Below are 769,839 nucleotides of genomic sequence, written 5' to 3' on the forward strand. Positions count from 1 at the left end.
TCAGCAGCGAATTGGGATCCGACTCTTCCGCTTTCACGTTGATCTCGGCCTTGTTCGGAGGGACGGGCAGCCACGGTTTGGCCTTGGAAAATCCCGCGTTGACCGAGTCATCCCATTGCATCGGCGTGCGCTCGCCATCGCGGCCCTTGTCCTTCGGCCATCCTGTCAGCCCAACCGGGTCCTTCACATCATCCTTGCGCGTAGGAGGCGTCGTCTTCATCCCCAGTTCGGCGCCGTAGTAGAAGAGCGACGTCCCACGGCTTGCGAAAAGAATCGTTGAAATCACCCGCGTAATGTCGGTGTCGTGTACGCCGTCGCCGTAGCGGGCGTCGATGCGGGGATTGTCGTGGTTGTCGAAGACCAGCAGCGGTTCGTTGCCCTCGATCTTCGTCTCCACATCATCCAGCTTGCTACGGAAGGTTGCCACGTTCAGCTTATTGATGAATCCTAGCTGCGTATCCATCGGCAGCTCAAACTCAGGTTTTTCCTTGGTTCCGTACATGTTCAGCAGATCTTTGACGGTTGGCACATACGTTTCGCCAATCATCACCCGCCGGCCCGGGAAAGTATTTGGATTCACGCTGTCTTCCACCTTGCGAACATGCTGCAACACGTCATAAACCTGGGGCAGATTATTGGTCATGGCATCATCAAGAGCCACATCGCCATAGGCATTCAGGTAGGTCTTGCCCTCCTTGTCCTTCAACTCCTTGTCGTCGCGCCATTGCGGGTCTTCAAACAGTGTCGTGATCGCGTCGAAGCGGAATCCGGCGACGCCCTTCTTCATCCAGAAATTCAAGATGTCGTCGAAGGCCTTTTCGACCGCTGGGTTATTCCAGTTGAAGTCCGGTTGTTGGATGTAGAACTTGTGATAGTAGTATTGCCGCGTCTTCTCATCCCATTCCCAGGCAGAGTGGCCAAAATCGGACTGCCAGTTGTTCGGCGGCTGGCCTTTGTCGGTGGCTGTTTCTCCTTTGCCATCCCTCCACACGTACCAGTTGCGCTTTGGATTATCCCGGGAACTGCGCGATTCGAGGAACCACTTGTGCTTGTCGGAGGAGTGATTCATCACCATGTCCATCACGACGCGGATGTTATGCTTCTTCGCTTCAGCTACCAACCGGTCGAAGTCTGCCATCGTGCCATACTGCGGGTCGATCGCCTCGTAATCGGAGATGTCATAGCCAAAGTCAACCTGCGGCGAGGGATAGCAGGGCGTGATCCAGATCGCGTCGACGCCGAGTTTTTGCAGGTAATCGAGGTGCGCGGTGATCCCGTTCAGATCTCCGATCCCATCTCCATTCGAGTCCTGAAAGCTGCGCGGGTAGATCTCGTAAATCACAGCGTTTTTCCACCAGTTTTCCAAACTGCCGGCGGAAGAATGGTGAACAGCGGAAGGCTTGGAATCAGGCGTCTGGCCCGTCCCCGGCGGCGCCGCGATTCCAAGGGACATGGCTGAGGAGAGCCCGGCCGCGAGGAACGCGTTGAGGTTCTTGCGATTCATTCGGTGTTACCTCCGGTTATCGCCCGCGGCTCGGTCTTCCGGCAGCGGTGTGACTTCGTCAAACTAATGCATTGGTGCGCAATTTGTACACGCATTTATGCGGCAATAAGATCGCACCTATCCCAAGCCAATTGAATGGGTTTCACGCATTTTCAAGATGGACTACCGTGGTATCGATTTATCTAGAGGTTTAGCGCGATCTGCCGTCTCAGTTCAAGGATATTGCCCCGGTCGTCAGGGCTGTGCAGTATCGTCCCTTTTCCCCAGACGATTGAACTCGACCCCGAACTCGGGGTCCTTGCGAGTGCCGGAGACGTGAATCGGCACGTCGGTCCCAGCGCCATTTTTCTTGAGATATCGGTCGGCAGGTTTTAGCAGAAAACCCTTCCATCCGCCGACCATCTCGGAAAGGGTTGCATCCATTCGCGCATCGCCTTCAAAGCTCAGTGTTCCACCCTGCAATCCATAGGCGCCGTGGGCGAGTATCTTTGCCCCTGGCACCTGGTATTCGAGGTCCGGCAGTTGCAGCGTGCCATCCGCGAGCTTGAAATGGCCGTGCATATCGGATAACACGCTTGTGGGATCGGTTGTTTTCACCTCGTGCGGCTTACCCTGGCCCCGAAGGCTGAGCTGTTCGATCCGCCCTTGCATTTTGTCGTTGTTGAATCGCGCCTGAGACAAGTGAAATTCGCCGTCCATCCTCAATCGATCCCAGATGGTTACATCCCCGGAAGGCGGATTGGGTGGGAGATGAAAGCTTGTTTCAAGAGTCAGACCTCCCGTCATAAATACTGTCTGAGCATCTTCGGAAATATGCAGGATATCTTCAATCCGTCCACGGTCGACCGTAACTTGCAGTCGGATGTCGTGCCCGTGGCCGCTAGAAAGTACATCACGACCTGCTCCAGTTGCCCGAACTACCTGTCCTCGCGCTACAAAGTGGGTGTGGCCCAGTGTCGCCTCTACCGGTTGCAGCCATGTGTCGCCGTTCGTGCCGTCCACGATTGCATGAAAGTGCGTGGTCAGCGGCACACCTGTCTCTTTGGCCACCCGTTCGAGTCGAAAATCAGGCGTCTCTGTCTGCCCGTCCGCCTCGATCTTTCGCAGTGTTCCGGTGTAGTGGCCGGTCGAGGAGAGAATGCCGGCAATGCCCTTGATCGTGCTCAGGTCGGCGTGGTCGAAGTGGTAGTCGCCCTCGACGGGCAATTCTCCGGGATCGCTCGGAGTCCACGGCCCGGCGTAGCCCGTGGAACGGATCGTTCCCACCGGTTTGGGATTGGTCATATCCACCGTGAACGCGATCCTGCCGCTCTGCTCATCGGGAATAAGCGTCATGTGAGCGAAATCGAACTCCAGTGGAACCTTTGGCGGCTTTCCCGGCTCCGGATTCCTCTCAATGACCAGTGTCGCGTCCTGGCATTCGATCTTTCGCACGATAACTCGCGGCATCGGAATGAGGCTCGTCCCCGAACTCGGCGGCTGCACGGCGTTCGATTGGGGTGTTCCCGCACTTCCGGTCGCCGGGGCTTCGGGGGTTGATTGAGACTGGCCCAGATGTGGCCGATCCTGCTTCGGAGGAAGCAAGACCCGCACACCCTCCACATGCACTCCGGAGATTTCAATCGGCTTACCCGGCCTCATGTGCCACGAAGCATGAAAACGCAGCTCCTTCACCACGATCCACGGTTCAGTGCGCCAGGGCGCTTGTTCCGTTTGACCTGCTGACGCATCTTCGGTTGCAACGGCTTCGGCCGGCAGCCAGATCCGCAGTTCGTGGCCCTCCACCCAGAATCCATCCAGAATCGAGACGCGCAAGTCGCCCAGATCCACCTTCGCATGAAACCGTTGCTCCAGTGTGTCAATCAGCCTGGCCCGCAGTATCGGCTCAGCGCGATGGAAAAGAAATGCGACCGTTCCCGCCACAGCTGCGCCGAGGATCAACAGCGCAGCCCCGATCCAGAGCAGCCATCTGGCTAAGCGGGATAAGCGGCGCTTGGGCTGCGACGGTGCGACTTTCTCAGATTGTTCCCTGTTTCCAGTTGCGCCGTCCTCCGTATTTGCCATTGTTCAGCCCCCGATCCCCGTCACCCATTCGTCAAGGCTCTCCGATAGGACGCAGCTTGCGCCTGAATGGCTGCCTCGGCGTTATTCAGGCGTAAGCCAGCGGTCTGGTAGTTAGACCTGAACCAGATTCGCCGTCAGATGGTTTACGAGCACCGTCTGGAACTTGGCCAGCCAGGCAGGATGGGCAGGCCACGCGGGCGCTGTCACCAGCTTCCCATCCGCCACCGCGTCACTCACCTCAATCGCAGCGTAACGACCACCGGCGAGAATCACCTCGGGCGAACAGGCCGGATAGCAGCTCACTTCTTTTCCCTTCACCACTCCCGCCGCCGCAAGAATCTGCGCAGCATGGCAGATCGCTGCGATCGGCTTATCCGCTTTGGAGAAGTAACGGACGATCTCCAGCACCTTTTCGTTGAGCCGCAGATACTCAGGCGCGCGTCCGCCTGGAATCACCAGGCCGTCGTAATCCTCGGCCTTCACATCGGCGAAAGTGGCGTTCAGCACGAAGTTGTGCCCGGGCTTCTCAGAGTAGGTCTGGTCTCCTTCGAAATCATGAATCGCAGTGCGCACCGACTGCCCCGATTTCTTGTTCGGGCACACCGCATGTACTGTATGTCCCACCATTTGCAGTGCCTGAAAAGGCACCATTACTTCGTAATCTTCAACAAAATCCCCAACAATCATCAGTAGTTTGGCAGTCGCCATCGTTTTATCTCCTCCCTAAAATGATAGTCCTTGACCCGAGGCGGCATGGTGTTCCGGAATGCGCAGTCGCTAATCTGGCCGGAATGTGAAAACGCTTTCAAGATGGGTTCGCCTGTGATAGCCTCCCTTCGGTGCCGGAAACTGCAGATTGCGGAGATGTTCAGTGAAACAACTTAACCGACGAAGATTCCTCAGCAGCTCAACAGCAGCTATCGCAGCAGCCGTCAGCCCGATGGGTCTTTCCGTGGCCAGCGCGCAGAGCGTGGGCAGGGAAGACGGTTTCCTCGATCTCCATCGCTATCCGGACAGTGCCGCAGCCTATGTTGAGAATTCGCTGGAGCGCATTCAACTCTCGGGCGAAGCTGGGGGCTGGCGCGGCTCGGGTCGTGGCCGCGATCTGGAACTCGGCACCGAACTGGCCTCAGAAACACTCAATATCAGAGTTTCAGCACCGGGCGTCCCGTTGACCCGCATTCACCTCCGATGGAGTGCGAGGGTCCCCGCCAACGTGCTGGTTCTCGGCGATGCGTGGGAGCGCAGCTACGGTGACCTGGCCTGGCGCGGCATCGTCCCCGAGCGCCCGCTTCCCTGGTATTTTGCGACCCACAACAACGGAGTCACCCACGGCTATGGCGTGAAGACCGGCGCTGGCGCCTTCTGTTTCTGGCAAGTGGACGCCGAGGGCGTTTCGCTCTGGCTCGACCTCAGCAACGGCGGTAGTGGTGTCCTGCTAGGTTCAAGGGATCTCCATGCAGTCACGATTGTTGCCAACCGGGGCCGGGCCGGCGAAGAGGCTCAGGACTCGCTTTCCGCGCTCTGCCGCAAGATGTGTCCTGAGCCCAAGCTTCCGTCAGGACCAATCTACGGCACCAACGACTGGTACTACGCTTACGGCAAGAACTCGGCTGAAGGCATCCTGCGTGATACCGAGCTAGTCGTCTCCCTCGCTCCAAAAGGCGGTTCGCGGCCGTTTTCGGTGGTTGACGGAGGATGGGCCGGCAGTGGCGGCGGTTCCGACATCATTGTCTCCAATGCGAAATTTCCGGACATGCCCGGCCTCGCAGCAAAGATTCGCCATATCGACGCTCGCCCCGGTATCTGGATACGGCCTACGCTGGCTCCCAAGAGCGCAAAGCCCGAATTGCTCCTGCCCGAAAACCGTTTTCATTCATCAAGCAATTCAGACAAGGACCCAGCCTATGATCCGACCAATCCTGAAGCGCTCGCGGAAATGATGGCCAAGGTCACGCAGGCCGTCGGATGGAAGTACGAGCTGGTCAAGCACGATTACTCGACCTTCGATCTCTTTGGCCAATGGGGATCTCAGATGGGCCCGCAACCCACTCGACCTGGCTGGGCATTCCACGACCGCAGCCGTACCAATGCGGAAATCGTTCTGAGCCTGTATCAGTCGATTCGCGCCGCAGCTGGCCCGGAGACGATCCTCCTCGGCTGCAACACTGTCGGCCATCTCGCCGCCGGTCTTTTTGAGCTCCAGCGCACGGGCGACGATACCAGCGGCCAGCACTGGGAGCGCACGCGCCGCATGGGCGTCAACACGCTTGCTTATCGGCTGCCGCAGAACGGCGCATTCTTCACTATCGATGCCGATTGCGTCGGCATCACGAAGGACATCCCCTGGGAACTCAACCGTCAGTGGCTTGACCTGATCGCGCGTAGCGGCTCCGCACTGTTCCTCTCTCCCAGCCCGGATGCCATAGGTGCGCAGCAAAAGGCGGATATCGCGGAAGCCTTCGCCATCGCCGCCGCGGGAAAAATCACTGGTTATCCGGTCGACTGGTTCAGCAACACCACGCCCGCCCACTGGCAATTCGAGACCAGCGAATCACACAAACCAGCAGAGAAGCAGTACAACTGGTGCGGGCAGGACGGTTGCAACCCTTACCCCATCTAGACCCTGTTCGGCGCAGCCAGGGTCCACAAGTGGAGTCCTCTGAACTGACTGTCGCAAAGCCGGTACGCGGTGTCTAAGTAATCAGGTGCGGTAATCAGGTGCACCGATATCAGGGTCGCCAGGTGCTCGCGCTTGTAACTGACACTCTTCCCCCGCGCGGTATAGGCTGAAAGGCAGAAGTATGCGCAAATACGCTATTCCCGCTCTGCTTTCCCTCGCCTTGATATTTCCGGGCGCTGTCGCCTTTGCCCAAATGCCCACCAGCATCGCGCGGCCACCCAGGCCCGCGGCCAAAGCTGACAGCAAAGAAGCCGCCAAGACTCCGGAAAAGGCTGTGTCAAAGTCCGTGTCCAGGCCAGACGCTCTGCTTCTGCCGGCTTCGTTTTCAGGCTGGGATTCCGTCTCCGTAACCCAGGCGATCCCGAAGCCAGTAACTGACCCTGCCCAGGCTGATAGCGCAAATGCCGCCGCGCTCAAGGAATACGGCTTTACCGACGCTCTAATGCGCAACTACACGCGCGACAGCGACACGCTCAAGATCAGAGCTCTCCGTTTCACAGACGCCAGCGGGGCTTACGGCGCGTACTCCTATTACCGCCAATCCGGATGGCCCAGAGAAGAGATCGGCACCGGAGCGGCCTCGGACCACAACCGAGTCCTCTTCTGGCTCGGCAACGTCGTCATCGACTCGCAGTTCTCACGCATCTCCGCCATGTCCGGCTCTGAGCTGCGGGATCTGGCCTCAACGATTCCTATTCCTGCGGGCAACAAGTCTCTGGCGCCGCCGATTCTGGCGAGCTTACCGCAAAAGGACATGGACGGCCAGACAACGCACTACGCACTCGGGCCGGCGGGCTATGCAGGCTCCGGCGGCGTGCTTCCACCCGAACTCGTCGGATTTAATCGTGGCGCCGAAACCGCGACAGCCACGTATGCGCTACGCTCCGGACCGGCTACCCTGACCATCATCGATTACCCGACGCCCCAGATGGCTGCTGCACAGGAGCAGGGAATTGCCGCGTATCTCAAAGCTGGGAATACGCCGCAGCACCCCTTTACCAAGCCGTTGCAGGACTCAAACCCTGCCGCGATCGAGGTTCGCCGGACCGGTCCGCTGGTCACAGTTGTGAGCGGAGACGCAATAAGCGACGAAGCCCACAAACTGCTCACCAGCGTTCACTACGAAGCGGATATGTCTGCCATCCCCGGCCAGCCGAACAACGAGATTCAGAAGACCGCACAACTGCTCGTCGCCATCATCACCCTGGTTGTTGTCATGTTCGTCGCTGCGGTCCTGCTGGCGATCTTCCTGGGAGGCGGTCGCGCGCTTTACCGTTACCTGCGCGGCAAGCCCATTTCGTCTGTTTACGACGAAGAGTTCATTCGAATCGACCTGAGTGAGTGAGATGGCTGACCGTAACTGCCCGGGATTCCTGTGGAAAACTAGTACGAAACCCGGGCAAAGCAGGCGCTAACCGGGCAGAATACAGAAAGTAAAAGGCGAATACAAGGGGAAGAAATTGCCCCGGCTCCGGTGAAATGGCTAATTGTAAGTAAATGATATACAAGTACTTATTTCAAGGCGGATTTTGCCTTGACACCGCCGTCACCCACACCTACTATGCAGCCAGAAAGTTCTGATGGCCTTGCCTCCGTTGGAACTATTCTCCCTGAGGAAAGAGCCGCCTGATTTTGGGCGGCTCTTTCCGTTTTTAACGCGGTACGGATGCGATTCAAGTCTCGTTCCCTTTACGCGCGCCTACGCGCTCTGTAAAATTGCACTGGGGAGTGCCGACGTAGCTCAGTTGGTAGAGCAACTGATTCGTAATCAGTAGGTCACCGGTTCAACTCCGGTCGTCGGCTCCAAATTTATCGAGTAAGTCTATGACTACTCATAGAAGGACTGCAGTCCACTGTTGGTGATTGGCCGATCACTGTGCATTCTCTCGGTCCAGGCTGGAGCCCGAGGCTCCAATCAAACAATTTGAAGCCTCAAGGATTGCCTGTTGCGATATTTAGATAATGTTTTGAACTACCTGCTATTACCGAAATCCTTCTCGATTATGGATAGGGCCTGATTGCAGGAAGCAAGATCCTCGGCAACAAAGTCAGCACCTGCTTCGAGCAGGATGGTCTCGGCGCGTTTCAGTTGCTCTTGCTTAGCTGCCTGCGGTAGCAGTTCCCATTGCTTCTGATCGAGACCGATCAAATTCCCGGTTCTCGTTAGTCCAATGGTCCACATGCCGGCGTTCTTGCCTTCTTCGATATCTACGACCGTGTCACCGATCTTTACGCATGCCGCTGGAGGATAGACGTCCAGAAGCTGCGCATTCTTCATCAGCATCCATGGCGCCGGGCGTCCTGCGCCAACTTCATCGGGGCATACGGAGGCGTCTGGCTGGTAGCCGTACCGGGCGGCCTGGGCCAATACCGGAGCGAGCATGTCCCGGGTGTAGCCGGTGCTGCTGCCAATGCGGATGCCTTGCTCCTGCCACTCTTTTACAACCGTGGTGACACCGGGGATTAGTTGCGAGTGCTGAGTGATGATTTTCATTTGCAACGGACCGAATTCTTCAAAAAGAGAGAGAACTTCAGTCTCGCCAGGTTCCCGGCCGGTGATTGCACTCCACTCGGCGCGGATATTGGGCAATGCAAGAATGGCCTGAATGTGATCACGCTTAAGCAGGCCCATATCGCGGCGTGCGTCTTCGGTGGACAAGGTGATTCCGTGTTGTTCGAAGAGGGTCTGAAGTGCCAGTACAGGCGCCAACGATCCGTGATCGACTGTGGTGCCTGCCCAGTCCAGCATGATGGCGCGAATTTGAAGAGGTTTTTTCATGCGCGGCCCGCTTGTGCAGAGGAGGCGCAGAGGATTCGACTGCTTGTCATTGCGTTCATGGTTGGAGTCTACGTTTGAAAATACAGGGATTCAATCATTGAACGGTTAGTTCGATCGACTGATCGGTTTGGAGATGTGTGCCGAAGACGCTGACTCCACCGGCAAAGAGAGCGAAGAAAACAAAGAGATCGAAGAGTTTTGTCCATCCAAAGTGCAACGCAAAGACCGTGACAAGGAATGGAGAAAGCGTCTGACCAATAGAACCAATGCCATTGACGAAGCCGGCGGCGCGCCCGTGCAACTCGTCGGGGACGGCGTCTAGTACGGCCATGGCGGACGTAAGGAGATCGACGCCATAGATCAGAATTCCAGTGAATGAAATGGAAATAGCTGTGCCAAACCATCCGCTGCCGGCAAGCAAAGGATGAAGAAGGCAGGTAAAGGCGAGTGCGAAGAGCATGCCGGAGGCAAGAACCATGCGCCGTTCTCCGAACCAGCGATCTATCGCATAGGCGGCGGCAAGGGGGCCGAGAAAGCCCAGAAGTTCAAAGTAGGAGGCAAATTGCTCGGCGGAATGCTGGCTATATCCCAGGCTCGATGTGAGGTAAAGGGGCAACCAGAAGAGAAGCGTGTAACGGGTCATCTTGAGAAAGAAGTACACCAGAGAGATGACTTGAATTCGGCGGTTTGTCAGGATTGCGACCCACGCACCGCGTTGCGTTCGCGGGAGATTGGAAGGAGAGAGAGCGGAGGTGAATTGGGCGCGATGCGAATGAACTGGATGCGGTAGATGGTCGGTTCCGAAATAGAAAAAAAGTGCCGCGAGCAGCAAGACGGATGAGGAGACGAGGTACGCGGGTTGAAAGCCGCTGAGCACGACAATGCGTGTGTGAACAAGCAGCCATGCGGTCAATGAAGTCGCAAGCACGCCGCCGAGAATGTAGCTGGTACTCCACCAACCCAGTACCCGGTCCCGTTCGCCGCGTCTGAACCATTCGCCGATGAGACGAATCATGGATGGCCAACCAAGTCCCTGGCCGAGACCATTGCCGAGCAACAGCAGCAATTCCACGAAGGGCAGGGAATGAAAGGCCTGAAGTGCGGTACACAGTATCGAGATGCCAGCACCCGTCAAAGCGGTTCGCCGTGTTCCCCACCCATCTGCCAGCATGCCGCCGACAAGCTGACCGATTGCGTAGGCCGCTCCGAAGCAGACTAGGCTCCCGGCGAGATGCGAGATTCCGGGACCAGTGGTCGGGTTCATGTCCTTGCGGCAGATGTAGTAGCCAGCGTAGAGAACCCAGGCCGAAAGGAAGACTTGATTCCGAGCAGCCGCCAAAGATCTAGTTACTGTTTTCACTGGATCCATTCATGGCTGTCTGGGTCATGGGCAACGCTTCATGAAAGACCAGGGACTGAGCGTGAGGGGCAATGGGGAAGACGATCTGTGTCACAGTTCCATCCTGGAAGCTCCCGGCTAGTTCTTCAGGAAAGGCGTTCGGATTACACAGTGTCATGATAAGAGCGTCGATTGCTGCGTTGTCTGTGCCATCGATATGAATTGATCGCTCGGGGCCATTCACGATAGTGAGCAACGCGGCTGGGCCATCGGTGTTGATGCGAGCATATCCGGCACTGCGGTCGACGATCTGTGAGCCGGAAGGTGATGTGTCAATGAATAGTCTGTTGTCCTCGGAATGGAAAGCGTGATCCTGGGCAGTTGGGACGGAGGAAGAGCCGCTGGACGAGGACGCACTAGACGACGTGATGGTGCCGATGAAGATCATCACATCATTTGGTCCAAGCCGGGACGTGAGAGAGCGGACAGGAGTTATCCCGGTATGGAATTGGCCGGCCAGGCTGAATAACGGTCCGATGTCCTCAAGCCTGTCAAATGGGGCAACTTCCTGCGGCTCTCCAGGCCGTGAGAGAGGCACATAAAGCAATGCGTGATGATCCTGAAATACAGAGTTCCAAAAGCTCGCGAACGGATGTTCCTGAGCAAGCTGCCAACGCATGCAGATAATACAAAGAAAAAGAGCGACGAGGGTCGGACAGGCTAACAGATGCAAAGAGATTTTTGCCGCTGGTGGCGGTTCAGGCACGGCCTCAACTAGAGCCGACTCGGCACTTGCAACAAATTCCGGTACAGGGTTGACATGCTGAAACGAACGAGGCATGTAGAAGCGCGGTACGTAAGAGCCAGCCGGTATGTCCACGGTGAATTCAAAATCGTTGCAGCTCACTGCGTAGTAGGCAGCGAGGCGCTTGCGCACATCGTTCGCGCGGACACGCACGCCAGCATCGGAGCCAGTGTCGTACGAGGCATCCCGGCCCAGTAAGGCGAACCCTATCAGGCGTTCCTTCAATTCGTCGACATTGCCCTGGAGCGTGCGATCAACAATGTGGCGCAGAAACTGGCAGCTTTTGGGGCTGGCACGAAAGGACGGGCTGTCGCAGATTGCTACGACGACAGCTTGCAATTCGGAGATGTATCGACCAAGTTCGCATGGCTGGATCTCTTCGCTCTGCACGTGTGTTCCAGGAACCCAAATTCTTGAAACTTAGTCTAGCGGCTGTGTGTTACAGGATGGTTGCATTCTGATGGCAGATTGGCCAAACCGTTCGCTTAACGGGTGTTTCTGAGTTGCTTAACCTGCTGAACGTTTCGGAACCTGCAAAGAGATTGCAATGGTTAGAAACGATATGTTTCGCACGGCAGGCGCAAACCTTGAATTCGAAATGCAGCGCGTCGATGAGGACGAGCGGTCGTCTGCTGGCGCGATTTACAACGGGCAAGGTTTGGAGCTTCGATGAGATTATCCTCCGGTCAACGCCGGATTTTCGCAATCACTTGGATCACGTATGCTGGCTTTTATCTCTGCCGGAAGAACCTGAGTGTCGTGCTGCCACTGCTGCATAACGTCTCAGGACTTAATGGAATCGACCTGGCCAATATTGTCTTTGGCTATAGCCTGTTGTATGCCGTGGGCCAGTTTGTCTGGGGACCACTCTCGGACCGCATCGGAGCGAAGCGCGTTGTCGGCGCTGGGCTGTTATTGGTCGTGGCCTGCAATCTCCTGATGAGTATGCATGCCTCCTTGATATGGTTGCTGATCCTTGCTTGTCTGAATGGCGCAGGTCAGTCGACAGGCTGGTCGGGGCTGGTGAAGACAATGGCCATTTGGTTCAACGGGGTGAATCGCGGCATCGTGATGGCGTGGTGGGGCACAAACTTTGTCCTGGGCGGCTTTCTGGCGACTACCTTCGCAACGTGGGCGATCCTGCAGCCATGGCTACTGCCAGAACTGGGATGGCGCAGGGGATTCTTGTTTCCGGCTCTCTTGCTGGCGGCGATTACGGGAGTGTTTCTGATTGGCGCCAAGGAGACACCGGAGCAGGCGGATCTGCCACCGGGTATGCAGGTTGAGCTGGCGGAAGTGAGCAAGGTGCGCTCAAGCTGGAGTATTCTCGCTACGCTGCTGTGCAAGCCATCCTTGTGGCTCATGAGTCTCTCGTACTTTTTTCTGACCCTTTGCCGTTATGCGCTGATGTTCTGGCTACCGCTTTATATGGTTAAGGGCCTGAAGTACGATCTACGGACATCTGGATACGTGTCGTCCCTGTATGAACTGATCGGCATTCTCGGCGCACTGCTGGCGGGATACATCTCGGATCGCATGATTCAATCCCGGCGAGCGCCTGTATCGGCGATCATGCTGGCGGGATTCTGCATCATCCTGCTGGCTGAGCCTGCCATGAGCCGTTATGGACTCTGGGGCACAGCGCTGGCCATCTCTTTGGCTGGCATTTTCTCGTACGGTCCTGACACGTTACTTTCCGGTGCAGGCGCTCAGGACATTGGCTCAGCCCAGGGTGCGGCAACCGCTGCCGGGCTTGTGGATGGCATCGGCCACCTGGGTGCTGTCTTTTCACCATACGTGGTGGTCTATATAAGTGAACACTACGGATGGGACCACCTCTTCTTTGTGCTTGCCGGTGCTGCATTGGTTGCCGGTGTCGCATTGATGCCGATGTGGAATCTCAAGCCCTCCAGTCATAGTGCGCTCGAGTTGGAAGACAAGGTGCTGCAGCAGGTGGTGTGAGCAGTATGTGGAGACAAGCCGTCGAAGGGCCTGGCGGCTTGCATCGATTCACCTGCGTTGCAAATAATCCTTTCCTGATTGTTTATATCCAACAGAAATGATTCAACGAAACGCTGGCTCCAAAGCACCTGGCGACTGTTTGACCCCCAAACCGCCAACGTTCATTACCGTTAAGCGTCCCGTCTTTTATTGCCCATTCATATTCTGCGGCCAACTGCTGGCTAGTATCGCATCAAGTAGAGCGGCAATCCGGGCGAACTGGAACTGCGCATCTTCAAACGCTCTGCAGAACTTGATTTCTACACACTCTTGAATGGAGCTGGCGATGCGAACTATAAATCGACTTCTAATTCTCTTCGCAACAATATTCTTAGGTCTTCCTCTCTATGCACAGAATGCGAGCGTCACGGGCAACGTGGTTGATCCTCAGCATGCAGGTATAAAAGGCTCGGCAGTGACACTGATCAACGTCAACACCCAGGTCAAAGTCGAGACCAGAAGTGACGCGAACGGTGACTTCATTCTGCCTCCTGTTGCGCCTGGCAGCTATGAGATCAAGGCTGAGGCTAATGGGTTTGGCCCCACCGTTATTACGGGAATCACGCTCGAGGTGAATCAGTCCAAGGTGGTGACGCTCACGATGAAGATGGGCGCGGTTCGGCAATCCGTTGAAGTGACCGACACTCCAGCGGAACTGAATCTGGATCGTGCGGATCGCAGCCTCATGATCGAACCCACCTTCGTCGAGAGCATTCCGCTCAACATCCGAAACCCGCTGCAAATGATTAATGATGCCGCCGGCGTCACCAAGGGCGACGATGGTCTCTCTGGTACGAACTCCACAAGCGAGAGCCGAACGAATACATATCGTATCAATGGCGCAAAGGGTGCAACGACGGATGTCCTGATCGATGGGGCCACGAACACGACGGCGTACTATAACCAGGACGCAGGCGTGCCTGGAGTCGATTCTGTGCAGGAGTATCGCGTTTACACAGACGCATATAGTCCGGAGTTTGGCCGGACCAGCGGCGGCATTGTCTCGTATGCATTGCGCTCGGGCACGAACGCTCTACATGGCTCAACCTGGGAGTATTTTCGTAATCAGGCGCTCGACGCGAACGGCTTCAACGCCAATCTGGCAGGCTTGCCCAAAGGTTCATTTGGCAGGAATCAGTTCGGCTTCAGGCTCGGTGGGCCGGTTGTTCTCCCGAAGGCGTACAACGGCCATAGCAAGACATTCTTCTTCTTTTCATGGGACGGACTTCGCGATACGAGCGCAGGTTCGTTTACCGGAACTGTACCCACGGCTCTGGAAAGGACCGGAGACTTTTCGCAGACTTTTGACGCAAAAGGCAACCTGATCGTTATTTACAATCCGGCGAGCACGACCCCAAACGCAGCCGGTTCCAATTACACGCGTACTCCGTTTGCAGGCAATAAGATTCCCAATCCGAACCCGCTGGGTCTTGCAATGCTTGCGCTGTATCCAATGCCAAACCAGCATGGACAGGGCCAAAGCAATATTGATAATTTCTACTCCAACGCTCCATCAACCGATGACAACAATAGTTACGACACCAGGATCGATCATCAATTCAACGACCGGCATAGCATCTTCGGGCACTATACCGACTTCACGAATCGAATCAACTATTCCGACTACTTTGGAAACGGCTTGTCGCCGGAGGATGCCAACGACCGAATCCCAGGAAAGAATATTGATGTAGATCACACCTGGGTTATCAAGCCAAATCTGATCTTCGAGCATCACTTGTCGTGGGCGCATAGCGAATCGAATCGAAATGAGTCCGTGCTGAAGAGCCCAGGGTCTCTTGGCATCAATGCATCCGCTGCACCGGGCATCACCGCAAATATGACTCCTCAGATCTCAATCGCCGGGGCTACAGCGACTGGCAGCGAAAGCACTCTGGGCAACTATTATCCTTACGAAAGAAACTATTCGTCTGTCTACCAGTACGCAGCCGACAGCACCTGGGAGAAGGGAAAGCACATTCTCAAATTTGGGATCGACCTCAGGCGCTATCCAACACAGCTTTGGGACCCGGAGCAGATGTCCATCAACGCAGGAACCAATTTTACGAATGGTCCCAATACCACTTCCCCATCGCCGATGGCAGACTCTGGATCAGGCATGGCTGAATTGCTGCTCGGGCTCGCTACCGTCACCTCGGGATATGAACCGGAAACCAAATCGGTCCATTACTACTACGGCGCTTATATTCAGGATACGTACAAAGTCACTCCAAAGCTCACCGCGACTTATGGCCTGAGATATAGCTACGAGGCCGGAGATGTAGAAGAAAACAACCTACTCAATTACGTCAACACAACGGCTCCATCGCCCATTGCGGCGCAAGTCCCATCGATTCCGAATCTTGTTGGCGGCGTCGGTATTCCTGGTCTGAATGGAACCAGCAGACAGTTGCAGGTGTCGGAGAAATTGCACTTCGATCCACGCCTGGGCCTTGCCTATCAACTGAATGAAAAAACCATCGTCCATTCCGGCTTTGGCGTCTTCCATCATCCGGCTGCAGCCTGGCAGCAGTACCCCAACGCGGCTGGAGCGATTCGCACCAGCACCTCTATCGATGCGGCACCCAATGGGGAGCAACCGCTATCCGGCTATAGTCTCAGCAATCCATTCCCTTCTGGCCTTCCAGAGCCCTATGGAAATGCCGCCGGTCTCGGCATCGATCTGGGCCAGAGCATCGCAGGTCCCGGTCGAAAACAGAATGTTCCTTACCAGGTCAACTACTCCTTCGACATCCAGCGCTCTCTGCCAGCTAATTTTGTGGTCACCGCTGCATACGCCGGAAGCGAAGGCGTGCATCTGATGCAGCCGCTGTATCTGGATCAGATTCCCGACGCCGATCTGGGGCTTGGCTCGAAGCTGCGGACTACTGTCGCCAACCCCTTTTACGGCGTGATCACAGATCCTACCTCTATGCTTAGCAAGTCGACGGTTACATACGAGCAATTGCTCCGTCCATTTCCGCAATTCACGGGTCTTGAGCAGATCAATTCAGGTGTAGGGCACTCCACCTACAACGCAGGGCAGTTGACGGTAGAGCATCGCAGCAAGCAAGGACTCTCGCTCGTCTTCGCATACACCTTCAGCAAGGCTCTGGACAACGTGGGCGAAATGACCAGCGTGGCCGGAACTTATACCGGCTTCCAGGACGTCTATTGCCCCAGGTGCGACAAATCTCGTTCCGACCAGAATGAGACACACGTAGTTCGTTGGAATACAAGCTACGAATTGCCCTTTGGCAAGAACAAGCCATTCCTGAATCAGGGTTTCCTGGCGCCAATTGTTGGCGGTTGGCAGGTCAGCGGCATCTATACCCTCGATACCGGCGAGCCGCTCACTGTAAGTTCTCCCAACTACTCCTATTCATACTCCGGAGGCGGCTTCCGTCCGGATGTCACTGGAGTTTCGGATAAGCTGCTCGGTGGGTCGCAAATAAAGCTCGGCGGTCAATATTTCAACGCCGCCGCCTTCACTCAAACTCCCAATTACACCTTTGGCAACGCGCCGCGCCATCTGGCGGACATCGATGCCCCGAAGTCATGGGATTTCGACGCAATGGTTGAAAAAAACACGCATATCACCGAAGGCTATGTATTGACGTTCCGTGCCGAGGCATTCAATGCATTGAACAATGTAGTCTTTGCCGGCCCGACGACAAGCGTAACATCTGCTAGTTTTGGACAGATGGCGACTCTGAGTCAGACCAACACGCCACGAAACGTACAAGCGAGCCTGCGGCTGACATTCTAACCCCAAGGCTGTGCTCCTGCGTGTCCGGAGCACAGCCTTCAATTACACATGGAGAAACAGATGCTTAAAAGACTCTGCGTATTTTTCGCTCTGATGGCGAACGTCGCGTATGCCGCGGATACGATCTATATCAATGCGAACGTAATCACGGTCGATAAGGATCGTCCAGCCGCGCAAGCCTTCGTCATCGACAATGGCCGCTTTACCGCAGTCGGATCGAACGCGGAAATGCTGAAGCTCAAGACCACCTCGACCAAAGTGGTCGACCTCAAAGGCATGACGGTAACTCCTGGATTCAATGACGTCCACGTGCATCCGCAGCAGATCTTCGACGAGAGCTCAGTGTATTACCGCGTCTGGCTGGGTCCCGACAAGGCCAAGACGATCGACGAGTTTGTGGCTGAGCTGAAGAAGAAGGCGGCCATCACGCCTGCAGGCAAGATGATCAATGGATATGGATACAACGACCAGACACTGGGCCGTCATCCTAACAAGCACGACCTTGATAAAGTCTCGACTACACAACCCGTTGTGGTGACTCACAGCTCCGGTCATATTACAGTGGTGAATAGCTTCGTATTGCAGGCTGCGGGCATCACCAAAGAGACGGCCGATCCGCCAGGCGGAGCATTCGATCGTGATCCCGATGGAACCCCGAACGGCGTGGTCCGTGAAAGCGCACGCAGGCTTCTTTCCAAGGGAACTTCTCACAGCCTGCTGAGCAGCGAAATGCCCCACGAAACAGAACTGCAGGGGTACATGAACTGCTTCAAACAATACGCTGCCAGGGGCATTACCAGCGTAGACATTGCGGGAGGCGGTCCCGCGTCATTTCGCTCCATGCAGGACCTGCGTGATCTTGGCAATCCTGTCCGCGTTGGGTTCATGTTCAGTGCGGATGACTTCGATCAGCTTCAGGCAGCGGGATTACAGCGCGGCTTTGGAGACGATCGGCTTCGTGTCACCGCGCTCAAGACCTATCAGGGTAACTCGTTGAGTGGACGCACCGCGTGGCTCAGCAAGGCATACTCTGACCGTCCTGACTACTTCGGCATCCCACCGGCACGCAGTCAGGAACAACTGGACGCGGACTATCTGAAGTGGTGGAACGCGGGATGGCAGGTTGCAACTCACTCCAACGGCGACCGCGAGATCGACATGGTCCTCACCGCGATTGAGCGAGCCGAGGCAAAGAATCCTCGCCCCAACGCCCGCTGGCGGATCGAACACGCGAGCGTCATGAATCAGGCGCTGCTCGATCGCGCGAAAAAGGACGGCGTGATTCTGGTGTTTCATTCCTACTTCTGGGAGTACGGAAATGTACTCGCCTCCTACGGGCCAGAGCGTCTTTCGATGATGCATGCCTATCGCACTGCAATCGATATGGGAATTCCGGTGGCCGGCCACTCCGATTCACCCATCTCGGCAGCGTATCCGTTACTCAGGATTCAGGATATGGTTACGCGTAAGAGTTCGCAGGGCAATGTCATGGGAGGCAACCAGAAAATCAGCGTGGATGAGGCTATCAAAGTATGGACTCTGGATGGAGCCTATACCACCTTCGAAGAGAAAGACAAAGGCTCGATCACTCCTGGGAAGCTCGCGGATTTCGTTGTGCTCGAAAAGGATCCGCGCAAGGTTAATCCCGACACCATCAAGGACATTGTTCTTGAGGCAACCTACATGGGCGGAGACAAAGTCTACACCGCGCCAGGTAAACCCGTTGCTATGATCCCCCAGCCACCCATCAATTACGGCGATGGCAACTACGGCGATGGCGATGAAGAGGAAAATGAAAGTGGCAACAATTAATCCCGGCAAGCTGCTCTTTACGCCCGGTCCCCTGACCACCAGTTCTACGGTCAAGGGGGCTATGCTTCGCGATCTAGGGTCTCTCGATCGCGATTTCCTAACGACTGTCCTCAACATTCGTACTCGTCTCCTCGACCTCGGACCGTATCCCCGCGAGGACTTCGAGTGCGTGCTCATGCAGGGCAGCGGAACCTATGTGGTCGAATCTGTCATCTCTTCCGTGATCCCGCGCGACGGCAAAGTGCTGGTGCTTGTGAACGGCGCATACGGACGGCGCATTGCGCAGACTGCGCGGGTTCACGGCATTGCGCTCGATGTTCTTGAAGTTGAAGAGAACAGAAAATTTACTCCCGAACTTGTCGCCGAACATCTGGCAGTCGCCAGTGGAATCACTCATGTTGCAGTGGTGCACTGTGAAACCACCAGCGGCATTTTGAATCAGGTAGAACAAATAGGGCATGTAGTCCATGCTGCTGGCGCGAGTTACATTGTCGATGCGATGAGCAGTTTTGGAGCAATCCCCATCGATATGGCTGGTTCGCATATCGACTTCCTGATTTCGTCGGCGAATAAATGCATTGAAGGCGTCCCTGGGTTTGGATTTGTGATCGCCAACCGTCGCGCTCTGGATGCTGCAAAAGGACATGCACGCACGTTGAGTCTCGATCTCTACGACCAATGGGCAAGTATGGAAGCCAACCACGGCCATTTTCGATTTACGCCCCCGATTCAGAGCATTCTCGCCTTTGAACAGGCTTTGAATGAACTAGACGAAGAGGGCGGTGTGGGAGCACGCGGAGAGCGCTATCGACAAAATCATATTGCGCTTTGCCGGGGAATGAAGGCCCTTGGCTTTGAGATCTATCTCGCGGAGGAAGATCAGAGTTTCATCATCACGTCCTTCCGCTATCCTTCAAGCCCCGCCTTCCGATTTGCCGATTTCTACGAAAGGCTCTGGACACGCGGCTTCGCAATCTACCCAGGCAAGCTATCGCACGAGTCCTGCTTCCGCATTGGTTCGATTGGCAGAATCACTATCACCGAAATCGAGGCACTATTGACCGCAATCCCTCAGGTGCTGTGCGAGATGGGCGTCGAGATAAAAAGCGAAGTTATCGGGTAAGTGGAGTCTAGTTTGAAGCTTTAACCGGTTAAGGTAATGTAAAGCAAATGGTGATAGGCGCTCCTGTCCGGGTTTCAGACCGGATAGGTGTGCCTCTCTTGTTTCTTCGCGGGCATGCTGCTTTGGTATTGATTTACGCATCGTGACCTGAGCCAAACGTGGAACACGTGTGCTTTTTTTATTCGATGAGTAATGAAGGAGAAGGGGAATGGCGCGAGTGGCAATCGTCGGAGTGGGCGCGATTGGCGGCGTGATAGCGGCGCTCCTGGATGGAACAGGTCGGCATGAGATTACGCTTTGTACGCGGCGGCCATTGGAAGAGTTGACAGTGAAAACGGCAAAGGGTGAGGTCCACGTAACAGCGCAGAATCTAACTGACCCAGCGCAGGCCAGACCGGTGGATTGGGTGATCGTGGCGACGAAAACGTACGACGCAGCGGGAGCAGCGCAGTGGCTGCGCGGGCTTACTGCAGAGGGAGCGCCGGTTGCGGTAGCGCAGAACGGCGTAGAGCATCGGCAACGATTCGCTCCATGGGTACAGCAGCAATCACTGGTGCCATTGGTTGTACAGATCTCAGTCGAGCGGCAGGCCGATGGATCCATGTGGCAACGAGGAGGAGCGCGACTTATCGTAGAAGAGGGAAGCCTGGGGCACGACTTTGCTGCGCTCTTCCGAGGGAGCGAATGCGAAGTTGTGATGACGGAAGACTTTAAGACAGCGATGTGGCGTAAGCTGTGCGAGAACTCCACGGGAACTCTGTCGGTTCTGACGATGAAGCCTTTTGGCGTGTATCGCGATGAGGCGATAACACATGTGGCGCTGGATATGGCGCGCGAATGCGTGGCTGTGGGTCGGGCAGAGGGGGCGCAGCTGGATGACAGTGTGGCTGAGCATGTGGTGGAAGAGTTTCAGGAAGCCATGGAAGATCGCATCAATTCAATGCTCGCTGATCGTCTGGCAGGAAGACCAATGGAAATCGACGCACGGAACGGGGTGATTGTGCGATTGGGAGAGAAGCACGGGATTGCAACGCCGTTGAACAGGATGGCGGTGGCGCTATTGGGGACAGTGAGATGAACAAATCTGAGTTGGAACTTCCCATCCTGTATTGCAAAATATGCAGATAGAATAGGAGCCGGAAGCTTTGTTAGGGCTCCTGAAACGGCGATCCACCTTAGGCCATGGCAGATTCATAAAGAAGCGGCTTTGACGTTGCATTGTCGGCAAGATCCCGCTCCCTGAGTGATGCATAGCGTTCCTTGCCGCCAACCCAGACTCGGGAGACATCCCCGAATCCTCTGTGTGGATGAAAGGCAACCAGGTCGGCTTCTTTGCCCACTTCAATGCTGCCAGTGCGGTCGCCGATTCCAAGGTGCCGCGCGGGATTCAGAGTGAACAGGTTAATTGCCGCGGAAAGCTTCATGCCTGCTTCGGCCATGCGTACGGCGGAAGCCAGCATCGACGGGAAATGATAATCGCTGCAAAGGATATCGACCAGGTTTTCCGCGAGTGCTTCGTGGCAGGAAAGATTGCCGCAGTGGGAACCGCCGCGATAATAATTTGGCGCCCCCATGCAGACCATCATGCCTAATTCCTTGGCTTTGCGCGCGGCCTCAATCGAGCACGGCATTTCGCTCAAAGTGGCTCCCGATGCGAATGCTTCGATCACGTGCTCGACAGTAGTATCGTCATGACTGCCCAGGGGGATTCTTCCTCGCACATGCGCCTTGACCTGCATTCGGTTGTTGATCTTGCCGACTCTTTCGATGCGCTCCTGCATTCTCCGGCGCGCTTCTTCGACGGACGTCTTCTGCAGGCTGGCGTGCTGTTTTAGCATAGCTTCGATATCGCGGAATTGGCGCTGGCCTGGCATATCGTCGTTAAAGACCAGATTCGCGATGCTTTTGAGTGCGAGCAGTTGGTCAAGGACAGGTTCAACCGGTTCGAAGTTCGGACTCCACCGAAGATGAATAAGATGACGAGCGCGCATGTCAGGAATCAGCTCGTCAAATCTCTTTGCCAGCGCCAATCCATCTACGTTCGCTGCGCCGGTCTCGTTTTCGCGCTCTTCCGAAATACGCGCAGCGGTGGAAACGGTGGTGAGGCCGCAACCGAGGGCGCGCATATCCATGACGTGCATTGCCAATTCGATTGGGATGTTCGCTCCAGGACGCGGACTGAGTTCGCGCTCCAGATAATCGGTATGAATATCGATCATGCCCGGAATGAGAATCGCGCGATGGAGATCTATCCCATCGGCAACGCGATGTGGCAGGATATCGGCGATGCATCCGTCTGCAAGGACTAGCGATCCATTCTCGACTTTATCGGGACGAACGATGCTGGCGTTGGTGAGAATTGTTTCAGTCACGGCTCTTCTTTAAACTCCCTGGTCATCCTTCAGTGATTTTGTATGAGTTGCAGACACTTCATAACTCCCGCTAGGCATAAGCAGCATCCTTGAGACGTCCATTTTCAAGGTGCAGTGAGCGATCGGACAGCGCGGCTAATGTATGTTCGTCGTGGGAGATGAGAATGATTGAGGTACCGGTCTCGCGCAGTTCGCGCAGCATCTCGATCACTGCCTCCTTTGTCTTTGGGTCGAGCGAAGCTGTCGGCTCATCGATAAGCAAGATGCGGGGTTGTGCGATCATCGCGCGAGCAATGTTGACGCGCTGCTGTTCGCCTCCACTGAATGTAGCTGGATAGCTGTCCCATAGCTCTTTGGGCAAACTTAGCCGTTCGAAGCAGTCGCCGGCTGCAAGGCGGGCCTCTTCGATGGATCGCCCGCGCGGCACCAGCGCGGAAGCTACGACATCAATCGCCGCGACGCGCGGAATCGCTTGAAGAAACTGCGAACAATAGGTCATCTCGGTCTTGCGAAGCCGCAGCACCGCGTGCTCCAATGCCGTTGCAAGATCAACGATCTCGCCTTGTGCCGTTCGATAGAGGATCTGTCCTCTGCTTGCCAGGTAAGTACGATACACGCACTTCATGATGGTTGACTTCCCGGAGCCAGACTTTCCTGTCAAAGCGAGAATCTCACCCTCGCCGACCTCCAGGGAAACCCGATGCAGAGCGTCGATTGTCTTTCCATTGAGGATGTGGAATTCGAACCGTTTTTCAAGATTCACTATCTGCAATAAATTTTTCATCGATTCCTCTTTGCCTCTAATGCGCCGCAGGCACGGATCTCGTTAGAGCAGAGAACTCACCAGGAGCTGCGTATATCCATGCTGTGGATCTTGCAGTATCTGGTCGGTGAGGCCATGCTCAACGATATGGCCGTTCTTCAGCACCATGGTGCGGTCGGTCAGCATCCGGATCACTCCAAGATCGTGCGAAACGACAATCATGGAGATACCAAGATCCTGCTGCAGTCCGCGGATTAGATCGAGGACTTTGGCCTGCACGGAAACATCAAGTCCGCTTGTGATTTCATCGAGTAACAGCAACGGCGGATCGTTTGCGATTGCCTTGGCAATCTGCACTCTCTGCTGCATTCCGCCGCTGAAGCGCGCTGGCGACTCATCCATGCGCTTCAGCGGCACCTCAGTTTTGCTCAAGAGGTACGCGCCGCGAACGCGAATCTTGGCGACGTTGAAGACACTCGCCATCAGCAGTTTTTCGGCGATATTGCCGCCGGAAGAAAATCGGAAGTTGAGTCCGTCGCGCGGATTCTGATAGACCATGCCCATCAGGTGATTCCGAATGTAGCGTTTCTTCTGGTTGGAGAGATCGAACAAATTGGTTGCGCCGTCTTCGACGGCCTTGAAGTTGACTTCGCCGGAGGTTGGTTCCTGGTCGAAATAGAGCATCTGCACGAGGCTGCTTTTGCCGGAGCCGCTCTCTCCAACGATGCCGAGCACCTCACCCGGAAACAAATCGAAGCTAATGTCGCTGCATGCGACAACTGCTCCCGTGCGAGGACAAATATTCGAGCCGAATCTCGGCCCGGTACGTTCCAGCACTCCAGGCGTTGCCTCGCCGTGGATCTTCGTCAGATTTCGAACACGCAGCAGCCAGTTGTCATCCATCTCGGCCATCGTTTCTATTCGGGGTTGGTGAAGAGTCTTTGCGGAGGCCGTGGACCTTGTCGCACTTTGTCCAGGAAGTTGCTGTCATTGATCACCCAGGACCGGCTGAAATCGTCGGCGTAAACCTCATCCATAAATGCCTTGTTCTTGCCCGACACTGAACAATGGACATCCACAAACTCTTCTACCTTGAAGCGGATGTCTTCGAACTCCAGTGGTTCGACGCGCGTGAAGGGAGGAATGCAGTGGATGCGTTTTTCGCGTCCCGCACCGAAGAGATACAGGCAACGAGCCATGCTGAGATTGGGAACATCCCAGCTCGGAATCGGGGATGGCGTGGCAACGTAACGTCCGTTCACCAGGATCGGATGTCCGGCCCCGCTGCGCAACGCGCCTGTCCTTACGTACGCTTCATAGAGAGTGACCCAGAGCTTCGCGTAGTCGCCCTCAGCGTGCATCGTCCGCGTTTTTGCTTCATGCCTTTCCACGCCACGGAGAGGCTCAGGCTGCGGTACCTGCAAAATGAGGATCTGCTTCTCTGTCAGAATCTCTTCCGGTATGCGATGACGGGTTTGAATAACGGTCGCGGCCGCCGTGTTGAAGGTAACGTTGCAGTTTGCCATCTCCTTGATAAAGAGGCGTAGATTGCAGGCGTTTACGCTGGCGTCACTACCTTGATCGATTACCTTGACCACGTCTTCGGGCCCGACGAGAGATAGTGTGAGATGCAGCCCGCCAGTTCCCCATCCGCGTGAAATTGGCATCTCGGGTGAGGAGTAAGGAACCTGATAACCCGGGATGCAAACTGCTTTCAGAGTCTTGCGGCGAATCTCTTTCTTAGTAAACTCGTCGATATAAGCGTAGTTGAAGCTCTCCTGAAACCGTATATTCTCAATCATCGTTATCCTCCGCACCCGCGATCGCGGCCACTTCGTCTCTTTCTTTTTCCTCGGCGATTCGGGCAACTCTGCGGAAGCCCTCCAGATCGGCCTGGAAGGTGACATAGTGCGGGAGCTTTAGATGATTTGTGAATCCATAGGCCTCAATGACCTCGGTGTGATACAGGACAAACTCCTGGTTATTGGCGGGGTTGTCCGGGTTCGGCTCACGGAGCGCGCTTTCAACAACTCCCATGCAGATCGCCTTGGTTTCGTTCTGGCCAAAGCATAGGCCGTAACCGATCGAAAGCTTAGGTGCGGCGCTCTTTGGCCCGCGGTCGTCGCTGCCCACCATCTCGGCTTCAGTGACTTTGATCCTGCCTGCATAACGGCGCCTTCCGCGCTTGTCTACGATGCGCACTGGCACGTCACCCACGCGCAGTTCGCCCACAGTTGCGTGAGAGTCGCCGAAGCCGCGCATGGTGCTGTAGGCCATGCACATCAAAGCACCCGTCTCAGCGCGTGCCAACATCTGCAGCGTACCGGAGCGCGGCACGGGAAACTTGATCGCCTCACGCGTTACATCGAAGACCCGCCGGTCTTCGTCGAAGCCAGTTTGCTTGCTCATCCAGCCTTCCTGCAGAAAGATGTCGATCACCTTCTTGTAGGTGGTGATGGCGTGCAGCTTGGATGGGTCAACCTCGTCGCGGAGATTGGCTATGAACTTCTCAATAGATCCAAGAGTCGCGTTGAGCAAGGTGGGCTTCAGGAGCCTGAACGAGAAATCACGGGTGGGACCGAGGATCTGACCGCCTGGAATCTCACGGAAGGTGGAAGAGATGCGGCGGTGTACAAACATCTCTCTTGTGTTCAGGACTTCAGCGAAGTAGCGGCGCTCAAGTGTGGCGCGATAGGCGCGCAGATGAAACGCCGCCTCAAACGAATCCCCCTCTACCTGTAATAAAGCCAGGGCCGCATGTGCAGGCGCGTAGAGCGAACCCTCGCCCATTGCCCGATCGACGGCAAGCCGCATCTGGGTGCGTGCCTGGTCTAGTTCAATCGGGGTGGTCTTTCCTCGCCAGCGGAAGTAGTCCACCAGCTTGTTCGCATTCTCGATTGCGTCCTGTCCGCCTTTGACTGCTACATATCCCATCCCGTCTCCACTACAACATCAGCCGCTGAAGCGCACCTACACCTAATCCCATTGCAAACGCGTCGAACGTGGCAACGCCAACACGCATGGACCTATGGCTATACTCTCGCAGGTTAAGAAGGCATCGACTCCCAATGGAAACTCCGCGTTGTGTTCCCGTAATGACTCAAACACTGCTTCGGGCGCACCCTGCACAAACACTATCGTTTCAACTTCGATCCCTGGTCCAGTCAGCGTCAGCCTGAGAGAGTCTGGCAACGGAGTGGAAGAAATTGCCGCGACCTGGAAGACAACCGTTGCGCCCAGATCCGGATAAGCAAGTTCGCCAAGTCTGGCTTGACGCAGGCCATCGAGCCAGCGATCTTCGGACTGCTGGAGATAGGGAAAGATAAGGAAGTCGGCGCGTGGCGCAGAGGTTGGGTTGGCTCCGGTCTCTCGCTGAATGAAATGCAAAGTGGATTCTCCGCCTTGATCCACGTAGAACGAAGTGTCGCCGCTGAAGAGCGTGAGCGCAATGAACGCTGCACCGCGGTTCAATTGCGATGGAACATCCAGCGCTGCCTCGCCGAGATGACCGATGCTGCCAGGCCGAGCAGTGCATTGTAGTAGGGTTCTGAAATGCCTCTGTCCATCGAAGACCCGGTCATACGGTTTTGGAGCAGCGAGAGTGCTCATGCCTCCTCCATCAGCTTGAAGTCCACTTGCGTCTGGAGGATCAAATCGAACTCATCCTGTTCTCTGCACCTGACGATCTCGCCCTGCTCGCGAAGAAAGGTAACCAGTTCGCATGGAGTCTCAAGGCCGGAATACAACAGCGCATCCACGACAGCGCTGCAATACGCACGGACAGGCTCGTCGCCGAGGCAAAGCCCGAAGCCGGCGCGGCCATCGACCGTAACCTCGCACTCCGTAACGAGGGCTTCGCCTAGATAGAATCTCTGTTGTTCAAGGGAGTCCTCTGCGGGAATCATCGTCAGGCAAACCGACGGGCTCTTGCAAATTTCCACTGAATAAGACTGCTCCAACTGCGAGACCAATGTCTGGATTGGTTCCAGGGCGCATTCACAGATGATATAGTCGGGACTCAATTTCGCCCCTTCCGATGCGTTCAAACTGTCATTCACGATTCCGCCCATCATTCCGGATTTATGCATTTTCCTAACTGTTACCGCGGACACGCGACAGTGGCATGGCATCCAGGGAGTGATCTGTCATCATTAAATTCCGTCGATAATTCAAATAAATCGTATTCGAATAAGTTCATAATTTCACAATGTGCGCGGCGGGAGTGTTTCAAGAACATGAAATGGCTATTGCGCATTGTGAATACACTTCGCGTTGTCTCAAGCGCGGTCGCCGGTTTTACGCGGAATATCCCACATCCTTTGCTTCGTAGACGCACTATTGTGACTGAGTACGGCAACATTTATCTAAATGAATTCTGACGGCACGCCCTCGCTTCACTTTGGAAGCCATTCACTGTGATTTGAACGCTATCTAGAGATCAATCCGGGCGCGCCTTGTCTGTGCCGCCGAATCCAGGACGTAATCATGTCTGAATCAAACCAAAGCATCTCCTTCCGCTCTCATTCCACCGGCTTCGATTCCAACAGCTTCACTGGTCCCAGCATCCCCGACGGCAACGGTTTCAGATTCTGCATGTCTTGCGGCACAAATAGCATCCCGTACCGGTCCCAAAGCAACCGGTAGTCAGGCAAAGGCTGCCCGGCCAGCGAGTTGATCGCTGTGTTGCCCACAACGATACGCAGTTCGTTCGCGCCGCCATGAGCATAGTCCGTCACATCCACCCGGTACGGAGGATGCCAAACGACGCCGGCCAGCTTTCCGTTCAAATACACCTGCGCAGCCTCGCGAATCGGTGACTGCAGATAGGCCCGCATGTTGTGCTGGCCCGGCGGCGAGGGAGGCGGTTCAGGGTTGCCCGTACCGAAGTCGAGAAAGAGACGTCCAGCGCGACGCGGCGCATTTTTCGATAGCGCAAAGCTTCTCGTATAGGTTGCCAGTCCCGAATAGAACTGCGTACGTGTGTCCTCGGTCCAGGACGTAAGACGGTCCATCTCTTTGGAGATTCCCGTCGATCCGAACGAGACGTCCCATTTCTGCGACAAATCCGCAATCAGGCTCTCCTGTTGTCTGGTCTTTGGAGTGCCGGTCATGGCGGAATCAGAAAAGAAGATCAGACGCGACTCGTACGGCGCAAGCTCCAGGTCGATCTTCTGAGGATCAGCTATCCCGAATACCTCGCCTGAGAATGCATCCCAAGTCTCCGCGTGGCGAGCTGTCTCTCGAAAATGCGCCTGAACATGCTTTGTCTCATTCGAGGTGTTGGCGACAAAATACAATTCGCCTTCCGCCAGTTTGCGGTGCAGGAAGCCTATCTCCGGCGTTCGTGGATACAGCGTCATATCCGACGCTATATCTCTTGCCAACTCTGATCCGAGCGCACTTTCGTCCTCCACGAAATGCGCGGAGGCGATGTTTCCATGAAACAGCGTCTGCGAAAGCTCCTTGAGCCGTGCCGAATCCTCCTGCGCACGGAGGAAGCCGGGAGCGGTAGCAGGCAGCCGCCGCGTGGCTATTACGATCCCGCCATGCTGGGCAAAGTCGAGGATCTTCTCGTAGGTTGCCACTGGCAGCCGGTCCACTGCGGGCAAAATCAGCACCTTGTACTGCAGCCCAGTGTTGTTGATGGTATCGGCATCGATAAAGTCGAGATTGAACCCGGCATCCAGCACCTGCGCTATCACTTTTTTGCCGAGGAACTTGTCCATCGACTCATCGACGGTCACGTTTGATCCTGACTCATCGAATCCAGCCGGGGAAGTCGGTGTAGCTCGCTTGTGAACCCCCGCAGAGAATCCGGCCCAGACATCGTCATTTGGCAGCAGCAGCGCAACGTCGTTCACAGGCTGGCCCTGCCGCAGCGTAAAGCTCACCCGTTGCAGATAGCGCGTCAGATCCGGCATCGCCGCATACCACGGATTGTGCGCATTCAGTGCCGCAGCGGCGTACATGCGCCAGCCTGGCTCGCCCGCCGAGGCCGGAGAATATGGCCAGCCATGCCCTACCAGTTGATTGATCCCTTGCAGGAAATGCAGATCGGCCTCGGCCTTCATATCGAGCGGTGTCGCCCGGAAAGCGGGCGAATGCAGCCAGGTCCACGTTTCCGACGAGACCACGGAGTGATGGAACAAGTGCCCTGCGGACGCAGCCCAGCGCGTGTCCGAGAACTCGCGCCACATCTGGAATGTCGCCTTTCCCTCGCCTTCCGGCAAGTCGGCGAGCCGGTTGCTGAACAGCGTCACTGGCGGAAAACCGTAGGTCTGCGAACGCAGCAGAGTGTGGTGCTCCTGCGCCCAGGCATGTATCGGAGCGAGAAAGTTATCGTCCGCCATCTCCGTCAATGTCCGGCCCCAGTCATGGCGAATCGCCGCAGTTTCCGGCCCGGCATCCATCAAGAGAGCCAACAGGTGCGGGCGTAAATCGTATCCACGGCGTCGCTGAAACTCGGCCAGCAGCGCCGGACTCCAATCCGAGGCGTAGTCCTCCAGGCTGTCGCTGAAGACGGCATACGGCGGCTGATCGCCGAAAGCCGAAAGCAGCCGATCGCCGACCGCGTGCAGGTGCGTTTCTGTGGCTGTGCGGTCGTAGTGATCCAATACGAAGCCTGCCGCACCCACTGACGGCCGCTTGACCATCATTCCGGTACGGCTCGACAGAAAGCAGAAGATTGTTCGCGCGCCGGAGGCAGCGGGAATCTTGTACCACCCCGACGATGGTGGCGCAAGCTGCTCTGCGCCGGCCAGATCCTCCGTCGTCGCCTTTCCAGCGACCAGAAACGCCGCGATGATTTCTTCGCCTGCGTCTACATAAGGAGCCTGAACCGATGTCGAGCCGGGAGTTACGGCGAGCTCCTCCACGCGTAGCTTGCCAGCCGCATCTGTAACCGGAATCTCAGGCCCGCCAAAGGGCCATCCGCTGCCCAGGGTCACATCCACGCGCAATCCGAGCCGTCTTGCCTCTTCAGCGGCAAAGCGAAGCGCCTCCAGATGCTCCGGGGAGAGGTAAGGCGTATTGTGAAAGCCGGTTGACGGATCATCGAGCGCCAGTGGATACAGATTGGCAATCTCCACTCCGCCGATCCCGGCTGCCTTCATCTGCTCAAGCTCACGCGTCAACTCGGGCTTTGTCGCTGCGGGCCCAAACCACCACCATCGCATCATGATCCGGCTGTCGTCTGGCGGAGTCATAAAGTGGCTGTGCAGTGCTGCGACGCCGGTTGTGGACGAAGGGGATTGCCCGGGTAGGTAGGAAGGCAGAAGGAATAAACCGAAAGCCGTCAGTGCTGGCGTTATCCAGAATGGGGACATGGATCTCGCAAGTTTTTTGTCTGGAATGCGAAGCGAAGTCGTCACAGCAGAAAACCTCCAGAGCCGCTTGCCCTAAATTCAATAGGCGTACATCTTCATATCAGAACCGCCTGCGATTCGCAAAGCTGAACGCTCGGCTTCCTCTGCTCCGAAGTGGAAAAACCTGTCCCAATTGCAGGAATTCTTCGGTATTCCGTCCCATGAACCAGATTAGGTACCAGTTATCCACGAATTTTTTGTTGCGGTGGTTGTTAGGGCGCCGATATCCACGGATAATCGCGGCATAATCGCCTCAGTCCACTACGACTGGGGGTGATTCAATCCCGGCCGAAGGGTGGACACCAGATCGTGAACCGTTCCTTTACCCGATTGATGACCCGCTATAGTCGCCAGGATGTTTTAAGGATTCTTCAAATCAGCTCCCGCCAGTTGCTCGGCTGGGAGCGAGCCGGGTTAATTCCCGCCGCGGAGCAGTACGGATTTCCAGAATTGTCTCAGCTGCGCATCTTGCGCAACCTGCAACATCTCCGAATAAGCCCGCGCTCCATCCGTAACTCCGTTCAGGCAATGCAGGCTGTCTCCGGCATCAGCAATCCTTTGCTCGAAGCGGCGGTCGTCCGCACCGGCGCACGCTTGGCTTTCCGCTACTCCGGCACGATGGTCGATCCTATTCGCCGCCAGTTGCTCTTCGACTTCGAGTCCGCGAACGAACTCGCCTCGGGAAGGCGTTCCGTCACCGTCTCCATGCTTCCGGCTGCCCGCATCTCGGGCAGCCGCGATCCCGAGCTGCAAAGACTTTTCCTCGACGCTGTCCAGCAGGAAGAACGAGGCCGCAAACAAGCGGCGCAGGAGATCTACGGCAGGATTTTGGCCATTGATCCTGTCTATACCGCCGCGCTCATCAACCTCGGCACCCTCCACTATCACCAGAAGCATTACGACCGCGCCGAAGAGCTCTATCGTCGCGCCACGGAATCTGACACATCTTACGTACTTGCGTTCTTTGATCTGGGCAATGTCCTCGACGAACTCGAACGCCCCGACGAGTCCATCCTCGCCTACCGCCGGGCCATCTTCCTTGCTCCGGGTTACGCCGATGCGCACTACAACCTGGCTCTCGCGTATGAGCGCAAAGGCGAACGCCGCCGAGCCCTCACGCATTGGCAGACCTACGTGCGGCTCGACAAGAGCGGTCCGTGGGCCGACCACGCCCGTGGACAGATTCGCAAGTTGCTCAACCGCGAAAAACTCACCATCGCGCACCGCTCAGCCAGCTTTCATCCGCAGCCGCGCCGCTCAGCATCTCTGCTCGAACTGGTTCCATCGCGGCCCTTATCCGCCTAAGAAGGGAGTGCCGCATGAGTATTCAGGAGACTATCGCCAACCAATATCACGCAGTCCTCAAGATGCTGGAACAGGCGATTGAGCTATGCCCGGAGCCGCTTTCGCTCTCCGCATCGGGCGCGTCTCCCAATCATTCCTGGCATATTGCTTACCACGCACTCTTCTACACGCATTTCTATTTGGCTCCGGGAGAGTCTGAATTTACGCCGTGGCCGCATCATCGTCCCGAATATAACTTCCTCGGCACGGTTCCGTGGCGTCCCAACGAGATCCATATCGCTGAGATACCGTACACGCAGGCCGAGTTGCGCGAGTATGTCGAGTTCTGCCATGGCGAGGTTGACAGGCAAACGGCAGTCCTCGATCTCGACGCACCCTCGGGTTTCCACTGGCTTCCCTTCAACAAGCTGGAATTGCAGTTCTACAATATCCGCATACCGCCCACCATGCCGGGCAGCTATCCGAGCGCCTTCGCTCCCAGGCAAATCTCGGGGTGTCGTGGGTCCGCTGACTTCCGCTAAGCTGTTAGCTGTTGTCAGCGGGAGAAAAAATGTCGGAATCCAGCGACCCCCAACTCAGCCACTTCGACGCAGCCGGCCGTGCGCGCATGGTGGACGTCAGCGAAAAATCGACGACCCGCCGCCAGGCAACTGCCTCCGCTTTTGTTCAGCTATCCGCTGAAGTCCTCGCCGCCCTCCCGGCGAATCCCAAGGGCAATCCGCTTGAAGTTGCCCGCTATGCGGGCATTCAGGCCGCCAAGCAGACTTCGGCGCTGATTCCGATGTGTCACCCGCTGCCACTTACATTTGCGGACGTCACCACCGAAATCACAACAACTGGCGTGGAAATCCAGGCGACAGTAGCCACAAGCGGCCCTACGGGTGTAGAAATGGAGGCGCTGACCGCAGCCTCCGTCGCCGCGCTCACCATCTACGACATGACCAAGGCACTGGATAAATCCATCGTTATCCGCAACATCCAACTGGAGTCCAAGTCGGGCGGCAAGAGCGGCGACTATCGGCGCGGCCAGCTCTGAAAGCGCTTCAACAGGAACTCGCAACTTGTAATTCGTGCAATTCTGTAAACATTTTCAAAATGAGGTCCCAATCTAAATGAGGTCCCAGTCGATGCACTCTCGTCTACGCTTCGTCTTACCGCTCTTCGCCCTTGCCGTTCTCTCTGCGACCACAGCTCTTGCCCAGTCCCCGGTAGCGCAAACCCCGCCGATGGGCTGGAATAGCTGGAACTTCTTTGCTGATAAAGTCACCGACAAAGACATCCGTGGCGCTGCCGATCAACTGGTCGCCACCGGTATGAAGGATGCCGGATACATCTACGTCAACATCGACGATACCTGGGAGGACAAGCGCGACGCCAACGGCGTTCTGCAAACGAACGCCAAATTCCCCAACATGAAGGCTCTCGCAGACTATGTCCACTCCAAGGGATTAAAGATAGGCATTTACTCTGGCCCCGGAAACAAAACCTGCGGCGGATATACAGCTTCTCTTGGCCACGAGGAGCAGGACGCCAAAATGTACGCGGAGTGGGGATTCGACTACCTCAAATACGATCTCTGCAGTTTCATCCCCGACGTCATGCAGAAGCAGGCTCCGAATGACAAAGCCGCGCAGATGAAGCTTATGATCGCTGCCTACGAAAAGATGGGAAAAGCTCTCAAGGACGCGACGGCAAAGACTGGCCGCCCCATCGTCTTTTCACTCTGCCAGTATGGCTGGGACTCTGTCTGGGAGTGGGCGCCCCAACTTGGTGGAAATCTCTGGCGTACAACCGGCGACATTGACCCGCATTGGGACCGGATCTACGCCATTGCCAGTCAGCAATCAGGGCTGGAGAAATACGCTGGACCCGGTCACTGGAATGATCCCGACATGTTGGAAGTCGGCAACGGCAAACTCACGCTGGCCGAAAACCGCACCCATTTCAGCTGGTGGGCGATGCTGGCCGCGCCGCTCCTTGCCGGTAACGATCTGCCTAACATGAAGCCCGCAATCAAAGCCATCCTGACCAACAAGGACGTAATTGCTATCGATCAGGATTCCTTGGGCAAGCAAGGAAAGCACGCCTATTCGGATGGCGAAGTCGAAGTCTGGACTCGTGAACTGCAAGGCGGCGCGCTGGCCATTGCTGTAATTAACGTGGGCAGCGACCGACTCTCCACGCATCCCTTCCACCTCGATCTTGCTCGAATTGGCCTCGGCAGCGAGCAGACCGGGAAGAACCTCTGGACAGGAAAGACGGTCACACTTACCAACAACGAACCGATCGAACTGCCTAGCCACGACATCCTGCTCGTCCGGCTCGATCATCCCCAATCGTAGTTCCAACGGAAACATGGGTACTCATCCCGGCACGTCTTTCGTGCCGGGATGAGCCTAACTATCAACTTCGTTTTGCCAGATACACCGCGAACCACCCGCCTGCATCGCTCCACCGGCGTTCTGGCTCAAATCCTGCATTTCGAAGCAACGCCTCAGCCTCACCCTCCCGGTATTTGTAGCTGTTCTCGGTGTGAATTGTCTCGCCACGGGCAAATTCGATCTCCATCCCCAGCGAACCAATTCGCACTGTCTGCTCCAGCAAGCTTTCAAGATGCATCTCGATTCGCGATTCCTCATGATTCCATCGAATTTTGTGCCGAAATGCCTCCAGATCAAACGCCGCACCCAACTCGCGGTTCAACCGATCCAGCATATTTCCATTGAATCTGGCCGTAACTCCAAGGGTGTCATCGTAGGCGGCAATCAATGCGTCTTCGCTTTTTCCAGCCGCAGACGCCGGGCTCGGAGCGAGGTCCACTCCCAATAGCAGACTATCTCCCGGCTCCAGCGCTGCGCGAAGCTCCTGCAGAAGCGTCGCCGCATCGTCCCGATCAAAATTCCCGATGCTCGAGCCGATAAATAGCACCAGCCGTTGCTCGCCTGTAACGCACGCCTCCAGCCGCAGTCCCCGAGTGTAGTCCGCTACGACGGGCTCAACGATCACTTCAGGCAACTCACGTTCCAGCCGCTCGCGCGCCGACTCAAGCGCCGTCGCCGAGACATCGACGGGGTAATACGCCACGATTCCCTGGTGTGCTGTCGCAGCAGCGAGGAGCAGTCGCGTTTTATCTGCCGATCCGGCGCCCAACTCCACCACGCGCAGCTGCTTTCCGTTTGCGGCGGCCGCGATCATCTCTGCCGCGCAACGCTCAAAGATGCCGCGCTCGATACGCGTCAGGTAATACTCGGGCAACCCGGTAATCTGTTCGAACAGCAACGACCCTGCTTCGTCATAAAACAGCCATGGAGGCAGCTGTTTAGGAGTCTGCGAAAGTCCCTCCCGCACAACCTCGCCCACTGCAGAATCGGGAGACGTTGACGGATACGAAGTGCAAGCCTGAACATCAGCCGAAGCGGCAGCCATAGAGTCCTTCGATGCAAGAGACGAGGTTTGCGTTACGAGGAAGCCAGCCGAATTCCTGAAAATTGCCAGCGGGTCTCGGGCGGGAAGAAATTTCGATAGCTGGAGCGAATATGTCCCGCTGGAGTAACGCACGACCCTCCGCGCAGCACCATTTGCCCGCTCATGAACTTGCCGTTGTACTCACCCAGCGAGCCCTCCAGAGGTGCAAACCCCGGATAACCCAGGTAGGCGCTCGCCGTCCACTCCCAACAATCACCCCAAAGCTGTTGCGGAAAGCTCTGCGGCAAGTCATCGAAACCAGCACCGGCTGCAGCCGGACCCAATCGGCCGCTTTCCAGCAGATTTCCCCTGTCGGGGATGACTGGCACATTCTCCGCCACAGACTCCCATTCCTCCTCGGTGGCCAGTCGCTTACCGCTCCAGCGTGCGTAAGCGTCTGCTTCGAAATAGCTTACGTGCGCTACAGGAGTGTTCGCGAGCCGGTGCAATCTCTGGTTGCCGCGCAATGTCCCAATGCTCCATTCGCCGTCCGATTTGCGCCAGTAAAGCGGGGCCTGCCAACTACACTCCTGTACCGCATCCCAGCCGGCGGAGAGCCAGAGCTCCGGCCGCTCATATCCCCGGTCTTCAATAAACTCCGCAAACTCGCCGCAGGTAATCAGCCGCGAAGCCAATTGAAACGGCTCCAGCCATACCCGATGCCGCGGCCGCTCGTTGTCGAAGCCAAAGCCACTGTTCTCACGCTGCCCAACTTCGACCAGACCGCCGTCATAACTGAGGAATTCCAGCGGAACCGTCGTCCCATTCCGGTCTTCTTCTTCCAGATCCTCATCCAGATAGGCCGGCTGCAGGGGATTGGTATAAAGGGCGTGCTTGATGTCGGTGAGCAACAGCTCCTGGTGCTGCTCCTCGTGGTTCAGGCCCAGTTCAATGCGCCGCAAAGCCTCCTCCGGAGGATCGCCACCGAGAAGCCGCCCCATTGCGTCGTCCACATACTCCCGGTAGCTCAGGATCGTTCCCAGCCCAGGCCGAGAGAACGAAGCCCGCAGGCGTTTCTCCGGGAACTCCGCAAAGCTCTGGTAGTAGCTATTGAAGAGCCAGGGGAAGTCCGGATCAAACACCCGGCAGCTCGGCAGGAACTCTTTCAGGACAAACGACTCAAAAAACCAGGCCGTGTGCGCCAAATGCCATTTCGCCGGAGAAGCCTCCGGGCAGGACTGCACCATCATGTCCTCCGGCGTCAGAGGCTCGCAAAGCTGCACGCTCCGCCGCCGCACCAGCCGGTATCGCTCGCGCAATCGCGGCGCACTCGAAATCAACGCTGCTTCCATGTCCACATCCTCTCAAAAGATGCTCTTGCTGCCTGGGCTCGCCGAACGGTCAATTCGGGATTCCTTTCAACGGCATTGTAGCTTTCGATGCAGATAAATCGTCTACCTTGGATACAGAGTGTTGGAGGGTGCAGATGCGCGTCAATTTATTTGGAACCTTAGTCGCGAGTACGGCCCTGGCGCTTACGACCACAGTCGCGGCGACAGCCCAGCAGACCGGTGCCGGACAGGGCAGCAACGGACAAGGACAGGGCTGGCGCGGGCGTGGCATGGGGTTTCCCGGCGGCGGACGCGGCGTTCTCGGCTCCGTGACTGAGGTCGCAGCCGACCACTACACCATCAAGACCGACAATGGCGAAACCTACACTGTTCACTTCAGCGTCAATACTCGCATCATGAAGGAGCCGGCAGGCCGTCGCCAGGGAGGCGGTGGTGACGCGGAAGGCGGTCAGAGGTCCACGCCTCAAGTCCTCAAGTCCACAGACATCAAGGTTGGTGACTTTATTACCGCCGGCGGGGAAGTAGATGCAGCCGCGAAGTCGATCGGCGCGGTCTTCATAGCGCAAATCGACCCGGAGCGGGCTAAGCAAATACGTGAGATGGAGGCCAACTTCGGCAAAACGTGGCTGGCTGGCCGCATCACCGCGATTGACGGAACGACCATAACGATTGAGGGCGCCATGGATCACACCCCCCACTCGATTATGGTTGACGAGAACACTTCTTTCCATCAGCGCCGCGACTCCATCACCCTCGCCGACATAAAACCCGGTGAGCAATTGCGCGCTGAGGGAGCGGTCAAAGGCGGAGCATTCCTGGCGACCACCGTCAACGCCATGGAGCCACAGAATCGCGGCGAAGGCAGTCCGCAGGCTCCCGCATCTCAACCCAAGCCCCAGTAGCAACCGGCTTTACGCGGCCGAGTTAGTCTCAGCCGCCCATGAACATGCCGCCGTTGACGTCCAATACGTGCCCGGTAATGTAGCCCGCTCCTTCAGAAGCCAGAAACACCACGGCTGGCGCCACATCCGCTTCTGTCCCCGCCCGTCCCAGCGGAATCTGCGCCATCATTGCCGAGGTCTGCTTCTCATCCAGCACTGCCGTCATCGGAGTCACAATATATCCCGGTGTAACAGCATTGACCGTGATCCCGCGCGAGGCAACCTCTCGCGCCAGCGCCCGGGTCATCCCGATCAGCCCCGCTTTGCTAGCCGCATAATTCACCTGCCCCGCCTGTCCGGTTCGCCCTACAATGCTCGAAATATTGATGATCCGGCCCCAGCGATTCTTGAGCATCGGGCGCAGCAGCGCCTGGGTGAGTAGAAAAGCCCCGGTCAGATTGGTCGACAGCACATCGTCCCAATCCTCACGCTTCATCTGCATGGCCAGCTTGTCCCGCGTGATTCCGGCATTGTTGACCAGGATCTCCACCTTGCCAAACCGTTCCAGCACAGTCTTTGCCCCGGCCTGGATCGACTCTTCACTGGCCACATCAAGCGCAAAGGCTTCGGCTTGACCGCCCGCAGCCTCAATCTCGGCTTTCACCTCCGCCAGCTTGGCCTCATTCCGCGCGGCCAGCGCCACCGTGACGCCCGTTTTTGCCAGCGCCAGCGCGCACGCCCGCCCAATACCCTGGGACGCGCCGGTAACCAGCGCAATCCGTCCTCCCAATCCGTTCATAATTCCTCGTGAAGTCTCGATATGCCTTGAATTTCAGCGCACTCTTGCAAATTATAGGGGGCAGAATCGGCGCAAACAGGAATGGAAGCTGAGACTGGATGCTTCTACTGCGCTGCCGCCACGGCTGCGGTCGCCGCAACCACCTTGGCCTGCACCAGCTCCGCAGGCCATACGTACACTGCAAGGTGGCGTGAATAGTGCAAGAGCGGAGCGGTATTCGGCAACTGAAGTCCGATTTGCGCGGCCAGATCGTTCTGACTGATCTCCGCCTCAGCTTCTTCGAGCGGCCAAGGCACATGGTGGATATCCGCCCGCATCAGCCGTCCCAGCGCGTTCCGCGTAAACAGGCAATATCTCTCCGTCAGGAAATATTCAATTGTCCCCGGCCGGGTTTGCGCCAGCTTGTGCGTCGGGCCCAATCCCCGGTAGCGCGCCGCAAAGATGACCGGTCTGCCGCTGAGCAATCTTCGACTGTAATATGAGAACTCCCGCTCCCCGCGTGGCTTGATGCTCATTTGCGCCCAGTAGTACGGCAGGTGAAAGAAACTCCGCGCAGCGATGACCGCCATCAGATTCCCCGCATCAAGGGAAAAGAAGTAAACCCCGGGCGTACCCGTTCGCCGGTCCCGCACATACGTTCGCAGATTCAGTTCAGGAAACTTTCTTGCCCCTGGGATCGGCGGCACGCCACGGACTTGAATCTTGTCCATCCAGAATGGCACCACGCCAATCCACGCGGATCCTTGAAAGACATCTGCCTCCAATCCATCGGGCAGCAGCGCCTCAACTTCCGCAATCCTCATCGGCCAGTGAGCGAAGAGCAGATCGTTCCAACGCTGCGTCATGGCCCAGCGTCCCGGCGGCAAAGGCCACGGACGATGTGACGTTTTCTCGAGAACTGCACGCATAGGTTTAAACTCTGCCCTTAATCTATTCCGCCCGATTGCGTCCATTTTGGCCTCGACCTGGAATTAGACGCCCCTGCGTTCTCTTGAATCCTAGTCGAATCCAACGCAAATTGGATGCAAAATCCTTTGCACACGCACTTCCTGCCGTCTGCACGGCCCCATGCCGTATTCTGGTCGCCGGAGAGCCCTTTGTCCACCATGTCGAGTTCCATGCCCAGTTCATCCTCCAGCGCTTCGATTTCCAGTTCCGACCTCACGGCTCACGCCCAGAACCAAACCGAGGTCTTCGCTGTCCACGGAGCCGATCCAGAAGTGCTGGCCTACGCCATGGCCAAATATTCCCGCTCCGCGCTCTCCATGCGCCAGTCGCTCCGCGAAATCAGCTCGCAGCGCGCCGAGCAGTTCCTGAACACCTTCTATTTCCAATACGGCCACCGCTCTATCGCCGACCTGGCCCACGTCGCCTTTGCCATCGAGCGTCTTTCTCTGCTGGCCGCCATTGTTCTCGTCGACGAACAGCGATGGGACGGTCAGGAGCGCTCCACCCGGTATCAGAACTTTATGAAATCGGGCTGGTACCTGCCAGACTTCGGCCAGGAAGCGGAAATCCGGCAACTCTATACCAAGACTGTCGAAGACCTGTTCTCTGCATATGCAAGCACATCTTCGGCGGTCTTCGAGGCCCTCAAATCCCGCGTAGCATGCCCTGCCGAAATGAAGCAGGACGCGTACGAACGCACCCTTAAGGCCCGTGCATTCGACGTAGCACGCTATTTGCTTCCGCTGGCCACTAACACGTCACTCGGCCAGATCGTCAACGCACGCACGCTGGAAACGCAAGTCTCGCGGCTGCTCTCCCACCCCGCCGCCGAGGTTCGCGACCTCGGCAACAAGCTGCGCGAAGCCGCCACCGGTCCGGCCTGGAACCTCGCAGCCGAGGCCAACGCTGATCTCCAGGCCAAAATCGCAGCCCTCGACCCTGATTTAGCCTTGGAATCCGAAATCCTTCTCACTCGCGAGGTTCGAACCGCGCCCACTCTGGTCAAATACGCTCAGCCCGACCTGTATGCCCCTCGCACCGGAGGCGATCTCAATAAGGCCAACGCCGAGCTTTTCGCCAACATCCCCGTCGCTCTGGCTCCGCTCGTGGATCTTGTCGAGCGCACCGAAAGCCTCGAAGTGGAACTGGCCGCAACCCTGCTATATTCCGTCGGCCATCATCCCTACCGGCAGATCCGCGACCTGGTCGCCAGCCTGCCGGAAGCCCGCACTGCCGAAATCATCGAAATCGGCCTCCAGCATCGCGGCCGCCATGATGAACTCCTGCGCGCCTTCCACGCTGGAGCCGCTCTGCGTTTCGACATCCTAATGGATATCGGCGGCTTTCGCGACATGCACCGGCACCGCCGCTGCACTCAGATCATCCAGGAGTTCACCCACCTCCACGGCTACGAAACACCCCACTCCGGTGACGCCGCAGGGTTGGCCGAGGCTGGAATTCTGGCGGAATATCAGGCATCCATCGAAGCGGCCTTCGCCGCAAGCCGGAAGATCGCGGCCAGCAATGCACCGGAAGCCGCTCAGTCCGCTCTGTATGTGTTGCCGCTGGCTACCAGGATTCGCGCTCTTTTCAAGATGGACTTCGCCGAAGCCGTCTATATCTCAGAGTTACGCTCAGGGCCAGCCGGCCACTTTAGTTATCGCAAAGTGGCATGGGAAATGTATCTGGCTGTCCAGCGCCAGCATCCGTCCCTGGCTAAGTACTTCCGGGTAACTGATTTCAACGAACCAATCGACATACTTAAGCGATAACTTCTGCGAAAGTAAAGGGCGCGAATTCCAGTCAGGAGTCGCGCCCGAAAAATAAATCAAATGTAACTCGCGAGAGTGGAAGTTACTGCAGCGGCACAACCGAGAGCAGCGAGCTATTAACATGGATGCGATTGAGCCCGCTGTATTCAATGAATCCCAGCTTGCGGAAGCGGTTCATGAAGAAGCTCACGCGAGACCGTGTAGTGCCCACCATGTCGGCAAGGGTAGCCTGGCTGATTCTGGGCAGCGGTGCAAGTGGCATGTCTTCTCTGCCGGTCTGCGAAAGAAGGAGCAGGGTACGCGCAAGCCGTTTTTCGCTGGAGTTGAATAACTGGTCCACGAGGTCTGACTGAATGCGAGTGTTTCGGGACAGAAGGTACTTGATGAACACGCGCGACATAGCCGGCTGCTCTGTCAAGGTACGCACCATCTCCTGCCGGCGGATGCGAAGCAATGTGCATGGAGTAAGCGCCTTCGAAGAAGAAGTACGCGTCGGCTGGTCAGAGGTGATGCACTCTTCGCCAACAAAGTGACCCGCGCCAAGAATGGCAATCGTAGCCTCTTTGCCTGCCGGAGACACTACCGTCAACTTCACCTTGCCCTTCTGAATATAGAAGACCGTGTCGCCCGGTTCTCCTTGCGAAAAAATCCCTTCGTTCTTCCTGACCTGAAGAATAGTCTTACCGAATCCTCCTCGGGACAGATACTCATGGGGATCGAAGACTTCATTTGTGACAGCCATAACCACAACCTTTCTGGGGTAATTCCAAGGATTTGTACCGAGCATAAAGGCGCTCGTGTTTGTATTGGACGGCAGTACGCATCACCGGGTTGTCTGTTGATGGATTAAGTTCGAAGATACTTTATAAGTAGCAGATTCTAGATGAGTTGAAGCCATTCGAATGAGCACGCGCAAAGTCGCCAAGATAGGACTTAATGAGTCGCAAGAAGGTCAATTCTTGCATTGATAAAAGGCTAGTACTTGCTGCAAATTTCGATGCCTTCTCCCAATGCTGGGTTGTCTCAAATGATACAAATCCAACAAATATTTGAGCGCCGCCCGGTTGGAAGCTTACTGTCCCTGTCTGCCCGCTCAATTTGCGATGCGATAATTTCAAGGAGAGACCATCATGTTCGTGATTCTGTGGCAATTCGACATCGCGGAAGAAAACGTGCCCGGCTTTGAAGCGGCCTACGGCCCCGGCGGCTCATGGGCTGCACTCTTCGGCCGTTCCGCTGAGTACCTTGGCACCGAATTTTTCAAGGATGCCTACGTCCCCGGACGCTACGTGACCCTCGATCGGTGGAGCAGTGAAGAAGCCTTCCGCGCCTTCCGCGCCCAGAACGATCCCGACTACGAAGCTCTCGATCGGGCCTGTGACCCCCTCACTCAGTCGGAAACCCGCATTGGCGCGTTCCTGGCGTAGCCAGCCGCATTTCAGCAATCACCCGTAATGTAAGCTGGTAGGCATCCGACTTCGACGCCCGCGAGGAAGACCATGCCCGCCGCCAACTCATTTCCAGCCTACGAACTCGATAAGCCCGGTCTTGAGCAGATGGACCGTGCATCCGTCCTGCATCCGGCCACCAGCATCGCCGACTTCGCCTCCGGCAAGGCGCCCTCCACCATCGTGGACACGGCCAACGGCGTTCGCGTTCGCGATACCGATGGTCACGAGTTGATCGATGCGTTTGCCGGCCTCTACTGCGTCAACATTGGTTACGGACGCACCGAAGTGGCCGACGCAATTGCCCGCCAGGCCCACAAACTCGCCTACTTTCACACCTACGCGGGCCACTCCACGGAAGAGTTGATTCGGCTCTCCGACCGTTTGGTGAAGATGGCTCCGGCTTCCAGCGGAGGCGGCAATTTCAGGCGTGTTTTCTATGGCACTTCTGGCTCCGACGCCAACGAAACTCAGGCCAAACTCGTGTGGTACTACCACAACCTCATCGGCAAACCAAAGAAGAAGCGCATCATCGCCCGCGAACGCGCTTATCACGGCAACACCGTCATGGCGGGTTCCATGACGGGACTGAGCCTCTACCACGACTTCATGGATCTGCCGGTTCCAGCAATCTTGCGCACCGCCGCGCCGCACCATTACTGGGGCGCTGAGCCCGGGGAGTCAGAAGAAGACTTCTCCGCCCGCCGCGCAGCTGAACTGGAAGCCCTGATCCTTCGCGAAGACCCCGAAACCATTGGAGGCTTCATCGGCGAGCCCGTCCTTGGCACAGGCGGCCTCGTTCCACCACCCATGGGCTACTGGCAGGCGATCCAGGCCGTCCTGCGCAAGTACGAAATTCTGCTCATTGCCGACGAAGTCATCACCGGTTTCGGCCGCACGGGCCGGATGTTCGGCTCGCAGCTCTATGAGATCCAGCCCGACCTGATCACCATCGCCAAGGGATTGACCTCCGCTTACGCCCCGCTCAGCGGAGTCCTCGTCGGTGAGCGCGTCTTCCTGGCCATGGAAGCAGGCTCCGCCGAAGCCGGCATCTTCCCGCACGGCTACACATACACAGGCCATCCCATCGGCGTAGCTGCGGCAAACGCCAACCTCGACATTCTTGAACGCGAAAACCTCACCGCCAACGCAGTCGAAGTGGGCGCCTACATGCTCGAGCGCCTCCACGATGCTTTCGACAGACTGCCTATCACCGGCGAAGTGCGTGGTGTCGGCCTCATGCTCGCGGTGGAATTTGTCGCCGATCCCGCGACAAAGAAGCGCCTCGACCCAGCTCTCAAAGTCGCCTACCGCATTTCCACGCTGGCCCGCGAAAAGGGTCTTATCACCCGCGCCATGCCCCAGAGCGATGCCATCGGCTTCGCTCCGCCGTTGATCCTGACTCGCGGCGATGCCGACAAGATCGTCGAGATCGCAGCAGCTTCAACCCGCCTGGTCATCGACGAACTGACCCGTGAGGGTGTGTTCTCGTAAGTCGGTCGCACGCCTCACGGTTCGCCGTAGTACCCGCTCCTGGTTTGAACCGTGAGCCCAGGCTTGTCCAGTGTGATCTTTAGCGAATGATATTCGTCGGCATGTGTCTCCGATGGCGCGGCGACAGCCAGAGAGTAGAAGTCCTCAGCCTTAGCGACACGGTTTGCAATCTCTTGCCACATATCTTTGTCGCTGAAGTTGATAACGTTGCCCCCGCTTTGCGTGGCCAGCACTTGAAGGGCAAGATCGGCAGCCATCGCTCGCCGCGCGTCGGGTACGCCTTTGAGGTAGCCCCTGTAGTAATTCCACCGCAGCATGTCCGCGCCTGGGGTCCGAACTGGATCGAGGCTATAAAGCACAATACGGGCTTCGCGGAGCCCGTTCGACATTGCCACAATCGCGTTGAAAAAGGTTTGCAATTCCCTGCTGCTTGGGTAGTTCTGCGTACCTACGAGCAGCGGCCAGCCTGGACTGATCCAAAAAACCAATTTTCTGCCCGGCACTCTGGCTTCAGCCTGAGCCAAATTGCCCAGCGTGCCCAATGACAATTGCAACCGCTCCACGGCTCCCCAGAAAGCCTCCGAGCGGCGAATGGGGTGCAGGTTGCTTCCTGCTTTTTCCAGCGCTGCCGCCAGCGCATTTCCGTCCCGGGATGGCTCGGCTATCCGTTCGACTCCGTTGCCGTTGAATGCCAGGAGTTCCACTGGATACGCCAGCTTTCCGCCATCCTGACGAAGAAACTTTCCTACCTGATCGCGCGCGTAGGCTACATCCGGAAGCGAGCTATTCACCGTGTCGAATAGGACCACAACTTCCGTATCTCCGGCGGTCGCGGCATCGGTCTCCCGGCTGCGGGATTCGCGAAAGGCCTGAATCGCCGTCATCTTGCCGTTGTCGAGAACGGTGAAGTCCTGCGCTGTTAGATTCGGAACCGCCTTTCCATCAGCGTCCGTAACCATTACATCCAGGTCGATCTGCCGGTTGGTTCCCTTCTGCGCCTCGCTTGTCGCCTGGGCCACTGCAGAAGGGAAAGAGCCGGCAATTGCAAGGGCCAAAACGAAGCATCTCGCCGTCAACAAATTACGTGCGATTGAGTTCATGGTAAAACCCCCGGTGTCACTTTGTTCGCGAACCTTCGGATGGGAGTTATCTTACATCGGATAGTCCGTGAGAGTCTGGTGTTAACGACCTAGGAAGTTATGGTTCGTCGTAGTAGCCGTGGCGTGTGCGGACGATAAGCCCCGGCTTGTTCACGGTAATCTTCAGTGTGTGAAACTCGTCCAGACGTTCCGCGGGAGGCGCATCGAATGTGACGAAATAGTCGGCTTCGGCTCCCGTGATAGTCTTGGCGATCACTCCGGAAAGGTAATCGTTCGTAGAGTCCACTGCCTGGCCGCCACTCTGCACTGCAAGCACCTGTAGCGAGAGGTCTCCCGTCCCGGCCTTACCCGGCTGTGTCACCCCATTGAGATGGATTTTGTACCGGTCCCAGACCGTTGACGCCAAGCCTCCCGAGTGGTCGGGTTTGATGCAGTACATTTGAATCCGTGCTTGTCGCAGCCCGGTGGAGAGGGCAACAATGCCGGCAAACATCGCTTTTCGGGTTTCAAAAAGTGGCGCCAGATCGCGATAGCGCTGTATGTCGATCATCCAGTCATCATCGATGCTTACAGTATCCCAACCGGGGCTGATCCAAATTAGCATTTTCCTGCCGGGCTTTGTCGCTTCCTCCACGGCCAGCGAGCCGAGCGCAGCAAGCGACATCTGAGCGCGCGGCAACACGCCGACGAATCCCGAGGATCTTCGAATCGGACGCTTGCCAGTCCCGGCCTTTTCCAGAGTGGCTGCCAACGCTTTTCCGTCCTGCGAGGCCGGTGCCAGTCTCTCTGCGTCCTTGCCATCGACGATGAAGAGTGAGACCGGGTGGGTGAGGCGTCCGTCGTCCATTTTGAGAAAGGTTTCAACCTCATCCCGGATATAGGCAAAACCGAGGAGTGGCTCGTTGATTGTGTCGATCACGATCATGACCTCGGTGGGAGGGTCCGTCGTATCGCCCGGTTTTGCGGCGGTACGGCGCATCTCGTGAAAGCCAAGTATCTTTCTCGGCTGTCCATTGTCTAGGAGCGTGAAATTGTCCGCACTCAACCCAGTGATGGGCCTGCCCGCCGCGTCGCTCACTGTGAGGTCTATCCCGAGTTCGCGGCCGGTGCGGCCTGACGACCCGCTCGCCGAATGCGAAGCGGCAATCAACTGCTGGGCGCGCTGCCGCAACGCCAGATTGGATTGGATACTCGTCGCCTCACCGGCAGAAGGATTCGCAACCTCAGCCAACATCTCCTGCGCTGCCTTCGAGGAGCTTTGCGTCAGCACAAAGAGCGCGTGTTCCTTGAATATCTCCGATTGCCCGCCTGACAATATCCGCCTAATCTGCGGCAGAGCCCTGGCTTCGTCCTGATGCATCAGGGCGTTCAGTGCAAGCAGCTTCAGATTCTCATCCTTCTCATTCATTGGATCGACAGGCTGCCCGCTCCTGCTGCGAATCTCAATCTCCATCGCGTCGCAGTCATCAATCCACTTGCTCTTTGGATAGCCCTTGCGCAGCTGCTCACAGGTTTTCAGCGCGACTTCGCTCTTGCCCCCTTTGCTTTGCGCATACGCCTTCCAGTAGAGCGCGCCCTCCGCATGTTCTCCGGGGCGCTGCGCAATCTTGTCGAAGATCGCCTCAGCATCCGCCCAACGGCCCTCCTGGATCGCCTGAGTGCCCCTGCCATAGAAACTCTCATCGTTGCCGTCAGCACTCGCGGATATTTCATCTAAAACAGGCTGAATAACAGGTCGCTCTACCGCTTCAGATCCGGGAGAAAGGAGCAACTGTTGTCCGAACAACAGCGGTTGATCCATCGTGAAAGCAGTCGCTATCGAAAGCCCCGCGACCATAGTTGCATTGAAAAAAGCCGTGCGAAATCGTAATGAGTCCCTCATGTTAGATCATCCCATTCTTTCGCGCATCGCTGTCATTGGTTTGTCCCGCGTCCACCTTCGACCGCAGTACGCGAATCTCGAAAAGCAGCCCAGCGGTATGCAGTTGCTTGCGCAGCCGCATGATCGCCGCACGATTCAGATCGTCCGGCTGATTGGCTAACTCCACCAGCACGGGCTCCAGATCGTTGAGAATTGCCTCGAGCGAAGAGTCTTGGGCCTGAGCGCCGTCCTTCGCTGAACTCCCACGCTCCGCGCTCTGCCGGTAAAGGCGGTTCTCTGTCAACAGTTCACGAGCCGTCGCCTGCAGGCTATGATCCGCAGCAGCCTGATCCGGATCATTCAGCTCGGCGAGCAACCGTTGCGAACGGTCCAGATGATCGCTCACTACAAACAGAATGATTCGCTGTCCTGCCTGCGTGTTGTTTGTCGCTGCAAGCTGCGGCATCTGCTTTTGCTCCCACAAACGCCCTGAATAAAAGGCCGCGAACGCGATCGCACTCAATACAACCACAGCGCCCGCAAACCCAAGCCCAGGACGAAGATTCCAATGCGTTCGCCATGGCCAGAGACGCCGTGGGCTCGGAGTCTGAAGATACGGAGTCAGCAACGGCCGTATTGCGTGCCACACCTCATCGCCATATTCGTCGCTCCGCTCCGACTCGCAATCGTTCAGGCGTATCTCGGCCATGTCGCGAGCCAGTTCTCGTCCCATGGCCACGCACTCGGCGCACTCGGCGAGATGCTCTTGTACCGCTCGCTGGTCCGCGCTCTCGCCGTAGAAATACTCAATCAACTCCGGTTCCGTAATATGTTTCATATCTTTCCTCGCAATGGCGCCAAGCGCCGCCGCAGCTTCTGTACTGAGCGAAAGACAGCCTGTTTCACCGCATTCGGAGCCATGCCCAGCGCCTCCGCAATCTCACTCGTTGAGTGATCTTCAACATGCCGCAGCAGAAATGCCGTCCGCTCAAGCGAAGTAAGCGCATGCATCGCAAACGCTTGCTGGGTTGCCATTTCCTTGCTCAGCAACAATCGTTCCGGCCCCGCATCGAGATCTGGCAACCGCTCCTGAATCCATTCCGCATCCTCAGTCGTATCTTGACTCTCGTCTGGCCCGCGGTGCCCGATCCGGTCAAATGCGCAGTTCACTGCGATGCGATAGATCCACGTCCCGAAGCCAGCCTTGAAGCGAAATGAAGGCAGCTTCTGATAGCCCCGCAAAAAGGCCTCCTGCACTACTTCATCCGCATCTGCTTCGTTGCCTGTGATACGAAGCGCTACGCGTAGCAGCGTTGGACTGTGACGAACCACCAGCCCGCGATAGGCTTCGGTGTCTCCGGAAAGGACAGCCCGGATCGCGCTGTGCTCGTTCAAGTCCATTCAGCGCATTAGACAGCATTTTAGGAGCAGCAGTTAGGAGAAGTTGAGAGAGATTCGTAATCCCGCGGCCGTGCGGCCTAACTCAGTACTTTCGTTGGCAAGAATCTGCCAACCGGCAGGCCGAGTCTGGACCGCGTAAGGCAGGCGTTCCCAACCAGCCGCCCGTATGCTAGCATGGCAGACGCGGTCCAGCGCCAGTTATAAGTAGTGTTTCTCTAACTCTGCGCGGCAGTGTCTGCGAGCCCACATGCGTCATAAGGATAAATTCATGCGAACGCCTATCGTAATTGCAACAATCGCAATGACCCTCACCGCGCTTTCTCATCCACAGTTAGTGAGCGCGCAGAAGTTCCAGGAGCCAACCAAGGAAGAACTGCAGATGACTTCCGATCCAAAGTCTCCTGGTGCTCCTGCTGTTTATCTCTATCGAGAAGAGGTAACTGATAACAACAGTCACTACGTCAGCAGTTATGCTCGCATTAAGGTGCTCACGGAGCTAGGCAAGGAATGGGCGACCGTCGAAGTTCCCTATACTCCCGGGTACAGCGCTCCACCCATCATTGAGGGCCGCACGATTCATGCTGACGGAACAGTCATTCCTCTAGTTGGCAAGGGCGCCGATCTGCTGGCGTTCAGGACAAACAGCGATCAAGAGAAGGTCGCAGTTTTCAATCTGCCAAGTGTTGAGGTCGGCAGCATCCTCGAATACAAGTGGACTGTTCCCCTCACCGGAAGTGGCAGAGTGGGTTCGGTCTTGCAGGAGGATGAAGGCAACATCTCCTCGGAACTCGCCAGCAGCGTCCCGGAATGGGAGGTCCAAACCAGACTCTTCGTGCACAAGGAACACTTCTACTACAACCCCAAGACCGGCCTTGAGAATGGTGTCGGCGGCAATCAGAGTATTTCTCACTATACGGACGGAGAACTGGCCAGCTATCTCTTGTATACCCAACGTTTGCCGCCAGGAGTGCAGGTTGCCAAGAGCCCCAAAGACGATTACTCGCTTGACATTCAGAATGTTCCGCCAAAGCAGAAGGCATCCAATGCGCCTCCTGTCGAAAGCCTGCAATACCGGGTTCGCTTTTTCTATACCCCTTATCTGAGTGCCGATCTGTACTGGGAAAATGAGGAAAAGCGCTGGTCAAAGCAGGTAGATGACTTCGCCAGCCAAAGCCAGACAATCCGCGACGCCGCAGCGCAAATTACCACAGGAGCAACAACGCCCGATGCCAAGGCACGCAAGATCTATGATGCCGTGCAGGCACTGGAGAATACCGATTTCACCCGCACTAAGTCGGATGCCGAGCGCACGAGGCTACACCTTAAACGCGAACTGAAAAAATCTGAGGATGTCTGGAAGGAAAAGAGCGGCTCAAGCAACGACATCGCCGCGCTTTATCTCGCTCTTACTCGCGCCGCGGGTCTCGATGCCCGGGGCGTTCAGGCAGCGGACCGCAACCTGCGTATATTCGATCCCAATCTTCTTTCTCTGGGGCAGCTTGACTCCCTGCTCGTCGTCTTGCGTGTTGACGGCAAAGAGGTCTTCCTCGATCCCGGCGAAAAGCTCTGTCCATATGGTTCTCTGCACTGGCATCACACGTTGGCTGGCAGTTTGTTACAGGACAACAAAACTCCTATATTTACCCCGCCCAACCTTGCCAAAGACGCTGTCACGACACATAGCGCCGACCTCACCATTGCCCCAAACGGAACCATCAGCGGAACCATCAAAGTCGTGATGAATGGCCCGGAAGCCCTGCGCTGGCGGCAGCTCAACCTCATCAGTGATCCGGCCGAGGTGCAAAAGCAGTTCGACGAAGCTCTCCGGCAACAGCTGCCGCAGGGCATCTCTGCCCAGGTCGACCACTTTCAGGGGCTCGACTCCTATAGCAGCGACCTTCTTGCCGTCGTCAATGTTTCCGGTCATCTAGGAAGCGTAACCGGCAAGAGAATTCTCTTACCCGCCTTCTTTTTCTCCGTAGCTGCCCGTAATGACTTCACTGCCGAGACAAGCCGCACCGTGCCTGTCGACCTGCATTATGCCGAACAGGTGATCGACGTCGTCGAATACCGCCTCCCTGCGGGCTTTACGGTCGAGAGTGCACCCACGCCGACGCAGTTTGCATGGCCAGGCCACGCCGCCCTCGTGACAAACAGTGCTCCCGCATCCATGACCCCAAACGCACCGGGCTCGATTGGCATTAAGCACATCTACGCTCGCGCCTTTGTCCTACTCGACGCCAAGGAGTACCCCGCGCTGCATGACTTCTACCAAAAGCTGGCGACCAACGATCAGGCGCAACTCGTATTGACGGCGATGCCCACCTCCGCAGGTAACTGAATCGTCGTCCGAGTAAACTGACTATAAGGAAGCAGGTGCGAGAATCTCAATGACCAGGCCGGACGCCGAGATCGTACGAAACGATGACCTTCTGCTCGTTATCGACGTTCAGCGCGACTTCTGCTCCCGCGGTAGACTTGCCGTTCCAGACGGCGACGCCGTCGTTCCCTTGATCAACAGGCTCGCCGCGCACTTCAAGCACATTGTCCTAACGCAGGACTGGCATCCGGCCGGCCACACCTCATTCGCCTCCAGTCATCGGGAAGCCAAACCATACGATCAGATAGAACTCGCCTACGGGCCGCAAACCCTCTGGCCTGACCACTGCATCCAGCAAACCCCCGGTGCGGAATTCCATCCAGCTCTCGACAGCATCGTCTTCCAGCGCGCTGAACTCATCCTCCGCAAAGGCTTCCACAGGAAAATCGACTCTTACTCCGCCTTCGTCGAAAACGACAAGCAGACCACCACCGGCCTCGCGGGTTACCTCCGCGAACGAGGCTTCCGCCGCATCTTCCTCGCTGGTCTCGCCTACGACTACTGTGTCCGCTTTTCAGCCGTCGATGCTGTCCGAGCCGATTTTGAGGCGGTTGTCATCCAGGACGCATGTCACTCAATCGGTCCGGAAGGCGAGACAGAGCGTGAATTTGCACAGGTTGGCGTAAAGCAGATGCAGTCAAGAGAGATTCTTGATACTCGCGAATGAAACTCTTGCTCTCAGCGCGGGTCTAAAATTGACATAAGGCCAAAATTTCGGGAGACGGCTCATCAATCCACCGGAAATCTGGCCAGCAGCAGGGAGAAAACAATGCCACTGATGAAGACATCCAACCCAGCACTTGGTGCAAGAACATTTCAAGATCTTTCCGGCAGCCGATATGGCGGCTTCATCGGCACCGAAGCCCGAATGACGCTCAACGGCACCGTGAACAAGACCGGTATTCTGCTCGTCTGCGCCATCGTCACCGCTGGCTGGACCTGGTTTCAGTTCATGGAGACGGGCAATCCCGCCTCCGTTGCCCCGTGGATGATGATCGGCCTGATCGGCGGTCTTATCTGCGCCATGATCACCATCTTCAAAAAGGAGTGGTCGCCGGTCACCGCGCCAGCCTATGCCCTCTTGGAGGGGCTGGTTCTCGGCGGCATCTCAGCGGTCTTTGAGCTGCGCTACCCCGGCATCGCGATTCAGGCCGTCGGCCTCACCTTCGGCACCCTCTTCGTCCTGCTCTTCGCCTATCGATCTGGCCTTATTCGAGTTACAGACAAGCTCCGCCTCGGGATCGTCGCCGCCACGGGTGGAATTGCAATCTTTTACCTGCTTGAGATGGTGCTGGGCTTCTTTGGCGTCCACTTCACCACCATCAATGGCTCCGGAGTCATCGGCATCGGATTCAGCCTCCTGGTAGTCGGCATCGCCGCCCTCAACCTCGTGCTCGACTTCGACTTCATCGAAAAAGGCGTGCAATACGGCGCTCCCAAGTACATGGAGTGGTACGGGGCCTTCGGCATCATGGTCACCCTGGTTTGGCTCTACCTCGAGATGCTTCGCTTGCTCTCCAAGTTAAACCGTAGGAACTAGCCGCAGAATTACAGGCTTTACGACGAAGGCCCTTGTCGTTTCCAGCAAGGGCTTTTGTCACTGACTAAAGCAAGCGAACAGCCATCTCAGGCTCCTGCCTTGAGCGGCCAGCTGACCTGTCCATTGCGATGGTAGGCCAGGTTCCCAATATGGCCAGCTCGCGCCGCAGCTACTCCCGCTTCTACCGGCGCATTGGGCTCCTTGCGTGACTTCACGCATTGGAAGAAATTCTCCATGTGCGAAATCGTCCCGTCGCGAAAGCTTTGCTCGGTAAGAATTGGATTTTCCTTTCCCTGAACGCGCTCGCGATATAGACTCATGCCGCTGCGCGTCAGCTTCAGCGTTGCCTCGGTTCCGCGAAATTCAAGTCCGCCATCATCGACAGAAGAAGCCATCATCCCCTCGTAGACCACATCGAATCCCGGATACCGGAAAGCCGCCTGAATCGTATCCGGGCAGTCCCATTGGTCGAAGAAATACTTGTCTCCCAGCATGTATGCGTTGCTCGGCTCGTCCGTCTTCATCGCCCAGTGGACGACATCAATCCAATGCGCAAACAGATCGGTCATCGCGCCGCCGCCAAAGTTCCAGAACCACCGCCAGTGGAAGAACTTTTCCTTCGTGAATGGCTGGTCCGGAGCAGAACCGAGCCACGCCTTCCAATCCAGTTTGTCAACGTCGACTGGCCTGTCCGACGAGGTCCACGAAGGTTCCTTGGAAAAATGATTCTGATAGTTCTGGAACCAGTATGTCCTCACCTGCACCACGCGCCCGAGGCTGCCGGCCTGAATCAAATCCACTGCATTCTGAAAATGACTCCAACTGCGCTGCTGCATGCCGCACTGCAGAATCTGTTTGCTCGATCGGACTGCATGCGTCAGCGTCGCACCCTCTTCGATCGTGTGCGTCACCGGCTTTTCGAGATACACATCCTTGCCCGCCGCAAGTGCTTCCACCGCGATGCGAACATGCCAGTGATCTGGCGCGGCAATCAACACCGCATCCACGTCTTTGTCCAACACCGCGCGGTAATCCACATGCGCCGCAGCCACGCCGTTGGAACGCTCCACTACGGCGTCACAATGCGGCTTATACACATCGCTTACTGCTACAAACTGGCACGGTCCAACTCTCTCCGCGCAGTCGAGCAAAGTTCGCATCCGCCCTCCTGCTCCAATTACGCCAATGCGCAGGGTATCGTTTGCACCGAACACTCTGGTTGAGGCAAGCGCAGTCACTCCGCTTGCAATAAGAAAGCTCCGCCGATTTGTCTGATAAGTCATCGCTCTCCTGTTCGTTTCTTCCCCGCGGATCATTATCCACGCCAACAAGCGAGCCTGGCACCTCGCACCGCATTATTTGAGTAACTAATGAGGAAGCGCAGTCACTCTTGCAACTGAATTCAACAAGATCATGCGAAAAGAAAGCCCGGACTCGAAAGTCCGGGCTCTGTTCGAGTTCCCTTATTGAACGCCGACGCAGCGAACACAGGCTGCTTTAGCGTTAGCGCCGCACGGTGAAAACAAGAGTTGCAGTATGCGAAACGCCGCCGCTCGTTGCCGTAATTGTTATCGTGTGAGTTCCGGTCGGGGCGTTTCCTGCTACGGTCAAAGTGAAATCCGACGTACCTGAACCCGGCGACGCAATCGTCGCAGGGCTGAAGCTCCCCGTGACGCCCGTCGGTATGCCAGTTGCAGAAAGCGCGACCGGCGCGTTAAATCCGCCCGAAACCGTTGTGGTCACCACGGCATAGCCACTCTGGCCTCGCGCCAGGTAACCGGAGGTAGGCGAGACTGAGACTGTAAATGCGCCAGCCACCGGAGCAGTCACCGTCAGCGACACGGTCGCCGTATGCGTGATTCCGCCACCGGTCCCCGTGATGGTGATGGTGTATGTGCCTGTGGCAGTGGTAGAGGCTACAGCCAGCGTCAGAGTGGACGTTCCGGAGCCTGGCGCCGCAATTGACGTCGGACTGAAAGTCGCCGTCACACCAGCAGGTTGCCCGCTCGCGGACAACGCGACGGCTGAGCTATACCCGCCGGAGACAGTGGTCGTCATGGTGGATGTACCGCTCTTGCCCTGTACCACAGATACCGCAGTGGGCGAGGCCGTAAGCGTAAAGGCCGGAGTCGCCGCTGCTGTAACGGTCAGCGAAACCGTCGCAGTGTGGGTGATGCTGTCCCCCGTGCCGGTGATCGTAATCGGGTAGGTTCCGGTCACAGTTGTGGAAGCCAGAGTAAAGGTCACCGTTGAACTTCCTGAACCGGGAGCTGCAATCGAGGCCGGGCTGAAGGTGACAGTGACGCCCGTAGGCTGGCCACTTGCCGACAACGCCACAGCAGAATCAAATCCTCCGGAGACGGTGGTTGTGATCTTGGATGTTCCGGTGCTTCCCACTGCGACGGAGACTGAAGTTGGCGAAGCCGCAAGCGTAAATGCCGGAGTCGTGCTCGAAGGGGCCAGCGCATTGATCAGGTTCGCGCCATTCGGGCTGCCCCATCCAGTTACCAGATCGTACCCGGTCACCGCCGAATAGCTGCCCGACGAGCCGCTCGTGATGTCGTGAAAGTCCGTTGTATAGCTGGACGTGACATTCTGCGCGTAGATCGTCGGGTTGATGAAGCCAAGAAGCGAGCTGCCGTTGTTGAGGGACTGCTCATTCGCCAGCGCGATATAAGCTGCCCACATGGGAGCGGCAAAGCTCGTGCCGCCATACTCGTTTGCAAGGCAGGCTGATTGGTCGGCGCAAGTGTAAAAGGTGAAGTTGGCGTTCGCCGAAACATCCGGTCCGTTGCGTAGCGTAGTCGAACCCTTGTTGCTGGAGTTGATTACGCCAGAGAGTTGCTGCCAGGAAGGAATCGCAATGCTGTCAGGCGAGATTCCCCCGCCCGAGTCGACCCACGCAGTCTCAGATGCCCAAGGCCCAGCGGCACTGGACGTAGTCAGGTCCGTTCCGCCGACGGAAATTACATGCGCATCGTCCGCCGGCCAAGCCTCATTCCGCGAAGACCACGTAGAGCTATCGCCCGATGCCGCAAAGAAGTTCTGTCCCTGTGCGGCCATCCTTTCAAAGTACACGTCGAGCGTTGAGGGATCGGCCGGCGTCCAGCCCCATGAGCAGCCAATTGTTGTTGGCAGCGGGCTGTGTGACGTCATCGAGCTGATGATTGCAGTGTCAGTCGATCCGATATAGACAACCAGACTCGACAGGCCGGGAGCCATGCCGAGCGCCTGGGTCATATCCAGGGTCTGTTCCGTATCGTCGCAGCCGCTCGAATTCAAGCAGGAGGTGCTTGTTCCATCCGTGGACAGAAGAACAGGAGTGATCGCCAAAGTCTGGTTGACATTCTTATAGTAGGTATTCAGATCCGCAAGATCGGTGCCTTCATACTCGAACAGTCCGAGGTTCTGTCCCGCGCCGGTAAGCGCCGTTCCGCCATAGTAAGCCGCGCGCATGTCGCTGCCCAGGAACGATGCCGACGGACCGGACCCCGTGGTGGCATGTTTCACAACCGCCTCGGGAGAGATGCCGTGCGCCTGCGCGTAATCGCTCTTCTTCACGTACATCGGGTGCGGAATCGAGTAGTTGTCCAATCCTGAAATATGCCAGAGCGCGAAGGGCAAACTCGTCGTCGGTTCACGATCCGGAGCATAAAACACGCGATTCTCAGTGGGATGCTGGTAGGTGTGCATGGCCACGTGAAACGCATTCTCAACCGCGGAAACAGGCCCCTTGATCTGTACTTCCATGCCGTCTCGTGTTCCGCCCACAACTTCAAACCCGTTCGCTTTCGCAAAGCGGACGACTGCCTCATAATCCGCTTCGGTTGGGCCAAATCGTTGAGTGAACTCGGAGACGGTCAGAAAGTGGCGATAAGTTGGGCTGGACGGATCGTAGACTTCCGCGAGGAACTTATCCAAACCAGCCTGATCGCGCAGCGGTAGGACCAGGTCCAACTGCAGGATCTGGCTTGCAGGAAGCCGCCCGACAGACTGCGCTTGTCCGTTGACCGTTACTTCGCGCGTATGACGCGTCAATAGTCCCTGCGCCTGGCCTGAAACGCTTGTGGCCAACAACAGAGCAGCGATTACCAGCGAGAACCCACCAATTCTTCGAACCATGTTTTCTCCTTGGACGGGAAATGCGATTTGGTTTCAAAGGGACGGTAGCCAAACGTGTTCTCGCAAAGTATCACTCCAATACGAGAGGCGCAAGGAAAACATAGCGGCAATCGCCGCCAATTGCAGATTTGGGAAGGATTAGCAGCCCAGGAGAAGATAAGAAGAAGATCGGGGTTTTCCCAGTTACTCAGCCATGGCTTCCGCCCGGTGGCCAGGTTCATAACTTTGGGTGCTCACACTGGGCTTCGCCCAAACAGGAAGGCGCAACGCCGCGATCAAGGTCGCCACATGAAGCGCGCAGAGCAGCAGAAGGTCGCAGAAAAGGCCCGCGTATTTCCCACATTGTTTAATGCGCTCGATGGTTCGGAAAAGGACGCCATCCTCGTATGGAGGAAGATCGCAAGCGCTGTCGTAGCCACTGGCCCACCTAATCGCTGGAAGATGTTGATCGCGGTCGTGGCCGCAGGAATCGCTTCCCTGGAAATCGATGAGTACGCCGCAGCAATCGACGGCAGACCGATGGAGCCCATTCCCACTCCGCGAGCAAACAGAGCCATACAAATGGCCCATGTCGGCAGCGTCTGGCCAGAGAGCAGCGCAAACGCCAGCGTTCCTAGCAATGCAATCAACGCACCGCAAGCGCTGACCCGGCGCAAGCCAAAGCGGTCCGTCATCATTCCCATCGAAGGATATGAGCAAAGCATTCCCAGCCCAGCAGGCGCGAGCAAGAGCCCAGTTTCTGCCGGCGAGATGTGCAGCGCGGAAAGCAGATACAGCGGCAGTAACATCTGTCCGCCAAACGAGACTGCGTTCAGTAGAAACAGCGTCCAGGAAGACGCTAGAAAGGACGCATTCTTGAACAGACTCACGTCGATCAACGCCGCTCGCCCACGTCTCATCGAATGGACGGCGAAGGCCGCCAGCAATCCTATCGAGGCGGCAAATTCCAGCATATATTGCGACCGGGCCGCAGGATTCGCGCTTAGACTCTCTAAACTATGCATCGCCAGCACCAGCCCCGGCGAAATCAGCAAAAAGCCGCGTACATCAAAGCTCCGCAATCCCTCCGTTGCCTCGTCTCTGGGCAATATCCAAGCGGCCAGTACAATCGCCAAAACTCCAATCGGCAGGTTGATGAAGAAGATCCAGCGCCACGAGGCATGTTGCAGAATGAAACCCGCCAGCGAAGGACCGCAGATCGGCCCCAGCAGCACCGGCACCACCATGACCCCCATTACGCGCGCGATGTGACGCGGTGCAGCCCGCGCCACCATCATCTGCGCCATCGGAGCCAGCAGCCCTCCGGCCATTCCCTGCAGGACGCGGGCTCCAATCAAATCATGAGCAGAAGGAGCGATGCCGCATAGCAGCGAGGCCAGCGTGAACATCGTGAAGCAGCCCAGGTAAACGCGCTTTGCGCCTAGCCGGTCAACCACCCAGCCGCTGAGCGGAAGCATCAGCGCCAGCGCAAGCAGATAGCCGGTGACTACCCATTGCAGAGTGGTCAGGCCTACTTGCAGTTCTCGCCCCAGCGTCGAGAGCGAGACATTCACCACGGTGGAATCGATACTCGTAAGCAATGGACCAAGCAGCACGACCCCTAAAATCTTCCATACCCGGGGATCGACCCTGTCCCGCTCCGCGGGCTTCATCGTTGTGCTCATGCTCGCGATGCTTCGAGTACCACATCGGTCGTGCGCACGCGTCCCATTCGAGGAAAGATCACCTCGGTTGCAAACTTGTGTGCCTCCGCGCTCAGCGTGGTCATCGCGTCTTCCACAAACACCAGTTCGTAGCCGCGATCAAAAGCATCCCTGGCCGTCGACTCGACGCCAAAGTTGGTAGCGACGCCGCCAATCACTATCGTTTGAATGTCCCGCCTGCGAAGCTGCTGATCGAGCTCCGTTCCGTAAAAGGCGCCCCATTGCCTCTTGGTAATCACCAGATCGCCGGGTTGGCGGTCAAGTTCCTGGACCAACTCCGACGCAATCGCCTGCGGCGGTGGTGCATTCCGATCACGCACGGGCGCATCGACAGTCATGGTCAGAATCTCAGTCATGGAGACGCGGACGTAGACAACCGTCGCACCCTTCGCCCTGAGTTCGCTCGTGAGTCGATTGGCCCGCGCAATCACATCGGCGCTGGAGTGCGGAACTAACGGATAACCGGTGATTCCGTTTTGAAGGTCGATCAGCACAACCGCTGTTTTTCCAGCAACCAGATTCAAAGACGACATCAAAAACCTCCGTAATGTGAGGATAGCCTCATATTTATAGAGCTATAATATGAGGATGGCCTCAGATTTGTCAAACAAGCGACGCGTCCCGCAGCAAGACCGCGCCGAGCGTCGCGTCGCGCAGTTGCTGGAGTCCGCCTCAGCCGTTTTCGCCGAAGCAGGCTACGATGCCGCCACCATGACCGAAATCGCTGAGCGCGCCAATGCATCCATCGGAGCGGTCTATCAATACTTTCCCAATAAGGAGGCGATTGTTCGCGCTCTCCGCGTTCAATATGGCAATGAGATGCAAAAACGTTGGACCGATCTTGAGTCGATCACTGCCGGCCTGACGGTACCGCAGATTGCCGATTACTTGGTCGATGTTATGGTGCGGTTTGTCGAGGAGCATCCCGCTTACTTTCCTGTGCTCGACGCCCCCGTCAAGTACAAGCGCGACCAGGAGGGTAGAAGGCATCTGCGCGAGCAACTGGCCAATGTCTTTCGCAACAGGAAGCCCGCACTCTCGCAGGAACGCGCCTATCGCATGGCAAACGTGAGCCTACAAATCATCAAAAGCATGAACGTGCTGTACGGAGAGGCCAACTCCAGGGAACGGTCCGAACTCGTCAAGGAGTACAAACTTGCCCTCGCCGCCTATCTCGAATCGCAACTGATTTCGCAGCGAAGCCAAAAGCCAACCGAGTCCTGAGGAAAGCCGTTCGATAGAATAAGTGAGAGGTATTAAGCATGGCAGGGCAAGAGGTTCGATTTACAGTAAGTTTCACCATCCCAGAGGAAAACCTGAAGCACTTCAAGGCGATTGCCCAGGCAATGATCGCTTCTACTCAGGCGGAGACTGGCACGCTTGGCTACGACTGGTTTTACAGCCCGGATGGCAGCCGTTGCCGCCTGATCGAAACTTACGTGGATTCGAACGCAGTCCTGACCCACATGACCGGTCACGCCGTGCGGGAACTGGTGCCCAAAATCGTCCACTATGCCCAGATTACAGGGTTTGAGGTTTACGGCGATCCCGGGATAGAGGCAGGAACGATCCTTGCGGGACTTGGAGCCGAGGTCTTCGCATTTGACGCGGGCCTCTCGCGCTGATTTTGCACATGCGGTGAGACTTGCCCGACTTTCGCTTTTTCTTCTAGTATGAGCAGTGCCAATACTGCTACAATCCCATCGATAAGACTTTGCCAAAAGCTTACCAGGCGATCCCCGTGTTGACCCGTCTCAGCCTTCCAGAAAAAGGACGAGAAGTCGGCTGGATTTATGGATGAGCGCAGGAGACAACCACATGGGCTACGCGGAAGACCGTGCCAAAGCAGTAGAAAGCGCACTCTCACAGATCGAAAAGCAATTCGGCAAAGGCTCCATCATGCGCCTTGGAGCCAAGGACGCCATCGTCCCCATCTCGGTGATCTCCACCGGCTCCATCAGCTTTGACGCAGCTCTCGGCGTGGGCGGCGTGCCCCGCGGCCGCGTCATCGAGATATTCGGACCTGAGTCGTCCGGCAAAACCACCATCACCCTCCAGATCATCGCCGAAGCGCAGCGCGCCGGCGGTCTGGCAGCCTTCGTTGACGCCGAGCATGCTCTCGATCCCGTCTACGCTCGCAAACTTGGCGTTGATACCGACAACCTGCTCATCTCCCAGCCCGATTACGGCGAGCAGGCCCTTGAAATCACCGAAGCCCTTGTGCGTTCCGGCGCCATCGACGTTCTCGTCGTCGACTCCGTCGCTGCGCTGGTTCCCAAGGCAGAACTGGACGGCGAAATGGGCGATTCCCACGTCGGCCTGCAGGCCCGCCTCATGTCGCAGGCGCTGCGAAAGCTCACTGGAACCGTCTCAAAATCCCGCACTTCGCTTATCTTCATCAACCAGATCCGCGAAAAGATCGGCGTCATGTTCGGCAATCCCGAAACCACCACCGGCGGTCGGGCGCTCAAGTTCTACTCCTCCGTCCGTGTCGATATCCGCCGCATTGCCGCCGTCAAAGAAGGCGACGTAGTCACCGGCTCCCGCACCAAGGTCAAGATCGTTAAGAACAAGGTTGCAGCACCCTTCCGCGAAGCTGAGTTCGACATCCTCTATGGCGAAGGCATCTCCCGCGAAGGCGACGTCCTCGACATCGCTGTCCTCAACAACATCGTCGAGAAATCCGGCGCGTGGTACAGCTACGATGGCGAGCGCATCGGTCAGGGACGCGAAAACGTCCGCACCTTCCTCAAGGAACACAAAGACGTCTTCGCGAAACTCGACACCCAGGTTCGCCAGAAGCTGGGCATCGGCGCAGCTTCCAAGGCCGCTGATATTCCCGAAATTCCATCCGTTCCCGCCGACGGCCCAATCGCTGCGCAGCAGGCCATTCGCGCGAAGCGATAAATTCGGATCAAACCAGAGCGGCTGCCCAACGGTAGCCGCTTTTTTCCTGCCTGCTAAAATTCAGGGATTGTCGAGTAAAAGGCGCGTATCAGAATGGGCGTAAAGGCCATCTATCCCGGAACCTTCGATCCGCCCACCAACGGGCATCTGGACCTTATCGCGCGCGGTTCGAAGCTCTTCGAGCATCTGACCGTGGCCATCCTCAATAACCCTGTCAAGAACCCGCTCTTCATCGTCGACGAACGCGTCGAAATGCTCAAGGAATCGACCCGTCAGCTCGGCAATGTGTCCGTCGCGACCTTTGAAGGTCTGATGGTGGATTTTGCGAAACAAAACGGTGCAACCGCCGTCCTCCGCGGCATCCGCGCCATCACGGACTACGAGTACGAATTCCAGATGGCCCTGATGAACCGGCGTCTCGCTCCGGAAATCGAAACGGTCTTCCTCCAGCCGGCGGGTCGCTATTCTTTCGTAAGCTCACGCCTTGTGAAAGAGGTCGTCAGCTTCGGCGGCAAGGTAGACGGCCTGGTCCCCACCAACGTAGCCAAGCGATTGGTTGGCCGGATGCGCAAGCCCTAACGCTTTTTCTTCCGTTCGATGTCTACCAGACGCGTTTCCACGAGCTTCCTGACCAGCGAATCGGGAAGTGGTTGATCGCTTGGAAAGCGAATTGCGCCGCTCGATGTCGCATAGGCCTTCAAGTCGTTCCTGAGCTGGGTGATGACCCATCCGCTCATCGGGTAGTAGCTGCAGAACCCAGAACATGCGGCATATCCCGCGATCGATCCCTTCTTCAGCTTGAACGCAGGAACGGCATAGCTGAACCCCTCGACTGCATCCGCAGGAGCAGCGGCCCGGATTGACGCGCGTACCGATTGCAACGTGCTTCGAGCAGGCTCTGGAGCGGCGGCGATGTATTCCTCGACTTTATTTACATCGGGCGACAACGAGCTCTCAGATTTCCTGGATTTCATTTGGATCATTCTCCCGCAGGTTCCTGATAAAGACCGAAAACATTGCCGTAAGGATCGCGAAATCTGGCTGTAATTTCCGGAAAGTCTGCACCGATTGCAGTATGAACCTGGCCTCCGTGGGCCACAACCGCTTCAAGGGTGGTCGTCACACTGTCCACCATGATCGAGATGCGAAGGCCGTTTTCGTCGGCAGGAGGCCGGCCCAACACCCACGTACCGCTCACTTCGCCTACTCCATCATCAAATGCGAGATGGCCGTTCCCACGATCACGAATCACCCAGCCGAAGACGCTGGCGTAGAAACTGGCTAGACTCCGGACGTCGTGGGCCGGAATCTCGATGTAACAGATCTTGCCGTTGCCGATCGTTGGTGGCATGGTTCCCCTTTCCACAAGAGATATAGCGTGAGCGCCGGGCAACGGCTACAACCCCGGTTCCGTAATCGCCGCCATCAGGGCCGCAATATCTCCGATGCTGCTTCCCAGTGCCGAAGGAAGAAGTTCACAGACCGCTGCAGCCTGGGGCAATGCTTCTTCCGCAATCACCTTCCGGGCTGGTCCAAGGATACGCTCACCCAGCACAACTCCCAACGACCCGAAGACGATTACCTGCGGATTGAGCGCATCGATCAGCAGCGCTAGCCCGCGTCCCATCCAATGCCCGGCCACGCGCGCCACCTCCATTGCCTCGTAGTCATCGGTCAGCATCGCCTCGACCAATTCTCGAATAGGCGTGTCTTGCCTCCATCGCGCCGGGAACATCTGTGCTGCCAGGTGAATCAGTCCCGCGCCCGAAGCGAACGACTCCCAGCATCCCCGCTTTCCAAAGGCCAGCGGACCATCCTCCGCCAGCCGCCAGTGCCCGATTTCGCCTGCCGTGTCTGTCGCTCCGCGGAGTATCCGGCCATTCACAATGAATCCGGCGCCGATCCCGGTCCCAAAGGTGAGAAAGATCAGATGCCGCAAGTCGCGCCGATCGCGTCCCACGCCAAAGTGAAACTCCGCCAGCGCCCCGGCATTTCCGTCATGCTCCACATGCACCGGAATCTCAGGAAACGCCTGCCTGAGCTGCGCCTTCAATGCCACGCCATGCCATCCAGGCAAGTGCGGGGGATCGATCAGCACTCCCTCGCCAATCTTGAGTGGTCCGCCAATCGACACGCTGATCGCAGCAACGCTTCGGCTCTCCAGATTTGCAGTTGATATCAACGAATTGAGATTGCCCACGATCTCCGGAAACGTCTCCGAAAAGGGCTGAATCGCCCGCGTCGGCATCTCAATCCGTTGCAGAATCCGCCCATCCAACGTTCCCTCAGCACATGCCGTCTTTGTGCCGCCAATGTCCAATCCAAGAACCGTGCGTGCGGCAATCCGACGGTCCATAGTTTCATCAATATCGTATCCAGAACTCATCTAACTCAATGCCCGCTTTCCATTCTGCAAGTCTGACCGGCAATCCACGCCAAGCAGACTATCATTTCGCTGGCGTTCCGCTTTTCCGTTGCCGCCGTCTACTCCAATGCCTACACTAATCGGCATGAATCCGAACGGTCGTCGTACCTTCCTCAAGCAGGCAGCAGCACTCGCTGGCGCGTTTTCCGTCAACAGCCTCTTCCACCAGGCGCACGCCGCCGAGTTTGCGGCAGCGTCGGGCAAAGTCAGTGCGCTCAGTCCGAGCGAGGTCGCGCAGAACGAAGACTACTGGTCGGTGATCCAACGCTCTTACTCCGTTAATTCCAACTTGATCAACCTCAACAACGGCGGAGTATCTCCCTCGCCCGTAGTCGTGCAGCAGGCCGTCGAGCGTTATAACCAGCTCTCTAACGAAGGCCCCTCGTACTACATGTGGCGCATCCTCGACCAGGGCCGTGAACCACTCCGCGAAAAGCTCGGCAGCCTCGCCGGAGTCTCACCCGAAGAGATCGCGATCAATCGCAACTCGACCGAAGCGCTCAACACCGTCATCTATGGCCTCGATCTCAAACCCGGCGATGAAGTTATCGGGACGAAACAGGACTATCCCAACATGATCCAGGCCTATCGCCAGAAGGCGCAGCGCCAGGGAATTCAATACAAACAGATCAGCTTCGACTTTCCTATCGAAGACGATGCGCAGATCGTCCACGCCTATGAGCAGGCCATCACCGACCGAACAAAGCTTATCCATGTAACTCACATGATCAACTGGGTCGGCCAGACTATGCCTGTCGCAAAGATCGCGGATATGGCGCACGCTCGCGGCATTGAAGTGATCTGCGACGGCGCTCATTCCTTTGGCCTGCTTGATTTCAAGATTCCCGATCTGCATTGTGATTACTTCGGAACGAGCCTGCATAAGTTCCTCTCGGCCCCGATCGGTTCGGGAATGTTATGGATCAAACAGGACAAGATTGAGAAGATATGGCCGCTCACCTGTAACGGCGAGCCGCGCAGCGCCAACATCCGTAAGTTCGAAACGCTGGGCACCCGCAGCTTTCCCATTGAGCAGGGCATCGGAGAGGCCATCAATTTTCATGAGGGGATCGGCAGCAGGCGCAAGGAAGAGCGAATTCACTACCTCAAAGCCTACTGGGCATCGAGAGTGCAGCAGACGCCAAAGGTCAGACTGCACACCTCGCTCAACCACGAATACTCATGCGCCATTTGCGGAGTCAGCATCGATGGCATGACTCCGGCACAGTTAGAGAATGCACTCTTCGACCGGTACAAGATCCACACAGTGGGCATCGTCTGGGAGAACATCAGCTGCGTTCGTGTAACCCCCCATGTTTATACGACCATTGCCGATCTGGACAAGCTGGTTGGCGCGATTCAAACGATCGCGACGAAGGCTTAGCGGCGACCGAAAATTAGCTTTCTAGGCGAAGATTGAGAGAACAAAACCACCACAGGGGGTAGGGGGTACCGCTTTTTCGGCGGTATCGCTCACATTCCAGATGGTTTATGGGGATTTAGAGGTGCATTTTTAGGCGGTTTTGGTGCACTTTAACGCCCTTTTAGTGCTTTGCTCTCTCCACTGCTGTGGGGTGCGGACAGATTGGGGAGGCATCAGCTTTCATTATGCTCGCACTGAAGGCAATTTTCGGCAATATCGGGCGATCACAGGTTTAGCTGGAATTCAGCGCGTAGACAGCGACATATCTTTTCTTTTCCGTGATTGGAATACCTCTCTTATCGCGGTATGAAACCGCCTATTTGTGGCATAGGAGGGACAGTCGGCAAGAGTGCTTTCGAACAACTAGAATCAGGAATTATGAGTGTTTTGATCGAAAATCCGGGCGCGCCTTTGGAGTTGACGGGTGGCAGCCGATTTGTTCGTGCCTGTCTGCGCCGTCCCGTTGATAGGCCGCCGGTCTGGTTCCTACGCCAGGCTGGCCGGTATATGGCAGAGTACCGCGAAGTGCGCAAGCACCACACGCTAGTGGAGATCTGCAAGCGGCCTGAACTGGCTGCCGAGGTGACGATTACCGCCGCTGAGAAGCTGGACGTGGATGCGGCGATCATTTTTGCCGATCTGCTGCTCCCGCTTGAGCCGATGGGGCTGGATTTTGAGTTTGTGGCCGGCGAAGGGCCGCTGGTCCATCATCCGCTGCGCACGCTGGAGCAGATTGAGAAGCTGCGCACGGACCGGACGAGCCAGTTGGAGTATGTCGCCGCGGCGATTGGGAAGGTTGCCGGACATTTTGGCGAATCGAAGGGCGTGATTGGATTTTGCGGTTCGCCGTTTACGCTGGCCAGCTACATGATTGAAGGCGGCAGTTCGCGTAACTACGTCTTCACCAAGCAGATGATGTATTCCGAGCCCTATGCGTGGCAGAAGCTGCTGGATAAGCTGGTGTCGGTGCTGGTGCCGTATTGCAAGCAGCAGGTAGATGCGGGCGCGGATGTCATACAAATTTTTGACAGCTGGGTTGGTTCGCTCTCAGTCGAGGATTATCGCGATTATGTGCTGCCGGTGACTAAGCGGCTGGTTCGTGCAGTGCAGGAGTTGGGTGTACCGGTGATCTATTTTGGCGTGGAGACGGCAAGTCTGTTGCCGTCGATGCGCGAGACTGGCGCGGATGTGATCGGGCTGGACTGGCGCACTCCGCTGGCTGAGGGATGGCAGGCGCTGGGCGATAGCTGCGCGGTGCAGGGCAACCTGGACCCGATTACGCTGTTTGCGCCGGAGCCGATTCTGGAAATGCGGGTGAGACAGGTGCTGGAGCAGGCGGATGGCAGGCCGGGACACATCTTCAACCTGGGCCATGGGATTGTGCCGGGAACGCCGGTTGAGAATGTGCAGACGGTGGTGAAGATGGTGAAGGCGCTTTCGCCTAGATTTACCCGTAAAGACCTTCAGGTCCAAACGGGTAACGGGCCGGAGGTGACGCTTGGCTAAGCGCGCGGTTTTGCTGCTCGCCCATGGAACACCGGCTACGGTCGACGAGATTCCGGAGTATCTGCGTAATGTGGTTAGCGGCAGGCCGATGCCGCAGCATGTGGTGGAGGAGATTCAGCATCGCTATTCGCTGATTGGCGAACCGAAGGGGCATAGTCCGCTGACGGAGCTGACGATGGAGCAGGCGGAGTTGCTGCGGGCTGAGCTGGCCAGGGCCGGCGTGGATGTTCCGGTGTATTTGGGGATGCGCAACTGGCGGCCTTACATTGCGGATGTTGTGAAGCAGATGCGGGCGGACGGTATTGAGGAAGCCGCGGTGGTTTGCCTGGCTCCGCAGAACTCGCGGACTTCGGTTGGGCTATACCGGCGTGCGGTGCTGGCTGAGGCCGGCGGAATGCGGTTCGATTTTCTGGAAGGCTGGGCGGGTGAGCCGCTGCTGGCGGATGCCTTTGCAGAACGGCTGCGGGTGGCTGTCCTGAGGTTTTCGAGCGAGACGAGCGAACCGGTGCATGTGCTGTTTACGGCGCATAGCGTTCCGGTGCGGACGGTTGAGGCTGCGGCGCCTGGCGGAGATGCGGAGGGCAAGCCGATTCACTGGCCAACAGCGAAGCCGGGAGCTGAGGCTGTTGCGGACCCGTATTCGGTGGAGGCGAAGCTTACGGCGCGACTGGTGGCGGAGCGGGTGCCGGAGGTTGCGGCATGGAGCTTTGCTTTTCAGAGTCAGGGTGCGAGCGGCGGGCCGTGGATTGGGCCTTCGGTGGAGGAGACGCTGGATGGGCTGGCGGCGCAGGGCGTGAAGGCGGTCATTCTGCAGCCGATTGGATTTCTGTGCGATCACGTCGAGATTCTTTACGACATCGACATTGCTTTTCGGGAGCATGCCGCCAAGCTTGGCATGCGGCTGGAGCGGCCTGAATCGCTGAATGGGTCGCCGATCCTTGCGCAGGTGCTGGCGAAGCTTTCGCTGGAGGGGGTGGCGCGGCTGGCGAGTGCTCAGGGTTAAGCACCTCGCCAGGTCTGGTATTCGTCCCTTGGCCCACTGCTAAAAAGGGCGACGTAAATCCACGGCTCCGCCTGAAGTTCTACTTGGGCGCACTCTCCAGGTGTTACGGCCCAATACGTCGAAGCCGACACGCTCATTTTTTTGCAGCGATTGCTTCCTCGAAAAGACGCATTGCCAGGAGTCCATTTCCGACTGCCCCGCCTGCACGCAGCGCCGCCGCGATAAACACGGTTTCTGCAATTTCTTCACGAGTCGCGCCTGCCTCAACTGCATTGTTGATGTGTGCCTCGATGCAATAGGCGCATTGAGTCGTCAGAGCGACGGCCACGGACATCAGTTCCCGATACTTAACCGGGATGGCTCCATCGTTTCGTTCTGCAGTTCGTTTTAGGTTAAGGAATGCCGCAGCCTCTTTCGGGGCTGCGCTAAGGAGGGTCTTGGTATATGCACGGTCCTTCGGGCTTTGGTATGCGGATGTCTCTGTATTCATAGACCGTCAACGTTATCACTTCGAGATTCAGATGGTCTATTTTCGGCGAATGGAGGACCTTTCTTGCATGCGGGAGCAGGTGACCAAGGCAGAGGCTGATACGGAACGCGCGTGTGGGTCATGCGATGGTATTGGGATCATTGCAGGCTGCACGTGAGAATGCGATAAAGTGGGATTCATCCAGATTCTATTTACTTAGGGAGCATCCACTTGCATCGCTTATGTTTATCGGTCTTTACTGCGTTCTTCGTCGTCCATGCTTTCACAGCCGGGCAAGCTTTGGCCCAGACATCCGCCTCGCCTGCGCCGCCGACTGTTTATGTGAAGGCCGGGCATCTCTTTGACGCTACTTCGGATCAGTTGCGCGAGAATGTGGTGCTGGTGGTTGAGGGCGAGAGGATCGCCAAGGTTGCTCCGGCGGGTGAGGTTGCGATTCCGGCGGGGGCGAAGGTGGTTGATCTCTCCAATTACTGGGTGCTGCCGGGGCTGATTGATTGTCATACGCATCTGGAGGTTCGCGCGGATCAGTATGACCCGATCAACGAGGTGCGTTTTACGCCGTTTCAGGGCGGGTTCAATGGTGTGGTGAATGCCAACCGGACGTTGCAGGCTGGATTTACGAGCGTGCGGGATGTAGGTTCGCAGCCGTTTTTTGCGGTGGATTTGCGGAACGCGATTGATTCGGGGTTTATTCCGGGGCCGCGGGTAGTGGCGAGTGGGCCGCCGATTTCGATTACCGGGGGTCATGGGGATATGAATGGGTTTGCTCCGGCGGTGCACAACATGATGTATCCCGACGAGAAGGACTTTCAGATTGCGGATGGGCCGGACGAGGTGCGCCGGGTTGTTCGCGAGCAGGTGAAGTACGGCGTGGATGTCATCAAGATTCTGGCTACAGGTGGAGTGCTTTCGGCGGGGGACAAGCCGGGGGCGGAGCAGTTTACCTATGACGAGTTGAAGATCGCGGCGGATGAGGCGCATAGGGCAGGGCGCAAGATTGCCGCGCATGCGCATGGGACGCAGGGAATCAAGGATGCGGTGCGGGCAGGGATCGACTCGATTGAGCACGGCAGTTTGATCGACGCCGAGGGCATTGCGTTGATGAAGGAGCACGGGACGTATCTTGTGGCCGATATCTACAACGACGATTACATCCTGAATAATGCGCCTGCGTTTGGCTTGCCCAAGGAGATGGTGGATAAGGAGAGGACCGTGGGCCGGTTGCAGCGGGAAAACTTTGCCAAGGCTGTGGCGGCGGGGGTGAAGATTGCGTTTGGGACGGATGCGGGGGTGTATCCGCATGGCGATAATGCGAAGCAGTTTCACTACATGGTGAAGTTTGGCATGACGCCGGCCGGGGCGATTCGCGCGGCGACTTCGAGTGCGGCGGATCTGATCGACCGTTCGAAGGATGTGGGTACGCTGGAGGCTGGGAAGTACGCCGATCTGATCGCGGTGACGGCCAATCCGCTGGACAAGGTGGAAGTGCTGGAGCATGTGAGCTTCGTGATGAAGGGCGGCAAGATTTACAAAGACGAGTTGGCCGCGGGAAAGTTGTGATTTTGCGGTCATGATGCGAGCGGCCCGCATCTTACTTCATAAGAGCTGAAAGCTCGAATTGCGGGAATGTCGGGTAGATTTCTGCAGACGCCGTCGATCGGCGTTATCGTGGAGATGCGGGCGCTTCTGTTCGAGCAAGGGAGCCTCGTCGGCGGGTAGAGGAGCAGCGTACGACGGTATGACACGAACTCAGGTCAATCCTGCGCGAACCGGAGGCGAGCTAAAAGCTCCTTCGCGTCGCGCCGTTGCCCTGTTTTCCATGTATCTGCGCTGGTATATGCGGCGGCATTTTCACGCGATGCGGGTGGCCAATGCGGGCCGGATTCCGCCGCAGGCTCAACCGCTGATTCTGTTTGCCAATCGCGCATCCTGGTGGGATCCGCTGGCTGCCATGCTGCTGGGGCAGACGGTTCTTCCGCACCGCGAGCATTATGCGCCCATGGACGAGACTGCGCTGGCGCATCACGGCATATTTCGCCCGATGGGATTTTTCCCGGTGGACAACGGTTCCGCGCGCGCGGCGGGACAGTTGCTGCGTGCGGGATACCAGGTGCTGGCGCGACCGGGCGCGGTGCTATGGGTGACTCCAGAGAGTGAGTGTCAGGATGTGCGCAAGCGGCCGATCATCTTCAGGCCCGGCCTGGGAGCCCTGATGAACCGCATGGGCAGGATGACGTGCGTGCCAGTCGCCATCGAGTATGTGCATTGGAATGAACGCCTGCCGGAGATTCTCGTGAATGTCGGGGAGCCTCTGGAGATTGCCGATGGCACGGTTGAGGATGCGCGCACATGGACTAACCTGCTGTCCTATGCGATGGCTGCCACGCTGGATGAACTGGCGATGCTGGCTATGGAGCGCGATCCGGAGGCTTTTGAGATTGTTCTCTCCTGAGCAAGCGGCATTGGCGGTATTTACGAGATGTGGAAGCGATTTTCCTGCGCCGTTACAGGCCGCCCTTATTACCACGACTCCGCAAGCCTGCGCGATCGATGAGGTAAACTTCCGCTTCTGCTGGCCTATCCGCAATACCACCCACGTCGATTGAAGATCGCGTCATTGGTCAGGATTTCATTGGCTTGCGGGCAAAATGGTAGAGCGAGAAGGCGAGTGCGCCGAACATCAGCACTGAAATCCAGTCGTGGTGCAGGAAGTTCGCTTCGGGGAACTGGATCGGGACGTGATTGCCGGTAAGAGATTCGTAGGCCTTGATGGCCACACCGATCAGGCCGACGATGCCTCCCGCGGCGATAAGGCCTGAGGCATATAGCGCCCCGGGGCTGATCTCGCTTTCGCTTGTTTCCTGGCCGGCTTTTTTCAGTGCGGCATCGACCAGAAGGCGCACGAGTCCGCCGACGAAGATGGCCAGAGTGGTGCCGATCGAGAGGTAAGAACCGACGGCGAAGGAAAGCGAACGGATGCCGAGAAGCTCGACGGCAATGACGACGAAGACGCCCATCAGGACCAGTCCCCAGGGCAGCTTCTGGGTCAGGATTCCGTTGATGACTGTGGCCATCAGCCGGGCCTGCGGGGCGGCGGCTTTTTCGCTGCCGATGCCCTGAATCCACTGGACTTCGATTTTGCCGGAGGTGGGTGAGTAGAGGTACTTGCCGTCGGCCAGCTCAGGAGAGCCCAGCGCGTTAAGGACTACGTATTCGCCGGGAGCGTGGGTTGTCGTTACCTTGCTGGCGTCGACGACCGGAATTCGCTCGGGAAGTTTGGCGTTCTTCTGAACTGTTACGCCGGAGTGGACCGCGTTAATGTCCCAGGATTGCGACGCGGCGCGGAACTCCTGGAACGCGGTATTCATGGCGGTGAGAGTGACGCCGATGATCAGGGTGGAGACGCAGACGCCGATCATGAGTGCGATCTGCTGGAGGCGCGGCGTAGCGCCGATGAGGAAGCCGGTTTTGAGGTCCTGGCTGGTGTCGCCGGAGTTCGAGGCTGCGATACAGACTGCACCGCCGACGGTGATAGCCAGTGCGCCGTAGGCGGGAGCCGTCCAGCCTTTGACGAGGAAGACGGCTGAGGTCGCCATGAGCGTGGCGATGGTCATTCCGGAAACGGGGCTGGCCGAGCTGCCGATGAGGCCGACAATGCGGGAGCTTACGGTCACGAAGAGGAAGCCGAAGACGACGATGAGCAGCGAGGCGGCAAGGTTGGCGAGCGGTCCGACGTAGGCGCCGGGCACGGGGCGGAATTGCAGGAAGAAGAACATGATCGCGACGAGAGCGAAGGACCCGCCGATGACGACGCTCATGGGCAGGTCGTCTTCGGTGCGGATCGCTTTGGCGGTGACTCCGCCGGATTTCCGCATCTTGCTGAAGCCGCTGGTGAGCGCTCCGACGATGGTGGGGATGGTCTTGACCAGGGTAATGAGGCCGGCGGCTGCAACTGCTCCCGCGCCCATGGGACGGATGTAGGTGGACCAGAGCTGGCTGGGGCTCATGGCGCTGATGGGCACAGTGCCGGGGTAGATGGGGTGGTCGAGGCCCGCGCCGAAGAAGTGAATGAGCGGCATCAGGACGAGCCAGGAAAAGACGCCGCCGGCGAAGATGATTCCCGAGACCTTGGGGCCGATGATGTAGCCGACGCCGAGGTATTCAGGGGTGGCGTCGCAACGGATAGCTGCGCCCTTGAGGACGTGTTGCTGGCCCAGGTCGGGCTCGTAGTTAGGCGTGCCGGGCCAGGCTGCGAAGAGGTTTTCGTTTTGAAACAGGGTGTAGATGCCGCCGAGCCCGAGGCCGAGAAAGACACGGCTGGCGAATGAACCGCCGCGGTCGCCCGCCATGAGGACGTCGGCGCAGGCGGTGCCCTCGGGATAGGCGAGCGTTCCGTGCTCCTCGACGATGAGCTGGCGGCGCAGGGGAATCATGAAGAGTACGCCGAGCCATCCTCCGACGAGCGCGAGAAGGAAGATGCGCGAGTACTCAAGATCGAAGCCGAGGAAGATCAGCGCCGGGAGGGTGAAGATGACGCCGGAGGCGATTGACTGGCCGGCGTTTCCGGTGGTCTGGACGATGTTGTTTTCGAGGATCGAGGATTTGCCGAAGACGCGCAGAATACTGATGGAAAGCACCGAGATGGGGATCGAGGCGGCGACGGTAAGTCCAGCACGGAGGCCAACATACACAGTGACGGCGCCGAAGACGATGCCGAAAAAGGAGCCGAGCAGCAAGGCGCGCGCGGTGAACTCGGGCCGGTGTTCGGCGGGTGAAACGTAAGGCTGAAAGTCTGGCACTGTGACGCCTCCGGCGGCGGGATACTGCGAATATACGGGATCAGGCCGGGAGATGAAAAAGCGCAGGCAAGGGAGGCAGCGCCGGACGGGGCGGGGAGTTGAGACCGTCGGCCCGAAATAGGGCAAGGTTTGCACCGGAAGGAGAGCGCGAGTCAGCACCCGCCCGACCTAACCTACTTTTCGATTCAGCCCGATATGGGGGCAGCGCGGGTGCACTATCTTCGAATAAGTGATCAATAACTTACAGATTGTTGCAGGCGATGTACAAAACGAAACACGGCCCCTCGTTGCACAGGCTACCCCACCGTGATTCCGGTGCATCTGAGGTAGGGAAGGACAAGAGGGTAGTAAGGACAAGAGCTACCTAACATCCCCGGAGGTTACATATTCAATGCGAACGAACACGCCAGGTATTATCGCCACCAGTGTTTTTAGTCTAGCGGCATTTGCGGCTGTTACAGTAAGTCCGGCTTTTGCGCTGAAGCCGACGTCCAACGCGGTTGCCATTCAGGAACCGCAGCCCAGCCCTTCGCAGCCTGGTCAGCCAAAACCAACCACGCCACCTTCTACTCCCAATCCCGACCCGAAGCCAGCTCCCGATCCGAACCCGACTCCGGCTCCTAACCCTGACCCGAGTCCAAGCCCGACTCCGAATCCGGCTCCAAACCCAAACCCGGCACCCACCCCGCCGCCGACCAACCCACCCACCGCGCCTCATTCCCACGCGCTGTAATTTCGGGCGTTTTGTCCGATCATGAACGGCTCTTTCCCTCGGATGCGACTTTGAACCAAGTTGCATCCGAATTTTTTTGCCTCTCTGCCTTCTAAGCCGAGTTGTCAAGAACCCCAGCCAGATAAGTTTTCATGATTTCTAAGAGGATATCTGGAAAACGACGTCAAAGTCGTGGCCCAGGATAAGTTGAAAGGTGTTGGGGTACTTATACTTACCGTGGGGTTGCGCGAGATATTCTGACCTCAGGAATATATTCTTAGGGCATGTCGTGCTGCCTGATTGCGGGGATTTCCGCTCTGCGGGCGGATTTCTTTAAATATCTGAAGGTAATTAGCTTACACCTGCTGATTAATATAATGAGCGCGGCCAATGTATATCGGAGAGGTTCAATCTGAATTTTAGACTATCCTCAAATTACTTGAATCCGCTATCCTTGAACTAATCATTCAAAGCGCTCTTAGCGTGAATTCGTATTGGAGGACACTTATGGCAGAGGCAACAAAGAAAGCGAAAGCTACCGCAAAGCCAAAGAAGACCGCGGTTAAAAAGGTTGAAGCTGCGACTGGCATTGCGATGGTGAAGCCCGTTTCGCAAGAGGAAGTTGCAAAGCTCGCTCACCGCTTCTGGGCGGAGCGTGGCTACCAGCATGGCCAGCATGTTGATGACTGGTTCCGGGCGGAGCAGGAGCTGCGCAATAAGGCCTCGTAAGTGGAGATAGTTGAACAGGAAAACTCGACGCGCTCATGGGCCGGAGAGCGCGTCGTCCGGCCTCATTCCAATTGAGAGAAGACTTCCTGAGCAATCGGTTTCCTCCATTGGAGTTTGTTGCCATTTCATGCGACTGTGACGTAGAGGTTAATTGCGAGGGTACGGTTGCCTTCTGGGATAGCTTTCTTGCCTGGGGTCTGCGTATACTGTTGGCAAGGCGGCGCGGATCGGCCTGCCAAGATTGAGGTGCGACTTCAGTAGCGACCCTCGTTCTCATTATCGTGATCTTTCGCGAAATGTCTCCGTATCTGGAGCTTTGTCTTGGTGTGCAACGGTTCTTGCGCCCATGAATCTCCTGAGCGGACTGGGTCATGCTCTGAGTTGCGCTTTTCTTCCCTCCTGCTGTGTCCTTTGCGGGTCTTTCCTTTCCAAAATCTCCGAGGCTCCGGTGTGTACAGCGTGCTGGGACGAAATTCCTCCTCAGCGTGCTAATTGCTGCGTTTGCTGCGGCGAGGATCTCCTCGAACCTGCTTCGGGGATTACCAATGCACCCGCCGCGAAGCAATGCCGGGCGTGCCGGATGTCGCCTCCCGCGTTTGCTCAAGCTGTGAGTTACGGCGTATACGAAGGCTCGATGCGCTTGGCTATCCATGCACTGAAGTACGACCGCATTGCTCCACTTTCGCGCGAACTGGGAGCGAGGTTGGCCACCGCGATTGCACAATTCGCTGAAGACGGTCCACGCGAGATGCTCGTGGTGCCGGTGCCGCTGCATCGTGGCCGGATGGCCCAACGGGGATTCAATCAGGCAAGAACCCTAGCTACCGAGGCTGTGCGTTCGTTGAGGAAAACTCACCCCGAATGGAGGCTGGAGATGTCTTCCAGTTCGTTGGTGCGACAACGATCTACGGAGAGTCAAGCGGGGTTGACTCCCCGCCAGCGCCGCCAAAATTTGCGCGGCGCTTTTTTTGTCTCCGATTCCGGAAGCGTGCGTGGACGGCACATTCTGCTGGTGGACGACATCTACACGACGGGCGCCACTGCCAGGGCGTGCAGCAAGACGCTGATCGAAGCAGGGGCGGCGTCAGTCCGCGTGGCTACCTTGGCGCGTGCGCAGCGGAGGGTTCCGCTGCCGGTGCGGGATGACAGGAAATTTATCAGGCTTTCGATGCCGGAGGGTGCTGGGAGTGATCCGGGCTCGTCCAAATCTGTGAGTATTCATTAACCAGTTCTCGTTTCAGGAGTCAGCAAGGATAGGCAAGGCAGGACAGGTAACGCAAGACAGGCAACCGGATCTACAACGCTAATGAGGGGAAGCGATGTCGCTTGGAAAAGCTATGATACATGCCCGCAAGCAAAAGTCACTCGCCAAAGCCGCAGCTCACGTCGCCCACGGTGACACGCAGACCTGGACGCAATCGAGTCAGGTCATGCAGATGCCTGTGCTGGTCCTGAACGCCTCCTACGAGCCGATCAATATTTGTGGTGCGCGCCGCGCGCTGGTGCTGGTTCTGAAGGGCGTGGCCAAGACGGAGGAAGAGCATGGTCTGATGCTGCATGCGCAACGCAGCCGCATGGCCCTGCCTTCGGTGATCCGCCTGCTCGAATACCGCCGTATTCCGCACCAGACACGCGCGCTTTCGCGGAAGAACATACTGCTGCGCGATCGAAACACGTGCCAGTATTGCAGCGTGGTTCTGCCTTCGAGCGAACTCACGCTGGACCATGTGATTCCGCGCTCGCGGGGCGGAAATTCGACGTGGGAGAATTTGGTGGCGTGCTGCCATAGCTGCAATCGCCGCAAAGGCAACCGGATGCTGCATGAACTGGATGATATGAAGCTGCTGAAGGAGCCTCGCTCCTTCAGCCTGCATACCAGCCGCCAGATCATGCGCATGTTGGGGCGTGGAGATGATCGCTGGCGGAAGTACCTGTTTTATTAGCAAGTTAGCCAACCCGCTAACTCGCTGGTGGGCTGGCTAGCAGCGTGGCTAACGTTGTTCCGATGGGCGAGCCTAAACCGGTGCATGGGTCCCATCCGGGGCCGGCGGAATACGCTCCGTTGTTGCCTTGAGTAATGTCGTTGAAGCCGTTGTTCGGTTCGGGCAGTGTATAGATTAATGGGTTGATGAAACCAAGCCGTGTGTTCAACTGCTGATTGAGAAGCGCAATTAGGCCGGCCCAGAGCGGAGCGACTGCGCTGGTTCCTCCGACAACTTCCTGCTGGCCATCTACAAGAATGTTGTAGCCTGTGTCCGGATCTGCGTCGCCGGAGACATCGGGAACGCCTCGTCCCGTTTGGCCGGGGAAGGATGTGGCCAGCGAAGATTGATACGAGGGTTGGGAGAACTGGACGCTGAATCCGCCACCGGTTGCGCCTCCGTTACCGCCATCGTTCCAGACGGTTTCGCTGGAGATCGTTGGCGGCGTTGTGTTGGAGGCTATGAGCGTTGTGCCTCCGCAAGCCAGCACGTTGGGGCTGGATGCCGGAAAGTCCACGTTGTTGGAGCCGTCGCTGACGCCATCGCTTGAGCCGTTATCGCCGGAGGCGACAGTGATGGTGACGCCGAGAGCCGCGGCTTCCTGTGCGACTTGATCCATGGATTGCATGGATTGCGTAGTCCAGGTCGATTCAGGGCCGCCCCAACTGATCGAGACTGCCGAGGGGTTGTTGGTGCTGTCGTGGATCGCCAAACTCATTGCGTCCTGAAAGCCCTGGTCGGTGTTGGGCGCGAAGTAGACTACGATATTCGCTCCGGGAGCTACGGACCCGGCAACTTCGATATCGAGCAGCACCTCGCCGTCGGCGCTATTGGGGTTGGTGGGGCTGTTGGTGCCGCCGTCAACGGAAACGCTGGTGACCGTGGGAGGAGTGATGCCCAGGGACTGGAAGTAGTTTGTAATGTCGGATTGCTGAAAGCCGCCGCCTAGCTCGATAATGCCGATGGTCTGGCCTGCGCCGGTGACTCCGGTGGGAAAGTTATAAAGCTGGGCTACTTGAGGTGGGTTGTAAGAAATGTTCGCCGGAGCCGCGTCGGAGGCGCCACCTAAGGGGCGAGACCGGTAGTGAGGCTTGGCCTGGGGGCGATTGTCCAGTCCGAAGACACCTTGCACGATGTCTGAAAGCTCGACTGGCAGATGAATGTGACCAGTTCTTCCCCTGTATTTTCCGCCTGGGTGCTCATATTCGTTAAGGGTTACTCCAAATGCTTGCTCGAGATCGGTCACCTTGCCGTATAGCTTGATCGTCCGCCTGGCGATTTCATGGCGGCTATCTACGACGGTCAGGTTGTGCGCACTCGCGAAGGCATGGATGCGGGCGATGTGCTCCGGGTCCGCGCCGTATGTCGAGGCGAACTCTTCATGACTCAACGTACGGCCTTGCAGGTGCTCCAGCTTCAGTTCGCGGCGCTGCTTGAGCACGACGGAGACTTCAACGAGCTGGTTGGGGTCGGTTGGTCCGACGAGACTGGCTCCGCTGAGGGGTGCGCGTTCACTCCCGGCAAGGGGGATTTTGTTCGATTCTGTCATCGTGTGACTCCTGTATCTGCCTTGGGATTCGTTGTTCGCGGGAAGAACGCGTTGCCGCTTTCCGTTGTATCCCCATGCAACGCGCCCGGGAAAATTGCGACGGGCCAAGCGAGATATCGGCCCAGCCGAAGCAAATATACGCTACCGGGCCGTTGTGGGCTAGCACTAAGGAGACAGCCGAAGAAGATGGGATGAATTTAACGGAGCCTACATGAAGCGATAGACAAACGCCTGGGTTCGTTTGAGTCCGAACCCAGGCGCGATGTAATTTGAAGCTTACGAATGCTTGCGTTTGTTGCTGCGGTAGCGCTTGATGAGCGCGTTAGTGGAGCTATCATGCTTGAGAGCCGGCTCCGCTTCTGCTTCAAGCTCGGGGATGATTCGAACCGCAAGGACTTTGCCTAACTCGACGCCCCACTGATCGAACGAGTCGATCTGCCAGATAGCTCCCTGAACAAAGACGCTGTGTTCGTAGAGCGCGACCAGCTTACCCAGCGTGCTCGGGGTCATCTTTTCCGTCAGGATGGTTGAGGATGGGCGGTTGCCTTCGAAGGTCTTGTGCGGAACGAGCCAGTCGGCGATGCCCTCAGCACGCAATTCTTCCGCGGTCTTGCCGAAAGCGAGCGCCTCGGCCTGGGCGAAGACATTGGACATGAGCAGGTCATGATGCCGGCCGAGTGGATTGAGCGACTTATAGAAGCCAATGAAGTCGCAGGGAATCAGCTTGGTCCCCTGATGGATGAGCTGATAGAAGGAGTGCTGGCCGTTGGTGCCTGGCTCGCCCCAGAAGATAGGACCGGTCTGATAGTCGGTAACTCGGCCGTCAAGAGTTACGTGCTTGCCGTTGCTTTCCATGGTAAGTTGCTGCAGATAGGCAGGGAAGCGCTTGAGGTACTGATCATAGGGCAGGACGGCGACTGTCTGGGCATCGAAAAAGTTGTTGTACCAGATGGCCAGAAAGCCCATCAGCGCGGGAAGATTTTTTTCGAAGGGCGCGGTGCGGAAGTGCTCGTCCATCTCGTGGAAGCCGGCAAGCAGCGAGCGGAAGTTATCGGGGCCGATGGCGACCATGGTCGAAAGACCAATTGCGGAATCCATCGAATAGCGGCCACCGACCCAGTCCCAGAAACCGAACATATTGGCTGTATCGATGCCGAACTTCGACACTTCTGCGGCGTTGGTGGAGACAGCGACAAAGTGCTTTGCGACTGCGGCGTGTTCGTGTAGCTTGGCCAGGGACCAGACGCGTGCGGTGTGCGCATTGGTCATTGTTTCAAGGGTGGTGAAGGTCTTGGAAGCGACGATGAAGAGTGTTTCTTCGGGATCGAGATCATGTGTTGCTTCGGCGAAATCGGTGCCGTCGACATTGGATACAAAGCGGAAGGTCAGGTCGCGGTCGCTGTAATGGCGGAGTGCTTCGTAGGCCATGACCGGGCCGAGGTCGGAACCTCCGATGCCGATGTTTACGATGTTGCGGATGGGCTTGCCGGTGTGGCCTGTCCAGGCGCCGCTGCGGATGCTGTCGGCGAAGGCGGCCATCTTGTCGAGCACCGCGTGCACTTCGGGAACTACATTCTCGCCATCGACGACGATCGATGCTGTTCTGGGTGCGCGCAGGGCAGTATGCAGAACTGCGCGATTTTCCGTGATGTTGATTTTGTCGCCGTGGAACATGGCGTCGATGTGCTTGCGTAGGCCAGCTTGCTCGGCTAGCTGTAAGAAGAGCTTCAGGGTTTCATCGGTGATGCGATGCTTGGAGTAGTCCAGAAAGATGCCGGCAGCTTCTGCGTTGAGACGCTCTCCGCGCGTGGGGTCGTCTGCAAAAAGCTGACGAAGATGGGTGCCGCGCAAAGATTCCGCGTGTGCTTCGAGCGCCTGCCAGGCAGGCAACTGCTTCAACGGTGTAATGCTCTGTGTCATCTTATTCTCCTGCGAATGCTCTAGCTTCTTGCTAGTTACACGTGTTAGTCATGCCGATGTTTGTGGTTCTCTTGCATTGCGAGTCTTGCGGATGAATTTTGGGATGCGACGATGCTCCATTGCTCAACGCAGGATTATACGCCGCCCTGTTGCGCGCTGAAATGAATCCCCTCTCAAACGGGAAGGCCCGCGCGAACTTTGATTCGCGCGGGCTCGATTACGTTGCACCTTAATTTTACCCGGTCACTTCTGAGTCTCAGCACCTGGAAAAATGCCTTCGATAGGCTTGCGCTTCTGCTCTTCCAACTCAGGCTGCGGAAGCGGCTTGCGTGGCAGCATCTGGTCGCGCTGGGCGGCGTTGTAGACGAAGATCGCTTCGACGACGGCGATCTGTTTCAGATCGGCAGGCTGAAGGCGTTCAACCGTGTCCTCGTTGGAATGGTGGGTGCGGCTTTCGTAGTCGAGGTCATCCTGAATGAACTGGAAGCCGGGGATGCCGACGGCATCGAAGCTCAGGTGGTCCGTGCCGCCAGTGTTGCGGTTGGTGACGGTAGTGACGCCGAGGTCTTTGAGCGGGGCGATCCACTGCGCGAAGATGGGTGCGATGGCGACGTTGCCCTGTGTGTAGATGCCGCGAACCTTGCCGGTGCCGTTGTCGATGTTGAAGTAGCCTGAGATGAGCTTCTGATCCGGCTTCACGGTGAGCGGCCCTGTCGCACGGCGCATGAACTCAGGCAGTTGAAGCTGGTCTGGCGCAGTGGATGTGGCCGCCGAGCCGAAGTGCTGGGTGACGTAGCCCTTGGAGCCGAAGAGGCCTTCTTCTTCGCCGGTCCAGAGTGCGATGCGGATGGTACGGCGGGGCTTGATGTTCAGCGCCTTGAGAATGCGGACAACTTCCATTGCGACGACGGTGCCTGCGCCGTTGTCTGTGGCGCCGGTGCCGGCGATCCAGCTATCGAGATGGCCACCGACCATCACGACCTGATCCTTGAGCGTGGGGTCGGTGCCGGGAATCTCGGCGACGGTATCGAAGCCGTGTTCGTGCTCGCCGGTGAATTTGGTTTCGACATCAATCTCGACGGAGACGGGCACATGGGCCTGCGTGAGCCGGTACAGGCGTCCGTAGCCCTCGATTGCGGCCACGGCTACGGGTATCTTCACGCGCTTTTCGGCGATGTACGGGGTGCGGCCGAGCGTAGCGCCGTTGTCGTCGAAGAATGTTCCGCCGGAGCCCCCGCCATTCTTGCCGTCGCGGCTTGGTTCGAGGACTGCCGCGACCTTTTCGTCGGCAAAGAACTGCGCGATCTTGTCGATGAGGCGAAGCCGCTCCATGCGGGCTTGCAGGCGGGCTTGCATTTCGGGAGTGAGGCCGCCCGCGCCCGCGGCAACCGGGAACTCGGCTAGATCTTCAAGCTCCTTGTCGGTATAGCGTTCGAAGAGGGCTTTATCCACTGGGGGAACTTCGCGCATAGCGCCGAAGAGGATGATTTTGCCGGCCAGCTTGCCTTTATAGTTGTCGATATCCTTTTCGGTCTGGATGTTTACGTAGACAACGTCGCCGGTGACAGGGCCAGAAGTGGAGGGAGACCATGGAGTCGCCTGCACTGCGAGGACCGCGGTATCGGGCGTCACCATGCGCGCCCATGTATTCAACTGTTGCCAGCCGAGGCCGAACTCGCCCCAGTCTTCGAGGTGGGCGTTCTCAAGGCCGACCTTGGTGAGCGTATCGCGGGTCCATTCGTTGGCTTTTTTGAGATTGGGCGAGCCGGTGAGACGAGGCCCGATGCCGTCCATGAGTGCCGAGGCGAATTCCATCACGTGCGAGTGGTTCAGGCCTTCGTCGCGAATGCGCTGGTAGGCGGTCAGGTCGAGGGTTTCCGTTGCGGGCTGGACTTCGGTATACGGATCGGAGGCAACTGCGGCGGGTTTGCTCTTGTCGGACTTGGTTGGTGCAGCCGCCGCAGCAGCGAGCGGCAAAGCTAGTGTCGTGACAAGGCAGGCCACGGAAATGGGGCGAAGAAATTTCGAGGACATTCGGATAGCTCAAGTGAGAAATTTGCGTCCAGAGGATCGAAAATGATTGTACCTTGAGTTTTCATCTGTTCGGGCGCGCCGTGTCGAGGATAGAGAAGACAGAAAGCCATGCCTCTCTCCTCGAAGGGTGGAGAAGGCATGGCCAGGTCCATGGTCACGTCATCGAGAGGCAAGTTTCAATTAAACCCCACCCTCTCTTCCGCCGTTTATTTATTGTGCATCGGAAGCAACTTCCATGGTTTCCTTTGAACGAGCTTGCAGGCGGTTCAGAATCCACTTTCGCGAAGGGGTCTCGATCCAATAGAAACTAACTACCGAGAGTCCAATCGAGGCTCCGAGATAGACGGGGTATAAAGCGGGTATCTTTTGCCATTGCAGTGCTTCAAAGAGGTGATAGGCAGGTATGTGGATCAGGTAAAGTCCGAAGCTGGCTTCCCCAAGAACAACCATCCACTTTGCGCTTAGTATTTTGGCTGGGAGGATTCGATTGGCCGAAAATGCCCAGATCAGGCAGGCAAAGATTGGCACCATCATGCCGTTGCCCAGCGTATCGATGGACAGATGCGGAAACCAATGGACGACCGCAACGATGCCGATCAGCGCGAAAAGCAGGGCCAGCGCGACTTCCCGAGATTCATTTGCAGCGGACTTTCGATGCTCTCGGTGGATTGATTGCCACCTAGCTACAAATATTCCTAGAGCAAAAGTTGGCAGATGTATCAGCGGGTTGAGCTCAATCACAGCCGTCGGCAGGTGAGGAGCGGCCAGATAGGTAAATAATTGACTCGCAACCCATATAGTCGTTGCGACGATCCATACTTTCCTTCCGCTTAGTTTCCAAATCCAGATTCCGATGAAAGGAAAGAGGAGATAGAAAATCGTTTCAACGGACAAGGACCAGTTAGGATTGTCAATTCCCCGAAGATTGGGAATCCAGGCCTGGAGCATTACGATGTTGGCGAAGAAAGTGACTGTGGTCTTTATAACTGCGGAATGCCAACCATAATGAGCGATGCGCTCCGTGAGCAGAGTTGGCGTATCGACTACAAGTGTGAGAAAGAAGAGTGGGTAAATGCGCGCAAATCTAGCTGCGTAAAAACTGCTCTTGCGCACTGGCCGTTCGCCGCGCAAGTAGACCGCTCCCAAGATATAGCCGGAAAGGAGAAAGAAGAAGCTTACCGAAAGAAAGCCGAGGGAAAGCATGCGCCCTAATATGCTGGCGTGGGTCAATGATGGAATTGCCGTCCATAGCGTGTGGTAGAACACGACGAGCAATGCGGCAAAGAAACGGAGTGACGTAAGGGCGTGAATTTTCTCAGGTCTGTTCTCCGATTTCGGACGAATTCTTTGCATCATCTTTGAAGTGAGTCCTTGGTCGAATGATATGTCGAGGCGCTGATCGGAAAGTCTATCTGGCTTCTTATCCAGTCCAGAATCGAGGGCACCGAGCACGTTGCCTGTTTGGGTCATAATCTTCTCGTCTTAGATCGTGGAACCTTGGATTGCGGACTCGTGGACCGCCATTTTAAAGCGATTGTCTCACAGGGACTTTCGTGGAGAGCGATTTTCGCCTTTTCCAGCGTCGTATTACCCTCGGGAAAGCTTCGGGTCGCTACTTGCTCAAGGCATCTTGCGCGCAGTTGGCTTAAACTCAATTTTGGATTGAGCCTGCCAGATTTTAACGGACACACAAAGTCAATTGTATGAACAGCTGTCGCATGAGGGCTACTGCAGCCTTGATGCCGGCATGGATGCTCATGGCGGATTTGAATCAACGGACGAGAAAGTGTTGGCGGTTGCGCACAGGAATGCTGCAGCTGGGCTCTCGTACGCTTGTTATGGGCGTGGTGAATGTCACTCCCGATTCGTTTTCGGACGGAGGATTGTATCTCGACACTGATCTCGCGATAAGCCACGCACTGCGGTTGCTTGACGAGGGAGCGGATTTGCTGGATCTGGGCGCTGAGAGTACCCGACCGGACTCGCACGCGGGTGAGATCGGAAGTGCGGCCGTCAGTGCCGAAGAGGAACAGGCGCGGCTGTTGCCGGTGTTGGAGGGCGTGATGAAGGCGCGGCCTGAGGCCGTTATTTCCGTCGATACTTACAAGTCTGCGACGGCTCGTGCCGCAGTGAATGCAGGTGCGCAAATCGTAAACGATGTGAGCGGATTTACGTGGGACTCGCAGATGGCGGCGACCTGCGTGGAGTTGGCCTGCGGTGTGGTGCTGATGCATACGCTGGGGATGCCGGAGGAGTGGAAGACTCAGCCCGCGTTGGAGCGGGAGTCGGTGTTGTCGCTGGTGCGCGATGGGCTTCTCGCCAGCTTGCGAGCGGCCCTGGACGCGGGGATTCCTCGGGGGGCGATCGTGCTTGACCCAGGGTATGGATTCGGCAAACGGTTCGATGAGAACTACGATTTGCTTGCAAGGCAGTCGGAACTGCTTTCGCTGGGGTGTCCGCTGCTTGCGGGAGTTTCGCGCAAGTCGTTTCTGGTGCGGACGCTTGCGGAGTCGAAGATGTATTCGGGGCAGCGGGTGACTGAGGAAGCTCGTGAGACGGCGAGCATTGCCGCGCTGGCGGCTGCGATTCTGCACGGGGCTTCAATAGTGCGCGTGCATCAGGTAAAAGCGGCCGTGGAGGCCGCGGCCATTGCTGATGCGGTGCTGGCTGCGCGCTGAAACGAGATAGATTTACACGGACGAATCCCCGGGCATGCCGTGATAGCATCAAACCCAATCCGCAAAAACTGCGTTGCGTGTCCGGGCTCGTAACTCTCTATCTTCTGATTCTATTGGAGGTCTTTCTGTGAAGTTAAGTCTCCTTACGTTCCGGTTTGTGCCCGGAATGCTGATTTGCACCGCATTTGGCGCGACTTCGCTGCATGCTCAGCAGGCTGCGTCAACGACTCCAATGGACCTTGTGCTGAAGAACGCTACGGTCATGACTGCCAGTCATGGCACGATTGAGCGCGGTTCGGTGTGGGTTCATGCCGGCAAGATCGCCGAGGTAGGAACTTCGGTCAATGCGCCTGCATCGGCGGTGGTTGTGGACGCCACCGGCAAGTGGCTGACGCCGGGCATCATCGATCCGCATTCCCACTCGGCGCTGAGCAATGACGTGAATGAGGCCACCAGTCCCGTAACTCCGAGCATGATGATGATCGACGCCTTCGACAATCGCGACAAGGCGCTGTATCAGGCTCTCGCTGGTGGTGTGACGACTGAATTGCTTTTGCACGGGTCAGCGAATATGATCGGCGGCCAGGCTGTTGTGATCAAGAACAAATTCGGCATGTCGCGCGATGCGATGCTGTTTCCGAATGCGCCTGGGTCGATCAAGTTTGCTTCCGGAGAGAATCCCAAACGTGTGTATGGAAGCCGCAATCAGTTGCCTTCAACGCGGATGGGGAACTTTGAGGTGATGCGTCAGTCGTTTGAAGAGGCCAAGTCGTATATGGCTAGTTGGGACGCCTATAACGCCAAGGTCGCGAAGAAAGATACGACGGCGGTTGCTCCCAAAAAGGACCTGAAACTGGAGGCGCTCGCGGATGTTCTACGCGGCAAGCTGTACGTGCAGATCCATTGCTATCGCGCCGACGAGTTCCTTACGGAAGAGGCTATCGCGCATGAGTACGGCTACAAGATTCGCGCCTTCCACCATGCGCTGGAGATGTACAAGGTAGCAGGGCAGATTGCGCCTGAGGGCACGGCGATTGCCACCTTTACCGACTGGTGGGGATTTAAGGACGAGGCATGGGATGCGATTCCGTGGAATGCGGTGATGAGCATGCGCAAGGGTGTGCGTGTGGCGCTGAAGAGTGATTCGAACGATCACATTCGCCGGCTGAACCAGGAAGCAGGCAAGATGGTGCATTATGGCGGAGCGACAGAAGACGAGGCGATTCGCATGGTCACTCAGAATCCGGCGTGGATTATTGGTGTGGATGACCGGGTCGGTTCGATTGACGTGGGCAAGGATGCTGATCTGGTGATCTGGAATGTCGATCCGTTGTCGACGTACGCGCGGGCAGAGAAGGTGTACATCGACGGCGATCTGTTTTTCGATAGCTCTGTGCCTGGCTTTGGCACGCCGCATTTCAGCGGCGCGATGCATGATGGCGGCGGTTTCGGGTCGGATGACTCAGATGAGGATGGCGAATAATGATGCATAGCTCAAAGAGTGCTTCTTTGTTTCTACTTCCCGCTGTCGTTCTTTCTGGCGCGCTTGCGTACGCACAAGGCAATGATTTGGCCCGGACTTCGCCGAAGCAGAGCGGTACGCTGGTGATTTCAGGCGGTAAACTGCTCACCGTCAGTCATGGCACGATCGACAACGGCGTGCTGATCGTCGTCGACGGCAAGATCACCGCAGTCGGCGCTGCCGGTAAGGTTGAGGTTCCGAAAGATGCCACGGTTGTCGATGCGCGTGGGCTCACGGTGTATCCGGGCCTCATCGATCCGGATACGACGCTGGGGCTGACCGAGGTGGCTGCGGACCAGAACAGCAACGATCTCTCGGAACCCTCCGACGAAATCATGCCGCACATGCACGTTGCGGATGCCTTCCATGCCGAGACGGAATTGATTCCCGTAGCGCGGTTGAATGGCGTAACCAATGCCGTGGTTGCGCCAGGCACGGAGGATTCCGTTGCCGGGCAGGATATTTTCATTCAACTAGCGGGGCGAAACCGCGATGCGATGATTCTTGGACGCGACGTGGCCCTGGCCATGAACTACGGCGCGGACCAGCGGCGGCGAGGCAGTCGAGGGAATGGGGGCAGAGGGGAATATCCCTCGACGCGGATGGGGCTGATTACTCAGCTTCGGCAAAGCCTGCTCGATGCGCAGCACTATGAGGTCAGTAGAGATGCTGCGGCGAAGAAGCCTGATAAGCCGGCTGTGGCTTCGGCGGACAAAGCGGCCGACAATTCAGCAGACAAGTCCGACAAGCCTTTTCAAAGGGATCTGAAACTGGAGGCATTGCTGCCCTATCTGCATGGCGAACGGCCTGTCGTCGTGGGCGTTTACGAGGCCTACGATGTCGAAAGCATTATGAAGGTGGCGCAGGAGTTTCATCTCAAGGTGATCCTGAATCACGTAACACATACTCAGGAGATTCTTGACGAGATCGCGGCGTGGAAGGTACCTGTGATCGTCGGTCCGATCTACGATTTTCCCGCAGCCAACGAACGCTATGACGCAGTCTATACACTGCCCGCAGAACTACAGAAGCGGGGAGTGAAAATAGCCATCTCATCGAGTGAGGCCGGCGGTCCAGGCGGCGCTCACACGGTTCGTAATCTGCCTTATTCTGCTGGATTTGCTGTGGCCTACGGACTGCCGTATGACGAAGCGCTCAAGGCAATTACGCTGAATGTCGCTGAAATGTTTGGCTTTGGCGATAAACTGGGGTCGCTGGATGCCGGCAAGACGGCAAACATTGTCCTCGCCAACGGAGATCCGCTGGATGTGCGCACCGACGTGAAGCAGGTGTATATCGAAGGGGTCGCTCAGCCGATGGTGAGCCGCCAAACCATTCTGCGCGACGAATACAGCAAGTGAGTGGCGAGCGAAGGTGATTGAATTTGCTGAAAAATAAGAGGCCCGCAAGCAATCTCGCGGGCCTCTTCCTCTGATTTCAAAAGCCTTGAAGGTTTAAGCTTCGGCCTCTTCCAGAAGGTCGGATTCAAGTTCCGTCTGACGGGACGAGGACCATTTCTCCAAGTAGACGATTCCGAGGAGCAATCCAACAAGAAAGACCGATACGGAGCCGTATTCCATCACGGAGAGCCTCTGGTCTTCCTTCACTGTCTGATAAATCACAATTCCGTGAACATTACGCGGTGTCATGCGCAGTTCACTCGGGGTTGGGGATTTCGGTAAGTTCTCCAGGTAGTCGGTCGATACCATCGCGCTGAAGACCAGGCCCCCCAAGCCGGGCAAGAGAAAGAGCAAGGCGAAAAATTTCAGAACCACCAAATTAGTGCGGTGCATATCGACTCCTATACTGAATGAACGATCCGTCGCTCAGTCTCAGATAGGCCCAGGCGCGATCAAGGCGAGAAAGAGAAGAATCCAAGCGGATTCGAAGTGGGATCACGGAAGACCCCTCAGGAGAGCGATCCAGATGCTAACAAGATGACGCTAATCAATGAGGAAAGTCAATCCTCATAAAAGTAACTGTACTCTCCATCAAAGGTAATGCCGCCCAATTTGGAACAGTCAGGCGCTCGATTCCGTGTTTCAATTGTGGCGCAATCGTCGTCAAAATCGGCTGCTATTTTCGGTCTGGAGTTTCCTGAATTCGGCTGGCCTCGAAGCTGACAATTTTCCATTGGCCCTGTGGATTGCGCACATAGACCCGTGTGTAACGGTACCTTCCTGTTACGTCCTGATCATTTCGACTTCCGGTCAACTCCGCCAGGGAGGTAACAACGGCGGTGGTCCCATAGATGCGTACCTTACGGTCGGAGATCGAAAGAGACCTGAGTTGGAACGCTCCTGACTTGAGGTTGTTGAGCGCCTGTTCCTTGGTCTGGATGGCGCCTTTGGCTGTGATCGCGGTGTAATCGTCGGCGAGCAAAGACTCCATGGCGGCACTGTTGCCCTTAAGCATGGCCGCGCGCCAGGCGTCCTCCAACTGATCGATTTCATGGCGATACTCGTGCCGCTGAGCCCGAGGCACAGGCGCGGGAGCCGCTTCCATCGTCTGCGCCGTCAGGCCGGAGAGCAACAGCAGGATTGGAGTCAGAGATCTGATCGCTGACCAGACCGCTGACCTGACCAGGGACCGGGCAGGAGTCCGGGTCGGGAACGCGCTTCGGAGGCAATGATGTGCGGGCATACGCGTAACGAATCGTAGCCTTGGACGCAACTCCAGGTCAAAAGGAATCCGCCGGGAGCAATGCGGCCTGTGGTAAAGGAGGGGAGGTGGCGCTGAGGAAGCTCTCTGGGGCGCTGTTTTCGAGTTGCCGTGCGAGCGGTCCTGAGGTTAACCCAGCGCTGTCAGGTTCTCTACGGACCGTTCGCGCATTCGCTGGTACAGGCCACCGACCGCGTGCTTTTGGAAGTGCTCGGAAGCCCGGTGAGCCGCCAGCGCCTTGGCGTCGCGATACTGTTCGTAAATTACGACAGTATCGGGGTCACCCTCAACCTGATGCGGGATGTAGCTGACGCAGCCGGGCTCCTTGCGGGAGGCCTCGGCCAATAGGCGCAGGGTTTCGGCAATCTCAGCACGCTCGTCGGCGGCGAATTTAAGACGGACTGTGAAACTGACCATGGACGTTCCCTCTTCCTGTATCGCTCCTGCTGCACTTCCGTTACGAGGCTCTAGTTCAAAGAATCCAGCATGTCGGCGAAGCCTGGCAGAATCATAGTCTGGTCGCGATCCGGACCGGTAGAAACCATTCCGATCTTGGCTCCGCTTTCACGCTCCTGGAAGCGAAGATATTCCTGCGCTGCGAGAGGAAGCTCCTCGAATTCGCGGATGCCTTCGGTCGACTGCTGCCACCCTTTCAGCGTAGTGTACCGGGGAATGATGGATTCGAGACCCTGAACATCCGCCGGAACTAATTCGGTAAACTTGCCGTCGATCTCGTATCCGATGCACACGGGGATCTCCGCCAATTCGTCGAGAACGTCCATCTTCGTCACTACTAGCCATTCCGTGCCATTCACCTGATTGGAATAGCGCAGCAGGGGAATATCGAGCCATCCGCAGCGCCTCGGCCGTCCGGTCACGGCGCCGTATTCGTTGCCGCGTGCGCGGAGCGTCTCGGCGGAATCGTCATGAATCTCAGTCGGGAACGGACCTTCGCCGACTCGAGTGACGTAAGCCTTGGTGACCCCAATTACGGTGCCAATCGCTGTTGGCCCTACGCCGGTCCCGGTTGCCGCGCCGCCCGCGGTCGCCGACGACGATGTTACGAATGGATAGGTTCCGTGGTCAATGTCGAGCATGGTGCCCTGCGCGCCCTCGAACATGACGCTGCCGCCGTCCGCAATGACTTTGTTGAGCAGGTTGCCGGTGTCCGTCACGAATGGGCGGACCTGCTCGGCTGCTGCGGCGTATTCATCGAACATTCTGGCCGGGTCGATTGGCTCGCTGCCGAAGAGGGCGTGGGCGATGGCGTTCTTTTCCTGGCAGGCATTTTCGATATGTGCCTGGAGGATCTTCGGGTTGAGCAAATCGACGATGCGAAGACCGCTGCGCGCCATCTTGTCTTCGTAGGCCGGACCGATACCGCGGCTGGTGGTGCCGATCTTCTGCCGTCCGGGTGCGCTCTCAGCGGCCAGTTCGATCATACGGTGATAGGGCAGGATGACTTGGGCGCGATTGGAGACGAACAGTTGGCCGTCGACATTGACTCCCAGGTCACGCAGCTTGGCCACTTCTTTCAGAAAGGCGATCGGGTCTAGCACGACGCCGTTGCCAATAACCCCTTTGCAATTGGGCCGAAGGACGCCGCAAGGGATGAGCTGGAGTACGAACTTCTGGCCCTCAATGATGACCGTGTGTCCTGCGTTATGTCCGCCGGCGTAGCGGGCCACGGCCGCAAACTGCCCGCTCAACACGTCCACAATCTTGCCCTTGCCTTCGTCGCCCCATTGGGCGCCGAGCACTACCGCTGTCTTCGCTCGCATGAATTCCATTTCCTGGGTCGCCCGCACCCAGCCCTGAACAGAGCAAAGGCCGGATCAAGCTTTTCGGGCCCCGGTCGGGTGAGATACGGATCTACAGGATTTCAGATCGCATGATGCAGCCGCAGCCCCCTGCACCACTCGTAATGATATACCGGCTTCGCTTCGAAACTGTATCCCGGAGCCCGACAATGCGTCGTCCATCCTACGAGCCGCGGGAGCGCCGGATGTGACTCAGAGCGTCATTTGGAAGTCGTCCTCTAAAATCGAGGAATGCCCGAACTGCCCGAGGTCGAGACAATTGCTCGTGGAGTAGACGAGCGGCTGCGAGGCGACCGGATCGTCGATGTGTGGTTCGGTTCCCACTCCGAGCCTTTCAAAACGCTGCCCGACCGGCAGTTGATCGGTCTACTAGATAAGGTGATTCTCCAGGTTCATCGGGTGGGGAAGCATATCGTCTGCGAACTGGGTGGGCCTGAAAGCGAAGGGCCGACAGCGCAGTGGATTGTGCATCTGGGTATGACCGGCCGATTGCTTGTCACTACGCCCGAGGGCCTGGTCGAGCCGCACACGCACGCCCGCTTGACCCTGGCCAGTGGGCGCGAGATGCGATTTGTCGATCCGCGTCGATTTGGCCGTCTGGAATTTCGGGAAATGGGGGAAGAGAAACCATTTACGGGTCCGGGCACTGAGCCGCTCACTATCTCCCCGGAAGCCTTTGCCGTTCTTTTTCGCGGGCGCCGTCTGGCGATTAAGGCAGCGCTGTTGAATCAGTCGCTGCTCCATGGGGTGGGCAACATCTACGCCGATGAGAGCCTCTTCCGGGCCGGGATCCGACCGAAACGGATGGCGGGGCGTCTCAAGCGGGCAGAATTATTCCGATTGCACGCCGCATTGCGGGAGGTGCTGCTCCATGCCATCGAGTTGGGCGGCTCGTCGGTGTCGGACTATGTGGATGCTGATGGCGTCCGTGGCTTCTTTCAGTTAGAGCATCGGGTGTATCTGAGAACAGGCGAGCCGTGTCTGGTCTGCGCCACGCCGATTCGTAGAATTCTGCTGGCTGGGCGGGGAACTCATTACTGTCCGGTCTGCCAGCGTTAGGTTGTCTCACTGAAACCAGGGAAGAAATGGCTCATTCTGAGCGAAACCCTTCCAAATCAGGAATTAGCTTGCAAAATATCTTCTGTTTTTAGGATATTTTGATTCTTTATGCGGCTTTAAGTTATAGAAAACAATCAACCGAAGGATTGGCTTCCTGATTGCTATTAGATAAGCGCCAGTGATGAGCGGCAGCTGTGGTTCAGACCAGTTCCGCGATAGTCGAGGGCTCTAACGTGAGAAGGACGCCAACTAGAGCGTTCCCCAAGTGGAGTCACTCAATCGAAACCTGAGGGTGATCGACAGAATCACCCCTCAAGGTTCCAAAATCTTGGGAGGCCAGTGCCCAAGACGGACAAGATCGCAGCTACGCGAGAGGACAGAGCGCCAACCATAGTGGTTGGCGCTTTTGCCGTTCCCGCAGGACAAAAGCGGGCTAGATCAAAATCTGCAGAAACTAAATAGGTTACGGGAAGAGCCAGGGGCCTCTGTGAAAGTTGCGATACTCGTGACTTGCAAAATGCGGGTGATTGCTGAAATACTCGTGCGCAGTTGGGGCGAGCTGTTCAAAAGGAAAGTTCAAATCTATTTCATTTGCAATGTTGCCAGCTTCCCGGCTTATCTGTAGTATCGAAGATGCCCCTATCGCGCAGCGAAGAGGAGCCTCCCAGGGTTGGGTAATTTGACCGCCGGATAGAGCTCAAAGGCTGCGACACACAAAAAGTACGCTGTTCGTCGCGAAGGTTACATCCAAAGCGAGCCTTGCAGCGGAAGCCGGTTTTTTCCGGGAGAACTCAGTAAATAGTGAGATTCGGGCGGCTACAGTGGAACCACGTGAATAGATTCCGAGGTCCGCTTGCCTGCGTAAGGAAGACAAGACAAGATTTCGAGCAAGATCTCGAAGCGTCGGGGGCAACAATCGGGCATCCGGCAAATCAGTCTTCTACTCGGTTTGAGCAATCCTGCATCGGCTGGTTATGCCGGTTGGTCCTGCTTCAAGCAATCGATGTCTATCAGTTGAGCCCTTTGGCTAACGGCCGGATGGCAGATTGCCTGGCGGGAAACTGGACGGCGACAGCCAGACGTTTATTTAAGGCTTGCAGCGCCTCAGCAGGTCAATGCTGCATTGAGCATTCGAATTAGTGGATAAGCACCAGGAAGTGCAAGCATGACGACAGAATCAACGCAGCCGCCTTCAGAGGCGGGGCAAGCTCAGGCTCCTGTGCCTGGGCAGTCGCAGGGGCATCGGCGCCGCCGACGCCGCCGCAAGACAAAGTCCAGCCTGGCCGCACAGAACCAAAATGGCTTTAGTGCTACTGGCCAACCGCAGACAGCACCACCTGCACCACCTGCACCAGTTGCGCAGCAGTCTGCGCAGCCTGCTCAGGGCCATCAGCGATCAAATGGGTCCAATGGATCAGGCGGATCGCAGCAGGGTGGACAAGGCCGCAAGAAAAAGAAGGCGAGAGACAAGCAGCCCAGTTTCCAGGCTTCCCCGGGAAATAGTGTCAATGGCTCCAATGGCTCCGGTGGCGGCAAGAAGCGGAAACAACAAAAGGGACCGCGGCAGTTTGTTGGACCGATGGACCACAGCTACCGCGTAGCCAATGGCAATATTGCCGATGGTCCGCCGAGTACGATTCCCTTTCAGGGCAACGGCCATGGCGCGTATTACAACGACACGCCGTCTCCGCGTGGAGCTGTCGCTCCTGCCATCGCTGTGGACGCCCCGACCAGGATTTTCTTCTTCATTGAAGATCTCTTCTTCCTGGCTAAGATTCAGGAAGCGAGCCGTAAGCTGGGCGTCAAAGTGGAGTTTGTGAAGGGCGACAAGGAAGTGCTTGCGCGCATCACGGATGCTCCCGAAGCCGAACGCGCCGCGCTATTGGTTTTTGACCTGAATAATGCCGCAGCCAAGCCGTTGACGATTATTCCGAAGCTCCGCGCCAAGTTGAAGAAGTCGGTGTCGATTATAGGATTTCTCTCGCATCTGCAGGGCGATCTGAAGATGAAGGCCACTGAGGCTGGATGCGACACGGTTATGCCGCGTTCTGCGTTTTCGCAGAGCCTGCCTAACCTGCTGCGCAGGTATGGCATGGAAGAGGAAGAAGACAACTATCCACAGCCTGTATAGCCGCAGCCGGTATAGGTGCAGTGTTTGAAGGACAAAGCAAAGGGCGCTTCCGATGGGGAGCGCCCTTTGCTATTGGTGTAGTAAACGACTATCCGGGAGGCCAGACCATGTGTCGTCCGCCGAGCAGATGCAAATGCAAATGATCGACGGTTTGGCCGCCGTCCGCGCCGGTATTGATTACGGTGCGATAGCCCTTCGTCAGGCCGCGTTGGCGGGCGATTTCGGCTGATTTCGCCAGCAAGTGGCCGAGCAGAGGAGTATCTTCGCCGGCCACCTCTGCGAGGGAGCCGATGTGTCTGCGGGGGACGACGAGCAAATGCGCCGGAGCCTGAGGATGAATGTCGGCGAATGCGATACACTCCTCGTCCTCGTAGATGCGATTCGACGGGATGCTGCCGTCGATGATTTTGCAGAAGAGGCAGGACATAACTCGTCCAGTGTAACCCTACTTGCTGAAGAATCGCGGCTTCTGACCGGCGACCCACGGATTGTAGTGGGCCGCAAATATGGCGCGGCTTTGCGTAGAGGGGTGGTCATAACTCCAGAACTCGACGAAGGGGTTGGGGTTGGGATCGTCGAGGTAAGCTTCCCCGAGACTGTCGAATGCGGCAACCGTGGTTTTTTGCGGGTCGGGAACGAGGCCGTGGATGGCTTCCTGCCCGAAGACATCCGCCTCGTGCTCGAAGTGCCGGCTGGTGGCGCTCTCGACCGGTTCAGTTGCGATCTGCAGCAGGGCAAAGGCGAGTAGAAGCACGGTTAGGCCCGGCAGAGCTGCGACCGTTTCGACGCGCCAGCCTTTGCCGAATCGGCGAGTCAGCCACTCTGCGAGTCGAGAAACGGCCCATAGCAGTGCGAATGTGCCGAATGCGGCAAGAGTCAGGCCTTTTGCGATGTGATGGAGAACATAATGGCCCGTCTCGTGGGCGAATGTGAAAAGGATCTGATCGGTCGGCATGCGATCGGCGGTCGTATCCCAAACCACAATGCGTCGGGAAGCGCCGAGGCCGCTTACATACGCATTGAGGCCGTTGCTCTTCTCGCTGGCCTTCATCAAGAACATGCGTTCCGGGGGAATGCTGGTCCCTGTGCGGGCGACGACTCGTTCAAGCTGCTGCGCGAGGGCAGCGTGCGACTGGGAGAGCGGCTCGAAATCGAAGAAGATTGGCTCAATCAACGGAGGCAACAGAAAGGTGAACAACAGCAGCAGCGGCACTATAGCGGCCGCGAACCAGAACCAATAGCGCCGTCGCGACCAGTTCCATTGCATCAGGTAAAAGGCCAGCATCAGCAATGGGATCTCGACCAACAACGTCAGCCCGAGCGTCTTGGATTGATCCAACAGCCACAATGGCCATGTTTCCACGCTGATTCCATAGCGCAGCGAGAAGAAATGGCCGATCGCGCCGACCGGGAGATCGACGGCGAGGAAGACAAACGCCGCGAGCAGCCCGGAAAAGAGGGCAGACTCCAGCCATCTCAAGCGTGTCTTTGCCGCAAGCCACTGGACGAGACGCGTTGCGCTTCCGGTTGCCAGCAGGAGCCACAAAGCGCCAACGTTCCAGAGTTCCGCACCGAAATGGATCAGCGGCCGGATGCGACCGAGAGCGATTGCCTGCGCCAGTTTCGCGGGGGGCAGGTGGTATGGCTGAATCTGGGAAGGATTCGGCCCCGCCGGGAGTTCTGCGGCAGAGGGCTGCTGCGCACAAGCTCCAATTGCCAATCCAAGGGCCAATGCCAGTCCGAGCGCCACGAAAGACCCCAGATTTCTGATCCTCCGCCAAAAGTGATTTCCGTTGTATGTCATGGTCTCGATCCAAACGTCTCTACTATCTGAGACAATAACCGTCAGAAACGGTTTTCGCTTTCCCATTCTCCTCCATACTCATGAGACCAACTTTGCTGGCAGTTCCTCAACGGTTCCTCCCCGGCGGCATCGGATTCCGACGAATCGCCGGTGCCTGTCTGCTGTTGCTTTTTGCATCTGTGTTAGGGCCGAGTTTGCCAGCTCAGCAGGCCTCGCTTCCGCCGCTGCTGGATACCATGAGCTCGGAACTAAATCGCGCCATGGGCTCGCTCGGCAAGCAAGGCGACAAACAGATTCCTCCGTACTTTCTCAGCTATTCCGTGTCCGACGCTACAGGCATCACGATCCGGGCGCAATACGGGGCGCTGGTTAACTCAGATGACAGCCGTCAGCGTGTGGTCGATGTGCAGGTGCGCGTTGGTGATCCCAAGTTAGACAACACGCACGGGGCGCATCGCGGCTCTGCGGTCAACACTCTCCAGTTGCCTATCTCGGAGGATCGCGAGGCTTTGTCGCGCACGTTGTGGCTGGCCACTAATAACGGCTACGGAACGGCGCTGGACAACTATCTTCGCGTCAAGACGGAAGCCGAGGTGCGCGCCAAGGAAGAGGATAACTCGGGAGATTTCTCCACCGAGGCGCCGCAGGTTTACCTCGGCAAGCCGGCTCCGGCTCCAGTGGTGGATAAGGCAGCGTGGGAGAGCCGGGTTCGGGCGCTATCGAAGATATTCCGCGAGTACCCCGATGTATATCAGAACATTGTGATGCTGACCGCGCAGAGCGAGACGGATTATTACGCTTCTTCGGAGGGTACGCGGCTTGCCAACCCTCACCAGATGGCTCGCCTGGTCGTCTTTGCGGTCAGCCGCGCCGACGATGGCATGGATCTCTTCCGCGCGCAGACCTTCGAGGCGGAGACAGTGGACGGGTTGCCCAAGCAAGCTGAACTCGAAGCAGCGATGCGTGACCTCGGCAAGAGCCTGGAAGAGTTGCGCAAGGCTCCAGTGACGGAACCTTTCAATGGTCCGGCGATTCTCTCCGGCCGTGCCGCTGCGGTCTTCTTTCATGAAGTGTTGGGCCATCGCCTGGAAGGGCAGCGGCAGCGGGGTGATGAAGAGGGCCAGACCTTTACCAAGGAAGTGAACAAGCCGGTTTTGCCGAGTTTTCTTTCGGTGGCCGACGACCCGACGCGCACGCGCTTTGGTGACACCTGGCTCAGCGGCAGTTATCTGTACGACGACGAAGGTCAGAAGGCTCAGCGCGTCGATCTGATTCAGGCCGGAGTGTTGAAGACGTTTCTGATGTCGCGGTTGCCGATTGCCAGCTTCAGCAACTCGAATGGGCATGGGCGCGCACAGACCGGGAGGGTCCCGAATGGACGTCAGGGCAACTTGATCGTTTCTTCGACGAAAGCCGTGCCGGAGACGGAGCTGCGAAAGATGCTGATCGAGGAAGCGAAGAAGCAGGGCAAGCCTTACGGGCTTTATTTCGAGGACATTTCTTCGGGATTCGCGGTGACGACACGCAATTCTCCGCAGGCTTTCCAGGTAATTCCGCTTGTTGTGTATCGAGTTTATGTAGACGGGCGGCCGGATGAACTGGTGCGCGGGGTCAGCATCGTCGGCACGCCGCTGGCAGCGATGAAGCGAATTCTTGCGACGGGCGACAAGAGTGAAGTCTTCAATGGCGAGTGCGGCGCGGAGTCGGGGTCGATTCCGGTTTCTGCCGTGGCTCCGGCGATGCTGCTGACCGAGATGGAAACACAGCGCCAGCCGCAGGGAACGGAACGGGTGCCGATTCTTCCTAATCCGAGCGCCACTCCCGGCACTGCTCAAAATCTGACCGCGAGGAGGGGGAACTGATGATCGGAAGTCGCCACGTCGTTTCTCTTGCCGGTCTGTTCCTGGCTGTGGGGGCGTTGACTTTCCCTGCGCTTGGCCTACAAACCCGCGCGGATGCGGAGAAAGATCCGGTCCTGAAGGCTATGCTTGCCGAACTGGATCGCAACAAGGATCAGCTTCAGCTACCCGGCTTTCAGAAACCGTTCTTCATTCAGTACCGGATCGAGGATATCGAGGATTACCAGACAAAGGCCGATTTTGGCGCAAGCGTCGGCGACGAGCATCGGCATCAGCGCCTGGCGCGAGTCACCGTCCGCGTCGGCGACTACAAGATCGACAGCTCTACCTCGCGCGGAGACGGTTCGGTTGAGTTGGCCGCACTGGATGACGATCCACTGGCGCTACGCGCCGGGCTTTGGCAGGCCACGGACACGGCGTATAAGGCTGCACTTTCCGCCTATGCGCATAAGCAGGCGCAGTTGAAGCAGGTGGAGACTCCGCCTCAGCAGGATGACTTCTCACAGGAGACGCCGGTGATCTCGCTGGAAGACACGGTGCATCTGCAGATCGATGCGCCGGAGTGGGGTCGGAGAGTTTCAAGGGCGAGCGGTCTTTATCGAACGGACGCTGCCCTCAAGAGTGGGGAACGCGAAGTGCAATACACGACCGCCGTCTTTCATGCCCGCTCCGTGAATACCTATCTCGTGAGCAGCGAGGGCGCGATTGTTCGCAAGGGGACGACGTCGTACGAGGAGTCCTTTGCGGTCGGCACGCAGGCTGCGGACGGTATGCATCTTGACCGCTCCTACGGCACGAATGGCCTATCGGTGGCCGATCTCGATTCACCCGAAGTCTTTGACCGGCACGCCGTCAGCCTGATCGCGTCGCTCACTGATCTGCGCAAAGCTCCGCTGGTGGAGGAGGAGTATCACGGGCCGGTATTGTTCTCCGCAGATGCCGCGTCCGACGCGATTCACGATCTCGTGGCCTCGGCTGTCACGGCCGTTCGTCCGGATCTGGGCACAGAGGCGCGCACCAAGGGTGCTTTTGCATCCAGCTTTCATACGCGCGTGTTGCCAGAGTTTCTCGATGTCGTCGATGATCCCAGCCTCAGGAGCTTCAAGGGCAAGCAATTGGTTGGAGCGTACAAGATCGACGACGAAGGTGTGCCCGCGCAGACAGTCAAGCTGATTGCCGATGGAAGGCTCGAGAACTATCTGATTGGCCGCGAACCGGTGCGGGACTTTCCAAAATCGAATGGTCATGGACGGGCTGCAGTGACTGGTCCGCCCCGGCCCGAGATCAGCGTGCTCAACGTGAGCGCGCATGAGGGCTTTTCCGAGGCCGAACTGAACCAGAAACTTCTGGCGTTGGGCAAGGATCGCGGGCTCACGAGTGTCTATTATGTCGAAACTCTCGGGCCAGATCTGACTCCGCGGCTGATTTATCGCGTGAGCGCGGACGGTAAACGGGAGCTGGTGCGCGGAGCGACGCTGGATGATCTGGATCAGCGCGCCCTCCGCTCAGGCGTGATTGCCGCCGGTAAGGAGCCTTACATCGCCAATTACGACGGCGCTGTTCCGCAGACGATTCTGGCGCCAGCGCTGCTCTTTGACGATGTGACCGTCCGCCGGGCAAACGAGAAGAATGACAAACTGCCGTTCTATCCGCCTCCGGATTAAGCCGTCGCCGTATTAAGCTTTGACCTTCTTCTTCCACGCGCCGACGATCGCGCCCATGAGCATCATGCCTAGAAGCCAGAAGCCCGCGTTGATGCCCAGCAGCTTGAGTGTGCGCACTTCGAAGACGTATTCGGTGGCCCAGGTTGTCAGCACAAAGCCAACCCAAAGCATTGCCGCGACTTTGATGCCACGCAGGGCTGTTTGTGGCCCGGTGGATTGGGTGATCCGCGAGATTACCGCTGCGATCATTGCGGCGGCGACAAGAGCCGTACCGTATTGGAACGCTGGATTGTAGCCTGCGGCGCTTTCCAGCCATTGACGGGTACGGCCGATGCCTTCGAGCCACTGTTGCATGAAGATTGTGTACCAGCCGGCTTCAAACAGGAAGCAGGCGATTGCTGCGACGATAATCGCCCAGTAATTCTGTCGGACGCTTGAGGATGAGTCGATCATTTGCTCCTCCATTCCAGGGAATCGAGAGATGGATGTGGGGGATGGCGAGAATTCTAGATCATTTCGGCGGACTCTGGGCGAGTTCGAGAATGGAACAGATGTTTTGCGCGTGGATGCCGACGGCGGTGGAACAGGTATAGGATGGGTGCGACGACGCACGCTCGGCTTGAGATTCCGTGCGTCGGAAAGAAGCGCAATGATGTCTACCGGCGTCTTCCATAGGATTCTGGTTGCGGATGATTGCTCGCCTGATGGTGAGCGTGCTGCGAGCGTGGCGGTGAGCCTGGGCGCGAAGTTCAAAGCTGAGGTGATCCTGCTTGGAGTGGTCGAACCTCCTAATATCCAGGCCGAGGGCGAGGGATTGCCGATTGAAGATCCGTCAGTTTGCCGGCGCACGATGGAAGAGCGGTTTGAGAAGTTCCTGCGGTTGGGGAAATCGCTCGGTGTCGAGATGATGGTTGAGATCGTCGAGGGAAATCCGGCGCAACAGATTCGCAGGCGCGCCGAAATGGACCAGGCGGACCTGATTGTGGTCGGGCGCCGTAACATTTCCGGTATGCGCAGATGGTTTGAGGGCTCGACCTCGGAGACGCTATTACGGGATACCAAGTGTTCGTTGCTGATCGCCCGCTGACTAGTCGCCAGGGCAAAACCCGGCATGTTGTACGATAGTTGCAATGGGAATGAGGTCTCCCGAAACCGCCGCATGGACCCCTGTTTATGCGGCTGATGACTTCTGCCAATTCAAGTCTTGAACACTGGAGAGGCAGATCATGTCCTATCTTTGGGTGACCATCGGCAGTGCGCTCGGCGGACTCTTGCGCTACGCAATCACGCGCTGGACGCTCACCATCAGCGCTGGATTTCCCTTCGGTACGATCTTCATCAACATACTTGGCTCGTTTGTGATCGGATATTTTGGAACGTTGACGCTGCAGAGCGGCAAGTATCCCGCCTCCGATAATCTACGGCTTTTTGTGATGGTGGGCATCTGCGGCGGATTTACGACCTTCTCGTCGTTCAGCCTTCAGACCTTTGACCTGATGCGCACTGGCGCCTGGGGACGGGCTTTAGCCAACGTGGTTATCTCCGTGGTTCTGTGCGTCGCCGCCGTCGCCGCTGGCCATCTTCTCGCGCAGCAATCGGTGGCAAAGTGGGCTATCGCGGAAACTGCACCGGAAGAATACACCGGCTGATCGGGGGCTCAGATTGGCTTGCCGATCTCCCAATGATGTCCGAAGGGATCGACAAGCCGTCCCAGGCGCCAATGGTAGGGCTGGTTTTCGACGGGCCAGACGGCTTTGGCTCCCGCAGTAAGGGCCCGCTCGAAAAGAGCGTCGGGATTGTCTACAACCAGGACCATGCGCACGGTAGAGCCACCGAGGGATTCCGGGCTGAAGTTTAAGTTTTCAGGAGACTCGTCGGCCAGCCAAAACTCGGCTCCGGCCACGGCAAGTTGCGCTACCACAGCGCCGTCGTCGAGGCGAAACAGCACTTCCGCGCCGAATCCGGCGACATAGAAGTCGATGGCTCCAGCGCCATTTCGCACCGAAAGCATGGCCGAGATTTTTGTACTGATCCGGGCTGGGCCCGCTGACTCTTCGCTCACAGGAGGGTTCCTCTTTCGAGATAAGCGTCCTCCACGGCTGACATTATGGATGCGGATAAAGGGTACGCCCACTTCCGGACAGACCTACGTGAACTGACAGTCTGAGAATCAGGCAAAAACATGGGGGTTACCCCGCATACCTTCGTCAACCAACACCCCTTCGAGTCTTTCCGGGCTGGCCTTAGCGACTGACGCGGCCTTTCGTGTCGCCTTATCCATTAAACGGGAGAGAGTCCCAATCATCAAAGGCCCCCTCCGTTTTCCTGTCAAAAAGCTGAACGCTGACTTCGCAAGGATTGCAACGCCAATAGAAAGCCCGAGTCCAACTAGAATGAACGAGCCGCCGACTAGGTGACGAAAATATGCAGTGAAGACTCGAGAATGAATGTTCTTCAAATCCTTCCTGACCTCGGCGGGGACGGACTCCAACGAACGCAGCCAATCCTGATAAGATCTCGGATTTGAATTTCGGAGCATCAAGCTCGTCGTGAGCAAAACTGGTAGCGTTGCCATGTGTGCAAATCTGATAGTGCCATTGATGAGAAGTCGGAGTTGCTTGTAGGCAGGATCTTCGAAGGAAACTTTGCCTGATGCTGCAAGGTCGAAGAGCTCATCACGTAACTCAAAGAGGCTTTCTCGAAGGATGTCTATCCTTTGTGGCTTCCAGAAAACTTGCCAAACGGTGAAGATCATCGCGAGTCCTGCGAGGTCTACTAGCCAATTGAAAAGAAGCTGATCGGTCATGCGAGATCCTCCGGTCTGGTTGTTCCTCGACTTGTTAGACCACTCGACGAGCGATTTGGATCGATTGCTTTTTCACGATCGTGAACATACGGAGCGAATCGTTGGATATTCTTCCTTCTCAGGCGGCGTTCCCTCCACCACCCGCATGCACACCCCAGCCCGAAAATCCCCGAAACTACATGAGAAAATGCCGTGTGAGCTTTCAAATCGGCGGCCAGAAAGACGGCAAATTTTGCAGCAGTATCTCGTCCCGCAAGCTCACTCGCGATGCGATACACAAAATACGCTACGATACATACAGCTGCATAGCGGAATATACTCTGGATCGCCTCAACGATCCTTATTCCGAAGACAACGTCATTGTCATTCATCGGCTAAATTTGCCTTTTATATAGCCCTATATTGATAGTCGATCGTCAATCCATTGTCCACAATTGCCCAAAAGTTGCAACAGTTATAAGGCACCGAAATCAAACTTAGTCCAATCGGACGAGGTACGCGTCGCCCTCGGCTGGCCTTAGCAGCCGGACAATCGACTCCGCCTGCTCCTTGTTGTCTCCCTGGGGACGGATGCGCACCCAGTAGCCTGTCGGGCCTTCGAAGTCGATTACCTGTGCCGAGTCGTACTTGCGCTCCAACTGCGCGCGCAGCTTTTCAGCGTTATGTTCATGCTCGAAAGCTCCAATCTGCACGCACCAGCGTCCGCCCTCCTCAATGGGATGCGGGGTCTGATAGACATCGATTCTCACCGTAGCGAGACCGGCCCGATAGACACCGGTGGCTTTGGCGGACGCCATCGATAGATCGAGGAGCCGTCCTTGCACAAATGGTCCCCGGTCGGTGACGCGCATCGTTGCGGACTGGCCGGTTCTCTCGTTGGTTACGACGATAAGCGAACCCATCGGCAGCGTGCGATGCGCGGCGGTCATCGCGTTCTGGTTGAAGATCTTCCCGTTGGCTCCCTGGCGATTGTGGTAGGGCGGTCCATACCAGCTCGCCACTCCCTCTTCGGTATAGATGGGCGAGTGGCTGGCAACATAGGCTGCATCGTCCGCAGTCTCGTCACCGGCCTGGGGCACTGTAACTTGCGGTGCGGGAGCCGGGGTCGGCGTGCGAGCGACGGGCCTGGAAACAGGCTGACTGGTGGAGTCGAGTGGCGGCGGCGCGGGCACTTGTGCCACAGGATAGGAGTGCTTGTGGCTGCAGCCTGCCAAGCCGAGGATCGTGATAGCGGTTGCGGCGAGGTGGAAGAATCCGCGCTTCTGGCTGCAATGCAGATTCGGCTTGAGCTGTGCGGCAGCCAGAATCACAGCCCTCGCTTCCCGTCGGAGTCATCCATATTGTCAAGAGGGTGAAGGCGGTCAGCAAATCGCACGAGATGCCCGGCGAGCACTCTGGAGGCGCCGGCAGCTTCACGGCGCACCTCGGGAACTATCACCCGGTCGATGTATGCCACGGCCTCACGCGCTTCTACCTCGATGCTGTCGAAGAGCGCTTGCAATCGTGGACCGAATCGATCGTTTTGATCATTGGGCGAGGCGTACGCATTCATAGCCAGAAAACCTCGATTTCAGTTTGACTATCGGATTTGGCTCAAGTCAACCGCAAGAAGGCCAATTCTGACCGCGGGGTGCCGTGAACATCAACTCCGACTGTTCCTTTATGTACGAATTCCCGGCGAAACACGTTCCCAAAGATCCTTTAAGTCCCACACCGGGCGACTTTTTGGTATCTTCAAGCGTCGAACCTGAGACGGCGGAAGGCGAGCCCAGCGTGTGGCTAAGACGAAATCGTGGTTTGTTCCACTTGCCCAAGGCTACGCTGATGGCGGCCTTGACCGTCTTTGTGTGCGCGGGCCAGCGTCCGATCTATGCGCAGTCCGCTCCCGCTACCCCAGCGCCGGGCGATGACTCCGCTCCCGTTCAGGCGCCGGCTACGCAGCAAACGCTCACACCGGCGCAAACTCCTGCGGCGACACCTCCGCCGCCAGGACCTACAGAGCAGTCCGGCCAGTCCGGCCTTCCGGATGCGCCAAAGCCTGCCACGCCCAAGACGGCTACGACCAAACCCGCAGCAACTGACCCGGCAAGCCAGTTCGCCGCGACTGTCTGCACAAAGCTGCCGTGTCCCACGCCGATCATCAACTGGTACATGCGCTTCGAAAATGGCCCGCAGGTGAAGCCGCTTACGCCGAAAGAGAAGGCGTGGCTGGCGACCAAAAACCTGATCGACCCATTCAATATGCTTACCGTGCTGGGGGAGGCAGGTATCTCGGTTGCCGCGGATTCGCATTCGCCATACGGGCCGGGTTTTCCGGGTTGGGGGCGCAATGTCGGAGTTAGCTTTACGCAGGATATGACCGGAGAGTTTTTCCACACATTCCTGATTCCGTCCATCGTGCACCAAGACCCGCACTACCATCGCATGCCAAAAGCCAGCTACCGTCGCCGCATCTTTCATGCCATCGACCAGATTGTGTGGACCCAGGGGGACAACGGCAAAGGCATGTTGAACTATGCCGATCTGGTGGGCTTTGGGATCGACGATGAGATCAGTAATTTGTATGTTCCGGGTCGCGAGACGAACGGGAGTGCCACCGCGGAACGCTACGCGATTGCCTTGGCTACCGCGCCCATCGACAATTTCATTACCGAGTTCCTGCCCGATGTGGCGCGCCATGTTCACGTGCAAGTCGTTATTATCCAGCGAGTCATTGATGAGGTAGCGACCAAGGACTCGGGTGGGTCCTGAGAATCCAGACGGCGAACACCCGAAAATCAAGATGCAATCCCTGCGAAACGGAACCCCGTTCGCCGACCGCTTCGACCGCTTACCCCTGAGAAATTGCCATTCACTGTCGTTTCATTGGGTTGCGGCTGCCCGGGAAGTAGCATAGACATGGCTCATCAGATTCCGTAACCCGGTTACCACCGGCATTCGGAATGCCGCCTATTCAACGAATTCCTACGTGAATTTCGATAGAACTAATACAGGGATCAGGTCATCCAACAGATTTGAGACCAAGGAGATAGCGCCGATGTCGAAAGCGGTCAAATACGCCGAGAAAGCAGTCGTCTACGCAGCCAAGGGCACATGGGCGGTATTCGAGCGCCTCAACAGCATCAATCCCAACGAGTCCATTACGCCTAAGTGGAGCGACAAGCCGCTGCTCAAGAGCTGGCAGAAGGAAAAGCCGCCTCTCGGATGGCCTCGCAGCACGGATTCTCTCTGTCCCAAGTGCGTTCCCGAGATTCGCCAGCAGATTCTTGACGGCAAGCTTCCGCATGAAGTCCTGCTGAATGAGAAGGTTGGCGAGATCAAGGCGCAGATCGTCGAGCGTGACGGCCAGATCCTGATGGTCAAGGATTGCCCTAAGCACGGCCATTTTGAAGATCTGATGTCGATGGACACGGCTTTCTTCCGGCACCTCGAAGAGACCTTTCCGGGCCGCGACATCCGCGCCCACAATGACGAGAAGCTGCACAACCACGGGACGTCAACCGTTACCCATGGCCGCGGCTCGGTTCTGACCATCGATCTGACCAACCGTTGCAATATGATGTGCGATCCCTGCTTCATGGACGCGAACCAGGTCGGCTTTGTGCATGAGCTGACGTGGGACGAGATCAAGACCATGCTGGACAACGCGATTACCATCAAGCCGCGTCGCCAGATGAGCGTGCAGTTCTCCGGTGGAGAGCCGACGTTGTCGCCTTACTTCCTTGATGCGGTAGCTTACTCGCGCAAGGTCGGTTACAACAGCGTTCAGGCTGCCTCGAATGGCATCGAGTTCGCGAAGAGCAAGGAACTCTGCCGTGCCGCTGCGGAAGCTGGCCTGCGCTACGTCTATCTCCAGTTTGACGGTATCGGCAACGCTGCCAACTCGCACCGCAAGGTCGGCAACCTGTTCGACGTCAAGTTGCAGGCGATCGCCAATCTGCATGAAGCCGGCGTGGATATCGTCCCGGTTACGACGATCATCAACGGCATCAACAACGAGCAGGTGGGCCGCATCGTCGAGTTCGCGCTCGACAATCCGAAGACCATCAGCTTCCTCAGCTTCCAGCCGGTTTCCTTCACAGGCCGCGACGAAGACATCAGCGACGACCGCCGACAGGCGCAGCGTTATACGCTGAGCCATCTGGCGCATGACGTGAAGAACCAGACCGGCTTGGGCGAGCCAACCCGCGACTGGTTCCCGATCAGCTTCATGAGCACCTTCTCGGATTGGGCGGATAACGTCCACGGACCCAACAACGAGTGGGGTCAGCTTTCCTGCGGTTGCCACCCGAACTGCGGCATCGGCATGGCGCTGATGATCGACAAGGAAACCAAAGAAGCTGTCCCGGTCACCGCGTTCCTCAATGCCGACCGGCTGGCTCGCGATGTGGCTAAGGTTAACGATGCGGCTCGCGGCAAGTTCCTGTCGATCCTCGGCATCAGCCTCGCGCTGCTGCGCAACTACGATCCCTTCAAGGCTCCGACCCACTTCAAAATCAGCGACATGATGAAGAAGATGGACAAGACCTTCGGCGCGACCGGCAAGGACTACGGCAGCGTCAAGGGCGATCGTACCGCACAGGACATCCAGAAGCGTCGTGCCGATCGGTGGAACTTCCTGTTCATCGCAGGTATGTGGTTCCAGGATCTGTTCAACTACGACTTCCGCCGCACCGAGCAGTGCATCATTCCCTACGCCACGCAGGAAGGCGAGATCAGCTTCTGCGCGTACAACACTGGCGTGGGCTGGCGCAACATCATCGAGAAGATGCACATGACCGCGACCCTCACCAAGTGGTACGAGGAGCACGGGCGTCATGAGATCTTCGCCGGCGGCAAGAAGGTGGGCATGGCGCACCAGGGCCACAAACTGCTTCTGAACCAGGAGCACGTGAACGCCGAAGCAAATCACACGCTGGACGATCTGGGCATTGCGAAGAACGCCCGCGAAGAGAAGCTTCGCGCCCGCGACGAAAAGATCAAGGCCGACGCAGAGAACGCCCGCATGGCAAAGCTCTATCGCGAGCATGTTCTCGGTGAAAAGCCAATCGAGGGCCTGATTCGCCTTGACGCAATCGCACCGGCAAAGCCGGTTGCTACGCGCACCGAAGAACCTGTCGCAGGCGACTAACCTCAGTCAGCTACCAATACAGAAGCCGCCCTTTTGGGCGGCTTCTGTGCGTTTGGATTCAACCGCTTAAGCTTTAGATTTCCGATGAAAGGCCTTGAAGTGGAATGCCCGTCGTGAGGCCGAGGCTCAGAGCGAGTGGCGTACGCCAAAGTTGAAGACTATTCCAGTCGAGACAATTGGGTAGACCTTCAACGGTTCAATATCGTTTCTCCATTTGGTAACCTGCGACTGCAGGTCGCCTTGAATCAGGACTGCAATCGGGTTGGTTGGGTCGGCAACATTGGTGCATTCGGTCTGCGCCTGGTCGTAGCATGCCCATCCCGTCAGGCTCATATTGACGGTCGGCGAGCCGGTAAATGCAGCACCGATTTCGAAGGGAATCGACCAGTGCCTGCCGGAACGGGGAATCAGGTTTCCAATTCCAGTGGTCATCGTGAACGCCGGCTTGGTAGCGTTCAGTCCTACAGTGCCGGTTCCGGTAAGAGCGGTTCGCCCCAGTGCCGCATTCGGCGTTGCCGCGTAGAAGGTCTGATCGTTGAGGGTAAAGCTGCTTCCTGGGGCCACGGGAGCATTCGCGGATGCGCCGTTCTTGTTGTAGAAAAGGATCCCTGGGCTAAGACGCAGGCCCCAGTGGAACGGATAATAGTCGACCGATGCCCCAGCCGAAGCCATGTTGAGCTTTGCGTCAACGTTGAATCCATTGGTATTGAAGGTTGTGGAGTAGTTGAAGAAATTCCCCGTGGCTCTCAGGTCCAGATGTTGGCTGAGATTCACAGCCGTTACCAAACCGATTCCCAGAGGGGAGATTCCCGCGCCGACCGCAACATGCGACAAGGGCCGGAAACCACCAGAATTGACGGCCGGAGCGACGTTCAAGCTGGATCCGCCGAAGCTTGCTCCGCCACTCGCAAAAATCGCCGGCTCTGGTGACGCAGAATACGATGCGGCGACAGCTGGCATGTCATTGGAACTGGCGAAGGACTGCGCAAAACCAGCAACCGGAGGTGCAAATGGGGCCAGCATTGCGACCAAGACTGAGAGATGCAAGGTTACATTCTTCAAGGGGGTTTCTCCAGTGTTGAGGATGTTGCCCCGGTATTCGACAAACCGCGGTATCGCCGATGTGCGCCGGGGGATGCACAGCCATGGTGCGGTTTTAGTGTGTACTTTTGATCAAATGGTTACCAAACGATTCTGAAGTAACCATACCATGCAAACTTTCTGCCTCAATTCCCCAAACTGTGTACTGCTGATGAAGATTTCCGAAAGGAATTGCCAGCTTCGCGTCCCAAAATTGCCCTCAGAATTGCTGTCACAATGGATATCGGCAGAGTGCGAAGAAATCGCAGTATGGCCGGAGGTGAATTTTGGCGGAATTGGGAGGCACCGCTCATCTGAGCGGGTATGCAATCGAAGATCTGCGATCCAGATTGCTCGCCTGGTATGATTCGAATCGCAGGGACTTGCCTTGGCGCAGGACGCAGGATCCCTACGCCATCTGGGTGTCCGAAATCATGCTCCAACAGACCAGGGTCGCTGCGGTCGTTGATCGCTACGAGGTTTTCCTGCGCAATTTTCCTTCGGTTGAAGCACTTGCGTTTGCTGCGGAAGACGATGTCCTGACGCTTTGGAGCGGCCTGGGCTACTATCGGCGCGCCCGCATGCTGCATAAGGCTGCGAAGGCAGTCGCCCGCGATCATCTTGGCGTAATGCCGCGCACCGCCGCCGGCCTACGCGAACTGCCTGGAATCGGAGCATACACTTCGGCGGCTATCGCCAGCATCGCATACGGCGAGATGACGGCTGTGGTTGACGGCAATGTGGAGCGGGTGGCGCAGCGTCTCGCGGGGTGGGGCAGCGAATCCCGCGAGGGGCAATCCAAGCTGTCGCGCGCGACCGAAACGCTCGCGAATATGCTGCTCGATCTAAAACGCCCCGGCGACTTCAACCAGAGCATGATGGAACTCGGCGCGACGGTCTGTCTGCCAACGAGCCCGAAGTGCCTGACTTGTCCAATCGAACTCCATTGCCGGACTCGCGGCGAACACCCAACGCCCAAGCGGGCAAAAATGCGCAGCCAGGACGCTGCGTATGCGCTGGTCATTCGAAGCCGGGGCGAAGATCGCGAGGTGTTGCTCGATCAGCGCCCGGAGGATCAGACCGTGATGCCGGGAATGTGGGAGCTTCCTGCGCTGCGGGAGACGGAGGTTGCCGCCTCTGATCTAAATATGGTTGTGCGCCACGCGATCATGGAAGTGAACTACAGCGTCCGCATCCGAAACGTCGCCGAGGAGGAGGCTGGAGAGTTGGTGATTCCATCCGAGCGCCGCAGATGGACTCGGATTCACGACGTGGACGCTATGCCGTTGACTGGCCTTGCGCGCAAGGTTTTGTTTCGGGCGAAGCTGCCGGAACTTTCGCCAAGTATCACGGTGCTCAAATAGGCTGATTCAGTAGTAATCCGAGCAGCTGAGGTAGTACCCGCATTGTGTGCAGACCAGCTTACAGTGGTGGCCGCTCAGCAACTGGCTGCAATTGGGACAGATCTGCTGATGATGGAGAAGTTGCGGCGGCTGCGTTTCTTCCGATGTGAGACTTCCACGTAAATTTTCTTCGGCAAAGTCAGGATCGAAAGCTGCGGGACGGTTCGGAAGCATGCGGAGAGATTAGCATGGAGTTGGGCTTGCGCCGGTAGAAACTGTGCGACGGTGAGGCCAAAGATTTTCAGCAGAAAGCAAGTGGACGGCTTACCGGAATTTTCTCTCCGGTAGCCGGACAGGGAATAGAAAATCCTCATTACCGCCCGCAATGGGCAAGGAGCATGTATGGCGAGCAAGGCAAGCGCAATTTGGACGGGTTCTCTCAAGGAAGGCAAAGGCAGCATCAGCACGGCAACCGGAGTACTGTCGAACGCAAACTATTCCTTCGCGACCCGGTTCGAGGGCGCAGACAGCGGCACGACCCCTGAAGAGCTGATTGCGGCGGCTCATGCAAGCTGCTTCTCAATGGCCCTGGGCGCGCAACTCGGCGGCGCTGGATTCACCCCGACCAAGATTGAAACCCACGCGGCCGTGACCCTGGCGAAGGTCGGCGATGGCTTCTCGATCACCAAGATCACGCTGGACACCACTGCTGACGTTCCCGGCGCAACCAAGGAAGCCTTTAACACAGCCGCTGCCAACGCCAAGGCCGGCTGCCCGATTTCGAAGCTCTTCGCCAACAACACCGAGATCGTGCTGAACGCTAAGCTCACCTAACGACACACTCCAGTTCGCTACAGTTCGGAGACATCCTGAAGGCAGCCACAGTAGATAAGTGGCTGCCTTAGGTGCTTTCACAGGTCGCTGCATGGAATTGTCGCGACCTTATCGAATCATGCGGGCGAAATCGATGTCAGGACTGGGTGCGCCCTGTCCTGATTCCAGATACTGTTGCAGGCTCACTAGATAGTAAGCCCAGCCTGTCGTCGTCAGGGCGTAGATCTCATCGGCCTGTGCGAAATCCCGATGCGCAAACAGAAGGACGGTTGTGCTTCCTTCCGGGCGCAGGTCGAAGCTGATCGAGGTTTCGCTCCATTCGGGACGGAAGCTGGAGATTGTCTTCCATTCCACGTGCGTCGGCGAGATGAGCTCCTCAATGCTCACCCGCGTTGCGTGCTGGTTCGTTCCGTAAGCGCTGAATCGGAACTCGCCTCTGCCGCCGATGCTTTCGTCCAGGTCGGCTTCGCGTGTCCACCAGTTGCGAATACCTTCGGCTGTGGTGATCGCCTGGTAGACCCGCTCAATTGGCGCATGGATCTTGATGAGATGCAGAATGTCAGGCATACTCCGTTCGCTCCTTTAAATACACAGCTCTGGTGATGCTGCGGACGCTCATCGCGGTGAGAACGGCAGTGATGACACAGAAGCCGATCACCCGCGGGTCGTACAGGTTTTGAATCAGGCGCCCAAAGGCAATTGCAGCCACGAACTGGCATGGGTTGAAAACGAGGGTGATCCAACCCAGCGCCCTGTCCTCGGAACGGCTCGCACGGACAAAATTCAATGCACCGAGCAGGAAGAGGAACAACGAGGCGCTCAACGACCAGAGAAGCAGCTCCGGCTTGGAGCCGTAGCCGACAAAGGAGCCAAGAGTGTGTCCGACTCCGCCGAGAAACAAGAGGCAACTGAAGATGCGGTCCATGATTTTCATGTGCGTTTCGTCCATTTCTTTCAACTCTTGGACACCGCACTCCTGTGGCGCCAAGAGTTTATTGTTGCGTTTCGGTGGAGAAGCTACCCCACCATCGCCTGGAATCCCAGTGCTTTGCGCAGGTAGCCCATCTGTCCCAGGTGGTAGCTGTCGTGCCAGGCCAGTTGCGAAATCTCGTCCATCAGCGTTTTCGCGTTCGGTACGCCGACTCCGGTTGCGGCTTGGGAGAGCTGTTCGTCGTCCACCTCGGCGAGAAGAACGCTGATTCGGTCGCCTATCCTGGCCATGGTTGACCGGATCAGCGCGATGTCTGGATAGCCGGACGGGTCACTGATCTTGCTGTATCTCTTGAACTGGTCTTGCCAGGGAAGCTCAAACTCTTCTCCCAGCGCCTTCGGAACCAGGGCGCGGGTGTCGACCATGTGACCGGCAATCCAGAACATCGGGTTGCCGTTTTCGGCCGGGCGGCGCCAAAGGTCGGTATCGGTCAACCCATCCAGCGCCTGCGCGAAGAAAAATTCGTTGATGCGGTACATCCTGGCTATCGGCGCAGCCGCGCGGCTGGCGTATACGGTTGTCATTCGCGTTCCTCCCGAAACGTCATCGTCTCATGCAATGTTTTGCCCGGTCGTCCGGCAGTGCCGCCGAACGACCGGTGAACGAAGGAAATATCAGGCGAAAATGATCAGGCAAAAATGATCAGTCCTCGCGCTCTGCCTCGGTGCGGAAGAGTTCCATGAGCTGGCTCCATCCGCCGGGCTGATCCACCTGATTGCGCATGTTGCCACCACCATCGCCATGGCGCTCGAAGTGGCGATGTTCCAGTTCCACCCAGGTCGTGCCGTCTTCGGAGGGTGTGAATGTCACTTCGACTTCACTGCATTTTGCCAGATCCGGCTCGAATTGCCAGGCGGGCGTAACCTGCCAGGCCATGACAAAGCGTGTTGGCGGCTCCCATACCAGAATCTGTCCCCAGTCGCATTGGGTTCCATCTTCCTGGTCGCTGTAACAGCGCCCACCGACGCGACCTTCCATGACAGCTTTGGTCATCGGTGACTTGCCGATGTGGTGAGTCTTGGGCCACCAGGTATCGAGGCCCTCTGTGAAGACGCGGAAGGCCCGCGCTGCATTCGCGCGAACACGAACATTCTTGCGCACGGGCGGCGCCGATTCAGCAGTCGCCGGCATGGTTGAGACCGGGGTTTCCTGAGTGGTACTCATCGCTTTATTGCTCCTCCACTTTTTGTTGGAATGCGGTTAGGGCAATCGACCAGAATTGGTCGAAGTAAGATCGCAACGTCTCGAAACCCTCTGGATTGAGCTGGTATACGCGGCGGGTTCCCAAGACCTGGTCCGTAACCAGGCTGGCCTGTTTCAGCACCCTTAAGTGTTGGGAAATCGCGGGCCGGCTCACCGGAAACTCCTCTGCTAGCTTGCCAACGGAGACTGGCCCGCGCAGCAGATGCTGAACAATCGCCCGCCGGGTCGCATCGCCGAGAGCATCGAGTTGCATTTGTTGGTAAGTTTTCACTTACCGTAAGTTATTTCTTACAGTAAGTTTCGTCAAGAGTTTTTTCTAGATTTTTTAGGAATTCAGTTGCCTCGGCCTAGGATTTGGCTCGCTCATCCGAAGCGCCTCTTGCGCCTCGCCTGGAGGTCCAATCCGACCTCCAGTCCCTTGACACCCAGCCCTGCTTTTGCGAAACTCGAACTTGCTGCCAATCTGGTTTAGCCGCCAGATGCAATGCCCGTGCCGAAGTGGCGGAATTGGCAGACGCGCATGGTTCAGGTCCATGTACTCGCAAGGGTGTGGAGGTTCAAGTCCTCTCTTCGGCACCAAAAAGCAGCAAGAGTTAGACGCCCCGATCCGGATTTGATCAGGAAAAATCTGATCAAAGTTTGCTACGAACGGGGCTTTGTTGCGTCTGGGCTTAGTTCAGCACGGACCCTGGTTGACTCTATACTGAAGTCAGCATGTCGACCCGCACTGACACCGTTTTAGACAAGATTCTCGCAACCACTCGCGCAACCGTAGCCGCGAACCGCGCTTTGGTCTCGGTGGAAGAACTCGAACAACGGGCCGAACAACATCACCCGCGCGGATGGGCCGGTGCGTTGCGTGCCAGAGCCGCGACCGCTCCGGCGATCATCGCCGAGCTCAAAAAAGCCTCGCCGTCGAAGGGCCTGATCCGCTCGGATTTTGACGTGGAGTGGCTCGCCAGGCGCTACGCAGTGGGTGGGGCAGTCGCGCTTTCAGTGCTTACCGATGAGCCTTATTTTCAGGGCAGTCTGCGCAACTTGGAACTGGCTTCGGCTGCGGTGCGGATTCCGTGCCTCCGCAAGGATTTCACCGTCGACGAGTACCAGATTCTTGAGGCCCGCGCTTACTCGGGCGATGCAATTCTGCTGATTGCCGCGGCGCTAACAGACGGGGAGATGCTGCGCTTTACCCGCGCCGCCCATGCTTTGGAGTTGGATGTTCTGTGCGAGGTGCATTCCGCTGAAGAGCTGGAACGCGTGCTGTCGCTTGCCGAGTCGCCCGACGCAATCGGCGTGAACAATCGCGATCTTCGGACCTTTGAAGTTCGGCTTGAAACGTCTTTGGAACTGGTCGAGCGCATCCCGGCGAGCGTGGTTCGGGTCGCGGAAAGCGGCATTTTTACTTCCGCAGACCTGAATCTTCTCCGCTCCGCCCGATTTGACGCGTTCCTGATCGGCGAGAGCCTTATGCGCCAGGTAGACCCGGCCGCTGCTCTTCATGCCCTTCTGAACGGGACGGAGATCCCTGCAGTCAATTCGACGGGATCGAGACTGGTGCAATGAGTTTGTGGGTCAAAATCTGCGCGAATACGTCCGTGGCTGACGCGCAGATGGCTGTGAACGTCGGAGCCGATGCCGTGGGATTCGTCTTTGCTTCCAGTCCCCGGCGCGTTACGCGCGAACAGGTTGCCGCGATCACACCTCACCTGCCCGCTGCGATAGAAAAGATAGGCGTTTTTGTCGATTCCGATTTCGCCACCATCGCCGAGACGGTCGCGCTTGCGGGTTTGACCGGTGTGCAACTGCATTCCAGCAACGAGGGCGATCTTGCAGCTCAACTCCGCGCGCGTTTCGGTCCAAGCCTACGCATTCTGCAAGTCGTTCATTTTGGAAAGGACGCCAGTGCAGAGTTGCAAGCGGTCAGTGCGAACGGGTTTATTGATGCTGTGCTTATCGATTCCCGCACCGTGAACGCAGTCGGCGGGACAGGCATTCCCTTCGACTGGCAGACGGCTCGCGCGACGGTATTCGACGGCGCATGCGCGTTGAAGTTAATCGCAGCAGGAGGATTGACTCCTGCCAATGTCGCTGAGGCGATCACTACGCTGCAACCTTGGGGAGTGGATGTGGCCAGCGGCGTCGAGTCGTCGCCTGGGCATAAAGACGAGCAAAAGGTGAGAAGCTTCGTGGCCAACGCCCGCGCCGCATCGGCTCAACAATAGCTAAGTACTATGCCGTAATCCCGTCACAGTTATTGGGCGGACGAAACTCGATGCGCGAGTTGTCCCAAATTTCCTCCAGGCTTGTACACTAAGGGGTATCGTTGGGAGTAATTGCCCGAGGGTGTGGGGAGGATTTCTGTGGCGACCGCAACTGTTCCAACAGAGACAGAGAGTTCAATGAAGCCTGGCCGTTTCGGAGCCTACGGCGGGCGCTACGTTCCCGAAACGCTGATGGCTGCGCTCGAAGAGCTGGAACATGCCTACGCGGAAGCCAAAGAAGATGCCGCATTCCAGGCCGAATTGGCCAGTCTGCTCAAGGACTTCGCTGGCCGTCCGACCCCCCTTTATTTTGCAAAGCGCCTCACAGAATCCCTCGGCGGGGCGAAGATTTATCTCAAGCGCGAAGACCTGCTCCACACAGGAGCGCACAAGATCAACAACGCGTTGGGCCAGGGCCTGCTCGCCAAGCGGATGGGCAAGCGCCGCATCATTGCCGAAACCGGCGCGGGCCAGCATGGCGTTGCTTCGGCCACGGTCTGCGCGTTGCTGGGCCTGGAATGCATTGTCTACATGGGCGAAGAGGATATGCGCCGGCAAGAGCTGAACGTGCTCCGCATGAGGCTGCTGGGCGCGGAAGTTCGTGGTGTCTCCTCCGGCTCAAAAACGCTGAAGGATGCAGTCAACGAGGCTCTTCGCGATTGGGTCACCAACGTTCGCGACACCTATTACATCCTTGGCAGTGCTCTCGGGCCGCATCCCTATCCGACGATGGTGCGCGACTTCAATCGTGTGATTGGAATCGAGGCGCGGGAACAGATTCTCGAAAAGGAAGGCCGTCTGCCGACCGCTATCATTGCATGCGTCGGGGGTGGATCGAATGCCATCGGAGCCTTCTATCAATTTCTGCTAGATCGGGAAGTTCGCCTCATCGGCGTGGAAGCAGGCGGTCGCGGCAAAGCTCTGGGCGACCATGCAGCGCGCTTCGAAGGCGGAGTTCCAGGTGTGTTGCAGGGAACCTATTCTTACGTTCTGCAGGATGAAAACGGCCAGGTATCGTTGACCCACTCGGTCTCTGCCGGTCTGGATTACGCTACCGTAGGTCCGGAACACGCCTGTCTCCATGATTGCGGGCGAGCCGAATACGTCTCCGCGGACGACGCCCATGTGCTCGAAGCTGTGGTGAAGCTGGCCCGGACCGAAGGCATTCTTCCCGCACTCGAAAGCGCCCACGCAATCGCCGAATGCATGAGGATTGCGCCAGGCATGGCGTCGCATGACATACTGGTAGTCAATCTCTCTGGACGTGGCGATAAGGACATGGGAATTCTCGCCCGTGAGTTGAATATCCAGGGAGCGCAGGGCATATAAGAAAGCCCAGATCAAACAGGATCCGTAGAGTTCAGACCAGTCCGATGGCCATCCAATTTCAACAACATCCCGGCCTTGTCGTGTACCTCACCGCAGGGGACGCCGGCCTCTCAAACCATCGCCCAGGCAGCGCTGGCGGCGCAGATCTCAGCCTGACCCGCGAGATTGCGCTTGCCGCCATTGACGCCGGAGCCGACGTCATCGAGCTTGGCGTCCCGTTCAGCGATCCGCTGGCCGACGGCCCAGTCATTCAGCGCGCCAGCGAACGCGCTCTCGCCCGCGGCACCCGTCTCAAAGACGTTCTCGGACTGGCAGCCGAACTCCGCGCCGCCCGTCCCAAAGCCGGCCTGGTCATCTTTTCCTATCTCAATCCCATCCTGCGTTTCGGTCTCGCGAAATTCGCCGATGCAGCGGCCCAGGCGGGCGTGGACGGCGTTCTTCTGACAGACATGATCGTGGAAGAGGCAGCGGAGTATATCGCCGAGATGGAGCGGGTGAATCTTGCCCCGATCTTTCTCGCCGCGCCCACCAGTCCCGACGAACGCCTACAGGCGATTGCCGCGCACAGCAAGGGATTTATCTACGCCATCTCACGCACCGGCATAACCGGTAAGCAGAAGACTCTGGCTGCTGACGCAGCCGCGCTCGTCGAACGCATCCGACGCTGGAGCAAGCTGCCGGTAGCCGTCGGGTTCGGCATCTCCAACGCGGATCAAGTGGCGGAAGTGGCCAAATTCGCGGATGCGGCGGTCATCGGCAGCGCAATTGTTGAGTTGATCGAGAGGACAACTCTCGATCATGGCGAAGAGCAGGCACCCGGCGCAGTGGCTCGATTTATCAAGGGTCTGCACCAGCCGCATTCGGTGCAGGCCCTTTGACAGCGGAGGCTGAATTCCCACGTCGCCGCTCGACGAACCCTTGCAGGCGGTCTCAGGTCGCGTGGTTTCGCGCCAGATCACCGTACAGTTTGGTTTAACTCATTTTTCCTGGCCTCTGGGCTTGGTGGATGGAGAGGAACGAATCCACCCACCGAACCGGAACCGCCAGAATCACTACGAGGCAGATATGACGTTGGAAGAATTGCGGACACAGATCGACGAATTGGATCGCCAACTGGTCGCGCTGCTCAGCCGCCGTGCCGAAGCGGCCCTGGAAGCTGGCCGCCTGAAGGCGGCGACTTCGTTGCCCATCTACGAGCCTGCGCGGGAAAAGGTGATCTATGAAAATGTCCGCGCGGCCAATAAAGGGCCGTTGCCGGATATCGAACTGACGCACATCTTCGAGCGCATCATCGACGTCATGCGCGCCTTGCAGAGAAACGAGTTAGCCAGCCAGAGAAACGCCCAGGCAGCAGCCGCGGGCCACGAAGCAGGCGTGCAGTCGCCCGAGACGGGGAACAGGCAATGATCGTAGCAATGCAGGAACACGCAACCGAAGAACAAATTGACGCCATTATCGAGCGCATGGTTGAGGCCGGTGTCAACGTACACCGCACTACCGGCGCAACCCAGACCATCCTTGCCGGGGTCGGTCCCACCCTTTCCGTCGACATCGAAGAGTACAAGCTGCTGCCCGGTGTCCTTAGCGTTCACCGCATCAGTTCGCCCTACAAATTGGCTGGCCGCGCATTTCGTCCCGAAGGCACAGTTGTCGAGTTCAATCACGGCGTCAAAGTCGGCGGCGATGAGATCCCAATCATGGCCGGCCCATGCTCGATTGAGAGCCGCGATCAGATTTTCCTCACCGCCAAGCAGGTCAAAGAGGCTGGCGCCAGCTTCCTTCGCGGCGGAGCCTTCAAGCCGCGCAGCTCGCCGTATGCCTTCCAGGGCATGGGAATCCCGGGTCTCAAACTGATGCGCGAAGCCGCGGACGCCTACGGCCTGCTTGCCATCAGCGAAGTCATGGAGATCTCGCAGATCGAGCCGATGCTGCCGTACGTCGATTGCTTCCAGGTCGGCGCCCGCAACATGCAGAACTTCAACCTGCTCCGCGAACTGGGCAAGATCCGCAAACCGATCATGCTCAAACGCGGCATCGCGGCCACTATCGAAGAACTGCTCCTTTCCAGCGAATACATCCTCGCGGGCGGGAACTACGATGTGATCCTTTGCGAGCGTGGCATCCGCACCTACGAGACCTACACTCGCAATACGATGGACATTTCGGCGATCCCTGTGGTCAAAAAGCTCTCGCACCTGCCCATCATCGGCGATCCTTCGCATGGCACCGGTCGGCGCGATATGGTTCCGGCGCTGGCTCGCGCCTCTGTAGCCGCTGGAGCGGACGGCATCATTGTCGAGGTCCATCCCAACCCGGACAAGGCTCTCTCGGACGGCGCGCAGACGCTCTTCCCGGACCAGTTCGCCAAGCTGATCGGAGAACTGCGGCTGATTGCCCAGGCTGTAGGCAGAAGCGTCTACTCCAGCGCACCAGCCACGACCAACGCATAGTTGACCATGACCCAGCGATGATCGAACGCATCCTCATCCTCGGCACTGGCCTGCTCGGAGCATCGACAGGCCTGGCCCTGCGCGCCGCCGGATTCACCGGCTCGATCATTGGCTGGGATAAGGACCCCGGACAGGCTCAGGAGGCGCTCGCGCGGAGGTCCATCGACTCGGTTGCGGCCAATGCGCTTACCGCTGCGGAAGCCAGTCAACTGATTCTGCTTGCAACGCCGGTTTATGCGATTCTCGATTGGATGGAGCAATTGGCGCCGATTCTTGGCCCAAGCCACCTGATCACCGATGTTGGCAGCACCAAGGCTCTGATCTCCCAGGCCGGCAACCGTCTCTTCAACGATCCTGGCCGCGCTGGATTTCTCCCAGGGCACCCGATGGCAGGCAAAGAGGTCAGTGGCGCAGCGCAGGCGGATGCCGGACTCTTTCAGGGCGCTGTCTGGATCTTCACGTCTGAATCCGAATCTGAATCTGCGAAGGAGAATCCGCCGGTAATGTCCTTCCAGTCGGCGGAATTGGCAGCCAGTTGGCGCAAGTGGGTCGAAGCCATCGGCTGCCGCACGCTTGATCTGGAAGCCAAACGCCACGATGAACTGGTAGCCTGGGTCAGCCATCTTCCGCAGTTTCTGGCAACAGCGCTGACCGCGCTTCTTCAGACCGAGTTGGGCAATGCCCCGGAACTGACCGCTGTCGGCGGGCGCGCGCTTCGCGAGATGACTCGCCTGGGCTCAAGCCCCTACTCGATGTGGCGCGACGTCGCTCTTACCAACACGGAAGCGGTTGCTGCCGCACTGCAAGCGCTGGAGCAGCGGCTGGCCCATCTTCGCGAAAATCTCCGTACGCCGGAACTCCGCGACGAATTCGATCTCGCCAACCGCTTCCGCAAGGGATAGAAATGATTTATTCCATCTCCTGAGCGCCCTTACTCGGTCCCTTCGCGCGCACCCTTCCAGAGGTCGATGCCGCCCTCACGCGCATACTGATCGATAGCGCTCAGTTCCGCATCCGTAAACGCAAGCTTGTTCACCGCATCGAGCGAGTCTTCGAGTTGCGCCACATTGCGCGCTCCGATAAGCGCCGAAGTCACCCGCTGGTCGCGCAAGACCCACGCAATCGCCATCTGGGCTAGCGACTGCCCGCGCTCCTGCGCCAACTCGTTCAGAGCCCGCACCTGCTTAAGATTCTCCTCGTTCAGGAAGGAATCCAGGAACGAACCACCGCCCTTCGCCCGCGAATTCTCCGGAACGCCCTTCAGATACTTACTAGTCAGCAGGCCCTGCGCCAGCGGAGAAAACGCGATGCAGCCGACGCCCAACTCATCCAGAGTTGCGAGCAGGTCGGTTTCGACCCACCGGTTGAGCAGCGAATACGACGGCTGATGAATCAGCAGAGGCACGCCTTCGCTCTTCAAAATCCGCGCTGATTCACGCGTCCGTTCGGGACTATAAGACGAGATTCCGACATAGAGCGCCTTGCCTTGCCGCACCGCATGAGCGAGAGCGCCCATCGTCTCTTCCAGCGGCACATCGGGGCTTGGCCGATGCGAGTAGAAGATGTCAACGTACTCCAACCCCATGCGTTGCAGGCTCTCGTCGAGAGACGCCAGCAGGTATTTGCGAGAGCCGCCGAAGCCGTAGGGGCCTGGCCACATATCCCAGCCAGCTTTTGAGGAAATGACGAGTTCGTTCCGGTAAGGACGAAAATCCTTCCGTAAAATATGCCCAAAGTTCTCTTCCGCCGATCCATAAGGAGGTCCATAGTTGTTTGCCAGGTCGAAGTGGGTTACGCCCCGGTCAAATGCCCGCCGGATCATGGCCCGGCCAGTCTCGAAGACATCGGCGCCACCAAAGTTCTGCCACAATCCAAGCGATACCGGCGGCAATACAATGCCTGATCGTCCGCATCGTCGAAATTGTGCGCCGTCATACCTCATTGCATCGGCTAAATAGCTCATATTTCTCTGATCTCCTATGTCAGCAAAGCTCGCCTTGCCGCTCTCAAAATCATACCTGTGCCTATTCCGTTCTTTAGTAGTTCTCGGGCGTTCAACCCTGAGCGCAGGCATCGTTCTTCGAGCAATCGCCAATGGCCTATAGGTCAGAATTTGCTGAACAACGAAACTTGAGGCCTCAGCCATTTACAATCAAGCCGTGCAGACTGATCAGCCCACCGCCATCATTCAGGCAGAAAACCTGACCAAGGTCTATCGCTCCGGCAGGATCGAAGTGCCAGCCGTGCGCGGCGTTTCGTTCTCTGTGCAGCGCGGTGACTTCATCGCCATTGTCGGACCTTCCGGTTCCGGAAAATCCACGCTCTTTTACTTGCTCGGCGGCCTCACTCACGCCACTTCTGGCCGCGTAGTCATTGATGGTATTGACTTTGGCTCGCTGAGCGACGCTGACCGCACCCGTCTGCGCAAGCAGCGCATCGGGTTCGTCTTCCAGCGATTCAACCTGTTGCCCACGCTCACTGCGATGGGCAACATCGAGATAGCCCATGCCATCAGCGGCGACAATCAGCCCCTGGACCACAAATATCTCGACCATCTCTGTGAGTTGCTTTCCATTCAGGGCCGCCTCGGTCATCGTCCATCCGAACTCTCCGGCGGAGAGCAGCAACGAGTCGCCATTGCGCGTGCCCTCATCACCCGGCCCGCGATTATTCTGGCCGACGAACCCACGGGCAACCTGGACACGAAAAACTCCGATGCCGTACTTTCGATGCTGCAACGTTCGAACAAAGAACTGGGACAGACAGTTCTCATGATCACCCACAACCTGGAAGCCGCGGCGATCGCCGATCGCATCTTGCAGGTGCGCGACGGTCAAATCGTTTCGGACGCGGTGAATTCCCAACCCGCCTCGGTCGTTGCGTCGGTCTAAGGCTCTCCTGCGCAAAGATCAGCGGCCTAACTTAGGCGAGCAGCGGTTTGACCGCATTTGGCTCGCCCGATATACTCATATCTGTAACAAGCGGGAGTAGCTCAGTGGTAGAGCATCGCCTTGCCAAGGCGAGGGTCGCGAGTTCAAATCTCGTCTCCCGCTCCATTCCGCCCTCCGGCGCCAGCCGGATTGGCTACGGCAGGAATGGAAAGAACTCAAAAGTACATTCAGGACGGCCCTGCCAAGGCGCGGTACCCAAGTGGTAAGGGAGAGGTCTGCAAAACCTTTATGCGTCGGTTCGATCCCGACCCGCGCCTCCATTCCTCTCAATAGTCTAGTTCCAAGGAATTATTGGTTTGTCTGAATGGCTAGGTCATTCCGCTCAGATATTCTTTTCAAGTTCTATGCTTATGCCCATCTAGGTCCTTCCACTGACAATCAGGCTGCCCGAATGGGGCATGTTTGCACATATCCCATTCGGCTTGGGTACTACCAGGTCAGCCGGGCTGAAACCTGTAGCTGGCGCGAGGTGGTCGAGGTGCTGGTGATCACGCCTGCCGAGGCGGAAGGCGCAGACGTTGCCGACGAGTAGATGACGAGGTTGGGCGTATTGAAGTTGGCGTGGTTCAGGATGTTGAAGGCGTCGCCACGCAGTTGAAAGTTCAACCGCTCGGCGAGATGGACCGTCTTGTAGAGCGAGGTATCCAGCTCCGTCACTGCGGGGCCGGTTAGGCTGTCGCGCTGGACATTGCCGTAAGTGCCTGCCTGCGGCACTACAAACGCTGTTGGAACGAAGTACTGGCTGGGATTTCCCGTGATGATATTCTCGTGGAAGTTGGGATTGAGAGACGGCCGTACAGGATTCGTGGTGTCGCCGTTGTTTGACGGGTTGAAGCTGAGCTCGGGCGTGAATGGAAGTCCGCCCTGATAGTTGAAAATTCCGGCGACATTCCAGCCGCCCAGAAACAAGCAGCGGGTTCCGCAATTGGCGGGGTTTCTTCCGTAGGGCAGGGAATAGACGGCGTTGATTGTTGCCGCGTTGCGCACATCGAAGTTAGAGCGTCCCCAGTCGAGCCGCAGATTGTGCGCATCTTCCGCCAGTCCTTCTGTGTTGGCTGCACCGCTGGCGTTTAGCGTATCGCCGTCGTCCATCGATCTGGCCCAGGTGTAGGCGCCGCGCAGGTCGAGGCCATGACTCATCCGCTTGCGGAAGTCCACCTGCAGCGCGTTGTAGAGGTTGTCTGCCTGGGAGATCCACGTCCACCCGCTACCGAGCTGCGGGTTTGCCAGCGGAGAGCCTGCCGGATAGTAAATTGTGCCCGCTGGCAAATTGGCTGGGCATGCCGGGTTGGGACAAAAGGTCGGCAGCGCCTGATTCAAATCCGCACTGGAGGTTTCGTGATAGCCATGGGACCCTACATAACCGATGGTCAGAGTGGTGGTGGGAGAGATCGCCTGTTCCACTTTCAGCGTGTAGGAAAGAACCGTCGGCGTGTACATATCCTGCTGCACGCCGTTGGGCGCTACGAGTCCGCCATTGACTGGCTGACCGGGAACGATGGGCAGGCTGGAAAGGGCGATGTTCTTCAATGTGATTGTGGTGTTGAAGGGAGCATTCTGGTCGGTGCGATAGCCCAGAGCATCCTGCAGGTCGTTGTACATGCCGAAGCCGCCGTGTACCGTCGTGCGGCCGTTGCCGAATGCGTCCCACGCAAAGCCCACGCGTGGCTGCGGCAGGAATTTGGCGCGGTTGATGGTGAAAGCCGAGGAGGAGATGCGCGGCTGCGTTTCGAGAGCTCCATTCGGGCCGAGTAGGAAGGTCGAGGCCCGTCCGTTGGCTTCATTCCAGCCGTTGGTGCCTTCGTAGCGGAAGCCAAGCGAAAGCGAAAGCCGCGAGGTCAGGCGGATCTGGTCCTGCGCGAAGGCTGCGCTTTCCAGTGAGCGCCAGTCCATATCCGTCGGAGAAGGCACAGCCGTAAACGTGCTGATCGTGCCTTCCAGAAAATCGAGCAGCGACGAGAAGCTGGCCTGCCCATACTGGCTCAGCGCCAGGTCGTCGTTGAACTGAACCCGCTCGAACCATACTCCGGCGGTGATGGAGTGGCGTCCTGTGGTGTAGGCAATCGAGTCCGCCTCGGTAAACAGATTACGGATGGAGTAGTGATTGTCGCCGGTGTTGGTCCCGGCCGAAGTGATCGAGCTGGAAGTATTGGGCGTCGCGCTGCCGCCGACCACTACAACTCCTACACCCCGTCCCGCGATAAACGGGGGCACATCCGCTGTCGTATCGCTGGTGAAGAAATAATGAGCGCGGGAGTATCCGAGCGTTGCCAGGTTCACCAGGCGAGGCGAGAAGATGTGCGTTTCGCGCCCGCTGACTACCTGCTCTCGCGTGGTTTCGAAGTCCTGAGAATAGGGATTTTGCGTGGGTGTATTGTCCCCGCTGTCGTCCACAAGGTAAGTGGCGCTCAGCGAGTCATTCCGGGTCAAGTACTGATCCAGCCGCGCTGTTCCAAAGTCCTCGTGGATCGTCTGCACCGGATGGCTGAAAGCTTCGGCGATGCCTCCGCCGAGATCCGGGCCGTTGGCCAATGGCCACAGAGCCAGATAAGGCACGGTCGCCGGCGCAACCCCGACATACTTCAAACCGCCGTCGGTTCCCGGCAGATAACCATTGCGCGCATTGTTATCCGGAACCAGCGTTACATCGCTGAGGCTCATGTTTTCGCGAAAGCCCTCATAGTTGCCGAAGAGAAAAGAGCGGTTGTGGCGTAGCGGGCCTCCTAACTCGCCGCCGAACTGACTGCGCTGAAACTCGGGAATTGTCGCCTGATCGAAGTAATTCCTTGCATCCATGGCGCTGTTACGCAAAAAGTCATAAGCTGCGCCGTGCAGTTCGTTGGTGCCAGAGTTCGCTACCATCAACACCTGCCCGCCGGGCCGTTTGCCGTATGCGGCGCCATAGGTATCCGTCAGCAGATTGAATTCGCGCAGCGCGTCGACGCCCAGCAGCAGGCCGCTCGTGCCTCCTGGCGTCTGATTCAGTCCGCTCGCCCCGGTGTATTCCACTCCATCCAGCAGAAAGAGATTCTCCTGCGGCCTGCGCCCGGAAATGGCGAACTGATTTCCCACGACGGAGTTTGATGTGCCGATGCCGCCAGTGCGCTGCGAAGTGAAGTTCACTGTGCCTGGATTCAGCAGAATCAACTGATCGAAGCTGCGGCCATTCAGCGGCAGATTGCGAATTTCCTCGCCGGTTACCAGTCCTGAACTTGAGTTCATGGCTGCGCCCTCCAGCGGCGTATCTTCCTGTACTTCGACCTGCTGGCTTACATTGCCCGGATGCAACGTCAGATCCTGGAGTGCGGACTGGCCGACGGTGAGCTGAATGTTGGAGAGAATGCTTGTCTGGAAGCCCTCTTTCCCCGCCTGCAGCTCGTAGTTTCCCGCGGGCAGCAGCGCAAAGGTGAAGAGTCCCTGGGCATCGGTGACAGTGTCGCGTGTCGCATTGGAGGACGTATTGCGCAGCGTCACCTGCGCTGCGTCGAGCGCTGCGTGTGTTGAGTCATAGAGACGGCCCGAGATCGACGCGGTCTGTTGTGCGTGGAGAAGTCCTGTAACAAGGAAAGACAAATAAATAGCGAAGCCGAAGGTTCTTATCCTCATATTTCGTAGGATTCGAGCTGCGCGAGAACGGGTTCCTCACGGGCAAAGCTGAGCCGCAGAAATGATGGGCCGGGCGAAGAGCCGGACTAAGTGGCTGATTCGTATTTTGGTAAAAGCGAACCTGAGGAAGGAGGAAGGATTTTGTCGATGAAGGAGAAGTGTTCCGTAAAGCAGATTGTAGGAGTCTTGAAGCAGGCTGAAATAGAGGTACCGTTGGCGGAGCTGACGCTCGATAAAACCATGCTGCAGGACGGGCTCCGAAAAGTCGTAAAGTCCTCTCGGAGCCGCCCGCTGGTGAATCATTTGAAAACGAGGTGCCCGTCGCCGTGGAGTCTCAGCGGTTCTGGTGCAGTTCAGGATCTGCGGCGCCTCGCATCTCTTCTCCGAGCAATTCGTACTGGTCCGATGCCACATAGTCCACGTGGGCTGCGATAGCCGCCCGCCATCTGGTCCGCGCCGCGTCAAGGGACCCGAAGTTGTAGCCATGGAACCAGCCATTGCTGCTGAGTTCGGCCTCTGTCGCGCCATCCAGCGTGTAGAAGCGAATCCAGAGGCCATTGGCGTGGGCGCGCTCGACCAGCGCGCGAAGCCGGTGCATCTTCTCGGGGGTCCACTCGCCGGCATGCTGCTGCCCACCAACTTCGACGACTTTCCATGGATTGTTCCACCAGCGGCGATAGTTGCTTGCCTTCTCGTCATCGATGACTTCAGGCGCGGCCTGCGGGTCCTTGTGCCCGGTGTGGATGGCGCCAAAGAGCAGCACTTGCTCGCCGACCGGTAACTGGTCGTAGAACACAGCCTGCTGGGCGTCGGACTCGCCGGTCAGGACCAGAATGGGCTTCACATTCAATGGCTGAGGGGTTTTGCCATCGGCTGTCTTGACTGCCGAGGTGAGCCACGCTCGGTGCTGCCTGAGCAGTTCGAGCACAGCCGCAAGATGCTGAGGCTTGTTGTCTTTGAAATCCAGATTGAGGGTGATCAGCGGCCAGTTTCCGTGGTTCCCGTCTTTCAAAGCCTGCTCAATAATGGGGTGCACGCGGTCGAAGAAGTAATGTTCCATGGTCGGCTCGTTGCCGGACATCTCGCCATGCGTCACCACAGACCAGCTCTTGCCGGTCTTCGGATCGGTGTACCAGCCAAGATCCTGTTCAATAGCCAGCGGCGTTCCGGCCGAGAGCGCGCGATCGATGCGGTCGTTCCACCACTCGAAGTAGGGATAACAGTTGTGAGCGTCCATCTGGGTGCGCGAACCGGGCGCGGGCACCTGTTGTCCGCTGGCGAGACTGGCACTTGCTAGGCCTGCAATCAGCATCCCCAGTCCCAGGGTGGTAATTGAACGAAATGTGAGATTCAAGACGGCTCCTTGGCGTGTTGCTTGAGGTGTTGTATGTTCAGCGCCTCGCGCTTTCGATATAGATTGAGTTGGAAACCTTCGTCAACTCGAACGCAAAAAGTCCGGGAGGCACATGAATGCGCCTCCCGGACCATTTGTTTGACGTTCTACCAGTTGATGCGAGCCGCGAACTGCATCACGCGCGGGTCAGCCGAGAGAGTGGTGATTTGGGCAACGCTGCTGCTGCTTGCATTGCCGCTTGGCTGACCGAAGATCGGGTGGTTGGCCGCGTTGAAGACCTCCCAGCGAAATTCCCCGTTCAAGCGTTCGTTAATCGGAATGGCCTTGATGAGCGCAAAGTCAAAGAGCTGCGTCCCAGGTCCAACCAGCGTGTTGCGGCGTCCGTCGCCGATGTTGTAGTTGCCCGGATCGGCGAACGGCGTGGTCAGGCCCGAACCGGCCGCTGCGCAGGATTTGTTGGCGGTGTCGTAGAACCAGCATTGCTGCGTCTTGAGGTAATGCACCGGGGCCACGATGTTGGGTACTGCGGTCGCGTAGCCATAGGCATCGAGCAAGGTGCTTTCGCTGCCCCAGTTTGCAGTGAACGGGTGCCCACTGTAGAAGGTGTAGACTCCCGAGGTTCTCCAGTTGCCCAGTAGCCAGGCAGCCGGGCCAGTCTGAAGCATCGGCTTGCCGTGGCCAAAGGGCAGCTCATAGACGTAGTTGGCCGAGATGCGGTGGCGAACATCGAAATCGCTGTTGCCATACCACATGCCGTAGTCACGGCCGTTGGGCGCATCACCGGAATTGGTTTCGAGTTCTTCCGGAGAATTGTCCAAATCGTGCGAGTAGGTATAAGCTGCGCGCACGCTCAGTCCGTTGTGCATGACTCGCGTAAGGCTGGCCTGCAGGCCGTTGTAGTTGCCATGTCCCGCTGGGTCCAGGTATTCGATCTGGCCGAAATCAGGGTAAGGAACTGTTCCGCCTGGAGCGCTGGCGCTGGTCACAACCTGATTGCCGGAGATTTCCACCTGGTTGTAGTTGCGAAGCACATCCAGATTCGTTGACTTTGTCCCCACATAGTCCAACTCAGCCAGCCAGACCGGCGTGAATTGACGCTGGACTCCGACGCTCCATTGCTGGACCATCGGCGAAGCTGCGTTGGGGTCGGCGGCGCGCACGTGAAAGTTCTGCAAGGCATTCAGGTTGATGGTGGAGGGATCAAGAAAGTTGGACGGGAATCCGACCGACGGCTTGATCACCGGCGCTGTGTTGCTGGCCAATGTCTTGTTGATCAGATTCGGGGGATTCAACGCAAGTTGGTCCTCGCTGCCGATTCGCTCCAGTGAGGTGTAATAGATACCGTAACCGCCGTGGAGCACGGTCTTGTCGTTGAGGCTGTACGAAACACCAATGCGCGGAGCGAAGTTGGTGGTTTGGGGGTTGACTAATGCGCGGTCCCCAAGCGAGCCGGACTTGGCGAAGACCAGTGAGCCCGAACCGGCGGGATCGAAGTTGGCCATGCGATTCTGGGCGTCGGTAGCCGGCGTGGAGAAGTCGTAGCGGAGACCAAGGTTCAGAGTGAGCCGCGGCGTCACCTTCCAATCGTCCTCGGCAAATCCGGAGGCCATCCAAAGCCGTTGATCGACGAAGAACACGTTGGTTAACTGCGTGGACTGGGTCGCTCCAATCAGGCCGTCGGCATAGGAAAGGCCCGTGAAGACACCCGTGAACCCCAGGTCGCCGCGCACACCAGGCTCATCCTGGAAGATGTTGCGCATCGGCGCGAAGACAGTGGCGCCGAACTTCAGGTTGTGATTACCCAGGCTCCACGAAAGCGTGTCGTTGTACTGATACAGCATCGGGATCTGCTGCTTGGGCAGGAAGTCTGGAGAGCCGATGAATGTGAAGTTGGTGAAGGAAGTAAGCGGCACACCGCCGCCGATTGCCGGATTATTTGGAACGCCGGGCAGAAAGTCGCCCGCAGTCTGAGACTGGCCGAAGGATTGCTGCACAGCCTTGGAGTAATCGCGTACCCAGCCAAAGCGGAAATCGTTGACCATGCGCGGGCTGATCACTCGCGTCCAGCCCAGGACGACGCTGGCACCCTGAAGGATCTGGTTGCCCCACGCCGAGGTCGAGGATCCGTCTGCCAGACCACCGAAGTAGCCTGGAATGTCGCGATTGCGGCTGAAGTAGTTGAAGCGTGTAAAGACCGTATCCGCCGACGTCGGCGTCCAGTCCACGCGCGCATCGTAGCTGCCGTTGAAGTCGGTCAGGTCTCCCGTACGCGAATAGTTGTTCAGCTCAGGATAGTTTGCCGAGCCGTTCTTGAAGTTCGGCTCAGGAAAGAGCGCCATCAGCTTGCTGACAGTGGAGTCGATCTGGCTGGAAGGAATCTGATTGCTGACATACGGGGTGCAACCGCTGCTCTTCAGGTTGTAGGGTGTTGAGCAGGTGGTCGGGTTGTAGATCGTCGGATAGGGCGCGATTCCGTCGACTGCCGCGGCAGCGGCGCTGAAGTCACCGATACGCTCGTTATCCAACGGCACAGTCGATACGCGCGATACACCTTGCTTGACCCGCGTGTCCTCATAGTTGAAGAAGAAGAACAGACGGTCGCGTTTGATCGGCCCGCCAAAGCTGCCGCCAAACTGATTCTGGTTGTCCTCTGCTTTCTTCGCCAACGTCTGCTTGGAGAAGTAGTCGAAGGAGTCGAAGAACTGGTTGCGCACATATTCGTATGCCGTGCCGTGAAATGCGTTGGAGCCGCTGCGCGTGTTTACGGAGACGACAGCGCCGGGCGCACGGCCGTACTCGGCTGAGTAGGGATTGGTGATCACGTTGAACTCGGCGATGACGTCCACCGAAGGATGCGCCGCCTCAGAACTCAGCTCCTGCACATTCTCCGAGAAGGTGTTGTTGTCGATACCGTCCAGAATGAAGTTGTTCTGCAGGGAGTGAACGCCGTTCACATTGAAATCGCCCGTCCGTCCGGCATTGGTCGCACCGCTCTGATTGGTATAGCGGTTGATCTGCACCCCGGGAACCGTACGCAGCAGGTCGTCCCAGTTACGCAGGAAGAGAGGCGTCTCCGCGATCGTTTCGTTGGTGACCACTGTGCTGATCGAAGCGTCATCCTTGGAGAGACCGCTGGCATCCGAAGTCACTTCCACGGTCTGGTCTGCGGCGCCAGGGTGAAGATGAAAATCCGCGCGGGTTCTGGATCCGACGCTGATAGTCTCGTCCTCTTTTTCGGTGGCAAAGCCGCTTGCGGACACCGTGAGGGTGTAGTCGCCAATTGGCAGGTTCGGGAAGACATAGTTGCCGTCCGCTTCCGATTGCACGGTTCGCTTGTAGCCAGTCTCTTTGCCCTCCAGAGCCAGTGTGACTCCGCGAACTACGGCTCCGGAAGAGTCGGTGATCTGGCCGCTGAGGTTGCCGGTGTTCACCTGTGCTCTCGAAATGCCGCCGTCCAAGAGGAAAAGTGCGAGTGCACATCCAAATGCGAAACACGCGCTCCGGCCAGCGGCTTGTCTCAACCGCGGGACAGGCCCGTTCGATGCCGGATCAGGTCTTTTGTAAATGTCCATTAAGTAAGGCGCTCCTTCGTAGGTCCTGCTGTTGCGTCTGGCCAGAGTTCAGCCAGCTTCATCCTACGAAAGGATCACTGGCAACGGGACCGTGTGAAGCCCGTGTGCAACAGGGTGTACACCCCGTTTAACATCCTCATAAATTATTGAAATATAAACATGTTATTCGATCTTTAATATCTGGCGAATCGTTTCGGTGACACGGCGCTGACGAGGCCGTTTACGGTGCGTTTACATGTTTTGGGTATCGTGAGACGGGGAATTGGTCCTCTCGGAGCCGAATCCGCGGGAGAATGCAATGCCAAAGCGATCCGCCAATGCTCAATTTGGACTTCAAATGCCGGTGCGAGTAGACCCCATGACGGAGCCCAAAACGGACTCCTTGAGGGATGCACTCGCCGACGATCCGCGCTGGCGGCTGGCCCGGAGCATCGCTACCGGGAACCACTTCGCGCGTTCTCCCTTGCTTTCCCAATTCCTCTTGTATGTTGTTGCGGAAACTCTGATGGGCCGGCAAGTCGCAGTCACTGAGCATCAGATCGGTGTGCATGTCTTCGGACGTCCCAGAAGCTACCGGACCGATGAAGACAATATTGTCAGGAATTATGCCCGGCAACTGCGCAAGCGGCTGGCCGAGCATTTTGCGGGGAACGGCAACCGCACCGGAATGCGCATCGAGATTCCGGTCGGTGGATATGTGCCGGTGTTCTGCAATTCCCGGGAATCGGAATCCTGCGGGCAAATCGAGAGTCAGGTCGAGAATCAATCGCCCGCGCAACCGCAGTCAGCAGCGGATGTGGGGCCAGCAGTCCCGGAGAACCCCGAGTCCAGTTCCGCACCCTCTCTGGTCTGGCGATTCCTCCGCAAGCTCGCGGTTTCCGGCAAAATGGGGATCGCGGTCTACAGCGTCGTTCTCGTCTGTTCTACATGGGTAGCCGCTTCGCGCATTCTTGTCCCAAGTCCGCCTCCGGAGCCCGCTCAGTTGCTCTGGAAAGAGATTCTCCGCGGGGCGGACAATACCTATATTGTTCCTCCGGATGCAGGTCTGAATCTTCTGGAGGATATTTCTCATCAGCCATCTCAGCTTGCAGACTACATCCGCGGCTCGTATCTTGGACAGTCGCTTCCCAACCTGGATAATCACACCACCGAGGACATCCGCACCCAGCGGTTCACTGATTTCGTGAGCCTGCAGGTTCTTGCCGATCTGACACGACAACAGGAGTACGACCCGCGGCATGTGCTCCTGCGCTTTCCGCGGGAACTGCGCCTCGATAATCTGAAGACTTCGAATGTAGTTCTGATCGGCTCGGTCAACAGCAATCCCTGGTCGACGATTGCCGACAGCGAGACCAACTTCCGAATTGTGCCCAACGTGGGCATGGAAGGAGCTTCGATTGTCAACACCAGACCGCAGCCGGGCGAATCAGTCTCCTACGCAAGCCATTGGAACGAGCCCTCGCATGAAACCTTCGCGCTGATTGATTTTGTCCCCAACTTAAGCGGCAATGGCCATCTACTGCTTCTGGAAGGGTTGGATGTGGCCGGTACCCAATCGGCAGCCGAACTCCTCTTTCATTCCACCGCGATTTCATCCATTCTCAAGCGTGCTCAGCGCCCGGACGGGAGCCTGCGTCCATTCGAGATACTGCTTCGTTCCACCAGTATCCAATCGGATTCAGCAGGCAGCCAGATTGTCGCCACGAGATTCCACTAAGCCATTCCTGGCAGAGGTCTGTTCGCCATCACATTCCGACCAAACTCCCATGTGGTAATCTTGTGCGCGGTTTCAAAACAATGAGGAGGATGGCGTGAGAAGAGGCATGATTCTGACGATTGGGCTGGTACTCCTGGTGGGGTGCGGAAGCCAAGGTAACAAGAGCTCCAGCGTTCCGGCTGAGCCAAAATGGAAGGGCGCTCCGTACCGGCTTACTTTGGACACGAAGGCGAGCAAGCCGAATCAAGCCGCCATCGCCATTCCGCCTGTCGCGTACACAGCAAATCCTGATGCGCTGGAGACAAGAGCCGTTCTCGCCATGCGATTCGCCGGTCCTGCAGCGGCGGACTCGGATCCGGTCAACCACCTCATGATCGGCCCTCCCGTGGATATCCATGGAGACCAGGGAACTCTTCCAGCAGCCTATCTGGACACGGCAAGCAAGAGCGTGTCGGACTATCTCGTAGCACATTGCATTCAGGGAAACGTGAAGATCTCGTTGGCGCTTGCCAGATCGTCGGTGAAACCTCAGGCCGAAGACGCGGAAGTGGACGATAAACGCCTGTCCGACTGGGTGCCGTTCTCGGTCGTTTTCAAGAAGCCTCATTCGAAATGCTAGGGCCTGTTAACACCAGTGGAGCAACGGCGGCGGGAGCCGTTTCTTGCGAGTTCCAGACGATGAAATCTCAAACAGCTCGTGAACCGCGATCGACGAAGCTATGGCCAGACGCAGCATCCGCACTGCAGGACATCGTGCGCGATGATATGTTGCTGGCCATTGGCGGCTTTGGCCTGTGCGGCATCCCCGAGGCTCTGATCCTCGCTTTGCGCGACACAGGCGTGCGCAACCTCACCATCGCGAGCAATAACGCGGGTGTGGACGGATGGGGACTTGGCTTGCTCCTCGAGAACCGCCAGGTCAGGAAAATGATCTCAAGTTACGTCGGCGAAAACGCGGAGTTTGAAAGGCAGTATCTAGCCGGCGAGTTAGATGTCGAATTCAGCCCGCAAGGAACGCTTGCGGAACGGATGAGAGCAGGCGGCGCAGGCATCCCCGGCTTCTACACGCGAACGGGCGTTGGCACGCTGGTCGCCGAAGGCAAGGAACACAAGGACTTCGATGGTGTGACCCACATCCTCGAACACGGCATTCGCGCCGATCTCGCTTTGGTGAAAGCGTGGAAGGCCGATTTGAACGGAAACCTGATCTATCGTCGAACGGCGCGCAATTTCAACCCTAATGCGGCAACCTGCGGCTGGATCACAGTGGCGGAAGCAGAGATCATCGTAGAACCAGGCGAAATCGATCCCGACGAGGTTCACACGCCGGGCATCTTTGTTCATCGGCTCGTACACAATCCCCATCCGGAAAAACGCATTGAGAAGCGAACGATTCGAAAGGCATAGACCGTGGCATGGACTCGCTATGAGATGGCCGCTCGCGCCGCACAAGAACTCAAAGATGGTTTCTACGTGAACCTCGGAATCGGTATCCCTACCCTGGTGGCCAATTACATTCCCCACGGCCTGACCGTCACACTGCAATCAGAAAACGGCCTTCTTGGCATGGGTCCTTTCCCGGAAGAGGGTGCGGTTGACGCCGATCTTATCAACGCAGGCAAGGAGACCGTGACGTTTCTCCCCGGTGCGTCCACTTTTTCGAGTGCCGACTCCTTCGCGATGATTCGAGGTGGCCACATCGACCTCGCGATTCTTGGCGGAATGCAGGTTTCAGAGCGCGGAGACCTGGCAAACTGGATGATCCCGGGTAAGCGCGTGAAGGGAATGGGTGGTGCGATGGATCTGGTTTCAGGAGTTCAGCGCGTCCTTGTTCTCATGGAGCACACGGCACAGGACGGCAGTGCAAAGCTGCTCCGGGAATGCACGCTTCCCCTCACCGGAACGCGTGTCGTGAATCGAGTGATCACAGATATGGGCGTTCTGGACGTGACGCCTTCCGGCTTCGAGGTCATAGAATTCGCTCCCGGCGTCACGCGTGAGCAAGTGGAGCAACGCACCGGCGCGCCGGTCCGCTTCAGCGATGAGGTTTGTTAAGAGATACAGTCGCTTAATTCGTCCACCTCGGCGGTCGCTTCTCCAGAAACGCCGCAATCCCTTCTCGAAAATCGGCAGTCTCGCGAGCCCGAGCGTTGGCCTCCATCGCTTCCGAGATTGCCGTATCGAGCCACGCCTTATTTTGCGCGGCCATCAGTCGCTTGGTTGCCGCGAGAGACTGCCCGCTATTTCCCTGCAAGGTTTGATACAGTGCCTGTATACGTCCCGCCAGTTGATCCGGCGCTAAAACCTCATTGACCAGGCCAAGCCGATGCGCTTCCTGCGCGTCAAAAAGCCGCGCACTCAGCAGCAGGTCCCGGGCCCGTTTGTCGCCAATCTGCAAGGCCAGGTACGCCGACACCAGCGCAGGTACAAAACCGATCCGCGGTTCCGTGTAGCCAAACTTCGCCGCAGGCGTCGCCAGCGTGAAATCACAAAGGGTGGCGAGGCAAGTCCCACCGGCAATCGCTGCTCCGTGCACCGATGCGATCGTGGGTTTGGGCAATTCGTACAGCGTTCGAAACAACGTTGCGATTCGCTCCGCATCGGCACGATAGTCGGCAACAGTCTTGTCCTGCATGGCTTGCAGCGCAGACAAATCCAGTCCCGAGCAAAACGCATCTCCAGCGCCTCGTAAAACGACAACCCGGCAGGAAGTGTCGGCTGCCTCTTGCATCGCGGCAATCAACTCCATCTGCATCTCAGGAGTCATCGCATTCCTGCGCTCGGGCCGATTCAAGGTAATCGTCCGGACCGTCCCTTCCTCCGTCACCATGATTGTCGAGTAACTCAAAATCAATCCTCCGGTCTGAACAAGACCGCCCTCATCACCGCGCTGATTCACAACCGGTATCAAGATGTGCTCGGCCATAGATCTCAGCGATATCCGCGCTGGCTTGTATCAGCGGCTCAAGCCGTGCCAGATCCGGCACCTGCGCCCCAATCGTTTTCAGTTCTGCCAGCAGCATCTCCGTCGGAATATTGCCCACCAGTTCATCCTGCGCAAAGGGACATCCGCCAAGTCCGCCAATCGCCGCATCGAATCGTCGGCAGCCCACCTTGTAGGCTGCGCGAACTTTCGCCGCAGATTCTTCAGGCCGCGCATGCAGATGCACCCCAATTTCGATCTCCTCTAACTCCGCAACGACTCTGGCCACACTCTCCATGATTTGCGATGGAGTGGCGAGACCCACCGTGTCTGCCAGCGAGATCTGGCGCACTCCAAGTTCGACCAGACGATCACAGGCATCCGTCAATTTATCTATGTCCCACTTATCTCCGTATGGATTGCCAAAGGCCATCGAAACATAGGCCACCAGACCCAGTCCAGCGTTGCTCGCCATCTTAGTAATCTGCTGCAAAACCTCAAGCGCCTCTTCCGGCGTTTGATTCTGATTCCTTTTCAGAAACTGCGGCGAGATGGAGTAGGGAAAACCCAAAGTCTGTACTGCTTCTGTCCGGATGGCCCGATCGGCTCCCTTCGCATTCACCACAATCCCGATCAATTCGACCCCATCCGGACGATCAAGAGACTTCAGCACCTCTTCCGAGTCAGCCATCTGCGGCACAGCAGCAGGCGAAACGAAGCTGACCGCATCAATGTGCGTAAATCCAGCTGCTATCAACCTCTGCAGATAGACGGTCTTCACGGCGGCCGGTATCAACGCAGGCAAACCCTGCCACGCATCCCGCGGGCACTCCACAATTTTGACTAACTCACCCATTCGATCACCCGCGCGATGGATACACCTTCAGAATCTCTCTGGCAATGACCATCCGCTGTATTTCGCTCGTACCCTCGCCGATGGTGCATAGCTTGACGTCTCGATAAAACTTCTCCGCTGGATAGTCCTTGATAAATCCATAGCCTCCAAACAACTGCACCGCGTCGTTACAGATTCGCACCGCCACTTCGCTTGCCATTAGCTTGGCCATAGCCGATTCACGCGTAATCTTTCGCCCCGCATCCTTCAGCACAGCAGCGCGCTGCGTGAGCAGCCGGGCCGCGTCGAGCTCCGTCGCCATATCCGCGAGCTTCCATTGAATACCTTGAAACTCCGCGATCGCCTTGCCAAACTGCCGTCGCTCCTTGACGTATTTAAGCGCGGCATCGAGAGCCCCGCGTCCGATGCCAAGCGACAGCGCTGCAATCGAAATCCTTCCGCCATCCAGAACCCGCATCGCGTCAATGAATCCTTCGCCTTCAGCGCCAAGCAGGTTTTCACCGGGTATCTCGCAGTCCTCGAAGATCAATTCGCTGGTGTCGCTCGCCCTCAACCCCAGCTTGTTCTCTTTCTTCCCCGGGCGGAACCCGGGCGTCCCCTTCTCGACGACAAACGCCGACAATCCATGCGTGCCCTTGCTCTTGTCGGTGACCGCGATGACGACTGCAACGTCCGCATAGTGCCCGTTGGTGATGAACGTCTTGTTCCCGTTCAATACGTATCGATCGCCTTTCTTGACCGCGACCGTCCGTGCGCTGCCTGCATCCGAGCCGGAGCCCGGTTCGGTCAGCCCCCATGCTGCGAGCCACTCGCCGCTTGCAAGCAGCGGCACATACTTTCTTTTCTGTTGCTCGTTTCCCGCAAGGAAGATATGATTCGTACCCAGCGAGTTATGCGCGGCAACCGTGAGGCCAAGAGATCCATCGACAGCCGATAGTTCTTCGATGGCCAGCACATAGTCGACATACCCCAAGCCCGCGCCGCCGTACTCCTGCGGGAATATGATCCCCAGCAGACCCATCGTGCCGAGTTTCTTAACCGCCGCCAGCGGGAACTCGCTGGTCTCATCCCACGCCATCACGTTCGGCGCAATCTCGCGCGCGGCGAACGCACGAATCTCCCGCCGAAGATGTTCCTGATCCTCGGTTAGCACGAAGGGATAAAGATTCACATCGGTTTCAAGATCAAGGCTCACTGTTCGCTCCTCTACGCATCGCACACCGGATATTGGACGATGCCTTCCATCTCAGTAAGATGCCGTTCTTTCTCGTCCGGTGTTTCCTCCAAAGCGTACTGACAATCAGGTCTGCAATATCCCGGGGTTAAACTTCGGCACTTCCGGATTCAGAGCGCAAGCCTCAAGTGCTGTGATCAATACATCCCTCGTCTTTGCCGGATCGATAATTGCGTCAATCCAGAGCCGCGCCGCACCATAGCGCGGGTCAGCCTGTGCATCGTAGGTCGCCTTGATCTCGTCATACAGAGCTTTCCTTTCGGGCTCCGACAAGACGTTTCCACCTCGCTCCATCTGTTTGGCGCGAACCTCCGCCAGCGTACTCGCGGCCGACGCCCCGCTCATCACCGCGTAGCGCGCCGTCGGCCACGCAAAAAGAAAGCGCGGATCATAAGCCTTCCCGCACATCGCATAGTGTCCGGCTCCAAAGCTCCCACCAACGATGACCGCGATCTTGGGCACAACGCTCGTACTCACAGCCGACACCATCTTTGCCCCGGCGCGAATGATTCCCGACCACTCCGCGTCCTTGCCGACCATGAAGCCGTTGACATCGTGCAAAAACACCAACGGGACGAGGTTCTGATTGCAGTCCATAATGAACCGCGCAGCTTTCTGAGCGCCCTCGGTATAGATCACTCCGCCAACCTCAATGCGTTTCATCCCCGCTGCCGGACCCATCGCCACCGTCTGGCTCTGGTTGGTTTTTTGATTGGCGACAATCCCAACAGCCCGCCCGCCGATCCACGCATATCCGCACAAAACCGTTCTTCCAAAATCTGCCTTGTACTCGTCGAACTCGCTTCGATCCACGATTCGCGCAATCACTTCCCGCATGTCGTAGACATTGCTGGCTCCCGGCGCGGGATCGAGCAAGCTATACAGATGCTCAGCCTCATACTTTGGCGCATCGCGATATGCATCGAACTCCACTCGCTGAAAGGTCTCGGGTGCCGCACAGCGAGGGCGCCGTTTCCCCATCTTGGCGACCAGTGAGCGCAAGCGCGCCAGGCAATGCGGATCGTCCGGCTCCTTGAAGTCCACAGTTCCCGAGATCTCGGCGTGCATCGCCGCGCCGCCCAGCTCCTCCGGGTCGGTCTTCTGCCCAATCGCAGCCTGCACCAGCGAAGGTCCGGCCAGAAACAAACCGGAGCCTTCAGTCATCAACACAGTGTCTGTCATCACGGGCAGGTATGCGCCCCCGGCCACGCACATGCCCATAATCGCCGTGATCTGCGGGATTCCCAGCGAACTCATCACTGCATTGTTGCGGAAGACTCGTCCAAAATCGTCGGTATCCGGAAAGACATCTTCCTGCAGTGGCAAAAAAACACCGGCAGAATCGACCAGATAAATCGTCGGAATCCGGTTCTCAAGAGCGATGGTCTGGGCGCGCAACACCTTTTTCGCTGTCATGGGGAAAAACGCGCCGGCCTTCACAGTAGCGTCGTTTGCGATCACCATGCACAGCCGGCCGCTCACTCGCCCCAAGCCGGTAACAACACCCGCTCCGGGAGCGCCACCGTATTCGCCATACATGCCATGCGCAGCCCACAGCCCCAACTCGAAGAGTTCCGTACTCTCATCAAGCAAAAGGCCAAGACGCTCTCGTACAGTCAGTCTCCCCTTGGCGTGCTGTGCCGCAGTGGCCTTCGCTCCACCTCCCAGGTGAATCGACTCTTCTTCCAGGCGTAACGCGGTCATGAATGCCGCCAGCGCCTCTCGATTTGCGTTCATCCTTGGAGTCCGCAAATCAAGCTTGGACGCCAGGCAGTTATCAAACTTCATGTCATCCGGCATGAAACCGTCCCAGAAGCATCAAAAGCCTTCGCGGAACACTTGTCAACCATTCCTCCTCATGCTCGCTTATGTCGTTGATGCAGAGCGCGCACTCTCAACCCGGGCGTGCAACAGCTTCTTCGCGTGTTCCAGGACTTGCTTCCGCTCCGGAGTCAGGTTCTTGCCTGCTCGATTGATGTAAAACGTAAGCATCCGCATTCCCGACGCTGGTCCTTTTTGGGAAACCTCCTTAGAGGCGAGTTCCCGTACGATGGACTCCGCATCCTAGTTGAATAAATCCTCGCGCGGATGAGTCGAGTCCGTATCCACTTTCGCGGACCATTTTTTGGCTGGCTCGCCGCCGGTTGATTTGCTGGCGGTTGACTTAGTTTTCCCATCTGTCTTTTGCGATTTCATCTCTCCTACATTCCCCCTTCTCTCGTATTCCGTTGACATATCTTTTGAATTACCCCAGAAACCGTCATCAGGACCGGATGAAGTTATGCGAGTAGAGGTCTTATAGGTCCAACGCCCGCTTGCTCAGTTTCTGGCGACTCGTAGGAAGCTGCTTCCATGGGTCGTGAGCAAGGCGCGATCTCCAGGTGGGATAGTCCGAGACATGAAAGACGGGGCGATCTTCGAGCTTCAGCTCGTTCCAACTGAGCGGCAGAGATACCGGGGCTCCGGCGCGAGCGCGTGGGCTAAATGCAGCGACCGCGGTAGCACTGCGTTCGTTGCGCAGGTAGTCCAGATAGATCTTGCCCACTCGTGCGGACTTCGTCATCTTGGTCAGATAGAGCGCCGGATTGGACGTCTCAAGCTCAAGAACGAAGCCGTGCGCGAACTGCTTGATCGCGGCCCATTCGTGATCGGGCTCGATGGGAGCAACAATGTGGAGCCCCTTCCCCCCGGTCAACTTCAGAAAAGATTCGAGACCAAGCTTTTTGAGCCGCTTCCTTACCTCGATAGCTGTGTCGGCAAGGGTACGCCAAGAGATTGCCGTGTCCGGATCGAGGTCGAATATGATGCGGTCCGGGTGTTCGAGATCGTCATTTTTAGAGCCCCACGGATGCAGTTCGAGGACGCCCATCTGGGCCAGGCCAGCCAAGGCTTCCGGCGTGGAGAGCGTGATGTAAGGCTCAGGTTTGCCGGTCTTCTTGTCAGGCACATCAATGGTCTCGACCGCCGGCGGAAGCGTCGGGCTTGTGTGCCTCTGGAAAAAGCACGGCTTCGTGGAGCCTTCCGGACACCGCACGAGGGACAGGGGACGTCCGGCGATCTGGGGCAGCATATGCGGAGCGATGGCCCAGTAGTAATCGGCCAATTGTTGCTTCGTAAGATTCGATTCGGCATCAATGGTCTTATTCGGATGGGTAAGACGGACCGGTGCGTGGTCGAGCGATACCCGGTTCTTCGATGGAGTCTCAGTTTGAACTGTTCTGGCCGCCAAAGGTGGCGGAGCGGAGTGAGACGCTCGCTTGGATCTCGAGTTTGTTCGCGAGTTTTGACGCTCGGTGCGGGACTTAAGCACAGGTTCCTCCCTGCGGACTTCGCTCGCAGGCTTATCCTCGCGCAAACCCTGGAAAGACGCCTGACGCACGAGGTTATCCGCAGTCCAAGTGGCAAACCGCACCTGCGCGACCAGAGCAGGCTTGACCCAGATCGCTCCTCTGCGGGCCTCCTCGGGTGTGTGTGCGAACGGATTGCTCGAACGTCGCAGATCTTCCAACTGCTTGCGGATGAGGGTATGGGTCTTTTGAGTGAAGCCCGTTCCAGTGCGACCCGCGTAGATCAGCTTTTTAGAAGCATCGTAGTAGCCCAGCAGCAGCGAGCCGATACCGTGAATGCCGGCATGTCCCTTCGCTGGCAAGGTAAAGCCTCCGATCACGAACTCCTGCTCATGGACGCACTTCAGTTTGATCCAGGAGGCCGTGCGCCCCGAGTTATAAGGCGCATCGGCACGTTTCGCGATGATCCCTTCCGCATGCAGTTCACATGCCTTCTCGAAGATTGCTGACGCATCGGAATTCAGATGCTCGGAGAAACGGAGATCCTGTCCTGCCTTCTTAAACAGTCCCGCAAGCAGCGCTTTGCGATCGCTGAGAGGCGCGTTGCGAAGATTGTGACCATTGAGATGCAGCAAGTCGAAGAGGAAGTATGTAAGCGGCTTCCTTACGCCCTCCTGAAAGGCAGCCTGCAGGTCTGCGAAACTCGTAGTACCGTCGTCGCTTAGCACCACCACCTCTCCATCCAGCAGAGCCGACTGTACAGGCAGTGCGGAGACCTCCGAGGCAATCGTCTTCATGCGATGCGTCCAGTCGAGTCCAGTGCGCGTGAGGAGTTTAATTTCGCCCTGATCCAGACGGGCCTGGATGCGATATCCGTCGAGCTTGAGCTCATTGAGCCAGTCCGTACCCGCAGGCGGCCGAGTTGCCTGTGTGGCAAGTTGCGGAGAGATAAAGCCGGGCAAAGACTCTTTCGGATAGTTAGAAAGAGAAGGCGAAAAGCTGCTCTTCATCTCCTTTGTATCTTTGCTGTGCAAGCCGCCTCCATTGGCCGTGGCCTTGGAGTTCCACACATGGTCTTCGTTCGCGGCGATCTGCTCAATCGAACGCTTTGTGACAACAGAGTCGGGCGCAGTTTCCGTGATGGGTTTGTCTTTCTCTGTACGCTCAAAGGAATCGTGTTCTTTGATCAGCAGCCAGTTTGGCTTTTTCGCATTCGCAGCCTTCCCGCCCATCCGGACAAACGCCCAGTTACCCTTCAATTTCGTGCCATGCAGGGTGAACTTAAGCGAGCCTGCATGCAGACCGGCGTCGACATCGGTATGCCCGGCCTGCGGCTCCCATGTGCCCTGATCCCAAAGCATAACGGTCCCACCCCCGTATTGGCCCTGAGGGATGATGCCCTCAAAGCCCCCGTAGTCCATAGGATGGTCTTCCACCTGCACAGCAAGGCGGCGATCGCCAGGATAGTAGCTGGGACCCTTGGCGCACGCCCAGCTCTTCAAGACTCCGTTCCAGCCAAGGCGAAAGTCGTAGTGGAGGTGCGACGCCGCATGTTTCTGGATCACGAACGGAAGTCCAGTTTCCGCCCCTGATCTCTTGCTCGAAGAGCTTTTCTCGCTTTTCAAATCGGTGCCGCTGGGCTCAGACGTGATACCGAAGTCCCGCATCGATCGATAGCGCGCCAGTTGCTGATTGACAGCCTCCGACGCAGTCTCGCGCTTCGTTGCAGCTCCAGCTTCTCTTGCGGGCACATGCTTGGCTGTGCGTTTTTTCGCGGATTTGCCGGGTTCTTTCTTTGTGGTGGGCATAGCGTGTCACGCAGACTTGCGACGGGACTTGGACTTGGTTTCGGGCTTCACGAGCTGCGGACCTTTCTTCGGTGCAGCGGTCTTTTTCTTAGCCGGCTTCGATTCAGGCGTATCGTCTGAGGCACTCGCTCCCGACCGGACGCTCCTGCGCAATGCGTCCATCAGGTTGATCACCTTACCCGCGCTAGCAGCGGGCTCGTTCTTCTGCAGCGGCGCGTGGTTGACCTTTGCCTCGACCATCTCTTTCAGCGCCGCCTCGTACTCGTCATGAAACTTCTCAGGGGCGAATTTCGCGGCCTTGCGTTGGATCAACTCTTTAGCCAGCGTGAGCTGGTCAGCGTCGATCTGCGTTTTCTTGATCTCCGAGAAGTACTCAGCAGGGTCACGAAGCTCCTCCGCATAGCGGAGCGTATAGGCCATCATGCCCCTGCCGCCTGCGTCCTCATCTTTCGCCTCGGGCGGTGCTGAGATCGCAACCAGATGCTCGCGGCCTCCAAAGGCGATCTTGCCCAACGCCGCTTTCTTCGTCGACTGAAGAGCCTTGCGAATGACTGTGAACGCCTCCGTCTGGTTCTCGCCCTCAGGGACGACAAAGTACGGCTTCTCAAAAAGTTCAGGGTCCAGCTCATCCAGGCTGACGAACTGCGAGACAGCTATCGTATTCCGGGACGGAATGCGGAGGTTTTCAATCTCCGAGGGCTCGATGACGACATACTCGCCCTTGCGGTACTCGTAGCCTTTGACGATGTCGTCCTTTTCCACCGGATTTCCGTCCGCACCGTCGTCGCCCGTGACCTTCTGATGGTGGATTCGCTCTCCGGTCTTGCGTGAGAGTTGATGAAAGCGAATCTCACTTTTCGCTTCCACTGCTGGAAAGAGCTTCACGCCAAACGATACGAGCGATATCTGAATGTGGCCGGACCAGAATGGGCGGGGCATAGCTGTGCATCTCCCCTTGTTTGGGTGCATATCGAGCAATAAGGGATGCCTGCCTGCGGCTCAACGGAATGCAAGCCGGCAGCATTCCAGTTTTGAGTTGATCTGCAACAGCGATGCAGTTATATAATTGGCTGGCCAGAAAACGTTTCCGCGCAGCCGCTGTCTCCCGAGGAGAAGATCGCATGACCGCCCTTCCCAGCATGAATCGCCGCACCTTTCTCAACGCCAGCATCGCAGCCGCCGCAAGCTCCTTGCTGCCGCGAATGTACGGTGAAACGAACTCATCGACGCTGGAGGAGGCAGCGAGCGGCTCGCATCTCACCCCCAACTGGAAAGACGAAGGCGTCCTCGATCTCACCAATTCACCTCATGCCAAACTGAAGACGGTTCCCATCCGTGCCGTCGTCATTGAGCAGGGCTTCTGGTCGCCGCGCCGCGCTACTAACGTGACCGCGAGCATTCCCAGCATGCGCGAAGAACTGCTAGAGCACGGCCGCATGGATAACTTCCTGCGCCTTGAAAATCGCTCCACAGCGCAGCAGCGCGGCCCCGTCTACTCCGATTCGGATATATATAAGTGGGCCGAGGCCGTCGGCTTTGCTCTGCAGTCGGAACCGCTGCCCGAACTGCGCCGGACCACCGACGAAATGATCCAAACAGTAGTCGCGGCGCAGGAAAAGTCCGGCTATCTCAACACCTACTACGTCCAGGATCGCGCCGCTCAGCGCATGCTTCCGCACACCCAGGAAATGGGCCACGAACTCTACAACATCGGCCATCTCCTGCAAGGCGCCATCGCGTATTACCGCGCCACCGGCGACCCCACTCTCCTGAACGCCGGAATGCGCTTCATCGACGGCTACCTCTTGCCCGATTACGGCCCCGGTACAAATCAGAAACCAATCGTCGCAGGCCATCCCGAAATCGAAATGTCGCTCATCGAGCTGTATCGAACCACGGGAAACCGCCGCTACCTCGAATTGGCCGGATACATCCTGCACGGCGACGACCGGCTCAATCTGCGGCCGGAGTCAATCACGTACATGTTCTGCGGCATTCCGTTCACTTCGCGGACAAAGCTCGAAGGCCATGCCGTTCGCGCCATGTACGCCTGCTGCGGCGCGACGGATTATTACCTCGAAACCGGCGATCCTGCTTACTGGCAAACGCTGAACCATCTCTGGCAGGATTTGTCGGAGCACCAGATGTACATCACCGGCGGCGTCGGCGCGCGCAGTCAAGGCGAGTCCTTCGGCCACGCCTTCGAGCTACCCAACGCACAGGCCTACGGCGAAAGCTGTGCCGCAATCGGCAACATGATGTGGAACTGGCGCATGCTGGCCGCCTCCGGCGAAGCCCGCTTTGCCGATGTCATCGAACGAGCGCTCTACAACGGCATCAACTCCGGCATGTCGCTCGATGGCAAGCTCTATTGCTACCGTAACCCGCTCGCGCACGATTCCAGCACCCGCGACAAGATCCGCAATCCCTGGTATGACACCACCTGCTGCCCGCCCAATCTCGAACGTACCCTGGCCTCTCTCCCGGGCTACTTCTACTCCACCTCCGAAGACGGAGTCTACGTGCACCTCTATGACAACAGCGAGATGAACTGGCATCTCCACAGCGGCACTTCATTGCACATTAAGCAGGAGACCCGTTACCCATGGGAAGGAGATGTGCGCCTGCACGTCCACCTGCCAGCGCCCGAGGCATTCACCCTCTATGTGCGAATCCCTGCATGGTCACGCACAACTACGGTGACATTGAACGACAAGCCCGTCGAAGGCGTAAAAGCCGGCGAATATCTCCCCATTCACAATCACTGGTCCGGCCACGATCACGTCGAGATCAGCTTCGATATGCAGCCGAAGCTCGTACACGCCAATCCGGCAGTCGCAGATGATATGGGCAGAGTAGCGATCCAGCGCGGCCCCATCGTCTATTGCATGGAACAGCTCGACCAGAAGGCAGGCAGCGCGCCCATCGAGTTCTACGGATACTCAGCGCATCTGACCGGCGAAACCACATCCAGCTTTGAGCCCAACCTACTCGGCGGAGTCGTAGCGCTAGAACATCCCGGTTCCTTCGCCGGAGCACCGGCCACTGAAGCTCTGTACTCAACAGGCGAGCCGTCCGCCGCAAAGGCCGAGCCTGCCACAAAGCTCAAACTGATCCCGTACTACGCCTGGGCCAACAGGGAAGACTCTTCCATGCAGGTCTGGATTCCCTATATCCGGACTTAAGAAGTCTTCCAATCAAGTGCCGAAGCGTCTCGTGAGGGAAATTTGAAGGGTACGTGCTTCAGCCCGTACATCCAATCCGGCAATTTCGGAGGCTTTAGCCTTTGAGGCTGGCCTTTTTTCGGTGGTGGGTCAGTCTGAAGGGTACGGGCTTTAGTCCGTACATTAAGCCCAGCAATATAAAGGGCTTTAGCCCCTGAGGGTTGGTCTTTTTTTCAAACTGACCCACTACCCAACGTCCGCAAACGCACGCAGGCATCGTCCAGATCGTCATCCTTCTTCGCAAAGCAGAAACGCAGCAGATCCTCGCCATGCCCTGCGCGAAAGAATGCCGAACCAGCCACGGCAGCCACGCCTGTCTTCGCCAGCAGCCACCGTGCCTTGATCGCCGCCGTCTCCCCCGGCAACTGGCTCGCGTCGGCCAGCACATAGTAGGCTCCGCGCGGAATATACGGCTTCATCCCGGCATCCTTGAGCGCGGCCACGATCCGGGCGCGCTTGGCTTCGTGATCTGTCGCAAGCTGCGTGTAAAACTCCGGCCCCAGTTGTTCTAGACCCTGCGCCGCGCCATGCTGAAAAGCCGAAGGCGCGCAAACATAAGTCAGATCATGAAAATAGCTGATCGCCCCCAGCCATTTCGCATCCGCCACCAGATATCCAAGCCGCCAGCCCGTCACCGAAAAGGTCTTTGAGAAGCCGGAGATGACAATCGTCCGTTCCCGCATCCCCGGCAATGTTGCCGGGGAGATATGCTCGGCGTCGCCGTAGACGAAGTGCTCATAAATCTCATCGGTGAAAACAAACAGCCCATACTCCATCGCGACTTCCGACAGAGCCTCCAACTCCGCTCGTGTAAAGATCTTCCCGCAAGGATTGGAGGGCGTATTAACGATCATCGCCCGCGTGCGAGGCGTCAGCGCGGCGCGCAAGGCGTCTAAATCCAGCGTCCAATCGGCCTCCGGCGAAACCGGCGCACAAAGCGGCACGATTACTGGCACTACTCGTTTCGATTTCAACTCGCTGGCGTGATAGCCGTAGAACGGCTCAAAGAGAATCACCTCATCGCCCGGATTTAAAAGCGCCAGCGACGCAGCCTGCAGCCCGCCGGTCGCCCCGCTCGTGACCAGAATCTCCGCATCCGGATCGACCATCATCCGCCGGTCACGCAGCATCTTCGCCGCGATCGCCTGCCTCAGCCGAGCAATCCCATCCAGCCTCGTGTAAATGTTGTGCCCGGCATGGATCGCTTCAATCGCCCCTTCGATCACCGGTCCCGGCGGCTCCGTGTCGCACACACCCTGCGCCAGGTTGACGCCGCCGATCCGGTCGCACTCCATCGTCATGGCGCGAATTTCGGATTGCATTGTGCGCGGTGCCATTTCGCTCAGTGTCAGTTCCTGGCGCTTCCAATTTTCGTTCGTGTTCTCGTTTGTGGGCTTGCCGGCTTCAACAGTCGCAGGTGTCATAGGAAAAGCATCCATTCTTTAAATACCGAAGCTCCATTATTTTTACAGCAATATCACACCGCAGGAGATACAAAGATGGTTTTCTCATGGCATTTGATCTCACTATCCAGCGAATACTCCTCAAGATTGATTTGTTACATTCGTGTTAAAATCGGCACTGCGGAGCAGACCAGACTTTAACTTCGCCTGATTGAAACCCTATGAATCTTTACCTGATGCGCCATGCAGATGCTGGCGTCCCCCGCGAAAATCCCGTTCTAGATGCCAAGCGTGGCTTGATTAAAGAGGGCAAGCAGCAGTGCATGCTGATGGCCGGTGTACTGGCTGGCCTCAAGGCCCAGATTGACGTCATTGTCTCCAGCCCGCTCAAGCGCGCGCGCCAATCCGCCCAGTTCGTCGCGACTGAAATCGGCTTCGAAGCCCCGATTCTTACGTCGCCTGCACTTGCGCCGGACGGCGACTACCCCGCCTTGCAGCAGCTCATCGCAGAGCATTCCGGCCGCGAAGGCGTCCTGTTCGTTGGCCACAATCCCAACCTCCATCAGTTCATCGCCAAACTGATCTCCGGTAACGGGAACGGCAATGGCCACAATCACTTGCCGGGTGGTGGCAGCATTCGTCTTCGCAAAGGCTCCATCGCGCGCGTCGATCTGGCCAAGCGCCCGCCGCAACTGCAATGGCTGATAGATCCGCGCCTAGCCCGGGTTGTCTACGCCAGTGTCACAAAGAGTTCGCGCCCAAAGACCTCGCGGAAGTAGTCAGCCTCTTTGCGCAGCGACCAAAGCTCCAGTTCCGCCCCAGTCCGTCCCGGCTCCAGTTCCAGCAAAACCCGCTTGGGATAGACCCGCGCCGCAACGCGCAGGACATCCGAGGCCCGATCCTGGTTCAGCGCCCGCGCCAGCCTCAGCAGCACCACGCTTTTCTGCACATTCGCGTGCTCCTGCGGCGGAATATTCCGCATCGCCCGGTCTCCGGGCTGCGGACGAGTCTTGCCCAGATAGCGTGCCATCGCCGAGATGATCGTCCGCTGCAGTATCGTGTATCCGTAAATCTCGGAACTTGAAATGATGTACTGCGTGTGCCGGTGATGTCCCTGGTGATTCAGAAACTTGCCGGTTTCGCTCAACATCGCCGCTGCTGCAAGCCAGTTTTCATACTCCGCAGGCAGGTGATGAAGCGTGGCCAGATCGCGATAGAGCTGCTCGGCATGATTTTTGACTGGCTCAACCATGCGCAGATTGACGCCATAGCGCTTCGCCGTCGCCAGCACACTTTCCCAGCGCTCCTGCTCAAATTGCAGGTGCGCCGTCGCGCGGTCATCCTTTTCCGCCAGCATCTGGGCCAGAATTCCATCGCGCAGTCCCAGGTCCGAATAGCGAAACCCTGCCAGATCAAAGGTTTCCAGCAACTCGGCGTACACCACAGTCCCGGCCACAATAATCTCCGCGCGTTTCGGTCCAATACCGGGCACAGCCGACCGTTCCTCCATATTCATCTTGCGGAGCTTGGTCGCCAGCCGCCGGACCTGTTGTTGCGTGGTGATGTCCATGGCAACCTGCGATGTTACTGGGCGGGAGGCGCCAGTTTTTCCGCTATGCGTCAATTTGGAAGCACTTCCAGCCGAGCGGGTTCCGGCGATCCTCGCGCCCGGCTTTGTTCCCGCGTCAGACTTGACCAGCGCCGTACGCGCCTCGCACAACGCCGCCGCCGTTCCCGAGGTTGCAATCACCAGCGGCACAGCCCCCGGCTGGATCCGTCTGTGCGCACGCCGCAACTCCCGCGCAATGAACTGCTTCATCCGCGCAAGACCCTCCTCCGATGGCGGATCGTCCGGGATAAACTCCCGCGTCAGCCGAACCGCGCCAAGCGGCAGACTGACCGTATCTTTGATCCGTTTGTGTTCGCTGAGAGTGATCTCGCAGCTTCCGCCGCCCACATCCACCAGCATCACCTTGCCGCCCGCACCCAGTTCGTTTGTCATGACGCCGCGATGAATCAGCCGCCCCTCTTCGAGGCCGGAAATGATCTCAATCGTCCACCCGGTCTCCGCCTTGGCCCAGGTGACAAAGGCCTGCGCATTGCGCGCGTCACGCATGGCCGCCGTGGCCACCACGCGGATCTGGTCCACTCCATGAGCCTGCACGGCGCGCTGAAATCGCTTCAGCGCCTTCAGCGTCGTCGCCATCGCGTCTGGCGAAACCAGCCCGGTGTCGAAGACGCTGGTGCCCAGCCGCGTAACTTCGCGGTCCTCATGCAGCGTTTTCAGGCGATGCGCCACGACCCTGGCGATCTTGAGGCGGCAGGAGTTGGACCCGATATCGATTGCGGCAAAGGTGGCGGCGAGCGTGGGCATTCTCAGATTCGGGCGCGCTCGATGAGTTACTTCACAAGCCGCCTACCGCAACAATACAACACGCAACGCGAATATTCGGTCAAAGGAGTGCCGACGGGAAGCAACATCGGAATTGGACGGAACCCGCGCCACACCATTCACGCCCTCGCGGCAGCACTGCCTCTGTACAAAAGAGAAGCGAGGGAATCACCTCCCTCGCTTCTTTGCATGAACCGGATTGAAGATCCTCTATGCGCTGGCTTCTTCAATGGCTTCAACATGGATCAGTCTTGCCGTCTCTTCCAGCTTTCCGGTCACCTTGACAGACTTGCCTTCAAACTTCTGGGCCTTGTCCGGTGTGTCAAGCCTGTAGACGTCGCCCGAGGAAGCCCGCAGCACGAATTCAGAGCCGTCCTTCACGATGGTTCCCATAAAGGTCGAGGACTTGGCAGTGCGCTGATCCGGCGTAGCCTGGCCGGGTGGCGGCGAAGGAGCAGGGTCCTGAGCATAGATTGCACCGGACCGTTCAGGGGTGGGCTGCAATGCCTCGGCAGCATAGCCCACCATGATTGAAATCGCAAGCACGGACAGGGCTCCCTGCAATGTGAAGATCGAATTGCGCATTCTCATTGAGATTTACCTCCGGTGGTAGATTCCCACTTGCTGCACCCTGATCTTGCAAGTCACGGGCCAAATGTCAACTCCATGGAAATCAGCGAGATGATCGATTCACCCGCGAAACGTCTCTACGTAACTGGAAGTATTTTCCTGCCCCGTGTAAGAAATCACTATGTAAGACTTCCCTCCCAGCTCCCCGCGACGCCGAATTCAGCCCACTTTGCTGCTGATATCCTGAACTGTTCTTAAGAAAACCATGACAGAATCGGCAAAATACATCTCCCGTCCTGCTCCTTCTTCTTCTGTCCGCGCGGTTTGGGCATTGCTTTTGGTTGTTTTTGGTGCAATTTATCTCTCCGCATTGCACACTCCATCCCTGCTGGACGACGCCGACGCGAGCCACGCCCAGGCAGCCGCACACATGGCCGAAAGCGGCGATCTGGTCACGCTCAAAGTCGACGGCATCCGGTATCTGGAAAAGCCCCCGCTACCTTACTGGATCGTCGCCGGCCTGTACAAAGTGCTCGGCGAGAACGCTTACGCAACCCACCTGCCCAACGCTCTCGCGGTGCTCGGCTGCGCGTGGATTGCGTGGCTCTGGTGCCGCCGCGCATGGGGAGATCGCGCCGCGCTTTACGCAGCCCTCGGAACCCTAACCGCCTGCGGACCCTTTCTGTACACGCGCTTCTTTATTCCCGAAGCGCTCCTGAGCTTTCTGCTGCTACTCGCGTTGTTCTGCTTCCTCACCGGCCTCGAAAGCAGCCGCCCGGCACGTTTTTATGTCGCCTGGGTTGCCCTCGCCCTTGCCACGCTCACCAAGGGACTGATCGCCCCCGTCTTTTTCATCGCAGCCGTGATTCCGTTGCTCCTGCTCAGTGGCCAATGGCGGCGCTGGCGCCAGCTCAAGCCCGTCACCGGAATCCTGCTTTTTCTCCTGGTCGCTGCTCCCTGGCATATCCTTGCCGGGCTTCGCAATCCTGACCAGGGTCATCCCGTCGGCAACATTCCGACCCTCGGCAACGTTCATGGCTTCTGGTACTTCTATTTCCTGAATGAGCACGTCTTCCGCTTCCTCGGCACGCGCTACCCCCACGATTACAACCGGCTTCCGTTCCTCGCGTACTGGGCGCTTCCCCTTATCTGGACCTTCCCCTGGAGCCTCTTCTTTCCGGCAGCCCTCGTAGTCGCCTGGAGAACCCGCCACACCTGGCTCCAGCATCTACGCAAAGACGCAGGTCAGACCGTCGATTTCTATCTCGATCACGCCGTCCGCGAAGACGTGGCCAGCTTCGTCTTCCGGCTCAAATTCCGCAGCCGATCCACCTGGCTTCTCGGCCTCTTCGCCGCCTTCACCCTCATCTTCTTTTCGCTCTCCACCAACCAGGAGTACTACACCTGGCCAGCCTGGATTCCACTCATCATGCTCGCCGCCGGAACGCTGGCTGGAATAGAAGAGGCAGGCGAAGACCTGAGGACTCAGAAAACAGCGGGGAAGGTTCCCGGAACGGGCTGGATACTGGCCGCGCATTGGCTCTACGCAGCGGTTGGCGTCATCATCGCCGCATTGCTCGGCTGGGGACTCTGGGAGTCGCGGAAGCTGCCATTCGTCTCCGACATCGGAACCCTCCTCGCCCATCGTGCGTTCGGGGACTACACCCTTTCAATGTCCCACTTGTTCGACCTGACTGGTCCATCCTTCGCCGCTTTGCGCCTGCCCGCCGGAATCGCGGCTGCGGCGCTCCTTCTGGGTCCACTCACTGGCCTGATCTTACGCATGAATCGGCGAAATGCCGCCGCGACCGTCAGCATCGGACTTACCTCCGCCGTTTTTCTCGTCGCCGCGCACATTGCCTTCGCACGTTTTCAGCCCATGCTAAGCTCCCGGCAGCTAGCGACCACCATTCTGCAGAAAGCGACTCCCTCAGACGATTTCGTTATCTTCGGCGACCAGTCTGACGCCTCGTCGGTCATCTTCTACACCCACCGATTCTTCGGCCATCCCGCTCTCGTCGTCATGGAACGCTGCTCGCAACACGGCAACGGGTCTTCGTTGATCTGGGGCTCCTGCTATCCGGATGCGCCAAATATCTTCCTCACCCAGGATCAGCTCGCGGCGCAGTGGGGCAAAGGCCCGCGTCACTGGCTCTTCGCTCAGGACACAAACCGTTCCAAGGTTCAACAATTGCTTGCTGGGCGGCTCATTCCAGTCCAGACCATCGCGGATAAAACTCTCTGGACAGACAGGCCGCTGAATTAGCTGGAGGGGTCCTTCTGACGTGTGGCCTTTACGCCAGACAGAATTCCGAGTCCCACCAGCACAATCGCACCCACCGCAATCCATTGCGTAGGCATGTGCGCTAAGTGAGCGCCGTAAGCCAGTCCGCCAATCAAGATCGCAAATCCGATCGCATAAATTCCAAACGACATAGGGTCTCCTCACCAAGAGAAGGCCCTAGTGTCTCCCATACAAGAAAGGGTTGCTGAGCAGAAAGGCACGGCTTGGCGCGCGTAGTGATTTCGGCTTCTTTCTTTTCGTGCTGGAGCGCCACTCCAGCGACCGAACCTATTTGGCCCGGTTTTTTACTTGGAAGGGTCAGTCACCCGGCCCAGGAACAGAATCCCGCCCGAGCGATTGTCGCGAATTAGAAATAGAAACGGGTGATCCGCGCGGAAAACAATCGGCTGCTCCGGAACCGGCATGCGAGCCATCGCATGACGCATCATCACCCCCGTCGCCGCAGCCGCCTCGGTTCCTTCTTCATTCACATCAATGAAGGCCTTGTGGATCACAGCCGAGATATACAGCCCACGCGGATCGTCGCTCATTCCGGAAAAATTCGCAGAGCCCTGTTGAAACGCCTGCACCATCCCCATCGCGCCCAGCTTGTGTCTCAGTCCAAACTGCTGCGTCATCTTGAAGCTCGGCAACGAGAGAATCACCTTGGGAACCGGTGCCAAACGGTGCAGCCAATCCTTCGCATTCGCCGAGTTCAGAGAGTCCTCCAGAGCAGGCAAGCCGCTCACGTCATTCGGCAGCAGCACAATCATAGAGAGTTCCTGGCTCTTGTAAGGAATCTCCAAAGCCTGAAACGATCCGCCGTTGAAGTAGTTAAATCGGCCTTCCCGATGCATCAGCCGGGCCTTCACCGATTGCGCCGAAGCAAGATGAAAATCCTCATCCAACGTCTTCGTCTTGTCGAATTGCGTCTCCCAGTTGCCCTTGAAATAGATGGCGTTCGTAAGCACCATCCTCGTCCTCGCATCCAGAACACCCGGCGCCAGCAGATCCTTGATCTTGTTCTCGGTCTTCTCCGCAACCCACTGGTTGATCGTCTGCCGCGCAGCATCCGCGTCGAGCTTGAAGTCCACCGGATGGAAACCCGCGCCGTAGTCGTCCTTCGTCAGTTGCAGAAACGAGTCCAGAAACTTGTAACCCTGTTGCGCCCACAGCGCATCGGCCACGCGAAGCTGGTAACCCGCGTGCTCGGCATTGAGATCGTTCAACAGCGAACCCATTGCAGGGTGCAACCGCTCCGGCGGAAGTGTGAAACGTAGAGTTTTCGCCATTTCGGCAGCGGTTTGGCCGCGCGCGCCCGCATAGGTCATAGCCAGCGCCGTCGATATGCTTTCCGGCGAAAAGAAGAGATTGCCGCTCTGGCTCCGCAACTGGCCGTACAAGGCAACGGCAAAGCCGTTGTTCCCCTCAACAGCCGCAGTCCGGTCGGTAGAGTTCTCTGTGGGGGAATTAAGCGCCAGCGCAGGCGCCAATAGGACAAAGCATTCGATCAGCAGAACAAGAAGCAGCTTCATGCGGATCTCCATGACGGAAGCGCGGCCGGAATTTCTCTTCGCGTACTACGCTAGTCCATTTCCGCCGACCCTGACTACCAATCCATGACCAGCAATCCTGACTGGCAGTCCATCTGAATTGACTCTCTGCGCGGAAATCCGTCACTTTGCCGCGCGCATTCTGCCCCCCGGCATCAAGTCATAAATCTTGTCTCGCCAGACAATTGTGCTGGAAAGATAGCTCGCCGCCCAGAAGCCGAACCCCATCAGATCACGAACAGGATAGAGTACCAACAACTCAAAGAGACTCGGGTCGTGAACGACTTTGCGCCCCGCGGCCCAGGCAATCGCCCAGCGGGTCAAAATACCCCAGGCAAAAAGCGACGCGCCCAGAGCAGGATGCCCCATCCCCAGCGCTGCGCCCAGCGCCAGCAGTCCGAATGGCATGCTAAAGGTTAGCGCCGTGCCAAAGTGTCCCTTCGGCCGCGAAAACCGGGTTGATTTCATCCAGCGCACCTGATGACTAAGTGAGTCCGCCAGGCTGTCGTTGAGGATCATGTGATCGATCACATGATGACTGAGCGCAACGCTTCGTCCTTGCTTGAAGACCTCGTTGCCCAGAACGTAATCGTCCGCGCAATAGTCGCCCAGCTTTGCCATTCCACCCATCGCTTCCACGCATTCGCGGCGCACAGCCATCGTCGGCCCGAGAACGAACTGCATTCCTTCCAGCATGTTGGCCACCAGCACGCCAGCCGTCATCTCCACCGACATTCCCACCGCCTCAAGCCGCGCCCAGAGCCCGCCCTCGACCGCAACGCCTCGATAGAGGCAAGTCATCGCGCCGACCTTCGGATCATGAAATGGAGCAGATATGTTGCGCAGGTAGTCTGGCACGACGCGAACATCGGAATCGCTGATGACAAGGATCGGATGTCTGGCTGCGGCCGTCATCACTTCCAGTGAATGCACCTTGGCATTGATATAGCGCAGTTCGCCCGTCGAGAAAAAGCGCGCCGGAATCTGCGGATAACGTGCAGCAACCCGACGCGCAATATCGAGTCCCGCGTCGCCGTCGTCACGAGCGCAGAAAAGGATCTCGTACTGAGGATAATCTTGCTCAAAGAACGTAGTCAGGTTGGCTTCGAGGTCAGGCTCGCTGCCATGCAGCGGCTTCAGAAGACTCAGCGCCGGAGTGAAACTGTTTTTGGGCGAAGGATTGCGTCGACCGCGCAGATGATGCCGCGCGCCAGCCACGACCATCCCAGCAAAGACGGTGGAAGTGAGCAGACCAAAGATTCCGATTGCGAGCAAAGACAAAAACATCCGAATTCCGTAAGTACAACATACTGGCTGAGGCCCAGCGAAGGATTCAGCCTAGGATTTCGGCGTACTTCGGCTGTTTTTGGCGGCTGAGGGTGTGGGGCGTGGAACAATGATCGGCTTGCGCAGCGGGACGATGGCGGATTTTGAAGCAGCGCCCGCCGCCTGGTGAATCTGCGTCAGCATTTCGGTGCGAACGTACTCGACAAAGCTATGCATCTGGCGGTTCATCTCCTCCATCCGCTCGCGCATTTGCAGAATAATAGCGATCCCCGCGATGTTCACTCCCAGGTCGCGCGCCAGGTTGAGGATGAACTCCAGCCGTTCCAGATCTTCGTCGGTGTAGAGCCGCGTATTTCCCTCGGTGCGCGACGGCTTCAGCAGACCCTCGCGCTCGTAAAGCCGCAGGGTCTGGGGGTGAATGTCATACATCTCAGCTACTGCCGAGATCATGTACGCGCCTTTGGATTTTCGCTTGGCAGTCATGGTTTAGGTTCGGTTTCGGTTCGATTTAGGTTCGGCTGTTGTGGTCTTTGCTCCGAGCTTAGTTTCCTCGAGTCCTGCATTCAATGTTATTTGTCTTGGCGCTCACAGCTTGTCGAAGAGCGTGACGCGCGGATCCTGGTTGTTCAGCTTGGCAAATTCGCGCATGATTTCCTTGCTGCGCTCGTCATTGAGTTGCGGCACAACCACCTCCACAGTAACAATCTCGTCACCGCGCTGACCCGCGACGGAAGCGCTCTCAACTCCCCGCTCCCGCATGCGCAGCTTCTGTCCGCTCTGCGTGCCGGGCGGAATGCGCAGTTGCGCGCGGCCGTCGATAGTCGGCACGTCGACTTTCGCTCCGAGAGCCGCTTCAGCGATGGTGATCGGGACGCTCAGGTGAATGTCGTCCGCAATGCGCGTGAAGACAGGATGGTGTCCGGTTCGGACGATCACGTAAAGGTCGCCCGGAGCGCCGCCGTTCAGCCCCGCATTTCCTTTGCCTTGCAGTCGAATGCGTTGCCCGTCCCGGGTCCCGGCTTTGATGCGAAATTCAATGGATTCGGTGCGATGCACCAGTCCTTCGCCATGGCAGGTGGGGCAGGCGTTGGTGACGCGTCCCGTGCCGCCGCAACGAGGGCAGGGAATGTTGAACTTCATGCGCCCGCCCATTTGCGTTACCTGCCCGGTGCCGCTGCACTCCGGGCACTGCATCGGCGCGCCTGAAGAGGCCTGTCCGTGGCAGGTGGGGCAGACTTCCTGGCGCTGAATCTCGATCCGCGCATTGCCGCCGCGAATGGCGGTCCAGAACTCGACGGGCGCCTGGTATTCCAGATCCGTGCCAGGCTCGGGCCCACGTTGCCTGCGTGCTTGTTCATTACCCGAGAAGATGCCTGAGAATATGTCCCGAAAGCCGCCCCAGGAGGCTGAGCCGCCTTGGCTTCCGGCTGCTGGCCCTTGCCCAGCTCCAAAGCCGGAGAAATCGAAGCCGCCGAAGTCCACAGGCGGCGCGTTGCGGGCATTGGCCTGCTGGCGCGCATAGGCCTCGGCTGTCGCCGGGTCGATCTGATCGGAGTAGAAGCCTACCTGATCGTAGATCTTGCGCTTCTTGTCGTCCGAAAGGACATCATTCGCCTCAGAGATTTCCTTGAACTTCTCCTCGGCCCTCTTGTCGTTAGGATTGACGTCAGGATGGTACTTGCGGGCGAGTTTGCGGAAGGCCTTGCGGATTTCGTCCGCAGTGGCCGTCTTCTTGACGCCGAGAGCACCGTAATAGTCTTTGTTTTGTGTGGTTGCCATGTAGGTTTGTCAGCTTGCTTAGATTGCGCTCCCAGATTAGATTCATCGGCGAAGCCAACGATCTAAGTGACTTCTCATCAACAATGCTAAGTCTTATTATGCGATAGTTTGCGATGCCTTGTTGGCTTGAGCGAAGGCGTTAGGCGGGGAAAATAAGAATACGAAGGGGAAGGGGTACTGCGTTGTTTTGGATTTGTGTGGGGATATGTGCATCAATTTACATGATTTAGATGATTTTACGAGTGCGGAAAGTGCGTTTACATGACCATTTTTGCGCTGTTTCAGGACTGTTTTCGGCGCCGATTTCTCGCCGGAATGAGAGTCGCGCCTCTGGATTTCTTTGCGTCTGATTTGGATCTTCAGTAGTGGCCCGGTTTGAAGGTTAGGGGCATCAAGGCGGACCACCAAATAATTCCCATTCGCTGTGGCAAGGCGCAAAAGCCGCAAATTCTCTGCAAATCGAAGTCGCAGAAAACAAATAACCTCCAGCAAACTCGCAAAGGCTCTTTCCCATTCAGCAAAAATTGCTCCACGTGGAACAATTTGAGAAGCCGCAAAATCAGGCAAAACCTTGGAAGAGGTAGCACAGCAAAACTAGACACCTTCGTCCGTTGCACGTCAAGAGAGTGCCAAATCATGGGTTGATGGGATAACTTCCAAGGCTTCGGCAGCAATCTTTTAAGCGATCTGCCCTTCACTCTCAACTCGATCCAAAGCGGGTAGAATCAAGGAAGATCGAGAGGAATGATTGAAGCGGACAACCAGCGCGCGCCGAACGTTCGGGGTCGAGACCATCGAAGCCCGCGCCATGGGTGGTGTCCTTATTGGACTCTCCGTTCTGCTGATTGCTGTCATGCCGTGGACTGAATATTACTGGCAATTCGACAACTTCTTCCACGGCGGTCAAGATTTCGAGTTTGGCCTTCTCTCCACAATGATGATCTTGTGCCTGGTGATGCTGCTGATGCAGCTCGGCAAGCAGGATGTGACGATTTTGCTCACCCTGCGGCGATGGTTATGGATCGTATTTCAACATCCCGACTCGAAGTCTCCCATTCTGCTATTCAGGATGGTGACGGCTTCCTATGCCGTGTCCCCGCCTGATCCCTCATCAGGTATGTGCGATCTTCCTCTTCGCATCTGATCTGTCCCGCCCTGCGCATCCTGAGAATGGCTCATTCTAGCCGTTCGTAAACTCCGCTATGCCCACGAGTTGCGGAAGTTCCTTGTCCATGCAGAACCGGATGAGGAAGATCGACTGGCGAAGCTGCGAAGAAGCTAGTTCTCTCTATTCGGAATCCGCGCACAACAGCAGTACGCATGGCATGAATTCACTTTGCCCCTATGGAGACAGCACTTGAAAAGCGTTTATCGTTCAGCTTTGGTGGGAGCCTTGTCCTTTTTTCTTCCAATAATCCTCTTCGCCCAGACCGATACTTCGGCGGTGCCAGATGCAAACCCTGCCAGGCCCACAGTCTCGACCCCGGCTACACTAACCCCAGCCGGCTACCTGCAATTTGAGAATGGCGGTCTATTCGCTGCGAAGTCCCCCGAATTCTCAAGACGCCTCGGAATCGAACAGGTGACCAAGCTGTCTGTCGATAGCAGGGCACAATTTCTGGCGCTGTTCGAGCCGTTCACGCACAGCACCGGTGCGGCCGTCTCGGGCGATAGGCCGGGTGAAGTCTTCGCCGGCATGCAGGCGGTGATTTTGTCAGGTAAAGACGAGCGGCCAACGATCTCTGCTCAATATCTACGGCGACTTTATGCGAGCCCGGCTCCGGAACTTGATCTTGGCACTTTCGTGCAAAGCGCGACAATACTTCTGAGCGATGATTTGGGAGGTTTCCATTTCGACATGAATGGCCTCGTGATGGAGCAGCAGGACGACACAACGAAAGTGCGGCAAGCACAGTTTGCACAAACGCTCTCGATCTCTCATCCGGTTGGCCGGTTTACTGTCTCAGGTGAGGTGTGGCACTTTGGGCAACCATTGACTCACGGGTATGCCGTCGGAAATCTTTGGGCTGCGTCGTATCCGGTACGAAAGAATCTGGTAGTTGACGCCGGCTTCGATCACGGCTTCACCGGCAGCTCCACTCGGTGGGAGGGCTTTGCTGGATTCACATACCTTCTGCCCCATCGGCTCTGGCGTCAAAGGAACGGTCTCTATTGAGATCGGTGTCTATGACGTCAACCTTCGAGACAGTCTCGATCAGGTGTTGACCTCGCGACTGTGTTTGGATACTGGGGTGACGTATCTCTGTCTAAATTAAGAATTAAAGAACGATTGATCTTTGTTACGACTCTGTCAATTATTCTCTAGGGGGTTACCCTCATTCCCGCGCGGAGGCTGGATGCAACTCAGGTCGTCGACCCTTCCCGGGATGCCGTATGTAAACAGTCGCGAGCGGCGCGCAGCAGCCTCCAGCAGAAATAACTGCGCCGTTTCTGCGAGTAGCCTTGGGCAAGCGAATCTAGTGTGGGTACTCACGATCACAAGATCCATCGTGCTGATGGTGATTGGTTCTTTGCTCGCACCATCTCTAGCCAGCGCGCAAAATGGCACCCCCGCGCCTCGTCCCGAGGACGAAGGGAGCCTCATGCAGCTGCTGACAGACAAGGGCCTGCACGACATTGAGAATGAAAGCTGGAATGCGTATGGACAGTTCACTTATATCTCAAGCTGGAAGCCTTCGTTCTATGCTCCCTATACCAACTTGAACGGCAGCATCAATTCGCTCCTTCCCACAGCCGAGAGGAGCTTCACCGGAACAGCGACACTTTATCTCGGCCTGCGGCTTTGGAAGGGCGGGGAAGCCTATCTGGTTCCAGAAGTCATTTCGGAGCAGCCGCTGTCGCAACTCAGGGGGTTGGGCGGAGCAATCCAGAATTTCGAATTGCAAAAGGGCGGCGCGACTGTCCCTCAGGTCTATCGGTCTCGGCTTTTTCTCAAGCAGACGATTGGACTCGGCGGCAAGAGCGAAGTGGAGGAGTCAGGCCCTCTCCAATTGGGAACCCATTACGACAGCAGAAGACTCGTCTTTGTCGCAGGCAATTTTACGATTCTGGATTTCTTCGACACGAACGCTTTTGACGTCGATCCCCGCCAGGGCTTCCTCGGTCTGGGATTTATGACCTACGCTGCCTATGACTTTGCATCCGACGCACGCGGTTACTCGTACGGAGGCGTCGGAGAATTCCATTGGGATGACTGGGCAGTGCGCTACGGACGCATCACGCCCCCGAAGCAGCCCAATCAACTTCCCGTTGACTTCCGGCTTCTCAAGTATTACGGGGACCAGGTGGAAGTGGAGCACAAGCACACAATTCACGAACAGGAAGGCATGGTTCGCCTGCTTGCCTACCGCAATCGCGAAAATATGGGACGCTTCAGTGACGCGATAGCTGCGTTTGAGGCAGACCCCCCAAAAAATGCTACTACCTGCACCGGATTCAATTACGGATCACAGAACGCCGGTGCCCCGGACCTTTGCTGGGCACGAAAACCGAACGTGAAAGAGGGCATCGGCGCGTTTGCTGAGCAGTACATTGGACACGACATCGGCGTCTTCGGCCGCGGAATGTACTCCGACGGAAAGACCGAAGTGTACGCCTACACATCGACGGACCGTTCTGCGACAGTAGGAGTGCTGGCGAAGGGGTCCGCATGGTCGCGATCCAAAGATGTCATGGGCATTGGCGGCAACTTTGGATGGATCTCAGATATTCATGCGAAATACCTCGGCATGGGAGGCATCGACGGATTTGTTGGTGACGGCGCCATCACAGCAGCCGCGGAAAAATCTTTGGATTTGTTCTATAGCGCCAACTTGGGCAAGGTTTATTGGCTGACTGGCGATTACCAGCACATCACGAATCCCGGCTTTAACGCCGCTCGCGGCCCCGTCAATGTCTTTACGGTGAGAGTCCATGGCGAGTTCTAAACCAAATCTCGGCTGTGTCTACGCTTTGCTGGCTGGACTGGCGCTCTTCAGCCTCCGGCCTTCGCTTGCGGATGCGCAGCAACAACCGTCTGGTTTCGCGGTCGAGCGCTTCTATCAGTCCGCTCCCGGCGGCGGTTGGTTCATCATGGATGACCTCGACATCAGTGGCCGGCTCGGTGGCGCAATCTCTCTTACATCCGGCTACGCAAGAAACCCGCTGGTCATCACAGGCCCGGATGGCAGGCAGAAGCTTGCGGTTGTGTCGGAGGAGGCATTCGTCGACATCGGCGGCGCCGTCACCCATGATCGCTTTCGAGCTTACGTTGACTTTCCCATGCCCCTTTTGGTCACTGGAACGAGCGGAACGCTTGGTGAGTATCAGTTCACTGCACCGTCGGTAAGCCTGGGGATCAATCCCGACACCGTGTCCGACCCTCGTATCGGCGTCGACGCTCGCTTGTTTGGAGAGCCGGGTAGCTTGCTTCGTCTCGGAGCAGGTGCACAAGTCATCATTCCTTCCGGAAGTCGCGCCGATTACGTGACCGATGCCAGATATCGCGGAATGTTTCGGTTTCTAGCTGCCGGAGATGCCGGACCTTACAGCTATGCGGGGCAGCTCGGGATTCATGTTCGTCCGCTCAATGATGCTCCCGACCCCGGGAGTCCAAACGGGAATGAGTTCCTGTACGGCATAAGCGGCGGGCGCAAGTTTGCCGGGCAGAATGGCTGGGCAGTGATTGCGGGTCCTGAGATATTCGGAGAAACAGCTTTTCACCAGTTTTTCAGCGGGGAGACGGGCACGGAGGCTCTTCTGACAGGACGCTTGGAACATACCGGGACGGAGCGGAATTTGCGGATAAAGCTGGGCGTCGGGCATGCTCTCGTGCAAAACTTCGGAGCGGCACAATGGCGAGTCGTATTCGGAGTAGAGTTATTCGGGCATAAGTAGATCGCACTGGTTTCCATTGAGTTGGAGGATAATCCCTATGATGAACGTCTCCCGGTTCCGGATGATCGCGTGTTTTGCGTTGTGCTGCTCGATGTTTGGGTCCGCACTTGTTGCGCAGATGGCCCCCGTCGATCACAGCACACGCCGGATTTACGTTGAGCCGTTTGTTACCAAGGAAGGTTCTGAGAAGTTTCGTGAGGATGTGATCGCCGAGCTCCGTAAACTGAATTCGGTCTCGCTAGCTGGAGACGAATCGAGTGCGGATGTAATCCTGGGTGGTGGCGGCGAAGTTTGGATCAAGGGATACCGCAGTCACAACCCGCAGTTGGGCAAGGTGGCGCCTAACGGGACACCAATCTATACCGGCTTCCTCTCGATTGAGCTGAGAGACAGGAACGGCCAAACGCTGTGGTCATACCTGGCAACACCTCCAGCAGCTTCGGGAGACATATTGAAAGATCTCTCGACCCTGATTGCGAAGAAACTGGCCGACGCCCTGCGGCAAGGCGACGCGCCATCCCGCACTACCCCTCTACCGCAACCCACGACTACCTTGAAAGGCGCCGGCGCTACCTTCCCTTTTCCCGTCTATCAGAAATGGTTCACTAGCTACCGGCGCGAAAATCCCGCTCTCGATATCACATACGAACCGATCGGGTCGGCGGCTGGAGTTCGCAGCCTGCTGGCAAACAGCGTTGATTTCGGCGCATCAGACAGCCCGGAGGTGATTCACGAACTCTCTCCAGGTGACGACGAAAAGTATTTGTTTTTTCCATCGGTCGTAGGTGCGGTCGTACCTGTCGTAAATCTGCCCGGACTTTCCGGCGATATCGCATTCACTCCGGAGGCGCTGGCTGGTATCTATCAGGGGAAGATCACGAAGTGGAACGACCCGATTTTGACCCGCGCCAATCGCGGCCTTCGCCTTCCGGATCTCAATATCGTTGTCGTTCATCGCGCGGACGGCAGCGGTACCAGTTATGCCTGGACGGACTATCTTTCAAAGACCAGTTCTGAATGGAAGACCCAGGTCGGTGCGAGCCTGGCTCCTAAATGGCCGATAGGCCGCGAGGCAAGCGGGAACGACGGGGTATCTAAACTGGTAAAGGAGCAGAATGGCGCAATTGGGTATGTCGAATTCATTTACGCTCTACAGAATCACCTTAGCTACGGTAGAGTTCGAAATCGAGACGGAGAGTTCGTCGCAGCCAGCCTTGAAAGTATCGCTGCAGCTGTAAGTCACTCCGTAAAACTCAGTGGTGACTTCAAAGTCTCTATCGTGGATTCACCGGGTGCGGGCGTCTACCCGATCAGCTCTTTTACCTGGATAGTTGTTCCGACGCATATTGCAGACGACGCCAAACGGAATGCGCTCACGGGTTTTCTGCACTGGATGGCGGGCCCAGCCCAGCGACAGGCCGCCGCGTTGGGATACCTTCCTATTCCAAAGGATGTGGCCGTTAAGGAAGAAGCTGCGATCGCGAAGATTCACTAGAGGCCGTTATTAACTTTGTCCCTTTGATATCCGCAGAATAGCGAAAGTTCAGCAGCGTATAGAACGATAACAAGATAGGGAATCGTAACAGGCGCAGCTATCCGAGTGATGTGAGCGATGAAGAGTGGCGTTTATAGCGTCGTATCTGGCGCTTTGTCGTGAGGATGCAGAGCAGTGGGAGTATCTACTGCGCGCGGCGTTCAACGGGGTTGCACTATATTGCCAAGACCGGCTGCCATTGGCGGATGCTGCCCGATGACTTGCCTCCGTGGACCGTTGTGTATCGCAGATGCGCCGCTGGATCTAAATTCACTCCAAACGTAGAAACGACCTCCGTGCTGCCCTGTTGCTGGAAGAACTCCTCCTTCGAGTCCCAAAGTTTGACGGTGAAGTCGATGGCTATTGAGCCTTCTGACAAAGATATGGGGATCGACATTCTCGCTCGCGTCCGTCTGGGATAACAAGACTACCTTCTCGTCTGTGAGGTCAAGCAGAGTGGTCACCCGCTCAGCCCCACTCAAAGGACATAGCCTCAGCCCGAGCGGCTTCCTTCAAGTCCCTGTACCCGTTGAGGCCATCCCTTGCGAGATGGCCTCAACGATTGCAAAGCAACTCGACTTTTAAAACGCGACCTTTACCGATTCTGTAAACGACCGGCCGCTTCCAACTCCGTTGCCAACATCCAGCGGCAAAAAGAGCCGTCTGGTTTTGGCATTGTGCTCCGGTTAGGCTCAGAAGTTTATCTTCACCGAGGCCTCGAGCACACGAGAACTACCGACGCCGTTGACATTGCCCACGCCGCTGCCCAGGGTACCGGTGATCTTGCCAAGGTTTGATCCAAGAGTTCCGTTTGGCTGGCCGAAAGCCGGAGTATTGGTCATGTTGAAGGCATCGAAGCGGGCTTCGAACGAAGACTCGTGGAAAATTGGGAAGCTCTTGAAGAGTGAAACGTTGTTTGAGAAGTATCCGGGGCCACGGAACTGGTTGCGCTGTGTGTTCCCGACTACGCATGGATTGGGATTGCTGGCCGAATATGCTACGCAGGCGGGGGGCGCCACAAATGAGGTCGGATCGAACCAGGCGGTGTTGGCCGCTCGACTCACACTATGAGTGACCTTGTAAGGCCCAGTTTGATTGACCGTCTGGGTTGTTCCCGGGGTCGCACTGGTTGTCGATATCGTAAAAGGAAGACCAGAGAGCATTCCGATGGTTGCCGAAGTCTTCCACCCGCCCAGAGTGTAGGCGGCGACGCCGGAACTGAAGAAGCGGTGACCATGTCCTGCAGGCAACTCGTAGGTAACCGTCTGCTCGAAGTTTCTCTTGCGGTCGAAGTCAAGCAGATTATAGTTACGGCGCAAGTTTCCGCTCCAATATAACAAGTTTCCATCCTGCGCCCCGGTCTGGTAACCCTGCGCCTTGCCCCAGGTAAATGCGGAGTTGAATGCCAGGCCATTGGTGAAGCGGCGAGTGAGTTGGGTTTGCAGCGACTCATAGTTGCTGGAGAAGCCGACGAAATATTCTGTGACCGATGCAGTTTTTCCAAAGGCGATTTTGAAAGGATCGTATGAGCCGCTCTGGCCATAGATCGTCGGCTGGTTGATGTTCTGCGCGATGTCGATCCGCGTACCGTGATTGGCAACATACGCGACTTGCAGCGACATGTTCTTGGGCAGAGCCTGCTCGACCGCAAAGTTCCACGAGTCCACATAGGCATTCTTGAAGTTTTTGGGAATAAGAAGATTCGACAGTCCGATGGTCCCGTTGGCCGCGCTTTCCACGAGAGCTCCGTTGGATGGAAAAGTCACTGTCGGGGTTGCAGGTATGCCAGTCACAAAATTGATCACACCACCTACAGGGTTGAGGGCTGGTCCATAGGTTGGTGTGTTCGTGTAGCCGGTGCTTGTCTTGATCGGGTAGTTATAGGCGTAGCTATTGTCCACAAACGGAACATAGCTAATGCCAAATCCGGCGCGAACAACAGTTTTCTCTGTGAAACGATAGGACAATCCCAGCCGAGGCGCAAAATTTGTATAGTCGGTCTTCATCCCGAGATTGGAAGAGTTGCCGTCTTCGCCAGCGATAACCAGTGAATTATTGGTGGGATCATAGTTGACGAAGCCGCCCGACTTACGCGGCGTGGCCGGTGGGTACAGTTCGTAGCGCAGACCGAGATCCAGAGTGAGCTTTGGACCAACCTGCCACTTATCGGAGACAAAAAAGAAGAGCCACGTTTGTCGATAGCAAGGGAAGGTGCTGTTGGTGTCCTGGCCAACTTTATAGGGAACGTCGAACAGCATACTGGCCATGTCGTTGGCCTCACCGGTGACGCTGCCATTGAATGCGGTCGCGTTCGGCGCGGAAGTCGTGTTTTCCTGAAAATAGAACTGTCCTGCAGCTGCATTATTGTTTCCCTGCAGAAGATCGTCGCGCACGCGGCGGATGTCAGCACCTGCTTTCAAAGTGTGGTTGCCGATAATCTTCGTCCAGTTATTGGCAAAGTCGATATTGGACTCGGCGCGCAGCCAGGGCAATGACGCCGAATAGCCGATTAACGGGGACGAGAAGACGTTCGCCGAGAAGGCGACTTGCCCGCTGCTCGTGGGAGTGTTGTCGGTTCCATTGGGGCCGTTGCCGGGGATACCAAGCGTCGTCGCATCATCCTTTCCATAATCTGTCTGCGTCGCCGAGTTACGCAGATGGGCCAGACCCGCGCGTGCTTCGGTAAACAGGGTTGGCGAGAAGACATGATCGTAGTTGAAGCCGGTGCTATAGGCTGCTGCAATTCCAGTCGCTTCAAATCCTCCCGCGCCTCCGGGGCCTCCGAGGAACGAACCGAAGAGCGGCGCTTGATTCGTAGTCGTATTCTGGTGACTGAAACGGCCGCTCAAATGGTCCTTGGCAGATATCGCGAAATCCGACTTGATGTCATAGCTGATGGCGTCTTTGCTGAATGGAAGGTTCGACGAAAAATTGTTCGTCGTTGCGCCAGCGATGTATGGGGCTGACGAGAGATTCGTTTTGGGATTTCTGGCGAGGGCATCCAGGTCCTGAAGAACGGTTAAGCCCACTTTGCTTATGCCGGGATTGGTAGTTGGAATCAAGTTGCCGGCAAACGGTGTACGACCGGTCCCGCAGTTGTTGTTCGCTGTGCTGCCGACGCAATCTGCCGTATCTCCAGTATTCGGATCGTAAACCTGGCCCGAATATTCGCTCAGGTTGTAAAAGCCGTTGGTCACGTTATAGAACGGAATGGTCGCGATTGTCGTCGTAGATTCGTGATCAGAGGTGCGGAGAAAATCGCCGAAGATGAACAGCTTATTCTTGAGAATTGGGCCGCCCAGCGAGCCGCCCGTGTAATTGTAGACAAGACGTCCATTAGGTCCGGCTGCGAAGAAGTTGCGAGCATTGACGCCGTTGTTTTCCATGTTCTGGAAGGCCGACCCATGAAACGAGTTTGTCCCTGACTTGAGCGTCACGTTGACTACGGTTCCCACTGCGCGCCCGAACTCCGCGTCGAAGTTGTTCGTCGTGATGTCCACATTCTGAATAGAGGCTGCGGGGGGAACGAGGATGATGTGGATGCCAGTACGCTGGTCGTCATCGATACCCTCAATCTGGTACAGATTGACGTAAGAGGACTGGCCATTCGAGTTTGTGGATAGATCGTTGTTGGCGTTGTAGAACTGCGAGTTGTTGAAGACGATCGGCGCCATGCCCGGCACTGTATTCAGTAGGGATTGAAAGCTGTTGCCGCTACTTAGGGGAAGACTGCTGATCTCGCCTTGCTCGATCGTGTTTGAGATATCGGCACGGTCGGTCTGGAGTTCAGGAGGGGCGGTCGTGACTTCTATCGTTTCCGTCATGCTGCCCGGGACCAGGGCTACATCGACGCGCGTCGTTGTGTTTGTCGCCAGGGCGATGTTCTCGCGGGTTTCTTTTTTGAAGCCTTGTGCGACAACCGTGACCGCGTAGGTCCCGGAAGGAAGATCGGGTTCGGTATAGTCCCCGCTTCCATTGGTGACCGTTGCATATTGGGCACTCTGACCAGTTAGAACAATCGTGACTTGGGCATTGGTTACTACGTTTCCCGCCGAGTCGGTGACCGTACCGAGCAGCGTGCCATTCACCGCCTGTCCCAAAAGAGCGTGGGAAAACCCAAGCACGAAGAGGGCAAGCACGGACCGGATGATGGGCCTCATCATTTTGCGTTGCGTCATTTTGGAGTCTCCTTCATTGATTCGCAATTCTGACTCAATATCTCTGTAGTCCGGCAAAGGGCAGCAGTGCTGCGGCAGAAATAGCTGGGGGATCCGCCTGCTGGGTGCTCAGGGGCACACTGAGCGCAGCAATCGTTGCGATGAAAACAGGAAAGACAGAATATGCGGGGCCAAGAACGGCAATGCTTCGTGCGCGCATAAACCCGGACCTCCAGCTTGTCTTGCATCGTGCAACTGAAGAGAAGTAGTTCTTAACCACTCAGGAAGAAGCGAAAGCAGATTAAACCGAGTTTGCGGCGCCCGGCAAATAATTTAATTACTTTCTGCCAGGCGACCTGAAAAACGAGCGAAATTCGCACCCGGACGCGCTGCGTCAATCGCCTTCACCCCAGGGCTTCGATCGTGCGAGGCCTGATATGCGGTAAGGTTGCCGCCCGGCAGAGAACCCACACGTCAGCAATGGTCGCGTAAGTATCTGTAACTCTTTCACATGCAATCAGTTATAGAGCTAGGGGCGAAATTGATCTCGATATATTAGCTAGCAGCAAGGTTTTTCGAAGGCGTGGCATCGTTCCGAATGGATTTTGGGTCCAACTGAAAGTGAATCCAAGGCTCCCGAGGCGTCGGCGAGGTCATCGCGATTACCCGGCAACCGACGATCACGCCTTCGAAGTCATCGCCTTCAACCGTTTTTGCCACGTTCAAGAGTTAGCAGACGATCGCGCGGGATAGGACCGTGATACTCCAGTCGGAATCCCGCGCCCACTCGCTCATTTTTCAGCTATCCCGCTCAAGCAGATCCGTTAGCCTTCAGCAGCAGGTAGAAACGATCCGGATGAAGGGTGAGGCTGGTCGAAAAATCTGCGGCTTTCTACCACTGAAAGAGCAATTGATCCTTCGGCGAGAACCCAAAGAGCGGTGCAACTTTTGCAGCGGAATGCGCAGAGCGCCCTCTATCCCAGTCTTCCGATAAGGCCTTTAAGAGACTTTGATCCCGGTCGGCAATGTTCTGTATGAGAACGTGTGCTGACTCCCGATCGATCGGTTTTCCTCCGGCTTGTTCGAAGATGGCGGATTCACGCCAGAACTCTCCTGCTTTGAGCCTTTCCTCTTCTTGTCCTTAGTGAAAGGTATAGATCCCATTCTTATGCCTGGTCCGCAGTTCCATGGACCAGTTGCTCGATCCACGCTTTCATCGATTCCTTCGGCTCCCCCATTGCCGCATTTGACACGTCCTCCCACGCTTCCCACGTCTCCAGCCGCTCCGCATACGCAGCGCGAGCCCTGGGCAGAATCGAAGTGCCTAACCCCAATCGCAGCGGCGGATTTTCCGCGTCCACGAGCTTGAGGATTGCTTCTGCCGTCGCCTCTGGATCGCCGCGTTCAACCTCGGCCAGGCGGGTAAGAAACTGCTTCCGGAACTCCGCGTATGGCTCCAGAACATCCGCGATCTGTGAGGACTTTCCAAAGTCGGTTGCGTAGGCTCCGGGTTCAACGAGTGTGACCTTCAACCCGAACGCCTTCACCTCCTGCGCGAGGGATTCGTGGAGGGCTTCGACCGCCCATTTGGTGGCGCAATAGAAGCCGATGAGCGGCAATGCCGTTATCCCAAGCCCGCTCGAGACACCGAGAATGTGACCGCTCCCTTGTTTCCGCAGCAAAGGCAGAGCCGCTCGGAGTACTCGGACCATGCCCAGGTAGTTTGCATCGAAGAGACCGCGGATCTGCTCGTCGCTCGCTTCCTCTGTTGCCGCGAACAAACTTGCACCGGCGTTGTTGACAAGGATGTCGAGCCTGCCGAAGTGCGCGTATGCCCGATGAACCACTTGCTGCACCTGCGCGGAGTCGGTGACGTCGAGAGCGAGAGGCAGCACCGCATCGCCGAAACGTTCCGAGAGATCGGCGACGTCTGCCAGTTTGCGGGCGGTCGCTGTGACCCGATCACCGCGTTTAAGAGCAGACTCGGCCCAGATGCGGCCGAATCCGCGCGAGGCGCCGGTGATGAACCATGTCTTTTTCATGTCGATTCCTCCGTGATTGTGGGGTTATGTTCAAGCCTCGGAATAGCGCATGTTCCCGAGATCGGTCAGAAGCGAGGGGCCGGTGGGGTTCCATCCGAGCTTTGCGCGAGTCTGTGCACTGGAGATGTGGGCGTCCCTCCCTGCGAAGAACCCGAAGAAGCCGAAATGTTCCTGGGCCTGTTCCTGCGGAATGGAAATGACGGGCACATTCAGGCCGCGGCCGATAGCGGTGGCGATGTCTTTGAGAGCAACACCCTCTTCGGCGACAGCGTGGTACCGGGCTCCTGCTGTGCCTTTCTCCAACGCGAGCCGGTAGAGCCGGGCGACATCCGACACATGCGCGGCAGGCCACCGGTTGTGACCATCGCCGATATACGCCGAGACTCCCTTTGCGCGCGCCACCGCAATCAGCGGAGTGATGAGGCCCTGCTTTACGGTATCGTGCACCTGCGGCAACCGCATTACCGAGGCATGGACTCCGCGCTCCGTCAGTGCGACGGCCGTCACCTCGGATACACGAGGAAGGGATGGGGAAGATAGCGGCGGATCGTCCTCGGTGGCGGCACGGCCCTGAGCCACTCCAACTCCAGAGCTGATGATGAACGGACGGCTGGAGCCCTGAAGCACGGCGCCGATGGTCTCGATGGCGCGCTTGTCCATCTCGCAGCTTTTCGCGAACCTCGACCAGTCGTGGACGAAGGCTGTGTGGATGACCGCATCAGACGCAGCTGCTCCGCTGCGCAGGCTTTCCAGGTCCTCCAGATCGCCTCGATGCGCCTCGACGCCCGCGGCCTCAAGCGATTTTGCGCCCGCGTCCGACCGCGCCATTCCAAGGACGTGGTGGCCCGCACCGACGAGTTCTTTCACGATTGCGGAACCGATGAATCCGGTAGCGCCAGTAACGAATACACGCATTTGTGCCTCCTTGATCTCATTCCAGCTAAGATTGACCAAAGGATGCAGTCTCAACCAAAACGGAGACAGCCTCCGAATGAGTAGATAACCGGAGATGTCCTCCGGTTGCAAGAATTTTTGGAGATGATGAAGAAACCTTCCACGACCGCCCGAAAACCGCGCATAGACGCGCTGCGCAACCGCGAGCGTATCCTTGAAGTCGCAAAGGCAGCCTTTACCCGACAAGGCGCCAATGCCAGTCTGGACGAAATCGCGAAGCAGGCGGGCGTTGGAGCAGGTACTCTGTATCGCCATTTCCCTACGCGGGATGAGCTGATCGAAGGTGTTTACCGGAATGAAGTGGAGAAACTTGCTGCTGCCGCTGCCCGCTTCGCCGAAACCATGTCTCCGCTCGAAGCGCTTCGAGCCTGGATGCTGCTGCTGGTCGACTACATCGCGGCAAAACACATCATTGCGCCCGCTCTCAATAGCGTAGTCGGAGGCCCGTCCAGGCTCTATGAAGGTTCACGCACCACGATCCAGGGCGCGATCGATGAGCTGGTCAGGCGAGCTAAGAAGAGTGGCGATCTGCGCAGAGATCTCGATGCATTCGACCTGCTTCGAGCGCTGATCGGCGCATCGCATGTGGGCTCCGGCGCCGATTGGCAACAAAGCGCCAGGAGACTGGTGGATATCCTCATCGCAGGCTCACGCCCGGTCAAATAGACCGCGTCTCGCAGTCCACTGTCTCTGACAGTGGACACCCGTGCCTTCCTCATACCACTGCATCAGCAAAAGTTAACCGGCCTCGCGCTTTCGACCGTAAACATGACGCTCCGGAGACCCAACGTGTTCGGCGGTGCGATCGCCGGTTCGATCTCGACCAGTTTTGGATTGCGAAACTTCGTCAGCTCAAGCCGTCCGTGCCCATCTGGAGTCCGCATCATAGCGATGTCGACTTGAACACCTTCGAGTCCGTTGACGCGGTCCACCCACGAGCCCTCGACGGGCATCTCGCCTTCAATCGTCATGCCGAGCACAGTGAAAAAAGCGATAGCGGCTGCAAGGTCTTCGACGACAACGCCGACGTGGTCCAATCTCTTGATCGTCATGTTCCTAGTGTAGTGGAGGGCGTCCGCGGCGATACACCCTTGAGAAGTCGTTGATGCAGAGACCTGATCCGACTAATCTACGATGGCGAGGAGGAGCCCGAGATCGCACTCTATCGGTCGAAACTGAGGTGGTGTCATGTTGTCCTAGTAGTTTGCGCTGGCCGTGAAGTATTTATAAAACTGCGAAAGCTGGTCGACCAGCGCCGCAAGTGGTGCACATGCGAGTTCAGCAATTTCATATTCCACATGAAGAACTGAGCTGCTCAGGTCTCGTCGCACGATTAGATGTAATTTTTCGAGGGATCTAAGGTTAGCTGTGAGCGCCTTCTTGGACGCTGTTTGTATGAGCCGCCTCAACTGAGCTCGTCAATCTCCTTCTAGAGAGAAGCCGCGAATTCCATACTTCAACGCCCTGACAGACATTGGTATGTCTCCGTGCGCCGTTATAAATATGATGGGTATCTGCAAACCCATCTCATCTAGAAGTCGCTGAAAATCGAGTCCGCTTATTTGGGGCAACCTCACATCAAGGACCAAGCAGCTCTGATCAACGGGTCGCTTCCTGTTTAGAAAGTCCTGGCCAGTTGCAAACGACTCTGCACACAGACCAACCGACTCCACGAGATCTTGTATGGCCTGACGCATACCATGATCATCGTCGATTATGAATACGGTAGGAACCATCGCAGGTTTCATGTGGACTCCTCGACTTTTCCGGGAAGCGTGAAGTGAAAGGTAGCGCCCGCGCCCTTGTTCCTAGTGGCCCACACGCGCCCTCCGTAAGACTCCACGATAGAACGAGTAATGGTTAGCCCCATACCCGTCCCTTGCGATTTGGTCGTATGAAAGGGGGCAAAAATCTGCTCGGTGTACTGCATCTGCAGTCCTATGCCGGTATCGCTAATGGAAACGACCAAACTACCTTCAGGATCCGAACGCGATCGGATCATCAACTCGCCTCTGCCATCTTTCATCGCCTCGATCGCGTTCAGCATGAGGTTCATAAACACCTGTTGAAGTTGTACCCGGTCTGCCATGATTTCTGGCGTATCGGGTTCAAGCTCGGCTTGTATCGTTATGGAGCGCCGATCAGCTTCGTCACGGAGCAGAATGGTCATCTCCGCGATTATTTCCTTCATGTTAACGATCTGGCGCTTTGGAGGTGTCCCCGTTCTGTAGAAGGACTGCAGACTATTGATAACATCCGCCGCACGATTGGCGTCCTGCTCAATCCTGTCTGCTGCTGCTCTTGCTCTTTCCAGGTCGGGGGGATCATGTGCCAACCACCGCAGAAGAGCATTTGCGCTTGTGATGGACGCGGCGAGAGGTTGCTTGATTTCGTGTGCCAGAGCGGCGGCCAGTTCCCCCATCATGTTGACGCGATTGATGTGAGCGAGATCAGCTTCCAACTGACGCAATCTTTCGCGCTCCTCCTCGGCGCGCTTTCGGTCCGTTATGTCCATTGTGATGCCAAAGTATTCGCCGATTTCCTGTGTGGGGTTGTGATGTCCGATACCGCGCAAATATCTGATAGAACCATCCGTCCGGCGAATCCGAAACTCGACGTCATAGTCCGCCCCTGCGCTAATTGCATTCTCAAGCTTTGCACTGACTAGTCGTTCGTCTTCCGGAAGAATCGTTCTGTAAAAGAGGTCAAAAGGTAGCGGGCCTTGGCTGGGATCGAAACCGTAGATGCGCGCGTTTTCGTCCGATGAGTGGAATATTGTCCGTGTGAGCAGATTGCAGGCCCAACTGCCGGCGTGCGTCAGGCTTTGCGCTTCAGCCAGGTACGCCTGCTCCCGGCGCAACTCCTGAGTCAATAGCTCCTGCGCTGTAACATCTATCGTAGTGCCGTGAAATCCCTGAAAAACTTCGTCTTCAACTACTGGAATACCGACACAGCGTACGTATCGTATCTCTCCGTCTGGCCGGGTTATTCGCTTTGTTACATCGCAGCCGCGGCGCTGCTCATGCATCATCTTTATTGTTTCGGCCATGGAGGCTCGGTCTTGGGGATGGATAGAAGCCAAATACTGCTGGAGGGTCGGAGGTTCACTTTTCGGATCAAGTCCGTAAATTTTGTAGACCTCGTCGGACCAATAGATATTTAAATCTTCGGACCAGCGAATACCCAAATCTCTCGATGCCCAACTCCCCATGTGAGCAAGATGTTCACCTTCGCTTTGGTAGAACTGACTTCGCCGGAGAGCTTGTTCTGCGAGTTTACGTTCGGTAATGTCCTGACCGGTGCCAAACATCTCAAAGGCTTGCCCGGACGCATCTCTCTTTACGGTGCCGAGGCCCAGGATAAAGCGCACTTCACCGTCAGGAAGAACGATCCGATGTTCTGACTTGGCGTGTGTCCGACTACGAATGGCTTCCGCCGCTTCGCGAGCAACGGATTCTCGATCTTCAGGATGAATCCTTTCATAAATCCTTGCCATGTCAAAAGCGCCTTTCGCCGGAGGTATCCCCCAGATACGACAAAGCTCTTCGGAATACATGACCTGATTCTCGATAAGATTCCACTGGTAGTGCCCTATGTGCGCCAATCTTTGAGCTTCTTCAAGCCTCGCGTTACTTTGCTGAAGTGCGTTCGATAGAGCCTCGCGTTCCTCCTCTCTATGCTTTTGGTAGGTTATATCCATAGTGATGCCAAAGTACTCGCCAAGCGAGTCAGAGGGGTTGTGATGTCCGATGCCACGCAGAAACCTGATTTCTCCGTCCGCGCGCCGAATCCTGTATTCGACGTCGAAATCCGTTCCGGCGCGGATCGCGCTCTCAAGTTGTGTTCTGAGAGCCAGTTCGTCTTCGGCAAGAATTGAACTGTAATGGAGATCGAATGGATTTGGGTATTCACTGACGTCGAATCCGTAGATGCGGTTGTTCTCTTCGGATGAATGGAATACCTGCCGCGTAACCAAATTGCTGGTCCAACTGCCAGCATGGGTGAGCCTTTGCCCTTCCGCGAGATAAGTTCGCTCCTGTCGCAGTTCCTGTGTCAATAACTCATGCTCGGTGACGTCCATTATCGTGCCGTGAAATCCCTGAAAAACTCCGCTTTCTACGACCGGAATACCAACGCAGCGAACGTATCGTATCTCTCCATCTGGCCGAACGATTCGGTTCGTGACATCGCAGCCGCAATGCCGCTCATGCATGTTCTTCATTGTTTCAGCCAATGAGGCTCGGTCCTGGGGATGGATCGTAGCCAAAACCTGCCGAAGCTTCGGAGCTCCGTTTTTCGGATCAATCCCGAAAATCTTATATACCTCATCAGACCAATAGATATTTAGATCTTCGGACCAATGAACTCCTAAATCGCCGGACGCCCAGCTTCCCATGTGAGCGAGACGCTCTGCCTCCCTCAGATACAACTGCGTTCGCTGTAGGGTTTGCTCCGCGCGTTTGCGCTCAGTGATGTCCTGGGTTGTACCGAACATCTGATATGGCTTTCCCAATGCGTCCGTCTTCAAATCGCCCAGGCTGTGCACGATTCGCACTTCTCCATCGGGACGCAGGAGTCTATGCTCACAGTCGGCGCGAGTCCCGGAACGAATAGACTCCTCAGCTGTCCGAAATACAGCCTCACGATCATCGGGATGGATCATTTCGCCCACTCTAGCCATGTCAAAGGAACTCACCTGTGGTACCAGTCCAAAGATGCGATAGGTCTCGTCAGACCAGATGACGTCACCTGTCTCAAGATCCCACTCCCAGTGGCCAACATGTGCGACTCGTTGTGCTTCCTCAAGTCTGGCGTTACTCTCTTTTAAGTCTCGAGATAGAGCCTGTCGCTCTTCTTCAGCGCGTTTACGTTCCGTTATATCGGAAACTACGCCTATGTATTCGCGGTTGCCGGAACTATCACTTCCTGCATGGGCAACCACGTGGACATACTTGATGACACCGTCGGGCATTTGAAGTCGGTGCTCGTCGTCCAGATCCATCCCATCCTTCACGGCGAGATCACTGAGACGTCGCAAGCGCTCTCGATCATCGGGGTGAATTCTGTCGAACACCAGATCGAGTGTGGGATTCGTTTCTCGTGTCAAGCCCCAAATTCTGTAAGTCTCGTCGGACCAAAGCAGTTCGCCACTATCGACTTTCCATCCGAAAGTTCCCGAATGACTGAGTCTCTGAGCCTCCGCCAGGTACTGCCATCGTCTTTGCAACTCTGCCTGCGCCGCTTTCAACTCTTCATTGGCCTTCTCAAGCGCATCCGTTCGCTCAGCACCCCGAAGATTCAAGGCGTCATGTGCTCCGCTGGGCTGCTTTCGGGCACGGTGCTGTGTCATTTGCGCCCTTTCGCTGGGGCATCCCGCTGCGGATCACGCGACTGTATCAGAGCTCGGATGTCACGATTCTCGAAAATCATGCTGGGAGCGACTCCCATCCCGCCAACCACGACATCGACCATGGCTCTGGCCAAGTCATCGGCCCTGATAACCTGATTGGGAAACATGGCCCGAAATACCGGGTAGATTTTTCGCATGAAACGATAGCTAAAATTCGGTTCTTTTCGCGGCTCCACGGGGTAGATGTAGGCGGGCCTGAAGACGTAAATCCGCGGGAACCCCGAGGCCAGTAATGCATTCTCTGCCTCCCCCTTATAACGAGCGAAAGTCATTCGACTTCGGCCGGTGGGGTCGGCTCCACTCCCGCTCAGGAATGAGAACGCCGCGTCGGAACTACTACTGCGAAGGACTCTGGCAAACTCGATTGTGTAATCGACGGTTATTGCACGGAGTTGCGCGTCTGGCACGGTGCCCGTATATGTGCCCATGCAAAAGACCGCTGCGTCCTGACCCGACAGTGCTGGGGCGAGCGCTGAGCAATTAGCGAAGTCCTGATGCACAACTTCATGCAGCTTGGGGTGAGAGATGCCGAGTTCCCTGCGCCCAATAGACGTCGCGCATTCGATGGCGGGATGTTCGAGCGCATAGCGAAGGGCGTAACCACCCACCATTCCTGTAGCGCCCACGATTACAAGCCGCCTTTGGTCGATCGCTCGAACGTTCATCTACAACTCCCTGGCACTGCAACTGCGTTCGTCGACTCCGTTTGGTAGTTCGAGGGTTATGATAATGCGCGCTCCTCCAGCCAGTCGACATAGAGCAAACGCTCCGCAAACAGCCACACGTCGTCCATCTTCACGAAGGTGTCATAGTAGCGGAGCGAGGCCAGCATCAAACGTCGCTTCTCCCCGTCAACTGTGACATGGTGTGCAAGGCAATAGGCCTCACCGGTTGCTCGATCATTCGTCAACGTGACGATTGTGCTCTGTCCGACGAAGTGTGTGGTCGCGTCATACTTGTTCAGGTCCGCGAATATAGGAGCGAGTGCTTCGCGCGAATGCAGCTCTTGTGTGGGCGTCGGATCTTTCGCGTTCATGTATACGACGAAATGCGTGTCTGTCGTGAAAAGAGACATCTGACCTCGCGCATCGCGCCGATCGGCACAATGGGCGTAGGCCTCGACGAGTTCCCGGATGGAGAGTCGATCTGCGGCTTCTTCCGGCGAGATCGTAATGTGTTTGCTCATAAGTCATCTCCTTGATGAATCTGTTTTAGACGCCGCAGAGGTTACGCGAGAATGGCGCGCGGTTCAAGAAAGGCACTGATCACGTATCTGCCATATTCACGGCCGACACCAGAATATTTGAATCCTCCCCAGGGAGCCTGCGGATCATCTGTCATGTTGTTGATGACGACGCGACCGGCTCGTATCTGTGACGCTATCTTCCTCGTCGCCCAGAGTGACTTGGCCGATTACCTGACCGTTAGTCGGCTTGATGATGTCCATGACTTCCCGGCCGTGGGATTCGACGAATGCCCCATCGATGTAGTGTGTTGTGATCGTTTTCATTGTGTTTCTCCTTTCAAGTCGAATACATGTCAGAGCGAAGTGACAATGCAGTCAATTGGTCGAGCTTCAGATCTCTCCGAAGTCCGAAATTGCTGGTAACTGTATTGGCCAGGCGAAGTTGGCTTTATTTCGTATGCCTGATGGGGCATGCGGGACGTGCGCCCTGATTCCGTCGCAATAACCGGAAGAAGACAGCGAAATGTCATTTCATAGCTCCGTTGTGCAGCGTGGTGCTCTCAGCCAGGAACCGATGAACGAGATGTACCGCCATTGCGCCCTCGCCGACCGCTGACGCAACCCGTTTAATGCTGCCAGCCCGCGTATCACCTACCGCAAATATTCCCGGTACGCTGGTCTCAAGGTGCAGCGGAGAGCGACTCAATGGCCATTGAAAGTCGCCATATTCGACAAGGTCGGGTCCGGTGACAATAAAGCCCTTTTTGTCGAGAACAAAGGAATCCTCAAGCCACTCTGTGCGGGGCGCGGCACCTGCCATCACAAACACGTGGCGAATGCGCTTGGTTACCTTAAGTCCGGACGAGCCTTCCTTCCAGTCGATGCCTTCCAAATGCGCTGCCCCGGTCATACCGACAATCTGCGTCAGATAGTGGACATCAATCTTTGTGTGCGCATCGATTCTCGCAATCAGGTATTGCGACATTGATTCCGAGAGTTGGTCCGAGCGCACCAGAAGATGCACCTTCGATGAGGTTTGGGCGAGAAAGACGGCGGCTTGCCCGGCGGAATTTCCGCCACCCACGACAGCTACCTCCTCTGAGTCACAGAGCTGTGCTTCCATATGTGTCGCGTTGTAATAGATTCCTCTGCCTGCGAAAGCATCTGCCTCCTCAACGGGCAATCGCGCGTATTGAGCACCTGTCGCGATGACTATGCTGCGCGCATTGAACTTCAGACCAGATTCCAGAACGATTTTGTATGGCTGTCGGCTGCAGTCGATATGCACGACTGCTTGGGCTACCATCAACTGGGCGCCAAATTTCTGGGCTTGAGCGATGGATCGATTTGCGAGTTCCTGTCCCGACAGGCCCGTCGGAAAGCCCAGATAGTTCTCGATCTTCGAACTCGATCCTGCCTGCCCCCCAGGTGCAGACTTCTCGATGATCAGAGTCTTGAGTCCTTCCGAAGCTGCGTACACTGCCGCAGCAAGGCCTGCCGGCCCGGCTCCGATCACCAAAATGTCGCGGACCCCTTTGTCAACATTGATGTTGAGATCAAGACAAGCGGCGAGTTCGCTGATGGACGGATTTCTCAGGACATATCGTCTGTCGCAATAGACAACCGGAATTTCGCTATTTCGAACGGCAAGCTGCTCCATGAGTTCGCTGGCGCTCTTATCGCTTTCGATATCGACATACGTGAATGGATGCCCATTTCTGGTAAGAAACTCCCGGATTGCTAGAGTTCGGGCGGACCCGTTCGTGCCGAACAGAATGACATTCCCCTCGCCAAGCTGAATCATCAGCAGACGGCGTGCGACAAAGGCTCCCATGAGGATTTCTCCCAGCTCGGTATCCTTGGCCATGAGAGACAATACTTTGTCCCGAGTGAGTTCCAGTACAACGCCCGCATTCGTCACGCGCGCAGTAAGCAGCGATCGATTCCCTGAGATTACCGACATCTCTCCTGTGAACTGACCCGGTTCACGAACGGCTAAAATCTTCTCATCCTCGCCAGCTCTAGTGATCGAGACTGTACCCTCCAGGACGACGAAGAGAGGAACGTCAGGATGAGAGGGCTCGTAGAGTATTTCGCCACTACGGACGGAACGATGTTGAGCCACCGATCTAATCCTGTCGATGTGTTCTCGACTCAGCGTGGGATTGTCCTGCATACTGTGAATACCTCTTTCCGTGTTCATTGTGTGCATCGATGTATGACTGTATGACTAGACTCGAAAATCAGAGGCGCCGTGTCTTTTTAAGTACGATCGAAGTGTCTTGCGTCTTCGCATCAAACGGGACTTCGCAGCGCCGACAGAGATGTCCAATGCCTTCGCCGATTCCTCCAGCGAACCCTCAGTTCCGTAGTGCTGCTCAATAATTGAGCGAAGGGTGGGTCGCAGCTTCTTGACTTCTTGTCTGATGACGAGAATCATTGGATGTCTTGAGTGGAGTCGTTCAGGATCAAGCGAAAGGTTCAAGAACTCCGCCGCGTCCCGGGCGCCGCCTTCGTCGTTCAAGACATTGATGTATCCTTCCCTGCATATCTTTTTCTTACCCAGTATCATCAATGCTGTGATCGTACCGATGCTTGTGAGCCAAGTAGACAACCTGCAGGTACGACGAAATGTGTCCAAGTACCTATACGCTCTCAGCAAGGTGTCCCGCAGCGCGTCTTCTGCATCTTCTTGATTTCCAACAATCGAAAAGTTTCTCTTTTTCACCATCGGTGAATGTCGGCGACACAGTTCTACGAATGCTTGTTGGTCATCGGACTGCGCTCTCATAAGCAACTGATCATCAGAAGCGATGGAGTGGTTAAGAGTACATCCTCCGTGATCTGCGGTGTTCTCTTCACCCAAGCGCGCGGAAGGTGTTTTGCTGAACCATACAGATGCCGTCATGGACGCTTCCTGAGAACCGTCTCGATGGAGCGACGGAATCGGGCCACGGACTTCGCTAACATTGCCTCTCATCTAGTCCTCCCTCTCTAAGCGAGAGGATTTGCGTCAGTACAGGGCGATGCTATCCGTCACGCGGGCACAAGTAAACTACATGTTCCTAGAGGTTTGATCGATTTGTTGTCGGAGGGCAGTCGCCTCTCAACACCGCTTGAAGACCAAGATCAAAAGAGACATTCGTGCCCTTGGCAGTAGCGACGCGGATTATCTCGCTTTGACTGACCGCTCTAAGACGGCAGGGTCTGGCCACACAAGGGGCACATCGTATTCGTCGATCGCCAAATGAATCAACAAACCGGAGCTATTCGCATCGCAGCTTCATTCCCAAATCCAGGCAATGTACTGCGACCGGGGCAGTTTGAGCGGGTAACGGCGGATACGGAAATACGCCAAAACGCCATTCTCGTGCCGCAAATGGCAGTCCAGGAGCTACAAGGAACTAAGCAGGTTTATATCGCGGGGCCCGACAACAAGGCGTACATCGTAAATGTCACCCTCGGCCCTCAAGTAGGAAACGATTGGACTATCACGAGCGGCTTACGCGCCGATCAAAGAGTAATCACCAGCAATGTGCAAAAACTGCGAGACGGAGCCCCGGTCAGTGTGCGCGAGATCTCCGAGCAGGTGGCTATTGAGACCTCCAGCCCAACGGGAGCGAGGTGGGAAATGTCCAAATTCTTCATTCGTCGCCCCATTGTTGCCATCGTCATTGCAATTCTGACCGTGATCGTTGGTATGGTTGCAATGCTGTCGCTGCCTACCTCTCAATATCCCGACATCGTCCCTCCCGAAATCATGGTTCAGGCTACCTATCCAGGTGCAGACGCCAAGACACTGGCTCAGGCGGTCGCAACGCACATCGAGCAGCAAATGAACGGCGTTGACAACATGCTCTACATGTCGTCGGTAAGTGCGAACAATGGGCAGGGGCCGACGAAGCATCTGTATCCAGCGCCGATCAAGAATCCGTCGGTGACCAAAAATGGACGCAGGTGTTCCATGAGCCGGAATTGCAGGATTTGATCCGGACAGCACTCGAAAACAACTACGATGTGCGGATTGCGGCTCAACGCGTGTTTGAGTCGCAGGCACAGTTAAGGATCATTCGTTCACAGCAATTCCCGACGGTGTCGGTCGGCGGAACAGGTATTGGCGCTGACCTAGGCAGTTCCATTGGAAATAGATTGCCAAGTGGAGCAGCCGCCTTCAGAGCCTTCAATCTCTCCGCTGCCTGGACGCCGGATTTCTGGGGTCTGTATCGCCGGCAGACTGAGGCACAAAGGGCACAATTGTACCGATATAGTCGCCTCGGGAGAGCGAAATGATGGATCACATCGCCGAAAACGGGTAGGACAGCACGTTAGGTTTGTGGGTTCAGTTCACCATTACCGTGACGACGGTCGTTGCCGTCATATTTCCACCCGAACCGGTCACAGTAACCATGTAGCTTCCAACAGTCGTGCCGGGATCGGTTGGCGTCGGGACAGGATTGGCTGCCTTCCGTGCTCCGCCGCAACCCATGACTGTTGTGGCGAACGCACCGAGCAGCAACAGACTAAGCAGGGTCTTTGTTCGGTAACGGCGTGAGGGCACTCCGAAGAACAGGAATGCGGCAAGGGTGCCGCCTCCACCAAGCGCCAACATCCCGTTGTGACGGTTGGGGAATGCAGAGCCTGCCTGACCAGTCGCGTTGGACGAACTACTCGCTGCCGTGGTGTTGACAGTGAGCGTCGCCGTTACGGCTGCTGTTCCCGTGATGGCGGGTGGCGCAGCGACGGAGCAGGTGGGCTGATCGACCGCAGTTGTTGGACCAGTTACGGTACAGGAGAGCGCCACCGAGCCCGTAAAGCCGCCGCTGGGGCTGATCGTGATCATCGAAGTCCCGCTGGCGCCTGGCGTGGCGATGCTGATGGTCGTATTGGTTAGCGCAAAGCTTGGAGCGGGAGCGGTCACCGTAACAGCGACTGTGGTGTTGGCCATGGCAACCCCGCTCGAATCGACTGCATCCACATGCTCCATGTATTGCCCAGGGGTTGTGCCTGGTTGTGTCTGAATACTGAACGTTGTTGTCGTCGGAGCATCCCCCGAGATGGTCACCGGTGGGATGGACGAGCAGGCGGGCACGTCGTTTGCGCCGCCCGGAGAGTTGCCGCCGTTGCATTTCAGGGTCACAGTTCCGGAGAAGCCGTTCGTGGGGGTAATGGTGAGGGTCGAAGTCCCGGTGGCGCCAGCTACGACTGAAACTGGAGTACCACTCAGCGTGAGGCCTGCCGGTGGCGCGGGAGCGGTCACTGTCACTGCGATTATTGCAGTATTGGTGTTGGCCACGACAGATCCGATCGAATCGACTGCATACACTAACTCTCTGTATTTCCCTGGAGGTGTGCCTGATTGTGTTTGGATACTGAAGGCCATGGTTACTGGCGCACTCCCCGAGATAGTCACCGGTGGGATGGACGAGCAGGTAGGCAGATCGTTTGCGCCGCCGCATTCCAACTCCAGGGCCACAGTTCCGGAGAAGCCGTTCGTGGGGGTAATGGTGAGAGTCGAAGTCCCGGTGGCGCCAGCCACGACGGAAACTGGAGTAGCACTCAGCGTGAGGCCGGGCGGCACCACAGTTAGGGACACATCGACGGAGGTACTGCCGCCATAGTTGACGTCGCCGGAATAGATCGCTTTGACGAGATGCGTGCCTACGCCTACGGGGGAAATATTGTTCACCGTTGCAATTGTCAGCGCTGTCTCTGCCAAGAGCGAGGTTGCAGAGCTATCCGCGGAGTTTGCGACAACAAGATCTTCCTTGCCGTCTCCATTGAAGTCTGCCACCGAGACTGAGGTTGAGCCGGTATCCGCCGCGGGGCTAGCTGCGGCAGTAAAAGTTCCATCGCCGTTGCCCAGCAAAATCGTCACATTGCTGCTGCCGACGTTGGCCACCGCGAGATCAGGAACGCTGTCTCCATTGAAATCCGCAACCGCAATGGAATTGGGAGCCGTACCCGTTGCCGTGCTAGCTGCAGCCGTAAAGGTTCCATCGCCGTTGCCCAGCAGAATCGTCACATTGTTGCTGCCGGAGTTGGCCACGGCTAAATCCAGCTTGCCATCTCCGTTGAAGTCTGCTGCAGCAATCGACGAGGGGCTGGTGCCAGTTGCCGGGATTGCTGACACCGCAGTAAGGTTGCCCCCATGATTCAGGAAGACGTTCACGCCATTCGCGCCGGAGTTTGTCACCGCTAAGTCCGGTTGGCCATCTCCATTGAAGTCGCCCACGACGATCGCAGATTGGGAGCCGAAGGTCGCGAAGGGGATGCTGGACCCCTGCATAAAGGTTCCATCTCCGTTACCGGTCAGAATCAGGAGCATGCTGCACGGAGAGTCACCGTTCATGGCGCAAACCACGGCCAAATCCGGCTTGCCATCCCCGTTGAAGTCCGCTGCAGCCATAGCATTGGAAGTAAATGAATTACCGCCGATCGTCCCCAAAATCCCACCCACCTGGGTAAACGTTCCATCCCCGTTGCCCAAAAACACCGCACTTTCGCTCTCATCAAAGGAGGGCACCACGGCCAGATCGGGAATGCCATCTCCGTTGAAATCTCCCACTGCAATAGCGCCCGGCGAGCCACCCGAAAGACTGGGCGCTGCTGTGAATGTGCCGTCCCCGTTGCCCAGGAGCACGGAGATACCGCTTCCGAGTATGACCAGGTCCGGAATTCCGTCGCCATTGAAGTCAGCGGTCAAGACAGTGTTGCCGCTGTTCTGTGAGGCGACAGGTGGTAGTGAGGAATCTACGAAGCCGACACCTGCTTCACTCGTCAACGCCGCCGTCCCGAGCACTGCGTTCCCGTTGCTTGCGTCCACAAACGACACCATGCCCGTCGGCAAAGTATTTCCGTTGCCCGGCACTGTCGCCGTCAATGAGAAGATGTTTGGGACCCCACCGGCTTCGAAGTACGTCGTTGTGGCCAGTTGGCCCGTGCCCTGCGAAGCCGTCACTGTGAGCGACGATGCGGTCGAAGCACTGGGCCCAAGGGCGGCCAGATCGGCAAGAACAGCCTTGTAGCTGTGACTCCCAACCCCAGGGCGGAATTTCAGCGTCGCCGTACCGTTGGCGGTCAACTGCTCCGTGCCCAACAGATGAATGTCGGTGCAGAACTTGGCCGTCGCATCGCAGAAGTTGACCTGGCCAGGCGTGACCGGAGTGCTGCCGGCCATAACGGTTGCCGTCAGAGTGACCACGTTTCCTGAGGTCACCGTCGTTACCGTGTTTCCACCTGAGGTCAGCGACAGAGTCGTTGTCGTGGCCGCAGTTGCGGCCCAGGCTGGTACTGTCCCTGCGCCAGCCGTGAAACACACAATCGGAAAGAGATAGGCAAACAGGTGCAAGGAGACAGGCAGCCGCCGGCCGCTGATTTGCGCTGACTGAGAACGCACGTTTGAACCCCCTGTTGGAAGGAACTTCTGGTATGGCTACAAGGTGGAAACTGACTGGGAGCAGGTTTATTCCCTGCGTTCTGAATGATTAGTATGTGGAAATCCATACGCTTTGAGATCGTATTCGCTGCCTTCGTCAGTAGTTGCTGGTCGCAGCCTCGTTCAGCAATCCTTCGTTCCGGTTTTCATATCATGCGGAAACGCCAGAACTGTTTCCCGCAGCGCGGATTCAGCACCTTGGAATAAATATCTCCCCGCTTAGTTCTCATAAGTGACGATATGAGAATGATTGTTGAAACGGATGCTTAGGATGCTTAGCGCCACTCTTGGAGAGTTAAAGCAAGACAGCCGCACTGATCGGCAACGAGAACTCAAACGTTCAGAGGAGAAGTTATGAAGAAGTATGCAAGGATTCTGGTTGCGGCCGCTTTCGTTCTGGGGCTCAGCGGAACAGCCAAGGCGGCGAATCAAGAAGCAATCGTTGTTAAGCTCCCATTCAAGTTTTTGGTCGATGGAAAGACGCTCCCCGCAGGCACATACACGGTGCGTCGAGTGACGAGTGATAACTCCGGACCACTGTTACTTACCAACAGAGACAATGGTACCAGTGTGTTTGTGGCATATCATGGGAGCGAAAGTGCTACTAGCGATCAGCCCAAGGTAAGTTTCCAGCAAGCTGGGGAGCAGAACTTTCTCAGCACGATTCAAGCGACATTTGACGTCTATCACATCCGCGTTTCCGCTACGGAAATCACGGAAGCCATCGCGAAGTTACGGAACAGCGTTTCTTCTGCAGGCGGAAGCGAGTAGATTGCTGGACTCTCTCACATAGCCCCCAGCGTAAGCCCTTGTACCAACATTCGGCCGGACGTCATCTCTTTCCTGCAATTTAAGCCGGACTTGTTGCACACCGCAGAAGCGACATCAAATGTCAATGCGTAGCCGACACTCCGCTCCTCGGGGTCCTGTTAATGAAAAGGCGATTGGCCTCGGAGCGGCTAGTCGGGGGTGCGGAAACAGGTTGACTTGAGAGTGCTGGTAGTTGAAGCGTTTGGGATTTGTGATCTGAGTGGGCATGCTCGCCCTGGGTTTAACGAGCCGAAGCCGCGTTGGAGTTCTCGTCCTTTACGGGAAGACCGATGCGGCGCGCAAGATCCTGAAAATGCGGATCTGCGCGTAGTGCGTCGAAGCAAGGGCGTTCCAGGACCCCCGGGTTAAATCGCTCTTCATAGCCCTTTTCGAGCCATTCCATTGCCTGAACCTTGTCGCCCAGAGCCACGTAGACCATCGCTATTTCTGCGAAGAGTGGAGCACTCGGAGCCGAGCGTTTTTTCAAACCGTTCAGGAGTTCCGCGGCCTCTGCCTTCCGGTTTGATCCCGCGTAGGCGCGAGCAAGATTGGCGACAAAGATTGGATTGTTTCCAGCTAGCTTGATCGCCTCTTGCAGTTCTTCAATCGCTTCGCCAAACATGCGCTTTTGTATATACGCCTGGGCCAATTGATTGTGCGCAAAGGCAAAACCGGGATTCATCTCGATAGTCCTCCGGCTTTGCTGCATCGATTCATCCGGAAGTTGCGCAATTAGAAGAAGCTCTGCCAGATCGGCGTTTACTACCGGGGAAACTGGGTCCAGATTTTCGGCCTTCTTCATTTCTGCGATCGCTTCGTTGTTCCGCCCCATCAGGCTCAAGTGCCACGCATACCAATGGTGGGCGGTTGCATAGCCGGGGTTGAGATCTATCGCTCGCTGAAATTCTTTGTCGGCAGCTGCAAAATCCCAATTGAATCCCTCCAGGCAAAAGGCAAGCGAAGCATGTGCTTCGCCAAGGCTGTCGTCCAGTTCCAAGGCTCTTCTCGCCGCGGAGAGAGCTCTGGGCATTGCCTCTTTGGGGGTCATCACCGCATATTCCCAGTCTCCCAAGAGAGCGTACGTGTCGGCCAGTCCGCTATAGGCCGCTGCGTAATTTGGATCCCTGGCAATGGCCTGGTTGAAGTATTCGACGGCCTTCTTCAATCCATCTCCTGTCCGTTTGTTCCAAAAGTAACGCCCTTTGAGATACGCTTCGTAGGCTTGAGGATCGATCGTCTTGGCGCTCTTGAGCGCGGCCTGCTCTCGCGGAGTGACTTCGATTCGGATCTCTTCAGCAATAGCACGCGCTACACGATTCTGGACGGCCAATGTGTCGCGAATGCTCCCCTGATAACTATCCGCCCAAAGGTGTTTGTCGGCCGGTACCTGGATCAGTTGCGCCGTGATCCGAACCTGGTCGCCGGAACGCAATACGGAGCCTTCCACTACAGCGTCGACATTTAGCTCACGTGCGATCTCGGGGAGCGGTTTGCGGGCACCTTTGTACATCATCACCGAGGTGCGGGAGACAACACGCAAAGCCCTGATCTGAGCCAAATCCGTGATTAACTCATCCGTCATGCCATCAGCAAAATAGTCCTGCGAAGCGTCGCCGGAAAAGTTCTCCAGCGGTAACACGGCCAGTGACCGGATGCCTGAGGGCCGATGGATCCAGTAGAGAGCGACCAATACGGCCACAATTGACAGCCCCAGGCCGAGCATTGCTGCAAATGTGATCGGACGCGCCGTCCACCATCTCCCTTTAGGAACATCCGTCCAAGCTGGAAGCTGGTGAGCGGTCAGCGTGGCCAGATTCAGATCGATGGAAGCAGATTTTTGGGCAGTGGATTCACGGGCCCGGGCTGCAAACTCGCCGGCCTGACCGTCACATTCGATAAGCGACACTTCGGCGATAAACCGGTAGCCACGTTTTGGAAGCGTCTCGATGTAGCGGGGATTGTCAGCTGAATCTCCGAGGGCGCTGCGGAGCTTGCCAATGGCGATGTTGACCGCCTGATCGAAATCGCCAAAGCTCTCGTTGGCCCATAGCCGGTTCCGCAGTTGCTCCCGGGTCACCACTTCCCCTGGATGCTCAAGCAGGATCTCCAGCAACCTCAACGGTTGCTGTTGTACTCGGATCCTTAGGCCCGCACGCCGCATTTCGCCCGAGTCGAACGAAACCTCAAAGGTTCCAAACCTCGCTCCGGACGTGCGTCGCGACAACTCCATACCGTGCCAGGACCTTGCGCGCATTTTAGCATTTCCGTGCCGTGGCACGACGCTGAGGATAGGCCACGCGCTAAGCCAATCAATCTGGGTTACTTAGCCGGATAGAACGCGGATAGCCGAAAAACAGTTGCGGTACATTGACCAGGCGAGCGGGTGCACCCCAGATTGGATGTCACGACGGGCTCAACGTGATTCGGGAGAAACAAATGAGACGAATCGGATTCGACCGCGTGAAGGTGACTCCATCGAGGACAGCGAAGTTGCGCGAGCGCCAAGCGGTGTCAGAGTTTGAGGAATTGGCGATGCCTCTCGTGAGTTCGGTTTACAACCTGGCGCGCTGGCTGGTACGAAACGAGATCGAGGCCGAGGACCTTGTTCAGGAAACCTTTCTGAAGGCCCTCCGCAATTTCGGTTCGTTTCAGTCCGGCACCGACTTTCGGGCGTGGATGTTTCGCATTCTCAGAAACACATTTCTCAGTTCACGTTCAACGCTGGAACGGCGAATGACTGTCGAGTTAAAGAACGAGGAGGAGCTCCCGTTGTCGCGCGCTCAGTGCATCAGTCCCGAATCGCTCTTTATCGAGAGATCCAATATCGCTGCCATCCGAAGCGCAATTGAGCGACTGCCGCTGAGATCTCGAGAAGTGATTTTATTGTGTGATGTAGAAGATCTTGCCTATAAAGAGATTGCGGAAATCCTCGAAATTCCAATAGGCACGGTCATGTCCCGATTAGCCAGAGCGCGCAAGGCAATTCGAGAGGCACTCCAGCCTGCGGAAATGGATCACTATCGACAATCCGCACCTCTGAATTAACAGGAAAGGAGGGAGCAACTGCCGTGATGTGCATGCTTTGCTCAACCAGCTCTCATCCTACTTCGTACGGGCGGACGATTCGTATGGCGGTGCGGGTATCCATTCTCGAAAGAACTGCATAGCCGTTTCTGTATTTTGCTCATTCATCCGTTTTACGGCAGAAGAGATCGAGAACGGGGCTTAACCAAATCGGCATTACAAAGGAGTGCATGTCCAAGCCCAAATGCGAAGAGGTTTCTCCCTTTGAGTTTTCGGCCTTTGCACGCGATGGAAAGGATTGAAATGACGCAGCAAGCTTTGCCCAAGCAACGGTTGTTCACGGCTGGATCGTTCCAGAGCGGTCACGGGAGCGATGCGTCCCGGGAGCCGCTGTCTGCCTTGACCAGGAGTCTCGCGCTCATTTCCCACGATCTCCGTCTTCCTCTGGCTGCCATACTTGCCAATGCAGAATTTCTCGCACAATCGAAGTTAACTGTAGAGGAAAAAGATGAACTCTACCAGGAGATCCGTTTGGCGGTCGACCGGATGAATGAGATGGTGTCGTCGCTGGTCGCATGCGCCCAGAACGCGGACACTCTCCGGCCTGCCAGGCGAAGTATCGTTGAGACCGTAAGACGTGCGATCCGAATGACGAGCGTGAGACAGGAGTTTCGCCGAATCAGCATCACTCATCACCATCAAGGCATCGCTATGGGGTGGTTCGACTCCAGCCGGTTCGAACGGCTGGTCGCTAACTTGGTTTTGAATGCTTGCGAGGCAGTTTCGCCTGAATCGGGGCAGATCGTCGTCAACACCGCAGGCAACAGAGCCCGTTTGCAAATCGAAGTCTGGGACAACGGACCTGGTATCCCGGCAGCGATTCGGCAGTCCGTCTTTCTACCATTCGTCAGCTATGGAAAAACGAATGGGAGCGGACTCGGTCTCGCTATTGCGAAGAAGATTGTCGACGAACATGGTGGGGAGATTTACTTCGATGGAACATGCGCGAGGGGCACACTATTCAAGATTTCGATACCGTTCGCCACCGCTCATGGACCGCACCCGCACATCTCCGCAAGTTCCATCTACGTGGCGCGGGCCAGTAAGGATGGCGCGCAGTGTTCACCGGAGCAGATTGCGTGAGATTTGCCACTTCCAATCCGGCCCTTTCCATGGTTTGTCTCATCGAGAACTTCTTGAACCTTGTCAACTATCTGAAGCCGGCGATCCGTGAGTTGATGAAGGGCGTCGAGCGGATGGCTTTCGGTCTTTCAGCGTAAAGGTAACTGCATTCGCTTCATCCGGAGGTTTCAATGCGATCCGACCTGATTTTTGGAGCGACACTCCATGTCTCCAATCGCTATCTCTTTGTAAAGCTGGCCGCGAAGGCAGTCCGAGAATTGCACAAGCCGGGAGTTCGCGTAGAGGACACAGCCAATGACGTATTCAGGCACTTTAGCCGCGCCAACGCGATTGGAGAAATCCGGACGACGCTGGAACCTTCTGGGGCCCGGCCACTCCGTACGAGGCCATTCTCAGCCATTCCGAGCTATCCCCAAGTCTTCATGCTTGTGCCGGCTAGTGAGGATTCGGATTCCCTATGGGAGGAGGAGTTGGTTCTGTTTGCTTGAGATGCAGTGCTATTGAGTAAACAATGGCGAGTGCTGTGGCTGAGCGCGCCTTTTCTCGAGGATCCCATTGAGAGGGGAGATTGAGAACTCGCCATTGGTAGAGTAAATAAATTCCGGCCTGTCGTCCCCCAGCGAAGTGAGTGAGTCGGCGAAGCGTACGTGATCTCGTCGGACCGTTGCGGTTCGAAGCAGGATTGGCCGTTCATGACAACAAATCTCCAATCGGTCTGGCCATCAAATGAGCCCCGAACGAGTTGCACCGATCCAGAACGGTACTTACTTCATGCGGTCCTGGACAATCGGAAATCTCTGCGAATTGGCAGAATGACGCGTGAGAAACCCAGGGAAAATAAACACGAAACGTGCTTGCGTGGGCGATTAGGGAATAAATCGGAATCTTATGGAATAAATCGGGAGCACGTCAGTTTACGACGTCAGAGATTTGCAAATCTTGTCAGAGATGCTCATCGACAAACACGAGTCAGGACAGGTAGATCGAGTATGGAAAATCCCATAAGCAACACCAGGCGTTCAGTCGACCGCCGCTCTTTTATGAGGGGCGGTCTTCTGGCAGGTGGCGCAGCTACAATTGGCGCCGGTTTGTTATCAAATGCCACCCTAGCGCGGGCTCAAGATAGCAGGGAAGACGGTCATCTGGATGCAGGCGACATCGCCATTCTGCGGTTTCTGGCCGCGGCAGAACTCATTGAAGCGGACCTTTGGATCCAGTATTCGGAATTGGGTGGTATCGGCGACAATCCGCCTATCGAAATCGATCCGAATGAACAGTTGAACCCATATCAGGCTGCGCTCTCAAACCTCGATTCAGACGGTCCGCAATACATCACCAGCAATACGTTGGATGAAGTAAGCCACGCTACTTTCCTCAATGCCTACCTCGAGTCCAAAGGCGCCGAGCCGGTCAACTTCGATGAGTTCCGCATACTCCAGGGAAGTCAGGCAACGGGAGCGCAGGACATCGGACGTCTCACTAACCTCATGCACCTCAATGTCGACACCAGCTGGTTTGTTCGTTATCGCAGCGCAACCAATCCAGACTTCGGCGCAACATTTCCTCAAGCGATCAAAATCAACAACCGCACCGCTATTCCCATCACGGACGCGGACTTCAACAACGCCAATCACATTCAGGTGATCGCGAACACAGCGGCGTTTCACTTCGGATACATCGAGCAAGGAGGTTCCAGTTTATACGCGGCCATGAATCAGAAGGCGAAGCATCCGGAAGTGGTGCGGATCACGCTGGGCATTGGCGGAGATGAAGTCGCGCACTTTCTGGAATGGGTCGATTTTGCTGGCAACGGAGTGCAGGCTCCGGTGGCGCCGGTTACAGACTCTGGCTTAACCTTTCCCGACTTCTTCGCCAACCCGCCACTCAAGCCGGCCAGCCTGGTTCAACCGAGCCTAATCTTCCCGGTGCCATGTGAATTCATAAGCCCTGACCTGCCCCATGTCTCAATCATTCGTCCATTGACAGATCGGTTTGGCGGGGCTGTTGCTACAATCGCCAGCTTCACGGCCGACGGACTTTTCTTCGGTCAAAGCAAGAAGTTCCTTGCGGTGCTCAACACTCTGGCTGTCGAGGCGGATGCAGCCCATCGCTAACCGATTGCCTTGAATTGCAATCAGTTCCAGAGAGTCGGGGTATTGCTGAACGGCAACGCCCCGAGCCTGACACCAGTATGAAATTCGATTTCATACTGGTGTCGTGTTTCCGCTGGCGGTACCTCTTGTTCTATCGGCCGCCATCCAACTCGTCAACGCCGAGTGTGGATGAGGACCTAGATCATCACAGTGCGAATGTTCTTGCGGAGATCGCGGCAGCAAAGAAATTGCGGTACGCCGCTACCGGCTTCGGTGAAGTCCGCACAACACTCGCGCTCGTATTGTTATAAAAAATCAAATCGTCCGAACTTTCTCCACTGACGCAGCGTTAAGGATCGGACGGCTATTAAGCGAGACGATTTGTGAAAGCCTGAATCGGCTCCGCAGCGAATACAAATCATGTCTCAACTCCAATCTGAGCCATATCTGCTTGCTCGGAATAAACTAACTCATCCCCAGTTTACTTCTATACATGACTCATAGGCAGGCGGGCACCTATGTCGCTGAGGTCTCCCCAGATGGATCACCAACAACGAGCCCCGGAGTCGACTCAAAGTCCTACGGGGTAGTCCATGCCTAGTTCCAATTTGGACAAGGGCAACGACCGGTTGTAGGCGGTACATGTACGGCGATTTATCGATTCAGGCCCAGGAATGGTGCGCAGTAATTGTGCTCGTACCCTTGCGCCGACACAGGTTACCTGACATTGCCGCTCTGAGGCCTTGAGACTCGGGCGTTCTACAAGACGCCTAAACAACAACGTTCAATCAAACGGTGAAACCGGGATGGAAACTATGAGCAGTCAAAAACAAATGGCAATGCTCCGCTTTGGCCAGTGCGGGCGAACACTCTCTCAACAACTTAAGACGTCAATTTTCTGTCTGACGATCTTAGCTTTACTTACTTCTCCAGTCTTTGCGCAGCTGACTACTGCCGATATCCTTGGAACGGTCAGCGATGCCTCAGGCGCAGCCGTTCCCAATGCCAATATAACCCTCATCAACCTTGGGACGAACGAGGCCCGCGCAGCCCAGTCTAATGGCTCCGGCGACTACAGTTTCACACTTCTGCCTGTCGGCCATTACTCAGTCACCGTCAAAGCCGACGGTTTTCAGGTATCAATCACAAAAGATCTGGCGATTGAAGCAGGGGATCGCGCGCGAGACGACGTCCGCCTCCAACTCGGCTCCGCGTCCACTGTGGTCGAAGTCACTGCAAGTACACCTCTTCTGCAGGCCGACAGTGCTACGGTGAGTTCTACGGTTACCTCAATGGCTGTCCAGGACCTTCCGCTTAACGGCCGCAACTTCGTTCAGCTTGTGCAGCTTGTTCCCGGGGCGAACGAAGGGCCCGGCAACGGGCTAAGCAGTGGTGGCCGGCCTGACGACCGGCGCACCAATGCTGCCGGCATTTCTGTCAACGGACAGGACGATACGCTCAACAACTGGGTGGTCGACGGTATCGACGACAACGAACGTATTATCGGATCGATCGGAGTCAAGCCCAACGTCGAAGGTATTCAAGAGATCACGGTTCAGACCAACAGCTACGCGCCGGAAGCTGGCCGCACGGCCGGTGGCGTGATCAATGTCGTCACGCGCTCTGGAACGAATCAGTTCCATGGCAGCGCCTACGAGTTCTTCCGCAACGATATCTTTGACGGCCGTAACGTCTTCCAGACGACCGGAGCCAAGCCCGAACTGCGTCAGAACCAGTTCGGCGGCAGCATCGGTGGTCCTGTGATCAAAGACAAGACCTTTTTCTACTTCGACTATGAGGGATTGCGGGTGGTTTCGGGCGTTACTTATGTCAAGACCGTGCCTACGCTAACGGAGTACAACGACATCAACAGCATTGGTGGAGGTAGCCCCCAGGCGCTGCTATCGGCAGCGAATGGCACAGCAGGACTCGCCATTGACCCAGTCGCATTGAACTATCTGAAGCTGTTTCCAGCGCCTAACACTGGCGGGGCTGGCCAATTGACAAATAACTTCACAATCAGCCCCAACAAGACGCAGTTCAGCAATACCTACGACGCTCGGGTCGATCATAAACTCAACGACCGGAACTTAGTCTTCGGACGCTTTGCGTACAACAACATTGCCACTTTCACACCGCCTGGACTGGGCACCGTGAATGGTCTTCAGATTAGCGGAGGCAGGTTCGACTTTGACGGTCCCGCAACCGATGTGGCCCAGCAGTATGCCTTGGGTTACACGCACATCTTTACCCCAAGCCTCCTGCTTGACTTGAGGGCGGCGTTCACTCATATCAACAACCTCTCTCTCCCGCTCAACTTTGGCGCCGGCGCGGATGCGACGGTCGGCTTTCCCGCGATCCAGACTTCCTTCAGTCCCTTCGCAAACTCTCTGACCCCAGTATCGGTAGGTCCTTTCTCAGATCTTGGCGATGGCGCGTTCGTGCCTCTTCAGGATATCGACAACACTTTCCAGTACGCCGGTACAATTAGCTGGACGAAAGGCAATCACAACATCAAGGCTGGTGGAAGCTTTCTGCGTAGACAGGCCAGAAACGTGCAAAGCGCCTCCGCAGCCGGAGCATATGGATTCGGTCTTGTAACCGACAGCAACGCAGATCTGACGACACAGCAGGACAACCAGCTAGCATCAACCCTGGTTGGCGCCTTTCAAAACGATACGCGCAACTTCAACCTGAACCCGCCCGACTATCGCAGTTACGAATCGAGCGGCTTTGTGCAAGACAGTTGGAAGGTCAACTCGAAGCTCACGATCATTGGCGGTTTTCGCTACGACGTGTTTACGCCCTTCACGGAAGCGCACAACCGTATCTCGAACTTTGACTTTCCGCAGGCGCTTTTGTCCACTTCGGCAAATGTCACGGATGCACTCAAGATCGCTGGCGTGAACGGCGTCGACGGACACGTTAACATTCCGACCGACTATTCCAACTTCGCTCCACGCCTCGGTTTCTCGCTGTCGCTGACGCCGTTAACAGTTGTGCGCGGAGGCTACGGACTCAGCTTCTTTCCCGGCAATTACACCTCCAACGCCGATCTGAAGAATGCCCCGTTTACCTCTGTGTTCAGCCCTAATTGCCAGTCCAGCTTAGCCGTACAAATTGAACAGGACCAGGGAATCAATCCTGCTTCGCAAAACCCAAGCTGCGCAACTGTGGTAGGCGCGCCAACGGCCTTTGACCAGGGGCTGCCTGTTCCCTCGGCCCCAAGTATTTCTAATCTTGCGAATATCCCCGCTCTGTCGTTCGTAGCCGAAGCTCCCAAATTCAGGTCGGCTCTCATTCAGCAGTTCAATCTGCAGGTTGAACGACAGTGGGGCGCTAACGTCGTCACGGTTGGCTACGTCGGGAACATTGGCCAGCATCTGCCGGAATCCATCAATAACATCAACCAGCCTGCACCATTCAATCCCATCACCAATCCCGCTGGGTCGGCTCGTCCGCTCAACAATCAGTTGCCCAATCTCGCTGGGGTGAGTTACATCCAAAGCGAGGGTGTCTCGAACTATAACGCTTTACAGACATCTTTCCAGCGCCGCTTTAGCGAGGGTCTGGCCTTCGATGCGAACTATACGTGGGGCAAGGGATTGAGTGACATCACCGGCTTTTCTCAGCAAGGCGGTAACCAAGGTTGGAGCAATGCCGATCCAAACCACATCCGTCAGATCGAGTACGGCATTGCGGAGAACGACATTCAAAACCGCTTCGCTCTCTCGCTTAACTATCAGCTGCAGTACGGAAAGAACTTTACTGGCGTCAAGAAGATTGCTCTCTCCGGATGGCAAGCCAATGCTATCTCTGCATGGCAGAGCGGTAAACCGTTCACCATTACCGAGACCGGCAGCGGCGCCGATAACCCTCTCGAAAGCGATGGCGAGCAGCATGGCTACAACAATCGCGCCACCCCACTTAACAGCGGAGGTCAGGATCGTCCCAACCAGATCAAGAATCCTCACGTCAACAATAAGAGTCTGGCCGAATTCTTCGATCCTACGGCCTTCGCCCCTCAACCACTCGGAACGATTGGAAACACCCAGCGCAACTCGCAGTTCGGACCTGATTTCCGTCATGTCGACCTCTCCATCTTCAAGGACTTTGCGGTCAAGGAAGGTGTAAAGTTGCAGTTCCGAGCAGAGAGCTTCAATATCTCGAACACGCCGAACTTCTACATCGGAAATGGCAGCAGCGGAGCAAGCTTCGGAAACCCGGCCTTCGGAGGCATCTCGCAGACCGATCCCAACTACACTCCACGAGAGTACCAATTTGCTCTCAAGGCGCAATTCTAAACAACGCAACGCAGCGAACTCGCAGGCGAAGAGGAATCCTCTTCGCCTGCAGTTCTTGCTTGCTATCGGCAGAGCTAATAATGAAGCGAAGAGCCGCCCCTCGATCTATTTCTAGAGCAGTTGAAGAAGGTTAGAACCCGCAGGAGTCTTGACTCGCAACCATTCTCTGCAATCCACGGGCTTTTCACTCGAATTGCCGACCCATTGCCATCAGCGCAGTTTTTACTGCAAGCCATCATCTGTCACGATGACTTACAAGATTTTTCTGCTTCGCTGTGGGAATAATTCTCGCGCAATCCAGTTGGGATGAGTACAGGACTTGTGGCTCTAGGCCCGCGGCTCTCGATCGTCAGGTCGCAGCTCTCAGCATTCGAGGTCAACGGATCGGTCAGCTTATGTCTCGCACCCGCATAGACTGCGGTATTTTTCGGAGGAAGGTTCATGCTCATATCCCCTCGGAGTAAGGTTTTCCTTTGTTCTTGCCTTCTCGCGGCATCAATCGCGTTAGGCACAGGATTCGTTAGAGTCGCAGCGAAGTCGGCAACTGAAGCGCCAGCCGGATTCAACACTCCTAGTTTCAACGGACAACACAGTATCAGCAACGGAATTGTCGAGCCAGCCGGAGACACATTCGCGCTGGATCAGCAGATCTATGAGGAGAATGAGACGGTGGCCGGCGGGCTTGGGCCTGTGTATAACGCCACCAGTTGTGTCACTTGTCATCAGAATCCGAATAGTGGGGCAGCCAGCCAGATCACGGAACTTCGGGTTGGACACAAGGATGCAAATGGCAACTTCGTAAACCCGACCGTCTTTATCAATGACGGCAAGAACACGATTACCGGCAGGTCGATTGTCAATGATCGCGCGATTGGTCCGCAGGCGCAGGAACACATCCCTGCGACAGAGAACATTCGCACCCTGCGCGCCGCCCTCAACACTCTGGGGGATGGATTTGTCGAAGCCATCGACGATCAGACTTTGATCGAGATCGCGGAGCAACAAGCGCAATTGAGCGAAGGTAGAATTCATGGTGAGGTTGTCCAGGCGCCGATCTTTGAAGCTCCTGGGCAGACCCGCGTGGGACGCTTTGGCTGGAAAGACCAGCACAGCAGTTTGCTCTCGTTTATTGCGGACGCCTATCTCAATGAGATGGGAATCACCAATCGACTACGCCCCACGGAGGTTACTCAAGTTCTCAATACCACGACGGGCATTAACGATCAGCCAGATAACCTCGGCTTGGCCGATATCGATCACTTTGCTCAGTTCATACGTGGCACCATGGTACCGCCTCGAGACACGGCCCTTGCCACGACCCCTGCAGCGCTAAGGGGCCAACAGCTATTTCATCAAATCGGTTGCAGCGTTTGCCACGTGCAATCCATCACTACAGCGCCAGCTGGGACAGCCATCGACGGGGGCATGTTTACAGTTCCAGAGGCGCTGGGTGACAAGATCATCCATCCTTTCAGCGACTTCTTGTTGCATGACATCGGGACCGGAGATGGAATTGTCCAAGTCGGCCCGCAAGACACGGCAAATAAGTTGAGAACCGCGCCACTCTGGGGTTTGCGTACAAAGGCGCGCTTCATGCACGACCTGAGATCGCTGTCGCTTACAGACGCTATCTTGCGTCATGAGGAAGAAGCACACGAGCCGGCTCGGCACTTTAGGGAAATGGAGCCCGAGGAGAGAGAGGCGTTGCTCACCTTTTTGAGATCTCTGTGACGGCCTACGCGACGATCGGCCTCGAACTGGCCCGCTGCGTCTGAGGAATTACCGATGCGAGGTGAGCACAGCAGCGGGTCTGGATCTGGGCGCAAGATGAGCGAGCGCTACGCGCGTCAACTGGCCAATCAGCCAGGTGGCACGCAGCGTCCGCGCTTGAGATAGTTTGAACTGCGGGTTCCGCATGCACATGCAAGGGCTATATCGAGTGAACCAGCTGATATGTGCTCGCACTGCCAAGTGCGGTTTGAGGTCTCGTTGGACTCCGCGATGACTGCGGATGACGAGCTGTGATTTGGGACGAAGCTGGCCCATTTTTTAAGCCAAGAGAATCGCTAGGTCCAGTCAATGATACGTTGCGCGGGAATCGACATGGTGCCACAGCTCATACTGGATCTTGAGATTGAAGGGCAGCAGAGAGGCGAGAAGAAGGAAATGCAGCGGCCAAAGTGGCTGCATCTAGTTCATATCTTGCGCGAAAAAGGAAAAAGTTTAGCCCGGTGCGGTTCCTGAAGACTTGCGCCTGCACCACGATGTCGGAATCTTCGCTCAGCCTTGCCTCCAGACACCACTCTCATAGGTGCAGACCTCACCTATTTCAACGGCCAACCGGCAGCGCTGCTTCTCTTTACTATTCACAAGCACCAGGTTTCCATCTTCCTGATCCAGCGAGCAAACGGCTCTGTCACTGCGCTGCGCAGTACCCAGGCGGGTTTCACGATTGACTCCGCCAACACACGAGACCTCTGCATTCTTGCCGTCAGCAACGTCAATCCTGCCGAGCTCGAACTCCTCGTTGCGTCTCTGGTGCGAGCCCAGTCAAACTCTTAGCTCTTAGGGATATTGCGGGCGGCGTCTCTTGTTCTAGTGTCCGACTACCTGATCGAGGCCATTCTAGCCAGTCCGTTCGTGCAATGCCGCGTCCTGAACGATGCTGCAGCGGCGATGGTCTATTCAAGCAACATTTATTTCAGTCGCGCGAAGCGGAACCATTTCTTCTCAGGTGTTCCGCCGAGTCCACTGCTTCATCTCTGGTTCCTGACCAGAAGGCCGCAGTTTCGTCCTGCCGCGCTTCCACGGTCAAACTGTTTCCGGTGGAGGGAATAAAGCCGTCGAGCGCCAGTTTAACACCATGAGCGCGACGCCGGGGATGAACCGGAAACTCAGATACTTCGAAGCAAGGCCTTCGAGCACGACGGCGTCGCGTTAGCGTTTACACAGACTCCAGACTCAAAGTGTTGTCGCATCGGAGAAGGTAATGAAGCAGATAGGCCGTACGCGGGATTTCTCATTGATGCGCGACGCGCAGAGCGGAAACCACATTGCTTTTGAACAGCTGGTGAATATCCATGATCGCGCTGTACTAAGACTTGCGTTCCGTATTACTGGGTCGAAGAACGATATCCAAGATATCTATCAAGAGGCATTTCTGAAAATTTACAGGATGCTGGGCAGCTTCCGTTTCGAGTGCTCCGTTTCAACCTGGATCTACCGTATTGTGACCAATGTTTGCTTTGATCATCTGCGGAAGAGTAGAAGGCGCAAAGAGAAGAGCGCGATAGAAATGAGCGCCGATGGGGAGGAGTACAACCTGTTGGATCAAGTCCCAGACAACAGGCTGGCTTACCAACCCGAACATCAATTGTTCCGCCGGGAAGAAGGGGTTCATGTCCTTCGCGCCTTACGAAGACTTACGGTTCGCGAACGCGCAGTATTTGAATTGAGATATTTCCGTGGGCTGAAACTGCGGACCGTGAGCGAGAGGCTAAGTATCTCGGAAGCGTCGGTCAAAACCACCTTGTCACGAGCCGCGCAAAAGCTGAAATCTCAATTGGCGGGTGACACAAGAGGTCGAAAGAGTCGATGCACGGGCCATGTGATGCCTGAACTGTAAATTGAGACGCTTCCGGCAGAAAGAGAAGGATGCATGGTAACCATCCCATTACGAGAAATGTTGAATTCCCGCATATGCGAGCGACAACCGCCCTTCATTGGCCGCGCTTCGATTATTGAGTGTGAAGGTACATTGCAGAGGGCTCGATTGCGCCAGGGCGCAGACTCCTTGCAGGGCGGCATTTTCAGGAACATTGCGAGTAGGGCGACGGCTTTGTTCCTCGCAATCTGTGGAGATCGTCAGGTGATAGGAACAGTCTCCTTCGTCTGGAAACGGGCGCTGCGGCGACTTGGCAGCAGCCTTCAGCCGAAGCGCATGCACCGTGCATCTACGCCGAGTAATAAGGCCTTCTTTGAACACCTGCCGGAAATCGTTGGGTGTCGTAAAGGCCAGTTGCCTGTGCGGCTCAGCAAGTGGCGTGTGACGGCTGCCGTAGTCGCGTTAGTTCTGCCCCTGAGTTGCATTCACGCAGCGGCGTCAGGCCAAAGTGTCAGCCAAAGGGCCCTCGCTTCTCTTCAAGTCAAGGCAGATCAAGCGGAGCCAAGAGACCGATGTTTTCTCTATGCCATGCTTGTCAACAAACTGATGAACCTAGCCGGCCAGCAGTTCGATTCCGATGATCCCGGGCAGACCTCTGAGTCACTTAAGCTCGCACAGCGCGATATAGAGAATATTCGCACTGGGCTGACTGGTGACAGCAGGAAGCTCAAGGATGCCGAATTACTTATACGGCGGAGCTCCTTTCAACTTAGAAGCATTCTCCGCGAAAGCCCCGTCGAAGATCAGCTTGTCTTGGAGTCGACACTGAAAGAACTGAATCAGGTTCAAGAACAGCTCATGATTCAGGTGTTCAAAAAATAGCCTGCAAGCGGATCGAACTTGCAGCAGCAAAGCACCACCCGGCTTGCAAACGTTCTCTGTCTCCTTCTGGCTGAGCGCTTGGCACAGACGTGGGTTCGGCACCGTTTTTTTTGAACCACTTTGGATGTTAGTCTTCGACTGGTTTGAAGCGCCTGGAACTGCAGTGCCAATTGATTGGTCAGCGATAGGCGTGTTTTCGTTGGATGGAGGGCGCTCGACGGAGTGCACAGTTATCGTGCAAACAGTTCTATCGATGTAAAACACGCCAGCACCGTGTAACCTTTTATAACTCTTAGACTCCAACTAGTGTGCAATCCGCTGACTCTGGTTGAAAGGTAAGGTTTCTTTCATCATAGCTCGGCGCTGTGCACAATATCATTTCACTTACGAGAGGTCGAAATGCTCAGAGTAACCCGTGGTCTGTTGTTGACCATAGTTGGGATCGGAGCTGTATCGCCGATTCTTTGCGCCGCACAATCATCAAATCAGTCCGGAGCTGTGTTCATCGAGACGAATGCTGCCGACCACAATAAGGTCATCGCTTTCGAGCGTGCCTCCAACGGAACCCTTTCCAATGTCGGCGAATTCGACACTGACGGCCGTGGAAGTGGCGGCGTCAACGATCCCCTCGAGTCGCAAGGGTCTCTCACACTTAGCCACGACCACTCCCTCCTCTTCGCGGTCAACGCCGGCAGCGGAAACATATCTGTCTTCGGCGTTCACCATGCATTCTTGACGTTATTGCATAAGGTCGCTTCTGGTGGAAGTCAACCGGTTGCCGTGGCTCAGCATAACAACCTGGTCTATGTTTTAAACTCAGGAGGGGCCGGAAGCGTCGTGGGCTTCCGATTGGGCTTTGACGGTCAGTTGGCACAGATCGAAGATTCCACGAAATTCGTCACCGCCAACGCCACCGGCGGCGCGTCTTTGGCTATTAGCCCGGATGGTCGTTTCCTCGCCGTTACGGAGCGTTTAGCCAATAATGTCGACGTCTTCCAGATTCAGCCGAACGGCGTGCTTGCCCCAATTGTCGTCAATCCAAGCCCTGACCCCGGAGCATTCTCAGTGACCTTCGCCCCCAATGGATCGGCCATCGTCTCTGAAACTGGGCCTGCCGGCGCTACCGATGGTTCCGCAATTTCCTCCTACTCGATTCTCTCCACTGGTAAGCTTGCTTCTATCAGTCAAGGCATCCCGACCCTTGGCGCGGCAAACTGCTGGAACGTCGTAACCCCCGACGGAACAAAGGTCTATGTATCCAACGCGGGAAGTTCTACCATCTCCGGATTTGCAATCGGCCCGAATGGCACTTTGACTCCACTCCCGGGAACGGTTGTCGGCGAGAATCCTGCAGGCGCTACAAACCTGGACATCGCAGTAAGTGCGGACGGGAAGTACCTATACACACTGAACTCTGGTGCCGGTACGATCGGGAGCTTTGCAATTCAACAAAATGGCGCTCTTACCAACATCGGTGAGGCCGGCGATCTTCCGATCTTTGCTGGTTTTAACGGCATTGCCGCATACTAAGGATGAAATTATCTTCTTGAAAATAGGTGAAATGTAACTTAGATCAGAAGGGCGCCAGCGTCCCTCTTCTTTCCAAGAGAGGCACTGGCGCTCTGGGTTTTTTTGTAAGACCAAAGGGGACCGCTCTAGCTCAACACAATGGCCGATCTCGAGCCTTGACGATTCTCATATCAAATTCTGGGCTGCTCACTCGAAATGAATACCCCACAGGGCTGCGCATGCCATTGTCAGACTGCACTCGCCAAAGTTTCAATCGGCAATTGTACGGCGATGTGCTAGGGAAGCGCGGTGTGATCGAGATAGGGATTGATCTCAGGTTTGGCGCTGCTTTCCGGTAGTCGGCTGATTCCAGGCCGTTCCACGCAACTACGCAAGGAAAACAAGTCAGCTGAGATATGGTGGCCTGGAATGCGTAAAGGCATCCTAGCAATTCTCAAGAGAGCCGGAGTGTGAGGGTACCGGGTAGTGTCGTCCCCCGAGGCCATGACGAACCAGACCGAGGAAAACATCAAAGACCCCACCTTGATCGGGACTCAGGGTCATGGCGCTTCGTAGTGCCAGTGCTGCCACTCGGAGGACTCTGCGATCTGCTTGATGACGGCATTGCGCTCGTGGACGAGGGCCAGCATGTAGCGACGTGTGATCTCTTGAAGTCTGATTATGGAGTGGAGTTCAACTCTAGATCGGTGTGCTGCGGTTTCAGGTCCAACTCGCAACTGATCACGCGTGGGCCTAAACCAGCCGCGTCCATGAACAACTGGACGAGTTGCCAAACGCACGGAAGACGTACCGCCGCCCCGCACAAGGCCCAGCCAAGATGTAGATGCTCAAGCGCTCTGCCCATCGCACGAACCCCATCGACAGTGCCGCTTCCGTCTCCGGGATCCGCTCACAATTCGAGCGGAGCGCCCTGAGTCGAGAGGTTATTGATGTAAACGAGATCAATCGAGAGACCATCGCCCTCCTGCGCGGCGAGACAGTGCGATACAACATATCGGTTCGGACGGAACTGGCAGCCGATCTTCCTCAGATCGTTGGAGATCGCGTGCAATTGCAGCAGGTCGCGATGAATCTAATCATCAACAGCATCGAAGCGATGAAAGACGTTGATGGAATACGAGAGCTTGCCATCAAATCGCAGCGGGTTGAAAAAGAGCAGGTTCTTGTTTCGGTGAGTGATACCGGCGTAGGACTTCCGCCGAAGCTCGCGGAACAGGCATTCGAACCGTTCTTTACAACCAAACCCCACGGCACCGGCATGGGGCTTCGCGTCAGCCGTTCAATCATTGAGTCGCATGGCGGGCGCTTATGGGCAGTCGGTTCCTCAGGGCGCGGTGCAACTTTTCACTTGAGCCTGCCCACCGCGCCGTGCTGAAGTGTTTGACAATTGATTTCGTCGAATTGTACTTCGTAAATGCAATTGCTTGGACCGCGCACTGATACCATTCCTTGGCTGGATTTGAACACAAGACTCCTTTTCGCATCACAATCAAACCGAGAAAATAATCTCCTTCGATTAAGGGCGCACCCGGCGATCCTCGGAAGATTCGATAAGTTTCATTTCTCTAATTGACGAGAGAAACTACGGCAAGTGGCCGAAAAACCGGCTACGCGCAAATGTGACTGACTTATCGGTATGAGGTGGCCAGCTCGAATTCAAGTTGGCGAGAAGCCGAAAATTCGCCCAAGTGGAATCGTTGCCCACTGCTGTGAAAGTTGAAACTAGGCGCTGCGCGGATCGTTTTTTCAGAGCTCAGAGATGCGTATGGTAACCGCCAATGGCGCCGCCGGGCGTCGGCTTGGCCCCGAAGCAGTGACCGAGCATGAAGCGCGATTGATATGGGAGACACCCGCCAGAACGCAACAACTTTCCCTTCCAGCGCATTTTATCGTATCCCAGACCTCTGCCTTGTAAACCTCTGTCCACCCGCCGAGAGCTCTTCGAAATAGAACTATGCCTGTGTCGAAGCCAGCGATGATATCCCGCCGAGTCCAGGTGACAGCCTCCTATACGCTATAGCCGATGAACGTTGCGTTGTAGCTATTCAACGAATGCTCGGCTGTTAGCAGCACGAGAGATATTGATGCACGAAAGCGACAGCCATGCTGCCTTCTCCTACGCTGCTGGAAACGCGTTTGATTGAGTTGTAGCGAACGTCGCCTACACAGAAGAATCCCGGAAGACTTGTTTCCAGCAGAAATGGAGTACGATCTGCCGCCCAACCTGGCTGGTCGCTCACCTCGCGACCCGTGAGGACATAGCCGTTTTGGCGTTGGAGTTGAGGTGGTAACCAATGGGTTACTGCATCGGCGCCGATCATAACAAACAGTGCATCTGCAGCCCGCCGGATGACAGGCTCCCCCGCTCTCCGGGTTTCAATTGCTTTCAAACAGTCCGTGCCGTCTGCAGAGACCACTTGAGTTTCCTTCTCCACCTGAATTCCCGGCACGAGAGCGATCTGATCGATCAAGTATTGCGACATGCTTCTTCTCAGATCTTCGCCGCGGACCAGCATAGTCACTGAACTCGCGTAATCCGCGAAGAACAGGGCAGCCTGGCCGGCCGAGTTGCCGCCGCCGATGATAAAGACGCGCTTTCCTGCCACCGTGGGGGCCTCCGTGCGTGCGGCCCCATACAAGACTCCGCGTCCGATGAAGCGATCGACGCCCTCCGCCTCAAGTCTGCGCCAATCAACTCCGGTCGCCAGGATGACGGTCTTTGTCTCAACCGTGTCGCCACCGTCGAGTCCAATCGTATAGGCGCCATCGGGTTGCGGAATGATCTCCTGGGCTTCTCGGGTGAGAATCACTTCGGCTCCAAACTTAATCGCCTGCCGGAACGCGCGCTGACTGAGGTCGTCTCCTGAGATGCCATTGGGGAAGCCGAGGTAATTTTCGATACGAGAAGATGTGCCAGCCTGACCGCCGGGAGCCCTGCGCTCGACCAACAAAACACTGAGGCCTTCCGAGGCTCCGTAGACGGCAGCCGCCAGTCCCGCTGGGCCGCCGCCAATAATCACCACGTCATAGCTTTGGCGATGGGGAGATGTTTGGAATCCGAGCGCTTCCGCTACCTTACGAACTGTAGGAGGATGGCTGACACAGAACGAACCATCCACGACGACGGATAGGCCAGCAACCTCGCAGACCTCGTCAGTCGGAGCGAGATGTGCGCTACGTTCGCGGTCGGCCCACTCATAAGGGATTCGATTCATGCTCAGGAAGGTGCGGATCTCCCGGCAGTCGTCATCAAACTTCGATCCGACTATCTGCACGCGGCTGGAGGGAAGATTCAGCATGTACTTTTGCACGACTTGTACGCGCTCATTCAGCGTCTGTAAGATCAATGCGCTGCACTCGGGCGAGCGTCGGATCAATTCCTGGAGGTGTTGCGGATCTAGCCGTGCCAAGTGGCAAGCTGTCTTCGCGCGGACGGAGGCGGGAGCTGCCGTTGCCATGAGAATGGCCAATTCGCCGAAGAAATCGCCTGGCTTGTGCTCTGAGACTTCGGTTCGACGCCCCATCACATCTTTGAGCACTTCCGTGGTTCCGTCCATCACGACAAAAAAAGGGGTGGTCTCCCCTTCGTGAATGAGATACTCACCCGGCTCCAGATGAAGATCGGCTGCCTGCTGCGAGAGCCACATAAGGTTCGCGTCGTTCAAGCAGGCGAAGACGGGGATCTTCTTCAACTCCGAGGATGTCAGCATGGCGACTGGTGACCTGCTTTCTGTGCGAGTCGCACGGGTCCGGCAACAGGGCTTTCAATATACGCCGGCATATGGTGCACTGAAGTAACAAGAGCGACGAATTCCGGAAATGATTCGAACTCGATCCTCAAATGCTCCCACTCACGCACAAATAAGGGGCTGCGGAACCTGCGTTCCGCGGAACGGAGCATTAGCTCCCACATTCGTTTTGGTATGCGACGTTCACGATACAACAGATGCGTTAGCGAAACCAGGGTGCAGAATCGCAACATCGAGATGATTAACTCGTCGGTTCGCTCAGGAAGCTCTGTGCCAACTGGCACACTCAGCCAGAATGCCGCCGAAGAGTTCTTCAACAGTTCGTCATACTTGGCAGACATTGCGAGGAAGATCTGCGTCTTCACCTGCTCGCGGTGATTCACGACAGCGACAACCAAGCCGAGACCTCCCATCAGAAGCGACAGTAATGTTGCGTATTGAATGATGTGCCCAAAGTTCATAGCAGTCACGCGTGCACCTCCGATTCTGCGGGCATCTCTGCCGGTTTCTCTGAAGCAGCCGACGCCGGGTGCTCCGCTTGTTCCCAACGGATCAATTTCAGATCCAGTACGACGAAGGAATAGAGGACGGGAACGAGCCCAAGCGTCACGAAGGTGGCGATCGTCAGTCCCCCAATCTGCGCATAGCAAAGTGGCTCCCAAAGCGGGCCGCCATGTGCAGCCAACGGAAACAGCGCAATCACTGTGGCTGCAACCGTGATCATCACAGGGCGCAAACGAAGGATACCGGCATCGATCAGGGCCAACTCCAATTCCTCGCCCTCTTCTCGTCGCTCCTCGATAAATTCAAACAGCACAATGATGTGGCTCACAATTACACCGATGAGGCTGATGATTCCAAGGAATGCCATGAATCCAAAGGGCTGGCCCATAATGGCGAGTGAAAAGATTGCACCGACAACGCCGTACGGAATTGCGGCAAAGACGATGAGGGGTTTGAACGCATGCCTGAACTGTGCGAGGAGCGCCAGGTAAATGGCGCTAATGCAAATGAGCAGCACCGTAGTGAGGTCGGCAAAGCCGCTTACCTGCTCCTTTTGCTCACCTGCGAAGCGGAATATAAATCCGTCGGGAAGCTGCTTCTGGAATGCTTCGAGCTTTGGCATGGCCGCTGCGATTACCTCCGAAGGTAAGTGTCCCTGCGTGGGCCAGCACTGCACGGTAATGGTGCGGTACTGATCGAAGCGCCGGATTTTTGGCGTTACCGGACTCAGGGCAGTTGTCGCCACCTGATCTAGAGGCACTGGAGAGGTGTCTTGCCGCGAGAAGACGTATAGGCTGCGCAGATCAGAGGGTTGGGACCGCTCTTCCATATGCATGCGTCCAACAATCGGAAGCTGCTTGTTGCCATCTCTCAAGACTCCAGCCGTAATGCCATGAAGAGCCGCACCGACGGAATCGGAGACATCTGCGTTTGTGACGTGCGCCAGGTTTGCCCGGTCCGCATCGACTTGCACCACTTCTCTTGCACTCGGCTCGCCCCAATCGTCTCGAACTCTGGCGGCGATGGGGATGTCGCGAAAGATTTGCTTCAGCTGCTCAGCTTCCGCTCTGAGACGCGGCAAGTCTTCGCCGGAAATTCTGACCTGAACCGGAATTCCAACCGGCTTGCCCGTTTCGAGAGTCCGCGTATCGATGATTGCTCCAGGAATTTGCATGTCCAATTCCGGCTGCAATAGGGCAAGCAGAGGCGTCGTATCATGATTGTCTTTGGTTCGCAGAATCACCTGGGCATAGTTGGTTTGCCTGTCCTCAGGTGTGGCGCTACTCCAGAAGCGAGGACCGCCGCCGCCCACAAACGTGGTCATCGATTGCAGAACATCCTTCGGGTGTCCGTGCTCTGGGTGGCTTCTACCATACTCTTCCGCTACTTGGCGGGTGATGGATTCCACCTGCTGAGCAACGGCGCTGGTCGCGCTTGCGGGTGTGTCTTCAGGCAGCCACACGTCGATGTAAGAGAAGTATTGAAGGTCTTTTGGAAAGAACTGCGGTTTCAGCCTGGAGAAGACAACGCCGCCCGCTATCAGCAGGACCAGCGAACCCGCCAGGCACAGCTTCCTGTGTTCAATGGCCTTCTTCGCCGTTCGGAAATACCAGCCAGTAAACCCGTGCTTCCGCCTCTCGGCGATAGGAGTTTCGCTCCTGGCTTCCAATAGGAACGAACTGATAAGCGGCACAAAGGTCATCGAGACAAGCAGGGCCGCCAGCAGCGAACAACTAATGACGATAGGCAGACTGTACAGGAATTTCCCTGTATCTCCGGGCAACAGTAGGAACGGAAGGTAGGAGACGATGTTCGTGACTGTCGCAAACGCCATCGTCTTAAGCAACTTCGTCGGTCCCAACCACGCGGCGACCGACCTCGGCTGGCCCGCGCCCAGTTCGCGCACAATCGCGTCGCCGGAGACCACTGGTACATCGACCAATAATCCCAGCGCGATGATCAGCGAAGCGATCGAAACCTGTTGCAGGTCGATTCCGAGCGTGTTGATGACCCCAAATGTGATCGCCAGCGTAATCGGCATCGACGCCGCAATCAGAATGGCTGTCCGCCAGCTCCAGAAGCCAATCAACGCCACGACAACCACCAGCACCAGCGCCTCGATCAAGCTGTGGCTGAAGAGCTCGATGCTGTCGTGTACCTGCAGTGGCTGGTCTGAGGTCCGGGCCAGCACCAGGTCGGCCGGCAATGTTTTTCTCACGCTCGCAAGATTGGCGTCCACCTGTTTTCCAAAAGATCCGATCTGTTCTCCCTTCTTCATCTGGACCGAGAGCGTAATAGCGCGTGTCGTGATCCATTTGCCGTTTTCGTCGCGGCGCGTATACCGGTTCAGGAACGAAGGCGGATTCTCGTATCCCCTGTCGATGTCCACAAGATCCCGCAGGTAAAGTGGCGTTCCGTTCGGCGACGTGCCTATCGCAACATTCCGCAGATCGTCGATGCTCTTGAACTCGCCTGTGGTGTCGACGCTGACCGTGCGTCCGCGTGCATTGAGCGTTTGGCCGCTCTCCGGTAGATTCCGGGCAGCGAGGATGCTGGAAAGATCTGCTGGTCTTAGCTTGTATTGCGCGAGGCGTTGCTGTGAGAAATTCAGGAATACGTTCTCGTCCAGTACCCCGGAACGTTCTGCCTTCGCCACGATCGACAGCGTTTTCAGGCTTCGTTGAAGGGTATCGGTAAAATCGTCCAGGTCGCGATAGGTGTACTTGTCACCAGCCACGGCCTGAAGCGCCGCAGTGGTGTTTGCAGGTTCATCGATGATCGCAGGTTTCCATGCATCGGGATGAAGTTCGTCGGTTTGCAGGCTCTGATTCGCGAACTTTCTCAAGGCCGATTGCAGATCAGGAGTGCTGAGGTTCGTCGCCAGGTCCACCCCGGTAAACCCTGCTCCCGAAAGCACGCGCACATCGGAACACAGATGTTGGGTTGCCATGTCTCGGGTCACCCAAGACAACTTGCGCTCGACTTCGTCGCTGTCGATAGATTTCGGAAAAACCACAACGATGGAACGTCGCGGCTGAGTATGCGTATCCAAACCACTCCGAACCTGGCGGATCTGTGTCTCAACGAGCTTGCTTATCCAGGCGACCTGGGCCGGGTCGGCCGGCGGACTCGCTACCGTAAGCATCAATGCGGACGTATCCCCGAAGTCCTTGATGTACAAGATCGGGCCGGCGCCCTGCGGAAGATCGTGGATAGCATCCAGCCTGATCTTCACGTCGTCCAGTTCCTTGTCCCTGTCGTATTTTCCCTTTTCCGCCAGCTCGAATTGAACCATCGCCGAGCCGGTCCTGGAGGCGCTCTTGATCTCCGTCACCCACTGATTCAGAGCAATGGCCTGCTCGATCTTCCTGGTCACCAACTGCTCGACCTGTTCGGATGAGGTTCCCTGCCAGGGCACGATAATCATCGCCTGGCGCACTGGAATATCAGGGTCCTTCCGTTGCGGCATTTTCAATAGCCCGTAGGTTCCCCACAAGAGTGCAACCGCGAGAGAGACCCACGCGATGTGTCGCTGTTCGAGGAAGAAGCGGGCGAGATTCTGTTTCTTATCCGTGGACTGCTCATTCTGTGCGTGTGTCATTGCTGCGTCTCCTAGTTGACCATCCGGATCAGGCTTCCGTTGCTTAGCTGGTTAGTACGGTTGACGACGATTCGTTCGCCGGGCGTAAGGCCTTCGTCGATGACGACCGACTTGCCGAAGGTTTCACCGATCCTCACACTCTTCAATTGCGCAAACTGTTTGCCATCGCGCTCCCTTACAGAGAAGACCGAATAGTTATTCGAACCGGATTCCGCGGTCATCAAGGCGGTCAGTGGTACTACAGTCACAATTTGCGTATTCGCTTGCTCTATACGGATGCGTGCGATCATGCCTACCTTGAGCGAGCGATCCCGGTTCGGGAGAGTAACCTCGATGTTGAAAACCCGCGACTCGCGGTTGGCGGAGGCGGAGATTCCCGTAATTTGCCCGGTGAAGGTCCGCCCCTGCAATGCATCAAGTTGCAAAGGCACTGCTGCCCCTGGTTTGAGGTGTGCCAGCATGTTGTCGGGAACTCCGAAGTTCACCTTCACGACGCGCGTATCGTCGAGCGTGAACGCCCTTGTCCCCGCAGCAACCAGGCTGCCCGGTTCCACACTCTTTTCGACAATGACTCCAGGCATGGGAGCGTTCAGGCTGGTATCGCCAAGATTGATCCGCGCGGAGAACGCCTGCGCCGACGCAGCACTCAACTGCCCGCGGCGCGCCTCGATCTGACGCACGGCGGCTTCCACACTGGCGGTCGCCGACGTGTGCTGATCCACCGCAGCATCGTAGTCCGGGCGAGTCATTGCTTTGGCGGCATAGAGCGCTTGTGCGCGCTCAAAATCAAGATCCGCCTTTGCCTGGTCGGCCGTTGCCCGGCTGAGTTCCGCTTGCGAAGCATCAAGCGTACCCTGCACTGAGTGCTGCTGGCCGACCGCAGAGTTGAGCGAGGCTTCATAATCGGAGCTGCGCAGTCGGGCCAGCGTAGCGCCAGAAGGTATTTCGTCGCCTACCTGCACATCACGCATCCGACCATCGACGCCCTTCACTCGATACAGAGCGGCGATATAACCGGGTTCCTTGAAGGCCAGTTGAACCTCAGTGTCCGGACGAATCTCGCCGGAGTAGTTCCAACTGGGCTGGACCTGCTGCGTAGCCACAATCTCGGCCACAACGGGAACTGGCTCTGGCCCCGCCTTCTGCGTCTTTGCGCAGCCTGCGAGAACTGAAAACACGGCAATACTCAAAATTCCAATTGAGATACGCATCATTCTTCTCCAATCGCCTTTTTAAGATCGGCTCTGGCCTTCCAGAACGCGGTGAGGGCTTGTTGCTGCTGGCTGTCCGCGGACGCCAGATCCGACTGTGCTTGATACAAATCTCTGCTCAATGCCGCTTCGCGCTTCACCTTCTCCTGCAACTCTTTGAGCTTCTGCCGGGACGCACGTTCGCTTGCATCGCTGAGGGTCAGTTGCCGGCGGGTGTTCTCCAATTGCCGGCACGCATTTCTCACCTCCAGGAGAACGGCGCGTTCCGTAGCGCCGACGCCAACCCTGGCCTGCTCTTCCTTGGTTCGCTTTTCGTCGTATTCATGGCGCTTGCGCCCCCAGTCCCACGGTTCCCACCGAAGCGACATACCCACTGTCCCGACGTTGCTTGGAAATACATTCTCGAAGTTCGCGGTTGTGTAGTAACTGAATGCCAGGCTCACGTCGGGGATATATTCGGCCTTCTTCGCCCGCGCGTCGTAATTGGCTTGCTGCACCTGAAGCTTCGCCTTTTTCACATCTGGCCGATTTTGAAGAGCGCGGGCTTCCATGGCTTGGGATGTGGCGAGATCTGTATCTGCATCGCCGATCGCCGCAACCCGAAACTGCGTGTGTATGTCGCGGCCCATCAGATCGTTCAATCTTTCGCTCGCCGACGCGACCCTGTCGCTCGCATCGCTGATGGCATTCTGTATCTTCAAAAGCTGCGCATCGGCGTTCAGCAAATCCGATTCGAGAATCGTCTCTTTACCGCGGTTCACGAATGCCAGACGATGCGATTCCCGGTAATAAGGGAGGGACGCCTGAAGACTATCCAAAGCGCTCTGTGCCTCGACCACCGCGTAGTAAGCACGTCGAACCTGGTCAACCACCTCCAGACGCGTTTTTACCTGCTCCTGGCGCGTACCTTCCAGCCCCAGTTCAAGAGCTTTCAATTGCAAATGGAGCTGGTACTGCGTCGAAAGCGGCTGGGCAACCGAGACATTCACTATGCCTACGGGTTTTCGCGGGATCTCAACCTTCTGATTCGTCGCCGGGATCGGCCCGGTTGCGCTGTATACCCCGAGCGAGCCCGCCGGGTAAGTAACCGATGGCTTCGTAACCAGTTGAGCGCCGAGCGCAGTGACCTGCGTATTCGCAAAGCGTCTTGTCTTATTCGCAGCCAGATCGTCGGCGGCCCGGAGTGTATCGAGGCTGGCGGCTTTCAGACTGCTGTTGTTCGCAACAGCCTGTTCAACTGCCTGTTCGAGAGTCAATTCAGGGAGGTTTGATTGTTGTCCCGCCTCCTGTTCAACCGTGGGCGGAGAGGGCAGAGGTGTGAGATTCTGGCCCCGCGCCAGCAGCGCCAGCGTCCCCAGGGTGAAGGCCAAGCAGCTTGTTGGAATGCGTCGTTTCATGAGGCAATGGTGCCTCGAACGCGGAAGCGGGGGGAGTAATGCCTCGTAAGCTCTACGTAAGCCGGTTGAAACTTACGGCACCGCTTGTGCTACCGGTTACTGCGACAAATTGAGTCTTTTCAGAAGCTTGGCAAACCTGCGATCAGCGCGCAGAGGATGAAAGAACGGCTCGATCGCCAGAAGATTCACGAAGTTGGTTTTGTGGTCTATTGCTTCGTCCAGGCGCTGAAGCGCCAGATCGAAATCCCCCATCCCGACTGCAGCGAATCCTTCTGCCAGCGGAGTGACGTATTGCCGCCCCGCGAGTTGATGAAGTCTCTCGACACATTCTTCGGCTCGCGATAAGTTGCCTTCCCGGGCATGGGCTGCGGCAAGCAGGCCGATATCCAATGGTGAGGCAGATGTCGATAGACACTGTATCACCGCGTCGTAACGCTGCTGCTGGAAGTGCAGGAGTCCTTCATACAATCTCGCTTCAGGATAGTCGCGATCCAGTTCAAAAGACTGCCGGAGATGCTCTTCGGCTGATGGATAGTCTCCCTTGACGTAATGAAGATAAGCCATCCGCGCGCAGTCGCTGGCCGAGAGCGGGTCCAGTTCAGTCGAGCGGCAAAGTCCAGACTCCGCCGCGCTGATGTCTCCCTGGCACAACAAAGCCATAGCACGAAACATATGCGCCGGGGCGTGACTGGGTTGTAGTTGTAGCGCGTGGTCATACAGTCTGTCCGCTTCATCCCAACGATGCTCAAACCAGGCACGAAGTGCTCCCAGCACCGTGCAGGTGTCACCGGACTCAGGATCGAGAGCATAACCGCGTTCCGCGTTTGCCTTTACTTCTGGATACACATCACGGCCCGAGACCATCCCGAACTGGGCAAGAAGGCCGCTCGCCGCAGCCATGCCGCTGTAAGCGAGAGCGTAATCGGGATAAGTCTCTGTGAGCCGTCGTAGCTGCTCCAGGGCGGCGTGCAGCGTTTCAGGCGACTGCTGGTGAATCAGAAATCGAGCTCGCAGGTACCTCGTATATGCGTCAAGATCAGGAGGGGAGGGCCGCACTGGCCCTGGTACTTCCGGCATGTGAAGCCTGAGTAGCTCCGCAACAGATTGTGCAATCTCTTCCTGGATCGCAAACACGTCCTGAAGCTCGCGACGGAACGTCTCCGACCAGAGATGATGACCCGATTCGGTCTGAATCGCCTGGGCAGTGATTCGCAGCTGTTGGCCGGCCTTCCTCACGCTTCCTTCGATGACAAGATTCGCGCCGAGACGCTGCCCTACTTCCCGGATATCGATGCTGGCGCCCTTGAAGTGAAAGGCCGATGTCCGCGCAATCACGTTCAAACCGGATACCCGCGTAAGCGAATTCGTGATCTCTTCACTGATCCCGTCGCAAAAATAGTCCTGCTCCGGCTCCGGACTCATGTTCACGAACGGCAACACGGCAACGCATATACGGCCAGGTGGCGGAGCGGCGCCAATCTCTTCGCGATGCTTTGCCGGCTGGACGTCAAGCCATCGGAAGACCGGGACATAACTGCCCGGCCGCAATCCAATCAGAACCGGATCAACCGTACCCTGCCCTTCCTCGTAATAGGCCTTCAACTTCGCTCTGAGACGGCGAGCCTCGACCCGAACAATCGCGTCGATATTCGGATCGTACTCCGAGGTGCGGTCGAACACCTCCATTGCAATCGAGAACTCCTTGAGGCTATCGATATCTCCATCGATTGTCCGATTCACGATGTGCGTCAGAAACCGGCATAACCGGACTGATGAAACGAAACCAGGGCTTTTCACCACGCGCGCCAATTGGTCGCGAACCGCCGTCGCCGGCACGGGGTCGGCGGCAGAGTTGGCGAGAGATCTTCCGGATGACAAGGGCGGCGTTGGCACTTGCTTCTCTCCCGCATTCATTATGCTCCTCGAAGCTTCGCAGTATTACGGCGAGCTTACGGCGGCTTACGCCCAATCGAAGGCCTGAGGGCTTAGCGTGGAATCAGGCAGCGTTAGAGAATCGATGCAAACTCACAGACGAGCAGGAACAGTGATTTTCGTGTCCAACAGGAGCCCGGAAACCACCATCGCGCAGGACATCGAAGCGCACGGACTGGTTGTGCGGTGGGCACGCAGCATCACAGCGGCGGTTGACTTGCTCAACTCGGCGCGCGAGAAGACTGTGATGGTCACGGAACTTGCCCTGGCTGATGGTAATTGGAGAGATCTCGTCGAAAGGATGAGGAGTATTGATATCTGTGTGCCGATTGTGCTGGCCACTTCGTCCGGTACCGCGGAACTCTGGTGGGACGCGCTCGAATGCGGCATCGACGACATTGTGCCCTGGCATCTCGTGATTTCTCGCTTGTGCCAACTCTTGGAAACGCAAGGCTCATCATGAAGAATATCGGCGGAATTCTGGCGGGAGCGACGGGACTCGAACCCGCAGCCTCTTGCATCACAGGCAGGCTTTCTAACCAGCTGAACTACGCCCCCGTATAAGGTATTCATAGACGTTACCTTGCGTTCCTTTCCGTGCCCATGGATTCCCAAATCTTCCCCAGAATGCCGTGACAGAGCAGAGGCGTGCAGGGAAATCCAAGTGGCCGTAAAACCGGCAAGTGTCCAAGTTGCCGACTATTGGGCCATGTGGCTCGCATTCCACTGACGCGGAGCGCATTGCGATAAAGCGTAAATCGACAAATACTCCAGGCAACATGGTCGTTTACTGAAACGAAGTCTCCTTGGAACCTAAATCGACGCTGGATGTGCCCTTGGGTGTGACCGCGCGACCCAGAATATACCCGGGAAGAATCGACTCCAAATGCTCGATGGAAAAAGCAATTTCGTTAAGTTGTCGATCGATCCATTGAGGAAGAGTCATTTTGGCAGCGTGCATCACTCGTCGCGCAGCGCGACCATGGGGTTGATGCGCACGGCTCGCCGGCCGGGGATCGAACACGCGCCTAGCGCCACCAGCACAAGGAGGATGCAAACGCCCCCAAACGTGGCCGGGTCGTAGGGACGCACGCTATAGAGAATAGTGGCCATGAGACGGGTGACCGCCATGGCCGCGCAGATGCCGATGACCGCGCCGGCAAGCGCCAGCACAAGTCCGCGCCGCACCACAAGCCGCATCAGTTCCCGCCTTTGCGCGCCAAGCGCCATGCGAATACCCAACTCACGGGTCCGCAGCGCCACTTCGTAGGAGAGCAATCCATACAAGCCGATGCACGCCAGTATCAGGGACAGGCACGCAAAAAAGCTCGATAGGCGCGACATGAGCCGCTCCTGATAGAGTGCCTGCTCAATCTGCTGGGTCTGCGTGCGCATATGGAAGAGGGGTAGGTTGTTGTCGGCCTGCGAGACGATGGTGCGCACCTGTTTCACCAATGCGGTAGGGTCACCGGAGGAACGTAACTCGAAGTCCGCGCTGTTGCCCACAAGGGGCAAGAACATGGTAGGCATGATATCTCTCCGCAACCGAGAGTATTTGGTGTCGCCGGCGATGCCGACGATGAGATAGCCCGGCTGCGGGCCTGTTGCCGGATCGTCCCTTTGCATGTTGCCCATATGGAGGCCCACTGGATTCTGGTTGGGGAAGAATTTCCAGGCAAACGCTTGATTGACGAGAACAGGCTCGGGAGCCGGCTGGGGCTCGGTTTGCGGCTTGGCGGGCGTCGCTGGGCTACCGGGTGCGGCAGCTTCCTTCGCCGCGGTCACCACCGCGTTCGTCGTCTCTGCCGAGGCAAAGTCGGCGGGCGTGAATACGCGGCCGGCAAGCACAGGAATGCGCATCGTCCGGAAGAAATCCAGTCCCACCCGGAGCGTAGCGGCGTTGACATTCGACTTGGGGGGTGCACCGTCGAGGTGCACCGAATTGGCTGACCAGCCTCCGCTTAAGAGCGCATCCTCGGAATAACTGGCAGACACCACACCTGGCAGCGCTTCGAACCGATCCTGCAACTGCCGGTAGAGCTCAACCGTTTGACGGTCTTTGTATCCGGCAACGCTGGGATGAATGCCGAAGAGCAGAACGTTTTGCGTATCAAAACCCGGATTGAGTGTTTGCAGATTATGCAGGGTACGCGCCAGCAATCCCGCGCCGACCAGCACAACTACCGAGAGCGCCACCTGCGCCACAACCAGCGCATCGCCTGGCCGGATACGGCGGCCGCCCTGCGATGCGCCGCCGGAGGTGGACGACGAATTCTCCCTGAGCGAAGGTGTAAGGTCGGCGTGCGCGCTGCGGAAGCTCGGCGCCAGACCGCACAGGATGCCCGTGGCGAACGTAACGCCGCTGGTGAAGGCCAGCACGCGCCAGTCTGGGGCAATGACAAACGGAAAGGGATGATCGAGGCTGCTGGACATCAACCTGGTGAGAGTGTGCACGCCCCAGACGGCAACCAGAATGCCGAGTGCACCGCCAGAAGTTGCCAACAACAGGCTCTCGGTCAAGAGCTGGCGCACAATCCGCGCGCGTCCGGCGCCCAGCGCCTGGCGCACGGCCAACTCCTTTTGCCGATTTGCAGAGCGCGCCAGGATCAGGCCAGCTACATTGGTGCAGGCAATGAGCAAGACAAACCCCACCGCCGTCATGATGAGTTCGAGCATGGCTGCAAGCTGGCTACTCTCGCCATTCAAGGCCTCGTGTGCCGGCAAGAGCAGCAGAGCCGACGCATCGTCCTCGCTGAAGATCGGCTTGGCGGCGTGCAGCACCTCCGCGTGGAAAAGTGTCGTTGCTTCAGCTTGTGCCTGCTCGATCGAAACTACTGGCTTGAGCCGGCCAGCCAGCACGACCCAAAAGCTTGCCGGATCGGACAACCGGTCCCCTGTCCCCCACCATTCGCCCCGAACGCGCTCAGCAAGCGACAGCGGCATGAAGAAGTCTTGGCTCTTGCCCGGAGTCAGGCTGGCGAAACTCGGTTCGACCACGCCCACGATGGCGGCATCCACGTTGTCGAGGCGGACAGTGCGGCCTACGGCGGATGGGTCGGCGCCAAAGGCGCGCTGCCAGTAGCCGTAGTCCAGCACAATCACCGGCGATGCAGTCGGCGCATCGTCTGTAAGGCCCAGCGGCCTCCCCAGGATTGTCCTTGCGCCGACGGTTGAGAAGTAATCGCCCGAGACATACAGGCCGCGCTCGATAGTCGCCGGTCCGTTACCACTGAAACCCACCTCACGTGGACCCGCGAACGCCGCCACGCCGGAAAATGTGGCCGTGTGGCTGCGCAGAGCCTCATAAAACGGCACGGAAAATGAGCAGTCTCTCGTGCGGTTATCGTCGTCGCAATCGCCATAATCGCTGTGTCCGCTCAGCTTCGGGTCGTGATGCGAGCTCCAGCTAAAGATCACCAGGCGCTGCGGGTCCTCTGCTGGCAGTGCGCGGAACATCACCGCATTGACCACGCTGAAGATTGCGGTATTAGCGCCGATGCCGAGCGCCAGCGTAAGAATTGCCACTGCAGCAAACCCCGGCAATTTCGCCAGCATCCGCAGCGCATAATGCAGGTCCTGTACTGTCTGTTCGACCCAAAGCAAGGATCGCTCGTCGCGATGCGCCTGCTTTGCCTGTTCCACGCCGCCATAGGCGCGCTTCGCAGCCAGCTGAGCTTCTTCAGGCGACATGCCGCGACGTTCGAAATCGTCGGCCAGAAGCGCAAGATGCGACGTAACCTCGCGCCCAAGCTCTTCTTCTGCACGATTGTTGCGGAAAAGATTGCGAAACCTGTACTGGATTCGTCTTGAGCGGGACATGACTATTGCTCCTCCGCCAAGAGTTTTTCAACCACACCAGACATCTGACGCCAGCGCGCGGTCTCTTCTTCAAGCCCCTTCAATCCGGCCTTCGTGATGGCATAGTACTTTGCTTCGCGGTTGTTCTCAGTCTTGCTCCAGGAGGCGTGCGTCCATCCATGCTGTTCCAGCCGGATAAGGGCCGGATAAATGGTGCCCTGGTTCAGGTTCAACTGGTCTCCTGAAACCTGTTCCAGCCGGCTCGCGATTCCGTACGCGTGCTGAGGACCCATCGTGGCCAAGGTGCGGAGAATCATCAGGTCGAGTGTGCCTTGCAGTATCGGAATGGGCTTCTTCTTCACTTGGTAACCAAGTAGACCTCCGCTTCACTTGAATGTCAAGTGGAAATTGCGGGACGAGGTTCCGGGGCCCGGCTAATAAATTCGCCAGGCGAGAGGAGATGACTCCTTGCGGCTCACTGAATGTCGCGTATCGGCGGGCTTCCACCGAATGCCAAACCGCGAAGAACTGCCCGGCCCTGCAAGTGCCGCAGGATCGTCAGTTGACGCCAACTGGTCAACGCATTCATTGACCTATTCAAATCGATCTGTGTCTTCGGCAAGTTGACGTAGAACCGGCTGCCGAGAGAAGTGATTCCAAAGCTGAGCATGCGCTGGAAACCATGTGGACGCGTAGCTGACTTTTCGTCCAAGTGGAAAGTCCCCCGCTGGAAATCAGTCAACACTTCGGTGTTTGTCGTCACTAATCTACTTGGAAGTCCCAAACTGAAGCTGGATGAGCGCTTTGGACTGTTGCCGTCGGCCGAGACTTTCATTGCATAAAAGAGCCTTGTTTCTTAGTGCCTAGAGGAATTGATTCCGTTCGAGTGATTAACGAGCTGTTCTGCGAAGATTAGGTACACGCTCGAAGTCCAGGTATATGCAGGGTCGCGTAAGGCCGCTCCCGACAGCGCGTCAAAGTTCTCCGCCATGCCTGATTGTTGCGCCATCAAGCAGAACTTCTTTCGAAGTGCATGTGCAAGTTCATGTTCCCCCATGTCATCAAGCCCTTCCGCGATGAGCATCGTCGCAGGCGCCCAAATGGGACCACGCCAATAGCCATCGGCAAGATAGAGTGGGCTCGATGGTGGCTCCGAAGGAAGTCCATACGGCGACGTTTTCAAACGGCTGCGTAGATCTTCGATTAGCTGCTGCTGAACAGCCGACGGCAATCGGTGGCCGAGAATCACAGGCAGCAATAGCAGCAAGCTCTTTGATTTGATTTGCTGGCCATCCGTCTCCCGGAACGCCACAAACTCGTGCCCTGTCCAAAAACGTTTCAATAATCTGTCGAGCAGTTCGCTCGATCTCTGCTTCCACCGCTTCGATTCTTCCGGTTTACCTAGTCGATCCGCAATTTCCGCGAGTGCCTCCATCTGAAGTACAAGATGGGCGCTCAAGTCCGGCGACTCAACGGGAATACCGGCTATCAGCGCCGTCGAATTATCCCATCCTGATTCGTCACCATGGCGATATTCTGGTAGCCCATTGCCATTAAGATCACGGTACTTGAAGTACCACTCCGTCCATCGTTCCAACGGTTCATAAATCTCCTTCAAGTGCTTGTCATCGCCAAAGTTGCCACGTCGCATCAGCCAGTCAAGCGCCCATCCGTGGACCGGCGGCTTTGAATATGTCCACACCATAGAGTCTGCATCCCACTTGTCCGGCAATGCGCCCGTCGCATTTTGGACATAGAATGGCAGCATGAATTGGTCCCAAGCCAGGGCGGGATTGCTCATTGAAGTTGCCATGGCGTTGAACGTTTGATCCCATGACCACACCGACCCCATCCAGTTTTTCGACATCAGCATTGCTGACCGCTTCAAATTGCCGCTGGGATGTACTACGCTCGACCAGTTCACATAGGCGGCCAGTTCGGCTCCCGCGCCGAGATCGGTATCGACCCTAGGCATCGTCTCGAGCCAGTCCATGTAGGCCGCCTTCTCTCTTCGTTCAACTTGTTCGAACGTGCCTGCGCTTATATGTCCATCCCACGCACTTTCGTATGCATCGATCTCCGCTTCGAAAGCCTCATTTCCCGCCGCAGATCCGAAGGTGAAAACCGCGCCATGATCTGGGCTGCTGCCGTTCCGAACCTCCTCTTCCATGCGGCCTTGCAGCGGCGACAGCATGTACTTCATCGCGTCTGTATTCAGTTCCCACCGCTTCTCGGGATATGGAACTGCCATACCTTCCTGTGCAGTCAGGCGAAACTCAACACCGCGGCCATGCACTCGCAGCCGATCCTGCCCATCAAAGCAAATCTCTACCGTTCCGCCGCCCCCAGATAGCGTCAGCAACGTTGGCGTTGCTTTGACCGAGGTTGCCACGTGTTGCGAACCGTCAACCAACTCGATCTGAAATGATTCCACGCCGCCGTCATGAAGCGACCGCAGGAAAATTCCATTGGCACGATGGTGGTCCGCCTGAAACTGACTCAAGTCGGAAATGCTCATGTACGATCCGAATCGACTAAAAGGAACACGCTCGATCTTGAATTCCAGGTCTCCGTTGTACACATAGCGCGATGATTGCCCATGAGCGACAATCGCGGCGCAACCGACGTACGCAAAAGCGAGGATAGGCATAGTCGCCGCAGCCTTAAAGTCTCTTAGAGAATCTGTAATCCAATCGACCAACTTCATTGTCTTTCCTCACCGCTCTCAGCCATGGCGTACGTACGAAACGCGAGCGCATCCCGGAATTTGATACGGGGCCATTGACAGGTCAAGTGTAGCAAGGCTGCTTCTGGAGCATGCTTCTTAGCTGATCACCGTGAGCTAGCTATCGATCACGTTTTCAGGTTCGCTGAATGCTGCCAATATTTGCGTGGGATTGGAGATGCACATAGTGACGATCCAATGCGTTGAAAAGCAGATATTGCACAAGGAGTGGAGATGAGCAAAAACAACCAAACTGAAGTTCAGGCACCCGTTCAAGATGTCGTCCCCAACATGATAAGCGTTCAAGATGCGACGTTCAATCTATTGCGCAAGCTCGGGCTGACGACCATTTTTGGAAACCCAGGATCTACCGAGCAGCCCTTCCTCAAGAACTTTCCTTCTGATTTTGAGTATGTACTTGGATTGCAGGAAGCAACTGCAGTAGCGATGGCAGACGGCTTTGCTCAAGCTACGGGAAAACCAGCGCTGTTGAATCTGCACACTTCAGCTGGAACCGGGCATGGCATGGGCAACATCATGACGGCTTTCCAGAATAAAACGCCTCTCATCATTACGGCGGGTCAACAGACACGTGAGATGATCCTCTGCGACCCACTTCTTACGAACCGCGATGAAACGACCCTGCCGCGGCCGTGGGTAAAGTGGGCGTATCAACCGGTAAGAGCACAAGACGTCCCCGGCGCAATCATGAGGGCATATACGGTTGCCTTGCAGCCGCCCGCAGGCCCAGTATATGTATCGATCCCATTGGACGACTGGGACCAGCCGGCACTTGGGGAGGCGGTCGTTCGAACTGCAAGCTCGCGGTACTCGCCAGACCCTGAGCGGCTTGCTCATTTCGCCGAAAGAATTCGGAAGAGCAAGAATCCAGTGTTGCTTTATGGACCTGAGATCGAGCGCGCAGGCGGATGGGATGCTGGCATCAAGTTTGCTGAGCGCTTGAGAGCTCCTGTATATATGACGCCGCTCTCTGAAAAAGCGTCCTTCCCCCAAACTCATCCGCAGTTCCGAGGCATGGCGCCGATGGCGATTGGGCCATTGAGCAAGAAGCTTCGCGGCCACGACCTGATCATCGTGGTTGGAGCCCAGGTTTTCCGGTATTACCCCTTCGTTCCGGGAGAATACCTTCCCGAAGGCGCTGACCTCCTGCAAATCACCAATGACCCCTACGATGCGGGCGCCGCTATCGTCGGAGACAGCCTGTTGTCAGACGCAAAGCTGGCCCTGGAGGCATTGAACGATGCAATCCCAGAAGTGACTTCGCGGCCCGCTCCTGCAGCGCCACACATCGAACGAAAGCTTCCATCGCCGCCGAATAGTCCATTAACGGCACTTGAGGCATTCGCGGCGTTGAGCGAGCTGCGACCCGCGAACGCCATTCTGGTGAATGAGACAGCTTCAAATTTCGCGGATCTCGCCCAGTGCTGGCCAATCACCGAGCCCGGTACCTACTACACCTTTGCGAGTGGCGGACTCGGATGGGGAGAACCGGCGGCGGTCGGCGTTGCGATTGCCCAAAAGAAACTGAGAACCGGGCGCCCGGTCATCGCTGCCATCGGAGATGGAGCGCTCCAGTATTCCGTACAGAGCCTTTATACAGCCGCTCGGCAAAAACTCAAGCTCATCTATATTGTCCCGTGCAACGACGAGTACTTGATTCTCAAAGAATTTGCGGTACTTGAAAAAACCCCCAATGTGCCCGCGCTTGATCTGCCCGGACTTGATATCGTCGCAACCGCCAGGGCTTTTGGTTGTGCCGGAGTGGCCGCCCACACTACGGAAGAAATCAAGGCGGCTTTCAGAACAGCCCTCAGCGGCGACGGGCCCACCGTGATCGCGATTCGCGTTGCGCATCAACTCCGGCCGCTGGTACCCGACGTGGACTAGCGTCCACTCAATCGAGGCACAAATGATGTTCAAGAAAATGTCCACAAACGGCGCCGGGAAGGCAGTACTGATCGTACTCTCTGTCCTGGCGCCAGGCCTCAGTCATCGCGCGCTGGGCCAGGCTCTCACCATGGACGGCCAGTCCGGCATCTTCCTTCAGCCCGAGGCCGACGTGGTACCGTCACCTCATCATCAATTCGGCGCTCCGACTATAAGCTTTCATGCTGTCGATGCTGGCCCAGTCGCCGGGGACTACATCAATGTGGGAGTTGAAGAAGGATTCGACAATCGACTGGAGTTCGGGTACACCAGCAGCAATCACACCGATGGAGGTGACCCCACCATCAGCCCTCTATTCAACTTTGAAGGCATGAACATCTTCAACGTGAAAGCGAAGATCGTTCCTGCGGGTGCACACAAGCACAAGTACGTCCCAGCCGTTTCAATCGGAGGCGTGCTCCGGACAAACGATCCCTTTGTTGTCCAGTTTGTTGAACATAAGAACGCGACAAACGGGGACATCTACGGTGTGACAACGGAGTTGTTCACTTTCGGAAAGAAGTTTGCGTTCGTGGGCACTGGCGGAGTTCGCGGCACCAACGCCCAGAAATACGGCTACGGCGGCAATGCCATCGATTGGGAAGCACGGGCCTTTGGAGGTCTCGCCTTTCCGGTACCGATCAAGGGAAAAATCGTGGTTGCACCAGCCGTGGAAGTTAACCAGGAGCCTCGTTACATCAAATACGTCCCGGGCGCTCATTTTCCGACAGATCTCATCTACGCAGTAAGAGTGTCCCGGTATCCGGACTCTAAGTGGACTTTCGACGTTGGCACGGGTCACTTAGGAGCCGCCCTTGCGCCGGGGCTCAATATCAAGGTGAACAATGCGATCGCAATTGCCGCCGACTTTCGATTCTAAGCAATCGCCCTGCGATATAGGCTCCAAGACCGCAGCTTAGAAGACGAGGATGGCACGTGGGGACCAGGCTCTTCAAACTGGGTCTCTTTCGAAAATTAGAAGCTATTTCGCGCCTCGATGAGGAAGACGGAACCTCACTGGCACAGAGGAGAGGTTCATCGTGAATTCAACATCGAGACAGTTTTTCTTTCGGTCCTTTCTAGCTGCTTGTTTGGTCCTGTTGGCGCTCTTGTGCTCGAATGGGACTCAAGCACAAGAGAATGCTTCGCAAACGCCGGCAAACGGGATCCAGAATCTGCATTCTACTGTCGAGGCTGGACCTGCCACCGAGAAAGGATCGGATGCGGCCGCAAAAGACGCTGCAGAGAATCCGGTTGCAGCAGCCATCAGCGTGCCCTTTCAGAACAATACGTTCTACGGGGTGGGCCCTTTTCGCCGTGCTGAGAATGAGCTTCTGATTGAGCCCGTCGTGCCTATCAGGCTTTCGGAGAACTGGATGGTGATTAGTCGAACGATTGTACCCGTCGTCGTTGTTCCCAGGCGCTCTGCAACGGCCGGGGTCGACTACGGTCTTAGCAATATACAGCCTCAGTTTTACTTGTCCCCTGTCCACGCCGGCAAGATTGTGTGGGGCGTGGGGCCGCAACTGTGGCTCCCTACAGCCACTGACCATTCGCTCGGCATAAACAAGTGGGGTGGGGGGCCTGCGACTGTTGCGTTGTTCAGAAGTGGCCATTTGTTGGCTGGGACTCTCATCGGCAATGAATTCGCAGGAGTCAACCACGTGCATGAGAATCAAATGACCATCAACCCGTTCGCTTTTTACAACCTCAAGCACGGGTGGTACGTGGTGTCGGCACCGATCATCACCGCAGATTGGACGGCAGAGAGAAATAAGCGCTGGACCGTTCCGGTCGGTGGCGGCGTAGGAAAACTCTTTAAGATCGGCAGTCAGCCGCTCAACGCTCGGGCGGAGTATTTTAACGACGTTCGAACAACAACTGGTGGCACGGACTGGCAATTGCAGACACAGTTGCAATTTCTTTTCCTTCGCCATAAGTAAACCGTACAAGCGGCTGACCTCGCTCAATCGGCTCACGAGATTTTGGGTTCTAGACTGAGGTCGGCAAAGGCACTTGCATGGCGGAGACGGTTGGTCTCAGGATTCTAATGGGCCAATACCATAGCGCCAGGAGGCAGCGTACCGTCACGCTGCCTCTCTTTTTCGACATCATGGAAAGAATAGAGAATACGAAATGCGACGGAGTTGCTTACGCTCGTCCTCCAGGACGCAGGTCGGGGCCAGTTGGCCACTACTTCCCAATCAGCGTTGCGCCTGCCGGCAGGAGCGGGGCCGCTCAATGCGGCCCCGCAGAAATTTAGCTTCGGATAAATGTCAGGAGGTCCGCATTGATCACATCGGCATTCGTGGTCATCATGCCGTGAGAGAAGCCGGGGTAGATCTTGAGCGTGCCATGCTTGAGCAGCTTCGCCTGCAGCAGCGCAGCGTCCTTATAGGGGACAATCTGATCATCGTCGCCTTGCATCACGAGGGTCGGCACTGAGATTGCGTTCAGATCGTCCGTCTGGTCTGTCTCCGAGAAAGCCTTGATACCTTCATAGAGAGCGAGCGTGCTGCCCATCATCCCCTGACGCCACCAGTTCTGGATAATTCCCTGCGAGGTCTTCGCGCCGGATCTGTTGAAGCCGTAAAACGGACCGCTAGGGACATCGAGAAAGAACTGTGCGCGGTTCGCGGCCAGCGCCTTGCGAAATCCGTCAAACACCTCGATCGGAGTGCCTCCAGGGTTCTCTTCGGTTTTGACCATGAGCGGGGGAACCGCGGCGATGAGAACGGCCTTGGCTACGCGACCTTGAGGTTCGCCGTATTTGGCGACATAGCGCGCCACCTCGCCACCGCCCGTCGAATGGCCGATATGGACCGCATTCCTCAGATCGAGACGCTCGACTACAGCCGAGGCGTCGGACGCGTAATGGTCCATGTCGTGGCCAGTGTCCACCTGGGAGGAGCGGCCGTGACCGCGCCTGTCATGCGCGACAACGCGATAACCGTTGGCAAGGAAGAACAGCATCTGCACGTCCCAATCGTCTGACGACAGGGGCCAACCGTGGTGAAATACGATGGGCTGCGCATCCTTAGGACCCCAGTCCTTGTAGAAGATCTGTGTACCGTCTTTGGTTGTAATTATAGGCATTTCGATCTCTCCTGTGCTTGGTTGTGAAGTTGTTGGGACGGTCATCCCATGCAAATCTGGAGCCGGTTCCCCGATTGCTGCTCCTGTAGCCAGGACACCGAGTGTTATCAAAACATCGCGTCGACTAGGGTAAAGCATTGTGCGAGCGCCTTACGGTTGACCGAAATCATGTGGGCCCATTAGGGTTGCCGGGCTTTGACTCGGCTCCTCCAGGAGGAGCCAATGGTCACTCTCGTTCACGCTAAGATTTGGCAAGGGACGGAGCTGGTGTCCCATTCAAGACCGCATCGATGTTGTCGAGCGCGACCATACCCATGTTGCTTCGGCTCTCAACCGTTGCCGTCCCGATGTGGGGCAGCAAGAACGTATTCTTGAGTTCCACGTAACCGGGATTGAGCTTTGGTTCTCCTTCGTAAACGTCAAGGCCTGCGGCAGCGACCCTACCGCTCTTGAGAGCCTCGATCAAGTCGTCGTCCTTGATCAAAGCACCGCGCGCTGTGTTCACAATGATCGCGCGCTCTGGAAGAAGAGCGATCGTCTTGGCGTTGAGGAAGTGGTGGGTTGTCAGTGTCTCAGGGGCATTCAGACTAAGGAACTGGCTCACTTTCACTAGTTCTAGGGGGTTAGCATAAAATATCGCGTCTCCGGCCTTCTCTGCCGGCAGCTGGTGGATGTTGGAGTAATGGATCTTCATACCAAAACCTCTTGCGCGCTTTGCTATCGCTTGGCCGATACGCCCCATCCCGAAAATCCCGAGGTTCTTGCCCGTCACCTGCCAGCCGAGAAGGGCCTGTGCGCGTGGAATCGTCCACTCGCCGCTTCTGACCAACTCCTGTGCTTCGAATGCTCGTCGGCTCGCTCCGAGAAGCAAGAGCATAGCAATATCTGCCGTCGCATCCGTCACCTCAGCCGGCGTGTATCCAATCGCAATGTTGCACTCCGCAGCCGCGCGCATGTCGATATGATCGACGCCAACAGAATTTGTTGAGATCACCTTGACGGACGGGGAAACTCGCTTGAAGAACTCGGCATCGAGCCTGTCGAATGGCGTGATGAGCATCGCGTCGGCGCCCTCAGCTGCTGCGAGAAGCTCGTCATGCGTGAATGATGTTCCATCGGTCTTTCGCCTGACTTCGTAATTGCTGTCGATTCGCACGTCGACCGGCTTGATGAAATGGGACGTGACCACCAGGACAGGCTTTTTCATTCAATCAGTTCTCCTTAGACATTCGTTGCCGGGCTCAGGGCCAATGTCAGAAGTGCTACATAGATTCTCATGCTCAACTCCCCGATCCCGTGTCTTAATGTTCAGAACGTCAGCTTGCCACGAGCACGTAGTTCGCCGGGCAGCAGTGAGTTGTAAATGATCTCGTGCACCGGAGTGGGAAAATTGCAAGCGCGTCCCAACCGGACGACCGACCCGCTCTGCGCTTCGAGTTCCGAAGGACGACCAGCGACCAGATCGCGCTGCATCGATGACGAGCCATTGGGCGGAGCCGAGTCGACTAATTTCATCGTGCCCACCACCGACTCGCTCGGCACCGGAATGCCGGTAGCGCGGGCCAGGCCCACAATTTCCCGCGCCGCGTTCTCAAGCAGCGATCTGGTCTCGGGCAGGCTTCGAATCACGCCGGCCGGCGCCCTTGTGATTGCACCCACCGCGCCAAATGAAGCAACGAATTCGAACTTCTCCCAGAGCGCAACCTGGATGTTATCGGGAACGCGTGTATCTATTTCCGCGCTGGAGAGGCATTCCACAAGTTTCTCCAGCCGTGGCGTCCGCACATTGTTCCGCTCACCGATGGTGATCAACGCTTTGGCCCCAGCATGCCGGACGACACCCGGCGCAGTGACCATGGCCAGAATGTGACACATTCCTTCCAGTACATGTTCAGAACCGAGCACAGCCGCCAGTTGGTCGTAGGCCTCTACACCGTTTTGCAAAGGGACGACAATAGTTTCTGGCCCAATCATGCTGCGAATCTGCTGCGCCGCTTCCGTCATCTGCCACGCCTTGGTAGTAACGAAGACGGCGTCCACGTGCCCCACTGCTGTGGGATCGCCGGTCGCTTGAACCTTCGGCAGCGCAAAATCGCCCAACGGACTCTCTACGCGCAAGCCGTCCTTGCGGAGCGCTTCGAGCATCGCGCCCCGAGCAATGAAGATAACGTCATTCCCAGCTTTGGCTAACCGGCCACCAAAGTACCCACCCAAAGCACCGATTCCGATAAATGCAATCCTCATGATCACCCCTAAAATTCCTTGCTTTCCCTAGCTTAGGATCGGGCGATTGGAACAATGATGAGCTTCTTGTTCACAAACTCCTCAAGCCCCAAGTTGGAGAGTTCCTTGCCGTATCCAGACCTCTTGATGCCGCCGAAGGGAAGATCAGGCCAGCTCACATCCGGATAGTTGATGAAGACCATACCCGTCTCCATACGACTGGCAACGCGTTTGGCCCTGTCAATATCAGTTGAGTAGACCGACCCCCCGAGGCCAAACGGCGAATCGTTCGCGATCACGATTGCCTCAGCTTCGTCTTTGGCGGGAAAGACGAGCGCCACAGGACCGAAGAATTCCTGCTTATATGTAGGATTTTCCGGTGAGATCCCGGTAAGAATCGTTGGTTCTAGAAACGCGCCGACTGTTCCAGCTCGGTTCCCACCAAGGAGCACTTTGGCTCCGTGACTCGTTGCGTCACCGATCTGCCGCAGAATCAGTTGCAATGCAGCTTCCGAAGACAACGGCCCCAAGGTTACGCTCTCATCGAGCGGGTCTCCCAGCTTCAGTTCCTTTGCAGCAGCTATGAACCGCGACAGGAATTTGTCGAGCATCGATTCGACAACGATGAATCGTTTTGCGCCGATGCAGGTTTGTCCATTGTTATCGAAACGCCCGCGAATAGCCATGGCAACGGTATGATCCAGGTCTGCGTCATCGAGGACAATGAAGGCGTCGCTTCCCCCCAGCTCCATTGTGGACTTCTTGAGATTCTTGCCAGCCCTCGACGCCAAGGCCTCCCCCGCGCGCTCCGAACCGGTAAGAGCGATCCCCTTCACACGAGGATCATCGATCAAGGCTCCAGCCTGATCGTTGCTCAGAAAGAGATTGGTGTAGACCCCGTCCGGAAGGCCTGCCTCCTTCAGAATCCGTTCAAAGGCGACTGCACACTGGGGCACACCCGGCGCGTGCTTCAACAGCATCACGTTGCCGGACATTAAGTGCGGACCAACGAACCGCGACAATTGGTAATAGGGATAGTTCCACGGCTGGATGCTCAGGAGAACACCCAAGGGAGAAAATTCCAGATGCGCGTCTCCCATCGTGGATTTGATGGGCTTAGGTGCGAGGAACCTCGCCGCGTTGTCTGCGAAGTACCCGAGGATGGCTGCGCTCACTTCAACTTCGCCGCGGCTTTCAGCAATGCGCTTTCCCATTTCGAGAGTGGCAAGCCTTGCCAGTTCGTTCTTCTGTTCGAGAAGAAGCTGACCGGCGCGGGCAATGATCTTCGAGCGCTCTTCGATCGGCCGTGCTGCCCAGGAAGCGAACGCAGTGTCCGCTTTGGCCAAGGCGACCATCATTTCTTGATCCGTGTGCTCTGTGAATGTCTTGAGGACTTGGCCAGTGGCTGGATTTACACTGCGATATGGCATGATGAGATCCTTTGCAGTTCGCGTTAAACTGATTAGTCGAGATTCACATTTATGAAATAGACGAAAAGGAGTGAGCTAGCGGACTGCCTTCGTCTTCCGATTGGTGGCGATGCCATCAATGTCTATTGCGTTGCTCCTTGACGTATTGTCGTAGTTAGCAAGTATGGCTTTCGCAAGCTTTTCTCCTGCATTCATAGTTCATCTCCCTGTTGAGATCGATTGTTCACACTGACATGTCGCAAGAACTGGTTGGACACAGCTGAGATCCTCCGGCACAGCCTTGAGAAGGGATCGTCACTATCTGTATCTCCAGTCACACGCAAATATTGGCAGCATTCAGCGAACCTGAGAACGTGATCAATAGCTAGCTCACTGTGATTGCTTGTCGGTCTGTTGTCACTTCTGCTAAGTCAAGACAACTCTTGGCGACAATCACTCCGGCTGCGAACCGCTGGGTCGCCGTTCCTCATAGCTCTTCGCGGCGCCTAACACCGCACCTCGCAACGTTTCGTCCGAAAAGGGGTCCACGATCACGTCATAACATCCCAACTCGAGAACGCCTGACCACAATCGGAAAGTCGCCTCGCGTGTATAGACCAGAATCGCCGGGCGTGGGTTCATTAGCGCTAACACACCCCAAAGTTCCCACCAATCGGTATCGGAGAGGCTCGCCGGAAGAAGAGCGACCTGAAAAGCGTCCTCTTCGCGAATAGCAACTCCCACTCCGCCGATGCGGTCAAGAAACAGAGGGTCGGGCTTTAGAGGTGCCAACTGACGACCGATCTCGGCGCGTCTGTCAGCCGGAACAACAGCCAACATCCGTAATTCTGTGCCTTGCGCATTCACGAGTGCCTCCCGAACCGCCATGCACACATTCGCACTTGGCTCAAAACTGAGGAATGTGAGGAACGCCTACATTGCCGTCTCGCGAGGCGTGCATGACGCGCAGATTGTCACGAACAATGCAACATTGCCGGGCCGAGGACTCGACGGGGTTGTTTCCCACGCACTTGCAATCCAGCAGCCTAAGTGTCACGAGCCATCAAGCAGCAGCCCGCTGATATCCCCGAGATCGATCAAGGGTTTCGAATGGGTACTATCTCCGATCGCTCAGACGTTAATTGGAGCACCCTTCATCGAGGAGAGCGGTAAGGCCACACTGAATCTCGCGCCGCCGTCTGAGTTATTCTCAGCCCAAAGCCGCCCGCCATGCGCCTCGACAATCGAGCGCGATACCGCCAAACCGATCCCCATACCCTTTGCCTTCGTGGTCACAAACGCGTCGAAGATCCTTTCCTGATCATTCACTCCTGGACCATTGTCGATCACTTGTATGACCATTTGGTCCTGATCTGTTACAGCTGCCCGGACCTTAATCAGCGGCGAGATTTTAGTGTTCTGTACAGCTTCGATGGCGTTTGAGATCAGGTTGATGAATACCTCTTTAATCTGTATGTGGTCTACCGGAACTTTAGGGAGATTCTCATCAAAGCTCCAATCAATGTGGACTCCACACTTATTGGGATCCGCCTGAACCAGACGAACCGCCTGTCTCACCATGTCTCGTACGCTTGCCTCGTTTTTAACGACGGGCTCCTGTTTGAAGAGCGAGCGAATATGTTGCATCGATTCGTCTGCCGCGCGTGCGTCTCGTATTATCCGCTTAATGGACAAACTGGCTTCTGTCATGTTCGGCGTGCCGGCATTCAACCATCTGTTCGCGGCCTGTGCGTTCCCAAGTATCGACATAAGCGGCTGATTCAGTTCGTGGGCGATGGAGGCCGACAGCTCTGCCACGGTCGCGATTCGCGAAGCCCTCGCGAGCTCGATCCGCGTGTCGCGAAGATAGTCTTCTGCTCGTTTCCGCTCATCGATGTCAACCACGAGACCATACCATTGAATAACCTTGCCATAGGGGTCACGCAAAGGCTCGCCTTTGGCGTGATGCCATCGATACTCCCCATCTGCGCGTCGCAATCGGTGTATTGCGCTGTATGACTCTCCGGTCTCGATTGCCTGGGAAAATGCTTTTGCCGTTTCATCGAGATCGTCTGGATGAATGATCTTCTTCCAGCCTAGATTAAGGAAACTCTCTAAGAGGATTCCGGTATATTCCAGTAATCTTTGGCTGATGTGATTGATTTCTCCGGTCGGCGACGCTGACCAAAGCATGGAAGGAATTGTTTCGATGATGTCGAGGATTCCATGCTCTCGCATCTGAAGAGCACTTTCAGTGTCCTTCAATGCGTCGATGTCGAATAGAATCCCGCAACCGTCTCGAATGGATCGAAGGACTTCGAATTCTCGAACCGTGAGAGACGTCTCCCCAGGGTGCCCTGCAATATGTGCAGTCGGTTCAAGAGGGATACTTCGCCCCCGTTCGTGGACCTGAGAGATCTGTCGTGGGACGTAACTACGAGGAAAAGCGGTTGCACATTGATGCTCATTTGAATTGATCGGCTTCCGTGAGTGAGAAACCCGTATCGACCTATACATGGAAGGACCCCCTCTCGATTGAATTGAGATTTGCGTGCGAACGCTGTAGGACTGAACGAGGATGTTCGACTCTAGGGACACAGGGCGGCCCGTCTTGTGCAAAATCTGGCGTTCCCCGAGGTGGATCGTCACTAGGTGCATCCCAAGCACACGCAAATATTCGCACCGCATAGCGAGTTCGGAAAGGTGAGCAAAGGCTAGCTCACAGTGATCATCTGGTCGTCTCAAGTGGCTCTTCGTAGTTTGTGCGGTTGTTCATGAAGTCTCACATCGGGATCGATGACGACTCGCACATCTGGAAGCAGGTTGTCGTGATCATTGATTCGCCGCTGCCGCACTGGGCGTCAGCAAAACATGGGCGGCTATTCGGGAGACCAGGCATTGCTGCTAAGCTAGCCGTTCGTTATGTCGGTTCAGGAACAACCTTAGCTCTCTGTTGCTCTCGGCTCGCAGTGGTCCCGAACGTTGACGAAGATGCGCGCATAACCTCGGCGAGCAAAAGGCCAAACCGCCGGTCCTCCCGGATCATATCGAGTCGAGGGTCATGTGCCAGCCAAATAAGCTCTGCTTCGCGCTCCTCGCAGGCGATAGACAATAGCGATATCGCTTTCTCCGAGTTCTCCAAAGCGAGCGAAAGGAGGGCCTGCCGGAATTTGCTGATCGGTGAGTTCGCAGAGAAAAGATTATAGTCACTGGCGATACGATCTGCGGCTGCAGTTTGACCGCACATCGCCAGGACCTCTGCAATTGCACTCATCAAGGCAGGATGGGCGCCCGCTTTGCACACAACGCTCCGGGCCAGCTGTTTTGCCTCATCGCGACGATCTAGCGAAATCAGCATTATGGCTAGGTAAATTTCGCTCTCGATTGGCAACGTTCCATAAGACATCTGTTTCGAAATGTGGTTCACTCCTTTGTCGTTGTCTCGACTAAGGTGAAACAATTTCGCGTTGACCACTTTCTGGCGATACGAAAACGGATCGATCTGATGGGCTTCTTGAAGGTAATTCCAAGCCTCGTCAAATCGCCCCAGCGCGGCAAGAAAGAGGGCATACTGACGATAAGTTCCGGCACTCTCTCCAAGTCCTAGCGCCTGTTGGAAAAGCTTCTCTGCATCATGCCACTTCCATGACAACGCCAGGGCGCATGCTGTGCAGGCAGGAACCAATATCATTTGAGGGTCGAGTTTGGCTGCACGCTGCGATGCTTGTTTGGCGCGAGACACAGCTAAGGCAGAATTGGGCATTCCGCGCAAAGCCATCTCGCAATAGCATAGAGCTATGCCGCAGACAGGCCTAGCATAGTCGGGCTCAATCTCACTCACTTCCTGGAATTTCGACAGCGCCAGCTGCGTGTCCGCCAACGTCCCCTCATCGAGCAATGCTTCCGCTGCAAGGACCAGTGGATAGACAGCAAGCATAGAAGTTCCTGCTGACGCCTTTTGTTTCCGGATCAACGACTGTTCGGGCCGGATACGGCTGATCAACGCCGATACGATTCTTTCGGAGATTTTGAAGACACTTTGCGGATCTGGTCCCGCTTCGAACCGCTCTGACCAGATCTGAAATCCGTCTGCCTTGACGACCCGGGACGTAATACGTAGCTGATTGGTATCCTCATGTACCGTGCCTTCAAAGATGACCTGGACGTTCAGTTTTCGGGCCAGAGAAGGAAGGTCCAGTTCTTGAGTCATCAGTGGTGCCACCGAACTCGCGGCGGTCACTTGGAGCCCGTCCGTGCGCACTAATTCGTGGATCAACTCATCGGTGATGATTCGGGCGTAGGCGCCAGACAAGTCGCTGCGGGATGCATCTACAAAAGGCAAAACCGCTATCCGGACTCCCGGACCCTCAACGAAAAGCTCGTCCCAACCATCGTCTCTCCCAGCACCGTCGCGGCCCTTGCTGCGTCGGAGCCTAAAGACGGGTACATAGCCGCCACGCCGATAATAGATAAAGATCGAATCGTCTTTACCAACGGATTCGTAGTACTCCTTTAGTTTGCGCCGCAGCCTCCGAGCCTCGCTGCGAACGATGGAGTCTTCACTGGGATTGTAAGAAGGTTTGCGTTCGTATACTGTGGTGCCAATCAGATACTCCTTCAACATCTCCGCGTCGCCTGCTAGCGTCGCTTCGACTGTGAAGCGAAGAAATCGTCCAAGTCGGTCCGATTGCACGAACATCGAACTCTCCAGAATTCGAGCGAGTTCATCACGAATCGCCTCTTCGGAAATCGCGTCTTCGTTCTTGAGTTCACCCACGACTAAATAGTTTCCCATGACAACTCCATTCGCAAAGTCGTTTGCGCCATGAATGTACCGTAGTGACTTCTGGTTGCCGCCGTCAGCGATGCTCCGTTCGAACGGCGTCCGGGCAAATAGCGAGTAGCATCAGGCAGCCCTCATATCTTCCCGACTTTATATTCCTGCTCCGACCCGTTCATATCCGCTCTCGCTCTTGTGATCCATTCACGGATATAGGCTGGGCAATTTCTGAGTTCGACTCCGTTTACTTCGCCCACTGCCAGGAGTTTTATGGCTTCCCGATCCACGATGAGGACGTCTTTGAGATCGATGGTCACTGCACCCTTTTCCTGTTCAAGCAAGGTCCGCAGCGTTTCCACACACTCCTCCGTAATTCCTCCACTGATGTACAACGTCGCGCAGTCCTCTCCAATAACTCGGCGGTCGAATCTGCAGTTCATTGTTGGTTTACCCTCCTATCGGTCTGGGTCACCCACCGCCTTGATTGCAAGTCCTCTGCCAATGCGTAAAGTGATGAAAACAAATGAGCAGCACGATCACATGCTGGTCAAACGAAATGGATTTTTCGGGAATCTGGTGAATCTGGTGAGGGTGAATCTGGTGAATGTGGCCGTTCAGGTGGTTGTTTCAGCGGAACTTGAACCTCGTTTTGTTGATCTTTAGGGCGTTGATCCTGTGGTCGAGGGTCGATGGTGGAATTCCAAGTTTGGCCGCCGCGCCTGACAGTCCGGAAACCCGCCCTCTAGACTCGGCCAGCGCCGCCTCGATGATCGCCCGCTCGCTGCTGTCTTCAGCTTCAACTTTGGGAGGTGCCGAAGTTTGGATCCGAGATGTTGCCCCAAAAGATCCTTTGGAGAGCCACGACTCATCGACGGAAAAGACTTCTCCGGAGTTCAGAATTACAGACCTCTCAATTACGTTCTGCAGTTCGCGGATGTTGCCCGGCCAGTCATAGAAGTGCAAGAGATCAAGAGTCCTTTTGTCGATGGAACGGATATTCTTGCCTGCGCGCGAAGCATATCGCTGCACAAAATACTCGACCAACATCAAAATATCGTCCTTCCGCTCGCGAAGGGGAGGTACTTCGATGGGAAATACGTTCAGCCGGTATAAGAGGTCTTGGCGGAAGGATCCATTGGATACGGCTGCTTCGAGATTTCGGTTTGTGGCGGTGACGATCCGAACGTCAACGTGGATGCGCTGATTTCCACCGAGGCGCTCAAATTCCCGTTCCTGTAGCACTCTCAGCAACGCTACTTGAGTGTCGGGCGAAAGTTCTCCCACTTCGTCCAGGAAAATTGTTCCCCTGTCTGCAAGTTCGAAACGGCCAATCCGCCGTTGTGTCGCTCCCGTGAACGCCCCTTTCTCGTGGCCGAATAGTTCCGACGCGATCAGGTCGCGCGGGATGGCTGCGCAGTTCACACTCACGAAGGCATGCGAAGAGCGTCGGGAACGCCTATGAATAGCGCGAGCAACAAGTTCCTTTCCTGTCCCGGTTTCGCCGGTGATCAGAACGCTGGAGTCGCTCGGAGCGACCTTGGATATGCGGGAAAGAACCGTTTGTAGGGGTGACGATGTACCTACGATCTCTTCGAACATCGAAACCTTGGCGATTTCTTCCCGCAATGCGACGTTCTCGTCTTGCAGCTTCGCTTCGGCCCTCTTCCTATCGTCAATGTCCGTTAGCAAGTTATACCAACGGATAATGCGGCCTTCAGCGTCCAACAGCGGTAGGCCACGTATGTGGAACCAGCGATAAGCACCATCGGCGCCGCGCAGACGTTCGTCAATATCAAACGTATTACCGGTTTCGACCGAGTGCTTCCAGGCGGCAACCGCCCTAGGGAGGTCATCTGGATGGACCGCATCGCTGGTAGCCCAACCTTTCAGTTGTTCGAGAGGTCTGCCAAAATATTCCACGGTTTGGTTGTTGACGTATTCAACCTGTCCGTCCGGGGTCATGATGGCTACCAGGCCCGCAATGCCGTCAACGATTAGCCGAATACTCCTTTCGCTTTCACGCAGCACCTCTTCCGCATGCTTGCGATCTTGAATGTCGGCAGCCGCACCGTACCATTTCACGACCTTTCCTCGCTTGTCCCGCAGCGGCACGCCACGGCTCAAAAACCACCTATACTCTCCGTCGGTCCGACGCACGCGCACTTCATCCTCGAACGGCTCGCCACTGGCAAAGCTTGCGCTCATTCGTCGTACACTTCGATTCAAATCCTCAGGATGAATAGCATCTTTCCCGACTTCTCCTACTGTTCCCAACTGCGACAGGCCGGTGTACTCAAGCCAGCGTCGATTCATAAATTGAACGGTCCCGTCAGGTCCAGCGATCCACGCCATCGCCGGAATGGTCTCTATGGCTTCGCGAAGTTTTCTTTCCTCTCCCCGCACCTGTTGCACTCGGAGTCTATATAGCCCCCAAATGAATGCCAGAAACGCAACCGCGCACAATGAACGGAACCAATTCGTCTGGTAGTAGGCTGGCAGTACAACAAAATCCAGCGATGCGCCGGTCTGATTCCATACGCCACTGCCGTTGCATGCGGTCACTCGAAATCGGTAGTGTCTGGGTTTAAGGTCGGTATAGAAGACCTGGCGCCGCGTCCCGGCATCCTGCCATTCCCGGTCCCGGCCCTCCAGCATGTAGCGGAAGCGAACCTTCTGAGGGACGGAAAAACTGGGGGCGGTGTAATCAATTTCGAGGTCGCGACTCAGGGCAGGGATTTTGACAAAGGATGTTGCGTCGAACGGTTTGCGGTCCGCCACAACACCTTCCACATAGACCGGCGGCGGAAGCGCATTCTCGTAGAGGCGGTCTGGATCAAGCACTTGTACTGAGACGCCGGTTAGGAACCACAATCGCCCATCCGGCGCCTTAGAGGACGCCGGTTGGTAAGAATCCCCGGTCCCAGCTTGTGCTCCGTCCAGAGCGTCCAGAATCATGACGGACACCGCAACGTGGGGACTCTCGATCCACTTCGCCCATTCGGATGCTGCGATCCTGACCAGGCCGCATCGCGTATAGATCCAAAGAGCGCCGTGGTTATCCCTGATCGCGCTGAAGGTGTCAGGGCAGGGCAAGCCGTTGTCGCTGCTGAAGAGGGTCAGCTGCCCATGGTTGAGCCTGTAGACACCCTGCGAACTTGGGACGAGGAGAGAGTTGTCAGAGTCCACGAAGAATGCGTGAATACCGGCCGGTCCCTGGGCAGAACTCAGCAACGTGGTCTGCAAACGCCCATCGCGGAAGTAAGAAATGGTACTTTTACCTTTTTGAGTGCCGAGCCAAACGCCGCCGTTCGGGTCTGCCGCCAGATGTTTCAGCCAGCCGAGTTCGTAATTGGGCGAGGCTTGCTGTTCAATTTTGTCCCCAACAATGCTGAATAACTGGTTCCTTTGGTCCGTAAGAACCCAGATTGTTCCGCGCGGGTCTTCGGCAATACCTGACACCCCGCCGAAGCTCGCGAAACGCTGCCCGCCGATTTCTCGAAAACGGCCATTCTGAAATCGCATGAGGCCCATATCCACTCCAAGCCAAACCGCGCCACTGCGGTCTTCCAGCATGGGCGCAACCGAATGTCCCGACAATTTCCGATCGAGAGTGGCGGTTTTGCCGTCTTGTTTTCGCAAAATGTTAAGGGCGTCGCCGGTAGCGATCCATACCGCTCCGTTGCGTAACGCCATAACCGAACGGAAACCGCGTGCCGAAACTCCCTGCCGTGTCGTGTAGCTGATCAGGGCCGTGTCGCGAAACATATCGAGTCCCCCATCGGTGGCGACCCAGATGTTTCCTTCCCGATCCTCAAAAAGACTCACCACGCCATTGCCTGACAGCCCCTCAGACACGCCGTAGTGGTCGGCGACACCGCCGCAGATGCGATAGACTCCATCATTGTCTGTGCCAACCCAGAGAGACCCTCGGCGATCGACCAGCAGGATCTGAGAGTGGACTCTTGCCCCGTCAAACCCCGGGACAGCGTAACTGCTCCACTTACCTCCGGAGTAATACCGAACACCAAGTTGCGGTCCCGTTCCATCTAAACTCGCCCATGCCGAGCCTGACGGACCAAGCGCGACATCGGTTACTCCATCGCCTTTTGCAAGTTCAGCAATTTCACCAAAATACGTTGTAGCAGGAGTGCCGGGCCGCCAGCGAACGAGCACTGAGGACCCGAACCAAATATTGCCCTCGCTATCGTGAGTCAGCCCCTGGCCGTAGGTGACGGGAATACCGTCTTTTTTTCCGAAACAGCGCAGCGTCTCTTCGGAGATACTGCACAGCGGCGCATCGTGTGCATAAAGCCCATAGCGAGTCGCCCATATTGTTCCGGAGTCGTCCTCCATGATTGCGCCGATGCCCGTGGGATGCTCCAAGTCGGTGTAGGTTCGCAGTTGACCGTCCTTCCAGCGAGCCAAACCGCGTGTGGTACCGATCCATAGGCTGCCGTCGCGAGAGCCGAGTATAGCCGAGAAATGCGTGCCGGGCAGATTCTGTCCCTGGGGAGGCTGCCACGGCATGAAGCGGACTCCATCGAAACGCATCAACCCTTGCGCAGTTGTTATCCAGAGAAACCCGTCGGAGGTTTGAGCAATATTGGTAGGGGGAGAGATGGCGCCATCCTGGATGCGCCATACAGTGTGACCATACTGGGAGATCCGCCGGTCCGGATCAAGCGCGAGCGCTCGGGGAAGCCCAACCAGCAACAAGTTCGCCAACACGGTGCCCAACACGAAAACACGTCGTGCCCGCATTCGGGCGACGACCGCGTTGCCCCACATTGTTCGTAGAACCGTCATCACACGCCTACTTTCAGGCGATTAGACTCGCTTGCCCAACAATCTTGACAGGCGGCGGGCATTGCCCTTTTTGCCGACAGTACCACGGCATTAGAAAGATTCTTTTTCAATATAGAGCGACTCGTCCGAGTCTGGCCCTGTTTATTGTATGGAGATAAAAGACAGGTGGCCATTACATGTTCCTGGTAGCACAAGGTCGGGTAAGAAACGAAGGTCACTCATGTATTGCATCCAATGAATGATGCGCACGCTGTAGGATGTCACGATCTTGTGTCAGTGCATGCGACCTGGAAGGCAGGAGCGGGCTTACCGCCGCAGCAACGACCAAGAATAGCTACCCACAGCACACCATTCTTTCCATCGAACGGCGGTGACCTTTCGTGTCGCGTCGCAGGTAGTCATACGAATGCTGCCGGCTGACCCGGGTTTCGTATGGCATGGCGGGGACGCTCCGATAGCGGCAGTCGAGGAAACGAAATGTTGCCCACTGTCTCACAATCTGTCGATCGGGACACGCACGACTGGTCTCAGATCTTGCCTCCGTCCGCAGCTGCATCCGCACTTTTTATTCAACAGCCTTCATGCCATCGGTGTTCTCATGCAGGAAGACGTCGATGCTGCGGGCCGTCTGCTGGTCAGCCTCGGCGACCTGCTGCGCATGGCCCTCGAACGCCGGGAAAACGAGATCACCCTGCAGAGCGAGCTCGAGTTCGTCGGCAAGTATCTGGAGATCGAACAGACACGCTTCCACGATCGCCTGAAGGTGCACATAGACATACCGCCTGATCTTCTCGGTGTCTATGTACCGAGCCTGGCCCTTCAGCCGCTGGTTGAGAACGCCATCAAGCATGGCTTCAGCGTCGATTCCACCGCAAGCCGGCTGGAGATCGCTGCCAAACTCCACGACGGCAGAGTTTGGCTCCGCGTCCGCGATGATGGCCCTGGGCCGGCACCGGCGTCGCTCCTGCGATTCGGCGTCGGACTCAGCAATGTCCGGTCACGCTTGAAACAACTCTACGGGGACCAGTCCTCGCTGGAACTCACCGGCGGCGACGGTCGAGGCTGCGAGACCATCATCACCCTTCCACTGCGGAGGTCGCATTGAAGGCGCGGGTCCTCATCGTCGATGACGAACCGATCGCCCGGCGCGGTATTCGTCGCTACCTTGCCGAACACGACGGCATTGAAGTTGTAGGCGAGGCGGCGAACGGAATAAGCGCGGTGGAGCAGATCAATGAACTTCATCCCGACATCGTTTTTCTCGACGTGCAGATGCCCGATCTCGACGGCTTCGGAGTCATCGAGAATGTAGATCTAGAGAATGGTCCCGCTCCCGTATATGTCTTTGTCACGGCTTACGATGTGCACGCCATTCGTGCATTCGAAGTGCATGCAGTGGACTACCTCTTGAAACCGTACGATAAGGAGCGTTTTGCCCGGGCACTGATTCAAGCGCGCCAGGTCTTCGAACAGCGTCAGGAAACGAATCGAAACCTTGAACCACTGCTTCAATCCCTTCGAAGTCTCCGCCCGTTGGAGCGCTTTGTGGTGAAGGACAAGCAGCGGATTTTCTTTGTTCCCGTTTCTAATGTGCTTTGGATCGAAGCCACGGGAAACTACGCCTGCATACACACTGCCAGCGACAGTCACCTGTTGCGGGAAACCATGGCGCACCTGGAAGAGAAGCTCGCGCCACACCACTTCATCCGCGTGCGGAAGTCGGCCATCGTGAACGGTGCCTGCATTAGCGAGATTCGTCCGATGTTCGATGGGGTTTACGACATCGTACTGACAGAAGGAACGGTGGTCACGTCGAGCCGCAGATACGCTCACAAGTTACGGGCGCTGCTGGAATCCTAGTCTCGGCAACTGGGATGTAAATTGGCGCGTCGGCCTGGAATGCCATCGGCGAAGATGACCGTAGCCCTCCTCGAAGCGCATCGTGGCTTTCAACAGGATCAGGACCTTGAAGACGCGAACAGTGCTTTTCTTCGACTCATCGACCGCGGAACGAAAGGGGTGCAGTCTGCCTTGGAAGGAATACCGAACATAGAAAACGTCGCCCGCGAAAGGACGGTCGCTTCCTGCCGCTGCTTCCTGGGTCAGGCCACATCTGCGCATTGTTTCTCATAATTTCTGGACAGCGAAGGCTCATTGCCGACTACAGGTCAACGAGCTCATTCACATTCGGTTGATGAGTGCATCGGCGATAAATCGCAACTGAATGGGTTCCGTTAGCCGAATATGTAGTTGACGAGGGAACACCGAGAACAGGCGCTTCGTAGGTACTGGAATAAGGAGTGGGCGGCCCTATGTCTCATCGCAGTTGTCTAGTTGGTTCTCTGTTGCTCGCCTTCCTCGCGGTTTCCCTTCATTCGCAGAGCTTAGCCGTCTGGAAAGACCCATCACCCCACACTACGCGATTTGTAACCGTAGACAAAGACGTTCGTTTAGAAGTGCTCGATTGGGGTGGCTCGGGTAGACCGATCGTTTTGCTGGCCGGTGGCGGCAATACGGCCCACGTTTTCGACGATTTTGCGCCGAAACTCACGGCTCACTATCGTGTCTACGGCATTACCCGGCGTGGCTTCGGTGCCTCCGGTTATTCCGCAACGGATCACCCGGCTCATCGGCTCGGCGATGATGTGGTGGCGGTGATTGACGCGCTCAATCTGAAGAGACCCATCCTCGTTGGACACTCGATCGCTGGGGTGGAGTTGAGTTCAGTTGCAAATAGTCATCCGAACCGAGTTGCCGGACTGGTCTACCTGGATGCCGCCTATTCTTACGCTTTTGACAACGGCAAAGGCGCGAGCATTATGGAAATCCAGAAACTTCAGGGACCCCAACCTCCGCCGCCCAGTCAAACGGATTTGGCCAGTTTCAGCGCCTTGCAGAAATATTATGAGCGAGTGAACGGATTCCTCTTTCCCGAAGCAGAACTCCGCGCGCAGAGAGAATCCACTCCTGACGGAGGGGTGGGAAAACAACGTGATCTTCCGGGTGCCGCCCTGTTCATGCCGCTTATGACGGGCACGAAAAAATACACCGCTATTCCAGTATCTGCGCTCGTCATCTTCGCAAACCCACACAGCCAAGGAACCTGGGTTGACGTAAATACAGATCCATCGGTGCAAACCGCAGCCAAGACGTATTCCGCCGCACTAGAAGCTTTAACTGAGAGGCAGGAGAAGTCGGTGGAAAATGGAGTGCCCACGGCGCATGTGATTACGCTGCCAGGTGCGAATCACTATGTATTTTTGTCAAACGAGGCCGAGGTACTTAAAGACATAGATGCGTTTCTCGCTAGTCTCCATTAGCTCCATAGGTCCGCGAAGCACGATGGACCAGTCCGGTTCTCAAAGAACTTCATTCCAATTCTCAATTGACGCGTACAGGGCAAATCAATCATCAAATCCGGGTACGCTGAGAAGGGTTATCGACCGTTAAGGAACATTCTTTGTGGTTCCGATGAGATCCATCAGTCCATCCGCGAAGGTGCCCCGCCAACTCAGATAATCGTGACCGCCAACGAACTGCTGATAGTGGACTTCATATCCTTTTGCGAGCAGCACATCTCGCATGTCGCGGCTCGTCTCGAGAATTCCCCCACCAGTTCCATTTGAATCGTATTCAAATACACCGGCGTCCATATAAAAGCGTAGAGGCAACGTTGGACTGGCTATGAACTGCTTGGCCATCCATCCGGTTTCGGTGGTCACTCCGTCGGGTATTGCCCCTGAATGGTCGGGCGCCCACCAAAAAGACCCCGATTGGCATAGAGCGTTCCCAAACACTTCAGGATGCCTGTAGCCAGCATACGTGGCTGCTAGCCCTCCCAGGCTGGACCCGGCAACCACGACGCTTCCGGGATCATTCGTGACGTTGTAGTGAGCGTGTATCCAAGGCACTAGCTCTTTCGCGAGAAAATCGGCAAACTTCGGATTCGGCGTCAGCTCCGCATTGCGCGACGCTTGCGAAGGATTGGCGATCAGGACAGCGACTGTTGGCGGAATCTTCGAAGCCGCGATGAGGTTATCCAAAATCACGGGCGTGGGTACTTTGGTTAGATAGGCACTCTCATCAAAGATCACGACAAGATCGTATGGAGTAGCGTTCGCCTTATATCCAGCGGGAATGTAAATCGACAAATCGTGGTCATTCTTAAGAAGCTCGCTATGGATCTTCTGCTTCTCAATTGTGCCTGCCGCGATGCTCGGGTTCTTTATGATCCAGGGTTGTGGAACAGCTCCTTTGTTTTCTGCCATGGATTGGCAGTCGTATCGGGTCGCATCGGGCGCACATCCCCATCGGTGCGGGTTCAGCGGATCGACTTGCGTCGTCGCAAAGCGCTCCGGTTGGAATCCGTTGAACACGAGAGGATCATTCTCCGACAGACCATAGGTAAACCGCGCTCCCGTGGGAAGCCGAACCGTCAGGTACCACACATCGGTGGAAGGTATCTGGTGAAAAACATAGTCCAGCGGGTAGAGGCCACCTACCTTAAAGGAGCCAATCGGAAATACGTTTCGCGTCTGCGGTGTTCCGCGCCACAGAAACGTGACCAGTTGATGTTGGGGGTCCTTTTCGATGGACTCGACGAGTGGTGTGCCTTCAGCGGTGACTTGCTTCCAGAAGGCCTCATGATCGAATTTGCCGGCGGCGGCCTGCTTTCGCAATGCCTCCATCCGGGGACTCGGATTCGGATCCTGCCACGGCTTCGGCTTCAGACGTTCATCCAGGGACAATACCTGGGTTAGAGTCAGCTCGAAACGCACCGGCTGAGCAGCTGATGTCGTAGCTTCAATCCGATAGGTTCCAGGAGTGTCTGCGATCAGGACCCAGAGGCGCTTCCCGCCCTCTACTGGGCCAGGATAGTGTCGAACGGGTGAGCCATCGGGTGCGAGAATCGTAAGGTCAGTTGTGCCGTGCTGATCGAGCAGGCCGGCCACGTAGTCGCCCGCCTTGAGTGCGATCGCATAGGACTCGACAGAGCCAGACGAGAGTTCACGGCCTACGGGTTCATTGATTTTGAGTGATTGCTGCGCCCATGCTGTCGTGGCGACGAAAATGCAAAAAAGCAGAACACTTCTCATGATCGAACTCCATTCCAGCTACTCGCAACGTAGAGCTATCAATGGATTCAAACGCATGGCCCGTCGTGCCGGAACATAGCACGCGACCAATGCAACTACCGAGAGTAGGAACGATACACTTCCAAAGGTAAGGGGATCCGTTGTCTCTATTCCATAGAGCATGCTTGAAAGAAGGCGTGTCAGTGCGAGGGCACCCATCACTCCAATCAGAATTCCGGCAAGGATAACTTTGAGGCCCTCACCGAGGACTAGCCGCAGAACATCCTGATGGTTCGCGCCAAGAGCGACGCGGATCCCGATCTCCTGAGTTCTTTGAGCGACGCGTTGCGAAAGTACTCCGTAAATCCCCACAGCTGCCAAGATCAGAGCGAGAACTGAGAACAAGCCAAATAGCTCCGCTCGCAATCGCGGCTCGGAGGTAAACCAGGAAAACGCCTCGTCGACGGTTTGAACCGTTGGAACTGGGACATTGCCGTCGACAGCTTCTACCGCGTGACCGATCTCTGGCTCGACCGCGCGTGGGTTTCCTGTTGTTCGAGCGAAGATAGATAGTGAACCGTCAGGCGCTTGCCGCAGCGGTCGATACAGGCTGGGCCGTTGCGAGTATCCCTCGAAGAGCGTCGGGCGCGACACGTTTCCTACTATGCCCACGATTGTCAGCCATGGCTCTTTGGAGTCGAGCTTGCCGAGCTTAATCCGTTGCCCCAGTTCGGCGCCCTTGGGGAGGAACTGCCTGGCAAATGTTTCATCGACGATCGCCACTGGCACCGACTTGGCACGATCATCTGCTGAGAATTCTCTACCTTGAAGTAGCGGTATCCCAGCAACACGGAAATAAGCGCAGCTTATAGATTCGGGATCTGACGCGGATGCAACGTGCGACCGAGAACCAGCCCCTTCAACGGTCACAGGTCCCATTCCTTGTTCGAAAGACAAGGCGGGCGCGAAGGCGACACCTTGAATCCCGGGAAGCGAAACAAGTTTTGATTCAAGGTTGTCCCAGAAGCTGAGTGTATCCTCGGGTTTTGCATAAGAAGTGGCCGGCAAACGAAGATCCGCAGTCAAGAGATGATCGCGCTCGTATCCGAGAGGGGCATTCTTCAAACGGAGCAGGCTCTGTATCAGTAGACCGGCCGCAACCAGCACAATCAGAGAAAGAGCCACCTCGATCACGACAAGATTGCGGCTGGTGCGATGAGTGAATGTTGAGTGTGACGTGGTTCGACCGGACTGCTTCAGCACCTCATTCAGATCAAGCCGCGACGCCTTCCATGCCGGCATAACGCCAAAGAGGGCGCCAGTCATGAGCGCCAGGAGGAATGTAAAAGCCAGAACCTCCCAGTTCACGGAAATCGGGTTGCCCGGCGGAAGCTCCATCACCCCTTTGGTTGTAATGTAACGGACCGAGAGGACTGCAAAAAGAACTCCGAGACAAGCGCCAAAGAATGAGAGCACCACGCTCTCAGTCAGCAGTTGGCGGATGAGGCGGGACCGGCCCGCTCCAAGTGCGGCGCGAACGCCAAGTTCTCTTTGACGGACGGTAGCCCGTCCGAGAAGAAGATTGGCAACGTTCACGCAGGCGATCAGCAGGACAATGCCCACAACTGCAAAAAGGATGAGCAGCCCCTGGCGAAGATTCCGTCCGGTGAGCCAGGTGAATTCCGATTGCAGGTCCTCAAGCACGGGCTCAAGGTTCATTGCCGCCCAGCTGGGATTTTCAGTGATAACGCGCCTCTGGATGCTGGCCAGCTCCTCTTGCGCAGCAGGACGACCTACTCCTGGTTTGAGAATGCCAAACGCGAGAATCGGCATGTCCCACGGCTTTTGCGTAAACTTGCTGTTCGGCGTGATCAGCGTCCAAAGTTCCGTCTGCTTGGGGTAGAAGGAAAAGTTCCTGGGCATCACACCTACAATCATGCAGGGCTGATCATCAAGTGTCAGGGACTTCCCGATCCAACTCGGCTCGCCTCCAAGGCGCTCCTCCCAAAAGGAGTGCGAGAGAACCACGGTGCATGCGCTATTGAGATCCTGAGACGCGAAGGTCCGCCCCTGGACGGCGTCAACTCCAAGCATGGAGAAAAAAGCGACGGTCGCTGGAACGGCCATGACCTCCTTCTTCTCTCCACGCCACGAGAAAACTGCACCTGCATTGCGTGCCCAGGTTGCGCCGGCAAGTTTCTCGAAACTGTGGCTGTTGCGGATCCATTCTTCGTATTCGCGGTAGGTATCGAAAGCAGGAACTGGCTCTTTTGGCGACTGCTCTGCAATCATCACCAAGCGATCGGCATTCTTGTAAGGCAACGGACTCAATAGCACTGCATTTATGACGCTGAATACGGCTACGTTGACCCCGATCCCGAGCGCAAGGGTCAGCAGCGCTGTGATCGTGAATCCCGGCGATTTGACTAGCTGGCGCATCGCGAAGCGAATGTCGGCAAGGGTGCTTTCTAGATTGGGCCACTGCCATATCTCGCGGCTGCGCTCTTCGATGCGCGTCACATTGCCAAACTCTCGCCGTGCAGCGAACTCCGCCTGCTCCCGCGTCATGCCGCGATCGATCAGGTCGGCAATCTTTTCTTCGAGGTGTTCTTGGATCATCTCGGCGAGCTCGTCATAGCGACGGCGCCGTGACAACAACTGTCGGAGCCAGATCATTGAGCCTCCTACTCTCCGGCCAACGCAAGCACGCGCGTGACTCCGGCAAACATCTTTTCGACGCTCGCAAGCTCCTGTTCCAGGTGTTTCCTGCCGGCCGCCGTCACTTTGAAGATCCGCACCGGACGGTTTCTGGCCGAAACCCCCATCTCTGTCTTAAGCCAACCGGCCTTCAACATTCGCTGCAGTGCGGGGTAGAGAGATCCTTCTTCAATCTGGAGATAATCCTCGGAAATGTCCTTGAGCCGTTGCACGAGCGCATAGCCGTGCATCGGTTTCCAGCTTAGGCTCTTGAGGATCATCAGTTCGAGCGCGCCAGGGAAGAGATCACGACATTCGGCTTTCTTCCTCATGCGCTAGACGATAGTAGTTTGAAACAAGTATGTCAAGAATAGTGTATTCGGACTAATAGATTGCGCTCTGCTCTTCGTTTCCCTCACGAACTCCCAGCGCTCGCCACTGTATTTCGCTGCAATTCATGGTTGGTAAAGCCAGGCGTGGTTCACTCCCGTGCCTCCCGGTTTTGAATAGCCCCCGGCGAGGAGAACTCGGCCATCGCCCAACAATGTGGCAGTGGAGAACAGAAATCCATCGAGCGCTGCACCTCCCACTGGAACAAATGCTCCGGAATTTGGATCGTAGACCTCAGGTCGATCGGCCCCACCCGCAATCAACCCCCGGCCATCTCTAAGCGAGACCACAGCTTTTGACAACTTAAAGCGATTCTCATTTAGCTCCGGACCGGGAAAAAATGAGCCCACTCGCGGATCATAGATCTGCGTACTTGTCACGCGTGTTCCCCATGGGCCACCGGCTTGTCCGCCAGCGATGAGTACACGACCATCCGGCAACATCGCGCCGCCGAACTTGCTGCGTGGAACCGTCATCGTGCCTGTACTGATGAAACGTCGCGAGGATGGATCATAAAGATCGGTACTTGAAGTACCTATCACGAGTGCTTTGCCATCATTCAGCAGCATAATTTGCGTTGGTCGGACAGATGAGTCTTGCCCAGCGAAATGAAGGTACCGGTCGAGGGGTGATAAAGCTCCGCAGAGAGTACTGAAGCACTGTCCGGAGCCGGTTCGCCCCCGACCAGCAGCACGTCTCCGGTCCTCAAGAGCACTGCCCGCGCTTCCGCGCGTGGGACAGTCATCTTGCCGGTAAGTACAAAGGTCCCAGTGGCCGGATCATAGAGTTCTGTCGATGCCGTAAAGCAGGGTGAATCACAGCCGGTTGAGCCTCCCGCAACGAGGACCTTCCCATTCTGAAGGAGAGTTGCTGTGACCCCCCAGCCGTGCGGTGCTATGGGTTTTCCGGTTGTGATAAAGCGACCCGTGGCTGGATCGAATAATTCGGCTCCTGGCTGCATCACACCATTGCGCTCAATCCCACCCACGATTAACACGCGCCCAGTGGGAAGGAGGACCGCGGCGTGATCGAATCGCGCTACGGTCATCTGCCCGGTCGCAACGATAATGCCAGCAGTACGGGTTGTTGCGCCTCTACCGGGCTCTGCCCAAAGCATGCTCAGCAAGAATGCTCCAGTTGCCGTCGCGAAGATCCGCAGGTTCATTCGTGCTCCTCCTCCCGTTACCTGGAATGTTGGACGCCAAGCGTACCTGATTTGTCAGTGCGTCCGTTTGACTAAGCTTCAAAGACTGAGTCTCAAGTCACGGACTTCAAATGACGATAACAGGGCAACGCGCTTATCGACGCCGGATGCCGCGCGGACATCTCAATCGTACGTTTGTGTGCTCGGAATCGGCGATGGCTGACTGTAGTCGATTTTGTGGCGGTCAAAGCACAAGCGATCCACAAATATCACCAAACCATGGATTGGAGCCATGCCACTTCACATTTCAAAGCACTTAGAAGCCGCTAATTTCAACAGACTTCAACAATCGGCTTGACCTGCTTTGGGACAGATGGAGTGCCTTTTCTAAGTTCAATCTCTAGAGCTGCTTACGAAACGCGCTACAGAGGCAAGAGTCCACTTCTAACCCGCTCACAGATTTTCCTCAGCAAGACTCGGATGATTTTCAATCTGGATTTTTTTCGAGGTTCCTCGTGGAACGATTCTGCCGAATGTCCATCGCGGGTTGTACGTGGGCACGATGACATCATCATTGATGCCTTTTCGGGAATTTCTATGAGTGAATTGACGATTTGCACAAAGTGGGAACCCTTCGCGTAACCGGCCCCTTCAATTCTCGGTGTTTGCATCGGATCGAGACGTCAGGCCCAGTGACGTCGAGCGCAACTGTAGTGAACATGCGAGTTCTCATTCAGCGGGCGAACATCAAAGCGCAGGTCGCACGGTCCATCATCCTAGATAGGCACCCGACATACCCTCACTCTTCCACAGATTTGATGGAGTCGCCTAAAATAAGGCCTATGGCGCGGGTCATCCTTCGCCAACGGCGAACGGCCGCAACTAGTTCTCTTCGCCCTTTGGGGCTAAGCTGATAAAAGTTTGCCTTGCGCTTATTCTCGCTGGCTCCCCACTCGGAAGACACAAGTCCACGGTCTCTCAAGCGGTGCAGCGCTGGGTAGAGCGAGCCTTGCTCTATCTGAAGAGTATTTTCGGAAGTCCGTTCAATAAGCCTCGCGATGGTGTGCCCGTGGGCAGGGCCTATCATCAAGGTGCGAAGAATGAGCATGTCAAGCGTACCCTGCAGGATCTCACCAGCTTCCGGTGGTCTTTTGGCTGAGGTCACTTGCTGGTCTTCTTATCTGAAAACAGACCGTAAACATCGACTTCATGTCCAGCGCCAACGTAGACATGCCCGTTTACGACAGTCGGGATATTGAAGCGAACTGCTGGCCCCGCGCGATCCCGACCCGGGTTCTGCTCGCTGGTATAGAGCAAGTGTGAAATATCGGATGCATCAAAGGCATAAAGAACTGCGTTACTGTAATCAACATTCCCACCCTGCGAACGGAGGACCCAAAGAACGCCATCGTGCATACCATTTGAAGATGCTGTTGGGGTCGCAGCTAGGCCAGGGAATTTCGAATCGCTAGCCGCTTTGAGCGTCAGTTTTCCGTTGTGCAGCGCAAATTGACGAAGAGCACTGTTAGACCCGTTGCTTAGCACGTAGAGGTTGTGATTCCAGAAGGCCATCGAGCCAAAGACGCCCCCGCCTGGGTTTAACACGGTTTGTATGATCTGACCATCATTGTTGGAACGGTGATGACCCATGTGGTCGCGGTCGATTAGGTAGATGGTCCCCTCTTTCCCGGCAATAACCACAAGATGCGGGTGGGGCCCACTCTGGGTTGGTAAGAGCAATGGACCTCCCGAACCCAGGTCGTTGTCATCAGCATTTAGTTTGTCAACGTTGAATGGCGCAAAATAGTCCGCGATCTTCAAGCTCTGGCCCTCCAACTTCAGCAGACTGTCCCCATAATCACGCCCGCCGTTGGCAGAATCAAAGCGTCCGTTTCCTGTCGCAACGAACAGATTCCCTCCGCCGTCAGCCGCTGGCCCCGTATCGCTTGCCCAGATGCCGCTGTCATCCCCGTCGGGAGACGTATTGAACACCGCTCGTCTTTCGAGGGAATGCGCATCGTAGGCCATCAACCAGCCGTGATAAGGGCCGACATCGCAAGAAGAAGCCCAGCTTAAATAGACCAACCCGTTTGCGAGCAGAAGCGAAGCTCTGGGATTTTCGCGCAACGGGTCGAAAGCCAGCTTCCCCGACTCGCTACCCGTCCCTTTTCCATTGATGGTCGCTCTGATCTCAATGGGGCCCCCGAATTGTTCGAGACCGGTCGTGACCGACAGCCCATGCAATCGCTGAGTGTATTGCGTAGACCGCGTTGTTTGCTCCTTCGTGCGTACGAGCACATACAACGTGCCGGTATCCGGATCGATTGCAGGTGTCGAGGTGATGCCGACTTCCGGCTCGATGTAGGGGCATTGAACATCGTCCGCTGGGACAGTCGTCACACCTTTCCTGAGAAAGCTCACGTGCCAGAGTGGCAATGAGGGATGGCCATAGGCATCGAAGGCATAGACACTGTCATGCTCAGTAGCGACGAACAACACATCGTGGCGCCCTTTGCCAGGAACGTCTAATCCAGCGAGGAACAGCGGCTGTGCATAGACGTCTCCATCGACTTTGAGCACGAACCTTTTTCCGAAGTGCCTTACGTTGACATTACGCGGAGTCAGGGTGCTTTCAAGTTTGTTAGCGCCGTTCCGTATATTGTCATACTGAGAGGTGGTAATATTTTGCGCGCAAACGGAAAACCCCGCGATCAAGAACGGAAAGGGCATGCATCGCATCGCCAGTCTCCAAAAAACGATCATTAGAATTGGCTCTCCCGTTCGCTGGAATTAAGGCTGCATTCGGCTATTCGAGCCTGAGGGCCGTCATTGGATCGACGCGAGTTGCTCTGCGTGCTGGAATCCAAATGGCAGAAAGTGCGACCGCACCAAGAAGTAGTGGAGTAAAGATGAAGGCGACTGGATCCCACGGCTTAACTCCAAAGAGAAAGCTGCTCAGAAAGCGTGTGAGATAAAATGCTCCGCCTAATCCGACGATCAAGCCGAGCAGAGCAAGCCGCATGCCCTGGCCAATCACCATTCTGCGCAGATCGGAGGCCTGCGCTCCCAGAGCCATGCGGACCCCCATTTCTTGAGTGCGCTGCTGAACGGAATAGGACATCACACCATACACCCCGATGGCGGCCATAAGTAATCCAGCGATGCCGAAGATCGTCAGCAAAACCATGTTGAAACGTTGACGAGCTGTGTCGCGCGCTTCGACCTCGTCCATGGTTCGCACCTCAGCAACTGGTAAGCCCCCAGTGGCTTCACCTAATGCCGATTCGATAGGTCCCCTCACGGAGTACGGGCTCACCTGACTACGTACGATCCACCACAGAGGGACGACCTGGAAGTTGAGGGCCGTCAACGCATCCGGCATCTGTGCGATAGGGATGTACATCGTAGGGAATGGGTCTCGGCTGACTCCAGCATCGCGAGTGTCCCCCACGATGCCGATGACCTGTCGCGTCCCGGACTCTAATGGCGGGCCGCCTGCTCCGATCTGAATGCGATCCCTCAGTGGGTCTCCATCGGGCCAATATTGTCGGGCCATTGCTTGGTTAATGATGATCACTCCAGGTGCTGCGCTACCATCATGCTCGGTGAATGAACGACCGCGTAGCACAGGAATTTCAAAGGTTGAAAAGTAGCCACTCGAAACGGAAAACAGACCTCCAACTCCGGTCGAGGGCGCGTTGCCTTTAGGACGTCCTGATACGTCAAAGCCCATACCGAAACAACCCTGCAGAGGGAGGCACGAACTCGCAGACGCATCGATTACACCGGGGACAGACAGAAGGCGCTGACGCCCGTCACGAACGATCCGGGCAACGGGTTCGGTTCTCTGAAAGCGGCTGGCGGTTATGGACATCGACGCACTTAGCACATTCCGGGTTGTGAAGCCGGGATTGACACTTTCCAGCTTCTGGAACGTTCGAATAAGCAATGCAGCTCCAATGACAAGAATCAGAGCTAAAGCCATTTGGCCAGTAACGAAAAGCGCACTGGCCTTTCCATGCCGAAGGCCAGTGCCAGAACGACTGGAGTTTTCATTAAGAGAAGAAGTGATATCTGGACGCGACGTAGAAATAATCGGGGCTAAACCAAAGAGAACACCGGTCAGGACTGAGATGCCAAGGGTGAAGAGCATAACCCGGTAATCGAGCAAAACTTCCGATCCATTTTCCCCGATTCGAGGTATGTCGCCCGGACTGATTCGCAGCAAAAGCCGCACACCACTGAACCCAAAGACTAAACCGAGGAGTCCACCTGTAATCGATAGCGTAAGACTCTCCATCAAAAGCATCCGAACAATCTCTCCGCGCCCAGCTCCCAGAGCCGTCCGGATCGCAAACTCACGTTTACGAACTGAAGCACGAGCCAGGAGTAGATTTGCCACATTCGCACAGGCGATGAGCAGAACGAAGCCAACGGCTCCAAGGAGAATCATTAGCGGAAAGCGGGTTGTACCAACTAAAGACTCTTGCAGGGATACCGCGCGGAATCCGCCGTGGGGTGGCAGAGCGTCGGGTCCATAGCCACGACGGAATTGCTCGGCAGCAAGCAATAGCTGCGCGTTTGCCTGGGCGATAGTTATGCCGGGTTTCAACCTCGCTGCCACGTTAAATTGGCGCGCCATCTCCCGCGAGTCCAGATTCAATTGAAAAGGTATCCACAAGTCGATCGGAGTATCGGTAACGAACTTACGACCGATGACGCCTATCACCAACCAGGATTGGTCATCTAGCTGGATACTAGAACCGACGATATTGGGGTTTGCGCCAAAGTGACTTTTCCATAAACCGTAACTCAGAACCACAACATGACCACCGTTGGGACTATCTTCTGATGCAGTGAACGTCCGTCCAGCGATTACCGGTGCGCCAAACAGTGGAAAGTAGTCGCTTGTTACATGGCCACCCCTCACCTGCTCGGGATGGCTTCCACCAGTTAGATTTATTCCTGCCCCACCCCAGTCGTATGCGGCGACCTGACGGAAGATGGCAGATTGTTGCTGCCAGATGTTGTATTCGGGAATACTTGCGATAGGAATCGGCTCGCGGTCACTCGTCGTTAGCAGTTGCACTAGAGTCTGTGGTTCGGGATAGGTCAGGGGCTGAAAGAGCACGGCGTTCACCACCGAAAAGACCGCGGTGTTCACACCGATACCCAGGGCAACAACGAGGGTCGCAATCAATGTAAAACCTGGAGTTCTGGAAAGAGAACGAATCGTCAACCGCAGGCATTGCCATTCATCTCCGAGCCAACCGAAAGGTTGCCATGAACGTATGGGCATTTATTCACCTCCCTTGGATTCAGTCAATCCCTCAAGCGGCACTCCGACGATTGCTAACGCACCTTCTCTGCAGCTATAGATTTCATGTTTGGTGGTGCCCCAACCGGATGGATTTCGGCTCTGGAGCCGTCTTTTTCAGTCAAAATGAATTGAAATCCGTCCTCCACGGTGACGTGCAAAGAGGCACCCTCTGGAGTTGCTCTGGTAATTTGCTTTGGCGTTGTGTCATCAGAAGGATCAGCTCGAAGCAGAGTGCCATCACGTTTCAGTGCAATCCGGGACTGGGTGGCAGACCCTGTATAGTTGGTTCCGCTTCGAACCAGGGTCATGGTGGCAAAACTTCTCCCTTGAAACATCCAGTGCCAGGTTCCCGCGAACTTCTCTCCCGGCGCTGAAAGGTCAGAGCTTGTTTGTAGGCTCATTGCGTGTGCAAGCACTGCTCCTACGCTCATCGCAATACTCGTTGCCAAGATTAATCCCGAAAGAGCGGCGCGGGATAACTGAACCCTGTTCTCAGTCAGCGCTCCAATCCGAGCCTCCAAATTGTCGCCATCGAACAATCCCATTGCAATGGCGTTGCCTCTCGAGGTATGCAGACTCAGAGACGCCAAACGTACGAGTGTGTTGGCATAGAATCGACGCTTTCCGAGACGTGTGGCTGCGTAGTCATCGCAAGCGAGCTCTCGCGTGTGCGAGATTTTTGACAGCAGGTAGTTTGTGCCGGGATGCCAAGAGACAGGTAGCGAGATCAATTCACACGCGACGTGAAACATAAAATCTCTGCGACGAACATGGCCATATTCATGCGCCAAGATCACCGAAAGGTCCTGATAGGCAAGGCATGGGAGCAATTTGCTTGGCAACACGATGGCAGGATGAAATGCTCCGATAGTCACGGGATCGTCGATAGCTGCTGATTTCAGGAGAGCGACGCGGTGTCTGCTCTCGAAAATCTGACTCGCCACGCCTAGATCACCTGACGAAAGCACGAGCGCTTCTCGTCTTAAGCGGCGGACCCGGCGAACGGCGCGGCAGAATCGAGTTAACCGAAAGAAGACAAGCACTGCCCAGGCGCCGATCATCAAGCTCTGGATTCCCGGTGAGGTAAGAAAACTCTGATGTTGCTCAAGGCTGTCTCGCAAAATCCACGGTTCGTAATTTCTTGCTGCGCCTCTGGACGAGATCTGCAGTGCTAAGCCTTCCGCAGCTCCTGTGGAGTGCCGATGCCAAAGTGTGTTAACTGCTGGGGCGACCAAAGAAACCAGAAGCACCAAGAGATAAAGGAGATACTGATACTTTGCCCTCGCTTTTGCAATGAGGCATGACAATGCCGCCGCTACGATCGCGAAAAGGGCTATTTGCACACACGCGTTGAACAAGAGATCGAATAGTATCGCGCGAGCTGGATTCATGTCGGTTCCTCCTCGTTGCTCTCAGCGTTCCTTAATCTCTCTTGCAGTTGCGCAAGTTTGCGGGCGTCGAGCTGCCGGCTCCGAACAAGAGTCAACAGAAGGTCATCCACGGAGCCTTTAAACACTCTATGCAAAACGTCTTTGATTGCGTGCGAGTCGGCAGCCTCTTGAGTAACGCTCGCTCTGTATTCGTATGCGCGTCCGACGAGCCTTCTCTTTACCTTCCCCTTGCGAAAGAGAACATTCAACGTGGTTTGGACTGTTGTGTAAGCAAGCTGAGGCTCACCCGACAGTCCCTGCAAGACCTTCTGAACATTTCCTGCGCCGCTGTCCCAGAGCACACGCATAAGCCGTCGCTCTAATGGGGTCAAGACTCCGGTTTTCTTCGGCATCGAGTCGATCCTCGCCTGTAACAACTATGCATATAGGAGTTCAGGAGCATTTGTCAACTATGCGCATAGGAGATGGACAGCGCATCGTAGCGCTGGCCATCGGTTGAATAGAAAATCAGTCAATTGGCGACTACAGGGCGACGCGCTCATTGAGCCTATATCGGTCGGGTGTTGGAGTACTTCCGAGGAAGGCGTTTACCGGGACTGATCGTGGTCTTCTAATCCACGTTTGAGGTATTCCCCTGGACTGGCTCCAACAATTCGCTTGAACGCCTTACTGAACGCAGCGTCGGACTCGTAACCGACCGACCGAGCAACGTCTATAAGCTTTTTGTCACGCTGTTCGAGTAACTGCATCGCCTTCTGCATCCTCCACTCGGTTACGTATTCCAACGGTGTTTGTCCGAGTAGCTCTTTAAAACGTGCTGCGAATGCGGAGCGAGACATGCCCGCCGCTTCGGCCAGGGATTCCACCGTCCAGGGTGTATTCACACTGTCGTGAACGGCACCCAAAGCAGTGCCTATTTGAGGATCGAAAATCGCACGAAGCCATCCTTTGTTGCGTTCCGGTCCCGACGCGATATGCGCCCGGAGTACCTGGATAAATAGAACCTCGGCTAGCCGAGTCGCGACGACTTCGGATCCCGGCGCCTGTTCTGCCATTTCTGACGCCAGCGCCTGCACCGTGTTGTGGAGAGCAAGCGTGCGTGCCTGATCGGCTTTCATCAGAATGAAGCTCGGCAATAACTGAGTGATCGGCTTGAGGCTGGCGCGATCGAAGCTCAAGGACCCACAGACGATGGTCGTCGGCGCGCCGCCACCTCCACAAAGAGCGACATTGCCGTTGGCCCCGGCCCCGATCTCGCGGAAGGTCCACCTCGGCCGTGTTCGCGGGCTGTCGCGCAAAACAATCGAAGTCCCCTTAGCCAGCAAAAAGCAGTCACCACCGGTGAGGGGAATGGGCTCCGCAATCCCGTCCACACTCAGCCAGCAGTTGCCGCGCGAAAGCATGGCAAAGTGCGCCAAATCGGAGGGTGGCGCTTTTTTGCCGGAAAGCGCGGGTCTTTCTTCCGCCTGATTTTCCTGTTTGATGCCCCACGGGGCTGTGGCTTCGAGCCTGTGCAGACCGAAAGCGGTTACGTGCATCGTTCTGAAGATGTCTGTTATCGGGTCCAACTGAGCCTCCATCTGCTCTTGAAATGCATAGTGTTCCGTGAGGACTGTACGAAACTGCGCAGCTTCGCTTGTCGGACAAGCGAAGCTGCAGGTAGAAGAGGCCTCACCTAGACGGACATTCTCCTTCCTTCAGCGTCAAAACTCATTTTCCTCGAGCCGCGCGTCCGAGCTCCAACAAAAAGGTGCAAGACAGCTCATTGTAGCCATCTTTCTGGACGAATAGACAAAAATCTTGGACTCCTGAGCAGTTTTCGTCCGCCGCCAAAGAATCTACCTTAGTGTACAGAATGCTTCACAATTTCCGAAGGGAGTAAACATGGGAAAGCTTCAAGGTAAGGTTGCAGTCATCACGGGTGGGGCTACCGGCATCGGCCGCGCCGCAGCAAAGCGCTTCATCGAGGAGGGCGCCTTCGTCTTCATCTTCGGCCGCCGGCAGGCAGAGCTCGACGCCGCTGTCGCTGACCTCGGGCCCAATGCCCGCGCGGTACAAGGTTCGATCTCCGATCTAGCCGACCTCGACCGACTCTACGCGGCGGTGAAGGCCGAGCGCGGAACCCTCGACATCGTTTTCGCCAATGCCGGGGCGGGAAGCCCGCTTCCGCTCGGTAAGATCACTGCCGAGCACATTGACGAAACCTTCGACACCAATGTGAAGGGTACGATCTTCACGGTCCAGAAGGCGCTGCCGCTGATGGGCAAGGGCGGTTCGATTATTCTGACCGGTTCGAGCGCCGGCACCACGGGCGCCCCGACAATGAGCGTCTACAGCGCGAGCAAGGCGGCAGTGCGGAACCTCGCACGGACTTGGGCGGAAGACCTGAAGGGCACCGGCATCCGGGTAAACGTGCTGTCGCCCGGAGCGACGACGACCGAACTCGCGAAGGCAGCGCTAGGCGAGGAGGGCCAGAAGGTCTACGCCGCGATGACTCCGCTCCAGCGCATGGCCGATCCGGCGGAGATCGGGGCTGCTGCTGCCTTTCTCGCGTCGGATGACAGCAGCTTCATGACTGCTAGCGAGCTCGCCGTCGACGGCGGCCTGGCGCAAATCTGACGCACTACGCCTTTCCGTAGATTCAACAGAAAAACAACGAAAACAAAAGGGAGAAAACATATGAGTAATAATCTTGGACAGAAATTGGCGGGCAAAATTGCGGTTATCACAGGCGGCAGCAGCGGGATTGGCTTGGCCACCGCCAAGCGCTTCGTGGAAGAGGGTGCGCACGTCGTGATCACTGGGCGACGGAAGAAAGAGCTGAAGGAGGCCGCAGCCATCATCAAGAGAAACATTACGACGGTCGTGGGCGACGTGTCGCGCTTGGAGGATCTGGACCGGCTCTATGCCGTCGTGAAAGAGAAACATGGTCACATCGATATTCTGTTCGCGAACGCGGGCGCAGGTACAATCGCACCGCTCGCGGTGGCTACCGAGGGACATTTCGACCAGACCTTCGATGTGAATGTAAAGGGAATGTTCTTTACGGTGCAGAAGGCCCTTCCCCTCTTCAAAGACGGCGGCTCGATTGTCCTGAATTCTTCTGTCTCAAACGTGCTGGGGCTTCCAGGCTTTACCGCCTACGCCGCCAGTAAGGCGGCTGTGCGCAACTTCGCGCGCGGCTGGACTATGGAGCTAAAAGACCGCAACATCCGGGTGAATTCGATGAGCCCCGGACCAATCGATACCCCGGCCTTGGCGACGACGACGGGCCTTACAGCTGAACAGGCCGAGCAAGCGGTCGCCCAGTTTACCTCGCAGATCCCAATGGGTCGCAGAGGCATGCCCGAGGAAATTGCGGCAGCAGTCGTATTCCTCTCCTCTGATGAAAGTTCTTACATCACCGGTGTGGATCTCGCCGTCGATGGAGGCATGGCGCAGGTCTGATCTCGGCGCGGTTCCGGGGCTGGCGCTCCAGCTCCGCCAGTCCTGGGATCACGCTTCTCAAACCTTTAGTTCTAACACCAGATCGGAGAACATGATGAGCTATGCAATTGTAGGATTCGGTAAGATCGGTCAGGCTCTCGCCCACGCCTTCGCTCGTAAGAACATTGAAGTCACCGTCGCTAGCCGCCGGAAGCCCGGGGAGTTAGCGCCGCAGGCTTGGGAGATTGGAGCCACGGTCGTCGCCAAGTCGCTGCAGGATGCACTCGACGCCGACACAATCATCTTGGCGGTACCGTTCGGGGAACATCGCGAGATTGCGAAAGCCCTGCCGAGTTGGAAAGGCAAGACGATCATCGATGCGATGAACTCGTTTCCAGCCCCACCTGAAGAGCTGGACGGCCTCCCTTCCTCCGCCTTCGTGGCGAAGTCGTTTACCGGCGCCAAGTTGGTGAAGGGCTTCAATCACCTAGGTGCGGCCAAGCTGGCTACCGACCCGGTTGTAGAGGGCGGGCATCGCGTCGTCTTTCTTTCGAGCGACGACGATGACGCGTTCGCTCCCGTGGTGGATCTGGCGAAACAACTCGGGTTCGCTCCCGTCAAGCTCGGAAGGTTTAACGAGGGTGGCGCGTTAGTGCACGCACGCGGTAAAACTTGGGGTCGACTCATCTTCCAGGATTTGTTCAAGAAGGAGCAGTAATCGATCGTCGACCGTGTGATTTGGCCCGAGAAGGTTGGTTCCGGACGTCCGATTCGATCGGACGCACTTGACCTAAGAGAAAAGGAGAGATTTCGATGAGCATCGAAAAGAATGTCCAGGTTGTGAGGAATTTTCTTGCGGCACTCGGCAGCCGCGATAAGCAAGGACTGCTGGCGTTGGCTGCCGAAGATATTGAGTGGATCGTTCCGGGCGAGAACTGGCCGCTGGCCGGCACGCACCGCGGGCACGCGGGATTGGAGAATTTACTTCAGAAGGCTAACGAAACGGTGGAAACTTCGTACCCAGAGCCCCCCCGAGTTCATAGCGCAGAGAGACCGGGTCCTGGTCATCGGCGTCGCTACTGGGAGAATCAAAGCCACGAATAAACCGTTTGAAGACCATTGGGTCTTCGATATCACGCTTCAAAATGGCAAATTGACGAAGGTTCAGGAATATATCGACACGCAAGCATTGGCGCGGGCATCCGAGACGGACGCGAGCCCCAGGCCCTAACCCATCGAAACTGATCGATCTCGGGCGTGCGTTTTCGCCGGAGCGCCACTGAGATGTGATCGCTATCGAGAGGTTGCTGATCGTCTCCATGCTCCTCTGACGATAAGGGCGTTTTGTATGAGCAGGTCCCAACTGTCAAATATTTTTCCTTATCAGGGCCTTTGCTTTTGCTGTTGTCGTTGCTTTTGATGTTGCTCTCCACCGGGTTTGTATTCGCACTCTGATGAGTCGGATGAGGTCTGGGCTCGGTGCCGGTTGGGGTTCGAGAGGAGAGTCGATGCTGCCATTTATCGGACGGCCTTGGAAAGCCAAAACGCCGACGCAGTCATCGGAACGCGGTGTCGATGCAACGGACAAACTTTACGCGGCTTGGTGATAGAACGGGATGTACGATTCCTGCGTAGTCCAAAGGTGATGAAGGAGCACAGCCAGCTTGCGAGCAACCGCCACGACGGACTTGTTCTTCGCCTGCTTGCCGCCTCTGGCGGCCAGGTGCAGGCCCCACTGTCGAAGCGCCGAGTCTCGGCCATGAGGTCGCAGGATATGGTTGGCACACTCGATCAGCAGACTTCGAAGATACGCGCTACCAGCCTTGGTTTTGCCGAGTTGCGGATCACGTTCGCCGGACTGACTGCGTCTTGGTCGAAGCCCAAGATAGCAGCCAACGTCTCGGCTGCATCTGAATCGTGCCTTATCTCCGAGCGTCAGCACGAAGGTTAGCGCAGTGATGTGGCCGACTCCATGAATCGTCATCATGGCCTCGGTCTCGGTATATGCGGTCTGAGTCAGACGTTGGATCTCACGGTCGTACTGCTTGATCTTCAGAGTCATGTCCGCGATCTGACCAAGGATCGGACCAAGTGCCAGCTTCAGCCCAGGCGGTAGCGCAGCCTGACCTCGTTGTGCGAAGCACTTGGTGGACGAAGCTGGCATGCGGTGACCGCAAGTCTTCGTCAATCCACGCACAGCGTTCACCGCTGCAGTGCGTAGTCGAACCAGAAGCTCTCGAGCACGAATAAGAGTCAGGGCTTCCTGCTGTTCAACCGTGCGATGCGGGATCGGCCGGAGGATCTCAGGATCGAGCCGCGCGTAACGGGCCAGCTTCTCCGCATCTACATCGTCGCTCTTACGATCGCTGTGTGAGATCGTCCGCAGTTCACGCACGTTGGCGACGATCACCTCGTGGCCCAGCTGTTCGAGCTGTTCGCTGATCCAGATCGAATGCACGCCGACCTCCATCGCCACTCGAGCATGAGCCACGTCGGTGAACCACTTATCGATGGCCTTCGGCGTGGTCCGAAAGCGGCCTCGATCGATCACTTCTCCTTGCTGGTTGAGGGTGCAGTAATGGCTCCAAACGTCGCCAAGGTCGATGCCGATCGTCAGCTCAACTTGGCCACGCTTCAGGGATACTTCCGCGATGAGGTGTTGCGCACGCTTCTTCATGGGAACAGTCTGCTCCTCCTTCGGAGGACCTGCTCATCCCATTTATCGGGAGGAATAATCATAGCTATCTAAGGCTTCTTGTCTCTGTGCCAGTGAACATAGGTAGTGATGAACTCCAACCCGGTCACTTTGCCTTCAGTATTCACATCGAAGATGACACGCGTCGGAGCGTCGCGGAGGAAGTATTGGGTGTTAGACTCTGGAAATAGCTCCTGCGCTTTTGATCCGAGTGGTATCTCCGCCATCAGATGGCTTCCGTCCTGGGTAACTTTGATGAAATCGTAGGTTCCAACGTAGCGATCGAATTTCGATGGCTCCACTGGCACCACGATATGCTCGACCGGCTTGAAATCAGGCCAGTCGTACGTTTGGGCAACGCTGCGAACAATCTGGTCCGAGAGAGGGCCGCCTTCCCCTCCGCTGGTGAGCACCACCACTCCATTCCCTGAGGGATATCCCACCATGTCGCATTGATAGACTGCAGACCCGCCATGCTCGAAGTAGATATTCGGCTGTGTGCCTCCCACGCGCACGCCCAGGCCCCAACGGATACTATCCGAGGGCCCCATGCCCGCAGTCACCATTGCCCGCGCCATCTTTTGATTAAGCACACGGTGAGATTCTCCGTCGTACTCTTTCTCCAACTCGATGATGAACTTTGCATAGTCGATCGCTGTCGTCCACAACCCGCCCGCCGCTGCATTTGGCTCCACAATTTGTGCGGGTGCGTACCCATTCGTTCCACCCTCGTCGTAAGCCGTAGCCGCGGTCGCTGCTTCCTCGGGAGAGAGCGGCGCTTTGAAGGTGCTGTTGTTCATTCCAATCGGCGTCAAAACCAACTCTTTCATCGCCTCTGCAAAGGGCTTACCCGTAAGCTCGGAGATCAAGAGTTCGAGGATCAGGTACCCGCCATTGGCGTATGCATACTTTGTGCCTGGCTCCCACTCCACGCGAACAGGAGGCGTCGTTGCCGGCGGCTTTCCATTCAAAATCTCAAGGATCGACGGCACACCCGTAGCCGGGTTGTAGATCATGCCATTGTGTGTGCCAATTCCCGACGTATGGCTTAGCAGTTCACGAACTGTGACGGGATGGTCTTTCGTGTACTCATTGGCTGAGATCTTCCAGGCCTTCAGGTAGGTGTTCACATCCACGTCCAGGTCGATCTTGCCTTCCTGAACGAGCCTTAGAATGGCCATAGCGGTCACCGGTTTGCTCATGGACGCGGCACTAAACAGGGTTGATGTAGAAACAGGCGCCCCGCCAAGGCGTACCACGTCGTAACCTTTGCTCCAGTCAATTCGCTTATCGCGAATCACGGCGATGCTCACCCCAGGCACATGTAGCCGCGACATCTGGTCCGCCAAGGACATTCCTGGATCAGGACGGCCTTTGATAACAGTCAGAAAGTGAAGATTTTCTTCCACGGCCTTTTCATTAGGCGCCGGTGACTGACCTCCTGAAATCTGCCCCGGCGCATTTCGGAGAAATAAGAAGGCTGCCAGCACAAACCAAAAGCGTGTACGCATCACCTCTCCTTGTCACCACTCTTGTATTTCAGGACGGTCGGCACTCGAGAGTCGAAGTCTTCACAACGACAGCAACATACTACATAGCTACATCTGACTGACGCTTCAGATCAGAGTGCGGTTCAAGTGAACATAAACAGTTTTCCGATCGGGCGGTAAATCGCTCACGCTCATCGAGGAGATTGGTAACGATAATGTATGGTCCGCCGCGTGACTGCAAGGATTAGTTCGAGCGAGAAGACAAGTCTGCGGCAATGTATTCGGCCTTTGATGGAGCGGCGTGCTCCTGGCCAGGATGAGTTCCGCTGCGTGTCTGTCCTTACAAGTCGGTCGGTCGTTGAGGACCATTATCGGTATCAGGTTGCAGACACGCCGTTGTGACTGTTCTTTCGTCCTTGCTGTTCCTGTGCAGACTTCGTGGAAGCTTGATTGCAGCGAAGGCGTGGTCTGCGCTCGACCGTTGCTCGCAGACGGTGCCCAAGCCCCTGGGCGCGGTCAGCATTACCCTCTGGCATCCTTACGAATGCGGTCCTTCCCCTTCGCTGTGCTGCTAGCTTAGCTCATGCCGCTGCCGTAGCGCTGATGATAGGCCGGTAATCTTCTCCACTGGAAAGCACGGCCCATGCGATGCGCGCGAGCTTGTTGGCCATCGCGACCACCAGCACGTTGCGAGGCGCTCTAGCTTCAAGTGCGTTCATCCATGTCCCGATGGTGAAGCGATCTCGTTTTATGCGCATGGCCGCGGCGCGTGCGCCGTGGATCAGCACCTTACGCAGATAGATGTTGCCGCGCTTGCTGATGCCCAGCAGCTTGGCCTTACCGCCCGTAGAGTGCTGTCGCGGAACTAGGCCGAGCCATGCTGCGAAGTCTCGGCCCTTGCGGAACGCTGCGCCGTTGCCGATGGCGGCAACGATGGCTGTCGCGACGATAGGCCCGATGCCTGGGATCTGGCGGATGCGGCAGCAACCCGCATCGCTGGCGGCGATCTGCTCAAGTCTGTCGGTCAGCTCGTCGATCTGCTGTTCGACGGTCTTCCACTCGTCCCACAGGATGCCGATCAGGTTGCGCATCATCGGCGTCAACGCGTTCTCTGCGTTCTCGAGAACATCTGCCATGGCTGCCTTCAGCTTCGCCGGCTTCTGCGCAAACACCATGCCACGTTCCAGCAGGAATGCCCGTATCTGGTTGATCACCGCCGTGCGCCGCGAGACGAGCCGGTCTCGAACCAGGTGGATCGCTTGCAGGTCCAGCTGGTCGTCCGTCTTGATCGGGACGAAGCGCATGTTCCTGCGCTCGACAGCCTCAGCGATGGCTTCTGCATCCAAGAAGTCGTTCTTGTTCGACTTCACAAACGGCTTCACGAACTGCGCTGCGATCAGCCGCACGTCATGGCCTTGCTGCCGCAACGCTCGACCGAGAAAATGCGCTCCAGAGCAGGCTTCCAATGTTGAATGCTTGTCTGTTCAATTCCATATTGTATTGCTGCTTTAAGTACGTCGACGGATCATCGGCCTCGGAATAGAACTTTTTAAGTGCCTTCAATCGGAGAGTTGGATTCTGCTCGCTTTGGTTCTCGATGAAATCGACCGCGCGTTTGGACGTGCCCTGCATTTGCTGTTCAAGTACTGAGAGAAACAGATCTTCTTTACTTTCAAAGTGCGTGTAAACAGCCCCTCTCGTCCGGCCCACTTCTGCTGCGATGTCATCAATCTGAGCTCGCTCGAATCCTTCTCGAACGAAAATCTTTCGGGCCGCTTGAAGCAAAGCTGTGCGTGTCGTCTCGCTTTGCAATTGATGCTTGTTGGGCCTGGGCGGCTTCATGGCGCAATCGTAAGACACGTACACAGTGCTTGTAAATGCGTACGCATGTGTATTGCTCTTCTCGCTTCCTTCCAGAGTCAGAGCAGACGGGTTTGCACTGGATCTCCTGGAAGCCTTCGAAACCCGACGGACAAAGGGGAGGAGAGCGGGATGAGGGTCCGGGAGAAACCGAAGCGGTTTCTCCCGGACCGCGCGGCATACTACTCCACAAGAAAGCCCCGGACGAATCCGGGGCTCAAAGGCAAGCGCATTGCTGACCAATAGGGTTAGGCTGCCTTCTGCTTCTTCACAGCACTCTTCTTCTGAGGAGCCTTTACGACCGTGGACTCTTCACCCTTGTTCGCGGTCTTCGGTTTGGGAGACTTGGGCTGCGGTGGAGCGAACGCCGCCTCGGCTTCTGAGAGTGGGTCTGGGTCTTCTCCGCGGGGAATGCCGACGTGATCTGTCAGCACGAGGCGCAACGCGAAGCCGGTTAGCTTGTCGTCTGCGGTGTTATCGAGTGCGGCGAGTACGATTTCCTCGTCGGTCTGCGGTACGTTCTCATCGCTCCCGGCGGTGAAGTGGCTCGCCACTTCTTCAAGGAAGCTGTAAGGATCGATGTGGACCAGCAAGCGCAGGAGGGCGCGAAGCTGCGCAGCGCTAAACATCGCCGGGACCTGGTCGAGAATGCGTTCGAAGGTTGCGGCACGGGCCTTGCTCAACTCCTCCCGTCGTTTCTGTTCGGCCTCGTACTCTTGTTGTTGGCGTTCCTGCTCGGCTTTGCGCTCCTCCTCAAGGCGCTGTTGTTGGGCTTCGTGCTCCAGGCGGCGCTGTTCGAACTCCGCTCGGCGCTGTTCGGCTTCCTCTTCTGTTTCCTCCTCCGATGCAGGTTCCATCACAGGGGCCGGGTTCTCGGCCTCCTGTCTGGCAAGACGGGCGGCGGTTTCAGGATCATGCACCGGGCAATGGCCGTCGGTGCAAACGGTGATGGTCTTTCCGGCATTTCGTCCGAAGACGATCAATGCGGATTTGGTATTGGGGCATGGCGGCTCGGCGTCCGGATTGTCGGGAATGTCGAGTTCCCGGTAGGAGTGCTTGGACAGAACGCCGGGGCGTTGTTCCTTAGCGGGTCGCCACGTCGTCTCAATCTGGACAAGATGAGGCCGCGCGACGAGTTCGCGGTCGATATGCGCTGAAACCTTGGTTTGATAGCAGACTCCGTCGAGGCACTGGTCCCCTTGCACGTCTGCGAAGAGTGAAGTGTTATATCCACTGCGGCGGGAGCAGGTCACGCAAGCTCCAGCGGCAGGGTTGAGAGTGATGTCTTCTACGTCGAACGGAGCGTCGGCGAGGGCAAGATAGAGGTTGGTTTCGATCCAAGCGGCAATGTGCTTGGCCGGTAGCAAGTGGGGTTCTTTGTCGTTCCAGTCCTTGCGCCAGCACTGCTCAAAGGCAGCGGCTTGATGCTCCTGCGGTAGGCGGGCGATAAGGTAGGCGTGGCTGGCGGTAATGCGTTCCTCTACAAATGCCTGTGCCACATCGGGGATGAGTTGCAAGAGGGAGAGACGTGCGTAGATGTGCGATGCGCTCTTGCCTGACTTCAACACGAGCGCGGCCACATCGTAACCGGGCATGTCGAGCAAGCGCTGGAAGCCCTGCGCCTCTTCGTATGGATGGATATCGACGCGCTGCGAATTTTCAACTTATCTTTAGTCCTTCAGAAGCAGCCTATGACGTACACGACGAGGGGTATTCGAACGTCGTGGAATCTTTATCTGTAGTGTTCTATGAAGTAGATCAGCCGGCATGGGCGCTGTGAGCGTAGCGAACTGCGCCCATGCCGGCTGATGCCCGGCTCTGGAGGCAGACCGTGGTGAAAGTACAGAGGATCAGGGTTCCGGACACGGGACATCTGAGTTGGATCGTCGTCGACGGGGAGCACCTCCCGGTCGCAGTGTTGAATGAGTATCTTCTCTACCTTCATCGGCTGGGGAGATCGCCCAACACGGTAAGGGCATATGCACATCATCTGCAATCGTTCTGGGCGTTCCTGACCGAGCAGGAGCATGACTGGCAAAGCTTGAAGCTGACTCAACTGGCGGATTTCGTGAGCTGGGTGCGATATGCGACGCGAACCGGTGGACAACATCGCTCCGATGCCACGATCAATCTGATCCTGGCGGCCATCGGGTCGTTCTATGAGTATCAGGACAGGCTTGGGGTAGAGACGGCGATCAGCCGCTCGCGCCGCTTTGGTGCAAAGAGCCCCTACAAGCCGTTCCTGCACCACATGAGCCGAACTCACTCGTTGCGGCATGCGGTCGTGCGGGTGAAATCGATCAAGCGTCTCCCACGTGTGTTCTCTCCCTCAGAGGTTCAATCCCTGCTCGATGCGTGTACACGTCTCCGGGACCGACTTCTCTTGTGCTTGTTGCATGAGAGCGGGATGCGGATCGGTCAGGCTCTGGGCCTTCGCCACGCCGACATCCGATCTTACGACGGAGCGATCGACATCGTGCCTCGCGCAAACAGCAACGGCGCTCGTGCGAAGTCGCGCTCTCCGTATGTAGTCCATGTCTCGAAACAGGCGATGGCGCTGTACGCAGACTACCTGGTCCATGAGTATGGAGAGGCTCCTCACGACTATGTCTTCGCGAACTGGTGGGGCGGCGAAGTCGGGGCTCCGATGCGGTATGCGACTGTGATCGATCTGTTCCGTCAGCTCTCGAAGAGAACCGGGCTGAAGGCGACGCCACACATGTTCCGTCACACGCATGCAACCGATCTTCTCCGAGCTGGATGGGATGCGGCCTATGTGCAGCGGCGGCTGGGCCACGCTCATATCCAGACGACCGTCAGCACCTATGCCCACTTGTCTATCGAAGATATGGGCGAGATGTTCGAGCAGTATCAGAAGGAGCGTGCGCGATGACCGCCAATGCTCACTGGACCCGCGCAACTCAGATCAAGCTCATCGCTGAGTTGGAAGGCTTCTGGGCAGCCGATCTATGGGACATGCACCACAGCCCAGTGAACGACTTGTCTCCCAATGCAAAGCAACGCCACCTGAAGTTCCGGTGCAAATCTCCGGCTCTCAATGGGGAGTTGAAGTATCTGTGCTGGAAGAAGTTCTCCAACGGCGACTGGCGAAGCACTCAAGAAATCTCCCGTGTTCATCGCATGATCCACTGGCTGAACAGCATGCCAACTTTGCCGCTGTCCCTGATGGACAGAGACTTCGAAGGATGGCGCGAAGTCTACCGGAATTATCTGATCGAGCTTGGGCAATACAAGACGGGAACGACGAGCCGCATGAACGCCCAGCAACATCCCGCTGTCACAGCACGAGACAGCGGCTTCGTTAGCACTCTGCGGCAGTCCTGCATCCTGCTCAAGCAGGCCTACGATCTTCGTCCCGCGCACCATCAAGATGTCTGGGATCTGAAACGCATGGGTGTGCCCACCAACCTCTCGCAATCGAACGGCAAGATGAGCTTTCTTGCGATCGAACAGGAATGGCTTCGTGCGGCGGTAAAGTCCTACTTGACCTACTGCCTGCCGCTTTACTCTGCTAGCACTTGCCGCACCAGAGTACAGTCCCTTGCATGCTTTTCGCAGTTCCTCGCAACGGAGAGGCCGCGTACGACGGGAAGATCCATCACACGGAGACTGCTTCTCGAATATGTCAGCTATCTGCAAGGAAGAATCAGCGTCGGGACGGCGAAGAACCACATACTCAATCTTCGCAACTTCCTTGAGATGGCGCATCGGGAGGGATGGCTTGCGGTTGGGCCGGACCGTCTGATCTACGACGAAGAAGTCCCGCGTCCATCCAAACCTCAGCCTCGTTACCTGCAAACAACGGTACTGGACCAACTGAATGAGCACCTCTCCGATCTGCAACCGTCATGGCGCTGCAAGGTGCTCATCCTCCAGGAATGCGGCATGCGCATCAGCGAACTGCTCCAGCTACCCATCGACTGCCTCACGCAGGACGCACGCGGCGTCTACTACCTGCGGTACATGCAAGGGAAGGTGAAGCGAGAAAACGCAATCCCCGTCTCAAAGGAGATCGCGCAGATTGTGCAAGAACAACAGGCTGAAGCGCGAAGCCGCAGGAAGCCTTCGATTTGGCTGTTTCCGAACGAGCGAGGAGGAGTCATCAAACAAGCCACCTTCTCAAACCGGATCAATCGGCTCGCTTACGACCACGATATCCGTGATGCCGCCGGCAAGTTGTTCCGCTTCCAGGCGCACCAGTTCCGCCACACGGTAGGAACGCGCATGATCAACCTCGGCGTTCCACATCACATCATCCAGCGCTACCTCGGGCATAAGGGGCCCGAGATGACGAGCCGTTACGCTCATATCCACGACGCCACGATGAAGGACAAGCTATCGGAGTATCTGAAAGGCACTCTGATCGATGTCTCTGGCAAAGTGGTTGCGGAGGAGGGGGTAAACGACACCGCCGATCTTCAGTGGTTCACCCGCAGTGTACTGGCGCAAGCTCTGACTAACGGCTACTGCGCGATACCCATCGTGGCAGGGCCATGCCCGCATCCAAATGCCTGCCTCAACTGCGCCCACTTCCGAACCGACGCTACTTTCCTCGAAGTTCATCGCGCTGAACTCCACGAGACGGAGCGCGTCATCGCCAAGGCCGATGCCAACGGATGGGTGCGACAGAGTGAGATGAACGCGCGGAAACGAACAAGCCTCATCAACATCGTTACAACACTGGAGACTCATCATGGTTAGGAATCTGGCAGGTCTGAAGCGCAGTACTCAATCGCGCAGCGACGGAGCGATGTCGCGCGCCACCGCAGCAATCCGAAAGATGCAGTCCGAGGAAGTTGAAATCAACTTCCGCAGCGTTGCCACACAAGCTGGCGTCTCGACGGCATGGCTTTACCGAACGAAGTCCATGCGGGACAAAATCATGAAGGCGCGAACCACCTCGCCGACTGTTGCCGGCGAAATTCCGCAGCATCGTCAGCGGCTCTCGCAGGAACGAGTCGTGGCAACCCTGCGACTCCGCATTCGAACTTTGGAGGTAATCAATCGCGAGTTGAAAGAGCAGCTCGAAGCCGTCTACGGCGAACTTGCGGTGGTACAACCGAAGCTGGAGTCCTTGCACCGAACGTCTCAATAATGAGGCAATTGTCTGCGAAGGATGTTCCGAGGCATTCCGGAGTGCGTGGTTGCCACAAACCTGACTTTCCGGGACTGGTTGGTTGCCGCGGCGCTTCATCAGGTCTGCGATTACGATTAAGGGTGGCAGTAGTCGGCCGGGGAGGGAGCTAGATGGACAGTCTTGCGTGGCTTCAAAATTGGTATACCGAACAGTGTGACGGCGATTGGGAGCACGCGAACGGAGTTCAGATTGACACCCTTGACAATCCTGGTTGGAGTGTCAACATCAACCTCCAGGACACTCGGTATAGCGAGGTATTGAATGCCGTGATCGTCGATGAAAACGTCGGAGACTCAGACTGGATTGTTTGCAGGATTGTCGATGGGAAATCCGAAGGTCGCGGTGACTCTCAAAAGCTCTTGGTAATTGTTCAAAGATTTCGCAGCTGGATCGATAACTTTTGAAGATGTTTGACCAAGTGACTTAATCTCATAGCTGGTGTTTAGCGACGTTGAACAACTGAATGTGCCTGCTTGGCCAGAACGTGTCCATCTCCCGCAAAAAGGTGTTGGGAGACTTCGGGTTGAAGTTGCCGATTGCCTGACTTCACGGGAGGTACACTCGTACGATGACCGAGCCAGATAATTTGAACGTGCCGATCATTGGGGGATCCAGCGGCACAACAGCGAGGAAGCTGGGGGTTTGGGTTCTCGAAATCCTAAGTGAGGCTATTGGCACATGCCTCATTTTCATTGCCTTCGCTTTCTTGCAGTTTCGACATGAAGAACCACCCTTGGGTAATGATCTCTCCCTATACAAGCTCTTTGGGATTTCGATAGTCGTTCTCATTGAATTCGCGATGACCGGGTATCTTGCGACCACGTTGATTTCACGGTTCGCTCTTCGAGGCAAGGTGCAGCGACTTTACCCGTATGCTTGCGCTGGCCTCTATTTGTTGCACTCTACCATCTTTTTTGTCGCGGCTGGAAATCCCCTACTTAGGCTCGAGGACTTGGAAATCCAGTTCCCCGGCGCAATTCTGACGTTAGCTTGCACATGGGGCGGAAATCAACTCGTTGCTCATTGGGACAAGGACAGCAGTGTCTGGCGCATTGTTCCCTGAAAACGGGGTTGCGGCAAGTTCTCCTGGTCCCGAGAAGCGCCAAGGCGCGGCGCGTCAATCCTCCGCCCGGCACGTCGATTACATATAAACGACGTGCCGGGCCGCATGAAGAGAAAGAAAGAACTTGCCAACTGTAGATAATTCGACCAACTGCCATTCTTGGGCGGCTACATCGTCCAGTTCAACGATGCGGGCAGGAATGGAAAACAACTCTGCCAACTGTGATGCGCGGAAGCGACGTGCGCCCGCGACAATCTCGAATCCGCTGGCGTCGGGCCTGACGGTGATGGGTTGGATGAGGCCATTCTGCCGAATGCTTTCGGCATTTTGTGGCGCTGATCGTTTTGTTGCCGATGAAGTGGGGAGCCGCATGGAAACAGGCGGCTCCCCTTCGTGATAGGCACATAACTATTACAGCGAGCTAAGCCATTTCAACAGCTCTTGATCGTCACGCCATCCTTTCGTTGGGTGAGCTGATTCCGAAGTTCCGGTTGGCGGGAGGCAAGCCTCCACAGCAGCCTGCTTCGTCCTTAAGGTGATTTCGACATAACGGTTGGTGGTCTCCAAGCTGACATGTCCCAGCCAGGCTCGGATGACATTGACGTCTACGCCTTGCTCCAGCAGGCCAACCGCCGTGGAGTGACGGAAAACGTGCGGAGATACGCTCCGGCGCCTCTTATCCGGAGTGGTGGGAGACAAGGCGGACGTGTGCCGCTTAACGATTTTGTAAATGCCGAACCGCGTCAGAGGCTTTCGCTGACGAGACATGAACAAGGGAACGCCTTGGTTCCCGTGTACGTCGGCTGTCAACTTCTTCAACAGTTCAGCAGTTTCAGGCCAGATCGGACAACTTCGCCACTTATCGCCCTTGCCGTGAAGACGTGCGCGCAGTGGCCCGTCGAGATCAACATCTTCGACTCTCAGGTCGGCCACTTCCTGCGCTCGCGCACCGGTGTTGTATAGCACCATGAAGAGAGCCCGATCGCGCAGCGCAAGGATGCCGTTGCGTGGCAAGCTCCGGAAAAGGGTTTCGATTTCGTCGTGTTCCAGGAACAGGGTGTGGGGAGGCGCGGTGCGTTTGACAGGAATCGCCTCCACTTGCTGGGCTTCAGCCAGCATCTCAGGATGCCTGAGAGCGAGGAAGCGGTAGAAGGTATGCAAGGCAGCTAGCCGCTGATTGCGTGTGCTTACACGATTGCCGCGCGTGGATTCCATGGTGCTGAGGAAGTCGCGCACGCGCTGTGCTGACAGGTCAGCAAGCGATAAGCGGGTGATCGGCCGCCGGCAACTGGCGGAGACATAGGCAAGGAAGAGCTTCATTGTGTCCCGATAGCTTCGAACCGAACCGGGCCGAAGACCCTTCTGCGTCTTGAGGTAGTCTTCGAAAAATGCGAACAGCACTCGCCCCACTCCGATCATTGTGCACCTCCTTTCGGGGCGAGCACCTGGAAGCGTTGAGCAGCCTGGTTGAGAAGCTCTTCGGTGATCGTCAGGTATACAGAGGTGGAAGTGGGATCGACGTGGCCGAGGAACGTGGCGAGGTGCATCAACCGGCAGTTGGGGTCGATGCCTTCCCGGTACCATCGAAGCAGCGTGGCGACAGCAAACGAGTGGCGCAGGTCATGGAGTCGCGGTGGCGACACGCCCGGCGGGATATGCAGTTCCAGCTTGGGCCAGAGGGCATGAAAAGTGATGCTGATTGTCCCTTCATCGACACCGCCACGCTTAGAGTTGAAGGTGAACATTGGCAGGTCGGAAGTTGGCGTGCTTCCATACCGTTCTGCCACGTAATCTTTCAGGCGCTGTGTAAGACGAGGTCCCATTGGCACATATCGGCTTTTGGCGAATTTCGTCTCCCGGATGAACAGCAGATTGCGTGTGAAATCGGCATCGCCCATCTTCAGTCGTGACACTTCGCCTACCCGCAATCCCAGACCATAAAGCAGAGCAAAAATCGTCTCGTACACAAGGCCTCGATAGGGCGCACGAGATCTCTCCGGCAGTTTTCGTGCTTCTGCCATTAGACGTCTCGCGGTATCGAGATCGAATAAGTATGGAATCCGGCTGCCGGTAATGCGGCGTGGACTAGCGGTCACAGGATTCCGCCGCGTCCACTGCTGCATAATTGCAAAGGCAAAGAACCGGCGCACTGCATACAGAATGAGGTTGTATCTCCTTGGCCCTACTGCAGGACGGGACGCCAGGAAATCATCGACTACAGCGCTATCGACGGCGTGCCAGTCGGCGATGTTGTGGTTGTAGAGATACCGGTCCAACAGGCGCAACGTATGCGCATCGTTTAAGTACTTGCGGTTCAGTGCACGCTTGTATTGCACGAACTGATGGAGGTACGGCGCCAGGAAGCTCTGGAAAAAGGGAGTGTTCATAGAGCCTCCCCATCGCCCATGGCAACCTCGCGCAGGGCTTCGATAGCGACTTTCGTATAGATGCGTGTGGACTCCGGCGAGCGATGCCCAACATAATCGCCGATAGTCTTAAGTGGAAATTCGGCGTCGATCAGGCGTTGTACGCAGGTGTGCCGGAAGGTGTGCGATCCTGCCCGTCGGACCTTGATCCCTGCCTTCTGAAGATAAAACACGGCGCTTGATGCAACCGCCGCCGGACTGATCGGAGCACGCGGCGCCACCACGCGGAAAAATAGATGGCGATCCTGCGTCTCAGGCCGCCCACGCTTGAAATAGTCGATCAACGCTTCAGCCACAACGCCGGCAAGCGGATAGGCAGTCGCATGGCCGGCCTTGCGTTCTGGTACCTGAAGGCGCTCGCGTTTCCAGTCGATATCCTCCAGCGTTAGCTTGGCAACTTCATGGGCGCGCAGGCCGTAGGTGACGAGGAGCAGCAAAATAGCATAGTCTCGCCGCCCCCGGATGGTCCTGCGGTCCACAACGTCCAACGTGCGACGGACTTCATCCCAGGTGATTGATCGGGGGACATCGGCCAGCCGGTATACCTGCGACATGCCCACTGCGCCGCTGAGATTCCTGTCCGTAATTCTCTGCCGATGGCAGAAACTCAGCAGCACCTTCAAATGACCGCAGAGCTCGCGGCGGGAAGTGGGAGCCAGCCCCGGTGCACAGTCAACGATGAACGATGACACCAGCGCCGGCGACAACTCGCCAAACGAAGTGATGCCAGCCTTGCGAAGGTATTCTCCGAAGACATGCAAATGGTGACGATATCCATGAATCGTACTTTCCATGAGCCCGCGTTCATCGCGCAGATATTCCTGAAAACCTGGAACTACTGACACAAGCGGAAATGGACGGCGATGCCGATTCGACATCACACGCCCATCTCTGGCGAGCCGCAGCATCTGCCGCAAGCCGTTGCCCACATCAATCGCATGTTTGCGCAACGCTGCGGCTGTCTTTGCTTCGGCTCCATGTTGGACTAGCCATTCGGATACGAACTCCTCGATTAGATCGAAGGCGGAAGCTACCTCTGTGCAGCCCCGCTTTTGTGCGAACGCGGCAAAGTGGTATACGTGTGTCACCCGGCGAAGAATGGTAGGCCGAGCGTAGCCGTTGGCCTCCAGCCATTCCACATAACTGTCGATTTGAGGCCCAAGCCAGGTGTCACGGATTCGGTCGATGGTTGAAGGTTTGACAAAGAAGTGCTCTAACATGAAAACCTCCATTCGGAAATTTCCGATGGACGCAATCATTCCACTACGCACTTGCCATTATGTATCCTTAAAATTGCGGATCTCGTGTTTCCACGCGGCTCCTCAGTTCCGCGGCAACAAAACGATCAGCGCCACAAAAGGCCGATTTTGTTCCCGGGAACAAAATCGGCAAGCTCTTCCAGTTTTGTTTGATCGAAGGTCACGCGCGGGTTGGTGGTAGACTCACGAATTTGGTCGATGGCAATAAATTGGAATGCGCTGCTGTTCTGCATGATGCCCTCCTTTGGGCGTGGTTGGGCTATGAGGTTGTGGAGCGGACGCGGCTTCCCATCCGCTCCAAGGCGGAACGGACTAAGCGCGTCGGCTCTGCTGGTGCTCGTAGGCGTACAAGAAGCCTTGCAAGCGCAGGTTGTTGTCCCACTCGATGGCGAATCGCTTATGCTGCTCGTGCAAGGCGGTCAACGCGACGTATCGACCGCGGACGAGATTGCGACTCCACTGCTCAACGCCGAGGTAGCCCGAAGGTCCAATTGCCCGATGAAACCGGCACGCACTTCCTGACGATCGGGCCTGCCTACCAGTCAGACGAGTAGATCGACGAGGGCCTTCAAGATCGCATAACCCGGTCCGGTGTCCGTATAGCTTCCAGGTCGATACGAGTGCCGGACCGTTTCTTCCGTACCTTATTTGCTTGATTGAGTCCCTGAGTCTTCCGCTTGCGCATTTTTTAGACGCCGTCAGACCTCATACTGATCGTGCTTGGCTGGATATGGATCCTCATACCCCCGCAACCAAAATCGAAGCCAACCGGCCTTGCCTGTGCGCCTTGGCTCGACCAAGAATCCGCGAACTACCCATCGATGAATGCTCCTACCCTTCCTTCACAATTTCCTTGAGACAGCTTCATTTTCTGCGCGATCACGAATATTAGGCCGCTTTGTCGTTCACTAGTTGCGTCGGCAAGCCCGGGATAATGTGTCCAGGGCTCTTGTCCGAGATGCCGGTTTTACGTCCACTTGGTGATTTCTACGCATATCTGCCTTGTCACGGCACTCCCGGGAATCTTCGGGAATCGAGGGGCACCGAAAGGAACACGCGGTAACGGTTGGAAATCGATAATGCGGAGCGTAGTTCAGATGGTTAGAACACCTGCCTATCGCGCAGGAGGCTGCGGGTCGTCGCTCTCGCCAGAATTGTTTGCGACACCGGCACTGCACTTGCTTCTTGAGGTCCGAGGGCTTGATCTCCGGCTACTTGAATCACCGGTGTGATGATCGATCCCCGCTCCCATTCTATGCCCATCTCCTCGATGTGCTTCGTCGGACGAAGCCGTTACGCAGTCATGTACCACCCAATCGCTTGCACTCGACCCTCCGAAGTTCCATCCTGCTGCGAGATCGTTCGTTCGACGCTTCTGCGCTGTTTCTCTCGTAATTGCAACGGAGCTTACCTGATAATCTCGTGTACCTCCGCGATGTATCCTCCTGGAAATTCGACCATGGCCGCGCGCCGGCCGTCTGAGGTATATGGTTGGACAATGATGCCGACTCCGAGCGATTTCGCCTTAGCCAGCGTATCGGTAAGGCTCACAACTTCGTAGCCGGTCAGCTCTCTTCCGTAAGGGTATGGAAGGTGCCCGTCTGTCATCAGGACCGTGAGTTTGCCGAAAAGGGACTCGACCCTAATCCGACGGAAGGTTTCGCCAGCGCGTCCAATTTCGACGCCGGCCGCGTGCGGATCATCGGATACGACTTTCCCGTGAGAAAAGGCGAGGAAGCTCTGTAGGAATTCTGCGACTCGGACGGACGACAAGTAAACGCGATTCTCGGGGACCATCTGAAATGGCTGATAAGAGGGTGTCTTGAAGTGCCAGTAGAGCTGAGTATTGACTCCACCCGGCCATTGGATGACGGCGTCACGACCAATTGGATCGGGAAACGAGTCAACGAGCACGTCGGCTCCCGTTGATTTTGCGGCAGCGATTGCAGCGTCAAAATCTGATACGAGGTATCCGGTCCTCTCGGCGCCAAAGGGATAAGGAACCGGCGTTTTGAACGCGAAGAGAGACACAGTGCCCACTGGCGTCTGCAGAAGCTGCGAAGTGGTACTGCTCGGTGTTGGTGTAACAGTAGCCACTACTTGCTTTGTACTCGTACCGCCGAATGTGCCGAGAAACGCCTTCACAAATGCGTCCACGTTCTCGGGCGCAACGTAGACATGCGTTGTGTCGTATTGAGGGGCGACAGCGATGGTTGGAGCGGATTGAGCTGAGCATATAGAAGCGCTGACGATCAGAAGAGCAACTGTGCAACGATGGACTAAGGACTCTCTCTGCATGAATCACCCCCAACTTGATCTCTGAATTCTTAGGACTTCAGCCATTACGATAGCGGCTCTGTTTCTTTCAGGCATTACCCATTACGGGCGAACCCTCTTTACCCTTTTGAGCGAGGATCTAGTGGAAGAATTCAGAGCAGGTTCTGAATGAGAGATCGACCGGCCTCTAGCTCTTGATCAAGGATTGTATGTGGCCTGCCGGGGTGGCGCATGAGTTCAACGCGGGCTCCCATTCGCTTCAGCTCAATAGCCGAGGCTTCCACGCGGGACCAGGGGACATGCGGATCGGGGTCTCCAGAACTGAGTAGAGCTGCCGTTCCAACGAGCGATCCTTCATGACGGATTCCGAGATCAGAGGGTCCTATTAAGCCCCCGGTGAATGCGATTAGAGCTCCATAATGTGTTGGATGACGGGCAACGGATTCAGCCGCGAGACACGCTCCTTGAGAGAAGCCGCAAAGCACAACGCGACTGAGCGTGACTCCAGCGGTCACGCAATTTTGAATAAGACCTGCAACTTTGGCGATTGCTGACGATAGCCATGGCTCATTCTGTTCGATAGGAGCGAGAAACGAATTCGGGTACCAGGTGTCGTTCGCGGCCTGGGGAGCGAGAAAGGATATGCGCTCATCGTAGAAGGCATCCGCAAGACGGAGGATGTCTTCTGCGGAACTGCCTCGACCATGGAGAAGGATCACCACGCAACCTGCGCCATGAAGGTCGTGTCCAGTGTAGGCGATAGGCGTGTCTGCGTGTGGATCAAGCATCGGCTTGCTCTTTCCGGAAGTGCGGCAAACCTATGGGCGGAAGCGATTGTTCAATATCTGCACGGTGTTCTTCGAGCCACGGCGGAAGTTTGAGGGCTTCGCCGAGGTGCTCGATCGGCTCATCGAAAGTGAATCCGGGCGGCTCGGTGGCAATTTCAAACAAAACGCCGCCGGGCTCACGAAAGTAAATGGAATGAAAGTAGGTGCGGTCGCGCACCGGAGTGACATTGAGAGTCACTTTCGACAGGGCCTGTCGCCACTCCAACTGAGCACGGTCAGTCGGTACTCGAAAGGCAATGTGATGTATTGTCCCGGCTCCCATGTCTCCGTAGACCAGTTCCGGCTGAACAAGAATGTCGACGTAATTCCCCGGCACGCTTGCCGACGACGTGAACCGAATGCGATTCTTCTCCCCACGTGCGTTTGAAAATCCCATTGTTTCGAGGACTGATGAGGTTAGTTCCACGCCCATTTCGCAAAGGGTAACACCATCAAATCCACGAATTGCGTGCTCAACAGGGACATCGCTGGTGCGTGGTGCTATGAAGTCCGGCGGATTCTCCCGTCCGATCAATTCAATTTGCATTCCGTCTGGGTCGCCGAGCCTGAGTACGGGGTCACCGAAGCGCTCGCCAACATGCTCGACGGGAGATCCATTGGCTAAGATGCGTCGTTCCCAAAACTCGAGCGATGATTGCGGTATAGAAAATGCGACAGAAGAAGTCTCCCCGACTCCGACTCGACCGCGTGGCGCATGCGGCCAAGCAAAAAATGTAAGGATTGAGCCTGGCGACCCTGCATCGTCTCCAAAGTAGAAGTGATATGAGCCGGGGTCGTCGAAGTTCACGGTACGTTTGACAAAACGGAGTCCAAGCACCTCACAGTAGAAATCAAGGTTGCGCTGCGGGTCCGAGGCGATTGCAGTTACGTGATGCAGTCCGACTATGGGCTCCGGCATCCAATCCTCCATCCCTGTCTTGAATCGCACAAATCATCAAGCGAGATAAGCCTACGCTTACTGTTTCGTATTTGGGTGAATCATGTCGCGTGCATATGTTAGCCCGATTCCGTATCCACCTCCGTGCTCTTCGACGATTTGTCGTGCACCTGCGTAGGTTTCGTGCCGCGTCCAATCACGCTGGAATTCGAGAAGCACCTGAATCCAACTCGTCAGCTTTGCCCCAGCACCTTCCATTCGATGCATCGCCAAATCATGGCCGACGGTCGTGAGCCCTCCACAGGCATCCCCTACTACGAATACTTCGAAGCCTTCTGATAACGCGGAGAGCACAGGAAACGATACGCATGCCTCCGTCAGCAATCCCGCGACCAGAAGGCGCTTTCTGCCTGTGGCCAGAACGGCGCTCCGTGCCGTTTCATCTTCCCATGCATTCATGTTTCGCCGCTCGATTGGCTCGACACCGGGCAGAACTGCATGGAGGACCGGAAACAGCGGCCCGCTGTATACCCGCGATGCCGAAGTCGAGACGATAACGGGTACATCGTAGACCTGCGAGGTGCGAGCCAGCGCGACCGCATTGTTAAGCAGTGTTTGCCGTGCCGTAGATTCCACACCAAACGCGAGTCCAGCCTGGAAATCCACGAACAACATTACACACTGCCCCGGACTTAAGAGTGTTTCAGCACCATTCATTGGAACCTCAGCCTGTATGTGCGTACGTGAAGTAAATTCGTCGAGTTTCCAGAATATGGGCCTGCCTTTTTCGAATCATCCCCCTTTCGGGTAACAGCGTCCGTCGCAAGCTTCACTGCTCAAAAGGGTAGAGTCGAACCGCCCACATTGAGGCAAGACGGCGATTGAATGGGCCGATAGCGTGATCATCAGTCGGTCAGTTTCCGATTTGATCTCGGCCTCAGTATCAGTACGAAGCGATTAGCTCCGAGATTACCCCTTTGAGTGAAGAAAATTCGCCTCGATTGGGAGTATCAGTCGCGGCTTAAATGCAGCAACAATCACGGCGGGGATTGGACTCAGCGGTAGCAAGAGCCAGCGAGCCACCTTCAGCAAATGAAGAACGGAGGAGACATGAAACTGCAACCGAGAAGTGAAAAGGGGCTGCTGACGCCAGATAACTGTGTCATCACCCTCATTGACCATCAACCTCAAATGCTGTTCGGCGTGGCAAGCATCGACCGGCAGTCTTTGATCAACAACGTCGTCGGCTTCGCCAAGGCGGCGCGAATCTTCAGCGTTCCTTTGATTCTGAGTACGGTCGAAACAAAGTCGTTCAGTGGAAATCTGTGGCCTCAGCTCCAAGCAATTTACCCCGATCAGACGCCGATTGAGCGCAGCAGCATGAATTCGTGGGATGACGAAAAGTTCGTTGCCGCTGTGAAAAAGACCGGCCGCAAGAAGATCGTGCTTGCCGGTTTGTGGACTGAAGTCTGCGTCGCATTCCCGACAATTCAGGCGATTCACGATGGATACGAAGTATACGTGGTGGAAGATCTGTGCGGCGATCTGGATGAGAAGACCCATCAAGCTGCCATGCGGCGAGTAGAACAGGCCGGGGCGAAGCCAGTCACCTGGATTCAGGTAATGCTCGAATGGCAGCGTGACTGGTCGCAGAGAGAAACCTATGCAGCCGTCATGGACGTTGTCAAGAATCACGCGGGCGCGTATGGCATGGGAGTTGAATACGCCTACACGATGGTTCACAATGCGCCGGCAACTGTTCATCCTGGCTGGGAAGTACCAGAAGAACTAGTGCACAGTTAGCCGAATCACGAGTGGGGCCGGCGATTGCCGGCCCTTTCATTTCCATGAATGAAAACGCGCGGAGGCATCTATGGGATCACTCAAGATCTTTCATAACGGCAAGATAGCTACGAATTCCAAGCCCTATTTTGTAGAGGCTATTGCGATTGAGGATGGGAAAATTGCTTCCGTCGGGCGCAATTCTGAAATTCTTCGGCTGAAGACTCCGGACACGAAAATAGTGGATCTCAAAGGTCACACGGTAATTCCTGGTTTGAATGATTCTCACCTCCACATCATTCGTGGAGGCCTGCACTACAACCTCGAACTGCGTTGGGATGGCGTACCGTCGCTAGCTGACGCATTGCGCATGTTGAAAGAACAGGCTGCAAGGACTCCCGCGCCGCAATGGGTGCGCGTGGTCGGAGGTTGGAACGAATTTCAGTTCGCTGAGCGGCGGATGCCAACGTTAGATGAGATCAATGCGGTGTCTCCGGATACGCCGGTCTTCGTCTTACACCTATATGATCGTGCACTCCTCAACGCGGCGGCGTTGCGCGCGGTGGGCTATACAAAAGACACTCCGAATCCGCCGGGGGGCGAGATTCAGCGTGACAAGACTGGCAATCCAACCGGAATGTTGATCGCGCGTCCGAACGCGGGAATCCTCTATTCCACTCTGGCGAAGGGGCCGGTTCTGCCCTATGAAGATCAATTGATTTCTTCACGGCACTTCATGCGAGAAATGAATCGTCTTGGTGTTACGAGCGCGATCGACGCCGGCGGCGGTTTTCAGAATTATCCGTCCGACTACAAAGTAATTTCTGAGCTCCACGAACGCGGTGAAATGACGGTGCGTATTGCATATAACCTCTTCACTCAGAGACCAAAGCATGAAATCGAAGACTTCCAGAACTGGACATCGACGACCAAACTCTTCCAAGGAGACCAGACATTACGTCTTAACGGAGCCGGTGAAATGCTCGTTTTCTCGGCAGCAGACTTCGAAGACTTCCTAGAGCCTCGACCAGATTTGGATGGAGTCCTGGAAAAGGAGCTTGAACGAGTAGTCCAACATCTCGCCGCGCAGCGCTGGCCCTTTCGACTCCACGCTACTTACAACGAATCGATCGAGCGATTCCTCAACGTATTCGAGAACGTGAATCGCGATGTCCCGTTCAACGGTCTCCACTGGTTCTTTGACCACGCAGAGACTGTCAGCGATAGAAATATCGAGCGTATCGCGGCACTGGGTGGAGGAATCGCAGTTCAGCATCGGATGGCTTTCCAAGGCGAATACTTTGTGGACCGCTATGGCGCAGCCGCCGCAAGAAGGACCCCGCCAATCCGGCGGATGCTGGAACTCGGCGTGCCTGTGGGCGCCGGCACTGACGCCACTCGTGTTGCCAGCTTCAATCCGTTTGTTTCTCTTTATTGGTTGGTTTCAGGAAGGACTGTTGGCGGTCTCGAACTATACCCGGAGGAGAATCGCATGTCTCGCGAAGAGGCTCTGAAGCTCTACACACAGGGCAGCAGTTGGTTTTCCACCGAAGACGGCAGTAAGGGAGGCTTGTATCCGGGACAACTGGCCGATTTCGCTGCGTTGAATGGAGACTATTTCGGCGTACCCGAAGAGGAGATCAAGCACCTGGAATCGGAGCTGACCGTAGTAGGTGGAGAAATAGTACATGCCAGCAACGATTTCATGACGATGGCACCACCAGCGCTGCCTTCTGCGCAAGATTGGGCTCCAACTGGGCACTACGGGGGCTACCACAGCGAGGTCAGCTCATCTACAGCGATTCACACGCATCGATGTGATATTCACGTTCGCCATGCGGCGCTGCAAAATAAGTTGGGCGAGGCAATTTGGGGCCTCGGGTGTGACTGCTTCGCGTTCTGAGCGAGTGTGCATCTCTGGAACTGCAGGTGCAAAAAATCGAGGAGAAGGAAGATGAAGGGTCTATTCATATCGTTTGCAGTCGGAGCTTTCGTTGGTTTGCTGTACGGAGTAATTAAGGTAAAAAGTCCCGCGCCTCCCATCATTGCTCTGCTGGGACTACTCGGCATGGTGCTAGGTGAACAAGTGGGTACTTGGGTCCATGCAAAAAAAGTAAATGTCGCGCACGCCGCTTCAACTTGCCTTACCGGTAAGCACTGGGATTCACCTCTCCAAGTAGCAGAACAGGCTTCCGTATTGCCGCGGGCTGAATGAGAGTGCATGTCGATCAAGTTGAGTACCCTCGCTCTTTTGTTTTTTTTGGTGCAACCGGGACTTTTCAAGTCGCTGGCCCAAACCGATGCGCTCAAGACCTCTCCTGATAGAGCGTATAAGCTCTTACGCGAGGATGAAGACTGGAGCTTCCTCGAAGACAAGAGTCTTCGCCAGGATTCTTGGGATCCGATTAAATACATTCACCTTCGGAACGGTCAAAAGGACTGGTACATCACCCTTGGGGGAGAAGCGCGCGAGGTTTGGGAGCAAATCGGCAACGAGAATTGGGGCGAATCACCCTTTTGGAACGGATATCTCAACGAGAGATACATGCTTTATACCGATCTCCACTACGGTCCTCATGTTCGAACATTCTTTGAATTGAAAAGTGGTATCAACTCCTGGCGAGCCGGCGGTCCGCGCCCCATTGATGAAAAGAGACTCGATTTTCAAGTGGGTTTTCTAGAGGTCAGGGACGCCACATCGTGGGGATCGATCCAAGTCCGCGCAGGTCGTCAAGAACTGGAGTATGGGTCGGGTCGGCTCGTAGATGTGCGAGAGGGACCGAATGTACGGCTTAGCTTCGATGGATTCTTATTACGGGCCCGAATTCATTCGTGGCAAATAGACGGTATCGCAGTACGACCCGATGAAGACAAGCCTGGTGTTTTTGACAATGCTCCAGATCACACTGCGAGTTTTTGGGGTGTGTATGGAACGCACCCGATGCCTGCTAAGTCTCTGCTCGATGTTTACTATCTGGGCCAGGATCGCAAGGATGGCGCATTTGAGAGAGGAACCGAGCATGAGGTGCGTCACTCCGTCGGAGCGCGGCTTTCAAAACCGGTGGCCAGTGAGCATCCAGGTTGGGACTTCGATGATGAGGCTCTCTGGCAGTTTGGAAGTTTTGGAACGGCCGACATCCGTGCATGGACCGTCGCGACAGAGACCGGGTACAGGCTTCCGAATATTCCTTTGCAACCGCGTTTCAGCGCGAAGGCAGATATCTCAAGCGGAGACCATCCATCTACGAACACGCTGGGTACATTCAATCCTCTTTACCCCAAGGGAAACTATTTTGGCGTGTTGGCGACAACTGGGCCCGGACCGATCAACTTCATTGATGTACATCCTCACGTAGAGGCGTGGACTCCGCACAACATCTCCGTATCTGCCGATTGGATCTTTCAGTGGAGACAGAGCCTGGACGACGGTGTCTATGCCGTGCCCGGGTTCCTCATCAGACCTGCAGACGCCAGTCGAGCCCGATTTGTTGGAAACAGACCTGGCACCGAAATCCGATGGCAGGCAGATCGTCACCTGTGGTTCCAGGGAGACTACGGAGTCTTCTACGCCGGAAAGTTTCTCAAAGAAACGCAGCCAGGGCGGAATCTTAATTATTGGGCGGTTTGGGCGGGCTACAAATTCTAAAGCGGAGCTCACATGGATTCTCTGACTAACAGTGAGCGTGTCCTGCACGGCTCTCTCTATTGCCTGACCTTCGTCACCGGACTCGTCGACGCCGGCAGCTATGTCGCGATGGGCCACGTATTCACGGCCAATATGACTGGAAATATTGTTTTCCTTGGCTTCGCTGTTGGAGGGGTCTCGGGCTTGTCGATCGGCAGGTCGTCAACCGCTCTCGGCTTCGCGCTCCTTGGTGGCTTCCTGGCCGGCAGGCTAGATGCTTGGCTCGGTAACGGACGCCGGAACTCTTGGCTTGCGGTAGCCTTGGCAATTGAAGCAATGCTTCTCTTCGGAGCAACTGCTGTTGCCAGGTACTTTGAACCACAAGGGGGACAGCATATTCCGACCGCACTCTATGGAATTATTGCTCTATCGGCACTCGGTATGGGAATGCGCAACGGCACTGTCAGACGACTCGCGGTGCCGGAGTTGACCACAACTGTACTCACGCTCACGGTTGCGGCTCTTGCCTTCGACTTTTCGCTTGTGCCGGGCAGTAATCCCCGATGGCGCAGGCGCGTTGGCTCAATCGTGATGATGTTTTCCGGGGCATATGCCGGAGTACAGCTGGTCCGCCATTCCCTGGCACTGTTACTCGGTGTGGCCGCCGTACTGACGGTTTTCTGTACAGTCGCCCAAATCTATCGAGATGAAACACAGCACGAGGCTGGGCTTCGAGCGCAGCAGCGCTGACCGGCGTTACGCGTGATTTGCGGGAGAAGTCCGGAGAAACGAGGAGCCGGGAGCTCTACAATGATGAGCGTCCCGGCGCCGTCTGATTAGCTCTTGATGAAGTTCAGGATGTCGGCATTGATCAAATCTGCATTCGTCGTCATCATGCCGTGAGAGAGCCTCGGATAGACTTTGTGCGTTCCGCTTTTAAGAAGTTTCGCTTGGAGCAATGCCGCATTTTTGAAGGGAACGACCTGATCGTCGTCGCCCTGCATCACGAAGGTTGGCACCGTAATCGCTTTCAGATCGTCTGTTTGATCTGTTTCGGAGAATGCTTTGATCCCTTCGTAATGGGCCAAGGCGCTCCCCATCATCCCTGACGCCACCAATTTTGGATTATTCCCTGGGAGGCCTTCGCGCCAGGTCTATTGAAGCCATAGAACGGGCCCGAGGGAACATCGAGAAAGAGCTGAGCCCGGTTGTCGGCTAAGGCTTTGCGAAAGCCATCGAATACTTCGATTGGAGTGCCATCTGGATTCTTCTGGGTCTTGACCATAAGCGGTGGAACCGCAGCGATGAGCACTGCCTTAGCGACTCGCCCCTGTGGCTGGCCAAACTTCGCAACGTAGCGAGCCACTTCATCTCCTCCTGTTGAGTGTCCGATGTGAATTGCATTCCTCAGATCCAGATGCTCTGCCAGAGCTGAGGTATCAGAAGCGTAATGATCCATGTCGTGCCCCGTGTCCACCTGCGTGGAGCGACCGTGACCGCGCCTGTCATGCGCGACCACCCGATAATCGTGGGCGAGAAAAACAGCATTTGAGCATCCCAGTCGTCGGACGACAAAGGCCAGCCGTGATGAAACACAATGGGCTGGGAATTTTTTGAGCCCCAGTCCTTGTAGAAAATAGTGGTGCCGTCTTTGGTGGTAATGGATGCCATGGAAGACTCTCCTTGATTTTGTGAAAGATCAAATGCTGTTAGAGGATAGTTCAGATCTGCGCCGTAAGATGTAGTGATAGATCGAAAAGCGTCGCCCCCAATTAGAGCTTCGCGTCCTGTTGGTTCGGCCATGTACTGCTTAGAGTCTCCCCACGCGTCTTCACAGAAGGGCAATCAAGTGAGGAGGTCAGTTAGGACCGGTTGTTGTTCAAAGTTTGCCCATCCGCAACATCCCGCGGGGCGCTGAAACTTCGTCCATTCGGGTAGTGCCTGCAGTCAAGGCGAGCAAAGCACGGCGATACCCGCGTGCTGTCATTGGCTCGTCACGTCTAGTCGCTGGCGACCAAACAAGATGGAGTCTATTGACCAGCAGCCAGGCCCCAGCATGGCGATCGCCACGTAGACACAAATGAGTAGTATCCCCTCCTTCGGCTTTTGGCAGCCCATTAAGACTATGAAGGCCTCGAGCAGCGCCGCGAGAATTCCAGCGACCGGTGTCCAGAGCCCAACGATCAGGAGCCCGCCAGGTATCGCTGAGATGAGCGCGAGTAGGCCTGGGCCGCGAGATCCAGAAGCTGCAATCGCGGCGATTACATCCGTAAGCAAATATCCACCAGACGCGATTCGGAGCACGAGCAAGCCTGCGCCCGGCCACCCATTTGGAAAGATCGAAAACAGGCGTTGCAAGGAGGCATCCCCCTTTTGCTCTCAACCGTACCTGCGAATCGAAGCCGCGTGAAACGCCAAGAAGAGTAAGCTGCAAATTACCCTTTCGAGTCCTATAGGTCGATAATTCCCCGTTTAAGGGCGATGGTAACCGCGTGCGTCCGGTCATTCGCACTCAACTTGGAAAGGATGCTCTTCACATGAGCTTTGACTGTGTCCTCCGTGATTCTTAGCTTGTCCGCCACCAATTTGTTGGGATTTCCGCCGGCGATTGACTGAAGGACGTCCATTTCGCGCTCCGTAAGATTGCTTTCACCTGCGTGGTCGGCAATCTGAGCGGCGATTTCCGGCGGAATTCTCTTGCGGCCTGCGTAAACCTTGCGGATCGTGTCCAGCAGTTCCTTGCGCAAGAAGCCCTTGAGCAAATAGGCCCTGGCTCCAGCTTTGAGTGCGCGAAGGATCTGGACGTCTCCGCTGTAGGTCGAAAGAACGATGAATTTCGCCTCCCGAGAATCTCGAAGGATCTCCGTCATTGCGTCAACGCCACTCAAGTCGGGCATGCGCATGTCCATCAAAGTCACATCTGGTTGGTGCAGACGAAAGAGTTCAATTGCTTCTCTCCCCGTGGCAGCTTCGGCCACAACCGTCATGTCGGATTGTTTAGAGACGAGTGATTCGACTCCCTCTCGTAAGAGAGGGTGATCATCAACGATGAGAATGCGGATGGGATCAGAGCCGTTCGACATCATGTGCCTGCTCCTTTTTGTGGGATAATCTGAACCGGACGCGCGATGGAGCCGCGTCGTAGGCAATATAAGCAGGAATCCTCAGCTCGATCTCGGTGCCGGCGCCTGGCTTGCTCCAGATGCTTAGGCATGCATGAATGTTTCTTGCCCTCTCATACATTCCCGTCAATCCCCAGTGACCTTCACGCCCGCGATTCTTCAGGATTTCTGAATCGACGCCGATTCCGTCGTCGCGAAATCGAAGACGGAGAAATTGATCCGAATAAGCAACTTCCAGCTCGATTCGTTGCGCACGAGCGTGGGAGAGTGAATTCAATAGTGCCTCCCTTGCGATCCTGCACACTTCCTCTACGGTCCACGAGTTCACTGTCCTCGGTTGACCTTCTGTCACTACTGAGGTTGTTAGGGGCGGCGTCTTGCCACAGCAAAACTCCTCAATCAAATCGTTCATCATGGTTTTGAGGGAATCGGCGAGACAGCGCCCCGCTGGAGCCACTGAACGAATTCCTTGAATTGCCTTTCTGCTCTCTGCCAGAGCTTGATCTGCTCTGCTGAGAGCCTGTTCCAACATCTCCTTCGCACACAGCGGATCGGAGAGGACTGTGTCGGTCGCTATTTGAAAACGAAGAATGAGTCCTTGGAAGCTCTGCAGCAAGGTATCGTGGAGTTCTTGTGCCATTCGGGTCCGTTCGGCAAGCCGTTCTTGAAATCGAATATTCAACTGGTGAGTAAGGAGAAACATGCGACACCGGTAGAAGAGAATCGCTGTTATGAGAGCTGACCCCAAGCAGGTTATGCGAAACCAACCGGATTGCCAGAAATCGCGTTTGATAGCGAACTCAACGGTGGCGTAGTCCGCACCCACCTGCGTGAAGTTTTTGCGAGTTGAGTCAGGTTGAACTTCGGTGAACGGAGAATCTCCGACAGGTTGTAGCCGCCGGATCGTTCTGTGTGCGGAGACGAAATTTTCTTGACCCTGCTGAGCTTCCGTCAATTTTCCACCGTTATATTCAGTCTGGTCAGGACCGCCCGCAAGTGAGCCTTGGGTGAATTTGATCGGCGGGTCTCTGGCCGAGTCACGTGATCGGCAGCCAATCCTGAATAGCAGAGGGGCCACCAGGAGTAGGCCTATCGTCGCCCATTGGACTGAGTGCGCCGCTCGCAAAAGAGCGCGATCGGCTTTTGACCGCGGGAATTCGGCGGCCCGGATCTTGCAGGGAAGACCGAGGCGTACTATCGGTGTGTCGGAAGAGCATCGCCACATGTCCGGGGTCTCGACTTCTGGACAAATACGGTTGGTCGTCGGGGAATTGTGCTGGTGATGGCCCGAGCGGATCAGACGACACTCAAAACGTGGATCGAATTTTTCATTGACTACCCTGCAGAACTGAAAGTTGTGCCTTGGCAGATTCCGTAAAGCTCCATGGACCATGCGTATCTCTGACTACCGCCGGGGTAAATGTTCTGCCGATGATTTGAGAGTGAAATCCGGGTGAAATCTGGAAACGCGTTGATTCTAAAGACAAGACCCAGGATTCGACGTTTGTCGAATGCTCGCTCTCATCGCTGTTAGGGAGGAGGCGGCCTCGACAGAGGCGGAAGCTGTTGCCATCGATCTGAACCTGCTTATGTGTCATGCTAGGGTTTAGTAGACATCGGCCCTTTTTTGTGGCTCCTATGGCAAACGTGCTTTCAGGTCGCGTCCGGTTGGGGGTCTTTGAAGTTGACCTCAAGTCTGGAGAACTGCACTCAATTGAGGCACCCGCAGCCAAGCCGACTCTTCTGAGGGAGCAGGTATTGCAAGTCCTGCGGCTATTGGTGGAGCGTAGCGGAGAGATCGTCACCCGTGAGGAGATCAAGAGCAAGTTGTGGGCCGATGACACGGTAGTGGAATTCGACCAGAGCATTAACGCGACCATCAAAAGCCTGCGGCGTGCGCTGGGGGATTCCGCGGATGAACCCCGGTATATCGAGACCTTGGCGCGGCGTGGCTATCGATTGATGGTCCCGATAGAGTACCAGGAGTCATCGCCAGAAACCACGTTGGAGCAGGACCCGGATCAGCGCGGGCGCACGGGCCGGATGGGCGAACAGGCGGCCAAAGTTCAGCGGCGGCTAAAGCCTGCCTGGTGGAAAATTGCGCTCCTGGTCGCGCCTGCCGTCATTTTGGCTGGCGTGGGCTACATTTCTTGGCGGCACTCTCGTTCCACAGCACCACCCACTGCAGAAAGAATCAGGCTCGCCGTGCTGCCGTTTGAGAATCTCACCGGCGACCCCAATAAGGAATACCTCGCGGATGGGCTTACCGAAGAAACGATTTCACAACTGGGCCGGCTTGACCCGAAACGGCTGGCCGTCATCGCTCGGACCTCCGTAATGGGATACAAACACAAGGACGAACACCTGGACCAGATCGGACGCGATCTTTCTGTGCAGTATGTTCTGGAAGACAGTCTTCGCCAAAACGGAGACCACATACGTCTTACCGCGCAACTCATTCAGGTGAAGGACCAAACTCATCTGTGGTCGGAGGATTACGACTATACGGCGAAGGACATACTTAATGTCGAAGACGACGTAGCCAGCGCGGTTGCGCAACAAATCAGGTTGCGTTTGACTTCGCAACAACAAGCAGACTTGACTCAATCGCATCCGGTTAATCCGGAAGCCTTCGATGCCTACTTGCGGGGGTACTCCTTATTCGAGCGAAACACCAGCAAGGATGCGGAAATGGCAGCGAAGTATTACGAACGAGCGACCCAACTCGATCCTTCCTACGCTTTGGCTTGGGTCGGGTTGTCTCGAGTGCACAACTGGGAAGTCAACATAGACCTCATTCCCGCTGAGGAGGGTCACCGGCTTGCGCGCGAAGAAGTGGAACGGGCGTTAGCTCTAAACCCGAACCTAGCAGAAGCGCATATTCAGATGGGACGGATTAAGCAGCAGACCGACTTCGACTGGCTTGGAGTGGACGCTTCTTTACGAAGAGCCATTGCTCTGGAGCCAGGAAATCCCGAAGCTCTAACGGGGGAGGCTAGTAACTTAGAGATCCTCGGTCGCTTCGAGGAAGCGATTAAGTTGGACCGCCAAGCCGTTGACTTGGATCCTCTGAATGCGGATAGTTGGCAGCGTCTTGCAGAGGTTGAGTATTTTATGGGGCAATTGGACAAAGCCGCGGCGGATTGCAAAAAGGGGCTTGAGCTAAGCCCCGATGCTTGGCCCGGTCCTATGCTGTTAAGCCAAATCTATTTGTTGCAGGGGCGGCATCAGGATGCATTGTCTGAAATCAGGCTGGTACGATTTGATGCCCCACGTTTCATGCTGTATGCGATTGCGTACCATACGCTTGGTCTTGAAAAAGAATCGGACGCCGCCTTGAGTGAACTAATTGCGAAATACCATGAAGAGCCGGTGCTTGTCGCCGAGGCCTATGCTTGCCGTAACCAGTCCAATAAGGCCTTCGAATGGCTTGACCGAGCTTATGCCCAACATGATTCCAGTCTGATTGCCACGAAAATAGACCCTCTACTGAAGAGCTTGCACAACGACCCGCGATTTGCCGAGTTGTTGAAGAAGCTCAACCTGCCGACTTGACGCGCGCATCCCGCGGCAATCCATTCCCTACCTGCATCCGCTACTTGTGTCTTCCGGATCCTACCAATCTGATCCGACCGTAACTCTTTTCTGTCCGTGGATGCGCTTGGCTAGATGGGTACGAGCGCGATAGAGCCTTGACTTTGCAGCGGCAACCGAGATATTCAGGGCGCCCGCGATATCTTTCAACGGGAGATCTTCGGCCAATTGAATCTCGACGGGCGCGCGCAATCGGGGTTCAAGCTTTCTGATCGCATGCAGGAGGCGGTTCCACCGCTGACGGATGTCGCACAGTTGCTCCGGGTTGATGCCTGGGTCTCTCACCTCCAACGAAGGCTGATCAGCCCCTTCCTCAGATGAGGAGATCACCACAATCTCAGGATGTGTGCGCCGTCTTCGAAGAATCATCAATGCGGAGTTCATCGCGATTCGCGTCAGCCATGAATAAAGACTCGATCTTCCTTCAAATCGGCGGAGAGACACATATGCACGGAGGAGGGTATGGTCTGCAAACGAGACGCTTTTGAACTGTTCCGTTCCAGTTCTGATCGTCCATTGCGAGCGCGATCGCGCATTTCCAGTACGGATGGCTCGGGAACTGGCCTCTCTTTGCGATCCCAAGGCAGAATTGGTGATCGTTCCGGAGCAGGCCCACAATGAAGCCTTTTACGATCCAAAGTTGTCTTATTGGCACTACGTTCTCGATCACATCGCTTCCGATGGTTCTCATAGCCCTGGAACATCAACTTGAGTCGCACTCCGCGCAGCGATTGTCGAAGCTTAGTTGCGGCAGCACCCGCGTGCTTCGGGAACAGGATTGAAACTGAAATAGGGCACATCGATCCATACGAGTCTCGACATATATTGATACCCTCGTTTCGCCTTTCCGGCGGCATAAGCGCCAACAGCGTCGCAATCACGCCGGAGAGACCCACGGGATCGAGAGGCCTGGTTCCAGAAAGCATTGACAGGAAGGCGCGTGTTGCCGCGCAGCTCAACAGCAAGCCACGGCCGAGGCTGAACAGCGCTGGGCACAGACGCAGACCATCGAACAGCATCAACTGCAAGAGCCGATCGCGTTGTGCACCGAGTGACTTGCACTTTTGCAATATTCTGCTTCGACCGTGGCTTGGGTACTCGTTGTCTCGCCCTCATCGCGAGCCACGTGGCAGGTGCCCTATGGAGTTTTCCCGAGGTGGTTCGCGAGGGGAAAGGAATACGCACCACATCCGGCGGCATTTTCAAACTCGATCCTCATAACGAGGTTCAAACCATTCTCAATGAGCGAATTGGGCTGAACGCAACAGCAGACATATTCATATGCCGCGCGGCGCATCGAAAACTGAAGGTCCCCAAAAACCAAGATCTCCGCCCATTCGCGCAAACGGCGCGCGATAAGGACGGGGTACCTGGTCTCTTGAGCTTTACTTCTTGGGCCGCGACTCCGGCGGCACAAGACCTGCGAGGCGGTAGTACACAACGAGCTGGCCGTAGTGTTCACCGCCATGTTCGATGATGCCGTTTGCTATGTCGAGAACGCGCGATTTCTGATGAGGGAAGTAAACAAACTCCGTCATCATGCCTTTTTCACCGTGCGACAGAATGGCGGCGGATCCGTCGGCAAAGGATTTCTTGACGAATGCGACGATGTCCGCCTTTGTTTTGTACTGGTCGCGCTTTGGATCTTCTCCCGCGGGAGGCTTCCGCCCCATCACCGTATCAGTGAAGAGGTAGTTTGAACCCGCCGCGTGCAGCAACTGCTCGGCGAAGCTCCGCTGCGCGGGTGTCGGCTTGAAGTCATATTTGTCCTCGGGAAAATCTTCGGCCATCGCGGTCAGCTTGCGGCCAATCTCATTCCAGGAATCGAGCACGACTTTCACTTCCGGATCGGCAGGTTTGACGGCTGCATCTTTCTTCATTGCGCCCTGGGCATGGGCGGGAAACGCGCATGCCAGCAGGACGATTGCGAGAAACGGTATTCCCTTCATTTCTTTCTCCACGATTGAGTTCGCGAATCAAAGCTTCAGCTTCTTATTTCGTCTGCACCAGTCCTGCAACAACGGCAGCAAGTTTATCGAGTTGCTCCGCCCAGCCCTCGAGTTGCCCGCTCTCGATTGCGTTCTGCATGGTTTCGTTTCCAATGAAAGTGAGTTTCGTCTGGCCGTTTCCAATATCCTCGAAAAGAATCACGTTGTGCGCGTCGTCTATTGCCTCAAGCTCTATTTCCAGCTGCTCAGGCTCAATCTTGTTTCCCTTCGAATCGGAAAAGTACATCGATGAGACGATCTTCTCGTACGGAACAATCTCATAGTATTCACCACTGTTCCAGCCCTCCCACCCATCCGGCGTTCTCATGCTAAGGAGAAATTTTCCTCCCACGCGAAAATCTATCTCGCAAAAGGGCGCAGTGAAACCCTTCGGCCCCCACCACTGCATCACATATTTCGGGTCTGTCCACGCCTTCCAAACCAATTCGCGTGGGGCATCAAAAACTCTCGTGATAACCATCGGCTCTGTTTCATTCACCGTGTTTTTTGTCATCTCTGACCTCCTCTTTCTTCATTTGCTTTACAACGGCATCCAGTTTGTCGAAACTCTCTTCCCAGAACTGGCGATAGCTGATCGCCCAGTCGCTGACAGTCTTTATCGCCTCTGGCCTGAGCCTGCAAATACTCTCTCGACCACGTTTCGTTTTAATCACAATCCGCGCCCGCACCAGATAGGCAATATGTTTTGAAATCATCTGCTGCGAGAGTGCGAAGGGCTCCGTCAAGCCATGCACGGTGGCTGGCCCTCGGGAGAGTCGTTCGATCATCGCCCTACGGGTGGGATCAGACAAAGCCGCAAATGTTGTACCCAATCTATCCACAACCATATGGTAGTGGATATTCGTCGCATGTCAATTGCTATTCTCGCGATCCCCGTTTTCTGTTCCCTGATCGGCGGGTGCGCCTCTTAGAGACACCTGAACCCTTGACTCACTCCGTTGCGGCCGGAAGTGTTCGGCCGCCGCAAATTCCTTCGTTCCATGACCTTGAGATTCAAGTTTCTGAAACGACGGTTATTGCCCAGATCGGGAGGGAGCACGGTGTGGGCACGCTAACACGCGAGAAGATCCAACTGCCTTAACGGGATTCCCGGGATAGGATGGGACAAGAGAGAGGCTTCCCGTGTCTGAGGATGATCGTCAACATTTGGACGTGCAGCCTGAGAGTATCTGGCTGGTGGACAGAATCGTTTCCCGGGCCGCCGGCACGGAATCCGCATTCCTGCGTGACGGGTCTGGCTTTCGCCTCGACGGAAAAGACCCTTATCTCCGCCTGCATTTCGTCAGCATCTACGTGAGCGACCAGGAACGGAGCCTGCATTTTTTCGTCGATCTACTTGGCTTCAGCTTGATCTCCGACTCACACTTTGCTTCCGGCCGCCGTTGGATCGAGGTTGCTCCACCCGACGGCGCGGCGATCCTGACTCTCGTGAAACCCATTCCGGGGCTAAACCAAGACCATTTTGTCGGGAACTCCGGGATGGCCACCTTCCTGACCGAAGATGTGGAAGCCAAATATCGGGAATGGTCCGGGCGCGGTGTGTCTTTCTCTATGCCGCCGCAAACACCGGCATGGGGCGGCACCTACTGCGCGTTTCATGACCCCGACGGCAACACCTTCGCGCTTGCCGGTTTCGACGCGACCACTCGTGAACTGGACGCGCGCCGCCGCGCTTATGCCGACCGCATTGAAGCAGACACGCGTGCCGCGCGAGAACTGGAAATCGCCAAGCAGGTACAGGCACGTCTCTTTCCCCAACGTTTGCCTCCGGTTCCAACGCTGGATTACGCGGGGCTTTGTATCCAGGCCCGCTCCGTCGGCGGAGACTACTACGATTTTCTGGAACTTGGGTCCGGCCGCTTGGCGCTTGTCTTGGCCGACATTGCAGGCAAAGGCATCGCGGCATCCCTGCTGATGGCGAATCTGCAGGCCAACCTGCGCAGCCAGTGCGCCGTGGCCGCAGATGACCCGCAGAGGTTTCTGAATTCGGTCAACCGCCTGCTGTTTGAAAACACGGCCGAGAACGCGTACGCCACGCTCTTCTTTGCCGACTTTGATCCTCGCAGCGGATGCCTGCGCTACGCCAACTGCGGTCATCTGCCCGGTCTCGTGCTGCGCCCCGATGGGACCATCGAGCGGCTCGACGCCACCTGTACCGTGGTCGGACTGTTCGACCATCTTCCCTGCGCGGTCTTGGAGAATCGCCTCGATCCGGGCGACATTCTGGCTATCTACTCCGACGGCGTCACCGAGTCCTTCAATGCCAATGGCGAGGAATTCGGTGAGGCGGGATTAACGAATGCTCTGATGTGTCATCGTTCGCTGCCTGCAGAGCGGCTAGTCGCTGCGATTGTGGAAGAGGTCAAGCAATTCGCCACCGGCACCCAGTTCGATGACATCACGCTCATCATCGCCAAGCGCAGTGGTGCGCTCTAGTAACTGCCAACTTGGCAAGTGAGTCGCCCACCATCCACACCATTTTTGAAGTCAGACGTTGGGATCGTGGTCGAATCACCCTCCATCCGTCAGTAACAAGTTGAGCAACAGCCATGCATGGTTTTGGCGATGGCGATTTTTCGATGCTCTGAAGCATGTGGGGCAGCGGTACGATGTCCAGTTTTTCTAGCCACAGTCCAACTCACACTTGATGCTGCCTGTCGACTTCCGCGTTCCGGAAAGCATTGACTGGAAGGTGCGTGTTGCCGCGAAGCTCAACAGCAACCCAAGGCCGAGGCCGAACAGCGCTGGGCGCAGACGCAGACCATCGAACAGCATCAACTGCAAGAGCCGATCGCGTTGTGCACCAAGTGCCATGCGATTTCTCAGCTCGGAAGTTTTTGGCGAGACACAGCGGGCTGGCAGGAGCAGAATATTCCAGGGCGCACTTATTGCGCCCTCAAAATCCCCAAGGGTCCTATTAAGTTATTGATTTGATTGGTTGCGGGGGCTGGATTTGAACCAGCGACCTTTGGGTTATGAGGGCAGTCATTAACTGATTCGAAAAGACTTAGTGCGGCGCGGATGATACGCAAGCACTTTTTGGAATCAGGAAGATACAAATCGGCCTCGGCACCTGCGCTCTCGTTTGCGCCCCCGTGTCTGGGGAATTTTAAGCTGAGCTGTGGCGATCGAACCGGCGACATTCAGCTTGGGAAGACGGCGATCAATTGAAAACAGAGAACATAGCGTTTCCCGGCATCTCGTTGTGGCAATAGAAATTACGGGAAATTTGCAACCCCGATTCTCCAAACCGCAAACGGAGCACAAATGGAGCACACGAGTTTAGCCCGCACTTCGTGTACGCCAACCCCACGCACCGGCCTTTTCGGGACAGTCAACCGAATAGAGGCTTTAAAGCACAAAAGGCTTTTGACGAATGCGACAACTATGCATACTTGCCTCCTAGATTATGGGGGAATCGATGACAGCGCCGATCGACGTGTCCGTTGCGAAACTCAGAAAGCAAATCAGGGCGAGCGCGGAAAAGATCAAGGCTTCTATCCTCGCCCATATTGAGAGGGAAACCGATCCCGTGAATCAAAATGCTGAGGTATCGATGGCTTTGCTCGATCTTGCCCTCGACCGATATGTCGAGCTGCATGGCGAGCCCGATGCCCGCCGTCTAGTTGATTCTGCGTTTAAGAGAGCCGTTGCTCGCTGGAAGTCAGGCATGAATTGACGGCGCAGAACACTGAAATAGTCTCTATCCATGTGAAGGTAAAGAGCATCGGGCCTCTCGAAGTGACGAAGGTCGATATTCGCTCGCACAACTTCCACTGATTACGTTCTTCACAAAGGGTGTGCTGTTGCGCCACCATTCATAAATGTCAGGAATTCGCCCTTACCAGAAAATCAAAAAGACTGGGCCATTCGATCTTTCGGCCATTTTGCCGGAATATACATCCTTCTCGCACCTGCTCGGTCACGCTGTCGGTGAACTGAAGGAGCTGCCGGATTTCTCCGAAGACACGAAGATCGCTATCATGTCCGACTTCAGCGGCGAACACAAAGGGGCCTCATACAACACCTATTCGTTCCTGATCATGGCCTATAACAAGGTCGGCCCATTCCAGGCCAAGGCGGAAGAGCTGCGCCGGAAATATGGTTATGGCGAATTCGCTTTTAAAGATCTGACTTATGGTCCCCGCAGCCGGGCGCTGCCGGAGTTCCTGAATTTGGTCGACAACTTCATTCACGGTGCGGTGGTCACCATCGCTATCGATAAACGAATAGGCACGGTCTTCGGGCAATCGAAGCAAGACACCCACCCCTACATCCAGAAGCAGCTTGCGGAATTGAAACTCGGAAGGTGGAAGGGAGAGATTGCCGAGAAGGTTCTGCGTGTCTGTCATTCGATTGCGCTCTTTACCGCATTGACAACACATGCGAACCAAAAGCTGCTCTGGTATTGCGACGACGATGCGATCAATCAGGACGCCCAGGAAAGGAGTTTCGAGGACACCCAAAATATCTTTGTCCGGACGCTCGGCATGTACTGCAAGCACGATTTTGAGCTTATCGGGTTTGCAAAATCATTCACCGATAAAACCCATCTTGACGATCTGCTGAGTATTCCGGATCTCGCTGCGGGTGCCGTGCAGGATATCCTCCACGCCCACACGACGGGCGATGATAACGTTCCGGGCGGTTCAGAGAAGGAAGCCCTTATCCGTTGGATTGCAAGCCAAGGCAAATTTCTATCCAAGATCACATTGCAAATCAGCCCGCTCCCCGGCGGTCAACTTGGAAGCGGAGTGGTCCACATCACTCCCAAGAGCACCACTCTTCAGTAGCTGCTCACCTTGCCTTCTTTCCTACCGTCCTCGTTCGGTTTGCATTGTTTTTGGTCGTCGTTCTCTGTTCGCGTGAGTGTTAGAGAAGTTAGAGTCTGTGTTAAGTAGTGTTACGCCCTCGACGACTCGGATTAACCCCCCGCTCCGCTTTATGGATTCCTTATCCGTGGTACCTGAAACCACGAAATTCTGCACCTGAAAACACGAATTGACGTACCTGATACCACGAAAATCCGCCCCCGATACCACGAATCCACGTCTGGTACCTGATAACACGAATCGCTTGACACGGTACCTGATACCACGAATATGGTCGGATGGCAGCTGATTCCGCGAATTCAAAAGACCACCTTCTCCCGCTGCGGCATAGCGAGGGTGATCTCTTTATTTGCGATGTATCCGACGCAATTCTGAAGGATGTTATTCCGCAGCTCGAACATCCGTTTTTCTCGCTTTCGAAGAAGCCGGAAACCAAAATCCGCCGTTATGAGCACAATGGCAAGTGGCTTGAGATCGTGCCGAGCGTCAAAGGCATGGCGACAATCTACGACAAGGACATCCTGATTTATTGCATCTCGCAGGTGATGGAGAAGCTCAAGCGCAATGAGCCGGTCGGTCCGCGTTTGAAAATCACGAGCTACGATCTGCTTGTTTTCGCCAACCGCGGTACGTCCGGGCGGGACTACATGCAACTCTGCGAAAGCCTCGACCGGCTTGAGGGCACTCGCATTAAGACGAACATCCGCAACGAAGCAGGGCGAGAAAGCTTTGGTCTCATCGATGCGTCGAGCGTCACCCGCAAGTTTGGACTGGACGGACGAATTCAGCACATTGAAATCAAGCTTTCGGATTGGGTCTTTGATGCCATCCGCGACCAAGAAGTCCTGACCTTGCACCGCGACTATTTCCGGCTCGGAAAGGCGCTTGAAAAGCGCATCTATGAGCTGGCGCGCAAGCATTGCGGCCGTCAAAGCACTTGGCACATTTCGCTCGAGACGTTGCTCAAAAAATCGGGTTCGCAAAGCTCAACAAAGCGTTTCCGGCAGCATTTGAAAGGGATCGCCCTGCACGATCATCTCCCGGACTACCGCCTCGTCTTCGATGAAGAGAAGGACATGGTGGTGTTTCTCAATCGCGAGAATGCATGGGTCGATCGCCCGCTGCCCTCGTCATCCGATGATGAGACGCTGCCGCTCCTTCCCGCGGAAACTTACGACCAAGCACGCGAAGCAGCTCCTGGCTACGACATTCACGCCCTTGAAAGCGAATGGCGCGAATTCTGGGAAAATTCCGGGAAGCCGACTCTCGCCAATCCTCCCGCAGCCTTCGTCGGGTTCTGCCGGAGCCGACACAAACGCGCGCCTCTTCCCCGACGGGGCACGAAACATGCCTAAGCCCCCTGCTCTGCCGTGAAAGCTGAAAGCGCAATAGAGGCGCAGGGATGCGATCAGAGTGTAATGGGCACCTACACCCTCCTACTTTTGAGATTTCCGGCTCCACGGCCAAATTTCGTGGCAAAGCGTCGATCTTGTCCGCCACATGGCCCGGTTAATCACCTGAATTCCTTGTCAATTTGTCTACTCATGGTTAACAAAAAGACGACGGTGGGCATTCTGTCTTCCAATGGAAGACCAAGAGTAATCCGGATGCCTTCCATCGTCCTGAGGTTTTTCAACAGTAGACAAACGATATTCGGTGTGCCGACCGAAGCCCTTTCGTCAACTGTCGGCCAACGATAGACGGATTGAATGCCTATTGTCTTCGGAGGGCAGACAGGTTACGTTCTGCGCCGCGAGTGATTCGGAGGAGGAAGGACCATGCCAACGATTGCGTTTGTGTGTCCAAAGGGTGGTGTGGGCAAGACCACCTCTGCGCTCCTGTGCGCCACGGCTCTAGCCACACTCTATGACGTCACAATCATTGACGCCGATCCAAACTATCCGATTCAAGATTGGGCAGCCGGTGGAAATGTTCCGCGCCGCTTATCCGTAGTGACGGAAGTCGACGAGGACACGATCATCGATGCGATCGAGGATGCGGCTTCGAAAACGCCGTTCGTGCTTATCGATCTGGAAGGAACGGCCGCGAAGATCGTCGTATACGCGATTTCGCTCGCGGATTTTGTCGTGATTCCGCTCAGCGGATCGGATCTAGATGCAAAAGCGGCAAGCCGGGCGGTGCGCGTCGTGCTGCAAAGTGAGAAGCTGTCGGGAAAGCGTAAGCCCTATGCGGTTCTCTTCACGCAAACCAAGCAGACAGCGCGCTCACGGATTCTCACGAATATCCAGAACAATCTCATCGACCACGGCATTCCGATGTTCGAAACCGAGCTGAACGACCGTGATGCCTTCAAGGCAATTATCTCTTTCCAGCAGACGCTCGATGGTCTCAACCCATCGGAAGTGCCGAATATCGAAAAGGCGAAACTCAACGTTTGGGAATTTATGGAGGAACTTGTACGGCGGCTTAAGGCCGAGCAGGACCGTGACAGAGTAACTGTGTCAACCAATGGAGAAGGGCCAGCATGACAACGCGCGTCAACGCTTTCGCAGAACTCGACGGTCTTCCGGACTTCGGCGTGAAGCCGAAAAAAGCGGCCCCGGTCCCCGAAGAAAAGATTGCTCAGATCGCAGAAGACAACAACTTCCCGAGCCGTCAGCCGCAGAAGCCGACACGACTGCAGAAGCGCAAACCGCGCGTCTACAGAACTGGCCGCAATCGGCAATTCAGTGCCAAGGCGACGGACGAAACCATCGACAAAATCTACAAAGCGGCGGACGAGCGCGGCGTTGTCATTGGCGAAGTCTTGCGGCTTGCGATGGATGCGCTGGAGAGAGAAGGGGACCCGCGCTGAGTTCGGCTCAGTGAGTGTTGAAGTCGTTGTACCGGGCGTTTAGCGCCAATGTGCAGTAGATCTCAAGTAGGGCCTGCGCGTTCTGATCGGTCTCTTCGACGAAGCGAAAGTCCATCCGTCGGATGCGAGCCTTAGCTTGATCGAAAGCGTTTTTGAATTCGAGATTCAACATCAGTCCTTTTCGGCTATCTTCTCCGACCCGGTAACTCGCTATCATTTTGCCGGTGGCGTTGCGCGCAAGCTTAAATGCAAAGGCAGCCATACGGTGCGTCGCACCTGGATTGCAATGGCGTCCATAACGATTGCGAATGTTGTTCGACCGGCCAACGTAAAGGTGTTCCGCGCCTTCGCTGAAAAGGTAAACGCCTTGCCGTGGGATGTCTTTCGGCAGATATCCGTGGCGACACGGCGTCATGCCGATCAACTGCTCACATTTCGGATGCAGGCCTTGAACGAGCTGTGCAAACGTCGAATGCATCGATCACAACGCCTGGTCGAAAATGTGTGTGAAATAAGAAGGAAACTTCTGAAGCGTTGCTCTCACCGCATCGGGATCGTCGCGCAGGCGCTCCCGAACTTCGCCGCGGTGCTCGTCCACCAATCCAAGCGTGGTGCAAAGTTCGGACACCACGGCGCGGTCCGCAAATCCCAATTCGTAGAGAGCGATAGCAGCAGGCGTCGGAAGGCCGTATTTCAGCATCTTCTGCAAGAGCCCCAGCATTTCGATCAGTTGCCCGTCAGGATCAGAACCGGCGAAGCCGATCAGCTCAGTGATCGCTCCGATGAGCAGGGCTCCATCATAGGAAAGACCGTTCTCGAAAATCTCGACGATATGCTCGATCGTGTAATCCCGAAATTTCGTGCCCCAGATCAGCTGGGCCTCTGCCGCTCGCAACATCTGAAAGAGGTCGGCGTAAGACCGTCCAGAAATCCAGGCCTGCGCCGCCACACGCAGCGCGTCGGGTTTGCTGCACTTCTGGAACGTTTCGTTCGGGATGTATTTTGAGAGAAGGGGCCAGATGAATTCGAGAAGCATGGTGGGGGCAGGGGCGGCCGCGAGCAGTACCTCAATGTGCGAGGTTAGCCACGCCTCAATTTCTTCTGACGTGAAAATGCCGTAGAGCGTTTTTCCGAACGAACGGCGGCGCTCCGGATCGACGATCTTACTTTCGATGTTTTCCGCGATGGTCGTGAACAGGCTTTCAATACGGGCCTTGTCGTCATCGCCGGCGAGATGATAGGCGAGCGTTCCGCGGGCCAAAGCAAGGATGGCGTCGGTGGAAAGAGGTATCTCGCCGGCATCCCAATGCGACATGAGAAAACTTTCGATGGCGCCAATTATGTTGAGTTTCCATGCAATCTGCTTGTCCATGCCTTGCCGGGTAAATTTCTTATCGGCGTGTGCGGTCGACACGGACTGGGCAAGCTCCGAAAAGGCATCCTGGCTTTGCAAATAACGTCGCAGAAAATCCATTGCATCAAGCTGCAATGTATATTTCGCGTCATCACTCTTGAACGGGTCGAAGAACGAGAGCAGGGTGCTGATGCATGGCTCGGACTTGCCGGGGTCGAGAAGCTCTTTAACCTGCCTCCAGCGCCATCTCTCATCTAGGTCGTAGCGTTTGTCGTACACATTCGGGTCTGCGAAAAGGATGCTGCCTTCCGTATGCATGCCAGCGCGCCCGGCACGCCCGATGAGATTGTGAAAGTCACGCACTTTGATGCGTTCGACTCCCTGATAGACACTCGTCACAATCAGGTAGCGGATCGGCAGGTTGACGCCTTGCGCCAGCGTCGAGGTGCAAATCACAAAGCGAATGGTGCCCTCACGCATCGCGTGCTCGACGGCGAGACGAATGCCGTGGGGTGTGTTGCCGTGATGAGAGAAAATGCCGAGTCCTGCACTCCGGGTCGAGAAGGCGTTGGGGCCAACATTGGCCGCAAGCAGATAGACGAGCCGCGCGGTCTCATCGGGATCGGACATGGACGAGGGAGGGGCGAGCTCGACGTTCCTTTCAAAAATTCCGACAGCACGACCGCAGAGATTGGCGGCCGTATCCTTGCGCCCGCAAAAGATGGCTACAGCGCCATTCTTGACCAGCTTGAGGCCGAGGAAAAGCGCGACATCTTTGCCGTCGGTGCGCTCGGGAAAAAGCCGCTCCTTTTCGCGCGGCAAGCGAAGGAGAGGCAGCTGCTCGACGACACGAGGCACATAGAATTCTTGCGTGTCGGGCTCGCCCGGGGCCACGAACTCAAGCCGTCCAAGGGTATCGAGCCAGCTGGCAAAGGCAACTGTCCGGAAAGTCGGGCTCAAGGTGATGCCGGAAACAATTTCGGAATCGGTACCGTTGAGCCATTCACCGACGGCCTCTGCGTTGCTGATCACAGCCGAGATGAGGACCTTTTGGGCGTCCACCCGTACCATCGACTTCAGCGAGGTCAGTAGCAATTCATAGGTAATGCCGCGCGTGCCGGAATCAAACTGATGCCCTTCGTCGAAGATGAGCACGCCGATGCGTTGAGCAAGCTCGGGAGCATGTCGCAAGACGTACACAAACTTTTCGGGCGTCACAACAAGGATCTGCCGGGTTTCTTCTTCGTCTTCGAAGAGGAAGTCCATTTGAGGCACGTCGGTGAGTTCATCCACTGTGACGGGCTCACCTCGAAAAGCAGCGGCAAAGCTGTTCTTGATTTCGTGGCAGAGCGCGCGAAACGGAGCGATGATAACCGCAAAAGAGGTACGGTCGGCAAGAAATGCGCTTCGGATAATCAACTCCGCGGCGCGGGTTTTCCCGGCGCTGGTCGGCATCTGGACAACGGCAGATCTGCCGCGCAACACGCCGGACCGGCCGAGCAAATGCTGAGCCGGCCAGAGTTCCCGCATGAAGGTGCGTTTCTGAAGGGCGGATGCCCAAAGATCGCGGGAGAGCGCCGTATATTCCGGCACGGCATGCCAGCTTGAATTTGCGAATTTCTTTCTGACAACAGATCGCACGATGTCCGCGAGGAGCAGTTGCCGCGGCGTCCCGGTGGCGTAAGCGGATTGCCTGAGCCCGTCGCAACGCGCGAGCAGGGCGTCGCCGCCTTGGCCTTCCGCGAAGTATTGCCGCAAAAGATCGGAGATCTCGCCGATGGTGGTTCCAAAGACCCTTTCTCCGCCCGAGATAGGTAGCGAGAAATCTCCAAGCAGGAGCCATCGCAGCAAATCTTCGAGGCCTTCGCCGCCTAAATCCGTGGTCTGTGTGCCGACCCGGCGGCCGAGCACAAGCGCGCTGCCGGGAAAGTCGCAGAGGTAAAAGGAAGCGGCGCCGAGCAGCGTGACATAGGGGTCGAGCGACTGATCGAAGCGCGCCTCCATATAGGCATCGAAGAAACGGGCGGAGAACTGGAGATCATTTCGAGTGTCTGTGCCGCTACCGTTGTCGGCAGCGGCCCCGCGCGCGGCTAGGTCGCCGAGAATGCCGATGGACAGTCGGAATAGGCGCCCTGGGTCTTGCGGGACCATGATGTGGTCGGCTAACGGCACGTCGTATTCGAACATCTTGGCCTTCGACCGCGTGATGCCAAGCAGTGTGTGCGATCTCTGTTCAGGCTTCATGCGCGGCCCTCTGATAGAGACTGTGAACCAGCGGCATCATGTCAGCGCCCCGTACCACAATCAGAGCCAACGAATCGTGATTGGGATGGGGCTTAAAGCCGTTTTCGCTCTTCGTGCAGGGTACTTTCTGGCAATCGGCGGCGCTGATTGCCGTGGATTGGAACTGGTCGGTTGAATACAGCGCCGCCGCGCCGAAGAGCTGACGACACGGAAAGTCTACCGGATTCTGAAAGCGCTCCACCTGCTTCGCCTGATCTGTCTGCCCCTTCTCGAACAGGCGCTGCTTGATGTAATTGAGGGATTCGTCGATGCGGATGTGATCTTTCGCCGAGTCATTGATCGCGTCCTGAAGGCGGTTCGCGGTAGAACCTGACGAGAATTTTGTCTTGGATTCGAAAACGGCGAGGGTGTCCTCGGGCGATGCGGCGGCAGGATTTTGCATGCGGAAGCCGATAACATCGCTTCCTTTCGACGACTCATCCCGGACCATCTTGGCGTTCCAGCGGAAACGCGGCACCCAATATCCCAGACGCCAGTGCAAATAATCGGCGATCAGGATCTCGCCGAAATCGCCGGCGCGAACACTTGGCCCCAAGGCTGAAGTCCGGGATGGAAACTTTATGTCCTCAAGATACTGCTGGCGCGTCCGTGGCGCGCGCAAGGCATCGATGTCGCTATCGAGGCAATAGTGATTGCGAAAATGTGTGGCCCACGCGGACAAGATTGTTTCGTCCGCCAAGTGACGGAGTTCCCAGACCTCGATCATTTTCCCATCGGCGGTCGTTAAACGCTCGCCGGTGTCGACCAGCCAGTCCAGATGGGGCGGTTTGGTTGCTGCAGAATGCGTGGAGCCTGCAGCGACTGCGGGCGTGGTGGACATATTGGGTCCCGGTACTTCTAATTAGGTTTGCGAAGTCAGGATGCATCATAATCGATGCATCCGCCATCTTCGCAAGATTCCGAAAGGACCCAAGCAGGCGTGCAGAGAAGCCCGCGCCGGGCTACGCCGGCGCGGGCCTCACTTTCAATACTCGGACGGTAGGAGAAGAGTGTTGTCGGTGAAATAGAACTGGATTTCAGCGAGCGGGAAGTCGGTGAACTCGATTTCCTTCGTGAAAACGAGATTGCCGTTGCCATCCTCGCAGGCCAGCGTGGCGGCGCGGTCGGCCCGAACCAAGAGTTTCCAGACCTGGAACGGTTCGGCTGCGACTTTCTTGTCGTAAGGCTGGATGAGCGCGATTTCATCGATGAGCCAATAGGCGCCGCCATTCTCGGCGACGTACTGCACGCCTTCGGTATAGAGGACCTTGCGATTGATCGGATGCCGGAACCAGGTTTCGGTGCCTGTGAATTGCCGGAGATCGTCGGCGGTGAGTGTTTTCGTGTTCGACATATGCGCCTCTTTCGGTTGAAGTGCCCCGTCGGCGGGGATGAGAGAGGCACAGGGCCGGCGCAACCGAGCGCGGCTGTCATAGCTTGTTGGGGGAACCGTGCCCGCAGGGCAGGGGGGAGCCAAGAAGCGTCATTGACGGCAAGCGGCGGCGGTCATCGTGCCGATTCCCGCCGTGCCGGGGCCTGCGAAAGGGCCTGATAATGCGAAGAGAAGCTCCAACGACGAAGGCGGTCATGGAATGTTCGGCAGCTTCCGGACAGGGACAGGCTCGATGGCTGGGGGTTATTTGAAGACGGTTGAGACCAATCGCCGGGGTGTCCTACGCTCGTGTCATCTGATGCGAAGGAGAACGTTATGACGATGCAATCGAGACCGGCGGAGCAAGAATTCGTCGAAGAAGTTACCGAAGCGCTGCAAAATAATCTGGGCGAAGATGTCCAATTTCGGATTTTCGATCCGCAGATTTGCGGGTCGTTCCAGCGGGACTGGCTGGCTGCCGCCTTGGAGGGGCAAGGCGTCGACGGCGCCGAACTCGACTGGATCCTGGATCAAGGTCTCTTGAGGCGCTCGAAGGCACCCTCGGGCGAAGAGGGTTTCATCCTCTACACCGAGCGGATGGCGGTTCTGGCCAAGAATCTCTGGGATACCGGGCGATACTCGGTGGATGAGCTCCGCCACATCTTCGATGACTGGTATGTCCGCGTGGAGATTATCTCGACGGAGCATCTAGCGTATGACAGCTTCGACGTGGACGATTATGACCATTTCCGCCGGCGCGCCGCCGAAATGATCGAGATCTCCGAGCACAGTCTCTTTGGCCTTGCTGAGAACAATCCGTCCTGGACGCCGGAAGTGCTGGCGGAACGGACGCGGGATGCGGAAACAAAAGTCTCCCGGTGGCGCTGGATTCATGGGCTGGTGTCGAATGACGCGGATGCCATCCTCGCTCCTTCTGTTCGAAAGCTCTGGCGCAAGCAGCTTTTTCAGCTGCGCTGGCTGGATGAGTGGTGCCGCATCATGCAGATCGGCGAATTCGAAACCCTGATAACGGACGGTTACAGCCCCGAGGTCACTTTTTACGGCACGCGTTGGGAGAATGGAAAAACGACGCTGACCAATCTGAACTGGTCCAGCACCCTTGACCGGTTCAGAGAAACCCTCAACGAAGGCGGAGCCTTTCCGCTCCGGACGCCGGGCTTCAACGTCACGGCGCAGGGACTGACATTCACGCGCCACCCTTCGCCGGAGGAATATCAGGCAATTTTCGAGAAGGAACGTCTCGATCAGCTCTTCGGAGAACTCGAGAGACGGGGACCGGGCTATTGGACCTGCGATCTGGAAGCCTCGGGCCGCGGACAGTGCGCCGAGTGCAAGGCGATCTTCGAACGCACCACATCATCCCGAAAGTATTGCAGTGAACGCTGCAGCAGCAGAGCCAAAAGCCGCCGCTGGCGAGAAGCCAATCCGGAACGTGCGCGCGAGTCCCAAGCGAAGTATTACCGCGAGAATTATCCGGAAGAATAAGTCAGGAAAGTGCGACAGCCCCGCGAACGAGGCTGCCGCGATACTGCACGTTATTCCGCCGCGATGGACTCCAGGGCTGGCTGAGGTTGCGGCAAACGCAACATCGCCGGAATCCAGCGGACCTTCGCGGCTTCGCGTTCGGCAAGGCTCGCCAGTTCGGTCTTCTTCATCGCAGTCCATGCCGGAGCAACGGCGCCCTTGATCTCCTCAAGGTTGCCGATGATCGTCGCTTTGCTTGCCCGGCCAAAGTAGTTCGCGCCGGTCGGCGAGAACCACAGGGCCATGTCGAGGTTGAGCAGCGCCGCGAGTGTCTCGGATTGCGCCATTCGCGGCGACGAAGAGCGCGTGTCTTTGCTCTGCACCGCATTCACCGTCTGCGCCACGCAGAAGGTAAGTAAGCCCTGAAGGGTAGCGACACTCTGCATGAAACACCAGCCAAGAAGAGCCTCGCTATCGGCCGGTAGACGCAACCGCCAAACCGCATGAGCGGACTCGATCGTGGCGTGAGCGGCCGAGCCTTCGACGCGATGGAACGACGCGGTTCGCGGTGTGATCTGCAACAGGCCATCATCGTGCGGCCCGCTGTAGAACACCGGGAGCGCAAGCCGTTCGACCAGCAGGGCAAGCGCGGCTTCCGGATGGTCAAGCAACGCAGCGCTGAGCGCGGCGGAACGCTGTGCCGTGAGGCTTTCGACCAGTGACACGGGCAGCGGGGATGCTCCGTCGCCGCTATTCTCGGTCACGTCAGGCGCACCTGCCTCGCGCCGGGATGTTTTTCGGGGCGCATCTTCGGGGCGAACGAGACCGTAATGCAGTTCGGCCTTGCCGTCTCGGCCAAGCGTGACGACCACGCCGGCGATCCCGAGAGTTTCGGGTGACCACACGGTTTCACGATCACCCAGTTCGGCGAGACGTTCCTCGACAGCATCGAGGCGCGTCACCTGGCCTTCATCCAGATCCTCGAGGGCCCAAAGCTCCTCGCGTTCGACGAGCAGCGCGTCGTATTCCGACTGCTCTTCCGGTGAGAAGGGTGTGGGCTCGGGGTGAAAGCGCTGGCATTTCGACCATGCGTCGTGATCGAAGATGGCCTCGATCTCGACCCACCTCCAGCCCTGCTTGCGGACAGCTGCTGCGACTGAATCAAGCTTCTTTGCGACCAAGCTTTCGAGCAGCACGGCGTCATCGATGAAAACGCCGTCGTCGCCCTCGCTAAAGAGATCGCGGCGTACCGTACCTCCGGCCTTCTCATAAGCCTTGACGGAGACGAACCGCACGCGGGGATCGGCGCCAGTGATCTCACCTTCGGTGAGCATGTCCCGGATCGCATCGGGATTGCCGCGCTTCCATGCGGCAACCTCACGCCAGACACGCTCCTGCGCCGCATGATCGTCTGTCACGGCGAAGGCCATGATGTGCTGCAGCGTCATCTTGCCCCTGCGGTAGGCGGCGACGAGCTTCGGGCTCACATGGGCAAGCTTCATACGCTGCTTGACGACGGTCTCCGTTACGCCGAAACGCGCGGCGACATCGGCGGGCGGCGTACCGCTTTCGATCAGCGCTTTGAACGCCTCGAATTCGTCGGCGGGATGCATGGCCTCCCGCTGGACGTTTTCGGCGAGGCTGATCTCGGTAGCGTCGGTGTCGAGACCGATGACGTTGCACGGCACCGGGTAGTCGGCTTCGAGCGTGCCGGCATCGGCAAGCGATTGGAGCGCAAGAAGCCTGCGGCCTCCGGCGACAACGGCGTATTTGTCGCGCTTGTCCTTTCGCACGACGAGCGATTGCAGAAGGCCATGTGCTGAAATCGATGCGGCCAGTTCATCGATGTTCTTGTCGGACTCCGTCTTGCGGACATTGCCGCCCCAGGCGAGGAGCTTGTTGAGGGATATGGTCGTGGTCGTTGTCATGATGTGCCTCTCTTGTTGAAGTGACCCCCACGGCGGGGGCGAGAGAGGCACGTCCTGCCGGCGCAACCGAGCGCGGCTGTCATAGCTTGTTGGGGGAACCGTGCCCCTCGCGAAAGCGGGGGCAGGGGGGAGCCAAGAAGCGTCATTGACAGCAAGCGGCGGCGGCTAGAGTGCCCTCGCCCTGCTGCTGAAGGGGTCACCGGGGAGAGGCCTATGCTGGAGACGTCGAAATATCGCCAAGTGACGGATGTGCGCCGGAGACGATTAAGAAAAAATGGGTAGTTCTTCTTAACGGGTCCTGCCAAGGCGCGATGCGTCGAATAGGGGGCCTAATCTACGCAAATTTGCGTAGATTATCCTTGCCTTTGCGTCGATTAGCGGCTAGATTCGACGCAGATGGTGCGTCGAAAAAGGGCAGGGACCTACATCCACGAGCAAGCAGGCTGGCCAGGCTTTCGCTGGGACCATGATCGGATTTCTGCGCGTCTCATCGATGTGCGGCACCGCCAGGGGCTCCTGATCGGCCAGATGAAAGGGCTTGGATTCCAGTTGAGGACGGAAGCTGTCCTCAACACGCTCACGGAAGATGTCCTGAAATCGAGCGAGATCGAGGGCGAAGTGCTCGATCGCGATCAGGTGCGCTCCTCGATCGCGCGCCGCCTCGGGCTGGACATTGGCGGGCTGGTGCCGGCCGATCGGAATGTCGAGGGCGTTGTCGAGATGATGCTCGATGCGACGCAGCGTTACGCCGATCCGCTGACAGGCCGGCGTCTCTTCGGCTGGCACGCGGCCTTGTTCCCGACCGGCCATAGCGGGATATCGAAGATCAGGGTAGGGGCCTGGCGTGACGATGCGAAAGGCCCGATGCAGGTCGTCTCGGGACCCATTGGCAAGGAACGGGTTCACTACGAAGCTCCCGCGGCTGACCGTCTGCGTGACGAGATGAAGGCGTTTGTTGATTGGTTCGAGAAAGACCGCTCGACCGATCTTGTGCTCAAGGCCGGGGTTGCACATCTCTGGTTCGTGACGATCCATCCATTCGACGACGGCAATGGGCGCATCGCGCGCGCGATTGCCGACATGGTGCTCGCCCGTTCGGAAGACACCTCGCAGCGTTTCTACAGCATGTCGGCGCAGATCCGGCAGGAACGCAAGGCCTATTACGACATCCTCGAAGCGACGCAGAAAGGCGATCTCGACATCACCCGCTGGCTCGAATGGTTCCTCGACTGCCTTGGCCGCGCCTTCGAGCGGTCCGAGACCGTCCTTGGGGCCGTCCTCGGCAAGACGCGGTTCTGGGAGCATTTTGCGAAGGTGGAATTCAACGAACGTCAACGCGCAGTGATCAACCGGCTGCTCAACGGCTTCGAGGGCAAGCTGACCTCGTCCAAATGGGCCAAACTCGCCAAGTGCTCGCACGATACAGCGCTGCGCGATATCGAAGACCTCATCCGGAAGAAAGTGCTGGTAAAAGACCCTGCGCGGGGCCGGAGTACGTCGTATTCTCTGGTACGAGTAAAGTGAGAGGTTCGCTTTAGTCTGCTTTCAAAGCAATCTTATCGCCTAGTTTGAGTAACGGGAGCGGCTGTGCCGGATGCGCGCGCCGCTGCCGTTTATGCGCATTCGAAGCACAGGTAAACTGACTCCGTAATGCGTGGAGGCGGACTGTTCATCCATGCCCTGACGAACGATATGCAGGGCGGCTTCATCGGAGATGAGGATCGCCGGCCCAAGCCAATTCGCCTCATCTTCAAGATCACGGTCATGGTTTCGGCAACCTGTGCTGTCGATCGGATATGTGAAAGGGTGGCCAAGCAGAATATGTGAGATTTCATGCGACAAATTGCTGCGCTGCCTAAGCGGATGGTGGGAATCATTATGGATAATGATGCGCTTTCCCGTATCGAACCGAATAGTCGTCGCTGAAAAGGCTTCCGAATCGATGATGGAGAGTTGCTGAACAGCTTCGGGGCTTTCTTCGGCAAAGGCCGACAGTGGCGCGATCTCAATCTCAAGACGCGCCGCAATAATCTCCAGATCGATCGGCGCGTGCGGCAGGCAATCCTGCCCGCGTCGTAATCGCAGAGATAACCGGTTAGCGCTTGCTTTGAAACCTCGCCTGAGGCTCATTTTGCTGGCTCCTTAAATCGCTTATATGCGGCTTTCAGTATTTGTTCGATCGCCTCAGCGCTTGCCCGGCTCAGACTCTTGTCGGCGCGCAGTACCGCGGTGATTTGGGCGATCGGTTCTGCTTCTTTCTTTTTGGTTCCCTCCTTGGCCGCGATAAACATCTCCGCTTTAAGTCCCGACCACCGCAAGAGCGCCGCCAGTCCGTCAACATCCGGTCTCTTGCCTTGCGCCATCCGGGTTAGGGTGGATGCGCTTACACCTGATTCTTCGGCTACATCTTTCCAGGTCATTCCCATCGCCAATCGCTGACTATCGAGTGCCGCCCGGAACGCCTCGGTGTCGAAATTCTCTGTCATGCATTACCCCCCCCACGAATTGCTAACTCGCAATCGCACACCACATGTGCAATTATGGTCTTGCGATTCGAGTTTAGCAACCGCAGTTCTTAATCGCAATTGAGGAGACGAAAATGGAACAAACTCAGTCATTCTCACACGAACCGCATGGCCATCCTCACCCGCATCATCATCCGCACCCCGAGCCGGTGAGATTCCATGTCAACGAAAAGCACGTCCACATGGAAGGCCACCATCACACCGGGCTTCGGATCAAAGAGGCCGCAAAGGCGCAAGGGGTCAAGATCGAGCTCGATTTTCTTCTGTACCTGGTACGCCACCACCAGCCCAACAAGCTGATCGGCGACGGCGAAGAAGTGCACCTTACGCACGAAAGCCGCTTTCACGCGATTGCGGATGACGACAATTCGTGAGGGCTCCAGGCCATGACGCCAGAAGTGCAGGAAGCGATTAAGGAGATATCCGAGGCGTACCCGGACTGCCACCTGGAATCCGTTGACGACGGTCAAGGTGGCGCTGTCGTTACAGTGCAGAACATTCCCCTTGAGGGAGCGCTGTACCTGCAGACGCAAACCTGGGTCGGATTTCATATCACTCACACCTATCCGTATGCGGATGTCTACCCGCATTTCGTGAGGCATGACTTGAGCCGGCGTGATGGGAAGGCGCTGGGGGAGGGCACGTCGATCGGCACCTTCCAGAAGACTCCGGCCGTGCAGATTTCCCGGCGCACGAACAAACTCGATCCAACTTCGCATACAGCGCTTCTCAAGCTGTGCAAGGTGCTACGATGGCTGACTTCTCGTCCATGAAACGCCGTTATCGTCTGATTGTCCCCGATGATCTCTATCGCCGGCTGGATCATCATCTATTCCCCGGCGATCACGATGAGCACGGGGCCGTTATTGTCGCTGGAATAGCCGAGAGCAAATCCGAAGTGCGTTTGCTCGCGCGCGAGCTCTTTCTCGCGGCGGACGGCATTGACTACGTTCCCGGCAAGCGCGGCTACAGGATGCTCAAGGCCGGCTTCATCGCCGATCGCATTGCGATGTGCGGCACGGAAAGACTTGTTTATCTGGCGATTCACAACCACGGCGGTTGCGACTCCGTCCAGTTCTCATCCGATGATCTGCGGTCGCATCAGCGGGGCTATCCGGCATTATTGGACATTGCGCGTGGTATGCCCGTGGGCGCCCTGGTGTTCGCGGAAAATGCCGTCGCTGGCAGCATCTGGCTATCGGGTGATCGGCAAATTGAGCTTTCAGAGATCGTCGTTGTCGGTCGTTCCCGCCGCAGGCTTACGGCCGCGCCGACCCGGCAGGTGAGTCTCTCTTCGCCGGTGTATGACAGGCAGGCGCGGCTCTTTGGAGATTTGGGCCAAGCCATCCTGGGCCGGGCAAAGGTCGGAATCATCGGCCTGGGCGGAGCAGGTTCATTGATTGCGGAGTACCTCGGGCGTCTTGGGGTCGGATCATTTGTTCTGGTCGATCCGGATCGCGCCGAACTTTCGAATCTGCCGCGACTGACCGGCGCCTCTCGTTGGGACGCTCTAGGCTGGCTTGCGAGCGAGAAATCTCCGAAGTGGCTTCAACAAATTGCTTTCCGCCTTGCGAAGCCAAAGGTCCTGATGGCGCGCCGGAATATCTTGCGCGCAAATCCAAGCGCAAAAGTCGAAACGATCATCGGCGATTTCCTTGAAGCGGATATTGCGGCTCGGTTCACCGATTGCGACTATCTGTTCCTGGCCGCAGACACCGCGCGCGCGAGGCTGCTGTTCAACGCAATCGTCCATCAGTATCTGATCCCCGGAGTTCAGGTCGGCGCGAAGGTCCAGGTCGATCGGAAAACGGGCGAGGTCACCGATGTCTTCAGCGTGGTCCGGCCGGTTACGCCCGAAAGCGGCTGCCTCCTATGCAACGGGCTGATCAATGCGGCGAAGCTGCAGGAGGAGAGCATCTCCGAGCAGGAGAGGAGAGGGCAACGCTATGTCGATGACCCCGACGTTATTGCGCCGAGCGTTATCACATTAAATGCGGTAGCGGTTTCTCACGCCACAGACGACTTTCTGTTCTATATGACCGGCCTGCGCGACCCCAATGCTCCAACCTCGTTCATGAGGTTTCATCCACGAGGTCGGCAGGTATGGTCGGACGAGCCTCGCAAGTCGCCATCCTGCCCGGAGTGCGGTCAGGGCCCACGAAGCCGTCTTGCGCGCGGCGATGCGCGCCGCCTTCCCGTCATTGAACGTACAAAGGTAAAGACAGCAGAGGCCACAGAATCTGGAATTCGGTTGCCGGCGTAAAGGTGTAGACGGTGGCGCCATCCAGCGCCATCTGACTGTGTTGCTAAATTGCGCGGTTTAGGAATCCGCGGCAGCCAGCGCTTCCCGCAGCTCCTTCTGAACCACCGTCGCATAACCCGGATGGAACCCGAGAACCATGTCGGCAATACGCTGAGCATCCGCGGCGGCGCGGAAGATCTCGCGCTTGTCGTCCTTGAGTGCCTTGATCCAGCTGGCGATATAGCTGGCATGGTGCGGGATGTCCGTCGGAATGCCGATTTCATTTGCAACGAACGCCGAAGCCAGCTCGGCGCGAAGCTCTTCCATCGCGTAGGCAGCAGAACCAAAACGGTCCTGGAGATCGCGGTTAAGCCGCGTTGGATGCCCGGTCCAGTGCGCCAGCTCATGCAGTGCGGTTACCGCGAATCCCAACGGCCCGCTGAAGGCCTGTTCCGGAGGCATTTGAATGTGATCGGTCGACGGCGAGTAGAACGCGCGATCGCCGCCGATCCGGATGACAGCGCCGCTGTTGCGGAGGATGATGTCGGATGCTTCGGGCTTGGCCAACGGGGCCTCCTCGATCGTCGCAGCTTCATAAGCCGGAATACCGTCGATCTGCGACGCATGGAAAACGGCAAAGTGTCGGAGGACGCTGACGGTCTTGGTTTCCTCGTCGGAAGCCTCGTTTTCGACTTCGTAGGATTTCGCGAAGAAGATGGTGGTCGAGCGCTCGCCCTTCTTCACCTGCCAGTCTTTGCCTTGCGCCTGCTGGTAGGTCATCCAGCGCGGATCGCCAGTCTGGAAGGCGCGCATGTCCATGCCGAGAATCAGGACATTGATGCCGTGATACCGCTTTCCGGTCACAGGATTGAAGGGCGCCTGCGGGCCGCCGGCTTTCTCCGGGTCCCACGGGCGGACCCACGGTTTCACGCCGCGCTCAAGCTCGGCGATGATGCGGTTTGCGAATTCCTGCATCGGATCGCGGGCAGGGCCGCTCTCCGGGCGACGCGCGTGCCTGCTTCTGTTCGAAAGCGGTTTCGTCATGGTGTGCCTCTTTCCGTTTGAATTGCCCCCATCGGCGGGGGTGGAAGAGGCACAGGAGCCGGCGCAACCAAGCGCGGCTGTCATAGCTTTTTGGGGGGACCGGCCCAAAGGGCAGGGGGAGCCAAAACAGCGTCATTGACGGCAAGCGGCGACGGCCAGAGTGCCGATACCCCGCCATGTGAGGGGCAGCAGGAAAGAGGTCATGATGCAAAACGCTTTGGTAACGGATCGCGGCTTCGCTGGTAGCGGGCGGCAGTGTAACAATACTGATGCATCCGACTGCAGAGTTAGAGCCGTCGTCGAGCGGCGACGGGGCAGCTATCCGCCGGCAACGGAAGGAGCTGAAATCGTGGCTCGCATGGCTATTCATGCGCATGTTGTGGGGCGCCGAGTTACGTTCTATCTTCCGGGATTAGCTCGCTAATTTGCCCCGGCGCGCGGTTGACCGAGCAGCAGGCTGAGTTCGGCGGAAGGCGAAGTGCAAGACAAACACGGAGTGGTGACAAAGAGTGGATCAAGCGACGCATAACAAAATTGTTTCCTTTATCTGGGGCATTGCCGACGACGTTCTCCGCGATCTCTTCAAGCGCGGGAAATACCCCGACGTGATCCTGCCGATGTGCGTCATTCGACGGATGGACGCCGTTCTTGAGCCGACAAAACAGGCAGTCCTCGATACCAAGGAGATGCTAGACAACGCAGCCATCACGGAACAACGGGCGGCTCTCTGCGAAGCATCCGGCCAGGCGTTCTACAACACATCGAAATTCACGCTGCGCGACCTGAAGTCGCGAGGGAGTCAGCAGCAGCTGTTAGCCGACTTTGAGGATTACCTGAACGGCTTTTCATCGAACGTCCAGGACATTCTGGATAACTTCAAATTCCGGAATCAGCTTCCGACGCTCTCGAAAGCCGACGCTATTGGCACATTGATCAATAAGTTTCTTGATCCCGATATCGATCTCTCGCCGACAGGAATCGACAACCACTCGATGGGGACCGTCTTTGAAGAACTGGTCCGCAAGTTCAATGAAGAAAACAATGAAGAAGCCGGTCAGCACTGGACGCCTCGCGATGCAATTTCCTTGATGGCCAACCTTGTTTTTCTTCCTGTAGAGCCGCAGTTGCGGTCAGGGACTTACTTGCTTTACGACTGTGCCTGTGGAACGGGCGGCATGCTTACCGTTGCGGAAGAGAGGCTTAAACGGATTGGCCTAAAGCACAATCGCGACGTCCGAGCCGTACTTTACGGGCAGGAAATCAACCCCGAGACCTACGCCGTTTGCAAAGCTGACATGCTGCTCAAAGGCGAAGGCGAAGTGGCAGATCACATCGTCGGCGGTGCGGAGTGGTCGACGCTTGCGCACGACGCGTTTCCTGCACAGGAATTCGATTTCATGCTCGCGAACCCGCCTTACGGAAAGAGCTGGAAGAAGGATCTTGAAGCGATGGGCGGCAAGGATGGCTTGCGCGATCCCCGTTTCAAGGTAATGCACGAAGGCGAAGAGCTTTCTCTTGTTACGCGCTCCAGCGATGGGCAGATGCTGTTCCTCGCGAATATGGCGTCGAAGATGAACCCCAAATCGGCCCTCGGCAGCCGTATTGCCGAGGTTCACAACGGCTCGTCCTTGTTCACGGGCGACGCGGGCCAGGGGGAAAGCAATATCCGACGCTGGCTGATTGAGAATGATTGGGTCGAAGCCATCGTCGCCTTGCCGCTCAATCTCTTTTACAACACGGGTATTGCGACCTATATCTGGGTCCTGTCCAATCGCAAGCCCGCGCATCGCGCCGGGCAAATTCAACTCATCGACGGCTCCGAATGGTTCAAGCCATTGCGCAAAAACCTCGGCAAGAAAAACTGCGAGCTCTCGGGCGACGATATCGAACGCATCAGCCGGGTCTTCCAGGAATTCACGGAAACGCCTCAGTCAAAGATTTTTCCGAACCAGGCCTTCGGCTATTGGAAGGTGACGGTCGAGCGGCCGTTGCGCCTGCATAGCCAGCTCACGCTGAAAGCAATCGAAAAACTGCGGTTTGCCTCGGGTGACGAGGACTTGCGTTCAACGCTTTATGACGAGTTCGGTGACGATCTTTTTGCTGACTTCTCAAAAATCGAAGCCCAGCTTGAAACGCGCCTAGCCGACTGGGGCAGTGACGATGAGGAGGCGGCGGACGACGACGAAGAGAACGGAAAAAAGAAAGGCCTGCCGGAAAAGAAAAAAAAGAAGATGCTCGATCCGAAGACGTGGGAACGCGACGGCCGGTTGGTCGAAGTGGCCACGGCACTGCGTAAGAAGCTCGGGGAAGCCGTCTTCGACGATCACAATATATTCCGTGATCGCGTCGATGAGGCGCTCAAGGAAGATGACACGAAACTCTCGGCCGCCGATCTCAAACTAATCCTCAAAACGGTGAGCTGGCGCGTTGAGACGGCGCCGCCGGTCATCGCAAAGATACACAAAACCGGCAAAGTCGGCGCTGATCCTCTCCGCGGGTTGTTCGAGGCAAGTATTGCGGGGAAGAAGGCGACGGTCGAATATGAGCCCGATTCCGATTTGCGGGACACCGAGCAGGTGCCGCTTCTCGAAGACGGCGGAATCGAAGCCTTCATCCGCCGTGAAGTGCTGCCCTACACGCCCGACGCCTGGATCAAGGAAAGCGCAACCAAGATCGGCTACGAAATCAGCTTTACGCGGCATTTCTACAAACCGCAGCCGATGCGGTCACTTCAGGAAATCAGTGCCGATATTGTGGCTATTGAGAAGGAGTCCGAGGGACTTCTCGACGGCCTGTTGATTGGGGGCAAGTAGGCCATGTCGTCGCAAAGATATTCGGTCACACCACATCCCATTGAAACCCTGCTTACCTGGGTAAAATCGGGCGAGATCGCTATTCCCGAGATCCAACGGCCATTCGTGTGGGAAGGGACCAAGGTCCGCAATCTGCTCGATTCCCTCTACCAGGGCTATCCGGTGGGCTACCTGATTGCGTGGCGCAACCCGAATGTGAAACTCAAGGACGGCACGCTGTCGGCGGGCAAACGAATTCTCATTGACGGGCAACAACGCGTCACGGCGCTTATGGCGGGGTTGCTTGGCCGCGAAGTCCTCACAAAAGACTATGACACGGTCCGCATCCGAATTGCTTTTCATCCGCTGGAGGAGAAATTCGAGGTGGCGAACCCCGCAATCAGAAAAGATGGGTCCTGGATCGAGGATGTCGCCACGGTGTTTGCGCCCGATGCCGATCTGATCGAGCTCACGGACTCTTATATCAGCAAAAATCCGCAGGCCGATCGCAAACATGTCGGGAAGGTCCTTCAAAAACTCCAGAAGATCATTAACAACCATGTCGGCCTGATCGAGCTCGCCGAGGATCTCGATATCGAAACGGTGACCGAGATCTTCATCCGCGTGAATTCGGCCGGCACAGAGCTCTCTCAAGCGGATTTCGTGATGTCGAAGATTGCCGCCAACGAAAGCTACGGTGGCAATACGCTCCGCAAGGCCATCGACTATTTCTGCCGCCTCGCGGTCGCACCCGAGTTTCTGTCGACGATTGAAAAGAGCGACAAGGTCTTCGTGGCATCAGAGTTTCTGCCGAAGATGCGTTGGCTTAAAGACGTCAACGATGATATCTATGACCCCGCTTATACCGATATGCTCCGCGTCGCCTTCACGGCCGAGTTCGGCCGCGGCAAACTGTCGGACCTGGTTGCCTTGCTATCCGGCCGCAACTTCGAGACGCGACAGTATGAAGCATCGATCGCCGAGGAGTCCTTCGGGAAGCTTAAGCAAGGGATTCTTCAATTCATAAACCAAACCCATTTCGAGCGGTTCACGATGATCCTGCGCTCGGCGGGTTTTGTAACCAGCGATCTCATTGGCGGGCAGAATGCCGTCAATTTCGCCTACATCCTTTACCTAAAGGGCAGGGCGGAGAAGATTCCGGCCCACGAACTCGAACAGCTAGTGCGGCGCTGGTACGCGATGTCGATTCTCCGCGGGCGCTTCACGGCTAGTCCGGAAACGGCCTTCGATCTGGATATTCGTCAGATTGAATCTGTCGGTCTCGTGCCGTATGTGAATACGGTCATCGAAACAGAGCTTCCCGCCTCGTTCTGGACGGGGATGCTGCTGCAGCAGATGGACACCTCCTCAGGTCAGAGCCCTTATCTGCTGGCGTACAAGGCCGCGCAGGTGAAACTCAAAGACAAGGGTTTCCTGTCGCGGGATATCTCGGTCCATGACTTGCTGATGAATCGCAGCGACGTGCACCATGTCTTTCCGCGAAACTACTTGAAGAAGCAAGGACTCGCCCGCGGCCGCTACAACCAGATTGCGAACTTTGTCTTAGCGCAAAGCGAGATCAATATCGTGATCGGTGACCGGGCTCCGGATATCTATTTCAAGGAACTGACAGAACAATGTGCCGGCAGTACCGCGAAGTATGGCGGCATCACGGAACTCGCAGAGATGAAGGCAAACTTTCAGATGAATTGCCTGCCCGAGTCGCTGCTGAATGGTCAAATCCCGTCTTACGACGATTTCCTTGAGGAGAGGCGTCAATTGATGGCCTTCAAGATCAAGCAATGGTTCGAGGTGCTGTGATGATTGCTGGCCTCAAACCATACCCCAAATATCAGGATACTGACCTGCCCTGGCTAGATTCGATGCCGTCGAACTGGTCCAAGCGAAGAATGAAGTTTCTCTTTAGGGAACGCGTCCAAAAGGGCTTCCCGCATGAGCCGCTCCTCGCCGCAACTCAGAGAAAAGGCGTTGTACGCAAGAGCGACTATGAAAGTCGTACAGTCACCGCATCGAAGGATTTTCATCTTCTCAAGCTGGTCGAAACAGGCGATTTTGTAATTAGTTTACGTTCATTCGAGGGTGGTATTGAGTTAGCCCACGCTCGCGGCATTATAAGCCCTGCATACACCATTCTCTGTCCGGGACCCGACGCGGTGCGAGCTTTCTATTCGCGCTTCTTCAAGTCGGCCGACTTTATTCGAAGTTTGACGCTCTTTGTCACGGGCATTCGCGAGGGCCAGAACATCGACTATGAGCGACTCAGCCGTGCCTACATGCCCTTACCACCGGCAGAAGACCAGATTGCAATAGGTCGGTTCTTAGACTGGAGCAGCGGACGGCTGGACAAGGCAATCCGGAGCAAACAGAGAGTGGTCATGCTCCTCAACGAGCAACGGCAAACCATAATCAACCACGCAGTTACCCGCGGAATAGATGCTAGTGCACGTCTCAAACCCTCAGGCATTCCTTGGGTTGGGGACATCCCGGAGCATTGGGATATTCGCCGCGCGAAATACATCTTCCACGAAGTTGACGAAAGGTCTCTTGATGGCGGCGAGGAACTCCTGTCCGTCTCTCACATCACGGGAGTCACGCCGCGAAGTCAGAAGAACATTACAATGTTCAAAGCCGCTTCGTACTCCGGCCATAAACTCTGTCAACCGGGCGATCTTGTAGTTAATACAATGTGGGCTTGGATGGGTGCGCTCGGAGTGTCGACCTATTCGGGAATCATTAGCCCCGCATACGCAGTTTATCGACCACACCAGAACCAAAGGTTTGTCCGAGAATATATCGACGGTTTGCTACGAAGTAGACCGTACATCTCAAACATCCTGTGTCGTTCCACGGGTGTACGATCTTCGCGGCTTCGAATGTACCCGGAGGAATTCTTCCGACTACCCATTATCCTCCCTCCGTTTTCGGAGCAACAGAGAATAGTTGAATCGATAGGAGTCAAGAGCGCCGGTGTCAACAAAAGCATCGCTCGTCTTGAGCGCGAAATCGAGCTGCTCCAAGAACTAAAGACAAGCTTAGTTAACGACGTTGTCACAGGAAAAGTCGACGTTCGTGGAGCGGGGGCTCAATTACCGAAAGACGTTATCGCCGAAGCGGCAAACTTTGATGCTGATCAAGAGATCGATGACGAGACTCTCGAAGAAGAGGTGTCGCTATGACCTCCCGCCCAGCTATTCCCATCGAAATTCGCCGCGACGTTCTGTTTGAAGCGCGCCATCACTGTGCGGTCTGTTGTGTGCCAACCCCCCTACAGCGCGCCCATGTGCGGCCGTGGAGCAAGAGCCATGAACACAGTGTCGCCAATCTGATCGCACTTTGCGCAAATTGCCACGCCCGTGCTGACCAGGAGAAATGGGGAGAAGCGGTTCTCGGCCGCTACAAGAAAAATCCCTGCATCCTCGCGGCAAACTCGCCGGTCGTCATGAGTGCCGAGCAAAAAGCGATCGTCGACCTCATTGTGGCGAAAGATCCCGATGCGATGACGGAAAAGGAACGGATGAGATTCGTGTCCATCGTCGCCGCTTATGCCGGGACGCGCATCGGGAATATCGAAGTCATTTCGGTTGCAGCGGCAAATAGTTCGCGGATACGGCTAAAGATGCCCATGACTGCAGCGGCAAAACTCGTCGGAGGTTTCGAGCGACACGACCCATTGCTGACGGAGTTCATGGAGGATTTCTCGCTGTTGAAGGTGGAACCGCCAAAACCTCTCGACGAGGCCATTTTTAACAGACGAACAACCGATACAAGTGAGAAGGGGCTCGAAACCATCATCGTCCGCCACATGACGGGCTCAGACGGTCTGGCCGTGACGCCGGGCGCAATGGAGGGAACTCCACACACCGCCGGAACCGGCTATTTTGCGGGCAGCGCGCGCGACTACGACCGCGGTCATTCCCTCGACGTCCCCCACCTATTTGCATTCTTGCGCGCGACTCAGCCGGATAGCTTTGCGAAATTGGCGATTGGCGATGATCCCAAAGATATCAACCGCCTTAAGTTTCTTACCCGGCTATCGTCCGAAATCGGAAAAAGAGGCGTAATCGATGTATTGCGGAAGGGATTGGATCATGGACCTCTACGTTTCGATCTCTTCTATGGCACGCCCTCGCCGGGTAACGTGAAAGCCGAATGGCTCAACTCGCTGAACCGATTTTCACTGACGCGCCAGCTTGCCTATAGCATGGATGAGAGCCGCCGAGCCCTTGACCTGTGTCTCTTTATCAATGGGCTACCCATTGCGACATTCGAGCTGAAGAATAGCCTGACGAAGCAAACCGTCGATGATGCGGTTGAGCAATACCGTCGTGATCGCGATCCGCGGGAGCCTCTATTCGGGTTCGGGAGGTGTGTTGTCCATTTCGCTGTCGACGACAGTGAAGTGAGTATTTGCACGGAGTTGAAGGGGAAGGCTTCGTGGTTCCTTCCTTTCAATAAAGGCTATAAGGACGGTGCTGGCAATCCGCCGAATCCAATCGGCCTGAAGACCGATTACCTCTGGAAAGAGGTGCTCACGCCTGCCGGACTGACCGATATTCTCGAGAATTTCGCTCAGATCGTTGAGGAGAAGGACCCGCGTACCAACCGTAAGAAGCGCAAACAGGTCTGGCCACGCTACCACCAGCTTGATCTCGTGCATAAGGCGCTCGCCGACGTTCGTCACACGGGGGCTGGGAAGCGCTATCTCGTGCAGCATTCCGCAGGCAGCGGTAAATCGAATTCCATCGCATGGCTTTCACACCAGCTAGTCGGTCTCAAGCGCAACGGAAAGGAGATCTTCGACTCGGTCATCGTGGTGACGGATCGTAGGATTCTCGATGATCAGATCCAAAAGACGATTAAACAATTCATGCAGGTCGGCGCCACTGTCGGCCATGCCGAGCATTCAGGAGACCTGCGCAAATTCATCGAGCAGGGCAGGAAGATCATTGTCTCGACGGTGCAAAAATTCCCATTCATCCTCGATGAGATCGCCACTGAGTCGGGACGGTCGTTTGCGATCGTTATCGATGAGGCGCATTCCAGTCAGGGTGGGAAGACATCAGCCGCGATGAGCCAGGCGCTCTCGTCGAGTGATGTTGAGGGCGACCACGACGCCGAAGACACCGTCAATGAGGCGCTAGAAAAGCGGATGGCGGCGCGCAAAATGCTGAAAAACGCCAGCTACTTCGCGTTCACGGCGACGCCCAAAAATAAGACGCTGGAAATGTTCGGAGAGGTGTTGCCGCCGGATGCCGAAGGCAAGGTCAAGCACAGACCGTTCCATTCCTACACGATGAAGCAGGCGATCGAGGAGCGGTTCATCCTCGACGTGCTGAAGGCCTTCACGCCGGTAACGAGCTATTACAAACTGATCAAAAAAACCGAAGAAGATCCCGAGTTTGACACAAAGAAGGCGAAGAAAAAGCTCCGCCGTTATGTAGAGAGCCACGATCATGCAATCCGCCTCAAAGCGGAGATCATGGTCGATCATTTCCATGACCATGTAATCGCCGCCGGCAAAATCGGCGGCGAGGCGCGCGCAATGATCGTCACGAGCGGTATCGAACGCGCGATTCAATACTTCCACGCTTTCAAGACTTACCTTGCCGAGCGCAAGAGCCCTTATCAGGCGATCGTGGCATTTTCAGGGGACCATGAATTCGGCGGTACGAAGGTAAGCGAAGCATCGCTCAATGGCTTTCCAAGCCGAGATATCGCGGACACCATACAGGAGGACCCGTATCGCTTCCTGATCTGCGCCGATAAGTTCCAGACCGGCTACGACGAGCCGCTGCTGCACTCAATGTATGTCGATAAACCGCTGTCTGGCATCAAGGCGGTTCAGACCCTGTCGCGCCTCAATCGCGCGCATCCGCAAAAATACGACTGCTTCGTTCTCGATTTCCAGAACAATTCGGAAGCCATTAACTTTGCCTTTCAGGATTACTACCGCACGACGATTCTGGCCGAGGAGACCGATCCCAACAAACTTCACGACCTGAAGGCAGCGCTCGACGGAGCGCAGGTCTATTCGCAAGAACAGGTCGAAAAGGTGGTCGAGCTGTTCCTCGGCGGCGCGGAACGCGACAAACTCGACCCGATTCTCGATCTGTGTGTCGCGGTTTATATCGACGCGCTCGATGAAGATTCTCAGGTGGAATTCAAGGGCAAGGCAAAGATCTTCTGCCGCACCTACAGCTTCCTGTCTTCGATCATTCCCTACAGTAACGCTGAATGGGAAAAGCTCTCGATCTTCCTCACTCTGTTAACCCCAAAACTGCCGGCGCCGAAAGAAGAGGACCTTTCCAAAGGAATCCTTGAAGCGATCGATATGGACAGCTACCGGGTCGAGAAGAAAGCGATAATGAACATCGCGCTGGCGGACACGGATGCCGAAATCGCTCCGGTCCCGATGGACGTTCAAGGGCATAAATCCGAGCCCGAGCTGGACCGGCTGAGCAATATCCTAAAAACCTTCAATGAGCAGTTTGGGACATTGTTCACCGATACTGACCGTGTTGCGAAACGCATTCGCGACGATATCGCTCCGAAAGTCGCGGCAGATGCGGCTTACCAGAACGCAAAAGAGAATACCCCTCACACCGCGCGCATGGCCCATGACCAGGCTCTGGCCAAAGTGATGCAGCATCTTCTGAAAGATGACACGCAGGTTTACAAGCAGTTCGTTGAAAATGAGTCGTTCAAGCGTTTTGTCGGCGATATGGTGTATGCGCTGACGAGCCAATAGTGTGTTGAAGCAAGCGCTGCATCAAGATGCTGAAGGGCAGGAGGCCGGACCCGGTTACTCTATGGATGAGGCACTCCAATCATTCGAAGCAATGCTCGCCGACGCATGCGCGGAGATCACTGGGGTATATTTCCAACTGCCGATTGCCGATGCTGACTCACTCTACCGGGAGCGGGTCTATTGCTACGAGCTCTACCATCAGCTACGACGCCGGTGGGACACATTTCCCTACAGCCTCGGCGGAGAAGTCGACAAAGCGGGCCATCCTCACTTTCGGAGGGGGCCTTATGCGCGCTCGAAACCGGATCTGTTGGTACACATACCCGGCGACATGGACAACAATCTTGTGTGCGTTGAAGTCAAGCCGTTGACGCGTCCGGTTGACGAATTCGTCGACGACATCAGGAAGCTGATCTGGTTTTGTGAAAATGCGCACTATTATCGCGGGCTATTTCTCGTCTATGGGACTGCAGACGACAACGCAATGCGCGATAATCTGCCCGGCAAGTTTCATGATTTGTTCGGGGCGCTCGAAGGCCTTGATATCTCAAGAATTCAGTTCTGGTTTCATCCGGCGCCGTGGCAGGCGAGCCGCAGGATTGAATATTGAGTATCGCGCCTCATGAACAGGGCCAGCCGGCCGTCTCTTGGCTTGATTTTCGCGGTCCCATAAAATAACTTGTCGCCCTTAGATGAGAACCAAAAGAATACGGTCCAAACGTGCTCAGGCTCGTCTTAAATCCCCATGACTATCAAAGTCGCATAACATATCTTATGACAAATTATCGTTGTATTTCAGATACTTAGGATGTCATGCGGGAAGAGATTATGTTAAATGGGCACAAGCTAAAATTCCTGTTCCCAGCGCGAGATCTAGCCCAGACGTTGCGTAGACATGCACGACTGAACATCATTTCTTTCCCTACTGCCTAACCTCATGCTCGATAATAAACGCGGTCTAGCATCGCGGCACTGGCAATGCTGGGATAAGCGACGCGCGATCGCAGAAGGAAGTCCAGAAAAGAATCCTTGTTACGGCGAGGAAACAGGCTCTCGACGGGACTCGGCAGCTTCCATTGCGTATGATTGCGCAGCCGGATCGCGACGAAGATTCGTTCGGCGGCTCTGTTCGGTGCTTGGCCCCAACCGGTGGCCAGGAAAAAAGCGTTCTGGGCCTTTGGCCGCTCACAAAGAAGCCAAGGTGGCGCGAGCTGTGAATCATCGAACAGGTCATTCTCAAAGGCACTCATGGCGTACAAGACCGGTTCCGCATCTTTGTCAAGCCGTGCGATTGTCGTCGTCCCCGTGGCCTTATCCACCGAAAAGCGGTGAAGGGCGAAGAGCAGCGCCACAAGGATATCCGATGTGACATCGAGTCCGACGCTAGGCAGGCCATAGTGCTGCGCCGTCGCAAAAGCCCAAAGCCGATACATGTAAGAACTGTGGAACTGTTGGCTCCCTTGAACGATGTCCTGACGTTGGCGGGTACCGGCGAGAGATTTCTTCAAAATCTGTTCGGCGATGTATGTATCGAGGATCGCCGACCACTGCTCAAAAACAGTTGTGAACTCGACCTTGAGACGCGCGCCAGATGATGGAAGAGAGGGCTCGCTGACCTGGGGTTCGCCATACAACCTCATGGAATCTTCTTCCGGCCGCGTGAGCAGATATTCGCGCGTCTGGCCGCGCCACATCAGCTTAAGACTGTCGTCTTTCGAATGGATCAGCGATGCGAAGGCGAGAAGGCCCTCGAGGCTGTGCGCCTCGAGAACGGGTACTCTGCGAAAGGGCACGCGCAGGAATACACCATTGGCCATGTGATCGATCGGCGACGGCTTGAAACGTGACGTGAGCCCGTAAACCGCTGCGCCCGGAGCGGGCACAAAAGACCAGGAATGGCCGCCCAGATCATCGACGAAGTAACCTTCGCCATCGGCAACGACGAGCTTCTCTGCCACAGCCGCGCTCGAAATGCGATCGCCCTGCCCGCGCAGGTTTGTGAAATGCGGCGAAAGCGGGATGGTGACCTGGCTAGGCAATTGACTCGAACATCCTTTCGGCGGACTCCTGTCCAATCTCGATAAATTTTGCATCGATCGGGGGATGCCCGACGACTTCGACCGATCGGTAGCCCCGGTTTATGGCGTTATTCGCGACCTCGCTATATCGTGGTCCCAGTTCGAGCCTATGGGCGTAAAACACAAGCGCTTCAACAAGAGCGGCCATAGAACCATCTGTATATGGCTGGTGGAAGATAACCGGGCCTTCCGACCCGTCCTTCGTTTCGTCGATGAGTTTCCTCATTTTGGACGCCGTTGGCCAAAACCGGCTAATGAGATCCAGAATGCAGCGAATTGGGTTCTGGATCACCTCAATAACATGCGGTTCATCCTCCACCACGAAAAATCGCTTGTCGCTGAACTGGCTTAAGCCTGGAGCAATCTGCGTGATCGTGCCGGCCGCTCCCATCGATATGTTTGCCCGCCACCTTAAATCGCGAAGTGTCTGGAGCGTCGATTCCTTGATCTCCGGTGCCTGGAGCGCCGAAATGCGTATTTTTGCTTCTGGGACTCGATAAGTAGGAATGAGCCAGCCAATGCATTTCGACAGGACCGCCTGGAACAGGTCGCTGTCGAGAAAGGGCACGATTAGCTTGGGAGAGAACACATCATCCCGCGTTGGCCTCTTTTCGAGGCATCGTGCAGCTGCCAGGCAATCTTGAACGGACGTCCACAACGACAGTTCTGAAAAGAGGCGCTCGCAATGATCGATTGGAAAATATTCCTCTTCACTGCGTTCTTCCTTGACGGCCATCCAAGCCTCCACAAGCCAAGATTATGCCATTTCTACCTCTCCGTGATCGCCTCGTGGCCGGCACGGCTGAGGGGCGACAGAAGATAACTGATGATATGCCGCGAGCCGGTCTTGATCTCGGCCGTCGCGGCCATGCCGGGTTCGAGATTGATCATGCGGTCATCGATCTGCATTTCGGAGCGATCGAGGGAGATGCGCGCCGAATAAACCAGCTCCTGCCCTTTGGGCTCGCTGCTGTCATCCTCAGAACCGGCCTGCTGCTTATTGTCAGTTTTATCTGCCGGTTTGTCGCGGGTGATGGCGTCCTGCGATACGGATATGACCCTGCCGTGCAACAGGCCATAGCGCGTGTAGTTGAAGGTATCGATCTTGACGGCGACCTCCTGCCCTTCATGCACGAAGCCGATATCCCTGTTCGGCACCATAGCCTCGATCTCAAGGCGGCTGTCGCCGGGCACGACGACCATGAGGGTTTGCGCAGGAGTCACAACGCCGCCCTCGGTATGCACGGCCAACTGTTGAACTGTGCCATCTACCGGTGAGGTCAGGGTCTGCAATCGGTATTTCTTCGAGGCTTCGATGAACTGTTCATGCAGGCTGGAGGCTTTCTGGGCAGCCTGTGTCAGATCGTCGAGGTTTTTATGTTTATATTCTGCTTCGGCCTGTTCGCGCTGTTCCTTGAACGATGAGACCTGCGCCGTGGCTTCATCGAGGCGCCCCCGCTGAACTTTTAATTCCTGCTGATGCTCCACGAGGTCCTGCTGGGCCGAATAGGCGTCCATCTTTGAGCCGATCTGCCGGTCGGCGAGAGACTGCCGCGCCCTGGCCTTCTTTTCGAGATAAGGCAGGGCTTCGGTGATCTTGGAGATATTCGACTGCACGGCGGCAAGGTTGCCGCCATATTGTGCGATCTGCCGGTCGAGGCCCGCCAGTTTGGCGCGTTGCTCGGCGACCTGGCTGGTGAGGAGCGATTTCTGAAGGGCTATCTGGTCCTCCGTCGCCTCTTCCGGAGCGATGAAGTCTGTCGCCGGATCATCAGCCGTACTTAACGATGCCTTGAGCCGGGCAACATCGAGCGCCGCCGTCATATATTCCTTCTGTAACCGATCGCGCTCGGCCTCACTGATCGTCGCATCGATCTCGATCAATACATCCCCGGCTTTCACTGATTGCCCATCCTGCACATGAATGGCGTGAACGACGCCGGTCTCGAACGGCTGAATGACCTTGCTGCGGCCTGTCGGCACAATCTTGCCTTGCGCCGTGGCGATAATGTCGACGGAGCCGATACAGGCCCATAAGAGAGCGATGACGAAGAAGACAATCAGCGTCCCAGCGATGATGCGCCCGGCGGGCGAAGCCGGCGTTTCGATAATTTCAAGCGCGGCCGGCAGGAATTCGGTTTCGGGATCGGGCTTGTCGAGATAAGGTTCGATGCGCCGCCAGAGCTTGTCGGACTTGCGCTGGATATACTCATTGGCTTCCTGATAGTAATCCCATGCTCTAAGCGCTCTTTGCCGAAGCGACATGCAACCCTCCCTGAAGCCGGAGGAGCGAAGCATAGCGGCCGTCGGTATTCACCAGTTCGTCATGACTGCCGTCTTCGACGATACGGCCCTTCTCGATCGTGATAATGCGGTGGCAGTGGCGCACGGCGGAAAGCCGGTGGGCGATGATGATGACCGTGCGGCCCTGCGCGATGCGGCGCATATTTTCCTGAATGATGCGCTCGCTCTCATAATCGAGGGCGCTGGTGGCTTCGTCGAAAATCAGGATGCGCGGGTCAGTGATCAGCGCGCGAGCAATCGCGATACGCTGCCTCTGCCCGCCGGAGAGGTTCGAGCCGCGCTCGCCGACATGCGTGTCATAGCCCTGCGGCAGTTCGAGGATGAATTCATGCGCGCCGGCCAGCTTGGCCGCCTGTATCACGCGCTCGGTTGGCATACCGGGATCGGCAAGCGCGATATTGTCGCGCACCGGACGATTGAACAGGATGTTTTCCTGCAGTACGACACCGATCTGCCGCCGCAGCCATGCCGTATCGACGGCGGCAAGATCGACACCATCCACCAGCACTCGCCCGCTTTCAGGCACATAAAGCCGCTGCATAAGTTTCGTCAGCGTCGACTTGCCGGAGCCTGATGGTCCGACAATGCCCATGACCTGACCGGGCGGTAGGGAAAGAGAAATGTCATGCAGGACTACCGGACCATCCGTCACATAGCGGAAAGTGACATGCTCGAAGCTGATGGCTCCTTTGATAGCAGGCAACGCTGTCCGTCCCGGCGAGAAACCCGGTTCCGGATGTGTGTTGAGAATATCGCCAAGCCGCGCAATAGATAGCCGCGCCTGATGAAAATCCTGCCAGACTTGCGCCAACCGCAAGACTGGTTGCGATACCCTACCCGCCAACATGTTGAACGCGATCAGCTCACCAACGGTCATATCGCCGTTAATAACGGCCTTCGCACCGAAGAACAGGATGGCGGCCGTCACGAGTTTACTGACAAGCTGCACACCCTGACTGGCCCAATTGCCGAGATTAAGCACCTTGAAGCTAGCCTTCACATAACCGGCTAATTGCTCTTCCCACCGCCGCTGCATCTGCGGCTCGACCGCCATAGCTTTCAGCGTCTCAATGCCGGTGATGCTTTCGACAAGGAAAGCCTGATTTTCTGCGCCGCGATTGAATTTCTCATTCAGGCGGCGCCGGAAGACCGGCGTCACCGCCATCGAGATGGCGATATAGAACGGGAACGATGCAATGACGATAATGGTCAGGAACGGCGAATACCACGCCATGACGGCAAGGAAAACAAAGGTGAAGAACAGGTCGATGACAAGCGTCAACGCCGAACTGGTCAAGAAGTTGCGGATATTTTCAAGCTCGCGCACCCGCGCAATGCTGTCGCCCGTGCGGCGCGCCTCGAAATAGGCAATCGGCAGCGCTACCAGATGCCGGAACAGCCGAGCGCCCAGTTCCACATCGATGCGGCTGGTCGTATGGGAAAAAACGTAGGTGCGAAGAGCCGTCAGCGCGCTTTCGAATATGGCGACGGTAACGAAGCCGAACACCAGAACGTCGAGCGTCGTGAGGCCGCGATGCACCAGAACCTTGTCGACCACCACCTGAAAGAACAGCGGCGAGACGAGCGCAAAAAGCTGCAGGAAGAACGACGCAACCAAGACCTCACCGAGCAACCGGCGATACTTATGCATCGCGCCGAGAAACCATGTGATGTTGAAGGTCCGGGCCACTTCCCCAAGCCCTGCCCGGCGCGTCATCAGCAGAAGATCACCACTCCACCGTTCCTCGAATTCCTTGCGCGGCAGGATTTGAGGGCGGTTGATTGAGGGGTCCTGAACCAGAACCGTATCTTCGGAGGCCTTGCCGAGAATGAGGAAAGTCCCATCCCGCATCCGGGCTATCGCCGGCAGCGGCGTATCCGTCAGACGCTCCCATCGGCTTTCGATGACACGCGCCTTGAGCTGAAACTCCTTGGCGCAGCGGAGCATTTCCATCGTGCCGAAAGCCGAGCCGCCGAATTTATGCGTCAATTGCGCCCGATCGGCCGCGATGCCGTGAAAACGAAGCAGAAGCACAAAAGATGCAAGGCCGGTATCGAGGGATTGTTCCGGTTTAGTCGCTTCTGAGGGGGCGGTCTGATCCATGTTTATTGGTGATTTGCGGTAGCCTCACCGCTGTCATCATCGTCCGAGAAGCCGATCCATTGGCTGCGCGCTGTCTGATAGTGCTTGTCGGGGTCGTAGAGTTCGACGGGTAGTTTCATGGCTTCTGCTTTGAGCAACCCGGTTGCCGAACGGATTTGCAGGATGGCAAGCGTAATATCATGCTCGGCCTGAATGACGGCGGTCTTGGCGTCGATCAGTTCCTGCTCGGCGTTGAGCACATCGAGCGTCGTGCGCGTTCCGGCCTTCGCCTCTTCCCGGACATTCTGCAAGGAGAGATCGGCAGCATCCCGCTCGGCTTCGTCAGCTATCAATGTGCTGCGGGCGGTCTCAAGGCCATGCCAGCCATCTGTGGCGTCTTCGTAAACCTGGTGCCGCGCTTCCTCAAGCTTCATGCGCTGTTCGGTGACCTTCTGCTCTGCGGCGCGCGTGCGCGAATAATCGGCGCCGGTCTTGTAAAGCGGCATCGTCACCTGCACAAGAACCTGCGAACTGTCCTGTCGGCCAGGGATATAGGTGCTCTGGTCCCACTGCTTTTGCGTCGTGCCGACAAGATCGACTTCGGGCAGAAGGCTGCCTTTGTTGAGATCGACCTCCGCATCCGCCTCGTCGTAATTTGCGGTGGCCGCCGCAATGCCGGGATTATGCTTCTTGGCGAGATTGAGCGTTTCATCGAGGCTGGCCGCGTCGGCCAGTTCCAGATGCGGCGGTTGCAAGGTGCCAGGAATATCGCCGACGAGATGGACGTAGGCAGCGCGGTGGCGTTCAAGATCGCTTTCGGCCTTGAGACGGTCTGCTTCGGCTCGCTTCAGTCGGGATTCCGCCTGATGCACGTCGGTCGTGCCGACATCTCCTTGCTTCAATCGTTCCTTCGTGGCATTCAACTCGTCACGCAGCACGCGCTCGTTATCGCGGTCGAGCGCGACCAGCGCCAGATCATGCACGACATCGATATAGGCCGTGCCGGTATCGAGGAACAGTTTCTGCTCCGTAACCTGCAGATTGGCGCGCTCGGCTTCAACCTGCTTCTCGGCGGCGCGCGTCTGCGCGACGGTGCGAAAGCCCCGGAACAGCGGCTGCGTGAACTGCAGGCCTGTACTGCGGGGTGTGAGGCCGTTGGATGACGTGGGTATAGGGGCAGATGACGGGTCGTGAACCGCCTGATTGCTGATCCCGGCATTGGCCGTCGCTTCGATATCCGGCCGCCAGTTACTAAGAGCTTGCGACACCTGCTCATCCGTCTCGCGCAGCTTGGCGCGTTCGGCAAGCAGGGTTGGATTAGTCTCGTAAACCTGCACCAGCGCCTGCTCGATAGTCTCGGCGGCTGCATATCCAGGAATGACCAGACCGGCGATCGCCACCACTCCCACACACCGCAGATACGACTTCATCGAGGGCCTTTTGGTAAACGTTACGCCGGTCAACCCATTCGTCAGCTACCACGCCGCCGCTATCGCATTTTGCAGAGTCGTATTCGTCGGCATGGTCGTGCCCGAAGTTTGCGGATTGAAGCTGGAATGAGCCGATTGATAGGTCGCCATCGCGGAAACAAGTGACGCCACACTCGAATTCAAGAGCGTCGAACCATCCGCCGTGAAGCTGCTGACCTGATCGGCGGAACTGTTGTACCACCCCGAGATATCGATTTGATCGGAGGTCCCCAGCAGATCGATCAAAAGATCGTTGCCGCTCCTCTTGAACCAGAGGTCCTCATCCGTGGTGCTGGAGGACGTAAAGTCGATCGTTCCAGCGGCGGCGCTGCCATTACCGGCATCGTAAATCGTATCCGCCGTTCCGAAGCTCGAACCGAATTCGTAGGTATTCGTGCCGCCATCACCATAGAGCGTGTCGGTTCCGGTTCCCGCTTCAAGTGTCGTATTACCCGAACCGGCGTAGACATAGTCACCCGCCCCGTTGCCCGCTTCGAGCGTATCGCTGCCCGAACCGCCGATAAGAGTCTGGCCGTCCTGGTTGCCACCAACGAAGGTAACGCTGCCGCTGGTGTATTGGGACGAAAGTTCCGATGCACCACTGCCCGACATCCCGCTGAGGTCGTAGGTGCCTGATCCCCAGACATAGAGTGTTGAGCCTGAGGCGTTGAGTGTACTGAAACCGGAAAGTTCTCCTGATGTCAGGAATAGATGGCTGGCGTCCACATTCAACGTCTGGACATCACTGATCGTCAGGCCGGTAAGATCGTCGGTATGCGCATCGAGGGTGTTATCGCTGCCGCTGCCGGTAACGGCCGTGCCGCTGGTGCCGTTGTAAATGACAAAGTCGTTCGTGCCGCTGCCCCCTTCGAGAGTATCGACGCCCGCGCCGTCAACGAGTGTGTCTGATCCCGAACCGCCGATAAGGGTATTCGTGCCAGATCCGGCATAAAGGTAATCTCCCGCGCCGCCTCCGGCTTCGAGCGTGTCCGTTCCTGAGCCGCCGATCAGCGTCTGTCCATCCTGATCATTGCCGATCAGCGTTACATTGGCGGATGTATCGGCGGCGCTGAGGTTCAAGGTGCTTACGACATCGACGCTGCTCAGATCATACGTTCCGGTGTCCGAGGCATACATCGTCACGCCGCCAGCATCGATCGTCGTAAAGCCGGCCAGTTCCTCAGCCGTAACTGTAATCGAATATCCGCCGATATAGAGCGTCTGCACACCGCTGACGGTCATACCGGAAATGTCCGTGACGGAGGAATCAACCTGCAGCGTGTTGCTTCCTGTACCGCCGGTGACGCTTGTGCCGCTGGTGCCATTCTCGATGACAAAAGTGTTTGTGCCACTGCCGCCTTCGAAAGTATCGACGCCTGCCCCGTCATAGAACGTATCGGAACCCGAACCGCCAACAAGCGTATTGTCACCCGAGCCGGCGTAGAGATAATCGCCGCTGCCGCCGCCGGCTTCGACCGTATCGGCGCCAGAGCCGCCGATCAGTGTCTCGTTATCTTCATCATTGCCGATGATTGTCACATCCGCAGTCGTGGTGGCGGCGCTGATCGTCAACGCTCCGGTGCCCCCGGCCGCGCTGATGTCATAGGTCCCGACGGGAGAGACATAGATCCCCGCAAAGCCATAACCGTTCCCGTTAATCGTGGTGAACTGGTCCAGTTCCTGCGCCGTCAGCGTCACATAACTCGAACCTTCAATATCGAGCGTCTGGATGCCGGTGATGACATCTTGCGTCAGATCGTCGCTCGTTGTCGCATCGTTCACGACGAGGATGTTGTTCGCGCCGGCGACGCCGGTGATGACAGCGCCCGGACCGTCGAGCGTGAACGTCACATCACCGCTGCCATCGGCGATACCCGGCAGCGCATGCAGTTCATCGACGATCGATGCCGTGATCGCCGCGCCGGCTGCGGAGAAATCATCCGCCAGCGCGCTGTCATATTCGCTTTGCGACAGACTGAGATCACTCGCCAACGTGTCCATGAACACGCCCATCGCACCGAGGTATTGAAGTGCCGTGGTCGTATCCGCGGGAACATTGTCACCCACCGCCGTGGCAAGCGTGGAAAGGTCCGTCGAACCCGTGAGGCTATCGGTATCGTAATCGTAGGTGACACCCGGCAGATATTGCGCCAGGGGACCTTGCGCCAAAAAGCTTTCGGTTTCATAGCTCAGGAACTGGCTGTAGGTCTTTTCCAGCGCCTGTCCTGTGCCCGCGGTGCCGGGGTTGGTCGTTCCGGAATCGGGGTCCTCCCAACTCTCTCCGTTCACCGCCTCGAGGACACCGAGATCTTGCGCATTGACGTATGATCCGCGGCTCGTTGGGTCGGTACTCGCCACACCTGCCCATTCGTACATGATCGTTTGCATCTGCTGGTTGAACGTCGCCGCGTCGGCGAGCGTGTCCGTCGCAAGGCCCTCCACTTCCCCAAGCAATGTCGGGTCGAGACTTTCGGCGATGTACAGATCAGGCATGGTGCCATAACCGCGAAGGTTAGGCAGCGCGAGTGTTTCGGGGTCAAACGTGTAGGAACCGGTATAGGTGCTGTCGAGCGTGCTGTTGTCGAAGAACGCCTCGGCGACCTGCCCAGTGCCTCCGGAATAAGTGAAGGTCGCCACCTGACCGATCTCGTTGCCGTTGACGATCTCGTTCTCGGGCGAGGTCTCGAGGCTGATCGAGGTGATGCCGAGCGAGGAGAGCCTTTGCACTTCACCGGGATCGACTGTGCCATTGCCGTTCGCGTCGACCCACACATAGAGGCTGGAGAAGCCGGGATCGCTGCTGTTGATCACGCCGTCGTCGTTGCTGTCGAGCGCTTGCAAGGCGGCGAAGCCGTTAGTCGAGGAATTGCCGAACAGATCGCTGATGCTCGTCGGATCAGTCGTGTCGACAAGGATGCCGGTTCCCGGTCCGACCCAGCCTGTGTGCACCGCATAACCCGTGCCAAAGAGATCGAAATAGGCCGAAGAATCCGCAAGCGATGTCAGCTGCACCCCCGTCGCGGTTCCGCCGCCCATGCCGCTCAGATCCAGAACGATCGGATCGATCATCGTTCCATTGAACCCGCTCGACGCGCCTAACGCTCCGGAGCCGTCTGATGTTGGACCACCGTCAGGAAGAGGACCTCCTGATATTAGCGAGGTATCGCCGGTGTCGGAATCGAGAGAGTAAGAGGTGCCCCCACCGCCGGAAGTCTGATAGTAAAGCGTCGGTCCACCTCCGCCACCGCTGCCGATATACACGGGACCAGAAGGCGAAATGGGACTGCTGCTTCCACCACCACCACCACCGCCGCCGACCGGAGTGTAGGTTGTTGTGCCATAGAGCTTATCCACGGTTAGCGTGCCGATCACGGTGCCGCTGCTGTTCGTAATGCTGACATCGAGCAGATAATCAACCCCGGGCGTCGCCCATCCATCAGTGTTATAAATTCCTGCCCACGTTCCGGGCGAAAGGACGGCACAGACGCTCCCTCCGTCGTCCATGATTACAAGTGAACCCGGGCTGATCGCATTACCTGTAAGACTGATGGGAGAACCGACAGCGTAGGCAGCATTGCTGCTCAGGCTATCGCTCCCCGAGCCGTCGATGTTCGGATCGTAGACGTAGCTCTCGTTGCCGGCCGCATCCAGATCGGACAAATCATCAAGTGTTGTCCCAGGCGTGTCTACTGCAGTTGGCACATATGCAACCGTGCCCGGAGCCATGCCCGACCAGGAGCCGCCATAAATTTTATTCAACCCCTCGCTTAGCCGTAGGAGCTCGCTTCCGTTAACGATGCTGATACTGTTGTTCGCAACAATGTTGTTCGCAGTATAAGCGTCTGTCGCACCAATATCTCCAGGCTGGGCCACGTAGTAGCCTTGGGAGATCAGATATTCTTCAAGCGACAAGTTGGCTATGTCTCCGGGGTCGGGGTCGGTGACGAAAGCCTGCTGAATAACTTGGGCCGCTGTCAACGTACCCGTGAATGAAGTTGTAGATATTTTTTGCTCAAACGTAATGAGAGATTTGAGATCAACAGAGCCGCTACTTATCGGAGATTCGGTGCTAGGTTGAAATCCAAGCATAAGCAGGGCTTCATCTATACGCCGGTTGGGCACATCGGTATTTGGGCTGAACGCCACATCATAGGCGACTGCGCCCCAGTTCTTGTCTGCTGTATCGGAAGCAAGATTTGGGATTCTCGTAAAGGCGCGAGGTGCGCCGTACAACACATCTTCAAGTCCGGCCCACACCTGCGGAGGCGTCGTTGCTGGATTTGCATAATTTTCAAGTTCCGGATCGACAACATCAGTGAAATAATTATCCGTGAGCCGTAGCGCTGTAGTGGCATTAATCGTCACTCCACTCCCCAGCGCAGTATTGAGGCTTGTATCGGAACCATCGGTTGTCGGGGGGCTAGTTGCCACAGCTGAGATGGCGACCCATTGAGCAGCTTCTATCGTAGGGTCAGATGACAAAATCCCTGCATTTTCTAATTGAGTTTCAGCGTCTATCGTGGAATCTAAATTATCTGTTATGTCGAACCCATATCCAACGTTTAATTTATAGCCGGTACTGGAATGATCGACATAAAATCCTGAAACGGTGAGGCCAGGATTCTCCTCTGAAGTTACAAATCCATCCCTGATACTGGTGTAGTCGGTCATCTCCCGCTCCTCTTTGTATAAGTTGAAAGATTATTCAGGGAATTACTCCGTCCTTCGGCATCGCTTTCCCTTCCGACTGCACGCATCCTCCGGTTAATACGATGGGAGGCGAATCTTCATAGGCGATGAAGTTTAGGTCGCTATGGCTGAATTGCAGAGTCTTAGGATTGAGCTTCCATCCCCGAATGTGTAAGATGAAGCGGCGAGTGGCCACCTCTTCCCCTTCGGGATTCATAGAGGTAGTTCGTTGGGTGAAGATAAGATCATTTTGTGCTCCCATCGGCAGCTCAATTGTGCCTTTAGCTACGCCACCTAGGTGACCTGCCGCCGCCATCCATAATTCACCGGTTTCATCATCCAAGCGCAATATGGTCTTCGCATATACCACGTTGGACTCCAACGCTCCTTCTTCCCATCTGAGCGCCTGTTTCGTCGTACATTCAAAGACGGCTGCGTAAGCCGAATTCGCAACCATCGAAATCAGAATTAAAACGATCGGCGAGATTTTCTTACCCATCTGCTCCTCGAAGCTTGAAGTTCGAATGCGCCTGCGCAACGGGAAGACAACGGCACATATAAAGGCGGGAACGGTGCTGCACGATGAAGGCTGCACTTCACATCGCAGCGTATGTAATCAGGTCATAAATTTATCGTCAACAACTTTCGGTAGTTTGATCGCGCGTTTCGTGACTTTTGCAATGCATACATTGCATGCAACATGGTCCCTGCAACTTTCTATCGCCGTCGCGCGCAGATGAGACGGCTTCGATGGCGATCCTCAATCCAGAAAGAAGTTTGTGTTTTTAGGTGGTTCCTGCGGCCATCGCCCCGGGGATCAGATCCCTTTATCGACGGAATCTCGGCTGGGATGCGATCGTCTCTGTGGTCGGTGGTAGCGGACTCAGGCTACCTCGTCCTGGCTCTTCGCACCTCCGGATGTGGCGGGACGCTGCGGTGCAGGATCAGGCGGCATGACGCCTATGGGTAAAAGCATGGTGTAGCCATTCCACCCGCCGATGCTGGTCAGGTGCTGAAAATTCTCAACCAAAATGTTGCCGCTGGGATCCTTTTCAACGCGCCCCTTGCCGACCGGCAGCCACTCGCGAAACTTCCCGGCTTCCCATCTCTGAAGCCAGAGGACATGCGTCAAGGGTTTGGTGCTCTGCATATCGGGGGTTCTAGCACAAGGAGAGTCACAGAGAAAGATGGTGATGATCGGAATACGAAAAATCCTCGGACGCTGCCGGCATGTTGGGTAGGTTGTTCCACTGCCACAACTCGGGTTCATAGAATTCCGGCGGGGGGATGGAAGGCCGACAGATGAGACGGCTCATGATTTTTCGCGTATGCATGCGGAATGCCCGTCCGGTGTCTTCGCCACGGCTGCGCCACTTCACCGGTTGAGGTTTGAGTGCCGGATTCGTCATCGCTTTCATGACTTCGTAGAATTGCAGTTTAAGCGTTTCGGCGAAGCTCGAGATCTTTCGGAGAAGAGTGGGTCTCTGGTCATCGCCGCGCTGTTCCCGAGTGGCGCGGCTTTCATCGTTCGCGTCCGCGTCTTTCGCGTTCCCTTGCCGCCGCGCGTTCTTCCTCTTCACGTTGCCGCGCAAGCATCTCGGTAAATTGGCTATAGTCGATCGACGCATCCCGTTCCGCTTCGCGCGTTGTATTTGCATGGCGCGCATCGCGTTTCTGTTCCGGCGTCATGATCGGCGAGAAGAGAGATTCAAAAGCATCACTGGCTGCATCGAAAGCCTTGCCCATAGTGCGGCTGGTTCGCATGTCGACTGAATTCGCGAGACGATCGCTGAAGGGCTCCCATTTATGCATCGGCCGGCCGAGCGACCCTGTCGGGCGTCCGTCCGGTTCCTGCTTCGTGTATCCGCGGCTCAAATCGCGGAAGGCCTGGCGTTCGATCTCAAGCTGAGCGCCGGCGATCTCCTGCGTTTCCTGAATGCCTTTCACTCGGCTCACATCAAGTGTGCGCAGGAAGTCCGTCACATCCTTGCGGCTTTCGCCAGTCGTGCGGCGATCGAGCGTGATGACGTGTCCGAGCCCGTTGACGGCAACGAATTCATCTTTGCGATATTCGGGTGCATAGCGCCCCACTTCCCGCGCAAAGGCAGCATTGCGGTGACTGAGATCCGCTTCCTCTTTCGTCGTGCGCGCGAGCCTGAAGCCCGCTTCCTCCAGATGCCGTTCGAACTCCGCCGGCGTCTCGCTGAGCGAATAGGCCAAGCGCACCGCTGCCCTCCGGTCATCGAGCTCTTTCTCCGTCCCTGCCCCCTTCTCTTTTTCCTGCTGCCCGCGCACTTTCGGCTCCGCATATCGGCCTTCGATCTTCTCTTTCGCAATCGCAGCGTCCGTGACAGCCTCTTGCCATTCCCTATCGCCCCGGTCACGGTCCCAGTGCACCGCTGTCTGTTCCTTAGCAACGCCCTTTTCCTTTTCGATCTGGCGCTCGACCTGGATCAACCGCGCCATCTCAACTGATGGCAGGTCCTCGCGGGCTATATCCCCGAGCCTTGTACGAATATCGGATGCGGATACATCGAGGATGCGCTTGCCGAGCGCATGCATGCCCCCTTCGCGGTCGATGACGATGAAGTCACGCTTCTCCCCGCGCGCGAGCACAAACCCCTCCTGCTCCAGCGCCGCCTGAAAGCTCATGCTATTGTCCGAGCGGTCCCAAGCCTGACGGATCGCGTTGCGGATTTCGTGAATGTTGAGACCGAGACGGCGCGCCTGTTCTTCCTCGGCGCGCGTCGGCGCAAATCGGATTTTGTCCGGGCGCCGGTTGGTCACTTCTTCGAGACCAAATTCCATCTCCAGTTCGCGGCTTATGGCTTTCAGCCGTCGCTTGAAATACGGCAGCGGCTTTGCCATCAGTGTCTCTTCATCAATCCGGCTGAAGGCCACATGCATGTGCTCGCGGCCCTTTTCATGATCGATGTGAAAAGCAATCGCCCGCGGCTGCCCTCCAAGGCCAAGCATTCTTTCAATACGATCCGCCGCATGTTCCCATTGCGCGCGCGTGAGCATCTCGCCCTCCCGGTTGCGCACCTGTACATGAAAGAACGGCTGCTCGCATTGGGTCCCTTGTGACATGATCTGCACATCGCGGAAGCCGTCCTTAATGTTCGTTGCCGCAAAGCCGCGCAGCTGCCAGAGCTCCGCAGTTTCGCCATCCTTGCCGGTCGTCATATAGACGGCAAGCCGCACGCCGTTATTGTGCGTCGTCCCCTTCGAGATCACTCGCGATCCTTCCGGCCGACGATCTCGCGTATGGCTGCCGCCGCCGCGCGCGCCTCGGCCAAAGCCGCAAAACATTCCTGCATCGTCATGGAGTAATTACCGGCATTAAGGCCGTGCGCGATCTGGTTGAGATTGCTGCCTACTTTATTCAGGGCGGCCGTCGCGCGTCCCAAAGCTTCGGCATTAACGGGCGGAAGCCGGCGGGCTCTCGGCCCCGGTGTGCCGAGCCCGCACGCGCGCAAGAAGCTCGCGAGGCTGAGGCCAGCATCACGGGCTCGTTCTTCGACGGCAATGCGCTCCTCGGGCAAGAGCCGCACGAGGATGGCGCCCTTGCCGCGCTTGCGCCGCTCGCTGCCGCTCCGGCTCTGGGTGAGCAGCGGCGCATTCTCATTCATGCTCATGCGCGCACCGCCTGACCATGAATGGCGGCGGGACGCCGCGAGCCTGAAGGTGCGGAAACCGGCAGAGTTTCCGTGGCGGCCCACGCCGCCCCGGTGAGGGATGCAACGGGAGAGGCCACAGCCTCTCCCTTGCCAAGTTGAGCCACAGCGCCCGGCGAAAGCCGGCGCCGTGTGGCGTGTCGCGGATTATCCGCGAACAACTTGCTGACGCTGTTATCAATAGCTGTCATCCGGCGACTGGAATCGAAGCTCTGATTCGCCGCAACGAAAAACGCGATGACTGCATACACCGTTCCGCAGCCGAATCGCAGCGCGGGCAGCAGGAAAGAAACGAGATTGCGCAAACGCGTAATAATCGAATCCGGAAGCGCAGTGAGGCGGGCAGTTGTGATGTGAACAAGAAAAAGGAGCACACAAACACCGAGCGACGAACCCTTCGGTTCTCCGTGGCAAGCCCGCGAATTCAAATCTGCCTCTTGCACAGGATTAAGTGGGACAGGACGCGCGAGCGCCCTGCCCCGGCTCTTTCTCAGAAAATCTTGAAACCACCGCATGTTTTCAGGAAGGCGATAAACTCGCGGACATCTTCCTCGGTGACGGCGGGATTGGCGAGGCCCGGAGCGCTGACCTCAGGGTTCCCCGTGGCTTTCGTCAAAGCCTTGACGAACCTTAGGGTCCTCGCTTGAAGTTCGGTGACGGGCGGTTCGCCGCTGTCCGCGATGTAAGCCGCGATGGTGCCGTCAGCTAACAACTCGTCAAGGCGATTGGCGAGACGGAGGGCATCGGCGGCATTGAGGCCGTGGCCATCGTTGACTTCCCAGCCTTTGCATCCTTTGCTTTCGCGGGGTGCAAGGCGGCGGCACATAGCGACGAATGGCGGCCAGTACCAGATGTTGCTGCGGTAATATTCTCCTTCCGGCGCGGTCGGTTTCTTGCCGTAGATGTCGTAACCCATGATGGTTTCCTTCTGACTGAATGCCCGCTCGTGGCGGGAATGGAACCAGAAGAAAATCGCCGTGACCGAGGGGCAGGCGGAGAATTTTCCTCTTCCGCCCGCAGGGTCGAAAAAGCTCGCGTCTATCGGCGAGCTTTTTTGAGGGCTTGAACGGCCGCAGCGCGAGCGGAGGGCGGTCAAGTCCCCGGAAAGGAAAATTTGTCCGCTTGAGGAACAGACGCGCACCGCGCGGGTGTTACGACCCGAGGGCGCGCCGGTTTTATTCTGGTTCTCCTTCTGGATTCGGGCTTTGTTTTTTCCGGCGCTTTGACGATGTGACCGCTGGGAGGAAAAAGAAGACAAGCGCGCTGCAGAGCACGGGACGGTGAACGACTCAGCGTGCGCGGCAGTGGTTGACGAGGTGTGATGCGTGACACAAAAAAGGGGCAAGGCGCGATGAGCGCCCTGCCCCGATTGGCGGTTAAGCTGCTTCTTCGTCGGGCTGCCGGTCAGCAGCGCGAAGTTCTCTGATCTTCGTGTCGCAAAGATCGGCGACCTTGGCCATGAGGAGCAGATCGCTCGCGTTGAATGTGGACGAGGTCTGGTACTTGCCCTTCTCGTCCTTGTAGCTGCGCTCAAAGGTGACGCTGTAGAACACGCCCTTCTGAGTGGAGTTGGCCCAGATCGCGGCTGATACCGGATAGAGGCTGATTCTTGCGGCGGGTTTCTTTGTGTCGGACATGGTTTTTCCTTTCGAGTTTGGGTTGCATGATCGCAACCGATGCAAGGACCAAAGCGCGCCCATGAGGCGGGCCTGTCCAAAGCGCGCAGCGGCATCGCAGAAATTTTCTCTGCGCGAGGAGCGCAGCGAGCACGCAAGAAAATTTCGAGAAGCCACCTTTGGACAGGACCGGCGGGTGCGCCAGGATTTGCATCGGATAAGGTTGCGATTGTGCGGCCCGTCAAACCGAAAGCTGGCCAGGCATGCCGAGACATGGATATCTCGCGCAGGACCTGAACAGTCGCAGATCGATCTCGTGCCGGCGCGGAAGAACACCTACAACTGTCAAACCGCTCGCGTATCGAGGGGCCGCTCATGGGTACATCTTGGCCGCACGAGCAGGCACTCCGAAAGATGGCTCATGGTGAGTTACAGGCGGTCGATAGTGACATCTTCAAGCGCGCTGAAGAGATCGGAGGCGCTAAGCGTCATCCTCAGGAAATGAGTTGATAAGGCTTTTCATTTTTGCGACGACGCGCGCCGAATCCTTATGGTTCAACCTGATCCAAGCCCTGTGTGCATCCAGCGACGGCAGTTGCATATAGGCGTCGGGTTTCTCTGCGAGCGGGTTCAGGCTTATGAAGTGCGTAAGCACAACCGAGATTTCGAGAAAGCGTTCGAGCGGGATCTGATGCAAATGCAGTTTTCCTGGAGTGTCGTTGAAGCAATCACGCAGATTTTGTATGCGGGATTCGCCCGCATGGCCCTGCGGACAGATATAGGTATAGTCGACATTGCGGAGGGCGTTGGATCGAACGACTTTCCGCACATAATCCGAATAGGCCGAGGTTTCGTCGCCTACGTTCGACAGATCCGACGCTGCAATCCAGATATCCGTCGTCCCTTGCGGCACTTTATCTTCGATATCCCGCATGAAGTCGGTGTTCGCGATCACGCCGTAATCGGGCGCAGTGACATCGGCGTTAGGTGCAGATTTATGGGCCGACAAGCCCGCATTCCATTTGAACCGGGGCTCATAGCCTCCACCCATTCCGCCCTGCAGGGTAATGATCAGGGCATCCTCTTTGCCCGGCCCGGCGTAATAGTCCTTTAGGGCGTCGATGAGTTCTCCAAACAGCTTTTTGCCGCTTGCCTCGGTGTCCTTGGGAGCAATGCCGCCTGTTTTCTTCACGGCGAACTCGTAAAACTCCGCGTAGATCGCCTTGGAAATCGGCCTCGGCGACTGTTCATATCTGCCGGACAATTTGAAATCGATCAGAAAGCGTAGTGCAAGACGTCTCAGGCCGCCCTGCATGAGACGGTCCTTGCCGAGTTCGCTCAGCTGCTGTTCGATTTGATCGGCGGTCGGCGCCGAAGGGGGTGCCTCTAATTCGGTAGGCATATCCCTCCCGGGGAGTAACGGTCCCTCACGGTGAGTTGTGCAAATAAGTGTAAGGGATTGAAGGCCGAAAAATCCAACAGCGGTGCTTACCGCGCAAATTGAAGGCTCCATCCGCCTCACTTCGGCTCACGACAAGGTGCCGTGAGCATTCTGGCGGCGATTTTCAAATCACGCGATGCTTGGTCATCGTGATGACGCTAGAGACTCAAGGGCCGGTTTGGCATTCCGCGGCGCTGAAGATGGCGGGTGGCGGCGCGCCTCATATTCGCAAGTTTTTCGGCGGTGTAGGGCCCTTGGTGCTGCAGCTTGTGATAGCGCAGGATGGCGCTCAGTATCCGGAGGCGGTCTTCCGGGATCAGCAAATGATCGCGCTTTCTGTTTTGGCTTTCTTCTCCGCCGATATCTACCGACTGCGAATGAACCACACCGAGGTCGAGACCGAATGGCGTCTTGCCGGCCTTCGCGTATTTCGAAAGCGTGGTTTCGCAGATGTTGTAGGTGCCGACCACGCGCGTGCCTTGGGCCACCGTGTAATAGCGATGCGCGCCAATCATAACGGCAGTCGGTGGCCATTTCTCTGTTTTGGGTGTCGCTTCCATCGCGCCATCAAGCCACATGCGCGTGGACCGTTCAAGCAGATTGTCCTCTCCGGATAGTTAAGACTCCAGAATTCTTGCCCCAATTTATTACCCATGAAGCATTAACCAAACACGACGTTTCGGAGGCTCAACATGACCATTCATTCTCTTTGCCCCTTCAACATTGATATCCGCAATGCTCGGCCAGACGACATTCACAATATCGGTGCACTTGTTCAGACCTGCGGGCCCTATCTGTCGCACCATCAGCCGTATCTCTATTTCATCTACACGCGGTACTACTTCGACACTTGCCTCGTCGCCACATATCACGGATCGATGATCGGCTGGTGCTCTGTTCTTTCCGTCGCGAGAGATCGGTATTACATGCATCAGCTCGGTATTGTTCCGGCCTTTCGGGGAAGCGGAGCCGCCTTCGATCTGTTTGCCAATCTGCTGGGCAGATTGAGGGCGAGGCACGGCGATGATTTCTCCCTTGAATTCACTAATGACACCCGCAACGGCGCGGTTCACCGCCTGAACCGCAAGATCGCCGAAACCTTCTGCATGGAACTTCAAAGGCTGCCCGACCTTGTCCCGTGCATGGAGGCCGGCGTAACCGAGGAGCTGTATCGCATGACGCCATTGCGTGAACTGAACGTGCATCTGGCGGATCGCCTGACTGTCGCGGCGTGAAGGTCGTGTCTGTCGGATTTTCGTGAGGAGGTTTCATGCGCAAGTTACGAAACACGCAAGACATCACGTTGTCGGCACAGAGCCCTAACCACAATCTGCGCGACACGCAATTATCGGATGACGCTTCAAACGAAGAACTCATGCACCTCCAGGCCGACGGGTTCTGGGGTTGCGAGAAAGGATTTCATGACGGTGAAGAGCATTGGCGGCAACAGCAGAATTGAGGCGCTGCGGAAACGCGAAGCGGCGCTACGCGAGGCGATCGCGATGGAGAAAGTGCGGCAACAAAAGAAGGACGAGAAAGACGATGCTCGCCTGCATTTGATTATCGGCGGCGCGCTTGTCCGTAACGCGGCGCAGCATTCCGACTACGAATTGATGCTCAAGAGCGTGCTTACCTCGATGACGACCTTCACTGACGGCGAGAAGAAGCTCCTGCGCGCGAAAGGCTGGCTTTGAAATGGACTTCATTTTTCTGCTGATGATGTTCCCGATCTTCTTCTATCTGTATCTCGTCGAGAGCCGGAAGAAACGTGTCCGTGCGGCTTATGATTTCAGGCCGCAAAACGCGCATGGTGGGTCTCGGTTCGCCACAAATGACGATTTGAAGAAAGCCGGCCTCTTCAGGCGGAAGGGAGTTCCTATTGGGTTCTCTCCGAACGGCCGCCGCGCCCTGCGCTATCCGGGATTCGGACACCTGCTGACTGTGGCGGCTGCGCGGACCGGCAAAGGCGCGACGTTACTGGCCAACGCGTTGCTCGCGTTGCGCCGGTCGTGCATTTGCATCGATCCCAAAGGTGAAAACGCCGCCATCACCGGCCACAAACGGCTGCGTTTTGGAAAAGTGTTCGTCCTCAATCCCTTCGGCATTCTTCTCGACGCAATGGAGGGACTGCTTCAGGCCCGCTTCAACCCGATGGACATTCTCGACCCGTTGTCGAACGCGTTTCACGCACTCTGTGACAAACTGGCTGCCGCGCTGGTCTGGGACGAAGGCAAGGAAGGCATCCACTTCACGACGGCGGCGCGAATCCTCGTTTCGGGCGTCATCGCCGCGCTCAAGCGTTATGGCCTCCGGCCGGAACAAAATTTGGCGACAGTCGCCAGAATCATCAACGGTGATGTCGCGGATTTCTGTCGCCGAACGGTGAAGGCGACAAAAGATCCGTTCATCATCCAGAAGCTCGGCCGGTTCGCCGCCGCCGATCCCGACAATCGCGAAATGAACGATGTTATTTCGACGGCGCGCACCCAGTTGGGGTTCATCGGCAATGCGGCCGTGGCGGAGAGTCTGAGCGGTTCCGATTTCCGCTTCAGCGATCTGAAGCGCACGCGATGCACTGTTTATATTGTCTTGCCGCTGAACATGCTCGATGTTTGCGACAAATACTTCCGGCTGATCCTCGAAACGGCGTTGTCGGACCTATTGAACGAGGGTCAAAAGGGAAATCGAAACCCCGTGCTCGCCATCATCGACGAGATGGCCCAGCTCGGCCCGCACATGAAGAGCCTCGAAAATGCGATGGGCATGGCGGCGGGCGCGGCCGGCCTTCAGCTGTGGTGCGTATTGCAGGACCTTTCCCAGTTGAAAGGCATGTTCCCGCAAACCTGGGAAACCTTCATCCAGAATTGCGGCGTCACGACCTGGTTCGGCGCGCGCGACCAGACGACCCGCGAGTATGTGTCGCGCCTGAGCGGAACCACGGAAGTGCTCAGTCGCTCGCGAAGCGTCTCGATCGACCGACACGGTGAGCCGCATGTGAGCGACTCCGTTAATCAGATCGGCAGGCCCCTGCTCCTCCCGCATGAGGTCGGACAATTGAAGCCCGACGAGATGATCGCGTTCGTCGAAGGCGTCCGTTGTGGGCCCGTGAAAGCAAAGCGGAAGTTCTATTGGAAAGTGTTCTGGGGCGGATATCGCAGGAACCCTTATGTCCGGAACGGCGGCGGGTTGTTTCGTTGGCTGGTTGGGTGAGTTGAACAGGTGGTAAAGGAGGCAGGAATATGGGCGTCAAAGCGACGTTTTTTTCAAAGTTCAAGAAAGTGATATCACTCGTCGGCTCCGACAATGATGGCGAACGCCATGCCGCTGCGGATCAGGCTTTCCGCATGTGCGAGGAAAATGACCTGAGCTTTCTCGAAGCGCTGGATGGGGTATTTGGCGGATCAGCGTCGGACTATGAGTTGCAGCGGGCGGAAGAAAAGATCGTGGAGTTGGAAGACGACAACCGCAAGATGGCAGAAGCAGTCGCTGCGATGAAGGATGAACTTGGCAACTTCGTCCCTGCGGACGCGGGGAAGAGGCTGGTGGCAAAGTTAATGGCTTACCCACAGGGAAGGCTCATCGCGCTCTTGCTGTATTTCGTCGCGCGCCTATGGGTCGTGATGTTTTACGTCGTCGATCACAAACCTTATGGCGATTTTATGCTTGGCCTTTTGTTCCTGCTGGATTGCTGCTCCGTGGGCTTCTTGGCATGGCTATTTCGCTTTTGGGCCCTAGCTGAATTCTCGAAACATGGCGCCGGTGTCGTGGCATTCAAAGGCACCGCAATTGTTTTGGGTTTCTATCTGTCCGTCTGGTCGTTTTATCGGACCGGATACGTTCGCTCGTGGATTTTGGCGAAACATACCTGGTTCAACAGCGCGTGGCCCTGGGCGGTCTGGATCGGTGCCGCCACGCTGCACAACGGCATACCGTGGCTGTGCAGACAGCTGGCGCATTCAAGACGGGAACCTTTCGCCACGCTGAGGTCGTGGTTGGCATGAGCGCTGCGGAGAAGATTCAGACGGGGACGGAAATCGCCATGAAATATGGCGAGAACGTTGAAATTCAGCGGCAGAATCAACCGACAAAAGTCGAGCCGACATACTACCGCGCGCAACTCGAACAAGAGGGTCGCAGCGGCTGGTCGGGCGGCTGGGCCGGAGGGAGAACACGATGAATAACGACATGATCAATGCGGCTCTGGACATTGGCGAAAAATACGGGGTGGCCCGGCGCGAGGCAACGATCACCGCCCCGCGTGTATGTGCGGTACACAATCGGCGCTATGCCGCGATCTATCTCGCGCTGCCGAACGGCCGCTACCGCTTTAAGGAATGTGTTCCCGCCGGCAAGGCCGGCGTCGGCGAAGCCAAGATGCAGACTGTCGAACTGTCGCAGATCGATAACGAATGGGTCAATCCAGAGAAATGCCTCTGGTGCGGGAACGCGGTTATTGCGCGTTGCGGAAAATGCACCGAATTCGTCTGCTGTGGCAGGGTCACAGGCAACGTCTTCAAGTGTTGTGACGCCTGCGGTTGCGAGGGGGCCTTTTCGGGCACTTATTCGTCGTTCACGGGCTCGAAGCAGGCGTTCACCGCGGCTTTGAAGGCAACTTTCGGTCACGCAGCCTTGAGGGCGCCAGGCAACACCCTCATGCTCACGCGTGGCGGCAAGAGATGACCACGAAACAAGTCGTTGCCGCGACCCTTGGTGGTGAACGAAATCTCGATTAGGATCGGCGCCGCAAAAACGGTGCGCGGGCAGTAGGAAAAAAGAGGTCGTGATGGAACAAGCGCAAGAGCTGGAAGCATTCAAGCGCGCGATCGATTTGCGGGAATACGCGGCGGCGCAAGGATACGAGCTCGACCGCAAGCAAAGCTGGCGCGGCACGGCGGTCATGCGGCATCCGGTGACCGACGATAAGGTCATCATCAAGCGCGGCCTTGATGGGCATTATGTTTATTTCTCGGTGCGCGACGACCGCGATAACGGCTCGATTATCGATTTTGTCCAATTCCGGAAGGGGCTGAGCATCGGCGCCGTGCGGAAGGAGCTGAGGCCGTGGGTGGGCCAGGCCCCCGTTCCCGTGCCGCTCTTCGCCGCGCTTCACAAGACCGAAAAAGACCGGATGAAGGTCGAATCTTCATTCGCCCGCATGAATGACGCCGTCGACGGTCATCCCTATCTGGAAAGGGAACGCGCGCTGCCCGCCTCCCTACTCGCGTCGGAACGCTTTGCGGGCCGTGTGCGCATCGACGACAGAGGCAACGCGGTCTTCCCGCACTTTGATGAGCATGGCCTCAGTGGATACGAGCTGAAGAACGCCGGCTTTACGGGCTTTGCATCGGGTGGCATGAAGGCTCTCTGGTTATCGCATGCGAGGCTCAACGACACGCGTCTCGTGATTACGGAAAGCGCAATCGATGCCCTGAGCCATGCGGTGCTGTTTCCCGATGAACATACCCGCTATGCCTCGATCGGAGGGAAGACCAACCCGCAACAGCCGGAGCTAATCCGGATGTCGGCCTCGGCAATGGCGCATGGCAGTGAGATCGTCGCGGCTATGGACAACGACGCGGAAGGCGCAAAGCTGGCCGAATTGGTGCGGAACGCCGTGGTGCTCACCGGCCGTCTCGATCTGAAATTCAGCGTGCATGAGCCGTTTGGGTTCAAAGACTGGAACGACCAGTTGCGCGCCCGGCCCCTGCCCTTCCTTCCCTACCGGACCGAGGAAGCTTCGCCGGGTTAAGACGAACCACTTTGACTCAAGCTGCACCGCTGCGAATCGCAAGCATAGTGTCAGACTCCCCAAAGTGAGATGGGCATGGCGGCTCAATTCCAATCCGAAGCGTTTGTTACACCGGAGGAAGCGGCGCTGTTTCTGCGCTATTCGCCGGTCACCGTGAAGCGACTTGCGCGCGAAGGGAAGATCCCGGCGCATTCGGTCACGAATGGTGTGCGTAAGCGCTGGAGATTTCTGATTTCAGAGCTGGCGACGGCGATGCAGGGAGAGGTATCGTTGAATCATCATCCGCGCCGCTTGCACAAGGAGGAAGCGGCACATGAGAGGTAAAGAGCGGCAAACCTTCCAGCATGGCTGGATCGTTCGGAAAGCCCGCAGCAAAGGACCGGATGTATGGGTGCTTCGCTGGCGGGAAGGAGATGCGGACAAGTCACGGACCCTGGGCACGACGCAGCAGCTCCGCACCAGGACAGAAGCGCAGCGGGAGGCTTCAAAGTTCACTGCGGAGATCAACAACTCAATTGAAATTGCAACCTTCGGTCAACTGGCGAGGCGCTATTTGCAAGAGGCAATTCCAGAACGTCACTCCACGGCTGGCCCGTTACGGTCGATGCTGACCGGGCGCATTCTTCCCGAATGGGAAAACGTGCGCGTGGTCGATATGGCGAAGGACCCGATGGCGGTGGAACAGTGGATCAAGGGATTGCAAACCAAGCCGCGAAAGAAGGGCGAGAAACCCCGCGATCTCGCGCCCAAGAGCAAGCTGCATACCCGCGCGGTCATGCACCGGCTGTTCGAGTATGCGATGCGCTGGCGCTATCTGGACTGCCAGCGCAATCCGATGGGCCTGATCGAACTGAAAGGAACGAACCGGCGGGTTCGTCCGATCTATTTGTTGACCGCGCAGCAGTATTACGCGGTCCTCTCTCACCTTGCCCCGCATGTCCGGCTCATGACCGTACTCGCCATGAACACGGGGATGCGGGTCAGCGAGATTTTGGGACTGAAGTGGACGGATATCGATTTCGAGCGGGCGACGCTCACGATTGAACGCTCGGTTGTGGGCAAGTACGAGGATGAGACCAAAACCCTGGCCTCCGCTTCCGTGCTTCCGCTGCATGAGTTGCTGATTCAGGAACTTAGAGCCTGGCAAGCGCGGGAGAAAGACGTGAACGGTTGGCTGTTCGGCAACATCGACACGGGCCGGCCGTACCATGCCGACTCACTCCGGCAGGACCATCTGGCTCCGGCGGGGAAGAAAGCGGGTATCCCGAACCTGGGATGGCACAACTTCCGGCACACCTACCGGGCGAGGCTGGGCAGTTCCGGCGTAACGCCCGAAGTGCAGCAGAAGCTCATGCGGCACAGTTCGATTGATATGACGATGAAGTATGGGCAGAACCACATGCTCGACTCGACCCGGCCCGCGAACGCGAAGCTGATCGAGGAACTGCTAGCAGCCGGGGCGCTGTCAGATGCGCCCTTATTGCGCCCTCAGATTTTGTAATTGGTTGCGGGGGCTGGATTTGAACCAGCGACCTTTGGGTTATGAGCCCAACGAGCTACCGGGCTGCTCCACCCCGCAACTTGATTGTAACAAGGCCTGGCGGGCAGGGTCAAACCGCGAGTCCGATCGCTCGATGTCACCGTAGCTCGTTGATAAAAATACATTTATCCAGAACCCCCCCCGGGCTTTTCCTCAGCCCGCGAGGTCTTTTTCATTAGAACCGCCGATTTATTCCGAGAAGATTGGAGAAAGCGCCTCCTCGGGCTCCGGCCTGACGCGAAAATCAGCGTGCGCCTCGGCAAAAAGAACCCGCCCGTCCTGGCCCAGAACATAAGTGGCAGGCATCGGCAGCCGCCAGCTAGCCTCGCCATTCAAGAACGGCAGATTCACCATAATCGATTTCAAATAGCGCTGGTGATACTCCGGCACCGTGTAAACCAAGTCAAACTGCTCCGCCAGCTTAGCGCCCGGATCATGTAGCAACGGAAACGGCAACCCATGCTGCTGGACCGCAAAATCCGACTGCCGCTGCGTCTCTGGGCTGATCGCCACCAGCAGCGCGCCCCGTTCCCGCAACTGACCATACCGGTTGCGCCAGGTCTCCAGCTCTGTCACGCAATAAGGACACCAACGCCCGCGAAAGAAATTCACCAACAGCGGCCCCACCGCCAGCAGATCCTGGCTCCGCACCAGTCGCCCTGACGAATCATGCAGCGCAAACTCGGGCGCCAACGCCCCTACCGGCAGAATCCGCTCTTCAATGCCGGTGGCAAACAACTCCTCGACAGCTCGCTCGCCCACTGCAAGCCGCTCCGCCTGCACCAGCTTGCGCGTGTTCGCAGTAATCTCGTCGAGCTGATCCTGTAGAGAGCTCATTACTTTATCGGCGTCCACTGACTTTCAGGTATTTAATTTCGCAACTCAATACAGTTCTTCATCTCCCGAACTTCTGCTTCGGTCCGCCGCCCATCATCCCAGCCATCCCGCCACGCATCATGCTCTTCGCCAGTCCGCCCTTGCCAAATTGCTTGAACATCTTGCTCATCTGCGAATACTGCCGCAGCAGCTGGTTCACATCCTGCACGCTGGTGCCCGAACCCGCCGCAATGCGCTTCCTGCGCGACCCGGAGATGATATCCGCGTTCAGCCGCTCCTTCTTCGTCATCGAATTAATGATCGCCTCCAGCCGAGTGAACTGGCTTTCATCCACATTCTTAGAAGCCTGCTGCAACCCGGCAAATGGCCCCACCGAAGGCAGCATCTTCAAAATCGACTCCATCGAGCCCAACTTCTTGATCTGCTTCAGCTGATCGCGAAAATCCTCCAACGAAAAGCCGTCGCCCATCAGCGCCTTCTTGGCAAAGTCCTCGCTCTTCTTGCGGTCGAGCGCGCCTTCCGCCTTTTCCAGCAGGCTCATCATGTCGCCATGGCCCAGAATGCGGCCCGTGATGCGGTCCGGATGGAACGGCTCAAAGGCATCCGGCTTCTCGCCCACGCCAATGAACTTGATCGGCTGCCCCGTCACATGGCGAATCGACAGCGCCGCACCACCACGAGCATCGCCGTCCATTTTAGTTAGCACCACGCCGGTCAGCCCCAGCCGCCGATGAAAATCCTGCGCGGAATTGACCGCATCCTGGCCGGTCATCGCGTCGGCCACGAACAGGATTTCCTGCGGATCAAGCAGTTTCTTGAGCCGCTCCATCTCCTGCATCAGCTCTTCGTCGATGCCCAACCGGCCTGCGGTATCCACAATCAGCGTGTCGCAACCCATGATCATGGCTTCGCGCTTGGCCTCTTTGGCCAGTCGCTCCACCAGGGCGGATCCGGGCTTCTCGCCCTTCAGATCACCTTCGTAGATGCGCGTCTCCGTCGACTTCGCGACAACTTTCAGCTGCTCCCGCGCCGCCGGACGGTACACGTCCACCGAAACCAACAGCGGCCTATGCCCGCCCTTCTTCAGCCACACCGCCAGTTTGCCGCTGGTCGTCGTCTTGCCCGAACCCTGCAAACCGGCCATCAAAATGACCGTCGGCGGCTTCGAAGCGAACTTGAACCGCGCCGTATCCTTGCCCAGCAGCGCCACCAGCTCGTCGTGGACGACCTTGATCACCTGCTCCGTCGGCGAAAGAGCCGTCAGCACTTCGGTGCCAACCGCCTTCACGCGGATCTGCTCGATCAGATCCTTCACCACATTCAGGTTCACGTCGGCTTCAAGCAGCGCCACGCGAATCTCCCGCAGCGCCTCGCCAATATTCTCTTCGGTCAACACGCCCTGGCCGCGCAGGTGCTTAAAGGCGCGCTGCAGCTTCTCTGTCAAATTCTCAAACATAGTCGTCTCAATCCAAGTGTATCGCGGGCCACGAGCCTCGCTCTTCCCCGTCAACGCTTGAGCAGCGTTCCGAACGAAACCGGCGTTGCGCCGGTCCCTGCGTCAGGATTCCGTTCTCCACCTAACCGGAAGCAGCCTGCTCTATTCCCTCCACCAGCCTGGCGATCGCCAGCCGCGACAGTATCAGGCCCCAGTAAGACAGGTCCGGCTGGTAAAAGGGCTCATTGTGCGAAACCTCCGGCACCAGGACAACCTCGGCGTTCCAGCCGCAGAACGCGTTCAGCTCCGAGGCCATCCGCACCGGAAACAGCTGATCCCGTTCCCCGTGCACAATCAACACGGGAACCTCGCAATCGCGCAGCGCCTCCTCCGCTTTCCAGACATGGGGCACCGCAAACGCAAACCTCTTCGGAATTCCAATACTGCACGCCGCTTCCCGGAAAGACGTGAAAGCCGCGCAAAGTACCAGCCGCTCCGCGGCAACCCGTCCGATAATCGCAGCCGCCACCCCGCTTCCCAGCGAATAGCCAAGCAGGGATACCGAAAAACCAGGCATCAGATCGCACAAGAGCTCAAAGGCTGCAATCGCGTCCCGTTCGCACTGGTTCACGTTGATCGACCCCGTACTGCGCCCATACCCTGAGTAATCGAATACCAGCGACGCCGCCCCATTGGCCGCAAGCAGCCGCTGCACCGGCAACCAGTGCTCGACAGTTTCGCCGATGCCGTGGCAGATCAGCACCACAGACTGCACCGGAACGGCCGCCGGCCTCACAAAAAAGGCGTCAAGGACGTTCTTCCCGCTTCGGATCGCATGACGGGAAACCAGCGCATCAGAGGTATCGGCGGTATCGCCGATGTCGCTTAATCGGCCCGAACCGATCCTGCCCATCAGCCGGTCCCGGAGGACCAGGGCACGGCTGATACACGTGATCGCAATCGTAAAGACACGGCTCATTCGAACCCCGCACCAATGCCCAGAATGCCTGCCCAGAACGTCCCTGCGATCCAGGCTTCCTCGCCTCTCATGCGTTGGAAGAGGCGGTAAAGCATTTCCGAAGAATCCTCGAACATAGCACTTTCGACTTCAGTCTACCGCGAACTCATTCCGCGCTCGGCCAGAGTTCGCAAACCTCAATTTCCCGGCTCAACCAGATACTGCTCCAGTTTCCCGTCCGGATACGTGTAAGTGGTCAGAGTCAGCCGCTTGCCCGGATAAACGATACGGAAAACGTGGAGCGTCATCCCGCCGCGCAACTCCTCAGCGGCTTGCTTGAATGTCAGCGGCTCTCCCAGCGGCCCAAGGCTGTTCTTGAAGTCCGCAATCGTCTGCTCCGAAAAGTAGTCATTCAAATTCGGAGACAGCAGACTGCGGTCAATCTTTCCCTGTTGCAAATCGCGATAGATGGCCAGCGCCTGCTTCTCGCTGTCGGACTGTTTTCCACTCCCGGCAACTGTCGAGGCAACCAGTTGCGCAATCTCCTCCGCCCCACCGGCCATATGGTTGGTGAGCACAGCAACCGCCACGCCGTCGTCTACCAGTACTTCATTGTCCGAAACAAACCCCGTCACCTCGCCGCTGTGCTCAATGGAGCGATGGCCGTCCCGCTTCTTCACACCCACGCCCAGCCCATACTCCGTGCCACTTCCATCCTTGAGCTTCACCTCGGTGAACATCTCCTTGTAACTCTCCGGCTTGAGCACACTTTGTGCAATCAGGCTCTCATCCCATAGCGCCAGATCATGCGCGGTCATCGCCAGCTCCCCTGCCGCAAACATCCACCCGGTCCCCTCCTTGGGAGCCAGCCGCATAGGACCGAGAGCATTCCGGACATAAGGAGTCGCATCCGTCGAGGTAAGCTTCGTCTCATCGGAATCCCACACCGACTTCATGCCAAGGGGATGGAAGATATGCTCGCCCAGGAAGGCAAAGAGCTTTTCTCCGCTCACCTTTTCAACAATCTCCCCAGCGATCACGTAGTTCGTATTCGAATACTGCCACTTCGTCCCCGGCTCAAAGTCCAACGGCTTCTTCGCCCAGGTATCCAGAATCTGCTGCGCCGACCCCGGCTTCATCATCGGGGTCATCAAGTAATCCTCCGGCCAGTAATCCTGATACCCCGAGGTATGGCTGAGAATCTGCCGTATCGTCACCTCATCACCCCGCGTGAGCCCCGGAACATACTTGCCCACCGCGTCATCCAGCGAAAGCTTGCCCTGCTCCTGAAGAAGCAAAATGGCCGCCGCCGTAAACTGCTTAGAAACCGACCCGATCGAGTACCGCATCTCCGGCGTCGCAGGCACATCCGGCGCAATATGTGCCAGCCCATAAGCATGTGTATAAACCACCTTGCCGCCTTGCACCACCGCAACAGACGCCGACGGAATGCCGCGCTGCTCCAGCACCTGGCTGGCAATCCGATCGATCTGCGCACGCAGAGACGGCTCAATGCCGTCCACTGTCTGCGCGTTTGCAGCCAGTGACAATCCCGCAACCGTCAGCAGGCAAGGCAATACCAAGCGAAACTTCCTCATGAGGCGACCTTCTCCCAATACTCTCTATAAAAATCTACCAGTCATGGCTCCTGAAACTCCATCCGCCGTCGCCTGCGCTGCCACTGTCACCCTCTGGGTTACGCTGAAATGAGACGGAGGCCGACAAGAGCGATGACGCAGATCAATGAGAAGGACAAGTTGGGCAAGCTCATCGAAGGTCACAAGCGCTTTCACCGCGATATCTTTCCTGGCAAACGCCAGCAGTTCCACCTGCTAGCCGAGATGCAGGCCCCCGAGTGGCTCTTCATCACCTGTTCTGACTCCCGCATCGTTCCCGACCTCATCCTCCAGACCGGCCCCGGCGACCTTTTTCTCTCCCGCAGCATCGGCAACGTAGTTCCCGTCAGCGGCAACGACGTCGACGGCGTCACCGCCACCATCGAATACGCCGTGGAAGTCCTGAAAGTAAAGCACATCATTCTCTGCGGCCACTCCGACTGCGGTGCCCTCAAAGCCGCATTAAACCGAAAAGGGCTGGAAAAGCTCCCCAAAGCCAGCCGCTGGTTGCACCATGTCGAGGGAGCCTTCACCCATCGCCAGCCGCTCAATCCAGCCGACGGCGAACACGCCGAACTAGCCTCGATCATCCGCGGCAATGTAGTAGCCCAGCTCATCAACCTCCGCGCCCAACCATCCGTCGACCGCGCTCTGGTCAACGGCCAAATCGAAGTCCACGGCTGGTACTACGACATCCTCACCGGCCAAATCGAGCAATACGACGAGCAGCAACGCAAATTCCTGCCGTTGCTGGCATAAGCCGATAAGAAAAAGACGCCCGATGTCTGGCACGGGAGGCAAAATGCACATCGAAATCACCGCCGAAGAAGCCGAAGCCAGATTCTTCGAGATTTTAGAGGAAGTGCAACAAGGTCAATGATTTACTATCACAATCGAGGGCAGGCCGGTTGCCCAGATCGGCCCCTCCGCCGAAGCAATTGCCGAAGCCGTCGAACGCCTGCGTAATCCCAAAATCTCAGGTATTTCGGGCGACACTGTCCTCGAATGGATTCGTGAAGGCCCGTAAGTAGCCTCGTTCGGCGGATAAACCGGCCCGCGCGGGCGCCGGACCACACCCACCCTTTACATCCAAACACTAAAGAATCCTTGACAGCAACTCACTCATCTATGACACTAAAAGAGCACAGAACTCGGAACCCCCAGGCAGGTATACACAACCATGGCAAAAATTATCGGCATTGATCTCGGCACCACCAACTCCTGCGTCGCCGTCCTCGAAGGCGGCGAGCCCAAAGTCATCGCCAACGAAGAGGGTGCGCGCACCACCCCCTCCATCGTGGCTTTCTCTAAGAGCGGCGAACGCCTCGTCGGCCAGGTCGCCAAGCGCCAGGCTATCACCAACCCCGAAAACACCATCTTCTCTATCAAGCGCTTCATGGGCCGTCGCTACAACGAAGTCAACGACGAAATGAAGATGGTCCCCTACAAGGTTGAGCAGCAGGGCGACCACATCGTCGTCGTCGCGCAGGGCAAGCCCTACACCGCTCCCGAAATCTCCGCAATGATCCTTCAGAAGCTCAAGAAGGCCGCCGAAGCCTACCTCGGCGAAACCGTCACGGAAGCGGTCATCACCGTCCCGGCCTACTTCAACGACGCCCAGCGCCAGGCCACCAAGGACGCAGGCAAGATCGCCGGTCTCGACGTCAAGCGCATCGTCAACGAGCCTACGGCAGCCGCGCTGGCCTACGGCCTCGACAAAAAGAAGGATGAAACCATCGCCGTCTACGACTTCGGCGGCGGTACATTCGACATTTCCATCCTCGAAGTCGGCGAAGGCGTCATCGAAGTCAAGTCCACCAACGGCGACACCCACCTGGGCGGCGACAACCTCGACCAGCGCATTGTCGAGTGGCTCATCGCAGAATTCAAAGCCGAAGAAGGCCTCGACCTCAGCTCCAAAGGCAACGAAATGGCCCTCCAGCGCCTCAAGGACGCGGCAGAAAAGGCCAAGATCGAGCTCTCGACCACCATCGAGACTGAGATCAACCTGCCCTTCATCACCGCCGACGCCACCGGACCGAAGCACCTCGTCCGCAAGCTGACCCGCGCCAAGCTCGAACAGCTCGTCGAAGACCTCCTCCAGCGCTCCCTTGAGCCCACCAAGAAGGCTCTCGCCGATGCCGGCATCACCGCCGCCAAGATCGACGAAGTCGTCCTGGTCGGCGGCCAGACAAGAATGCCGCGAATTCAAGAGCTTGTGAAGCAGCTCTTCGGCAAAGAGCCCCATCGCGGCGTCAACCCCGACGAAGTCGTCGCCGTCGGCGCTGCCGTCCAGGCTGGCGTTCTCGCAGGCGACGTAAAGGACCTGCTGCTCCTCGACGTGACCCCGCTCACCCTGGCCATCGAAACCCTCGGTGGAGTCGCCACGCCGATGATCCCACGCAACACCACCATCCCGACCAAGAAGTCGGAGACCTTCTCGACCGCGGCCGATTCGCAGACCGAAGTCGAAGTCCACGTCCTCCAGGGCGAGCGCCCCATGGCCGCGCAAAACCGCACTCTCGGCAAGTTCAAGCTCTCCGGAATCCCTCCGGCGCAGCGCGGCGTGCCGCAGATCGAGGTCACCTTCGACATCGACGCCAACGGCATCCTCAACGTCACCGCCAAGGACCAGGCCACCGGCAAGGACCAGCGCATCACCATCACCTCCAGCTCAGGCCTGAGCAAAGAGGAAGTGGACCGCATGGCCAAAGAAGCCGAAGCCCACGCCGCCGAGGACAAGGAGCAGCGTGAGCAGATCGAAGCCCGCAACGGCCTCGACTCGCTGATCTACAACATCGATAAGATGCTGAAGGAAGCCGGCGACAAGGTCCAGGGCGCTGAGCGCAGCGAAGTCGAATCCGCCCTAGCCGAAGCCCGCAAGACTCTCGAAGGCACCTCGTCCGCCGCTGAAATGAAGGCCGCCCAGGAGAAGCTGACCGCAGCCAGCCACAAGATGGCCGAGGTCCTCTACAAGGCCAACGCCGCTGCTGGACCAACCCCGGCAGACGGCCAGCCCGCAGCAGCCGAACCGCACACCGAAGCCAAGAAAGACGAAGGCGTAATAGACGCCGAGTACGTCGACGTAGAAGAGAAGAAGTAAACCAGCCGTTTAGATAACTCCGCATCGCGGCGGGAAAAACAAAAGCAGCATAGCTCAGGGGTAGGCGACAGCAATGTCGTCTACCCCATTTTCTCGCGTGGAACAATTGTGCTTCACGCGTTGTTCCACGTAGAACAATTTTTGGGCTCGAAACTCACTGCACAGTCTGTCAAGCAAGTTTGTTGCTTGTGGCGTGTTTTGTTGCAATTGGAATTGCGCGGAATTTGAATGGTTTGTGCATTCAATTCGGCTCGTGTGGAGTTGCGTGTTTTATATCTCCAATTGGCTATCGTCATAACATGACAAAACTAAGTTCTGAAGAGCGGAAGGCGCGGGATGCTGCCTTTGCCGAGCTACTTGATTCCATGAACCCGGTGTCTGCTTTACGAAAAGAGATGGTTTCGGCGCGGGTGCGAGCCGGGCTTTCCCAGCGGGAGCTGGCGCGACGGATGGGGACAACGCAATCTACGATTGCGCGATTGGAAGTTGGAGGACGTTCGCCAAGCATCAAGACTCTGCAGCGGCTAGCGAAAGTTACGAGAAGCCGGCTCGTTGTGCGCCTGAATCAGATCGAAGATTAGGATGACTCAGGGCAATGGCCAGGACTGGAATGGCGGCGTCTTTAGCCGAGGTAGCTACGAAATGGAGGAGCTTCATGCCGGATCGGGTCCGAGGGCCTGACTAGTGGTGGGTTTCGTGCCGTGCACGAATTAGGCCCAGGTCTCAGGGGCGAGACCTGGGGCACCGGACAACTCCATCTCGCGGCGGAAAAAACAAAGGCAGCATGACTAAGGGGTAGGCGACATCAATGTCGCCCCTCCAATTATTAGTCTTACAACGCATCTTCTTTTCTTCAATGGGCAATGCCACAGTTGGAGCTAATTCACCGTTAACTTGATAGTGGCTTGCTCTTGCAGAGAATTGGAAGTAGCAATAATGGTCACGGTTGCATTAATGGGCGTTGGTGTGGGATTGGAAGCAGCCTGCGAGGCGCCTCCGCCGCAACTAGATAAGAACCCAAGACCAAAAACAATCAAGATTGCCAACGGCCGCACCCGCAACTTGCGTTTCCATCTCAACGCGAAGAAGCATAAAGCCAACCCTAACGCCAGAGGTCTTGACTGCGGTAATCGATCTGTAGAATTTCGAGAAGCAAGCTGGTTGGAACTCGTGATCGTCAACTGTGTACTAGCCGCCCCACCGGACGGCGTTATGCTGGATGGACTGAAGCTGCATATCACGCCGCTTGGCAATCCTGAGCACAAGAAGCTTATGGCGGCATTGAATCCGTTTTCTGGTGTCGCCGTCAAAGTTAACGTCCCTGATCCGCCAGATGAAACCGCGAGCGATGCTGCCGAAGCAGAAAGGCCGAAGCTCGGCACCGGCAGATTGATTACGTAGTTGGCCACCGCGACGCTGCTGTTAAAGTCGCCAGGTGCCACGGCGATAGCTTGAAGGGTTTCAATAGCGGAAACCGTGATCGAACAGGAGTAGGCTGTCGACTTGGCCGTTGGAATACTTCCATCGACGGTGTAATAGATGATAGCGCCCGGTGCCGTGTCACTGATTGAAACTGTCTGCTCTGCAGTATAGGTTCCAGACGCAAGGCTGATCTCTGGCGTCGCTGCCGTAGCCGGAGGTGTGGCAAAGCTGTAAGTTGCGGTTGAGATAACACTATTGCTGAAACCGCTGGAGGCTGCAATCGCAGCAATGGTTTCAGTCGACGAAACTGTAATCATTCCGGCATATACCGATGAACTCGTCGTCGGCGTCGTCCCGTCAGTCGTGTAATAGATGGTGGCACCGTTCGTGGTGTCCGATAACGCCACCGATAGCACGGACGTGTAACTTCCCGATTGGACACCAAAGGTCGGGGCTGCAGCCAGCGGCGGGGTGGCCGCCAGCCCATATTCCCACAGGTCATTGGGTTCGCCATTGATGCCGTCGGCATCGTACCCTGAGCCGCCAAAAAGCCACGGGTTTCCATCTTTATCTGTCCAATTAAAAGCACCTGCGCGACTGCCAGGCACATTGGAGGCTGAGACAGTTCCTGGAGTTCCGTAAACTCCGGCCGCTTCAACGCCGCTGCTACCGCCCTCCCACGCCCATTCGTTGGTTGTTGGATTGAATTTCCATAAGTCGTTCAGCGCCCCGGCCGCAAGCGCGGCCCCAGAACCTGACCCTCCGAAAAGCCAAAGATTCCCGAGTCTGTCGGTCCATGTCACGCCGCTGGTGCGAGGGCCCGGTATGTTGCTGGCTGATGTCACTCCCAACGTGCCATAAGTTCCGATCACGCCAGATTCGTCATACCCGCCCATCCATGCCCATTCACTGGTTACCGGATTGAACTCCCATACATCGTTAATCAAACTTGGGTTTTGGCCGATATCGAAAGCATATCCTCCAAACAGCCAAAGGTTTCCGTTGGCGTCTGTCCAACTCTTTGGAGCCTGACGAGAGCCGGGATTATTGCTGGCGTCCGGGACGCCCAAAGTGCCATAAATACCCGCCAGCCCCCATGTTGGACTTTCACCTGAGCTATTACCGCTCTTCCATGCCCATTCATGCGTTGTAATGTCAAACTTCCATAGATCATTCAGATAGCAGTTAACGCCGGTTGCGTTGTAACCGATACCTCCAAACATCCATAGATTGCCACTGCTGTCTGTCCAACTTGCTGTTTCATAACGCGATCCCGGATAGTTTGTTGGAGCGGGCGTCCCCAACGTTCCATACACTCCCGATTCGCCATCAAATAGGGACGGCACGGTACTGCTTCCGCCCATCCAGGTCCATTCATTCGTTGACGGATCAAACTCCCACAGGTCGTTGAGGAATCCAAGCGTTCCTGCGGAGTCAAATCCCCAGCCGCCAAAGAGCCATAGATGGCCACTAGGATCGGCCCAACCTGTCGCCCACTCACGTCCTCCAGGAGTATCGCCAGCAGCTGGCGCTCCTAACGTGTCATAGACCCCAGGCTCGCCACAAAAAGCCGTTCCAGTGATCTGGATACAGGTCTTGGCGATCGAATTGCTTCCGCTCTTCCACACCCAATCATGCGCTACTGGATCATATTCCTAGAGATCATTAAGAAAGCCGCTGGTACTATCGGCATCGATGCCATTGCCACTAAAGAGCCAGAAGTGACCGTTGTGTCAGTCCAACTGACACCGAAGCTACGACCGCCGGGAACGTTCAAGGCTGCCGCGGTTCCCAGAGTGCCGTAGGTTCCCGGTCTGCCGCTGCCCGAAGTACTGTTGCCGCCCATCCAGGTCCAATCGTCTGTTTGCGCACAAGCGGCGGGGTAAGCAGAATAGAGAATTAGAGCCACGAGAACGAACGTTAAATACTGCGCAACCTTGCGCAGGACACGCGGAAAGCTTGTATCCTCGCGAAGGACGTCGGACCTAACTCCGCTCCAAACTCCCGATTGAAGCGAACAAAAAGATTGTGTCAATGTATATTCCCTCAGCAGCCCATTTCTTGAGGCAGAATTTTGCCCCTCGATCTAGTCAAGTAGATGAATTAGAGTGATGCACTAAAAGATGTCTTAAAGTTGGGATTCATCGTACATGCGCAGACCTTATCAACTCAACTTTTTTTAGACATAAGGCGGGTGGCCTATATCTGAACAAAAAACGGGAAGATGCCGCACGTCTCGCCTTTAAGACCTAGGTCTCAATCAGAACTGAACCGCCTATGCATCCACGGCTCGGGTGTCTAGCCTTCTGCACCCTTCGCAGTCATTTTTGCGCCCAGTTGAGCTACGCATTCGCGGTACGCGCATGGCGCGCCCTAATTCGATGGGGTCTTCACTGAGGCGGCGGTAGCATCGACTAGTTTACGCAGGTTATCTTCATTGGGCATTTTGAACTTCGGATCAAGTTGGGCTTTCACGAGGTCTGAGGCAACAATTGCGTCGAAGACCACACCCGAATTGGCCGAGATGACTGGACCCTTGCCGTTCCCTAAATTATCCGAGTTGATGGAAAATTCCCTGCCGCCGGGACCAACCGTTGTGATGGTGGTGCTGTTCGGGTTCACCGAGGTCTGGCCGTCGTGACCGAGAGTTATGCCTGAAAGTGCGGCGTTGCCCAAAACTCTGAGGCCGCCCTTAGCTTTTTCGCCCGCAGGAGTGCCATTCGCGACGCCGACGTACTGTAACTCGCCCACGCGTGCGCCGCTGGTTGTCTTATCGATAACATGGCTGCCGTTATTCTGAAATTCAACAACCTTGTCTCCGAATCGAACATCGATGGCATCGCCGTTCCTCGCGACAGTCCCATCAATTTTGCCGGTTGGGGCGATCGCGGTTTGCTGCGGCTGTTGATTGACGGCGGCCTGAGCACTCCCAGTCCCAGGAGGTTGTACTGAACTGCTTGCGGAGAGGCCAATTGCTTTCGCCTGTCCGACCGTCATATTGTCCATTACCTGCTCAAATTGCTTTTGTTCATCGGTATCCGAAATCAAAGGTTTGCCGTTCATAATAGTGCCGACACCCGAAAACCTTACGGTTGCAGCCTTATTCCGGATATCCTCACTATTTACCTTGATGATCTGAGCGATTCCGGGAGCGGCAATCTTGACGTAGTACGTGTTGCCACCTGTTTCACCAATCTTAATGGCGGATGCAAGCGCCGCCGCCGCCCCATTGGCGTCGATAGTTTGATACCGTGCTTCGCCAGAAGCCTCGGTGGCATAAGGACTAGTCGCTAAAGCAAGCCCAATAGTTGCAAGTGAAAATAACTTACGGGCTAGAGAGAGGCGATCCCCTGAAGTGGCCATGAGAAAACTCCTCAGAGCGTGAATTTGCAGCCGCGAAGCAGGATGGAAGCTATCGTAGGCTGGAGGCCTTTCTTTGGCAACCGAAATGACTTGACCGGATAATTTATTAAAATTAGCGAGCTTGCTGAAGACACGCAGATCCTTCGCCCGCCCGGCGTAACCACATTGTGATTGGCACACTCTACTAGCAACGCAAGCCGCCGACCCGCGGCACATAGTGGAAGCGGATTAAATAGATATTGTCGCCTTTGCCGTGCTTAGCTACTCTGAGCAGGTCCAGAACACCCAGAAAGCCCGACTCGCGCGCTAGTTCCGGAGTGATGTCCGGTAAACCGATCGGCTCTATCGAGTCCACCTCAATTTCGCCTTCGTCCATGCGGTAGCGCCCGCCTACTCGCACTTTGGGACGCATCCAGATGCGCACGCTACATGTGATCTCTCCTTGTTTAACTCTCGCTCTAAGCCGCTTGGTGAAGACCATGCGGAGAGTTTACTCTGGTCCAAGCCGGTGGGTCTTCGTGAAAGAGCAAATCCTCAACATCCGATTCGCTGTCGGGAGTCCTTGATAAGGTCGAAGGTTTGTCAAAGCACAGAATCTATGCGGAGTGCGTGAGCGTCAAGATCATCGTCAGAGAGGTTGAGGGCCAGAACTACGGGTGGATTCACGCTGCATCACCTAGACGGTTAGGCAACATAACTGCGGTTGATCCGAAGCCCCGAGATACAGCGGGCTAAAGGTCGCTCGGAAGACCGTCGGAACATCTGCAGGTTTTTGCGGTAAGGCGATTTAAAAGTCAGGCGGACTTGGCTGCCGCTTGTCCTGAGCCTTCGATGAGAGTGATGTAACAATTGGTCGGCAGATCTGTGAACCGCTCGGTCAACCCGCTGGGTTGCGGCCACTTCACCTCAACCCAGTCAATCTTCTGATGTGCGCCTGCGCCCAGGACGATGCGCGGATCATGCGCGGAAAGAAAGCTGCCGCCCCCTGTTTGGGCCCGATGGCGCGTCGTGTCTCCGGCCTTGTAAGTCACACGAGCCCCGATGGCGTCGGTATTGCACTTGCGTCCGACCAGCTTAACTCCCAGCCAATGATTCTGCGTCGAGCAATTGTTCTTCAACAACAAAGGAGCCGCGTCGTTCACGCTGATGAGCACATCGACCGCGCCATCGTTGTTGTAGTCCCCAACAGCCAGACCGCGTGAAGCAAATCTCTTCGCGAATGCCGTACCTCCGCGCTCGCTGATATTCTTGAACGAACTCCCATCGTTCTGAAACAGCAGTAGCGGCTCCTTGTAAGTTACATAGTGCGATTCCCGGTCAACAAGATCGTCCGGAAAACCATTGGAAAGTATAAGGTCCAAATTCCCATCGTTGTCGTAGTCGAAGAACTTCAAACCCCAGCCGCTCATCCAGCGTGTAGCGGCTCCGATGCCCATGGGCATCGCAACGTCATCAAAGGTTCCGTCGTGATTGTTCTTGTAGAGCGAGAAAATCTCTTCATTGATGTTCGCGACAAAGATATCGATCCATCCGTCCTCATTGAAGTCGCTGGCATCCACACCCATTCCCGATCGCGTCCATCCGTTAGGGCTGTAGGCGACGTTCGCCATAAATCCGGTCTCTTCAAACTTTCCGCCCCGATTCATAAATAAAAAATTTGCCACTGAATCATTGGAGACAAACAAGTCCATGCGGCCATCATTGTCAAAATCCGCAGCCACCGCTCCCCATGCCTTGCCCAGGTGATCGTTGATCCCTGTCTCTTTGCTAACGTCGGTAAATGTTCCGTCTCCGTTGTTATGAAACAGCCAGTTCGGAAGCGGCTTGAATGGGCGGGGAATGCAGTAGTGCCGCGTGCCATCCGGATCGACGGGGCAGCTCAGCGTCTTGTTGAATTCGCAGAACTGGCAGACGAAGAGATCGAGCCGGCCATCGTTGTCATAGTCGAACCAGACCGCACTTGTGCTCCAGCCCGAAACTCCGACGCCCGCTTTGTCTGTCACATCGGTGAAGGTCCCGTCTCCGTTGTTCCGGTAGAGGATGTTACGTCCATAGTTAGTGACATAGATATCGGGAAGGCCATCGTTGTTGTAGTCTCCCACGGCGACTCCCATGCCATACCCACCGCCGGCGACGCCTGCCTTCTCCGTGACATCGGTGAATGTCCCATCCCGATTATTGCGATAGAGAGCGTTGCGGAGCGATTTTGGAGGACTGTAAAAATCGCATTTTCCACTGTTGACCAAGTAGATGTCCATCCAGCCATCGTTGTCGTAGTCGAGAAAAGCGCAACCTGCGCCGCTGCTCTCCGGCAGATACTTCATTGGAGACTTGCCGGAGGTATGCGTCCAATGAATGCCGCTGCTGGCTGAAGATACTTCTTCAAATATTGCGCCGGAAGTTGAAGCGGAAGTTGCAGCCCAGCCAGGCGTTCGCGGAAGCAGCAATGAGCAGGTTCCCATTGCCATCTGTTGCAGGAGGAGACGCCGCGAAGCAGACTTTATATTCCTTTCGGGCTTTGTCATGATAGGCATAAACCTATTGAGTCCAATTGGGAAGATAGACCAAATACTGGACAGGAGGCTAGAGTATTGGAATGGCGGAGCCAACTAAACCAATCAACGTGCTCATCGTAGATGATCATCCCGTAGTCCGGCTTGGTTTGCGGACGATGCTGGAGAGCGAAGAGAACATTATAGTGACTGGGATGGCCGGATCTGCCAAAGAGGCACTGCTTGAAGTAGCGAGACTTCAGCCGGATGTGGTGCTGATGGATCTGCGCATGCCGGAGATGGAAGGCGCAGACGCGATTGCGGAACTGCGGCGTATCCACCCGGACATACGGATTCTCGTGCTGACGAATTACGAAGAAGATGAGTATATCTTTCGCGCGCTGCAGGCCGGCGCGATGGGATACCTTCTCAAGAGCACTCCCCAGGAGGAGATCGTTCAGGCAGTCGAAATGGTGCACCAAAACAAGCGCTGCATTCCGCCGAATATCGCGAAGCGACTCTTTGAAACAATCGGACGAGAGGAACTGAGTCAGCGAGAACTCGAAGTGCTCAAACTTGTGGCCAGCGGATTGACGAACAAAGAGATCGCGCAGCGCCTCTTTATCAGCGATAAGACCGCCCGGAATCATGTTGCGAGTTGCCTGGTCAAGCTCAACGCGAACGACAGAACAGAGGCTGCGACGACTGCGATCCGGCGCGGACTTATACGTCTTTCCGAGTGAACGATTCGTTGCAGATTGCCCACCGAGCGGGGACAACGCAACAGGGGATGGGAGAGCAGATACGTTAGTGCGCATTGAAGTCAGGTGGAGTGCTGAGTATTCTCTCCTTGAAAAATAAGAACAAACGCTTTTTGGGACTTTCCTGTTGCAGGCTGGCCCTCATGCGAATTTCGGTTCCGTGTCCAGGCGTGCTCAGTATCTGCAAGGCGCCCGCGACGTCGCTGGCTCTCTTTTGCATCCCCAAGATGCCGAATCCTGCTGCCTCCTGCTTGAATTCGAATCCGTTTCCGTCATCTTGTACTACTAGCTCAACGCTGCCTCCATCGAAAATTAGAGTAATCGCCAACTGAGTAGGATCGGAATGGCTGACAGCGTTCGCGATTGCTTCCTGGCCAATATGAAGCAGCGCGTCGGCAAGTCTTAAATTGAGCGGTGTTGAATATCCTTGCAGCTTGGTAACTGTCTTGATTTGATCTCCTGCAATTCTTCGCGCGGTACCTGCCAATGATCCGAGAAGGTTTTGTTGTATTTGTGGCGAGGAAGAGCCGAGCATTGCGATAGTTCTGCTGGCTTCCACATGGCACTTGCGCACAAGTTGGTAGGCAACGCTCAACTGGTCCGCGATGTGACGGGAGTCCTGGTGATCGCCTCGTACAACACTGCGCCGGATTCCTTGAATCTGATATCCGACTCCGGCAAAACTCTGCGCCATTGTGTCATGAATCTCATGAGCCAAGCGCTCGCGCTCCTGGATGATGGCGTAGGCTTTCCATCGCTGAAGACGGAATAGAGCGAGTTGAGCCAACAGAGCAAGCGCCAATGCGACGGCAAAAAGCATTCCCACATGCCACGGAGTCCACCATGGGGGACCAGGGAGTATCGCTGGCCGTTCGACTGAAGCTGCATGCCGTCGCAGATCCATGTAGTCATTCCATGTGGCAGGCGCTATGCCGATATGGCGCCACATGCCGCCTACATTGAGCGACCGTAATCCGATGCGCCCTGTTCGAAGGCACGAGGGCTCTTCAAACGCTATCCAGGCTGTCTGCAGGGAAGTCATATTCTGCACCGATGCTGCAATGTTGCAGCCGACCGCTGTGACCCGCAACCGATACCATACCGAAGTGTGAACACCCCCGGGGAGCGGTACTGGATTCGCTTCCATCCACACGAATGCAGATCGTCCAATAACCATCGTTCCGTCCAGAGTCCGAATGCCGACATAGTATCCGTTGTAGGTATCGGCACCCTCCTTTTTCTCGTCGCTGGTGCGGATGATGATGCCCATATCGGCGTTATCGCCGTTGAATCGAACGTCAGCCGTTACGGTGTAATCTCCCCACGCGCTAGACCCAGCGATGAGCTTCGAACCGCGATCATATGTTTTGTTGTAAATTGCGCCGTTGCTTATTCCCCAGCTTCCACCGACCGCTTTCCACTCATCCATGCGGCCGGCCTGCAACTCGTAAGTATGCGTTGGAACAACTCCTTCTTCACGCCGCCAATGGAGCCAAAGCCAAATCACAGCGGACAAGCATGCGATGGTGCACACGATCGCCAGCAGTCGTTTCGGAGTCACCCTGGGAAATCGCATCGCTGCGATCTCCGGCGATGGGAGCGAAAGCCGGGCTCGAATTGTAGATGTGCGATCCACTATACCTCGAGAGTTCGCATGATCTTACCTTGTCACCTTAGCAGTCGCAAGCCTTAGTACATCTGTACTACTGGCGATTGAGTACTCCGACATATTGTGCGTTGCGGTACGGAGCCCATACGATCCTCGCCGTAAGCAAAGCGACCCGTAGCTTGCTTTGTAAATGATTACATTGGCTTGTATGAAAGAGGCTAGTGCGAGCCGAACGCCAATTTTCAGGAGGCAACACATGCATCAAGAGACCGGGCAAGTGAAATTGTTGCAAAGCTTTCTTGAACTGAACATGCGACACGTGATTCTCGTAATGATGCTGGTCGTTATCGTCTTTTGCTCTGCTGCAGGTCGCGCGCAGAGTACGACGAGCGCTATCTCCGGCTCAGTTGCAGACAGTTCAGGCGCCGTCGTCGTTGGAGCCACCGTTTCGGTTGTCAATACCGCTACCGGCGTTGCATATCACACGACGACAAATAGCCTGGGTGCATACCACGTGACCCAGCTTCCTCCAGGCAGCTACACGATGGAAGTATCCAAGACCGGGTTTGAGACCCAGAACGTTCAGGCCTTCCAGCTCTTTGTCGATCAACAGTTTCAGCAGAACATTACCCTGGCAGTCGGCCAGGCCACCCAGACAATCACTGTCTCCGCGGATGCGCTGCTTCTCGATACGCAGACATCCAACCAGGGACAGGTCATTGAAAACCAACAGATTGACAACATGCCTTTGAACGGCCGCGATGTACTGCAACTGGCACAGCTATCGGCCGGTGTCACTCCAGTTGTTTCGGGCATGAGTTCGCCAGCCTCGCAATGGACCGGTACTGCGACTGTGGCTGTCGTCATCGGCGGCCTGAGAGAAGACGATGCAAGCTATCTCTATGACGGCATTGAAACCCGCAATGCGTGGTATGGTGCGGCGGGCTTGCTTCCTTCACCTGATTTCACGCAGGAGTTCAAGGTCGAGCAGTCCGGCTCCTCAGCCGCTTATGGAGACGGCGGCGCGTTCATCAACGTAGTGACGAGGTCCGGTACGAATGGGTTCCATGGCTCCGCATACGAGTACATCCGAAACAACGATTTCGACGCGCGTAACTATTTCGACCAGGGAGCAGCACCGCCATTTCATCAGAACCAGTTCGGAGCGAGTTTCGGCGGTCCCATCAAGAAGAATAAGATGTTCTTCTTCGGCAACTATGAAGGCTTCCGTCAGATATTTCCGCAGGACGAATTTGCAAACGTTCCAACCGCTGCTCAACTCGCGGGAAACTTCAGCTCCGACAGCCAACAACTCGTCAACCCGTTCGATATTGTGAATGGCGCCTACCAGCCATTTCCTGGAAATCAGATCCCGAGCACCTTGTTTAACGCCACGGCTCAGAAGGTGCTTGCGCTGTATCCGGCGCCGAACGGGCTATACCCGAGCGGTCAGAATTATCACTACGTCTCGAATACCACCGATAACTGGGATCAGGAGAATGTGCGGTTTGACTATACGATCTCACATAAAGACAGCGTTTTTGTGAGATTCACGAATCAGAATCAAACCACCAACGTTACGGACATAACTCCGTCAAGGGAGATTATCTATCCTTCCAATCCGAAGAACCTGGCGGTGGGATGGACGCATTCCTTCTCGCCCAATCTCGTCAATAACGTCCGATACGGCTGGTCTCATACAGCGGTGGGAGAACAACGGGCGGACGGATACAACGCTTCCGATGCCAACCCTCTGGGATTGATCAATGAAGTCGATCAGCCAGGTTCCTATGGTCCGCCTTCTATCGGCGTGACTAATTACGCTAACCCCGGGTCTACTGAAGGGACCGACATCGTCCGCGAAGGCATGAACATGTGGACGGAGTCGCTTCTATACCAGAAAGGCAGGCATCAGATAACCGGAGGTTTGGACATTCGTTACCAGCCGATTTTCATGTATGAGGATTGGGCGGCAACGAATATCAGTTTCAACGGGTCCTACACCGGAGACCCCATTGGCGATCTGCTCCTCGGCGTCCCGAATAACGGCTTTACCGCGCTTGGGGACCCTACCATGAACCTGAGAATGTGGTATCAGTCCTATTATGTCCAGGACAATATCCAGCTTAGTCATCGCCTTAGCGTGAACATAGGTGGACGCTGGGAGCACGCCCAGCAGCCGATCGAGCTAAACAATCGCGTCGGAAGCTTTGATCTGGCTACCAATCAGGATCTCACTTATCCGGATACAAATGTTCTAGGGCTTACGAGAGCTATGGTCAAGCCGATTTACACGAACTTCTCACCTCGCCTGGGCTTCAACTGGACGCCATTTGCCAATACCGATGTCAAAGGTGGATTCGGGATCTACTATCTACAGCCAAACATCAACCAATATGAGGTGGAAGTCGACACGACAAAGCTGTACCTGATTCAAAGTTACGGAAACGCACCAATCGGCAAGCCGCTTAACTACACGTTGAATCAGTTGTTCGGTTCGACTGTGCCCGGAGGCGGTCCAACAGCGTCGTTTATCCAGCCGAACGGTCACACTCCGTATACCTACGAATGGAACCTGTCGATCGATCACACTTTGAGGAACTGGCTCCTGGAGGTGTCCTATCTCGGAAGCGCGGCACACCATTATGAAGAGCGACCCAATCTCGATCCTGAAAATCCGGATGGAACTTATCCTTTGACCGGCTGGAATGGTGTTCAGGAGAATTCCATGTCAGGGAGCTCCTTCTACAGTGGACTCGTGGCCCGCGTTGAGAAGCGCTACAGTTCAGGTTTTTCTCTCATGGGCTCCTATACCTTCTCTAAATGCCTTGGCTGGCCTTGGCAGGACGTCTTCTCATGGCACCCCCTCGATATGGATCTCGATCGGGGTCACTGCCAGGAGGATATGAATCAGAACGTCGTAGCCAACACCATCTATGAGCTTCCCTTTGGTCACGGCAAGGCATTTCTCAACAGCGGTACTCTGAATGATGTGGTGTTTGGAGGCTGGAAAGTGGCTGCTATTGCCGCGCTTCATTCCGGTCCCTGGGAAACACTGGGGAGCAACCAATCCCTTGGTATCTTTGTCAATGGATTGCCCAACGTTACCGGCCCGGTGAACAATTCCTCGCTGCACGGAGGACTGGGAAAGCATGGCAAATTGGGGCCATACTTCAACACGCAGAATGTTGTGCCTGTAACTGCTGTGGGAACCCAGGGAAATTCTTCCGTGCAGGGCATATCCTCCCCCGGAAGCGCTGATTGGGATCTGTCGGGGGACAAGACATGGAAGTTTGCCGAGCAGTATGGTTTAACCTTCAGAGCAGATGTCTTCAACGCTTTCAATCGCGTCAATTTCTACGGACTGGATACGGGAGTCAATGACAGCAAATTTGGCTATGTCCAAAGCGCCAATGCCGCCCGTGAAATCCAACTCAGTTTGCGGTTCGAGTTCTGAAAGCGTGGAGCTACAGTCTGCGAGGTCGAAGAAGAATCGCGCTCTCATTGGCGCCCTTGCCGCGATAGGCTGCCTTCTCGGCAGTTCGATAGCGGCAGGGGCGGCTGCGCTGCAAAGTGCTCCGACGCCGGAGCAGCCAACTTCCGTGCACAAAACCGGATCTGATTCTGGAACAAAGGGGAGGTGTCCGTCGCAAAGGGACTTAGATGCGGCGTTGGCTAAGGCCAGCACTTCGATGCAACAGGCAAAGTATCAGGAAGCAACAGAAGCGCTGCAGCCATTGTCAGGTTCGGGCTGCGACCCGCGGGTGAGCCTGTTGCTGGCAGCGGCCTTCGAAGGAAGCGGGGATTTGAACAGAGCTGAGGAGGTGCTGCAGAAAGCTCATTCCATCTGGCCATCGAATAACAGCATTGCGGCTTCCCTGGCTCGAGAGTTCTACCGTGCAGGGCAGAAAGATAAAGCTCTTGAGGCGCTGGCGCATTTTCATCCGAATGCGACAACGCCGCTGCAGGAGATGGAACTCAGCGTTGTGGTGTTTCTGGCTGGCCACCAACTTGTTCCAGCACAAGGCGTAGCGGAGACGGCTTATAAGAATCACCCATCCGTTCATTCTCTGCTCATGCTTGCGAACGTGCTTCAATTACAGGGCAAGTTCAAGGATGTCATACATCTCCTGGGTGATGAACGAGGCAAATACCAAAGTTCTCCAGAGTTCCTGATTACACTGGCCGAGAGCGAGTTTGATGGGATACTTTATGATGCTGCGCGCGCAGATCTGGAGCATGCGATCTTGCTGGCTCCGGGGTCGTATCAGGGACATTTTCTGTTGGGAAATGTTCTTGCCAAGCTGGGTGAAATAGACAAAGCAATAGAAGAGTATCGGCTCGCGATCACGCTCTCTCCTGACCAGCCTCGGACGTATTATCAACTTGCCCTTGCATTGCAGGAAAAGAAGGATAAGGATGGAGCGAAGCAGGAGTTGGAGAAGGCAATCGCTGTCGATGGGCACTACGCTCCGGCGAGGGTAGAAATGGGAAGGTTGCTCCTCGGTCAGAGCCGGTTCTCAGAAGCTGTGGATCAACTTACGCTGGCAGTCAAAGACAATTCGTCGTCCGAGCAAGCTTATTTCCTTCTCGCGAAGGCGTACGCAGGACTGGGGGAGAAGGAGAAGAGTGATGAGATGGCAAGGCGTATGGTCGCGGTCAGAAATGCTAATTGGAAGGGCTCCGCAAGTGGGGATGCGAACAGGGCCACCGTGAACAGGGCAACGGGACCGTAACTTTGACTATCGGTGCATAGAGTGTTCGAGCCTGGAAAGAGAATTCGACGCTTCAGCTTGGCGAGCAAGGAGGGAGAGAACTTGATGACTTCGAGCGATGAGATGCAACGACGACGTGATTCAAGCATCGTTTCTCCAGGCGCTGACGTTGGAAATAGAAACTCGCCTTCTGCCGCGAGCCTTAGGCCAAGCACGATAAGAGATGTGGCAGGACTAGCAGGAGTTTCAACTGCGACAGTGTCGCGGGTCGTGAATGATGCAGGATATGTGTCGTGCACAACAAGATCGAAAGTTCTGACCGCTATTTCAAGGTTGCAGTATTGCCCGAATACGTATGCGGCCGAATTGGGACGGACTCCGCGTAAACATGGCATGAATGCGTCCTCGGTAGTCCGTCATGGTGGTAAAGCAGGGGTCTGATTCAGGAACGAATAAGTCGATTAAGTTTGCAATAAGAAGCAAATCGGATCGATTGAAGTCAGCGCAACAAACAAAAACGAAGCTCATTGTTGCGCAACCTGTCTATGAAAATCTGTTGTCGATAGAGGAGAGAATATTGCTGAAGGAGAGTCTAGTGAGGATTGTTGCGTCGGTTTTGACTTGTTTTGTTTTTGCCTGCTTTGGTGCCTCTTTTGCGCACGCTCAAGAGAGAGCCCCTGCTACCCCACTCATCGTACACGACCCTTATTTCAGCGTATGGTCTGCGACCGATCGCCTTACTGACTCCGATACAACCCATTGGACTGGCAGTCCGCAACCGATCTCCGGAATTGTGCGCATCGACGGCAAGCCGTTTCGCTTTATGGGCCACCATCCGGACAACATTCCTGCGATGACGCAGACCGGCGCCTCGATCACCCCAACTCACACTCGCTACGCGTTTCGCGAGGGCGGCATAACGCTCAATTTCGCTTTCTTCACTCCAGCGATGATGAGCGATCTCGATCTCCTTTCGCGCCCGGTCACATATCTCAGCTGGAGTGCGCAGGCGGTCGACGGGGCGACGCATAAGGTATCGGTTCTACTAGATGTCGATCCGGTAATCGCCGCCAACGACCGCAGCGAAGAAGTCGTAACCTCCCGCAATCAGACTTCATCTCTCAATGTCTTGTCGGTTGGATCGCGCGACCAGAGGATACTTAACCGCTCGGGCGATAACCTGCGTATCGATTGGGGCTACTTCCACCTCGCTGTTCCAAAGAATGAGGAGGCGACGATTGCTATTGCGCCGAATCCCGGTGAGTTATTCGCGAGATCGGGCACGCTTCCAGCGAGCGATTCGATGGACATGCCTCAGCCTGCCCATCGGGAAGGCCCTCATCTCGCAGCGGTTCTTGATTTCGGGAATGTCGGTGGAAAGCCAGTCGCACATCATCTCCTCGTCTCCTATACCGAGGGCTATGCCATTCAATACCTGGAGCGGAACCTGCGCCCCTATTGGCAGCGCAACAATACGTCTGTAGAGCAGATGCTTGACGCAGCCGAAGCGCAATATGTGGACCTTGAGAAACGCGGTAGCGAATTTGACACAGAGCTAACTGCCGATCTTACAAAGGTTGGCGGAGAACACTACGCTGCATTGGCGATCCTGTCCTATCGGCAGACCCTTGCGGCGCACAAGTTGGTTGCTGACGTGAATGGCGATCCGATGCTCTTTGCGAAGGAGAACTTCTCCAATGGCTGCATCGCGACGGTCGATGTGTTGTACCCATCCGCTCCATTCTTTCTCTTCTTTCAGCCTAGGTTATTGGAGGCGCAGCTTCGACCCGTGCTCGAATACTCCGCGCTCGCACGCTGGAAGTTCCCCTTTTCGCCACATGATCTAGGCCAATATCCGTTGGCTAACGGACAGGTTTATGGCGGCGGAGAAAAGACGGAAGAAGATCAGATGCCAGTCGAAGAGAGTGGCAACATGCTCATTCTCGTCGACGCGCTGGCGCGTGCCGAGGGCAATGCGCTGTTAGCAGAGCGCTACTGGCCGCAACTTACAAAATGGGCCGAGTACCTGCGCGAAAAAGGACTCGATCCGGAGAATCAACTCACGACGGATGACTTTGCCGGTCATGTTGCGCATAATTCGAATCTTTCCATCAAAGCTATCGACGCGCTGGCGGCTTATGCAGATCTGGCACATCTGCTCAAACAGGAGAACGTGGCGAAGGATTACAGCGCGACCGCGAAAACCATGGCTGAAAAATGGGTTGGCATGGCGGTTGAGGGAGACCATTACAAACTCGCATTTAACAGCCCCGGCACCTGGAGCCAGAAGTACAACCTGGTGTGGGATGTTGTCCTCGATTACAACCTCTTTCCAAAGAGCGTGCGTGATACCGAGATGGCCTATTACTTGAAAAAGATCAATCGCTACGGTCTCCCGCTCGACAGCCGCGCAGACTATACGAAGCTTGACTGGTCGCTGTGGACTGCGACGCTGACTTCGAGTCCGGAACAATTCAAAGCGCTCATGGACCCTATTTATCAGTGGATCAATGAAACTCCCAGCCGGGTTCCGCTGACGGATTGGTATGACACCAAGACTGGCAAGCAGATCGGCTTTCAGGCGCGGAGCGTAGTTGGCGGTGTTTTCATCAAAGCTTTGTCCGATAAACAACTTACGGAAAAGTGGCGACGCCTGAACGGCATCGCGAGTTCAGACGTGGATGCAACTCGTGGAGAAGCGCGTTGAAGCGAGTCGCTCTGTTCGTGCTAAATTGTTCACTTGCGACTGCATTGAATGCGCAGGTAAATACAAAAACGAGCTTGGGCTCCGACACGCAGGCATGATGGTAATTTCGGTGCGCGGCAAATGACTTGCGACGGCAACCAGAGTATCCGAAGAAGACTGATGAGAGGTAACACTTATGCCAAGGATGGGATTTCGAGAGGTTCGCCGCAGTCATCGCAATATCATTTGGATGTGCGGCTTGCTCTTGTCGGTTTGTGTTTTGGCACAAAGCCAGGGAGCGAGATGGACAGAAGACAAGGCCAATCAGTGGTACAGTCAGCAGGCGTGGCCTGTCGGCGCTAACTTCCTGCCGTCGACCGCTATCAACGAACTGGAAATGTGGCAGGCAGACAGCTTCGACCCCACGACAATAGATCGCGAGCTTGGCTGGGCGGAAGGCATCGGCATGAACACGATGCGGGTCTTTCTGCATAACCTCGTCTGGGAACAGGATCCCAAGGGTTTCGAACATCGCATTGACGTCTTCCTGACTATTGCTGCGCGTCATCATATTCGGCCTGTGTTTGTCCTCTTCGATTCCTGCTGGGATCCGCTGCCGAAACTCGGCCCTCAGCATCCGCCCATCCCCGGCGTTCATAACTCCGGTTGGGTGCAGGCTCCCGGCGCGGAGATTCTCGCCGATCCAACGCAGTACCCGCGTCTCGAGCGTTACGTGAAGGGCGTCGTTGGGGCTTTTGCCAACGATTCACGCATTCTCGCCTGGGACGTTTGGAACGAGCCGGATAATGGCAATGGCAGTTCCTACGGCAAGGGTGATCCCAAAAACAAGAACGAGATCATCCTCGGTCTGGTTCCACAGGTCTTTGCGTGGGCACGCTTCGCACACCCCTCACAGCCGCTCACCAGCGGCCTCTGGCATGGTGACTGGAGTTCACTGGCCGCTATGCCACCTATGGCGCGCATCCAGATCGAGCAATCAGACGTCATCAGCTTTCACAACTATGGCTGGCCAGAAGACTTCGAACAGCATGTCAAATTGCTCGAACAGTTCCATCGCCCACTTATATGCACCGAGTACATGGCCCGAGGCGCAGGCAGCACCTTCGACACGATTCTTCCCATCGCCCATCAACACCACGTTGGAGCAATCAACTGGGGATTGGTCGCGGGCAAGAGCCAGACCTACCTGCCCTGGGACTCCTGGCAACATCCCTACGTGAACGAGCAGCCGACTATCTGGTTTCACGATGTCTTCCACGCCGACGGAACGCCCTACCGCGAGCGTGAAGCAGAGATCATTCGCGGGCTGACAGGCAGGAAGTAGAGCGGACTTCCCGTGTCCTGGATTCGATTGTTGCGATTGAATCTGTGAATTGGCTCTATTCCCCTCGCAACGCCCGGATAGGATCAATCGACGCGGCTCGGAGCGCGGGAAGTCCGGAAGCCGCGACAGCCAGCAGTAACACAGCGATTGCGGCTGCCGACAGAGCAAACGGATCGAATGGGCTCATATCGAAGAGAAGCGACCGCATGAGCTGCGATGCGGCGGCGGCCCCTCCTAAACCGAGTACGCATCCGATCACAGCCAGTTTTGTACCCGACCGCAGAACTAGTCGCACAATTGCTGCCCGCTGCGATCCAAGCGCCATGCGGATTGCCATCTCCTGCACCCGCGATGCCACGGTAAACGAGATGACGCTGTAGATCCCCAGGACCGCGAGCAGCACCGCAGCAAAGGCAAAGCTGCCGATAAGAATTGTGTTGAAGCGTCGCGGAGCCTCGCTTTGCGAAACAGCCTGCTCCATGGTCTGTACCTGCGTCAGCGGTAACTGTGGATCGATAGACCGGACCGACGACCGCAACGCATTCTCCATCTGCTCTGCCGGAAGGGAGGACCGGAGCACGATAAATCCGCCGTTTCCATTCAGATCGGTAGCAGGGGAGGCGAGCGAGCCTGCGTCATCCTCTGCCTGGTCCACTGGTATGTAGTACTGCTCTTTCGAGGGGTCATCCGGCGAGGTAAGCTTGACATCCGCTACTTCCCCCACCACCGTCAGCCATGGGGTCTGCATCTCTTGTGTCCCGATGCGCAATCGTTTCCCGATCGGGTCCTGGCCGGGCCAGTAATGTTCCGCCAGCTTGTGATTCACAATCAGCGCGAGTTGTGTGCCGTGCCGGTCCGACTCTGTAAAGAAGCGCCCTCGGATCAGTGAAATCCCCATCGCAGGGAAGAAATTCCCCATAACCTGTGATACGGTCGCCAGGTTCATATCCGCCCCCTTGGGCGGTACATACCCTTCCACTACGAATGTTTGATTGTTATTGTTGCCTCCGGCTGGCAACAGGCTGGTCAGCGCCGTTGTGGTCACTCCGGGCAGCTGATTCAACTGTCTCAGCAGTTCGCGGTTGAATGTATCTACCTGTGACTGCTTCTCATACTGCTTCTGCGGAAGCGAGTACGAAGCTGTGGTGACATGCTCAGGCCGGAACCCAAGGTCGACCGACCGCATCTTTTCGAAGCTGCTTAGCAGCAGGCAAGAGGCCGTCAGCAGGACAAGCGCAATTGCAATCTCGGTCACCACGAGCGTTGACCGCAACCGCGCGTGACCTCCGCCTTCCGACCCGCTCCTGCCGCCTTCTTTCAGGTGCGCGTTGACATTAGTGCGCAGCGCCGCAAACGCAGGGGCCAGGCCGCATACCAGGCCCGTAACCACACCGAGAGCCAGCGCAAACCCCACGACATTCCAGTTCAGTCCAATTTCGCTGATCCGTGGCAAACTTTCAGGAAGGACACTCTTGCCCACACGAAGCGCCACCGCAGCCATCGTCAATCCGAGCACTCCTCCGCTCAGGCTCAGCAGCAGGCTCTCCAGGATCGCCTGACGCAGGAGCGCCGACGCCCTCGCACCTAGCGCCAGCCGCACGGCGACCTCTCGTTGCCGCCGGATGGCACGCACGAGCATCAATCCCGCCAAGTTTGCGCACGCAATCAGGAGCACGACCGCGACTGCAAGAAACAGCGTTTTCAACAGCGGCTTCGTCTGCTCTGTTGTGTCTTCCTGCAGGGGCCGCACCATCGCGCTGATGTGCAGGTTCACCATCATCGCCGGGTAGTTGCGCATGATCTCCTGCGCGACTGTCTCCGCGTCGCTCTCGGCCTGTTTGGCTGTAAGGCCCGGCTTCAGCCGCCCCACCATCTGGTAGCTCCAGTTTGCAGCCGAGGCAGGCGTCAATTCCGGCTCCGTGAAACTCATTGGAACCCAGAGTTCCGAACGGTTGAGTTGACCGGCCACGAGTGGAAACTCGAAGTTGCGCGGCATGACACCGATTACGAGATACGGTTTACGATCCAGCAGAATCTTGGTTCCGAGAATCTTCGCGTCGCGATGAAAACGGTTCACCCAGGTTGCATAACTCAGCACCGCGACCTGCTGGTGATGCTCGTCTTCGTCTGCCGTGAAGACTCGCCCGAGTTGCGGATTCACTGCGAGCGCAGAGAAAACTCCCGCCGTCAGACGCGACGCATTCACCTGCGCCGGCTCGCCTATTCCGGACAACTCGTATGCCGCGCCCTGGTACCCGCCCAGTGCGGTAAAGCCATGCGTCTCTCGGGTGTATGCCCGGATGTCCGGCACGGTCACGCCGACTTCATTGCTGCCGCCAACGTTCACGCCAGCCAGCCGGTCTGACAACACCATTACCCGCTCCGAATCTGGAAAGGGAAGTGGCCGCAGCAGCACTGCCTCGACGATGGAGAAGATCGCCGTCGTCGCACCGATGCCAAACGCGAGCATGAGTATCGCCGTGATGGTGAATCCAGGCGATTTCGCCAATTGGCGCGTGACAAAGCGAAGATCGAAAAGCAATTTCTGCATGGGGAACTCCTCAATGAGCTCAGGCTGAGTAATTACAGGAGCAATTATCCTTCCAGTTTCTTATCCGTTAAATCTCATGGAATGAAAAGCCGGACGTCACTTTCGCCCTCGACCGCAATTCGTACTGTCCAATCCTGGAAATAACTGTTCACAAATGGACGCGGTCGAAGCGGATTGATCCCTGCAATGTTCCTACGATTGCGTGGCCGGTTGAGTTCCATGGCAATTGTAGGTACGCCGCAATTGGCGCATTTTGGTTCCTTCCGACTATGGAATCACCTACACTGAAGACGCTTTCGGTTCAGACTGTATTCGACGTACGCTCAAGTATTGACGCCGTCACGGAAACGGAGCTGCTCTCAGGATAGAGAGCAGCTCCGTTTCTCTTGCGCGGCATTGACCCAAAGGCAATTGCTTCGGCTTAGTGAGTGCGATCAGGCTAATTCTCGATCGTTTGCTCTTCCGCTTTGGAAATGGCCTGGTCGCGCAGAAATTGGCTGCCGAAGACTCGGAAGTCGGTGACCTGCTTCAGTGAGAATGCCGGGCCTGATACGGGGCGGGGCAAACGCAAACGGAATAGATCGGCACCGTTGACGTCGACCAGCACGAATGCCGGGCGTTGGTCAGGCTGAAGCGTAGCGATTTCGATGTTGCTCATCTCCAGATTGCGCAGATGGCGCAGGAAGAAGCCGGTGGCGGGCAGAGCGCCGAACATCTCTGGGTCGGGATAGGCGGTTTCGCGCTCTTCCGGCTTGCGTGCGGCCATCTCGGCGTTGCCGCCGCCTGCTTGTTGCAGGAAGACATCGCTGATCTTGATGTCTTCTATCTGGTATCCCGGGACGCCGCTGAGAATGGAGGGCAACTGGGATGCGCCGGAGCTGGTGATGTTGCTGAGGATCACGCGCCGCATCACACCGGGCTTTGCATCGCGTGGACCGCGCATGCGCGTGCCGAGACGCAGAAACGTGGGAGCGCTGCGAATATCGCGCATGGTGATGCCGGTGAAGGTGACGTCCTCGACCAATGCGCCATCTTCGGACTCCAGTGCGAAGCCCTGGCAGCTTTCAAAGACGCAATTCGAAATCGTGACGTTGCGGAAGCCGCCGTTGGACTCGGTGCCGAGCTTGATGCGGCCGGTGGGAATTCGAATTGTCCCTTTCTTCCAGGTGCCGTCGAGCACGGAACCGATCTCGTATCCGCCGGTCACGTAGCAATTGGTGATGGTGAGGTTTTCGGTCGGGCGCGGGTAGCCGAGGGCGAAGGAACTCTTGGGGCAGATACCGTCGTCGATGGGGGAGTTTACGGTGCAGTTGGAGACGCGGACGTTGCGGCAGCAATCGATGTCGATGCCATCGCGGTTGGTGTCGATTTTGAGGTTGTCGATGGTGAGATTATCGACGCCTGTGGCGAGGACGCCGAACCAGCCACCTCTGAGGATCGAGAAATCGCGAAGGATTACGTTGTAGCAGTTTTTGAGCGCGATGGCTTTGTTGCCAACGCCGGGCTTGGTGGTGTCGGGCAGGTCGGTGTCGTTGGAGTGGCCGCGGCTCAGGCCTTTGCCCCAGATCAGTCCCGGGCCGAGGATGGAGAAGTCATGAATGTTCTCGCACCAGATCAGGCTGTTATGCCAATGATTGTGGCCGTAGTCCTGAAAGGCGTTCCAGTCAGGATTCTGGGGCTCGGCTGCATCGTAGCCTCCGGTCGCCGTGCCTTCGAGTGGCGTGGAGCCTGCGAGGATGGTTGCGCCCTGGTCGAGATAGAGGCTGACGAAGCTCTTCAGGTGGATGGAGTAGCTTAGATAGGTTCCTGCGGGGAAATAGACTGTGCCGCCGCCTGCGGTTGCCGCATGTTCGATGGCGCGATTGATGGCTGCGGTATCGATCGTCTGGCCATCGCCGGTGGCCCCGAAGTGTTTCACGTTGAGGATGCCGGAGTTTGCGAGGGCTTCCTTGGAAAGCTCTTGCGCTCCTGCACGGACTGCTGTTTGTCCAACTGCTGGAACTCCTACTAGCACTGCGCCTTGTGCGGCCATGGAAAGCAACTGTCGACGATCAATCACGGGGAATCACCTCAGTTAGGTTAGGGATTGATTTATGGTACGTGCGGGTATATATGCGGCGATATGCAGGATCGCTTGCATCCGAAACTGTGATGAATTGGAGTGTCAGTCTCATGGGCAATTGGCTGCATATCGCGCGCGTTTCTAATTTACTCGCAGCAGCAAGACGCCATGCGAAGGCACGGGAGCTGAATACGCTCCGCCTGTGAACTTTACGTCCTTGTGCGCCCACAGGTCATGTGCTTTTTTTACACGGTTCAGGTGCAGATCGGTCAGATGGATGGTCGCGTCGGATGGGGTAGCTCCGAGATTGACGACACCGACTGCGACGCCGCCATCGGCCATTGGCTTGACCCAGGTCTCAAGGTCGCCGTTCTTGATGGGCGAGGCCTGTTTGCCCAGGGAGTCCTGATCGACGGCGATGACTTCCTTATTTAAAAGGATTGATTTGGTGACAGGTGTCATGTCACGCACGTCGTTGCCGGCCAGCAGGGGCGCGGCTGTGAGCGCCCATAGGCTCATGTGGGAGCGGTATTCGTCGTCGGTCATATGCCCGTTGCCGACTTCTAGCATGTCAGGGTCGTTCCAGTGACCTGGGCCGGCATAGGGCGCCGTGGGCACCTGTTGCTCCACGTTGCCGATCATGCTCGACCACTCGTCGCGGATGTCGCCTGTTGTGCGCCAGAGATTGCCGCCGACCTCGGTGCCCCATTTTTCAACGTTGCCCCAGCCGTATTCGCACAGGCTGTAGACGATGGGACGGCCAGTAGATTTGAGGGCCGCACCCATCTTCTGATAGACGGGTTGCAGCGCATCGTTCTTGTAGATATTTCGGGCGCTGCACCAGTCGTACTTCAGGTAGTCAATGCCCCAGGAGGCGAAGGTCTTCGCATCCTGCTCCTCGTGACCGTAGCTGGCGGGATAACCTGCGCAGGTGCGCGGTCCGGGCGAAGAGTAGATGCCCAATTTCAGTCCTTTGGAGTGGACATAGTCGGACAGAGCCTTCATGTCTGGAAACTTGTGGTTGGATTGCAGGTTGCCCTGCGCGTCGCGTACGCCTTCCCAGGTGTCGTCGATGTTGACGTAGATGTAGCCTGCATCGCGCATTCCGCTGGATACCATCGCGTCGGCCATAGTACGGACGGTTTGGTCATCGATCTTTCCAGCAAAAAGGTTCCAGCTATTCCAGCCCATCGGCGGAGTTTTGGCCAGATCGTTGCCGGGCACTTTTTGCAGCGGCGGAGGTTCAATGTAGCTCACGGAGGGAATATCTACGGTCGCAGCGGCGGGAGTAGCGACCAGATTGTGATGACCGCGCTCGATGCCGTGCAACTCGCCGTTGACCAGGTCGCCGACGAGAAATGGCCTCGTGGCGCTCCATGCGGCAAAGAGCTCGAAGTGGCTTCCTGTCGCTGTGCCCTTCATTTGCACGGTGTAGTCCAAGTTCTTCATGGTGCCGGTCAATTCGTTGCCATTCTGCTTCAGTTCTATGAGTGATTTCGGTTGTTCGCCGTTATCCAGAGGCTTGGCAACCACCATCCAGCGCCCGGTGAGGCTTTGCCCATGTCCTGAAACCGAGCCGAATAAGAAACAAGACACCGCAAGGGCGTAAACGCTAACGGTTGCTAATACCCCATTGCGCAGCCAGCTCTTTTGCATCACTATTCTCCATATGGTTGGGAAATGTCGCACTGTCAGACACAGGATCGCTGTGTATCTGTCATCTCAGCTTCGACTTTCAAGCGGAATCGAATTGTATACGATTACATCAAGGTCGCACCAATTGAAAGCCTCCCTCGGAAGAATTGTAGATAAGGCGGAGGACGTGTCGCAGTCCCTTTGGAGCGGTGAGCAAAACTGACGCCGTCGCAGCTTGCTCAGACCCGGATGCCCTGACCTTCGACGATTGTGATGTAGCGATCAACGGCGAGATTGGTGAAGGTGTCGATGTGTGTGCTTGGTTTGGGCCAGTGGATTTCCAGGTGGTCGAGGATTGTGTTTGAGCCGAGGCCGAGGACGATGCGCGGATCGTGGCTGGAAAGGTAGCTGCCGCCGCCGGTCTTGAGTAGCGAGCGCTTGAGCGTGCCCGCGGACCAGGAGACGCGGGCGCCGATGGCGTCGGCGTTGCATTTCGTGCCGACTAGCCGAACGCCGATCCAGTGATTGCCGTGTGCGGCTTCGTTGCGCAGCAGGATGGGCACTCCGTTGTTGACGGAGACGAGGACGTCGACGGCTCCGTCATTATCGAAGTCGCCCGTGGCCAGGCCGCGAGCTGCGAATTGGTCGTGAAAGATGGGGCCGGCTAGGGAGCTGACGTTCTGAAGGCTCTTGCCGTTGTTGTGGAAAAGCAATAACGGCTCGCGATAGGTCACGCTTGCGGAGTGGGTTTCGATCTGGTCGTCGGGGTGTCCGTTGGCGATAAAGAGGTCGAGACTGCCATCGTTGTCGTAGTCGAAGAAGCGCATGCCCCAGCCGCTCATGGCGCGGGTGGCGCTGCCCAGGCCGGACGAAGCTGCGAGGTCGTCGAAGGTTCCGTCGTGGTTGTTGTGGTAGAGGGAGTCCATCTCCTGATCGACGTTGGTGACGAAGAGATCCTGCCAGCCGTCCTGATCGAGATCTGCGGAATCGACGCCCATTCCTGAGCGGGCGCGGCCGTCGGCGCTGTAGGCGACTCCGGATTCGAGGCCTTCGTTGCGAAATTTGCCCTCGTGATTGACGAAGAGGAAGTTCTGCACAGTGTCGTTGGCAACGAAGAGGTCCATCCAGCCGTCGTTGTTGATGTCCGTGGCGACGGCTCCCCAGGCTTTGCCACGAATGGAAGCAATGCCGGCTTGTGCGGAGACATCGGTGAATGTTCCATCGCCGTTATTGTGGAAGAGCCAGCTCGGCGCAGGCGGATAGACGCTGGGAATGCAGTAGAAGCGATTGCCGGTCTTCTCATTGCCGCAGAATTTGTTGTCTGGCTTGGCGAACTCGACGAAACGGCAGATGAAGAGATCGAGGAGGCCATCATTATCGTAGTCAAACCAGACGGCGCTCGAAGCCCAGCCGGGTGTGACAATACCGGATTTCTCTGTCACGTCAGTGAAGGTTCCGTCGCCGTTGTTGCGGTATAGGATGCAGCGGTTGTATCCGGTGACGAACATGTCCGGATGCCCGTCGTTGTTGAAGTCACCGACCGCCACGCCCATGCCGTACCCGGCGCCCGGAACGCCTGCCTTCACGGTTACGTCAGTAAACGTTCCGTCGCGGTTATTGCGGTAGAGGGCGTTGCGTAAAGGAGCGGTTGGCGTGAAGAAGTCGCACTCGCCGCTGTTGACAAGGTAGATGTCCATCCAGCCGTCGTTGTCGTAATCAAGGAAAGAGCAGCCGGCGCCGGTGGTTTCGGGCAGGTAATAAGCTGGGGAACGGCCATTGGAGTGCGTCCAGGTTACGCCGGATTGCGATGGCGCTATAGAACGGAACAACCCGGGAGCCGCGGCGGTGGCTTGGGAGAAAGCTCTAGGCGCGTTGAGACTGGCGATTCCGGCTCCTAATGTTGCGAGAAAGGCCCGGCGCGTTATTTGTGCCATATTTTCGCCGTTCCAGACCGTGAACGTTGCCGGTCAGATTGCAGCCTGAGATGGGGCCCGGGATTGCAGTGGGCGGGCGGCAAAAGGCAATTTAGCGGCGGAAAGGAAATTACACTCGGAAGGCATTTCTGCTCCGTTGCCGGCCAAGAATCTGGCGAGAGGTCCAGTCTGAAAAGTGAAGATCTATGATCGCGGGCAACAGGCATAACAAGTGTCGGAAGAATAGCAAACAATGCTCGTTGAAGAAAGATGTTGACAGCCGTCTTGGCAGTGCAATAGTGTTTCTGTCGATTTATCTGTGAACTTTAAGTCGTGCCGAATAACGATAGAACCATTCGGGTCGATAGAAAAGTAAACGATTCCATTCTGCTGACCGGGAGTGGTTTCCGCAAATAAAGAATGCAGTCAGATAGACCAAACAGTTGCGCTAACCCGGATAGAGAGACAACAGCCGCTTAACCAATACGTCAACCAGCACGACGAGAACGCCAATTCATCCAGGGGTCCGCTCCGAGGCAAGACTCGCCTCGCGAAGGTCTCTGCTTGCTCGCGAGCGTGGACGTTCACGCTTGCGGGCGAATGCCAACTCGCCGTAAACGGTGACTAATGCAATGCAAGCACCTCTTCAATGAGGGCAATGAAAACACAAGAAAAGTTCGATCTTGAAGGAGACATGATGCGAGATAACTTATCAAGAATTAGCCGGTACGTGAGAATGGCAATTCTTGGAGCGTTTCTGCTGTCAATGACCAACATGAGTTTTGGGCAGGATACCAATGCCTCTCTCAGTGGAACGGTGACGGACCCGAGCAATGCGGCTATCCCAGGCGCGAAGCTGACGATTACCAACCAGGCAACTGGATTCGAAGCTAATGGTGAAGCGGACGCCCAGGGCGAATATACATTTCGCAACCTGACGCCAGGTACCTACAACCTGTCGATATCTGCGCCGAACTTCGAATCAACCCTGCAAAAGGGAATCGAACTAGCGCTGAACCAGGTGGCACGCGTGGATGTTCACCTGACGGTCGGCAAGTCTGACCAGACCATTACGGTGACGAGCGACGCCTCGCTCATCAATTATGAAAACCCGACGCTTGAGGGCGGTGTAAGCCCCGAGACGCTGAAGGATATGCCGCTCACCATTTCGGGCATGCCACGTTCGTCGATCGGCCTCGCGCTCTTGATGCCCGGTGTTTCGACGGGCAGCAGCGGAAACGCATATGAAGCTCGTGTCAATGGCGGCATGGTGACAGGCGATGAAGCGCTGCTGGACGGCGCAACCATGACCGAAGGCTTCATGAACCAGAGTGGCATGGTTTCTCTCTACGAAGATTTCCAGATGTCCCCGGATATGGTGAGCGAAGTCCATGTGCTGACGGCCAATTACGAGGCCCAGTATGGGGCCACTACATCGGGGCAACTTATCGTCCAGAGCAAGGGTGGCGGCGAGCAGTTTCATGGCGCTGCTTTTGAATACCTCCGCAACGACAAATTGAATGCGACCCAATATGGGGCCACGGTTGTGGATGGTCATGTTGTCAAGCCGAAGGACAAGGAAAATAACTACGGGGCGAATATTGGCGGACCTGTCTATCTTCCATGGCTGCACGGCGCGAATTCGTCCAGGAAGGCATACTTCTACTTCAACTGGGAGGCATATCAGGACCATGGTGCGCCCGTTGTAACGCCCTTGTCCATTGCTTCCTTGAATGCTCGACAAGGCAACTTCAGTAACTACAAGGACAGCAGCGGCAACCTGATCCCGCTCTACTACCCTGTTGTGATGGACCGGACGAATCCTCTGTACAACTATTCCGGTCAACAGATCTCCCAGAACATCATTGATCCATCGATTTGGTCGCAGATCGAAGATCCGATCGCGAAGGCGTGGGTCGCCGCCATGCCGACACCAACCAACAACAACGAACTAAACAACTATCTGCCGAGCAATGGCGGGCAAGGCTCGTTGACCAACGCTGAAAACGTGTACATGACGCGCGAGGATTTCAGCTTCCGGGACAGCGATCACTTCTACTTCACCTACTGGCGGCAGTATTCCCAGCCCAACCTCAACACGTCGTTACCGAAGGCCTTATCCACGGCACAGCCGGCCAGTCCCGAGAATGCACCGGTGTCGCGTCTTAACTGGGAGCACACTTTCTCGCCTGTCCTTACCAACCACTTCACTTTTGGTTATTTGAATCGCAATGAAGGCTACTATGCGCTGAACGCGGGTTCGAACCTGCCAACAGTCGCGGGTGTGGCGAATGGCGATCTGCCGGAATTCACTTTCAGCCAGTACTCGCAGCTTGGCGACAATTATGGCGCGTCCGGTAACAGTAGAACAGAACGCCCGACATGGGCACTGAACGATGTGGTTACGTACGTTAGGGGCAAACACACCTTCACTTTCGGCTACGAATGGCGGAATGCGGGCGGCAACATTCGCAACGCCACGAATCAAGGCGGCACATTTGGTTTCTCTCAGAGCACTACCGGCATAGCAGGCACGAATTCGGGTGACGACATGCTCGCCTTCATGTTGGGCGCAACGTCCTCCGCGAGTGTGGAGTTCGTGAATGTCAAGAGCACTTATCCCCGCCAGTTTGGCTCGGCGGCTCACATTTCGGATGCATGGCGCGCCACTCCGAGGCTTACCTTCAGCTATGGCATTCGCTGGGATTACATCGCTCCCTCGGAAGACAAGAACAACCACTTCTCGTTCTTCGATCCGAACGGCGCCAATCCTGATGCGTGCAACACGGTGAATGGCTCGACAACGTGTCTGCCTGGTCGGTTGGCCTTTGCGGGCAACGGATACGGCAGCGCCAGCTTTGGAGCCCGCTATCCGGAGAATCTGGACCTCTACAACTTCTCGCCCCGCGTCGGTTTTTCGTACTCTCTGGATCAGGCCGGTAAGACGGTTGTTCGAGCAGGCTATGGCATTTACTACGGGCAAGCATTCTATCCGGGCTGGGGCGGCGGTATGAGCCTCGACGGCTTCAACACGGATGCTCAGGTATCGCAGATAGGAGTCGGGACCTCGGCAGGTACCACGGCTCAACAGCCACAGATGTATCTTAGCCATACCGGCTTTACTCCGTTTGTTCCAGCATCAACTTCAAATATTTCTTCCGGTGCGGACAACGGAATATCGCCGCTTTACCGTCCAGAGGACGCTAACCGCCGTCCGTATTCGTCGCAGTGGAACCTTACCGTAGAGCGAGAGTTGCCGAACAACTTCTTTGTGAGCGCCTCCTATGTGGGGACGAAGGGCACACACCTGCCCTCGGACAAGAGTCCAATCAATGTCATCGATCCCTTCACTGGGACCTTCAACACTCTTGCTTCGACGCCGGTTATCGGCGCCAACGGGACACAGGTGTTGGACACCGTGCTTAAGGCCAACTACAACGCAACTGTCGCTGCGAACGGCTATGATGGCCCGACTGTCTTCGCACAGAATGGCATCAGTCAGCAGCCGTACGCCGGCTGGGCTGGGCAGCTTCTGAATTGCACTCCTACACTCGCGCAAGCCCTGTTACCGTACCCGCAGTATTGCGGTAATCTTCAGGGAGAGAATGAAGGACATGGCAACTCAATCTACAACTCCTTCCAGGGCCGAGTGGAACGCCGCTTCAGAGATCACTTCTATGTCCTCGGATCTTTGACTCTCTCCAAGATGTACACCGACGCAACCGACACCACGCAATCTGGTAATGACGGATCGGGCGGAGACAAGATGTTCTCGCCCTTCAACATCAAGCCGCTGCGCGCCCTGGCCGAGGACAACACCCCGATCACCGGTTCGCTCGCCTTTGTGTATGCCTTTCCATTCGGACGCGGAGAGCGATTCCTGAATTCAGGACCGCTGACCAGCGTTGCCAGTGGTTGGAGGATCGCCCCGATTACACGGTATGAATACGGCATGCCGTTCTCATTCCACTCGAATAGTTGCAATGTGGTGAGCCAGACTCGTCAAGGCTGCCTGCCCGGAATTCTTCCCGGTCAGCAGGTGCTGATTCACGGCCGCAATGGCTTCGATCCAACAAAGAACGGTGGACAATACATCAATCCGAATGCCTTCGAGCCCGAAACAAACTTCTCCAAGTTTGGATACACGGGCTATGGCTCCGGTGTAACGACGATTTACGGGCCTAACTTCCGTGATACGGACTGGTCTTTAACGAAAGACACGAAACTTGGGGAGAAGATTGCTTTCAAATTGACCGCAAACTTCTTCAATGGGTTCAATAACCACTACTTTGTCAACCAAGGCAACAACACCGGCGCGTCCTACGCCTTTAACACGACGGTAGGCGATGCCCAGTTTGGTCAATGGAACGGTTCGGTATCAACGCCGCGTACGATCCAGTTCGCAGGGCGTCTGGAGTTCTAGGCGTATTCGTTTCGGGGAAATCTGGCAAGATGCCACTCGGCGGACAAACCAGTCCGGCAGAGTGGCATTTTTCTCTTTGCGGAAGTCTTCATCGCGCGGCGCGAATGGGAAGTTAATCCAACTGCGGATACGCGGGTTTGCAGCTATGGTCTTGACGGTGCGGCAGGGGCCGAGCCGCTGTTTGAGTTCGAATGTAATTTGAGATACGCCTGAACCTCTTGTTGGGCGGCGTCCGCCTTGCCAAGCTTTTTATAGATACGCGCGAGGGCCAGATGTGGCTCAGCGTAACGATTGTCGAGCGCTGATGCCCTTTGGAGTTCGTCGACGGCCATATCCAGGCGCCCAATATCCTCAAGGACGCTTCCAAGGCGATAATGTGCCGGCGCGAGCTGCGTATCGATTCTGAGAGCCTCATGCAGATTCGCTTCGGCGTCTTTGAGCTGGTTGAGCGACTGCAGCGTTACGGCTAGATTCAAGTATGGCCATGGCGAGCGATGCTGCGAACCGCGATCCAGTTCGATGGCCTTCCTGAAATTGTCGACGGCCAATGCGTTTTCGTTTTGGGAGTAGTAACAGAGTCCGAGGTTGTCATAGGCACGCGCCATTGTGGGTGATAAAGTCACGGCTCTTTGAAAGTTCTGAATTGCATCGGCATAGTGTTGCGCATCGTAATCAAGTCGACCCAGCCAGTACGGATACAGGGCTTCTTTTGGCTGCTGAGCGGCGAGCGATACGAGGACGGTTCGCGCCCAGTCCGGATACCCCATGCGAATGTAAGCCATGGCCAGCGAGAAGCGAAGCGATGGCGCAAGCGGGGTGATCGCCTCCGACTTCTTCCAGGCGATGGCGGCGCTGAGGTAGTCTGAGTTGAGGAAATAGATGTCGCCAGCAAAGTCGAGCAGGTGAGCCGTGCGAAGCGAGTGGGGATCGCGTTGAATTTCCTCAAGGAGAAGTTTTTCTGCGGTCACATAGTCGCGAGCAGATACTGCATTGCTCAACTTCGCAGCTCGTTCGGGCATCAGTCCAAGCGAAGATGCAGGGGAAATTGTCGGAGCGGGTTCGTCCATCGTAGATGGAATTGATTGGCAATAAATCGGCAGTGCAAGGCGATGGAAGAGAGAAAGAACGAAAAGGGAGCCGAAAAGCATCTTACCGTTCCGTGACATCATGATGGATAGTTTATTGGTTGCGAGGGGGCAACGGATAGTGCCAACACGCTGCCGGGAGCGCGTGCTGCTCGCTGCAATTACACGTTTGAGAGCAACGCTCCGCATCGTCCTGCCCTTGTTTGGGGTTGCGGTCCTCTTGCCGGCTGTGGTCGCGCAAGGCAGTGGCCAATCATACCGGCAAACAGTGCTGTCGATCCAGGAGCATATCAAGGAGAACGATCTGGATGGCGCCCGGGAATTGATCGCCAACGCAACGAGGCAGTTTCCGGCGGATGGAGGCATTGAGAATCTGTTGGGAGTGGTGGAGATTCAGCAGGGGCATGCTGATCGCGCGAAGAAGGCGTTTTCGGTGGCGATACGGCATAGTCCAAAGCTGGTGAGCGCTTACCTGAATCTTGGCCGAGTGATGATGCAGGATGTTGCCGGCGATTCAAAGGCACAAGAGGAAGCGCTTCGTGTCTACGAGAAGGCACTTCAGATGGAGCCTGCCAATGCGGAGGCAAACTACAATGCGGCAGTGCTTCTCATGTGGGCGAAGAGTTATCAACGCTCGCTTGATCGAGTGATGAAGATGAGCGCTGAAGATCGCCGCCAGGCAGGAGAGGAGGCTTTGGTCTGTGCCGACGAAGCGGGGCTAGGAGATAAAGAGGCGGCGGATCGCGCCGCAGCAGCTTTGGTTTCAAATCCCGGATTGACGGAACAGACTGCGCTGGAGATTGCCCCGACGCTGCTCACGGCGCAGCGTGGGGATCTGGTGGAGTCGACTCTTGCTGCGGTCGCAGGAGTCCGCCCACTCTCAGCCGAAGGGTTGCGTGCTAAGGGTCTGGCGCAGGAGATGGACGGAAAGAGTAAACTGGCACGCACTACGCTGGAACTCGCGTATGACAAGGACCCGTCATCCGAGGGGCTGCTCGTGGATTTGGCCAGCCTGGCGCAGGGGGAAAAAGACTACCAAGGAGCGCTAGGATACTTGGCTCACGCGCGCGATCTGCGGCCTCAGGATGCGAGTCTTGCGTATCAGTTTGGCGCAATCTGCCTGAAGCTGAATCTGCTGGGCGAGGCGCGTAAGGTTCTGGGAGAGGCGGTCAAACTCGCGCCAGAGAATCCGCAGTACAACTTCGCCATGGGGACGGTCTCGTCGTATGCGCAGGACCCAACCGAGGCCCTCCCTTATCTGGAAAAGTATCACGCACTACGACCGGCAGATACTGCGGGCATCCTGGAGTTGGGAACGACTTATTTTCGGGCACGGGAGTTTGAGAATGCATCGAGTTGGTTGAAGCAGGCGGCGAATGATGATGGCACGGCTGCCACGGCGCATTACTACCTTGGCCGAATTGCGCGGCAAGAGGGAAACCTGGAGGAAGCCGCCGCTGAATTATCCCGATCTTTAGCATTGAAGGCCGATCAACCGGAGGTGCTGGCAGAACTTGGTCAGGTGTACGTCTCGAAGAAGAAATATGCTGAAGCAGAGTCCGAGCTCAGCCGGGCTATCGAACTCGATCCTGACAGTTATGCTGCAAATTTCGGTCTGCTGCAACTCTATGCCCGCACGAGCGATCCGAGAAAAGACGAGCAGTCAAAGCGTTTCGATGCGATCAAGGACAAGAATGACGAAAAGTATCGTGAAATGATGCGTGTGATTGAAATTGTCCCGCAGGGCGAGGCCAGGAAATAACCTGAGTGTGTCAGGCGAAGCGTGTGCGAAGTGTCTCGCGCAATATCTCGATCTGCAAGCGAAGTAGGCGCGTCTACTTCATGACGCTCAATGCTGCATCGAGAATCTGCTCCAAATCTCCAAATCTCGCGTCGTAGTCACTCAAACTACGGCGGATTACTTCCAGTGCATCTTCACGGCCGTAGGTGTGGGTGATCTCGCATACACTCGAGGTCGAGCCGGGAGCCTGCTTGTAGGTGAGGAAGTAGTGCCGAAGGCGATCGAGCATCGATTCGGGCACGCTTGCGATGTCCTTCCAGGAACCATAAGTAGCATCACTCTTCAGGACCGCGATGATCTTGTCGTCGGCCTCATTATCGTCCACCATCCGCAAACCACCGATCGGGATGCATTCGACGAGAATGTTTCCGTGCTGTATCGGCCGATCCGTCAGAATGCAAATGTCGAGTGGGTCGCCATCTCCCTGAAGGTTACGGCCGGTCTTCTCAGAAGAAAAGGCAGCCACGCCTTCTCCGCAATAGGTCTGCGGAACGAAACCATATAGTACTGGGCAGATATTGGAGTATTTTTGCGGTCTATCGACTTTCAGATATCCCGAAACCTTGTCTATCTCATATTTCAGAGTGTCCGACGGTACCACTTCGATAAAGCACTGCAGGATTTCGGGTGCCTGCTCACCGGGAGAAACACCGTGCCATGGATGTGGTTTGAAGAGAACGCCGAGTAATTTCCAGAGAGGCTGTGTAGCATTCGTCACTTCGCTCGACCTTTGAGAAAACTCCGGGGGGAGTAATCGGTAATTTTCACTGCGAAACGGTAGTATACTCTCGGCAACTGAAATGTACAGGGCCAAATATCAGGAATCCGGAGTACTGCAGATGGGTTCGCCGGGCCGATCCTTTCGACCATTATTGCTGTTCGCCGAACGATAGTAATTTGTGAAGTTTGGAATCATCTTGCATAGTTGCGAGGCGACGGGATATCTTTTCTTCGACGGTCATGAAAAGCCACGGAGCCAACGAAGCATACGCGTAGAAATATCAAAGTACCTGGCAGTGGCAGATTCCGCATGTTGTGAAGACTGGCGAAAAGTGATGTGGCGGGAGTGTCCTGCCACCTGCTTGCGGTTGCAGCAATCCCGGCTTGCCCGCCGAAGTGGCAGGATGTGATAAGGCGTGAAGATTCTGCTCGTTGATGATGATCCGATCGCTCGCAGCATACATTCGATGCTGTTGAGTGTGCAGGGCCACGAAGTTCTGGAGGCCGCTGACGGTGAATTGGCCTGGCAGATGGTTAAGGAGGGTAACATCAGCTTTGTCGTGAGCGACTGGCTGATGCCGAACTTGGCTGGAGTAGACCTTTGCAGGAGAATTCGCGCTGCTGATTTTGATTGGTATGTGTATGTCATCCTTTGCACCTCCAAAGGAGCTAAGTCCGACCTTGTCGAGGGGATGGACGCGGGGGCGGACGATTTTCTGGTTAAGCCGATAAGTCCCGAGGAGTTCCGCGTCAAGGTTAGAGCAGGTGCGCGGGTTTTAAGTCTTCAGCAGGGACTTACGGACAAGAATCGTGAACTTGCCAGGATCAATGGTCAGCTTCAGTCGGCGCACAAACTGGTGGAAGATGACCTCAAGGCGGCGGCCTGGATGCAGCAGAGGCTTCTTCCTCAACCGGCTCAAGAGGTTCGCGGGCTCAAATGCGAATGGCGGCTGGAGCCATCGGGTTATATTGCTGGAGACATATTTAATCTCTTTTCTCTAGATGACACCAAGATAGGGTTCTATCTTCTGGATGTTTGTGGGCATGGAGTTCCTGCGGCAATGCTCTCGGTAACTTTGAGCATGATGCTTACTCCCGATGCGACGCAGGGAAGCCCTCTCAAACGCTATAACCGAGCGACTGGATTATCGGAGGTTTTATCTCCGGCAGATGCAGTCCATGAATTGAATAGGCGCTTTCAATTCAAAGATGACAGGTACTTTACGATGATTTACGGGATGTTCGATATTCGCAATCAAACGTTGAAGATTGCGCAGGCGGGACATCCCGGACCGGTCCTCATTAGACAAGGTGCCGAGCCCGAAATCATTGGTTCCGGAGGCATGCCGATTGGACTCTGGCCTGCAATTGATTTCGACTTCTTCGAGTTATCTGTGCGCCGGGGCGACCGGATTTTGCTCTATTCCGATGGGGTGACTGAGGGGCTGAATGAACAGAGTGAAGCGTTCGGGGAACAGAGGTTGTTGACGTATATTCGAGAGCGCGGATCGCAACCGTTGAAGGAATTGCTGGAAGGTCTTTTGGCGGAGCTTAAGAACTGGTGCAGCCCGGTCTTTGCAGACGACATCTCGCTGCTGGCTATTGAAATCGCGGAAGATCGGCGGCAGTGAAGATATGGAATCGGCTGGGATATAGCGAGTAGCTCGGAAAGAATGGAGGAGATTATGAAATTCGACGAAATTGCAATCGGAAGCGTATTGGTGGTGAAGGTGTTATCGAGCCGAGTTACGGCCGATATAGCGCCAAGTTTCAAAGCGGGCATTATTGACTATGTGAACAAGGGCAACCGCAAGATTGTTCTCGATTTGAGCGACGTGACTTTCATCGATTCGAGTGGCCTGGGAGCATTGATCGGTTGTCTCAAGGCCATCGGCGACGATGGCGCATTAGTTCTGTGTGGGGCTCGCGATGCCGTGGTGAGCATGTTCAAGTTGACTCGCATGAATAAGGTATTCCATATGTATGGCAGTCAGGAAGAAGCAGTATCTGCTCTTTCTTAGTCAAAGGGGGCTCTTGTGCCACGGCTCATGCTCTCCATCAATAGCGATCTCGAGGATGTGTCGCTGCTCGCTGTTGCGATCAACAGAATCTGTTTCTATCTTGGGCTTGGCAGTCCTCGTTCGAATGAGGCCGAGTTGTGTGTCGTCGAAGCGGTGACGAATGTCATTCGGCATGCGTATCATGGCGAGCCCGGTCATGCGGTTGAGGTTGCAGTCAGGACTGGGACAGATAGCGTGATATTCGAGATCAGGGACAACGGAACTCCTATGACGACCAAAGAGGCGGAAGTCCTGACGGATGGCACGAGAAGAGTTGAGTTTGAGCCATTGAACAGAGAGGCGCTCGCTGAAGGCGGAAGAGGTCTTCAGATTATTCATGACCTGATGGACGAAATTGCCTATGCCGCCGATGGGGAAAGGAACCGCCTAACGCTCACGAAACGTATTTATGATGTCATCCGGGAGTGAGTCTGGTACCTTATATCGAAAACGCGTAGTCTTGGCTGCGTCCAGGCGCGCTTTCGATGCCGTTGGAAACAGAATTATCTCTCCAGGTTCAACACCAGAAAAGCCGGATCTCTTTTTCGACTAACTTTGCATTGTGAAAGGTTACGCCAGACTTCACTCATGTTTCGACGCCCCATGTCGCTTTGCTGGCTGGTCGAGTCTTCGCCGCGCGTGCTTGTTATCTGGCGGTTCGCCGCAATCCTGCTCGTTTTTGGGTGCATTTTTTCCCGCGAATCGCACGGGCAATGCGCAGGGATCGCGACGACTCCTGCCTCTGCCGCTGATTGCGCGCGGCACGCAGTTCCGGTCGACCGGGAAGCTGTGCTCGATCCCGCGCATACTTATTCTCTTGCTGAACTGATTGATATTGCCGAAGGGAATAACCCTCAAACGCACATCGCATGGGAACAGGCGAAGCAGGCCGCCGACAGGCTGGGCATTAGCCGAAGCGCATATTTTCCTGTTCTCTCAGGATTGGCTGCGTTAGCGGATGAACGAACCATAGAGCCTTTTCCTGAGCCGCTTGCCCCGCGAGGCTATGTGATGGTGGAGGTGCCGGCGGCGGTGCCGGAACTCACTCTCGATTACCTCATCTTCGATTTCGGGAAACGAGAGGCAAAGGTGGATGCCGCGACTGCGGAGAAACTAGCGGCGGGAGCAAACTTCATTCGAGCGAACCAGGAAGTGGCATTTCGTGTGGCATCGGCGTATTACAAGCTGGTCACCGCGCAGGAGCGGCTCGTTGCTGCCCAGGAGACGCTTAAGACTGCGCAGACCACCCAGGACGCGGCAGAGGAGCAGTTGAAAAATGGGCGCTCTACGCTGCCGGATGTCCTCAATGCGAGGGCCGAGACTTCGCAGGCGGTATTTGATATGGAGTCGGCCGACGGGGATGAGAAGATAGCCCGTGTTCTGCTGACGGAGACTGTCGGAGCTGAGCCCTCGCCTAACATTGCGATCGACGGACAAGAGAAGGCTCCACTGCCGCAGGTGCTCACGATGTCGATCGACGCGCTGATCGATCGCGCGATCGCTGACCGTCCTGACCTGATGGCCCAGGCCTCGGAGATACGCGCCGCAGAACAAGAGGTGCGTGAGGCGAAATCGGAGTATTTGCCGAGCTTCGCACTTTCCGCAAACGGGGCGCAGACTTCACTCTGGCCAACGGTTGATTACGGCAAAGTGGGCCAGGTAACTGAGCCGACCTGGTCGGTGCAGCTTGGCGTCCAGTGGCGGCTTTTTGATGGTGGCGCCCGAAAAAATGCCCTGGCCCTTGCGCGCTCGAAAGGTCGCGAAGCCCAGGACGAGATGCGAGAGAAGCGCGATGAAGCTACCCGCGAAGTGTGGACGGCGTATATCGGCTTTCGTACAGCAATGCGTAAGCAGCAAGCGGCGCAGGCGCTGCTTGAATCGGCAAATTCTTCGTATTCGGCTTCGTTGGATGCTTACAAGTACGGCGTGAAGAATCTGATCGATGTGGTTACGGCAGAGAGGCAACTGGCGCAGGCAAGGCTTTCCGGAGTTTCTGCCCGCTCGGATCTCTTCCTGCAGGCTGTGGACCTTGAATTTGTTACCGGGAATCTCTTGCGAAAGCAGCCGCCTGCGACGCAAACACAGGATGGTACGAAGCCATGATCCAGAGGAACATGACGGCAACAACAAAAAAATTAGTTGTCGCCGTCTCGACGTTTGCGGTGAGCTTGATTTGCAGTGGATGCAGCCGCGCGCCTTCGGTGGATATTCTTGGGTCTTTTTTCCCGGTGTGGATGATATGCCTCACCACATCCGTGATTCTTATCTTCGGAGTGCGGTATCTGCTGGTGCGCTACAAGGTTGAGCAGGACGTAGGTCCGCTGGCTCTGTTTTATCCAAGCGCAGTTATTCTTCTCACCTGCCTGATGTGGCTCATCCTTTTTCGCTAGGGGTCGTGTATGACTACTGTTGATACGGAAAATGATGTTCTCAAGCGCAAGCGGCTTGGGCGCAGGATCGGCATTGGAGTTGTCGGTGGCGCAGTTCTGTTGTTATTGCTGGCCGTTTTGTTTACGGATATCTATCCTCGTACAGATGATGCCAGTGTAAGAGCGAACTACATCGGGATCACTCCGGAAGTCAGCGGGTTATTGGTGCAGTTGCCGGTCAAAGACAATGCCTACATCAAAAAGGGCGATCTTCTCTTTGAGATAGATCCTCGACCTTATCAATATGCGCTGCGGCAGGCTTTGTCCGATCAGGAAGCTCTGGAGCAGCAGATCATCGATGAGGAGCGCCGAATCGCCGCAGAGCATAGCGCGGTGGAGGCGGCGCAGGCGGGATTGCATCAATCGTCTACAGGAGTTAAGACAGCAGGCAGCACCATCGATGTTTCCAAGGCGACCGTGGTTCGAGCGCAGGCCGCATTAACAGCAGCCGAGGCGCAACTCAAGCTTGCGAAGAACAATGTAAATCGCATTGAGCCGCTTCTGGCGAAGCAGTATGTAACCGTCGAGCAAGTCGATCAGACTCAGACTGCGCTTCGTGTCGCGCAGGGAAACTACGACGAGGCACAGGCAGCGCTGGTGCAGGCGCAGGCTCAGGAGACGCAGTCCGTGCTGCGGCAGCAGGAAGCCGACGCCCTGGCTGCCGAGTCGCAGGCAAGGCTTGGCCAGGCGATTCATACTGTCGATACTGTCGAAACATTGAAATCGGAACGCCCAGCAAGGGCTTCGAAAGTGGACAGCGCAAGACTCGATCTGGAACGCTGTCGCGTAGTGGCCCCGTTCGACGCGTATGTCACCAACATGAATATCTCCGAGGGCGCGTATGCGCATCCGGGCGTGGCGCTGTTCACGCTGATTGATACACGCACATGGTGGGTCGTTGCGAACTATCGCGAATCCAAGCTGAAGCATATTCACCTTGGTTCGCATGTGGATGTCTACCTTATGGGGCATCCCGACCGGAAGTTTTCGGGTGTGGTCGAGAGTATTGGCTACGGTGTATTTCCGGAAGACGGTAATGTTGCGCAAGGACTGCCGAATATCGATCGCACTCTCAACTGGGTTCACCTGTCATCGCGATTTCCAGTGCGGATTCGCGTTGAGAACCCAGATCCATTCCTGTTTCGAATAGGTTCGACAGCTGTCACGGTAGTGAGGTAGCGACGATGGCAACAACCATCGCCAATCCTAATGCGAATGCGGCCGAGACTTGGGCGCGAAGGATCTGGCTTGATCTGCAGCCTACGCCGGGACGGTTGAGCGCATCTTTGCGCATCCTGCTGGCTTCGCTTCTCACGCTGATTTTTTTGCTTGTATGGCAGATTCCTGCTCTATCGATTCCGCTTTATTTTGTCTTTATTATTGGGCGAGACAGTCCTTCTGTTTCATTGCGCTCCGGTGTCCTCACCCTGTTGACGCTGGCCGCTGGCGTTGCAGCTGAACTGAGCCTCGTTGCGCTTTCTGATAACAGTCCTGTAGCGCGCGTTCTCGGGGTGGCAGTGGTCTCGTTCCTGGGCGGGATGTTGGTGCTGGCGGCGTCAGTTCCTACGTTGGGTTCGACCTGGGGATTAATCTTCTGCACGCTGATTTCGACGTGGGAAAGACATGTTTCCGAGAATACGCTGGTCAAGGGCTCGTTATGGTTACTGGCTGGAGCTTCCGTTGCCGTCGGATGTGCGATTGCAGTCGAATATGTCTTCGGCGCGCGCCATCCCGCGAGGGCGCTGATCGAGGAACGACGCAATCGCTGGCGGGCCCTGGTGGCCATGTTTACGCTGTACGCGCAGGGTGCGGAGCCAGAGGTGCTGCAACAGGCTGTGTTGCGGGTAGCGCGTCTCGCCGTGGCGGGTCAATCGGAAATGCAGCGGCTGTACAATGCCATCGTCGACCGCAATCTGGATTTCGGGTCATTGCCTATTGGAGCGCGGGTGCGCATTACGATGCTGGCGGAGTTGATGGATGTCTCAGCCGCCTTTGGCTCTCAGACCCCAATCGCGGATGATCCGAAAATTCAACACCGTTGTGCGCAGATTGCCACGGAGTGCGATGCGCTTCTTCACGATGAGGTTCCACAGCATGAGGACTATATGGCTCCCGGAATGGAGACCAATCTGACGCTGTTGGATCGAGTTGAGGGCAACCTGCATGTGATCGCGTCGATGCCGCACGATTTCAGTCCCGAACGCGACAGAGAACTTGTCGCGCTTCCGACAAATAAGGTTCCGTTACTGATTCCAGGAGCTTTCAAAGACCCGAATACATGGGCGTTCGGTCTCAAAATCAGCCTTTGCGCGACGCTTTGCTACATCGTCTATTGGGCTGTGGATTGGCCTGGGATTTCGACTTCGGTGATCACTGTGTTGGTTGCAGGCCTGGCCACCACGGGCGCGATTAAGCAGAAGTTTGCCTTTCGGCTGGCTGGGGCATTGATTGGCGGACTCATCCTGGGGTTGGGATGCACGGCGTTTCTGTTTCCCGAGATGGACTCGATTACTTCGCTGGTTGTGCTGGTCGCTATTGTCGCGTTCGGATCGGCGTGGATCGGGGGCGGGAGGCAGTTCAGCTATGTTGGTCTCCAAATTATCTTTTCCTTCTATCTGGTGGCCTTCGAGGACTTTCAGGCTCCGACGCAGTTAGCTCCAGCTCGCGACAGGTTGATCGGAATTCTGCTTGCTTTGGGAGTGATGTGGATTGTCTTCGACACGATGTGGCCTGTGCGAACTGTAACTGCAATGCGGCGTGCTCTTGCCTCAATCCTGCGCAGTGACGCCGAGCTTTTTCGAACTGAACTGACCTCAATCCCTCATGAGGAACTTATCCGGCAAACGGATGTGCTGCGTGATCGCATTGGCAAGACGATGGCTGCCATTCGCAGCATGAACGATGCGGTGGAATATGAGTTTGGCCTGGATCGCCAGAAGCATATGGATACCGCGGTTCACATACTTCGTTCTGCGCTGACGGCCGTAGCCCTTCTATGGAATGAACTGGCAGTTCTCCACAAGGAAGAGGATGCGGACTTTCTGGTTCAATCCAGCCTGAGGGATTTGCGCCGGAAACTGTCGGATCGATTGGACCAGCTTGCCGCCTCGGTAGTGGAAGAATCCGCGGTGTCTGCCGGGCAAGTTGCCTGCGAGGCAGATGCGGAAATCCTGGGGAATCCTCGCTATGGTGAATATGCGCGCCACGTGATCGCGCGCTATGAGGAATTGCAGAGCACATTGGCCGGCCTTGAATCGGCGCGCTGAGGTCTTGGGAATGAACTTTATGCTCTCTCCATCTCTCCGCAAGAAACGTCAACTTTCAACAGTCGTTGCAAATCCAATCGAGTCAAGCATGAGTATCATCGGCAATTGCCGACCTAAGCCCGGCATGGAGAAGCGGATATGGCTGAAGTTGAAAAATATGATGTCCTCGTTCTAGGCAGCGGAGAAGCTGGCAAGTACATCGCGTGGCATCAGGCCTCTGCCGGAAAACGCGCTGCGGTAATCGAGCGCAGATATGTCGGAGGATCCTGCCCGAATATTGCGTGCCTGCCAAGCAAGAATGTGATTCACAGTGCGAAGGTTGCCAGTTATGTTGAGCGCAGCGGCGAATTTGGCGTGGTGTTCGACACACCTCCTGAGTCGCACATCGATATGGTTCAGGTGCGGGAGCGCAAGCGGGCGATGGTGGAGGGCCTGGTGCAAATGCATCTGGGCAATTTCAGGAAGAGCGGCGCGGAGATCGTGATGGGATTTGGCCGCTTTGTTGCGCAGAAAACGATCGAAGTGGCGTTGCAGGATGGTGGAACCAGGCTGCTTCACGGAGAGATGGTCGTTCTTAGCACCGGCAGCCGCACGAGAATGGAGGTCATCCCTGGACTTGCCGAAGCTCAGCCGCTTACGCATATCGAAGCGCTGGAACTCGACGTCGTTCCGCAGCAATTGTTGATTCTTGGCGGCGGTTTCATCGCTCTGGAGTTCGCGCAGGCGATGCGGCGTCTTGGAAGTTATGTCACGGTTGTCGAGCGCCACGAGAGGCTTGCACGGCGCGAAGACCCCGATGTGTCGGAGGCTCTCGAAAAGCTGTTTGCCGACGAAGGAATCGATGTCATCACCGGTGCAAATGTGATCCGGGTGAGCGGAGTCTCCGGAGAACGCGTTCAACTTATCGCGACTGTCAACAACGCTGAGATTACTCTTGAGGGTTCGCATCTGTTGGTCGCAACCGGTCGAACGCCCAACACGGAAAACATCGGGCTTGAAGTGGCGGGTGTTGCCACGACTGTCCACGGGCATATCCAGGTCAACGAGCGGCTTGAGACAACGGCGCCGGGCGTGTGGGCAGTCCGCACTTTACGCACATCGCCTTCGACGACTTTCGCATCGTGCGGGATAATCTGGCGGGCCGTCATCGAGTTACGACAGGCAGGCAGGTTCCGTCCTGCGTGTTTACCGATCCGGAGCTGGCGCGCGTTGGACTGAATGAGACTCAGGCCAGGGAGCAGAGCATCGCCTACCGATTGGGTAGGATTCCGATGGAAGCTGCGCTGCGCACACGCACACTCGCTGAAACTCGCGGATTTCTAAAGGCGCTGGTTAGTACTGAAGATGATCGCATTCTGGGTTTTACCGGCTTCGGCGCAGGCGCTGGGGAATTGCTTGCTCCGGTGCAGCTTGCCATGAGCGCGGGCCTGCCATACATGGCGTTGCGCGATCTGATTCTGACTCACCCTACGCTGTCGGAAGGTCTTGTTGCGCTCTTTTCGACTGTGCCGCGGCTATAGGGTTTCTACGGCTGGCAGGCGTGCCGCTTCGGCGGCGATGCTGCGGAGTGTTGGCAATACGGCGCCGAGTGCAGATGGTGCTGCGTTGTGGGTGCCGAGAGAAAAGTAGACGTTGCGATACGCGTTATAGAGCCGCTCATAGACGGCGACAGCCGCCGGTTGAGGTTCTATGGTGCGGAACGGAAGACAGACTGCTTCCTGCGCGGCCTCGATTGTCGGGTAGACTCCGGCGGCGAGCAGTGCAAAGATTCCGGAGCCGAGGCTTGTCGGCACGCCTGCGGGGACCAGAACCGGCTTGTTGAGCACATTCGCGTAAACCTGGTTCAGCACTTCGTTCTTTTGCGGAATTCCGCCGGCGTTGATCACCCGTTCAACGCGGACGCCATGCTTAGCCATGCGTTCCAGAATGATGCGGGTGTGAAATGCGGTGCCTTCGATGGCCGCAAACAACTCGTCCTGCGCGGTATGGAGCAGGTTCCAGCCCAGGGTTACACCGCCTAGTTCGGGATTTACGAGCACAGTGCGGTCGCCGTTATCCCAGCTTAGCCGCAGGAGGCCGGTTTGGCCTGCGCGATAGCTTTCCAAACCCTGCGAAAGCGCCGATACGGTGCTGCCCGCGCGGCGCGCGATTGCTTCGAAGATATCGCCGGTCGCCGACAGGCCTGCTTCGATGCCGGTGAAATCCGGATGCACGCTGCCAGGTACGACGCCGCAGACGCCGGGAACCAATTCCGCCTCTTTGGCCATGGCAATGATGCAAGTTGAGGTGCCGACGACGTTGACTACGTCGCCCTCACGAATGTGCGAGCCGATGGCGTCCCAATGGGCGTCAAAGGCGCCTACGGGAATCGGGATTCCTGCGTGCAGGCCGAGTTCTGCCGCCCACTTGGGCGAGAGGTGGCCTGCGATGTGGTTGGATGTTAGAAACTCGCCGCCCAGTTTGGCGCGCACCCCGGCCAGCAGCGGGTCTACCGATACGAGGAACTCTTCGGGCGGAAATCCGCCCCAGCGCGGATTCCATAGCCATTTGTGGCCCATGGCGCAGACGCTGCGTTTGAGGTTCGCGGTTGAAGTTACGCCGGAGAGCGTCGCCGCGACCATGTCGCAGTGTTCGAGAGCTGTCACGAATTCGCTGCGCCTGGCCGGGTTGTGGCGTAGCCAGTGCAGCAGCTTGGCAAAGCCCCACTCATGCGAGTAAACGCCTCCGCACCAGTCGATTGCTTCGAGGCCCGCTGCGTGTGCGCGCGCCGTAATCTCCTCAGCCTCGGCCTTCGCTCGGTGGTCGCACCAAAGGTAGTATTCGTCGAGCGGTTCGAGGCCTTCGCCGACGGGAATTACGCTGGAGCCCGTGGTATCGAGGGCGATGGCTACGATGCCTGCGCCGGCCACGCCAGTCTCTTCAAGCACCGCGCGTGTGGCGCGCACCAGCGCCTGCATCTGATGGTGGTGCGATTGGGTGGCGAAATCCGGGTCTTCGCGACGGCGATGCAGCGCATACTCGGCCGATGCCGTGCCGATCGGACCTTTCTGGCTGTGAACCAGGGTAACGCGAACACTGAGGGTGCCAAAGTCAACGCCGGCAACGATAGGCATAGCAAACTCTCCGAGAAAACGATTACTGGAGCTTCCCGAAGTCTAAATTAATTGTCCGTACTTGTCATGAAGTAGACAGGATCGGCTAAGGCAAACGTAGTAACTGTTACGAAGGGTACTACCTTTGCGTGCCCATTGCGCCATCGACAAAAAGAAAAGCCGTAGCAAGATTAGAGATAGTTGAATGGCTTCTAATCCTGCTCGGCACAGATACTCAGGACCAGATCGGGTTTTGCCGGATGGCATCTCCACTCAACGAATCGTCAATCGGGTCCGCAGCCTAGTTTCAGTTGAGTCGCGGGAAGATCAGGAGGGTCCTTCATGAACGTTTGCCGCGGATCGTTGCTCAAGCCGAAGCCTGTTTTGGGGCTGCTCGCTGTACTCTTCACGTTCGCTTCCGGCACCGGTATTGCTTCCGCGGCCACGACCATCAAGATTTTGCGCGGCGCAGACCAGCAGACAACCTATGGAGCATCCTTTCCGGATGCGCTGGTGGTCTGGGTCACGGATACTGTTACGGAGCGTGCTGTAACCGGGCTTAAAGTGGACTTTGTGGCAGGAGCGGGAATCGGCCTGACCTCGACTTATGCCATCACGGACGAGTACGGCCTGGCTTCTGTTTCTGCAAGCGGTCTTGGGGCCGGCGATTCGGAAGTTAGTGCGGAGGTTGCGGGCATTCCTGGGACGAAAGTTACTTTCTATAACCTTGCTGTCAATAAGGCGCCGCTCTTCGTGGTTCCCGGCGATCTCAGATCGGTTGTGGGCAGTCCGATTCCGCCTGCGACGAGTTATCGCTTCAAGGGATTTGTGAACGGCGACACGGAAGATAGCGCGCAAATCACGGGTACTCCTGTTCTTACGACGACGGCTACCGACCATAGCCCACACGCTAACTACGCGATCAAGGGCAACGTTGGAAGCTTGTCAGCACCTAACTATACTTTCGTGCCTGAATTCGGAACCCTGGCGATCCTTGAGAGGCAGACATGGGACGGGCTTGCTTCCGGCGACGCGGCTGCAATAGAGGCGGCCGTCATCGAGCCGTCGGCCATCGAAGGCGAGAGTCGGGTGCATACGGCGTTTCTCGGACAGCTTGAGAGCTTGACGATGGTGCAGCCAAACTTCATTGCGGGACTCCGCGGCGAATCCGGCATATTTGTTCGAGCGGCAATCTGGTCAAATCCTGTTGCTTCTTCCGCTTACACGCAGAGTCTTCCGGCTCAGACTGCGATTGAGAATGTGCCGTTGGCTAACATGACAGCTTTGCCAACCTTTGCGGCCGGAATGCGAATCGGTTCGGACGCACCAGTGCATTCGGTGGTTTTGCCCCACGTTGTAACCGCCTCGACCCTTGCGAAGAGTTCCAGCACAAGGTCTGCAATACCGGCTGTCGTATCGGACAGTCGAAAAGGTTCGGATGCGCCTGTGCGGGCTGCTTTCGTCTCTAAACCGTCGATCGTTTCGGTAGCGGTGCAGAACTCCAACTCGGGACAGGCCATCCGCAAGGCATTTAATCCCCCCGGAAACGAATAAGCATCGGTTCGTTGGCGTTGCAAGAGACGTGCGACGCATTCGAACTGACGAAGCAGGCCGCCACGCCTGGAGATGCGCGGCGGCCTGTGATCATTTGCGGTCGAATTTCCGATCCTATTTTCGGTTCTATTTTCTGTCCAGGCGGAAGGCAGCAGCCTGGAAGTCACCGTGCAGGTCGAGATCGACGCCGTGATTCATCCACCACGAGCCGCTGGCTTGCGCCGGGGTTCCGGGTATGGCCTTGCCTTCGATGCTTGTCAGAGAATATTCCGCAGTGGGGTCAAGCCCCAGCAATTGCAGACGTGGAAAGCCGCGTTCTTCCTGCGTAGAGTGAGCGAAAGCGAAGAAGACAGCCTGCGACTTGTCCGGCGAGACTGTTTCCGTTGCTGAGAATTCGCTTCCGTTGGTCGGAGAAATCAGCCGGTAGAGGTCGCCCTGGGTGATTGTCTTTTGCACCTGATGGTACGCGGCTATCAGGCGTTTGGTAGTCGTCAGATCGGCATCGGACCACTTGTTCAAGTTCCCGCCGATGCCCAGCGAACCTTGCATGGAGACAAGCATTCGATAGGTGACTGAGGTCGTGCGCCCGTTGAGCCAATGTGGCGAATCGGTTACCCAGGCCATCATCACCTGCACGGGATAGGCGCGCGTGAAGCCATCCTGCTGGGTTAGCCGGTCGAGCGGGTCGGTGTTGTCCGACGGCCAAACTTCGTCGGTGTAGTGCAGTATGCCGAGATCGACGCGGCCACCGCCGCCAGAGCAGCTTTCTATTTCCACTCCAGGATGCTTCGCGCGTAACTCAGCCAGGATAGAGTAGAGATTGCGCGTGAACTGGACGTAAACCTTCTTCTGTTCCTCTGGCGGAAGCTGGTCCCAGCCGGGCTCGCTCCAGTTGCGGTTGTAATCCCACTTGAGAAAGGCGATCTGGTTTTCGGAAAGTAATTTGTCGAGGAAGCCGTAGACGTAATCGCGCACGTCCTGGCGGGCGAGATTCAGTACGAGCTGATTGCGCTGTTCCGTGCGCGGTCTGCCGGGGAAGTTCAGCACCCAGTCGGGATGTTGGCGATAGAGATCGGAGTTGGGATTGACCATCTCTGGCTCAACCCAGAGTCCGAAGTCCATTCCGAGTGAGTGGACCTTGTCGATCAGAGGCTTCAGCCCGTTGGGAAATTTTTCCTTGTTCACATACCAGTCGCCGAGTCCGGCGTGGTCTGTTTTGCGCTGGCCGAACCAGCCATCGTCCATCACAAAGCGGTCGATACCGAGTGCGGCGGCTTTTTCGGCGAGTGCTTCCTGTCCGGCTTCGGTCACGGCGAATTCGGTCGCCTCCCAGGAGTTGTAGATGACTGGTCTGGGCTTCGGATTGGGTCCTTCAGGCAGAATGTGGGAGACGGTGAAGTGATTCAGCAGTCGCGATGCGCCGCCAAAGCCGTGATGCGAATATCCGGCGTAGAAGACCGGGGTTTCAAGCTTTTCTCCGGTTTTGAGCTGGTAGCCGAAGTCGAAAGGGTTGAATCCGCCAGTGATGCGGACCTTATCGATCTGGTCCTGTTCGACGACGATGCGCCAGGAACCGCTCCACGCGAGTGCTCCGAACCAGGTTTCGCCGTGTTCCTCGTCGGCGTCGCCTTTGCCGATGGCAAACCACGGATTGGCTTGATGGCCGGTCGTTCCGCGCCGGCTTTCGAGCACTCGTTCCCCAGCCTGGATCGTCTCCCGATTCAGGGTCCATTCGCCGGCCCAGCGGCCAGTCAGGTAATTGAGGGTGTAGTGCGCAGGGGGCAGAGAAAACGACGCTGCCGCGGCCTGTTCGATCATGACCGGCTTTGGCTCGCTATTCTCTATAGTTGCCGAACGCGCGAGGATGCCGCTTTCGGGATCGATCTTGTAGTGCAGTGTTACCGTGATCGCACGGCTGATGTCTTTGAGCGTGATTTCGAGGGAATTCACGTCGGGCTTGGTGCTCGAAACGTAGTGCAGCACGAGGTCGCGATTGCCGTCGGCGAAGGTGACTTTAAGCGCTGGTTCCTGGAAGAGTCCCGCGCCCCAGCCGGCATATTCTTGCGGCGTGTTGTTGTAAGAGGAGTCGAAGGATGCCAACTCCTTTTCGGGGTGGGCCGGAGGGACCGCATCCTGTGCACTGATGCGTCCCCCCCAGTAAAGCTGCTGCAATTCTCCGCGCTCATTGACGCCAAATGCGTAGGTTGTGTCTCCGCCATCGAGGCGAAAGACGGGCTGCGATGGGGAGGAAGACTCCGGCTGAGCGAAAGCCTGGGTGCAAAAGGCCAGGAACGCCACGAGCGGCAGGGCAACCGAAATGGAAAGGTGGGTCTTTGGAAAGGTTTTCAAATTGCGAGGATTCATCAAGCACTTCTCCGTTCCGAGCCATGCTAACACCCGGTGCATCGACTTCAGAAAAGCCAAGGGACGGAGGTCGCCGTCTGGCGCTTCTTCCGCCCCTTGTGTCGAGATTGTCCTCGTACCTTTTGTTTTACTGCAGGGTTGCCGTCGACTGGTCCAGACTCGGATAGTCGGTGTAACCCTTCTCGCTTCCACCGTAGAAGGAGCTGCGGTCGGGCGTGTTCAGCTCGGTATTTCGCCGGAATCGCTCCGGAAGATCTGGATTGGCGATGAACAGCCGTCCGAAGGCCACGGCGTCCGCGTAACTCTCCGCAATGGTTTCCTCGGCAGTCTTCGCAGTGTAACCACCTGCCGAAATCAGAACACCGGCGAAGGCCTTGCGGAAGATGTGGGAGGTTCGTGGCTGGGAGTCATCGATTGGCGCGCCTGCGCCGGCAGCGCCAACCCTGGGTTCGACCAGATGCGCATATGCGATTTCGCGCGCGGAGAGCTGCTGCAAGACGTAGCTGAACAGGGCAACGGGGTTCGAATCTCCCATGTCTCCGAACTTGCCGTAGGGCGAGAGGCGTACGCCGACGCGTGCTTTGCCCCAGACCTCGACAACGGCATCAACCACTTCGAAGAGCAGGCGGGCGCGGTTTTCTATGGAGTCGCCGTAGGCGTCAGTGCGGTGGTTGGTCTTGTCTTCGAGGAATTGATCTAGCAGGTAGCCGTTGGCCGAGTGAACCTCCACGCCGTCAAATCCAGCGGCTTTGGCGTTTTCCGCGGCACGGCGATAGTCGGCAACGATTCCGGGAAGCTCACTTGTTTCGAGCGGGCGCGGCGTTTCGAAGGGAACCTGCTGGAAATCGGCTGTGAATGCCTTTGAGCCGTCGGCGGTCACAATGGCGGATGCGGAAACTGGCAGTCCTGTTTCGGGGTGGAGCGAGGTGTGGCTGGCGCGGCCGACATGCCAGAGTTGCAGGAAGATGAATCCGCCTTTAGCGTGGACGGCTTCGGTCACCAGCTTCCAGCCCTCGACCTGCTCGGCGGAATGGATGCCCGGGGCTGCGGGATAGCCCTTGCCCTGCCGCGAGATCTGCGTTGCCTCGGAGATCATCAATGCTCCCGGCGAGGTGCGCTGGCTGTAATATTCGGCATTGAGATGATTGGGGATATCGCCAGGTTGCGTGGACCGCAGACGAGTCAACGGCGCCAGCACGACGCGGTGCGAGAGATGCAGATCCCCAACTTTGAGGGGAGAGAAGAGGCGAGGATAATTCGACATATTTGGTAGATGCTCCTGGGGCGGTCGCGATGCAGGATCGATCAGTCGGCCAGAGTTCGTCGTGAGAATTCATAGGAACTAGGCCGGAGTCGCCGCATACCATCGTTTTGCCGATTGATATACTGCCCCCACGCGAGGTTGGTTTTTCGCGAGGGCGTAACGGATCTGTGAATACTCTTCCCCTGCTGCTGATCGTGCTGGGCGTTTTTGTCGTAGCTTACCGCTATTACAGCGCGTTGCTCGCGTCGCGAGCCTTTGTGCTGGACGACCGCAACATTACCCCGGCACATCGATTCAAGGACGGTCATAACTACGTTCCTTCGCCGAAATGGGTGGTCTTCGGGCATCATTTCGCTGCCATTGCGGGAGCGGGCCCGCTGGTGGGTCCGACTCTTGCTGCCCAGTTCGGCTTCGCTCCGGGGTTGATCTGGCTGGTCGCGGGAGCGGTGCTTGCCGGGGCGGTGCAGGATCTGACCGTGCTGATAGGCTCGCTGCGCCACAACGGCAAATCGCTGCCGTACATCGTGCAGCGCGAGGTTGGTCCGGTCACAGGGCTGCTGGCGATGATCGCGGTGCTGCTGATTCTGATTGTGGCCATGGCAGGTTTGGCGATTATCGTCGTCAGCGCGCTGAGTCAGAGCGCGTGGGGCGTCTTTACCATCGGCATGACCATTCCCATCGCCATGGTCATGGGTGTCTGGATGTTCCGCAGCAATCGCGGACAAGTCGTGGTTTTGGGGCCGTCGATCTTTGGAGTCATTGCGCTGGTTGGCGTACTGATCGGTGGCCATGGGATCGCAAGTTCGAGCTTCGCTCATCTGCTGCTTTTCAGCGGCCACCAGATTGTGCTGCTGCTCTGCGCTTACGGCTTTCTGGCTTCGGTGCTGCCGGTCTGGATGCTGCTGGAGCCGCGCGACTATCTATCCACTTACGTGAAGCTGACCACGCTTGCTGCGCTTGTCATCGGCGTCTTGGTTGTTCATCCTAATCTGCAGTTTCCTGCGTTTACGCAGTATGTGCATGGCGGCGGCCCTGTAATTCCCGGCAAGCTTTTTCCGTTTCTCTTTGTGACAATCGCTTGTGGCGCGATCTCCGGCTTTCACTCACTGGTTGCTTCGGGAACGACGCCGAAGCTGATCGATCACGAGACGGACGCGCGCTTTATCGGCTATGGGGCGATGCTGGCTGAGTCGCTCGTTGGCGTGCTTGCGCTGATTGCGGCTTGCTCAATGGCTCCGGGTGATTACTTCGCTATCAATGTGCCGCCAGCGCTCTTTGCGCATCTGGGAATGCATACGGTAAATCTGCCGGAGTTTTCGCGCGAGGTGGGCGAACAACTGGCTGGGCGAACGGGCGGCGCGGTGAGTCTGGCCATCGGCATGGCGCAGATATTTCGTGGACTGCCGGGGATGAAGGCGCTCACGGGCTACTGGTATCACTACGCAATCATGTTCGAGGCGCTGTTCATTCTGACCACGATTGACGCAGGGACGCGCGTGGCGCGGTACCTGATGCAGGAGCTGATGGGCAAGGTATACAAGCCGCTGGGGCGCACGAACTGGCTGCCGTCCAACCTGCTTGCGACCGGGATCATTGTTGCGAGTTGGGGATACCTGATCTGGGGAGGAACGATTGCTACGATCTGGCCGCTCTTTGGAACGGCCAATCAACTGCTGGCTTCGATTGCTTTGGCTACGATGACGACGTGGCTGGTGAATCATCGTAAAGCCGTGTATGCGTGGTGCACGATGGTGCCTGCGCTGTTTGTGCTGGTTACGACGGTTTCGGCTGGTGTGCTGTCGATCAATAATGTTTTCTGGCCAATGGCGATGCATCCGGGAAGCGAAGTTCAGGGCTGGATCGAAACCATCCTGCTGGCGATCTTCATCGCCGGAGCCATCGTGATTGTGGGCTCGGCGGGCGTCCGCTGCATTCGCACGCTGCGAGGAGTCGCGCCGCCCTCCGAAGAATCTATCGCTAATGAGCCGGGGAAGGTCTCGCTGGAGCCGGCTGCGCCGTACCGATGCTGTTAGGCACGAGACTTGCGGACATTTTTGTTACGCTGGTCTTTTCGCTCACGGGCGTCGCCGGGACCGACGCGTCGATCCGTTGGCCGAGCCATTGAACAATCAGCGAAATGCGTCGGTTTGACGGATCCATCGGGCTGTCTTTCACGCGGAGCAGTTGATCTGCGTAGCCGCGCACTTGGGAAATCTGACTCTTGCCGACGCCGTCCTGCTGCAGAAGCCGCCGCGCTGAATTGGCTCGGTCCGCGGAAAGCTCCCAGTTCGTGTAGCCGCCGTCATTCGAGTAGGGTTGCGCGTCCGTGTGGCCTTCGAGAAGCAGCTTGTTGGGCAGCGGCTTAAGCTGTCCGGCAAGCATGGTCAACAGCTTCTGCCCGCTTTCGCTTAGCTGGGCGCTGCCGCTTTGGAAGAATGTCCCGTTCTTGTCCTCGATCAGCTCGATGCGCAGTCCTTCCGGGGTAATCGTGATTTCGATCTGCTTGGCCAGCTTTTCCAAATCCTTCTGGGCGCTAATGGCCTTCTGAATCTGCTCTTTCAGCTTCTGCGCATTTTGCTTGTCGATGGGAATGTTGTCATCGTCTCCCGTTTTGGTTGTACCGGTCTGCGCCTGCGAACTTCTCGGGTCGCGGAAGTAGCCGGCCACGGCCTGCTTTACCTTCACGTTGGAGTTCAGCAGCCAGAGGACGATGAACAGCGCCATCATTGCCGTCACGAAATCGGCATAGGCTACCTTCCAGGCTCCGCCATGATGGTGCCGGTGCCTGCTTACCTTCTTGATCACGATGATGGTTGGCTTGATTGGCATGGCTGGTCGGATTTCCTATGCAGCTTCAACGTCGTCGGATGGAGCGCCGGTCGCGCCTTTGCATTGCTTTTCCATCTCGTCAAATCCGGGACGCACGTGAGCCGGAATTGCCCGGCGCGCCATCTCAATCGCGATGATGGGGGCATTCCCCTTGAGGAACGAGAGAATCAGCACCCGCAGAACCTGAAAATACTCGTGATGCTCTTCGGCGCCTTTGCTCATCTTTGAGGCCAGCGGCCCGACGAGCCCGTAGCAGAGCAGGATGCCGAGAAATGTTCCGACTAGGGCTGCGGCGACCTTTTTCCCGACCTCTTCGGGAGGGCCGCCTATTGCGCCCATCGTGATTACGACGCCGAGGACGGCGGCTACAATCCCCAGACCTGGCAGAGCGTCGGCGACCGTGGTCAGCGAGGAGATTGGCGCCAGTGCTCCATGATGATGCACCTCCATATCGCGCTCCATCATCTGGTCGATGTCGAATGGTTCCACGCCTCCCGTGATCGCCATGCGCAGCGTGTCGCAAACGAAGTCCACCGCATGATGATCCTTCACGAAGTCGGGATATTTTTTGAAGAGGACGGACTCCTGAGGCTTCTCCACATCGTTCTCGACGGAGAGCAGGCCTTCCCGCCGGATCTTGTTCAGTAATTCGAACATCATCTTCAGTGTGGTGAGATAGCGCGATTTGCCGAAAGGGGAAGGCTTGAGCACGCCTACCGCGCCTCCCACGATGGCCTTGATCGTATGTAGGGGGTTGGCAATGAGCAGGGTGCCGACTGCGGCGCCACCGATAATAATCAGTTCCGCCGGCTGCAACAGAACGAGCAGACTCCCTTTTTCCATTAGATATCCGGCCACGATGGCGCCAAAGACCACCACGATGCCTATGATTGCGAACATTCCGTTCTCCCGGTTTGCACGATATGCGTGTCGTTTCCTGCCTTGATTGTCTTGGTCGCTTATCGGCAGAAACTCAAGTAACTTGACGTGGTTGCGCGTGTCCGATTTGGGAACGGCTGGATGCCGCAATCGGTGGAGTTCTGGGTGCTTAGAGGGCTGTTCTCTGGGAACCAAACTGGATTTGAGAATGCGCTGATAGCTTGGCGCGGGCGGGGACGTACACTGAGATAAATGCTGCTTCAACCTGCTGTTGAAACTGATTATCCTGCAATTGTTGACCTCGCAAACCTGGCGTACCGGGGTACAGGAGAGTCGGCGAGCTGGAATGTCGAAGCCGGAATTATCGAGGGCCAGCGTCTCAATGGTTCGCTGCTGCGAGAAGAGCTGGCGGCTAAGCCCGACGCTCAGCTGCTCATCTGCCGGGATGCGGCCAATGGGCCATTGCTGGGAACTGTCTGGCTGGAGCCGAAGCAGGGCAGCATCTGGTATCTCGGGCTGCTTACTGTCCGTCCGGATATTCAGAACAGGCACATCGGCCGGGCGCTTCTGGCTGCCGCCGAGGAGTTTGCGCAAGAACGCGGAGCTGAGCGCATCCGGATGACCGTCGTGAATGTGCGGGACGCCTTGATTGCCTGGTATGTACGGCGAGGATATACGCTCACAGGCGAGACAGAACCGTTCCCCTATGGCGACGAGCGATTCGGCAAGCCGCTCCGGGACGATCTGCACTTCCTGGTGCTGGAAAAGAGTCTTTCGCTAAATTGTTAGATCGCCTGGCTTACGCTTTCTTCAGGCTGTCGCGGCTACGGCCTGTTGCGGAAGGCGAATGATAAACTGCGTTTCGCCGGGTTTCGACTCCACCTGGATCTGACCGCCGAAGCTCTGAGTCACGATGCGCTGCACGATCTCGAGGCCGAGGCCTGTGCCTTTACCGACAGGCTTGGTAGTAAAGAACGGCTCGAATATCTTGGAGCGCAGCTCTTCCGGGATGCCGCCGCCGTGGTCGACGATGCCGATGGCCAAAAATCCAGGCTCGCTCCAGGTTTGCACTTCGATCTGACCGCCTTCCGGAGACGCATCGATAGCGTTGTCGATCAGGTTGGTCCAGACCTGGCTGATAGCCACGCCTGTGGTATGAATACTAGGCTGGGCCGCGTCGAAGTGTTTGATTACGTTGATCCGTCTCTGGCGCAGCTTGTGCCCCAGGATTGTCAGCGTGCTCTGGATGCTGTCGTGGACATCCACGTCGCGCAAGGTGCAGCGGTCGTCATAGGCAAATTTCTTCACCGCCATAACCAGGTCAGAGACACGCGTAATGCTCTCTTCGATGGCACAAACGAGCGAAACGCTGGAAACCAACGCTTCCAGCCAGTTGAGCGCATCCGAGAGGGAGCTGGTCTCAAACACATCCCGGGCACAATCGAGCTCGTGCTGCTTGAAGCCGATGGCTACCAATGCCGGTCCTATCGTGTATGCGTTTTCTACACCGGCTGATTCCAGCCACTCGGACATCGCCTCTTCCGCATCGGCTTGCTCAAGGCTGCTCAAGGCTGGCGCATAGCAACTTCGCACCGCATGCTCCAGCAGATCGTGCATGCATTCCAGTTGAGGGGGAGTCTTGGCTTTGCTGCTCGAGCGCAGGCTCAACTCTTGCAGCCGCATCAGATTCTCTCGCAGTTGGGACGCGGCCCGCTTGGCCGCGGAGCCAGGATTGTGCAATTCATGCATGAGGCCGGCGGCAAGAGTTCCCAGGGAGATGAGCTTTTCCCGATGCGCAGCTTCTACCTGGTGCGCGCGCAGCCGCTGCGACATGTTATTCAATACTATTTTGCGTATGGGAAGGCTGCAGGCCATCAGGTTCCAGAAGCTGTCTTCGTTAAAGCGCAAACCTACCGATGGCTGCGCAGCCTGCAGGTACAACGAGGGAGCCTTGCCCGCGAGCAGCGTGACCTCGCCAAAGGAGTCGCCAGCCTTGGCCGTATAGACCCGGACTTTGCTGCCATCCGACTCCGCCTTGTCGGCGAGCACTTCGCCCTCCAGCAGAACAAAGAAGGCCCGCATGTTATCGGCGGGGTCGTGAAATGCTACTCCGGCAGGAATGCGAAGCAGATCTGCCTCGCCCAGTCCGCAGAGTTGGTCTGGCGTCAGGCCCTCAGCTGCAAGAGCCTTACTCAACTGCTCTGCGTAATCATCGAGCGAGACCCGTTCAACGGTGTACTGATTCTCGTTTTCCATAGTTGCCGTCTGCGCCGCAATTCCGGCTGAGACTTCCTTGGTCATGCTATCGTGGTCGCTATTGCTGTATTCATGGATGTAGCGTGCGGCTATACGCTGCGTTTCTTCCATCCCACTTTCGTTACGCCCCATCCATCCACCCCTTACTCCGGATTAGAAGCTTGCCAGATACTGGTGAGCAAACTGAACAGCGATCGAACCTTCTCCAACGGCCGACGCAGCCCGCTTTATCGACCCGTGCCGAACGTCCCCTGCCACAAAAATCCCCGGCACGCTGGTCTCCAACAGAAATGGCGACCGTTTTTCCTTCCAAACCGAGGCGAATTTGTTCAATGTCTTCGTTTCCGGCCCGGTCTGGTCTGCGCCGGTGAGGTCTGTTCCGGCAAGGATAAATCCCTTATCGTCCCGCAGGATAGAGTCCGGCAGCCATTCGGTGCCGGGTACCGCTCCGATAAACACGAACAAAGATGCCGCCATTCTGCAACTTTCTCCTTCGGGTCCGCGAATGTGCAGCGCCTGGAGATGATCCTCGCCATGGGCCGCCAACACCTGCGTGTTTGGCTCGACCACTATATTCGATGTGCGTTCGATCTCATCGATTAAGTATTTCGACATACTGGCCTCCAAACCATTTGCCCGGACCAGCATGGTCACCTTGCAGGCGAATTTGGCGAAGTGGAGCGCCGCTTGTCCGGCCGAATTGGCTCCCCCGACGATGTACACATCCTCATCCTTGCAGGCTGCAGCCTCTACCAGCGCCGCACCGTAATAGATGCCTCGGCCGGTCAGTTGCTCGGCCCCCGGAATATCGAGCCTGCGGTACTGTACGCCGGTGGAGAGCAGCAGAACGTGACTCGATACCTCGCGGCCATCCGCAAGCACCACAAAGCGATACTGGCCATCCACTCGCAGCCCGACTGCCCGCTGGGTCAGGAATTCCGCCCCAAATCGCACGCACTGCATATGCGCACGGCGTCCCAGGTCGGCTCCGGTGATGCCGGCGGGGAAGCCCAGATAGTTTTCGATACGCGAGGACGATCCGGCCTGCCCGCCAGGCGCGTCGGGCTCGATTACCAGTGTTTTCAGACCCTCAGACGCGCCATAAACCGCCGCCGCCAATCCGGCTGGCCCGGCTCCGACGACGACGATGTCGTAGAAGTCCTGGGCTGCCTGGGTGCGAAGACCCACGCGCGCGGCGAGGATTTCCTGTTCTGGGTCGACGAGCGCGCTGCCATCGGAAAAGAGCACGACCGGCAGCACTTCGGGGTCCAGGGAGCGCTCTTTGAGCAATTTCTGGGCATCGTCGCTGGCAGCCGCGTCCAGCCAGCGGTAGGGCACGTGGTTCCGGGACAGGAAGTTGCGCAGCTGATGATCTTTGAGCGACCAGCGATGCCCGATTACCCGGAGGCCTTCGAATTTGGGTTGATATCCGGCGTTCCAGTCCTGGAGCAAGTCGTCGAGTACCGGATACAGCTTCTCTTCGGGCGGGTCCCACGGTTTGGTCAGGTAGTAGTGAATTCGCGCCGAGTTGATGGCGCGGATGGCGGCTTCTGTGTCCGCGTAGGCGGTGAGGAGGACGCGTTTTGCCTTGGGGTAGATCTCCTGAGCCTTCTCCAGAAACTCGACACCGGTCATTCCCGGCATCCGCTGGTCGCTCAGTAACAGCCCGACGGCTTCTTCGCGTACCTTCAACTGTTGCAGTGTGTCCAGGGCCGCTTGCCCGCTTCCTGCGCGCAAGACCCGATAGGAAGACCCGTATTGCCGTCGCAGATCCTGCACGACCGCTTCCAATACGTTGATGTCGTCGTCGATGGCAAGAAGGATCGGTCTGTTCATACGTGATTCCCAGTTTAGACTGTCAAGTCCGGGGAATAAACTCCCCGTCGTCCATCCTCGATTTTTTCCACAGAAGAGACGTAAAGATCAATTTGATGGCGCAAAACTCAACATCCCTGTACTCTTGAGGCGGGAAGTGCAGTTACGAACGAGTTTCAAAGTCGTTAATAACTCTTACCAAAGGAACAGTCTTGCTCCCGAGGTGTCGCACAATAGATCAAGCCAAAGTAGTTTCTTAGATTGCCGATAGAAGAATAGGATCGTCCATTTAGGAAGTGCGGAGCGGTCATCCGAGTGAGTTGACATGCGCTGCGAACAATGGTGTGGTAAATTCGCGGCTGGATACGGGGGCGCTGCAGGGCCATGAACAAGATCATATTGGCAGACTCACAGGCGATTTTCCGTGCCGGCATGGCCAAAGTCCTCGGCACTGACGATGACTTCCGGATCATCGCTCAATGCTCCGATACGGAGCGCATGATGCATGCGGCCACAACCTTTCCCGGAGCGCTCGTCCTCTTTGCCTCCGTGCTCAAGCCGGAGCTTTCGCGTCTGAAGGTTCTTCTGGAAACAGTGGGCAGCCGGGGAATTGTGATCGCAGAGAACACAGAATCTCCACTTATTTTCGTGCAGCAGGGTTTCAGCGGAGTTATTCTCCGCAACAGTACAGGCGCGGCTCTGGTCGAGTGCGTTCGCAGAGTAGCCGCAGGAGAAACCTGGCAACCACTTCAGGCTGTGTTGGCGGATGCTTCTGTGGAAGACATGGTTGGCACGCGCGTCCGCGACCGTCTTACTCCCAAAGAAATGCGCATCGTAGCGCTGATTGTGCAAGGCTGCAAGAATCGCGAGATTGCGACCCGGCTCAAGACTACTGAACAGGTAATCAAGAATTATCTGCGGTCGATCTACGACAAGACCGGCGTCAGCGACCGGCTGGAACTTGCCCTCTTTACCCTGCATCATCGTGTGCTGGCCGAGGCTGCGGCCGACGTGGGCAGCCGTATTGAAGCAGAGGAACAGGCGGACTCGGCGAATACCGCCGAGATCTCCAAGCCGGGCAAAGTGCAAAGCATTGCGCGCACGGGCACCTAGGGCTCTCCGTTACTCCGTTCGCAGCGCCTCCATTGGGTTTAGCTTTGCGGCGCGCAGGGCTGGCAGCCAGACCGCGACCAGCGCAACACCGCTGAGCACAAGAGGCACACTGACGAAGACCGTTGGGTCCCAGTTCTTGACGCCATAGAGCAGGCTGGAAATCAGATGGGTCAAGGCAAAGGCGGCGCCTACGCCGATGGCTACGCCGGCGAGCGTCAGGCGCATTCCCTGCCAGACGACCATCCTGGTGATGCGCTTGCGGTCTGCGCCCATCGCCATGCGGATGCCGATCTCCTGCGTCCGCTGCTGCACGGAGTAGGCCATCAGGCCGTAAATTCCGATCGCAGCGAGCACCAGCGCCGAGCCGCCGAAGATGCTCAAGAGCAGCATGTTGAAGTCCTGCCGGGCGGTTGAACGAACGACGACCTCTTCCATCGAGCGTACCCGCGCCACCGGGAAGCCTCCGCTGGCCTTGCGTAGCTGTTCGGTAAGTGTCGCCGTCATTTGATGGGGATCGAGCCGCGTGCGGACGACCCACGACAGGGGTGCAACCTTGGAATTCAGCTCGGTCAGGCCGTCGGTCATCTGCGCGAGCGGCACCACCATCTTGGAGCCGGGGTTGCGATTCAGCCCGCCATCGCGAACGTCGCCTACGATTCCAACGATGAGCCGTGCGGGTTCCTCGAACTCGGGGCCGACGCCGTGGCCGATGATAATTTGCTGGCCTACTGGATCTTCGTCTTTCTTCCAGAATTCCTTGGCCATGGCTTCGTTGATAATCGCAACGCCCTGCGATCCGGCGGTGTCGTTGTCGGTAAAGTCGCGTCCGCGCACGATGGGTATCTTGAAGGCGTCAAAATACCCCGGCGAGACGGCCATCCAGCCCGCGCCACCGGTCGAGGGACCGTTGAGCGGCTTGCCCACAATGATGAAGGGCAGGCCGAATCCGCCGACGAGCGGCATGGAGTTGGTGACCGAGGCGGTAATCACGCCGGGAACCGCATTCAGTTGTTCGCGGCCGACGCGGACGACTTGGGCTACGCCCGCGGTCTTCTCGAAGCGCGGACCATTGAGAGCCATCTCGGCTGTCCAGACGTTGTGCGCGTTGAAGCCGGGATCAACTGCTCTTAATGCGACAAAAGTGCGAATCAGCAGGGATGCGCCGACGAGCAGCACCAGGGCCAGCGAAACTTCGCTGACGACGAGCAGGGAGCGCATCTTGTTATGCCGCAGGCTGGAACCGGAGCCCTTGCTGCTCTCTTTCATCGAACTGCTCAGGTCGGGTTTCGATGCCGCCAGAGCCGGAATCAGCCCGAATAGAATCCCGGTCAATAGAGAGATTCCAAACGTGAAGAGGGCGACGCGCCAATCCAGTCCTACGGCTGCGCCATCCTCGCCAATGCGCGGAATATCGCCGGGGCTGATCGCTAGGAGCGCCCGGACGCCGGTCATGCCGAGCACCAGCCCGAGCAATCCGCCGGTCAGGGCGAGGAGGACGCTCTCGGTCAACAGTTGTCGAATGATCCTCGCGCGGCCTGCTCCCAACGCGGCGCGAATCGCGAACTCGCGGCTTCGCCCTGCTGCGCGCACCATCAGGAGATTGGCGACATTGGCGCAGGCGATGAGGAGCACAAAGCTCACGGCGCCAATTAGTACCAAAAGGGAGGAGCGAATATCGCTTACCACCGAATCTTTGAGTAGTTGCGCATCAAAACCACCCCGTTCATTGGCTCCTGGATACTTGCGGTTGAACTCTAGCGAGGCTAGCTTAAGTTGAGCCTGCACCTGGGCCAGTGAGATTCCAGGTTTCATGCGCGCTGCAGCAACGAAGTAATGCGCCTGGTCCTTTGTGTTGGGATCGAACTGATATGGAATCCAAAGATCCGCGACCGGATCGGTGTCGAAATCCGGACTGGTTATGCCGACCACGGTGTATGGCAGGTTGGCAATCGAAATTGCCTTCCCGACCAGACTCGGATCACTGCCAAATTTGCGCTTCCACAAACCGCCGCTGATCACAACCACATTGCCGCCGTGGGGCCTGTCTTCTTCCGGCGTGAATGGCCGTCCCTGAACAAACTTTGCCCCGAAGATGCGGAAATAGGACTCGGTCACATGCACCCCATGCACCTGTTCCGGGACAGCGCCGGTCAGATTCATGCCCCCACCGAAGTCGTATCCGGCCACGTCCTGGAAGACGCTGGTCTGCTCCTGCCAGACATGCAGCTTGGTCGCCGAAGCGCCAGGACCTTCGCCGCCAGGCCCGGTCAGCAGAATCTGCACGATCCGATCCGGCTCGGGATAGCTGAGTGGCTTGAGCAACACCGCATTCACCACCGAGAAGATAGCTGTATCGGCTCCAATTCCCAAGGCCAGCGCAGCTACGACAGCGATGGTGAACCCTGGATTCTTCACAAACATGTGAAAGGCATGTTTCAAGTCAGTGCGGAAGTCACTCACAGACCCACCCCCGTAGGATTGTTTTAGTAAGACCAGTAGCCCGGCATTGCAAAGCAGAGGCAAGACGGACTTCTGCCTGCTACAACGCCGTCAGATACGAAACGGTTAACTACGCACAGCAGTTCAAAAATGTTCGGGAAAAGTTGATCGAATGAAAATGACAAGCTGAAGACGTTGCGTCTTCCTCATTCGTGAGCGGGCGAGCGCATTAAAGTACGAAATTTTACGTAGGGCGGGGTGGGAAAAACCGTTCAGGCGTCCGTCAGGCCGCCGAACATTTCCAACTGCGCAGTATCCGCTTCCGATGCGGTCTTTGAATCCGGGCATGGTTCTGCCAGCGAGGAGTCGTTGTTTCGTACGCTGTTGATCCGCGTGCTCACCTGCCAGGACTTCATCTGGTCCGAGTCGAATGGCCGTAGCAGATCGACCGGGGGCTGTTGCGCATTGTCATCGCGCAGCCAGCGTTCGTAGTCGGATCGCTTGATCAGGAGCGGCATGCGGTTGTGATTTGTCATGTCGTACACGATCTCATTGGGCTCGACGGTGACGACCGCGAAGGTGTCCAGTTCCGTTGCGCCGTCCGGTGAGCGCCAGTGCTGCCAGATTCCCGCAATTCCAAAAGGCTCGCCAGCCTTCATGGCGAAGACAAACGGTAGCTTGATTTTCGGGCTGACGCGCCGCCATTCTACAAATGCGTCGGCTGGAATCAGGCATCGCCGGTAGAGGAACGACTTCCGCCAGACTCCGCTCGAAAGCAGCTTTTCCGCGCTTGCATGGATCGTATCCAGCTTCTTCGGATCTGTGCAGAAGGGCGGCAGAAAGCGCCAGTGCATCATGCGCAGGGTGCGCATACCCGGCGCTTCGTCCCAGACGACGACTGGCTGCATTGTTCCCGGCGCAGCGTTGTAGTTCGGCGCAAGGCCCAACTCGACACCCAGATCGACGCTCGAATCCGGCTCATCGGGCGTTCCGAGTTGAAACGCTTCCGCGATTCTACGCTTATCCGACCGCCGCTGGTATCGCCCGCACATGCCTTGTTCTCCGTCTGCTAATGCCGCGAAACCCTCTATGCGAGGGTCGGCAGCGGAACTCCTACCAGTGCCGCGAGCTCTTCGGCGATCCCCGGAGCTGAGGCGAAGATGACGTTGCCTTTGAGCAGTCCGTCGCCAGCCAGAAAGTCGTTAACGCGGCCGCCTGCTTCTTCGACCAGAACGAGGCCGGCGAGGCAGTCCCAGGAGTACATATGCGATTCAAAGCAGCCGTCGACGCGGCCGGCGGCGACGTTGGCCACGGCGAGCGCTCCGGAACCGGCTCCGCGAATTGCAACTCCGGTGGCCATCACCTTGTCCAGCATGGCGAGATAGGTCGCCTGCGGCTGGCGCGAGGCGCGGCCAACTTCCAGCAAGGACTTGTCGAGGCTGGTGGTCGAGGAGGTCTTGATCGGTTCGCCATTCAAGGTTGCCCCCATGCCCCTGGCTGCGGCAAAGAGCTCGTCGGACATGGGCTGGTAGATGACGCCGATCGAAGCCACGCCCTTGTGCACGAAGGCGATTGAAACGCAGAAGTGCGCGATGCCGCGCGCGAAGTTCGAAGTGCCGTCGATGGGATCGACGACCCAGGTCTGGTCGCTCTCCTGGCCGCCGTCTTCTTCGCCGAGAAAGGTATCGCCGGGGAAGGCCGTCAGCAGACGCTCGCGGACGAGCTTTTCCACCTCGCCGTCGGTGGCAGTGAGGTAATCCTGTGGTCCTTTGAACTTGTAGATCATGTTGTCGCGGTCGAGAAACCGGCGCTTCTGGAGTGCTCCAGCCTCGCGCGCGACGGCGCAGGCTATCAGGAGCCGGTTTTGCAGGGAATTTTCGCTCATAATCTCTTTCGTAGGGGTGCGCGCAATCGCGGCGCGCAATTTTGTTTTATAGCTTTTCGGCAACGGATTTGGCCTGCGTGAAGAGCAGCAGATAATCCGGGCCGCCGGCCTTGGAGTCCGTTCCGCTCATGTTGAAGCCGCCGAAGGGATGCGCTCCCACCATTGCGCCGGTGCATTTGCGATTGAGGTAGAGATTGCCGACGTGGAACTCGGCTGCTGCATGGTCCAGCCGTGACCGGTCGTTTGTGTAGATGGCTCCGGTCAGGCCGTATTCGGTGTTGTTGACGACCGCGAGGCCCTCTTCGTAGCTCTCGACCTTGATCAGCGCCAGCACAGGCCCGAAGATTTCTTCCTGCGAAATCACGGCGTCGGGATCGATGTCGGCGAAGACGGTGGGTTCGAGGAAATAGCCGCCGGCATTCGTTTCAATTGCCGAGCCGCCCGCGACCAGCCGGCCCTCTTGCTTGCCCTTTTCGATATAACCGAGGATGCTTTCCTTTGCGCTGGCGTTGACCACGGGGCCGAGGTTCGGGTTCTCGACCGGATCGCCGACCGTGAGCTTTCCTACCCGGTCGCGAACCTTTTCGACGAGGGAGTCATAGACCGGCGCTTCGATAATCGCACGGGAACAGGCCGAGCACTTCTGGCCGCTGAAACCGAAGGCCGAGGCGACGATTCCGTCGGCTGCGACGTCGATATCGGCGTCGGCGCAAACGAGGATCGAGTCCTTGCCGCCCATTTCGAGGACCGTTCGCTTGATCCAGATCTGGCCGGGCTGCGTCTTGGCCGCTAGTTCGTGAATGTCCAGTCCGACCGATTTTGAGCCGGTAAAGGCAATGAAGCGGGTCTTCGGGTGGGCGACGATGGCATTGCCAAAGGTTGCACCAGATCCGGGGCAGAAATTGACGACTCCGGCCGGAAGTCCAGCCTCTTCCAGCACTTCCATAAACTGGGCCGCGATGGTCGGGGAATCGCTGGAGGGTTTCAGGATTACCGTATTGCCGGTGACGATGGCCGCTGCGGTCATTCCGGCCATGATGGCGAAAGGGAAGTTCCACGGCGGAATGACGGCTCCCACGCCGAGTGGAATGTAGACCAGCCGGTTGCGCTCGCCGGGGAACTGTATCGGCGTTGTGGCTTTGGCCAAGCGAAGCGCCTCGCGGGCGTAAAACTCAAGAAAATCAATGGTTTCTGCGACGTCGGCGTCGGCCTCGGCCCAGTTCTTGCCGACCTCGTAGGTGAGCCACGCTGCGAATTCCAGCTTGCGCTCGCGGATGATCGCCGCCGCGTTCAGAAGCAGCGAGGCGCGCACTTCGACAGACACGCGGCTCCAGGAGTGAAAGGCACGCAGCGCCGCATCCATGGCTTCCTGCGCGTGCTCCGCGCCTGCCTTCTGATGGACGCCGACAACCTGCGCGGGCCGCGCCGGGTTCAGCGATGTGATCTTGCCCGTTGTCTTCTCGCGATGGCCGCCGATGATCAGGTCGTACTCGCGGCCGAGTTGCGACTCCACATGGTTCAGAGCTGCGCGCATGGCGCGGGCATTCTCTGACTCTGCGAAGTTGACAAAGGGCTCATTCACAAACTCGCCGTGGGGCGAACGAAGTGCAATTCCGGAAACGGTGTCGAAACTCATACCTTACAAGTCTAGCTGAGGATGGGAATCGGCGTCGTACAGTGACTGCTTTCCATGCTGCCTGGTGTCCCAGGAACTCCCGTTTCGTCGCGTTATCTTCAAAGAAGAAGGATGGGAGATGAAACTTACATCGCTGCGGGCCGCTGGGGCTTCTTTGACACTGTTGACACTCGGTTTTGGAGCACTTTTATTCAGCGCAAGCGCTCAAATGGGTTCGTCCGGTCAATTTGACGGCAAATGGCTCCATCGGGTTCCGGACGAGGACCGTGCGCGCAGCAATCCTCTGGCGCATCAGCCGCAGGCAGCAGAGGCCGGTAAGGCGCTCTTTGCTGAAAACTGCGCCAAATGTCATGGGGCTGACGCCAATGGACGCACCCATCCGCCGCCGCGTCCCAGCCTGCGCAGCGCGCGAATTCGCCACGCCACGGACGGCGAGCTAAGCTGGATGCTTCGCAACGGCGATCCGTACCAGGGAATGCCTTCGTGGGCTTCTCTGCCGGAGCAGCAACGATGGCAGATTATCGCCTACCTGCGCACGCTGCCGCCGAGATCGTCCGCAGCGAAGCATTAGGAAGTCTCTGAACAAGTTCATTATGGCTGGAAATTGCGCCAGTCGAAATATTCCCTGGGCGGCTAAAGCCACGCCCTTTCAAGACAACCTGGTTCCGGGGCTTGTTCAGAGTTTCCTTAATCTTCCGCTGCGGGTGTAACGCTCTAAACACTTTCCATCAATTCGTCGGTTTGCTTGCTCATCTTGGCCGTGCGGGCGATCTTGTCCCAGTTGAAAGGCCGTCCGTCGATGGCGCGTTTCACGGTTTTGAAGAGCACTACGGAAAATACCTGGCGATAGGCGAAGCGCTGCAGCCAGATATGGAAGAGCAGCCAGACGTCGCCCTTGTTAGCGGGGTGCTTGCGCTCCAGGCTGAAGGCGACTGAGGAGGTGATGAAGTCGATCACCATGAAGGTCAGGAAGTAGGCCAGCAGCTTTTCGAACGATGCATTGCTCGCCGACTCAGGGTGATAGTAGCGGTCCCAGAAGAACTGCCCGACACCGAAGAGGAACATGATGTCGATGAAGGGTGAGACCAGCGGCAGCAGCATCTGAAAGACGATGATGTTGGGCAGTGCGAACAGTCCCATTGCCTTGTTGCGCACAAAGGCCGCGCGATGCTTCCATACCGCTTGGAGTGTTCCAAAGGACCAGCGGAATCGCTGCCGCATCAGGCCTTTCGCGTCGACCGGAGCTTCGGTAAACGCGAGCGACCGATCTTCGTAGACGACCTTAAGCCTCTGCTCCAGCAGACTCATGGTCAGATCGGCATCCTCCGCGACTGTGTTGAGAGGGTAACCTCCGGCAGCTTTCACCGGCGCGGTTCGCCAGGCGCCGATTGCGCCCGGAACGACAGTGACCACGTTGAAGAGGTCGAGGGCGCGGCGCTCGAAGTTCTGGCTGGTGATGTATTCAAGAGCCTGCCAGCGTGTCCAGAGGTTGACGCGATTGCCGACCTTGGCGTTGCCGGCGACGGCGCCTACCAGCGGATCTTCAAAATGCGGAATCAGCTTGGCGATGGCGTCGGGTGCGATGACCGTATCGGCGTCGATGCCGACGTAGAACTCCTCTGTCAGGCAATCGACGGCATAGTTGAGCGCAGCCGCCTTGCCACCGTTGGCCTTGGTCAACACGGCCACTTTTCCGGCTGCGATCTCGGGTGCGTAGGCTTCGCGGGCTACCTCGGCTGTGCGGTCGCTTGATCCGTCGTCGATCACCACTACATGCAGATTGGGGTAGCTCGAATTCAGGACCGAACGCACGGTGCGGACGATGACTGTCTCCTCGTTGTACGCGGGCACCAGTACGGCGACTCGCGGAGTAAAACCCGGAGTCGGCTCGCGATGCTTGCGTAGCCGGTCGATGATGGCGAGGATTCCCACCAGCACCAGCCGCGCGCTCATCAACACATCTCCAACGAAGAAGACCAGCACGATGAAGTGACCGAAGAAGGACAGAATGCTGAAGGCGACCGAGTCGGCACGCGCCCTCCAGTACTGCATTCCTGTGATTTTCGGCATCACTTCCGCTGTAGTCTTGCCCATCAGCGAAGAGACGGGCACGATCTTGTAGCCGTGGGCGCGCAGGGCATCGATCAGCACCGGCAGCGCGGCCACGGTGGGCGCGCGGTTGCCGCCGCCATCATGCATGAGAATGATGCTGCCCTGGAACTGCGGCTTGGTCTTCATGTTGTCCAACTGCGCAAGCACCGAGGCAGTGATCTCCTGTGGAGACTTGCGCGGATGCTCGTCCCAGTCGTCGGTGTCGATGTTGTCACCTACGACCACGTAGCCCATCTTCTCGACGCGGTCGGCAGGCTCGGCCTGATCATCGGTATCGGGGTCCTGGTCGATGTCGTACGGAGGCCGGAAATAAAGTGGCTGGATGCCCAGCTTGCTGGCAAAGAGCCGCTCGGTGAGGTTGAGTTCCAGTTGTAGTTGCCGGGACGACACCTCACTGATATCCGGATGGCTGTAGGTGTGATTGCCGATCTCGTGACCTTCGCGCACGAGGCGCTGCATCAGGCCCACGTTTTCCTGCGCCTCCGAGCCGATCAGCATGAAGGTACCTTTGACGTTCTTCTGTTTCAGAATGTCGAGGACCTTTGGCGTCCAGGTGGGATCTGGCCCGTCATCGAAGCTGAGAGCGACCTCGCCGGGATGGTAGCCGTAGTGCTCCACTTTGTAGCCCAATGGATAGGAATCCATGTGCTCGTCTATGATGAGTCTGCTTCGAGGATCGGTGTCGTCGGTGTCGAGTTCGATGGTGCGTCTCCCCGGCTTTGGCCTCTCCGTGATGCGGATAATGTCTCCGACGCCTTCATCGTCCAGGTCATGACCAGGGGGGACAACACTTAGTGCGTTCAGAGAATCAGGGCTGCTTGGCTTGTCCCAGATGCTCCAGAGCGAGCGGTCTTCCTGCCCCAGCGACCATAGCGCAAAGGTCTGAATACCCAACGCCCGCGCGCCGCGCATCTCATTGAGCATGGTCACGGCATCCAGAAACCAGACGACATGTCGGACGTGGTTGTCCTCGTCGATGAAGGAATAGTGCGGGTTCAGCGAGTCGTAATCCAGATCGAGATCGGCGTCCGCGTCCGAAGCCCGCTGCCATGCATCTTGGACGCTCAGGTCATCGGTAAAAAGCACCTTCGGCTTGGGGTGCTTTTTGTCTTTCGGGTCAGGGATCGAGATTTGCCAGTCGTAGCCGTAGTTCCCGACGGCGCAGATGATCTTTCCCTTCGGCACAACCTTCAGAACGCGCTTAAGGTTGTCGAGGAACCACGACTGCGAGGCGACGGGGCCCGGTTCGCTACCTTCTTCATGCTCGTCGTAGTTCATGACGAGCAGTCCGTCGGAGTTGGCCGCCATGCGCTTCAGCGTGTCGTCGTCGGTCGAAACCTCGACGTTGATATAGAGGCGCAGATTACGCGCATGCATATCTGAGTACAGCGCCTGGATGAACTGGAGGTAGGCTTCCTGGGCGTTGTCCGGTATGTTTTCGAGGTCCAGCGAGAGTCCGCGGTATGCCGGCAGACCGACAAAGAAGCTGATGATCTGCGAGCGCAACGCCTGACTCTTGACAGGGTCGGTCAGCACTCCGCCAATGGCTGGATCGAAGCTCTGATTTTGCGGGTTGAAGCTGCTCAGATTCGGGAAGATTTCGGTATCTTCCTTGGCGGCCGTAATCACGTTCTTGACCTTGTTCATCTCGTCTGGATCATGAACGCCGTGATTATCGACCGCACGATACTCCCGGCGGTCATCGCTGGATTCGTCCATCAGATTTCCGTCAGGCTCCGAAACGTGGAGCCAGACCGGAAAGAGAATATCCAGTTGATGAACGTGCTCTTTGAACGAGGAGTAGCTGGCCGCATTATCTGGCCGGTAATACGCAGCGCGGAGACTTTCCCCGGTGTTGAAGGGGATGTCGGAAGGTCTGCGCGCCGTCCTTCGCCGCGCCGGCTTTTCTTTAGCTTTTTCTGCCCGGATCAGATCCGATTGCCGGTCGCGGAGTGCTTTGAAGTTGTGCTTCGGACTGGACAGCAGCAGATCGGGAAGCTTCTGCTGGCGAAGCACATTGAAGATAAAGATTGCAACCACCACTGTAAACAGGAGTGCGGAAATGTCCAGAACGCGGCGGAGCCGCTTCCAGCGTTTACGATGCGGGTCGAGAAAAATCTGTTTGTCGGGTGTCATCTGTGTCTGGGGAACCTAATCTGGTTTGCCGAATGCGCCTGAATCAATCGTGCGTTGCGGATTCCGTCCTGAGCGTCCGAGGTTACACTCGAATCGTATGGAAGCAGGTTCGGTGCGTCAATTCAAAGCGAGACACATTTCTGGGCAAAACAAGGCTGCTGCGCAAAACGTGCAGCCTGAGGGTAAGGAAGTCAAATCCACTCCTGCGGCAAAACTCGAATCAACGCCGGAACCGGCGTCTACTCCTGTTCCCAGTGTAAGCTGGCAGGCCGGGCGTCCCGGCTGCTTTGGCTGGCGCTGGCTGGGCTGGCGGGCAATGGCCGCACTGATCGGCGGGCTGATTCTTCGCTTGTGGATGCTCTCCGCTTTTCCGCAGGATAACGGCGACGCGCTGATTTACGGCGGCATTGCCAGGAATATCGTTCTCCATGGAGCATTTGCCATTACCGACGGAAGCGGCGTGGTCCACTCAACGCTGATCCGGCTGCCGGGCTACCCGCTTTTTCTTGCGCTTTGCTTTCGTTTCTTCGGTATCGCCAACTATAACGCTGTTACATACTTACAGATTTTTCTCGAACTCGGAGCGTGTCTGCTGCAGGCTGATTTTGTCCGCCGGATCAGTTCGCCGAGGGCTGGTCTAAACGCGCTTTGGTTGGGCGCGATGTGCCCGTTCACGGCGGTCTATACTTCTGCTCCGCTGACCGAATCGCTCACTTTCGACGCGATCTGCCTAGCGATGTGGTCGCTGGAACGATATTCCAGCGGAATGGCGAAGGGCAAACCTGAACCAGGCATGAGGGCATGGAGCGCTCTGGGTCTCTTTACTCTTGCCATTAGTTCCGCTGCGCTTCTGCGTCCGGACGGCGCTTTGCTGGCCTTTACTCTATGGCCGGCTTTGCTGTTCTCATCGCGTCAAGCCGGAGTTTCACTGAGGCCGGCATTGCGCAATGCCCTGCGGAATGCTTTGCTGTGCGGCGTGATCTCGGTGCTTCCCTTTGCCGTGTGGACTGCGCGCAACTGGCGGACATTCCATGTTTTCGAGCCGCTTGCCCCGCGCTACGCCAACGATCCCGGCGAAGACCCGCACCTTGGCTGGCAGCACTGGGTCAAGACGTGGTGCCTCGACTTCAGTTGCACGTACCAGATTTACTGGAATGTGCCGGACAATACGATCGAATTGAGCGATCTGCCGAGCCAGGCTTTCGACTCGCCAGCGCAACAGCAGCAGACGGCGCAGTTGATCTCCGAATACAACGTGGATCAAGAGATTACGCCGGCGCTCGACGCTCGCTTTGAATCCCTGGCGCGGGAACGGGCCGCAAGCCATCCGCTGCGTACCTGGTTGCTGCTGCCGATGGGACGGCTGGCGGATATGACGTTTCGTCCGCGCGTTGAAAATCTGCCAATCGATCTGCGCTGGTGGCAATATTACCTGCATCACGCGGAAACGAAATTCAGCGTGGCCTACGGTTTGGTCAATCTGTTACTTATCGTGCTGGGGATAGCCGGGCTTGTCTGCCGCCCGCGTTACTGGCCGTACATGGCCGCGTATTTAGTGCTGCGCAGCCTGCTTCTGCTCACGATCGAAGCGCCTGAGACTCGCTATACGCTCGAATTTTTCCCGATGCTCTTTGCGGCGGGCGGGATCGCGCTTCAACGCATCTTCTCCGGGCAAAAGTCTGGAACAAAGTCTCGGCGAAAGCAATTGCAAACGTGACCGTCCGCGAACTTCAATGGTTGACGATCTGCGTTCCCGATGGGGTCTTGATCACAAATGCATCGTCTGGAATCTTTGAGTTGAGGCGAATATCGTTGTAAAGGAACACGACGTAACTGGCATCGCTGGAAAACTTCTGCTGCTTCACCGCGACGCCCTTGTCCATGTCAATCCAGAGCAGCACCCTGGAAGTGGTCTTGGCGAGACTCGCGTCGCGGGGCGTCAATTCCAGCTTTGTGGCGGCAACTCCACTTACCTGCTCTGTTCCGGCGTACGTTATGTTCCAGTTTTTCGCCAGATCCTTGCCGCTGCCGCCAAAACCGAGCGTCAGAAATGTCTCTAGTTCCGAGCGTTTCTCGCCGACCTGGAAGACCTGGAGCTGCTTCAGACGAGCTTCATAGAGCTTTCCGACGCCGTCAGAATAGACCATATCTTTTTCCAGCGGCTTGCCGTTGAAGGTCTTGAGATGGACAGCAATTTTCATCTGGCCGTCTTTCCGTTCAAAGATCGCCGTCCCCGTCTGCTTGTCGTCTTCTTCGATAGGCTTCGTTTGCACGTTGTCCCAGACAAACTGCGCCTGTGCGGACTTGAATTTTGCTGCGGAAGCATCGAGCTTTGTCAGAACTTTTTCCAGATCCGTCGGAGCTTTCGCGGGAGCCGGAGTTTGTGCGAAAACGAGGGGCGGCAGCGGGACAATGGCCGTCGCCTCAAGGGTGAGCCCGAATAGGAGCACTACATTGAGACCAAAAGATCTAGACGCGAGAATCATCATTCCACCTGCCAACTTGGACGAATAGGAAGCTGCAAAGTCCCCGAAAATAAAGCAGAACGACTAGCGATGTGCCCAGACTTTCCATGCGGTTGGCTTGCCATCGACGTAAGCTGTTGTTTCCCACCGTACCACCGCGACTGCATCCCCTGTGACTGGCTCGATGGCCTGGTGCAGCGCCCTGCGGACATGCCAGTCTCCGGCGGACGGGTCCACCCAGACATCCTTGTACGGGACAGTGACGATCAGACCGTGATCGCCATCACCGACAACCAGGGTTGGACCGGTAAAGCCCGCTTCGCGAAACGGCTTGTCTCCGTAGTTCCAGATATGGGGCGTGATGAAGATGAAGGCCAGAATCAGCGTGACCATCACGTCGTAGTGGAAGCTGCCCCGTTGGTGGGTCCAGAAAAAATAGCTCTTCAACGTCTTTTGCATCTGTCCTTCTACCCTGCTGTCCTGACTGACTTACTGCTGCTTTATTACTGTGAGGTAATCCGATCCAGGCCGCCCATATAAGGCTTCAGCGCTTCGGGAATTGCCACCGAGCCATCGGCCTGCTGATAGTTTTCGAGAATCGCCAGCCATGTTCGTCCCACCGCCAGGCCGCTGCCGTTGATCGTGTGGATGAACTCATTTTTGCCTTTGCCGCCCGGTTTGAAGCGGATATTCGCACGCCGCGCCTGGAAGGCTTCGAAGTTCGAGCAGGAAGAGATCTCCCGGTACAAACCCTGTCCTGGTAGCCAGACCTCAAGATCGAACGTCTTCGCGGAGGAAAATCCCGTGTCACCGCTGCACAGCAGCATACGGCGGTAAGGGAGACCGAGTGTTTCGAGAATCTCTTCAGCGTCGCGGGTGAGCTTTTCATGTTCGGCGTCCGATTCCTCGGGACGCACGAATTTCACCAATTCGACTTTCTGGAACTGGTGCTGGCGAATGATTCCGCGGGTATCCTTGCCGGCTGCTCCGGCTTCGGCGCGGAAGCAGGGTGTGTAGGCCGTGAGCAGAATGGGAAGCTTCGCGTCGTCAAGGATTTCGTCACGGTAGAGATTGGTCACCGGAACTTCGGCGGTCGGAATCAGCCAGTGATCGTTGTCGCGATACTCGCCCTCGACGAAGTCCGTCCCGTCACCGCATCGAAAGAGGTCATCGCCGAACTTCGGCAACTGGCCGGTTCCGAAGAGGCTCTTGCTGTTCACCATGAAGGGCGGCAGAATCTCGGTATACCCGTGCTTACTGGTGTGCAGATCGAGCATGAAGCTGATCAGCGCCCGTTCAAGCCTCGCTCCAACGCCCCTGTAGACGGCAAAACGTGCTCCGCTGATTTTGGCAGCGCGCTCCAAATCCAGAATTCCAAGCGACTCGCCAAGCTCCCAATGCGGCTTAGGCGTGAATTCGAAGGCTGGAATCGCGCCCCAGCTCTTGACGACGACGTTATCCTCTTCGGATTTTCCGGCAGGCACTTCGTCGCGGGTCAGATTGGGAATGCGCGCAAGGGATTGACGCATTTCGTCATCCAGAGCCGCCGCAGTCGTGTCGAGCGCGTCCAGTCGCTCTTTGAGCGCCCGGGTTTCTTCCATCACAGCATTTGCCGCTGCGTCCTGCCCTGACTTTTTCAGCGCGCCGACCTGCTGGCTCAGCTCATTGCGCCGCGCCTTGTATTGCTCAGATTGGGTGATTGCCTCGCGGCGGCTAGCGTCGAGGGAGTGGAAATCTCCCAGCAATAACGCCGGGTCGGCACCGCGGACGCGCAGCTTTTCTTCCACCAAAGGCAGGTTATTGCGTACAAATCCCAAGTCCAACATGGTTCTTCCAGCTTACTATGGCTGTTTCCGACGTTCCCCGGCAGCGACCGCAAGCGGGCGGGGAGCAGCTTCGTGGGCCGGCATTTGAGCGGGAATAGGATCGTGCGTGTCAGGATCATGCGGGTCGGGATCGTGAGGATCAAGCGCCGAACCGTGCGTCGCTTCCTCCCAGCCAGTCAGCCGCTGGTCGCCGGTAATCAGGCGGGCTCCATCGGTAAAGGTGAAGTAGGTCCAGGCCCAGGAGCTGAAAATTGCCAGGCGGCTGCGGAAGCCGATGAGGAAGTAGATATGCACCACGATCCAGGTCACCCAGGCCATGAAGCCGCCCCAGTGGGCTTTGAACGGCCACTCGATCTTGGCGACTGCCGCGTGGCGACCGATGGTCGCCATGTCCCCCTTGTCGAAGTAGCGGAAGTTGGGCCGGGTTTTGCCTTCCAGATCGGCGGCAATCACCTTCGCCACGTGGCGGCCCATCTGCATTGCGGGCTGGGCTACGCCGGGAACAGGACGTCCATCCTGTTCAAAATGAGCAAGATCACCACAGACGAAGACTTCGGGCAATCCCTCTGGATTCAACTGCTTGTCTACGAGGACCGCGCCGCGCTTGTCGACCGGCGCGCCCAGCATTCTGCCCAGCGGCGAGGCTGCCACTCCGGCGGCCCACAAGGTTACGACTGCCTCGACTCGCTCGTCGCCGATCATAACGTATCCCGCGCCCACGTCGGTGACTTGCTTGTCGGTCCAGACTTCGACACCAAGCCCTTCCAGTTGTTTCAGGGCCATCGCGGAGAGATCCTCGGGGAACGTCCCAAGAATGCGGTGCGCGCCCTCGATCAATAACACCCGCGCCATTCCGGGATTGATGTGGCGGAAGTCGTGGCGCATGTAGAGGCGGGCAATGTCCGACACCGCGCCGGCAAGCTCGACTCCTGTGGGTCCGCCGCCGATGACGACAAAATTCAGCGGCGGATGCCAGCCGTGTTCGAGCATGTGCCGCTCCGCCAGTTCAAAGGCCAGCAGCACGCGGCGGCGAATCTCGATCGCGTCCTCAATGGACTTCAGCCCAGGCGCGAATTTTGCCCACTCTTCATGGCCGAAGTAAGAGTGGGTTGCTCCGGTTCCGAGAATCAGGTAGTCGTAGTTGATCGTTGTGCCGCTGGCCAGCTTCAGTTGGCGATCAGTAGTCTCAATCTCCATCACCTCGTCCATCAGTACTTCGGTATTGGCGTTCTTGCGGACCACGGTGCGGATCGGTTGGGCGATTTGCGCCGGTGACAGAACTGCCAGGGCAACCTGGTAGAGCAATGGCTGAAATGTGTGGTGATTTCGGCGGTCGATTACTGTTACGTCGACGGGAAGCTTGCCTAACGCCTGGGCCGCGTTGAGGCCTGCGAATCCGCCTCCGACGACGGCTACGCGCGGCCTTTTGACAGACGCAGCATTGTGGGGGGCGGACGGCGGAGTCAGCTGGCTCATGTCGTTGATCCTCCCCCGTTGTGATGCCGGAATTCCCTCAAAGGTATCGCAAGATCAGGGCATCGCCGCGATTTGGCCTTCAACGGAAACGAGAGACGGGCTCAGCCGAGGTTTGGGTTAACGATGCTACTCGGGATGCTGCTCGACGGAGAATTTCAGGATTCCGTTGTTTCCGGTCGCCGCGAGCCCTTGCAGGTTGGTTGCGACTCCCGGGAGGGTTAACGGAGTGAGTGTCACTGTTCCGTCCAGCGCCGATGTCAGCTCGGTGGTCTGGCTCGCCAAAAGCTGGGCCTGGGCGCAGCGTCCACGGGGCGGACAAGGCGGAGACCAGGCGTAGAGCGCCTGACTCAAGCTCACGGTGCCACCCGCCATCGGGTTGCCATCCACGTCGAGGACGCGCAGAGTCACCGGGGACGGGGTCGCTGTATCCGGAATGCTCTGACTGGTTCCGGAAACTGCGGTAAGGGTTGCCAGTTCAGGGCGCGAGCCAAAGGTGCTGAAGTCGGCACAGGTGGTGGTTCCGCTCAGGCAGGCAGTTGAAGAGGCGGTTTGACCTTCGCCGAGCGGTCCGACCGTCAGGGTTGTGCTCGCCGTTCCGGCTGAGGTGGTTGTGACAGGGCCGGTTGGGGCTGAAATTCCCGCGGTGCTTTGCCATGCCACCTGCTGGCCCGGCAAGGGTTCGCTGCCGCTCAGCACCAGCACTTGTACCGGCCATTGAATAGTTGCGCCTGCTGCCAGATAAAGGGTTGGGTCAATGCGGACAGCGATGGTGGAGTTCCACCATAAAAGTGCGTCTGGATGCCGGCGCCGTTGGTCAGGGCCGCGGTAACGACCGCCATTGAAGTTGAGGTCGCGGTCACGGAGAGCGTCGCGCGGCCATCGCCGCTTGTCGTGACAGAACAGATGGATGTGCCGCATCCCAAAGCCGCAACTCCACTGGTGACGGAATACAGCACCGTCACTCCGCCTGCTGGATTGCCGTCGGCGTCCGTCGCGATTACGGAAAATGGCTGCGGAACATTGATCGGAACCTGATTAGACGGAGCCGTTAACAGCGTTAATGCGTCCCCGGTTGCCGAGTCGTAGCTCACGCCACCTGGGATGATCGCTGTGGCATTGAAGGAAGGCAGGTCGTTCACGGTGACATTCTGGGAGCCGGTTACGCCCGGACCGGCAGCCGGAACCACTGCGGTGATTTCGGTCGGCAGGACGCTGATCACCTGGGCGGCTGTGCTGCCAATCTGCACGGTGTCTCCCTGGCGGAAGCCGGTTCCGCGAATCACGATTGTTCCTCCGGAAGACGGCAAGTGGGTGGGGGAGACCGTGTCGGCGTAGAGAACCCAGCCCCGGTAGAGGTAATCCGGCCGGCCATCCCCGCGCTGATCCACAATCGCCAGCCTGACGATGTCGCTGGCGGTGGTTGATGCCTGCATCCATGTTTCTCCCGGTGCGACGCCGTCAGCGGCGGGAGCAGACCCGGCTGCGGCAGTGCCGATGGGGTCGAAGCCGTCCCAGACGCCGATGGCTGGCATGGCCTTGACCGCGCTGGGCGTGCCGGTTTCGTCGAGTGCCTGCGCAATGAAGGTGAAGGTGCGATTGGCCTGCACCGGAAGCAGAAACCAGTCGCCCTGGCCCACCTGACCGATGCGGCTGATCCAGATTCCGGTTGGGGGCAACAGCTCTGGGCTGGCCTCGGTGCCGATGGCTGCCGGGAGGGTGGGGGCAGTTGGCCCAATCGACCCGATCGACCCGATCAATTTGACCGGATTCACAGGGAGGCGATTCGCTGAGGCTGCCTCCGGTGCGTTGGCGAACTCAGAATACGCCAAAGGCCGGGGTCTGGGCAACGCGGTGACCGTGGTTTGCGGGGCTAATTCCGCTGCCGAGTCGGCTATGTTCAGCGTCAAGGTCCGAGAGCTTCCGGCCACAAGCCCAGTCACCTCCAGGGTCGGCATGGTGCCCGAGGGAGTTGGCGAACCAAGCAAATATGGGCCGACCGAGACGGAGTCAATATAGAGCGGACTGACCGCTTCGAAGGTTACCTGATAGTTGGCCGTTGTCATGCCGGGCGGCAAAGGCATCGCGCTCAGATCGAAAAAACCTTCGAGGGAGGGGTCGTTGCTGCCGAAGCGATCCAGCCGATTGCCGTTTGCGTCGGTCCAGCCGGTGACCGGGTTGCCGCGATTCCCGGAGAAATACGACCCTGAAACGAAGGTTACGGTGTACTGGTAGAGCGGATTGCCGTTGGCGTCGAGCGGCCGGGCGACGACATTGACTCCCTGCATGCCCTGTCCCGAGCGGAAATTGATTGTTCCCTCGATTGAGACAGTATTCGGGGCCGTCAGCATTTTTCCGGGAAAGCTGGCCAGATTGGCAGCCGTAACCGGGTAGAGGCGGTTGAGTGCGGCGATGTCGTCGAGGCGCAGCTCGCTGGGATTGGGAATGCAGTCGCCGCCGAAGGCGCTGCATTCGCCGTTGAGCGGCTCCATGACCGGCCAGCCGAGGATGCCGTTGGGTTCTGTCGAGCCAAGCGTCTGGGCATTGGGATTGACCTGCGAAAAATCGAGGCCGAGAATGCGCCCGAAGGCGCGCTCCAGTTGATAGCTCATCATAGCGAGCAGGTTTGCCGAGGTGGCGCAGCGGCCATTCAGCAGGATTACGCCATGAGCCAGGTTGGCGTTGACGCTCATGTTATCGATCCAGACAAGCAGGCTGTTCATGGAGCAGTTATCGGGTTCGCTGGCTCCCGCGCCTTCGAGCGCGTCCATGACGGAGCCGTCGGAGTCGAAGATCACGGCGACGGGTGTCGAAGTCGCGGTGGGAGCTACGTCGGCCGGGGCGTAGAGAAAGCCATTGCCTGCGAAGACATTGCTGCCGTTCACGTCTTCGGCGAGGCTGCCGGAGTCGGTGAGGTTGACTGCTGCTGTCGGCACGGCGCTCCAGATCGCGGCTGCGGCATCGACCATGGCGACGGCCTGCGCGTTCGAGACTGGTCCGAGCGGACCCTGATCGACGAAATACTTTACCTGTCCGCCGGGCCAGATCACCGGCTGGCCCATCACAGCGGGATTGAAGTAGCTCACTCCGGCGACGTACTTCGGGCCGCCGGCCAAGGCCGCAGATGGCGCGAAAAAGAACGCGACAGACGCTCCGATGAGCAGGCAACTGAACAGCCAAGGGGAGGGAAAAAGTCGCGGGAACATTCGAGCAAAGGCCTCCACCGAAGAAGACAGTGGAACTTCAACGGAACTTCAACGGCCAATGCTGGATGAACACGAGAACATCCGAAAAGGGCGAGCTACTGTGAGGGTTTTCTAACAGGAACGGATGCCGTTGGCGGACCACGTTCACTCCGCCCCTGACATCCCTCCCGCGCACTTGATACGAAGGTACCGGTCGATACCATCGTCCAATTGTTTTACTCCCTTGCCTCCGGCTTAATTGCAAGTGTTCCAGACGCACGTCACATCGGGTTTGGAAGGCTCTCTTTGCGGAGGAGAACACACGATGCCTGAACTTCTCAGGGAATCTACAGGCCTGCCGTGGATTGGCAGGTGGCGCGGAAATGATTGCCGTGTGGCGCTAGAACAGAATCTGAGGCTTGGAGTAATCATTGCAATGCTGGGCGCTTTGCTTACAGGTTGCACAGCGGACAAACATCCTTCCCAGGAGGAAAGCAACCTGGCCAATGCAGCTAAAGACGTTGCCATTCCATTGGAGGCAGGAAAGAAAAATAACCCCCTGCCTGAGACGGGCGAGGTCGTGAGCCAGGGGCAGGAAGTGTTTCTCGGGTCGTGCGCCCAATGTCACGCTCCCGACGGGCGCGGAGATACGAGTCTCGGGCACAGCATGGCCCCGCCTGCCATGGATCTCACCTCGGCCCACGTGCAGCACTGGAGCGACGCGGAACTGTTTTGGATCATACAGAACGGAGTTCGCCTCACAGGCATGCCTGCCTGGCGGTCGAGCATTTCCGAGAACGACACCTGGAAGCTTGCACGCTTCATCCACAGCCTTCCCCGGCTCGACTCCGCCTCCGCTTCCACAGCAGTCCCGTCACAGGCACAAGCCGCCATTCCTGCGCAGGACAAGTACGCCCTCAAAGTACTGAATGGCGTCGCGTTCTCCGAGTTCAAGGGATACGAAAGCTGGCCGGTGATCGCCATCAGTCATAACGGCAATACACTCGCCGCGATCCTCGGCAATCCGGCGATGATCAACGCCTACAAGGCGGGTATTCCCGGTAACGGCAAGCCCTTTCCCGATGGCGCCAAGATGGTGAAGGTCCATTGGATCGCGAAAGTGAATGTCGAGGAACCCGGTGCGCCGACAGTGCCAGGCACCCAGCATGACGTTGATCTCATGCTGAAGGACAGCAAGCGGTTCGCGGACAGCGGCGGATGGGGTTACGGCGCATTCGAGTATGACGCGGCGTCCAATGCGTTCAGGGCCGCCAACTTGAAAGACAAGCCGCCGCAGGGGAACGATGCCAAGTGCGGATTCGCGTGCCACACGGCAGTGAAATCAAAAGATTACGTTTTTACGGGCTACGGGCAGAGGTGAGCTCTCTTGAAGACGCCGTTTTCGGTAATTCGCAGATTTTGTTGACGAATTTAAGTTGCCTCCTTGAAGCGACCTAAAATGAGACTTTACGAGATGTTCGTTTCTGATCGGCCACACTACAATAGTCTTCGGTGATAGGCGAGCTAAAAATCCGGGAGCGACGACGCGTAGTCCGTCGAATCTGGTTTGTAAGGAGTTTTATAGCTCTCATGCTTGCATGTTTGGTCTTCGGTTGGATGAACGGTGGGCCGGTATTTCCGCGTGCCATAGGAACTTTCTTCAACCTGTTATGGACTGCTGGCTCGATAGCGTACCTTCGACAGCTACAACGGCGACTGAGGTAAGCTCGCCAATCAACCGCCCGCAAAACGACGTTTTCGGTAATTCGCAGAGGGCCGTCGAGGACTTCGCCGACGGCTCTGGGCCTGCTTAAATCTCCGGATAGAAGTCGAAGAAGGCGTCGATGCTCATGCGCAGCTGGCCCTCGATTTCTTCTCGGGAGCCTTCGAGTACGTGCATCGTGACATGCGCTTCTTGGCCATTGGCTAGTTTGAGGGTTGCGTCCTGCACCTGAGCGACTTCGCCCTCGGGCAGGAGGCGGAGACCGTAGATCAGAGTCAGATTCGCCATAAGCTTCATCTTATCTCCAGAAGAGAAGCGATGCGGTGCGGCTGGAAGTCGGGGATTGTTCCGGGTACTCCACTACAATTACCAAGTCCACATAAATCGCTGGGGAAAGATCACAATGCAGGAAATTCGCGATACCGTCATTCTGGGTTCCGGCTGCGCAGGCCTCACTGCCGCTATTTACACCGCACGTGCCAACCTCAAGCCGCTGGTGCTGGAAGGTCACGAACCGGGCGGCCAGCTTTCCATTACCACCCTGGTCGAGAATTTTCCGGGATGGCCAGATGGCATTCAAGGGCCGGAACTGATTGAAAACATGAAGAAACAGGCGGCGCGATTTGGCGCTGAGTTCAAGACGAGCCACCTGGTTTCGGTTGATTTGAACGTGCACCCGTTCCGGCTGAAGACGTCGAACGGAGAGTACGGCGCTCGTACCCTGATCATTGCCTCCGGCGCCAGCGCGCGCTGGCTGGGGCTGCCGAGTGAGCAGGCCTTGATCGGCCACGGCGTCTCAAGCTGCGCCACCTGCGACGGATTCTTCTTCAACGGCCAGGAGATTGCTGTCGTCGGCGGCGGCGATACCGCGATGGAAGAGTCGCTGTTTCTGACCCGGTTCGCGACCAAGGTTTACCTGCTGCACCGCCGCGAAAGCTTCCGCGCTTCGAAGGTGATGATGGAGCGGGTCATTGCTCATCCCAAGATCCAGATCCTGACCGACACGGTCGTCGACGAAGTGCTCGGCGTCGAGGAGAAGTCGGTCTGCGGGCTGCACATCCGCAATGTCAAGACCGGCGAAAAGTCAGTCCTGCCGGTGACAGGGTTCTTTCTCGGCATCGGTCATGAGCCCAATGCCAAGATGTTCCACGGCCAGATTGACCTGGACGACGAGGGATACATCCGCACGAAAGACAACGTGCTGACCAAAGTCGCAGGAGTCTTCGCTTGCGGCGACGTGCAGGACCGGCGCTATCGCCAGGCCATCACTGCAGCCGGGACGGGCTGCATGGCTGCGCTCGAAGCGGAGAAGTTCCTAGAAGAGCACGGACACTGAGGGCTGGCGTCGGCCACTCCTCAGTAGAACGTTGCTTACCATGGCTTGAAGACGAAGAACGCCGCGGCGACCAGGCAAAGCCCCGCCGCGGCGTGGTTCCATCGGAGCTGGGTTCCGAAGTAGAGCATGGTGAAGACGGCGAAGACGCAGAGGGTGATGATCTCCTGCATTACCTTGAGTTGCACCGGGCTGAAGCGTTCCGATCCGATCCGATTGGCCGGGACTTGCAGGCAATATTCAAAGAAGGCGATGCCCCAGCTTACGAGGATCACTTTCCAAAGTGCATCCTGGCGGTATTTCAGGTGTCCGTACCAGGCGATTGTCATGCAGATATTCGAGAGAATGAGCAATATTACTGTCCACATATCAGCTAGGATGACGGACGGTGGCCATGGGTTGTTGCATCGGGAGCGGGGGACATGAGCGAGCAAACAGAACGGCAGACGGTGATCCGGGAAGATCTTGCGCGCAATCTCGAACGGCTCGAAGACCTGATTGCAAGCTCGTGCCGTGCGGCCAATCGCGCTCGTTCCGAGGTGGAACTAGTGGCTGTCTCCAAGAATCATCCTGCGGAAGCGCTCGTTGCAGCCGTTGAGCTCCGCTTGCGCGTCTTTGGCGAAAACCGTGTACAGGAGTTTGCGGCCAAGTCTGTCGAGTTAGCCGCGGCCGGTGTTCGCGGCCGGATGCGGGCGCATCTGATCGGGCATTTGCAATCGAATAAGGCAGCGAAGGCTGTTGAGGTCTTCGACGCCGTCGATTCGGTGGATTCGCTGCGACTTGCGGAACGGCTCGATGAAGCCGCTGGGCGAATCGGCAAGCGGCTGCCGGTGCTGCTGGAGATCAAGCTCAGTCATGAGGAATCGAAGGCTGGTCTTGCCCCAGATTCGACCGAGCTGGCGGAACTGTTGGAAAAGCTGCCGTCGCTGCACAATCTGGAGGCGCAAGGTTTGATGACCATCGCTCCGCTGGATGTGCCGGAAGACGAGACTCGCGGCTGTTTCCGTGCGCTGAAGCTGCTGCGGGACCGTTTCGCGGTGGAGCATCCACGGCTCAATCTGCCGGTGCTGTCGATGGGCATGAGCGGAGATTTTTCGCTGGCCATCGCCGAGGGCGCGACCCGCATCCGCGTTGGAACGGCGCTTTTCGGGATGCGGCCCGGCTATCCGAAATGAGCGATGATACGGCGACGAGCTTTCTGCGAGATCATCCGGATGGCTGCTCGCTTGCGATTCGCGTTCAGCCGGGAGCGAAACGCACGGCAATTGCTGGCATCCACGGCGAAGGCGCCGATTCGCGGCTGAAAATCGCGCTCCAGGCGCCACCCATTGAGGGACGAGCGAATGAGGCGCTTGTCGATTTTCTGGCGGAAATATTCAGCGTTGCGCGCTCCGCTGTGATCGTTGCGTATGGCCAGACGGGCAGATCGAAGCTGGTGGTTCTAAGGGGCATTGCGCTTAATGTCGCCCGGAGCCGGATTCAGTCCCTGCTCTGACCGGCTCCGAGGCTTTTTCCGAGCCCCATCCGTTACACTCGCTTTAATTCGAGTCTGCGAAGGAAACGCCTGCCCATGTCGTCGCTTTACGTCATTCTGCTTGTTGTCATAGCTGCCGCGCTCATGGGCGTTTCGCTGTTTCGTGCCTCGCTGGTCAAGACCAAGGCGGATTATCTGGTTGCCGGGCGGTCGCTGCCGGCTACGGTGCTGGTGCTCACGCTGCTCACGTCGTGGATCGGTGCGGGGTCGCTCTTTGCCGGTGCGGAAAATGCGTACCGGAACGGATTTGCCGCGCTCTGGCAGGCTGGCGGCGGCTGGCTGGGCCTGTTGCTCATCTACTTCATCGCGCCGCGCGCACGAAAGTTCGCGCAATTCACCTTGCCGGATCTGCTGGAGGCACGCTACAACCAGACGGCGCGGGTTCTGGGCACGATCGCCATTCTCTTTGCCTACGTAGGCATCACCAGCTACCAGTTCAAAGGCGGCGGCAACGTACTGCACCTGATCTTTCCCGAGACCGTCTCGCCCGAGCTGGGCACCTACATCATCGCCGTCTTCGTCATCGTGTCGACGGCCCTGGCCGGCATGTCGTCGGTGGCGTATATGGATGTGGCTATCGGTTCGCTGGTCACAGTGATCTGCATCATCTCCGCACCAATGCTGTTTGTGAAGGCCGGTGGATGGACCGGTCTTCATGCGACGCTGCCGGAGACACATTTTCAGATACTCGGAAATCTGACCTTCTTGCGGGCGATGGAATTTCTTGTTCCGACGATGCTGCTGATGCTGGGCAATCAGGTAATGTATCAGAAGTTCTTCTCGGCGAAATCCGAGAAGGACGCGCGGATTTCGGTCATAGGCTGGATTCTCGGCACTGTTCTGCTGGAGACTTTGATCGTGGCTATCGCGGTCTTCGGTTCGGCGCTTTACCAGACTGGCGAGGTAGCAAAGCAGCCCTACGAAATCATCCCCTACACGGCGCGTCACGGGCTGCCTGCATTCATGGGCGCGTTGCTGCTCTCGGCGGTGTTTGCCAAGGTGATCTCCACTGCTTCGAATTACCTGTTTTCTCCGGCCACAAATCTGGTCAACGACGTCTTTGTGCGCTATATCGCGCCGGACGCGTCTCACAAGCGGGTGCTGATCATCTCACGGTTGGCGGTCGTGGTTCTTGGCTGCTGGGCGCTCTATCAGGCCATCTACGCTCAGAGCATTCTGCAGAAAATGCTGTACGCGTACACGATTTATTCGGCAGCACTGACGCCGGTGGTTCTCGCGGCGTTTTATTCAAAGCGCGTGACCGCCTGGAGCGCGGTCGCAGCCATCGGCACCGGAACCGTGGTCACACTGGCATGGGATGTTCCCGGCGTCAAAGATGTCTTCCCGCAGGTGATTGCGCAGCGCGATGCGATCTTTCCGGCGCTGATTGCCGCCGTCGCCGCGCTGATTGTCGTCAGCCTCTTTACCGCCCCGCCAAGCGCGGAGCAACTGGCAAAATTCTCCTAGCGCTGATATTCAAAAGACAATGCCCGTAGCCCAACTCACGCTTGAAATTCGCATCGAACACGCCCACTCGCTCAAGGATCGACGGCAGGTAGTGCGGTCGCTGAAGGACCAGCTTCGCCAGGGATTCAATGTCTCCGTTGCCGAATTGGATGAGGCCGTTACCTGGCAGAGCGCAACGGTTGGGGTCGCGGCGATCTCTGGTTCGCGGGATTATCTGCGCGGTCAGGTGGAAGAGGTTGAGCGGGCCGCGGCGAGAATGATCCGGGAACTGGGCGCGGAGATCTCCGACTCATGGTGGGACTTCCTCGAAGGATGAGCCCCGCGACCTCTGGTATCCTATGGGGTTTACCTGAAGAGGAAACGGAGGGATTGCCATGGCCGAGCCAAGATCGCGTGTGTACCACCGGAATCGGGTGGCGGAGACTTTGCGCGAAGAGATCGGAACCATGCTGGAGGGCCAGCTTTCCGATCCGAGAATCGCGTTCTGCTACGTCACCGAAGTTGCGATGAATCCGGGCAGCAAGTCAGCGCGGGTGTACATTGCCGTCGACGGCGGCGAAGAAGCGGAAAAGAACACAGTTGCGGCTCTCCTGGCGGCTAAAGGATACATTCGCCACGAGTTGCTGGAACGGCTTGGTGTGAGGCGCGTGCCCGATCTGAGTTTTCACGTGGACAAATCGGAGAAGTTTCAGTCCCGCATCGACGAATTGCTGGGACGGGCCAAAAAGCGGCAGAAGCCGGCTGCTCCAGGTGCGCTGCCGGAGCCGGCGGCTGCTGAAAAGCCTGCGGCCGATGCGTCCGCCACGGAGTAGCCGGGTTTACGGATATGGCGACACCGCAATCCATTTCGTATGCGCAGGGCGCAATCGCCGGGGGCGCTTCGCTGACTCCGATGCAGGCGATTCTGGCGGCTTTGCGAGAGGGCGAGCGGTTTCTGGTCTGTTCGCACTCACGGCCGGATGGAGATGCGGTCGGGTCCATGCTTGCCATGGGCATGCTGCTTCGCCAGATGGGCAAGAATGTGGACATTGTGGCTGCGGACCGAGTTCCGGCGGTATACCGCAATCTGCCGGGCGCTGGCGAGATCCGCCATGCGATGCGGGTCCATGGGCCGTATGACGCGGTAATTCTGCTCGAATGCGATGGCCTGCAGCGAACCCGGCTGCGCGGCCTGGAGCGGATGTTCCACATCAACATCGACCACCATTCCACTGGCAGGGAGTTTGGCGAGCTGAACTGGATCGACTGTAACGCCTGCTCGGTCGGTGAACTCGTGCACAGGCTGGCAAAGGCCTCTGGCTGCACGGTGACGCCGGAGATGGCGACCTGCCTCTATACGACGCTGCTCACCGACACAGGCGGATTCTGCTTCGGGGGCATTCATGCCAGCACCTTTACTCTCGCCGGAGAACTGGTCGAAGCGGGAGCCGATCCAGTGCATATTGCGCGAGACGTGTATTTCGCCAATCCGTTTTCCAAGATGCTATTGCTGGGCAAGGCGCTTAGCAATTTGCAACGCAACGGGGCAAACGGAACCCTGGCCTGGCTCTGGGTGACCCATGAGGATATGGTGAGTGCGGGCGCGGTTGAGGAGGACTGCGAAGGCGTGGTGAATTATGCGCTGTCGACGGTGGGAGTCGAGGCTGCGGTGTTTTTGCGTGAGCTGCCCGAGGGACGCATCCGCCTGAGCCTGCGTAGCAAAACCGGAAAAGACGGGTGCAGCGTGAATGTGGCACAGATCAGCGAGCGGCTCGGCGGCGGCGGCCATGAGAACGCTGCCGGATGCACCCTGGATGGACCGATGGAGCGGGCGAAGGAAGAGATCCTCGCAGCCCTGCGTCGGGAGATGGAATTAACGGGTAAGTGACCGGATCGGATGCGCCGAAAAGGGTACTGATGGCGACCATCGGGTCGCTCGGGGATCTGCATCCGACGCTGGCTCTGGCCCTGGAACTCAAGCGGCGCGGGCATCTGGTCACAGTCGCCTCGACCGGGTATTACCGCGACAAGGTGGAAGCGCTGGGATTGACTTTCCGTGCGCTGCGGCCGAACTGGGACCCCACGGACCAGAATCTGATTGCGCAGTGCGAGGATCTGAAAAGCGGTCCGGAGGTGCTCTTTCGCAAGCTGATCCTGCCTCATCTTCGAGATACATACGACGATCTGCTGGCTGCGGCTGCTGAAGCAGATCTGATGATCGCCGGGGAACTGGTTTATGCTGCTCCGCTGGTGGCGGAAAAGCTGAGACTACAGTGGGGCTCCGCGATTCTTTCGCCGACCTCGTTCTTTTCCGCCCACGATCCTTCGTATCTGGTGAATATTCCCGAGGTCTACCGGCTGCGCCGTGCTGGTTGGGGGATCAACCGGGCGATTCTGGAGTTCGGGAAGCTGCTGTCACGGCACTGGTGGGAGCCGGTGAGGAGCCTGCGCCGGGAGCTGGGACTGCGCGTCGCGTGTGATCCGGTTTTCAAGGACAAGTTCTCGCCGGATCTGGTGCTTGCGCTCTTCTCGAGCTGCCTCGGCGCGCCGCAGCCAGACTGGCCACGGCATACGCTCCAGCCGGGATTTGTATTTTATGACAGGCATAGCCCGCACAAGGACGATTCCCCGGAACTGGCCGATTTTCTCGCTGCCGGAGACGCTCCCATTGTCTTTACGCTGGGTTCGACGGCGGTCCATAACTCTGGCGACTTTTATGACGTCAGCATGACAGCGGCGCGGCAGTTGGGTCGACGAGGGGTGTTCGTTGGGGCCAAGTCAACGAGCACTGCGACTTCGGCGGATTTTCTGGCTCTCCTGTATGCGCCGTATTCCCGGATATTTCCCGGCGCGTCCGTGATCGTGCACCAGGGCGGTTCGGGAACGACGGGGCAGGCGCTACGCGCCGGGCGTCCGCAATTGATTGTGCCCTATGGGTGGGATCAGCCCGACAACGGAGCGCGCGTTGAACGGCTCGGTGTAGGGCTTTGTCTGGCACGGAGCGCCTATTCCGTGCAGTCTGCCGTCGAAAAACTGTCGCAATTGCTCGCGGATAGGCGATTTGTCACGATGTCGGCCGAAGCCGGAGCGCGGATCCGGAAAGAAGATTCGCTCCGGATTGCCTGCGACGCGATTGAAGCTCTACTAGACCGATAATTTTGCCATGATTTCAACTAGAAAGACTATAATTATGGCTGAAATGGTTGGAGGCTTGCATGGCGATCTGGCAAGTGCAGGAAGCGAAAACGCGTCTGAGTGAGGTGATCGAAGAGGCAGACAAGCGAGGTCCTCAAATCATCACCCGGCACGGCGCGGAAAGGGCTGTCGTTCTTTCCATTGCGGATTATCGTGCGCTTACGGCCCATCGACCGGACCTGCGGCAGTATCTGCTGGGCGGCCCGAAAGTGGATAGTTTCGAAGTAGAGCGCGAGCGTGACACCGGGCGAGAGATCAGCCTGTGAGCGGACGGCTCCAATATCTTCTGGATACAAACGTGTTGTCTGAGACGCGCAAAAGACAGGCGGACGAGCGCGTAATCTCATTTCTCTCCGAGACGGAGCCGACCGCAATCTACATCAGTGTTCTCACCCTTGGGGAGTTACGGAAAGGCGTGGCCCGCAAGAACCAAACCGATCCAGAGTCCGCGAAGAGAATTGGTTCGTGGGTCGAGGGACTGGAACTGAGTTTCGCCGATCGCATCCTGGGGATCGATACAACAGTTGCGAAGTTGTGGGGAGAACTGTCGGCACAACGTCCGAGGCCGGTGGTCGATACACTGCTCGCTGCCACTGCTATGGCGCACGAGCTTACCCTTGTCACCCGCAACGGGATCGATGTGCAGGATATTCCGGTTCCAGTGCTGGATCTGTGGAAACGACTGTGACGTATCGGCATCGCGTTTTGACAGAGGGGGTTCACCGGGACAAATCTGGTAGCCTAAGGGTCGGGCCAACCTCCTCCCTCTTTGGCCCCGACATTCTTAGACTTAGATGAGCGATCTGGGACTGAACCTAGTGGAGACACCTCTGCCACCATCTACTTCAACTGCGCGATCTCGCTGGCAGATGCCATCTTCCACAACCGTCTGGGAAGTGGTCAGCCTTTTCGGGTTCATGGCTTTCTTCCTGATCTATGGCGTTACTCCTCTGCTTGGTGGAGCAGGCCTGGGTCTTGTCGGCGCCGACGAGCCGCGTTATGCGCAAATCGCCCACGAAATGCTGCAGAAGCTGAACGGTGCGCATTCCCTGCGCGAACAGTTGAGCGCCTGCGTGACTCCATACCTCTATGGGCGGCCATGGCTGGAAAAGCCCGCGCTGTACTACTGGCGCGCGATGTATGTCTTTAAGGAGTTTGGCGTTTCCGACTGGGTGGCGCGCCTGCCTTCCGTGAGCTTTGCGCTCTGGCTGGTAGGGTTGACGTACCTGCACATGCGCCGTTTCCGCCGAGGTGGTCACCTGGATGCGGCGCTGATCATGGCGGCCTGCGCGGGCATTCTCGGGTTTTCGCGCGGCGCATCGACAGACATGCAACTGGCTGCGCCGCTGTCGATCGGCCTGCTGGGCTGGTATGCGTGGTACGAGACTAAATCGAAGTTCTGGCTCTTTGATATCTATTTCTTCACCGCTGTCGCGACGCTCGCGAAAGGGCCCGTCGCCCCGTTTCTGGTCCTGGTGATTGTGGGCTGCTTCGCTGCTCTGCGCAAGGAGTGGTGGATCTTCTGGAAGTCGCTGTGGTGGCCGGGGATTGTGCTCTATTTCGCGATCGTGCTGCCGTGGTTCATAGCAGTGCAGCACCAGAATCCGACATTCTTCCAGGAGTTCTTCCTCGAGCACAATCTGGAACGTTTCGCGACCAATAAGTATCAGCACGAGCAGCCTGTCTGGTACTACCTGGTGGTGGTGCTGCTGGCGATGATGCCATGGACCGTGATCGCCATGCGCGCCCTGGTGGACGGAATCAAGGTCTCGATCATCGAGTGGCGGATTCGCCACGCCCGCACGAGTGAGGCGGCCGCCAAAAAAATCGGCGTCAGTCAGCCGGGCGATGCGTTCCCGGAGTTTCTCGTGCTCTGGGCGCTTATTCCCATTGTTTTCTTCTCGTTTTCGCAATCGAAACTACCTGGCTACATTCTGCCGTCCCTGCCGCCGATTGCAATTCTGACCGGCGACTATCTTTTTCGCTCTCGTGCGCGCGGGCTACAGCAATGGGTTCTGCTTGGACACGCACTGCTGGTCGGCGTCGTGACGGCTGCGGTGCTATTGCTGCCCTGGTTTGTGGCTCACGGGACGAAGAAGATGCCACCTTCGCATGCGGCGGTTGTGGCTGGAATTTCCGCGTTATCCGCGGCGGTTCTGATCCTGCTGGTGGTGCAACGGTGGGGTGTGCGGCGGTTGCGGACGGCCACCTGCGCCGTGATGGTCGTACTTTTGCTGTTCATGTACGGAGTCGGCCCATTTTTTGGAATCCCAGGGGTCGATGCAAGCAAACGGACGATCGAGCTGCTTGATCGTTCCTACTCCGCTCGTCCCCTCGCCGAACGTATCGCGACGATTGTCCCAGCGAACGAGACGGTCGCGGTATTTCGCGTCCGCCGGGATATGGAGTACGGCCTGGCCTTTTACCGTAACCATGAAGTCGCGAATTATGACGAGGTTGGCGTTCCGTCCGAGGAACACATCCTCGTGGTGCGCGTTGCAGGGAAAGGAGGCGTCGACCTGGGATCGCAGGCGGCGCTTGAAGAGTATTTGGAAGGCCGGCACTATGAGCCTCTGTTTAGCTGGCCGGAACAGGAACTGGTGGTCTATCTGGTGGGGAGCCGGTAGGAATTCCGTTGACTGGATTTACCTGCAGAAATGAGGCCGCAAGGAACCAAAGGCGCTATAGCTTGAATTGGCACTGACAATTGAGAATTGACGCGGAATCCAAAATCGGGAGTTCCGAGTCTAATGAATCACTCCGGATATATTTCCGGATTGTGAATCTATTCCCGGCTCCAGTCTGAATCTGCTGTATGCTTTTTCACAATCCCTGAGTCGTCGGGTTGGGCTTTCCGAAATCATCCGGATCGGTACTGGGATCGGTATGTTTTCAGAGCTTGCCTGGGTTTGGGCAATCAGTTTTGAGGCGTAGCATGGCTTCCGGTCTTTCGCTCGAGATCCTGGACTTGCGGCACTTTGCCGCACCGATGCTGCGTCCGGTGCTGGAGGCGGAGAGCGCCATGTGGCGGGAGCGGCTGAACTGGGACTACCTCGCATCCGCTAAACTACTGCTCCAGTACCTCGATTCGCGTTCTTTGCCCGGCTATGTCGCAGTGGATGCCGGACGGGTGACCGGGTATGTTTTTTGCGTCTACGAGGATTCCAAGGCCGTAATCGGCGATGTTTTTGCGCTGCCGGAGGAGTCCGCTCATTCTTTGTCGATGGGGCCGGATGGACGCCGCGGCGCGGGACGGGAGGTAGAAGAAAGCCTCCTGCAACGACTGCTGGAGTTGCTGTTACATTCGCCGGGAGTGGATCGAATCGAGTCCCAATTGCTTCTGCACCGCGATGGCGAACACTCGGAGACATTTCTCCGGTCCGGTTTTGATGTCTACCGGCGCCTTTACATGCGGCGCAGTCTCATCGGAACGCTGAGCGAGGCCAGATTTGATTTGGCTGCGGAGCTTGAACTGCGTCCATGGCAAGACCAGGACCTGAACGCGGCAGGAAGACTCATTGCTGAAGCCTATCGCGACCACCCTGACAGCCTGATCAACGATCAGTACCGTACAGTCCACGGTTCACAACGGTTCTTGCAGAACATTGTGAGGTTTCCGGGATGTGGCGTCTTTTCGGTGCAGGCCTCGCATGTCATTGTCGATCGAATCAGCCGGGAACCGATAGCTCTGCTGCTGGGGTCGCGCGTCAGCTCGCAATGCGGGCACATTACGCAGATTTGTGTGCATCCGCAGTATCGCAGGCTGGGACTGGCGAGGTTGTTGCTACGAGTGGCGGCGATGCAGTTCCAAAGACTGGGAATGACGGAGCTGACCCTGACGGTCACAGAGGCAAATTCGCACGCCGTAGATCTCTATCAGTCTGAGCGATATGAGATCGCCCATAGCTTTAACGCAGCCGTATGGGTAAGGGCTTAGCGTGCCAGCAGAAACATAAGCCAGCTTAGGACGATTGCAGAGCCTGTGAAGGCGGCAAAGGAGACTGCTCCGTAGCGCAGCATCCTCTTTGGCGTGTCTCGCTGGGTGATAGCGAAGACGGTGGACGCGAAGAGCGCGAACAAGAGCACCGCGGTGAAGTGGGACGGCCTGAAGATCATTGTTTCCTGCCGGTATATAGATTATGCGCATCGACGGCTGCAATGACATTGAGCAGTCCGGCGACAACGATGAAGCGAGTGCCGTAGTCCGCCGTCGTGACTTGAACGGAGTCTGCGCCGAGGCCAAGCTGACGGCTGATCAGATAAAAGAGGCCGCTGCCGAGGTCGCCTGCGAGGCCCAGCATATCCAGAATATTCTGTGCGCTGGTGTAGAGCTTGCCCTGCATGGCCAGGCCGAGAAAAAACATGCCGCCGATGGCTACCAGCAGCAGTGTTCCGCGAACCCACATGCGCTGCATAAAATGCCCTGCGCCAGGCAGGAGCCAGCCGGCCAGCAGCGGCCCGTATTGGAATCCTGAACTGGCCGTGGTCTTGGATGTGGATGTCGCCATTTCTTCTTGATTCTACATGAGGGCGCTCGGGAGAGTCTGCCTAGCGCGTGACTGCTGGTTCCTTCAGGAAAGAAGCGATGTGCTCGTTGAGGAAAGTTTCATCGGCTGGGCTCGCTCCGGCACCAGCCGGGTGTCCCCAGAGAGAGGGAATCGGAAGCAGCGTGCAATGCGGAATGAACTTTGCCTCGTATCGGGCATCGCCGACGGGGAAATAGAGATCGGTCTCTGAAGGCATGTAGAGAACTAGAGCTTTGATGCTGGCGAGTGCCTTTTCCGTGTCGCCGTGAAAGCCCGGCGTTGTACCCACATCATGCTGCTCCCAGGTGCGCAGTTGCAGGATCAGGTTGTTGGCGTCGGCGTGAGGAATGAAGTTGGTCCTGTACTCGTCCAGCACCTGGGCAAGTGTGGCGCCCGGTTTGGCATCGGTCTTCCACAGCTCGCGCCGCCACCACTCTTGTCCGTAGAGCCACGCTGTCCAGACCAGCGAGAATGCTTGAATCCCTTTCTCCGGTTCCTCGGTGTACTCCCCGCCCTTGAAGGCCGCGTCGGTCGTGATGGCCAGAATTTCACTCTCGTTTCGCGCGATTCCGTGGCCGTACGTCTTGGCTGTGCCGGAGGTGGCTACAATGTGATCCATGAAATTGGGATACGAAACGGCCCACTGAAATGCCTGCTGTGCGCCCATCGAGAATCCGATAACAGCCTGCAGGTGATGCACGCCTAGCTCAGTGGTAAGCAGTTGGTGGACGGCCTCGACGTTATCGCGAATCGTCGTGACCGGGAAGCGCGGCCCATGGAAGGGCTCGGGCGTGTTGCTGGGCGATGATGATCGGCCGTTGCCGAAAAGCTCCGTCGCAATGAGGAACTGGCGCGTGGGGTCGAGCGCTTTGCCGGGGCCGATCAGCCACTCATAGCCGTGCATCTCCGCCATGTAATGCGAGGGCAGCAGCACGGCGTTGTCACCGGCGGCATTGAGATGGCCGTAGGTGCCGTAGACGACCTTGGCTTCCGGCAATACGACGCCACTTTCGGTGCGGAAGTTGCGCAGCACAAAGCTGTGTTCGACGGGCTCGATTTTTGCAGTTGTGGAATCCTGGGGCGCTGCCTGTGCGCTCAGCGAGGTAAGCGCGATAAGGGTGCATAGGAACAATTTCAAGCGATTCGATCTCCTGTAGAGCCTGACTGTCAGATGCGGATCAAATACGGACTAATTCCTGCTGGCGTGGGCCGGTGACCCAGGCGCGGCCGGGGATGGTGAGCATGTTGACTTCGCTGCGGATGCCGAACTGGGGGTGCGCGCCGAAGTTCGGGGGCAGGTAGATGCCGGGTTCGACGGAGAAGCAGGTGTTGGGCAGGATCAGGCGCTCGTCGTGAGTTTCCAGGTTGTCTAGGTGAGCGCCTGAGCCGTGGAGTTCGGCGGCGATGTTGTGGCCGGTCCGGTGGGTGAAGTATTCCGCGAATCCGGCTCGGCGGATGACTTCGCGGGCGGCGTCGTCCGGTTCGTAGCCGTGCAAGGGGCGATTGATGGCGAAGGCCTGCTCAACGACGGCGATGGCTGCGTCGCGGGCGTCGCGGACGGTCGAGAAAACGCGCTGCTCCAGTTCGGTGGGCTCGCGGCCGATGACGCCGGTCCAGGTGATGTCGTAGTGGATGCTGGGCAGGCCGGCGGCGAGAGCTTCGGTTTTGGCCCAGATGTCGATGAGCAGGAAGTCGCCGTTGCGGATGGGGCGCGCGCTGGCTGCTGTTGGCTCGTAGTGGGAGTCGGCGCTGTTGGGGCCGACGCTGACGTTGGGTCCGTTTTCAAAGGTGAGGCCTTCGCGGCGCATGGCGTCTGCGAACCACTGGACCATGTCGTATTCGGTGATGACGCCGGGCTTGCCTGAGGCTGGGTGCAGGACGCGGCCGATCTCACGAAAGGCCTGGGCGAGGATGGCGTCGATCTTGCGCTGGGCGACGTTGTGGCTGGCCATCTGGTCGGCGGTGAGGACGGCTTCGAACTGACTGATGAGGTCGGCGGAGCTGACGATTTCTTTGCCGAGCGAGCGCAGGAGTTCGATTGTGCCTGCGTCGACCATGGAGACGTACATGATGGCGTTGCGCGGCGAGTACTGCATGGCCACGCGGCGCGAGCCGGTGAGCATGGCGTCGAGGGCGGATTCAAGCTCCTGCCAGCTTGAGTAGGCGGATTTTGAGCCGGGAAGGCTGTCGAGGCGTCCGGCTTCGATGCGATGGACGAGCTTGCGCGGCTCGCCGATGGCCGGGACGAAGTAGTACCAGCGGCGTGTGACGTGCGCGTGCGGGTCCAGCCCGAGGATGCGTGTGGCGATGGGGTCGCGATGGTGGTGATCGTAGAAGAGCCAGCCGTCGAGTTGAGCGGCGCGAAGGGCGGCCTGTATGGCTTCCAGTTGCATGGGGACAGCATACGGCATTTTGCCTTAGCTAGAACAAGATGCGGGCTTGCTTGTCGTGTCTTATGGGTCGGGACGTGTGGGTCCTCAGAGCGTTCGGCGCGGTGAGTTGCGGGGCTTGCGCGATGCTTTTTGAGTTGTAAATGCCGTCAGTTTTGGCCCGAAGGCGAACAAAGAGGGAATGATACCCAGGGGGTGAGGGTGTTTTTTGTGTGTATGATGCACATTTTGCATGGCTTAGGGTTATTTTTAGGGTGCGAAAAGGGGCGTTTTTGTGCGGTTTTTGGCGCATAAATGCCCTCTTTTGCGACGTATTCGATGTGGCTCGCAGCTTGGTTCGGCTGTTCTTCTCTATTTTGCGCCTTTGGTGGGTAATTCCGCGCAAAGCCAGTTTGCAGCTTCATTTGCTGGCCAAGCAGATTCCTGCGGGGGAGTGACAGCCAGAAAGGCAAGGGCAACGGCAAGAACAGGTCCGGCTTCTGTGGTTTCCCACCCTTGCCGCAAAGGACGCGTCAAGGATGGGGCACCCGGCACCCGGCTAAGGATTCATATGATACAGAAACCTGAATAATTCAACGCAATAACCTGAATAATTCAACGCTATCGCTGCCAAGAGATCAGGGGATTTCGGGTAGGCATTTGTGGCGTTCGCCGAAACCCAGGTCTCAAAGGCGAGACCTGGGGCACCCTCGTGGTTATTCATTCAGACCTAGCTGTCTGACGGGTGAGATTAAGCCCGTCGATTTTTGTTGACGCGTATTGCAATCAGCGATACATTTATTCGCGGATTGCAATATTGCATTTTGCAATCTCGAAAATCGAGGCGGTTTCGGGGATGAAACTTGGGGAGAAAATCCGGTATCTGCGCGAGGTGGAGGGCAGTTTGCGCGGGATGGGCCGGGCGATCAATCAGCAGGAGCTGGTTAGGCTGATCGAGGGTGAGACTGGCGGCAAGTTGAGCCAGAGCTACCTTTCGCAGATTGAGAGCGGGGCGCGTCCGCACCTGACCAATACGACGCGGCAGACGCTGGCGAGCTTCTTCAAGGTGCATCCGGGGTATCTGGTGGACGATCCCGAGGGGTATCACCCTGAGCTGCAGAGCGATGTTCGCGGCATGGAAGACAAGCTGGATCTTTGGCTGGTGGCCGGGGCGGAACGGTTCCGGCGGGATGCGGTGCTGAAACATGCGCTGCTGACCGTGGCCCGGCATGAGCAGTCGCGGGAGTGCCTGCTGTTGCTGGAGGCGATTCTTGAGACTCCGGGGCTGATGCCGCGATTGATGGAAGTGTTACGGCCGGTTGCGTCGCCGGAAGACGTCGAAGGTGAGGCGGAACTGCTGAAGGCGCGCAAAGCCGAAGAGTCAAAGGCGCGAGGAGCGCTTGGGAAAAGGAGAAAGGTGGTAGAGCGATGATTGCGATTCTTCCGATGGCGGGGGTGACCGCAATTGCGATGGTGGGGGCTGGGATGAGTTTCTGGGAGGGGTTTTACTTTGCTTGTTTTGTGGCGGGGCTGCTGTTGAGCGTGGTTTCGCTGGTGGGCGGGATGGGGCATATTCACTGGCATTTTCATCTGCCTCATGCTTCGCATGTTCCCGTTGGCGGGCATGGGGTGGTGCATCCTGCTGCCAGCGGACGCGGTTCGGCTGCTGTTCCTTGGTGGAATGCTTTTTCGATCATGGTCTTCCTGTGCTGGTTTGGCGCGGCGGGGTATTTGATGACGCGCTATGGGAGCTTTGTGGCCGGGATCGTGTTTCTGCTGTCGGCGCTTTGCGGGCTGGTGGGCGGGGCTTTGATCTTTGCCTTCCTGACCAAGGTGATGCTGCCGTATGAGCGCGAGTTGACGGCGGACGAGACGGCGGTGACAGGTGTGATCGGGCGGGTGAGTGCGCCGATTCGCGCTCACGGAACGGGGGAGGTGCTGTATGAGCAGATGGGCGCGCGGCGGTCTGTTCCGGCTCGCGCGGATCTGGGGGATGCGATTTCGAAGGGGGAAGAGGTGTTTGTGGTGCGGTATGAGAAGGGGATTGCTTATGTCCGCAAGTGGGAGGATTTACCCGAGGTGACTCGATAGTCGAGTTCCATCCCACCCTTGCCACAAAGAACGTGGCAAGGATGGGGCACCCAGAGTTATTGTCCGACCCGCATCGCTGATCCCAGGTCTCAAAGTCGAGACCTGGGGCACCCAGATTGATTTTGTTTTGAGTAAGTAAGTTGAGTAGTTAGCCAGTAACGTTGTTCAACCAATGAAATGACTCTCCCGGTTGAAAGGACCGGGAATCCAATGGCAAACGTGATTGCTATGTATGTTGGCGTGGGTGTCCTTGTGTTGATCTTCTTCATGGGAATGATTGCGAAGATGTATCGCAAGGCGAGCCCAAATGAAGCATTGATTGTCTATGGTGCTCGCGGTCCGCGTGTTATCACTGGCCACGGCACCTTTATCTGGCCGATGGTGGAGAGCTGCCGGGAATTGTCGCTGGAACTGATGAGTTTTGATGTGGCTCCGCAGCAGGACTTGTATACGAACCAGGGTGTTGCGGTGACGGTTGAGGCTGTGGCGCAGATCAAGGTTCGCAGCGATCAGCCTTCGATTCTTACGGCGGCTGAACAGTTTTTGAGCAAGAATCCGCAGCAGCGGGAAGGGTTGATTCGGCTGGTGATGGAGGGCCATCTGCGCGGCATTATCGGGCAGTTGACGGTGGAGCAGATCGTCAAGGAGCCGGAGATGATGGGCGAGCGGATGCGCAATACCTGCGCCGGGGATATGAGCAAGATGGGGCTGGAGGTGGTTTCGTTCACGATCAAGGAAGTGCGCGACAAGAACGACTACATCTCGAACATGGGCCGGCCGGATATTGCGAGGATCAAGCGCGATGCGGATATTGCGATGGCGACGGCGGAGCGCGATACGGCGATCCAGCGTGCGGTAGCTGCGCGGGAGTCGGCGGTTGCGACGGCGTTGGCGGACCAGGAGCGGGTGATTGCGCAGACGGCTTCGCAGGCGCGGCAGGCTGAGGCGCAGCGCGATATGGACATCAAGAAATCGCAGTACGCCGAGCAGAGCCGCAGGCAGCAGGCGACGGCGGATAAGGCTTACGAGATCCAGACGAACATCATGCAGCAGCAGGTGATTGCCGAGCAGGTGAAGATCGAGCAGACGGAGAAGGAAGCGCAGGTGAAGGTGCAGGAGGCTGAGATTCTGCGTCGCGAGAAGGAGCTGATTGCGACGGTGCTGAAGCCAGCGGAGGTTGAGCGTCAGCGGATTGAGACGCTGGCTTCGGCGGAGAAGGCTCGTTTGACGACTGAGGCTGAGGGACGAGGCGCTTCGATTATTGCGCAAGGTGAGGCGGAGGCTTCGATCATCTTCCAGAAGGGCGAGGCGGAGGCCAAGGCGATGAATCTGAAGGCCGATGCGTACCAGGGCTGGAACCAGGCGGCGGTGGTCGACAAGCTGCTGACGAATATGGCGGATGTGGTGCGGGCGATGTGCGAGCCGTTGTCGCATGTGGATAAGATCACGGTGGTTTCGACGGGCAATGACTCGTCGGCCGGGGTGCATAAGGTGACCGGGGATATGACGAAGATTGCTGCGCAGGTTCCGGCGATCTTTGAGGCGCTGAGCGGGATGGATATCAAGAGCCTGATGTCGAATGTGCAGGCGATCCGGCAGAAACCGAATGGGAAGGAATAGCTGTTCGGGATGCGCCCCAGGTCTCAGAAGCGAGACCTGGGCGTCCTACACGTGGAATTTGCCTGAGGTGCGGGGTTCGGTGGTCACCCACCCTTGACGCAAAGTACGCGTCAAGGGTGGGGCACCCAGATTTGTGGATTCCCAGGTCACAAAAGCGAGACCTAGGGCACCCGCTCTTAGTTGGTTTATGAGCTGGAAGTTTGAAAAAGGAGAAGACCATGGCATTGCTGGAGAGAGTGAGCACGCTGTTACGGGCGAATCTCAACGACCTGATCGAGAAGGCCGAGGATCCGGAAAGGCTGCTGAAGCAGCTGGTGTTGGATATGGAGAACCAATTGATGCAGGTGAAGACGCAGGTTGCGATTGCGATTGCCGATCAGCATCTGCTGGAACGCAAACGAAGCGAGCATGAGCAGGAGGTTGCCGAGTGGAAGCGCAAGGCGGAGCTGGCTGTCGCGAAAGGCCATGACGACCTGGCGCGCGGGGCGCTGGAGCGGTCGCTGAGCGTGGAGCGGCTGGCGAAGGGCTTTGCCCAACAGGCGGAGGATCAGAAACTGGAGGCGGACACGTTGCGGCAGACGCTGCGCAAGCTGGATCAGAAACTGAATGAGACGCGGGCGCAGTGCGAGATTCTGATGGCGGAACATCGTCGGACGAAGATTGTGGGGCGGGCTACGCAGGCGCGGCAGACGGTGGGCGTGACCCAGGACGCGGCGCTGGGGCGGATGAAGAGCCGGGTTCGGCAACATGCAGCAGAGAATGCGGCGGCGGGGGAGATTCTGGCGCCGGAGACGCTGGAGGACAAGTTTCAGAGCCTGGAGGAGCATGAGCAGGTGGAACTGATGCTGGGCGAGATCAAGGCGCGGACGGCTTTGCCGGTACCGGGTCGGGAGTAAGGGCGGAATCGACGGCGGAGCCTGGAGGGTTGCTGGTCGATCGGCCTGGGAAATCGCGCCGGTTCGGAGGCCTTCCTGCGTTTCTTGTTCTCATATTTGCTTTTTGTGAGGGGAAGTGAAGGCCTTGGTGCGATTTTTCGTCGGCCACTGGGCGGAGATCTACGTCTAACTCACAGGATCACGATTGCTCTCGGGTTCACTATTCGGGTTTAGCGTTCCGGCTTGGTGTTCGGCCGCATCGGTTAACCTTAATTAAGACTTCCCGTTCGTGCGCGTGAAGGTGTTTTGACCGCGACCCGTCCCAGAATGTCCCTGGAGATCGATACCCGAATGACTTTGCGCCTTTCCCCTGTCTTTACCTGCCTGATGGTGGGAATCGCAGTATTGTGTATCCGGACTCCATTGAATGCGCAGGATTTCGGCCAAGACTCGGCTTCTGTGAAAGCACAGGTCGCAAATCTGGAACTGCCGGATGCTCCGGAGCCGCAGCAGGCTCAGACTCCAGCGGCGACGTCTCCAACTGCGACACCTTCAGCAACGGCAACGCCGGACGGGGGTCAGCAATCCGGTGCGGCTTCCAGTGCGAGTTCCGCGGCGGGAACGGCTTCTTCTTCCGGTCAGAGTGCTAATCCCGACACTGCCAAGGGCGCTACAGGAGGGAAGACACAGCACGAGATTGCGGAAGAGCAGTTGAAGCAGGAGAAGACGCAACGAATTGGCATTTTGCCCAACTTCAATGCCAGCTATATCGACGACGCTGTTCCGCTTACACCTGCACAGAAGTTCCGGCTGATGTTCTCTACCGAGAAGGATCCGGCGACCATTGGATTCTCTATGTTCGTGGCGTTGATCGGGCAGGCGGACGGGTCGCATGAAGGCTACGGCGGTGGAATTGGCGGCTACGGTGAACGATTTGGGCAGAATTACGCGGATACGTTCGATGGGGCTTTCTGGGGCAATGCAGTTCTGCCCTCCCTTTGGCACCAGGACCCTCGATACTTCCGCCTGGGAAAGGGACCGGCGATGCACCGCATCCTCTACGCGTTGTCGACGAACGTAAGAGCCAAGCACGATGGGACGGGGAAGTGGGAGCCGAACTACTCGAATCTGGTGGGGAACCTGATCAGCGGAGGCATTTCGAATATTTATCTGCCGGCGAAAGAGCGCGGGGTGGGGAGCACGTTTGAGGGCGCGTTCGTGGTGACGGCCGAGGGCGGCATCGGGTCAATGCTCGAGGAGTTCTGGCCGGATTTCATTCACTATCTGCAGCGCCGCAAGCAACAGAAGCAGGCGGCTGGCCTGGCTTGGGACGCTAAACCCTAGGCGCTATAGTTCGCCACCACTCGGGCCACTTTTCCGGTGGCTGACATCTCCATGAACTCGGCGGTGCGGGTTCCTTTTTGATTTGTGTAGTAGAGCACGACGCTGTTCAGGCCCCAGAGAACGTCCTCCAGTTGGAAGTGGAGTTCCGGGTAGGCTTCCAGCCCTCGCTGAAAGTAGGCTCGCAGGTTTGGTTTTCCGGCTACTTTGCCGTCTGAGACGTCCAGAAGCTGGGCAGCGACGGGTGAAGTCAGCTCGACTGCATCGTCATAGTGGGTCATGATCCGGTCGAGATCGTGACTGTTCCACGCCGCAGCCCAATGGTTGGCGAGATTCAAGGCCTCGTCTTTCGTCACTGCTGTTTCTCCAGTTTGAGGTTCAAGCTCACCCTTTGACTTTGCGGATAGCTGCCGTCAGTGCAGGGACGACTTCGAAGAGGTCGCCGACGATGCCGTAGTCGGCTACCTCGAAGATGGGCGCGTTCTCATCCTTATTGATGGCCACGATGCACTGCGAGCCCTTCATACCAACGAGATGCTGGATGGCTCCGCTGATGCCGACAGCGAGGTAGACTTTGGGCGCGACGGTCTGGCCGGAGCTGCCGACCTGACGGTCCATGGGAAGCCAGCCGTTGTCGCAGATGGGGCGTGAGGCGGCAAGTTCCGCGCCGAGGGCTTTGGCCAGTTCTTCGACGATGGGGAGATTGGCTTGCTCCTTGATGCCGCGCCCGACGGAGACGAGGATGGCTGCGGAGTTGAGGTCGACGGTCTGGGCCGAAGCGCGGAATGGTTCGCCGGGCTGGGTGCGGATTTGAGCCGCTTCGAGCTTTGGCAGGAAGGGTTCGAGGGTGGTTTCGCCCTTTTCGGCTTCGTCCGCGCGGAAGGCTCCGGCCTGGACGGACAGGAAGCAGATGCCGGTTCCGGAGTGATGGTATTCGGCGTTGAGCTTGCCCTGAAGAAGCTGGCGGATAAACTTCGGGCCGGATTCGATGCCGGTGACGTCGCTGATAAGGACCTGCTGAAAGCGAGTCGCGAGGCGCGGGGCGAAATCGCGCACCTGATAGGTGTGCGGCAAGACGACGTAGGCAGGTTTTACGTGCTCGATCAACTGCGCATAGGAGGCGGTGTAGCCGTCTGGCGTATAGGCGTGGAGCAGCTTGTGATCGATGGCGTAGACGGTGCGCGGAGGCTTGCCGTGAATCGTCTCGAAGATCGGATTGCCAGCGCTGCCGACGAGTGCGATGTTGACCGGCAGGCCGTGGCCTTCGGCGAGGGCGTGGCCTGCGGCCATGGCTTCCCAGGAAAGGCGAGTGATTTCGTTGTTCTTTGCTTCGAGGAAGATCAGTACGCTGGGCATCGGATCACTCATATGGCTCTCACCTCGAATTGAAGTTTTTCGACAAGTGCGGCGGCGGCTTCGGCTGGGGTTCCGCCGAGGATCTGGGTGGTGCGCTGCTTGTGGGGCAGGACGACTTTATCCAGAATGACAACCGGCTCTTGTTTGATTTCCGGGCTCGAAGTGAGCAGGTCTGCGGCGGAAACGACGCGGACTTCCTTGGTTTTGGCCTTCTTGATGCCCATGAGCGTGGCGTAACGGAGCTTGCTGTTGCCGGACTGGATGGTCAGCACGGCGGGGGCTGGAAGTTCGAGATGCTGGAACCAGCCGTCTTCGAGTTCGCGAAGGACTTTGATGCCGGTTTCGGTTTTTTCAATTTTGAGGATGAGGCTGGCGTGGGGAAGGCCGAGGAGTTCGGCCATGATGACGCCGGTTTGGCCGAGGCCGAGGTCGTCGGATTGAAGACCTGTCAGAATGAGGTCGGCTTGCTCATTTTTTACAGCAGCTGCGAGCAGGCGGGCGACACCGAGTGCGTCGAGTTTGGCCAGCGCGGTTTCGTCGGCGCTCTCGATGTGGATGGCGCGGTCGGCGCCTTTGGCGAGAGCCTCCCGGATAGTGCGGCCGACGCGTTCGGGTCCGGCGCTCAGGACGATTACTTCGCCGCCGTGAGCTTCCTTGAGTTGCAGGGCTTCTTCGAGGGCGTAGGCGTCGGATTCGTTCATGGTGAACTCGACGTCCTGCAGATCGATCCATTTGCCCTCGGTGTCGATGCGGATACGGGCATCGCGTTCGGGCACTTGTTTGATGGCTACGATGATTTTCATGGGTCTCTCGTGGTTTGGAGGATCGCGAATTCCGCGTTCCCTCAGGGGCTAAAGCCCTGATTTAAAGCTTGCGTTGATGTACGGGCTAAAGCCCGTACCCTTCCAAACTTCAAGCGTCATTTTCAAGACGGCTGAGTCTGCGTCTGCTTTGGCAACTGAGCGGCCGCAATTTGTGCGATGTCCAAAAGGCGCGGGGCGTTGTCTCCCTGAGATGCCAAGGCATCGCGGAACATGGTGTTACAGAAGGGACATGCAGCCCCAATTGTAGTGGCTCCGGTGGCGACCAGCTCCTGCGCGCGGACGCTGCTGACGCGCTGGCCGTGCTCTTCGCCGAGGAATGCGAGTCCGCCGCCTGCGCCGCAGCAGAAGCTGCGTTCGCGGGAGCGTTCGGCTTCGACGAGTGTTCCGGCGGATGAGATTACCGAGCGCGGTTCGTCGTAGACGTTGCGATAGCGGCCGAGGTAGCAGGGGTCATGGTAGGCGATTTTCTCGCCGGTGTTGTTGTGTGGAAGGCTTGCATGATGGCGGGCGAGAAATTCGCTGTGATGCTCGATTTCGGGCGGCGAGCCGAACTCCTTCCAGTCCTCCTGAATGGTGCGGACGCAGTGCGGGCAGATGGAGATGATCTTTTTCACTTTCTGCTGGGTCATGGCTTCGAGGTTGCTCTCGGCTAGCTGCTGAAAGACTAGATCGTTGCCGAGCCGACGGGCTGGGTCGCCGGTGCATTTTTCCTTGCGCATTACGCCGTAGCTCGTGCCGAGGTAGCGCATGACTTCGACGAAGGAGGTGATGATTTCGCGGCCTTTGGGGTCGTAGCCGCCCATGCAGCCGAGCCATAAACAATATTCTTGTGTCCCGTCGAAGATGGGGAGTTCCTGCTTCTGGACGAATTTGTCGCGCTCGGTGGCGCTCAAGCCCAGTGCGTTGGAGTTTCGCTCCATGGCGTTGAAGAGCTTGCTGCCGTATTCGTTGTCCCACTCGCCGGTGTTGGTGGCGCCGCGCCGGAGGCCGACGATGATTGGGACGTGCTCGATGCCGACAGGGCATTGAAATTCGCAGGCGCCGCAGGTGGTGCACTGGAAGGCTGATTCCTGCGAGTTGTATTTGCCGAGGAGCAGCTCTTCGGCGATTGGACCGTACTCGTTGAGATAGCCGCGAACTCCGAGGATGACTTCTTTGGGATTGAGGCTCTTGCCGGTGCTGGCAGCGGGGCAGTGCTCGGTGCAGCGGCCGCACTCGACGCAGGAATAGGCTTGCAGGCTGACGAGCTGAGTGAGGTCCTTGCCAGTGACAAGGCCGAAGTCTTCATCACCCACGAGCGCGGGAATCTGGCTGAAGCTGCCGCGTGAGAGGAAGATTGTGATGGGCGAGAGAATCAGGTGCAGGTGCTTGGTGTGCGGGACGAGCGGCAGAAAGACCAGCAACGAGAGAGTGTGCGCCCACCAGAGCAGCCGCGCCGCGAGGCTTGTGTCGGTGACAAAAAAGGCTGCCAGATAGGTGGCCATGAGCGCGAAGATGAGTCCGGCGATGACGCCGGATTCCCATGAGAGTTCGTGACCGGCACGCGATAGCCAGATGGGGCGGACGACGAAGCGGCGGATGAAGAGTCCTATGATGGAGACGGCGCAGGTGAGCGCGAATGCTGCGGCGACGAGGAAATAGAAGCCTCCGAAGGCTCCGGCGGGGTTGAGGAAGCCGATGCCGAAGCCCGTGGCGATGTGGTTCAGGGTGACCAGCGCGAAGGCGAGAAAGCCCCAGAAGACGAAGGCATGCGCGAGACCGGGCAGGGGCCGTTCGCGGATGACTTTGGCCTGGCAGAGGACTTCCCAGAAGAAGTCCCAGACACGCTTTCCGATGGGGAAAAGATGGAAGCCCGGGTCTTTGCGTGATTTCAGGATCTTGTCGACGACGATGCCGAAGCGCTTCCAGAAGAGCACCGCCGATGCAGCGATGAGTGCGGCGAGCAGCAGCTTTTCAAGCAGGGAGAAATGAACCGGTTCGGCGAGTTGAATCCTGATAAGGACGAAGTTGCCTTGCTGGAGATCGAGGAGGGCGGACGATGGCAATTTGATGGGCAGATGCATGGGCGTCCGTGGATTCCTCTCGCCTACCTTTGTAATTGATTCGGGGCAGCTTTGGCACTTTGCCCCTAGACCTTGCCGAGCACCCTGGTCAGGTTTTCGACGTGGTCTGAGGCAATTCTGTCCACGTTCTTCAATACGAGCAGGTACAGGGCGAAGGCCAGAATCGTAAGGACAGAAAAGATCGCGGCCGCCAGCCAATAGCCTGTGTGCAGAATGTGGTCAACCAATACCATGACGGCTCCTAAAGCGACGGCTGTTGCAACGACGAGAAGGCTGATGAGGCTGCTCAATCCGGAGACATTCTGGCTGCGGACTTTTGCCGAGTCGAGCACTTTGGGCGATGCAATCGAACGGACATTGCCGATGCTCAGGCTGACGAATAGCGTGAAGAAACTCCAGGCAATTGTGGCGGCGGTGAGATCGAGCGGTGCTGGTCTGGCGATGATTGCCGAAGCGATGTAGATGAGGATGATTTCGATGGCGAAGATGCCTATGGTCATGAGGTTCTTGCCGAGTACGACGTCCCTCATGCGCACGGGAGCCATGAAGTAGAACTGAATTCCCGTCCCATCGCCGCCAAAGGAGTTGTAGATGAGGCCGACGAATATCAGGTGCGTGTAGGCGCAGCCGTAGCTGAAGAGCATTGTGGTTAAACTGTGGCGCGATACTCCGGCGTAGTTCATGCCGGAGGAACGCATCGACACGAGAAAGACGAGGAAGACGGGCATGATCAGCGTGTAGAGCTTGGGGCCGCTGCGCAGCAGATAGCGGATCTCCTTGAGGAGGCAGGCGGCGACCGTGGGCGGAAGAAAGGAAAATGAGGCGTTCGCTGTGGGCGCTGCAACGGTTGGCTGGAGCTTGACAGATATAGGCTTGGGTTGCAGCGCTGCGGGTGCTTCGCTGAGGTCTTCGCCGAGGAACTGCGCGCGCAGCCGCAGGTGGAGCACGAGCAGGAAGCCGATGGTAATGGCCACAACACCGCCGAGTGCGGTCGTGGCGATCAGTGTGTCTCCGGTATGAAAGTGGTCAATCGACAGCGCGGTGAGGCCCGGCGGTAGCAGCCAATTCATGAAGACCATGATGTCGATTGTCTTGGTCAGCCATGGGCTTACAGGCGCGTGATTTCCATGATGGCTCAGGCGCTGCGCGTACTGAGCGACGAATTGGACGCCCAGGGATACTGCGAGGATGATGCCGGTGAGGAGTTCGCGGGTGCGCCGCTGTGCCAGCCATCGCTCCATCCATGAGTAGATCATTCTCGAAAACAGGATGTTGCAGACGCAATACGCGAAAAGAGCCAGCGCAGACCACGGCAGCAGCCATGGAGCGGCGATGGCGATGCCGACGCACATGCCCATGAGGCATCCGATGCCCGCGAGTGTCGGCGGGTCCATGAGGCCGAAGGAAAGCCGGATGAGCAGATAGTCGCGATAGCGAATGGGAAATCGAATGAGCGACGAGAGATCGAACGATGGCCCGGTGGCGGAAGTGTTGACGCCGATGAATTGCCAGAGGGCAAAGATGATCCAAAGAGGTATGGCGAGTAGATTGACCTGATCGTTGGTCACCAGGTAGTACGAAGCCACACCTGAGCCGATTGAGGGGCCGAGGATCACGATGGCCAGGAATGGATACGAGATGATTTTGACGACGAGTTCGCCGGCAGCGCCTTTGCCGCGCAGGGAGTTGACGAAGATACGCCAGCGCAGCCATGTGATTGCGGCAAACTGGCGGCGCGTTGAGACCTTTGCGGTGAGTTCCGATTCGGGCGAGGTCTCTAACCTAGCCATGAAAGCTCCTGTTCGGAGTGCTGATTGGCTGCTCCGTCCTCTTTGCCGCCTTCTTTTTCAATGATGCGGATGAATATCTCTTCGAGGGTAAGGCGCGTGGTGGTGTTATCGGCCTGGGTGTGAACTCCGGCGCGAAGCTCTTCCATGGAGCCATTTGCGATGAGTTCGCCGTGGTTGATGATGCCGACGTGGGTGCAAAGACGCTCTACGATTTCGAGAACGTGCGAGGTAAGGAAGATGGTGGCGCCGCGGGCGATCATTCCTTGCAGCATTTGTTTCAGGGTGCCGGCGGCGATGGCGTCCACGCCTTCAAAGGGCTCATCGAGGAAGAGAATCTTCGGTCCGTGGATGACGGCTGCGGCGAGGGCCAGCTTCTTTTGCATGCCGTGGGAGAAGTCGGTGATGAGCTTCTTTGTCTCGTTGGCCAGATTCATGAATTCGAGCAACTCTTCACTGCGCTGGCGTGTCGTGGCGTCGTCGAGGCCGTACATCTGGCCGACGAAGCGCAGGTATTCGGAGGCGGTTAGGCGTCCGAAGAGCGCCATGCCCTCGGGGACTACGCCGATCTGGCGCTTGACTTCGAGGGCGTTGGCGGCGAAGTCCATGCCCAGAACCTGGATGGTGCCTGAAGTGGGGGCGAGCAGCCCGGTCAGCATCTTGATGGTGGTGGACTTGCCGGCGCCGTTCGGACCCAGGAAGCCGTAGAACTGCCCCTGGACGACATTCAGGTTAACATTCTGAACGGCAACGAAATCGCCGAAGCGGCGGGTCAGTCCGGTGGTGGAGATAGTTGCGCTCATGGCTGAGATGAGGATACTGGAAAACTCCGCAAATGGAAGAGTACGCCTTGCAATGTCATACATTCAGCCGATCTTCTGCCAGCGCATTGATATACATTATTTCTGGTACAAACAATATCGAATTTGAGGTAGTTAGATATGCGCAGGCTTGTCTTTCCGGCGATCTTATCGTTGTTTTTGGCTGTGACCTCCGGGCTTGGTGCTCAAAGCCGCTTTGTGCATGCGGACGGCAAGTTTCTTGCGGATGCCCACGGGCACAAGCTTATTTTGCGCGGCACGAATTTGGGCAACTGGCTGGTGCAGGAGGGTTATATGTTCCGCCTGGAGCATGGCCCGCAGTCGGCGCGCGAGATCGAAGCCATAGTCAACGAACTGATTGGCCCTACGGATGCTGCGAAGTTCTGGCATGAGTATCGGGATCAGTACATCACTCGCAAGGACATCGATTTGATTGCCAAGGCTGGCTTCAACACCATCCGGATACCGTTTCATTACAAGTTTTTTGAGCCGGGAAATGAGGAAGGCTTTGCGCTGGTGGACCGGGTCGTTGGGTGGGCCAAAGAAGATGGATTGTATGTGATTCTGGATATGCACTGCGCGCCCGGCGGGCAGACAGGTGCGAATATCGACGATAGCTGGGGGTATCCGTGGCTCTATGAGGACGAAGCGAGTCAACAGCACGCGATGGATATCTGGAAGCGAGTTGCCGAGCATTATCGCAGCAATCCAACGGTGTTGGGGTATGACCTGCTGAATGAGCCTATCCCGACTTTTCCGAACTTGAAGCAATATAACTCGAAGCTGGAGCCGGTCTATAAGAAACTTGTCGCCGCGGTGCGATCGGTCGACCAGAACCACGTGGTTATTCTGGGTGGAGCGCAGTGGGATACTAACTTTACTGTCTTTGGTCCGCCGTTCGACAAGAACATGATGTACACGTTTCATAAGTACTGGATGAAACCGGAGCAGAAGGAAATTCAGTCGTATGTCGATTTCCGGGATAAATACAATGTGCCGATCTGGATGGGGGAATCTGGCGAGAATACGGACGAGTGGATCAGCCAGTTCAGAAAGCTTCTCGATGACAACGAGATCAGTTGGACATTCTGGCCCTACAAGAAGATGCAGGCGACCTCGGCTCCGGTGACCTTTGCACGGCCCGAACACTGGGATGAGATTGTTGCCTTTGCGGCTCAACATTTTGGAATGGGCGATACTGAGAAGGCAATTGCCGTGCGTCCTTCGCTGGATGACTCGCGGGCGGCGTTTCAGGACCTGCTGGTTAAGATTCGCTTTGAAAATTCAACGGTCAACGAATCGTATTTAAATGCTTTGGTATCGAATACGAAGTAATGGGCTTGGATTGAGCGAGGCGAGGACCTGACGCATGATCGTGAACTTAGCAGAGCGGGCACATAACCATAATTGGCAGCTCGACCCCATTACCCGCTCGCTGCTGGATACAGATTTCTACAAGCTGCTGATGCTGCAGTTCATCTGGAAGCATTTTCCTGAGGTGGAGGTTACGTTCTCGCTGGTGAACCGGAGTACAACGGTCTCGCTGGCGGAACGGATCAGTCTTGAGGAACTGCGCATGCAACTGGACAATGTGCGCAGCCTGCGCTTTCAGAAGTCGGAGCTGATCTGGCTGGCCGGCAATACCTTCTACGGTAAACGCGGCATCTTCGAGCCGGATTTTCTGGATTGGCTGGAACACGATTTTCGACTGCCCGATTATGAGCTATCGATTCAGGATGGAGATATAAGCTTGTCGTTCCGCGGATTATGGACACAGACTACGCTGTGGGAGATTTATGCGCTTGCCATCCTGAGCGAGTTGAAGACGCGCACCAGCCTGCGGGAGATGAGCGAGTTTTCGCTCGATATCCTGTACGCTCGCGCCAAAGCCAAGTTGTGGAGCAAGATCGAGCGCCTGCGCGGGGTACCAGGACTGAGAGTCGCCGACTTCGGGACGCGCCGTCGTCACAGCTTTCTGTGGCAGGAGTATGTTGTGAAGGCGATGCGGGATACGCTCGGCTCAAGCTTCACGGGGTCTTCGAATACTTATCTCGCATACAAGCATGACCTTGAAGCCATCGGCACTAACGCGCACGAACTGCCGATGGCTTTGGCTGCGATGGCTGAGACAGATGAAGAACTGAAGGCGTCGCAATATCGAATGCTTGAGCTATGGCAGAGTACGTATCAACGCGAGTTGCTGATTATGCTTCCAGATACATTTGGCACGACGCAGTTTCTTGAAGGCGCGCCGGACTGGGTTACGGATTGGACAGGGCAGCGCATGGACAGCAAGAGCCCGTATGTAGCGGGCGACGAATATATTGATTGGCTGAGGAAGCGTGGACGCGATCCGGAGAAGAAGTTCATCATTGCGTCGGATGGGTTGGATGTGCAGGATATTCTTGGTCTGCATGCCTATTTTTCTGGCGAGATACTTGGGGATCGGAACCCACAGGACTTTAACGACGCATCGGATTTTCTCGATTCGGAAAAGTGGAGCCCGAAGCGAAGAATTCGTTTCAGCTCCGGCTGGGGAACGCTGCTTACCAATGACTTTCGCAACTGCGATCCGAGCGGCGGCAGCGGCTTCGATCCGATCAGTCTGGTATGCAAGCTTACAGACGCCAACGGCCGCCCGGCTGTGAAGCTCTCTGACAACTACGCCAAGGCGATGGGAGATCCGGAACAAGTGGAGCGCTATCGCAGGGTCTTCGGCACGGCGGGACAGATCAACGTTCCGGCGCTTGTTTGATCGCGCCGGAACATCTGCGAGCGCAACTCCAGTGTATTGTCAAACGAAGCTGAGTGCGGCTTAGCTTGCTGCTTCTGTGGCCCGGTTCCATGCCTTCCATGCTGCCCAGGTGAGGACACCAGTCGCGGCCGCCATCCCGAACGCCGCACAAGCACCAGTCGCTAACGCTGCGAAGACGGCTGTTGCCGCGAGGCTGCGCCGCGGTTTCGCTGATGTTTCCTCCCGCACATGCTCCGGACGCACGCCCATCCCTACCGCATAGCCCACCGCACGCTGAATGCCTGGAATGCGTGCGGCAGCCTTCGCCTGCCAGGGCACATGGATCGGTCCGGGGTTTTCAAAGACGCGAGCGAGGCCTCGATGCGCCGTTAACTGGATCGCTTGCGTAGCGCGGGTTGGAAGCTCGCGCCGCTTCTGTACCTTGGCTAGCGTCGATTCGGGCACACGCCGCTCAAGGAGTGGCCGGGTCAATATGTTCGCAGCCGCGACGGCATCTTGAATTGCAAGGTTAATTCCGACTCCACCAGCGGGCGACATTGCATGGGCCGCGTCGCCAATGCACAGCAGACCCGGCCGATACCAACGCCGCAGCCGATTGATCTGCACGGTCAGAATCTTGATCTGATCCCAATCGTGCAGTTCGTTCACGCGATCGCCTAGATACGGAGCGATGCTGCGAATGTCGGCGCGGAATGCGTCGAGGCCGCGCGCTTTAATGTCTTCATAGGAGCCTTTTTCGATGATGAGGCCGGCTTGGAAATAATCCGATCGATTGATCAGGATCAATGCTTTGCCGTAATTCACGTTGCCGAGCACCTGCGCCGGATCGCCGGGCTTGCGGCTGATTTGAAACCACAAAACATCGATGGGCACGCCGTGCTCGATCACCTTGAGCCGGGCCGCAGTGCGCGCGCGGGAGTGGCGGCCATCACAGGCGACGACGAGATCGGCGTGGACGCGCACCTCTTGTCCGTTGTGTCGCGCCACTACTCCCCGGATGCGTTTGCCTTCTTTTAGCAGATCTGTCGCTTCGTGCTGCATGAGCAACTGAAAGGAAGGAAACCGATTGGCATGACTGGAAAGAAAATTCAGAAAATCCCATTGCGGCATAAGAGCGACGAATTTGCAGGTCGCAGGCACATGCCGAAAGTCAACAATGTTGAATTCGGAATCGCCGATGATCACGCCGAGCGACTCTACCTCCTCATGGGGCAAAGCCAGAAACTCTTTCAACAGGCCGAGTTCCTTGAGAACTTCAAGCGTGGACGGATGGACCGTGTCGCCGCGAAAATCGCGGAAGAAGTCCTCGTGTTTTTCGAGCACTGTAACCTGCACACCCCGGCGCGCCAGAAGATATGCGAGCACCATGCCCGCGGGTCCGCCACCCACCACACAGCAAGTCGTCTGCAAAACGTCGTTCGCCATGCCTGAATCACCTCCGGTTTCCAACTTACTTCATAACTTGGATGCTGAATCATCAATCTGCGGAATATGGTCCCCTAGTTTGCGGGTTCTTGAGATATTTACGGGAAAATCCGGATTTACTGCTGGGCGGGCCTAGCCCGCGATGAGTACATTGGAGTCGAGGTGTTTCATGGTCCAATCGAACAGCGGCATCGGCAATGTTACGCCGAATACGGGGCTTGTCGAAATGGCGATGGGGTATTCCCGCAGCCGGATGCTTTGCGCGGCTGCACGTCTCGGCGTTGCCGATGCGCTTGGAGATGAGGTGCGCAGCGTTGGTTTTCTGGCCGAAAAGTGCCAGGCAGACGCAACTGCGCTGTACCGGCTGCTTCGCGCTCTCGCCAGCATCGGCGTTACGAAAGAGACGACGCCGGAACACTTTCGGTTGACTTCGTTTGGCATGCCACTGCGGAGGGATGTGCCTCAGTCTGTCTGGGCAGCCGTCGTCTTTTGGTCGGATCTGCTTGCCGATAGCTGGTCTCTGCTTACCGACTGTGTTCGAACCGGCAAGCCGGCCGCTCAGGTCCGCGATCCCAACATACCTTCCCGGTGGTCGCAGGATCCCGAAGCCAGTTCCATCTTTCGCGCGGTTATGGGTACGGCTCCGGCGGAAGATTATGCGCCTATCGCGGAGGCGTGGGATTTTTCCCGCGCGAGTGTGGTTGCCGATCTTGGCGGGGGTGGCGGGTCGCTCATTCTTGCTGTGCTTGGACTTAATCCGCATTTGCGGGGCATGCTTGTCGATCTTGAAGATAGCGTGGACGCGGCGAGACCTCGTTTCGCGCAGGAAGATACCGCCTCGCGGTGCGAACTGATTGCCGCGGATCTGACGCAATCGGTTCCGGCGGGCGCCGATGTGTACATGATCAAGCACGTACTGCACGGGCGTCAGGACGAGGTTGCTATTACGATTCTCAAGAACTGCCGCGCGGTCATTCCTGAGAACGGCAGTTTGCTGATTGTGGAATTCATCCTGCCTCCGCTTGTCTCACATGCAGATCCGCAGTTGGAAGGTCTCCTGATGAGCGATCTCAATATGCTTGCTGTTACCGGCGGCAGAGAGCGCAGTGAGCGCGAATGGAAAGCGATTCTTGAGGCCGCGGGCTTCCTCCTGATCGGGGTATATCCGGTTGGAAGCGACGCTCTGATGGTCCGGAATGTCGGGATAGTCGAAGCGAAACCGGCTTAGGAAACATGGTACATTCTGGCGTGACTTAGTTGTTCGATAAGAGGCTGCTGGATGCGTCGTGTCTTGCTGGTTTTGGAATTGCTGATTGTGTTTATTGGGCTGCCGCTTGGTTACCGATTTTCACCGGTGCGGATTCCTGCTTTGCCTGTGCTGTGGCTGGTGGCGGGATATGCGCTGTGGCAACTGATGCGGGACAGGAGCTTTGATCGGCGGCAGCTTTGGAATACTGCGCCTCTGGCGGGGCATCTGGGTGCGATTCTCCTGATTTTTGCGGTGGTTGCGCTTGGGTTGTGGGTCGGCACGCATTGGATGGCTCCGCAACTGGAGTGGGGCTTTGTGCGGCAGCATCCGCGGCTCTGGGCGGCGGTGATGGTGTTGTATCCGGTGCTTTCGGTGTATCCGCAGGGGATTTTGTACCGGGCCTTTTTTCTGCATCGATATGCGGGGCTGTTTTCCGATACGGCTGTGGGCAGGTGGGTGCTGATCGTGGCCAGCGCCGCGGCCTTTGGCTTTCTGCACATTATCTTTCGCAATTCACTGGCGGTTGGGCTTACGTTCTGCGGGGGAGTTTTGTTTGCGTGGCGTTATGCGGAGACTGGTTCGCTGCTTACTTCCAGCGTGGAACATGCTTTGTATGGCTGCTGGCTGTTTACGGTTGGGCTGGGTCAGTATTTCTATCACGGGGTCTGGCCGGAGCCTAAGTGACACGGTCGGATGGTGGTGAGTCCGCCGTTAGATCGATGTATGGAGGCGAAGCTATCTTCGCGTGGAAACCTGAACTAAGTGTGGCTTCAGAAGGGCGCGAAGGCTTATATTTGCCTGAGAATCGAGACGACAATATGGAAACCACTGTGGAAATGGGTAATTTTCCTCAATCGCAGTCGCTTGCGGGTCCGGGGTACAAGCCGCGATCGATTGCGGAAACCGGTGTGCGTCAGATAGTGCTCGAAGATCTCGCGTTGAAGACGCTGTATCTGTCCGGCCCGTTTTCGGTGTATGGGCTTTCGGAGCATATTCGACTGGGGTTCGAAGTGGCCAACGAGTTGTTTGTCCGGCTACGCGAACAACAGTTGTGCCATGTGACCGGTATGCAGAACAACATCCCGATCCTTGCCATTACGACGCAGGGCCGGTCGCGCGCGCTGGAATTGCTCTCTCATAATCATTACGCAGGGCCGGCGCCTGTTTCTCTGGAGAGCTATGTCGAGCAGGTTCGAAAGCAAAGCGTTCAAGGGTTGACTGCGCGACAAGCGGATGTGGAGCGCGCCTTTGCTCACCTGGTGATTGACGCGAAGACGCTTGGACAGTTGGGTCCGGCGCTCAACTCCGGTACTTCGATCTTTCTTTATGGCCCTTCGGGGGTTGGGAAGTCTTCGATCGCGGAGACCTTATCGCGGGTGCTCGCAGAGAATGAGGCATGGATTCCGTACTCGGTGGAGGTTGATGGCCAGATCATTATGGTTTTCGATCCGGTGATTCATCGGCCTATTGGTGAGACTGATCTCCAGAGCCGCGATGAGAGATGGGTGCGGTGTCACCGCCCGACGGTGCTTGTCGGCGGGGAACTGACGGTCGAGATGCTGGATTTGCAATTCAATCCGGTTACAAAGTTCTATGCTGCCCCGGCTCAGATGAAAGCCAATAACGGCGTGCTGATCATTGATGATTTTGGCAGGCAGCGGCTGCGCCCGGACGAGTTACTCAATCGGTGGGTTGTTCCGCTGGATCGCAGGATCGATTTCCTGACGCTGGCAGGCGGCAGGAAGATTGAGATTCCGTTTGACATGCTGGTTGTGTTTGCCACCAATATGAATCCTTCTGAGCTGGTGGATCCGGCATTCCTGCGGAGGATTCAGACGAAGATCAAAATTGGCGCGGTTACCGAGGGGCAGTTCTGCGAGATATTTCGCCGTGTTGCGAGCAAGCATGGACTCCAGGCCGATGACGGCGTAGTTAAGGAACTAGTGGCAGTGCTTCGCGGGACGCTGAAGCAGGAGCTGAAGCCGTGTTATCCGCAGGATCTTGTGAACCAGGTTTGCTGGGCTGCGCGGTATGAAGACAGGGAGCCACAGTTGGATCGCGAGGCTTTGATGCGGGCGGTCGAGGCTTATTTCCTGAAAGATTCCTAAGAGCGAGGTATTTGCGCAGGCGTCCTCAGTTTGTGGAGGGCGCGGGGCTTTGCTGAGCTTCGGGTTGGCGTGTGTCGACAATCTGGAAGCCTTCAGGAAGCTCAAAGTACTTTGGATCGGGCTCGGTAACGGCGATGTCGCTCAGGGTGAAGGTTTGGGTGCCGATGCGCGGGTCGCTAAGGATGGACAGCAGGTTGATGCCGAGCTGCGTGGAGTGCCAGTATTCGCGGACGATTTTCATGGGTTCGTCGTTGCCCATGACGCCGGGGTTCACGGTTGTTGTGTCGCGAGAGCCCGTAGTCTCGATGCCCTCGATCATGCGGATTCCGAGATCTTCGTGAGTGCGGAAGCCTGCCTTTCCAGGCAGCGGGCCGCTCGTGACTTGAACTTCCTTTCTAACCAGGCCAGCGTATGCCTGCAACTCGCAATATCCTTTTTGCCTGCCCATGAGAAAGCAGTCATAGCCGGTGTGTTGGTTGGGGTCGTAGATCTGGAGGAGGTTCATGGCGGATGGGATCTTGCCGTTCTTTGGCACGAGCAGCCAACGCTCCTGATAGATGCGGCCGTCGCGGTCGCGGACAACTTTGCGCTGGTTGACTATGGTGGAAGATCCTCCGCCGGCCAGCGGCTTTGCCCACTCGGTATGCACCGTGGCGGTGAAGGGCGCGTTATGCAGAGGCGGGATGTAGATGCTTTGGAGAACTTCGGAGGAACCGCCGTCGAACGGCGCGGGAGCGGAGGACTCTTGTTGAGCGAAAACGACGGCGGAGACGGCGGTGAGAAGGAGGGCGATGTTGAGCTTGCGCATGGAGGACTCCTGCCGGGCACGAGAAGTATGCCATGACTTGGGTCATCCAGCGGAAAAGATGTTGATCTAACTAGGAACGAGCCAGATCGTTATCCGTCGGGAGTATTAAAGGTCGCAGCTCAAGTCCTTCCGAGTTAATCGACTGCGCAGATGAGGCATTTGAGGTATTCGGTTTCGGGGAGATTGAGCAGGACGGGATGGTCCTGGGCGGCTCCGCGACGTTCGAGCAAAGTTACGCGGCGATGGGCATCGATGGCTGCGGACGCTACGGCTGACTCGAGGTCGGTCCAGGTGATGTGGTGGGAGCAGGAGCAGGTGATGAGCAGACCGCCGGGCTTGAGCAGGTGCAGGGCGCGGAGGTTGAGCTCCTTGTAGCCGCGCAGCGCGCCTTCGACGGCGCGCTTGCTTTTGGCGAAGGCGGGCGGATCGAGGACGATCAGGTCGAAATCCGAGGGCTCTTTGGCTTCAGACCAGCCGCGGAGGAGTTCGAAGGCGTCGGCTTCGAGCCAGTCTACTTCTGTCTTGAGGTGGGATCGGTTTGCTTCAAGGTTGCGTTCGGCCACTTCGAGCGAGGCGCGGGAGGCGTCAACGCCGGTGACCTGTTCGCAGACCTGGGCTAGATGGAGGGCGAATCCGCCCTGGTAGGTGCAGATGTCGAGAGCTTTCTTTGTGCCGCGAGCTTTGGCCCAGGCTGCTGCGGCGGCGTAGTTCTGGCGCTGGTCTAGGAAGGCTCCGGTCTTCTGGCCGCTGTTGACGTCGAAGTGGAAGCTCAGACCATTGAGACGGAAAAGCGTGCTGGCGGCGGGCGATTCGGGATTGCTGGCGAAGAGCGGTGTGCTGGCTGGGGCGGACAGGCCTTCCAGTTCGCGGATCCGTGGATCGGGGCGCTCCCAGATGGTCAGAGTGTCTTTGATCGTGACGAGTTCCTGGCGCAGGGCTTGTACGCAGATCTCGCGGACGTCGGCGCGGTCGAGCCCCTTGGCGAGTAATTGAACGATCACGATGCCGGCGTATTTGTCGATGATGAGGCCGGGAAGGTTGTCGGCTTCGCTGAAGACGAGACGGCAGGCATCTGTGTCGGCATTCAAGAGGGGCAGGCGGCGGGCGATGGCTGCGCGCAGACGGGTTGCCAGAAGACTGAGCCATTTTGCCTGATCGATGGCTTCGCGCGAGACGAGGCGGAGAGCGATCTGGGAGGCTGGGCTATAGAGCGCTGTGCCGAGGAGCAGTCCACGGTTGTCGGCGACGGGGAGCAGGGCGGGAGCATCTTCGTTGCCTGTGAAAATCGACTCGATATCGGTGGCGTAGACCCAGAGATGGCCATTACGCAGGCGGTCGGAGGCGCGGCGGGTGATGCGAGCGCCGAACTCCTGAACTGGTGATGAGATATTGGCCGGGCGGGGAGTGGGTTTGGCAGGTGTGGGTCGGCCTTGCCGCGCTGCGTCGGCTTCGTTGCGCTGGGATTGCGGCTTTCTAGCCTCGCTTCGGTTCGGGGTTCGATCCGGTTTGCTCGACGTTTTCCGTATGTCCGGTCGCGTAAAAGGCGAGGTTGGCTTTGTGGCGGTCGGCGCCTTGGTGAGGGGAGGCGATTGCGGATTGCGCGGTTTGGCCATCCTTTCATTAAAGCAGTTCAAATGAGGCCGATTCCAGTGTTGCAGATCGCGTACAGCGGGGTTTGAGGGTGGCGAGAATTGACCAATTGGAAACAACGGTTATTGATCTGCTGGGATACTCTTAAAGATTTTGCTGCCGTATCGGCCTATAATGAAGCATGGCGACCCATCCGACCACCGCTCCGGCAGCCAGCCCGAAGCCAATTTTTCCCGAACAGGGTTTCGCGCGGCAGGTTCCAGAGATGGGGGAAGCGGTCGCAACTTCCGTTGCAGCCAATCCGGCAGGCGAAAGCCCCATTGGGAAGCGTTTTGAGCAGCTTCTGACGACGGTTCGCGCCAATCGACCCAATGAAGATCTAGCTCCCATCAAGAAGGCGTGGGAGTTCTGCGTGCATTATCACGAAGGGCAGCTACGGGCCTCTGGTGAGCCGTATGTTATTCATCCGCTTGAGGTTGCGGAAGTGTTGGCGGAGATGAAGCTGGATGCCACGGCGATTGCGGCGGGATTGCTGCACGATGCGGTGGAAGATACTCCGGTGACGAGCGAGGAGATTGCAACGGCCTTTGGCGAGCAGGTAGCGCACATTGTCGAAGGCGTCACAAAGATCGACAAAATTCAGTTTGCGAATCGCGAAGACAGGCAGGCGGAGAACGTCCGCAAGATGCTGCTGGCGATGGTTTCGGATGTTCGGGTGGTGCTGATCAAGCTGGCTGACCGGCTGCATAATATGCGGACACTTGAGCATCTGAAACCTGAACGGCAGGAGGCGATTGCCCGCGAGACGCTGGATATTTACGCGCCGCTGGCGCACCGGCTGGGCATGGGCAAGGTACGCGGCGAGCTGGAGGATCTGGCTTTTCGCTACACCGATCCGCTGAGCTACCAGCAGGTGTCGGAGGCGGTCGAGGCGCGGCGCGTCGAGGGTGAGCAGTTCCTGGCCGGGGTTGAGGACGCGATTGTCGAGCAGCTTCGCGAGAACAACATCCATGCGCGCGTGGAATGGCGCATCAAGCGGCTCTACTCTATCTTCCAAAAGCTGCAGAAGTCGCAGGTATCCGTCGACCAGGTCTTCGATCTGCTGGCAATTCGCATTATTACGCAGAGCCAGGCGGACTGTTACGGCGTGCTGGGGCTGATTCATTCGTTGTGGCGGCCTGTACCAGGCAGGGTGAAGGATTTTATCGCCATCCCCCGCGCAAACCTTTACCAGTCGCTGCATACGACGGTGATGGGCGACGGCGGGCATCAGTTTGAGGTGCAGATACGGACCGAAGAGATGCATAAGGTTGCGGAAGAGGGCATTGCGGCGCACTGGAAGTACAAGGCCGGCGAATCGGTGATCTCCGCCAAGGACGAGCAGCGGCTGGCTTGGGTGCGGAGCCTGGTGGACTGGCAGCGGGAGATGACGGACCCGAATGAGTTCCTCTCAAGTTTGAAGATGGATCTCTACCCGGATGAGGTGTACACGTTTACACCTCGCGGCAAGGTGGTCATCGTTCCCGCGGATGGAACGCCGGTTGATTTCGCGTATACGGTGCATACCGAGGTTGGCCACACCTGCGTCGGGGCCAAGATCAATGGGCGCATGGTGCCGCTGCGGACCAAGCTTCGGAATGGCGACATTGTCGAGATCGTCACGCAGAACGGGCACACGCCGAGCCGGGACTGGCTGACTTTTGTCAAGAGCCCCCGGGCGCGGAACAAGATCAAACACTGGCTGAATGAAAACCAGCGGCTACGGGCGATTGAGGTTGGGCGCAAGCTGCTGGAGCGGGAAGCTCGGAAGTTCAAGATCCCGATGGCTCGCCTGGATGACACGGATATGGCGCGCGTGGCGGGCGAATACGGTGTTGCGACCGCAACGGATCTGATGGCCACGATTGGCTTTGGGAAGCATTCGGCGCGGCAGGTTCTGAATAAGCTGGCCCCGGGGCTGGTCAGTTCCGCTCCGGGTCAGCCGATTGCCGATCCGGATGCGACGGATCAGAAGCCAATCAGCGGCTCGCCGGCGGCAATGTCGGATGCGGTGAAGAAGCTGCATCTGACGGGGTCGGACTCGCTGCAGGTCGAGGGGCAGAATGATCTGCTTGTGTATCGGGCGCGATGTTGTAACCCGATTCGTGGGGAAGAGATTATTGGTTATGTGACGCGCGGCAAGGGAGTCGCGGTTCATGCGCGAAGCTGCCCGAATGTGCAGAATCTGCTGTATGAGAGCGATCGTCGCATCGATGTGGAGTGGGCGAAGACCGGGGACGAGATGCCGGGGCGGGCGCAGCGTTATCCGGTGAAGATTACGATCCATTGCGACAACCGCTCGGGCATGCTGAAGGAGATGACGGCGATCATCTCGAACGACGACACGAATATTCGTTCGGTGGAGACGCGGGATGGCGAGAACGGCGAGGCGATCGTTGAGTTTGTCGTGGATGCCGAGGATCTGCGGCATCTGAACCGCATGGTGCTGGGCCTGCGCCGTCTGCCAGGTGTGCGCGAAGTGCAGCGGGCGCAGAAACTCTGACTGCCACTGTTGCTCACAATCGCCCGCTCTCCTGCTAACCTGAACGGGTGTCTTCGCTTCATTTGAATCTTGCAGACTGGCGGCCCGTGCCGTTGCCGGCTTCGGTTATGCTAACGGGCCGGTGGGTTACGCTGGAGCCGCTTTCGGCCGCGCGGCACTCTCATGCGATATGGCAGGCAGTGCTTGGACATGAAGAGGTCTGGCGATGGCTTGGCGATGGGCCATACCTGAGCGAAGAGGATCTTGCCGTTGCTCTGGCGGCCAAGGAGACTGGCGCGGCTGCGCGATTCTTTGCGATCTTGCCTAAGTCGGACCCGACGGCGAAGGGTTATGCGAGCCTGATGCGCATGGACCCGGCCAACGGAGTGATTGAGGTGGGGAATGTGATGTTTTCGCCTTGGTTGCAGCGAACACCGGCGGCGACAGAGGCGATGTACCTGATGGCGCGATATGTGTTCGACGAACTGGGCTATCGGCGATATGAGTGGAAGTGCAATGCGTTGAATCTGCCTTCGCGGCGGGCTGCGGAGCGGCTTGGATTTACTTTCGAAGGCATCTTTCGGCAGCATATGGTGGTCAAGGGACAGAATCGGGATACTGCCTGGTACGCAATGCTCGATTCCGAATGGCCGGCGCGCAAGCGGGCATTTGAGGCGTGGCTGGCGCCGGAAAACTTCGATGCGGAAGAGCGTCAGCGGAAGACGCTTTCGAGTCTTGCCGGTAATTTCTAGAGGGACTGAGTGGACGCTTGTTGGGTTCGGGAGTGGAGGCACTCGGATGCCCGGATCGAAGTTTCGCTGCGGATGGTGCCGGGCTCGGCTATACAATCGTTTCGAACCAAAACAACAAGGGAAGAATGCGACGCAGACGACGCTTTGGCCGATGGTGTTTTCTCCTGCTGCTTGCCGGAATCTCAACGGCGGGCCTCTGCGCTGCAGACGCGCAAGAATTTGTTGCCACTCGAGGAGGCTTGGCTCATCCTGCGGGGAGTGCCGTTGGTTCGACTAAGCTTTCGTCGGTGCGGCTGGAGCGGATGCTGCTACTGCTGCAACCTGACGCGGCGCAGCAAAAGGGGCTCGCGAAGCTGCTAACCGATCAGCAGACGCGGGGCAATGCGAGCTTTCACAAATGGCTGACGCCGGTACAATTCGCCGACCGGTATGCGTTGAGCGCCGGAGATGCGGCGCAGGTGGCCGCGTGGCTGCGTGCGCAGGGATTTGACTTGGCAGCGCTGCCGGCGAGCCGGGGGTGGATTGAGTTTTCGGGCAGCCTAGTTCAGGTGCAGAAGGCATTCGGCACAACGCTTAAGGCTGTCGACTCGGGCAGCGGAGAAGTGCGGTATCAGCTTGCGGGTGCGGCCAATTTTCCGGCTTCGATTTCTGGTCTGGTGGCGGGGCTGGTCTCGCTCGATGGGGTTCTGTCCGCGCCTGCCGTGACTGTTACGACGGAACTGAGCGGAAGCGCCGAAACGCTGGCTGCGGCGACTTCTTTGAACACGGCTCACGCGCTTACGCCATCGCTTGCGGCAAAGTGGCTCAATCTCGGTTCGCTTCCGGCGAAAGGCGCGACCGGAGCCGGGGAATCGATTGCAATTCCTGTGCGAAGCAATGTGCGTCAGGAGGATTTTGCTGCTTTCCGGAGGAGCTTTGGTTTGCCGGAAGCTACGCTGGGCGTGACGTTGGGCGGTGTAGATCCGGGTCGCACGAGTGATGAGGCAGCGGCTGTTCTGGCTGCTTCGTGGGCTGGTGTGACGGCGCCGGATGCACAGATTGTCCTGGTGCCTGCGGCCTCTACGAACGCTACGGACGGTGTCGATCTGGCGCTGGCTGCGGTTGTGGATGGCGCGATGGCGCACACGGTGAGTCTCGGGTATACGGCTTGCGAGAACAGCCTGTCGCCGGCGCATCAGACGTTTTACGCGGCCCTGTACGCGCAGGCTGCGGCCGAAGGAATGGCGATCGTTGCAGCCAGTGGGGACAGCGGCGCGGCAGGCTGTCATTCGCCGCTGGATGCGAGTCCTGTTGCGAATGGATGGGGCGTGAATGGGCTTGCCTCGACGCCATGGAATACGGCGGTGGGCGCGGTTGCCTTTACTGCGGATGGAACAGGATTAACGGGCTGGCAGCCGGCGAGGGCTGCCGACCCTGCTTATGCTACGGGCGGTGGTTTCAGTTCGATTTACACGACGCCGCAGTGGCAGTCAGCGGCGGGGTTGCCTGCTTCTGATCCAATGCCTGCGAATGCGCTCGGTTCGGTGGCTGCGCATCATCGGTATCTGCCCGATGTGAGCCTGCCGACCGTTTTCCATGCTGGTAATGGGAGCGGCATCCAGGGGTTGGCATTTTGTTTTGCGGGGGACGCGAATAGTTCGGGCGCCGATGGTTGCCACCTTGTGAGTGCCGGAGGCAGCGCGGTTTCGGCTGCGCTCTTCTCGGGGATTGCTGCGGTGTTGGCACAGAAGTATGGGCCGGAGGGGAACTTGGCGCCGAATCTCTATGCATTGGGCCGCGTTCGTCAGGACTCATCTGGCAGTTCCCAGTCCTCATCGGAGTCGCAATCTGCATTTGTGGATGTTACTGTGGGCGGGGCTAAGTTGCGTTGCGTGCCGGGCAGCGTGGGCTGCACGACTTTAAGCGATGATACGGGTGAGATTGGGTTTGATTCCGCAGCCGGATTCGATCTTGCTTCTGGGCTGGGTTCGGTGAATGCCGGGGTGTTGGTCGCTAACTGGACGACTCCGGATGCTACGGGCACGGCACCGGTTACTGTCGAGATGACGAATACAGGGGGAGTTACTTACAATCCGTCGGCGATCATTGCCCTGTCTGCGCGGGTTCTTTCCGGATCGGGCGGGACGGTGCCTACCGGCACGGTCCAGTTTTATGACAAGTCGGTGTCGGCAAACACCGGAACGCCGGTGACGCTGGATTCCTCGGGCAATGCGACTTACTCCGAGAACGGGCAGTTTACGGTGGGTGGGCATAATATTGCGGCTATTTACAGCGGAGACAGCACTTATGAGTCGGCGCAGTCGCAGCCGGTCACGATTAACATTCAGCCGAGTCCAACGTCGCTGGTGGTTGCTCCGTCGACCACAACGCCAAGCGGCGGAAGCACGATCACGGTGACGGGCACGGTTACGGCGACCAATCCGGGCAACTCGCCGCCGACGGGTACGCTGACGGTCAATCTCGATGGCTTGCCGCAGGGAAATGTGAAGCTTGCCACGTCGGGCCCGACGACAAGCGGCAGCGTCAATGTTGTGGTTCCGTCGGCTGGCGCGCACACGGTGCAGGGGATTTATTCAGGAGACGTGAATTACAACAACGCTACTTCTCCGTCGGTGACGATTACGGTGGCGAAGGGTGCGACGGTTACTTCGATCTCCGCTGCGCCGAGCACGCTGACGGCGGGTGTTCTGGAGACTTTTACGGCGACGATGGCCCCGGCAACCACGACGACGACTGCGTTCACGATTACCGGAACGGTTTCTTTCTATGACGGTGGGACGACGCTGCTGGGCACGGCGACGATTAGCAGTAATACAGCCATTCTTACCGGAATCGTGTTGTCTACGACCTCGGCGCATACAATTACGGCTGTCTATTCGGGAGACGCCAACTGGAGCGCTAGCGTCTCAAGCCCGCTGCTGCTGCAACCGATTCTGATGCCGGTGACGGTCACGTTGGCGGCTAGCAACAGTGTCTTGGCTCCGGGGCAGTCGGTGACTCTGACGGCAACTGTTACGCCAGTGAATTTGCCGGTCAGCACGGCCGAGCAGCATCCGACGGGGAACGTCTACTTTTATGCCGGAACGACGCTGATCGGGGAGACATCGGTGACGGCGGGACTGGGAGATACAGCGGTTGCGACGGTCTTTGTGCCGTCTCTGCCGGCAGGAGCGTATGTGATTACTGCTCAGTACACGGGAGATGGCACTTACGGCACGGCTGTCTCCAACTCACTGAATCTGGCGATTGAGGACTTCACGATCGGTTGCAGTGTTAACAGCGTAACTGTGGTGCAAGGACAGACTGCGACTGTTACTTGCTCGGTTGCTTCGCTGGGCGGTCTGACGGGACCGATTCAAATCGTTTGCGCCGAGCAAAACCCGCCGCAGAATGGGGCGATCAACTGCACTTTCGATCCGACGGTCATCAATGGCACGGGACGAACGACGCTTACGATAGCCACGGCGGCGGGGAATATTTCGCAGGCCAGCCTAAAAGCTAATCCGGATGCGAAATCGTCGCGTGGGCAGAGAGATCGGCATGGCCCTCCGTTATGGCAGGCTGCTGGTGGGGGAGTGGTGCTGGCTTTTGCGGGCTTGCTGCTTTCGCCGATTGGTAGGCGTGCGCGGTGGCTGCGGCGTGGTGGCGCAAGGATGCTTGGGCTGGCGCTGCTTATGATTGGTCTGGCTGGAACTGGCCTTGGGTGCAATAACTCCGTGACGCTGGCGAATAACGGTGGTACTCCGCTGGGTGTGAGTACGCTGAAGATTACGGCGGGGGCGGACGTGAATACGGTTACGGTGAGCCACTATGCGTATCTCACCGTGAATGTGACGCCGTAATTACAGAATGCTCCTTTGAGAGCAGCGCTGGCTTCAGGAGGCTGGGGTACGGCCAATGAGCTTGTCGGCCCATTGAAGGAAGTACTTCACGTTTGGGGCGTCAGTGTGGCCGCCGTCGTGCTGACGCCAGGCGAGCTCCCCGTCGAGAAGTCCGCTGTTGACTGGTGGCATCGTGGCCGTGTGGTAGTCGTCTGAGACGCCGAGGCCGTGTGCGCCGAGCAGTTTGAAGACTGGCTGCGCGGCGACGGTGGCCATGTAGCTGCCTTGCTGGTCGAGCCATTTTGCGTCGCCCATGGCGGGTACGCCGTAGCTGATGAAGGTGAGACGAGGCGCGCAGAGGGCGATGAGTTCGTGGGAATCGACGGGAAGGTCGCCTGGATTTTTGCTGCCGAAGGTTGCTTCGGATGTTCCGTATTTCATGAAGTTTCCGGCCATCCAGTAATATTCGCCGCCGGTGAGGCTTTCTACGGCTTCGCCGAAATTGCGGCGGTTCAGCTTTACGCCGCCTTCGCCGGAGGAGCCGATGAGGCCCATGGCGAAACGGGGCTCGAAGGCGAGCGTGACCAGCGCTGCTTTGCCGTAGCGGGAGACGCCCTCGATGCCTACGTGTTTTGAGTCGATGGCTGGGTCGGTTTCTAGGTAATCGAGGCCGCGCGCGGCTCCCCAGGACCAGGCGCGTAGTGCGCCCCAGTCTTCGGGCTTGCGTGGCTGGCCTTTGTTGACGAGGCCGATGATGCCACGGGTCAGACCAGCGCCATTGTCGGCCTGGATGCTGGCGGGGTTGATCAGGGCGTATCCCCAGCCGTCGGCGATGAGCTGCTGGGTGGTTGGCGGGTCACCTGCGGGCCTGGGTGCGCCGAATCCGAAGGCGGGAGCGAGCGCGTTGAGCGGGCTGTAGCCGGGATAGTCATGGAAGATGGCGGCGAGGGAAGGATCCTTGTCCACCAGTAGTGCCTTCACTGCGGCGTTGATCTTTTCCATATCTTCGGGCGGAGGCTGAGTGGGGTTGGGCAGGCCGGTGCGGCCGAACATCATCAGGAGTGGGACGGGACCTTGGGCGTTTGCGGGAACGACGAGGGTCATTGCGATGTCGACGGAGATCGCTGGGTAGGCGGAGTTGTCGACGTGGCCGACGAGCTCTTTTGCGATAACCGGCGTGAAGCCGACGAACTCGCGGTCGGTGACTTTGACTTCCCAGGTGACTTTAGGGAGGTTCTTCGGCAGACGGCCATAGACTTCCCGCTCAAAGTCTTCGACGATTTCAGGACGGCGCTGCTTCCACCACATCTCCGGGGTAGTCACTTTTTGGCCGTTCTTCAGTGTGAGAACGTCGGGCAGATTGGGATATGGATTGGCGTGGGATTCGTCGTAGTTGGCGTGATTCGGGGCCTTTTCGTCGCCGCTTGGGCCGGGGCGCAGAGCTTTGATGCCTAACTGGTCCATCATGTTCTGATGGTCTTGGTCTGCCGTGAAGGTAACGGGAGGGGGTGCGGAGGTCTGAGCTACTGCATATCCAAAAGGAAGGAGGAAAAATGCAGAGGCAGCGGCAAGACCATGCGTGAGTCTGCGAAAAGACTGGCTCTCGAACATCGAGGAGACCTCCCCTGCGGATATTTTCTTGGTGTCCCGAACAAAAGACATGCTACATGGCTTTTCCGGTTTAAGCTACTTGCTATGAAATTAACTAGAGATTTTCTCATAGGGATGGTGTTTGCGGTCGTGTTGTCGCCGTTGCAGGCGCAAACTAAGACGACTGGGCCTAGCTGGGTAGGTTCGTGGGCGGCATCACAGCAGCTTCCTGAGCCGCAGAATTCGATGCCTCCGGAAGACCTCAACGATGCGACATTGCGCCAGATCGTGCATCTGTCCGTCGGCGGGGCGACGCTGCGGGTACATTTGTCGAATGCTTTCGGATTTCTGCCGCTTCACTTAACCTCGGTTCACATCGCAAAGCCTCTCTCACCTGCCGCGGCGAGTATCGACCCGGCGACGGACAAGGCGCTTACTTTTTCGGGCAGGGAGGATGTAATTATTCCGGCGGGGGCTGAGTATATCTCCGATCCGGTGAGTTATCCGGCACCGGCACTGAGCGATCTTGCGGTTTCAATCCACTTCGATTTGCCGCCCGCGGAGCAGAGCGGGCATCCGGGGTCGCGGGCTACGTCTTATCTGGTGCATGGCGATGCAGTTTCTGCGGCGGAGCTTGCGGGTGCGCGGAAGTTCGATCACTGGTATCAGCTTGCGGCTATCGATATTGCCGCGGGGCCGGATGCGGGGGCGATTGTTGCGCTTGGAGACTCGATTACGGATGGTCATGGAGCGACTACCAACGGCAATGACCGGTGGACGGACGTACTGGCGCAGAGGCTGCAGGCGAATGCAGGGACGCGCAATATTAGCGTGCTGAATCAGGGAATTGGCGGGAATCATTTGCTTACGGATGGTCTTGGGCCGAATGTGCTGGCGCGATTTGACCGCGATGTTTTGGCGCAGACCGGGGTGCGATGGGTGATCGTGCTGGAGGGAGTCAACGATATTGGGGGACTGACGCGGTTGAGTGATCCTCCGCAGGCTGATCATGAGGCTTTTGTGCGGCGGATTCTTGCGTCGTACGAGCAGATTATTGCGCGCGCACATGCCGCGCATATCCAGGTGATCGGGGCTACGATTATGCCGTATACCGATTCTGGGTACTATCATCCGCCTGCGAGCAATGAGGCTGACCGGCAGGCGATCAATGCGTGGATACGAGCCGCGGGACACTTCGATGCGGTGGTGGATTTCGATAGGGCCACGGCTGATCCGAAGAGGCCGGATCATCTGAATCCTGCGTACGATTCCGGCGATCATCTGCATCCTTCGGCGTCGGGATACCGGGTGATGGGCGAGGCTGTTCCGCTGACGTTGTTTGCGCGGTGACTTCAGGTTGACATCGTGATTTTGTTCTTTGGGTTGACATTCTACCCAAATGAGCGAATACTTGGGTCGAATGGCTACCCAAGAGAACAACGACGACCGAATTGCCTTGTTGCAGGGCACGCTTGACTTGCTGATATTGAAGACGCTGGTGCTGGGACCGTGCCATGGGCAGGGTGTGGCGCGATTGATTCAACGGCAGTCGGAAGACGTGTTTCTTGTCGATCATGGCTCGCTCTATGTTGCCCTTCAGAGGCTGGAAGACAAGAGGTGGATCAGCGCCAAGTGGGGCGTCAGCGAAAACAATCGCAAGGCGCGGTTTTATTCGCTGACGCCGAAAGGGCGCGCGCAGCTTGTGGAGAAGGCCAGCGAGTGGCGGCGGCTGACGCGCGCGATGGGACTGATTCTGGACTCGAACAGCGGAATGCAGGGCGAGGAGGCATAGGCATGTTCAGGCGCAGGCGAAGTGCGGAGGATTTTGCGGAAGAGATCAAGGCGCATCTGGAACTTGAGGCTGCGGACCTGGAGGGTGAGGGCCTGAACAGGGACGAGGCGCGGCGGATGGCGCGTTGTGAGTTCGGAAATGTCGGCGCGGCGCAGGAACACTTTTATCTGAAGGACCGATGGGTGGGTCTGGACAGGTTGCTGCGCAATGTGCGATTTGGAATGCGGTCGCTGCGGCAGAGTCCGGGATTTGCGGTGACGGCGATTCTGACGCTTGCTCTTGGAATTGGCGCAAACACGGCCGTCTTCAGTGTGATGAATGCTGTGCTGCTGCGGTCGCTGCCGGTGTACGATCCTGATCGGCTGGTGTATTTGAGGACATCTAATCCGCCGCGCGGAACAGGGACTATCGATTCCAACAAAACGTTCTCTTATCCGGTCTACGCTGCGCTGCGGAAGCAGAGCAGCGGACTTTCGCCTGTGATGGCCTTCGTGCCGCTGTCGGGCAGCAAGGTCGCAGTTCGATACGGTGCGCAACCGGAAGAGGCAGAGGGCGATATGGTGAGCGGCACCTTCTTCTCCGGGTTGGGAGTAAGTCTGCCGCTTGGCCGCGGATTCAGCGAGGAAGATGAGACTCGCCATGCTCCGCTTGCCGTGCTGAGCTACAACTACTGGACGCGACGGTTTGTCCGGAACCCGGAGGTTTTGGGAAAGACTCTGTATGTGAATGGCGTGGCTATGACCATTGTGGGAGTGGCCGCGGAGGGCTTTGAAGGGGTCGAAGGCGGTGGGTCGACGGATTTCTGGATTCCACTGCAGAGCCGCCGGGAGCTGAATGCGTGGGGCAATCCTCCGGACGAGGGAAAGCTCTATGATGCGAATCCGACGTGGTGGTGTTTGCAGATGATTGGGCGGCTTGCTCCCGGTGTGACGCGAGCGCAGGCTGTGGCGCAGATGCAGCCGGTGTTTCAGCGATCTGCTTATGTGGGTCTGGGCTCGCCGATGGAGGGTGAAAAGCCGCCCGTGCTAAGTCTGGCGGATGCGAAGAGCTTTCCCGGATACGACCAGCAATATGGCAATCCGCTGCGTATGTTGATGGCGATGGTGGGGCTGGTGCTGCTGATTGCAATGGCGAATGTGGTGATGCTGCTGATGGCGCGTAATGCTGCACGTCAGAGGGAGTTCTCATTGCGGCAAGCGTTGGGGGCGGGACGCGGCGAGTTGCTGCGCCAATTGCTTACTGAGGGTCTGATCCTGGTGACGGCGGGCGGTGTGCTGGCTTGGGGTTTTGCGGAGATGGCGACGCGGGTGCTTGGCCGTTGGGCGCAGATTGAGACGAGCCTTGCTCCAGATAGCACGGTACTGCTCTTCACGCTGGCGGTGCTGGCGATTGCCGGGATTCTGTTTGGGCTTGCGCCGTTGCGCGTGGCGCTTGCCGGCGGCGCGGAACTGGCGCTCAAGACTTCCGCGGCGACATCGAACACGAATGCGGGCAAATCGCGTGCCGGTAGAGTCATTGTGGCGCTGCAGATGGCGCTTTGCGTGGTGCTTCTGGTGGGCGGTGGGCTCCTAGTCAGAACAATGCGCAACCTGGAGAACATTCCCCTGGGAATACGGGTCGATGGGCTGGTTGTTTTTGGTGTGAAGCCGAATATTCCATCGATTCCCGAGGGTGTCGCCTTTTACCGGAATCTGATGGACAAACTGCGGGTTCTGCCGGGTGTAGAGTCGGTAACCGTGTCGGAAGAACGGCTTGGGTCGGGGTGGTCAGACAACAGTGACATGCGGGTGGATGGGAAGTTGCCGGAAGTGGCGAATGGATCATCGAGAACAGTACGCAGCAATGTTGTAGGGCCGGAGTTCTTCGGCACGCTTGGCGTACCGGTGCTTGCGGGGCGTGATTTTTCCAACTCCGATACGGCGACGTCGCCTCATGTGGGCATTATCAATGAGCAGTTCGCGCAACGGTTTCTTCCCAATCAGAACCCATTGGGCCACACGATTGGAACCGAGGATGGACATTACACGATGACCATCGTTGGCGTTGTGAAGGACCACAAGTATCGAAGCATCGACGAAGAGCCGATTCCGATGGCGTGGTATATGTATGCACAGATTCCGATGGTTGGGCCTATGCATGTCGAGATGCGTGTGAAGGGCGAACCGATGGCGATTCTGCCCTCTGCTCGTAAGGTGGTGCAGGAACTGGATCCAAATCTTCCGCTGATTCGGCCGATGACGCAACGCGAGCAGTTCGATACGACGATCTCGCAGCATGTGTTGTTTGCGCGGCTCGCCGAGTTCTTCGGCTTTCTCGCAGTTGCGCTGGTGGCGACGGGACTCTATGGAATGCTGGCGTATCGCGTGAGTATGCGGACAGCGGAGATTGGGGTGCGCATGGCCGTGGGTGCACGGCGTGGGCAGGTGGTTTGGATGATCCTGAAGGACAGCTTGCTGCTGACGATGGTTGGGGTGGTGATGGGTGTTCCGCTGGCGATGCTGGTGGGGCGCGCATTGGCCTCGTCGCTGTATGGCGTGAAGCCGCTGGATTCGTTGAGCTATCTGCTGGCGGTGGCGGGGGTAGCGGTCGTTGCGGTGGTAGCGAGCGCGGTGCCTGCGGGTCGTGCGGCGAGCGTCGACCCTATGCGGGCGCTGCGCACGGAGTGATGTTTTGAGGCGCGGATGGTTCGTGCTGGCTTGTCATTCTTCAGGTTGGTTCTGAAAGCGCAAGCTCTACGATTGGAGGCGCCAGAAGTTAGTTTGAAAATTCGCCAAAAATGACAAAGCCCGGGTCGAGAACCTGGGCTTTGCTGTTTGAGTGTAGGATTGGCAGTCAAAAGGCTACGGAAGCAGCGCGTGGGCTTACGCCACTTAATTCGGCGGCGCGGGCTTCGGCGTAGGCTGCTGCGCCCAGCAGGGCAGCCCGGCTTTCGAGGATTACTCTTACTGGCATGTTGATCAGGAGCTGGCTCAGGCGGCCCTTGTCGGTGAAGGAGCGCATGAAGGTGCCGTCTTTCAGCTTCTCCAGGATGCGTGGAGCGATGCCCCCGCCAATGTAGAGGCCACCGACGGAGAGGATCTTGAGGGCGAGGTTGCCGGCTTCGGCTCCGTAGGCGGAGACATACATGTCGAGGGTTTTTTCGCAGAGCTCGCTTTTGGCGGAGAGGGCCAACTCGGTGATCACGGCGTTGGGGTCTTCGCTGGCGATGCGGTCGCGCAGCCAGGCTGGCTCTTCCATGCCGCGAACGTCGCGCAGGAAGTCGTAGATGTTAGTGATGCCCATACCGGCGACGACGCGTTCGTAGCTGACGCGGCCGTGGTACTTCTGCTTGAGGAAGCGGAGCAGATCGATCTCGTCTTCGTTGCGCGGACCGTAGTCGGTGTGGCCGCCTTCGGAGGGCATGGGGACATGGATCTTGCCGTTCCAGGCGAGGATGCCTTCGCCGAGACCGGTGCCTGCGGCGATGAGGGCGCGATTGCCGATCTGGCTGGCGTCTCCTTCGGCGAGGGTGTAGATCTGGTCGGCTTTGAGCTCGGCGACGCCGTAGCCGTTGGCTTCCAGGTCGTTGATGAGGAAGACGTGGTCAATCTTGAGGTGCTGGGCGAGCTCGCGGCTATCCAGTGTCCAGGGAAGGTTGGTCAGGCGCAGGCGGCCGTCACGGACCGGGCCGGGGACACCGAAGCAGGCCGAGGTGGGCTGATCTGCGCCGAGAAATTCGCGGACGATTTCTTCGAGGCCGGTGTAGTCTTTGGCCGGGAACCGCTCGTCGCGGGCGTAAGTAAGGTTGCCGTTGATAAAGTCGTACAGCGCCAAGTGAACTTTGGTGCCGCCTACGTCGCCTGCAAGAATCATCGAGATCTCTCCAAATGGCCTTTGCCGTCGGACCCAGGGGGCGGAAGTTGCGCGGCGGCAGCCTTATCCAAAATCAAAGTGAGTATACCGCTTGCGGGCCAGATGAGTTGAGACGGGAGGCGTTCGACGTCTTTCGGGCCGAGGAGGACTTCTTTGAGCCGGTCGGCTTTGTCGGCTCCGCCGATGAGGAAGAAGACTTCGCGGGCGTGGTTGATGACAGGCCAGGTGAGAGTGATACGCCAGGTGTCCTTTTGCGGAACCTGGTTGGCGACGACGAGACGGCCCATTTCGTCGATGGCTGCGGTGTGAGGGAAGAGCGAAGCGGTGTGGCCGTCGTCGCCCATGCCGAGCGTAACGATATCGAAGCGCGGGGCTTCGGCGCCTTCCAAACGAAAGGCGCGGCGCAGTTCGAATTCGTACTGGGCCGCGGCAACTTCGGGCTCGAGTTCGCCCTTCATGCGGTGAATCTGATCGGGGCGCATGCTGACTTTGTCGAGGAGCGTTTCTTTTGTCATTCGATAGTTGCTGTCGGGGTGGTCGGGCGGGACAGTGCGTTCGTCGACAAAGAAGAGCTCAAGTGCGGACCAGGGCATGCGGCTCAGGAATGGGTGAGCGGGGTCGGCGAGCAGCGCGAATGTGGCTTTGGGCGTCGATCCGCCGGATACCGCGATGCGGACGCGGCCACGGGCGGCGACGGCTTCTTCGGCCAGTTCAACGAGGTGCAGGGCCGCGTGCATGGCCAAGGCTGCAGGGTCCGGCTCGACTACGTAAGTGATGTGCAGCTTCGAGGACATGAAAGCTCCGTGTGGGGAAGTGGTCGGTGATCAGCCGTTAGTGTGAAGTGCGAAGTGTGGAGTCGACTCACACTTCGCACTGTCTTGTTACAGTTTGCGCCAGGTATGGCCGTCGCGCTTGAGCAGTTCGTCGGAGCACTGCGGGCCAGCCGAGCCAGCTGCATAGTTGGGGAAGGTTTTGGGCTTCTTGGCTGCCCAGGCTTCCAGGATTGGGGTGTAGAGGGCCCAGGTGGTTTCGACGCCGTCGCGATGGGCGAATAGTGTCTGGTCGCCGAGCATCGCATCGAGCAGCAGACGTTCGTAGCCATTGGCGGAGTTCTTGCCGAAGGCTGCTGCGTAGTCGAAGTCCATGGTGACAGGGCAGACGGACATTGCCTGGGTGGTGGGCACCTTGGCGCCAAAGCGCAGGGAGATTCCTTCGTCGGGCTGGATGCGCATGGTGATGACGTTCGGCTGGATCTCCCCGCAGTCGCTGACGGAGGCGTTGCGATTGAAGATGAGTTGCGGCGGCTGCTTGAACTGGATGCTGATCTCGGTGTAACGCCGCTTCAGTCGCTTGCCGGCACGCAGATAGAAAGGGACGCCTGCCCAGCGCCAGTTGTCAATGCCGAGCTTGACGGCGGCGTAGGTCTCGGTGCCGGATTCGGGGTCGACACGTTCTTCTTCGCGGTAGCCGAGGACATCCTTTCCGGCGATCTGGCCAGGGCTGTACTGGCCGCGGACGGCATCGGTCATAGGGATGGCGGGGATGGCCTGCCAGACCTTGAGCTTTTCGAGACGCACGCTCTGCGATTCGAAGGACGTGGGTGGCTCCATGGCTACGAAGGAGAGCAACTCCATGACGTGGTTCTGAACGACGTCGCGCAAGGCTCCTGCTTTTTCGTAGAACGGTCCGCGGCCTTCGACGCCGAGTGTTTCGGCAGCGGTGATCTGGACGTGGTCGATGTAATTGCGGTTCCAGACCGGTTCAAACATGCCGTTGGCGAAGCGGAAAACGAGGATGTTTTGCACCGTTTCCTTGCCGAGATAGTGGTCGATACGGAAGACCTGACGTTCGGCGAAGACGGAGTTGATCTGACGGTTGAGCTCCCGGGCGGATTCGAGGTCGTGGCCGAAAGGCTTTTCGACGACGGCGCGGACCGCTCCCTGAGCGGGCTTGGCAAGGCCGTGCGAGCCGAGGTTCTGGACGATTTCGTTGAAGTATTCGGGTGCAGTCGCGAGATAGAAGAGGCGATTGCCGCCGATGCCGTTGGCCTTGGCGATGCCGTCGAGTTCCGACTTCAGACGGGCGTATGCGGCGCCGTCGTCGAAGTTCATGGCGAAGTAATGTACTTTCTTCACGAACTCTTCGAGGTGCGGCTCATCTGCTGTGACGCCGCCAAACTCGAGGATTCCGGAACGCATGTCCGCGGCGAATTCGTCGCCGAGCGGGCGGCGGGCCACGCCGACGATGGCGAATTCCTTCGGCAGGAGACCCACCTGCTCCAAGTGAAAGAGCGCGGGCAGGAGCTTGCGCTTGGTTAGGTCGCCGGAAGCGCCAAAGATCACGATGATGGTTGGTTCAGGGATGCGTTCGCTGGGGGTGGTTGGGACATTGGAGAGATCTTCGGGAGTTACTTTCATCTGCGCTGTTGCCATGTTCTTTGCCTCGTTGGACAGCTTCTAGCTTTTAGCTTCCAGCTCGATGCTGGGGCTTGAATCCAGTTTGGTATCCCACCCTTGACGATAAGGCTGTCAAGGATGGGGCACCCGGTTTTGTGGTTGTGCTTTCCCATCCTTGTCGCGATAAGGATGCGCCAAGGATGGGGCACCCAGATTTGTGAGAAAAGCCCGCATCTCAAAATCGAGAGTGGGTATCCACGTTTTAGTCTTTCTTGACGGCGTGGCCGCCGAAGGCGTTGCGCTGGATCGCGATCATGCGGTCGGTGAAGTTGTTTTCTTCGCGCGAACGGATGCGGCGGATCAGGGACTCGGTGATGACCGGAGCCGAGACATTCAGGTCGATCGCTTCGAAGACGGTCCAGCGGCCTTCGCCGGAGTCGGCGACGTAGGCTTCCAGGCCATCAAGCGTGGGGTTCTTGGCCAGCGCCTCAGCCGTGAGGTCGAGCAGCCAGGAGCGGACGACCGAGCCGTAGCGCCAGATTTCGGCGATCTGAGGCAGGTTGAGGTCGAGCGACTCCTTCTTTTCAAGGATGGTGAAGCCCTCGGCGTAGGCCTGCATCATGCCGTATTCGATGCCGTTGTGGACCATCTTGGTGTAATGGCCGGCGCCGGATGGTCCAACGTGTCCCCAGCCCTTGTCTTTAGCGGGGGCGAGAGCTTCCCAGATGGGGCGAAGGTGCTCGACTGGCTTCTTGTCGCCGCCGATCATCATGCTGTATCCCTCTTTGAGACCCCAGACGCCGCCGGAGGTGCCGCAGTCGACATATTGGAATCCCTTGGCGGTGACCTGGCCGTGGCGGCGGATGGTGTCTTTGTAGTTGGAGTTGCCGCCGTCGATGATGATGTCGCCGGGGGAGAGCAGCTTCTCGAGTTTGGCGATGGTTTCGTCCACGGGATCGCCGGAGGGAACCATCATCCAGACGGCGCGGGGCGCTTGGAGCTTGCTGACCATGTCTTCGAGACTGGAGGCGCCGACATTGCCGGATGCGGTGAGTTTGGCCACGGCCTCGGCGCTGAAATCGAAACCAACTACCTGATGGCCCGCGAGTCGAATTCGCTCCGCCATGAATCCGCCCATTTTGCCTAAGCCGATAAGTCCGAGTTGCATTTGCTTCTCCTTTTTTTTTTCTTCTTGCGAGTTTTTCTCTTAGAGAATTCCAACTTGTTTCAGGTCGCGGCGAAGTTGCTCTTCGCCTAGAAATTGAATGGCATGTATGCCTGCGGCTGCCGCGGCGTCTGCGTTGCCCTTGCGATCGTCGATGAAGAGGACGCGATCGGCGGGGCGGCCGAGAATGTCGAGGGCGCGGCGATAGATGTCGGCGTCGGGCTTGCGGAGTCCGAGATAGCAGGAACTGAGCTGAATGTCGAGATGCTTCTCGATGCCGAATTTTTCCATGCGGTATTCATGCAGAAGACGCGACTCGTTGTTGAGCAGGCCAACGAGCCAACTATCAGATGCAGCAATTTCGCCAAGGACTCCTAACGCATTTGAGTGAATCGGCTTGGACTGGACCTTCATGGATGCGATGAAGTCGTCGGGGGTGAAGGGACGGGGTTCGTAGAAGATGGTTGCGTTGAGGTAATCCTGCATGGTGATGGTGTCCCGTTCCAGTGCGTCATAGGGGTCTGGATGGCGGGCTTCGAAGGCTGCGCGGTCGAGTTGAAACTGATCGAGTACGGTGGCTCGCTCCACGTGGTCCCAGCCATTGGTCAGGAGGACTCCGCCGACGTCGAAGAGGACTACTTCGAACTCATTGCCGGATACGCTCAGGGAAGAGGACATGCTCAACATACCTTTCGGGCAATCTCGAAGAATAACCGGATGTTAGAGAAGGATAAGGTTCCAACGAGACGGCACAAGGATGAGTTACAGGAAATTCATCGTGACTGCGTTGAAATTGAGGACGCAATCACGAAGTGGTCTTGGAGTATTTGGCTTCGATGGCCAGCACTTTGTTGAAGCGGCGGACGAAGCGCGGCTCGCTAGAAACAAAACTGGCGGCCAGGAACGAGTCGACAACATCATGCGCGGTTTCGGTGCCGATGACGCGCGCGCCGACGACCAAGACATTCATGTCGTCGTGCTCGACGCCCTGGTGTGCGGAGTAGTGGTCGTGGCACATGCCGGCGCGAATGCCGGGGATCTTGTTGGCGGCTACGCAGACGCCGACGCCTGAGCCGCAGATGAGCACGGCGCGCTTCGCGACGCCGGATTTAATAGCTTCGCCGACGGCTTCCGCGGAATCCGGGTAGTCGGAGGGTTCGGTGGAGTGAACGCCGAGGTCGACGACTTCGTGGCCTTTGGTGGCGAGGTAGGCGCGGACATCCTCTTTGAGGGAGAAGCCGGCGTGGTCGGAAGCGATGACGATTTTCATAGAGCCTCTGGCAAGCTAGCAGGTTAGCAAGTTAGCAAGTTAGCGGGTTAGCGGGTTAGCAAGTTAGCTGCACTTGCCAACCCGCGGATTCTGGTTATTTGCCCAGGAGTGTCTTGGCGTGAGCGGCTACGTTGTCGGCGGTAAAGCCAAGTTCTTTGAGGACGGTTCCTCCGGGAGCGGAAGCCCCGAAGCGGTCGAGGCCGATGACTGCGCCCTTGCCGCCGACAAGATACTTCCACCAGCCAAGGGTAGCGCCCGCCTCGATGGTGACCTTGGGAACGCCCGGCAGCAGGATGGAGTCACGGTACTCGGCCGGCTGTTCATCGAAGATCTTCCAGCTTGGGAGCGAAACGACCCGGGCTGCGATGCCGGATTCGGCCAGGAGTTTGGCCCCATCGAGAGCCGGCCAGAGTTCAGCGCCAGTGCCGATAATCACGATTTCGGGATTCGGGACATCCTTGACCACATAGCCGCCCTTGCTTACACCGGCGTACGTGTCGATGGTCGCCGGATCGAGCACCGGCAGATCCTGACGCGAAAGCGCCATGAACGAGGGACTGTTGCGCTCCAGGGCTACGCGCCATGCCGCTGCGGTTTCGTTGGCATCGGCGGGGCGGAAGTCAGTGAAGAATGGAAGGGCACGCAGCGCCAGCAGATGCTCGATGGGCTCGTGCGTTGGACCATCTTCGCCGACGGCGATCGAGTCATGGGTGTAGATGAAGAGCGAATGCACGCCCATAATGGCCCCGATACGCAATGCGGGCTTGCAGTAGTCGCTGAAGACGAAGAAGGTCGAGCCGAAGGGAACCAGGCCGCCGTGAGCTGCGATTCCGTTGACCGCCGCGCACATGGCAAACTCGCGGACACCGAAGAAGACATTGCGTCCGGTGGGGTCGGCAGCGAAGTGCGGGCTGTCCTTGAAGATGGTCTTGGTCGAAGCAGTGAGATCCGCTGCACCGCCGAAGAGCTCGGGAACGGTCTTTTCCAGAGCGTTCATGACGACCTGACCGGCATTGCGCGTGGCTACCGGCTTGGTTGTCGGGAAGCTAGGAATGGCCTTTTCCCAATCCGCCTTGCGCTCGTTCTTCTGGGTGCGCTCGAACTCGGCAGCCAGCTCGGGGTATTCAGCCTTGTAGGCTGCGAAGAGCTTGTTCCACTCGGCCTCATATTCTGCGCCTTTATCGACGGCCTGACGCCAGTTGGCGAGGGCATCTTCGGGCAGGTAGAAACTCTGGTCTTCCGGGAAGCCGAAGAACTTCTTGGTGGCCGCGGTGGCCTCGGCTCCGAGAGCTTCGCCGTGCACCTTGTTGGTGCCAGCCTTCGGACTGCCATAGCCGATGACGGTGCGGACGCCGATCAGCGTGGGCCGCTTGGTGTCTGCCTTGGCTTCCTTGACGGCCGCTTCGATGGCCGCGAGATCGTTGCCGTCATGCACGCGCAGCACCTGCCAGCCATAGGCCTCGTAGCGCGCGTAGACATTCTCGGTAAAGCTCCACTCGGTGGGGCCGTCGAGCGAGATCAGGTTGTCGTCGTAGAAGAAGATCAGCTTGCCCAGGCCGAGGGTTCCGGCGAGCGAGGCGGCCTCGTGCGAGACGCCTTCCATATTGTCGCCGTCGCCCATGATGCCGAAGGTGTGGTGATTGACGATCTCAAAGCCGGGCTTGTTGTAGACTGCGGCGAGATGCTTTTCGGCCATCGCCAGACCGACAGACATGGCGAAGCCCTGACCGAGCGGCCCGGTGGTGACTTCAACGCCGTCGGTGTGGTGGTATTCGGGGTGTCCAGGGGTTTTCGATCCCCACTGGCGGAAGCCCTTCATATCGTCGAGAGTGATCTTGTAGCCGGATAGAAAGAGCGTGCCGTAGATGAGCGCCGAGGCGTGGCCATTGGAGAGAACGAAGCGGTCGCGGTCGGACCACTTGGAGTTGCCCGGGTTGTGCTTCATCAGCTTGTGAAAGAGCAGGTAGGTGATGGGAGAGCAGGCCAGGGGCGCTCCGGGATGGCCGCTTTTGGCCTTCTCTACGGTGTCAACGGCCAGGATGCGCAGGGTATCGATGGAAAGCTGGTCAATGTCTGTTGCGATTGCGGGCATAAGCTTAGTAATCCTTTCATTCGTCTGACGCTGGTCGTCCAAAAGGCGTCGCCTTCAGGGGAATCGCAGAATGCGGTACAAAGACGGGACGCCAGCTAATTGCGTCACCCCTGCCTATTTTAGGCTCGTCCGCTGCCGTTTTCTGGTTGTTCAATCCGGATGTCGTAGTTGTGGCCCAGCCAGTGATCCTCTTCTGGCCAGAAGAAAGTTAATGATAAAACAGCGGGTAGCTCGCGCTCCGCCGGAAGTATGTCGGCGGCGAAACCGGCGCTGCCCAGGCCGCGGCTTTGTGTTGAGTTTGTGGTCTGCCATCCGTTGTCGGACCAGACCAGAACGAAGCGTTTGTCTGCAAGGACCCGAAGTGTTGTGTGAGGCGTGATTTCCTGGATCGGCCGGCGCTGGCTGAACATTTCGATGCACTTTTCGTGGGCGCGGCCATGGTGCTCGGACCGGGCGTGTTTGTGCTCGGACTGGAAGCGGCCGTAGCGCCGATAAACAGGTTCGATGCGGTCGAAGACTTTGCCGTCGAGGGCGGAACGCAGCAGCTTCAGGTACTCGGCGTGAGCCCACACCAAGGGACAGGCAGAGCCGGCGGGACCGCCGAATTTGAGGTGAAGATCGGGACAGTCGGCGACATCCCAGACTTGCTCGGGAAGCATGTTTCCGGCGGTGGCGAAGCCTTCGTAGGTCTTGATGAGATCGCTTACATCGTTGCCGGCGGCGATTTCGAAATGGGCGCGCTCGCCGGTAAGCAAGGGCCAAACGCGGCCCTGCCCGGTGCCGTGATAAGGGCCGCCATCGGAGGCCTGGCCGTAACCGTCCCAGTTGTAACGCAGCCAGCCGGGCCCCTGGGGCAGGTCGCGCTTGAGGACTGCATCGACTACTTTAAGGGAGTCGATCATGAGCGGATCGTCGGCGCGGCGTATGCCGTAGCGGACGAGTTCGAGGAAGCCGCCATCAATGATTTCGCGGGCTTCAAATTCGTATCGTGTGCCGGGGGGGCGATTGTTGAGGTTAATCTTTTCCGTTCCGGGGCCTTCGTGCTGAATAGCGTGGCCGTTTTCCGGCGGACGGATGCGCATGTAATGGCGCTTGATTTCCGGGAGCAGGACGCCGTCGTTGGTGACGGTCCAATCTTCGAGGTGCAGTTCGATCCAATCGGCGTACTCCTCGAGAAATTCGGCGAGTTCGAGGGACTGGTGATCGCGGGCGATTTCGGCGGCGCAGATGAGGCCGCCGATGACTGCGGCGAGGGTGGACGGCGAATAGCCGGAGTTTTCTTCCCAGCGCTCCTGGTGGGTGACAGGCGCGTTTCTGACGAGAAAGCCCGCGGCACGTTCGATGAAGGGAAAAACATCCCAGTTACCTAGGCCGCCCGCTTTCCAGATACGCCAGGTGAGGATGAGCGGGAAGGCGACTTCGTCGAGTTGAACACCGGTCCAGTAGGGACGGCCGTCGATCCAGAAATTCTGGGCAAAGCTGCCGTCGGGGCGCTGGGTGCAGGCGAGATATACGAGCGCACGGCGTGCGGTATCGACGCGTCCGCAGGCCAGCAGCGCCGAAGCTGTCTGGACCATGTCGCGGGTCCAGACAAGATGGTATCCGCCGAGATCGTCGTCGCCTTTGGCCTGTCCCCAGGGGATGGAGGCGGAGGCGACGAAGGCTCCTGAGTAGGTCTTGTCTTCGTGGGCCAGCAGGATGTTGTGGCTGGTTTGCATGAGGAGGCCGCGGTCGCCGGATTTCGTCGCCAGGATGTAGGGGCTGGCGGCGCGCTGCCATTGTTCGAGGAACCTAGCGGCGTTCTGCGGGAACGGTTGCGAAAGCGCGCCCATGGTCTTCGACAGGGCTGAGTGATGGCTGTCGCCGACACCGATGCCGAGGGTGAATTCGCGACTTCCGCGCAGATTGAGCTCGCCGGTGAGGGCGAGGTTGCCATTGAGGGCGGAGCCGAACTGCCAGTCCATGTGGAAATTGTCGGTGAGGTCGCGCCAGCCGTCGCTGAATCCGGCGAAACCGCAACTGACGCGGGCGAATCCGCAGTCGGCGGACATGGCGAGGGTCCAGCGATTCTTCCAGGCGAGAAGCACCTTCTGTCCGGCGACGTCGACTGCGCGGGCGGAGTTACCGGCGCCGCCTCCATCCATGTGCGGAGCGATAAGGGCGTAGATTTTGAGGGTGTCGAGGAACGCCTCGCTGCCGTTGGGGCCGGGCTGGAGATGGACGTGCATCAGGACGACGCTGTGGTGCGGATCGCAGATGATTTCCTTGACGAGCTGGTAGCGGCCATCCTTGTCGCGATTGGTGTAGCGGACGCCGAGAGCCTCGGAATGAATGTATTCGAAGGTCGGGATCAGATCGCGTTTTTCTTCGTGAACGAAGCTGCTTCCGTCGCTGACGAGCAGTTCCATGTCGCGGGTCTGCGGGCAGTCGATGGTAGGGTGGTAGATTTCGTTCAGAATGCCGTGGGAGACGGTGAACCAAATGCGGCTGGACGCGGAATATGCAGTGCCGACGGCATCCTTTACGCTGGAGGTCCAGCGGGGTTTCATGCCGGGGGATCCGAAGGCTTCGCCGTGCTGATCGAGCCATCGGTACAGGGAGTCCTGGGGTGTTGCCTGCAACGTATCCTGAATCAAGAACGGACCTCTCGTCGTTTTTTTTGAACAGACCCTATTTGTATGCCTGTCAAGTTGAACAGGCGATGAAATTTCCGGACCTTCCGACGTCTGCACCTCAGATGTTTCAAACGGGGCAGAAGTTCCTTCAAAGTTGGAGGTACCTTGCGATAGAAGGATCGCGGCAAAGGATCGCATCTATCGAATAGCACCTCCAGCATCGAATTCTGAAGCGGAATCGGTCTGGCCGTATCTATGAGAGTGCAGCGGCGGGAATGGTTACGGTTATTCCGCCGTGTTGGATCGGAAGTGGCGGACTCAGACTGAGTTGGATGGGCTGAACTGGAAGCGGAATCTGAATTTGATGCAACACTCAACCTGGGCTCGTGGCGGCCCAGTACAATCCAAGTGAGGAGAGACACCAAGATGGCTTACGAACTTGCACCCCTACCCTATGACTATGCCGCTCTCGAGCCTTTTATCGATGCGGACACGATGAAGTTCCATCACGACAAGCACCATCAGGCATACATTAACAATGTGAATGCCGCGTTGGCGAATCATCCTGAACTGGCGGCGAAGCCGGTAGACGCCCTGGTGCGGGATCTGGCATCGGTTCCGGAGGAGATTCGCGCGGCAGTGCAGAACAACGGCGGCGGCCACTCCAACCACACGATTTTCTGGAACATCATGGGCCCGGTGGGTACTGCCGGTATCGGGGGCGAGCCGACGGGGGCGATTGCGGCGCAGATTACCGCTGATTTTGGCGATTTTGAGAGCTTCAAGAAGGCCTTCAACGATGCGGGCGCGAAGCGGTTCGGTTCGGGCTGGGCGTGGCTGGTATTTGCCGATGGCAAGCTGAAGGTAATTAGCACTGCGAATCAGGATTCTCCGCTAACCCAAGGGCTGTATCCGATTCTGGGCAATGATGTCTGGGAGCATGCGTACTACCTGAAGTACCAGAATCTCCGTCCCAAGTACCTGGAGAACTGGTGGAACGTGGTGAATTGGACCGAGGTCAACAAGCGGTTTGCGACGGCAAAGGGGTAAAAGGCAGGGAAAAGGGAACATGGAACAGGGAATAGAAAATCCCTGCTGGTCTGAACTTTGTTGCTGAATGGGGGTGGGCGCTGGCTCGCCCCCATTTGCTTTTGCGCAACCAATGCTGTGGAATTGGGTCCAATTTAATAGGAGTGAATCATGATGCGTTGGATTGAGCGTATTGCCGTGATTGGCGTTGTCTCTTTGGTTGGAGCGGTGGCCGGTTCTCAAACCGGCCTGGCACAGAGTTTTGAGATCAGTCAGAACGGCAAGAGCGTTGGAAAGGCGAATTTGAAGGTTGACAAGTCGGCCGCCGGTTTTGATGCAATTTCCGACGCTGATATCAAAATGCCGGGGCTCACTTATAAGTTCTCGGAAAAGGAGTCTCTGGATACGGGCTACCGGTTGACAAAAGTGGAGCTGAAAGGCGAGGTGAATGGAGCTAAGGCGACGGTTGACACCTCGAAGCTGGGCGCCCAGTTTCTGATGAAGATCGATGCGAACGGCGGCGTGACAACAACCCCGCTCGTGATGCATCCGCATGCTGTGTTTATGCCGGATTTCGATCCGGGAGCGTTGCAGGTGCTGCTGAATCTGGGTGCGGCGTACAACAACGCCAACATGTGGGCGCTGGTGCCGAAGCAGACAGGTTCGATTTCGGCGATGCGGATTGTGACGAATGCCGATATGCAGGGAACTTTGAATGGCAAGCCGCTTACCGTGCACCATCTGACGATGAGTTACGATGCGAACAAGACGGAGCTGTTTTCAAGTCCAACGAATGAGTTGCTGCAGGCGGAATGGACGAGCGAGGGATTTGCGCTGGTGCGGCAGGGATTCAAGCTGACGCCTCCGGCTAAGCCTGGAGCGCCGCCTCCGGCTCCCGCGCAGCCTGCGCAACAGCAACCGGCTCAGCCACAGGGGCAGGCACCGCAGCCGCAGCAACAGTAGACGCGTCTCTGAAAGGCAGGTCCTTCACTTTGCTCAGGATGACAACTTCTGTGGGCTTGATGACTCAGGATGCTTAGACTGCTTTACCAGCGGCGACGGCTGAGGCCCAGGCCCATTGGAAGTTAAAGCCGCCTAGGTGGCCGGTGACATCGACTACTTCGCCGATGAAGAAGAGACCCGGGACGTTGCGCGATTCCATCGTGCGGGCTTGCAGGTGGGCGGTGTCGACGCCGCCGGCGGTTACTTCGGCTTTGGCGTAGCCTTCTGTGCCGGTGGGATAGAACGGCCAATGATGGAGGCTGCGTTCGCAGGCTTCGAGGGCGGCGTTAGACCAGCCTTGAGGTGCGGCGATTTGGGCGAGGTGCTCGGCGAGACGCTGGGGCAGGTGTTCGCGCAGGGCTTTGAGCAGGGTTGGAGCGTCGCGTCGGCCTTGCACGACTGGCGCTAGAATCGCTTGATCTGGTGTTAAATCCACGAAAATTGGCTCACCGCGTTTCCAGTAGGACGAGATTTGCAGGATTGCCGGGCCGCTGAGACCGCGATGGGTTGCGAGCAGCTTTTCGACGAAGCTGGTTTTCGTTGACGGAGCGCTGGCTCGGACGAGGGTCGAAACTCCGGCTAGCTGGGTCCAGCTTGATTCTTTTCCGCCCAGAAGCAAGGGGACGAGCGCGGGGCGTGGTTCGACAATCCCGAGACCGAATTGGCGGGCCAGGTCGTAGCCGAAGGCTGTCGCTCCGAGCTTGGGAATGGACAGGCCGCCAGTGGCGACGACGAGCGATTCACAGCGGAACTCGCCTTTGGCGCATTCGAGACGAAAGCCGCTGCTGGAGCGCTCGACCTGGATGCTGTGGGCGTCGGATACGTGATCGACGCGGCCCTTTTCGCACTCGGCGAGAAGCAGGTTCAGGATGGCGTGGGCCGAGTGGTCGCAGAAGAGCTGGCCGAGGGTTTTTTCATGATAGGAGATCTTGTATTTCTCGACCAGTTCGAGGAAGTGGCGCGGAGTGTAGAGCGCCAGCGCGGACTTGGCGAAATGCGGATTGGCGGACAGAAACCGGTCGGGCGCGCAGTGGATGTTGGTGAAGTTGCAGCGGCCTCCGCCGGAGATGAGGATCTTGCGTCCGGGCAGGCTGCCGTGATCGAGCAGGGCGACGCGCCGTGAGCGCTGCCCGGCGACGGCGGCACACATCAGGCCCGCGGCACCGGCTCCGAGGACGACTACGTCGTAGCTTCGAATCGGATCAGGCATGCGATGGATGGTCTTCGGGGAGCGGAAATTGAGTGCGAATCAGGTGCAGAGCTTCTTCGGGAGTGTGGATTACGCTTTCGAGCTGGGCTTCTTCGACGGCGTGGAGCATGGTTTTGAAGGCTGTTCCGGGACGATAGCCTGCGGCGATCAGTTCGCGCCCCGTAAGCAGCGGCTTGGGACGGACTTCGTCGGGAGGCATGGATTCGTAGTGTTCGCGGGCGAAGTGGTAGTTGTCCAGGTTGCCCTTCATATCGAGGCTGGACGCCAGGCAATCCATGCGGTGCAGGGCGAGGTGTTCGGGGAAGCGGTCGAGGCGGAAGAATCGCTTGAGGGTCGATGGTTTCATGCGCGGGGCATCGGCGAAGCGCATGTGGTTTTCGATGAGGGCGAGGATCTGTGCGGTTTCGTCGTTGGAGAAGCGTAAGCGGCGACAGATTTCCGCACCGATGCGGACGCCGACTTCGACATGGCCGTTGAAGCGGATTCTGTCACCTGGGCCTGACGGAGGCTGGTAGGTTGCGGGTTTGCCGATGTCGTGGAGCAGCGCGCCCCAGGCGAGGGTCATGGGGCAGCCTGATTCGAGCTGGGTGAGGAGCAGGAGGGTGTGGGTCCAGACGTCGCCTTCGGGGTGGAATTGCGGCGGCTGGTTTACACCTTTCATGCGGGAAACTTCGGGTAAAACCTGTGCGAGAAGGCCGGTTGCGTCGAGTCGTTCAAAGGCGAGGCGGGCGTGGCCTTCGGTCAACATGCGAGTGAGTTCGTCGCGGACTCGTTCGCGGCTGACGGCTTCGATCTTTGGCGCGAGCGATTGTATGGCCGAATGCGTGGCGGGGTCGATCTCGAACTGGAAGCGGGCGGCGAAGCGGACAGCGCGCAACATGCGCAGGTGATCCTCTTCGAAGCGGCGGTGGGGTGAGCCGATGGCGCGGATTAGGCCGGATTGGAGGTCGGCGAGACCGCCGACGTAGTCGAGGACTGCGTTGCGGATGTTTGCTTTTTCAGTGAGGCCGTCCAGTAAAAGACCGTTAATGGTGAAGTCACGACGCTGGACGTCTTCTTCCGGACTGGTGGTGTAGCGGACCTGGTCGGGATGGCGGCCGTCGGAGTATGCTCCGTCGGAGCGGAAGGTGGCTACTTCGGTGAGGGTGGGTACGCCGTCGAATTCAGCGGAGACGAGGACTACGCCAAAATGTGCGCCGACGGCGAAGGTGCGCGCAAAGAGATCTAGGACGATGTCGGGCGTGGCGGAAGTAGCAACATCGTAGTCTTTGGGCTCGCGGCCGAGGACCAGATCGCGCACGCAGCCGCCTGCGAGGTAGGCCTGGTGCCCCTCATTCCGCAGCTTTTGCAGGATCGTTCTGGCCGCCGCAAGGCTGGCTGCGGCAAGGCCGGCGGCGGATTGTAGGCCTGCGGAAGACATCACTCTCTATTGTCGCCCGGATGGTCTGTTTTGGACGGCGAGAAGATATTCCCACCGGAATGACCAACCTTGCTCAGGCGCGGATTGCGGGAAATCCTAGGTTGTTATGAGCAGGCAACGGTTTGGCCGGAGCGTGGATTTTACTCCGGCTTGGTATTGGCCAGGCGATACGAAAGAAAAGGAGAGAGCAAATGACTCTGATCATCATTATTCTGTTGATTCTGCTTCTTGGCGGGGGCGGCGGGTACTACGGGTATGGCCGCTGGGGCTACGGCGGTGGAGCTGGAATCGGCCTCGGGACGATTCTGCTGATTATCCTCATTGCCTATTTGCTCGGCGCTTTTTAACAGCCCGAGATTATTTGGTGCCGGGCGTGAACCTGCGAAGCACGAACTCCTGGAGAACGCCATTCGCCATGTCGGCTGCCACGTTCACAAAGAAAGTTCCGAAGACCAGCCCGGGGCCGCGATTCGACACGGGATAATACGTGTTTGCAATGGCGCCGGAGCCCAGGTAACCGCCCATGGAGGAATAGTTCGGTTGCCAGCGGCCGTTGTCTCCCTTGCACCAGAACGGAGTGGTGAGTGCGTGGCGCAGCCGAGACTTGGTTGTGCCGGTTCCCTGGTAGAAGTAGCGCGGGTCCTGGTGCAGGAGAGAGGGCAGAATTGCGCCGCCGATCATGATATCGGTCAGGCCATTCGCATAATTTGCGCCGAAACGCTGCCCGTATCCCTTCACACCCTGAACGTAGTTGGGAGTGCCCGCCGCTTGATCGATGCCAGCAATGAAAGCGGAGCCGGCAAAGGTGACCGGATTTATTGAGGTCTTGAAGGCGAGCCTGAACTTCAGTTTTGACGTGAGTGGGGCCGCGTTGGGATCGTAGACCACGTAGTAGTTTGGGATGAAGCCCAGCACGTGCTGTTTCTCTTCGATCTCGACCTGCTGGGTCGCAAGCTGCTCAGGAGAAACAGCGGCGACGGTGGTTTCGACAACTTCAATTTGCAGCGTGATGTCCCCGAGGTTAAGGAACTGGCCAGGTTTGAGGACGATGCTGGCAGAGGACCAGTTCGCAAAATCCTTTGCTCTGACGGTGATGTGATACGGTGTCGCCGGTTTCAGACGGTCAATCTTAAAGAAGCCGCTCTCATTCGACTCGACCGTCTGACGATCGCCGGGAGAGGGGCCATCAAGGACCACCGTTGCGCCCGGAATCACGCTGTCATCAACCGCAACCACAGTCCCGATGATGGTTCCGGTCTGTGGCCCAGGCGCTAAGACGTTCTGTGTCAGTGCCGGAAGCGCGACCGACACGAGGATCAGAAGTGTGCCAAGCGATCGGTGAGTGCCCACGTCGAAGAGCGTCCTCCTCACGCAACTTAAGACAGCGGAGAGTGGACGTTAGGTGCAAAAATTCGCTGGGAACGAGCGGTCACTGCCGCAAAATCTTAGTTTCTTTATCCGACGGCGGCGCCTGCCCAGCGCATTTTCCCGTTGGCGCGTTTTGCGGCAAGATTGCAGATACTCAATTCGGGAAGCATTCCACGTAAACTAGAGGCTTATGGGTAGCGGGCTCATTCTTGGCATTGAATCCTCGTGTGATGAGACGGCCGCAGCGGTGGTCGAGCGCGGTGCGTGGACGCGCTCGTCAGTGGTGGCTTCTCAGATTGCGATGCATGCGCCTTATGGCGGAGTGGTGCCGGAACTGGCCAGCCGGGAGCATCTGCGCAATATTGTGCCGATTACCCGAGCTGCACTGACTGGGGCTGGCTGCGGTCTGGACGATCTGGAAGCGGTCGCAGTTACCAATGGACCGGGGCTGGCCGGGGCTCTGTTGGTGGGAATCACTTACGCGAAGGCGTTGGCTTTTGCGCGCGGGATTCCTCTGATTGCAGTCAATCATCTTGAGGGGCATATTCACGCCGTGCTGCTGGAGGACCGGCAGCGAAGGTTGGGCGGAACGAGTCTGGCGGGTTCGGAGGAAATGGGGTTGCCCATGCCGACGCTGGCGCTGGTTGTTTCCGGCGGGCATACGCATTTGTTTCTGGCGCGGCCTCCGGTCTCTGGAGCAGCTGAATTCGGTGCGTGGCAGTACTCGCTGATTGGCAGAACTCTGGATGATGCGGCTGGCGAGGCTTTTGACAAGGTTGCCAAGCTGCTGGGTCTGGGTTATCCGGGCGGACCGTGGATCGATCATCTGGCGCAGTTCGGCAACCCCAAAGCCGTGCCGTTTGGGTTTGCGCAGATCAAGACCAAGGCGCACCTGGAAGGCAAAGCACCGCGAACCAAGGGGGCGCGATCAGCGCCGATTGCCGATCTTGACCGGCATTTTCTGTTTTCCTTTTCAGGGATCAAGACGGCGGTGCTTCGCTATGTGGAGTTGCATGGGTTGCGCGAGAGCTGCGAAGTTCGGCGGCGGGCGCTGATGGCGATGAGCGAGTCCGGCCGGCATCCCACATGGCTGGATGCGCAGGGGCTGTGCGACCAGCAGACGCTGGACCTGATTGCGAGCTTTCAACATGCGGTGGTGGGTGATTTGTTGCGGAAGGCCTTCGCTGCGGCGGAGGCGGTGGGTGCGGCTTCGGTGCTGGTTACGGGTGGTGTCGCGGCTAACCGGGAGCTGCGGGTGAGATTTACGGCGGAGGCCGCGGAGCGAGGGCTGCCGGTGGCTTTCCCTACGCTGGCGCTTTCGACAGATAATGCGGCGATGATTGCGGCTGCGGCATGGCCGCGCTTTCTGGCAGGAGAGTTTGCGGGATGGGATCTGGAAGCCAATCCGCGGCTGGCCTTGGCATGAGCGGTGTCAGGGTTTTGTGAGCTGGTAGTTGGGGAGCTTGGGGGTAAACCGGCGAACGAAAAATTCCTGAAATATGTTCTGGGCGGCGCTTCCGGCGATGCCGAGGAGAGTCTCATCAATCGTGAGAGTGACTCCGTCGCGATCGCTGGCTGGGTAGTAGAGGTTGGAGATGCCGCCGGCTGCGAGGCTTCCGAGGATGCCGGAGTAATTCGGCTGCCACTGTCCGTTGTCGCCTTTACAAACGACGGAGTTGGCGATGGCGTAAAGGACGCGGGAGCGGACGGTCCCGGTGCCCTTGTAGAAATAGCGGGGGTCCTGCTTCAGGATCGAAGGAAGTATGGCGCTGCCAATCATGGTGCCGATGAAACTATCGGCGTAGTTGGCTCCAAATCGCTTGGCGTATCCCTGCGCACCCTGGCCATAACCGCTGAATCCGTTGTCGGCCTGCTCGACTCCGGCGAACGCGCCAGAGATCGCAAATGTGAAGGGATCGATGGAGGATCTCCACGCGAGGTGGAATTTTTGCCGCGTGTTGAGCGGCGGGGCATCGGGCGCATAGACGACGTAGAAGTTGGGGATGACGCCGAAGACGCGCTGTTGTTCCTCTTCGTGGAGCTCTTCCTGGGCTACCTCGACCCTGGATGCAGTGACCTGAACTTCGCTGGTGGCGGTTGCGAAGGCTAATGCGATGGCTGGCGCCTGGTAGCTCTCGCCGGGGTGCAAAACCCCGGAAATGATCTGGGTGTTGAATCCTTGCGAGGAGACTGTGAGTTTGAACGAGCCTGGTGGGACGTTTGAGAACTGAAATTGTCCGTTGCTGTCGGATGTTGTTGTGTTCGCTGGAGTGGGACCAGGAACTGCCTGGGTCAGAGTGATTTGAACGCCTTGGTAAACGGCCCCATCGCGATCTGCGACGACACCGTGAATGCTACCTGTTTGGGCTTCATACGACTGGTTTGAGGGTGAAACCTGGGCTGAGGACTGGGATGCAGCTTGCGCTTCCGGGGCATCTGGAAGGTACAGGCTCGGGGCTGAGGTTGAGCTCTGCGACCACGCGAAAATGTTCGATCCGAGGAAACAAAGGACAAGCAGTAGGGCGGGGCGCGCCGGGCGTGACAGGCGGCGATTCCGCAGGGTCTGACTACGCAAGCCCCTCGCGCTGTTGTCCAGAGTTATCTTGTTTCCAACCGGTTGCCGCATTAAGCGCGGAGCCTTGGGGGTGTCATATTCAGAGAATAACCGCCAATAAAAAGGTCACTGTAGAGTTAGACGGAAATCGTAGCTTGCAGATGCAGGGGAATCCGCCAACTTTCAACAAGCTTTGATCTTTCTTTGACCTTAGGCGTGATGATCAGGAGCAAAGATCCCGAACGGCCGATTCGAGTTTGGCTGTCAACTCGGCGGGGTCGGTTGTTTCGTCTACTGGAATGATCTTGCCGATGCGGATTTCGAGCGAGCGCGAACGGAACCAGCGGGTCCGGTACATTTCATCGAGCCCGACAAGTGTGACTGGAAGTATGGGAATCTGCGCCTCCTGCCCGATTAGGCCGATTCCCTGGCGGAAGGGCCGCATTTCGCCTTCGTGGTAGCGGGCGCCTTCAGGGAAGATGAGAACGGAATATCCTCGGTCCATGGCTTCGCCTGCGTGCTGAAAGCTCTTACGAAAGCCGTGCATGCGGGGCATTGGGAAGACATTGAAAAGCGCTGTGACGAGCCAGTATTGCGGTGGGGCGAGCAAGTTGAGCAGGAAGTTCCCCTGGTTGCGGCCGATCCGGTAGTCGAGCAGCATCTCGCCGGACATGGCGATGGCGACGCGTCGACGGAGCTTGCCGGGCAGTGCGTAAAGGACGAGTGCGCCATCGTATGCGCTGCGGTGGTTGGCGATGACGAGCAATGGGCCGTTTGGAATCTCGCCTGTCAGCCGAACGATGCGTGGAGCGCCGAGCAGCCATACGAGAGGCCGCATCAGGAGTTCCAGAAACACGCCGCGGATCATGGCAAAAGGCCAGCTTAACGGCCACTTCGGATAGAGCGGCTCGGAGGTAAGCGATTTCAGATCGTTGTCCGGGATGCCAGGTGCGCGGTTTTCCGGCGCTGGCGTATCCTCGGCTGGGACTGATCTGGTTTCGTGCACGGCTTGCGTATCTGCGACGACAGACGCTGTCCTGACCTGTGCAGGCATCTGCGTCGGCGTTTGCGGTAATTCAGGGGCGACTGCGCTTGAGACGATTGCTCGCAAATCGCCGAGCGTCTGGATGTTGGCTAGTGCGTCGTCGGGCAGTTCCCGGTCGAGGCGTTGTTCGAGGGCTGTCTGGAGCTGGACGCGGCCAAGACTGTCGAGGTGAAGATCTTCCGTGAGACGCAGGCTGTCGTCATCGGTTGCGGAGGGTTCACCGGTGACTTCAGCGATCAGGTCGAGGAGGAGGTCTTTTCCCGTTTGAGCCGAGTTCCGATCGGACTGTCGCTGGGTCCGGACTGACTGGGATGCCCATTCGGCGACTTTTCTTCGCAGGAGCTTTCCGGTGGAGGTGAACGGGAATTGCGGCTCGGGCCATTGGAGCGCCCGGCGAATCTGCTGGAAATCGGCGAGCTCCCGGTTTGCGGCGAGCAGCGCGTCGTGAAGCTGTGCTTCATTCCCGGAAGACAGCACGACGGCGACCGGCTCGACGCCATTCGAGGTTTCGAAGGGGATAACGACGCACTCCCGTATGCCCGGCTGCTTTTTCATGGCTGCTTCGAGATCGTCCGGATGCACATTCATGCCAGCGCCGGTGACGATCATGTCGCCTTTTCTGCCGAGGAAGCGAAGTTCGCCGCGTTCGTCGCGTTCGCCGAGGTCGCCGGTGGCGAGCCATTCTCCTTCCCGTTGACGCATGCCGCCGCCTTGCCACGTAGCCGTGGCCAGCATGTCGCCGCGCACGAGGATCTCTCCGTCTTCACTCAGGCGCACCTCGCGCCCTGGGAGGGTCTTGCCGATAGAGCCCTGGGAGATCTTGAAGGGGTAATTCAGGGTCACGAGCGCAGTGGTTTCGGTCATGCCGTAGCCCTGGATCAGGCCAATACCCATCTTGTGCCAGAACGTTTCGAGCTCGAGAGGTACGGCGGCCCCCCCGGAGATGACTGCCCAGAACTTCCATCCGAAGGCCTGACGGACTCTGCGAAAGCGCCACCATCGCCTCAACCGTGAAGACTCGGGGCCCTGCTCCATCTGCTCCGCGAGGCCTTCGAAGCGCTTAAGGAGATGTGTCCGCAGCAACTGAAGTACGCGCGGTACGGCGACAAGAACGGAAATGCGCTCGTGGCGGATGAGTTCGGTTAGACGTCGCGCTTCGACCTGATCGGTGAAGTGTATCTCGCCGGGCAGCAGCGGAGGGAGCCATAAACCCATGAACTGTCCGAAGACATGGCTCAGCGGCAAGGTATGGAGAAAGCGGATGGGATGAACCAGGCGTTCGAGGAAGCGAAACTTTGCCATCTCGCGCTCGATGGGGCTGGAGCTGGCAAGGACATTGGCGTGGGTGTGGACGATTCCCTTGGGTTCAGAGGTGGTGCCGGAGGTGAAGACGATCTGAAAGGGGGTTTGGGCGGTGACGGATTCGCTGACTGCGAAGTTTGGCTCCTGAGGCAGATGATCGCCGAGTTTGGAGAGCTCAATGTGCGGGAGATTGTCGATGTTCGGGATAGCGCGGAGCAGATTGCGGTCGCCGATGATGAGTTTGGGGGCGACGTCCTTGACTACACGGGCGGAAAAGTCAGCGGAGCCGGCAGCATCGAGCGGTACGGCGATGACGGCGCGGAGCAGGCAGCCAAAGAACGCGGCCATCCACTCGGCCGAGTTTGCGCCCCAGATAACGACGCGCTCACCGGGGACCATGCCGAGGCGGTCGAGCTCAGCGGCGAAACGGCCTGCAAGCAGGGCTAATTCGCCGTAGGTGGTGCGGTAACGCCGGATTCCACGGTGAGCGACCACGGCTGTCTCGGCAGCGTGGCGGCGGAAGTCCTCGACCAAGCTGGCGAGATGAGTGCGCACATTAGCATCATATCTTCGGCAATTGGGGTAATCTCATCGGTACGATCCCGAATCCTGCGCTGATACAATCGAAAAGGCTTAAACTGCGGGGATTCTGACCGTAGCCTCAAGCAAGACTCAAGACACATGCCTCTTCGCCTCTACAACACCCTCAGCGGACAATTGGACGAGCTGACTCCCTCCGACGGCAAGGAATTGCGGATGTATGCGTGCGGGCCGACGGTATACGACTACGGGCACATCGGCAATTTCCGGACTTTTCTGCAGATTGACGTCCTGCGGCGGTTCCTGCGTTTGCAAGGGACTCGCATCCGCCATGTGATGAACATTACGGATGTGGACGACAAGATTATTCGCAATGCAGCCGCGGCAGGAGTGCCGATTGGCGAGTACACCCCGTTGTACGAAAGGGCGTTTCTGGATGATCTGGCGTCCCTGCGGATCGAGCAGCCCGAGATTTTTGCACGGGCTACGGAGCACATTCCGGAGATGGTTGATCTCGTTGAGCGGCTGGCGGCGGTCGGCGCAGCATACCGGACGGGCGATGGCGCTGGGGACGGGACCGATCACGGATCGTGGTATTTCCGGCTGGCGGCGTTTCCGACGTACGGCAAGCTGAGTAAGAAGGATCTGGAAGGGATTACGGACGGAGCTCGCGTGGATGTCGACGAGTACGAAAAAGACTCGGCGCGCGACTTTGCCTTGTGGAAGGCTACGAAGCCGGGCGAGACAAGCTGGGAGACGGTGATTGGCACTGGGCGTCCGGGCTGGCATTTGGAGTGCTCAGCGATGGCGATGAAGTATCTGGGTGAGAGCTTCGATCTGCATGCCGGTGGCGAAGATCTGATGTTTCCTCACCATGAGAACGAGATTGCGCAGTCTGAATCGGTGACGCGCAAGCCATTGGCGCGGCACTGGATGCATGTGCGTTTTCTGCTGGTGGACGGGCGCAAGATGTCGAAGTCGGAGGGGAATTTCTACACGCTCCGAGACTTGCTTTTGAAGGGATACAAGGCTTCGGCGATTCGAATGGCGCTGGTTTCTGTGCCGTATCGGCACCAGCTCAATTTTACGTTTGAGGGGCTGACCGAAGCCACCAATGCCATTGATCGGCTGCGAACCTTTGTTGCGCGTCTCAAGAAAGCTTCGCTGTCTGAAGGGACGACCGTGGCGCTGCAGGAGGCGGCGGACCGGGCGGAAGCTGGCTATTTCGCTGCACTCGAAAATGATCTGAATACGGCAGAGGCGCGAGCGCCGATTTTCGACCTGGTGCGGATGATGAATTCGGCGCTTGATTTGGGGACTGTTCTGGCTGGAGACCGGGAGCGGGTGTTGGCGGTGCTCGAGAAGTTTGACGCGGTCTTTGCTGTGATCGCCGATCAAGACGCGGAGCCGACGCGCGCGGCGCTGGCCTGGGCGGAGAGCCAGGGACTGCTGGATAAGGTTGCTCCGGAAGTGCTGGTGCAGCAGGGTCTGACTGATGCGGATATCGAGGCGCTGATTGCGGAACGGAATACGGCGCGAAAGCAGCGGAATTTCCGGCGGTCAGATGAGATTCGGGACGAACTGGCGGCCAAGGGTGTAATCATTGAGGACGCCAAAGACGGCGTCCGCTGGAAGCGGAAGTAGCAGGACGAGTATGGGGGCATGGAATGGAAGCCAACGAAGCAGGGGAGTTGCAGGAACACGCCGAGCACGGCGCACACGAGCCTTCGATGCGGCCAGTGGCCTTCACGATGAGTGTGTTGGCTGTGCTGGTGGCCATCACCACGGTGCTGGGGCATCGGACGCACACAGAGGCTGTGTTGACTCAAAACCAGGCGACGGACCAGTGGAATCTTTATCAGGCGAAGAAGATCCGGTCGAGCGATACGGCGCTGGCTGCCGATCTGCTTTCGGTGATCGCCCCTACAGACGCCAAGGCGGCGCAAAAGATCGCGAAGAGCTACGCCGACCACCAAGCGAAATGGACAGACGATTTGAAGGAAGAGCAGGAGAAGGCCGAGGCGCTGGAGACGAAGGTGGAACACGCCGAAGCCAAGGCAGACCGCTTTGATTTGGGCGAGGCGCTGCTGGAGATTGCTCTGGTGACTGCGTCGATTACTCTGTTGACGCGCAACCGTGCCTATTGGCTCCTTGGGCTGATTTTTGGCGCCGCTGGAGTTATTTCGTCCGCTTCTGTATTGTTGCTGAAATAGATATCGTATTTTTTCTTGCCTGAGCGCTCTCCATTCGTAAGGATGGAATTAGAAGTGCTACCGCTTTTCGGTCGCGACGTGCTATGCTCACGCCATCTGGACTTCATTCAGAGGGCTCAATGCACACGTATTTTTGCCATGGTCGACTCGCGACCCCTGCCAGGAAACGCTGGAGCAGGTTGAGGGCGCGTGCGATAGGACCACGGCGGCATCTGCGTGTGCTGCCAAGCCGGACCAGGCCGAGCCTTTACGCCGGCGACTAGTTTGCTGGCTCCTTCATCGTCTACTTTATCCAATCCATTTCCGCGCTATTGCTTTCCTGACTCCTGAGAGCTGGGAGTGGCGGGATTTCTACATATTGCTGAAGCTCATTTCTTTTAAGGAGATTTTGCTATGTCGCATGCTGCTTTATATGAAAAATTTGGACCCAAACTGAAGTGCTCTCTGCCGGGACCGAAGGCCAAGGCTGCTGTGGAACATGATGACCGGGTGATTTCCCCGAGCTATACCCGCTCCTATCCGCTGGTGGCCAAGCGTGGTCGCGGCATTCGTGTGGAGGATGTGGACGGAAATGAATTTCTGGATTTTGCGGCGGGCATTGCCGTTAATTCGACAGGGCACTGTCATCCCGAAGTGGTCGCAGCCATTCAGAAGCAGGCGGCGGAGCTGATTCATATCTCGGGGACGGATTTCTACTATGAGGCGATGGCCGAATTTGCAGATCGGCTTTCCGCAGTGGCTCCCATGCCGGGGCCACACCGTTTTTACTACGGAAACTCTGGCGCGGAGGCGGTTGAGTGCGCGTTGAAGATTGCGCGGTATCACACCAAGCGGCAGCAGGTGATCTCGTTCTTTGGGGCGTTTCATGGGCGGACGATGGGTGCATTGTCACTGACGGGGTCGAAGCCGCAGCAGAAGCGACGGTTTTCGCCTCTGGTGCCGGGCGTGACGCATATCCGGTATCCGTATGCGTATCGCGGATGTTCGGGTGGGCCGGAGGCCGAGGAGGCTTTCAGTCTGGGCTGCGCGCGGTATATCGAAGAGAAGCTGTTCAAGACGATTCTGGCCCCGGAGGAGGTTGCGGCGATCTTCCTGGAGCCGATTCAGGGCGAGGGCGGCTATGTGGTGGCTCCGGACAACTTCCTGCGCGAGATTCGGGAGATCTGCGATCGCCATGGGATTCTGTTGGTGGCCGACGAGGTGCAATGCGGCGCTGGACGCACTGGCAAATGGTGGGCGATTGAGCATTCCGGAGTGCAGCCGGATATTATCTGTATCGCCAAAGGGATTGCTTCGGGTATGCCGCTGGGTATCTGCATGACTAGAGCCGAGATTATGGATTGGGTGCCTGGTTCGCACGCTTCGACGTTTGGTGGCAATCCCGTCTCGATTGCGGCGGCGATGGCGACGATGGATATTCTGGAGCGCGAGGCAATCGACAACGCGGGGCGCGTGGGCGGCCAGATGCTGGAGCGGCTGGCTGGCTGGAAGGACTCGCATCCCCTGGTGGGCGATGTGCGCGGACGCGGGCTGATGATCGGCGTTGAGCTGGTGCTGGACAAGGAAACGCGCGAACCGGCGACGGCGCTGCGCAACCGGATCGAGACGATCTGTTTTGAGAAGGGACTGCTACTGCTGGGTTGCGGCGAGACTTCTATCCGGTTGTGTCCGCCGCTGATTGTCAACGAGGATGAGGCGACGGTGGCGCTGGATATTCTGGAAGAGGCGTTGACCCAGGTTGAGCATGAACATGCGCGGGCGAGGGAACTGGAGACTGTTGAAGCGTAAGAGCTTAAGGTTCCTGATGGGTGGTCTGAAGATACTTCGAAAATGAGCGTTCTTTCAAATCTGGGTATCAAGGCCATTGAGCGTGGTGTCGCCGGATTGGATTGGCTGGCCGAACGCCGTGGCCGTTCGTCTCGGTTGCCGAAGCACTTGCAGACGGGGGAACGCGGCGAGGAGGCTGCGTTCTTCTTTCTGCGAAGGCAGGGGTTTACGGTGGTGGCGAGGCGTTGGAATGAGGGACCGTTACCGGGAGACGTGGATTTGATTGCCTGGCAGGGGGATGTGCTGTGCTTTCTTGAGGTGAAGACACGGACCAGCAACGAGGTGGCTACGGCGTCTTCGGCGGTTGACAGGAACAAGCGGCGGACCCTGAGGCGGCTGGCGGGGCAGTATCTGCGCCGGCTTCCGGAATCGGAGCGGCCTGAGACGCGTTTCGATATTGTGACGGTGTATGAGCTGCCGGGAAAACCGAGAGAAATTCGGTTGATCCCGGCGGCTTTTGGATGGAGTGAGTGACGCTCAGGCCAGAGACTAGCCTTGCGCGTCCTGCCACTCTTCATGCCACGCCATCTGGATGGCTTCGAGGCGGCTTTCGTTGGATTTGGCCGGGTCGTCGGCGAAGCCTTCTAGTCCTGTAACGTAGCTGTGCAGGTCGGTGAAGCGAACTTTGAGCGGGTCGATGTCGGGGAACTTTTCCTGCAGTTGTATGCCGATCTCTTCGGCGTCGGTCCAGAGGATTTCGCGGGGCATGGGTATTTCTCTCCTTGGGCTGGAACAGCAGATCCTTCACTTCGTTCAGGATGACAACGGGGTTGACTCTACTTGCTTTCGGCCAGGGTCAGCGGCTTGCCTTCGGAGACATAATTCCGGTTCCACTTGGGAATTTCGACGATATAGTTGCCCGGCTTGGTGATGATGGCCTGGCAGCCGAGGCGCGAGTTGAGCTGCTGGTCGGCGGCCATGTCGAGGCGGTCGATTTCGTCGTCTTCGGCTTCGCTGATGCCGCCATCCTGCTTGATCCAGAGGTGGCAGGTGGTGCAGGCGCAGACGCCTCCGCAGGCGTGATCGAGGAAGACATCGTGGTTCTCGGCGACGTCGAGGAAAGACATCGGCTTGCCGTGGTGCTCGTAGGGCATGGTGCCGAATTCGAACTCGACGACGCGGCCCTCGGGCTCGAAGGTCACGCGGACGAGTTTGTCGGCTGGGATGGGCTTTGTTGTTGCGTCGCTCATAACTTGTTCCTTCTTGAATCTACTCGAATTCAGCTGGTGCGAAGACATGGGGTGCGTGGATTTCGTTGTTGCTGAGTTCTTCGCCTGCGATTTGCATGGTCTTGCCGCGCATGGCTCCAGAAACGGCCGCGTCCATCATCTTTTCGGCGAAGTTCTGCGTGGCTTTGTCGAGGGCGCTGGTGGCTTCGCGGATTGTTTTCAGGTCGCTGCCTGATTTAATGGCCTCTAGATGCAGGCGCGCGGCTTCGATGGCGGCTTTTTCCTGATCTGAAATGAGCTGCCAGGCGGCGTGCGCTGGAGCTTTTTCGACAGCAGAGAGAATCGTTTCGGCTTCGAGGCGGGCTTCGATCAGTTGACGGGCTTCGAAGTCGCTTTCTGCGTTGTCGAAGGAGTCGAGGATCATGGTTTCGACTTGCTCGTCGGTGAGGCCGTAGGTCGGTTTGACCTCGATCTGGGCTTCAAGGCCGCTGCGCTGTTCGCGGGCTGTCACTTGCAGAATGCCGTTGGCGTCGATGAGGAATTTGACTTCGATGCGAGGCAGGCCCGCAGACATCGGCGGAATGCCTTTGAGGTCAAAACGGGCTAAAGAGCGGCAGTCTGTTGCCAGTTCGCGCTCGCCCTGGAGGACGTGAATGGCGACGTTGGTCTGGCCGTCGACGCCCGTGGTGAAGTGCTCGGTGGCCGAGGCGGGGATGGTGGAGTTGCGCTGGATGATGCGCGCAACTACGCCGCCGAGGGCCTCGATGCCGAGTGAAAGCGGTGTGACGTCGAGCAGCAGGAGTTCGTCGGTTGTGGTGGAGCTGCCTGCGAGGATGCTGGCCTGCACGGCTGCGCCCAGGGCGACGACTTCGTCGGGGTTTAGCTCGGTGTGGGGCTTCTTGCCGCGCGCGGAGAGTTCGAAGAGCTGATCGACGAGCTTGCGAACGGCGGGAATGCGGGTCGAGCCGCCGACGAGGACGAGTTCTTCGATCTGCTCTGGCTTGATTCCGGCGTCGGCGATGGCCTGGCGGCACGGTCCTGCGGTGCGGGCCAGGACTGGTTCAATGAGCTGTTCGTAGACTTCGCGGGGGATTTCGCGCTGGTAGCGGGCGCCGTCGGGAAGTTCGATGTCGAGTTTGGCAGAGGGTTCGGACGAAAGCGTGATCTTTGCTTCGATGACGGCTTTGCGCAGGGCCTGGATTGCATCCGCTTGTCGGCGGAGATCGACGCCGTGTTCGTTGCGGATTTCGTCGAGGGCTACGGCGAGGAGCAGGTTATCGATGTCGTCGCCGCCGAGGTGCGTGTCGCCGTTGGTGGCTATGACCTCAAAAATGCCGTCGTTGAGCTTGAGGATGGAGATATCGAATGTTCCGCCGCCGAGGTCGTAGACGGCGATAATTCCTTCCTTGGCGCGGTCGAGACCGTAGGCCAGAGCTGCGGCGGTCGGTTCGTTGACCAGGCGAAGGACGTCGAGGCCAGCCATGCGTCCGGCGTCGCGAGTGGCCTGGCGCTGGGCGTCGTTGAAGTAGGCGGGAACGGTGATGACTGCCTTGGTGACCGGCGCGCCGAAGTAGCGCTCGGCATTGCGCTTGAGCTGGCGCAGGATGTAGGCGGAGATCTCGGGCGGAGTGAACTGCATCTCGCCGAGCAGAATGCGGAGGACTTCACCGGGTTCGATGTCGTCGGCCAGGCGGAATGGGAAGAGTTTCAGCTCTTCCTGCACGTCTTCTAGGCCGCGGCCCATCAGGCGCTTCACGGAATAAATGGCCCGTTCGGGGTTTTCGATCAGGGAGCGGCGGGCGGAGTTGCCGACGGTGACAGTGGCGCGCGCGCCTTCGGCGCTGGGGTCAACGACGTCAAGGGCGACGATTGAGGGGACTAGATTGGAGCCGTCCACGCCGGGGATGACCACGGGTTGGCTGCCTTCCATGTAGGCGACAAGGGAGTTGGTGGTTCCGAGATCGATTCCGACAATCCGCTCGTTTGGGCGTTCTTCAGACATTGATTCAGGATTCCTAAGCTGCTGGGTTCGAGAGAACTGCGTTGACGTCGCGGACGAGATTGCGCAGGTAGCGGCGACGATCCAAGAGCGAGGCCATGGTGTTGGCGGCCTTCTGGCGTACTTCGCTGCTGCCGCCGTCCCACTCTGCGCCTCGGGCTGTGAGGTCGGTGTCGACTGCGGCGAGAAGGTTTTCGAAGCGGGTGCGGGCTGCGGTGAGATCGGCCAGAAGAGCCGGATCGTTCTCGCCCATCTTTTGATTCATGCGCATTTCTTCGAGCTGCATGTTGAGTTCGAAGACTTCTTCGAGCAGGTCGGCAGGAGGTTGGCGGTCGGCGCTCTTGCCCTTGCCGGAGTGCTCCTCGCCGATTTGCAGGCCTTCTAGACGCAGCAGGTATTCCGTTCGCTGGATCGGATCGCGCAGAGTGCGGTAGGCATCGTTGAGCAACGCCGTGTTGGCGAGGCTCCATTGCTGCTCGTCGGCTGAGGCACGGGCGAAGCGATCGGGATGCAGGCGGCGACTGAGACGGTGGAAATCACGCTCCAGTGCTGCCGTGTCCAGAGTGAGCGCACGCGCAAGTCCGAAGACCTGGAAGTAGTCCGCCGCGGAGACTGGCTGTACTTTGCCGCAGGTAGGGCATAGCAGCGCGGATGTTGCGAGCGCTGCGCTACATGCCCAACAGGCTGCTGGGGCGGAAGTTGTAAGTGCTGTGGACATATGATTTGCGGAGCTTTGGCGTGCTGTTTTAGGAAAACGAAGACCCGCATCCGCAGGAGCGCGTCGAGTTCGGATTGATGAAGTTGAAGCCCTGCTTCAGCAGAGTCTGCTCGTAATCCAGGATCATGCCATGAAGATAGACGAAGCTCTTGGGATCGACAAAGATGCGGATGCCTTCGAATTCGTAGACGCGATCGCGCTCGCGAGGCCGCGTGTCAAAGCGGATGCTGTAGGAGAGCCCGGAGCAGCCGCCGCCGAGAACTCCGAGACGCAGGCCGCCTTCTTCGGGCGAAATGCCCTCTTTGGCCATGCCGCTGCGAATATGGGCCAGGGCGCGTGGGGTTACTTCGATTCCCTTTGCCGCAGCCTTTACCGGAGCGGACTGGGCCGAAAGCGCAGCTGCCTGACTGGCCTGTTCCGGCGTCTGAATTGTGACGAAGTCCTGCATCGGTCTCTTCTTCCCGTAGGTTCTTACATCTGTGATCCCACCCTTGACGATGGAACTGTCAAGGGTGGGGCACCCATTCTCGCGGGGATGCGGTCGAAAACAAAGACGATGTCGCTTAGTGTGCGGCGACAGCGACTGCGCCGGTTGTCTCTCCGACGCCATTCTTCTTCTTCCAGTCGCCGATGGCTGCGCGGATGGCGTCCTCTGCCAGAACCGAGCAATGGATCTTGACGGGGGGGAGGGCCAATTCCTTCACAATGTCGGTGTTCTTGATTTCCATCGCCTCGGAGACCGTCTTACCTTTGACCCATTCGGTGGCGAGCGACGAACTGGCGATGGCCGAGCCGCAGCCAAAGGTCTTGAACTTGGCTTCTTCGATGACCTGGGTTTCAGGATTCACGCGAATCTGAAGGCGCATGACGTCGCCGCACTCGGGTGCGCCGACCAGGCCTGTGCCAACTTCGTCCGAGCTCTTGTCGAGCTGGCCTACGTTGCGGGGATGATTGTAGTGGTCGATAACCTTATCGCTGTATGCCATGTGACCTCCTTAGGTCTGTAAGTCATCTGATTCAAATGCCGGGCCCGGGATTCTATCTCCGGGCCTATGGGACTTAGTGGGCGGCCCACTCGATCTTGCTCAGGTCGATGCCTTCCTTGACCATTTCGTAGAGCGGAGAGAGCTCGCGAAGCTTTTGGACGATGCCGATGACCTTGTCGGCCACATAATCCACTTCCGCTTCTTTGTTGAAACGGCCCAGACCGAAACGAATGGAACTGTGTGCGACATCGTCGCCGAGGCCGAGGGCTTTGAGCACGTAGGAGGGTTCGAGAGTGGCCGAGGTGCAGGCCGATCCGCTGGAAACCGCGACATCGTTGATTCCCATCAGCAGGCTTTCGCCTTCGACGTAGACGAAGCTCATGTTCAGGTTACCGGGCAGACGATGCTCCCACGAGCCGTTGATTTCAACGTAATCCAAGGCCGATTCCAGCTTGTTGCGCAGGTGATCACGCATCGCTTGCAGACGGGCGGCTTCGGTAGCCATTTCGGCGCCGGCGATTTCGCAGGCCTTGCCGAGGCCGACGATGCCGGGAACGTTCAATGTGCCGGAACGCATACCGCGCTCGTGGCCTCCGCCGTCGATCTGGGCGGAAATCTGGACGCGGGGGTTGCGGCGGCGGACGTACAGCGCGCCAACGCCCTTGGGTCCGTAAATCTTGTGCGCGGTCAGGGAGAGAACGTCAATGTTCATCGCGTTCACGTCGACAGGTACCTTGCCAACGGCCTGCACGGCGTCGGTGTGGAAGATGATGCCCTTTTCGTGACAGAGCTTGCCGATTTCAGCGACTGGCTGGATGACGCCGATCTCGTTGTTGGCAAACATGATCGAGACCAGGATCGTCTTGTCGTCCATGGCGCGCTTCAGGTCTTCTATGTCGATGAGACCGTCGGCCTTCACCGGCAGGTACGTGACGCGATAGCCGTATTTTTCCAGACGCTTGCAGGTGTCGAGGACGGCTTTGTGCTCCGTAACCTGGGTGATGATGTGGTTGCCGCGCTCCTTATACATCTCGGCGATGCCCTTGATGGCCAGATTGTTGCTTTCGGTGGCGCCTGAGGTAAAGATGATTTCCTTTGCGGATGCGCCGATCAGCTTTGCAATCTGCTCGCGTGCATTTTCAACGGCCTGTTCTGCTTCCCAGCCAAAGGAATGATTGCGGCTTGCGGCGTTGCCGAATTTTTGTGAAAAGTAGGGCAGCATGGCTTCGAGTACACGCGGGTCCAGGGGGCTGGTCGCATGGTTGTCCATGTAAATGGGCAGGTTTACACCTGCGGGAACTGCGACGGGGGTGTCGATTGCGCTCATCATCTTCTCCACTTCGAATCTTGCTTTTGAAACTAAACTTTGACCCAACTCTTGAGCCGGCCCGAAACACCATTGAATCCGGCTGATGCTTCTACATGGGTACGGTCAGTGAAACCAGCTGATGCAACTGCGACGCGCGCGAGACTGCTGTTTCATGATCTACAAGGTCATATACTGTGATGCTTCTGAGAACGTCGGCGATGCTCTCGTTCACTCGCGCCAGGGGCTCTTTCACGGTGCAGTTGGGCTCTAAATCGCAGGATTTACTACCCTTGGTGCAACTTGTAATGAAGAGCGGCCCGTCGATTGCGTGGATAACTTCAAATGCCGTAATGGCGCGTGCACTCTTCGACAGGGCATATCCGCCGTTCATCCCCGCATGGGAGCGAAGCAGCCCCACCTTCGCAAGCCGCTGCAAGACCTTCGCGAGTAATTGCGCAGGAATTCCATATGTGTCGGCGATATCTTTTGCGCTCACGGATGGCGTTTCCGGATGCTCGGCGAGGTACTTGAGAGCCATCAGGCCGTAATCCGCTTTTTTAGTGAGCCGCAGCATAAGTCCGACTCCATCGGTCTGGATTTAGTATACGACCGTTTCTGTCGCTATTTCAATTGGGAGGAAAAGAAATCCCGGGCTTGCACCAATACCAGGAATAGAGAGCATTTATCCGTCGAGAGGCTGATCCTGTAAATCTTTATCAAATCCCCCTTGGACAAAGGACCAAGGCTCGATACAATCTGGCGCAAAGGCCTCCTGCGAAGAACGGTCAAGAACCCCAAAATGGCGATCCCCTGCAAACACCCCAGAGTCCGTGTCGTCTCCCGCCAGGAAGACGTGGAATATGTCGAATGCCTGGAATGCGGCGAGGTCTTTGACTCCGACGAATTCCGCGATATGGAGATTGAAGAGAAGGTCTCCAACCCGCAGCATGAGGATGGTGTCGATTGAAAGAGATTTGAGACCGGTTGGCGATTTCAGGTAGAAGCGGAGCCGGAATCGGCCTCAGAATCCGACAGTTTGCTGATGCGGGTCGAAGCGACCCATGCATAGTGGAAACCTGATGCTACTGTCAGGAGGATGGTGGCGTCGAGCATAGCGACTCGCGTTGCTGCGACCCATGGCCGCTGGTAGATGAGGTTAAGCAGCACTACGCCGAGAGCCCCTACCTGACTGAAACTGTTGGCTTTGCCGAGCAAAGAGGGACGAAAGTCCCGCAACTTCGCCATCTTGTACAGGATTGCAGCGGAGAGCAGCATCCCAATATCCCGGCCGAAAACAAGAACCGTAACGCGCGGATCCAGAATCCTCATTCGGGTGAGGGCGAGAAAAAGCGAGCTGAGCAGAAGCTTGTCAGCGATGGGATCGAGATATTGTCCAAGCATGGTGCGTAGGCGGAGCCATCGTGCCAGAAGTCCGTCCATTGCATCCGTTACGGCGGCCATCAGAAACAAAACGAAGGCCATTTCAAATCGACGTTCCAAAACGGCGAGTATGATGAGTGGAACCAGGAAAATCCGCAGAATCGTGAGAAGGTTCGGGGCCATGCGCAACGGATGCCCTCGCCACGCATTTGCGAGCGACTGGACATTGAGGCCTGTCACGTCTGGGCTCGTGCTCATCACCAGCATGTTAACGCAGTCTTACAAGAGCTGCCCAGATTTGGATAAGGGACATCATCGCGAACCGCATCGGTCAGATGACCGGGTAGTCAACGAAGTTGAGATGAAGTTGGCTCCTAGGCCAGCTTGCTGCTAGACTGAATAGGTCGGTTTGCAGGCGCGTAGCTCAGTTGGTTAGAGCGCTACCTTGACACGGTAGAGGTCAGGAGTTCGAGTCTCCTCGTGCCTACCATATTTATCAAGCACTTACAGCAAGTCATTCCGAAGCGTGGGTAGCATTTAGTAGCAAATCGTCGGAAACCTGCTGGACTTCCCCTTCTTATCGCCATCCTAAAACCGACTGGCCTCGCCGATATTCTGGCGGGATTCGCATGGTCCGCAGAGTTGGGGAGCTGTTGTGAGTCTCAACGGAACCCCTCCATGAAGTCCACAGTCACGAGCTGGCAACGAAATACATCATCTCAACTCTCTGACTTAATCGCGAACACCAAGCTTTCTGATTGCAAGAAAGGACGTGTATAGAGCAACAACTAGCCTGCTTTGAACTCGGCTTTATTGTCTATCTCCTTCATGCCCCGCATATTCTCTCAGGCACCGCTCGAGAAGTGCAGGCCGCGTCCAGTGACACTGCGTAGCTCTGCTTTTTCGGCTTTCAGGAAATCTTTTCGAGAAGAACTCGCAACGAGCACGGGAAAGAAATGATTTTCCGAACCTTCCGAAAATGCGCCACTGGGTCTTGCGAGCAGCCATCTCTCGCGCCCTTGCGGGAGGGTGTCCTGAGAGATCACTCCGGCGCGGTAATCGGCCCCACCCCCGGCACGGTTCGAAGCCGCCGTAGCCGCTCCTTCAGGAACGGATCACGTTCCAACGAACTGACCAGCGCGTAATCGAGCTTCTGCGAGCGGCGGATCATCTCCCTGCTCAGCTTCAACAGCGGCCGTATGCTCTCGTCCACCTCTTCGTTGGTCGTCATCAGATCGGCGAAGTAGCCGACTTTGTGCAGTCGCTGCTTGTTGTAGCTCACTCCGGTCTCCATCAGCAGGCCGGAGATTCGGTTTTTCATCTGCGCCGTCTGCCTGACCAGCAGGTTCCGATAACGGAGCGCCCGGCTTCGGTCCCGGATCTCCGTCGAAGCCATATGACACTCCGGCAGGAAATCGCATCGCAGACAGTCAGCGATCTTGCCGGCATCTATTTTGTCGTTCTTCTTCTTGGCCGCCGCGATCGCCCTCAGCATCACTGGATGCGCGACCTTCACCTTCTCAGCATGAGGAAGCAGGTAGTCATAAATCCACCCGGTAAAGATCGTCGCTTCCATGGCGATCATGCGGGGCTGCGGCATCGTCTGGATCCAGCCGTCCAGTTCCCGGCGAGTTGATCCGATCTTGCCTTCCTGGTGCACACGGCCAGCTGCGTCCTTCACGCAATAGCTGATCGTCTTCTTGTGAACATCCAGTCCAATGAAGTACTTAGTCTGAGGAGCCTCCAAGGTCGTTCTCTGAATCAGCTGGGTGCTGAGTTCAGCGTCTTGCAACACCTCGTGCTCCTCCTCGACTTAGCATTCAAACAATACGGACATGTGCTCCTGGTCTCAATGAGCGAGTTGGTGATTTGGCATAAACCGAGAATGGATCGTTGTGGTAGTCCTGACTACATGGAGGATCCGCCCATTCGAGGCGGAACCCCGCTGCCTCAGTCTTCGCGCAGCAGGATCAGGGGATTGACGGATAGCGCACGCTGCGCGGGAATCCACGTAGCCAGCAATCCCAGCGCAGCCATTGCTAGAACAACGCCGATCAGCACCACTGGATCGCGCGGTGTGGCCTGATAGACGATAGAAGCGAGAACCCTGCCAGCCAGGATTCCAAGCACCAATCCCGCCGCCGAGCCAATCGCCAACAGTTTGAACGCACGTCCCAGCGCGGCCTGCAACACTTCCTTGCGTTGTGCGCCGAGAGCCACGCGAATTCCCAACTCCTTGAGCCGCTTGCTCACTGAGTAGGCAGCCATTCCGAAGATACCTGTGATCGAAAGCATCGCGCCCATTATGCCCAGCACACCCAGCGATACTGTTGCCATGCGCGAGGGGAACAAAGTTCCCGCCAGTTCTGTGCTCCACGGTCGAATCGCCAGAACCATCCCAGGATCGATGTCCCGAAGCACACTCCTCATGGCCGCGGCAAGTTGCTGCGGGTCGCGGCTCGACCGGACCACCAGCCATATCCAACTGGCTGGCGATTGTAGGAGGGGAAAGAACATCGCGGGCTTCTGGCCTTCGGTGAGGTTCACGTATTTTCCGTCTTCGACCAGACCCACCACCCGCACGCGCGTGCCATCTTGCAGCTTGAAATACCGGCCGACAGCGTCCGGTACGGAGCCCAGTACCTTGCTTGCGAACTCCCGGTTCACCACTGCCACGCGCGGGGCGTTTGTGTCGTCATGCCATGAGAAGGCTCTGCCCGCCAATAAAGACGTCCCGGATGCGCGGAAGTAGTCTGGAGATATGTTGAACATATTAGGGTCGGCCGCCGCTTTCGATGGGCTTAGATCCGTGGTTGTGTCGGTATAGACGATCCCTTGCCAAGTACCGGGAGGTTCTAGCGGCGGATAATTCACCGATCCTACGGAATCAACGCCGGGAATCGCTTGTATGGCATCGATCATGCGCCGTTGCATTGCAGGTACTCTTTCGCCGCTGTAGCCTGCTGCCGTCAGATCAGTATCCACCAGCATCGCGTTCTGCGGCTCAAAACCGAAGTTACTGTGCATAGAGCGCATGAGTCCACGCACAGCAACCATCGACGAAGTGACCAGTACGGCACAGATCGCAATTTGGACGACAAGCAATACGTCTCGCACGGTAATTCGGCGCCCGAACGCGCCTGTCGATCCCGCTTTGACGATCTCGTATGGATTGGCCCGGAGAATCTGGCGCACGGGAATAATTCCGAATAGGACTCCGCTGACCAACGCCAAGACCAAAGCTACCAAATAAACGTTAGCATCCGGACTTACCGGCACATGGAGGGGGAATCGCGGAAATGGCTGCCACACGCTCAACCGGCGCAAAAGCAGAATGCTTGCTATGAGTCCTGCAACGCCTCCAGCGAGCGAAAGCAGCACGGATTCGGTGAACAGCTGGCGCAAAATGCGATTGCGGCTCGAACCAAGAGCCAGGCGCAAGGCCACTTCGCGAGAACGGTCGGCGGCCCGCGCCGCAAACAGGCTCCCCAGGTTGGCACAGGCCGCCAACAGTATCAAACCCGAGAGGAGCATCAACCCGGTGAGAAAAGCCCGTGTTGGCCCGTTCAAATAGTCGCCATGAAGACCAGGCCGCGCCAGTGTATAAGGGTCATTACTTTCTTCTTTGGGATAGCTTTTTTTAAGATACGAATCCACGGAGTTCAGATCGGCAGTGGCCTGCGCCGGAGTGACTCCCGGCTTCAGACGTCCCACCATCTCAAACATCCAACGGATCCCGCGCGCGTTCAATATCGTCTTGTCGCCGGATAACTGCTCATGGTTCACGATGGGCACGAAGATATCCGACGCGAAAAACAAGACGGTCCCCTGGAACCCTGGAGGTGCCACGCCAAGGATGGTGAATGGATGCCTGTTGAGCCGAACAACGCGGCCCACCATGGTGCGATCGTCCTGAAAATGGTTGTGCCAATATGCGTAGGAGAGCACGACAAACGGCGCGCTGTTTGGGCCATGCTCATCGGAAGCGTGGAAGAATCGCCCAAGGTACGGTTGAATGCGCAATACGTCGAAGTAGTTTCCGCTGGTTTCGTATTCCCAGACATTGGATGGATCTTTGCCCGTGTCCAGCCCTGCCTGAGAGATGGCCCAGGCAGCCACATCGTCGAAGCTACGATTGCGCTGGCGAAGATCGAGATAATCGGGATAGGAGTGGGACCCGACGTCGCTCCCATGTTGGACTACGAAAAGGCTCTCTGCCTGAGGCACATTCAGCGGACGCAGGATGAGCGCATTCAATACGCCGAAGACGACTGCGTTGGCGCCGATGGCCAGCGTCAGTGTCAAAACGGCAGTGATAGTGAAGCCGGGAGACTTGCGCAGTTGGCGCAGCGCAAATCGCACATCGGCCCAGATCGATTCCAGCGTCGGCCACTGCCACACCTCGCGGCTGCGTTCCTCAAGCAGCATCCGGTTGCCGAAAGCTCGCCGCGCCGCCCGCGCCGCTTCTTCGGCACTCATCCCCTCACACATCAACTGCTCGGTACGTTCTTCAATGTGGAGGCGAATCTCTTCGGAGAGATCTTCGTAGAGCTTACGGCGGCGGAAAATCTGCGGAATCCAGTCCATTGGAGATTCCTTTCAGCTGGCCCCATCAACTTGTTGTGACTTTACCCGGGTTCAAGACCAGTGAGATGCCCTCAAACATGCGCTCAAAGCTGGAAATCTGCTGCTCCAGGCGGCGCAGGCCTGCAGCAGTTATCTGATAGGTTCTCACTCGGCGATTGGTTGAAGAGAGTTTCCACTCCGCCTTCACCAGCTTTGCCTTCAGCAACCGCTGCAACGCTGGATAGAGCGAACCCTCTTCCACTTGCAGCAGGTTGTTGGACCGTTGCTGGATGTGCTGCACCAGCGCATATCCATGGGCCGGCTCACGGCGAAGCGACTCGAGGATCATCATCTCGAGCGCGCCCGGAAACAAATCGCGTGAATTGGTTTCTGTCATAGACTTGTTCACTGCAGGCATAGAGTAAACAAGTATAGAGAGATTGTCAAGGCACACTTCCCATTGTCCGTGAACGACTGATGGGATCAATTGTTGCCAACAGGCCAACGCGAGCATTGACCTATTCAGATCGATGCCTGCTTCGCCAAGCTTCTCTATCAGGGAGATAACAAGACTCTTTTTCGATCGGTGTCAGTCCCTGAAGATACGAGCACTTCAATCATCAACATCTGGCAGGTGCGCGACTTGGGCAGTGCTTGATAGTGCAGATCAACCCTGAAGTCGCTTGGTCCCAACGAAAGGAAACGTTGGAAAAGGTTGTCCTCTGATATCCAGCAGCAATGCTTGCAGCATGGATAGCTCTGGAAAGGCGGTCTTTATCATTGATTGGCCCATTGGACTTCATCGTTACGGTAAACAAGGGCATAGAACCTTCTGATTGCTGGATATTTCTGCCTCCCGAGATTTCATGAGCTCCCATCTCGGTTGTTGATTCTTTATGAGCAGTTCGCAATCCATTGCGGCAGATCTCGAAGCAGGCTCTACCGCTCTTGAGGTCTTAAAGGTAATGATCTGTTTTTCGTTAGGCTCAGCGTGAATACGGTCCTCTCTCGATTCGATTCTTCGAGGCAGACGCTGCCACCGTGTTCTTCAGCTACTCGACGAGCCAAGGCGAGACCAAGGCCTGTTCCGTTGGGTTTTCCTGCGGTCACGAAGGGCTCGAACAATGTTCTCCGGACAGAGGCAGGTATGCCAGGACCATTGTCCAGGATTGTGAGGTAGATCAGTTCATCGACTTCAGTAAGTTGGATCTCCACCTCAGGTACGTGACTTGAGCGTGTCGCAGCTTGGCAGGCATTGAGCAGCAAGTTGTATATGGCACTTTCAAGATTCCTTACATCCATAACTGCCTTTGCCGGCGGGAACTCGCCGGCTCTGACGAACACGTTCCGCCCGTCTGGATGAAACTTCACTGCCGCAACGGCTTTCTCAACAACCATAGAAACACGCTCATAAACCAGCGGATTGTTCCGTCCACTCCCGCCGAATTGCAGTAGTGAATCAATGCGCTCCGTCGTCGCTAGTATTGCTTCCTGAATTTCGAGCAGAAGATCAGCACGCACGCTCGCACATAAATCGTTGCGCTCGAGAAACTCGGCGTTCGCATAGATCGCCGAAAGTGCGTGGCGCATATCGTGGAATATTGAGCATGCCATGATGCCAATTGCTGACATTCTCTCCGTCTCAATCAGTCGGCGCGGTTCGCCCTTCTGCATCTTGTTTTCCAGATCCGGACCAAGGCCCTTACGAAACTCGAGGACATTGCCGCCGTCTGAAACTTCTGGCTTCCTAAGGTGCGTTCTCACTGTTCCCCCTTGTGATCCGGTTCTTGGTGCTCGCGGCCGGTTGCCTCAAGACAATCGGCGAGGTAAACACAGCCGTCGAAAGGCATCTTCGTGCGGCTCAAATCCAGCGGATGTGTTTTTGTGCCTCACGCTACGTTGAACTCTTCATAGATGATTCGCGACCGTTATTTATCCTTCTGACCGTGGTATGGACGACTAATCATTGGTCCCAAGCATTTCGCCGATCTGGCCTGGCGCGAATAAAACCTTCCGATTGGCAAAGCCCTATTGCGGAGGGCTCGTCGATGCGGCCCGAGAATTCTGCTCAACCAGTCACACTGCAAGAGAAAGGGATTCGGCCCTAAGAATCGAATTGAGGACGGCGGAGTTAGCCGCGATTCACGAGCTGAGCTATCACCTCACGAAGCGGCGTCGCTCCATTTACATGCTCTGTTCCTGGGACGCCAAAGTGAATCCAACCAGAATTGAATCCATCGACCATCTCCGCTCGAGGCGCCGTTCGTCCCTCTGGCATCCCCTGTGAAACCCATAACGTCTCCCATTCCGCCCTGGGAACGGCAATCGCCTCGACGGGACGTCCAACTGCTTCTGCGGAAGCATTTGTTATGTCGAGGGGGCTGTAACCTTCCGGGCCCGCAACTTCGATATGGCGAATTCCGGTCCAGCTCTGGGTAAGCGTTTGTGCACCCACCTTGCCGATGTCCGCGGTCGCAACGAGGGGAAACTTTCGGTCAAGCGGATGGAGCTGAAACCGGATCTTACATTCATTCCGCGCGCTCGGTAAGTCACCGGCTGAGTTCTCAATGAACCAGCCGGCGCGCAGAAATGCATGAGAGAACGGAAGATCGCTCAACGTCTCTTCGAGGAGATGTGAGCTTGTGATCAAACCCAATCCACTGGCCTGTTCCGCTCCTATGGATGACAGATAAACCGCCTTCGACGGCAGAGATCTTGATAGTGCCTCATGCAGGACCTTCAACGTCGCCTTGGTCTCGGCGAAGCCTGGGGCCGGTGCGAAGTTTGGAGGAACCATGACGAAGACGCCAGCGACACCGGTGAACGCGGTCGTTAGCGCATCCACATCGTCGTAGTCGGCTTTGAAGAGCCCCACACCTCGCCTCTGCCACTCCTCTGCTTTCTCGGGATTCCTTACGATCCCTCGAACCTTCTCGCCCTTTGCAAGAAGGGTGCGCGCGACGGCGCCGCCTACCTTCCCTGTGATTCCCATGACTGCGTACATGTTGATGGCTCCTGGTTTCTTTTGTTCTTATGGGTGACACCGCCAATCGAAGCCGCGTCGTCACCAAAAAATCCTATCAAGCCCGCTACTCGGGCAAAGCGATACCGCTGAGGCGCTCGCAGATTGCGAGGAGCCGATCTTGATTCGCAATGTCGTGGGCAGTTGGAAGAGCACCCTTCCTCCTTAAGTGATAGAAGTACTCTCCAGTGACGAGTGCCTCAGCTTGATCGCTTGAGGAAGCCCAACCTGTGTGCATGTGCCTCATTCGAGATTAGGGGTTGATCGTTCTATCTTTTTTCGCTACTGTTGCTTTGAAACTGTTGACTGCGTTGAATACCTGCGATCGTGCTATACGGTGGCCAGCTCAGCAGGAAGATCGGCTATTAAAGCACTCTTGCAACCGTACCCATGGCTGGGCCACCGCGAAATTCGCAGGTCCTTGTACCTATTCACGGTGAGTCGAAAACTAAAGGCCACCTATGCGTCATAACAACCTGTCGATTCTGAGATAGGCGGAACAACGCTGAGACGATCGATCGCATGCTTGACAAGTCCTTGCACCTCAAATGGCGACAGGCCGAGAAACTTCGCAACCTCTCTTTCAGGCGAATGGATGATCAATCTCAGCATGAATGCCAGGCGGGGGAGATCGGGCAAGCTACCAATAGAACTCGACTGAAAAAACTGGTTCTCATCTTCCTCTCTGCGCGCGTCCGACAGTACCGCAATCGCCTGAGTGATGAGAACGTCTCGAACCTGACTGTAAGCGAGTGCCGGAATAGAAGATTCAAATGCAGTCACATCGAGCTTCGCCATCGTGCGCGCGAATGTGTCTTCGACGAGCTTGCCATCTGCTACGAGATGCCAAACCAGCGTTGCGAATTCATCCAGGTGCTCGAGCAGCAGGAAGCACCATGATGCGCTTTTCGGTGATGGGGTAAATGATACGGATGTGAATGAAGTTGCCATGGCTGTTATTCCTAGCTTCGTAATGGGGAGGGCTGAAATCCAATTGACTGCGGAGACGTCATGCAGCACGGCCTTCCGAACGGCTGGTCGCCTCCGCAGCACGGCGGTCTGCTCTTGGTTTTGAGCAGCCGAACCGCTCGAAAACGTCGTTCATCGTATCCTGCAACCGAGTGTTAGGGCGATGCATTTTGCGGGTTGCCTTTGCTATCAGCCGAGTGAGTAAATAGCGATTCGATGCATGGGCGAGAGCCATAAATGTTAAGTCAGCACGCATGGTGTTCCTCCGGATGCCCGATCTTAGTTGCAGATGTTAATTTCAGGATTGATGATCTGCTATATGACGATGGCAGCCCTTTTTGAGGGGCACCATTATGGCAGGTACGACGAGCGATTTCTGTCGCTGCGCCTGATCTGGATTTGCGTGTGTTCGTTCCTTGAGCCACGATCGCACACTGAACGCGTATACGCCGATGCAAAACAGGTTCGCGGGAAAAAGGCCAAGCTGTGACGTTCGCAATCCAATTACACAAACGATCAAGCTGTTGGCTGTTGCGACAAGGAGTCCGATCCGGGATTTTCGTGCGAGCAGTATTGTCGCTAGGACGGTGAGGAAACAAGAGAGATAATCCAAATGGAACATCGCGAAAACCGAACCTCCAATTGAAGCTTCACCCGATTCAGAGAATCGATGATTCGTGATTCTCTGATTTGTCCTCCGTGCTCGATACTGCTGAAGTGACTATGAAGGAAGACTCGGACGAGTGCATCCCGCTAAGGAAGGTATTTTCAACGCTAATGATGGATGGGTATCGGATACCACTATTTAGGGGGATATGATGCCCAGGCATCGGGACAATTATTTGCGTTCAATCTCAATCAAGTGGAGAATTTTTCTGAGAATCATCGACGAGTTGAACGCGGCCTTCAGGAATAATGATTTCGCGACGACCGAAGAGACGCGCATCAAGTGAAAAAGCGCCCGGGCCAAGCAAAACAAGCGCGGCGGATATCGCAGCCAGATTGAATGCAGTTAACGCACTGATGTGGTTGTTCGCTTCAGTCATCAAAGACGGCGAAACGCCCGTCATAAGATAACCAACTGTTGCCGCGGCGCTTGCAACGGGTGTGAGAAAGCCGACGAAAATCGCTGCTCCAACAGCGATTGCGAGCGATCCAACGACCCAAGCGCTAATCGAATGACCGTTGGGTCCAACGAGCGCTTCAATTGCGTAAATGATTGCATTGACAGCAACAGTAAGCCGCAGAAAGATGAGGCCGATGCCTGGCCAACCCTCCGGGAAGCTGGAAAAGAGCCTTTGCAGCCGGTGCCTCCTCAGGCGCAAAGACACGCCAGAAGAAGACTAGCCTATTTCGCTGCGAAGTGGACCCCCAGAACGAGTGCTTTTTCTACACCACTTGGAAACTCGAAAGCACTCGGAAATGCAGGTAAAACTAGAGATGTATGATCCCGCGTCTAATTCCGACAGCGACGGCCTCGGTGCGATCGCTTGCGCCCAGTTTTTCCATGATGTGCTTGATATGTCCCTTCACCGTTTCTTCAGAGATGAAAAGGAGCGCTGCGATGTCGCTGTTGCGATTTCCCCCCGCGATCTTCTGAAGGACCTCAACCTCTCGCTTGCTCAATGTTTCATCTCCAATATGCTCGATGAGGTGAATTGCGACCTCGGGAGGGATTTGTTTCTTCCCGGCATACACATTGCGGATCATATCTACGAGCTGCTTTCTGGGCATGTTTTTGAGCATGTAACCTTGCGCTCCCGCCCCCAGCGCGCGCTGAATCTCGGCGTCTCCTTCAAACGTCGTTAGCATGATCACTCGGGCATCTGCAAACTCTGTGCGAATGGCAAGCAGTGCGTCGATGCCCCCCATATCCGGCATCCGGACATCCATGAGTGTCACGTCGGGCTGATGTTCACGAAATCCCTGAATGGCTTCGTGTCCAGTTGATGCCTCTGCAACCAATTGCATGTCAGATTCATTCCTGATGACGGCCGCAATGCCTTCCCTCATGAGAGGATGGTCGTCAACGCAGAAGACTCGAATCCTTGGGGTAGCGCTCATTTATGTACTCGCTTCGCTTTGTCATGCTTCGGTGTCTCGAGCCTCTCTCGGCTGAGCCAACGGAACCACTGCGATATCGGGCCATTCGAACCTTTTTCGAATGCGATCGTGCCGGGAACCGTTAAGTCTATTTCAGTTCCTGCGCCAATGCGGCTTCGAAGTCTTAGATTAGCGCCAATTCTTTCGGAGCGCTCTCGGATGCCGGCGAGTCCCCAGTGCCCCTCACGACCTGTATGCAGCACTTGAGGATCGATTCCACGGCCATCGTCGCGCACCAGCACTTTAAGATGTCTACTCGCATATTCTACTTCGACTTCGATGCGGTTTGCCTGTGCATGCATAAATGCATTCAATAAAGCCTCGCGGCCAATGCGATAGACTTCATCGCGGATCAGCGGCCGCAATGGACGCGTGACACTATCAACGATAACGCGGAAATCAGTTTTGTCGTCCAGGGGAAATTCCTGTCGTAGTCGCGAGAAGGCAGTCTCAAGGCTTTGGTTGCCCGATTCCGTTGTGCGTAACCCACGCAGCGTATTTCTTCCTTCTTCAGTGACCGTACGCATCAATTGCAGGACCCGTTTCAAGAGAGGCTTGGTCGGAGAGTCCTCCGGGAGTTGGTCTTCAGCTACATCAAGCTGGAGAGAGGCGCTCAGGACACCTTGCAGCAGTGTGTCATGCAATTCCTGCGCAATGCGCGTACGCTCGGCGAGCCGTTCTTGGAAGCCAACATTCAATCGTTTCGTCAATTGGTGAATGCGTAAGTGATAAATGGCGAGGATCGTCAGGCAACACCCTGCAAGACAAGTCACTCGAAACCACCACGTTTGCCAGAATGCAGGTTCGATCAGGAAAGGGACAGAAGTCTCCGGACCATTCCAAAGACCGACACTGTTGGAGGCAACAATACGGAAGAGATATGTGCCAGGGCCCAGGTTTTTATAGACAACCTGCCTTGACGCAACGATATCGCTCCAACCTTGATCGGAACCATCGAGCTTATAGCGAAAACGGATGCGTTCTCGCGCAGCCAAGTTCATATTGTCGTAATTCAAGGTAATGCTCTGAATTCCAGAGGGAATCTGGATGGGGTTCTGCGCATTAACCTGATTTCCGCCAGCGGACATAGATTCGATTCGCACTGCGACTGGGATCGAATTTCTGGAGATGACGATCGGATCGGCCATGGACAAACCCGACTTAAGCGAAATCCAGATGCGTCCTTCAGGATCAGCAACTACGGTGCGGTCGCGACTCACGCCTTCCACCCCCTGGAGGCCGTCGTAGATTCCATAGCTTTGAACATCGGTATCAGAGAGCAATCCGCTCAACAGCCCGTCCCTATTGACGCGAAGTACGTGATCTGAGGTGGTGAACCAGAGGGAACCCATCCCGTCTTCCGCAACTCCGAAGATCTGCTCCCGTAATGCCTCAGGCAGCCTCGGTGGAACTTTGATTTTTCCGGAGGATATGTACGCCAGACCGCCGGGAGTTACTACCCACACCACATGTTTTGTGTCTTCAAAGATTGTTCTTACTATTGACGATGGTAGGCTGTCGCTAGCTGTGTAAATCGTCCAATGCCGATTTGAGAACGAAGCTAAACCGCTGGGGGTAGCCAACCATGTTGTCCCATCGAAGCCGTCGACTATGGAATTGACAGCATTCGAGGGGAGTCCACTGGAGTCCGAATAATTGGTAAATTTCCCGCCATTCAATCTGCTTACACCAGCACTTACAGTCCCAGCCCAGATCGTCCCATCGCGTTCACGGTGCACGGAATAAACGCTGTTCTGCGCAAGGCCATCCGCCTGCGTATAGGTGTGGGCCGTAAATGAATCGCCCTTTCCGGCCAGCACTGTGAGACCGCCATGTTGCCGGCCGACGCAGATTTCACCGTCGCTACCGCTAACGGAATACACAACATCGTGTTCCAGTCCATCGAGAGTTATATGACCGACTTGCCCTCCCTTCATCCAGTAGAGGCCACCCGAGAGCGGCGCAAACCAGATCCGGCCCGTGGAGTCCGGGTAGACTGAGCCAATCCCTGTTGACGGAAGACCGTCAGAAGTCGAATAGGTTGTAAACATTCCATTTCGCAGCCGCTCGACTCCTCGCGAACCGCCAAACCAAATATCTCCGTCGAGATCTTCATAGATTGCTGTTACTTCAAACCCAGGCTTTGGGTTGAGCAGGTCAAGCGAAACAGCGCCGGATGGAGTAATGCGCAAGATGCCATGGTTCGTTCCAATCCAGATGTTTAGGTCACGATCTCTGGCCATCGCCAGAATCTGTAATTGCTTCAACGAAGAAGTCAAGTTAAGGGTGGCCAGTACGCCACCCTCCCACAAATGAATGCCGTTGTCGGTTCCAATCCATAAGCCGCCGGTGTCTGCGGGCAGAAGAGCATTGATCTTCGAATCCTTGAGCTCCTGCGCAACTGTGGAAATGTGTCTCTGACTCAGACGAAAGAGACCGTTATCTTGTGTGCCGAGCCAAATACTCCCGTCTCGCGTCGCAGCCAGGGAGATGACAATACCGGGATTTTGCTCTGCACTGACTATTGTCTCCAGGCGTCCTCCCTCATATCGGAATGTCCGATCCCCGAGTCCGGAGAGAATGACGCGCCCCTTGTCGTCGGAAGCGGTCGCTGTAAAGGTGATGTCCTGAAGATCGAATCTTGTGTATGGATCCTCAAACTTCCGGTCATGATAAAGAAGCATGCGGGGACCTTCGAGACGAATCCACAGATTCCCGCTGGCATCGGTAACGAGGCCGCGCACGGGACTAATCGGAGGCGAATCTGGAAGAGGCCGCTGAATCAAAAGGAAATTGGACCCGTCGAATCGAACCAGACCTCTTTCGGTTCCAATCCACAAATAACCATCGGCCGATTGGCGAATGGCGTAAATCCTTCCTCCAATAAATCCTTTATCTTCGCCCCACTTGTCATGTACGTATTGTGAGATTCTCCGGGTGGGGTCTAATCCAAAAGCAGTATTCACAAGACATAAGAGCGCGATCCCATTTATGAGTCCTTTGCGTAGCCGATGCCTCTGCATCACGATTTCACGGAAGGAATTCGAATTTTTCAATCACAACCTCGACTGGTTGTTGAGGTGAAGTCTTCGTAGGTCGATAACTGTACAAGCCCATGTGAACCGTTTCCTTGGCAGGAGTCGGAACTCCCGAGGTAAAGATGTGTTCACTAATGGTCGCGGCTCCGGGGCCTATCCCCGATCCGCGGACAGTCTTAAAGGAAACGCGTCCGGACTCCCAACGTAACATGTGGGTCAGCACTCCGGCCGGGGCCGTGAATCGAGAGACGTTTTCAGGGACATAAAAAGGTTGGACAACATATTGCGCATTCTTGCTGTCTGTAATACCCCAGCGGCTCAATTCGATGTCAAGTTCACCAGGGATGTCATCCGTTCGAAAGTCATCATTTGTATATAACCCCAGAGCAGCAGATGGGCCAAAATGACCGGTATCTTGAACGACAAAGATGTACGAACCATAACCAAGACTGCGGGTCAGATTAACCTCGGCACATGTCCATAGGCCATCGTGCTCCTCCATGCGAAGATGCAGATAGCCGTTCTTATCGGTCCATACATTCGAGGGATCGTAGGAGTTGGGTTGCCCTCCTCGGTCGCTCGCCGCGTTACGCACGCTCCAGTCATATCCACTAAAGTGGATGACCTTAGAAACAATCGGTGCAGCAGGCATGCCCTTCGAAGTAGCGATTGCGACCACGCCGTTGCCTTGTGCGGGCAAAGTCGCAACCTTGGTTGCAGGGTGAAAGCCGGGCTCAACTAAGATCGCTGCATAATCGGTACCGAGATGGGTCGCGTTTCTCCATGTCGAATCGGGTTGAATTTTCGTAAAAGGCTGATTCGCAAAAGGTTGAATCCACCAAATGTCGCTACGTGCGTAAAGTACGATCTGTTGACCGGGTTTCACGCCGCTTGCCCGTCCTTCAATAAAATCCAGTTGTACCGGACCTCCAGGATTGGCGGCGGGGACTAGCGTGATTTGAACGTTTGGTTTGGGAGGCACCCTATTCGAATTGCAGGCAGAGAGAAGGACGCTCACGAACAGGAGGAGTCTATTCGATCGATGCTTTTTGATGGAGGAAGTGCAAGGGGAAGGTTTCATATTCCTCCAAATGTTAGCAATATTTGACTGTTAGCCCGCTATCGCACCACGTTTTTGGATTGTCGTAGCGGTGTTCTCAGACGTCAGTCATATATATATACGCTTCGACTGGGAATACCAATGCTGATCTATGGAGAAAACAATAGCGGTGTTCTGATGATAATTCCACATCCCGCTCGGACATCCAGCTCACACAAAGGCCGGATACATTCGCGCAGACCAACAAGTCATCCGCATTTTTCGCTTGCAAAACGGCGACGGACCATACATCTGGATCGCCGACCAGCTGCGAAACCGTGAAGATGCCGACGTGCTTCGTCTCGAAATCGCCAACTGAAGAAGAAAAGTCCCACCTGCCCCGAAAGGCGACTTCCGTGTAAATCACTGTCAAGGGAAAGGCACGAAATTTCTTTGAGCGCGCTCGGAGAGCGCTACCGCGACACGGTAGAGGTCAGGAGTTCGAGTATCCTCGTGCCTACCATATTTATCAACTACTTAGAAGTTTTGACGATCGAACTGCTGTACATCGGTTCGATAACTATCTTCCGCACCGCAGTTTCAGCCCGCCAATTTCGATCCATCAGCGCGTCCACGACCCGGCTCCGTCTCTTCTTGGCCGTGAAGCGCCAAGTGTAAACGTTCATGGTTGTTACGTTAGCGTGCCGCATCAATTCCCGCACCACTTTGACGTCGTCTTCATCTGCCTGAGGCAAAGTGGAATAGGTGTGCCGAAAGGTGTGGAATCTAACCCACTTTGATTCTGTTGATAGATAAGAACGTTCCGACTTGCAGATCGCCCGCCCAGAACCGCAAGAATGATGCGAGCCGAAGTTGGAACGCGGTTTGGCTTGTTGGCTTCAATCGGAGATCACGCCTGGACAGACCGGCGGACACTAGATGACTTCCGTTATCTTTCCGGAAGCACACAGCGACTCTAACGTGCAGAGTTTAGCTGTCACGTGCCGTGGGGGATGAGCTCAAAGCGGAGTTTTCGCCCCTCGCGTCCAAATTCCAAACAATCATGAATCAGAAGTGCGGTCAGGCTCGCATGGCTGCCGGTCCGGATTCCGCTTGATTTACATGGCGGTGGCTTGCGGCGGCGTGTTTACTATACAATGCGATGCCATCGGGCGGGATGGGCGTAGTCCGCGAATCCCTCCGCCATGGAGGGACTCGTGTCAGCTCCCGATGTTGTCTGGAAGAACGGCAAATTTGGCCAAACATCAAGGCGCGACGCCTGGTGGCTTTCTCCGGTGGCAGTCTTTCTAGGTTTCGCCTCGTTTCTGGTCTATGCGAACTGGGCGGCGTTCCAGAACAGCCACTACACCTACGGACCTTATATCTCACCGTTCTATTCCCCCGAGCTTTTCGGCAGTTCCCCGCACGCCTTGTTTGGCCCGAAACCGAGTTGGTATCCGAACTTTCTACCCTTTTCCCCGGCTCTGTTCATTCTCTGGATACCTGGCCTGTTCCGCTTGACCTGTTACTACTACCGCGGCGCGTATTACAAATCGTTCTGGGCCGATCCACCGGCCTGTGCGGTGAGCGAGCCGCGCAAGAGTTATCTGGGGGAACGAACCTTTCCGCTTATTCTGCAGAATTTTCATCGCTACTTTCTGAGGCTCTCGTACATCGTCTGGGGCTTTCTCGTCTACGACGCCGTGAAGTCGTTCTTCTTTCCCGAGGGATTTGGGATCGGGATTGGCAGTCTCGTTCTCGTCGTGAATGTCGTACTCCTTGGCGGATATGTATTCGGGTGTCATGCGTTCCGGCACCTGATCGGTGGGACATTTGACCGTATTTCGAATCACCCTGTACGACACAAGCTCTACGATTGCGTAAGTTGCCTGAACGCGGGGCACAAGAAATGGGCCTGGGCGAGCCTGTTTTGGGTTGGGCTTTCCGATATCTACATCCGCCTCTGCTCGATGGGTATCTGGCATGACTGGAGAATTCTCTAGATGCCAGAATTCCAACGGTTTTCCTACGATGTTCTGGTGATTGGAGCAGGCGGAGCAGGCCTGCGCGCCGCCATTGAGGCCGGAGCTAACGGCGCAAAGGTAGGAGTGGTCTGCAAATCGCTGCTCGGCAAAGCGCATACCGTGATGGCCGAAGGTGGCATCGCAGCGGCACTTGCCAATGTCGACGATCGCGATAGCTGGCGCGTCCATTTCGCCGATACGATGCGCGGCGGTCAGTATCTCAATAACTGGCGCATGGCCGAACTGCACGCCAAGGAAGCGCCGGAATGCGTGCGTGAACTCGAGGCATGGGGCGCGCTCTTCGATCGCACGAAAGACGGCAAGATTCTTCAGCGAAACTTCGGCGGACACAGGTATCCCCGGCTGGCCCACGTCGGCGACCGCACCGGCCTGGAGATGATACGCACACTCCAGGATCACGGCATCCATACGGGGATGGAAGTCCACATGGAATGTACCGTGCTCAGCCTGCTGCTTGACGGAAACCGAATTGCCGGAGCGTGCGGATACGACCGCGAGAAGGGTCGGTTCCAACTGTGGCAGGCGAAGGCAGTGGTGATGGCCACCGGCGGAATTGGGCGTGCCTTCAAGGTGACGAGCAACAGTTGGGAATACACGGGCGACGGCCTCGCATTGGCGTATCGCGCTGGAGCCGAACTCCAGGACATGGAATTCGTTCAGTTTCACCCGACCGGCATGGTCTGGCCGATTAGTGTGCGCGGCATTCTCGTAACAGAGGGCGTGCGCGGCGAAGGCGGCGTCTTGCGCAACAGCGAAGGCTGCCGGTTCATGTTCGACGACATTCCCGACCTCTACAAAGAGCAGACTGCAGACTCTGAAGAAGAAGGCTGGCGGTATACGCAGGGCGATAAGGATGCGCGGCGTCCGCCCGAACTGCTCACGAGAGATCACGTTGCGCGGTGCATCAATCGTGAAGTGAAGGCAGGCCGTGGCTCTCCGCACGGCGGTGTCTTCCTCGATATTTCCTGGATCAAAGAGCGCATGCCGAAAGCAGCGGAGCACATTCAACGCAAGCTCCCAAGCATGTACCACCAATTCAAACAACTCGCCGATCTGGACATCACCAAAGAGCCGATGGAGGTTGGTCCCACGACTCATTACATGATGGGTGGAATCCGCGTTGATGGCGATTCGCAGATGTCCACTGTGCCAGGACTTTTTGCAGCCGGAGAAGCAGCGGCAGGATTGCACGGCGCGAATCGGTTGGGCGGAAACTCCCTGTCGGACCTCGTCGTATTCGGACGGCGCGCAGGACACTTTGCCGCAGCATTCGCCAATGCCAACGGCCCGGTAACCGTCGACGAAGCGAAGATACAAGCCACGGCAGCGGCGGCCCTTGCGCCCTTTGACCGCGGTCCATCCGGCGAAAATCCATATCAGATTCAATACGATCTGCAGGAGACCATGCAGGACCTTGTCGGGATTGTGCGTGTCGAGAGTGAAATGCGGCAAGCGCTCGATGCAATCGGGCAATTAAGCGCAAGAGCAGAGAAAGCGGGTGTCACAGGCAATCGCGAGTACAACAATGGTTGGCACACGACGATTGATATTGAAAATCTGATGATGGTGTCGGAAGCGATTACCCGTGCGGCGCTTCTGCGAAAAGAGAGCCGCGGCGCGCAGTTCCGCGAAGACTTCCCCAACAAAGATTCGGAGTGGGGAAAGTACAACATTGTCATCCGGGGCGGAGCAGACGGTGAAATGCAGGTCGAGAAGCGCGCACTTACGCCGATGCCTGACGAATTGAAGTCAGTGGTTGAGGAGATGAAATAGCGGGAGACGAATCGATGGCCACATCAACGACATTTCGCATTTGGCGCGGAAATCCAGCAGGCGGCGCATTCCAGGACTACACAACGCCGGTTGAGGAGGGGATGGTCGTCCTTGACGCCGTGCACCGCATCCAGGCGCAGCAGGCGCCCGACTTAGCGGTGAGATGGAACTGCAAAGCCGGCAAGTGTGGATCGTGCTCTGCCGAAATCAACGGCATACCCAAGCTCATGTGCATGACCCGACTGAGTGCAATCAATCTGAACGCGCCAGTGATTCTGGAGCCAATGCACGCGTTTCCGATCATACGCGATCTGGTTACGGATGTTTCTTGGAATTTCCGGGCCAAGAAGACGATCAAGCAATTCAAGCCGCGCCCACCCGATGCAGCCGATGGCACATGGCGCGTGCAGCAGGCCGACGTCGAGCGCGTGCAGGAGTTTCGCAAGTGCATTGAATGTTTTCTCTGCCAGGACGTGTGCCACGTTCTAAGAGAGCATCACAAGCACGAGGAGTTTATCGGTCCGCGTCTGCTCGTCTATGCTGCTGCACTCGAAATGCATCCGCTTGATATCGAAGACCGGGTCAGCGATTTGAGGCATATTCACAACCTCGGTTACTGCAACATCACGACTTGTTGCCGGCAGGTGTGTCCCGAATCGATCACGATTACCGAGAATGCGATTATTCCGCTCAAAGAGCGCGTGGTGGATCGTTACTTCGATCCTCTAAAGCGGCTCTTTCGAATCCTCTGACTGAAACTCGATGCTCAATGTGCCGTGGAGATTTGCTATCTTGGCGGGGCGTCCTGGGCGTCCAGGGAAGCGAATTCCTCTTCCAATCCATCCCATTCATAGGCTGGATTTTGCAGCAGACGAACACAGCGATTCCAGCGAAGGATGGCATCATCGTTTCCTTCCGGGCGGATCTTTTCAGCCTCAGCAAAAGAGCGTAGGGCCTGGTCGAAAAGCGCTAACAGAGAAAGTGGCAGTTGCCCGGCGTTGAGCTGCGCTTTCGCGCGTCGCTCGTGCAAAATCCCTGCGTAGTAAAGCCGTTCATACGGATCCTGAAGCTGCCGGAAGAGCTCTTCGGCTTCCCGGTAACGATCGGACCCGCGGCCGGTGAACTGATCTGTCAGTGCGAGGCCGAGTAAACGCAATGCAAGCTGATGCTGCGGTTCGACGGTCAAAATATCGAGGCAGATAGATTCTGCCTCCTCCGGCTCGTTGAGCGAGCGATATAGCTCCGCTTTCGCAATGGCCTCGCCGATCCCGGCTGTTGAAATACGCTTAATCGTATATTTCATGCTCCTCTTCCTCCTCGCTCGAATTTCCCTGACATCGTGAATCTTGCGAACCAAGCCACATTCTCCTGCCTCGCAATTCCACCTAGCGGCCAGATCAAAAGCCGATGCGCCTGCATCCAACCGCACGTCAAGCTCAACTATGTCGGGGATCAGCAGTACACGGTAGTCGGCTGCCGCTGCAGATTGCTGATCGCCCAGGAAACTCCTTGCGCCGCGCTTGTGAACGAGCCTTCGGTCCTGTTCAGCCTCTCTGTCTTGTTCCAATATCCTCTGCGAAGAAATACTTCAGATCGCCCTCCATCTCAAGGACGCTGGTTTCAACAATGGTTGACGGACCAGCCTTCTTAACCACGACATTATGCTTCTTTCCCCAGGCATAGTCCAGACTTGATTCGACAACGCGGTTACGCTCACTGAAGGCCCGTTGCAGAATCTCCCTGCCATCGCCAGACATCGTGTCGCGAAGCTGCAAACGCTGGTCGCCGGACGCATGCACATCGGCTATCGCGGCGGTAAATGCGACCCTTGGCCATCACGTAGTGGGCTTTGCCGAGTAGAGACTTGCACGCGTGCCGATCGGCATCGCTGGGCTAATTTTCAATTGCACTGCGAAGGCGCGCACCGTCAGCGTAGATTGATGAGCACCTCGTACTTGTGAGCTTCGTATTTGGGAGTCGCAATCGATTGACATAACGATACCAGCGAACCACAGGCAAGCTCAATTTAGACACAGACTGAGTCGACCAATTCAACCAGAGCATCTCCGTCAACTGGTTTTCTGAAGAAGCCTAAGGCACCGCTTTCCAGATAAAACTCTTCCGATCGTTCCGACGGCTTTCCTGTAATGATGATTACGGGGACGGCGCAGTTGCTGTTTTTCAAATGTTGTAGAAGGCCGAGACCGCTCATTTGTCGCATCTCGACATCCGAGATGATGCAGTTCGTTTGGGAAAGTGTACCGGATGTTAGAAATTGTTCTGCGGATTCGTAGGTCTGGGCACTATACCCAAATGAGGACAATAGGTTCGCGAGTGATTCAAGAACTCGGGGATCGTCATCTATAACCGCGATCGAACAGGCCTGCGCACTCATGGGTAACCCTCGAGTCAACCAAATAGACTCTACTCAATCTTGCGGAAAAACTGTCTTACATCTTCCCATGGGATGTGCTCATCATCTCGAGCTCGAGCTTGCCTGCCAGCTTGACCAATGTCGCAAAGGAGTCGGCCTCCATCTTTCGCATTATGTGCCCACGATGGATTTGGACGGTGTACTCGGTGATCCCCAATTCAAAGGCCGCCTGCTTGTTCAGCAGACCTCTTGCCAAAAGTGAAAGGACCTCTCGTTCGCGCGGGGTCAGGGATTCATACCGAGCCACTAGCCTGGCATACTCCACTGCCTCTTGACGGGTCGCGTAATCTTGCCGCAAGGCCCGCTCGACTGAAGCGAGAAGCGCATCTTCATCAACCGGTTTGGTGAGAAAATCAACTGCGCCCCCTCTCATCGCTCTCACGGTTGATGGGATGTCGCCTCGCCCGGTGAGAAAGATCACAGGTATTGAAGTCTTTGTCGAAATCAGCTTCTGGACCTCCAGGCCACCCAATCCGGGCATCTTGAGATCGAGGATGAGACACGCGCAAGAGTCTCGGCGGGCAAAATCAAGGAAGTCCTGTCCAGACGTAAAGATCTGCACGCGCTTGCCGTTAGCCCGTAAGAGCGTAGACAGCGCCTCTCCGACGCTGGTCTCGTCGTCCACGATATAGACAAGCTCATTCGCCGGTTCCATGAATGACTCCTTCCGAACAGGCACTTAACGGTCAGCGGCCCACCGATAACGGTGCGATCGAGACGCGCCTTGCGAAATCCCTTGACGTTAGGCATTATACCTGCAATGCCAACCCAGAATGCGTTTACCTCGACGGCGTGGCATTACATAAATATGGAATAGCCTCGGACGATGTTTGCGGTATAAGGGCCTGGACTCGGCACCCGGATTGCGATCTGGAATCCTCCTCGATACAAGTAGCGGTTCTCATCGGAAGTCGTGGTTCGATCCTACTGATCGGAAATCTCGGTACTGCACGCAGTTCCTGGTGAGGTCCCGAACCTTACACATTAACGATTGAAGCGGTGCTTCGTAGCGGTGGACAACTCACTTGCGGGGCTTGGAGATTCCATATCTCGCAAGTGAGGAGCGCAGCCTCACTTTCCCCCGCAGAAGACGAGACTTCGCTGCGGCCAAAGAGATATCCTGCGCCTTCGCCGTTTCTTCCAGGGAACACTCAGATCCGTAATAGTGGTTGACGACGGAGCGCAGCCTCGGGGGCAACTTCTCAACTTCTCGCCTCACAAGAAGGATGGTCTGTTGTTTCAGACAGATCCCTTCAGGTCCTGGCGATCGATCTACGAACTGTTGTAGTTCCACTATTCCCGTGTCCAAGCTGTTCGTACAAGCAAAGGTTTCTCTGCGAACTCTTCGTTTCCGCATAATCATCAATGCCGAATTCACTCCGATGGCTGTGAGCCAAGTGGAGAATTTGCAGGACCGGCGAAAGGAAGTCACATGCATACAGGCTCGCAATAGAGTGTCCTGAAGTGCGTCTTCTGCGTCCTCTTGGTTCCGCACGATCCTGAGTATCTTGTTTCTTACGATTGAAGAATGCCGTCCACACAGTTCAACAAATGCCTGCTGATCTCCGCCTTGTGCGGCAGTGATCAAATCATCGTCTGAGACATTAGAGTCACCATACGCGTAATTTCCATCGTGAAAGCTCGATGGTGACAACGGTTGCGAGCCGAGGAAATTGTCGGCCTCCGACTCAACGTTCGTGAGACTCTGTCTGCGGGGTATTTCAGCCGTTGGGATATTTCCCTCATTTGGATTGTAGAAAGTGGTACTCATTTGTTCCTCCACTGTGAACAGACCGGGTTAACGCATCGCGAAACGTTGTGAAATATTGCTGAGTTCATCGATTTGGCTTACTTGATTGTTGACCCGCTGTCGCGCCTTGTTTATGTCTCGAGGTGGCCTACCTAGCAGCAATGCGCAGTCACATATCGAATAGCGTTCGAGAACACAAATAACGAAAACAAACCGATCCAACTCCGGAAGGTCGAGAATCGCTTCAGACTCTGCAATTGCACCTAGCGAGTCATCTTGGGAGAATGCGATTAATCCGTTGTCCGCTTCGTCGTTCGTATTGATGAACTGCTCACCTCCGGAGCACATGACGTGGCGGATGGCATTGCGAATAACCATGCGACGTGTCCAACTGAGGACCCATTCCTTGGAAACTGAACTACTTGCCATGCATTCTCGAAAGGCACGAATCAAGCATCGCTTTGCGGCTTCCGAGTTCGCAGTGAGCAACAGGGCCAGTCTTTGCAAACCTACCCGTTCGCACTCGAATATCCTGACAAACTCTTCTTTGCTGGCGTATTCACATCTGTCGCTTATTGTCTTGCTGAACCAATGGACCTTCATCACATTAGTTCCTCCGTATGCCCACATCGTGGTCCGGGTCCTTCGGTTTCATTTCGCGATGACTAGCGTTTCAAGGAAGCCACAATCTTTTGAGTGTCGCTCTGGGATCGAGGTCGGACGAACATGCTCTTCAAACGGTAATGTCGGTCTGACTATGCATTTCCTTGCTCTACCTGAGCACTCTCGCTTTCACTAAGCCGCAGATCACGCTCGGTTCAAGGTGACCGTCCATTTGGCCTCATCGTTCTTTCCGTACAAGGCGATCCTACTGCCGAATCTGCGCCCAGAACATTACATGTTTCTGGTAACCCTATCGAGTGACAGTCATCCATGCTCCTTGTTCCGAGGGCTGCGGCGGGTGCTCGCAAGCTCAAATACGTATCTGCAGTCTCAGTCGGCGGGGTCTTGCGAACGAATGATCCCTTCGCGGTACAGTCGGTTCAACACACGAACGCGACCGACGGGGATGTCTACGGTGTGGCAACGGAGTTGTTTACCTCTGGGGAGAAGTTCGCGTTTCTGCAGTGCCGGTGTTCGCGGTACCCACGCCACATCAAATATGTAGCGGCTGCTCATTTCCCAACAGACGTCATCTACGCAGTGAGAGTATCTCGATATCCGAATTCCAAATGGACCTTCGATGTTGGGACCGGTCATGTGGGAGCTACTTTGGCGCAGGGCACTAACATCAGGGTCAATAATGCGGTCGCATTCGCAGCCGACTTCCGCTTCCAGGAACGACCGGCGAGGTATAACATTCACAGGAACAATGGGACGGAACGGCGCTATATCGCGCAGATCCTTCGCGGACATATCATGCGGAAGATAGAAGCCGATTGTTTCGCGACTCTAGCCAAGCTAGCAAAAGGAAGTTTGCAAGAAACCGCTCCCGAACTGAATATCTCGCGCTACTCGCCTCTCCAATTAGCTCGCGTGTAGACCGCGCGAAGTTCAGATCTGCACTTCAGCGCGAAATCGTTGAGAGGATCTGCGTGTTGCTCCAGAGCGGCCGATTTCATCTGGTCGAGGCTCATGTTCTTCTCGCCGAACCTTTCGACGAGCTTCTTTACAAACGCTTCTGCCGCCTCGAGCACGCTGGAGGAGGCGAAGAGCCTGATCCGGTTCACCAGCGCGTACATCGCCACGATCTCATCGAGATTGTCCAGGCTCTGCGAAAGCGCCTTGGCATAACATGATGTTCCCTGTCGTATGAACTCTGAGTAGAGTTCTTCGCGTTGCGCGATTTCTCGATTAGTCAGCTCTCGCTGCATCACGCTTCGTTGGAGAACGAAATTGCTGAGGACCGGAGTTGTAGCGCCGATAACAGAACCGCTGAGCGCCGCCAAAACACTGGTCATAGTACTATCCATGGAATTCAACCTGCCTTTGCGTGGGAACCGTCTTTCGTATGAAATCCCCTCTACTGAGGCATCTGGCCGATCGTCCTCTTCAAGTCAGCCTCCGCCAATGAGAGGCCACAGTTAGCTTCCAGCAAGGATGCGGTTGCGCTTGCCAGGTCAGCATGGCTCTGACTGCGGGCGGAGTCGAGCGCCGCAGTCTGCTCAAACTGTCGATCGGCAAGCCTGGCCGCTTCTGTTCGGACCTTCAAAACCTGTCCAGCAACATCAACCATCTGCCTGAGTTCGTCGACTCTGTCATAAATGCCTTGCACCTGAACTTCAATCTCAGATTGCAGCTTGTCCACTGTAACTTCCGCAGAGTGGACTTCACTCCGGGCTTCCCGGACTTTGGCTTCGCGTCGCCCGCCGTCGAAGAGATCGTAGCCCAGTGAAAACCCGAATGTTCCGAAATTATGGACGAGAAATGGCACACCGCTCTGATAGCTGTACCGGGAGAGAGCTGTCACATCGGGTATGTAAGCATCCTTGGCTGCCGTCAGGCCCGCTTGGGCTTTAGTAAGAGTTTGTCGAGCCGCTTTGAGGTCCTGGTTCTGATCCAATGCGATCCGTATTGCGTCAGTCCGCGATGGAATGTCGAGCGCAACCGCAGCCGCTCCGGGATCGAGATCAATTGGTGTCTCAACCGGGAGTCCAAGAACATCTGCAAGTTGACGCTGCAAATCGTTTCCTTGCAGACGTAAAGTCAGGCTCTCCTGCTGCACTTGCAGTATGGCTGCCTTGCTCTGAAGAGCCGATATTTCAAGAGCGTTGCCCCTCGCTACATCGTTTCGGCTCTCCTCATCCTTGATCTGGGCTGCGGCTAATTGGTCCTGGGATGCCTTCAACTTTTGTTGGTTGATCAATATGTTGTAGTAGAGCTGGCGGACTTGCAGTGCAATAGAATCCTGGGTTTGATCGAGTTGTGTCTTGGCGATGAGCAAATCTTGTTTTGCAGCAACGTTCGCCTGGTGGATGCGAAACAACTGAGTAAGAGGCTGCTCTAAGCCCGCGGCCCCGGTGTATCCAGTGTCACTTCCTTGATCGACAACGAGCGGCTTTGCCGGTACCGGCCCTGTCGCCGGATAGTTTCCAAACGCGCCTTTTGGAATCTCAATGCCTGCCAGCTCTGTGATATGAAGAACACTGCCGCTCGCTTTGATTTGAGGCAGATAGTCGGACCTCGCTTCGTCTTTCTTACTCTGCGTCTGCTCGACTGAGAGACTGCGGAGGTGAATAGAATGATTTTGCTTTAGAGCAAGATTGATCGCTTGCTCGAGCGTTAATTGCATCGGATTCGCAGAGGGTTGTTGCGCTACAGAATTTGTGACGAATGTCGAACCTAGGAGTACCAGGGGTAAGCACAGCCTGGCTGCTGCGCGTAGCTCTCGGCGTACTGCAGAGCCTGCCTTCATAATCTGTCCCCTTTCGTGGAGTTTGCTTCTCATTTGGCGTCCACTGGTGCAGCAGTGACTTGTCGATACTGGGTTGGCACTGTGGACATGAAGGCAACCACGGCGAGGCAAGCTACGCAGCACGTAGCCAGGAGCAGAAAGCTGTCGGAGATTGCCAGCGTAAAGGCTTGCTGGCGAACCTGCAGCCCCAGTACCTCCGCGGCGCGGCCCGCTGCGGTGAGGCCAGTTGAGTATGGAGCGAATGCGTGTTGAAGGCCGAGGAGCCTGTAATCCGTGGGGCCATTTCCAAGCTGGACATTCAACCCAAGCATGTTCGAGTGGAACTGTTCTCGAACAGCGATGAAGTGCCCCATAAATGTTGACCCCATCTCGCCCCCAAACAAACGGGTAACCTGGAAGAAGCCTGCAAAGGTCAACACGTCAACGGGCCGTTGCAACGCACCGGTGTCAAAAAGTTCGAGCACGATAGCGCCAACCATCGAGTTGAAAGCTAACGCCAGCCCAATGGCCATTACTGCCTCGGAGATTCCAAAGTCGGGCCCTGCCCACACCGCGGTGATACGCGCATCGAGCAAACATGCGACCCCTACCAGGCTGAATCCGGCTGTAAGGATTAGCCGGGGATCAATTCTCCGCATCAGAGCCATTGCAGCTACGCCGAGCACGAATTGCGGAAGCGCCACCCAAGCCAGGACGGTGGCTTCTTGCAAAGGACGGAATCCTCGGACCGAGCCAAGAAAGCTGGGAATGCTTACAACTGTAGCAAGCATGATGAAGCGGAAACTGATAAGGATCGGAGCCAGCAACAGCGTGTTCCTGCGCATCAGGAACCGAAAATTGATCAGAGGATTGGGCAACAGGAAATGCCGAACTATCGCTGTTAGTATCAGCATGACTCCTGCGGCCACCAATCCTATGATGAGCGACGAATGAAACCAATCCAGTCGTTGCCCCTGGTCGAACGCCGTATAGAGAAGCGCAGCCCCGAGGCTCGCATACAGGAAGCCCCTCCAATTCGGAGTGGGATGCCCCGGCTGCGGTTTTGGAAGCGGCTGCCAGGGAATACCAAAGTAAACCAGGACAATCATGATTGGAGTCAGGACGGTGCCGTTCCAGAATATCCAACGCCAGGAGAGATGTTCGATGAAGAATGATTCCCATGCCTGCGCCATATCTGTCGTAAAGATGATGTCCGTCGCATACATCGCTATCCCCATCAACACAAAGCGTATCGGCAGGTTCCTGAGCACGAAAGATAACGTTAATGGATAGAACGTACCCGCGCTAAGGCCAGCGATGATAAGCAGAGCGATGACCACTTCGAGTGAATGGCAAAGAGGGATCAAAAAACTTACTGCGGTGAATATCCATGCACAAGCCAAAAGTACTCGTCTGGGACCGAGGAGGCCCCCCAGATATACAGAAAAAGGACCGATAAACATCATGGACGCGTTGAACGAGGTATTAATCCAAGACGCCTCATCAACCCCGAGATGCAATGCGCCTCGTATGTCAGCCAGACCTACGCTCATTAGTCGCCCCGTGCATGTCGCGATGAGTGCACCGAGGAGCACGCCAGCGACGCCAAGCAGTGGATGTGTTGTGACTACCGGGTGTGTGTCTTGGGCGTTAGTATCAGGATCTGTCATTGGCCACCGTCCAATCGTCCTCCAGCCTTTCCGGTATGAACGGTCACAACTGCCGAGAACCCCGGCCGCAACTGGTCCAGATAAGGTTGCCCCGAGAAGAAGACGACCTTTACGGGCACGCGCTGAACCACCTTGGTGAAGTTGCCAGTCGCATTATCCGGCGGCAACAGGGCGAACTGAGAGCCGCTGGCGGGAGACAACTGCTCAACCTTGCCGTGAAACACTCGACCTGGAAAAGTATCGATACGGACATCCGCCGTGTCGCCAACTCGCATATTAGTCAGTTGAGTTTCTTTGAAATTCGCCTGCACCCAGACCTCGTTTTGAACCAGATCGATCACCTGCGTTCCGGGAGCGACCAATTGGCCGACGAGTGCGCGGCGCTCCCCGACCGTCCCATCGGTCGGTGCAGCGATTTGCGTGTAGGCCAGATTCACCTGGGCGACGACAATGGCAGCCTTCTTCGCCGCTATATCAGCCTTGTAAACATCATCTTTTATATTCAGCGCCTCCCGTTGGCGCTTCGCAGTCTCAAGTTGACTTTGGCTGGCAACCAGGGCTCCCTCGGCGCGCGCGAGATCCGCTTTACGCGACTCAACCACGCCGCTGAGCTGGCCCTTCTGTGCGGTGGCAATTTCCAACTGCTGGTGAGTTGCCGCCTTTGAGTCGAACAGAGCCTGTTGACGCTGCAACTCTGTCAAAGCGCGATCAAGTTCGGGGGTTGCCGAGGCAATGGCAGCTTTGGCGGCGTCGATGGCGGCTTCAGCCTGTACAATCCCTGCCTTCGCCGCTTCGATTTGAGCGTCCTGTATTCTCTTCGCCGCCTGATTGTCTGCGAGGGAGGCTTCAGATGCGGCTAGTGCGGCCTGGGCCTGATTTAGGGCCGCTCGATAGTCGTCGTCGTCAAGCTCGATAACAGCCTGGCCCGCTTTGACGCTCTGATAGTCACTAACGTTCACCTTGCGGACTGTTCCGGAGATTCGCGTGCTCAGAGGCGTCATGTCAGCCCTCAGGTAGGCGTCATCCGTCACCTGATCAGGACGGTTTCCTTGCCAACCAGTCCAGTGACCCGCAATGCCGAAGAGAAGACCCGCAGCAGCCAGCAAGACGATCAGCGGTATGATCCACGATTTTTTACTCATGCCGTAAAGCCTCCGAGCCTAAATCAATTTCGACTGAAATAATACGCCGCTGCTCTTGACCAATGCGCTCAATGCACACCGAGCACGCCGCAGGGAGCTTCTTGTGCGAGGTCATATACGAAACTCCAAGGACGGGATAAATAGAAGTCGTGCCGATGGAGACCAATGACGAGCAGATCTGCACTTTCCGCCCTGAGATAGTGAAGTATGGCCTCTACCTCTTGACCTTCTACGATCGAGCCTGTTGCGTGAACTTCATGCTCCTGCGCTAAGAGTGACGCCTTTTCATGCAATTCACCGTGGACTCGGCGTCGGCCGTCCTTCATTGCGCTGGGGGCGCTTGGATCGACAACGATGGCGAATGAGGCATAGGCGGGAAGATCTCCCAGGTGGGACACCGTTGCGAGCTCGGCATTGCAGCCCCGTGCGAGGTCAATCGCCGCGCGAAGCGCACGCTGCGATTCAGGCAAATCATTCAAGGCGGCGACTATCTTGGAGAACATAGCGACTTAAGCGGAACCGACACGGATTCTATCGTATGAGTCCAGCTCAAGTCGTCGCTATTACATATTTCTGGTATAGACCGTGCGGCCTTGAAAAACTGGGTAGGCGCGGATTCGTCTACAAGGAGCATGTAATTTATCGAATTCGGACGGCTTGCTACGATCGCACTGTTCTTCTGCTGGAATATTTCATTCCGGCTGCGTGCAACTCAGAATCAGATTGTCGCAGGCCCTTTCACGACTGCGGTTGGCAGAGTGAAATGAAAGGTTGCGCCTCGTCCGCTGTTGGATGTGGCCCACAAACGGCCACCATGCGATTCCACGATGGAACGACTGATCGCCAACCCCATGCCGCTGCCTTGAGGTTTAGTGGTGAAGAAGGCATTGAAGATCTCGTCCGCTTTTCCGGCCGGCAATCCTACGCCGGTGTCACTGACTGAGATCAGCACCTGACCGCCCTCGCCAGGTCCCGTTTTGACCGTGAGCACTCCGCCGGTCTCCTTCATCGCTTCGATACCGTTGAGCATGAGGTTCATCAATACCTGCTGCAGTTGCACCCGGTCCGCCGTGATTTTGGGAAGATCGGTGGCAAGGTCCGTACGAATCGAAACGGCGTACTCGTTGGCTTCGCTCCGCAACAGCAGGACCATTTCGCCGATGACGTCGTTTATCGCGACCAACTCTCGTCTGGGAAAGGACTTTTTGTACAACGATCGCAAACGGTCAATAATCTCCGAGGCAAGGACGCCCGCTTCGATGATCCTTTCGGTCCCTTTGCGTACTTCCGTCAGATCGGGCGGGTCGCGCTGAAGCCAACGCAAAGATGCCTTGGCGTTGGCGGTTGTGACCGTGATTGGCTGTGCGAGTTCATGCGAGATGGAGGCGACCAGTTCTCCCATCGTGCTGACCCGATTGGTGTGTGCAAATTCTGCCTGCAGCTGTTCCGCACGCTTGTGATCTTGAATGTCGGTCGCCACGCCATACCATTTCACGACCTTTGCTCGCTTGTCCCGCAGCGGCACGGAACGGCACAAAAACCACCGAAACTCCCCGTCGGTGCGGCGTATGCGCATCTCTTCCTCGAACGGCTCGCCACTGGCAAGGCTCGCGCCCCAACGTCGTACAATTCGGTCCCGATCTTCGGGATGAGTAGCAGATTTCTCGACTCCCTCCGCCTTTCCCAACTGCGACAGGCCGGTATATTCAATCCAGCGTCGATTCCGAAATTGAACGGCCCCATCGCGTCCAATGATCCAGGCCATCGCCGGAATAGTCTCAATGGCTTCGCGAAGTTTTCCTTCCTCCCGCCGCAATTGTTGCACTCGGAGCTGATGCAGCCCCCAAAGGACCGCCAGAAACGCAGCCACGCACAACAAGCGGAACCAGTAAGTTTGATAGTAGGCCGGGGCGACGTTCAAAGCGATCGAAGTTTCAGGCCCGTTCCACAGCCCCCTGCTGTTGCTGGCAATTAGCCGGAATCGATAGGAGCCGGGGCCAAGGTTCGTGTAAATGGCTTCTCGGGCTGCAATCGGCTGGCTCCAGCTACTGTCGAAACCTTCGAGAAAATATCGAAAGCGGATCCGCCCTGGCTCCACGAGGCTAAGCCCCGTGTACTCAAATCTGATTCGCCTGGGAGATGGAGGAATTTGAACAAAGGCGGCGAGGTTTGCGATGTTGTCATCGGCGGTGATTGCATCGATGTGAGGTAGCGTGGGAACTGAATCGTCATTGATCTGGGATGAATTAACAACCGACAAGCCGCTGCCAAGTGAAAGCCAGATCATGCCCGCTGAATCCGAGACCACCGATCGGCTCCGCTTCACTCCTTCAGTGCTCTCGAGACCATCGGACTGGTCATACTCACGAACGTCGACTGCTTTCATAACACCGCTCAGCAGTTCGTCGCGCGGAATGCGCAAAACGTGGTCTGAGGTCGCGATCCAAAGCCGGCCGTTTTTGTCTTCTTCAATGCCGAATATTGGTGCTCGCAGGGACTCAGATACTCCGCGGGGTACATACACGTGCCCATCTCTGAGGTAAGCGAGACCTCCAGCCGTTCCTATCCACAGGATTCTAGTTGAATCATGCAGGAGGCAGTTGACATCCTCGGAGGGTAATCCATCGTTGCCGGTATAGGTTCGCCATCCCTTCTGCGACATGGCACTGACGCCCTTCGGGGTCCCGAACCACATCGTTCCGTTTGGGCCCTCGGCAATCGACGATATTGTGTTCGCCGCTAACCCATCTGAAGTCGTGTAATTTGTGAAATGACCGTTCTTTAGCACGCTTACACCCTTGCTGAGAGTACCGGACCAGACGGTACCATCACGGCTCTGATAGACCGCGTACACTCTGTTTTGTGCGAGGCCGTCTGCCTGCGTGTAGGTCTTGGCTCTAAATGAACTGCCTGAGTAGCGCAGATGGGTGAGTCCACCCTGTTGTCGTCCCACCCAGACATCATCCTTGCCGGTGCCGGTAATGGAGTAGACGACATCGTTGGCGATCCCATCGGCAGTGACAACCGCACTTTTTCCTTCCTTCAGCCACCGCAAACCACCCTGGATGGGCGCAATCCAGGTGCGGCCGCCGGAGTCAACGTGCACTGGTCCCATACTCTGCGATTTCAAATTGGGAAGGGAGTACGTAACGAAGGCGCTGTCTCGCAGTCGCTCGAGGCCGTGTGCGCTACCGAACCATATGCTTCCTTCCCGGTCTTCGAAGAGCGCATCTACCGGTCCAGTGGTACTCAGGAAAGAAACCCCGTTTGCGTTGTACCGAAACAGTCCGCGACTCGTGCCAACCCAGATGTTCGAGTCCCGGTCGCGAAGCATGGAAAGTACCTCGATATTGCGAAGGGAAGGCGGTACACCAGCCGAAGTAAGCTCTGTTCCATTCCAGCGCAGCACACCCTTCGCTGTTCCGACCCACAATTCTGAGTTTTGAAGAGGCAGAACGCAGTTAATCTTTGTATCATCCCGTCCATTCGATACGCTCGAAACGCGGCCTTCCTGGAGATGGAAGAGCCCTCGGCCTTCCGTGCCAAGCCAAATCTTGCCGTCATCAGTCTGTGTCATGGAGATCACCAGCGAGGACGGCGCCGCCAAACGATCAAACCAACTGAAGGGAGTTGCTCGCTGGTCAGGAGCTTCGTTGTACGCGGCTCTTGCAGCGTCGGCCAGAAGAGTTGCGGACGACAGGGTTCGAAATCGGTTGTCACTGTATGTGACTGTTCCCTCAGCTAATGATGAGAGCAAAACCGCACCCGATGTTCCGCGTGCCATTGCCGTTGTGCCGTTCTCAGACCAGCCGCGGATAAGCTCGAAGTTTCCATTGTGATAACGAAAGACGATGGTGTTTTGTAACAAGATCCAGAGGTGATCGCTTGGGTCGACCAGGAGTGTTCGCACGGGACCAATCAGCATAGAATCAGGGTGGGCTTGCTCGAACTGGTGAAAATTCAAACCGTCGAAACGAACAAGACCTTTATCTGTCCCAATCCAAAGATAGCCATCGGAAGTCTGTGCGATAGCAGTTATGGATCCGCCCGGCAAACCTCCCTCCGTTCCCCACGAGTCGTGGAGATATTGCGACACGGTCCGGGCGGGATCGAGCGCAGACGCCGAAACAGCGAACGAGAGAACCGCGAGTCCGGCAATGGCATACCTGAGAAACCGGCGCCCTCCAAAAGCGTCCTTACGGAAGGTATTCAAACTTCTCAACCACAACCTCGCTTGGCTTCTGCATAGGATTTTTGTCGCTCGCAACGGCGAAAAATATCAGACGGAGGATTGCCTTACCCGGTTCTGGTATGCCAGACGTGAACTCATGTTCAGAAACGAGTTGCCCTCCGGCATCAGCCGATCTTCCGCGGAAGGTCTTGAAAGTTGCATGTCCAGATTCCCAATGCAGAGCGTACGTCAAGGTGCCTGAGGGTGCCGCAAAAGCGAACAGGTTCCCAGGAATGTACAACGGTTGAATTTCATCTCGGGCATTGTTCTTATTCGCAGAGTCATGCCTGCCGCCGACCTCTACGCCCATCTCGCGAAAGTGCTGATCGGTAGCCCATTCGTCGAAGGTGAACATACTGAAAACAGCTGCGGGTTCTAAATGAGAAGTATCACGTACTGTTACCGAATACGTGCCGTACCCGAGACTGCGATTTAAGAATATTTCTGCACACGACCATCTGTCCGATTTCTTCTTGATCTGCATGTGGAGCGCCCCGCTCGCATCGGTCCATGCATTTTCAGGATCGTAGAGATTGTTCAAGCCTCCCTTGACACTTGCAATCATGCGAACACGCCAATCATAGCCGCTGAATTTAAGCGATCCGGTCGGGTTAAGCTGCGGCGTGCCAACGCCCTTCACGATTGTCACGAGAGCAATGGAGCCGCCTTGGGCCGGAGCTGTATCCATCACGGGCGGTGGACTATAATCCGGCTCCACGAGTAGCGCCGCATACTCAAACCCCAGATGGGTTTCCGTGCTCCACGTCGAGTCCGCTTTTATGGGAATGAAGGCATGATCAGGCCAGGGCTGCACCCACCACGACCCGGCGTGTGCATAAATAACAATCTGCTGTTTTGGTCGAGCGTTTCTTACCCGCCCTGAGATCGTGTCGACTCTTTCTCGTCCACCTTCCGCCGCCGGCGGAAGGTGAGTGAACTCGATCGAAGGTCCGGAATCGGCATTATGCGACTGGCAACTGCTCAGCGCAATGCAGAAAACCAGCAGCAGCGATCGATGCACGAAAACTGGGAGCAACCATCGCAGATGCATGTGACCTCCCCAATAGACTGCCGGATGCGCGAGGTGAGAGGCTCCGTGCAGAGTGCTTGGGCCGAATTTTACCGCACTGGTCCCCAGTGTGCACCTTCAACGAGGTCCGTCCAGTTGACACGGTCGAGGTCAGGAGTTCGAATATCCCGACACCTGCCATATTTTTTCAGTTAGTTAGGGTTTCCCCTTCCAGATCAGGGCGCATGATCAGTCTCTCTTCATTTTCATTGCGAACGCAATTCGACTACAGACAGTCGCTCAAGCCTGGCCGAGCCGCTTCGATCAAAAGGAGAACCGTACTCCAACTTCGATACGTCGCGCGGTTTCGGCTGCGATGGGCTGCCCAATGCTCGAAGATGCAAGGACGGTGTTCACCGCAGTCACGTTCGTGTGGTTCAGGATATTGGCACTGCGTGCATTAAATGTGACTGTGCGGGGGCGATCTTTGTCCGCCGGATTCAGGATGAAGGCTCGGGTCAGGTTCAGGTTGAGATGAATGGGACCGGGCATGATTCCAATGTCGCGTGGGACGTCGCCGTCGACTGTATTGTTGGTGAGAAGACCAAAGCGGGTGCTGTAAACGCCGGGTCTAGGAGCAGAAGCGTATGCGGGACGGTCGTTGAAGTTGCCGTCACCATTGTTGTCCGTGCCTGTAGTGATGCTGTAATGCGGACCGTCTCCGGCATCGAATTGTGTGTCCAGCTCAACTTTCAGAGGGAGAATCAGATTTCCCGTAAGACTGTAGTAGTTGTTTCTCGACCATTCCACGCGGGCTGTCTCACCTTGAGTGGAATACGTCGATTGCGGACTGTTCAGGCCCGTGTCGACTACATTGGCCTTGAAGTTCTGGTGCGCATATCGGAAGGATAGGCCGAGATGCTTGTAGTCATGCTGGTCAAGATTGAAGGAGATGAGATTGCCCGCAAGGTGGCCTGAATTCTGATATTGCAGGATGTTTTCATTGGGCGCAATGGGCCGCGGCGCGAGTAGGGCAGCAGAGGGGTTCGGCGCGGATCCGATGCTGCTGGCCACCATAGGCGCATTGATATTCAGAATGCGCAAGCTGCGCCAATCTTCTCCGCTGAAAAAGTTGATCTTTGCGTGCCAATGCTGAGGGAACTCGTGCTCCACGTTGAGATACCCAAGAAACGTGGACATCTGGGAGAAAGAGCGTGGGAACTGGTTCACTGTGTTGACCTGAATGGATCCGGACGTGGGCGTGAGCGGGTCGTTGTAATCCGGTGCATAGATAATCGTCGATTGTTGGCGCGTACCGTTGAGGCGGTAGACCTGAGAGACTGCACTGAGGTCCGCTGCAGCGCGAGGAAAGAAGCCGCCGCGAAGGTGAATAATCCACGTCTGCTTCTTGTTCAAGGCCCAGGCAAAGCCCATGCGTGGGGCAAAGTTTGCAAAGCTGTCCGGTGCGGTCTGTATCTGGTAGCGGAAGCCGGCATCCATTGTTAGTTGTGGTGACAGCTTCACGCTGTCATTTGCATATATCCCGAGCTGCCACTGTTGGAACGGAACTAACGGCGTGCCGGTTGTGACTTGATATGTGGTGGGCGTACCTCCTGGAAGATTGCGCAGCGCACGACGATATTGCTCAAGGCCTGTGATCGTGGTGGTCTGGCCAGTGGAATGGTTTTGCGCATCCAGAGCGGGTGCACTGCCGCCGCCGAAGACATACGCGCCGTTGAAGGTATCCGGATCGTAGTTGTGAACGAAGTAACCAAGCGACTGCGCGCCAAACTTGAAGGTATGTCTTCCATGCGTGAGCATCCCATCATCATCTACTTCGAGATCGCGCTCGCGATCGTTCAGGTTCTGGCCTGCCGCACCGCCGCCGGTGAAAAAGCCTGCGACTTGCAACGCGGGTGCGGTTGAGTTTGGCGTCTCCCCGGTTCGTTTCCAGCTATATCCGATCCGGGTTTCATGCAGCAGATTCGCATTGGGAGTGTACGTATTGGTGAACCGCAGATCGTACTCACTCGCGAGGCTGGAATAACCGGCGTCTGCGAGAACCAGACCGCCAACGCCCTGGTTGCCAAGACTGTTGACATTCGCGGAGTAGGACAACGTCGCAATGTCGGCTGGCATAGCCTGCCAATCTGCGCGCGCCGAGGCGATCCAAAGACGCTGCGGCGCAGTTACCGTTTGCTGCAGAGATGCTGGAGCTCCCGCTGCATCAAAAGCGGTGGCATTGACGACGTTGAACTCATCGATATCGCGCTTTTCGAGCGCGAGCGTAAAGCCGCTCTTCTGGCGCACGATCGGGCCGCTCAGTTCGAAGCCGTATCGTTGTTTGCCGGCAGGAGTTGCGGTCGCTGAGAACGGGTCGGTTGCGTTGAATACTCCGTTGCTAACGGTGAAGAAGAGTGCGCCATGCAGCGAATACGCGCCGGGTTTGGTTATGATTTCGATGACGCCGCCGCCGAATGGAGGCCACTGGTACTGGGCTGAGAAGAGATCGGGGTTGATGCGGACGGAGGCAATCGAGCTTTTCGGCGGTAAGGCGCTCGTGTTTTGAAAGCCGTCGACGGTGACAACCGCTGACGAAGGATCACCGCCAGCGGCGGAAGCCAGAAGCTGAAGTTGCCGCAGAAGGTCATCGGGGTCGTCCGGCAGCCTCTGCACTTCGTCCGCAGTCAATGTGGTGCTGCCTGCGCTGTTATCGCTGTCCACATTGGTCGTGCCGGCATTGACCTGAACATCGGTCCGCGTAGAGGCAATCGTCAATTGCAGATTGACCTGAGCGGTTTCCCCGGGACGGGCGTGCACTTGTAGCGTGCCTTCTGCAAATCCCGCAGCCATGGCTGTTATCGTGGCCGATGTTACCGGGAGACATCCAAGAACGAATCGGCCGGATTCGTCGGTCACTGCTTTCTGACCGGAGGTGGATTGCACCTGGGCGCCGGGAATCACAGCTCCTGCCGGGTCCGTGATTGCGCCATCGATCCGGATACCGTTGGCGCATGGCTGCTGTGCTAACGCCAGGTGCGACATAAATACTCCAAAGAGGATGACTGCAGATCGCGAACGCGTGTGCACGCGCATTTCCCGGAACCATCGAATGTCCATATAAAATTGCTCCTTCTAAGGAGCAATTTCCGCCAACGGACGGAGGCGATCCAGCAGATTGCAGCGAAAGTGGAAACCTTGCAGGGAGTGTTGAGGGCTATGCAGGCAGTGAACGGCGGATGCGGCGGTTCACTGCCTGCATAAAGTGTCAGGAGCGGCTTGCGGCCAGCAGGGCCTGCCAGCCTGTCTTGCTCATCTTGAGGCGTTGGCCGCTCGCGAGGAGAACCCAGCCCTCATTTCGTCCTTCACGAAGCACTTCGCGCACATGGCCAAGGTTCACAATGGCGGAGCGATGGACGCGCACGAAGGTGCGGGGATCAAGCGTATCCGCGAGTTGCTTGATGGTTTCGCGAAGCATCAGGCTTTTTGTGCCCACATGGAGGCATGAGTAGTAATCGGCTGCCTCGACCCATTCGATGTCGCCTACGTTGACGAAGGAATCCCGGCTGCCGCTGGGCACGACCAGCCGCTTCGGATACTCGCGCTGCCCACTATTCAATGAGTTGTTCAATGCAGCCAGCACCGACTTGAGCTGTTCGTGCGTTTTGACCGCATCCTGTGAGGCGATGCGCTCTTTCACGCGTGCCAGCGTTGCCATCAGGCGTTCCGGCTCCACTGGTTTCGTAAGGTAATCGAGAGCACTTACTTCGAAGGCTTTGACTGCATAGTGATTGTGGGCGGTCACAAACACAGTAGTGGGCATTTGCGCCGCGCCGATCTGCTCAACGATCTCGAAACCGCTGCCGCCCGGCATCTGGATATCAAGGAAGAGAACATCGTAGTGGTTCTCTTTAAGCTCGGCCATCACCTCTCGGCTGTTTCGACATTCCCCGGCTATCGCGATCTCTTCATCTACGGCGAGGAGAAACCTCAACCGTTCCCGTGCCAACGGTTCGTCGTCGGCGATGAGTGTTTTCAGTTTCATTCAATTCCGTTCGTAGGGAATCGTGATCGCAACTTCAAAGCCGCCCCGGTCCAGCGGTAAAGCATGCATGTCATAGCCATCCCGGTAGAAATGTGCGAGGCGCTCCCGCGTGTTGCTCAGGCCGATGCCGCTGCCTGGCTTAGGACGCTGGTTGATTCCCGATCCGCTATCGCGCACACATAACCGCAACAGATCACCGTCGCGTCGGGCGGAGGCTTCGACCAGGCCGTCGCTCTCGCAGTTCGCAATGCCGTGCCGGATCGCGTTTTCCATGATGGGCTGAAGAAGGAAACAGGGAACGAGGCCGTCGAGCGCGCCTGGTTCCACTTTGATCTCGATGCGCAGCCGGTCGGCGAATCGGGTTTGCTCAATTGCGAGGTAGTTCTCGACAATCTCTAGTTCCTGCGACAACGGAACTTTCTCCGGTGTTGTTCTCTTCAGGGTGTTCTTGAGGATGGCATTCAGATGCGTCAGCATCTCCGCGGCTTCCTTTTGCCGGCCAAGTTCGACAAGTGCGGTGATTGAGTTGAGCGTGTTGAACAGAAAGTGCGGCTCCAACTGCATCTGCAGCGCTTGCAATTGCGCGGCTGAGAGCTGCCGTTCCAGTTCGAGGGACCGCATTGCGTCCCGCTGGGCGCGAACCTGATTTTGAAGGACACTTACGATACCAAAGACGAAGCCGTAGATCAGGATTTCGATGCCGTAACGGTTCACATTGAAGAGATAGTGCGCCACGGACGCGGGAGTCTGACCGCTGTGCCACCCGAGAGGGGTGAACCCAAGACTCCACAGGAAAGCGAGATGGGTTGCTCCGAGCAATGCGGACACCGGGACATGGATTGCGGTCGCTTTGACTGTGAAATTCGACACGGACGGCTGCAGTTTACCGAGTTTCCATAGCGTGCTGGCAATTACACCCCACCAGCCCCAAAGCACAACGCCATAGATCAACGATGCCGGATGCGTGATGGATTGACACTCGTTGGCGGTGACCAAAGCGAGCAGTGCCGCAATGGCGAAGGTGATGAGGTGGCCATTGAGATGAACGGGTAACCTTTTCGCCCTATCTACAGTCCTCTTCCCCTTGACGGGCCCTGCTTGCTGCGCGGTGTCCAGGTGCATGACGGTCTGGCGCGATGCGATCTCACCACTCGAGCTTTGGCACCAGTTTTTATTCCAGCTTTGATCTGTTCCCATCGGCGAATCCCCGATCCCTAGAATCCTGATCCCTATCGTATAAGTTTTGTCCTAACGGGGATGTTGCGCCAGGATTTTGCAGCGAATGCCGGTTTCCTTGCAGGGAATGATCGGAAGACACATACTACGGCATGGGATGAGAGGCTGCCTTGACAGGCTAAAGGCGAATAAAAATGGCCCCCCCCCGGGGGGGGGCCATTTTTGCGACTTATCATCAACTGAATGTGCGGTTTACGAGCAGTTTAGGGTGCAATTTGTGGCGGTTTTTCGCCGTTTTTGTGCACTTTTACGCGAATGGATGCCAATCAGTCGTGGAGCAGAGGAAAACTGAGTGTAACCGGGAACGCTGCGGAGCGGTGCCGGTGCTCCTAACTCCACCTCAAGTATGCGCCGGACAGGGGTAATTTCACGCAAATGGGGCGCTGTCAGCGCGACCGGCATCAGCCGATCTTCCGCCTGGCTGGGACGTTGCGCGCGCCTTTGTGCGGTTTTCTCGCGACATGCTTGTTATAAGACGCGGCTCGTAAAGGCCCTGCTGTGCTGCGCCTGCGCCGGTGGACGACGGCAGGACGCAGTGAGACTGCAACTCGCTGCCGCGCCCCGGCGGGGTCTGCGGGGTAATCCGGATCAAACATGGCGATTACGATTGAAGCGCGGCCCGTATAGAGCGTTGCCCATTGGCTATCGATCAGAGTGTGTTGTACTGTCTTCCAATGGTCCGGGTTGGATGAGTCGGCGGGTTGGTCGGTGATGGCCGAGTGGGACCGGGCAGAGTCAGCGTTAAGAGTGTCGAGAAACAGGACGAACTCTTCCATGTTGACGCCCATCTGGAAGACCATCTGGCTTAACGCCATCTGCTGCGAAGCTGTCATCTGGTCGAAGCCACGACAGTAGGCTCTGGCGTTGTAGATCGCCTGGATGGCGGAGATGCGCAGCAGGCTTGTCGCCTCTTCCTCGGTCACCTCAGGCTTGATTGTCCGCGCCAGAATCTTTCTTCGATACCTCTTCGCGGTCCACTTCGTTCGATCGCGGTCGTATTGGTCAAGGATCTGTTGCAATCGCGTGGGTTCCAGTCCGGCGGCCTGCCATAGCTGAGCCGAGGACGGTTCCAGGAACGGGTGCGGATTGAGCGGATCGCGCTGGGGGTGATCCACGGCCTCGATGTCGAGGCTGAATCCCGCACCAATCAGCGGCCGGCTTGTTTTTGGATCGGGATAGGCTGTCAATACCCATCCTTCGTGCCTGCGATCGCGAAGGGTATCCATGAGGTTCTGCAGGCTGAACTTGATCTCCGATTCGTGGAAATCGAAAAGCGGTTGTGGCGTTACTACGGGGCGTGATGAGATGTCAACAGGGTGCAAAGGTAGAGTCTGAGCGGCTGCGGAGGACACTACCGCGAAAATCAGTGCCGAAACTGACAGGAAGCGCTGCTTGATTGTCATCTCTCTCCGGTGGCCGAAACGGGATTGCCCCTGTGATCAACGTTGACGGAAAATGGGGCGAATGACAATACCCCAAAAGAGAAACGTACGGAGGGGGAATCCTGTCGGATATTGCCTGACAACCTCCTGACGGCTTCGCGGAAATCAGCCTTGTTGAAGTTTTCGCCAGTATCTCTGTTGGTGTGGATGGTATTGATGGTATCGTCGCATTTATCCCGTAAAAGCGAATGGCGGGGAATGTTAGTTTTACGACGAGTCTGATTTCAGCCGCTTCATCCTGGGCATTGGATCTGGATTGGATCCAGCTGCGCCCTGGCATCTTGCGGCGCAGTGCACAAATTTCGACGCGCGAGCTTTGAAACCCACCAAAAGGCGAGGACACGCGATGGCCCATTCCTACGAGGAAACCGATGCCAGTCATGTTTTGACTCTTGAGGAGATCACGAACCTCACTGAGGAGGGTGGCAAGCCCGCCGATACCCTCATGAATGTAGTTGCGTTGATTGCTACCCGGTTCAGGACCGATGTCTGCTCGGCCTATTTGCTTGAGCCGGACCGATCGCACCTCGTGCTGGCCGCGACCCTTGGGCTTCATCCGCGTTCTATTGGAAATCTGAGAATGCCGCTGCATGAGGGGCTGACGGGCATGGTGGCGGAACTGGTGCTCCCGGTTGCGGTCGATGACGTGGCAAGTCATCCCCGTTTCAAATACTTCCAGGAGTCGGGGGAAGAGATATACCACTCGTTCCTGGGCGTGCCTCTGGTTGATCGGGGGATTCTTCAAGGTGTCTTGATTGTTCAGACGAAAGAGAAGCGAGTCTTTCAGGAGGCCGAGATTCGCATGTTGGCCGAGGCGGCGAGCCAGGTTGCGCCGGTAGTGAGCGAAGCCCGCACGCTCGATCGCTTCATTGCTCCTATCCAGGAACGCCTTTGGTCGCTGGCGCGGAATCTCTGGTGGAGTTGGGACCACGATTGCATCAGCATCTTTCGCGATCTCAATCCCACCCGCTGGCGGGAACTGAATCAGAATCCAATATCGCTGCTCAGCGAGATGCCGCTGCGCGAGGTTGAGCGCCGAGCAACTGAGATGGTGTTACACGGCAGAATCAATTACGTCTATCGACGCCAGCTTGAGTATTTGAAGGCCGATCGCACATGGGGAGCAGGGAACGCGGGTGTGCTGCGGCCTCGCCCAGTCGCGTATTTCTCCGCGGAGTTCGGCCTGCACGAGTCGCTGCCGATTTATTCGGGCGGTCTGGGAGTTCTGTCTGGGGACCATATCAAGAGCGCGTCCGATCTGGATATTCCGTTGATCGGAGTTGGCCTGTTTTATGGGCAGGGATACTTTCTGCAGCGGCTTGACCAGAGCGGATGGCAGCGGGAGGAGTATCTCCGGACAGACGTGAATCAACTGCCGATGCAGCCGGCGATTGGCCAGAATGGGGAACCGATTGTGGTCGAAATTCAAACGCGAGGCGGTTCCATTCGCGCAAAGGTCTGGCGGATCAAGGTTGGACGATGCGACCTTCTGCTGCTTGATTCCAATGTGGCTGGAAATGCGCCGGAGGACCTGGAACTTACCTCTCGTTTGTACGGCGGAGATGGGCGCACGCGCATTCGTCAGGAGCTTCTGCTCGGTGTTGGAGGTTTGCGGGCTGTGAGGGCGATGGGAATCACGCCGGGGGTGCTGCACCTGAACGAGGGACACAGCGGTTTTGCGGTCTTCGAGGCGATTCGCAATCGGATGCAGGAAGAAGGAATGCCTTTTAATAGCGCCGCACGTGAGGTTGCGAGGGAAGTGGTCTTTACCACGCACACTCCTGTACCGGCGGGTCATGACCGCTTTAACGCCGATCTGATTGAGGAGCATCTTGGGCCACTGCGGGAAGAACTCGGAATTTCCCACGAGAATCTGATGGGCTTTGGCCGCGAATATCCCACGAACTGGCAGGAACAATTCTGCATGACGGTTCTCGGACTGAAGCTTTCGCGACGGGCCAATGCAGTTTCTTCGCTGCATGGAGAGGTTTCCCGCGCGATGTGGGTCAGTCTTTACCCGGGCAAGCCGGAAGACGCGGTGCCTATCGGTCACATCACGAATGGAGTCCACGTGCCCTCGTGGCTTGCTCCGCAGATGTGCCGTCTCTATGATCGTCACCTCGGAGTTGGATGGCAGGAAAAGAGCGGATCCGCGAAAACGTGGGAGCAGATCGAGAGCGTCGACGATGGTGAGCTTTGGGAGACGCATCTGAGCCTGAAAGCGCAACTGCTCGACTTTGTGCGACGCCGTGCGCGCGAGCAGGCCGAGCGGCGCAACGAGCCACAGGAGTCCCTGCTCAAACTCGGCAAGGTGCTTTCGCCGGACGCACTGACGATCGGCTTCGCGAGGCGATTTGCGACTTACAAGCGGGCGAATCTGATTCTCGCGGATATCCAGAGGCTGGCCGCCATGGTGAACGATCCCAAGCGGCCTGTGCAGTTCCTGTTTGCTGGCAAGGCGCATCCGCACGACGAACCGGGGAAGAAGGTGCTGCAGCAAATTGCCGAGCTGATGCGCGACTCCGAATTTGCCGACAAGTTTGTCTTTGTTGAGGACTACGACATCAACGTTGGCCGGCATCTGGTCCAAGGTGTCGATGTGTGGCTGAACAATCCACGGCGGCCGCTCGAAGCCTCGGGAACGAGCGGACAAAAGGTCGTGCTCAACGGAGGCCTGAATCTTTCGGTGCTGGATGGCTGGTGGGCGGAAGCATACGACGGCCTTAACGGCTTTGCCATCGGCACGGGCAGGACGCACTCGAATATGGACGTGCACGATCGCCGCGACGGGGATGATCTCTACCGCGTACTTCGCGATGAGTTGATTCCGCTGTACTATCAGCGCGATAAGGATGGCCTGCCGCGAGGCTGGATCAGCCGGATGAAGCGGACTATCCGCACGCTGGGATGGCGCTTCAATGCCGATCGCATGGTGATGGATTACACGCAGAAATGTTACATTCCTGCGGCGGGAGGCACGTCGAGTAATATGAGATCGCCTGGCTAGCGGAGCCTGCGAATTACTCAGAGCGAAGCGCCTCTACCGGGTCAACCCTGGCGGCACGAGACGCAGGCACAGCCGATGCTACCACTGCTGCGACCAGGATCACAACTGCGGATGCGATCAATGTTAGTGTGCCAGGCAGTTGCATTCCTGCAATGTATCGGTCGATGATGCGTGTGCAGGCGAAGCCGACCACCAGACCTGCGGCCACGCCGATGCTTGCGATCACGAGGCCTTCCGAAAGAACAATGGTGAGAATGCTGCGCGGCGGAGCTCCCATAGCCATCCGAATTCCGAATTCGCGCGTACGACCGCTGACGGAAAACGCCAGCACGCCGGCAATTCCCACGACAGAGATCAGCAGGGCTACGCCGGCAAAACCGCCGAAGACAATGGCATTCAGGCGATTGGGTGTGAGAACTTCCGCGCGAATGTCTTCGAGGGTGCTGGCTCTCTCCACGGGCTGGTCAGACGCCATGTCGTGAATCGTGCGCGTGATAGCGGGAACCAGTGCGTACGGATCACGCTTCGCACGGACGAACAGGCGGCCATTCCATCCTTCCTGCTCAACCGGCTGATACACCGCCATGGCCGGCGACGGAATGATGTTTTCATCGTCGAAGTCAGGCACCACGCCGACGATCCTTCGCGGCTCGTCGCTGATACCGATGAATTTCATTACGCCATCGGTCCAGCGTAGTTCCCGGTTGAGTGCTTGCTGCCCGGGAAACAGATTTTGGGCAAGACTCTGGCTAATGATGACCACGCGCTCGGAGCCGTCGCGATCGGATTCCCGGAAATCGCGGCCTTCGATTACGGGCATTCCCAATGTTTCGAAAAATCCGGGAGAAATGGACCGGAACCGTGCGCGCAGATCGTCCTGGCCGTTCAGACGTTTCGCGCCCTCCACGGCGAATTGGAAGCTGATGTCGAGCGCTCTTCCATCGCGCCATGGAACACTGAAACCGGATGAAGCGTGTTCTACTCCGGGCAGATTGGCGATGCGGCGCTGCACATTTCGATAGAAATCGCGCACCTGTTCGGGTGTTCGCCCATAGGACATCACCGGTAGGTTCACGGCGAGAACACTGGCGGTTTGGAAAGGCGGCTGCGTTTGCTCCAGTACAAACAGAGTCCTCATCAATGCAGCCGCGCCGGCAAGCAGCAGGAACGATGCTGTGATCTGTGTAATGGCGAAGATGCGAAGACGCCGGCTGCTGCCTCCGGTAACCCGCGCTGCGCTGCTCGCCTGCGAAAGGCTTCCAGACGCGTTTGCGGACGGCAGCCTGGGAACGAACGCCAGGGAGACGGCTGCAATCAATGCGAGTGCAATCCCGAACCAGACAAGGCTGAAATCAAGCGTGAGGTCGTTGGCGCGCACAGAGAATCGCGCGGCGTATCGGCCCAGCACGGTCACCATCGGGGCGGCGATGATCAGGGATGCCAGCACGCCGCTCCCGCACAGCACGATGCTTTCCGTCAGCAGCGACCGGCGCAGTGCGGCGGTGCTGGCTCCCAACGCCGAGCGCACTGCGAGTTCGGACTCGCGGCGCACCGTTCGCGCCAGCACAAGATTGGCAACATTCGAGCAGGCAATTACGAACAGCAGGCCGGAGGCCGCAAAGAGCACCCACAAGATGGTATTGGCGCGAGAATTGATCTGGTCGTGCATCCGCGTTACATCGATCTTGTAACGGTCACTTGGTTTGTACACCTCAGGGTGCGCGGCCAACATTGCCGCGTAGACCGTTTGGAGCTCCGCTCTTGCTTGTTCGAGGTCCGCACCAGGGGCCAGGCGCGCGAAGACTTCCGTCATGCGATGTTCGCGGCCGGTCACCATGGTGGCGGAGAGATGATGGGGGCTGGTGACGACGTTGGCAATGATCTCGGTTTCGACCGGATACGGCACGGACGGCTGCAGAACCCCAACAATGACCGCGTTGCGTGCTCCTTCGTAGCTTCCGAGACGCACGGTCTTACCAAGCACGCTGGGATCGGAGTGCAGCGATGTAGTCCAGAAACGATAGGTCAGCACTACCGCGCCTGCGGCATTCGGGCCGTCGTCGGCGGAGGTCAACAGACGCCCAATGACAGGACGCAGGCCCATCACCTCGAAGTAGTTACCGTCTACCACGCCTGCGTGGATCTCGCGTGGCGTGCCGAGTCCCACCACCGTGAAATCGATCTCTGAAAACGTGCCAAGCTCCTGGATGGTCTTGAGCCGACTGCCGATATCCTGAATCTCCGGAATGGAGAAAGTCGCGTTATCAACGCGAATGCCTTCAGCGCTCTGACGGAGATAGAGCAACCTGTCTTCGTCGCGATTTGCGAGTGGGCGCAGGAGTACGGCGCGAACGACGCTGAAGATTGCTGCGTTTGCACCTATGCCGAGAGCCAAAGTGAGAGCCACCGTGATCCACAATGCGCGAGCCCGGGCCAAAGAGCGAATTGCAATCTTCAAGTCACGCAGGAATGCCATACCGGTCCTCCACTTGAGTAGGTTGCTCCACGGGGGCAGCGATTCGCCTGAGGTATCGGAAGTTCTTGTGCTGTTAAGACTTCGAAACGATATCCGGAGGCGTCGTCAATGAGTCGGCAGTCATCGGAATGCTTGCTGCCTTGGGTTATCCCTGAATACCTTGACAACTTACGTTGATATCAACATATCGGGGTCGTGTCAAGAGTTACGATCGTTTCTTAGGGGACCGCGGTACTGTTACGCATCGGATTGGGGGCGCAGAGGCCTATGCTGAATTGACAGAACAAGAGGTCGAAGTCTGCCAGGAAATGTCACTCATATTCGTCGCCTTGGGATTTGACTAGATGATTCGTTGAATTCGGCAAAAAATCGATGAGGAGTTAATGCTTCTCTGGCGTCAGCACTGGCGCCCGAAGAGGCGTGGTCTCTATCTCGATGCGGGTGTTCCTGACGAAGTCTACGTTGTGTCCGGGGCGAAGAAAGTTTTCATAGACCGAGAGCGCGGCGGCGTAGTAACCGATTCCTGCGGCGAGATCGCGATTGCCCGCGGCGACCCCGACAACCCGGCCGACCAGGCCAAAACCGTTGGATGCAACTCCTGTTTGAACGGTGAGATTGCCGTCTTCGTCCAGTGCTCGGCCTGCAAGCGCAGTGAGCAGCAGCGGGGCGATGACGCTGGACTGGTTGCGAGGCGAGACTGTCCCTTCGGCGTTGAGCGAGAGACCTTGTGCGCTCGCGGTTGTGGCTCCGGCCAACAAGCCCTGGACTGTGCTCTCCGAACCTTCGGGAAAACGCACTTGCTGGAATGTGAAGCGTAGTTTCCCGTTCCGGCCGAAAGAGCGGGCGGCCTTTGACGCGGTGACTCTGCCGATGAGAATCGAGTCCTGGGGAACGACGAGTTGGCGATTCTCATCGAACACCGGCTCGACTACGAGAGCCTGGACAGGGTCGCCGACCTTGGCCGTTGCCGAGGTTACTTCGGAGGTGAGCAGTGCGTTTACGGACCATAGCTCTGGCTTGCCCGGGCGAGCTGGAGCTGCGGATGAGGGCGTCTCAGGCAGCGACCCTGGCAGTGCGAGCGGGGCAGCAAAGTCGAAGGAGTACATGGTCTTCGCCTCAATGCGCTCGGGGTGATAGGGAAGCTGATGGTAAAGCAACTGCAGAGCTCGATCGCCAAAACCAGGCGCGGTGAAATAAGCGATCCTGTCGTGTAACTGGGTTTTTGTCTGGGCCCAATAGCGAGAGAAGATTGATCCCTGCGTGGCGGAGCCGCTTGCCTGAAGGTGAAGTACCGGAGCGCCGGTCGCTAGCCCCGTTGTGGATATAGCGACCGCGCCGCTGGGCAGGATAAGTTGATCGAATCGGACCTGGGGGATATGAAACGGGGTGAAATCTCCCCGCAGTCTTCCGTGCCAGCGCGTCTTTGTGTCGGCGGTTAATTTAACCACCGTACCGTGGACGGGAGTATCTTGAGGGATTGCCAATTTTCCTTGAACAAAGATGGGATGGAGAAGCCGAGCTTCGATTGGTTGATTCGCCTTCATCGGATAATGGCGCGTGATCTCGACTTGGAGGTTCGTTCCCTGGGCAAGAATCGGCTGCTCGTAGGCCTGCGATGGTTTGTTTGTTGGGATTTTGGGAGTGTCGGAAGAACGGGGTGTAAGAGTTTGACAACTCAATCTCGCAGCCACGCAGAGAACAATCAGGATCAGCAGGCCACGAGGGATGAGTTTTGCATCGTTACGCATGGGATGGCTCCTGATGGATGTTGTGCGTTGCGCCGCGAAAGTTAACCGCACCCCCTGTTCACGGATTTCCGGCTCAACGTCGATGCGGTTTCGGCTGAGATGCGATCTGGACCATTGTGAGCCGGTCCAGATCAATTCGCAGAAGACAAGTGGCCTACGAGAGCAAGATCGATATCGACCTCTTTGGCGACTTTGAGGATGAAGACGCTCGGGTCCTTAAGGCCCCACTTTACGTATGGAACGACAAAATGCGTCTTTGCCGTGCAATTTGTTCCGTCGATGTGAACTTGTACGGGAACGGTCAAATCATGGGGTGTTCCGTGGAGTGTGAAGGTACCAGTTATCTGGATGGTGGAGTCTCCCGATGGCGCGATCGCTCCCTGGTAGCTCTGCGGGACAAACGAGACCTCGGCAAAGTGGGAAACATCGAGAACATCGTTCTTCATTTTCTTGTCCCGGCCGTCGTTGCCGCTGTTTCCGCTGCCGGCCGCGACGACCACAGAGCCTGAGATTTTCTGAGTACCACTATCGAAGTCAATTGAACCACTCTGCACATGAAATGTTCCCTTGACGGCATGATCGCTGCCGCCGAGAGTGAATGTTACCTGGCTTGCATCGGCGGCTATGGCAAGGGTCTGATGTTGAGCAAACGCCACAGGTGCGAAAGCGAGTGGCAGTACAAAAAGGAGTGAGCGGGCGAAACTCTTCATTGTCGTTCTCCAGAGATTAAGACTCTTTGTTGATTCTTTTCTGGCAATGCGATCGTCTGCGACAGCCAGAGGCTGATGGAAGCAATCTCCCGGTCACGGAGATACTCGTGGCCGGGCATATCTGTTTCTGCAATGCCGAATTTTGTAATTTGGGCCAGGCGATCTACGAGAGTGGCGCGCACTGCTGCCGTGTCCGGTGTCTGCAGATGCAGAAACGGCCCCACGCGCATATCTGGTGGAAGCCTCTTGAACTGGGAACGCCACTTCTGACGCGCAAGGCCTTCGGTGGTATGACAGGTGGCGCAATAGTTTTGGAAGAGTTTCGCCCCCTCGTCGGCGTTCGCTTCAGCCACAGACTCCAGAGGCAGGCGCCAGGCCAACTCCGCAAGGAGATGTTTGGAGGAGTCGGAAGTCTGCAAACTGCTTACATACGCCACCAAATCGTCGCCTCGCTGGTCGCGAAAAAGATAAGCATAGGAAGGCATGATAGATGCGTAGCTAACATCTCTCGGGTTGAAGAAGTGCGCTTTCAGCCAGAGTGGAGACCTGCGAGTTCCCACCTCGGAAAGGTCTGGTCCTTGACGACGATTGCCGATCAGAGGCGGGTGTTGCCGCCGAAGCTCTTCCACGGTCTGAACGGGTCCCCATAACAATACATCGGAGGTGTTGGGACGCACGTATTGCGAATGGCAATGAATGCAGCCCTCCGAGATGTAGACCTGCCTGCCGCGTTCTGCGGCTGACATTGCTTTGACTGAGGTGTTTTGATTTCGAGTGGCAAGGTCAATTAGAAAAGCTGCGCCGAGAACAAGTCCCACCAACGCGATCTCACGCAGGTGCGCTCGAACCCGAGAAAAGAACAAAGGCGCGATGATTACGACCCCGGCGAGCAAAACGAAGTTCGGAGGAACGTGACCGAGGTTCTGTCCCATTCCGATGCCCATCGCGGAGCCGAACCAGCCCGCGATTGCATAGATCCATCCAGCCTGGCGGCCCCGTTGCGCAATGGAAGAAGCCGGCGCGAGCAGCGATGGATAAGCAACCAGAGCGACGGAATAAAGCGATACACCAACAGGATAGAGGAGTGACGCCGCGGCAGCCCGGCCTGGATCAAGCAAGAGCAAACAAGCTGAAGCGAGTGCGAGGAATGCGAGAATCAGGACGAGGCGTAGTCCGCGCCGACGCAGTAACCACGCGCTCCCCAGCGCAGCGCCGAGGTGGAGGATGCCATTGAGCCAAAGGTGGAGCGTGCCTTGCCATGTTCCCGCCTTGAGTGCCGGCGTGCTCTGAATGATGAAGAAGGCCGCCGAATCGAGCCAGACAAGCGCCGTAAAGCCAACCAGGACCGCCGCGAAGGGAACGGTGCGCTCAGACGGAATGATCGGATGCCGGGAGAATTCAGTTTGCGTCGTTAACTCTGTGGATTGCCCTTGCCGGAAGGGAACAAGAATCCCAGCGAAACACAGCGTTGCGGCCGCAATCGCCTGAGTCTGCGGCGAAGCTGTAAAGAGCGCAGGAAGATTGCAACACAGATAACCGATGCCGGTGCCAAGGCCAACCTTCATCAGAGGATCGTGGTCTCCGAGGGTGAGCCGCAGGTGAGTAACGAGTGTAACGGTCAGAAGCCCCAGACCACTTCCGATGAGAGCTGAAACGACGATACTGCTCAGGAGATTGAGAGGTAGCAGCGTCAGAAGGGCGGCAATGGCGCAGGCAGCAAGCGATTGCCGGATGCGCAACTGTGGTGACGGATGAAACGAGATCCTCGGAGCAAGCAGGCTGAGCGTAATGCCGCCGAGGGCCATTGCGCTCATCACCAGCTTGAGGTGCGTGTCAGCGATGTTCAGGTCTTGAAGGCGTTTCAGAAAAGCGAATTGTGCAAAGATGAGGAAATAAACATAAGTGATTGCGACGAGGGCAACGCCACCCCATCCTGCGCCGGATGCGCCCGAGTGTCGCGTGTCTAAGGCGCGAGCTTCAGACGGCGTCATCGCTCAGCCAGCCTTTCCTCAGGCCGATCACCTGGATCACAGCAAGGACCCCGTCCGAGACCGCAACCGTCAACCAGCCAAATTCGAGGGTGTTGGACAGGATGCTCACAAGTACGAATGCAGCCACAAGCCCACGCGTGAGTGCGGTAAGGAGCCACACCATTTCAAGTCGTTGTGACACATCGTGGCGGCCCGCAAGCCAGGCCCCGAAGAGACAGCTCACACCTGTTGATAGGACGAATGCGCCGATGAACGAAAGAAACGGCAACGCGTCCTCAGCTACATGCAGTCGCATAAGGTGCAAGGTGAACCCAGGCTCCAGGATGAGCAGGATGCCCGTTCCTGCATCGGAGAGACCGGTCAGGAGTTGGTATGCGAAAAGTGCCCGCCGCCTCACCGCGCTCTCTCCGTCGAATACGAGAATTCAGGGGCGGAGGAAGTTCGTAACAGTTTCCCTGCATCGATTAGCCAGATTGCCGAGGCGCCCAGCATCAGCAATCCGGTCCCGAGGCGGGCAATATACAGCAGGTTGCGTTCTAGGCCTGGAATCATCGTGTAGGACGGATCGAATCCCTCGCGCCATCCGGTGTAAAACATCAACAATACGTAAGCCAGGACACTGCCTTGCCATACATAGAGCGAACGCGCTCTGTTCAGTATCCAACCGTCTTCTCCCAGGAGCTGAACCAAAACGAAGATCAGCAGACTGGTGACGAAGCCTGCCATGGCTAAGAGCGAATGACCCACCAGGCCATCGGTGAACTTGAAGTGGTCCAGAACGCCGGGAAGAAAGAGCACCCATCCCGTAGGAACCAGCAAGGACCACCACGCAAGCATTGAAATTCGCCAGCCGCGAGTATTGGGATGCCATTGAAAGGCCGCGAAGTAAGCAGGCGTCAGCGGCAGCCATATGAGGAGGCTTCCAAGGCTGATGTACTGCACAGGGCGATGATGGCCGACATCCGCTCGTCCCAGGCCGAAGCAAAGTATCGACTCCGCTGCGAGGACGATCCATGCCGAGTTGATCTGCCATGATCGGCCAGTGCGCCGCTGCGTCAGGCCGAAGGGAATCACTAAGAGAATCGCAATGATCATCAGCGTCGATTCAAGTTGGCTTGCGCCGGTCGGGCCACCCGAATCTGGATTGATAGGCGGGTAAACCGTGGGGCTTGACGCGAAATAGAGAACTGCCGGAATAGCCAGCAGCAGGCACAGACCAAGAACCTTCGCGATCCGGACAACTAACCTTGCATTTCCGCTTGAATGCCATTGTTGTATCAGCGAGGTTGCAAGAAGAGTCCAGAGTGTTGCCATCGCGATCGGGAAAAGAACCCGAGGGTAGCCGGTCCAGTCGAGAAAGAGCTTGCCTGTCGCGTGGCCGTTGAGCCAGGAAACTGAGCCGACGGCGAGTGCGATGGACCAGACCCAGAGAACTGGGCTGCACCACTTCGCGATTCTTCCATGATCGGCGTCGTAGACCTTGAAGAGGAAGGCCATCATCGGCAGGCTGCACCAGCCGTAGAGTTCCAGATTCATATGCACCGGCATCCAACGACCGTAGGACCATTCGCCCAGGGTACGGTTGAGCCCGGGCACGATTAGCAATAGCGCAATCAGAACTCCGATGGCATTTGAAATCGCAAGCCATAGCAGGCTGTGCCAGACCGCTTGCACTATTGGTTTTGCTTGAATGTCGAAGCTCGCAGATGGCGAGATGCTTTGCGACGGGTGTACTAAAAACTCGTTCGAGGTGAGAAGCTGGATCTCAGGAAGACTCGTGCTCATGGATCCTCCCATCCCGCATTTCAACGAGGCGATCGCATCGCTGGGCCAATGTCTTGTCGTGCGTGGCCATCACGAGCGTAATCCCCTCGCTCGCGACAAGTTCGAGGAGCAGGTTAAAGACAGCAGAGCTGGTCTTCTCGTCGAGTGAGCCCGTTGGCTCATCTGCCAGGAGAATGCGGGGACTGTTCATGAGGGCCCGGCACAAGGCCGTGCGTTGCCGCTCTCCTCCCGAGAGTTTCTGGATGCGCTGATCAAGCCGGTGGCTTAAGCCCGTGCGATCTGCGAGTTGCTTGAGCCTTGTGCGGGCCTGCTTCTGGTCTATGCCTGCTGCAACCGTCGGAATCAGGCAGTTCTCTGCGAGAGTCAGATCCGGAATCAAATTATGAAGCTGGAAGACAAATCCAATTTCGTGTCGCAGAAGACGGAGCGGACTGCGATGCCGATTGATCTCAACGCCATTGACCGACACTGTGCCCTTGTCCGCGTCGTCCAAACCGCCGAAGAGGTGCAGGAGCGTGCTCTTGCCGCAACCAGATGGCCCGCAGAGCGCAACAGTCTGGCCTTCGAAGGTTTCGAGGTCCGCGCCCTTCAAGACTTCAATGGATCCTTCGTCGTAGCTCTTCCAAACGTTTTTTGCACGGAGGACAACACGCCTGTGCCCATTTTCCGAGGATGGTGAGAGGCTCATTCGAATCGAAGCGCCTCCACCGCACGGACCCGCATCGCGTACGCGGCCGGATAGAGAGCTCCGGCAATCCCTGTAAGCAATGCCAGTAGGATGACGAGCAGCATGACTCCGGGTTCGATTGACACGTCTACATAACCGTGCAAGGCCGGTATCAGCTTGAGCGTAAACAAGAGGGCAGAGCCGATGAGCAATCCGATGACAGCGCCGACGACTGAGACCACAGAGGATTCGCCAAAGATCATCAACGCGATTTGTAAGTTCGAGAATCCGTTCACCCGGAGAATGGCTATCTCGCGAATTCGGGTGAAGACGGACATGATCATGGTATTCGCGACCCCGAGGCCGCCCAGTAGCAGGCCACATCCGCCAACAGCCCAGGCCGTAGCTTTCAATATCTTGAATTGGGAATAAGAGTGCTCGAACTCAGAGTCCTCCAGGCCGATCAGGCTGGGGTACCTGGCCTTCACCATGCTCTTGAATGCTGCTGCGTCATCCTTGTTGCGAAGTTTTATAGTGATCACGGACGAAGTGCCTTGTTTATGAAAGAAGCTTTGCGCCAGGTCGAGCGGCATGAAAACTCCGCCATCCTCGAAACCATTGGCCGTCTTCACGATGCCGATTACATGGAAGGTTGCATGCCCGATGGGCACGTGGCTGTCGAGTTTCGCTGCGAGAAACTCAGCCGCGCGTTCGCCGAGAACAACATCGTCCGAGTGTTGGGCAAATGCATCTCGATTCCCCTCGATCCAGGTAGCTTTGCGGATACGAGCATCATTTGAGGTTACGCCGAAACAAGTGATGATGGGATGATCGGCGCTGGAAACAATGCCGAACAACACCGGGTCAGCGTGGAGAACCATGGGCCAGTGCGCGATGTCATTGTTGGCCGATGCCGGAACGCTGCTGAAGAAGAGATCGGATACGTTCCTTTCGAAGACGATCATTTTGCTGTCACTCGAAAGTATGCCAGAGAACATTCCGATCGCTCCCTCAAGTATCGTTACGACTGTTAGCATGGCGGCGACGCTGAATGCGATTCCGGCAATGCTGATGAGTGTTCGGAGCCGATGACGCCGCAGGTTGGTTAAGATCAGTTTTAGAAAGATCATGCTCTCAGTTCAACCGGCTCGTCACAGCATTTTTCGGTAACTCGCACCAATTCCTCCTGGAGGTCGCTTCTCAATTTACGGAGAAAGAACAGGGCGGGCCTCATGACCAGGAGACGCTCCAACGTTCTGTCGCCAAGGTGAATGAGTCTTGCGAGCCTCTCAACAGCTCCCACGGTTCCAATGACAGAGGCAATGTTCGGCCGGTCAAGCAGAACGTCGCGAGCGCCGGTCTTTCCGCTTTCCTGGTCGCTTTGATGCATGTCCTTCAAGTCATCGACGATCTGGTAGCTCAAGCCCCAGTACGTCGCAATGCGCTCCAGAAGATGCACTTCCAGAATTGATGCGCCACCGAGAATTGCAGGCAGTACGAGTGCCAGCCGGATCAGGGATACGGTCTTGCCGTGTGCGATCCGCTCCGTTGTTTCCTCATCATGGGGCAGTGTTGCGAAATGGAGATCCAGACTCTGCCCATTCAACAGGCCATCCACTCCAAGACGATGTTCGAGATAGGCAAGTGCTTCTGCCTGGGCCGTCTGGGAGCAACGGGAGACAGCACGCCAACTCAATGCATATGCACGATTGATCAGCGCGAGCGCGGCAAGAATTGCTCCCGACTCGCCAGACTGGAGGTGGACGCATGGAGCGCCACGACGCTGCGTCGCATTGTCCATGCACGGCAAATCATCAAAAAGCAGGGAAGCCGTATGGAAGTACTCGAGCGCGATGGCGAGATCTTTTGCGTGTTCCGTGGCCACTCCGTAAGCGGTCGCAACTTGATACACGATACGGGGACGCACAAGGCTGCCCGGGTTGTCGAGCACATGACGCAAGGCTTCTTCAAAATGCCGGTCAAGATTTTCGGGGAGGGGCAGAAAGGACCGAAAGTCTCTTTCGAATAAACCTCTATCCAATACATCCATATGCCTTGCCGCCCTCGATTTGATGCCGATTTTCTTTCGACGATTTGTCAATCTTTCCATTCTTGAAGCCGTGTTTGCAGGGTCTTTATAGAACTTCCTTGTCATCAGCTCTAATTGTGAGACGGATTTTCAGTTCGATTGGGAGCACGACCAGTCTGTGGATTCTATGACGATTTGTTCATCTTGCCTGATGCTTCGGATGGAGAGCCTGTTTCTCTGGCATTGATAATGGCCAGTGTGGGCGCGTCAAAGCAGGAACCAAGCTGCATTCACTTTGCCGACCACTGATCAATCAACGCTTTATCATCGCCCGCTCTTTCAGAATATGCAATGATCGTGAACTATGGTTTGAGCATGACAGGGTGATAACAATTGAATGACAAGCCCTTCATCTTTGCTTCGTCAAAAAGTCGGATTAGAGTACTGCGGGATTGTAGAGTGCAACTCATATTTGTCTGCCAATTGGACTAATATCCAACTATGCGACTTCTGCTCGTTGAAGACGAAATTGACATCCAAAATTTCCTGAAGAGCTCGCTGAAAGAGGCTGGGTATTTCGTCGATGCCGCCTCCGACGGCAGGAGTGCCGAGCAACTTGCGATAGAAGGCGAGTACGACGTACTAGTTGTTGATCTCGGCCTACCGGACCAAGACGGTATATCCCTGATTTTGCGTCTGCGGCAACTTGGAGTCACCGCTCCAGTGCTCATTCTTTCTGCGCGCCGGTCAGTAGACGACCGCGTAAGAGGCTTGGAGCACGGTGGGGATGATTATCTGACGAAGCCCTTCGCACTGGCAGAGTTGATCGCAAGGCTGCGGAACTTGCTCAAACGGAACAGCTCTTCCGGAGGTGAGGCTACCAAATTGCGGGTCCTCGATCTCGAACTGGATCTGCTTCGGCATGAGGCTTTCCGGTCCGGTCACGCGCTTCAGCTTACTCCCCAGGAGTTCACGCTCCTGGAATATCTTTGCAGGAATGCCGGCCGCGTCGTGACGCGTTCGATGATTCTCGATCAGGTTTGGGGAATGAGAATTCAGCCCGATACCAATGTCGTTGATGTCCATATTTACCGTTTACGCGGCAAGGTAGACGGCAAGGGGCAGACTCCGTTGATTCGAACCTTGCGAGGTGTAGGTTATGTCCTCAAGGATCAGTAGACCCGTATTTCGATCGGCAGCTTGGAGGATTTCTCTTTGGGCTACGCTCGCCTTTGCATTTGGCACGATGGTCGTTTTCGTTTTCCTTCATCGATTTGTCGCCAATGACATTCAGAGGAGGAGCGACGCGTGGTTGGCGGGCGAGGTCGAAGTTCTTGGTGATGTCGCCGCTCGGACACCGAAAGATGCTTTGTATGGCCGAGTCGTCAGGGAGGTCGCAGAGCTGGCAGGTCGCGAGGTACCGAACAAGCTGCAATCCAATGGTGATGGCGCGCGGAATGACTCGGTCTTTTTTCTCCAGGCAGGCCCTGATGATTCGCTGCGGTTATGGGTAGGCACCGGTACGGGAGAGCCCAATCTGCGCGCAATTCGTTCGACTCAAATTGCGCCGGATCACCCCACTGATTTACGGGTGAGCGGTTTTACCATTCCGTTTCGGGTCGCATCCGTTCGCATGCAAGATGGGAGCCGGATTTATCTAGGACTCTCTGAGCGTGATGAGCTCCGCGTACTGAGAAGTCTTCGCTCTCGTTTCTTTCTATTGTGGCTCCTGATCGTGCTACTTGGCTTCTTGATCGTTTTCTTCACTACGCGGCGGATGTTGAGTCATGTTCGCAGAATCAGTGAAGCCGCATCCAGGATCGGCCATTCCGATATTCATACTCGCGTCCCAACCACCGGGCGCAATGATGAAGTAGCGCACCTGGCACTGACCCTGAATGGGATGCTTGATCGTATCGAGAATTCGATGCATCAATTGCATTCGATTACAGATTCACTCGCCCACGACCTCAGGAGCCCGCTAACTGCGATTCGAGGCCAGCTGGAGATGTCTCTCACCGATCCGAGGCATGCTGATCCGAGTCTTGGCGAGACATCTGAGCCGATCGTTACAGCCATCGAAGAACTGGATCGATTAACCGAGTTTCTGAACACGTCTCTAGATGTGGCCGAAGCGAAAGCGGATGCCCTGCGATTGACACGGACAGAAATAGATCTGGATGATTTGCTCAGATCGATGGTCGATCTGTACGAGCCATGCATGTCGGAGAGGGGCTTGCGAATCAGGCTAATTAGTGCGGGTTCTCTAAAGATAGAAGCAGATGCTGCGTTGATCCATCGCATGATTGCAAACCTGCTGGATAATGAACTGAAGCACCTTCCCGCTGGGTGCGTAGTGACGAGCCGGCTGCAACTTGTGGATGGTCACGCGGAGTTGATCCTGGAAGATAACGGCCCAGGCTTTGATACTGAAATCAGTGCGCATTTGTTTGAGTGCCGCGTGAAAGGCAAAGGCTCCAAAGGGCACGGATTGGGCCTCGCATTTGTGGAGGCTGTCGCGCGTACTCACAGCGGAACCGTTGAGGCATTGAATCGCAGTCAGGGTGGAGCGATGATTCAGGTAAGGCTGCCTCTTTCGTCCGGTCAGAAAACCGAGAATGCAGTTTCAAGACTAGCGACTGCAAACTGACCGTTAGATCGGTTCATCGAATGTAACCCGGCGTAAGGTCTGGCAACCCAAGGAGAACAACGATGAGCCACCAAGTGATCGCACGAGCTCTGCTGGCGCTGCTAAGCGGTGTCCAAGGACTCGCGACGCTGGGGGTCGACCTGAACCGGACTCATGCCACCAATCCATCCTGGACACGCCATGCACGATTCCATCTTGTATGGCAGGCATCTAGCTGCGCGTTTCTATCAGGTCTCGGAATTGTGATTGTCCTGCTGCCGGGTCCCTATATGACGAGCTGTTTCTATATCGCCGCAGCCATGGCTGCTATCCCGATGGTGAGTTGCCTGTCCGCGTTTCTCACCCGCAGGCTCTATGGCGGTGCGCTCTTCGACCCTAACGGAATTCCACCGGTTACGGTCAGAATTTTCGCGCGGGCCAGGCAAATTGATATAAATCTCGCGACCGAGATAGTAGCGCTCGGAATGTTGTCCGGGATTGTGGCTATATTCCGTTACAGATGAGCCTGGTCTGATTGTTCTCTTGTTGGGCCACACGGCTAAGTTATATGGCCCGGTTCTGTGAGTCGTCGCATCCGTTGACACTTAATTTCTTGTGAGCTAGCTCTGGATAGCTATCTGCGAGGCGGAGCGCTCGCGCGATCGTCCACGGGTGAAGTCGGGAAATTTCATCGGCGTGCTGCCGCTTGCGACGGAAGCCCGGCTAAGTGGCCCTGGCGCGGACCAGGCTGCTGCATCGTACACGTCCATATCGGGGATCAGACCGTCCCGCAAGCACTGCATCAGACGATAGAGCATGATGTAATCCATCCCTCCGTGACCGCCGAGTTTCTTCGCAATCTCACCTTCCTGTTTCCAGAGTGGGTGCTCATGTTCCTTCCAGCTATCGAGATTACTCCAGGATTCGCCGCCGGCCTGTCCGTCGAAGTAGATGCGCGACGGGTAATCCGCGAAGACGCCCTTTGTTCCGCCAATCACGTTGATTCGATCGTAAGGATGTGGATTTGAGGTGTCGTGTTTCAGGGTAATTGTGAGACCTTTCGCAGTCTTGATAAGCGACGTATTCATATCTCCGGTTACATAGCGTTCGGCCCATCTTGCGTCGGACGATGGCACATGCGCCTTTCGGTATTCGTCCAGTCCGCGTTGTGGCGTGCTCATCGAAACGATGTAGTCGAAGCTATCGCCTCTTTGAATGCCCATGTAATTGGCAACAGGTCCTAGCCCGTGCGTTGGATACAGGTTGCCGTCTCGCTGGGTGTGAAAGCCACGCCGCCACAAGCCTTCTCCCTTGCTGGAGAAGAGCTCTTCCCGCAGGTCGTGAAGATATGCGCCTTCGCCGTAGAGCAGATCGCCGAACAACCCCTCGTGGATCATCCTGAGGATCAGAGTTTCGTTGTATCCATAACAGCAGTTCTCAAGCATGATGCAATGGCGACGGGTTTGCTCGGAGGTGTCGACGAGCTTCCAGCAGTCTTCGATCGATGTGGCAGCCGGAACCTCGACCGCGGCATGCTTTCCGTGCGTCATGGCTGCGACGGCCATCTCCACATGCCAGTTCCAGGGCGTCGCGATGATAACGAGGTTCAGATCCTCTCTGGCTACAAGAGATTCGAAGGCATGATCGCCGTTGGTATAAAGTTCGGGCGCGCTCTGTCCGGACTTCACGACCAGCGATTGAGCGTGCTCCGCCTTCTCACGCACAACGTCGCATAGCGCGTGAACCTTGATATCGGCGGCGAGGAGATTTTGCAGCAGGCTTGTGCCTCTGCCACCTGTGCCGATGATGCCGATCTTCGGATCGACTGGCGCGAACGGTATTCCGATCATGGTGGACGGGTGCGAAGTTGGGGATTCGGCCTGCATTGCCGGCATGGTCAAGCCAACGGCAGTCAGGCTACTGAAACGAAGGAACTCCCTCCGCGACAAGTCAGCGATGGGATTGGACGTATCGTCGCTCATGCTTCTCCTGATATGGGTGCGGCATGTACGGCTTTGGATGCCGGTCAGATTCTGCCACTCGACCACTATACATTTGCTGGATACGAAGGAAGTTCATTTCTCGTTTTGCGATCGCTGAAATTGCTTCTGAATTCTTTTGTGGCTCTGGCGAAATGACCTGTGCTACCTTACGAACTTCGATAACTTTCCTGATTTTGCGAGAGCCTATTGCAAGACCGGAAAGCAAAACAACCGGTAAAGGCGACATGCATGTCCGAGATAGTTACAATGGAGGCCGCTGAGGCTCTCCCATCAGACGTGGAGAGATTGATTGCGAAGACCGCGCCGCAACGCAATGCCGCTGTGGACGCCTATCGCGGGCTCGTGATGCTGCTCATGATGGGCGAAGTATTGCAATTCGCTGCTGTCGCAAGGTCGTATCCGGATAGTCTCTTCTGGCATGTTCTTGCCTACAACCAGACGCATGTTGAATGGGCTGGAATGGGCCTTCACGACATGATCCAGCCGTCCTTTACCTTCCTGGTCGGTGTCGCTCTTCCTTACTCCATCAACAGCCGTTTGAGTAAGGGAAAGAGCTTTGGCAAGCTTCTATTGCATACGCTGTGGCGAAGCCTCGTGTTAATAGCCCTTGGTATCTTTCTTCGCTCCACTCATAGCGCGCAGACGAACTTTACCTTTGAGGACACGCTCACGCAGATTGGTCTGGGATACACATTCGCTTTTCTACTCGCATTCTGCAAGTCCAAATCGCAATGGGCGGCGCTGGCAACGATACTCTTTGGATATTGGCTGGCGTGGGCGCTCTATCCAGCTCCCGGGCCCGGTTTCAATTACGCAGCCGTTGGCGTTCCTTTGGGCTGGCATCACAATTTCAGCGGGTTTGCCTCGCACTGGAATAAGAACAGCAATCTTGGCCAGGCCGTGGATGTCTGGTTCCTCAATCTCTTTCCCCGGGAAGCGGCGTTCCGCTACAACGGCGGTGGCTATCTGACTCTGAGCTTCATACCGACTCTGGGCACAATGCTCCTCGGACTTCAAGCGGGCGAATGGCTTCGCTCAGACGCGCCGAAGATTCCAATGAAGCGTTTCCTGATCGCGGGAACGTTGCTGATAATTGCTGGTCTCCTGCTTCACCTGACCGGCATATGTCCTGTTGTCAAACGGATTTGGACGCCGAGCTGGACGCTATTCAGCGGAGGCATATGTTTTTATTTCCTCGCGGCATTTTCCTGGGTAGTCGAAGTGAAATCCCAACGACGATGGGCATTCCCGCTGGTGGTTGTGGGAATGAATTCAATTGCCGCATATCTGATTGCGCATCTATGGGAAGACTTTATTGTCGAAAATTTACATATCAACCTTGGTTACGGTGTCTTTCGACTCTTCGGGCCGGGACTCGAACCGCTGATGCTTGGGATTGCCGTGATGTCGATCTATTGGCTTGTTCTCTATTGGATGTACAGGAGGAAGATCTTCCTGCGAATTTGATCGAACGGGCCCGGCGGAGTTCCAAAATTAAGTAGGAGGGATACTCTACGAGTTCCCGAACAGGGCTCGCGGTGCGAGTCATTTTCGACGTGGATTCCGCTGTTAGCCAGCGACCCCAGAATTCCAGAAAGGGTGTCTAATAAGATCAGGAAAGCGCAAATATATGGATATTTCGGGAGTTGCCCGGGTGGAGCGCGCGTAGTAGTGACTTCCAAGCAAGCGAGTGCCAGAGTCTCGGAGGTGGACCGTGGCCAGCCAACTTCAGCGAATTCTCGGGTTTTCATCGTGGCGTAGGAAAGTCTGGTGCGTGTGCTCCAACCTTGGTCTCGTAGCAGGTGCGGCTATGGGGCTGGTTAGCCAAGCGCTGCCTTCCGACCAAACTAGTGCGTCGGAACGGGATCAGCCGGGCGGAGGAATGGCGCACATGTCGGGCCACATGTACATGACTTCGCTCAGGACGGCGAAGCTTGGCGATCAGCAAAAGGCAGACGTGGTCGTTGAGGCCGCGAAGGCCGCCATGGCTCCTTACCAGGATTATCACAAGGCTTTGGCTGACGGTTATCAGATCTTTCTTCCTGATATTCCTCAACCCCAATATCACTTTACAAAGTACGAGGACGGGCGCGAGGCGTGGTCTCACTTCGATCCGCTCAAACCGACCTCGCTCTTGTACCGGAAAACTGCGGGCGGAGGGTACAAGCTCATCGGCGCAATGTATACCGATCGGGTCGATGCACCCGAGGATGAGTTAGATAACCGGATTCCTCTGAGCATTGCGCGCTGGCACCAACATATCAACTTCTGTAAAGCGCCCACCGGGCACCGGGCCGAATACTTTGGTCCGCAGGCGAAGTTCGGACTATTGGGCTCCATCACTACTAAGGAAGCCTGCGAAGCGGCGGGCGGCGAATTTCATCCTCACCTTTTCGGATGGATGGTGCACGTTTACCCGTATGAGACTGATTCAAAGAGAATCTGGTCCACGGACGATGACGGTGAGGGCCACGACAACATGGATCACTCCGTCATGCCCGGCATGAAGATGAACTAGGAAGTGGTGGAATCGCTATTTGATGCACCATGGCAGCCCGTTTGCCTTCTGCCTCGATCAACACGAGTCAAAGGAGAACTCAATAGCGCGAGAGGATTGAGCGCGAATTTCCTACAGGCCTGAATCTTAGAGAGTTTGCCCGATGGTTGATAAGATAGCGATTGGGAGTGAGTCCGCATGAAGGTTGAAGCGATCAACGAAGAGGTCCGCGAAGCACAGACGCTAGGTAAATCCCCGGAAGCTCTTCAATTGCTGGACGTTTTAATCATCCTCGCGCGTCGCCGGAGATTCATTGCGGGTTTTACTCTAGGAGCGGTAATTTTGACCGTCATTTTTGTGATGGTCGTCCCAAGCAAATTCACGGCGTTGACTGTGCTTTTGCCACCCGCGCAGAACTCCTCAATGAGTTCCGCGTTGCTTGGCCAACTGGGAGGGGGAGGTGCAAGTGCTCTTGCGTCCGTCGCGGGCGCGGGTCTGGGTATCAAGAACCCGAGCGACATGTATATTGCACTGTTTCGGAGCCGAACGATCGAGGATGCCATGATAGGACGTTTTGGCCTCATGGAACGGTACCACGCAAAGAAGTTGTCCCAGGCGCGTGCCGCGTTGGAGGGACATTCTACCGTGATTCTTGGGGCTAAGGACGGGCTGATTCGAGTTACTTTCTCAGACCGCGATCCCAAGATGGCAGCCGAGTTCGCCAACGGCTATGTCGATGAATTTAGAAAGTTGTCCGCCACTTTGGCGATCACCGAGGCATCGCAGCGCCGTACTTTTTTCCAGCAGCAGTTGCTTGAGGCAAACGAGAACCTGGCTAAGGCCGAAGAGGCAATGAAACATACCGAGCAGTCAACTGGCGTGCTGCAAATTGACAGCCAGTCGCGATCGCTGATCGAGTCTGCGGCGAATCTGCGGGCACAGGTGGTGGCGAAAGAGGTTCAGCTCCAGGGGATGCGCTCGTATGCCACGGAAGACAATCCAGACGTCGTATTGGCCCAGCAGCAACTTGCGGCCCTCAAGTCCCAACTCGCGCAACTCGCTGGCACGGGCCAAGGGGACAATACGGACTTGATTATGCCGAAGGGCAAGATTCCAGAAGCGGGGATGGAGTACATACGCAGTCTGCGTGATCTGAGATACTACGAGACGATCTCAGAGCTCATTGGCAAGCAGTTTGAGATCGCCAAGCTCGATGAAGCACGTCAGGGTTCCATAATTCAGGTTGTCGACCTGGCGATACCGCCAGATAATAGATCTTTCCCGAAACGCACTATCACAGTTGCTGCAGTTGCGGTGCTTAGTTTTTTCATGGCTTGCGCGTGGTGCGTCTTCTTTAATGGAATTCGCGAAAAGAATCAGGATCCGGGTTCGCGCGAGCGCATGGAAGCTCTTCGAGCCGCTCTACGAGAATAGATAAGCTGATTTCATTTCCAGCAGTGAAATGCCGTGGGAGTAGTTCATCCCACGGCCAAATTAAGCAGACGATTAGATTTTCCGATTTTGTCAATTTCCGATACAGATAAAGTAGACACCGATGTAAGGTTGCCCGAAGACGACGATCTGATTTGGATATGGATTTGACGACAGCATCCGAGGCGCAACAAGTTGGGCGCCCGTCTGGTAGCTTATCGTGCAGGTCGGCGTCTGAGAGAATCGCGCCTCCGATGCAAACGGGACGGTGGCCTGCCCGCTTGGCGGAAGAATGACCTTGCCAGTAGTGATATGCGGGTTCAGGATTTGGGAGCCAGACGAATTATAGGTCGCAGGCGATGCGTTCAGATTTACAGGTGGAGTATGGCTCGTGACCACAATGGGTGGAGTACCGTCAGGCACGGTGCTCTTGAAGACGCCGTTCACGACCCCTGCATTGCAATTGTACGTACCGGCCCCGATGGCGGCCGCTCCATTGGAACAAAAATCAAGCTCGTTTGGTCCGGTTTCGCGGAGTTGCATACCGTAGTAAGAGTTCCCGGTTCCAGTCCATAAGTTAAAGCCTACGATCGGGTCGTACCCATCGCCCCCTATTTGTACGACAGGGGACTGACCATCCGATCCGTAGGTCTGGCTAAAGGAGAAGGGGGCCTGTGAGGTTACTTGGTCTGTGGCGTCCTGGCCGCCCAAAACCCAAATATAGGGGTTTCCAGATGCTATAACATATTGCGCCTGTGCCGCTCTCAGGGGCGCGTCAGCAATTAAGGTCAAATATGGCGAGCCGTTGATCAGCAGGTTTGTGGGTACATTTTTTGAGCCATCCAAATTCACGGAGCGCATCTGAGTAATTGTTACAGTGGGGCCGCCATCCAACTCAATGAATGACGGGGGATACGGGTTGTTCTGGTCATTGTAGAAATCCGGTCCATCCATTACCACATCAGTCGCAGCAGTGTAAGCACTAAGTCGCACAAATGGCTCAGTTCCGGATCCGCTCCCTGGATTTTCAAAGTGCGGGGCATATAGTCTGATAGATCCCGCCCCGTTATTGATTACTAATTGAGCATCATCGAAGTTGCACGAGACAAACGTTAAATTATTCAGGTTACTGAAATCGCTATCTGTATAGTCGTCAAATTCTACAGAGTTGGTAAATGTGCCGCCTGTGAATGTGACGCTGTCAAATTCCATATTTTCTCCTCCGAAATGGAGAGAAGAAGCCCAATGAACATTCTGGGCATTCTGCGAGAAGATTGAGTGTTCGATTTTGAAGTTCCAAACACCGCGTTGGAACTGCAGCCCTAATCCGAAGTTGCTGATGGTCAGACCTGATCCATAAAAACCTACTGAATTACTAGTGCCGCCGAGCGCGATACCAGTCTGGCCATTTCCAGTTCCAGAGCCCAGCAAAGTTAGGTCTCGCAGGCCAAATCCATCTGCATAGATACCTCCTGATGGGAATGCTGTGCTATTTCCATACAAGCTGACGGCCACTCCGGAGCCGGTGAAGCTCAGACACGTTGACGGCCCTTGGCCCGCGAGAATGATAGCCTTCGAGAGCACAATTGGAACACTGAAGGAATAGCATTGCCCACTGACTGGGGTTTCGATCACAATTTTTCCGCCATTGGCAGGCAGCGCGGCGACGGCTGCATTAATTTGGGCACCGATATCTCCATTGTTAGTTGGTAACGTCACCTGCGAGAACGCGATTCCTGGGAAAACCAGTGGAAGAAGAATCAATGCCAGAGAATAGAGCTTCTTCATGAAGGTTAGCCTTTCCGGGCGTAATTAGTTTTCATGTTGGACGACAACAATTCAGACTACTGCGTTAGCTTCGATATTTTACATGTGCAGACTTGCTGCATTCGAGAGGGATCGCTTTCATAAACACTCACGAAGCGCCGCCCAATTCCCGGTACATATTAATATGCAATGCCGCGATGGTTTCCCAGGAGAATTGCCGCGCATACTCTGTGGCCTGTTGCGAAAGCCGGAATCGTTCAGTTTCGGATGCCATCAGGCGTCTGGCGACTTCGACAGCCTCGAATGGAGAGGCAGCCAACACCACAGATTGGGCCAGTTCGAGCGGAGTCTGAGCACTGCTTGTTGTGATGCACGGAACTCCCGCCGCCAAAGCTGCCTTCAAAGACCCTCGTCGCTCAGACGCTCCATCGGGAAATGGCAGGTAGGCGAGTCCTGCTTTTGACAAGAGATCCGAAACTTCGTCAGCGCTCCGATCTAAGATCAATTGCACTTTATACGCCGCGAGGGAAGCAATCAGACTCTGCGCATAGGCTTCCTGGCCCGGGAAGATCCTTCCAATGGCAAGCAGATTCCAATTGAGGTTATTCGCGCGAACCTGCCGGGAAAACTCCAGAAAATCTTCGAGCCCCTTCCTTGGGGTGAGCAAGCCGAAGTATATAACGCTTTGTTCGCGGTCCATCTGAGGGGCGGCATGGGGATAGATATTACTGCCTATAGGAATGACTCGTACTCGACTCTTTGCCCATGGCATCCTCTGCACTAAAGCATCTCTTTCAAATTGAGATGGCATTACAATACAGGGCGAGCGCAACGTGAAGGGAAATAGCGAAAGCTTGCGGAGGGGATGGGCAAGGCTAAATTCGTGAATGGTTACAATGCCCTGTCTGGCCAAGAGACATAACTGAGGACCGAGACTGTATCCATATCCCAGAGAAGGATATTGCATATGTACCAATGCCTTACGCGCTGCCACTAGGTTCAATAGTGCCTTCGATGTCCCGGTCAGGCTCCAATCTCGATGGCAAAACACTTCCACTTGTTGTCCTGCGTTTTCTAGTGAGTCAGCCAGTGACGCGGTGTAGTCCCCAATTCCGCAGGGATCCGGAGGGGCCGATCCCGTAACCAAAATGATCTTCGGATTCATGCTGATTCCAAACCATGTTTTCTTTCTTGTGCCCCGTCTGATTTCCAACTCACTGCAATCGCCATACCGACAACAAGCCAGAAATTTCCAAATACCAGCGGGAATTCGATCAGTATGCTTGTGGCTAGGAAGACGGCGAGGCTGAGGAACCAAGCCGAGCGGGAGAGACTTGAAGGAATGCGTAACGAATCTAACGCTCGCCAATCAGCGCGTATCACCGAAAACATCGCACCAAGGAACGCAAGCGTTCCGAGAATGCCTACGTTGGACAAGAGTTTGATGATGAGATCATGCGATGTCGCACTACCCCACCCGATTCCCAGAATCGGGTACTGCACAAAGTACCCATAGGCGAGAGCAATCGTCATCGCGCGTTCGATGCCGGAACCCGAGGTCGACTTGCTTAGAATGGCGGAGTTTACCATCTCACCCACAATAGGAACAGAAAGCACGGCTGCAGCCAATAGACCCGTGGTGGCCAGAGCTCCAATCACGATTAGCAGAATTGCCTTTCCTTTAGAGATGGCACGAGTTCGTACCAACAGAGGTACGAGCAATGCACCGAAAATGAACACGCCAACATAAGCCGTGGAGGATGTGCTCAGCAGCAAAAGGAGAAGGAATAATAAAGAGGCTAGTCGGTCGATCGGTACAGAAAATACGGAGCCGTTCCTGAGCCAGGCGGGAAGAGTTAGTGGCAACAGTGTGATCAGACTCTGCGCCAGGACGGAAGGCTCTACGGCGGTTGAAGAAACCCTGCTGATTCCGTTATCCAGCGTTTGCAAGAAGCCCTTACCCGAAGCCGATCCAGAGTTGTTGAATATGAAGTCCGGATAAGGCATGCCCGTAACATTGCAGAAGAACTGAAAGAGACCCCAGATTGAGATGAAGATTGCCGAGATCATGATTACTTTTTCGGTCTCGTGCCTATCTTCATCACGCAGATTAACATGCGCCACGCAAATCGCGACAAGACCACCAAACACCAGATACAGCAGTTGAGTGACATTGTGCGAGCTGAGATAGAGCGGCGTCTCTGTGTTTTCGCCGAGGATTGGAGAAGAGATTGTCAAGCGGCCGTTGATATAAGCCGGCATGACGAGGGATATGCCCGCAACAGCCAGAAACCCAATTAGCCAAAGGCACAAACGAAGGACTCGACGATCGATTGCAAAAGAAAGCGTCGAAAGGCGTTCGAGCAATAAGCGGAGAAGCCATAAAAAAGCAAAAACCATCCACACTTGCAAGGCTGAGCCGCTGTCACTATCGCCCAAGTTTATAGCAGACGAGGCGGAGAACAGAGTCCAGAAAACAAACAGTCGATAAAGCCACTTGGCGGATAACAAGAGCCCTGCGAAACCGACGGGAAGAAGGATATATCCTAGGGGAGTCATCTGTGCTTCTTTCCAGAAGTCGGTATTGTCAATCCTTGCAGCATGAACGTAAGCATAGCCAGTGCTCGCTCCCTATCCCCATGCCAAAACCTGTCCACTGCGGCGAGAGAAACAGATGCCAAGACAGATGGGAGAGCCCAAGGGAAAAATCTCTTCGTAAACAGAACTCTGCTTCGCGAGAGGTACTTGTCCGAAACCAGGCTGCGTTTTATCCGGTCCGGATGGGACCCGATGGACGCTCCCTCTTTGTGGTAAATCACACTTTCGCGTGCGTAGCTTAGCGCGAACTTCCCCTTAGCGCGCATTGCCCAGTCCAACTCCTCAAAATAGAGAAAATATGATTCCTCCATCAGCCCCACTTCCTCGAGGAAGGTCCGGCTTACCATGGTGGCCGCCCCATTGACGAAGTCTATCGCAGGGGCAGAGGAATCCAATTCTTCTCGAGTCAATTTGGGCAACTTGTCCACTCGGGATGTCCAGCGGTTGTATGTCTTGCCTCCCAACGCCTGGATGTCTTCGGGGTCGTGGTAGGAAAGGTTCAGGGAACCGCAAAGGCCAACCTTGGGGTGCTCATTCATTTCTCGGACGAGAGCTTCCAGAGCGTCAGGCTCAACCACTGTGTCGTTGTTGAGGAGCCAAAAGTGTTGGCAGTCACTGATACCCAAGGCGTATCGCAGTCCTACATTGTTGCCTGCGGCGAACCCAAGATTCGCGCCGTTCTGAATCAAAGTGAGCGACTCCTGGACCGTCACGGCTCCGGACTCAGCTTGTTCTCGGCTCAATTCCACGTAAGGTATCGGTTTCGGAACAGCTGGAACAGTTAGTCTCGAGAGTTGTGGGCTTTCTGAGGTGGCCTTGATCTCGCCTCTGGCCCACGCTTTAATTCTTTGGAGTGAGTTGTCGCGGGATCCATTATCGCAAACTACGACTCCGACATCCTTAGAGGTGAGTCGAAAAAGTGACTCCAGGCACTCAATCGTGTCGGACCACCCATTCCAGTTGAGAAGGATGACGCAGGTTCGCATACGGTTATCCTATATTGGGAGTCGACCACGGGAGTATCCCTGACGGTTTAGCTCGGTCATCACACATTTGCAATTCCTGCAGCGCATTGCGTTCAACGTACGCGGTCGGATGAGTCTGACCTATCAATTTGCAGAAGGGTTTTCGTGAACCGATGGGAAGAACATATCTCGAAGCATGCTGATAGGACCACGCGCATATCGTTCATAACCGCGCCATAACTTGAGGATCGACCAGACCCGTCGAAGTAGCGAGGCATGCAGAGAGGACCTAGCAGTGAGATGTAGGATTTTCCCTTCAATCTCTGAAATCAATTCAGAATACTCATCGTCGTGCTCTCTTTGGCGCAAATATCGCTTGAGGTCTGTAAATCGATCGATTAGCGCAAGATGTCCCTGGCGTCCGTTTCTTTTTGCGAATGCCAAACGAGCGGAAAAAGATCGGCTCTCCAAACCAAGCTGCTGTCGCGAATGAATGCGATACGAAATTGTCACACCTGGATGTACGGCCAAACCGCTCTCAAGGGCTGCAAGCCATGCAATCCATGCGTCATGCACCCACGAGTCAGGTATCGGAACAAACTTGCTGCGAAAGCAAGTTCGAAAAACCATGGTTGCTCCAGTGGCCACGTTATTCAGCTTGAATAGAGTGCTTAGAATGCGAGTATCTAAGTACGAAACCTGAGATGCCGGCGAAAAGTGGACACTCCTCCAAAGTTTGCCACCGATTGAGACGGAGTGACTATCGATGAGATCCGCGTCGCCAAATGCTGCGAGAGCATATGGAAAATTATTGAAGAGACGTTCAAAGATTTCCAATTTGTGGGGCAGCCATTCGTCATCTTGATCAGCTAGAGCTATCAAGTCTCCTTCGCAAAGTCCAATTGCTCTTTCAAAGTTCTTGGTGGTGCCAAGATTATGCTGATTCTCGAATATCCGAACGGGAAATCCGGCTGTCCGGGCAAAGTTGCGGATAAGGTCCAGTGTGTTGTCTTCTGATCCGTCATCGCATACGACTAATTCGCATGGTGGACAAGTCTGTCTGGAAAAGCTATCCAGCTGTTGTTGCAGGTGCTTCCCGCCATTGTAGGTACACATTGCGATCGAGATTCGCATCGGCTTAAGGTGCGACCTGTTTTTGCATCTCAGGTGCAGACGGCGTATTAATTTGATTTTGGACGATTCGTTCGTTCCGAAACCAATATCGAAGCATCATCGGAATAACGCGTATGACGCGATTTAAGACTCGGACGAACGAATACCACAAACGTGCCATGGCAAGCGGAAGTTTAATTAACGGATAGACATAGAACCAATAGCGTCCATTCGTCTTATAGATTGGCTCGAGTAATTCGCACATATTTTCGGAATTCAATTGGCTCCCCGTGCCTTCGCGAGACTCCATGATTGTACCCGGGAACCAGTTCTGTAGTGTATGATTGCAAAGTGCTGTCACGATGTCTCTTCGATCACCTATATATTGTTCAGCTACACGTTTGAGATTGATTCCAAATACCTGACAAGCTCCCCATCCGCTGCAGTTTCCACCCCTGGCTCCAACAATCCGTTCCCAGATATACAGATTACTCACACTCGAAGCAACTACCGGGAGGAGGTATCCCAATTGCATCAAATTCGTCCCGATGAGACGGTCCATGGGGGGATGCACAGAATTAAGATAGCGGTCCTTATTCACTATCATTGCGCTTATGAATGTCACCATAGCGCCAATTCTCCGAATTAACTCGAGTCCGCCCGTAAGTGGTTCTGCAATCCTTCCAAATTTGTCCCAAGTTCTCTCTGTTACGTAATCATTGCGGAACTCGTATGTGCTTACGTAAGCTATCGCGTAATCCTGTCGATCCAGCAACGCGAGTATTCGAGCGACTCCGCCTGGAACAATGACATCGTCATCGCCGAAGAGCCAGAAATACTTTCCCTGCGCCTGTTCAAAACACTGCATGAAGTTTGCATCCGCACCGATATTGGTCTTATTGCGAATATTCCTCAGTGGAAGTCCGCGCTTCACGAATTCCTCGATTACTTGAGGCGTTTCGTCGGGCGAAGCGTTATCGGAGATAATCAGCTCCACGCGCGGTTCGGCGACGAGTTGATCGAAGAGGACGGATAGCAGTTCTCTCAGGTAGCGCGCCCGATTGTATGTCGGGATGGCTATTGTCAGCACTGGCCGGGAATCAGTTTTAGCTTGGATTTCCTCGATCATACGTATCTGGCCTTCATGAACGCTAAGCCTTCACTCCTATGGTGTGATTGTGCCATTCCCGGCGCTTGCGAATGAAGATGTACGTTGCGGATGGGAACCCGAGAATTATGCCGATGGCGAAGTAACCCACCGTCACGGCATTTGCGCCTGAAAATTTGCCGAGAAGGAAAGTTGTGCAGCCGAGAACGATAGCTGTTACCACCGTTTGTCCCAGGAAGGGTTCGCGTTTGTGTGCGCGCAGGTAAAGCGCCTCGCTGAAAACGATGTGATTCATGATTGTGGTGAGCAGCAGCAGCGCGAATGTCCACGGCGGTAGAACGCGCATGGCGAGATGCGGGAGCTTATAGCTTGCAACAAGTAGAACCACGAAGAAAGCTGTGGCTCCAGCGGCAAGGAGAGCTGTCGATTGCCAGAGCGTGCGAAAGAACAGGGAGTCGAGTGCGGCGATCTCGCCGCGGGCAACCAGGCTGCCGAAGGGCGACGCCTTGGTGTTCATCCAGGCCATTGCCACTGCTCCGATGGAGGTCGCAATGCTGAGCGACATTCCCATGCGGCCGGCGGCGATTGGTCCCTGGTAGGCAAACAGAACCGGGTTGAACAATTGGAAGATGAAGTATCCGCAGAGCCAGCTGATGGCGATTCTCCATTGGAACGGCCAGATCTCGCGCCGCCAGCCGACAAAATGTTCGCCTACTTTATAAAAAAGAAGATTCTTCAGCAGCCGTCGTCGAGGCGAGGTGAGCAGAAATGCCGATCCCACAGTAGCCTGCCCCAGGATCATCATTGAAGGGGAGAACAACCCGTGATGGGTCGCCATTGCTGTCCATGCCAGAAGACTTCCAAGAATAGCCTGGCCAAGCCGCATTCGGGCAACTTGCGAGACGGACCCGCATCCCTCAAGGAACGAGAACACGGGGTCGAGCTGGAAGATGAGCGCCGCCGCAAGCACCAGGAGGCACCAGGGAAGCTTCCAGGCAACTTCAGCTCCCGCGTGTTTATTTACGATGAAGAAATAGAATCCGGTCGGAAGCAATGCCAGCGCCATGAGCACGGCCGCGACTGAATACCAGCGTACGGACTTTTGCAGTATGGATGCCAGGCGCGCATGGGAAATTGCATTGCCCGCAATTTCACCGTCTGGCAGAAAAGTCAGTTGGGCTCGTTCATGGGCTGCTAACTGCAAGATAACAAACGAAAATCCCAGTTCGAAAACGATTTGAAGCGCTACAAGGCTGGAGAAAGTGTAGTAGTAGCCCTGTTCTTTGGGTGTGAGGAACCGTGCGATCAGCAGCACCGTCACAACGCCCGCGGTGGCTGACCAGAAGCGTGCCATCACGGTGAATGCGATAGCGCTGTCCAATCCCAACCAGTGCTTGAGTTGGGCTCGGAACGATCGAGGAGCAACCGCTGTATTATCACCAACCGCAGTCTTCACGAAAACTCCGCCCCCCAGAATCTCGCGAGGCCGCTACTCGCAAAGACAGAAATGCAACTCCGGGCACCGACTGAATCGCCGCTTAGCGGCAGATTGTCTTCAATGCAGCACGAAGCGATCCTTCTGATTATAAGTGGTCTCGCATAAAGAACTATAGATGATCCGAATCCAAGGAATAGCCATGCCACATGACGGTTCGCCGTATCGCGTCTTCAAGAGTTATTTCGCACTCAAGTCCGAGTAGATCCCTTACTTTTTGGACGCTTGGGATGTACTGCCGGATTCGTGCCCCTTCGGTCGCGGGTTGCATGATTCGAACTTCAGCATTTGAACCGATTGCTGCGACGACCGTGTGCGCCAGTTCCGAGATGCTGACGGCCTGATTCGAACCGACGTTAAAGGCCTCCAGTGGCGGGGCGCGGAACAGGATCGCCCACAGCCAGATGGCGAGATCGGCCGCGTAGAGATACGACCGCTTCGGGGTTCCATCTCCGTTTACACGGATCGAGTCACCCCGCATGGCGTCGCGAATGAAGTTGCCGATGGCAAAGTGGGCGCCCAGAGGGAGATGAGGGCCGACGAAGGCAAAGCATCGAGCAATCTTGCATTCCAGAGGGTGAGTTGCGCCATAAATGGAGCACATGAGTTCAGCGGCCCGCTTGCCTTCGGCGTAAACAGAAGCGGGATCGAGCTGATTCGGCGCGCCTGGATAATCTTCTGCAAGGTGCGTGATTGACGGGGGCTGTTCGCCATATACAGCTCCCGAACTTGTCAGCAGGAACTTCTGCGTACCGCGAGCCGCGGCAAATTCGAGAGTGCGCTGGGTTCCCTGCAGGATTGTGTCCAGCATTTCCAGCGGCTTCTCAGCGGAAAGTTTGGCGCTGGCCTCCGTTGCTGCATGGATTACAAATCGAAAATCGCCTTCGGGGAAGGGGAAATCGGAAACGTTCCCTGCCAGCAGCGAAAGGGCGGGGTCAGATGCCAGGTGCGGACACTTCAGCGCAAACGCCGCCGGATTTCGGGTTAGAACCGTACATTGTGCACCCAGTTGCTCGACGCGATTAATGTGGAGAAAGCTCTCCACCAGCCAGCAGCCAAAGAAGCCCGTGCCGCCCGTGATGAAAATCCTCTGGCCGCGCATTTCGGACCAAAGGTCTCGTGTTCGCGTGCGGATGTAGTCAAGATCGTCGAACGAAAGTGGTTTAGCCAACGTTTTTCCTGTGCAGTCCCTGTATCCAGAATGTCTCCATTATTGGGCTTCCGGGATGGCTATCACTAGCGGCCATTCGAGCCCTGACTGGACAGTGGTCTTGCAGCGGTACCCGTAGCCTTCCAGGATGGAGATAACGGCCTTGTCCGAAAACACGCCATCGATCGTGTGAGGTTCAACAATAAGCTTTGGCCGGAAACGCTTGAAAAACGACTCTGCCCCTGTTAGGACTTCCAGTTCGGAGCCTTCTATGTCTATCTTAATGAGGTCAATTCTCTCAAGGGAGCAGGTATCCGCGATGTCTTGAAGTCCAAGTGAAGCGATTTCAACTGAGACTCCGCGATTGTCGTTCACGATGGAGGCATTGGCCGCTCCCATGGTTCCGTCTGACGCGAAAGAGATCATCCCGCGTCCTGATCCTGCCGCGTTGTTCATGAGGACGATGTTGTCAATCTTGTTGATCAACACATGGCGTGCGACGTTAGTCTGCGCCGCTGCAAAATTGATTGGGTCCGCCTCCAACGCGATAACCTTTCCCGAGGGGCCAACTTCTCTGGAAAAGGCGATGGAAGTCAGACCGGAATAGCATCCCAGGTCAAGAACGATGTCGCCTGCCTTGAGCTGGGCGTACTTGAGGTATTCCAGCGTGGTGACATACGGCTCTGTGAAGCTGGGACACAGGATTGGAAATTCCGGGAAGCCGGAGACTTCCTGAAAGCGAGGAGTTGAAAAATCAACTACGTTGAAGGTGGTCCCATTTGCCGAAATCCTGATTGGGGTTGCTGACCCGTAGTAATAGTCGAAGCAATCCGCCAGATGCGGTAAGTAAATTGCATTCTTCCGACTGACCCTTATCTTGCGACATTTTTTCCTGTCAACGATGTCGAACCAGCCTGGTTGGGTCTCCAGGCTGAGAGATGCGCGAGCCTCCGGTGAGGCCATTTGGAAAACGCGCCAGGGCCTGAATCTCGCATTAAAGGCTGATGCATATAGGTGATAAAGCTTTTTCGCGGTCGACATTCAAGCCCCGTAATCTAAATCTCTTCCTACAGCTCACCACTATAACAGTGCGCGAATCCTATGTTTCGCTCGCTGCGGCACTGATCATCCGGAGAATTGCATGAACAGAGAACGAGGCGAAATTACCCTCAACTTTCTTGAAAAGGCGAAGAAAAGGAGTGGTACGGGGGGGGGGTAGCGATCTCTGGGTGTATCCATAAGAAAATAATAAGCTTATGGGTAATTTCATGCCCTATTTAGGGCGCTTTTCTCGTTTTTTGCGCTTTGGCGTATAGGATTTTCTGCCCCCTGGGTGGTCTGCCGCATCGAAAGCATCGGCTCTTTCTATTGTGCACCGTTGGATGGTAATTCTCGGCAACGGTAGGTTCGAGCGTGCTGGCCGATCCTGTGATTGCCCTTCACAGATGATTCGAACATCAAATAGAGGGCAGTATCTTGCAACCTTGACCACAGGTGAACCAACATGACTGCGGTTTTGGGCTCGCAATCCGTGAGGGTCGGTCTCGCGTAATCGGTCTTGCGAATATTCGCAGGCGAGGTCGTGAATATAACTCTCTCAGACGAACGTTGCGTGAGATGCGGAGCTAGCTGAACCTGTTCAAGTAGGGGAGGTTACTATAAGAGTATGCCCGTGTAGCGTTTGTCCTCTTACGGACTACGTCAGAGTGAGACTCGCTGGGATATGAAGACTATGATGAAGCTATCCGATTATCTTGTTGAAACTCTGGCGGGATGGGGTGTACGCCACGCCTTCCTGGTGACTGGCGGCGGCGCCATGCATCTCAACGACTCCTTTGGCAAAGCCAGCGGAATCAGCTATCTGTGCACCCATCACGAGCAGGCGGCGGCGATTGCCGCCGAAGGTTATGCGCGCGTCACCGGCACTCCCGGAGTGCTGAATGTGACGGCCGGCCCGGGCGGCATCAATGCTTTGAATGGTGTTTTCGGCGCATGGACCGATTCGATTCCGATGCTGGTGGTTTCTGGCCAGACGAAGCGCGAAACCTGCATGGCGACCTATGGGCGAACCGACCTGCGACAGTTGGGAGACCAGGAAGTGGACATCATCTCCATGGTCCGCGGAATCACCAAGTATGCTGTGCTGGTTCAGGATCCGGCATCGATTGCTTACCATCTGGAGCGCGCGTGGTTTCTGGCCTCCAATGGGCGTCCCGGCCCGGTCTGGCTGGATATCCCTGTCGATGTGCAATCCGCGCAGATCGATCCCGCGACGTTGCGGCATTATGACCCCAGCGAGGACGCGATTTCAGGCCTGGTTGAAGACGTAGCGGAGGAGGTAGCCAGTGTTTTGGCACTTATCGCCAGGGCTGCGCGGCCGGTGATCATGGCAGGGACGGGCGTTCGTCTGGCTCACGCCCTGCCGGAGTTTGAACGGGTCATTCGGCAACTGCGCATCCCGGTCACAACGGCCTGGACGCATGATTTGATCGCCTCGGATGACGAACTGTTTTGCGGCCGTCCGGGAACGATCGGCGAGCGGGCGGGCAATTTCACGGTCCAGAATTCGGATCTGTTGCTGGTGCTTGGTTCGAGGCTGAATATTCGCCAGGTGAGTTATAACTGGAAGTCGTTTGCGCGGGCAGCCTTCAAGATTCAGGTGGATATTGACGCCGCGGAACTGGACAAGCCGACCGTGCGCGCCGACCTGCCGATTCATTGCGATCTGAAGGTATTTCTGGAGGAAATGGCTGCCCAGTTGGAGCGCGGCGGGATATCGAAGACCTCCGTGGATCATGAGGAGTGGCTGGCGTGGTGCCGCGAACGCCGCTCGCTCTATCCGGTGGTGCGGGATGCGCAGAAAGAAGACGGCCCGCCGATTAACTCCTATGGGTTCATTCACAGCCTCTTCCAGAACCTGAAGGATGACGATGTCGTGGTATGCGGCAATGCGACGGCGTGCATTGTGCCGTATCAGGCAGCGGATTTGAAGAAGGGGCAGCGGCTGATCTCAAACTCCGGCTCTGCTTCGATGGGGTACGATTTGCCTGCAGCGATTGGAGCTGCCGTGGCGCGGGACGGGGCGCGGGTGATCTGTCTGGCCGGGGATGGCAGCATTCAGATGAATGTCCAGGAGTTGCAGACGGTGGTTCACAATCAACTGCCGGTGAAGATATTCGTCCTGGAGAACGGCGGCTACCTTTCTATCCGCTCTACCCAGTCGTCCTTTTTTGGCCGGCTGGTGGGCGAAGGGCAAACCTCCGGGGTTTCGTTTCCTTCCATGGTCGAACTGGGCAAGGCGTACGGCATTTCGAGCTTCGATATGTATTCGATGAGTGATTTGCCGGCAGTGCTTGCGGAACTTGAAAAGCCGGGTCCGTCTCTCATTCAGGTTCACCTCGACGTGAGCCAGGGATTTGAGCCGCGTCTTCGTTCGCGGCAGCAGGCCGACGGAACAATTGTGACGCCGAACCTCGAGGATATGTACCCGTTCCTTTCTGAGGAGGAACTGGCGAAAAACATGATTGGCATTCCCGAGGAAGTGAAGAAGTAGACGAATGCCAAGCGGTTTTGCGCCACAGAACCTGATCTTCGACCTGGATGGAACGCTTGTTGATTCTCTGCCTGGGATCGCGTCTTCGATTCAATACGCCGTGCGAAACCATGCGCCGGGTGTGTCCCTTGCGGAACTTCGCAATCTTGTCGGACCTCCGGTGAGACAGATACTGCGCAAGTTGCTGGCCCCTGTGTCGGACGCGCAACTGGACGACCTTGAGGGGGAGTTTCGCATTGCGTATGACTCCTGGGGGTGGAAGGAAACAGAAGCGTTTCCGTCGGTTCTTGCCACTTTGCAGTCGCTGCACGGGCAAGGACTGAAGCTGTTTCTCTTCACGAACAAGCCGGAGTTTGCCGCGACGAAGATCTGCGAAGCGCTCGGGCTGAGGCAGCTCTTTGAGGCCATGTTGAGCAAGGATTCCAGGCAGCCGGAGTTTGCGTCGAAGACGGAGATGCTGCGGGCCCTGGTGGATGAATATGCATTGAGCAAGGACGCCTGCCTGGTTATCGGGGACGGCCAGGACGATTATCTGGCCGCCGTCCAACTTCAGATCGCATTTGTGCACGCGAGCTATGGGTATGGCAGACTAACAACAGTAGATTCAGTGTCGAGCGCGAGGTCGATTGACCGGTTCAGCGCGTTGCCTGAATTCTGCGGGAGGCAAAATTTCGCATGATTGACAGGGATATTTTCGAGGATTTGTTTGTTCTCGAAATGGCAAACAACCACTGGGGCAAATTGGATCGAGCCCTTAAGATAGTCTCCGAGTTTTCCAAGCTCGTCCGCTTTAACAATGTTAGAGCAGCCATCAAGGTCCAGTTTCGCGATGTGGACGGATTCGTTCATAGGGATTTTCGGGATCGAACGGATATCCGCTATGTGAATAAGACACTGAAGACGCGGCTCAGGGACGAGGAATTCGCAACGCTTGTCAAAGCGATTCGCGAATCGGGGTGCATTCCCATGGCGACTCCGTTTGATGAGCGATCGGTGGACTTGTGCGTTGAGCTTGGCATTCCCATCATCAAGATTGCGAGTTCGGACCTGAACGACTGGATGCTGATCGAGAAGATTGCAACGACCCGAAAGCCCTGTATCGCATCCACGGGTGGGTCTTCGCTGAAGGATATGGACGATCTCGTAACTTTTTTTGAGAATCGCAATATTCCTTTGGCGATCAACCACTGTGTGTCACTGTATCCGTCGGAAGACTCGGAACTAGAGCTTAATCAGGTCGATTTTCTGAAGAACCGGTATCCGAAGCTGACCATTGGATTCTCAACCCATGAGTATCACGATTGGACTTCGTCCATCATGATTGCCTATGCCAAAGGGGCCCGGACCTTTGAACGGCACATCGATATTGACGACAACGCCATCCAGGTTTCCCCGTATTGTTCGCTGCCGGAACAGGCTGATTCGTGGTTCAAGGCATTCCTCAAGGCGAAGGAGATGTGCGGAGCGCCGGGCACGCAAAAGCGAGTTCCACCCCGCCGTGAAGTGGAGTACCTTGATTCGCTGGTGAGGGGAGTCTACGCAAAGACGGATCTGCCGGAAGGGCACATTCTCGCGGACAAAGATGTCTATCTTGCGATTCCGCTGCAAAAAGGGCAAATTTCCTGCCGGGAATTGATGCGTGGAGAAGTGCTCTTGAAACCGGTGGCCAAGAATGCGCCCGTTCGGATCGATGATATCGATAGCCCTTATGCGTACATTCCGTCGCTCAAGAAGCTGATTTACAATCGTGGGCTTGATCTTGGGACCGACGGAGCAAAAACAGCGCCGCAGGCGGTCAGCGAAGGGAAGAGTCAAGAGCCAGCCTGAGAAGGCTGTTTCGTCTTAAATGCCGCAGGGCCTTCGTTGCTGAAAGCCCTGCGGGAAAGAACACCAATTGCCGTGGCCGTTACCCGACGGCGCACCGGCTGGAGACTTCGTTCAGGCTCTCCACCACGTAATCCAGCATCGGTTGGGTCAATCCTGGGTAGACGCCGATCCAAAAGACGTTGTGGGTGATGAAGTCCGAGTTGGGAAGGTCACCGACGACGCGTTTTTCGATGTCTCGATAGGCTGGCTGACGCAACAGGTTCCCGCCGAAGAGAAGCCTTGTTCCAATTTTGCGCCCGTTCAGAAACCGGATGACTTCGTCCCGTTCGAGACCCGATTCCGGCCGCACCGCCATAGGATAGCCGAACCAGCTCGGAACCGATCCGGGTGTCGCCTGGGGCAGAAGGAATGTCTTCGAGAGGGGCTTGAGCTGCTCGGTCAGGTAGGCGAAGTTGTTCTTGCGTGCTTCGATAAAGCCTTCGAGTTTTTCGAGCTGGGCTACTCCGGCCGCTGCCTGCATGTCGCTGACCTTCAGATTGTAGCCAAGGTGCGAGTAGGTGTACTTGTGGTCGTACCCATGCGGCAGAGTTCCCAACTGCCAATCAAAGCGCTTGCCGCAGGTGTTGTCTTTGCCCGGAGCGCACCAGCAATCCCGGCCCCAGTCGCGGAAGGATTCGATTAGCTTCGTGAGTCGCGGCTGGGAGGTACCCACGCATCCGCCCTCGCCCATGGTGATGTGGTGAGCCGGGTAAAAGCTGAAGGTCGCCAGATCGCCAAATGTGCCCACGCGTCGTCCAGCGAATGTGGAACCGAGAGCGTCGCAGCAGTCTTCAATGAGCCACAGATTATGTTTGCGGGCGAACTCCGCAACGGCTGCGACGTTGAAGGGATTGCCCAGCGTGTGTGCGAAGATCAGTGCTTTGGTTCTCGGACTTAGAGCCTGCTCCAGCATCGACACATCGACGTTGTAGGTACCCAACTCAACGTCGACGAAGACCGGCACCAATCTGTTTTGGATGATTGGATTCACGGTTGTCGGGAAACCCGCGGCAACGGTGATGATCTCGTCGCCGGGTTTGAGTTGACGTTCTCCCAATGTGGGAGAAGTCAAAACGGAGACTGCAACCAGGTTTGCGGAGGAGCCTGAGTTGACCAGTCGCGCATCCCGCACTCCGACAAACTTGGCGAACTTGAATTCAAATAATTCGGCAAATCGACCGGCCGTGAGCCAGAAATCCAGTCCGGATTCAATCACGGCGAACATGTCGCGGTCGTCAAAAACCCGCCCAGAAACAGGCACAGGGGATTCTCCGGGGGTGAACGACTTTTCGGCGTAGGCTTCTTCGTAGTATTCGGTTGTCAGTTGACGGATCGCGGCCCGGATCTCATCTTTGCGGTTTGCGCTCACGCCTGTACTCCGTTTGATCCAGAATTCTTGACAGCCCGCGCGAGCGCGTGGTCGCCGCGATCTTCATACGCCTGGATCTGCGCGATGGTGAACTGATGCATATCGTGTTCCTTCGATTTTAGTCTGTACCATTTTGCGGTCATCGCAAGCGCCTCTTGAAGCCTCAGTTTGGGAGCCCAGCCAAGGCGATGTTGCGCTTTGGACCAATCGAGCTTCAGAGTGTGCGCTTCATGCGGCTGTGCTGTATCTTCAAGTTCCCAGCTTGCGCCGTCGCCCCAGACCTCGGCGAGTTGGCGCACGATCCACTCAACCGGTTGCGCGTCCGATTGCTCCGGCCCGAAGTTCCAGGCCTCGCCACCTGCGACGCCCTCGTCGTATGAGGTCTCTGCGACGCGGATGTACCCTCGCAGCGGCTCCAAAACATGCTGCCAGGGGCGAATCGCGCGGGGATTTCGTATTCGTACAGGGCGCCCCTCGATGAATGCGCGGATGATGTCGGGAACAAGCCGGTCCTCAGCCCAATCCCCTCCGCCGATTACGTTTCCTGCGCGAACGGACGCGATCGCGACTCCGTGCCGGCTGTAGGCTGCCGGATTAAAAAACGAATTTCGGTAGGCGGACACCACCAACTCGGCGCACGCCTTGCTGTTGCTGTAAGGATCGTAGCCGCCCAATCTGTCCGTCTCACGATAGGGCCATTCCCACTCCCGATTTTCGTAGCACTTATCTGTGGTGACAACGACAACAGCACGCACACTGTCGGTATTGCGAACAGCGTCCAGTACGCTTGCAGTACCTATTACATTCGTCGTGTAGGTGCCAATCGGGTCGTCATACGAACTGCGCACGAGCGGCTGCGCAGCTAGATGGAAGACAATTTCGGGTCGATGCTCGAGCAAGGTCTTCTTGACCAGGTCGGTATTTCGTATGTCTCCAATCACCGAGCGCATGCCACGTTCTACCGCAGCATCCTGAAAGATATTCAGCCTGGTTGGAGGATTCAGCGCAAGACCGCAAAGTTCCGCGCCTTTCTGCTGCAGCCACAAGGACAGCCAGCTTCCTTTGAAGCCAGTGTGCCCGGTCAGTAGCACCCGTTTGCCGCTCCAGTTCATTCCCAAACCTTCCAGGGGGCTGAACCGCTGCCCCAGAGAGCCTCCAGAACGGCGCGGTCATGGACAGTATCCATAGGCTGCCAGAACCCGGGATGCTTGAAAGCTGCGACATTGCCTTCCTTGGCGATCGTCTCTATTGGCTCTCGTTCCCAGATGGTCGAATCGTCTTTGAGGTAATCACCTACTTTGGGAGACAAGACAAGGTAGCCGCCATTGACCCACCGTCCATCCCCCTTTGGCTTTTCGGCAAAAGACAAAACAGTTCCATCGTCGTCCAAATCCAACGCCCCGAATTTTCCAGTGGGCTGCACTGCGGTGAGACTCACTAACTTGCCGTGCCGTTTATGGAATTCGATGAGTTCTGCTATGTTGACATCCGCCAGACCGTCGCCATAGGTAAAGCAGAACATCTCTTCGTCTTTCACAAAGGGAAGAACACGCCGTAGCCTGCCGCCGGTCATCGTCTCTGCTCCGGTGTCAACCAGGGTAACGCGCCATCGTTCAACGCCACTCCTGTGGCACTCGGTGGTGCCTTTTTCCAGATCGAAAGTTACATCGGAAGAGTAGATGAAGTAGTTGGCAAAGAACTCCTTGATCATGTAGCCCTTATATCCCAGGCAGATGACGAAGTCATTGATTCCAAAGGAGGAATAGATCTTCATGATGTGCCATAGGATCGGCTTACCGCCAATTTCGACCATAGGCTTGGGACGGAGTGTAGTTTCTTCACTTAAGCGGCTGCCGAGCCCTCCCGCCAGGATAACTGCCTTCATTCTTCGTTCCTGATTCTTTCCAGCACCAATACTGTGCTAATCATTTGCCGCGCGGCGACCGCGATTCGAACAGCCTTTTCCGATTTTAGATGAGTCTGGCGATCAGAGATACCTCACCTAAGCGCTTGGTATCATGGATATGGAAAGAAAGCTCGGATGCTGCCCTTTCGGATATTGGCCTGCTAGTCCTCGGCGCTCCTGGCGAAGGAAAATCTGACGACGCCGGGACCATCTGCCTTGTGTAGATACGCGGGAACAAGAAGGGAATCATGAAGCGGGGTAAAGCGACCAACAGGCTTGTCGATTTCTATCTCGGGATTCCGGTGCTCAACTCCTTGGCGACTGTCCGGCGAAAACGCAGTCTCCCCAGAAATCCCGTTCGGATAGGTTTGCTTTTCAATCCCGCTTTAGGCGATACTCTGCTCGCTTCCGCAGTCGTGCAGGACATTCGGGCTCTTTATCCGAACGGGAAGCTGATCTTGTTTGCTACCACCGCGAATGCGGCAGCCGCCAGATTGCTCCCAGAGATAGATGCCATCGAAACTCTTCCGATTACGCGTCCACTTGAAGCCGTGCGAATGCTCCGCCGATCAAGACTGGATCTTATGCTAGATTTCAGCGCCTGGCAGCGGATCACGGCACTGTATACGCTCTTGTCGGGAGCCAAATTCACTGCGGGATTTGAGCGCAGGAAACAGTATCGTCACCGTGGATACGATAAGACGGTGCCTCATCAGGGAGACTGTCATGAATTGGAAAATCTGCGCCGGCTGACGCGCTCTCTGGGAGCCATTGCTCATGCCGCACCACGGCTAAAGATCCCGGATGTGCCACTTCCAGAGGTTTTCTCGCAAACGGAAGAAGTCATTCTTTTCCATCCGTGGGCCTCGGGCGCAAAGAGCTGGCTCCGGGAGTGGCCGGAGGAAAACTGGGCAGGCCTTGCACGAGAATTGATGGCGCCCGGGCGCAGCATCCTGATTACCGGCGCGCCGTCCGACGAGCCTCGTTGTCAGACACTCAGCCGAAGGCTGGCCGCCGATGGGATCGCAGTGCAGATTCTGATCGGGCGTACCGGAATCGGTGAAGTCGCTTGCGTACTCAAGCGGGCAAAGATGCTCATTAGTGTGAATACGGGGATCATGCACCTCGGCGCAATCCTGGGTACTCCCACGATTTCCATCAATGGTCCAACCTCCGCAGAACGTTGGGGGCCGATCGGACCCAGGGTAGCGAACGTCTGTCCTCCCGATGGCAGCGGCGGCTTTCTCGATCTGGGTTTTGAGTATCGGGGAAGACCTACGGATGTAATGAACAAAATCTCAGTTGTCGATGTGATGTGTGCCGTGAACAGTTACGCGCAATTACGATTGGCGCCGAGCTAGTTGTTGGCGATTAGTCTCAACGGAGTTTAGCTCAGGAGTTCGGCCCAGATAAGATACGATGCAAAGCGAGGTTGAGACCGCCTGACTACGCGGCCTCAACCTTGCCTTGTTCCTTACTAAAGGAGTTGGATTGCGGCGACGCCAAGGGCAAGTTGCGAGAACAATTGGGACCAGTCCAGGAAGCCGCGTAATGCCGTGGGACGTAAGACCTTGTCCGGCACCACAATGGTATCTCCCGGATTCAACTTGAGGTCGTTGAACGTATTCCCCCACGGTCCTTTGACGGAGTTGTGAGCGACGACTGAACCATCGGCCCGAATCACGAAGGTACGCCGCCAGTCGGCGTCGCGATCAGGGCCGCCAGCCATGCGAAGGTAACTTCCGGCTGAACCACGAGCGTGATAGAGGAATGAATTCTGGTCATATACGGCGCCTACGACGTTGATCGTCGCCGGCACAGGGGGAACCGTGAAGCGGTCCCCGTTTTCCAGGCTGATCTCAGGCACTTCGTCGATGCTTGAGCTGGTCGACTGGAAGTTCAATACAACGCGTCCGGTAGCCCGGATTTGTTTGAGACGGTCGATTAGATCGCGTTCCGCGGTAGCAGCGCCAGCAGTGTTGACAGCACTGCTGGAAGTCGAGGAGGCGGTTAATGCAAGGGTGCCACGCCCAGAGTCGATACCAACGCGGCGAATGTATTCGTCGATGCGTTGTTGCTGTAATACCCGCGTCGATTCGCGATCGAATTCGGAACCGTAGAGATAAGCCTTACTGGTGAAACCTCCAGCTCGCCGAACCAAGTCACGCAGAGTCTCACCAGGTTGTGCGCTGTAGACGCCAGGATGCGCGAATTCCCCTTCCAGATGGATGTATTTGGTCTGTTCAGCCAAGGGAACCCGGATGTCTGCCTGTGAGAACACGGTAACCGTGTCGCCGGGCTGGACGGCCAGATCCTGGGCTGGGTCATGCTTGAGCACGAGTTTTCCAAGATCGAAGGGAATCAGCGAAGTTCTGAGGGTTTCGGGGTCCAGACGTTCGATGACTGCGTAGTTCCAATCGATCTCAGGAGCTGCTATCCGTACATCTGTCCGCTTTGTCTGTGTCGGATTTCCAGGCCCTGACATCAGATCGAACTGCGAGGCTACCGTGCCCCCAACGTTAGACGGACGGGAACCCTGAGCTTCCACGCCGTAACCGGCAGAATCTTGCCTGTCGCTGGAGGCCAACCCGGAAGTCAGTGCTTCCTGAGCCTCGGGAGAGGTGAGATCGCGATTGTAGGGCTGTTGATTGGTTGTTGTATTCGAGTTGTTTGAGTTTGAATAGTTTTGGTTGGAATACAGGCATGGATTCTCAGAATTCAGAGTGCTTTGAGAAGTCTGCGCAAGGTTGTCGGAAGTCGGATTGATCGACGACGACAGATTATTTCCGTTCGGAACGCACGGATAGTACGTCGGAGGAGGTCTTCGCAGATTTGCTTCAAAGTTGGCGATAAACGGCTCGAATTCCGGCGCCGGCAATCCGAGATGGCTTCGCTTCCACCAGTAGTCGCGGCTCAACAACGAGTCCCGGTCGGGGATCAAGTCGCTCAGGTGCATATTGGCGTGCCATGCAAAACGTCCAGCATTGGCCACGTCTCCGCGCAGGGTAACGGTCTTCTGATAGGAAGGAACAATGGAGAAGACGCGTAAGATATCACCGCCTGCCAGGGGCGCTGACAAACCAGAGGTATCCAGAGGGAATTCCATCGCTTGACGAATTTGGTGGTCACCTAAGCGTTCGAGTGAGATCCGAGAGCTTGAGGCAATCGTAGTGGTTTCGCCAGCCGCTTTAATTAGATCGTCGATGGTTTCTGTTCCGTTTAGTTCATAAATGCCCGGGCTATGGATACTGCCAATAATCGCTACCTGAGCTCCGGCTGGTGGGAAATAGAGAACATCTTCCGGAAGCAATCGGGTGTCTTTTGACTTATCCCCATGGATCAAAAGCGCGTACAGGTCGAAGTCGCTGACAGTTTTTCCGTTCCGGCGCAATTCGACATGACGCAGAGATCCCTGTGCCGACGGCCCACCAGTCGCAAAAAGGGCGTCTACAAGAGAGCTCAATGAGCTCACGGTATATGCCCCAGGACGACGTGCCTGTCCGGTCACGTAAATCTGCATCGAGCGGATTCGCCCGATGTCGACGGAAAGATCGAAATTTCGATACATTCTGCCGACTGCGGAACGCAGATGCTGGTCTACCGCAGAGAATTGCAGGCCCGCCACGTGGACTGAGCCCACGTCGGGGAGATAGACATCACCCGACCTGTCAATACGCAGATTTCCGGAGTAATTGATCTGGCCCCAGATCCGGATTCTCAGTTCATCGTCAGGGCCAAGGACGTAGTCGGAAGTTACGGGAGCGAGATCATTGGGTGAAAACGTGGATGGAACATTCCGAAAGAGATTGGCTCCATAGATCGGCAGAAGTTGACCGATCGTAGCAGCCACAAATTTTTGGAACTCCGTTAGTGGCTCTTGCGGCAAAGTCCGGTTTTGAAGCGAATTTCCGGTGCTTGACTGCCCGGTCAGATCGGCGCCTTCAGCGGCACCCGCCACGGTATTTCTACGGTTGGCCGGTTCGGTGACGTCACGGGGCGTCAGCTGCTGTTGCTGCGAGGTCGACTGGCATCCAAGACTGCCGTCCGCCATCGTTGCCGCGGGAGAACCGTCAGGGCAAAGAGAAGTCGAGTTCTGCTGCCCGTTTTGCGAACCGCTTTGATCCGGGAACTGGGGGAAGGTTTGAGATTGGAGTGCAAGAGGAGCAGTCAGGAGCAGGAGCGCGAACGGTGCGGAAAAACGCCTAATCATAGATGGACTTCATTCTCTGAGATTTGATCCTGCCGCTGCAAACATAATCCGACTACACCGGTCTGGTTTCCGGAGGAGACCAGACCGGTGCCTGACAGGGACTCCACTTGAATACCTTATTCAGTGCGTGCTTGGAGCCAAATTGAAACAATCGGATTAGCGGTTTCTACTCGAATACAAATTCCGGCCTGAATGGAGAAGACCAAAGAGCGGAAAGTTCGACTGGACAATGCGTCCCTGGCCATCGATTTAGTGTTTACCGCGCTCCGACCCGACCAAGGACTGCAGGAATGGTCCGCAAGAGAATGCCGAAATCCGATCGCAGACTCCAATTCCGGACATAGTGCGCATCAAGATCCGCACGCGCTGCAAAGCTGATGTTGCTTCGTCCTGAGACTTGCCACAAACCCGAGAGCCCGGGGGTAGCTGCAAGATAAAAGTGCTGCAGATGTCCATACAAGGGCACCTCCGCATCGATCACCGGACGAGGGCCGATAAGCGACATTTCTCCGCGGAGGACGTTCATTACCTGAGGAAGTTCATCCAGGCTCCAGCGGCGAAGAAAACCGCCGACCGCCGTAATGCGGGGATCGCGCAGGTTCTTGTGAACTCTCCAGTGCAGGAAATTTCCGCTGGAAGGACCGGCTTTCACGACCTCGCGCCACTCGGCCTTCTGGCACATCGAACGGAACTTCCAGATGCGAAAGGGTCTGCCACCGCGTCCAATCCTCATCTCTCTGTAGAAGATTGGGCCTTCCGAAGTAAGAGCGATGGCTGCTGCAATAATGACGCCCGGGATGATCGATAATGCAATCATCAGCAGGGAGCCCGCGATATCGATCCAACGCTTGATGTGCAGGTACCGCCAGGAGTGAATATGCGTCCCGGTGGATAACAGCGGTAATTGCGAACTGCGAGCTTCAGAAACAAAGGCGTTTCCTTCGAATGTCACGCCCGCATAGTCATACTCAGACTGAACCTGAGCCTCGAGCTTTCCCATTGGACCTCTCTGGAAAATGATCGTCTAAAATGTCGTTCTTACAAGGCAATGAAGCAAATGGATCGGAGACTCAGTTTGAATTCTGCCCTGAAATGTTGGACTCAAATAGCGGGCAAAACGGTTCAAGAAGCAGCAGCACATCCAAGAGTCCGTGTGCTATAAGTGGCTTGTTTTCATTCGCCTTCACGGGCCCAATCGACAAAGTTCTAGCGAGTCGACGCGTTTGACGCTTTTGGCATTCATCGGTCACCCTCGACGTCACATTATCTTCCCGCTGTCAAAGAGAGTTGCGCAATTCCGTACAAGCCAAGCGTGAAACTGAGTGTTCTGCATTGTGAACCGAAAGAGCACATTGCCACAACCAGACAAATTTACCGGAAAAATCAATGCGAGCGCTCATAAGGCCTTTCCATTAAATTGCCTGGCGACCTGACGTGCGATCGGTTGTAGCCCTTGCTTAAGAGGAGCATAACACAGCACTAAACCAAGCCGTGAGTTACATTTCGAGGATCATGATTGCACCGCGCGAGCCAATCTGCTATGAAATAGCTTTCGTATATACTACTAAGTACATACGAAAGGGCATTTTTCACGCATCAGGGGTGCTATCTTCAATCAAATTATCACAGATTATTTACTATATTGTAAATACAGAGATTCCTATTACTGTGTGCAAGAAATCACATAAGAACCGATAAGTGCAAAGAAAAGCCAAGGTGTGAGTATCTGCACGACCCTGTGGGATCTCGACGCCGTCAATGATGCGGCTAACGTGACGGACTGGTTGTGCGATTCTGAAAGGTGAGGATCTCGCACTCGATGGAGATGTTTCCTGTCTTTTTCAAGCTCGTGGGGCGCCCTTGTCTTGTTGTGGGCGCTGGTACGATTGCCGCGCCCAAAATTGTCAGCCTCTTGCGCGCAGGCGCCGCTGTGAAAGTTGTCGCGCCAAAGGCCCGCCCGGAGGTAGAGATGCAGGCCCGCACAGGCGAACTGGTATGGCACGCGCGCGAGTTTGTGGACACGGATCTTGATGGAATGTTTCTGGTGATCGCTGCAACAGATTTGCAGCGAGTGAATCATCAGGTGGCAGAGTTCGCACGGGTACGCAATGTTCTTTGCAACTCTGTCGATGATCCTCCTGACTGCGACTTTTTCTATCCCTCCGTCGTGAGGCGAGGCGATCTGCAGATCGCGATATCGACCGCTGGCAAGAGCCCCGCGCTGGCTCAACGCTTGCGCGAAGAAATAGACGCATTGCTGCCAGAGGATACCGGCGCTTGGCTCGATCAACTGGGAATCACGCGGTTGAGGCTTTTGGCTGCTTTCCCGAGCAGTGAGGAGCGCAAGCACGCGCTGCATTTGTTGGCCAGACGGGATAGCTGCGATCCCACGATGTGTCCAGTGCAGCAGACACTTGATCGCCTTCTTGAGCATAAAGATGAGGACGCAGGGCAATGAACGGTTTGACACGCGCGGAGCAAGGCAAAGTCTATCTGGTCGGAGCTGGTCCTGGCTCGTTGGAATTGCTTACCCTGCGGGCGCACTCTCTAATTTCGTCTGCAAGCTGCTTGTTGCATGACGATTTGGTTTCAACGGAAATCTTGTCGCTCGCCTCGTCTGACGCCTTGGTGCGCAATGTTGGCAAGCGCTGTGGCGCGAAGACCATCACACAGGAAGAAATCAATACCTGGATCGTCGAGTACGCCGAGGCAGGACACAGCGTTGTTCGCCTTAAAAGCGGAGATCCTTTGCTCTTTGGCCGCGCTGCTGAAGAAATCGATGCACTCCAACATGCGGCGATCCCATTTGAAGTTATCCCGGGTGTTTCTGCTGGCTTCGCGGCGGCTGCGGTCGCTGGCCTTCCACTCACGGGCCGCATCACGAATTCGCGAGTCCTTTTTGCAACCAGGCACCTGGCAGCTGGCGCGACCAACGGCCTCGCAGGCATCGCGCCCAATGTCAGCCTGGTGCTTTATATGCCAGGGCGGGATTACGCTGCGATAGCCAAGGAGTTGAGCGCCAACGGTTGGCCAGCCAATACGCGCTGTCTGGTTGTATCCTCCCTTGGCACGCCATCGCAGCAATGGAAGAAATGTGACTTGAGGGACTTACCGCACTTGGCACACTTGCCTGCGCCGGTGCTCATGCTTTTTGTCCCGGCAGAAAAAGAAGCGTTTGAGCAACCTGGATAAATGAGGCCTGTTGCAATCGCATCGTGAATCATTGCCCAGCTAAATTGGAGCAAGCGGACGATTCCTGACGGTGGGGCTTCCCATATGCAAGTCGTGCGATTTAGGCTTTAAGCTCGATTGCGCGGACTGATAGTACCGCATTCCTGCGCATTGAATCGTGGGAGGAAAGAGAACCGTGGCAAAGCCATCCTGTGGACATATCAAAGATCATGTGAAGGCGGTAAAGCCCTCCGCAAAAGGCTGTGAAGACTGCCTCAAGACCGGCGATTCCTGGGTTCATCTGCGCATGTGCCTGGAATGCGGGCATGTCGGTTGCTGTGATTCTTCAAAGAATCGTCATGCGCGGGCTCACTTCGGCGCGACGAGTCACCCCATCATTCAATCCGCGGAGCGCGGCGAAAAATGGCGCTGGTGCTATGTGGACGAGATCTATCTGGACTAGCAGCTTTGCTTATTAGTCCGGGACTTCTCTAGAAGCTGTCAGGATCTGTCAGCCCCAAAATGCAGATTAATTGCGGGAAGCAGCGGCACACGCGTCGAATGCAGCAGTTTCGATTGTGTTGCCATGCTTCATCTGCACAAAGATGCGGTAAGCGCCGGCAGCCGGGAATCCGTAAGGGAGGCCGACGGTATTCGGAAGTTTGGTGGGAGCGTTGCTGGCCGCCGGCATTGCCATGCCGGGCATCGAAGCCATCTCATCGGCCTTAGATGCGCCCGTTCGATTTTGCGCCGCGGCCATCATCAGCGCGGCCATTGAGACAGTGCCCGATGGATGTACATGCGCAAAGACTGTGCCGTCATCCTTCACGAATGCGGCATGACCCAGCATGCCCATGTAGAGCGCGGTGTCCGAGGCTGGCTTGCCTTTGACATCCAGGAGCGAAAACCCGAATATCTGCGGTGTCTTCGCGGGTAAGATTCCGGGGTTGTCCCAAACCATCGTGTATCCATCCGGCAGAGGGAAGCTCGATCTGGTGATCAAACTGGCTGGGCAGGAGTTTCCATCGACGCGCGCCGGATTCAGAGCTTGCGCCAAACCCTTCGCGTCATCTCCCGTCAAAGGCCGTCCGGCGATCACCGGCAATGTGAGTTGAGCTACCAGCGTCTCAGGGAAGCCGGTAGCGTGCACCACATCCGCGTACAAACTATAAGTTCCCGCTGGTATAGAAGGGAGCGCAAGTTGGAACTCTCCCGGAGCAATCTGCTCTGGATGCAGATGGTAGACAACATCCATGCCTGGTTTGCGAATGAAATAAAGATGCATCAGGTGATCGTGATCCAGCACCAAATCGTCGATCTTGCGACTCTTGAGCCAGCCTGGATCTTCAATCTTAAGTTTCAGCGATGGACCCGCATTGGGACTCTGTTCAAGCAGAGCCTGCATTGTCAGCGGCTTGTAGACGTAGCGGGCGTAGTTGTCCGCTTCGCCCTTCCACCAGACATTCCCGAACCAGACGGCGGCAATCATGAACACCAGAGCGCCACCCATTGCTATCCAGGCGCGTTTGGTCGCCTGCCTCGAAGCTACCGCGCCCGGGGGCAACTGAGCATCGCGCGCCGCCGCGCCGACAATACCGATTACGCCTGCGACCAGCAGCAGGCCTAGACTGCCTAGCAACACTCCTAGTCCGGTCTGCATTCCGCGCGTCGAAGATGAGGTTGCGGGGACTGGAATCGATAGCACTCCCGCGCCCTGGCTACCCTGAACAGTGAAGCGCACCTGCCACGAGCCGCTCGCCATGATCCAAAGCGCGCCAGTGAAGAAATGTTTGTCCTGCGCGGACTGCTTCATTGGATCTGCTACAGGAGGGTGCAGGGAAGCAGGGCCGGTCAGTGGAATCGGAGCGATCTGAATACCGGAGATCGCCGGAGCGTCTGTTCCCGTATCTTCTGCCCGAACTTCAATCTCCGCGACGCCAGGAATTACCAGCGGAGGCCGAACTGTTACGAAGAGCCGGTAGGGACCGGCTTTGCCGTCGGCGTAGATGTCGGGACTGCCCACATGCGCCCGCGCCGGAACTGCTCCGGCCAGGATCGCGATAATCGTGAACAGGAAAAGTCTCTCAGACCACTTCCCGGCGCCCGGTTTCTTCCGATGCCGTCCGAGAGAAGTCGATGTTCTAGCGCTGAATGGCACGCATCCACCTTCCCAGCGCGATGCCCAGCCATGTACTCAAGAAGGCGAAGAGCATGGCCAGCGCAAGCCCGTTCCATAGCGTCGCGCCATGTTGCGGGTCGACGAAACGCCGCAGGACATCGAAAGAAGTTGGAGGCTCGGGATAACCGAAATAGGTAGTCCCGAAGAAGCGGTTGGCCGCTGCCTTGGTCATCAAGAAGTCCGCGAACGGCCACTCCACGGCGACGAGTGATAAGACGAAAACGGGTCCGCTCGCCAGCGCTGTCAGCCAGGGCTTCCAGGTGCGGGTTGAGTTCCAGAGCAGATCCATCGCAATTGCAGGCACGATCAGCAGGATCGGAAACTTGGGCGGGATAAAGTGCGTGACCTGTTGGAAGACCGGCCCTAGTTTTGGCTCTGCGGGAAAGAGAGGCAGAATCAGTACGGCGGCTTCCAGAAATACCGTATAAATCAGCGTTGCCCATGTGCACGCCCAGCGGCTGCGCGAAGATTGCCACAGCACCGCAAAGAGCGTCGGCATGCCGATGGCTATCGCCTCGTATGCCGACGCGCCGTGCAGGTAGACGTCCCAGGTGTACTCCATGCGGAAGAACATCTGAAAGACCACCATCAGCCCGCCAATATAAAGAAGCATCCATTGCAAATGCCGCGCCAACATAGCATTGCCTGCCTGTTCCGCGCGGTTCATTGACCCCAGCAGCATGATCAGCGTGCCAACCGAGACCGCGAAGACGCCGAGCATCAGCAATGTATGCGGCGGACTGACAATCTTCACATCGAGTCCGTAGGCGTTGTGCCACCAGTTATCGAAAGGGGCTGAGGTAAGCATCGCTATACCGCCCCAAGACGCGATGAAGGCTCCCAACGGCGCGCGGAAGCCGAAGATCTCTACCGAAGAAGCTACCATCGACGCGGGTTTGCGAAAAGTTGTAAACAGCACCAGATAGCCGCAGGAAATGGCGGCCAGCACGCCGCAGGCATAGATCGCGATGTGTGCCGGCGTCCAGAAAGTGTCGCGCCCAATCGAGCGATGCCAGGAGACATCCCAGTGCGCCCCGATCGAGACCGATGTAACAGCCAGCACGGAGCACCAAAGATACCAGGGGATGGAATTTGCAGACTTCGATCCCGTATCGTCCGGGACAAGATTGGAAGTATTCCAGGTGGTTGCCATTTCGGGAATGTCCCCTTTGCCCTCATCTTAATCCGGGAAAGCTTGGAAAGTGCTTTCATGCTGATTTAAGATAGTGCGAATCCTCCCAGAGCACTTTTACAGCGTCCAAGAGAACTCACCCACTTAGGAAAGGTACAGCACTTGAAAGGTTCATTCGCGGGGCGCATGGGCGGGTTTCCGCTCCTTGCAACAGGTGTCATTTTCGCTCTCATCTGCACAATCGATTGCGGCCAAACCTTTTCTCAGGAAGCAATACCTTCGGGCACAACAGGGACCGTGCATACCAGCACCGGAGCTGCGGTGGCCGGGGCAACGATTGAGATAAAGCTCTCGAACAACAGGCTAACAGCCGGCACGGCAACAGATGGCAGCTTCCATTTCAGTCAGATTCCACCCGGCTCTTATAGTCTCAACCTGACGTTGAACAAACGTAGATACGCCTATAGCGGAGCAATAACCTTTCCCCTTAATTCCTCCACGCTGGCGATCACACTCCCCGCGCCCAATGCGAGCTCCGCATCGCTTGCGGTTGCATTTGTTCCTTTGGAGACCGAGAAGGGCGATCAACCCGCTACCTCGGGAGGCGAAGAACTCTCCAGCCACGCTGTCAGTTCGCTGCCCCTGAACAAGCGCGACTTCAGCCAACTTCTGCTTCTCGCAGCCGGCACCATGACCGACGCCAACGGAGCCACTAACTTCACGCAGCAGTTCGCCATCAACGGCCAGCGCGGTGTTGAAGCCGTTTTCGCGATGGATGGCTCCGATACCAGCGACCCGGAGATGGGCGGCGCGACCTTTACCAACTTCAATGTCGACGCGGTCGAGGAGATTCAATCCAGCTCCGGCTGGATGGCCGCCGAGGTAGGCCGAGGCGCAGCCGGATTTACCAACATCATCACGCGTTCGGGCAGGAGCGGCTTCCACGGGTCAGTTTTCGAGTTCGTTCGCAACTCAGCCTTCGACGCCCGCAACTTCTTCGACCATGCGACACCCGCTACTCCAGGGCGCATCCCACCCTTTCGCCGTAATGAATTCGGCTTCACGAACGGCGGTCCAGTTGTATTGCCCCACATCTACAACGGAGCAGGGAAGACGTTCTATTTTGGCCAATACCAGGGCTTCCGCCAAGTGCTAGGAACTACCCAGGTCTTTCCGGTTCCGACGGCAGACCAGCGCCCGTCGGCTGCGAACAATGGCGTTGTCTCCGATCCGGTCAAGTTCCAACAGCCGGATGGCTCTTATGTCACCGACACGCTTTATGTTCCCGTCAACAGCCTCATCAGCCCGATCCTTGCGCGTTATCCGCTGCCCAATCTGGCAACGGGGGCCTATGGCGTGAATACCTACGCGGCTTCCTCCAAGGTGGTCACGAACGCCAACCAGTTCTCCTTTCGCATCGATCACGCCATCGCCGCGAAGGATCAGTTCTTTGCCCGCGTCAATTTCGACGATCTCACCGGACCCACCACCAACCCTGACCAGACGGCCATCGATCCGAGCTTCGGCGTCACGTACATCGACCATCAGCGCAATGTAGTCGGCACATGGACCCATACTGCTTCGCCCCGCCTTGTTCTTGAATCGCTGATTGGCATAACGCGCAGCACGCCTGGCTTTCCGACACCCAATCTCGTCGATCCAGCGGTCAAATTCAACGACGGCACCTTTGAGGCCTTCAACTCCGCAGGCGGGTCGGTCATGCAGGCTTACGGGAATCTCTTCCACGGCCGCGAAATGGTGACATGGACCAGGAACGGCCACGTCCTGAAGGCGGGCGTCGAGGCGCGTCTCAACCGCGACACCACTTATTTCGGGATCAGTCCGAACGGGGAATACGACTTTGGCGGCGGTTCAGCATACGCAACGGAAGCCATCCTATCCCAGAGCGGCACGCACGATGTAGCCCCAGGCGCACTCCTGCCCGATACTGTCAGCGGATTTCTCTCCGGCAGCCCGGCGGCCTACACCGTGGCGATTGCCTCGAACCAGTTTTCTGACGGCGCTCACATCGGGCCTGCGGCTATTAACCGCAATTCTTACAGCGCATTTGCGCAGGATACCTGGAAGGTCACCAGCCGCTTCACGCTTGATTACGGACTGCGCTGGGAGATTTACACTCCGATCACCGAGCGCGCCAAGCGCACCTCGGGCTTTCTCCGCGTGGATGGAAAGCAGGAGTTTGTGGTCAATCCTCAGCCTGGTTACAAGACGGACTGGAATGGCTGGGGTCCCCGTGTCCAGGCGACGTGGCAAATATCCCGAGACTTTCAGGCGCACGCGGGCGGCGCAATCACAATCATTCCTCCGAATATCTGGCAGGATAACTTCCTCACCGGTTCCACGCCGTTTGCCGTCTATCCCCGGCTTGTCGCCGCTCAAGGCGCGCCGGTTGCGTATGGATTTCGCATCACTCCCTCGCAGTTGCCGGTCGCTGTAACGCCGGCCGGGCAGCCGATATTCGCTGCCGGCAACTCCAAGCGCGTTCCGGCCAATACTGTCATGGATGTGGATCGATACGAAAAGGAAATCGCCAGCCTTAGCGCCAGCGGTGTGGTGAGCGATCTGAACCTGAGCGGCGTTGACCGCTCCTTTTCGAATGCGCGGCTTTATACGTGGAGCACCGGCATCGAGAAGCGTATAGGCGGGCTCACAGCCGACGCAAACTACGTCGGCACTGCGTCCAACCACCTGCCGCGCACCAGCTTTCCGAACGCGTACCCTTATGCCAGTCCTGGCTTCGCACCCGATACGACATTCAACAGCTCGGGCTCCGTCACAGGCGGGCTAGGCGTCGAAAATCTGATTACCGCGACAGCTCACTCTACTTATCACGCGCTCCAAACCTCACTCTCCGGAACGGTGCCGCATGGCGGACCCGGCATCCAGGCAAGCTATACGTGGGGCAAGTCGATTGATGATACAAGCCAGGTCATCGGCGGCACTGGTTCTACGGGCGCAGTCGCTCAGGGCTTTCCCCAGAACCCCACGGATACGCATCCGGAAAAAGGCCCATCCGCCTTTGACGTAACCCACGGCTTCGCACTCAGCCTCGCCCAGGATCTGCATGGCGAAGAGGTCGGGTTTCTTCAGTCCATTCCTCGCAAAGTTACAGGTGGTTGGGAGCTTCTGAGCATCTCAAGTATCGCAAGCGGTTCTCCATTTACAGTTTTCTCAGGCGAGCAGCAGACCGGCTACGGTTCCAATGGTGTCGACCGGCCGGATCAGATTGGCAAACCGAATCTTTCCACCGCGAGGCAGAATCGCGCCGATTACTTCGGGCTTGGGCTCGATAACAGCAGCTATTTCTATATACCGACTAATATCCCTGGTGGCTCGGGCCCGAATCAAGGAAGGTTTGGAGCGCTGGGCCGCAATACTTTCCGTGGTCCGGCTTACTATGACTTCGATTTCGCGCTCATTAAGGACACAGCATTCGGCCAGCGCAAGAGCGGTATGGAACTTGTCGACCTTCAATTTCGATCGGAGTTCTTCAACCTGTTCAATATCGTGAACATGGGTCTTCCCGCCAACATCATCACAGGCTCGGGCTTCGGCGAAATCAGTAAAACCGCCGGGACATCGCGCCAGATCCAGTTCTCGCTCAAGCTGATCTACTAGCTGAACCTAATGCGACTGCGACAGCCGCTGACTTGCCAACTCGCTAACAAGCTAACTCGCCAATCACAGCCTGCAAATCAGCAACTCGCGCTCGTAAACCATCTCTGGAGGCAGGTGGTCGTGAAGCGCCAGAAACAGCTCCTCATGGCTCATCACTTCCTGCTTCCACTGCGCGCGGTCCACGGACTGCAATTCATCGAAGGTGGTTCGGGGAAAATCCAGTCCATCCCAGTGGATATCGTCGTAGTAGGGAGTCCAGCCGATCGGCGTCTCCTTGCTCAGGGCCCGTCCGCGAACGCGATCCACAATCCACTTCAACACCCGCATATTCTGCGAGAACCCTGGCCAGAGAAATTGCCCGTCTTTATCCTTGCGGAACCAGTTCACATGAAAGATCCGCGGCGTGGACGTCAGATTGCGCTGCATCTTGAGCCAGTGCCGGAAGTAATCACCCATGTGGTAACCGCAGAAGGGCAGCATGGCCATCGGGTCGCGGCGAACCTTGCCCACTGCACCGGCCGCAGCGGCTGTTGTTTCGGAGCCCATCGTCGCGCCAGCATACACGCCGGAAGACCAGTTGAAAGCCTGATAGACCAGCGGCATCGTCGATGGTCTGCGCCCACCGAAGATGATGGCCGAAATCGGCACCCCCTCAGGATCTTCCCATGCCGAATCGATGCTCGGACACTGACTTGCCGGAGCCGTAAATCTCCCATTCGGGTGCGCGGCGGGTCTGCCAGTCACCTGTCCAATCAGCGGAGTCCAGCGCTCGCCGCGCCAATCCAGGCATTCGGCAGGAGGCTCGTCTGTCATACCTTCCCACCACACGCCGCCGTCAGGCGTAAGCGCGACATTGGTGAAGATCGTGTTCCGGGCCAGAGTGGCCATCGCATTCGGATTGGTCTTTGGGCTCGTCCCAGGCGCGACGCCAAAAAAGCCCGCCTCGGGATTGATCGCGCGCAGCTTCCCCGTAGCATCCGGCTTGATCCAGGCAATATCGTCGCCGACCGTCCAGACCTTCCATCCCTCAAAACCGTGAGGTGGAATGAGCATCGCGAAGTTGGTTTTGCCACAGGCCGAAGGGAACGCAGCCGCGACGTAAGTTTTCTCGCTCTTGCCGTGCTTGTCCGCCGGGCTTTCCACGCCCAGGATGAGCATGTGCTCAGCCATCCAGCCCTCATCGCGGGCGATGTTCGAAGCGATCCGCAGCGCAAAGCATTTTTTGCCCAGCAGCGCATTGCCGCCGTAACCGGAACCATAGCTCCAGATCTCACGTGTCTCGGGGAAGTGCACGATGTACTTCTCGTCATTGCATGGCCAAGACACGTCCTTCTGCCCCGGAGCAAGCGGCACGCCCACCGAATGCATGCAGGGGACGACGCGTTTGGTATCTTTGTCTATCTCCGCAAAAACCGGCGTTCCGATCCGCGCCATGATCCGCATATTCACAACTGCGTATGCGGAATCCGTCAGTTGCACGCCAATCTGCGACATGGGAGAACCGATTGGACCCATCGAATACGGCAGAACATACATCGTCCGCCCGCGCATCGCCCCGCGAAAGAGCTGCTTGAGCTTGCGCCGCATTACATACGGGTCTTCCCAGTTGTTGGTCGGTCCGGCAGTGTCCTTGGAAAGGGAACAGATGAAGGTGCGGTCTTCTACGCGGGCCACGTCATTGGGAGCGGAGCGGGCCAGATAGCAGCCCGGCCACAGCTTCTCGTTCAGACGGAAAAACGTGCCCGCAGCGACCAGCTTTTTGCAAAGCATCTCGTACTCGGCTTCGCTTCCGTCGACCCAGTGAATACTGTCCGGCTGGGTCAGATCCGCCATCTTCTCGACCCAGCGGATCAGATGCTTGTTGGTCGTCGGCGGTGAAATAATGGCGGTGCTGGACATAAATAAGGCTTCCTCAGCGAATACACAACCATCGCGCTACAGTGAGTAGCACGGGTGGACCGGAATACCAAGGCAAATCAGACAGAACTCCCGAAAGCGCCTAGCTGCCTTCGCGCGGGCGTCCCGGTGCTGGCTTCGGTTTGGGCTGTGGTTTCTTCTTCGTTTCGCGCTTTGGTGCGTCTTTGCTTCCCATAGAGACAGTTTACAACCCGCCATTCCATTCGTATTCGAGGCAGAGCAAAAACAGCCGCCATGTTGACTCTTTCGGGTCAGTATGGCGGCTGTTTTGATTTCTTCGATGAGGGAATCAAGCCTTGGCAGGCACCAGATTTCCCAGCCGCTCCTGCAGCAACTCTTCGCCGCGAGCAAACAACTCATCGACTGGAAGCTTGCCCGCGTCCACATCGGCCAGGATGGCCTTCTGCGCCTGGTACTCCTTGTTGACAATGCCTGACTTTGATTGCAACATCCGCCACGCCTTGCGCCGCTCCACACAGAAGAGAACCAGTTGCCGCGAAATCGCCATGTACGTCGGCTCGCCGCCAGCCTTTGCCGGAGCGATCTGGATATACACGCCAAAATCCGGGATAAACGAGCGATGTTCCGGATGCAGATAGCGTCGGTAGACCGCATCCTGCTGCGTGATGCGCACCAGCATGTTGTCGAGCGAAATGAGCTTGGCAATCGCGTCCTTCTTCACCTTCTTCAGATGGTTGCGGAAGCGAGCTTCGGTCGTGCACCAATGGGCTACGGTGTATCGGCTCGTTTCGCCGGTAACCTTGTCTTTCGTCGAGTACCAGTCCATATCGGGTGCCGGATTGCCCTTGACGTCGAGCGCTTCCTGATATGTCTCGCCCATCCGAGGATTGAAGATGAACTCCGGCACGCCGCGCGAGTCACGCACACGCTGCGCCTGGGTCAACGCCATATCGTCGGCCACGCCATGCTCGGGCTGGCAGGTGGTAAACGACTGGATGAATGCCGTCCCGCGATATTCGAGGCCGTCCAGAATCGCCCGGTACAGCTTGGGCGCGTTGGCCATTGAGATCTGCGCCACAAACGGCGATCCATGTCCAGCCAGGAAGGTTTCAGCGACTGTTTTCTTCTCGTTGTTCTTGCCCTGCGTCGCCGAGCCGAAGACGTTCATGTCGTTGCCGCCCAGCATCGGCGTCGAATCCGAATTCTGCCCTCCAGTGTTGGAGTAGACCTGTGTATCCAGCATCAAAACCTTGACGTTGGGCCGGTTCTGCAGGATCACCTTGGAGGTGTTCTGATAGCCGATGTCGCCAATGCCACCGTCGCCGCCCACTACCCAGACCTTGGGCAGTTCGATGATCTCCTGATCCGTCATCGTGGCGTCGGTAAAGTGCGTGAACTCATAGTATTCGCGCTCCGAAATCACATTCTCGTCGCGCGTCAGAATCGCATCCGTCAGCCGCTCCGGAATCACGGACCGCCGCGCATGATCCACAATGAAGCTTTCGCCCATCAGCCAGCCCACCGTCACGCCATCCTGGAAGAGCGAGTTGATCCACGGATAAGGATGCGGATTGTTCGGCGCAGTCGAGCCATACACGGTATTGCAACCGGTATGCGCAGCCATCGCCATGACCGACATGCCGTTGGCCAGGCGTCCATCCACCGGCTGCAGGCTCTTGTGGTTGAAGGCTTCAGTCAAGAGAATTGCAGCCAGCGACTCCACAATCTGTTGGTCAGTGATCGGCCCATTCGCGGCTTCGTGCGCGGCAATCCTCGACTTGGTGTCCTCGGTATTCTCACCGCCCAGACCCAGAATCAGATGAGACGTAAGCTGCTTCAGAATTGCGTATTCTTCCGGGTTACGTTCGGCAAGTGCGGCCAGTCGAGAAGCTCCGACCTTTTCCAATTCGCCTGCCTTGGCCAGGAAGCGATCGCTCTTTGCGTGGTAGACGGGCCGCATATAGGCCTCGGTCACAGCGGCGATTGCGCGGAGCACAGATTTTTCGCCACAACCCGCGCAAGCGCCGTCGCCTGAAACCAGCGCGTCGTAGTTTGAGCGCACCATCAGCAGATTGCGCAATGTAGCCGTCTTCGACTCCGCTGGATTCGCCGCGTTGAACAACCCAAGGAACTTCTGCGAAGTATCCGGCAGCAGATCCAGGAACGCCGTTCCCGTCTCATGCTCCGCATTCACGTCTTCGGTCTCAGCCACCATCTTCAGAGCTTCGTGATCGCCGCAAGCCGTCACGCAAGCGCCGCAACCCTTGCAAAGATCCGAAACAAAGATGGAGAAGACGCCGCCCGAGCCCGGCTTCTTGCGCTCCGGCGAAGAGAAGATCGCGTTTACCTTGGTATAGGCCAGCGGCACCTTCCGGATGATGTTGGCGAACTGAGTCTTCGCTCGTTCCGAGAATCCCTCAATTTCGTTTGTGACAGAAATCAGAATCTCCGGCAGCGGCGTCGAACCCTTCTTCGCAACCACATCGTTCATCTGAACGCGGGCGCGAGACTCAATCTCTGGAATTCGCGACAGCATCTGAGCACGATCGCCGAAGTCGGTCACGTAGCGCATCACAGCCGTGCGCAGCACCGTCTCAAGCTCCTGCGAAGTATTTGGTAGCGCCGTATCCGGGCAGGCCGCGATGCACTCCATGCACTGCGTGCAGTTCTCTGGAATATAAAGCGGAGTCTCGCGCCTCGCGACATACTTCGAAGCCGTGTCGCCGGTCGCGGCAGCAATCATGCCCAACGCTGCCAGCGGAGTCGCTGGCTGGTCGTAGCCGTAATTCGAGCGGAACTCCTGATCGAAGGTCGACAGCAGATTGATCGGCGCGCGTTCGGCCTGGCCCGCAGGCAGAGCATGGGACCGGCACCCGCTGCCGCAGCTCGCGCCTTCCGCAACATCCACGAGCACCGGCAGCAGCGCAGGCCCACGCAGGCTCGATCGATCCGGAGCGGAAAGCTCGCCGATGTTGATCTCTGTGACCATTTCAAAGCCCTTGATCATGACTTCCATGTTGGAAGCCACCACCGCCTCGCCCAATTTGCCAAACTTCTTAACGTACTGCTTGTGCACAACCTCGCGATACTTTTCCTGCGAGATGCCGAACTCCTCCAACAGCGGCGAAACCGCAAAGAAAGCTCCCAGAAACGCATTGCCCTGCATGCGAAGCTGCAGATCAGCGCGGTCCGTAGCATTGCGCGCAATCTTGAAGCCCGGCAGCGTGAAGACGCGAATCTTGTTGTCCACAATCTGCTTTCGCGCCCATTGCGGCAATCGTTCCCATGCTTCCTCGCCGGTCTCCTCCGATTCCCAGACAAGACTTCCGCCCTCGGCCATTCCATCGAGAGGATTGCAGTGCGTAAATGCTTTGGGATCGCAGCAGAGCACCACATTTACATGGCGCAGATCGCAGTTCACGCGGATACGATCCTTCGCCGCGACCATGAAGTAGCTGGTCGGCGCACCCTTTTTCTCAGAACCGTACTTGGGATTGGCGCTGACGTGAATGATTTCCTTGGGATTGCCAAGTTCGTCCACCAGCCCGTCGCGCTCAAACAACGTATCGTTCAGATCGCCAAGAATTGCGCCCAGGTTTTTGCCCGTGGTGATCGCGCCCCACCCTCCGATGGAGTGGAAGCGCACCGCAACCGCGCCTTCCGGCAATAGCGAAGGACGCTCTGGCGAGTTGACTTCGTAGGGATGATCGATGCCGAGGACGATGAAGGATGCGCCGTCCGCTGCTGTTTTTCCATCCTTGCGCGCCCTGCCTGCCGTGGCATACTCGAACGCGGCAATGATGTGTTCAGGACGGAAATCGCGTGAACCTAGGCCGTAGGTTCCGGAGAAGATGCGCGGCATTTCTTCCGCAGTGATTCCGGGCAGCGTCTCTTCCGCCGGATGACTCGCGTAAAGAATGGCCCCCTGCGCAGCCTTGTTCAGCGCGGTGCGAATATCGCGGCCCAATGGATTGTCCCCGGACATCGCTTCATCTGTGCGCTCCAGAATGATGACGTTCTTCTTGCCCTTGAGCGCCTTCACGATTGCTGCTTCGGGGAATGGCCGTATCACGTTTACGTGGATCGAGCCGACGCGAGCCACATCCGCTCCACGCGTCTCACGCAGGTAATCGACTGCAGCCTCGACGTTTTCCGCAGCCGACCCGAGCGAAACAAACACCGTATCCGCGTCGTCGCACTTGTACTCCGAGAGCAGCCCGTAGTACCGACCCGTCAGGTCGCCAAAGTCCTTGTAGGCAGCCTCCAGCATCTCCAGAATAGGCTCGACGAAGTTGTTTCGCCGCGCCACGACGCCTTGCATGTAGTGTTCCTGATTTTGTACCGGTCCAAGCATGAGTGGATTGGCGAGATCGAGCATTGCCGGAACCCGGCGGCGTTTGGGTCCGAACAGTACACGCTGGCTCTCGGTCGGAGTATCGATCAGATCTTCCGGAGCGCCGAGATACTCGCGAATCAAATCCGACTCATGCTTATAGAATGTCCGCTCCAGGTGAGAGGTAAGGAATCCATCCTGAATATTCATGCCTGGCGTCAGGCTCAGCTCCGTCACCCGGCGCAGAATCAAAGCCTGATCGGCCGCCTGCTGAGCGTCTTTGCCAAAAATCATGATCCAGCCTGTGTCGAGAGCGCCGTAGATATCGTCATGACCGCAGTGCACGTTGAGCGCGTGTTTGGTTAGTGCGCGTGCGCCAACCTCGAGCACCATCGTCGAGCATTTGCCGGGCGCATGGTAATACTGCTCCACGCCGTACACTATCCCTTGTCCGGAGGTGAAGTTCACGACACGCTTGCCGCACACTGAGTGGGCAATCGCGCCACCCTGGGCAGCATGCTCGCCCTCCGTTTCGATGGCGATCGTGTTGTGGCCAAAGACGTTCAGGTTGCCTTCAGCGTAGGCCTGCTGAAACAGCTCGCCTCCCTCGGTTGAGGGAGTAATTGGATAGAAGACGCCAGCGTCAGCAATGCGAGTTTCTGTATGATACGCAATAAGTTGATTACCGTTAGCCGTAATTCGAATGCCGGGATAACGTGCTGCCTGCTTGCCTGCATTGGTCGTCATGATTCTCTCCATCGCGCCTTGAATTGCCTTGGCAGTTATTTCTGTTGATTCCAGTAGCTTATCAATTTCAACGTAGCTGGATCAGCCAAACTCTTTGTTCTCAATAGTTCGACTGGGATATCGAAAGCCGGAATCGACCCGCTTTGTGCGGTCTTCGTGCTTGAATGAGATGGGGAAACGCTTCCGATCCGTGCCACAGATTGTACGGCTGCAACGGAGAGAGCCGCAACCGGCCGTGTTACCTGTTGGGATGGCCGGCAGTTTCCCGAATTGAAAGCCTAACTTGCATCGCGGCTCAGCTTCTCCGGGGCCAGATCGAACTGCCCCGACGCCGATCCGCCTCACGTTCAAGGCGTCTTTCGCGTCCAACCCCGGCAAAGGAAACAATGAGATCCGTCATTCTTCCCCTGGCTCTTCTGTTTATCCTCCTGGAATCCGTCTTCCCGGGCCTGCCGTCCTTTGCCGCTGATCATCCTCAGCCTCTTTCGGGGGCCTTCGCGACGCCGCTGACCGATGCGGCGGTTGATAACGCATCTTTTGCCGAATGGTTCGGCGGCTCGGAACACCCGTTGGCGAATCCCAATCTTCTGCGGCAAATTCTCTGGACGCAGGCCACAATGCCAACGTCCGGCGGCTTTGTGACCTACGGAGTCTCCAATCAGCCGGGCCCTCGCTATCTGCGTCTTGGGTTTAAAGTCCCAGTTGCAGTTGGCACCGTTCTCGTCCGTGGCGGTGACCAACTCAGCGTGCTTCGTCCCGACGCGCCTTATCCGGGAAACCTGGCAGACGACAGCCAATGGATTCCAGCACAGCGCGTTTTCAACCGCGCGGTTACGACCGCCGAGGTTGGCCAAGGAAGCTACGCTCTTTGGGATTTGCCGAAAGTCGCTCAGGTTCGCGCCCTGCGATTCACCCACATTGCTGCGGTTACAGATTCCAATTACTCCGGGGTACTCGGCGGAGTGTATCTTCTCTCCGGCCGATTCGCTAATCTTGCCCCGCAGGCGTCCGTTATCACAAGTGCCAATGCTGGTGCTGCCCCACTGCTCATCGATGAAAAGAACAACTCCTGGGCCACCTGGGACAATGGGCCGGAATTCCTTCATCCCGTAACCTCTGCCTCTCCAGAGTGGATCATCCTGAGCTGGCAACACCCGGTCCAACTGAGTGGTCTCGTAGCCTTGTGGGCTGGTTTCAATGCAGCCGACGCAGAGGTATTTACCGGCCCGAGCGACGCACCGCTACGGGGAGCCCCCGATAGCGAATGGCATTCTATCGGTCAGCCATTTCAACTGCGGAACCAATACCCGCTCCAACTTGGCGTCGATTGGCTCGATTTCGGCAAGACGGTCGAAACGCGAGCCGTTCGGCTTCGCCTGACGCAGCCCACCAACGAGTCGCGTGATCCGCAGCACCTGACTGGGCGCACGAACAACGGCAAACGCGTCTGGCTGGGCGAACTGATGGCGATTACGCCTCTGGCTGATGGAGACCTCAAAGAGGCTCTGCTGCCCGTTGCCCCCGCGGCCCCAAATCCACCCATTCCAGTTCGATTCACGCTCCCGTCGCCCAGCTATGTATCGCTGGTCATTGACGATGCCCAGGGCAATCGCGTGCGCAACCTCGTCTCCGATACGTTATTTCCTGCTGGTCCCAACACGGTCTGGTGGGACGGTAGCGATGATCTCGGACGCGTCCCCGATGCCGCCGCGCATGGCCTCTATCTGATACCGACTCACTTCGTCTCTCCCGGCCGATACCAGGTACGCGGAATCTACCACCAGGCAATCGATCTGCGCTACCAATTCTCTATTTACAACGCCGGCCATCCAGCCTGGGAGACGCCGGACGGCACCGGCGGCTGGCTCACGAACCACACGCCTGCATCCAGTGCGCTCTTCGTGCCTGCCGATAAGGCTCCCGGCGGTAAGCCGCTCGTCTATCTTGGTTGCTGGGTCTCGGAAGGTGGCTCCGGATTGGCCTGGGTAGACCTCGACGGAAACAAGCAGGGAGGCCGTGGATGGATCGGCGGCGCGTGGACCGCTGCCCAGTTTCTGGCGGGCGATACAGGGCCTCGCGCCAACCCCGATATCTACGCCTATGCCGGTGCGGTATTTGGCGAAGGTCTAACCAAAACGACCATTCGTGTTACCGGTCTTAGCGGCCACGGCGACAAGGCCATTCTCAATTACACCTTCGACCTGGATGAGAAACCGCGAGATCGAACAGCCTCGGTCGCGTTGTGGAAACAGGAATTAGGAGGTCTGGCAATCCATAATAACGTCGCGGTTGTGAGCCTCACTTTGTTGAAAAAATTGCTGTTTGCTGATGCTACCACTGGAAAGATCCTGGGCGAAGCGCCTGTAGATAGCCCACAAGGCCTGGCATTCGATCTTCAGGGAAATCTTCTGGTGCTCTCCGGCAAGCACCTGCTGCGATATCGCTTATCTTCGGATGGGGCCTCACTGCATCCCGAACAACTCGCGGCGCCCCAACTTGTGGTTGCCGAAGGACTCGACAGTCCGTCCGGACTCACGGTCGATGATAACGGGAACATCTACGTCAGCGATCAGGGCAATTCCAACCAGGTCAAGATGTATTCATCCGCGGGCAAATTTCTTCGCGCCATTGGTCATCCCGGACCCTCACATGCAGGACCATACGATCCAATGCACATGAATAATCCCAAAGGCATGACGGTTGACAGCAACAACCGTCTATGGGTTACCGAGGATGATTTTCAACCAAAGCGAGTCAGCCTTTGGAGTCTCGATGGCAGTCTGATCAAAACCTTCTATGGGCCTCCAGAATACGGCGGCGGGGGTTCACTCGATCCCAAGGACAAGACAAAGTTCTATTACCATGAGATGGAGTTCAAGCTCGATTGGAAGACCGGTAGTTATGCCATAACATCGATCCTCGATCGTCCAGATAAAGATAGCTTCCCGTTTCCGCGATTTGGATCGCCGGAGTCCGTAGAATATAGCGACGGCCATCGCTATTTCGACAATACCTACCTCGCCTATCCAACCAACGGTGTCAGCATCGCCGTATTGTATCTGGATACTGGCGGAGTCATCCGTCCCGTCGCGGTCCTCGGCAAAGCGAATGATTGGGACATCCTGAAGACAGATGCGTTCAAATCTAAATGGCCAGCGAATACTGATCCCTCCAGCCGGCAACCGAAGGACCAGATCCTGTTCACATGGTCGGATATCAATGACAATGGCAAAGTAGATCCCGACGAAGTCACTTTCCTCAAAGCCGATAGCGGTTCGATCACTGTAATGCCGGATTTAGCCATGATCGATTCCTACGTCGACGGAAAGGCGATGCGCTATGAGCCCGTGAAGCGAACACCCACGGGCGTTCCGATTTACGATCTTCGCGCAGGCCAGGTAGTCGTCGATGGTGCGCAACGGAACATGTCTGACGGCGGCGGTCAGGCACTCTATTCAGCCGATGGCACCGTGCTGACCACTGCGCCAACGCCGTTCGCGCGGGATGCGCTCGGGGGAGTCGATCGTCTCGGTCATCGCTGGAGTTATCCGAGCCTTTGGCCGGGCCTGCATCCGAGCCACAGCGCGCCCGTTCCCGATCGCCCTGGTGAATTAGAAGGAACCACGCGCCTCCTCGGTGGATTTGTCCATCCCACCGGTTCTGATGCTGGTCCGCTGTGGGCGATCAACGGAAATCTCGGCGAAATGTACCTCTTCACAGCAGATGGCTTCTACGTAACGCAGTTGTTCCAGGATGTGCGGGTCGGCAAAACGTGGAGCATGCCTCAGGCTCAAGTCAATATGCTGCTCAATGACATCACTCCGCATGACGAGAACTTTTTCCCCTCGATTACGCAAACTCCAGATGGAAACATCTATGTGGACGACGGAGGCAGAACGAGCATTGTGCGAGTGGATGGCCTGAACAGCATTCGCCGCCTTCCGTCATCGCCGCTGGTCGTGACGCAAGACGAACTTGACAAGGCGCAAACCTATCTCAAACAGACGGAAGCATCCCGCCAAGATCGCCTCGGTCCGCAAACACTGGAAGTTGGAATCCGGTCCGGCGCTTCTCAATCATTACCCGATCTAATGGAAAGCCTGAAGATGGCGCAATGGGCGACCATCGATCATCGCATCGCGCAAGTTGGCTGGAACCAGAAACCCGACTTAGCCGAAGCCGCCGTCACCATTGCCGGAGGACGACTGATTGCAGCCTACCGCACTGGCGATCCAAATCTTCTCCGTAACTCCGGCGCAGTAGCCAACGCACCCTTCAAGACCGGTGGCGCACTCGATCTGATGATTGGTTCCGATCCGCACGCAAATCCGAAACGCACTACTGCCGTTGCAGGCGACGAGCGATTGCTCGTCTATCAAGTCGGCGGAAAAGTTCGAGCCTTGCTGTATCGCGCTGTAGTCCCTGGTACGCCCCATCCAGTACCCTTTTCCTCGCCTTCTCGAACGATCACTCTGGACGCAGTCGAAGACGTCAGTACTCTCGTAGAACTGCAGGCACTGACCGGAGACGCAGCGGGGAGCTTCGTCTTCTCGATTCCTCTCGAAGCCCTCGGACTCAAGCCGGTTGCGGGACAAAGAATCCGAGCGGATGTAGGAATCCTGCGTGGAAACGGCACGCAGACGGTGCAGCGCGTCTATTGGAGCAACAAGGCCACTGGCATTACTTCCGACGTACCGTCGGAGGCAGAGCTTTCGCCCAACCTATGGGGCGAGTGGATATTCAAAGCCGTTCCGTAACCGCCTCATTGTCATCCAATTATTGAAGACGAAATGGTTCACACCTATTCATGCGCGGTGCCTTGCGTTACTTCCGGACGCCGGGAGTGAGCGGTATTGGCCAGATTACTTCAGCTCAGTTCTTTACCCTCAAGAATTAGAAGTAAGTCCATCCCGCTGCGCAAAGTTACAAAACCAGCAGTAAGCCTGCCAAAGCCTGAGGGGGCAAGGAGAATGTCGAGCACGCCATCGATCGCACCATCTAACCAGATCAAACCGAATCTAATCTGGGGAACGTTTGAGTGGTTTGGTGAACTCGGCATCTTTGTGTGGCAGGTCTTGCGTGCAGCCGCCACGCCTCCCTTTCAGATTGCGGAGTTCATTCGTCAACTCGACGAAATTGGCGCTAAATCGCTGCCGCTGGTGGCCTTGGCCGGTTCTGCAGTCGGCGTGGTGCTTGCGCTCGAAGCTCGATACAGTCTGGTGCGATTCGGCGCGAAATCGCTGCTTCCGTCTGCCATTGTATTCGCCGTTGTCACCGAGATGAGTCCGATTATGACCGGGCTCGTCGTCAGCGGCCGCGTTGGCGCGGGCATCGGAGCGGAACTGGCCGCGATGAAAGTAACTGAGCAAATCGATGCCATCGAAGCTTCGGCAGTAGATCCCCGTAAGTTGCTCGCGGTGACGAGAATCGCCGCCTGCATCGTCGCGCTGCCACTGCTCACCCTTGCCTCATCCTTCTGCGGAGTTGTGATGGGCTGGGTGGCATCCACCCTGGTTGAACCGATCTCGATCGTGCGGTTCATCAACACAGGATTCAAAGGGGCCGGTTTCAAAGACTTCCTACCGCCAACGTTCAAGACCTGCGTCTACGGCATGATCATCGGCACCGTAGCCAGCTTCCAAGGGATGCGGGCAAAGGGCGGTGCCGAGGGAGTTGGCAGCGCCGCAACGACTTCTGTGGTGTTGTCTTCTTTATTTGTGATTCTCGCGGATGTGATTCTTGTGAAGGTCATCCTATTGCTCTTTCCATAAGGCACGTGCAAGTGAGGAAACCAGGATGCAAGCAGCTCAGGCAAACGAGACAGCCAACACAAGCATTGCGGAGAATAACCAACCCGCGATTGTGATTCAGAACGTCACTAAATCATTTGGCGCCCAGCGAGTTCTGGATGGAGTATCTTTCACCGTTCCGCGAGGCGAGACTCTGGCCATTCTTGGACGCAGCGGCACGGGCAAGAGTGTGTTGTTGAAAATAATCGTTGGCCTGCAACGACCGGATACGGGCGCGGCGCTCATCCTTGGGACCAATATGGCAGAGGCGGATGATCACGATATTGCCGAGGCGAGAAAGCGGATGGGATTTCTCTTCCAACACGCTGCTCTGTACGATTCGCTCACCGTGGAAGAAAACGTCGCTTTCCCGCTGTTGCATCATCGCAAAGAGTTATCCGAGTCCGAAAGACACGACCGCGTCCAGAGCCTGCTGCACGAAGTAGGACTCGACGGACATCTGGACAAAATGCCGTCCGATATCTCTGGTGGCATGCAAAAGCGCGTGGGACTGGCTCGCGCGCTCGCTCTGGAGCCGGTCATTCTGCTTCTCGATGAGCCAACGGCGGGCCTCGACCCAATCAGTTCTGGAGAGATTGATGAGTTGGTCCTGAAACTGCAGCGCGAGCATCAACTTGCGTCGATCGTCGTAACCCACGATATGGTGAGCGCAAAGACCATCGCCACGCGGATCGCACTGATGGACAAAGGAAAGTTCGTCATAGAAGGCAGCTTCGAAGAGCTGCAGGGGAGCGATGAACGCTTTGTGTCGCAATTCCTTCACCGGGATTCTTAGGAGCCCAAATGTCTAGAAATGCGCGCCTCGGCGTCTTCATCCTCGGAACGCTTGTCATACTCGCAACCGGAATTTTTATTATCGGTGGGAAGAAGTACCTGTTTACAGCAACCTATACGCTGAAAACTAACTTCGCAAATGTCGCCGGCCTTGACGCAGGAGCGGATGTGCTGATTGGCGGCGTACACAGCGGAACGGTTCGAACCATTGATTTGCCGAATAAGTCAGGCGATCCGATTACCGTTGTGATGGAGTTGAACGAGTCCACGCGGCACATAATCAGACAGGACTCCGTCGCTACAATCCAAACGGAAGGATTGCTTGGAAATCAATATGTCGCAGTATCTTTCGGTTCCTCAGATAAGCCTGAAGTAAAAAGTGGGGACACAATCGCCAGCATTCCCCCGCTGGAGATGAGCGCGCTCTTGGACAAGGCAAACGGGCTGCTCGGTCAGGGGCAGGCTGCCATGGTGAACATCAATAAGGTAGCCGAGCATCTCAATTCGGTTACGGCAAAGGTTGATAGCGGCAATGGTACCGTTGGCGCATTAGTGAATGATCGAGCGCTTTACAACAACCTGGATCAGACAGCCAGCAGCGCGCGCGCGGCCGCTTCTTCTGCACAAACCGGTATTAAGGACTTTCAGGACAACATGGAAGCCTTGAAGCACAACTTTCTTTTGAAAGGTTACTTCAAGAACCGGGGTTATGAAGATTCTGGAGATTTGGGCAAAGACGAGATTGCAAATTTACCGCAGGCAACGACGATCAAAGATTTCACTTTTCAGGCCAAGAACCTCTTCGATAAGCAGGATTCCGCCAAGTTGAAGGGGCAAAAGGCTCTCAACGCCGCTGGCGAATACCTTGCCGGCAATGACTTTGGGGTTGCCGTGATCGAAACATCGACCGGCAAGGCGGGCAGTTCCGATAGCGATCTTACCTTGGCGCAGGCTCGGGCAATGGTAGTACGCGATTACATCGTGCAGCACTTCGGTTTTGACGACACAAAGCTGAAGACCGTCGCACTGGGCAAAGAGACCAGTGATACCTCGAAAGCGGACTGGGGTCTGATAAGAGTCCTCATCTACCCCAATGGAACACCCATTCCTCCCGATAAATCGGCCGACAGCAAGCCGCAGGAAAATTCCCCGGCCGCTTCGAAGTAGCCGGGGAATTGCCCAAAAGAGTGCATTGAGCTTTATAGGTCAGATAAGTTCTTGTCCTTCGTTAACACTGATATGTGAGGTGAGTGTCCGGTATCACCTCTCTCCGCAGCTTGCGCTAAGCAGTCCGTTGGGGAGCAACACCCCTTAGCTCCACAGATTGCTTAAGGATGGATTTATGAAGATAGTTTCGATTGTGGTCGCAAGTGCCCTCGCTCTCACCAGCGCAAATGTCTGGGCGGCATCCGGACGAGAGGACTCCGTCGAGCGACTCCAGGCGGCGGCAGAGGTCATGCACAGCATTCAAGAGGCTCCGGATCACGGCATTCCAAATTCCGTTTTTGATGACACAAAGTGCGTCATTGTTGTTCCTCATCTGATCAAAGGCGGCTTTGTCTTTGGTGGCAAGCACGGACGCGGCGTTGTAACCTGCCGCACGCCAGACGGCTGGAGCGCGCCTGCATTCATTTCGATTGGTGGAGGCAGTTGGGGTCTTCAGATCGGTGTGCAAGAGGTCGACCTGGTCATGCTGGTCATGAATGACCGTGGCGTGCAGCACCTGCTTTCCAGCAAGTTCGAGCTGAGTGGTGAAGGATCGGTAGCTGCGGGACCGGTAGGTCGTCAGGCAGTAGCCGGAACCGACTGGAAATTGAACTCCGAAATTCTCAGCTACTCGCGTACAAGGGGTATCTTTGCAGGGTTAACCTTGGAAGGCGCAGTCGTCGAGCAGGACAACGATTCGACTTTCGCTATCTATGATCACGAGCCATCGTTCCGGCATGTTCTTTCCGGCAGAGTGGCTGTTCCTGCCTCCGCCGATGGGTTCCTGAAAGAAGTGAGGCACGACTCGGCTCGTGCGCGTGAGGAAAACAAGTAGGTCTGTTCGACCGTTTGGTTGAAGTTGGTTTGTTAGAGCTTGTCGTTGAAGTCACGAAGACTGGCCGGGCTGATTCAGCGGCACGGCCAGCAATGATTCCACTAAGGAGAAAGAGTCTATGTCGTTGATGGCAGTGTTCGTCGCGCCGCTTGTTGTCGGTACGCCGCTGTTAAGTGTGCTGCTCACGCTGGTTGTCGTGGGTATCCTACTTTGGCTCGTGAATCTGATTCCGATGCAGTCCACCATCAAGTCCATCTTGAACACTATCGTGGTAATCATCGTCGTGCTCTGGCTATTGCAGGTATTCGGACTATTCTCAAGCCTGTCGAATATTCGCGTCGGGCGATAGCCGCACCGTCGTTAACCAGCAAGTGGATCTTTGACAGTGAAACCAGACCGCACGCTATGAAATGGCAGAAGGCAGGATGTCTTCTGCCATTTCTTCGTAATGACGCTCAGCCAGCCTCGTACTGCTTGGCTTCCAGCTCGGCCCATCTGGCGTACAGCGCATCGACCGCATTCTGCGCCGCTTCCACGTCCGCAAGTGCAGTCTGCAAGCGCGCCGCGTCCGTAACAACCTCAGGCATCTCAAGAACTGCCTGCTTTGCCGCAAGCAGTTCTTCGCCCGCCGCAATCCTGCTCTCGATGGTTGCGTAGTCCCGCGCGTCCATATATGAGAGCTTCTTTTTGCCGCCCGAAGTGCCAGCGGTCTGCTCGGCATAGGCAGGTTGTCCGGCTGCTGCCGATCTGGCCGTAACTCCTATTGCCGCGTCTGCCCTAGCCGTCGCTGTCTTTTGCTTCGCCTGCCATTGATCCCACTGCGAATAGTCCGCAAAGCGTTCAGCGTTGCCCATGCCATCCAGACCCAGCACTACATTGGAAATTCTGTCCAGCATGTACCGGTCATGAGTAACCAGAACTAATGCTCCCGTATACTCCAACAGGCTCTCTTCCAATATCTCAAGCGTCGGAATATCCAGATCGTTCGTAGGCTCATCCAGCAACAGTAAATCCGCCGGTTGCAGCATCAGGTTAGCGATCAGCACACGTGCCCGCTCACCGCCGCTCAAACGCTCCACGGGTTGATTCAACTGCTCGCCAGTGAAGAGAAACCGCGAAGCCCACGAAGCCACATGAATCACGCGATCCTGATAAATCACTGAGTCGCTCTCCGGCGCCAGAGCCCTGCGCAAAGTCACCTTCTCATTCAGCACACGGGTCTGATCGAAGTACACAACGCGCAGCATGTTAGCCAGCTTGATCTCACCCGCATTCGGCTCCGTCTGCCCAAGCAGCAATCGCAGCAGCGTCGTCTTGCCGCTGCCATTCGGTCCCACGAGGCCCACGCGCATTCCAGCCGTAATATTAAAGTCCAGCCCCGCCAGCAGAGTCCGCTCGCCAATGCTGTAATGCACATCCTTTAACTCGACTAGTCGCTTGGTCTGCCGCTCCGTCGCGGAAAAATCGATGCCTGCGGTCGAAACCTGTGCCCGGCCTTTCATATCCTTCAGCTCGCCAATCAACTCCGTTGCGCTGTCGATTCGCGCCTTGCTCTTGGTGGTGCGCGCCTTTGGTCCGCGACGCAGCCACTCCATCTCGCGCTTCACGCGATTTTCAAGCGATTCCTGCCGCTTGGCTTGCGACTCCAGAAACTCTTCCTTCTTCTCCAGAAACTCGCTGTAATTTCCATGGACGCGCAGCAATCCCTGTGGATACTGCCTGTTCAACTCCACCATCTCCGTCGCAACATTCTCAAGGAAGTAGCGATCGTGGCTCACTACCACGCAGGCAAAGGGAGCCGTCGAAAGCAGCTCCTCCAGCCATTCAATCCCCGCCAGATCAAGATGGTTCGTAGGCTCGTCAAGCAGCAAAACGTCCGGCTGCTGCGCCAGCGCCTGCGCAATCGACAACCGCTTCTTCCAGCCTCCGGAGTAGGTTCGGGCTTCCGTATCGAAGTTTTCAAATCCGGCCCGACCCAGCGTCTCCGCGATCCGGGCTTCCCATTCGCTCTCATGCACGTGAGCCCGTTTCAGCGCCTGCTGCACCACATCGCGCGCCGTCACCCCGGCAGGAAACTCGGAGACCTGGGCCACGTAGCTCAGCTTCGTCAGCTTGCGCTTCGCCACTTCGCCTTCGTCCGGTTCAATCTCGCCAGCCAGCACGCCCAGCAGCGTCGATTTCCCCGACCCGTTCGGCCCGATCAAGCCAATCCGGTCGCCCTCATCTACCACGAAGCCGATCTCGCGAAAGAGCGCAGCAGCTCCAAAGGCCTTCGTCAGCCCCTGTCCGTTCAATAATGTCGCCAAGGTTTTTCTGCTCTCTATGCGGGGAATTCGTCCTACACTTCAATTCTAAATGGCGGTGAGTCTTGAATGCAGACTCGGATTGATTCGCGGTAATCGTAGCGACTGGAGCATAATTCTTTACATGCCATTCCCTGCTATCCAGAGGCTGTTGCGCAGATTTGCTCCTCGAGAAGAGCCATGTCTTCGGCTGATGTTTAGCGACCCGGACCCGTTGGTCTCGCACAGCGCACAGTACCCGGAGGTTCCTGTGCCAGATGATTCTAGATCTCTGATGTTCGTTGCCGCCCGATGGGCGAGCCACGATTTGTATGGAGAGGATATGCCAGGCGTTGCGGCTGACCTTCTTGAGCTTGGTTACGATTCACCTTCGCTAAGAAGACTCGCCGGAGAGATAGAAATTCACAATTCAGCGGACGCCGAACCGCTAGTCGCAAAGATGTTTCATGAACTCGACGTTTGCTACCCATCTTCGGAGCGTATGTCGAAACTCATCACGTCGCGCCAGATTGCAAGGGAGGTAATCGCTGGCCTTCGCGACCCATGGAAGGCGGCAAGCGACCTGGGCCCAGTTTGGCAGTGGCAGCCAGGTATCCCTGAATTACAAGACATTGATTCGATCCTTGATGAAGCCGACTGGTCTCGCGAACACCGCCGATCTTCCCCGGAGTTAAAAGTCGCGCTACTGGACGCTTTCGCACGCCTCGGCACCATGAATATACCCGAAGTTTAGCTTCAAACTATTCCGGAAACCCATCTCAGCAGCTATCCTCGTAGCCATGTCGACGTCCGCTTTTAGGCATTTCAATCCAGATGAACCTGGACAGGCGTGTCCAACGATGACCGTCGTCCTCTTCGCGACCAAGTCAGGATGCCACGTCTTCTCGGAGTCAGTGAAGACGCAACCAGGAATCCATTGTGTCGATCCGCATCGCCTGTTACCGTAGTTACTTCCGGGCTCCGTAAATATGCCGCAAACAGTAGATTCGCCAAGTCGCGTTTCCGAAGAAGAGGTCACGCCGCGCACCGAGAGTGAGGACTCGTCTCCAGTCCGAAACCGCCTCTCGCGATTTTTCGCGGACTTCCGGCATCCAGGCCCGTGGCATGTCCTCGTCATCACCGCTATTCTGGCGCTCCTCGGCTTCGGCGGACTTTTCTTCTGGCGCTGGATGCATCGCCCTGCGACCCAGTCGCTCAGCGTCGTCATCGCGGATTTTGAGAACTCCACCGGTAACCCCCAATTCGACCTGGCCCTCAAGACCGCTCTCACCATCGATCTGCAACAATCGCCGCTTCTCGCTGTTAGCTCTCGCGGAAAAGTTCGCCAGACCCTCGTTGAATTGAAAGCTCCCGTCGATAAGCCGCTGACCCCGGAGGTTGCCCGCGAGGTCTGCTCCCGAATTCACGATCAGACCTACCTCTCCGGTTCAATTCGGCGCTTTGCCCGGAAGTACATGGTTTCCGTCGCGGCCTTCGATTGCTCCTCGGGACGTTCCCTGGCCGAGAGTAAAGGCATCGCCGAATCTCCCGACGGCATCGTTGCAGTTCTGGATAAAGTCGCCGTCGATCTCCGAAAGCAACTCGGCGAGCCTTCCGATACCATTACACGCTTCAGCAAGCCGCTCTTCGCCGGTCGCACCCCATCGCTCGAAGCCCTGAAGGCCTACGCCGACGCCAGCCGTCTGGGACTGGAGGGCAAGCTTCAGGAGTCCGTGACTCCGTATCAACACGCCTTGGAGCTGGATCCCGAGTTCGCGCTGGCCTTCGCGGATCTCGGCGTCGCATACTCCAATCTTGGCGAGCAGGATCTTGCCCGGAAAAGCCTCACCCGGGCTTATGAGCTGCGGGACACGGTCGACGAGCCGGATCAGCTCTTTATCGTCTCCACGTACAGCAACATCGTTACGGGCGACACGCAGGCCAGCATCCGCAATGACAAGGAATGGAGCGCGGAGTATCCGCGCAATCCGGTGCCGCTCCTCCATCTCGCCGACCTTGAAAACCGCATCGGCAAGCCAGCGCTGGCCGTCGATCCCGCTAAACGCGCTCTCCAACTGAATCCGGGGGATGCCTATCCTTACATCGTCCTGGCCCGCGCACAATTGCACCTTGGGCAATTCGAGCAGGCGGTCGACACCTGCCAGCTTGCCATCGAACGCCATCTCGACAGCGAGCAAATCCACGGATTTCTCTTCCAGATCGCCTTTCTGCGTCTTGACCAGGCAGAGATGGACCGGCAGATCGCGTGGGCAAAAGATCAGCCGGCCGAGCCCTACCTGCTGCAGCAAGTGGGTCTCATGGACTTCGCTCTGGGCAAAGCCAAAAACGCGCAGGCCGTGCTCGAAAGCGCGGCGGACGAGTACCGAAGGCAAGGCGAGAGCGAACTCGCCAATCAGATGGTGAGCCGGATTCCACGCATCGAGGCGGAACTCGGCCTCACCTCAGCCGCGCACACCCTGCTCGCGCGTTTGCCGAAATCCAGTGAATCATTGACGGGAGACTCCGTCGATGTCCCGGTTGCATGGGCTCATGTCGGAGAGACTGCGCGGGCCGATGCGTTGGCAAAGCGAGAACTTGAGTCTCATCTCACCACAACGCTCTGGCAGGAAGATTTCGGACCCCAGATCAAAGCAGCCATCGACCTGAACCAGCAGCGGGCCGAAGACGCGATCGAGGATCTCAAACCGGCCATTCCATACGATTTATATAGCTTCGATGGGCCCGGGATGCGTGGCCGCGCCTACCTTGCCGCGAAACAGCCAGATCTTGCCGAAGTCGAGTTCCACAAGATCCTCGACCACCCGGGCATCGAGCCGCTGTCGCACAATTACCCGCTGGCGCAGTTGGGTCTCGCCCGGGCGCTGGCGGCACAGGGTAAAACCGTGGAGGCCGGATTCGCCTACAAAGTTGTTCTGCAAATCTGGAAGGACGCCGACGCCGATCTGCCGCGTCTCAAGGAAGCTAAAGCAGAGTTCGCCCGCCTCGCCACCGAACCGGGCAGGACCAGTGGCGAGACCGGACGAGCCACGACGAAGCCCGCACCTTCAGCGTCGTCACCCCGCAAACCTTCGGCAAGTAGGCGCTGATTTGGCTTAATTGCTGACGGCGACCGCTTCTTTCTCGGAACTGGTTGCGACGGCCCCATTGGCGGTCGCGGCGGAAGCCTTTCCAGCCTTCGGAATGCCATCCAGCTCGGCTTTGCCTTCCGCAAGCCGCATCAAAAACTCCTGCGAATTGAATCCGCCATGCGGTTTCCGTCCATCGGTGGCGCGGGTATAGCTGCCATCCTCCTGCATCAGGCGAGACTTCGCGGTATCCGCCAGATACGCCGGGAGAATCTCGTCATGAATCCGCGCCCTGGCCGCTTTGTCCCGAACCGGGAAGACCACTTCGCAGCGTTCAAAGAGGTTGCGGGGCATCCAGTCGGCGCTGCCCAGGTAGATCTCTTCGCGCCCGCCGTTCGCGAACTGGTAGATGCGGCTGTGTTCCAGGAACCGCCCCACAATCGAGCGCACGCGAATGTTTTCGCTCAACCCCTTCACGCCCGGCCTCAGCGTGCAGACACCACGAATGATCAAGTCAATCTGCACCCCGGCCTGCGAAGCCGCATACATCGCCTCAATCACCTTGGGCTCCAGGAGCGCATTCATCTTGGCCACAATATGCGACGGTCTGCCTGCAGAAGCGTGCTCTGTCTCGCGCCGGATCAGTTGCAGAAAGTTCTCCGCCATGGTCAGCGGTGCGACAAGCAGCGGTTTGTAATCATCGATCTCCGCATGAGCCGTCAGGTAATTGAAGACCATGTGAACCTGTTCGGTAATCGACGGATCGCTCGTCAACAGGCTCAAGTCGGTATAAAACCGCGCCGTCACAGGGTTGTAGTTGCCTGTGCCCAGGTGACAGTAGCGCCGCGTTACGCCATCTTCGTCACGCCGCACCAGCATGGCCAGCTTGCAATGCGTTTTCAAGCCGACTACGCCATAAAACACCTGCACGCCCGCGTCTTCCATGCTGCGCGCCCAGCGAATATTCGACGCCTCATCGAAGCGCGCCATCAGCTCCACCACGACCGTAGCTTCCTTGGAAGCTGCAGCCTCAGTCAGTGCCGTAAACATCGGCGAATCCGTGCTGGTGCGGTAGAGTGTCTGCTTCATCGTCACCACGCGCGGGTCCACCGCTCCCTGCTGGATAAAACTCACCACCGGGTCATATGAGTCATACGGGTGATGCAGCAGAATATCCCGCTGCCGCAGATCCTCGAATAAGTCCGAAACTTTCCGGCTCAGGTGCAGTTGTTTGGGAACAAACGGCTGGAATTTCAGGTCAGGCCGCTGAATATCCCCGTAAAAGAACATCAGCCGCGCCAGATTTACCGCCCCATCCGCCTGGTAGATCTGCGACTCGTCCAACTCAAAATTCACCCGCAGCTTGTCCACAATTTCCGGATGGGCATTGCTCACAATCTCCAGCCGCACGGCGTCGCCCTTGCGCCGGTTGTGCAACTCGCTGCGAATCGACTCCAGCAGCGACCGCGATTCTTCTTCCTCGAAGTAGAGGTTCGAGTTGCGCGTCACCCGGAAGGCCGCGTGAGCCAGCACCTCGTAACCCCTGTACATGCCGCTCAGGTTCTGTGCCACCAGGTCCTGCAAAAGAATGTAGTCGTAGCTTCCGTTCGCGTCGGCCAGCCGCACAAACCTCGGCAGTGCCCGCGGTACCGTCAATACTCCCAGAACCACCGGCCCGGAACTGCGCCGTTTGGCCCGCAACAGCATCGCCAGGCACAGGGCCCGATTCAGCACTCTGGGAAACGGATGCGCCGGATCGATGGTAATTGGCGTCAGCAAAGGGTCCACTTCACGCTGAAAGTAAGCCAGCGCCATCGTCCGTTGCTCGTCGCTCAACTCCTCCCATTGCAACAGCCGAATTCCATGCTGACGCAGCCCCGGCAGCAACTGCTCATTCCAGCAGCGGTACTGCGCCGCCACAAACTCATGCATCGCCGTCGTTAATATTTCCAGCGACTCCTGCGGAGGCAATCCGTCGTATCCCGGCTCCGTGTGACCGTCTTCTGTCCGCTGCAGCAGCCCGGCCAGCCGAATCTCGACGTATTCGTCCAGGTTGCTGCCCGTAATCGCAAGAAATTTTACGCGCTCCAGAATCGGGTTCGAGTCGTCTTCCGCTTCTTCCAGCACCCGCCGGTTGAACTGCATCCACGATTTATCGCGCCCCGCGAACTGCTTCTTCCGCTGTAAATTCCTTGCCATGCCTATCCTCTTCCGCCCTGCGGCTCGTCCGGGTTCGCGCTGCGACCTCAAACGGTGGAGTCCCAAAGTCTAGTGCTTTTCCCGATCTCCAGCAATCCCGCCGGTTTGATGGCCCACAGTCATCTCTCATCTCTTATCGCATTCCGCATTCGCCGCGTGTTAACTGCCGAAGAAATCCTGCGGTAGGGCGCATCTTCAATCTGACGCGACTCGTCTTGACGCAACTTATCTTGACTCAACTTATCGTCGGGCTTGAGGATAGTGACAGGGACATTCCGGCCCAGCGGCCATTTTTTCCACTCATCTCCGCCGGCCCATCCCTTCAGGAGCGACCATCATGCCCTCAAATTCCCCTTCACCCGATCAGACCATCATCGCGGAAGAGCAGCTTGCTCCCGGGAGCGCAGCCTCGTCCAAAGAGTCTGAGATGCAGAGAGGGAATTCCCGAAAGCCGGAGCCGGAAGCCGAGCCTGCCAGCGGCGACGCGTTGCTCGAGAAGATTGCCGCCGAGCTCTATGGAATCAGCTCGATGCTCCTTGGCGAGGGCGAGGAAGCCGTCGGCCTCATAGAGGGGGTAGTCGCAAACGTAGATCTGCCAACCTGTTGCGACACCGCAGAGGCACGGCGCAAAGCCCGGCTGCTTCTCGCTGCGGACGCGATTACGCTTTTGGGACAACGCGACGCTTCCACGAATGAGGCTTTGGCTGCTCCGGGAGACGACTCAGGGCCGGCCGGCTGCATTGAAGATGACGATCTCTCCGCAGCAGGCGTCACCCCTGACGAACTCGAAAGAATGATTACCGGCCCCGAACACCATCGTCTGCGCGACTGGCTCGAAGGTCTTTCCGACTCGTTGCGGGTCATTTTCGTTCTGCGCGCCATCGCCGCCCTGACTTCGGTCGAAGTCGCGGAGCTCCTGTCCAAATACGGTGGTTTGGCAGCTCGGGGCTGGACTGCGGAAGCCGTCCGCAGCAACTTCCGCCAGGCGCTCTGCTCCCTGGCCTCGCAGCTGATTCACGCCACGGCTACCAAATAAGGCGTCGAAATTCCCCGAAAAAAGGCAAATTTACCACGATTCGGCCTTCCGCTGTCGCCGCCGCCGACCGTTTGCACTATTCTTGTCCTTTGTTTTGGAACCTTTCTGAGATCATGTTGCATCCATTACCAGACCAATCTGAACGAGTAGAGTGAGAGTGATACCTGCCGCCATGCAAAATTTGCTCCATCCCCCAGCCGTCTCCAACAGGACAACCCTGTTCGCGACGAATCTGGTCATCGCCGCGCTGGCGACTTTTTCGATTCCCGCGACTGCCCAAATTAATCTCAGTGGCCAGCAATCGGCCCCCACGCCTCCGCCAGCTTCCAGCTATCAGGGCAGCGTGACCAATGGAGCTGCGACGACCGGCATACTCTCGCTCACCCTGGATGAAGCAGTTCAGCGCGGCCTTCAGACCAACCTCGGCCTCCTGCTTTCAAATACCAATATCTCGGGTGCCAAAGGCCAGCGTCTTCAGGATCTGCAAGCCCTGTTGCCGTCGATCGATGCATCGGCAAAGGAAGCCTATGAGCAGAGCGATCTGGCTGCCGAAGGGCTCAAAATCCCCGGTTTCCCCACGATCATCGGCCCATTCGGCTACACCGACATTCGCGCCAACCTCACCTGGTCTGTCCTGAACCTGAATTCGCTCAAGACCTACATGGCTGCCCGCCACTATTTCCAGGCATCCCAGCTCTCCGCGGACGACGCCCGCCAGATGGTCATCCTCACTGTCGGCAACGCCTACCTGCGAGTGCTGGCCGATCAGGCTCAGATTGAATCCACCCAGGCCCAAGTGGAAACTTCCAAAGTCTCCCTCGACCAGGCCGTCAGCAATCACTCCGCCGGTACAGCTCCTCGTCTCGACGAACTCCGCGCACAGGTCGATAATCAGAGCCTCCAGCAGCAGTTGATCGTAGCCCGCAACACCTGGGAAAAAGACAAGTTGGCTTTGGCCCGGGCCATCGGCTTGCCGCTCGCTCAGAATTTTGAACTGGCCGACAAGGCTCCCTATTCGGCCTTCGATCAGCCTGACGTCCAAGTGGCCATCAAGCAGGCCCTGGCCAACCGCAAAGACCGCCAGGCCTCCGCCGAGTTGACCAAGGCAAATGTAGACCAGCGAAAGGCAGCCACCGATGACCGTTTGCCTACCATCAAGGCCGAGGCCGATTACGGCGATATTGGCGTAAACGTTCGTCATTCGCATGGCACAGTCGACGCCACGGGCACCATTACCATTCCGATTTTCAAGGAAGCGCAGTTCCGAGGCGAAGCCCAGGTCGCGCAATCCCAGCTCGACCAGCAGCTCGACCAGCAAAGCGATCTCGATGCCCAGATTGAGGCTGACGTCCGCGACTCGCTCCTGGATATCGCCTCGTCGCAGCAGCAGGTAGAGGTCTCGCACTCCAATGTCGAGCTCTCCAACGAAGTTCTCTCCGAGGCCCAGCAACGGTATTCCGCAGGCGTAAGCGATAATCTGGCCGTTTCACAGGCTCAGCAAACAGTGGCCCAGGCCAACAGTCAGTACATCAACAGCCTTTACCAGCACAATCTCGCCAAGCTCAATCTGGCGCGTGCCATGGGTGTGGCCCAGAACTACAAAGAATATTTGGGAGGTAAGTGATCGTGGCGGAAGCAACTCCAGCCTCCGGCGAGAAGCCGGATCAGAAAGCTCCAGAGGCTCCTAAGAAAAGCCGTCGTGGTGTCATTTTCATTGTCCTCGGCGTTTTGATTATCGCGGCGGGCATCTTTTACTGGCGCTCCACCTTCAGCGAAGACACCGACGACGCCCAGATCAACGGCCATCTCATCCAGATCAGCTCCCGTATCAACGGGACCGTAATCAAAATCAACGTTGACGAGAACCAGTACGTCACCAAAGGCACGGTTATTGCCGAACTCGATCCGGCTGACTATCAAGTCGCAGTCGAAAACGCCGAAGCGGCTGTCGCCAGCGCCAAGGCCAATGCCGTGGCCGCAAAGGTGAACGTGCCCATCACCTCGGTCAATACCGGAACCAACCTCCAATCTGCCGGTGCCGATGTGACCGGCTCCCGCGCCTCCGTCCTTCAGGCCGAAAGCCAGTTGCGCGCGGCTCAGGCTAAAGTTGCGGAAGCCAAGGCGAATAGCGTCAAGGCCGATCAGGATCTGGAGCGCTATAAACCCCTAGTAGCGAAGGATGTCATCAGTAAACAGCAGTACGATGCCGCCGTAGCCTCAGCCGACTCCAGCAAAGCTTCGGTCGCCGACGCCGAAGCCGGCGTCCAGGCCGCCCAGGAAGCCGTCCGCGTCGCCAACCAGCGCGAGGTTCAGTCGCAGTCCTCCTACAAATATGCTGAAACTGGTCCGCAGCAGGTGGCAGCGCAAAATGCCCGCGCACAGCAGGCTTTGGCTCAGGCCGAGGGCGCTCAGGCTCAGCTCGATCAGGCCAAACTCAACCTCAGCTACACCAAGATCGTGGCCCCGGCCAACGGCATCATCACCCGTAAGACCCTTGAGCTCAATCAGAACATCTCCTCCGGCCAGAACCTGATGACCCTGGTTTCGCTCGACGACATCTGGGTCACCGCCAACTTCAAGGAGACCCAGCTCAAGCACGTCAGTGCTGGCCAGTCCGTTGAAGTAGACGTCGACGCCACAGGTAAGACCTACCACGGCAAGGTCACTCAGATTGGCGGCGCCACCGGCTCCGTTCTCTCGCTCTTCCCGCCCGAAAACGCCACAGGCAACTACGTCAAGGTCGTCCAGCGCGTCCCGGTCCGCATCGACTTCACCGATCTGGCGGACCAGGACAAAGACCATGCGCTTCGTCCTGGTCTCTCCGTCGAGCCCAAAGTGCGCGTCAAGTAATCCGTGGGCGACGCAACAGACAATTACTGTGCTGCAAAAAGGGGTGGGGCTGGAATTAGCTCCGCCCCTTTTCACCTGTCGAAGTGTTTATCCGTGCCCGGAGCTGTAGCGAACGCCCATACAAACTACTTATGGCCGTTTTGCTTTCAATGAATTAGCACTGTTGTCACACGGCGTTCAAAGAGCGTTTACGTTAGGAAACTACAACTTTCATGTCATTGCTCTCAGCATTGGCCTGGAGGTTACATGCGTAAAGTTCTTGCAGCTTCCCTATCCGCGATCCTCGTTGTCGCGACCATTCCCACCCCATCGTTCGCCGCCGATTATCGGAACGAACCCAAAACGGCGACCCCGATCAAGCATGTCGTGGTTATCTTTGGCGAAAACATCTCCTTCGACCACTATTTCGGCGCCTATCCTAAAGCGCAAAACAACGCAGGTGAAACTCCCTTCAACTACGAGCCCTCGCGGCATAGAGGGAACGACGTCGCGAACAACCTGATTACGCCGCTCGATCCCACGAAGGGCTTTGAGCCTGTAAAGGGCGTGAATCTCCTGACAGCCAATCCGAACGGGCCATCCGGCTCTGGCGCTGCATTCAACGGCGCGAGCGCAGCCAATCCGTTCCGCCTGGCTCCGACGCAGGCCGCCACCGCCGATCAGAATCATGCTCCCAAGCCCGAGCAGACTGCGTATGACAACGGCAAGGTCGACCAGTTCCCCGGCTCCACCGGAACCGCCGGCCCACCGCCGGCCGCCACGGCAACGTCCGATGCCGCTCTGACCAAGGGCCTGACCATGGGCTACTTCGACGGCAATACAGTCACAGCCATGTGGAACTACGCCAACCACTACGCGTTGAATGACAACACCTATACGTCGCAGTTTGGCCCATCCACCCCAGGAGCTATCAACCTGATCTCCGGCCAGACCAACGGCTTCGCCCAATACACCAACGTTGTCAGTGGCGGCGTCCTGCTGCATAACAGCCACGAAGTCTTCGACGGCCAGGGTGGTTTCACCCTCATCGGCGACGCTGAGCCCCTCGGTGACGTCTGCTCCAACACTTCCTCGGATAACGTCAGCTTCGCCGGCAAGAACATCGGCGACCTGCTCAACGCGAAGGGTCTCACATGGGGCTGGTTTCAGGGCGGCTTCAACCTCGAACTGACCAACCCCAACGGCACCACCGGCTGCGCTCGCTCCACACCCAATGTCGTTCCCGGTTACGGCGGTGTCGCCCAGAACGACTACGTTGAGCATCACGAGCCCTTCCAGTACTACGCTTCGACCGCCAACCTCACTCACGCACGCCCAAGCTCCCTTTCGGCCATCGGTAGCAGCTATGAGGCGAATGGTCACAAACCTGACCCAGCCAACCACCAGTACGACACCGACGACTTCTTCACCGCTCTTAATAACGGAATCCTGCCCTCGGTCACCTTCCTCAAGGCTCCTTCCTTCGAGGATGCTCACCCCGGCAACTCCGATCCCACGGACGAGCAGGCCTTCGTCGTCAACGTCATCAACGCCCTCCAGCAAAGCCCATTCTGGGAATCGACCGCCGTCGTCATCACCTATGACGACTCCGACGGCTGGTACGACCACCAGATGCCCTCCATCGTCAATCCCTCCACCAGCCCCTATGTCGACGTGCTCAACGGACCGAGCAACTGCTCCGTCGGCGCGCAACAGCCGGAAGACGGAAAGATTCCGCATCGCACTGTTCCCCTCAACGGCGTAGGCGGCCTGCCCGTCCTTGGCCGCTGCGGCTACGGCACCCGAATGCCCCTACTCGTCATCTCTCCCTGGGCGAAAGAGAACTACGTCGATCACACGCTGCTCGATCAGTCCTCCATCATCCGCTTCATCGAAGACAACTTCCTCGGTGGGGAGCGTGTCCAGCCCGGTGGCTCCTTCGATAGCATCGCCAACTCGATCGCGCCAATGTTCGATTTCGACAGCCATCGTTTCGATGCCAAGGGCGATAAGTTGATCCTCGATCCCAACACCGGCGCCATCGTCAAGCACGACAGAGGTGATAAAGACGGCCGGGACAACAAGGGTTACTGGTAGGCCTCGGTAACTCTCCTCTTCAACCCGCTGCGCGCATCTCCTCCAATGCGCGCAGCGGATTTTGCGTGATTGAAACAAAAGAACGGCATTCTGTACCTATGGACGCTTCCCGGCGAAAGCTTCTGCTCCGCGGCGCGAGACTGATGGCGACTGCGGCAGCAGGGCAGACGGGCCTGCTCGGCAACCTCGCCCTCCTTGCACAGCAGCAAACCTCGACCCCGATGCCCGCGCCCGGCATGGTCTACGAGGCCCCTGCTCCAGTTGCCGGAAACCAGACGACAACCCCGCCGCGTCCATGGCTCCATCCCGAACATCTGGCGCGATTCGTCGATCCGCTGCCTATTCCGCAGACGCTCCGCAGCACCGAGACCAAGCCGCACCCCCACCTACCTGGCGTCCAGATCCCTTACCACCGCGTTGTAATGCGCAGGGTTGAGACCAAAGTCCACCGCAATCTGCCTGAAACAAGCGTCTGGAGCTATGGCAGCTCCGCTCCAGGGCCAACCATTGAGGCCCACAAAGGCCAGCCTCTGCTGATCGAGTGGGTCAATAATCTGCCCACACAGCACTTTCTGCCCATCGACCACACCCTCCACGGCGCAGGCAAGGATCAGCCCGATGTGCGCACCGCCGTCCATGTCCACGGCGCAGTCGTTCCGCCTGAAAGCGACGGCTATCCGGAAGACTGGCAGACGCCCGGCCAGAGCATTACCGCTCTTTACCCCATGAATCAGGACGCTGCAACTCTCTGGTATCACGATCACGCCATGGGAATCGAGCGCCTCAACCAGTACGCCGGCCTTTTCGGCTTTTTCCTGGTGCGCGACGAGGCCGAAGATGCTCTTAATCTGCCGCACGGCAAGTATGAGATTCCCCTCGCCATTTGCGACCGCTTCTTCTACGCTGACGGCCAGCTACACTATCCCGATTCAGGCGACCCCGCCGCTCCATGGGTGCCGGAAATCTACGGCGACGTCATCCTCGCCAACGGCGCGATCTTTCCCTACCTTGCAGTCGAGCCGCGTCTCTATCGCGTCCGCCTGCTCAACTCCTCCAACTCCCGCGCTTATCTCTTCTCGCTCTCAAATGGCCACACCTTTCATCAGATCGGTTCCGATCAGGGACTGCTCGCCGCTCCCGTCGAACTGAAAGAGCTGATGCTCTCGCCGGCCGAGCGCGCCGACCTCTTGATCGACTTTTCCTCGCTTGCCAGCACAGAATTCACCCTCCAGGACCAGAAACTGACTATTCTGCAATTCCGCGTAAACGGTACGGAAACGTCGGCGAACCCTATCAAAGCTCCGCAACAATCCCCTCAGTTTCCAGCCATCCTGCGCACCATCGACCGCATTCCGGAGTCCGCCGCCGTCCGCACCCGAACTTTTACCCTCAACGAGTACATGCACCCACAATCCCGCATCATGCTCATGCTCTTGAATGGTCAATACTGGCATGAGCCGGTCACCGAGAAGCCGGTGCTCAACACCACCGAGATCTGGAGCCTGGTCAATACCACCCAGGACATCCATCCCATTCACCTGCACCTCGTCCGCTTCCAGATTCTCGACCGCCGTCCCTTCGACGTGGATGACTACCTCAACTACAAGAACTTCCACTACATGGGCGATGCCGCCCCACCCGAGCCTAACGAGCGTGGTTGGAAAGACACCGTCAAGGCTCATCCCGAGACCGTCACCCGAATCATCATCCCTTTCCAGGGCTACGCGGGTCGCTACGTCTGGCACTGTCATCTCCTGGAGCACGCCGCCAACGAAATGATGCGTCCTTTTGAAGTCGTCGCCGCTCCGAAGTCAACCTGATCCTTGTCTTTCGCATATCGTGCGAGACGGATCATTCACCCGCTTGCTCTACGATGGTTTTCATGAAGATTCTCTCCGCCGCCGAAATGCAGACCTGCGACCGAGTCACGATCGAGAAGTTCGGTATTCCGTCGACGGATCTCATGCGCTCTGCGGCAAGGGCGGTAGCCGACTTTACTCTGGCTCAATTTCCCGCGGCAAGACGTGTCACCATTCTCTGCGGACGAGGCAATAATGGCGGTGACGGCCTCATGACCGCTCGTCTGCTAGCTGAAGCCGGCCTCACGGTAACCACCCTGTTGCTTGGCCACCCCGAAGGCCTGAAAGGCGACGCCGCGCGGGCCTGGGCCGAACTAATGGGTTCGAATCCTTCCACCGACTCCGTTCGCGTAATCCGATCTTCGCAGGAACTCTCGGAAAGCGTCGATTCGCTATCCGCCGACCTGATCCTCGACGCAGTCGTCGGCACCGGCTTCAAGCCTCCCCTTCGGGGTCTGCCACTCGAAGCCCTCGAGTGGCTGAAATTCAGCGCCGCTCAAGCTCCCATATTGGCTATAGACCTGCCCTCCGGCTGGGACGCCGATTCGACCGCGTCCACCCAGCAAGGCCCCGTCTACCCCGCCGATGCCGTCGTCACCTTCACCGCGCCCAAGCCGGCCCACGTCTTCGGCCAACTCACCCGCAGCCTCCTTCAGCCAATCGTCGTCGCGCCCATCGGCTCACCCGAGGAAGCTGTCGTTTCCAGTCTCAATCTCCACTGGTCTGGCTCTTCCAAAGCAATCACCGACCCGCCGCGTCCGCCCGATTCGAACAAAGGCATGTACGGCCATGTCCTAGTCGTCGGTGGCAGCCCCGGCAAATCCGGCGCACCCGCGATGGCTGCTCTCGCAGCGCTGCGCACAGGAGCTGGTCTGGTCACGGCGGCGGTGACATCCTCCGTCCTTCCGCTCGTCGCCGCCATCGCGCCTGAGTTAATGACTCAGGCCCTCGTCGCAACATCCACCGGCGAAATCTCACCCGAAAATCTGTCTCCCGAAGCGCTCAAATCTCTGCTCCATCGCATTACCGTTCTGGCCATTGGTCCCGGGCTCGGAACCAGCCCCGAGGCAATCGATTTCGCCCTCGGCCTGCTCTCCCAAACGCGCCTGCCCGCCGTAGCCGACGCCGACGCGCTCAACGCCCTGGCCACGCAGCCCGATCTGCTTCGCAAGATCTCCGCAGGCCGAACTCTGGTCCTGACCCCGCACCCGGGCGAAATGTCCCGCCTCACCGGCCTGTCAACGGCCGAAATCCAGGCCAATCGCATTCAAGTAGCCCGGGACTTCGCGGTCAGGAATCAGATTATTCTGGTTCTCAAAGGCTGGCGCACCCTCATCGCCCATCCCGACGGCGCAATCGCGGTCAACACCACTGGCAACCCAGGCATGGCCAAAGGGGGCAGCGGAGATCTCCTCACCGGCATGGTCGCGAGCCTCCTGGCCCAGCACCCCAACGATCCACAGCGGGCCGTGGAAGCCGCCGTCTATCTTCACGGCCTCGCCGCCGACATCACGATCCGCCAGCCCGGAATCGGCGGCGACCAGCATACGCTGCTTGCCACGGATTCTCTCGCAAATTTGCACAGGGCTTTCCGCTATCATCCGTCAAGCATTCGCAAGTACGCCGATTCCGGCGCCAACGCCGGGTATTGTTGGCTTCAGGGGATTTCTCCAGAATTCGCCCTTCACCCCGGCTTCGACCAAAGCCCACCTCCAGGAGCGTCATGAGCAAAGTTGCCGAAACCAAGAGCGAATCCCTACAACCCGGACCTCAGACGTACGAGTACGAGTCCAAGTCCAGCGCCGGAACTATCGCCATCGGCCGCAAGCTTGCTGCTCTGCTTGCTCCGCCCCGGCTCATGATCCTGCGCGGAGATCTGGGCGCAGGTAAAACCACCCTCGTTAAAGGCATCGCCGCAGCCCTGGGCGCAGCCGAGCCGGACGAAGTCACCAGCCCGACCTTTACGCTGGTCCATGAATACGCAGGCGAGCTGGAAGGTCGTCCCGTCAAGCTCCTGCACCTAGATCTCTACCGCCTCGACGCCGAGCGCCAACTCGATTCCCTGGGTCTGGAAGAGATGCGCACGCCAGACGGCATCGTCCTTGTCGAATGGGGCGAAAAATTCAAGAGCGTCCGCAAACATGCCGACGGAGAAATCGTCGTCACTTCCGCCGGAGGAGATGCTCGCAAAATCGTCGTGACCTTGAACTGAGACAAGAGAACGGAAGCACAGGCCTCGATTCCCCTGTCGAGAATCGAGGCCTGTGCTTCTAGATTCGCGGTTAGACGGCCTCGAGTGCCTGGGCAAGATCCGCGATCAGATCTTCCTTGTCCTCAATCCCTACCGAAAGCCGCACCAGCTCCGGCGTAATTCCGATCGCCTGGCGCCGTTCTTCTGTCATGCCCGCGTGGGTCGTGGTCGCGGAGTGCGAAGCCAGCGACTCGACCCCGCCCAGCGATTCCGCATTCAGGAAAATCTTCAAAGCAGAGAGAAACCGCCCCACCGCATCCTTAGAATCCAGCTCCAGCGTCATCATGGAGCCAAATCCCTTCTGCTGCCGTGCCGCTAACTCGTGCTGTGGGTGCGACGCGAGGCCGGGATAGAAGATCTTCTGCACCTTAGGGTGAGCGGATAGAAATGCCGCCACTGCGCGCCCATTCTCGTCGTGCTGTTTCATGCGCAAAGGCAGAGTCTTGATGCCGCGCAGCACCAGAAAACACTCAAACGGCGAAAGAATGCCGCCCAGCGCCTTCTGCATCAGAATGTAACGGTCGCGATGTTCCGGCTTGGTTCCCACCAGAACTCCGCCCAATCCATCCGAATGTCCATTCAGAAACTTCGTCGTCGAGTGCATCACAATATCGGCACCCAGCGCCAGCGGACTCTGCAACACCGGCGAAAGAAACGTGTTATCCACGCTGACCTCAGCACCGGCCTTGTGCGCCAGCTCTGCGACCGCCGCGATATCGGTAAGCTGCATCAGCGGATTCGTCGGCGTCTCCACATGCACCAATTTTGTATTCGGCTTCAGCGCGGCAGCCACCGCATCCAGATTCGCGAGGTCCACATACTCGACCTCGATACCGAAATGGCAGATTACCTCGTCCAGCAATCTTGCCGTCCCGCCATACACATTGTGCGAGCAGATCAGGTGATCTCCCGCATGCAGTGGAGCCATCAGCGCCGTCAGCGCCGCCATGCCGCTGCCGAAGGCATGAGCGCTGCTTCCGCCCTCCAGCACCGCGAGCGCCTCTTCCAGCCGGTCACGCGTCGGATTGCCTGCGCGCGAGTAATCCCAGCCCTTGTCTGTGCCAATCCCGGTCAGTTCAAATGTGGAAGACAGATAGACGGGAACATTCACCGCGCCGGTCTGCGGATCAGGATACTGCCCGGCATGCACTGCAAGAGTCGAGTACTTGTATTCAGCCATAAATGAGTTAGAAAGACGATCTCCTGGTTCTTAGCTTATCGTGCCGGGCTGTGCGCACCTAAACTCCGCCATCAAAGATATTCTTCGAGAGATATCGCTCCGCCGAGTCAGGAATAATCAGCGCAATCCGTTTTCCAGCCCCCAGCTCGCCGGCCAGTTGTGCCGCGGCAAAGGCGATCGCCCCTGCGCTTGAACCTCCCAGCAATCCCTCTTCCGCCGCCAGCCGCTTCACCATCGTGAAAGCATCCTCATCGTTGACGGCGATAATGCGGTCGCAGAACTGGCGATGGAAGGTCTCCGGAATAAAGCTAACGCCGATGCCCTCCACCTTGTGCTTGCCGGGCGCGCCGCCCTGAAGGATGGAGCCTTGCGTCTCTACTGCGACATTGATCACGTCAGGATTCCGCTCCTTGAAAAAGCGCGCGATGCCTGAAAACGTGCCCCCGGTCCCGACTCCAGCGACGAAGCCGTCCACGCGGCCCTCCATCTGTTCCCAGATTTCGGCAGCGGTCGTGTCGTGGTGAAAGTCCGGATTGGATTGATTCTGAAACTGCAGCGCAACAAAGGCTCCGGGAATCGCCGCCGCAGCGTCTCTCGCGCGCCGGATCGCCCCGCCCATCCCTTCGTCCTCAGGAGTTCGCACCACTTCTGCGCCAAATCCCCGCATCAGAATGCACTTTTCCTCGGCAAATCCCTCCGGCACAAACAACAGCACTTTGTAGCCGCGATTTACGCCGATCAACGCCAGGCCCACGCCGGTATTGCCTGCGGTGGCCTCAATAATCGTGGACCCGCGATGCAGGAGACCGCGCGCTTCCGCATCCAGAATCATGCCCAAAGCCGCACGGTCCTTGATGCTCCCGCCAGGATTCAGAAACTCCAGCTTGGCAAAGAGATCCGCGTCGGAAGCAGGCGCAATCCGCCCCAGCCGCAGCATCGGCGTCGAGCCCACCAGTTGAGTGATATCGTCAGCAACGCGCAGAGCAGAGGGAATCGAACCGGCTATGGACATGCGGTCTTCAGTTTATCGCACCCGCCGTCGGTGACCTGATTGCGATCGTCCGTGCAAACTTCCCTAATGCACGATAATTTGATCTTCTCTCACGAAGTTAATCTGTGACAATCACCTTATGGCCATTACTCATCCCCCGGTATCTGAGCCGCCGCCTGTTAGGAGCCTGCATCGCGCACTTAGCCGGACCAGGGCTATCTCTCTTATAATTCTCGCCTCGCTCCTCGCACTTTGTTTAGTCTCTTTTTGGATAACACGCGACTCTATGGAGCATCTGCCCTTCCTCAAGGGACAGACTGGCGTGAATCTCACAACCGGCGAGACGAATACGCTGGTCGATCTGCGGCCGTGGCAAACCATTGAGGCTCTTGCCCCTCTGGCTGTAACGAGTGAAGAGAATGAGTATGCGCATCAGGCGGAGCGCCTGGCCGATCATGAAGTAGATCAGGCTTTTGCGTCAGCTCTGCGGTTGGCTACTGTCAGGGTGCAGGGACGGGTGCTAAGTGGGGATGCGCTTGCCCTTTCGCAAGAAGTCGCACAGCTGCAGCAACTCGTGCAGGATGACCAGGCGCAGGTTAAGAGCCTGTCGGGCGTCTCTGGCAATTCGAGCGTATCTACGAACTCTGGCGACCAGGGGAGCAGCAATGGGGGCGATCTTGAAATTGCAAAAGCCCAGTTAGGCCTGGATTCGGATCAATTGGCAGACGCGCAGCAGGATCTTGCTCGCGCCTCCGGAGATGATCGCGCGCAGATTCAGAGCGAATTGACAGAGCATGAAGCTTCGATGAAGAAGTACGACAGTGAATCGCGCGGAGATACACAGGTAGCGGTCGTCTCCGCGGCGCGGTTTGGCACGCTGGCATCACGAATAAGGGCATGGAATAGCCAACGGGCTCGCTACCGGTTGATACTTCAGGCGTTGCTGCAAGCCCAGAACGACGTTAAATCGCTCACTGTCGAGCACAATGCACTTGAATCTCAGGCAAACACGCTCGCCGTTGCCCCCGCAGCTGCGCAGGATCGTGCGACGAGGTTGGCCAGCATTCGGCAAAGAAGCGTGCAGCGCCAGCTGTTAAGTCTTTATGACGATCGCATCCAGACGCAGCAGCAACTCGCCGCCGTATACGAGAAGTGGGCGGCACAGGTGCTTTTGCAGCACCGCATTGTCATGCACCTGATGTTGGGGTCGATGGCGTTAATCGCTTTCGTCCTCATTAGCGTCATTGTTGGAGATGCGCTGGTGGTGCGGCTGATGGCTCGACCTGGACTGGACCGGCGGAGAATGCAGACGCTCCGCACGATCTTACAACTGGGGATACAGTTCGTCGGTATTCTAGCTGTCTTGTTAGTTGTATTCGGATCGCCGGAGCAGATGCCTACGATTCTGGGCCTGGCTACCGCGGGCTTCACTGTAGTTATGCAGGACTTTATTATCGCTTTCTTCGGATGGTTTGTCTTGATGGGTAAGCATGGCATTCGGGTTGGAGATTGGGTAGAGATCAATGGTGTAGGCGGAGAGGTGACGGAAATTGGTCTCTTCCGGACAACAATGCTTGAAACAGGGAACTGGACAGATAAGGGGCATCCAACTGGGCGAAGAGTCACCTTTATTAACAGCTTTGCGATTCGGGGACAGTATTTCAACTTTTCTACTACCGGGCAATGGATGTGGGATGAGATTTCAGTAAGTGTGCCCGCGTCGGATGATGCCTATGCCATGGTGGATAGCATCCATGCGGTTGTGCAGCGGGAAACAGAGAAAGATGCCCGGGTTGCGGAGGGGGAGTGGAAACGGGGCACGCGCCAGGATGGCTTGAGCCAATTTACCGCCGATCCGACCGTCAGCCTGCGTCCTTCAGGAGCCGGCATCGACATTCTGGTGCGCTATGTTACACGTGCTTCCGACCGGTTTGAAATGCGGAATCGTCTTTGCCAAAAGGTAATTGACGTACTACATCCGCCGAACGTGGCGGCCGAAGCGGAAAATGTGAGTCCCAGTTGATCTTGCTGTAACGGAGTCTCCCGGATTTAAGTGGATGGCCCAGCCGGTTATTTTCTGCCCCAGGTTTCGCGGCTAAATATTGAGTCCACATTGCGGGCGGACAGAACCCGGCGGGCCGAACCGTCCCTGCCAGAGGCATGCGAATGGCTTCCGTCTGCAGCTTCCTCCTCTTATGGAAGCCTGTAAACGGACGTATCTGCCAGGCCTGCCGGGTATACGGGAGGTTACACTTCCGAATCGCGACGGATTGGCAATGCTGTAATTCCGCGAAGTTACGGTCGGCGCTAACTTGGCAATGAACTTGCTACTACCAAGCAACAGAAGCCAGGGCTGGGCTGCGAATTCTCATCTCCCAGCTCGTTTCTAGCGTGAGGAGAGTTCTATGCTGGGTCGTTTTTGCTTGAGGGCGTTGCTTTTGGCCAGCCTCGCAGTGCCATTTATCGGATGTGGCAGTAGTACCACCGTGGATTCCATTCAGGTGACTCCAGCGACTGTATCGCTGGCAACGGGCACCACGGCGCAACTCACGGCCACTGGGACGTACGGCCACGGAAGCCATCCCTCTTCCAGCCAGAACATAACCAGCGCGGTCAGCTGGAACTCCAGCGCCACGTCCGTCGCGACCGTCAGCCCCGCCGGAGTGGTAACCGGCGTGGGTGCGGGCACAACGACGATTACGGCCAGTACCCAGGGCTTTGGTGGCCTGATCACCAGTAACGAGGCGTCCATCACGGTCACCGGTGGCGGCACTGGCCCAACGAGCAGCACCCTGACCTCGCTTGCCATCATTCCCGGCACCCAATCGGTTGCATCCCCTGGCCAAACCAGCCAGTTCATCGCCATTGGAACGACTTCCTCGGGCGCTACAGAGAATTTAACTGGCTCGGTGGTCTGGAGTTCCAGCAGTGCACAGGTTGCAACGATCAGCGTCGGCGGGCTCGCCACCGGAGTGAGCCAGGGTACTACTACCATTACGGCCATAGCGACCAACTCTGACAAGACTGTCGTTACGGGTACTGCGACCTTCACCGTGACGGGCGGGACATCCGAACCGTTCACCGCAATCACTATCAGCCCGGCTGCGGAAACGCTCTCTGCAACGGGTCAAACCGGGCAGTTTACCGCGATTGCAACTGCCAGCGGCGGGCTTAATCAAGATGTAACAAACTCGCCACAGGTTAAGTGGAGTTCTAGCATTCCTACGATCGCGACGGTCACAACTAGTCCTGCTCCGTCAGCGGGGACGGTTGCGGGAGTTAGCCCGGGCTCAACAGTGATCACGGCGACGCTGACCAATCCCGATGGGACCGTATTGACGGCGAACGCCGCCATTTCGGTAACTGCATCCTCGCAGGCGGAGCCGTTGCTTTCCATCACCATCTTGCCGACTTCAGTTTCTACCGGCAACCTGTATGGTACGACGCAATTCCTCGCCTATGGAACCTTCTCCACTCCACCAACGGTGCAGGATATTACGAACGGTATCACCCGGGACGGGTTCACTTCGCCGGTGTACTGGATTTCCGATCTGCAAACCGAATTTCCAGTCACGACAGCATCGGGTCCTCTGACTTACCCGCCCAGTACTCCGCTGACCGACGGCGGCCTCGTCACCGCGTATGCGACCGGGAACACGAGCATTTACGTGACGGCAACGAACCCGGACGGAACCCTTGTGTACAGCCCGGCAGTGACCTTCGCTTGCCCGTACATAGCGCCAACACCGACGAATGTAGGATCGTGCAACAATGAAACTATCGCAGATCCCCTGCTGGTGACTCTGACTGTTTTCAATGCCGGCCTGAATCCGAATGTTACGGGTAACTGGCTAGTCACAGCCCCGTCTGCCACGGGCACCCCCGACGTCATCCACTGCGGACCTGGCTACGCTGCGGCTGGCTTCACCTCCTCGGTTTGCTCGGCGCCATACCCGATTGGCGCCACAATCACTTTGACTGCTCCAGCCCAGAAAGGGGTCGCGTTCGGCGGATGGTCGTACAACTGTGCCGCAACCGTGCCCATAAACGCAGCTGGACCAAACAGCTGCTCGGTTATTGTCGGAAACGACACATCTACTACCAACCCTACCTCCAACGTATCGGTGGGAGCAATCTTCAACTAAAAACATAACTTATAACGAAAACCGCCGGTCAGGTCTGCTTTCCTGACCGGCGGTTTGTCTTCCGGCAACAATTCAGCGCACCTCAATCCGGAATATGCAGCACCAGAATCGGGCAGGAAGCCTCCGCAATAACCTGCGTAGCTATGCCGCGCTGCAGCCGCGTCGCCGCGTGGGAGCAGGCATGCGCTCCGATCACAATGAAGTCGGAGTTTCTCTCTCTCGCCTCGGAGACAATCGTCGCACACGGCGAATGGAGCGCTGGCACAGCCTGAAGCGCCGCGACTGGAGTATCGCCCTCCGGCAAAATCTTTGTGATCGCCTTCTCAAAGTCCTCCCGAGTTTTGCTTGAGTGCTTCGGAGTTCGAGGCTCTACATGAAGGAGCGTGAAGGCGGCTTCGTACTGCCGCGCCAGCCGCCACGCAAAAATCGCAGCGTCGGCGGACTCGGGGCGGAGATCGCTGGCGCAGAGGATATTGTGCGGATGCCACTCCTGTTCCGGCGCAGGACGGGCTTTCGGGCCGACAACCATCACCGGGCAGCCGGCAGTGCGTAGCAGGACTTCGGAATCGCAGCCGAAGAGAAGGCGCTCGATTCCGGAGTTGATGTCGGCCCCCAGCACAATTAGATCGCTGCATGCCTGTTGGGAGCAGCATGGAATCTCTTCCTGAAGTAGCCCGCTGAGCGCCAGCGTTCGCGCGTTGATGCCCTCGGTTCGCAGCTTGACGCCTATTTGTTCCAACTGCTGAATTTCTTTGTTTTGTGCGGCTTCCAAGTGATACCACGCGGCTTCGGGAACGGCCATGGGGCTGACCGGCTGCGTTACGTGGGCGAGGATCAGTTCCGCTCCGTGTCGCTGAGCAATGCGGCGGGCGTACCCCAAGGCAAGGTTCGACAACGGGAAGAAATCGATTGGCACCACCAGACGATCAAGCTTGATTCTGGCGGGAGTTGCGGTGGGTACGGAAGCAGCCATGGCGCCCTCCTGACCTGTTATTCGCGGTGCTGTGGCACTGTTACAAATTTCTCAATTGCAGCAACAATAGTACGAATTCCGCGCGATGGGAAGGCCGCGTTTGCAACGCCGAGTCACGACCTTGCATCTGCTTCCCCAGGCTGGATATCTTAGTGAGGCGAGTCAAGCAATTCGCCAATCGAGCAATTCCCCAAAAGAGGTTCATGGACGTTCTAAAGCGGCTTTTCGAGCAGTATTACCAGTTACCGGCCGAAGAGGTTCAGCCGCTACAAGGTGAGCTTGGTGGATCGGGACGCGCCATCGTCCGATTGACCGGCGGACCATTCAGCGCCATCGGCATTCTCTATTCCGTGCACGAGGAGAACGTCGCCTTCCTCGAATTCTCCAGGCATTTTCGCCGGCGTGGATTGCCTGTCCCACAAATTTACGCGGAGGCTTTGAGTGAAGGCGCCTATCTGGAAGAAGACCTAGGAGACACGACGCTCTTTCAGTTCCTCAGCGCCAACCGCACGGGCGCGGTCATCGCTCCGCCAGCGGTCGAAGCATATCGCAAAGTGGTGGCGGCATTGCCGCGTTTTCAAGTCGAAGCGGGCCGCGATTTGAATTACAAAGTCTGTTATCCGCGCGCCAGCTTCGACCGCCAGTCCATCGCCTGGGATCTGAACTACTTCAAGTACTATTTTCTCCGGCTCTCCGGAGTGCCGTTTAACGAACAGGCGCTGGAGCATGATTTCAGCCGTTTGACCAAGCTTCTGCTGGGCGCGAACCATGACTATTTTCTGTATCGGGATTTCCAGTCGCGCAATGTGATGCTGCGCGACGGACAGCCATTTTTTCTCGACTATCAGGGCGGCCGCAAAGGCGCACTGCAATACGACATTGCCTCGCTTCTCTACGATGGCAAGGCCGATCTTCCGCCAGAGCTGCGCCAGGAACTGCTCGATCATTACCTCGATTGCCTTTCCAATTACATTGACGTCGATCGCGCAGCCTTCATGGAGCACTACTACGCCTACGTGTACATCCGCATCCTGCAGGCTTTGGGCGCATACGGTTTCCGGGGCTTCTACGAACGCAAGGCGCACTTCCTGCAGAGCGTGCCCTACGCGCTCAAAAACCTGCGCTGGCTCGCCCACAACGTCAAGCTGCCTGTTGCCCTTCCCGCTCTCATGGACGCGGTGAATGCCATGCTGGCGTCCGATAAACTCCAGGGTCTTGCATCCTCCGCCGACAAATTGACGGTACGCATCTTCAGTTTCTCCTTCCACCGTCAAGCTCCCACGGATGACTCCGGCAATGGGGGCGGATTTGTCTTCGATGGCCGCAGTCTTCCAAATCCCGGCAGGGAAGAACAGTTCCGCCCGCTGACCGGCAAGGACGCGCCGGTAATCGACTATCTCAATCAGCAGGAGAGCGTGCACCACTTCTTTTCCAGCGTTCTATCCCTCGTGGATGCAAGCGTAAGCAGTTATCAGGCGCGCGGCTTCAAGAACCTCATGGTCTCCTTCGGTTGCACCGGTGGCCAGCACCGCTCCGTCTACCTGGCGGAGAAGCTGGCAAGGCACCTGCGCCGCAGCGGCGGCGTGGAAGTGGTTCTCCGTCACATTGAGCTGGAGAAGATGGGCAAGTGAGGGCAATGATCCTGGCCGCCGGCCTCGGCACGCGCCTGCGGCCGCTCACAGATGACCGTCCGAAGGCGCTCGTGGAAGTTGCGGGTCATACGCTCCTTGAGATAGCTCTCAACCGCTTGCGGACCTTCGGCGTGCGCGATGTGATCGTCAATGCGCATCACTACGCCGACAAGATGATCGAGTATCTGAAGGCCAACGCCAACTTCGGGATGCGAATCGAAATCTCTCGCGAGGAAGTATTGCTAGATACAGGTGGCGGCCTCAAGAAAGCCGCGCATTTCTTCCTTGAAACGGACGAAAACTCGCGAGAGCCATTCCTTCTGCATAATGTCGATGTGATCAGCACGATCGATCTCGCTCGCATGATGCAGTTCCATCGAGCGAATGATGCGCTCGCTACGCTTGCGGTTCAGGCTCGGGAGACTTCGCGGTATCTGCTCTTTGACGACCGAGGCGAGCTCTGCGGCCGTCAAACCGTGAGCGCGGCGAGTGAGGAAGCCGAATTGGTGCGGATTGCTGAAGATGCGGAGCCATTGGCATTTTCAGGGATCCACGTCATCTCACCGCGCCTTTTCTCGAAAATGGAAGAGGACGGCGTATTTTCCATTATTTCCACGTACCTGCGCCTCGCGGCCCGCGAAGAAAAAATCCTCGCTTTTCGCGCGGACGATTCGTATTGGCGCGACCTGGGCAGGCCGGAGCACATTCTGCAGGCAGCCGAGGATATCCGCGACGGGCGGTATTCACTGGCTTGAGGATGCCGGTTTGGGTGTGTTCTTGACGCTTGGGAAGTAGCCCGTGCGGGTGCGGACGTTGAGCTTGCCCTCACCCTTGGCTTGCGCAATCACCGTCACCTTGCGGAATCCGGGTTGACTTGTCGGTTTGGTGCTGTGGTAGGCGAGGGTGTATTGGCTTCGGATATCTCGGGCTACCTCCGCGGCTATCTGATCAACCTGGTCCAGGGACTTCGGGAAGAAAGCGATTCCGCCGGTTTCGCCGGAGAGCATCTCCAGCGCGCGTCGCGCGTGGCGCACTTCGCCCCGGGACATTTCGTCGCCAAAGAGGAGGCCGATTGAGTAAATGACAGGCCCCGAAAGCTGCTGGACCCGACGGATGGCCTGTTCGAGGTTCAGAGTGCTGGCGTTGTCTTCGCCGTCGGTGATGATGACGATGACTTGCTTGGGGCGATGGGCGTCGGCGGCAAGTTTATCCGCGGACGCGACGACGGCGTCGTAGAGGGCGGTGCCGCCGCGGGACTCGATGTGGCCGAGGCCGTCCTTGAGCTTGTTGGGGTCGGAGGTGAGGTCCTGGTCGATGTAGGCGTCGTCGGCGAAGTTGACGACGAAGGCTTCGTCTTTCGGATTGGAGGCGAGGATCAGGTCGAGCGAGGATTTGTTCACCGACGGGCGCTTCTTGTACATCGAACCGGAGTTGTCGATCACCAGGCCAATTGAGACTGGGATATCGGCATGCTGGAAGCTGAGGAGGTTTTGCTGGACGCCGTCCTCGAGTACGCGAAAATCATTCCGCTTTAGGTCCTGGACAATCTGACCATGGCCGTCGAGTACCGTCACGTTGAGCGAGACTTCCTCCACGTCGGCACGGACGACGAAGCTGCCGCCTTCCTTGGAGACCTCGCCTGTCGTGGGCTTGGTGACGTCGGCGTCGGGTGATCGAACCGGGTCGCGGTCGACGGTGAGGGGCGCGGGGTGCTGCGCTGTTGATTGCGCTGTCAGGGCGTCGCTCGGAAAAAAGAGCAGTGGCGCCGCGAGCACGATCATCCCGCATCTCAGCAGCGAGAAGCGAGGCGCACCGTTCCTCCAGGTTTTGGAATGCGAAATGTTGAGCACCCGGAGTTGTGGCGAACTGGACGAAGTCGAATTAGTGGAGCGGCGCATAGTAACCGGTACGGGCATGGACAGTCAGGGGAGGCAGGCCCTGCGGTGGCACCAGCTTCACCTTCACTTTACGCCACTTACCGTCGCGTTGCATGGAAGTTGGGTGATAACCGAGCACATACTGGTTGCGGAGTTCGGTGGAAATCTTGATGGCGATGTCGCCCATATCGGCCAGGTCGTCTACGCGGAACATGCGCCCGCCGGTCTCTTCGCTCAGGTCATTCAATAAAACCGGCCCCATGCGCTCCTCCGTTGTGGGGGCATAGGGATCGAAAATGCCAATGGAGTAGATTTCGACGTCGGATTCTCGCACCTGTGCTTTGACTTCCCCTTCGGTGTATCGTGAGCGGTTGTCGCCGCCGTCGGAGACAACGAGCAGGGCCTTGCGCTCGTGCTTGGCGGTCTTCATCTTGTCCATACCGTAATAGATGGCGTCGAGCAGGGCTGTGCGATGGCCGGCGCGGACGGTCTGGAGGCGCGCCTCGATATCTTCGACGGAACCGGTGAAGTCCTCGATCAACTCGGGGCGGTCATTGAAGCCGATGACGAAAAATTCATCCTGCGGATTCGCGGTCTTCATAAACTGCAGGATCGAATCGCGGGCGCGTATCAGCTTGGAAGTCATGGAGCCGGAAAGATCCATGATGATGCCGATCGAGACAGGCGCGTCTTCGCAGGAAAAAGTCTTGATCTTCTGCTGGCTGTTGTTTTCGTAGACGAAGAAGTCGTTCTGTTCCAGGCCCGTGACGAGGCGGTTCATTGGGTCGGTGATCGTGACCGGCACCAGGACCAGGTCGACGTTCATGGCGATGCGGGAGCCGGGGGACATTTTTAAGGCGTCGGTTCCGGTAAGCGCCGGGGCCTCAGCGCCAGCTGGAGCTCCAGTGGCTGGCGCAGCCGCGGCAGGAGGGACGGGAACATGGACTTTGTTGAGCGGATCGTCCTGTGAGTGTGCCAATTGGGGAACGGCCGCCAGAAGCAGCAGCGAGGCGCAGGCCCAGTAGCAATTGAGGGAATTTTTTTCGCGGCGCCCAAGCGATCCCAAAGAAGACGTCGTGTTGATTTGCGTTGAGTTGTGGAAAGCGAGTGTCTTCATCGTCTGCCCCTGATTGTGGAGAGGATGTTAGCACGATTGAGCATCGTTAGTTGTATCGGAAATGTCATCGCCTTTTGCGATATGGAACCGAAATATATCTCTCCATGATTGGAACGCACGAGAAGCAATCTGGATTCGAACCAAACCAGTTAAGTAGCGCCAACGCTCCGACGGCTCTGGGATACAATCGAGCGAAGGTTGACAGCCTTGGACATTGACCTCCCTTGTCATAAACCTTGTCTTGAAGCTTGTCATGAATTTGGCAATGAATCCTGTCATGAAAGCTACGGCATCTCAGATGACTTGGACATATCCACTTTACGGCTGGCGCTGCTGTCCGGTTAGCGTTTTTTGTGCCTGTCAGAGGCATCGGGTGCAGCGGGGGCAGCAGGTGGGAGTAGCAGCGATTTGACCCCTATTTTCAAGCACATGCTGAATCGCGTTGCGCTCTGTTTTATTGCCGCCGGCGTGGCAGGGACGCTAATTTGTTCGGGACTCGGCCAGCGTCCGGCAGGTTCCGTCGGCCAGAGCGTTCCCGCACCGCTGCAAAAGACCGCTCCCCCCGCACGGTTTGTGGTCGTGGTGGATGCCGCGCATGGCGGGGATGACGGCGGAGGCCAGCTTGGCGCTTCCGTCGCCGAGAAGACCGTGACGCTGGCGCTGAGCGTGCGGCTGCGCTCTCTCCTGACGGCGCGAGGATTCACGGTAGTGACCACTCGCGAGGGAAATGTGAACCTGAACAGCGACGCGAGGGCGCAGATCGCAAACCATGCCACAGCGGCCACAACAGCCTCGGGTGGCGCGGCTTGCCTCAGCCTCCATGCCTCCGAGGCTGGATCAGGGGTGCATATATTTGTTACTTCGCTCGCTCCGGCCCAGTCAGCGCGATTTCTGGCATGGAAGACGGCGCAATCGGCATACGTCGCCCGAAGCCTGAAGCTGGCCGGGACGGTCAACAGCGCCTTCGAGCACAGTTCCCCTCCAACCGAGGGTGAGAACAGCGACGCAAATGCCGGGCCGATTCCGGCGACGCTCGCGCGGGCTTCTCTGCCGGGCGTCGATAGCATGACCTGTCCGGCAGTGGCCATCGAGGTTGCGCCCATTCGCGGCGCAGACCGGAAGGTGGTGACCGACGTGACCGACCCGCAGTATCAGACGCAGATCGTGGAGACGCTGGCTGCTGCCCTGCTGGAATGGAAGACGGACGAGGAGACAGATTCCCGGCCCGACTCGCGGCCAGACTCGCATTTGGTCGGAGGACGGCTGCCATGATTCCGCGCTATCAAAAGATTGTCTTCGTGGTGTTGCTGGTGGTTTCAATCGTCATGGGCACGATCCTCGTGCGTCTGCGGGAACAGGCGCATGATCGCCTCCTGAAAGGCGAAGATCTCGCGCCGACGGTAGCCCCGGCGGTGGCTCCGGCCGAGCAGGCCACTCTAGTTGTGGCTAATGATTCCGATGGCACCCTCGTCGAAGAAGCGCAGTCGCTGCCGCTTCCCAGGGACGCCGAGGCGCGGGCGAGAGCCTTGTTGGATAAACTGCTTGAGATGTATGCTGGCGCGGGTTCCCTGCATCCGGTCCCCGGCGCTCCCAAGGCGGTGTTGCAGGTCTTTCTGTTACCTGTCGCTCGCGCCTCGGAGGCGAAACTCCCAAACGGCGGACAATTGGCGGTAGTAGATCTGGCCGGGGCGTTTGCGGATGGACATCCATCCGGTATCTTGACCGAGTCTCTGACCGTGGAGTCGATCTGTGGCACTCTGCGCGCAAATCTGCCGCAGATTACCGAGGTTCGCTTTCTGGTTGACGGGCAGCCGAGGGCGACACTGGCGGGCCATGCCGACCTGACGCGGACCTATCTGACGGCGGATTCGCTGGCAAGTGCAGGAACCACCAGCAACCCTGTACCCCAGCCTTGAACCGGTCTTGAACCTGCTTTAAACCAGCCTTGAATCAGATTTGAACAACCATGGACGATGGAGAGAAATGCGTGAATAGTCGCGAGGAAAGGACGGAAGGAACTGGTTCCGGGCCGGTAATTGGAGTCTTTGATTCTGGATTCGGCGGTCTCACCGTGCTCAAAGCGCTCCTGTGGCGGATGCCCGGCGCGCGATTTGTCTTCCTGGGAGATACTGCCCGTCTGCCCTACGGCTCCAAGTCCCGCCGGACAATTGCACGGTACGCGGCCGAGAGCGCACGCTTCCTGGTGAACCAGCAGGGCGCGGAGTTTCTCGTGATTGCCTGCAACACAGCCAGCGCGCTCGCGTTGGATGCTATTCAGGAAGCGGTGCCGATCCCGGTGCTTGGCGTGATCGAGCCTGGGGCCGCTGCCGCTGCGCTGGCTTCGAAAACAAAAGATGTTTTGGTCATCGCCACCGAGGCTACGGTCGCGAGCCATGCCTATGCGGCGGCCTGCCGGACGCGGGGCTTGCGCGCAGTTGAAAAAGCCTGTCCGCTACTTGTCCCACTCGTGGAAGAGGGATGGATCGAACATCCGGTCACTGCCGAGGTGGCCAGAATTTACCTGAATGAAGTACTGGAGGAGGCTGCGGCTGCGCGGCAATCTCCGGATACGCTCGTGCTCGGCTGCACGCATTATCCGCTCCTGCGCGGCTTGCTTGAGCGCGAGATTCTCGAACTGTCCACGTCAACCGCAATTCGGGTCATCGATTCGGCCGAGGCGACGGCCGAGGCTGCGTCGCAACTGGTCGCTGAGGTCTCAAAAGCTGGAGCTGGCTCCAGAACTGAGTTATCCGCATCCGGAAGTCCCGGAAATCCATCCATCCACTGCTTCGCGACCGATTCCGTGGAGAAGTTTGAGCGCCTGGGCTCGCGGTTTCTTGGCCTGCAGGTAGGAAAAGTCGAACTGGTCGACCTGGGCGGTTAGGAATTTCCATTGCGAGAGGTGGGACGATTGCCAGTCGGCTGAAACCTTGGCGTTAGCCGGACTGGTATTCTGGTTTGCGTTTGCAGGGCCGCGGGGTCATACCGGGCCTGTGTGCAGCGAAGTGAGGAATGGAAATGCCTGAATTGATCAATCTTGATGGAAAGACAGCGGTGATTTTTGGGCTGGCGAACAAGCGTTCGATCGCCTGGGGCATCGCGCAGAAGTTGCATGAAGGCGGCGCAAAGCTCGCCATCTGCTACCAGAACGAGCGCATGAAATCGGAAGCCGCAGGCCTCATCGAAGCTTTGCCAGGCGCGGACGGCTTTCAGTGCGATGTTTCGAGCGACGCCGAGATCGCGACGCTCTTTGAGCAGCTAAAAGAGAAGTACGGAAAGCTCGACGTTGTTGTCCACGCTGTGGCTTTCGCTCCACCGGAAGACTTGCACGGAGATTTCCTAAACACCAGCCGCGAGGGCTTCCGGATTGCCCACGACGTCAGCGTCTACTCGCTGATCGCTGTTTCGCGCGCCGCAGCCCCGCTCATGCCGGAAGGCGGTTCGGTCATCACGCTGACCTACTTCGGCGCGGAGAAGGTCGTTCCCCATTACAACGTCATGGGCGTCGCAAAGGCTTCCCTCGAAGCGACCGTGCGCTACCTGGCCAATAGCCTTGGTCCGCAGAAGATTCGCGTCAATGCCATCTCCGCGGGACCGATCAAGACCCTCGCCGCGCGCGGAGTCGGCGCCCTCGGAGAGATGTTGAAAGTGCATTCGGACAAGTCGCCTCTGCGTCGCAACGTCGATCAGCTTGAGGTCGGCGGCGCGGCGGCATTCCTAGCCAGCGATCTTTCCGGCGCGATCACCGGCGAGACGATCTACGTCGACTGCGGCTACAACATTATGGGGTTCTGAAGAATCGCTTCGCCGGAAGCCAGTCTTTTTCCGTTCTTCAGGATGCCAACGCCTTTTGCAAGAATGCCCGCGAGAGATGAACTCCCTCGCGGGCATTCTTGCGTTTGCGCCCACTCCTGTCAGCGGATGTCGATGCTGGTCGCAAGGTCTAAGCTGCGCGATGAACTGCCGACGAGCACGGCGCGCGGACCGGTTGCGGTGGTCCACTTGCTGGCCTCGGTTGACCAGAATTGCAGGCGGCGCAGCGGAACGGTGATGCTGACGCGCTTCGATTCTCCGGGATCGAGGTGGATGCGGTCGAAGGCGACGAGCGCGTGCTCGGGGAATTCGCCGGGAAATTTGTGCTCTGGACGACCTAGGTAGATCTGCGGCACTTCGTCGCTGGCTACGGGGCCGGTATTTTTGACGTCGAACTCGACCACGATGCCGCCTTCGGCTGCGGGCTCTGTCTTGAGGTTGGCATAAGCGAAGGTAGTGTAGCTTAGGCCAAATCCAAATGGAAATTCCGGCGCGATCTTTTCCTTGTCGAACCAGCGGTAGCCGACGTTGACGCCTTCGCTGAAAGTTGTCTTGCCACCCACGCCCTTGGAGGAGCGTTCGGGATACTTGGGGTTGGTTGCAGGATAGTCTTCCAATCTCTTCGCCCAGGTAAAGGGCAAGCGGCCTGCGGGACTGGTCTTGCCGGCCAGAATGTTCGCCGTAGCCCATCCGCCTTCGTCACCCGGCCACCACATCTGCAATACGCCTTTGACCTTGCTCAGCCATGGCATGGCGATGGGCTGCGAGACATTCAATACGACAACGGTGTTTGGATTGACCGCGGCGATCTCTTCGATCAGTTTGTCCTGATCGTAGTCCTTCCCATTGCCTGGTAGAACGAAGTCGGTCTTGCCGCGCGACCACACGAAGACAACAGCGGTTTTGGCCGCCTTGGCAGCCGCAATCGCGGCATCGTGATTGGCCTTGCGCTGTTCAGGTGTAACCCAGGCCAGTCGAACCTGCGCGGGATGGTTCGAGGTGTCGCCCTCGATTGTCACCTTGACTGCGTGTTGACCGGCGGTGAGTTCCACCGCTGTCCGAAGGTTATCGAGCCCGTCTGTCGTGGGCATCAGACCGTCTTTGCCGCCGAGAACAGTGTCGCCATGCACGCCGCCGCGCATGCCGTTGGCTCCGGCCACGCGCTTGCCGTCAATCTCAATTGACCCGGCTGCGCCAAGCAGTTGCAGGTAAATCCAATACGACCCGGTTGTTGGAACGTTGAGCTTCCCGTCCCATGTCATTGCGCTGTTGGCAGGCAATGCCGTACCAGCCTTGGTGGTGAAATCGAGGATCGCATCTGTCGACTTAACGCCATCCTTAGTCATCTGTTGCAAGCCAGGCTTGCCGTCTTCGCTGGTCCACTGGCTTGCCGGGATTGGTGTGCCGGTCATATCGTCTTCCACGGCATAGGTCACCTGGATCTCCGGAGCGACCTTCGCAATCGCCTGCACCGTGCCGATCTGCCGCCACGGCCAGCCAATCGAGCGCTCGCCTGCCGTGCCGATGGAGACCGTCTGACCAGCGCCAGGGCCAATGAGGGCGACAGTTTCAGACGATTTGAGCGGCAGCACGTGATCCTCGTTCTTGAGCAAGACCGCAGCGTCTTCGGCCGTCTTCTGAATGACCGCAGCGTTGGCTTCCACGGCATGAACGGGAGGCTCCTTTGGTCCGGCCTGGCCTGGCGTCGGGTGATCGAGGTAGCCAAATTTGTCGATTTCATACAGAACGCGGCCAGCGGCGCGGGTAATCGTTGCGTCGTCCAGCTTTCCTTCCTTGCGCAGGTTCCAGAAGTTGGTGTGTGCATCGCGCATCGCGCCGATAGTGCCGAAGTTGAAGGGTTTCGGCTTAGGCTCTTCGGGCAGCGTGCCGCCCAGAAAGCCGGCCAGCAAGGCGGTATTGAACTTGGGCGGCGGCTCAGACTTTGGTTCCTCGGTCGTGAAAAAGGAGTACATCATGCCAGCCAAAGGGCTGTCTTTGGGACCAGGACCGGGCATCTCCATATCGAGACCATTGTTGATGTAGTTCGCGGCATGAACAGCTCCCCAGTCCGAGGTGACGAAGCCCTTGAAACCGACTTCATCGTGCAGAATCTTGACGAGCATGTCCGGGTTGCCGCAGGCCTGCGTTCCGTTGACTTTGTTATACGAGCACATGATCGACGAAACACCCGCCTGGACTGCATCGATGAACGGCGCGATATAAATCTCATGCAGAGCCTGCTGGTCGACGAAGACGTTGCTTCCGTCCGTGTCATACGCAACGTAATGCTTGGCCTGGGACATCACACCCTGCGACTGGATACCTTGAATGAGGCTCGCGCCGATGACCCCGGTCAGCACCGGGTCTTCGCCCTCCGTGTTGTAGCCGCGCTCGAAGGTGATGTCTCGGTCAATGTTGATGAATGGCTCCAGCACAACGTCAATGCCCAGAGATTTAGCCTCACGTGCGATGACCTCGCCGTTCTGTTCCGCATCTTTGACACTGAAGGTTGCGGCGACACCCATCGTGGCGGTCTCGGCCATGGAGGGATTGCGCGTAAGAACACCCGGAGGCCCGTCCGACATGCGAATTGACGGAATGCCGAGACGCGGAACTCCAGTGAGGTAGCCGGCTTGACCCTGGTTGGTGGCAGATGGCTCCGATGCGCCGCGGATAAGAGCCATCTTCTCGTCGACAGTCATTTGGCTCAGCAGTTTGTCGACTCGCGGAACGCCAGTGACAACCGGGACGGAATCCTGCGCGAATGCCGACACCGTTGTAAGCGCGAGGGACGGGACGAGCAGAAGGGAGAACAGAAGGGCACGCGAAGATTTGCGGCCGCTCTCGGACGTGCTGGATTGGGGGTCCTGGGAAGGGATCAATTTTGGCTCCAGAATTTTGGCTGTGTGCTGGGACGCAAGCAGAATACGCAATCGAATGCGTGCTGCGTTCCTCTGGAGACGTTTACATGGAAATAAATTATGAATTGAACTTTGTTTGACTCTTGAAGTTTCGCGCCATCTAGCCTCGCTGCTATGATTCGCTGTGCAAAAACGTTTGAGTAAACAGGGGGCGTATGCGGGGGAGTTCGAGGCGTGGGTTCTTGAAAGCAGCTTCGGGTGCAGCGGCCTTGGCCGTGGCGAGAGCTGTACCGGGGTTGGGGGCAGTTGATTCTTCGGGGCCGGTGCGGGTTTGGGCGACTTATCGGGACCGGCGATATGCGGCCGGTGAGGCGCTGATCTGGAAGCCGTTGACAGAGATTGCAGCGGATGCGATCGTGCTCGATCCGGCGTCAACTAAGCAAGAGATTCTGGGTTTTGGCGGCGCGCTTACGGACGCCACCTGTTACGTGCTGAGCCAGTTATCAGCCGAGGAACGCGGCGCGGTGATGCACGATCTGTTTGCTCCGCGCGAGATGGACATGAACGTCTGCCGGACCACGATCGGCGCGAGCGACTATTCGCGATCTGTGTATTCCTACGATGAGAGCGATGAGCCAGACCCGGAGTTGAAGAAGTTTTCCATCGACCATGACAAGGCCTATATCCTGCCCATGCTTCGCGAAGTGAGAAAGACGAATCCCGAGATGTTTCTGTTCTCGTCGCCGTGGTCTCCTCCGGGCTGGATGAAGTCGGGTGGCTCGATGCTGGGCGGAGCGATGAGGAAACCAAGCTATGCGCCCTACGCAAGATACTTTCTGAAGTTTCTGGAAGCCTACAAGGCAGATGGAGTTGAGATCAACGCAGTTACAGTCCAGAACGAGGTGGATACCGATCAGGATGGGCGCATGCCGGCTTGTCTCTGGGGACAGGAATATGAGATTGAGTTTGTAAGAGACCACCTTGGGCCGGCATTGCGCGCGGCAGGATCTAAGACCAGGGTATGGGTGCTGGATCATAACTATAACCTCTGGGGCCGCGCGATGGACGAGTTATCGGATGCCAAGGCTTATGAGTACATCGATGGCATTGCATGGCACGGTTATTTTGGCGACGCTGCGGTAATGACTCGTTTGCATGAGGCGTTTCCGGCGAAGAGTGCTTACTGGACCGAGGGCGGTCCTGATATTGCTGCTTCGGACTATGCTACGGATTGGGCTAAGTGGGGCGAGACATTCAATGGTGTCCTGAATAACTGGGCGCGGTCGATAACTTCGTGGAATCTGGCGCTGGATGAGAAAGGGAAACCGAATATCGGGCCATTCTCCTGTGGCGGAGTGGTTACGGTGGAAAATGGGTCGCACAAGATCACCAAAAGCGGCCAGTATTGGGCTTTCGCGCACTACTCGCGGCATGTGAAGCGCGGAGCCAGAGCGTTTGCCACAAATGGGACTGAGGCTGCGGCTTCCGGCGGACTGTTGGAAGACCGGGTGGCCGGCGGAGTGACGCACAGCGGCTTTCGCAATCCCGATGGCAGCATGGTTGTTGTTCTGGCCAATCGCGGGGCAGAGCGGCGGGTGCAACTGGTGCATGGAGCAAATGCGCTGGAAGTCGATTTGCCCGCGGATTCCCTGTTCACTCTGCAGTGGAGTTAGAGTCGCGAGCGAAGAATTTCAATAGTCTGCTGAAGCCGCTTAGAGCCTATGGGGTGAGCAGGGAAGTAAGTCTCTGCATTTGTGCCGGATTGTAGTAGGAGATCGGTCTCGTCCAAGGGGGTTCGTCCTTCGCGGTTTCGAAGGCTCGGGTCCGCTCCGAAATCGAGCTGGATCTGGACAAACTTTGCCGGGTCGACAACCGGCCGGCTGGCGATGACGCGATGCATCGGAGTATTGCCCGCTTCATCGCGCCAGTTTGGGTTCGCTCCGTGTTCCAGCAGTATGGGTGTGACCGCTGTTGAAGCGACCATGGTTGCTGGTCCCCATGCATACGAGTCGTATGGGTGACAATCGGAGACTGCTCCATACTGAAATAAAATCTCAGCCGACTTCGGTTGTTGGCCAAAAATGGCCCAGCCGAGAGCGGAGTTGCCGGTCGTCAAATCGTTTGCAGTTGTTGGATCGCGCTGCAGAATTTGCTGCAGTTTGTCGTGCATTCCATAGGCTGCAGCCGCGCAGACGTCGGGCACAGCCCCGGCCTCCAGCAGAATCGTAGCGTAATCGTCGTGGTTCAGTTCGAAACAGTCGTGCAGAGGCAGCCGGCCATCGTGGTTGCGCACGTTGAGGTCCGCACCGCGATCAATCAGGAGCCGCAGAACTTCGACCTTGGCTTCCGCGATTGCCAGGTGAATCAGCCGCATGGCGAGTGCGTCGCTGGGCCTTACGCGTAGAGGTATATCGGTGCTCGCGTTGACCAGTTCCGGATGGATGTCCAATATCTTTCGCATGGTGCTCAGGTCGACAGAGCGAACCGCGTTGATCAGTTGTTCGCCAACGTCGTGCAGCGCATCGACGTAGGACCTGAGCTTGCGCCAGCTTGGAAAGCCGTAGCTGCGCGCGACCAGAAGCTGCGCGTCGGAGAGTCGTGCGGTTGAACTCTCCGCCTGCATCGTTTTGAAGCGCTGTTTTGCTTCGTTTTTAAGATGTTCGAGATTGGCGCGTGCGGGGAGATTGTTTGTTGCAGGTGTGGGACGATTTCGCGAGTCGCTCATGGGGCCTTCCTTCCATATTTGCCCGGTGTCCGCGGTTTTCGGGCTGGAAGTCAGGTGAGATTGCAAGTACTGCCGGGTGGGCTGCGCCCTTTACGCGGACAGACTGCCTCCCGCAAGGCCGAAAACAGCATAGACAACATCGAAGTTTGGCGCAAGCGCGAAGCGAGGCTCAGATTTGCAGGGAAATGACTGCAGCTTACAAGGCGAACTTGAGGGGCGGGTGATTGTTCCACGTAGAACAATTCAAGTCGAATGGGAAGGGTTTTTGTGGAGTTTGTTGTATCTGCTCTGTTTTCTTGAGCTTGGGTTTGCGTGTTATTGAGTGCTTTTGTGCCTTGTTGCAGCGGCTGGGGATTCTTGCGCTCGGAGTTGGTGTGCTGCATTGTTGAACCTCACAGTTGCTGCAGAAGACATTTCAGAGATTGCGGCCGGGGATGGGATAGAGAAAGGCTGGGCGGCCCGCCTGAGTCGAATGAAGCTGGCAAATCATCCAATTCCAGTCTTAGTTAGTTGAGGTTGGGAATAGGGATGCGCGTTACACACTTAGGGTTTGGCAAGATGGCGCAAGCTGTCATTCCGCACGTGGTGAAGGCTGGACACACGGTAACAGTTTGGAATCGGAGCCTTGTCTCCGCCGAGAAATTTGCCGGGTTGGAAGTCACGGTTGCGCGAACCGCTGCTGAGGCTGTGGCTGGGTGCGATATCGTTTTCACTCTTCTGCTGAACGATGAGGCTCTGACGGAAGTGCTGTATGACGGCGGTGTGCTGGATGCCATTCCGGCAGGTGCTGTTCATGTTTCGGTGAGCACGATCAGCGTGAAGTTGGCGAAGCGAATTGCTGTGGAGCATGCAAGGCGCGGTCAGCGGTATGTTGGTGCGCCAGTCTACGGCCGGCCTAACGTTGCCGCGGAGGGAAAGCTTTGGACAGTTGTAGGCGGAACGGCGGATGCCGTAGAGAGCGTGCGACCGCTGCTGGAGTGTTATTGCCGGGGTATGTCTGTCATTGGTGAAGAGCCATGGAAGGCGCACATGGTGAAGCTGATGGGCAACTTCATGGTCGTAACGATGATGGCTGGGTTGTCTGAGGCCATGACGGCGGCTGAGCTCATGGGTATCTCCAGATCGAGTGTGGTTGAGACGATTAACAGCGGGATATTTCGCTCTCCGGTGTACGAGGCTTATGGGTCGATGATGTTGAACCCGCCGAAAGAGGCTTCCGCGAAGATTGATCTGGGCGAGAAGGACTTGCGGCTCTTTCGTGATGCGGCGGCGACGATTGGCATGAAGGCCCATCTGGCGGAGTTGATGCGGGATAACTTCGCGGAAGGGATCCGGTCGGGCTTACAGGAAGAAGATCTGGCCGCTGGTTACTACAAGCAGGCCCGCAGCAGATACTTGCGCGAGGCTGGAGTCGAGGCCTGAGAACGGGCCTTGCGGCGCACTGATGATTGGTCCCCGTGGGACAATTCCTGGCGAATGGGACGGCATTTGGCGCTGTTGCAGCGAATGGGAAATTTGGGTGCTGGGGCGGAAAGCAGCTTTCCTTTTTAACAGATAGAAAGGCAAAGGAAGAAGCAAGAACAGGGCAGGCTTTTTGTGATTTCCCACCCTTGACGCAATGAACGCGTCAAGGATGGGGCATCCGGATTCGTGGTTGGGCTCGTAATACTGGAGGCTGAGACACCCGCCATCCGGCAGGTGTTCCGGTATTATTCTGTGGCTGTTGAGCCGTAGTTGTCGGCTGGCGGAGCGGTGCCGCGAATCTGCTCGATGAACAGCGGGACTTCTCTGTCGATCAGGTCGGTGCGGTCGATCTGGACGTAGTGGCCGCTGTTTTTGGCGATGATTCTGCGGCTGCGGGTGGAGAGCTTCTTGAGGTCTTCCTGCATCTGGCTCCAGACTGTCTCGACCTTCTTCTGGGCGGCGTTTTCGGTCGGCAGGGACTTGGTGGGGTCATGGGAGAAGACGAGGATCGGCAAGTCACCGTAGGGGCCGGAATGGACTGTCTCCAGGCCGGACTGCTCCATGCTGCGCATCTCGCTGATGGACGAGGCGGGGTTCATCTCGCAGAAATCTTCGGCTCGCATTTGCGCGGCCTCACTGTCGGGGCCTGAGGTGTGACTGGAACATCTGCCCATCAGGCGGGGAACGCCTACGATGAACGCTGTTTTGGCTAGCGTGAGGATGTACCAAGGCGGCAATCCCATGCCGCCCACAGCCTTGATTGCGGGGTTGTCCTGCTGCATGGGGGTTGAACCGTCGACGAAGATGAGGCCTGCGAGGTCTTCGGAATAATGCGCGGCGTAATCGCGCAGGTAGATTCCAGCTATGGAATGGCCCATGAGGACGACGGGGCGCGCGACGTTGGCCTGGATAAGGAGACTGTGCAGTTCGGCGGCGATGTGGTCGGCGTCGCGCGGGGCCGGGCGCGATTCGCTGAGGCCGAATCCGGCGCGGTCATAGGCGCAGACGCGGGTGGTTTTGGCGAGTGCGGGCTGAACCTTTGTCCAGATATCTGAATGATCGCCCAGGCCGGCATCCAGGACGATGGTAGGCGAGCCGCTGCCGGTGCAGTCCATGTACATCTTGCGGCCATCGACGGTGTAGGTTTGGCCGGGAGTGGGATGGTGCGCGTGGAACCAGAGTTGGGCGACGGCGTTGTAGCTGGTGCTGACGGTGATGACGGCGGCGAAGAGGACGACGAAGGACAGCACGATTCTCTCGGCGACGCGACGCCATTTGCGTATGACTTTGGCCCGGAGCGAAAGGATGCGGCGAAGGCTCAGCCAGATGACAAGAATCCCGATGAGCAGAATGAGCGCTGGTGCGATCTGGTAGTCGAATTCCACGAAACACCTCGGCGGTTTGGTTCGGGGAGGGATGACTGTCGGACATTGTTGTAGTGCGGCGACTCACATGCCACGGGATTGAGGCGCCGCCCCGGAATTTGGGCTGCATAGTTGAGAAGAATACTACATAGATCATGGGTACTCCATAGTTTTGCTGGAAATTAGCCTTGATGTTGCTGGTTGGATCGGTGGGGAATTGTGCTATCCCATCCTTGACGCAGAGAACGCGTCAAGGATGGGGCAACCAATTCGGTGGTTGGGGTAGGAGATCTGAAGGCTGGGCGAGCCACTACTCGGCCGTTACTTTGGCTGGGCGCCGGGTTGTGGATAAGCCTCGACTCGCTCGCCGGAGTCGGGGGTGGTGAAGTGGTTGACCGGACTCTTTACCTCATCGCTCTTTCCATCGCCCTCCATCGAGTCCACTGTGTAGTAGTAGGTGGTTCGTGGGCTCAGGCCGTCCAGGCGAACACGGAAGATCGTCTCGGGATGTTCCTGGTTGAGCCTGACGTGAGATTTCGCTGTCTGGTTCAGTTGTTTGGGATCGGTACCGTAGTGCACGACGCCGAAGTGATCGTCCGATCCGCCAGGGTTGTTGGATGTCCATCTCACAATGACCAGATCGTCGGTTGCGGATTCAAGCGTTGGGCCTTGTTTGATTTCGACGTGCGCGGCTCTCTTTGCTGGGGTAACTACCTGAGAAAAAGCTGCATTGGAGACGAGCAGACTGCAAACTATCGCAGCCATTTTGATGAGCATTTTGTTCACTGCGAAACTCCTTCCGTAAAACATGAATTGACCGGGCATGGCGCCGCACGCGACCCCATGCCCGTATATCGAGTTTGTCCGCTATCCAGGCTCCAAGCTATGGAATCGGATATGGCCCCGGCAGCGGTGGAACATCACAGATCGCCGACGCGCAGGGTGGCAGTGGAGGAGTCGGAATGAGGCTGCTGTTGCCTTGCGTTGCCGAAGTCCCACCGGCCATGCATTGACCGGTAAAGGTATTGATGTCCGGGTAAGGAGTTGTAAAGCCGTCCGAGAGTGTTTGCAGGAAGGCCACGATCTGATCCTCCTCCTTATCCGTCAAGCCGAGATTGCCAGTCGTCATGTCGATGTTGTTTGGCACCTCGGACATTGGCCAGCAGTTTACTCTCTCCGTCGTTCCCGCCGGGCAGTGTCCCGAAGTGACGCTGAATCGATAAACGTCCCGCGTGTTGTAGAAGTGGACGAGTTGCTTGAGGCTCTTGATGTAGCCGTTGTGGAAGAACTCCTTCTGGAAGTATGGGCCCGGGGCCTCGGTGGTTGGACACTGTGGGGGAGCCAGGGCCGCATTGCGCGCGGTAGATACCTGCATCTGGCCGTCGACCGAGGGAGCCTGTGTTATCCAGCTAGCGTTTGGATTGGGGGCTGAACCGAAGCCGCTTCGGAGGAAATTGCCGAGTCCCAGATCTCTGTAGGCGAAGCCATAAGGATTGGGAGTAAATCCGAACCGGTCGGGCTTGTTCTCATAGAAATAGGCAACTCTGGGATTCAGGGGCAGTCCCTCGTTCGCGTATCCGAAACAGCTGAATACGGGGTTGACCTGGGCTGTTGTGCCTGTGTCTTGCAGGCTTGATGAGTTGCTGGCGCAGCCATATTGCTGGTCCACGCAGAGGGTGGATCTTCCGTCGATGTGGCAGGAATTGCAGTTGCCTTTGCCATTGAACAGCTTGTAACCAGCCATCTCGTCTGTCGTCATGGTGTAATTGCCCTTCAGGAAGGCGTCGAATTTTGACGAAAAGGCGCTGACACGCGGGGAGCCTTCGAACTTGGAAATGGACTGGCCCCAGTGGTCGTAAATGTTGTTTGCCTTGGCGCGCTCTGTGGGACTCAGGTCAATTGGCGTGGCAGTTGTGCCGAGCGTCGCCGCTCCTCCCGGAGTGTCGCAGATCGCCTCGGCATCACTTGGGAAATTGATATTCAGGGAGTCGCCCCATACGGCCTCAAAGAGGGGTCTGTACTCGGCCGTCTGGAGCCGCAACGCGATGCAAGCCGTATCAGGGAAACCCATCTCGCCGGTATCGACTGGCGGGTGCTGTGCCTGCTCGGAGTCTGCACTCTGCAGCTTGTATCCAGTTGAGCGCGCATCCCAGAAGTTTCCGCCAAAGAACAGGCCTTGCTCATTGTTGAATTCGAGGACAGGGAAATTGGGCGAATATGTGTATCGCTGCGCTGTCCGTTTGTTGGCCCGGTAGTGATAGGTTCCGGGATAGGCGATCATCGTCAGGTTGACGGACGGGATCGGTCCGCTGAAACCGGCATATGGCAGGTGGCAGAAAGCGCAGGCCGTGTCCTTGAAGGGTGACATGTTCTGGTCGTAATTCAGGATCTTCCCGAGTACTACTACTGTCCTATATCCACTGCCCTGAATGGTTGGCGGGTTTCCTTGCACATTTATCGGTGGTAATTTCTCCCACTCTGTGAGAGCTTCCTTTTCGATGAAGTTCACCTCGCGCCGAACTCTTTGGATCTCGGAAGGTAAATCGGGTGGCAGAATTCCAGGTGGGTACGGATTGTAGGGTGGAGGCGCCAGGACGGATTGTCCATGCACGCCATGAGTGGTGCAGATCATGGAGATCACTAATACCGAACAGGTTGCACTCAGGGCAACCAATGTCCTCGTCTGTTTCATACACAACCTCCCTGCAATGGCTAAGGTTTGGGACGCACGTCCGCGTTTCACCGAAGATCCCGGTGACTGGGTGGACGATGAATCTGCATTTAACTTCTAGATAGAACCTGGATGATTTACCCGAGTGGGTATCTTGATTTGTTGCGGCTATTCACAAGGCAATCAACTTGGTCAGTCGAGTAACTGACCTCGAAAAAAAGATGGCCCGTTGATATCAAAGGAAGGGGATGGACCATCCCTGCATTCTCGAATGGTGGGCCGGATTGAAAGTGACTGTCAAGGGTGATAAGGCCGCTAAATTGTTGGCTTTAGTCGGAGCAGGCATTATCTGCTTGATTATTGTTTATCTGATAGGGGTTGCGTGGCGTTGGTATATTTCGACTTAGGATAATATTTATTGATTCTTAAATATTTATATACATCGCTACATATTCGGCACGTGATCAACAGCCGCTTTGCAGGCGAGCCAGACGACGATAATCCGCTTTGGTTTGATTGCAAACGCTGTTTGTGATGTCGATAACAGAGTTGGGTTGAGCAGGTTGTACAGGGAAGGTGGTTCGGCGGATTCGATTTCTCACGTGCGGTGAGGTTGTGGTGCTATCTTCATGCGGAACGTGAAGTTGGATCGTGTCTCTGTTTGCTTGGGAATTGCTGGCGGGCTGGTGGAGAAGCAGATTCGCCTAGGGAATGACCGGGGGTAAGCCAACCGGCGTCTGTGTATGACTGGGCCCCAGTCTCGAGATCGAGAACTGGGGCTCCGGTGTTGGTTAGATTGTTGGTTATTACTGCTCCCTGAGCCTTGAGATAGGTCCCTTGTCGAAAGACACTGTCCCGGTGACATAGCCATCGGTGAGCGTTTGCAGGAACGCTACGATGTCGTCTTCCTCCTCGCTTGTCAGGCCAAGATTGCCTAACTGCGTGGTGTTCAGGGTTGCCGGATACTCAGGCTCTGGCCAGCAAGTTACTTTCTCGCCGGGCGAACCCTGAGCGCAACGTGGCAGCGCCTGGGAGGTGTTGTAGAAGTGAACGACTTCCTTGAGGCTCTTCAGATACCCGTTATGCATATACTCTTTGATGAAATCTGGTCGAGGCCTCATGTCGACGTTGCGCACGGTTGCGGTTTGGAACATCCCGTTAAAGAACGGGGCCAGTTGCTTCCACTGCAGGAGATTGGGATTCTCTGTGAGGTTGGTGAGCATGCCCCCAACTCCATAATCGACAAAGTTGAAACCCATGGGGTTTGCGATGTATCCGTACTGATCCGGCTTGCTTTCGCAGTAGTACGGCAGCGCGAGATTCTTGGGCAGGCCGATGTTGTTGGCGGTGAAATCGCTGAAGAGAGGCGCAACATCGGCTGCTACCAGGGTATTGGGTGTGTTGACTGCTGTTCCGCTGAGATGGCATTGGTTGCAATGTGCTTTGCCATTGAACAGTTGATAGCCGGTCAGTTCAGCACCTGACAGAGTCGCGTTGCCGGCGAGATAGGCGTCGAATTTCGAAGAGAAAGCGCTGACTTCCGCAGAAGCTTCAAAGGATGCGATCGAAAGCACCATGTGCTGGAAGGTGGAGTTTGATGTTCCCCTGTCAATTGCGCTGAGATGCACAGGGAACGGATCTGTCGCAGGCGCGGGCCCGGGGTGGGCGCACACGGTTGCAACATTGGAGGGCCAGCGGATCGCGAAGGACTGAGCGCCCCAGATGCTTACGATTAGCGGAGCGTAACGGCCCTGCGATGCCTTCCATACCCAGCAAGCGGTGTCCGGATTTCCCATTTCGACTGGATTTACCGGTGGTCCTTCTGCCTGTTCTGCGGCGGGATTGTCGAGGGTGATCCCGGTGGCGCGCATATCCCAGAAGTTGCCTCCATAGAAGCTGTTCTGAGTTGCGTTGTAGTGGAGGATGCCCGAGAACGGGGCGTACGCGTAGCTCTGGGGATTCCTTGCGCTGAAGCGGTAGTTTGGTGCGGGGGGAACGGCGTTGGTGACGGCGGTGCCGCCAGGTTGCGATGCGGTGGTCGCATTGAACAAACTGGATTGTCCCCTGAAGCCTGTGTACGGTACGTGGCAGGTTGCGCAGGCGATGTTCTCGAAGGGGGAGAGGGTTGTGTCGTAGATCTCGGTCTTACCGAGCAGAGTGATTTTGTGGTACAGGTCAAGCGAAGACGCTTGTGCCACTTGCTGGAGCAAGTCGTCTTCCGTAAGCGTGATGAACGCAGCGGCTATCGCGACATCCGGATCTTCATGTGCTCCACCGGGAAGGTAGGATGCGACGTTTACGTTCCCGCTGCATATAGCGAAAGGCGGTATCGGGGTGGTGGTGGCAGCGGAGCGGATTTGACTTTGACCATGCACACTGTGAGTGGTGCAGGTCATGGAGATGACCAATGCCGTACAGGTTGCACATAGAGCAACCAGCGTCCTTTTTTGTTTCATAGATAACCTCCCTGAAACGGCTAGGGTTTGGAGACGAGCCTGCTTTTTCACCGGAGGGCCCGGTGAATGGCTAAACGATCTATCTAGAGTCGACTCTCTGGAATGAGCCCGGAGGATTTTCCCGAATGGGTATTTTGGTTTGTCGCAGTTGTCCGAAGCAAGAAACCCGATCAGCCGAGTGGGCGGAATCGGAAATGATGGCTCGGTGAAACTACTTCGGACGAGACCGAACCACCACAATATTTCCGATAGTGGTCTCGATCAAAAGGGGCTGTCAAGACCGATCATGTTGTTGAATCGTTTACTTTTTGCGAGAGAGGCAGTTATCGGTTTGAATATTGCCTTATTAATGTGGAACAGGCGCGTCCTAGTATTTCGACCAAGAATGAAATCTGTTGATTCTTAATGGTTTGTTTGCGTCGATATGTATTCGACGCGTAATCAATGGCCACTTTTCGAGCGCGGCGGAAGGTGTTGAATTGCTTTTGTTTAATTGCAATCGTTGTTTGTTATATCGATAACCGATAATTCAGGTCGTACTGATTTTCGGGCTGCGCTCGAATCTGATTCCAGGTCTCAGGGCGATGTGATGTGCCCGGCGATGGAAGAGGCAAGAACAGCGTGGGTTGCCTGCCTAGTGGACGAGTTCTAGGGCAGAGGTGCGCTTGGCTGGGCGCTTCATCAGGAATGGAAGTGGGATTAGGCAGCCGGTCAGCGCGACTAAGATCCAGATTACGTCTACGTAGGCGAGGGTTCTGGCCTGGGATTGGATCATGCCGTAGATTTGTGCCCCGGCGTGGAGGGTGCTGTCTGGGCCGTGCCAGCCGTTGCGGGTCCACATGCTGGCCATGCCTGCTCTCATGCGCTCGAAGGGGCCGTTGCCTTCTACTGTGTGGCGGATCAGCATGGCCTGATGGCGCTGGCTGAAACGCGAGAGCAGCGTGGTGACGAAACTGATGCCGACGCTGCCGCCGAGGTTGCGGCTAAGCGATGTTAGGCCGGAGACTTCGTTGTTCTTTTCCTGCGGGATTCCGGCGTAGCAGAGGGTGTTGATGGGGATGAAGAGGAATGGCAATCCTATGGCGATGACGGCGCGCCAGCTTACGGCTAATCCGAAGTTGATTTGCTGGTTGATGTTGGTCATGCGCAAGAGTCCGTAGGTGGTGATGATGAAGCCAACGGCTACGAGTTTGCGTGGGTCGAATTTGGGCGCGAGCGCTCCGGCGATGGGGAAGAGGACCATGAGGACAAGGCCGCCGGTGGAGATGGCCATGCCGGCCTGGCGGGCAGAGTAGCCCATGACTTCCTGGAGGTATTGCGGGATGAGGACGGTGGTGGAGTAGAGGCTGGCTCCGACCATGAACATCACAAGCTGGGTCATGGCTACGTTGCGGCGCTTGAAGAGACGCAGGTCGATGATGGGGTGGTCGACGTGGAGTTCGCGCCAGAGGAAGATGGCGAAAGAGATGGCGGCGAGGATGACGGCGGTGACGATGAAGTTGGAGCTGAACCAGTCGTCTTCCTGGCCTTTGTCGAGCATCATCTGGAGGGCGCCGATGAAGACGACCAGCAGGCCGAGTCCCCAGTAGTCGACGCCTTCTTTTTTCTTGCGGATTTGGGCCAGGTACGGCGGGTCTTCGACGAGACGCTGGGTGAGGACGAGCGAAAGGATGCCTACGGGGATGTTTAGGAAAAAGAGCCAGCGCCAACTTGCGTTGTCGACGATCCAGCCGCCGACGGTTGGCCCGAGAGCGGGTGCGAGGACGACGGCCATTCCGTAGACGGCGAAGGCCATGCTGCGCTTTTCGGGCGGGAAGGTGTCGGCGAGGATGGCTTGTTCGCTGGGCTGGAGTCCTCCGCCGGCTGCTCCCTGGATAACGCGGAAGAGGACCAGCATGGGCAGCGTAGGGGCGAGCCCGCAGAGCAGTGAGGCGATGGTGAAGCAGAAGACGCAGCTCATGTAGAAGCGTTTTCGCCCGATGCGATTGGCGATCCAGCCGCTGATGGGGAGAACTACGGCGTTGGCGACGAGATAGCTGGTGAGCACCCATGTGGCTTCGTCGACCGAGGCCGAGAGGGTGCCGGAGATGTGAGGCATGGCGACGTTGACGATGGAGGTGTCGAGCGCCTCCATAAAGGTGGCGAGCGTGACCGTGATGGCGATGACCCAGGGATTGGCTTTGGGACGCCATGTATCGTGGAAGTTGAGAGTTGCCGCCGCCAATGCTGGTGCCTCGTTGCCTCGGGAAAATGGGTAGTGACGAGTGTCAGATTATCAGTTTTGCAGGAGCCGGGAACGCAAATGGATATGGATGGAGCTGGTTGAAGCCGGTGGTTGAGGGAGAGGGGAATTGAAGGACGGTGGGATATTGCTGGGTGTGGATACTTGTGGGCCTTCGGGGTCGATTGCGCTTGGGCGGGTTCACGCCGGGAAGATTGAGTTGCTGGGACAGACCGAGATAGCGGGCGGGGAGTATGCGGCTCGGCTGGTGCAGGGGATTGTGGAGTTGCTGGCGGCTGCTGGGGTGACGGTCGGCGAGCTGGCGGGGATTGTCGCGGTGGCAGGGCCCGGAAGTTTTACTGGGATTCGGATCGGGCTGGCGGCGGTGAAGGCGATTGCCGAGGCTGCGGGGTTGCCGGTGGTGACGGTTTCGCGGCTGGCTCTGCTGGCGGAGGTGGGTACGGCTGCGTGCGCGGTGCTGGATGCGCATCGGGGGCAGTTTTATTGCGGGATGTATGGCGATGGGGTTGACGGGGCCTCGGGGTTGCGGGAGATGCTGCTGACGGCGGGTGAGATCAACGCCATGGGCGGGCTGGCAGGGCGGGTGGCTGTTTGCGAAGAGACTGTGGCGCAGTTGCTCGAGGAGCTTTACGGAGAGCCGGAGTTGATTCGAGTCGCTGCACCGACGGCTGCGGCTGCGCTGCGGTTTTCTCTGGCGAAGTGGCTGGATGGGGAATTGGCTGATGTGGCGACGCTGGATGGGTATTACTTGCGCGGCGCGGATGCCAAGGTCAATTCGAGGCTGGGCTAAGGGATGTCGCATCTAGATCCACATCGCGATCCAGGAACGGGGCTCACAATTCGGAGTATGGTGGAGTCCGATATCGATAGTGTGATGATGATTGCGTCGTTACTCCCGACGGCTCCGCAGTGGAGTCGCGGAGCATATGAGACTGCAATTTCGGCGGATGGGATTCCAAAGCGGATTGCGCTGGCGGCGGAGTATTCCGGCGAGTTGAAGGGTTTTGTGATTGCGCGGTTCCTCTATTCGCTTGCCGAGATCGAGACACTTGGAGTGGACGTAAGCGCGCAGCGGAACGGTATTGGTACATCGCTCTTGGTTGCGGCGCTTGATGAGCTGAGGCTCGCTGGTGTGGATGAGGTTGAGCTTGAGGTGCGGCCTTCGAATGAACGGGCTTGGCGGTTGTACGAGCGGATTGGGTTTAGTGAGGTTGGCCGGCGGCGGGGGTACTATCGGGAGCCGGTCGAAGATGCGATCTTGTTGCGGCTAGGCCTAGCGAGGCAGGCTTTCCCTCAGGGGCTGAAGCCCCGTTGATTATTCTGGGTTTATGTACGGGCCAAAGCCTGTACCCTTCGTTAAAGCCTGTTGCCCGCAAGTTGGATTCCGGATTGGATTGATTCTTCTGGATTTGCGGCTATTTTGAGCGGGGTTATCCACATCCGTGTGCAAGAAATTGCCAATCGAGCCTTGCCGGTCGTGATTCATCGGGCGTATACATAAGTGGTTCCACTCTCGACGAGGTGCCTCTATGGATGAATTACTCGAATCGCAAGTGAGCGCCGAAGTTCAGCGGCTAATGACCGAGCATCAACGGTATTCTATGCGTCTGAACGAACTTCTTACGAAGCCATATCTTTCTTCGGAAGAGCAGTTGGAGGAGGTTCGGCTGAAGAAGCTGAAGCTTCATGCCAAGGATCTCATCATGGCGATCGAGCATCGCGCGGCGGCTACGGCTACAGCGTAGTTGCCTGCAGGACCCAGCCTTTGCGACCGGCACGGGAAAGGCTGAAAGTTGGGACAAGTTGGCAGGCATGACTCGAAGTAGCCTGCGGCAGTGGTTTTCACGCTCGTATAATCGTCAGAAGTTATGGTTAGAGACGGTTACTTCTACGGTGTGGGACTGCTCGCTGCGGCTGCGCTCCTTTTTTGGCTGGCCAGCTGGCCTTTGGCGCTGATTCCCGCATTGCTGGCGGCTTTTTTTCTGTGGTTTTTCCGCGACCCGGAGCGAGTGATTCCGAGCGGTGAGGGGTTAATTGTCTCGCCGGGCGACGGGCTGGTGACGGAGGCGATCCGGTTGGAGACTCCGAATGGCCCGCGGCAGCGGATCAGCATCTTTTTGAGCGTGTTTGACGTGCATGTGAACCGCTCGCCGATCGCCGGGACGATCTCTGCGGTTCGATACCAGAAAGGCAAGTATCTGAACGCGATGAATCCTGCCTCGGCGGACCAGAATGAACAGTGCATTGTTACAGTGAGGGATGGCGAGACTGAAGTCACCTTCAAGCTGATTGCCGGTCTGCTGGCGCGGCGGATTGTGTTCACGCAGGCGACGGGCAACGTGATCGGGCGCGGCGACCGGGTGGGGCTGATCAAGTTTGGCTCGCGCGTGGATGTGTTGGTTCCGGCTGAGGCCGAGTTGCGGGTGAAGCCTGGGGTTCGGGTGAAGGGCGGAGCTTCTGTGCTTGCTGCGATGCCGGTTCGTGATGAGGCGCGCTCGTGAATTCGCCGTTTGCCGGACGGTTGCACGGCGAGGATCGCGTCGGCGGACGTGCGGGCGCTCGCGCGGCCCGGATGCGGCGCGGGATGTTTCTGCTGCCGTCCCTTTTTACCGCTGGAAGTATAGGCGCGGGATACTTCGCGATTACCCAGACAATTGATTCCGTCAACGTGGCTGGCGGCGGAGCGCAGCATCTGGACTGGGCCGCGATTGCGATCTGTCTGGCGATTCCTTTTGACGCGCTGGACGGACGCATTGCGCGGATGACGAACACGACCAGTGAATTTGGCAAGGAACTCGATTCGCTGGCAGATGCCATCACCTTCGGCGTTGCTCCTTGTCTGCTGGCGTTTGTCTGGGGATTTCACTCGCTGCCAGAGGCGATGAATCCGGATCTGCGGCGGGCGATTTTGCAGATCGGCTCGTTTGTATGTTTCCTTTATCTGCTATGCGGAGTTTCGCGGCTGGCGCGGTTCAATATCAGCCACGATCCGCAACCGCGTAATCCTGGCCGGCTGGACCGGAAGTACTTTGTGGGCATGCCGATTCCGGCGGCGGCGGGGATGGTCGCGTCCACGGTGCATTTCTGCTATGGGTTTCCTATTCCGTACTGGTGGCTGGCGGTGCTTTGGATTGGCCTCGTAGGGCTGCTGGGCTTTCTGATGGTGAGTACCTGGCGGTTCTGGTCGGGCAAAGAGATCAACTTTGGGCGCAGGCAGCCGTTTCAACTGCTGGCGGTGCTAGCGATTGTGGTGTTTGTGCTGATCCGGTTTTCGAGCGGAGCGCTGTTTTTTGTGGCCCTGGTGTATATGTTTTCGGGGATATGGGCGCGGGCGGCGTATTCGTGGTCGCGGCGGAGGCGTCAGATGCCGCGAGATGAGGCGGAGACAAGAACCGCTCCGGCGTTTACGGCCGAGTATGCTCAACAGGGGAATGCGAGTTCTGGCGTGAGCGCGGCTGAGCAGGAATATGCCCGTATGCATCGCGAGCCCCAGATGAGCGATGCCGGAGTTGGGGAATCTGGAGAAGATTTGAGACAGGATTCGAGGTCCGATGGCTACTGATTACAAAATTGCGCTGGTCGGAGCTTCCTCGTTGCTGGCGAAGGAATTGAAGGAATGCCTGACGGAGTCTCCGCTGGCGGGCGCCAGCTTTGTGCTGCTGGATGTGGAAGAGGCGCAAGGGCAACTGGAGCAGGTGGGCGACGAAGTTACCGTGGTGCAGGTGGTCGGCGAGAATTCGTTTGAAGAGATCGATTTTACGTTCTTTGCGGGCAATGAGAATCTGACGCGGAAGTTCTGGCGCAATGCACTGGCTGCCGGATCGACGGTGCTGGATCTGTCCGGCGCTCTGGATGAGGAGCCGGGGGTGCTGGTTCGCGCTCCCTGGGTGAGCGACGGGACTGGTTCGGGAGCGGGATCGCCGGATCTGTTGACGAAGGCGGTGGTCCCAGCCAATGCCGCGTCGCTGGCGTTGGCGCTGATGATGGATCGGCTGCAGGAGATTGCAGAGGTTCGATTTGCGGCGGCAACGGTGCTACAGCCGGCTTCGGAGTATGGCAAGGAAGGCTTGGATGAGCTGCACCAGCAGACGGTGAGCTTGTTGAGCTTTCAGAATATGCCGCGTGCGATCTTTGACACGCAGGTGGCCTACAACACGCTGGCCAGCTTTGGTGAGAGCGCAGCGGCAAACATGTCGCGAGCGGAGGGCCGCATTCGCAGGCATTACGCGGTGCTGGCGGGGGAAAGATTGCCGGAGCTTCGGTTGCAGGTGCTGCATGCGCCGGTCTTTCACGGACACACGTTTTCGATTTGTATTGAGCTGGATCGGGCGTTGCCGATTGCGATTATCGAGGATGCGCTGGGCGGCGACCATCTGGATCTGGTGCTGGAGGAGACGGATTCGCCGTCGAATCTTGCCGCAGCGGGGCAGAACGATGTGCTGGTGTGGCTGAAGCCGGAGCCTCCTGTCGAGCGATTGAGCGGGGAGACTAGCCGGTTCTGGCTTTGGGCAGCGAGCGACAATCTGCGGCTGGCGGCGCAGAACGCGGTAGAGTGCGCGCTGGATATGCGGCGGCTGCGGCCGCATGGAAAGGTGCAGTAGATCGCTTGGTCCCGCTTGAATTTGTAGTTGGGAAAAGCGAGAGCAAAAGCAAGAACAGGGCTGGCTTTTGTGGTTTCCCACCCTTGCCGCAAACTGCGCGTCAAGAATGGGGCACCCGGCAGTTTGGTCTCGATTTTGGACCTTGAGACCTACGCAGGCTTCCCCATCTCAATTTTTCCGATTGAATTCCTTGTGTTTTTGCCAGGCTTGCTCGATGTAGGCGTCGGTCATGCCGGCGATGTAGTCGGCTACGGCGCGGGCTACACCTTCTTCGGAGATGCGTGCTCGATGGTCGGGTGGAAGCAGTTCCGGATCTTCTATCCAGGCGTTGAAGAGGGATTTCACGATGTGGTCGGCGTGGGCGTGTTCGGCTTCCAGTGCCGTGGATTGATAGAGATTGGCATATAGATAGGCTTTGGCCTGACGGCGATGGTCTTCCATTTCGGGACTGAGTTGGGCTACCCGGCGGGATGCGTGGCGGAGATCGTGAAGGGTGTGGATGCCGAGGCTGCGCGCCTGGCGCGTTGTTTCCTGCATGAGGTCGGTGACGAAGGCATTGAGCATCTGCTTGAGTGCTTCGTTTGAAAGCAGGCACGGCTCGGCGGCGGGGAATTCTTTTTGGGCATTTGCGTAATAAATGGCGAAGAGCTGAACGTGATGCTCAACTTGCGCCAAATCGAGGATTCCGGCTCCGAGGCCGTCTTCGAGATCGGCGGTCAGGTAGGCTATTTCGTCGGCGAGATCAATGAGCTGGGCTTCGAGCGGGGGGAGCTGATCCAGGAAATATTCGCTCAATTCGGGGTATCGATCTGACGGATAATCGCGGGAGTGTTTGATGATGCCTTCGCGGACGCCGAGGGTGAGGTTGAGACCGCGGAATGCGGCGTAGCGCTCTTCGAAGCTGGTGACGATGCGCAGGGCGTGGAGATTGTGATCGAAGGTTAGATTGTGGACGCGCAGGGCTTCGTCAAGGGCGTGTTCGCCGGCGTGGCCGAAGGGCGGATGACCGATGTCGTGGACAAGCGCGAGGGCCTCGGCGAGGGACGCGTTGAGGCCGAGTGTGCTGGCCATGGTGCGGGCGATCTGGGCGACTTCGAGGGTGTGAGTGAGGCGGCTGCGCGAGTGATCGCTCTCCGCGGCGCGGCGGGTGAAGACCTGTGTCTTGCCGGCGAGGCGCCGAAACGCCTTTGCGTGGAGGATGCGGCCGATGTCGCGCACAAACGGAGAGCGGTAGGGATGAGCTGATTCGGGGCAGGCGCGGCGCGAGAGGGGATCGGCCGCCGAATCCGGAACAGCGAGCGATTCCGGTATTGCGAGTGGAGAATCTGGGGCAAAGAGGTCTTCCATAGCCGGGTCATTCACAGGGTAATTTGTTTGTTGTCACACTGTTGGTCTTTGTTGGACTTTGAGATGCAAGCGGAGTACACTTCCGGGTACTTTCGGGAAGGGTTGGCGAGCGACGCGAGAGACGCGAGTTTGACGTCGTACGAGAGTTCGCCGGGCAGTAACACTTTTGGACAATCACCTACGGAGGATTACGACATGCCATCGGTCAGGAAACTCGTTGCATTTGCGCTTACGCCAACGCTTCTGCTGCTCACGAGCTGTGCACGGCACTCTCAGTCCGAAGTTTATTACCTGGTTGCGACGAACATGAGCCTGTCATATTGGAAGACGGCAGTAACAGGCTTTAACGCCGCAGCGACGCGGTACAAGGTGACGGCAAAGATTGCGGGTCCGGATAATTACGATCCTCAGGCGGAGTTGCAGGAGTTGAATAAGGCAGTTGCGGCGAAACCGGCCGGGATACTCATTTCAGTGGCCGATGAATCGCTGCTGAAGCCCGGGATCGACGCGGCTGTAGAGGCCGGGGTTCCTGTGATCACGATGGATTCGGATGCGGCAACGAGCCGCAGGCTCTTCTTTATTGGAACCAACAATGTTGCGGCCGGGCGTTTGGGTGGACAAAGGATCGTGGAGAAGCTGGGTGGGAGAGGCAACGTGGTTTTCTTCTCGATGCCTGGGCAGCCCAATCTCGATGAGCGCCTGCAAGGGTTCAAGGATATCTTCGCAACGCATCCGGATATCAAGATTCTGGATGTGGTCAACATCAAAGGCGATGCGCGCAATGCCTTTGACAATACGGAGCAGTACCTGACCCAGACGGGAATTGCCAGGGTCGCGGCGTTTATCTGCCTGGAGGCGTCTTCGGGAAAGACGGTGGCGGATGCGGTACGGCGGCAGAAGGCGACGGACCGTGTGGTGCTGGCCTGGGACGTGGAGCAGGATACGCTGGGTGAGATCAAGGATGGAACAATCGAGGCGACGATTTCGCAGAAGCCTTACACAATGGGATTTGTGGGGTTGAAGGAGTTGGACGAGATCTTCCACAACAAACCCAGATCGCTTACCAAGGACTATAGCGTGGATGCTTTCTCAGAGTACCCAGTGTTCATCGATACCGGCACGGCGCTGGTGGACAAGGCGAATGTCGATATCTATGCCAAGTCTGCCGCGGAGCATCAACAGTAGATTTCGAAGTTACACCGACAAAAAGAAGAGCCGCAGCAGGGTCTCAGCCGCGGCTCTCGTTTTACCGTAATGTTTTGTTATTTCTGGAATGGCGGAGTTACGGCTGTTTGTCGTCTCCGATGTGGCTTTCCTGCTTGGCGAGCTTGACGCGCGCGCCTTCGAGCTTCTTCTGTACTTTGGCGACTTCGGCGGGTTCCACGTCGGCAGGCGCAGATTTGGAGAACTCCGTGATGGAGATCTCCCATTGAGCGGCAGCGAGGCGGATGCGGCCTGTCTTTTCGTAGAGGTCGCCGAGGTGGTCGTGGACCGTGGGGTCGGTTGAGGTGCGCTCGACGGCTTTGCGGAGATTGTCTTCCGCTGGCTCATACTGACCCATCTTCAAATAGACCCAGCCGAGCGAGTCAAGATAAGCGCCATTCATGGGCTCAAGCTCGACGGCTTTGCGGATGTACTTGAGCGCGTCGGCGTAGCGGCTGGTCTTGTCGGCGAGCATATAGCCGAGGTTGTTGAGAGTGATGGCGTTGTTGGGGTCGATTTCCAGCACTTTGTGGAAGAGCTGTTCGGCCTGCTCGTAGTGCTTTTCGCGCTCGGCGAGAGAACCTTTCTGGAAGAAGAGATTTGCTTTGTCTTCATCCTTGATGGCAAAAGGTTCGGCTTTGGTAAGTGCGTCTTCGGCTTCCTTCCAATGCTTCAGACGGAGCTGGATCTGCGAGATCTGGAGGTAGACTTCGCGGTCGCCGGCCTTTCCGGTGAGAAGGCCGTTAGCCATGGCAAGGCCTTCGTCGAGCTTGCCGGTGTCGGCGAGTTCCCAAGCCAGCAGGAGCTTGAGATCGCGGTCATCGGGATTGGCGGCTACAGCCTTGCGGCAGATCTCGGTAGCCTTGTCGAACATCTTGGCGTCGCGATAGGTATCGACTTCGCCCTGGTAGCCGCGCTTGGCCGGGTCACCGCCGAGCGCGATCATCTTCTCGTAGGTGGCGATGGCTTCCGGAGTCTTGTTTTCTTCGTGGTAGACGGCTGCGAGGCGTTCGAGGAAGATGCTGCGATTGCCCTTTTCTTCCTGCGTGTAGGCGCCGTTGGCGTGCTCGGTGAGCTCTACCATCTTCTGATAGGTGGTGACGGCTTCGTCATAGCGGCCGAGAACGTCGAGGAGCAGGCCTTCGTTATATCCGGATTCGAGGGAGTCAGGATTCTTGACACGGGCCTTGCGAACGGTGGCCAGAGCCTCGGTGTAGTTGCCTTGACGGCGCTCAATCTCCGAGATGCGGTCGAGCGAGGAGGTATCTTCCGGGTCGGCCTCGGCCAACTGCTTGAACTGCTTGAGAGCTTCATCGAGCTGATTGTCGGCGAGGAGCGCCTGGGCGAGCGATCGGGCCGCGTCGAGGTTTTCCGGTTCCATATCGACGGAGCGTTGGTAGGCGGCGATGGCTTGTTTCAGATCCTTGAGCTGCTCATAGGCAGCGCCGAGGGCGAACTCCTCTTTGGTGGTCCGGTCGCTGACGGGAACGGCTTCCAGCAGTTGGGCAGCTCGCTTGACATCACCACCCTCGGCGTACAGACGCGCGAGGTTCAGGACAACATCCTCGGAGGCGGGTTCGATGGTCTGAGCAGCCTTGAATTGGGCTTCGGCTTTGGCGGTGTCGTGCTTGACAGTGTAGAGCTGGCCTAGGAGCAGGTGATCTTCGAGGCTTTTCGGCTCCAGCGAGACGATTTTGGTGAACTCGGCGATGGCTTTGTCAAGGACGTCATTGGCGGGGCTGGGCTGACTGCCTGGGCCCTGATTCTGGCCCTGGTTCTGATCCTGGCTCTGGCCGAGCGAGCGCAGGTAGATGCGGCCCAGAAGCTTGTGCGCATCGATATTATTGTCGTCCTTCTTGAGGAGCTCCCGGGCTGTCTGGACAGCTTCGCTGATACGCCCGGCGCGGAAATAGAGCTCGGCAAGGCCGACAGCCAGCTCCGTGGAGTCGGGATCGGCGTTCAGGGCGAGCTTGTACTCTTCAACGGCGCGGGTGACGAACTCCTGGCGGCCGTAGTTGGTCGCCATATCTTCGTAGGTGTCTGCGAGAGCCGCGTGGTAGTAAGCGGTGGCGCGGTCGGGAGTAGTCCCGGCAGATGCCGGCGCGGGAAGATCCGCAGATTTCGAGGTGCTCGAAGGCTTGGCGGGGATGGGCGCGACGTCAACCGGAGAACTCTCCGGAGGCGTGGCCTGCGATTGCGCCATTAACGTGACTGGCAGAGAGCAGGCGAGAGTGGCGGCAACCGCCAGCATGTTGAAATGCCTTCGGTTGGAAATCTGACTATGGCTGGGCGGTTGCGATTCCTTCATAATTCGGCTGTCCCACACTCTCTTTCCCATGCGCGGTATTCCGCTTGCGTGGTTCGATGGCTTGCTCGTTCAACCGTGACCGCCGGTAAGGGCGCTCCCGGCAGGCAATCGTCCCGTCAGACCGCGACCGGTCACGTTTTTGGGCAATCCCATCAGCTTATTGGACGATTGTATCTCGCAAAAGGTTCGGATGGAGCAAAACGCTACACAGGTTGGATGTGGGGCATATTTTGGCAGGATTTGGAGAGATGGCCACTGGCTGTTTGGAAGGTGAATGAAGTGGAGCCCGGTTCGGCGGAGATAAGACTGCGCGTCGCATGGCGTTCGCAGTCTTATCTGCTTCTAAGTGGTTGTTTTCCGGGACTTAGTGGCGGAAGTGACGGATTCCTGTGAAGACCATGGCGACACCAAGGCGGTCGGCGGCTGCGATGACGTCGGCGTCTTTTACCGAGCCTCCGGGTTGGATGACGGCAGTTGCGCCGGCCTGAACGACGGTTTCGAGGCCGTCCGGAAATGGGAAAAATGCGTCGGAGGCGGCCACGCAACCCGCCAGAGGAAGGACAGCCTTCATGGCTCCGAAGCGCGCGGCGTCGACGCGGCTCATTTGCCCTGCTCCGACGCCGATGCTCTGGCCGTCTTTGGCGTAGACGATGGCGTTGGATTTGACGTGCTTGCAGATGCGCCAGGCGAAGAGCAGGCTGGCCAGCTCCTCGGGGGTGGGTTGGCGGCTGGTGACGATCTTGAGGTCCGCGGCGGTGATTTGGCCGGAGTCGGCGTCCTGCAGGAGCATGCCGCCGGAGACCTGTTTGGCGACAGGCTGGGGCTTGGCCGGTTTGACTTCGACGAGACGGAGATTTTTCTTGGCGGCGAAGATGGCTTGTGCTTCGGGGGTGAAGGACGGCGCGGCGATGGCTTCGACGAAGAGCTTGGCAATTGCGGCGGCTGCGGCAGCGTCGACCTCGCGGTTGATGCCTATTACGCCTCCGAAGGCGGAGACGGGATCGGCGGCAAGGGCTTTTTCGTAGGCTTCGAGGACGGTTGCGCCAGTCGCAGCGCCGCAGGGGTTGGTGTGCTTGATGATGACGACGGCTGTTTCTGGGAACCCGGCAAATTCTTCGGTGAGCGCCCAGCAGGCATCGAGGTCGACGAGGTTGTTGTAGCTTAGCTCTTTGCCTTGAAGCTGCCGTGCGTTGGCGATGCCGAGGCCGGAGCCGTCGGCGTAGAGGGCGGCGCGCTGGTGCGGGTTTTCGCCGTAGCGCAGGGACGCGACCTGGGGCAGGTTGATTCGGAGGGTCGAGGGGAGGGGACCGGTCGCGAAGATGGCGGGGGATTCGGGTTCGGGAGCTTCAGCAATTGTGTCGAGTGCGTTGGCGATGGCGGTGTCGTAGGCGGCTGTTGTGGCGAAGGCTTTCTTCGCCAGATTCCAGCGCGTAGCGCGGCTCAGTCTGCCCTGGTTCATCTGCAACTCGTCGGCGATAGCGGTGTAATCTGCGGCGAGGGTGACGATGGCCACGTCTTCGAAGTTCTTGGCGGCGGAGCGGACCATGGATGGGCCGCCGATGTCGATGTTTTCAATCAGATGGCCGAAGGCTACGCCGGGCTGGGCGGCGGTTTTCTCGAAGGCGTAGAGGTTGACGACGACCATGTCGATGGGCAGGATGCCATGCTCGGCGACGGCGGCTTCGTGTTCGGCTTTGCCCCGGATGTAGAGCAGGCCGCCGTGGACGCGAGGATGCAGGGTTTTGACGCGACCGTCGAGCATTTCGGGGAAGCCGGTGAGTTCGCTGATGTCCTTTACGGCCAGGCCGGCGTCGCGGAGGGTGCGGGCGGTGCCGCCGGTGGAAACGAGTTCTACGCCGAAGCTGGCGAGGGCCTGAGCGAAGTCGACGAGGCCGGTTTTGTCGGTAACGCTGAGGAGTGCGCGGCGGATTTGCTTCAATTCGGTGTTAGCAGACAAGGCTGATGCTCTCTTACTCGAGATTTGTGCCGGCTGCAGTTACTCAGCCATCTTCCTAAGTCGAGGGCGAATGCGGGCAGCGCACTCTTCAGGTTACATCGAGTGGCAGGCGGGTCGAAGAATGCGATTTCTGGAATTCCCAGGTCACATTGCCAGCGCGCCCTAAGCCAACTAGAGTAGTTCTATGGGAAGTTATCCCCCTTCTTCTGGCTTTTCGACCCACTCGCCCGAGATTTTGCCGCCCGAGGGGAAGGACGACGCTGCGCAGCAAGAGGAATTGCGCGCAGTTCGCGAACGGTTGCCGGGGCAGCGTTCGCAGGCCGGACCGCGCTCGTGGGCTTACGCGCCTGCGACTTACCTGCTGGTCGGGATCAACTGCCTGGTCTATCTGGGGATGGTCTTTTCCCACGTATCGTTTGCCAATCCTACGGTAGAGGATCTGGTGCGCTGGGGGGCGAATAATTCTACTGCGGTCTTGTATTACGGCGAGTGGTGGCGAGTTGTCACTGCGATGTTCGTTCACGTCGGGATTTTGCATCTGGCGACAAATATGTGGTGTCTTTGGAATCTGGGATTGCTAGGCGAACCGCTGATTGGACCTTTTGGGGTGTTTGCCGCGTATCTCTTATCGGGGGCTGCGGGGAATTTGCTTTCCGTTGGGTGGAACGCGCTTCGTCATCATGATTCGGTTGGCGCGGGTGCTTCGGGCGCGGTTTTTGGGATTGCCGGGGTGTTGATCGTGCTGCTGAAATCGCCAAGGCTGCCGATTCCGCCGAAAGAACTGAGCGGATTGCGGCGATACGTGATTTACTTTGCTGCTATTAACTTCGTGATTGGCTTCGGAAGTATGGCGGTGGGCTCGATTGTGCGGATTGATAATATGGCGCATCTGGGCGGATTCCTGGGCGGAATCATCTTTGCGCTGCCGCTGGTGCCGATGCTGGGTTCGCCGAAGCGGTTGTTTCTGGTGCGCCGACGCCTGGCGGTTGGGCTACTGAGCGCGGTGCTGGTTTTCTTCGGGTTCTATCTCAGCTCGGTGTTTCCGGGGTCGGCGTGGCCGATACGATAATCTAGCCAACAAATCTAACGCACTGCTGTCGCCGCGAATTTTTTAACCATCGCGAGGAGTAGTTTTCGGTCGCTTTCATTGAGATTCGTCGAGTATCGACGAATCTGGGTGAGGAAACGCAACTCTTCGTCGGAGAGCTTGGTGGTGTTTAGTTCCCGATTGAGCGAATCCTCGGCAAAGAACTGTGCGATGGGTAGGTCGAGCGCTTGGGCGATCTTGGAAAGCGTGTCGAGTGACGGGATGGTGTGGCCGTTTTCCACCCGCGAGAGATAGCAGCGCAGCAGGCCCGTTTTTTTCTCAATATCCCCTTGTGACAGGCCTTTTTGCAAACGATGGCCGCGAATCGTGGTCCCGATTTTCATCATTTGAAGCCCCAAATCCCATTCTCCGGAGAACGAAGTCTCACGGTCGCAACTGGTGAGGTGTTGCTTCAATAGTTAACATGGGCCGATGGCGAAAGCAAGAGCTTTCTGGTGGCTTTATAGGGACTTTCGCATGTAGATGATCCCGTTTAGGGAAGGGCCACTGTATGGCGGGCATTCGACGAATCCGAATTGCAGGTAAAGCCGGTGCGCGGCGGCCATAACATCGGGGGCGGTGTCGAGGAGGATGGCTGATTTTCCGTTGGCGCGGGCGCGATCGAGCACGGCCTGAATCAGAGAACGGCCAATGCCGGAACCACGTGCTTCAGGGCGAATCCAGAGACGCTTCAGTTCCCAGGAGGACGCGAGTTCCGGGGCGGCGAGCGAACGCCACGCGACGAAGCCGACTGGTCGGCTGTGCGAGAACGCAACGATTGCGCCGCCGCCTCGATCGAGATAACTTTGTGGCAACTTCGCTGCCTCCTGTTCCAGAGTGCCGAAACAGAAGCTGGCGACGCTGGGGTGCGAGGCTACGAATCGCCCGTACTCGAGGAGCAGTTCTTGCGTGGCGGCCAGGATTGTGGCGGAGGAGTTAGCTGTGAGTTCGTGAAGAAAGTCTTGCGGCACGCTGTGAGAGCCGGGCCGGCTGAGTAGGGCGGATTGGGCATTCGGAGCGGACATTTTGCGGGCTACGGCACACTCGGAGTGGAGAGGGGATGGGCTGTCAGCACGTAAACCTTATTCTGCGCCAGCACGTCAGACGAATGCAAGCAGCTAAGAAAGCCGGAGTGTGGATTGGATGAATCAAACATTTGCGACCATGGGCTACGATCATCGGCTCGGATCGAGAGGATTGTGATGCTCGGAACGACGTTCGTGGAGATGTGGGGCGAAGGGCAGCCATGCAAATGCGATTGATTCGTCGAGTAGTTTCCGTCTGCCTTGCGGCAGGATCGGTAACGGGGATGGCGCAGCAAGCCGCGGCGCAGACGGCGGCGCCGTCAACGCCGAGTGTTGCGACGCCATCGGTGCCATCCGCGCCTGTTGCGGTGACAGCGGCGGGAGGCACGCTGCATGGGGTGATCAAGTCGGGGAATATTCCTCTGCCGGGCGTTGCGGTGACTGCGACCAATACTTTGACAGGCAAGAAATTCGCAACGACCACGGATATTACCGGCGCGTGGTCGATGACGATTCCGCAGAATGGACGGTATGTGGTTCGGACGGAGTTTGCGGCATTTGCTCCGAGCTCACATGAGGCGCTGTTGAATGCCAACTCGCATGACCAGGCGGTGAATTTTGATCTTGCTCTGGCGTCGCGGGCGGCGCAGCAGGATGCGCGTGAGGCACAGCAGGGACAGACTCAGCAGATTGCGCAGGCGATTCGGCAACTGGGCGCGAATGGAGCCGAGAGCCTGAACCTGATCAACTCGATGGCCGCCGGGACGGATGCGGCGGAGGGCGGAACGAGCGCTGCGGGAGTGGCGCTGCCGGGTGCGGCGGGAAGCGCGAGCTTCAGTGCGGATTCGGTGGCGGTGAACGGGCAGTCGGGCCAGGTGAATCCACTTGCGGGCGTGGATGTGGACCGGCTTCGCGATGCGCTTGAGACGGCCCGGGCGCAGGGAGGGCTTGGCGGTGGACTCTTAGGTGGCGGCGGCTTTGGCGGTGGTGGCGGTGGATTTGGCGGTGGGGGTGGCGGATTTTTTGGCGGACGAGGGAATTTTCGCGGGTTTCGCGCGGATCAGCCGCATGGAGCGATTTACTGGAATGGCAGCAATTCGGGGCTGAATGCGGAACCGTATGCCTTGCGCGGACAGCAGGCCGATCAGCCGACGTATGGCTCGAATCAGTTCGGGTTGACGTTCATGGGCCAGCCGTTCATTCCGAAGGTCACCAAAGCGAGCGGGAAGGATACGATATTTCTCAACTTCTCGGGCACGCGGTCTTCGACGCCTTTCGATCAGTATGCGGTGGTGCCGACGGTGGCGGAACGGGGCTCGTGCGCGAATACGATTCTGGCAACGCAGTCGGCGGCGTGCAACCTGCTTACATTCTTTCCGATGCCGAACCTGGCGCAGAATGATGGGACTTATAACTACTACTACGCGTCAACGGCGCAATCGAATACGACTCAGGGTGGATTTCGCTATATGCGTGCGATTGGGCCGAATGCATCGCTGCCGACTGGCGGCGGGCGCGGCGGTGGCGGACGTCGCCAATCGCAGAACCAGGGTTTGCGGCAGAGCGTGAACGCCAATTTTAACTACAGCGACTCGGCCTCGGATAACCTGAACCTCTTTCCGGAACTGGGTGGTAAGACGGCTACTCATAACTATTCCTTGCAGACCGGTTACTCGCTGGGTTACCACAGATTTAATAACAACCTGACGGGCGGATGGAATCGCACCGTTGGTCAGGTGACGAATTTCTTCACCGACAGGCAGGATATCGCTACGCAAATTGGCGTTCTGGGGCCGGATGGAGCGCCGCTTAGCACCAGCCCTCTGAATTATGGCGTTCCGGATGTGGTGTTCAGTGGGACTACGGGGTTAAATGAGCAGCAGCCCAGCTTTCGCCTGCAGCAGACTATTTCGGCCTCAGATGTGCTGAGTTATGGGCATGGCAAGCATAACTTCCGGTTTGGCGGCGATTATCGGCGGGTGCATCAGGATATTCTGGGCAGTTCGAATGCTACCGGGACATTCGATTTTACGGGGGATACACCCGAAGAGGCTATTGCGAATCTGGCGAATGATCAACCGGCGGGAAGCTCAATACAGGCTTCGCTTTCGAAGAGCTACCTGCGTCAGAATGTCTGGGATTTGTATGCGCAGGATGACTTTCGCGCTTTCTCGTATCTGACTTTGAATTACGGCATTCGCTATGAGTATTTCTCGCCATACGCGGAGAAGTACAACCATCTGGGGGAACTGGCGACGGATAGCGGATTTACCCAGGTGGCGACAGTCTATCCAGGATGTACGGGGACTTTCTGCGGAACGGTGCCGAGGACGATGGTTTTCCCCTTCCGCACCGGGTTTGCTCCGAGGGTAGGAGTGGCGCTCCGGCTGCCTAAGTCGACGGTGGTGCGTGCGGGTTACGCGATCAACTTCACCAATGGACAGTACTCGACGTTTGCTACTGCGCTGATTCACCAGCCGCCGTATGCGAATGTGCAGACGAATACAAATCCTGCTGACATTACTTTAGAAAATGGCTTCCGGACGCCGGAGGCGAGTCAACCGCCTAACTACTCGGTTGAGCCGCATTACTCGCTGCCTTATGTGCAGGTCTGGAATGTCGATGTACAGAAGACCTTTGGGATGGGTGTTGTGCTGAATGTCGGGTACAACGGATCGATGGGTACGAATCTGGATGTTACAAGCGCTCCGCTTCCTACGGGGCAGGCGAACCCGTTCGGACTTACGAATGTGCTCTTCAAGTACGAACAGTCGTCGGCGTTCTCCAGGTTCAACGACGGTACGGTACGGTTGCGCAAGCGCTTGTCGAAGGGCGTTTCGCTGGGGGCGTATTACCAGTATTCGCACTCGATCGACGATGCGGGATCGCTGGGCGGCACGTCGACGGTGGTGGCGCAGAACTGGCAGGATCTGGCGGCGGAAGAGGGGAATTCGAGCATCGATCAACGGCATCGACTTACCGGCGACTATCTGTTTGAGCTGCCGTTTGGCAAGGACAAGGCTTTCCTGACGGGCGGGGGCGTGGCGTCGAAGATACTGGAGGGGCTTTCGATCTCCGGGACGTTTACGTTTGCTACCGGGACGCCATTGACGCCGAGTTATCAGGCTTCCGCAACGGAGATTTTGAGCAACACGGCAGGGTCGGAGAGGCCGAATCTTGTGCCTGGTCAGTCGCTGACGGCCGGCGGAGGCTCGGTGCTGAAGTGGTTCAATACCAGCGCTTACAGTGCCCTCGCTCCAACGAACGGGATCGGAAATGCGTCCCGTAATTCTATCCCGGGGCCGGGAACTATTTCGAATGCCATGTCGCTCTCGAAGACGGAGCAGTTGGGTGATACGAGGAGCTTTGAGATTCGGGCGACGGCAAACAATGTCTTCAATACTGTGCAGTATTCGGGCGTGGATACCAATGTGCAGTCTGCCACGTTTGGCCAGGTAACTTCGACTGCTCTGATGCGGGCGTTCACTTTTAAAGCCCAGTTCCGGTTCTAAGTGCTGAAGGGTGACTTCAAAAATAGTGTGACTTACTTGGAATGGGAAGGAATATCGTGATTCAGCAGGTACAACGCGTTTCCGCTTTGGGGCTGGCACTGTTGCTGGCGATGCCTGTGTCTGCGCAACAGAGCGCTAATCAGGACACCGGCTTTGTTTTGAGGGCTGAGTCGGACCTTGTTCTGACCAATGTTGTTGTTCGGGATGCGAAGACAGGCGAGGTTGTGAAGGGGTTGAAGCAGAGCGACTTCACTATTTTGGAGAATGGCAAGCCGCAGCAAATTTCAGATTTTGATTTTGAGAGCGTGGATGTGGCCAAGCCGCTGAATGAGGCTACGATCAGCGGGCTGGCCTCTTCGGTCAATGGCAAGACTGCGACGAGTGGGGTTAGGCCGGAGGATCTGAAGGATCATCGGCTGATCGTGTTTTTCTTCGATCTGACTTCGATGCAGCCGGAGGATCTGGATCGCAGTGTGGATGCGGCGCGGGAGTTTTTGAAGCATAAGATGCAGCCTGCGGATCTGGTGGCGTTGGTGTCGCTGGATACCGGATTGAAGGTCGATCAGGACTTTACTTCGGACAAGGATCTGCTGGCGAGCGAGATCGGGATGTACAACGGGACCGAGGGCGCAGCGTTTGCGCAGGGCGCGAATGCTAACTCGAATCAAGTCGAGGACGCGAGCGGTTACACCGCGGATGAGTCGGAATATAACGATATCAATACAGATCGTGAGTTATATGCGCTGCGGGCTATCTCGAAGTCGCTGGAGAGGATCAACCAGAAGAAATCGCTGCTGTATTTCTCGGGCGGGCTGTCGCGGGACGGGATCGAGAATCAGGCGGCGCTGCGGTCGACGATCAATGCGGCGGTGCGGGCGAATCTGGCGATTTATAGCCTGGATACGCGGGGATTGCAGGCGGTTACGATAGGGGATGCGTCCACTGGGAGCTTGCGCGGGACGAGTGCGTATAACGGCGCGGGGCTTCAGAATAGCTTCAATGCCAACTTTGCTTCGCAGGAGACGCTGACGTCGCTGTCAGTAGATACGGGCGGTAAGGCATTTCTGGATAACAATGATTTTGCACCGGCCTTTGCGCAGATACAGAAGGACAGCTCGGCCTATTATGTGATTGGATTCCATTCGACGAACCCTGCGCGGGATGGGAAGTTTCGCAAGTTGACGGTGCGGGTGACTCGGCCAGGGGTGAAGCTGGAGTACCGGCCTGGGTATTATGCTCCGGCGGATTTCAAGCACTCTGGCAAAGAAGACAGGGAGCGCGAGCTGGAGGATGAGTTAGCCAGCGATTTGCCGGCTACGGACGTGGCGCTGTATCTGGATGCTTATTACTTCCGGCTGGATGAGAACCGGTTCTATGTGCCTGTTTCGCTGATTGTGCCGGGTTCCCAGATACCGTTTGTGAAGGGCGGAGATAAGGACAAGGCGACGCTGGATGTGATTGGAGAAGTGATCGACGAGGCGAAGCGGCCGATTGGGCATGTCCGCGAGACGGTGAAGCTTTCGGTGGATGAGAATCAGCAGGTGCGGCAGAAGAATATTCAGTACTCGACGAATTTCAGCCTGCCGCCTGGCAAGTATCACCTAAAGTTTGTCGTGCGCGAAAACGAGAGCGGACATATGGGCTCGTTTGAGACAGATATTACTTTGCCGGATATGAAGAAGACCCCGCTGAAGCTTAGTTCGATTTTGCTGGCGTCGCAGCGGGTGCCGACCAAGGCGAGCAATCCGCTGGTGCATGATGGTCAACAGTATGTGCCGAATATCAGCCATGTTTTCCGGCAGGGGCAGCATCTGTATCTGCTGTATGAGGTGTATAGTCCGGCGAAGGTGAAACCCGCAGTGGATGCTTCGACGGGGGCGGCGACGAAGGTGGTCAAGGGCAGCATAGATCTTATGAGCAGTCTGGAGCTGATTCAGGGTTCGACGAAGGTATTTGAGACGCCGGTGGTGCAGGCTACGGCGCTCAACGTGGCGGGGCGCGACGCGGTTGCCGTGCAACTGGATGTGCCGCTGGATAAGTTGAAGGCTGGCTCGTATATTGGCCAGTTGAATGTGGTGGATGATGCGGGCGGGAGCTTCGCTTTCCCGCGGTTTGCAGTGTTGGTGCGGGAGGATCAGGTAGCGCCTGCTGGGGGCCCGGTGGCGGGTCAGGTTACTGCTCCGGCGCAGAAATAGCCGCCTGCCGATGGATTATTCCGCGGGGTCTGGTTCTTTCTTGAAGCCGTAGGGGCAGTGACGGCAGCCGGATTGGCAGCACCATCCGCGGCGCAGGTGATAGGCCTCGGTGAAGACGATGTATGGGCCGTCGAAGTAGAACTCACCGGGCTCTGGGGTGGGAGCGATGCGGGTCTCGGGCTTTGGGGATTGCGCGGCCATGCTACTATTTTCGCCGATGGCGGGTTAGCTAGTTAGCGGGTTAGCTGGTTTGGTGGGGATTCCGGGCTAATGTTACTTGTTTGGTTAGTGCGGTTTTGTGGCTGAGGCCAGGGCCTGGTTGGGGTGAGCCATCATCCATTGCTGGGCGTGCTGGATCTGGGGTAATTGCGGGTCGGCGGTCTTCCAGGCGGTCAGGAATTCGTTGTAGGCGGCGGAAGTTTTGGCGGTGTCGCCGGATTGCTCTGCCAGAACCGCCAGGCCGTAGAGCGGGAAGCCGGATTTGGGGCGGTCTTCAAGGGCTTGCTTCCAGGCTTTTTCTGCTTCGGCATTCTGCTTGGCTGCGGTGAGGAATTCGGCTTCCTGCTCGGCTACCGGCTGGATGAAGGCTGGCGGCTCGCGGTAGCCGAGGTCCTGCTCTTCGCGGCGGGCTTGTTCGAAGAGGGCTTTGGCTTCTGGGATCTTTGCGGTGTCGATGAGGATCGAAGCGCGGAGTTCGAGCGACAGGATGGAGAGGTTCTTGAGCATGGTGGGCAGGCTCGGGTCTGTCGGCTGCGGCTGATTGGCCGGAGTTGCGGTCTCTTTCGGTTTGATCTTTTCTGCGGCCGCTTCCTGATCGACTTGTTTGGAGACTCGCCAGAGCTGGGCGTCGAGTTCGGTGGAGTGTTTCTGCGCCGATTCGAGGTCTTTCCGGGTTACGGATTGCATGCCTTGGGCAAATTCGGTAAGGGATGTGGCGAGGAGTTGCAGGTTTGGCAGCGTGGCCGGGGGCTTTGCGGTTGCCAGGAGAGACTCGACGTGGGACCAGTCGCCGGTGCGAAGGGCGATGGGCAGCAGGGGATTGAGGCGCGTGATGGAGTCGCGGGTGGACCAGGGATAGAGCGTCGAGGCGCGGGCTCCGCGGGCGTCGATGAGCTTCTCGGAGACGTGTGCGGCGTCGGTCATGCGGCCCTGTTCGAGCAGGTTGGCGATGGAGTACATGAGGTTGTGGACGTAGTTCCAGTCGTCGTCGGCGGCGACGTGCTGAGTCTTCATGTAGGTTTCGTCGACGGTGGTGGAGAGGTCGAAGGAGACCTGGGCGCGGGCGTAGTTGCCGGTGCGGAAGAAGATGTGGCCGGGCATGTGGGTCATGTGGCCGGAGTTGGGTGCGAGATCGGCGAGAACGTCGGCGGAGTGCAGCGCCTGCTCGGGATGAGGGCTGGCTTCGACGGCGTGAATCCAGAGGTGGTTGGCGGCGGAGTCGTCGGGCTTTTCTTTCAGGATGGCTTGCAGGATCGTGATCATTTCGGCGGTGCCGGGGCGGGCTTTGCCGGTGTCGCGGTCGTAGCCGTCCTGGAGGGCTTCGGCGAGGAGCAGGCGGGCAGTGAGGTCTTTGGGGTATCTGTGGACGAGCTGGCGCAGGATTGCTTTGGAACGATCTTTGCTGCCGTCTTCTGAGCCGGATTCGGCCTGAGCTGCATCAATGTACGTCTTTTCGCGTTTGTCGGCGTGATTGCGGAGGGCGATGGCTTTGGTTAGCTCGTCGTGGGCGTAGCCTGCTACCTCTTTGTTGTGGATGCCGAGGGATTCTGAGAGCGCCCAGTGGCAGATGGCGCAGCTGGGGTCGGTGCGGATGGCTTGTTCGAAGGCGCGGTTGGCTTCGTAGTCCCAGAAATCGAAGACAAGATTGATGCCCTGATCAAACCATGCCTGGGTTTCCGGGTTTTTGGAGCTGATGGGGAAGTGCAGGTTGCCGATGCCGGTAAGCTTTTGCGGGACGGGGAGTTTTTCTGGCGCAACCATGTCGGATTGGGTCGGCATCGCGTGGCAGGCGGGCATCTGCATCTGGGCGGGCGAGGCTGCGCTGCGACAGACGATGAGCGCCAGAGCGGCGAGTGGAACGGTGAGTAGTGCTGTGGGGTTTGCGGAAGCGCGCAACGTGTTCTCCTGAGCAGGGTTCGCTTGCGAAAGTTTATATCGTTCGGGTCGCGACGCGTTGAGTCCTGACCACGGGTAGGCCTGTGCAAACGGCGGAACGAAGTCAGTTGCTGTTCTTCTTCGGCTTGAAATTACACGCCGAAGTCTTCAGAGATACAATTGTCGCGTAGCCGCTCACCTCAACCGGAGGATTCAATTCGTGAAACAACCTACTTCCGCCGATCGTCGCAAGTTCCTCAAAACAGGCGGCGCTGTTGCCGCGGGTATCCTTGCTAGCGGCGCCATGCCAGCGCGGGCTTCCGTCACGACGTTGCCTGCTTTGCCAGTAAACGCACGGACGCAGGCAGAGATGCCGACCCGCAACCTAGGCAAGACCGGATACAAAGTTGGTATTTTCAGCCTGGGCGGGCAGGCGGCGCTGGAACGGGCTAATAATTTCGATATTGCGGTGCCGATTATTGAGCGGGCGCTTGATCTCGGCGTGAATTACCTCGATACTTCGTCAATTTATGGTGGCCCGGAGCGCTGGAGTGAGCAGTATGTGGGCCAGGTGATGAAGACGCGGCGTCAAGAGGCGTTTGTCGCGACCAAGACCAAGGAGCGGACGCGCGATGGCTCGATGCGCATGATCGAAAAGTCACTGAAGCTGCTCAATACGGATCATGTGGATCTATGGCAGTTGCATGATGTGGGTCTACCGGAGGATGTGGACGCGATCTTTGCCAAGGGCGGCGCGATGGAAGCGCTGATTGAGATGCACGACCAGAAGGTTGTGCGCTTTCTCGGTGTGACGGGGCACTATCGGCCTGAGGCGCTGATGGATGCGGTGAATCGTTACCCCTTCGACACGATTCTAATGGCTATGAACGCTGCGGATGCGCATATTCACAGTTTTACGGATCAACTGCTGCCGCTGGTGGTGGAAAAGCAGATGGGCATTATCGGGATGAAGGTTCCGGCGCGGGGAAGGCTGCTGTCGTCGTGGACTCCACCGTCGCTTGAGCAGCAGCAGCACTCGTGGGAGGGATCGGCGATTGCGACCAGTCCTGGGGTGATGAAGATGCGCGACGCGATGCACTTCACGCTGACGCATCCGGTGAGCACGGTGATTATCGGGTGCGACAACATTGCACAGCTCGAAGAGAATGTGCAGATTGCGCGGGAGTTTACGCCGCTTTCGCAGAAGCAGATGGCGGCACTCAACGAGCTTGCGGCTCCGGTCGCGAAGCAATCGTTGTTCTTCCGCTTTACCGATCGGAGCAGGGGTTAACGCAGGATGCCGGATGAGGTTGCGATAGCTAGTCTCGAATCGAAAAAACAGGCGCTGTACGCGAATCTGCGGAGTGCGGGACGGCTGATGGTCGCCTACTCTGGCGGAACGGACTCGGCGTATCTGGCGTATGCCGCGCACCAGGTGCTGGGCGCGGAGATGCTTGCGGTGATCGCGGATTCTCCGAGTCTGTCGCGGGCGCATCTGCGGGACGCCGTGGATTTTGCCAAGAGCCAGGGTATTCCGCTGCGGGTGATTGACACGCATGAGCTGGAGGATGTGGAGTATGTGCGCAATGACAGCTCGCGCTGCTTTCACTGTAAGGATGAGCTATTCAAGGTAATGTCCGAAACGGGCGGACCGTTGCAGTTTACGGCCGTGGCTTATGGCATGAATGCGGACGACCGCGGAGATTTTCGACCGGGACAGAAGGCTGCGGCGAATCACAAGGTTCTTGCTCCGTTGGCCGAGGTTGGGCTCACCAAGGAAGAGATACGCACGTTGGCTCGCGAGGCTGGGCTGCGCGTATGGGACAAGCCGGCGTCGGCTTGCCTTTCTTCGCGCATCGCTTATGGATTGCCGGTGACGCGGGAGACGCTTGAATCCATTGAAAAAGGCGAAGAGGTGCTGTTTTCGATGGGATTCCGGCAGTTTCGCGTGCGACATCATGGGGAACTGGTGCGGATTGAAATTGCTCGCGAAGAACTGGCGCGAATGCTTTCGCTCGCGATGTTTGAACAGGCGAGCGCGGCGCTCAAGCGGCTGGGATACAAATATGTGACCCTGGATCTCGAAGGTTATCGATCGGGTTCGATGAATGCGCTGCTGCCGATTTCGGAGATTGGGTTGATTGGCGCAAAGCCTTCTACTACAAGTGATGGTGTGAATTGAAAATAGCTTATCTGGATTGCTTCTCTGGTATCAGCGGGGATATGTTTCTGGCAGCGCTCGTGGATGCCGGGGTCCCGTTCTCCGTGTTGCAGGATGCGGTTTCCGGGCTTGGGCTTGAGGCTCGGCTAGAGCTGCGCCGGGTGGAGCGCAGCGGGATTGACTCGGCCAAAGTGGATGTCGTCACGCTGCAGGGCGAGATTGCGGAGACGGCTCACGCGGGTCACCACGACCATGGGCATTCGCATGGACACGATCATTCGCATTCGCACGAGGATGGCCATGCGCATGATCATCATCATGATCACGGGCACGACACGCCTCATGAACATGCTCACGTACATGGGCGCTCTCTGCCGGCGATTCAGGAGATTATTCGCAACTCACCCTTGCCGGTGGAGGTGCAGGCGACTGCGCTGCGAGCTTTTCTGTTGCTTGGCCATGCGGAAGCGAAGATACATAACGTGCCGGTCGAGAGCATTCACTTTCACGAGGTGGGTGCTGTGGATGCGATTGCGGATATCGCCGCTGTCTCCGCCGGTTGCCATTGGCTGAGCACAGAACGCGGCGTAGAGCGCTGGATATGTTCTCCGCTCAATGTTGGCGGCGGCCATGTGCATTGCGCGCACGGGACATTTCCGGTTCCTGCGCCTGCGACGCTTGAATTGCTGCGCGATCTACCGGTCTATTCTTCTGGTCCCAAGAAGGAGCTGGTCACGCCTACGGGAGCAGCGCTGCTGCGGGCGCTGGATGTGACTTCTTCGGAGTTTCCGGCGATGAAGGTGCTTGCAACCGGATATGGCGCGGGATCTCGCGATCTGCCTGGCAAGCCGAATGTTCTGAGGCTTGTTATCGGAGAAGCTTCGGTGCCGGCGGCCTCGCAGCAGCAAGGCCATGCAGGAATTGAGGAGCGCGTTGGCATTATCGAGACGACGATTGATGACGCCACGCCGGAGCTGCTGTCGTATGTTGCGGACCGGCTGCTGGCTGCGGGCGCGGCGGATGTGTATCGGACGCCCATTCAGATGAAGAAGGGGCGTACCGGGATGCAGTTGACGATTCTCTGTTCGCCGGACAAGGCTGGGGCTTTGCAACAGATGGTCTTTGCCGAGACGACGACGCTTGGGCTTCGCTACCGGGAAGAGCAGAAGATTGTTTTGTCGCGAAGCTTTGCTTCGGTCGATACGGAGTGGGGCGCGGTGAGGATCAAGATCGGGATGCTGGGGGATGGCGAGGTTGTGAACTATGCGCCGGAGTTTGAAGATTGCCGCCGGATTGCAGAGGAGCATGGCGTGCCTTTGAAACAGGTGATGCAGGCGGCGGCGACCGCGTATCTGCTGAAGGAAGCGACCGCGTGAACCGGGACCAGTTGCGTGAGTTGATGGAAGCGGTGCAGGGCGGCGAGATTTCGCCGGATGCTGCGTGCGACCGGTTGAAGAATCTCCCCTTTGAAGACCTTGGATTTGCCAAGGTGGACCATCACCGCTCCGTGCGCACGGGGATGCCCGAGGTGATCTATAGCAAGGGCAAGACCTCGGAACAGGTAGCGGGGATTTTTGCGAGTCTCGCGGCTTCGGGAGTGAATGTTCTGGCGACGCGCGCGAGCCGCGGCCAGTTTGACGCGGTGCGGCTGGTTGAGCCGCGAGCGGTCTTTCATGAGGCTGCCGGATGCATCACGCTTCAGCAGCAGGCGCTGCCGGTGCGTACGGGCCGGGTGGGTATTGTCTGCGCTGGAACGAGCGATCTGCCAGTGGCCGAAGAGGCTCGCGTGACCGCGGAGCTGATGGGCAACGATGTGGACATGGTGGTGGATGTCGGCGTTGCCGGGTTGCACCGATTGCTTTCGCAACACATGCGGCTGCAGGAGGCTACGGTGCTGATTGTGTGCGCGGGAATGGAGGGCGCGCTACCCTCGGTGGTGGGCGGTTTGGTTGGAGCGCCGGTGATAGCGGTGCCGACGAGCGTTGGGTATGGCGCGTCGTTTGGGGGCGTAGCTGCGCTGCTGGGGATGCTGAATTCGTGCTCGCCGAATGTTACGGTTGTGAATATCGATAATGGATTTGGGGCGGCGTACGTCGCGACGCTGATTAATCGAGTTGACCGCGTGAAGTGATGGCCTCACCTGAAAACCGAGTCGATAAAGAAGATCTACTTTGATGTCAGTGCAACCGCATGTGATTGTCCTCGGATTGGGTGCGGCCGGCAGCAGCATTGCTGCGACGCTTGCGCGGCGGGGATTGCGAGTGACAGGCATTGAGCAGTTTTCGCCGCTGCATGAGCGCGGTTCGTCCCATGGCGATACGCGGATCTTTCGCCGCGTGCCGCATGAGGGCGCGGTCTATGTAGAGATGGCGACGGCCAGTTTTCATGGCTGGAATGCGTGGAATCGCCTGGCCGGCGAGAGCTTGCTTGTGGAGTGCGGCGGTATCGACGCGGGGCCGCCAGAGAGCAGGCTGGTTAAGGCAGCAGAAGAGCTGTGCGAACGATATGGCCAGCCCTTCGAGTTGCTGGATGGGGGCGCGTTCAATCGAAGGCATCCTCACTTTCGATTGCCTTCGGATTGGCGCGTGGTGTATCAGCGGTTGAGCGGGTTTGTCAGGCCTGATGCTACGCGTAGTTTTCTGCATAAAATGGCTCGCGACGCCGGCGCGAGGCTGATGCATGGCACGGCTGTGCTGCGGATTGAATACGCGGCGAATGGAGTGCGAATTCGCACGCAGGACGAGACGCTGACTTGCGATTTTCTGGTGGTTGCGGCGGGGAGCTGGCTGCCAAAGCTGATGCCGGAGTTGCACCTTGAGCTTTCGACCGAGCGGCGAGTGCTTGCGTGGTTTCAACCTCGAATTGCCGAGGAAATGACAGGTAGCAGCTTTCCAATCTTCTGTCTGGATGCAGGCGGGGGCTGGTATGGGATGCCTACGCCCGATGGCAGGGTAAAGATTGGACACGATAAGCACCTGCGCCAGCGGATCGATCCGAATCTGGAGCCGATCTTGCCGGATTTGACGGACGCGGCGTTGCTTTCCGGTTGCGTCAGGGAGTATCTAGCCGGTTTCGACGAGCAACCCTGCGAGATGAAGCCTTGCATTTATACGCTGACCGAAGATCATCACTTTCTCATCGACCGGCATCCGGAACATGCGAATGTTCTGGTCTTCAGTTGCTGCTCGGGTCATGGGTTCAAGTATGCGCCGGTTTATGGGGAGATAGCTGCCAACCTCATTGAGGAAAAGCCGAGGATGGATCTGGAACTCTTCCGGTTGAATCGCGGACACGTTCCAGTGACGCGGTTCAGCTAGTGGGCTGATGCATCGGAAGACGGTGCGGATGGCTTCGTTGGCGAGTTTCGCCGCACTCTTAGATTGTCCAGCGCGTAGTCGACAAAGCGCGGTTCGAAATGCGGCGGTTGGTTCATGAACCGGCAGGTTGCAACTACCTGATCGACGATGAATCTGGGCTGAAATGCGGCGAGCTCCAGGCCTTTTTCATGGATGAGCTTGTGCACGATGATGTGGAATATCTCGTCAGGGAGGGTTATTCCCTGGCGCTCGCATTCTTTCTCGAAGATGCGACGGTATAGCTCCAGCGATGGTCCGCCGACCTCGATTTTATAGGGCAAACGGCGCAGGAAGGCAGGGTCCATCAGGTCTTCGGGTTCGAGGTTGGTGGAGAAGATCACCATCTCTTCGAAAGGGATGACGAAGCTCTTGCCGGTGTGCAGCTTCAGGTAGTCGACGCGGCTTTCCAATGGCACGATCCAGCGGTTGAGCAGGATGGTTGGAGTGACCATCTGGCGGCCGAAGTCGTCGATCAGGAAACAGCCCCCCAACGCCTTGACGTGCAATGGGGCTTCGTAGAAATTGGACGAGGTGTCGTAGCGGAGATCGAGCATCTCCAGCGTCAGTTCGCCGCCGGTGACGACAAATGGGCGGCGGCAGGGAACCCAGCGGGCGTCATATTCTTCGTTTCGAACGAAAGAGAGGAAGTTTTCGCGGCTTTCGGATGTGGTGACGAGCGGAAGATGGACGCTTGGGTCGTAGACGCGCATGATCTGGCCTTCGACGACCACCGCGTAGGGCACGTAGATGACGTCGTTGAAGACGCTGGCAAAGCTGAGTGCAACGGATGTCTTGCCGTTGCCGGGCGGACCGTAGAGGAGCATGGCGCGGCCGGAGTTCAAGGCCGGCCCGCTTTGTTCGACGATTTTGTCGTCAAAGGTGAGGTCGCCCATGGCTTTACGAATGCGCTCGTAGGTGATGACTTCGTTCGTGATCTTCTGCAGGTTGACCTGGAGGTTGAACTCTTCGATGGTCACGGGCGCGGGTCCCGCGTAGCGCAGCCGTTCGAGAGCATCGAGAACCCAGCGTTTGCCCACCTCGGTAAGCGCGTAGCTCATGTCGAGCGGGTTCGCGGATTCACGCGAGCCGAGCGCGTGGAGCAGTTGCCGGTCGGTGGCCATTTGCACCAGGTCGTGGACGATGTGATACGGGAGCTTGATGACGTCGATGAACTGACGCATGGTTCCCAGATGGCCGACGTAGATCTGCTTCATCAACAGGCTGAGGAGGTCAGTCGCTTCGATTTTTGTGGCGGCAATGTTTGCCGGCTCGGCGGGAATGCGGTGGAGAAAAGTCTCAAGCGCCTGCTGGGAGATGGCTCCGGTGGCGACGAGATGATCGCCGAGGCGGCCGCCGCGTTCTGTTTGAACTTCGAGGGCGTAGGCTACTTGCTCTGGCGTGACTAGCTTCGCCTGGATCAGCAGATCCCCCAACCGCAATCTTGTTTTGATGGCGCCCTCCCGGCGTAGCCTGATTGATCGCTGCTTTGTTCGTTCAGTGTAATTGCTGGGATGCGTCGCGCAAGCTGAGGGCTTGACTTAGATGGCCAAGTCCTTCGCGAATAGGAATGTGAATTTGCGGACGTGCTCGGGCTTTCTTCGCTAATTCACATTTGTCGTGCATTCTGGTGAATATGACTTATAGACAAGTCCTGGTTACCGCCCTTTGCTCTGTTACCCTCGCTTGCGCTCCATCCTTCGTACCTGGCCAGCAAGCTGCCGGAGTGGGACTCAGCGCGATTCTTCCCAACGGGCGTCAAATCCGTCCGGCCGGCAACTGGATTCCGCTGGCTCCGTATCCGTTCGCAATTGCGCTCAAGCCGAATGGTTCGCAGGCTGCGGTGCCGTCGATTGGCTTTCCTTTTGCGCTCAATGTGATCGAGCATCCGGATGGAGATACGCCGGCGGTGCGCAGGAGGCCTTCTGGTGAGAATAACGACCCGGCGATCGAGACGCATGCCGGTCTTGCCTACTCGACCGATGGCCGGACGCTCTATGTGGCGACGGGGAACTCGGGCAAGATTGCGCTGTATTCGACCGCGGACTGGCGGCAGGCAGGTCAGATTCCACTGGATGCCAAGGTTGGCGGGACCGATTTTACCGGCAGTTTTGCCGCTTCTGTGCTTGTCTCCGGCGACGGACGCACGCTCTTTGCGCTAGATCAGGGCAACTGGCGTGTCGTGGTGATCGATGTGGCTCAGAGCCAGGTCATCGCTTCGATTCCGACTGGCGCGTATCCATTCGGGCTGACTCTTTCTCCCGACGGCAACCGGCTTTACGTGACTAACATTGGGTTGTTTGAGTACACGGCGATTCCGGGAGCGAAGCGCGAAGACGCGCTCGGAACCGGGTTGAAATTTCCGCCGTTCGGCTATCCCTCAAAAGAAGCTCGCGAGGGAGTGACGCTTGACGGCCGCAAGATTCCCGGGTTGGGCGATGAAAATTCCGATCGAGGCAGTTCGCTCTGGACGTATGACATTCACGACGTGCAACGCCCAACACTGTCTGCGAAGCTTCATCTTGGCGACCGTATCAGTGAGGCGCGCAACGGCGATGTTGGTGGGAGCGCGCCGACGGGAGTGGTTGCGGATGGCAACGCGGTGTATGTCTCGCTGGCGCATCAGGATTCCGTCGCAAAGGTCAGCGCGGATGGCTCGAAGGTGCTGGCGGAGACGCCCTTGTCTCCGTTTACCGGAAGGCGATTTGAGGATGCGCAAGGACGCCCGCTTCGGGGCGTGATGCCGAGCGGCCTCGCGCTCGGGGATGGGCGGCTTTACGTTGCGGAGTCGGGCATCGACGCCGTTGCGGTTTTGGATGCGAGCACGATGCGGGTTCTGGAACACATTCCGGCGGGATGGAATCCCAGCGCGGTGGCTCTTTCGCCCGGAGGCAAGACACTTTACATTGTTAACACCAAGGGCAAGGGCGCAGGACCTAACGCCGGCAAACTTCACGCAGAGAGCTCCCCAACGTATGTAGGCTCGCTGGAATACGGCAGCCTGACGGTGGTGAATCTGGCAAGTTTGCCCGATGCGCAGACTCTTACCGGTGAGGTTCTGGCAAACAATACCTATGCGATCGCCAAGCGGCCAGAGCTGCCTCGGCTTAAGCACTGCTTTCTCGTGATTCGTGAGAATCGGACGTATGACGAGGTGCTTGGGGACATCGTGAATGCCAATGGAGATCCGGCGCTGGCCCGGTATGGGCTTGACGGCTGGGCCGAAGAGCGGCACCAGACGAAGATTGAAGCGGACCATCTCAAGGTGACGCCAAATCTGCATGCCATTGCTCAGCGATACGCGATCAGCGATAACTTCTATGTCGACTCGGATGTTTCGGCGGACGGACACCGCTGGGTGGTCGGGATTAATCCCACGCCCTTTTTCAATACGGCCTGGTCGAGCGGCTACGGCGGACGACGGAGTGCCGATGCTGGCGCGCCGCAGCCCGGCCGTCGCGCGCTCTTTGGCGGAGCCGATGCGCCTATGCCGGAGGATGAACCACAATTTGGATCGCTGTGGGAACATATCGCTGATTCGGGGCGGGGGATTCTGAACTATGGGGAGGGCTTGGAAGTCGAGGGCAATGATGAGATGGCTGGGGCTGCGCCGGAGGGCCAGAGACTCTTTCTCAATGCTCCGGTGCCGAAGCCAATTTTTGAATCAACCGACCGCAGCTTTCCTACCTTCAACGTTGGAATTCCGGACCAGCTCCGTGTGGAGGAGTTCAAGCGTGACTTCAGCCGGAGACTCGCCCAAAACAAGATTCCGGGGCTGATCGTGATTCGGCTGCCGAATGACCACACGGCCGATCCGCGACCTGGAGACGGCTACCCGTATCGGGCGTCATATGTAGCGGATAACGATCTTGCCCTTGGCCGCATTGTGGATTACCTGTCGAAGACCAGCATCTGGAAAGACTCGGCACTCTTTGTCACGGAAGATGACGCGCAGGGCGGCGTGGACCATGTAGACGCCCACCGCAGCATTCTGGCGATTGCCAGTCCTTGGGCTACGCCTGGAGCGGTGAGCCATCAGCACTCCAGCATGGGCAGCATTACACGGACGATCAACGAATTGCTGGGGGTTGGAGCGCTGAACCTGGAAGATGCGCTGGCTGGGGATTTTATCGGCGTTTTCGCTGCATCGCCAAATCTCGAACCGTTTACCTTCCAGCCCAGCGATCCGAAGGTCTTTGACGCGACAAAAGCGAAACCCGCCAAGCCCAAGACCAAAGTGGAGGCCGCTGCCCTGAGGGATATGGATGACGCGCCGGAGATTCAAAAGCAGATGGAAAAGAGTAAGTCCAGTCTAAGCAGGCCTACGGCAGTGGATTAAGCGCAGAATCCGGAACGGTGGCAGGAGCGAGTTCTCGCGCATCGTCGTTCCAGCGAGGAGCGACGATGGCGGCGGCTATCAAGGATGTGATCAGGAAGAGGTTGAAGAGATTGTCCCAGCCGTAGTGGCGGGCGAACGAAGTGACCAGGAGTGGCGAGAGCATCTGGCCCACGGAGCCCGCTCCGTTAACTGCCGCGATGGCTCGGGCGGAACAGGCGAGCGGGACGCTTTCAAGCACAGCCACCGAGACCATCAGCGCGTCCACGGCGTAGACCAGCAGGCCCATTGCAGCTACGCTGATGGCCGAGACCCACCAGCCCATGGCCGTGATGAGTGGCTGGATGAGAGCCAGAAAACCAAGCCCAAAGAGCATGATCGCGGCTACGGGATAACGCCGCGACTTGAAGTATTGAATGGAAAGATGCACGGCGAGCAGGGCTCCAGCGAAGCCGAAGAACTCAAAGAGCGCGGCCGTGGAAGCGGCTCGATTTCTGGACAGGTGCGTGGTTTGTACAAGGTAAAGAGGCAGCCAGAAAAGGAGCGCATACCGCGTCATCTTGAGAAAGAAGTACATGGCCGCGATTGTGCGGATGTGGCCGTTGGATAGTACGGCCCACCAGCCGGACCAAATCCCGGCTGTACGAGGATTCCGGAAAACTGCTAAGTCTTCCTCGGGTGGGCTGATGGGCTCAAGACCGGCGTCCGCAGGTTCGTCTCTTGTGGTGAAAAAGAAGTAGGCAGAGATCAAGGCCAGCAGAATGGGCGGGAAGATGAAACATCGCTGCCATCCCCAGGACGGCATAATGAGCTGGGTCGTCGCGCACCACAGGGTGAGGCTGGCGGCGAGGACTCCTCCGAGCGAGTAGCTGGCGCTCCACCAGGCGAGGACATTAGGTCGTTCGGCGCGGCTGAACCAGACGGCCAGCATACGGCAAAGTGCGGGGAAGCCGAGCCCTTGCGCAAAGCCGTTGAGCAACTGGAGCGCGAGCATTGCGTGTGGCGCTTGGGCGAAGAGCATGGCTGCGGTTGCGATGGCCGAGACGAGTCCGCCGGTGAGCGCGGTTTTGCGAGGCCCGGCCCAGAAACGCGGCAAGTCGGCCAGTGTGCCCGAAACGAGATGGCCAACGACATAGGCGAGTGCGAAGTTGAAGAGCAGCCCGGTCAGGTCATCCTGAGCCGGTGGCGCGCCGGGAAGAGTGCGGACGGTCCGCATGTTCTCGCGGCACAGGTAATAGCCGGCATATAACAGCCAACTCGAAGTGAAGGCGGCTGAGCGCCAGTGACCATATCGAGCTGATTTGGAATCCTGGTCCGATAGATGCATTACGCACCACCCCACGAGATGTTGCGGCGCCATTCGCCGGCGGTGTCGCGGTAGACCAAGACCTGCACACCGTGGCGGCCGTCAAGGTGCTCGACTTGTTCGACCAGGCCGGAGGGGAAGTTTCGCTCGACAGTCAGCTCTTCGAGCAATCGCCGGATGGCGTCCGCGTCCGTACCCTGAATGCGCAGGGTGGAAGCATCTTCGGAAAGTATGGTGAGCAAGGCGGCTGAAGATACGGACATCGCAGATACCGATGTGCCTGAAGGGTGCCCGTCCAAAAGTTGCGCTGGAAGTTGTGCAGAAGCCTTGGGCAGACTGGAAGAGGCGTCCGGATTCCGGACCGCAGGAATGGTGAGAGTCCATCGTAGGCGACGGTCGGCAATGACTTCGCGTGGGGTGGCGTAGCTGACTCGAACCGACGAGGTAGCGTCCGGCTTGGCGTCGGTGAGTGAATCCTCCTGCATTGTTGCGTCTACGCCGTAGCGGCCTGCCACCCAAACCAGGGGATAAAGGCTGGAGGCAAGACTGACCCTGTCTTGCGGCGAGACCGAAAGGACCATCGCGCTCCGTCCTGACAGAAGCCGATCCCAGAAGCGCAGGTATTCTTCGCGGTTCTCCATTTGGTGGCGAAGGAGCAACGCGCAAACGAGCAAGGCAAACAGCGCCGGACGCATCAATGTCAGCGCCTGCACTGGCGGGACGACTGAGCCGATGGGATGCTGCGGCAGAACTGCGAAGGGTGAGGCTGGCGCCGACGGAAGGTCTAACGAAACTGGTGCAGCCGGGGACGCCGTGATGTAGTTTCCCTGGAGCGTCCCCTGCAAGACTAACGAGACGGTATTGGCTTCGACCGGAGTGAAACGCGGAACGTAGCTCCCGGTCGGCAACTGTATTTTGAGAGAGCAAGTCTCGGCGGCAGCAACCGATGAGGCGTAATAGGATGTCAGCCGCTTGCGAACTTCGTTGGCGCGAACGCGGACAGAGGCGTCGGAGCTAGGTTCGTAGGAAGTATCGCGACCGAACAAATCGATCCCGATGGTTCGCTCTTTCAACGAGTCCATTCGACCGTCAAGGGTGACTCGGACGATGTACCGCAGGAACTCGCAGGATCGCTTACTGGTACGGAAGTGTGCGCTTCCGCATATCCTCTCTAATTCCGCTTCGACGGCGACGTGGTGGCGCGCAGCATCCTCGAAACTCTTGGGGAGCGGAGGGGAGGCAGCCAATGCGAGTCTCCTTGGAGTTGGATCAAAATCTATGGATTAGCATAGCGAAACTCTGTGAAAGCGCCTTGAATTACGTCAGGAATCGATCAATGACTTTAACAGGGGCATGAACATCACGCGAATTGTGAGATGGTAAGTCCTTATATATCAACAAAAGTGTCTGATGCTGAACCGTTAAGAACCTGCAATTTGCCGTGAAAGTGCTCTTAGATGAAGCTACGTTTTCAGTTTTTTGAACGTGTCTCTAAGGATTTCGCTTTCCCCAGCAAACTTCTCTTTTTCGGCAGAGTTTCTGTTTTCGATTGCCGCGGTAGCAAAGACAACCAATAACCCGATTGTTTTTTTTTTCATCTCAGGAGGCAGCACCGATGCAAGAAGCCATCCATCCATCTCCGCTAAACCGCATGTGCTGGGCAATCCGATTGCTCACTATTGTGGTTGCGATTGCGCTGGGAGGCGCGATCGGCTGGACGCAGTCCACGCAGGGATCCATTCTTGGCACAGTCAAGGACGCCAAGGGAGCAGTCATCCAGGGTGCTCTTGTGACCTTGACGAATACCGACGCAGGCGTCGTACGTACCACCACGACCAGTGGCAGCGGAGATTACCAGTTCCTGGACGCTGTAGCCGCTCATTATGATGTCGAGGTCGCGGCGCCTGGATTCGAAAACTGGAAGATTAACGGAGCGCAGCTTGCGGTTCGCCAGCAACTACGTATCGACGTCTCGCTGGCGGTCGGCGGGGTGCAACAGACGGTTGAGGTTTCCGGTGACAATGCCAGCGCGATCGAAACGGACTCGGCTTCGATCAACGCCGTTTACAGTGCGGACGACGCGATCAATCTGCCGACCAACTCGCGGGCCGGCTCGAATGGCACCAGCGGTCTGAGCCTGATCGGCACACTGCCGGGCGTCCAGACGGACGGCTCGGGCAGTTCAGCTACGTACTCGCTCCAGGGCGGGTTGCCTTTCCAGACGGAAGTCGCAGTAGACGGTATCACGGTGCAGAGCGCTACTGGGAATTCTCCAATTCAAGATGCATTTCCTTCCACCGATGCAATCGCTGAGATTCGTGCAGACGGCGTTTTGAACAATGCGGAGATCGGCCAGCCCGGTGAGGTTACGATCACCAGCAAGGGCGGCACCAACAAATTCCATGGGTCGACTTACTGGTATGCCCAGAATCAGGATTTTGACGCAATTCAGTTCGGCGCGGGCTCTAAGCCACACAAGGTCGGGAACACCTTTGGCGCACGGTTTTCCGGTCCGGTAGTGATTCCTCACCTTTATGATGGACATGACAAGTTCTTCATCTATGGCGGGTATGAGGGCTACCGTTTTCCGCAACAGGCTCCCAACCAGTACACCGTGCCAACGGCGGCGATGAAGACGGGCGACTTCACTGACTATACGGCTAACGGATTTACGGGCCTGAGCAACCCATTCTCGGGTGGATCGTACGGAAATGCACTGCCTTCTTCGGCAATCAACTCAGCCTCGAAGCAGTTCCTGCAGTTCTTTCCTGATCCAAACCACGTTGCGACTCTGACAAACGGCGGATCTGTTCCGACCACCTCGTATGTTGACGGTGAGTCGCCAAACTACTACGTCAACCAAGACGACAGCCAGCATTCGGATCAGTTTGATATTCGTCCGGACAAGTACTTTGGCGCGAACCAGAAGTTCCTGCTGTGGGGGCGCTATTCGTACAAGAACTTCCCAGCCAACTCGGCGGAGGCTCTGAATGTGCCTTCCGCGCAGAACACGAATCAGAATAACAGCCTGACAACCAGCTTCAACTGGACGATCAAGCCAAACCTGATCAACGAATTCCGCTTTGGCTTCACCTTGCAGAAGACGGGCAAATCCGATTCCTTTAACGGTACGACGTTTACGCAGGGCCTGGGACTGGTGGGTCTACAAAATCTCTTCTACAACGGAATTCCAGAATTGGATTTTGGCCATCTCTCCAGCCTGAATGCGGATCGTCTTACCTCGCTCAGCCAGTCCAAAACCTACGTCTATACCGACGCGGTGAGCTGGACGAAGGGCAAGCACAACTTCAGATTCGGCACGGATATTCGCTCGCTGGAAGCCATTACGCCACTCGGTTTCAACGGATCGGACAACTACGGAACCTTCGGCTACACCAATACAGGTAACGCGGTAGGCGAGTTCACTGGCGTTGACTTTGCCGACTTCCTGGTCGGTGTTCCCAACAACACGTTTTACGACGTGGTGCAGCAGGACAACGACGGCAAGTCGATTCACTACCATTTCTATGCTCAGGATGAGTGGAAGGCTTCGCCGAGGTTGACCGTGAGCTACGGCGTTCGCTATGAATATCACCCCGGCTACTTCGATCCACACGGGGACATCGGCAACTTTGATCCTAGCCTTCCTCTCGCGGGACGCGCGATCTATCCGGATGGCAAGTCCAGCCTGCTGGCGCAGTCCTTTCTGGAGAGCGCGAATGCCTGCGATGCTGATGGCGTGCATAACACCAATTCCGCAATCGTCAACGGCGCGCCCTGTATGCCTGTTCTCACGAATAGCGCGGCTGGGTTTCCGTCTGGTTTGAAGAAGGTTCCACACCTGCGCTTCATGCCGCGCTTCGGTATCGCATATCGCCCGTTCAACAGCGACAAGACGGTCTTTCGCGGCGGCTACGGCATCTACAACATCACTATGCTGGGATCGAATTTCTACTCGCTTACGGGTACGTTGCAGGCCCAGACGACGCAATACGTGAACACGTACAACTCCAATACGCACACGATTGGCTACCAGTGGCCGAACATCTACGCCGGTGCCGGTAACGGCGGTTGCACTACCTGCTATGGCCAGGACTACTTTGGAACGGCTAACAGCACCATCTGGAAAGATCCTTACACGGAGCAGTGGACGGCCAGTATCGACCATGACTTCGGTGGGGGATTTGCAGCACGTGTCTCCTACATCGGCGCTGAAACGCACGACCTGGTCTGGGCTCCGGATGAAAACTCTTTGCCCTTCTCGTCGACGGTTTCTGCGTACAACCAACCCAACAGCGCGCGTCTGTTCCCCAACTGGGGTGTCATCAATACTCGGGACACCGGCGCGAATGCCAGCTACAACTCACTGCAACTGGATGCAAGCCATCGCCTGCAGCACGGACTGCAGTTTGACACCGCATTCACATGGGCCAAGGCACTGGCTGACAATCAGGGACCAAGCAGCACCAGCTTCGCGGGAGAGAGCGGCGGTCAGCGCTCGACCTCGATCTTGGATCGCGGCGCGGACTTCGGCAACGTGGTGGGGACTCGCCGTCTGCTGTGGAACACGACTGCTCTCTATGATCTGCCTTTCGGTCGCGGAAAGCAGTTTGGCGCAAATATGCCCAGGGCTCTGGACGCAGTGGTTGGCGGCTGGCGCTTGAGCAACATCTTCACATGGCAGAGCGGCGCGTTCCTCACACCTTACTTTGCGGGCGGCGAGGGTGATCCTTCAGGTACGGGTTCTGGTCTCAGTTCGAGCCTTGCCGGATGGACCCCTACGGGACGTGCGCAGCATGCTGATAACGTTGCTGGGGTAGGCTGGAAGCCCTCCGGCCAGAATCGTAACAACTGGATCAATTCCGGCGCTTTTGCCTGCCCCGGAATGCCCTCATGGACTCCCGGTACTGCCTGCACGACCGGCGCTGGATATGATCAAAACGGCAATGCTCTCAGCCCGAATCCGCTTCCGATTGGCCGCTTTGGCAACTCGCAGGTGGGATCGATTGTTGGCCCCAGCTACATCAACCTGAACACCGGCCTGGTGAAGACTTTCAGCATCACGGAAGGCCTCAAGCTGCGTGCCGAGGGTACGTTTACCAACGTGCTCAATCACATCAACCTGGACGAAAGCTCGATGAACCTCGATCTAAGTTCGACGAGCTTCGGCACGTTGACAAAGGGGCTCGCACCGCGCGTCGGCCAGGTGTCAATGCGTCTAGAGTTCTAACAGACTGCCGAACTACCTCTCTGTCTGGCGTGGACCCTTTGGGGTCCACGCCATTTTTTTAATGACTGAAGGAGCGTCTCGACTGTGGTTTCGATTCAGTTGCCGGTAGATTTCACGGTTGTGGAGCTCGGCGTGATCGTTTGCGGTGCGATGTTCCAGCCTTCGAGCTGTACAACCGGCTGGACGGACACGCTATCGGGAAGCAGTGCAGTCAGCGTGCGCGACTCTCCCGGAGTCAGTTCAATCCAGTTGTCAGACCAGAAGATTGGCGCGATCAGGCCGCCGGACTCGGTGCGGATAGCTCCGTGTAGCTGGAAGGCGAGCGCAGCGGATGAGTTATCGAGGTGCAGGTGCAATTCGCGGCCGCGCGGGGTGGTTTCTATCTCTGCGGTAGCATTCACTTTGGTTGCGGGCAGCGTCATGAGCGCGGTCAGGTCTTCGTGGCGGGCGGCGGGTGTGTGCGTGTAGTCCGTTTTTGGCCAATCGAAGGTGGTGAGCGTGCCGGGTACCCAATAGAAGTTACGGCTCAGGAGGTGGCCAGAAGCGTCGGTCAAGGTGAGGTCGATGAAAAAGATTCGTTCCGGGCTTGTATAGAGAGCTTCCGGAATCGAAAAGACGCGCTGGGAACTGTCAGCGGACGATTCGAGAGTGGCCTCGGAGCTGAACAACTCCTTCCATGCAAGGTTGTGCACATGTACGCTGGCGTGGAGACCGGCAGCGGCCACATATGTGCTGTTGACTACCACGATCGAAGCGTCGTCGTAGGAGTATTGAATGTGCAGCGGCTCACATGCCTTTTTCGTTGCAAAGTAGCCGGCTCCGGCGTCGAGGTAATAGTCGTACAGGTGCCAGATCATGGAGGGCCACGCGTTGTTCAGCATCCATTGAATGACACCGGTGGATGTGTACTTATTCTTGCTATAGGCCTCGAACATGGCGCGCTCGGAATCGTACTCCATGGTTTGCGCTATGCGCTCGTATTCAGCGGCGGATTGCGGTGTTGCGTATACCGCATCCATTGAGTCATTGAAGGCCTTGAGGTTGACGAACTCTCCGCCGCCGTAGTGAAGACTCCATGTAGTGGATGGCGGCCATGCCTGTGCATCGGGCAGGAATTTTTCGCGGCTGGCGAGGGAGGGAATCGCTGGTCCGGGGCTGGTTTCGGTGTTGAATCCGAAGGCGCCGCCGTTGTGCTGGTCGACGTACCAGTAGCTGGGGGCGACGTAGTCGTATGGGCCGGACATTTTGACGCCGCTGGACCCGGTTACGCTGGTGGGCGTACCCGAGGCTGAAGAAATCACGGGATTGGGCCAGTGGGTTTCGGATTCCACTTGCAGATAAGCGCGTTCGACATTGGGAGGCGGCGGATTGTCGCTGCCGTTCAACCAGACGAGCAGGCTCGGGTGCTGGCGCAGACGCAGAAGTTGTGCGCGCAAGGATGCCGTGGCTACGGTCAGATTTTCCGGAGTCCAGTCTTTCCAGTGCTCCCATTGGTCGCAGCAGCACCACCCGAGCATGACGAGAATGCCTTGCTGATCGGCCAGATGGAAGAAATCCTCCGTTTCGAGCTTACCTTCGAGCCGGATGGTGTTGAGGTTCATGTCTCGAACGAGATGGAACTGGTCGCGGAGACGGCTTTCATCGGAACGCAGGAGCATATCCTGCGACCAGCCAGCGCCGCGAATCAGAATTGGCTTGCCGTTGACGCGGAAGAGGCGGCTTCCGTTGGAGGTGAGTTCAGAGGTAATCTCGCGGATGCCGAACTCGACGCTTTGTTCGTCGGTAACCTTCCCTTCGATGGCAAAACTGACGGACAGCCGTTCGAGGTTTGGCTTGCCCATCTGGTAGGGCCACCAGAGTTTGGGATCGTGAATGCGCAGTTGCGGAAAGTCTTTTGCGGTGAAGACCACTGTCCGGTCTTCATGCGGCGAGAGTTCGACTGGTTGCTCGAAGCGGACCCCGGCAGCGGAGCCGGCGACCTGGCCCTTGACGGGATGATCGGCGGCGTTGTGCAGCTCGGCGTATACGGTCACTTCGGCGGTATTGAGACTGTCGTCGGGAAAGTGGGTGACTGCCATCGGCGAACGCACGGTGACTGCTCCGGTGGTGACGAGATCGACTGCGCCCCAGAGCCCCATATCCTTGTCCGGTGGGCAGGGATTCCAGTCGACCCAGTTGATACCGAGGTCCTTTTCGGTTGGGGCGAAGGTCTCGACCGCGAGCACGTTTTTCTGGCCGGGCTTGAGGAGATCGGTTACGTCAAAATCGTAGGTGCGGTAGGCTCCGGCGACCTTGGTTGTGTCGGCGATCTTCTGGCCATTGAGCCATACATCAGCGCGATAGTTGATGCCGCCAAAGTGCAGCCCAAAGCGCTCGGATTTCCCAGCATTTGCGGGAGTGGAGAACTCGGTGCGATACCACCAGCCGCAGCGGTAGGGACTGTCATCGGGCATAGGCAGATTGGAAAAATTATGGCCAATCGGATAGCTCACGCCGGGAAGATTCCGCAAATTGTTGCCGTAATAGGGATCGGGAATTGCTCCGGCCGCAGCCTGGGCAGCTACGACGGTGCTGGGCACGGCGGTCTTCAGCCAGCCCTCGGTCGAGAGTCCTGGAGCGGTAATTGTGGCTCCGTCCGCCTGAAGCTTGCAGGCCGATTGCAAACGCCAGTCTTCGCGCAGAGGCGTCACCGTTCCGGCGTTGAGAACAGAGGGCAGCGCCAGCAAAGCGGCCAGCGAGAGCAAAATCTTTCTGCGATTCAGGACCATTCTAAAATTCCTTCCCAATAAGGAGTTGCTAGCAAGATGCTGTGGAAAGATCGTGTTCGAAATAGGCTCAGTCCGCTAATCAAAGAAGCACATAGAACAACGCCTCCGGAATGATCGATCGAGGCAGAGTTCCTAACAGCAGTATTCAATCGCTTGAATATCGCAATATGAACGTGTCTCCCCGGCTCTGTCAAGCGGGATTTTCCGGTTCGCCCTCCCCCCGCCGGGGTGTGTCCGCGATCGGCCGGAGTTGACAATGACGGCTGAAGCTTATTTTTGCCTTGACATGCAAAAGTATCAGACCTATAGTTCGTGAAACATTATTGAAACGCTTGAATATCAATGTTGAGGGGGAATGCCGTATGAAAAAGTTGCTGATTACCCTAATTGCGAAGAGCTTCCTCGGTGTTGTGATTCTGATTCTAAGTACCGGATTGAGTGCTTTTGGCCAGGCAGGCAGAGGCGGTATCAATGGTTTGGTGACGGACCCTTCTGGAGCGGTCGTTTCAGGCGCGAAGGTTACCGCGCAGGATGCGGCGACCGGCGTCTCCAGTTCTACGGTTACCACTGCGGCAGGCCTGTATTCCTTTGTTTCGCTCACGCCCGGCTCCTATAACGTGACGGCCATCCAGAAGGGTTTTGAAACCGTCGTTCAGGACAACGTGACAGTCAACGTGGACGAGGTAAGCACCGTAAACATCGCCTTACGCGTTGGCAGCGTAAGCGAAGTCGTGACTGTGACGGGGACAACGGACCTTACCGAAACGAGCAATTCCACGGTGGGACAACTCATCGACTCGGCGACCATCGACCGCGTGCCGCTGCTGACGCGCGACGTCTACGACCTGGTGCAGTTGAGCGCTGGTGTCACACCAGCCAACGGCGCGCCTAATTCGTCGAGTTCCTTCGCTATCACGAACATATCGAGCGGACGGCCTGGAGTCGATGTTTCGTCCTATACGATCAATGGCGCCATCGTAGGCTCGGTCTATTACATGGCCGACGGCAGCCCGCTCGGTATCGCGGAAAACAACGCGGCTGCTATTATCCCTGCACTCGACATTCCTGAAGATGCCGTCGAAGAGGTTCGTGTCGAGACTCAAAATACACCCGCCTCCTACCTCAGCGGCGGAGCCGGCGTCATCAGCCTGGTCAGCAAGTCCGGTAGCAACGAATTTCATGGCGACGTCTTCGGAGTCTTCAGGCCCGATGTATTAGCAGCGAATGAGTATTTCAATAAGCAAAGCCAAATAGCAAACAGCCAGGCGAATACACCTCCCTCGTTCCATCGCTATCAGGAAGGTGGGTCCATTGGCGGCCCGATTCTGCATAAGAAGCTTTTCTTCTTTGGCGATTACGAGGCCACGCAACAGCAGCTTTACGACGGCTCCAATACTTTTACCGTGCCGACCACTGCGGAACGAACTGGCGATTTTTCCGCGGATAGCTTTACCATCTACGACCCGACCCAGCCGGACATTGCGACCGGGCCGAATGCCGGCACACGCCAGCCATTTGCGAATAACATAATTCCTAACCCAAACCCCACTGCGTTGAAATTTTTATCTGAGTACCCTAAGTGCAATTACCCCAGCCCGTCAACGTGCGACTCCAGTTCCGACGACACGGCATATAACTTCTTCAAGCCAGGCCTCGATCCGACAACAGCGCAGCGTTTCGACGTTCGCATCGACTGGGCCAAGAGCGAGAAGCAGCGTCTATTTGGCCGATTTTCCTTTGACCGGCTGTTCACCTCGACCTACAACGCCTTTGGCAACATGTGGGATCTGAACTATGCGCAGAACGTTACCAATGGGCGCAATATTCTTGTCGCTGACGACTATACACTGAACCCCACGACTGTTCTGCAATTGCGTTATTCTTTTACCCGGCATTATGAGAATCAGGGCGGAGACCCATCGCAGGTGGGCTTCGACATTACGTCGCTGGGCTTTCCATCTTCCCTGGCTGCTCAGGAGGCCTACAAGCTTCTGCCCTTCGTTGTCTTCAACGATGCAATCGGCGGAATCGGTGGCACAGCCGATTACAACACCCTCATCTATGCCAGCGAAAACAGCGACGCCAACGTCGCCGTCACGAAGGTTTTCGGAAAGCATGAGATCAGCACCGGCTTTGAATATCTGAAGCGACTTCTCAATGTAGGTCAGCCTCCGGCACCGTCCGGTTCCTATCTCTTCGATATCTCAGCGACCGATCAGTCCACGTCGAATGGTGGAGGCGGCAGCGACTTCGCCTCCATGCTTGTAGGAATGGGTACTGTCCCAGGCACGGAAAATACGGACTATCCTAACTTCACGAAAGATATCTTTGCCGCCGAATCCAGCCCTTACTATGCGGCCTTCGTCGAGGATAACTGGCATCCGACAAAGAACCTGAACATCACTGCCGGCTTACGTTGGGATATCTTTGGTGGGCGCACCGAGCGGCACAACCGGCTTGAATATTTCAACCCAACCATCGCTGGCGCAGCGGATGGGGTTTCATATAACGGCGCTGAAATATACGTAAACGGGGGCAACCGTTCTCCGTACAATGCCAACCTGACAAACTTCGGGCCGCGCCTGGGCTTCGCCTGGCAGGCCTCTGAACACTTTGTGGTGCGTGGCGGTGGCGGCTTCTACTACGGCCCGAGCACGCAGATGGTTGCGAGCGCCACATTCGACAGTGACGGATACACGTCCCAGACGGAGTGGAATTCTACCTGCTATAACGCCGACGGTAATACAGTCTTCAACGGCTCCTCAGCCTGCGCGGGTGCAGCGCCGGGCAGTTCTGCTCCCAGCACGACGGGCCTCTATTCTCTCAGCAATCCCTTTCCCAACGGCGTGGTTCCTCTGATCACTAACCCCACCGGGCTGGCTAACAACCTAGGCACGACGATCAACACGGTGTTGCATTCGCAGCGTACGCCCACCATTTATAACTTCAATTTTGGCTGGGAGTACGAGTTTCCGCATCAGATTGTGCTCAGCGCCGGCTATGTTGGCAGCCGCGGACTCTTCCTGCCATTTGCTACTGCCGATCTGAACCAGTTGGATCTGGGCACCATCGCCAGCAATCAGGCAGCGCTGGTCAATAACTCGGTCCCCAATCAATGGGCGGCGACCCAGCCCTCTACCAATGCCAACTACGGTTCATCCACCGTCCCGCTGTGGGTGTCTTTGCAGGAGTTTCCCCAATTTGGCAATGGCGGCTACGGTTCGGGCAACGGCGTGATTATTCATGGTTATCCCGGAGGCGACTCCGACTACAGCTCTTTGCAGACGAAAGTGCAAAAGAAGCTGAGCAGTCACGTGACCGCGCTGGTCAGCTTCACCTGGGCGAAGCTGATTACCGACGACGGCAATCCTCCGCTGGGCTTCGTCGGTTCTCACCTGGGCGCGGCTCAGGACTGGAAGAACCTGAATTTCGAACATGCGGTCAGTCCGCAGGATGTGAAGTATCAGTTCACAGGATCGGCTTCGTATGACCTGCCGATCGGCAAAGGCCGCGCGCTCAATCTCAATACTGCCGGGGACGCGATACTAGGCGGCTGGACAATCAATGGGATTGTGTATCTCAGCACAGGTGTTCCGATCGCCTCACCCACCGTTGGAACGTATCCTGGGGCGCCGCAGGGTATCTCCTTCTTCAATCAGCGACCTAACCTGACATGCGATCCTAATAAGAACGCTCCGCATACGGCTGCAACCTGGTTTAACCCGAACTGCTTCGCGTATCCGGCCAGCCCCTATGTGGCGGGGAATGCTCCGGCTTACCTTGCAAATGTCCGTACGATGGGGGCGAACAACGTCGATCTCTCGCTCTACAAGAATTTCTCTCTGGGAGAGAAGAGGGATATTCGCATTGAGATTTCCTCGTATAACATCGCCAACCGCGCGCAGCTCGGAATGCCGAATATACCCAGCATCTTTGCGGTCAACACGGAGGCTGGACAGGCTGCCGCCTTCGGCCAGATCAGCAACACCGTCAACACGCCGCGCCAGTTCCAGTTCGGGTCGCGCTTTACTTTCTAAAATATGACGGATCTCTGAGGATGGCGTGTCCATGAGTCAAGGAACGGGTACGCAAGTGACTACCGAATCAGACCTGGCGGGCGGCGTGGATCATGCGCAGCCAGGCCTGCGTCGGTCCCTGAAGCTGTGGCACCTGATCGTTTACGGCATCATCATCATTCAGCCGACGGCGCCGATGGGAATATACGGCGTTGTCAGCAATGTGGCGGGCGGCCATGTTGTGACGACGATTCTCATCGCTATGATCGCGATGCTCTTCACGGCCTTCAGTTATGGACGCATGGCGCGCGTCTATCCCAGCGCTGGCTCGGCTTACACGTATGTAGGCAAGGAACTGAATCCGCTGCTTGGCTATGTCGTCGGCTGGTCGATGTTGATGGACTATCTGTTGAACCCGATCATCTGCGCGATCTGGTGCAGCGCGGCGGCGCAGAACGTGATTCCGAGCGTTCCTTACGCGGCGTGGGCTGTGTCCTTTGTGGTCCTTTTTACGGTACTTAACCTGCGCGGGGTTAAGACCTCCGGGCGCATGAATGCGCTGCTGGCTATCGGCATGAGTATTGTGGTCGTCATCTTCCTCGCGGAGGCGATTCACTATATCGCGCTTGTCGTTCGGCCCGTTGCGGGACAGTGGCTGACGCCCTTCTATGATCCGGCAACATTTACAGCTTCCCGTGTGCTGCGCGGCACGTCGATCGCTGTGCTCACTTACATCGGCTTCGATGGGATCTCGACCATGTCAGAGGAGGTCGAGAATCCGCGACGCAATATCATGCTGGCCACGGTGATGACATGCCTGGTGATCGGCATTTTGTCCGCCATCGAGGTCTACGCCGCGCAACTGGTGTGGCCCGCGCACACGCCGTTTCCTGACTCGATGATCGATACGGCTTATGTTTTCGTCGCTCGACGCGTGGGGGGAGTCTTCCTCTTTCACTTGCTGAATGCGACTCTGCTGATCGCCAACATGGGCTCCGGCATGGCCGCGCAGTTTGGCGCGGCACGTCTGCTGTATGGGATGGGACGCGCGAATGCACTGCCAAGCCGAGTATTTGGCGCTATCGACGCACGCAATGGAATTCCTCGCAACAATGTGCTGATTGTCGGCGCTTGCATGCTGCTTGGGGTCTTCCTGATGACATACGAAAGCGGTGCTGAGCTGCTCAATTTCGGAGCCTTCATCGCCTTCATGGGCGTCAATGCGGCGGCGCTCGTTCACTACAAGTTCCGCTCCAGCGAACGGGTATTTCTCGCCGCAACTATGCCGATTCTCGGCTTTGTGGTGAGCGCGTTCATCTGGTTGAATCTCAATCACAGGGCGCAATTGCTGGGCGCGTCGTGGATCGTGATTGGGATTGCGCTGTACTACTTTATGCGGCGGGCGGGCGTGGGCCCCGACAAGCTTCTTGAGATGGACAGCGCGCTATGATTTTCCTCCAATTACGAATTCGCCGGTGTTTTGAGTTATGAGAGGAACAGGAGTAAGATTCGCGTCATCTCTCCGGTGCTTACGAGGCGACGGATGGTAGCTCGGCATACCAAATCGACGCATGTCACACTGGCCGACGTGGCGCGTGCGAGCGGGTTTTCTACCTCAACTGTCTCAATTGTTCTGAATGAAGCGCCGCTCTCGCGATATGTAGCGGCAAAGACGAAAGAACACATTCGCGAGAAGGCTGCCGAGATGGGCTACCATCCGGATGCGCTGGCGCGTTCGCTGAGCCGCCGCCGCAGCCAGACCATCGGCGTGCTGGTCTTCGATATCTCCGATCCTTTCTGCATGTCGTTGCTGCGCGGCATAGAACGCACGCTGTATCAAACGCCATTTCTGCCCATCATCATGGACGCCGACAATCGCCCGGAGCAGTTTAACCGGTATCTGGATATGCTGATAGGCCGCCGCGTGGAGGGCCTGATCCTGGTGGCGAACTGGCTCTTTGCGGAGATCGATGCGCTGTCCAAGATCGAAAAGAACCGCATTCCGATTACGGTCGTAGGCGGCGATCTGACGCGCCGGTCGATTCAGTCTGTGGTGGTGGACAACGAGGCCGGCGGCTATGCGGCGATTCAGCATCTCTATCGCTTGGGGCATCGAAAGATCGCCATTCTGCGAGGCCCGGAAGAATTAGATGACAGCACGTGTCGATGGCGGGGAATTGAGAAATTTACGGCGGAGGTTGATCTGCGGCTTGACCCGCGACTGACGCTTCAGCTTTCCGCATCAATGGACCCGAACTCCGGCTTTGAGGGTGGCTTGCGGCTCACTTCGCAACTTATCGGAACGAAACTCGATTTTTCCGCGATCGTCGCTTTCGACGATCTCACGGCGCTTGGTTCCATACGCGCGCTTTCACTCGCTGGCCGCCGTGTTCCGGACGATTGCTCAGTAATCGGGTTCGATGATGTGCCTCACGCGGCTTTGTGTACTCCGGCGATTACCACAATTCGTCAGCCTATGCTCGATATGGGGAGCATGGCTGCCAATCTTGTGCTGGAAGAGATTGCCGCGCCCAAGCCTGCGCTCTCTCATACAAGACTGCTTCATCAGTTGCAGCCTGAGGTGGTCGAACGCGATTCCACTCGCAGGCTGGTGCGACGCAGTACCATGAAGAAAGCGCTGGCGGCCAGTTCCTGAGGCGAGGAGCATTGCTTTGCGCTGCGGATTGAATTCTCAACTTTACGTAGGGGTAAGATGAGCCAGTTTGATGTGGCACTCGTCGGAGAGTTCAATCTCGACGTTGTTCTTTACGGGTTACCGGAGTCTCTGCCGCCTGAGCACGAACTGCTGGCGAGTGATATGGCGTTGCTGCTCGGCGGTTCCACTGCGATTACCGCGAACAATCTGGCGAGGCTCGGAAATCGGGTCGGGTTGATCGCGCCGAAGGCAGAGGATATGTTCGCCGGATACTGCGTCGCCGAACTGGAAGACGCCCGGGTTGACTTGTCGCGTACTGTCGCCGCGCCGCATGGTATTAGAACGGGAGTGTCCGTCCACCTTCAGCATGAGAACTTTCGCAGATCGCTGACATATACAGGCAGCACGGCGTGTCTGCGCTTTGACGATCTCGACCTTGCATACCTTTGCAGTGCCCGGCACTTTCATCTGGCGTCGCTTTATCTTCAACAGGGCCTGATTGACGATGTTCCGAGGCTGCTTGCTTTGCTGAAAGAGGCGGGATTGTCAACTTCTCTCGATACGAATGACGACCCAACCGGCGCGTTTGCGGGCACAATCTCCGAAACGCTGAAGTATGTCGATATTTTCATGCCTAATGAAAGGGAAGCCATGGCGCTGTCCGGCGAAGCGTCGTTCGAGCGCGCCGTCGCTCGATTGTCGAGTCTCGTGCCTGTGGTGGTGATCAAGCGTGGAGAGCGCGGCGCTTTAGTCGTCGATCGCGGTCGGAGAATCGAGCAGCCTGCCGTGTCCGTTCAGCCGGTCGATGCTGTGGGTGCGGGGGATAGCTTCAACGCAGGATTCCTGCATGGCTACCTCCAAGGCTGGGTGACGGAGGAATGCCTGCGCATGGGAAATCTGGCTGGAGCCTACTCCACAACACAGATTGGCGGCACTTCGGCATTTCGCGATCAACGGGCGATGGGAGCGTTCTTTCAAGGGAATGCTCCGGATCTTTACCGCGTCGCATGATACGCATAGTCTCTTTTTTTCAGGTGACCACGCGCGGCCAGCACTACTGCTCAGCCATCTGAGTTGAGGAAACGAAACTCTTCACATGCGCGAATTCAGGTCGCGTGGACTGCGCGCCATTATCGGTCGACTTTAGCAGCGCTGCGTAATACTGTTGCGCCTTGGCCTTGTCTCCCATCGCCTCCGCTGCGAGACCGGCATGGTAGAGCCCGTTGAGCCGGTTGGGGCTCAGCTTGAGCGCTGTCTCATATTCTATGAGCGCCTTTTGCGGCTGATGCAACTCGAGGAGCATGTCTGCCAGCATCTCGCGCGCCGGAATATCGACCTCGCCCTGACCAACCTTGTCTTGCAGGTCAGCGGCGATTCGCATATGTTCAAGCGCTCCGTCCTGCTTGCCCTCCGCAAAGTGAACCCAACCCAGAATCTCTTCCCGCTCGATTTTTACATCGGTTCCTTCGGTCAGATAGGCATTCTTGCCCTTCCTGATCTCGTCCATAAGTGCGTCGTAGCGGTCCAGATCGGCTAGAGCCTCGTTTGGCTCGCGCAGATGGCCGTGTGCGATGCTGCGCGCCCAGACAGTCAGCGTCGCAACATCTGGAGGCGATCCGGCTGGCGGTTCAAGCGCCGTTGCGGACTTCCAGTCCCGCATCTCGAGCGCGTAGAAGACTGCGTATTTGCTGCGATAGTACGGCACCATGCCGGTCATGCGATGACCCGGCATGGCAGGCATGGTAGCGAGCTGGTTCAGCAACGAATCGGTCTGATCCAGGACCCACCTGGCGCGCTCGTCCTGACCGCTCTGCATGTAGGCGTAGAGGAGAAAGTCGTAGGCATGTGGCTCGTCCATGATGCCGCTGCCGTATTTCGCCTGCGCGGCTTGCGCTGCGGCAACTGAACCCAGATTGGCTTTGATGTCCTGTGGCCACATGCCAAGGCGGGCATAGATGTGTCCGGGCATGTGGTAAGCATGGGCGCCGGATTGCGCTATCTCGCCGTAGTGGTCGGCCGCGACAAGTCCGTCCGCCGCCATCGCGGGATTGTCGCAGGCGTGAGTGATGTAGTGGTCAAGGCCGGGATTGTCAGGATATTTGGAGAAGAGCGGAGCCAGGATGGCCATAGCCTTGTGATTTGCGGTCAGGGTGGTGTCGTCCGGCGGCGTTGCCGCGAGCAGAGCGAGCGCGTAAAAGGCGCCGGCGTCGATATCACCGGGATATTGGGCGTAGAGCTTGCCCATTGCTTCCTCGTAGGTGTGAATTCGCTCTGGAAATTGCTGTTTACCGGGGCGATAGAAGTCGGTCAGGGCTGCGATGTAGGCACGCTCTCGCTGTGTATTCGCCGCCGGAGACTGGGCTTGCTGCATTTCAGCCCACCCTTTTGCATTCGCGGTCTCGTCCGGCCTACTCCATATCTGATGGAAGTAGCTCATTGCAGCACCCCAATGAGCCATGGCACAGCCTGGGTCAGACTTGGCGATTGCCTCGAACTGCCGCTGTGCCTCTTCATACCAGAAATCATGCAGAAGCGCGACGCCGCGATTGAAGGGCGTCAGCACATTGGGCGCACACGAAACAGAAAATGAGACAGTTCCCAGGCGTTCGATAGTGGTATCTCCCGTCTGGGCCGGGCGGTCCATCGCCATCTGGGCGGCGCAAGGCAGGGAGATAAGAGTGAGCAGGGACAACGCGAGTATCTTCATCGCGCTTGATTATAGGGCGATGCGGGTCGCCTTTGTTTGGTTTTTGTTCGTGAGGCGGATCTTAGGGTACGCCAACCTTGGACCTGGGCATAGGACTCCTGGAATCGAACCTAAATTGAGGTCGGAGACGTAAGAGAATGATTCGAAGAGCTTTATAGAAAGCGGGAAAAAGGCCTTGACTGCGTACCAACTAGTAGGTATGTTCATATCAAATGTTGGTGCGCGATGAGCCCGACGGAAATACGACACGAATCCAAAACCAAGATCCTCGACGCGGCCATGCACGTCATTCGCGCCAAGGGGTATTCCGCGACGCGTATCGAGGATATATGCGAAGCCGCAGGCGTGACCAAGGGAAGCTTCTTCCACCACTTCGACAGTAAGGAAGAGTTGGCCTTGGCTGCTGCCGACTACTGGATCGAAGGCACTGCCGCTCTGTTTCTTTCGGCACCCTATCACGCCCCCGCCGACCCGCTCGATCGCTTGCTGGCATACATCGACTTCCGCAAGTCTCTTTTGCAGGGTGATCTGCCCGACTTCACCTGCCTTGTCGGAACCATGGTGCAGGAGGTCTATGACACGCACCCTGCCATCCGCGACGCCTGCAATCGCAGTATCAGCGAGCATGCTGCGACGCTGGTTTCGGACATCGAAGAAGCCATGTGCCGGCGGGATATGCACCCGGACTGGACTGCGGAGAGCCTGGCGCTCTACACCCAGGTCACTCTTCAGGGCGCGTTCATTCTCGCGAAAGCGAAACACAGTCGCGAGGTCGCTGCTGCAAGCATCGACCATCTGCGGCGGTATCTGGAATTGTTATTCAGCCAATCCTCATCGGCAAAGGAGAACACAATATGCCAGGCACAATAACCAGGCTGTGCACCTCTCTGAATCTGGAAAACTGTGATTGCCGAGTGGACGTGTGTCGCTGAACCAGTGCTAATGGGGTAAAGACGAGTAGGGATGAAGGATCGGACTGCAGCCTTACTGGCTCACAATTCGCTTTTTCGCGTAGTACGCACGTAAGGATGTCAACCGTATACATCGAGTGGCATGCGGCTTCCTGTTCGAGTGGCTATGGACGATCATGGATTTCCGCAGGCAAATTGGAGAATGGCGGCGCGTCGGCTCTCAGCTGATGTGAGCCGTGCGCAATGACTTTTCTCCAGTGAATGCAAGAACGCAACCTCACATGCTTTCCCGGAGAACCCGATGAGTCGAAATGGATTTGCTGCACTTACCTCGTTAATCCTGCTCCTCAGTTCTGTCTGTGGTACCTCGCGACAGACGTGGGCACAGAGTGCCATGACTCAATACCCGAGCATGGCGCCGCTTGACCAATACTTGATCGCGGATCGGAATGCCGAGATAGCACTTGCGCGGAGCGCGGCGCCCACATCTATATCGCGCGATGCAACCGTTCTCGTCTTTGAGAAAAGCGGCTACCAGACAGTAGTCGAAGGGAAGAATGGGTTCACATGTCTGGTTGAACGCTCGTGGATGTCGCCATTTGATCGTCCCGAATTCTGGAATCCGAAAATGCGTGGGCCAATTTGTTATAACCCGGCCGCGGTGCGGACAATTCTTCCCTACACGTTGAATAGAACGAAGCTTGTATTAGCCGGATTATCCAAAGCACAGATGCGGGAAAGCATCACATCCGCGGTCGGGAAGAACGAACTCCCGATGCCTGAAGCGGGCGCTATGTCTTACATGATGTCGAAAGAAGGAAACCTCGGTGATTCCGTCGGACATTGGCACCCACACCTGATGTTTCATGTTCCCAAGACAGACGATGCAAGTTGGGGAGCAGACCTGACAGGCTCACCAGTGTTGTACGACAACGAACACCGCGACGTCCCAGAGCCGGAAACCATTTTCATGATACCCGTTGTCCATTGGTCAGACGGCACCGCTGCGTCACATCAGGAAATTGATTAAGTCCCCGGATATCTAGCCGCCGAGTGCAATGGCGGCATTGAATGTGAGGGACCGAACAGGAAACAGGAAATCATTTAGGAGGCAAGCAATGAACATCAATTCAATTACACATCATGAGGTTGGTTCATTCCAAAAGCACGGATTCAAAAAGCGAAACGAGATGTTGCGCCGCGTCATGGCTCCCAGCATTTTGAGCGTGTCTCTCATACTGGGGCTGACTCTTCTCACGTCGACGCCGCTTCTCCAACAGGAAGCTCACGCGCAAGGGATTACTACTGGAAGCATCTCAGGGACAGTGGCCGATAATTCGGGAGCTGTGATTGCCGGGGCCACCATCACTGCAACCGCGAAAGCTACGAATATCACTTTGACAACAACCTCTGGAGGTGATGGCAGCTTTTCTTTTAAGGACGTGCCGATCGGCATCTATGCGGTCGTCATCTCCGAAAGCGGCTTTGCGGGTCTTACGCTGAACAACATCGAGGTGGCATCCAGCCGCGAGCAGGCACTTGGGGTTCAAAAGCTAAGTCCTGGTGGCACGGAGGCAGTCGTCGAGGTTTCTGCTGCGCAAAATATTCTTGAGACTGCTCAGTCCCAGGTCACCACCACCTTTGACTCCGAGCAAGTCACGAACCTCCCAACCGCTGGCGGCTTCGATGAACTGGCCCTCCTTATTCCGGGCGTTGTCGACACGCATATGGACAACTTTTCTAATACGAATGGAGCCAACTTCTCCGTCAACGGCGAGCGCGGCCGCGCCAACAACTTCGAGATAGACGGCCAGGCCAACAACGACACCACGATCACCGGACCTCAGGTGTTCTTCGGTAACGACGAGGCTATCGCTGAAGTCCAGGTCATCACCAACAGTTTTAGCGCCCAGTATGGCCGTAACGCCGGTTCGGTGGTCAACTACATCACCAAGTCTGGCACCAACACCATACACGGGTCGGCAATCTATAAATATTCGGGCGATTTCACCAGCTCTCTCGCACAAGGCGTATCGAAGGGAGAGCAGTTCGGTTTCTGCGGTCCTGGACAAACTCCCGCAGCCGACGGCTGCGCTGCGGCCGTCGTGCCCCGCTATGTAGACAACTTTTATGGCGGAACTTTGGGAGGCCCAATTCTCAAAGGCAAGCTCTTCGCATTTGGCTCGACTTACTGGGATCAGGAGACCGAGTTTGGCGCTCTCGTCACTAGCAATGGCGAGCTCTTTCCGACGACGGCCGGCCTGACGCAGCTGGCCTCCGCCTATCCGGGCAATTCTTCCGTAGCAATTCTGCAACAACTAAACCCATACACAATCACAGTCGGCAATCCTCGTCAGATTGGACCAGTCACCTACGAGACTATTCCCGGCGCGGGCGCTGTCCCGTTTGCTCAATTCGGCCGTCAGGTGCCATTCCTCTCCTCGGACGAAGAAAATCTGGGCCGCATTGACTGGCAGGCCACTCCGAAGGATCGTATCTACCTCCGCTACTTCTACCAGTCGAATCCGACCGCGCCTGATGGTGCTACAGCCAACGGCGGCTACGTCAACGTCACCGGTGTGACTCACTCCGTCGGCGCCGACGAAACCCACACCTTTGGCCCACACTGGGTAGATCAACTTCGCTACAGCTTCCAACAAAGCACAATAGCATTCGAGGGCGGCGGTTTCCCTAACTGCACCATCACCTCATTCAACACCTGCCCGACCAATCTCAATTCACTTACCCTGCCTGACGGAAGTACCTTGTCCAGCCTGGGCCTTCCCAACGTCTTTCCCGACGGCCGCATCGTCAAAGTCGGTCAGGTGCAGAACAACGCCAACTGGACCGTCGGGCGTCACGCCATTACATTTGGCGGGGAATTCCTTTACGAGAATGCGCCGAACGTCTTCCTCCCCAACGTACAGGGCACATTCACCTACGACACTTTGACCGACTTCCTCGCAGGCGGCTGCCCCAACGGCGCGTGCAGCGTTTCCGTGACCGAAGGGAATCCAACTATTCCTTTCAAGGAGAATGACTTTGGCCTCTACTTCCAGGACGATTGGCAAGTGAGACCCGGCTTCACTCTCAATCTTGGCTTACGGTGGGAATTCTTTGGTCAGCCGATCAACTACTTTCATAGTCAGAGCGTAGCCGCGCAAACCGGGCCCAGTCCCTTCTGGAGCACCTCGCTTCCGCTCTCGGAAACCACAGTTCCGGCCATCGCCAACTACTACAAGAACTTCGAACCGCGCATCGGTTTCGCCTATAACCCTGCATTCAATAAGAGGCTGGTGATCCGAGGAGCGTATGCGATCAACGTAGACCCCGAGTATCAAAACATCGGTCTGAACGTCGCCGGCTCCGCACCTTCGGTCGCTTCCGGAGCGCTCACCTGCAACGCCGGCACCGCGAACTGCATCCCCACCGGAGGGGCTACCTTTCTCACCGTGCAACAGCAACTCGCTCCCCAGCTGCCAACTGGCGGCAACCCTGCCCTGGACAGCGTGACCACGGCTCCCACGAACTTCCGCAACCCCCTGGGTCAGACCTATACCCTGGGGCTGCAATACCAGCTGCACAACTCGGCTGTTTTTGAGGTTCGCTACGTCGGTAACCACACGGGTCGACAGTTTCAGTCAATCGACGCGAACCCGTATCTTGCGACCGTGGCCGCCGCATTCCCCAACAGAGTTAACCCGGCAAGCCTTTGCTCCGCCTCAGGAAGCACGCTCGGCGGGGCTGACGTGGGCTTCCTGAACTGCGGCCACACCACCGTCGATGAGGTTGAAAATACAGCCTTCTCTCAATATCAGTCCGTACAGACCAATCTCACCACGCGCACCTTTCACGGCATAACCGCCAACGTCGCCTACACCTGGAGTCATAACATCGACAACACCAGCGAGATCTACTCAACCGGCACAGGCGGAAACACAATCGCTTACGCCCAGAACCCTTTCAACACCGACGTGGGCGAGCGTGCCAACAGCGCTCTTGATTTTCCCAACTCCGCCAGCATAAGTTTCACTTACAAGCTGCCCGACTTCCACACTGGAAATAACCTGCTTAGCAGGCTGACCGATGGCTGGCAAGCCAACACCATCTGGATCTACAACAGTGGTCAGCCCTACACAGACTTTCAGGGCATATCCAACAGTTCGCCACAGATCAATCCAGATGATGTACGCACGTCTGAGTCCTATAGCGATATTCCTTTCGAAGAGAACTTTCTCGGAGTAGATGTCGCTCGTCCTATACTTTCTAATCCCAAAGCGCCCGTCGGCACCCTCGGGATTTATACGGACACCACGGTTACCCCCGCGACAGCAACCACTCCGGCCGTTTTCTCCACCCCTGTTCTTGAAGACTTCAAGACTGGAGCCCCTGTCTCCCCGTCGGATGTCCGATTTATCGCGAACAATCAACTCGCCGCCAATATCCTCAATAACCCGTACCCAGGCTCAACACGAAATATCCTCCGCGGCGACACCTTCAACAACGTCGACTTCAGCGTCTTCAAGAATACGAAGATCAGCGAGCGCGTCACCTTCCGCTTGGAGGTCGATGCCTACAACGTGCTCAACCGCGGATATTATGGAGCACCCGGCAACGCTCTGACCGACTATGCGGCTCCTACGTCGTACTTCAACAATTTCTATGAGAGCCAGGCCACCGGAGCTAGCCTCGTGACTCCCGGAACAGGGCTGCGCAACCTGCTCTTTGTAGGCAAGATCCTCTTTTGATAACACTCGGCCCAGCTAAGCCGAACATGTGGCGATGATCTGCAACAGACATGGTTGCTCAACAAAACCGGGGGCGCGCCAGCGCGCCCTGGCCGCTTTAAGCGGCTTACAAAAAGATGCTTTCGGCTCTGCTGGGGTAATCTCACGCGAGCGGAGTGCATGCGATGGCGGCGCGCGCTCAGGTCGGTGGGGGCTTTGCGCTTGAGGTGTGAACAAAAAGCCCTCTCCCCGGTTACCGGAGAGAGGGCTTCTTCCAGCCGGAACGCGATTTATTTATTTGTCGTCGTCATCGTCGTCTTTCGCGGGTGCAGCGTTGTTGAAGTCGCTCGCCGGACGCACCTTCTTCTCGCCGGGGAAGGGGCGCGTGTAGTTGGTGGCTTCGTACCAGATCATATGGTTGACGGTGTCCGGATCCTCTGAGTCAGGCTTGGAGTATTTGCCTGCGAAGGTCTCCGACTTCTTCTTCATCCAGCCAGCCCGCAGAGCCTTAACTGCGGGGCTCTCGATTGCGTTTGTGCGAGGCGTGACCGCGGCTATTGTGCCCGGGATGGGCTGAGTCGGTGTCTGGCTGACGCCCGTAGTCAGCGCGAGGCCGGCCGGCACGTGAGTCCAAGGCTTGAAGTTGTCCGCGGGCGGATCGTCCACGAAGGCTGTCCGCATCGGCGAGGCCCAGAGGTCGAACTGGTTCATCGGCTGCAGACCGAGAATTTGCTCGATCGTACGGGTCATGTTGACCTGCGTGTAGAAGGTGCTGTCGGTGACTCCGCCCTGCAGGGTATATGGGCTGAAGATATAGCCCGGACTGCGGTGACCGTCGACGTGGTCGACGCCGGTCTGCGCGTCGTCTTCCGTAACGAAGATCGCCGAGGAAGACCAGATGGAGCTGTGGCTGATGATGTCGACAAAGCGGCCAAGTGCCAGGTCGTTGTCGGCCTGCATGGCCTGCGCGGTCGGCGGGCCACCCGTGTGGTCGGAGCTGATCCACAGGATCTCCAACTGAGGCACCGTACCGGCTGTCACATCCTTGGCAAAGTCCTGCTCCCAGACATCGACGCGGAACTGGTCGGGAATGCCGAGGTCGAACTGCGGGTAGTTCTGGACCGTGTTGTTGATCAGGTTCGGGAGCGGAGAGTGCGATGCGACAGTGTTGTAGTTGTAGAGCTGCTTCTCCTTGCCAGACTCATAAGCCAAAGTGTCGTTGTAGAAGTCGATCCATTGTGGCTCGGTGGTCGACCCGGTCGGTGTCAGGAACGTGTTGTACTCGATGTACTCGCCAAAGTTCTTAAACGAGATGCCAGCCTTTGCGGCCTGGTCCCACAGGTGGCCCTTGGCCTGGTAGGCAATCGCATCGCCACCGTTGGAGGGGTAGTCTCGGAGCCAGTCTGGCGACTGGATGTCATCCGAATAGGGAGCCATGGCCTGGACGATCCAGTTGTGACCGTCTGCTGATTGGCGGCTCGGGTTGTAGTAGTTATCGAAGAGCGGGAAGCGTTGCACAAGCGCGTGCGCATTGGGCGTGATGCTGCCGTAAGTTCCGTTGTCGCCGAATACCGCCAGGGAGGCGTCGCCATTGCCGTGGGTCACATCGCCCAGAATCTGGTCATAGGTGCGGTTTTCACGAATGATCAGGAAGACGTGCTTGATCTTCGACGGATCGCCGATCTTCTCCGGGATTGCCAGCGGCTTGGCATGGCGATTGCCGCCCGCGGCCGAGAAGATATTGTCAGCCAGATCCCAGTGGTTGTTCTGATAGACCTGCTGCGTCATACCCAACAACGCATCGATTTTCGGTACGGGAACGATGCTGACGGTTCCAAGGTCCTGATGGGTGTTGAGGCCGGTGACACCAAATTCGGTTGCCGACGAATTTTGCGGAGAAATACCTGTGGTGCCGATGCCCTTGTCGTTGGCAACGAGCAGCGCGTTGTCCACGCTGTCCAGCACAACCGAACTCGGCGCATAGCCGACGGGGATCAGGCCCATGACGGGATTCGACGCGCCGTAAGTGAGGTTAACCACGGCGATCGCGTTGGCGTTGTAGAGGGCAACGTATGCGATCCAGTTCGGACCATCGACGGCGATCGAGTTAGGGCCAGCTCCATAGGCGGGGTTGCGTTGCCCGGGCACGCCGATGGGCAGCCCCAGGTTTATAGTGCGCTCCACTGTGTTGGTCGTCGTGTCGATGACCGAGAGGGTGTCGCTATAGGCGTTGGCGACCAACAGGCGGTTGCTGCCCCAGAAGGCCATGCCGGTTGGGTGCAGGCCGGTGTTGATGCTGCCGGTGACCTTAAACGAGTTCAGGTCGACCACGGAAAGAGTGCCGGTGGCCGTCGAGCCAGTTGGATACTGAGCAACGACCGGGGTGCCGTTGGAGTACCCCTGGAAGTCCTTCTCGGTAGCAATCCGACCGGCCTCGTTGGAGACGTAGGCGGTCTTGCCATCCTGCGAGATCACGACGCTGTGCGGCACGTTGCCGACGCGGATCTCCGTACCCTCGACTGGTGTCGCCTGGGTCAGGTCGATCTTGGTCAGCGTATTGTTATTGTCCAACACGACGTAGGCGGTCTTGGAATCCGACGAGATCGCGATGCCGGTAGGATAGGAAGTGGATGTACCATCCGAAACAAGCGAGACAGTCTGGCCACAGGGGATTTCAGAGCTGCCCGTGGTCCCCGGAGGGCTGTTGGGGAAGCATTGTACGGTGGTCAGATTACCATTGCTGTCGACGTCCATCGGAACGCTGACCTGGGCATGGTCTGAGAGCAAGCCCGTCGTCGCATTGACGCTTGCGATGGTAACGTGGCTGCTGTCCTGGCTGAACACCAGGTACTTGCCATCGGGCGTGTAGTGGATGCCGAGGTTGCTGCCGGTCGAGTCTTTTCCATTGAAGCTGTAGCTCTGCAGAACTTTGCCGGTCTGGGTGTTGAACACCTCGACGGCCCCGTTGCCATTGCTCGGCGACGTGCCCATGGTAAGGACGGCGGCGGTGTGATTGCCCTTGGGGTTGACCGCAACGGCCTTGGCACGGACCCGGATGCCGAGGTCGACCTGGGTACCGGCGGGGGTGATGATTGTGCCGTTGCTGACGACGTAAGTGCCGTTCGACTGCGGGCCGACTGTGTACGTCGGGAACGGCACGGACTGTGCAAACGCCGAAACGCTCAACCCTGCCGCCAGCAGGCCGATGAGCATCGGTTTGATTCCAGAATTTTCTCGGAACATGTCTAGTTCTCCTATTACGGTTTCTTCCATTACGCAACCCGGAATCGGCCATTCAACTTGAAGCCATTCCAGCAAATGGAAATTCATGTACTTTGGGGGAGACGACAGGCAGATCGAACCCATGACGCACCGCTTCTCATGATTGTGGAGAGTCATCGTCGACCGTTCGTTTACGCAAGTAGTTGATCCGCAGCGCGCACGTGGTGCTCACCCACGCTGCATTCCGTTTCCTGAAAGGACCCAGCTTGCCCTTCGACATGCCGGAATGTTGAGTCTTGGAACGAGAACAATGAGACAGGCTGATTCTTTCTTTCCGATTGCAGGACATGGCGCCGCGGCAAAGCAACGCCAACGGGCCAAGTCTAGGACCGCGAAAAGGACACCAGCATTACGTCAGAATTACAGTTTTGTCATTTCGTTACTGCAGCGTGAATGCGTCTGCGACAAGCGTGCCACGTTTGTGCTTCGCATCATTCGCTATTTCATTTGCTCTGGACGATACCTGCGTTCGAGAAATTGCTGGTCGCGCAAAGATGGGTATTTGATCGAACCTTAACTTCAGTGTCATCTGCGCATAACAACTCTGGATTACAAAATTGTCATCTGCTGAATTCGCGGCGTCCCTCGGTGATCGTGCTGGCGAGGACGTCATTGAGCGCGATCGATCGCCGTACAGCTGCAACGTTTGAATGCCCGTTGCAGGAGAAGCTGAAGTGGTTCTCCGCCTGCAGCCGGGAACTGTGAAACGTGTTTCCAACTGTCACAACTTGAACATCCGGATTGCGATTCCGATGCGCGCAACGAGCGGCGACATGACGCGGAATCTTTCTACTTGCTCGTAGCCGTATTGTTTTTCTTGAGGGAGTCATGCATCGCACGAAGAAGCAATTCCCATTCGTTACAAGTTCCGCGACGATTCGACACCTTCGCTTTTCGATCGGATTGAGCGCATTGCTTTTCCTCGCCAGCCTCTGTGCCGCGCAGGTGGATCGCAGCGGATTGACGGGTACGGTCACTGATCCCTCTGGTCGTCTGCTGCCGCAGGCACACATCACTGCCGTGCAGAATTCGACCGAGTTGCGCCGCGAGACAGTGTCGAATTCAGCTGGCCGCTACGATCTTCCCGAGCTGCCGGTGGGCGTTTATACCGTCACCGTCGATCATCCGGGCTTTAAGGCTCTGACGTTCGTCGATGTGGAGCAGGTGATTGGAAGGACGCGCACACTGGATGCGACTTTGCGGGTAGCAGGCGGCGAAGAGCGCGTGGAAGTCCCGGCCAGTTCGGCTCTGATAGATCGCAACACCAGCGCGGTGACGGGTCTGATTGAGAAAACGCAAGCCGAGGAACTGCCGCTCAACGGCCGCAACTGGTCGGAGCTGACCGCATTTGTCCCCGGCGTGGTGGATATCGGTGGCAGCAATCAGCGCTCGGTCCGGTTCGCAGGACGCGGCACCGACGACGACAACTTCAGCTATGACGGCGTCGACGCCACCAACATCGTGAATCAGGCACAGCGCGCCTGGGTGCGGCTTGCCATTCCGCTTGACGCTATCCAGGAGGTTCGCGTCGATTCGCTGCTGTCGCCCGCAGAGGCCGGAGCAACGGGAGGGCCGCAGCTAGCCGTCACCTCGCCTTCGGGCACAAACCAATTCCATGGGCGTCTCTTTGAGTACCTGCGCAATGACGACTTCGATGCAACCGAGCCCGCCTGGGCCTCCGGCGGCGAAGCTCAGCAGCCGCTTCGTTTGAATCAGTTCGGGGGATCGCTCGGCGGACCCATTGTGCGCGACAAGACCTTCTTCTTCATTGCGTCCGAGGCCTACCGGCAAAACTGGGGATATCCGGTTATCGGCTATGTGCCGACTCCGGCCTTTCGCGCGACAGTTGCCAGCAACTCGCCGATTTATCCAATCATCAATGCCTTCCCGTTGGCTGGCCCGAGAACGATTCTCATCCCCGGTGTGAACAGCGACCCGAACATCGACGAACTCGTCTGCGCATGCGAGCAGGTGGTCAACGAGAGCTCGGCGATGATACGGCTGGACCATCGTTTTTCCGCCAAGACCACAAGCTTCATGCGTTTCAACTACGACCGGTCGGTTGATACGCAGCCGTATGCAGTGACCGCGTCCGACCTGCAGCAGCAGGTTTCGGCGCCAGTTAACGGAGCCCTCCAGTTACTGCACATCTTCAATCCCCATCTGGCGAACGAGGCCAAGTTTGGATTCAATCGCGACACCTCGAACACCTACAGCTACAGCGAGAACGGTACTTATTATCAGGTTGCCGTTACAGCCCTCAGCACCCAAAATTACAACCGCGTCAGCATCGGTGTGGGCAACTCGTTTTCCGGGATCGACAACCTGACCTGGGTTCATGGCCAGCATACGGTGAAGGCTGGCGTGGAGATCCGCCGCATTCAAATGAATCAGGGAAAAACGATCAGCGGAAAGATTACCTTCACCTCGGTCGAGAATCTCGCCGCGAACGAGGTGAGTAAAGTCACCCTGAGCGACGCTTTGCCCATCAACGGGTTGCGCAAGACCGATTACATCGGCTACATACAGGACGAATTCAAATGGCGGCAGAATTTCACCCTGAACCTGGGCGCGCGCTATACCGTCTTCGATGTCTTCCACGAAGTGAATGGGAAACCCAACCCCTTCGACTTTGCCACCTGCGGATCGCAGGGATTCTGTGGTGTGGGCGCGAGCTTCGGCCAGCAAAACTACGGAGATTTCGATCCACGAGTGGCCTTCTCCTGGTCGCCTGACCGACCCGGCAAGACAGTGATTCGCGCCGGTTTCGGCATGTACCACGAAGACGGACAGCTGGATGATCAGAACCTGCCGGAGAGCAACGAAGTCGGCTCTTATTCGCTGACGAAATGCCTGGGCGCCAAGCTCACCTATCCGATTTCCACATCGTGCTTTACCGGTCCCGGAACCATCTCGCCGCAAGCCCAGGATCGGCGGCGCAAGGACACCTATACCGAGCAGTGGAGCGCCTCTGTGCAGCGCGAGCTTCCCGCGGACTTCGTGGGCACGCTTTCTTATGTCGGAAGCCACGGCCTCCACCTGCTGACTATCTCTCAGGTGAATATGATCGATCCGGCCACCGGAACTGCCCCCTATCCGGCCTTCGCTCCGGCAATCAATTGGCGTGGCACCCAGTTAAGCAGCACGTATAACGGATTTTTGGCTTCGCTGAGACGTCCGTTCACGCACGGGCTCCTCGTGGCGGCCAACTACGCGTACACGCACGAAATTGATGACGACTCCGACGGCAGCGGCGACGGCGACTCGCAGGTTCCGCAGAACGTTGCGTGCGCGTCGTGTGATCGGGCCAGCGGCAACTGGGACGCGCGCCACGTGTTCAATGCGAACGCCGTCTATCAACTGCCCTTCGGCATGGGTAAGCCGATGCTGAACCAGCGCGGGATTGCAAGCTCCATCGCGGGTAACTGGGAACTGACGACGACGGCGCTGGCTCGTACAGGCTTCCCGATCAATGTGATCTTGCCGAGCAGTTACACCGCCCCGGACGGGAATAACGCAGGCACGCAGCGTCCCGACCTGGTTCCCGGCGTTTCTCTCACTCCGCCGGGCGGCAAGAGTGTCGCAGAGTGGATGAATCCCGCAGCGTTTGCTACCCCGGCCGGAGAATTCGGCGACACACCGCGTAACTTCCTTCGCGGACCGGGCACGTGGCAGATGGATTTCGGCGCCAGCAAGACGATCCCATTGCGGGAGCGCGCGCTGCTGCAATTCCGCTCGGAGTTCTACAACATCTTCAATCACCCGCAGTTAGGCCAGCCGCAATCCACCTTCAACCCGTCGAACACCACAGGCTTCGGCAGCATCCTCAATACGGTTAACTTGAACACAAGCATCGTGTCGCCCATCACCCCGGTCGGCTCGGGAACGCCGCGCGAGATGCAGTTTGCCCTGCGGCTTGAGTTCTGATTCCCAACAAATCCGCGGGTGACAGCGTGGTCGCCTTGCGGATCGATCGAGAACTGCGAATGAGAAAGAGCAACCTATCGATGTTTCGCTCTGTGAGAATTTTCCTCGGTATCCTCCTGCTCTCAACAGCAGCGGCCGTTGCGCGATCGCAGGGAACGCCGGATTTCTCGGGCCTCTGGAAGCAGGACAATGATCGTTGCCAGCCGAAGCGCAATGGCGACGTCACACTCCGCATCGAACATCACAACCCGGATCTCGCGGTGGAAACATCGATCTCACGCAATTCTGCGAGTTCGCGGCACGCGGTGCAGAAGTACACAACCGATGGCAAGGCCTCCGTGTCAACCGGAGCCGACGGAGACGAGTTCGACACGTCCGTCGTATGGAAGGATTCCAGCCTCGTCTTCTCAATCGAGGAACATGAAGACGGCCGCATTTTTCTGTCGAAAGAGACATGGTCGATCATTGAGGGTGGTGCAACGCTCGAAAAGATCCGCGAGCATCCGAACGGTGAAGAGCAGACTCTCTTTTTTCGCCGAATCCTAGTCAGCCGATCCGATACCAAATCCGGACTTGTAAAGGTGCGTAACAAATGAAGATCCTGGTTATCGAAGACGAAGTCAAAACGGCCAAGTTCCTCAAGAGAGGACTCAGCGAAGCCGGTTACGTCATCGACGTAGCAGCCGACGGTCTGGAAGGCCTGCACCTGGCTCAGGAAGTCGATTTCGACCTCGTCATTCTCGACGTGATGCTTCCGGTGCTGGACGGGTGGCAGGTGCTTGCGCGCCTGCGCGAAACCGAGCAGAAGGCGCTGGTTCTGATGCTTACGGCGCGCGATGCCGTGCACGAACGCGTGCGTGGGTTCGAGTTGGGAGCCGACGACTACCTTGTAAAGCCGTTCGCATTCTCCGAGCTCCTGGCGCGGGTACGGTCGTTGCTGCGCCGGTCCACGCCGCGTCCGCAGGACGCAATCCGCATGGCCGACCTTGAGATCGACCTGCTGCGCCATCGCGCTACGCGGGCCGGCCAGAAGCTTGAGCTCACTTCCAAGGAATTTACGCTCCTGACGCTGCTGGCACGTCGTGCCGGCGAGGTCTTGTCGCGCACGCTGATCGCGGAGTCGGTCTGGGATATGAACTTCGACAGTGATACGAACGTCGTCGATGTCAATGTGCGCAGGTTGCGTAGCAAGGTGGACGATCCCTTTCCCGTAAAGCTGATTCACACGGTGCGGGGCGCCGGCTATGTCTTCGAAGCCGAGCCGTAGCGCCTGGCCTGCGCTGCCCCCGCGCAGGACCTTGGCGTTCCGGCTATCGGCGGCCTACTCGTTAGCTGGCTTGTTGCTGGTAATTCTGGCCACAGCGAGTCTCTACATCGTCCTGCGCACGGAACTGGACCGAAGCACGGAGCTGTTCCTTGCAGACAAGCTGCACGTGCTACGCACCATGCTGCGGGAGCGGCCAGACGACGAGGATGCTCTGCGCGAAGAGATCGAGCTCGAGTCTCAGGCCCGTCGGTACCAACAGTTCTACATTCGTCTCCTTGATGAGCATGGCGTGCCGATCATGACGACGCCCGGCATGACCGAACAGTTGGATCTTGCAGAGCTTGTGGGTCGAACCAGCAGTCGCTCCGAACGTTCGATTGCGATGGCGGGCAGACATGGGCAACCATTCCGGATCACAGGCGCTACAGTTGCCGTCGGCACGCCGGCGACTCACAGCGACACGGTTCAAATCGCCATCGATGTATCGCAGGAAGAGGAGCTGCTGGCGCGCTACCGTCTGTGGTTCTGGGGCATTCTACTGGTGACGTCGATTCTCTTCCCGTTGGTGGGATACCGGATTGCGCGGCACGGCATTCGGCCTGTCGAAGAGATCGCCGCAACCGCGCGGAGAATCACGTCGACAAATTTGCGCGAACGGATCGCATCGCAAGGCTATCCGTTGGAGCTTGAGTCGCTGGCTGGAACATTCAATGAAATGCTGGGGCGGCTTGAAGAATCGTTCGAGCGCATTTCGAGGTTCACAGCGGACATCGCGCACGATCTGCGCACTCCCGTCAACAATATCCGTGGAGAAGCCGAAGTGGCTCTCGCCCGCTCACGGACGGTCGACGAGTACCGTGACGTGCTGGAGTCTTCCCTGGAAGAATCAGTCCGGCTTTCCGAACTGATCGGAGATCTCCTCTTTCTGGCTCGCGCGGAGAGTCCCTTAACCGAATTACACCGTGAGAGCGTGAATATCGGCGAGTTGCTGACCACGGTCCGCGACTACTACGAAGCTTCTGCGACCGACGCGGCAATATCGCTTGTCGTGAACGATGGGACCGAGCGGTTCAACGCGCAACTGGATCGCTCACTGATGCTCCGGGCGGTGAGCAACCTGGTCTCGAACGCCATTGCGCATACGCCGCCTGGAGGAACCGTGACGCTGGCAGCCACGAACGAGGACGCCGCGATTCGCATCGAGGTCTTCGACACCGGCGTCGGAATTCCCGCGGAAGCGCTGCCCAGAGTATTCGATCGCTTCTTCCGCGTCGATCCATCGCGCTCCAAGTCATCGGGCGGCACAGGGTTGGGCCTGGCTATCGTGCAGAGCATCCTGACGCTCCACGGCGGCAGTGCGGAGATCACCAGTCATCTCGGCCGTGGGACTCGCGTCATGCTACGCATGCCAGCCCCAGCCATCGCAACGCGATGACAAACCGCAATACCTGCGTCATGCTGGTGTCGTTGCTAAGTCTTGCGGTGCTAAATGCCCGTAACCATGCTTTACGGTTCGCTGGCAGGACAGTAGATTCTCTAGCCAACTTAGAAGACCTATCGTGCGATTAAAGATTCCGAAGGGCTGCGATAAAGTTTTCGACCTTGCGATTGGAGGATGCTTTCCCAGATTTCAGGTTGCGCTCAATGCATAATCCGGAAAAGAAGGACAAGACCATCTCCGCAATTGCGGAAGGAGCCATCCTCGGCTTTTCCGCTTCGATGTTCATGGCGAGAAGGTGCTGTAATAGCGCTCGATTCTCGGTGATGGCGCCATAAGCCTCATCCGGAAGGATAGCGAACTCCCGCATAGAGTTGATGGCGAAACATCCCTGTTGCTCCTCTTTGTTAAGGGGGCCATTCTTGAGAAACTTCTCGACGTTCTTCCAGCCTAGAGGCTCCCTGGTGAGAAGTCCCCTCTTTCCCTGGCTCTGAAGGTAGTGGCGCAGGCACGCCACAAAAAGATCTTCCTTGCCTCGGAACTCGGTGTATAGTCCTGACTTGTTCACGCCTGTGGCTCGTTCCAGTTCCTGAAGGCTCGTGTCCGCGAACCCGTGCTTCCAGAAGACCGGCATTGCCTTCTCCAGCACTTCCTCCCTGCTAAAGCCTTTCGGACGCCCCATGCGTCTATTGTCTGATAAAAAACTAAATAGTTCAATATCTCTGCATCCTCGCCGCGCCGCCGTCATCATATCGAACTAAGCGGTCCAGAACCGGCCGGCGGGCCAAACGAGGTCGCCGTCAATCGAATCAGCGAAGTGGTGAATCCTTCACCGGAAAGCAAGGAGATACCTATGTCTAAGTTGGCAAACAAAGTAGCACTCGTAACCGGCGGTTCCCGGGGAATCGGCGCAGCGATTGCAAAGCGCCTGGCAGCGGATGGAGCACGCGTCGCCATCACGTACGCGAAGGATGCAGCCGCGGCTTCCGCCGTGGTCAAAGCGATTGAACTCAGCGGCGGAAGGGCCATTGCGATCCAGGCGGACGCCGCCGATGCCAAAGCCGCCAAAGGAGCGGTTGAAAAGGCCGTCGCAACTTTTGGTCGACTTGATGTGCTTGTGAACAATGCAGGCACGGCTATCCCGAAAACATTTGAAAAAACGACGCTGGAGGAGATGGATCGGGTGATCGACATCAATATCCGCGGCGTATTCGCAACCACGCAGGCTGCGCTGGCGCGCATGAAGGATGGCGGCCGCATCATCATGATCGGTTCGGCGGTCGGAGAGCGCGCTGTCGCGCCCGGGCTTGTGCCATACGCTGCCACGAAGGGAGCCGTCAAGATGTTCACTCAGGCGCTGTCCAGAGAGGTAGGGAGCCGGGGCATTACGGTCAACAACGTTCAGCCGGGTCCGATCGACACAGACTTAAATCCCGCGTCAGGTGATTGGGCGGTACCGCAGAAGGCCGCTACAGCGCTCAATCGCTATGGGCATGTTGAGGAGATCGCAGCAATGGTGGCATTTGTAGCCAGCCCTGAATCCTCGTACATCACAGGAGCCAATCTAACCGTAGATGGCGGAATGAACGCCTGAATCTGCAGATGCATTCGATACAAAACCCGGTGAGATGCATCCGCACACGTAATGAACGAGAGGCAAGGAAGAGAGCAATGATTACACTTCAAAACAAAACGGCGCTTGTGACGGGCGCATCGAGAGGAATCGGTCGCGCGACGGCTGTGGCGCTTGCTGAGGCAGGGGCGCACGTCCTGGTTCATTATGGCCGCTCAAAGCAGGAAGCGGAATCTCTGGTTGCCGAAATCCGTACGAAAGGTGGGCAGGCGGATGCAATCTCAGCGGACCTGGTAACTCCGGAGGGGGCCACACTGCTGGCGAAACAGGTACGTTCTATCGTCGGCGATAGATTGGATGTCCTTGTGCTTAACGCCGGAATCAGCAAGTTGGCCCGCATCGCGGATCACACGGTGGAGGATTTTGACAACCTCTTTGCGACTAACGTCCGAGGCCCGTTCTTCCTTGTGCAGCAACTCCTGCCCATACTGGGTGAAGGTTCGAGCATCGTTGCTGTCTCCTCCGCTGTAGCCCGCACAGTGGTGGGCAAGCCTGGGTTGGAAAACCCTTCAATTCTTGCCTACGCCTCTACCAAAGGAGCACTCGAGACTCTGGTGAAGAATTGGGCTGCCATTCTGGGACCGAGCGGCATACGCGTGAATGCCGTGGCGCCAGGCATCATCGACACGGATATGTCGAGTTTCACGAAAACCGAAGCGGGCCGCGAGGTTGCGCTCGGAATGCAGGCGCTGAAGCGAATCGGCAAACCTGAGGATATCGCCGACGTAGTCGTTTTTGTGGCGTCAGACGCGGCGCGCTGGATCACGGGTGCCAGTATTCCCGTCGATGGCGGTTCGAAGCTGTAACTGGCAACGTGAGGAGCGCAATGGATACCACTTCGAGCAAAGGCAAAGAGATCAAAATTCCTGGCCCAGACCATCCCATTACGATTTCACCAGTTGAGGGGACGGTCCGCGTAACGGTCGCTGGCAGGATCGTCGCTGAATCGACACGATCTCTTCGGTTGGAGGAGAAGGGATACCCTCCCGTCTACTACTTACCGCGCACCGATGCGGACATGTCACTGCTTGTCCGGACCACACACTACACCTATTGTCCGTACAAGGGCGATTGCACGTATTACAGCATCCCCATCGGAGAAGCGAAATCGGAATATGCCGTTTGGACATACGAGAAGCCATATGAGGCAGTCGCCGGAATCAAGGAGTATCTCGCGTTTTATCCCGGACGTGTCGATGCAATCGAGCTGATCTCTTAAGCAAGTTCAATCGTTTTGTGCAGGAGCTTATGTGATGTCGAATCAACCGCTTTTCACACAATATCGAATGGGAAACCTCGATCTTCCTAACCGCATCGTCATGGCGCCGCTCACGCGGATGCGTGCGCAGTCGCATGATCATGTGCCTACGGCCTTGCAGGCAGAGTATTACGCACAGCGTGCTTCCGCCGGGTTAATTATCGCCGAGGCCACCGCGATCAGCCCGGAAGGATTTGGCTGGGCGGATACACCAGGATTGTGGACGGAGGAGCAAGTCCGCGGATGGCGACGTGTCACGGATGCCGTCCATGCGGCTGGCGGTCGCATCATTGCACAGCTCTGGCACACCGGTGCAATCTCGCATCCTGAGCTACTCGGCGGCGCGCAGCCCGTGTCTGCGTCGAACGTCGATCCGGGCCAGATCTCGGTCACGCCGACGGGAAGGAAGCCCACGGTAACACCGCGGCCTCTGACGAAGCAGGAGATTCAAGCCACGGTTGCTGATTTCGCGCGAGCTGCAAGGAACGCGAGGGAAGCCGGCTTCGATGGTGTCCAAATCCTCGCCAATTATCTCTATTTGATCTCGCAGTTTCTGAACGCAGCTACCAACCTGCGTAAGGATGAATATAGCGGAAGCCCGGAGAATCGCTCGCGGTTTCTCTTCGAGGTAGTCGAGTCGGTTCTGGGTGAGGTCGATGCGCAACGGGTAGGAGTCAAGATCAGCCCCATGCACGAAGGCGGCGCGTTTCAAGCCAACAACGAAACCCTGCCTGTCACTGAATACGCAATTCAGAAACTGAGTTCCTACAATCTTTCGCACTTGTTGCTGATGGGGAATAGTACCGACTTCACCAATACGCCACTTGAGAAGTTGGCCGATGATGGCATGTTTCGGCATTTCCGTCCTCTGTTCAAGGGCACGCTGATCGCGAACGTAAAGATGGGCCGTGATCGCGGCAATCGTCTTATCGCGGAGGGGCTTGCAGATTTGGTGGCGTTCGGCCGTCCTTATATTGCAAATCCCGACCTGGTCCACAGGTTTGCAGAGAATGCCCCTCTTGCTGAAGTGGATTGGGAAACCGTCTATGCCTCAGGGCGGCACGGCTATTCCGATTACCCGACCTATCAAGCACCCGAACACAACTCCAGGAGCTGAACATGCCAAAGACAACACCCGAACAGAACAAGGCGATCGTTCTAGAGGCCTTCGACACTCTCTTCAACAAACGCAACTACGCGGCAGCAGAACGCTTCTGGTCGCCAAAGTACATCCAACACAGCGCGCACATCGCGCCGGGACGCGAAGGACTGTTCGCCCTGGTCCGCTCGACGCCAGATACGCTGCGCTACGAAAATCAACTCATCGTCGCAGAAGGCGACTATGTAATCGCGCATGGCCGTTTCACTGGAATCGGAAGGCCCGCGGCCTGGATTGCCGCCGACGTTGTCCGATTCGAAGACGGTCTTCTTAAAGAGCATTGGGATGTCTTGCAGGACGAGGCGACTAGGGCCGAATCTCTAAGCGGGCTTCCCATGTTTGGTAAAAGCTTCCCGTCATAACTGTTCCCATCCACATTTTTGGACCAACTGAGAGCAAGGGGAACAGAGGACACCCACCGATGACCAAAGCTAAAAGGCTGCAAGGGAAAGTAGCGGTGATTACTGGTGGCACGACCGGTATAGGGTTGGCTACCGCAAAGCTCTTCGTAAAAGAGGGTGCCTACGTCTTCATCACAGGCCGTCGCCAAAAGGAGCTCGACGGGGCCGTGCAAGCAATCGGTAGCAACGTCACTGGCATTCAGGGAGACATTGCCATATTGACCGACTTGGATCGTCTCTACGAGGTGGTCGCGACCAAGGGCAGAATCGATGTCGTTTTCGCCAATGCCGGCGTCGCTGAATTTGCTCCCCTCGACAAAATCACTGAGGAGCATTATGACAAGCTCTTCGACATCAACGTCAAGGGAACGCTGTTCACTGTGCAGAAAGCCTTACCTCTGCTGAATGATAGTGGCTCTATCATCCTCAACGGATCGGTAGCGAGCGTGAAAGGTACGGCTGCCTTCGGCGTCTATGGCGCGACGAAGGCGGCCCTCCGTTCCTTCGTCCGAACCTGGACCTCGGATCTTAATGACCGTCATATTCGTTCCAATGTTATTAGCCCTGGACCGACCGATACGCCGGTTATCGATGGGCAGCCTGCAGACGCCATTGCACGGATTGTGTCCACCATCCCCATGGGACGCATGGGCAATCCCGACGAAATAGCTAAAGCAGCGTTGTTTCTGGCCTCGGACGATTCTAGTTTCGTCACGGGTATCGAACTGTTTGTTGACGGCGGCAGAGGGCAAGTCTGATCGAGCATCCAATCAAATGGTCTGGCTGAATACAAGGTGCCTACAAAGCGCCAGATCTAAAACAAAGAAACTAGGTCAAATTGGCCTCTCAGATTTTGAGAGGCCAATTTCGTTTGGCGGCAGTTGGTTTCACCAGGACTATGCGGGAAAGCAAGAGCCGGCTGAATCTCGACGAGAGAGTGTCCCATCCCTCTCGTTCTGACCGAAGGTCTTCAGACTGTAAGAACGACCCTCCCGAAGGGGCGGTCTTCAACGAGGTAACGGAGAGCATTAGCTGCTTCTATCAGAGGAAAGGTTTTAGCCACGATCGGTTTGATCGCACCGGATTGAAGGAGCGAGACAATAGCGTTCCAAGCGTCAGTAACCGTGGCCTGCGGCTGACGGAACATGTTGAGACTCCGGATGCTGGCTTGTGGCACGATGAGATCTGTCACGTCAATGGTCGTCTTACGGCTTGCGGAATACCCCAGTGTTGTGAGGCTTCCTCCTAGCGCGAGCGTTTTGAGCGCCTCGCTCAAGACTTCACCGCCGATCCCGTCGATGATGATATCCGCGCCGTAGCCATCCGTGACACGACGCACGCCGTCCTCCAACTTCTCCAGGGAAGTATCGATGACCTCATTGAATCCGAGCGCCTTCGCGTACTCGGCTTTCGCATGGCTGGTCGTGCTCGATATGGCGTGTTTGGCTCCCAGAGCGCGCGCCAATTGTGTCACCGCGTTACCGACCGATCCCCCGATCGCTGGCGCCAGAACGGTTTTGCCTGGGCGAAAACCAGCCAGGGTTAGAGCCACTTGCGCCGTAAGATACGCGACCGGAATTCCCGCGGCGCTTACGTCATCGATATTGTCAGGAATCCGGCAAAGATCTTCCTTCCGTACGGCAATCCACTCACGGTAGGTTCCGTCCTCAAAAGCGCCATAGGTGCCCCAGAACATCACGCGCGCGCCAACGGGAAAGTCCGCTCCTCCTCCCTCTTCCACCACGCCCGCTCCTTCGTTGCCCAAGACGAGCGGCTTCTCCGGGATGTGAAAATTGCCGAAGAGAATCGTATGATCGAGCGGCGTAACGCCGGCCGCAGTGATCCGCACCAGAACCTTCCCATCTGTGACCGTTGGTTTGGGAAGCTCGACGAGCTTCAACGCCTCATAACCACTAAATTGCTCCGCTCTCATTGCACGCATATTGGTTCTCCCTTTTTCCCATATCACTCCTGGTCTGCGGCGCTAGGCCGCTACCCGGAAATTGTTAATGTCGGTCGAGACCACCTGCAGGTCGCGAATTGATTGCGTCCTGGCCTTCGCCAAGCCATCAGGATTATTGTTATAATCCTGATGTAAAATTAGATTCCTAATCCTGATTTGGTCGCAGCTTATTTTGGGGAGGTTGATATGGGCTATTCCAAGGCCCAGAAGGAGGAAACTCATAAGCGCATCGTTGCCATTGCCTCAAAGAGATTCCGCGAAAGGGGCCTTGCAGGATTCGGAATTGCGGAGTTGATGAAGGAGGCCGGCTTGACGGTGGGCGGCTTCTACAAGCACTTCGACTCGCGAGACGAACTGGTGGCCGAGGCAGTCAGCGATGCATTCGGAGTCTGGCAGCGCCAAAAGGAAGCCGCTGAAGCTGGCGGACAACCGCTACTCTTTGAGAAGCTCATCGATGACTACTTGAGCGATGCGCACCGCAAGAACCCAGGTGCGGGCTGTGCCTTCAGCGCATTGGCGCCCGAGATTGCTCGCAGCGATAAGCGGACCCGCACGCTTACCTCTGAACACGTCAGGGATGACATTGAGCTGATTGCCGGGTTGCTGCCAGGCAAGGACAAGCGCGCGGCCAGATCGAGAGCGATCTTGACTTTCAGCGCGCTCGTCGGAGCGATGTCGCTGGCCCGCGCCGTATCGGATGAGGTGCTTTCACACGAAATCTTGAAGACAGTGGCAGACCTTCTGAAGAACCCCGCCTGAGAGTTCGGTCATCAAGGCTGTCATCCGGTTGTCGCCCTCACTTCCGGGAAACCGACTTTGCAGTACTCATCCTCGGGACGCGCTCATCGCGCGGTGTCCTGGAGCGCAAAGAGGCTTTGCTGTCAACTCTATCCTCATTCTCTCTCCAGCCCGAAATGTGTCGTGTATCTGGTCTTCGACGATCGCTAGTCCGCAGGCTGGGAGGGGTTGCAAAAGCGCGTGATTCGTTTGAGAATGCGTTGGCCCAGGTTCGGTGCGGGCCAGAGCATCGGTTCCTCGCAGTGCGGCTGAAGGAATTGCAATTAAAAATTGACTCTGCTGTCGATTTTCGCGGTGCCCGGCGACTATAGGCTGAACGAGCAGTGCGCAAGATTCCGCCGCTGGCCCCCAACATGAGGAGACGGGCGATGAAATACATCTGTTTGGGATACCTCGAGCCAGGAAAAATCGAAGGGATGACCGAGGACGAGCGAAACGCAATGTTCGACGAATGCTTTGAGTACAATGGCTATCTGCGCGCCAACGGACATATTGTTGCCGAAGTAGCTCTTCAACCTCCGGAGACCGCGTTGACCCTGGACTGGAAAAACGGCAAAATCGCCACGACCGACGGCCCCTATGCGGAAACCAAGGAACAGCTCGGCGGTCTTCATATCCTTGAGGCGCGAGACCTCAATCACGCCATTCAGCTTGTCTCACAGCTGCCAGGCTTTAAGTATGGACTTGGACCGATTGAGATACGGCCGGTTGCGGATTTGAGCGAGATCATAAGGGAAAGCGAGCAGCGCCGACGAAAGAACACGGCACGTTGAGAGCCAGCCGCCGGAAGAATGACCAGGATCGTGGCAGCGCCGGCCTGCAGCGACGAAGACCAGTCGCCGGGAATCCTGGTTTGTATGGGGCAAAGAAAATCACCTGAACGGAGGTCCGATATGTCGTTCTTTCGCGATTTGAAAATTGCCGTGCGTTCCCTGGCGCGAGTTCCTGCGCTGTGGATTACAGTCGCCCTTACGTTGGCATTGGGTATTGGAGCCAATGCCGCAATCTTCAGCGTGGTACGTGCAGTGCTGCTGCGTCCGTTGGCGAATCGCGACGAAGATCGGTTGCTTTACCTGCGCCAGAGCGCTCCGGGCATCGGCGAAGACAACGCAGCGTTTTCGGTCCCCGAGATCCAGGACATCGGCAATGGTCTGAAGTCAATTAAGGACCTGGGCACATTTTCAGAGATAGATTTTACGGTCGTGGGTCTCGGCACGCCGCGCGAGATTCCAGCGGGCGTGGTGGATGGACACTACTTCGAGGTGATGGGTCTGCGCCCGGTGCTTGGACGCCTGCTGACTACGGCCGATGACGGTCAGAACGCCGCCGGAGCTGTGGTCCTGACCTATCACTTCTGGAAGACGTCGCTGCACTCCGATCCCAGCGTGATTGGAAAGACGGTACGGCTGGAGAGCTGCTGTGGCGCGCGCTCCGCGACGGTGGTTGGTGTTCTGGAACCATCCGTTCCCTATCCGGTGGCAACGGAGATCATCGCCAATATCGTCACCAGCCCGCATCATCTCTCTGCCACCATGGTGACGGGGCGCGAGCATCGCATGACGGAGGTCTTTGCGCGACTGGCTCCCGGCGCGAGTGTCGACAATGCGCGAGCGGAGCTGCGCAGCGTATACGGCGCCATGGTGGCGGCACACCCGGAAGTGTATAAGCCGGAGGATCACTTCAAAATCGACGTAACGCGCATGCATGAGCAGATCAATTCGCGCGCCAATACGATCTTGTGGATACTCTTCGCGGCATCTGGCTTGCTTTTCGTCATTGCAAGCTCGAACGTTGCCAATCTGGTGCTGGCGCGAACGGTGCGCCGCGAGCCGGAGCTGGCGATACGCTCGGCGCTCGGCGCAAGCACTGCAGTGCTGCGCCGTTCTCTGTTGGCTGAGAGCCTCGTGCTATGCGGAAGCGGGGCAGTGGCGGCAGTGGCGCTCGCCATACCGATGGTAGCCGTGCTGGGTCGTTATGCATCGCGCTTCTCAGTGCGCGCCGAGGAGCTCACGCTCGATTTCAGCCTGGTGTGGTTTGGAATTGCGCTGGCGTTGATCGCGGCCGTCTTCCTGGCGTTCATTCCGCGGCTTCCCTCGTCAAACGCCCCGCAAGGCGGCCTTACCGGCCGGGGAACACGTGTGGCTGGAGGGAGCAGCCAGCGTCTCCGCATCTTTGCTGTTACGCAGATCGCAGCCTCATTCCTGCTGCTTGCCGGAGCATGTGTGCTGATGAAGACTCTCTTTGTGCTGGAGCAGACGCGGCCGCCGTTTGATTCGGCCAACGTTCTGGCAGTGAATCTTCCGAAGATGTCGTATGGGCGGACACCCCAGCAGGTGGAGGAGTTCTATCGCGAGGTGCAACGCCTGGTCAGCGCGCTGCCGGGAGTGGAGCACGTGTCCTCCGGTTTCGCCGCTCCCTGGCGTGACGATCATTTGAACGTCAGCTTTCAATTTGCCGCGCAGGGCGCAAGACGCGCGGATGGTCAGGACTTTCGCGGAAAGTTCCGGGTGATATCGCCGGGATTCTTCGACACCTTCGGAGTGCCGATTCAGGAGGGTCGCGACTTCAATGATGGCGACAAGGGCGGTTCCGAATGCGTGGTAATCATCAGTCAGAGCCTTGCAAAGATGCTCTATCCTGGGCAGAACGCAGTGAACCGTAAACTGTGGTGGACGGACGGGGTAATGAAGTTTATCGGCATCAGCACCGAGCCAAGGCGAATCATCGCCGTGGTACCCGACTTCGACGATGAAAATATCATCCCGTCTCCGTCCATGACGATCTATGAGCCGAGCGAACAGGAACAAGGATGGAACGGTCGCCTGTTCGTGCGCGCACATCAGGATGCTTATGCTCTGGTCCCGGCCATCACACAAACCATTCGCGGGATATCGGCAGACCAGCCCGTGGAAAAGGCCAGCACGCTTGGAGATGTTCGCGCGGAGGTGCTGTCGCCCGACCGCCTCAACGCGATTGTGTTTGGCGGATTCGCCGCCGTCGCACTCTTAATCTCCGTGGTGGGCGTCGCGGGCGTTCTTGCCTTCTCTGTGAGCTGGCGTACGCGCGAATTCGGAATCCGCATGGCCCTGGGCGCTCTGCCGCGCAACATTCTCACCATTGTTCTCATAGAGGGCGTGGCGATGGCCGGCATCGGGGTAGGCGCAGGTGTGATGGTGGGCTTTGCTCTGGCACGCACAATCGCCAAATACATAACGAATATCAATCAGCCGGACCCACTTGCGTTTGTCGGTTCCGCCGTGATCATTCTGGGTGCGGCCGTAATTGCTTCAGCTGTGCCTGCGGCGCGTGCCGCAAGAGTGAACGCGGTGGAAGCGCTACGTTCCGAGTAACTCGCTCATGGACCCAGAATAGGGTTCCTTTTCGAGAACTAGTCCGCGTAAATGCTGTTCTGTTGACTACAGGCGCGAGGACGACCTCAGCGAACCTATATGGAAGCGGTAAGGAAGATCGGTTTCACCATCGCTTCAATTTTGGCAGCCATTTCCTCAGCCGGGATGCGGTCAGGTGTCTGATACCATCGCCGAGCGGCCCCGAAGATGGCCCAGGCAGCTGTGGTCGCCAACAGTTTAGGATCGGCGCCAGGCGCCATCGCGTGATTCGCGGCGCCTTCCTGAAACATGCCCTCCACTACCGGGATGATCGAGCCTTCGAGGGGCATCTTAGTCAATTGGCCAGGGCAGCCCGTAGTCTCGGAGAGATAATCGCAGACTCCCAGCGCAATGGCGCGCAGCGCCCCATCGCAGTTTGTAAAGGAAAGACCGCGGCGCGCGACCAGACCACGGAAGCGTTCGACTGTCATGGCTTGCAGCAGAGCGTTCTTGTCTGCGTAATGGAGATAAAAGGTAGCCCGGTTCAGGGTGGCTTCATCGGCGATATCCTGAATGGAGATATCGTCGAACTCCTTGCGAATCAATAGCCTGAGTAGGGACTCCATCAGCATCTGACGGCTGCGGAGGACTCGGGGGTCCGTATTTTCTGCTGTGTTACCGGTTTGGACTGTCTCTGCCATTGCGCCTATTAAGGATAGCCTCCTCTGCAGCAATAGATGCATAAACGACATGTGTCGATTTATTGAATCAACATATGTTGATTAAACATCATTTGTCGCATAGGAGGTTTTCTCACATGTCCACGCTTCTCCATATCAACTCCAGCCCGCTGTATGGGCGATCCGTCTCGCGTCAGCTTACCGGTGCGTTTGTTACCCAGTGGAAGTCTTCGTACCCGGATGGAGCCGTCGTCGACCGCGACCTTAACGCAACCCCGATCCCGCCTGTCACCGCTGAATGGGTGGGCGCTGCCTACACCCCGGAAGAGGCGCGCACTCCACAGCAGAAGGAACTGCTGACGCTTTCGGATGTGCTGCTCACCGAACTTGAGCTGGCCGATGAGTACGTCTTCGGAGTGCCGATGCATAATTTCGGGGTGCCCTCGGTGCTCAAGCTCTGGATCGACCAGATCGCGCGCGTGGGCCGAACTTTTTCCTATGCGGATGGAACGCCGAAAGGACTGCTCACAGGCAAGAAGGCGACCTTCATCATCGCGACCGGTGGCATCTATGATGCGCAGACGCAGATGGCCTCTTTCAACTTTGTCGAGCCATATCTGCGGTCGGTCTTTGGCTTCCTCGGTGTGGTAGATGCAACTTTCCTCACGACCGGCGGAACCGCGGCGCTCAACTACGGGCAGGACCGCGATGTGTTCTTAGCGCCGCACCTTCAGGTCGTGCAATCGCACGCGCAGTCAATCTAAAGGAGACACCACATGAAGATAGTTTCTGTCATTGCGCGCTATCTGTTGGGGCTGCTGTTTACGGTCTTTGGCCTGAACGGATTTCTGAACTTTATCCACCAGCCGCCGCCGACGAATCCCCTTGCGATACAGTTCTTTATCGCGATCAGTTCTTCGCATTTTGCCGCGTTCTTCTTTGCCGTGCAATTGATTGGCGGGCTGCTTTTGCTTTCGGGCCTCTTTATACCGCTCGCGCTCACGCTGTTGGCGGCGGAGCTGTATAACATACTCGCGTTTCATCTGATGTTTGCGCCGGCGAGCATTGCTCCAGCACTGGTAGCGTCCGTGCTCTGGATATTGGTCTTTCTCCAATATCGCGCAAGCTTCAAGGACGTTCTAGCCGCGAAGCCTGCGATGCAGGAATAGTGGCTTCGTATTGACAAAGCCAAGGCCGTAAGGGTGTCCGGGCTACGTGGAGATGGCTGTAGCTCCTAACAGGAATGGAAAACTAGTTTGTATGAAGAAAATTGGATTCCTCTCATTTGGTCATTGGACACCTTCACCGCAGTCGCGAACTCAGTCTGCGGGCGACGCGCTCCTGCAGTCCATCGATCTCGCTGTTGAGGCTGAGCGCCTGGGAATGGACGGAGCCTACTTCCGCGTGCATCACTTCGCTCAACAGTTGGCTTCACCATTCCCGCTGCTCGCCGCGGTTGGTGCAAAGACCCGGCGGATTGAAATTGGCACCGCCGTGATCGACATGCGGTATGAGAATCCTCACTACATGACGGAGGACGCTGGTGCTGCGGATCTCATCGCCGGTGGGCGCCTGCAGTTGGGAATCAGTCGCGGTTCCCCCGAGCAGGTCATCGATGGTTGGCGCTATTTTGGCTACCGCCCGGTTGAAGGCGAGAACGATGCAGGCATGGGCCGGCGGCACGCCGAAGAATTTCTCGAGCTGATTTGCGGGAAGGGCTTCGCGCGGCCGAACCCGCGTCCGATGTTTCCCAATCCTCCGGGGCTTCTACGCCTTGAGCCGTACTCCGATGGATTGCGTGATCGGATCTGGTGGGGGTCTGCTTCCAACGCAACAGCTGCGTGGGCTGCGAAGCTGGGAATGAACCTGCAGACCTCAACTCTCAAATTCGACGAGACCGGTGAGCCGCTCCACATCCAGCAAGCCGCGCAGATTCGCTCCTTCCGCGCAGCCTGGAAGGAAGCCGGCCACACGCGGACTCCGCGTATTTCCGTCAGTCGCAGTATTTTCGCGTTGCTCAACGACCGCGATCGCGCCTATTTCGGACGAGGCTCTCAGGCAGAGGACAAAATCGGTTTCCTTGACGAAACCACACGGGCCATTTTCGGCCGCAGTTACGCTGCCGAGCCAGATATTCTCATCGAGCAGCTTAGGAAAGACGAGGCAATTGCGGAGGCCGACACCCTATTACTGACCGTCCCAAACCAGCTTGGTGTTGCCTACAATGTGCATGTTATGGAGGCTATTCTCAACACGGTCGCTCCAACCCTCGGCTGGCGCTAAATCCTTGCCCCATTCATTGAGTCACGGGATGACTATCGAAAAGCTAACTTACGAGGAGTAAGCTGGCCGGCTGAGTGCATTGGCGCTTTAGCGTGAATCCGTCAGCACTCCCGTTCAGCGAGCACTTTTTGACGTGTGCCTCTTACCTTTTGCGGAAGCAAACACAGGCGCGCAGGTGGACGATCGAACGATCAACTCAGGACGAACACGAATGTTCTGCACGCTTTCATCCTTCGCGAGCTTGCGGATAAGGAGTTCCGCCGCAGTCGCACCCATTTCCTGCAATGGCTGGCGAACGGTTGTCAGTGTCGGATATGCGATGCTTGCGAACTCGATGTCGTCGAAACCGATGACCGAAACGTCTTCAGGTACTCTGTGGCCGGCTTCTCGTAACGCAGTCATAGCACCGAGGGCCGAGATGTCATTGAAAGCGACGAGAGCGGTGAACGGCCTGTCGCGACGGAGTAAGTCCTCTGCGGCGATGCGGCCCGCTTCGGTCTGGCGCGTGCCCGGTTCGAGTCGCTCCAACTGAATCGTAAGACGGTCGTCTACTCGAACGCCAAGGGCTTTGCATGTTGAAAGGACTGCCTCCCAGCGTTCTTGTGTGTCGCCGCTTCCTTCAGGGCCTTTGATAAACGCGATCTTTCTATGACCAAGGCTCGCGAGGTGATCGATGGCTTTACGAATACCGAATGCATTGTCGATGGAAATCCGCGTACTCCATATGGGGCAGCGGTCAGTGCAGATCGTCACGGCGGGGATTCCCGGTGATTCGCTCGGGGTTGAGTTGATCAGCAGCAGCCCCTCGACGCCTCGGTCGCAAAGAGTTTCAATATGGCGTCGGAGAAGTTCCGGCGACCAGAGGTGGGTTGAGACTAAGGATGTGTAACCTGTGCTCAACAGACGGCGCTCGAAGCCGCTGAGTACCGCGGCCTCGAAACCGTTACCGAAATCGGGCGCAACGACTCCGATCAAATATGTGCGCCTGCTCCCAAGCGAACGAGCGAAATAGTTGGGGCGATAGCCAAGTTTTTTTGCGGATTCTACGACACGCTGCCGAGTTTCCTCCGGGAAGCGTGTCGCCTCAGGGACGTCGTTGAGAATCATCGAAATCGTCGTCCGAGACAGGCCGAGGTGCTCAGCCAACTTTTTCAATGTGATTCGGTGACCCGAATCAGCCCGTGACGCGCGTTGGGAAGCGGTAGATTTCATAACCTCGATTGCATTTAAGGCCAGCGTATCACGTTCGATTCTTTCGCCTTGACAATCTTCCTGGCATGAGATTCAATGAGTGCATTTAGTGAACCGGTTTACTTAGGCCAGTGGCACGGTTCACTTTGATTGAATGACCACGTATACCGGCCGCGTCTCGGAAGGTCGAGCATCGTGTCCACATCGATCCACAAGATCCGCCAGCTTTCGCTGCTGATCATTTTGCGAGTTACAGGCGTTGATAGAAGCAGTAGATGAATTCGAGCAACCGAAACCTCATTAATTCGTGCGGTCAAGTTGGAAGTCGTCTCTTATCCCCTTGCCTCCTCGGGGGCGCTCCACCGTGGGCGTCCCCTCTTTTTCAGGTCTACGCGCCTGGAGGATAGAAATGCATCGTGGTAACTGCATTGCTCGAAGCCGTTCACTAGCATTGACGGAACAAATGATTTCTAAATGGAGGAATCGACGAACATGGAGATAACCCGCAGGCAATTCGCCCTGTCCATTGCAGCTGCCAGCAGTCTGCCTTCCTCTTTGTTCGAACCCACATCTCCTTTAGGTGCTCCCCGCGGTATCGTTCCCGGCCGGGTTACCTGGGCGCACGATCCGGCAGCGGTAACCTGGGATGGGACCGGTTCCTGGTGGACAGACACCAACAATAACCAGTCTGTCATTGACCGCATGGTCTCCCGCTCCATCCGCAGTCTTACCAACCAAAAAGACGATGTCCAGGCGTGGAGCGCGATGTTTCATCACTTCAATCGCACTCATGGTCGCGGTAACGCAGGCTACAAGGCCGGCGAAAAGATCGCCATCAAGGCCAATCTCAACAACACGACGGACCATGGAACGATCGACCGTCTGAACTCGTCTCCCCATTTGCTTCTCTCACTCGTTCGGCAGTTGACCGGTCCAGGAAAAGTACCGCAATCATCGATCACCGTCTTCGATTCCAGCCGGTTCATCCCGGGCAATCTCTACGACAAGATTCACCACGAGTTTCCAGGCGTCGTGTTCGTGGATCATATCGGAGGCGACGGGCGGCTGAAGGCCGAGTTCAAACCCGATGCGATCCCTTTTTCGATTACAAGCCGCAATGCTTCGGGACTCGATACCGTGGTAGTCGAAGCTACCTATCTTATAGATGCGGCCCTATTGAAAGGACACGTTAGCTCAGGTGTGACTCTCTGCGCGAAGAATCTGTTCGGAGCTACAAGCATCAATCCCGACTGGCGCAAGAACGCGCACGATGGCTTCCGTCACAACAACGACGGTTCAGCAAGTTACTCTGCATTCGTCGATTACCTTGGGCACAAGGATCTTGGCGAGAAAACCATGCTCTTTATCGTCGACGGGCTCTATGGAAGCGACAACGCAGATGGTCCACCGCAACTCAAATGGAAGATGGCCCCTTTCAACGATGCCTGGCCGAGCAGCATCTTCATGTCGCTTGACGGCGTTGCCATCGATTCGGTCGGCTTCGACTTTCTCACCTCCGAGTGGCCCCGTCTCGTGGATATTTCGAATGCCGACAACTATCTGCGCGAAGCCGCTCTTGCAAACGATCCGCCTTCCAAGACTTTCTACGATCCTGAACGCGACGGTATCCGATGCCGCAGCCTCGGTGTATTTGAGCATTGGAACAATGCGGCGGAGCGGAAGTACTCGCGCAATCTAGGAAAAGCGAATGGGATCGAGCTATTCCAGGTCAGTTGATCGGCACCAGGAGGAATTGGAGATGAGCCGGAGAGTGTTTGCTATGTGCTTGACTGCCGCATCGATGTTGGCGACAAATGCGTTTTGCCAGTCATTCTTGAGCCAGTACAAGGGCCTTCCCTATCGCGACACCCGCTATCAAGGCGGTCCACAGAAAATCCCAGGTCGGGTCTTGTGTGCCTACTATGATCTGGGTGGCGAAGGAGTCGCATATCACGATACCGACCCGCAGAATCACGGCAGTGGAGAGTTAAATCCGGCCGATGGGACCTACCTCAATGAATTTCGCATTCATGAGGGGGTGGATACTTCCTATACGAAGTTCGACCGGAAGCCGGACTCAATTGACGACAACCCCTTCGACAAGATTGTTCCTCCTCGAGACTTGCCTTACGTCGGTTGGACTGAACCTGGAGAGTGGTTCAACATAACCGTTGACGCGGCGCGCGAGGGAACCTACGATGCAGGCTTTCTTTACACCTCCAACCGTGGCGGAACAATCTCAATAGACGTAAATGAAAAAGAAGCAACCGGGCCGCTGCAGGTCCCAACGACATATGACCCTGCAGATCCCGTGGCCTGGCGTCAGTGGCACCATTGGAACTTGGCTTCGAGTTTCTTCAAGATTCGCCTTAGCAAGGGGAAGAATATCCTTACTGTGCACATCCTGACCGGAGGCAACATGAATTTGGCCTATTTTGACTTCAAACAGGATTAGTTACGAATGTGATGCTAATTGTTACATCTCGGCTTTCACGTTTATGACTGGTTGCAACGACCTTGCCAGCCTGATAGTCGGAGATCCCCGGCACTCCGCTGCGGCATCCGCTAAACAGACGATGGTGGATCTTGTCAATCGCCATCGAGACCGGCTGCTTGCAGGGGGCGGTGGACCATCGGCGCTCAACTGTGGCGGCCTTCGCGTCGATTTCGACTACCCCGCTTATATCTGTGAGATTCGCATATACCTTCCCGTCGCCGGCTGAAGCGCGATATTCCGGCTTGCCGCCACCTGCGGAAATTCTTTCAAGAGATGCTGCTGCTCGGAATGGACAGACAATCAATTTACCAAGCGTGGCTGAAGATTCCCTGAAGGAGCAAGACATTTCCCCCCATCTTCAGCGTATCTTCAGATTCGCTCGCTAGAATCACGGTTGGAGTCCCCGGGAGCATCCGGACCATCGCAGGGCGGTTGAGCAGCTAGCTGGAAGGTTCATTTTCTCCGATTGCCCTTCGCCACGCAGGAAACAGGGTGCCAGGGCAGCAAGCTTCACGACGAGGCCGGCAGTCGCTAGCAGATACCTATTTTCTATGTGCTGAGGTCCCCTACTGCATGGTGTCCCGTGTTCTGGCAATGGCTTTCTTTTTCTGGATCTTCTCTGGCTCCCTGTTGGCACAGGCCGCAATTTCTCCGCTTCCATCCGCCTCGCCGCAGCCTCCGTCCGAACCCCACACCATTGCATTGACAATTCCTGCCGGCACCTCATTGCAGATAGCCCTCGACAAGGAGGTGCGAGTCCGGAAGGTCGGCGAACCTATCACAGGGCGTGTCATGCAGCCCGTCTATGTCTTCGATCGTCTGGTCATTCCTGTGGGCGCGGTCGCAACCGGGAGGATATCGAGGATTGATGCCATTCCGGCCCGCACGCGAGCTCTGAGCGCTCTGAATGCCGATTTCACTCCGTCTCATAAGGTCGATGTGGAATTCGACGAACTCACTCTGCCGGACGGCCATCCTATCGCCCTGCACGCAACCATCGTTCCCGGGTCGGGGCAGGTCATCCGGCTCGTGACCGCGGACCAGCACAAAAAGAATGCTGTAAAAGATGCCACTACTCAAAAGATGGATCAGGCTCGCGCTCAGTGGAACAATGCCATGAAGCAGGTGGAGGCGCCCGGTCGTATGCATCGCTTCATGCGCTATGCTGTGGCGCAGCTTCCAGCGCACCCGCAGTACATCGACGCCGGGACCCTCTACTCAGCGGAACTGTCGCAGCCACTCGACTTCGGTAGTGAAGTTGTCTACTCCGATAGGCTTTCTGCCATCGGGACCCAGCCCCCGCCCGGAAGCCTTGTTCACGCCGTCCTGCTGACTCCATTGAACTCGGCCACCACCCCGAAGAGCTTCGATGTGGAAGCAGAGCTTTCACAACCGCTTTTCGACCAGGAGCGCCTGATCCTTCCTGCCGGAACTCGTCTCCGCGGAGCCGTGCTTCAGGTGCGGCGGGCCAAAAGCCTACATCGCAACGGACAACTGCGCATCTCCTTCCGCGAAGTCGTCCTTCCGAACGGAGCGGTTCAGCCGGTGGACACCCGACTCCAGGGCGTTCAGTCCGACTCGGCAGACAATGCCCAGCTTGATGCCGAAGGCGGTGTCAAATCTACCCCCTCGAAGACCAGATACCTCTCAACCGGCGCGTCCGTGGGTTTGGCCCTGATCGGAAGCGGAGGTCGGAACGACGTCGGAGACGCAAGTCCGATCGCAGGCGGCGTAACAGGATTCAAGCTCATCGGATTGATCGTAGGCGTCGCCTTTCGTTCTCACACCTACGGCATTCTCATGAGCGCGTACGGCGGGAGCCGGTCCATCTATAACAACTTTCTCGGAAAGGGACGAGAGATCGTCTTTCCGAAAGACACCGTGATGGAGATCGGCTTCGGCAATAGAACGTCGCTTCCCATGCCCGGCGTGAACCCGGGAGAAACAAAATGATGAAGGCGTCCCTTCCGTTGGCGTTCTTCACAATTCTGATCGCAGGCTCAACGTCCATGGACGCGCAGAGCGGCGCGACTGCCATATCAAGTCAGCCTTCCAAGCTTGGCTCATCCGGTCCGTACACGCTGCATGTCAACGCCGAAGAAGTCGTCCTGAACTGCACTGTTCTCAATGACAAAGGAGAACTCGTCAACGACCTGACCAAGAACAACTTCAAGGTATTCGAAGACAAAACCATCCAGACGATCATCTCTCTGCAGCACCTGGACACTCCTGTTTCGATAGGCCTACTGATCGATGATTCCGGCTCGATGAGCAGCAAGCGAACTGCCGTCTCCTCTGCCGCGCTCGATCTGGTGAAAGCTTCCAACCCTCAGGATGAAACCTTCGTCATCAACTTCTCCGACCAGGCTTATCTCGATCAGGATTTCACCTCGGATCTCGACGAGTTACAGAATGGTCTTTCGCATTTGAGCCTGTCCGGGGGTACCGCACTCTACGATACTGTCGTGACCGCAGCTGACAAGATGGAGCGATCCGCTACGCGACCCAGGAAGGTGTTGATCGTGATTACCGATGGCGATGACAACTCCTCGAAGCTTACCCTGGATGACGCGATTCATCGCGTTCGGGACATGCAGGGTCCGATCATCTACTCCATCGGTCTTCTCTTTGGGGGCGATCGGTCGCGGCATGCCCGACATGACCTGCAGGCGCTCTCCAGCGAGACAGGTGGGATCGCCTTTTTCCCCGGTTCCCTTAAAGACGTCGATTCGGTGGCCGCCGAAGTTGCTCGCGATATCCGGAACCAATACGCCATCGCCTATCACTCAGTACGAGCCTCTGCTGGTGGATATCACTCCGTCAAGGTTGAAGCGCGTGCTCAGGCACAAGGCAGGCTTACTGTTTATACCAGGTCCGGTTACCTCTCAAAGCCTTCCTCGAGCCGCGGTCCAATGGCCGATGAGAAGTGACCGGGACAGTCACACTGTGGCGAAACGTCACTCCTCATGGTCGAGTATTTGGCCATCAGATCCTATTTGAATCTCCGAATGCCTTTTCCAGGTTCTTATCTGGGCCCCATAGGCCAGGATCTCCCCGTGCTGCGTCAATGATTCGATCTTCGTGATCGTACCGTCCGACCCAGCTGGTTACGAAGCTGAAGATCGTTCAGTTGACACGGAGCCGGGTGCGAACATTGCAGTTGTGTGAGCACGGAATAAATGGCAACCAATTTGTTCAAGTGGCGGCGTGCCTTCGATCGAGGAGAACTGATCGAAGCAGGTGCCGCATCTGCGGCATTGCCTCTGGTTACACTGAAATCTGCAGGGTTTTGAAGGGTGGGAGGGATTGATGCGTTCGTACCAACGGTATTTCTTCTGGTTTGCCGCACTCGCTATCGCGGGGGCAGCGCCGCGAGCTTTCGTATTTGCCGAGGATACGCCGCCACTGAAATTGGTCAAGACCAT

Annotated in this window: 602 protein-coding genes, 7 tRNA genes, 5 pseudogenes and 1 riboswitch (1 of these 615 cut by a window edge); of the genes and pseudogenes, 288 read left to right on the forward strand and 326 right to left on the reverse strand. The window is 57.0% G+C overall.

All coding sequences use genetic code 11. The features are described 5' to 3' along the window. From OHL23_RS07165 to OHL23_RS07175, 3 genes are all read right to left on the reverse strand, one after another. Positions 1-1,504: the 5' portion of a glycoside hydrolase family 13 protein gene (locus tag OHL23_RS07165; protein ID WP_263351104.1), read on the reverse strand. Its footprint begins 308 nt before the window's first position; 1,504 of the gene's 1,812 nt are visible here — the first part of the coding sequence; its start codon is at positions 1,502-1,504; the stop codon falls past the left edge of the window. Between the two features lie 234 nt (positions 1,505-1,738). Further along, entirely contained in the window at positions 1,739-3,568 is a 1,830-nt protein-coding gene (locus tag OHL23_RS07170; protein ID WP_263351105.1) for an AsmA-like C-terminal region-containing protein, read from the reverse strand. A 111-nt stretch (positions 3,569-3,679) separates the two neighbouring features. Next, positions 3,680-4,276, reverse strand: coding sequence for a DJ-1/PfpI family protein (locus tag OHL23_RS07175; protein ID WP_263351106.1), 597 nt, complete (start codon positions 4,274-4,276; stop codon positions 3,680-3,682). Positions 4,277-4,439: 163 nt separating this feature from the next. On the opposite strand from OHL23_RS07175, the gene OHL23_RS07180 reads away from it, so the two are divergent. From OHL23_RS07180 to OHL23_RS07190, 3 genes are all read left to right on the forward strand, one after another. After that, a complete protein-coding gene (locus OHL23_RS07180) occupies positions 4,440-6,191 on the forward strand; it encodes an alpha-amylase family protein (RefSeq protein ID WP_263351107.1) in 1,752 nt (583 codons plus the stop codon). 181 nt (positions 6,192-6,372) lie between these two features. Continuing rightward, positions 6,373-7,596 carry a DUF6599 family protein gene (locus OHL23_RS07185; protein ID WP_263351108.1) on the forward strand — a complete coding sequence of 408 codons (1,224 nt, stop codon included), beginning with the start codon at positions 6,373-6,375 and terminating at the stop codon, positions 7,594-7,596. A 385-nt stretch (positions 7,597-7,981) separates the two neighbouring features. After that, positions 7,982-8,057 (forward strand) — tRNA-Thr (locus OHL23_RS07190). A gap of 166 nt (positions 8,058-8,223) precedes the next feature. Here the strand turns inward: OHL23_RS07190 and phnX are convergent. The 3 genes from phnX to OHL23_RS07205 form a co-directional block, all read right to left on the reverse strand. Next, positions 8,224-9,030 carry a phosphonoacetaldehyde hydrolase gene (phnX, locus tag OHL23_RS07195; RefSeq protein ID WP_263351109.1) on the reverse strand — a complete coding sequence of 269 codons (807 nt, stop codon included), beginning with the start codon at positions 9,028-9,030 and terminating at the stop codon, positions 8,224-8,226. 94 nt (positions 9,031-9,124) lie between these two features. Continuing rightward, the gene (locus tag OHL23_RS07200) at positions 9,125-10,390 is read right to left on the reverse strand and encodes an MFS transporter (RefSeq protein ID WP_263351110.1); all 1,266 of its coding nucleotides are present in this window, start codon (positions 10,388-10,390) and stop codon (positions 9,125-9,127) included. Beyond that, positions 10,374-11,564: a hypothetical protein gene (locus OHL23_RS07205; protein WP_263351111.1), complete on the reverse strand. Its 1,191-nt coding sequence runs from the start codon at positions 11,562-11,564 to the stop codon at positions 10,374-10,376. The genes OHL23_RS07200 and OHL23_RS07205 overlap by 17 nt, the downstream gene beginning before the upstream one ends. A 157-nt stretch (positions 11,565-11,721) precedes the next feature. Between OHL23_RS07205 and OHL23_RS07210 the strand changes: the two genes are divergently transcribed. The 6 genes from OHL23_RS07210 to OHL23_RS07235 all read left to right on the forward strand — a co-directional run bounded on the left by OHL23_RS07210 (position 11,722) and on the right by OHL23_RS07235 (position 20,954). Next, the gene (locus tag OHL23_RS07210) at positions 11,722-11,847 is read left to right on the forward strand and encodes a hypothetical protein (protein WP_263351112.1); all 126 of its coding nucleotides are present in this window, start codon (positions 11,722-11,724) and stop codon (positions 11,845-11,847) included. Beyond that, positions 11,844-13,136: an MFS transporter gene (locus OHL23_RS07215; RefSeq protein ID WP_263351113.1), complete on the forward strand. Its 1,293-nt coding sequence runs from the start codon at positions 11,844-11,846 to the stop codon at positions 13,134-13,136. Before OHL23_RS07210 ends, OHL23_RS07215 begins: the two co-directional genes overlap by 4 nt. Positions 13,137-13,461: 325 nt before the next feature. Continuing rightward, on the forward strand, positions 13,462-16,941 hold the full coding sequence (locus tag OHL23_RS07220; RefSeq protein WP_263351114.1) for a carboxypeptidase regulatory-like domain-containing protein: 3,480 nt from the start codon (positions 13,462-13,464) through the stop codon (positions 16,939-16,941). Positions 16,942-17,001: 60 nt separating this feature from the next. Continuing rightward, the gene (locus OHL23_RS07225) at positions 17,002-18,753 is read left to right on the forward strand and encodes an amidohydrolase (RefSeq protein WP_263351115.1); all 1,752 of its coding nucleotides are present in this window, start codon (positions 17,002-17,004) and stop codon (positions 18,751-18,753) included. After that, complete coding sequence (locus OHL23_RS07230) at positions 18,740-19,876, forward strand: 2-aminoethylphosphonate--pyruvate transaminase (RefSeq protein WP_263351116.1); 1,137 nt, start codon at positions 18,740-18,742, stop codon at positions 19,874-19,876. The genes OHL23_RS07225 and OHL23_RS07230 overlap by 14 nt, the downstream gene beginning before the upstream one ends. 208 nt (positions 19,877-20,084) lie before the next feature. Beyond that, the gene (locus OHL23_RS07235; RefSeq protein WP_263351117.1) at positions 20,085-20,954 is read left to right on the forward strand and encodes a 2-dehydropantoate 2-reductase; all 870 of its coding nucleotides are present in this window, start codon (positions 20,085-20,087) and stop codon (positions 20,952-20,954) included. Between the two features lie 97 nt (positions 20,955-21,051). Here the strand turns inward: OHL23_RS07235 and OHL23_RS07240 are convergent, their stop codons facing one another. The 8 genes from OHL23_RS07240 to OHL23_RS07275 form a co-directional block, all read right to left on the reverse strand. Then, on the reverse strand, positions 21,052-22,248 hold the full coding sequence (locus tag OHL23_RS07240; RefSeq protein WP_263351118.1) for an alpha-D-ribose 1-methylphosphonate 5-triphosphate diphosphatase: 1,197 nt from the start codon (positions 22,246-22,248) through the stop codon (positions 21,052-21,054). 70 nt (positions 22,249-22,318) lie between these two features. Continuing rightward, entirely contained in the window at positions 22,319-23,032 is a 714-nt protein-coding gene (gene phnL / locus OHL23_RS07245) for a phosphonate C-P lyase system protein PhnL (protein ID WP_263351119.1), read from the reverse strand. Between the two features lie 42 nt (positions 23,033-23,074). After that, positions 23,075-23,923, reverse strand: coding sequence for an ATP-binding cassette domain-containing protein (locus OHL23_RS07250; protein ID WP_263351120.1), 849 nt, complete (start codon positions 23,921-23,923; stop codon positions 23,075-23,077). Positions 23,924-23,928: 5 nt separating this feature from the next. Then, positions 23,929-24,813 (reverse strand): alpha-D-ribose 1-methylphosphonate 5-phosphate C-P-lyase PhnJ, encoded by an 885-nt coding sequence (locus OHL23_RS07255; RefSeq protein ID WP_263351121.1) that lies wholly within the window; start codon positions 24,811-24,813, stop codon positions 23,929-23,931. Further along, on the reverse strand, positions 24,806-25,945 hold the full coding sequence (locus tag OHL23_RS07260) for a carbon-phosphorus lyase complex subunit PhnI (RefSeq protein ID WP_263351122.1): 1,140 nt from the start codon (positions 25,943-25,945) through the stop codon (positions 24,806-24,808). Before OHL23_RS07260 ends, OHL23_RS07255 begins: the two co-directional genes overlap by 8 nt. A gap of 42 nt (positions 25,946-25,987) precedes the next feature. Next, positions 25,988-26,620 (reverse strand): phosphonate C-P lyase system protein PhnH, encoded by a 633-nt coding sequence (phnH, locus tag OHL23_RS07265; protein WP_263351123.1) that lies wholly within the window; start codon positions 26,618-26,620, stop codon positions 25,988-25,990. Further along, on the reverse strand, positions 26,617-27,141 hold the full coding sequence (locus OHL23_RS07270; protein WP_317891653.1) for a phosphonate C-P lyase system protein PhnG: 525 nt from the start codon (positions 27,139-27,141) through the stop codon (positions 26,617-26,619). The genes phnH and OHL23_RS07270 overlap by 4 nt, the downstream gene beginning before the upstream one ends. A gap of 390 nt (positions 27,142-27,531) precedes the next feature. Further along, positions 27,532-30,381 (reverse strand): glycosyl hydrolase, encoded by a 2,850-nt coding sequence (locus tag OHL23_RS07275; RefSeq protein WP_263351124.1) that lies wholly within the window; start codon positions 30,379-30,381, stop codon positions 27,532-27,534. 303 nt (positions 30,382-30,684) lie between these two features. On the opposite strand from OHL23_RS07275, the gene OHL23_RS07280 reads away from it, so the two are divergent. The 4 genes from OHL23_RS07280 to OHL23_RS07295 all read left to right on the forward strand — a co-directional run bounded on the left by OHL23_RS07280 (position 30,685) and on the right by OHL23_RS07295 (position 34,022). Further along, positions 30,685-31,680, forward strand: coding sequence for a tetratricopeptide repeat protein (locus tag OHL23_RS07280; RefSeq protein WP_263351125.1), 996 nt, complete (start codon positions 30,685-30,687; stop codon positions 31,678-31,680). 14 nt (positions 31,681-31,694) lie between these two features. Next, positions 31,695-32,201 carry a hypothetical protein gene (locus OHL23_RS07285; protein WP_263351126.1) on the forward strand — a complete coding sequence of 169 codons (507 nt, stop codon included), beginning with the start codon at positions 31,695-31,697 and terminating at the stop codon, positions 32,199-32,201. 29 nt (positions 32,202-32,230) lie between these two features. Beyond that, positions 32,231-32,716 (forward strand): cyclic pyranopterin monophosphate synthase MoaC, encoded by a 486-nt coding sequence (moaC, locus tag OHL23_RS07290; RefSeq protein WP_263351127.1) that lies wholly within the window; start codon positions 32,231-32,233, stop codon positions 32,714-32,716. Positions 32,717-32,807: 91 nt separating this feature from the next. Further along, complete coding sequence (locus OHL23_RS07295) at positions 32,808-34,022, forward strand: glycoside hydrolase family 27 protein (RefSeq protein WP_263351128.1); 1,215 nt, start codon at positions 32,808-32,810, stop codon at positions 34,020-34,022. Positions 34,023-34,083: 61 nt separating this feature from the next. On the opposite strand, the gene egtD is transcribed toward OHL23_RS07295, so the two are convergent. After that, positions 34,084-35,106 carry an L-histidine N(alpha)-methyltransferase gene (gene egtD / locus OHL23_RS07300; protein WP_263351129.1) on the reverse strand — a complete coding sequence of 341 codons (1,023 nt, stop codon included), beginning with the start codon at positions 35,104-35,106 and terminating at the stop codon, positions 34,084-34,086. Between the two features lie 32 nt (positions 35,107-35,138). Then, positions 35,139-36,437, reverse strand: coding sequence for an ergothioneine biosynthesis protein EgtB (gene egtB, locus OHL23_RS07305; protein ID WP_263351130.1), 1,299 nt, complete (start codon positions 36,435-36,437; stop codon positions 35,139-35,141). A 134-nt stretch (positions 36,438-36,571) separates the two neighbouring features. On the opposite strand from egtB, the gene OHL23_RS07310 reads away from it, so the two are divergent. After that, entirely contained in the window at positions 36,572-37,339 is a 768-nt protein-coding gene (locus OHL23_RS07310; protein WP_263351131.1) for a DUF5666 domain-containing protein, read from the forward strand. Positions 37,340-37,367: 28 nt separating this feature from the next. Here OHL23_RS07310 and fabG read toward each other — a convergent pair whose 3' ends face one another. Further along, positions 37,368-38,117 (reverse strand): 3-oxoacyl-[acyl-carrier-protein] reductase, encoded by a 750-nt coding sequence (fabG, locus tag OHL23_RS07315; protein WP_263351132.1) that lies wholly within the window; start codon positions 38,115-38,117, stop codon positions 37,368-37,370. Positions 38,118-38,221: 104 nt separating this feature from the next. Continuing rightward, positions 38,222-39,025: a YqjF family protein gene (locus tag OHL23_RS07320; protein WP_263351133.1), complete on the reverse strand. Its 804-nt coding sequence runs from the start codon at positions 39,023-39,025 to the stop codon at positions 38,222-38,224. A 210-nt stretch (positions 39,026-39,235) separates the two neighbouring features. On the opposite strand from OHL23_RS07320, the gene OHL23_RS07325 reads away from it, so the two are divergent. Further along, complete coding sequence (locus tag OHL23_RS07325; RefSeq protein ID WP_396127324.1) at positions 39,236-40,837, forward strand: FAD-dependent thymidylate synthase; 1,602 nt, start codon at positions 39,236-39,238, stop codon at positions 40,835-40,837. Between the two features lie 82 nt (positions 40,838-40,919). Here OHL23_RS07325 and OHL23_RS07330 read toward each other — a convergent pair whose 3' ends face one another. Then, complete coding sequence (locus tag OHL23_RS07330) at positions 40,920-41,579, reverse strand: Crp/Fnr family transcriptional regulator (protein ID WP_263351134.1); 660 nt, start codon at positions 41,577-41,579, stop codon at positions 40,920-40,922. Positions 41,580-41,967: 388 nt separating this feature from the next. Between OHL23_RS07330 and OHL23_RS07335 the strand changes: the two genes are divergently transcribed. Both OHL23_RS07335 and OHL23_RS07340 read left to right on the forward strand, forming a co-directional pair. Next, a complete protein-coding gene (locus OHL23_RS07335; RefSeq protein ID WP_263351135.1) occupies positions 41,968-42,264 on the forward strand; it encodes an antibiotic biosynthesis monooxygenase family protein in 297 nt (98 codons plus the stop codon). Between the two features lie 72 nt (positions 42,265-42,336). After that, entirely contained in the window at positions 42,337-43,779 is a 1,443-nt protein-coding gene (locus OHL23_RS07340) for an aminotransferase (protein ID WP_263351136.1), read from the forward strand. Between the two features lie 14 nt (positions 43,780-43,793). Here the strand turns inward: OHL23_RS07340 and OHL23_RS07345 are convergent, their stop codons facing one another. From OHL23_RS07345 to OHL23_RS07360, 4 genes are all read right to left on the reverse strand, one after another. Beyond that, entirely contained in the window at positions 43,794-44,834 is a 1,041-nt protein-coding gene (locus tag OHL23_RS07345) for a VWA domain-containing protein (protein WP_263351137.1), read from the reverse strand. Between the two features lie 142 nt (positions 44,835-44,976). Next, positions 44,977-46,761 carry a VWA domain-containing protein gene (locus OHL23_RS07350; protein ID WP_263351138.1) on the reverse strand — a complete coding sequence of 595 codons (1,785 nt, stop codon included), beginning with the start codon at positions 46,759-46,761 and terminating at the stop codon, positions 44,977-44,979. Between the two features lies 1 nt (position 46,762). Beyond that, positions 46,763-47,578: a hypothetical protein gene (locus OHL23_RS07355; protein ID WP_263351139.1), complete on the reverse strand. Its 816-nt coding sequence runs from the start codon at positions 47,576-47,578 to the stop codon at positions 46,763-46,765. After that, on the reverse strand, positions 47,575-48,141 hold the full coding sequence (locus OHL23_RS07360) for an RNA polymerase sigma factor (protein ID WP_263351140.1): 567 nt from the start codon (positions 48,139-48,141) through the stop codon (positions 47,575-47,577). Before OHL23_RS07360 ends, OHL23_RS07355 begins: the two co-directional genes overlap by 4 nt. A 268-nt stretch (positions 48,142-48,409) precedes the next feature. On the opposite strand from OHL23_RS07360, the gene OHL23_RS07365 reads away from it, so the two are divergent. The 3 genes from OHL23_RS07365 to OHL23_RS07375 all read left to right on the forward strand — a co-directional run bounded on the left by OHL23_RS07365 (position 48,410) and on the right by OHL23_RS07375 (position 52,061). Further along, complete coding sequence (locus OHL23_RS07365; protein ID WP_263351141.1) at positions 48,410-50,482, forward strand: DUF3857 domain-containing transglutaminase family protein; 2,073 nt, start codon at positions 48,410-48,412, stop codon at positions 50,480-50,482. A 49-nt stretch (positions 50,483-50,531) separates the two neighbouring features. Continuing rightward, a complete protein-coding gene (pncA, locus tag OHL23_RS07370; protein ID WP_263351142.1) occupies positions 50,532-51,188 on the forward strand; it encodes a bifunctional nicotinamidase/pyrazinamidase in 657 nt (218 codons plus the stop codon). A 102-nt stretch (positions 51,189-51,290) separates the two neighbouring features. Continuing rightward, on the forward strand, positions 51,291-52,061 hold the full coding sequence (locus OHL23_RS07375) for a Bax inhibitor-1/YccA family protein (protein ID WP_263351143.1): 771 nt from the start codon (positions 51,291-51,293) through the stop codon (positions 52,059-52,061). Positions 52,062-52,147: 86 nt separating this feature from the next. On the opposite strand, the gene OHL23_RS07380 is transcribed toward OHL23_RS07375, so the two are convergent. The 4 genes from OHL23_RS07380 to OHL23_RS07395 all read right to left on the reverse strand — a co-directional run bounded on the left by OHL23_RS07380 (position 52,148) and on the right by OHL23_RS07395 (position 58,419). Continuing rightward, complete coding sequence (locus OHL23_RS07380; RefSeq protein ID WP_317891654.1) at positions 52,148-53,377, reverse strand: Gfo/Idh/MocA family protein; 1,230 nt, start codon at positions 53,375-53,377, stop codon at positions 52,148-52,150. Between the two features lie 187 nt (positions 53,378-53,564). After that, a complete protein-coding gene (locus tag OHL23_RS07385) occupies positions 53,565-56,183 on the reverse strand; it encodes a protease pro-enzyme activation domain-containing protein (protein WP_263351145.1) in 2,619 nt (872 codons plus the stop codon). A 275-nt stretch (positions 56,184-56,458) separates the two neighbouring features. After that, a complete protein-coding gene (locus OHL23_RS07390) occupies positions 56,459-57,847 on the reverse strand; it encodes a DHA2 family efflux MFS transporter permease subunit (RefSeq protein ID WP_263351146.1) in 1,389 nt (462 codons plus the stop codon). Continuing rightward, positions 57,844-58,419, reverse strand: a complete 576-nt coding sequence (locus OHL23_RS07395) for an isochorismatase family protein (protein ID WP_263351147.1) — start codon at positions 58,417-58,419, stop codon at positions 57,844-57,846. Before OHL23_RS07395 ends, OHL23_RS07390 begins: the two co-directional genes overlap by 4 nt. Positions 58,420-58,486: 67 nt before the next feature. On the opposite strand from OHL23_RS07395, the gene OHL23_RS07400 reads away from it, so the two are divergent. The 4 genes from OHL23_RS07400 (at position 58,487) to coaD (ending at position 61,372) form a co-directional block, all read left to right on the forward strand. After that, the gene (locus OHL23_RS07400; protein ID WP_263351148.1) at positions 58,487-59,110 is read left to right on the forward strand and encodes a TetR/AcrR family transcriptional regulator; all 624 of its coding nucleotides are present in this window, start codon (positions 58,487-58,489) and stop codon (positions 59,108-59,110) included. Between the two features lie 38 nt (positions 59,111-59,148). Next, positions 59,149-59,511 carry a putative quinol monooxygenase gene (locus OHL23_RS07405; protein WP_263351149.1) on the forward strand — a complete coding sequence of 121 codons (363 nt, stop codon included), beginning with the start codon at positions 59,149-59,151 and terminating at the stop codon, positions 59,509-59,511. 172 nt (positions 59,512-59,683) lie between these two features. Next, positions 59,684-60,793: a recombinase RecA gene (recA, locus tag OHL23_RS07410; RefSeq protein WP_317891655.1), complete on the forward strand. Its 1,110-nt coding sequence runs from the start codon at positions 59,684-59,686 to the stop codon at positions 60,791-60,793. Between the two features lie 93 nt (positions 60,794-60,886). After that, positions 60,887-61,372, forward strand: coding sequence for a pantetheine-phosphate adenylyltransferase (gene coaD / locus OHL23_RS07415; protein WP_263351150.1), 486 nt, complete (start codon positions 60,887-60,889; stop codon positions 61,370-61,372). On the opposite strand, the gene OHL23_RS07420 is transcribed toward coaD, so the two are convergent. From OHL23_RS07420 to OHL23_RS07430, 3 genes are read right to left on the reverse strand one after another with little or no spacing between them, the layout of a single operon-like run. Beyond that, positions 61,369-61,767 carry an iron chaperone gene (locus OHL23_RS07420; RefSeq protein ID WP_263351151.1) on the reverse strand — a complete coding sequence of 133 codons (399 nt, stop codon included), beginning with the start codon at positions 61,765-61,767 and terminating at the stop codon, positions 61,369-61,371. The genes coaD and OHL23_RS07420 overlap by 4 nt on opposite strands. Before the next feature lie 5 nt (positions 61,768-61,772). Then, positions 61,773-62,144, reverse strand: a complete 372-nt coding sequence (locus OHL23_RS07425) for a VOC family protein (RefSeq protein ID WP_263351152.1) — start codon at positions 62,142-62,144, stop codon at positions 61,773-61,775. A gap of 45 nt (positions 62,145-62,189) precedes the next feature. Then, complete coding sequence (locus OHL23_RS07430) at positions 62,190-63,149, reverse strand: ROK family protein (RefSeq protein ID WP_263351153.1); 960 nt, start codon at positions 63,147-63,149, stop codon at positions 62,190-62,192. Between the two features lie 136 nt (positions 63,150-63,285). Here OHL23_RS07430 and OHL23_RS07435 point away from each other — a divergent pair, with 136 nt between their 5' ends. The 3 genes from OHL23_RS07435 (at position 63,286) to OHL23_RS07445 (ending at position 67,150) form a co-directional block, all read left to right on the forward strand. Then, positions 63,286-64,602 carry an aminotransferase class V-fold PLP-dependent enzyme gene (locus OHL23_RS07435; RefSeq protein WP_263351154.1) on the forward strand — a complete coding sequence of 439 codons (1,317 nt, stop codon included), beginning with the start codon at positions 63,286-63,288 and terminating at the stop codon, positions 64,600-64,602. Between the two features lie 417 nt (positions 64,603-65,019). Next, on the forward strand, positions 65,020-66,147 hold the full coding sequence (gene hemE, locus OHL23_RS07440; protein WP_263351155.1) for a uroporphyrinogen decarboxylase: 1,128 nt from the start codon (positions 65,020-65,022) through the stop codon (positions 66,145-66,147). Next, the gene (locus OHL23_RS07445; RefSeq protein ID WP_263351156.1) at positions 66,140-67,150 is read left to right on the forward strand and encodes a ferrochelatase; all 1,011 of its coding nucleotides are present in this window, start codon (positions 66,140-66,142) and stop codon (positions 67,148-67,150) included. Before hemE ends, OHL23_RS07445 begins: the two co-directional genes overlap by 8 nt. Before the next feature lie 133 nt (positions 67,151-67,283). Here the strand turns inward: OHL23_RS07445 and OHL23_RS07450 are convergent, their stop codons facing one another. After that, the gene (locus OHL23_RS07450; RefSeq protein ID WP_263351157.1) at positions 67,284-67,640 is read right to left on the reverse strand and encodes a carboxymuconolactone decarboxylase family protein; all 357 of its coding nucleotides are present in this window, start codon (positions 67,638-67,640) and stop codon (positions 67,284-67,286) included. Positions 67,641-67,850: 210 nt separating this feature from the next. Between OHL23_RS07450 and OHL23_RS07455 the strand changes: the two genes are divergently transcribed. Next, positions 67,851-69,200 carry a Xaa-Pro dipeptidase gene (locus OHL23_RS07455; protein ID WP_263351158.1) on the forward strand — a complete coding sequence of 450 codons (1,350 nt, stop codon included), beginning with the start codon at positions 67,851-67,853 and terminating at the stop codon, positions 69,198-69,200. 178 nt (positions 69,201-69,378) lie between these two features. Further along, positions 69,379-70,092, forward strand: coding sequence for a lysophospholipid acyltransferase family protein (locus OHL23_RS07460; protein ID WP_263351159.1), 714 nt, complete (start codon positions 69,379-69,381; stop codon positions 70,090-70,092). A gap of 169 nt (positions 70,093-70,261) precedes the next feature. On the opposite strand, the gene OHL23_RS07465 is transcribed toward OHL23_RS07460, so the two are convergent. Further along, positions 70,262-72,439 (reverse strand): OPT family oligopeptide transporter, encoded by a 2,178-nt coding sequence (locus tag OHL23_RS07465; protein ID WP_263351160.1) that lies wholly within the window; start codon positions 72,437-72,439, stop codon positions 70,262-70,264. A gap of 391 nt (positions 72,440-72,830) precedes the next feature. Here OHL23_RS07465 and OHL23_RS07470 point away from each other — a divergent pair, with 391 nt between their 5' ends. From OHL23_RS07470 to OHL23_RS07485, 4 genes are all read left to right on the forward strand, one after another. After that, positions 72,831-73,172, forward strand: a complete 342-nt coding sequence (locus OHL23_RS07470; RefSeq protein ID WP_263351161.1) for a hypothetical protein — start codon at positions 72,831-72,833, stop codon at positions 73,170-73,172. Between the two features lie 486 nt (positions 73,173-73,658). Next, complete coding sequence (locus tag OHL23_RS07475) at positions 73,659-73,880, forward strand: DUF2934 domain-containing protein (RefSeq protein WP_263351162.1); 222 nt, start codon at positions 73,659-73,661, stop codon at positions 73,878-73,880. Positions 73,881-74,460: 580 nt separating this feature from the next. Then, entirely contained in the window at positions 74,461-75,105 is a 645-nt protein-coding gene (locus tag OHL23_RS07480) for a ComF family protein (protein WP_263351163.1), read from the forward strand. Positions 75,106-75,199: 94 nt separating this feature from the next. Next, positions 75,200-75,823, forward strand: coding sequence for an HNH endonuclease (locus OHL23_RS07485; RefSeq protein WP_263351164.1), 624 nt, complete (start codon positions 75,200-75,202; stop codon positions 75,821-75,823). Between the two features lie 16 nt (positions 75,824-75,839). Here the strand turns inward: OHL23_RS07485 and OHL23_RS07490 are convergent, their stop codons facing one another. The 4 genes from OHL23_RS07490 to OHL23_RS07505 form a co-directional block, all read right to left on the reverse strand. Further along, positions 75,840-77,411, reverse strand: coding sequence for a S53 family peptidase (locus OHL23_RS07490; protein WP_263351165.1), 1,572 nt, complete (start codon positions 77,409-77,411; stop codon positions 75,840-75,842). A 276-nt stretch (positions 77,412-77,687) separates the two neighbouring features. Next, positions 77,688-79,331 carry a glucose-6-phosphate isomerase gene (pgi, locus tag OHL23_RS07495; protein WP_263351166.1) on the reverse strand — a complete coding sequence of 548 codons (1,644 nt, stop codon included), beginning with the start codon at positions 79,329-79,331 and terminating at the stop codon, positions 77,688-77,690. Between the two features lie 243 nt (positions 79,332-79,574). Continuing rightward, positions 79,575-81,365, reverse strand: coding sequence for a M20/M25/M40 family metallo-hydrolase (locus OHL23_RS07500; RefSeq protein WP_263351167.1), 1,791 nt, complete (start codon positions 81,363-81,365; stop codon positions 79,575-79,577). Positions 81,366-81,575: 210 nt separating this feature from the next. Then, a complete protein-coding gene (locus OHL23_RS07505; RefSeq protein ID WP_263351168.1) occupies positions 81,576-82,835 on the reverse strand; it encodes an acyltransferase family protein in 1,260 nt (419 codons plus the stop codon). 338 nt (positions 82,836-83,173) lie between these two features. Here OHL23_RS07505 and folP point away from each other — a divergent pair, with 338 nt between their 5' ends. From folP to OHL23_RS07520, 3 genes are all read left to right on the forward strand, one after another. Beyond that, entirely contained in the window at positions 83,174-84,043 is an 870-nt protein-coding gene (gene folP, locus OHL23_RS07510) for a dihydropteroate synthase (protein ID WP_263351169.1), read from the forward strand. A 127-nt stretch (positions 84,044-84,170) separates the two neighbouring features. After that, positions 84,171-85,526, forward strand: a complete 1,356-nt coding sequence (locus tag OHL23_RS07515) for an amidohydrolase (protein WP_263351170.1) — start codon at positions 84,171-84,173, stop codon at positions 85,524-85,526. Next, positions 85,526-86,926 carry an amidohydrolase family protein gene (locus OHL23_RS07520; RefSeq protein WP_263351171.1) on the forward strand — a complete coding sequence of 467 codons (1,401 nt, stop codon included), beginning with the start codon at positions 85,526-85,528 and terminating at the stop codon, positions 86,924-86,926. The genes OHL23_RS07515 and OHL23_RS07520 overlap by 1 nt, the downstream gene beginning before the upstream one ends. 93 nt (positions 86,927-87,019) lie before the next feature. Here the strand turns inward: OHL23_RS07520 and OHL23_RS07525 are convergent, their stop codons facing one another. From OHL23_RS07525 to OHL23_RS07540, 4 genes are all read right to left on the reverse strand, one after another. Next, positions 87,020-87,358 carry a hypothetical protein gene (locus tag OHL23_RS07525; RefSeq protein ID WP_263351172.1) on the reverse strand — a complete coding sequence of 113 codons (339 nt, stop codon included), beginning with the start codon at positions 87,356-87,358 and terminating at the stop codon, positions 87,020-87,022. Positions 87,359-87,641: 283 nt separating this feature from the next. After that, positions 87,642-88,208 (reverse strand): nuclear transport factor 2 family protein, encoded by a 567-nt coding sequence (locus OHL23_RS07530; protein ID WP_263351173.1) that lies wholly within the window; start codon positions 88,206-88,208, stop codon positions 87,642-87,644. A 147-nt stretch (positions 88,209-88,355) separates the two neighbouring features. Then, positions 88,356-88,643 (reverse strand): putative quinol monooxygenase, encoded by a 288-nt coding sequence (locus OHL23_RS07535; protein WP_263351174.1) that lies wholly within the window; start codon positions 88,641-88,643, stop codon positions 88,356-88,358. 50 nt (positions 88,644-88,693) lie between these two features. Further along, the gene (locus OHL23_RS07540) at positions 88,694-90,007 is read right to left on the reverse strand and encodes an adenylosuccinate synthase (protein WP_263351175.1); all 1,314 of its coding nucleotides are present in this window, start codon (positions 90,005-90,007) and stop codon (positions 88,694-88,696) included. Positions 90,008-90,277: 270 nt separating this feature from the next. Between OHL23_RS07540 and mutM the strand changes: the two genes are divergently transcribed. Continuing rightward, positions 90,278-91,105 carry a bifunctional DNA-formamidopyrimidine glycosylase/DNA-(apurinic or apyrimidinic site) lyase gene (gene mutM, locus OHL23_RS07545; RefSeq protein WP_263351176.1) on the forward strand — a complete coding sequence of 276 codons (828 nt, stop codon included), beginning with the start codon at positions 90,278-90,280 and terminating at the stop codon, positions 91,103-91,105. A 1,165-nt stretch (positions 91,106-92,270) separates the two neighbouring features. Next, positions 92,271-93,236 (forward strand): response regulator, encoded by a 966-nt coding sequence (locus tag OHL23_RS07550; RefSeq protein WP_263351177.1) that lies wholly within the window; start codon positions 92,271-92,273, stop codon positions 93,234-93,236. An 88-nt stretch (positions 93,237-93,324) separates the two neighbouring features. On the opposite strand, the gene OHL23_RS07555 is transcribed toward OHL23_RS07550, so the two are convergent. Then, complete coding sequence (locus OHL23_RS07555) at positions 93,325-93,663, reverse strand: histidine triad nucleotide-binding protein (protein WP_263351178.1); 339 nt, start codon at positions 93,661-93,663, stop codon at positions 93,325-93,327. A gap of 18 nt (positions 93,664-93,681) precedes the next feature. After that, complete coding sequence (locus OHL23_RS07560) at positions 93,682-95,106, reverse strand: M48 family metalloprotease (RefSeq protein WP_263351179.1); 1,425 nt, start codon at positions 95,104-95,106, stop codon at positions 93,682-93,684. Positions 95,107-95,276: 170 nt separating this feature from the next. Here OHL23_RS07560 and OHL23_RS07565 point away from each other — a divergent pair, with 170 nt between their 5' ends. Both OHL23_RS07565 and OHL23_RS07570 read left to right on the forward strand, forming a co-directional pair. Beyond that, entirely contained in the window at positions 95,277-96,902 is a 1,626-nt protein-coding gene (locus OHL23_RS07565; RefSeq protein ID WP_263351180.1) for a metallopeptidase TldD-related protein, read from the forward strand. Further along, positions 96,902-98,563, forward strand: coding sequence for a metallopeptidase TldD-related protein (locus OHL23_RS07570; protein ID WP_263351181.1), 1,662 nt, complete (start codon positions 96,902-96,904; stop codon positions 98,561-98,563). Before OHL23_RS07565 ends, OHL23_RS07570 begins: the two co-directional genes overlap by 1 nt. Positions 98,564-98,575: 12 nt before the next feature. Here OHL23_RS07570 and OHL23_RS07575 read toward each other — a convergent pair whose 3' ends face one another. Beyond that, complete coding sequence (locus OHL23_RS07575; RefSeq protein WP_263351182.1) at positions 98,576-99,016, reverse strand: DUF1761 domain-containing protein; 441 nt, start codon at positions 99,014-99,016, stop codon at positions 98,576-98,578. Between the two features lie 28 nt (positions 99,017-99,044). Between OHL23_RS07575 and OHL23_RS07580 the strand changes: the two genes are divergently transcribed. Together OHL23_RS07580 and crcB are read left to right on the forward strand one after the other, a co-directional pair. Beyond that, the gene (locus OHL23_RS07580; protein WP_263351183.1) at positions 99,045-99,650 is read left to right on the forward strand and encodes a universal stress protein; all 606 of its coding nucleotides are present in this window, start codon (positions 99,045-99,047) and stop codon (positions 99,648-99,650) included. A 36-nt stretch (positions 99,651-99,686) separates the two neighbouring features. Beyond that, a riboswitch (Fluoride riboswitch) is annotated at positions 99,687-99,762 on the forward strand. Between the two features lie 27 nt (positions 99,763-99,789). Continuing rightward, positions 99,790-100,212 (forward strand): fluoride efflux transporter CrcB, encoded by a 423-nt coding sequence (gene crcB / locus OHL23_RS07585; RefSeq protein ID WP_263351184.1) that lies wholly within the window; start codon positions 99,790-99,792, stop codon positions 100,210-100,212. A gap of 8 nt (positions 100,213-100,220) precedes the next feature. Here the strand turns inward: crcB and OHL23_RS07590 are convergent, their stop codons facing one another. The 4 genes from OHL23_RS07590 to OHL23_RS07605 form a co-directional block, all read right to left on the reverse strand. Beyond that, the gene (locus OHL23_RS07590) at positions 100,221-100,625 is read right to left on the reverse strand and encodes a VOC family protein (protein ID WP_263351185.1); all 405 of its coding nucleotides are present in this window, start codon (positions 100,623-100,625) and stop codon (positions 100,221-100,223) included. A gap of 108 nt (positions 100,626-100,733) precedes the next feature. After that, positions 100,734-101,369 carry a hypothetical protein gene (locus OHL23_RS07595; protein ID WP_263351186.1) on the reverse strand — a complete coding sequence of 212 codons (636 nt, stop codon included), beginning with the start codon at positions 101,367-101,369 and terminating at the stop codon, positions 100,734-100,736. 476 nt (positions 101,370-101,845) lie between these two features. Further along, complete coding sequence (locus OHL23_RS07600) at positions 101,846-102,679, reverse strand: septal ring lytic transglycosylase RlpA family protein (RefSeq protein ID WP_263351187.1); 834 nt, start codon at positions 102,677-102,679, stop codon at positions 101,846-101,848. Next, positions 102,676-102,921 carry a hypothetical protein gene (locus tag OHL23_RS07605; RefSeq protein ID WP_263351188.1) on the reverse strand — a complete coding sequence of 82 codons (246 nt, stop codon included), beginning with the start codon at positions 102,919-102,921 and terminating at the stop codon, positions 102,676-102,678. Before OHL23_RS07605 ends, OHL23_RS07600 begins: the two co-directional genes overlap by 4 nt. Before the next feature lie 272 nt (positions 102,922-103,193). Between OHL23_RS07605 and OHL23_RS07610 the strand changes: the two genes are divergently transcribed. Together OHL23_RS07610 and OHL23_RS07615 are read left to right on the forward strand one after the other, a co-directional pair. After that, positions 103,194-104,120, forward strand: a complete 927-nt coding sequence (locus OHL23_RS07610) for a hypothetical protein (protein WP_263351189.1) — start codon at positions 103,194-103,196, stop codon at positions 104,118-104,120. 286 nt (positions 104,121-104,406) lie between these two features. Further along, entirely contained in the window at positions 104,407-106,500 is a 2,094-nt protein-coding gene (locus OHL23_RS07615) for a radical SAM protein (RefSeq protein WP_263351190.1), read from the forward strand. A 126-nt stretch (positions 106,501-106,626) separates the two neighbouring features. Here OHL23_RS07615 and OHL23_RS07620 read toward each other — a convergent pair whose 3' ends face one another. After that, positions 106,627-107,562 (reverse strand): hypothetical protein, encoded by a 936-nt coding sequence (locus OHL23_RS07620; RefSeq protein WP_263351191.1) that lies wholly within the window; start codon positions 107,560-107,562, stop codon positions 106,627-106,629. Positions 107,563-107,867: 305 nt separating this feature from the next. On the opposite strand from OHL23_RS07620, the gene OHL23_RS07625 reads away from it, so the two are divergent. Next, complete coding sequence (locus OHL23_RS07625; protein ID WP_263351192.1) at positions 107,868-108,944, forward strand: A/G-specific adenine glycosylase; 1,077 nt, start codon at positions 107,868-107,870, stop codon at positions 108,942-108,944. Between the two features lie 381 nt (positions 108,945-109,325). Continuing rightward, a complete protein-coding gene (locus OHL23_RS07630; RefSeq protein WP_263351193.1) occupies positions 109,326-109,757 on the forward strand; it encodes an OsmC family protein in 432 nt (143 codons plus the stop codon). Between the two features lie 108 nt (positions 109,758-109,865). Here OHL23_RS07630 and OHL23_RS07635 read toward each other — a convergent pair whose 3' ends face one another. The 5 genes from OHL23_RS07635 to OHL23_RS07655 all read right to left on the reverse strand — a co-directional run bounded on the left by OHL23_RS07635 (position 109,866) and on the right by OHL23_RS07655 (position 112,222). Continuing rightward, positions 109,866-110,324 (reverse strand): SRPBCC family protein, encoded by a 459-nt coding sequence (locus OHL23_RS07635; protein ID WP_263351194.1) that lies wholly within the window; start codon positions 110,322-110,324, stop codon positions 109,866-109,868. Continuing rightward, complete coding sequence (locus OHL23_RS07640) at positions 110,317-110,691, reverse strand: hypothetical protein (protein WP_263351195.1); 375 nt, start codon at positions 110,689-110,691, stop codon at positions 110,317-110,319. The genes OHL23_RS07635 and OHL23_RS07640 overlap by 8 nt, the downstream gene beginning before the upstream one ends. 83 nt (positions 110,692-110,774) lie before the next feature. Further along, on the reverse strand, positions 110,775-111,272 hold the full coding sequence (locus OHL23_RS07645) for a DinB family protein (protein ID WP_263351196.1): 498 nt from the start codon (positions 111,270-111,272) through the stop codon (positions 110,775-110,777). A 118-nt stretch (positions 111,273-111,390) separates the two neighbouring features. After that, positions 111,391-111,912, reverse strand: coding sequence for an SRPBCC family protein (locus OHL23_RS07650; protein WP_263351197.1), 522 nt, complete (start codon positions 111,910-111,912; stop codon positions 111,391-111,393). Positions 111,913-111,916: 4 nt separating this feature from the next. Continuing rightward, the gene (locus OHL23_RS07655) at positions 111,917-112,222 is read right to left on the reverse strand and encodes an ArsR/SmtB family transcription factor (RefSeq protein ID WP_263351198.1); all 306 of its coding nucleotides are present in this window, start codon (positions 112,220-112,222) and stop codon (positions 111,917-111,919) included. A 221-nt stretch (positions 112,223-112,443) separates the two neighbouring features. Here OHL23_RS07655 and OHL23_RS07660 point away from each other — a divergent pair. The 8 genes from OHL23_RS07660 (at position 112,444) to OHL23_RS07695 (ending at position 118,893) form a co-directional block, all read left to right on the forward strand. Continuing rightward, a tRNA-Leu gene (locus OHL23_RS07660) sits at positions 112,444-112,530 on the forward strand. 135 nt (positions 112,531-112,665) lie between these two features. Next, positions 112,666-113,514: an indole-3-glycerol phosphate synthase TrpC gene (gene trpC / locus OHL23_RS07665; protein ID WP_263351199.1), complete on the forward strand. Its 849-nt coding sequence runs from the start codon at positions 112,666-112,668 to the stop codon at positions 113,512-113,514. After that, on the forward strand, positions 113,511-114,173 hold the full coding sequence (locus tag OHL23_RS07670; RefSeq protein ID WP_263351200.1) for a phosphoribosylanthranilate isomerase: 663 nt from the start codon (positions 113,511-113,513) through the stop codon (positions 114,171-114,173). The genes trpC and OHL23_RS07670 overlap by 4 nt, the downstream gene beginning before the upstream one ends. A gap of 177 nt (positions 114,174-114,350) precedes the next feature. Then, the gene (gene trpB, locus OHL23_RS07675) at positions 114,351-115,541 is read left to right on the forward strand and encodes a tryptophan synthase subunit beta (protein ID WP_263351201.1); all 1,191 of its coding nucleotides are present in this window, start codon (positions 114,351-114,353) and stop codon (positions 115,539-115,541) included. Between the two features lie 44 nt (positions 115,542-115,585). Then, positions 115,586-116,419 carry a tryptophan synthase subunit alpha gene (gene trpA / locus OHL23_RS07680; RefSeq protein WP_263351202.1) on the forward strand — a complete coding sequence of 278 codons (834 nt, stop codon included), beginning with the start codon at positions 115,586-115,588 and terminating at the stop codon, positions 116,417-116,419. Positions 116,420-116,606: 187 nt separating this feature from the next. Next, complete coding sequence (locus OHL23_RS07685; RefSeq protein ID WP_263351203.1) at positions 116,607-116,948, forward strand: chorismate mutase; 342 nt, start codon at positions 116,607-116,609, stop codon at positions 116,946-116,948. After that, complete coding sequence (gene aroF, locus OHL23_RS07690; protein ID WP_263351204.1) at positions 116,945-117,991, forward strand: 3-deoxy-7-phosphoheptulonate synthase; 1,047 nt, start codon at positions 116,945-116,947, stop codon at positions 117,989-117,991. The genes OHL23_RS07685 and aroF overlap by 4 nt, the downstream gene beginning before the upstream one ends. Positions 117,992-118,008: 17 nt before the next feature. Beyond that, complete coding sequence (locus OHL23_RS07695) at positions 118,009-118,893, forward strand: prephenate dehydrogenase (RefSeq protein ID WP_263351205.1); 885 nt, start codon at positions 118,009-118,011, stop codon at positions 118,891-118,893. 29 nt (positions 118,894-118,922) lie between these two features. On the opposite strand, the gene mgrA is transcribed toward OHL23_RS07695, so the two are convergent. Then, positions 118,923-119,954 carry an L-glyceraldehyde 3-phosphate reductase gene (gene mgrA / locus OHL23_RS07700; RefSeq protein ID WP_263351206.1) on the reverse strand — a complete coding sequence of 344 codons (1,032 nt, stop codon included), beginning with the start codon at positions 119,952-119,954 and terminating at the stop codon, positions 118,923-118,925. Between the two features lie 196 nt (positions 119,955-120,150). Between mgrA and OHL23_RS07705 the strand changes: the two genes are divergently transcribed. The 3 genes from OHL23_RS07705 to OHL23_RS07715 all read left to right on the forward strand — a co-directional run bounded on the left by OHL23_RS07705 (position 120,151) and on the right by OHL23_RS07715 (position 121,202). Further along, on the forward strand, positions 120,151-120,882 hold the full coding sequence (locus OHL23_RS07705; protein ID WP_263351207.1) for an ABC transporter ATP-binding protein: 732 nt from the start codon (positions 120,151-120,153) through the stop codon (positions 120,880-120,882). 90 nt (positions 120,883-120,972) lie between these two features. Then, positions 120,973-121,047 (forward strand) — tRNA-Gly (locus OHL23_RS07710). 80 nt (positions 121,048-121,127) lie between these two features. Next, positions 121,128-121,202 (forward strand) — tRNA-Cys (locus OHL23_RS07715). Between the two features lie 169 nt (positions 121,203-121,371). On the opposite strand, the gene OHL23_RS07720 is transcribed toward OHL23_RS07715, so the two are convergent. From OHL23_RS07720 to OHL23_RS07730, 3 genes are all read right to left on the reverse strand, one after another. Further along, positions 121,372-124,548, reverse strand: coding sequence for a TonB-dependent receptor (locus tag OHL23_RS07720; RefSeq protein ID WP_263351208.1), 3,177 nt, complete (start codon positions 124,546-124,548; stop codon positions 121,372-121,374). Between the two features lie 334 nt (positions 124,549-124,882). Beyond that, the gene (locus tag OHL23_RS07725; protein ID WP_263351209.1) at positions 124,883-125,902 is read right to left on the reverse strand and encodes a hypothetical protein; all 1,020 of its coding nucleotides are present in this window, start codon (positions 125,900-125,902) and stop codon (positions 124,883-124,885) included. A gap of 146 nt (positions 125,903-126,048) precedes the next feature. Beyond that, entirely contained in the window at positions 126,049-129,333 is a 3,285-nt protein-coding gene (locus OHL23_RS07730) for a TonB-dependent receptor (RefSeq protein ID WP_263351210.1), read from the reverse strand. Positions 129,334-129,772: 439 nt separating this feature from the next. Between OHL23_RS07730 and OHL23_RS07735 the strand changes: the two genes are divergently transcribed. The 4 genes from OHL23_RS07735 (at position 129,773) to OHL23_RS07750 (ending at position 133,246) form a co-directional block, all read left to right on the forward strand. Then, entirely contained in the window at positions 129,773-131,191 is a 1,419-nt protein-coding gene (locus OHL23_RS07735) for a hypothetical protein (protein WP_263351211.1), read from the forward strand. 94 nt (positions 131,192-131,285) lie between these two features. Continuing rightward, complete coding sequence (locus tag OHL23_RS07740; protein ID WP_263351212.1) at positions 131,286-131,810, forward strand: hypothetical protein; 525 nt, start codon at positions 131,286-131,288, stop codon at positions 131,808-131,810. 59 nt (positions 131,811-131,869) lie between these two features. Continuing rightward, the gene (locus tag OHL23_RS07745; RefSeq protein WP_263351213.1) at positions 131,870-132,598 is read left to right on the forward strand and encodes a CoA transferase subunit A; all 729 of its coding nucleotides are present in this window, start codon (positions 131,870-131,872) and stop codon (positions 132,596-132,598) included. Between the two features lie 3 nt (positions 132,599-132,601). Continuing rightward, on the forward strand, positions 132,602-133,246 hold the full coding sequence (locus OHL23_RS07750; protein WP_263351214.1) for a CoA transferase subunit B: 645 nt from the start codon (positions 132,602-132,604) through the stop codon (positions 133,244-133,246). Between the two features lie 13 nt (positions 133,247-133,259). Here OHL23_RS07750 and OHL23_RS07755 read toward each other — a convergent pair whose 3' ends face one another. The 7 genes from OHL23_RS07755 to ku form a co-directional block, all read right to left on the reverse strand. Continuing rightward, positions 133,260-134,090, reverse strand: coding sequence for an enoyl-CoA hydratase/isomerase family protein (locus OHL23_RS07755; protein WP_263351215.1), 831 nt, complete (start codon positions 134,088-134,090; stop codon positions 133,260-133,262). Further along, positions 134,074-134,970, reverse strand: coding sequence for a hydroxymethylglutaryl-CoA lyase (locus OHL23_RS07760; RefSeq protein WP_263351216.1), 897 nt, complete (start codon positions 134,968-134,970; stop codon positions 134,074-134,076). The genes OHL23_RS07755 and OHL23_RS07760 overlap by 17 nt, the downstream gene beginning before the upstream one ends. A 4-nt stretch (positions 134,971-134,974) precedes the next feature. Continuing rightward, positions 134,975-136,165 carry an acyl-CoA dehydrogenase gene (locus OHL23_RS07765; protein WP_317891656.1) on the reverse strand — a complete coding sequence of 397 codons (1,191 nt, stop codon included), beginning with the start codon at positions 136,163-136,165 and terminating at the stop codon, positions 134,975-134,977. Positions 136,166-136,270: 105 nt separating this feature from the next. Beyond that, positions 136,271-137,941 (reverse strand): acyl-CoA carboxylase subunit beta, encoded by a 1,671-nt coding sequence (locus OHL23_RS07770; protein WP_263351217.1) that lies wholly within the window; start codon positions 137,939-137,941, stop codon positions 136,271-136,273. A 129-nt stretch (positions 137,942-138,070) separates the two neighbouring features. Further along, positions 138,071-138,202, reverse strand: a complete 132-nt coding sequence (locus OHL23_RS07775; RefSeq protein WP_263351218.1) for a DUF3175 domain-containing protein — start codon at positions 138,200-138,202, stop codon at positions 138,071-138,073. Between the two features lie 298 nt (positions 138,203-138,500). After that, positions 138,501-141,299 (reverse strand): DNA ligase D, encoded by a 2,799-nt coding sequence (ligD, locus tag OHL23_RS07780; protein WP_263351219.1) that lies wholly within the window; start codon positions 141,297-141,299, stop codon positions 138,501-138,503. A 6-nt stretch (positions 141,300-141,305) separates the two neighbouring features. Next, positions 141,306-142,238 (reverse strand): non-homologous end joining protein Ku, encoded by a 933-nt coding sequence (ku, locus tag OHL23_RS07785; RefSeq protein ID WP_263351220.1) that lies wholly within the window; start codon positions 142,236-142,238, stop codon positions 141,306-141,308. Between the two features lie 182 nt (positions 142,239-142,420). Between ku and OHL23_RS07790 the strand changes: the two genes are divergently transcribed. Then, the gene (locus OHL23_RS07790) at positions 142,421-144,484 is read left to right on the forward strand and encodes a glycoside hydrolase family 127 protein (RefSeq protein WP_263351221.1); all 2,064 of its coding nucleotides are present in this window, start codon (positions 142,421-142,423) and stop codon (positions 144,482-144,484) included. 212 nt (positions 144,485-144,696) lie between these two features. Here the strand turns inward: OHL23_RS07790 and OHL23_RS07795 are convergent, their stop codons facing one another. After that, positions 144,697-145,860, reverse strand: a complete 1,164-nt coding sequence (locus OHL23_RS07795; RefSeq protein WP_263351742.1) for a pyridoxal phosphate-dependent aminotransferase — start codon at positions 145,858-145,860, stop codon at positions 144,697-144,699. A 287-nt stretch (positions 145,861-146,147) separates the two neighbouring features. On the opposite strand from OHL23_RS07795, the gene sixA reads away from it, so the two are divergent. Next, a complete protein-coding gene (gene sixA, locus OHL23_RS07800; RefSeq protein ID WP_263351222.1) occupies positions 146,148-146,705 on the forward strand; it encodes a phosphohistidine phosphatase SixA in 558 nt (185 codons plus the stop codon). Here sixA and OHL23_RS07805 read toward each other — a convergent pair. Beyond that, positions 146,657-148,300, reverse strand: a complete 1,644-nt coding sequence (locus OHL23_RS07805; RefSeq protein WP_263351223.1) for a Ppx/GppA phosphatase family protein — start codon at positions 148,298-148,300, stop codon at positions 146,657-146,659. The genes sixA and OHL23_RS07805 overlap by 49 nt on opposite strands. 228 nt (positions 148,301-148,528) lie before the next feature. Continuing rightward, positions 148,529-148,909 carry a DUF5818 domain-containing protein gene (locus OHL23_RS07810; protein WP_263351224.1) on the reverse strand — a complete coding sequence of 127 codons (381 nt, stop codon included), beginning with the start codon at positions 148,907-148,909 and terminating at the stop codon, positions 148,529-148,531. Positions 148,910-149,153: 244 nt separating this feature from the next. Between OHL23_RS07810 and OHL23_RS07815 the strand changes: the two genes are divergently transcribed. After that, positions 149,154-151,154, forward strand: coding sequence for an ArnT family glycosyltransferase (locus OHL23_RS07815; protein WP_263351225.1), 2,001 nt, complete (start codon positions 149,154-149,156; stop codon positions 151,152-151,154). Here the strand turns inward: OHL23_RS07815 and OHL23_RS07820 are convergent. From OHL23_RS07820 to OHL23_RS07840, 5 genes are all read right to left on the reverse strand, one after another. Further along, positions 151,151-151,324 (reverse strand): hypothetical protein, encoded by a 174-nt coding sequence (locus tag OHL23_RS07820; RefSeq protein WP_263351226.1) that lies wholly within the window; start codon positions 151,322-151,324, stop codon positions 151,151-151,153. The two genes, OHL23_RS07815 and OHL23_RS07820, sit on opposite strands and share 4 nt — an antisense overlap. Positions 151,325-151,477: 153 nt before the next feature. Next, positions 151,478-152,707 carry a serpin family protein gene (locus tag OHL23_RS07825; RefSeq protein ID WP_263351227.1) on the reverse strand — a complete coding sequence of 410 codons (1,230 nt, stop codon included), beginning with the start codon at positions 152,705-152,707 and terminating at the stop codon, positions 151,478-151,480. A gap of 141 nt (positions 152,708-152,848) precedes the next feature. Next, positions 152,849-154,012: a glycosyltransferase gene (locus OHL23_RS07830; protein WP_263351228.1), complete on the reverse strand. Its 1,164-nt coding sequence runs from the start codon at positions 154,010-154,012 to the stop codon at positions 152,849-152,851. Positions 154,013-154,063: 51 nt separating this feature from the next. Further along, on the reverse strand, positions 154,064-154,495 hold the full coding sequence (locus tag OHL23_RS07835) for a MerR family transcriptional regulator (protein ID WP_263351229.1): 432 nt from the start codon (positions 154,493-154,495) through the stop codon (positions 154,064-154,066). A gap of 102 nt (positions 154,496-154,597) precedes the next feature. Next, positions 154,598-155,791: a J domain-containing protein gene (locus OHL23_RS07840; protein WP_263351230.1), complete on the reverse strand. Its 1,194-nt coding sequence runs from the start codon at positions 155,789-155,791 to the stop codon at positions 154,598-154,600. 748 nt (positions 155,792-156,539) lie between these two features. Here OHL23_RS07840 and OHL23_RS07845 point away from each other — a divergent pair. The 6 genes and pseudogenes from OHL23_RS07845 to OHL23_RS07870 form a co-directional block, all read left to right on the forward strand. Then, entirely contained in the window at positions 156,540-156,935 is a 396-nt protein-coding gene (locus tag OHL23_RS07845; protein WP_263351231.1) for a hypothetical protein, read from the forward strand. 213 nt (positions 156,936-157,148) lie between these two features. Continuing rightward, positions 157,149-157,967, forward strand: coding sequence for a hypothetical protein (locus tag OHL23_RS07850; RefSeq protein ID WP_263351232.1), 819 nt, complete (start codon positions 157,149-157,151; stop codon positions 157,965-157,967). Positions 157,968-158,148: 181 nt separating this feature from the next. Then, positions 158,149-159,738 (forward strand): carbohydrate porin, encoded by a 1,590-nt coding sequence (locus tag OHL23_RS07855; protein ID WP_263351233.1) that lies wholly within the window; start codon positions 158,149-158,151, stop codon positions 159,736-159,738. Next, positions 159,725-160,687, forward strand: coding sequence for a hypothetical protein (locus OHL23_RS07860; RefSeq protein WP_263351234.1), 963 nt, complete (start codon positions 159,725-159,727; stop codon positions 160,685-160,687). The genes OHL23_RS07855 and OHL23_RS07860 overlap by 14 nt, the downstream gene beginning before the upstream one ends. Positions 160,688-160,724: 37 nt before the next feature. Next, positions 160,725-162,182, forward strand: coding sequence for a phosphate ABC transporter substrate-binding protein PstS (gene pstS, locus OHL23_RS07865; RefSeq protein WP_263351235.1), 1,458 nt, complete (start codon positions 160,725-160,727; stop codon positions 162,180-162,182). A 74-nt stretch (positions 162,183-162,256) separates the two neighbouring features. Then, positions 162,257-162,472 (forward strand): annotated as a pseudogene (locus OHL23_RS07870) (transposase); the annotation flags it as partial. Here OHL23_RS07870 and OHL23_RS28765 read toward each other — a convergent pair. The 5 genes from OHL23_RS28765 to OHL23_RS07890 all read right to left on the reverse strand — a co-directional run bounded on the left by OHL23_RS28765 (position 162,397) and on the right by OHL23_RS07890 (position 169,335). Further along, positions 162,397-162,618, reverse strand: a complete 222-nt coding sequence (locus tag OHL23_RS28765) for a hypothetical protein (protein ID WP_396127295.1) — start codon at positions 162,616-162,618, stop codon at positions 162,397-162,399. The pseudogene OHL23_RS07870 and the gene OHL23_RS28765 sit on opposite strands and share 76 nt — an antisense overlap. A gap of 295 nt (positions 162,619-162,913) precedes the next feature. Beyond that, complete coding sequence (locus OHL23_RS07875; RefSeq protein ID WP_263351236.1) at positions 162,914-166,399, reverse strand: TonB-dependent receptor; 3,486 nt, start codon at positions 166,397-166,399, stop codon at positions 162,914-162,916. Positions 166,400-166,433: 34 nt separating this feature from the next. Beyond that, positions 166,434-166,598 (reverse strand): hypothetical protein, encoded by a 165-nt coding sequence (locus OHL23_RS07880; RefSeq protein WP_263351237.1) that lies wholly within the window; start codon positions 166,596-166,598, stop codon positions 166,434-166,436. A 946-nt stretch (positions 166,599-167,544) separates the two neighbouring features. Further along, positions 167,545-168,420, reverse strand: a complete 876-nt coding sequence (locus OHL23_RS07885; protein ID WP_263351238.1) for an SDR family NAD(P)-dependent oxidoreductase — start codon at positions 168,418-168,420, stop codon at positions 167,545-167,547. Positions 168,421-168,450: 30 nt separating this feature from the next. Then, entirely contained in the window at positions 168,451-169,335 is an 885-nt protein-coding gene (locus tag OHL23_RS07890) for an SDR family oxidoreductase (protein ID WP_263351239.1), read from the reverse strand. Positions 169,336-169,461: 126 nt separating this feature from the next. Here OHL23_RS07890 and OHL23_RS07895 point away from each other — a divergent pair, with 126 nt between their 5' ends. Further along, a complete protein-coding gene (locus OHL23_RS07895; RefSeq protein ID WP_263351240.1) occupies positions 169,462-170,040 on the forward strand; it encodes a TetR/AcrR family transcriptional regulator in 579 nt (192 codons plus the stop codon). A 62-nt stretch (positions 170,041-170,102) separates the two neighbouring features. Here OHL23_RS07895 and OHL23_RS07900 read toward each other — a convergent pair whose 3' ends face one another. The 11 genes and pseudogenes from OHL23_RS07900 to OHL23_RS07935 all read right to left on the reverse strand — a co-directional run bounded on the left by OHL23_RS07900 (position 170,103) and on the right by OHL23_RS07935 (position 178,878). Further along, positions 170,103-170,426 (reverse strand): VOC family protein, encoded by a 324-nt coding sequence (locus tag OHL23_RS07900; protein ID WP_263351241.1) that lies wholly within the window; start codon positions 170,424-170,426, stop codon positions 170,103-170,105. 144 nt (positions 170,427-170,570) lie between these two features. Beyond that, positions 170,571-170,783: a winged helix-turn-helix transcriptional regulator gene (locus OHL23_RS28770; protein WP_396127296.1), complete on the reverse strand. Its 213-nt coding sequence runs from the start codon at positions 170,781-170,783 to the stop codon at positions 170,571-170,573. Positions 170,784-170,792: 9 nt separating this feature from the next. Further along, positions 170,793-171,122 carry a response regulator transcription factor gene (locus tag OHL23_RS07905; protein ID WP_317891657.1) on the reverse strand — a complete coding sequence of 110 codons (330 nt, stop codon included), beginning with the start codon at positions 171,120-171,122 and terminating at the stop codon, positions 170,793-170,795. Then, entirely contained in the window at positions 171,119-173,770 is a 2,652-nt protein-coding gene (locus tag OHL23_RS07910) for a PAS domain-containing protein (protein ID WP_263351242.1), read from the reverse strand. Before OHL23_RS07910 ends, OHL23_RS07905 begins: the two co-directional genes overlap by 4 nt. 57 nt (positions 173,771-173,827) lie before the next feature. Further along, positions 173,828-174,724, reverse strand: a pseudogene (locus OHL23_RS28775) (PAS domain-containing protein); the annotation flags it as partial. Further along, entirely contained in the window at positions 174,721-175,449 is a 729-nt protein-coding gene (locus tag OHL23_RS07915; protein ID WP_263351243.1) for a Rossmann-fold NAD(P)-binding domain-containing protein, read from the reverse strand. The pseudogene OHL23_RS28775 and the gene OHL23_RS07915, both read right to left, overlap by 4 nt. Positions 175,450-175,505: 56 nt before the next feature. Next, on the reverse strand, positions 175,506-175,970 hold the full coding sequence (locus OHL23_RS07920) for a nuclear transport factor 2 family protein (RefSeq protein ID WP_263351244.1): 465 nt from the start codon (positions 175,968-175,970) through the stop codon (positions 175,506-175,508). A gap of 41 nt (positions 175,971-176,011) precedes the next feature. Continuing rightward, positions 176,012-176,125, reverse strand: coding sequence for an aldehyde dehydrogenase family protein (locus tag OHL23_RS28780; RefSeq protein WP_396127297.1), 114 nt, complete (start codon positions 176,123-176,125; stop codon positions 176,012-176,014). Then, entirely contained in the window at positions 176,115-176,294 is a 180-nt protein-coding gene (locus OHL23_RS07925) for a hypothetical protein (RefSeq protein ID WP_263351245.1), read from the reverse strand. Before OHL23_RS07925 ends, OHL23_RS28780 begins: the two co-directional genes overlap by 11 nt. A gap of 202 nt (positions 176,295-176,496) precedes the next feature. After that, positions 176,497-178,095 (reverse strand): FAD-dependent oxidoreductase, encoded by a 1,599-nt coding sequence (locus OHL23_RS07930; protein ID WP_263351246.1) that lies wholly within the window; start codon positions 178,093-178,095, stop codon positions 176,497-176,499. 105 nt (positions 178,096-178,200) lie between these two features. Continuing rightward, complete coding sequence (locus OHL23_RS07935) at positions 178,201-178,878, reverse strand: RNA polymerase sigma factor (RefSeq protein WP_263351247.1); 678 nt, start codon at positions 178,876-178,878, stop codon at positions 178,201-178,203. A gap of 318 nt (positions 178,879-179,196) precedes the next feature. Between OHL23_RS07935 and OHL23_RS07940 the strand changes: the two are divergent. The 3 genes and pseudogenes from OHL23_RS07940 to OHL23_RS07950 form a co-directional block, all read left to right on the forward strand. Beyond that, positions 179,197-179,529, forward strand: a pseudogene (locus OHL23_RS07940) (efflux RND transporter periplasmic adaptor subunit); the annotation flags it as partial. A gap of 72 nt (positions 179,530-179,601) precedes the next feature. Beyond that, positions 179,602-179,859, forward strand: a pseudogene (locus OHL23_RS07945) (efflux RND transporter permease subunit); the annotation flags it as partial. A 128-nt stretch (positions 179,860-179,987) separates the two neighbouring features. After that, a complete protein-coding gene (locus OHL23_RS07950; protein ID WP_263351745.1) occupies positions 179,988-180,260 on the forward strand; it encodes a hypothetical protein in 273 nt (90 codons plus the stop codon). Positions 180,261-180,309: 49 nt separating this feature from the next. Here the strand turns inward: OHL23_RS07950 and OHL23_RS07955 are convergent, their stop codons facing one another. Continuing rightward, positions 180,310-183,366 carry an FG-GAP-like repeat-containing protein gene (locus OHL23_RS07955; protein ID WP_263351248.1) on the reverse strand — a complete coding sequence of 1,019 codons (3,057 nt, stop codon included), beginning with the start codon at positions 183,364-183,366 and terminating at the stop codon, positions 180,310-180,312. A 393-nt stretch (positions 183,367-183,759) separates the two neighbouring features. Between OHL23_RS07955 and OHL23_RS07960 the strand changes: the two genes are divergently transcribed. After that, entirely contained in the window at positions 183,760-184,176 is a 417-nt protein-coding gene (locus OHL23_RS07960) for a hypothetical protein (protein ID WP_263351249.1), read from the forward strand. A gap of 280 nt (positions 184,177-184,456) precedes the next feature. Here OHL23_RS07960 and OHL23_RS07965 read toward each other — a convergent pair whose 3' ends face one another. After that, entirely contained in the window at positions 184,457-186,469 is a 2,013-nt protein-coding gene (locus OHL23_RS07965) for a tetratricopeptide repeat protein (RefSeq protein WP_263351250.1), read from the reverse strand. A 182-nt stretch (positions 186,470-186,651) separates the two neighbouring features. On the opposite strand from OHL23_RS07965, the gene OHL23_RS07970 reads away from it, so the two are divergent. The 12 genes from OHL23_RS07970 (at position 186,652) to OHL23_RS08025 (ending at position 202,170) form a co-directional block, all read left to right on the forward strand. After that, complete coding sequence (locus OHL23_RS07970) at positions 186,652-187,260, forward strand: sigma-70 family RNA polymerase sigma factor (protein WP_263351251.1); 609 nt, start codon at positions 186,652-186,654, stop codon at positions 187,258-187,260. Between the two features lie 282 nt (positions 187,261-187,542). After that, a complete protein-coding gene (locus OHL23_RS07975) occupies positions 187,543-188,382 on the forward strand; it encodes a sensor histidine kinase (protein ID WP_263351252.1) in 840 nt (279 codons plus the stop codon). Beyond that, a complete protein-coding gene (locus OHL23_RS07980; protein WP_263351253.1) occupies positions 188,379-188,519 on the forward strand; it encodes a hypothetical protein in 141 nt (46 codons plus the stop codon). Before OHL23_RS07975 ends, OHL23_RS07980 begins: the two co-directional genes overlap by 4 nt. Before the next feature lie 33 nt (positions 188,520-188,552). Next, positions 188,553-188,870 carry a hypothetical protein gene (locus OHL23_RS07985; protein WP_263351254.1) on the forward strand — a complete coding sequence of 106 codons (318 nt, stop codon included), beginning with the start codon at positions 188,553-188,555 and terminating at the stop codon, positions 188,868-188,870. A 501-nt stretch (positions 188,871-189,371) separates the two neighbouring features. Beyond that, positions 189,372-190,496: a hypothetical protein gene (locus tag OHL23_RS07990; protein WP_263351255.1), complete on the forward strand. Its 1,125-nt coding sequence runs from the start codon at positions 189,372-189,374 to the stop codon at positions 190,494-190,496. Between the two features lie 794 nt (positions 190,497-191,290). After that, a complete protein-coding gene (locus OHL23_RS07995; RefSeq protein WP_263351256.1) occupies positions 191,291-194,779 on the forward strand; it encodes a TonB-dependent receptor in 3,489 nt (1,162 codons plus the stop codon). Between the two features lie 441 nt (positions 194,780-195,220). After that, a complete protein-coding gene (locus OHL23_RS08000; RefSeq protein ID WP_263351257.1) occupies positions 195,221-196,510 on the forward strand; it encodes a di-heme oxidoredictase family protein in 1,290 nt (429 codons plus the stop codon). Positions 196,511-197,065: 555 nt separating this feature from the next. Continuing rightward, on the forward strand, positions 197,066-197,341 hold the full coding sequence (locus tag OHL23_RS08005) for a hypothetical protein (RefSeq protein ID WP_263351258.1): 276 nt from the start codon (positions 197,066-197,068) through the stop codon (positions 197,339-197,341). Positions 197,342-197,768: 427 nt separating this feature from the next. Beyond that, a complete protein-coding gene (locus tag OHL23_RS08010) occupies positions 197,769-198,404 on the forward strand; it encodes an RNA polymerase sigma factor (protein ID WP_263351259.1) in 636 nt (211 codons plus the stop codon). A gap of 243 nt (positions 198,405-198,647) precedes the next feature. Further along, complete coding sequence (locus tag OHL23_RS08015) at positions 198,648-199,265, forward strand: hypothetical protein (RefSeq protein WP_263351260.1); 618 nt, start codon at positions 198,648-198,650, stop codon at positions 199,263-199,265. A 399-nt stretch (positions 199,266-199,664) separates the two neighbouring features. Then, entirely contained in the window at positions 199,665-200,795 is a 1,131-nt protein-coding gene (locus OHL23_RS08020) for a lactonase family protein (protein ID WP_263351261.1), read from the forward strand. 823 nt (positions 200,796-201,618) lie between these two features. Beyond that, positions 201,619-202,170: a sensor histidine kinase gene (locus OHL23_RS08025; RefSeq protein ID WP_263351262.1), complete on the forward strand. Its 552-nt coding sequence runs from the start codon at positions 201,619-201,621 to the stop codon at positions 202,168-202,170. Between the two features lie 688 nt (positions 202,171-202,858). Here OHL23_RS08025 and OHL23_RS08030 read toward each other — a convergent pair. The 6 genes from OHL23_RS08030 to OHL23_RS08055 all read right to left on the reverse strand — a co-directional run bounded on the left by OHL23_RS08030 (position 202,859) and on the right by OHL23_RS08055 (position 213,150). After that, entirely contained in the window at positions 202,859-204,505 is a 1,647-nt protein-coding gene (locus OHL23_RS08030) for an FAD-dependent oxidoreductase (RefSeq protein ID WP_263351263.1), read from the reverse strand. Then, the gene (locus tag OHL23_RS08035) at positions 204,499-205,005 is read right to left on the reverse strand and encodes a hypothetical protein (RefSeq protein WP_263351746.1); all 507 of its coding nucleotides are present in this window, start codon (positions 205,003-205,005) and stop codon (positions 204,499-204,501) included. Before OHL23_RS08035 ends, OHL23_RS08030 begins: the two co-directional genes overlap by 7 nt. A gap of 5 nt (positions 205,006-205,010) precedes the next feature. Then, positions 205,011-208,649 (reverse strand): efflux RND transporter permease subunit, encoded by a 3,639-nt coding sequence (locus OHL23_RS08040; protein ID WP_263351264.1) that lies wholly within the window; start codon positions 208,647-208,649, stop codon positions 205,011-205,013. Positions 208,650-208,660: 11 nt separating this feature from the next. Then, positions 208,661-209,863 carry an efflux RND transporter periplasmic adaptor subunit gene (locus OHL23_RS08045; protein ID WP_263351265.1) on the reverse strand — a complete coding sequence of 401 codons (1,203 nt, stop codon included), beginning with the start codon at positions 209,861-209,863 and terminating at the stop codon, positions 208,661-208,663. Continuing rightward, positions 209,860-211,257: a TolC family protein gene (locus tag OHL23_RS08050; protein WP_263351266.1), complete on the reverse strand. Its 1,398-nt coding sequence runs from the start codon at positions 211,255-211,257 to the stop codon at positions 209,860-209,862. Before OHL23_RS08050 ends, OHL23_RS08045 begins: the two co-directional genes overlap by 4 nt. 96 nt (positions 211,258-211,353) lie before the next feature. Continuing rightward, positions 211,354-213,150: a tetratricopeptide repeat protein gene (locus OHL23_RS08055; RefSeq protein WP_263351267.1), complete on the reverse strand. Its 1,797-nt coding sequence runs from the start codon at positions 213,148-213,150 to the stop codon at positions 211,354-211,356. 160 nt (positions 213,151-213,310) lie between these two features. On the opposite strand from OHL23_RS08055, the gene OHL23_RS08060 reads away from it, so the two are divergent. Further along, the gene (locus OHL23_RS08060) at positions 213,311-213,652 is read left to right on the forward strand and encodes a response regulator transcription factor (RefSeq protein ID WP_263351268.1); all 342 of its coding nucleotides are present in this window, start codon (positions 213,311-213,313) and stop codon (positions 213,650-213,652) included. Between the two features lie 18 nt (positions 213,653-213,670). On the opposite strand, the gene OHL23_RS08065 is transcribed toward OHL23_RS08060, so the two are convergent. The 4 genes from OHL23_RS08065 to OHL23_RS08080 form a co-directional block, all read right to left on the reverse strand. Beyond that, positions 213,671-213,747: transfer RNA gene (locus OHL23_RS08065), tRNA-His, on the reverse strand. 402 nt (positions 213,748-214,149) lie between these two features. Beyond that, a complete protein-coding gene (locus tag OHL23_RS08070; RefSeq protein ID WP_263351269.1) occupies positions 214,150-217,008 on the reverse strand; it encodes an ABC transporter permease in 2,859 nt (952 codons plus the stop codon). A 2-nt stretch (positions 217,009-217,010) separates the two neighbouring features. Continuing rightward, the gene (locus tag OHL23_RS08075) at positions 217,011-217,349 is read right to left on the reverse strand and encodes a PadR family transcriptional regulator (RefSeq protein ID WP_263351270.1); all 339 of its coding nucleotides are present in this window, start codon (positions 217,347-217,349) and stop codon (positions 217,011-217,013) included. Positions 217,350-217,843: 494 nt separating this feature from the next. Next, positions 217,844-219,694: an amylo-alpha-1,6-glucosidase gene (locus OHL23_RS08080; RefSeq protein WP_263351271.1), complete on the reverse strand. Its 1,851-nt coding sequence runs from the start codon at positions 219,692-219,694 to the stop codon at positions 217,844-217,846. Positions 219,695-219,946: 252 nt separating this feature from the next. On the opposite strand from OHL23_RS08080, the gene mdlC reads away from it, so the two are divergent. From mdlC to OHL23_RS08095, 3 genes are all read left to right on the forward strand, one after another. After that, entirely contained in the window at positions 219,947-221,620 is a 1,674-nt protein-coding gene (mdlC, locus tag OHL23_RS08085; protein WP_263351272.1) for a benzoylformate decarboxylase, read from the forward strand. 22 nt (positions 221,621-221,642) lie between these two features. Next, positions 221,643-222,539 (forward strand): hypothetical protein, encoded by an 897-nt coding sequence (locus OHL23_RS08090; RefSeq protein ID WP_263351273.1) that lies wholly within the window; start codon positions 221,643-221,645, stop codon positions 222,537-222,539. Between the two features lie 496 nt (positions 222,540-223,035). Continuing rightward, the gene (locus tag OHL23_RS08095; protein ID WP_263351274.1) at positions 223,036-223,602 is read left to right on the forward strand and encodes a hypothetical protein; all 567 of its coding nucleotides are present in this window, start codon (positions 223,036-223,038) and stop codon (positions 223,600-223,602) included. A gap of 316 nt (positions 223,603-223,918) precedes the next feature. Here OHL23_RS08095 and OHL23_RS08100 read toward each other — a convergent pair whose 3' ends face one another. The 9 genes from OHL23_RS08100 to OHL23_RS08140 form a co-directional block, all read right to left on the reverse strand. After that, a complete protein-coding gene (locus tag OHL23_RS08100; RefSeq protein WP_263351275.1) occupies positions 223,919-224,755 on the reverse strand; it encodes an alpha/beta fold hydrolase in 837 nt (278 codons plus the stop codon). Positions 224,756-224,996: 241 nt separating this feature from the next. Next, a complete protein-coding gene (locus OHL23_RS08105; protein WP_263351276.1) occupies positions 224,997-225,962 on the reverse strand; it encodes a 2-hydroxyacid dehydrogenase in 966 nt (321 codons plus the stop codon). Between the two features lie 101 nt (positions 225,963-226,063). After that, a complete protein-coding gene (locus tag OHL23_RS08110; RefSeq protein WP_263351277.1) occupies positions 226,064-226,999 on the reverse strand; it encodes a 2-dehydropantoate 2-reductase in 936 nt (311 codons plus the stop codon). A 32-nt stretch (positions 227,000-227,031) separates the two neighbouring features. Further along, on the reverse strand, positions 227,032-228,408 hold the full coding sequence (locus OHL23_RS08115; protein ID WP_263351278.1) for an NAD-dependent succinate-semialdehyde dehydrogenase: 1,377 nt from the start codon (positions 228,406-228,408) through the stop codon (positions 227,032-227,034). A gap of 432 nt (positions 228,409-228,840) precedes the next feature. After that, positions 228,841-229,275 (reverse strand): hypothetical protein, encoded by a 435-nt coding sequence (locus OHL23_RS08120; RefSeq protein ID WP_263351279.1) that lies wholly within the window; start codon positions 229,273-229,275, stop codon positions 228,841-228,843. Positions 229,276-229,518: 243 nt separating this feature from the next. Then, positions 229,519-230,652 (reverse strand): ATP-binding protein, encoded by a 1,134-nt coding sequence (locus tag OHL23_RS08125; RefSeq protein ID WP_263351280.1) that lies wholly within the window; start codon positions 230,650-230,652, stop codon positions 229,519-229,521. Positions 230,653-231,307: 655 nt separating this feature from the next. Then, positions 231,308-233,182, reverse strand: coding sequence for a hypothetical protein (locus OHL23_RS08130; RefSeq protein ID WP_263351281.1), 1,875 nt, complete (start codon positions 233,180-233,182; stop codon positions 231,308-231,310). Between the two features lie 122 nt (positions 233,183-233,304). Next, a complete protein-coding gene (locus tag OHL23_RS08135) occupies positions 233,305-233,607 on the reverse strand; it encodes a hypothetical protein (RefSeq protein ID WP_263351282.1) in 303 nt (100 codons plus the stop codon). Positions 233,608-233,794: 187 nt separating this feature from the next. Next, positions 233,795-237,973 carry a sigma 54-interacting transcriptional regulator gene (locus OHL23_RS08140; RefSeq protein ID WP_263351283.1) on the reverse strand — a complete coding sequence of 1,393 codons (4,179 nt, stop codon included), beginning with the start codon at positions 237,971-237,973 and terminating at the stop codon, positions 233,795-233,797. Positions 237,974-238,379: 406 nt separating this feature from the next. Here OHL23_RS08140 and OHL23_RS08145 point away from each other — a divergent pair, with 406 nt between their 5' ends. The 3 genes from OHL23_RS08145 (at position 238,380) to OHL23_RS08155 (ending at position 241,293) form a co-directional block, all read left to right on the forward strand. Further along, entirely contained in the window at positions 238,380-239,078 is a 699-nt protein-coding gene (locus OHL23_RS08145) for a sensor histidine kinase (protein ID WP_263351747.1), read from the forward strand. After that, positions 239,075-239,833 (forward strand): LytR/AlgR family response regulator transcription factor, encoded by a 759-nt coding sequence (locus OHL23_RS08150; protein ID WP_263351284.1) that lies wholly within the window; start codon positions 239,075-239,077, stop codon positions 239,831-239,833. Before OHL23_RS08145 ends, OHL23_RS08150 begins: the two co-directional genes overlap by 4 nt. Before the next feature lie 485 nt (positions 239,834-240,318). Next, a complete protein-coding gene (locus OHL23_RS08155; RefSeq protein WP_263351285.1) occupies positions 240,319-241,293 on the forward strand; it encodes an alpha/beta fold hydrolase in 975 nt (324 codons plus the stop codon). 126 nt (positions 241,294-241,419) lie between these two features. Here the strand turns inward: OHL23_RS08155 and OHL23_RS08160 are convergent, their stop codons facing one another. The 11 genes from OHL23_RS08160 to OHL23_RS08210 all read right to left on the reverse strand — a co-directional run bounded on the left by OHL23_RS08160 (position 241,420) and on the right by OHL23_RS08210 (position 255,558). Then, the gene (locus tag OHL23_RS08160) at positions 241,420-243,069 is read right to left on the reverse strand and encodes an alpha/beta hydrolase-fold protein (protein WP_263351286.1); all 1,650 of its coding nucleotides are present in this window, start codon (positions 243,067-243,069) and stop codon (positions 241,420-241,422) included. Between the two features lie 18 nt (positions 243,070-243,087). Next, positions 243,088-245,724, reverse strand: a complete 2,637-nt coding sequence (locus OHL23_RS08165; protein WP_263351287.1) for an ABC transporter permease — start codon at positions 245,722-245,724, stop codon at positions 243,088-243,090. A gap of 8 nt (positions 245,725-245,732) precedes the next feature. Beyond that, positions 245,733-246,077 (reverse strand): PadR family transcriptional regulator, encoded by a 345-nt coding sequence (locus OHL23_RS08170; protein ID WP_263351288.1) that lies wholly within the window; start codon positions 246,075-246,077, stop codon positions 245,733-245,735. A 123-nt stretch (positions 246,078-246,200) separates the two neighbouring features. Further along, positions 246,201-246,611: a kelch repeat-containing protein gene (locus OHL23_RS08175; RefSeq protein WP_263351289.1), complete on the reverse strand. Its 411-nt coding sequence runs from the start codon at positions 246,609-246,611 to the stop codon at positions 246,201-246,203. 83 nt (positions 246,612-246,694) lie between these two features. Further along, on the reverse strand, positions 246,695-247,300 hold the full coding sequence (locus OHL23_RS08180; protein WP_263351290.1) for a Kelch repeat-containing protein: 606 nt from the start codon (positions 247,298-247,300) through the stop codon (positions 246,695-246,697). Positions 247,301-248,078: 778 nt separating this feature from the next. Next, complete coding sequence (locus tag OHL23_RS08185) at positions 248,079-248,444, reverse strand: PadR family transcriptional regulator (RefSeq protein ID WP_317891658.1); 366 nt, start codon at positions 248,442-248,444, stop codon at positions 248,079-248,081. Beyond that, positions 248,441-249,859, reverse strand: coding sequence for a PQQ-binding-like beta-propeller repeat protein (locus OHL23_RS08190; protein WP_263351291.1), 1,419 nt, complete (start codon positions 249,857-249,859; stop codon positions 248,441-248,443). The genes OHL23_RS08185 and OHL23_RS08190 overlap by 4 nt, the downstream gene beginning before the upstream one ends. Positions 249,860-250,085: 226 nt before the next feature. Next, positions 250,086-252,578, reverse strand: coding sequence for an ABC transporter permease (locus tag OHL23_RS08195; protein WP_263351292.1), 2,493 nt, complete (start codon positions 252,576-252,578; stop codon positions 250,086-250,088). Between the two features lie 53 nt (positions 252,579-252,631). Further along, positions 252,632-253,990 (reverse strand): M56 family metallopeptidase, encoded by a 1,359-nt coding sequence (locus OHL23_RS08200; protein ID WP_263351293.1) that lies wholly within the window; start codon positions 253,988-253,990, stop codon positions 252,632-252,634. After that, positions 253,987-254,382, reverse strand: coding sequence for a BlaI/MecI/CopY family transcriptional regulator (locus OHL23_RS08205; RefSeq protein WP_263351294.1), 396 nt, complete (start codon positions 254,380-254,382; stop codon positions 253,987-253,989). The genes OHL23_RS08200 and OHL23_RS08205 overlap by 4 nt, the downstream gene beginning before the upstream one ends. A gap of 195 nt (positions 254,383-254,577) precedes the next feature. Further along, on the reverse strand, positions 254,578-255,558 hold the full coding sequence (locus OHL23_RS08210; RefSeq protein WP_263351295.1) for an AraC family transcriptional regulator: 981 nt from the start codon (positions 255,556-255,558) through the stop codon (positions 254,578-254,580). Between the two features lie 316 nt (positions 255,559-255,874). Here OHL23_RS08210 and OHL23_RS08215 point away from each other — a divergent pair, with 316 nt between their 5' ends. The 4 genes from OHL23_RS08215 (at position 255,875) to OHL23_RS08230 (ending at position 258,520) form a co-directional block, all read left to right on the forward strand. Continuing rightward, positions 255,875-256,609: an SDR family NAD(P)-dependent oxidoreductase gene (locus OHL23_RS08215; RefSeq protein WP_263351296.1), complete on the forward strand. Its 735-nt coding sequence runs from the start codon at positions 255,875-255,877 to the stop codon at positions 256,607-256,609. Between the two features lie 60 nt (positions 256,610-256,669). Then, the gene (locus OHL23_RS08220; protein ID WP_263351297.1) at positions 256,670-257,437 is read left to right on the forward strand and encodes an SDR family NAD(P)-dependent oxidoreductase; all 768 of its coding nucleotides are present in this window, start codon (positions 256,670-256,672) and stop codon (positions 257,435-257,437) included. A 94-nt stretch (positions 257,438-257,531) separates the two neighbouring features. Continuing rightward, positions 257,532-258,134, forward strand: coding sequence for an NADPH-dependent F420 reductase (locus tag OHL23_RS08225; RefSeq protein ID WP_263351298.1), 603 nt, complete (start codon positions 257,532-257,534; stop codon positions 258,132-258,134). Positions 258,135-258,229: 95 nt separating this feature from the next. After that, positions 258,230-258,520 carry a nuclear transport factor 2 family protein gene (locus OHL23_RS08230; RefSeq protein ID WP_263351299.1) on the forward strand — a complete coding sequence of 97 codons (291 nt, stop codon included), beginning with the start codon at positions 258,230-258,232 and terminating at the stop codon, positions 258,518-258,520. Positions 258,521-259,007: 487 nt separating this feature from the next. Here the strand turns inward: OHL23_RS08230 and OHL23_RS08235 are convergent, their stop codons facing one another. The 5 genes and pseudogenes from OHL23_RS08235 to OHL23_RS08255 all read right to left on the reverse strand — a co-directional run bounded on the left by OHL23_RS08235 (position 259,008) and on the right by OHL23_RS08255 (position 265,101). Continuing rightward, entirely contained in the window at positions 259,008-260,093 is a 1,086-nt protein-coding gene (locus tag OHL23_RS08235) for an IS110 family RNA-guided transposase (protein WP_263351300.1), read from the reverse strand. A 68-nt stretch (positions 260,094-260,161) separates the two neighbouring features. Further along, positions 260,162-261,622, reverse strand: a complete 1,461-nt coding sequence (locus tag OHL23_RS08240) for a serine hydrolase (protein ID WP_263351301.1) — start codon at positions 261,620-261,622, stop codon at positions 260,162-260,164. A 560-nt stretch (positions 261,623-262,182) separates the two neighbouring features. Next, positions 262,183-263,067 (reverse strand): annotated as a pseudogene (locus tag OHL23_RS08245) (IS110 family transposase); the annotation flags it as partial. Then, the gene (locus OHL23_RS08250) at positions 263,009-263,443 is read right to left on the reverse strand and encodes a TetR/AcrR family transcriptional regulator (RefSeq protein WP_263351303.1); all 435 of its coding nucleotides are present in this window, start codon (positions 263,441-263,443) and stop codon (positions 263,009-263,011) included. The pseudogene OHL23_RS08245 and the gene OHL23_RS08250, both read right to left, overlap by 59 nt. Before the next feature lie 266 nt (positions 263,444-263,709). Continuing rightward, entirely contained in the window at positions 263,710-265,101 is a 1,392-nt protein-coding gene (locus OHL23_RS08255; protein WP_449701814.1) for a ParB/RepB/Spo0J family partition protein, read from the reverse strand. Positions 265,102-265,292: 191 nt separating this feature from the next. Between OHL23_RS08255 and OHL23_RS08260 the strand changes: the two genes are divergently transcribed. From OHL23_RS08260 to OHL23_RS28785, 4 genes are all read left to right on the forward strand, one after another. Beyond that, positions 265,293-266,354 carry a site-specific integrase gene (locus tag OHL23_RS08260; protein ID WP_263351305.1) on the forward strand — a complete coding sequence of 354 codons (1,062 nt, stop codon included), beginning with the start codon at positions 265,293-265,295 and terminating at the stop codon, positions 266,352-266,354. Further along, positions 266,351-268,183 carry a tyrosine-type recombinase/integrase gene (locus OHL23_RS08265; RefSeq protein WP_263351306.1) on the forward strand — a complete coding sequence of 611 codons (1,833 nt, stop codon included), beginning with the start codon at positions 266,351-266,353 and terminating at the stop codon, positions 268,181-268,183. Before OHL23_RS08260 ends, OHL23_RS08265 begins: the two co-directional genes overlap by 4 nt. Then, a complete protein-coding gene (locus OHL23_RS08270; RefSeq protein WP_263351307.1) occupies positions 268,176-268,577 on the forward strand; it encodes a DUF6262 family protein in 402 nt (133 codons plus the stop codon). The genes OHL23_RS08265 and OHL23_RS08270 overlap by 8 nt, the downstream gene beginning before the upstream one ends. Before the next feature lie 152 nt (positions 268,578-268,729). Continuing rightward, entirely contained in the window at positions 268,730-269,023 is a 294-nt protein-coding gene (locus tag OHL23_RS28785) for an immunity 53 family protein (RefSeq protein WP_396127298.1), read from the forward strand. 737 nt (positions 269,024-269,760) lie between these two features. Here OHL23_RS28785 and OHL23_RS08275 read toward each other — a convergent pair. The 10 genes from OHL23_RS08275 to OHL23_RS08320 all read right to left on the reverse strand — a co-directional run bounded on the left by OHL23_RS08275 (position 269,761) and on the right by OHL23_RS08320 (position 278,086). Beyond that, positions 269,761-270,054, reverse strand: a complete 294-nt coding sequence (locus OHL23_RS08275; protein WP_263351308.1) for a ParB N-terminal domain-containing protein — start codon at positions 270,052-270,054, stop codon at positions 269,761-269,763. Between the two features lie 39 nt (positions 270,055-270,093). Beyond that, positions 270,094-271,101: a tyrosine-type recombinase/integrase gene (locus tag OHL23_RS08280; RefSeq protein WP_263351309.1), complete on the reverse strand. Its 1,008-nt coding sequence runs from the start codon at positions 271,099-271,101 to the stop codon at positions 270,094-270,096. Continuing rightward, a complete protein-coding gene (locus OHL23_RS08285) occupies positions 271,098-272,069 on the reverse strand; it encodes a tyrosine-type recombinase/integrase (protein WP_263351310.1) in 972 nt (323 codons plus the stop codon). The genes OHL23_RS08280 and OHL23_RS08285 overlap by 4 nt, the downstream gene beginning before the upstream one ends. Next, a complete protein-coding gene (locus OHL23_RS08290) occupies positions 272,066-273,328 on the reverse strand; it encodes a site-specific integrase (RefSeq protein ID WP_263351311.1) in 1,263 nt (420 codons plus the stop codon). The genes OHL23_RS08285 and OHL23_RS08290 overlap by 4 nt, the downstream gene beginning before the upstream one ends. A gap of 125 nt (positions 273,329-273,453) precedes the next feature. Beyond that, on the reverse strand, positions 273,454-273,600 hold the full coding sequence (locus tag OHL23_RS08295; RefSeq protein ID WP_263351312.1) for a hypothetical protein: 147 nt from the start codon (positions 273,598-273,600) through the stop codon (positions 273,454-273,456). Between the two features lie 79 nt (positions 273,601-273,679). Then, positions 273,680-273,790, reverse strand: coding sequence for a hypothetical protein (locus OHL23_RS28790; protein ID WP_396127299.1), 111 nt, complete (start codon positions 273,788-273,790; stop codon positions 273,680-273,682). Between the two features lie 984 nt (positions 273,791-274,774). Next, the gene (locus tag OHL23_RS08305) at positions 274,775-275,665 is read right to left on the reverse strand and encodes a glyoxalase (protein ID WP_263351314.1); all 891 of its coding nucleotides are present in this window, start codon (positions 275,663-275,665) and stop codon (positions 274,775-274,777) included. Positions 275,666-275,796: 131 nt separating this feature from the next. Further along, positions 275,797-276,432 (reverse strand): alpha/beta hydrolase, encoded by a 636-nt coding sequence (locus tag OHL23_RS08310; RefSeq protein ID WP_263351315.1) that lies wholly within the window; start codon positions 276,430-276,432, stop codon positions 275,797-275,799. Further along, the gene (locus OHL23_RS08315) at positions 276,425-277,390 is read right to left on the reverse strand and encodes a ring-cleaving dioxygenase (RefSeq protein ID WP_263351316.1); all 966 of its coding nucleotides are present in this window, start codon (positions 277,388-277,390) and stop codon (positions 276,425-276,427) included. The genes OHL23_RS08310 and OHL23_RS08315 overlap by 8 nt, the downstream gene beginning before the upstream one ends. Before the next feature lie 57 nt (positions 277,391-277,447). Further along, on the reverse strand, positions 277,448-278,086 hold the full coding sequence (locus tag OHL23_RS08320) for a hydrolase (RefSeq protein WP_263351317.1): 639 nt from the start codon (positions 278,084-278,086) through the stop codon (positions 277,448-277,450). A 393-nt stretch (positions 278,087-278,479) separates the two neighbouring features. Between OHL23_RS08320 and OHL23_RS08325 the strand changes: the two genes are divergently transcribed. The 5 genes from OHL23_RS08325 (at position 278,480) to OHL23_RS08340 (ending at position 283,526) form a co-directional block, all read left to right on the forward strand. Next, positions 278,480-279,172, forward strand: a complete 693-nt coding sequence (locus OHL23_RS08325) for a hydrolase (RefSeq protein WP_263351318.1) — start codon at positions 278,480-278,482, stop codon at positions 279,170-279,172. Between the two features lie 70 nt (positions 279,173-279,242). Beyond that, positions 279,243-281,054: an amidohydrolase gene (locus tag OHL23_RS08330; RefSeq protein WP_263351319.1), complete on the forward strand. Its 1,812-nt coding sequence runs from the start codon at positions 279,243-279,245 to the stop codon at positions 281,052-281,054. A gap of 51 nt (positions 281,055-281,105) precedes the next feature. Then, complete coding sequence (locus OHL23_RS28795) at positions 281,106-281,366, forward strand: XapX domain-containing protein (RefSeq protein WP_396127300.1); 261 nt, start codon at positions 281,106-281,108, stop codon at positions 281,364-281,366. 6 nt (positions 281,367-281,372) lie between these two features. Beyond that, positions 281,373-282,797 carry an alginate export family protein gene (locus OHL23_RS08335; protein ID WP_263351320.1) on the forward strand — a complete coding sequence of 475 codons (1,425 nt, stop codon included), beginning with the start codon at positions 281,373-281,375 and terminating at the stop codon, positions 282,795-282,797. A 12-nt stretch (positions 282,798-282,809) separates the two neighbouring features. Next, positions 282,810-283,526, forward strand: a complete 717-nt coding sequence (locus OHL23_RS08340) for a YoaK family protein (RefSeq protein WP_263351321.1) — start codon at positions 282,810-282,812, stop codon at positions 283,524-283,526. Positions 283,527-283,612: 86 nt separating this feature from the next. Here OHL23_RS08340 and OHL23_RS29175 read toward each other — a convergent pair whose 3' ends face one another. The 5 genes from OHL23_RS29175 to OHL23_RS28800 all read right to left on the reverse strand — a co-directional run bounded on the left by OHL23_RS29175 (position 283,613) and on the right by OHL23_RS28800 (position 287,291). Beyond that, positions 283,613-283,864 (reverse strand): alpha/beta hydrolase, encoded by a 252-nt coding sequence (locus OHL23_RS29175; protein WP_317891659.1) that lies wholly within the window; start codon positions 283,862-283,864, stop codon positions 283,613-283,615. Between the two features lie 11 nt (positions 283,865-283,875). Continuing rightward, complete coding sequence (locus OHL23_RS29180) at positions 283,876-284,295, reverse strand: alpha/beta fold hydrolase (protein WP_449701808.1); 420 nt, start codon at positions 284,293-284,295, stop codon at positions 283,876-283,878. After that, positions 284,184-284,447 (reverse strand): alpha/beta fold hydrolase, encoded by a 264-nt coding sequence (locus OHL23_RS29185; RefSeq protein WP_449701815.1) that lies wholly within the window; start codon positions 284,445-284,447, stop codon positions 284,184-284,186. Before OHL23_RS29185 ends, OHL23_RS29180 begins: the two co-directional genes overlap by 112 nt. Before the next feature lie 779 nt (positions 284,448-285,226). Then, complete coding sequence (locus OHL23_RS08350; RefSeq protein WP_317891660.1) at positions 285,227-285,862, reverse strand: response regulator transcription factor; 636 nt, start codon at positions 285,860-285,862, stop codon at positions 285,227-285,229. After that, positions 285,843-287,291 carry a sensor histidine kinase gene (locus OHL23_RS28800; protein WP_396127301.1) on the reverse strand — a complete coding sequence of 483 codons (1,449 nt, stop codon included), beginning with the start codon at positions 287,289-287,291 and terminating at the stop codon, positions 285,843-285,845. Before OHL23_RS28800 ends, OHL23_RS08350 begins: the two co-directional genes overlap by 20 nt. Before the next feature lie 245 nt (positions 287,292-287,536). On the opposite strand from OHL23_RS28800, the gene OHL23_RS08360 reads away from it, so the two are divergent. Beyond that, complete coding sequence (locus tag OHL23_RS08360) at positions 287,537-289,453, forward strand: winged helix-turn-helix domain-containing tetratricopeptide repeat protein (protein WP_263351323.1); 1,917 nt, start codon at positions 287,537-287,539, stop codon at positions 289,451-289,453. A 60-nt stretch (positions 289,454-289,513) separates the two neighbouring features. Here OHL23_RS08360 and OHL23_RS08365 read toward each other — a convergent pair whose 3' ends face one another. The 4 genes from OHL23_RS08365 to OHL23_RS08380 form a co-directional block, all read right to left on the reverse strand. Beyond that, positions 289,514-290,110 (reverse strand): RNA polymerase sigma factor, encoded by a 597-nt coding sequence (locus OHL23_RS08365; RefSeq protein ID WP_317891661.1) that lies wholly within the window; start codon positions 290,108-290,110, stop codon positions 289,514-289,516. A gap of 767 nt (positions 290,111-290,877) precedes the next feature. Beyond that, complete coding sequence (locus tag OHL23_RS08370; protein ID WP_263351325.1) at positions 290,878-291,441, reverse strand: DinB family protein; 564 nt, start codon at positions 291,439-291,441, stop codon at positions 290,878-290,880. A 43-nt stretch (positions 291,442-291,484) separates the two neighbouring features. Continuing rightward, positions 291,485-291,994, reverse strand: coding sequence for an SRPBCC family protein (locus tag OHL23_RS08375; protein WP_263351326.1), 510 nt, complete (start codon positions 291,992-291,994; stop codon positions 291,485-291,487). Beyond that, positions 291,972-292,322, reverse strand: coding sequence for an ArsR/SmtB family transcription factor (locus OHL23_RS08380; protein ID WP_263351751.1), 351 nt, complete (start codon positions 292,320-292,322; stop codon positions 291,972-291,974). Before OHL23_RS08380 ends, OHL23_RS08375 begins: the two co-directional genes overlap by 23 nt. A gap of 301 nt (positions 292,323-292,623) precedes the next feature. On the opposite strand from OHL23_RS08380, the gene OHL23_RS08385 reads away from it, so the two are divergent. Further along, positions 292,624-293,937, forward strand: coding sequence for a PP2C family protein-serine/threonine phosphatase (locus OHL23_RS08385; RefSeq protein ID WP_263351327.1), 1,314 nt, complete (start codon positions 292,624-292,626; stop codon positions 293,935-293,937). 186 nt (positions 293,938-294,123) lie between these two features. Here OHL23_RS08385 and OHL23_RS08390 read toward each other — a convergent pair whose 3' ends face one another. Beyond that, positions 294,124-294,315 (reverse strand): hypothetical protein, encoded by a 192-nt coding sequence (locus OHL23_RS08390; RefSeq protein ID WP_263351328.1) that lies wholly within the window; start codon positions 294,313-294,315, stop codon positions 294,124-294,126. Between the two features lie 607 nt (positions 294,316-294,922). On the opposite strand from OHL23_RS08390, the gene OHL23_RS08395 reads away from it, so the two are divergent. From OHL23_RS08395 to OHL23_RS08415, 5 genes are all read left to right on the forward strand, one after another. Continuing rightward, positions 294,923-295,180, forward strand: coding sequence for a hypothetical protein (locus tag OHL23_RS08395; RefSeq protein ID WP_263351329.1), 258 nt, complete (start codon positions 294,923-294,925; stop codon positions 295,178-295,180). 145 nt (positions 295,181-295,325) lie between these two features. Beyond that, a complete protein-coding gene (locus tag OHL23_RS08400; RefSeq protein WP_263351330.1) occupies positions 295,326-296,294 on the forward strand; it encodes a hypothetical protein in 969 nt (322 codons plus the stop codon). A 317-nt stretch (positions 296,295-296,611) separates the two neighbouring features. Further along, positions 296,612-297,688, forward strand: a complete 1,077-nt coding sequence (locus OHL23_RS08405; protein WP_263351331.1) for a replication initiator protein A — start codon at positions 296,612-296,614, stop codon at positions 297,686-297,688. 423 nt (positions 297,689-298,111) lie between these two features. After that, positions 298,112-298,822, forward strand: a complete 711-nt coding sequence (locus OHL23_RS08410) for a ParA family protein (RefSeq protein WP_263351332.1) — start codon at positions 298,112-298,114, stop codon at positions 298,820-298,822. After that, positions 298,819-299,148, forward strand: a complete 330-nt coding sequence (locus OHL23_RS08415; protein ID WP_263351333.1) for a hypothetical protein — start codon at positions 298,819-298,821, stop codon at positions 299,146-299,148. Before OHL23_RS08410 ends, OHL23_RS08415 begins: the two co-directional genes overlap by 4 nt. Before the next feature lie 7 nt (positions 299,149-299,155). Here OHL23_RS08415 and OHL23_RS08420 read toward each other — a convergent pair whose 3' ends face one another. Together OHL23_RS08420 and OHL23_RS08425 are read right to left on the reverse strand one after the other, a co-directional pair. Beyond that, a complete protein-coding gene (locus OHL23_RS08420) occupies positions 299,156-299,626 on the reverse strand; it encodes a hypothetical protein (RefSeq protein WP_263351334.1) in 471 nt (156 codons plus the stop codon). Between the two features lie 3 nt (positions 299,627-299,629). Next, positions 299,630-302,032, reverse strand: coding sequence for a DEAD/DEAH box helicase (locus tag OHL23_RS08425; RefSeq protein WP_263351752.1), 2,403 nt, complete (start codon positions 302,030-302,032; stop codon positions 299,630-299,632). 129 nt (positions 302,033-302,161) lie between these two features. Here OHL23_RS08425 and OHL23_RS08430 point away from each other — a divergent pair, with 129 nt between their 5' ends. Next, on the forward strand, positions 302,162-302,320 hold the full coding sequence (locus OHL23_RS08430; RefSeq protein WP_263351768.1) for a hypothetical protein: 159 nt from the start codon (positions 302,162-302,164) through the stop codon (positions 302,318-302,320). Between the two features lie 415 nt (positions 302,321-302,735). Here the strand turns inward: OHL23_RS08430 and OHL23_RS08435 are convergent, their stop codons facing one another. Next, positions 302,736-303,626: a DUF1837 domain-containing protein gene (locus OHL23_RS08435; RefSeq protein ID WP_263351335.1), complete on the reverse strand. Its 891-nt coding sequence runs from the start codon at positions 303,624-303,626 to the stop codon at positions 302,736-302,738. 144 nt (positions 303,627-303,770) lie between these two features. Further along, positions 303,771-304,139 (reverse strand): DUF6876 family protein, encoded by a 369-nt coding sequence (locus tag OHL23_RS08440; protein ID WP_263351336.1) that lies wholly within the window; start codon positions 304,137-304,139, stop codon positions 303,771-303,773. A 354-nt stretch (positions 304,140-304,493) separates the two neighbouring features. Between OHL23_RS08440 and OHL23_RS08445 the strand changes: the two genes are divergently transcribed. Continuing rightward, positions 304,494-305,663: a hypothetical protein gene (locus OHL23_RS08445; RefSeq protein WP_263351337.1), complete on the forward strand. Its 1,170-nt coding sequence runs from the start codon at positions 304,494-304,496 to the stop codon at positions 305,661-305,663. A 50-nt stretch (positions 305,664-305,713) separates the two neighbouring features. Here the strand turns inward: OHL23_RS08445 and OHL23_RS08450 are convergent, their stop codons facing one another. After that, the gene (locus OHL23_RS08450; protein ID WP_263351338.1) at positions 305,714-307,570 is read right to left on the reverse strand and encodes a ParB/RepB/Spo0J family partition protein; all 1,857 of its coding nucleotides are present in this window, start codon (positions 307,568-307,570) and stop codon (positions 305,714-305,716) included. Positions 307,571-307,966: 396 nt separating this feature from the next. Here OHL23_RS08450 and OHL23_RS08455 point away from each other — a divergent pair, with 396 nt between their 5' ends. After that, entirely contained in the window at positions 307,967-309,094 is a 1,128-nt protein-coding gene (locus OHL23_RS08455; RefSeq protein ID WP_263351339.1) for a Fic family protein, read from the forward strand. 39 nt (positions 309,095-309,133) lie between these two features. Here OHL23_RS08455 and OHL23_RS08460 read toward each other — a convergent pair whose 3' ends face one another. Beyond that, positions 309,134-309,700, reverse strand: coding sequence for an ImmA/IrrE family metallo-endopeptidase (locus OHL23_RS08460; protein ID WP_263351340.1), 567 nt, complete (start codon positions 309,698-309,700; stop codon positions 309,134-309,136). After that, positions 309,697-310,056: a helix-turn-helix domain-containing protein gene (locus OHL23_RS08465; protein WP_263351341.1), complete on the reverse strand. Its 360-nt coding sequence runs from the start codon at positions 310,054-310,056 to the stop codon at positions 309,697-309,699. The genes OHL23_RS08460 and OHL23_RS08465 overlap by 4 nt, the downstream gene beginning before the upstream one ends. A 113-nt stretch (positions 310,057-310,169) precedes the next feature. Here OHL23_RS08465 and OHL23_RS08470 point away from each other — a divergent pair, with 113 nt between their 5' ends. Genes OHL23_RS08470 through OHL23_RS08480 form a run of 3 tightly spaced genes read left to right on the forward strand, consistent with a single transcriptional unit; the run spans position 310,170 to position 312,358 of the window. Then, a complete protein-coding gene (locus tag OHL23_RS08470) occupies positions 310,170-310,469 on the forward strand; it encodes a hypothetical protein (RefSeq protein ID WP_263351342.1) in 300 nt (99 codons plus the stop codon). A 12-nt stretch (positions 310,470-310,481) separates the two neighbouring features. After that, the gene (locus OHL23_RS08475) at positions 310,482-310,868 is read left to right on the forward strand and encodes a hypothetical protein (RefSeq protein WP_263351343.1); all 387 of its coding nucleotides are present in this window, start codon (positions 310,482-310,484) and stop codon (positions 310,866-310,868) included. Next, positions 310,847-312,358 (forward strand): ThiF family adenylyltransferase, encoded by a 1,512-nt coding sequence (locus OHL23_RS08480; protein ID WP_263351344.1) that lies wholly within the window; start codon positions 310,847-310,849, stop codon positions 312,356-312,358. Before OHL23_RS08475 ends, OHL23_RS08480 begins: the two co-directional genes overlap by 22 nt. Positions 312,359-312,415: 57 nt before the next feature. Here OHL23_RS08480 and OHL23_RS08485 read toward each other — a convergent pair whose 3' ends face one another. Next, entirely contained in the window at positions 312,416-313,381 is a 966-nt protein-coding gene (locus OHL23_RS08485; protein WP_263351345.1) for an ArdC family protein, read from the reverse strand. Between the two features lie 509 nt (positions 313,382-313,890). Here OHL23_RS08485 and OHL23_RS08490 point away from each other — a divergent pair. Genes OHL23_RS08490 through OHL23_RS08510 form a run of 5 tightly spaced genes read left to right on the forward strand, consistent with a single transcriptional unit; the run spans position 313,891 to position 323,552 of the window. Further along, entirely contained in the window at positions 313,891-316,194 is a 2,304-nt protein-coding gene (locus OHL23_RS08490; protein ID WP_263351346.1) for a type I restriction-modification system subunit M, read from the forward strand. Between the two features lie 3 nt (positions 316,195-316,197). Continuing rightward, a complete protein-coding gene (locus OHL23_RS08495; protein WP_263351347.1) occupies positions 316,198-317,994 on the forward strand; it encodes a GmrSD restriction endonuclease domain-containing protein in 1,797 nt (598 codons plus the stop codon). Further along, a complete protein-coding gene (locus OHL23_RS08500; protein WP_263351348.1) occupies positions 317,994-319,370 on the forward strand; it encodes a restriction endonuclease subunit S in 1,377 nt (458 codons plus the stop codon). Before OHL23_RS08495 ends, OHL23_RS08500 begins: the two co-directional genes overlap by 1 nt. Then, positions 319,367-322,942, forward strand: coding sequence for a type I restriction endonuclease (locus tag OHL23_RS08505; RefSeq protein WP_263351349.1), 3,576 nt, complete (start codon positions 319,367-319,369; stop codon positions 322,940-322,942). Before OHL23_RS08500 ends, OHL23_RS08505 begins: the two co-directional genes overlap by 4 nt. A 1-nt stretch (position 322,943) precedes the next feature. Beyond that, entirely contained in the window at positions 322,944-323,552 is a 609-nt protein-coding gene (locus OHL23_RS08510) for a hypothetical protein (protein ID WP_263351350.1), read from the forward strand. A 325-nt stretch (positions 323,553-323,877) separates the two neighbouring features. Here the strand turns inward: OHL23_RS08510 and OHL23_RS08515 are convergent, their stop codons facing one another. The 15 genes from OHL23_RS08515 to OHL23_RS08585 all read right to left on the reverse strand — a co-directional run bounded on the left by OHL23_RS08515 (position 323,878) and on the right by OHL23_RS08585 (position 342,877). Next, complete coding sequence (locus tag OHL23_RS08515; protein ID WP_263351351.1) at positions 323,878-324,981, reverse strand: FRG domain-containing protein; 1,104 nt, start codon at positions 324,979-324,981, stop codon at positions 323,878-323,880. Next, the gene (locus tag OHL23_RS08520; protein WP_263351352.1) at positions 324,974-325,756 is read right to left on the reverse strand and encodes a hypothetical protein; all 783 of its coding nucleotides are present in this window, start codon (positions 325,754-325,756) and stop codon (positions 324,974-324,976) included. Before OHL23_RS08520 ends, OHL23_RS08515 begins: the two co-directional genes overlap by 8 nt. Before the next feature lie 32 nt (positions 325,757-325,788). Then, on the reverse strand, positions 325,789-327,285 hold the full coding sequence (locus tag OHL23_RS08525; protein WP_263351353.1) for an HlyD family type I secretion periplasmic adaptor subunit: 1,497 nt from the start codon (positions 327,283-327,285) through the stop codon (positions 325,789-325,791). After that, on the reverse strand, positions 327,260-329,428 hold the full coding sequence (locus tag OHL23_RS08530; protein ID WP_263351354.1) for a type I secretion system permease/ATPase: 2,169 nt from the start codon (positions 329,426-329,428) through the stop codon (positions 327,260-327,262). Before OHL23_RS08530 ends, OHL23_RS08525 begins: the two co-directional genes overlap by 26 nt. Positions 329,429-329,430: 2 nt before the next feature. Further along, on the reverse strand, positions 329,431-330,837 hold the full coding sequence (locus OHL23_RS08535) for a TolC family outer membrane protein (protein WP_263351355.1): 1,407 nt from the start codon (positions 330,835-330,837) through the stop codon (positions 329,431-329,433). A gap of 45 nt (positions 330,838-330,882) precedes the next feature. Then, positions 330,883-335,241, reverse strand: a complete 4,359-nt coding sequence (locus OHL23_RS08540; RefSeq protein WP_263351356.1) for a beta strand repeat-containing protein — start codon at positions 335,239-335,241, stop codon at positions 330,883-330,885. A gap of 340 nt (positions 335,242-335,581) precedes the next feature. Further along, positions 335,582-336,064, reverse strand: a complete 483-nt coding sequence (locus OHL23_RS08545) for a hypothetical protein (RefSeq protein WP_263351357.1) — start codon at positions 336,062-336,064, stop codon at positions 335,582-335,584. Between the two features lie 384 nt (positions 336,065-336,448). Continuing rightward, complete coding sequence (locus tag OHL23_RS08550) at positions 336,449-336,715, reverse strand: hypothetical protein (protein WP_263351358.1); 267 nt, start codon at positions 336,713-336,715, stop codon at positions 336,449-336,451. A 371-nt stretch (positions 336,716-337,086) separates the two neighbouring features. Then, positions 337,087-338,802: a relaxase/mobilization nuclease domain-containing protein gene (locus tag OHL23_RS08555; protein WP_263351359.1), complete on the reverse strand. Its 1,716-nt coding sequence runs from the start codon at positions 338,800-338,802 to the stop codon at positions 337,087-337,089. Next, entirely contained in the window at positions 338,799-339,203 is a 405-nt protein-coding gene (locus tag OHL23_RS08560) for a plasmid mobilization protein (protein WP_263351360.1), read from the reverse strand. Before OHL23_RS08560 ends, OHL23_RS08555 begins: the two co-directional genes overlap by 4 nt. Further along, entirely contained in the window at positions 339,200-339,670 is a 471-nt protein-coding gene (locus OHL23_RS08565; RefSeq protein WP_263351361.1) for a hypothetical protein, read from the reverse strand. Before OHL23_RS08565 ends, OHL23_RS08560 begins: the two co-directional genes overlap by 4 nt. A gap of 62 nt (positions 339,671-339,732) precedes the next feature. Further along, positions 339,733-340,500: a hypothetical protein gene (locus OHL23_RS08570; RefSeq protein WP_263351362.1), complete on the reverse strand. Its 768-nt coding sequence runs from the start codon at positions 340,498-340,500 to the stop codon at positions 339,733-339,735. Positions 340,501-340,618: 118 nt separating this feature from the next. Further along, positions 340,619-340,879 carry a hypothetical protein gene (locus OHL23_RS08575; RefSeq protein WP_263351363.1) on the reverse strand — a complete coding sequence of 87 codons (261 nt, stop codon included), beginning with the start codon at positions 340,877-340,879 and terminating at the stop codon, positions 340,619-340,621. Between the two features lie 460 nt (positions 340,880-341,339). Next, on the reverse strand, positions 341,340-342,260 hold the full coding sequence (locus tag OHL23_RS08580; RefSeq protein ID WP_263351364.1) for a hypothetical protein: 921 nt from the start codon (positions 342,258-342,260) through the stop codon (positions 341,340-341,342). A gap of 197 nt (positions 342,261-342,457) precedes the next feature. Beyond that, positions 342,458-342,877: a hypothetical protein gene (locus OHL23_RS08585; protein WP_263351365.1), complete on the reverse strand. Its 420-nt coding sequence runs from the start codon at positions 342,875-342,877 to the stop codon at positions 342,458-342,460. A gap of 114 nt (positions 342,878-342,991) precedes the next feature. On the opposite strand from OHL23_RS08585, the gene OHL23_RS08590 reads away from it, so the two are divergent. The 10 genes from OHL23_RS08590 (at position 342,992) to OHL23_RS08635 (ending at position 349,549) form a co-directional block, all read left to right on the forward strand. Beyond that, a complete protein-coding gene (locus tag OHL23_RS08590) occupies positions 342,992-343,534 on the forward strand; it encodes a GNAT family N-acetyltransferase (RefSeq protein ID WP_263351366.1) in 543 nt (180 codons plus the stop codon). A gap of 35 nt (positions 343,535-343,569) precedes the next feature. Beyond that, positions 343,570-343,758, forward strand: a complete 189-nt coding sequence (locus OHL23_RS08595; RefSeq protein ID WP_263351367.1) for a hypothetical protein — start codon at positions 343,570-343,572, stop codon at positions 343,756-343,758. Beyond that, positions 343,721-343,993: a hypothetical protein gene (locus tag OHL23_RS08600; protein WP_263351368.1), complete on the forward strand. Its 273-nt coding sequence runs from the start codon at positions 343,721-343,723 to the stop codon at positions 343,991-343,993. The genes OHL23_RS08595 and OHL23_RS08600 overlap by 38 nt, the downstream gene beginning before the upstream one ends. Position 343,994: 1 nt before the next feature. After that, positions 343,995-345,509, forward strand: coding sequence for a type IV secretory system conjugative DNA transfer family protein (locus OHL23_RS08605; protein ID WP_263351369.1), 1,515 nt, complete (start codon positions 343,995-343,997; stop codon positions 345,507-345,509). A gap of 29 nt (positions 345,510-345,538) precedes the next feature. Then, on the forward strand, positions 345,539-346,300 hold the full coding sequence (locus OHL23_RS08610; protein ID WP_263351370.1) for a hypothetical protein: 762 nt from the start codon (positions 345,539-345,541) through the stop codon (positions 346,298-346,300). After that, positions 346,297-346,476 carry a hypothetical protein gene (locus tag OHL23_RS08615; protein WP_263351371.1) on the forward strand — a complete coding sequence of 60 codons (180 nt, stop codon included), beginning with the start codon at positions 346,297-346,299 and terminating at the stop codon, positions 346,474-346,476. Before OHL23_RS08610 ends, OHL23_RS08615 begins: the two co-directional genes overlap by 4 nt. Beyond that, positions 346,473-346,979 (forward strand): hypothetical protein, encoded by a 507-nt coding sequence (locus OHL23_RS08620; protein WP_263351372.1) that lies wholly within the window; start codon positions 346,473-346,475, stop codon positions 346,977-346,979. The genes OHL23_RS08615 and OHL23_RS08620 overlap by 4 nt, the downstream gene beginning before the upstream one ends. Before the next feature lie 103 nt (positions 346,980-347,082). Further along, positions 347,083-348,048 carry a DUF3991 and TOPRIM domain-containing protein gene (locus tag OHL23_RS08625; RefSeq protein WP_263351373.1) on the forward strand — a complete coding sequence of 322 codons (966 nt, stop codon included), beginning with the start codon at positions 347,083-347,085 and terminating at the stop codon, positions 348,046-348,048. Between the two features lie 75 nt (positions 348,049-348,123). Beyond that, the gene (locus OHL23_RS08630; protein ID WP_263351374.1) at positions 348,124-348,372 is read left to right on the forward strand and encodes a helix-turn-helix domain-containing protein; all 249 of its coding nucleotides are present in this window, start codon (positions 348,124-348,126) and stop codon (positions 348,370-348,372) included. Next, the gene (locus OHL23_RS08635) at positions 348,362-349,549 is read left to right on the forward strand and encodes a tyrosine-type recombinase/integrase (protein WP_263351375.1); all 1,188 of its coding nucleotides are present in this window, start codon (positions 348,362-348,364) and stop codon (positions 349,547-349,549) included. Before OHL23_RS08630 ends, OHL23_RS08635 begins: the two co-directional genes overlap by 11 nt. 1 nt (position 349,550) lies before the next feature. Here OHL23_RS08635 and OHL23_RS08640 read toward each other — a convergent pair. From OHL23_RS08640 to OHL23_RS08660, 5 genes are all read right to left on the reverse strand, one after another. Further along, a tRNA-Met gene (locus OHL23_RS08640) sits at positions 349,551-349,627 on the reverse strand. 150 nt (positions 349,628-349,777) lie between these two features. Further along, positions 349,778-350,425, reverse strand: a complete 648-nt coding sequence (locus OHL23_RS08645) for a peroxiredoxin-like family protein (protein ID WP_263351376.1) — start codon at positions 350,423-350,425, stop codon at positions 349,778-349,780. 58 nt (positions 350,426-350,483) lie between these two features. Next, positions 350,484-351,881: a signal recognition particle protein gene (gene ffh / locus OHL23_RS08650; RefSeq protein WP_263351377.1), complete on the reverse strand. Its 1,398-nt coding sequence runs from the start codon at positions 351,879-351,881 to the stop codon at positions 350,484-350,486. Positions 351,882-352,002: 121 nt separating this feature from the next. Continuing rightward, positions 352,003-352,839, reverse strand: a complete 837-nt coding sequence (locus OHL23_RS08655; protein ID WP_263351378.1) for an alpha/beta hydrolase — start codon at positions 352,837-352,839, stop codon at positions 352,003-352,005. Between the two features lie 176 nt (positions 352,840-353,015). Continuing rightward, positions 353,016-354,416, reverse strand: coding sequence for a serine hydrolase domain-containing protein (locus tag OHL23_RS08660; RefSeq protein WP_263351379.1), 1,401 nt, complete (start codon positions 354,414-354,416; stop codon positions 353,016-353,018). Positions 354,417-354,548: 132 nt separating this feature from the next. Here OHL23_RS08660 and OHL23_RS08665 point away from each other — a divergent pair, with 132 nt between their 5' ends. The 3 genes from OHL23_RS08665 to OHL23_RS08675 all read left to right on the forward strand — a co-directional run bounded on the left by OHL23_RS08665 (position 354,549) and on the right by OHL23_RS08675 (position 358,118). Further along, the gene (locus OHL23_RS08665) at positions 354,549-355,193 is read left to right on the forward strand and encodes a carbonic anhydrase (RefSeq protein WP_263351380.1); all 645 of its coding nucleotides are present in this window, start codon (positions 354,549-354,551) and stop codon (positions 355,191-355,193) included. A 421-nt stretch (positions 355,194-355,614) separates the two neighbouring features. Then, positions 355,615-357,537, forward strand: coding sequence for a molecular chaperone DnaK (gene dnaK, locus OHL23_RS08670; protein WP_263351381.1), 1,923 nt, complete (start codon positions 355,615-355,617; stop codon positions 357,535-357,537). Positions 357,538-357,836: 299 nt separating this feature from the next. Continuing rightward, a complete protein-coding gene (locus tag OHL23_RS08675; RefSeq protein ID WP_263351382.1) occupies positions 357,837-358,118 on the forward strand; it encodes a helix-turn-helix domain-containing protein in 282 nt (93 codons plus the stop codon). Positions 358,119-358,415: 297 nt separating this feature from the next. Here the strand turns inward: OHL23_RS08675 and OHL23_RS08680 are convergent, their stop codons facing one another. The 4 genes from OHL23_RS08680 to OHL23_RS08695 form a co-directional block, all read right to left on the reverse strand. Further along, a complete protein-coding gene (locus OHL23_RS08680) occupies positions 358,416-360,587 on the reverse strand; it encodes a chitobiase/beta-hexosaminidase C-terminal domain-containing protein (RefSeq protein ID WP_263351383.1) in 2,172 nt (723 codons plus the stop codon). A 745-nt stretch (positions 360,588-361,332) separates the two neighbouring features. After that, positions 361,333-362,322, reverse strand: a complete 990-nt coding sequence (locus OHL23_RS08685; protein ID WP_263351384.1) for a hypothetical protein — start codon at positions 362,320-362,322, stop codon at positions 361,333-361,335. A 184-nt stretch (positions 362,323-362,506) separates the two neighbouring features. After that, on the reverse strand, positions 362,507-362,746 hold the full coding sequence (locus OHL23_RS08690; protein ID WP_263351385.1) for an ASCH domain-containing protein: 240 nt from the start codon (positions 362,744-362,746) through the stop codon (positions 362,507-362,509). Positions 362,747-363,116: 370 nt separating this feature from the next. Next, positions 363,117-364,784 (reverse strand): CRTAC1 family protein, encoded by a 1,668-nt coding sequence (locus tag OHL23_RS08695; RefSeq protein ID WP_263351386.1) that lies wholly within the window; start codon positions 364,782-364,784, stop codon positions 363,117-363,119. 134 nt (positions 364,785-364,918) lie between these two features. Between OHL23_RS08695 and OHL23_RS08700 the strand changes: the two genes are divergently transcribed. Next, positions 364,919-365,557 carry a response regulator transcription factor gene (locus tag OHL23_RS08700; RefSeq protein WP_263351387.1) on the forward strand — a complete coding sequence of 213 codons (639 nt, stop codon included), beginning with the start codon at positions 364,919-364,921 and terminating at the stop codon, positions 365,555-365,557. Positions 365,558-365,621: 64 nt separating this feature from the next. On the opposite strand, the gene OHL23_RS08705 is transcribed toward OHL23_RS08700, so the two are convergent. Next, entirely contained in the window at positions 365,622-367,151 is a 1,530-nt protein-coding gene (locus OHL23_RS08705; RefSeq protein WP_263351388.1) for a family 16 glycoside hydrolase, read from the reverse strand. 289 nt (positions 367,152-367,440) lie between these two features. On the opposite strand from OHL23_RS08705, the gene OHL23_RS08710 reads away from it, so the two are divergent. The 5 genes from OHL23_RS08710 to OHL23_RS08730 all read left to right on the forward strand — a co-directional run bounded on the left by OHL23_RS08710 (position 367,441) and on the right by OHL23_RS08730 (position 375,930). Continuing rightward, positions 367,441-370,641, forward strand: a complete 3,201-nt coding sequence (locus OHL23_RS08710; RefSeq protein WP_263351389.1) for a TonB-dependent receptor — start codon at positions 367,441-367,443, stop codon at positions 370,639-370,641. Between the two features lie 214 nt (positions 370,642-370,855). Continuing rightward, complete coding sequence (locus OHL23_RS08715) at positions 370,856-371,920, forward strand: tetratricopeptide repeat protein (protein WP_263351390.1); 1,065 nt, start codon at positions 370,856-370,858, stop codon at positions 371,918-371,920. Between the two features lie 102 nt (positions 371,921-372,022). Then, the gene (locus OHL23_RS28575; RefSeq protein WP_317891673.1) at positions 372,023-372,340 is read left to right on the forward strand and encodes a LacI family DNA-binding transcriptional regulator; all 318 of its coding nucleotides are present in this window, start codon (positions 372,023-372,025) and stop codon (positions 372,338-372,340) included. A gap of 154 nt (positions 372,341-372,494) precedes the next feature. After that, the gene (locus OHL23_RS08725) at positions 372,495-374,606 is read left to right on the forward strand and encodes a glutaminase family protein (protein WP_263351391.1); all 2,112 of its coding nucleotides are present in this window, start codon (positions 372,495-372,497) and stop codon (positions 374,604-374,606) included. A 175-nt stretch (positions 374,607-374,781) separates the two neighbouring features. Further along, positions 374,782-375,930: a glycoside hydrolase 5 family protein gene (locus tag OHL23_RS08730; RefSeq protein WP_263351392.1), complete on the forward strand. Its 1,149-nt coding sequence runs from the start codon at positions 374,782-374,784 to the stop codon at positions 375,928-375,930. Between the two features lie 55 nt (positions 375,931-375,985). On the opposite strand, the gene OHL23_RS08735 is transcribed toward OHL23_RS08730, so the two are convergent. From OHL23_RS08735 to OHL23_RS08750, 4 genes are all read right to left on the reverse strand, one after another. Beyond that, positions 375,986-378,481 (reverse strand): ABC transporter permease, encoded by a 2,496-nt coding sequence (locus OHL23_RS08735; protein ID WP_263351393.1) that lies wholly within the window; start codon positions 378,479-378,481, stop codon positions 375,986-375,988. A 439-nt stretch (positions 378,482-378,920) separates the two neighbouring features. Beyond that, a complete protein-coding gene (locus tag OHL23_RS08740; protein ID WP_317891662.1) occupies positions 378,921-380,540 on the reverse strand; it encodes a rhamnogalacturonidase in 1,620 nt (539 codons plus the stop codon). A gap of 144 nt (positions 380,541-380,684) precedes the next feature. Next, positions 380,685-382,199, reverse strand: coding sequence for a glycoside hydrolase family 27 protein (locus tag OHL23_RS08745; protein WP_263351394.1), 1,515 nt, complete (start codon positions 382,197-382,199; stop codon positions 380,685-380,687). A gap of 218 nt (positions 382,200-382,417) precedes the next feature. Further along, entirely contained in the window at positions 382,418-384,112 is a 1,695-nt protein-coding gene (locus OHL23_RS08750) for a CRTAC1 family protein (protein WP_263351395.1), read from the reverse strand. 745 nt (positions 384,113-384,857) lie between these two features. Here OHL23_RS08750 and OHL23_RS08755 point away from each other — a divergent pair. Continuing rightward, positions 384,858-388,514 carry a carboxypeptidase-like regulatory domain-containing protein gene (locus OHL23_RS08755; RefSeq protein ID WP_263351396.1) on the forward strand — a complete coding sequence of 1,219 codons (3,657 nt, stop codon included), beginning with the start codon at positions 384,858-384,860 and terminating at the stop codon, positions 388,512-388,514. A 143-nt stretch (positions 388,515-388,657) separates the two neighbouring features. Here the strand turns inward: OHL23_RS08755 and OHL23_RS08760 are convergent, their stop codons facing one another. Then, positions 388,658-389,512, reverse strand: a complete 855-nt coding sequence (locus OHL23_RS08760) for a tetratricopeptide repeat protein (protein WP_263351397.1) — start codon at positions 389,510-389,512, stop codon at positions 388,658-388,660. 208 nt (positions 389,513-389,720) lie between these two features. Here OHL23_RS08760 and OHL23_RS08765 point away from each other — a divergent pair, with 208 nt between their 5' ends. Beyond that, positions 389,721-391,361: a tetratricopeptide repeat protein gene (locus OHL23_RS08765; protein WP_263351398.1), complete on the forward strand. Its 1,641-nt coding sequence runs from the start codon at positions 389,721-389,723 to the stop codon at positions 391,359-391,361. A gap of 73 nt (positions 391,362-391,434) precedes the next feature. Here the strand turns inward: OHL23_RS08765 and OHL23_RS08770 are convergent, their stop codons facing one another. Continuing rightward, positions 391,435-392,118, reverse strand: a complete 684-nt coding sequence (locus tag OHL23_RS08770; protein WP_263351399.1) for an inorganic pyrophosphatase — start codon at positions 392,116-392,118, stop codon at positions 391,435-391,437. Positions 392,119-392,536: 418 nt separating this feature from the next. Here OHL23_RS08770 and OHL23_RS08775 point away from each other — a divergent pair, with 418 nt between their 5' ends. The 9 genes from OHL23_RS08775 to OHL23_RS08815 all read left to right on the forward strand — a co-directional run bounded on the left by OHL23_RS08775 (position 392,537) and on the right by OHL23_RS08815 (position 401,395). Further along, positions 392,537-393,751 (forward strand): PP2C family protein-serine/threonine phosphatase, encoded by a 1,215-nt coding sequence (locus OHL23_RS08775; protein WP_263351400.1) that lies wholly within the window; start codon positions 392,537-392,539, stop codon positions 393,749-393,751. 54 nt (positions 393,752-393,805) lie between these two features. Further along, complete coding sequence (locus OHL23_RS08780; protein ID WP_263351401.1) at positions 393,806-394,141, forward strand: STAS domain-containing protein; 336 nt, start codon at positions 393,806-393,808, stop codon at positions 394,139-394,141. Positions 394,142-394,156: 15 nt separating this feature from the next. Further along, positions 394,157-394,609, forward strand: a complete 453-nt coding sequence (locus OHL23_RS08785) for an ATP-binding protein (protein ID WP_263351402.1) — start codon at positions 394,157-394,159, stop codon at positions 394,607-394,609. Positions 394,610-394,768: 159 nt separating this feature from the next. Next, on the forward strand, positions 394,769-396,283 hold the full coding sequence (locus tag OHL23_RS08790) for a TolC family protein (protein ID WP_263351403.1): 1,515 nt from the start codon (positions 394,769-394,771) through the stop codon (positions 396,281-396,283). Positions 396,284-396,294: 11 nt separating this feature from the next. Then, entirely contained in the window at positions 396,295-396,570 is a 276-nt protein-coding gene (locus OHL23_RS08795; protein ID WP_263351404.1) for a YtcA family lipoprotein, read from the forward strand. 9 nt (positions 396,571-396,579) lie between these two features. Continuing rightward, positions 396,580-397,788 (forward strand): efflux RND transporter periplasmic adaptor subunit, encoded by a 1,209-nt coding sequence (locus OHL23_RS08800; protein ID WP_263351405.1) that lies wholly within the window; start codon positions 396,580-396,582, stop codon positions 397,786-397,788. Between the two features lie 5 nt (positions 397,789-397,793). Further along, on the forward strand, positions 397,794-399,875 hold the full coding sequence (locus OHL23_RS08805; protein WP_263351406.1) for an FUSC family protein: 2,082 nt from the start codon (positions 397,794-397,796) through the stop codon (positions 399,873-399,875). 138 nt (positions 399,876-400,013) lie between these two features. Then, positions 400,014-401,093 carry a dihydrolipoyl dehydrogenase family protein gene (locus OHL23_RS08810; RefSeq protein WP_263351407.1) on the forward strand — a complete coding sequence of 360 codons (1,080 nt, stop codon included), beginning with the start codon at positions 400,014-400,016 and terminating at the stop codon, positions 401,091-401,093. Continuing rightward, on the forward strand, positions 401,057-401,395 hold the full coding sequence (locus tag OHL23_RS08815; RefSeq protein WP_263351408.1) for a hypothetical protein: 339 nt from the start codon (positions 401,057-401,059) through the stop codon (positions 401,393-401,395). The genes OHL23_RS08810 and OHL23_RS08815 overlap by 37 nt, the downstream gene beginning before the upstream one ends. Here the strand turns inward: OHL23_RS08815 and OHL23_RS08820 are convergent. After that, a complete protein-coding gene (locus tag OHL23_RS08820; protein WP_263351409.1) occupies positions 401,390-402,988 on the reverse strand; it encodes a ribulokinase in 1,599 nt (532 codons plus the stop codon). The two genes, OHL23_RS08815 and OHL23_RS08820, sit on opposite strands and share 6 nt — an antisense overlap. A gap of 321 nt (positions 402,989-403,309) precedes the next feature. Here OHL23_RS08820 and OHL23_RS08825 point away from each other — a divergent pair, with 321 nt between their 5' ends. After that, positions 403,310-404,521, forward strand: a complete 1,212-nt coding sequence (locus tag OHL23_RS08825; protein WP_263351410.1) for an MBG domain-containing protein — start codon at positions 403,310-403,312, stop codon at positions 404,519-404,521. Positions 404,522-404,647: 126 nt separating this feature from the next. On the opposite strand, the gene OHL23_RS08830 is transcribed toward OHL23_RS08825, so the two are convergent. Both OHL23_RS08830 and OHL23_RS08835 read right to left on the reverse strand, forming a co-directional pair. Continuing rightward, positions 404,648-406,885: an alpha-galactosidase gene (locus tag OHL23_RS08830; RefSeq protein ID WP_263351411.1), complete on the reverse strand. Its 2,238-nt coding sequence runs from the start codon at positions 406,883-406,885 to the stop codon at positions 404,648-404,650. A gap of 127 nt (positions 406,886-407,012) precedes the next feature. Further along, on the reverse strand, positions 407,013-408,149 hold the full coding sequence (locus OHL23_RS08835; RefSeq protein ID WP_263351412.1) for an alkene reductase: 1,137 nt from the start codon (positions 408,147-408,149) through the stop codon (positions 407,013-407,015). A 167-nt stretch (positions 408,150-408,316) separates the two neighbouring features. Here OHL23_RS08835 and OHL23_RS08840 point away from each other — a divergent pair, with 167 nt between their 5' ends. Then, positions 408,317-410,182: a carbon starvation CstA family protein gene (locus tag OHL23_RS08840; protein ID WP_263351413.1), complete on the forward strand. Its 1,866-nt coding sequence runs from the start codon at positions 408,317-408,319 to the stop codon at positions 410,180-410,182. Here the strand turns inward: OHL23_RS08840 and OHL23_RS08845 are convergent. Together OHL23_RS08845 and motA are read right to left on the reverse strand one after the other, a co-directional pair. Beyond that, a complete protein-coding gene (locus tag OHL23_RS08845) occupies positions 410,127-410,978 on the reverse strand; it encodes a flagellar motor protein MotB (RefSeq protein ID WP_263351414.1) in 852 nt (283 codons plus the stop codon). The two genes, OHL23_RS08840 and OHL23_RS08845, sit on opposite strands and share 56 nt — an antisense overlap. 15 nt (positions 410,979-410,993) lie before the next feature. After that, positions 410,994-411,878: a flagellar motor stator protein MotA gene (motA, locus tag OHL23_RS08850; protein WP_263351415.1), complete on the reverse strand. Its 885-nt coding sequence runs from the start codon at positions 411,876-411,878 to the stop codon at positions 410,994-410,996. Positions 411,879-412,109: 231 nt separating this feature from the next. Between motA and OHL23_RS08855 the strand changes: the two genes are divergently transcribed. After that, a complete protein-coding gene (locus tag OHL23_RS08855; protein ID WP_263351416.1) occupies positions 412,110-412,646 on the forward strand; it encodes a GNAT family N-acetyltransferase in 537 nt (178 codons plus the stop codon). 21 nt (positions 412,647-412,667) lie between these two features. Here OHL23_RS08855 and OHL23_RS28580 read toward each other — a convergent pair whose 3' ends face one another. Together OHL23_RS28580 and OHL23_RS08870 are read right to left on the reverse strand one after the other, a co-directional pair. After that, positions 412,668-414,245, reverse strand: a complete 1,578-nt coding sequence (locus OHL23_RS28580) for a sensor histidine kinase (RefSeq protein ID WP_317891663.1) — start codon at positions 414,243-414,245, stop codon at positions 412,668-412,670. Positions 414,246-414,266: 21 nt separating this feature from the next. Next, positions 414,267-415,949, reverse strand: a complete 1,683-nt coding sequence (locus OHL23_RS08870; protein WP_263351417.1) for a response regulator — start codon at positions 415,947-415,949, stop codon at positions 414,267-414,269. 363 nt (positions 415,950-416,312) lie between these two features. Here OHL23_RS08870 and OHL23_RS08875 point away from each other — a divergent pair, with 363 nt between their 5' ends. Beyond that, positions 416,313-417,041 (forward strand): response regulator transcription factor, encoded by a 729-nt coding sequence (locus OHL23_RS08875; RefSeq protein ID WP_263351418.1) that lies wholly within the window; start codon positions 416,313-416,315, stop codon positions 417,039-417,041. A 9-nt stretch (positions 417,042-417,050) separates the two neighbouring features. Here OHL23_RS08875 and OHL23_RS08880 read toward each other — a convergent pair whose 3' ends face one another. The 4 genes from OHL23_RS08880 to pruA form a co-directional block, all read right to left on the reverse strand. Beyond that, complete coding sequence (locus OHL23_RS08880; RefSeq protein ID WP_263351419.1) at positions 417,051-419,501, reverse strand: ABC transporter permease; 2,451 nt, start codon at positions 419,499-419,501, stop codon at positions 417,051-417,053. Between the two features lie 251 nt (positions 419,502-419,752). Beyond that, positions 419,753-420,532, reverse strand: coding sequence for an SOS response-associated peptidase (locus OHL23_RS08885; protein WP_263351420.1), 780 nt, complete (start codon positions 420,530-420,532; stop codon positions 419,753-419,755). Positions 420,533-420,567: 35 nt separating this feature from the next. After that, on the reverse strand, positions 420,568-421,365 hold the full coding sequence (locus OHL23_RS08890; RefSeq protein ID WP_263351421.1) for an inositol monophosphatase family protein: 798 nt from the start codon (positions 421,363-421,365) through the stop codon (positions 420,568-420,570). Positions 421,366-421,411: 46 nt separating this feature from the next. Next, positions 421,412-423,001 (reverse strand): L-glutamate gamma-semialdehyde dehydrogenase, encoded by a 1,590-nt coding sequence (gene pruA, locus OHL23_RS08895; protein ID WP_263351422.1) that lies wholly within the window; start codon positions 422,999-423,001, stop codon positions 421,412-421,414. A gap of 118 nt (positions 423,002-423,119) precedes the next feature. Here pruA and OHL23_RS08900 point away from each other — a divergent pair, with 118 nt between their 5' ends. Then, on the forward strand, positions 423,120-423,572 hold the full coding sequence (locus tag OHL23_RS08900) for a c-type cytochrome (RefSeq protein ID WP_263351423.1): 453 nt from the start codon (positions 423,120-423,122) through the stop codon (positions 423,570-423,572). A gap of 143 nt (positions 423,573-423,715) precedes the next feature. On the opposite strand, the gene OHL23_RS08905 is transcribed toward OHL23_RS08900, so the two are convergent. Next, entirely contained in the window at positions 423,716-427,249 is a 3,534-nt protein-coding gene (locus tag OHL23_RS08905; protein ID WP_263351424.1) for a glycosyltransferase, read from the reverse strand. 112 nt (positions 427,250-427,361) lie between these two features. Here OHL23_RS08905 and OHL23_RS08910 point away from each other — a divergent pair, with 112 nt between their 5' ends. Then, positions 427,362-428,966: an ArnT family glycosyltransferase gene (locus OHL23_RS08910; RefSeq protein ID WP_263351425.1), complete on the forward strand. Its 1,605-nt coding sequence runs from the start codon at positions 427,362-427,364 to the stop codon at positions 428,964-428,966. Positions 428,967-428,979: 13 nt separating this feature from the next. Here the strand turns inward: OHL23_RS08910 and OHL23_RS08915 are convergent, their stop codons facing one another. The 6 genes from OHL23_RS08915 to OHL23_RS08940 form a co-directional block, all read right to left on the reverse strand. Next, complete coding sequence (locus OHL23_RS08915) at positions 428,980-429,738, reverse strand: LolA family protein (protein WP_263351426.1); 759 nt, start codon at positions 429,736-429,738, stop codon at positions 428,980-428,982. 60 nt (positions 429,739-429,798) lie between these two features. Then, positions 429,799-430,173 (reverse strand): hypothetical protein, encoded by a 375-nt coding sequence (locus OHL23_RS08920; RefSeq protein WP_263351427.1) that lies wholly within the window; start codon positions 430,171-430,173, stop codon positions 429,799-429,801. A 44-nt stretch (positions 430,174-430,217) separates the two neighbouring features. Continuing rightward, on the reverse strand, positions 430,218-431,540 hold the full coding sequence (gene serS / locus OHL23_RS08925) for a serine--tRNA ligase (protein WP_263351428.1): 1,323 nt from the start codon (positions 431,538-431,540) through the stop codon (positions 430,218-430,220). 15 nt (positions 431,541-431,555) lie between these two features. Further along, the gene (locus tag OHL23_RS08930; RefSeq protein WP_263351429.1) at positions 431,556-433,016 is read right to left on the reverse strand and encodes an NAD(P)/FAD-dependent oxidoreductase; all 1,461 of its coding nucleotides are present in this window, start codon (positions 433,014-433,016) and stop codon (positions 431,556-431,558) included. A 126-nt stretch (positions 433,017-433,142) separates the two neighbouring features. Further along, positions 433,143-433,718: a hypothetical protein gene (locus OHL23_RS08935; RefSeq protein WP_263351430.1), complete on the reverse strand. Its 576-nt coding sequence runs from the start codon at positions 433,716-433,718 to the stop codon at positions 433,143-433,145. Then, positions 433,706-436,219, reverse strand: coding sequence for an IPT/TIG domain-containing protein (locus tag OHL23_RS08940; protein ID WP_263351431.1), 2,514 nt, complete (start codon positions 436,217-436,219; stop codon positions 433,706-433,708). Before OHL23_RS08940 ends, OHL23_RS08935 begins: the two co-directional genes overlap by 13 nt. A gap of 304 nt (positions 436,220-436,523) precedes the next feature. Between OHL23_RS08940 and OHL23_RS08945 the strand changes: the two genes are divergently transcribed. After that, positions 436,524-437,579: a cytochrome P460 family protein gene (locus OHL23_RS08945; protein ID WP_263351432.1), complete on the forward strand. Its 1,056-nt coding sequence runs from the start codon at positions 436,524-436,526 to the stop codon at positions 437,577-437,579. Between the two features lie 429 nt (positions 437,580-438,008). Here OHL23_RS08945 and OHL23_RS08950 read toward each other — a convergent pair whose 3' ends face one another. Then, positions 438,009-438,218, reverse strand: a complete 210-nt coding sequence (locus OHL23_RS08950; protein ID WP_263351433.1) for an allantoinase — start codon at positions 438,216-438,218, stop codon at positions 438,009-438,011. Positions 438,219-438,324: 106 nt separating this feature from the next. Here OHL23_RS08950 and trxB point away from each other — a divergent pair, with 106 nt between their 5' ends. Beyond that, on the forward strand, positions 438,325-439,257 hold the full coding sequence (gene trxB / locus OHL23_RS08955; protein WP_263351434.1) for a thioredoxin-disulfide reductase: 933 nt from the start codon (positions 438,325-438,327) through the stop codon (positions 439,255-439,257). A gap of 35 nt (positions 439,258-439,292) precedes the next feature. On the opposite strand, the gene OHL23_RS08960 is transcribed toward trxB, so the two are convergent. After that, positions 439,293-439,622 carry a DMT family protein gene (locus OHL23_RS08960; RefSeq protein ID WP_263351435.1) on the reverse strand — a complete coding sequence of 110 codons (330 nt, stop codon included), beginning with the start codon at positions 439,620-439,622 and terminating at the stop codon, positions 439,293-439,295. 54 nt (positions 439,623-439,676) lie between these two features. On the opposite strand from OHL23_RS08960, the gene OHL23_RS08965 reads away from it, so the two are divergent. From OHL23_RS08965 to OHL23_RS09015, 11 genes are all read left to right on the forward strand, one after another. Continuing rightward, positions 439,677-440,429: a YggS family pyridoxal phosphate-dependent enzyme gene (locus OHL23_RS08965; RefSeq protein WP_263351436.1), complete on the forward strand. Its 753-nt coding sequence runs from the start codon at positions 439,677-439,679 to the stop codon at positions 440,427-440,429. After that, a complete protein-coding gene (locus OHL23_RS08970) occupies positions 440,426-440,749 on the forward strand; it encodes a DUF167 domain-containing protein (RefSeq protein ID WP_263351437.1) in 324 nt (107 codons plus the stop codon). The genes OHL23_RS08965 and OHL23_RS08970 overlap by 4 nt, the downstream gene beginning before the upstream one ends. A gap of 75 nt (positions 440,750-440,824) precedes the next feature. Then, entirely contained in the window at positions 440,825-442,255 is a 1,431-nt protein-coding gene (locus OHL23_RS08975; RefSeq protein WP_263351438.1) for a sodium:solute symporter family protein, read from the forward strand. Between the two features lie 19 nt (positions 442,256-442,274). Next, the gene (locus tag OHL23_RS08980; protein ID WP_263351439.1) at positions 442,275-442,571 is read left to right on the forward strand and encodes a DUF503 domain-containing protein; all 297 of its coding nucleotides are present in this window, start codon (positions 442,275-442,277) and stop codon (positions 442,569-442,571) included. Between the two features lie 58 nt (positions 442,572-442,629). Further along, positions 442,630-443,067 carry a 30S ribosome-binding factor RbfA gene (rbfA, locus tag OHL23_RS08985; protein WP_263351440.1) on the forward strand — a complete coding sequence of 146 codons (438 nt, stop codon included), beginning with the start codon at positions 442,630-442,632 and terminating at the stop codon, positions 443,065-443,067. A 14-nt stretch (positions 443,068-443,081) separates the two neighbouring features. Next, the gene (locus OHL23_RS08990; protein WP_263351441.1) at positions 443,082-444,122 is read left to right on the forward strand and encodes a DHH family phosphoesterase; all 1,041 of its coding nucleotides are present in this window, start codon (positions 443,082-443,084) and stop codon (positions 444,120-444,122) included. Positions 444,123-444,151: 29 nt separating this feature from the next. Then, complete coding sequence (locus OHL23_RS08995; RefSeq protein ID WP_263351442.1) at positions 444,152-445,390, forward strand: glycosyltransferase; 1,239 nt, start codon at positions 444,152-444,154, stop codon at positions 445,388-445,390. Positions 445,391-445,449: 59 nt separating this feature from the next. Beyond that, a complete protein-coding gene (locus tag OHL23_RS09000) occupies positions 445,450-445,695 on the forward strand; it encodes a type II toxin-antitoxin system Phd/YefM family antitoxin (RefSeq protein ID WP_263351443.1) in 246 nt (81 codons plus the stop codon). Then, positions 445,692-446,117: a type II toxin-antitoxin system VapC family toxin gene (locus OHL23_RS09005; RefSeq protein ID WP_263351444.1), complete on the forward strand. Its 426-nt coding sequence runs from the start codon at positions 445,692-445,694 to the stop codon at positions 446,115-446,117. The genes OHL23_RS09000 and OHL23_RS09005 overlap by 4 nt, the downstream gene beginning before the upstream one ends. A gap of 181 nt (positions 446,118-446,298) precedes the next feature. Continuing rightward, complete coding sequence (locus OHL23_RS09010) at positions 446,299-448,056, forward strand: ArnT family glycosyltransferase (protein ID WP_263351445.1); 1,758 nt, start codon at positions 446,299-446,301, stop codon at positions 448,054-448,056. A gap of 308 nt (positions 448,057-448,364) precedes the next feature. After that, positions 448,365-449,366: a GNAT family N-acetyltransferase gene (locus tag OHL23_RS09015; RefSeq protein ID WP_263351446.1), complete on the forward strand. Its 1,002-nt coding sequence runs from the start codon at positions 448,365-448,367 to the stop codon at positions 449,364-449,366. Here the strand turns inward: OHL23_RS09015 and OHL23_RS09020 are convergent. The 4 genes from OHL23_RS09020 to OHL23_RS09035 are packed head-to-tail and all read right to left on the reverse strand — an operon-like array spanning position 449,363 to position 452,348. Further along, positions 449,363-449,545: a hypothetical protein gene (locus OHL23_RS09020; protein WP_263351447.1), complete on the reverse strand. Its 183-nt coding sequence runs from the start codon at positions 449,543-449,545 to the stop codon at positions 449,363-449,365. The genes OHL23_RS09015 and OHL23_RS09020 overlap by 4 nt on opposite strands. Then, on the reverse strand, positions 449,542-449,937 hold the full coding sequence (locus tag OHL23_RS09025) for a DUF6677 family protein (RefSeq protein WP_263351448.1): 396 nt from the start codon (positions 449,935-449,937) through the stop codon (positions 449,542-449,544). The genes OHL23_RS09020 and OHL23_RS09025 overlap by 4 nt, the downstream gene beginning before the upstream one ends. Positions 449,938-449,977: 40 nt before the next feature. Then, positions 449,978-451,093: an alpha/beta fold hydrolase gene (locus tag OHL23_RS09030; protein ID WP_263351449.1), complete on the reverse strand. Its 1,116-nt coding sequence runs from the start codon at positions 451,091-451,093 to the stop codon at positions 449,978-449,980. A 40-nt stretch (positions 451,094-451,133) separates the two neighbouring features. Beyond that, positions 451,134-452,348 carry a M24 family metallopeptidase gene (locus tag OHL23_RS09035; protein WP_263351450.1) on the reverse strand — a complete coding sequence of 405 codons (1,215 nt, stop codon included), beginning with the start codon at positions 452,346-452,348 and terminating at the stop codon, positions 451,134-451,136. 832 nt (positions 452,349-453,180) lie between these two features. On the opposite strand from OHL23_RS09035, the gene OHL23_RS09040 reads away from it, so the two are divergent. From OHL23_RS09040 to OHL23_RS09060, 5 genes are all read left to right on the forward strand, one after another. Further along, positions 453,181-453,756, forward strand: coding sequence for a helix-turn-helix domain-containing protein (locus OHL23_RS09040; RefSeq protein WP_263351451.1), 576 nt, complete (start codon positions 453,181-453,183; stop codon positions 453,754-453,756). Then, on the forward strand, positions 453,753-454,415 hold the full coding sequence (locus OHL23_RS09045; protein WP_263351452.1) for an NfeD family protein: 663 nt from the start codon (positions 453,753-453,755) through the stop codon (positions 454,413-454,415). Before OHL23_RS09040 ends, OHL23_RS09045 begins: the two co-directional genes overlap by 4 nt. Positions 454,416-454,625: 210 nt before the next feature. Continuing rightward, positions 454,626-456,035 carry a flotillin family protein gene (locus OHL23_RS09050; RefSeq protein WP_263351453.1) on the forward strand — a complete coding sequence of 470 codons (1,410 nt, stop codon included), beginning with the start codon at positions 454,626-454,628 and terminating at the stop codon, positions 456,033-456,035. A gap of 218 nt (positions 456,036-456,253) precedes the next feature. Continuing rightward, a complete protein-coding gene (locus tag OHL23_RS09055; protein ID WP_263351454.1) occupies positions 456,254-456,931 on the forward strand; it encodes a PspA/IM30 family protein in 678 nt (225 codons plus the stop codon). Positions 456,932-457,261: 330 nt separating this feature from the next. Then, on the forward strand, positions 457,262-458,254 hold the full coding sequence (locus OHL23_RS09060; protein WP_263351455.1) for a hypothetical protein: 993 nt from the start codon (positions 457,262-457,264) through the stop codon (positions 458,252-458,254). Here OHL23_RS09060 and OHL23_RS09065 read toward each other — a convergent pair. The 6 genes from OHL23_RS09065 to OHL23_RS09090 all read right to left on the reverse strand — a co-directional run bounded on the left by OHL23_RS09065 (position 458,251) and on the right by OHL23_RS09090 (position 465,147). Then, positions 458,251-458,607, reverse strand: coding sequence for a nuclear transport factor 2 family protein (locus tag OHL23_RS09065; protein ID WP_263351456.1), 357 nt, complete (start codon positions 458,605-458,607; stop codon positions 458,251-458,253). The two genes, OHL23_RS09060 and OHL23_RS09065, sit on opposite strands and share 4 nt — an antisense overlap. Before the next feature lie 28 nt (positions 458,608-458,635). After that, positions 458,636-459,619: an electron transfer flavoprotein subunit alpha/FixB family protein gene (locus OHL23_RS09070; RefSeq protein ID WP_263351457.1), complete on the reverse strand. Its 984-nt coding sequence runs from the start codon at positions 459,617-459,619 to the stop codon at positions 458,636-458,638. Further along, positions 459,616-460,410, reverse strand: coding sequence for an electron transfer flavoprotein subunit beta/FixA family protein (locus OHL23_RS09075; RefSeq protein WP_263351458.1), 795 nt, complete (start codon positions 460,408-460,410; stop codon positions 459,616-459,618). Before OHL23_RS09075 ends, OHL23_RS09070 begins: the two co-directional genes overlap by 4 nt. A 122-nt stretch (positions 460,411-460,532) precedes the next feature. After that, positions 460,533-462,494, reverse strand: coding sequence for a (Fe-S)-binding protein (locus OHL23_RS09080; protein WP_263351459.1), 1,962 nt, complete (start codon positions 462,492-462,494; stop codon positions 460,533-460,535). A gap of 65 nt (positions 462,495-462,559) precedes the next feature. Next, positions 462,560-464,284, reverse strand: coding sequence for a hypothetical protein (locus OHL23_RS09085; protein WP_263351460.1), 1,725 nt, complete (start codon positions 464,282-464,284; stop codon positions 462,560-462,562). After that, positions 464,272-465,147, reverse strand: a complete 876-nt coding sequence (locus OHL23_RS09090) for an ABC transporter ATP-binding protein (RefSeq protein ID WP_317891664.1) — start codon at positions 465,145-465,147, stop codon at positions 464,272-464,274. Before OHL23_RS09090 ends, OHL23_RS09085 begins: the two co-directional genes overlap by 13 nt. 75 nt (positions 465,148-465,222) lie before the next feature. Here OHL23_RS09090 and OHL23_RS09095 point away from each other — a divergent pair, with 75 nt between their 5' ends. Beyond that, positions 465,223-466,437 (forward strand): glycoside hydrolase family 5 protein, encoded by a 1,215-nt coding sequence (locus OHL23_RS09095; protein WP_263351461.1) that lies wholly within the window; start codon positions 465,223-465,225, stop codon positions 466,435-466,437. Positions 466,438-466,471: 34 nt separating this feature from the next. Further along, positions 466,472-467,857 carry a nicotinate phosphoribosyltransferase gene (locus OHL23_RS09100; protein WP_263351462.1) on the forward strand — a complete coding sequence of 462 codons (1,386 nt, stop codon included), beginning with the start codon at positions 466,472-466,474 and terminating at the stop codon, positions 467,855-467,857. Between the two features lie 60 nt (positions 467,858-467,917). Here OHL23_RS09100 and OHL23_RS09105 read toward each other — a convergent pair whose 3' ends face one another. Continuing rightward, entirely contained in the window at positions 467,918-469,282 is a 1,365-nt protein-coding gene (locus OHL23_RS09105; protein ID WP_263351463.1) for an FAD-dependent oxidoreductase, read from the reverse strand. 169 nt (positions 469,283-469,451) lie between these two features. Between OHL23_RS09105 and OHL23_RS09110 the strand changes: the two genes are divergently transcribed. The 3 genes from OHL23_RS09110 (at position 469,452) to OHL23_RS09120 (ending at position 472,639) form a co-directional block, all read left to right on the forward strand. Beyond that, the gene (locus OHL23_RS09110) at positions 469,452-470,510 is read left to right on the forward strand and encodes a methyltransferase (protein ID WP_263351464.1); all 1,059 of its coding nucleotides are present in this window, start codon (positions 469,452-469,454) and stop codon (positions 470,508-470,510) included. A 51-nt stretch (positions 470,511-470,561) separates the two neighbouring features. Then, positions 470,562-471,215, forward strand: coding sequence for a CPBP family intramembrane glutamic endopeptidase (locus OHL23_RS09115; RefSeq protein WP_263351465.1), 654 nt, complete (start codon positions 470,562-470,564; stop codon positions 471,213-471,215). A gap of 134 nt (positions 471,216-471,349) precedes the next feature. Beyond that, entirely contained in the window at positions 471,350-472,639 is a 1,290-nt protein-coding gene (locus tag OHL23_RS09120; RefSeq protein ID WP_263351466.1) for a hypothetical protein, read from the forward strand. A gap of 25 nt (positions 472,640-472,664) precedes the next feature. Here OHL23_RS09120 and OHL23_RS09125 read toward each other — a convergent pair whose 3' ends face one another. Then, positions 472,665-473,447 (reverse strand): hypothetical protein, encoded by a 783-nt coding sequence (locus tag OHL23_RS09125; protein ID WP_263351467.1) that lies wholly within the window; start codon positions 473,445-473,447, stop codon positions 472,665-472,667. 134 nt (positions 473,448-473,581) lie between these two features. After that, positions 473,582-475,060 carry a class I SAM-dependent rRNA methyltransferase gene (locus OHL23_RS09130; protein ID WP_263351468.1) on the reverse strand — a complete coding sequence of 493 codons (1,479 nt, stop codon included), beginning with the start codon at positions 475,058-475,060 and terminating at the stop codon, positions 473,582-473,584. A 158-nt stretch (positions 475,061-475,218) separates the two neighbouring features. Between OHL23_RS09130 and OHL23_RS09135 the strand changes: the two genes are divergently transcribed. From OHL23_RS09135 to OHL23_RS09145, 3 genes are all read left to right on the forward strand, one after another. Next, positions 475,219-477,579: a RelA/SpoT family protein gene (locus OHL23_RS09135; RefSeq protein WP_263351469.1), complete on the forward strand. Its 2,361-nt coding sequence runs from the start codon at positions 475,219-475,221 to the stop codon at positions 477,577-477,579. A gap of 107 nt (positions 477,580-477,686) precedes the next feature. Further along, positions 477,687-478,310 (forward strand): GNAT family N-acetyltransferase, encoded by a 624-nt coding sequence (locus tag OHL23_RS09140; protein ID WP_263351470.1) that lies wholly within the window; start codon positions 477,687-477,689, stop codon positions 478,308-478,310. Between the two features lie 239 nt (positions 478,311-478,549). Then, positions 478,550-482,152, forward strand: coding sequence for an Ig-like domain repeat protein (locus OHL23_RS09145; RefSeq protein WP_263351471.1), 3,603 nt, complete (start codon positions 478,550-478,552; stop codon positions 482,150-482,152). Positions 482,153-482,185: 33 nt separating this feature from the next. Here the strand turns inward: OHL23_RS09145 and OHL23_RS09150 are convergent, their stop codons facing one another. Next, positions 482,186-483,742, reverse strand: a complete 1,557-nt coding sequence (locus OHL23_RS09150; RefSeq protein WP_263351472.1) for a glucuronyl esterase domain-containing protein — start codon at positions 483,740-483,742, stop codon at positions 482,186-482,188. 84 nt (positions 483,743-483,826) lie between these two features. Here OHL23_RS09150 and OHL23_RS09155 point away from each other — a divergent pair, with 84 nt between their 5' ends. From OHL23_RS09155 to OHL23_RS09165, 3 genes are all read left to right on the forward strand, one after another. Further along, entirely contained in the window at positions 483,827-485,071 is a 1,245-nt protein-coding gene (locus OHL23_RS09155; protein WP_263351473.1) for an SGNH/GDSL hydrolase family protein, read from the forward strand. Positions 485,072-485,141: 70 nt separating this feature from the next. After that, positions 485,142-485,513, forward strand: a complete 372-nt coding sequence (locus OHL23_RS09160; protein ID WP_263351474.1) for a PadR family transcriptional regulator — start codon at positions 485,142-485,144, stop codon at positions 485,511-485,513. A gap of 2 nt (positions 485,514-485,515) precedes the next feature. Continuing rightward, on the forward strand, positions 485,516-488,179 hold the full coding sequence (locus OHL23_RS09165) for an ABC transporter permease (protein WP_263351475.1): 2,664 nt from the start codon (positions 485,516-485,518) through the stop codon (positions 488,177-488,179). 166 nt (positions 488,180-488,345) lie between these two features. Here the strand turns inward: OHL23_RS09165 and glk are convergent, their stop codons facing one another. The 8 genes from glk to OHL23_RS09205 all read right to left on the reverse strand — a co-directional run bounded on the left by glk (position 488,346) and on the right by OHL23_RS09205 (position 498,924). Next, entirely contained in the window at positions 488,346-489,365 is a 1,020-nt protein-coding gene (gene glk / locus OHL23_RS09170; RefSeq protein ID WP_263351476.1) for a glucokinase, read from the reverse strand. Further along, positions 489,362-490,159, reverse strand: coding sequence for a 6-phosphogluconolactonase (gene pgl, locus OHL23_RS09175; RefSeq protein ID WP_263351477.1), 798 nt, complete (start codon positions 490,157-490,159; stop codon positions 489,362-489,364). Before pgl ends, glk begins: the two co-directional genes overlap by 4 nt. Before the next feature lie 87 nt (positions 490,160-490,246). After that, complete coding sequence (zwf, locus tag OHL23_RS09180; RefSeq protein ID WP_263351478.1) at positions 490,247-491,797, reverse strand: glucose-6-phosphate dehydrogenase; 1,551 nt, start codon at positions 491,795-491,797, stop codon at positions 490,247-490,249. Positions 491,798-492,023: 226 nt separating this feature from the next. Then, a complete protein-coding gene (gnd, locus tag OHL23_RS09185) occupies positions 492,024-492,929 on the reverse strand; it encodes a phosphogluconate dehydrogenase (NAD(+)-dependent, decarboxylating) (RefSeq protein ID WP_263351479.1) in 906 nt (301 codons plus the stop codon). A 39-nt stretch (positions 492,930-492,968) separates the two neighbouring features. Next, positions 492,969-493,604, reverse strand: a complete 636-nt coding sequence (locus OHL23_RS09190; protein ID WP_263351480.1) for an HAD-IA family hydrolase — start codon at positions 493,602-493,604, stop codon at positions 492,969-492,971. Positions 493,605-493,731: 127 nt separating this feature from the next. After that, positions 493,732-494,196, reverse strand: a complete 465-nt coding sequence (rpiB, locus tag OHL23_RS09195) for a ribose 5-phosphate isomerase B (protein ID WP_263351481.1) — start codon at positions 494,194-494,196, stop codon at positions 493,732-493,734. A 94-nt stretch (positions 494,197-494,290) separates the two neighbouring features. Beyond that, on the reverse strand, positions 494,291-496,288 hold the full coding sequence (gene tkt / locus OHL23_RS09200; RefSeq protein ID WP_317891665.1) for a transketolase: 1,998 nt from the start codon (positions 496,286-496,288) through the stop codon (positions 494,291-494,293). A gap of 119 nt (positions 496,289-496,407) precedes the next feature. Next, positions 496,408-498,924: a glycoside hydrolase family 15 protein gene (locus OHL23_RS09205; protein ID WP_263351482.1), complete on the reverse strand. Its 2,517-nt coding sequence runs from the start codon at positions 498,922-498,924 to the stop codon at positions 496,408-496,410. Between the two features lie 405 nt (positions 498,925-499,329). On the opposite strand from OHL23_RS09205, the gene OHL23_RS09210 reads away from it, so the two are divergent. Both OHL23_RS09210 and OHL23_RS09215 read left to right on the forward strand, forming a co-directional pair. Beyond that, entirely contained in the window at positions 499,330-499,953 is a 624-nt protein-coding gene (locus tag OHL23_RS09210) for a superoxide dismutase (RefSeq protein WP_263351483.1), read from the forward strand. Positions 499,954-500,103: 150 nt separating this feature from the next. Further along, positions 500,104-500,895 (forward strand): hypothetical protein, encoded by a 792-nt coding sequence (locus tag OHL23_RS09215; protein ID WP_263351484.1) that lies wholly within the window; start codon positions 500,104-500,106, stop codon positions 500,893-500,895. Between the two features lie 73 nt (positions 500,896-500,968). Here OHL23_RS09215 and OHL23_RS09220 read toward each other — a convergent pair whose 3' ends face one another. Continuing rightward, the gene (locus tag OHL23_RS09220) at positions 500,969-502,144 is read right to left on the reverse strand and encodes a BaiN/RdsA family NAD(P)/FAD-dependent oxidoreductase (protein WP_263351485.1); all 1,176 of its coding nucleotides are present in this window, start codon (positions 502,142-502,144) and stop codon (positions 500,969-500,971) included. Further along, on the reverse strand, positions 502,137-503,564 hold the full coding sequence (locus tag OHL23_RS09225) for a CCA tRNA nucleotidyltransferase (protein WP_263351486.1): 1,428 nt from the start codon (positions 503,562-503,564) through the stop codon (positions 502,137-502,139). Before OHL23_RS09225 ends, OHL23_RS09220 begins: the two co-directional genes overlap by 8 nt. Positions 503,565-503,755: 191 nt before the next feature. On the opposite strand from OHL23_RS09225, the gene OHL23_RS09230 reads away from it, so the two are divergent. Continuing rightward, positions 503,756-503,911 carry a DUF3309 family protein gene (locus OHL23_RS09230; RefSeq protein ID WP_263351487.1) on the forward strand — a complete coding sequence of 52 codons (156 nt, stop codon included), beginning with the start codon at positions 503,756-503,758 and terminating at the stop codon, positions 503,909-503,911. A gap of 10 nt (positions 503,912-503,921) precedes the next feature. Here OHL23_RS09230 and OHL23_RS09235 read toward each other — a convergent pair whose 3' ends face one another. Next, a complete protein-coding gene (locus OHL23_RS09235) occupies positions 503,922-504,914 on the reverse strand; it encodes a carboxypeptidase-like regulatory domain-containing protein (RefSeq protein ID WP_263351488.1) in 993 nt (330 codons plus the stop codon). A gap of 208 nt (positions 504,915-505,122) precedes the next feature. Here OHL23_RS09235 and OHL23_RS09240 point away from each other — a divergent pair, with 208 nt between their 5' ends. Next, positions 505,123-506,358: a tRNA (adenosine(37)-N6)-threonylcarbamoyltransferase complex transferase subunit TsaD gene (locus OHL23_RS09240; protein WP_263351489.1), complete on the forward strand. Its 1,236-nt coding sequence runs from the start codon at positions 505,123-505,125 to the stop codon at positions 506,356-506,358. 6 nt (positions 506,359-506,364) lie between these two features. Here the strand turns inward: OHL23_RS09240 and OHL23_RS09245 are convergent, their stop codons facing one another. Continuing rightward, entirely contained in the window at positions 506,365-507,507 is a 1,143-nt protein-coding gene (locus OHL23_RS09245; RefSeq protein WP_263351490.1) for a carboxypeptidase-like regulatory domain-containing protein, read from the reverse strand. Between the two features lie 202 nt (positions 507,508-507,709). Then, a complete protein-coding gene (locus tag OHL23_RS09250) occupies positions 507,710-510,388 on the reverse strand; it encodes an AMP-binding protein (protein WP_263351491.1) in 2,679 nt (892 codons plus the stop codon). Between the two features lie 126 nt (positions 510,389-510,514). Here OHL23_RS09250 and cysS point away from each other — a divergent pair, with 126 nt between their 5' ends. The 4 genes from cysS to OHL23_RS09270 all read left to right on the forward strand — a co-directional run bounded on the left by cysS (position 510,515) and on the right by OHL23_RS09270 (position 514,887). Beyond that, positions 510,515-512,017 carry a cysteine--tRNA ligase gene (gene cysS, locus OHL23_RS09255; RefSeq protein ID WP_263351492.1) on the forward strand — a complete coding sequence of 501 codons (1,503 nt, stop codon included), beginning with the start codon at positions 510,515-510,517 and terminating at the stop codon, positions 512,015-512,017. A 23-nt stretch (positions 512,018-512,040) separates the two neighbouring features. Next, positions 512,041-512,586 (forward strand): DUF4337 domain-containing protein, encoded by a 546-nt coding sequence (locus OHL23_RS09260; RefSeq protein WP_263351493.1) that lies wholly within the window; start codon positions 512,041-512,043, stop codon positions 512,584-512,586. A 393-nt stretch (positions 512,587-512,979) separates the two neighbouring features. Beyond that, on the forward strand, positions 512,980-514,374 hold the full coding sequence (locus tag OHL23_RS09265; protein ID WP_263351494.1) for an acetyl ornithine aminotransferase family protein: 1,395 nt from the start codon (positions 512,980-512,982) through the stop codon (positions 514,372-514,374). 42 nt (positions 514,375-514,416) lie between these two features. Beyond that, positions 514,417-514,887 (forward strand): YraN family protein, encoded by a 471-nt coding sequence (locus OHL23_RS09270; protein WP_263351495.1) that lies wholly within the window; start codon positions 514,417-514,419, stop codon positions 514,885-514,887. 15 nt (positions 514,888-514,902) lie between these two features. Here OHL23_RS09270 and iscX read toward each other — a convergent pair whose 3' ends face one another. The 8 genes from iscX to OHL23_RS09310 all read right to left on the reverse strand — a co-directional run bounded on the left by iscX (position 514,903) and on the right by OHL23_RS09310 (position 521,168). Next, positions 514,903-515,121 (reverse strand): Fe-S cluster assembly protein IscX, encoded by a 219-nt coding sequence (gene iscX, locus OHL23_RS09275; protein WP_263351496.1) that lies wholly within the window; start codon positions 515,119-515,121, stop codon positions 514,903-514,905. A 68-nt stretch (positions 515,122-515,189) separates the two neighbouring features. After that, a complete protein-coding gene (locus OHL23_RS09280) occupies positions 515,190-515,603 on the reverse strand; it encodes a 2Fe-2S iron-sulfur cluster-binding family protein (protein WP_263351497.1) in 414 nt (137 codons plus the stop codon). A gap of 19 nt (positions 515,604-515,622) precedes the next feature. Further along, positions 515,623-517,584 carry a Fe-S protein assembly chaperone HscA gene (hscA, locus tag OHL23_RS09285; protein WP_263351498.1) on the reverse strand — a complete coding sequence of 654 codons (1,962 nt, stop codon included), beginning with the start codon at positions 517,582-517,584 and terminating at the stop codon, positions 515,623-515,625. Positions 517,585-517,597: 13 nt separating this feature from the next. Continuing rightward, on the reverse strand, positions 517,598-518,299 hold the full coding sequence (gene hscB / locus OHL23_RS09290; protein WP_263351499.1) for a Fe-S protein assembly co-chaperone HscB: 702 nt from the start codon (positions 518,297-518,299) through the stop codon (positions 517,598-517,600). A gap of 28 nt (positions 518,300-518,327) precedes the next feature. Further along, positions 518,328-518,747 carry a HesB/IscA family protein gene (locus OHL23_RS09295; protein WP_263351500.1) on the reverse strand — a complete coding sequence of 140 codons (420 nt, stop codon included), beginning with the start codon at positions 518,745-518,747 and terminating at the stop codon, positions 518,328-518,330. Positions 518,748-518,862: 115 nt separating this feature from the next. Beyond that, positions 518,863-519,285 (reverse strand): Fe-S cluster assembly scaffold IscU, encoded by a 423-nt coding sequence (iscU, locus tag OHL23_RS09300; protein ID WP_263351501.1) that lies wholly within the window; start codon positions 519,283-519,285, stop codon positions 518,863-518,865. Between the two features lie 73 nt (positions 519,286-519,358). Beyond that, entirely contained in the window at positions 519,359-520,612 is a 1,254-nt protein-coding gene (locus OHL23_RS09305) for an IscS subfamily cysteine desulfurase (RefSeq protein WP_263351502.1), read from the reverse strand. A 91-nt stretch (positions 520,613-520,703) separates the two neighbouring features. Continuing rightward, a complete protein-coding gene (locus OHL23_RS09310; protein ID WP_263351503.1) occupies positions 520,704-521,168 on the reverse strand; it encodes an RrF2 family transcriptional regulator in 465 nt (154 codons plus the stop codon). 225 nt (positions 521,169-521,393) lie between these two features. Here OHL23_RS09310 and OHL23_RS09315 point away from each other — a divergent pair, with 225 nt between their 5' ends. Next, positions 521,394-521,561, forward strand: coding sequence for a hypothetical protein (locus tag OHL23_RS09315; RefSeq protein WP_263351504.1), 168 nt, complete (start codon positions 521,394-521,396; stop codon positions 521,559-521,561). 26 nt (positions 521,562-521,587) lie between these two features. Here the strand turns inward: OHL23_RS09315 and OHL23_RS09320 are convergent, their stop codons facing one another. Next, positions 521,588-522,232 carry a CDP-alcohol phosphatidyltransferase family protein gene (locus OHL23_RS09320; protein ID WP_263351505.1) on the reverse strand — a complete coding sequence of 215 codons (645 nt, stop codon included), beginning with the start codon at positions 522,230-522,232 and terminating at the stop codon, positions 521,588-521,590. A 155-nt stretch (positions 522,233-522,387) separates the two neighbouring features. Here OHL23_RS09320 and OHL23_RS09325 point away from each other — a divergent pair. Beyond that, positions 522,388-522,464, forward strand: a tRNA-Val gene (locus OHL23_RS09325). Positions 522,465-523,016: 552 nt separating this feature from the next. Here OHL23_RS09325 and OHL23_RS09330 read toward each other — a convergent pair. From OHL23_RS09330 to OHL23_RS09380, 10 genes are all read right to left on the reverse strand, one after another. Next, on the reverse strand, positions 523,017-523,769 hold the full coding sequence (locus OHL23_RS09330) for an IS110 family transposase (protein WP_263351506.1): 753 nt from the start codon (positions 523,767-523,769) through the stop codon (positions 523,017-523,019). A 155-nt stretch (positions 523,770-523,924) separates the two neighbouring features. Continuing rightward, positions 523,925-526,561 (reverse strand): ABC transporter permease, encoded by a 2,637-nt coding sequence (locus tag OHL23_RS09335; protein ID WP_263351507.1) that lies wholly within the window; start codon positions 526,559-526,561, stop codon positions 523,925-523,927. Positions 526,562-526,586: 25 nt separating this feature from the next. Continuing rightward, a complete protein-coding gene (locus tag OHL23_RS09340; protein ID WP_263351508.1) occupies positions 526,587-526,937 on the reverse strand; it encodes a PadR family transcriptional regulator in 351 nt (116 codons plus the stop codon). Between the two features lie 542 nt (positions 526,938-527,479). Continuing rightward, complete coding sequence (locus OHL23_RS09345) at positions 527,480-528,304, reverse strand: ATP-binding protein (protein WP_263351509.1); 825 nt, start codon at positions 528,302-528,304, stop codon at positions 527,480-527,482. A 367-nt stretch (positions 528,305-528,671) separates the two neighbouring features. Beyond that, complete coding sequence (locus OHL23_RS09350) at positions 528,672-529,544, reverse strand: NmrA family NAD(P)-binding protein (RefSeq protein WP_263351510.1); 873 nt, start codon at positions 529,542-529,544, stop codon at positions 528,672-528,674. A 477-nt stretch (positions 529,545-530,021) separates the two neighbouring features. After that, a complete protein-coding gene (locus OHL23_RS09355) occupies positions 530,022-530,582 on the reverse strand; it encodes a hypothetical protein (protein ID WP_263351511.1) in 561 nt (186 codons plus the stop codon). Positions 530,583-531,385: 803 nt separating this feature from the next. Further along, a complete protein-coding gene (locus OHL23_RS09365) occupies positions 531,386-531,601 on the reverse strand; it encodes a hypothetical protein (protein ID WP_263351513.1) in 216 nt (71 codons plus the stop codon). Between the two features lie 364 nt (positions 531,602-531,965). Continuing rightward, positions 531,966-532,595, reverse strand: a complete 630-nt coding sequence (locus tag OHL23_RS09370) for a response regulator (protein WP_263351514.1) — start codon at positions 532,593-532,595, stop codon at positions 531,966-531,968. Next, positions 532,592-535,657, reverse strand: coding sequence for a sensor histidine kinase (locus OHL23_RS09375; protein ID WP_396127325.1), 3,066 nt, complete (start codon positions 535,655-535,657; stop codon positions 532,592-532,594). The genes OHL23_RS09370 and OHL23_RS09375 overlap by 4 nt, the downstream gene beginning before the upstream one ends. Before the next feature lie 7 nt (positions 535,658-535,664). After that, positions 535,665-536,558, reverse strand: a complete 894-nt coding sequence (locus OHL23_RS09380; RefSeq protein ID WP_263351516.1) for a LamG domain-containing protein — start codon at positions 536,556-536,558, stop codon at positions 535,665-535,667. Positions 536,559-537,928: 1,370 nt separating this feature from the next. On the opposite strand from OHL23_RS09380, the gene OHL23_RS09385 reads away from it, so the two are divergent. The 3 genes from OHL23_RS09385 to OHL23_RS09395 are packed head-to-tail and all read left to right on the forward strand — an operon-like array spanning position 537,929 to position 541,281. Next, positions 537,929-538,714 carry a succinate dehydrogenase gene (locus OHL23_RS09385; protein WP_263351517.1) on the forward strand — a complete coding sequence of 262 codons (786 nt, stop codon included), beginning with the start codon at positions 537,929-537,931 and terminating at the stop codon, positions 538,712-538,714. Further along, positions 538,715-540,529 (forward strand): fumarate reductase/succinate dehydrogenase flavoprotein subunit, encoded by a 1,815-nt coding sequence (locus OHL23_RS09390; RefSeq protein ID WP_263351518.1) that lies wholly within the window; start codon positions 538,715-538,717, stop codon positions 540,527-540,529. Positions 540,530-540,543: 14 nt separating this feature from the next. Continuing rightward, positions 540,544-541,281, forward strand: a complete 738-nt coding sequence (locus tag OHL23_RS09395; protein ID WP_263351519.1) for a succinate dehydrogenase/fumarate reductase iron-sulfur subunit — start codon at positions 540,544-540,546, stop codon at positions 541,279-541,281. Between the two features lie 35 nt (positions 541,282-541,316). On the opposite strand, the gene OHL23_RS09400 is transcribed toward OHL23_RS09395, so the two are convergent. The 17 genes from OHL23_RS09400 to OHL23_RS09475 all read right to left on the reverse strand — a co-directional run bounded on the left by OHL23_RS09400 (position 541,317) and on the right by OHL23_RS09475 (position 562,843). After that, positions 541,317-541,886, reverse strand: a complete 570-nt coding sequence (locus tag OHL23_RS09400; RefSeq protein WP_263351520.1) for a hypothetical protein — start codon at positions 541,884-541,886, stop codon at positions 541,317-541,319. Positions 541,887-542,073: 187 nt separating this feature from the next. Next, a complete protein-coding gene (locus OHL23_RS09405) occupies positions 542,074-542,328 on the reverse strand; it encodes a hypothetical protein (protein ID WP_263351521.1) in 255 nt (84 codons plus the stop codon). A gap of 227 nt (positions 542,329-542,555) precedes the next feature. After that, a complete protein-coding gene (locus tag OHL23_RS09410) occupies positions 542,556-542,924 on the reverse strand; it encodes a response regulator transcription factor (protein WP_263351522.1) in 369 nt (122 codons plus the stop codon). Between the two features lie 55 nt (positions 542,925-542,979). Further along, positions 542,980-543,618: a response regulator transcription factor gene (locus OHL23_RS09415; protein WP_263351523.1), complete on the reverse strand. Its 639-nt coding sequence runs from the start codon at positions 543,616-543,618 to the stop codon at positions 542,980-542,982. Positions 543,619-543,984: 366 nt separating this feature from the next. Beyond that, the gene (locus OHL23_RS28805; RefSeq protein WP_396127305.1) at positions 543,985-544,734 is read right to left on the reverse strand and encodes an RNA polymerase sigma factor; all 750 of its coding nucleotides are present in this window, start codon (positions 544,732-544,734) and stop codon (positions 543,985-543,987) included. Positions 544,735-544,761: 27 nt separating this feature from the next. Beyond that, positions 544,762-545,319 (reverse strand): RNA polymerase sigma factor, encoded by a 558-nt coding sequence (locus OHL23_RS09420; RefSeq protein ID WP_263351524.1) that lies wholly within the window; start codon positions 545,317-545,319, stop codon positions 544,762-544,764. A 905-nt stretch (positions 545,320-546,224) separates the two neighbouring features. After that, the gene (locus tag OHL23_RS09425) at positions 546,225-546,674 is read right to left on the reverse strand and encodes a hypothetical protein (protein ID WP_263351525.1); all 450 of its coding nucleotides are present in this window, start codon (positions 546,672-546,674) and stop codon (positions 546,225-546,227) included. 62 nt (positions 546,675-546,736) lie between these two features. After that, on the reverse strand, positions 546,737-548,005 hold the full coding sequence (locus OHL23_RS09430) for a TolC family protein (RefSeq protein ID WP_263351526.1): 1,269 nt from the start codon (positions 548,003-548,005) through the stop codon (positions 546,737-546,739). 152 nt (positions 548,006-548,157) lie between these two features. Beyond that, positions 548,158-549,777, reverse strand: a complete 1,620-nt coding sequence (locus OHL23_RS09435; protein WP_263351527.1) for an MFS transporter — start codon at positions 549,775-549,777, stop codon at positions 548,158-548,160. Next, positions 549,774-550,919, reverse strand: a complete 1,146-nt coding sequence (locus OHL23_RS09440; RefSeq protein WP_263351528.1) for an HlyD family secretion protein — start codon at positions 550,917-550,919, stop codon at positions 549,774-549,776. Before OHL23_RS09440 ends, OHL23_RS09435 begins: the two co-directional genes overlap by 4 nt. A 68-nt stretch (positions 550,920-550,987) precedes the next feature. Beyond that, positions 550,988-551,422, reverse strand: coding sequence for a universal stress protein (locus OHL23_RS09445; RefSeq protein WP_263351529.1), 435 nt, complete (start codon positions 551,420-551,422; stop codon positions 550,988-550,990). Positions 551,423-551,637: 215 nt separating this feature from the next. Continuing rightward, complete coding sequence (locus OHL23_RS09450) at positions 551,638-555,132, reverse strand: two-component regulator propeller domain-containing protein (protein WP_263351530.1); 3,495 nt, start codon at positions 555,130-555,132, stop codon at positions 551,638-551,640. After that, complete coding sequence (locus tag OHL23_RS09455; protein WP_263351531.1) at positions 555,116-555,799, reverse strand: LamG domain-containing protein; 684 nt, start codon at positions 555,797-555,799, stop codon at positions 555,116-555,118. Before OHL23_RS09455 ends, OHL23_RS09450 begins: the two co-directional genes overlap by 17 nt. 684 nt (positions 555,800-556,483) lie before the next feature. Further along, on the reverse strand, positions 556,484-559,279 hold the full coding sequence (locus tag OHL23_RS09460) for a TonB-dependent receptor (RefSeq protein WP_263351532.1): 2,796 nt from the start codon (positions 559,277-559,279) through the stop codon (positions 556,484-556,486). 148 nt (positions 559,280-559,427) lie between these two features. After that, on the reverse strand, positions 559,428-560,204 hold the full coding sequence (locus OHL23_RS09465) for a LytR/AlgR family response regulator transcription factor (protein ID WP_263351533.1): 777 nt from the start codon (positions 560,202-560,204) through the stop codon (positions 559,428-559,430). After that, positions 560,205-561,401, reverse strand: a complete 1,197-nt coding sequence (locus tag OHL23_RS09470) for a sensor histidine kinase (RefSeq protein WP_263351534.1) — start codon at positions 561,399-561,401, stop codon at positions 560,205-560,207. A 440-nt stretch (positions 561,402-561,841) separates the two neighbouring features. After that, positions 561,842-562,843: a hypothetical protein gene (locus tag OHL23_RS09475; protein WP_263351535.1), complete on the reverse strand. Its 1,002-nt coding sequence runs from the start codon at positions 562,841-562,843 to the stop codon at positions 561,842-561,844. Positions 562,844-563,228: 385 nt separating this feature from the next. On the opposite strand from OHL23_RS09475, the gene glgP reads away from it, so the two are divergent. After that, a complete protein-coding gene (gene glgP / locus OHL23_RS09480; protein ID WP_263351536.1) occupies positions 563,229-565,889 on the forward strand; it encodes an alpha-glucan family phosphorylase in 2,661 nt (886 codons plus the stop codon). Positions 565,890-565,902: 13 nt separating this feature from the next. Here glgP and OHL23_RS09485 read toward each other — a convergent pair whose 3' ends face one another. The 9 genes from OHL23_RS09485 to OHL23_RS09525 all read right to left on the reverse strand — a co-directional run bounded on the left by OHL23_RS09485 (position 565,903) and on the right by OHL23_RS09525 (position 577,421). Next, positions 565,903-568,365 carry an ADOP family duplicated permease gene (locus tag OHL23_RS09485; RefSeq protein ID WP_263351537.1) on the reverse strand — a complete coding sequence of 821 codons (2,463 nt, stop codon included), beginning with the start codon at positions 568,363-568,365 and terminating at the stop codon, positions 565,903-565,905. A 380-nt stretch (positions 568,366-568,745) separates the two neighbouring features. After that, on the reverse strand, positions 568,746-570,113 hold the full coding sequence (locus tag OHL23_RS09490) for a hypothetical protein (protein ID WP_263351538.1): 1,368 nt from the start codon (positions 570,111-570,113) through the stop codon (positions 568,746-568,748). Between the two features lie 131 nt (positions 570,114-570,244). Then, positions 570,245-570,823 (reverse strand): YceI family protein, encoded by a 579-nt coding sequence (locus OHL23_RS09495; RefSeq protein ID WP_263351539.1) that lies wholly within the window; start codon positions 570,821-570,823, stop codon positions 570,245-570,247. Next, positions 570,820-572,814: a cytochrome c gene (locus OHL23_RS09500; protein WP_263351540.1), complete on the reverse strand. Its 1,995-nt coding sequence runs from the start codon at positions 572,812-572,814 to the stop codon at positions 570,820-570,822. Before OHL23_RS09500 ends, OHL23_RS09495 begins: the two co-directional genes overlap by 4 nt. Continuing rightward, on the reverse strand, positions 572,801-573,211 hold the full coding sequence (locus OHL23_RS09505) for a hypothetical protein (protein WP_263351541.1): 411 nt from the start codon (positions 573,209-573,211) through the stop codon (positions 572,801-572,803). Before OHL23_RS09505 ends, OHL23_RS09500 begins: the two co-directional genes overlap by 14 nt. After that, a complete protein-coding gene (locus tag OHL23_RS09510) occupies positions 573,208-574,599 on the reverse strand; it encodes a heme-copper oxidase family protein (RefSeq protein WP_263351542.1) in 1,392 nt (463 codons plus the stop codon). The genes OHL23_RS09505 and OHL23_RS09510 overlap by 4 nt, the downstream gene beginning before the upstream one ends. After that, positions 574,580-575,287, reverse strand: a complete 708-nt coding sequence (locus OHL23_RS09515; protein WP_263351543.1) for an ABC transporter ATP-binding protein — start codon at positions 575,285-575,287, stop codon at positions 574,580-574,582. Before OHL23_RS09515 ends, OHL23_RS09510 begins: the two co-directional genes overlap by 20 nt. Further along, a complete protein-coding gene (locus OHL23_RS09520; RefSeq protein WP_263351544.1) occupies positions 575,284-576,396 on the reverse strand; it encodes an ABC transporter permease in 1,113 nt (370 codons plus the stop codon). The genes OHL23_RS09515 and OHL23_RS09520 overlap by 4 nt, the downstream gene beginning before the upstream one ends. Then, entirely contained in the window at positions 576,393-577,421 is a 1,029-nt protein-coding gene (locus tag OHL23_RS09525; protein WP_317891666.1) for a polyprenyl synthetase family protein, read from the reverse strand. The genes OHL23_RS09520 and OHL23_RS09525 overlap by 4 nt, the downstream gene beginning before the upstream one ends. Before the next feature lie 375 nt (positions 577,422-577,796). Between OHL23_RS09525 and OHL23_RS09530 the strand changes: the two genes are divergently transcribed. From OHL23_RS09530 to OHL23_RS09540, 3 genes are all read left to right on the forward strand, one after another. Then, positions 577,797-578,474 carry a response regulator transcription factor gene (locus OHL23_RS09530; protein ID WP_263351545.1) on the forward strand — a complete coding sequence of 226 codons (678 nt, stop codon included), beginning with the start codon at positions 577,797-577,799 and terminating at the stop codon, positions 578,472-578,474. Between the two features lie 133 nt (positions 578,475-578,607). Next, a complete protein-coding gene (locus tag OHL23_RS09535) occupies positions 578,608-579,945 on the forward strand; it encodes a HAMP domain-containing histidine kinase (protein WP_263351546.1) in 1,338 nt (445 codons plus the stop codon). A gap of 62 nt (positions 579,946-580,007) precedes the next feature. Further along, entirely contained in the window at positions 580,008-580,448 is a 441-nt protein-coding gene (locus OHL23_RS09540; protein WP_263351547.1) for a hypothetical protein, read from the forward strand. 96 nt (positions 580,449-580,544) lie between these two features. Here the strand turns inward: OHL23_RS09540 and OHL23_RS09545 are convergent, their stop codons facing one another. Next, on the reverse strand, positions 580,545-581,906 hold the full coding sequence (locus tag OHL23_RS09545) for a Gfo/Idh/MocA family protein (RefSeq protein WP_263351548.1): 1,362 nt from the start codon (positions 581,904-581,906) through the stop codon (positions 580,545-580,547). A 249-nt stretch (positions 581,907-582,155) separates the two neighbouring features. Between OHL23_RS09545 and OHL23_RS09550 the strand changes: the two genes are divergently transcribed. The 3 genes from OHL23_RS09550 (at position 582,156) to OHL23_RS09560 (ending at position 585,858) form a co-directional block, all read left to right on the forward strand. After that, positions 582,156-583,394, forward strand: a complete 1,239-nt coding sequence (locus OHL23_RS09550; protein WP_263351549.1) for an acyltransferase family protein — start codon at positions 582,156-582,158, stop codon at positions 583,392-583,394. 415 nt (positions 583,395-583,809) lie between these two features. Next, positions 583,810-584,445 (forward strand): hypothetical protein, encoded by a 636-nt coding sequence (locus OHL23_RS09555; RefSeq protein WP_263351550.1) that lies wholly within the window; start codon positions 583,810-583,812, stop codon positions 584,443-584,445. A 177-nt stretch (positions 584,446-584,622) separates the two neighbouring features. Continuing rightward, the gene (locus tag OHL23_RS09560; RefSeq protein ID WP_263351551.1) at positions 584,623-585,858 is read left to right on the forward strand and encodes a GumC family protein; all 1,236 of its coding nucleotides are present in this window, start codon (positions 584,623-584,625) and stop codon (positions 585,856-585,858) included. Between the two features lie 90 nt (positions 585,859-585,948). On the opposite strand, the gene OHL23_RS09565 is transcribed toward OHL23_RS09560, so the two are convergent. From OHL23_RS09565 to OHL23_RS09605, 9 genes are all read right to left on the reverse strand, one after another. Then, positions 585,949-587,643 carry a hypothetical protein gene (locus OHL23_RS09565; RefSeq protein WP_263351552.1) on the reverse strand — a complete coding sequence of 565 codons (1,695 nt, stop codon included), beginning with the start codon at positions 587,641-587,643 and terminating at the stop codon, positions 585,949-585,951. A gap of 127 nt (positions 587,644-587,770) precedes the next feature. After that, on the reverse strand, positions 587,771-588,787 hold the full coding sequence (locus OHL23_RS09570; protein ID WP_263351553.1) for a glycosyltransferase family 4 protein: 1,017 nt from the start codon (positions 588,785-588,787) through the stop codon (positions 587,771-587,773). Further along, positions 588,784-590,181, reverse strand: coding sequence for an O-antigen ligase family protein (locus OHL23_RS09575; RefSeq protein WP_263351554.1), 1,398 nt, complete (start codon positions 590,179-590,181; stop codon positions 588,784-588,786). The genes OHL23_RS09570 and OHL23_RS09575 overlap by 4 nt, the downstream gene beginning before the upstream one ends. Next, entirely contained in the window at positions 590,178-591,206 is a 1,029-nt protein-coding gene (locus OHL23_RS09580; RefSeq protein WP_396127306.1) for a glycosyltransferase family 2 protein, read from the reverse strand. Before OHL23_RS09580 ends, OHL23_RS09575 begins: the two co-directional genes overlap by 4 nt. Positions 591,207-591,329: 123 nt before the next feature. Then, the gene (locus OHL23_RS09585) at positions 591,330-592,301 is read right to left on the reverse strand and encodes a glycosyltransferase (protein ID WP_396127307.1); all 972 of its coding nucleotides are present in this window, start codon (positions 592,299-592,301) and stop codon (positions 591,330-591,332) included. A 22-nt stretch (positions 592,302-592,323) separates the two neighbouring features. Next, entirely contained in the window at positions 592,324-593,427 is a 1,104-nt protein-coding gene (locus OHL23_RS09590; RefSeq protein ID WP_263351557.1) for a glycosyltransferase family 2 protein, read from the reverse strand. A 22-nt stretch (positions 593,428-593,449) separates the two neighbouring features. After that, positions 593,450-594,862 (reverse strand): hypothetical protein, encoded by a 1,413-nt coding sequence (locus OHL23_RS09595; RefSeq protein WP_263351558.1) that lies wholly within the window; start codon positions 594,860-594,862, stop codon positions 593,450-593,452. A gap of 151 nt (positions 594,863-595,013) precedes the next feature. After that, on the reverse strand, positions 595,014-596,072 hold the full coding sequence (locus tag OHL23_RS09600; RefSeq protein ID WP_263351559.1) for an NAD-dependent epimerase/dehydratase family protein: 1,059 nt from the start codon (positions 596,070-596,072) through the stop codon (positions 595,014-595,016). Between the two features lie 39 nt (positions 596,073-596,111). Next, on the reverse strand, positions 596,112-597,014 hold the full coding sequence (locus OHL23_RS09605; RefSeq protein ID WP_263351560.1) for an FkbM family methyltransferase: 903 nt from the start codon (positions 597,012-597,014) through the stop codon (positions 596,112-596,114). Positions 597,015-597,774: 760 nt separating this feature from the next. Here OHL23_RS09605 and OHL23_RS09610 point away from each other — a divergent pair. The 3 genes from OHL23_RS09610 to OHL23_RS09620 are packed head-to-tail and all read left to right on the forward strand — an operon-like array spanning position 597,775 to position 601,431. After that, positions 597,775-599,604, forward strand: a complete 1,830-nt coding sequence (locus OHL23_RS09610) for a thiamine pyrophosphate-binding protein (protein ID WP_263351561.1) — start codon at positions 597,775-597,777, stop codon at positions 599,602-599,604. A 4-nt stretch (positions 599,605-599,608) separates the two neighbouring features. Beyond that, positions 599,609-600,283, forward strand: coding sequence for an HAD family hydrolase (locus OHL23_RS09615; RefSeq protein WP_263351562.1), 675 nt, complete (start codon positions 599,609-599,611; stop codon positions 600,281-600,283). Beyond that, positions 600,280-601,431 carry an N-acetylneuraminate synthase family protein gene (locus OHL23_RS09620; RefSeq protein WP_263351563.1) on the forward strand — a complete coding sequence of 384 codons (1,152 nt, stop codon included), beginning with the start codon at positions 600,280-600,282 and terminating at the stop codon, positions 601,429-601,431. The genes OHL23_RS09615 and OHL23_RS09620 overlap by 4 nt, the downstream gene beginning before the upstream one ends. A 79-nt stretch (positions 601,432-601,510) precedes the next feature. Here the strand turns inward: OHL23_RS09620 and rfbH are convergent, their stop codons facing one another. From rfbH to rfbF, 3 genes are read right to left on the reverse strand one after another with little or no spacing between them, the layout of a single operon-like run. Further along, on the reverse strand, positions 601,511-602,839 hold the full coding sequence (gene rfbH / locus OHL23_RS09625) for a lipopolysaccharide biosynthesis protein RfbH (RefSeq protein ID WP_263351564.1): 1,329 nt from the start codon (positions 602,837-602,839) through the stop codon (positions 601,511-601,513). Continuing rightward, a complete protein-coding gene (gene rfbG / locus OHL23_RS09630; RefSeq protein ID WP_263351565.1) occupies positions 602,836-603,951 on the reverse strand; it encodes a CDP-glucose 4,6-dehydratase in 1,116 nt (371 codons plus the stop codon). Before rfbG ends, rfbH begins: the two co-directional genes overlap by 4 nt. Beyond that, complete coding sequence (rfbF, locus tag OHL23_RS09635; protein WP_263351566.1) at positions 603,948-604,724, reverse strand: glucose-1-phosphate cytidylyltransferase; 777 nt, start codon at positions 604,722-604,724, stop codon at positions 603,948-603,950. Before rfbF ends, rfbG begins: the two co-directional genes overlap by 4 nt. Positions 604,725-604,993: 269 nt before the next feature. Between rfbF and OHL23_RS09640 the strand changes: the two genes are divergently transcribed. Beyond that, entirely contained in the window at positions 604,994-606,106 is a 1,113-nt protein-coding gene (locus tag OHL23_RS09640) for a glycosyltransferase family 9 protein (RefSeq protein WP_263351567.1), read from the forward strand. Positions 606,107-606,222: 116 nt separating this feature from the next. Here OHL23_RS09640 and OHL23_RS09645 read toward each other — a convergent pair whose 3' ends face one another. Next, complete coding sequence (locus tag OHL23_RS09645; protein ID WP_263351568.1) at positions 606,223-608,955, reverse strand: SLBB domain-containing protein; 2,733 nt, start codon at positions 608,953-608,955, stop codon at positions 606,223-606,225. Between the two features lie 256 nt (positions 608,956-609,211). Next, on the reverse strand, positions 609,212-609,955 hold the full coding sequence (locus tag OHL23_RS09650; RefSeq protein ID WP_263351569.1) for a sugar transferase: 744 nt from the start codon (positions 609,953-609,955) through the stop codon (positions 609,212-609,214). 819 nt (positions 609,956-610,774) lie between these two features. Here OHL23_RS09650 and OHL23_RS09655 point away from each other — a divergent pair. The 3 genes from OHL23_RS09655 (at position 610,775) to OHL23_RS09665 (ending at position 612,589) form a co-directional block, all read left to right on the forward strand. Further along, complete coding sequence (locus OHL23_RS09655; RefSeq protein WP_263351570.1) at positions 610,775-611,413, forward strand: precorrin-2 dehydrogenase/sirohydrochlorin ferrochelatase family protein; 639 nt, start codon at positions 610,775-610,777, stop codon at positions 611,411-611,413. Next, positions 611,410-612,147, forward strand: a complete 738-nt coding sequence (gene cobA / locus OHL23_RS09660; RefSeq protein ID WP_263351571.1) for a uroporphyrinogen-III C-methyltransferase — start codon at positions 611,410-611,412, stop codon at positions 612,145-612,147. Before OHL23_RS09655 ends, cobA begins: the two co-directional genes overlap by 4 nt. Before the next feature lie 175 nt (positions 612,148-612,322). Next, positions 612,323-612,589 (forward strand): UBP-type zinc finger domain-containing protein, encoded by a 267-nt coding sequence (locus OHL23_RS09665; RefSeq protein WP_263351572.1) that lies wholly within the window; start codon positions 612,323-612,325, stop codon positions 612,587-612,589. Positions 612,590-612,655: 66 nt separating this feature from the next. Here OHL23_RS09665 and OHL23_RS09670 read toward each other — a convergent pair whose 3' ends face one another. Both OHL23_RS09670 and OHL23_RS09675 read right to left on the reverse strand, forming a co-directional pair. Then, positions 612,656-614,284, reverse strand: coding sequence for a hypothetical protein (locus tag OHL23_RS09670; RefSeq protein ID WP_263351573.1), 1,629 nt, complete (start codon positions 614,282-614,284; stop codon positions 612,656-612,658). Then, a complete protein-coding gene (locus tag OHL23_RS09675; protein ID WP_263351574.1) occupies positions 614,268-615,458 on the reverse strand; it encodes a hypothetical protein in 1,191 nt (396 codons plus the stop codon). Before OHL23_RS09675 ends, OHL23_RS09670 begins: the two co-directional genes overlap by 17 nt. Positions 615,459-615,599: 141 nt before the next feature. Here OHL23_RS09675 and OHL23_RS09680 point away from each other — a divergent pair, with 141 nt between their 5' ends. Continuing rightward, a complete protein-coding gene (locus tag OHL23_RS09680) occupies positions 615,600-619,076 on the forward strand; it encodes a TonB-dependent receptor (RefSeq protein ID WP_263351575.1) in 3,477 nt (1,158 codons plus the stop codon). Between the two features lie 63 nt (positions 619,077-619,139). Here the strand turns inward: OHL23_RS09680 and OHL23_RS09685 are convergent, their stop codons facing one another. Together OHL23_RS09685 and OHL23_RS09690 are read right to left on the reverse strand one after the other, a co-directional pair. Next, a complete protein-coding gene (locus OHL23_RS09685; RefSeq protein WP_263351576.1) occupies positions 619,140-620,975 on the reverse strand; it encodes a phosphoenolpyruvate carboxykinase (GTP) in 1,836 nt (611 codons plus the stop codon). 307 nt (positions 620,976-621,282) lie between these two features. Continuing rightward, complete coding sequence (locus OHL23_RS09690) at positions 621,283-626,034, reverse strand: 2-oxoacid:acceptor oxidoreductase family protein (RefSeq protein WP_263351577.1); 4,752 nt, start codon at positions 626,032-626,034, stop codon at positions 621,283-621,285. 386 nt (positions 626,035-626,420) lie between these two features. Between OHL23_RS09690 and OHL23_RS09695 the strand changes: the two genes are divergently transcribed. From OHL23_RS09695 to OHL23_RS09720, 6 genes are all read left to right on the forward strand, one after another. Then, the gene (locus OHL23_RS09695) at positions 626,421-630,791 is read left to right on the forward strand and encodes a hypothetical protein (protein WP_263351578.1); all 4,371 of its coding nucleotides are present in this window, start codon (positions 626,421-626,423) and stop codon (positions 630,789-630,791) included. A 213-nt stretch (positions 630,792-631,004) separates the two neighbouring features. Further along, the gene (locus OHL23_RS09700; protein ID WP_263351579.1) at positions 631,005-631,805 is read left to right on the forward strand and encodes an MlaE family ABC transporter permease; all 801 of its coding nucleotides are present in this window, start codon (positions 631,005-631,007) and stop codon (positions 631,803-631,805) included. A gap of 25 nt (positions 631,806-631,830) precedes the next feature. Continuing rightward, positions 631,831-632,619 carry an ABC transporter ATP-binding protein gene (locus OHL23_RS09705; RefSeq protein ID WP_263351580.1) on the forward strand — a complete coding sequence of 263 codons (789 nt, stop codon included), beginning with the start codon at positions 631,831-631,833 and terminating at the stop codon, positions 632,617-632,619. 8 nt (positions 632,620-632,627) lie between these two features. Beyond that, positions 632,628-633,785, forward strand: a complete 1,158-nt coding sequence (locus OHL23_RS09710) for an MlaD family protein (RefSeq protein WP_263351581.1) — start codon at positions 632,628-632,630, stop codon at positions 633,783-633,785. Between the two features lie 175 nt (positions 633,786-633,960). Next, entirely contained in the window at positions 633,961-634,659 is a 699-nt protein-coding gene (locus OHL23_RS09715; RefSeq protein ID WP_263351582.1) for a lipid-binding SYLF domain-containing protein, read from the forward strand. 118 nt (positions 634,660-634,777) lie between these two features. Next, positions 634,778-635,008 carry a Thivi_2564 family membrane protein gene (locus OHL23_RS09720; protein ID WP_263351583.1) on the forward strand — a complete coding sequence of 77 codons (231 nt, stop codon included), beginning with the start codon at positions 634,778-634,780 and terminating at the stop codon, positions 635,006-635,008. Between the two features lie 106 nt (positions 635,009-635,114). On the opposite strand, the gene OHL23_RS09725 is transcribed toward OHL23_RS09720, so the two are convergent. After that, on the reverse strand, positions 635,115-636,965 hold the full coding sequence (locus tag OHL23_RS09725) for an ABC-F family ATP-binding cassette domain-containing protein (RefSeq protein WP_263351584.1): 1,851 nt from the start codon (positions 636,963-636,965) through the stop codon (positions 635,115-635,117). Between the two features lie 319 nt (positions 636,966-637,284). On the opposite strand from OHL23_RS09725, the gene OHL23_RS09730 reads away from it, so the two are divergent. Next, on the forward strand, positions 637,285-637,695 hold the full coding sequence (locus tag OHL23_RS09730) for a hypothetical protein (RefSeq protein ID WP_263351585.1): 411 nt from the start codon (positions 637,285-637,287) through the stop codon (positions 637,693-637,695). Between the two features lie 235 nt (positions 637,696-637,930). Then, entirely contained in the window at positions 637,931-640,048 is a 2,118-nt protein-coding gene (locus tag OHL23_RS09735) for a tetratricopeptide repeat protein (RefSeq protein WP_263351586.1), read from the forward strand. Between the two features lie 6 nt (positions 640,049-640,054). Here OHL23_RS09735 and ppk1 read toward each other — a convergent pair whose 3' ends face one another. Beyond that, the gene (gene ppk1, locus OHL23_RS09740; protein WP_263351587.1) at positions 640,055-642,226 is read right to left on the reverse strand and encodes a polyphosphate kinase 1; all 2,172 of its coding nucleotides are present in this window, start codon (positions 642,224-642,226) and stop codon (positions 640,055-640,057) included. A 337-nt stretch (positions 642,227-642,563) separates the two neighbouring features. Here ppk1 and OHL23_RS09745 point away from each other — a divergent pair, with 337 nt between their 5' ends. From OHL23_RS09745 to tsaE, 7 genes are all read left to right on the forward strand, one after another. Continuing rightward, positions 642,564-643,262, forward strand: coding sequence for an RNA polymerase sigma factor (locus tag OHL23_RS09745; protein WP_263351588.1), 699 nt, complete (start codon positions 642,564-642,566; stop codon positions 643,260-643,262). 172 nt (positions 643,263-643,434) lie between these two features. Beyond that, positions 643,435-644,886, forward strand: a complete 1,452-nt coding sequence (locus OHL23_RS09750) for a TolC family protein (protein WP_263351589.1) — start codon at positions 643,435-643,437, stop codon at positions 644,884-644,886. A 2-nt stretch (positions 644,887-644,888) separates the two neighbouring features. Then, on the forward strand, positions 644,889-646,112 hold the full coding sequence (locus OHL23_RS09755; protein WP_263351590.1) for an HlyD family secretion protein: 1,224 nt from the start codon (positions 644,889-644,891) through the stop codon (positions 646,110-646,112). Between the two features lie 246 nt (positions 646,113-646,358). Next, positions 646,359-648,188 carry a phospholipase C gene (locus OHL23_RS09760; RefSeq protein ID WP_263351591.1) on the forward strand — a complete coding sequence of 610 codons (1,830 nt, stop codon included), beginning with the start codon at positions 646,359-646,361 and terminating at the stop codon, positions 648,186-648,188. Between the two features lie 143 nt (positions 648,189-648,331). Continuing rightward, positions 648,332-650,008 (forward strand): multicopper oxidase family protein, encoded by a 1,677-nt coding sequence (locus tag OHL23_RS09765; RefSeq protein WP_263351592.1) that lies wholly within the window; start codon positions 648,332-648,334, stop codon positions 650,006-650,008. Positions 650,009-650,070: 62 nt separating this feature from the next. Then, a complete protein-coding gene (locus OHL23_RS09770; RefSeq protein ID WP_263351593.1) occupies positions 650,071-651,774 on the forward strand; it encodes an NAD(P)H-hydrate dehydratase in 1,704 nt (567 codons plus the stop codon). After that, complete coding sequence (gene tsaE, locus OHL23_RS09775) at positions 651,771-652,259, forward strand: tRNA (adenosine(37)-N6)-threonylcarbamoyltransferase complex ATPase subunit type 1 TsaE (RefSeq protein ID WP_263351594.1); 489 nt, start codon at positions 651,771-651,773, stop codon at positions 652,257-652,259. Before OHL23_RS09770 ends, tsaE begins: the two co-directional genes overlap by 4 nt. Before the next feature lie 70 nt (positions 652,260-652,329). Here the strand turns inward: tsaE and OHL23_RS09780 are convergent, their stop codons facing one another. Both OHL23_RS09780 and OHL23_RS09785 read right to left on the reverse strand, forming a co-directional pair. After that, on the reverse strand, positions 652,330-653,478 hold the full coding sequence (locus OHL23_RS09780) for a trans-sulfuration enzyme family protein (RefSeq protein ID WP_263351595.1): 1,149 nt from the start codon (positions 653,476-653,478) through the stop codon (positions 652,330-652,332). A 58-nt stretch (positions 653,479-653,536) separates the two neighbouring features. After that, positions 653,537-654,490 (reverse strand): PLP-dependent cysteine synthase family protein, encoded by a 954-nt coding sequence (locus OHL23_RS09785; RefSeq protein WP_263351596.1) that lies wholly within the window; start codon positions 654,488-654,490, stop codon positions 653,537-653,539. A 265-nt stretch (positions 654,491-654,755) separates the two neighbouring features. Here OHL23_RS09785 and OHL23_RS09790 point away from each other — a divergent pair, with 265 nt between their 5' ends. Then, positions 654,756-656,492: a mechanosensitive ion channel domain-containing protein gene (locus tag OHL23_RS09790; RefSeq protein ID WP_263351597.1), complete on the forward strand. Its 1,737-nt coding sequence runs from the start codon at positions 654,756-654,758 to the stop codon at positions 656,490-656,492. 382 nt (positions 656,493-656,874) lie between these two features. Then, on the forward strand, positions 656,875-658,614 hold the full coding sequence (locus OHL23_RS09795; RefSeq protein WP_263351598.1) for an Ig-like domain-containing protein: 1,740 nt from the start codon (positions 656,875-656,877) through the stop codon (positions 658,612-658,614). 82 nt (positions 658,615-658,696) lie between these two features. On the opposite strand, the gene OHL23_RS09800 is transcribed toward OHL23_RS09795, so the two are convergent. Beyond that, the gene (locus tag OHL23_RS09800) at positions 658,697-659,587 is read right to left on the reverse strand and encodes a universal stress protein (protein ID WP_263351599.1); all 891 of its coding nucleotides are present in this window, start codon (positions 659,585-659,587) and stop codon (positions 658,697-658,699) included. A gap of 203 nt (positions 659,588-659,790) precedes the next feature. On the opposite strand from OHL23_RS09800, the gene OHL23_RS09805 reads away from it, so the two are divergent. Next, complete coding sequence (locus OHL23_RS09805; protein WP_263351600.1) at positions 659,791-661,218, forward strand: RapZ C-terminal domain-containing protein; 1,428 nt, start codon at positions 659,791-659,793, stop codon at positions 661,216-661,218. 5 nt (positions 661,219-661,223) lie between these two features. After that, positions 661,224-661,973, forward strand: coding sequence for a nucleotidyltransferase family protein (locus tag OHL23_RS09810; RefSeq protein WP_263351759.1), 750 nt, complete (start codon positions 661,224-661,226; stop codon positions 661,971-661,973). Here OHL23_RS09810 and OHL23_RS09815 read toward each other — a convergent pair. Both OHL23_RS09815 and OHL23_RS09820 read right to left on the reverse strand, forming a co-directional pair. Further along, positions 661,962-662,999 (reverse strand): VWA domain-containing protein, encoded by a 1,038-nt coding sequence (locus tag OHL23_RS09815; RefSeq protein ID WP_263351601.1) that lies wholly within the window; start codon positions 662,997-662,999, stop codon positions 661,962-661,964. The genes OHL23_RS09810 and OHL23_RS09815 overlap by 12 nt on opposite strands. 100 nt (positions 663,000-663,099) lie before the next feature. After that, positions 663,100-664,212, reverse strand: coding sequence for a VWA domain-containing protein (locus OHL23_RS09820; RefSeq protein WP_263351602.1), 1,113 nt, complete (start codon positions 664,210-664,212; stop codon positions 663,100-663,102). 408 nt (positions 664,213-664,620) lie between these two features. On the opposite strand from OHL23_RS09820, the gene OHL23_RS09825 reads away from it, so the two are divergent. From OHL23_RS09825 to OHL23_RS09840, 4 genes are all read left to right on the forward strand, one after another. Continuing rightward, positions 664,621-665,484 carry an N-acetylmuramoyl-L-alanine amidase gene (locus OHL23_RS09825; protein ID WP_263351603.1) on the forward strand — a complete coding sequence of 288 codons (864 nt, stop codon included), beginning with the start codon at positions 664,621-664,623 and terminating at the stop codon, positions 665,482-665,484. Then, positions 665,481-666,128, forward strand: coding sequence for a GerMN domain-containing protein (locus tag OHL23_RS09830; protein WP_263351604.1), 648 nt, complete (start codon positions 665,481-665,483; stop codon positions 666,126-666,128). Before OHL23_RS09825 ends, OHL23_RS09830 begins: the two co-directional genes overlap by 4 nt. Before the next feature lie 71 nt (positions 666,129-666,199). Beyond that, positions 666,200-667,096, forward strand: coding sequence for a glutamate racemase (gene murI / locus OHL23_RS09835; protein WP_263351605.1), 897 nt, complete (start codon positions 666,200-666,202; stop codon positions 667,094-667,096). Between the two features lie 143 nt (positions 667,097-667,239). Further along, complete coding sequence (locus tag OHL23_RS09840) at positions 667,240-668,007, forward strand: enoyl-ACP reductase FabI (RefSeq protein ID WP_263351761.1); 768 nt, start codon at positions 667,240-667,242, stop codon at positions 668,005-668,007. Between the two features lie 119 nt (positions 668,008-668,126). Here the strand turns inward: OHL23_RS09840 and OHL23_RS09845 are convergent, their stop codons facing one another. Continuing rightward, positions 668,127-670,907, reverse strand: coding sequence for a beta-glucosidase (locus tag OHL23_RS09845; RefSeq protein ID WP_263351606.1), 2,781 nt, complete (start codon positions 670,905-670,907; stop codon positions 668,127-668,129). A gap of 221 nt (positions 670,908-671,128) precedes the next feature. Between OHL23_RS09845 and OHL23_RS09850 the strand changes: the two genes are divergently transcribed. Continuing rightward, positions 671,129-672,559 (forward strand): glycoside hydrolase family 30 protein, encoded by a 1,431-nt coding sequence (locus OHL23_RS09850; protein ID WP_263351607.1) that lies wholly within the window; start codon positions 671,129-671,131, stop codon positions 672,557-672,559. On the opposite strand, the gene OHL23_RS09855 is transcribed toward OHL23_RS09850, so the two are convergent. Then, positions 672,556-673,611: an ankyrin repeat domain-containing protein gene (locus tag OHL23_RS09855; protein WP_263351608.1), complete on the reverse strand. Its 1,056-nt coding sequence runs from the start codon at positions 673,609-673,611 to the stop codon at positions 672,556-672,558. The genes OHL23_RS09850 and OHL23_RS09855 overlap by 4 nt on opposite strands. 528 nt (positions 673,612-674,139) lie before the next feature. On the opposite strand from OHL23_RS09855, the gene OHL23_RS09860 reads away from it, so the two are divergent. Beyond that, entirely contained in the window at positions 674,140-675,033 is an 894-nt protein-coding gene (locus OHL23_RS09860) for an NAD(P)-dependent oxidoreductase (protein WP_263351609.1), read from the forward strand. A gap of 287 nt (positions 675,034-675,320) precedes the next feature. Here OHL23_RS09860 and OHL23_RS09865 read toward each other — a convergent pair whose 3' ends face one another. The 5 genes from OHL23_RS09865 to OHL23_RS09885 form a co-directional block, all read right to left on the reverse strand. Further along, entirely contained in the window at positions 675,321-676,460 is a 1,140-nt protein-coding gene (locus tag OHL23_RS09865) for an alpha/beta hydrolase (protein WP_263351610.1), read from the reverse strand. Between the two features lie 300 nt (positions 676,461-676,760). Next, complete coding sequence (locus tag OHL23_RS09870; RefSeq protein WP_263351762.1) at positions 676,761-677,216, reverse strand: fibronectin type III domain-containing protein; 456 nt, start codon at positions 677,214-677,216, stop codon at positions 676,761-676,763. A 106-nt stretch (positions 677,217-677,322) separates the two neighbouring features. Then, positions 677,323-679,131 (reverse strand): cytochrome-c peroxidase, encoded by a 1,809-nt coding sequence (locus tag OHL23_RS09875; RefSeq protein ID WP_263351611.1) that lies wholly within the window; start codon positions 679,129-679,131, stop codon positions 677,323-677,325. 785 nt (positions 679,132-679,916) lie between these two features. Further along, entirely contained in the window at positions 679,917-681,566 is a 1,650-nt protein-coding gene (locus OHL23_RS09880) for a cytochrome-c peroxidase (RefSeq protein ID WP_263351612.1), read from the reverse strand. A 634-nt stretch (positions 681,567-682,200) separates the two neighbouring features. Beyond that, complete coding sequence (locus OHL23_RS09885; protein WP_263351613.1) at positions 682,201-683,790, reverse strand: DHA2 family efflux MFS transporter permease subunit; 1,590 nt, start codon at positions 683,788-683,790, stop codon at positions 682,201-682,203. Between the two features lie 127 nt (positions 683,791-683,917). Here OHL23_RS09885 and tsaB point away from each other — a divergent pair, with 127 nt between their 5' ends. The 6 genes from tsaB (at position 683,918) to OHL23_RS09915 (ending at position 688,409) form a co-directional block, all read left to right on the forward strand. Further along, positions 683,918-684,598, forward strand: coding sequence for a tRNA (adenosine(37)-N6)-threonylcarbamoyltransferase complex dimerization subunit type 1 TsaB (tsaB, locus tag OHL23_RS09890; protein ID WP_263351614.1), 681 nt, complete (start codon positions 683,918-683,920; stop codon positions 684,596-684,598). A 3-nt stretch (positions 684,599-684,601) separates the two neighbouring features. Then, complete coding sequence (locus tag OHL23_RS09895; RefSeq protein ID WP_263351615.1) at positions 684,602-685,123, forward strand: GNAT family N-acetyltransferase; 522 nt, start codon at positions 684,602-684,604, stop codon at positions 685,121-685,123. A 214-nt stretch (positions 685,124-685,337) separates the two neighbouring features. After that, entirely contained in the window at positions 685,338-685,553 is a 216-nt protein-coding gene (locus tag OHL23_RS09900; RefSeq protein WP_263351616.1) for a DUF465 domain-containing protein, read from the forward strand. Between the two features lie 123 nt (positions 685,554-685,676). After that, positions 685,677-686,309 (forward strand): phosphatidylserine decarboxylase, encoded by a 633-nt coding sequence (locus OHL23_RS09905; RefSeq protein ID WP_263351617.1) that lies wholly within the window; start codon positions 685,677-685,679, stop codon positions 686,307-686,309. Continuing rightward, a complete protein-coding gene (locus OHL23_RS09910; protein ID WP_263351618.1) occupies positions 686,306-687,370 on the forward strand; it encodes a CDP-alcohol phosphatidyltransferase family protein in 1,065 nt (354 codons plus the stop codon). The genes OHL23_RS09905 and OHL23_RS09910 overlap by 4 nt, the downstream gene beginning before the upstream one ends. Further along, positions 687,360-688,409 carry an Asd/ArgC dimerization domain-containing protein gene (locus OHL23_RS09915; RefSeq protein ID WP_263351619.1) on the forward strand — a complete coding sequence of 350 codons (1,050 nt, stop codon included), beginning with the start codon at positions 687,360-687,362 and terminating at the stop codon, positions 688,407-688,409. Before OHL23_RS09910 ends, OHL23_RS09915 begins: the two co-directional genes overlap by 11 nt. Before the next feature lie 168 nt (positions 688,410-688,577). Here the strand turns inward: OHL23_RS09915 and OHL23_RS09920 are convergent, their stop codons facing one another. After that, the gene (locus OHL23_RS09920) at positions 688,578-689,756 is read right to left on the reverse strand and encodes a deoxyguanosinetriphosphate triphosphohydrolase family protein (RefSeq protein WP_263351620.1); all 1,179 of its coding nucleotides are present in this window, start codon (positions 689,754-689,756) and stop codon (positions 688,578-688,580) included. A 195-nt stretch (positions 689,757-689,951) separates the two neighbouring features. On the opposite strand from OHL23_RS09920, the gene OHL23_RS09925 reads away from it, so the two are divergent. Further along, entirely contained in the window at positions 689,952-690,941 is a 990-nt protein-coding gene (locus OHL23_RS09925) for a substrate-binding domain-containing protein (RefSeq protein ID WP_263351621.1), read from the forward strand. 97 nt (positions 690,942-691,038) lie between these two features. Here the strand turns inward: OHL23_RS09925 and OHL23_RS09930 are convergent, their stop codons facing one another. Then, positions 691,039-693,297, reverse strand: coding sequence for a tetratricopeptide repeat protein (locus tag OHL23_RS09930; protein ID WP_263351622.1), 2,259 nt, complete (start codon positions 693,295-693,297; stop codon positions 691,039-691,041). Between the two features lie 334 nt (positions 693,298-693,631). Further along, positions 693,632-695,224 carry a bifunctional phosphoribosylaminoimidazolecarboxamide formyltransferase/IMP cyclohydrolase gene (gene purH, locus OHL23_RS09935; protein WP_263351624.1) on the reverse strand — a complete coding sequence of 531 codons (1,593 nt, stop codon included), beginning with the start codon at positions 695,222-695,224 and terminating at the stop codon, positions 693,632-693,634. Between the two features lie 184 nt (positions 695,225-695,408). On the opposite strand from purH, the gene OHL23_RS09940 reads away from it, so the two are divergent. Beyond that, a complete protein-coding gene (locus OHL23_RS09940) occupies positions 695,409-696,293 on the forward strand; it encodes a rhomboid family intramembrane serine protease (protein ID WP_263351625.1) in 885 nt (294 codons plus the stop codon). A 14-nt stretch (positions 696,294-696,307) separates the two neighbouring features. Here the strand turns inward: OHL23_RS09940 and OHL23_RS09945 are convergent, their stop codons facing one another. Together OHL23_RS09945 and OHL23_RS09950 are read right to left on the reverse strand one after the other, a co-directional pair. Then, positions 696,308-696,655, reverse strand: a complete 348-nt coding sequence (locus OHL23_RS09945) for a helix-turn-helix domain-containing protein (protein WP_263351763.1) — start codon at positions 696,653-696,655, stop codon at positions 696,308-696,310. Positions 696,656-696,772: 117 nt separating this feature from the next. Continuing rightward, the gene (locus OHL23_RS09950; protein ID WP_263351627.1) at positions 696,773-697,336 is read right to left on the reverse strand and encodes a GNAT family N-acetyltransferase; all 564 of its coding nucleotides are present in this window, start codon (positions 697,334-697,336) and stop codon (positions 696,773-696,775) included. 227 nt (positions 697,337-697,563) lie between these two features. Here OHL23_RS09950 and OHL23_RS09955 point away from each other — a divergent pair, with 227 nt between their 5' ends. Both OHL23_RS09955 and OHL23_RS09960 read left to right on the forward strand, forming a co-directional pair. Beyond that, a complete protein-coding gene (locus OHL23_RS09955) occupies positions 697,564-700,848 on the forward strand; it encodes a TonB-dependent receptor (protein WP_263351628.1) in 3,285 nt (1,094 codons plus the stop codon). 56 nt (positions 700,849-700,904) lie between these two features. Beyond that, complete coding sequence (locus OHL23_RS09960) at positions 700,905-703,043, forward strand: VWA domain-containing protein (protein ID WP_263351629.1); 2,139 nt, start codon at positions 700,905-700,907, stop codon at positions 703,041-703,043. 15 nt (positions 703,044-703,058) lie between these two features. Here OHL23_RS09960 and OHL23_RS09965 read toward each other — a convergent pair whose 3' ends face one another. Both OHL23_RS09965 and OHL23_RS09970 read right to left on the reverse strand, forming a co-directional pair. After that, on the reverse strand, positions 703,059-703,244 hold the full coding sequence (locus OHL23_RS09965) for a DUF5522 domain-containing protein (protein WP_263351630.1): 186 nt from the start codon (positions 703,242-703,244) through the stop codon (positions 703,059-703,061). Between the two features lie 84 nt (positions 703,245-703,328). Next, positions 703,329-705,158, reverse strand: coding sequence for a tetratricopeptide repeat protein (locus OHL23_RS09970; RefSeq protein ID WP_263351631.1), 1,830 nt, complete (start codon positions 705,156-705,158; stop codon positions 703,329-703,331). A gap of 199 nt (positions 705,159-705,357) precedes the next feature. Here OHL23_RS09970 and OHL23_RS09975 point away from each other — a divergent pair, with 199 nt between their 5' ends. The 5 genes from OHL23_RS09975 to solA are packed head-to-tail and all read left to right on the forward strand — an operon-like array spanning position 705,358 to position 710,615. Continuing rightward, positions 705,358-706,428: an aldo/keto reductase gene (locus OHL23_RS09975; protein ID WP_263351632.1), complete on the forward strand. Its 1,071-nt coding sequence runs from the start codon at positions 705,358-705,360 to the stop codon at positions 706,426-706,428. A 6-nt stretch (positions 706,429-706,434) separates the two neighbouring features. Beyond that, positions 706,435-707,319: an ATP-dependent sacrificial sulfur transferase LarE gene (larE, locus tag OHL23_RS09980; protein WP_263351634.1), complete on the forward strand. Its 885-nt coding sequence runs from the start codon at positions 706,435-706,437 to the stop codon at positions 707,317-707,319. Continuing rightward, positions 707,316-708,674 carry a nickel pincer cofactor biosynthesis protein LarC gene (larC, locus tag OHL23_RS09985; RefSeq protein WP_263351635.1) on the forward strand — a complete coding sequence of 453 codons (1,359 nt, stop codon included), beginning with the start codon at positions 707,316-707,318 and terminating at the stop codon, positions 708,672-708,674. The genes larE and larC overlap by 4 nt, the downstream gene beginning before the upstream one ends. Next, a complete protein-coding gene (gene larB, locus OHL23_RS09990) occupies positions 708,671-709,429 on the forward strand; it encodes a nickel pincer cofactor biosynthesis protein LarB (RefSeq protein WP_263351636.1) in 759 nt (252 codons plus the stop codon). Before larC ends, larB begins: the two co-directional genes overlap by 4 nt. A 43-nt stretch (positions 709,430-709,472) precedes the next feature. Further along, positions 709,473-710,615: an N-methyl-L-tryptophan oxidase gene (gene solA, locus OHL23_RS09995; RefSeq protein WP_263351638.1), complete on the forward strand. Its 1,143-nt coding sequence runs from the start codon at positions 709,473-709,475 to the stop codon at positions 710,613-710,615. Here the strand turns inward: solA and OHL23_RS10000 are convergent. Further along, positions 710,612-712,087 (reverse strand): ATP-binding protein, encoded by a 1,476-nt coding sequence (locus OHL23_RS10000; protein WP_263351639.1) that lies wholly within the window; start codon positions 712,085-712,087, stop codon positions 710,612-710,614. The two genes, solA and OHL23_RS10000, sit on opposite strands and share 4 nt — an antisense overlap. Positions 712,088-712,287: 200 nt before the next feature. Between OHL23_RS10000 and OHL23_RS10005 the strand changes: the two genes are divergently transcribed. After that, complete coding sequence (locus OHL23_RS10005) at positions 712,288-714,990, forward strand: bifunctional YncE family protein/alkaline phosphatase family protein (RefSeq protein ID WP_263351640.1); 2,703 nt, start codon at positions 712,288-712,290, stop codon at positions 714,988-714,990. Here OHL23_RS10005 and OHL23_RS10010 read toward each other — a convergent pair. Together OHL23_RS10010 and OHL23_RS10015 are read right to left on the reverse strand one after the other, a co-directional pair. Beyond that, a complete protein-coding gene (locus OHL23_RS10010; RefSeq protein ID WP_263351641.1) occupies positions 714,974-716,314 on the reverse strand; it encodes an MFS transporter in 1,341 nt (446 codons plus the stop codon). The genes OHL23_RS10005 and OHL23_RS10010 overlap by 17 nt on opposite strands. Beyond that, positions 716,314-717,540: a hypothetical protein gene (locus tag OHL23_RS10015; RefSeq protein WP_263351642.1), complete on the reverse strand. Its 1,227-nt coding sequence runs from the start codon at positions 717,538-717,540 to the stop codon at positions 716,314-716,316. Before OHL23_RS10015 ends, OHL23_RS10010 begins: the two co-directional genes overlap by 1 nt. A gap of 368 nt (positions 717,541-717,908) precedes the next feature. Between OHL23_RS10015 and OHL23_RS10020 the strand changes: the two genes are divergently transcribed. Continuing rightward, positions 717,909-721,523, forward strand: a complete 3,615-nt coding sequence (locus OHL23_RS10020) for a TonB-dependent receptor (protein ID WP_263351643.1) — start codon at positions 717,909-717,911, stop codon at positions 721,521-721,523. A 95-nt stretch (positions 721,524-721,618) separates the two neighbouring features. Here the strand turns inward: OHL23_RS10020 and OHL23_RS10025 are convergent, their stop codons facing one another. Beyond that, entirely contained in the window at positions 721,619-724,291 is a 2,673-nt protein-coding gene (locus OHL23_RS10025) for a glycoside hydrolase family 2 protein (protein WP_263351644.1), read from the reverse strand. A gap of 362 nt (positions 724,292-724,653) precedes the next feature. On the opposite strand from OHL23_RS10025, the gene OHL23_RS10030 reads away from it, so the two are divergent. From OHL23_RS10030 to OHL23_RS10045, 4 genes are all read left to right on the forward strand, one after another. Continuing rightward, positions 724,654-728,328, forward strand: coding sequence for a TonB-dependent receptor (locus OHL23_RS10030; protein ID WP_263351645.1), 3,675 nt, complete (start codon positions 724,654-724,656; stop codon positions 728,326-728,328). 31 nt (positions 728,329-728,359) lie between these two features. Next, positions 728,360-729,757, forward strand: a complete 1,398-nt coding sequence (locus OHL23_RS10035) for an APC family permease (protein WP_263351646.1) — start codon at positions 728,360-728,362, stop codon at positions 729,755-729,757. 93 nt (positions 729,758-729,850) lie between these two features. After that, positions 729,851-730,963, forward strand: coding sequence for a LacI family DNA-binding transcriptional regulator (locus OHL23_RS10040; protein WP_263351647.1), 1,113 nt, complete (start codon positions 729,851-729,853; stop codon positions 730,961-730,963). Positions 730,964-731,020: 57 nt separating this feature from the next. Then, positions 731,021-731,974, forward strand: a complete 954-nt coding sequence (locus OHL23_RS10045) for a carbohydrate kinase family protein (protein WP_263351648.1) — start codon at positions 731,021-731,023, stop codon at positions 731,972-731,974. 43 nt (positions 731,975-732,017) lie between these two features. Here OHL23_RS10045 and OHL23_RS10050 read toward each other — a convergent pair whose 3' ends face one another. After that, complete coding sequence (locus tag OHL23_RS10050; RefSeq protein WP_263351649.1) at positions 732,018-733,670, reverse strand: tetratricopeptide repeat protein; 1,653 nt, start codon at positions 733,668-733,670, stop codon at positions 732,018-732,020. 225 nt (positions 733,671-733,895) lie between these two features. Between OHL23_RS10050 and OHL23_RS10055 the strand changes: the two genes are divergently transcribed. The 3 genes from OHL23_RS10055 to OHL23_RS10065 all read left to right on the forward strand — a co-directional run bounded on the left by OHL23_RS10055 (position 733,896) and on the right by OHL23_RS10065 (position 739,329). After that, positions 733,896-734,540 carry a TetR/AcrR family transcriptional regulator gene (locus OHL23_RS10055; protein WP_263351650.1) on the forward strand — a complete coding sequence of 215 codons (645 nt, stop codon included), beginning with the start codon at positions 733,896-733,898 and terminating at the stop codon, positions 734,538-734,540. A 453-nt stretch (positions 734,541-734,993) separates the two neighbouring features. After that, positions 734,994-735,611 (forward strand): hypothetical protein, encoded by a 618-nt coding sequence (locus tag OHL23_RS10060; protein ID WP_263351652.1) that lies wholly within the window; start codon positions 734,994-734,996, stop codon positions 735,609-735,611. A gap of 88 nt (positions 735,612-735,699) precedes the next feature. Next, a complete protein-coding gene (locus tag OHL23_RS10065) occupies positions 735,700-739,329 on the forward strand; it encodes a TonB-dependent receptor (RefSeq protein ID WP_263351654.1) in 3,630 nt (1,209 codons plus the stop codon). A 273-nt stretch (positions 739,330-739,602) separates the two neighbouring features. Here OHL23_RS10065 and OHL23_RS10070 read toward each other — a convergent pair whose 3' ends face one another. Next, complete coding sequence (locus OHL23_RS10070; protein ID WP_263351655.1) at positions 739,603-742,551, reverse strand: bifunctional YncE family protein/alkaline phosphatase family protein; 2,949 nt, start codon at positions 742,549-742,551, stop codon at positions 739,603-739,605. 867 nt (positions 742,552-743,418) lie between these two features. Here OHL23_RS10070 and OHL23_RS10075 point away from each other — a divergent pair. From OHL23_RS10075 to OHL23_RS10090, 4 genes are read left to right on the forward strand one after another with little or no spacing between them, the layout of a single operon-like run. After that, on the forward strand, positions 743,419-746,517 hold the full coding sequence (locus tag OHL23_RS10075; protein WP_263351656.1) for a TonB-dependent receptor: 3,099 nt from the start codon (positions 743,419-743,421) through the stop codon (positions 746,515-746,517). Positions 746,518-746,576: 59 nt separating this feature from the next. After that, on the forward strand, positions 746,577-747,113 hold the full coding sequence (locus tag OHL23_RS10080; protein ID WP_263351657.1) for a hypothetical protein: 537 nt from the start codon (positions 746,577-746,579) through the stop codon (positions 747,111-747,113). Then, positions 747,110-747,784, forward strand: coding sequence for a heavy metal response regulator transcription factor (locus OHL23_RS10085; protein ID WP_263351658.1), 675 nt, complete (start codon positions 747,110-747,112; stop codon positions 747,782-747,784). Before OHL23_RS10080 ends, OHL23_RS10085 begins: the two co-directional genes overlap by 4 nt. Beyond that, entirely contained in the window at positions 747,762-749,219 is a 1,458-nt protein-coding gene (locus tag OHL23_RS10090; protein WP_263351659.1) for a heavy metal sensor histidine kinase, read from the forward strand. Before OHL23_RS10085 ends, OHL23_RS10090 begins: the two co-directional genes overlap by 23 nt. A 130-nt stretch (positions 749,220-749,349) precedes the next feature. Here the strand turns inward: OHL23_RS10090 and OHL23_RS10095 are convergent, their stop codons facing one another. Beyond that, on the reverse strand, positions 749,350-749,856 hold the full coding sequence (locus tag OHL23_RS10095) for a TetR/AcrR family transcriptional regulator (protein WP_263351660.1): 507 nt from the start codon (positions 749,854-749,856) through the stop codon (positions 749,350-749,352). Between the two features lie 219 nt (positions 749,857-750,075). On the opposite strand from OHL23_RS10095, the gene OHL23_RS10100 reads away from it, so the two are divergent. The 6 genes from OHL23_RS10100 (at position 750,076) to OHL23_RS10125 (ending at position 754,431) form a co-directional block, all read left to right on the forward strand. Then, a complete protein-coding gene (locus tag OHL23_RS10100; protein WP_263351661.1) occupies positions 750,076-750,816 on the forward strand; it encodes an SDR family oxidoreductase in 741 nt (246 codons plus the stop codon). Positions 750,817-750,893: 77 nt separating this feature from the next. Continuing rightward, positions 750,894-751,661, forward strand: coding sequence for an SDR family NAD(P)-dependent oxidoreductase (locus tag OHL23_RS10105; protein ID WP_263351662.1), 768 nt, complete (start codon positions 750,894-750,896; stop codon positions 751,659-751,661). A 20-nt stretch (positions 751,662-751,681) separates the two neighbouring features. After that, positions 751,682-752,074, forward strand: coding sequence for a DUF427 domain-containing protein (locus OHL23_RS10110; protein ID WP_263351663.1), 393 nt, complete (start codon positions 751,682-751,684; stop codon positions 752,072-752,074). Between the two features lie 34 nt (positions 752,075-752,108). After that, the gene (locus OHL23_RS10115) at positions 752,109-753,230 is read left to right on the forward strand and encodes an alkene reductase (RefSeq protein WP_263351664.1); all 1,122 of its coding nucleotides are present in this window, start codon (positions 752,109-752,111) and stop codon (positions 753,228-753,230) included. 2 nt (positions 753,231-753,232) lie between these two features. Continuing rightward, positions 753,233-753,634 carry a nuclear transport factor 2 family protein gene (locus tag OHL23_RS10120; protein WP_263351665.1) on the forward strand — a complete coding sequence of 134 codons (402 nt, stop codon included), beginning with the start codon at positions 753,233-753,235 and terminating at the stop codon, positions 753,632-753,634. 59 nt (positions 753,635-753,693) lie between these two features. Then, positions 753,694-754,431: an SDR family oxidoreductase gene (locus tag OHL23_RS10125; protein WP_263351666.1), complete on the forward strand. Its 738-nt coding sequence runs from the start codon at positions 753,694-753,696 to the stop codon at positions 754,429-754,431. A 212-nt stretch (positions 754,432-754,643) separates the two neighbouring features. On the opposite strand, the gene OHL23_RS10130 is transcribed toward OHL23_RS10125, so the two are convergent. After that, positions 754,644-755,615 (reverse strand): quinone oxidoreductase family protein, encoded by a 972-nt coding sequence (locus OHL23_RS10130; RefSeq protein ID WP_263351668.1) that lies wholly within the window; start codon positions 755,613-755,615, stop codon positions 754,644-754,646. 207 nt (positions 755,616-755,822) lie between these two features. Here OHL23_RS10130 and OHL23_RS10135 point away from each other — a divergent pair, with 207 nt between their 5' ends. From OHL23_RS10135 to OHL23_RS10145, 3 genes are all read left to right on the forward strand, one after another. Further along, the gene (locus OHL23_RS10135) at positions 755,823-756,395 is read left to right on the forward strand and encodes a TetR/AcrR family transcriptional regulator (protein ID WP_263351669.1); all 573 of its coding nucleotides are present in this window, start codon (positions 755,823-755,825) and stop codon (positions 756,393-756,395) included. A 407-nt stretch (positions 756,396-756,802) separates the two neighbouring features. Continuing rightward, complete coding sequence (locus OHL23_RS10140) at positions 756,803-757,207, forward strand: YciI family protein (RefSeq protein ID WP_263351670.1); 405 nt, start codon at positions 756,803-756,805, stop codon at positions 757,205-757,207. A gap of 120 nt (positions 757,208-757,327) precedes the next feature. After that, a complete protein-coding gene (locus OHL23_RS10145; protein WP_263351671.1) occupies positions 757,328-759,784 on the forward strand; it encodes an ADOP family duplicated permease in 2,457 nt (818 codons plus the stop codon). Positions 759,785-759,879: 95 nt separating this feature from the next. Here OHL23_RS10145 and OHL23_RS10150 read toward each other — a convergent pair whose 3' ends face one another. Continuing rightward, positions 759,880-760,464, reverse strand: a complete 585-nt coding sequence (locus tag OHL23_RS10150; RefSeq protein ID WP_263351673.1) for a TetR/AcrR family transcriptional regulator — start codon at positions 760,462-760,464, stop codon at positions 759,880-759,882. A gap of 116 nt (positions 760,465-760,580) precedes the next feature. On the opposite strand from OHL23_RS10150, the gene OHL23_RS10155 reads away from it, so the two are divergent. The 3 genes from OHL23_RS10155 to OHL23_RS10165 all read left to right on the forward strand — a co-directional run bounded on the left by OHL23_RS10155 (position 760,581) and on the right by OHL23_RS10165 (position 762,726). Further along, positions 760,581-761,207 carry an FMN-dependent NADH-azoreductase gene (locus tag OHL23_RS10155; RefSeq protein WP_263351675.1) on the forward strand — a complete coding sequence of 209 codons (627 nt, stop codon included), beginning with the start codon at positions 760,581-760,583 and terminating at the stop codon, positions 761,205-761,207. Positions 761,208-761,219: 12 nt separating this feature from the next. Continuing rightward, positions 761,220-761,612 (forward strand): hypothetical protein, encoded by a 393-nt coding sequence (locus tag OHL23_RS10160; RefSeq protein WP_263351676.1) that lies wholly within the window; start codon positions 761,220-761,222, stop codon positions 761,610-761,612. A gap of 91 nt (positions 761,613-761,703) precedes the next feature. Then, positions 761,704-762,726 (forward strand): LLM class flavin-dependent oxidoreductase, encoded by a 1,023-nt coding sequence (locus tag OHL23_RS10165; RefSeq protein WP_263351677.1) that lies wholly within the window; start codon positions 761,704-761,706, stop codon positions 762,724-762,726. A 114-nt stretch (positions 762,727-762,840) separates the two neighbouring features. Here OHL23_RS10165 and OHL23_RS10170 read toward each other — a convergent pair whose 3' ends face one another. Beyond that, positions 762,841-763,881 (reverse strand): LacI family DNA-binding transcriptional regulator, encoded by a 1,041-nt coding sequence (locus OHL23_RS10170; RefSeq protein WP_263351678.1) that lies wholly within the window; start codon positions 763,879-763,881, stop codon positions 762,841-762,843. Positions 763,882-764,409: 528 nt separating this feature from the next. Here OHL23_RS10170 and OHL23_RS10175 point away from each other — a divergent pair. From OHL23_RS10175 to OHL23_RS10195, 5 genes are all read left to right on the forward strand, one after another. After that, a complete protein-coding gene (locus OHL23_RS10175; RefSeq protein ID WP_263351679.1) occupies positions 764,410-765,654 on the forward strand; it encodes a DUF362 domain-containing protein in 1,245 nt (414 codons plus the stop codon). Between the two features lie 22 nt (positions 765,655-765,676). Then, on the forward strand, positions 765,677-766,372 hold the full coding sequence (locus tag OHL23_RS10180) for a carbohydrate-binding protein (RefSeq protein WP_263351680.1): 696 nt from the start codon (positions 765,677-765,679) through the stop codon (positions 766,370-766,372). A gap of 43 nt (positions 766,373-766,415) precedes the next feature. Continuing rightward, a complete protein-coding gene (locus OHL23_RS10185; protein WP_263351681.1) occupies positions 766,416-766,640 on the forward strand; it encodes a hypothetical protein in 225 nt (74 codons plus the stop codon). A gap of 347 nt (positions 766,641-766,987) precedes the next feature. Next, positions 766,988-768,367 (forward strand): TrbI/VirB10 family protein, encoded by a 1,380-nt coding sequence (locus tag OHL23_RS10190; protein ID WP_263351682.1) that lies wholly within the window; start codon positions 766,988-766,990, stop codon positions 768,365-768,367. After that, positions 768,364-769,344 (forward strand): VWA domain-containing protein, encoded by a 981-nt coding sequence (locus OHL23_RS10195; protein ID WP_263351683.1) that lies wholly within the window; start codon positions 768,364-768,366, stop codon positions 769,342-769,344. Before OHL23_RS10190 ends, OHL23_RS10195 begins: the two co-directional genes overlap by 4 nt. Positions 769,345-769,839: the final 495 nt, after the last annotated feature.

The organism is Acidicapsa acidisoli, assembly GCF_025685625.1.
GTDB lineage: Bacteria > Acidobacteriota > Terriglobia > Terriglobales > Acidobacteriaceae > Acidicapsa > Acidicapsa acidisoli.

Excerpts from the sequence above, each read along its gene's own strand:
- OHL23_RS07170 (WP_263351105.1), bottom strand. The coding sequence starts at position 3,568 with ATGGCAAATACGGAGGACGGCGCAACTGGAAACAGGGAACAATCTGAG.
- OHL23_RS07175 (WP_263351106.1), bottom strand. The coding sequence starts at position 4,276 with ATGGCGACTGCCAAACTACTGATGATTGTTGGGGATTTTGTTGAAGAT.
- OHL23_RS07185 (WP_263351108.1), top strand. The coding sequence starts at position 6,373 with ATGCGCAAATACGCTATTCCCGCTCTGCTTTCCCTCGCCTTGATATTT.
- phnX (WP_263351109.1), bottom strand. The coding sequence starts at position 9,030 with ATGAAAAAACCTCTTCAAATTCGCGCCATCATGCTGGACTGGGCAGGC.
- OHL23_RS07210 (WP_263351112.1), top strand. The coding sequence starts at position 11,722 with ATGGTTAGAAACGATATGTTTCGCACGGCAGGCGCAAACCTTGAATTC.
- OHL23_RS07215 (WP_263351113.1), top strand. The coding sequence starts at position 11,844 with ATGAGATTATCCTCCGGTCAACGCCGGATTTTCGCAATCACTTGGATC.
- OHL23_RS07220 (WP_263351114.1), top strand. The coding sequence starts at position 13,462 with ATGCGAACTATAAATCGACTTCTAATTCTCTTCGCAACAATATTCTTA.
- OHL23_RS07225 (WP_263351115.1), top strand. The coding sequence starts at position 17,002 with ATGCTTAAAAGACTCTGCGTATTTTTCGCTCTGATGGCGAACGTCGCG.
- OHL23_RS07235 (WP_263351117.1), top strand. The coding sequence starts at position 20,085 with ATGGCGCGAGTGGCAATCGTCGGAGTGGGCGCGATTGGCGGCGTGATA.
- phnL (WP_263351119.1), bottom strand. The coding sequence starts at position 23,032 with ATGAAAAATTTATTGCAGATAGTGAATCTTGAAAAACGGTTCGAATTC.
- OHL23_RS07250 (WP_263351120.1), bottom strand. The coding sequence starts at position 23,923 with ATGGCCGAGATGGATGACAACTGGCTGCTGCGTGTTCGAAATCTGACG.
- OHL23_RS07255 (WP_263351121.1), bottom strand. The coding sequence starts at position 24,813 with ATGATTGAGAATATACGGTTTCAGGAGAGCTTCAACTACGCTTATATC.
- OHL23_RS07260 (WP_263351122.1), bottom strand. The coding sequence starts at position 25,945 with ATGGGATATGTAGCAGTCAAAGGCGGACAGGACGCAATCGAGAATGCG.
- phnH (WP_263351123.1), bottom strand. The coding sequence starts at position 26,620 with ATGAGCACTCTCGCTGCTCCAAAACCGTATGACCGGGTCTTCGATGGA.
- OHL23_RS07270 (WP_317891653.1), bottom strand. The coding sequence starts at position 27,141 with ATGCCATGCCACTGTCGCGTGTCCGCGGTAACAGTTAGGAAAATGCAT.
- OHL23_RS07285 (WP_263351126.1), top strand. The coding sequence starts at position 31,695 with ATGAGTATTCAGGAGACTATCGCCAACCAATATCACGCAGTCCTCAAG.
- moaC (WP_263351127.1), top strand. The coding sequence starts at position 32,231 with ATGTCGGAATCCAGCGACCCCCAACTCAGCCACTTCGACGCAGCCGGC.
- OHL23_RS07295 (WP_263351128.1), top strand. The coding sequence starts at position 32,808 with ATGCACTCTCGTCTACGCTTCGTCTTACCGCTCTTCGCCCTTGCCGTT.
- egtD (WP_263351129.1), bottom strand. The coding sequence starts at position 35,106 with ATGGCTGCCGCTTCGGCTGATGTTCAGGCTTGCACTTCGTATCCGTCA.
- egtB (WP_263351130.1), bottom strand. The coding sequence starts at position 36,437 with ATGGAAGCAGCGTTGATTTCGAGTGCGCCGCGATTGCGCGAGCGATAC.
- OHL23_RS07310 (WP_263351131.1), top strand. The coding sequence starts at position 36,572 with ATGCGCGTCAATTTATTTGGAACCTTAGTCGCGAGTACGGCCCTGGCG.
- fabG (WP_263351132.1), bottom strand. The coding sequence starts at position 38,117 with ATGAACGGATTGGGAGGACGGATTGCGCTGGTTACCGGCGCGTCCCAG.
- OHL23_RS07320 (WP_263351133.1), bottom strand. The coding sequence starts at position 39,025 with ATGCGTGCAGTTCTCGAGAAAACGTCACATCGTCCGTGGCCTTTGCCG.
- OHL23_RS07325 (WP_396127324.1), top strand. The coding sequence starts at position 39,236 with ATGCCCAGTTCATCCTCCAGCGCTTCGATTTCCAGTTCCGACCTCACG.
- OHL23_RS07330 (WP_263351134.1), bottom strand. The coding sequence starts at position 41,579 with ATGGCTGTCACAAATGAAGTCTTCGATCCCCATGAGTATCTGTCCCGA.
- OHL23_RS07335 (WP_263351135.1), top strand. The coding sequence starts at position 41,968 with ATGTTCGTGATTCTGTGGCAATTCGACATCGCGGAAGAAAACGTGCCC.
- OHL23_RS07340 (WP_263351136.1), top strand. The coding sequence starts at position 42,337 with ATGCCCGCCGCCAACTCATTTCCAGCCTACGAACTCGATAAGCCCGGT.
- OHL23_RS07350 (WP_263351138.1), bottom strand. The coding sequence starts at position 46,761 with ATGAGGGACTCATTACGATTTCGCACGGCTTTTTTCAATGCAACTATG.
- OHL23_RS07355 (WP_263351139.1), bottom strand. The coding sequence starts at position 47,578 with ATGAAACATATTACGGAACCGGAGTTGATTGAGTATTTCTACGGCGAG.
- OHL23_RS07360 (WP_263351140.1), bottom strand. The coding sequence starts at position 48,141 with ATGGACTTGAACGAGCACAGCGCGATCCGGGCTGTCCTTTCCGGAGAC.
- OHL23_RS07365 (WP_263351141.1), top strand. The coding sequence starts at position 48,410 with ATGCGAACGCCTATCGTAATTGCAACAATCGCAATGACCCTCACCGCG.
- pncA (WP_263351142.1), top strand. The coding sequence starts at position 50,532 with ATGACCAGGCCGGACGCCGAGATCGTACGAAACGATGACCTTCTGCTC.
- OHL23_RS07375 (WP_263351143.1), top strand. The coding sequence starts at position 51,291 with ATGCCACTGATGAAGACATCCAACCCAGCACTTGGTGCAAGAACATTT.
- OHL23_RS07380 (WP_317891654.1), bottom strand. The coding sequence starts at position 53,377 with ATGATCCGCGGGGAAGAAACGAACAGGAGAGCGATGACTTATCAGACA.
- OHL23_RS07385 (WP_263351145.1), bottom strand. The coding sequence starts at position 56,183 with ATGGTTCGAAGAATTGGTGGGTTCTCGCTGGTAATCGCTGCTCTGTTG.
- OHL23_RS07390 (WP_263351146.1), bottom strand. The coding sequence starts at position 57,847 with ATGAGCACAACGATGAAGCCCGCGGAGCGGGACAGGGTCGATCCCCGG.
- OHL23_RS07395 (WP_263351147.1), bottom strand. The coding sequence starts at position 58,419 with ATGTCGTCTTTGAATCTGGTTGCTGGAAAAACAGCGGTTGTGCTGATC.
- OHL23_RS07405 (WP_263351149.1), top strand. The coding sequence starts at position 59,149 with ATGGCAGGGCAAGAGGTTCGATTTACAGTAAGTTTCACCATCCCAGAG.
- recA (WP_317891655.1), top strand. The coding sequence starts at position 59,684 with ATGAGCGCAGGAGACAACCACATGGGCTACGCGGAAGACCGTGCCAAA.
- coaD (WP_263351150.1), top strand. The coding sequence starts at position 60,887 with ATGGGCGTAAAGGCCATCTATCCCGGAACCTTCGATCCGCCCACCAAC.
- OHL23_RS07420 (WP_263351151.1), bottom strand. The coding sequence starts at position 61,767 with ATGAAATCCAGGAAATCTGAGAGCTCGTTGTCGCCCGATGTAAATAAA.
- OHL23_RS07425 (WP_263351152.1), bottom strand. The coding sequence starts at position 62,144 with ATGCCACCAACGATCGGCAACGGCAAGATCTGTTACATCGAGATTCCG.
- OHL23_RS07430 (WP_263351153.1), bottom strand. The coding sequence starts at position 63,149 with ATGGACCGTCGGATTGCCGCACGCACGGTTCTTGGATTGGACATTGGC.
- OHL23_RS07435 (WP_263351154.1), top strand. The coding sequence starts at position 63,286 with ATGCCTACACTAATCGGCATGAATCCGAACGGTCGTCGTACCTTCCTC.
- hemE (WP_263351155.1), top strand. The coding sequence starts at position 65,020 with ATGAGTGTTTTGATCGAAAATCCGGGCGCGCCTTTGGAGTTGACGGGT.
- OHL23_RS07450 (WP_263351157.1), bottom strand. The coding sequence starts at position 67,640 with ATGAATACAGAGACATCCGCATACCAAAGCCCGAAGGACCGTGCATAT.
- OHL23_RS07460 (WP_263351159.1), top strand. The coding sequence starts at position 69,379 with ATGACACGAACTCAGGTCAATCCTGCGCGAACCGGAGGCGAGCTAAAA.
- OHL23_RS07470 (WP_263351161.1), top strand. The coding sequence starts at position 72,831 with ATGCGAACGAACACGCCAGGTATTATCGCCACCAGTGTTTTTAGTCTA.
- OHL23_RS07475 (WP_263351162.1), top strand. The coding sequence starts at position 73,659 with ATGGCAGAGGCAACAAAGAAAGCGAAAGCTACCGCAAAGCCAAAGAAG.
- OHL23_RS07480 (WP_263351163.1), top strand. The coding sequence starts at position 74,461 with ATGTCGCCTCCCGCGTTTGCTCAAGCTGTGAGTTACGGCGTATACGAA.
- OHL23_RS07485 (WP_263351164.1), top strand. The coding sequence starts at position 75,200 with ATGTCGCTTGGAAAAGCTATGATACATGCCCGCAAGCAAAAGTCACTC.
- OHL23_RS07490 (WP_263351165.1), bottom strand. The coding sequence starts at position 77,411 with ATGACAGAATCGAACAAAATCCCCCTTGCCGGGAGTGAACGCGCACCC.
- pgi (WP_263351166.1), bottom strand. The coding sequence starts at position 79,331 with ATGACACAGAGCATTACACCGTTGAAGCAGTTGCCTGCCTGGCAGGCG.
- OHL23_RS07500 (WP_263351167.1), bottom strand. The coding sequence starts at position 81,365 with ATGTCCTCGAAATTTCTTCGCCCCATTTCCGTGGCCTGCCTTGTCACG.
- OHL23_RS07505 (WP_263351168.1), bottom strand. The coding sequence starts at position 82,835 with ATGACCCAAACAGGCAACGTGCTCGGTGCCCTCGATTCTGGACTGGAT.
- folP (WP_263351169.1), top strand. The coding sequence starts at position 83,174 with ATGCTGCAGCTGGGCTCTCGTACGCTTGTTATGGGCGTGGTGAATGTC.
- OHL23_RS07520 (WP_263351171.1), top strand. The coding sequence starts at position 85,526 with ATGATGCATAGCTCAAAGAGTGCTTCTTTGTTTCTACTTCCCGCTGTC.
- OHL23_RS07525 (WP_263351172.1), bottom strand. The coding sequence starts at position 87,358 with ATGCACCGCACTAATTTGGTGGTTCTGAAATTTTTCGCCTTGCTCTTT.
- OHL23_RS07530 (WP_263351173.1), bottom strand. The coding sequence starts at position 88,208 with ATGCCCGCACATCATTGCCTCCGAAGCGCGTTCCCGACCCGGACTCCT.
- OHL23_RS07535 (WP_263351174.1), bottom strand. The coding sequence starts at position 88,643 with ATGGTCAGTTTCACAGTCCGTCTTAAATTCGCCGCCGACGAGCGTGCT.
- OHL23_RS07540 (WP_263351175.1), bottom strand. The coding sequence starts at position 90,007 with ATGCGAGCGAAGACAGCGGTAGTGCTCGGCGCCCAATGGGGCGACGAA.
- mutM (WP_263351176.1), top strand. The coding sequence starts at position 90,278 with ATGCCCGAACTGCCCGAGGTCGAGACAATTGCTCGTGGAGTAGACGAG.
- OHL23_RS07550 (WP_263351177.1), top strand. The coding sequence starts at position 92,271 with ATGACGACAGAATCAACGCAGCCGCCTTCAGAGGCGGGGCAAGCTCAG.
- OHL23_RS07555 (WP_263351178.1), bottom strand. The coding sequence starts at position 93,663 with ATGTCCTGCCTCTTCTGCAAAATCATCGACGGCAGCATCCCGTCGAAT.
- OHL23_RS07560 (WP_263351179.1), bottom strand. The coding sequence starts at position 95,106 with ATGGGAAAGCGAAAACCGTTTCTGACGGTTATTGTCTCAGATAGTAGA.
- OHL23_RS07565 (WP_263351180.1), top strand. The coding sequence starts at position 95,277 with ATGAGCTCGGAACTAAATCGCGCCATGGGCTCGCTCGGCAAGCAAGGC.
- OHL23_RS07570 (WP_263351181.1), top strand. The coding sequence starts at position 96,902 with ATGATCGGAAGTCGCCACGTCGTTTCTCTTGCCGGTCTGTTCCTGGCT.
- OHL23_RS07575 (WP_263351182.1), bottom strand. The coding sequence starts at position 99,016 with ATGATCGACTCATCCTCAAGCGTCCGACAGAATTACTGGGCGATTATC.
- OHL23_RS07580 (WP_263351183.1), top strand. The coding sequence starts at position 99,045 with ATGGATGTGGGGGATGGCGAGAATTCTAGATCATTTCGGCGGACTCTG.
- crcB (WP_263351184.1), top strand. The coding sequence starts at position 99,790 with ATGTCCTATCTTTGGGTGACCATCGGCAGTGCGCTCGGCGGACTCTTG.
- OHL23_RS07595 (WP_263351186.1), bottom strand. The coding sequence starts at position 101,369 with ATGACCGATCAGCTTCTTTTCAATTGGCTAGTAGACCTCGCAGGACTC.
- OHL23_RS07605 (WP_263351188.1), bottom strand. The coding sequence starts at position 102,921 with ATGAATGCGTACGCCTCGCCCAATGATCAAAACGATCGATTCGGTCCA.
- OHL23_RS07610 (WP_263351189.1), top strand. The coding sequence starts at position 103,194 with ATGGCGGCCTTGACCGTCTTTGTGTGCGCGGGCCAGCGTCCGATCTAT.
- OHL23_RS07615 (WP_263351190.1), top strand. The coding sequence starts at position 104,407 with ATGTCGAAAGCGGTCAAATACGCCGAGAAAGCAGTCGTCTACGCAGCC.
- OHL23_RS07630 (WP_263351193.1), top strand. The coding sequence starts at position 109,326 with ATGGCGAGCAAGGCAAGCGCAATTTGGACGGGTTCTCTCAAGGAAGGC.
- OHL23_RS07635 (WP_263351194.1), bottom strand. The coding sequence starts at position 110,324 with ATGCCTGACATTCTGCATCTCATCAAGATCCATGCGCCAATTGAGCGG.
- OHL23_RS07640 (WP_263351195.1), bottom strand. The coding sequence starts at position 110,691 with ATGAAAATCATGGACCGCATCTTCAGTTGCCTCTTGTTTCTCGGCGGA.
- OHL23_RS07645 (WP_263351196.1), bottom strand. The coding sequence starts at position 111,272 with ATGACAACCGTATACGCCAGCCGCGCGGCTGCGCCGATAGCCAGGATG.
- OHL23_RS07650 (WP_263351197.1), bottom strand. The coding sequence starts at position 111,912 with ATGAGTACCACTCAGGAAACCCCGGTCTCAACCATGCCGGCGACTGCT.
- trpC (WP_263351199.1), top strand. The coding sequence starts at position 112,666 with ATGTCGACCCGCACTGACACCGTTTTAGACAAGATTCTCGCAACCACT.
- OHL23_RS07670 (WP_263351200.1), top strand. The coding sequence starts at position 113,511 with ATGAGTTTGTGGGTCAAAATCTGCGCGAATACGTCCGTGGCTGACGCG.
- trpB (WP_263351201.1), top strand. The coding sequence starts at position 114,351 with ATGAAGCCTGGCCGTTTCGGAGCCTACGGCGGGCGCTACGTTCCCGAA.
- trpA (WP_263351202.1), top strand. The coding sequence starts at position 115,586 with ATGGCCATCCAATTTCAACAACATCCCGGCCTTGTCGTGTACCTCACC.
- OHL23_RS07685 (WP_263351203.1), top strand. The coding sequence starts at position 116,607 with ATGACGTTGGAAGAATTGCGGACACAGATCGACGAATTGGATCGCCAA.
- aroF (WP_263351204.1), top strand. The coding sequence starts at position 116,945 with ATGATCGTAGCAATGCAGGAACACGCAACCGAAGAACAAATTGACGCC.
- OHL23_RS07695 (WP_263351205.1), top strand. The coding sequence starts at position 118,009 with ATGATCGAACGCATCCTCATCCTCGGCACTGGCCTGCTCGGAGCATCG.
- mgrA (WP_263351206.1), bottom strand. The coding sequence starts at position 119,954 with ATGAGCTATTTAGCCGATGCAATGAGGTATGACGGCGCACAATTTCGA.
- OHL23_RS07720 (WP_263351208.1), bottom strand. The coding sequence starts at position 124,548 with ATGAGGATAAGAACCTTCGGCTTCGCTATTTATTTGTCTTTCCTTGTT.
- OHL23_RS07735 (WP_263351211.1), top strand. The coding sequence starts at position 129,773 with ATGCCAAAGCGATCCGCCAATGCTCAATTTGGACTTCAAATGCCGGTG.
- OHL23_RS07745 (WP_263351213.1), top strand. The coding sequence starts at position 131,870 with ATGAAATCTCAAACAGCTCGTGAACCGCGATCGACGAAGCTATGGCCA.
- OHL23_RS07760 (WP_263351216.1), bottom strand. The coding sequence starts at position 134,970 with ATGGGTGAGTTAGTCAAAATTGTGGAGTGCCCGCGGGATGCGTGGCAG.
- OHL23_RS07770 (WP_263351217.1), bottom strand. The coding sequence starts at position 137,941 with ATGAACGCAAATCGAGAGGCGCTGGCGGCATTCATGACCGCGTTACGC.
- OHL23_RS07775 (WP_263351218.1), bottom strand. The coding sequence starts at position 138,202 with ATGCGGATGCTTACGTTTTACATCAATCGAGCAGGCAAGAACCTGACT.
- ligD (WP_263351219.1), bottom strand. The coding sequence starts at position 141,299 with ATGCCCACCACAAAGAAAGAACCCGGCAAATCCGCGAAAAAACGCACA.
- ku (WP_263351220.1), bottom strand. The coding sequence starts at position 142,238 with ATGCCCCGCCCATTCTGGTCCGGCCACATTCAGATATCGCTCGTATCG.
- OHL23_RS07790 (WP_263351221.1), top strand. The coding sequence starts at position 142,421 with ATGACCGCCCTTCCCAGCATGAATCGCCGCACCTTTCTCAACGCCAGC.
- OHL23_RS07795 (WP_263351742.1), bottom strand. The coding sequence starts at position 145,860 with ATGGCACCGCGCACAATGCAATCCGAAATTCGCGCCATGACGATGGAG.
- sixA (WP_263351222.1), top strand. The coding sequence starts at position 146,148 with ATGAATCTTTACCTGATGCGCCATGCAGATGCTGGCGTCCCCCGCGAA.
- OHL23_RS07805 (WP_263351223.1), bottom strand. The coding sequence starts at position 148,300 with ATGCCCACGCTCGCCGCCACCTTTGCCGCAATCGATATCGGGTCCAAC.
- OHL23_RS07810 (WP_263351224.1), bottom strand. The coding sequence starts at position 148,909 with ATGAGAATGCGCAATTCGATCTTCACATTGCAGGGAGCCCTGTCCGTG.
- OHL23_RS07815 (WP_263351225.1), top strand. The coding sequence starts at position 149,154 with ATGACAGAATCGGCAAAATACATCTCCCGTCCTGCTCCTTCTTCTTCT.
- OHL23_RS07820 (WP_263351226.1), bottom strand. The coding sequence starts at position 151,324 with ATGTCGTTTGGAATTTATGCGATCGGATTTGCGATCTTGATTGGCGGA.
- OHL23_RS07825 (WP_263351227.1), bottom strand. The coding sequence starts at position 152,707 with ATGAAGCTGCTTCTTGTTCTGCTGATCGAATGCTTTGTCCTATTGGCG.
- OHL23_RS07830 (WP_263351228.1), bottom strand. The coding sequence starts at position 154,012 with ATGTTTTTGTCTTTGCTCGCAATCGGAATCTTTGGTCTGCTCACTTCC.
- OHL23_RS07835 (WP_263351229.1), bottom strand. The coding sequence starts at position 154,495 with ATGACTGCCAAGCGAAAATCCAAAGGCGCGTACATGATCTCGGCAGTA.
- OHL23_RS07840 (WP_263351230.1), bottom strand. The coding sequence starts at position 155,791 with ATGGCAACCACACAAAACAAAGACTATTACGGTGCTCTCGGCGTCAAG.
- OHL23_RS07855 (WP_263351233.1), top strand. The coding sequence starts at position 158,149 with ATGCAACTCAGGTCGTCGACCCTTCCCGGGATGCCGTATGTAAACAGT.
- OHL23_RS07860 (WP_263351234.1), top strand. The coding sequence starts at position 159,725 with ATGGCGAGTTCTAAACCAAATCTCGGCTGTGTCTACGCTTTGCTGGCT.
- pstS (WP_263351235.1), top strand. The coding sequence starts at position 160,725 with ATGATGAACGTCTCCCGGTTCCGGATGATCGCGTGTTTTGCGTTGTGC.
- OHL23_RS28765 (WP_396127295.1), bottom strand. The coding sequence starts at position 162,618 with ATGTCGATCCCCATATCTTTGTCAGAAGGCTCAATAGCCATCGACTTC.
- OHL23_RS07875 (WP_263351236.1), bottom strand. The coding sequence starts at position 166,399 with ATGACGCAACGCAAAATGATGAGGCCCATCATCCGGTCCGTGCTTGCC.
- OHL23_RS07880 (WP_263351237.1), bottom strand. The coding sequence starts at position 166,598 with ATGCGCGCACGAAGCATTGCCGTTCTTGGCCCCGCATATTCTGTCTTT.
- OHL23_RS07885 (WP_263351238.1), bottom strand. The coding sequence starts at position 168,420 with ATGAAAAAGACATGGTTCATCACCGGCGCCTCGCGCGGATTCGGCCGC.
- OHL23_RS07890 (WP_263351239.1), bottom strand. The coding sequence starts at position 169,335 with ATGCGTGTATTCGTTACTGGCGCTACCGGATTCATCGGTTCCGCAATC.
- OHL23_RS07895 (WP_263351240.1), top strand. The coding sequence starts at position 169,462 with ATGAAGAAACCTTCCACGACCGCCCGAAAACCGCGCATAGACGCGCTG.
- OHL23_RS07900 (WP_263351241.1), bottom strand. The coding sequence starts at position 170,426 with ATGACGATCAAGAGATTGGACCACGTCGGCGTTGTCGTCGAAGACCTT.
- OHL23_RS07905 (WP_317891657.1), bottom strand. The coding sequence starts at position 171,122 with ATGAAACCTGCGATGGTTCCTACCGTATTCATAATCGACGATGATCAT.
- OHL23_RS07910 (WP_263351242.1), bottom strand. The coding sequence starts at position 173,770 with ATGGGAAGCTGGGCGTCCGGCGATTTAGGAGTTCATTGGTCCGAAGAT.
- OHL23_RS07915 (WP_263351243.1), bottom strand. The coding sequence starts at position 175,449 with ATGAACGTTCGAGCGATCGACCAAAGGCGGCTTGTAATCGTGGGCGCT.
- OHL23_RS07920 (WP_263351244.1), bottom strand. The coding sequence starts at position 175,970 with ATGAGCAAACACATTACGATCTCGCCGGAAGAAGCCGCAGATCGACTC.
- OHL23_RS28780 (WP_396127297.1), bottom strand. The coding sequence starts at position 176,125 with ATGACAGATGATCCGCAGGCTCCCTGGGGAGGATTCAAATATTCTGGT.
- OHL23_RS07925 (WP_263351245.1), bottom strand. The coding sequence starts at position 176,294 with ATGAAAACGATCACAACACACTACATCGATGGGGCATTCGTCGAATCC.
- OHL23_RS07935 (WP_263351247.1), bottom strand. The coding sequence starts at position 178,878 with ATGACGGCATCTGTATGGTTCAGCAAAACACCTTCCGCGCGCTTGGGT.
- OHL23_RS07960 (WP_263351249.1), top strand. The coding sequence starts at position 183,760 with ATGAAGAAGTATGCAAGGATTCTGGTTGCGGCCGCTTTCGTTCTGGGG.
- OHL23_RS07965 (WP_263351250.1), bottom strand. The coding sequence starts at position 186,469 with ATGCGCGCAAGGTCCTGGCACGGTATGGAGTTGTCGCGACGCACGTCC.
- OHL23_RS07970 (WP_263351251.1), top strand. The coding sequence starts at position 186,652 with ATGAGACGAATCGGATTCGACCGCGTGAAGGTGACTCCATCGAGGACA.
- OHL23_RS07975 (WP_263351252.1), top strand. The coding sequence starts at position 187,543 with ATGACGCAGCAAGCTTTGCCCAAGCAACGGTTGTTCACGGCTGGATCG.
- OHL23_RS07985 (WP_263351254.1), top strand. The coding sequence starts at position 188,553 with ATGCGATCCGACCTGATTTTTGGAGCGACACTCCATGTCTCCAATCGC.
- OHL23_RS07990 (WP_263351255.1), top strand. The coding sequence starts at position 189,372 with ATGGAAAATCCCATAAGCAACACCAGGCGTTCAGTCGACCGCCGCTCT.
- OHL23_RS07995 (WP_263351256.1), top strand. The coding sequence starts at position 191,291 with ATGAGCAGTCAAAAACAAATGGCAATGCTCCGCTTTGGCCAGTGCGGG.
- OHL23_RS08000 (WP_263351257.1), top strand. The coding sequence starts at position 195,221 with ATGCTCATATCCCCTCGGAGTAAGGTTTTCCTTTGTTCTTGCCTTCTC.
- OHL23_RS08010 (WP_263351259.1), top strand. The coding sequence starts at position 197,769 with ATGAAGCAGATAGGCCGTACGCGGGATTTCTCATTGATGCGCGACGCG.
- OHL23_RS08020 (WP_263351261.1), top strand. The coding sequence starts at position 199,665 with ATGCTCAGAGTAACCCGTGGTCTGTTGTTGACCATAGTTGGGATCGGA.
- OHL23_RS08025 (WP_263351262.1), top strand. The coding sequence starts at position 201,619 with ATGCTCAAGCGCTCTGCCCATCGCACGAACCCCATCGACAGTGCCGCT.
- OHL23_RS08030 (WP_263351263.1), bottom strand. The coding sequence starts at position 204,505 with ATGCTGACATCCTCGGAGTTGAAGAAGATCCCCGTCTTCGCCTGCTTG.
- OHL23_RS08035 (WP_263351746.1), bottom strand. The coding sequence starts at position 205,005 with ATGAACTTTGGGCACATCATTCAATACGCAACATTACTGTCGCTTCTG.
- OHL23_RS08040 (WP_263351264.1), bottom strand. The coding sequence starts at position 208,649 with ATGACACACGCACAGAATGAGCAGTCCACGGATAAGAAACAGAATCTC.
- OHL23_RS08045 (WP_263351265.1), bottom strand. The coding sequence starts at position 209,863 with ATGATGCGTATCTCAATTGGAATTTTGAGTATTGCCGTGTTTTCAGTT.
- OHL23_RS08050 (WP_263351266.1), bottom strand. The coding sequence starts at position 211,257 with ATGAAACGACGCATTCCAACAAGCTGCTTGGCCTTCACCCTGGGGACG.
- OHL23_RS08070 (WP_263351269.1), bottom strand. The coding sequence starts at position 217,008 with ATGTCCCGCTCAAGACGAATCCAGTACAGGTTTCGCAATCTTTTCCGC.
- OHL23_RS08080 (WP_263351271.1), bottom strand. The coding sequence starts at position 219,694 with ATGAAGTTGGTCGATTGGATTACAGATTCTCTAAGAGACTTTAAGGCT.
- mdlC (WP_263351272.1), top strand. The coding sequence starts at position 219,947 with ATGAGCAAAAACAACCAAACTGAAGTTCAGGCACCCGTTCAAGATGTC.
- OHL23_RS08090 (WP_263351273.1), top strand. The coding sequence starts at position 221,643 with ATGATGTTCAAGAAAATGTCCACAAACGGCGCCGGGAAGGCAGTACTG.
- OHL23_RS08095 (WP_263351274.1), top strand. The coding sequence starts at position 223,036 with ATGGTGATTAGTCGAACGATTGTACCCGTCGTCGTTGTTCCCAGGCGC.
- OHL23_RS08100 (WP_263351275.1), bottom strand. The coding sequence starts at position 224,755 with ATGCCTATAATTACAACCAAAGACGGTACACAGATCTTCTACAAGGAC.
- OHL23_RS08105 (WP_263351276.1), bottom strand. The coding sequence starts at position 225,962 with ATGAAAAAGCCTGTCCTGGTGGTCACGTCCCATTTCATCAAGCCGGTC.
- OHL23_RS08110 (WP_263351277.1), bottom strand. The coding sequence starts at position 226,999 with ATGAGGATTGCATTTATCGGAATCGGTGCTTTGGGTGGGTACTTTGGT.
- OHL23_RS08115 (WP_263351278.1), bottom strand. The coding sequence starts at position 228,408 with ATGCCATATCGCAGTGTAAATCCAGCCACTGGCCAAGTCCTCAAGACA.
- OHL23_RS08120 (WP_263351279.1), bottom strand. The coding sequence starts at position 229,275 with ATGGCGGTTCGGGAGGCACTCGTGAATGCGCAAGGCACAGAATTACGG.
- OHL23_RS08130 (WP_263351281.1), bottom strand. The coding sequence starts at position 233,182 with ATGGGAAACTATTTAGTCGTGGGTGAACTCAAGAACGAAGACGCGATT.
- OHL23_RS08135 (WP_263351282.1), bottom strand. The coding sequence starts at position 233,607 with ATGAACTGCAGATTCGACCGCCGAGTTATTGGAGAGGACTGCGCGACG.
- OHL23_RS08140 (WP_263351283.1), bottom strand. The coding sequence starts at position 237,973 with ATGACGGTTCTACGAACAATGTGGGGCAACGCGGTCGTCGCCCGAATG.
- OHL23_RS08145 (WP_263351747.1), top strand. The coding sequence starts at position 238,380 with ATGCTGCCGGCTGACCCGGGTTTCGTATGGCATGGCGGGGACGCTCCG.
- OHL23_RS08160 (WP_263351286.1), bottom strand. The coding sequence starts at position 243,069 with ATGAGAAGTGTTCTGCTTTTTTGCATTTTCGTCGCCACGACAGCATGG.
- OHL23_RS08165 (WP_263351287.1), bottom strand. The coding sequence starts at position 245,724 with ATGATCTGGCTCCGACAGTTGTTGTCACGGCGCCGTCGCTATGACGAG.
- OHL23_RS08170 (WP_263351288.1), bottom strand. The coding sequence starts at position 246,077 with ATGAGGAAGAAAGCCGAATGTCGTGATCTCTTCCCTGGCGCGCTCGAA.
- OHL23_RS08175 (WP_263351289.1), bottom strand. The coding sequence starts at position 246,611 with ATGACGGTTCCACGCAGCAAGTTCGGCGGCGCGATGTTGCCGGATGGT.
- OHL23_RS08180 (WP_263351290.1), bottom strand. The coding sequence starts at position 247,300 with ATGAACCTGCGGATCTTCGCGACGGCAACTGGAGCATTCTTGCTGAGC.
- OHL23_RS08195 (WP_263351292.1), bottom strand. The coding sequence starts at position 252,578 with ATGCCCATACGTTCATGGCAACCTTTCGGTTGGCTCGGAGATGAATGG.
- OHL23_RS08200 (WP_263351293.1), bottom strand. The coding sequence starts at position 253,990 with ATGAATCCAGCTCGCGCGATACTATTCGATCTCTTGTTCAACGCGTGT.
- OHL23_RS08205 (WP_263351294.1), bottom strand. The coding sequence starts at position 254,382 with ATGCCGAAGAAAACCGGAGTCTTGACCCCATTAGAGCGACGGCTTATG.
- OHL23_RS08215 (WP_263351296.1), top strand. The coding sequence starts at position 255,875 with ATGGGAAAGCTTCAAGGTAAGGTTGCAGTCATCACGGGTGGGGCTACC.
- OHL23_RS08220 (WP_263351297.1), top strand. The coding sequence starts at position 256,670 with ATGAGTAATAATCTTGGACAGAAATTGGCGGGCAAAATTGCGGTTATC.
- OHL23_RS08225 (WP_263351298.1), top strand. The coding sequence starts at position 257,532 with ATGAGCTATGCAATTGTAGGATTCGGTAAGATCGGTCAGGCTCTCGCC.
- OHL23_RS08230 (WP_263351299.1), top strand. The coding sequence starts at position 258,230 with ATGAGCATCGAAAAGAATGTCCAGGTTGTGAGGAATTTTCTTGCGGCA.
- OHL23_RS08235 (WP_263351300.1), bottom strand. The coding sequence starts at position 260,093 with ATGAAGAAGCGTGCGCAACACCTCATCGCGGAAGTATCCCTGAAGCGT.
- OHL23_RS08240 (WP_263351301.1), bottom strand. The coding sequence starts at position 261,622 with ATGCGTACACGCTTTTGGTTTGTGCTGGCAGCCTTCTTATTTCTCCGA.
- OHL23_RS08250 (WP_263351303.1), bottom strand. The coding sequence starts at position 263,443 with ATGAAGCCGCCCAGGCCCAACAAGCATCAATTGCAAAGCGAGACGACA.
- OHL23_RS08265 (WP_263351306.1), top strand. The coding sequence starts at position 266,351 with ATGACCGCCAATGCTCACTGGACCCGCGCAACTCAGATCAAGCTCATC.
- OHL23_RS08270 (WP_263351307.1), top strand. The coding sequence starts at position 268,176 with ATGGTTAGGAATCTGGCAGGTCTGAAGCGCAGTACTCAATCGCGCAGC.
- OHL23_RS28785 (WP_396127298.1), top strand. The coding sequence starts at position 268,730 with ATGGACAGTCTTGCGTGGCTTCAAAATTGGTATACCGAACAGTGTGAC.
- OHL23_RS08275 (WP_263351308.1), bottom strand. The coding sequence starts at position 270,054 with ATGCGGCTCCCCACTTCATCGGCAACAAAACGATCAGCGCCACAAAAT.
- OHL23_RS08280 (WP_263351309.1), bottom strand. The coding sequence starts at position 271,101 with ATGATCGGAGTGGGGCGAGTGCTGTTCGCATTTTTCGAAGACTACCTC.
- OHL23_RS08285 (WP_263351310.1), bottom strand. The coding sequence starts at position 272,069 with ATGAACACTCCCTTTTTCCAGAGCTTCCTGGCGCCGTACCTCCATCAG.
- OHL23_RS08290 (WP_263351311.1), bottom strand. The coding sequence starts at position 273,328 with ATGTTAGAGCACTTCTTTGTCAAACCTTCAACCATCGACCGAATCCGT.
- OHL23_RS08295 (WP_263351312.1), bottom strand. The coding sequence starts at position 273,600 with ATGCAGAACAGCAGCGCATTCCAATTTATTGCCATCGACCAAATTCGT.
- OHL23_RS08305 (WP_263351314.1), bottom strand. The coding sequence starts at position 275,665 with ATGCAGAGAGAGTCCTTAGTCCATCGTTGCACAGTTGCTCTTCTGATC.
- OHL23_RS08310 (WP_263351315.1), bottom strand. The coding sequence starts at position 276,432 with ATGCTTGATCCACACGCAGACACGCCTATCGCCTACACTGGACACGAC.
- OHL23_RS08315 (WP_263351316.1), bottom strand. The coding sequence starts at position 277,390 with ATGCCGGAGCCCATAGTCGGACTGCATCACGTAACTGCAATCGCCTCG.
- OHL23_RS08320 (WP_263351317.1), bottom strand. The coding sequence starts at position 278,086 with ATGAATGGTGCTGAAACACTCTTAAGTCCGGGGCAGTGTGTAATGTTG.
- OHL23_RS08325 (WP_263351318.1), top strand. The coding sequence starts at position 278,480 with ATGAAACTGCAACCGAGAAGTGAAAAGGGGCTGCTGACGCCAGATAAC.
- OHL23_RS08330 (WP_263351319.1), top strand. The coding sequence starts at position 279,243 with ATGGGATCACTCAAGATCTTTCATAACGGCAAGATAGCTACGAATTCC.
- OHL23_RS28795 (WP_396127300.1), top strand. The coding sequence starts at position 281,106 with ATGAAGGGTCTATTCATATCGTTTGCAGTCGGAGCTTTCGTTGGTTTG.
- OHL23_RS08335 (WP_263351320.1), top strand. The coding sequence starts at position 281,373 with ATGTCGATCAAGTTGAGTACCCTCGCTCTTTTGTTTTTTTTGGTGCAA.
- OHL23_RS08340 (WP_263351321.1), top strand. The coding sequence starts at position 282,810 with ATGGATTCTCTGACTAACAGTGAGCGTGTCCTGCACGGCTCTCTCTAT.
- OHL23_RS29185 (WP_449701815.1), bottom strand. The coding sequence starts at position 284,447 with ATGGCATCCATTACCACCAAAGACGGCACCACTATTTTCTACAAGGAC.
- OHL23_RS08350 (WP_317891660.1), bottom strand. The coding sequence starts at position 285,862 with ATGATGTCGAACGGCTCTGATCCCATCCGCATTCTCATCGTTGATGAT.
- OHL23_RS28800 (WP_396127301.1), bottom strand. The coding sequence starts at position 287,291 with ATGGTCCATGGAGCTTTACGGAATCTGCCAAGGCACAACTTTCAGTTC.
- OHL23_RS08360 (WP_263351323.1), top strand. The coding sequence starts at position 287,537 with ATGGCAAACGTGCTTTCAGGTCGCGTCCGGTTGGGGGTCTTTGAAGTT.
- OHL23_RS08370 (WP_263351325.1), bottom strand. The coding sequence starts at position 291,441 with ATGAAGGGAATACCGTTTCTCGCAATCGTCCTGCTGGCATGCGCGTTT.
- OHL23_RS08375 (WP_263351326.1), bottom strand. The coding sequence starts at position 291,994 with ATGACAAAAAACACGGTGAATGAAACAGAGCCGATGGTTATCACGAGA.
- OHL23_RS08390 (WP_263351328.1), bottom strand. The coding sequence starts at position 294,315 with ATGGCACTTGGTGCACAACGCGATCGGCTCTTGCAGTTGATGCTGTTC.
- OHL23_RS08395 (WP_263351329.1), top strand. The coding sequence starts at position 294,923 with ATGACAGCGCCGATCGACGTGTCCGTTGCGAAACTCAGAAAGCAAATC.
- OHL23_RS08400 (WP_263351330.1), top strand. The coding sequence starts at position 295,326 with ATGTCAGGAATTCGCCCTTACCAGAAAATCAAAAAGACTGGGCCATTC.
- OHL23_RS08405 (WP_263351331.1), top strand. The coding sequence starts at position 296,612 with ATGGCAGCTGATTCCGCGAATTCAAAAGACCACCTTCTCCCGCTGCGG.
- OHL23_RS08410 (WP_263351332.1), top strand. The coding sequence starts at position 298,112 with ATGCCAACGATTGCGTTTGTGTGTCCAAAGGGTGGTGTGGGCAAGACC.
- OHL23_RS08415 (WP_263351333.1), top strand. The coding sequence starts at position 298,819 with ATGACAACGCGCGTCAACGCTTTCGCAGAACTCGACGGTCTTCCGGAC.
- OHL23_RS08420 (WP_263351334.1), bottom strand. The coding sequence starts at position 299,626 with ATGCATTCGACGTTTGCACAGCTCGTTCAAGGCCTGCATCCGAAATGT.
- OHL23_RS08425 (WP_263351752.1), bottom strand. The coding sequence starts at position 302,032 with ATGCGGGAACTCTGGCCGGCTCAGCATTTGCTCGGCCGGTCCGGCGTG.
- OHL23_RS08435 (WP_263351335.1), bottom strand. The coding sequence starts at position 303,626 with ATGTCCACCACGCCCGCAGTCGCTGCAGGCTCCACGCATTCTGCAGCA.
- OHL23_RS08440 (WP_263351336.1), bottom strand. The coding sequence starts at position 304,139 with ATGTCGAACACGAAAACACTCACCGCCGACGATCTCCGGCAATTCACA.
- OHL23_RS08445 (WP_263351337.1), top strand. The coding sequence starts at position 304,494 with ATGACGATGCAATCGAGACCGGCGGAGCAAGAATTCGTCGAAGAAGTT.
- OHL23_RS08450 (WP_263351338.1), bottom strand. The coding sequence starts at position 307,570 with ATGACAACGACCACGACCATATCCCTCAACAAGCTCCTCGCCTGGGGC.
- OHL23_RS08455 (WP_263351339.1), top strand. The coding sequence starts at position 307,967 with ATGGTGCGTCGAAAAAGGGCAGGGACCTACATCCACGAGCAAGCAGGC.
- OHL23_RS08460 (WP_263351340.1), bottom strand. The coding sequence starts at position 309,700 with ATGAGCCTCAGGCGAGGTTTCAAAGCAAGCGCTAACCGGTTATCTCTG.
- OHL23_RS08465 (WP_263351341.1), bottom strand. The coding sequence starts at position 310,056 with ATGACAGAGAATTTCGACACCGAGGCGTTCCGGGCGGCACTCGATAGT.
- OHL23_RS08470 (WP_263351342.1), top strand. The coding sequence starts at position 310,170 with ATGGAACAAACTCAGTCATTCTCACACGAACCGCATGGCCATCCTCAC.
- OHL23_RS08475 (WP_263351343.1), top strand. The coding sequence starts at position 310,482 with ATGACGCCAGAAGTGCAGGAAGCGATTAAGGAGATATCCGAGGCGTAC.
- OHL23_RS08480 (WP_263351344.1), top strand. The coding sequence starts at position 310,847 with ATGGCTGACTTCTCGTCCATGAAACGCCGTTATCGTCTGATTGTCCCC.
- OHL23_RS08485 (WP_263351345.1), bottom strand. The coding sequence starts at position 313,381 with ATGACGAAACCGCTTTCGAACAGAAGCAGGCACGCGCGTCGCCCGGAG.
- OHL23_RS08495 (WP_263351347.1), top strand. The coding sequence starts at position 316,198 with ATGTCGTCGCAAAGATATTCGGTCACACCACATCCCATTGAAACCCTG.
- OHL23_RS08500 (WP_263351348.1), top strand. The coding sequence starts at position 317,994 with ATGATTGCTGGCCTCAAACCATACCCCAAATATCAGGATACTGACCTG.
- OHL23_RS08505 (WP_263351349.1), top strand. The coding sequence starts at position 319,367 with ATGACCTCCCGCCCAGCTATTCCCATCGAAATTCGCCGCGACGTTCTG.
- OHL23_RS08520 (WP_263351352.1), bottom strand. The coding sequence starts at position 325,756 with ATGGCCGTCAAGGAAGAACGCAGTGAAGAGGAATATTTTCCAATCGAT.
- OHL23_RS08525 (WP_263351353.1), bottom strand. The coding sequence starts at position 327,285 with ATGTCGCTTCGGCAAAGAGCGCTTAGAGCATGGGATTACTATCAGGAA.
- OHL23_RS08530 (WP_263351354.1), bottom strand. The coding sequence starts at position 329,428 with ATGGATCAGACCGCCCCCTCAGAAGCGACTAAACCGGAACAATCCCTC.
- OHL23_RS08535 (WP_263351355.1), bottom strand. The coding sequence starts at position 330,837 with ATGAAGTCGTATCTGCGGTGTGTGGGAGTGGTGGCGATCGCCGGTCTG.
- OHL23_RS08545 (WP_263351357.1), bottom strand. The coding sequence starts at position 336,064 with ATGGGTAAGAAAATCTCGCCGATCGTTTTAATTCTGATTTCGATGGTT.
- OHL23_RS08550 (WP_263351358.1), bottom strand. The coding sequence starts at position 336,715 with ATGCAGAGCACCAAACCCTTGACGCATGTCCTCTGGCTTCAGAGATGG.
- OHL23_RS08560 (WP_263351360.1), bottom strand. The coding sequence starts at position 339,203 with ATGAGCATGAATGAGAATGCGCCGCTGCTCACCCAGAGCCGGAGCGGC.
- OHL23_RS08575 (WP_263351363.1), bottom strand. The coding sequence starts at position 340,879 with ATGTCCGACACAAAGAAACCCGCCGCAAGAATCAGCCTCTATCCGGTA.
- OHL23_RS08580 (WP_263351364.1), bottom strand. The coding sequence starts at position 342,260 with ATGCCTACCGAATTAGAGGCACCCCCTTCGGCGCCGACCGCCGATCAA.
- OHL23_RS08585 (WP_263351365.1), bottom strand. The coding sequence starts at position 342,877 with ATGTGGCTTGATGGCGCGATGGAAGCGACACCCAAAACAGAGAAATGG.
- OHL23_RS08590 (WP_263351366.1), top strand. The coding sequence starts at position 342,992 with ATGACCATTCATTCTCTTTGCCCCTTCAACATTGATATCCGCAATGCT.
- OHL23_RS08595 (WP_263351367.1), top strand. The coding sequence starts at position 343,570 with ATGCGCAAGTTACGAAACACGCAAGACATCACGTTGTCGGCACAGAGC.
- OHL23_RS08600 (WP_263351368.1), top strand. The coding sequence starts at position 343,721 with ATGACGGTGAAGAGCATTGGCGGCAACAGCAGAATTGAGGCGCTGCGG.
- OHL23_RS08605 (WP_263351369.1), top strand. The coding sequence starts at position 343,995 with ATGGACTTCATTTTTCTGCTGATGATGTTCCCGATCTTCTTCTATCTG.
- OHL23_RS08610 (WP_263351370.1), top strand. The coding sequence starts at position 345,539 with ATGGGCGTCAAAGCGACGTTTTTTTCAAAGTTCAAGAAAGTGATATCA.
- OHL23_RS08615 (WP_263351371.1), top strand. The coding sequence starts at position 346,297 with ATGAGCGCTGCGGAGAAGATTCAGACGGGGACGGAAATCGCCATGAAA.
- OHL23_RS08620 (WP_263351372.1), top strand. The coding sequence starts at position 346,473 with ATGAATAACGACATGATCAATGCGGCTCTGGACATTGGCGAAAAATAC.
- OHL23_RS08625 (WP_263351373.1), top strand. The coding sequence starts at position 347,083 with ATGGAACAAGCGCAAGAGCTGGAAGCATTCAAGCGCGCGATCGATTTG.
- OHL23_RS08630 (WP_263351374.1), top strand. The coding sequence starts at position 348,124 with ATGGCGGCTCAATTCCAATCCGAAGCGTTTGTTACACCGGAGGAAGCG.
- OHL23_RS08635 (WP_263351375.1), top strand. The coding sequence starts at position 348,362 with ATGAGAGGTAAAGAGCGGCAAACCTTCCAGCATGGCTGGATCGTTCGG.
- OHL23_RS08645 (WP_263351376.1), bottom strand. The coding sequence starts at position 350,425 with ATGAGCTCTCTACAGGATCAGCTCGACGAGATTACTGCGAACACGCGC.
- ffh (WP_263351377.1), bottom strand. The coding sequence starts at position 351,881 with ATGTTTGAGAATTTGACAGAGAAGCTGCAGCGCGCCTTTAAGCACCTG.
- OHL23_RS08655 (WP_263351378.1), bottom strand. The coding sequence starts at position 352,839 with ATGAGCCGTGTCTTTACGATTGCGATCACGTGTATCAGCCGTGCCCTG.
- OHL23_RS08660 (WP_263351379.1), bottom strand. The coding sequence starts at position 354,416 with ATGAGGAAGTTTCGCTTGGTATTGCCTTGCCTGCTGACGGTTGCGGGA.
- OHL23_RS08665 (WP_263351380.1), top strand. The coding sequence starts at position 354,549 with ATGACGCAGATCAATGAGAAGGACAAGTTGGGCAAGCTCATCGAAGGT.
- dnaK (WP_263351381.1), top strand. The coding sequence starts at position 355,615 with ATGGCAAAAATTATCGGCATTGATCTCGGCACCACCAACTCCTGCGTC.
- OHL23_RS08675 (WP_263351382.1), top strand. The coding sequence starts at position 357,837 with ATGACAAAACTAAGTTCTGAAGAGCGGAAGGCGCGGGATGCTGCCTTT.
- OHL23_RS08685 (WP_263351384.1), bottom strand. The coding sequence starts at position 362,322 with ATGGCCACTTCAGGGGATCGCCTCTCTCTAGCCCGTAAGTTATTTTCA.
- OHL23_RS08695 (WP_263351386.1), bottom strand. The coding sequence starts at position 364,784 with ATGGGAACCTGCTCATTGCTGCTTCCGCGAACGCCTGGCTGGGCTGCA.
- OHL23_RS08700 (WP_263351387.1), top strand. The coding sequence starts at position 364,919 with ATGGCGGAGCCAACTAAACCAATCAACGTGCTCATCGTAGATGATCAT.
- OHL23_RS08705 (WP_263351388.1), bottom strand. The coding sequence starts at position 367,151 with ATGCGATTTCCCAGGGTGACTCCGAAACGACTGCTGGCGATCGTGTGC.
- OHL23_RS08710 (WP_263351389.1), top strand. The coding sequence starts at position 367,441 with ATGCATCAAGAGACCGGGCAAGTGAAATTGTTGCAAAGCTTTCTTGAA.
- OHL23_RS28575 (WP_317891673.1), top strand. The coding sequence starts at position 372,023 with ATGCAACGACGACGTGATTCAAGCATCGTTTCTCCAGGCGCTGACGTT.
- OHL23_RS08730 (WP_263351392.1), top strand. The coding sequence starts at position 374,782 with ATGCCAAGGATGGGATTTCGAGAGGTTCGCCGCAGTCATCGCAATATC.
- OHL23_RS08735 (WP_263351393.1), bottom strand. The coding sequence starts at position 378,481 with ATGCAGAAATTGCTTTTCGATCTTCGCTTTGTCACGCGCCAATTGGCG.
- OHL23_RS08745 (WP_263351394.1), bottom strand. The coding sequence starts at position 382,199 with ATGCAAAAGAGCTGGCTGCGCAATGGGGTATTAGCAACCGTTAGCGTT.
- OHL23_RS08750 (WP_263351395.1), bottom strand. The coding sequence starts at position 384,112 with ATGGCACAAATAACGCGCCGGGCCTTTCTCGCAACATTAGGAGCCGGA.
- OHL23_RS08755 (WP_263351396.1), top strand. The coding sequence starts at position 384,858 with ATGACCAACATGAGTTTTGGGCAGGATACCAATGCCTCTCTCAGTGGA.
- OHL23_RS08780 (WP_263351401.1), top strand. The coding sequence starts at position 393,806 with ATGAAATTCGACGAAATTGCAATCGGAAGCGTATTGGTGGTGAAGGTG.
- OHL23_RS08790 (WP_263351403.1), top strand. The coding sequence starts at position 394,769 with ATGTTTCGACGCCCCATGTCGCTTTGCTGGCTGGTCGAGTCTTCGCCG.
- OHL23_RS08795 (WP_263351404.1), top strand. The coding sequence starts at position 396,295 with ATGACGGCAACAACAAAAAAATTAGTTGTCGCCGTCTCGACGTTTGCG.
- OHL23_RS08800 (WP_263351405.1), top strand. The coding sequence starts at position 396,580 with ATGACTACTGTTGATACGGAAAATGATGTTCTCAAGCGCAAGCGGCTT.
- OHL23_RS08805 (WP_263351406.1), top strand. The coding sequence starts at position 397,794 with ATGGCAACAACCATCGCCAATCCTAATGCGAATGCGGCCGAGACTTGG.
- OHL23_RS08810 (WP_263351407.1), top strand. The coding sequence starts at position 400,014 with ATGGCTGAAGTTGAAAAATATGATGTCCTCGTTCTAGGCAGCGGAGAA.
- OHL23_RS08820 (WP_263351409.1), bottom strand. The coding sequence starts at position 402,988 with ATGCCTATCGTTGCCGGCGTTGACTTTGGCACCCTCAGTGTTCGCGTT.
- OHL23_RS08825 (WP_263351410.1), top strand. The coding sequence starts at position 403,310 with ATGAACGTTTGCCGCGGATCGTTGCTCAAGCCGAAGCCTGTTTTGGGG.
- OHL23_RS08830 (WP_263351411.1), bottom strand. The coding sequence starts at position 406,885 with ATGAATCCTCGCAATTTGAAAACCTTTCCAAAGACCCACCTTTCCATT.
- OHL23_RS08835 (WP_263351412.1), bottom strand. The coding sequence starts at position 408,149 with ATGTCGAATTATCCTCGCCTCTTCTCTCCCCTCAAAGTTGGGGATCTG.
- OHL23_RS08845 (WP_263351414.1), bottom strand. The coding sequence starts at position 410,978 with ATGCCAATCAAGCCAACCATCATCGTGATCAAGAAGGTAAGCAGGCAC.
- motA (WP_263351415.1), bottom strand. The coding sequence starts at position 411,878 with ATGTTCGCAATCATAGGCATCGTGGTGGTCTTTGGCGCCATCGTGGCC.
- OHL23_RS08855 (WP_263351416.1), top strand. The coding sequence starts at position 412,110 with ATGCTGCTTCAACCTGCTGTTGAAACTGATTATCCTGCAATTGTTGAC.
- OHL23_RS28580 (WP_317891663.1), bottom strand. The coding sequence starts at position 414,245 with ATGGGGCGTAACGAAAGTGGGATGGAAGAAACGCAGCGTATAGCCGCA.
- OHL23_RS08870 (WP_263351417.1), bottom strand. The coding sequence starts at position 415,949 with ATGAACAGACCGATCCTTCTTGCCATCGACGACGACATCAACGTATTG.
- OHL23_RS08875 (WP_263351418.1), top strand. The coding sequence starts at position 416,313 with ATGAACAAGATCATATTGGCAGACTCACAGGCGATTTTCCGTGCCGGC.
- OHL23_RS08885 (WP_263351420.1), bottom strand. The coding sequence starts at position 420,532 with ATGTGCGGGCGATACCAGCGGCGGTCGGATAAGCGTAGAATCGCGGAA.
- OHL23_RS08890 (WP_263351421.1), bottom strand. The coding sequence starts at position 421,365 with ATGAGCGAAAATTCCCTGCAAAACCGGCTCCTGATAGCCTGCGCCGTC.
- pruA (WP_263351422.1), bottom strand. The coding sequence starts at position 423,001 with ATGAGTTTCGACACCGTTTCCGGAATTGCACTTCGTTCGCCCCACGGC.
- OHL23_RS08900 (WP_263351423.1), top strand. The coding sequence starts at position 423,120 with ATGAAACTTACATCGCTGCGGGCCGCTGGGGCTTCTTTGACACTGTTG.
- OHL23_RS08905 (WP_263351424.1), bottom strand. The coding sequence starts at position 427,249 with ATGACACCCGACAAACAGATTTTTCTCGACCCGCATCGTAAACGCTGG.
- OHL23_RS08915 (WP_263351426.1), bottom strand. The coding sequence starts at position 429,738 with ATGATGATTCTCGCGTCTAGATCTTTTGGTCTCAATGTAGTGCTCCTA.
- OHL23_RS08920 (WP_263351427.1), bottom strand. The coding sequence starts at position 430,173 with ATGCAAAAGACGTTGAAGAGCTATTTTTTCTGGACCCACCAACGGGGC.
- serS (WP_263351428.1), bottom strand. The coding sequence starts at position 431,540 with ATGTTGGACTTGGGATTTGTACGCAATAACCTGCCTTTGGTGGAAGAA.
- OHL23_RS08930 (WP_263351429.1), bottom strand. The coding sequence starts at position 433,016 with ATGAGCCAGCTGACTCCGCCGTCCGCCCCCCACAATGCTGCGTCTGTC.
- OHL23_RS08940 (WP_263351431.1), bottom strand. The coding sequence starts at position 436,219 with ATGTTCCCGCGACTTTTTCCCTCCCCTTGGCTGTTCAGTTGCCTGCTC.
- OHL23_RS08945 (WP_263351432.1), top strand. The coding sequence starts at position 436,524 with ATGCCTGAACTTCTCAGGGAATCTACAGGCCTGCCGTGGATTGGCAGG.
- OHL23_RS08950 (WP_263351433.1), bottom strand. The coding sequence starts at position 438,218 with ATGAAGCTTATGGCGAATCTGACTCTGATCTACGGTCTCCGCCTCCTG.
- trxB (WP_263351434.1), top strand. The coding sequence starts at position 438,325 with ATGCAGGAAATTCGCGATACCGTCATTCTGGGTTCCGGCTGCGCAGGC.
- OHL23_RS08960 (WP_263351435.1), bottom strand. The coding sequence starts at position 439,622 with ATGTGGACAGTAATATTGCTCATTCTCTCGAATATCTGCATGACAATC.
- OHL23_RS08965 (WP_263351436.1), top strand. The coding sequence starts at position 439,677 with ATGAGCGAGCAAACAGAACGGCAGACGGTGATCCGGGAAGATCTTGCG.
- OHL23_RS08970 (WP_263351437.1), top strand. The coding sequence starts at position 440,426 with ATGAGCGATGATACGGCGACGAGCTTTCTGCGAGATCATCCGGATGGC.
- OHL23_RS08975 (WP_263351438.1), top strand. The coding sequence starts at position 440,825 with ATGTCGTCGCTTTACGTCATTCTGCTTGTTGTCATAGCTGCCGCGCTC.
- OHL23_RS08980 (WP_263351439.1), top strand. The coding sequence starts at position 442,275 with ATGCCCGTAGCCCAACTCACGCTTGAAATTCGCATCGAACACGCCCAC.
- rbfA (WP_263351440.1), top strand. The coding sequence starts at position 442,630 with ATGGCCGAGCCAAGATCGCGTGTGTACCACCGGAATCGGGTGGCGGAG.
- OHL23_RS08990 (WP_263351441.1), top strand. The coding sequence starts at position 443,082 with ATGGCGACACCGCAATCCATTTCGTATGCGCAGGGCGCAATCGCCGGG.
- OHL23_RS08995 (WP_263351442.1), top strand. The coding sequence starts at position 444,152 with ATGGCGACCATCGGGTCGCTCGGGGATCTGCATCCGACGCTGGCTCTG.
- OHL23_RS09000 (WP_263351443.1), top strand. The coding sequence starts at position 445,450 with ATGGCGATCTGGCAAGTGCAGGAAGCGAAAACGCGTCTGAGTGAGGTG.
- OHL23_RS09010 (WP_263351445.1), top strand. The coding sequence starts at position 446,299 with ATGCCATCTTCCACAACCGTCTGGGAAGTGGTCAGCCTTTTCGGGTTC.
- OHL23_RS09015 (WP_263351446.1), top strand. The coding sequence starts at position 448,365 with ATGGCTTCCGGTCTTTCGCTCGAGATCCTGGACTTGCGGCACTTTGCC.
- OHL23_RS09020 (WP_263351447.1), bottom strand. The coding sequence starts at position 449,545 with ATGATCTTCAGGCCGTCCCACTTCACCGCGGTGCTCTTGTTCGCGCTC.
- OHL23_RS09025 (WP_263351448.1), bottom strand. The coding sequence starts at position 449,937 with ATGGCGACATCCACATCCAAGACCACGGCCAGTTCAGGATTCCAATAC.
- OHL23_RS09035 (WP_263351450.1), bottom strand. The coding sequence starts at position 452,348 with ATGCAACTGGAAGCCATACAGGCCGCCCTTCGCGCCGCTCAACTCGAC.
- OHL23_RS09040 (WP_263351451.1), top strand. The coding sequence starts at position 453,181 with ATGAAACTTGGGGAGAAAATCCGGTATCTGCGCGAGGTGGAGGGCAGT.
- OHL23_RS09045 (WP_263351452.1), top strand. The coding sequence starts at position 453,753 with ATGATTGCGATTCTTCCGATGGCGGGGGTGACCGCAATTGCGATGGTG.
- OHL23_RS09050 (WP_263351453.1), top strand. The coding sequence starts at position 454,626 with ATGGCAAACGTGATTGCTATGTATGTTGGCGTGGGTGTCCTTGTGTTG.
- OHL23_RS09055 (WP_263351454.1), top strand. The coding sequence starts at position 456,254 with ATGGCATTGCTGGAGAGAGTGAGCACGCTGTTACGGGCGAATCTCAAC.
- OHL23_RS09060 (WP_263351455.1), top strand. The coding sequence starts at position 457,262 with ATGACTTTGCGCCTTTCCCCTGTCTTTACCTGCCTGATGGTGGGAATC.
- OHL23_RS09070 (WP_263351457.1), bottom strand. The coding sequence starts at position 459,619 with ATGAGTGATCCGATGCCCAGCGTACTGATCTTCCTCGAAGCAAAGAAC.
- OHL23_RS09075 (WP_263351458.1), bottom strand. The coding sequence starts at position 460,410 with ATGAAAATCATCGTAGCCATCAAACAAGTGCCCGAACGCGATGCCCGT.
- OHL23_RS09080 (WP_263351459.1), bottom strand. The coding sequence starts at position 462,494 with ATGCATCTGCCCATCAAATTGCCATCGTCCGCCCTCCTCGATCTCCAG.
- OHL23_RS09085 (WP_263351460.1), bottom strand. The coding sequence starts at position 464,284 with ATGGCTAGGTTAGAGACCTCGCCCGAATCGGAACTCACCGCAAAGGTC.
- OHL23_RS09090 (WP_317891664.1), bottom strand. The coding sequence starts at position 465,147 with ATGTATGACATTGCAAGGCGTACTCTTCCATTTGCGGAGTTTTCCAGT.
- OHL23_RS09095 (WP_263351461.1), top strand. The coding sequence starts at position 465,223 with ATGCGCAGGCTTGTCTTTCCGGCGATCTTATCGTTGTTTTTGGCTGTG.
- OHL23_RS09100 (WP_263351462.1), top strand. The coding sequence starts at position 466,472 with ATGATCGTGAACTTAGCAGAGCGGGCACATAACCATAATTGGCAGCTC.
- OHL23_RS09105 (WP_263351463.1), bottom strand. The coding sequence starts at position 469,282 with ATGGCGAACGACGTTTTGCAGACGACTTGCTGTGTGGTGGGTGGCGGA.
- OHL23_RS09110 (WP_263351464.1), top strand. The coding sequence starts at position 469,452 with ATGGTCCAATCGAACAGCGGCATCGGCAATGTTACGCCGAATACGGGG.
- OHL23_RS09115 (WP_263351465.1), top strand. The coding sequence starts at position 470,562 with ATGCGTCGTGTCTTGCTGGTTTTGGAATTGCTGATTGTGTTTATTGGG.
- OHL23_RS09120 (WP_263351466.1), top strand. The coding sequence starts at position 471,350 with ATGGAAACCACTGTGGAAATGGGTAATTTTCCTCAATCGCAGTCGCTT.
- OHL23_RS09125 (WP_263351467.1), bottom strand. The coding sequence starts at position 473,447 with ATGCGCAAGCTCAACATCGCCCTCCTTCTCACCGCCGTCTCCGCCGTC.
- OHL23_RS09130 (WP_263351468.1), bottom strand. The coding sequence starts at position 475,060 with ATGGCCAAACCGCGCAATCCGCAATCGCCTCCCCTCACCAAGGCGCCG.
- OHL23_RS09135 (WP_263351469.1), top strand. The coding sequence starts at position 475,219 with ATGGCGACCCATCCGACCACCGCTCCGGCAGCCAGCCCGAAGCCAATT.
- OHL23_RS09140 (WP_263351470.1), top strand. The coding sequence starts at position 477,687 with ATGCTAACGGGCCGGTGGGTTACGCTGGAGCCGCTTTCGGCCGCGCGG.
- OHL23_RS09150 (WP_263351472.1), bottom strand. The coding sequence starts at position 483,742 with ATGTTCGAGAGCCAGTCTTTTCGCAGACTCACGCATGGTCTTGCCGCT.
- OHL23_RS09155 (WP_263351473.1), top strand. The coding sequence starts at position 483,827 with ATGAAATTAACTAGAGATTTTCTCATAGGGATGGTGTTTGCGGTCGTG.
- OHL23_RS09160 (WP_263351474.1), top strand. The coding sequence starts at position 485,142 with ATGGCTACCCAAGAGAACAACGACGACCGAATTGCCTTGTTGCAGGGC.
- OHL23_RS09165 (WP_263351475.1), top strand. The coding sequence starts at position 485,516 with ATGTTCAGGCGCAGGCGAAGTGCGGAGGATTTTGCGGAAGAGATCAAG.
- glk (WP_263351476.1), bottom strand. The coding sequence starts at position 489,365 with ATGATTCTTGCAGGCGACGTAGGCGGCACCAAAGTTCACTTGGCGCTG.
- pgl (WP_263351477.1), bottom strand. The coding sequence starts at position 490,159 with ATGTCCTCGAAGCTGCACATCACTTACGTAGTCGAGCCGGACCCTGCA.
- zwf (WP_263351478.1), bottom strand. The coding sequence starts at position 491,797 with ATGGCAACAGCGCAGATGAAAGTAACTCCCGAAGATCTCTCCAATGTC.
- gnd (WP_263351479.1), bottom strand. The coding sequence starts at position 492,929 with ATGCAACTCGGACTTATCGGCTTAGGCAAAATGGGCGGATTCATGGCG.
- OHL23_RS09190 (WP_263351480.1), bottom strand. The coding sequence starts at position 493,604 with ATGTCCTCTTCCCTGAGCGTATCCGGCAATGAGTTCGAAGTAGTCCTC.
- rpiB (WP_263351481.1), bottom strand. The coding sequence starts at position 494,196 with ATGAAAATCGTCATCGCTTCCGACCACGCCGGCTTCTCCCTCAAAGAG.
- tkt (WP_317891665.1), bottom strand. The coding sequence starts at position 496,288 with ATGCCCGCAATCGCAACAGACATTGACCAGCTTTCCATCGATACCCTG.
- OHL23_RS09210 (WP_263351483.1), top strand. The coding sequence starts at position 499,330 with ATGGCTTACGAACTTGCACCCCTACCCTATGACTATGCCGCTCTCGAG.
- OHL23_RS09215 (WP_263351484.1), top strand. The coding sequence starts at position 500,104 with ATGATGCGTTGGATTGAGCGTATTGCCGTGATTGGCGTTGTCTCTTTG.
- OHL23_RS09220 (WP_263351485.1), bottom strand. The coding sequence starts at position 502,144 with ATGCCTGATCCGATTCGAAGCTACGACGTAGTCGTCCTCGGAGCCGGT.
- OHL23_RS09225 (WP_263351486.1), bottom strand. The coding sequence starts at position 503,564 with ATGTCTTCCGCAGGCCTACAATCCGCCGCCGGCCTTGCCGCAGCCAGC.
- OHL23_RS09230 (WP_263351487.1), top strand. The coding sequence starts at position 503,756 with ATGACTCTGATCATCATTATTCTGTTGATTCTGCTTCTTGGCGGGGGC.
- OHL23_RS09240 (WP_263351489.1), top strand. The coding sequence starts at position 505,123 with ATGGGTAGCGGGCTCATTCTTGGCATTGAATCCTCGTGTGATGAGACG.
- cysS (WP_263351492.1), top strand. The coding sequence starts at position 510,515 with ATGCCTCTTCGCCTCTACAACACCCTCAGCGGACAATTGGACGAGCTG.
- OHL23_RS09260 (WP_263351493.1), top strand. The coding sequence starts at position 512,041 with ATGGAAGCCAACGAAGCAGGGGAGTTGCAGGAACACGCCGAGCACGGC.
- OHL23_RS09265 (WP_263351494.1), top strand. The coding sequence starts at position 512,980 with ATGTCGCATGCTGCTTTATATGAAAAATTTGGACCCAAACTGAAGTGC.
- OHL23_RS09270 (WP_263351495.1), top strand. The coding sequence starts at position 514,417 with ATGAGCGTTCTTTCAAATCTGGGTATCAAGGCCATTGAGCGTGGTGTC.
- iscX (WP_263351496.1), bottom strand. The coding sequence starts at position 515,121 with ATGCCCCGCGAAATCCTCTGGACCGACGCCGAAGAGATCGGCATACAA.
- OHL23_RS09280 (WP_263351497.1), bottom strand. The coding sequence starts at position 515,603 with ATGAGCGACGCAACAACAAAGCCCATCCCAGCCGACAAACTCGTCCGC.
- hscA (WP_263351498.1), bottom strand. The coding sequence starts at position 517,584 with ATGTCTGAAGAACGCCCAAACGAGCGGATTGTCGGAATCGATCTCGGA.
- hscB (WP_263351499.1), bottom strand. The coding sequence starts at position 518,299 with ATGTCCACAGCACTTACAACTTCCGCCCCAGCAGCCTGTTGGGCATGT.
- OHL23_RS09295 (WP_263351500.1), bottom strand. The coding sequence starts at position 518,747 with ATGCAGGACTTCGTCACAATTCAGACGCCGGAACAGGCCAGTCAGGCA.
- iscU (WP_263351501.1), bottom strand. The coding sequence starts at position 519,285 with ATGGCATACAGCGATAAGGTTATCGACCACTACAATCATCCCCGCAAC.
- OHL23_RS09305 (WP_263351502.1), bottom strand. The coding sequence starts at position 520,612 with ATGAGCGCAATCGACACCCCCGTCGCAGTTCCCGCAGGTGTAAACCTG.
- OHL23_RS09310 (WP_263351503.1), bottom strand. The coding sequence starts at position 521,168 with ATGCTGCGGCTCACTAAAAAAGCGGATTACGGCCTGATGGCTCTCAAG.
- OHL23_RS09315 (WP_263351504.1), top strand. The coding sequence starts at position 521,394 with ATGGCGATCCCCTGCAAACACCCCAGAGTCCGTGTCGTCTCCCGCCAG.
- OHL23_RS09320 (WP_263351505.1), bottom strand. The coding sequence starts at position 522,232 with ATGAGCACGAGCCCAGACGTGACAGGCCTCAATGTCCAGTCGCTCGCA.
- OHL23_RS09335 (WP_263351507.1), bottom strand. The coding sequence starts at position 526,561 with ATGGACTGGATTCCGCAGATTTTCCGCCGCCGTAAGCTCTACGAAGAT.
- OHL23_RS09340 (WP_263351508.1), bottom strand. The coding sequence starts at position 526,937 with ATGACAGAAACCAATTCACGCGATTTGTTTCCGGGCGCGCTCGAGATG.
- OHL23_RS09350 (WP_263351510.1), bottom strand. The coding sequence starts at position 529,544 with ATGTACGCAGTCATGGGAATCACAGGGAAGGTAGGCGGCGCCGTCGCG.
- OHL23_RS09365 (WP_263351513.1), bottom strand. The coding sequence starts at position 531,601 with ATGACGGGCGTTTCGCCGTCTTTGATGACTGAAGCGAACAACCACATC.
- OHL23_RS09370 (WP_263351514.1), bottom strand. The coding sequence starts at position 532,595 with ATGAGCGCTACCCCAAGGATTCGAGTCTTCTGCGTTGACGACCATCCT.
- OHL23_RS09375 (WP_396127325.1), bottom strand. The coding sequence starts at position 535,657 with ATGCAGAGGCATCGGCTACGCAAAGGACTCATAAATGGGATCGCGCTC.
- OHL23_RS09390 (WP_263351518.1), top strand. The coding sequence starts at position 538,715 with ATGCCAGAATTCCAACGGTTTTCCTACGATGTTCTGGTGATTGGAGCA.
- OHL23_RS09395 (WP_263351519.1), top strand. The coding sequence starts at position 540,544 with ATGGCCACATCAACGACATTTCGCATTTGGCGCGGAAATCCAGCAGGC.
- OHL23_RS09410 (WP_263351522.1), bottom strand. The coding sequence starts at position 542,924 with ATGAGTGCGCAGGCCTGTTCGATCGCGGTTATAGATGACGATCCCCGA.
- OHL23_RS09415 (WP_263351523.1), bottom strand. The coding sequence starts at position 543,618 with ATGGAACCGGCGAATGAGCTTGTCTATATCGTGGACGACGAGACCAGC.
- OHL23_RS28805 (WP_396127305.1), bottom strand. The coding sequence starts at position 544,734 with ATGAGTACCACTTTCTACAATCCAAATGAGGGAAATATCCCAACGGCT.
- OHL23_RS09425 (WP_263351525.1), bottom strand. The coding sequence starts at position 546,674 with ATGACCAGTGTTTTGGCGGCGCTCAGCGGTTCTGTTATCGGCGCTACA.
- OHL23_RS09430 (WP_263351526.1), bottom strand. The coding sequence starts at position 548,005 with ATGCAATTAACGCTCGAGCAAGCGATCAATCTTGCTCTAAAGCAAAAT.
- OHL23_RS09435 (WP_263351527.1), bottom strand. The coding sequence starts at position 549,777 with ATGACAGATCCTGATACTAACGCCCAAGACACACACCCGGTAGTCACA.
- OHL23_RS09440 (WP_263351528.1), bottom strand. The coding sequence starts at position 550,919 with ATGAGTAAAAAATCGTGGATCATACCGCTGATCGTCTTGCTGGCTGCT.
- OHL23_RS09445 (WP_263351529.1), bottom strand. The coding sequence starts at position 551,422 with ATGTTCTCCAAGATAGTCGCCGCCTTGAATGATTTGCCTGAATCGCAG.
- OHL23_RS09460 (WP_263351532.1), bottom strand. The coding sequence starts at position 559,279 with ATGGACATTCGATGGTTCCGGGAAATGCGCGTGCACACGCGTTCGCGA.
- OHL23_RS09465 (WP_263351533.1), bottom strand. The coding sequence starts at position 560,204 with ATGAAACTGAAAACACTCATCGCCGACGACGAACCGTTGGCACGGGAA.
- OHL23_RS09470 (WP_263351534.1), bottom strand. The coding sequence starts at position 561,401 with ATGGGAACAGATCAAAGCTGGAATAAAAACTGGTGCCAAAGCTCGAGT.
- OHL23_RS09475 (WP_263351535.1), bottom strand. The coding sequence starts at position 562,843 with ATGACAATCAAGCAGCGCTTCCTGTCAGTTTCGGCACTGATTTTCGCG.
- glgP (WP_263351536.1), top strand. The coding sequence starts at position 563,229 with ATGGCCCATTCCTACGAGGAAACCGATGCCAGTCATGTTTTGACTCTT.
- OHL23_RS09485 (WP_263351537.1), bottom strand. The coding sequence starts at position 568,365 with ATGGCATTCCTGCGTGACTTGAAGATTGCAATTCGCTCTTTGGCCCGG.
- OHL23_RS09490 (WP_263351538.1), bottom strand. The coding sequence starts at position 570,113 with ATGCGTAACGATGCAAAACTCATCCCTCGTGGCCTGCTGATCCTGATT.
- OHL23_RS09495 (WP_263351539.1), bottom strand. The coding sequence starts at position 570,823 with ATGAAGAGTTTCGCCCGCTCACTCCTTTTTGTACTGCCACTCGCTTTC.
- OHL23_RS09500 (WP_263351540.1), bottom strand. The coding sequence starts at position 572,814 with ATGACGCCGTCTGAAGCTCGCGCCTTAGACACGCGACACTCGGGCGCA.
- OHL23_RS09510 (WP_263351542.1), bottom strand. The coding sequence starts at position 574,599 with ATGAGCACGAGTCTTCCTGAGATCCAGCTTCTCACCTCGAACGAGTTT.
- OHL23_RS09515 (WP_263351543.1), bottom strand. The coding sequence starts at position 575,287 with ATGAGCCTCTCACCATCCTCGGAAAATGGGCACAGGCGTGTTGTCCTC.
- OHL23_RS09520 (WP_263351544.1), bottom strand. The coding sequence starts at position 576,396 with ATGATCTTTCTAAAACTGATCTTAACCAACCTGCGGCGTCATCGGCTC.
- OHL23_RS09525 (WP_317891666.1), bottom strand. The coding sequence starts at position 577,421 with ATGACAAGGAAGTTCTATAAAGACCCTGCAAACACGGCTTCAAGAATG.
- OHL23_RS09530 (WP_263351545.1), top strand. The coding sequence starts at position 577,797 with ATGCGACTTCTGCTCGTTGAAGACGAAATTGACATCCAAAATTTCCTG.
- OHL23_RS09540 (WP_263351547.1), top strand. The coding sequence starts at position 580,008 with ATGAGCCACCAAGTGATCGCACGAGCTCTGCTGGCGCTGCTAAGCGGT.
- OHL23_RS09545 (WP_263351548.1), bottom strand. The coding sequence starts at position 581,906 with ATGAGCGACGATACGTCCAATCCCATCGCTGACTTGTCGCGGAGGGAG.
- OHL23_RS09550 (WP_263351549.1), top strand. The coding sequence starts at position 582,156 with ATGTCCGAGATAGTTACAATGGAGGCCGCTGAGGCTCTCCCATCAGAC.
- OHL23_RS09555 (WP_263351550.1), top strand. The coding sequence starts at position 583,810 with ATGGCGCACATGTCGGGCCACATGTACATGACTTCGCTCAGGACGGCG.
- OHL23_RS09560 (WP_263351551.1), top strand. The coding sequence starts at position 584,623 with ATGAAGGTTGAAGCGATCAACGAAGAGGTCCGCGAAGCACAGACGCTA.
- OHL23_RS09565 (WP_263351552.1), bottom strand. The coding sequence starts at position 587,643 with ATGAAGAAGCTCTATTCTCTGGCATTGATTCTTCTTCCACTGGTTTTC.
- OHL23_RS09570 (WP_263351553.1), bottom strand. The coding sequence starts at position 588,787 with ATGAATCCGAAGATCATTTTGGTTACGGGATCGGCCCCTCCGGATCCC.
- OHL23_RS09575 (WP_263351554.1), bottom strand. The coding sequence starts at position 590,181 with ATGACTCCCCTAGGATATATCCTTCTTCCCGTCGGTTTCGCAGGGCTC.
- OHL23_RS09580 (WP_396127306.1), bottom strand. The coding sequence starts at position 591,206 with ATGCGAACCTGCGTCATCCTTCTCAACTGGAATGGGTGGTCCGACACG.
- OHL23_RS09585 (WP_396127307.1), bottom strand. The coding sequence starts at position 592,301 with ATGTGTACCTACAATGGCGGGAAGCACCTGCAACAACAGCTGGATAGC.
- OHL23_RS09590 (WP_263351557.1), bottom strand. The coding sequence starts at position 593,427 with ATGATCGAGGAAATCCAAGCTAAAACTGATTCCCGGCCAGTGCTGACA.
- OHL23_RS09605 (WP_263351560.1), bottom strand. The coding sequence starts at position 597,014 with ATGGCCTCACCGGAGGCTCGCGCATCTCTCAGCCTGGAGACCCAACCA.
- OHL23_RS09610 (WP_263351561.1), top strand. The coding sequence starts at position 597,775 with ATGAAGACTATGATGAAGCTATCCGATTATCTTGTTGAAACTCTGGCG.
- OHL23_RS09615 (WP_263351562.1), top strand. The coding sequence starts at position 599,609 with ATGCCAAGCGGTTTTGCGCCACAGAACCTGATCTTCGACCTGGATGGA.
- OHL23_RS09620 (WP_263351563.1), top strand. The coding sequence starts at position 600,280 with ATGATTGACAGGGATATTTTCGAGGATTTGTTTGTTCTCGAAATGGCA.
- rfbG (WP_263351565.1), bottom strand. The coding sequence starts at position 603,951 with ATGAACTGGAGCGGCAAACGGGTGCTACTGACCGGGCACACTGGCTTC.
- rfbF (WP_263351566.1), bottom strand. The coding sequence starts at position 604,724 with ATGAAGGCAGTTATCCTGGCGGGAGGGCTCGGCAGCCGCTTAAGTGAA.
- OHL23_RS09640 (WP_263351567.1), top strand. The coding sequence starts at position 604,994 with ATGAAGCGGGGTAAAGCGACCAACAGGCTTGTCGATTTCTATCTCGGG.
- OHL23_RS09645 (WP_263351568.1), bottom strand. The coding sequence starts at position 608,955 with ATGATTAGGCGTTTTTCCGCACCGTTCGCGCTCCTGCTCCTGACTGCT.
- OHL23_RS09650 (WP_263351569.1), bottom strand. The coding sequence starts at position 609,955 with ATGGGAAAGCTCGAGGCTCAGGTTCAGTCTGAGTATGACTATGCGGGC.
- OHL23_RS09655 (WP_263351570.1), top strand. The coding sequence starts at position 610,775 with ATGGAGATGTTTCCTGTCTTTTTCAAGCTCGTGGGGCGCCCTTGTCTT.
- cobA (WP_263351571.1), top strand. The coding sequence starts at position 611,410 with ATGAACGGTTTGACACGCGCGGAGCAAGGCAAAGTCTATCTGGTCGGA.
- OHL23_RS09675 (WP_263351574.1), bottom strand. The coding sequence starts at position 615,458 with ATGGCAACCACCTGGAATACTTCCAATCTTGTCCCGGACGATACGGGA.
- OHL23_RS09685 (WP_263351576.1), bottom strand. The coding sequence starts at position 620,975 with ATGTCCAGCACCGCCATTATTTCACCGCCGACGACCAACAAGCATCTG.
- OHL23_RS09690 (WP_263351577.1), bottom strand. The coding sequence starts at position 626,034 with ATGACGACCAATGCAGGCAAGCAGGCAGCACGTTATCCCGGCATTCGA.
- OHL23_RS09695 (WP_263351578.1), top strand. The coding sequence starts at position 626,421 with ATGAGATCCGTCATTCTTCCCCTGGCTCTTCTGTTTATCCTCCTGGAA.
- OHL23_RS09700 (WP_263351579.1), top strand. The coding sequence starts at position 631,005 with ATGTCGAGCACGCCATCGATCGCACCATCTAACCAGATCAAACCGAAT.
- OHL23_RS09705 (WP_263351580.1), top strand. The coding sequence starts at position 631,831 with ATGCAAGCAGCTCAGGCAAACGAGACAGCCAACACAAGCATTGCGGAG.
- OHL23_RS09710 (WP_263351581.1), top strand. The coding sequence starts at position 632,628 with ATGTCTAGAAATGCGCGCCTCGGCGTCTTCATCCTCGGAACGCTTGTC.
- OHL23_RS09715 (WP_263351582.1), top strand. The coding sequence starts at position 633,961 with ATGAAGATAGTTTCGATTGTGGTCGCAAGTGCCCTCGCTCTCACCAGC.
- OHL23_RS09720 (WP_263351583.1), top strand. The coding sequence starts at position 634,778 with ATGTCGTTGATGGCAGTGTTCGTCGCGCCGCTTGTTGTCGGTACGCCG.
- OHL23_RS09730 (WP_263351585.1), top strand. The coding sequence starts at position 637,285 with ATGCCAGGCGTTGCGGCTGACCTTCTTGAGCTTGGTTACGATTCACCT.
- OHL23_RS09735 (WP_263351586.1), top strand. The coding sequence starts at position 637,931 with ATGCCGCAAACAGTAGATTCGCCAAGTCGCGTTTCCGAAGAAGAGGTC.
- ppk1 (WP_263351587.1), bottom strand. The coding sequence starts at position 642,226 with ATGGCAAGGAATTTACAGCGGAAGAAGCAGTTCGCGGGGCGCGATAAA.
- OHL23_RS09745 (WP_263351588.1), top strand. The coding sequence starts at position 642,564 with ATGCCCTCAAATTCCCCTTCACCCGATCAGACCATCATCGCGGAAGAG.
- OHL23_RS09750 (WP_263351589.1), top strand. The coding sequence starts at position 643,435 with ATGCAAAATTTGCTCCATCCCCCAGCCGTCTCCAACAGGACAACCCTG.
- OHL23_RS09760 (WP_263351591.1), top strand. The coding sequence starts at position 646,359 with ATGCGTAAAGTTCTTGCAGCTTCCCTATCCGCGATCCTCGTTGTCGCG.
- OHL23_RS09765 (WP_263351592.1), top strand. The coding sequence starts at position 648,332 with ATGGCGACTGCGGCAGCAGGGCAGACGGGCCTGCTCGGCAACCTCGCC.
- OHL23_RS09770 (WP_263351593.1), top strand. The coding sequence starts at position 650,071 with ATGAAGATTCTCTCCGCCGCCGAAATGCAGACCTGCGACCGAGTCACG.
- tsaE (WP_263351594.1), top strand. The coding sequence starts at position 651,771 with ATGAGCAAAGTTGCCGAAACCAAGAGCGAATCCCTACAACCCGGACCT.
- OHL23_RS09780 (WP_263351595.1), bottom strand. The coding sequence starts at position 653,478 with ATGGCTGAATACAAGTACTCGACTCTTGCAGTGCATGCCGGGCAGTAT.
- OHL23_RS09785 (WP_263351596.1), bottom strand. The coding sequence starts at position 654,490 with ATGTCCATAGCCGGTTCGATTCCCTCTGCTCTGCGCGTTGCTGACGAT.
- OHL23_RS09790 (WP_263351597.1), top strand. The coding sequence starts at position 654,756 with ATGGAGCATCTGCCCTTCCTCAAGGGACAGACTGGCGTGAATCTCACA.
- OHL23_RS09795 (WP_263351598.1), top strand. The coding sequence starts at position 656,875 with ATGCTGGGTCGTTTTTGCTTGAGGGCGTTGCTTTTGGCCAGCCTCGCA.
- OHL23_RS09800 (WP_263351599.1), bottom strand. The coding sequence starts at position 659,587 with ATGGCTGCTTCCGTACCCACCGCAACTCCCGCCAGAATCAAGCTTGAT.
- OHL23_RS09805 (WP_263351600.1), top strand. The coding sequence starts at position 659,791 with ATGGACGTTCTAAAGCGGCTTTTCGAGCAGTATTACCAGTTACCGGCC.
- OHL23_RS09810 (WP_263351759.1), top strand. The coding sequence starts at position 661,224 with ATGATCCTGGCCGCCGGCCTCGGCACGCGCCTGCGGCCGCTCACAGAT.
- OHL23_RS09815 (WP_263351601.1), bottom strand. The coding sequence starts at position 662,999 with ATGATCGTGCTCGCGGCGCCACTGCTCTTTTTTCCGAGCGACGCCCTG.
- OHL23_RS09820 (WP_263351602.1), bottom strand. The coding sequence starts at position 664,212 with ATGAAGACACTCGCTTTCCACAACTCAACGCAAATCAACACGACGTCT.
- OHL23_RS09830 (WP_263351604.1), top strand. The coding sequence starts at position 665,481 with ATGATTCCGCGCTATCAAAAGATTGTCTTCGTGGTGTTGCTGGTGGTT.
- OHL23_RS09855 (WP_263351608.1), bottom strand. The coding sequence starts at position 673,611 with ATGAGCGACTCGCGAAATCGTCCCACACCTGCAACAAACAATCTCCCC.
- OHL23_RS09860 (WP_263351609.1), top strand. The coding sequence starts at position 674,140 with ATGCGCGTTACACACTTAGGGTTTGGCAAGATGGCGCAAGCTGTCATT.
- OHL23_RS09870 (WP_263351762.1), bottom strand. The coding sequence starts at position 677,216 with ATGCTCATCAAAATGGCTGCGATAGTTTGCAGTCTGCTCGTCTCCAAT.
- OHL23_RS09875 (WP_263351611.1), bottom strand. The coding sequence starts at position 679,131 with ATGAAACAGACGAGGACATTGGTTGCCCTGAGTGCAACCTGTTCGGTA.
- OHL23_RS09880 (WP_263351612.1), bottom strand. The coding sequence starts at position 681,566 with ATGAAACAAAAAAGGACGCTGGTTGCTCTATGTGCAACCTGTACGGCA.
- OHL23_RS09895 (WP_263351615.1), top strand. The coding sequence starts at position 684,602 with ATGTCGCATCTAGATCCACATCGCGATCCAGGAACGGGGCTCACAATT.
- OHL23_RS09900 (WP_263351616.1), top strand. The coding sequence starts at position 685,338 with ATGGATGAATTACTCGAATCGCAAGTGAGCGCCGAAGTTCAGCGGCTA.
- OHL23_RS09905 (WP_263351617.1), top strand. The coding sequence starts at position 685,677 with ATGGTTAGAGACGGTTACTTCTACGGTGTGGGACTGCTCGCTGCGGCT.
- OHL23_RS09915 (WP_263351619.1), top strand. The coding sequence starts at position 687,360 with ATGGCTACTGATTACAAAATTGCGCTGGTCGGAGCTTCCTCGTTGCTG.
- OHL23_RS09920 (WP_263351620.1), bottom strand. The coding sequence starts at position 689,756 with ATGGAAGACCTCTTTGCCCCAGATTCTCCACTCGCAATACCGGAATCG.
- OHL23_RS09925 (WP_263351621.1), top strand. The coding sequence starts at position 689,952 with ATGCCATCGGTCAGGAAACTCGTTGCATTTGCGCTTACGCCAACGCTT.
- OHL23_RS09930 (WP_263351622.1), bottom strand. The coding sequence starts at position 693,297 with ATGGGAAAGAGAGTGTGGGACAGCCGAATTATGAAGGAATCGCAACCG.
- OHL23_RS09940 (WP_263351625.1), top strand. The coding sequence starts at position 695,409 with ATGGGAAGTTATCCCCCTTCTTCTGGCTTTTCGACCCACTCGCCCGAG.
- OHL23_RS09945 (WP_263351763.1), bottom strand. The coding sequence starts at position 696,655 with ATGAAAATCGGGACCACGATTCGCGGCCATCGTTTGCAAAAAGGCCTG.
- OHL23_RS09950 (WP_263351627.1), bottom strand. The coding sequence starts at position 697,336 with ATGTCCGCTCCGAATGCCCAATCCGCCCTACTCAGCCGGCCCGGCTCT.
- OHL23_RS09955 (WP_263351628.1), top strand. The coding sequence starts at position 697,564 with ATGCGATTGATTCGTCGAGTAGTTTCCGTCTGCCTTGCGGCAGGATCG.
- OHL23_RS09965 (WP_263351630.1), bottom strand. The coding sequence starts at position 703,244 with ATGGCCGCGCAATCCCCAAAGCCCGAGACCCGCATCGCTCCCACCCCA.
- larE (WP_263351634.1), top strand. The coding sequence starts at position 706,435 with ATGCCGGATGAGGTTGCGATAGCTAGTCTCGAATCGAAAAAACAGGCG.
- solA (WP_263351638.1), top strand. The coding sequence starts at position 709,473 with ATGTCAGTGCAACCGCATGTGATTGTCCTCGGATTGGGTGCGGCCGGC.
- OHL23_RS10005 (WP_263351640.1), top strand. The coding sequence starts at position 712,288 with ATGACTTATAGACAAGTCCTGGTTACCGCCCTTTGCTCTGTTACCCTC.
- OHL23_RS10010 (WP_263351641.1), bottom strand. The coding sequence starts at position 716,314 with ATGCATCTATCGGACCAGGATTCCAAATCAGCTCGATATGGTCACTGG.
- OHL23_RS10020 (WP_263351643.1), top strand. The coding sequence starts at position 717,909 with ATGCAAGAAGCCATCCATCCATCTCCGCTAAACCGCATGTGCTGGGCA.
- OHL23_RS10025 (WP_263351644.1), bottom strand. The coding sequence starts at position 724,291 with ATGGTCCTGAATCGCAGAAAGATTTTGCTCTCGCTGGCCGCTTTGCTG.
- OHL23_RS10030 (WP_263351645.1), top strand. The coding sequence starts at position 724,654 with ATGAAAAAGTTGCTGATTACCCTAATTGCGAAGAGCTTCCTCGGTGTT.
- OHL23_RS10035 (WP_263351646.1), top strand. The coding sequence starts at position 728,360 with ATGAGTCAAGGAACGGGTACGCAAGTGACTACCGAATCAGACCTGGCG.
- OHL23_RS10040 (WP_263351647.1), top strand. The coding sequence starts at position 729,851 with ATGGTAGCTCGGCATACCAAATCGACGCATGTCACACTGGCCGACGTG.
- OHL23_RS10045 (WP_263351648.1), top strand. The coding sequence starts at position 731,021 with ATGAGCCAGTTTGATGTGGCACTCGTCGGAGAGTTCAATCTCGACGTT.
- OHL23_RS10050 (WP_263351649.1), bottom strand. The coding sequence starts at position 733,670 with ATGAAGATACTCGCGTTGTCCCTGCTCACTCTTATCTCCCTGCCTTGC.
- OHL23_RS10055 (WP_263351650.1), top strand. The coding sequence starts at position 733,896 with ATGAGCCCGACGGAAATACGACACGAATCCAAAACCAAGATCCTCGAC.
- OHL23_RS10060 (WP_263351652.1), top strand. The coding sequence starts at position 734,994 with ATGGCGCCGCTTGACCAATACTTGATCGCGGATCGGAATGCCGAGATA.
- OHL23_RS10065 (WP_263351654.1), top strand. The coding sequence starts at position 735,700 with ATGAACATCAATTCAATTACACATCATGAGGTTGGTTCATTCCAAAAG.
- OHL23_RS10070 (WP_263351655.1), bottom strand. The coding sequence starts at position 742,551 with ATGTTCCGAGAAAATTCTGGAATCAAACCGATGCTCATCGGCCTGCTG.
- OHL23_RS10075 (WP_263351656.1), top strand. The coding sequence starts at position 743,419 with ATGCATCGCACGAAGAAGCAATTCCCATTCGTTACAAGTTCCGCGACG.
- OHL23_RS10080 (WP_263351657.1), top strand. The coding sequence starts at position 746,577 with ATGAGAAAGAGCAACCTATCGATGTTTCGCTCTGTGAGAATTTTCCTC.
- OHL23_RS10085 (WP_263351658.1), top strand. The coding sequence starts at position 747,110 with ATGAAGATCCTGGTTATCGAAGACGAAGTCAAAACGGCCAAGTTCCTC.
- OHL23_RS10090 (WP_263351659.1), top strand. The coding sequence starts at position 747,762 with ATGTCTTCGAAGCCGAGCCGTAGCGCCTGGCCTGCGCTGCCCCCGCGC.
- OHL23_RS10095 (WP_263351660.1), bottom strand. The coding sequence starts at position 749,856 with ATGCCGGTCTTCTGGAAGCACGGGTTCGCGGACACGAGCCTTCAGGAA.
- OHL23_RS10100 (WP_263351661.1), top strand. The coding sequence starts at position 750,076 with ATGTCTAAGTTGGCAAACAAAGTAGCACTCGTAACCGGCGGTTCCCGG.
- OHL23_RS10105 (WP_263351662.1), top strand. The coding sequence starts at position 750,894 with ATGATTACACTTCAAAACAAAACGGCGCTTGTGACGGGCGCATCGAGA.
- OHL23_RS10110 (WP_263351663.1), top strand. The coding sequence starts at position 751,682 with ATGGATACCACTTCGAGCAAAGGCAAAGAGATCAAAATTCCTGGCCCA.
- OHL23_RS10115 (WP_263351664.1), top strand. The coding sequence starts at position 752,109 with ATGTCGAATCAACCGCTTTTCACACAATATCGAATGGGAAACCTCGAT.
- OHL23_RS10120 (WP_263351665.1), top strand. The coding sequence starts at position 753,233 with ATGCCAAAGACAACACCCGAACAGAACAAGGCGATCGTTCTAGAGGCC.
- OHL23_RS10125 (WP_263351666.1), top strand. The coding sequence starts at position 753,694 with ATGACCAAAGCTAAAAGGCTGCAAGGGAAAGTAGCGGTGATTACTGGT.
- OHL23_RS10130 (WP_263351668.1), bottom strand. The coding sequence starts at position 755,615 with ATGCGTGCAATGAGAGCGGAGCAATTTAGTGGTTATGAGGCGTTGAAG.
- OHL23_RS10135 (WP_263351669.1), top strand. The coding sequence starts at position 755,823 with ATGGGCTATTCCAAGGCCCAGAAGGAGGAAACTCATAAGCGCATCGTT.
- OHL23_RS10140 (WP_263351670.1), top strand. The coding sequence starts at position 756,803 with ATGAAATACATCTGTTTGGGATACCTCGAGCCAGGAAAAATCGAAGGG.
- OHL23_RS10145 (WP_263351671.1), top strand. The coding sequence starts at position 757,328 with ATGTCGTTCTTTCGCGATTTGAAAATTGCCGTGCGTTCCCTGGCGCGA.
- OHL23_RS10150 (WP_263351673.1), bottom strand. The coding sequence starts at position 760,464 with ATGGCAGAGACAGTCCAAACCGGTAACACAGCAGAAAATACGGACCCC.
- OHL23_RS10155 (WP_263351675.1), top strand. The coding sequence starts at position 760,581 with ATGTCCACGCTTCTCCATATCAACTCCAGCCCGCTGTATGGGCGATCC.
- OHL23_RS10160 (WP_263351676.1), top strand. The coding sequence starts at position 761,220 with ATGAAGATAGTTTCTGTCATTGCGCGCTATCTGTTGGGGCTGCTGTTT.
- OHL23_RS10165 (WP_263351677.1), top strand. The coding sequence starts at position 761,704 with ATGAAGAAAATTGGATTCCTCTCATTTGGTCATTGGACACCTTCACCG.
- OHL23_RS10175 (WP_263351679.1), top strand. The coding sequence starts at position 764,410 with ATGGAGATAACCCGCAGGCAATTCGCCCTGTCCATTGCAGCTGCCAGC.
- OHL23_RS10180 (WP_263351680.1), top strand. The coding sequence starts at position 765,677 with ATGAGCCGGAGAGTGTTTGCTATGTGCTTGACTGCCGCATCGATGTTG.
- OHL23_RS10185 (WP_263351681.1), top strand. The coding sequence starts at position 766,416 with ATGACTGGTTGCAACGACCTTGCCAGCCTGATAGTCGGAGATCCCCGG.
- OHL23_RS10190 (WP_263351682.1), top strand. The coding sequence starts at position 766,988 with ATGGTGTCCCGTGTTCTGGCAATGGCTTTCTTTTTCTGGATCTTCTCT.
- OHL23_RS10195 (WP_263351683.1), top strand. The coding sequence starts at position 768,364 with ATGATGAAGGCGTCCCTTCCGTTGGCGTTCTTCACAATTCTGATCGCA.